Raw genomic sequence first — 676,692 nt, forward strand, 5'->3', positions numbered from 1 at the left:
GCGACGATGTTGCGAACGTGCGGTCGTTTCGCGAGAGACCGCCCGGCAAGCGTCCGGACCCCGCCTGCCGATTCCCTAGACTCCACGCCATGACCTCCACCGACTCCACGCCCGGGCCGGACCCCGCCCCGTTCATTTCGTGCGTCACCGCGCAGAACCCTTCGCCCATGACGCTCGCCGGCACGAACACCTACCTGATCGGCGCGCCCGGGTCCGAGTCCCTCACCCTGGTCGACCCCGGACCCGCAGAGACCGCCGAGGCGCATCTGGACGCCGTCCGCACGGCCGCGCAGGGGCGGCGGATCGAGCTGATCCTGCTCACGCACCGCCACGAGGACCACGCCGGGGCGGTGGAGCTCTTCCACGAGGCCACCGGGGCCCCCGTGCGTGCGCACCTGCCGGAGCTGTGCCGCGCGGCGACGCCGCTGACCGACGGCGAGCGCCTCGTGGTGGCCGACACCGTGATCCTCGCGCTGCACACCCCCGGGCACACCTCGGACTCATGCTGCTTCCAGGTCCCCTCGGCCGGCTCCGACGGTGCGATCCTCACCGGCGACACGATCCTGGGCAGCGGCACCAGCATGCTCGACCACCCCGACGGCCGGCTGGTCGACTACCTGGCTTCGCTCGCCCGGCTGCGCGCTGAGGGCGACGCGACGGTCCTGCCGGGCCACGGCCCCGCGCTCGACTCGGTCGCCCAGGCCGCGAACGAGTATCTGGAGCACCGCCGCGCCCGCGTGCGGCAGGTCCGCGAGGCCCTCGCCGATCTGGGCGACGACGCGGCACACGTCACTGCCGCACGGCTGGCCGAGCGCATCTACCCCGACGTCGACGAGCGGGTGGCCGCCGTCGCCGAGATGACCGTCGCCGCGCACCTGGACTACGTGCGCTCCTCCACGTCCTGAGCCGGGTCCACCGCACGCTGGCGCTGCGCGAACGCCTCCTCGCCGGGGCCGGCGAACTCCTGCCCGCGCCGCACCGCCGTGAACGAACCGGTGTACAGCGACGTGTCCTCGCCCGCCCGGGTCAGCGGCGCCGGCGTCTGGACCGCGGGCGCCTCGACCATCCGCGGCGGGATCGCCTCGGGGTGCTCGGCGCGCAGGAACACGACGAGGTCCTCACGCACGAGGCAGCGCAGGTCCCACAAATCGCCCGAGGTGCGCGCCGAGACGACCGCCCGGATCCGCACGAGACCGCCGATCGCGTCGGTCACCTGCATCGAGGCCTCGCGACCGTCCCACAGCGGGGTGGTCGCGACGAGCGCCTTGAGCCGTGCGCGCAGCGCGTCCATCGACACGCGCCAGTCGACGTCCATCTCCACGACACCCGAGACCTCGGATCCGACGCGCGTCCAGTTCTCGAAGGCCTTGGTCGTGAAGTCCGAGGAGGGGTAGATCATGCGGCGGCCGTCCCACAGCTTCACCACGACGTTGGACAGGGTGACGTCCTCGACGGTGCCGAACACCTCTCCCATCTGCACGACGTCGCCCACGCGCACAGCGTCCGTGAAGGCCAGCTGCACGCCGGCGAACACGTTCGTCAGGGTGGACTGCACCGCCAGCGCCGCGATCACCGAGACCAGGCCGGCCGAGGCCAGCAGGCCGGCCCCGAGCGAGCGCACCGCGGGCAGCGTGAGCAGCACGACGGCGACGGCCAGCGTGACGATCGCGGCCTGCAGGATCCGGCGCAGCAACACCGTCTGGGTGCGGATGCGCCGCGCGCGACGGTCGTCGACTCCGGCGTGCTCGTACCGGGCCAGCAGCCCCGTCTCGACGAGCCCGGCCGCGCGCACGGCGGCCCAGGCCAGACCGGCGACGAGCAGGGCGACGAGCCCGAACGAGGCCGGAGCGAACCAGTCGGCGCCGCGCGCGGTCGCCGAGAGCGCCACCCGGGACGCGACGGCGCCGGCCGCCAGCCCCAGCGGCATCGCCAGACCGCGCAGGCTCACTCCCGCGGGCAGCCGACGCCCGGCCACGGCCGCGGCAGCGCGGACCACGAGAGAGACGGCCGGCCAGACCAGCAGCAGGGCCGCGAGCACGACCAGGGGCGTCAGGGCGGGGTCGGGGGCGATCGCGGGCATGGCATCAGTGTGACACCTGTCGTGCGCTCCGCCGCGGGCGGAGCACAATGGCACACACCGAACCACCCCCTTCCCCGCGTCCGGTCCGGGACGCGGCCCGACGGCAGGAGAACCCCGTGCTCACCGTGACCGATCTGCGCGGCGCAGACGCCGACATCACCGCCGCGGTCCCCCGCGCCGAGACGGACGTCGCCTCGACGGTCCCGAGCGTGCTGCCGATCATCGAGCGGGTCCGCGCCGAGGGGGCCGCCGCCGTCCTCGACCTGGGCGAACGCTTCGACGGGGTGCGGCCGCCGAGCCTGCGCGTGCCGGACGAGACCATCCGGGCGGCGCTCGAGACCCTCGAGCCGGCCGTGCGCGCCGGGCTCGAGGAGTCGATCCGTCGGGCCCGCAAGGTCCACGCCGCCCAGGTGCCCGCCGGCTCTGTCGTCGACCTGGGCGAGGGCGCGGTCGTCGAGAACCGCTGGACGCCCGTCGATCGTGTGGGTCTGTACGTGCCCGGCGGGCGAGCGGTGTACCCGTCCTCGGTGGTCATGAACGTCGTCCCGGCACAGGCGGCGGGCGTCGGGTCGCTCGCGGTGGCCACGCCGCCCCAGGCCGAGCACGGGGGCTGGCCGCACCCGACGGTCCTCGCCGCCTGCGCTCTGCTCGGCGTGGACGAGGTCTACGCCGCCGGCGGCGCCCAGGCCGTCGCCCTGCTCGCCCTGGGCCTGCCCGCGACGGACACGGGCCCGGCGGTGCCGCCCGTCGCGATGGTGACGGGCCCGGGCAACGTGTTCGTCGCCGCCGCCAAGCGAGCCCTGCTGGGCACCGTGGGCGTCGACGCGGAGGCCGGCCCGAGCGAGATCGCGGTGATCGCCGACGAGACCGCCCGCGCGGATTGGGTCGCCGCCGATCTGATCAGCCAGGCCGAGCACGACCCGCTGGCCGCCTCCGTGCTGATCACCGACTCGCCCGCGCTCGCCGCCGACGTCGCCGCCCAGATCGAACAGCAGGTGCCCGGGGCGTTCCACGAAGAGCAGATCCGCACCGCCCTGACCGGACGTCAGTCCGGCATTCTGCTCGTGCGCGATCTCGACCACGCGATCGAGGTCGCGGACGCGTACGCCGCCGAGCACCTTCAGGTGCACACGCGCGAGGCCGAGCGCGTCGCCCGGCGCGTGCGCAACGCCGGCGCGCTCTTCGTGGGCCCGCACTCCCCGGTGCCGCTGGGCGACTACTGCGCCGGCTCGAACCACGTGCTGCCCACCTCGGGCACGGCGCGGTTCTCCTCGGGCCTGAACACCGCCACGTTCCTGCGCCTGCAGCAGCTCGTGCGTTACGAGGCGGCCGGCCTCGCGGAGGTGGCCGACGACATCGCGGCTGTCGCCGAGGACGAGGGCCTGCCGGCGCACGCCGAGGCCGTGCGACTGCGTGAGGCCCGCTGAGATGGCCGGTGCGGTGCGCCTCGACGCCTGGCTGTGGGCGGTGCGGATCTACAAGACGCGCTCGGCGGCCACCGCGGCCGTACGGGCTGGGCACGTCCGCGTCGACGGGGAGGCGGTCAAGGCAGCGACGCCCGTCGTCGTCGGCCAGAGGATCCGGGTGCGCCGCGACGGGCGCGAGCTGATTCTCGAGGTGACCGGTCTGGTCCGCAAGCGCGTCGGCGCGCCCGTCGCGCGGCGCCACTACGTGGACCATTCGCCGCCGCCGGTGCCGCGCGAACTGCTCGCAGTGCCGTACCGAGAACGGGGCGCCGGGCGGCCGACGAAACGGGACCGGCGTCGGCTGGACGCCCTGCGCGGCGTCGATTCCCGTCGACGTGACCGGTGACTCAGTAGGCAACCAGGCCGCCGGGGTGTAGTGTTCAGGGCAGAAGTTGTTTTTCTGAAAGTCCGGTAGTTCGGTGTGCAGGCGGCCCCAGGCCCCAGCGCGTTGGTCATGCGGTTCAGTACTACCGCTTCACCCCGGTCGGGAGAGGTTTCCGGCCGGTTCCAACGCGACGACGTGCCTCACTCTGTCGAGGCGACGCGTCACTGTCGAAAGGACACCATCATGGCTGTCGGCACCGTTAAGTGGTTCAACTCCGAAAAGGGCTACGGCTTCATCGCTCCCGAGGACAACTCGGCTGACGTCTTCGTCCACTTCTCCGCCATCACCGGCTCGGGCTTCAAGGAGCTCCAGGAGAACGACCGCGTCGAGTTCGAGACGCAGCAGGGCGACAAGGGCCTCCAGGCCGCCAACGTCTCCAAGATCTGAGTCCGCGTCGCCTCAGGCGACCGCGACATGATCGCCCGCTGAGCGGGCTATCCGCATCGACCGATCGGCCGTTAGCATTGTCTTCCCAGACGATTCTGACGGCCGATCGGTCTCTGTGCACCGCCTCCCGATCTTCCCGCCGAACTCCGTGGCATCGGCCGTCGCCCCTCACGACTCCGGCATCGCGAACGCAAGGACCTGACACCGTGGAGACACCCCGCCCTCTGGATCATCCGACCGCCGGCCACCAGGCCGAAACGCCGAGCGGCTCATCCCCCGCCCGTCGGCGCGGTGTGACGGCGGTGGGCCTCGCAGGTTCCGGGGCGCTGCTCTCGGCGGCCGTCCTCGCCGGCGCGGCCGTGGCGGAGACCCCGCGGCCCGAACCGTCCGAGGAAATCTCCGCGACGCTCGCCCCGACGGCCGAGAGCGTCGAACCCACGCAGGCCCCCTCCGTCACCGACGACGATCCCGAGGAGTCCGTCCCGGCCGAGCCGAGCGCCGAGGAGCCCAGTGCTGAGGAGCCGAGCCCCACGGAGCCTGTCTCTGCCGAGCCCAGTGCTGAGGAGCCGAGCCCCACGGAGCCTGTCTCTGCCGAGCCCAGCGCTGAGGAGCCGAGCGCTGAGGAGCCGAGCCCCACCGAGCCCAGCACGACTGTCTCGCCGGAGCCGACCGCGTCCTCCACCTCGACCGACGCGCCGGAGCCCTCCCCCACGGACCGGCCGACCGGGGATCCCACCGCGGAGCCGACCGAGGGCGCGACGACCACCGCGGAGCCGACCGAGAGCGCGACGACCACCACGGGGCCGACGGCGGAGCCCACCGGCAGCCGCACGCCCGGCATCATCCCGACGTCCGAGCCCACCGAGGGCACGACGCCCACCCCCGAGCCCACCGACGGCGCGACGCCCACCGACGGCGCGACGCCCTCGCCCACCCCCAGCCGAACCATGGAGCAGGTACCGACGCCGGTGCCCTCCGACCCCGAGCCCAGCCCGACCGCACCGAGCGAGTCGGAGTCTCCCGAACCCTCACCCCTCCCCACGGAGGATGCTCCGTCCGAGACGGCCGAACCGACCCCCGATGACACGGCCGAGCCGACACCGTCGCCGACCGACCAGACTCCCGAGCCGTCGCCGAGCGACGACGCCCCGGAACCGACCCCGTCCGTCGATGCACCAGAGCCGACCCCGTCCGACGACGCTCCGGTCCCGCCGCGTGAGCCCGCCTCGCTGACACCCGACGAGCCGACACCGTCGCCGACTGAAGCCCCGGACTCGAAGTCCCCCTGGGACGGCGCACCCCGGCCTGACTGGAGCCATCAGGTGCATCACCGCGCGGAGGAGCCGGCCACCGCGACCGGCCGCTCCGCGCCGGCCACCCCCGTGGAGCCGACCTCGACCCCGAGCCCGACCCCGGACGAGAGCGTCTCAGAAGCGCCCACCCCCGTTGAGCAGAGCGAGACCGCCTCAGAGGCGCCCACCACCGTCGAGCAGAGCGAGACCGCCTCAGAGGCACCCACCACCGTCGAGCAGAGCGAGACCGCCTCAGAGGCACCCACCACCGTCGAGCAGAGCGAGACCGCCCTCGACGCCGACTCCGTCCCGTCACTGGACGACCCGTCCACGGCAGGCATCGACGACGAGGCCGACGCTCCCTCCGTTGACCGGACCGAGCCTCCGTCACCCGCGTCTCCCGCCGAGACCGACGACGCCGGCACCCAGGACGCAGCCCCGCAGGATGCAGCCACAGAGGACGCATCCACACAGGACGAGGACGAGACGGCGGCGGCCGTCGCCGACGAGCAGACTCCCGACCCCAGCGGCGACCCGCAGCCGCTGGACCTCGACGTCCCGACCGTCGCTCCCTCCCGCGGCGGGCCGGCGGCCGTGGCTGGCGCCCCGGCGCCCAGGGCGAACTCCCTCGCCGACTCCTCGGACCTCGCCCTGTCCGGGCTGCAGAACTCGGGCCGCCTCCTCGAGGACGGCGCGGCCGCCGCGCTCGCTGACGTGGCCGACGACGCCCCGCAGCAGCCTGGAGCCGAGGACTCCGAGCACACGGCGCCCCGGGACACGGTGCTGCCGGCGATCCGCATGCCCGCCTCGCCCCGCGAGGTGGTCGAGGAGGGGGACACGGGCCTCGCAGCGGTGATGGCCCGCATCACCTCCGCACCGCCCCTCGCGCTCGGCGCAGCGGCCGTGGCCGGCGCCGGCCTGCTGGGGCTGGCCCTGCGCCGCAGTGGACGCTCCCACAGAGGCTGAGCCCACCACCCCACACGAGGACAGCCGCCGGTCAACCCCATGTCCGGGATCGAACGGCGGCCGTCGTCTCTGGTGCGCCGTCAGCGGCTGAGCGGACTCAGACGCGGCCCTCCGGCCGCGTGCCATCCTGCACGCGCTGCGTCGCGCCGTCGGGGCCGGTCGTGTCCGGTGCGGAGGACTCATCGATCTCCCGCTCGCCGTCCTCGTGCTGGCCCGGCCCCTCGCCGCGGCCCTGCACGGCCGGGCTCGCCCCGTCGTCCAGACCGTCCCCGGCCGGGCCGGCGAGCGACCGTCCGCGACCGTCGTCCACACCGTCGTGCTCTCGCCGTGTCTCGCGCTGCCGAGCGTCCTTCACGGCGGTGGAGCCGGAACCGGAACCGTAGCCGTAGAGCGTCTGGCCGTCGGTCAGCTGGTCCACGCGCGGCAGCGGCGATGTGCTCGGATTCGCCTCGTCCGTGGCGGTGCGGGCCGACCCGCTGACCGCCTGGCCACCCTCACTCTGCGCCGCGCGCCTGACGCCCGCCGGCTGCAGCTCCGAGTGCCAGTCCGGGTTCGCGTCGTGCAGGTACTCGATAGGGGCGTGCTCACCGAAGTGGTCGACGTCCGCTTCCTCCCAGTCGATGTCCCATCCGCCCGGAGGGCAGTTGAGCAGCTCGTTCCGGCGGATCCAGCGGTAGATCGACGCGTAGGACCGGGTGTTCAGGTGGTCCACGCGGCGGCGCAGCATGCGGGTGTTCAGCTGCGAGGGGTCCGTCACGCCCATGGAGGCCATGATCTGCACGGCCTCACGCACGGTCAGGCGGTGGTAGTTGAACACGCGGTTCGACTTGTCCTCGACGTCGAGGGCCTTCATCAGGCGCGGGTCCTGCGTGGCCACGCCCACCGGGCACTCGTTGGTGTGGCACTTCTGCGCCTGGATGCACCCGGTGGCCATCATCATCGCGCGGGCGGACATGGTGAAGTCCGCGCCCTGGATGAGGCGCTTGACGATGTCCGAGCCGGTCGCGACCTTGCCGGCCGCGCCGATCTTGATCATGTCGCGCAGGCCGCTGCCGACCAGAGCGTTGTGCACCAGCATCAGGCCCTCGGTCAGCGGGGTGCCGATGTGGTCCGAGTACTCGAGCGGTGCGGCGCCGGTGCCGCCCTCCGAGCCGTCCACGATGATGAAGTCGGGCGCGATGCGCTCCTCCCACATCGCCTTGCACATGGCCAGCACGTCCACGCGCGAGCCCACACAGAACTTGATGCCGATCGGCTTGCCGTCGGAGAGCTCGCGCAGCTGGCCGATGAAGCGGACCATCTCCCGCGGCGTGCGGAACGCCGAGTGCGAGGCCGGGGACAGGCAGTCCTGGTCGATCGGGATCTCGCGGGCCTCGGCGATCTCGGGAGTGATCTTCGAGGCCGGGAGCATGCCGCCCAGGCCCGGCTTGGCGCCCTGCGACATCTTGATGGTGATGCCCTTGACCTCGGGAAGACGGGCCTTCTCGGCGAATGTCTCCGGGTTGAACGTGCCGTCGGAGTTGCGGCAGCCGAAGTAGCCGGACCCGATCTCCCAGAACAGGTCCGCGCCGTTGCCGCGGTGGTACTTGGTCAGGCCGCCCTCGCCCGTCTCATGCACGAAGCCGCCCATGCCGGCGCCCTTGTTCATCGCGAGCACGGCGTTGGCGGAGAGCGAGCCGAAGGACATCGACGAGATGTTCATCAGGGACAGGTCATAGGGCTGACGGCAGTCCGGGCCGCCGATGCGGACCGTCGGCGGCTCCTCGGGAGCGTTCACCGGGGCGGTCGAGTGCAGCAGGAACTCGTAGCCGATCGCGCCGGTGTCGCGCTCGGTGCCGAATGCCTTGTGGCTGTCCTGGCCCTTGGAGCGGGCGTAGACGATCGAGCGGGTGTCCCGGTCGAAGGGCTTGCCGTCGAAGTTGCGCTCGATGAAGTACTGCTGAATCTCCGGGCGGATGGACTCCAGGAGATACCGCATGTGTCCGAGCACGGGGTAGTTGCGGAGGATGGCGTGGCGTCGCTGGGTCACGTCCCAGATCGCGAGGATCAACAGGGCCAGCACGATCGCGGCGAGCACCCACCAAGCTCCATTGCCGATGGCTGCGACGAGCACCACGATCGCGGCGCCTAGTGACAGGCTGGCGACGATCAGAAGTCGATTGTTCACGCGCCTATGGTGCCCCATTCGCCAGCGCGACAACAGCGAGCACGGACGTTTCGCAAAGAATGCCGGCGCCTCGAGGACAGACCGTCCGCGGGCCCGGTGCCGGACCCGCGGACGAGGCTCGTCACGACGCTGCGGACGATCAGATCACGCCGTCGGTGAGGTGGTCCGGCGTGCCGAACCGGTGCGCAGTCACGGAGATCGCCTGCTCGTGCACGAACGGCAGCAGCTCGACCTCACCAGCCGAGACGACCGGGCCCGCGTACACGGCCACGTCCGGGGACTCGCCGAGGGTGCGCTGCAGGTCCCGCTTGGCGGCCAATGCCACCTCGGGCTGGGCCACCCAGTCGGAGATCAGGCGGATGCGGGCGTCGCCGGCACCATCGGCGGACGGGTCCTGCTCGGCCAGCTCACGGGCGCGCTCGTGGAACGCGGCGGTGTCCTCGATGTGCACGTCGATGTGCGCCATCGTCCCGTCGGGCGCCTGAAACTCGCGACGCAACTGATCCACCTGGCCGCGCACGCCCTCGGGGGAGATCGGCGCGTGGCCCTCCTGCTCCGTCGAGGAGACCGGGTTGATCGAGACAGTCATCGGGGCGCTGGCCCGCAGGCCGGCCGAGACAACGCGCAGCAGGTGCTCAGCGGGACCGGACTCCCAGCGCACGAGCACGCCCGTCGGAACGTGCCGCAGGATATTGCGCTCGGCGCGCAGCGCGGAGATGTCGTGGTCGACGCCGAACGTGCTCGTCCACGCCTTCTCGTCGAGCTTCTGCGCGGTGTGCAGCCACGACGGGTCGATGCCGCCGGCCTGGCCGTCATCGGTGTCCGTCGACGAGGACTCGGGGCTGGTGAGCCAGGTCGGGGTGTCCTCCCAGTCCACGAGGCCGTGCAGGTAGTGCGGACCACCGGCCTTCGTCGTGGCGCCGACGACGGAGCGCTTCCAGCCGCCGAACGGCTGCCGGCGGACGATCGCGCCGGTGATGCCGCGGTTCACGTAGAGGTTGCCGGCGTGGACGTTCTTGACCCAGTGACCGATCTCCTCGGGGTCCAGGGAATGGATGCCGGAGGTGAGGCCGTAGTCGACGGCGTTGACGATCTCGATGGCCTCGTCGAGGTCCTTCGCCGTCATCACCGAGAGCACGGGGCCGAAGTACTCGGTCAGGTGCGCGTCGGCGCCCTTCTTCACGCCGTAGCGGATGCCAGGGCTCCACAGCCGGCCGGTGTCGTCGAGCTGCTTCGGCTCCAGGGCCCAGCGCTCGCCCTCGCCGAGCTCGGTGAGGCCGCGGCGCAGCTTCTCCCCGGGTTCCTCGATGACCGGGCCCATCTGGGCGCGCGCGTCCTCGGGGTAGGCCACGTGCAGGGAGCGGGCGGCGTCGAGCAGCTGCCGGTGGAACCGCTCGGAGGTCGCGACGGAGCCGACGAGCACGACGATCGACGAGGCCGAGCATTTCTGCCCGGCATGCCCGAACGCGGAAGCGACCACATCGGCGGTGGCGAGGTCCAGATCCGCCGACGGGGTGACGATCAGCGCGTTCTTGCCGGAGGTCTCCCCCAACAGGTTCAGCTCGGGGCGCATGCGCTTGAACAGCTGCGCGGTCTCGTAACCGCCGGTGAGGATCAGCCGCTCAACGGAGGGGTGCGTGACCAGCGCGGTGCCGACCTCCTGCTCATCGCCCTCGGCCATCGTCACCAGGCGCACGAGGTCCTCCGGGTCGACGTCGGCCAGAGGGCCGCCGGCCTGGAACGCCTCGGCGGAGCGCAGGCCCTCGATGATCGTCTCCCAGGCGACGGCGCCGGTGCGCTCGGACTGCGGGGCCGGCTTGAACACGACGGGCGAGCCGGCGCCCAACGCGGCCATGACGCCGCCGACCGGGATGGCGATCGGGAAGTTCCACGGCGGGATCACCATGGTGAGTTTCACGGGCACGGCGCGAGCGCCCTCGACCTCGTCGAGGCCGCGGGCCAGGCGGGCGTAATAGTGGGCGAAGTCGACGGCCTCGGAGACCTCGGGATCGCCCTGGTCGAGGGCCTTGCCGGTCTCGGCGCCGGCGACCTCGAGCAGCCGGGCGCGGTTCGCGTGCAGGGCGCGGCCGACGGCGTCGAGCACGTCGCCGCGCTCGGCGCCGCTGAGCTGACGCCACTGGGCGCCTGCGGCTTCGGCGGCGTCCACGGCCTGTTCGGCCTGCTGCTTCGAGGTGGCCCGGTGCGCGTCGACGGTCTCGATGCCCAGTCGGGAGCTGGGGATGGCTTCGAGGATCTGGCGGGCCCACGCACGGTTGCCGGGCAGGGCGGCGTCGGTGTCCGGGGTGTTGGCGAACCCGTCGACCGGGGCGGGGGTGTCACCGTCGACGCCGCGCAGGCGGTCCTGGCCGCGGGCCGGCTGCGGGATCTCGCGGTCCAGATGCTGCAGGGAGGAGAGGAAGCGGTTCTTCTCGCGCTCGAACAGCTCGTCGTCGGAGTCGAGGTCGAACACCGCGGACATGAAGTTCTCGTGGGAGGCGCCCTCCTCGAGCCGGCGCACGAGGTAGGAGATCGCGACGTCGAACTCCTCGGGCTTCACCACGGGGGTGTAGAGCAGCAGCGAGCCGACGTCGTCCTTGACGGCCTCGGCCTGACCGGTGGCCATGCCCAGCAGCATCTCGAACTCCACCTCGGGAGGCACGGCGCCGGCGGCCGAGGCGACGCCATCGGGCTGGGCGGTGGACAGGCCGCGCTTCTGGACGAGCTGGTAGGCCAGGGCGACGTCGAAGAGGTTGTGCCCGGCCACGCCGATGCGCACGTTCTTCACGTGCTCGGGGGTGAGGGCGTAGTTGAGCACGCGCTTGTAGTTGGTGTCGGCGTCCTGCTTCGTGTCGACGGTCGCGGTGGGCCAGCCCATCAGGGAGGCCTGCATCTGCTCCATCGGCAGGTTCGCACCCTTGACGACGCGCACCTTGACGGGCGCTCCCCCGGCGGCGACGCGTCGGGCGGCCCACTCCTGGAGGCGCACCATCGCGGCCATGGCGTCGGGCAGGTAGGCCTGCAGGACGATGCCGGCCGGGTAGTCGGCGAACTCGGGCTGGTCCAGCACGCCCATGAAGACGTTCAGGGTGAGGTCCAGGTCGTGGTACTCCTCCATGTCCAGGTTGATGAAGGTGTCCTTCTCCTGGGCCAGGCGGAACAGGGGGGTGAGGCGCTCGGTGATCTCGGCGACGGCCTCGTCGAACGCCCATTCGGCGTGCGGGGCGGTGGCGGCGGAGACCTTCACGGAGACGTAGTCGACGTCGTCACGGCGGATCAGGTCCGCGATGCCCTCGAGGCGGCGGTCGGCCTCGCCCTTGCCGAGGATCGCCTCACCGAGCAGGTTGATGTTCAGGTGGGTGCGCTCGTCGCGCAGCTCGGAGATCGCCTTGCCGAGCTGCTTGTCGCGGGCGTCGACGATCAAGTGGGAGACCATCTCACGCAGCACGCGGCGGGCGACGGGCACCGCGATGTGCGGCACCAGCGGGGAGACGCGCCCGCCGACGCCGAACACGGCGCGCAGGGCCGGCGGGAGGAAGCCGGGGGCTTCCTGAGCGAGCTCGCGGAGGGCGCGGGCGGCGATGGCCGGGTCCTCCGGGCGGATCACGTGGTCGACGAAGCGGACGATGAAGTCGAGGCCGCCGGGCTCCTTGAGGGCGCCGGCGAGCTGCTGCGCGGCGAAGTCGGCCTTGTGCCCGGCGGCGCGGCCGAGCCAGGTGCGGACCTGCGCCACGGCATCGTCGGCGAGCTCCTGCATCTGCCGAGGGTCGGGGATTCCGCCGGTCGCGTCGAGGACGCGCTGGAGGTCGTCGTGGTCCTGGGCCGAGAACGTCGCACTCATGGCCCCACTGTGTCGCGGACGACACGGGAACGCAATTCGTCGGCGGAGGGTCGGCTGCGGGCGGAACCCTGCCCTGCGGTCACCCCCGCGGGCGGAACCCTGCCTTGCGGTCATCCCCGCGGGCGTTCTCAGAGTCAATTCGGCACGTATTCCGCCCGCCTACATGACTGCACCCTACAGACCGCCCGCCCACATGACGGCACCGCACAGGCGGCACGGGGACAGCAGGGCGAGGGCTCCTCTGCGTCCCCGAGCGCTCGGGTGGCCTCACCTCCGAGCGCGGGACGGCGACGCCTCACCAGACGCCTCGCCAGGCGCCTCTCCGACCGAGCTTCGACCGGGCTCGGTCTGCTCTGCGTTCGAGCCGGTGCCGCGGCCCGCGCCCTCCGAGACGGCGCCCGCCTCGTCCTGGCCCGCGCCCTCCGAGACAGCGCCCGTCCCCTGGCTCACCGCGTCCCGGCCGCTCGCCGGCTCCTCCGTGTGACCGGCCGCCGCCACGCCCTGTGCCTCACGACGGCGCAGCGGCATCAGGTGCCGACGCTCCATGCCGCGCAGGTCGGCGGAGATGAACGCGTTCATCCACCGCGCGTGCGGGTCCGCATCGATCAGGACCGCCTTCACCAGCAGCGTCGCGGGCAGGGCCAGGATCGCCCCGAGCGGGCCGAACACCCACGCCCAGAACAGCAGCGACAGGAAGGAGACCGTCGGGATCACGCCGATCGCGTCGCCGGCCACCTTCGGCTGGATCACCGACTGCAGCACGAAGTTCAGCACGCTGTAGCTGGCCACCACGGCGATGAACGCGGGCCAGCCGCCCTCCACGAGCGCGAGCAGCGCCGGCGGGATCAGCCCGATCACGAAGCCGATGTTCGGGATGTAGTTCGTCAGGAAGCTCAGCACGCCCCACACCAGCACGAGCGGCACCCCGATGATCATCAGCGCCACGACGTCGAGGACCGCGACGATCAAGCCGAACACCGTGGTCACGAGCCAGTAGCGGCGCACTCCCCGCGCGAAGGAGATCAGCGCCCCCCCCAGCTCCGATCGGGCCGTGTTCAGCAGGGCCACGCGCCGTTCGATGCCCATCGAGTCCATCGCCAGGAAGAACATGCCCATGATCACCGTGAGCAGCAGCCCCATGACGGCCCAGGTATTCGTCGCAATCGCCGTCAGCGCGGTCACGGCGGTGCCCGTGACGGACTTCCAGTCGATCCCCTCGACCTGCTGCGTCATCGCCTCGGGGGTGATGCCCAAGGAGATCAGGTAGTTCGTCAGGCCCATCGCGATGTCCTGGAACTCGTGCGTGTACTCGGGCAGCGCGTCCACGAGCTCCAGCACGGACCACAGCATGAGCCCTACGAACGCCGTCAGCACGCCGCCGACGAGCAGCACGGTCACGGTCGCGCCGAGCACCGGGTGCAGGCCCTTGTGCGTGAGCCACGCCTGGACCGGGTAGGCGACGATGATGAAGTTCAGCCCCAGGAACACCGGGGCCACGATCTGCGAGAGTCCCTGCAGGAACTCGACGGTCAGGACCAGCCCGGCCAGCGTCAGGACGATCACGAGCATGCGCGGCCACAGCCGGTGCGGTCGGCGGACGTCCCAGTCCGTCGAGACGTCACTGGGCCTCGGCTCCTCGGCCCGTCCCGACGGGGAGCCCAGGCCCCGGTCGGCGGCGCTCTGCGCGGCGACACTCACGGGACAGCAGTGTACGGCGACGGTAGGGTGGGGCCGACCACATCGACAGGGGAGCGCCGCACGGCGCTGAGAGTGCGCCCGCGCGCAGACCCTCGCACCTGCTCCGGCTCACACCGGGGAAGGAAGTCGAGCATCTCTCATCCGGCGTCGTCCGTGGCCCGGGCAGCCCCCGGGCGCGGTACGCCCGGCCCCTCCCGCACCGCAGGAGGACATCGCCTTGACCGCATTCGAGAACCGGTCCGCATCCGCATCCCGTTCCACGTTCCGCGCTTCTGCCCGGAAGCGTCTGGCTCCCGCCGCCGCGCTCACGGCGCTCGCGCTCGGCCTGAGCGCCTGCTCCGTCGCCGATCAGGGCGGCGGCGAGAAGAACGGCGCCGGCGAGGGCGGGAAGGGTTCGAAGGGCACCGTCACGATCATGACCCATGACTCGTTCGCGCTGCCCGACGAGCTCGTGCAGAAGTTCGAGGACGAGTCCGGCTACACGCTGAAGACCACCGCGCCCGGTGACGCCGGCGCCGTCGTGAACCAGCTGCTCATGGCCAAGGACGACCCGACCGTCGACGGCGTCTACGGCGTCGAGAACCACTCGACGCACCGCCTCATCGAGGAGGACGCGGTCGCCGAGTTCACCCCCGAGGACCTGCCGGACTCCGCTGAGGACGAGATGGTCGACGGCCGGATGACCCCGATCGACCAGGGCCAGGTGTGCGTCAATGTGGACCCGGCCTGGTTCGAGGAGCACGGCATCGAGGCGCCCACGAGCATCGACCAGCTCACCGAGCCCGAGTACGCGAAGCGGCTGGTCGTCACCAGCCCGGTCAGCTCGTCCCCGGGCCTCGCGTTCCTCGCGGCCACCGTCGAGAAGGAGGGCGAGGACGGCTGGCAGGACTGGTGGCGGCAGCTGCTGGAGAACGAGGCGAAGGTCGCCGAGAGCTGGTCCGACGCCTACAACTCGGACTTCTCCGCCGGCGAGGGCGAGGGCGACTACCCGCTGGTGCTCTCCTATTCCTCCTCCCCCGCATTCCTGCCCGAGACCGAGGTGATCGAGGACTCCTGCACCCCGCAGGTCGAGTACGCCGGCGTCGTCGAGGGCGCGCAGAACCCGGAGGGCGCTGAGGCGTTCATCGAGTTCATGCTGAGCGAGGACGTGCAGACGGCCGTGCCGGAGGCCCTGTACATGTATCCGATCGACGAGTCGGTCGAGCTGCCCACGGAGTGGGAGGAGAACGCCCCGCTCGTCGAGGACCCGATCGAGCCGGATTCTCAGGAGGTCGCCGAGAACCGCGAGCAGTGGCTCAAGGACTGGAACGCGCTGCACGAGGGCGCGTGAGGCGCACGCTCGCACGCCGCCCGGACCACGACCGCCCGGGCCACGACCACCCAGGGCGCGCGGGGCAGCCGGCCCCACAGCGGCGATCGCGCCGCTCCGCCGACGGCATCGGCGCGTGGTGGCTGCTGGCCGCGGTGCTGCCGGTCGCGTTCCTGGCGGTGTTCTTCGCCTGGCCGGTCGCGGCGATGCTGCTGCGCGGCATCGCCCCCGAGGGCGTTTTCGACCTCTCCGCGTTCGCCCAGGTGCTTGGCGCCGAGCGGACGTGGCGAATCCTCGGCCAGACCCTCGGCATGGCCGCGGCCGCCACGGTGTGCTCGGTGACGGTCGGGCTGCCCGCCGCCTTCGTGCTGTACCGGCGCCGGTTCCCGGGCCGGGCGGTGCTGCGCGGGGTCGTCACGGTCCCGTTCGTGCTGCCCACGGTGGTGGTGGGCGTGGCGTTCCGCGCGCTGCTCTCCCCCGGCGGCCCGCTGGGCTTCACGGGCCTGGATCAGACCACGACGGCCGTCGTGCTGGCGATGGTGTTCTTCAACGTGTCGGTGGTGGTGCGCCAGGTCGGCGCCATGTGGGCGGGATTGGACCCCCGCCAGGCCGAGGCCGCTCGCGTGCTCGGCGCCTCCGGGTGGCGGGCCTGGCGCACCGTGACGCTGCCGCAGCTGGCGCCGGCGATCGTCTCCGCCGCCTCGTTGGTGTTCCTGTTCTGCTCGGCCGCGTTCGGGATCGTCCAGACCCTGGGGCGGCCCGGGCACGGCACGCTCGAGACGGAGGTCTGGGCCCAAACCGTCGTGTTCTTCGACCTGCGGGCCGCCGCCGTGTTCTCGGTGCTGCAGTTCGCCGTGGTGCTCGCCGCCGTCGGCGTCTCCGGCTGGGCCGCCTCCCGGGCCGGGCGCGCGTTGCGCCTGCAGGACGCGCGCGTGCCGCCCCTGAGCCGCGCTGACGCGGCGCCGGTGGCCGTCGCCGCCGCGCTCGGGCTGCTGATCGTGCTGCCGATCGCGACGCTCGTCGTGCGGTCCTTCCACTCGGCCGAGGGCTGGGGCCTGCACAACTATCGGCTGCTGACGACCGCCGGAGCAGGGTTCACCGGCGGCACGACCGTGGCCGAGGCCCTCGAGCACTCGGTGAAGATCGCCCTCGACGCGACGTGGCTGACGCTGCTGGCGGGCGTCCCGCTGGCCCTGCTGCTCACTCGACGCTTCCGCTCCCGCACGGCGGTGCGGGCCCAGCGCGCGCTCGACGGCGCGGTCATGCTGCCGCTGGGCGTCTCGGCGGTGACGGTCGGCTTCGGCTTCGTCGTGTCCCTGCGCGCGCAGTGGCCCGAGCTGGCCGCCTCCGGGGCGCTCGTGCCGGCCGCGCAGGCCGTGGTCGCGCTGCCGCTGGTGGTGCGCTCGCTCGTGCCCGTGCTGGCGGCGGTGGATCCGCGGCTGCGCGAGGCCGCCCAGACGCTCGGCGCGTCCCCGTGGCGCGTGCTGCTAACCGTGGACGGCCCGTTCGTGCTGCGCGGCGTCGGGCTCGCGGCCGGGTTCGCCTTCGCGGTGTCCCTCGGCGAGTTCGGGGCGACCACGTTCCTGGCCAGCCCCGACTACCAGACGCTGCCGGTGGTCATCGTGCGTCTGCTGGGCCGACCGGGCGCGGACAACTACGGGATGGCCCTGGCCGGGGCCGTCGTGCTCGCGGTGCTGACGGCGGCCGTGATGATCATGTGCGAGAGGCTCCGCCCGCGCGGGGCCGGAGCGGAGGGAGCCTGGTGAGCCAGCAGCAGAGGACGCAGGGCGCCGCGGCGCTCGAGCTGAGAGACCTGTGGGTCCGCTACCCCGACGGCACGCAGCCGGTGCGCGGTGTGGACCTCGCGCTGGCCCCGGGCGAGATCGTCGCGCTCGTGGGCGCCTCCGGCTCGGGCAAGTCGACGGTGCTGCGCGGGATCGCCGGGCTCGAGCAGGTGCACCGCGGGGCCGTGCTGCTCGGCGGTCACGACGTCACCGCGGTGCCCGTGCACCGCCGCGGGGTGGGCATGGTGTTCCAGGACGGGCAGCTGTTCCCGCATCGCAGCGTCGCCCGCAACATCGCCTACGGGCTCGAGGCGGCACGCCTGCCCCGGAACGAGCGACAAGCACGGGTGGCCCGCATGCTCGAGCTGGTCGATCTGGTCGAGCACGCGGACCGGCCCGTGCAACGGCTCTCCGGCGGGCAGGCGCAGCGCGTGGCCCTCGCCCGCTCTCTGGCCCCCGCTCCTCGGGTGCTGCTGCTCGATGAGCCGCTCTCCGCCCTCGACGCGGACCTGCGCGGTCGTCTGGCCCGTCAGGTGCGCAGCATTCTGCAGGACACCGGCACCACGGCCGTGCACGTCACGCACGACGCCGCCGAGGCGCAGACCCTCGCCGACCGGACGGTGCGCTTGGCCGAGGGCCGGCTCGCGGAGTCATCCCCGCGCTGACCAGCGGTCTCGTTTCGAGACTCGGCGGTTGGGTACGGTCGGGGTATGCCCGCCCCCGATCCCCACGCCGCCGCCTCCCGAAGCACCACCGCATCGGGAGCGCCCGCGCGAGGGACTCTGAGCGCCGAGGACGTGGTGGACGCCGCGGTCGCCCTGCTGCAGGACTTCGGCGTCGGGGACCTGTCGATGCGCCGCGTGGCCGCGCAGCTGGGTGTGCAGGCCTCCGCCCTGTACTGGCACGTGCCCAACAAGCAGACCCTGCTCGCCCGCGTGGCCGACCGCATCGTCGCCGACGTGGAGCACGCCGTGACCGTCCGTGACCTGCGGACCGTCGCCGAGCTCGACGCCGCGACCACCGCCGCGCTGCTGCGCCACCGGGACGGGGCGGACGTCGTGATCTCCGCCCTCGCCCTGGGCCTCGGCGGCGCACGGCTGCACCGGCTGTTCATGTCCGCCGCGGCCCATGAGAACGCCTCCCCCGAGCACGCGGAGGCGGAGCTGGCCCGCGTGCTCGGCGCCGCGACCCTGCGGCAGCAGCGAGCTCAGGCTCGGGCGCTGGGCGTCGACCTCGGCCCGAACTTCCAGGCCCGTCTGCACCGAGAGGAGGACAGCTGACCGATCGGCCCCTGTCGTGCTTCCTGTGAGGTTCCTATAGTGGAGACCCCGCGGCGGCTGACCCCAGCCGGCACGGGGGTGACAGACCGCACAGGCACGCCGACTGTCCCCGATCCCGGCTCGAACGACATGGACGCGCGCAGTACTCACCCGGCACTGGCCGCCCTGCGGCCGCTGCACTCCGACATCGACGCCGTGACGCCTGCCGCTCTGCTGGACTTCGCCTCCGCCTTCACCGGCCCCGCCGCCCGGGCCGTGGAGTCCGCCGAGGTGCGGCTGGTCCCGGCCGCCGACATCACCACGCCCGCACGCACCGTCACCGACCCGCACACCGCCCCCGTGCCCGAAGAGGACGGCGGGCGGCACCGTCCCTCGACCGTTCACCTCACCGCCGCCGTCCGCCGCGACGGCGTCCGCGTGCTCGGCTCGGGCCCGACGCTGCTGGCCGGCGTCTCTCTGGGTCCGGCTCTGCGCGTGGATCTGCGCCCGGTGCCCGGCGGCATCGTGTACGTGGCCCGCCCGCTCGTGCTGCGGCCGCTCGGCGACGACGACACGGGCACCGCCTACACGGGCATCGTGCGCGCGGACGAGCTGCCTCGTTTCTGGGAGGTCGTGCTCGACGAGCACGACCCGCGCCGGCCGGTGATCGTGCACGTCCGCAACGACGAGGACGCCGCCGTGCTCCGCCTGCTGCGGGCGTTGGGACCTCCCGGTCTGCGCGTGGTCGGGTACCGGCTGGACGCCTCCGTCGTGGGCACCCAGCGCGCGAGCTATCTGCTGCCCACGGTGCTCCCTGAGGCCGTGCTCGAGTACGGGCACCACCGGGTGCCCCTCGACGAGGCGCCGCGGACGATCACCCCGGAGGGCGCGGCGGAGGACGCCGCCTCGTGGCGCCGCATGAACCGCTACCTGCACCGCGTCGCGCAGGACCTGCACCACAACCTGTCCTCGTCGACCCCCGCGACGGTCACGGACATCTACACCGACGGCTCCACGTTGCGCGGGGCCAAGATCGGCGGGGCCGCCGCGACCGCCGCCCCGGGCCTGTGGGCCGCGCGCCCCATCTCGGGGGCGGCCCGCCCCCTCGAGGCCGAGCTCGAGGCGCTGCTGCTGGGGCACCTGCTCGCGGCCTGGGCTGGCGACCGGGAGCGGTCCGTCGTGATCCATTCGGACTCCCGAGCGGCCCTCGCCCTGCTCCGGGACGCGGTCACCGAGCCGCTCACCCTCGGCGATGCGCGCGGGGAGCGCGTCCGCCGCACCCTGCGTCACCTGCTCGACGTGCGCCAGCGCGCCGCGGAGGTCGGCCGCCGGATCAGCACCGTCTGGATTAAGGGGCATGCGGGGCACCACGGCAATGAGGTCGCCGACTCGCTCGCCCGCTCGATCGCCCGCAACTGGCTGGCCGGCACCGACGCGGAGGAGACGCACCGTCGCCTGACCCGGCTCGCCGGCGCGTGGGAGGGCCACGATTCGGCTGCCGAGGAGGAGCCGCCGCGCGTAGCATGAGTGCTTATGCACTCACTCACACCTGTGGCCGCCTCGGTCCTGGACCAGGCCGCCGACGGCGTCGCCGCCGTCAATGACAAGATCGGTTATCTCGTCGTCGCCCTGCTGATCGTCGGGGGCCTGTACTTCACCATCCGCACGGCGGGCGTTCAGGTCCGCCTGATGCCGGAGATGCTGCGCTCGTTGACCGCCAAGTCGAGCGGGGAGGACGCCGAGGACGGCGTCTCCCCGTTCCGCGCCTTCACCATCTCCGCCGCCTCCCGCGTGGGCACCGGCAACATCGCGGGCATCGCCATCGCGATCGTGCTCGGCGGCCCCGGCGCCGTGTTCTGGATGTGGGTCATGGCGATCCTCGGCGCCGCCACCGCGTACGTCGAGTCCGCCATCGCCCAGCTGTACAAGGTGCGCGGCGGCGACGGCTACGTCGGCGGGCCCGCGTACTACATCCGCGACGGCCTGGGCTGGAAGTGGCTGGCCGTGATGTTCGCGCTGCTGATCACCGTGACCTACGGCTTCGTGTTCAACGCGGTGCAGTCCAACTCGATCGCGGAGTCGGTCACCGCGAACTGGGGTGACTTCCTGAACACCGGTGTCATGTCCACGAGCGCCTGGGTCGGCCTGACCCTCGCGCTCATCACCGGTGCGGTGATCTTCGGCGGCGTCCGTCGGCTGTCCGCCGTGACCAACGTGGTCGTTCCGATTATGGCGGTCCTGTACATCGTGGTGGCGCTGCTGGTGATCGCCCTGAACATCGCCGAGGTCCCCGCGATGCTCGGCCTGATCGTCGGCCACGCGTTCGGCGTGCAGCAGGTGGCCGGCGCGGCCGTCGGCTTCGCGATGGTCATGGTCGGCATCCGTCGCGGCCTGTTCTCGAACGAGGCGGGCATGGGTTCGACCCCGAACGCGGCGGCGACGGCCTCCGTCTCGCACCCGGCGAAGCAGGGGTTCACCCAGTCGATCGGCGTCTACTTCGACACCCTGATCGTCTGCACGGCCACCGCCTTCATCATCCTGCTGGCCAACCCGACCTACGGTGACGGGGAGGCCATCGGCATGTCCGTCACGCAGGGCGCGCTGCAGGACTCGGTGGGTTCGTGGGCCGGACCGTTCCTGACCGTCGTGATCTTCTTCCTCGCGTGGTCCTCGGTGCTGGGCAACACCTACTACGGCGAGGCGAACATCCGCTTCCTCGCCGGGGACAAGGCGCCCGCGCTGATCACCCTGTTCCGTCTGCTCGTGCTGGTGTGCGTGTTCGGCGGGGCGCTGGGCTCGGTGACGCTGATCTGGAACCTGGCGGACCTGTTCGCCTCCCTGATGGCGACGATCAACCTCATCGCCCTGATCCCGCTGGGCGGGCTCGGCCTGAAGCTGCTGAAGGACTACGAGCGTCAGGTCAAGGACGGGGTGGACCCGCGGTTCCGTGCGTCCTCGCTGCCCGAGGCGCGCAATGTGACGCTGTGGCGTGACGGCGAGACCCAGGCGATGCGCCGCGTCGACCACTTCGGCGACGTGATCCGCCCGGATCTGCGCGCCGACGAGCGCGTGCTGCGCCGCGGCGGCTCCTCCGGCAAGGGCTCCTCGACGCGCAACTGAGCGCGGCGGGCGCGGGCGTCGTGTGCAGCGCGGGGCGACGCCCGCCGGTCTCCGGGGGCGCGACGTCCCGCCCACCAAAAACGCTGGTGCACCTCTGCCACGGTTTCGGTGTGAAACCCGGCAGGAGTGCACCAGCGTTTCTGTTTGCCTCGACCCGTCACCGGGTCGCGGCGGCCGTCAGCTCACACGCTCGGTGGTGGCGGCCCGACGATCCGGTGCAGGGTCGACCCCGCTGCGCCGCCCGACGCCGGACGGTCGTCGGCGGCAGGGGCGCGCTGACCCGCGTGATCGGACTGAATACGGTCGGCGCCCTCGGGCTGTTCGTTGCTCCGAGAAGACTGCGGTGCAGCGTGCGCGGACATGGGCCCCTCCAGATAGGTGCGAAGAAGCGAGCCAGCAGACACGGCTGGCCCAGCTCATAAAGTATTGCCCCCGGCACCGCCTGGACCTCGTCACCACTAGAGTGCGATGCATGCGCGGTCAGGTCAGCGGAATCCTCTCCACCTACGGCAATGTGGACCGGGAGCTCATCATCCCCGTCTACCAGCGCAACTACGACTGGAAGTCGAAACACTGCGCCCAGCTGCTCGACGACCTCGCCGCACTCATCCGTGAGGACCGCGGCGCCCATTTCTTCGGTTCAGTCGTGGGGGACCCCGAGTCCACGTTCCGTTGGGTGGTGATCGATGGGCAGCAGCGCCTCACCACCGTCAGTCTGCTTATGCTCGCGCTGGTGCGCCTCCTCGAGGAGGGAACGCTCCAGAGCACGGAAGAGGGACTGGCGGAGAAGATCCGCCGCAACTATCTGGTGCGGGACAACGAGACGTCCGCCCCGCGGTTCCGCCTTAAGCCGGTGAAACACGACGCCGATGCGTACCGCCGGCTCTTCAACCCCGCGCGCGAACCGCTGGAGTCGTCCAGGATCACCAAGAACTACCGCTACTTCCTTGAGCATCTCCCCCTCATAGGCCTGGACGGCGACCAGATCTGGAAAGCCGTGCAGGGTCTGGAAGTCATGATTCTGGATCTGGAGAAGCAGGACGACGCGCAGCGGATCTTTGAATCTCTGAACTCGACGGGGCTTGCGCTGAGCGAGGCGGACAAGGTGCGCAATCTCGTGCTGATGGGGCTGCCGAGCACGATGCAAGAGCAGGTCTACAGCGACTACTGGAACCGCATCGAGGAGAACGTCGCCTATGACACCTCCGTGTTCCTCCGGTGGTTCCTCGTCACCAAGACGGGCAAGACGCCAAAGATCTCTGATGTGTACGAGGCTTTCAAGCACTACGCGCAGTCCGTCGGCACGACAGGCGCACAGCTGCTGGAACCGGTCCGCGCGTACTCGGGGTACTACCGGCAGCTTCGTGATGCGTCGACCCACCATCCCCACGTGGACCGTCGGCTGCGGCGCCTGAACCTGATGAATCGCGAGGTGGTGCTCCCCCTGCTGATGCCGATGGTCGAGGAGCTGCACGGTGGCACGATCAGTCCCGATGACTTCGCGGACGCGCTGCGGGTGTTGGAGTCCTACCTGTTCCGCCGGCTGGCGGTGGGGCGGGCGTCGAACGCACTGAACAGCATCTTCGCGACGCTGCATCGAGAGGTCTCACGTATTCGCACAGCGGACACCCGCTTCACCGACGCGCTGGTCTACTCTCTGCGTCGCCGCAGTGGATCGGGTGAGTTCCCGCTCGATGACGACTTCATCGCGGGGTTCACGACGGCCAACCTATACCGGCTTCCTGCGACGGACCGCCGCTACCTCTTCGAGAGCCTGGAGAACGGCAACTCGCATGACACGCGCGATATCGCCGGTGGCCTGGCCGCGGGCGATCTCACCGTCGAACACGTGATGCCGCAGACGCTCACCGCTGAGTGGCGCCGAGAACTAGGAGAGAAAACCGAACGGATCCACGCCCAGTGGCTGCACCGCATCGGCAACCTCACGGTCACCGGGTACAACTCGACGTACTCCAATGCATCGTTCACGGTCAAGAAGACCATCGACGACGGATTCGATTCTTCTCCCTTTCGCCTCAACAAGGAGATGAAGGAGCACGTCCGATGGGATGAGGCCGCCCTGGAGGAACGAACGCGCCGGCTGGTGGATCTTGCCCTGACCATTTGGCCTCTGCCGTCCACGGACTTCGAGCCGCCCCGCCCACAGCTGCCCGTGGAGCCGATGGGAACGGAAGCCGATTTCACGGGCCGGTACATCGTGGCCTATGAGTTCCAGGGGCGCCGTCATGTGGTGGCCACGTGGCGGAACTTCGCGGTGCTCCTGCTGCGTGATCTGGTGGAGATCGACCGGCCGCGAGTGCTGGCCGTAGCAGAGCAGGTCGATGCCTACCGGGTGGAAGGGCAGCCGGTCCCGCCGGAGAAGGAGAAGAACTTCGTCGAGATTGAGCCTGGCCTCCGCTGGGATCTGGCCAGCAGCACCATGACCAAGGTGAATGCCCTGCGGCGCATGTTCGAGGCTGTGGGGGCAGACCCGGACGAGGTCATGATCACGCTGCGGCCCACCGAGGACGAAGCGAGCACCGAGGCCGCGGTGGCCGAGCCTGTGGCAGACGAGTTTGCGACTGTCATGAAGTTCCTGCCTCTTCTGGAGGAGGCCGCGGGTTCCAGCAGCACTGATCCGGGCGTCGCTCAGCTGGCGGAGGAGTTCGAGGCCGCCATGGAACCGTTCGTGGTCGAGGCCCCGGCCACAGCGTTGGGTATGGCACCGGCCAAGTTCGCGGCCGACACCGAACGCGTCGCCACAGCCACGCCGGAGCAGGCTGCCGCGCTGATCAGCGGTGTCATCGTGACCAAGCGTCAGCTCGACCCGGACGCGGTGCGGGATGCTGTGGCCGACGGATCCATGGCGTCATTCGTCCGACGACTCGCCTGACCCCGCGGCCAGTGCCGGACGGACGAAGCGAGGCCAGATGAGGACGGTGGTCATGCCGGTGGTCCTGTCATGAGCCGCTCCTCGCTGCTCACCCCAGCGACAGCGCCCCGGACCGGATGCGGTCCAGCAGCGCCACCTGCGCGGCGGGCGTGTACTTCACGCTCACGAAGGTCTCCCCGTCGCACTCGCCCTCGTACCCGACGATCCCGACTGCTGCTCCCTCGTCCGTTGGCTCCCAGCCCCGCTCGCCCTTGCGGATCAGCCCAGCTGCGGTGAGCGCCTTGTTGAGCTTGACCGCGGACAGTTTCAGACCGTTCGGCAGCTCACCACTGTCGTCCCAGGCCGCGATCATGGCCCGGGCTACGACGGCATCTGCCGACTTCGGGGCAGAGTCCTTCGGGATACTCGGCGCGGCCACCGGTTCCGGGGTGGAGATCGGCTCGGCCGCCACGACCTCCACCGGAGCTGCGACCTGCCCGTCGTCGTTCACCGCGGGCTGCCCTGCCGGGGCGTCCTTCACGGCCATCCGGCGGACCATGGTGAGCTGCTGCGAGGTGGCGTCCATGGCTCCCGCTTCCTTGGTGACCGGATACGACACGGTGCCGTATGACTGCGGTCACCACCCTAGTGAGTGGTCGCGACGTTCACCGAACAAGGATCACCGGTGCTGACTGCGCTCGGCGCGAGCCGACACAACGCGCTTGAACGACGCCCCTTCCCCCTCGTACTGCACGTCTCCGGGTCCTCCGGCATAGTCCACCGGCCCCGTCCCTTCGCCCCGCACCTTCCAGTACAGGTACTCCCCGATGGCAGCGACGATCATCTTGGACGGGTCTCCGCCTCTGCCCACGATGTCCGTCATCTTCGCGAAGGCATCCTCGTTCGCGTACACGGCGCCCATCGCCGACCGCTCCAGGTTCGGGCTCGCCAGAAACTGCTCCAGCGAGTTCGCTCCGGCCTGCCCCAGCAGCTTCTCGTCCTCCATGAGCGGCGCCACGAGAGCACTGACCCACGCCTCCTGCTGGGACGGGGAGGCATCCACTCCTTCGCCGGCGAAGATCTCGTTGATCTTCTCGATGACCTCCTCGAGCGGACCGCGCTGCTTCTCGCGCACCTGCCCGCCTCCCACGCCGGTGGTCCCCTTCAGCGCGGGACCACCGGTCAACTTGATATCCCCCGAGGACGTCTTCTTCTGCCGGATGCTCACCAACTGCACATCGCTCAGGTCGATCAGTTCCTCACCGCCGGGCTGATCGCCCATGAGCTGCACCAGGTGCCGCAGGAACAGCGCCCGCTTGTAATGCTCGGTGTCCCCGAACTCGTAGATCTGGGAGAGGAAGTCGTAGAGGCTAACGAAGGACCGCATGTCCTTGCGCATCAGCACGAGCTCGTTCACGCGCGTCTCGTCCTGGTTCATCCGCGCATGCGCCAGTTCCTTGCGGAACCGGTGTGCCACGGGCTCCAGCGCGGCCTGCAGGCCCTCCTGCCCGCTCCCCGGCGTCCACGCCACCCACACCTCGGCGAACGCGTCGACCTCGTCCCCGTCGTACACGCCCGCGGCGTCGAGTTTCGTCCCCAGGTCATGGATCAGGTTCGGGTCCGTCACCGTCTCCAGCTTCGCGCCGGCGTAGTACGGCTCGAAGGCGGCCTGGATGTCGTCTTCAGAGTTCACGAAGTCCAGCACGTAGGTGGTGTCCTTGCCGGGCGCCGCACGGTTCAGTCGGGAGAGCGTCTGCACGGCGAGAACGCCGGAGAGCTTCTTGTCCACGTAGAGGGCGCAGAGCTTGGGCTGGTCGAAGCCGGTCTGGTACTTGTTGGCCACGATCATCACCTGGTAGCCGTCCTCGTCGAAGGCCTTGGCCAGGTCCCCGGTCACGGACGGGTTCATGGACCGTTCGGTGACCTTCTCGAGCTCGAACTCGTCGTCGGTGACCTCGCCGGAGAAGGCCACCAGCGTGCCCACGTCCGTGTACCCCATGTCCTGGATGTACTGGTCCATCTGGCGCTTGTACCGGACGGCGGCGGCGCGGGAGTCGGTGACCACCATGGCCTTGGCCTGCCCGTCGAGCAGTCCGGCCACGTTGGCGCGGAAGTGCTCCACGATGATCTTGACCTTCTGGGCGATGTTCGTCGGGTGCAGCTTGACCCACCGCATGAGTTTCTTGCTCGCCTCGGTCTGGTCCACTTCGGTGGTCGGCTTCCCGACGACGGCCCGGTCGCCTTCCGGGCGGAACTCGCCCTGCTGTCCGGCCAAGGCCAGTTTGAAGGCGGTGTCGTAGTTGGTGAAGTTCTTCAGCACGTCGAGGATGAACTCCTCCTCGATGGCCTGCTGCATGGTGTACCGGTGGAAGGAGGAGGGGATCTCCTGGCCGTTCTCGTCGTATTCGCCGGAGGGGCGGCCGAACATCTGCAGGGTCTTGTCCTTCGGGGTGGCGGTGAAGGCGAAGAAGCTGATGTTCTGCGGGCGTCCGGTGGCGGCGACCTCGGCGGCGAGGATGGACTCGGTGTCCGCCTCTCCGCCGTCGTCGAAGTCGGCCTGCTCGTCCGGGGTGAGCACGCGCTTGAGCTTGGCTGCGGCGGAGCCGGTCTGGGAGGAGTGCGCCTCGTCCGCGATCACCGCGTAGGTGCGGCCGGCGAGTGTGGAGTCACCTTTGAGGAGTTCGAGCACGGCGGGGAAGGTCTGCAGCGTCACCACGATGATCCGGTTGCCCTGCAGCAGCGTCTGCTTCACCAGGGCGGACTTGCTGGTGGCCTCGCCGCCGAGGTTCTTGCGGTCCACGGCCACCACGGTGCCGGAGGTCCGTTCGATCTGCCGGACGGCCTCCTGGAGCTGATCGTCCAGCACGGTGCGGTCGGTGACCACGATGACCGAGTCGAACACCCGCTGCTCGTCCGCCCCGTAGGTGGAGAGCAGACGGTGGGCGGTCCAAGCGATGGTGTTGGTCTTGCCGGAGCCCGCGGAGTGTTCGATCAGGTAGGACTTGCCGGCGCCCTCCTCGCGGACGGCGGCGAGCATGTGCGTGACGGCCTCCCACTGGTGGAAGCGCGGGAAGATCAGCGTGGACTTCCGGCGCGCGCGGCCGTGCTCGTCCTCCACGGTCTCCTTCTTGAGGAAGACAAACTTCTGGAGGATCTCGAGCCAGGTGTCCCGCTGGAGAATCCGTTCCCACAGGTAGGCGGTGGAGGACCCGCCGTTCGGGTTGGGCGGGTTGCCGGCGTGGCCGTCGTCGCCCTGGTTGAAGGGCAGGAAGACGGTGTCCTTCCCGGCCAGCTTGGTGGTCATCCAGACCTCGCGGTTGGAGACGGCGAAGTGGACCACGGCGCGGGTGCCGAACCCGAACAGCGGCGTGGCCATGGGGTTGCGCTCGCGGTACTGCTTCTTCGCGTGGCCGATGGACTGGGTGGAGTCGGTCTTCAGCTCGATCGTGGCCACGGGCAGGCCGTTGACGAACAGCACCAGGTCCACGGACTCGTTAGTGGCCGGGTTGAAGTGCACCTGTCGCATCACGCGCAGCCGCATGCGCTCGTAGGAGGCGACGGCAGCCGGGTTCAGGTTCGTGGCCGGCCGCGGTTCGGCCATGCGCAGGGTGGCGGAGGTGCCGACCTTGAAGCCCTTGCGGAGCACGTTGAGGGTGCCGCCGACGCCGGTGTCCTGCGGCTTGTTCAGCACGTCGATCAGGCGGGTGGTGATCTGGTCCCGCTGCGCCTGCTGCACGGAGGCCGGGGCATCGGCTTTCACGATGCGCCCGTAGTCCTCCGGCTGGTTCTCGGACAGCCAGGCGTGGACGTCCTCGGGAACGATCGCGTTCTTGCGGTCGTAACCGTCATCGTTGGGCGAGTAGAGCCAGCCGTGCTGCTCGAGGTATTCGCAGATGTAGGTCTCGAGTTCGCTCTCGTTGTGGATGGCCATGTGCTGTCAGTCCTTAAGTGGGGATCTCGATCTGGCCGGTGACGGCGGCGGTGATGAGCGCGGCCCGGCGCTCCTGGGCAAGGTCGATGAACCGCTCCGCCTTGGCGATCAGGGTGTCGATCTTGGCGGTCTCGCGGTCGAGGTGGTCAGCGATCTCGCGCTGTTCGTCGAGTGGCGGGACAGGGAAAACGGTGCCTCGAAACTCCTTCTCGTTGAGGGACGGCACGGCTCCAGGTTGAACGAGACGCTCCAGAAGAAGTCCTTCCAACATGTACGCCGCGTAGCGGGGATGGAGAAGTGACTTCGGGCTCAGCGCGAGCATGTTGTTGTCGATACAGCTTGGTCGTGTAGCCACGCGAATCCGCCCTAGAAGAAGGGCAGCACCAATCTTTGCCATGACGAGAGTTCCCGATGGGAGAACTTTCGCCCTCAGTTTGTCTGCCGTCTCGCGACTGATCGTGTCCTCCGGCTCTCCCAGCCGCCCGTAGGAGTCCGCCCTACCGAGGTCACGGACTTTATAGAACGCAAGTTCCTCGTCGGTCACCCCCTGAAGCTCGGGCGGGAAACCGGCGCCAGAAGTCAGGTCGAACAGACGCCTCACGTGCATCCGCGGCCAATGGCTCGGGGCAGATTCGAGCCACGGCTCACTACTGGCAGCCGAAGCAGGCCTCACGCCCAAGAAACCTGTTCTCGCCAGAACTGCTGCTCTCCTTCGAGTACGAAGCGCATCGGACAACTGGCGCTGTTTCTCGATCAGGGCATCGATCGTGGCGGTCTCACGGTCGAGGTAGTCGGCGATGCGCCGTTGCGTGTCTGGTGGCGCCAGCGGCAAATCAATCTTGGCGAAATCACCATAACGGATCGACTGTCCGTCTCTAAGCTGGTCGACTGAAACCTGGAGTGCCTGGATATAACGCTCAGACTTGAGGAGCCATCGAAAGAAGCGAGGCTCTGCAAGCGGGGTCGGGGTCAGCACCGTGTAGGCAGCGCTGACTTTGCCACGGTGCTGGCTGAATTCAACGCCGCCTTGGAAAGAGCGCAGGTGGATCACGAAGTCCCCGGGCTCAACATGCTTCATGTTGTCGGAACCCACTAGATTCAGCACCACACGACTGCCCGTGATCTCCATATACTCGGACTGGGGTATGACTCCGTACTTCTGAGACGGCGTCAGATGCACATCATCGGGTCGAGACTTCTCTGACCGAAGAGAGAACAAGGACTTCGCAGGGACAGCTGCCCAGCCGCTCGGCAATGCCGGCAGCCAGTCATCGCGCTCGATGCTCATCCCTCCACCTCCTGCAACAGCTCGATGATCTCGGCGGTGAGCTGCTTGAGCTCGGCGTCGATCTCCTCGAGCGGGCGCGGCGGCACGTACTTATAGAACAGCCGGGTGAAGGGGATCTCGTAGCCGATCTTCGTCTTGGACTCGTCGATCCACGCGCCGGGCACGTGCGGGGCCACCTCGGCCTCGAAATACTCGTGGATATCTCGGCCGAAGGGCACCAGTTCGGTGTCGCGCAGCGAGGTGTCCGGCTCCGGCTCGCCCTTCTTGCTCTTCACCACCTCCGCCTCGGGGTCGTGCACGCCAATCGCCCCGGTCAAGGCCTTCACCAGAGGAGCACCGGCGGTCACGCCGTGCTCCTTCAACGCCTTCTTCAGGTCCAGCACGAAGGTGGGCTGGTGGTCCCAGACCCGGCCACGCAGGGAGGCGAGGGCGGTCTCGAGAGCCGAACGGCCGTCGTCGGGAAGCTTGCCCACCGGCTTGGTGGCGAGCGCCGACGTAATGGTGACGTCCTCCACCTCGAAGCGCAGCTGCAGCGGCCGCTCCACCGTGATCTCCCGGTAGCCGAAATCCTGCGCGGCGAGGACCTTGGAGAACTCGGCATTGCCCTCGGACTGGGCGTCGAAGTCACGGTAAATCTCCAGCACACGCTGGCGGTCCGCCGTGGACAGTTCCTTGTTCTTCGAACCCACGTTGCGGCGCAGCTTGGTGAAGAACGTGCGGGCGTCGATCAGCTGCACCCTGCCCCGCCGCTCCGCCGGCTTGTTGTTGTCCAACACCCACACGTAGGTGGCGATGCCGGTGTTGTAGAACATGTCCGTGGGCAGCGCGACGATCGCGTCCACCAGGTCCGACTCCAACAGCCAGCGGCGAATCTCCGACGGGCCCGAGCCCGCCCCGCCCGTGAACAGCGGGGAGCCGTTCAGAACGATGCCGGCCCGGCCACCACCCTCCGAGACCGGGCGGAGCTTCGAGGCGACGAGCTGGAGAAACAGCATCTGCCCGTCGCTGATGGCCGGGGCACCGCCCGGGAAGCGGTTCGTGGCGCCACCGGCGGCGATCTCCTTCTCCACCGCGGTGCGGGAGGCCTTCCAGTCGCCGCCGTAGGGCGGGTTGGAGAGGACATAGTCGAAGCGCTCCGTCAGGTGTGCGTCGTTCTTGAGGGTGTCCCCGCGGGCGATGCCATCCGCGTCCTGCCCCTTGCCCAGCAGCTCGGACTTGCAGATCGCATACGACTGATCGTTGAGCTCCTGCCCGAACAGGCGGACCTCCGCGTTCGGGTTCATGCGGCGCAGCCGCTCATCCAACAGGGACAGCATGCCGCCGGTGCCGGCCGTGGGGTCATAGACGGTGCGGACCGGGTAGCCGGTGAGGACGTCGTCGTCGTTGGCCGTGAGCAGATCCACCAGAAGCTTCACCGCGTCGCGCGGGGTGAAGTGCTCGCCGGCGGTCTCATTGGAGGCGGCCGCGAAGCGGCGGATCAGGTCCTCGAAGAGGCTGCCCATCTCCGCGTTGGACACCGCCTCCGGGGAGAGGTCAATGGAGGCGAACTGCTGCAAGACCAGGAAGATACGGTCGTGCTCGTCCAGCTTGGCGACCGTCTTGTCGAACTCGTAATAGGTGAACAGGTCCGCCACGTTCTGGGAGAACCCGTCCACATAGGCCAGCAGGTTCGTGCGGAGCAGGTCCGGCTCCTGCAGGATGCGGTCCACGGTGAACGGGCTCAGGTTGTAGAACGTAAGGCCCGTGCGGGACTCCACCAGGTTGGCGAGGACGAAGTCCGGATGGCCCTTGGCCGCCAGCTCCTGGAACAACTCCCGATGCGGGGCCATGACCGCTTCCAACCGGCGCAGGATGGTCAGCGGGAGCACAAGCGTGCCGTACTGGTTCGGCTTGAACACGCCCCGCAGCTGATCCGCGATCCCCCACACGAAGTTCGAGAGGTTCTGGGACGTGGGCGACGGAGCGGGCATGAGGGCCTTTCGGAGGGGACGGGCACTTGCGCCCGAGTCTAAAGAACGGGCTGAGCCGATACCCAGCGGAGCCGATCATCCGCCGCGCGCGTCTTCCTGTCGCCGCGCGCACCGCCCTGTCCGAAGAGATCCTCGGATTCGGCTTCGGGTGACCTCTCACCCGCCCCGCTCACCCGGATTCCGAACTTTCCTTCGGAATGCTCGCGCTGGCATCGGCAGGCACCGCCGCCCTCACCTCATTCCGAAGAACTCTTCGGAATTCACCATGTCCGTGCCACGATGGATTCATGCCCCCTATGCCCTCCCCCGCGGCCGCGCTCACGCGCATCAGCGATCACGTGCGCACCACCCGCCGCGCCATGAGCCTGACCCAGCAGGAGCTGGCAGACCTGGCCGGCGTCTCCGACGCGACCGTCCGGCAGATCGAGCGCGCCACGGGCCGGGGCACACTCTCCTCGCTGCTCGCCGTGCTCGGCGTCCTCGGGCTCGACCTCGAGGTCCGCGGGTGACGACGACCGCCCTGGACCACCTGCGGCGCGTCACCCGCGCAGACGTCTACAAAGCCGGCGTCCTCGCGGGCACCCTGACCCGCGACCGCCAGGGCACGGTGGCGTTCCGCTACGCCGAGGACTACCGCGCGGCTCCAGTCGCCTCCACACTGCATCTCGACGACGGCCCCGTCGTCGCACCCTCCGGCGGCCTGCCCGGACACCCTTGACTTCGCAGCCATCGCCGGCATCCCCGACCGACGTGCCCTCCCCGGCGTGCAGGCCAAAGCCTCCGCCGATTCGACCGCCTCACCGACGGGGACAGCGCCCCGGCGCGTCTAGCACTGGAGGACGGGGCCCAGGCCCTCGGCATCTACCCCGCGCAGAAGTACAACGTGACCACGGAGGAGGTGATCACCGCGCTCACTGCCCTGACGCCCACCGCACCCGTGGTCGCCCGCAACCTCTACCTCCAGTTCCTCTACGCCTGGCTCACGGGCGACGGCGATCTCCACGCAAAGAACGTCTCCGTGCTGCAGGGAACGGACGGTCGGTGGCAGATCGCGCCGATGTACGACGTGCCCTGCACCGCGCTCTACCGCGACATGACGATGGCGCTGACCGTCGACGGCCGCCACCGTGGCCTGCGTCGCCGGCACTGGGAGAACCTCGCCGACGCCGTGGGACTGCCCCAGCGGGCGGCACACGCAGCCATGCGCAAGGCCCTGTCCGCCGCCGACGCGGTCGATCTCCGCCGCCTGCCGTTCGAGGGCTCCCCGCTCAACGGTGCCGAACGTGAGCTGCGGCATCGCCGCGGGGAACTGCGAGACTGACCACCCCCATCCCCGCCCGGTTACCGGGCAGTCATCGGGCGGTTACCGCTCCCTCACCTCGCTCTGTCACCCTCGCTGCCCATGACGACGTACTCCGCTCCGGCCTCCGCCCACCCCGTCACCCGCCGCACCCTGCTGACCGCCGGCACGGTCGGCCTCGCCTCGGCCGCGTTCGTCTCGACCTCCGCCGGCACCGCCTACGCGGCCACCGGGACGAACCCGTTCTCGCTGGGCGTTGCCTCGGGCGACCCCTGGCCCGACGGCTTCGTCATCTGGACCCGCCTGGCCACGAGCCCGCTCAACGAGGACGGCCTCGGCGGCATGCCGGACAAGGCGTTCACCGTCGCCTACCAGGTGGCCGTGAACCCGGACTTCAGCGGCATCGTCCGCTCCGGCAGCGCCACCACGGACCGCTCCCGGGGCTACGCCGTGCACGTCACGCTCACCGGCCTGCGCCCCGGCACCCAGTACTGGTACCGCTTCCGCGTCGAGGGCCACGTCTCGCAGACCGGCCGCGCCGTCACCGCCCCGGCCGCTGGCGCGGACACCGGGCACATGTCGTTCACCGTCGCCTCCTGCGCGAACTGGGAACACGGCCACTTCACCGCCTACGGGCACATGGCCGACGAGAAGCCGGACCTGATGCTGCACCTGGGCGACTACTACTACGAGATCATGCCGTACGGGTATCCGGTCGGCTCCGGCGTCGTCCGCGCCCACAAGAACGGCGAGTCCCGCACCCTCGCCCAGTACCGCGCCCGCATGGCCCAGTACAAGTCCGACCCGCTGCTCCAGCAGGCCCACGCGGCCGCCCCCTGGATGGTCATCTGGGACGACCACGAGCTTGAGAACAACTGGGCCGACGACACCCCCGAGCTCTGGGACCCGAACTTCGCCACCCGCCGCGCCGCCGCATTCCGCGCCTACTACGAGAACATGCCGCTGCGCGCCTCCTCGGTCCCCCGGGGCACGGACATGCAGCTCTACCGGCGCCTGCACTGGGGCTCACTCGCGAACTTCCACCTGCTCGACACCCGCCAGTACCGCTCCGACCAGGCGAATCTCGACCTCGTCAAGGTCGTCGACGATGACGCCCGCGACCCGAACCGCACGATCACCGGCGCCGCCCAGGAGCAGTGGCTGCGCGAGGGGTTCGAGGCCTCAACGGCCCGCTGGGACTTCGTCACCCAGCAGGTGCCGTTCGTCCAGTACGACCGGACCTCCGGCCCGCTGCTGTGGGGAGACATGGACACCTGGGACGGCTACGTCGCCTCCCGCGGCCGCGTCATCGATGCCTGGCGTCAGGCCGGGGTGCGCAACCCCGTCGTCCTCACCGGCGACATCCACGAGGCGTTCGCCTCCGACGTGAAGGCCGACTTCGACGACCTCTCCTCCGAGTCCGTGGGCGTCGAGCTGATCACCACCTCGATCACCTCCGGCGGCGACGGCTCGGACTCCGCGACCGACGCCCTCGATTGGAACCCGCACATCAAGTTCAACAACGACCTGCGCGGCTACCTGCGTGTGGACCTCACCCCCGATCTGCTCAGCGCCCGGTTCCGGACCGTGGACTACGTCTCCGAGGTCGGAGCACCCGTGCGCACGCGGGCCCAGTTCGACGTGGTCGACGGCGAGCACCGACTGCGCCGGATCAGCGGCTGAGACCGCGCTGGCGGGTGAGCCTGCGGACTCGCTGTTGACCGGTCCGGCGGCCGAGACGAGGACCCGGCCCCGGGCACGCCCCGTCGCGACACAACGAACCCCCGCGTTTTGCGTCGCTTCACCAAGTGAGAGCGACGCAAACGCGGGGGTTCGATGCCGTCCGCGGGGCCGGTCAGCTGACGGACCCCGCCGCGGCGGTCACTTCGAGCTGTAGTAGGCGGTGTCGTACTCGAAGCCCGGGTTCAGGTCCAGATCGACGTCGCCCTTGTCCTTCACCTCATAGGCAATCTTGTAGGTGATCTCCTTGCCGGGGCGCACGTCCGTGGACGGGAGGTCGATGTCGTTCTCGATGTCGTAAATGGTCTCGGCCTCCTGCCCGCCGGACGACGCGGCGGTGCGCAGGCTGTGGGCCTGGAACGGCTCGTCCGTGCCGTTCTTGATGGTGACCTCCATGGCCACCGGCTCACCGTCGCCGGAGAGGTCAACGTACTCGGACGGCTCGTAGCCCTCGGGCTCCGAGATGGTGACCTCCATGCCGTCCTCCCACACGGCAGCATCGCCGTAGGCCAGCTCGCCATCGAACTCGCCGGGGACCTCATCACCCAAGCCGCGCGGCTCCTCCGACTCGGACTCCTCGGACTCGCTGTCCTCCGATTCCGCGTCGTCCGCCGCCGACTCCGCCTCGGTCGACTCGTTGCTGTTCTCGGTGCTCTCGCTCTTCTCGGACGACTCGGACGCCGAGTCACCGCTGGACAGCGTGTCCTGGATCTGCGAGCAGCCGGACAGGGCGACGGCGAGGACCGGCGCGGCCAGCCAGACGAGGGGCTTCTTCATGAGGGGACTCCGTTTCGCGAGAGATGGTTCGGGCGCGAGGCGGCGGAGCGGAACGGGGTGAACGCGAGCCGGCTCCAACGTGGGCGCAGACACACCTTATCGCCACCGCGCCACTGCTGCACATGCCGTGCAGAGTGGTGATACAGCGGCTGTGCCGTCGACGCCGAGCCGCCGTCACTCCAGCAGACCGAGCTCCCGCAGGAGCGGCCCATGCCGCTCCAGGCCCGGGTCGATCACCTCGGGGTTCTCCGCGAACCACCCCAGATGCGCCCGGCGCACCTCGTCGTCCGGCACCTCCTCGCCGCCGACCAGCCAGTGGTCCCGCGGCGACGCCTCGAGCCCGAGTGCCTCCACCACCTGCGCCTCGAGCGGGGCGTGCACGTGCCCCAGCAGCGTCCGTTCCGGCGCCCGCACCTGTTTGTCCACGTCGAGCTCCGTCAGGACGGCGCGCGCGAGCGCCTCGAGCAGCGGATTATCAGGATGGTTCACCGTATGGAACCCCACGCGGCGCTCCGCGGCGACCGCGTCGGCCACCGGGACGGACCCGTGCAGCCGCTCCCGCTCCCGCAGCCGCCCGAGCGACGCCTGCTCCTGCGCCCGGAGGACGTCGGGCGTCAGCGCCAGACGAGGCGCTCCCCCGTCCCCTCCCCCGGCCCGGTGTTCCAGGCGCAGCCTGGTCGGTCGACCGATCCGGCCGGCCCGCCACGCCGCCTCGGCGAGGGTCCGCACGTCGTGGTACGGCACGAGCGGCGGGTCCTCCCAGGGCCGCGTCGGGTGCCGCAGCGTGACCTGCCACGGGAAGCGCGAGGTGTCATAGAGCACCGGCACGCGGACGCTGCGCGCGCCCGCGGGGAGCATGGCCTCCAGCTGCGCCACCCCCAGCGGCAGCCCCCGGTAGTCCTCGCGCACCGGCTTCACGACGAGCACGCGGGTGTCGGCCAGCACCGCGCGCAGGTGCGGCAGGTCCGGCTCCTCCAGCTCGAACATCGGAGGCACCCGTACCGAGGCGGGTGCGCCGCCCTCGGCCTGGCCGGGCTCGCCACACAGCAGCAGCCGCGTCGCCTCCGCCTGGCATCCGCCGAGCACCGTGAGCAGTCCGCCCTCGGGCAGGGGCTCCAGGCCATAGAAGTGGCGGTAGTGGCGCCGACGACCCTCGTCCACGGGGGCGGAGGAGGAGTCCACCGGCGAGAGGCGCGTGCTCATGCGGCCATCCCACCACGGCACGGGCACGGGGGTCAGCCCCAGCCGCCCCACCACGCCTCGAGGTCCGGCCGCGCGCCGACGGGCCGCCAGCCCAGCCGCGTGGCCGGCACCCGCCAGGTGCGCGCCCGTCCGCCGCGGCGGGGCCGCCAGCGCGCCCGCGCGCAGGTCAGCTCTGCCAGGACAGCGCGTCCCCCGTGACGGACGCCGCCGGCGGCATCACGGTTGTCGTCACGCAACTCGCCGAGCACGACGACCCGTTCGACACCGGCCCGCTCCAGCCGCAGCAGCCACGCGGCGACGGCCTCCGGGTCCGGGCGTTCCCCCGGCCCAACCGGGCGCAGCGGCACGTCCACCCGTGCGGTCCAGTCCGCGCTCGCCCGCACCGCCGCGAGCCCGCCCCGCGCCGGCGGCTCCGGCGCCGTCGACGAGATCTCGACCGGCGTCGGCGCGCTCTCCTCCTCGACCCGCACACGGGGGTCCGCGAGCGCCTGCCGCGCCGCGGGGTCCAGGCTCCCGTCCACCGTGACCCGCGCGCCCGGCACGGCCCGCAGCACCGCGTCGACGCCCACGACGGTCGCCGCAGCAGCGGCCGCGGAGCCGGACGACGCCCGTACCCTCGCCTCCAGACGCGGCGAGACCCCGAGGCAGAGCCCGGTGCCCCGGGCCGTCGGCGCCGAGATCCGCGAGGCCAGCACCAGCGACTCCCGCGCCTTCAGCTCGGCCGCCTCCGCCGGTTCCGTGCGGCCGGCGAAGTCCTCCCCGGCCTGCCACGCGACCGCCCGCGGCGCATGGCGGAACGCCCCGCCGACGCGCCAAAGCCGATGCGCCAGCTCCCAGTCTTCGCCGCCGTAGCCGACGAACGCCGGGTCGAAGCCGCCGGCGTCCTCGTAGACGTCCCGAGCGACGGTGAGCACCGCCGAGATGACAAACCGGTACGACGTCGAATCCGCGGCCGCCAGGTCGCGGGACTCCGCGTAGGCCCGTCGCAGCCAGGCCGGCTCCTCGAGCACGTCCGCTGCGGCCAGCGGCGCCCCGGGGCGCCACCCGGCTTCCACGGCCTGGGCCCGCACGTGCCGGCGTCGGCCCACCACGACGGCGTCGGCCACCCCGCCCGGGGCGTCCCCCGCCCGCGCGGCCAGGGCCTGCCGCAGGTAGTTCGGCTCGGGAAGCATGTCCCCGTCGAGGAAGGCCAGCACCTCGCCGTCGGCCGCCCGCACGCCCAGGGCGCGGGCTGCGGCGGGCCGAAAGCCGCGGTCGGGCTGGCGGACCGTCACCGCATCGAACGGCAGACCCGAGGGCAGGCAGGGCGGCTCCGGGGAGCCGTCGTCGGCGACGACGAGCTGCAGCCGCGAGGCCGGATGCTCCTGCGCGACGAGGGCGGCCACGAGCCGGTCCAGGTCCGCCTGGGCACGGTAGTACGGCACGACGACGGAGACGGGCGGGGGCGTCGTCACGGGCGCTCCCGCCGGGCCGCTGCATCCCACGGGCCGGCCAGCAGACGGGCGCACTCCCGCGGGCCCGGGGCGAGCCGCACCTCCGGGCCGAGTCGGGTGCGGCCCGGGTCCGCAGCCGCCTCCGCGATCGCCTCCGCGAGCGCCTCGGGCCCGTCGCCGGCGACGAGGCGCAGGGTGCCGGGGCGCAGCCGCTCCATCTCGGCCGTGTAGCGGCCCTCGGGGACGACGACGCGGCGGCCCGCTCCGATCCACGAGTTCAGGGACCCCGAGGCCGAGACGTTCCGGTGCGCGGCCACCGGCACCCCCGCCGCGCGCAGGGCCGCGTCGAGCAGGTCGTCGGGCACCCGTCCGGTCACCCGGAACCGCAGCCCGTTCGCGGCCGCGTGCGCCCGCAGCGCTTCGACGAGGTCGTCGTGACCATCCGCGACCGGCCCCAGCGCCGTGACCCGGCGGGGCGCTGCGGGCATCCTGCCCTCGCCGGGCCCGGGAAGCCCGGCCCCGGCGTCCCGGGCCGCGAGCACGGCGAGCGCGTCGATGGCCTCCCGGTGTCCCTTGCCCGGGTAGAGGAAGCCGAACACCACGACGTCCTGTCCGAGCCCGGACAGCTCCTCCGGGAGGAGGCCGGCCGCGTCGGTCCGGTCGTCGGCGGCGGCCTGATCGCGGCGGTCATCGACGGGCAGCGGGACGACCCGCGCGGGCACGTCGACGATGTCCGTGAGCAGGCGGCGTTCGTGCTCCGAGGAGACGACGACGTCGGCCGCGTGCCGGGCGATGCGCGTATAGGCGGCGGCCCGGCGGCGGAAGCGGTCGGCGCCCTCGGCGGGCTGCGGCACATCGTGCAGGGTCACGGCGGCCCCGGGCGGGAGCGTGGCGGTCAGCAGGTCTGCGGCCGCGTCCGGGGACGCGCCGAACAGCGCGTCGGTGACGTCCACGTGCACGGTCCCGCCCGCGCGGACGACGGCGGCCAGCTCAGGCCCCAGAAGGCCGAATGCGGCGGCGTCGGGAGCGTGCCGTTCCTGGACGTCCAGCCCGAGGCCGCGCAGCGCCCGGGCCACGGCGCGGCCGTGGCGGACGACGCCGTGCCCCTCCGGGCCGACGCTCACGCAGGTCACGGAGGCCGGGCGGTCGTCCCGGCCGGTCTCGTCGGTCATGGCCGTCTCCCTTCAATGGACAGAGCGCCCGCCGGGCGGGTTCGATGGGGTCGAGGCCCCGCGGCGTCGCCGGCCGCGACGGGATCCGCGCAGGTCAGAAGGACGTCGCGAGTTCCCGTCCGTGCTGTCTGGGCGCCGTTCGCAGTGTAGGACGCGGCCCCCGCGCCCCGCACCGGGCCGGCACCCGCCCGTCGCCTGCGCCCCGACGTCGTCCCAGCCCGCCGTCCTGCCACCTCCACCGTCCCGTCCTGATCCCGGAGCCCCGCCCGTGCCCCTCACCGTCCAGCATGTCCCGGCCGACCATCCCTACCCGCGCGCCGTGCGCCCCCTGGACGCCGAGGCCGCCCCGGACGTCGAGTTCTGGCCGGACCCGCCCGTGCCCGGCGCCCCCGCACACCGCTGGTGGCCGCCGCAGGCGCTCACGCCGACCTGGATCCGTGAGCACCGCCCCGATGTGCTCCACGTGCACTTCGGCTTCGAGCACTTCACCGCGGACGAGCTTGCCGAGGCCGCCCGGGCACAGCACGATCACGGCGGCGCGCTCGTCGTGACGGTCCACGACCTGGAGAACCCGCACCTGAGCGACCAGGGGCCGCACCGCGAGCGTCTGTCCGTGCTGCTCGCCGCCGCGGACGCCGTCCTGACCCTCACCCCGGGCGCCGCCGCCGAGGCGGCCCGTGAGCACGGGGTGCGCCCGCTCGTGGTGCCCCACCCGCATGTCCTGCCGCTCGACGAGCTCGCCGGCGAGGACGACGCCGCGGACGGCACGCCCGGCCAGCCGTCCGCCGCGGACTCCGCCCGCCCCGGCGCCGACCGGCCCGCGCGGCTGCTGCTGCACGCCAAGGACCTGCGCGCGCAGGTGGACCCGGTCGGACTGCTGCCCCGCCTCGCCGAGGCGGTCGACATGCTCGCCGCCCGCGGGCTCGACGTGGCGGTGACGGTCGACGTCCAAGACTCGGTGCAGGACGAGGCCGCGCTCGACGCCCTGGCGGTGGGGTGCCGCGAGCACGGCTTCGAGGTATGGAGCCATCCCCGCTGGTCCGACGAGCGGCTGCACGCGGTGCTCGCCGGCGCGGACGTCTCAGTTCTGCCCTACCGCACGGGCACCCACTCCGGCTGGGTCGAGATGTGCCGGGACCTGGGCGTGCCAGTCGCCGTCGCGGACATCGGGCACGTGGCCGACCAGCCGCACGCATGGCGGGAGCAGGACGGGCTCGCCGCGTTCGACGCCGAGGACGCCGAGTCCCTGGCCGACGCGCTCGCCTCCCTGCTGCGCCCGCGCGCGGAGCGGACCGCAGCGACGGCCTCCGCCCGGGCCGCCCAGCGCCGCCGTGTGGCCGGCGCGCACGTGGGCGTGTACCGGGCCGCGCTCGACCGACGCCGTGGCGAGGCGGGTGCCGTCTCCGTCCTGGTAATCACCGGTCACCGCGACGCGCACCTGGCCCGTCTGGTCGCGGGGCTCGAGCGGTCGCACCGGCGCCCGGACCAGGTCGTCATCGTGTTCATGGACCAGCCCGACGGGACCGTCGCGGCGACGGACCTGCCCGTGACGGTCGGGCACGTCGGCGGCGAGGGCGGCCTCCCGCTGGCCGCGGCCCGCAACGAGGCCGCACGACTGGCCATCGGGGACGTCCTGGTGTTCCTCGACGTGGACTGCATCCCCGCCGCCGACGCCGTCGGCACGCTCGCCGCAGAGGTGCGGGCCCGGCCCGGCGCCCTCGTGACGGGCTCGCCCCGCTACCTCGGCCCCCGCTGGCTCGAGGGCCTCGACGGCGCCGAGCTCGAGGACGGCGTGCTGCGCCGGCTGTCCCGGCCCCACCCGGCCCGGGCGGTGCTGCGGCCCGGGCCATCGACGCAGTGGGCCCTCGTGTGGACGCTCGTCATGGCGATCGGGGCGGACGACCTCGCGGCGCTCGGCGGGTTCGACGAGGGCTTCCGCGGCTACGGCGCCGAGGACACCGACCTCGCGTTCCGGGCCCGCGACGCCGGGCTCACGCTCGTGGTCTCCCCGGCGGAGGCCTTCCACCAGCACCACGGGGTGATGCGGCCGCCGCTGCAGCACCTCGACGCGATCCTCGCGAACGCGCACCGCTTCCGCGATGTGCACGGGACCTGGCCGATGGACGGCTGGTTGCGGGCCTTCGCCGACCGCGGCCTGGTCGCTTGGGATCCCGAGGGCGACCGACTCGAGGCCCTGCGCGCTCCGACGGACGCCGAGCTCGAGGCCGCCCGGGACGAGGACGCCGCGTTCTGACGGAGGGGGCCGCGACGGGGCCTGCTCAGCGCCGGGCAGCGGCCGCGAGCTCGAGTGCGCGCGCCCAGCCGGCCGCGTGACGCTCCGGCGGCACCAACAGGGCCGCGGCCAGCCGGTCTGCTGCGGCCGGCTCCGTCAGGGCACAGTCCACGGCGGCGGCCCAGCGCTCGGCCGGCTCATCCCATGCGCAGGCGGGCACCCCGGTTGCGCGCTCGACGGCCCGTGCGAAGCACCGCTGCTCGTCGAAGGGGCGTTCCTCGGGGGCGAGCACCACCGGGCGGCCCGAGCGGGCGGCGTCCACGGCCGCGTTGTGCCCCGCCGAGACCACCACGACGTCCGCTCTCGCCGCCCGCTCCCCCGCGTCCGGGGCCCAGCCGTGCAGCGTCAGGTTCGGGGAGCTCGGCCGTCCTCCGCGCACGGGCCCGTACACGTCCCATCGGGCGTCGGGCACCGCGGCCGCCGCCCGGTCCAGGTCCGCGATGGCCACGCCGCCGCCCCCGGTGCCGGCGACGACCGCGACCGTCCGGCTTCCCCTCGTCTCCGTGCCCGAGCCCGTCGCCGCGTTGGTCGTCGGCGCGGCGCGACGGCCGAGCCGCCCCGCGTCGTCGGGCACGCCCAGGTGGACGGCGCGCCCGCCGTGCTCCGCCAGCCAGGCCGGGTCCTCCAGGTCTGCCCCGTAGTGGGCGACCAGCGCGTCGGACTCGGCGTACACGAGCCGGTGCGCCGGGTCCGTGCGGTCGCCGTGCATGCGCCGGTGCACCACGGGGAAGCCGGCCAGCCGCAGGAACAGGGCTGCCTCCACCGACACGTCGACGACGCACACGTCCGGGCGCACGCCCAGGGCCACCTCGTGCAGCGCCCGGAAGCGGTCCTGGATCGTCGGGCCGACGGGCGTGTGGTGCAGCGGCGAACGCGCCGGCTGGACGTGGCCGGGCACGACGTCAGAGGGCAGCGCGGCGACGGGCGCCCCCGGGGGAAGCAGGTCCGGCGCATCAGGGTGGGCGGTGGCCACCACGACGTCGGCCACCCCCGCGGCGACGAGACGCCCGGCGTGCCGGACGTGCCCCGACCCGTGCTGGTGCGCGTAGTACAGGACCCGACGCACCGCGCTCACCGCACCGGCACCGCGAGCGCCTGGCGGGCCTCGACGAGCAGCTCCTCGTATCCGGCGACCATCGTGTCCGCGTCGAAGCCGCAGGCCCAGGCCAGCACCGCGGCGCGGTCCCGCCCTCGGGCCCGGCCGGCGGCGTCCGCGAGCGCCTCTGCGGTGTGGTGCACGGCGAGCTCACCGGCCTGCTGCGGCACGATCTCGCCCATGGCTCCCGTGAGCAGGGCGGCGACGGGCACTCCCATGGCCATGGCCTCGACGGTGGCCAGGCCGAACGGTTCCGCCCACAGCGGGGTCGCCAGGTACACCTCGCCGGTCGCGAGCAGGTCCGGCAGGCGCCGGTGGTCCAGGTGCCCGTGATAGCGGGTCCCTGCACCCAGTCGGGGACGGATCTCCCGCTCGAAGTACGCGGGGTCCGAGAGCGGGCCCGCGAAATGTAGCTCCATGCCGGCCATGCGGGCGGCGTCGAGGGCCAGGTGCAGGCCCTTCTCCTGCGTGATGCGTCCCGTCCACACGGCGCGGCCGGGCACGGGAAGGGCGTCGCTGCGCCAGCGGTGCAGCTCGATGCCGTTGGGCACAACGTCCGTCTGCGGAAGCCGATGGCGCCAGGCGAGCGCGTTCGCTGCGGAGACGGACGCCCACCGGTGGTGGTTGGGCGCGGTCCAGCCGGGCTCGTCCAGCACGGCGAGGACGGGCTCGATCGTGGGCGGGGTGTGCAGGACGGTGAGCATCGGCAGGTCCCGCAGCCGCAGCAGCGGCTGGCGGGAGAGCGAATTGTTCAGCACGGCCTCGGCGTCCGAGTCGAGCACGCGGGCGCACGCGTCGGCCGCGCCGGCGTCGCGGGAGGCCTCGTCGGCGTGGCCCTCGGCGGGCAGCACGGGGACCACCTCGACGGGGACGTCGAACTCGGTGCCCCGGCGGGCGTAGACGGTGACGTCGTGGCCGGCGCGGACCAGGCGCGTAACGGTCATCGCAGTGTGCATCTCCAGGCCGCCCGAGTACGGCGAGCGGACGGGATGGACCATGTGTGTCAGCACGGCGATGCGCACGGCCGCCTCCTTCCCTGCCCGCGAGGGGCGTCCTGCCCCTACCGAGAGCGGGCTCTCCCCGTCTGACGAGGAGCGATCCCGGGCGGGGCACGGAGCGACTATACGCGCAGGGGGGCCGGGGCGGAAGCGACGGACGGCGGCCCCGGGCAGGGGAAAGGCCCGCCCTTCACCGGAGTGAGGGACGGGCCTGGACCGTGGAGCTAAGGGGAGTCGAACCCCTGACCTCGTCATTGCGAACGACGCGCTCTACCAGCTGAGCTATAGCCCCGTATCGTGCGGCTCTCGCCGAACGGCACCGTGACAGCATACTCCTGCTTCACCCACACCACCAATCCGCCAGCGCGCGGCGAGCATCACGCCCAGGCCGATGCCGATGCCGTCCGCCGCCAGATCGGCCAGACTGCCCGTACGATGCGGCACCACCAGGTGCTGCAGTACCTCGCTGACGACCCCGTGGACGCCGAAGACGCCCGCCGCCCACGCGCGAGGCCGGGCCGCGCCGCACAGGGCCAGCCACCGCGAGAGCAGCAGCACCGGCACGGCGAACAGCACCACGTGCACGGCCTTGTCCAGCCCCGGGTAGTGCGGCCCGGTCGGCTGGGGGTCGCCCGGCAGATACAGGGCCACGAGATGCACGAGCGCGGCGGCCGCGAAGGCGGCCGCCGCGCCGATCGGGTGCGTCTTCAGGGCCAGATCAGCCCTCAGAGGAGCCGGTGTCCAGCAGGATCACGTCCAGCGTGCGCGGACCGTGCACGCCCTCGACGCGTTCGAGCTCGATGTCCGAGGTCGCCGAGGGGCCGGAGATCATGGTGACCACCGACGTCGGCTCCACCCGGGCCAGGGCCTCCGGGAACAGCTCGACCACGGAGTCCAGCGGCACGATGCACACGTGGTGGTCGGGCACCAGGGAGATCGCGCGACGGCCCTCCTCCGGGCGGCCGGTCAGGAAGATCGTGCCGGTCTCGGCGCAGGAGACCGTGGAGCTGGTGACGACCGCGGCGAACGAGTCGAGCGTCCGCACGTCGAAGGGCTCGCCCTCACCCACGGCCGGCTCGACCGCACGGCGCCGCGCGTCGGTGTCGGCCGGCAGCCAGCCGGAGTCCAGACCCGACGGCACCACATAGGTGCCCTCCCCCAGCAGCTCGCCGACGCGCTCGGCGACGGTGTCGAGGTTCTCGTGGTGCACGTTCGCCTTGTAGTCGACGAGGCGATCGACGAGCATCTCGACGGTCTGCTCCCGGGAGAGCTCCGAGGTGCGGCGGTAGGTGCGCTCTACCTGCGGCGGGGTCGGCCGGTCGGACAGGGCCTCGCGGATACGGCCCAGGATCTCGTTCTTCGACTCGCTCACCGTGCGTCCTCCTCATGCGTGCCGTCCGTGGTGCGCTCTGCCGACCCGGTCTGCGCGGCGTCGCCGGACGCCGTGACCTTGTCACGGGAGGCCCACCAGTGCCGGAACGCCTGCTTCGGCGGCGCCGGGATGTCACGCTCGTCCGTCCAGCCGCCGGCGACGCCCGGCAGCCAGCTGAGCTTGGCGTTCGGCCCGGCGGCCAGCCGCCCGGCCGGCAGGCCGCGCTCGGCCAGCGACATGGCGGTGCCCGAGGACATGACGGCACGGGCGCCCTTCATCATCAGATCCATCTGCGAAGGACGCGGCAGGCGATGCTCCGCCTTCTTCTTCGCGTGCGTCGCCCGGACGTCCTGGTCGCGCAGGTGCACGAGGATGTCCGGGATGTTGATCGCGACCGGGCAGACGTCGTAGCACGCCCCGCACAGGGAGGACGCGTACGGCAGCGAACCGTTGCCCTGCTCCTCCACGCCCGTCAGCTGCGGCGAGAGGATCGCGCCGATCGGCCCGGGGTAGACCGAGCCGTACGCGTGGCCGCCGGTCTGCTCGTACACCGGGCAGACGTTCATGCACGCCGAGCAGCGGATGCAGTGCAGGGCCGAACGGCCCTTCGGGTCCGACAGCACGGCGGAGCGGCCGTTGTCGAGCAGCACGAGGTGGAACTCCTGCGGGCCGTCACCCTCGGTCACGCCCGTCCACATCGAGGTGTAGGGGTTCATCCGCTCACCCGTGGACGAGCGAGGCAGCAGCTGCAGGAAGACCTCGAGGTCCTCGAAGGTGGGCACGAGCTTCTCGATGCCCATGACCGTGATCAGGGTCTCCGGCAGCGTCAGGCACATGCGGCCGTTGCCCTCGGACTCGACAACCGACAGAGTGCCGGTCTCGGCGACGCCGAAGTTGGCGCCCGAGATCGCGACCTTGGTGGAGAGGAACTTCTCCCGCAGATGCACGCGGGCGGCCTCGGCCAGGACCGCCGGCTCCGAGGTGAGCGACTCGTCGGTCGACTCCATCTCCTCGAGGAAGATGTCCCGGATCTGATCGCGGTTCTTGTGGATCGCCGGGACCAGGATGTGGCTGGGCTTGTCGTGCCCGAGCTGCACGATCAGCTCGGCCAGGTCCGTCTCGGTGGCCGCGATGCCCTCCGCGTTGAGCGCGCTCTCGAGCTCGATCTCCTGCGTGGCCATCGACTTGACCTTGATGACCTCGTCGACGCCCTTTGCCTTCACGAGATCCGTGACGATGCGGTTCGCCTCCGCGGCGTCACGGGCCCAGTGCACGACGCCGCCGCGCGCGGCGACATTGCGCTCCAGCTCCTCCAGGAGCTCGGGCAGCCGAGCCATGGTCTGCTCCTTGAGCGCAGACCCGGCCTGACGCAGCTGCTGCCAGTCCGGCAGCTCCTCGACCACGTTCGCGCGCTTGCCACGAATGGTGTGGGTCGCGTGGCGGATGTTGGCGCGCATCTGGGAGTTGCCCAGCTGCTCATGCGCGGCCTCGGGGAACGGGCGGTCCAGCACCACGGCGCCCTCGCCGTGCACGGGACGGACCGTGGGGATACCCAGGGCGGTGCGGGTCATCGGATCGTCTCCTCGGTGGCGGTCGGAACATCGGCATCGCCGCACAGCGAGCCGCAGCCGGGCCGGTCGCCCGGGATCGAGAGCTCGACGGGGCCGTCGACCTCGAGCGGATTCTCACGGGTCGACGCGAGGATCTCCGCGAAGTGCAGGGTGCGCACAGGCTTGCCGGTCGACGTCACGATGCCGCGGCGGGACATCGCGCCGCCGATGTGCATCAGGCAGGAGGCGTCGCCGCCGGTGACCAGGTCCGCGCCGGAGGCGAGGACGTGCTCGATCTTCTCCTCGGCCATCGCGCCGGAGACCTCGGCGTTCTTCATCGAGAACGTGCCGCCGAAGCCGCAGCACTCGTCGGCGTAGGGCAGTTCGCGGTACTGCAGCCCGGAGACCGAGCGCACCAGGTCCTTCTGCCGATCGCCGAGGCGCAGCAGCCGCATACCGTGGCACGAGGGGTGGTAGGTGACCGTGTGCGGGAACCATGAATCCAGCTGCGCGGCGGCGTCGGTCACCCCGAGCACATCCGTGAGCAGCTGAGCGAGCTCGTAAGTACGGCCGGCGACCTCCTCGGCGTCGCGGGCCAGGCCCTCGTCACCGGCGGTGCGGGCGACCATCGGCTGCTGGTGGCCGATGGAGGCCACGCACGAGCCCGAGGGGGCGACGGCCACGTCGTAGTCGGCCTGCGTGAAGGTCTTCACGTGGTTGCGCACGACCGGCAGTGCGTCGTCGAGGTAGCCGGAGTTGACGTGCATCTGGGAACAGCACGCCTGCCCCGGCGGGAACACGACCTCGTGACCGAGGCGCTCCAGGATGTCGACGGTCGCCTTAGCGACGCGGGGGTACATCGCATCGACGATGCACGTGGCGAACAGGGCGATTTTCATGCCGTCCTCCGAATGAGACGAGGGTGGGGCGCGGCCGAGCCGCAAGTGGTCAGACCTTATCAGCCCGGGGTGCCGTGGAACACGTCCCCGCGGACTCCCGGGGCCCGTGACCTGCGTTGCACATGTGACTGGTGCCATATATTCTGTGTGGCCTGACCACTGTGGACTGACCCTTCTTCCCCGTCGAACAGAGCGGTCTGCCCTCTCGCCTCCCGGCTCCGTTCCCGCACAGCGGCCAGCCCGCACCGCACCTTCCCAGGAGAGTCCCCGTGACCACCTTCACCCCCCAGACCGACGCCGCCGGCGGGAGCCTCGTGCTCTCGGCGCTGCTCGCGGCGCTGCCCCTGCTCACCTTCTTCGCGATGCTGCTCTTCGCGAAGGCCGCGGCCTGGAAGTCCGGCCTCGCGTCCCTGGCCGTCGCCCTGCTCGTGGCCGTGCTCGCCTTCGACATGCCCACGCACCTGGCCCTGCTCTCGGCCACGCAGGGCGCCGCGTTCGGTCTGTTCCCGATCGTGTGGATCGTCGTGATGGCGCTGTGGTTCTACCAGGTCACCGTCCTCTCCGGCCGGTTCGACGACATGCGCGCCATCTTCGACTCCGTCGGCGGCGGCGACATCCGCATCCAGGCGGTGCTGATCGCCTTCTGCTTCGGCGGCATGCTCGAGGCCCTCGCCGGATTCGGTGCCCCCGTGGCCATCACCGCCACCATGCTGCTCGCCCTCGGTGTGCCGCCGCTGCGCGCCGCGACCGCCGTCCTGCTGGCCAACACCGCGCCCGTCGCGTTCGGCGCCGTCGGCACCCCCATCACCACCGCCGGCCAGCTGACCGGCATCCCCGCCACGCAGATCGGCGCCATCGTCGGCCACCAGGCCCCGTTCGTCGCCGTCTTCGTCCCGTTCTTCCTCGTGCTGATCATCGACGGCATGCGCGGCATCCGGCAGACCTGGCCCGCCCTGCTGACGATCGGCGCCGCCTTCGCCGTCGCCATCTGGTGGGCCTCCGCGCACTTCTCCTATGAGCTCACCGACGTCGTCGCCTCGCTCGTCGCGATGGCCGCCGCCGTCATCCTGCTGCGCTTCTGGCGGCCGCAGGGCGCGGACGAGGCCGCCGAGCGCCTGGGCATCACCCCGTCGACCGCCACGAACGACCTCACTGCGGTCCGCGTCTGGATGGCCGTGATGCCGTACGTGCTGGTCGTGCTCATCTTCGCCATCGCCAAGCTCTGGACCGTCGGCGTGGACGTGCCCGCCGCGCTCAAGGCCACCGACGTGAAGATCCCGTGGCCCGGCCTCGACGGCCGTCTCCTCGACGGCTCCGGTGAGCCGGTGGCCGGCACCGTCTACAGCCTGCCGTGGCTGTCCTCCCCGGGCACCCTGCTGCTGATCACCGGCCTGATCGTCGCAGTGATCTACTCGGTCTTCACCGCGAACGGGCGCTTCTCGCTCTCGGTGGGCGACGCGATCGCCGAGATCGGCCGCAGCTTCTGGAAGATGCGCTTCTCCGCCCTGACCATCATGACGGTGCTCTCGCTGGCGTACGTCATGAACAACTCCGGCCAGACCCTGGCCATGGGCACCGCCATCGCGACCGTCGGCGCCGCCTTCGCCTTCCTCTCCCCCGTGCTCGGCTGGCTCGGCACCGCGGTGACCGGCTCGGACACCTCCGCGAACGCCCTGTTCGCCACGCTGCAGCAGACCGCCGCCCAGAACTCCGGGCTGAACCCGGAGCTGATGGTCGCAGCGAACACCTCCGGCGGTGTGGTCGGCAAGATGATCTCGCCGCAGTCGCTCGCGATCGCCGCGACCGCGGTCTCCATGGAGGGGCAGGAGTCGAAGATCTTCCGCTCCGTGCTGCCCTGGTCGATCGGCCTGCTGCTGTTCGTGTGCACGCTCGTGTTCCTGCAGTCCACCGTCCTGCACTGGATGCTTCCGTAACCGACGCGCCCCCGCCGCGCACCGGCTCCGTGCACCGCGCGCCGCATCCCCCGTTCAGCGGGAGGGTGCGGCGCGTCTCTGCACAGCCGAGTTCATCTCTGCCGCCCTCGCCCTGAACCGGAGTCCGTCGTGACAATGCCCGCCGCCCGCACCCACACCGTGATCCTCGACTGGATCGAGAACCAGCTGCGCACCGGCGCGCTGGGAGTGGGCGACAAGCTCCCCGGTGAGCGCGCCCTCGCAGAACGCTTCGGCATGTCCCGCGCTTCGGTGCGCGAAGCGATCCGCGTGCTCGACGCGATGGGACTGGTGCGCACCTCGTCCGGATCCGGCCCACGCTCCGGGGCGGTGGTCGTCTCCGAGCCCTCGGCGGCCCTGAGCTGGGCGCTGCGCATGCACGTGGCCACACACGCCCTGCCCGTGGCGGACATCGTGGCCGCCCGCGTGCTGCTGGAGACCGACGCCGCCCGCCACGGAGCGCAGACCGCGCGGGCCGTGCCAACGGTTCCCGAATCCGTGCCCGAGCTCGGGGTCCGCGGAACCGGGCCCACGGCCACCGTGGTGGACCGCGAGCGAGTGCTGGCCGAAGCCGCCGCGACCCTCGACCGGATGGACGACCCCGAGCTGGCCTCGGATGAGTTCCACCGCCTCGACGCCGCGTTCCATCTGCTGTTGGCCACGCTCGGCGGGAACATCGTGGTGCAGACCGTCATGGCGTCGCTGCGCGAAGCGACGGTCGGCTACGTCCAGGAGGCCGTGTCCCGTCTCGATGACTGGGAGCCGGTGCGTGCCCGGCTCCAGCAGCAGCACCGGGAGATCCTGGCGGCCGTGTCCGCCCGCGACGGACAGGTGGCCGCCCGACGGCTCACCGAGCACATCGAGTGGTTCCACGGGCTTCAGGATCGCCTCTGAGCCTCGCGGGGAGGCGGCGTGGGGAGCCCCCGATTGGTCGTCTGACCGCGGACATGAGACAATCCAGCGGCCCGTGCCGCCGTTGGTACGCGTGTCTGACCCGAGCGGCGCCGGTCTTCTCGAGCCGACCCCTCGTGGAAAGGACATGAATGCCACCCGCAGACACAGACGCGCCGATCACGACTCTCGGAGTGGTCGGCATCGTCGTCCTGCTGCTCGTCTTCTATGGCGGAACGATGTGGATGTCCCTGGCGATCTCCCGGAAGAAGGAGAACGCGGACTCCTACATGACCGCCGGCAACTCCATCGGCTTCGGCGTCTCGGCGGCGTCGATGACCGCCACCTGGATCTGGGCGTCCTCCATGTACGCCTCCGCCACCGCCGGCTACACCTACGGCGTCTCCGGACCCATCCACTACGGCCTCTGGGGCGCGCTGATGATCCTGTTCATCTACCCCTTCGGCCGCCGCATCCGGAAGGTTGCCCCCCGCGCGCACACGCTCGCCGAGGTCATGTACGCCCGCCACGGCCGCGCCTCCCAGCTCATGCTCGCCGGGTCGAACGTGCTCGGCTCGGTCATCTCCCTGACCTCGAACTTCATCGCCGGCGGCGCCCTCATCGCGATCCTCTCCCCGCTCTCCTTCGGCGCCGGCATCGTGATCGTCGCCGCGGGCGTGCTCATGTACACCCTGTGGTCCGGCTTCCGCGCCTCCGTGCTGACGGACTTCACCCAGGTCATGGCCATGCTCGGCGCCGCCGCGATCATCATCCCCGCGGTCTTCTTCGCCGCCGGCGGCCCCGACATGTTCCAGGCCGGCGTCGACGCCGGCAATGTCACGCCGCAGCAGCAGGACTTCTTCTCCTCCGAGGCGTTCATGAACCAGGGCGCCCCGTACATCGCCGCCGTCCTGGCCTACGCGATCGGCAACCAGACCATCGCCCAGCGCCTGTTCGCGGTGCGTGAGGACCTGATCAAGCCGACCTTCATCACCGCGACCATCGGCTACGGCGCCACGATCATCGGCGTCGGCATGATCGGCGTGATGGCCCTGTACCTGGGCGTCGAGCCCATGAACGGCGACATCAACTCGCTGATGCCGCAGATGATCGCCACGTATCTGCCGGTCGCCGCCGTGGCCATCGCATTCCTGATGATCATCGGCTCGCTGTCGTCCACGGCCGACTCCGACCTGTCCGCGCTGTCCTCGATCGTCATGACGGACATCTACGGCCAGTCCGTGGGCCGTCGGAACGCCAATCCGAAGACGATGCTGCTCATCGGTCGCGTGACGATGATCGTGGCCACCGCCGCGGCGCTCTACTTCGCGACCGCCCAGTTCAACATCCTGGACCTGCTCGTGTTCGTCGGGGCTCTGTGGGGCTGCCTCGTGTTCCCCGTGATCGCCTCGTTCTACTGGGAGCGCATCACGAACGCGGCGTTCACCGTGTCCGTGCTCGCGGCCCTGGCCGTGTTCCTGCCGGTGCGCTTCGAGTGGGTCCCCCTCGAGGGCGCCTGGGCCCTGATCGTCGAGCTGCTCGCGATCATCGGCGTCGGCGTGGTGCTGGGCATCATGTCCTTCGGCTTCTTCGGCCTGCGTCCGGCGGTCATCGTCGGCGCCCTGGCCAGCGTGGTCATGCTGTTCATCGGCTTCGACTTCCTGCGTGACTACGCGACGCTGACCGGCTCGCTCGTGGCCTACGCGGTCTCGTTCCTGGTCTGCTGGGGCATGTCTGTGCGCTCCGGTCGCACGTTCAACTTCGACCGCATTCAGCACGTCACCGGCGACTTCGACACCCGCGACCCCGAGGCCGCCGCCGCCTCGGACGCGGCCGACGCCGCGGCCCGTGCCGGAGCAGCCCGCGTCTGAACCATCGAATCGACATCCAGACCCCGGTCCCGGGCGCCCCGCAGGGAGCGCACGGGACCGGACACCGCGGCCCGCTCGGCCGCAGAGAGGAGCGCGACCATGACCGTCGCCCTGACCGTGTACCTGCTGATGTGGCCCGTGCTGGTGCTGGGCGTGCTCATCGCGATCGCCAGCGCCTTCGCGAAGGAGTGGCGTCAGGCCCGCCGTGAGGGCCGCATGATGATCTGATCCTCCCGGCTCACTGACGACGGCCGCCCGCCACGCTCCTGTCCGAGCGTGACGGGCGGCCGTCGGTGCGTCTGCGGGGCAGAGCGCGGCGCCAAGGTGCTGCGGGGCGCGGTCAGGCCAGCGCGTGCACGATCGCGCCGACGAACACGAGCGAGGTGCCCAGGGCCGCACAGCCGAACTCGACAAGCATGCCGATTCCCATGGCCTTGAGGGCACCGACAGAGGAGACCGTCGCGGCGGACAGATCCCGGCGGCGCAGCCACTCCGCACCGAACAGTCCCAGGGCGAAGCCGACGAACAGTCCGACCACGGGGATCACGAACATTCCGACGACGCCGGCAATGATGCCGGCGAGCACGGGCCCGCGCGGCACCTGTTCACGGCGCAGGCGGCGGCCGGTGAGCACGGCGGAGGCGCTCAGACCGGCGAGGGCCAGACCCAGGGCGATCACGCCGAAGGTCCAGGAGGCGCCCGAACCGAGCACCCACGCCCAGGCGAGCGCGGTGACCGCGTTGAGCACCGAGCCCGGCAGCACCGGGAAGATCGTGCCGAGGGTCCCGACGACCATGATGATCAGGGCCAGGACGGTGACGATGAGGTGAAGTTCCACGAGATCCAGTATGCGGGCCGTGGCGCCGACCCTCGGGCCGGGTTCGGGCCGAGTTCGGTCGTCGTGCGTCGGAGTCGGCGTCGGCGCACCCCGCGTCGGCTCACAACCCGGCCAGGAACTCCCGATGAAAGGACCAGTCCCCCGTCACCTCGGGGTGGAAGCTCGTGGCCAGCAGGCTCCCCTGCCGGACGGCGACCGGCAGGTCGTCCGGAACCGTGCCATCCCTGCCTGCGGGCGCCGGGCCGCTCAGCCGGTCGCACGGCACGCTCGCGAGCACGTCGACGCCCTCGCCGACCTCGAGGACGGCGGGCGCGCGGATGAACACGGCGTGCATGGGATCGGCCGAGACCGCCGGCACGGACAGGTCCTCTTCGCAGGAGTCGACCTGCGCGCCGAACGCGTTGCGGCGCACCGTCACGTCGAGCACGCCGAGGCTCCCCTGCCCGGGCGCCGGATTCTCGATCCGCGCGGCCAGCATGATGAGCCCCGCGCACGTGCCATAGGCGGGCAGGCCCTCGCGCAGCGCCTGTGCGAGCGGCGCCTTCAGGTCCATAATCCCGGCGAGCCGGTCCATCACGGACGACTCCCCGCCGGGCAGGACGATGCCGTCGAGCCCGTCCAGATCCGCCGCCCTCCGCACAAGACGGGTGCGTGCGCCGAGGGTCTGCAGCACGTGCACGTGCTCGCGCACATCGCCCTGCAGCGCGAAGACGCCGACGGTGCGGTGTGCGGTGCCGGCGGTGTGGTTGGCGGGCCGGGGCGTGGTCGCGGCGGCAGTAGTGGCGCTGGCGGGCCGGGGCGTGGCCGCGGCGGCGTATGCGGCAGAAACGGCGTGCGTCATGGGCCCGATCGTATGCCTCGCTCCGCTCCACTCCGCCGACGAGAGTGCACATATGGTCGCTTCGGACGGGCTGAGGCGACGAAGACTGCACCCTCGTCGCCGGAGAAGTCGAGGCGCTCCTCACATCAGATCCGCACGCCACGCCGCGCCAGGGCACCGCGCAGGTCCGCGAGCAGCGCCCCGAACCCCGCCGGGGTCCACACATCGGCCGTCACGCGCAGGCAGATCCACCCAGCGGCCTCGAGGCGACGAACCCGGCGGATGTCCGCGCGGAACTGCGCGGCGTCGGTCCGGTGATGGTCCCCCTCATACTCGAGGCAGATCCTCAGCTCCCGCCAGACCAGGTCCGGCATCAGCCACGACCCGTCCGGCAACACCACCGGCGCGTTCATGACCGGCTCCGGGAAGCCCGCCGCCACCAGCCGCAGTCTCAGCCGCGATTCGGCCGGCGACCCGCTCCCCGCGCGCAGGCCATCGACCGCCGCCCGGAGCAGGCGCACCCCGCGGACGTTGCGTCGCCGCGTCACGACCTCGGCCAGCTCGGCTCGTGTACAGCGCGGATGCTCGCGGGGCTCCCGTCGCCCGGAAGCGCCGTGCGGGGTCTGCAGCAACGACTCGCCCGCCACGATCAGGTCCTCGATCGCCCGCTCCTCGACCCGCTGCGGCACCGTCTCAGGCCGCCCCCAGGGCACCAGCCGCGTGGCCAGGTCCGTCCACGTCCACGCCGGCGACGTGACCGGCAACCCGGCACAACGGACGGTATCTGCGGCCTCGGCCAGCCGGTGCCCGACGACCCCGCGTCGGCGAGGCCGGCTCGGAGCACCGGCCGGCACCGATACATGCACGGGCTCATGCCCGGCGAGACTGCAGGGCACCCACATGCCCCAGATCCATGCCGCGGTGTCATGGCTGAACACGAGCTCCCGCGGACCCACGTCCTGCAGTGCCCGCAGCAGCTCCAGCCGTCCGGGCGGCGCATCGGCCTGAGCGCGCAGACCGCGGCCAGGAGCCGTCAGGTCCGAGGCCCGCATCCGCCGCGGACTCACCCCGGCTTCGCGGAGGGCGTGCACGGTGGCGACGCCGCCGTCTCCCGGGCAGGGGGCGAGACGTTGCGGCACGTCGTCCACGGCGGGGCGCAGGAGATCGGGCGGCAGAGGTCGTGGTGGAACGGGCATGACACCAGGCTCGCGGCGTCGACGCGGGCGCGTGACCGACATGCGTCAGCCCGTGGACACGGACCGCGGGTCCGGCGCCTGTGCAGGATCCAGACCGTACCCCCGACGAACCACTAATGCGACGAGGGTGCAGTATTGGTCGCCTCAGTCACGGTGAGGCGACCACAACTGCACCCTCGTCGGCGGGAAACTCCGCTCAGCTCACCAGCCGCGCTCAGCCAGGCGGTGCGGTGCGGGCAGATCGCCCACGTTGATGCCGACCATGGCCTCGCCCAAGCCGCGAGAGGCCTCGGCGATCGCGGCCGGATCGTCGTACTGGGCCGTCGCCTTGACGATGGCCTTCGCGCGCTCGGCGGGGTTGCCGGACTTGAAGATGCCGGAGCCGACGAACACGCCGTCCGCGCCCATCTGCATCATCATCGCCGCGTCGGCCGGGGTCGCCACGCCGCCGGCGGTGAACATCACCACGGGCAGGGCACCGGTCTGCGCGACCTCGGCCACCAGCTCGTACGGGGCCTGCAGCTCCTTCGCGGCCACGTACAGCTCATCCTTGGTCAGACCCGCCAGCTGGCCGATCTCCTTGCGGATGGTGCGAATGTGCTTGACGGCCTCGGAGACGTCGCCGGTGCCGGCCTCTCCCTTGGACCGGATCATGGCCGCGCCCTCGGTGATGCGGCGCAGCGCCTCACCCAGGTTGGTCGCGCCGCACACGAACGGCACGTCGAAGTCGAACTTGTCGATGTGGTTCACATAGTCCGCCGGCGAAAGCACCTCGGACTCGTCAATGAAGTCGACCTTGAGGGACTGCAGCACCTGCGCCTCGACGAAATGGCCGATCCGGGCCTTGGCCATGACGGGGATAGACACGGCCTCGATGATGCCGTCGATCAGATCCGGGTCCGACATGCGCGCTACGCCGCCCTGCGCACGGATGTCCGCGGGGACGCGCTCGAGCGCCATGACGGCCACGGCGCCGGCGTCCTCGGCGATGCGGGCCTGCTCCGGCGTCACGACGTCCATGATGACGCCACCCTTGAGCATGTCGGCCAGACCGCGCTTGACGCGGCCGGTGCCGGTGCCGCGGGCGCCGTCATCGGCGGTTCCGGAAGTGCTGGCGGAGAAGGAACGGTTCTCGCTCATGAAGTCCTCACATCGGTGCTCTGGAGAAGGGAAGATCGTCGAGATCACATGGTGCCACGCCTGGAGCGCTCGCGCTGTGCGATCTCGCACCCCGCGCCGCCCGTGCGGCACCCCCTGGCCCCGACATGTCGGACGTCACTAAGGTGGGCGGCATGCTGATCGGAGTTCCCACGGAGGTCAAGGACGACGAGCGCCGCGTGGCGCTCACGGCGGCGGGCGTCACCGAGCTGACCCGGGCCGGCCACGAGGTGCTCGTGCAGGCCGGAGCGGGCGTCGGCTCGGGCGTCACGGACGAGGCCTACCACGCGGCCGGCGCGCAGATCGCCGACGACGCCGACACCGTCTGGGCCCGCGCCGAGACCATCGTGAAGGTCAAGGAGCCGGTCGGCGCGGAGCTGCCGCTGATCCGCGGCGACCAGGTGCTGTTCACGTATCTGCACCTCGCGGCGGCCCAGGACACGGCGTCGGCGCTGCTCGAGGCGGGCACGACGTCGATCGCCTACGAGATGGTCGAGCGCAGCGGACCGCACGGCCGCTCTCTGCCGCTGCTGGCGCCGATGAGTCAGGTGGCCGGGCGCCTCGCCGCGATCGAGGGCGGCCACCATCTGATGCAGGCACAGGGCGGTTCGGGCGTGCTGCTCTCCGGCGTCCCCGGCACCCGGCGCCCCCGGGTGACGGTGGTGGGCGGTGGCGTCGCCGGCGAGCACGCCGCGCTCGTGGCCTCCGGCATGGGGGCCGACGTGACCGTGCTGGATGTGAACCTGGACCGTCTCGCCCAGCTCGAGCTGACCCACGGCGGACGGTTCCGCACCCTCGCCTCGACGCACCACTCGATCACCGAGCAGGTGCAGGACGCGGACCTGGTGATCGGCTCGGTGCTGATCCCCGGCGCCGCGGCGCCCAAGCTCGTCACCGGCCAGATGGTGGAGGCCATGCGCCCTGGCTCGGTGCTCGTGGACATCGCGATCGACCAGGGCGGCTGCTTCGAGGTCTCCCGCCCCACCACGCACCGCGAGCCGACGTTCACGGTCGGGGACAAGGTCGTCTACGCGGTGGCGAACATGCCCGGCGCGGTGCCGCAGTCCTCGACGGCGGCCCTGACGAACGCGACCCTGCCGTACATCCTGCGCCTGGCGAACCGCGGCTGGCGGGACGCGCTGGCCGCCGACCGTGGCTTCGCGGCGGGCCTGTCGACCGTCGACGGCACAGTGCAGCACACCGGAGTGTTCGACGCCCTCGAGGCACCGCTCGGCCTGGACCGCTCGACGACGCTGCGCCCGGTCGGCGACGTGCTGGAATTCGCTGACTGACGCGGCGGGCCCGCCGCACGGACCGTCCGACTCAGACCGACCGGCTCAGCCCTGCCCGTCGTCCCCGACGACGCAGGGCCCGTCGTCGGACCAGGATGACGAGCAGCGCACCGGCCGCCGCGGCGAGCAGGGCCCAGGCCCAGGGTTCACCCACCGCGGCGCCGAGGACGGCCCACACGATGGCCATCCCGACGGTCCCGTAGACGAGCCCCCACACGAAGGTGCCCACGGCCATCGCCGGCAGGAAGCGCCGCCACCGCATGCGCGCGGCGCCGGCCGAGACGATCACGGCGGTCTGCAGTCCGATCGTCAGGTAGCACAGCGGGATCGCCCACGGGCCGAACCGGTCGGCGAACACCCGCGCCCGGGCGTAGCCGGGCCCGTCGAGCACGCGACGCACCCGGCTGCGCTCGGCGCCCGCGGCGGCGGCCCGACCGAGCCCGAAGACCAGCAGGGAGCGCAACACGGCCAGAGTCCAGAAGAAGCCGACCGAGAGCCCCAGCGGCAGAGACTCGATCCAGGCGATCACGAGTCGGCCGCCCTACCCGGGCGCGGGCGGATCGCACGCACGCCGGTCAGGCGTTCCAGAGGCCGTAGGAGTCCGCGAGGTCCGCGATCTTCTGCGCGCGACGCAGGCGCGGCAGGTAGGACCCGTCGCCGACGGCCGCGCCCTTCTCGTGTTTCTCGAGTAGCTCGTGGGCCCAGGCGAGCTCGTCGTCAGACGGCGAGAGCGCGGTGTTGATCCAGTCAACCTGACCCCGATTGAGGCACAGCCGGCCGGTCATGCCCATCTGAGCGGTCATGCGTGAGGTTTCGGCGACGGCGTCCTCACCGTCCCCGTTCTGCGGCGGCCCGTCGATCGCACCGGGCAGTCGGCCGACGCGCGAGGCGATCACCATGCGCGAGCGGGCGTAGGCCATCGCGATCGGGTCCTCCCCGACGCCGACGTCCTTGCGGAAGTCGTTCGTGCCGAACGCGAGGCGGAAGGTGCCCGGAGCCTTCGCGATCGCGGTGGCGTTGTCGATGCCGCCGGCCGACTCGAGCAGTGCGATCACCGGGGTGCCGGCGCGCAGACGCATCGCCGTGAACGTCACCTGCTCGGGCTCCTCGGTCTCGGCCAGCACGACGCCGCGCACGCCCTCCAGCCCCTGCAGCGCCTGCAGGTCCTGCGCCCAGTGCTCGGTGGACGTCGCCGAGATGCGCACCCACGCCGTCATACCGCCCGAGAGCGCATCGACGACGTTCTGCCGAGCCTCGTCCTTCTTCTCCTCGGGCACGGCGGCTTCGAGGTCGATGATCACCGAATCGGCCTCCGACGCGAGCGCCGGGGCGTAGTCGTCGGGAGAGGCGGCGTTGACCAGGAGCCAGGAGCGGCTGAGCTTGGCGGGCAGAGCGGCGGCACGGCGGTTACGCAGGGGCATGCGTGTCACCCTAACGCCCCGTCCCCCGAGGAAGCCGACCGCATCAGTACCATGGAACGACGCATCGCCCGTCTGTCGCCTCGTGCCTCGTCCGCCGCGGCGCCGCCCGCCCCCCAGAATGGAGCCCCATGGACCGCCTCCGCGCCTCCCGCATCGCGGCGTTCGCGGCCCTGCTTCCCGTGCTCGCGCTCACCGGATGCCAGTCCGGCTCGACGGAGTCGACCGAGAGCGGCGACGCCACGCAGTCGTCGTCGACGCCGATCCCGAAGCCGGATCCGGACGAGTACGAGCCGATCACGGTGCACCTGACCGCCCCGGCGTGGTCCGCTCCACCCGGCACCGAGGGCGAGCTGCTCGGCTGCGACGATCTGCTCGTGTCGGTCGAGACAGTGCCCAGCGGCGCGGAGGACCCCGCGGACATGGCGCTGGACTTCCTGCTCGAGGACGCGACCGGCGAGCACGGAGAACCGGCACTGTCCAACGCGCTCGCCGCCGCGGGCGAGGACCTGACCTACACGGGCCACCACCGCGAGGGTGAGGTCGAGGTGTTCGAGTTCTCCGGCGCGCTCGCCCCCGCGGACACGTGCGCGGCGCAACGCGTACAGGCGCAGCTGCAGCGCACCGCCGAGGCGGCCGTCGACGGGGAGGTCGAGCTGCGGGTCGACGGCGAGCCCCTCGACGCGGTGCTCGGGCTGGGACCGCTCGGTGAGCCGGGCGAGACCTACCGCGCGCCGGAGCCAGAGGAGGCGGGGTCCGACGCGCCGGGGGCGCCGAGCCAGACGCCCGCACCCGGACAGACGACGGCGCCGGGCCAGCCGCCCGCACAGACGCCCGTGCCGGGGCAGCCCGCGCAGACGCCCGTGCCGGGGCAGCCTCCCGCACAGACGCCCGCGCCCGGCACGGGCCAGACCGGTCAGGGAGCCGGCATCGGCGGCTGAGGCGGGCCAGATCACTGGCGCACGAGAGCCAGGTCACTGTTACTGTGCCACTCGTGTCTCAGCTTCGTGATCACCTCTCCCAGCGTGCCCTCGGCGTGAAACAGTCGGCCGTCCGCGACGTCTTCGACATCGCCATGGACCCGAACCTGGTGTCGCTCGCCGGCGGCAACCCGTGGCTCGACGATCTGCCGCTCACGGAGCTGTCCCAGACCGCCGCCGACCTCGTCGCGAAGCACGGCACCGAGTCGCTGCAGTACGGCACCGGTCAGGGCACCGACGAGATGCGCGCGGCCGCCTGCACCGTCATGGCCGCCGACGGCATCCCGGATGCCGACCCCGAGCACGTCGTGATCACCCCCGGCTCGCAGGCCGCGATCGACACGGCGTGCCGCGCGTTCGCGAACCCCGGCGATGTGGTCGTGGTGGAGGACCCGACGTTCGTCGGCGCCCTGACCACCTTCACCACATGGGAGCTCGACGCGGTCGCCACCGGCACCGACGACCAGGGTCTGGTCCCCGAGCAGCTCGACGAGACCCTCACCCGCCTCAAGGACGAGGGGCGACGCGTCGCATTCCTCTACACAATCCCCTCGTTTGCGAACCCCTCGGGCGCCCTGTTGCCGACCTCGCGCCGCGACGAGGTGGCCGCGATCTGCCAGAAGCACGGCGTGCTGATCGTCGAGGACAACCCGTACGGTCAGATCGCCTTCGACGGGAACCCGGTCGAGCCGATCGCCGCGAGGCACCGCGACAACGTCGTCTACCTCGGCACCATGTCGAAGATCTTCTCCCCCGGTGTGCGCATCGGCTGGGCGCTCGTGCCGGCCGCCCTCAAGCGCGAGTTCTACCTCTCCGCCGAATCCGCGTTCATCCACGCCTCGACCTACTCGCAGATGCTGTCGACGTCGTTCGTGAACGATTTCGACTGGACCGGCCACGTCGCTCATGTCACCCAGCTCTACCGGGAGCGCGCGAACACGCTGGTCGGCGCGATCCGCGAGCACTGGGACCCTGCCGTCGAGTTCATCGACCCGCGCGGCGGCTTCTTCTTGTGGGCGACGCTGCCCGAGGGCGTCGACACGCTGGAGATGATGGCCGAGGGCATCAAGGCCGGCGCGGTCTTCGTGCCGGGAGCGGCGTTCACCCCGGTCGAGGGCACCCACTCGACGCTGCGCCTGGCGTACTCGTTCGTCTCGGCGGAGAAACTGACCGAGGGCGTGCGACGCCTGGCACCGGTGGTGAACGAGGCGGTGGCTCGGACCCGCTGACGCGGCCCAGACCGACCGGCGCCACACGGCACGCAGCACCGGTCGGTTCCGAGCGTCGCCGAGCCGCCCCTTCCCCGTCATGGCGCGATCGTATACGATCCATGACATGACGCAGAGCACACCCACCCCGGACACCGCACCCACCGTCACCGAGGTCGACTTCACGGACCGGGCCCATCGCCCGGGCAAGGTGCTCGCCCTGCACCTGAACTACCCCTCGCGCATCGCCCAGCGCGGTCGCTCGCCGAAGTTCCCCGGCTACTTCATCAAGGCCGGCACCTCGATCGCTCGCACCGGCGCGGACATCGAGCGCCCCGCCGGCACCGAGCTGCTGGCCTACGAGGGCGAGATCGCGCTGGTCATCGGCACTGAGGCGCGCCGGGTCTCCCCCGAGGACGGGTGGAAGCATGTCTCCGGGATCACCGCCGCGAACGACTGGGGCCTGTACGACCTGCGCCACGCGGACAAGGGCTCGAACGTGAAGAACAAGTCCGGCGACGGCTACACGCCGCTGGGCCCGGCGGTCATCGCCGCCGAGGGCCTGGACCCGGCGGCGCTGCGCGTGCGCACGTGGGTGAACGGGGAGATCGTTCAGGACGACACGACCGAGGACCTCGTGTTCCCGTTCGGCCAGCTCGTCGCGGACCTGTCCCAGCTGATGACCCTCGAGGTCGGCGACGTGATCCTCACCGGCACCCCGGCCGGCTCCTCCGTCGCCCAGCCCGGCGACACCGTCGAGGTGGAGGTCGATGCCCCGACCGCCCCCGGCACGCCGAGCACCGGTCGCCTGATCACGCACGTCACCGCGTCCGAACACCCGATGGCCCCCTACGGCCACGGCCCACAGGTCGACGACGTCCAGCGCGAAGAGGCGTGGGGGTCACGTGAGGCCGCAGGCCTGGCACCAGCCAACACCGAGGCCGCAGGCCTGGCACCAGCCGAGGCGAAGGACGCCCCGGGCGAGCGCCCCGCGGTCGAAGAGAACGGCCACTACGTCCCCTCGGCCCCGCAGCCGGACCGCACCCTGCTGACCGACGAGATGAAGCGCAAGATCAACGCGACGGCGGTCGCGACCCTGACGGCGCAGCTGCAGAAGCGCGGCATCCAGAACGCCACGATCGACGGCCCCCGCCCGACTCACCCGGGTCAGCGCGTGCTCGGCTACGCGAAGACGCTGCGCTACGTCCCCAAGCGCGAGGACCTGTTCACGCAGTTCGGCCGGGGCTTCAACGCGCAGAAGCGCGCGATGGACTCGGTGGAGCAGGACGATGTCGTCGTGATGGAGGCCCGCGGCGAGCACGGCACGGGCACGCTCGGTGACGTGCTGGCGATGCGTGCGAAGGTCCGCGGCGCGAACGCGGTCATCACCGACGGCGGCGTGCGCGACTCGGCCGCCGTGGCCGAGGTCGGTCTGCAGGTGTACTCGAACGCTGCGCACCCGGCCGTGCTGGGCCGGCGTCACATCCCGTGGGAGGTGGGCGGCACGATCGCGTGCGGCGGCACCACCGTCCAGCCCGGCGACATCATCGTCGGCGACGACGACGGCCTCGTAGTGATCCCGCCGGGGCTGCTGCAGGAGGTCGTCGACGACGCTTATGAGCAGGAGTTGCAGGACGCCTGGGTGTACGAGCAGGTGACGGCCGGCCACCCCGTCGACGGGCTGTTCCCGCCGAACGCGGAGTGGAAGGCGAAGTTCGCCGAGCACCGCAAGAGCCTGGACGACTGAGGCCGCCCCGTGACGACGTCCAAGGCCGACCTCGCGCACGAGGCGATCATCGACGGCATCCGCGCCGGCCGCTATGAGCCGGGCGACCGGCTGGTGCTCGCCCAGATCGCTGACGAGCTCGGCATGTCCGTGGTCCCGGTGCGCGAGGCTGTCCGGCGCCTGCAGTCCGAGAACCTCGTGGCCTATGAGCGCAACGTGGGGGCGACCGTGGTCGGCATCGACCCGGTCGAGTACCGGCACACGATGGAGACGCTCGCGCTCGTCGAGGGCTTCTCCACGGCGCAGTGCGCCCCGCACGTCACGGCCGAGGACGTCGCCCAGGCCCGCGAGGTCAACGCTCGGATGCGGGAGCTGGCCCGGGCCGAGGGCGAGGGCTGGGACCCGGTCGAGTTCACCGAGCTCAATCGACGCTTCCATTCGATCCTGTTCGAGCACCGGCAGAACGAGCACGTGCACGACCTCGTCCACCGCGGCTGGAACCGCCTGGCGGCGCTGCGCTCCTCCACGTTCGCGTATGTGCCCGGCCGCGCCCGCGCCTCCGTCGAGGAGCACGAGCAGCTGCTGCGGCTGATCGAGTCCGGCGCCGGGTTCGAGCGGATCGAGTCCGCCGCCCGCGCCCACCGGCTCAACACCCTGCACGCCTACCTGGCGCACGCGGCCGGCGGGACCGCCGACGCGGCCGCACACGAGACCGCACCCTGACCGACCACCGCACCGTCCGCGCGGCTGCCCCCTCCGCAGCCGACACCACCAGCGAAGGAGAGACCATGACCGACATCGCCTCCCGCAAGCCCGAGGGCCTGCCCGACGTCATCCGCCACTACATCGACGGGGAGTTCGTCGACTCGATCGACGGGGACACGTTCGACGTCCTGGACCCGGTGACCAACCAGCCCTACATCCAGGCCGCCTCCGGCAAGCCCGCGGACATCGACCGCGCGGTGGCCGCCGCGAAGGCCGCGTTCGTCTCCGGTGAGTGGTCGCAGGCGCTGCCGCGTCAGCGCTCGCGCGTGCTGCACAAGATCGCGGACATCATGGAGACCCGCGGTGACCAGCTGGCCGCCATGGAGTGCTTCGACACGGGCCTGCCGATCAAGCAGGCCAAGGGCCAGGCCGCCCGCGCCGCGGAGAACTTCCGCTTCTTCGCGGACCTGATCGTCGCCCAGCACGACGACGCCTTCAAGGTGCCGGGCCGTCAGGCGAACTACGTGAACCGCAAGCCGATCGGCGTCGCGGGCCTGATCACCCCGTGGAACACCCCGTTCATGCTCGAGTCGTGGAAGCTGGCCCCGGCGATCGCGACCGGCAACTCCGTCGTGCTGAAGCCGGCCGAGTTCACCCCGCTCTCGGCCTCGCTGTGGGCCGGGATCTTCGAGGAGGCCGGCCTGCCCAAGGGCGTGTTCAACATGGTCCACGGCTTCGGCGAGGAGGGCTACGCGGGCGACCCGCTCGTCAAGCACCCGGACGTGCCGCTGATCTCCTTCACCGGCGAGTCCCGCACCGGCCAGATCATCTTCGCCAACGCGGCCCCGCACCTGAAGGGCCTGTCCATGGAGCTGGGCGGCAAGTCGCCGGCCGTCGTCTTCGAGGACGCGGACCTGGAGACCGCGATCGACGCAACGATCTTCGGCGTCTTCTCCCTGAACGGCGAGCGCTGCACGGCCGGCTCGCGCATCCTCGTGCAGCGTTCGGTGTACGACGAGTTCGTGGAGCGCTACGCGGCGCAGGCGAAGAACGTGAAGGTCGGCCTGCCGAACGACGAGACCACCGAGGTCGGTGCGATCGTGCACCCCGAGCACTACGAGAAGGTCATGTCCTACGTGGAGATCGGCACGTCCGAGGCGCGCCTCGTCGCAGGCGGCGGCCGCCCGGAGGAGTTCCCGGAGGGCAACTTCGTGCAGCCGACCGTGTTCGCCGACGTGAAGCCGGACGCCCGAATCTTCCAGGAGGAGATCTTCGGGCCGGTCGTGGCGATCACCCCGTTCGACACGGAGGAGGAAGCCCTCGAACTGGCCAACAACACCAAGTACGGCCTCGCCGCGTACATCTGGACCAACGACCTCAAGCGCGCCCACAACATCGCGCAGAACGTCGAGGCCGGCATGGTGTGGCTGAACTCGAACAACGTGCGTGACCTGCGCACCCCTTTCGGCGGCGTGAAGGCCTCTGGCCTGGGCCACGAGGGCGGCTACCGCTCGATCGACTTCTACACCGATCAGCAGGCCGTGCACATCAACCTCGGCGAGGTCCACAACCCGGTGTTCGGCAAGCAGGGGCAGGCCGCCGCGAAGATCGACGGCTGACCCCTCCCCACCCCCGCTTTCGTGCACGAAACGGGAGCCTCCCCAGCAGCTTTCGTGCACGAAACGGGCACTCGGTGACGACGACGGCACCCGCTCCCTCCGGCGCGAGGGGACGGGCGCCGTCGTCGTGCCCCGGCCGAACCGACGCCGGCGGGGCCGTCCCCGACGCGGGTTCCACCCGGGCCGCAGATCGTATACGATCGACGCAGTGACCGTGTCCCAGGCCACAGGGGCGGCAACATCGCCCGACTCGACGAAGGAGACGCCATGAGCAACTACGAGGGCCGCACCAAGACCTCCTCCGGCTTCTACGTGGGCCAGGAGGGCCCCGTGAAGACCGACAACCCGATCGCCACCCCCAAGGCCGAGGCCCCGGACGTGCTGCGCTGCGCCTCCATGGAGCTCGTGGTCACCGACCTGGAGAAGTCCCGCCGGTTCTACGTCGACGTCCTGGACCTGGTGGTGACCGAGGAGGACGAGAACACCGTCTACCTGCGCTCGATGGAGGAGTTCATCCACCACAACCTGATCCTGCGCAAGGGCGATGTGCCCGCCGTCGCCGCGTTCTCCTACCGCGTGCGCACCCCGGAGGACCTCGACAAGGCCGTCGCCTTCTACACCGAGCTCGGCTGCCGCGTCGAGCGCAAGAAGGACGGTTTCGTCAAGGGCGTCGGCGACTCGGTGCGCGTCGAGGACCCGCTGGGCTTCCCCTACGAGTTCTTCCACGACGTCGAGCACGTCGAGCGCCTCGCCTGGCGCTACGACCTCTACTCGCCGGGCGCCCTCGTCCGCCTGGACCACTTCAACCAGGTCACCCCCGACGTGCCGCGCGCCGCCCGCTACATGCAGGACCTCGGCTTCCGCGTCACCGAGGACATCCAGGACGAAAACGGCACCGTCTACGCCGCATGGATGCGCCGCAAGCCGTCCGTGCACGACACCGCCATGACCGGCGGCGACGGCCCCCGCATGCACCACGTCGCGTTCGCCACGCACGAGAAGCACAACATCCTGGCGATCTGCGACAAGCTCGGCTCGCTGCGCATGTCCGACGCGATCGAGCGCGGCCCCGGCCGCCACGGCGTCTCCAACGCGTTCTACCTGTACCTGCGCGACCCGGACGGCCACCGCGTCGAGATCTACACCCAGGACTACTACACCGGCGACCCGGACAACCCCGTCGTCACCTGGGACGTGCACGACAACCAGCGCCGCGACTGGTGGGGCACCCCGGTCGTGCCGTCCTGGTACACCGACGCCTCCCGCGTCCTGGACCTCGACGGCAACCCGAAGGAGGTCGTGACCCGCACCGACGACTCCGAGATGGCCGTGACCATCGGCGCCGACGGGTTCTCCTACACCCGCGCCGAGGAGGGCGAGGAGTCCATGCCCGAGTACAAGAAGGGCGAGTACAAGCTGGGCAACCAGCTCTGAGCCGATCCCGCACGACGCTGACCCGCGCCCTCTCGGCGGCGTGGGCCGGCGTCCGCCTCGGCAGGTGCTCCCGGAGGAGACGCGCTTCAGAGGTACTCGAGGTTGATCCGGCTCTCCGGGTGGAAGAACATCGCCTTGCCAGGACGCGGCAGGGCGTGCAGGACAGTGCCCGGCTCGAAGCCCTCCGCGCTCGACACCTTGATGGCGACGCGGTTCCGATGGATCCGCACACGCGAATCGCCGGTCAGCTGCGGCTCGGCGTACAGGAACGCCTCCGAGCCCAGGTTCTCGACGAACTGCACCTGGAAGGCAAGCGCCTCGACCCCCTCCGGCGCCTGCTCGCCCACCGCAACGATCTCCCAGTTCTCGGGGCGCACGCCCGCGATCACCGAGTCGCCCGGCAGCTTCGCCATCAGGTCGGAAGGCATGCCGAAGTGCACCGAGGGGCCCGGGCCGAGCCCGGCCCGCCCGTCGGAGACCACGACGTCCTCCACGAGCGTGACCGCCGGAGAGCCGATGAACGTTGCCACGAACGTGTTGCCCGGGTGTGAGTACAGGTGGGTCGGAGTGTCCACCTGCTGGAGCACACCGTCCTTGAGCACCGCCACGCGGTCACCCATGGTCATGGCTTCCGTCTGGTCGTGCGTCACGTAGACGGTGGTGACGCCCAGCTCGCGCTGCAGCGCCGCGATCTGAGCACGCGTGGACACGCGCAGCTTCGCGTCCAGGTTCGACAGCGGCTCGTCCATGCACCACACCTTCGGGTCTCGAACGATCGAGCGGCCCATGGCCACGCGCTGCCGCTGGCCACCGCTCATCTGCGACGGCTTCTTGTCCAGCAGGTCCTCGAGCTCGAGCATGGCCGCGGCCTGCGCGACCTTCTCCTTGATCTGGGCTTTAGGCGTCTTGATGTTCTCGAGGGCGAACGCGATGTTCTGCCGCGCGGTCATATTCGGGTAGAGCGCATAGCTCTGGAACACCATCGAAACGTCGCGGTCGCGCGCGCGCAGCTCGGTGACGTCCTTCCCATCGATGAGGATCTGTCCCTCGTCGACGGGCTCCAGGCCTGCCAGCATGCGCATTGCGGTGGACTTGCCCGAGCCGGACGGTCCGACGAGGACCAGGAACTCGCCGTCCTCGATCTTCAGTGACAGGCGGTTCACCGCGGGCGGGCGAGTCAAGTCGTACATGCGTGAGGCCTGGCGGTATTCAACGGTGGCCATGGGTGCTCCTGAGGTGGCGTCGTGCGGGAAGAGTCTGGACGAGGCGAGGCCACGGCCGGCGGCTCAGGCGAGCCGCCGGCCGTGCGGTCGTCACTTGAGCAGCGGCGTGATGTCGCTGTCGATCTTGCGCTGCGTCTCCTCGTTCAGTTCCTTGAACACCTTCTCGACATCCTCCCCACCGGTGGTGATGCGGTCCAGCGCACCACCGATGCGGGAGCCGCCGCCGGGGACGAACACGCGGGCCGCGTCCTGCGACTTGGTGTTCTCCTCGAGCTGGTCGATCGCTGTCTTCGCGTTCGGGTTCTCCTCGAGGTACTTCTGTTCCTCCGGCAGCTCCAGGGCGCTCTTGCGGACGGGCATGTAGCCGGTCGCCTGAGTGAACTTCACGGTGTTCTCCGCGTTGGTCATGAACTCCATGAACTTCACGGCGGTCTTCTTGCGCTCATCGCTGATGCCGGAGGGCATCGCCATGCCGGCGCCGCCGGTGGGGCAGCTCGGGCCGGGGCCCGGAAGGAAGGCGGTCATGAAGTCGAACTTCGCCGCCTCCTGCAGGCCGCCGAGCGAACCGGTGGACTGAAGCAGACCGGAGGCGTTGCCAAGGCCGAACACGTTGCTCGCGTCCTTCTCGATGCTGATGTTGCCCTCCTCGACCTGTTTCTGGAGGAACTTGCCGGCCTCGAGGGTCTCCTTCTTCGTGAAGGTAGCCTTCCAGTCCTCGGACAGCGCCCCGCCGAACGCCCACACCATGCCCTGGAAGTACCAGTCCAGGTAGTCAGTGCCACTAGGGAGGGCCAGGGCAGGCTTGCCGCCGTTGACCTTCTTCAGCTTCGGCGCCCACTCCTCGAACTCCTCCCAAGTCTCCGGGCCGCGGTCGGTCGGCAGGCCGGCCTTCTCGAGGTGCTCGGAGTTGAAGTACATGAGGCAGGTGGAGCGGCAGTACGGCATGCCGTAGTGCTTGCCCTCGAGCTCGTAATCCTTCAGCAACGAGTCGACGTAGTCGTCCGTCTTGACGCCCGCTTCCTTCCACAGGTCGTCGAGCGGCTCGGTCTGCTCGTTGAGCGCGAAGTTGAACCACGTCACGTCCGAAGCCAGGATCACGTCGGGAAGGTCGCCGCCCGAGAGCGCCGCGTTGAACTTCTGGCCGAGTTCCTCGTAGTCGGCGCCGGCGGTGATGAGCTTCGCGGGGGTGTCCGGGTTGGCCTTGTTCCAGGCCTTCACCATCTCTTCCTCGAGCTCCTTCTTGCCACCGGGGTGGTTGGACCAGAACTGGAGGGTGCCGTCACCCTCCTGGCCGCTACCCCCACCGGAGGTGCCGCCGGCGCAGGCGGTCAGGGAGGTGGCAGCAACGGACAGGCCCGCGAAGGCGAGCAGGCTGCGACGGTCGAGCGGCTTGGTGAAAGACATGGTGGGTCCTTTCTGGTGGGGAACTGCACGGGTGACGGGCCGCAGGGCCTCGCCGATGGGGGACGGATGGACGGGGTTCAGGCTCGGGCCGGGTGCCGACGGTGCTGAACGGCCCCACCGGGCGTGCAGCCTCTCACCCCTTGACCGCGCCCGCCGTGAGTCCCTTGATCATCTGCTTCTGCAGGATCAGGAACACGACGAGCATGGGCAGGGTGGTGATGACCGTGCCGGCCATAACGGGGCCCCAGTTCGTGAGGCCGTCCGAGATCTGGAGCTGGGTCAGACCGATGGGCAGCGGCATGGTCTCGTCGGTGTCCGAGATGAGGAACGGCCACAGGTACTGGTTCCACTCGGTCACGACGGTGATCAGCACGAAGGCGCTCAACGTCGGCCAGCTCATGGGCAGCACCACCTTGAACAGCGTCCGGAAGAAGCCGGCGGAGTCCATCTCGGCCGCCTCCATGACCTCCTTCGGCAGGCTCAGGAAGTGGTTGCGCATCAGGAATGCGCCGAACGCCACCGCCGCGAGGGGGACGATGATGCCCACGAAGCTGTTGCGCCAGCCCAACTCCGCCACGAGGGCGTAGTTGGAGATGATCGTGATCTGGCTGGGCACCATGAGGCTGCCGATCACGAGGAGGAACAGGACGTCGCGGCCGGGGAACCTCAGGAACGCGAAGCCGTAGGCCGTCAGCACGCCGAGGACCACCTCGATGATCGTCAGGGCGACCGTGATGATGAGCGAGTTCCGCAGGTACGTGCCGAAGTTCAGCGACTCCATGACGTGGGTGTAGTTCTGCGCATGGAACGGGTTCGGGAACCAGCTGATCGGGTCCGAGTAGATGTCCGCGTGGACCTTCAGGCTCGTGATCAGGATGAAGTACAACGGCACAAGGAACAGCGCGATAACCGCGATCATCCCGAGGTAAGCGAAGACCCTCCCGGGCGTCATCGCCTCGCGGGCACTGCCCTGACGACGGCGCTTGCGCTGCGCGGCGGTGAGGACGGGGTCGCCGTCGACCTGGGTCCCGGGCGTAGGCAAGGTGTCCGAGGCGTCCATGGTCAGCGCTCCCTTTGAAGTCGTGCCTGCACCACGGTGATCACCAGAACCACGAGGAACATGACGGTGGCCACCGCAGCACCGTAGCCGGCCTGCGAGTTCACGAAAGTCTCCTGGTACACCTGGTAGACCATGGTGGTCGTCGCGGTCCCGTAAGGTCCGCCGCGGGTCATCACCTGGATGACGTCGAACACTTGGAAGCTGTTGAGCAGCACGGTGATGCTGAGGAACAGCGTGGTGCCACGCAGCTGCGGCAGCGTCACCCGCCAGAAGCGGCGCCAGCTGCCGGTCTTGTCGATCTCGGCGGCCTCATCGAGATCCGTGCGACGGCCCTGCAGGGCGGCGAGATAAATGACGAACGTGTACCCCAGGTTCTTCCAGATGTACGTAAAGGTCACCATGAACAGCGCCCAGTGCCGGTCCTGGTAGAAATTCGGCGGCGTCATCCCGACCATGTCCAGGAGTCCCTGGACTAGGCCAAACCCAGGGTCGAACACGAACTGGAAGGCGACGCCGATCGCCGCACCGGCAATCACATAGGGCAGGAACACCAGGGACCGCACGAAGTTTCGCCCCTTGAGCTGACGGTCCAGCAGCAGGGCCAGCCCGAGGCCGATGACCATGGAGCCGATAACAGCCGCACCAGTGAAGATCAGCGTCTGCCACATGATCTGCCAGGACTCCGGGTTCTGGAAGTACCGGGTGTAGTTGTCCAGGCCGATGAAGGTCATCCGCGGGGACGAGATGTTCCAGTGGTAGAAGCTGATCCGGATGTTGTCTATCAGCGGCCGGTAGGTGAAGATCAGCAGCAGCGCGAGATTGGGGCCGATCAGGACCAGCGCCAGAAGCATCTGTTTGACGTCGAGCTTCCGACGGCGCTTCACCGGCGGAGCGGTGTCACCCGTGTGCTCGAGGCCGGGGATCGAAGAGACAGTCACCCGCCCGACACTAGGGACGGCCCGCGAACCCGCGAAGTGCGTCATGTGTCGAGAGATTGAACAGACGTCGAACCCGTGCGTCACCGACGTGGGGCGGTTCACATGTCGTGCCCTGGCTAGCAAACGCCTCACCGCGGCCACACGTCACGAGGAGGCGACTCCGACCCTCCCCGGGCAGGGTGGAGCCATGAGCACGGACCCGCACACCTCCCCCGGACCCGCCCGCCCCCGCGTCCTCGCCGACGTCGCCGAGCACACCGACGCCCTGGCCGACGCGGAGCCCGGCGCCGCCTGGCGGCTCACCGAAGACCCTCGCGACCTCGACGTCAACCTGGTCCGCCTGCCCGCCGGCGGCCGCAACGAGCCGTTCGACGGGCCGGGCTTGGACATCCTCGTCCACGTCGTCGCCGGCACCGGCACGCTGCACACCGCCGACGACGACGTGCCCGTGCGCGCCGGGCAGCTGCTGTGGCTGCCGAAGCACTCCCGCCGCGGCTTCACCGCCGGCGCGGAGGGCCTTGCCTGGCTGACGGTCCACCGTCGCAAGCCCGGGCTGTCGATCGGCACGCGCCCACCGGAGGCATGACGCACGGCCCGCGCGGGCCGCACCGTATACGATCGAACGAGATCCGCCTCACACTCCCGTCCCCCGCCCGAGGAGGCCACCATGCTGAACCACGAGACCCACGTGCGCATCGCCGACGAGCTGCACCGGGCCGGCCTCGACCGCACCCCGGTGCCGCGCCTGACCGCCCGCTACCCCGAGATGCAGATTGAAGACTCCTACGCCGTCCAGCGCATCTGGGCGCAGCGCCAGATCGAGGCCGGCCGCACGAAGATCGGCCACAAGATCGGGCTGACCTCCAAGGCCATGCAGGACGCCACGGGCATCGACGAGCCGGACTACGGCGTCATCTTCGACGACCAGGTGTTCGAATCCGGCCACGTCTACGAGTGGAAGAAGTACACCCACCCGCGCATCGAGATGGAGCTGGCCTTCGTCCTCAAGGACGAGCTGCGCGGCCCCGGGCTGAACCTCATGGACGTGCTGCGCGCAACCGAGTACGTCGTGCCGGCCCTCGAGGTGCTGGACTCGCGCATCGAGATGGAGGGCCGCACCATCACGGACACCATCTCGGACAACGCCGCCCTCGGCTCGATGGTGCTCGGCGGACGCCCCGTCGGCGTCGGCGATGTGGACCTGCGCTGGGTGTCCGGCATCCTCAGCCGCAACGAGGAGATCATCGAGACCGGCGTCGCCGCGGGCGTGCTGAACCACCCGGCCAACGGCGTGCACTGGCTGGCGAACCGCATCGCCGAGCACGGCGATGCCCTCGAGGCCGGCGAGATCATCCTGGCCGGCTCCTTCACCCGTCCCATGTGGGTCTACGAGGGCGACACCGTCTACGCCGACTACGGCCCGCTGGGCACCATCACCTGCCGCTTCGCCTGAGCACAGCACAGCACAGCACAGCACAGCACAGACCGAGAGGACCCGTCGTGCCCGTCATCGACAACCCCCAGCCGCTGTTCCGCGACCTGTTCTCCCCGGAAGCCGTCGCCGCCCGCGACGGCCGCCCGGCCGCCGGCATGTTCCTGTGCAACGGCGACCAGAACACCGCGGAGATCTGTGCCGGCGCCGGTCTGGACTACCTGCTGATCGACGCCGAGCACACCGCGCTCTCGCTCGAGGACGTGGTCGGGCAGCTGCGCGTGATCGCCGGCTATCGGGTACCGACGATGGTGCGCGTGCCCGCGAACGACCCGGTGCTGATCAAGCAGTTCCTGGACCTGGGTGCGCAGACGCTGCTGGTGCCGATGGTCGACGACGCCGAGCAGGCCGCGGCCGCGGTGGCCGCCGCCCGCTACCCGGGAGGGTGCGCTGCGGGCGCGGCCGCAGGCCAGGGGGCCTCCACGAGCTCGGGCCAGCGCCGCGCGGGGGTGCGGGGCGTCGGCTCGGCCCTGGCCCGCTCGGGCCGGTGGAACCGCACCACCGGATACCTGGCCGACGCCGACGCGCACGTGAGCGTGATCGTGCAGATCGAGTCGGAGACCGCGGTGGGCCACGCCCGCGCGATCGCCGAGACCGACGGCGTCGACGGGGTGTTCATCGGTCCCTCGGACCTGTCGGCGACGATGGGCCTGCTCGGCCAGCAGTCCCACCCCGAGGTCGTGGCCGCGGTCAAGCACGTCATCACGGAGGCCCAGGCGGCCGGGACGATCGTGGGCGTCAATGCGTTCGCGCGAGACCAGGCGCAGGACTACGTCGAGGCCGGGGCCGACTACGTCAACGTCGGCGCCGACGTTGCGCTGCTGGCCCGCGCCACCGAGGCGCTCGCGGACACGTGGTGCCCGGCGTCGGCGGCCGGGGCGGGCGGCGAGACCGGCAGGGGCCGACCGGGCGGCGCGGGGGGCGAACGCGCGAGCTACTGAGCCGAGCCCGAGCCTCGGCGAGCTACTCCTCGGATCCATACTGCGCACACGACCCTTCTGAGCCGCGATTCGGCCCCCAGAAGGGTCGTGTGCGCAGTACAGACTCGCGGCGCGCCCCGCACACCCCGTTCCGCTCGCCCCTCGCGCCGCGACGGCCGCGGGCGTACCGTCGACGTCGATGCCCACCTCCGTCCAGCCCGCACTCGCCCACCGCTTCGCCGACCGGTTCCCCGAGCTGTCCGTCGCCCACGACGCGGCACCGACCCAGCACCGCACGCTGCTGGCGCTCAACGAACCGCTCGCCGCCGAGCTCGGCCTGGACCCGGACTGGCTACGCACCGACGCCGGCGTCCGCCTCCTCACCGGCGAGGCCCCCGGGCCGCACGCCCGTCCGGTCGCGCAGGGCTACGCGGGGCACCAGTTCGGCGGGTACTCCCCCGTCCTCGGCGACGGCCGCGCGCTGCTGCTCGGTGAGCTGAACCGTCCGTCGGCCCGGGAGCCGAGCCGTGCCGACACCGGCCTCACCGACCTCGTGGACCTGCACCTGAAGGGCTCGGGCCGCACGCCGTTCTCGCGCCCCGGCTCTGACGGGCTGGCGGCGGTCGGTCCGATGCTGCGCGAACTGGTCATCGGCGAAGCCCTGCACGCGATCGGCGTCCCGACCACCCGCGCGCTCGCGGTGGCGGCGACGGGCGTCACCGTGCAGCGCGACCGCCCCCTGCCCGGCGCGGTGCTCTCCCGCACGGCCGCCTCGCATCTGCGGGTCGGCACGTTCCAGTACGCGGCGGCACTCGCGCACCAGCGGTCGCAACAGGGCGACGACGCGTCGGACCTGGTGGCGCGGCTCGTCGACGAGTCCCTGCGCCGCCACCACCCGGCCGCGGACCCCGGCCTCGACTCGCCCGTGTCCGAGCGGGCCCGGGCCCTGCTGGCCGCCGTCGTGCGCTCTCAGGCCGAGCTGGTGACCCGGTGGATGCTGATCGGGTTCGTGCACGGGGTGATGAACACGGACAACATGACGATCTCGGGCGAGTCGATCGACTTCGGCCCCTGCGCGTTCATGGAGGCGTTCGACCCGGATGCGGTGTTCTCCTCGATCGACCGCGCCGGCCGCTATGCGTTCGGCAACCAGCCGGCTGCCGCCCAGTGGAACCTCGCCCGGTTCGCCGAGACGCTGCTGCCGCTGCTCGCGGGCACCACCGAGGCAGCAGTCGAGATCGCTCAGGATGAGCTGGCCGGGTTCGCCCGGCATCAGTCACGGGCGTGGCTCGACGGGCTGCGGGCCAAGCTCGGCCTCGGGGCAGCGGCCGCCGTCGACGACGCCCAGGTCGGCGGGCTCGCCGACCGACTGTTCCCGCTGCTGGCCGAGCACGGTGTGGACTGGACCGCATTCTGGGCCAACCTCGCGGACCTCGCCCCGGGGGACGACCGGCCGCAGGTGGCCGTGGACGCCGACCCGTTCGTCCCCGTCCCCGCGGCTCTGCAGACCTGGTACGACGAGTGGGCGAGCCTCGGCCCCGACCGCGAGGCGATGCGCCGAGCCAATCCGAGGCGCATCCCGCGGAACCGTCCGCTCGACGCGGCCCTGACCAGCGCCGAGGCCGGCGACCTGGCCGACGTTGAACGCATCCTGGCCGCGGTGCGCGATCCGTTCACCCCGCGCGCGGACGCCCCGGACCTCGAGCGTCCGGCCTCTCCCGACGCCGGTCCGTTCGTCACCTACTGCGGCACCTGAGGTCGGGCCCGGCTGTGGCGTCCTTCCTCGACGCGTCAGTTGGCGAAGGCATCCAGCAGACGGCCGTCCGCGGTGAACAGAGCGACCGAGTCGCCGCCGTTGTTCAGGACGTTTTTCTCCCCGCCGTTGTAGTAGGCGTCCTCAGTGTCGGTGCCGGGACCGGTGTACACGCGCAGCACAGCCCCTGGCCGCAACACGTACCCCTCACCGACGGTGAGCGTGTTGTAGGCGGCGTCGCGCAGCACATATCCGGACACGTCGACAGTGTGGCGGCCGTCGTTGACCAGGACAACGTGCTCCCCGGTCTCAGGCTGCAAGTCCGCCCCTGGCACGTTGTTGACGGAGTCCAGGATGCGCACGTCGCGACCATGCGGAAACGGGTCGAGGCCGTGCACGTGGCGCATGAGCTCGAGCGGGAAGTCGGTGGTCACACGCTGGACGCCGAGGGCGACCATCTGCTCGTACTTCTCGACTGAGTTCACGGTGTACACGCCGATCTCCAGGCCCGCGGCCGTCACCCGCTCGACGCCGGCCGCGTCGAGGGTGCGGTAGCTGGTGCCGAAGCTGTCTGCGTAGGTGGCGATCTCCGCAAGCTCCGCGGCCATCGGGACGGTGCCGCGCAGCTCCTGCAGCGGGACGTCGGGGGCGAGCTCCGCGAAGCGTCGGTTCGAGGCGGAGTCGAAGCCGAGCACCTCGACCTTGCCGGCGGCGACGAGGCGCTGCCAGCGCGGGTCCTGCTCGAGCGCGTCGGCGACGACCTGCTCGATGCCCGGCGAGCCGGCCGGGTCCTTGATTTCGATGAACACGCCGGTGTTGCGGTTGGCGACGCGCGCGGCGTCGCCGAGGTGCGGGATGCGCTCGCCGGCGAACTCGTCCGAGTAGGCGGAGCCGATCTCGAGCCGCTGCAGCTCGGCCCACGTGAAACTTGTGATCGGGTCCTTCTCGCGGCCTGGGAACACCTCGGCGACGTTCGTCGTGCGGGCCGGCGTGGAGTCGTGGAACAGGAACGGGACGCCGTCGGCGGAGAGCTGGACGTCGATTTCGAAGTGGTCGGCCTTAGCACGGACGGCGTCGCGGAAGGCGCTGACGCTATTCTCGGGGGCGGTGCCGGCGGCGCCGCGGTGGCCAATGATCAGCGGACGGTCCGCGTCCCGATGCCTGGTCGGTGCGGCGGACGCGGCGGGGGCGGCGTGGAGGCCGCCGGCGAGCGCGGCGCCGGCGAGTGCCGTGGTGACGGTGCGGCGGGGAATGGGAGCGGCGGTCTGTGGGATGTCGGTGCGGTCCTGCATGAGCGGGTCCTCCAGGAGGGGTGGGAGTCGCGGCCGGTGCCGGCCTCGGCCGAGGGTCCCAGTCGTGGACAACCTGCGCGTGACCAGCCGGTGGCCCCGACATGAACCTCCCGGACCCGCTGTTCACCTCCGCCGATTCACTTCTGCTTCTTGTCGACCACCGTCAGGTAGAGCTGGCCGTCGCGCTCCTCGACGCGGTGCACACCGATCGGCTCGGTGGCCGGCAGGCACTGCGGCTTCCCGTCGGTGAGGCAGAAGGCGGAGCCGTGCAGCCAGCACTCGATCGTGTCCTCCTCGAGTTCGCCCTCGGCCAGGGAGACATCGCCGTGGGTGCAGGAGTCGTCGACGGCGTGGAAGCGACCGTCCTGGGTGTGGAACACGGCGATGTCGTCCCAGTGGCCGGTCGTCCCGGTGGGGACGACGAGGCCCTGCCCCTCGGGCAGATCGGTGGCGGCTCCGACGTGGATCTCGGCGTTCTCGGTGGCAGCAGTGTCAGTCATGGCCCCAACCTAACGCGCCCCGCCGCTCCTCGCTCGCGCGGGGAACGACGCCCCCGGCCCCGTCGCGGCGGACGGGACCGGGGGCGCGGAACCTCAGGAGAGGCCGAGATCAGCCTCAGTGCGGGCCGGCAGCAGGCGCCTCAGCCCTGGATGTACTCGCGGGCGAGCTCGAGGAAGCGGTCGTTCGCCTCGACCTCGCCGATGCTCACGCGCACGCCCTCACCGGCGAACGCACGCACGGACAGGGCACGGGTGCCGGCCAGGGCGGCGAACTCGCTCGCGCGCTCGGCCAGGGGCAGCCACACGAAGTTCGCGTGGGTCTCGGGGACGTCCCAGCCGGCCTCGGTCAGGGCGGCCACGACGCGTTCGCGCTCGTCGACGACCTTCTGGACGCGCTCCTCGACGTCGGAGAGGTTCTCGAGCGAGGCGATCGCGGCCTGCTCGGCCAGCGTCGAGACCGCGAACGGCACGGCGACCACGCGCAGGTGCTTGGTGATCTCCTGGTTCGCGATCGAGTAGCCCACGCGCAGGTTCGCCAGCCCGTGGGCCTTGGAGAAGGTGCGCAGCACGGCGACGTTCTCGTGCCGGCGGTACATCTCGATGCCCTGCACCGCGTCGTCGTGACGGACGAACTCGACGTAGGCCTCGTCGATGACCACGAGGATGTCCTTGGGCACCTTGGCCAGGAAGTCCTCGACCTCGTCGGTGGTGAGCACCGGGCCGGTCGGGTTGTTCGGGGTGCACAGCAGGATCACGCGGGTGTTCTCGGTGATCGCCTCCAGCATGGCCGGCAGGTCGTGGCGGTGGTCCGCGGTCAGCGGGACCTGCACATCGGCGGCGCCGGCGGTGCGCACCACAATCGGGTAGGCCTCGAAGGAGCGCCACGCGAAGATCACCTCGTCCCGGTGACCGTCGTCGTGTCCGCCGGCGTAGGCGTTGATGATCTGCGTCAGCGCGCCCAGGGAGCCGGCGCCGGTGACGATGTCCTCGGCCGGCACGTCGTGATGGGCGGCGAGGCGCTCGCGCAAGGCGGTGGACAGCGGGTCCGGGTAGCGGCACAGGACGCTGGCGTCCTGACCGCCGGAGACCATCTCGGTCAGCGTGGCGTGCACGCCGGGCACGGGCGCGTACGGGTTCTCGTTCGAGGAGAGCTTGTAGGAGGTGAGCCCCTCGACGGCGGCCGGCGGCTTGCCCGCGGCGTAGGGAGGAAGTCGATCGATGACCGGGTTCGGGCGGACGGCCTGCGGGCTCGGCTGAGGAATGTCGTTCATGTGGCCCAGACTACGTCCGCTCCTGCGTTCCGTCGTCGATGCTCTCCAGGTTGCAGCCAGATCGTCGCGGTCAGCCGGAGTGAGGGGCATTTCGTCCGGATCATTGCGGGCGCGGGTCGGAGCGGGGGACGCACCACGGTCATGGCGCCGCGTGCCCCAACGCCCCGGCGATACGCCGGGCACCGTCGGCCAGCCGCCCGCCCAGCCGCTCGACGTCCGCTTCCCGGGTGGCGTAGACGACGGCGAGCGCGGCCGGCAGCTGGCCGGGCAGCCGTAGCGGGACCGCGACGGAGGAGACGCCGGTGATGACCTCGTCGTTGCTGACGGCGAAGCCGCGGGTGAGCGTCGCGTCGGCGTCGACGAAGACGGACTCGGGCACACCGTCCGCGGCGGCGGTCTCACGCTCGGCGGCCTCCAGCACCGAGGCGATGGCCAGGCCAGGTGCCCCGCGGTCGAGAGGGTGCCGGGTGCCGGGGCGTTGCGTGACGAGGTTGCCGCGCGGCGGCTCCACTGTGACGAGCGTGGTGCATTCGCCGGCGTCCCACACCACGACGAAGGCGCTCATCCCCAGTTCGCTCGAGACCGCGGTGAGCTCGGGCAGCGCGGCGGCCTGCAGGTCCTGTTCGACTCGGCGGGCGAGCACCGCCAAGGCGGGGGCGGGGTGGACCCGGCCCGCGTCGTCGCGTCGGAGATAGCCGTGGTCCTCGAGGGTGCGCAAGATCCGGTAGGCGATCGAGCGGTGCACGTCGAGTCCGGCGGCCAGCTCGGCGATGGTCGGCGGGACGGGGGCCTGGGCGGCCAGTTCGAGCATCCGCAGGCCTCGGGCGAGGGTCTGCGATCCCGCGGGCCTCGACGCCCTCCCCTGCTGATCCGTCTGCGTCGTCGCCACGTGCGCGACCTCCTCGGCATCTCTTGTGCGGCACGTCACTCGCGCCTACAGTGTCCCACATCACTGTTCTGTTTTTGAACCAGGTGTTCTCTATGTGAACACGACGCCCGCGGTGCGCGCCGTCGAGTCGCCTGCGGCGTCGCGAACACCCCGGCTCCGCCCTCGCCGCATCCCGCCGCGCCCGGACTCCAGGACCAGGAAAGGACCCCCGATGCTCTTCCACCACCACGGCTACGTCTCCACCAACCCGCGACGGCTTCCGGCCGCGGGTGTCGGCCTCGACCGGCCGACTGAGCTGCCCGATGAGATGGACGTGCTCATCGTGGGCACCGGACCGGCCGGCATGATCGCCGCGGCACAGCTGGCCATGTTCCCGAACGTGCACACGCGCATCGTCGAGCGCCGCGCCGGCCGCCTCGAGATCGGCCAGGCCGACGGCATCCAGGCCCGTTCCGTCGAGACGTTCCAGGCGTTCGGCTTCGCGAGCGAGATCATCGACGAGGCGTTCGACCTGACCTCGATGGCCTTCTGGAACCCAGACCCGCAGAACCCCGAGAACATCGTGCGCACCTCGCTGGCCGAGGACGACCCGGAAGGCGTCTCGGAGTTCCCGCACCTGATCGTGAACCAGGCGCGCATCTTGGACTGGTTCGCCGAGTACATGCAGAACTCCCCGACCCGCATGGCGCCGGACTACGGCTGGGCGTTCGAGTCGCTCGACGACTCCGGTGCCGGCGAGCACCCCGTCACCGTGACCCTGCGCCGCACCGTGGACGAGCAGGGCGAGCCTCTGGCGGATCCGGCTTCGGGCCCGACCCGCCAGGTGCGCGCGAAGTACGTCGTCGGCGCCGACGGCGCGGGCTCACGCGTGCGCAAGGCGATCGGCCACCACCTCGCGGGCGACGCCGCGAACCACGCGTGGGGCGTCATGGACGTGCTGGCGGACACCGATTTCCCGGACATCCGCACCAAGTGCGCGATCCACTCCAGCTCTGGCTCGATCCTGCACATCCCCCGCGAGGGCGGGCACCTGTTCCGCATGTACGTGGATCTGGGAGAGGTGCCCGAGGACGACGACCACAAGGTGCGCAGCACCCCGATCGAGGAGGTCATCCGCCGCGCCCAGGCGATCGTGCACCCGTACCGTCTCGACGTGAAGGAGGTGGCGTGGAGCTCGGTGTACGAGGTGGGCCACCGCCTCACCTCGGGCTTCGACAACCGTGAGCGCTGCGAGCACCCGAACGTGTTCCTGCTCGGCGACGCCTGCCACACCCACTCGGCGAAGGCCGGCCAGGGCATGAACGTGTCCATGCAGGACGGCTGGAACCTGGGCTGGAAGCTCGGTCATGTGCTCTCTGGCATGGCGCCGGCCGAGCTCGTGCCGACCTATTCGGAAGAGCGCAAGGAGATCGCGAAGAATCTGATCGACTTCGACAAGGAGTGGTCGACGCTCATGGCGAAACCGATCTCGGAGCTGGGCGACCCGAACGAGGTGGCCGAGTTCTACACGAAGACCGCCGAGTTCCCGGCCGGCTTCATGACCGAGTACAAGCCCTCGATCCTCGTCTCCTCCGAGTCCGACCCGTCACTGGCCACCGGCTTCCCCCTGGGCAAGCGCTTCAAGTCCGAACTGGTCGAGCGCTCGTGCGACACGAACGTGAAGCACCTGGGCCATCTGCACCGGGCCGACGGCCGCTGGCGCGTGTACGTGTTCGCCGATGCCGCCTCGCCGCGATCGGAGGAGTCGAAGGTCGCCGCGTGGGCCCGGCAGATCGAGCAGGACCCGGCTTCGTTCCGCAATCGGCACACCCCGTCTCAGGCCCCACAGGACACGGTGTTCGACATCAAGGTCGTCTACCAGCAGAAGCAGAGCGAGTTCGCCTTCCCGGACGTGCCCGAACTGTTCCGTCCCACCACCGGGCCGCTGGGCTTGCACGACGTGAACAACATCTTCGCCACGTGCCAGGACAAGCACGGCCCGGACATCTTCGACACGCGCGGCGTCAGCCGGGACGGCGCGGTCGTCGTCGTGCGCCCGGACCACTACATCTCCGGCGTGTTCGGCCTCGACGAGCCGCAGAAGGTGAACGAGTTCTTCGCCGGTGTGCTGCTCGACCAGGACTGAGTCGGGCGGCTCAGCGCGGTCGCCCGCCGCGCGGCGGCACGTTCTTCAGCGGCACCAGCGAACCGGTCTGCGCGGGGCTCTGGTAGACCGGCCCGGCGGTGCGCAGCCGGACATAAGAGCGGGAGGCGACCCGCCCCCGGGTCACCCCGGCCGTCGCCGCGATGAGGCCCTGCACCTCGGCGCGGTCCTGCTCGGGGCTCTCGTCAAGCCGTCGGGCCAGCTGCCGATAGTGGTCCATGTCGTGCGCCTCGACCATCTCGGCGAACAGCTTCTCGCGATCGGCGTACATGCGGTCGATCGTCCGCGCGTCCCAGGATTCGACGGGCCCGTAGCGCTCCTCGAGCTCGGCCTCGGTCAGCGCCGGCTCAGAGGAGAACTCGACCGTGCCCCGGCGGGCCGTGGTCGGGTCCGGGCCGCCGTCGACCGCCGTGACCATGTCCGCGGTGTCCACGATGTTCAGCACGTCCGCGTCCGGCCCGGCCTGTTGCCCGCCCGCCGGCGAGCCGACCGTGAGCGCCGAGACTGCCCCGTACCGGCCGGTCACCTCCTCCGAGGCCGTGAAGTTCACCGCGTGCATCCCGCCCTGGGAGAAGCCGGTGAAGACGACGTCCGCTCCGTCGGGGACCCCCGCCGCCCGCATCGCGTCCAGCACGGCCGCCCGGGTCTGCTCGGAACCTGCGGCATAGGCGTCACGCAGCCCGTGTCGTCCGTTCCACAGCGTGTCCTGGTCGCCGTCGAACTGGGTTCCCGGCAACGAGACGACGTACACGTCCCCTCCCGCCTCCGCCTCCACGTGGGTGATGCCGATCGCGTTCTGCGGAGCGTCGTCGAACCGCTGCAGCTCCAGCAGCTCGGCCACTGACCCGTCGAGGCGTTCGGGAGGGCGAGGCGCCGGCACGGGCGCCCCGTCCACCGCGATCATCTCCGGCGGCAGCAGGCTCGCCAGCTCCTGGGAGACGCTGCTGTAGGAGAGCTGCTCCTCGAGCAGTCCCGCACGGCCGAGCTCCTCGGATCCGGCCTTCGCGCCCTTTTTCGTCAGCTGCTTCTGCGCCAGGCCCCGGGCGTCGAGCCGACCGAGCCCCGAGGCGGCACGCGCAGAGCCGCCGGAGGGGCCGCCGGCACCCGAGTCGCCGAGCAGCGCCGCGACCCGCGGGCCGAGGAGCTTGGCCAGCAGGATCGTGGTCAGGGTCACCCGCACCTGCTGGCCCACCCCCGCGATCGCATACTCCGCGTCCCGCGCGTCGATCCCGTCCCCGGCGTTCTCGAGCATCGCTCCGCCGACGCCGCCCCAGCCGGACTCCGCGACCTGGACGGCGCCGCGCGCCCCCTTCTCCGCCGTCTCATAGCGGGCGATCGCCGTATGCGCCTTCAGACGGAGCCCGTCCGACTCCGCCGCGACGCGGTCGAGCCCGGCGATCAGCTCCCCGAGGGTGGTCTCCAGCCGGGCGGCGCACGCGGAGAAACCGCGATGGACGCCCACTTCGGCCGGCCAGGACATCGTCGCCATCTTCGCGGTGAAGGCCGCCCCGCCCAGCCCCGCCATCGCAGCGGCCGCCGTCTCGATCTGATCCAGGTCCGCGTGCACTGAGCCGGGCCCGCCGCGCGTGACGAAGGTCGGCCCGCTCATGAGCACACCGCCGTCCGCAGCGCCTGACGCGCGATGTCCCGGTCGCGCCGGGCACGGTCCAGCGCCGTCTCCGCGTCGATGATGGCCCCGGCCAGCTCGATCGCGCCCTCGTCGAAACGCATGATCACGCCCTCGGCCTCGTACCTCAGGTCCTCGAGGCGCTCCTTGAAACGGCGGCCTGCGTCGGAGACCCAGTCGACCATCTCCGCCCGGCGCAGGGGCGTGAGCTGCTCCTCCCAATCCTTCTGCTCCTGCACGTACCTCGTCTGCAACCATTTCAGGTGCATGACCGACGCCTGCGCCGCGGCCACGCGCGCCTCGAGCCCGGGCGCCGCCGGATGGAGAGCTCCGGCCACGTCCACGACCCCGGTGCCGCAAACGGCCCCTCGTCCCAGATCCTGCATCCCCCGCATGATGTCCATGACGCCGACGGTAGACGCCGAGTCCACCCGGGCCCCGGCCGTCGCCGTCGGCCGTGGGCAGACCCCGCCGGAACGCGCCCTGTGCAGGAGCACGACCCCGCAGCGCCACGATCGAGTGTGTTGACCGCCACGGTCAGCTCCCCTATCCTGAACGAACGGTCAGTAATTCACTGCGCCGCCGCCGTGCCCGCACGCCACACCCGGCCGGACACGCGTCAGACCGCCGCACACCATGAGGTGACGACCATGGCTCAGACCAGCCCCAGCACTCCCCTGGACGCTGCGTCCTCCGCAGAGGATGCGGCCGGCCAGGAGAACTTCGACCGCCTGATCGCCGAGGACTCGCGCATCGAGCCCCGCGACTGGATGCCCGCCGACTACCGCAAGTCCCTGACCCGGCAGATCTCCCAGCACGCGCACTCCGAGATCATCGGCATGCAGCCGGAGGCCAACTGGATCACCCGCGCCCCCTCCCTGAAACGCAAGGCCATCCTCATGGCCAAGGTGCAGGACGAGGCCGGGCACGGGCTGTACCTGTACTCGGCGGCCGAGACCCTCGGCACCGGGCGCGATGAGCTCAACGACCAGCTGCTCACCGGACGCGCGAAGTACTCCTCGATCTTCAACTACCCGGCCCGCACCTGGGCGGACATGGGTGCGATCGGCTGGCTCGTCGACGGCGCCGCGATCTGCAACCAGGTGCCGCTGTGCCGGGCCTCCTACGGCCCCTACGGCCGCGCGATGGTCCGCATCTGCAAGGAGGAGTCCTTCCATCAGCGTCAGGGCTGGGAGATCCTCTACTCCCTCTCCCACGGCACCGCGGAGCAGAAGCAGATGGCCCAGGAGGCCGTGAACCGCTTCTACGGCCCCGCGCTGCAGATGTTCGGTCCGCCGGACGCCGACTCTCCGAACTCGCAGAAGTCGATGGCGTGGAAGGTCAAGCGCTTCTCCAACGACGAGCTGCGCCAGCGCTTCGTCGACATGATCGTGCCGCAGGCCGAGGCCCTGGGCCTGACCCTGCCGGACCCGGACCTGAAATGGAACGAGGAGCGCGGCCACTACGACTACGGCGAGCTCGACTGGGACGAGTTCATGTCCGTCCTCAAGGGCGGCGGACCGATGAACGTCCAGCGCATGGCCCGCCGCCAGCAGGCCCACGAGGAGGGCGCGTGGGTCCGCGAGGCCGCAGCCGCCTACGCCCGCCGCCAGGCCGAGGAGAACCTCCTGGCCGCCGACACCGAGCTGATCGGAGCCTGAACCCCATGACCGAGAACACCTCCGCCTCGAACACCTGGCCCCTCTGGGAGGTCTTCGTGCGCGCCACCCGTGGCCTGTCCCACGTGCACGCCGGCTCGCTGCACGCCCCGGACGCCACCATGGCGCTGCGCAACGCACGCGACCTGTACACCCGTCGGAACGAGGGCACCTCGGTGTGGGTCGTCCCGGCCGAGGCCATCGCCGCGTCGGACCCGGACTCGAAGGGCGGCTTCTTCGAGTCGGCCCAGGGCAAGTCCTACCGTCACGCCACCTATTACCAGCAGTCCGAGGGGGTGCCTCACCTATGAGCTTCGCGACGAACGACTCCGCCACGAAGCAGTCCGCCGGCATGGCCATCACCGCCGAGCAGATCGCCGAGTCCGGCGCGAGGGCCTCGGAGCAGGTGGCCCGGTACGCCCTCATGCTCGGCGACGACTCGCTCATGCTCGGCCAGCGCCTGTCCTGGTGGATCTCCCGCGCCCCCGAGCTCGAGGAGGACATCGCCCTGGGCAACATCGCCCTGGACCTGGTGGGCCACGCCCGCTTTCTGCTGACCTACGCGGGCACCGCGTGGGGCAAGAGCGAGGACGACCTGGCGTACCTGCGCGATGAGGAGGACTTCCGCTCCGCCCGCCTGACGGAGGCCGAGAACGGCGACTTCGCCCAGACCATCGCGCGGCAGCTGTACTTCTCGTTCTACGCGTACGAGCTGTACTCGCGTCTGGTGGATTCGACGGACCAGACCCTCGCCGCCATCGCCGACAAGGCCCTCAAGGAGGTGCTCTACCACCAGGACCACGCCGCCGAGTGGCTGCTGCGCCTGGGCAAGGGCACCGAGGAGTCCGCCCGCCGCATGCAGCTGGGCCTGGACCGGCTGTGGCCGTATCTGGGTGAGCTGTTCCACGACGACGAGACCACCCTCGCGCTCGTCGAGTCCGGCGTGGCGGTGCTGCCCTCGACCCTCGAGCACCCGACGCTCGAACGCGTCACGGCCGCGATCGAGGCCGCCGAGCTGACCGTGCCGCAGACCCCCTGGGCGCGCGGCGGCGACCGCTCAGGCGCCACCTCGGAGTGGCGCGGCTACATCCTGGCCGAGATGCAGGTGCTCGCCCGCCGGCACCCGGAGGCCACGTGGTGACGTCCGCGCAGCTTCGTCCCGCCGACCCCGCCGACGCGACAGTCTGGGACGCCGCCGCCACCGTGCACGATCCGGAGATCCCCGTGCTGTCCATCGCAGACCTGGGAATCCTCCGTGACGCACGGGTCGAGGACGGCCGCGCCGTCGTCGTCATCACCCCGACCTACTCCGGCTGCCCCGCCATGGACACGATCACGACCGACGTCACCCGCGCACTCGCACGCGCGGGGTTCGAGGACGCGGACGTGCGCCTGGTGCTGCAGCCGGCCTGGACCACGGACTGGATGACGGACGAGGGCAAGGAGAAGCTGTCCGAGTACGGCATCGCGCCTCCGACCGCGCGCACCACCGACGGCCCGGTCCGCCTCGGGCTGGCCGTGAAGTGCCCGCGCTGCCACAGCCTGGACACCCGCGAGATCACCCGCTTCGGCTCCACCTCCTGCAAGGCGCTCCACACCTGCAACGAGTGCCTCGAACCCTTCGACTACTTCAAGGTGCACTGATGACTGACTCCACCGCCGCGCCGGCCAAGAAGCGCCGCGCCACGTTCAACACTCTCGAGGTCACCGAGCTGCGCAAGCTCACCGCGGACTCCGTCGAGGTCACGTTCACGGTGCCCGAGGAGCTGGCCGACGACTACGACTACCTGCCGGGCCAGTACGTGGCGCTGCGCAAGGAGATCGACGGCACCGAGGTGCGACGCTCGTACTCCATCTGCGCGGCGCCGAAGCGCGGCGAGGTCCGCGTTGCCGTGAAGAAGGATCTCGGCGGTGTGTTCTCCACCTGGGCCAATGAGGTCCTCGAGGTCGGGGAGAAGATCGACGTGATGAACCCGCAGGGCGCGTTCACCTCCCGCACCCACATGACGTCGCTGAACGACGCCGAACAGGTCGCCGCGGAGACGGTCGCCGAGAACGCGCACACGCACCTGGTGGCGTTCGCCGCCGGCTCGGGCATCACGCCGATCATGGCGATCGCCCGCACCGTGCTCGAGGCGTCGGACACGTCCCGGTTCGACCTGGTGTTCGCGAACCGTTCGGCCATGGACGTCATGTTCGCCGAGGAGATCGGTGATCTGAAGGACAAGTACCCGGCGCGGTTCGTGGTGCATCACGTGCTCTCGCGAGAGCAGCGCGTGGCCCCGCTGCTCTCCGGTCGCATCGACGCCGAGAAGCTCCGGACGCTGCTCGACCGGCTCATCGACGTCGAGGGCACGGATGAGTGGTTCCTGTGCGGCCCGTTCGAGCTGGTGCAGCTGGTGCGCGACGAGCTGGCCGAGCGCGGTGTGAACGAGGACCGCGTCCGCTTCGAGCTGTTCACGACCGGGCGCCCGGAGAACCCCGCAGGCCAGTCCGGCCGCGTCGTCGAGGTCGACCAGGACGGCGACAACTACACGATCGAGTTCAACCTCGACGGCATGACCGGTACGGTCCAGTCACCGAAGTCCGCGCACGAGACCGTCCTGAACGCTGCGCTGCGCGTGCGCTCGGACGTGCCGTTCGCCTGCGCCGGCGGCGTGTGCGGCACGTGCCGGGCCAAGGTCACCGACGGCACCTACGACATGGACGAGAACTTCGCCCTCGAGAAGGACGAGGTCGAGGCCGGCTACGTGCTGACCTGCCAGACCCGCCCCACCTCGGACACCCTGTCTGTCGACTTCGACTCCTGAGGAGCCCCGCCGTGATCGAGCTGACCATCGCCGACGGCGTCGCCGAGGTGACGCTGAACGCGCCAACGAAGATGAACTCGCTGGACGAGCAGGCCCTGGCCGATCTCGGCTCCGCCTACGCCGAGATCGCGGCCAAGGCAGAGTCCGCAGAGGTCCGAGCCGTGCTCCTGCGCGGGGAGGGCCGCGGGTTCTGTGCCGGCCGCGACATCTCGAACGTCACCCCGGCCGACGATGACGCCACCGCTTATCTGCGGGACACGGTCACCCCCGTGCTGCGCGCGATGTCCGAGACCCCCGTGCCGACGTTCGCCGCGGTGCAGGGCGCCTGCCTGGGTGTGGGCCTGGGCCTGGCGATCGCCACGGACGTCGTCTACGTGGCCGAGGACGCCAAGATCGGCTCCCCGTTCGCGAACCTGGGCGCCACGCTCGACTCGGGCGGCCACTGGCTGTTCACCGAGCGCCTGGGAGCGCACCGCACCCTGGACCTGATCTACACGGCGGAGCTGATCTCCGGGGCCGAGGCGGTCCAGGCCGGGCTGTTCTCCCGGGCGGTGCCGGCCGAGGAGCTGCTCGAGTTCACGCGGGCCAAGGCCGCGCAGGCGGCCTCGGGCGCCACGCTGGCGTTCCGCGCGTCGAAACAGCTCGTGGCCCAGATCCGTGACCGCCGCATCGGCCTGTGGGAGTCGCTCGACGCCGAGAACATCGCCCAGGGCGAGCTCTGCGGCACCGACGACTACGCGGAAGGCTTCAGGGCGTTCCAGGAAAAGCGCCGACCGGAGTTCACCGGACGCGGGTGACCCCGGCACCGCGCGCCGCTCGTCCGCACCCGATGGCCCGCCCGCCTCAGCCCGAGGCGGGCGGGCCGTCGTCATATCCGAGCATCGATTGTGGCGCTGCTAACGATGCGACTACGGTGGGATGCACATCACACCCGACCGACCGGTCGGGTGGTGCCAGCCCCCTCAATCGGAGACACGCATGAGCCCGACCGCACCCTCATCGCATGCCCCGTCCGCGTCGTCCACCGGACTCCCCGCGACCGCCCCGTCCGTCGAGCGGCGGCGCGAAGAGCGCAGGGTCCTCGCCGGCACGCTCGTGGGCACCACCATCGAGTGGTACGACTTCTTCATCTACGCCCAGGCCGCCGCCCTCGTGCTCGGGACCCTGTTCTTCGCTCCGATGGGCGAGGCCGGGGCGCAGATCGCCTCCTGGGCGTCGCTGGGCATCTCGTTCCTCGTCCGCCCACTGGGCGCCATCGTCGCAGGCCACATGGGCGACAGGTTCGGCCGCAAGGCCGTGCTCGCGCTGACGCTGATCGGCATGGGCGGGGCGACCGTCCTGATCGGCCTGCTGCCCACCTACGCCCAGATCGGCGTCTGGGCGCCGGTCCTGCTGATCCTCTTCCGTCTGCTGCAGGGCTTCTCCGCCGGCGGCGAGTGGGGCGGCGCGGCCCTGATGGCCGTCGAGCACGCCCCGCGCGGCAAGCGCGGCCTGTTCGGGGCCTACCCGCAGATCGGTGTGCCGCTGGGCATGATCCTGGCGACCCTGATGCTCTTCGGGATCAACGCGTTCACCACCGACGAGCAGTTCCTCGCCTGGGGGTGGCGCGTGCCGTTCCTGGTGTCGTTCATCCTCATCATCGTCGGCCACCTGATCCGCACGTCGGTCGAGGAGTCCCCGGTCTTCCAGGAGATGCAGAAGCTCAAGGCCCGCGAGTCCGCTCCCCTGGGCGAGCTGTTCCACGGCCACTCGACGCGGGTGCTCCTGGCCGCCCTGATCTTCGCGGCGAACAACGCCGCCGGCTACCTGGTGATCGCCTACTTCTCCGGCTACGGCGTGAAGACCCTGGGCATGGAGCGCACCGACACCCTGATCGCCTCCCTGATCGGCGGCATCGGCTGGCTGGTGTTCACGCTGCTCGGCGGCTGGATCTCGGACACGATCGGCCGCGTTCGGACCTTCCAGATCGGCTACGCGATCATCATCCTGTGGGCGATCCCGATGTGGTCGCTGCTGAACACCGCGTCACTGCCGCTGTTCATCCTCGCGATCGTCGTCCTGACGATCGGCCTCGGCCCCTCCTACGGCCCGCAGTCGGCGATGTACGCCGAGATGTTCCCGGCCCGCGTGCGCTTCTCCGGCATCTCGATCGGCTACGCCCTCGGCTCGATCATCGGTGGCGCGTTCGCCCCCATGATCTCGGACCTGATCCTGAACAGCACCGGTCAGGCATGGCTGATCGGCGCCTACATCGCCGGCGCCGCCGTGGTGTCCTTCATCGCCGTGTGCTTCGTGCCCACGTCCATCCAGGACCGCGATCTGCACGACGAGGCCGTCACCGCCGCACTGCAGCGCGTCGAGCGGAACGGCGCCGGGGACGGACAGACCGGCGAGCGCCGTGCCGGCCTCGATGGCGACCGCGTGGCCACGCCGGGCGGACCCGCGGTTTCCCCGACCGAGGATGTTTGACCCGCGTCACCCCGCAGGCCGATACTGAACACAGACCCGACCGCTCGGTCGGTAATTCCTGCATGCGCCGCCGCCGGTGGCGCACACAGACGCCCGTCCGCCTTCGACCGCGCCGCCCGGCCCGGGCTCCCCAGCTCGGCCGACGCGCTGCCCGTTCCTCGTCCCCAGGAGAACAGCATGAGCACCACCCAGGAAGCCTTCCTCGTCAGTGGCCGCCGCACCCCCGTCGGCCGCTACGGCGGCGCCCTCTCCTCCGTGCGCCCCGACGACCTCGCCGCCCTGACGATCACGTCCCTGATCGAGGACGCCGGCATCGATCCGTCGGCCGTCGACGAGGTCATCCTCGGCAACGCCAACGGCGCCGGTGAAGAGAACCGCAACGTCGCGCGCATGGCCTGGCTGCTCGCCGGCTTCGACGACACCGTCCCGGGCATCACCGTGAACCGGCTGTGCGCCTCGGGCATGTCCGCGATCGGCATCGCCACCGCGATGGTCCGTTCCGGCATGGCCGACGTGGTCGTGGCCGGCGGCGTCGAGTCGATGTCCCGCGCCCCCTGGGTCCAGGAGAAGCCGACCACCGCCTTCGCCAAGCCCGGCGCCGCGTTCGACACGTCGATCGGCTGGCGCTTCGTGAACCCGGCGTTCGAGGACGCCGAGCGCTTCGGCGAGAAGTTCACGTTCTCCATGCCGGAGACCGCCGAGGAGGTCGGCGAGATCGACGGCATCACCCGTGAGGATGCCGACGCGTTCGCCGCCCGCTCACACGAGAAGGCCCTCGCCGCGATCGAGGCCGGGCGCCTGGCCGAGGAGATCGTCCCCGTGACCGTGCGGGGCCGCAAGGGCACCGAGACCGTCGTCGACACCGACGAGGGGCCCCGCCCCGGCTCGACCCCCGAGGTCCTGGCCGGCCTGCGCCCGGTCATCAAGCCCGGCGGCGTCGTGACCGCCGGCAACTCGTCCTCGCTCAACGACGGCGCCTCCGCGATCCTCGTGGTCTCCGAGCGCGCCGCGAAGCAGCACGGCCTGACCCCGCGCGCCCGCGTCGTTGAGTCCACCGCCGCCGGGCTGGCGCCGCACATCATGGGCCTGGGCCCCGTGCCGGCCACCGAGAAGGCGTTCGAGCGCTCGGGCTGGACCGCCGAGGATCTCGGCGCCGTGGAGCTCAACGAGGCCTTCGCCACCCAGTCACTGGCCTGCATCCGCCGTCTGGGACTGGACCCGCAGATCGTCAACAACGACGGCGGCGCGATCGCGCTGGGCCACCCGCTGGGCTCATCGGGCTCTCGCCTGGTCGTCACCCTGCTCGGCCGCATGGAGCGCGAGGGCGCCGACAAGGGTCTGGCCACCATGTGCGTCGGCGTCGGTCAGGGTGCGGCCCTGCTGGTCGAGAAGGCCTGAAAAGCACGATGAGCCACACCCTGGACGCCTCCGAGTTCACCGCGATCCGCGTTGAGGAGCGCGAGGACCGCCTTCACGCGATCCTCAACCGCCCCGAGGTGCGCAACGCGATCGACGCGACGATGGTCGCCGAGCTGCACGCCGTGTGCGCCCACCTCGAGCAGACCCCGAAGATCCTGATCCTCTCGGGCACCGAGGTCGAGGGCCGCGACGGCACGACCAAGGGCCTGTTCGCCTCCGGCGCGGACATCGGCCAGCTGCGCGAGCGGCGCCGCGACGACGCCCTGCGCGGCATCAACTCGGGCCTCTTCGACCGCATCCACACCCTGCCGATGCCCGTCATCGCCGCGATCGACGGCGTTGCTCTGGGCGGCGGCGCCGAGCTGGCCTGGGCCGCGGACTTCCGCATCGCCACCCCGTCGCTGAAGCTGGGCCAGCCCGAGACGGGCTTGGGCATCACCGCCGCCGCCGGCGCGCAGTGGCGCCTCAAGGAGCTCGTCGGCGAGCCCGTGGCCCTCGAGCTGCTGCTGACCGGCCGGATCCTCGACGCCCAGGAGTCGCTCGAGCTGAAGCTGGTCACCGAGCTGCACGAGCCGGCCGAGCTGATCGACGCCGCGCACGCCCTGGCCGACCGCATCGCGAAGCAGGACCCGCTGGCGGTGCGGATCTCCAAGAAGGTCTTCCACATGCCCCGCGAGGCCCACCCCCACGTCGACGACCTCGCCCAGGCGATCCTGTTCGAGTCCGAGGCGAAGTTCGACCGCATGCAGGCCTTCCTGGACCGCAAGAAGAAGTGAGGCACACACAGATGAGCGAGAACACCACCGTGAGCACCGAGCAGCACGACGCCGCCGCGTCCGTCCCCGCCGTCGTCGGCGTGCTGGGCGGCGGCCGCATGGGTGCGGGCATCGCCCACGCCTTCCTGGTCTCGGGCGCCGACGAGGTCGTCGTCGTCGAGCGCGACCCGCAGTCGGCCGAGGCCGCTAGGGGGCGCGTCGAGTCGGACCTGGCGGCGTCCCTCGAGCGAGGGAAGATCGACGGGGACCTCAACGGGTGGGCCCAGCGCCTCACCGTCTCCCTGGACCGCGCCGACTTCGCCCGCTGCGGCCTGGTCGTGGAGGCCGTGCCCGAGGACATGCAGCTGAAGATCGACGCCCTCAGCGACGTCGAGAAGCACCTGGGCGAGGACGCGTGGCTGGCCACCAACACCTCGAGCCTGTCCGTCGACGAGATCGCCTCGAAGCTCGCCCGCCCCGAGCGGTTCTGCGGCCTGCACTACTTCAATCCGGTGCCGGCCTCGAAGCTCGTCGAGGTCGTCGTGGGCGAGAAGACCAGCCAGGAGCTCACGGCCCTGGCCAGCACCTGGGTGCGCGGACTCGGCAAGACCCCGGTCATCGTGAAGGACGCCCCGGGCTTCGCCTCCTCCCGCCTCGGCGTGGCGATCGCGCTCGAGGCGATCCGCATGGTCGAGGAGGGCGTCGCCTCCCCCGAGGACATCGACAACGCGATGGTGCTGGGCTACAAGTTCCCGGTCGGTCCGCTGGCCCTGACGGACATCGTGGGCCTCGATGTGCGCCTGGGCATCGCCGAGTACCTCGAATCGCAGCTCGGCGAGCGTTTCGCCCCGCCGCAGCTGATGCGGGACATGGTCGCCCGCGGCGAGCTCGGCCGGAAGTCCGGCACGGGGTTCTACGACTACAGCTGAGCCGCCCCGCTCCCGCGCTTTCGTGCGCAAAACGGGAGCCTCCCGCAACGCCGTCGTGCGCAAAACGGGAGGCTCCCGTCGTATGCGGGCGAGGTCAGGCCGCGTGGCCGACGATGCGGGCATCGCCGAGCCCTCGCCCGGGCTGGCGGGCCGGCGGGGAGCCCGACTACGGTGGCGTGAAGCGAACCACACTGGTGAGCTACCGCATCGTCCTCGTCCTGAAAGGGTCCTCCCATGCCCGCCTCCCGACGGCTCCTCGCCTCTGTCGCCGCCCTGACGACCGCCTGCGCTCTGGCCGGCTGCGCCGCCGAGAACACCGACGAGCAGCCGAACGCCGCCGACAGTCCCGCGTCGTCCGAGCAGAGCCCGGGGTCGTCCGACCAGAGCTCCGAGGGTACGGAGAGCCCCGAAGGCGCCGAGAGCTCCGAGAGCGCGGAGGACGCAGAAGAGAGCCCCTCCGCGTCCGACGGATCCTCGTCGGAGAGCGCGTCCTCGGACAGCTCCTCGTCGGACTCCGATGCCGGCTCAGCCTCGGGCCTGCCGGGCGAGGGCCTCCAGCTCACCCACCCCGGACCCTCGGCCGAGGGCTACGAGTACGCGGGCAACGACCCGCAGTTCGGCCTCCACCAGTTCGAGAGCACGGAGAACTCCTGCTCCATCGCCGTCGAGCTGTACCAGGACCCCGGCGCCGCCGACGCCGAGGACGATAAGGCCGCCACGACGGCGTTCCGCGACGAGATCCTCACCTCGCATGAGAAGAATGCCGAGAAGAACGACGCCGAGATCGAGCTGAAGGAGTCGGAGGCGACCTTCACCGGCGAGGCGCTCGCCCCGCAGGAGTTCGACGCGCTGCGCTATGACGCCACCGTGGACTTCGCCGACGGTTCGACCGCACGCAGCGCCGCGCTGATGCGCGTGTTCCAGGAGCCCTCCCCGACGCGCTGGAGCTACATCTACACGTGCAAGAAGGCCGAGGACTTCGACGAGGAGGAGTTCTCCAAGGCCCAGCGTCAGTTCTCGGTCGTCGGCCTGCAGGAGGACCAGGAGTCCTTCTGACGGGCCCCGCGCGAGCGCCCGAGGTGTCCGCGCGATGCCCGCCCCGAGCCCTCTGCGGTGTCGACAGCGCTCAGAGCTCGGCTTGCGCCTCGTCCCATGTGCGGGACTGCGGCGGGCGGGCGACGCCGTCGAGCAGCGCCTCCGCCGGGTCCGTGCCCAGCTCCACGATCCGGTTGTCCGCGTCGACGTGCACGACCGTCGGCTGGAAGGAGCGGGCCTCGTCGTCGTCCATCTGCGCATAGGCCATGAGGATGACGACGTCGTTCGGGTGCACCAGGTGTGCGGCCGCGCCGTTGATCCCGATGACCCCCGAACCGCGTTCGCCCGCGATCGTGTAGGTCTCGAGGCGGGCTCCGTTGGTGACGTCGACGATGGAGACGAGCTCGCCGGGCAGGATGCCGGCGGCGTCGAGCAGGTCCTGGTCCACGGTCACGGACCCCACGTAGTGCAGGTCCGCCTGCGTGACGGTCGCCCGGTGGATCTTGGCGTGGAACATGGTGCGCAGCATGCGTCTGGAGTCTCTTCCGAGGTGGGGTGCAGGAGCGCCCGATCGGGCGGGCTCAGTCTACGCCGGTGGACCCGGGGCACGTCGGCGCCCGACCTCAGCGGCGCCGCACCCCGGCGGTCAGGTGCGGCGGACCGCCGGCCGCGGTCGCGCTCGCGGTCCTCCTGGTACTGCGCACGGTCCGTCCGGTGGTGCTCCCCGTCGTACTCGACGACAAGCCGCGCGCCGAGCCACGCCATGTCCACCCGCAACGGCTGGCCGGTCTCCAGCACGACGAGCGGATTCACCGCAGGTTCGGGCAGCCCCTGCGCCACCCGACGCGTGCGCACGAACGACTCCATCGGCGAGTCGACGCCCTCGCGCAGGACGTCGCCGGTGTCCGTGGCCGCGTCGCGGGGTCGGGTCGAGCCCGCAACGCATCGGGGGCAGAGGAGCCGGACGACGAGACATGGCCCGAGCATGACGGGCCGGGCGACCGCACGGGGGCGCACCGGGCGAATCTGTGAACAACGCCGGGCACCCAGCCGGGCGCCCCACTGTGACGGCCCTCCCATCCGACCGTGCCCTGCGTTATGGTGGCAGGGATTAACCGACCGATCGGTCAGGCCTGCCGCACGCCCCGACCCGGGACAACCCCGACCCGGCACAGCCCCGACCACGTCTCCGCACCCGACCCAGGAGTCCCGCATGAGCATCACTGCCCCCGACACCCCCGCGCTGCTGCCCAGCTACATCCTCGGAGACTGGTGGACGCCCCAGAACCCGTCGAAGGTCTCGCCCGTGGCCGATGCCAACACCGGCGCCCACCTGACCGACGTCTCCACCGAGGGCATCGACACTGCCGCGGTCATCAACTACGCCCGCACCGTGGGCCAGAAGTCCCTCGGCGAGCTCACCCTCCACGAGCGCGCCCTACGCCTCAAGCAGCTCGCCCAGTACCTGAACTCCCACAAGCAGGAGCTCTACGACCTCTCCTTCGCCACCGGCTCCACCCAGAAGGACCACGCGTTCGACGTCGACGGCGGCATCGGCACCACTTTCACGTTCTCCTCGAAGGGCCGCCGCGAGCTGCCCAACGCCAACGTGATCCCCGACGGCGCCGTCGAGCAGCTCTCGAAGGACGGCTCGTTCATCGGCGAGCACGTCTACCAGCGCATGCCCGGTGTCGCCGTGCAGATCAACGCGTTCAACTTCCCGGTCTGGGGCATGCTCGAGAAGTTCGCTCCGGCGTTCGTGGCCGGCATGCCGACGGTCGTGAAGCCGGCGACGCCGACCGCCTACGTGACGCAGAAGTGCGTCGAGATGATGATCGCCTCCGGAGTGCTGCCGGAGGGCTCGATCCAGCTGATCGCCGGCTCGGCCCGCGACCTGCTCGACCACCTGGACTACCGGGACCACGTCGCGTTCACCGGCTCGGCCGGCACCGCGAACACCCTGCGTCAGCACCCGAACGTGCTCACCGGTGGCATCCGCTTCACCGCGGAGACCGATTCGCTCAACGCCGCGATCCTCGGCCCGGACGCCGCACCGGACACCCCGGAGTTCGACGCGTTCGTGCGCACCGTCTTCCAGGAGATGACCGTCAAGGCCGGCCAGAAATGCACGGCCATCCGCCGCGTCATCGCCCCGGCCGAGCACGTGGAGGCCGTGGTCGAGGCCCTGACCGAACGTCTGAGCTCGCGCGTCGTGATCGGCGATCCGCGCGTCGAGGGCACGACGATGGGCGCCCTCGCCTCGAAGGAGCAGCAGTCCGAGGTCGCCAAGGCCGTACGCCGACTGGTCGAGGCCGGCGGTCACGTGCGCCTGGGCGGCGCCGACGCCCCGACCGGCGACGCGGACGCCGAGGCCGGCGCGTTCTTCGCGCCGACCGTGCTGTCCTTCGAGGACGCCCGCACCCCCGAGGTCCATTCGGTCGAGGCGTTCGGCCCGGTCACCTCGGTGATCGGCTACTCGGACATCGACGACGCGGTCGCCCTGGCCGCGCTGGGCTCGGGCTCGCTCGTGGCGACCGTCGCGACGAACGACGGTGAGACCGCCCGCGCGTTCGCCGCCGGCATCGGCGCCCACCACGGCCGCGTGCACGTCCTGAACCGCCAGACCGCGAAGACCACCACCGGCCACGGCGCTCCCGTGCCGCACCTGGTGCACGGCGGCCCGGGCCGTGCCGGCGGCGGCGAGGAGCTCGGCGGCGTGCGGGCCGTCAAGCACTACATGCAGCGCACCGCACTCCAGGGCTCCCCGGACCTGCTGACCGCGATCACCGGCCAGTGGCACCCGGGCGCCGCGGCGAACACCGTGACCCGCGAGGACGTCGAGGCCGGCGCCGCGACGCACCCGTTCTACAAGTCGCTGGCGGAGCTGAAGATCGGCGACCAGTTCGCCTCGGGCCTGCGCACCGTGACCCTCGAGGACATCACGGCGTTCGCCGAGGAGACCGGCGACAAGTTCTACGCGCACACCGATGAGCAGGCCGCGGCCGCCAACCCGTTCTTCCCTCGCCGCGTGGCCCACGGTTACCTGCTGGTCTCATGGGCGGCCGGCCTGTTCGTCGCCCCGGAGCCCGGCCCCGTGCTGGCCAACTACGGCCTGGACAACCTGCGGTTCATCACTCCGGTCACCTACGACGACTCGATCCGCGTGACCCTCACCGCCAAGCGCATCACCCCGCGCGTCACCGATGACTACGGCGAGGTCGCGTGGGACTGCCAGCTGCACAATCAGAACGACGAACTGTGCGCGCAGTACGACGTGCTGACCCTCGTGGCCAAGACCTGGCCGATGCCGGAGCAGCCCGCCGAGGACTGAGCCGCGCAGCGCTCAGCCCCGCACGCCCGCGAGCACGACGCCCGTCACCGACCGCACCATCTCCTCGACGGTGTGCGGGCCGTCGGGGCGGAACCAGTCGACGACGGAGTTGATCATGCCCAGGGCCAGGCGGGCGAGGTTGCGGGGATCCACGTCGTCACGGACGGCCCCGTCGGCCTGACCGGCCTCGAGCAGGGCACCGAACCGGCGCGTGATAGTGCGGCGGCGCTCCATGGCACGCAGCTCGACCTCGGAGTTTCCGCGCAGGCGCAGCAGCAGGGTCACCTCGGGCATGTGGTCGGCCAGCGCCTGCAGCGTGGCGCGCACGGCCGCCTCGACCCGCTCGACCGGGCCGTCGGAGAGCGCCTCGACCCGGTCGAACGCGGCCTCGAGGGCGTCGAGAGCGGCGTCGAGGGCCTCGCCCAGAATCGCCTCCTTGGACTCCACGTGGTGGTAGATCGCCGACTTCGAGATGCCCAGGTGCGTCGCGAGCATGCCCATCGACGTGGCCTCGTAGCCGTGCCGGTTGAACATGTCGACGCACTCGCGCACAAGCGTCGGACGGTCATAGCCGGGTCGCCCGCGTCGGGGCCCGGCGGATGTCTCGCTCCGGCTCATGTGTCCTCCTGGTGGTGCGTCGGCGGCGACTCGACCTCGGCGGCCTCCCGCGGCCGCGCCGTCACGGACGACGGCCGTCCTCGAGTGTACGAGCACCCCCTCGGGTCGGACGGCACCGACCCGAGGACGGGCGCCGACCCGCACCGGGAGTGACCGAGGTCAGCCCTTCGGACGCTCGTCGTAGATGCGCTTGAGCTTGCCCGAGGAGCGTGCCAGCGAGTCCGGCTCGACGACGTCGACCGTGCAGGACGAGCCGATCGTCGTCTTGATCTGGCCGCGCAGGGCCTGACCGTCGGCCTGCGCCTGCTCCATCGTCGCCTCGGGGCGGCGCTCGATGGTCACGGTCATCTCGTCCATGCGGTCCGGCCGGGTGATGGTGAGGGTGAAGTGCGGCGACAAGCCCGGCAGCTGCAGGGCCAGCTCCTCGATCTGCGAGGGGAACAGGTTCACCCCGCGCAGGATGATCATGTCGTCCGAACGGCCGGTGATGCGGCCCATGCGGCGGTGGCCGGGGTGCGTCGAGCCGGGCAGCAGCCGGGTGAGGTCGTGGGTGCGGTACCGGATGATCGGCAGCGCCTCCTTGGTCAGGGAGGTGAACACGAGCTCGCCGGGCCGGCCGGTCTCGAGGACCTCATCCGTGAACGGGTCGATGATCTCGGGGCGGAAGTGGTCCTCCCAGACGTGCGAGCCGTCCTTGGTCTCGACGGACTCGCCGGCGACGCCGGGGCCCATGACCTCGGACAGGCCGTAGATGTCGAGGGCATCGACGCCGAAGGTCTGCTCGATCTCGCGGCGCATCTCCTCGGTCCACGGCTCGGCGCCGAGCACGGCGGTCTTCAGCGACGTGTCCTTCGGGCCGATGCCCGCCTTGCGGAAGCCGTCGGCGATCGTGAGCAGGTAGGTCGGCGTCGAGAGGATCGCGCTGGGTTCGAAGTCCCGGATCAGCTGGACCTGCTTCTCGGTCTGGCCGCCGGACATCGGGATGACGGCCGCGCCCACGCGCTCGGCACCGTAGTGGGCGCCCAGCCCGCCGGTGAACAGGCCGTAGCCGTAGGCGTTGTGCACGCGGTCGCCCGGGCGGATGCCGGAGGCGCGGAAGCACCGGGCCACGAGCCTGGCCCAGGTGTCCAGGTCGGTGTCGGTGTAGCCGACGACGGTGGGCTGGCCCGTCGTGCCGGAGGAGGCGTGGATGCGGCGCAGCTCGGGGCCGGTCGCGGCGAACGCCTTGAACGGGTAGTTCTTCCGCAGGAACTCCTTGTCCGTGTACGGGAACTTCGCGAGGTCGGCGAGCTCGGTGAAGTCCGAGGGGTGCACGCCGTGCGCGTCGAAGTGCTCCGTGTACGCGGGGACGTTCTCGTAGGCGTGGTGGAGGGTCCAGCGCAACCGTTCGAACTGCAGCGACTCGATCTGGTCGCGGCTCATCGTCTCCTCGGGATCCCGGCGACCGCGGTCGACGGGGTCGGCCGGCAGCGGGGTCGGCGAGTACGGGTTGGGGACGGAGGCCTGGATCATGGCGACTGCTTCCTTCGGCTGGTCTGCGGGCGGAGAGATCGACGCGACGGGTGCGCGGACGCACCCGTGGAGCGAGCGTCGACGATTTACCGAACGAAAGGTAGGTAATCGAGACCCAAGGTACTCCTCGTGACGCACGCCACGTCAAGTTGTCGTGTGGATGACACAGACGTCGGGGTGCGACGACCGGCTCCCCAGCGCCCCGCGGTCGTCTCCGAGCCGGGCCGGCCCCGCGCTTAACGGCTCCGGCGCGCGCCCTAGGGTGGCCTCATGGTGACCTTCACCCCGGACCTCTCCTCGTTCCTGCTGAGCCCCTCCGACCTGACCGCCGTCGCGACGTGCGAGTACGGCTGGCTGCACGACGCCGTGGACCCGCGGCTCGGACGGGCTCCCCGCCCCGACCAGGAGGGCGGCTTCCTCGAGCGCGTCTCCGCCCTCGGCGACGCCCACGAAGCGCGGACGCTGGAACGGTTGAAGGCCGAGCGCGGCCCGGACGGGGTCGTCGAACTGCCCCGGGCCGCCGCGCACACCCCGGAGGGAATCGCCGATGCCGTCGCGGCCTCCCGGCAGGCCCTCACCTCGGGTGCCCCCGTCGTGTTCCAGGCGATGCTGCACGACGGCGTGTTCGGCGGCTACGCCGACTTCCTCGTGCGCGAGGCAGACGGCGCCTACGAGGTGGTGGACACCAAGCTCGCCCGCCACGCCCGCGTGACCGCGCTGCTACAGATCGCGGCCTACGCGGATCTACTCGACGGCATGGGGGTGCCACGGGCCCGGCACGGCAGCCTGTGGCTCGGCGACGGCACCGCCCACCGCGTGGACCTCGAGGAGATCATCCCCGTGTACCGACGCCAGCGCGCCCGACTCGAAGGGCGGCTGCGCGCCCATATGGACGCGGGGCGCCCCGTGGCTTGGGACGACGACGTGGCGGTGTGCGGGCAGTGCGCGGCGTGCGAGGAGGCCGTCGCCGAGCACCGCGACGTGCTGCTCACGGCCGGCGCCACGCGCGTGCAACGGACCCGGCTGCGGAAGGAGGGCGTCCGCACCCTCGAGGACCTCGCCGCAACCGAGCACGCGCCCGCTGGGCTGAGCGAGCGGACCTGGCGGGGACTGCGGGAGCAGGCCCGCCTGCAGCTGCAGGAGCCGGAGCCGGACGGCGCCCCGCCGCGGCAGGTGATCGACCCCGCGGCCCTGCGCGGCCTGCCGGCCCCGGACGCCGGCGACCTGTTCTTCGACTTCGAGGGCGACCCGCTGTGGGTGAGCCCCGCCGGGGACATGGAGGGCCTCGAGTACCTGTGGGGCTGGGTCGAGACCCCCGACGGAGACACGGCGCGCACCGCGTTCGCTGACTTCCGGTTCACGGGCCTGTGGGCGGACACCCGGGCAGAGGAGCGGGCGGCGCTGCAGGAGTTCGTGCGGATGGTCGAGGCCCGCCGCGCGGCGCACCCGCACATGCGGATCTACCACTACGCCGCCTATGAGGTCACCGCGCTCAAGCGCCTGACGGTGCGCCACGGCGTCGGCGAGGCCGAGCTGGACGACTGGCTGCGCGCGGGCCTGTTCGTGGACCTGTACGCGACCGTCAGGGCGGGGCTGCGCGCGGGCGTGCCGAGCTACTCGATCAAGAAGCTTGAGCCCCTCTACATGGGCGCGGACCACCGCGACGCCGACGGCGTCACGACCGCGGCGGACTCCGTCACCGAGTACCACGCCTACGCCGAGGCCGCCGAGGCCGCGGACGACGGCGACCCAGAGGCCGCCCGGGAAGCGCAGCGGCTGCGCGCGGCGATCGAGGACTACAACCGGTACGACTGCGTCTCCACGGCCCGGCTGCGGGACTGGCTGCTCGGACTCGTCGGGCGTCAGACGGCCCCGGCCGCGGACGCCCCGCCCGAGCCCGTGGTCGACGAGGTCGAGACGGAAGACCCGAGGTCGGAGTCGGTCGTCGCCGACGAGGCCCTCGAGCAGGACCTGCTCGCACTCGTGCCCGAGGACGCCGACGCCCCGCTGGACGACGAGCAGCGTGGCGTGGCGCTGCTCGCCGCGGGCCTGGGCTTCTTCCGCCGCGAGGCCAAGCCGCAGTGGTGGGCGTTCTTCGACCGCGCCGTCTCCCCGCCGGACGAGTGGCAGAACCCGCGCGCGAACGTGCTCGCGGACCGCGTCGACGTCCTCGAGGACTGGCACCGCCCCTCCTCGCGCGCCCGCACTCTGCAGCGGGTCGTGCAGGTCACCGGTCACCTCGAGGCCGGCACCGAGCTGACCGAGGGAGCCGAGTCCCGGACCGTGTACGACGACGTCCCCTCCTCGCGCCGCGATGAGCTCACGGCCCACGCGGTGCGGTGGATCGGCCCACGGACCGCGGTCGAACAGGTCGACCACCGCCCCGACGGCCGCTCGACCCTCACGCTGCGCGAGAAGGTCCCCCTCGACGTGGACCCGCACGCCCAGCTGCCCTCGGCCGCCTTCGCGCACACCGTGATTCCGTCGGAAACCCTGCAGGAGCGGCTCCGCGACCACGCCCGTCTGACCCGTTCCCTCGGCGTGCTGCCCCGGGCGGACCGGTCCGAGACCGCCGACGCCGAGCAGGCCCCCGAGGCCCCGCCAACGGCCGTGTTCGACATCCTGGCCCGGCGTGTGCCGGCCACAACCGGTCGGCCGCTGGCGGCCGTGACCGCGGACGCCCGCGCCGGCGTGCTCGACGGCGTCGACGCGCTCGTCGAGGCCCTGGAGTCCGCGCGCGGCTCCTATGTCGCCGTCCAGGGCCCGCCGGGCACCGGCAAGACCCACGTCGGCAGCCACGCGGTGAAGGCGCTCGTCGAGCGCGGCTGGCGGGTCGGGATTACCGGGCAGTCACACGCCGTGGTCGAGAACTTCCTGGCCAAGCTCGTGCGCATCGGCATCCCCGCCGAGCAGGTCGGCAAGGAGAAGGGCCGCAGGGACGACGACCGCGAGCGCCCGTGGACCGCGCTGCCGAACCGCGCCACGGCCTTCGCCCACCTGGCCGAACCCGGGCACGTGCTCGGCGGCACCGCGTGGACGTTCGCGCATGCCGACGCCCCGGAGGTCGACCTGCTGGTGATCGACGAGGCCGGGCAGTTCTCCCTGGCCATGACCCTGGCCGCGGCCGCCCGCGCCCGCACGGTCCTGCTGCTGGGCGACCCGCAGCAGCTGCCGCAGGTCACCCAGGGCACCCATCCGCAGCCGGTCGGCGACGCGGCGCTGGGTTGGCTCATGGAGCCCGGGGAGGAGGTGCTGCGCCCCGAGCGCGGCTTCTTCCTCGACACCACCTGGCGCATGCACTCCGCTTTGACCGCGCCGGTCTCGCGGCTGTCCTACGACGGCCAGCTGCACGCGAACACGGCGGTCACCGACCTCCGGCACCTCGACGGCGTCGAGCCCGGGCTGCATCCGGTGCCGGTCGTGCACGAGGGCAACGCGGTCTCCTCGCCCGAGGAGGCGGCCGCCGTCGTGGATGTGGTGCGCGAGGTCACCGGGCGTTCCTGGACCCCGGGGGCCGGCGCCGCGCCGCGGCCGCTGACCGACGAGGACGTGATCGTCGTGGCGCCCTACAACGGGCAGGTCGCGACCGTGCGCGAGGCGCTCGACGCCGCCGGGTTCGGGGGCACCACCGTCGGCACGGTGGACAAGTTCCAGGGCCGGGAGGCGCCCGTGGCGATCCTGACGATGGCCGCTTCGAGCCCCGACGAGGTCGCCCGTGGGCTTGACTTCCTCCTCAGCCGCAACCGGCTGAACGTGTCGATCTCCCGGGGCCAGTGGGCGTGCTTCCTGGTCCACTCCCCCGCGCTGACCGACGCGCTGCCCACGAATCCCGCGGACCTGGCGACGATCGGCGCGTTCCTGCGGCTCGTGCAGCGCTGAGTCAGCCGGCCTCGCCCTGGCGCAGCCGGTGGCGCTGCAGTTTGCCGGAGGGCGTTCTGGGCAGGCTCGGCACGACGTGCACCCGCCGCGGGTAGGCGTGCTTCGAGTACTCATCGCGCACCGTCGCCTGCAGCTCGGCGGCCAGCGCGGCCTCGTCCGGCACGGGGCCGGTGGGCACCACGAAGGCGACGACCTCCTGCCCCCGTACCCCCTCCGGGTCCGGCATGCCGACGACGGCCACGTCCTTCACCCGCGGATGGCGGATGAGCACGGACTCCACGTCGAACGGGCCGATCCGGTAGCCCGCGGCGAGGATGACGTCGTCGTCGCGGGAGGTGAAGAAGAACCAGCCGTCCGCGTCCTGCGTGCCGGTGTCCCCCGTGAGGTACCAGCGGCCGTCCGCGGTGAAGCGGGAGGCGGTCGTGTCCGGGTCGTCGAGGTAGCCGGGGAACCAGAACAGGGGTGAGGTCGCGTCGATCGCGATCTGCCCCTCACGCAGGACCGCGTCGATCCCCGGCATCGGCGCGCCCATGGAGCCGGGGCGGGCCGGTTGCGCGAGCTCGGGGTGGGCGTGGGTGCAGATCACCATGCCCAGCTCGGTCTGCCCGTAGTGGTCGCGGATCTCCGCGCCGAGCGCCTGCCGGCCCCACTCGAGCATGGACGGAGGCAGCGGCTCTCCCGCGGAGCAGACCCGGCGCAGCCGCAGCGGCGCCTCCTCCGTGACCTGGCCTGCCTTGGCGAGGGCGCGGAACATCGTGGGAGCGCCGGCCAGGTTGGTGACGCCCTGGGCGCGGACCACCTCGGCCATGGCGGCCGGGGAGAATCGGCCGCGGTACTGCAGGGAGGTCGCACCGAGCATCAGGGTGCCGACGATCCCGTAGTAGAGCCCGTAGGCCCAACCGTGGTCGGCGGCGTTCCAGAACACGTCCTCCGGGCGCAGGTCCACGGAGAAGGTGAGGTACGCGGCAAAGGCGGCAGCGGCCCGCAGCGGCACGGGCACACCCTTGGGATGGCCGGTGGTGCCGGAGGTGAACAGCAGGGCGATCGGCCCGTCACCGCCGACGGCCGTGTCCTCCGCGAGCGGCTCGGCCGCGGCGAGCTCGTCCCACTCGGGGCCGGTGCGCACGATCGCGATGCCGGCGATCCCCTCGAGCTTGGCGGCCTGGTCCGGCTCCGCGACGACGAGCCGCGCGGCGGCCCCCTCGATGCGGGTCTGCGCCGCCCCGGCGGCAAAGGCCGTGAACAGGGGCACGTGCACAGCGCCGAGCCGCCACAGCGCCAGCGCCGTGACCACCAGCTCCTCCCGTTTGGACATCATCACGGGCACCCGGTCGCCTCGCCGGACGCCACGGGCGGCCAGCCCGGAGGCCAGGCGTCGGGACCGCTCGGCGAGCTCCCCGAAGGTGAGGTCGACGGCGGTCATGTCCTCGGCCACGAAGCGGAAGGCGACGTCGTCGGCGGGCCAGCGGTCGCACAGCAGCTGGGCGGCACAGGCGTCCGGGGTGTCGACCTCGGCGACCCATCCGGCCATGAGCCGGTCGATCGTGGGGGTGGCGGCAGGATCGGTCATCTGGGTCTCCTCATCCCTCGGGTGCGCTGTTCCGGCACCGACGTCGGCCCGCTCAACGCTAGGAGCGCGGCACGGCCCCGACCGGAGTGGGACTCCGTGTTGCGCGGCAGGCGCCGGCAGGATGGCGGCATGACCGCATCCAGGACTGTGCACCACACCAGGCCTGTCACCACAGTGGGCGGCATGAGGGCCGAAACAGCGGTCATTCCGCCCAGTGTGATGACCGGGCAGCGGGATGATCCCCCCGGTGTCAGAATGGACACATGAGTTCGCAGCCCTCCGCCACGTCCGCCGCCACCGCCGACCGCCGCCCGCTGGGCGACGCCGGAATCGCCCTCGGCCCGCTCGACGGCCGCTACCGCGCCGCCGTCGAACCGCTCGTCGAGCACCTCTCGGAGGCCGCGCTGAACCGCAACCGCATCCACGTCGAGGTCGAGTGGTTCATCCACCTCTCGGAGCAGCAGACGCTGCCGGGCCTGGCCCCGCTGACCGACGAGCAGAAGGCCGGCCTGCGCCGGATCGTCGCGGATTTCGGGCCGGACGAGGTCGCCGAGCTGGCCGAGATCGAGCAGGTCACGGTGCACGATGTGAAGGCCATCGAGTACTTCATCGGCCGTCGACTCGAGGCCCTCGGCCTGGCGGAGAAGACCGCGCTGGTGCACTTCGCGTGCACCTCCGAGGACATCAACAACCTGGCCTACGCCGTCGGCGCGCGCGACGCGATCCAGCAGGCCTGGCTGCCGGCCGCCCGCGCCATGCTCGAGTCGATCTCGACGATGGCCGCCTCCGCCGCGGACACCCCGATGCTCTCGCGCACCCACGGTCAGCCGGCCACGCCGACGACGCTCGGCAAGGAGATGGCCGTGTTCGTCCACCGCCTGAGCCGTCAGCTGCGGCGCATCGAAGGCCAGGAGTTCCTCGGCAAGATCAACGGGGCCACCGGCACCTATGCGGCGCACCTGGCCGCCGCCCCGCAGACCGACTGGCAGCGGATCGCCCGCACGTTCGTCGAGGGGCTGGGCCTGACGTGGAACCCGCTGACCACGCAGATCGAGTCCCACGACTGGCAGGCCGAGCTGTACGCGGACGTCGCCCGGTTCAACCGCATCCTGCACGGCTTCTGCGTCGATGTGTGGAGCTACATCTCGATCGGCTACTTCGCGCAGGTGCCGGTCGCGGGGGCCACCGGGTCCTCGACCATGCCGCACAAGGTGAACCCGATCCGCTTCGAGAACGCCGAGGCAAACCTCGAGCTCTCCTGCGCCCTGCTGGACTCGCTCGGCGCGACGCTCGTCGAGTCCCGCTGGCAGCGAGATCTGACCGACTCCACCTCGCAGCGCAACATCGGCGTCGCGCTCGGCCACTCGATGCTCGCGCTGTCGAACGTCACGAAGGGCATGGGCCAGCTCACGGTGGCCGAGCCGGTGCTCGCCGACGACCTCGACGGCAACTGGGAGGTGCTCGGCGAAGCCGTGCAGACCGTGATGCGCGCCGAGGCCCTCAACGGGGCCGAGGGCATGGACAACCCCTACGAGCGTCTCAAGGAACTCACCCGCGGCCACCGCGTGGACGGCGAGCGCATGCGCGAGTTCGTCCAGGGCCTCGGCCTGCCGCAGGACGCGCAGGAGCGCCTGCTCGAGCTCACCCCGGGCACGTACACGGGCATCGCGGCGCAGCTGGCCGCCGAGCACGGCCCGACTCGAGGCTGAGCCCGGCGGGCGCCGCACCCAGTGGATTCCCCTCACTCCCGCGGAAGACGCCCAGGTCACACGGGGGTGTGGCGTTCAGCGGACGCATCGCCGACACGCCGACACGGGTCGGCGCGCGCTCCTAGACTTCCCGCGTGCTAACCACACTGAGCCTGCTGCCCACCCTCGTGCTCGGCACGGGTGAGAACCGTGACCCGCGCCAGCTCGAGAAGGACGTGCCCGAACAGTTCGACTCCGACGGGCAGGTCGCCGAGACCGTCTCCGCCGCGGTGACGACCCTCGACCTAATCGGCGTCGTGTTCTTCGCCATCTCCGGCGCGGTGCTGGCCGTCCGCAAGGGGTACGACATCGTCGGTTCCCTGCTGCTGGCCCTGATCGTCGCCACCGGCGGCGGCATCATCCGCGACCTCATCGTCAACGACCAGGTGCCCGCGGCCTTCCGCAACCCGTTGTATCTGGTGCTGCCGGTGGTCGCGACGCTGCTGGTGTTCTTCCGCGTGTTCGGGCAGAGCCGTGGACACCAGGCGGTCATGCTGTTCGACTCGGTCGGGCTGGCCGTGTACTGCGTGGTCGGCACCCGCATCGCTCTGCTGGGCGGCATCGACTCGATCGGGGCCATCGTGCTCGGCCTCGTCTCGGCGGTCGGCGGCGGCATGCTGCGCGACGTCGTGGCCGGGGAGCCGCCGGCCATATTCGGCGGTCGCGGCTGGTACGCGCTCTCGGCCCTGATCGGCGCGACCCTGACCGCCGTGCTGGGCGCCGTGGAGTGGCTGAACATCCTCACGTCCGTGGGTGTCATGGCCGGCGTGCTCGCCCTGCGTCTGCTGTCTCTGCGGCAGGGCTGGCCCGCCCCCGGCGCGGACATCGCCGGGCTCGAGCAGGCCCAGCGCGAAGACCCGGACGCCGAGCCTCCGGTGGAGGACGTGCGCGACCGCGAGAGCGCGGACGGCGGAGTGGCCGCCCCCGGCGAGGGGGACGCCGACGAGGGGGACCTCGACGAGGGGGCGACGAATCGCCCCGCCCGGGGCTGAGGCCGGCCGAGACCCGGTAGCGTGCACTCCGGCACTGACACCGCACCGGAGAGGAACACATGGAGCACGTGCAGTCCGTCCTGGGCGAGCTGCCCTGGCTCATGACCGCGCTCGATCTGATCGGCGTGTTCTTCTTCGCCACGTCGGGGGCGCTGCTGGCCACGCGCAAGGGTTTCGACCTGGTGGGCTCGGTGTTCCTGTCCCTGCTGGCCGGTCTCGGCGGAGGCGTCACGCGCGACGTCCTGCTGGACCGCGGCATGCCGGCTTCCCTCGAGAACCCGGTGTATCTGATCCCGCCGTTGCTGGTGGCGCTGCTGGTGTACATCAAGGTGATCCATCCCAACCGGCTGATCCTGACGATCACGGTGTTCGACGCCGGCGGGCTCGCCCTGTTCACGGTCACCGGAGCAATGGTGGCGCTCGAACACGGCGCGAACCCGGCCGCCACGGTGGTCATCGCGAGTCTGGGCGCACTGGGCGGCGGCCTGCTGCGCGACATCGTCGCCAATGAGGTCCCGTCGATCTTCGATCCTCGCGGCGTGTACGTCGTGCCCACCGTCGTCGGGGCGGTCGCGGCGACCTGGATCGGCATGCACGGGCATCTCAACGCCGTGACGGGCACACTGATCGCCACGCTGATCTTCACGATCCGCATGGCCGGCTACCGCTACAACTGGCGTTTCCCGGGCGCGGACATCTCCATGGACCAGGACTCGATTGACCGGCTGCGCGCCGCCGCCGTGCAGGCGCAGGAGGCCGCCCGCCGCCGAGCCGTGCCGATGCGCCGCACCCGCGATGTGGGCCCCAGTCTGGAACCGGCCCTCGAGCCCGCCGGTGACGCCCCGGACCCTGTCGGCACCGGACAGCAGGCCCCGCTGGGCCCCCGCGAGGAGTACCAGGACCAGGTGTACGTCGAGGACTACGACCCCATGACGCAGGCCATCACGGTCGTGGACCGGGCCTCCGGCCAGGTGGCTCACCTCGACGCCGAGACCGGCGTCATGGACGTGACCGACCCGCGCACCGGCTGGGTCCGCTCCTACGACGACCCCGAGGACGACTGGGTGAAGCGCGACGCGCAGGAGGATTGAGTCCACGCCGTCGTGGCCCTGAGCAGCACGGGCGGTGCACGCCCCGGCAGGACTATGATGAGAGTCCATGACAGGCACCGCCGACACGGCCACCGCTCCTTCCCACCGCCGCCTCGGCTTCGATCGCGAGAAGTACATCGCGATGCAGTCCGAGCACATCCAGAACCGCCGCGACCAGATCGGCGGCAAGCTCTACCTCGAGATGGGCGGCAAGCTCTTCGACGACCTGCACGCCTCCCGCGTGCTGCCCGGCTTCACGCCGGACAACAAGATCGCGATGCTCGAGCAGCTCAAGGACGAGACCGAGATCCTGGTCTGCTTCAATGCGAAGGACCTCGAGCGGAACAAGGTTCGCGCGGATCTGGGCATCACATATGAGGACGACGTGCTGCGCCTCGTGGACGTGTTCCGCGAACGCGGGTTCCTTGTCGAGCACGTGGTCGTCACGCAGCTGGAGGAGACGAACCACCGCGCCGGCGCGTTCATCGAGCGGCTCGAACGGCTCGGCCTGACGGTCGCCCAGCACCGGGTGATCCCCGGCTATCCGCATGCGACGGCCCGCATCGTCTCCGACGAGGGGTTCGGCCGGAACCAGTGGTCTCAGACCACCCGTGACCTCGTCGTGGTGACGGCCCCGGGACCGGGTTCCGGCAAGCTCGCCACCTGCCTGAGCCAGATCTACCACGACCATGCCCGCGGCATCCGCTCGGGCTACGCGAAGTTCGAGACGTTCCCGATCTGGAACCTGCCGCTCGAGCACCCCGTGAACGTCGCCTACGAGGCGGCGACGGCCGATCTGGACGACATCAATCTGATCGACCCGTTCCATCTGGCCGCCCACGGCGAGCAGGTGACCAGCTACAACCGGGACGTCGAGGTCTTCCCACTGCTCGCGGCGCTGCTGGAGAAGCTCACCGGCTCCTCACCGTATGCCTCCCCCACCGAAATGGGCGTGAACATGGCCGGCCACGCGATCGTCGACGACGAGGCGTGCCGGGAGGCCGCCACACAGGAGATCATCCGGCGGTACTACAAGGCGGTCGTCGAGGAGGCCATCACCGATGACGACGACGAGGTCTCCGAGCGCATCGCCCTGGTGATGTCCCGGCTGGGGCTGAGCTCGGAGTCTCGGCGCGTCGTCGAGGCGGCGTTGGCGGTGCAGGCGCGCACGGGCGAGCCGGGCTCGGCGGTGCAGCTGCACGACGGCACGATCGTCACGGGCAAGACGAGCCCGCTGCTGGGCTGCTCGGCGGCGATGCTGCTGAACGCGCTCAAGGAGCTGGCCAGGATCGACGACGACGCGCTGCTGCTCTCGCCGGAGTCGATCGAGCCGATCCAGACGCTCAAGACCGCGCATCTGGGCTCGAAGAACCCGCGGCTGCACACCGATGAGGTGCTCATCGCGCTGTCCGTGTCCGCGGCGAGCGACGAGAAGGCCCGGCGGGCGCTGGGCGCTCTACGTCAGCTCGAAGGGTGCGATGTGCACACCACCACGATCCTCGGGAACGTCGACGAAAGTATCTTCCGCAACCTCGGCATGCTCGTGACAAGCGAGCCGACGTTCCAGAAGAAGGCGCTGTACCGGAAGCGGTGAGGCCGCGGCCCGGCTGCTCTGCGACCTCGTGGGGCGGGGCGGTGCGGTGGCGCGGGGTGGTGGCGCGGGGTGGTGCGACCCCGCGCAGTCATGCCAGCGGGCACTCCAACCCCGAGCGGTCACGCCAGCGGGCGGTATCGCGGACAAATCAGCCTCCATACCGCCCGCACGCATGACCGAAGCCCCGCGAAACGCCCGCACGCATGACCGAATCCCCGCGAAGCGCCCGTTGGCATGACCGAATCCCCGCGAAACAACCGTTTGCATGACCGAAGCCCCGCCCCGCGCGGACCAACGCCGAGGCTCAGCGCAGCGGACCCTTCACGATCTTCCCGGCCGCGTTCTTCGGCAGCGCGTCATGGACGAACACCTCGCGCGGGGTCTTGTACCGGGCCAGCCGCTCCCGCAGGAACGCCAGCAGCTCGCTCGGCGTCACGTCCACGCTCTGCGCCAGGGCGACGTGCGCGACGACGTCCTCTCCGTACCGTTCGCTGGGCCGCCCGACGACGACGGCCTCGACGACGGCCGGGTGTTCGTAGAGGACCTCTTCCACCTCACGCGGATACACGTTGTAGCCGCCGGTGATGATGATGTCCTTCTGCCGGTCCACGATCACGTAGTACCCGGCCTCGTCGCGTCGGGCGAGATCGCCGGAGCGCAGCCATCCGTCGGCGTCGAAGGCGGCGGCAGTGGCCGTCTCGTCGCCGCGGTAGCCGGGCATCACGGCTTCGCCGCGCATGCGCAGCTCGCCGACGGTCTGGGTGTCCGACTCCGGCACGACGGTCTCGGTGACGGTGCCGTCGTCGTGTTCCTGGGAGACCACGATGCGGAACTGCATGCCGTCCATGGGCAGCCCCACCGTGCCGGGCCGGTTGGGCACGTCGACGGGGTTGATGCAGACGGCGCCGCAGCCCTCAGACAGGCCGTAGCCCTCGCTGAGCGGCACCCCGACGAGCGACTCCACGGCACGCAGCGTGTCCAGCGGCAGAGAGGCGCCGCCGGAGATCATGCGCCGCAGTCCGGAGAGGTCGGCGGGGGTGCCGGCGGCCTCGCGCGTTCGGGCGGCTGAGACGAGCGCACCCCAGATGGTGGGGACGCCGGCCGCCACGGTGACGCCGTCGCGGACGAACTGCTCGAGGGCCTGACGCGGCTCGAACCGGCTGGTCGCGGAGATCGTCGCCCCGACGACCAAGGCGCTGGTGAGCACGATGCAGAATCCGAAGACGTGGAAGAACGGCAGGGCGCCGTAGAGGACGTCGCCGTGGCGGATCTTCGTGAGCGACTCGACCGTGGAGATCGCCGACGCCCGCACGTTCATGTGCGTGAGGCGGGCCGGCTTCGGCTTGCCCGTGGTGCCGGAGGTGTAGATCAGCAGGGCGTCGTCCCCCGGGTCGCGCGGAACGGGGTCGGCGACGGGCTCGACGCCCGCGAGCAGCTCCGGCAGGTCGGCGGGGGCGTGGCTGAGGCAGTCGATGCTGCAGGTTGCGGCGGCCTGCCCGGGGGCGTCCAGACCGGGCTGGGTCCACACGAGGCGGACGTCGGAGTCGGAGAAGTGGTGGTCGAGCTCACGGGCGGTGAGCTGCGGGTTCAGCGGCACCACGACGGCACCGAGACGAACGGTCGCGAAGAAGACGACCGGGAACGTGAGCGAGTTCGGCGTGACCAGGGCGACGGCGTCGCCGGCCGTGACACCGCGCTGACGCAGCAGACCGGCGGCCCGGGCCACGAGGTCCTGCAACTGCGCGTAGGTGAGGCGCTGCTCGCCGTGAATCCAGGCGGTCGTCTCGGGCCAGCGGCGGGCTGCCTCGTCGAGCAGGTCGGCCAGGTGGCCCGGGCGGCGGGTCTGGGCGGCGGGGACGGACTGCTCGGTCATGGGGCGGGTGCTCCTGCACATCGGGGCGGCGGGGAATCGAGGCGGGGACGGACCGCCGGCGGGCGCCGCAGGGATAGGGCCTCGTACAGAGTAGGGGCCAGGCATGGAGAGGGCACCACGCGAGCGAGCATGGTGAGCTGTGCAGCTCAGGCGACGTCAGTCACCGTGGCCGACAAGAACCTCTCGTAGGCCCAAGCCAGCTGCTCTTTCCCGGGTCGATTCGCCCGCGTCTCGGGCAGCTTCATCAGCGGCTGGCCATGCAATTCCTGCAGTCCGTGGCGGAGCATCGGGCCGTCGACTTCGTCGAGCAGGTCCTGACGAATCTCGACGATCGGCCTGCCCGCTGCAGGCCGGATCCCCAAGAACTTGCTATCGAAGGCGGCGTGGTGAATCTTGCACAACGACAGACCGTTCGTCACCGTGGGCAGTCCCAGCTCGTGGTGGTCGGGCACGATGTGGGCGGCATCGAGAAGTTCCGGATGCGCGAAGTTACACACCGCACACCGATTGTCGTAGGCGACGAGCACCGTGGACCGGAAGACCGGCTGATGAAGTCGCACCTTGGTTTCTCGGTAAAGATAACGGCGCAGCGACGACTCCATGGGCGACTCTTCCATGAGTCCCTCATCGACATCTTCTGATTCAACCGGCGACAACACGAATTGTTGTTTCTCTTCTTCTTCGCCGAGCAAGACGACGGGCGCCACCGCCTGGTAACGCGCCGGACTCATGCCCACACCGACAAACCAGATCAGAGGGAGCGACTGCATCATCGCCGTCCGAAGTCCCACGTTGTCCGGATGATTTCGATCATCGCCACGCCACTTGTACCTCACCAAGCCGTCCGCGCCGACCTCCCTCACGGCTCACGAAACAACCGACGTTGTGCAACATTACCGATGTATAGCGCGTCGGTAATGTTGCAGAACGTCGGGATTTTCGGCGAGGGGGAGGGAGGGGTGAGAGTAGGTGCCGAGAGGGCAGCTCTCATTCATCAGGAAGGTCTCTCGCTGAGACCGGGCCCGCACCGGGTCCTGTGCTTGCGCTAGACAATGCGGCCCGGCCCCCGACACGTGCTCAACGAGACCGGCCACAGCCTCGGGCCAATCCTGCGCGACCACGCACTCACGCTGTTCACCCCCGCGACCTGCCTGTGGCGCCGTGCATCATGGCGCGGCGACTCAGCTGGCCTCCTGCCGCCGGTACTCGCGCCACTGGCCCGCCGCCACCAGCACGATCACCGTCACCCACGCGACGTTCCACCAGGACAGCCGCCCGTCGGTCAGGAACGTGCCGAGGCTGATCGTCAGAACCAGCGCCGCCATCCCGGTGTAGAGCCAGGCCATGCGTCGGCTGGCCGCCGCCCGGTCCCGTCGGAATCGCGCGGCATACCGGGCCGGGGCCCCGAACTCCTCGACCAACGGGCGCCCGGACTCCGCCGCGTGGGCCCGGGCCTCGCGCACGATCTCCCGCACCCGCGCCTCGGGCAGGTCCATGCGCAGCCGCAAGGTCCCGGCCAGCTCCTCGGCCCAGGCATCGTCGGCCCACGCGTCGTCGGCCAGCCCGGCGGCTGCAGCCTCGGACGTCGTACGGGCGGGAGGGGCCTGCGGCAGCATCTTCTCGGCCAGCCACGCGAGCGCCCCGTAGGCGGGGGTCAGGGCGAACAGCCACAGCGTGGAGCCGGTGAACAGGCGCGTGCCCGCATTGACCTCGACCAGCCAGAACGCGATCGCGCAGGCCATTGCCGCCAGGGCCGCGGCACACGTGAGCACCGCGACCAGGCGCGAGGCACGCACGAGCATCCGCTCCCACAGCGTCATGACGGTCACCCCGGTCACGCCCACCAGACCGGGGGCGAGCAGGGTCCCCCAGGAGACGTTCGTGGTGAGGCCGTCGCGGATCAGCCAGACCACCGCGAACAGCACCGACGTGCCCGCCGCGACCGTCAGCCCGACCGGCAGCACGTCCCGCCACGTGGCGTTCGGGGAGGAGTCGACGAGCGGCTCGCCTGCCTCGGCCGCGTCGTCCTGGACCTGCCGGGCGAACTCGTCGGGCGTGCCGAACAGGGCCTCGGGGCCCTCGCCGCTCTCGTGGACCGCGGCGGCGACGCGACGCAGCTCACGCCGGGCGGCGGCGGTGGACACCCCGTCCATGCCCAGCCGGAAGGTGACCAGGCTCGCCCACACGACGTCCTGCTCGACCGGGTCGGCGCCGACCTCAGCGCGAGCGTGGCCGACCTCATCGATGACGTCGACGAGATCGCGCGGCGGGCGGGGCGCGTCGCCGGGGCGGTCGCGCCAGTCGTGTCGGTCGGGGGTCGCGGTCATGGTCGAGTCCCTTCTGCGGTGTCGTCGGCGAGCGTGCCGAGGGCGTCGGCGAGGCGGTGCAGCTCGGCGACGGCGTCGCGGTGGGCGCGGCGGCCCGCCTCGGTGAGGGCGTAGTCCTTGCGGCCGGGGCCGGAGGCGCCCTCGACCCAGCGGGCGGTGACGTGCCCGGCCTCCTCGAGCCGGCCAAGCACGGGGTACAGCGACCCGCCGCGCAGGCGTCCGAAGCCGTGCTCGGCGAGCGCCTGGGCGATGCCGTAGCCGTGCAGCGGCCCGGCGGCGAGGCTGCCGAGGATCGCCGGTTCGAGCGCGGCGCGCACCCAGGCGGAGGGCCACGGGGCGGGGTCTGGTGTCTCGGTCACGGATCTAAGTATATTCCGTACCTAGATACTGTCGAGACCTGAGGTGGCTGCCCCCTGCCTCTCCCCTTTCCATGGCTGCGTGGTCACTTTCTGCCGCTAGAACGCGCCGATGGCGACAGAAAGTGACCACGCAACGCAAGGAGGAGAGGGGCGGCGGGCGGCCGGCTCCCGACTAGTCGATCCCCCGGGCCGCCAGCGCGTCGCCCACATCGTCGGCGTGTTTGAACGCGAGCACCAGCAGCGGCAGCACCCACGCCCACGGCGTCATCCGCACGCCCCGACTGGCCTGCGCATGTCGGATCTGCACGGCCAGGGCCCGCAGATGGCCGATCGAACTGAGCACCAGCCCCATCGCCAGGCCGACGCGCTCGGGCCGAATCCCGACCCTGTTCAGCGCCGGCCCGAGCAGGGGCACCCGCATGAGCGGTGTCAGCACCGCTTCGGCCACCGCCACCATCGCGGCGATCCGCGTGGTGCGCGTGACGATCTGCGCCGCGAGCACCAGCCCGAGCACCCGCCCGACGGAGGCGATGGCCGCGACCGGCCCGAGCACGACCCACTGGAACGCCAGCAGCACCGCGTAGAACCACCACAGCGCCCGCAGGTCGCCGAGAAGCATGCGCGCGCCCCGCCCGACACCGAAGGCCACGACGTACGCGGACACCGCCACCGCGACGGACAGCGCGGCGACCCCCGACCCGAGACCGGGCCACAGCGCGGGCCCGAGGGTCAGCCCCAGTGCCCACAGCGCGAACACGGCGAGCTTCAGCCCGGCCGGGCACCGGTGCAGGAGCGAATCCCCCGCGATGTACAGCGAGATCACCGGGCCGCCTCCCCGGAGCCTTCGCCCGCCTCACCGGGGCCGTCGGCCGCCTCCCCGAGCGCTCCGCCGAGCTCCCCGGCCACGGCCTCGTCGAGGAACCGTTCGTACTCACGCACGACGTCCCCGGCCGGCCCCGTCGCCCGCACCCGGCCCTGATGAACCCAGACGGCGTCATCGCAGGCTCGGGCCAGGTCGAGGTCATGGGTGACGAGCAGCAGCTGGAACCCGTCGGCCGCGAGCAGCCGATCGGCGATGATCCTGCGGTGTCGCCCGTCGAGCAGGGAGGTGGGCTCGTCGGCGATCACGAGGCTCGGCTCGGCCGCCGTCACCGCGCACATCGCCAGCCGCTGCGCCTGGCCGCTGGAGAGCGCCAGGCACGGCCGGTCGGCGAGCTCGGTCAGCCGGTGTTCGGCGAGCGCCGCGTCGACCCGCGCGGCCACCTCGGCCTTCGGTAGGCGTCGCCCATCGGGCCCGCGCAGCGCCTTGACGGTCAGCTCGACGTCCTCGCGCACCGTCGGCATCACCATCTGCGCGGCCGGGTTCGCGAACACGAACCCCACCACCCGGCGCAGCGACTTCACATCACGCACCGCGTCGACCCCGTGCACGTCGGCTTCCCCGGCCACGACGTCGGCCAGGCCCGCGATCGCCCGGGCCAGCGTGGACTTGCCGGAGCCGTTCTCCCCGACCACGGCGACGCGCGGCGCGTCCAGGCGCAGGTCGACGTCGCGCAACAGGGTCACGACGCCCTCGGCGCCGTCGGCCTCGACGCGGACCCCGCGCAGCTCCACGGCACGCTCGGTGGTGAACGTCATGGCAGGGTCCTCTCGATCCGGGGGCGGGCAGCCCCTCTACGGTAGGGCCATGGAACGCACCGACGACGCGCAGACCCCGACCACGACCGCCCGGCCACCCCGCGCCGCGCCCGTCCTCTCGCACCGTGAGGACGCCGACGTCTCCTACCGCACCCGCAAATGGGTGAAGCCGGAGGACCTGAACGCGAACGGCACGCTGTTCGGCGGGTCGCTGTTGCGGTGGATCGACGAGGAGGCGGCGATCTACGCGATCATCCAGCTGGGCAACCGGCGCTCGGTGACGAAGCTGATCTCGGAGATCAACTTCCTGGCCTCAGCCGAGCAGGGCGACATGATCGAGATGGGCCTGCGCGCCGTGAGCTTCGGCCGCACTTCCCTGACGATGCGCGCGAAGGTGCGGAACATCATCACCGGCGAGGTCATCCTGACGATCGACAAGATCGTGTTCGTCTCCCTCGACGACGACGGAAACCCGAAGCCGCACGGCTACACGGACATCACCTACGACCGGGACCGTCTGCCCCGCGAGCCGAGCCGCGGCGCGGGCTGAGGCCGGGCCCGGGCGACGCGTCAGCCGACCTCGAGCAGCAACGCCACACCCATGCCGCCGGCCACCGCACACGTCACGAGGGCACGCGAGCCCGGCGGCTCTCCCTGCAGCCGGCGCACCGCGTGCACGACGGCCACCGCCCCGGAGGCGCCCCACGGGTGCCCGAAGGCGAGCGCGCCCCCTCCGGCGTTCACGCGCGGGTCGACGCCCCACGCGTCGAACCGGGGGCCCGGACGGGGGCTCGGAGCGGCTCGGTCACCGGCGCCCGCGTCAGCCTCGGCGACGACGCCCTCCGGCGCACCGCCGGGCTCGCCGGCGAGGCCGAGTTCGTCGAGGGTCGCCAGCGCCTGCGCCGCGTATGCCTCGACCACCTCGATCACAGCCAGGTCCTCCAGCCCGAAGCCTGTCTGCCCGAGCACCCGTCGGACCGCGGCGACCGGGGCAAGGCCGGGCAGGGCGGGATCACCGCCGGTCAGCGCCCCCGCGACGACGCGGCAGGGACGGCCGAGCGCGGCCGCACCGACGGACGGCCTGCTGTGATCAGGTTCGGCCCGAACCGCGGCGGCCCCGTCGGCGATGCGGGCGGCGGTCGCCCCGGTCACGGCGGTCGCGGGCTCGGCCTCGGCACGCACGGCGGTGAACCGGGCCAGCGCTCGGGCATCCAGACGACGGGGGCCGTCATCGCCGTCCAGCCTCGTCTCCGACGACACGGCGAGCGCGTGCGAGCGGGCGGCGAACCGTTCCTGCCGTTCACGGCCGATGCCCCGCTGGAGGGCCAGGGCGTCGGCGGCCGCGGTCATGCCGGGATCATGCCAGCCGACCGGCACCATGGGCGCCTGTGCATAGGGCACCCCGCCGATCGAGCGAGTCGGCGCGGTCGACGGGGACTCGACCCCGCCGCCGACGCACGAGGCACCGGTCAGGGAGGCGTGCTGGGCGGCCTGCAGCACCGCGAGCAGTCCGGAACCGCACTGCGCGTCGACGGTCCAGCCGGGCACTGGCTCGCCCAGCCCGGCGCCGAGCGCGGCGATCCGCCCCAGGTTCCCGCCCGGGCCGGTGCAGTTGCCGAGCACGACGGCGGCCGGAGCCTCGGACGACCTGGGGCCGCTGCCGAGCCGCCCGACGACGGACGCTGCGAGCTCGCCCGCGCCGAGGTGTGCCTGCGCTCGGGAACGGGCCGTGATCGGTGTGCGGGCCGCGGCCGTGATCCACAGATTCTGAGGCAGGATCATGCGCCGTCCTCGCCGCCGTCCGAACGGACATTCCGATCCTCGGCGTCCGGACGGACGCGCCGGACCTTGCCGCTGCTCGTGCGCTCGAGCGTCTCGACGGTCTGCCACCGGCGGGGGCGCGCGGCCGGGGACAGCCGACGGGGTGCCGCCGCCCGCAGCGCCGCGAGGGCCTCGTCGGCGGCCACACCCGGGGCGGGCTGCACCCACGCGGCCACGCGCTGCCCCAGGCGCCGGTCCTCGATGCCCAGCACGAGCACGGCGGCGGCCACGGGGCGGCCATCGGCTCCGGTCACGGCCTGCAGTTCAGCCTCGACGTCCGCGGGGTGGACGGTCGCCCCTCCGGTGAGGATCGCGTCGTCGGCGCGGCCGAGTACGCGCAGCACACCGCTCGCGGGGTCCCACGCGGCGCGGTCTCCGGTACGCAGGAACCCGTCCTCGGACCAGCGTGCAACCCCGTCGGAGAGGCGCGAGTCGTCGAGGGCGGCCAGGTGCGCAGAACGCACCTCGAGCGGGCCGACGGCCTCGTCGGCAGCACCCTCGCCGTCGACGCCCGCAGGCGCGTCGTCGTGCCCGACCCGCACCTCCACACCGGGCAGCGGCCGCAACCCGGTGCCGTCGTGGTCGACGGCGACGAAACTCGCCTCGGCCGACCCGTAGTAGTGGCTCAGGCGCAGCCCGTGAGCGGCGGCGCGTTCGCGGGCCCCATCGGGCAGGCGGTCCCCGCCGATCAGCAGCACTCGCAGTGTGGAGTCGGCGCTGTCATCGAGCAGGTCGAGCACGTCGAGCAGCTGGGCGGGCGTGGCATGCAGGGCGGCCGCGCCGCGCAGATCCTCGGCCCGCAGTCGGGCCCGGCCAGGAACGCGCAGCCGGGTACCGGTAGCGGCACAGAACGCGGCCGCGTTGACGGCCATCGAGGAGACCGGATGCACCGGCACGAGCAGCCCCTCCCCCGCGCTCAGGCCGAGCCACCCAGCGACGGCGCCGTGCCCGACCCGCCAGGACTCGTCGGTGCGCAGCACGACGCGCGGACGGCCGGTCGAGCCGGAAGTGAACGCGGCCCACCCGATGCGGGCGGCCGTCTCGGCGTCCCGTGCGGCGAGGTCGGCGAGGGCCTGCTCGGCCTGCGCCACCTGGGCCGCGAACAGCTCCTCGGACCAGCGCTCGTCGCCGACGAGGGCGACGCTCCCGGCCGCGCGGGCGGCGAGTGCCTCGGCCAGGACCGCGGCACGGTCGCGGCCGCGTACGGCATGCACAGATGGGACGCCTCCGCCGGGAGGACTGCCCCGCACCAGCGGCCGCGTCATCAGCGGAACGCGCGCGGGTAGGCCTTCCACAGGCCGGCGGCGAGCAGCGAGGCGACGACGGCCTTCACCAGATCGCCGGGCAGGAACGCGGCGGAACCGAGGGCGGCCTTGTCCAGGGGCAGACCGGCGACGAGCGCCATGCCGGGGATCCCGCAGGCGTAGAGCACGACGATGGCGCCCACGACGGACGCGACGAACGCGGCGGTGAACACCCGGCCGGCGGAGATGCCGGGGCGCAGGCGGCCGGTCATGGCGCGGAAGACGAGGCCGACGACGAGCGTGGCGAGGATCCAGCCGAGGATGAACCCGACGGACGGGCCGGCGAACGCACCGAGGCCGCCGCGGCCGCCGGCGAGCAGGGGCAGTCCGAGGGCGACGAGCGCGTTGAACAGCAGCATGGACGCGGCGCCACGCCACGGGCCGAGCACGATGCCGGCGAGCATGACGGCGAGCGTCTGCAGGGTGATCGGGGCGGGCACGAGCGGCACGGGGATGCCGGGCATCGCGCCGAGGACGGCCATCAGGGCGGTCATGACGGCGATCTTCGCGAGCGACACCGCCGGGTCGACGGGCCGATGGCGGGGGTCGTCGTGGCGCTCGTGAGGTACGTAGGGGGCGTAGGGGGATCGCGTGGGCTCGGACGAGCTCATGGGCGGGACTCCTAACGGACGGGGCGAGGACGACGGACAGCGGTGACGCAGAGTCATGACGCACATGACGCGGGTCCGAGAGGCCCCGGACAGGACGATGTGTCACCGCACCGTGCCGCAATGAACAGTGTTCGGGAGTGTAGTTCACCCGGGCGGGGCAGGCGCGCTCACGGAATCTCCGGTTCCCCTGGGCTGGGGTTGTCGGGCCACAGCATCACGGATGATCATCAGGTCTATGGCTGGCCCCACGAAACCCAGGCGCCTCACGTCCTGCGACGCCTCGCTGCGGTAGCGGGCCACCCACGTGGCGGCCGCGGGCCGGGACACGCGTGTCGAGATGCAACGAAGATTTCAGAAACGCGCCAATTTGATTCATACGCCGATCAGGGTCTGAAGGGTTGACACCGGCTCCTCCTGCCCCTCTGTCGAGATGCAGCGAAGATTTCACAAACGCGCAAATATGTTTCATGCGACCATGAGTCACTTAGGTATTGACATTTGAACCTTGATCGACTAGGGGTCATAGTTCTCCAGTCAGCCCGTGTGCGACGCTGACACCATGAACCAGCCCTCCATGGCCACCCTGTCTTCGGGAAAAATCACCCTGCGCGACGCCCGCCGCGGGACCACACGGGATGTGGAACTGGAGCCTTTCGAGATGGCAGTGCACCCCCTCCATGACCGGAGCACCGGACGCCCGCTCACGCCTCTGACATGGTTCGAGACCATCAACCTCTGCAACGAGCTATCCAATGCCGAAGAGCTGCAGCCGGCCTACACGCGTGCTGGGGACGGACGCTCCGTTACCTGGAACACGAGCGCTGACGGGTACCGATTGCCCACCGAGGCCGAGTGGGAGTACGACTGCCGCGCCGGAACGACCTCGCCCGCCTACGGGCCGCTTGAAGACATCGCCTGGACCGGCCTCGACCACCTCGAGGGCCCCCAGCCCGTCGTCCGTTCAGAGAACCCTTGACCTTCCCCCGTAGGGGAAGGTGCAGACTGAAGATCAACCACTGGAAAACCAGCCATCAGCTTCTGCCGTCACGCAATGAACCGGTGCCCGATGGCAGTGTAGGGAGATTCGCATGAACGAGGCAGTACCGCATTTCGATCTGGCGATCATCGGTTCCGGTGGTGGCGCGTTCGCTGCCGCGATCAGGGCAACGAACCTCGACAAACGGGTCGTCATGATCGAACGCGGGACCGTGGGCGGGACCTGCGTGAACACCGGATGCATCCCCTCCAAGGCTCTGCTCGCCGCAGCCGAGGCACGCCACACCGCCCAGGACGCCGGCAGGTTCCCCGGCCTCACCGCCACCGCGGGACCCGTGGACATGGAAGCACTCATCGCGGGAAAGCGCGCCTTGGTGGAGAACGTGCGCTCCGATAAGTACGTGGACCTCGTCGCGGACTACGGGTGGGAGCTGCGCCACGGCAATGCTGTATTCACCGGCACCGCCGCGGACCCTGCGCTGGAGGTCACCGCGCAGGACGGGACCAGGGAGACGATCACGGCCGCCCACTATCTGGTCGCGACCGGCTCCACCCCGTGGGCCGCACCGATCAATGGTCTGGACACGGTCGATTACCTGACATCGACCACGGCCATGGAACTCGACGAGGTACCCGAGTCCTTGCTGGTCATCGGCGGCGGGTACGTCGCCCTGGAACAGGCCCAGCTCTTCGCCCGCCTCGGCTCGAAGGTCACCATGCTGGTGCGCTCTCGCCTGGCATCGGGTGAGGAACCCGAAGCATCCAGGGCATTGATGAGCGTCTTCGCCAACGAGGGCATCCGGGTCATCCGCTGCTCCACCGTCTCCTCCATCACCCAGGACACGGACGGCGGCATTGCCGCCCAGGCCGACATCGTCGGCGGGCGCGAAACCCTCCGGGCCTCCAAGGTCCTCATCGCCACGGGTCGGCGCCCGGTCACCGACGGGCTAAACCTGGCCGGGGTGAGCGTGAAGACCGGGGACAAGGGGGAAGTCGTCGTCGAGGACACCCTGGTGAGCTCTAACCCACGCGTTTGGGCTGCGGGGGACGTGACCGGGCACCCCGAATACGTGTACGTCGCCGCATCCCACGGCACCCTGATGGTCGACAACGCCTTCAGCGACGCCGGCCGCGCCGTGGACTACAGCCACCTGCCCCGCGTCACGTTCACCAGCCCTAACCTCGCGGTTGTCGGCATGACCGACAAGCAGGCAAGAGACGCCGGGATCAGGTGCGAATGCCGGGTTGTACCGCTGGAATACATACCCCGCGCCGTGGTGAACCGGGACACCCGCGGATTCATCAAGATGGTCGCAGACGCCGACACCGGCAGGATCGTCGGTATCACCGCCGTCGCGAAGGAAGCCGGCGACCTCGCTGCAACAGGCGTGTACATCCTGCAGGCCGGGATGACCGTCGATCAGGTCGCGAACCTCTGGAGCCCGTACCTGACCATGGCCGAGGGCATCAAGATCGTTGCCCAGTCCTTCAAGACGGATGTCTCCAAACTTTCCTGCTGCGCCGCCTGAACTGAAGCGCCCTGGGTTTCGTTCCGACCTACTTCCTCAAGGAGGATCGGAACATGCCCCAGAAGTACAGCCCCGAGTTCAAGGCCCGCGCCCTGAAGCTCATCGAAGAACGCGTCCGCACGGAACAGTGCTCGGGATGGGTCGCCTGCACCGCCGTCGGCGAGGCTCTCGGCGGGATCTCACCCCACACCCTGCGCAACTGGTGGAAGCAAGACCGCGTCAATCAGGGCGAGGCCCCAGGGCTGAGCGCGGCTGAGGCAGAAGAGATGCGCCGGCTGCGCAGGGAGAACCTCGAGCTGCGTCGAGCGAACGAGATCCTGCGCAAGGCATCGGCTTTTTTCGCAGCGGAACTCGACCGCCCCACAACGAGATGATCGCGTTCATCGACGCAAACCGCGATCAGTTCGGGGTCGAGGCCATCTGCCGCACACTGGGTGCGACGGATTGTGGGTTCATCACCTCCCGCGGCTACCGGGCCGCGAAGACACGACCGGCCTCCGCACGAGCGCTACGTGACGTGTTGCTGCTCGAGGAGATAGAGCGGATCCACGAGGAGAACTACAGCGTCTACGGCGTCAGGAAGATGCACCACGCGATGGTCCGTGCCGGCTGGGACGTGGGCCGGGATCAGGTCGCCCGGCTGATGAAGCTCGCCGGCGTGGAAGGCGTCCGCCGTGGCCGCACGCCGGTCACGACGAAGCCGGCTGGGGAGCCGGATGCCCGCCCTGACTTGGTGGAACGCAAGTTCATCGCCGAGCGACCGAACCAGCTCTGGGTCGCTGACATCACCTACGTGCGCACGGTGGCGGGGTTCTGCTACGTCGCGTTCATCACCGACGTGTTCACCCGCCGCATCGTGGGATGGGCCGTCTCGGCCACCCTCCACACCGCGGGACTGCCTCTATTGGCCCTCGAGCATGCGCTGTTGAGCACGGGAGCCAGCCGTGACCGACAGGGCCTGATCCACCACAGCGATAGGGGCTCTCAGTACGTCAGTTTGGCGTACTCGGACGCGCTCATCACCGCGGGGGTGACGGCCTCGGTGGGCACCGTGGGCGACTCGTACGACAACGCCCTCGCCGAGACGGTGAACGGGCTCTACAAGGCCGAGCTCATCCACGCCAAGCGGGTGTGGGAGTCTGTCGGGGCGGTCGAGCTGGCCACGATGGGGTGGGTGCACTGGTGGAACACCGCCCGTCTCCACGAGGCCCTCGACTACCGCACTCCTGCAGAGGTCGAGGCGGCCTACACTCACGATCAGGATTCAGCGCCCGTTGCGTCCTGACCTCGGAACGAAACCCAGGGCGCTTCATAGGTGAAGACCGTACGCGGGGCAATCAGCACGGCGTGACCAAAAGCGATCGGGTATTGACGCTCCCCGACGGTGAGAACCACCGAGCCATCGCGGACGACGAGGAACGCCACGCAGTCGAAGACGAGCAGGCCGACCTGCTTCCGAGACTGCCTCGTATCCACCGCGAACGGCTGGAAGAGCGCCGCCCCTTTCAGCACTGCCAGTGAAGCCTTGTGTTAGCCGCAGCGTTCCGCTGCCCGCTTCTCGGTGCGGATGAAGACTGGTCATACGAGCACGGGTTCACCTCGAAATGAGAGTGCCAGAGGCTCCAACGGTAGTCGCCTGCGCCTTGCTCCATAACTCAGCTCCGTGCGGGGTCGCTCAGGGCGGTGTCGATGGCCTGGAGAGTGCGCACAGTGGTCAGGACATCTTCGGCAGGCAGGTCGAGCGAGCCGAGCAGATCGCGGTACATGCCCCGCACGATCCCCACCGACCGTGCCGCTTCCTCGGTCAGATGCAGGCGTGCCGCGCGGCGGTCCGCCGGGTCGGGGCGGCGCTCGATCTGCCCTTTGGCGATGAGTCCGCGCAGCGCCGTGCTCGCGTTGCTCGATGTCAGCGACAGGCCCGAGGCCAGCCCCGAGGGGGCCACGCCGGGGTTGGCGTCGATGTGCAGCAGCACCAGGCACTCCAACGGTGACAACGGCGCGACCGCGGGGTCCTGCAACGGGTAGGCGCGCAGCTTCCGCTCCACATGCAGCACCGCGTCCGCGAGCCGCACCAACGGGTCCGCACCGGTTGGTGCCGGCCCGCTCACCGGCTTCTCGTCTTGTCGCATATGCTTATGCTAACATAGCGTTGTTTTCATAACTATAGTTTTAGAAGGAGTCGGGCGGGGATGACCGACACGGGAACAGGGCGACAGGCAGCGGGCACGCCCGTCCAGGCGACGGGCAAGGCGATCGGTGCGGGGCTGTTGTCGACGCTGGCGCTGCTGATGGGGCTCGCCTCGTTCGGGATCGACCTGTACCTGCCGGCGTTCCCGGTGATGACGACGGAGCTGTCGACCACGGCGACCGGGGTGCAGCTATCGCTGACGGCGTTCCTGATCGGCGCTGGGGCCGGGCAGCTGGTGTTCGGGCCGTGGTCGGATCGCGCCGGCCGGGTGGTGCCGCTGGTGTTCGGGGCGGTGCTGTTCGTCGCCGCGAGCGTGACCGCCACGCTCGCAGGCAGTATCGAGCTGCTCGTGGCCGCCCGGCTGGTCCAGGGCCTGGGCGGGGCGGCGGGGATGGTGATCGGCCGGGCGATCATCCTTGACCGTGCTCGCGGCACGGAGGCGGCACGGGCGTTGAGCATCATGATGCTCATCAGCGGGATCGCCCCGATCATCGCCCCGGTCGCCGGCGGTGCCCTGGTCGGCCCGGTCGGATGGCGGGGCCTGCTCGGGATCGTCACCGGCCTGGGCGTGATCGCCCTGGCATGCGTGCTCGTGTTCGTGCGGGAATCGCTGCCCCGCGAGATCCGCAGAGCCCGTGCGGGCACGGCGCGGCGCGGTGGCTGGCGGGGCCTGATCTCGCGGGCCTATCTGGGGAACACGGCCGCGTATGCGTTCGGGATGGCGATCATGATGGCCTACATCTCCGCCTCACCGTTCGTCTACCAGGACATGATCGGCCTGAGCGCGGTCGCCTATGGGATCGCGTTCGCGATCAACGCCGTCGGCCTGATGATCGCCACCACTGTCGCGGCCCGTCTTGCCGGTCGCGTCTCGCTGCGCGGGTTGACCCTCACCGGCCTGACGATCAGCCTGGCCGCGGTCGTCGCGATCGTGATCCTCACCCTCACCGACGCACCCGCCGGGTGGCTGATGGTGCCCCTGTTCGTCGCGATCGCCCCGCTCGGGCTGGTGTTCGGCAACGCGACCGCCCTGGCCATGTCCGCCGTGCCCCCGGCCGCGACCGGCGCAGGGTCGGCGCTGCTCGGGGCGGTGCAGTTCGCCCTCGCCGGCCTCGTCGCCGCCCTGGTCGGCATCGCCGGCGAGCACACCGCCATCCCCCTCGGGGTGACCATGCTCGCCGCCGCGATCATCGCGCTCCTCGGCCTGCTCCTGGCCACACCCCGACCACGGCGGGAACCCGCCGCCTGACCCCCGGCGGCCCTCTATCCATCTCGTTCGATCCATAAGGAGAAAAAACCATGACTCGCATCCATGTCCTCGGCGGCACCGGGTACGCCGGCAGCCGCATCGTCCGCGAGGCCGCCAAGCGTGGCCACCAGGTCGTCTCGTACAGCCGCTCCATCCCCGACAAGCAGACCCCGGGCGTCGAGTACCGGGCCGGTGACGTGCAAGACCCCGCGTTCCTGGCCTCAGCATTCGAGCACACGGACGTCGTGATCTCGGCACTGTCCACCCACGGCGGGCTCGCCGGCAAAGGCCGCCTCCGCGCCCTGCTGTCCACGGCGGCAGGGCTCGCCGCGGAACGAGGCGTGCGCTTCGGGGTAATGGGCGGGGCCGGCTCGCTCCTGATCGCACCAGACGGGCCCCGCCTGGTCGACACCCCCGGCTTCCCCGAGGTCGCCAAGCCCGAATCCCTCGAACTCGCCGGAGCCCTCGACGACCTCCGCGCGAACACCGACGACCGCCTCGACTGGTTCCTCATCAGCCCCGCCGAGAACTTCGGCAAGCACGCCCCCGGCACCGCCCGCGGCCACTACCGCATCGGTGGTGACATCCTCCTGCGCGACGAGAACGGCGTCTCGGAGATCTCCGGCGACGACATCGCCCTCGCCATCACCGACGAGATCGAGAAGCCCGCCCACCACCGCACACGCTTCTCCGTCGCCTACTGACCACCGAAGAGCGGACGCTCTCCACCGACCCCAGGCCGCAGGCCGCGTCGGTGAACGAGGCGAACCCTTGCTGGAACAGATCGGGCATGATCCAGGTCGGCACGTCGTGGCCGACCACGCGCGCACGCCCGCGCCCGGTCGGGTCCGGCTGATCCGCACAGACCGCCCGCCACAGGCGCGCGGCAGTCGTCCAGGTCTGCACGGGAATGCGATCCATCCATGCGGTGTCCTCGTGCATCGGGCCGGGCTCGGTGGCCGCGATGGTCGGGGCCAGGTAGGCGCGGATTTCCTCGTCATGCATGTACACGTCACGCAGGGCGGCGATCACGTCGGGGCGGAAGCGGGAATCGGTGGTGCTCATGGTGGTTCTCCAATCGGTGAGGGTGCTTTGAGTGTGACCACTGGCCCAGACGGGCTAGCGGCGGAATCGGTCGTTTATGGCGAGGGGCCCCGCCATGCGCCGTGTGCGCCACCTCCGGCCCTGTCCGCCCGCCACATGACTCGCCACAACCAACCCGCCAGAACCGCAGCCGCCCGTACGTTTCTAGCGAGCCCTGGGGCGTGCGGGGGCGCCCACCTGGACACCCAGTTTTCACGCCGACCGAATCCCGCCCGATATGCGAAGAGTTCCCCGCGCGTCAGGTGAAATCTGCGCTGCATCTCGACAACGCGGAACTCGACTGCCACGGAAGCCGGCGGGATGCCGTCGTGCAGGTGGCGGTGGACCAAGCGCAGCCGGCCGGCGCGGGTCAGGGGTGCGTGAGCGTGAGTCACGAGCGGGCTTCCTTCCGCGGAGGCGTGGATGTCGCCCTTCCCTTCCTGCGGGACGGGGACCGCTCGGCTCATCTCCGCCCGGCCCTCGTGCCAAGAACCTCATGACCCACAACAGCGAGACCGCAGTCCAGGACGCCCAGTACCGCGCGCTGGCAACCGCTGGCCGCGACCGTCCTCGGCGACGCGCGGTCCGCAAGAAATGCCGACGTTTCGCAACATTGCCGACGCGAATCGCTGCGGCCATGTTGCAAACCGTCGGCCATTTCCCACACGCGAGCAGGCCCGCCCGCCCACACGCTCAGCGCAGCGGCCTGGCACCACCCGGACCAGCACGCCCCACGGGCAGCGACGCCGGGGCTCGCCCCGGCCGGAGTAGCGTGGACCCTCGGGCGCTCGTGCTGTCGCCCACGCCCGGGCCCTCGGACGCCCGGGCCCACGGCCACGTCCGCCCCACGACCACCCGACCCCGCCCACCCCCACAACCAGGAGACTCCGACGATGACCCCGCCGCAGGGCTGGCCCGCCGCGCTGGCTGAGACGCTCGGCATCGAGCTCTGGCGCATCCCGGTCGTCGTGATCTGCGCGGCGGCGGTGTACCTGACGCTGGTGCTGCTGCTGCGTCTTTTCGGTGCGCGGCTGCTCTCGGGTCTGTCCACCTTCGACACGGTCGTGGCGATCACGATCGGCGCCGTCGCCGGCCGTGTGATCATCGGTCATCCGCCGACGCTCGCGAGCGGGCTGATCGGCATCCTGACGCTCGTGCTGCTCGAGGCGGCATTCGGCGCCCTCGTCTCCACGGTCAGGATGCGCGCGGTCGTCGCCGGATCCCCGCGCGTGCTCGTGGCGCACGGCGAGCTACAGCAGCGGCAGATGCGCCGCAGCCACATCAGCTACGCGGACCTGCGCGCCGCCCTGCGCCGGGCCGGGCTCAGCTCCGTGACCCAGGCGGCGTGCGTGATCCTCGAACCCAGCGGACACCTGTCCATCATCCGCACCGGCGCCGAAATCGATCCGCGCATGCTGCACGGCGTGATCGGCGCCGACCGGGTGCTGCGCGGGCCGGCCCGCTGACGCCGGGTCGCCACGCCATGGCCCCTGGGGCCCCACGGTGGCCTCCGGCGCGCCGGAGCTCACTCCGCCCCGAGCAGCTCCCGCACGTCGGCCGCCGTCAGCGAGTCCGCGAATGCTCCCGCGCCCGAGTCGCCCGATTCGTCCATGAGCGCGCCGAACAGCTCGGCCTTGCGGCGCTGCATCTGCAGCACCTTCTCCTCGATCGTCCCCTCGGACACCATCCGGTAGACCATGACGGTCCGCTCCTGACCGATGCGGTGCGCCCGGTCGACGGCCTGCGCCTCCGCGGCGGGGTTCCACCACGGATCCATGAGGAACACGTAGTCGGCCTCCGTCAGGGTCAGGCCGAAGCCGCCGGCCTTCAGGGAGATCAGGAACACCGGGGCGGTCCCGTCGCGGAAGCCCTCGATCACCTCGGAGCGCCGTCGCGTGGACCCGTCGAGGTACGCGTGCTCGACGCCCATCGCCGTCAGCTCCTCGCCGAGCGCCCCGAGGAACGACGTGAACTGGCTGAACACGATCACGCGGTGGTCCTCGGCGATCACCTCGGTGAGGTCATCGAGGAACCGCTCCATCTTGGAGCTGGGCACCGGCGCGTACTGGTCATCGACGATCTGCGGGGCCAGCGCGAGCATCCGCAGCAGCGTGAGGGACTTGAAGATCGTGAACCGGTTGCCGTCCATGTCCTCGAGCAGGCCGAGCACCTTGCGGCGCTCGCGCTGCAGCACCCGGTCGTAGAGTTTGCGGTGGGCCGGCTCAAGCTCCACGTGCAACACCTGTTCCTGTTTCGGCGGCAGGTCCTTGGCCACCAGCTCCTTCGAGCGGCGCAGCATGAACGGACGCAGCCGGCGGCGCAGCTGCTCCATGCGCTCGGGGTGCTCCCCGGACTCGATCGGGTTCACGTACTGCTCACGGAACAGGCGGTGTTTGGGGAACAGGCCCGGCACGGCGACGTTGAGCAGCGCCCAGAGATCGGAGAGCGAGTTCTCCATGGGCGTGCCGGTGATCGCCAGGCGGAACGGGGCGGGCACGTCGCGGGCCACCTGGTGCACCTTCGCCGCGCGGTTCTTGATGAACTGCGCCTCATCGAGGACGAGCCCGGCCCACTGCCGGCCCTGGTACTCGGCGGCGTCGATGCGCAGCAGCGTGTAGCTGGTGACGACGACGTCGGCGCCGGCGACCTCCGCCTCGACGCTCGTCCCGCGCTTGCGCGAGGTCGTGTCCACCACCCGCACGTCCAGGCCCGGGGCGAACTTCTTCGCCTCCATCGCCCACACCGTCACCACCGACGACGGGGCCACCACGAGGAACGGGTCCGCGTCGGGATCCGTCTGACGGGCATGGCACAGCAGGGCGAGGGTCTGCACCGTCTTGCCCAGGCCCATGTCGTCGGCCAGGATGCCGCCGAGCCCGAGCTCGTGCAGGAACGCGAGCCACCGGTACCCCTCCCGCTGATAGGGACGCAGCTGCGCGGCCAGCCCGGCCGGCGGCGCCGGGTCCGGCAGCGCCTCGACCGCGGCGAGCCGGCCGACCGCCTCGGTCCAGGCCGGATCCTCGTCGACCTCGTCCGCCAGCTCCTTGAGCTCCTCCCAGAAGCCGACCTGGTGCTTCGAGACCTGCTGGTGCTCCGGCGTCCACTCCTGCAGGGTCGCGGCCTCGGAGAGCAGCGCGCGCAGCCGGTCGAACGCCGGGTGGTCCAGACTCAGGTATGAGCCGTCCATCAGGATCAGCGTCGTCTTCCCGTGCACCAGCGCCGTGAACAGCTCGGAGAAGGGCAGCACGTGCCCGTCGACGGAGACCTGCACGCCGAGGTCGAACCAGTCGTTCTGCGCGGCCTTCGTGCCCACCTCGATGCGCGGCGCGGCGGTCAGCTCGCGATAGTCGGGCCGCTCGCCGTGCACGTCCACGCGCACGTGGTCCAGCTGAGACAGGCGCGGCAGCACGTGCTCGGAGAACCGGGCCGCGGCGACCCCGTCGAGCTCCTGACGGCCCGTCCGGGCCGCCCGCGGCCACACCGCCAGGGCCTCCCGCAGCACGGACTCCTCGTGGGCGAGGTCCCGCAGGGCGTCCTTCTCGTCGATCTCCACCTCGCGCGGCGGGTCGAAGTACAACCACGACCAGACCAGCTGCAGCACGTGGTCCGGGTGGAACGTGGCCTGCAGACGCAGCGTCGGCGGTTCGAACTCCGGCAGCACGACCGACTCGTCGGTGCTCGCCACATCGATCCGGGACTTCAGCCGCGGGTAGACCCGTTCGAGGAACTCCGCCCGGTCCTCAGCGGGCACGCGCACCGGCTCGGTCCCCTCACACAGGTGCTGGACGGCCGCGTCAACCGCGCGGCGCACCGGCACCAGGCGCAGCACGAACCCGCCGTCCTCGTCCTCGTCGATCCGGTAGAACCCGATCTGCCGCACCGGGTGCAGCCGCGCGACGTCCTGCCCCGCCGGCTCCCCGTCCTCGTCGAGCAGCCGCGGTGAGAGCGCCAGGGCGCCGTCCGCCGTCTCGGCCACGTCGAGACCGACCTGCACCGGGGCCTCGAGCACGACCTCGGCGAGCGCGCCCTGCGGCACGAGCTCGACGCCGGCCTCGACGGCGTCCGCGAGCAGCTGCCAGATGCGCGTGGACTCGTAGGCGTCGAGCATCACGTAGGCGTCGGTGGGGTAGGTGTCCTCGGCCATGAGCTGGCGGTAGATCCGGCGTAGCGCGGCCTCATGCTCGGGACGGTGGGCCCCGGTGGCGTACTGGAACTTCCGCCAGGTCAGCCCACCCTTGATCCAGTCGCCGCGTGATCCTCTGCGTAGCGGGCGCAGCAGGACGAACAGCCCGCGCCCGGCGCGCAGCCGGTCGGGCCCCGCGCCCGCCGGGCTCCAGCCCTGCTGCGTCGACCGCGCGGACTCGGCGACCATCTCGACGCCGATCGCGAGGGCCGGCTGGGAGTCTCGGCGGGCTCCGGCCGCGTCGATGCCCGCGAGGGGTTCCATGACCGCACGCCAGTCCGCCGCCGCCCGGCGCGGGCCGCCCGTCGGACCCGAGGCGGCGCCGACGCCCTCCCCGGCCTCCCCGGCCTCCCCGGCCACACCCTCGGGCACACCGAGCAGGCTCGCCGGGGACAGGGTCTGCGCGGCCTCGGCAGAGCCTGTGCGGGCGCGCAGCGACCGCTGGGCCGCGGCGAAGAACACGGCCGCCGCGTGCTTGCAGTCCTGCCCCACCGGGCAGGTGCACTCGCCATGGTCGAGCTCATAGGTGGGCCCTTCGGCGGGGTCTTCGCCGAAGGCCTCGTCGTAGCGGGGCTTCACGACGACCCGCACCTGGTACGGGCGCGGCGCGGAGCCGGCGACCTGGGCGCGCAGCAGGCCGAATGCGTCCTCGTCCTCGGCCGGCTCGAACCGGACCCGCCCGACGCGCTGCTGCAGGGAGTACTTCAGCCCGTTGCTCGCACTCGTCGCGCCGACGACCGTCGTGACGGCAGAGGTGTCCAGACGCGGCAGCGGGTCAGTGTTCTCGTCCGAGGCCATAGCCACCATCGTCTCACGGCAGAGGGGCCCGGCACTCAGTGCGGGGACGGACGGGCGGACCTGCACGGCCACCCGCCGAGGCGTCTACGGTGAGGCGTATGGACACCACCCTCCCGGTCGAGACACCCACCCCCGTGCATCGTCCGCTGCCCCGCCATCCCCTGCCCGAGGGCCAGGGCCGCCGCGTGCTCGTCACCGGCGCGAGTGGATACCTCGGCGGCCGCGTCATCCCCGAGCTGCTCGAGGCGGGGTTCACGGTGCGGGGCACAGCCCGCAATCCACAGCGGCTCGAGTCCCGCCCATGGGCCGGCGACGTGGAGCTCGTCGAGGCCGACCTCGCGGACGAAGGCCAGGTGCTCGCGGCGATGCACCAGGTGCACACCGTCCTGTATCTGGTGCATTCGATGGGATCGGGCCTCGGCGACGGGTTCGTCGAGAAGGAACAGGAGATCGCTGACATCGTGGCCCGCAGCGCCGAGTCCGCGGGCGTGCGGCAGATCGTGTACCTGTCCGGCCTGCATCCGCGGCACAAGCGGGTCGAGGACCTCTCCGATCACATGCGCTCCCGCGAGCTCGTGGCCCGCCGTCTCGACCAGAGCTCCGTGCCGACCTTCACCTATGAGGCCGGCGTCGTCATCGGCTCAGGCTCCACGTCCTTCGAGATGATCCGCCACCTGGCCGAACGGCTGCCCGTGATGCCCGGCCCCTCCTGGCTGAAGAACCAGGTCGAACCGGTCGCGGTGCGCGACGTCCTCTACTACCTGACGCAGGCGTGCGCGTTCGAGACGCCCGTGCAGGACCGCGCGCAGATCGGCTGCGGCCGGCCCCAGACGTTCGCCTCGATGCTCGAGCAGTACGCCGAGGTCGCGGGCCTGCCGAGACGGCGCGTCATCGCCCTGCCGATCCCCGCCATGACCCTGTCCGGCGTCTGGGTGGGGCTCGTGACGCCCGTGCCCACGAAGGTCGCTCTGCCGCTGGCGCAGTCCCTCATGGAGGACGCGGTGACCGTCGAGCACTCCGTCGTCCGCCACGTACCGGACCCGCCGGGCGGGTTGACGTCCTACCGCGAGGCCGTGCGGCACGCTCTCGCCCTCTATGCCCAGGGCCCGCTCGAGGTGACGTTCGAGAACGACATCATGGGCACCCACGACCCGGCCGACCCGCTGCCCTCCGACCCCGACTGGTCAGGTCAGCAGGTGTTCACGGACGAGCGCGAGCGGGACTCGGAGCTCTCCGCCGCCGAGGTGTGGCCGGCGATCGAATCGATCGGCGGGACGACCGGCTGGTACTCGACGCCGCTGCTGTGGCGCGTGCGCGGGTGGATGGACAAGCTCGTCGGCGGCCCCGGCCTCTCCCGCGGCCGTCGCGACCCTGAGCACCTGCGCGCCGGCGACGTCGTCGACTGGTGGCGCGTCGAGAGCATCGAGCGCGGCGAGACCCTGACGCTGCGCGCCGAGATGCGCGCGGGCGGGCGGGCCTGGCTGCGGCTGAGCGTGGCAGACCGCCCCGAGGGCGGCAGCCGCTACCGGCAGAGCGCCGTGTTCATGCCCTCGGGCGCCGTCGGCAGGGCCTACTGGTCGGCGATCAAGCCGTTCCACGCGCTCGTCTTCCCCCAGATGGCCGACAACCTGCTGGCCGAGGCCGCACAGCGGGCGGCACGGTCGTCGACCGGCTCCGCCTGAGCCGATCCGGTCAGGCGAGGCGGCGGCCGTGACACGCGCGGACGGGGCGCCTGGGACAATGGAGCGCATGACCCCTGACCCGCGTCTCAGCACCCCCTCGCCCACCCCGCCGAGCGAGGCTCCGTCAGCGGCACCACCGGTCGCCGCCGCACCCCACGCCGAGTCCGGGACCGAGCTCGTGGTGCTGCTCGACGAGGCGGGCAGCCCCGTCGGCGAGACCGCGAAGGCGAGCGTGCACGGGAACGTCGCCGACGGCGGGACGCCCCTGCATCTGGCGTTCTCGTGCCACGTCTACGACGCCGACGGACGGTTCCTGCTCACCCGCCGCGCACTGGCCAAGAAGGCGTTCCCGGGGGTGTGGACCAACGGTTTCTGCGGCCACCCCGGCCCCGGGGAGTCGCCGGCCGAGGCCGTCGAGCGCCGGGCCGTGCAGGAGCTGGGCGTGCGTGTGCGGGACGTCGAGCCGGTGCTGCCGGACTTCCGGTACCGGGCGGCGGACGCGGCCGGCGTCGAGGAGAACGAGGTGTGCCCGGTCTTCCGCGCCCGCATCGACGGCGACCCCGCTCCGGTGCCGGACGAAGTCGCCGAGTGGGACTGGGTGCGCGTCGAGGACCTGACGGCGGCGCTCGATGCGGTGCCGGCCGCGTTCAGCCCGTGGCTCGTGCAGCAGCACCGGGCCGGGGCGTTCGGGCCGCGCGGATGAGGGGGGGGATGTGCGCCTGAGGGGCCGCGCGGCCACCGCCCCGTCGAACGGACACCCGCGAAGAGAAAAACCGCAGGTTTACAACATCGCCGACGCGCACCGCTGCGGTGATGTTGCGAAACTGCGGCTTTCCTCGACCAGGGACCGGGCTCAGGCCTGCGGCTGCTCGCCGTCCTTGCCCTGCTCCTGCTGCTGGGCCTCCTCGGCCATGCGGCGCACCTCGGCGATGTCCAGCTCCTTCACCTTGCCGAGCAGGTCGTCGAGGGCCGGGCCGGGGACGGCGCCGGGCTGCGAGAACACGAGCACTCCGCCGCGGAAGGCCATGAGCGTCGGGATCGAGGTGATGCCGGCCATCCCGGCCAACTGCTGCTGCGCCTCGGTGTCCACCTTCGCGAATACGACGTCCTCGTGCTTCTCCGAGGCCTTCTCGAAGACGGGGGCGAACTGCTTGCAGGGGCCGCACCACTCGGCCCAGAAGTCCACCAGCACGGTGTCGTTCTCGGCGACGGTCTCGCCGAAGTTCTCGAGGGTCAGGTCGGTCGTGGCCACGGTGTGGTCCTTTCGTCGGGTGCCGGCACCGGGTCTGCTCCGGGCCGCGGGCGGGGCCGTCCGATCGTGTCAGGGACGCTCCGCCCGGGCCAACAGCCGACGCGGCGGCCGTATTCCGCGGCGCCCGTCGCGCACCCGCGCCCTGCGCGTCTTAGCCTTCGCCCTGTGTCCCGCACCCGCGCTCCGCGCCCCTAGACTCACGCCCATGAGCACCCCCGATTCCTCGACCGGCGGCGCCCCCTCGACCGGCACCGTCTTCGTCCTCAACGGCCCGAATCTGAACCTGCTGGGCACGCGCGAGCCCGAGGTCTACGGCTCGGCCACCCTCGAGGACGTGCGCGCTCTCGCCGAGGCCCGCGCCGCCTCACACGGGCTGACGGTGGACGTGCGGCAGTCGAACCACGAGGGCGTGCTGATCGACTGGATCCACGAGGCCCGCGAGGCCGCCGTCGGGATCGTCCTGAACCCCGGCGGGTACACCCACACGTCGGTGGCGATCCGCGACGCGCTGGCCGCGGTCGACGTGCCGGCGGTCGAGGTGCACCTGTCCAACGTGCACGCGCGCGAGCAGTTCCGGCGGCACTCGTACCTCTCCCCCGTGGTCGACGCGGTGATCGCCGGCGCCGGCGTGCACGGCTACGAGTACGCTCTCGAGCACATCGCGCGCCTGGCCGGACGCCGCGCCTGAGCCGGACCGGGCGGAACCGGGCTAGGCCTCGTCGCCCTCGCCGGCGGCGAGCTGGCCACATGCCCCGTCGATCTCCTTGCCGCGGGTGTCGCGCAGGCTCGTCGGGATGCCCGCGTCCTGCAGTCGCTGCACGAACTCGCGCATGACGGCCGGCTCGGAGGACGTCCAGATCGATCCCGGCGTCGGGTTCAGCGGGATCGGGTTGACGTGCACCCAGCCCCGGCCGCGCGCGTTGAGCTTCTTCGCGAGCAGGTCCGCACGCCACATGTGGTCGTTCATGTCCTTGATGAGCGCGTACTCGATCGACACGCGGCGGCCGGTCTGCCGGAAATAGTCGTAGGCCGCATCGATCGCCTCATCGACCTTCCACCGCGAGTTCACCGGGATCAGCTCGTCGCGCAGCTCGTCGTCGGGGGCGTGCAGGGACAGCGCGAACGTCACCGGCACCGCCTCCTGCGTGAGCTTGCGGATGGCCGGGACGAGTCCGACGGTCGAGACCGTGATGTTGCGCGCGGACATGCCCAGACCCTCGGGCGAGGGGTCCACCATGCGGTGCACGGCCTGCATGAGCCGCTTGTAGTTCGCCAGCGGTTCGCCCATGCCCATGAACACGATGTTCGTGACGCGCTCGGCGTCGTGTGCTCCGCCGCCGCGGGTGCCGCCGAGGCCGCCGGCCGCGATCACCTGGTTGGCGACGACGACCTGCTCGACGATCTCCGCGGCGGACATGTTGCGGGTCAGCCCGTTCTGGCCGGTCGCGCAGAACGGGCAGTTCATGCCGCAGCCGGCCTGGCTCGAGACGCACAGGGTGATGCGCCCCGGGTAGCGCATGAGCACCGACTCGACGAGGGCCCCGTCGAACAGGCGCCACAGGAACTTCACGGTGTCGCCCTTGTCCGTCTCGAAGCGACGGACCTCCGTGAGCAGCGGCGGGAAGAACGCCTCGGCGATCTCGGCGCGGCGGTCCTTGGGCAGGTCCGTCATCTGCTCGGGGTCGGTCGTGTAGTGCTCGAAGTAGTGCACCGAGAGCTGCTTGGCCCGGAACGCGGGCAGGCCCAGCTCCTTCATCCGCTCCTGCCGCTCGGCGAGCGTCAGGTCCGCCAGGTGCGTGGGCGGCTGCGTCACGCGCGGCTGCTTGAACTGCAGGGTCGGGCGGCCGTCGGGGCCCATGGGCTGGGTCCACCCCTCGGCCTTGGGCATCACCTGGGGCCGCTCGGCGGTCGCGGCCGCAGAACGCGCGGCCGGGCGGGGACGGCGGGCGGCGTCGTGGCGGGAAGTCTTCTCAGTCATCCCCGCCATTGTCCCACCGGGCCCGACCGGCCGCCACGACGCCGGTCACGGGCGCCCCTCCCGCACGTGGACGATCCGGTCGCGACCGGCGAGCCAGCCGAAGCCGGCGGCCGCCAGCCCGGAGGCCCCGAAGAGCACGGCGGACGGGGCGTAGGAGCCGGTCGCCGCGTACAGCTGCCCCACGGCGAGGGTGCCGAAAGAACCGAGCCCGTAGCCGAGGAACTGCATCATGGCGGAGACCCGCCCGGCCATCGCCGCGTCTGCGGAGCGCAGGCCGATCATCGTGAGTGCCACGGCCGTGAGCCCGCCCTGGCCGAGACCCAGCATGAGCGCCCACGCGGCGGACAGGCCGAGGGGGCCGACGATGACCAGCACGAAGCCGAGGCCGGTGAGCAGCGCGCACACCACGGTCAGCCCGGACTGGCTCGGCCGCCGCGCGGCCAGCACGGGCACGATGAGCGAGCCCAGCATCTGCGCGGCGATGCAGACGAAGACGAGCACCCCCGCCGCCGATGCGTCGAGGCCGCGGTCGCGCAGGATCGGGGCCATCCACGCGAACACGGCGAACGAACTGACCGCCTGGCAGGCCATGAGCGCGGTCAGGTGCCACGCAGTACGAGAGGTCCAGGGGCTGGGCGTCGGTTCCGCCGGGGCGGGGGCCTCGACGACGGCGCGCTCGGGCCCGCCGTCGGACTCGCTGACCTCGTCGCGGCGCGGCGGCCGCACGACCCAGCGAGACGGCACGCGCCCGACGCGACCGCGGACGGCCCACAGCGCCGGCCCGACCAGCAGCAGCGCGACCGCCGCGACATAGGCCCAGAAGCCCAGCGTGCGGTGCCACTCGTGTGCGGTCGCTTCGTACACGGGCACGGTCATGGCCGCGGCGAGGGCGGCCGAGAGGCAGATCACCATGGTGTACACGCCGCTCATCAGTCCCATGCGCTGCGGGAAGTCCATCTTCACCACGACCGGCAGCGTCACATTGCCGACGGCGACGCCCGCCCCGCACAGCACCGTGCCCGCCCACAGCGGGGCGAGCCCCAGGCCCGCGACGTCCAGCCCTCGCAGCCCCAGGCCGAGGCTCACGAGCACCAGCGCGGCCAGCAGCGTCGGCCACGTGCCCAGGCGCGGCAACAGCCAGGCGCCCAGCGGCGAGAGCAGTCCCACCAGGAGCACGGGGATCCATGAGAGCAGCGTGACCTGCCCGGCCGTCAGACCGAGGGCGTCGGTCAGCTCCGGCAGGATGGCGGCGGCGGAGGAGAACAGGGTCCGCAGGTTCAGGGCCGCCAGGACGACGCACACCGCAAGGTAGACGGTCACCCAGGGGGACCGTCTCGTCGGCCACACCGCGTCCGGGATCCACCCGGCGGGCTCGGCTCGGGTGCGGCGTCGGACGCGCGGCATGACAAAGACTCCTCGCAGATCGATGGATGTTGGCCTGCCGTTCACCTTGAGATGAGACGAGGTCGCGTCACACCCCGCGCAGCGAGCCGACAGGAGCCCGCTCGCCGAGGGCACCGTACGCCTGGCCGCTGCACACTGACCCTCATGATCCGCATGATTCTGCCGATCATGTGAGAGAACTCTCCGCTCGGCTTGCTCAAGAGCACCCTCCCTCGACCCCGAGACTTGCGCTTTCCACCGAATGGCCTACCATGGTTAACAAGTTGTTCACCTGGCGTTTACCTAAGGCGCCGGGGACTCACCCACCAACGTCGCGGAGGACTCCGCGACCACGACCGGGGCCCCGCCCCACGAAGGAGGTGCTCGCACATGAGCATCATGACCACCTCGGACATCACCGGCCTGGGCGGGCAGCTGCCCACCGAGCCCAGCTCGATCATGCTGCGCCGCGTCACCAAGCGCGTCGAGCAGCAGCTCGTCAACCGTTTCAGCCAGGACCTGGGCGAGCAGACCGTGCGCGCCACCGTGCGCGACGTCTACGCCGAGCTCTCCGCTGGCGCCCGCATCAAGACCTACCTTCCGACGCTCACCGAGCGCGTCGCCGAGACCCGCCTGCGCGGGATGCTCGAGCACGACGCCGTCGAGGCCGTCGCCGCCTGATCCACACCCGTCCGCGAGGCAGAGCGCCCGCGCACACCAGTTGGGGGCCCGCACCGTGCGGGCCCCCAACTCGTGTCTGCGCTCCGATCCCCTCCGGGCCCCTGCGAGGTCAGCCCAGGCCGAGCGCGCGGCGCATGGGTGAGAACTTGGCCCCGATCTCCGCGACCTCCTCCTCCGCGACCGCCCCGGCCACGATGCCGCCGCCGGCATGCAGGCGCATGACGGCCGAAAGGTCCGGGTCGGGCTCCGCCGCCCGCACCTGCTGAGCGCAACGCAGGGCCAACGCGATCTCCCCGTCCCCGTCCTGGTCCAGCCAGCCGACGGGGCCGGCGTAGCGACCCCGGTCCACCGGCTCGACCCGACCGATCACCTCGACGGCCGCATCCGTGGGGGTGCCGCCGACCGCGGCCGTGGGGTGCATGCGCGCGACGACGTCGAGCACGGTGCCCTCCCCGCCGGTCAGCCGACCGGTCACGGACGTGGCCAGGTGGTGGACATTCGGCAGCGTCAGCACAGACGGCTCCGGGTGGGCCTCATCGAGGTCCACGACGTCGGCGAGCGCGTCGCACACACTGCGCGCGGCCCAGCGATGCTCGTCCGCGAGCCGCTCATGCGTGGCCAGGCGCTCCCGCGCGGCCGCATCGGCCTCGGGCGTCGCCCCGCGCCCCATGGACCCGGCCAACACGACGGACCCGACGCGCCCGTCCCGCAGGGTGGCCAGCATCTCCGGGGTGGCCCCGAGCAGGCCGCCGACGGCGAACACCCAGGTCTGCGGGTATTCGGAACGCAGGGCGTCAACGGCGCGCCACAACGCCCGCGCCGTGGTCGCGAGCGTCTCGGTGCGGCTGATGACGACCTTGCGCAGCCCGGTCGCCGCGTCCTCGTCCAGCAGGTCCAGGATCCGTTCGACCGCCCGCGCATACTGCCCGTCGTCCCATGCGTGCTCCTGAGCGTCCGGCAGCGGCGGGGCGGCAGATCGCAGCAGCCGCGCCCGGGGATCCTCGGCGACGGCCTGCGCGAGCGCCGCCTCCGTGACCGCCTGACGCGTCGACTCGGTCTGTGGACGACCCTGCACGTCCCGGCTCACCCGCATCCACGTCGCGGGGACGCGCAGAACGGCAGGTTCCCGCGAGTCGTCGGCGAACGTGCTCGAGACCCAGGCCCGCGCCCGGTCGTCCGGGGCGAGCTCGGAGGCCTCGACCGCGCGCCGCCACAACGCGGACAGACGCGTCAGCCGCCGCGGACCGTCGAGCAACACCGTCACGCCGCCGTGGCCGAGGACGAGGTCGTCGCCGCGAGCCCACACGATCGCCGCGGCGAACTCCGGGTCAGGGTCGGGCATCAGGGCGCGCACATGCTCATCGGCCGGGGACGGAACGGACATGCCGTCCATTCTGACCCACACCGCGCCCCGGGGCGGACGCACCCGTCACGGCAGCCGCGTCGGCGGTGACCCGGGAACATCGACCCCACCCCTTGCCATATACCCCCCTGGGGTATAGATTCGGCCTCGTGAACGCCACCGAGAACACCCCGCACGCCGACGGGCACCAGCACGGCTACGGACCACAACGTGCGGCCTACCTCACGCGCCTGAAGCGCATCGAGGGGCAGGTGCGAGGCATCGCCCGCATGGTCGACGAGGACGTCTACTGCATCGACATCCTCACGCAGGTCGCGGCCGCCACGAAGTCGCTGCAGTCGGTCAGCCTGGCCCTCGTGCAGGACCATCTGCGGCACTGCGTCGCCGACGCCGCGGTCGAGGCCGAGCAGACCGGCCGCGCCGAGCTCGTGGACGCGAAGGTCGAGGAGGCCACCCGCGCGATCGGCCGCCTGCTGCGCTAGGCGGCGCCCGACTCACACCACACCCCCGGACGGCACCGCCGTCCGTTCCGACAGAACACCCGAACCACCGACACACCACCGAAGGAGCACCGACAATGACCACCGCTGACTACTCGATCACCGGCATGACCTGCGGCCACTGCGTCGCTTCCGTCACCGAGGAGATCGGCGAGGTCCCCGGCGTCACCGACGTGCAGGTCGACCTCGTCGCCGGAGGCACCTCGACGGCCCGCGTGAGCGCCGAGGGTCCGGTCGACGACGCCGCCGTGCGCGCCGCGATCGCCGAGGCCGGGTACGACGTGGTCGAGGGCTGAGCCATGGACCCCGACACAGCAGGACCCGCCTCCCCCGCCGCTGCGGCCGTCCCCGAGGCTCGCCGCATCACCCTCGATATCCAGGGCATGACGTGCGCCTCGTGCGTGCGCCGCGTCGAGCGCAAGCTCGGGAAGATCGACGGCGTCGAGGCGACCGTCAACCTGCCGCTCGAGCAGGCCACCGTCACCGCCCCCGCGGACGTGAAAGACGAACGGCTGCTCGAGACGGTCGCGGCGGCCGGGTACTCGGCCACGGTGCGCGCAGACCCCGCGACGCACCGCCCCCCTCAGGACCCCGCCTCCGCCGAGTCCCACGCCGCTGACGGTGACGGCGCACCGGCGCACACCGGACACGACGACGCGTCCTCCCCCGAGGGCCATATGGACCACGGCCCCTCCCGGTCGGTGCTCGTGCCACGGCTGATCGTGGCGGCGGTGCTCACCGTCCCGCTCGTCGTGATCTCGATGGTTCCGAGCGCTCAGTTCCCGCACTGGGGCTGGGCCGCATTCGCCCTGGCCACGCCGGTCGTACTGTGGTCGGGCTGGCCGTTCCACGCGGCCGCGGCCCGCACCGCCCGCCACGGCTCCTCCACGATGGACACGCTCGTCTCCATCGGGGTGCTCGCGGCGTGGGGCTACTCGACGGTCGAGCTGCTGCTCGACCCCGCCATGACGGCACACGTCGGCGGCGGCATGGCGGAGATGGCCCACCACAGCCTGTACTTCGAGTCCGCCGCCGTGATCACGACGTTCCTGCTGCTCGGGCGCTGGCTCGAGGCCCGTGCGAAGTCCCGAGCGGGCCAGGCGCTGCGCGCGCTGCTCGACCTCGGCGCCGCCCGGGCCACGCTGGTCGACCTGGACGCGACGGGCCGCCCCGTCGGTGAGGAACGGCTCGTGCCCGCCGAATCGCTGCGCCCCGGAGACGTCATGCTCGTGCGGCCCGGCGAGAAGGTCCCGACGGACGCCGTCGTGCTCGAGGGCCGCTCCGCCGTGGACACCTCGCTGCTGACGGGCGAATCCGTGCCCGTCGAGGTCGGAGCCGGCGCCGAGCTGACCGGGGCCACCGTCAACCTGACCGGCCGACTGCTCGCGCGGGCGACGCGGGTGGGCTCGGAGACGACACTGGCCCAGATGGGACAACTCGTCGCCGAAGCCCAGACCGGCAAGGCCCGCGTCGCCCGCGTGGCCGACCGTGTGTCCGCGGTGTTCGTGCCGATCGTCCTGGCCATCGCCGCCCTCACCTTCCTGGCCTGGATGGGCGTGAGCGACGGCGACGTGGCGAGCGCCCTGCGCGCCGCCGTCGCCGTCCTGGTGATCGCCTGCCCCTGCGCGCTCGGCCTGGCCACCCCGGTGGGCCTGCTCGCCGGCACCGGGCGGGCCTCGCAGCTGGGCATCCTGGTCCGCGGCCCCGAGGTGCTCGAGGACTCCCGCACGGTGGACACGATCGTGCTCGACAAGACCGGCACCGTCACCCGCGGTGAGATGCGCCTGGCCGAGGCCGCCCGCGCACCCGGCTCCCCCGTGGCGGCCGACGACGCGCTGCTCGCCCTGGCGGCAGCGGTCGAGGACGGTTCCGAACATCCGATCGCCCGCGCGGTCGTGGCCGCGGCCCGGGAGCGGGGGCTGGCCCTGCCCGAGGCCGTCGACTTTGCCTCCGAGGCCGGTGGCGGCGTGCACGCCCTCGTCGCGGACGGTCACGGAGGACGGCTGCGCGTGGCGGTCGGCCGCGGTTCGTTCATCGGCTCCCTGCTGGGCCCCGAGGCGATCAGCGCGGACGCGGCGGCGGCTTTCGAGGCCAGCGAAGCCGCCGGGCGCACCGCGGTGTGGGTGGCCGTCGACGGCCGGCTCGCGGGGCACCTGGCGGTCGAGGACACCGTGCGGGAGACCTCCGCCGACGCGATCGGCCGGCTGCGCCGGATGGGCCTGCGGCCGCTGCTCGTGACCGGTGACAACGCCGCCGTCGCCCGGGCCGTGGCCGCTCAGGTCGGCATCGCGGCCGAGGACGTCGTCGCGGGTGTGCGCCCCGAGGACAAGGTGGCGGTCGTCGCTCGGCTGCAGGCCGAGGGTGCGACCGTCGCGATGGTCGGCGACGGCGTGAACGACGCCCCGGCGCTGGCCCGCGCGGACGTGGGCATCGCGATGGGGACCGGCACGGACGTGGCCCGTCAGGCCGCGCAGATCACCGTGATGGGCTCCGACCTGACCCAGGTGGTGCAGGCGCTCGAGCTGAGCCAGCGGACCCTCGGGATCATCCGCATGAACCTGTTCTGGGCGTTCGCCTACAACACGCTCGGCATCCCGGTCGCCGCCCTTGGACTGCTGAACCCGATGATCGCCGGAGGCGCGATGGCCGCCTCCTCGGTGCTCGTGGTGCTCAACTCGCTGCGGCTGACCCGCTACGGGCGGTGAGGTTCAGGCCCCGCCGGCGGCCAGGTGCTCGGCCCGGCGCCCGATGTGTTCCAGTTCCTGGACCATCTGGCGCCGGGTGGCGGCGGCACCCAGTGGGGCGCTCGCGCGCTCGAGGGCCCGCCCAGCGGCCCGGCGCAGTCGCGCGCCGAGCCCGGAGCCTGCGGGCACCGCTGCCGCGTCCGGGCGTGCGGTGAAGAAGAACCGCAGCTGGGTGGCCTGCGGCGCGGGGCCGTTGCCGGCCGGGTCGAGCCGGAAGCCCGTCTCGTACCGGACCCCGCGGTTGACCGCCAGGATCTCGGTCCGGCGGTGCGGTTCGGCGACGACGACCTCCATCTCCTCGGTGGCCTGCTGCCCGAAAACGCGGCGCGTCTCGCGCCAGCGCGTGCCGGGACGATAAGCGCCGGGGCCGTCATCGGAGAGCCGTTCGAGCGCGATGATCCCCGGCAGGTGCTCGGCCATGCCCTCGAGGTCGGTGATCACGCGCCAGAGCGTCTCGGGCCGGGCGGCGACGAACCGGTCCGCCTGAACGGACCACTGGGCGGGCTGAGTCTCTGCCATGACGGGGACTCTCCTGTTCTCGAACGTGGCCGTCTGCGGTCGGCCACCGTGGTCGCCGTCCGTGCCGTCATCGTGCCACGGCGTGCACCGGCTTCCTAGACTGGAGCGCATGAGCCAGAGCGCACCGGACCCGACCCCGCGACAGACCGACGACGCCCGCCCCGAGAGCGGCGCCCCGCTGCCCGCCGCCGCAAAGCAGGCCGCGTGGCCGCAGCGCGTCGACGTGGGCGAGCGGCAGGTCGCTTACACCGTGACCGTCGACGCCCCGGCCGACGAGCTGTGGGCGCTGCTCGCGAACCCGCACCGCCACCACGAGATCGACGGCTCGGGCACCGTGAAGCAGCGGGTCACCGGGCCGCACCGCCTGACCGCGGGAGACCGGTTCCGCGTCGCGATGCGCAAATACGGCCTGCCCTACACGATGGCCTTGACCTGCACCGCCAGCGATGAGGGGCGCCTCGTGGAGTGGGCGCACCCCGGTGGGCACCGGTGGCGCTGGGAGTTCGAGCCGGTCGACGCGACCCGCACGCAGGTCACGGAGATCTTCGACTACTCCTGGGCCCGGCCGGTCGTCGGCACCGTGTTCGAGCGCCTGCGCCTGGACCGGGAGAACGCCCACGGCATTCAGGCCAGCCTCACGCGGCTGGCCGCCCGGCACCTCTGAGCGGCGGGGCCGCCGAGTCCGGGGCCGCCCGCCCACGGACCGCCGCCCCGGTGCCCCGCCTCAGGAGCGCGGGCGCGGGCTCGTCGAGTGGCCCGTGAACCACGCGACGAGCACGCCGTCGGCCTCGATGCGCACCTCGATCATGCGGTCACAGCCGAACTCAACGGACTGCCGCGCGCTCGCCGTCAACGTGGCGCCCAGCGGCGCCGGGGCGATGTACGTGATCTCCGCGCGACGGGTGACCGGCGCGGCGCCGAACGTCGCCACGCAGTACGCCAGGGCGGTGTCCGCGAGGTGGAAGAGGAAGCCGCCGTGGCAGATCTCGTGCGAGTTCACCATGTCCGCGGTGACCTCGCGGTGCAGGGTCACGGCGCCCTCGGAGACCTCACCGAGGGTGACGCCGTGGTCCTTCACGGCCGGGTCGTTGACGTAGATCTCCTCCAGCCGAGCGACGACCGACTTCAGGGACTCGGGCTCGCCGCCGGCCTCGGCCGGGGTGGTCGGGGCGACGTTCTCGGTCATGCTGCTCCTTCGAAGCGGTGAGCCTGCAGGGCGCAGGGCGGGTTGCGGTGCGGCGGAGTCCGCGGACGGTGAGCACCGCTCCCGACCAGTATGCCGGTGAGCGCGCCGACTCAAGGAGGCGAGGAGACGGGCCGAGGCGCGTGGCCGACGTGGGAAAGCCGTCCCTTCCTGTTCTCGCCGGTGGAACGAGACGCCCCGCCTCCCCTTTCGCGAGCGACAACGCCTCCTGCCTCCTGCCACCGGCCCAAACACGACAGCGGGCCCGGATCGGGGCGTTGGGACGTTGCGCTGGAAGCCTCAGTCCTCCAACGCGTAGTCGATCACCACGCGGCCGTCGATCTTGCCGTGCCGCATCTCGTCGAACACCGCGTTGACGTCGCCGAGCGGGCGCGTGTGGAACGTCGGCTTGATCTTACCGGCCGCGTAGAACTCGAGCGCCTCGACCATGTCCTGACGGGTACCGACGATCGAGCCGCGGATGGTCAGGCCCTTGAGGACGATGTCGAAGATCGGGGCCGGGAAGTCTCCCGGCGGCAGGCCGTTGAAGACGATGGTGCCGCCCCGGCGGGTCATCGCGATCGCCTGGCCGAACGCCTGCGGGTGCACCGCGGTGACGAGCACGCCGTGGGCGCCGCCGATCTTCTCCTGGATCTCCACGGACGGGTCGGCCACGTTCGCGTTGACGGTGACCTCGGCGCCGTGCTGCTCGGCGAGCTTGAGCTTGTCGTCGGCGACGTCCACCGCCACCACGCGCATGCCCATGGCCACCGCGTACTGCACGGCGATGTGCCCGAGGCCGCCGATGCCGGAGATCACGACCCACTGGCCGGGCCGCACCTCGGTCTCCTTCAGGCCCTTGTACACGGTGACGCCGGCGCAGAGGAGCGGGCCGACCTCCATCGGGTCCGAGCCCTCTGGGATGACGGGCGCGTAGCGGGTGTCCACGAGCATGTACTCGCCGAACGAGCCGTCCGTGGAGTAGCCGCCGTTGAGCTGCTCCTCACAGAGCGTCTCCCAGCCGGTGCGGCAGTACTGGCATTGCCCGCAGGCGCTCCAGAGCCAGGCGTTGCCGACCATGTCTCCGACCTTGACGTTGTCCACGTCCGGGCCGACCTCCTCGACGATGCCGACGCCCTCGTGGCCGGGGATGAACGGCGGGGTCGGCTTCACCGGCCAGTCGCCCTCCATCGCGTGCAGGTCCGTGTGGCAGACGCCGGAGGCGATGAGCTTCACGAGTGCCTGGTGCTGGCCGGGCGTCGGGCGCTCGACCTCCTTGACCTCGGTCTCGTTGCCGAACCGGGTGACGACTGCTGCCTTCATGGCGGTCATGGGGAATCACCTTTCTTGTGGAGTGTGGTGCTTCTGGGATTGAACGTGGGGGTGGGGATGGTCTGCAGGGGCCGGGTGCCTCCCGTCGCACCGGCGCCAACGCTCGGGGGTCGCCTGGCGGCCCCGGGGCACGACGACGGCCGCTCACCGTCGGCCGTCGCCGCGCCTGACCGTAGGGTCGGCTCAGAAGAAGCCGAGCTTGTTGTCGGAGTAGGAGACCAGCAGGTTCTTGGTCTGCTGATAGTGCTCGAGCATCATCTTGTGGTTCTCACGGCCGATGCCCGAGGCCTTGTAGCCGCCGAACGCCGCGTGCGCCGGGTAGTTGTGGTAGTTGTTCACCCACACGCGGCCGGCCTGGATGGCGCGGCCGGCCCGGTAGGCGGTGTTGCCGTTGCGGGACCAGACGCCGGCGCCGAGGCCGTACAGGGTGTCGTTGGCGATCGTCATGGCGTCGTCGAAGTCCTTGAACGTGGTCATGGAGACGACCGGCCCGAAGATCTCCTCCTGGAAGATCCTCATCTTGTTGTCACCCCGGAAGATGGTCGGCTTCACGTAGTAGCCGCCGGCGAGCTCGCCCTCCATCTCGGCCTGGGCACCGCCGGTGAGCACCTCGGCGCCCTCCTGCCTGCCGATGTCCAGGTAGGACAGGATCTTCTCTAGCTGGTCGTTGGAGGCCTGGGCGCCCATCATGACCTCGGTGTCCAGCGGGTTGCCGGTCTTGATCTTCTCGGTGCGGGCCACCACGGTCTCGAGGAACTTGTCCGCGATCGACTCCTGGACCAGCGCGCGGGACGGGCAGGTGCAGACCTCACCCTGGTTGAGCGCGAAGAGGGTGAAGCCCTCCTGCGCCTTGTCCCAGAAGGCGTCGTCGGAGTCCATGACGTCCTCGAAGAAGATGTTCGGGGACTTGCCGCCGAGCTCGAGGGTCACCGGGATGATGTTCTCGGAGGCGTACTGCATGATCAGGCGGCCGGTGGTGGTCTCGCCGGTGAAGGCGACCTTGCGGATCCGCGGGTGCTGGGCGAGCGGCTTGCCGGCCTCGAGGCCGAAGCCGTTGACCACGTTCACCACACCGGCCGGGAGCAGGTCCCCGATCAGCTCCATGAGCACCATGATCGAGGCCGGGGTCTGCTCGGCGGGCTTGAGGACCACGCAGTTGCCGGCGGCCAGGGCCGGGGCGAGCTTCCAGACGCCCATCAGCAGCGGGAAGTTCCAGGGGATGATTTGGCCGACCACGCCGAGCGGCTCGTGGAAGTGGTAGGCGGTGGTGTCGTCGTCGAGCTGGGACAGGCCGCCCTCCTGGGCGCGGATGGCGCCGGCGAAGTAGCGGAAGTGGTCGATCGCCAGCGGCACGTCCGCGTTGAGGGTCTCGCGGATGGCCTTGCCGTTGTCCCACGTCTCGGCGACCGCGAGCGTCTCGAGGTTCTCCTCCATCCGATCCGCGATCTTCAGGAGGATGGTGGAGCGCTCGGTGGCGGAGGTCTTGCCCCAGGTCTCGAAGGCGGCCCAGCCAGCGTCGATCGCGGCGTCGATGTCCTCGGCGGTGCCGCGGGCGACCTCGGTGAACACCTTGCCAGTCACCGGGGCGATGTTCTCGAAGTACTGGCCCTTCTTCGGGGCGACCCACTCGCCGCCGATGTAGTGCTCGTAGCGGGGCTTGAACTGGACCTTGGCTCCGTCGGTTCCGGGGAATGCGTAGACGGTCATGGTGCTGACTCCTTCGTCTGAGGTGGTGACGCCGCGCGGCGCCGTCGTCCATGACTGTGAAGCTAGTCACTCAGACGTTGCACGAAGGTTGCACCAGGTTCAGGTCCGCCGGCCGCTCAGCCGATCTCGCGTTCGAGCCTCTCCAGTGTGGACACGGCCAGCGCACGCCGGGGCGAGTCGGCCGGCAGCAGCTTCAGCGCAGCACCCCAGAGCTCGACGTCGTCGTGGGCCTCGGGCCGGGCCAGGTAGGCCCAGAGCTGCTCGGCGTCCGCGTCCTGGGCGACGGCCTCCCGCAGCCCCTCCCCCAGCTCGGCGCGGATCGCCTCGATGCCCGGCGACTCCGACCGCGGCAGGACCGGCCCCGCGGCGGCATGCAGTGCGCGGTCCAGGTCCCCGTCGCGCAGGGCGTCGCGGGCACACAGCGCGTCGACGTGCACGTGGCCGGCGAGCCGATAGGGACGGGACAGCAGCTCCACCGGGGCATCGGCATTCTGCAGGGTCCGGCGCAGCCGGTGTACCTCGGCGCGCAGGGAGATCGCCCGGGCGGCGCCGTCGGCCGTCGCGGGGCGGCTGCCCTCCGCCACGGCCCGCCGCTTCCCGACGACGGACCCCTCCTCCGGATACAGCTCCGCCTCGAGCTCGGCGCCGGTCAGGCCCGTGCCGTGCCAGGCCAGCAGCGTGAGGATCTCGGCGTGGCGGCCGGTCAGCTCGACGCCGTCGAGCATCGGCCGCAGGTGGCCGGTGACGCGCAACAGGCCGGCGGCGGCGTGGCGGTGGGGCGCGGTCGCCGCAGGCGCCGCCGGGCCGTCGGGTGCCGGCGAAGCGGAGGGCGGAGGTGAGGGAGCCGTCGTCGGGAAGGAGGTGCCGGTGGTGGCGTGCGCGGGGGCGGGCAGGTCACGCCAGGCGCCGTGCACGGCGTCCGCAGTGGACTGGAGCAGGGGCAGGGCGAGCGGGCTGACGGCGTCGTCGCCGCCGGTGAGGTCGATGACGCCCACGAGCCGGCCGGTGACCGGGTCCGTCAGCGGTGCCGCCGAACAGTTCCACGGGTGGACGCGGTGGCTGAGGTGCTCGGCGCCGCTGACCTGCATGGCGGAGCCGGTAGCGAGGACGACGCCCGGGGCGGAGGTGCCCATGGACGACTCGGACCAGTCGGCGCCGGGGACGAAGCCCATGGCCTCGGCGCGGTTCAGTGCGGTGCGGTCGCCTTCGACCCAGAGGAGGTGTCCGTGCTCGTTGCCGATCGCGACGACCAGGCCGGCCTCCGCTGCGGGCTCCACGAGCATGCGCCGGACGATTGGCAGGGCCGCGGCGATGCGCTGCTCACGGCGGGCCTCGGTGAGGTCGGCGTCGCTGAGGGTGGCGGGGTCGGTCTCACCGAGCAGGCGCGGGGCCGTGAAGCCGCTGAGCGAGCGAAGCCAGGACTCGCGGACCTCGCGGCGCAGGCCCTGCAGGTCGGCACGCAGGCTCTCGTTGTCAGCGGTGCCGGCGGGTATGACGCGGGGGCTCCGGGGGCCGGTTCTCGAGCCGGTGGCCGGGGAGCCGCCCCCGGGCGGGACCAGCGGCAGCGCAGCGGTGGAGAGCGACTCGTGTGCCCTCTCCACGACGCGCCGGTAGGCGCCCACAGCGAGGGTCGGCGCCATCAGGCCGCGTCCTGTGCGAGCAGGCGGGAGCGGATAAGGAACCGCTTGCCCTCCGGGGCCTCGACCGAGAAGCCGGAGCCGCGGCCGGCCACGGCGTCCAGGGTGAGGTGGGTGTGCTTCCAGTACTCGAACTGGGTGGCGGACATCCAGAACGCGATCTCGGCGGCGTCGGCGGGGACGGGGTCGGTGCCGTCGGCCGGGGCGTCGGCGTCCGCGGCGGCGGAGAGGTCGAAGGTGCCCAGCAGGACGTCCGAGCCGCCGGTCTTGAAGTCCCCGGCGGGGTAGCACATGGGCGAGGAGCCGTCGCAGCAGCCGCCGGACTGGTGGAACATCAGCGGGCCGTGGATCGGGATGAGGCGGCGCAGCAGGGTGAGTGCGGCCGGCGTCATGGCGACGCGGGAGTCGGCCTCGCCGGAGATCTCGGGGCGGGCGTCGAGCGCGGCGACGACGGCCTCGTCACTCCCCCCTGCGTTTTCGTTCGGGAATCCGTTGCGTTCCCGGCTGCTTTCGTTCGGGAAACCGTCGTGTCCTGCGACGTTCTCGTGCGTGAGACGGTCGTGTCCCATCGGGCACCTCCTGGCCGGATGGTCGTCTGCGGCCGCGCGTGCCGACACGCGGCGGGCTGGCCACCCAGCCTAGTAGCGCCTATGACCCGTGTCACGGGGGTGTCTTGGGCGTCCCGAGCATCGCCAGCCCTTGTCACTGGTGAGACAGGATCCCGACGCAGGAGAGGAGACGGGCTGGTTCCCGGAGCAGTCCCGCCCGTCTCGTTGCAGTCGGGGCCGACCCACGCCTCTGACTCCGTCAGCGAGGCGCGAAGGAGGGGCCGGGACTGGAACCCGACGTTCTCCCGAACGCAAGCGGCCGGGGACGCGACGGTTTCCCGAACGAAAACGCCTGGGCCGTCCCGTCAGGCCCCGGACTGCGCGGTGCCCTCGTCCTCGACGGTGCGGCGCCGCTGCCGCTCGCGCTGACCGTGCGTCAGCGACCGCAGGTCCGTCTGCTGGTCGAAGTTCGAGCCGAGGGCGCCGGCCACCACCCCCATCGCGGCGCTGAGCCAGGCGATATCGAGATACGAGGAGAACGTGGGATCACCACGGATCACGGTGGCCATGTAGTCCGGGTCGATCACGATCAGCCCGCCGAGCAGGATGAGCACCACGAGCATCACGTAGAGCCAGAGCACGCACAACGCGATCGTGAGCACGGTCGAGAGGTTGTACAGCAGGACGACGCGGGCCTTCCCGACGCCGCCGCGGCCCGGTTCATCCCACAGCCGGTTGCTCGCGACGAGCCACCACACCATCACCGTCATGGCCAGGACGCCGATGCTGATCAGGCGCACGGTCGTCAGATAGTCGGACATCGCCCAGATCGAGCTGTAGAAGATGCCGAAGGCGCCCGTGGCCGAGGCGGCGGCCAGCGCCGAGGAGAGCTGCGGTGCGGTCCGGCGCGGCTCGTTGCCGGCCACCATCCCGACGACCATGCGCAGGCCGCCCGAGCTGGCCTCCGAGTGCAGCGCGAGCTGGCCGGTGTCCGCGTCCGCCACCTGCCACTGCGCCCAGGTGATGCCCTGCTGGCTGTGCCCCGTCGCTGCGGACTCGGGCGCCATGCGCACCGCACACGCGACCAGCACGTCGACCAGACGGGCGCCCACCCGGGCGACACCGAGGCTCGGCAGGGACACGACGGCCACCTGCTGGTCGGGGTGCACGTCGGCGATGAGCGGCCGCCCCTCGGTCAGCCGGGGCATCTCCGTGAGCAGCAGGAGCACATCCGCCCGCGCGTACTCGTCGTCGAAGCGGACCGCGTCGGCGGGGTCGAGCGCGTCATCGGAACGCAGCCGCAGCATCGCGGTGCGCAGCTCAAGGGTCACTGGCACCGAGAACGCGGCGTCCAGGGCGCGCTGCAACCGTTCGCGGATCCGCCCCGCTCGCCTCTCGGGCAGGCCGGGGTCTGCGGCGACGACCACGCGCAGTCGGCTGCCAAGCACATGCGCCATACCTCAGTACGCCTTGACCCGCTGCTCGACGATCAGGTGGATCAGCGCGAAGGTCCGCTCCTGCTGAATCGCCTGCAGGGCTGCCTCGACGGCGGCCGGCACGTCGGCGTCCCGCTCCACACGCACGCCGAACCCGCCGAACGCCTGCGCCATGGCGGCGAAGTCCGGGTTCTTCAGCTGGGTTCCGGAGATCCGCTCGGGGTACTGCCGCTCCTGGTGGGTGCGGATCGTGCCGTACTCCTGGTTGTCCATCACCACCACCAGCGGAGTCGCCCCGTACTGCGCGGCCGTCGCGAACTCCTGACCGTTCATGAGGAACTCGCCGTCGCCGGCGAACGTCACCACGGCGCGGCCCGGGAAGTTCAGGGAGGCGGCGATCGCGCCCGGCACGGAGTAGCCCATGGAGCCGTTGCGGGCGGAGATCATCGCCCGGTAGCCCTCGGTCGGGAAATACCGGTGCGCCCAGTTGGTGTGCTCGCCCGCGCCCAGCGAGATCATGGCGTCCTGCGGCAGCCGCGGCACCAGGTTCGCGACGAGGGTGGCCATCCGCGCCTGACCCTCGGACGGCTCGGCCGACGGCAACGCGGCGAAGTCCTCCTGCTCGGCACGCTTGCGGGCGGTCCAGTCCGCCCATTGCTCCTTCACGGCCAGCTCCATGCGGACCAGATCGCGCACGAACACGTCAGGTTTGGCCACGATCTGGTGTGACACCGGGCCGGAGCGGCCGCGCAGCGCCGGGTCGATCGTCACGAGGAAGTTCTTCTTGTCCCAGTTCTGCCGGATGGTGAAGCCGTCGGTCACGACGTCGCCGGGCACGGTGCCGACGAAGACGATCAGGTCGGTCTCCTCGAGCAGCGCCTGAGTGGCGTCCGGGCGGCCGTAGCCGATCGGACCCACGTAGGACGGCGAGGAGAACGGCACGGTGCCCTCGGTGCGCCATTCGGCGGCGGCGGGGATCTTGTGCTCCTCGAGCCAGCGGGTCAGGGTCTGGGCGCCTTCGTCGGTCCAGTCGTTGCCGCCGGTGATGAACAGCGGCTTCTCGGACTGCTTGAGCGCGGAGTGCAGCGCCTTCCAGTCCTCGACCGTCATGCCGCCGTGGGCGACGGGGATCTGCGGGTGCACCTCGTGCGGGACCAGCTCGCGGATGATGTCCTCGGGCAGGCCGACGACCACCGGGCCGGGGCGTCCCGAGGCGGCCGCGAACATGGCCTCGGCCACGATCTCGGACGCCCGCTCGGCGTGGTCCAGCACCATGACGCGCTTGGCTCCCGTGCCGAACCACGCGTGCGGATCGAACTCCTGGAACGCCTCACGGTCACGATGCTCGAAGGGGATCAAGCCGACGAAGAGGACCATCGCGGTCGAGTCCTGCCACGCGGTGTGCAGACCGACGTGCGCGTTGGCGGCGCCGGGACCACGGGTGACCATGGCCACACCCGGCACGGTGTTCATCTTGCCGTCCGCTTCGGCCATGTACGTCGCACCGCCCTCATGCCGGCACACGACGTTCTCGATGCCGGAGTCGTGGAGCCCGTCGAGCACGTCGAGATAGGACTCTCCGGGGACCGAGTACAGACGTTCCACCCCGTGGGCCTCGAGTGTCTTGACGATCAGATGACCGGCGGAAATCCGGTCGGTCGACGAAGTGCTGGTGCTCATGTGTGCTCCTGTGCGTCGTGTGCGCGGGTCCGAGCTCCGGTGCTCGGCTCGACGGCACCGGTTGTGGCTTGGCAGACAGCGTATCCGAGCGCCGCCCGGCGTCGGCCATGTCTGCGCCGCGTCAGGGCGCGGCTCGTAGAGTGGACTCATGCTCTCCCCACAGACTCTTGACCGACTCACCTCGATCGCCGTGTTCCTGAACACCGCCCCCGGAGCCCGCGGCGGCCAGCAGCAGGCCGAGCGACTCGAGTTCGGCACCCAGCTGCCCGATGTCGTCCCGGCCGTCCACGAGGGCCGCCAGAAGGTGCGCGTCGCGGACGCCGCCCTCGAGCGGGCCCACAGCCTGCGCGACCGCCTCACCACACTCTGGACGGACGCCTTCCAGGAGAAGGACGTGACCGACCAGATCAACGCGCTGCTGCAGGCCACCGGCCCGCTCGAGCTGCTCGCCACCGACGAAGACCTGATCTTCGCCCCGGCCGACGCCCCGGCTGACGCCGTCGAGCGGCTCCAGGCTCTCGCCGCGCTCGCCCTGGCGGACACCGCCGTCGAAGGAGAGCTGAGCCGGCTGCGCGTCTGCGCGGGCGAGGACTGCGAGAACATGCTGGTCGACGCCAGCCGCAACCGCTCGAAGCGGTTCTGCGACGAGGCCAACTGCGGCAACCGCATGCACGTGCGCTCCTACCGTGCCCGTCAGGTCGGCGAGGAGGAGGCCGCCCAGACCGCGACGAAGTCCGCGCCCTCCCAGCCCGCCCGCGCCGAGGCACCCGCGGACGCTCCCCGCTCCGGCCAGGCCGACACCGCGTCGCCGGACTCGACGACGGCGTCGCTGTCCAAGAAGGAGCTCAAGCGCGAGCTCGAGCGGCTGCGCGCCGAGCACAAGGGCGTGAAGAAGGCCCGCAAGCGGGCGAAGAAGGTCGAGGACAAGGCCGAGAAGAAGCGCCTGAAGAAGCAGCTCGACGGCCTGGAGAAGACGATCGGCAAGCTCGAGAAGCGCCTGAAGTGACCGCCGCGGGCCGCGGGCGGACAGAGCTCGTCGGCAGCGGGCGCACGGCCGTAGCCTCGAGCGCATGAGCCTGCATTCCGCCTCCGCGTCCCCGTCTTCTGGCCCCGTCCTCGCCGAGCACCGCAAGGTCGGCGTGGTCGGGGCCGGCGCCGTCGGCACCGCCGTCTGCTACGCCACCCTGATCAACGGCCTGGCCGACGAGGTCGCCCTGTTCGACATCGACGAGCCGAAGGTCCGGGCCGAGGTGCTCGACCTCGCGCACGGCACGCCGTTCACGGCCACACGCACCATGACCGGCGGCGCCGACCCCGCCGTGCTCGCCGGCTCCTCGATCGTCGTCGTCACCGCCGGGGCGAAGCAGAAGCCCGGTCAGACCCGCCTCGACCTCGCGGCGTCGAACGTCGCGATCCTGCGGTCCCTGATCCCGCAGGTGCTCGAGCACGCCCCCGACGCCCTGCTCGTGCTGGTGACCAACCCGGTCGATGTGCTCACGCTCGTCACGCAGCGCATCTCGGGCCTCGCCCCGGGGCGCGTCATCGGCTCCGGCACGCTGCTGGACACCTCGCGCCTGCGCTGGCGCATCGCGTCCGAGAGCGGCGTGCACCCCCGCTCGGTGCACGCCGCGGTGCTCGGCGAGCACGGGGACACCGAGTTCCCCGCGTGGTCGACGGCCTCGATCGGACCCGTGCCGCTGCTGCGGTGGCCCAGCCCCGAGGACCCCGCGTTCACGCGGCAGCGGCGCGAGGAGATCACCGGCTCCGTCGTGAACGCCGCATACAAGGTGATCCAGGGCAAGGGGGCGACGAACTACGCGATCGGTGTGGCGACGGCGCGGCTGATCGAGGCGATCGTCAAGGACGAGCGCGCGATCCTGCCGGTCTCCACGGTCCAGGACGGACCCCACGAGCTGCATGACGTCGCCCTGTCCCTGCCCTCGGTGGTCGGCCGTGAGGGCGTGCTGCGCGTGCTGGAGACGGAGCTGGACGAGGACGAGATGCGGCTGCTGCGGGTCTCAGCCGATGCCCTGCAGGCGGCCGCCGGGTCGCTGGGGTTCTGACGTCCCCGCGGGCTCAGGCCCGGTCGCCGGCGTGGCCGCTGTCCGCGTGATCGCCGCCGTCCGTGCGGTCGTGAGTCGTGGGAGCGTCCGGGTCACGCTGCTCGGCCTCCTGCTGCGCGGCGCGCTCGCGGGCGCGCCGCTCGGCGACGGCACGGCGGTGCGTCTCCTCGGAGGAGCGGTGGGTGCCCGAGCCTTGGGAGAGGTGCTCGGGGTTCTCGCGTGCGGACAGCTGCAGCATGGCGACGACCACGAGGCTGACGATGAAGAAAACGCCGAAGGCGATCAGCCCGATGTCGACGCGCAGCGGGTTGTGCGTGCCTCCGGAGGCCGTGACGGCCGCGATCACACCGCCGATCGCGCCCAGGACCGCCGAGAAGACCAGGGGCCCCTTGACGGTCTCACGCAGGCCGCCTCGGCCACCGCGCGCTCCCGGTGCCGGCGTGCCGGTGGCACGCGCGGCGGACTGCGGGCCGGAGGCCGGCGCGGACGATGCGCGGCCCTGCTCGGGGCGGGAGGACGATGCGCTCACGGGATGGCTCCTGACGGGATCTGGACGCTGACGGGCTGGGGCTGACCGCCGAAGACTGCCCGTCAGTCTACGCGTCCGGGCGCCCGGTCTGCCTCGAGGTTGCGGGCCTTGCGGACGTCGAGCGCCATGCCGACGCCCGAGACCGCCAGCAGCGTGCCGATGATGATCGCGCCGCCGCCGACGATGCCGAGCTGGCCGTGCGGGTTCAGGTGCGATCCCAGCGCCAGCGCGACGCCCGAGCCCAGACCGGCCAGACCCGTGATGAGCTGGTCGCGCGCCGGCAGGAACGCGCGCCGGTGGCCGAACCACGCGACAAGCTCGGCGACGCCGCCGACGGCGAGCGCGGCGGCGACCGTCAGGCCGATCGCCTGCGGGGCGGAGAGGAACAGCAGCACGATCGTGCCCAGCATCCACGCGGCAGCGGCCATCGACAGCGGCGAGCGCATGGCGACGGGCACGGGCTCGCGGCGCAGGTACTCCCACATGGCGGAGCCGGAGAACACCAGGTACAGGGCGAAGGCGACCTTCATCCACAGCGTGCTCGGCTCCTGCACGAACACCGTGGTCAGGCCGAAGATCAGCGCCACGCCCGCGCGGATGAGGATCGGCTTGGCGACGGCGTCGGCGGTCTCGAGGTCGGGTTTCACAGCAGGCACCGGTCCATTCTAGGCGGGGCGGCCAGGACCTCCGGGTCCCGGCCGCCCCGGGGCGGGAACGGCGTCCACCGCCGGGCCGCCGGGCTCAGGACTCGCCCCGCATCCACGCGTCGGTGCGGGCACGCAGGCCGAGGGTGAGGGCGCGCATGCCCATGTAGACGCCCGCGAACCCGATCCACAGCAGCGCCACCTGGGCGCCGACATCGGACCCTCGCCCGACCGCGACCTGCGTGAGCAGCCACAGGGCCGGGGCGTACACAGCGAGGTTCACGACGCCGGCCAACGCGAGGTACCGCGCGTCGTCGGCCCCGATGAGCACCCCGTCGAGCACGAACACGTACCCGGCCAACGGCTGCCCGGCGGCGAGCACGAGCAGACCGGCCGCGGCGCCGGCCTGCACCGCCGGATCCGGGGTGAACAACGGCGGCAGCACCCCCGCGAGGACGGCGAGCAGGGCGCCGGTGACGAGGCCGAAGCCCAGCGACCACCGCACCATCACGCGGGTGAGCGCGCGGACGGCCGGCCGGTCGTCGCGGCCGAGCTCGTGGCCGATCAGCGCCTGCGCGGCGATCGCGAGCGCGTCCAGGGCGAAGGCGAGCGTCGAGAACAGCGTGAACACGAGCTGATGGGAGGCCAGGGTGACCTCCCCCAGCCCGGTCGCCGCCAGGACGGTGACCAGGATGGCCGCCCGCAGGCTCGCGGTGCGCAGCAGCAGCCACGAGCCGACCTGCGCGGTGGCGCGCATGCCGTGGAACGTCGGAGCCGCGGACGTGCCGGCCACACCGAAGCGCGGCCGCAGCACGAGCAGGTAGGCGGCGAGCATGGCCCACTGCACGAGCGAGGTGCCCAGCGCCGAGCCGGCCACCCCCATGCCGGCCCCGTAGACGAGCGCGACGTTCAGGCCGATGTTCACGCCGAAGCCCAGGCCCGCGACGACCAGCGGGGTCACCGTGTCCTGCAGTCCGCGCAGGATGCCGGTGGCGGCGAGCACGGCCAGCAGGGCGGGCAGGCCGGGCATGGACCAGCGCAGGTATGCGACCGCGTGCTCCTGCACGTGCGGGCCGGCGCCGAGGGTCGCCACAAGACCCGGGGCCACCAGCCAGCCGAGCACCGCCAGGAGGGTGCCGAGCAGCAGTCCGAGCCACACGCCGTCGCGGCCACGGTCCAGGGCCTCGGCGTGGCGCCCGGCCCCGGTCAGGCGGGCGACGGCCGGCGTCGTCGCGTAGGCCAGGAAGACGAGCAGGCCGGTGACGGTGTGCAGGACGGTCGTGCCCAGGCCCACGCCGGCCAGCGGCGCGGTCCCCAGATGCCCGACGATCGCGGTGTCCGCGAGCAGAAACAGCGGTTCGGCGATCAGCGCGCCGAACGCGGGGACGGCGAGCGCGAGGATGCGCCGGGCCAGACCGTCGGTCGGGGCGGGGGCCGCCGTGTCCCCGGGACCCGCCGGCGCCTCCTGGGGCGGGCCGGCGTCGGGACGGGCGCTCACAGGCCGAGCAGGGCGGCGCCCGGAGCGAGCAGCGGCGCCAGTCCCTGGACGAGGACGTCGGCGGCCTGAGCTTCGTCCTGTCCTGGCATGTCCGGCAGGTGCGGGGCCACGAGGTAGAGCATGAGCACGGCGATGCCGTTGTTCACCATGTGCAAGGCCATCGCGTAGCCGAACGAGCGGCCCACGAGGATGTACGACACCGTGATCGCGACGGCCAGCGTCAGGTACGGCACCGTCTCCACGAGCTCGAACCGGCCACCGGTGCCGAGGAAGTGCAGGAGCACGAACGCCACGATCGAGACCGCCGCACACACCCACACGTTGATGTAGCGGGAGAGCTTGCCGATCAGCAGGTGGCGGAACAGGTACTCCTCCACCAGGGGCGCCATGAACACCGTCATCACGATCATCAGGGCGGGCGGGGCCTGTGTGGTCATGTCCTCCAGCGCCGCCTGGTTGGCGGACTGGTTCGCCTCACCGATCAGGCTGAGCACGATCATGTTCACGACGATGCACGCGAACCACGTGGCCGGCAGCAGGAGCAGCTTCAGCCATGTGCGATGGCGGAACGCCCCGAGCGAGTGCAGCAGCGGACGCCACGCGACCGCCAGCACCACGACCGTCAGGAGCACGTAGCTGACGAAGTTCATGAAGAACATGTCCCGCGGCGTCATGTCCTCCGGATTCGCCGGCACCAGGCCCGCGACCATCAGCAGCAGACCGCCCAGCCCGAGCAGCATCAGGACGGCGTAGGCGGCCACCACGAGCGCGTCTCCCCAGTGGAAACGACCGGGCGCCCAGGCTGACGGCCGGGAGCGGGGATCGCGGGGGACGGCCGAGGCGGGATGATCAGACGGCCAGCCCGAGGGCGGCCAGCCGGCGGGGGTGTGCGTCATGCGCGACACGCTACCAATCGGCCTGTCCGCGCGATGCTGAACACATCGGGGCGTGGGGCTTGGCGCGGTCGACCGCGTGGGCGCTACGGTTCAGGCCATGGCCTTGTTCTCTCAGCCGGTCTTCCTGAACCTGCCGACGACCGACCCCGAGCGCATCCGCGAGTTCTGGACGCGCCTGGGTGCCGACATCCTCGAGGACCTCTCCGACGACGACGCCGTGTGCGTCGAGCTCACGGACACCACCTACGCGATGTACCTCTCCCCCGGCGCCTACACCGACTACATCGGCGAGCGGGAGATCGCGGACTGCATCACGACCAACTCGTCGCTGATGTCCCTGAACGTGGGCGAGCCCGACGCGGTCGACGCCCTCGCGGACAAGGCCCTGCAGATCGGGGCCTCCGAAGTGTGCCTGCCGCAGGACCTGCTCGAGGACCTCAACCATTCGGGGCTGCACTCGCGCGAGATCGTGGACCCCGACGGCCACCAGTGGGAGTTCGTCAGCCACTGACGCGGGTGTGTCCCGGTGCGCCCGTGGCGACGTCCGCATGTGCGTTGAACCGGCCCCGCACCGAATCCATACTGCGGAAACGACCCTTCTGAGCCGCGTTTCGGGCCTCAGAAGGGTCGTTTGCGCAGTACAGACGGGGTGAGCCCAAGACAGCGGACAAGTCAGGGCGGGCGGGCAGAAGGCGCCGGTGTTCACGAGCGCGTCACTGACGCATCCCCCGCGCGTCACCACCGACTCCTACCGTGGCCTGGCCCGCACGGCCGGCCGTTCTCGAGCGCATCTGCGTCGCCGCCCGGCCGCTCACCGCCCACGCCGCACCGAGGAGTCCCATGCGAACCCGTCGTCCCCTGACCCTGCTTGCCGCCGCCGTGCTCGCGACCTCCGCCGCCGCCCCGTCCGCAACGGGCGCCGGAGCACCGTCGGCACACTCCCCCGTCGGGCAGGAACGCGGCCCGGCATCGTCGTTCGAGTTCGGCGTGATCGGCGACGTCCCCTACGGCGAGGCACAGGTCGCGCAGTTCCCCGCCATGATGGACGAGCTCTCCGCGCAGAATGACCTGGAGTTCCTCGCGCACGTCGGCGACGTGAAGTCCGGCTCATCCGAGTGCAGCGACGAGTACTTCGCGTTCATCCACGATGAGTTCACGGACCTCGAGGTTCCGTTGGTGTTCACTCCCGGCGACAACGACTGGACCGACTGCCACCGGCAGAAAGCCGGCCAGTACGATCCCCTCGAGCGCCTGGCCGCGCTGCGTGAGATGTTCTTCGCCGACCCCGACCACACCCTCGGCGAGCCCATGCGCGTCGACTCGCAGGACGAGATCGGCCTGCCGGAGAACGCCCGCTTCCGCACCCAGCGCGTCGAGTTCGGCACGATCAACGTGCAGGGGTCACAGAACTCCACCGCCCCGTGGGAAGGTCGGGGCCAGACCGAGCCGACCGAGGAGCAGCTGGCCGAGGTCGCCCACCGGGACGAAGCCAACGCGACGCTGCTGCGCGAGATGTTCGACGACGCGCGCCGCACGAACGCGCGCGGCGTCGTGATCTTCACGCAGGCCGATATGTTCCTGCCGGACCACGTGGTGGGCGGCGTGGTCGATGCCCCGGAGGACGTCGCGGTGTTCCAGCAGACGGTGCAGACCATTGCCGAGCAGTCACGGAGATTCGACGGTGAGGTCTACCTGATCAACGGTGACTCGCACGAGTACAACGCCGACGAGCCCCTCGCCGCCGGCTCACCGTGGGTCGAGGCCTACGGCGTCGAGCCGGTCGAGAACCTGCGGCGCGTGACCGTCGAGGGTGACGCCGACTCGAACGAGTGGACCCGGTTCTCCGTCGCACCGATGAACGCGGGCAAGGGCCGCCACGCCGACCAGGACCTGCTCAGCTGGGAGCGCGTGCCGTACAAGGGCTGATGTTCCCGCGGAATCCATACTGCGCAAACGACCCTTCTGAGCCCTGATTCCGGCGTCAGAAGGGTCGTTTGCGCAGTACAGAATCCCCGAGGCGCGCGAGTGCGCACCGGTCAGGCTGAGCCTCGGGCCAGGGGCCTCAGCCCTCGTCGTCGGCGCCGCCGGCGAACTGAGAGCGGTACAGCCGGGCGTAGGCGCCCTCCGCGGCCAGCAACTCCTCGTGGCTGCCCTGCTCGACGATGTCGCCGCCCTCCATCACGAGGATCACGTCGGCGTCGCGGATCGTGCTGAGCCGGTGCGCGATCACGAAGCTCGTTCGGTCTGAGCGCAACGCCGCCATCGCCCGCTGCACGAGCACCTCGGTGCGGGTGTCCACGCTCGAGGTGGCCTCGTCGAGGATCAGCACCCGCGGCCGCGCGAGGAACGCCCGGGCGATCGTAATCAGCTGCCGCTCGCCGGCGGAGATGTTCTCCGCGTCCTGCTCGATCACGGTGTCGTACCCGTCGGGCAGGGTGTGCACGAACCGGTCCACGTAGGTTGCCGTGGCGGCCTCCAGCACCTCCTCGTCGCTCGCGTCGAGGCGGCCGTACCGGATGTTCTCGCGGATCGTCCCGCCGAAGAGCACCGCGTCCTGCAGCACCATGCCGGTCTGGGCGCGCAGCCGCTGACGCGGCACATCCTGCACGTCCACGCCATCGAGCAGGATCCGCCCGCCGTCGACCTCGTAGAACCGCATCAGCAGGTTCACCAGGGTCGTCTTGCCCGCGCCCGTCGGCCCGACGATCGCGACCGTCTGCCCCGGCTCGGCCGTGAGCGAAAGATCCCGGATCAACGGGGCGCCCTCGGTGTACCCGAAGCGCACGTGCTCGAACTCGACACGGCCGGCCACCGGCTCGGGCAGGTCCGCCCGCTCCTCGTCGGCCTCCTGCTCCGGTTCATCGAGCAGCTCGAAGATCCGCTCGGCCGAGGCGACCCCGGAGATCAGCATCTGCGACATGCCCGCGATCTGCCCGAGCGGCTGGTTGAACTCGCGCGAGTACTGGATGAACGCGGTGACCGCGCCGAGCGTCATCTGCCCGCCGGCCACCCGCAGCCCGCCGACCACGGCGATGCCGACGAACCCGAGCCAGTTCACCCACTGCATGATCGGCATGATCATGTTCGCGAGGAACTGCGCCCTGAACGACGCCTCGTACAGCCGTTCGTTGCGCTCGTCGAACGTGGCGGCCATGTCCTGCTGGCGGCCGAACACGGTCACCAGCTCGTGCCCGGTGAACGACTCCTCAATGTGCCCGTTCAGCCGACCGGTCTCCCTCCACTGCGCGGTGAACTGCGCCTGCGAGCGCTTCCCCACGATCCCCACGACGACGCCCGCCACGGGCAGCGCTACGAGCGCGATCAGCGCGAGCTCCCACGAGAGCCAGAACATCATCCCGACGATGCCGATCACCGTCAGCGCCGAGTAGACGAGCGTCGCGAACGCCTGCTGCATGGCCTGCTGCACGTTGTCGACGTCATTGGTGGTGCGCGAAAGCAGGTCGCCGCGCTGACGGGTGTCGACGTGGCTCAGCGGAAGCCGGTGGACCTTCGCCTCGATCTGCTCGCGCAGGCCCCGCACGACGCGCATCGTCAGGTCGTTGAGCACGCGGCCCTGCAGCCACATGAACGTCTGCGCCACCAGGTACATCGTGAGCACGATCAGGATCAGCCGGCCCAACTCGCCGAAGTCGATGCCGGCGCCGGGCGTGACGTCCATGCCCGAGAGCATGTCGGCCTGCTGGTCCTGGCTCGCGGCTCGCAGCCCGTCGATGATCTGCCCGCGGTCCGCTCCGGCGGGCATCTGCGCGGAGATCACCCCGCTGAAGATCACGTCCATCGCCCGGCCGAGCACGTGCGGGGCCCACACGTTGAACACGACCGCCGCCATGACCATCGCGGCCACGAACGCCAGGCCGGTCCGCTCGGCACGGAACAGGCCGAGCAGGCGTCGTGCCGTGGGCCAGAAGGCTTTGGCCTTGCGGGCCGGGCCGCCGCCGTGGCCGTCCGTTGCCCCGGACTCCTGGATTGCGAGGATCTCCTCGTCGCTCAGCTGCTCGCTCATGCCGCGTCCTCGGCTGCGCTCTGGGACTCCACGATCTCCCGGTAGGTCCGGTTCTCTGTCAGCAGGGCCTCGTGCGTGCCGACGCCGACCACCCGGCCATCGTCGAGCACGACGATCTGGTCGGCCGCGGTGATGGTCGCCACCCGCTGGGCCACGACGATGCGCGTGGTGCCGGCCGCGGCCTCCTCGAGGGCGGCGCGCAGGCGGGCGTCGGTGGTCACGTCAAGCGCGGAGAATGAGTCGTCGAACAGCAGCACCCGCGGGGCCGCGACGAGCGCCCGGGCGATCGACAGGCGCTGGCGTTGACCGCCGGAGACGTCGGTGCCGCCCTGACCGATCGGCGAGGCCAGCCCGGAGGCGTCGCCGGTGCCGCGGGAGCGCACGAAGTCCGTGGCCTGCGCGGTCTCGAGAGCGGCCCAGAGCTCGTCATCGGTGGCGTCGGGGGCGCCGAAGCGCAGGTTCGAGGCGACGGTCCCGGAGAACAGGTACGGCTTCTGCGGCACGAGCGCGACGGCCTCGGTCAGCTCGGCCCGGGCAAGGTCCGTCACCGGCACTCCGTCGACGAGCACCTGGCCGGCGTCGGCGTCGTACAGGCGGGGGACGAGGCCGAGGAGGGTGGACTTGCCGGAGCCGGTCGCGCCGATGATCGCGGTGGTCGTGCCGGGCTCGACGGTGAAGCTCACGCCGTCCAGGACGGGCGCCTCGGCGCCGGGGTAGGCGAAGGTGACGTTGCGGAACTCAACGCGGCCCACGCGTTCGGCCGGGGCCACCGGGTGTGCGGGCTCGGCGAGCGTCGGCACGGTGTCGAGGACCTGCCCGATGCGGCGGGCCGAGATCACGGCGCGCGGGAGCATCATCATCATGAAGGTGCCCATCATGACCGCCATGAGGATCTGCAGCAGGTACTGCATGAAGGCGGTGAGCGCCCCGACCTGCACGGCGCCGGCGTCCACGCGCAGCCCGCCGAACCACAGGACGGCGGCGGTGGCCAGGTGCAGGATCATCGTGATGACCGGGCCGAGCAGCACGAACAGCCGGCCGATCCGCACCGAGGTGTCCGTGAGCGCGTCGTTGGCGGCGGTGAAGCGCTGCGCCTCATGGCGTTCGCGCACGAATGCCCGGACGACGCGGATGCCCATGACCTGCTCGCGCATCACCGCGTTGATCCGATCGATGTCGTCCTGCATGCGCTGGAACAGGGGCATGAGCCGGGCGACGATGACCGTGACGATCACCAGCAGCAGCGGCACGGACACCCACATGAGCCAGGACAGCCCGGCGTCCTCGCGGACGGCCATGACGATGCCGCCGACCGCCATGATCGGCGCCGCCACCATGAATGTGAGCGCCATGAGCACGACCATCTGCACCTGGTTGACGTCGTTGGTGCCGCGCGTGATCAGCGTGGGGGCGCCGAAGCGGCCGAGTTCCTCCGCGGAGAACCGGTCGACGCGCGTGTAGACCGCCCGGCGCAGGTCCCGGCCCAGGCCCATCGCGGTGCGGGCCGCGAACCAGACGGCGGCGATCGCGGCGACCACCTGCACGAGGGCGACACCGAGCATGACCAGCCCGAGCTCCCAGATCCGTGCGGTGTCGCCGACGGCGACGCCCTCGTCGATGATCTGCGCGTTGAGGCTGGGCAGGTACAGCATGGCCAGGGTGCTGAGCAGCTGCAGCACGACGACGGCCGCCACGAAGCCCAGGTAGGGGCGGAGGTGACGGCGCAGGAGGGTCCAGAGCATCGGGGCTCCTCGCGGTTCGGTGGGGACGGACGCAACGCGACGCGGCGGCGGTCGGTCCATTGTGCCCCGGAGGCAGGGTTCGCCGGTGTGGATGTGGGCGTGGGCGTGGGCGTGGGCGTGGGCGTGGGCGTGGAGGATCCATACTGCACAAACGACCCTTCTGAGGCCGGTTTCGCCCCTCAGAAGGGTCGTTCACGCAGTACAGATGCCGAGATGCCGCTGAGGCCGGCGGGGCCTGACCCGCCCGCCGTTCAGGCGAGGGTGAGGAACAGCTTCTCGAGCTCCTCGACGGTGAGGTCGTCCTCCTCGGCCGCGCCGGGGTCGGCGACGCAGTGCTTCATCGCCGAGGAGACGACGGCGAAACCGGCCTTGTCCAGGGCGGTGGAGACGGCGGAGAGCTGCGTGACGACGTCGCGGCAGCTGCCTTCCCCCTCGACCTCGCGGATGACGGCGTCGAGCTGCCCGCGGGCGCGCTTGAGGCGGTTGAGGATCTTGCGCTGGGCATCGGGGTCTGCGGGGCGCATGTCCGGTCCTTTCTGACGGTCCGAGTGGGTCGAAGACGGAGGTGGGGGTCAGGCGGCGGCGCGGACGAGCCCGGCGACCTCGACGCCGAGCACGCCCAGTCCCATGAGCAGGACGAACCAGCCGAAGCCGGTCTTGAGAGCTTTGTCCGGCACCCGGTTCCCCACCGCTACGCCGATCAGCGCGCCGAGGAACGCCAGGCCGGTCAGCACGCCGATGAAGGGCCAGTCGAGGTCGACTCCGGCCATCTTGCCCACGAAGCCTGCGAGGGTCTGCATCGCGATGACCAGCAGGGAGGTGCCCACGGCGACGCTCATCGGCAGATGCGCCATGAGCACGAGGGCGGGGACGATCAGGAAGCCGCCGCCGGCACCGACGAGGCCCGTGACCATGCCGACGCCCACGCCGGCGGACAGGAGCCCGCCGAGACGAGGCCGCACCTCGGTCGGGTCCGCCGCCTCGGCCCGCACGGTGCTGGCACCGCCCCGGCGGCCGCGGATCATGCCGCGGGCGCTGAGCAGCATGACGATCGCGAAGCCGATCATGAGCACGGGCCCGGGCAGCGCCGAGCCGAGCAGGCCGCCCAGCAGCGCGCCGACCATGCCGGCGGCCCCGAAGAGCGCGCCGGTGCCCCAGCGGACGTGGCTGGCCCGCGCATGCAGGGCCACCGAGAGCAGGGAGGTGACGCCCACGACGAACAGCGAACTGGCAATCGCCTCCTGCGGGTCCAGCCCGGCCACGTACGTCAGCAGAGGGACCATCAGGATGGATCCGCCGCCGCCGAGCAGACCGAGCAGCAGCCCGACGAGCAGGGCCAGCCCGACGGCCAGCCCACGCATGCTCATCACGCCCATGGCGCCTCCTCGTCCCTCGCTCCGCGGTCCGCCGACGACTCTACGCTCAGGCCCGGCGAGCCCGCTCAACCGGGCAGGCGTCCGGGCCGCCGAGCAGCGCGGCCGCGTCGGCGGCGCCGCCGCTGACCCGGTTCCAGGGCATGCGGTCGAGCATCGAGCCCATCGCGCACGTGTCGGTGAGCGAGGAGAACACCAGGCCCGTGCCGATGCCGGCGGGGATCAGCCCGAAGCGCTTCGAGCCGATCTGCGAGGCGACGGCGCCGACGAGCACGATCGAGCCGGCGACGAAGCGGACCTGCCGTTCAAGCGACCAGCCGGTGCCGCGGCGCACCACGTCGCCGCCGGCCTGGGCGTAGGCGGAGATGCCGCCGGTGAGCACGGTCGCGCGCTCGACGCCGGCCTCGGCGAGGCGACGCTGGGCGTCTGCGGCGCGCACGCCGGAGGCGCACACGAGCACGGCGTCGTGCTCCTGTTCATGGACGCGGCCGGCGACGTCGGCCACGTGCTCCTTCAGCGTGTCGAGCGGGACGTTGTAGGAGCCGGCGATGTGCTCGGTCTCGAACTCGCCGGGGGTGCGGACATCGAGGACGAAGGCGGTGCCGGCGGCGATCCGCTCGCGCAGCTCGGCGCCGCTGACGGGGGTGAGGGTGGTCTGCATGGGTCTCTCCTAGAGGGTGGTGATGGGGGGCGGGTCGGCTCAGCGTGCGGCCCAGGCGGCGTAGCTGCCCTCGAGCTCGATCACGTCGAACCCGGCGCGGCGCAGGGCCTGGGCGGCCACGACGTTGCGCAGCCCGGACTGGCAGAAGGTCACGAGGGTCTTCTCGCGCGGCAGCTCGTCCTGGTGGAAGAGCACCTTGCCGGCGTTCAGCTGCTGCGCGTCGGCGATGGTGCCCTCGGCATGCTCGGTCCGGTTGCGCACGTCGACGAGCACGGTGTCCTGCTCGGCGCCGATCTGACCGGCCTCGAGGCGGCGGGCCAGCTCCTCGGCGTCGACGGTCGGCACCGGCTCAAGCGGCAGACCCTCGAGGGTGACGGTGTACGCGGCGGCCGCGTCCACGCCGACGCGGATCATGTGCTCGCGCATGGTCTCGGCGTCCTCGCGATCGTCGGCGAGCAGCACGATGTCCGCGTCGTCGCTCTCCGGGTCGTAGGCCCAGCCGACGTGGGTGGCGACCTTGCCGCGGGAGGGCAGGGCCAGGGCGCCGGGCACGGTGCCGGCGAGGATCTCGTCCACGCCGCGGGTGTCGGCGAGCACGGCACCGGCGTCGAGGCGTTCGAGGACGGCGGCCGCGTCCAGCTCCGCGAGCTCGGGCAGCTCGCCGAGGATCGCCGGGCCCTGCTTGTTCTGCCGCTTCATGCGGGCGAAGTAGGCGTGGGCGTCGGGCTGACCGTCGAGCAGCTCGTCGATGAAGCCCTGCTCGTCATCGTTCTCCAGATGGGTGGCCCACCAGGCGTGGCGACGCTCGTAGCCGACGGTCGTGGCGGGCAGCGCGCCGAGGGCCTTGCCGCACGCGGAGCCGGCGCCATGACCGGGGTAGACCTGCACGTGGTCGGGAAGCGTGAGGAACACGTCCATGAGCGAGGCGAACAGTTGCGTGGCGCCCTCGAAGCGGGTGTCGACGCCGCCGGCGGCCTCGTCGAGCAGGTCCGGGCGGCCGAGGTCGCCGGCGAACACGAAGTCGCCGGTGAGCAGGTATCCGGGCTCATCGGCGAACGCGCCGTCCTGGACGAGGAAGCTCAGGTGCTCGGGGGTGTGGCCCGGGGTGTGGCGGGCGGTGACGGTGATGTTGCCGAGGGCGATCTCGTCGCGGTCGTGCAGCAGGTGCGCGTCGAAGCCGTAGGACCAGTCCTCGCCGCCCTCGCCGGAGACGTGGATCTGCGCGCCGGTGCGGGCCGCGAGCTCGCGGGTGCCGGAGAGGAAGTCCGCGTGGATGTGAGTCTCGGTCACGTGCGTGATCGTCATGCCGTGGCGGGCGGCGAGGTCCAGGTAGACCTGCACGTCGCGGCGGGGGTCGACGACGATCGCCTCGCCCATGGCCTGGCAGCCGATGACGTAGCTGGCCTGGGCGAGGTCCTCGTCGTAGATGCGCTCGAGAAGCATGGGGGTCCTTTCGACGGACGGGGCCGCGAGGCCGGACCTCGCAATACCCCCTGGGGTATCCAATGGACAGAAGGTTACACGTATACCCCCAGGGGCATGCAAGGGCGAGGCGGGCGGAGACGGCCGAGGGGTCCGCGGGGTCGGCGCCCGACGCATCGCGCCGCGTGCTCCACGCGGCCGCGCCGACCGCCGGCTCAGCTCACAGCAGCGGGCGCAGCGGGCGCAGCAGCGTCTCGATCACACGGGCCAGGCCGTGGCGGTCCTCCCAGCGCGGATGATCCACCCGCTCACAGTGGCGGGCGTCCGCGGCGAAGATCCGCTCCATCTGCGCGGCGAACTCCGGGTCGAGCACGCCGATGTTCGTCTCGTAGTTGTAACCCAGTGAGAGGCGGTCGATGTTCGCGGTGCCGACGGTCGACCACTGCCCGTCGACGGTCGCGGTCTTGGCGTGGATCATGCAGGCCTTGTACAGCAGAATCGTGATGCCGGCCTCGAGCAGCTCGGCGTAGAAGCCGCGGGAGACCCAGTCCGCGACGATGTGGTTCGAGTCCTTCGGCACCATCACCTGCACGTCGACGCCGCGCGCAGCCGCCGCCTTCAGCGCACGCAGGACCTGCTGATCCGGGATGAAGTACGGGGTGGAGATGTAGATGTGCCGCTGCGCCCGCTCGATCGCCGTCAGATACGACTCACGGATCGGGTACACCAGCTGCACGGGCAGGTTCGAGGCCACCCGCACCTGCGTCGCCCACTCCTCGGGCGGGAACCACTCCATGCGCTCACCCTCGGGGTGGGACGCATTCCACACGGTCGCGATCGAGTGGTCGAGCCCCCACACGGACGGCCCCTCCACCTGGACGTGGGTGTCACGCCACGTCGTCGCGTAGTCGTCGCCGATGTTGAAGCCGCCGACGAACCCGATCCGCCCGTCGACGACCAGCACCTTCGAATGGTTGAAGCCCGTGTGCCGAATGATCCCGCGCCAGTACGGGCGCGTGAACGCGGGCAGCCGGTACACGTGCACCTTCTCCGACAGGCCCGTGTAGAACCGTTTCGGCACCACGAGGTTGCCGAACCCGTCATAGATCGCATGCACCGTCACGCCGCGCTCGGCAGCGCGGTTCAGGGCCTCGACGAAGCGTCGCCCCGTCGCGTCGTCCTTCCAGATGTAGGTCTCGAGCTTGACGGACTCCTGCGCGCCGTCGATCGCGGCGATCATCTCGTCGTAGAGCTCCTGCCCCGAGGTATGGATCGCCATCGTCGAGCTGCCCACCCTCGCGCGGTGGGTGCCGGGCTTGGGGGCCGGCCGCGCCTTGCGGTGGCGCCGCTTGACCATGTCCACGGCCGTCAGCCCCGCGGCCACGACGGTCGGGACGACGACGGTGGTCAGGGCGGCCACCCCCGCAGCGTTCACGGCGACGCGACGCAGCAGTCGGTCAGCGCGGAGTCCGGCAGGAAAGGGCAGGCGCGACACAGGGCTCATGACCGAAGTCTACGTTTCCCCTCCCCGGCCCAACGCTGTCGTCTCACGCTCAGACCGAACTCCAGGTCGCCCCGGCCTCGGAGCGCAGGCGCACCAGCTCGACGGCCTTCTCCTCGAGCCCTGCGGCCCACTCGCTCTCGGGCTCCCACTGCTCGACGGGCCGGGCCCGCCCGTCGTCGGGGGCCACCATGACCGCCAGCGAGTGCGCGACGACCCGCCCCTGACGCTCATGCCGGCGCGCGGCATAGACCCGCAGCGCCACGTGCATGGCACGGGCCGAGGTGTGCACCAGCAGCGCGTCCACCGAGACGACCTCGCCGACCCGGATGGTTTCGACGAAGCGCACCCCGCCGGCGAACGCCGCGACGACGTTCTCCGTGCCGGACCAGCGGGCGGCGCACACGGCCGCCGCCTCGTCGATCCACCGCATCACGGCCGCCGCACGCACGGTGGAGCCGACGGTGGCGTGGGACGCCCCGGCCAGGAAACGCAATGTGACCAGCTCGTCGCGCTCGCCGACTTGGTCTGGGAACGGCATGGCCGCCATGCCGCCCTCGATCTCGGCGCGCAGGCCGGTCGCTTCCCGGGCCTGCCGAGCGCGCTCGGCCTGCCGCTCGGTCGCCGGCTCCCAGACGGGCACGTCCTGCGGGACGCCGTCCTCCTCGGCCGTGTAGACCATGAGGCAGTCGGTGCACACGACGGGACGACCCTCCGCATCGGGGATCTCCGGCAACAGCAGGCGCGTCTGCACGTGGATCTGCGCGCCCTCGGTGTAGACGACGCGAGCCTGGACGGTGGCGCGGGTGTCCACGGGGACCGGATGGCGGAACTGCATGTTCCCGACGTATGCGGCACGGACGAACGAACCGGACCAGCTGGCGGCGACGGCATAACCGACCTTGTCGATCCAGGCGATCACGGTGCCGGCGTCCACGGTGCCCGTGGGGTGGGTATAGCTCTCTGCGGAGAAGTCGAGTGAGAGGGCCCCGCGCACGTGCATGGGCCCAAAAGTATCACTCGCGCGCGGATCTTATGCTATGCATCACATGCACGGGGGCCGAATGATCGCTGGACGTGGCGGGCGCGGGAGAATGGCCGCATGCACGACGAGAACCACCCGTTTCTGCCCGCCGGCCTCGACCCGGACCGGCCCGACACTCCCCTGACCCGCCTGCACGCCCGCACGGAGGCCGCGGCGACGACCCACGGCGAATCCCGCACCGTGCAGACCGCCGTGCGGATGCTCACCGGCCGCACGAGCGTGGAGGACGTCACCTCGGGGCTGGCGGCGATGATCGCCGGCGACGACGAGGGCCTGTCCCTGCCCGCCGCGGGCGCCCTCGCACTGACCGCCGTGTGGCACCGCTCGGCCGTGCCGGCCCTGCGCCAGGCGCTGACCGATGACGACGAGACGGTCCGCGAGGCGGCGCTGACGGTGCTGACGGCCCGCGCGGGTCGGCTGCGCGCGGACCAGCTGCTCGACGCGGACCTCGTGGCCGCCGTCCACGCCGCCTGCGGCGACCCGTCCCCGGGAGTGCGGGGCGCGGCGTGCGCGGCCCTGGGCGAACTGGCCGGGGACCGGGACCTCGAGACGGTCCTGCCGACGCTCTCGGCCGCGGTCATGGACGTCGACGCGGACCTGGCGGCCGCGGCGGAGCTGGGCCTGACGCGACTGGCCGACCGCCTCGACCGCCCCGACCTGCGCCCGTCCACGCAGTACTGACGGGCCGGCCCTGACGATGCAGTGCCCCCATTTCGACGCCGGCCGGTGCCGCTCGTGTTCCCTGATGGGAGTGCCGTACGAGCAGCAGAAGACCCGCAAGAACGCCGCGGTGCGGCACGCACTGGCCGACGCCACCGACGAACGCACCGCGTGGGAGCCGCTCGTCTCCGGACCGGAGTCCGGCTTCCGGAACAAGGCGAAGCTCGTGGTGACGGGGACCGTGGCCGCGCCCCGGCTGGGGATCCTGGACCCGGCCCAGCATCCGAAGCACCACGACGGCACGGGCGTGGACCTGCGGGACTGCGGGCTGTACGAGCCGGACATGGAGGCGGCGTTCCACGCGGTCGCTCGGGCGATCACGGCGGCTGGGCTGGAGCCCTACGACGTCGCCGCGCGCACGGGCGAGCTCAAGCACGTGCACGTGACGGCCTCCCCGGACCGGGAGCTGATGGTGCGCTTCGTGCTGCGTTCGCGGGACCGCCTCGAGGCGCTGCGCGCCGCCGTGCCGGGGCTGCGCGAGGAGCTGGCGGCCCTCGGGACCCCGGCGTCGGTGGTGAGCGCGAACCTGCTGCCGCGGCACGTGGCCCTGCCGGAGGGCGAGGAGGAGATCGTGTTGGCCGGCGGGCCGACGCTGACGATGCGGCTCAACGGCATCGGGCTGCGCCTGCGCCCGCAGGGGTTCTTCCAGACGAACACGGCGGTGACGGAGCGGCTGTATGCGACGGCGGCGCGGTGGATCACCGAGGCCGGCGCGCCGGCGTCCGCGTGGGACCTGTACTGCGGGGTGGGCGGGTTCGCGTTCCACCTGGCGCGGGCCGGGGTACGGGAGGTGTGGGGGATGGAGTCCTCCGCGGAGGCGGTGGCGGCGGCGCAGGAGACGGCGGCCAAGCTGGGACTGTCGGACCGGGTCCTCTTCTCCGCCGGCGACGCCACCTCCGCGCTGTCGTGGCCGAAACGGGAGGCTCCCGAGACGCTTTCGTGGCCGAAACGGGAGGCTCACCCGGACGTCGTCGTCGTGAATCCGCCGCGGCGGGGCATCGGACACGAGCTGGCCGAGGCGCTGGAGCGCTCGGATGTGCCCACGGTGCTCTATTCGAGCTGCAACGCGGCGACGCTCGCGCAGGACCTGGCGCGGATGCCGGGCTACCGGGCGGCGCGGGTGCAGGTGTTCGACATGTTCCCGCAGACCGGGCACGCCGAGGTGCTCACACTGCTGCGGCGCCGCTGACGGGGAAGCGGCGCTCGGGCCGCGGCCCGGCAGCGTCGTCAGCGGCAGGACTGGGCGGCGAGCTCGGCTGCTACGGCGCGCGCTGACCCCGGAACAGCGACGGCGCGCCTTCGGCACCGAGTCCGAGCAGACCGCTGCCGAGGCTCTCCACCACGAGCGGGCGGCACTCGTCGACGCGCCGCCGTCCCGCAACGTCTTGGAGACGGACGACGACGAGGCGCGCGTGACCCTGGGACGATCCTTGCGCCTGGCCGGACGGGCCTCGGACCTGTACGGGAAACTCCTGGGCGCAGCGATGCTGCTCATGCTGGGCCTGCTCTTCACCATCCCGATCGTCCACACCCTCCCTCTGAGCGTCCTGGGCGTGCGGGTGGACCCCTCGGCCGTGTCGGAGGCCGTCCTGCCCTGGTTCATGACTCTGCTGGTCCTGTTTCCCCTCATGCTCCCGATCGGACACCTCCTCAACGTGGCCGCCGAGCGCCAAGACCGTCGGATCCTGGTGGACTGGGCCTCCCGGCGCCCCGGCCAGCTCGCGCGCGGCGTGCCGCGCCTGCCCGACCCGCACCCGCATCACCAGCGCAACGCCGCCGGGTGCAGCGGCTACGGATGCCTGCTCCTCGCTCCCATCCTGCTCTTCGGCGCCGGGATCGCGTTCCCTCGCGCCTACCAGGGCGACGGGTTCACGACGCTCGCGCTGCTCTCGGCCGTCGTCGCGGTCGCTGTGTCCGCCCTGGTCTGGCGGCGCATCGCCACACGCGAGCGCAAGGACAGGGCGCTCTTCGAGGCCCTGTCCGGGCCGTACGTCTGAGCAGCCGACCGAGCCGCAGACGGCCCCGGTCCGGTGACGACCCCGGGCGGCCCCGTGAGAGCCGTCACCGCCGCCGGGGCGGGGTGCCGCCCCGCCGGGCCCGGGCCCTACGCTGGTCCGAGAACACGAGGCGGCGCCCGCACGCGCACCCCGGTCGCCCCACGTCTCCCGCCCCGAACGAAGGCCCCCGCGCTGATGCAGACCCTCACTCCCGCCCCCGTCCAGGACCGCAACGCCCGCCGCCACCGCCTGCGCCGCTACCGCGCGGTCATCTTCGACATGGACGGCGTCGTCACCGACACCGCCGGCGTGCACGCCGCCGCCTGGAAGGAACTGTTCGACGAGGCGCTGCCGCAGGTCGGGCAGCTGCCGGCCAACGAGGGCGTCGTCACGGCGAACCCGGACGTGCTCGCCGAGTTCGACCTGCACGCGGACTACCTGCAGCACGTGGACGGCCGCCCCCGTGAGGACGGCGTGCGCGCGTTCTTCGCCTCCCGCGGCCTCACCGTCCCCGAGGCTACCGAGACCGCCGACGGGGAGCCGCCCACCGTCCAGGCCCTGGCCGAGCGCAAGCAGGGCTTCTTCGAGGCGGTGCTCGCCCGTGACGGCGTCCGCGTGTTCGATGAGGCCGCTGAGCTGCTGGAGAACCTGCGCCACAAGGGCGTGCCGGTGGCCCTGGTGACCAGTTCCAAGAACTCCCGTGCTGTGCTCGGCGCCGGCGGCGTCCTCGAGCACTTCCCCGTGATCGTCGACGGCAACACCGCCGTCGAGCGCTCCCTGCCCGGCAAGCCCGACCCGGCGATGTTCTGGGAGGCCGCGCACCGTTTGGGCGTCGACCCGGCCGACGCGATCGTTCTCGAGGACGCCGTTTCGGGTGTGAAGGCCGCCGCCGACGGCCGCTTCGGCCTCGTCATCGGTGTGGACCGCGAGCCCGAGCTCGGCAAGGGCCGGCTCAAGGACGCGGGCGCGCACCTGGTCGTGCAGGACTACGGGACCCTCGAGCTGCACAAGCGCGCCGCCGCCCCGTTCGACGCCGCCTGGGTGCTGCGCTGGGACGAGTTCGACCCCGAGTCCGAGGGCACGCGCGAGGTGCTGTGCACCCTCGCCAACGGCTATTGGGGCACGCGCGGCTCGATCCCGGGCACCCGCGCCTCCGAGACGCACTACCCCGGCACCTACCTGGCCGGCGTGTTCAACCGCCTCACCTCGCACGTGCAGGGCAAGGCCGTCGAGACCGAGCACCTCGTGAACATCCAGGACTGGACGCCGCTGATCGTCACCCCGCGCGACGGACGGCCCCTGCTGCCGGGCGAGGAGGAGATGGTCGACTTCCACCAGGAAATGGACCTGCGCCGCGGCGTGCTCAGCCGCACCATGGTGTTCGAAGACGCCACGGGCCGCCGCACGAGCCTGCACACCCGCCAGTTCCAGTCGCTGGCGAACCGACACATCGCCGCCCTCGAGCTGACCGTGATCGCTGAGAACTGGTCCGGTGAGGTCACCGTCCGTTCCATGATCGACGGGCGCGTGGCCAACCTGAATGTCTCCGACGACCGCACCCTGGCCAACCGCCACCTCGAGCCGGTCCAGGCCACCGAGCTCGACGGGGAGACCGTGCTGCTGGAGACCCGCACGAACCAGTCGCGCATCCACATCGCCATGGCCACCCGCACCCGTCAGATGGCCCCGATCGGCCACACCCAGCCGATCCGCCGCGCTGTCGAGGAGGGCGGTGACCTCGTCGCGGGTCAGGACATCTTCCTGCGCCTCGACCAGGGCGTGCCCCTGGTGCTCGAGAAGACCGCGGCCGTCGCGAACACGCACGATCACGCGCAGTCCTCGGTGAGCGAGTCCGCCGTCAAGACGGTCCAGCGCGCCCAGAACTTCCGGAACCTGCTGACCCTGCACGAGCAGCGCTGGGGCATGAACTGGGACCGCTTCGCGGTGCGCATCGACCTGGCCGAACAGTACGCGCACCAGCGCCGCTCGACCGCCCGCCTCGATCCGGAGGCCGACTTCGAGCACCCGGAGTTCGAGGCCGCCCGCTCCCGCTCGGTCGGCACGGCCGCCGTCATGGGCAAGGACGGCGCCTCCCTGCGCCAGCAGCTGGCGCTGAACCTGCACACCTACCACGTGCTGCAGTCCGCCTACGGCAAGCGCCGCGACCTCGACGCCTCCGTCGGGGCGCGTGGACTGCACGGCGAGGGCTACCGCGGGCACATCTTCTGGGACGAGATCTACATCTTCCCGATGCTCACGCTGCGCCGCCCCGAGATCACCCGCGGCCTGCTCATGTACCGCTACCGCCGCCTCAACGAGGCCCGCGCCAACGCCCGCGCCGAGGGCTGGGCCGGGGCCATGTACCCGTGGCAGGGCGGCTCCGACGGTCGCGAGGAGACCCCCACCGAACTGTGGAACCCGCGCAACCAGCAGTGGATGCCGGACAACTCCCACAACCAGCGGCACGTCTCCCTGGACGTCGCCTACTCGGTGCTGCGCTACATCGAGGCGACGCAGGACCGCTCGTTCATCTCCGACTACGCCGCCGAGATGCTCGTCGAGATCTCCCGGTTCTTCACGTCGATGACCCTGCACGACGCGGAGACCGACCGCTACGAGATCCACGGCGTGATGGGCCCGGACGAGTTCCACGACGGCTACCCGCAGACCCCCGGCTCGGGGCTGCGCAACAACGCGTACACCAACGTTCTGACCTCGTGGCTGCTGTCCGAGACCGCGAGGCTGGTGCGGTGGATGGACACCCTCGACGACCCGCTCACCGAGGTCATGGAGATCTCGGAGGAGGAGATCGAGAACTGGGAGCACATCGCCGCGCGCCTCACGATCCCGTTCTTCACCGAGGGCGAGGAGGCCGGCATCCTCGCCCAGTTCGAGGGCTACCAGGACCTGCTCGAGTTCGACTGGGACGCCTACCGGGCCAAGTACGGCAACATCGGCCGCATGGACCTGATCCTGCAGGCCGAGGGCGACACGACCAACCGGTACAAGCTCTCCAAGCAGGCGGACGCGCTCATGCTGACCTACCTGTTCAGCCCGGAGGAGCTCGACGAGATCCTGCGCCGCATGGGCTACGAGCTGCCGCGCGAGAACTTCGAGCGGACGGTCGCCTACTATGCGGCCCGCTCGACGCACGGCTCGACCCTGTCCCGGCTCGTGCACGCGTGGGTGACGGCCCGCACCGACCCGGACGCGTCCTGGGACCTGTTCACCGAGGCGCTCGAGTCCGACCTCTCGGACACGCAGGGCGGCACCACCCGCGAGGGCATCCACCTCGGCTTGATGGCCGGCACGGTGGACACCGTGATCCGCTGCTACGCGGGGCTGGAGACCCGCGACGACGTGCTGCGCGTGGACCCGGTGCTGCCGGAGCAGCTGCCCGGTGCGGCGTTCACGATCCGCTTCCGTGAGCAACCGGTGAAGATCCACATGCGCCACGACGCGGTGACCGTCACCGCCCAGGAGGGCCTGGTGCGGGACGTGCCGATGGTCGTCGCGGGCCAGGATCGCACGCTCCGCCCCGGCGAGGAGTTCACCGTCCCGCTGCGCTGAGTCCCTGCGCCCGGTTCAGCGGGTCGGCAGGACGGCCCGCACGAGCCAGCGGGAGCCGAGCGCCTCGGCCCGCAGGGTGCCGCCGAACAGGGCGACGCGCTCGCGCATGCCGGCCAGGCCGAAGCCCGCGCCCGAACCGGCCCAGCGGGGTCGCGGAGCGCGCTCGGGCTCGGAGGGCTCCTCCGGGGCGGCCGCCAGCGGGCTCGAGACCTCGAGCACGAGGCGGCCGGAGTCGTCGTGGAGGCTGTGCATGTGCACCGCACCGCACCGCGGGGCGTGCTTCAGGACGTTGGTGGTGGCCTCCTGCAGGATCCGCAGGACCGTCAGCTCCATTGAGCGCGGCAGCTCAGCCAGCCCGTCGAGGCGCCGGTCCACCTGGAAGCCGGCCGCGGTCAGCCGGCCCTCGAGTTCATCGAGCCGGGCGCCGAGGTCCGCGACCGCGCCGTCCTCGTCAGAGTCGAGATTCCGGTCCGTGCCGCGCAGCGCCGTGAGCATGCGCCGCAGGTCCACCAGCGACTGGCGGGCGGCCGTCTCGATCGTCCGTTCGCTCTCGCTGCGGGCGATGGGGTCCTCGGTGGTGCGGAGCATGGCGGCCTGCATCGAGATCACCGTCAGCCCGTGCGCGACCACGTCGTGCAGCTCGGTGGCGATCCGCTGCCGCTCCGCCTCGGTCGCCTGCTCGACGCGCTCCTGCGCCTCCCGCAGCGCCGCTTCACGGACGCGGACTTGACGCCGAGCCCGCCGGATCAGCAGCGACGGGACCGCGAGGACGAGCCCCAGCACCGCGAACATAGTCATGCCTCCGGCCAACGAGCTGTCATCCGCGAGACTGCCGTCGACCAGCAGCTCCGCCGCGGTCACCAGCAGAGCCAGGGCGCCCAGCGCCGAGTACGCGAAGAGCGGCCGCGAGTAGCGAGCCACCATCGCGGAGCCCACGACGAGACCGCCGGCGAACGCGAACGTGTTCAGCTGCGTGTGGTCGTCCCCGACGAGCCCGAGGAGCCCGAAACCGCCGCCGATCAGCACCAGCAGCGCGGCGACGCTCGGCTGCCAGGCGAACCCGACGGTCAGCAGCGCGGCCATGGCCGTCAGGGCGAGGCCGACCAGCGGGGACGTCTCCGTCAGTCCCTCCTGCTGCGCCGTCTCCATCTCCTCCCGGAACGCCGGGTCGGCCATGAACCACTGCTCCAGTGTGGGACCGAGCAGCAGCCCGCCCACCTCGAGGACGATCAGCAGGACCGCGAGCCCGTAGAGCAGGTACCGCATGTGCCGGGAGACCGGCTCACAGCGCAGCAGGGCGGGCAGGCGAGGTTCGGACGGCAGGCGGGAGGCCGACAGGGCGGGCGCGGCGTATGAGGGCATCGTCGGGTTCCGCTCAGAGCTCGACGAGGCCGGCGCGGGCGGCGCGCAGCAGCACCTGCACCCGGTCGCGCACCTGCCACTTGTCCATGACACGGCCCAGATGGGACTTCACGGTGGCTTCCCCGAGGAACAGCGCGCGAGCGATCTCCGCGTTGGACCGGCCCTGCGCGAGCTCGCGGACGACGTCGAGCTCCCGACCGGTGAGCTGCTCGTGTTCGGCCAGCGGCTCGGCCGGGCCGGCGTCCCGGGCCAGCGAGTGCGGCGCCTCAGAGGTCGCGGCGTCGATCAGGTCCCGGGCGACGGCTGGGGAGAACGCGGCCTCCCCCGCGTGGACCGTGCGCACGGCCTGGACGACGTCCTCGGGCGGCGCGTCCTTCACGAGGTAGCCGGCGGCCCCGGCGCGCAGCGCGGGCACCAGGTACTGCTCGGAGGCGAACGTGGTGATCGCCAGCACGCTCGTCTCGGGCAGCGCCTCGGTGATCCGCGCGGTCGCCTCGACGCCGTCCATGCGGGGCATCTGCATGTCCATGAGCACGACGTCCGGGCGCAGCCGCTCGGCCTGTGCGAGGGCCTCCACCCCGTCGGAGGCGCCGCCGACCACCTCAAGGTCGTCGGCGAGGCTCACGAAGTGTTCCAGGGCGGTGCGCATGAGGGCCTGGTCGTCGGCCACGAGTACTCGGATCACCCTCCGAGCCTAGGCCGCGCGCTCGGGAACGGGGACCGCCACAGGTCGGAAATCGGGCGGACGGGGCTCGGAACCGGGGCGACGGACCGCGCGCTGCCCGGCGCCGCTCAGAGGCCGGGCAACACGATGACGGCCGCCGCGGCTTGCAAGCTGAGCCCGACGAGCACGGGCGGGACGAGCCAGACGAGCATGTCCGTGCGTGTGACGGGACGTTCTCCGGCGGCCGCCCCGTCGGCGCGCTGGGCGGGCAGGGCCATGCGGTAGGCGGTCTCGATGCGGGCCGGTCCGGCGATGATCGCGTAGCCGGCGGCGGAGTTGTGCAGGGCGTTCATCCACTCGGGGCGCACGCCGAGGGCCGGCCCGGTGTCCATCTGCACGGTGCCGAACATGGACATCGCCCCGGTGTTGGACGCCGTGATGTAGCCGGAGACGCCCGCCAGGAACGGCGCCGCTGCCAGGTACCCGGCGCCGAGACCCGCGAGCGAGCCCGCCAGGGCCTCGGAGTGCCCGCCGGCGGTGAGGCAGTACCCGAGCACCAGATACAGGCTCGTCGGAATCGCGATGGCCGCCCAGAGCCGGGCCGCCTCGCCGGGCACGGCGCGGGCGTCTTCGCCGCGCAGACGCAGCAGCCGCATGCCGAGCAGGGCGCCCGTGAACGACCACAGGGCCGGGCTGCCGACCAGCGCGCCGAGCGCCGACGCCGAGGCCGGGAGCACGCCTTCGAGCGCGGTCCCCAGCACGGTGCCGACCATGAGCACGACGTAGGGCAGCACCGCGACGCCCGGCCCCGGTGCGAGGTGGCCGCGCCGTAGGACCAGCAGCCACAGCACCGTCATGAGGAACGCGGCGACGGCCCCGGCGGGCGCGGTGCCCAGCGTGAGGTTGGCGCCGAGGATCAGGGCGGACTGCACGAGCCCGGAGACCGCGCCGAGCGCCATGCCCGTGGCCCGTCCGCCACGGGTGCCGGGCCGGTGCACGAGCAGCGCCGCCGTCGCCCCGGAGACGACGGGGTGCACGGTGTTGAGCACGGCGGCGAGCACCCCGACCTCCTGGAAGTCGAGGCCGCCGAGCTGCGCGCCGAGCAGGGTCCCGGGCGCCATCGATCCCCACGGGCCGATCGTCAGGCCCAGCAGCACCAGGACGGCGGCGCGCAGCGGCGTGAACCCGAGGCCCAGCAGCAACGGCAGCCCGACGATCACGGAGACGCCGAACCCGGTGACCGTCTCGAGGAAGGGAACGACGCCGTGGATCATGAGCAGCGCCGTGCCGAGGCCGGGCGCCGCGCCCGAGGACAGCCAGGCGGTGAGCCGGGCGTTGGCGCCGCCGCGCTCCATGACGCGGGCCAGGGTGACGCCACCGGCCATGATCGCCAGCACCTCGACGAACGTCGGCACCCCCTGGCCGAGAGCCCCACCGAACTCGGCGGGCCTCGCGCCGAGCACGGCCAGGCCGAGGCCGATGGCGGCGACGATGCCCGCCGCGGGCGGTACCCAGCCGGGCAGCGGGCGGGTGAGCAGCGCCAGCGTGACCAGCAGCGGGACCGTCGCGACCATCGCTTCCATGGTGCTCCACGGTACGGGGGTGTCCCAGGGTGTGGGGCACGGGCCTCGGGCGTCGCACTGCGTCGCATGACGGCCGCGGGTTCTGACGGTGTTGGCCGCGCGCTATCGTCCGGCGCATGGACGCCACGCACGTTCCCGATGTGAACGCCTCTGCGCAGATCGCCGTGCTGGACGCGGCCGTGCCCGTCGCGGTCGCGCCGATGGCAGGCGGGCCGAGTAGCCCTGAGCTGGTGGCCGCCGTCGTGAGGGCCGGCGGCGCCGGATGGCTGGCCGGGGGCATGAAGACCGTCGAGGCGGTGCGCGAGCAGGTGGAGCGGACGCGGGAGCTGCTGGCCGGGCCGGATGTGGGCCCGGGGGACGCCGACGCGGCACGGCGCTTCGGCGTGAACGTGTTCGTGCCCGACGTCGCGAACACGGCCCTGCCCTCCGAGCGCCGGACGAGTGCGCTCGACGCGGCGACGGCCGCGGCCGTGGAGGCACACCGTGAGCGAGTGGTGGAGGCGGCCGAGGCCGTGCGGGTGCGGGCCGTCGCGGCGGGGGACGCGGCAGAGACGGCCGAGATCCCGGTGGCGACGCTCGCGCAGGCCACGCCCGACGACGAGGAGCAGGCCCGCGAGTTCGCGGCGATGGTGGACGCGGCGGTCGAGCAGCGGTGGCCGGCGGTGTCCTTCACGTTCGGGTTGCCGTCACCCGAGGTGTTCGCGCGACTGGCCGCGGCCGGGGTCCCCGCGGGCGTGACGGTCACCGACGCCGGGCAGGCGAGCGAGGCCGTCGCGGCGGGCGCGGAGTTCCTGACCGTGCAGGGGCCGGCCGCCGGCGGGCACCAGGGCGGCACGCGCCACCCGGCGGTCACGGACGCGGGCGGACCGGTCGGCGTCGAGGAGACGGCGCGGCTGGTGCACGAGGTGCGGCAGACCGTCGGGGGCAGCGTGCCGGTGGTGGCCGCCGGGGCGATCATGCGCGCCGAGGACGTCGTCGCGGTCCTCGAGGCGGGCGCCGTCGCGGCGCAGTGCGGCACCGCGTTCCTGCTCGCGGACGAGGCCGCCACGTCGGCGGCGCACCGTCGCGCCCTGGCCGGTCTCACGGGCGCAGAGCATCAGGCGGCGCCGGGCGACCTCGACGACGCCCCGGGCCCCGAGACCGCGTTGACTCGCGCGTACACGGGCCGGTGGGCGCGCTCGCTCGTCACCGCGTTCCTGCGCGAGCACCCGGACGCCCCGCAGGCATATCCGCACGTCAACGCAATGACCGGGCCGCTGCGGAAGGCCGCCGCTGCCGCGGGTGACCTGCACCAGGTGCACCTGTGGGCCGGCACGGGCGCGGCGCGGGTGCGCGCGGGGTCGGCGGAGCAGGTGCTGGCGGCGCTGCTGGCCTGACACACTCACAGGCATGAACACAAGACGGGACACCCTGAGACCGGCTCTCACGGCCGTCCTCGCCTTGACCCTGGCAGCCGGCCTCACCGGCTGCGGGCCCGACGAGCCGAGCGACGCCGAGCTGCAGCACGCTGCCCAGCGGTCCACCGCCGACGGCGAGTTTCTCGAGAAGACCTTCCCCGACCTCGCCCGATCCATGGGTGCGGACTCCCTCACCCGCCTGCGTGAACGCACCTGCACCGGCGCCCTGCCCGGCGACCCCGCCGCCGTGGAGAACACCTCCTGGGTCGCCGAAGCGAAAGTCACCGTCCGCGACAAGCACGTCGCCCGCACCGTCGCCGACCACGTCCGCGACCAGGCCCGCACCCAGGGCTGGGAACTCGCCGACGACCCCGCCGACGTCGATGCCGACGGCAACTTCTCCGGCACCCGCCTGCTCGGCGGACACCACCACGAACGCGACCTCGCCCTCACCGTCCTGCTCGACGAAGACCGCCACGGCGACCTGATCGTCACCGCACTCGTCCGCGGCGCCTGCCGCGACATGCCCACCGACCACCGCATGGTGCGGTCCACGTTGGACCCCGAGTACGGCGCCGTCGGTTCCGGGTATGAAGACACCGGCGATCTGCACGACTACACCGGCCGATACAAGCCCCTGCCCGACTCCACCCAGGACCCCGCGCCCACCGGTCCCACCGGCGCCACACCCCGCGGCGGCATCGACGGCTGACGGCACGCTCCCCCGAAAGGAGGAGGCCCCACCCAGCCGGATCATCCCTGGGACGGTGCTCTGTGCCGGCGGTGCCCGGAAGACTGGTCTCACGCCCAGCAGAAAGACCCCGCACCCGTGAGCCGCCCGGAGACCGACATGACCGCCACCGCCCTGTCCGTGACCGAGCCGCGCCGCACTGAGTCCCGGCGCGCACAGTCCGACCGCCGCGACACCCCTCAGCAGCCTGTCGGCACACATCCGGGCGTGCTGTGGACGGCGCACGCCGTGGGCTTTTCGATCATGATTGTGACGATGGTGGCCCTCACCCAGTTCACGTCGCTGACCGAGTTGTGGTGCTGGGTCGTCGCCGTGCCCGCCGGAATCTGCGCCATGCTGCTCACCGGGTCCGTCATGGACCCGCTGGTCAACCGCCTCCGCAGCTGACCCGCCCGGCGGGCGTCATCCGGCGGCCAGCCCTCGCAGATAGGCGTCGAGCAGCCACGCGCGTTGGTCCGGCAGCACCTGCTCTACCTCGGGCAGCAGCGGCCGCATCACCGTCATCAGGCCCAGCAGGAAGCGCTCGCCCGTCACATCGGCCCGGACGATCCTGGCCGCGCGCACGACCGAGGCCACTGACTCCATCAGCTCGAGGATCTCCCCCTCCGCCGCTTCCATCAGCTCCCGGTGCGGCAGGTCCCGCTCCTTCATGGACTGGCGCGTCACCGCGACGGCCGTCAGGTTCACGGCGGCGACGTGCACGGCGAAGTCCCGCCACCGCGCGCTCAAGTCCTCCTCGCCGGAATGGAAGCGCTCGGCCGCCGCACGCAGATCGGCCAGCAGCCCCTGCAGCAGCTCGGTCAGCAGGTCTCGGCACGTCGGGAAGTGCCGGTAGAGGGTGGCGACGCCGACGCCGGCGCGCTGGGCGATCGCCCGCAGCGAGACGTCCAGGCCCTTCTCCCCCGTCAGATCCCTGGCCGCCTGCAGCAGGTCCTCTCGGTTGGCTCGGGCGTCGGCTCTCATGCGGACCATGGTCTCACTCCGCGGCTCCCAGGCCGCTCCACGGCAGTTCCCGGGCACGTCACAGCCCCGTGATAGCGTGTGCCGCGTCTCATCGGCCTGGCGCTGTCCCCCACCCGACTCCGCAGAGGAGACCCCTGTGAGCACAGGAATCATCGTCCTGATCGTCGTGGCGGCGCTCATCGTCGCCCTGGCCCTGTGGGCGGTCGGCGTCTACAACGGCCTCGTCCGGCGGCGCAACGCCTCGACGGAAGCGCTGCGCGGCATCGACGTGGCCCTCGAGACCCGCTACGACCAGGTGAGCCAGCAGGCCCAGGTCGTCGAGGGTGCCGTCGGCAAGGAAGTGGAGACAGTGCTGGGCGCCACCGCCCTGCGCACGGGTCGCTCGATCCGCGAGATGAGCGTGAAGGAGAAGTCTGAGCTCCACGCCGCCCTCGATGACGCCCAGCGGCGCATCGTCGAAGCCCCCGGTGCTCTGGCCTCCTTCGAGGCGTACCCGCAGATGCGTTCCCTCGCGAACGTCGAGGTCCTGCAGCGCACCGTCAACGAGACCGAGGAACGCCTGCAGGCCGCCCGCCGCGCCTACAACGCCGCCGCGACCGACTACAACACGGCCCGGCAGTCCTTCCCCACCGTGCTGATCGCTGGTGTTCTCGGCTTCGGCCACCACGACCTGTTCGAGCTGACGAACGCCGTCAAGCGCGAACAGGCAGACCTCGGCGGGTTCCTCGGCGGCGGCACCCCGGCGGACGGGACTTCGGCGGCCGGGAGCCGCGCATGAGCCGCCGGCTGGACGTCCCGTCGTTCGAGTCGATCTGGTCCGGTCTCGACCACGAGGCAATGCGCCAGGTCGAGTCGGATGCGACAGACCTGCAGCACCGCATGCCCTGGTACTTCAAGGTCATGGTCGTGCTCGGTCTGGTCCTCTTCTTCCCCAGCGTGCTGGTCATGTTCATCCCGACCGTACTGCTGGGCATCGCGCTCATGGCCGTCCCCGCCTACGTGACGATGCGCCGCGCCGGCGAGGTCTCCCGCTCCGCCACGCAGAACGTCAGCGTCCCCGTCTTCCAGTCGATCGCCGAGGGCCTGAGCACCCCCGACGCCGCGGAGGACGGCGCCCGCCTCAACGCCGTCTACGAGCCCGAGGGCCGCGTCTCCGCGCCCCGGCTGCGCTCATCCGGCTTCATCATGGACCCCTCCGTGCACCAGGAGGACGTCGTCACCGGCACCCTCGGCGAGACCGACTTCGTCCTCGCAGACCTGAAGTGGGAGGAGATGACGCCGCCCGCGCCGAGCCCGGAGGAGCCCGATGAAGAGCGGCGCAGCCGTGAACGGCGCCTGCGCAGCCTCGAACGGCAGGAAGACCACGGCACCCTGAGCCACCTGCAGGAGCGGGAGCTCTCCTCCCTGCGCGCCCGGGACTCCCGCGGCGGCGACCTCAGCTCACTGATGCCCGCGGGCATGAAGGACTCGGCCCGCGACTGGCTGCGCGACCTCGAGAAGGACGTCGCGACCACCCGCAGCTCGTTCGTGTACTTCTCCGCCGACTTCCACAAGGAGTTCACCTCCACGACGTTCCTGCTGCCCACGCAGCAGCACCAGGCGTTCCGCAGCATGTCTGACCAGGCGGCGGAAACGATGGGGCTCAGCCCGCTGCGCCTCGAGGATGTGCGCGTGAGCCAGCGCTTCGACGCGTGGACCAGCGACCAGGTCGAGGCCCGCTACCTGATCACCCCCGAGTTCATGGACACCCTGCAGCAGCTGCACGAGCGGTTCGACACCGAGCACATCGCCGTCTCCTTCACCCACGGGCAGATGCACATCGGCGCCGCGCTGGACCGGAACCGCTTCGGCCTGGACGTCGTGCGGCAGCAGGACCTGGGCATCGAGGACGTGGCCCGGCAGGTCTACGACGACTTCCTGCTCTTCCTCGGCCTCGTCGAAGACTTCCGCCTGAACACGCGGATCTGGTCGAAGCGCTGAGCCGCCGTGCGGGCGGGCCGGGAGCCCGCGCTCACGCCGTGCCGCGCGTGAAGATCGCCTCGCGCACGTCGTCGTCCTCCTCGAGCCCGGCGCCCAGGGCCGAGCCGATCGTCGCGAGCCCGCCGACGAACCAGGCGAGCTTCGCGTACTGCACGAACTGCGCCGGCTCCCCCGTGACCACGCCGAACACCTCCGCGTCCACCAGCAGCAGCGCCCCGACCAGCGCCGCCAGGAACAGGGCCAGGTGCAGCACGAGCACGCCGATCAGCACCGTGGCGAGAGTCGCGATGTTGAACACCGTCACCTGCTCGCGCTCGGCCGCGCGGCGCGGACGCTCCCACAGGTCCGCGCCGACGACGAGCGAGACGGTCACCGCGAGCACCGCGATCGCGCCGACCATCGTCATCTGCAGCGCGTTGTACTCGGCGGAGAGCATCCACAGGTCGGTCGTGATGAGGGTGAGCGCGCCCGTGGCCAGCGCCGCCGACATCGACTTCGACAGGCTCGCCGCGAGCATCCACGGCCGATTCGAGCGGATCGTGCGCAGCAGCAGCCGCGCGTTGCCTGCCGCGACGCGCCACCCGTAGCTCACCGCGTTCTCTCCGTGCCGGTTGCCCACGTCGGTGGCCAACTGCCGGGCCGAGTGGGCGGCCGAGGCGCGCTGGGCGTCCGTGGGGTCGCCCTCGTCCGGGTCCGCGCCGAGGATCTTCCCGACGACGCGGGTCACCTGCTCGCGGGCCCCCGACTCCGCGTGGGAGAGGGAGACAACGCCCGAGGCATGCACCGGCGAGACCTGCGCCGTGAGCGTGTGGCGGCCCTGCTCAAGCGGCTCAGCGACGACGCCGACCGCGAGGTCGAAGTCCTCGTCGAGCATGCGATCGCGCGTGGCCTCGAGCAGGTCGAGGGAGTCGTCGTCGGGGTCGCCGAGCCGTTCGACGAGCACGGTGACGTCCCACGTCAGGCCCGGGTAGGCGATCGTGAGGTCACGGGTGAGGTCGGGCACGAGGTCCGGCGAGTCGGGGACACCAGACGCGGCTGTGGACGAGGCCGCGTCGGGGTCGAGCAGCACCCCGAGGCGGACGCGGGTCGGGGCGTCGGCGGCGGGGCCCGCGGGGCCGGACGCGGTGCGATCGGGGTGGGAAGAGGTCACGACGCACCATCATCGCGCATCCAAGGCGGGGGCCGAGGCAGTGCCGCCCCGCCCGTTGGCGTCCACGCCCACGCCCACGCCCGCCGCGGACGTCCACGCCCCCGCCCTGCGCCGACTTGCGCCCACGCCCACGCCCACGCCCACGCCCACGATCCATACTGCGCAAACGACCCTTCTCAGCGCGTCCGAGGGGCTCAGAAGGGTCGTTTGCGCAGTACAGATCGACACAGACCGACACAGATCGACGAACGTGACAGATTCGACGCGCGCGGTGGCGCCGCGCCGTCGCGCACCCGCGCCGTTCCGCCGCGTCCGGACCGGGCCTACGCTGTCGCCCATGAGCGAGAACACGCCCCACACACCGCGCATCGGCACCGGCTCCCCCGTCTGGATCGACTACACCGCCGCCAATTTCGCCCGCCAGAAAGCCTTCTACTCCGAGCTGTTCGGCTGGAGCTTCGAGGACCAAGGCGAGGAGTTCGGCCACTACTGCATGATCCGCGCGGGCGACCACGTCATCGGCGGCGCCATGGATGCCGACCTCACCGCAGCCCACACCGGCGAGCCCGCTCAGCCCGCAGCGTGGAGCGTGTACCTGAAGACTGACGACATCGACGCGACCGCTGCCGCGACCCGTGAGCACGGTGGCCAGGTCGTCGTCGAGCCGATGGGCGTCGGCTCCCTCGGGCGTATGGCCCTCGCGATGAGCGCCGGCGGCGAGGCGGTCGGCTTCTGGCAGCCCGGCGAGTTCACCGGCCACGACCTGCCGCTGGCCGAGGGCACGTCCGTGTGGTTCGAGGTCATGAGCACCGACTACGACGCCGACGCCGAGTTCTACCGGCAGGTGGCCGGCTGGGACGTCGCGCCGATGGGCCCGACGGGAGAGACCGCGACGGGCGGTGACGAGGCAGGTGACGACGAGACCGGCCAGGGGGCAGCTGGCGCGTCGGACGACGCGGACGCCGCCGGTGACATGCCGCGCTACGCCACGAACTTCGCCGGCGAGCACGCGACCGCGGGCCTGTGCGATGCGAGCGCGTGGCTGCCCGAGGGCACCCCGAGCTACTGGCGCGTGTACTTCCAGGTGGCGGACACGCCGGCGGCGCTCGCGACGATCGAGAAGCACGGCGGCCGCGTGCTCGACGGCCCGATGGACTCGCCGTTCGGCCGTGTCACCACCGTGGCGGACCCGGCCGGCGCGACCTTCCAGCTGAACCAGCCGCTCTGACGCGGGACGGCCGCAGCAGCCTCGTGCCGGCCCCGGCCCCGCACCCCAGCGACGTCCATACTGCGCAAACGACCCTTCTCAGCCGGTTTTCGGCCCTGAGAAGGGTCGTTTGCGCAGTACAGATCCGACACTCCCCGGTGAACGGGCATCTCCCCCGCGCGACGGAGGCGGCGCACACGCCCACGCACTAGGCTCACCGGCATGCCCGCCTCCGCCCGCGCCCTGCCCCCGACCTGGCGCCGCACCGACTGGATCGTCGCCGGCATACTGGCACTGGCGAGCATCGAGCTGACCTACCTCGCGGACTTCGTCGGGACGATCGACCCGAAGCACTCCGTGCACACCTCGGCCGCCGCGGCCGCCGCGACCTCGCTCGTGCTCGCATGGCGTCGCAGTCGGCCGCTGCTCGTCGGTGTCCTCGTCTCCCTCGCGTACGTCACCGTCGCGGTGCTCCTGGGCCTCGAGCCCTACGCAAGCCAGGTGGTCCTGTTCCTCGGCGTCTACTCGATCGGCGCATGGTGTCCCGACCGCCGCCGTGCGTTCCTCACCCGCACCGGCATCGTCGTCGTCATGACGCTGTGGCTGCTCTACTCGTTCGTCGACGGCTTCCACGACCCGGACACCGGCGAGCGCGGCGTCAACGCGTACCTGGCGTTCACGGCGATCATGACGCTCACGAACATCGCCTACTTCACCGGTGCGTGGATGTTCGGTGACCGCTCGTGGGCGCAGGCGATCGAACGGCAGCATCTCGCGGCCGCGCACGCCGAGATCCGCGCGCAGCAGGGCCAGCTGCAGGAACAAGCCGTCCGCCTCGAGCGGCTGCGCATCGCCCGGGAGCTGCATGACGTCGTCGCCCATCACGTCACCGCGATGGGTGTGCAGGCTGGAGCCGCGCGCATGCTGATCGACCGCGCCCCCGGCGAGGCCGCGGAGCATCTGCGGCACGTGGAGGCGTCGTCCCGGTCGGCGGTGCAGGAGCTGCAGACGATGGTCCACACGCTGCGCGACGACGACGCCTCCGCGGAGTCCCTGCCGTGCCTCGATGACCTGCCCGCGCTCGTCGCCGAGGCGGACGCCCTGGGCGGCCAGAGGGTCCGGTTCGAGCGGGTCGACGCTCGGCCCGTGCACGTCGATGCCGTCGACGGCCCGGGCGCGCTGCCGGCTCGGGCCGCGCAGCTGGCGCTCTTCCGCGTGGCGCAGGAGGGGCTCACGAACGCGCGCAAGCACGCCGGCCCGCGCGCGGACGTCGTCGTGCGGCTGCGCCTCGAGCCGACGCGGACGGAGGTCGAAGTCTCCGACGACGGCCGCGGCTGCGCCGCCACCCCGACGGCGGGGACCCGCATGGGTCTGGTCGGCATGCGCGAGGGCATGGACTCGGTCGGCGGCGGACTCGAAGCCGGGCCCAAGCCCGACGGCGGCTGGCTCGTCCGGGCGACGGTCGCCCATGAGCCTCCGAGGGACGACGAGGGGGGCCGAGCATGAGCATCCGCGTGTTGCTGGTGGACGATCAGCCGCTGATCCGCGTCGGGTTCGCCGCGATCCTCGGCTCGGCGGAGGACATTGAGGTGGTCGGAGAGGCCGGTGACGGGACGGCCGCGCTGCCGCTGGTGCGCCAGCTGGCCCCCGACGTGGTCTGCATGGACGTGCAGATGCCCGGCATGGACGGGATCGAGGCGACGCGGTCGATCATCGCCTCCGGCTCCGAGGCCGCGGTGCTGATCCTGACGACGTTCGACCGGGACGACTTCCTGTTCGACACCCTCGACGCGGGCGCGTCCGGGTTCCTGCTCAAGTCTGCCGGGCCCGAGGAGCTCATCGACGCGGTGCGCGTGCTCGGCCGCGGGGACGCGTTGCTCGACCCCGCCGTCACCCGCCGCGTGCTCGGCCGGGTAGTGGGGGTGCCCTCCGGCGACGCGGCGAGCGGACCGCCGGACCATGATGCGGCGACAGGGTCGGCGCCGGCCGGGGGTGCGCCGACCGGGCCGCAACCGGCCGCACCTGTGGCAGGCTCCGCGTCGGCCGGCCGCACTGCGCCGGGACCGGTCCCGCCGCTCACGGCCCGCGAGACCGAGACGCTGCGCCTGGTGGCCCGCGGCCTGTCGAACGCGGAGATCGCAGGCGAGCTCTTCGTCGGTGAGGCGACCGTCAAGACGCACGTGTCCAACGTGCTGATGAAGCTCGGCGTGCGCGACCGGGTGCACGCGGTGATCTGGGCGTTCGAGCACGGCCTGGCCGGCTGAGTGACCCGCACCTCCCCCTCACGACGGAGGCCGCGAATCCCCGTCCCGCGACGGATCCGCCGCCCCGTCTGACGTTCCTACGCTGACGTCCATGATCCGCGTGAGAGACCTGCACAAATCCTTCGGGACGGGCGCCTCGACGGCCCACGTCCTGAAGGGCCTGAGCTTCGACATCCGTCCCGGCCTCATGACCGGCTTCGTCGGCGGCAACGGCGCCGGCAAGACCACCACCATGCGCATCCTGCTCGGCGTGCTCGACCACGACGCGGGCGAGATCACCGTCGACGGCACCCCGATCGACGCGCAGTACCGCTCCGGCATCGGCTACATGCCCGAGGAGCGCGGCCTGTACCCGAAGATGCCGGTGCTCGACCAGCTCGTCTTCCTTGCGCAGCTGCGGGGGCTCACCGTCGCGGACGCCCGGCGCCGAGCGACAGCGCTGCTCGAGCGTCTCGACCTCGGCGCCCGCGCGAAGGACAGGCTCGAGGAGCTCTCCCTCGGCAACCAGCAGCGGGCCCAGGTGGCCGCGGCGCTCGTGCACGACCCGGTCGCCCTCGTCCTCGATGAGCCGTTCTCCGGGCTCGACCCGCACGCCGTCGACACGACCCTGGCCGTGCTGCGCGAGACCGCGGACACCGGCGTGCCGGTGCTGTTCTCCTCCCACCAGCTCGACGTCGTCGAGCGCCTCTGCGACGAGCTCGTGATCCTCGCCGACGGTCGCGTCCGCGCCGCGGGCACCCGCGACGACCTGCTGGCCGCCCACGCCGGCCACGAGTGGGAGCTGCGCGCGGCGACTGACGCCGGGTGGGTCCGCGCTGTCGACCGAGTCGAGGCCACGTTCCTCGACGGCGGGCACGTCCGCTTCACCGCTGACGAGGCCACCGCCCAGGCCGTGCTGCGCGAGGCCGCCGCCCGTGGCGGGGTGCACGCGTTCGGCCCTGTCACCCGCACCCTGCACGAGATCTTCACGGAGGCCACCCGATGAACACCGATGCCCTCAACCGCACGCCCGCCCGCCCCCGCACGTCGTTCTGGCAGGCGGTCGGAATCGTCGCCGCCCGAGAGATCCGGGTGAAGGTGACGTCGAAGGCGTTCGTCGTGACCACGGGCCTGCTGCTGGCGGGCGTGCTCGCCGCGGTCCTGCTGCTGCCCCGCCTGGGCGACCTGTTCGGGGATGACGAAACCAGCCGCGTCGCGGTCACCGCGCAGAGCCGCGAGGCCGTCGAGGCACTCGACGGCTACACGCCGGTGGTCCTCGACTCGGTGGCCGCCGCCCGCGACGCCGTGCGCGCCGAGGACGTGGACTCAGCTGTCGTGCCCGACGAGGCGAGCCCGGCCGGCGTCGCGGTTGTCGGGCTGACGGACGCACCCACAGGCCTGGCCGAGGCGCTGTCGACCGCCCCGTCCCTCGAGGTCCTCGACCCGGACGCACCAGACCCGGCCCTGCGGTATTTCATCTCGTTCGGCTTCGGCGTCGTGTTCTTCATGGTCGCGATCACCTACGGGCAGCAGATCGCGGTGTCGGTGATCGAGGAGAAGCAGTCGCGCATCGTCGAGATCCTCATGACGGCCGTGCCCGCCCGCGCCATCATGGCCGGCAAGGTCGTCGGCAACTCGGCGATGGCCCTGGGGCAGGTCGCGATGGTCGCCGGGGCGGTGCTGCTGGGCATGCAGGTCAACGGGGACGTCTTGCCGCTCGACGGTCTCGGCCTGCCGCTCGTGTGGTTCGTCGGGCTGTTCGGAGTCGGGTTCGTGATGATCGCCGCCCTGTACGCCGCCGCGGCCTCACTCGTCTCCCGGCAGGAGGACGTGGGGCAGGCCTCGATGCCGGTCGTGCTGATGGTGATGATCCCGTACTTCGCCGTCATCGCGTTCAACGACGACCCCGACGCGCTGCGGATCATGAGCTTCGTGCCGTTCTGCGCGCCCGTGGCGGTGCCGCTGCGCGTGTTCCTCGGGCAGGGGCAGGCGTGGGAGCACGTGCTGTCCGCAGCGCTGCTGGTGGTCGCGACCGCGGCGGCCGTGTGGTTCGCGGCGCACGTGTACGAGCGGTCGATCCTGCGCACCGGCAAGGCCCTGCGCTGGCGGGAGGCGGTGCGCGGGGGCTGACGCGCGGCGGCCCTGCGTCGCACCGTGCGTCGCGCCCGCTCCCACGCTCACACCCACGGCCACGGCCACGGCCACGGCCACGGCCACGGCCACGGCCACGGCCACGATCCATACTGCGCAAACGACCCTTCTCAGCCAGGTTTCGGCCCTGAGAAGGGTCGTTTGCGCAGTACAGACCTTTCACGCAGTACAGACCGTTCACGCAGTACAGATCGTCGTCCCACCGCGTCGAGCCCCTGCGCGGCGACACCCCCGCTCACCGCGGCGACCGCTCCGCCAGCGCCCGGCGTACGAGGCCGATCGTCTCGCGGAACCCGGCCGCCCGGTCCGACGCCGCCACCCGGATGACGAGCCAGCCCTGCCGCTGGAACGCCGCGTCGCGACGGGTGTCCCGCCGCACCTGCACCGGGTCATCGTGGTGCACGCCCTCGTACTGGATCGCGATCCTCGCCGCCGGGAAACCGAGGTCCGCGGTCGCCGGCTCGTCGTACGAGTACGCGGGGTCCCACACCTCGACCTGCAGGGCTGGCTCAGGCAGCCCCGCCTCCTCAAACGCGAGCCGCAGCTCGGTCTCCGGCGGCGAATCCGCCCCGTCGCGCACCCGGGAGAGCGCGGCCCGCGCCCGCACGACGCCGGGTTCTCCCCGGTGCCGCTCGACCGCCACCCGCAGCTCGTCAACGGTGGTCCACGGCAGGATCGGCTGCCGCTTCCTGTGGGTGTGCACCAGGTGGTCGGCGACGACCACGAGCTCGGCCTGCGTCAGCCACGTCGCGAGGTGGAACCACACGTCCGCGTGGCTGGCCAGCCGCAGGCCCCGCAGCGGACCGGCCTCCAGGACGCCGTGGTCGTCGACCAGCAGCGGCAGTCCGTAGGGGCCGCCCCCGCCCATTCGCGCCGAGGCCGCCGGGACGATCGAGGTGGCCGCGCCGGTCGACAGCGCAGGTGGGGCGAGCAGACGCACGCGGGATGGATGCGTCAGGCGCGTGCACACGTCCGGCGCTGCGGGCGCGCGCGTGCCCCGTGGCCGGACAACGGTGAGCAGCGCGCTCTGCTCGAGGCGGCGCGGCAGAGGCCACCCGTGCAGTCGAGCCGCCGACGGACCTGTGACGACTGTATGGGGTATCCGCCGGACGATGCGGCGAAGCCGGTCGAGCTCGGTCGGCGACGCGGCGGTGCCCGGCCCGCGCCAGCGGTACAGCCCGCGTTCGAGCCTCTCGACGTCGGCGCTGCGCAGGCGCGAGCGACTCACCCCGTGCCGTCGGGCATCGGCCGGGGTGAACGGACTGGCGCGCAGGGGCGCCGGGAGTTCTCCGGGGACTCGCATACGGCCCATCGTGGCGCCGCCCCATGCCGAGCGGAGGCGGTGTCCACAGGTGCAGGAGTGGAGCGCGGGAACACCGTCAGGCGTGTTCCTCGTCTCCGCTCTCCGCCGCCCCGTGGCCGCCCCGCCTCGCACCCGCCTCCGATCCATACTGCGCAAACGACCCTTCTCAGCGCGTCCGAGAAGCTCAGAAGGGTCGTTTGCGCAGTACAGAACATTCACGCAGTACAGAGGCGAGCATCGGGAGCGTCACCTCCGCACCCACGCGCCTCCTCACGCCTGGCCTGCTCACATGCTCGCCATCCCCGCCACGGGGCTCAGGCGCGTGGCCCGTCGTGACGGCAGCAGCGAGGCCGTCAGCCCGGCGAGCCCGGCCACGAGCACGACGGCTCCCAGCTCGACCCACGGGACGGACACAGGCACGAGCGCCCCGGCCTGCATCTGCTCGGTGATCCCGCCGAGCACGAGCTGCGAACCGGCCCACCCGTAGAACCCGCCAAGCGCGACGCCCAGCAGAGCGGCGACCGCGGCGATCAGCACAGCCTCGATGGCGATCATCCGCCGCAGCCCGCCCCGGCTCAGGCCGAGCGCCCGCAGCAGAGAGTTCTCGCGCGTCCGCTCGATCGTCGACAGGCTCAGGGTGTTCGCGACGCCGATCAGCGCGATCAGCACGGACACCGCGAGCAGCGCCACGACGATCCACATGACCATGTCGACCATCTGCGCGTACATCGACCGCTCCGGCGCTCCGCCGCCCAGAGCGTCGGCCTGCAGTCCGTCGATCGCACCGACCCGGTCGACGAGCGTGCGCAGGTCACCTCCCTTGACGTCCGGGTCGAGGGCGAGCATCACCTGCGACGTCGCCGCACCGCCCTCGCTCGCCGTCCCGTCATGCGGGGTCGCCGCGTCGTCCCGCGACCAGCCCAGCGCCTCGGCGTCCGCCACCGTCATGTACACCGCCTCCCCGAAGGACCCGGCCGAGACCGACGCGAACTCGCGCGCCCGACCGGCGACGTCGACGCGCACCGGCTCCCCGCTCGGCTCGCCCGAGAGCACGGTGCCGGCCGCGCCGAGCCGGTCCCGGTCCTCAGCGGCGACCGCGCCCACCACATCCCGCAGCTCCTCGGGCTCGACCGCGTACACCGGCATCCCGTCATTGGTCTCGCCGACCGCCCAGGCGGCGGCGACCGTCTCCACACCCGCAACGTCCCGCGCCTGACGCACGAGCTCGGGCAGGTCCGCGTCCTCTTGCGCCTGCACGGTGAGGTCCACGGGGTACTGCTCGTCGAGGAGGGTGTCCAGCTGGTCCTGGGCGGTGCGGCCGCCTACCAAGAAGAGGGTGACGAGCGTCGTGCCGATCAGCAACGCGGACGCCGTCGCCGCCGTGCGCGATCGCTGGCGCACCGCGTTCAGCCCGGCCAGCCGGCCCGGCACCCCGGCGGGGCGGGCGAGCACCGAGGCGGCCTTCACCGCGGCGGGCACGAACAGCCCGGTCAGCAGCAGCACGCCGAGGAAGCTCAGGGCGCCCCCGCCGATGGCCGGCAGCGGCCACTGGTTCAGCGCTCCGGCCACCATGAGGGCCCCGCCGCCCAGGGCCAGCACGAAGCCGACAACCAGGCGCAGTCGGCCCACGCTCGAGTCCGCGGTGACCTGCTGCCGCGGCTGCATCGCCTGCACGGGACTGACGCGGGTCGCGGCGATCGCCGGGCGCAGGGCCGCGAGCACCGTGACGAGCACGCCGACGGCCACCGCGACGCCCAGCCCCGTCCAGGACATGCCGAAGCGAGCGGTGGAGCTCTCGGGCATCGTCCGGACGGCGGCGATCAGCCCGGCCGTCAGCCCGACCGCGAGGCCCGCGCCGAGCACCGAGCCGACGAGCCCGACGACCGCCGCCTCGGCCAGCACGCCGCGCCGCACCTGAGCCGCGGTCGCCCCGAGGGTGCGCAGCAGCGCGGACTCGCGGGTGCGCTGGGCGACGAGCACCTGGAACGTATTGGCGATGACCAGGCCGGTCACCAGCAGGGCCAGCACGGCGAACCCGCCGAGCACCCAACCCATGACATTCGCCCCGGCCATGTCGGCGACGCGCTCGCGCACGGCCTCGTCGGGCGTCGAAACGGTCGCAGAGACGGACTCGTCGGCGAGCACCTTCTCGACGTCCGCGCGGACCTGCGCGGCATCGGCGCCCTCGGCGAGCGCGATCTGCAGCTCGTTCGCGGCCGCGGAGCTAGCACCGTCACCTCCAGCCGGCGCCGCCACGACCTCGCGGACGCCGTGACCGGACCACACCTGCGGCATGGCGGAGAGCAGTGGGTTCACGGTCTGCGCGCTCAGGCCGACCACCCGCGCGGTCACCGTCTCGCCGCCGGGCCGGCCTACGCGCAGCTCGTCGCCGACCTGCACGTCGAGGCGTTCGGCGGTGGCAGCGTCGAGGGCGACCTCATCGTCGGCGTCCCACGCGGGGAACCGGCCGGCCTGGGCCTCGACGCCGGTCAGCTCAGTGTGCTGGGGCATCGGCAGCAGCATGCCGCCCTCGCCCTTCGGACCGATCTCCACATACTCCTGAGTGCCCGCATAGGCCTCGGCCACGCCGTCGACCGCCCCGATCGGCCCAGGCGCGGCCGGAGTTCCGGCCAGCTGCGGCAGCCGCATCGAGGCTGGCAGGTCTTGCTCGGAGGCACCCTCGTCGGGGATGGCCGCCTCGTCGTCAGGGAGGACCACGAGGTCCGCGTTCGCGTAGGCCGAGCCCATCGAGTGCGTCATGGTCGCCTGGCTCGACGCGCCGACCAGGAAGGAGGCGGCCAGGAACGCCGTGCCGATCAGGATCGCCAGCACGAGCGAGACGTACCGGCGCGGCTGGGTCTTCAGCTGGGACAGGGCCAGCCGCTGCATCGGGGCATTCACAGCGACTCACCCGCGCTCACGCGCGTGAGGGCCTCGGCCACGGCGTCGGCGGTCGGCTTGCGCAGCTGCCCGACGAGAGCGCCGTCGGCGAGCATGAGCACGCGGTCGGCGGAGGCGGCCGCGACGGGGTCGTGCGTGACCATGATGATCGTCTGCCCCATGTCGCGGGCGCAGCGGCGCAGCAGGGCGAGCACCTCGGTGCCCGAGGCGGTGTCGAGGTTGCCGGTGGGCTCATCTCCGAAGATCACGTCGGGGCGGGTGAGCAGGGCGCGGGCAACCGCGACGCGCTGCTGCTGGCCGCCGGAGAGCTCGTGCGGACGGTGGCGCAGGCGCTGCTCGAGGCCGAGGATGCGGACGATCTCGTCCATCCACGCCCGGTCCGGGGCGGCGCCGGCGAGCTCGAGCGGCAGCAGGATGTTCTGCTCGGCCGTGAGCGTGGGGACGAGGTTGAACGCCTGGAACACGAAGCCCACGCGCTCGCGGCGCAGGGCGGTGAGGCGGGCGTCGGGCAGGCCGACGAGCTCGGTGTCGCCGAGCAGGATCGAGCCGGAGGTGGGGGCGTCGAGGCCGGCGAGGCAGTGCATGAGCGTGGACTTGCCCGAGCCGGAGGGGCCCATGATCGCGACGAACTCGCCGCGTCGCACCTCCACGGAGACTCCGCGCAGGGCGTGGACTTCGGTGTCGCCGCGGCCGTAGGTCTTCACGACGTCGCGGGCCGTGACGGCCGGGGCCGCGGGGAGGGTCGAGAGGCGGTGCGGGAGGGGTTCGGAGGGCATGTCTGCGGGTGAGGCGGGCGCCGATGAGGACGAGGTGGGTGAGGGATACGCGGAGGAATGACTCATGGAGATCATGCTTCTCCGGCGACGGCCGCGGCGGATCGGGCGCGAGGATGGGCCGGGGTGCCGCGGCGTCATACCGGAGTATGAGCCGGTCCCCTCCGGGCGGTGAGGCAGGCGCCGTCGCTGCCCCACCACCGTTGTGTGGTCACTTTCTGCCGCTGTTGGCGCCGAGTTCCGGCAGAACGTGACCACGCAGCCATGGCAGAACGTCCCCGTACACTGGCCGACGAGCCACTGTCCTGAGCGTGAGGACCCATCTATGAACCATGCCGCCCGGCAGGCCGTCCAGGACGCCCGCAAGCCCGGGGAAGCCGCTTTCCTGCTCCGCCGGTCCGAGGCTCACCGGAGCAGACTCGCCGATCTTTTGACCGGCAGCGTCAGCGGCGGCGAACGCGCCCAGGACATGCTTCGGGGTCGCGTCTGGGTATTGCTGACCGACGGCTCCGACCGGCCCCGCATCCTCAATGTGCGAGACGGACGCGTGGCCTCAGTGCTCCCGACCCAGGGATGGGACCCGGACCGACAACGACCGCGCGGCCGGCACGTCCAGGACGGTTGGCACTATCGCGTGGTGCGGCGGATCGACTGACCTGGCGAGCGGCCTCCCGTCGCGTGAGGGCCCATGCCTCCCCACCGCCACCGTTGCGTGGTCACTTTCTGCCGCTGTCGGGGCCCAGTTCCGGCAGAAAGTGACCACGCAACAGGGAGAGCGAGGCGCGAGGGCCCTAGGGGTGCACGACCCCGGTCCGGTACGCGAGCACCACGGCCTGCACCCGGTCACGCACCCCGAGCTTCGCGAGCACCCGCCCCACATGCGTCTTCACGGTCGCCTCGGAGAGGAACAGCCCCGCGGCGATGTCCTGGTTCGACTGCCCGTCGGCCATCCGCTCGAGCACCTCGCGCTCGCGCGGCGTCAAGGACTCCACCGCCCGCCTCTGGTCGGAATGGCCGGTCTCCCGCTCGCTCTCCGCGCGCAGCCGAGGCGCCATGTGGGTCAGCAGCCGCCGGGTCGTCGACGGCGCGATCACCGCGTCGCCCCGGTGCACCGTGCGCACCGCTGCGAGCAGCTCCTCGGGCGGGGCGTCCTTGAGCAGGAAGCCCGACGCGCCGGCCTCGATGGCCTCGAGCGCGTACTCGTCGAGGTCGAAGGTGGTCAGCACGACGACACGCGGCGGCGCCGTCCGCTCCAACAGCGCCCGCGTGGCCGCGATGCCGTCCATGTGCGGCATGCGCACGTCCATGAGTACGACGTCTGCCGAGCACACCGCCGGGGAGGCTGCCGCATCGCGCCCGCTCGCCGCTTCCGCGACCACGGACAGGTCCGGCTGCGAGTCGATCAGCATGGACAGACCCGAGCGGATCAGCTGCTGGTCGTCGACGAGGGCGACACGGATCGGCGCAGAGCCGGTCTCGGTCCGGGCCGCGGCGCCGGGAGCGGTCTCGCATTCGGGAGCCGAACCGGAATCGGGGTCGGGGGCGGTCATGGTGTCCTCTCGGTGGCGGGTCTAGACATCGCGATACGGCAGAAACGCGTGGACGCGGAAGCCGCCGTCGGAGCGGGGGCCGGCTTCGGCGGTGCCGTCGAACAGGCGCACACGTTCCGCCAGTCCACGCAGCCCCTGACCGGAGCCGCGCGTCGCCGGGTCCGCCGCTGCGCCACGGCCGTCGTCGTCGACGGTGATGTCCAGCCCACGGGGCGTCCAGGCGAGGCGCACGTCGGCACGGGCAGCCGGGCCGCCATGGCGCAGAGTGTTCGTGAGCGCCTCCTGCACAGTGCGGTACGCGGCCAGCTCGCCGCCGGCGGGCAGGTCCCGACGGGCAGCTCCGTCCCACGCAAGCGTGGCCTCGAGCCCAGCCAGGCGCATCGTCTCGAGCAGCTCGTCGAGGTCGGACAGCTGCGGCTGCGGACGGTGCACGACCGAAGCAACACCGACGCCCGGCCCCGCCTCCTCCGGCTCCCGCCCGGCCGCGCCGTCATCCTGAGGAGCGCGCAGGACGCCGAGCAGCTGACGCATCTCGGCCAGGGCCGTGCGGCCGGTCTGCCCGATCGTACCGAGCGTCTGCGCCGCGAGCTCGGGCTGCGCCGCCGCCGCGTACCGACCCCCGTCGGCCTGGGAGATGATCACCTGCAGCGAGTGGGCGACGATGTCATGCATCTCGCGCGCGATGTGGCTGCGTTCGTCCGCGGCGGCGAGCGCCCGCTCTTGGGCGGCCTCCCGCTCGAGGCGGCGAGCACGCTCCGCGAGGGCCTCCATGGTCAGGCGGCGGGTGCGGGCGAGGTCCCCGAACGCCCACGCCGCGAGGACCATGAGGGAGCACAGCAGCATCATCGCGATGCCGTCGCCGTACAGCGGCGCCGAAGAGTGGGGTTCCGGGCTCGGGAAGATTACGGCGAAGAATGCGATCTTCGCACCCTGTGCGAGCGAGGCGACGAGCCCGACGGCCAGCCCCGTGAGCGACGCCCAGCGCGGGGCGCGGACGGCCAGGTTGTGCACGGTCATCGGCACGACGACCATCGCCGGCAGCATCTCCGGGCCAATGACCAAGACCCCGAGACCCGCCGCGACAACGACTGCGGCCGAGGCCACCGGGCGGACCCGGCGGACGGACCACGGGGCGATCAACAGGGTGCTCAGCACGAACACGGTGACCGGGTGGAACGCCCACGGCCGCTCCGGGTAGTACTCCGGTGTCGAGGCGAACACGACGAGCATGCCGAACCCGAACGGCACCCACAGCAGGAACGCGGTGAGCGAGTCCACCACGACGGGATGGGCGCGCGCGAACGCGTCGAGGCGGCGGACCGGGTTCATGCGCCTGAGTCTAAGGAGGCGGCGAGGCGGGCGCGTCGTCCTGCGGGATGAGATCGACGACGGTGGATCGCACGACGTCTGTACTGCGCAAACGACCCTTCTCAGCGCGTCCGAGGGGCTCAGAAGGGTCATTCGCGCAGTATGGATCGCGAAAAGTGGCCGCGGCGCGGGAGTCTCAGGCAGCCGGGCGGCTCAGCCGAGGATCCCGTACTCCCTCAGCATCTTCTTCGCCTCCTTCGTCCCGGCCTGCTGTAGCTGCAGCAGCTGGGCGTAGATGCCTCCAGACTCGGCCAGCTCATCGGGCGCGCCGATCTCCTCGACGCGTCCGCCGCGCAACGTCACGATCGTATCCACGGAGCGAATCGTGGAGAGCCGGTGCGCGACGATCAGGCTCGTCCGCCCGACCATGAGGTCCTCGAGCGCGGCCTGCACGAGCCGCTCGGACTTCGTGTCCAGCGCGGACGTCGCCTCGTCGAGCACCAGGATCGGCGCGTCCTTGAGCACGGCCCGCGCCACCGCGATGCGCTGCTTCTGGCCGCCGGAGAGCCGCAGGCCCCGCTCCCCGATCACCTGGTCGTAGCCGTCGTCGAACGCTTCGATGAACCCGTCGGCGTAGGCGGCCTTCGCGGCGGCGCGCACCTCGGCGTCCGTCGCGTCCGGCCGGGCGTAGGCGATGTTCTCGCGGACCGTCCCGGAGAACAGATGCGGCTCCTGGAAGACCGTGGCGATCAACGCGCGCAGCGCCGCCAGGTCCGTCTGCGCGACGTCCTGCCCGAACACCTCCACCGCGCCCGCTCCGGCCGGGTACAGGCCCATCAGCAGGTTCGTGACGGTCGACTTGCCGCCGCCGGACTCGCCGACGAACGCGATCTTCCGCCCCGCGTGCACGTCGAAGCTCACGCCGTCCAGGACGGGCCGCTCGGCGTCCGCGTCGTAGGCGAACGTGACGTCGCGGAAACGCACGGCCGGCTCGCCTGCGCCCGCCGGCAGCGCCCGCCCGTCGGTGCGCTCGCGCGGCTGTTCGAGCACCTCGAAATAGTCCTTCGACCCGGCGACCGCTCGCTGCGCGGAGTCCACCAGGTAGCTCATGCTCATCACGGGCTGACGGGCCATGGCCATCAGCTGGATCAGGATCACCATGTCCCCGACGGAGAACTCGCCCTGGGCGGTGCGGATGAAAATCAGCAGGTACAGGGCACCGAACACGGCGTTCAAGGCGAGCCGTCGCCACGCGTCCATCATGTGCCAGAACCGCGACTGCTCCCGGGTGAGGGCCACCGCCTCGTCGAACCGCTCCTCGAAGCCGACCAGCTCCGTGCGCTGCTGGTTGTACGCGCGGACCACCGGCATCTGCGCGACAACCTCCGCGAACCGCCCGGACGCGGTGTCCACGCGGGCGTTCTTCTGCCCCTCCCACACCTGCCAGCGGGTGGAGGTCTTCGCCGTCAGCCACATGTACACGGGGAAGACGACGGCCAGCAGCACCGCCAGCGGCCACCAGTAGAACGCCGAGATCACCAGGACCGCGGCCGTCGTGATGAGCATGGTGAACGCGTTGTTCGAGAAGAACTGCAGGAACTGCGTCAGCTCGGTGATCGAGCGGTTCAGCCGGCTGACGATCCGCCCGGTCAGCGTCGTGTCGAAGTACCGCTGCGGCAGGTGCAGCAGGTGGTCGTAGTAACGGCTCGAGAGGATCCGGCGCATGCGGGCAGCCATGACGTCACCCCAGTACCCGCCGACGCTCACAACGGCGGTCGCGGCGACCTCGGCCGCGAGAAAGGCCAGGGCCAGCCAGACCACGGACGTGACCGCGTCGGAGACCGAGGTGCGCCCGGCGACCGCATCCACGATCCGATCGGTCGCGGCCCCGATGATGAACGGGGTGGCCAGCGCCAACAGGGCGGCCAGGACGGCGGACGCCGCGATGCCGAGGTACAACGGGTTCAGCTGGGGTGCGAAGCGGAGGATGCGCAGCAGGGAGCTCACCGGGCAAGCCTAGTGGTGCGGAGAGAGCACCGGCCCGGCAGGACAAGCCCCGGGGCGAGGCGGGAGACAGCGTGCCCGGCACACCTACAGCGCCGGCAGCACCTCGTGCAGCAGCGGGGCGATCGCGTCTGCGCCGATCCGCCCGTCGGCCCCGGGGGCCTCCGGCGCGGCGGGATCAGTCCAGTGCAGCGCCGCGATCTCGGCCGCGGGCGCGGGGATCCCCACGGCGTCGACATCCCGGGTCAGGGCGAACACCTCGGCGTGCAAGCGGGCGCCAGCCTCGTTCGCGGCGCGAGTCCGCCACGCGCCGAGCGGGCGCAGCTCGTCCTCGCGCACCTGCATCCCGATCTCTTCGGCAAGCTCACGCACCGCCGCTTGCACCGCGCTCTCCCCCGGTTCGGGCTTGCCGCCGGGGAACATGAACATTCCCGTGCCCGCCTTGCGGACGGTCAGCACCTGCCCGTCCGGGCGGGAGACGACGACGGCCGAGACGCGGATCAGCGGTGCTTCACTCATGCAGCCCATCCTGCCGCACCGCGCCGACACGCTCCGGGTTGAGTTATGACGTCCAACGCCCCTTCCAGGCGCCATAAGTCAACCCGGAACGATCGAGGGCTGGGCCCGGCACGATCGGGGGTGGGTCCTCCAGTTGCAGCCGGCCCGCCTCAGAGCAGGCCGAGGCCGATCTTCACGGCGATCCCCACCATGAGCACCCCGACGATCGTGTCCACGATGCGCCACATGCGCGGGGTGTTCATCAGCGGCGCCAGTTTCGTTCCGCCCCACCCGAGCACGACGAACCACACGGCCGAGGCGACCATCGAGCCGATCATGAACGTGGCCATGCCCTCGCCGTAGGTGTAGGCGATGGTGGGCAGCATCACGACGGTGTCGAGGATCGCGTGCGGGTTCAGCAGCGACACCGACAGACACAGCGCCCAGATCTTGCCGACGGGGGTCATCGGCATGCCCATGCGGGTCACCGGCTCTCGACGCTCGGCCCGGGACGTCCGCGGCGAAGCCCGTCGCACCCGGGACTTCACGGCCACGCCACGATCGGCCCCATCCCGATCTGTGCCGCTCCGGCCCGCGCCCGGCTCCACGCCGGGGCCGCCACGTGCGCTCATCATGGGCTCGGGCGCGGCCTCGCGAGCCCGGTACTGGCGCAGCATCTCCCCGTCGATCACGGGCAGCTCGCCGGTCATCAGGCCGAGGTCGACGGCGTCAGGCGCGGCCGCGGGGTCGTGCTCGGCGGCGTCCGTGGCGGCCGAGGTCAGCGTCGTCTCCCCCTTCCAGGCGGAGCGGAACGAGGACGCGGCGAACCACAGCAGATAGGCGACGCCCGCGACCGTCAGGGCGGTGACGAGCCACGGCACCCGCTCGGTGAGCGCACCGAGGCCGAGGACGCCGCCGATGATCAACGCCATGTCCGCCACGAAGCAGATGCCGAGCGAGAGCAGCACGCGATCGCCGCGCACCACCTGGCGCAGCAGGAACAGGGTCTGCGCGCCGATGGCGACGACGAGGGCGAGGTACGTGAAGAAACCGGAGGCGAAGATTGTCACGCGTCGAGGGTAGGAACCCCTCAGTTCCTTCTCCAGAACAGAATCCTTCACCAGATGAAGGGTCCCTTCAGATGCCCCGCGCTACCCTGAGCCCATGAACTCGGACCATCTGCGCGCCCTCGCCGCGGCCGTCGACCACGGCACCTTCGACGCCGCGGCGGACTCCTTGCGCATCTCCGGTTCCGCGTTCTCCCAACGCATCCGTGCCCTCGAACGGCACATCGGCCAGCCCCTGCTGCGCCGCACGGTGCCCGTTTCGGCCACCGACGCTGGCGAACATCTGCTGCGCCTGGCCCGACAGTCGATCGCCCTGGAGGACGAGACGCTGTCCGCGCTCGGCGTGGGCCGCACCGGGCGCACGCCGATGCCGGTCGCCGTCAACGCTGATTCCCTCGAGACCTGGTTCCTGGGCGTGCTGCAGCGCGCCGCCACCTGGGACGACGTCGCGCTCACCGTGCATGCCGAGGACCAGGCCCACACCGCCACGCTGCTGCGTGAGGGCACCGTCATGGGCGCGGTGACGGCGACCCCGGAGCCGGTCTCCGGCTGCGTCGCCGTGCCGCTGGGGACGATGCGCTACCACCCGGTGGCCACGCGATTCCTCGCCGAACTGCACGCGGACTCGCTGGGCCGCCCAGACCTGACTCGCATGCCGGTGGTGAATTACGGACCGCGCGACTCGCTGCAGCACCGCGTGCTCGCCCACGCGGCGCTGGGCTCGCCGCCGCACCACGTGATCCCGTCCGTCGCCGGCTACCTGCACGCCGTGACCCGCGGCCTGGGCTGGGGCATGCTCCCGGCCTCGCAGATCTCGGACACCGTCGCCGCGGGCACCCACCCGGACCTGATGGTGCTGCCCACGCTGGATTCCGTCGATGTGCCGCTGTTCTGGCAGCGCTGGAGCTCCGGGCCCGGCTCGCTCGATCGGCTGACCGAGGCCGTGCTCTCCTGCGCCGACGCGATGCGCTGACGCCCCGCCCGGCCCCGCTGGACCGAGCCCCGCCGCGCCGGGCCTACTCGCAGGCGGGCAGCACCGCCACGAACCGCGTGTCCCCCGGAACGGAGCTGACCTGGATGCGGCCGCCGTGCGCCTGGATCACGGCCTTCACGATCGACAGTCCCAGGCCCGTGGAGCCCTCCGTCGACGTCCGGCCCGCGCTGCCGCGCACGAAGCGGTCGAACAGCCGGGGCATCACCTCTTCCGGAATGCCGTGGCCGTCGTCATGCACGACGATCCGCACCGCGGGGCACTCGCGGTCCTCGCACGGCTCGAGCGCGTCCCGGTCGACGTGCACCGTGACGTTCGTGCCGGCCGGTGTGTGCTTGGCCGCGTTGGACAGCAGGTTCGCGAGCACTCGCTCCAGCTGGGACCGGTCCGCGAGCACCTCGGCGCCGGTCTCGAGGACCTCGTCGCCCACGTCGACCTTCCAGCGGTGCTCCGGCGAAGCTGCCCGGGCGTCCTGCACGGCCTCGAGCACGAGCTCGCCCACATCGACACGCACCCGCTCACCCGTGTCCGCCGTGGTAGGCGAATCACTCATGGCGATCCGGTCGAGCCGGGCCAGCAGCAGCATGTCCTCGACCAGGGCGGACATCCGATCGGTCTGCGCACGCACGCGCGCCAACGACTCCTGACCCTTCGGCGTCAGCGGTTCGGTGAGGGCGAGCATGTCCGCATACCCGCGCATCGAGGCCAGGGGCGTGCGCAGCTCATGCGAAGCGTCCGCCACGAACCGACGCAGTCGCCGATCGGTCTCCTCACGCTCGACCAGGGCGTCGTCGACCGAGTCGATCATGGTGTTCAGCGCCTCGCCCATCACGCCGATCTCGCCCGAGCCGGTGGCGACCCCCTCGGGGATGCGGTGCTCGCGCAGATCCACCGTCCCCCGCGCCATCGGCAGGCGAGCTACCGCCTCCGCCTGCTGTGTGACGGTGGCCAGCCCGCGCAGGCTGCGCCGAACCCACCAGCGTGCCCCGCCGGCGAGCACGAGGACCATCGCGATCACCATGCCGATCAGCCACTGACGCGAGAGCTCTTCGATCGCCGCGTCGCGTCCCGCCGAGACGCCGACCACCAGCAGGGCGTCGGGCGCGGCGTACCGCGTGTCCAGGTCGAGGCCTCCCCAGCGCACCAGATAGGACTCGTCGTGCACCTCGAGGCGGGTCGGAGTCTCCGGGTCGCCGCCGGCGATCGCCGAGTACAGAGCGTGGCGCTCGTCGTCGTCGAGGTCCCGCTGGTCTCCGTGCTCGTCGACAATGAACGCCTCGACCGGCAGCTGCCACGCGTCCGCCCCCGGGGACGAGGATTTGCCTTCGAGCGGCAGCAGGCCGACCAGGGTGCCCGCGTCGTGCCCCTTCGAGCTGGGCAGCAGCAGGTCGGCGCCGCGGGCGGTCAGCGGGGCGCCCATGGAGACCGACCCGCCGGCCTGCGCGGAGATCTGCCACTGCGCACGCTGCCACGCGTCGTTCAGCGTCTGCTCGGTGCGCAGCGTGATCGAGGTGGACATCAGGTGCTGGGAGAGCAGCCCGTGGGCCGCCACGACGACCAGCGTGATCATGATCAGACCGCCGACGAGCTTCTTCTCCAGCGAGTGCGGCTGCCGGCGGCGCCTCGTGCGCCAGGCCGTCGGCTCAGGCGGGACGGATGACATACCCCGCGCCGCGGACGGTGTGGATCATGGGCGCGCGATCGGCGTCGATCTTCTTGCGCAGGTAGGAGATGTACAGCTCGACGATGTTGGCACGCCCGCCGAAGTCGAAGCCCCACACCTGGTCCAGCAGCTGGGCCTTCGAGAGCACGGTGCGCACGTTGACCATCATGTACCGCAGCAGCTTGAACTGCGTCGCGGTGAGATCGATCGGGTCGCCGCCGCGGGTGACCTCGCGGGTGCGCGTGTTCATCACCAGATCACCGACCACGAGGGTCTCGGAGTCCTCGGCGAGCAGGCCGGAGCGCTGCACGAGGCGGTGCAGGCGGATCAGCACCTCTTCCATGGCGAAGGGCTTCGTGACGTAGTCGTCGCCGCCGGCGGCCAGGCCGGCGATCCGGTCGTCCGCGGCGTCCTTGGCGGTCAGGAACATCGCCGGCAGGTCGTTCCAGTGCGCGCGGAGCCGCTCCAGCACCTCGAGCCCGTCGATGCCCGGGAGCATGATGTCCAGCACGGCCACGTCCGGCCGCTGTTCGCGGCCTTTCTCCACGGCGCTCTCCCCGTCGTGCGCGACGAGGACCTCCCAGCCGCACATGGACAGGCCCATGGAGATCAGATCGGCGATCATCGGCTCGTCGTCGACGACGAGTGCGCGCACCGGCCGCCCGTCCGGGTGGGTGATCTTGGGCAGCACCTCCTTGAGGTCCGCCAGGGACGATGGAGCGCTGATGCTCGAGGTATCGCTCACGGGTGACTCCTTCAGGGGACGGCGGCCTCCCGGGGAGACCGGGTCGCCGCGCTCCGGCACGGGGCGGAGTCAGGCGGAGACCGGCTTCATGGCCCAGTGGATCGCAAGTGTGCCGAACAAATGCGTCTCATGGCCAATGTTCAGGAAGCCGCGAGCAGACAGCAGGGACTCTACCTCAGCCGGGGTCTTGAAGGCCCTCGAGGACGCGCTGAGGTACTCGTACGCGTCCGGGTCGTCCGCGATGAGGCGCGCGATCGCGGGTACGACGTGCTTGATGTATGCCGTCGAGAACGGCCTGACGATGTTCTTCGGGGCGGGCGAGGTCTCGAGCATCGCGACCCAGCCGCCGGGGCGCAGCACGCGGAACTGCTCGGCCAGCGTCGCCGGGATGTCCGCCACGTTGCGCAACAGGTAGCCGTGAGTGATCGCGTCGAAGGACTCATCCTCGAAGGGCAGGTCCATCGCGTCGGCCTCGACCCACTCGATGCGGTCCCCGTGCTCCCGGGCGCGACCGACCTGCATCATCTCGGCGGCGATGTCCGCTCCGACGACCTGCGCGTCGGGGTGCTGACGCAGGACCTCGCGGGCGATGTCGCCGGTGCCGGTGGCCAGGTCCAGCACTCGCGCACCGTCGGGGATGTTCGCCCGGGTCACCGTGTGCCGGACGAACCTCGGCTCCTGCCCCCAGGTCATGACGGCGTTCATCAGGTCGTAGCGGCTCGCGATCGCGTCGAACATCGACGCGACGCGCGCCCCGTGCTCATCCGTGGCCCGCGACGATGCCGTCCCGCGCTCGGTCCGGTTCGCGGTGGACGAGGACAGGGGGTTCTGCTGGTGCTGATTCACACCGGACACGGTAGCGCGTCGCCGCGCGTCGGCCCGGGTCAGCCGGTCGTCATTCGCCGAGGAGCCGACCGTCGAGGGCTTTGCTCACCGGGCCGGCCGCGTACCCTGAGGCCCGACGGGCGGCGCACCCGACCGCCCCGACGACCACGGAAGGAGCACGACGATGTCCCGCATTCTGCTGATCGGCGGTCACGGCAAGGTGGCGCTGCAGGCCGCCCCACTGCTGACCGAGGCCGGCCACGAGGTCACCTCGGTGATCCGCAACCCGGAGCACACCCATGACGTGGAGGCCACGGGCGCCACCGCGCTCGTGCTGGACGTCGAGCACGCCGACGAGACACGCCTGGCCGAGGCGATGACCGGCATGGACGCCGTCGTGTTCTCCGCCGGCGCCGGCGCCGGCAGCGCGCCCGAGCGGACCCGTGCGGTGGACCACGACGCGGCGATCGCCTCGATGCGCGCCGCCGCGGACGCGGGCGTGCGCCGCTACGTGATGGTGTCCTACCTGGGCGCCTCCCTGAAGCACGGGGTCCCCGCCGACGACCCGTTCCACACCTACGCCCAGGCGAAGGCCGAGGCGGACGAGCACCTGCGGGGCACGGACCTGGACTGGACGATCCTGGGCCCGGCCCTGCTGACCGACGCCGAGCCCACCGGGCGGGTCACGGTGGACCCGACCCCCGCCGAGCAGGGCGGCCCGGCGGCCGAGACCTCGCGCGGCAACGTGGCGCGGGCGATCGTCACGGCGCTGGCCGAGCCGGCCACGGTGCGCCGCCAGATCGAATTCGTCGACGGGCAGACTCCGCTCGCGCAGGCCTTCGGCGGCTCCCGGTGACCCGTCAGGCCGCCGCCGACGGCGCCCGGCGGGGCGTCGAGGCGTCGGACCTGCCCGCGGAGATCACCCAGGAGCAGGCCCAGGCGGTCATCGACGCAGACCTGAAGACCGGCCGCACCCCGCGGATCGGCTTCTATGAGGTGCCCGTCCTGCGCGAGGGCGGGCTGACCCTCGTCCCGGCCACCGGGGAGCACGCCGAGGTGCTGCGCACCCTCATGCACGACCGTGACGTCATGCTGCTGACCGGCAGCATCCAGAACAGTGCGCGCGCCGACCGCCTCGCCAACGGCGAGGAGGAGAAGGAGATCGCGCCGGCGCAGCTCGAGGAGATCTACGAGGACTGGTCCATCGCGGAGGACCGCGCGGTGTGGGTCATCCAGGAGCGCGGGCGTGTGGTCGGCGAGATCCTGCTGCTGGATCTGGACCACAAGAACCTCGCGTGCGGGATGCGCCTGTGGATCGCGGGCGAGACGGACCGCGGGCTCGGCCCCCGCGCCATCGAGCTCGCGCTGGCCCACGCCTTCGACACGGTCGGCCTGCACCGCGTGGCCCTCGAGGTGTACGACCACAACCCCCGGGCCAAGCACGTGTACGAGAAGCTCGGATTCGTGCTCGAGGGCACGCTGCGGGACTCCCTCCGCCTCGACGAGGGCTGGGTGGACCTGCACATGATGTCGATGCTGCGGCCCGAGTGGGAGGCACGGCGCGATCGGTGACGACCCGTCAGCCGGCCAGGCGGCGGTCGAGCAGACCGAGGCTCGCGGTCATGGAGAGGAACACCGCGAGGATTCCGGAGAGGGTCAGCCCGACCGTCCGGCGGCCGAGGCGGGCGACGTCGAGGAACGGGTACGGGTACCAGTCGATGCGCGGACCGCGGGCCATCGTCATCGTCGCCCAGGCCAGCGGGATCGCGGCGCCGAGGCGGACACGGCGGCCGGTGATCTGCCCGCGCGGGTCGAACAGGGCCCACACCAGCGGCGCCAGGACGGGGTTCACGATGTGCTGCACGGTGTCGTTGAACCGATACAGCGCGGTCCCCTGCTCGGCGCCGCGCAGCACCGAGTTGTAGACGATGCCCGTGATCATGACCGAGCCCAGGCCCGCCGTGCGGGCGGCCCAGAACGAGTCCGCCGACGGCGCCTCACGCCGGGCGGCGAGCGTCAGGGACGTCGCGGCGACGAGCGCATTGGACATCCAGGTGAAGTACGCGGGCTGATTCACCGCATGCCGCCAGCCGGCCTCGAAGCCGCCGCGGTAGGAGACGCCGGGGATCGGGGTGGTCGCCTTGGACGCGCCGATCGAGAACGAGGTCAGGCAGCCCAGCAGCGGCAGGGTGCCGGCGCCGAGCCAGGCGGCGCGCGCCAGAGGCACCGCCCGGACCGGGGTGGTCTGCTGCGAGCGTCGGATGAGCGAGCGCAGCGCAGCGGGCAGGCTGACGCGGGGGGTGGTGACGTTCATGGGCGGGGTCCTGACAGATGGAGGTCTCGGGGGCGCGGACACTCGCCGGGCGGTGCCGGCCGGTCGGCCGGAGGCAGCTGCGGGCGGGTCGGACGCGCGTGCGAAGGCCCATCATTGCATGAACGTCAGGTGAACTGAAGGGGTCGAGACGAGGAACACCGGGCGGTCGTCCGCGGCGGCGCTCAGGCCTCCAGCACGGCGTCGGGATCCTGCAGGGTCACGGTGACCCCGTCGGCCTCGAGGCGGCGCACACCCTCCCAGATGAGCCGCCGCCCGACCGGCGTGATCCGGTCGACCCGCTCGAGATTGAGCACGATCTCGGCGATCTCGTCGTCGCCGTCTCCCACCTCGGCCGCGGCGGGGCGCTCGACCCCGGCCTCGACCTCGACGGCGCAGTCGTCCCCATCGGGGTAGGCGGTGGCGTCCCACTCCCAGTCCTCCGGACGGTGCTCGCCGGTGCCCAGGCCCTCCATGGCGGCGAGCACGGCCTCGGCCCCGCCGAAACGGATCACGCCCTGCAGATGCAGGTGCATGCAGGCGCCCTCGCGACGCACGAAGCGCACGACGGTCGCGCCGAGCGCGTCGGCCTCCATGATGTGCAGGCGCAGGTCCTCAGACATGCGGCGGCAGACCTCGACGCCGCGCACCGAGTTGCCGTGCTCATCCAGCCGCGGCGAGAACACACCGATGCCGACCTGTCCGGGCAGCGCGCCGAGCAGACCGCCGGCGACGCCGGACTTCGCGGGGATCCCGACATTGGCCAGCCACTCGCCGGCCGCGTCGTACATGCCCGACGACGACATCACGGACATCACCTGGCGGGTCACGAGCGAGGGCAGCACGCGCTCGCCCGAGATCGGGTGGACCCCGCCGGAAGCCAGGCACGCACCCATCACGGCGAGATCGCGCACAGTGACGAGCACCGAGCACTGCGCGATGTAGCCGGCGACGACGTCCTCGGCGCGGTCGTGGATGATCCCGTGGCTGCGCAGCATGTGGCCGAGCGCGAGGTTGCGGTCCGCGGTGTCCATCTCGGCCTCGTAGGACTCCCGGTCGATGCGCAGTGAGCGGCCGGCCAGCAGGCTCATCAGGTCGACGAACCGGTCGATCCGCTCCTGCCGCCCGGCATACGGGCCGACGAGCAGCTGATGCGTGGCCAGGGCCCCCGCATTGATCATCGCGTTGTCGGGACGGTGCGAGTCCTCTTCGAGGGAGAGCTCGTTGAACGCCTCGCCGGAGGGGTTCAGGCCGACCATCTCGTCCACCGCGTCGACGCCGCGATCGGAGAGCGCGGCCGCATAGGAGAACGGTTTGGAGATCGACTGAATGGTGAACTCGGTCTGGTCGTCTCCCGCCGAGTGCAGGCGACCGGTCACGGTGGCCAGGGCGACGCCGAAGCGGTCAGGCTCGGCGGTGGCGAGCGTGGGAATGTACTGGGCGACCTCGCCCTCGCGCACCGACTCGAGGCTCTCGAGCAGGCTGTGCAGATAGTCCGGGACGGGGTGGCGCATCCGCCTCAGCCCTCCTGCTGCCACATGGCGGTCAGGTCGTTGGTGCCCTTCGTCTCGATCATGCCGACCTCCTCGAAGCCGAGCTTCTCGTAGAAGGGCACGTTGTCCCGCGTCGAGGATTCGAGGTAGACGCCGACCCGGTCACGACGGGCGTGGCGCAGGCGGTAGTTCACCAGCGACGAGCCCACGCCGCGGCCCCGCGCGGCCGGGGTGGTGCCTAGTTCCATCAGGTACCAGTGCGGCTCAGAGGGCCGCACCTTGTCGCATGCGGCCGTGGTGCGCAGCGCGTCCCACGCCTTGAGGCCGTGCGTGCGCACATAGGACTGGACGGTGCCGAGGCGGTCCTTCCAGTTCGGCTCGGAGTGGCCGGGACGGTCCCACAGGGCGACGCCGAGCACCGAGCCGTCCTGCGGATCGAGCGCGACGTCGACCGCACCCTTGTCCCGGCCGTCGTCATCGGGGCCGAGCAGATCGCGGATCATGCCCGTGAACTTCCCCGTCAACCGGTCGACGTGCCGGCCGTCCGGCAGCAGGGCCGTCGTGAAGGGATCGGTCGAGAACGCTTCGGCGAGCACCCCGGCGACCCGCTGCACCGCCGTCTCGGAGGCCCCGGTGCGCCTCAGGGAGACGATGTGCACGCGGGGGCGACGAGGGGCGGCGGACTCGGGCGGGGCGGAAGTCATGCCCGCCAGTCTATGGAAGCGCCGGGTGAAGCGGCACGGCGTCGGGTGCGCCCCCCGCCCCCCGTGACGGGCGCCATGGACGACTCGGGTCGCGGACACACTCGCCCCGGGGCAGGTGAGCTCGCCGTGGCGGTCGGGCACCCGCACGGGCTGAGACCGGACCGGGGACCCGTCCAGCGACGGCGCAGGTTCGCTTTCTACCCTGGACACCATGAACGAGCACCCCGGCCCCGACCTCCCCGATCGCGGGGAGGCCGCTGAACACGAGCTGACACCCCCTCCTTCGGGTCAAGCATCGGTCGGCGCGGCGCTCGAGTCCTTCCGCGGCACCGCGGTCGCCGATCTGTCGAGACTGCCCTCGGACGTCGCGGAGGCTCTGGAACGGATGCGCGTGGACTTCGAGCAGTTCGACCTCGAGTACCGCTCAGCGCTCTCCGAGGTCGAGACGCGCCTGGAGGTGCTGCGCGACGAGTACCTGCACCTGCACGACCACAACCCGATCGAGCACATCGTCACGCGCGTGAAGTCCGCGCAGTCGATCCTGCGCAAAGCCGCCCGGCGCGGCCTGCCCTTCGACCTCGAGGTGCTGCGCCGCGAGATCACGGACATCGCCGGAGCCCGGGTCGTGCTCTCCTTCACCGAGGACGTCTACCGAGTGTTCGAGCTGTTCACGAGCCAGCCGGACATCCACCTGCTGCAGGTCAAGGACTACATCGACGAGCCCAAGCCGAGCGGATATCGGAGCCTGCACGTGATCGTCGCCGTGCCCGTGCACTTCTCGACCGGCACCCAGGAGGTGACCGTCGAGGTGCAGTTCCGCACGATCGCGATGGACTTCTGGGCCTCGCTCGAACACAAGATCCACTACAAGTTCGACGGCGACGTGCCCGCCGAGATCGCCGCGGAGCTCAACGAGGCGGCGACGGCCGCCGCCGCCATGGACGCCCGCATGGAACACCTGCACCGCCAGGTGCGGGCGCACTCGGCGCCGGAGTGAGGGCGACGAGAGCGAGCTGGGCGGGCGGGAGCTGACCGCCCGACGTCGTCCACAGAGTTGTCCCCAGGGTTTGTGCATTGCCCACAGGGTTATCCACAGGATGCCGCAGTGGAGGGGCCGGGCATGCCTCACGCACACCCGATCCGGGCGCCCGCGGCGGGCACGCGGCCGGCCCAGGCTGCGGCCGAGAGGCCGGCTCAGGCGGCGTCGAGCCCCAGGCCCGCGGCCAGCTGCGAGACCGTCCGTGCCAGGCGCACGTCCCGCGAGGTCAGGGCGTTCACGTCGTGGCTGTGCAGCGAGACGCCGAGCCGGCCGTAGCCGATCTCGAGGTCGGGGTGATGATCGGCGGCCTCGGCGGCCTCGCCCACCTGATTCGCCAGCCGCAGCGCGGTGACGAAGTCTCCGGTCGCGAAGGCGGCGGTGAGGCGCCCCTGGACGACGGCCCAGGCGTGGGCCTCGGCATCGGCGGCGAAGGCGGCACTCACGGCCGCCTCGTCGAGAGCCTCATCGGCAGGACGGGCGGCGAGCTCGCGCAGGGCGGTGACGGAGGCGGTCGCCTCGGCGGCGGGGACGTTCTGATGCTCATGCTGGTCAGTCATGCGGCCATTGTGCCCACCGACCCGGCGCCCGCGGCCAGCACGCCGCCCATCACACAAGTGACGACTTGTTTCACAAGTAGATACTTGTCTATGGTGGCGCCATGCCCGCATCCCTCGATGTCGCCTCGCCGCAGACCGACCTCAGCGCTCGCGATCACGCTCGCCTTCTGACGCCTCTGCTCAAATCGCTCGCCGACGAGAACCGCCTGACGCTGATGCTGACCCTTGCCGACGGGCCGCACACGAACAAGCAGCTCCAGGAGGCGACCGGCCTCAGCCAGGCCCTCGTCAGCCACCACATCGCCACGCTTCGTACAGCCGGTCTCATCTCGGTCCTCCCCGAAGGCCGCTCGAACCTCTACGCCATCTGCTGCGAGCAGCTCGCCGCGCCGGTCCAGTGGCTCGCACACCTGGCCACCCTCACCCCCGAGGGGCAGCGCGCGTGCTGCACGACCGACGAACGGGGTGCCGGGGCATGATGCATACGCTCACGACGTTCGGGCTCATCCTGCTCGAACTGCTCGCCCTGTTCGCAGCAGTGTCCGTCCTGGTCGCACTGATCAATCGCCGGTTCGGGCCGGAACGCCTCCGCGACTGGATGGCCGACGGCCGACTTCCCGGCCCCGTGAAGGGGCTCCTGCTCGGCATCATCACACCGTTCTGTTCCTGCTCCACGCTCCCGATGCTGGCGGGCATGCTGAAGGCCGGCGTCACCTTCCGAACCTGCATGACGTTCCTGCTCTCTTCACCCCTGCTGAACCCCGTCGTCATTGCCGGAATCGTCCTGCTCTTCGGATGGCGGGTGGCGCTGTCCTACAGCGTCGTCACCGCCGCGTTGACACTTCTCGCTCCGCTGCTATGGGAGCGGCTCGGCCTGGAAGCCCAAGTCAAACGGGTGAAAGTGGTCGGCGAGACGGAGCCGCCACCCTGGCGAGGAATACGCCGCGAAATCCGCCCGGCCTTGAACGAGGCATGGAAAGACCTGAGGCCGCTACTGGCACCGATGGTCGTGGGCGTCGCGATCGGGGCGGCGATCTACGGCGTCGTCCCCCAAGAACAGCTCGCCGCCGTCGCCGGCGACGACAAGCCCTGGGCCGTGCCGATCGCCGCGGTCGCAGGCATCCCGCTCTATGTTCGCGCGGAGACGATGCTCCCCATCGGCGTCGCCCTGCAGTCCGCCGGCGTGGGACTGGGCGCTGTCTTCGCTCTCATGATCGGCGGGGCGGGTGCCTCGCCCCCAGAGGTCTCCATGCTCACCGCCCTGTTCCGCCCCCGACTCGTCGTCATATTCGTCGCCACGATCCTCGTGACCGCGATCTGCGGCGGTTTCCTTATCCCCCTCGTCTCCGGATGAGGAACATCCCGGCCGGACACACCGGCCACATCCACGACACCAAGGAGAAGCACCATGGGCCTCAAGGACCTGTTCACTGGCCGCACCAAGGACGACACCTGCTGCGGCACCCAGATTGTGCCCGATGACGACACCACACAGGACACCCGAGAGGAGACGCCGCAGACTCCTGACCCCGAGCAGGACTGACGCTCAGCCGACCCGGATCACCTCGCGCAGCAGCGCGAACGCCTCGGGCACCACCGCATAGTGGGCCCAGCGTCCGCGCTGCTCACGCGTGACGAGGCCGGCCTCGACGAGCTTCTTCATGTGGTGACTGACCGTCGGCTGGCTGATCCCGAGCGTGGCGCCGAGGTCGCACGCGCACACGGTGGCGCAGTCCTGCGCGGCGACCTGCGAGAGCAGCCGCAGCCGCGTCGGGTCTGAGAGCGCCTTGAAGCCGAATGCGGCGGACTCCGCCTCGGCGGCGGTGAGCTCGCGCGCGGTCAACGAACAACAGGACGCGTCGGTCGCGGGCACCGGCGATGGTGTGGCGAGAGAACTCATGCGGCCCAGCCTAGCCAACACATTGACGCCCATCTATACGTCGCCATAGGCTCCCTGCAGCACCCCTCCCCTCGTCAGGACGACCCTCATGCCTCACCGCTCCTCCGCGTCCACGGCCTCTGCCACATCGACGCCCGCGCCCTCCCCGGACCCCGTCATGCGTCAGATGTCCTTCCTGGACCGCTGGCTGCCCGCCTGGATCGTCGCCGCCATGCTGCTGGGCCTCGGGCTCGGCCGCGTCGTCCCCGGCCTCGACGAGACCCTCGAGGCCGTGACGATCGGCGACGTCTCGCTGCCCATCGCAATCGGCCTGCTCGTGATGATGTACCCCGTCCTCGCGAAGGTCCGCTACGACGAGACCCGCCGCATCACCGCCGATCGGCGCCTCATGGCCACCTCGATCGTCCTGAACTGGCTCATCGGCCCGGCCCTGATGTTCATCCTGGCCTGGGCCTTCCTGCCCGACCTGCCCGAATACCGCACGGGCCTGATCATCGTCGGCCTCGCCCGCTGCATCGCGATGGTGCTGGTCTGGAACGACCTGGCCTGCGGCGACCGCGAAGCCGCCGCCGTGCTCGTCGCCGTCAACTCGGTGTTCCAGGTGCTCGCCTTCGGCGTGCTCGGCTGGTTCTACCTGCAGGTGCTGCCCGGCTGGCTCGGCCTGCCCACCACGGACGCGTCCTTCTCCTTCTGGGCGATCGTCGGCTCGGTGCTCGTGTTCCTCGGCATCCCCCTGCTCGCCGGCTTCCTCACCCGCGTGCTCGGCGAGCGCGCCAAGGGCCGCACCTGGTACGAGGAGACGTTCCTGCCGAAGCTCGGCCCGTGGGCGCTCTACGGCCTGCTGTTCACGATCGTGCTGCTGTTCGCCTTGCAGGGCGAGGCCATCACCACCAACCCGTTGGACGTCGCCCGCATCGCCGTGCCGCTGCTGGCCTACTTCGTACTCATGTTCTTCGGCTCGCTGCTGGCTTCCCGTGCCGCCGGCATGGGCTACGCGCAGGCCACGACGGTCGCCTTCACCGCCGCCGGCAACAACTTCGAGCTGGCCATCGCGGTGGCGATCGGCACCTACGGCGTGCAGTCCGGTCAGGCACTGGCCGGCGTCGTCGGGCCGCTGATCGAGGTTCCCGTGCTCGTGGCGCTCGTCTACGCCTCGCTGGCGCTGCGCCGCCGCCTGTTCCCCGCCGAGACCACCGAGAACACGCCGTCCGCCGCCTGAACCGCGGCCGACGCACCTGAGCCGCACTCCCTTCCGCCCGCACCAGAAAGGCACCCCATGACCGCCAGCCCGAGCCCCGCACGCCCGTCCGTGCTGTTCGTCTGCAAGAAGAACGGCGGCAAGTCCCAGATGGCCGCCGCCCTGGCACGACTGCACGCCGGCGACGCCGTCGAGGTGCACTCCGCCGGCACGCACCCCGGGGAGGCGATCAACGCGCTCTCGGCCGACACCGTGGCCGAGCTCGGCGCGGACATGTCCGCCGGCACGCCGAAGCCCGTCGACCCGGAGCTGCTGGCCCGAGTGGACCGGGTCGTGGTGCTCGGCACCGAGGCGAACGTCGACCCGGTCGACGGCATGGCCGGCACGATCGAGACATGGGTCACCGATGAGCCGAGCGAGCGCGGCATCGAAGGAGCCGAGCGCATGCGCCTGGTGCGCGACGACATCGACGCCCGCGTGCGCACCCTGCTCACCGAACTGATCGACGGCTGAGCGGCGGGAGCCTCACACCGCGCGTCCCGTGCGCGCTGGCCTCACACCGCGCGTCCGGTGCGCGCTGGCCTCACACCGCGCGTCCGGTGCGCGCGAGCAACCGCGTCTGGCGGTCGGCGTCGGCCGGCACGTCGACGGCGGGGCCGAAGATGCCCGGGGCGTACGCCTGGTCGCCGAACGCGTCCAGCGAGGCTTCGATCCGGTCCAGCTCCGCGTCGGTGAACTCCACGACCAGGCCCTGCGAGCGGGCCAGGTCCCAGCGGTGCACGAGCAGGTCGAACCCGTGGAAGCGCAGCAGCGCCTCGCCCACGGTCTCCTCCCCGAGCGCCGTGCGCATCGTCTGCTGAATGAACGACTCATCGCTCGAGAGCGCGTCCACGGCGGCCTCGTGCTTGATCCACTGCACGCGGCGGTCATCGGAGCGGGAGCCGTCGAACACCGGCACCTCGCGTCCGTTTCGGGCCACGAAGTCGCGCTGGCTCGTCACCACGTGGTCGAGCAGGGTGGCCGCGTCCCACCCCTCGCACGGAGTCGGCGCGTGCCAGTCGCCCACCTGGCCGACCGTCTGCGTGAAGGGGGCGGCGATGTCATGCCAGCGGGCCTGGATGGTGGTCTCAGCGTTCATGCCTCGATTCTCCCCGGTGCGACGACGCGACGCCACTGCACCGCCCACGGCCACGGTGCCGCAGACCGGGCGACCCGATGAACGCCCCCGGACCGAGACCACGACGCACGAGGCTCAGTGCCCGCCGAGCGTCCCGGCCAGGCGCGCGCGCAGCCGACGGCTCGCCTGGTTCATGCCGACGATGTCCACCTCGATGCCCTTCTCGGCGTACTTGGCGATCACGGCGTCCAGCGTCGCGACGGTTGAGGCGTCCCACAGGTGTGCGTCGTGGAAGGCGATCTCCACCCGATCCGGGTCCTCGGCATAGCGGAACTGCGTGTACAGGTCGTTCGAGGAGGCGAAGAACAGTTCGCCGGAGACCGTGTACACGGCCCTCTCGCCGTGCTCGTCCACGCGGATCTCCCGACGCAGCTGCGCCAGGTGCGCCACACGTCGGGCGAACGCGACCATCGCGACGAGCACGCCGACGGCCACGCCGAGCGCGAGGTTGTGGGTCGCCACCGTGACGACGACGGTCGCGAGCATCACGACGGTCTCGGGCACGGGCATGCGCATCAGGGTCGAGGGGCGGATCGAGTGCCAATCGAAGGTCGCCCAGGACACGAAGATCATGACCGCCACCAGCGCGGCCATCGGGATCATCGCGACCAGGTCCCCGAGCAGCAGAAGCAGGGCGAGCAGGAACACGCCCGCCAGGAACGTGGACAGGCGGGTGCGGGCGCCGGAGGCCTTCACGTTGATCATGGTCTGGCCGATCATCGCGCAGCCGCCCATGCCGCCGAACAGCGCGGAGAGGACGTTGCCGACGCCCTGGGCGCCGGACTCGCGCGTCTTGTCCGAGCCGGTGTCCGTGATGTCGTCGACGAGCTTGGCCGTCATGAGCGACTCAATCAGCCCGACGAACGCCATCGTCAGAGCGACCGGCGCGATCGTCTGGAACGTCTCGAGAGTGAACGGCACGTCCGGGATCAGCAGGTGCGGCAGGGCGTCGGGCAGCTCCCCCTTCGAGCCGACATCGGGCACCGAGACGCCGAGGGCGAGGACGAGGACGGTGAGCACGACGATCGCCACCAGCGGCGCCGGGACGACGGCGGTGAATCGCGGCAGGCCGAACACGATGAGCAGGCCGAGCAGCGTGAGCGGGTAGACGGCCCACGGCACGCCGAGCAGCTCGGGGATCTGGGAGGTGAAGATCAAGATCGCCAGGGCGTTGACGAAGCCGACCATCACCGAGCGCGGGATGAACCGCATGAGCCTCGCGACGCCGAGCACGGCCAACAGGATCTGGAACACGCCGGCCAGGATCACCGCCGCGAGCATGTACTGCAGGCCGTGAGAGGCCACGAGCGGGGCGAGCACGAGGGCCGTTGCGCCGGTGGCCGCGGAGATCATGGCGGGGCGGCCGCCGAGGATCGCGGTGGTCACGGCCATGACGAACGACGCATAGAGGCCGACCTGCGGGTCGACCCCCGCGATGATCGAGAACGCGATGGCCTCGGGGATCAGGGCGAGAGCGACGACGAGGCCGCCGAGCACCTCGGTCTTGAGCCAACCGGGCCGGCGAACGGTCAGGGCCAGTGACTGACGCTGCTCCGGCGTGGGGGCGTCGGCCACGGGGGCGCGAGTGGACATGGGGCTCCTTCGGGTTCGCGGGGCGGGGCGGGAGGCGATGCCGTAAACTTCACATCACGTCAAGGTCTAACCCAACCTTAACAATGCGTCAGGGTTGCCGGGAGGCGTCGCGCGAGAATGAGACCCAGGCCACCAAGGGCCCGACATGGCGGACGACCGGTGCGGACGCGCCTGAGGGCTGGCCGGCACCACACGGTCACCTGCGAGCACGAGACGAGGAGCGAGCATGCACATCGGAGAGGTGGCCGAGCGGTCCGGGCTGTCGTCGAGGACCCTGCGCCACTACGAGCAGATCGGCCTGCTGGTGCCGTCCGAGCGCACAGACGGCGGCTTCCGCGTCTACTCGGACGAGGACATGCGCCGGCTCATGACCATCCGCCGCATGAAGGCGCTGTCCTACTCAACCGCCGAGATGGGCCGACTGCTCGAGCTGCTCGACATCGCCGAGGGCGACGGCCCCGAGGCGGAGCGGCGGCAGGCGCGCGCCGAGTTGGACGCGATGCAGGCCGACGCGCAGGCCCGGCGCGCCAAGCTCGCGCGCGACCTCGAGCGCGCCGATGAGTTCCTCGGGATCCTCGCCGAGCGCCTCGCCTGAGGCGGGCGCGCCGTCGGGCGCGGGCCCGCGCCACCGGGTCGAGGCCGCCGCTCCACCACGCCGCCGCACCGCCCGGGCGTTCCTCGCGACGACACCGCTCGGATAACCTCCAGCCCATGCCTGCACTCGAACTGGACCACGGCACGCTCAGCTATGAGGTCTTCGGCGCGGCCGAGAACCCCGGCCTCTTCCTGATCCACGGCCTGCACGGCGACTCCGAGTCCGTGCGACCGATCGCCGAACGCCTCGCCAAGCGCTTCCACGTCATCGCCCCGGACATGCTCGGCCACGGCGAGTCCGAACGCCTCGAGGAGTTCACCCTCGACGACCAGGCGCAGGCCCTGACCCAGCTGATGTTCGAGTACGGCTACCGGGACACGAACATCGTCGGCTACTCGATGGGCTCGTACATCGCCGCGCGCGCCGCCGCCCTCGCGCCCGAGCAGCTCGAGCGGCTCGTGCTCGTCGCCCCGAAACCCGCCGGGACGACCTCGTCGACGGCCACCGCCGCCGAGAACGCGGGCCTGGACCCGCAGACCGCCTCCGCCGACGACGTCATGGCCGCCCTGCAGCAGGCGATCTGGTCGGAGTCGACGGACGAGGACCGCCGCCGCGAGATCATGTCGACCGTCAACGAGGCCGAGAACCTGAGCAAGGACGAGCGCGAAAGGATCGAGGAGTCCGTCCAGGGTTTCGACCTGCGCGAGTACCTGCCGTCGATCACCGCCCGCACCCTCGTGCTCTCGGGCGCCGACGACGGCCTGAACCCGCCGAAGGTCGGCCGCGAGGTCGCCGAGCTGATCCCGCACGCCGAGTTCCGCGTCTACGAGCGCTCCGGCCACATGCTCCCCTACGAGGAGACCGACCGGTTCGTCGACGACGTCACGGAGTTCATCACGGCCGGCCGCCGCTGACGGCGCCGGCTCGCAGGGAACTCCCGGGAGGGCGTCACCCGCGCTCTCCCCGCGGTTCACGGGGCCGTCAGCCGGGGCACCCACACTCGAGGGCACGCCCTGCGCCCGTGCGCGTCCGCGCGGGCGCACGCCCGCCCCAGAGAGGAACCCCATGCAGATCTCCCGCCGCACGTTCGCCGCCGGGTCAGCCGCCGCCCTGGCCGGCGCTGCCGCCCCGCACGCCTCCGCCCGCGCGGTCGGTCGCCCCGCCGATATCGCCGCCTCTCAAGCCGCCTGGCGACGCCGCCCGACGTCGCGCGTGACGCTCGGCTCCGCCCTGCCGCAGGCGCACGCCCACAACGACTACGAGCATCCGCGCCCGTTGCTCGACGCCCTCGCGCACGGCTTCACGTCCGTCGAGGCCGACGTGTGGCTCGTCGACGGCGACCTGCGCGTCGCTCACGACCCGTGGGAGCTCGACGGCGCCCCGACCCTGCGCGAGGCCTACCTCGAGCCGCTAGCACGCCTAGCCTCCCCAAACGGAAAGCAGATCCTGCCGGACCACTCCGGCCCGTTCCAGCTGCTGATCGACATCAAGTCCGACGGTGAGCAGACCTGGCCGGTGATCGAGGCGCAGCTGGCCGAGCACGACCGCATCGTCACGCGCGTGCGCGACGGCAGGGTGCGCCGGCGCGCGGTACAGGCCGTGATCAGCGGCGACCGGCCGCGCGAGGCCATGCTCGCCGCACGCACCCGTCGCTCGTTCTTCGACGGCCGCCCGGAAGACCTGGCCTCCGCTCTGCCCGCCTCGTTCATGCCGTTGGTCTCCGCGAACTGGACGGCGATGTTCACGTGGCACGGGCTGGGGCAGATGCCCGCGTTCCAGCGCCGCCGCCTCGACGACTACGTGGGCCAGGCGCACGCCGCCGGCTACCGGGTGCGCTTCTGGGCGACGAACGACCTGCCCGGCCGCATGCGCGAGAACCTCTGGACGACGCTCGCGGAGGCAGGGGTGGACCACATCAACACCGACGACCTCGCGGGGCTGCGGGCGTTCCTGACGGGCCGGGGTCGAGCTGTCACCGGGTCTTGACCGACGGGATGCACACCCACTAGCAACTGATGTCACAGACTCAATCGCACGCAGGGGGACACGCATGGCCACGGTGGACATCGCTCCGGCCGAAACCACGACCGCTCTCAACGGCGCCGTGGACGCGGGCCAGCACATGGAGGAAGCGGCGACCGAGGCACAGGTGGGCAGCACCGCCCTGGAGGACGCGCTCGCCGGCGCACCGACGGCGTCCCAGGCGTTCTCCGAGTTCTGGTCTCGATTCGGCGAACTCCCCACCCGCGCCGCGAGCACCGTCCACCACCAGGCGTCGTGCGTGGGGAGGGCTGTGGCCACGTTCGTGACCATGGACGAGGCCATGTCCTCCTCCGCTCAGGGCGCCCTGCCCTCAGCGGCCGCGTCGAACCTGCAGGACCTGAAGGACTGACCCATGACCACTGCAATCTCCGAGGTCCCCGCAATCGATGTTGCCCCCACCGCTCTCACCGATGCCGCGGACCGCATCTCCGCCGCGGGAAGGGCCCTCAACATCGCTCAGGACGACGCACTCGCCTCCTGGCGTGGCCTGCGCACGTCGTTCCACAGTTCCGAGTTCGAAAACCGGGTGTGGGAGGGGCTCGACCTCGTCACCCGGCCCGTGAGCGACTGGGAGTCATCGATGAACTCCTGTCAGTCCGCCGTGGACACGTTCGCTGCGACGGCGTCGATGCTCAAGCTGACCCAGGCGTCTCTCGAGACCGAGCGCGCGGCTCTCGTGCTCGCGTCGGCCACGGCCGCCTCCCCGGAGGCGAAGGCGGCAGTGGAGAGCCGCATCCAGGCCTTCAACTCCGCGTGCACCGACCTCGAGACCGACTGGCACGCGGCCCAGGAGGATCTGGCGAGCGCGCTGCGCGGCATCAGCGGAGGCGAGAACGGCGATCTTCCACTGGGCGCCGGCGAGACCTTCGACGGAGGTCCGCTCGACTGGAGCACGGTGTATGGGGACGTCACAGCGGATCGAGGCGAGGACGCATGGATGCTGCTGTCCGGCATGGACCGGCAGGAGCGCCAGAGGTGGCTCGAGGAACATCCCTACACCGCCCGCGTCCTCGCCGGCCGCGGTGTGAAGGACTTCCTCGACGCCCCCACCGACAGCGCCCGGGTGCGTGACGTCCAACGGTTCCTGACGTCACACGACCCCGCCGCGAACGCCTCGGACGTCGATCAGATGACGACCCTGTGGGACGGCCTCACCGACGAGGAGCAGCAGCAGCTCCTGTGGCAGTACCCCGCCGTCTTCGGCAACCTGAACGGCGTCCCGTTCAACAGCCGAGGCGAGGTCAATCAGGTCACGGTGCACGGCGCACGCCAAGAGACGCAGGCGAAGATCGATGCTCTGGAGGACCGGATCGCGTCCCTGCGACGCACAGAGAGGACCAGCACCGGAGCGATGGGCCACACCACTCAGGAAGGTCGCGAGGCGGGCCGCCGCGCCGACGAGCTCGAGAAGCAGCTGGAGGACGCACGTGTCGTCCTCGCCGGGCTCGAGGACGCCGACGCCGCCTACGGTCGCCCGCATCACCTGACCGCGGCGTCCGGCGTCGAGCCGGGGTACGACACACTCTTCCTCGACACGAGCGGCACCGGCACCATCGTCACCGCTCGAGGCTCCGTGAGCTCTCAGACCACGCACATCATGGGATTCACGCCAGGCACCACCACCACGTTGAAGAGCGCGAAGGGATACAACGGCGCGCTCGACCAGATGGACGGGAACGCCCCGGTCAGCACCTACTCCATCTACTGGGCCGGCACCGAGCTACCCCCGACCGTGCCGGACAACCTCGACGGCCGGTACAACCGGGAGGGCGGCCCGAGGCTCGCCGCCTTCGATCGTTCTCTCGAGCTGCAGACCGCGGGCCAGGACGCCAGGAAGGTGTGGGCGTCCCATTCCGCCGGATCCGCCATGACCGGAACGGCAGAACGGCACGGCATGAAGCTCGACGCGCACGTCTATGTGGCCCCCGCGGGGCCAGGTCAGGGAGTGGACCGCACAGTCGACGCGCTGGCCCACGACAGCGGTGACCCCTCCGCGCAGATGGGCAACCCCGAGGCAGAGCGCTACCTCATCCAGAACCCGAAGGACGTCATCTCGCTGGCGCAGGGGTACACGCCGGCGCAGAGCGCGGTCGGAGGCCAGACGGTCTACGACTCCCAGGGCTTCGTCGGCGGCTCCTCGAACCCCCGATGGGTCTTCGACGACGTCGTGGAGCTCGAGAGCGGCGTGGCCTTCGGTGCCGACGGGTCCCGGACCAGCGTCGTGGGCGACGGTGACCACGGCGGCCACAGCGACTACCTCCAGGGAGACACGCTGGCGCTGCGGAACATCAACGGTGTTCTCGAGGAGCACGACGTCTATCCGGAGCTGGGCATCGAGTCCGACTGGCGCCCCTTCGACGAGGACGACCCCGTCCGGGCGCGCCCCGAGGAGTTCCGGAGGCCCGACGACTTTCCCCACACCGCTCTCGACGACGCATACAGGGAGTCGACCGGCAAGGAGCGCCCCCGATGACCCGCCACCCGCTGCACGGCCGCACCGTCACGGCCAGACCCGTCGTGGTGGCCGCTGCCACCGTCGCGTTCTGCCTGACGGCCGCCGCCTGCACGACGACCACGAACGACGGCTCGGGATCCGCCGAGCCCGTATCGAGCCGAGAGAAGAACACCATGCACTCACAGCCCGCCGCCGGTTCCCCCACACTGGACGACCAGCGTCGCGTCCTCGAGGAACAGATGCCCGAGGTACGCGATCGGATGGGGGTCGAGAAGTTGCGCAAAGCACGAGTCGAGCCCTGCTCCGGCCTGACGCAGTTCGACCCCGACACCGACGAGGTCCGGTGGATCTTCGACATGGCGTCCGAGGCCGAGACCCTGGACGCGGCGAAGAGCACCGCAGAACCGCTCGAGGCGATCCTGCGTGATCGGGGGTGGCACATCGACGTCGGGCCTGGCCGACACCCGGGCGGGCCGTCGACGACGATCTTCACGGGCACCCACGAGGGCAGCGGCCTGCGCATCATCGCTGAGCACACGGACACCCCGACCGAGAAGCTCCTCGTGGTCCGAGGCGACGGGCCCTGCACCGCCACCCGCTCCGACGAGGCCCTCGTCCGTTCCCCTCTCGACGGCGGATTCGGCGAACCCGACGGCACCTATGACTGGGAGGCCGAACGCCGTTCACCTGCGTACGCGCCGCAGGGCGCCGAGCCGGGCCCCGGGAAGCCGGACACGACCCAGCCCCCGGGCCCTGCCTCGCCCTCTCGGTGAGGCGCGTGAGGGGTGGCGCGGCACCGCCCCACAGCGGCCCGTCAGAGCCTCACGGCAGGGCCAGGCGGAACACCTTTGCCCACGCCGAGCCGACCTGCTTCCACAGCGGGCCCGTGGTGTACGGCAGCCCGTAGCGGCGGCACACGTCGCGCACCTTCGGGGCGACCTGCGCGTACCGGTTCGACGGGATGTCCGGGAACAGGTGGTGCTCCACCTGGTGGGAGAGGTTGCCCGTCATGAAGTGCATGGCCGGCGAGCCGGAGATGTTCGCCGAGCCGATCATCTGGCGCACGTACCAGTCGCCGCGGGTCTCCCCCTCGACCATCTCCTCGGAGAACGTGTCCGTCCCCTCAGGGAAGTGGCCGCAGAAGATCACCGAGTGCGCCCAGACGTTGCGGATCGCGTTCGCCGCGACAGTCGCGCCGAGCGCCCGCTTCCCCCTGCCTGTGAAGGCGAGCGCGGCCAGCGGGGTCGCGGCGTAGTCCTTGGCGAACTGCTTGAGCGCCTTCACGCCGAGTGCCTTCAGGTCCGCGCGCAGCGCCTCCTTCGACTTCTCACCAGACTTCACGGCGCTCATCTCGAGGTCGTACAGGGCGATGCCCCACTCGAAGATCGGGGCGAGCCCGGCGTTGATGACCGGGTTGAGCAGGTGGCGCGGGCGCCACGGCTCGGACTCGTCCATGCGCAGCACGTTGTAGCCGACGTCGTTGTCCTTGCCGATGACGTTGGTCCAGCGATGATGCAGGTCGTTGTGGGTGTGCTGCCACGCTCGCGACGGGGTGACGAAGTCCCACTCCCACGTGGTCGAGTGGATGTCCGGGTCGCGCATCCAGTCCCACTGGCCGTGCAGGACGTTGTGGCCGATCTCCATGTTCTCGATGATCTTGGCGACCGAGAGCATCGCGGTGCCCAGGACCCAGCCGACCTTCGTGCTGCTCGCGATAATCGTGCCGCGACCGCCCAGCTCGAGCAGGCGCTGCACGCGGATCACGGTGCGGATGTACTTCGCGTCCGAGGCGCCGCGCTGGGCGACCACCTCATCACGGACGGCGTCGAGCTCACGGCCGAGCTGGGCCACCTGCTCGTCGGACAGGTGCGCGGCCGCCGGCGGGCGCACGGTCGGGCCGCCTTCGTCGGCGAAGACGCCGGAACGGCGCTTCATGACGGTCGCGGCGGGACGGGTGGAACGGTCGACGTCGACCGTCTCGAACTTCTCCTCGGCGATGGTCATGCGAGATTCCTCCTGATGACGGTGGGGAGTGGGGCGACGGCGGGAGCGGGGGTGACCGCGGGCCCGGGACGGCTACAGGCTCAGCCCGACGGGTCCGGCGGCCGCGGAGACGCAGGTCTGGACCAGATCACCGGGCTCGCCGTGAACCTCGCCCGTGCGCAGGTCGGTGACCTGGCCGGAGCGAAGCGGGGTCAGGCACGCGTGGCAGATGCCCATGCGGCAACCGCTGGGCGCGTCGACGCCGGCCTCCTCAGCGACCTCGAGCAGCGGCACGTCGCCGTCGGCCTCCACCTCGAGGTCCGAACCCTCGAACGTCACGAGCCCGCCCGCGCCGGCCACGCCGCCGGCCAGGTCCACGCTGAACCGCTCCATCCGCAGGCCGCCGTCCGCCTCGCGGTCGAACAAGGCCTCGGCGTCGTCAAGGAACGCGGCCGGGCCGCACGCGTAGGCGGCGCGACGGCGCCAGTCGGGGCACAAGGCCTCAATGTCGGCAGAGGTGGAGAGGTCGAGCCGACCCTGTTCGCCGGTGAAGCGGCGATGCGTGCGCAACCCCGGGAATTGGTCGGCGAGCTCGTCGAGCTCCTCGTGGAACAGGGAGTTCTCACGACTGCGGCACGAGTGGACCAGCACCACGTCCGCGTCGGCGCGGCGCGGCGCGGGACAAGAGTGCGGATCATCGATATGACCGGGGAGAGCCCGGAGCCCGCTGTGAGCATCAGCAGCGGCCGCGTCTCGCTCGGGAGGACGAAGTCGCCGTCGGGGGTGTCGAGGAACAGCACGTCGCCGGGCTGGGTGCGGCGCACGAGGGTGCCCGAGACGACGCCTATGTCCGTCACCGTGATCTCCGGGTCCGCGCCCTCGGGGGCCGAGAGCGAGTAGGTGCGCCACTGACGCACGCCGTCGACATCCACCCCGATGCGTGCCCACTGCCCGGCCTCGTGCGGGTGCCAGCCCTTCCCCGGCCGGAACGTGATCGTGGCGGAGTCCGGGGTGGGGCGCGACACCGACGTCACAACCCCGCGCAGCTGCCGCGGCGAGTGGACCGGGTCGAAGAGGTTGAACACGTCCTGGGGACGCAGCGGTGTGATGAGGGACTGCGCCAGCCGTCCGAGCAGGGGATCTCTGGGCATACCGCCGAGCCTATGCGCCCACCGGACGCAGTTCTTCATGCGCTGGATACGATCTGCGCATGGAATATGTCTCCCCGCGACAAACTTCCGGGCCCCGGCCGTGGTCGGCCCTGCCCCCGGAGCTGCCCGGAATCCTCGCTCCCGCCGTGCCCCCGCTCGCGGCCGAGCTCATGACGCTGCTGCCGCAGCAGGTGCCCGCCTACGCGGCGGCGACCGAGGGCCGCTACTGGGAAAAGCTCGCGCGCGGTGTGGACATCGCACTCGCCCGGCTCGTGGCGCTGCCCGGCACCGACGAGCCCGCCCTCAACGAGGAGTCGCGCCGGCTCGTCTCGGGGCTCGGGACCGGCGAGTTCCGTGAGGGCCGGTCGATGGACTCGCTGCTGGCCGCGTACCGGGCCGGGGCCCGGCTCGCCTTCCGGGTGCTCTCCGAGGAGTGCCTCGACGCGGGCATGAGCCCGGCCGTGACCATCAGCCTCGGGGAGTCGATCTGGGCGTACATCGACGAGCTGTCCTCCGTGAGCGCGCAGGCCTACGCGGCGGAGCTCTCGGCGCAGGCGGGCCTGCGAGAGCGGCGCCACGCGGAGCTGCTCGAGACGCTGCTACGCGGCGGAGCCGACGACGTCGAGATCCGACGCCTGGCCACCGCGGCGGACTGGCGGCTGCCCTCGCGCATCGCGGTCGTTGTGCTGCCCACGGTCGCGGCGGCCCGCGCCCGGCTGCAGCTGGGCGCGACAGGGCTGGTCGTCGAGCGGGACTCCGAGGCGACGGCGCTCGTCGCGGCTCCGGAGCGTCCGCACCAAGAGACGCGGTTGCTGCGGATGCTCGCCCGCACCGAGGCGGTCGTGGGCCCGCCGGTCGAATGGTCCGACGCCCCGCACTCGCACCGGGTGGCGCAATTCCTCGCCTCCCGGCGGGCGCGGCGGACCGTGCACGCCCCGGACGAGGAGCGCGCCCCGCTGCTCGCGGACGACCACCTGACGGAGGTGCTGATGGGCGTCGAGCCGCGGTTGGTGGGACGCCTGGCGGCGCGCGCTCTGGCGCCCCTGGAGGCGGTCAGCGATCGCAAGCGCGCCGTGTTCGAGCAGACGCTGCTGAGCTGGTTGCGGCACCGCGGGCAGCGCGCCCCCATGGCTGCCGAGCTCGGGGTGCACACGCAGACCGTCGGGTACCGGGTGCGGCGGCTGCGCGAGCTGTTCGGCGACGCCCTCGACGACCCCGACGAGCGGTTCCGCCTCGAGATCGCCCTGCGCGGCTGCCGGGGCCTGAGACCCGCGCACCCGGGCGCGTAGCCTGCCGCGCATGAGCCGACCCGAGGGCAGCGCCCGTCACTTGTACCGCCCGACCGAGGGCCACGGCCTGCGCCGCTCGCCGTTCAACGCGCTCGTCGCTCCGCGGCCGATCGGGTGGATCTCGACGCTGCTCTGCCGAGGACGTCCCGAACCTGGCGCCCTACAGCTTCTTCACCGCGTTCAACTACAAGCCGCGGAGCATCGGGGTCAGCTCGGTGGGCTCCCAGGACTCGCTCGCGAACGCCGAGGCGAGGAGTGAATTCTGCTGGAACCTGGTCTCCGAGGACCTCGTGGAGGCCATGAACCAGACCTCGCCGTCCGTCGGGCCGGAGGTGGACGAGTTCGATCTGTGTCGCCCCGGGGGGCTGAGGAGGCGTCGGCTCAGTGGCCGAGGTCCTCCAGGATGCGCTCGGCCAGCGGGCCGGAGGAGGCCGGGTTCTGGCCGGTGTACAGGTTCCCGTCGACCACGACGTACGGGCGCATCGGCACGAGCGCCTTCGAGTACTCGACACCGTTGCGCTTGAGCTGGGTCTCGAGGGTCCACTTGGCCTTGCGGGCGGCCGGGTTGAGCTTCTCCTCGGCGTCCGAGAAGCCCGTCATGCGGCGGCCGCGCACCGAGATGGTGCCGTCCTGGTGCTTCGCGGCGAACACGGCGGCCGGGGCGTGGCAGAGGAACGCGATAGGCCGGTCGGCCTGCATCCGGCGGGCAATGAGCGCGCCCGAGACCGGATCGTGGGCCAGGTCCTCCATGGGGCCGTGGCCGCCCGGGTAGAACACGAGGTCGTAGTCCTCCTCGTCAACGGCCGAGAGGTTCGCCGGGACGGTGAGGTCGGCCTCAAGCTGGCCGAGGTAGGCGCGGACCTGGTCGCGCTTGGCCGGGGAGCCGCCCATCATGCCGAGGCTGGCCTGGTCGACGGTCGGGGCGACGCCGCCGGGGGTGGCGATGTCGATGTGCCAGCCGGCCTCGCGGAGCATGCGGTGCGGCACCGCGAGCTCCTCGGCCCAGTAGCCGGTCGGGTGGGTCGAGCCGTCCTTGAGGGTCCAGTGATCGGCTGCGCTGACGATGAAAAGTGCCTTCTTCATGCGCCCCAGTCTCCCGGCCGGGGCCCGGACGTGGCCAGCGTGGCCGGGCGCTTGGTTCACCGGTCCGTCCGCCTTCCGCCCTCCGCCCCCTCGCTCCGGGTTGACTTATGACGCCTGCACATCGGGTTGGGTGCCGAAAGTCAACCCGGAGCGTCGTGGGGACCGGGCGACCCGAGCCGCCTCAGAGCGTCGCGGACGGTCGCGCCGCCCGCAGCCTCTCGCTCGCAGCGTCGACGGCGGGCACCCGGCCCGGCACCTGGGCACCCGTGAGCACGGGGGCGACGTCGGCGACGACCCGCGCGTGCACCTCTGCGCAGGCGTCCCCGTCCTGCCACGTGCGCACGCCCACATGCTCGCGCAGCCATGCGGACAGTCGTTCCTCGGAGTCCGACGTCAGCTCGACGCCCGGTCGGCGCACGCCCTCGCTGACGGGGGCGACGGCCAGGCCCAGCTCATCCGCCAGCAGCGCGGCGAGGCACTGGCGCACACCGACGGTGGCGGTGCGCCCGGCGTGGAAGACGCAGCGGGCAGCGCGGCTGACGTCAGCGGCGTGGCCGATGTGCAGCAGCCCGGCGACATGCTCGAACGCACGCGCCTCACCCAGGGCGCGGCCGAGAACACGCTGGGCCTCGGCATCGGCGACGAGGCCGAACAGGCCTGGGCCGCGCGGCACGTCAACAGCGGCGACGGCGGGCGTGGCGGCCGTGGTGAGCGTGTGCGCGGCACGGGTGGCGGGCGAGAACTCGGGGGCGGTCAGTGCTGTGCTCATGCCGACCATCCTGCGAGCCGGTCGCGCCGACCACGAACAGCGTCCACATAACAAGACGCACAGCCACAATGTGAGACGCGCGGCGTCCGGCGTCCGGTACGCGGACGGGCGGGGGCGCGGACGGGCCCGCACCGCACACGTCAGTCGCCCCGGTCGACGCCGTCCTCAGTCGCCCCGGTCCACGCCCTCCTCGAGCCGGTCCAGGCCGAGCCCCGGCCCGCCGGTCAGCCGCAGCTGCCCGTCGTCACAGAACCCTCCGGCCGGCAGCGGGGAGGCGAACCAGGCGGGCGGGTCGAGGTCGACCATCGTGACAGCCGGGTGCGCGAACGCGAGATGCGCCCCGGCGGCGATCCCGATGCGCGGCTCCATCATCGCCCCGACCATGCACGCCAGTCCGGCCTCAGCGGCCACGTCGGCGACGGCGAGCGCCTCCCCGAGCGAGCCGGTCTTGGCGAGCTTGATGTTCAGCATGTCCGCTGCACCCGCCTCGACGATCCGGCGGGCGTCGTCGGCGCCCCACACGGACTCATCGGCCATGATCGGCACGGGCGAGGCCGCCCGCACGCGCGCCATGCCGGCCAGGTCCTCGCGCGCGACGGGCTGCTCGACCAGGTCGATCGGCAGCCCGTCGGCGGCGAAGCTCTCGAGCACCCGCACGGCCTGCTCGGGCGTCCACCCCTGGTTGGCGTCGATGCGCAGGCGCACCCCCGGGGCGGCCTCGGCGACGGCGGCGAGCCGCTCACGGTCGGCCTCGGGGTCGCGGCCGAGCTTGATCTTGAGGATCGAGTACCCGTCGGCGACGGCCTGCCGGGCCCGCTGTGCCATCGTTGCGGGGTCTTCGAGGGAGACGGTCATGTCCGAGGCCAGCGCCGCCTCCCGGTCCAGGCGGACGCCCCGATCAGCCCCGAGCAGCTCGACCAGCGGCACCCCGAGAGAGCGGGCGAGCGCGTCGTGCACCGCCACGTCGACGGCCGAGCGGGCGCTCGAGGTGTGGCAGGTGCGGGCCGCGCCGGCACCACCGCTCCGAGCCGCTCCCGTGCCTCCCGTGCCGCCGTCGACCGCCTGCCGGGCCCGGGTGGCGAGCTCATCGGGGGTCCCCTCGGCGTCGGTCAGCGCGGCCGCGATCGGACCGTTCACGGCCGCGAGGATCGTCTCGGCGCTCTCCCCGGTCACCGCGACGGTCTCGGCCGCCGAGCCCTGGCCGCGCGCCCCGTCGTCCAGCTCGACGTCCACCACCACGTAGGCGACGGCCTCGGTGCGGCGCTGGGCCGTCACGAAGGGCCGCAGCAGCCGGGAGGCATGCGCGTGGGCGCGGATCTGGCGTAGACGGACGGTGCCCCCACGGGCGGGGGCGGTGCTCTCAGGCTCGGCGCTCATGCTCACAAGCCTGACATGATCTGCCCTCCGAGCAGGCCGATCCACGTGCCCATGAGCGAGCCGATCAGGGCGAAGAGCACGCCGACCGGCACGAGCTGCCGGTTGAACGCGCCGGCCACCACGGGGGCGGAGGCGATGCCGCCGACGTTCGCCACCGAGGCGACGGCGACGGAGAACAGCTCGGTGCGGGTGAGCTTCGCGTAGATCAGCATGATCACGGCGTGCACGACGAGCACCGTCACACCCGCCACCAGGTACACCGGGGCCTCGGTCAGCGCCGAAAAGTCGGAGCCGGAGGCGATCTGGCCGATCACGACGAACAGCAGAACCGTCGCGATCTGCTGCGAGCCGGGGATGCGGCCGAGCGGGGTCTGCGCCGCGATGAGGCCGAGCACCGAGACCAGCAGGATGGTCCAGGCGGTCGAGTTCATCACCTCACCGACCTCGGGCATGGCCTCGCCGACCGTGATGGCGCCCCAGGCGATCAGGAGCGAGCCGAGGATCAGGCCGATGACGGCGGGCACGGTGATCGGCCGGTCGTCATGCTCGGCGGCGCCCATGTGGGCGTTCAAGTAGGAGGTGTCCGCCCGGGTGAAGCGGTTGAAGCGGTCGGAGAACATGACCGAGGAGAAGACGATCATCAGCCACAGCGAGTAGACGATCGTGTCCGTGATCAGGGCGTAGCCGAAGATGTTCTCGGGGGCCTGGAGGATGTCCTGCACCGCGGCCATGTTGGCGCTGCCGCCGGTCCACGAGCCGAGCAGGGCCGCCAGGGCCTTCCACGCTTCGGGGTCGAGCGCGGCCCGGAACGCCAGGAACGCGACGACGATGCCCACGAGCAGCGAGAGCGAGGTGACGGCGTAGGTCAGCAGCAGCTTGGGGCCGAGGGAGAGGATGCGCCGCAGGTCGCAGCCGAGCAGCAGCAGGAAGATCATCGCCGGCAGGGCGAAGTCCTTGAGATTCTTGAGCGGCTCGCGCGTCGCGTCCTCGGTGCCGAACAGGCCGGCGGAGTTCAGGGCGGCGCAGAGCAGATACATGAGGACGACGGCCGGGACGTAACGGAAGAACTTCCAGCCGGCGGTCTTGTCCAGTACGAGGAGGATCGCCGCGAGTCCGCAGACCACGGCGATCATGAGCAGGCCGTTCGTGATCAACGGAGCCTCCCAGGGGTCGAAGTGGGCGGCGTCGGCAGGTGGACGCGGGGGCGTCCGGCGACGCCGGGTGCGAGAGTGACGCCGATCACTATAGCTGTGGGCAGGGTCAGTGACGTGCGCGGGGTCGGTGACGTGCACACCGGACAGGCAGACTGGCCCGCATGAACGACCACCGTATGCGCACCGTCCAGCTGAGCGCCTCCGGTCAGGAGGCGATGATCCTGCCCGCCGAGTTCGGCACCGGCGTCGAGCTGGCGATCGGCGGGACGGTGCAGTCGCACGTGGACCCCGACGATCCGAGGCTCGTGCGCTACGAGTATCTGCGGCGGATCGCCACCGTGTTCGACGTGGCCGACGCGCCGGGCGCACCGCTGCGGACGCTGCACCTCGGGGCGGGGGCGCTCACCTTGCCGCGGTACCTGCAGGCGACTCGGCCGGGGTCCGAGCAGCTCGTCGTGGACCTGGACCGAGAGCTCGTGGACTTCGTCGTGGGCGCCCTGCCGCTGCCGGCGGGGACGCGGCTGGAGTCGATCGTCGGGGACGCCCGGATGGTCGCCGTGGATCTGCTGATGGAGGGGGAGCGCTTCGACGCGGTCGTGCTGGACATCGGCACGGGCGAGGACGGGGCCGAGCACCTGCGCGGCACCGAGTTCTACGCCGAGCTGCTGGGGCTCGTCGGGGTCGGGGCGGACGCAGCCGGCGGCGGTGAAGCGGAGGCCGAGGGCGGCGTGCTCCTGGTGAACATCGGCGATGACCCGGGCCTGCGGTTCCTCGGCACGCAGATCCGGGCGCTCGACGAGGCGGCGCGGGCCGGCGGTCCAGGCGGCCGCGATGCCGGGACCGGCAGCGGTGACGCCGAGCTCGGCGTGTGGACCCTGGCCGACGCGGGAATGCTTGAGCGCCGGGAGGCCGGGAACGCGGTGCTCGCGGTCGGGCCGGGGCTCAACGAGGTGGTGGCCGAACGGCTGCGCGCCGCCGGCCCCCACCCGGCTGCCGTGCTGAACCCGGCCGAGTCGCGGGAGCTGGCAGACCGCTTGACCGGTTGAACCCACCCCGAGGCCAGGACCCAGGCCCTGTCCCTCAGCACACCCACCCCTACCGAACGGGCTACCGCCCCTGCTGCCTCCGCCTCCCCAGCCGAACGATGGTGCAGTCATGCCAACAAACGGCCCGATTCCTTGGAACTACTGCACCCGCGTTGCCCGGACCCCCGCTGTGGGCCGGTCAGCCGATGCCTGTCCTGCCCACTGAGCGCACGTCGCCCAGCCCCGCGCCCACGTCGTCGGCCACCCCTCTCAGCGCACCTGCTCCCGCAGCACGTTACGGCGGATCTTGCCGCTGGGCGTCGCCGGCAACTCGTCGAGGTAGGTGATTGCCCTCGGGTATGCGTGCCGCGCATAGGTGCTCTTCACGAACTCCTGCAGCTCGGCGGTCAGCGCGTCGTCACCCGTGCGCCCCTCGGCCAGCACGACGAAGGCGTGCGCAATCTCCCCGCGCTCGACGTCGGGGGCCGCCACGACGGCTGACGCGGCCACCGCCGGGTGCTTGGCCAGGGTGGACTCGATGTCGAACGGGCCGATCCGGTAGCCGGCCATCAGGATCACGTCGTCGTCGCGGGACATGAACCGGAAGATCCCGTCGCCGTCGCACGTGGCGAGGTCGCCGGTCAGGTACCAGCGGCCGTCGTCGGTGAACTTGTCCTTGGGGTCCTCGCGGTCGGAGCCGTAGCCGACGAAGCTCATGAACGGCGAGGCCGCCACCTCGATCGCGAGACGGCCCATCCGGCCGCGCGGAGCCTCGTCGGTCGAGTCGGTCTCGAGCACGGCCATCCGCCAGCCCGGCAGCGCGACGCCCGTCGTGCCGGGCACCGGATCCGGGGCACCGTCGACGGCCTGCGGGAAGCCGGCGCACATGCCGAGCTCGGTCTGCCCGTAGTGGTCGTGCACAGGATGGCCGCGGTCCCGGGTCCAGTCGAAGACGTCGGGGCTGAGCGGCTCTCCGGCCGAGGAGATGCGGCGCAAGGCAGGCAGCTCACGCGCCCCGTCGCTGTTCTTCAGGGCTCGCAGGGCGGTGGGGGCGGCGGCGAAGTCAGTGACCTCGAGCCGCTCGAGCAGCTCCCACGTGGCCTCAGCCTTGAAGGTGTCGGCGACCACGATGCTCGGGACGCCGACCAGGAGTGGCCCGACGATCACGGTGTAGAGGCCGTAGGCCCAGCCCGGGTCCGCGGCGGACCAGAACACGGCGTCGGGCTCGAGGCCGAGCGCATACCGCATGTAACCGGTCCAGCCGGTGAGGTGGTGGCGGGTGTGGACGACGGCCTTTGGCTTGCCGGTGGTTCCGGAGGTGAACAGGTGCACGAGAGGGACATCGGGGCCGACGCCGCCCCGGTCCGCCACCGGCTCGGCGGCATCGACGTCGGCCTGGAAATCGGGGTCGTCGACCTGGAGCACGGTCCAGGCACCGTCCGGAATCTTGCCCGCCTGAGCGGACTCGGTGACGACGACGCCCGCCCCCGAACGCTCGAGCCGATCGCGCACGGCCTCGGTCTCGAACGCCGTGAACAGGGGCAGGTAGACCGCGCCGAGCCGCCAGGCGGCGAGGATGGTGGCGGGCAGGTCGAGGCACTTGCCGACGAGGGTGGCGACGCGACTGCCCGGCCCGATGCCGTGGCCGGCGAGGACAGACGCGATGCGCGCGGACCGGGCGTCGAGGTCCGCGTAGGTGTGTCGGATGCTCTCCCCGTCGGCGCCGACGACGACGTAGGCCACGGCGTCCCGCGGGTGCTCGTGCAGGAGCAGGTTGACGACGGTGCGGTCAGGGTCGGCCAGGCGATCGACGATCTGCCGGATGTCCTGGTGGTCGACGGTGGTCACAGTGCGTCCTTTCGCCGGGGTCTCGGCGCTGCAGGCCGCTGCCGCCCGACGCCTCATTCAAGACGGCACGACAGTGTGTTCTGCAGCACATTCTCGGCGCAGGCTACTCCAAGCGGCGGCATCGAGTCGCTGTGCGACGGGCGGCGGACCGCGTGACCGAAGAAGGGGCACGACTGCTGGCACGTCTCACGTGACGCTGCGGGCCAGCGCCGGCCGCGTCACGTCGACGCCCAGACGGACGAGCAGCACACCGAGGGCCAGGCACGTGAGCATCGTCAGCATGCTGGCCGGCGCCAGGAACACCCCGGCCCCCAGGATCGGCGCAGCCGTGACGACGGCGAACACCATGCTCACCGTCAGCACGGTGTCAAGCGCGGACATCACGGCCCGCCGACGCATGGCGTGCAGGGTGCGCAACGGCATGCCTGCCCACGTCAGCCCCCGGTGCAACTCGGCCCGATCGAGCACCTGAGCCGCCTGGGCGATGGCAACGGAGCAGCCGGCCAGCAGGAACGAGATCACCATGGTGACGAGCACGCCCGTGCGCATGTCGAGCATGAGCGTCAGGTCCTCGCCCGTCGCACCCGCACCGGTCGAATCGGTCCCGGCGGCGCTGAGCAGGCCGAAGCCGGCCGCTCCCACCGTGCCCACGTAGGTGGTCAGCGCGACGCCGCCGACCTGCCGCCACGCCAGCTTCGGCGACTCGAGGACGGTCCGTGCCGCCACCAGCCGGTCGGCGGTGCGCGCTCGTCGCGCCTGCCGTCGGGCGACGACCGCGAGCACCCACGGCCCCAACAGCTGCACGCCGATCAACGGCACCAGCAGCGTTACGACCAACAGAGACGCCATCGTGACCATGTCCGCCGACGCGCCCATGAGCGTGCCGGTGGCCTGTGCCGCCACGAGCAGTCCGACGGCAAGCAGCACCCGGGTCCAGGCCGCGCGTTCCGGTCGCCGCCGGGTGCGCACGCCCAACGGCGTGACCTCGACGGCCCGCAGCCCGGCCAGAGCGGAGAGGGCGCCGAGGACGACGACGCCCGTGACGATTCCCGCCGTCGCCGGCAGGCCGAGCCACTGCGCCGCGACGCCGATGCGGCGGCCGGCGAAAGGAAGGAGGCCGATCAGCGGCATGAGCGCCAGCCAGCCGAGCAGCCCGACCACCGCTCCCGCCGCGGCCAGGACGGCGGCCTCGGCGACTGCGAGCGTCCGGATCATGCCCCGGGAGGCGCCCAGGAGCCGCAGCGAGGACAGCCGTTCGTCACGTCGTCGTGCGAGCAGGCGGGCGGCGGAGGCGGCCAGCGAGCACAGCGGGACGAGCAGCAGGCCCAGTGCGAGCGCCGCGAGCACGCGGTAGACGTCGACGAGGTACGGGTCGCCGAAGCCGCCGAGCCGGAAGAAGAATGCTCCACCGCCGACAACGCCGAGGGTCAGGGCCGTGACCACTGCGAACGCGGCCACCGGCAGCGTCCAAACGCCGCGGTCGGCGAAGAGCCGGCAGAGGAACAGGCGGACGACGGACAGGGAGGGGGTGCGCCGGCGGCTCATCGCGCATCCTCCTCGATGCGGCCGTCGCGCACCCGGATCAGCCGCGCGCAGCGGGCGGCCACGGCGTCGTCGTGGGTGACGACCACCAGGGTGCGACCGCGCGAGACCGTCGAGTCGATGAGCGCGTCCATGACGGTGGCAGAGGTGTCGCTGTCCAGGGCGCCGGTCGGCTCGTCGGCGAACACCACGTCCGGCTCCCCGGCCTGGGCCCGGGCGATCGCCACGCGCTGGCGCTGACCGCCGGAGAGCTCCCCCGGACGGCGCGCCTCCATGCCGGCCAGCCCGAGGGAGGCCAGCCAGCCGGCGCCGCGTCGTTCGGCCTCTGGACGGGGCACGCCGTTGAGCATGAGCGGCATGGCGACGTTCTCGACGGCCGTCAGCTCGGGCAGCAGCAGGCCTTCCTGGAAGACGAAGCCGAGTCGTTCGCGGCGCAGGGCGGCGCGCCGCTCCTCGTCGAGCCCGGTGACCTCGACGTCGGGGTGTCGACCGCCGCCGAGCAGGACCGTCCCGGAGTCCGGGGCGGTGATGCCGGAGAGCGTGTGCAGCAGGGTGGTCTTGCCGGAGCCCGAGGGGCCCATGATGGCGACGGACTCGCCCGTGCGCAGGTCGAGGTTGACTCCGTCGAGGGCCCGGACGGGGCCGTAGACCTTGGTCAGGCCGCGGGCGGCGAGGGCGACGCGTGGGCCGGACGCCAACGCGGTCGGGGCTCCGGCGGGCGCGAGAGGAGCGGGGGCAGGGTCAGGAGGGGAGGCGGGGCTGTGGTCCATGTCCTCCAGCTTCGTCGGCGGGACATCGGCCCGCGTCTGCCCCGAGGAGGAGTCCGAGCGGCGCTGGGTCATACCCGGGGCGGAGGGGCCGGGCCGGGCGCCTCCCTCAGGTCAGCATCGTGAGCAGCAGCAGGTTCACAGGCTCGCCCGCGTCGGCCGGGGCGGCCACGGCATGCCGCACATGGGCGGGCAGGTGGACGATGACGCCCGGGTCGAGCCGGACGGTCCGCTCTCCGACGGTGAACTCGAGCGTGCCGGCGAGGCACTGCACGGTGATGGGGTGGGCGGCCTCATGGTCCGGCCAGGACTGCCCCGGCGCGAAGGAGAACGTGATGATGTTCGCGCCGTCGCCGGAGTGGTGCCGATGCACGGCCCCGCGGTCGCGGGACGGATCCGGCGCGGGGGCGTCGGAGATCAGATCCAGGACGGTCATCTGGCCCGCGGGGTCGGTGGCAACAGTGGCGTCGGGTCCGGCGGCGGAGTCAGCGGCGTTGGCGGGGTCAGTGGCGTTCATGCCCCGACGCTACCGCCCCGGCCGACAGTCACCACACCGCACCGACCAGCGCCCCACCCGCCCCCAGATCGACCCGCTCCGTTTCGACCGCGCGGACACGATCATCACGGGCGTCGTCATGCTCCTCGCCTCGCTTGGCGGCCTCTGGGCCGGCGTCGTCTCCCCCGCGCTCGCGTGGGCCACCGGGCGGCCGTTCACCCGCACGATCGACGCCCCCGACGGCGCCGCACTGCGCTCGAACCCCGGTTCGGACGCCGTCGCCGAGTCGGCCGCCGCAACGATCCCCTCCCCCGACGCCCCGCTGTGGATCGCCCGCCTCATCGAGGGCGGTCTGCACGCCGCGCTGCTCGTCGCCATCCTGTGGCTGCTGTGGGGCGTCATCCGGTCCGTCACGCACGGCCGGGCGTTCGACCGCGCCAACGTCGCCCGCCTGCGATGGCTGGCGGGGCTGCTGATCCTCGGTGCGGCCCTGTGCGGCTCGGTCTCGGGCGTCGTCTCCGGCATGACGCAGAACGCCGTGTTCGTGCGCCCCGGGACGACGGTGATGTTCGAGGCCTCGTTCCACTGGCACCTGCTGGCGATCGGCGCAGGCCTGCTCTCCGCGTGCCTCGCGGAGGCGTTCCGGCGCGGGGCTCGCCTCGAGGACGACGTCGAGGGGCTGGTCTGATGCCGGTCGAGGAGCCGCACCGCGTCGTCTGCCACCTGGACCGGCTGCTTCAGGCCCGAGGCATGACGCTCGCGGCCCTCGCGGAGCAGGTCGGGGTGACGGTGGCGAATCTGTCCGCCCTGAAGAACCAGCGGGCGAAGGCCGTCCGCTTCACGACGCTGACGGCGCTGTGCGAGGCGCTGGACTGCCAGCCCGGGGACCTGTTCAGCGTCGGCTGACGGGGGCGGCCTCGGCCGGGCGGCGGCTCGGCATCGACGCCAGGGTCACGGCGGCGAGCGCACCGAGCGTGCCGACGACGGTCATCGCGGTGACGTGGGATCCGGCGGTGGGGGCGACCAGGTCCACGACGAGCGAGCCGACGAGGTTCCCGGAGACGAGGCCGAGGGTGGTGGCGAACACGCCGATGCGGGGGACGGCGACCGCGCTGAACCCGATGAACAGGCACCCCAGGGGTCCGCTGATGTAGAGCCGCCAGTCAGAGGGCAGGTTCGGCGGGCCGCTGCCGGCGAGCACGCTGAGCGCGACCCAGACCAGGCCGAGGGCCACGGTGCCGGCGGCGAAGTTGGTGAGCGTTGCGGGCAGGGCGCTGCCGTAGGCGGTGGCCTGACGGGCGTTGAGCACCTGCTGTTCGGCGGTTGCGAGCCCGGCCAGCAGGGGCAGCGCGGCGAACAGCAGCCACAGCGGTCCGACGTCTGCGCCGCCGAGCTGGGGCCACACGACGACGAGGACCGCGACGAGGGCGAGCCCCGCACCGATCAGCCGGCGCGGGGTGAGATGGCGGACGCCGGCGGGGCTGAGTCCGAGCCGGTCGACGAGCATGCCGCCGACGACCTGGCCGGTGACGACCGAGACCGTGAACACGGCGACGCCGATGGTGCCGATCGTCAGGGCCTGGGCCAGCACGAGGACACCGCCGATCGCGCCGGCGAGGAAGTACCAGGGGCGCACGGTGCGCGCGGCGAGCGCGGGACGGACGGCGGCCAGGCCGCGGCGCCCGGACCGGGTCAGCGCGCTGACCACGACCATCAACACCAGCCCCAGCGTGAACGAGCAGAGAGCGGCGAGCACGGGGTCGCCGGCGGCCTGGGCCAGAGCGGCGTTCACGCGCCCCTGCACGGGCAGCACACAGCCGGCGGCGACGGCGAGCACGAAGAACACGATGCTCGCCCGCGGGGAGGCCGGCGGGGCCGCGGGGGTTGGGACGTTCGGGGCACTCATGCGCACGACCCGTCGGGCCGCGTGCGCCGGCGCTCAGGCGCGGCTGCGCACAGGCAGGGCAGAGGCCGGAGGCGCCGAGCCGGGTCGCCCTCGCACCCGATCGGTCGACGAACGACGGCCTCGCCGGCACAGGACAGAGCATCACGCATGCGGGTCAGTGTAGGAGGGGCAGGGATGCTGGACCTGCACGTGATCCGCACCCCGACGCGACTGTCCGAACTCACCGTGCTCGACGAGCCTGAGCTCTGAGCCTCACCCCCACTTCGACGCCGGCGCCTCCCAGCGCTCGAGCACGGCGGCCAACTCGTCGGGCGCGTCCACCACGATCAGCGAGTCCCGGTAGACCTGCCGCAGGAATCCCTCAGCGACCATGTGGTCGATCAACGCGGTCAGCGGCGCCCAGAACTGCGCGTCGTACAGCACGACGGGTTTGGGGTGCAGGCCGAGCTGCTGCCACGTCCACACCTCGAAGAACTCCTCGAGCGTGCCCGCCCCGCCGGGCAGCGCCACGAACGCGTCGCCGAGCGCGGCCATGCGCAGCTTCCGCTCGTGCATGTCCGCGACCACTTCGAGCTCGCTCAGGCCTGGGTGCGCGATCTCCCTGTCGACGAGGTGCTGCGGCATCACCCCGACGACCCGCCCACCGGTCGCCAGGGCGGTGTCCGCGAGGACGCCCATGAGCCCGACGTGCCCGCCGCCGTAGACGACGTCGACGCCACGTCCGGCCAGGTCGGTCGCGAGCTCGCGGGTCAACTCCGCGTAGCGCGGGTCGACGCCGGCGGCGGAGCCGGTGAACACGGTGACGGCGGAAACAGGTGCGGGGGCTGCGGTGGCGTCGGTCATGCGCCCGAGGCTAGCCGGGCCCCGGGGCGGACACGGCTCGATACCCTGGACGGCGTGCTTGAGACCGCCTCCCCCACACCCGTGACCGCCGCCGACCTGGACCGCGCCGAGTCGCTGATCCGCTCGATCCCGGACTTCCCGCAGCCGGGTGTCACCTTCCGCGACATCATGCCGCTGCTCGCCGACGCCCGCGCTCTGCGGGACTGCGTGCGCGCGATGATCGCCCCGTTCGAGGGCACGTTCGACGTCGTCGCCGGCGTGGAGGCGCGAGGGTTCCTGCTGGCCGGCGCGGCCGCGATGCTCGCCGACGTCGGGCTGATCCCGCTGCGCAAAGCCGGCAAGCTGCCGAAGCCGGCCGCCGCGGAGAGCTACGACCTGGAGTACGGCACCGCGACGATCGAGGCCACCGAGGAGGTCCGGCCGGGGCTGCGCGTGCTGCTGATGGACGACGTGCTCGCCACGGGCGGGACGCTCGCCGCCGCCGACCGGCTGGTGCGGGCGCTCGGCGGCGAGGTCGTCGGCACCACCGCCCTCATGGAGCTGACGGCGCTCGGCGGACGGGCACACGTGCCCGAGGCGCACGTGCTATTCCGGGTCTGAGTTTCCGGGCCTGAGCCGACACGAGCCGCCGGTCATGCCGTGCGGGCGACCCCCACGCTCCTTCCGGATCCGTACTGCGCAAACGACCCTTCTGAGCGCGAATCGAGGCGTCAGAAGGGTCGTTTGCGCAGTATGGACTGTTCGAGCGCGATCAGCCCTCAACGCCCGGACCGCTCCGCGCGGAAGCACAGGACCGTCGCCGCAACGAAGCATCCGAGAGCGGCGACGACCACCGCCTCCGGCGCGTCCGACGCGAACCCGGTGTTCACGGACACGAAGACCAGCACGAACCCGAGCAGCCCGACCAGCCCCACCGCACGCAGGCCGCGCCGGATCAGGCAGACGATGGTTGCGGCCATGGCCGCGACCACGGCGAACTGCGAGGCGAACAGGACGCCAATCGCGCTCAGCCACACCAGTGTCGTCTCGGCGAGGTCCGGCTGCTCCGACACGATCCTGTCACCGACGACGAGCACGGTCCCGCTCGCGACGCCCAGACCGATCGCTGCCAGCCAGAGCCAGGTGACCGGACCAGGGCGCTTCCACTGCCGTGGCGGCGTCTCCGGCCTCCGTGGTGCTGGCTCGTCCCTGTCCATGCCGTCCTCCTCCGTCCTGGCCTGCGGCCCAGCCTAGCTGTTGTGGGTCATGAGGTTCTTGACACGAACGACGGGCTGAGATGAGACGAGCGGGCGCCGCAGCCGGTGCATGCCAGGGCGCCGCGATGGCCTCGCCGGCTGCTCCATGATGTGTATCCGTACTGCGCAAACGACCCTTTTGAGCGTGCATCGAGGCGTCAGAAGGGTCGTTTCCGCAGTACAGACTCCCGGAATCGGCTCAGGAGGGGCTCAGCCGCGGTGGACTCCCGTCCCCGGCCCATCACCCGACGCGTGTACAGCTGTTCCGTTCCCGACCGGGGATTCCTGGAACAGCTGTACACGCGTCGCCGGGGGCGCCCGGTCCCTGAGCCCCCGTCAGATCACGGATACAGGCCGCGGATCTGGTGTGCCTCGGCCACCCGTTCGACGGCGGTGACGGTCGCGGCGGCGCGCAGGGTCAGTCCGTGCTGCTCGCTCGTGGCGACGACGTCCTCCCACGCGGCGCGCATGCGCTGCTCAAGCCGGTCGTCGACCTCCTTGCGCGTCCACCGGTAGGCCTGGTTCGCCTGCACCCACTCGAAGTAGGAGACGATCACGCCGCCGGCGTTCGCCAGGATGTCCGGGACGACGAGCACGTGCGCGTCGTTCAGGATGCGGTCGGCCTCCTCGGTGGTGGGGCCGTTCGCGCCCTCCACGACGATCGAGGCCTTCACGTCCGCCGCGTTCTCCGCCGTGAGCACGCCCTCGACGGCCGCCGGCACGAGCAGGTCGACGTCGAGCGTGAGCATCTGGCCGGCGTCGATCGGCTCGGCACCGGCGAACCCGACGACCTTCCCGGTCTCGGCCACATGCGCGGCGAGCGCATCGTAGTCCAGGCCCTCGTCGTTGCGGACGGCGCCGTACTGGTCGGCCACGGCGACCACCGTCACGCCCGCCTCCGCGAGGAACTGCACGACGCCGGCGCCGACCTTGCCGAAGCCCTGCACGACGGCCGTCGCGTTCGCCGGGTCGATACCCTTGTACGCGAGCGCGGCCAGGGCGATGTGAGTGACGCCCCGCGAGGTCGCCTCGGCGCGGCCCAGCGAGCCGCCCAGCGAGATCGGCTTGCCCGTCACCACGCCCGGCACGGTGTGGCCCTGGGCGACGGAGAAGGTGTCCATCATCCAGGCCATCGTGTTCTCGTCGGTGCCCACGTCCGGGGCGGGGATGTCCTTGTCAGGGCCGATGATCGGCAGGATCTCGGTGGTGTAGCGGCGGGTGACGCGCTCGAGCTCGCCCTGCGAGTACTCTCGCGGGTCGATCGTGATGCCGCCCTTCGCGCCGCCGTAGGGCACATCGACGAGCGCGCACTTCCACGTCATCCACACGGCCAGGGCGCGGACCTCGTCGAGGTCCACGTTCGGGGAGAAGCGGAGGCCGCCCTTGGCGGGGCCGCGCGAGAAGTTGTGCTGCACGCGGTAGCCGTGGAGCACCTCGACCTCGCCGGAGTCGCGGCGCAGGGGGATGCTGACGGCCATCTCGCGGCGGGGGCTGGCGAGCAGGTCATGAAGGCCCTCGTCGTAGCCCAGGGTCTTCACCGCCTCGGCGAGCTGGGCCTTGGCGTTGTCCAGAGCGGACGATGCGGAGGTCATCGGGGATGCCTTCCTTCGGATGGGGATGCGGTCGGTCGACGCCGACGGACCGCCCGAGCGACCGACGCCCCGTGTCTGCCGGTGCCCCGTTCGCCGTGCCGCCCGCCGGTGGGCGGCGCGCAGGAGTCGCGGAGCGGGAAGGTGACGGGAGAGGTCATGCCCGGGGCGCGGCCCACTGCGCTGTGTGCCGAGAAGAAACCGTAGGGCGTCGTGGCCCGCCTGGCCATGCTCGACGCGTGACGAATCCGTCGAACGGGGCGGTTCGTGGTCAGACACACCCGGCCGGGCGACGCGGCCCTTGGGCGGGCGACGGGTTCGGCCCGAGGGCGGGGCCGTGCCGGGTTCTGACCACAGCACCCGAACGGCTCCCACCGACGACCCCGCCGGCCGGCCTCACCCTCGCGTGGCGGCCTCCAGCAGCTCGAGGGCGTGGCGGTACTCCTGCCCCGTGGCCGCCTTCATGCCGAGCTCGCACGTGCGGTTCGCAGAGACGTACCAGTCGGTCGGCCGCGCCTCCACCTCGGCCGCCTCAGCACGGGTCGCGGAGGCGGTCAGCTCGGGGTGCAGCATGCCGCGGTCCCCCGCGTAGGCGCAGCAGCCCCAGCTCACCGGCACGTGCACGTCCGCCGGATCCGCCACGCATGCCTGCGCGACCGCCACGAGGTCCTCGGTCGCGCCCAGGTGTGTGGAGGAGCAGGTCGGGTGCACCGTCACGGATGCCACCGGCCGGGTCACCCTCAGGCGGGGCAGCAGCACCCGCCGCGCGAACGTCAGCGCGTCCACCACCTCAAGCCCCTCACCCGCCTGGCCCGCGGCCTCGACGGCCCCGAGGACACCCTCGGTGCAGCTCATCGCATCCACCACCACCGGCAGGCGCGAGCCGTCCGCCGCTCTCGAGGCCCGGGCCAGGGCGTCCGCGAGCCGGCCGCGCATCAGCTCCTTCGCCTCCGTCATCCCCTTGGAGGAGAACGGGGTGCCGCAGCACAGGTCGCCCACGGAGTCCGGCGTCACCCCCACGACGCCGGCCCGCTCCAGCAGCCGCTCGAAGGCGGCGGCCGCACCGACGCCGGGGCGGCCGTCGTCGCCGTCGGCCGGGCCGAACATGGTGTGCACGCACGCGGGCAGGTAGACCAGCTCAGGCTCGCCCTCCCCCGCGCCGACCGCACCGACCCGGCGGGCCGCACCGCCGCGGTTCGGCAGCTCAGGCCGGTACTCCGGGATCAGCTCGGCGCTGCCGACGGCGCGGGCGGCCGTCGTCGCCAGCCGCGGGGCACCGCCCAGCACGGGGACTTTCCGCACCGCGCCGGCAGCGGTGAGCGCCGCGGAGGCGCCGCGCGTCACAGCGCCCCAGTGCTCGGCGGCGGCCTTCCAGGCGGCCTCGGCCGGTGCGGCGGTCTCCTCCGAACGGAGCCGGCGCACGAGGTCGCCCGTGTTGATGCCCACGGGGCAGGCGGTCAGGCACATGCCGTCCACCGCGCACGTCTGCACGCCCTCGTACTCGTAGGCCGCACGGATCGCCCGCGCGGTCTCCGCGTCCCCGGACTGCTCCGCGAGGGCGGCGTCCCGGCGCAGCACGATCCGCTGCCGCGGGGTCAGGGTGAGGTCCTTCGAGGGGCACACCGGCTCGCAGTAGCCGCACTCCACGCAGCGGTCGGCCTCCTGCTCGATCGGCACGGTGGGCTTGAGGTCCTTGAGGTGGGCGCGGTCGTCGTCGGTGAGCACCACGCCCGGGTTGAGGATGCCGGCGGGGTCCACGAGCCGTTTGAGCTCGCGCATCACCTCGTACAGCTCGTCCCCGTACTGGCGGCGCACGAACGGGGCCATGACTCGGCCCGTGCCGTGCTCGGCCTTGAGGTTGCCGTGCCGGCCCAGCACGAGCTCGGCCATGTCCTCCGTGAACGCCTCGAGGCGCTCACCGTCCTTGGCGAGCTCCTCGTTGAGCAGGAAGTGGATGTTGCCGTCCTTGGCGTGGCCGAAGATCACGCACTCCTCGTAGCCGTGCTGCGAGAAGAGGTCCTGCAGGCCGGCGCACGTCGCCCCGAGCTCGGGGACGGGCACCACCACGTCCTCCAGCAGCGCCGTGGACCCCTGCGGCCGGGCACCCGCGACGGCCGCGTACAGGCCCTTGCGGGTGGACCACAGGGCGGCCCGGCGCAGCGGGTCCGTGGTCATGTCGAACGCCGACGCCAACTCCAGGCCACCGGCCAGACGCCGCACCCGCGACTCCTTCTCCGCCAGCTCAGCATCCGAGTCCGCGCGCTGTTCCACGAGGAACGCCGCGTGGCCGGCGACCTGCACGGAGGCGATCTCCTGCGGCACCGAGCCCAGCCGCTGCGCGACCTGGAGGGAGCGGGCGTCGAGCAGCTCCACCGTGGCCAGGCCCGCCGCCACCAGATCCGGCAGGGCCGCCGTCGCCGCGGCGAGGGACGGGAAGGTCATCAGGCCCGTGGTGACCTTCGGCTCCACGTGCACCGTGCGGAACACGGCCTCGGAGATGAACCCGAGCGTGCCCTCCGAGCCGATCAACAGGCGGGCGAGAATCTCCGCGGGGTCGTCGAAGTCAAGGAAGGCGTTGACGCCGTAGCCCATGGTGTTCTTCATGGCGAACCGCTCCCGGATGATCCGCACGGACTCCTCGTCGCCGCGCACCCGGTCGCGCAGGCGCAGCAGGCCCGCGTGCAGCTCCGGGGCGTCGTGGCGCAGCCGAGCGTCGGCGTCGGCGGCGGAGGTGTCCAACACGACGCCGGTGGGCAGCACCGCCCGCAGCGATTCGAGCGTGCGGTACGTGTTCTGCTCCGTGCCGGCGGCCATGCCGGAGGAGTTGTTGGCGATCACGCCGCCCAGGGTGCACGCGGACTCCGACGCCGGATCCGGGCCGAGACGACGCCCGTGACGGGCCAGCATCGCGTTGACGTGGCGCACCGTGACTCCCGGGCCCACGCGCACCCGGGCGCCGTCGTCGAGCACCTCGGCGGTGCGGAAGCCGCGGCGCACGTCCGCAAGCACCCCTGAGGACTGAGACTGGCCGGACAGGCTCGTGCCGCCAGCGCGGAAGGTCACGGGGTGCCGGGTTGCGGTCGCATCCCGCAGCAGAGCCGCGACCCCTGCCTCCGAGTCCGGGACCGCGACGGCCTCCGGTAGCAGCAGGTAGTGGGAGGCATCGTGCGCCATGGCGTGACGGCGGACGACGTCCCGGTCGAGGGCGGGTGCGGGGGCGGAGGGAGCGTCAGTGAGTGTCACGTCACTACCCTAGCTTCGAGCTGGGAAGCGAGTGGCCGGGCAATGCGTGGCCGTCCGAGGCGAGCCGCATGGGCTGGCCGGGCGTGTCGTGGAGGGAGGGACGTCGTTTCAGGTTTGACATGGTTCTCGACGTCGGAACCATGTCGAACCCGAACCGACACCCGTTCCGCTGCACGACACGCCGGGGCGTTCGCCCGCGACCCTGCGTGTGGACAACCCGGACGCTTGACCGCCGAACCGTGTGCAGTGGTGCCATGCCACCCTCTTCCCACGCTCTCGCCGCCGCCAGACTCTGCCTCGACTTCGTCAGGCTCGAAGCCCGGCACGCCGGACTCAACGCCCGGCTCGACGCCGTCCGCGCGCACTCGCCCCTCGAATCGACCGCGCAGGCCCTCGACCAGGCCCTCGCCCACGTCTCCCCGCACGAGCACGTGCGAGTCCTCGCCGCTCTTGCCGGGCCCGTCCGGCCCTTGCACCAGCTCTTCGGCCCCGAGGACGAGGCCCTTCGCGCACCCGTGGTAGACCGGTTCCTGCAGGAGGCAGAGGTACGCCTGCGCGTGCACGCCGGCCCCGTCCTCGCCTTCGAGCCGGGGCCGGAAATCGGCGTCAGCGCAGGCGCCGACGCGCTGCCGTCCGGCGCGGCGGCGCTCCCCGCCCGGATCCACGCCTGGATGGGCGGCGGACTCGCCCTGCTGCTCGCCTCCGGCGACGCTGACCGGCTCCGGCGATGCGCCTCTCGGCGCTGCCGTCAGCCATTCCTCGACTCTTCCCGGGGGCGCCGACAGCGGTTCTGCCGACCGGCGTGCGCCAACACCGCGGCGTTGGCCCGCCAGCGGGCCCGCTGAACCGCCCGACCGTCGCCCCCGGACCACACCACTCGATCCCTCAGCCCAACCGCGGATCCAGGCCGTACTGGTGGGGCACGCCCAGGTTCTCGCGCAGCGTGGACCCGGCGTACTCGGTCTTGTAGAGCCCGCGTCGCTGCAGCTCGGGCACCACCTGGTCCACGAACTCGTCGATGCCGTTCTCGTACACGTCGATCGACACCCAGAAGCCGTCTGCGGCACCGGCTTCGAACCACTCCTGCATGTGGTCCGCGGTCACCTCGGCCGGACCCACCGGCGTCGGGTGGTAGTCGATCACGCCGTGGGCCAGCACCTCACGCACGGTCCAGCCGTCACGCGCCACCGCCAGGGCCCGCTCGGAGCGCGGGTCCCCCGGGTGCGGCCGGGTGACGGCGAGCTGGTCCGGCGAGAGCGGCCGGTCCAGGTGCTCGGGGCCCAGCGACAGCCCCAGCATCATGCCGAGGTACCCGACGCGCTGGGGCAGCACATCCTTGCCGAGGGCCAGCCGCCGGTCGACGGCGTCACGCACCGTGTCCCCGAGCGCCGGCATGACGCCGGCGAAGAACTTGATCTCGTCCGGGTCGCGGCCGGCGTCGGCGGCGGCCTGGCGCAGGGCGGCGCGCTGGGCGCGGGCATCCTCGATCGAGAACACCGCGCCGATCACGCCGTTCGCGTACCGGCCGGCCACCTGGAGCCCGTTGCCCCCGCCGCCGGCCTGGAAGATCACGGGCTGACCCTGCGCCGAGGGCGGGATCGGCAGCGGACCGTGCGAGCCCACATGCCGCCCCTGCATGCCGATCGGCTGGACCTTCGCCGCGTCGGCGTAGCAGCCGGCGGCCTGATCGCCGATGAACGCGTCCTCCTCCCACGAACCCCACAGACCCTGCATCACCTGGACCATCTCGTGCAGCCGCTCATACTTCTCGGTCCGCCCCAGTGCCGGGCGGCCATAGTTCGCGGCCGTGGCCTCCCCGCTCGAGGGCACCGCGTTCCACCCGGCGCGACCGCGGCTCATCACATCGAGGGTCTTGAACTGACGGGCGAGCGTGTACGCGTCGTTGTACGACGTCGAGGCGGTGGTCACCAGGCCGATGCGCTCGGTCGCGCGGGCGACGGCGGCCAGCGTGAGCAACGGCTCGAGGGTGATCGTCGGCGGCTCATGGTCGAGGTCCTGCTGCAGATGCAGGAAGTCCGGCAGGAACAGGAAGTCGAACAGCCCGCGTTCGGCGGTCTGAGCGTGACGGACCTGCGCGTCGACGTCGGTGAGAGCGTCCGGGCTGACGCCCGGGGCGCGCCACGCGTGCGGCTGGGCGCCGAAGCCGTTGCCGAACTGCATGCCCAGGAGCATGTGGCCAGGGTTCGGGGTGGTGCTCATGATGGGGGTCCTTTCAGGAGTCGAGGCCGGGCAGGCCGAGGTACCGCGGGGAGTGGAAGACGAGCGGGCCTCGCTCGGGCTCACGCGTGGCGGTCAGCACGCGGTAGACGGCGATCGTGTGATCGCCGCCGGGGTGCTCGGCGTGCGGGGCGAGCGTGAGCGTGGCGGCGGCGTCGGGCAGCGTGATGGCTCCGTCGTCCGCGACGCGCAGGTCCACCCCGTCGAAGCGTCGCTGCGCCGGACGGCTGAGCAGGGTCCGGGCCTCGTCGTGGTGGACGGCGAGCACCGTCAGGCCCAGTCGCGGGGCCTCGCGCAGCCGTGGCCACGACGTCGAGGTGTGCGCGAGCGCGGCGAGCACGAGCGGCGGGTCGAGCGAGAGCGAGGTGAACGAGTTGAGCAGCACGCCGGTCGGCCCCTCGGAGGTCTGCGCGGCGAGCAGCACGACGCCGGTGGGGAACGCGGCGACGGCGTGGCGCAGGACGGCGCCGTCGACAGGCGGGGTGACGTCGGACCCCGCACCGTCGGGCGGGGCGACGTGGACGTCGAGGGTCGTCAAGCTGATCTGATTATCCGGATGGTCTCTCCGCTTCATGCATGAGACAATACGGGGATACTCTCCGTTTTGTCACGGTGGCCTCGGTCACCGGCACGATGTCACCGACGTCAGCGGGGAGGGATCGTCGTCGCCATGAGAGAGGACCCCTATGACCACGGCCGCACCCGCCCGTCGCCCGCGCCGGGACGCCCAGCGCAACCGCGCCGCCATCCTCGACGCCGCACGTGCCGCCTTCGCCGAGGCCGGCCTCGAGGCCCCCATGGACGCGATCGCCAAGAGTGCAGGCATCGGCGCCGGCACCCTCTACCGGCACTTCCCCACCCGCGACGACCTCGTCGCCGCCGTCCTCGAGGACCATCGGGTGGACCTCGACGAACGGGCACGCGAGCTCGCCGAGCAGGGGCTGGACCCGGCGGAGTCCCTCGAGCGCTGGCTCGACTCGCTCGAGGACTGGATGACCGCCTACGACGGGCTGCCCGAGCCGCTGCGCGCCGCCCAGTCCGGAACCTGCTCACCGTTGCGCTCGACGTGCGCGACCGCGATCGACCGGACCGAGGACTTCCTTGACGCAGCGCGACGGGCGGGCACCGTCCGCGACGGAGTGAGCGCGGAGGACCTGTTCTTCGCGGCCCTCGGCCTGGCCTGGGCGGCCGAGCAGAGCGACGGCGGGCACGCGGCGACGTTGCGCTTGTTGCTGCGGGAGGGCTGGCAGAGGCGGTGAACGAGGGCGGCCTGACCGCCGGTCCCTCACTCATTCCCCATCCCGCATGTGACTCCGCATTGCGCCCGGTTCGCTCCGCTCAGCGCCGAGCGGGTGTCATGGTCCGATGATCATCACCGGGCTCCTGCTCGGCGCCGTGCTGGGATTCGTGTTCCAGCGCGGGCGCTTCTGCGTCACCGGCGCCTTCCGCGACCTGTTCACCATCCGCTCGAGCCGCTGGTTCACGGCGTTCATGGTGGTCGTCGCCGTGCAGTCGATCGGCGTGTTCGCCCTCGACGCGCTCGGCGTCATCACCCTCGAGTCCCCGACGTTCCCGTGGCTCGGCACGATCCTCGGCGGCCTGATCTTCGGCTTCTCGATCGTGCTGGCCGGCGGCTGCGCGACCGGCACGTACTACCGCGCCGGCGAGGGCCTCGTCGGCTCCTGGTTCGCCCTGATCTTCTACATCGTCGGCGCAGCGGCCTTCCGCAAGGGCCCGCTGGCCCCGACGACGGACGCCGTCCGCTCCGTCGAGACGCACACCGGCACGCTGCCCGCGCTCACGGGCCTGTCTCCGTGGATCTTCGTGGCGCTGCTGTGCCTGGGCGTCGGGCTGGCGGTGCGCCACCACCTGCGCCGTGAGCGGCAGCTGACCACATTCCGCCTGCCCGCCTCGAAGACGGGCCTGGCGCACGTGCTCACCGAGAAGGCGTGGCACCCGTTCGTCACCGCCGTGATCCTCGGCATGCTGGCCATCCTCGCGTGGCCGCTGTCGTGGGCGACGGGCCGCGAGTCCGGGCTCGGCATCACGGGGCCCTCCGCGAACATCGGCGCGTTCCTCGGCACGGGCGACTGGGAGCTCGTCGACTGGGGGGTCATGCTCGTGCTCGGCCTGCTCCTCGGCTCCTTCGTCGCGGCCACGGCCTCCGGTGAGTTCAAGATCCGGGTGCCCGACGCACAGACCACCGTCCGTTCGATCATCGGCGGCGTCGGCATGGGCTGGGGCGCCGCGTGGGCCGGCGGCTGCACGATCGGCAACGCGATGGTCGACACCGCCGCCTTCACCTTCCAGGGCTGGACGGCCCTCGTGTTCATGGTGCTCGGCACCGGCCTGGCCGCGAAGATCTTCATCCTCGGCCACCGGGGCACGGGCGCGACGCCGGCCCCGGCCTCCGGCGCGGACCGCACCTCGGGTGAGGGCACGGCGGCGGATGCCGGAGCGAGCCGCCCCGTGAAGCTCACGCCGATCAGCTGAGCACCCCGTACCCCCAAACCTCGAACCTCGAACCTCAGGAGAGAACCCCATGGCACAGCACCTTCTCGAGACCGACGGCCAGGTCTGCCCCTTCCCGCTCGTCGAGGCGAATCAGGCGATGGATCAGATCCCCAGCGGCGACGAGCTCGTGATCGACTTCGACTGCACCCAGGCCACCGATTCCCTGCCGCGCTGGGCGGCCGAGAACGGCCACGAGGTCACCTCGTTCACCAAGCGCGGCGCCGCGGAGTGGACGATCGTGGTCAAGAAGGCCTGACGAGCCGCAGCGCTGCGGCCGCTGCGCTGGTTCGGCCCGTCGCCCGATGCGTGTACAGCTGTTCCGTTCCCGACCAGGGATTCCTGGAACAGCTGTACACGCATCGCGGGGCCCATGACGCGAGGCGCCGCCCCTGCCTCAGTCGGCCTCGGGCAGGACCGTCCCGAGCACATCGGTCAGGGTCACGACCCCGATGAACCGGCCCCGCTCGGTGACCGCCACGAGCTGCTCACCGGCATCACGGATCTGCGTGAGCGCCTCGTGCAGCACCGTGTCCGACGGCAGCGAGTAGGCCGGGCGGATCAGCTCCCGGATCGGCTCGTGGTCGTCGGCCAGCAGGGTGTCGCGCACATGCACGTAGCCGGGCACGGCGTCCTGCCGTCCCGGTTCATGCACGAGGATGCGCAGGTGGCCGGAGGCGACGGCGGCCTCCTGCACGTCGGCGATCGTCGCGGTCGAGTCCACGGACACCGGGGCGGCGTCCGTGCGCAGCAGGTCGCCCATCGTGGTGCTCTGCAGGTCCAGCGCGCCCTCGATCTGCTCCTGGGCGAGCTCGTCGAGCGCGCCGGAGTCCGCCGAGTGCTCGACGAGCTGGCGGATCGAGTCCACGTCCTGTCCGCCCACGGCCGCCCGCTCGACCGGTTCGACGCCGCTGAGCTTCACCAGCCGGTTGGCCATGGCATTGGCGAACAGCAGCAGTGGCCGCACGAGCCACACGAACGCTCGCGACGGCAGCGCGACGGACTTCGCCGCGAGCTCCGGGTGCGCGATCACCCAGGACTTCGGAGCCATCTCGCCGACGACCAGGTGCAGGAACGTCACCAGCAGCAGCGAGAGCACGAACGAGGCGGTGTCGGCCACACCCCCGGGCACGCCGATCCCGGTCAGCACGGGGCCGAGCCACGCGTCGACGGCGGGCTTCGTGACGGCGCCGAGCGCGAAGGTGCACAGGGTGATGCCCAGCTGCGCGCCGGCGAGCATGACGGTCAGCTCGTCGACGCCGCGCAGGGCGGCCCGGGCGGCGCGGCTCTGCGTGGCCTCGGCCTCGAGTCGGTGCCGACGCACGGCCAACAGGGAGAACTCCATGATCACGAACAGGGCGCTGAGCACGATCAGCGCCAGGGTCGCGAGGATCACGAACACGGGGTTGCCCATCAGCGACCGCCTTCCTTGCCTCGTGCCTCGTCATCTCGTCTCGTGTCTGGTGCCTCGTCACCGGCGTCGTCCTCACGGGGCGTCTCGACGAGGCTGACTCGCACCCGGCCGGGCACGCGGCGGGTCAGCTCGAGCACCTCGACGTCGATCCGACGGTCGTGCACGGTGGCGTCCGCGCCGAAGTCACGTGTGTCCTCGGGCAGGTCCACGGCGACGGTCTGGCCCTGCTGCGGCAGGGCCCGCAGCTGCGCGATCACCAGGCCGGAGACGGTCTCGGCCTCGACCTCGGGCAGCGGGTGGCCCAGCGCGCGCTCGAGCTCGTCGAGGTGCACGTCGCCGGCCATCGTCCAGACGCCGTCGCTCTCGACCTCGAGGTCCGCCCCGGTCTCGTCGTCGTGTTCATCGGAGACGTCACCGACCAACTCCTCCGCGAGGTCCTCGAGGGTGATCACACCGGTGAACCCGCCGTGCTCGTCGATCACGCAGGCCAACTGCTCCTGCGCGCCGGAGAGCTGACGCACGGCGTCGGGCAGGGGCATCAGCGTCGGCACAATGACGGGCTCGCGCATCACCGTGGACACGGGGGCCTGCGGGTCCGCGCCGCGCAGCAGGTCCAGCAGGTGCACGACGCCGAGCGGCTCGTGGTCGCCGGAGACGACGGGGTAGCGGGTGTGGGCCTCAGACATCAGGGAGCGCACCTGGCCGACGGTCGCCTCGGGAGCGACGACGTCCACACGCGAGTGCGGGATCATGGCGTGCTGCACGTCCCGCTCGGGGAAGTCGAGCACCCGGTCGATCAGCATGGACAGATCCGCGGGCAGGGAGCCGGAGTCGCGGGAGTCCAGGACGATGCGGTCCAGGTCCTCGGCGGTGGCGGTGGAGTCCACGTCATGGACCGGCTGAATGCCGACCAGGCGCAGCAGGCCCTCGGAGGACTTGTCGAACACCCAGATCAGCCAGCCGAACAGGCTCAGGTAGATCTGTGTGGGGCGGGCGAGCCAGCGGACCATCGGCTCGGGCTTGGCCACCGCGAGGTTCTTCGGGTACAGCTCGCCGATGATCATCTGCACGACGGTGGCCGCCAGCAGCACGCCGACGGTGGAGACCGCGACGGTCACGCCCGGCGGGATGCCGGTGCCGCCGAGCAACTGCACGAGGGCCGCACCGACCATAGGCTCGGCCACGTAGCCGACGAGCAGGCCGGTGATCGTGATGCCCAGCTGGGCGCCCGAGAGCATGAACGACATGCGCCGGGTGACCTTCACGGCGCTCTGCGCGCCCGCGTCGCCGTCCTTCGCGGCCGCCTGGAGCCTCGTCCGGTCCACGGACATGTAAGAGAACTCCTGGGCGACGAAGAACCCGTTGGCGACGATGATGACCAGGATGACGGCGATGCCGACCAGCAGCATCAGCACGGGGTCCATGCGGGGCGGGGCCTCCTGAGGCAATGGGAAGAACGAACCGCGTCAGGATACCGGAGCGCGGGATCCGGCCTGATCAGACCCCGACTCAGACCCCGACTCAGACGCCGGCTCAGGCCCCTGGCCTGGCCCTCGATCCCGCCTGGCCAGCCCCGCCGGTCATGCCCGAGCGTCGAGCAGGTGCTCGCCGTGCACGAGCCGACCGCCGACGGCCGTCGCGAGCACCTCGATCGCACCGATTCGGTCGCTGGACACCTCGCGCGGGTCGTCGCTGAGCACCACGAAATCCGCGAGCTGCCCCGCGACGAGCCGGCCCTTGCGAGCCTCCCAACCGGTGGCCTGCGCCGAGCCGACCGTGTAGGCGCGCAGGGCCTGCTCCACCGTGATCCGCTCGTGCGCGCCGTACACCTGGCCGGTCTCGGTCAGCCGGAGCACGAAGTCCTGGATCACGTCGAGCGGACGGCCGCCGGCGACGGGGCGGTCGGAGCTGCCCGGCAGCACCATGCCGGCGCGCAGCAGCCGCCCGGCCGGGTAGGACAGCTTCTTGCGCTCGGGGCCGATGCGGTCCTCGACGGAGTCGCCGAACGCGGAGATGAAGTTCGGCTGCACCGCCATGACGACCTCCAGCTCGGCCATCCTGGCGATCTGGTCGTCCCGGACGACGCCGCCGTGCTCCACGCGGTGCGGCATGGCCGGTCGCCCGTACCGCTCCCGGGCCTCGGCGATCACCTCGAGGGAGAAGTCGAGGGCCGCGTCGCCGATCGCGTGCATCGCCAGGCTCCACCCGGCGGCCGCGGCCGCCAGCGAGGTGCGGCGCATCTCCCCCGGGTCCTGCTGCAGGTAGCCGGCCTCGCCGGCGCAGTGATGGTAGTCCTCGGTCATCGCGGCGGTCGCCCCGAGCATCGAACCGTCGGTGAACACCTTCGTCGGGCCGATCTGCAGCCACTCATCGCCCACGCCGGTGCGCACGCCGGCATCGAGGGTGGTCAGGACGCCGTCGTCGGCGTGGCCCTCGACGGGGTGCAGGGCGTCGAGGGTGACCATCGTCTGGAAGCGGGTCTTCAGATGCCCGGCGGCGCGGGCCCGCTGGTAGGCGGCGAACTCGAGGGGACTGTGGCCGATCCAGCCGCCGGCGATGCCCGCGTCGGTCACGGAGGTGATGCCCTCGGCGGCGTACTCGGCGGACGCGCGACGCAGGCATTCGCCGATGTGCTCCTGGGACTCGGGCTGCATGAGCCGCTGCACCAGGGACATCGCGGTCTCCTCGACCAGCCCGGTGGGCCGACCGCCGCCGTCGACGTGGATGCGCCCGCCCTCGGGCTGCTGCGCGACGCCCTCGGACATGCCGATCATCTGCAGCACCGAGCCAGAGACGGTGAACGCGTGGCCCGTGTTGTGGCGGATGACGACCGGGCGGCCGCGGGCGGCGGCGTCGAGGCCGTCGCGGTCGGGCTCGCGGGTGGTCAGGTGGCCGGGATCGTAGCCGGCGCATGTGATCCATGCGCCGGGGGTCAGCTCGTCGGCGCGCTCACGCACCAGGTCGTAGATCTGCTCGTCGGTGGTGGCGTCCTCGAGGTCCACGTCGAGGCGGCTCTGCCCGAACCACACGCTGTGCGCGTGGGCGTCGTTGAACCCGGCGTGCACGAGCGTGCCGCGGGCGTCGAGCCGGTGGCGGGTGGCGAGGCCGTCGAGCTGCTCGTCCACGCCGACCACCAGGCCCTGCCACACCCCCAGCCGGGAGGCGGCGGGGCGGGCGGGGTCGCCCGTGACGACGCGGGCGTTCTCGACGATGAGGTCGAGCTGCATGGCGGTCCTCCTGGGTGGGGTGTGTTCGGAGCCGAGGCGGCGGCGCCCGCGCGCCAGAAGGAGCCCGGGCGGCGGCCTCGCCAGCCGAGCGTAGCCCGGGCAGCCCGCCTACGCTGGGGCGCATGACCCCGACCACCTCGAACGTCCCGACCACGCCGAACCCGCTGCTCGCCCCCGCCGGCGCTCCGACCGCCGTGCAGCTCTCCGCCGATGTGCGCGCTGGCCGGCGCACCGCCGTCGAGGTCGTGGAGGCGAGCCTGGCCCGCATCGCCAAGGTGAACCCGACGCTGCGTGCGTTCACCGTGGTGACGGCCGAGTCCGCCCGGGCCGAGGCGGCCGCCGTCGACGCCCTGGCCCCGGCCGAGCGCGGACCGCTGGCGGGGGTGCCGGTGGCGATCAAGGTGGAGTCGGACGTCGCCGGGCACGTGACGACCTACGGCGGGCGCGGCTTCTCGACCCCCGCCACCGAGGACGCCGAGGTGGTGCGGCGGCTGCGGGCGGCCGGGGCGGTCGTCGTGGGGCTGACGGCGATGCCGGAGTTCGGGCAGTTCCCGTTCACGGAGTCCGCGGCGCACGGCACCGTGGTGAACCCGGCGGCCCGGTTGCGCACGCCGGGCGGCTCGAGCGGCGGGACGGCCGCGGCGGTCGCCTCGGGGTGCGTGCCGGTGGCGCTCGGCGGGGACGGCGGCGGGTCGATCCGCATCCCCGCGGCCGCGTGCGGGCTGTTCGGGCTGAAGCCGACGCGCGGGCGCACGAGCGCGGCGCCGCAGGCGGACCTGTGGGGCGCGCTCGGTGTGAAGGGCCCGTTGACGCGCACCCCGGAGGACTCGGCGCTGGTGTACGACGTGATCCGCGGGACCGTCGCCGCCGACCGCTGGTCCGCGGCGGACCCGGCCCGGCCCTATGCCGAGGCGATCGCCGAGCGGGGGCCGCGGCGAGTGGCGTGGCTGACGCAGCCGCCGCGGGGCCCGGTGCGGGTGGACGACGAGGTCGTGGCCGCGGTGGAGGCGACGGCGGACCGGCTGGCCGCGGCCGGGCACGAGGTGGTCGCGGCTCAGGGGCGGTTCCCGGACGTGCAGACCTCGTTCGTGCCGCAGTTCTTCGCCTCGCTGCGGGCGTGCGTGGCCGGCGCGGAGCATCCCGAGCGGCTCGAGGCCCGCACGCGGCAGACCGCCCGGATGGGCGCGTGGGCGACCGCCTCCGTGCAGCGGCGGGCCGAGGCCGCCGGCGAGCGCATGAGGCAGCGGTTCCGGCAGCGGTTCGCCGGGTTCGACGCGGTCCTCTCCCCCACCCTGGCGTGCCTGCCGCCCGAGCTCGGGCGGCTCGACGGTGTCTCGAACGTGCGCGGGCTGGTGCGGGCCCTGCCGATGATCGCGTTCACGACCCACGCGAACGTCACCGGGCTGCCGGCCGCGTCTCTGCCGGCGGCGCCCTCGCGGGAGGGCCTGCCGATCGGCGTGCAGCTCACGGGCCTGGACGACGACGAGGGCGTCCTGCTGGCGCTGGCCGCGGAGCTGATGGCGGGGTCGACGCCGGCGAGCTGAAGCGGGCAGCCCGGCCGCCGACGAGGGCTGAGCCGCACCGCGTCCGACCCGGTTCAGCCCTCGGCCACCGCGACCTTGAGCCGCGCGTGCGAGCGGCCCGTCGTGTCCTTGAGGATGTCGTACTCGACGTCCACGTGCGGCTCGATCGCGCTGTACTTGTCGTTCGGGGCGCCGATCACGAGCTGGAAGCCGAGCCCTCGCCACGCGCCGATCGCCCGCTGCGTGAAGTGGGCGTCGGCCTTGATCATCGCCTCGTCGAGGAACACCGGCGCGTACCGGGGGCGCGCCGCGTCGGCGTCGCCGAGCTGGTAGCGCAGGGCGGCCCCGACGATGAACGCCACGAGCTCCTGCGACTCTCCGCCGGACTTCTCCCCGATGTGGTCGTACAGGGCGACGTGCTCGCCGGTGGGGGCGTGGATCTTCTCGGCACTCACCCGCACGTGGGTGCGCACGTCCACCAGCTCCGTGGTCTCCGGGGACTCGGGGCGGATGCGCTCGATCAGCCGGGCCATGCGCGCGTAGGCGGCCTCCCGGTCCTCGTCGGTGGTGGCCGCGTCGATCAGTGCCCGCACGTCCCGCAGCTCCCGACGGAAGCGGCTGCGCGCCTGCGACCGGGTCTCCTGGGCGCTGATGCGCAGGCGGTGCGCGTCGTCGTAGAACGGCAGGTCGGCCATGATCGCGTTGATCGGCTCGATGCGCTCGCGGATCTCCCGCAGCGACCGGCTCAGCGTGGAGTCCAGGTTCGTCAGGTCGTTGCCGGAGAGGGTCAGCAGGTTGTCCCGCCACTGGGCCTCGAGCTCGTGCAGCCCCTCGGTCTCGAGCTCGTCGAGGATCCGCTCGAAGTCGCCGACCGAGGAGTCCGGGTCCGCGCGCAGGTTCGGGTTCGGCCACCACTCCAGGAAGCCCTCGAGGGTGCGGCGCAGCACGGCCCGGTTCTGCTCGAGCGCGGCCTGCGCGGCGGACTGGTCGTCGGCCACACGGCGCGCGGCCAGGCGCATGCCCTCGTCGAAGCGGGCGAGCGCCTCGCGCGGGTCCTCCGGCTCCGCCGCGTCGTCGGCCGCGGTGTCGGTGTCGGTGGCGGCTACGTCCGCAGCGGCGTCGTCGCGGTCCACGCGCTCGGCCAGGTAGGCGGCCTGCTCGCCCGAGAGGGCCCGGCCGGCCCGCTCGGCCGCGTCGAGCACGTCCTGGGCCGCGTCCACCTGGTCGCCGACCCGCTCCCACTCCTCGGCGAGCCGGCGCCCCTGCTCCTCAGCGACGACGGCCTCGCGCTGCAGCCGGTCCTCCCGGGCGCGGTGCTCGGCGATCTGCTCGCGCAGCCGCCCCAGCTCCGGCGTGCCCTCGGCGAGCTCCTCGACGGTCTGCGCCCAGCGGTCCCGGTCTCGCTCGGCGCCGGGCACGTCGAGCTGCGCCCAGTCCAGCTCGAGCACGTGCTCGAGCGCGGCCCGACGCTCGGCGTCCTCGGCGAGGGCGCGCTTGGTGCGCTCGGTCTCGGCGAGCGCCTGCTCGACGCCGGTGCGCGCCCGCTCGATCCGCTCGTCGAGCTCGGCGATCCGGTGGCGGTTGGAGAAGCCCAGCACGTTGCGTCCCGCGTCGCCGCCGACGGCACCGCGCCGCCCCTCGGCGGTCTGGCCGCGGATCGTCAGGGCCCGGGGATGGTCGGCCAGCTCGCGCGGCGAGTCGACGCACACGTGTCCGAACCGCCGGCTCAGGTGCTCCTGCAGGGCCCCGGTGAACTCGGTGTCCCGGTAGTCCAGGCGCCCGGGCAGGGTGGCTCGGTCAAGGTCCCCGGCGGCGGGCAGGCCCGTCGTGACGCCCTCGAGGTGGATGCGGTGGCGCACCCCGGCCTCGTCGGCGGCGGCGCGCAGCCGGTCGAGGTCGTCCTCGTCCAGCAGCACGGTCGTCGCGAAGCCGCCGAGCGCCAGGTTGAACGCGGGCCGCCACGGGGCGAACTCGGTCTTCACCTCCACGAGCTCGCCGACGAACGGCAGCCGGTCCGGTTCGATGCCGGCCGCCTGGGCCAGCCGCTCGCGGGCCTCGTGCAGCGCCGGCGGGATGTTGTCCTGCCGCTGACGCGCCTGCGAGCGCTCGGCCTCGAGGCCGGAGAGCTCCTCCTGCGCCTGCTTCAGAGCGATGCGGGCGGCCGTGTGCGCGTCGAAGCCGCGCTCCCGCCCGTCGGCGTCGTCAAGCTCAGCGTGCGCCCGCTCGGCGAGCGCGGTCAGAGCCTCCCGGTCGGACAGGGCCGGGTCGACGACGTCGGCGCCGAGCACGGCGAGGCGGCGGCGCGCCTGCTCGCACCGTCGGCGGGCCTCGTCGACGCGGCGGCCGGCCAGCTCGTGCTCCCGCTCGGCGTGGGAGAGACGGTCGCCGCCGGAGGTGCGCGCCACCTCTTCGAGCCCCTGACGGGTGTCCTGGGCCTGGCGCAGCTCGGCCCGGTGCTGGCGGGCGGTCGCGTCCGCGGCGTGGCTGAGCCCGCGCAGGTGCGCCTCGACGCGGCGCAGCAGGTCGAGCCGTCGCTGCGCACCCCACAGGCTCGCCAGCGAGTCCGGGGCCGAGAACGAACCGATCTGACCGATCAGGCGCAGCCGGTCGGCGGCCTGTTCGATGCGCCCGCGCAGTTCGCGCACGGGCCGGAGCATGCGCACCTGCTGCTGCGCGGTCTCCATGCGCCGGCGGGTGCCCTCGAGCTCGTCGAAGTGCTCGACGACGGCCTGGGCGGTGGCCAGGGTGGCGGGGACCTCAAGCACAAAGTCCTTGTAGAGCCGGTCAACCGTGGAGATCGGCTGCCCGGCCTGGATCTTGGCCAGCAGCTGCATCGCGTGCTCGCCGGCACCGGCAGCCCCGATGCCGAGCACCGCGTGCACGCGCGCCCAGAACTCGTGGTCGGTGGACAGGGTCGTCAGGCCCAGGGCGCGGACGGCGGAGTCCGCGAGCCGCCGCTGAGCGGCCTGCTCGAGCTCGGCGAGGTCAAACGCGCCCTCGCACACCGCACGGACCTTCACGGTCTCCTCCAGGCGCGTCGCCCCGGCGGGGAGGTACCACGCGCGCACGGCGGTGAACCGGGAGCCGTCGTGGTCCCGCCACGTCATGCCGATCGCCGTCCAGGTGTCCTGCCCGTCGCCGCGCAGCACGCTCATGCGGGTGCCGTCGGCGGTGCGGGACTCGTCGATCTTGCCGCGGCCGTAGGAGAGGATGTTGCGCTGGTCCTCGCCGCGCGGCCGTCCGGTGACGCCGCCGTTGGAGGCGCCGTTGAACGGGGTGCGGTGGGGCATCATCAGCGCGATGTACGCGTCCATGAGCGTCGACTTGCCCGAACCCGAGCCGCCGCACAGCAGCGTCGCGTCCGGGGAGAAGCGGATGCGGTGGGCGCCGTCGTAGCCGCCCCAGTTCACCAGCTGCAGGTGCTCGGCCGTCCACTGCTCGCCGCGCGAGGCCGTCGGGATGAGCCCGAACAGCGTGTCCTCCATGCTCATCGTGCGTCCTCCTCGTCGATGTCGGCGTCGGCCTCGTCATGATCGGCGTCCGCCTCGTCGCCGGCGAGCGCCTCGTCGGCCGCCTGCTCGCGCAGCCACTGCTCGAGCTCGCGCAGCCGCTCCGCGCTGAGCACGATCTCCACGAGCGGGGTGATCCGGTAGCGCTGGGGCGAGTCGAGGACGACGACGCCCTCGTGGGTCAGGCGGTTCAGGGCGGTGTGCACGGCGCGCTGGCGGCGCGCCACGTCCCCGTCGTCGCGGGAGAAGTAGCTGAGCACGGTCTGCTCGATCTCCTCCAGGTCGACGCGCGCGGCCGCCTCCCCCGCGGTGATCTCCCGCTGGTAGACGCCGCGCAGGTAGACGAGCACGAGGGTCTCAGCGCGCGTGTAGGCCTCGTCCTTGAGCAGGATCGGCACGTCGAGCTCGTCGGAGCGGACCTGCTGTTTGTAGGCGAGACCGCGGTCGTGGTCCACGACGAGCCGGACGAACAGCTCGTGCAGGCGGGACTCGATCGCCTCGCGGTGCTCGAGCAGCACGGCCCAGTCCTGGCGGTGCTGCTCGGCGTCGAGGTGCCGGCGCTGCAGCAGGCGCACGAGCACGCGGCGCACGTGCGGGGCGAGCGCGCCCCGGTCGCCAGGGAAGCACGCATCCTCAGGGTCAGCCTCGAGCGGCTCGGCGGAGACGAAGGCGTCGTCGGCGGGCGCCCCGTCGCGCTCCTGCTGCGCCTCGTCGTGCTCATGCGGGGTCTCGGTCACGGTGCCACGTCCTCGGTCGGGTCGGTGTGCGAAGTCTGAGCGGGGTCTGCGGTCGGGGCCGCGTCGTCGGCCGCCCGGTCGGCCGTCCCGTCGTCGGCTCTCCCCTCGTCACGGCGGGTGTGCACCGTGAGCGACTGGAAGGCGAAGCGGCGGCGGCTCCCGTCGGGGCGGCGGGTCTCGACGATCGAAACCTCCTGCCCATCGGCCATGCCGTTGCGGTGGGCGAGCTCGAGCAGGCCCAGCAGGTCGGCCGGGCGGCGGACCTCGTCGGCCGCGGACTCGAACGCGGCGGCCAGGTCCACCTGCTCGGCGTCGAATGCGGCGAGGTGCTCTTCGAGCTGGCGGTAGTGCGGGCCGCCCCAGGCGCGGGTGTCCGCGTCGACGAACCGTGCGTCGGCGTCGTCGGCGCGCAGGGGCGCGGGCCGGCCCGGCGGGCGGGGGTCCTTCACGCTCTGGCGCAGGTTCCCGACCGCGGCGACGGGGAAGGTGCGCAGCGGCTCGACGGGGTCCGCGGCGGCGCCGTCGGTGTCCTGCGTCCACCGCTGCAGGCCGGTCATGACGCGGCGCAGCAGGTCGTCCACCTCCCGGTCGCGCGCCGGGTCGTGGGTGCGCACCTGGGCGGTGATCACGTGGGAGGCGCGGCGCTGCGCGGCGAGCACCTGGTCCACCCCGTGCTCGACGCGGCGGGCGACGGCGGCCAGCTCGCCGCGCTGCTCGTCGCTGAGCAGGCGCACGAACGGCAGGGCCAGCACCGCGTCGATCTGCCCGGTGAGCCGGTCGATCTGCTCGGGGTCGCCGATCATCCGCAGCGCCCCGACGAACGCGCGACCCTCCGGGGTGGCCTCCATGATCTGATCGGCCTGCTCGAGGTAGGCGCGCAGCACGGCTCCGGCAGGGCTGTCGTCGGCCCGCAGCCGGGTGACGACCTCGCGCTGATTGCGGGTGATCGACTCGGCCACCCGGGCGAAGTCCGCGGGCAGCTCGCGGGCCAGGTGCAGAACGTTCTCCGCCTCCTCGCGCAGCTGCTCCTCACCGACGCCCGTCCCGTCGGCCTCGCCCCGCCGGTCGCCGGCCCGCAGCCGGGCGATCCGTGCGTCGAGAGCGTCGCGCTCGGCCTCCAGGCGCTCGATGCGCCGCGCCGGGTCCGGCTCGGCGTCCTGCGCGAGCTGGTCGATCGAGTCCAGCAGGGTGCGCACGCGCGAGCCCGAGACCTTCGCGCGCCCGACGCCGGTGCGGCCGGCCACCTCGAGCGCGTCGACAGCCTGCGCGGAGAGCCGGTAGGACTCGACCCCGTCGTCGATCTGGGTGACGAGCCAGCCGCGCTGCGTCCATCGGCGGCACACGTCGCGGCCGGTGCCGGCGGGCAGCCCGCGCTCGTCGTCGTCATGGCCGGCGGCGCGCAGCCGCTCCAGCATGGCTTCCACCTCGACGTGCGCGTCCGCGACCGCCACCGCGGTCCGCTCCGAGGTGAACATGACGCCGAGGGCGGCCACCACGAACGGGGCGTGACGGCCGTGCAGCAGACCGAGCGTGGGCCCGGAGAAGGCCGACGACGCCCGCTGATAGGCCCCCTCGATGCGCATGGTGTCCATGGCGGACCAACCTATCGGGTGGCCGGGAGACGTTCCGGCCGAGGGTGGCGTGCGCCATGCGGCGGCGCCATCGACGGCGGACGGCAATGGCGGGCGACACCGGACAGCGAGCGACAGACGGCCCCCGGCCGGTCGCCGACGCGACCGGCCCGGGGCCGTGAGGACGCGCACCCCCGGGGGGTCAGGGCGCGACGCGGAGGATCACCAGCCGTTCAGGCGGTAGGCGTGCTGGTTCCAGAAGTCGGCGCCCCACGTGGCGGTGCGCTCGGTGGCACCGACGCCGCCGGCCTGCTCGATGGTGTGGAACGTGGTCTTGGACTCGTCGGTCCAGCCGTTGAAGATCACGACGTGCCCGTTCGCGCCCGCGCTGCCGGGGCCGAGGTTGCCGACGATGTCGCCGGGCTGCAGGTCGTTCTTGTCGATCTCGTGGAACTTCTCGGGCAGGTTCACGGTCGAGTAGCTCTGGTCGCGCAGGTTGTAGGCCATCGCGATCATGCCGGAGCAGTCCGTGCGGAACTGGTACCCGTCCGCGTCCGGGCCGGGCGCGTAGGCCTCCATCGAGTAGGGCAGGCCCTGCTGCACCCAGTGCCGGCCGCGGTCGAGCACCTGCTGCCGGTCGGCGCTGATGCCCGGCTCCGGTGCCGGGGTCGGCGCCGGGGCCTCACCCTCGCCGCACGCGACGAGGCCGTTCGCGTCGAGGATGGTCAGGTAGGCGCGGGAGACGTACCCGGTCTGACCGTCGTGGGTGACCTTGCCCCACTGGTCGGTCGAGTAGGTGCCGTCGATGTGCTCACCGGCAGCCTGGCACTGGACGTCGACGGCGGCGCCGGACGGGATGGTCGCGAGCACGGCGGAGCCGGTGTTGGTCTCCGCGCGAACGCTGAGGTCCGCAGTGGCGGTGCCCTCGGCGGCCGACGCGGCCGGGGCGGCAGCCAGGCCGAGACCGGCGACGGCCAGCAGCGCGGCCGAGGCGCCGAGCGTGCGGCGGACGGGGGTCTGAGCAGGGGTCTGTGCAGTGGTCTCGACGGTCATGGCAGTCATCTCCTCACGAGCACGGGGGTGCTCACGAACGCTTCGCTGTTCACATGGTTCGGTCATGCCGTGCACTGGCGGAACCCAAGCTATGAGGGCACTGGAAGGGGAATGAAGCCTCGAGAAGCATGGGATCGGCTGGCAATCGCCTCACTGTTCCATGGGCACTCCAGCCGTCGGACCTCGAGCCGCGTCTCCGGCCGTGCTCACCTCTGGCCTGGCGGCGGGGCGTGGCTCACAGTGGTGTCGTGAGCTTCCTTAACCGTCTGTTGCGCCGTCGGGCCGACCGCACCGCGTGGACACCCTGCCCGCCCGATATGTCCGCCTATCTGCTCGCCGTGCTCGATCGCGTCGTGGACCTGAGCACCGCCCCGGACTGGGCGTATCTCGTGCGCCTCGAGCCGCGCCCCGAGGGCCCCGTCGCCCTGCTCATCCGCCCGGACGACGCGAGCGCTCGGGAACCGGGCTCCCCGGAGCAGGTCCCCGCGCTGACGATGCAGGCCCGGTTCGGCGAGGCGGCCGAGGCGCTGCGCGTCGACCGCCACAGCTGGCACCGCGTGGCGAACGCCCTGGACCGGCGCCCGGACGCCCCGGCCGCCTCGCATAAGCTCAACGACCACTGGGCAGGCTCGTCGGCCGCCCGGATCTCCTGGCTGCTGCACCAGCACCGGACGCAGCGCCACCCTCTCGACGTCGGCCGCCCCGAGGCCGCCGCGCTCGTGACCGAACCGCGGCCAGACGTGGTCCAGAGCGCCGGCGTCCCGCTGTCCCCGCCCTCGGCCACCGACGCCCTGCTGCTGGCCGCCGCACTCCACCAGGAGGACGAGGACCTCACCACGACGCTGTGGCGCGCCGGCGCCGACGGCATGCGCTCGGTACCCGGCTCCCTCGGCCTGCTGCTGCACGAGTACGCCGGAGAGTGGATCCTCGCGACGATGCTCGACGGGCCAGAGGACTACAGGACCGTGTCCGCGGCGTTCACCGCCCAGTCGTCCGTGGCCACCGTCGACGACGAGCACGGCGGTCAGCGCCTCGTGCCGATCTCCCAACTCGAGGCACGCACCGGCGTGAACCTCATCGGGTGGCTTGCCGAGCAGGCGCAGGACTTCAGCGCCGCCCACACCGAGGGGACGTCCGAGGAGGACATGGGCCAGGCCGACCCCGCGCCTCTCTCGTTGCCGGGGCTGCGCGTCAGCCTGACCCCCGGCACGAACCTGCCGCTGACGACGAGCAAGGTCGGCGGCCCGCCGTACCTGCCGCCCGGGCAGCAGCCGCCGACGGCCCCGGACGGCACGCAGATGGCGTTCCTCGCGCAGATCCGCTGCGAGGAGGCGTCGGCCACGCCGGTGCTCCCCGAGCGCGGCCTGCTGCAGTTCTGGCACGCGATCGACATCCTCTGCGGACTGGAACGCGAGGGCGGGGGCGCGGTGACCTACCACCCGGACGTCGACGAGACCGTCACGGCCGCCGACGTCGCCGACCGGTACACGGTGGACCCGACCGACCTCGAGGACAACTCGCCGCTCGAGACCAGCTGGGACCGCGAGCGGCAAGGGTACGTGCCGACGGAGGCGTCCATGAGCTTCGTCCCCGGCGACGACGGCTCGGTCCCCGACTTCCCGTACCACCGCGTGGGCGGGCGCTCCGTGTTCACCCAGTGGGATCCGCGGCTGGAATCCGAGTCGGAGGCCGATTACACGGTGCAGCTGCTGCAGCTGGACTCCGACTCACCCACGCTGATGTGGGGCGATTCCGGTGTCGGTCACTTCTACGTGACCGAAGAGCAGGCCCGGAACCGCGACTACTCCCGTCCCCTCTACCACTGGGACTGCATGTGAGCCTTCTGGACCGACTGCTCGGACGTGGCGCACCCGCACCGCGCCGGGTGCCCGGACCGCGGCGCAGCGCCGATCCCGCGCGGCTCGCGGAGATGACCGCCGTCAGTCCTGCCGCCGCATCTCCGGTGTGATCACCGGCATCTCACGGGTGTCCGGGGCATGGTCGGCGACGTGGTCCATCGCGGCGTCGGCGTCACCGGTGCGGCGGTACTCGGCGTGGATCTGCGACCACAGCGGCGCGTTCTCGATGCCGAGCACGGCCGGGTCGAACACCGGGTCCTCGCCGGCCTTGCGCTGCCGGTCGTAGTCCTTGACCAGCTTGATGGCCATGCCGGAGAGCAGCACGAGGGCGAGGATGTTCACCCACGTGTACAGGCCGACGCCGAGGTCAGCGAGCCCCCACGAGAACGCGGAGGTCTGCGTCGCACCGAACACCATGGAACAGGCCAACAGCAGGCGGGCGAGCGTGATCGCCACGCCCTGCACCGTCAGGTTCGGGATCAGGTAGGCGAGGTTCGTCTCCGCGTAGAACGCGAAGGAGAGCAGCGTGGTGAACGCGAACAGGAACACGGCGACGGCGACCATCGGCGGGCCGAAGTGCGGCAGCACCGAGTCGATCGCGATCTGCGTGAACGCCGGCCCCTCCTCCACGCCGGGCAGGTGGGTGACGATGGGCGTCTTCTCGTCGGGTCCGACGACGTTGAAGCTGTTCGTCGCGAGGATCATCAGGCCGGTGACGGTGCAGACGAACAGCGTGTCGATGTACGCGGAGAAGCCCTGGGCCAGGCCCTGCTTCACCGGGTGGGAGACGTTCGCGGCGGCCGAGGCCTGGGCGCCGGAACCGGTACCGATCTCCGTCGAGTAGATCGCGCGGCGCACGCCCCAGGAGATGGCCGCGCCGAGCATGCCGGCATAGGCGGACTCCGCGGCGAAGGCCGAGGAGAAGATCAGCCCGAACATGGCCGGCACCTGCTGCCACATGATGGCCACCACGAGCACGCCCACCAGGATGTAGGCGGCCGCCATGACCGTGACGACGTAGCCGGCGACCCGGCCGACGCGGTGCATGCCGCCGAACACGACGACGCAGAACAGCACGGCCATGCCGATGCCGACCCACAGCGGGTCCAGGCCCCATGCCTCGGTCGTCGCGGCGGTGACGGCGTTGGCCTGGATCTGCGGACCCGTCAGGGTGGTGGCGAAGACGGTGGCGGCGGCGTAGGCGACGGCGAGCCACCGCCAGTGCCGGCCGAGCCCCTCAAGGATGTAGTAGGCGGGGCCGCCGCGGTACTCGCCGCCGACCTTGTGCTTGTACAGCTGCGCCAGGGAGCTCTCCGCGATGGCCACGGGGGCGCCGAGGATCGCGGTGATCCACATCCAGAACAGGGCGCCGGGGCCGCCGAGATGGATGGCGACGGCCACGCCGGCGATGTTCGCCACGCCGATGCGGCCGCCCAGCGCCATCGAGAAGGACTGGAACGAGCTGATGCCGGCGCTGGAGGTGCCGCCGTGGAAGAGCTGGCCGACCATGTCCCGGATCAGGCGCAGCTGCGGGGCGCCCATGCGGATCGTGAAGTACACGCCGATGAGCAGCAGGATGACGACCATGGGAAGGCTCCACATGATCGAGTTGACTTTCGAGACGAAGGTCTCCATGAGGGTCTCCCGATCGCGAATTGTTGCTGTGACTATACGCATATCCGGGCCGATCACACCCGAGACGACCGTCGCATCGCTCCAGGCCAGGGGCTCGCTCGGCGCGCCGGCGCCGATCGATACAGGGCGTGGGGCATCGTGGGTCGAATGCCCTCGACGCCTGCTCCCCCGCTGCACCGCCGTCCTCGTCGAGGCCGTCCTCATCGAGGCCGGCGCGGCGCGCCCGTGTTCCTGGTCGGCCTCGCGCTGGCCGTGACGCTCACCGGCTGCGACGTGGTCGTGGGAGCGCTCGAGGACGGGGTGCGGGGCACGATCGCCGACGCCCGGCAGACCGCGCCGGGGTCGGGAGTGCAGCCGCTGCGCGAGGCCGATGCGGCGCAGGTGCTGGCGGGGCTGCCGGTACGCGGGGCGGACGACCGGCCGGCGTCGCGCTACGACCGTGAAGCGCAGTTCGGCGACGGCTGGGCGGACCTGGACGGCGACGGCTGCGACACCCGGAACGAGATCCTCGCGGCGGACCTGGACGAGGTGGAGCGAGCCACCGACGACGACTGCACGGTGGCGTTCGGGCTGCTGCACGACCCGTACACGCTGCGCGTGGTGACGCACGCGTCGGGGCCACAGCCGGCGGGCGACCCGTTCCGCGGGGTGCAGATCGACCACGTCGTCGCGCTCTCAGACGCGTGGGCGTCGGGCGCGGACCGGTTGAGCCAGCGGGAGCGGCTGGCGCTGGCGAACGACCCGGCGAACCTGCTGGCGGTGTCCGGGCCGGCGAACCAGTCGAAGTCGGACCGCAGCGCGGACGCCTGGAGCCCCGAGAACGCGGACTACGCGTGCGCGCTGACCGCCCGGCAGATCGGGGTGAAGGACGCCTACGGCCTGTCGGTGACGCGGGCGGAGAAGCGGGCGATGGCCGAGACGCTCGCCCAGTGCCCCGGCCATCGGACGCCGGGCGAGGACGACCGCGCCTGGTTCGGCGGCACCCAGCGGCCCGACGACGGGGCGTTCCGTCAGCGGGGGCAGGAGCCGAGCGCCGGCCCGGATTCTGCCGCCGGTTCCGGCGAGGACGAGGACGAGGAGGCGCTCACCTGCGCCCAGGTCTGGGACCGGCTGGACCGCCCGGCCCGCGAGGGTCAGGACGAGGAGTACCGCGCGAAGAGCGACGGGGACGGCGACGGGGAGTCCTGCGAGCGCGATCCGCGGTGAACCGGGCGGTGAGCCTACGGGGCAGGCACGTCGGCGGGCGGCGTCGGCGGGAGCAGGATCGGCGGGAGCAGTCGTGGCGGTGGTCTGTCGTCATATGAGCAGTCGCGCCGGTGCGCCGTCATCAGGCGAGCAGTCACGGGCGTGGGCGGAAACCACGCGAGCAGTCACGGCAGAGGGCGCAAACCACCCGAGCGGTCACGCCAATGGGCGGTATACGAGCCGATTCGCACCTCATTCCGCCCGCTGGCGTGACCACACCCGCTCTTTCCGCCCGCACGCGTGACCGCACCCACCCATACCGCCCGCTCGAGCGACCCGTGTGGAGCTCTTCCCTCAGCAACAGCCCCACCGGAACCTCGCGCCGTTACCCCACCGCCGCCGCGATCGCCCGCCCCGTCGCCGGAACCAGGCTGACGGCCCGGACGATCGTGTAGGCGGTGACGATCGAGACGAACGCCCACTCGCGCCACGAGCCGGTGGTGCCGAGCAGGGAGAGCCGGAACCGTCCGGTGGACGTCCAGAAGGGCAGGGGAAGCGGCGGGCGCGGGCGCGCGGGCCACAGCAGGGGCACGCCGACGCAGGTGAGGGCGTCGCCGAGGATGTGCACGGTGACGCCGATCGCGACGGAGGCGGGGATCCACCAGAGCCCGCCGCCGAGGACGGTGCCGAGCACGGCGACGGCCGCGCCGAGCAGCCAGCCGGCGACGAACCCGCGGCCGGGCAGCAGGCGCAGCGCCTTCGCGGCGACGGCGACGAGGAACGCGGCGATGATGCCCTGGCCGGGGGCGTAGACGCGCCCGCCGATCGGCACCTGCAGGTTCGCCGCGGCGACCGCGACGGCGGTGAACGCGGCGATGCCCAGCAGCGAGTGGGTGCCCTGGCGGTGGCCGCCGGCGACGGCGCGGATGCCGCGGGAGATCCATTCGGTGACGGGCGGCAGGGCGTGCGCGATGGTCGCGCGCGGGTGGTCCCAGTCGCTGATGAGGGCGGCGCCGGCGGTGGTGAGCGCGCCGAGCAGCTGCAGCTCGGGCGGCATGTGCAGGGCGGCGACGGGCGAGATCGGACCGGTCAGCGCGAGCCAGGCGGCGGCTCCGGTCGCGGCGTGGGAGGGACCCATCATGGGCGGTGGTGCTCCTTGGGACGTCAGCAGGGGAAGCGCGCCGCAGGCACTGAGGTGCCGACGACGCTGTGACCGGCCCAGTCTGACGAGGGCGCCGAGACGTTAAGGCTGGCTCAGCTTGCCGAGGGCGCGAGCCACACCCGGTTGCGGTGCAGCGCATTCGCCGGCTGCAGCATGACAAGCCCCAGCCTCCGCCATGGCCTCGGTGAGGCGTTCATGGCGTGGCGGCAGGAACTGAACGGTGTGGGGTGGGTGCGGCAGTGGACCGCGTCATCTCCCGCGAGGGTAGCGAGCGAGCGAGTTTTGACCCCGGCGGTGATGTTCTCGATCTGGGATAACGACGCCGACTCGGCACGTAGTAGGACGGCATCGAGCAGACGAGGTCACCAGTCAGGCCCGGAAGTGTCTGGCCGATCGCAGAATCGAAACGGGTGTCCATCCCATCGCGTCCCCACCGGCTGCGCCGAGATGGGACTGCAGCGCGACAACGCACCCGGCCCTTTTCGGTCATGGCGAAACCAGCATCGCCCTACCGTGTCTCAGCCCCTCCGCGAGTACAGGCCCACGGCGTCCCACGCGACCCAGCCGCCCTCGGACAGGGTGAATTCCACCAGGTTCTCCCCGACGTTCAGGGCGCCGCCGGGAAGCTCGAACTCGTGGAACGAGCGCAGCAGGGTGGATCCGGGCAGCGTCGCATCGCCGTCGCGCGACCCCCGCGTGGCCCCCTTGGGCAGGTCAACGGACTGTGCGGCCGCCCCGTTGACGGACACGTCCAGGCGGCCACCCAGGCGCGTTGTGTCCACAAGCCACACAGCCAAGTCCACGGGGAGACTCGGGGCAGCGTCGAGGCTAACCGACCAGCGCAGCCGGTACGCCTTGCGCCCTGCCCAGGCGTCGCCGGGGCCGGGCAGCAGGTACGGCCAACGGCCAGCCTGGCCCTCACCCGCGGCCACCTCGATCACACCTTCCGGGTGCGCGGCGGCGATCTTCGCGTACTGCGCGGGGGCAAAACGTAGCTCCAGGGTGCGCCCGTCGAAGTCGCCGACGCGGGCCAGCTCGCGACCGGTCGCCGTCACGGAGGCCTGCGACTCACCGAGGACCGGAGTCGAGGGCCGCGACCGCCGACCGGCGTCGGAGACGGCAACGACGACGTAGTGCAGCCGCTGACCAACCGGATCGAGCCCCTTGTGCACGAAGCGCGGGTACACCGTCTTGCCGACCAGATCAGCCTCCTTCACGGCGGCCGCCCGCTGCGGCGTCGGGGCGGCGTACACCCGGTAGTGGTCGATCAGCGGCTCCCACGGCAGCGGTGCCCAGCTGAGCTCGACGCAGGCGATCGCGCCGACGGCGGTCACATCGGTGACGGTCTGCGGCTTGTTGCTCATCGGTGTTCTCCTCAGTCCTCGATCAGGCGGCTGCTGCCGGCGGGGGTCGTGAAGCGGGCGCTGAGTTCCTTGGGAGCGGTGTCGTCCGACTCCACCCACGGCACCACCCAGAACGAGGACGTCAGCTGGTCCGAGGTGAACATCACATGCAGATACCCGCGGCGGCCGTCGTAATGGCGCACATAGTCATGCCGGGTCCAGTCCTTCGTGTACTTGTCCGTCCGGGCACCATCGCCATCGGAGGCGGCTGAGGTCGCCACCAGCTCGACGCCGGCCGGCCCGGACTCGAGGCCGGCAGCCTCCCCCCGCAGCTCGGCGGCGACGTGCTTGTGAATGTCCCCAGTGAGCATGACCGCGTTGCCGGATCGGCGCATCTCCCTGAGCAGGCGGCGCCGGGCCGCAGGGTAGCCATCCCACTGGTCGTGACGGTCCTCGGAGACGGGGGCCAGCACGACGCCCCCGGCCAGCACGTTCCACTGCGCACGCGAGGTTCGCAGCCGGTTGGTGACCCATCGCTCCTGGTTCGCTCCCAACATGCTGCGATCGTCCCGGGCGCGGTCCGCCTCGTCCGTGGGCGGGGCGTCCCGGTACTGACGGGTGTCCATGAGCGTGATCCGAGCCAGGGTGCCGACGTCGATCCCCGCGAGGATGTCGGACTCCGGGCCGGTGGGCAGCGCGTCGAGGTCCACAGGCAGGTTCTCGTAGAAGGCCCGGTACGCAACGGCGATTCGGTGCGCGAAGAGTTCCGCCGAAATGCCCGTGGCGGACTCGGCAGCCACATAGTTGTTCTGCACCTCGTGGTCGTCCCAGATAGCCACCGAGGCCGCACGGGCGTGGAGCGCCTGCAGGTGCGGATCCGACTTCGTGAGCGCGTACCGGAGCCGATACTGCTCCAGCGTCTCCGTCTCCACCGCGTGGGCGGGCGTGACCTCGGCGCCCTGACGCCAGAGGTTCGCGGAGGTGATGCCGTACTCGTAGATGTAGTCGCCCAGGAAGACGGTCAGGTCGAGGTCCTCCTCCTGTGCCAGGTGCCGGTGAGCGCTGAAGTGGCCGTGGTACCAGGCCTGACAGGAGATGAGCCCGACGCTGAATCGGTCGGCTGCGTCCCCAGCGGCTGGCAGGGTGCGGAAACGCCCCACGGGACTCGTCCGCGGCCCCACGGTGAAGCGGTAGTAGTGCTCGGTGCCCGCCTTCAGCCCCTCGACGCGCGGGTGCACGGAATGGGCCAGCTCCGGTTGGGCCAGGGCCGTGCCGCGAGCGACGATACGCCGGAAGTCCGCCGTCTCGGCAACCTCCCATTTCACCGGTACCGGACGCAGAGGCATGCCGCCGTGCCCGTCCTCCGCAAGCGGCTCCGGAGCCAGGCGCGTCCACAGCACGACGCCGTCAGGGCGCGGGTAACCGCTCGCCACTCCGAGTCCAAACAGGTTCTCGCGGTGCGGGAGCGGTGCCGCAGAGGCCGAACCCGGCGCGTTGACGCCGAGGGCCAGGACGGCGGCACCGGCGCCGCTGAGCCCGAGAAGTTGACGGCGGCTGAGGTGCGGGGCGCGGATCGACATGACAGCCTTCCTTGGAGGGTGCGGGTACGAGGCAACCGCTGGCAGAGTAGAGGCGGGCAGTGAATGGGCGGTGAGCACCCGTCTACCCCAGGCTGACGCTGAAGTGAGCTTGATATGACCTTCATCGGCCCTGCTGGTCCGACCATGCGACCCGATGAAAGATTCGCCCAGCGGCTCAGCTTGCCGAGTGCGCGGCCAGCCTCTCGTCGAGCACCGTCAGCGCCCGCTCGACGACCTCGTCGACGCTCTGGCACATGTTCTGGCGGAACGACTGGGTGTCGGCCCCGACGCCGACGGTCCAGCCGGCCGTCGACGCGTCCAGCTGCATCCAGACGACGCCGACGCGCTCCCCTCCCGGGAACTCGAACACGACGCCGCCCGGCAGCGTGGACTCAGGCATGAGGTGGTCGGCGAGCGCAGGCCGCGCCGTCACCAACCTGCGTTCGATGTCGTGCCGGCTCATCACGAGCCCGATCTGACCGAAGTCCATTCCTGCGAGCATGGGCGAGACTCCCCTCTGGTCGTCGTGCGCTGCTGACGACTCCGACGGTAGGCACCGGCGCCGAGACGATAAGCACGCCGGTCAGCGGACGCCCCCATTGGATCGCCCTTACCGTCTCCGGCCGACCTCCTACGGTGGCAGCACGTCAATGGGAGGGAAGAGAACTCATGTTCACCGTGCACGTCATGGCCAGGGCCGTCCACGAGAGCACGCCGACGGAGGCGATGCGCGTCGTCGTCGACGGCGAGGACGTGCGCATCTGGGATCCGGACGGCGTCTTCGACCCCGACGTCCCAGTCCTGGCCTACGAGGCGTTCGGCCGCACGACGAAGCGCCGCGTCACGCATGCGGAGGACCCGGTCGTCTGGGCATGGAACCTCCCGCTGCTGCTGCGCGGCCCCTACCTGTGGGCGGAAAGAAGCAAGGACGCGCAGCCGCCCGAACCGCGGCCATGACGCGGGCCGACTCACTCATTGCTCACCCAGCACGCAGAACACCCCGTGCAGAAGGAAGGGAGAATGCCCATGTTCACGATCCACGTCGACGAGATGGACGCCTGGGAAGGCGTCCCCCGCGAGGTGATGCGCATCGACGTCGACGGCGAGGACGTCCGGATCCGGGACGATATGCCGAACTTCGACTACTCGACCCCGGTTCCGGTTCCGAGCTCAGGCAGCTGCGGCCGCACGGACAAGAAGCGCATCACGTATGCAGAGGATCCGGTCCTGTGGGCGTGGAATCTGCCCCGACTGCTGCGCACCCCGTACCTGCGCGCCCGATGGGGAGAGGGGTCAGAACCGCCCGGGCCCCGGCCGTGACGACGCCCACACCCGCACATCACTGAGCCATCAGTTTGCACAGTGAGGGCGTCACTTTACTCAATGACGGACGAGGCTTGCTGTCGAGATGCAGCGAAGAGTTCACACGACGCGCGGTGAACTCTTCGCATATCAGGCGGGATCCGGTCGGCGTGAAATCTGGGTGTCCCGGTGGGCGCTCCCGCGCGCCCCAGGGCCCGCCAGAAACGTACGGGCGGCTGCCGCTCTGGCGGGTCGGTTGTGGCGAGTCATGTGGCGGGCGGACAGGTGTGGCTTCGTTCGCTTGGTGGCGGGGTTTTTGCAGCGCTCCGTGGCGGTCTTGTTGCCGCGATCACGCAGGACTGGCTGCAGGTAGGTGTCGCGGTCTGAACCGAGAGGGGTGCGCCCGGTCGGGGCCGTTTGGATCGCTGCCGCTACGTCAGAGTCCGAAGGCTCCGCCGCTGACGAGGATCACGATGCCGAGGCCGATGAGAACGATGGGGAAGAGGACGTGCTCCCAGCGTTCGAGCACTTCGGCGATCGGGGGGCGGGTGGCGACGAACTTTGCCAGGGCCACCAGGACCGCGACGAGCGCGAGGAAGACGATGCAGTAGGCGACTACTGCGAGAGGTTTCACGCTGAGGAAGACAGGGGTGTAGACGCCGATGTTGTCGCCGCCGTTGGCAAGGGTGACGCCTGCGACTGTCCACACGCCGACCTTCTTGCCGGCAACCTTGGCCTCGTCGTCATCGTCGTCATCGCCTCCGCGCCAGGCCTGCCATGCGGCCCAGAGGCCGAGGCCCAGAGGGATGAGACCGAAGTACGGGATGGCTGCCGAGGGCAGGAATGCTCCGGCGCCGATGGTCACCAGGACCGCGGCACCGAGGATGCCGGCGAATCCGAGGTACTGGCCGGCCAGAATGCGGGCGGTAGTGCCGCGCTGGCCTGCCCCTCGCGCGAAGAAGAGGGAGAGCACGATGATGTCGTCGATGTTGGTCGCTGCGAACAGGCCCATCGCCTGCAAGACCGAGGTGAGGATCATGCGCCCTCCCCAGCTGCGTCGCATCCGGGAAGCGAGCAGGCGGGATCGATGCACGGGGCGTCTTCGTCCACTGCCAGGGTGGCATCGACCAGTGCCGTCAGCGCCTGCGCCAGGTGCGAATCGGCGATCTCATATCGTGTCCGACGACCCTCGGGCTCGGAGACGACGATCCCGCAATCGCGCAGGCATGCCAGGTGGTTGGACACGTTCGGGCGTGTCAGGTCCAGATCTCGGGCCAGTTCCGCCGGGTAAGCGGGATGGTCGAGCAGGGTCAAGATGATCCGGGATCGAGTGGGGTCGGCCAGTGCACGACCCAGGCGGTTCATCACGTCGAGACGCGAAGCAATAGTCAGCATGGACTGAACTATACAGCGCGAACTGAACACTCGGTCACAGGCGTCAGCCCAGATCGCATGCCCGCAAGGGGATCCTTCACCGGGACAGCGGCCGACGGCAGGCCGGAGGAATAGGCGTCGCGATAGGGTGCACCCCGCGCAACAGAACCGTTGCGAAAGGTCTAACACCCCAACGCAACAGAGTGGGCCGCCATGCGCTGCAACGGGCCCGTGAACTTCGGTGTCACAGGTAGCGGCAGACATCCTCGGGGGAGCACGTGGCCGGGTCGCCGGCGGCGGCGTCCTCGCGCAGGTCGGCGATCGTGGTGCGTAGCTGCGCGAGCTCGGCGAGTTGCCGGTCGATCACATCAAGGCGGGTGTCGAGCAGGTCGGTGACGTGCCGGCAGGGGGCCTGCCCCCGGTCGCGGATGTCCAGCACCTGACCGATCTGGGCCAGGGTCAGCCCGGCCGCTTGCCCCCGGCGGATGAAGTCCAGCCGGTCGAGCACCTCGGCGCCGTAGTCCCGGTAGCCCGCCGGGGTGCGGTCCGCGGCGGGTAGCAGCCCGACCTCCTCGTAGTACCGCAGGGTCTTGCTCGTCGTGCCCGACGCCCGAGCCACCTCACCGATCCGCATGCCACTCATTCTCCCCCTTGACCTTCCAGTGCACTGGAAGGTCGATCCTGAGGGCGATGAAGGAGGAGTTCATGACGGCAACGGCTAACAGCAGGTCGTATGACCTGGCAATGATCGGGTCCGGTGGGGCGGCGTTCGCGGCCGCGATCCGCGCCACCAACCTCGGCAGACGGGTGGTGATGATCGAGCGTGGCACCGTCGGCGGTACCTGCGTGAACACCGGGTGCGTGCCCTCCAAGGCCTTGCTCGCGACCGCCGAGGCCCGCCACGTCACACTCGACGCCTCCCGGTTCCCCGGCCTGCCGCTCCCCGAAGTCCGGCCGGTCGACATGCCCGCCTTGATCGCCGGCAAGGATCGGCTCGTCGGGTCACTGCGTGGCGAGAAGTACCTGGACCTGGCCACCGAGTACGGATGGGATCTCCACCCCGGGGACGCCACGTTCGTCGGCACACCCAGCGAGCCGGCACTGCGCGTCACCGGCCCTGACGGCACGGTGGAGACGGTCCGGGCCGCGCACTACCTCATCGCCACCGGCTCCAGGCCCTGGACGCCGCCGGTCCCCGGCCTGCAGGAGGCCGGTTACCTGACCTCGACCACCGCGATGGAACTGGACCACGTCCCGGAGTCGCTGCTGGTCATCGGCGGCGGCTACGTCGCGATGGAGCAGGCCCAGCTCTTCGCTCGGCTCGGCGTCCGGGTCACCATGCTGGTCCGCTCACGGCTGGCGTCCCAGGAAGAACCCGAGGCGTCCACCGCCCTGGATGAGATCTTCACGGACGAAGGCATCCAGATCATCCGCGGCGCGGTGCCCAGCGCGGTCCGCCGCGACCCGGCCACCGGCGAGGTCACGGTCACTGCCACCACCACTGACGGCTCACAGGAACTCCGGGCGGCCGAGGTACTCGTCGCCACCGGGCGCCGCCCGGTCACCGCCACGCTCGGTCTCGACACCGTCGACGTGCGCACCGGCGACCACGGCGAGGTGGTCGTCGACAGCCATCTGCGCAGCACCAACCCGCGCGTCTGGGCTGCCGGTGACGTCACCGCCCACCGTCAGTTCGTGTACGTCGCCGCGGCCCACGGCGCCCTCGTCGCCGACAACGCCCTCACCGGCGCCGGCCTCGAGGTCGACTACCGCCACCTGCCCCGGGTCGTGTTCACCAGCCCCGCCCTGGCCGCCGTCGGGATGACCGAACGGCAGGCCTCCGCTGCCGGGATCCGCTACGACAGCCGTGTCCTGTCACTCGCGCACGTCCCACGCGCGATCGTCAACCGCGACACCCGCGGGTTCATCAAGATGGTCACCGACGCCGACACCGGCCGCATCATCGGCATTACCGCCCTGGCCCAGGACGCCGGCGACCTCGCCGCCGCCGGGGTCTACATGCTCGAGGCCGGCATGACCACCAGCCAGGTCGCCAACCTCTGGAGCCCCTACCTGACCATGGCCGAAGGCCTCAAGCTCACCGCGCAGGCCTTCACCACCGACATCGCCAAGCTCTCCTGCTGCGCGGCGTGAACCTGCCCCGCACACAGGGACACCGATAGGGGACCGCCTCGCCCCGGGGCGCGAGACAAGAAAATGGTCGCCGATCAGCCCTACTTACTGGCACCCCTGCGTATCGGACCTGCAACCACCGGGGAGTTCAGTCGATGCAAGAACTCCCGTCCCAGGCCTATATCTGGACGTCTTCACGACCTCTACGTGCTCGACCCGACGAGGACAGCACTGGACGACGCGATGACCACCTTGCGGTGCCGCCATGAGGCCGCGGTCCGTTTGGGCCGCGTCACCGCACCACCATGACCACGATCGTCACCACGTAAGCCGCGGCGACCAGACCGATCCCCAGGAGGGTGAGCACCACCCCGCGCCGGGCCGGCCGCTGGCCCTCGTCCGGCCCGGGGCCCTTGCCGTGCTTCGCGGTCATCGCGCGCTCCTAAGACGTTGCTCAAGCATGTGCGGCTCTCGCGAGCGGGCTTCGGTGCCGAGTGCTACCAGCTCAGGTCGTGACAGCCGTCGCTGCCGGCGCCCTCCACCTGCAAGGTGGCATGGACGATACCGTAACGGTCGCGCAGCACCCGGCGCGCGCCGGCAAGCACGGCGCCGTGGTCCGCGCCCTGGTCAGCGACCAGGTGGGCCGTGGCCACGTTCATCCCCGACGTCAGGGTCCACAGGTGCAGGTCGTGGACCTCCTCCACCCCCTCGACCGCGTCCAGGTCACCGGCGACGTCCTCCGGTTCCACCCCTTCCGGGGCGTGCTGGCCCAGCACCGCGATCACCTGCCTGCCCAGAACCACCGCCCGGATGATGACGAAGACCGCGATGAGCGCCGCGACCACGACGTCCCAGATCGGCTGGCCGGTGAGGATGATCAGCACGCCGGCGACCATGACACCCACCGACCCGGCGGCGTCGGCGATCACCTCGTAGTAGGCGCCCTTGACGTTCAGGCTGTCCTTGGCCCCGCTGCGCAGCAGCAGCATGGAGATGATGTTGATCACCAGGCCGGCGAAGCCGACCGCGAGCATGGCGCCGGAGGCCACCTCCGGCGCGTCGCCCAGCCGGCTGATGGCCTCGACCACCACGTACACCCCGATCGCGAGCATCGCCAGCACCGCCAACGCCGAGGCGAACACCTCGGCCCGGTAGGAGCCATAGGTGCGTCGCCCTGTGGAGTCCGGCCGGCTCGCGATGCGCGTCGCCAGCAGCGCCGCACCCAGCACCACCACATCGGCAGCCATGTGCCCGGCATCCGACAGCAGCGCCAACGACCCCGACACCAGCCCCGCGACCAGCTCGATCAGGAAGAAGCCCGCCGTCAGGGCGAACGCCCCCGCCAGCCGCCGACGGTAGCGGCCACCGGCATGCCCGGTCGCCGGGGCATGGCTGTGTCCCGCCCCCATCAGCCCTGCCCCTCGTGGCGGGCGTGCTCACGGGAGACGTCCAGCAGCATCCGCACATGCCCGTCAGCGAGGCGGTAGTACACCATCCGCCCCTCCCGGCGGTTCTCGACCACCCCAGCGGTACGCAGCACCCGCAGCATCTGGGACACCGACGCCTCCGCGACATCGACCGACGCCGCCAGGTCACACACGCACAGCTCGCCGGCCTCCAGCAACGCATACAGCACCCGGGCACGGCGCGGGTCCCCCAGGAGCTTGAACAGCCCGGCCAACCTGCCGGCCTCGCGCTCGTCGGGGATCCTCTCCCGGGTCAGCGCCACCTTCTCCGGATGGACGGCGGTGACCTGACACGAATCCAACGGCGTCACACTCATGCCACGACCATACACCTATGCAGATGTGCAGATATCAGCAGCGGGAGCCACACACGAGAGGTCAGCAGGTTCTGTATGGCCAGCGCATGCTGACTATTGCTTCGCGGCTGGACGTGATGAACCGGCTGGGCCGGGCGATGGCCGACCCGACCCGCTCCCGCATCCTCATGACACTCCTCGAGGGCCCGAGCTACCCGGCGGTACTCGCCCGCGACCTAGGGCGTGTTGCTAAAGGGTAGTAGTCAGCCAATGCAGTGTCGCTGCGAGGCTGAGCCCGGCGTGATAGTTCCGGGCGTACTTGTCCGAGCGCATCGCGATCCCTCGCCACTGCTTGAGCCGGATGAAGCACCGCTCCACGACATTGCGTCCCCGATAGCAGCGGCGCTGGTCTTCCCCGAAGCCGATCGGCCGGCCCGGGCGTCTGCGCCGGTGCGCGATCTGATCGGCCCGCTCGGGGATCGCGGTCGCGATGCCATGCCGGCGCAGCCAGGCCCGGTTCACCTTCGAGGGGTAGCCCTTGTCCGCAATCAGGCGGTCAGGCCGCGCCCTGGGCCGCCCACGGGCCCCGGCAACGCTGATCTGCTCCAGCGTGGTGGCCAGCATCGAGGTGTCCGCCACCTGCCCGCCGGTCACCACGAACGCCAGCACCCTGCCCTTGCCATCACAGACCAGATGAGACTTCGTCGTCAGACCGCCGCGGGAGCGTCCGATGGCAAGGTCAGCCGGCTCGTCCGCTGATTTCTTGTAGTTCATCCAGGCCCCCTGTGGGGCGGGGCAGGGTCGCCCCGTGCTGGTGGGCGCGCACGATCGTGGAATCGATCGAGGCCACCCAATCCAGCTCGCCAGCCTGCTGTGCCATGGACTGGGTCTTCTCCAGCACCCGCTCCCACACGCCCTGGGCAGCCCACCGGTTGAAGTTCTTGTAGATCGTGTTCCAGTTCCCGAACCGCTCGGGCAGATCCCGCCACGGCGCCCCCGTGCGGAAGCGCCACGCGGCGGCCTCGACCACCGCGCGCCGATCCACCGGCGGCCGACCGGTGGATTTCGGCGCGGGGAACAGCGGGCCGATCACGGCCCAGACCTCGTCCGAGATGACATCACGCGACACCCCTCAAGACTGGCGCACCCAAAGCTTGAAACCCTTTAGCAACACGCCCTAGGCCGGCTTCCAGAGAGGTGCGACGAGGCGATCGGCGTCGTCGCGGCCCAGGTCGCGGAACTCGCGCAGGTGATGGGCGAGGACGTGACGGCCCTGCGGGCCCGGTATGCGCTGCTGCTCGAACTCTCACCCGAGGACCCGGCGTGGTCGTCCCTGCGTGGGCCGGCCCGGGTCCGCGAGGTTGTTCTCACCATGGCCGAGGAGGCGCTGGGCCGGGTCGGCGTCCGGGACGATTCCGGACGGGCCTGGGAGCTGCTGGCCCTCGTGGACGGCCTGCTCTTCCGTCAGGCGGTCACTGCAGGGCCAGCGCCCATTCAGCCTGTCGTCGAGACATTCATCAGAGGACTCCCGAAGGACGGCAACGCTCGGCCCTGATTTCGGCCCAGGCTAAAGCCCCGGCCTTCTCCAAGCACGAGGCCCCCACGCCGTCCGTGAGGCTGAGTCAGTGGGCTGCACGCACCCAGTCGCGGATACCACCAGGAACGACGGTGTCGGCCTCCTGGGGCAGGAGAGCGCCTCCGGCGATGGCGCGGCCGAGATACGGCAGCTGACGCAGCACACGAGGACGGCGGCCGGCGATCGACCCGCGCTCCTGCAGGATCACGCGCGCCAGGTCAAGTGTGTCTGCCTCCTCAGCGCCTCGAACAACAACGGTCGGGCCCGAATGGGGGTTCATAGCGACATCTGCGACCGCAGCCGCTGCGGCATCGGCCGACAGTGGTGCCATGCGCATGGCCGGCAGCAGGGTCACGGGGCCGAGGGATGCACGGCGCACCACGTCTTCGATCAGCTCGAACCACTGAGTGGAGAGCACCACCGTGGCCGGCACCTGCGCGGACGCGTAGATCCGCTCTTGGGCGGCCTTGGCCGCGTAGTAACCGTAGGCCCGACCAGCGTCAGGGTCGTCGGCGCCATAGATCGACACGCAGACCAGTCTGCCCACGCCGACCTCGGCTGCAGTGGCCGTGATGTTCTTCGCGCAAGTGGTGAAGAAGTCCGTGGCGCGGCGGCGGGACATGGTCTTCATGTCCAGGGCGTCGACGACGACGTCGGCACCCGTGAGCGCTGCCGCCACGCCCTGACCCGAGTAGGCGTCCACGCCGGTGGCACGGCTGGCGGGGAGCACTTCGTGGCCGTTGCGATGCAGCCGGTCGTAGATCTTGCTGCCGAGGAGACCAGTCGCGCCGAGCACGGTGATGTTCAGGGATCGTTCCTATCGATTGGGTCTGCACCGGTATCTATACCAACCGGTCCTGGACGTTGCCACATCACGCCGCAGTGCTTCCGCGATGCAGCAGGGGCGATCGTGGTGTTCGTGTTGGTTTGCGCCGGGGACGAGGGGCCATGGCTGCACGGCTCGTAGCGCCCCGGCCCTCGCGGTCGCGCGTCAAGCGGGCGGGATGGTCAGCCCGTGATGATGATCCGCTCGCCGTCGACGCGGACCTTTGCGGCGCGCAAGGGCTTTCCTGCTGGGCCGTTCTTCGGCTCCCCGGTGGCCAGGTCGAACATGCTGCCGTGGGCGGGGCACCGGATCCCCCGGCGACTGACCTCATCGACCGGTCGACCGGCGTGCGGGCACTGCTTGCGGAAGGCGCAGAAGACACCCGGCTCGGGCTGGGTCACCACGTAGGGGGGCATTGGGCAGTACGACGCCACCGCGGGCAGGGATGTCTGCGGTGTCCACCTTGGTGCCCGGGATCAGGGCGTCCTTGAAGCGATCGAACATGGTCAGTCTCCTGCCGAGGTGAGGGCGCGGGTGAAGTAGGTCTCGAAGGGGTACTCCTGGCCGCCCATGTGCCACTGTTCGAGGCCGGTCAGGTAGGCGCCGAAGAGCAGGCTGCGCACCTCAACGCCCGCCTCAAGACGAGGCCTACCGGTGGAAGCGAGGGCCTCAATGAGCCGCCCGGCCAACATGTCCAGGCTTGCGAGTACGGCTCGTCGGACGGCGGGCTCCTCGATGACCCAGCGCAGGCCCTTCCACTCGAATCCCGAGGCGAGGCCACGCAACCCCTCGGCCAGGTGGTCCGGGTCGAGGTCGGAGAAGGGCTCGTCACCGGGCTCCCAGGGGGTGGCGGTGAACAGCCCCTCTTTGGTCTGGAAAAGCCGGTAGACGGCAGCCTCGCGGCTATGGGGGTTGCGCTTCTGGGGTGAGGCGGCTCCATTTATCACCATAGACCGGGGGGCTTCACCCTCTCGCCTGGCACCCCTGCCGCTCCCCTCCCACTGGGAGATGCTCGCTGGAAGGGCATCCAGTCGGGAGCAGTGAGAGTTGTCGTCAAGCCTTCAGGGGCGTGCGGCTGTCGAGATGCAGCGAAGACTGCACACGACACGCGAGGAAGACTGCACAGACGCCGCCCTCCAGGACCTTGTGTGCAGAGTCTGCCAGGCGACCCTTCACCGGCCTAGACCGTTCATGATGGGTCCGTGACTACTCCGTCAGGCGCACCAGACGTCTCCGCCGACACCGAGGTCCGGCTCCTCACCGCACGCCTCAACCGCGCACGAACCCACTACCTGGACTTTGCAGAGCTGTGGGCGGCATACCTGGAGGGGCACCCACACTCCATCGCCCGGGAGATCCTGACCGACGGAACCGTGACCATCCGCCTCGACCGAGTGGCTCCCATCCCCGCAGAGCTGTCCATCCTTCTCGGAGAGTTCCTCTACGAGATGCGTGCAGCGCTGGACAACTGCCTCTACACAGCAGCCGTCATCGCATCCGGGCAGAACCCGCCTCCAGGGGCCGAACGACTCGAATGGCCCATCCGCACCGACCAAACTCAGTGGAAGAGCCAGGCCAACCGCTACAAGCATCTGCCAGCCGAACTGACTGAAGCTCTCGAGGCCATCCAGCCCTACAATGCCGAGCTCCCCGCCTGGAACTGCCTGGCGATCCTCCATGGCCTGGCACGATTCGACCGGCACCGCAGCCCATGGCCCCTGGCTCTCTTCCTCGTCAAGACACAACTGCAGGTCCAGCCTGACGTCGTCGAGCCACTCGACGTCGCCTGCAACCGAGTGATACACCCAGGCGAGACACTCGCCACGTTGCGCCTCTCCCCCGGGCACGTTCTCTCACCGACCAACTTCGACTTCCACGTCGAGTTCGATGTCGACCTCGCTGACATCGAACCTTCCGAAGGTCCCGAGGGTCTGCACGTCCGCCCCTGGGGGTCCCTCGCTCACCGCCTGCAGAGCGTCCACCGCGCAGTGACGGAGTACTGCGACGACCTGCTCCTTCTGGCGGCTTCCTGCCGAAAGCACTGACGAGTCGCCCCCCTCAAGGACAGCCAACCTCACGCATGGAAGCTGCCCGTGAGTATGAGTTTGCCGCAGGCGACACGGCAGGCGGGCGCGGGAAGTTCGAGACAATGACTCCATGTCAGATCTGTCGTGGGTTGCCCCTGTAGTAGCAGCAGTGTCTGCCGCGTTCGCCGGGCTGTCGGCATGGGGCACCGCCCGCCAGGCCAAGTTCGTGCGTGACCAAACTCAGATCCAGCGTGAGCAGGTTGAGACAGCACGTCGGCAGATCGAGCTGCAGCGCGAGCAGGCAGAAGCGGCCGCCCAGCCCTACGTGTGGGCCGACATCCAGCCGGACCCTCAAGTGGGCCACATGCTTCAACTGGTCGTGAGTAACGCAGGTCCGACTGTGGCCACGAACGTGCGTGTCACAAGCACGCCCCCGCTGCCGTCGGCGCCTCCATACACGGAGCGGATAGACAGCCTGGAGCTAGTGCTGAAGAGGGGGATCAGTTCTCTAGCACCTCATCGTTCACTGCGATGGATCCTTGGTGTGAGCAGCGACCTCTTCAAGCCGAGTGCTCCTGAGCCGATCACGCTGCGAGTGGAAGCTGAGGGACCCCACGGCCCGCTGGCGCCTCTGGAGATCCGCGTGGACTTCACCGATTGGGCCAACGCACGAGATGCACCTGAGGGGTCATTGCATCAGGTGCATCGCGCCATCCAGGAGCTGACCAAGAGCGTGACGAAGGCCCAGGACCGCTAAGCGGTGCCGGCTCTAGACCGCCAGAGCCGTCGTCTCCGTCATGGCACCCGCAGGCTCAGATGGCTGAGCTCCTTCACCGACATCATCGGCACTCCGTTCTTCGCGACCTTGAGGTGCCCAAAGACCATGAACTGCGCCTCGACGACGTCGAAGAGGCTCTGCCACCGCAATCCTCGCTGGTGGTTCATCGCCTCCACGACGGCCTTCGCGATGGCCGCGGACATGTGGAAGGCGAACAACCGGTCAGTGCCTGAGCGAACGTTCAAGAACCAGTGGGGCAGCTCTGCGCTGGTGCGGTTGACGGTGGTGACTTCACCCCAGACGAAGCAGTGGGTTCCCAACGCTGTCTGTGGAAGGACCGTTGCATGGTGGATGGCGTCCCGCATCCGCGCCTCGCCCCGCTCAGGGACGTTGATCGGACGGTCCGACTGTGCATAGGACGGGTCCTTCAGAACATGTCCGTGTAGTGCGCGCAGCCCCACTGACCTGTTGCCGCCTCGGTCACTTGGTTCTGTGATGTGCCGACGGGCTGGGCTCGCTCCGGGCTCGCGGTCCTCGGCATCCCGGAGTCGAAGGCCTGCCCCGGATGCACCGATCAGCCCATCCAACCGTGGCTGCAGCACCTCGCCATGGTTCTCACGGCTGCGAACAGGGCGGGTGCCGTCGGCCGGCACGTTGTCCACCGCTCCACCGCCCTGCGCGCAACCTTCTGGGTGGTGGCCGGCGAACTTGGCCGAGGTGTTGCCGGACCGGTGGACGAACCAGGCTCCCCCGTCACAGTCGACGCATCGAAAGCCGTTGCCTTGTGACCGATGGAGCGCTTTGAAGTCGTCGCTGGCATGCTGGAAATCGACCGCGTTCCAGGTCTGCCCCGTATGGATGCTCCGAGCACGATCCATGTCTCTCTCCTCCGCGATATAGACACGGCCAAGCTAGAGCACCGCCCTGACAGGTTTAGGGCGTGTCTCCCAAATCCGCAGTCTGCGTCGGTAAGGGTGATCGCATGTCGCGGTTGCAGACGCTCTCGGACGCCGAGTGGGACTTGATCGAGGACTTCATGCCGTCTTCGGACGGGCGGCGGGGTCGTCGGTTCTCGGATCACCGGTTGGTGGTCGAGGGGATCATCTACCGCTACCGGACCGGCGTTGCGTGGCGGGACCTGCCTGCGGAGTTCGGTCCGTGGCAGACGGTGTGGAAGCGGCACCGCCGCTTCGCAGGCGACGGGACCTGGGACAAGGTCCTGACGGCCTTGTTGACCAGGGCAGACACCATGGGCGTGATCGATTGGGATGTTGCGGTCGATTCGACCATCGCGCGTGCCCACCAGCACGCGACGAACACCAGGCGCCTCGCGGGGGGGCTCCATCGAATTACATGATGCAGATGCCCGAGCCGGTCGATCATGCGATCGGGCGATCGCGTGGCGGTCTGTCGACGAAGGTCCATCAGCTGTGCGACGGCAAGGGACGTCCCATGGTCATCGCCGTCGGGCCGGGGCAAGGCAGCGACTCGAAGATGTTCCCGCACCTGCTCGCTGCGGTTCGGGTCCCGCGCGACGGGGTGGGGCGGCCTCGCACCACCCCTGACGCGGTGTTGGCAGACAAGGCGTACTCCTCGCGAGTTCACCGCACCCTGCTGCGCAGTCGAGGGATCACGGCTGTGATCGCTGAACCTCGGGACCAGCAGTCGAACCGGAAACGCCGTGGTTCGCGTGGCGGACGCCCGCCGCTGACCGATCCAGGCAGGTACGTCAAGCGGCACGTCATCGAGAACAGCTTCGAGCGGTTCAAGCAGTGGCGCGGCCTGGCGACCAGATACGACAAGCTCGCCTCGACCTACCGCGCCGCTGTCCTGCTGCGGGCGATCCTTCTATGGCTCCCCGCCCTCACCGAGCGGCCGTGACCACGGGCGTGGTTTCACGCTCATGCCGATGTGCGGACAATCGGTGAGTCGTCGGCACGGAGCGTCCGATTTGCCGCTATGCGCTCGAGCCGATCTGAATCCTGGTCAGGAGTTGATCGGGCGCCTTGCGCGCACGGCGGGCAGGGCACGCCTTAACAGACGGACCCAGAGGGACCAGCGGGCTGCCGCCACGCCGTCGGCCCGGTCGAGAAGGTCTTCGAGCACTGCGTCGTGGAGCGGGCCCACCAGGAAGATCCACTGCATGTATTGCGGAAGCGGGACCTCCAGTTCGAGTTCATGGACGAGCACAGATCCAATTGGACGGGGGTGGACGACGAAACGGTGTTCCCCGTGCCAGTGAGGGGATCCGAGGATCGTGTCGAATTCGAAGACCACGCAGCCGCGGGCGCGCGCGGTGCAGCGATACCGAACCGGGCCGTGCCCGCCTTTGGCGCCAGCGGCGACTTGCCGGTCGAGGCGCATGGGGAACCACAAATGTCGTGGCCACAGGGCGTCGGTGTTGCTCCCCAGGCCGTCCAGCAAGGTGTCCACCTCGCCGGTCGTGGCCGCCAGGTGACGCCGATGCGTGTTGCGGATCTTCATGTCTCCAGGGTCTCAGCGGCGGGCTCGCCCCGTCACCCCGACGTCCGCTTCTGTCGCGAAGCGCGCGTCGTGAGCGAGACGTCGCATGGAATTGGGAGACACGCCCTAGGCGGCGGCCGGCATGGCGGCCGCCGCCGTCGGAGATGTCGCCGAGCCCCTTCACATCCACGCGCACCCAGAACCCGGGGTGCGCGTACTCACCCCAGCGGACTGACTCGCCCGTGGCGAACCCTCCCGGTGGTGTCGATGTGCATCACGCCCCGTCCGCCACGCCAACGGTCGTCCGCGGCATTCTCAGTTGACCCAGGGTTGCGAGGAGGACTGCCATGACTAAGGGCACCAGTCCAGCGCTGATGAACAGCGTGTGGGTGTCGATGTGCCGGCTGAGCAGCCCGGTGAGGGCAATGGACAGCGGCATGAAAGCGATGGAAATGAAGAAGTCGAGGCTGGCGACCCGGCCAAGCATCTCAAGCGGGACATGCTCCTGGAGGACTGTGCCCCAGATGACCATTCCGATCCCGATCAGCGCGCCGTAGATCGCGAGCCCCACACCGATGGCCCACGGGTTGCTGGTCAGTGCAGGGATGGTCAAAGGCAGGCAACCGAGCGCCCAGGCGCCGATCATGGCGGGCAGGAAGCGTTCCGGTGTGCACCACGACCCCGCCAGCAGGGACCCCACCAGTCCACCGACGCCGAGAGCCGCGAGGACGGCCCCGTACAGGGCTGGCCCGTTCTCGTGTGAAGAGCGCATGAGGGCGGGCAGGAGCACTTCAAGCGGTCCGGTCACGACCAGCCCCATGACGGCCGCGAACAGGACACTGGTGCGGACCCAGCGTGTGCGGGCGGCGTAGCCGAACCCGTCGAGCAGGTCGCCGATCGGCGAGGCCGCCGACGCGTCAGCCTCACTCTCGGCGGGCGTAGGGGCAGGCAATTGCAGAGCGGCGAGCAATGCGACAGCGAGTGCCGCTGCGATGAGATACCCGCCAGCGGCGGGCATGCTGACGCCGATGACTGCTCCGACGGCGGCGGGCGCGAGTGCCTGGCCGACTAGGGGGCGGATGGCACCCTCGAGGCCGTTGACAGCCATCAGGTCATCGCTTTCCACCAGGACTGGCACGAGGGCGGTGTACGCGGGGAAGAAGAACGCGGTGGAAACGCCGATGAAGAACGCGGAAGCCGCGAGCATCCAGAAGGCGACCATGCCGAAGACGGCGACTGTGGAGGTTGCCGTCGCGATGGCCAGGTTCAGAGAGAGCACGCCCACGATGACGGACTTGTTGGGGATCCGGTCAGCAAGGACACCGGCCGGCAGGGACCCGGCGAGAAGGCCGATGCCGCTCCAGACCACGACTCCCGAGAGCGTGGCGGGCGTGGCACCCAAGTCGAGGGTCTGCATGGCCAAGTAGAGGGCCCAGGCGCCCTGGGCGAAGATGGTCAACACCATCGCGGCGAACAGCCAGCGGTAGGTGGGAATGGTCAAGGGGCGCAGCGGATTCACGGCATGTCCTTCGGGTCGAGATCAAGGTGGGGCCAATCGGCCAAGTCGTCGAGCATCTGCCGGTCATGCGTGGCGACGATCACCGCGCAAGGGGTCTGCAGAAGCTCTGTGGTGATGTCATCGACGAGGCTCGACGACAGATGGTTGGTGGGCTCGTCCAGGAGCAGCAGGTCCGGGTCCTGCGCGAGGCACAGGGCCAGGTGGAGACGTCGTTGCTGTCCTTGCGACAGGCGCCCCACGGGGGTGCTGGTCGCGGAGGCCTCGAGCAGTCCCAGTGAGCCGAGAGAGGGTGCCTGAGATCGGCAGCCCAGCTTCGCCAGGTACGTCTCGTAGGCCACGTGGGCAGGGCTGGTCCGGTCCCAGTCGGGGACCTCCTGGGACAACAGGGCGATGCGTGCGCTGGGGTTCACCTGCACGTACCCGGTGGTGGGGACTAACCGCTGTCCGAGAACCGCCAGCAAGGTGGACTTGCCCGCGCCGTTCGGCCCGGTGACGACCAGCCGGTCTCCCCCGTTGACTCCGATCGAGACAGATGTGTCCAACCGGCGCTCCACGGTGAGCATGGAGGCGTTAACGATGCTCATTCCGCGTCGTGCCGAGGACTTCGGCCACGCCAAACGCAAAGGGGGTTCCGGCACGTCGATCTCGTGCCGCTCCAGGTCTTCGACACGTCGCTTGAAGGCCTGTACCACCCCCGCGGCGCGGGTGGCGCGCTGGTGCTTGCCGGTGCCCTTGTCAGGTCGCCATCCGCCCTGGGACAGGCGGGAGCGCGCCTCGGCTGCAGCACGTGTCAGCTGCGCGTGGCGGGCGACCTGGGCGGCATGGTCCTGCTCCCACGAGACTCGTTCCCGTTGCCGGCCTTCGACCCATCCCTGGTACCCGCCCGCATAGGTCCGAGGTCGGCCGTCACGGGTCGGATCGAGATCCAGGAAGGTGGTCGCCACGTCGCGCAGCAGAGCGCGATCGTGACTGACCAGGGCCAGACCGCCGGCGTGGTCCCGCAAACGTTCGGTCAGGAAGGACAGCCCTGCGGCGTCCAGGTGGTTGGTGGGCTCGTCCAACAGGAGCAGGTCAGGGGTCGAACCGAGGGCGACGGCCAGCCGGACCCGGTACCGCTGGCCGACCGACAAGGTCGACAGGACGCGATCGCGGTCGCTGCAGGCGTTCAGGCCTTCCAGAGCGATGTCCACACGTCGTTCGGCATCCCACGCGTCCAGCAACGTGGCCCTCTCGAGCGCAGCCGAGTAGGCATCGGCTGCGTCGTCCCCTTCGGCGAGGGCAGCGCTCGTCGCGTCCAGTGCCTCGAGGGCAGACCTGGAGGGGCCAGTCGCCTCGGCGATGAGGTCGCCCACCGTGCAGTCGCCTTCGGTGGCCATGCCCTGTTTGACCAGGACGAGGGAACCCGCCTGGGTCACGACGCCTGAGTCAGGTTGCAGGACTCCGGCCAGCAGATGGAGCAAGGTGGTCTTGCCCCGGCCGTTGTCGCCGACGATCGCCAGACGCGACCCGACAGAGACCGTGACGTCCACCCCGTTCAGGACATGCCTGTCCCCCAGGGTGATGTGAATGGATTCAGCGCGGATGTGTGCGGCGTGCCCCTGGGGCGTCCCGTTCCACACACACGACCGCAAGGATCGTGAAGTTGGCATTGCGTACTCTCAGCTCGTCATGGAGCCGGGCACCACAAAGTGACCGCCCGGCAGATGGCCAGGACGGCAGACGAGAGATCAGAAGGGGTCCCGCCGCCGTCAGCGGGCGGAACGCAGCTTCATCGAGGCGATGCCTGAGTACATGGGGCTGAGGGTACCTAACCGGGTGAGTCTTGGGCGAACCAATTAACCTCCCCGATCATTCCAGCTAGCTGGAGCACTTCGTCGGGCATGAGCCCCTCCCGTCAGCCGAAGTCCCCAGATGGAGCCCCGTACTGGGCACCAGGGGGTGGGCCGGTCACCTCCGCTCTCCACCCCTCGATCGCTGCTAGATCCAGCGAGAGTTCGCGAGGGGTCTTGTAGATCCGTTCATGCCGAGAGGCACTGCCGTTCACGCTCGGAGGTTCCACGAGCAGACCGTCCTGGGGGTCTCCCGTGGTCCAGCTGACCGCGGTGGCCGAGGGGTCCGGTGCGAAGACGCCGGCGTGGGGACGACTCGGTTCAAAGCACCAGAGTTCCGCCCCTGTAATCTCCAGGAACTCCTGCGACAGAACCCATCCTGGCCGATGACTCAACAGGGCCGACAGACTCATCTCATCAGGGTGATGCTCCTGGTCGCGGCTCGGCATACCACCGAGCTGTCCCCCGCCCAGTGTGTGGCGTGCAGGCCTGGCTGCCTTGCGCGCGCGCCTCTTGCGGTTCGATGACTTAGACATCTCTCTCCTTGGTTTCTGCGCCTCAGCCGATGAGGTAGCTGATGGCGTCGGGGGTGGTCGTGTGGTCTTCGGCCCAGGCGCGCGTGCCTTCATTGCTGGGCGGGACGAGGTCTAACCAGGCGTCCAGGGATCCTCTGCCCGCACCCACTGAGCCGGTGAGGATCTGGTGGGCGATGAGGAAGACCGCTGCGCGTGACTGGGGGCAGTCTGGGGCGCTCACACCCCACCGCGGACCGCGCTCTTTGGTGCGCGCCTGCGCCTCGGCCCGCACCTGCTGGGCCCATGCGGGGAGTCCGGTAGCGGTGCTGATGGCCACCGTGTGGAACAGGAGCACAGCGATGGACCGGGCCCTACGCAGGTACTCGGTGCCGGTGACGGGTTCGCCATGACAGAACACGGTGCTCCCGCGGAGAGCCGCGAGCACTACTTGTTGCTGAACCAGGACCGGTTGACCGGCCAGCGTCAGGGCCGTTGTTCCCAGATCGTCTTCGCATTGGGGCACCCGTCCAGTTGCGCGTGGGTTGCCGCAAAGAGGGGTGAACCCGCCGGCCCGTAACCCTTGCAGTCGGGTCGAGCGCAGCTTGACCCTGCACCCCGGGCAACGGGTGATCAGCAGGCAGCCGTGTTTCAGGCAGGCCGTCACCCATGGCAGGCGCCAGTAGCTCGCCCAGGGCTGACCTTCTCCCACGCAGGCAGGGCATGCCTGGGTGCGGATCAGGGAGAACCATCCCTTCGCGCTGGCCGCTCGTGCGGCGTAGCGGTGGTGGTTGTGGATCTTGGGCACCACCTCGTATCGGGAGAGGGTCAATTCATGGAGAGCCGATTCAGGGGTGTCCGTCAGGCGCGCCAGGGTGGCCACGAGCTCGGGTGAGGGGGCGGCGTTAAGGAACCGAAGGGTGGATCCCGAGAGACGTTTGAGGTGGCGGGTGAAGGGGGTGATGGCCAAGGCATTGGCCGCGGCCACACGCTCAATGTAGGAGTCCATGGCTTCGTTTGGCCCGGGGGTGACACGGACCGGCAGCGGAGTGATCATCCGGCGTGTTCCCTGAGGTCTTGCTGGCGCGCCCGGCGGTTGTGGGTGGTCGTGGTGGTGAGGATGTCGGCCAGGCCGGGTCCGTCGATCTGGGCTGCAGCGGATTCGTGGAGGTGCATGCGGGTCTCCGGGTCCAGGAGGTGGTCGAAGTCATCGATCTCGTCGAGGCGAACGCTGGGGACTGGTCCGTGCTGGGGGTGCCCGCGAGCCACGTGCATCCAGATCCAGGCACGGGTCATCGTTTCGGCAGAGAACTCCTCTCCTGCTGGGATCCAGTGGGCGGGCGTGGGCAGTCTCGGCAGGTGCGGTTGAGACCGGAAGACGGTGCGGCGGAGTCGGAAGTCGATGAGCCCGTCGGTGATGAGATCCTCGGCGGTCTGCAGGAGAAGCCGCTGCTGGTCTTCGTCGAGGCCGCCTCGGGTGATCACGGCGTGCAGCAGGCGATGCTCGAGGGGTTCACCGGAGAGTCCGTGGGCTGCGCGGGTCCTGGCCGAGGAGACAGGTGTGCCGGTGGCCTCGTCCAGGAGCATGTGTAGGGCCAGGGTCGTTCCCGTCTGGGCAACCATGGAGGGGCGGCGGCCGGGGGCATGCAGGCCTGGCTGGGTGATGGTGGGTACGTGGCGCGGGGATAGGCCGGTGGACTGGGACCAGTCGGCCAGCTTGGTGACGGTCGCTCGCAGGCGGGCACGAGACATGGCAGTCACAGTGGCCCCCGAGACGGCCCGCTCGGATTGGAGTGGCCGGTCGCGCCGAGGGCCGGTCCGGCCCCTGGCAGGCCCCCGGGTGACCATCGCACGAGTGAGCGTCATCAGGTGCCCTACCGTCACAGGATCACCGCAGGGGTAAGCACCCCACCAGGTCAGCGTCGATGGCTGGGCGCCGGCAGAGGCGGGCTGCTGATCGTGGGCCATGGCTTGGGCCATGCCCTTGCAAGTCTTGCGGAGCCCCGACAGGCGCTGACGGGCCGAGAGGCTCCCGGACAATGCATCGTCCAGGATCCGGTCGTAGGACTGCACGATCTTCAAGGTGGCCTCCGGGACGGGGCGTGGGATCTGCGGGTTCTCCGGGTCGACGAGGTAGGTGTGGCAGCGCAGGCAGACTGGTTGCAGGGCCAGGCGCCATCGAAGGCTCTGGTAGCCGGTCTTCACGGTGCACTGCGGGCAGATCCACCACTGGTGGGGGTGCAGCTTCCATCCGTGGCGCCGTTGGACCCGGTAGCCGCGGATCGAGGGGACCCACCGGTCCATCGTCATGGCTTTGATCTGCTCTGGGGCCAGCCCGGTGGCCGTGTGGACGGGGACCACTACTGATGCCGGGGCCGAGGCGTTGTCAAACACTCCTGTCACATCAAGCCTGATGGGTGCCATTCCCGACTGACGGTAGCGCTGCAGATATCCGGTGAGGGACTCCCCCGGCAGCGGGGGCATGTGGACAGGACGGCTCATTCCTTCGTCTCCGGAACCGCCGCGGTGGGGCCGTCGGAGGAGGAGCCGGCGGCGTCCTGCGACGGAGTCTGTGCCGGTGGCGTGGAGCCGGCCTTCTTCTTGCGTCTGTTCTCCGTGCGGCGGGAGCGCTGGGTCGCTGCCTCCCGCAAGGACGCTTCGGCGGCGGTTGCTCGTGCCGACAGCGGAACGGCGCGCAGTCGTTCCCGGGTAATCACGTCCTCGCCGGCGTCGAAAGTTTCCAGGATCACGGTGGTGATCAACCGGTGGATGTCACCGAGGTAGCCCTGGGTGCGTTGCCAGATCTCGCCGGCCAGCTCGTTGGTCAGGGTGCCGGTGGTCGCCGTGTCGAGGTGGCACATGAACTTCTCTTCCACCCCACGCAGCATTGCCTGGAACCGGGCTCGTTCACTGACCGGGAAGATGGCATGCGGCTGCAGCTGCAGCGGTGCCAGGCGGGTGGCGATCTGCGCATCGGCGTACACGTCACTGTCCTCGAGATTCGCCCCGACCAGGATCATCGTACCCCCGAGCTCTCCGAGCTCGGTATTCAGGAACTTCAAGTAGTCCAGCACGTCGCGGGCATCGGCCTGACTGGTCTTGAGCATGTGCGCGTCGTCCAGGATGAGCAGTTGCACCCCATGGGTCCGGATGGCTTCGACCACCCGAGTGGTGGTGGCTCGGGTCTGTCCGATCGTGGGGTACCCGAGGAAAGACAGCAGGGCGGTGTTGACCTCCTGGATTCGCGACGCTGCGCGCAGGGTGATGTAGACCTGGGGGATCCAGTCCACGGTGGCGCCGGTGCCCACGGTGCGGGTGGGCAGGATCCCCGGATCAGTGGTGGGCACTGTCTCGCGGTAGAGCTGGTGGGCCAGACGTTTGATCAGAGTTGACTTGCCCACCCCGTTCGCCGCCGAGAGCCCGATGATCGTCTTGGCACCACGTGGGGCGTATTCGTTGCGCAGCACTTCGGCCTGCATCCGTGTGCTGGTCTGTCGGACACGGGGGCAGTCAATCGGCTGGGCGGCCATCCACCGGTTCAGAGCAGTCCAGTGCTCGTTCTGCTCCTGCTGGTTCAAACGCTCGAACTTGCGGACGGTGATCGGTTTGAGCCCACTCGGCTGCGATGTCACCGCCTGGTGGTGCCAGTCATGCGAATTCATCGTGCTCTTCCGGATAGTCGGGCCACGGCTCGGACAGATCAGCCAGACCGAACCCCGCTGGCGGGGTGTCCTCGGTCCGTCCACCAGGCAGGGAGAGCAGATGGTCCCGGCCGGCGCGAGAAGTCCGCGGTTTGGGGACGTGGGCCTGTTGTAGTGCTCGAGCGTGGGCAACCTCGTCGTGGTCGCGTTGGCCTTGATCCCAGCGCATGCGGGCGGCCGAGAGCTTGTGCGCCCAAGTCTCATCCCGGGGGGCAGTGGCCAGCTGTCCGATCTCGTCGATCAGCTCGAGCATCGAAACCTTCGCCGAGTGTCGGCGCCCGGCCCGGCGGCGGATCTGGGCCAGGGCCTGATCACGGACGATCTCGACCATAGGGGCGTGCAAGAGGTGGCGGCCCCGCCAGGGGATCTCGTGGATCCGGTCCGTCTCGGGATGACGGAACCACAACCGGGTGGTGTCGCGAGGGTCGTAGTGGAACGGGGCGGCAGCATCCTTATCCCGGAACGCACCGGCCCGGCAGTCACGGAACTCGTCCAGGACCTCGGCGTCGTAGGCCATGTTCTTGTACTCGACACCGGCATGACGGATCGTCAGCCACCGGATCGGCAGGAACTGATAGATCAGGTCCGGGTGCTGTGGGTAGTGCAGGCGCCCGGTGGACGCCAGCATCGCATCGAACATCTCCAACGGGGTCAGGGCCTGCTCCTCGGTCCCGGGCCAGATCAGCCCGGTGTGCGGGCGACGGTGATAGTCCACCGCCACGAAAGCCCGCAGATAGGCCTCCAGTTGCCGAGCAGTCAGCAACGGTTCATCGGCCTGAACGCCCACGATCGAGCCTCGCTCGGAGACGTTGCGGCCCTTGTAGCCGGGCAGCTGTTGGTAGGCCCGTTGGAGGGTCTCATGGAAGCGCTCGATGTGAGGGTTGTCGGTAGGCCGACCGCCCCGGGTCAGTGACAGGGTGATGCCGAACTGCTGAAGCAGGGTCCGGAACTGGTCGCTGATGTAGGTGCTGCCGTGATCGGTGTGCATCTCCACTGGGGTCACCGCGGGGATGTAGTGCACTCCCAAGGGCCCCTCGTCCTCTTTGACGTGCCGCGGGCACTGCGGGGCGCTCATCTCTAACCCGGTGGGGACTCCGCACCAGCGCCAGTCGTCGATGGCCCCGTCTGCGGCGACCATGGAAAACGGGCGCATCGCGTCGTAGAGCACCAGACCCAGCTCGAAGGACGTCACCGAACGGGGGAACACGCGCAGGGCCACGACCACGCGGGTGGGCACGCTGATGATCGTGCAGATCTCCACGCTGATGGGCTTTCCGGTGTACTCGTCCGTAACCAGGTTGTCCGCCCGGGTGACGTCGGAGGCGCAGTACCCCGGATGGTGCAGGGCGGCACTGGAGGTGGTGGCGATCTTGCGCAGGCTGCGGGAACGATGTGCTCGGGTGCCCTTGCCCAGACGCCGGTAGTAGTGACGCAGGAAATCTGACTCAAGCCGGTCAGGCACCTGCACGTCACTCTGGCCCCGCTGCCGGAGAAGGGCATAGATGCGGCGTTGGATCTCCTGCTGGTTGACTGCGGAGATCTCACCGTCGAACTGGCCGAAGACTTCATCGGCCGCCTGGCGGTACCGAACATCGATGACGCCGAAGTCTTGAACCTTGCGCAGCGCCCTGCCGTCGATCAGTCCGCGCAGGCCGTGTTCGGCGAAGCTCTCACCCCAGGACTGAAGCGTGCGCAGCCCGATCTCAGGGCGCTGAACCTCTCCGTCGTAGACGCGGCGCATCAGCACCCGGTCGGCGCGCTTCTCCAGGCTCACCAGCCGGGCCATCGCCTGATACTTGGCGCGCGGACTCACTCCCCACCCGGGTCCGAAGGGATAGAAGGGCTCGCCTTCCAGGGCCAGGGATGCGACCCCACGGCGGTATCCGGTGTTGACCTCGTTCACGCACTCGAGCTTGAACAGCGCATCCTGGCGGACGTTCTCATCGAGCTGATCCCACAGCGGATGTAGAGAGGCCATCACCCCGGTGATCTTTCCGCCCTCGAACCGGCGAGGGATCACCTCAGCATGGGAGATCAGCGTCTCCTGCCCGCCGGCGGCACGGACCAGCAGCCCTGCCGACTGGGGGGCGATCACCTCGACGGGTCCATGCTCGGTGAGGATGCTGTCCCCGGCCTGGATCCGGGTACTCATGGGGGCGCTCATCCGGCCCACCGCACCCTCGTTGAGCTGGCCAGCGACGCGTCCAGGTCTGCGGCCACCTGACCGGACCACACGTGGTGCCATAGCCCGGAGATCAGTTCTCCTGTCCCGTCGTCGGCGGCGAAGACCTCCGAGACCGAGCGGCCATGTCCCGCGAGCAACCGTTCCAGTCGCTGCCCAGCCACGGGATACCAGGGCATTGCAGCGCGGAAGCCGGCCAGCCAACGCAGGTTGGCTTCGTAGGCCGGGCCGTGGCCGGAATGGATGCGGTACTCCCACCCCAGTAGTCCGGCGCACGCTTCGGTGATGGCTGCTGCGACGAGGAAGCCCTCATCCTGGCGACGGGAGGGGCGAGCGTCCCAGAGGCACACCGTTCCTTCCCGGTCTATCGAGAGCAGGTCCGGGACATGTCGACGTCGTTTGCCATCTGGGGCAGCGAAGTGCAGACACGCAGGCTGGGCCAGCAACCACGTGACAGTCGGATCCCGGTCCAAGTGCAGGAGCAGACCGTGCTCAAGCCCTGACTCCATACGGAGAGGCGCCCCCATCGTGGAGCTGAAGGCGTCGACCGGGACGTGCCGGCTCTTCGGGGAAGACTTGACCCGACGTACCGGAGACAGAGTGGACGGATCGGGGAGATATTCGGGGGCATTGCAGAGGATCGTCTCGCCGGCGCGGGAGAACTCCCACTGATGCCAGGGCGCGTCTGGTCCCCCGCCGGGGTCGCCCATAGACTGGACCACAGCGGTACTTTCGATTGATCGTCGAGGTTGTTACCGCGTCGAGGGCGTGCTGGTGCCAGCCAGCGCGCCCTCGCTATGTAACGGGGCGCCTGCACTCGTCGCTACAGCTGAGACTAGGGCACTCCCCGGCCCACCGCAACGCAATTCCGACGTGCGCACCTCTCCGCCTCCGGGCAACCACATCGAGCACCCACCCCCGTCGCATCGAGCTACGAGATTGGTGGCCAGAGATCCGTCGTCTTGAGGTTGTGAAGGTGTCTAACCATACATGTACACGTATACACGCCCCCGGGGAGGGCGATGACACCCACCATGCCACCGGAAGCACGACTCAGCACGTCGTAAGTCCGAGCCGCTTGCCCGCAGTCAACCGCACGCCTAACCTCACATTTGTGACGTATCGACCCCTCTTCGGAGCCACCTCGTGAAGGCTCCCCTGTCAAAGCAGCTGCTATCGCCTTCGGATGCGACACCGAGCGAGCTTCTCCGGGCCCTGCGTCGCTCTCGGGAGCCGAATCCGGAGTACCGGTGTCTCAACCCAGAGTGCGCCAACATGTGCGCGTGGCCAGCCGAGGGCCGACGGGGGAGACCCCCCATGTACTGCAGTCGGAAGTGTCGTGAAACCAGTGAACGAACGCGTGAACGCCTCGACCAGGAGGCTCAGACCCTCCTGAAGGCTCTGAAGCGAAAGGACCTGGACTGGGAGCAGGAAAGGGCCTTCCAACAGGCACTGAGTCACCGGCGGTGGGCCCTGGAGCGATACCCCGCGCCACGCCCCTGACGTTCGGTGCAGTGCCGGAGAAGCGTCCTCCCCCAGGGGGTAGCACGGCCGGCGGTGACCGGAACTGTGAAGCAGTCGTAACCATGCTCCCGGTAGTTTGTCCCTGTGGAACAACCCCTTGACCGCGGCACGATAAGCGCATCCCTCGACACTTTCGGCCACGCCTGGACCGAGCGCATCGCCGGCTGGCGCCGCGACAACCAGGGCCACACAGAGAAGCGCTACGCCCAGCAGTACTGGTCCGACCTACTGCGTTGCTTCGGCATCATCCCTGAGCGGATCGACCTGTTTGAGCGCGGAGCCGCCCGGGCCTCCACCGGCGGCGCCGGCTACATCGACTTCTTCTGGTCCGGCGTGGCCATTGGAGAAGCCAAGTCTCTGGACCACGACCTCACGCGTGCGCACGAGCAGGCCCTCGACTATCTGGCCGGCGGCTCCGTCGGTCAGCACGAGTGGCCCAAGTACGTCCTCGTCACCGACTTCGCCCGCCTGCGCATCGAACGCCTCGGGGACGCCCCCTGGTCCACCGAGTTCAGCGTCGGTCAGATCGCGGACCACGTCGACGAGCTGATGTTCCTCGCCGGCCGCGAGGCCGTCACCAAGGCCGAAGAGGAGGTCGCCTCCATCCAGGCCGCCGACCTCATGGCCGGCATGTTCCAAGCCCTCGTCGGAGACGACGTCGACATCCCCGTCGGAGATGAAGCACCCCAGGACGCCGACGAAGAAGACTTCCGCGCCCAGGAGGCCTCCATACTCCTGACCCGGCTGCTGTTCCTGCTCTACGGCGACGACGCTGGCCTCTGGGAGGCCGACCTGTTCCACCGGTGGGTCGAGTACGACACCACCGCGGATAACCTCGGCCCTCAGCTCGATGCCCTGTTCCGCAACGTCCTCAACGTCGACCCCCGACGCCGCCGTGGCGTCCCTGAGTCGATGGAACGCTTCCCCTACGTCAACGGTGGCATCTTCGACGGCCGCGCCTCTGCCGGCTTCCTCACCCCCGGGTTCCGCGACGCCCTCCTCGAGGCCTGCCGCTTCCGCTGGACCGCGATCTCCCCGGCCGTGTTCGGTGCGATGTTCCAGCTCGTGAAGTCCAAGCAGGCCCGGCGCGGCGACGGTGAGCACTACACCTCCGAGGAGAACATCCTCAAGACCATCGGTCCGCTCTTCCTGGACGACTACCGCGCCCGCGCAGACAGGCTCATCCAGAACAAGACCACCAAACGCTCTGACCTTCTCGCTCTCATCGAGGAGATGGCCGCCAACATCTACCTCGACCCCGCCTGCGGCGCTGGCAACTTCCTCAACGTCGCCTACGGCGCCCTACGCGACATCGAAACCGACCTACTCCTGGACATGCACCGCCGCGCCGGGTCCACGATGAACCTCTCCCTCGACGCCACCCTCGAGCAGCGCCTCACCATCGACCGGTTCTACGGGTTCGAGATCAACTGGTGGCCGGCCAAGATTGCCGAAACCGCTATGTTCCTGGTCGACCACCAGGCCAACCGCCGTCTCGCGGCAGCCCTCGGCCAGGCTCCCGACCGCCTGCCCATCACCATCACAGCCACGATCATCCACCACGACGCTCTCAGCCTCGATTGGGCCGAGGCCCTGCCGACGACACCCGGCCAGACGTATGTGTTCGGCAACCCGCCCTTCCTCGGGGACACCAGCCGCAACAAGGGCCAACTCGCACAGATGCAGGCCGCCTGGGGCGGGGACAAGCAACTCTCCCGCCTGGACTATGTCACCGCCTGGCACGCACTTACCCTGCGATTGCTGGCAGACCGGGCCGGGGAGTGGGCCTTCGTGACCACCAACTCCATCGTTCAGGGCGACCAGGCCTCACGCCTGTTCGAGCCGATTTTCACCGCCGGCTGGCGTATCAAGTTCGCACACCGCGCCTTCCGCTGGGACTCCGACGCCCCCGGCAAGGCCGCAGTGCACTGCGTCATCATCGGCTTCACCCGTGATGCAGAAGTCCACCCACGGCTCTTCAACTACGAGCGGCCCTCGAGCCCGCCCATCGAACAGTCCAACGTGCGCCGAATCAACGCCTACCTCGTCGATGGGGTGAACGTGCTGGTCACCAAGCACAGTCGCCCGCTCTCCCCCGAGCTGAACATGCCCAGGTACGGCTCCAAACCCACCGATGGGGGGAATCTCCTCGTCAGCGTCGAGGACATTGACGCAGTGCGCGCCGACCCCATCGCAGCGAAGTACCTGCGCCCCTACGTCGGCGCCCGCGAGCTCCTCCACAACGAGGACCGGTGGTGCCTCTGGCTCGTGGACGCCACCGGCCAAGAGATCCAAACCTCCCCCGTCTTGCGCGAACGCGTGGATGCCGTTCGCCGTCTCCGCGCGCAGTCCTCGGCTGCGTCCACCCGCGAGTACCGACACCACCATCTCTTTCGCCAGGTCGACGCTATGGAAGGCGACTTCGTCTGCATCCCCATCCACGTTTCCGAAGACCGCCCGTACTTCCCCGTGAAGCTACTTCCCGGGGGTGTGATCGCCAGCAATGCCACGTTCCAGTGCGCTGACCCAGACGGGTTCCAGTTCGCCGTGCTCTCCTCGTCCATGTTTCTCACTTGGCAGAAGACCATCGGCGGGCGAATCAAGTCCGACCTGCGCTTCGGCTCGACGCTCACCTGGACGACTCTTCCCCTGCCGGCCTTGGAAGAGAAGAGCCGCGCGCGGATCGTCGCGGCCGGCCAGAAGGTCCTCGCGGCACGCGCGTTGCACCCCGAACGATCCCTAGCTCAGCACTACACCGCCCTAGGCATGGACCCCGCCCTGCTGAAGGCTCATGACGCCCTCGATACTGAGGTGGACAAGGCCTTCGGGTCGGCCCGCCGGTGCCGGACGGAGCTGGAGCGGCAGGAGCTGCTCTTCTCTCGTTACTCGGAGATGACGAGCTGACCCGGAGAGTCGCGCGTACGAGCTTCATCTTCCCCTGCACATCCGCCCCACACCCATACGGCGCAGTCCCGGGATGTGGGGAGGTACTCGTCGGCCGGATCATTACCCGACCAACGTCACTGGTCAGTCCACATGTACTGATCGGGGACGTTGGTCAATCGTGAGAATGGCGGCTGGTTCCCGCAGGCGGTGTGGGGCCGGTGCTGGTTGTAGTAGTGCAGCCAGCCATCGAGCTCGCCGCGTCGTTCGGTCTCTGAGGTGTAGCAGCGAGCGTAGGCCCACCCATCGGCCAGGGTCTGACGGATTCTCTCGATCTTCCCGTTGGTCTGCGGACGATACGGTCGCGTGCGCTTGTGCTTGATGCCGAGCTCGTGACAGGTATCCCGCCACAGGTGCGAGCGGTAGGCGCCGCCGTTGTCCGACAGCACCCGCTCGACGGTCACACCTCGCCGGTTGAACCACTCGACGGCCCGCACCAGCACGGCCGAGGCTGTCACGGCGGTTTCGTCGTCGTGGATCTCGGCGTAGGCGACGCGGGAGTGGTCGTCGATGACGGTGTGGACGTAGGCCTTGCCCATCAACGAGTCGGAGTACTTGCTCCTGAGCTTGCCTGGTGTAGCTGCCCGGTTCTTCTCGCCCTGTCGGCGTCCGACGTAGCGCCAGCCTCCGCCGTCGGGGATGTTGCCGAGCTTCTTCACGTCGACGTGGAGCATCGCGCCGGGATGGTCGTGCTCGTAACGGCGCACCGGTTCCCCCGTGGCGCGGTCCACATGCGACAGCCGGTTCAGGTGGGCGTCGGTCAGGATCCGGTGGACCGTCGACGGCGCGATCCCCAGCCGACATGCCAACTGCACGGGTCCTTCTCGGAGTCGTAGCCGCAGCTGGATACAGCGGCGAGTGACCTTCGGGCTGGTCTTGTTCGGTGAGTGGTGCGGTCGCGAAGAACGGTCCTGCATGGACTCACCCGCTCGGTAGCGGTCCGCCCAGCGCTTCACGGTGGGCCAAGAGACCTGGAAGCGGGCGGCAACCTCGCTGATCGGCCATCCGTCGTCGACGACGAGTTGGGCGACCTTCAAGCGGTGGCGAGGTGTGAGGGCGGCGTTGGCGTGGGGCATGGCTGCTCCATGCGGCAGCGGGCGGCCCAAGAGGGGCCGCCCGCTGCCGCTGTTGGTCGTTGAAGTGTCAGGTCACAAGGCGGGGATCAGTTTCTCTTGCATCCAGCCAGCAAGGCTCGTTGGAGTCGTGCTGGTTGCTGTGCGCAGTTGTTCCGGGTGGAAGTCGTCGCGCAGTCCAGTGCTCATGCCCAACACGGCGTCGGCCATTCCCGGGGGCATGCCGGCCGTGAGGTATTGCTGGCGCATCAGGTCATCGCTGATCTGCTCTGCCTGGACATGCCGCCCGGTCAGGTCGGTGAGAAGCGCGGCCACGTCGTTCCACGACAGATCCTGCGGGCCATGGACCGCCTGTACCCGATGTCCATGCCACGACGGGTTCAGCAGTGTCAGCGCGGCAACCTCGGCGATGTCGCGCGGCGAGACCCAGCTGAACCGATGGTCCAGAGGCAGGACCGTCCGCAACCGTCCCTGGCGCACATCCTCCATGCTCAGCAGCAGGTTGGTGAAGAAGTAGCCGCAACGCAGGTGCGTCACGTCCGCGGCCAGGCGGTCGAGGGCGACCTCGGTGGCGGCGAGGCCGTCGATCTCACCGACCCCATGCCGCTTCTCCGCACCGACGCTGCTCTGGAACACGACCCGAGCAATGGTATTCGCCTCGACCGCGGCGACGATGGCCTGCGTCGCCCTGACGTAGTCAGCCAGCGGATCAGCCGATGCGGTGCTCGGGTCGACCCAGTAGATGGCATCTACCCCGCGGGTGGCCTTCACGACCTGCTCGGGGTCAGTGGAGTCAGCTTCCACGACGTCGACGTGTGTGAGGAGATCGATGGGGATCTTGGATGGGGTGCGGGCCAGAAGCAGTGGCCGCACACCGGCACGGATCATCATGCCGGTCAGGTGGGTGCCGACATTTCCTGTCGGGGTGGTCACAGCGATACGCATTGGAGTCTCTTCTCAGGGCCGCTCATGCTCCGACGCTACCGAGAGACGAGGCCTGTTCCTGGCCGCATCTCGACGGATAATCGATGCATGGACAGTCCCTCGGCACGCTCGCTACGCCTGTTGGCGCTGCTGCAAACGGGACATCGGTGGACCGTGGCTGACCTGAGCCGCCGACTCGAGGTGGCACCCCGGACGGTTCGCCGTGATGTCGCCCGGCTGCGGATGCTGGGCTACGACATTCAGTCCCACCCGGGCCCCGGCGGGGCATACGTTCTTGCCCCGAGCATCAAGATCCCACCGCTTCTCCTGGACGCCGACGAGGTCTGCGCGCTTGTCACGGGGCTCCTCATCCTTGAAGCAGGCCTCGCAGACGACAGCGCAACTACCGTGAGAGCCAAGCTTGAGCGACTTCTGCCTCCCAGCCTGCGTCAACGAGCCGTCGCCGCTGCCGCGGCCACCCAGGTCCTCACCGCCACGCACGCGGTCGATTGGCCCGCCCTAGGGATGATCGCGGACACCATCGCGGTTGGACAGCATCTGGGCTTCGCATACACCGACCAACACGGTCACGCGAGCAACCGGATCGTTCAGCCGTACCGCAAGGTCCTGCGCCACGGCATCTGGTACCTCGTCGCCTACGACACGCAACGTGAGGACTGGCGTCTGTTCCGCATCGACCGCGTCCACGAACCTGAGCCCCGAACGCCAGCACCGGGATACGAGGCCCACCCCTTCCCTGACGAGTCCATCCACCGCTGGCTCATCACCGACTTCGGACGCGCCGCACAACACGTCAACTAACGTCCTCGGTTAGTACAGTTAGGTACTGCATCAGATTGCGGTACTCGACGTGACCTGACTGCACCTTGGTCTGCTGGCCGAGGAGTCGAGCGAAGTTGTCGAACTCACACGGACGGATCGACACCGACCAGTCGCGCACGATGATGATTGGCATCGTCTGACCGAGGACGTCGATCGAGTCGTTCGCAAGCTCGAGTTGCGCAGCGTAGTAGTCGCTCACATCAATGTCGGTGAAGCCGATGATCCGATCGAACTTGCTCGTCCGGTTGTGGGCGAGGCTGAAGGTGACCTCGTAGTAGATTCGGCCGCCAATGAAGAACGGCCGAGAGCTGTTGATGTAGTAGCGCTCGGTCTTGCCGGTCAGCAGGTCGTGTCGTGAAGCCTCGATCCGCCCAGAGATCTTCTCGTAGTACGCGCGGAGTGCCGGATCCTCGTGAAGCGGGAACTGCTCGAGATTCCGGAGGATGTCCAGGCCAAGGTGCTGCTTCGCAAGGTCGCGCGTGCGTAGCAGGTACTCGTAGTACTTGAGCATCAGGCGCTCAGAGGGATCCCGGTCGAGGGTGTAGTGCGAGACGCTGATCTCGAGCAGATTGTGGAAGCGCGTCAGCAGGCGATAACAGGCATCGCCGTTCACTGCGTCCCGCGCGGCATCGAACTGCGTCTGGTAGTTGTACGTCACCGACCGATCTGGGACGTGCGCATAGACGACCAAGCCCTCGACCAGGTGGCGCAGGTATTGCAGCAGGTTCTGTGACAGGAACCCGCGGTCGGTCGTGATCACTGAGATGTTCTGGTCGATCGCGTTGCTCGAGTCCAGAACCTGCTGCTCTACCGTGGCCATACTGAACAACCTTCCGATAGGAAGTGCGTTGCTGACGTGCTGAGCGATCGCTGTCGCTTCCAGCGAGTGGAGCGTGACCTCACTCGACAGCCTCCTCCAGAGCCAAGATCTGACGTGCGACAGCCGTCAAGTCGCGATTCCCCGCCACGGCCACGTCGATCTCTCCTGTGTAAACATCGTTGTGGTCGCGAGCGGTGAGCTCCCAGGTGCCGCGAATCGACGTAAGCGAACGATCGGCGACAACCAGCACGATCTCCTCATCTTCGGACTCATATGCTCTGCGCGGCCGTAGCTCGCCCACATCCAGGTTGAGGTCGACCGAGCCGCCGTTCTTGTAGCTAATCGAGGGCGGGGCGTATTGCGTCGCACTCGGTGTGTAGAGCTGGCCCAAGTTCGCGTAGTTTGGGATGTCAAGTGAGCGCTGCGTCGGCCCCCACTTGCGCGGCGGATAAGGCAGCTCGAGGTCCGAGAAGTCGTCCGCCCACTCGGGTTCGCTGTAGTCGAACGCAAAGATGTCCCCTTCGAGATGAATGTTCACCTCGACATCGTGGAAGAACGTCGTCGTTCGGTTCGTGATCCGGACGATGGCTGGGCGAAGCTGGCTTGCTGCGATCTTGGGGAGCGCCGCTTTCCATGCCGCACGGAACCTCGACTCCCAACGGTCGATCGACTCGAGGTACTCCTCCTCGGAACGTTGCTCAGGTTCCATCAGGGCATTCACTACTGGTGACAAGCCATCGAGCGCGGCCTTGTACGCAGATAGTCCAGCGAGACCCGCTCTCAGAGAAGCCGCATCCGTCGATCGCGGTTCAGGTCTCGGCATCGCATCGATGAGACGCGCACGCATTTTGCTCAGGTACTCGTCGACGGCGCTTTCCTCGTCAACAGTTACGGACGCAATCTCACCGAGTACCTCAACTGCGAAGTCAACTTCGACTTGTGCTCCTGCTGAGCCACGCTGAATCAGAAGATCGAGCTCCTCAGAGTTCGCCTCCCGCGTCTCGCCATCAGCGCGTATGTAGATGCGGCCGTCTGTGAGCGAGTCACCACTCGCGCGGCAAGGGAAGGGTGCCTGTCCAAGCTTTGGCGGATCCACGATGATCACAAGCACTTGGTTTGTCGATCCCTCTACCGGCACCCACACGATGTCCCAGCGAGGGCCGGCTGCGCCGACGTACCTCTGGATCACCTTCGAGATCTCCATCATCTCGACGGCCGGGATGCCGGTGATAGCACCCTGTGCCACACCGATGATCATGACGCCGTACCCCTCGAAAGCCGCGGCTGCCACGTCCGGCATACGATTTGCCGCGCCGAGGATGAACTTGGCAATCTTCTCCTTGTCCTTCTTCGTCGAAAGATCAAGCGTGCTCTTGAGCTCGAGGTAGTGACGCTCGGCCATATCACCTTGCTCTGCGACAGCAGCGACAAGCCCCTGTGCCGCCAGAACGCCTCGCGGCGCGCGAGTGATGTCCAGCTCAGGCATCAGTCGACCTCCCCCCTTAGCGAACAGCTCCGCCTGCTCGAGTACCAGTTCGATGGCTTTCGCCTCAGCATCAGGCGGGTAGTCGTAGCGTGCCAGCAGGCGACGCACCTTGGAGCGCATGGTGGCGCGGACGGAGTCCTTGAGACTCTAGTCGATGGTGGCGGACTCCCGCACGGCCTTGACAAGCTTCTGGGCGATCTCCTTGAGTACCTCGTCGCCAAGCTCGAGTACGGCGGCATCGTTCTGCACGATGGCGTCGTAGAACGCGACCTCATCCTCGCGAAGCCCCAGCGCGTCGTGGCGCTGCTGGTCGTCACGCATCTGCTTGGCGAGGTTCACCAGTTCCGCGACGATCTCCGCCGTCGTCAGCGACCGGTTCGTGTACCTGTTGATCGCCTCATCGGGCAGTTCGGAGAACTTCCGTGCCTGCACAAGGTTGGTGCGCTGCACGGTACGGATCTGGTCGTTGAGCAGGCGCCGCAGCAGCCCCATCTGAAGGTTCGGCTTGTCCTTCTCCGCGAGAGAGTCGAGGAACTCGTCGCTCAGGATCGACAGCTCGGGTGTATCAACACCAGCCAGCTTGTAGATGTCGACGACCTGGTCGGCGGCGACCGCCTCGTTGAGCAGCTGCCCGAGCGCAGTGTCAATCTCGACCGCACCGGATCCGCCACGCCCCGAGTCGGGGTTCTGGATCTTGAGGATGGCCGCCCGCACGTCGGTAAACAGGCGCACATCGTTACGGATCGCCGCAGCCTCGTCACGCGCCCCAGCCAGCGCGAATGCCTTCGCCAGCGCCAGCACCTGGTCGTTGAAGCGCTTCGTCCGGTCAGGGTCGGCCATGACGAAGTCGAGCACCTTGGCGTACTCCGCCAAGCGCTGGGAGGCGGTGAGTGACGGCGAAGAGTCGTAGTCGACGCCGTGCAGTAGTCCCCGGATGATGTCGTGCTTCTCCAGCATGACGGCGACCATCTCGTCGATGGGCAAGCCGGCCTGGTCACGGCCGGAGGGCGAGTACTCCTGGAGCGCCGCCTGGAGGTTCGCGAACACGCCGATGTAGTCGACGATGAGCCCGCCGGGCTTGTCTCGGAAGGTGCGGTTCACGCGGGCGATGGCCTGCATGAGCCCTGCGCCCTGCATGGTCTTGTCGACGTACATCATGTGCATGCTCGGCGCATCGAAGCCGGTCAGCCACATGTCTCGGACGATGACGAGTTCGAGCTCGTCGTCGGGGTTCTTCGCCCGGAGTTTGAGGTCATTGCGGACGTCCTTGGAGTGGATGTGTGGTTGGAACTCGGCCGGGCCGGCAGCCGAGCCGGTCATGACGACCTTGACCTTGCCCTTCGCCGGATCGTCTGAGTGCCAGTCGGGGCGGAGCGCGATGATCTTCGCGTAGAGGCGCACCGCGATGCGGCGGCTCATCGTGACGATCATGCCCTTACCGAACAGCGCCTCACGCCGCTTCTCCCAGTGCTCGACAATGTCCCGGGCAATGAGGGCTAGGCGCGAGTCAGCGCCGACGATGGCTTCCAGGCGCGACCAGCGGGACTTCGCTGCCGTGGCCGCGTCCTCCTCGACGGTCTCAGTGATCTCGTCCGCCAGCTCGTCGAGCGCGGCAAGGTCGTCGTCGGACAGATCGATCTTCGCCAGACGCGATTCGTAGAAGATCTTGACGGTCGCACCGTCCTCGACCGCGCGAGTGAGGTCGTAGACGTCGACGCAGTCACCGAACACTGAGCGCGTGGACTTGTCGTTCGATTCGATCGGTGTACCGGTGAAGCCGAGATAGGTGGCACCGGGCAGGGCGTCGCGCATGTGCTTCGCCAAGCCCAAGCGCAAGCGTCCGTGACGATCCAGCGTCTCTCCGAAGCCATACTGGCTTCGATGCGCTTCGTCGGCCACGACGACGACGTTGCGCCGGTCGGTCAGCACCGGGTTGGCATCGCCATCCTCACCGGGAGCGAACTTCTGCAGTGTCCAGGTCTTCTCCATGAGTCGGCTCAGGTTCAGAGCGACGTCCGTGGCCCAGGGCGTTTTCATAGGGGGTCATCCTGCACCCTTCGGTGGCATGGGCGTGCAACGGTGCGCCCGTCACCGGCCGGTTCAGTTCGTGAACCCGTAAGCCGTGTCCATCGGGAGCGAGCGGTCGCGAAGGCCTGCAAGGACGATCCGTTCATAGGCCGGCACAAGATCGGGCAGGTCGGTGAGCGGGAACCATCTCAGATCGGAGGTCTTCTCCGGCTCGCAGATCCGCGGCTCCCCCATCCACTCTTTGCAGGTCCAGAACCAGTCCACACGCTGCTCACGCGTCAACCCGACGCCGTCCGTGCGCTGCATGACCGTGACCAGCTCGAGGCCAGCGGAGGCAATGTTCACGCCTAGCTCCTCCCGTGCTTCCCGGATCGCGGCATGCCGGGCCGTCTCCCCCGGCTCGACGTGGCCAGCTGCACCCGCAACCCAGAACCCGTCCATGTACCCGGTCTTCTGGCGACGTTGCAGGAGCACCTCGGGCCCCCGAAGCAGGAGGACGTAGGACGCCGCCACGAGCGCGAAGGAATGGTCAGCCATATAACCCATCCTCGCGCTCTTCACCGGCAGGCTGCGCACAGCTGATGGACTCGCTCCTCTGGAAGCGCCAGCGAGCCGGGAGGGCGCCGCTCAGGTGTAGAGATGCAGCGAAGATTTCACACGACACGCGGTGAACCCTTCTCGGAGCAAAACCTTCAGCGGGGTCTGTGAAATGTACCCCTCGGCCGCCGAGAGAGTCATCAACGCCCAGGGTCAGTACATCTAGCCGACCACCCTGACCGCTGCGTCGCGGACATGTCCCAGGCGCGCGCCTGACAGTGCGCTCATGCCGGGAAGGCGATTCTGAGGCCGTGCCACCTGCCGCTCGACTTCCGCCTCAGGCACCGGGTGCAGAGGAGTCACCTCTCGTGGTCGACGGCGGGCTATCAGTCGGGGATGCTCTCGCGTGCAGCCTTGCGAATCTGTGCTGAAGCGTGCTGCGAGGCAAAGGTCAGCAGTTGAGAAACAGCTGGCGGGCGTGAAGCAGGAACTGGTGACAGCTGATCGTTAGTGCCGGGAGGCTGAGGATGAGTCGTTGGCGGCCGTGCATCCGGTGAGCAGGAAAGCACCGACCACGACGGTGATTGCAGCGGTTTTCGTTCCGCCGTACTTCGGGAATGGCCTGAAGTTTTTCATGGGATTCCTTCCCGTGTCTGCCCGTGGCGCCAATTGGCCTTACTACCCCATAGGGGTAGTGCCTACCTGCGTGACGCGGAAGCGCCCCCGCCCGGAACGAGCCCGGGAGGGGCACTGCGTTCAGTCGTGCTTGCTGATTTCCGGTTCATGTTCGGCAATGTGCTCGGTCTCGATCTGGAAGGTCGAGTGATGGATGGAGACCTCGAAGTGTCCTGCGACGCAATCTTTGATCTCGTGGAGCGTCTGCGCGGCACGACCGTCGGTGAAACACTCGTCCTCGACGACGACGTGGGCGGTCAGGATCGGCAGGCCGGTCGCCACAGTGGAGGCGTGCAGGTCATGGACATCTTTGACATGGTCAAGTTCGAGGATGTGCGAACGCACCTTGTCGAGGTCGAGGCCCTTGGGAGTGAACTCCATAAGGACGCCAGTGGTCTCGCGCATGAGCTTGAACGCGCGAGGCACGATCAATGCGGCGATAAGCAGTCCGGCGATGGCATCGGCCTGCATGAACCCGGTCGTGGCGATGACGATCGCCGCGATGATCACTCCGAGCGACCCGAGGGCATCATTGAGAACTTCGAGGAACGCGGCACGCATGTTGAAGTTCGAGCCGCGGCTGGAGGCGAGGATGGTGATGGCGATGATGTTCGCGACCAGGCCGATGATGCCGAATATCAGCAGTTCGCTTGCGGGCACCTCCGGCGGCTCGAACAGTCGCCGGATGCCTTCGATGGCGGCGTAGGTGCCCACCGCCAGCAGCAGTGCCGACTGTCCGAGGGCTGCGATCACTTCAATACGCCGGAACCCCCAGGTGCGCTTGGAGTTGGCGGGCTTGAGCATCAGCGTCGCGGCGATCAGTGCGACCAGCAGGCCGGACGCATCGGTAATGGCATGGGCGGTGTCGGTCAGCAATGCGAGGCTGCCGGTGATGACCGAGCCCATGGCCTGGGCAACGACGATCGTCGCGGTGATCGAGAATGCGATCCAGAGTTTCTTGCGGAAATCTCCGGGGTGACCGGTCTCGCTGGCGGCGGGGCCGTGATTGTGTCCTGCGCCCATGTCTACTTCTTGTCCGTATCTGACGCGTGGTGGGTATGTGGGAGTCGCAGGTGCGTGCAGAGCAGGGCCTGCGTGCCGGTGGCATCGAGGAGGCGTTCGGCAGCGGCGATGAGGGTACGCAGGAGCTCGGACTGTGCCAGCGAGTACCAGGTGGAGCGCCCTTCCGGGCGCATCGTCGCCAGGCCGCACTCGACGAGGAAGCCGACATGCTTGCTCACCGTGGACTGGGCCAGGCCCATGTGCTCGACCAGGTCCCGGACCCGGTGCTCCCCGGAGGCGAGGTGCTGCACGATCGCTAACCTCGTCGGCTCCGCAAATGCCTGGAACAGGTGGGCGTACGCTACCGTCGCCACTTCGTCGAGGGTTGCCCCCTTCTCTTGAATCATCGCCATAAGCCGATCATATCGCTCTAGAGCGATATTGTCGAGTGTGATATGTCGCTCCGACGCGGAATGAAGCTCAGGGGTCCCGTCGCACCCGAGGATGGGCTACCTGGGGGATGGTCGGTCGCATAGCTGCAGTGGGAAGCTACGCCAGCTGACCATCGGCCCCGGTGGAGAGCAGGCGGGGTGGGGAGCCGATGTCGATGAGTCGGGTGAAGTAGTCCTGTGCGCAGGTGGCGACGACCCCCACCTGCGGGTGGCTCCTCCTCTGCCCTGGCCAGGTCAGCGCCACGGTCACCGGTGGGGCATCCTCGATGGGCAGATAGACCACCTCCGGCGCGCGGTGATTGTGCGTTGTCGCCTCTGCAGTGATGCCGATGGCGTCGCCGACAGCGATGCGGGTTAACCACTCGCCCGTGTTCGCCACCGAGATCGTGCGCGGCATGTGAGCAGTCGTACTCCACAGCTCCCCGGTGGCCGTCGGAGCGGTCGCGCAGACCGCCACCGGCCCGTCAGCGAGATCGGCTAGGGTCACCGACTCCTGCCGGGCACGGGAGTCGCTGCTCGTCACCGATACAACCAGGCGTTCGGTGAACAGCGGTAACCGCTCCAAACCCGGACCAATGGCACGTTTGGGTGGAGAAGAGCGGATGAGTGCGGCATCGATCGCCCCCGTCGCGCAGCGCCCAGATCGGGTCCGTCGGGCGACTGTATTCGATGAGCTCAGCGTGCCCGCGCTTCCATTCCTGGAACAGAGGCAAGGTGTGACGGCCAAAGCCGGCCCAGGCGCAACGGCACCAGGATGCGCAGTGAGGCCGTGGTGCGATCTTCCAGGTGAAAAGGCAGGTTTGAATCCGGTTCCGAGAAGGGCACATGGGCCTGGGTCCGACGATCAGACTCTGTTGTGAGCCGCGGCCCGCCCTCGCCCTCGCAACGTTCAAGTGAGTAGATCCTGGAACGGCCGAACTTCAGACGGATGCCGTAGCCGCCGTTGGGTCCGTCAGGCAGAAACTCTGCCCCCAATTCTTCGAGGGCGGCCCGCACACGCTCCTGCTTCTTCTCCGACAAGTCGTGTCGCCCCTTCTCGAAGTCGCGCAACTCTTCCTTGGTCACGTTGGCTTCGCGGGCGATATATTGGGCGCTCACCTTCACGAGGATGCGCGCGGCGCGTGTCATGTCCCCGTTGGAGATGTGCTGGCTCTCCATCACTCGCCTCCTGCGACGTGTGTCCTATTGGGCTCAGCGGGAAGTGGAGGTGCCTACGGGATTCGAACCCGTGTAAACGGTTTTGCAGGCCGCTGCCTATCCTCTCGGCCAAGGCACCAAGTCGCCGGCGAAGTCAGTCGCCCGGCGTGAGGCCAGCAACCAGGTTGAAGGCGCCGGTGAGAATGTTCAGCGACACGACCCCGACGACATCAGAGATCTCACGGTCGCTGTACCCGTATCCCCGAAGCTCGTCAATCTGCTCGTCGGTGATCGACGTAGGCTCACGGTAGACCTGGAGGCCGAGCGCGATCATCGCCGCGACCGGGCTGGTCATCGCCGTACCCTGCTGGGCGAGTGCGATCTCGTCATCGCTGACCCCGAGCGATCGTGCCGCGCTGATGTGCGAGGCCAGGCACATTCCGCATCCCTGCTTCGACTGCACGGCGATCGAAACGAGCTCGCTGACTTTACGGTCGAGCTTGGCGCGACGCATGGCTTTGCTCAGGTCGAGATAACCGCCGAGCACCGCCGGGGAGTGCGCCATCGTCGAGACCATGTCTCCGACCTGGCCGTGCCGCTCGACGAGATCGCCGAGCAAGTCTCGTGAGGCCCCCACTGCGGTCTCAGGGGTTAATCGGGAAAAACGGGGCATGATGCCTCCTCTGTCAGTTCGGTCGCAAGTTCGAGGTGGGAGAACCTGCACGAGTGCGTTCCTGCTGCTGATGTTCGGCATGGAAGATCGCAGCCTCAGCCAGCGCCCCGGCATGCACACCGTTCAATAGGTAGAAGTCGCGGGACTCGCGTCGCTGCCGACTCACGATCCCGGCCGACTCCAGGCGGTGAAGCTCGTGGGAGGTCTGGTCGACGGGAAGGTCGACGATGTCCGCCAGATGATTGGCAGAGACCTCGATGTCGCGAATGGCGAGGATCATCTTCACACTCACCAGATTCGCCAGCAACGCGAAGACTCCGACCGCCGCATTCAGATGCGGTGTGTCATACGTGGCGTGCGCGTGCTCAACCTCTTTCATAGTCATTAATACTACCCTATACCCCTATAGGGTATCAAGGGTTATTCAATCGATGTGACGGACTTGGAGACGCGTGGCCGGGTGCGGCGGATCGGGGTGAGGCCAGAGGCGACGGGTCCGCGCAGGAGCACGTGTCCAGTCGGGAGGGTCAACCGCGTCCAACGGCCGGCGGTTGAGATCGTGGCCCCGTTTCCTCGGCTGAGGAACCCGAAGACGTAGGCGGCGAACGCAACGCCTTGTGGCAGCGATGCGAGTGCCGTGTCCGGGGTGCCCCAGACCGTGCCCCGGATCTTGCGGACGACATCGTCGCCGGGTTTGTCGGGAAGTGCTTGGGCGACGGCCTCGATGCCGGCACGGGCGCTGCGCATCAGCGTCAGGCTGGTCACATCGGCAATAAGTCTCCACCCGTGTTGCGGGGGTTCGACGCTGGTCCAGGCGGGTGCCAGCGCGGTCTCCGGCAGCGCCAGGGTCAGGGGGTCGGCGGTCGCGGTCAGGGTGTCGACGGTGACGTCGCACTGCAGCTCGGGGTCGGAGCGGAGCGTGCGAAGGACGAGGATCGTAGGAGTGCGGTCGAGCGGGCCACGGGGCGTTAGCGCGGCTGCGGCCTGCAAGCGCACGCCATGGGCACCGGCCTGCGCGGCCCGCTGAGCGAAGGTGAGCGCGTCGCGGGCGGGCGGCGCGTCGGCGAGGATCAAGCGCGCTGGCATCCTGAGGGTTTGTGCCCGCCGTGTCCTGGAACGCGGTGGTCAGGGGCCGGGTTCAGGAGCGAACGAGCCGGTTGATGGCGTCGGTGGCTTCCTGGATCTTCTCGACGGCCGCCTCGTCGCTGAGCTTGGCGGCATCAAGCACGCAGTGCTTGAGATGGTCGTCGAGCAGACCAGTCGCGACCCCCTGGAGGGCACGGGTCAGGGCGGAGACCTGGGTGAGGATGTCGATGCAGTACTTCTCCTCATCGATCATCTTCGCGATCCCACGCGCCTGTCCTTCGATGCGCTTCATGCGGCCGAGATAGCGCTCCTTGTCGCTGATGTAGCCGTGCTGGTGGGAATCGTTATCGACAGACATGGGCATGTCCTTACTTCTGGCGCTCCAGGACGGAACGCGTGCTAGCTTCGGGTGTAAGGTCGATGCGCCGCAGCAGCTGGGCGTTGAGCGCGACAACCACGGTGGAGGCTGACATCAGGATCGCGCCGATCGACATTGGCAGGACGAGTCCCACCGGTGCGAGGATACCGGCCGCCAACGGCACCGAAAGAAGGTTGTAGCCGGCGGCCCACCACAGGTTCTGCTTCATCTTGCCGTATGCGCGTCGCGACAGCTGGATGATCGAGAGCACGCTGCGTGGGTCGGAACTGGCCAGGATCACCCCGGCCGAGGCGATGGCGACATCGGTGCCAGCGCCGATCGCGATGCCGACATCGGCCTGCGCCAGAGCCGGGGCGTCGTTGACGCCGTCGCCGACCATCGCGACCCTCTTGCCCTCTTCCTGCAGCTGGGAGACCTTCGCGGACTTGTCCTCCGGGCGCACGCCGGCGAAGACGCGGTCGATGCCGAGCTCCTTGCCGACCTCGTTCGCGACCGCCTCGGCATCGCCGGTGATCATGACGACCTCGACGCCGAGGGCGTGGAGGGCGTCGACGGCGTAGCGGGATTCTGGCCGGACCTCGTCGGCGAGCCTCAGCCCGCCGACCACCTGGCCGCCGCGGAGAACGTGCAGAATGATCGCGCCCTCGGAGCGCCATGCCTCGGCCGTGCCGACCTCGTGCTGACCGGTCTCCTCGAGCAGCCGGGGCCCGCCGACGCGGACCTCCTGGCCGGAGACGGTCGCAGTGACGCCGACGGCGGGCGAGGATGAGAAGCCGCTGGCCTGCTGGAGGGCAAAACCCTTGTCCTTGGCGGCGGTGACGATGGCCTTGGCGAGCGGGTGCTCGCTGTCGGCCTCGGCCGAGGCAGCGAGGGCGAGGACCTGGTCGGCGTCGAGTTCGCCGGTCGGCTCGACGCCGGTGACGGTGGGCTCGCCCTTGGTCAGCGTGCCGGTCTTGTCGAACAGGACCGCGTCGACCTGCCGCATGGACTCCAGCGCCAGGCGGTCCTTCACTAGGACGCCGCCGCGGGCGGCTCGCTCGGTGGCGATGGAGACGACCAGCGGGATCGCCAGGCCGAGGGCGTGGGGGCAGGCGATGACGAGCACGGTGATGGTGCGCACGACGGCCTCGTCGGGCATGCCGATGAGCGTCCAGACGACCGCAGTGACCAGCGCCGCGCCAAGAGCGAACCAGAACAGCCAGGCCGCGGCCTTGTCGGCGATCCGCTGGGCGCGGGAGGATGAGTTCTGCGCCTCGGCGACGAGCCGGTTGATGCCGGCCAGGGCGGTGTCGTCACCGGTGGCGGTGATCTCCACCCGCAGGCCGGAGTCGGTGGCGACGGTGCCGGCGGTGACGGTCTGGCCCTCGCCGCGAGAGACCGGGCGGGACTCGCCGGTGATCATGGACTCGTCCATCTCGGCGCGGCCGTCGACGATGGTTCCGTCAGCCGGGACGCTGCCGCCGGGGCGCACGAGGACCACGTCGCCCACGTCGAGGTCGGCTGGGGCCACCTTGACGACGTTCTCGCCCTCGACGCGCTCGGCCTCGTCTGGCAGCAGTGCCGCCAACGAGTCGAGCGCCGAGGTGGTCTGGGCCAGGGAGCGCATCTCGATCCAATGGCCCAGCAGCATGATTACGATCAGCAGCGCCAGTTCCCACCAGAATTCGAGCTCATGATGGACGAGCCCGAGCGTGGCGGCCCAGGAAGCGAAGAAGGCCACCGTGATCGCCAGAGCGATGAGCAGCATCATCCCGGGCTTGCGGGACTTCAACTCGCTGACGGCACCGGTGAGGAAGGGCCTGCCGCCCCAGACGTACATGACGGTGCCCAGTGCCGCGGCGACCCAGCCCGCCCAGCCGGGGACCTCGTAGCCCAGCAGCATGGCGAACATCGGTGAGAGGGCGACCGCGGGGATGGCGATGACGAGGTTGATCCAAAACAGTCGGCGGAACTGGCCAACGTGGTCCCCGTGCCCGCCATGGCCGCTGTGATCTCCGTACCCACCGTGCTGGGCATGCTCATCGTGGCCGCCGTGCTCGTCGAGGCCCGTGTGGCCTGAGTGCTGCCCGTGGTCCATGGCGTGGCCCTGATGCCCGGTGTGCTGACCCTCGCGCGTGCCGTGCGCATCCGCCGAGGCGTGCGCGGACACAGACCCGTGGTGATGCTCGCCGTGGGCGGGTGTATCGGTTTCGTGACCGTGATGCTGTTGTGAGTTCGGGTCCGTCATGATTCCTCTCCTCCGTCATCGAGCCAGGCCGATTGCCGCTCACCCGGTGGCCGGGCAAGCGAACGTCGGCTCAGGACGCTGGTTGGATCTCGCTCTCGACGACCCACTTGTGGTTCGTCATCTTCATGCCGTCCGTCTCGTAGTCGACCATGTAGACCGTCTCATCGGTGGACGAAGCAATGATGGCCTTTACGCCTTCCATGCCTTCCATGTGCTCGGCGAGCAGAGTCACCTCTGTGCCGTCGGCCAGGCGCGCGTCGCCGGCATCCTCAATTTCTTCCTGCACGACCCACTTGTGATCAGTGACGGGGTCGCCGCCACCTGCGGGCGTGTAGTTCACGGAGTACGTGTACGTGTCGAATGCGCCGGAAATCGTTGCTGTAGCCCCTTCCATGCCTTCCATGTGGTCGGCCGTGAGCTGCACCTCGGTACCGACAGGGTAGGTGGGCTCACTGGCTTCGGCGATACCCTCGGGTGCCGGTCCGCCGTCCATCGGGTGCTCCATCTCTTCATCACCGCTTTCTGCGTTGTTGCCGCCGTGGCCCTGATGCTCCTCAGTAGCCGAGGGGTCGGTCTGCTGGTTGTCGTCTGCTCCGCTGGCGCAACCGGCGAGCACGAGCGCCACTCCGAGGGCTCCCGCTGCCAGTCCTGTTCGCAGTCTCCTCTGCATGTCATTTCCTTTCATCAATATGCCTACCCTATACCCCTAGGGGGTACTAGTCAAGACTTGTGTGTTGTGTCGGTATGGATCAATCGGAAACCCCTTCTCAGAGGGTCTGCTCGTGTTGGATGGGCAATGCGGCGATGAGGGGATGGTCGAAGCCCGTCGGTCCGGTCTTCGCGGCTCCTCCGGGAGAACCCAACTCGTCGAAGAACTCGACGTTGGCCTTGGAGTAGTCAGACCATTCGTCGGGCAGGTCGTCTTCGTAGTAGATGGCCTCGACGGGGCAGACCGGTTCGCAGGCTCCGCAGTCGACGCATTCGTCGGGGTGGATGTAGAGCGAGCGTTCGCCCTCGTAGATGCAGTCGACAGGACATTCGTCGATGCAGGCGCGGTCCTTGACGTCCACGCAGGGAAGCGCGATCACGTAGGTCATGGCTGCTCCTCTCGGTCGGGTGCGGATCGGCGGTGAGAGCCGGTGGGAGGCTCGGGGAAGTCGTCAGCCTCTGCCGGGCCTGCGGCCGGGTGCGGGATGCGCAGGCGCAGGACGGTGGCGACGAGGCTGAGGGCGATGATGATCGCACCGAGGATCGTCATCGTCCTCGACAGGGTGAGCACCGGCACGAGCAATCCGGCGACGATGGTGGGCACGCCGAATGCCAGGTAGGCAACTGTGTAGATCACAGCCATCACGGCGGCGCGTTCCGACGATGCCGTGTGGGGCATGAGTGTGCGCAGTACCCCGAGGAACGCTGTGCCGAACCCGGAACCGACGATCGCGACCGAGGCGACATAGGCTGGGTAGGAACCGAGTGCGAGGGCGCCGATGCTCACTGCGGTGCCGAACGCCAGGGCACTGGTCGCATACAGGCTGATGGTGCGGGCGGAACGCCGCTGTAGGACGGAGGAGGCGGTGACTCCGGAGATCGCCAGTGCGAAGAGGACGATCCCAGCTTGGGTGTGCGTGGAGCCCCCAAGCTCACTGCCGACGAGGTCGGCTCCGAGCGCAAGGAAGAGTCCGTTGGTCGCCCACCCGGCGATGATCACGGGCACTCCGACGGTGAACATGCGGCGTAGGTGCGGTGGCACGGTGAACCGCGGACGGAGGTCGCCACGTCGTATCTGGGTCTTCGGGACCAGTTCCGGTGTGCTCCACACGACCGTTGCCACGATGAGGAAGGCAAGCACGAGCGACCCGAAGACGGCAGTTGTCGGTTCGGAGGTGAGATCGAGGAGAAGTGCAGCACCGAGAGCCCCGGCCCCAAGGCCAATCATCGGGCCGATCGTGTTCCACAGGGCTGCGATGTTCCGATGTGACGGGGACTCGAAGTCGATCATCATCGCCGACAGCGCCGGGATCAGCAGACCCGCTGCGAGCCCTTGCAAGGCTCGGGCGACCAGGAGCGCCGCGAGGCTACCGGCGAACCAGAACATGGCCACGCTCAGCGCCAGCGCCAAAGAACCGGCGGCCACGACCGGACGTCGGCCGACGTGGTCGGAGAGTGGTCCGAGGTAGAGCAGCGCGGCCAGGAGGGTGAAGGTGTAGACCGCGAACACGAGTGTGGTGGCGACGGGGATGAGTCCGAGCCGTTCGGCGATCTGGGGATAGAACAAGGACGGCGCGCTGGCAGCGGCCATCATGAGAATGGTCGCTGCCAGCGAGAGCACGAAGCCCCACCGTGGGATCTGCCTAATACAGTCTCCCGCCATTGCCTATGCCCGCACGCCGTGGAGCTGCTGCCCCCACTGGTAGACGGTGCCGACTGCGTCGATGCCAGTGACGCCGACGACGATGCCGTCGATCTCGTGGCGGACGATGAACTCCTCACCCGCTTCCAGGTGGGCGTCTGCGCCGGCTGTGTACCCGACTCCGGAGATCATCTGACCGTAGACCATTGCCATGTAAGGGCTGCGTGGCAGGTAGGCGCCCGGATCGTCGCTAACGCCGAGGTCGTGCAATGCGGCCCGCGCGGCATGCGCACCCTGTGCGGCGGCGTCTTCCCAATGGTCGATGCGCCAGGCGTCCAGTGCTTCGTCGTGGTGCGTGGCCACGCCTCCGGCTGCGTAGACGTGGTCTGCCGCGGCGCGGAGGTGATCGTCGACGTCGATACCGTTCGTCCACGGTGACGGGGCTGCGGGCGTCGTGCCGAGCGCGAGGAGAAGGAAGTCAGCCACGACGGGATTTCCGTCGTTGAGGGTGATGGTGACACCGGATTCTGTTTCGTCGACATGCTGGAGAGTGCGACCGAATCGGGCCTGCACCTTGGCGGCATGGTCGGCGGCGAGGCGCTCAGCCACGGGCGCCCCAAACGCTCCGACGCCGGGAACTGAACTGCGGGAGACCAGCGTGACCATGTGTCCGTCGGCTTGCAGAGACGAGGCCGTCTCGGCTGCGATGATTCCACCGCCGTAGATCGCTACCCGCGCGGGTCGCCCCAGTCCGGTCAGCAGCTTTCGGATGCCCAGGGCATCCCCCACGGAGTGAAGAGCGGTGACCCGCCCTTGTCCGGCGTCGTCGCCGCCGAACACGTCAGCGGGCAGGGAGCGGGGCATGCTCCCGGTCGCGACGATGAGCGCGTCGTAGGAGACTTGTGCGCCGGAGGTCAACTGGGCCTGCTTCGCCGAGGTATCGACTTTAAGCACGGTGTCGGCGATGACCTCGATCTGAGGCAGCGGGAGCTTGATCATCTCCGGCGGTGTCTGACCGAACGCGATTCCCTTGATGAGCATCCGCGTATAGGGCGTCTCCCCGGTGCGGGTCACCAGCGTCACCCGGACATCGTCGCGTGAGGCGAGAGTGCGGGCGGCTGCGGCCCCGGCTGCTCCCGATCCGAGGATGAGGACGTGCTGTGGGGTCATAGAAGAACTCCTGGATGCTGGTCGTGATCGAACTGATGCGCCGGCGTCAGGAGCGCACGAGGCGGGCGATGGCCTCGGACGCCTCGCCGAGCCTCTGCTCGCTGACTGGTCCGCCGGCGAGTGCGGCGTCGAGGACGCAATGCTTGAGGTGATCGTCGAGCAGGCCGAGGGCGACGTTTTCGAGTGCCCTGGTGACTGCGGAGATCTGGGTGAGGATGTCGATGCAGTAGCGGTCCTCGTCGACCATCCGATCGATGCCGCGGATTTGGCCTTCCAGGCGGCGCAGGCGATTGCGGTACTTCGTCTTATCGCTGATGTATCCGTGGACGGACGCGTCGCCGTCGCCTCCTGCGGGGCAGGTGTCGAGATGGGTTTCGGTGGTGGGAGTCGTAGTGGTCATGTCGGCTCGCTCCGATCAGGTGGCGGGGTGCCGCAGCGGTGCCGCGGCACCCCGCACGCTGGTGGATTACGCCATGTTGGCGGCGTACTTGGCTGGGTCCGAATCGAACGCGGGCCCACAGCCAGCGCAGCAGAAGTAGTAGCGCTCATCCTCGAAGTCGCGGTAGAGGCCGGCGGCCTCGGCGGTCTTCTTGCTGACCGGGGTGCCGACCATGACCGGGCAGGTAGTCATGTCATCGGCGCCCCCGCCAAGAAGGTTCTCGCGTCCACCGTTCTCCACGGCCGGGTTGGTCTCGTTCGTGCTGCAGCAGCTGCTCATTCTCTGGTGTTCCTTCGTTATTGGATTCGTGTGGATGGGTGGGTTCTCGTACGTCACTTCGAGGCGACGCTCGTGAACCCGCGCAGGCGGAGGCTGTTGCCGACGACGAAGACGCTGGAGAACGCCATCGCCGCACCTGCGAGCATGGGGTTGAGCATGCCGAGCGCAGCGACCGGGATCGCGGCGGTGTTGTAAGCGAATGCCCAGAACAGGTTGGTCTTGATCGTCGACAGGGTCTTCCTGGACAGGCGGATCGCGTCGACGGCGGCCCGCAGGTCACCGCGCACGAGCGTGATGTCGGAGGCCTCGATCGCGACGTCCGTGCCGGTGCCCATCGCGAGGCCCAGGTCGGCCTGCGCGAGCGCGGGGGCGTCGTTGACGCCGTCGCCGACCATCGCGACGATCTTGCCCTCTTCCTGGAGGCGGGTGACGACGTCGACCTTGTCCTTGGGTAGCACTTCGGCGATGACCTCGTCGATGCCGACCTCGGACGCGATCTGGCGGGCCACGGCCTCGTTGTCACCGGTGAGCAGCACCGGGGTCAGGCCGATCTCCTTGAGCCCGCGGATCGCCTCGGCGCTCGTGGGCTTGACGGTGTCGGCGACGACCAGGATGCCACGCGCAGCACCGTCCCAGCCGATCGCGACGACCGTCTTGCCCTCGCCCTCGGCCTGGGCCTTCGCCTGTGCGACCTCCGGAGAGAGCTTCTGCGACCAGTCCGCCAGCAGAGACTCGCGGCCGACGACGACCGGGGTCTCCTCGACGATGCCCTGCACGCCCTTGCCCTCGACATTGGCGAAGTCCTCTGGAGTAGGCAGCTGGCCGACTTCCTGGGTCGCGCCCTTGGCGATCGCCTGCGCAATCGGATGCTCGGAAGAGTCTTCCAGTGCACCGGCGAAACGCAGCAGCTCCGCACGATCCACACCGGGCTCAGTGATCACGTCGGTCAGAGTCATCTTGCCGCTGGTGACGGTGCCGGTCTTATCGAGCACGACGGTGTCGACCTTGCGAGTGGACTCCAGCACCTCCGGACCCTTGATGAGGACGCCCATCTGCGCACCGCGCCCGGTGCCGACGAGCAGCGCGGTCGGGGTTGCCAGACCCAGCGCGCAGGGGCAGGCGATGACGAGCACGGCGACCGCTGCGGTGAACGCGGCGGCGACGGGGAACCCGCCTCCCAGCCAGGCGCCGAGGGTGATGAACGCGACGACGATGACGATCGGCACGAAGATGCCGGAGATGCGATCGGCCAGACGCTGCACCTCGGCCTTGCCGGTCTGCGCGTCCTCGACGAGCTTCGCCATCTGTGCGAGCTGTGTGTCCGAACCCACACGAGTCGCCCGCACGACCAGGCGGCCGCCGGCGTTGACGGTGGCACCGGTGACCGAGTCGCCCTCGCGGACCTCGACCGGCACGGACTCGCCGGTGAGCATCGAGGCGTCCACCGCGGAGGAGCCGGAGGTCACGAGACCGTCGGTGGCGATCTTCTCGCCTGGACGGACGATGAACTCGTCGCCGACCGCCAGCTCAGAGGTGGGGATCTTCACCTCTACGCCGTCGCGGAGTACGGCGACTTCCTTCGCGCCCAGCTCCAGGAGGGCGCGCAGCGCGGCCCCGGCCTGGCGCTTGGATCGCTTCTCGAAGTAGCGGCCGGCGAGGATGAACATCGTCACGCCCGCGCCGACTTCGAGGTAGATGTTCGCCGCGCCATCCGACGGAGCGATCGTGAACTCGAAGGGGTGCGTCATGCCGGGAGTGCCGGCAGTGCCGAGGAAGAGCGCGTAGAGCGACCAGAGCAGTGCGACGGAGGTGCCCATCGAGATGAGCGTGTCCATCGTCGCCGCACCGTGCTTGAGGTTTGTCCACGCCGCCTTGTGGAACGGCCAAGCTCCCCAGATGATCACCGGTGCGGCCAGGGCGAGTGAGGCCCACTGCCAATACGTGAACTGCAGCGCGGGGATCATCGCCATCGCGATTACGGGAACAGTGAGCACGATCGCGCCGATCAGCCGATGCCGCAGCGAGGTGAGCTCACTGTCTTCCTCCTCCCCGGCCTCGGTCTCCGACGTGTTCGCCGTAGTGTCCTTGGGCTTGGGCAGTGCGGCCGTGTACCCGGTCTTCTCGACCTCGGCGACCAGCAGTGACGGATCGTAGCCGGCAGGCACGGTGACCTTAGCCTTCTCAGTGGCGTAGTTGACGGTGGCCGCGACGCCATCGAGCTTGTTCAGCTTCTTCTCGATCCGGTTCGCGCAGGAGGCGCAGGTCATCCCGCCGATCTCCAACTCGATGTCCGGCCCACCCGTTGGGGGCGCTGATGTGCTCATCCTCTTCCTTCTTTCTCAGCTCTCGTGCGACGCCGGGCCCTGCGGGTCAGTGGCCGTCGGAATGCGAATCGTCTGTCTTCGTGCCGTCACCATGCTCGGCGTCGATCACGAACTCGGCGGTGTGCACCTGCCCGTCGACCTGGAAGTCCAGGTAGAGCAGGTAACGGTCGGCGGTCGGGGCCTCCGCTGCGAATCCGATGTCGGGTCCGGCCGTGTCCCCGGCCTGGGGCTGGTCGCCCTCGGCGTGGACGTGCAGGTAGGCGAGGTCACCCTCGCGCAGCGCCACTAAGTGGCCGAACGCGCCCAGGTAAGGCTCCAGCGTGGTCACCGGCTGACCGTCACGCTCGACCGAGATGGTGAGCTCGCTTGAGGTGCCCGCAGTGAGGTCGCCGTTGAGGGAGACGGTGTATCCGTCGACCTCGTCGGTGGGCTGCGCCTCGGTCTCGACAGGGGTGAAGTCGCCCGCGACCTCGATTGCGCGGGTGAGAGTGATGCCTTCGGCTTCCTCGCCCGCGGGTGTGAAGTCGGCGTACACGCGGTAGGTGCCCGCCTCGTCCCAGGTCCACGGCACCGACCAGGTGCCTGTGCTCGTGTCGAGTTCGGGGTGCACGTGCTGGAAGCCGGCGCCGTCGGTGCGCACGGCGATCAGGTGCAGGTCCTTCTCGTGCGCGGTGGTGTATTCGGTCACCGGTTCGCCGGACTCGTCGAGGATCTGGAAGCTCAGGTCTCCATCCTCGCCTGCGGCCGTGGGGGCCTGGACCGGAGAGAGCACGAAGCCGTCCGCGCTTGCGGAGACCCCGTTCAGAGCGGGCTCCGCGGTTTCCTGCGCAGCGTCGCCGTGCCCTTCACCGTGTGCGTTCACGCCGCTTCCTTCTGCCCATGCTGCTGCGAAGCTATCGGGAATGACGGCGCCGGCGAGGCCGAAGGCCCCGCCGAACGCCACCACCAACCCGGCCCCGTAGAGCGCGAGCCGTCCTCCGGCCTTCATCAGACGCGCACCGCCGAGTAGCCGGCCTCCTCGACCGCCGCGAGGACCTTGGCGTCGTCGATCTCGCCCTCGGCGGTGACGTTGAGCTTGCCGGTCTGCGCGCTGACTTGGATGTCCTGGACGCCGGGGATCTCGCTGACCTCCTCGCGGATCGACATCTCGCAGTGGCCGCAGGTCATGCCCGTCACCTGGTAATCGTTCGAAGCCATCAGGTGTCCTCCTTGTATGTCGGGTTGTACGTCGGGAGTACCCCTACCGGGTACGTGTACTAGTCAAACGTATACCCATGTCAGGTATTCCGCAAGGAGGGAGGCGATCGTGTGAGCTGCATTGCGCAAGTGCTGCAAACAATGGTTGGAGCGTCCGAGGTGTGCCTTGTGGTGCACCGATGCTGCGGGGCGATCCGCTGGGTTCTGGCGCTGCGCGTCGGAGAGTAGTGACCCCTCGGCTCATCAGAACCGTGGACTGCCTTGCCGCATCGACGAAGGCAGCGAAGACTGGTACGAAACCGACTCGCGCCCAGACCCGTCAGTGAGTGGGGTCAACGCTCGGGAAGCGCGGTGCCGGAGACCCCAGGCAGGGGTCTCTGACGGTGACCCTGGTGAAGGCGCGCGGGCGCAGCAGCACGGGGACAGTCAGTGGCCGGGCCGATCCCGTGGAGGACGTCGTCACCCTCGGGGTTGTCGAGATGCAGCAAAGACTGCACGCGACTCGCCGTGAACCGTTCGGAGAGGGGGCGGGATCCGGTGTGTGAGGGAGCCTGGCCGGACGCCCCTGCCGTGCTGGGGCGGGGAGCAGGCTGGGGTATCGAGTCGACAACTCTAGGCTGTCACCGTGACCACTGTTTTAGATCACCTCCGCGCTGATGACCGCGAGCACGTCGGGTACATCGAGATGACCGACGAAGGCCTCTTCATCCCCTACGACCTCCTGCGTCGGCGATGCGGTGAACCCATGGAGTCGACCGAGGCCGAAGAACTGCTTGACACCGTCGGTTTGCAGGCGTTGGGCGAACAGTGGCTGCTTCGCACCGAGGGTGACGCATGGGTGCCCGTGGGCATCCAGGAGTTCTCACGAGAGGCCGTCACAGTGGCGCCGCGGCTCGATGACAGGGCGGTGGCCAAGGCGCCGGATCTCACCGCGACGGTGATGTTGTCGTTGCCGACGGATCGGCTCCGTTCCGCCGAATGAGGCTGGGCGGTTCCCTTCTCAGGCGAAGATCTCCCGCAAGGGTGTCCACCCCACGGGAAGCGGCCCGCAGATGGCGGCTCGTTGCCTGTCTGCCTCATGGGACCAGCCCTGAGCTTGTCCCGGGCTGCCGACCAGACCCCGGGCCAGGCGGAGTCCCACGTCCTCCAGGACGGCGTCCGGGGCGCTGCCCCGGCGCACTGAGGCGCGCACGCTCCAGGGTTCATCCGCCCAGCCACCCCCGCGCAGACTGCGGTAGTCGCCGTAGCGGGCGGGATCGGCGTAGTCCCAGCACCATTCCCAGATGTTGCCGAGCATGTCGTGCAGACCGTGCGGGTTGGCTTTCTTCATGCCGACGGGCTGGGGGCCCTCAAGGTGGTCGAGGCTGGTCCAGGCGATGTCTTCAAGCGGCCCGTAGGTGGGCGAGGTCGTTCCGGCGCGGCAGGCGTACTCCCACTCGGCCTCGGTGGGCAATCGGTACCCGTCAGCGCTCGTGTTCCAGGTGACGGAGCGTCCGTCCCCAGCATGCGTGTAGGCCGGCTGCAGCTCTTCAGCATTGGATAGCTCGTTGCAGAGGTTGATGGTCTCGAACCATGTCAGAGGCGTGAGCGGGCGTCCGGTGCTCCGGTCACGGAGGGGGTGCACGGCCATCTCGAAGGGCTCCAGTTCCACATCCCGTGTGGTCCCGCGACGGGCGTCACGCAGGGTGATTTTTCCCGAAGACAGGGTGGCCATGGAGGGCTGGTTCATGGCGTCAGCGTCGCACACGGGCTGACTGGAGAACCACGAGCTGCACCCGGACAGGGTTCAACTGTCAATACCTAAGTGGCTCGTGGTCGTATGAAACATATTTGCGCGTTTGTGAAATCTTCGCTGCATCTCGACAGCGTGACAGGTGTCAAGCCTTCAGGCGCCGAGGCGGGTATGCAGCATATTGGCGCGTTTGTGCAATCTTCGCTGCATCTCGACAGCGGCGGTATGCAGCATATTCGCGCGTTTGTGCAATCTTCGCTGCATCTCGACACTTGCTCACTGAGCGGGCGGGCCTCAGAACCCCCCACCCCCACCATCATCAGCGAGGTTGTTGAACCTCGAGTAGTGCCCCTGGAACCCGACCGCCAGGGTCTTCGTCGGGCCGCCACGGTGCTTGGCGATGATCATGTCGGCCTCGCCCGCACGCGGGGACTCCTTGTCGTACACGTCCTCGCGGTGCAGCAGGATCACCAGGTCCGCGTCCTGCTCGATCGAGCCGGACTCGCGCAGGTCCGAGATCTGCGGCCGCTTGTCCGTGCGCTGCTCCGAGCCGCGGTTCAGCTGGGACAGCGCGATCACCGGCACCTCGAGCTCCTTCGCGAGCAGTTTGAGCGCGCGCGAGAACTCCGCGACCTCCTGCTGGCGGCTCTCCACCTTCTTGCCCGAGCTCATCAGCTGCAGGTAGTCGAGCACCACCATCTTCAGGTTGTTCTTCTGCTTGAGCCGCCGGCACTTCGCGCGGATCTCCATCATCGACATGTTCGGGGAGTCGTCGATGAAGAACGGCGCATCGTTCAGCCGTCCGACGGTCGCCGCGATCTTCGACCACTGGTCGTCGCGGATCGTTCCTTTCTTCAGGTCCGTCATCGAGATCGTCGCCTCGGCCGAGAGTAGCTTCATCGCGATCTCGTTCTTGCCCATCTCGAGCGAGAAGAACACCGTCGTCATGTTGTTGTGCAGCGCGGCCGACCGGGCGAAGTCCAGCGCGAGCGTCGACTTGCCGACCGCCGGGCGCGCCGCGATCACGATCATCTGCCCGCCATGCAGGCCCTGCGTCAGGTCGTCGAACTCGTAGAAGCCCGTCGGCACGCCCGTCAGTGTGCCGTCGCGGTTGCCGGCCGCCTCGATCTCGTCGACCGTGTGCTCCATGATGTCGGCCAGCTGCACATAGTCCTCGGCCTGCCGGTTCTCCGCGACCTTGTAGATCTCCGACTGGGCCTCGTTGACGATCTCCTCGACCTCGCCGTCACCCTTGTAGCCCAGCTGCGTGATCTTCGTGCCCGCCCCCACCAGACGACGCAGCACGGCCTTCTCCGCCACGATCTGCGCGTAGAAGCTCGCGTTGGCCGCCGTCGGGACGGACTGGATCAGCTCGTGCAGCACGCCCGGCCCGCCGACGCGGCTGAGCTCCTGGCGTTTCTGCAGCAGGTCCGAGACGGTGACGGCGTCGGCCGGCTCCCCCCGGCCGTAGAGGTCCGTGATGGCCTCGTAGATCATCTCGTGGCTGGGCCGGTAGAAGTCGTGCCCGCGCAGCAGCTCCACGACGTCCGCGATCGCGTCCTTCGAGAGCATCATCCCGCCGAGCACCGAGCGTTCCGCCTCGAGGTCCTGCGGGGGCATCACGCCGCGCTCGAAGCCGCTCGACTCGTCGTAGCCGCCGCGCCCGTAGTCGCCCTGATCCCCGTACTCGTCAGCCATCGTCCAGGGATCTCCTCGTCGCGCTCTTCTCGGATGGGGGCGGGCCGTCACCGTGAGGCACCGAGGTGCCCACGACGGTGCCGACATGGCCCTCGGGACACCCACGTGGCCGGGGCGGCCCGCCGCGCCGTCATGCAGGTCGCAGCACGGCGAGGCCCCGGTCTCTCCACGGCGGATGGGCGCCGGCCTTCATGGTGGTCACCGACCGGCCAATACCCGCTCTACCACGTGGGGATAGTGGGGACAGTACACAGCCTCGAGGGGCCTCACAAGCGAGTTATCCACAGGCAGTGTGGATGTGCTGTGGACTGCGCGGCGTGTCGCGGGGATCGACTGGGGACAACCCTGTGGGCAGGTCTGGGGTCCGCGCGGAAACATCGCTCTGACCTGCAGTGATGCAGAATCACACCTGTGGGAATCGGTGGATTCCTGTGAGTTTCGATCGCCTCAACCAGCGCTTGAAGCCGCGTTGACCGAGGGGGATTCGGCTGGTAAAAGCCCACTGTCCACACGGATGTCCACAACATCCCCAGCTGTGGACAACATCTGTGGAGAAGTCACGACGATCTGGGGACGAACGAGTTGACGCAACACCACCGGGCACTCCCGCCCGCTCAGCGCGGCGTGTCGCCGACCTGGCCCACACCGGCGTCACCGGAATGAGTCCTGTCCCGCCCCGACCACACCGATCACCGCCCGCGACGAGGACGCGGAGGCCGAGCGCGGTGCACCCGGGAGAGCAATGCAGAAGCCCCGCATACAACAGGGGCCCCGCAATCGTCATGACGACGATGCGGGGCCCCTGGGGTGGCCTCACACGCGGTGAAGGCTCAGAAGCGAGCAATCACTTCTTCTTCGAGCCCTTCGCGGCGACGACCTGCAGTTCGACGTCGGCGACGACGTCCTCGTGCAGGCGGACCTGGGCGGTGTGGTGGCCCACGGCCTTGATGTGCTGCGGCAGGGTGATCGAGCGCTTGTCGATGCTGCCGAGGCCGGCGGCCTCGACGGCCTCGGCCACGTCGGCGGGCTTCACGGCGCCGAACAGGCGGCCCTCGGAGCCGGCGGTGCGCTCGAGGCGCACGGTCTGGCCCTGCAGCGTGGCCGCGAGAGCCTGCGCCTCCTCGAGGTTCGCCACGGCCCGGGCGGCACGAGCGGCCTTGAGCTGCTCGATCTGCTTCTCGCCGCCCTGCGTCCACACGGTCGCGAAACCGCGGGGCAGCAGGTAGTTGCGTGCGTAACCGTTCTTGACCTCGACCACGTCACCGGCAGTGCCGAGACCGGTCACTTCCTGGGTCAGGATGAGCTTTGCCATCGGTGTCTTCCTTCCTCGACTCGCTCGATCAGCCGCGGCCAGCGCCGGCGTACGGCAGCAGGGCCACCTCGCGAGCGTTCTTGATGGCCTGAGCGATCTTGCGCTGCTCCTGGACAGTCACGCCGGTCACACGGCGCGCACGGATCTTGCCGCGGTCCGAGATGAACTTGCGCAGCAGCGCGGTGTCCTTGTAGTCGACGACGGTGACGCCGGCGGCCTTCAGCGGGTTGGACTTTGGTTTGGGCTTGCGGATTTCAGCCTTTGCCATCGTGGTGCTCCTTGATGCCTCTGGAGCCCGCAGAACGGTTCTGCGGGATGGGATGCGCCCGGCCCCGGCGGGGCGGACGCGGTGCGCGGCGACGGGGCCGCCGCGCGGTGCGGGCCGGCCGTGCGGCCGACTCTCCGGGATGACGCCCGGACGTGGATGTCCTGAGTGAAACGCGGTGCGCCTGATCCCTCTCGGGATCAGAACGGCGGCTCGTTGGAGGCCGGGGTGTCCCAGCCGCCGCCGCTGCCCGACCACGGATCGGCCGGGGCCGCGTTGCCGCCGCCCTGCTGCGGCTGGTTCCAGCCGCCCCCCTGCTGGGGTGCGCCGAACCCGCCACCGGGCTGACCGCCGCCGAAGCCGCCGCCCTGCGGACCGCCGGACTGGGGGCCGCCGAAGCCGCCACCGCCCTGCTGACCGCCGAAGCCGCCGCCTCCGCCGCGCTGGGTGCGCGTCACCTTGGCGGTGGCGTAGCGCATGGAGGGGCCGACCTCGTCGACGTCCATCTCCCAGCTGGTGCGCTTGTTGCCCTCGCGGTCCTCGTAGGAACGCGACTTCAACCGGCCCTGTGCGACCACGCGCATGCCCTTGGTCAGGGACTCCGCCACGTTCTCTGCGGCCTCGCGCCAGATCGAGCAGCGCAGGAACAGGGTCTCCCCGTCCTTCCACTCGTTGTTCTGGCGGTCGAACGTGCGCGGCGTCGACGCGACGGTGAAGTTCGCGACGGCCGCCCCGTTCGGGGTGAAGCGCAGTTCCGGGTCGGCGGTGAGGTTGCCGACGATGGTGATGACGGTCTCTCCGGCCATGGTCACTCCTGTGGTCGATGTGGTGCAGGTGTACGCCGGCGCGAGCCGGGGACGTGCCGAATGCTCTCAGGCCATCCGGAGACGAGTGCTCACTCGGCGGAGACCTTCTGCTCCTCCGGGCGGATGATCTTGGTGCGCATGATCGTCTCGTTGATGTTCAGGACGCGGTCCAGCTCCTGGGAGGTGGCCGGCTCTGCGGTGAAGTTGACGACGGCGTAGATCGCCTCGGACTTCTTCTGGATCTCGTAGGCGGTCTTGCGACGGCCCCACACGTCGATGTTCTCGACGGTGCCGCCGTCCTTGGTGACGACCTCGAGGAACTTCTTGAGGGTCGGCTCCACGGTGCGCTCGTCGATCTCGGGATCGATCAGCACCATCAGCTCGTAAGCACGCATGTGAACCCACCTCCTCTGGGCTTGGCGGCCGCGGTCTCTCCGCGGCAGGAGGTTCTGTGCTCGTCCCGCGCGTGTCGGTCCGCGCTCTTCAGCGGCACACGTGAGACTGGGCGATCTTATCATCGCCCTTCCGCCCGTGGATCGGTGAGGATGGGCACATGAGCACCCACGATGACGAGCCGGACGGCGCCCACACCCACGTCCTGCTGCTGCGCGGCGTGAACATCGGCGGCAGGAACAGGACGCCCAAGGCCGAGCTCGCCGCGCTGGCCGAGCGGGCCGGCGCACGCGAGGTGACCGTGTACCTGAACTCGGGGAACGTGCTGTGCCGGATGCCCGGCGAAGAGGACTCGGCGGCAGGGGTCGCCGAGCGACTGCGCCGCCTGCTCGCTGAACGTCTGGGGGTGGACACGAGCGTGCACGTGGCCGCGCGTGAGGAACTCTCCGGGCTGCTCGACGTGCTCGCCGGCTCCGAGCTGTGCGGGGCAGACGAGGGGCTGGACGAGCTCGACCCGAAGCGCGTGCACCTCGTGCTGTTCGGCCGCGCCCCCGATGCCGACGCCGCGGCTGCGCTGCAGGAGCCCTCGTTCCAGGCCGAGAGCTTCGGCCCGGACCGCTGCCTCGTCGCCGGTCGCGGCGTGTGGATCCGCTATGCGGCGGAGTCCAGGTCCTCGAGGCTGACGCTGCCGCGGCTCGAGCGGCTGCTCTCAGGGGGCGGGCACGGCGCCGACTCGGGCCCGGACCTCATCGGCACGGCCCGGAACCTGCGCACGGTGCGCGTGCTGGCCGGCCGGCCCGAGCCGAAGATCGACCTGCCGTCGCTGCCGTCACTGGCCTGAGCCGGCGCTGCCCGGACAGCTCCGACCGCCGGCCCATGCCAACCCGCCCCTCAACCGGCCCACCCATCGCGTGTACAGCTGTTCCAGCACCGGGCGCTGATGCGTGGATGATCTGTGCACGCGTTCCTCCACGACGGCTCCGCGGTCGCCGCCCGGCCTGCAGCACCTGCCCTCGATTCACCCCCCGCAGGGCCAGCAGACTGCGCAGCCGTCGCACGAACCGCGCCCACCCCTGCGGAGTGAACACGTCCTTGTCGACGCGCAGCACCTCCCAGCCGGCGGCCCGCAGTCGTTCGTCTCGGCGCATGTCCCGGCGCACCTGCTCCGGGCTCGAGAAGTGGTGCGCTCCCTCGTACTGGACCGCGATCCGCGCGCGGTCGTAGACGAGGTCCACGGGCGCACTGTCGACCACCCGGCCCCGCGCGTCGACCTCCAGCACGATCTGCGGATTCACCAGCGGCTCCGGCAGTCCCTCCCTGACGATCCACCGACGCAGCCGCGTCTCCCGTGGAGAGTCCGAGCGCGGACGCAGGTGCTCGAGCGCTTCCCGCAGCAGCGGCACCCCCGCCACGTTCGACCGCTCGTCCACCACGGCGCGCAGCTCCTCGACGGTGGCGAGCGGATTCTCGCCGAAGGCCAGCGGCGGCCGAGGTGCCCCGTCGGAGCGCTGCAGCAGCGAATCACCCGCCTCGATGAGGGCCTCGAGCCGCAGACCGCATGACGGCAGGTCCGTCCACGTCCAGGCCGGGTTCGTCACCCAGAAGCGCCCGTCGGCAGGCCCGATCTCGACCAGGCGCCGGTCGCCGATCCGCAGACGATGGCCCACGACCCCGGTGATCCGCGGTGCACCCCTGCCTGCCCAACGCGAGAGATGTGGCCGCACTCGACGCCCCTCCGGCAGCCACATGCCCCAGACCTGAGCCGCCGACTCATGGCTGACGATCAGGCTCCGGTCCCCCTGTGCGTTCGCGACGGCCAGGTCCCGAGGCGTTGGCGGCTCGTCCCTGCGTGCGCGTATCCCGCGGTTGGGCACCCTCAGATCGACACGACGGGACCGGCTCGTCTGGAGCCCGGCCCGGGCGAGCCGAGCGACGGGAATGGCCGTCTCGGGGAACAGGGTCAGGGGGTCGTCGGGACGCATGAGGACAGTCCACGCCGCGCCGACCCAGATGCGCGCCTCCGGGCCCCGCGAGGTCGGCGGGTCCAGGGACGGGGCCGTGAGGTCGGCACCTGTGCAGGAGCCCCGGGACGCACGGAGGCGGTCCTCTCAGCACCTCACCACTCACCATCCGTCACGGATCGTGTACAGCTATGCCAGGAATCCAGGCGCATTTCTGGAACAGCTGTACACGCACGACACCGAGCACCCCCGCACCGGGCCCCTCACACCCCGCTGAAGAACACCTCGGCCACGTCGCACAGGCTCGCCACGTCCTGCACCCCGCACATCTCCCGGGCCGAGTGCATCGAGAGCAGCCCGAGCCCCACGTCGACGGTCCTGATGCCCAGTCGCGTCGCCGAGATCGGCCCGATCGTCGAGCCGCAGGGCACGTCGTTGTTCGAGACGAACTCCTGGAACGGCGCCCCGGCCACCCCGCACCAGCGGGCAAAGGCGGCCGCGCCGGCGGCATCGGTCGCATAGCGCTGGTTCGCGTTGATCTTCAGCAGCGGCCCGTGATTCACGCGCGGGTGGTTCACGGGGTCATGCCGCTCGGTGTAGTTCGGGTGCACCAGATGCCCGGCGTCGGAGGACAGCAGCCACGAGCCCTGCACCGCCCGCGCCCGGGCCTGCCCGTCCACGCCCAGCGCCTCGAGCACCCGGCCCATCGTCTCCTCGAGGATCGGGCCGGCCGCCCCCGAGCGGGACGCCGAGCCCAGCTCCTCGTGGTCGAACGCGGCCAGCATGGGGATGACCGGCGCGCCCGTCGCCTCGCCCGCGACGCCGTCCGCCACGGTTCCGGCGAACCGGTCGACGCCGTGCTCATGGGCCAGCCGTTCCAGCGCCACGAGCCCGGCGTGCACCGAGCTGAGGTTGTCGAGCCGGCCCGAGGCGAAGAACTCGGCGTCGAGCCCGAACAGCCCCGGCTCCTGGGCGTCGGCAACCATCACGTCGTGCCCGCGGATCGCCCCGCGCTCGACCCCGGCCGACTGCGCGAGCGCGTCAAGCACGTCGCCGCGCACCCGCGCCGCGGTCTCCTGCGCGCTCTCGCCCTCACGGGCGGCCTCCTCGAGCTCGGTCTGCGCGCCGACGACGGGCATCGTGTGCTTCTGCCGCTGCAGGGTCAGGCCATCGTTCACCTCGCGGTCCAGGTGGATCGCCAGCTGCGGAATCCGCCCGACCGGGCCCGTGGCGGCGAGCACCTGGCGGCCGTCGTCGAGCACGAGCCGACCCGCGAAACGCAGCTCGCGGTCCAGCCACGAGTTCAGCAGCGGGCCGCCGTAGACCTCGACGCCCGCCTGCACCCAGCCGTCGGTGTTGATCGCCGCGGAGTTCGGCTTGAGCTTGAATCCCGGCGAGTCGGTGTGGGCGCCCAGCACCCGGAACACCGGCACCGCACCGGAGCTCTCCGGCGCGTCCGCGCCTGCCGTCCCGGCCGGCACGATCCACGCCAACGCCGCGCCGTCGCGGACGATCACGTAGCCGCCGGGCACCGCCGGAACGTCCTCCGCCTCGCTCAGCCGGGTGAAGCCGACGGCCTCGAGCCGCCGGGCCACCTCCTCGGCAGCGTGGTAGCTCGACGGGGACGCCATGACGAAGTCGGCCAGGTCCTGCAGATGCGCGGGCATACCGGCCCGCCCGGTCGTGGTGTGGGTCATACCTCCGACGGTACCCGCTCGGAGCTACGCTGAGGCCACCTCGAGCAGAAAGGAGCCGCCCATGATGGAGGCCGTGGTCATCGGGGTGATCCTCATGGCGCTGTGGACCCTGATCGGCGTCATGATCGTGCGCGTCGGGTTCCGGACAGACCGCTCGGCAGATCCGAGGGAATCCGGTCCGCCGCCCGCCGAGGACGACGTCCCGCACCGCGCGCATACGCCCCCGCGAGCGGGTCGTCGCCCCCCGCGCTGATCCGCACCGGGTCCAGGTGCGGCCGCACCATCTCCACGACGACCCGCCCGCACAGCCACAGCACCGCGAGCATGTGCGCGAGCACGGCCGCCACATACGTCTCGTCGCTGATCGAGTGCTGGGGCGCGGAGCCCGACGCCCCGCGCGCCAGGTACATCCACACGGCGAAGAAGTGCAGGGCCTCGACGAGCATCCACGCCCAGACGTCCTTCCAGCGGGGCACCGCGAGCGCGGCCAACGGGATCAGCCACAGCACGAACTGCGGGGAGTACACCTTGTTCGTCAGCACGAAGCCCGCGACGATCAAGAACGCCAGCTGGGCCAGGCGCGGGGTCCGCCGCACGGCCAGGCCGAGCACAAACACGCCGAGGCACCACAGGACGAACAGGGACAAAGCCAGCAGGGAGAGCGAGCCGGCCTCGATCTTCGGCAGGCCCAGCTCCTCGTGCATCAGGTTCCAGGAGTGCCACAGGCTCGACAGGCCCGGACCGCGCTCGGCCGAGAAGGTGAAGAACACGCTCCACGCCTCCGGGTTCGTCAACATCAGCGGCAGGTTGACGGCGAGCCACGCCCCGAGGGCACCGACACTCGCCCGCACGAACGGCCCGGCCCGGCGGCGCCGGACCGCCAGTACGAGCAGCGCGCCGAGCAGCAGGACGGGGTAGATCTTCATCGCCGCGCCGAGCCCGAGCAGCACACCCGCCCGGCCCGGCGCGCCGCGCGACCACACGTACATGCCCCAGGCGGTCAGGGCGACGGCCCACATGTCCCAGTTGATCGTGCCGGCCAGGATCATGCCGGGGCCGATCGCGACCATCAGCCCGTCGTGCCACCGGCGGCCAGCCATGCGCACCGTCAGCAGGGCGGTCGCGGCCCACAGGCCGAGGACGAACACGAGGTTCACGAGCCAGAACGTCAGCGGGCCCTCATGCTCGACCGCGCCGAAGCCGAGGTCGGGCAGCCACTGGGTGATCTGAGCGGCCACCGATGCGACCAGGCTCATGAGCACGGGGTACTCGAACGTGGAGTCCGCCGCGAACGGCGCCCACGGATTCGCCGCGAACCCGCGCGCTCCGTAGAGGGCGGCCCAGTCGGAGTAGCAGCCGGCGTAGTAGACGTTCGGTGCACCCCAGCCGGCGGACAGGCACGGAGCCTTCTGCAGGACGGTGATGACGGCGCCGAGGCCGACCAGCAGGGCCGTGAGCGTGACGGGGCTCGCCCACGCACCAACGCGGTGCATCTCGTTCGTCGCGAGGCCGCCGGGCACCTCGTGCGCGCCGACGCGCAGGCCGGTCTCGCGCGCCCCCGTGCGGGGGGACGACCGCCGTCGACCGGCCCGGTCGTCCTGTCTGCCCTCGGCGAAGTCTGCGCGCATGCGCCCCAGTGTAGGGAGCTGCGCCACGTCGACGGTCCGGCGGGCAGGCGACGACGGCGTAAACTTGACCTCAGCTGACAGCATTCCAGCTCAACCCCCGGGAACGGACCGCAGCGACCGTGCGCCCGCACCGTCGCTCGACTGCGCGCGCCGCCGTCGTCCGACCGCGCCGCACACGGCCCGTCGTGCGCCGCACGCGCCGCTGCCCGGCCGGAACAGTCGAGGAGAGAACGAGACTTGGCAAACAACCCCATCCGCGTCGCCATCGCCGGCGTCGGCAACTGCGCCACCTCCCTGATCCAGGGCGTCGAGTACTACAAGGACGCCAAGGACACGGACTCGGTGCCGGGCCTGATGCACGTGCGCTTCGGCGACTACCACGTGAGCGATCTGCAGTTCGCGGCGGCCTTCGACGTCGACGCGAAGAAGGTCGGCCTGGACCTGTCCGAGGCGATCACCGCGTCGGAGAACAACACGATCACGATCTCCGAGGTGCCCCACGCCGACGTCACCGTCCAGCGCGGACCGACCCTGGACGGCCTGGGCAAGTACTACATGGAGACCATCGAGGAGTCGACGGCCGAGCCGGTCGACGTCGCGCAGGTGCTGCGCGACCGCGAGATCGACGTGCTGGTCTGCTACCTGCCGGTCGGCTCGCAGAAGGCCACCGAGTTCTACGCGCAGGCCGCGATCGACGCGGGCGTCGCGTTCGTCAACGCCCTGCCCGTGTTCATCGCGGGCACGCAGGAGTGGGCGGACAAGTTCACCGAGGCCGGTGTGCCGATCGTCGGCGACGACATCAAGTCCCAGATCGGCGCGACGATCACCCATCGCGTGATGGCGAAGCTGTTCGAGGACCGCGGCGTCACCCTGGACCGCACGTACCAGCTGAACGTCGGCGGCAACATGGACTTCAAGAACATGCTCGAGCGCGAGCGCCTGGAGTCGAAGAAGATCTCGAAGACGCAGGCGGTTACCTCGAACACCTCCGCCCAGCTGGGCGCGGACGACGTGCACATCGGCCCGTCGGACTACGTCTCGTGGCTCGACGACCGCAAGTGGGCCTTTGTGCGTCTCGAGGGCCGCAACTTCGGCGACGCCCCGGTCTCGCTCGAGTACAAGCTCGAGGTGTGGGACTCGCCGAACTCGGCCGGCGTGATTATCGACGCGGTGCGGGCCGCGAAGATCGCCCTGGACCGCGGGATCGGCGGCCCGATCCTCTCGGCCTCGTCGTACTTCATGAAGTCCCCGCCGGTGCAGCACCGCGACGAGGAGGCCCACGAGCTCGTGGAAGCCTTCATCCGCGGCGAGATCGAGCGCTGATCCGGCCCCGGACCGGCACCGGCGGACCCGGCCCGCCCGTCACCACAGGCCCCGACGACCACGCGGTCGTCGGGGCCTGTGGCGTTCATCGGGGCGAGGCGGCCCGGGCAGTCACTCGACGCCGAGCCGTTCCTCGATCGTCACGCGGACCAGCTGCGCGAAGATCTTCTGACCGTTGCCGCGCGGATGCACCTTGTCCGGGGCGAACTCGTCCACGTACTGGGCCGCGTCGTCCCAGTCCGCGACCACGACCTGATCGGGATGCTCTGCGGCCACCTTCCGCATCTGCTCCTGAACCTGCGGAATCCACTCGGTCGGCCCGTGGGGCAGCACGACGACGAGCAGCCGATCCTCGCCGAGGGTCTCCAGAATCCGATCCCAGTCCTCGTCGCGCGTCGCGCCGTTCGCGCCGAGGGCGATGACGGTGACGTGACGCAGCTGGTCCTTCTTCTCGAGCTCCTCGAGCTGAGTGGCGGCGTCGCGCAGCTGGTGTCCGACCTCGGCCTCCATGTGCAGGCCCGGCAGCTGCTCGAGCAGGGCGGGAGCGGCGGACAGGGCCACCGAGTCGCCGACGAGGGTGACCTGTTCGCCCAGGGTCGAGGCCGGCAGGGTCGTCGTGAGCTCCTCCTTGCTGAAGGTGGGCGTGACGATCGACTCATCGCCGGTGCCCTGCTCGGTGGCCTGGGCGGCCGCGCCGCTCGGTTCGGCGGGGGCGGCCGCATCGGAGCCCTGCGCGCCGGAGGAGCCGGAGGACGACTCCGGGTCAGCGGCGTCGGCGCGCGGGGTGGCCTGGGTCGACTGCTCCGCCTGGGCCTGGCGCAGCGCGTCCTCGGCGGCGGCGATCTCCTGCTGCAGTTTCGTCTCGGACGGCGAGCGCAGCAGCGCCGCACCGGCGGCGACCGGCACGATGACCAGCAGCAGGGCGCCGACGGCGACGGCCGCCTTGCCCGCGCCGGTGGACCAGGCCCGGCGCACGGCCCGTCCCCAGTCCGAGAACGCCTCGCGGAAGCCGCGGTGCAGGATCGGTTCCTCGATCCACCGGGAGCTGGCCTCGGCGATCAGCGCGGTCAGCACGAGCACACCGCCGGCGGCGAGCGGCTCGACCCACTCCGCCGCGTCGTTGGGCACGAGCACCCGCATGATCACCAGCAGCGGCCAGTGCCACAGGTAAGCGGCATAGGAGCGACGGCCCCACCAGCCGAGGACCCGGCCGGACATGGCTCGGGAGAAGGCGTCCTGCCGGTCGCCCTGGACCACGTGGAACACCAGGCCCGCCACGAGCGCCGAGAGGCCCGCGAGCACGCCGAGGTACACGTAGGGGGCCGTGCCGTCGACGACGAAGAACGAGGCCACCAGGACGGCGAACGCGGCCCACACCAGCAGTGTGCGCAGGGGGCCGCTGCGCGGAGCGGTGAGCGTGCCGGTCGTGCCCGCGGCGGCGGCCGGCGGGTGGGCCGGGTGCACGACGTGGGCCAGCCAGATCGAGACGGCCGCGCCGAACAGCAGGCCGAAGGCGTGCGTGTCCGTGCCGAAGTACATGCGCGTGGTCGGGGCCCCGGAGATCTGCCCGATCGCCATGCCCACGGCCGAGGCGACCGCCAGCAGCAGCACGAGGCCGACGCGCAGCATGTCGACGCGCCGACCGGCGGTCGCGGTGCCTCCGCGCGGCCACAGCAACAGCAGCAGACCGAGGATCAGCGGGGGCCAGACGACGTAGAACTGCTCCTCGATGGCCAGGGACCAGAGGTGCTCGAACATCGGCGGGGTGGCGGCGTTGAAGTAGTCGTTGCCGTCGACGATCATCAGCCAGTTGCTGGAGTACGTGAGCGCGCCGAGCCATTCGCGCCGCAGCCCGGAGGGGAATTCGGCGAACGCGAGCCACGCGAGCGCGGTGGAGCCCACCAGGGCGACGACCAGCGCGGGCACGAGCCGCCTGATCCGGCGCATCCAGAAGCCGCCGAAGCCCACACCCTTGCCGGCGTCGATGCGACGGACCAGGCCCGTGGTGATGAGGAAGCCGGAGAGGACGAAGAACATGTCCACGCCCACGAAGCCACCCGGGAAGAGCACCGGCCACGCATGGAAGGCGAGCACGGCGAGCACGGCCACGCCGCGCAGTCCGTCGAGCGCGGGCACCCGGCCGGGTCCGGGGCTCACCCGGGTGCCACGCCGCGGGGAGCCGTTGGTGGACGGCGCCGCGGCGGGAGCGGTGCGGGTCACGGACGCCGTGCGCGCGGAGTCACGCGCCCGAGCGGGGGACGAGGGCTGAGGAGTCGACACAGTTTTCTAGAGTGACCCGTCCACGGCGCGATATCCAACCGTGACGCGAATCCGAACATTCCGATTCAGCAACAGCATGCGGATGCTGCCTCCACCATGCCGTGATTTTCCAGTCATCTCACAGGCTCAGGCCAGCAGGCCCTCGCGCGGAGCGCCGCGCCGGCCCGTCCTGAGCGGCCCTCGACTCAGAACAGACCGGTGATCGCGCCGTCCGCGTCCACGTCCATCGCGTCGGCCGCGGGCGTGGCCGGCAGGCCGGGCATCGTCATGACCGCGCCGGTGAGCGCCACGACGAACCCGGCGCCGGTGCGCACCGCCAGCTCTCGCACGGTCACCGTGAAGCCCTCGGGCGCGTTAAGCACCGTCGGGTCATCGGTGAAGGAGTACTGGGTCTTGGCCATGCACACCGGCAGCCCGTCGAGGCCACGCTCAGCGATCTGCCGCAACTGCCTACGGGCGATTGGCCCGAAATCGACGCGCGCACCCCGGTAGGTGCGGCGCACGACCGTCTCGATGCGTTCGGCGACGCTCATCCCCTCCTGCCACAGCCCGGTCACGGCCGCCGGTTCCTCGCCGCGGGCCGGCAGCGCGTCGGCCACCGCCCGGGCGAGGTCGAGGGCACCGTGGCCGCCTCCGCCCCACACATCGGCGACGGCGCAGCGCACGCCCCGCTGGGCGCAGCGGTCTGCGAGCCAGGCCAGCTCCTCGTCGGTGTCCTGCAGGAACCGGTTGACGCCGACGATCACGGGCACCCCGTAGGCGGCCATGTTCTCGACGTGCCGTTCGAGGTTGGCCACACCGACGCGCAGCGCCTCCAGGTGCTCGGCCGCGACGTCGGCCCGGTCCCGGCCGTCGCGCTCGGCGACGGCGTCCACGCCGGCCTTCACATCGGCCAGGGCCATGCCGGCCTGGAGCTTGAGCGCGCGCACGGTGGCGACGACGACCGCCGCCGCAGGCGGGAAGCCGCCGGCCACGGCGGTGATGTCCATGAACTTCTGACCGCCGAGGTCCGCGCCGAAACCGGCCTCGGTCACCACGACGTCCGCGAGGGCGCGTGCCGTTCGGGTGGCGATCACGGAGTTCGCGCCGTGGGCGATGTTCGCGAACGGGCCGCCGTGCACGAGCGCGGGGGTGCCGCCGAGGGTCTGCACGAGGTTCGGGGCGATCGCGTCCTTGAGTAGCACGGCCATGGCGCCCTGCGCGCCGTGCGGGCCGATCTGCGCGGCGGTGACGGGGTCGCCGTCGTAGGTGTGGGCCACGGTGATGCGGCCGAGGCGCTCCTTGAGGTCGGCGAGGTCCCGGGCCAGGCAGAACACGGCCATCGTCTCGGTGGCCACGGTGATCTCGAAGCCGCCCTCGCGCGGGACGCCCTGGGTGCGGCCGCCCAGGCCGGTGACGACGTGACGCAGGGTGCGGTCGTTCATGTCGAGTGCCCGCTTGAGCGTGATCGTGCGCGGGTCGATGCCGAGCTCGTTGCCGTGCTGCACGTGGTTGTCGACGAGCGCGCACAGCAGGTTGTGGGCCGAGGTGATCGCGTGGAAGTCGCCCGTGAAGTGCAGGTTGATGTTCTCCATGGGGACGACCTGGGCGTGCCCGCCGCCGGTCGCGCCGCCCTTGATGCCGAACACGGGGCCGAGGGAGGGCTCGCGCAGGGCGGCCATCGTGGTCGCGCCCGCGAAGCCCTCGGGGGCGTCATCGGAGGCCGCCAGCAGGTTCAGGCTGTCCGCCAGGCCGACGGAGACGGTCGTCTTGCCCTCGCCCGCGGGCGTCGGGCTGATGCCGGTGACGAGCACGACGTGGCCCTCACGGCGGTCACCGCCGGCGCCCGGCGCGAGCGCGTGCACATCGACCTTGGCCATATGGCGGCCGTAGGGGATCAGCAGGTCCTGGTCGATCCCGGCGCGCTCGGCGATCCGGGCGATGGGCTGCAACGGGTGGGCGGCGGCGATCTGGGCGTCGTTCATGGGCCCGATCCTGTCACCGTCACCCGCCCGGGTCAGCCCTCGTTCTCCTCCGCGCTCTCCGGCTGCTCCGCCCACCACCGCCGCAGCTCAGCCTCGGCCTCGGCCTGCTCGTGCGGGCCCTCGTCGATCCGCCACTCAAGCAGGTGCTTATAGGCCCGCCCCACCACGGGGCCGGGGCGGATCCCCAGCAACGCCATAATCTGCTGCCCGTCCAGGTCCGGGCGCAGGGCGGCCATCTGCTCGGCCTCGGAGATCTCCTCGATGCGCCGTTCGAGGTCGTCGTAGGCATGCTCGAGGCGGGCGGCCTTGCGGCGGTTGCGCGTCGTCACGTCGGAGCGGGTCAGCGCGTGCAGCCGGTTCAGCACGTCCCCGGCGTCATGCACGTACCGGCGCACCGCCGAGTCGGTCCAGCCCTGCTCCCCGTACCCGTAGAAGCGCATGTGCAGCTCGACGAGGCGGCTGACGGCCTTCGTGGAGTCGTTGTCGAACTTCAGCGCCTTCATCCGCTTGCGCACAAGCTTCGCGCCGACCACCTCGTGATGGCGGAAGCTCACCGCCCCGGACGGCTCGAACCGGCGGGTGGCCGGCTTGCCGACGTCGTGCAGCAGCGCGGCCAGGCGCAGCACGACGTCGGGGGAGGACTCCGAGTACTTCCGCTCCCAGTCCATGGCCTGCTCGAGCACCGTCAGGGAGTGCTCGTACACGTCCTTATGGCGGTGGTGCTCGTCGGTCTCCAGGCGCAGGGCCGGCAGCTCGGGCAGCACGACGTCAGCCAGACCCGTCCGCACGAGCAGGTCGAGGCCGCGGCGCGGATGCGCCCCGCCGATCAGCTTCACGAGCTCCTCGCGCACGCGCTCGGCGGAGATGATCCCGATCCGCTCGTGCATCGCGGCCATGGCCTCTTCCACCTCGTCGGCCACCTCGAAACCGAGCTGTGCGGCGAAGCGGGCGGCGCGCATCATGCGCAGCGGATCGTCGGAGAAGGAGTCCTCGGGTGTGCCGGGGGTGCGGATCACCCCGGCGGCCAGGTCGCGGACGCCGCCGTAGGGGTCCACCAGGTCCATCTGCGGCAGGCGCAGCGCCATGGCGTTGACGGTGAAGTCCCGGCGCAGCAGGTCGTCCTCGAGGCTGTCCCCGAACGCGACCGTCGGCTTGCGGCTGGACGGGTCGTACTTCTCGGCCCGGTACGTCGTCACCTCGATCTGCCAGCCGTCCTTCTGAAACCCGATGGTCCCGAAGCGGCGGCCGACGTCCCACGTCGCGTCCGCCCAGCCCGCGCCGATCCGCTCGATCGCGTCGGGGTCGGCGTCGGAGGTGAAGTCGAGGTCACCCGAGCCGCGGCCCAGGAACAGGTCGCGCACGGGGCCGCCGACCAGCGAGAGCTCATGCCCGGCCTCGGCGAACCGGCGCCCCAGTTCGACGACGACGGCGGGCAGGGCGGCGTCGGCGGGCAGGCCGGCGGGCAGCGGGACGCGTGCGGCGGAGTCAGTCATGATGACTACAAGCGTGCCAGAATCCGGGCGGCCGGCCCGTCGTGCCGTCCCCGTCACCGCCGGTCGGAGACGCCACGGACGCTAGAGTGATGGTCATGTCCAGCCCCGACCCTTCGACGTCCCGGGGGGCTCCCCTGCCCTCGGCGCTGATGGGCCGGTTCCGCCGTCGCAGCGCTGCGGTGCCGTCGCAGCCTGATCGCGTGCGGTCCGTCGCGCCCGCCGCCTCCTCCGGCCTGCCCACGGTCGAGGAGGTCTCCGCCGGCGGCATCGTGATCCGCCGCCACCAGGGTCGGCTCGAGGTCGCGATCATCGCGCGCTACAACCGAGGTGGCCGACTCGAGTGGTGCCTGCCGAAGGGCCACCCCGAGGGACGCGAGGGGCACCGCGAAGCCGCCGTGCGCGAGGTCGAAGAGGAGACCGGCATCGCCGGTGAGATCCTCGAGCCGCTCGGCTCGATCGACTACTGGTTCACCGTGCCTCGTCAGCGCGTGCACAAGACCGTTCACCACTTCCTGTTGCGCGCGATCGGCGGCGAGCTGACGATCGAGAACGACCCGGATCAGGAGGCCGTCGACGTCGAGTGGGTGTGCCTGACCCAGGTGGGCCGTCGTCTGTCCTTCGCGAACGAGCGCCGCATCGTGGACACGGCCCGCCGGATCGTGGACCAGCACTTCCCCGGCGACGCGTGAGCGCCGCCGCCATGACGAACGATGAGTGAGGCATGAGCAGCACGCACGCCCCCCGCACCAAGCACTCCGCTCCCCCCGAGTCCCCCGACGCCGAGACGACCGACTCCTCCGCCCCGGCCAAGGACGAATCCGCCGGGCACGTCCCCGCGGGCGAGAAGAACGCCGCCCGGTCGAGCGCCGTCATGGCGGCAGGCACCCTGCTCTCGCGGATCCTCGGTTTCGTCCGCGCCGCCCTGCTGACCGTGGCGATCGGCTCGACGGCCCTCGTCGCCGACGTATTCGAGTCCGCGAACACGATCCCGAACGTGATCTACATGCTCCTGGCCGGCGGCGTGTTCAACGTCGTGCTCGTGCCGCAGCTGATCAAGCACGCCAAGGACGCGGACCGCGGCGCCGACTACACCTCGAGACTCATGACGCTGGCCGTGCTCGTCATGGGCGGGTTCACGCTCGTGCTGACACTCGCCGCGGCCCCGCTGATGGCCACGCTCACGAGCGGCTGGTCCCCCGAGATGCTGACACTCGGCACGGTCTTCGCGCTGTGGACGCTGCCGCAGGTGTTCTTCTACGGGCTCTACGCCGTGGTCGGCCAGGTGCTCAACGCCAACGGCCGCTTCGGCGCCTACATGTGGGCCCCCGTGCTGAACAACGTCGTCGCCATCGCCGCGATCGTGCTCTACCTGGCCATGTTCGGCCGGTACGCCGGCGGCGACCAGATGGCCGACTGGACGACGACGCAGACCGTGATCCTGGCCGGCGGCCACACCCTGGGCATCGTCGCGCAGGCACTCATCCTGTTCCTGCCGCTGCGGGGCCTGGGCATCGGCCTGCGCCCGAAGTTCGGCTGGCGGGGCATGGGGCTGCGCGCCACCGGTCGCCTGGCCGGATTCACCCTGATCACGATGGTGATCGGCAACGTCGTGAACCTGCTGTGCTCGCGCCTGGTCACCGGCGCGACGGCGGCTCGCGCGGACGCCGGCTCCCGCGTCCCCGGCACACAGGGCTGGAGCGAGGCGATGGCCCAGGCCGCGATCCCCGGCCTGACGGCCTACAACATGGCCATGCTCATCGCGGTGCTGCCGCACTCGGTGTTCGTCGTATCGATGGCGACCGTCCTGTTCAATCGGCTGACCCGCTCGATCGACGAGGGCGACCTGGTCGAGGCCCGGCGGACGACGGGGCAGGGTCTGCGCGTGTTCAGCATCCCGCTGGTGTTCTCGACCGTCGCGATGATCGTGCTGGCCGGGCCGCTGGGCCGCGTGTTCGGCTCGTCTGCGGACACGGCGCTGGCCTCCGGGCTGGCGATCGGGCAGGTGATCCTGATCCTGGCGATCGGCCTGCCGTTCCGCTCGGCCTCGTTCTACCTGATGCGCGCCTTCTACGCCTCGGAGGACGCCAAGACGCCGATGATCATCCAGGTCACCTCCGCTCTGGGCGTGCTGGCTCTGTCCTACGGCGCGGCCGCCCTGGCACCGGCGTGGTCCTACGCGTACATCGTGGCCGCGACGGGAACGCTGTCGTTCGTCTACCAGTTCGTGTTCGCGCATGTGATGATCGTGCGCCGCTACGGCGACTACGGCTTCGCCTCGGTGGTGCGCGCGCACGCGCAGACCGGCCTGGCCGCGGCCGGCTCGGCGGTCCTCGGCTGCCTCGTGCTGTGGCTGTTGGGCGGCTACAGCGACGGTTTCGCGTGGAGCTCGATCATGACGGCGCTCATCTCCTGCGCGGTCGTGGGCCTGGTCATGGGCCTGGCCTACGTCGTGACCCTGCGGATGATGCGCATGGCCGAGCTCGACGCCTTCCTGCGTCCGCTCGCCGCGCGTGTGCCGGGCCTGGGCCGCGTCGTCGGCGCCTGATCCCGGACCGACCGGTACGCCTCGGGCCCGTCGCGGGGCTCTCGGGGCTCTGACCCCCTACGATGGTCCCCAATGCATCCCGTGGTGATGCCCGCCACCGGGGCCGCCGCCGCGTCACCGCCGTCTCGCCGTCCGCGCAGGAGAAGAACACCGTGTCACAGTCGATCGAAGTCGGGTCCGTCCTCGGGGGCCGCTACCGCGTCACCGAGCACGTCGTCACGTCGGCCGATCAGGACAGGATCTTCACCGGGCTCGACCAGGTCCTCAACCGCCGCGTGACGATCCTCGTCGCCTCGCGCGAGAACGCGACGCAGGTGGCCGCCTCCGCGCGCGAGCTGGCCATGGGAGAGCGGCATGACGAGGTTCAGGTGCTTGACCTGGGCCTCTCCGAGGGGCGCACGTACCTCATCGCGGGCGGCAATCCGGACCACGACGTGCTGCTGGGGATGGCGTACCCAGCGGACACCTACATCGAGCCGTTCCAGACCGACACCCTCGGCTCGGAGATCTTCGGCTCCTCGCGCGAGGCCGAGGCGGAGGCCCGCGACGACGACGAAGCCTACTACTCCGAGCTCGAGGAGCGGGTGCGAGCCGATCAGGACCAGAGCCGACGGCCCGGCTTCCTGAACCGCATCTCCGAGCGGCTGAGCGAACGGGTGAGCTCGGAGTCCGACGGCACCGCCGCCAAGGAGGCCTCGGCTGCCGCAGCCCTGGCCGCCGCCTCAGCCGCGGAGCAGGCACGCCGGGATGAGGAGGCCCGCGAGCTCGAGCGGCAGCGCGAGGAGGCCGAGCGAGCCGAGCGCGAGGCCCAGGAACGCGCCGAGCGCGAGGCTCGGGAGCGCGCGGAGCAGGAGCGCCGGGATCAGGAGGAACGCGAACGCCGCGAGCGCGAGGAGGCAGAGCTGCGCCGTCGCGAGGAGCAGGCCCGTCGGGAACGGGAGGAACGCGAGGCGGCAGAGCGGGAGGCCGCGCAGCGCGAGCGCGAGGAACGCGAACGCGAGGCGGCCGCACGGCGCGAACAGGAACAGCGCGAGCGGCGGGAACGGGAGGAATCCACCCGTCGCGAGGAGCCGGCCCGTGCGGAGTCCGCGGACGCACAGGACGCCCCGACGGCCCCGATCGCGACCGTTGCCGCCGGCACCGCCGGTGCGGCGGGAGCCACCGCCCTCGCCGCCGGGTCCCCAGACGATTCATCGGACACTGCTGACCCGGACGGCGCTGCCCCGGACAACGCGGCAGCGACGGGCACGGGATCCGCGGCCGCGGGCTCCAGGAGCACCGCAGCGGAGCCAGACGGGCACGAGGCCGGCTCGGCTCCGCGCGCCCGCCGCGCCCTGGGCACCGGAGGCTCGAGCACGGCGGCACCGCGACGAGGCTCATCCTCCGGCACCGGCTCATCCTGGCTCACCGGCGCGCTGCTGCTGGTCCTGTTGATCGGGATCGCCGTCGTCGGCTTCCTGCTGCTGAACCAGAATCGGCCCGCCGCCGGGGAAGCGGACTCGGGCGCCGCATCATCCGAGGGCGGCTCCACCGATCCGTCCCAGGACGACGCCGGATCCGCCGGTGGGGCGGACGCGGAGTCCGGCCCGGCCCCGTCGATCACCGGCCTCACGCGCCTGGTCCCGGACATGCCCACGCTCGAGGCCGAGAACGACCAGACCCTGCCGCAGGCCGTGGACGGCGACCCCGCCACGGCGTGGCAGAGCTACACGTACACGCGCCCGAACTTCGGCGGCTACGTCTCGGCCCTGCAGCTCGTCGCCGAGCTCGAGCAGCCCGCCGACGTCGACACCGTCACCGTGAGCTCCCAGAACAGTCAGGGCGGCGCATTCTCGGTGAGCCTCGCCTCCTCCCCGGACGGGTCCGACGCCACCGAGATCGGCACGGGCACCTTCACCGAGGGTCAGAACTCCGTGACGGTGCCCGAGGACGCCCCCGAAGGCCAGTACGTGCTGATCACGGTCACGGAGCTGCCGGAGTTGACCGGCGAGGGCGGGGAACGGCCATACGGCATGCGCCTGTCCGAGATCACCGTGGAGTGACCCGGCTCGCCCGGCCGTGGCCCACGGAATAGCCCGACGCCGGGTGCTGTTGCCCGTCGTGTAATCCGCTGGCGTTCCCGTCAGCTTCGATCCACTGGAGGACCGGATGAGCACTGCTGAGACCGCCGAGAAGGTGCACAATGTCGCGATCGTCGGCTCCGGACCGGCCGGGTACACGGCCGCCGTCTACACCGCCCGTGCCCACCTGGAGCCGGTGCTGGTCGCCGGCGCCGTGACCGCCGGCGGCGAACTGATGAACACCACCGAGGTCGAGAACTTCCCCGGCTTCCCGGAGGGCGTCATGGGTCCCGAGCTCATGGCGAACATGGAGTCCCAGGCCCGCCGCTTCGGCACCGACGTCGTGTTCGACGACGTGGTCCAGGCCGATCTGACCTCTCAGCCCAAGAGGCTGACCCTCGGCGACGGCACGGTCCTGCGTGCTCACGCCGTGATCCTCACGACCGGCTCGGCCTACCGGAAGCTCGGTGTGCCCGGTGAGGAACGCCTCTCCGGCCACGGCGTGAGCTGGTGCGCCACGTGCGATGGCTTCTTCTTCCGCGATCAGCACATCGCGGTCGTCGGTGGCGGCGACTCCGCCATGGAGGAAGCCCTGTTCCTCACGAAGTTCGCCTCGAAGGTGACCGTCCTGGTCCGCAAGGACGAGCTGCGGGCCTCGAAGATCATGGCCCAGCGTGCCCGGGAGAACGACAAGATCGAGTTCCTGTGGAACACGAAGGTCACCGAGGTGCTCGGCGAGGACGCGGTCTCCGGGCTCGCCCTCGAGGACACGGCGACCGGCGAGAGCTCGACACTGGACGTGACCGGGCTGTTCATCGCGATCGGCCACGATCCCCGCACCGACCTCGTCTCCGATCAGCTCGAACTGACCGAACACGGCACGATCCGCGTCGAGCACCCTTCCTCGCGGACCTCGCTGACCGGGGTGTTCGCCGCGGGCGACGTCACCGACCACACCTACCGGCAGGCGATCACCGCCGCCGGTTCCGGCTGTGTCGCCGCCCAGGACGTCGAGCATTTCCTGGCCGAAGCCCTCGACGTCGCCGAGGCCGCCCCCGCCGGCCCCGAGTCGGACGCGAGCCCGGCCTGAGCCGGTCCGCACCGGCGCCGCAGCGCAGCCGAGGCACCGGGTCGCCGCGGCGGCCCCGTCCACACACCTCCAGACACCGGGCGGGACCCTCGCCCGACATCACCGACAGAAGGAGATCACCCATGGCCACCATCACCGTGACCGACGCCGACTTCCAGGAGAAGGTCCTGGACTCCGAGCTGCCCGTCCTCGTGGACTTCTGGGCCGAGTGGTGCGGCCCCTGCCGCATGCTGGGCCCGGTCCTCGAGGAGCTCGCCGCCGAGCACGAGGGCAAGGTCGTCGTCGCGAAGCTCAACGTCGACGAGAACCCGGCATCCGCCGCGAAGTACGGGGTCACCTCGATCCCGTTGGTCCTGGGCTTCCAGGGCGGCGAGAAGGTCAAGGAGTCCGTGGGCGCCAAGCCGAAGCCGCAGCTGGAGCAGGAGTTCGCCGACCTGCTGGCCTGAGATCCGACACCGCTGACCGTCAGCGTCCTCAGTCCTGAACAGGACCTCTGCAGAGGGACTCGAGGGCGAACCACCAGGTCAGCGCAGGAGAAACGATCATGACGTGATCTTCACTCATGACGTGACACAGGGCCGTCGGGATTGACACTCATGTCGATCCCGACGGCCCTGTGGTCTGTCGGCCTCGATCTGTTCGGGCCTCACCTCGTGCGGAGCACGGGCAGATGGTGCGGCGCGCGCTCAGTCCTTTCCGGTCTCGCCCTGGATGAGGTCCATGATGCGGTTCAGGTCCTGGACGGAGGTGAAGTCGATCGCGATCTTGCCTTTGCGGGCGCCGAGGGTGATCTTCACGGTGGTGTCGAGCCTGCTGGTGAGGGAGTTGGCGAAGTAGTCAAGCCGCTCGTGCCGGACCGGCTGCTGACGGCGACGCGAGGCCGGCGCTGCCTGACGGATTCCCTGTGCGAGGGCCACCGCCTCCTCCGTCGCCCGGACTGAGAGGCCCTCCGCCACGATGCGCTGGGCGAGTCGCTCCATCTCGGCGGGGTCCGTGAGACCGAGCAGCGCACGGGCGTGACCGGCGCTGAGGGCTCCCTGCGCGACGCGGCTCTGCACGAGCGGGGGCAGTTTCATCAGGCGCAGCGTGTTGGAGATCTGCGGCCGCGAACGACCGATCCGGGCCGAGAGTTCCTCCTGCGTGCACTCGAAGTCCTCCATCAGCTGCTGATACGCGGCCGCCTCTTCCAGCGGATTCAACTGGGATCGGTGGAGGTTCTCCAGCAGTGCATCGCGCAGAAGGTTCTCATCCGGGGTCTGGCGCACGATCGCCGGCAGCGTCTCGAGCCCGGCGCGCTGACTCGCACGCCAGCGACGCTCACCCATGATCAGCTCGTATCGGGTGGGGCCGTCGACCTCGCGGACAACCACGGGTTGAAGGATGCCGACCTCGGCGATCGACGCGACGAGCTCCTCCATGTGCTCTTCGTCGAACACTTCACGAGGCTGCCGCGGGTTCGGGTGGATGTCCTCGGGAGAGATCTCCCGCAGCACCGCGATGTCGGTGGAGACGCTCGGCTCCGCACCGGATTCGTCATTCGCCGGCGGGGCCGTCGAGGTCGCCGGCTCAGCAGAGGCCGGGCTGGTTCCCCGCCCGTTGTCGGCTGCGTCCGCAGAACGGGTCCCTCGGGCGGCCGGAGCCTTGACCGTCGGCATGGCCGGTCGGGAGGATCTCGCGCTCGTCGAGCGTCGCGTCCCCGCGCTTGTTGCCGAGGACGTGTCGCCCCGCGCACTGCCGTCCGCATCGCCCGTGGTCGACGCGGGCTGGGAGAAGAACACATCGACCGGACGGCCGCCTGCCTTCGTCTCGGACGCCGAGTCTGTGCCGGGACCCGCATCTGTCTGCTTCGGACCGACGGGGGAGGTCGTGGTCGAGGTGGTCTTGCTCGCGGTGGTCTTCGTCGCCGTCGTGCTCGTGCCTGTGGTGGCTGCGGTCGGCGACGTCGTGGTCGTCGTGGCCGCGCTCTTCTTCGTTCCGGTCGTGCGGGACCCGCGAGACCCGCGCGCGCTGGTCGTCGCCTTCGAGGTCTTGGCCGTGCCGTTTTTCGCCGTGCCGGCGGTCTTCTTCGTTGCGCTCGGCGCAGCGTCATGACCGGAGGACGTCTTCGTCTCAGACCCGGAGGTGGCCGTGGAAGAGGCCGGTGCTTTCCCCGAACGCCGCTTCTCGGTCGCAGACTGCGCGGGCGTGGGAGTCGACGTCTCGCTGGCGTGTTCGGCTTCGGCCGCTTCTGTGACCACGGCAGAGGCCGCCGGGGCCTGGGTCGAGTCCGTGTCCGCGGTGCTCTGAATGAGAGCGCCGAGTCCGCGGCCGAGACCTCCGCGACGGTTCTTCTTCACGAGTCCTCCTGTGTGGTCTGCAGATCACCGTCAGTGTAGTTCGTTCCCGGCGGCGCGAGACCCTGACGGGACGCACTCGGCGGGGGGCGCGGCGCCGCATGGCCGCTGGAAACGACACACCTCGGGGGCGGATGAGCAGCAAGGCGCGGAGGTTCTCTCGGAGGGGCCCTGTTTCACGTGGAACGCGCGCTGTTGTGAAGGATATCGGCACATTTCTCTAGTTGTAACGATTGTTTACTGATGCAAGAACACACCGGGCCGGCCGCCTTGTCGCAATGTCTACGTACTCCTCTCCGTGATGTAGTCGCGCTCGCTCTCCTGGCTCGCAGTCCTCCTGCCGACCTCGTGTTGTTCGTAGTTCCACGTGAAACATGGCAGCAGTCCTTGTCTCGTGCAGCGTGAGCAGGGCGGGGCTTGCCTCCCGCTCTCCCAAGCTCTGAGAATCCGGCGCCATCACCGCTCCCGCCTCTGTCTCTCATCCGGATGGCAAGGCAGCGACGTCGACGCATTTCCGGACGCGTCTGTGGGCGACGACTGTGGCCAACCCCGGCGACCATCCGGGCTCTGATGCTCCGGTCTCTACCCGTGTTTCACATGAAACAGTCACCGACGAGCCCGTCGGGCTCCGGAGGCTTCTGCCGAGGGCCGCAGCTCTTCATCGCTTCATGCACGTGAGGCGCTGGTGGAACAGTGCCTGAGGACCGACCGTGGTGACAGCCTGCCCATCTCTACCGACGCGCCGGCGTACGGATTGCGCCTGTGCTTTGTGGTTGCGGCCGTCGTTTCACGTGGAACACCAGTTGCGGACGCTCGCGTGACGCGCTCGCGCGCACTGTTCCGCTGAGGGCTCGTCGTCGGTTTGCCCTGTTCTGCGGTTCCTCCCGCCCATCTGTGTTCCGGACGCGTCGCCACGGCAGTACTCCTGTTTGTTCCATGTGGAACACGGACGCGCACTCATAAGACATCTCCCCAGACAAGTTCGACTTCCGCTGCGCGGCACCAACGACCGCGGTGCTTGCGCCAATCAGTGCATAAGCACCGTGTTCTCGCTGGGTACAGTCAGAGCACCGCAGCCCTCCAGAGAACCCGGGTTTTCGGTGTCCTCGCATGTTTCCCGTGAAACATTGGACCAGTGTGGCGTACTGGTCAGTTCCGTCCCGGCGCGAGTAGTCCTGGGCGCAGTAGGGGATCACATTCAATGCAGCGATGAGGCGTCGATCCTCGTCACCTCCACGTACCGCACGAGACGTCCATGTTCTGGCGGTTCACGCTGAGCAGCACGCGTCGGTCTATCACGCCGGGGATCTGCCTACGGCCGGTGGGCACAGATGCCCCCTGCCGGTGTTTCACGTGGAACGACGTGGAGCGACTGTCCACGTCAGACTCCGTCACGGTTACACGGGTGACGCGCGCAGACGCCCCGCCTCACCTGCGTGCACGTGCCGCTTACCGGTGAAGTTCACCCATGTCTCCACCGTTCAGCAGCCGCTTCTCCACAGAGTTCTACACATATCCACACGCAGTCCGAGTCATCTCGGCGGAACTTGCATACGGGAACAAGCATTATCGATTGGTCTATAACCAGCAGCGTCTCGTCAACCTGTTGACAGCTGATCAGCACAATGCACAGGCTGTCGCAGCGGCCCGAGTTCACTCATGCACCTCCGGGCATGCTTCTCGTGCTTCTGCACTTATGGGCACGAATGGCTCATGCGCACGAATGTCCATCAAACGCACGGCCGCATGACCAGGACCCCACGGCCCCGGCGACAGCACCCCCGGCCCACGCGCCCACACGCGTCGTGCATGTCGGCATCAGCTCGCCAGCGCGCCCCGCCCTGATCACGACCCAGACGACTGTTCCACGTGAAACGACGAAGCCCTCGGGAGCCGATACACCAGCATCGGCCCCCGAGGGCTCTCAGTCCAGTGACTCACGACAAGGCCGAAGAACAGGTCCCCGCTCAGGATCTGTGCATCAGATCAGCGCAAATCAGTCACATCCGATTGATCTTCACTGCCTCCACCAGATACTCGACACTCACTGGTCACGTGGCCGTCGCCTCACTGCGCGGCAGGAACACCCTGCAGCGCGATCTCTGCCGCGGCCTCGCGGTACGCCACCGCGCCGGCCGACGTCGGGTCGTATGTCAGCACCGTCTGCTGGTAGCTCGGCGCTTCGGAGATGCGCACGTTGCGGGGGATCGCCGTCTCCAGCAGCTGATCCGGGAAGTGCTCACGCACCTCCTCCGCCACCTGCACAGCCAGATTGGTCCGCGAGTCGAACATGGTCAGCAGGATCGTGCTCAGCCGCAGTCGGGGGTTGAGGTGCTTCTGAATCATCTGCACGTTCTTGAGCAGCTGGCTGAGGCCTTCGAGCGCGTAGTACTCCGCCTGAATCGGGATGAGCACCTCCTCCGCCGCGACGAACGCATTGACGGTGAGCAGCCCCAGCGACGGCGGGCAGTCGATGAACACGTAGTCGAGGCGCTCCTGGCCGTTCTCCTCGCGCCACGTCATGTACCGGTCCAGCGCCTTCTGCAGGCGCGCCTCACGGGCGACCAGCGACACCAGCTCGATCTCGGCCCCGGCCAAGTCGATCGTCGCCGGGAGCACCTGCAGCCCGTCGATGTCCGGAGCGTCCTGGACGGCCTCGTGGATCTCGGTCTCGTCGAGCAGCACGTCGTACACCGACGCGACGTCCGAGGTGTGCGGCACGTTCAGGGCGGTGGACGCGTTGCCCTGCGGATCAATGTCGATCACGAGCACGCGCATGCCGGCCCGGGCGAGGGCGGCAGCGAGGTTCACGGTCGTCGTGGTCTTGCCGACCCCGCCCTTCTGATTGGACGTCGTGAACACACGGGTGCGCTCGGGGCGGCTCAGGCGCTGGCGCCGCAGCTTCGACGGTGCGGTCGCCTCCTCGCCCTTCTTGGCGCCGTTCTTGCCCGACCAGCGCCGGCGCAGTGCCTTCCAGGCGCCGGGGCGCTCTTCCTGCTCCTCTGCCATGCGGATGCATCCTCCCTGGGTGCCAACGACCCTGACGTCTCAGGGGATCCTCCGCAGGCGTGGAATCACTTCCGGCGTGCGGTCACCCGAACCACCGTGGTGGGCTGGGGGAGCACGTCGTCGCCGACGGTGAGGATCTCCGGTTCGGCACCACTGTACTTCCGCAGGGGCTTGGCCGCGGCGGCGATCTCGTCGGCGGCGCTGCGCCCCTTGATGGCCAGCAGCTGCCCGCGACCGCCCAGCAGGGGCATGGTCAGCGGCAGCAGCGACTTCAGCCCGGATACGGCCCGCGCGGTCACAACGTCGACGTCGAGGTTCAGACCCACCTGCTCGGCCCGCCCGCGGATGACGTCGACGTTCTCCAGGCCCAGGTCCGCGACCACCATGTCCAGCCATTCGACGCGCCGTTCGAGCGGCTCGATCAGCAGGAACTGGCAGTCCGGCCGGGCCAGGGCCAGGCAGAGCCCCGGCAGTCCGGCGCCTGAGCCCACGTCCGCCACGAGCGCGCCCTGCGGCACCAGATCCGCGACGACGGCGCAGTTGAGCACGTGGCGCTCCCACAGGCGGGGCACCTCGCGCGGACCGATCAGACCCCACTCGATGCCCGTGTCCGCCAGGTGCGCGACGTACCGCTGCGCCGCGTCGAGGGCGTCGCCGAAGATCTGGTCGGCGGCCTCGTACAGCTCCGCGGGCAGCTCGGGCGGCTCCTGGCCGACCGGCGCAGGCCGCTCGGAGGCCTGCCTCTCATCGTGGTGCAGGCCGGGGCGCTGGTCGTAGCTGCCCTCGTGGCCGCTCTGGCCAGGACGCTCAGTCATCGGCGGACACCACCACGTGCCGGGAAGGCCCCTCGCCCTCGGACTCGGACGTGAGGCCGGCCTCGGCGACGACGTCGTGGACGATCTTGCGCTCGTAGGCGCTCATCGGGTCCAGGTGCACGCGACCGCCCTCGGCCCGGGCCCGCTCGACCGCCTCACCGGCGACCGAGCGCAGCCGCCGGTCCCGCTCGGCCCGATATCCCGCGACATCCAGCAGCAGGCGGGAGCGGCGGCCGGTCGCGGCCAGCACCGCGAGCCGGACGAGCTCCTGCAGGGAGTCCAGGGTGCGGCCGTCCTCGCCGACCAGATCCTCGAGCCGATCGTCGCCCTCCTCCGCGACGACGGACACGCACACCCGCTCATCGCGGATCTCGATGTCGATGTCCCCGTCGAGGTCCGCGATGTCCAGCAACTCCTCGACGTAGTCGGCCGCGACCTCGCCCTCCTGCTCCAGGCGCGCGATGAGGTCGTCGGGGCCGTCGGTCGTCTGCTCGGCGCTCATGCTCACTTCTTCTTCCGGCGGTTCTTGCGCTGGGGCTGCTGCCGCTGACGAGACGATCGTCCCGCCGGGTCCATGGGGCGACCGTTCAACGTGGCCCCGGCCGAGGAGGCGCGATCGGTCCGCTCATCCGACGCGACGGGGCGCTCGGCGGTGGCCGTCGCGGCCGTCGAACCCCGCTCGGACTTCGCGCCCCGGCCCTGGCTGCCCTTGCGCTTGGTCGCGGGCTGCTCGTCGGCGACCTTCTGACCCACCGGGGGCAGGCCCTTCGCGGCGCGGCGCTCGTTGAGCTCACGCTCGGCCAGGGAGCCCGGGGTGGGGTTGTTGCGGATGATCCACCACTGCTGACCCACGGCCCAGAAGTTCGAGAACGTCCAGTACAACAGGACGCCGATGGGGAAGTTGATGCCGCCGATGCCGAAGATCAGGGGCATGCCGTAGAGCATGATCTGCTGGGTCTGGGCCACAGGACCCTCGAGCTGCTTGTCCGACATGTTCTTCGTCATCAGCATCTTCTGCATGAAAAACATGGAGCCGGACATCAGCAGGATCAGGACGATCGCCACGACGACGACGGCCCAGTTCGACCCGAAGGAGCCGACGAGGGTGTCGGACATCGTCGCCCCGAAGATCTCGGAGCTCTCGAAGGAACGGATCTGCTCGGCCGAGAGCGCGTCCATCCCCTCGCCGCGCTCGGCGGCACCACGGGCGCCGATCAGCACCTGGTAGAGCGCGAAGAAGAACGGCATCTGCACCAGCAGCGGCAGGCACGCGGCGAAGGGGTTCGCCTTGTGCTTCTTCATCAGCTCACGCTGCTCGAGGGCCATGGCCTGGCGCGAGAGCGAGTCCTTCTTGCCCTTGTACTTGGCGTTGAGCTTCTGCAGCTCCGGCTGAATGGCCTGCATGGCGCGCTGCGCCTTGATCTGCTTCACGAAGATCGGGATGAGCAGCACGCGGATCAGGACCACGAGCAGCAGGATCGACAGCGCCCACGTGAAGCCCGCCTCGGGAGGCAGCCCGACGAGGTCCAGCAGGTCATGGAACGCGCCCAGGATCCAGGACATGATCCAGCGGAACGGGAGAAGGATGGCTTCGAAGAAACCCATGGGGTCAGTCCTCCTGCGAGGGGTCAGGTGGGATGGGAGGGTGGTTCAGGTCGATGATCCGCGGATGCTCTCCCGGGGGCCATCGTCGCCGCCCCGGCGGCACGGGATCGAGGCCCCCGTCCGCCCAGGGGTGGCAGCGTGAGAGACGACGCACGGTCAGCAGCGTGCCGGCGACCGCGCCGTGCACATGGACCGCTTCGAGCCCATACGCCGAGCAGCTCGGGAAGTAGCGGCACACGTCTCCGTAGAGCGGCGAGACGACGGCGCGGTAGAGCGTGAGCAGGGCGGCCAGCAGCGCGGACGGGGCCGCGCGCAGCGGACCCCACTGCCGGGAAGGCTCCCGAACGACGAACGGGGAGCCGGCGACGGCGGAGGTGTCGGGTCTGGTCTCGGTCATCTCACCCCTGCGTCCTCGGTCGCCGGCCGTCGATCTTGCGCAAGCACTGCCGCAGGGCGGAGACGACGTCACGCCGCAGCTGGGCATGGTCCACGCCCGCGGCCGCGGGCAGGGCCCGCACCTGGACGAGCGCGTCGGTCCCGGCCAGCTCGGCACCGCGCAGCTGCTCGGCGACGATCGCCCGCAGCCGCCGCTTGACCCGATTGCGGGTCACCGCGTCGCCGACGGCTTTGGACACGACGAACCCGGCCCGCGGCCCCGGAGACGTGCTCGAGGGTGCGGGCCGGGTCGGGTCTGGTCCGGCTGCGACGGTGACCACGACGTGCCGACGTCCTGCGCGGACCCCGGTGCGTCGGATGTGCTGGAAGTCTGCCGTCGTCCGGACCCGGTGGGCGCGAGGCAGCACGCCGCGAGTGGCCGGCTGGGACGTCCGCGCGTCAGGCGGACAGGCCCGAGCGGCCCTTGGCGCGGCGGGCCGACAGGATGCCGCGGCCGGCACGGGTGCGCATACGGGCGCGGAAACCGTGCTTGCGGGCACGGCGGCGGTTGTTGGGCTGGAAAGTGCGCTTGGTCACTGTGATCTCTCCACGTGTTGGGGGTGCCTTCGACCGTCGACCTGAGACGTGAACCAGGGGGAAGGCCCGGACAGAAGCTTGGATTGCTATCCCCGGCGGGCACGGCAGAGCCGTCCCGGGGGACCAGTCGACTCTAGTCAGCGGGACAAGGCAGGTCAAGCGCGCCCTGCATCACATCGGCTTGTCCACGCGGAAAACCGACGGTCGCCACTCGCGTTGTCCACCGGTGCGACCGTGACCGACCGGGGTTGTCCACACTCGTCCTGGAGTTCTCCACCGTCTGTGCACAAGGTTGTGGATAAGGACTAGACTCGGCCGAAGCCGACGCTCCGGGACCCCGGGCAGGAAAGGACGCGCACCGTGCCAGATCAGAACGTCTCCGACTCCTGGCGGAAGGTCATCTCCGCTCTCGAGGACGACTCCCGCGTGAGCGCGCGCCTGATGGGGTACGTGTACCTCGCCGAGCCGCAGGGGCTGATCGGCAACACCCTGCTGCTGGCGGTGCCCAACGAGACGACCCGCGAGACCCTCCAGGGCCCGCAGGTCGCCGGGGCCCTGACCGATGTGCTGACGGCGGTGTTCGGCCATGAGGTGCTGCTGGCGATCTCGATCGACTCCTCGCTCAACGCGCCACGCGCCCCCGAGCCGGAGGCCCGTCGGGCCCCGCTGCCGGATCCGCAGGCCCTGGCCGAGTCCACCGAGCCGCCGGCCAGCCCGGTGATGGACGCCGCTCCGCCCGAGCTCGGCGCGGATGAGCCCGGCGGCCGCGGTGCACCGACGCCCGCGCCCCCGTCGACCTCGGCACAGACGAGCCGGCTCAACGAGCGCTACCACTTCGAGTCCTTCGTGATCGGCTCGTCGAACCGCTTCGCGCACGCGGCGGCCAACGCCGTGGCGGAGGCGCCGGCCAAGGCCTACAACCCGCTGTTCATCTACGGCGAGTCCGGTCTGGGCAAGACCCACCTGCTGCACGCGATCGGCCACTACGCGCGTCGTCTGTACCCCGGCATGCGCGTGCGCTACGTGAACTCGGAGGAGTTCACGAACGACTTCATCAACTCCATCCGCCACGACGAGGGCGCCTCGTTCAAGCAGGTCTACCGCAACGTGGACATCCTGCTGATCGACGACATCCAGTTCCTCGCGGACAAGGAGGCGACGGTCGAGGAGTTCTTCCACACCTTCAACACGCTCTACAACAACAACAAACAGGTCGTGATCACCTCGGACCTGCCGCCGAAGCAGCTCTCCGGCTTCGAGGAGCGGCTGCGCTCACGCTTCGAGTGGGGGCTGATCACGGACATCCAGCCGCCGGACCTCGAGACCCGTATCGCGATTCTGCGCAAGAAGGCCGAGGCGGAGGGCCTGTTCGCCCCGCCGGAGGTCCTCGAGTACATCGCCAGCCGAATCTCGACCAACATCCGCGAGCTCGAGGGCGCGCTGATCCGTGTGACGGCGTTCGCCTCGCTGAACCGTCAGGACGTGGACATGCAGCTGGCCGAGCACGTGCTCAAGGACCTGATCACCGACGACGACGTCCACGAGATCACCCCGGAGCTGATCCTGCACGCCACGGCCGAGTACTTCAGCCTCACGATGGAGGAGCTGACCAGCAAGTCCCGTACGCGCACGCTCGTGACGGCCCGGCAGATCGCGATGTACCTGCTGCGCGAGCTGACGGAAATGTCGCTGCCGAAGATCGGCCAGGAGCTGGGCGGACGCGACCACACCACCGTCATCCACGCCGACCGCAAGATCCGCGAGCTCATGGCCGAGCGGCGCACGATCTTCAACCAGGTCACCGAGCTGACCAACGAGATCAAGCGCAAGCAGCGCGGCGGCTGAGCCGGGTCCGGGGACACGCCTGCGTCGGTGTCCTCGGACACGTCGCGCCAGTCCCCGCCCTCCCCGTTGCTTGAACTTGTCATTCAAGGTTCGTCCACATTGTCCACTTCTGTGGAGAACCCTGTGGAGAACAGGCCTGTCTGTGGAGAACTCTGCCCCTGTGGATGTCCGGCATGGCGCGGTTCAGCACGCGATGCACCGGGTGGGGACCGAGTCGTCCACCGGGGTGGGGAATGACATCGCTGTCATTCGTCCTTCCACATGGACCCACAGCAATCCACAAGGCTCCGGCGCCAGAATCCGCATGATCCTGCGGATCTCAAAATCTCTGTGGACAACAATGTGGACACGGCGGGGACGAATGACATCTTTCTCTGGACGAGGCCGCGGCTAGCTGTGCATCGTGCGAATCACCCTCGCGGCGTTCATCCACCGGATCTCCACACCCGAAACGGGCGCCGAGCACAGGCCAACCCACAGCCAGATCGGCGTCAGAACACGGAAAATCAGGGATCTCCACAGAATCCACACGTGCTATTACCCCTTCCACCCCCTTTTTCATCCCTCCGCAAAGCAACATCGAGGCACACCGACCGAGCCGGCCCGACGACGCGATCGACGCCAGGCTCAGACGCCCGGTGGACGACCTGACACGACAGCCCGGATCCGCTTATGCTGGCTCCGCGTCACGTCCGTCACCCACCCCCGCGGTGTGCGGCGGACGCACCCAAGACGTCCCCGGTCCCGAGCCGGGCTGAGACATCGGCCAGGCCAGAGAGGCAGTGCAGAGCTCGTGAAGTTCACCGTCGAACGCGACATCCTCACCGAGGCCGTCTCCTGGACAGCTCGCTCCCTCTCGCCTCGTCCTCCGGTGCCCGTGCTCTCGGGTCTGCTCATCACAGCGGAGGCCGGCACCGTCTCCATCGCGAGCTTCGACTACGAGACCTCGGCCCGGCTGGACATCGAGGCCGATGTCGAGACCGAAGGCCAGGTCCTGGTCTCGGGCCGTCTGCTCAACGACATCGTCCGATCACTGCCCGCCTCAGCGGTCACCTTTGAGCTCGACGGCGGCAAGGTCATCGTCACCTGCCGCTCCGCGCGCTTCTCCCTGGCCACCATGCCCGTCGGCGACTACCCGGCACTGCCCGAGCTGCCCGAATCCGCCGGCACCGTCGACGGTGCGGCATTCGCCCACGCCGTCGCGCAGGTGACCGTCGCCGCCTCCAAGGACGACACCCTGCCGATCCTCACCGGCGTGAAGGTCGAGATCGAGGGCGACACGATGACCTTCCTCGCCACCGACCGGTACCGCCTGGCGATGAAGGAAATCACCTGGACACCCGCCGACCCCTCGGTGTCCACCTCCCTGCTGATCAAGGCGCGCACGCTCAGCGAGGTGGCCAAGTCCCTCGGCGGTGGCGGCAACCTGGAGCTGCGCTTCGCCGAGAACGCGGACCTGGTCGGCTTCTCCTCCGGCGGCCGCCGCACCACGTCCGTGCTCGTCGACGGCGAGTACCCCAAGATCCGCTCGCTGTTCCCCGAGTCCAGCCCCATCCACGCCACGGTGGACACGGCCGCCCTCGTCGAGGCCTCCCGCCGCGTCGCCCTCGTGGCCGAGCGCAACTCCTCGCTGCGCATGGTCTTCTCCGACGGCCAGGTCAGCCTCGACGCCGGCACGGGCGACGACGCCTCCGCGAACGAGGCGCTGCCCTGCACTCTCGAGGGCGAGGGCATCACCGTGGCGTTCAACCCGTCGTACCTCTCCGAGGGGCTGGCCGTCGTGGACCAGCCCCAGGTGAAGTTCTCGTTCACCACCGCCCCCAAGCCCGCCCTGCTCACGGGCGTCTCCGAGGAGTCCGGCGCCGTCTCGGACTACCGCTACCTCGTGATGCCCGTCCGGCTGACCTGACGGACGGGGCGTCAACACCGCCGTGTACCTGTCCCAGCTCAGCGTCGCGGATTTCCGCTCCTACCGATCCGCACATCTCGAGCTGCGCCCCGGAGCGACCGTCCTGGTCGGGGCCAACGGCGTGGGCAAGACGAACCTCGTCGAGGCGATCGGCTACCTGAGCACCCAGGTCTCCCATCGCGTGAGCCACGACGCCTCCCTCGTGCGCATCGGTGAGCAGCGGGCTCTCGTCGCCGGCCGCGTGCACCGCGGCTCACGATCCGTCGCGCTCGAGCTCGAGGTCGTGCCGGGACGTTCGAACCGCGTGGCCATCAACCGCGGCGCCCCTGTCCGCGCGAAGGAGGGCCTCGGGATCCTGCGCACCGTGGTGTTCGCGCCCGAGGATCTCGCCCTCGTGACTCAGGACCCCGCCGGCCGGCGCCGCTTCCTCGACCAGCTGATGGTGCAGCTGCGTCCGGCTCTCGGTGAGGCGTCCGCCGATTATGAGCGGGCCCTGCGGCAGCGCAACGCCCTGCTGAAGACCGCCCGGCAGACCCGGCGCTGGGGCGCGGAGGAGGATGCGACTCTCGCCGTCTGGGACCAGCATCTGTCGGCCGCCGGCGCACGCCTGCTCAACGGCAGGCTCCACGTGCTGCAGCTGCTCGCGCAGCCGCTGGCCCGCATGTACGAGGCCCTGACGAACGGCTCGAAGGCTGCGACCTTCACCTATGACTCGACGGTGCCGGGTGTCTCCGGCACGCACCGGGCCGTGCCGGAGGTCGCGGAACTGGCGGCCGCCATGCGTGAGGGGTTGGAACGGGTGCACGAGCAGGAACGCTCGCGCGGGCTCACCCTCGTCGGTCCCCACCGAGACGAGCTCGCCCTGTTCCTGGGCCCGGCTCCCGCCCGCGGCTACGCCTCGCACGGGGAGACGTGGTCGCTCGCGCTCGCCCTGCGCCTGGCGAGCTTCGAGGTGCTCGTGGAGGACGATCCTGACCCGGACGCCCGGCCCGTGCTGATCCTGGACGACGTCTTCGCCGAGCTCGACGCCGCCCGCAGATCTCGCCTCGCCGCGCTGGTCGGCCGGGCCGAGCAGGTGATCTTCACGGCGGCCGCGGAGAAGGACATTCCCGCCGAGCTCGGGGCCGAGCGTGTCGTGGTGCGTCAGGACGCTGAGGGCTCGTTCGTGGCCGTGGCCGAGGCGGACGCTGCTGACTCCGACGGGCGGCCGAGCGCAGCCGAGATCCGCGAGGGCGACATCCGGGCGGTGCGCGGTGACTGAGCGACGCCCGGCGGGGACGTCTCCGACGGCGCCTGAGCCGCCGGCGACGACGGGGGCGAGCCCGGAGGCGGACTCGGCTCTCACGCCGGACCTGCCGCAGATCCAGCTGCGTCGGGTCCGCGAGGCCGCTCGCGAGCGGGGTGAGGCCCCCGTCGGCAGGCTGCCGCGTTCTGCGTCGACCGCCGCACGTGCACGCACCGAACAGCGCGTCGAGCAGCTGCGCCGGCGACGGACCCCGGCTGCCGGCGCCGCCGACCGCGATCCCGCGGAGATCTCCTCCGTATTCTCACGGCTGATCCGCGATCGGGGCTGGTCGACGCCCGTGGCCGTCGGGTCGGTCCTGACGCGGTGGCCGCAGCTCGTCGGTCCGGAGATCGCGCTGCACTGCCGCCCGGAGAGCTTCGAGAACTCCGTGGTGCGAGTGAGGACCAGCTCGACGGCGTGGGCCACGCAGCTGCGCCTGATGACGCCGATGCTGCTGCAGCGCTTCGACCAGGAGCTGGGCTCCGGCGTCGTCACGCGGATCGACGTGGCCGGTCCGCAGGCGCCCAGCTGGCGAAAGGGTCCGCGCAGCGTGCGCGGCCGGGGGCCACGCGACACCTACGGCTGACCGCCGCGATCGATGTTCGCCAACGGCGCTCAGACGCGCGCGGGCCTCAGGGACGGTCCCGCCCCCATCCTGCGGTTCGTCGGCGTCTCCCATGTGCCGTCTGCGGCCTCTCACACGGCATTCTGTCCGGATCCTCCCGGCCTGGCGCGCCGGGAAGAGGCTTCGGTTCGCGTAGAATGGCGACGATTGCCGCTCTCGTGCTGACGAGGGCACCGTCCGCGTCCGCCGTGTCGGCGCGCGCCCGGGACCCGGGCGGGGTCCGCAGCCCCGCTCCCGCTCTCCGCCCGGATGCGCCCGGCACGCTGCATCGAGGCCGTACCGAGCACGAACCGAGGAGTCGAGAACACCCGTGAACGACGCACATTCCGACGCGCCCACCGAGTCCCCGCAGGAGGCCGTCGCCCCCTCGGCCTCGGACGCCCCGGCTCCCGAGACCGCCGTCGAGACGAAGGACCGGAAGGTCCCCGGCGACTACGGCGCCTCCGAGATCACGGTCCTCGAGGGCCTCGAGGCCGTCCGCAAGCGCCCGGGCATGTACATCGGCTCGACCGGCCCGCGCGGCCTGCATCACCTCGTCTACGAGGTCGTCGACAACTCCGTCGACGAGGCCCTGGCCGGCTACGCCGACTCGATCGAGGTGACCCTCACGGCTGACGGCGGCGTCCGCGTCGAGGACAACGGCCGCGGCATCCCCGTGGACGTGCACCCCGTCGAGGGCAAGCCCACCGTCGAGGTCGTCATGACGATCCTCCACGCCGGCGGCAAGTTCGGCGGCGGCGGCTACGCGGTCTCCGGCGGCCTGCACGGCGTGGGCATCTCGGTGGTGAACGCGCTCTCGGCCCGCGTGGAGACGGAGGTCCGCCGACAGGGCCACGCCTGGCGCATGTCGTTCGCGAACGGCGGTGTCCCGCAGGGCGAGCTGGTCAAGGGCAAGGCCACCGAGCAGACCGGCACGACGCAGACGTTCTGGCCGGACCCGGAGATCTTCACCGAGACGGTGGAGTTCGACTTCGAGACGCTGCGCGCCCGCTTCCAGCAGATGGCGTTCCTGAACAAGGGCCTGAAGATCACGCTGCGCGATGAGCGGCAGATCGAGGAGAACGAGGTCGTCGACGACGAGATCGTCGCCGAGGGCACCGCGGGCGACGAGGCCTCCGAGAACGGCCTCGAGGCGGAGAGCTCCGCCAAGCACCGCGAGGTGACCTACCACTACGAGAACGGCCTGCTCGACTACGTCCGCCACCTGAACGCCAGCAAGCGGGCTGAGCTCATCCACGAGGACGTCATTGCGTTCGAGGCCGAGGCGCCCACCGACGGCGGCAACTCGATCGCCGTCGAGATGGCCCTGCAGTGGACCACGGCGTACTCCGAGTCGGTGCACACCTACGCCAACACGATCAACACGCACGAGGGCGGCACCCATGAGGAGGGCTTCCGTGCCGCGATGACCTCCCTGATCAACCGGTACGCGCGCGAGAAGGAGATCCTCAAGGCGAAGGAGGACAACCTCACCGGCGACGACATCCGCGAGGGCCTGACCGCCGTCATCTCCGTGAAGCTCTCCGAGCCGCAGTTCGAGGGCCAGACGAAGACGAAGCTCGGCAACTCCGAGGCCCGCGGTTTCGTGCACGGCGTGGTCGTCGACCATCTGGGCGACTGGCTCGAGCGGAACCCGGGCCCGGCCAAGGACATCATCCGCAAGGCGATCATGGCCTCGCACGCGCGCCTGGCGGCCCGCAAGGCCCGCGACAACGCGCGCCGCAAGTCCCCGCTCGAGTCGTTCGGCATGCCCGGCAAGCTGGCGGACTGCTCCTCGAAGGACCCGTCGCGCTGCGAGGTGTACATCGTGGAGGGCGATTCGGCCGGCGGCTCCGCCAAGCGCGGCCGCAACCCGGAGACCCAGGCGATCCTCCCGCTGCGCGGCAAGATCCTGAACGTCGAGCGCGCCCGCCTGGACAAGGCCCTGGGCAATGCCGAGGTGCAGTCGATGATCACGGCGTTCGGCACCAACATCGGCGAGGAGTTCGACATCTCCAAGCTGCGGTACCACAAGATCGTGCTGATGGCCGACGCGGACGTCGACGGCCAGCACATCACGACGCTGCTGCTCACGGTGCTGTTCCGCTACATGCGTCCGCTGATCGAGGCCGGCCACGTCTTCCTGGCGCAGCCGCCGCTGTACCGCATCAAGTGGTCCAACGCGCCGCATGACTACGTCTTCACCGACGCCGAGCGCGACGAGGCCCTCGCCGCGGGCCAGGCGAAGGGCCGGCGCCTGCCGAAGGACACCGGCATCCAGCGGTACAAGGGTCTGGGAGAGATGGACTACAACGAGCTGTGGGACACGACCATGGACCCGGAGAACCGCACCCTGCTGCAGGTCACGATGGAGGACGCCGCCGCCGCGGACCAGGTGTTCTCGATGCTCATGGGCGAGGACGTCGAGTCTCGCCGCGGGTTCATCCAGCAGAACGCCAAGGACGTCCGCTTCCTGGACATCTGATCCCCACCTGAGACGACTGAGAGGACCAGCGTGAGCGACGAGACGACTCCGCAGAACCCGGATGAGAGCACCGCCGGGACCCCGTCGGGCTCGGGGATGCCGACCCCGCAGACCGACCCGACCGTGCCGGCCGAGACCAGCGCGGGCGTCGAGCTGTACGAGCTGCCCGAGGGCGCGGCGGACAAGGTTGAGCGCATCGACCTCGAGACCGAGATGAAGCGCTCCTACCTGGACTACGCCATGGCCGTGATCGTCGGCCGTGCGCTGCCGGATGTGCGTGACGGCCTCAAGCCGGTGCACCGCCGCGTGCTCTACGGCATGTACGACGGCGGCTACCGGCCGGACCGCACGTTCAACAAGTCGGCCCGCGTGGTCGGCGAGGTGATGGGCAACTATCACCCGCACGGCGACTCGGCGATCTACGACGCGCTCGTGCGCCTGATCCAGGACTGGGTCATGCGGTACCCGCTCGCGCTCGGCCAGGGCAACTTCGGCTCTCCGGGCAACGACGGTGCCGCCGCCCAGCGTTACACCGAGACCAAGATGGCCCCGCTGGCCATGGAGATGGTCCGGGACATCGACGAGGACACCGTCGATTTCCAGGACAACTACGACGGCAAGCAGCAGGAGCCCACTGTCCTGCCCGCCCGGTTCCCGAATCTGCTGGTCAACGGCAGCTCGGGCATCGCCGTCGGCATGGCGACGAACATTCCGCCGCACAACCTGCGCGAGGTCGCCGACGGCGTGCAGTGGTACCTGCAGAACCCCGAGGCGAGCCGCGAGGAGCTGCTCGAGGCCTTGCTGACGCGCGTCAAGGGTCCGGACTTCCCGATGGGCGGCCAGATCCTCGGCCGCAAGGGCATCGAGGAGGCCTACCGCACCGGCCGCGGCTCGATCACGATGCGCGCCGTCGTGAACGTCGAGGAGCTGCAGGGCCGCACGTGCCTGGTCGTCACCGAGCTGCCGTACATGGTGAACCCGGACAACCTTGCCGCGAAGGTCGCGGAGATGGTGCGCGACGGGAAGATCACCGGCATCGCGGACATGCGCGACGAGACCTCGGGCCGCACCGGCCAGCGCCTGGTGATCGTGCTCAAGCGCGACGCGGTGCCGAAGGTCGTGCTGAACAACCTGTTCAAGCACACCGAGCTGCAGTCGAACTTCTCGGCGAACATGCTCGCCCTCGTCGACGGGGTGCCGCGCACCCTCTCCCTCGACGGGTTCGTGCACCACTGGGTGAAGCACCAGGTCGAGGTCATCGTCCGGCGCACCGCGTTCCGCAAGCGCAAGGCGGAGGAGCGCGCGCACATCCTGCTGGGCCTGCTCAAGGCTCTGGACATGCTCGACGAGGTCATCGCCACGATCCGCCGCTCGGCCTCGGCCGACGTCGCGCGGACCGCCCTGATGGAGCTGCTCGACATCGACGACGTGCAGGCCCGCGCGATCCTCGAAATGCAGCTGCGCCAGCTCGCCGCTCTGGAGTCCCAGAAGATCCAGGACGAGTACGACGACCTGATGGCGAAGATCGCCGAGTACAACCGGATCCTCGAGGACCCGGCTCGCCAGCGCGAGGTCGTCTCACAGGAGCTCGCGGAGATCGTCGCCAAACACGGTGATGAGCGCAGGACCGAGATCCTCTACGGCTATGACGGCGACATGTCGATGGAGGACCTGATCCCCGAGGAGGAGATGGTCGTGACCATCACTCGCGGCGGATACGTCAAGCGCACTCGCATCGACCAGTACCGGTCTCAGGGCCGTGGCGGCAAGGGTGTGCGCGGGGCCTCGCTGCGCGGTGACGACGTCGTCGAGCACTTCCTGACGGTGTCCACGCACCACTGGCTGCTGTTCTTCACGAACTTCGGCCGTGTGTACCGGATCAAGACGTACGAGCTGCTCGAAGCCGGCCGCGACTCGAAGGGCCAGCACGTGGCGAACCTGCTGGCGTTCCAGCCGGATGAGCACATCGCGCAGATCCAGCCGCTGGCCGGCTACGACGGCGCGGACTACCTCGTGCTGGCCACGCGGAACGGCCTGGTGAAGAAGACCCGCCTGAGCGAGTACGACACGAACCGCTCGGCCGGCCTGATCGCGATCAAGCTGCGCGAGGGCGACGAGCTCGTCTCGGCCCGCGTGGTCTCCGCTGAGGACGATCTGCTGCTGATCTCGCGGATGGGCCAGTCGCTGCGCTTCACGGCCTCCGATGAGGCGCTGCGGCCGATGGGTCGAGCCACTTCGGGGGTGACCGGCATGAAGTTCCGCGACGACGACTGGCTGCTGGCCATGGACGTCGTGCACCCGGAGGGCTACGTGTTCACGGTGACCGACGGCGGTTGGGCGAAGCGGACCGAGGTGGACGAGTACCGTCTGCAGAACCGGGGCGGCCTGGGCATCAAGGTCGCCAAGCTCGTCGACGATCGGGGCGGGCTGGCCGGCGGTCTCGTGGTCCGAGAGGACCAGGAGGTGCTCGTGGTGATGGCCTCGGGCAAGGTCGTGCGCTCGGCCGTCGCCGGCGTGCCGGCCAAGGGCCGGGACACGATGGGCGTGATCTTCGCGAAGCCGGACAAGCGCGACCGGATCGTGGCCGTGACCCTCAACAACGAGGACGAGATCCAGAAGACGGACACCGGCGACGAAGCCGACGTCGAGGACACGGGGGTAGCCTTGGACGAGTCTGCCCCGGCTGAGACGTCGGGGGACGACGAGACCCACACCAACGAGCCCCAGCCTGCGGCCGATGTCGAGGATTCTGACGGCGACGCCGAGGCGGACGGAGGAGACCAGTGAGCACTGCGGCGTCATCACGTCCCGCGTCGGGCGGCGCGTCCGCGAGCGGCGGCCGGACGACCAAGTCCGCCAAGCGAGCAGCGGGGGAGCAGGAGGGCCTGGTCCGCTCGGTGCCGAAGGCGAAGGTGCGGCGCGCGCGCCTGCTCGTCACCAAGATCGACCCCTGGTCCGCGCTCAAGCTCGGCTTCCTGCTGTCCGTGGCGCTGGGCATCATCACGGTGGTCGGCGTCATCGCCCTGTGGTCGCTCATGGACATGGCGGGGATCTTCAACCAGATCAACGACGTGCTCGGCACCGTGCTCGGCGCGGAGTCCGGCAACTACACGGTGCAGTCGATTGCGCCGCTGGGCACTGTCGTCTCCCTCGCGACGATCGTCGCGGTGCTGAACGTCATCGTGCTGACGCTGCTCTCGGCGGTCATGGCGATCATCTACAACCTCTCGGCGGGCCTCGTCGGCGGCCTGGGGCTGACCCTGACCGACGACTGACCGGGCTCTGACCTCGCAGGAAATGGCGCGGCCCGCGCATGAGTTTGCGCGGGCCGCTCCGTGTGCGGTAGAGTCATTTCTCGTTGTGAAGCGAGGACTGATCCTCGTGGACCGACGGTGAGGGCGTATAGCTCAGGCGGTTAGAGCGCTTCGCTGATAACGAAGAGGTCCCAAGTTCAAGTCTTGGTACGCCCACTCTCACCATTCGGGCCCCGTCCGCGGGGCCTGAGTCGTCTGAGGCCGGGTCTCGGTCCGGCCGGACCGTTCTGGAAGGGACGCGCATGTCGGCATGGACTCGAGCGGCCACCCTCGCGGTGACCGCGGCGGCCGCCGCCGGAGTGCGGGCCTGGCAGCGGTCCCGTGAGGACAAGGCGGTCTGGGCCTCGGCCACGGACGAGTTGCCGGAGGAGAACTCGGGTATGATGGGTGAGCACAACTGAACAGCCGCGGCTGCACAGTCACGGGGGCATGGCGCAATTGGTAGCGCATCTGCTTTGCAAGCAGAGGGTTAGGGGTTCGAGTCCCCTTGCCTCCACCGAGGGTGTTTCAGGGAAATGAAGCACCAAGGGGTCCGAGACGCTGAGAATGCGCTCGGGCCCCTTTTCTATGTCCTCAGAACATCTCCCGCGGCGTGGCGGTGCGCGACAAGACGCTCATACGCGTCTGGTGGTGATCGCGGCTGTGCGGTCGCGGCGCAGGCCCTACCGGCTGTGCTGACCCCAGCGTCAGGCGCATCGTTTCGTCGCGACTGTCCGGGGCCGTACCCGCGCCAGCAGTCACCGAACCATCGCGAATCCGTCGCTTTGGGCGGTCATACCGACGGATTCGAGATGGTTCGACGACGCTCGGGTCTGAAGCGTCCTGGGTTTTCGTTCCGTAGTCAGGACGCAACGGGCGCTACGTCTTGGTCGTGAGTGTGAGTGGCGGCTTCGACCTCCGCAGGAGTGCGGTAGCAGAGCCCCTCGTGGCGACGGTGCGTTTTCCACCAGTGGACCCAGCCCATCGTGGTCAGCACGACTGCCCCACGACGAGATGATCCGGTTCATCGACGAACACCGCGATCGTTTCGCCGGTCGAGGCCATCTGCCGCACGCCGAGGCGAGACCGACCCTCTTCTGCATCGAAATTGTCCATCGCCTCACGTGGAGTCCATGGCGTCCTTGAGAGTCTTTTCGGGGATCGCGATGACCGTGGTGTCGGAGTTCTCGCAGGTCAACGCGGCGGGAGTGCCCGAGGCAGGCTCGACTGCCCCGAACGAGAAATAGGTGGTGCCCTCATACGGGAAGTTCCACTCCTGTCCGGAGCGCTTCTCGACAGCGGCGTCCGAGCCTTCCAGTGTGCACGCCTCGGCGTTCATCTTGTCCTGCTGTCCTCTGGGTGCGAGAAGCATGTAGCGGGTCTGCGCCTCGAGTGTTCCCGGGCTGTCCTTGTCAGCGGAGGTTGGCATCTCCACGACCTGATCCGTGACCGGCTTGAGTGAGGCCGCGGCCTCGTTCGTCGCGGACGAGACGGCCCCTCGTACCTCCGACTCGATCTGCCCACACCCGGTCAGGGAGACCAGTGCGATGCCCGCCGCGGCCCATGTTGCCGCTCGCTGGATACGTGAATGGCGGGACTGGGGCATCAGAGTCTTCCTTCGGATGAGGAGTGCGGATAGGTGATTCACAGTTTATGGGAGTGGGCGGCGCGGCGATGCATGTGGTTCCATATCACCCATGGATATATCACTCGCAGATACATCGCCTAGTGGTGTCGATGGCCTCTAACTCTGCCCTTGCTAACGGAGACCTCCCCGACGCTGCCCTCCACGTCCTTCTCGCGCTTGTCCAACCACGCCACGGATACGCAGTGATGAAGTACCTCGACGACGCCAGCGACGGCGCGATCACACTCGGACCGGCTTCCCTCTACACCACCTTGAAGAAACTCACCGGCGCCGGGTTCATCACCGAACTCGACGGCGAAGACACCCGACGCACCTACCGAATCACCCCTACCGGCCGCGAGGTCCTCACCCGGAACGTCGAACGACGCAGAAGACTGCTGGCCATGGCCGACCACATCCTGGAGGAATCATGAGCAAGACCCACAAGATGAGCACCGGCTTGGCGTTCACCCCGGAGAAGGACCTCAAGATGTTCTCTAGGATGGCCGCCAAGGGGAAACGGCTCGATGGGTTCAGCGGCATCGGGCATGGCTGGACCTTCACGGACGCACCCCCTGAGGACGCGATTTTCGACCTCACCTACGAGAAGGACCCGAGCCCGGACTACTTCGACATCTTCCGTGCCGCAGGCTGGTCATCGGTGGTCTCCATGGGGGATGTTCACGTGTTCAAGGCCGTGCCGGGAACCCCGCCTGTGCACACCTCGCAGGAGTCGCGACGAGAGGAAATCGAGCGTCAGCAGAAACAATTCGGCCGGTACAGCGCCATCACCGTCTCCGTGTGGGTGTTCATTTTCGCTGTCCTCTGGCTGATGGGCGTGAAATGGGGGATCACGTTCAACGTGCTCCTCTTCGCGGCTATCCCGGTTGTCTACACCGTCCTGCCTCTGCTGGGGTATACGCATCGCCTCCGAGCCGCACGTCAAGCAACCTGAACCACCCCAAGCCCTACCTGCTCTGCCCCGCCGCGTCAGAAGCGCTCATGCTTCAGCGAGCCGGCGTTCCGCGCCCGTCGAGCCATCCTGAATCTGTCGCTTCGGCGGGGGAAAGCGACGGAACCAGGACGGTTCGGTGCGTCGTGGGCTGGTCACGTGGCGCCTCGGCAAGAGGGGCCTTAATCTGAGGTGATGACTCAGACGGGGGACGACGCGAGGCGAGACGAGCCGACGGTGGGCGGACACCGTGAGCCGTTGACGGATTATCAGGCCGAGGATGGCCGGTATGTGTATGAGCCGCCGTTGCCGGAGAGCATGCCGGAGCTGCCGTTCACGGTGCGGATGCGGCGGCGTCGGTGGTTCATGTCGTTGGTGTTCGGGCTGTTCGGGTGTGTGCTGTTCCCGGTGATCGCGTTCGCGCCGGGTGGGGACGGTTCGGCGATGCTGGTGGTGTTCCGGGTGGGCGCGCTGTTGGTGTGGCCGGTGGCGATTCTGGTGGCGGTGCATGCGGGGCAGGCGATTCTGCGGCCGCGGCATCTGCATTTTGATGCGGAGCGGGTGTGGACGCGGGACTGGTCGCTGGACTGGGTGGATGTTCGGGAGCTTCAGCTGATTCCGGATACATGGCGCAATGACGACGCTCGTGGGTGTCCGAATCATAAACAGCGGTTGTTCTTCGAGATCACGAAGGAACTGCATCGCGCGAAAATTGGCACGGGCAATCGGTGGGATTCGGGGTTTCCGTTCGGTCTGGGCGGTCTGGCGCCGGTGCTGGATGTGGTGAGCACGCAGTACGACTCGGATCCGCCGATCCGGGATGCGTATCTGGTGATGAAGGTTCTGCAGCGTGATGCCCGGAAGGCGGCGGGGTTGCCGACGTATGTGACGCGTCCGTTCGCGCCGGGCAAGCTGGGCCCGCTGACGTGACGAGCGGGGCGGGGTCGTGCGGGAGAGGTTGTCGCGTCTGTCGGTGTCCTGACGCCCGACCGCCTGAGGCTCGGGCTGCGGCCGATGGTTAGATTGCCGGGTGAACACCACCACTGAATCCCAGACCCCCGACCGGCCCGCCTCTGGGCAGGGCGCCCCGGCCTACGCCGAGGTGCCCCACAGCCACTACGACCTCTTCGTGGGCGTCTTCGTCGCCCTGCTCCTGCTCTCCGGTATCACTGCCGCCAAGCTCTTCGAGGGACCCGTCGTCCCGCTCGTCTCCGACCTCTTCTACGGCGGCGGCCCGCTGATCTTCGACGGCGGCGCCTTCCTCTTCCCGTTCGTCTACATCATCGGCGACATCCTCGCCGAGGTGTACGGCTGGCGTCGCGCCCGCCGCGCCATCGTCCTGGGCTTCGCCATGCTCGGCCTCGCCGCCGTCACCTACCAGGTCGTCGCCCTGACCACTCCCGTCGAGGGCTTCGAGGTGTGGGACCAGGCCCTCGCCCCCGTCCTGCGCATCACCCTCGCCGGCCTCGCCGCGTTCCTCGTCGGCAGCCTGCTCAACGCCACCATCGTCGTGCGCATGAAACGTCGGATGCGCGAGCGGAACGTCGCCCTGCGCCTGATTCTCTCTACGATCGTCGGGCAGTTCGTCGACACCCTGATCTTCTGCACAATCGCGTTCGCCGGCACCATCGGCCTGCTCGAGTTCGTGAACTACACGGTCACCGGCTTCGTCTACAAGACGCTGCTCGAGATCCTGCTCGTGCCCGTCACCGTCGCGATCATCGCGTGGCTCAAGCGCCGCGAGCCCACCTACCGCCGGGCCGACGAGCCGACGTCGCCGGCCGCCGCCCGCGCCGCCTGAGCGAAGGCCGCGAACACCGCATCGGGGTCGTTGCCCGTCACCCGTCGGGCGTTCGGGCGACGACCCCAGATGCCGCGGTCGTCGTGCACCGTCGTGCCGCGCAGCAGCTCCGACTCCGCCTCGACGTCCACCACCGTGGCGCTCGTCGTGACGACGGCCTGCCCCGTCGCCGCCTGCGCCGCGAACAGATCGTGCAGGTGCGCGACGTACCCCTGGTCGTAGTCGTCGTGGAACTCGAAGTAGAACCTCAGCGCATCGGCCAGTACGTCCAGCACCGGATCGCCCGTGTCCGCGAGCGGCCCCTCGTGCCGCGGCTGCTCGCGTGACCAGCCCACCGGTGCGGCGCCCGCCTGCGCCAGCAGCGAGTCCAGCAGCACGGGCGTGTATTCGATCCGCTCGGTCGTCTCGAGCGCGCACACGATCGGCAACCGCTCCTCCGGCAGACCCTCGAACGCGGCGAACACCTCCTTCGCGGCGTCCGGATCGCACCACGTGTTCCACTCCGCCGTCGGCGTGGTATTCCCCGGGTAGTAGAAGGCCCCGCCCATGATCACGACGCCCGCCGCCAGCTCCGGCAGCCGCGGCTCGGCCCGCAGGGCGAGTGCGAGGTTCGTCAGGGGAGCGGTGCACAGCAGCACCGTCTCGCCCGGGTGCGCCCGCAGCTCCTCCAGCCACACGTCCACCGCAGGCCGCGGGGAGATTCGTTCGGGCCGCCACGGCACGCGCGCGTGGCCGAGCCCCTGCTCGCCGTGCGTCTCCGGGGTGGTCTCCGCGGGGCGGCGCAGCGGGGCCTGCGCGCCGACGGCCACCTCCACGTCGGGGCGGCCCAGCAGATCGAGCACGCCGGCCGTGTTCAGCGCGCACTGCCGGGCCGAGGCGTTGCCGCCGGTCACCGTGACCGCCGCCAGCTCGACGTCAGGAGCCTCCCCCGTCGCGCCGAGACGCTCGGCGCCCACCAGCTGCACCAGCGCGCACGCGTCGTCGATGCCCGTGTCCACGTCCGCCAGCACTCGCACCCTCACCCGCCTCACTCTAGTGCGGGCACGACGACGGCCCGCCCCGAGCGCGCTGCTCGAGACGGGCCGGAGGTTGCGACGGCAGGCAGGACCCGCGTCGCCGGGGAATCAGATCAGCGCTGGTCCTGCGAGTCGACCTGCACGCCGCGGCCCGAGGCCTGCGAGCCGTGCTCGGTGCCGCGCACACCGTCGCGGTCCGCGCCGTTCCGGGCCTCCTGACCGTTCCGAGCGTCCTGGGGCTCGCGGATGCCGTCGGTGGCCGTCGGGCCGTTCGGCACGGCGCCGTCCTGCGCGACCGGGCGCGCGGAGGCGGCCTGGTTGCGCACGCCGGCCTCGGCGAGGGCCTCATTCTGCTTCTGGAACGGACCGCCCTGGCCGTCCACGACCGGGATGTTCGCGGTCACCGGGCCCGGAGCCGGAGCGGCCCACGGGTCCTCGACCGGCTTGGTCAGCTTCCAGATCGCGAACGCGGCGCCCGCGGCGGCCACGGCCATGCCGGCGATGATCCAGCCCTTGCCGCCCGAACGGGAGTGCTGCTTGGCCTGCTTGGCCATGGTCTTCTGCGTCTGGCCGGCGTACTGGGCGGCCTGCTTGCGCAGCTTCTGCACGATCTTCTTGTCACCGGTGACGTTGATCAGGGTCTGCTCGACCGAGGTCGGCACCTTCACCTCGTGCACCGACTTGCCCGCTCGCCCGGCAGCGTCCGAGAGGCGCTGCGCCGCCACCGGGAGCAGCACGTCGCGGCGCTGCTGCGCGTAACGGGTCGCGTTGCCCAGCCGCTCCTGCATCTGCGGGGACAGCTTCTGCGAGCCATCCTGCAGGCGGGACTGGACGGCGGCCAGGCCGGCGAGGGCGGCGGCCTTGGCCTCGGCGCCGTTGGACGTGGTGTTCTTGCGGGCCTTGGCGGAGGTGCGGGAGATGTTCTTCACTGCCTTGTTCCCCTGACGCTTGGCGGCACGGTTCTTCTGCTTGGCGGCGCGGGCCAGTGCGCGGCCGGCCCGGCGGGACTTCTTCTTGGTCTTCTTGCCCGACTTCTCGGCCTGCTTCTGCAGGTCCTCGAGCCAGTTCTGGACCGAGTCCAGGCGACCGCCCACGGCCGGGGCGAGGGCACTGACGCCGGCGGCGACCTGCGGGGCGTACTTCTTGTACTGGCCCTGCACGGCGTCGGCGGCCTCCTGGGCGCGGCCCGTCACGGCCGGGACGTAGGTGTCCTGCGCCTGCTCGGCCATGCGACGGCCCTGGTCCGCGGCGATGGAGCCGCGGTACGCGCCGTCGGCGACGCCGTACTCGCCCCACGCGCGGGCGAGCTCCATCTTCGGGGCGGCCCAGTGGACGAGGTTCTCCTTCTGGCGGTCGAAGAACGCGCCGACGGCGCCTCCCTCTGCGGTGTACGAGTCGGTGGCCTTGGTGCGCATGCGATCTCCCTTGAGTCGACGGTGCGAATGCGGGGCGGGCCCGCAGTCGGGTTCTGCCCCCACCCTAGTCGCGGCCCGACCGGCATGGCACGGTTCGGCGGCGGGCCGGGCGTCGAGGCGGCGTGCCCGCCGGCCACGGGGGCCGGGCGCGCGGCTTCGCCGAACGCGAAGTCGGCCGCGCAGGGAGCCGACCCGTCCCGCTGCCGCGGCGCGGATGGAACAATGGCGCGCATGACCAACGCAACGCACACCGCGACCATCCACACCAACCACGGCGACATCGTCGTCGAGCTCTACGGCAACCACGCCCCGAAGACCGTGAAGAACTTCGTCGGCCTGGCCACCGGTGAGCAGGAGTGGACCCACCCGCAGACCGGCGAGATGAACGAGGGCAAGCCGCTGTACTCCGGCACCGTGTTCCACCGCATCATCAAGGACTTCATGATCCAGGGCGGCGACCCGCTGGGCATGGGCGTCGGCGGCCCCGGCTACCAGTTCGGCGACGAGATTCACCCCGAGCTGCAGTTCGACCGCCCGTACCTGCTCGCGATGGCCAACGCCGGCCCGGGCACCAACGGCTCGCAGTTCTTCATCACCTCGGTGCCGACCGGCTGGCTCAACGGCAAGCACACCATCTTCGGCGAGGTGAAGGACGAGGCCTCCCAGAAGGTCGTCGACGAGCTCAACGCCGTCGCCACGGACCCGCGCGACCGTCCGCTCGAGGACGTCGTCATCGAGTCGATCGAGATCGCCGAGGCCTGAGCCTGACGACGGGGATAGCCTTCACCCTGTGAGTTCTTCCCCGTACGACGACGATCCCCGCGGCCCGGACGCCCCGGGCGCTGCCGCCCCGCAGTGCCCCCGGCATCCGGGCCGCGTCGCGTTCGTGGCCTGCGTCGGCTGCCGCCGGCCCACGTGCCTCGAGTGTCAGGCCGGCACCACCGCCGACGGGCGCGCGGTCTGCGTCGACTGCGCTGCCGACATCGCGCAGGGTCGCGACGGCGGGCCCGGACCGACGCGCCGGCCAGGGGCGGGGGAGCTGTTGCGCACGACCCCGCCCGTGCTCGCGGTGCTGATCGGGCTGAACGTGGTGCTCTATGCCGGGCAATGGTTGCTGCCGTTCGCCGGCGTCGATCTGACGAGCCTCGGCTGGTACGCGGGCCTGCACACCTCCCACGTGCTGTTCGAGCCGTGGCGCATGCTGACCAGCGGGTTCCTGCACCTGCCCGCGAACCCGCTGCACCTGCTGCTGAACATGGCGGCCCTGTGGATGCTCGGGCGCGAACTGGTGCGAATGCTCGGCACCCCGCGGTTCCTCGCCCTTTATCTGCTGTGCGCGGTCGGCGGGTCGGTCGCCGTGCTGTGGTTCAGCGATCCGTTTGTGCCCGTGGTGGGCGCCTCGGGCGCTGTGTACGGGCTCTTCGCCGCGCTGCTGTTCACAGCGCGGCGCCGCGGGGCGGACGTGCGCTCCCTGGCGGTCGTGCTCGCGCTGAACCTGGTGGCGAGCTTCGCGATCCCGGATATCTCGTGGCAGGGGCACCTGGGCGGCCTGGCCACTGGGGCGGCGCTCGCGCCGGCGCTGCGTTCCCGCTCCCGGGGCGTCGCCGTGGCCGGAATGCTCGCGACAGCGGCGGCTCTGGCGCTGCTCACGTGGCTCGGGGCCGACCGGCTCACACCCGCGGCGATCCTGGGCTGAAGGACGTCATCGGCCAGCCGGGCCGTCCACAGACCGGTCCACAGCACACACGGTCCATCCACAGCCTCGTCCCCAGGCTGTGGGAAGTCGTCCACAGGGTTGTGCACAGATGTGGATACGAATGACAGACGTGTGATTCCACGCGAGGACGGCCTGGTTCTCCACAGCGTTGTCCACACTGTGGAGAATTACACGCGTGTGAGTCAGCCCGTCCGGGCGGACCGCATGGACTCCAGAATCGGCGTGATCTCGGGCCTCACTGGGTGGCGCTGAGAGGTCACTCGCCCCAGCGGGACATCATCAGGAAGCCGATCATGGCCAGGCCGAAGCCGATCAGGATGTTCCAGCCGCCGATCCCCGGGATCGGATACAGCTGCATGGACAGGTAGAACACACAGATCCACAGCAGCCCGACGATCAACAGGCCGAACATCACGGCCTTGTACCAGCCCGGCAGGGGCCGGCCCAGTTCGCGCACGTCGACGTCGCGCTCCTCGGTCTCGTCGTCGGCTTCCTGGTTGAAGCGGTCCAGGCTGTCGTCGAAATCGGTCTTCGCCACGGGCGTCCTCCCTGCGTGCGGACAACGGAATCGGGGGCCGGGCAGGCGGTATCCTGCGCTGAACGACCCGCCGTGCAGTCTACGGTCCGCCCGTGTGCCGGACCGCCGCCACGTCGCCCCGCCGGCGTCGACAGCCCCGACACCCAGCCCCGAGGAGCAGCTCATGCCAGACCGCGCCACCGCCGAGTCCCGCGGCCCGAGCGTGCTCGTGATCGACAACCAGGACAGCTTCGTCCACACGATCGCCGACTACCTGCAGCAGCTGGGAGCCCGCACCCGCGTCGTCCGCAACAACCAGATCGCCCCGCAGGCCGCGTGCGAGCTCGCCGACCGTCACGACGGGATCCTGATCTCGCCCGGCCCCGGCGCTCCGGCCGACGCGGGTGTCTCACCGGCGCTGATCCGCCACGCCGCGGACGTCCGCCGGCCTCTGCTGGGCGTGTGCCTCGGCCACCAGGGCATCGCGGAGGCCTATGGAGCGCGCGTCGGGCATGCGCGGGAGCTGATGCACGGCAAGACCTCGCGCGTGCGCCACAACGGTCACCCCCTCTTCGCGGGCCTGCCCGATCCGTTCACCGCGACGCGCTATCACTCGCTCGCGGTGGAGCGGGCCACCGTGGACGAACAGGCCCTCGATATCACCGCCGAGACCGACGACGGCGTCGTGATGGGCCTGGCCCACCGCGACCTGCCCTTGTGGGGCGTGCAGTTCCACCCCGAATCGATCCTCACCGAGGGCGGCCACCGCCTGTTCCGCAACTGGCTCGACACGCTGGGCTGAGGCTCAGTCCTTCGACGCTCCGGAGCCCTTCTTCTCGTCCTTCTTCGCCTCACCGGCGACGACAACCGTGAGGGTGCCGTCGCTGTCCATGGTCGAGGCGCCGGAGGGTTTCTGGGAGATGACGGTGCCGTCCGCAGCGTCCTTGGACTTCTGGCGGTCGAACTGCACGGTGGCGTGCGGCAGCTCTTCCTCGAGGCTCTTCTTGGCCTCCGCCTTCGTCAGACCCACCACGTTGGGCACCGGCGCCTGACCGCTGGCGAGCTTCAGCTCGACGGCGGAGCCGGCCGCGACGTCGCTGTCCGCCTGGGGCAGGGTGTCCACGACGCGGTCCTTGCGCACCTCGCCCGAGTCGGTGGTGCGTACGCTCGTGACCGACAGCCCGAGCTTCGACAGCTCGGACCGCGCCTCGGACTCGGACATCCCCTTCAGCGAGGACGGGATCGTCACGGAGGCCGGACCCTTGGAGACGTGCAGGAGCACCTCGGTGTCCTTGGCCACCTCCGCCTGCTCGGCGGGTGCGGAGTCGATCGTCTCGCCGGCCGGGACTGTCGGGTCGTAGACCTCGCTCACGCGGGCGCGCAGGCCCTCGGCCGCGAGCGAGTTCTCGGCCTCCTCGCGCGTCATCCCGGTCAGTTGCGGGACCGACGTCGTGGAGTTCTCCTGCGCGATCAGGGTCGCGGCGAGGGCACCTGCCGTCAGCAGCAGGGCCACCAAGGCGAGGACCAGCGGCAGCGTCACCCGCCGTCCCGAACGCCGACGGGGGTCGTGCGGCGCGGCGGCGGGGCCGGGAGCCGGTGTCTCCGGCCACCGCGGCGTGTGCCCGGCGCGGCGGGAGCCGGAGGCCGTCGCGGACGAGGGCTCGTCCACGGGCCCGGACCCGGCGGCCGGGTCGTGCGTCGATGTCGCGCCGGACTCATCGACACGGTGGTCGCCGGCGGAGGCCGGGGCGTCCGCCGACACCGCGGCGAGCCCCGTGGCGGTGGCCGTCACGGACGGTGCGGTGGGGTGGGCGTCCGTCTCCTCGTCGCGGACGACGTCCAGGCGCGCGGTCGGCTGCTCGGCGGCGCGCACCGCTGCGGCGGTGCTCGCGGCGTCGTCGATGTTCTCCGGCACGAGCGTCTCGTCCGATGCCGGCGGCGTCGCGGTGGCAGGCACCTGCGAGGGCGCCGCCACGGCCTCGGCCAGCGCCCGGGCGAACTGCGCGGCGTCGGCGAAGCGGTCCGCCGGGTCCTTGGCCAGGGCGGTGAGGACGACGGCGTCGAGGGCCTCTGAGACCTGCGGGTTCAGGGTCGACGGCACGGGTGGCTGCTCACGCACATGCTGATACGCCACGGCCACCGGCGAATCCCCGACGAACGGGGCACGTCCCGTGAACATCTCGAACGCGACGCAGCCGGCCGAGTACAGATCCGAGCGGGCGTCGACCTCCTGCCCGGTCGCCTGCTCGGGGGAGAGGTACTGCGCCGTCCCGACGACGGCCTGCGTCTGCGTCGTGCTGGCCGAGGTGTCCGTCAGGGCCCGCGCGATGCCGAAGTCCATCACCTTCACCTGGCCATCGTCGGAGACCATGATGTTGGCTGGCTTGATGTCCCGGTGCGCGATGCCGCGGGAGTGGGCGAAACCGAGCGCCGTGAGCAGTCCGTCGAGCCAGCCCAGGGCCGTGGACACCTCGACCTCCCCTTCGCCGAGCAGATCCTTCACGGTGCTGCCGGAGATGAACTCCATGACCAGGAACGGGCACGAGACCTCGTGGTCGAAGCCGTCGGGAAGCAGCTGCTCGCCCGTGTCGAACACCGTGACGATGTTCGGGTGGTGCAGGGCGGCCGCGCTGCGGGCCTCCTGGTGGAAGCGCGCCTGGAACCGCGGGTCGCGGGCCAGGTCGCGTCGCATCATCTTGACGGCGATCGTGCGGTCCAGCCGCAGGTCCGTACCGCGGTAGACGTCGGCCATGCCGCCGCGCCCGATGCGTTCACCGACGTGGTACCGACCGTTGAGGACGCGGTTCTGAGGCACTGTGGGACTCCCTGGGTCGGACGGATCCGACCGGATCAGTTCGAGGGCGCGGCGGAGGACTCGTCAGCCGAGGCCGAGGCGTCGGCGCTCGAGGGCTGCTCGGCGGCGGGAGATGACTCGGACGGGCGGCTCGCCGGTGAGGACTGCTCGGCGGAGGGCTCGGCGCTGGACTCCTCGGCGCTGGACTCCTGGGCGGGGCTCGACGCGTCGCCCTGCGTGGGCTCGGCGTCGGAGGGCTCGGCCGAGGAGGCGTTGTCGTCGGGCCGCTCGGTCGGAGTCGAGGAGGGCTCTGCGGACTGCTCCGGCGCGGGCTGCTCGGTCGAGCGCTCTTCGTCGGCGGACTCGTCCGACGGCGCCACGGTCGACGCGTCGGCATCGTCGGTCGGGGCGTCCTCGGGCTCGGTGCCCTCCTCCTGTCCGGCGTTCGGATCAGGGGCTTCGGTCGGCGTCAGCTCGGCCGGGGTCGACCGGCTCGGGGAGGGGCCCGCCCCGGCTCCGGTGGAGACGATGACGTTGACCGCCAGGTTGAACGGGTGGCGCTCGCCCGGTGCCGGGTTCACGCGCACGACGGATCCGGCGGGCACCGCCGCCGAGGACTCGCCGAGACGCTGCACCTGGAAGCCGGCGTCGCGCAGCTGCCGGATCACGGAGTCCGCGGGCTGGCCCACCAGCCCGGTGGGGATCATGCCGTGGCCGGTGGAGACGGACAGGCGCACGGTGTCGCCCGCATTCAGCCCACGGGTCGGGTCGAGGGCCGTCACCAGGCCTTCGTCAGCAGGGTCGTCGACGTCTTCGGTGCTGACGCGAAACCTGCGGTCCTCGAGTTCGGACCTCACCTCCTCGACCGGTCGACCGATGTAGTCGCCGCCATCGAGGGTGGTGCCGGACTCGCTTGCCGCGGCCGCGCCGGGTTCGGAGGAGTCGCCCGTGAGCGTGGGCCACAGCAGGGCGCCGAGCAGGGCGAACAGGATCAGCGCCAGCAACGCGATCAGCGGCCAGCGCATGCCCCGCCGCCGCGCGGGCCGGGAGGCGTCGGTGCCGGGCCCGCCCTGCGGAGTCTGTTCGCCGTGCCGCTGAGGCGTCCGACCGGCCTCGCCGCGTGCGCCGGCGTGGTGCCCGCCCCGGGCGGCGGCACCGGCCGCACCCGCAGCCCCGGCCCCGGCCAGTCCTGCAGCCGCGGCGGCGCCCGCTGAGCGGCGGTCCCGCGCCTGTGCGTCGTCGCCGACGGCCGGCAGCTCGGAGGTCGCCGGCATCGGGTCCTCGCGGCGCGACGAGCCACGCGACCGTCCGGCGCGGTCGTCCTGACCGCCCCGACGGGCCTTCCGGTCCGGCTTGTCCCGACGGGCCTGCCGGCCCTGCTGGTTCCGCCGACCCTCCCGGTCCCGCCCGTCGCTGCTGGGGCCGTGGGTGTCGGTCATGCCGGTGAAGTCCAGCGGGGCGGTCGTCGTCTCGACCGGCTGCGTCAGCGCCTCGTCCGGGAAGTCCTGACTCAGGAACGGGCGCAGGCCGGGCACGAGCGCGACGGCGCCCGCCACGTCCTGACGCCGCAGCGCGTCCGCGGCGTCCGAGAGTGCGGTCGCGTCCGAGGGGCGGTCCTTCGCGTCCTTCGAGAGCAGGCACATGATCAGCGCCCGCACCGGCTCCGGGATCGATTCCGGCAGCGGCGGCGGCGGGTCGTTCACCTGGGCCAGCGCGATCGCGATCTGGGACTCACCCGTGAACGGCCGCTTCCCGACGAGCGCCTCATAGCCGATGACGCCGAGCGAGTAGAGGTCCGAGGAGCCCGTCGCCGTCTGCCCGGTGGCCTGCTCGGGGGCCAGGTACTGGGCGGTGCCCATCACCTGGCCGGTGGCGGTGAGCGGCACCTGGTCGGCGAGGCGGGCGATGCCGAAGTCGGTCACCTTGACCCGGCCGGTCGGGGTGATGAGCAGGTTGCCGGGCTTGACGTCGCGGTGCACGAGACCCTGAGCGTGGGCGGCGGAGAGGGCGGCGGCCGTCTGGGAGATGATCTTGAGCGTGCGCTCGGGTGAGAGCGACTTCTCCCGTTCCAGGATCGTGGACAGCGGCAGGCCGGGCACGAGCTCCATGACGAGGTAGGCCGAACCCTTCTCCTCGCCGTAGTCGTACACGTTCGCGACGCCGGGGTGGTTCAGCAGCGCGGTGTGCTGGGCCTCGGCGCGGAAGCGGCGCAGGAAGTTCGGGTCGCCCGTGTACTCCTCCTTCAGGATCTTCACGGCGGTCATCCGGCCCAGGACCTTGTCCTTGGCCTTCCAGACCTCGCCCATGCCGCCGATCGCGATGCGGTCCGTCAACTGGTACCGCCCGCCCAGCGTGATTCCCGATGTCGGCCTCATTCTGCGACCACCGCTTCCATGATCCTCTTCATGTTGTCCACCGTGAGCCGGTGGCCTGTGCTCAAGTCCGTGTCCTCGATGACGATCGTCACCGCGTACTGCGGGTCCTCCGCGGGGGCGAAGCCCGTGATCCACGAGTGGACGTTATCCGTGCCGCCGATCTGCGCCGTGCCGGTCTTGGCGCCGATCTGCACGAGGGACGATTTCGCGCCGGAGACGCCGCCGTTCTCGACCGCCTCGACCATCATCTCCTGCACCTGTCGGGCGACGTCCTCGCTCGTGGCGCGGCCCTTCTCCTTCGGGGTGAACTCTTCGACGGAGGACAGATCGGCGCGGCGGATCGACTCGACGAGCTGGGGCTGCATGACGACGCCGTCGTTCGCGATGCCCGCGGCGACCATGTTCATCTGCAGCGCCGTGGCCTGCACGTCGCGCTGTCCGATCGCCGACTGCGCGAGCGCCGGGTCGTCGAGCCCCTCGGGGAACGTCGACGGGGTCACCGGCAGCGGCATCTCGAAGCCCTCGTTGAACCCGAACCGCTCGGCGGTCTCGCGGATCTCGTCCTCCCCGAGCTTCACCGCGGCCTCGGCGAACGGGGTGTTGCACGAGTTCGCGAGGATCCAGGTCAGCGTGGCCTTGTCCTTCGTCGAGCAGATGCCGCCGTCGTAGTTGCCCATGGGCGTCGAGGTGCCGGGCGGGGTGTAGGTGGCGGGGACCTCGAGCTCCTCGTCGGGGGAGTACTCGCCGGATTCGAGCATCGCGACCGTGTCGATCAGCTTGAAGGTCGAGCCGGGGGAGACCAGCTGCTGCGTCGCCCGGTTCTGGTAGGCGCTGCCGCCGGGGGTCTCGTCGAGGCGGCGCATGGCCTCCGCCGCCACGTCCGGGTCCGTCGACGACAGCGCGTTCGCGTCGAACGTCGGCTTGGACACCATGGCCTTGACCTCGCCCGTGCGCACATCGGTGACGACGATCGAGCCGCGCACCGAGTCCGGCAACGCCTCATGGGCGACGGCCTGGATCTGCGGGTCGATGGTCAGCTCCACCTGGTCGCCCTGGGCGGTCATGCCCGTGACGATCTCGAACGCGCGGTCCATGAACTGCGAGTTCGCGGTGCCCGTGAGGCGCTTGTTCATGGCGTCCTCGAGGCCCGTGGCACCGTAGGTCAGCGAGTAGATGCCCGTCAGCGGGGCGTACATCGGCGAGTTCGCGTACGTGCGTTCATACTCGAACCGCCCGTCGGACTCGACGGATTCGGCGATCGGCGTGCCGTCCACGAGGATCGGGCCGCGCGGGGCTCCGTACTCGAGGAAGATCTGGCGCTTGTTCAGGTCATCGTCCTTGAGGTTCTCGGCGAACACCACCTGGATGACCGAGCCGGCGACGGCCAGCACGAGCACCAGGGACACCGCGAGCATCCAGGTGCGGCGGATGGCTTCGTTCACGACTGCTCACCTCCTCGGGACGCCCGGGCGGGCACGGGCACGGCGGTGGCCGGATCCAGGGCGCCGGCACCGGGGCCCGACGCGTTGACCATCGAGTCCATCACAACCGGCCGCCGGGCGGCATGGGAGACGCGCAGCACCAGGCCCATGATCAGCCAGTTCGCGAGCAGCGACGAGCCGCCTGCCGCGAGGAAGGGGGTGGTCAGGCCGGTCATGGGGATCACGAGCATGACGCCGCCGGCCACGACGAACAGCTGCCATGCGAGCGTGAACGCGAGGCCGGCCGCGAGCAGCTTGCCGAAGGCATCCCGTGCGCCGAGAGCCGTGCGCATCATGCGGGTGACGAGCAGCAGGTAGAGCACCAGCACGGCGGAGAGGCCGACGAAGCCGAGCTCCTCGCCGATCGTGGTGATGATCATGTCCGAGTGGTTCAAGGGGACGCGCCACGGGGCGCCCGCACCCAGACCGGTGCCCATCAGACCGCCGGAGGCCATACCGAACACGCCCTCGACGACCTGCAGGGAGCCGCCGTACTCGCGGTTGTAGATCTCCGGGTCGAAGGCGCCGAGCCACACGTCGAACCGGGCGGTCACGTGCGGCATGAACAAGAACGCCAGGACGGCGCCGAGCGCGATGAGCCCGAGGCCGATCAGGATCCAGGAGGAACGGGACGTGGCGACGTAGAGCATCGCCATGAACAGCCCGAAGAACAACAGGGCTGAGCCGAGGTCGCGCTGGAAGATCAGCACGCCCAGGGCGATCACCCAGGCGACGACGAGCGGGCCGAGGTCCTGGACGCGCGGGAAGGTGAGGGGCCCGAGCCGCTTGCCGGCGAGCAGGATGAGGTCGCGGTTGGCCGAGAGGTAGCCGGCGAAGAAGATCGAGAGCGTGATCTTGGCGATCTCGCCCGGCTGGAACGTGCCCACACCGAGGTTCACCCAGATGCGGGCGCCGTTGACCGTCATGCCGATCCCCGGCAGCAGCGGCAGGAGCAGCAGCACGCCGGAGGCCGCGAGGAACACGTAAGGCCAGCGGCGCAGCAGGCGGTGGTCTCGCACGAAGAACAGCAGGGCGGCCGCGGCGAGCATGGCGATGACGGACCAGCCCAGCTGGGCGTTCGCGTCCGCGAACGTGTTGACCGGCTCGAGCCGATGGATCAGGGCGATGCCCAGTCCGTTGAGCCCCACCGTGATGGGCAACAGGTACGGGTCAGCGTAGGCGGCCCGCAGGCGCAGCACGACGTGCAGGACCAGGGACGCGCCGGCCAGGACCGCGATCTGGATCCAGTGCGCGTCCGTGATCGGCTGCTCCGTGCCGAGGGCGCCCAGCAGGTTCGCGCCAAGCGCGATGCCCAGGGCGAGCACGAGCAGCAGCAGCTCGGTGTTCCGGCGCGGGCTGGGCGGAGAGATCACCGAGGGCATCTCACTCGCCTCCTTCCGCGGGCGACGACGAGCCGGAGGACGAGTCGGACGATGACTCGGAGGACGGCGACGACTCTGCGCTCGAGCTCGAGGAGGACGACGACGAGGACCGGTCGGAGCGCGTCGAGGAGTCCTTCTTCCGGTCCTTCTCGTCCGTGCTCGTGCCGTCCTTGTCCTTGTCGTCCTCGGCTCGCCTGCCGTCGCGTTCGAGGTTCTCGATGATCCGGTCGGCCTGCTCGAGACTTTCGGCGGGCACGCCGGATTCCACGCGGCTGCGCGTGTAGCCGTTCAGGGAGTCCAGTTCGATGTCGGTGCGCCGGTCCACGTGGGACAGGGAGATCGGGCCCAGCTGCTGCGGGACGCCCTTGAACACCGCGACGCGGCCCTCGTGCACGCCCACGTAGTGCTGCGTCTGCGTCCACAGGTAGCCCCAGACCAGCACCGCGCCCAGCAGCAGCGCCAGCAGCGCCGTGAACAGCGGGATGAAGACTCCGCGACGGTAGGGCCGGGGACGCAGCCGCTGCTCGGTGTAGTCCTCGTCGTACCCGTCGTCGATGTGGTCCTCGGCGACGTGTGCGCCGGCCGATGAGCCGCTGGGGGAGGTCGTGTCGGTCGAGTCGGCGCCTGTGCCGGCGTCGTCAGCGTCGTCGTGCAGCGAGCGGGTCGCCTCGGCCGCCGCGGCGGCCTTCGGCAGATCTCCGGGCGTGCGGGCGGCCGGGTCGTCCGGGACAGGCCCGCCGGAGGTGAGGATCGCGGCGGTCCGCAGCGGACGGTTCTGCGGGGTCGGTTCCTCGCCGAGCAGCACGGCGGCGCGACGCTTGGTCGTGGCCTTGGTGACGATCGGCAGGCGGTCGGTGTGCACCGCGTTGTCCGCGGCGCCGACGACGACGTGCGGGCGGGAGTCGAGGTCCTCGCGCAGCAGCCGGCCGGACACGGCGCCGGGGCCCTCGGACTTCGCGGCGGCCAGAGCCTGCTCGGTCAGCGGCACCTCCGGGTTCGCCTCGAGCTCCTCGGGGGACGCCTCGACGATCTCGAACGCGAGGACCGTGACGTTGTCCGGGGCCCCGCCGTCGAGCGTCATTCGCAGCAGGTCGTCCAGGGCCTCGTCGAGGCTCTCGGCGTCGGCGAGGGTCGCGTGGATCGTCGGGACGGGGACGACGTCCGTCAGCCCGTCGGAGCAGAACAGCCAGCGCTCACCCACGCTGACGGGCACGTCGAACACGTCGAGCTCCGGGGAGGCGTCGACGTCGCCGAGCACGCGCATGAGCACGTTCTTGTTGGGGTGGCGTCCGGCCTCCTCGGGGGCGAGGCGGCCCTCGTCGACGAGGCGCTGCACGAACGTGTGGTCACGCGTGATCTGCTCGAACTCGCCGTCCTTGAGCCGGTAGGCGCGGGAGTCGCCGATATGCGCCATGTGCAGCGTCTCGCCGGCCAGCAGCGCGGCGGTGCACGTGGTGCCCATGCCCGCGAGCTTCGGGTTGGCGTGCACCAGCTCGTTGAGGATCAGGTTCGCGTTCTGGATCTCGTCGGGCAGGACGGTGGCCGGGTCCTCGTAGCCGGTCGCGTCGAGCGGGGCGAGGTCCAGCACGGTGGAGGCGCTCGCGACATCGCCGCCGACGTGCCCGCCCATGCCGTCGGCGAGCACCGCGAGGTGGCGGCCCACGTAGGCGGAGTCGTCGTTCTTCGCGCGGACACGTCCGACGTCGGAGCGGGCGGCGTAGCGGAGGACGTAGGGCATGGTCAGTCCTCGATCTCCATGACGGTCTTGCCGATCCGGATCGTGTTGTCCGGGCCGACGGGCAGCGCGCGGGTCACCTGGGTGCCGTCGACGAACGTGCCGTTGGTCGAGCCGAGGTCCTCGAGGAACCAGCGGGTGCCCTGCGGGAACAGGCGTGCGTGGCGGCCCGAGGCGTAGTCGTCCTCAAGGACGAGGTCCGCGTCCTGGGCGCGGCCCATCAGCAGCGGCTCGCCGCCCAGGCCGATGCGCGTACCGGCCTTGGGGCCGTCGGTGATGCGCAGGGTGCGGGCGAGCTTCGGCGCGGGCGTCGGGTCCGAGACGGGCGTGATCGTCTGGTGTGCCGCGTCCGTCGCGTCCGGCGGAGTCGGCTGCTCGGGTGCGGGCGCGCGGGAGCCGCCCGCGGCGGCGCCGGCGGCTGCGGAGGATCCGGAGCGGCCTGAGGTGGCACCGACGGCCTCCTGCTGTGCCTGGCGCATGCGCAGCTTGTTCTTCTTGCCGACGATCAGGTCGCGGCCCTGCGATGCGACGATCGAGACGATCAGGATCCACAGGGCCAGCAGCAGGCCGAAGCGTAGGGCGGCAATCGCGAGTTCGTTCATGCGCGGCTCCCGGTCCGGGCGTGGTCGGCGCGGTAGAGCATCGTGCTCTGCCCCAGTGTGATCTCGTCGCCGTCCTGCAGGGCGAAGGTGCCGTTCACCCGCTGGCCATTGACGCGCACGCCGTTGCGGGAGCCGAGGTCCACGAGGCGCACCAGATCCGCATCGCGTTCGAGGCGCACGTGCTCGCGGGAGACGGAGGAGTCGGCGAGGACCAGGTCGGCGCGCTCGTGGGAACGGCCGACGACCGTGTCCGCGTCGTGCAGGGCATGCATGACGCCCTCGATGAGCAGGCCGGGGACCGGCTCCTCGCGGCGGACGGCATGGGAGCCCGCAGCCGGGGCGGGGGCGGGGATGTCGGGGTCCGTGTGCGCCTCGGGGGCGAGAGGCTGGTGTGGCTGGGTGCGCGAGGGGGCGCTGCCGTCGTCGAACTCCGGTTCCACCTCGACGCGTCCCGGGTGGACCTCGTCGTCCTCATGGAAGGCCACGCGCACCGTGCCGGCCAGCGTGTAGTCCTGCGAGTCCGCGTATCGGATGACCTCGTCGCACAGCTGCTGTGCGAGGGCGGAGCCCCACGCGCGGGCGCGCGCGAAGTCGTCGGGGCTCACGTGCACGGTGAAGGAATTGCGCGCGAGCATGCGGCCCTCGGTCACGCTCACGGACTCGTCGTCCATGGCCTGACGCAGGGCCGTGGCGATCTCGACGGGCTTCACCGCCTGCGAGCCGCCCACGGAGAACGCCGAGCGAACCGCCTTTTCGAGGCCGCGTTCGAGGTTGTCCAGAAGTCCCACCGGTGGGTCCCCTTCCGCAGATGTCTCCCCCGATACTACGGCCCGCTCGTGCGCATGGCCCCTGTAAGATCCGGGAGAGCGGGCTGACCGCGGGCGTCGTGGACGGCCCGGCGGAGGTGTAGTTTGTGCATGAGCGGGGACGTGGGGTATGCTTTTCTTCGCTGCTCACGGAGGTTCGGTGTTTCCATCGGCCCGGTGAGAAGCCACTCGCGCGAGTGGCGGAATTGGTAGACGCGCTGGCTTCAGGTGCCAGTGTCCTCACGGACGTGGGGGTTCAAGTCCCCCCTCGCGCACGGTATGTGAAGCAAGGCCCCGGTCTCCTCGGATGAGGAGGCCGGGGCCTTGTCGTGTCTGCGAGGTGGGTGGCAGGCGTGGGTGTGGCCGCGACGGCCCGGGGTTTGAGTGGGTCGACGTCCGGGGCCGGGTTCCATCGAGGAAGCGGTCGAGGCGACTGCCGGTTCGTGCACTTCCGGGGCGGGGGCTGCCGGAGGTGACGTTGTCGGCCGCGGAGGGCCCCGAGGATGTATCGGAATCTTCGTCCGGGAGCAGGGACGAGTGATGTCGTTCCATAGACGGTGCGAAGGGTGCCGTGGATACGGTGGCCGGATGGTTCGGAGGTTGAGTGTGGGACGTGTGAAGACGATGACGCGGCGGCGGTTCGCGCGGCTTTCGGAGGAGGAGCTGGTGGCGGCGGTGCCGTTCCGGGTGAAGGTGGCCTGGACCGGCTGGTGGCTGGGGTTGGCGATCTTCGTTGGTGGGGCGTGGTTCTTCGCGTGGGTGTTGTTCTTCTCGGAGGCGGAGACGACGCCGATGGGGCAGATGTACAAGGCGTTGATGTGGATCGGGTTGCCGGTGTGTCTGTTCTTTCTGCCGGTGTATGTGATCGGGTGTCTGTTTCCTCGGCATCTGACGGTGACGGAGGAGGGGCTCTCGACGCGGTGGTGGTCGGTGAGCTGGTTGCAGGTCGAGCAGATCGGGTACACAGGCGAGGCTGCCCCGGGCAAGGTGCAGGTGTTGTTCCGGGTGAGTCCGCAGTTGTGGGAGTCGGGGCTGCGGGAAGCGAACCGGTGGGACTCAGGGATGCCGTTCGGTGGTGGCGGGTTGACGCGGGCCCGGCCCTGGGTCAGGACTCAGCGGAATCTGCTGCCCTTTGTTGTCGATCTAGGCGATCTCTTCCAGGTGCTGCATCATCGTGCGTGGCAGAGGGCTGGCCATGAGGGTGGGTATGGAGACGGTTACCCGGTGGTTCCGGATGGTCGTCGTGCGGTGGCCCCGAACACGCCGGCTGAGGGCGAGGAGCCCGCGTGAGCGCCGTGTTGGTGGGGCCGTTTGTGGTGCCGGTGCCCGAGGGGTGGGAGGCGGTCACGGACGGGTTGCATACCGGCGTCCTCGTCTTCGACCTGGCCGGTGACCTGTCCACTGTGGGAGAGAGGCCTGAGTCCCAGCTGCGTCCCAACGTGGTGCTGCGCTTCTTCACGGAGGAGTCCGGAGGCGGTGTCATGGCTGCGGCGCCGCGTGAGCTGTTCGCCGAGCATGCCCTGCGCCCGTGCACTCTCGTGTTGGCATACGACTACGCCGTCACCGGTGCAGGGCTGCCGGTCCGGCGTCACCACGTCGTGGTCGACATCGACGGCCAGGCAGTTCACAGCGTGCGGTGGTACGTGGGTCTCGGTGACGCGGTGCTGGAGATGACCCTGACGTTTGACGAGCCGTGGTTCGGTGCAGAGTTCTGGGCGGTCTGCGACCGCGTCGTCTCCGACATCACCTCCGCTGAGATGCGGTCGGGTGGGAAGGAGATCTCGGGGCCGATAGTGCCGGAGAGCGGGGACCGTGAGCCGGAGTCGATTCTCGCGGTGGACGCGCCGCGGCTGGAGGCCGCAGAGTCGCTCGATATCGGGCTGTCGTTGCTGGCCGGTGAACGGGAACCGTGGCTCAGTGAGACCGAGGCGCCGCAGGACTGGCTGACCGAGGTGGCCGGATCTGAGGCGTTGTTGCGCGCAGAGGGCGTGGCGCGGGGCCGCCCCACAGTATGCGAGGCGTACCAGGTGGATGGGTCGGTCACCCTCAGGACGTCCGTGACGTGGGGATCTCCCGGGGCTGAGCAGGTGGAGCGGCGGTTTCTGCAGGCGACATCCAGTACCGCCGTGCTGCACATGATGGCGGCCCTGGACGTGCGAGCCGGTTGGCAGCGTGAGGTGATCGCGCACGCATCCGCAGAGGAAAACCTGGCCGCCGACGATGTCGCCTGGGACGTCATAGCCGGTGGTGAGCGCGCTGTGAGTGTGCTGCACCAGCCGAGGGACGTCTGGACAGTGCGAGGCAGGGATGGTGAGCTGGTCGCCCACTGGTTGCAGCCTGACGGCAAGGGACTATTGGCGGTGCTGCACGACGACGAGGCCGCGCGGCTGACAGTGGGACCCGTTGACGGGTGGACGGTGTATCTACGGCTGCTCGAGGCTTGGTGGCGGGCCTACTCATGAATTGTGCACATCTAGACGTGGGCCAACTGTCTCTGTGCCTACCCGTGTACTTCGGCCTTAGTGGTAGCTGTGATTCCGAGGCTGGGTTGTCGGGCATCGAGCCGACCCGTTCCTGGTCGGCGGATCGAGGCTGGGGGGAGACCAGCAGCGGGTACGGGTCGTGGAAGGCCTCCCGGTATGCCGCGTTCGAGAAGAGCCATGACACCGTGTTGAGGGCTTCGTCTGAGCGTGCGGAGGAGTGAGCCGGTGGCTGACCGCGTGAGGACGATGACGCGGCGGCGGTTCGCGCGGCTTTCGGAGGAGGAGCTGGTGGCGGCGTTGCCCTTCCGGGTGAAGGTGGCCTGGACCGGCTGGTGGCTGGGGTTGGCGATCTTCGTTGGTGGGGCGTGGTTCTTCGCGTGGGTGTTGTTCTTCTCGGAGGCGGAGACGACGCCGATGGGGCAGATGTACAAGGCGTTGATGTGGATCGGGTTGCCGGTGTGTCTGTTCTTTCTGCCGGTGTATGTGATCGGGTGTCTGTTTCCTCGGCATCTGACGGTGACGGAGGAGGGGCTCTCGACGCGGTGGTGGTCGGTGAGCTGGTTGCAGGTCGAACGGATCTCGTACACAGGCGAGGTTGCGGAGGGCAAGGTGCAGGCGTTGTTCCGGGTGAGTCCGCAGCTGTGGGAGTCGGGTTTGCGGGAAGCGAACCGGTGGGACTCAGGGATGCCGTTCGGTGGTGGCGGGTTGACGCGGCACTGGCCGTGTGTGAGGACTCAGCGGAATCTGATGCCGTTTGTCGGGTCCCTGTGGAAACTGTTCGAGACCTTGCATCATCGTGCGTGGGAGCGGGCTGGTCATGTCGGCGGGTTCGACGGGTATGGCCCCGTCGTTCCGGATGGTCGTCGTGCGGTGGCCCCGAACACGCCGGCTGAGGACGAGGATCCTGCGGGAGGGCCGGTGGGTGCTGGCGGAGAAGCGAGTCGTCGAGCGCAGCGCGAGGAGTGGCCTGGCGGAGGTGGAGTTGATGTCTGAGATGGAGTACGTGGATCCGGAGGCGGTCGAGCTGCCGTTGCATGTGCGGGCGCGGTCGGAGGTGTGGTTGCCGGCGTTCGTGGTGGCGGTGGTGCTGTGGGTGTTGTCGGTGATGATCATGCTCAAGCTGCCGCCGGGGTTGTTCGAGGAGCCCACGGCGATGCTGATGCTGTACCGGTATTTGACGATGCTGGGGTTCGTGCCGTTGTCGTTGTATGTGGTGTACACGTGGATGGCGTGGCGTCGTCCGCGGCATCTGACGGTGGACGAGGAGGGTGTGCGCACCCATTCGTGGTCCGTGCGGTGGGACGAGGTGGATTCGGTGTGGCTGAATCCGACCGGTGGCGGTGCTCCGGACAAGAAGACGCAGGTGGGGTTCATGGTGCACAAGAAGGCGTGGACTCCTGAGCTGCGGCGGGGCAATCGGTGGGACTCGGGGGAGCCGTTCGAGCTGGGCGGTCTGCTGCCGAAGGACGGGACGATCCAGACGCAGTTCGGGATGGAGCCGCCGATCGAGTCGTTGATGCCGTTGTTCGAGCATCTGCGGGCGAAGGCGCATGGGGAGCCGAGCCGCTGGCATGGGCCGGTCGGTCCGGCATGAGCCGGGCGAGGCCCTCGGCGTTCGTCGAGCCATCCTGGTTCCGTCGCTTCGGCGGGGAAAGCGACGGGACCAGGATGGTTCGGTGCGTGGGCTGGTCGCGTGGCGCCTCTGGAAGAGGGGCCTTAGTCTGAGGCGATGACTCAGACGGGGGACGACGCGAGGCGAGACGAGCCGACGGTGGACGGACACCGTGAGCCGCTGACGGATTATCAGGCCGAGGACGGCCGGTATGTGTATGAGCCGCCGTTGCCGGAGAGCATGCCGGAGCTGCCGTTCACGGTGCGGATGCGGCGGCGTCGGTGGTTCATGTCGTTGGTGTTCGGGCTGTTCGGGTGTGTGCTGTTCCCGGTGATCGCGTTCGCGCCGGGTGGGGACGGTTCGGCGATGCTGGTGGTGTTCCGGGTGGGCGCGCTGTTGGTGTGGCCGGTAGCGATTCTGGTGGCGGTGCATGCGGGGCAGGCGATTCTGCGCCCGCGGCATCTGCATTTTGACGCGGAGCGGGTGTGGACGCGGGACTGGTCGCTGGACTGGGTGGATGTGCTGGACCTTCGTCTCCTGCCGGACAACTGGCGGGATTCCGACGTGCGGGATGTGCCGAAGCACAAGCAGCAGCTGATGATCGTGATCTCCGCGGCGACGCATGCGGCGAAGGTCGGTGCGGGCAATCGGTGGGACTCGGGGTATCCGTTCGGTCTGGGCGGTCTGGCGCCGATCAACGGAATGGTGATGACGCAGTACGACTCGGATCCGCCGATCCGGGATGCGTATCTGGTGATGAAGGTTCTGCAGCGTGATGCCCGGAAGGCGGCGGGGTTGCCGACGTATGTGACGCGTCCGTTCGCGCCGGGCAAGCTGGGCCCACTGAAGTGAGTCTCCGCTGTGCCCCTCCCGGTCCCTCCTGGCGGCTCTGAGCCGTCTCCACCTCAGGGTCACCCCCGCCTCACGGCTTCACGCAGAGCACCGGCACCGTGGACTGCAGGATGATCTGCTGCGCCGCCGAACCCATGAGCAGCTTCCCGACGGGCGAGCGGTGCCGCAGGCCCACCACCAGGCGGGAGACGTCGTGGGCCTCCGCGTAATCGAGCAGGTCACCGATCGCGTCCCGGCCGCGCTCGTTCGGATGCGCCACCGTTTCCGTCACACCAGCGTCGGCCGCCGTGCTGTCGGGCTCGGTGCCGTCCAGGGAGAAGAACACGAGATCCTCTCCGCGCAGGGCGGCCTCCCGCACGGCCGCGGCGTGGGCGGCGGCGCTCTCGGCGGACTTCGAAGCTGCAACAAGAATCGTCATGCGCCCACTCTGCGGCATGGACGCGATGTGCGCCAGCCCACGCCGGACTGCTAGCGTGACCGCACTCACGTGCCGTGACCCCTCCGAGCAGGAGCACTGAATGCCAGCAACGTCCCCACGCGAGCGGCCCCGCCGCGGCGGCTTGGGCCGCATCATCTTCAGCGTGATGGCCGTCGTCACCATCGTGGCGGCCTGCGCGTTCTCTATTGCCTCCGCCTCCGGCGGCAACGACATCCGCACCAACCTCACCCTTATCGCCCCCGCCGCGCCCGGCGGCGGCTGGGACTCGTTCCAGCGCGAGATGCAGCAGTCCATCCGCTCCCACCAGCTCGTGAACAACGTGCAGGTCGTGAACATCCCCGGCGCCGGCGGCACCATTGGCCTCGGCCAGCTCACCACGCTCGAGGAGGCCAACAACCTCATGGTCGGCGGCACCGGCCAGATCGCCGCGCAGGCCGCCTACGGCTCCGGCCCCGAGCTCGACGACGTCACCCCCGTCGCTCGGGTCGTCGAGGAGTACTCGCTCGTCGTCGTCCCGGCGGACTCCGAGTACGAGACCCTCGACGACCTCGTCGAGGCCTGGCGTGAGGACCCGAAGGGCATCGCCTGGACCGGCGGCGGCTCCTTCGACCAGCTCGTCATGGCGGACCTCGCCATGAAGGCCGACATCCCCGTCGACGACACCACCTACATCCCCTCCGACGGCGGCGGCGAGGCGATCCAGGCCCTGCTCAACGGCTCCGCCCAGGCCACAGCCGGCGGCGTCGCGGACATCTACCCGCAGGTCGAGAGCGGTCGGCTCCGCGCCCTCGGCGTCGTCTCCGAGAAGCGTCTCGAAGGCATGGACATCCCCACCGTGAAGGAGCAGGGCTACGACGTCACCCTCACGAACTGGCGCGCCCTGTTCGCCCCGCCGGGCGTCTCCGACGAGGACCGCGCCGAGCTCGAGAAGCTCGTCGGCGAGGCCGTCGCCACCCCCGAATGGAAGGACGCCGTGAAACGGAACCACTGGAGCGCCGTGCCCCTGGAAGGCGAGGAGCTCGAGCAGTACATCCGGGACGAGAAGCAGCGCATCGGCGAGCTGACGGAGCAGATCCAGTAAGCGCGGACGCCTCGACGCAGAAGGACGGGCTCGTCGCGCTCGTCATGCCCGCGCTGCTCGCCGCGTTCAGCCTCTACCTGCTGATCGGCTCGCTCACGATGGACGCCGGTGACGCTGAGTTCCCCGGCCCCGCGTTCTACCCGACGATCCTCGCCGTCGCCGGGCTCGCGGTGGCCCTCGGGCTCGCCGTCGACGTCCTGCGACATCATCGGGCGCACGCCGAGGGCCAGGCCGACGCCGACGGCGAGGTCGGGCAGTCGGCCGGGCGGCTGCGTCCCGCCCGCTCGGACTTCGGCGCGATGGCCTGGGTGTTCTTCGGGTTCCTCGCGTTCGCCCTGCTGCTGCCGTGGCTCGGCTGGATTCTCGCCGGGGCGCTGCTGTTCTGGTGCGTCACCCGCGGGTTCGGCTCCCCGCGGCCGCTGTTCGACGTGCTGGTCTCCCTGTTCGTCTCGTCGCTGACGTACCTTGCGTTCGCCGTCGTGCTCGGCCTGACCCTGCCCTCGGGCATCCTCGGAGGTGGCTTCTGATATGGAGACGCTCGGACTCCTCATGGAGGGCTTCGCCGGAGCCCTGACCCCGATCAACCTGCTGTGGGTCGTGCTCGGCTGTCTGCTGGGCACCGCGGTCGGCGTCATGCCCGGCCTCGGCTCCTCCATGGCGGTGGCGCTGCTGCTGCCCATGACGTTCGCCCTCGACCCGACCGCCGCGTTCATCCTGTTCGCTGGTGTGTACTTCGGCGGCCTGTTCGGCGACTCGACCATGGCGATCCTCATGAACACGCCGGGCCAGGCCTCCGCCATCGCCTCGACGTTCGAGGGCCACAAGATGGCGCAGAGCGGCCGGGCCGCGCAGGCCCTCGCCACTGCGGCCATCGGCGCGTTCGTCGGGGGCTTCACCGCGAGCGTGTGCGTCGTGTTCCTCGCCCCCGTGCTCGCGGAGTTCTCAACGAAGTTTGGCCCGGCCGAGTACTTCGCCCTCGCCCTGTTCGCATTCGTCGCGACGTCCTCCGTCGTGGCCGACTCGGTGCTGCGTGGCCTCGCCTCGCTGCTGCTGGGCCTGGGCATCGCGGTCGTCGGCATCGACGCCGTCACCGGCACGGCCCGGTTCACGGGCGGCTCGCCGCAGCTCTACGACGGCATCCCGCTGGTGACCGTCACCGTCGCGATTCTGGCGCTGGGTGAGGTGTTCCATGTGGCCCCGCGCGTGCGCCGCGAGAAGGACGACCTCGAGGTGCGCGAGACAGGACGTCCGTGGCTCTCGGCCGCCGAGTTCCGCGAGGCGCTGCCCGCGTGGGGCCGTGGCACGGCGATCGGACTGCCCTTCGGCATCGTGCCCGTCGGCGGCTCTGAGGTGCCCACGTTCCTGGCCTACTCGGCGGAGCGGCGCTTGGACCGCCGCCGCCGGAACCCGATGTTCGGCAAGGGCGCGATCCGCGGCCTGGCGGCCCCCGAGGCCGCCGGCAACTCCACCACGGGCATGGCCATGGGCGCTCTGCTGACCCTCGGTCTGCCCGTCTCGGCGACGGCCGCGATCATGCTCGCCGCGTTCCGCCAGTACGGCCTGCAGCCCGGGCCCCTGCTGTTCGACCGCAGCCCCGAGCTGGTGTGGGCGCTGCTCGCGAGCTTCTTCATCGCGATGGTCGTGCTGCTGGCGATCAACCTGCCGTTCGCGAGGCTGTGGGCGAAGCTGCTGCTGATCCCGAACCATTACCTGTACGCGGGCATCACCCTGTTCTGTGGCCTCGGCATCTACGCGACGACCGGCGCCGCGTTCGACCTGCTGATGCTGCTCGGGATCTCCGTGCTCGGCTATCTCATGCGCCGGTTCGGCTACCCGCTGGCTCCGCTGATGATCGGCATGGTCCTCGGCCCGTTGGCCGAGACATCCCTGCGCGACGCGCTGCTCAGTTCGGCGGGGGACCCAGCTGTGTTGGTCGCGACCCCGATCACGTGGGTGATCTACGCGGTCCTGCTCGTCGTCATCGCGCTGTCCGTGCGGGCCGCCGTGACCGCGAAGACGCGTCAGGACGTCTGAGTGGGGCCCGACGAAGCCCCTCGGGTGTGACCTGCGACGCATTCGGGCGGCGACGGAATGATTCCGCCGTCGCCCCCGTTTGCCCAGGTGGTACGAATTTGAAACATCCGGGACGGCGGCCCGCCCGCACGCCCGGACCCACCACCGCAAGGAGCATCCCCATGAGCATCACCACCGGAACCTGGACCCTCGACGCCGCCCACTCGGACGTCGACTTCGTCGTGCGCCACGCCGGCATCTCGAAGGTGCGCGGCTCCTTCCAGACCGTCGAGGGCACCCTGCAGCTCGCCGAGGACTTCACCGCCTCGTCCGTCGAGGTCACCGTCGACGTCGCCTCCGTGAACACCAAGAACGAGGGCCGCGACGAGCACCTGCGCGGCACGGACTTCTTCGACGTCGCCCAGCACCCGACCATGACCTTCCGCTCCACCCAGGTGCGCGGCTCCGCGGACGAGTTCACCGTCGTCGGCGAGCTGACCCTGCACGGCGTCACCAGGACGGTCGAGCTGGCGGCAGAGCTCGGCGGCCAGGACGTCGACGTCTTCGGCACCACCCGTGTCGGCTTCGAGGCCACCGGCGAGATCTCCCGCAAGGACTTCGGCCTCACTTGGAACGCCGCGACCGAGGCCGGCGGCCTGATGGTCTCCGACAAGGTCAAGCTCGAGATCGGCGCCGCGTTCGTCCTGCCGCAGGACGAGCAGCAGGCCTGATCCGCCGTTGGCCTGGGCCTCTCCGCGCCGACGCCTCGACGCGGGGAGGCCCTCGCGTTGGGCGCGGAGGGCGTCGGATGCGTCAGAATGCTGACCATGGCCACCACGACCCCACGCCGCCAGATCGACGCGCCCACCCTCGCCGACGCCTCGACGCTGCAGAACATCACGGACGTGCTCGAGCGTCGCGCCGAGCACCACCCCGACGCGGTCGCCTTCCAGGTCCGCCACCCCGACGCGCCGCTGGACGCGCCATGGGAGCCCGTGACGACGGCGCAGTTCCGCGACCGGGTCCGCGCCCTGGCCAAGGGCTTGATCGCCGCGGGCATCCGCCCGGGTGACCACGTGTCCATCGTCGCGCCGACCCGCTACGAGTGGACCCTGATGGACCTCGCCTCGCTCTACGCCGGCGCCGTCGTCGTGCCGATGTTCGACTCGGCCCCGGCCTCGCAGATGAGCGCGATCGCCGACGTGGTCCACGTGCGCGCCGCCTTCGCCGGCTCGGCCGAGCTCGCCGAGACCCTGCGCGGCGTGATCGACGAGCGGTCGAACGCCGCCCGTGGGCCGCACGGCTCCGCCGTCTGGACGCTCGACGACGCCACGACCGACAACGCCGAGGCCGACGGCGCGGCCGGGGTCCTCGAGGCCGGGGACCTGCGCGCGCTCGCCGCCGCGGGCGAGAGCGTCACGGACGCCGACCTCGAGGCCGCTCGCACCGCCCGCGGCCTCGACGACGTCGCCACGATCGTCTTCACCTCCGGCACCACCGGCACCCCCAAGGGCGCGCGGATCCTGCACCGGGCCTTCGCCCACCAGGTGCTCAACGTCGCCGAAGCGTACCGCTGCTTCGTGCAGGACGGCGGCTCCACCGTGCTGTTCCTGCCGCTGGCGCACGTGCTCTCCCGCGCCGTGCAGATGGTCTGCCTGCACGGCGGGATGAGCGTCGCCCACGTCGCCAGCCCCAAAGCCGCCGTCCCGTCGATGGCCCAGATCCGCCCGGCCTTCGTGATGGTCGTCCCGCGCGTGCTCGAGCGCATCGCACAGGGCGTCGAGGAGAAGGCCCGGACCAAGCGGATGGGCCCCCTCTGGCGTCGCGCCCGCGCCGTCGCGATCGCCCGGGGGCGCGTGATCCTGGGCGAGGACCCGAAGCTGTCCGCCCCGAACCGGGCCGCCGCCCTCGTCTACGAGCGCGTGTTCTACCGGACGGTGCGCCGGCTGCTGGGCGGCCGCGTCGAGCACCTGCTGTGCGGCGCCGCGAAGCTCGACCCGGACCTGATGCGCCTGTTCACCGGCATGGGCATCACCGTGTTCGAGGGCTACGGCCTCACCGAGACCACCGCCCCGGCCGTCGGCCCCCACGAGGGCGACGTCGTGCCCGGCAGCGTCGGCTACCCGCTGCCCGGCATGTCCGTGCGGCTGGGCGAAGAGGACGAGATCCAGATGCGCGGGACCGGCGTGTTCGCCGGCTACACCGACGCGGAGGAGACCGCGGCCGCGTTCGACGGCGACTGGTTCCGCACCGGCGACATCGGTGAGCTGGACGAGGCGGGCCGCCTCACGGTGACCGGCCGGCTCAAGGACGTCATCGTCACCTCGAACGGCAAGACGATCAACCCGGTCGCATGGGAGCGCGACGTGGAACAGCATCCGGCCGTCGGGCACGCCGTCGTGATCGGCGACGGGCTCGCGCACCCCTCGGCGATGATCCTGCTGGACCGGGAGCAGCTGGCGTCGTGGCTGCAGCGCACCCTGCCGGACTGGCACGTGCCCGAAGCCGTCGCCGCCCGGATACGCGATCGCGCCGAGGCCGCCGAACGATGGCGCGATGAGGCCGAGCACATGCTCGAGGTGACCGAGCAGCGCATCCGCGAGTCCGTCGGCGCGGCCATCGAGGCAGCCAACGCCAAGGTCCCCGCCCCCGAGCGGCTGCGGAACTTCCGCGTCCTGCTGCCGGACCGCGAGGAGCTCGAGTCCCTGCTGACGCCCACGCAGAAGCTCAAGCGCACCGCGCTCGCCGAGCGCATCTCCCACCTGCTCCCGCGGCGCTGAGCGACGCTGAGCGGCGCCGACACGGGGCGGCGCGGGTACTCCTGCACAGCCGACCATCTCGGAACGCCGTTCCGAGACCCATCGGCCGTCCGGCCCCGTGCCCTCGACACCGTCGGGGCCGCGCGGCCTAGTCTGGGGCGCATGATGGCTTCCAAGACCCCGCACCAGAACACGACGTTCGACCTGCCGACCAAGGACCCGTCCCAGGACGGCACGCGCACCGGCCACGGCTACCTGGCCCTGCCCGAGTCCGGCCGCGGCCCGGGCGTGATAGTCGTCCAGGAGTGGTGGGGCCTGGTCGACCACATCCGCGACGTGTGCGACCGTCTCGCGGAGCAGGGCTTCGTGGCGCTGGCCCCGGACCTGTACGGCGGCTGGATCGCCCACGACGGCGACGAGGCCGGCGAGATGATGGAGAAGCTGCCCGCCGAGGAGGGAGCCCGCCAGCTCGCCGGCGCGGTCGACCACCTGCTCTCCCTTGACGAGGTGACCTCGCAGACGGTCGGCGCGATCGGCTTCTGCATGGGCGGCGGCTTCGTGCTGGCCCTTGCGAACCAGCAGGGTGAGAAGGTCTCGGCGGCGGTCCCGTTCTACGGCGTGGGCCAGGGCGTGCCCGGCTCGTTCGAGGGCGTGAAGGCCGCCGTGCAGGGCCACTATGCCGAGAAGGACCAGATGTTCCCCGTCGAGGACGCGCGCAAGCAGGAGCAGCAGATCCGCGAGGAGTCCGGCGCGGAGGTCGAGTACTTCTACTATGACGCCGACCACGCCTTCCACAACGACTCGAACCCGGCCGGCAACTACCAGCAGGCCGACGCGACGCTCGCATGGGGCCGTGCGGTGGACTTCCTGAAGGAGAAGGTCCGCTGAGCCCGGCCAGACGAGGCCGCTCGTCCCGCTCCGGCGGCCGGTCCCGCTCCGGGCGCCCGTCCCGTTCGGAAGGGGCAGGACGGCCCGGTGCCGGGAAGGTCGCGAGCGCTGGCGCACCGGACTCACCGCCCGAGACCCTGTTCCTCGCGACGATCCCGGGCGCGACCCCGTCGAAGTGGGTCGAGCGGTTCACCTCGCGCCAGCGCCGCGTCCAGCTGGTGAACCATGACGACGCCCAGCAGACCGACCACCTGCGGCACGACGCAATGGGAGAGCCGCTGACACCGTTGCCGCAGCTGGGGTATCTGCGCTGGCCCGCCGACGCCGAACCGGCCGACGTGCTGCGTGCCGCCGGCGTCGAGCCGCAGCACGTGCACGTGGTGCGGCTCTACGAGGAGCGCCCGGTCGTGTGCGTCGGCAGGGAGCACCTGCTCGCCGCCTGGGACGTCGACGCGGACGGCCCCGTGCCGCTGCGGGAGCTGGTCGAGATCGGCGAGCACGAACGGATGGACCCGGCCCGATTCGCGCCGGCGCCTGCGAGGGAGGACGACGGGGACGTCCACGTCGACCCGATGCACGAGCCCGAGGTCCCGGGAGCGGGTGAGCGCATGGCCCTGGAGATCGTCGCCTCGGGCGCCGGGTACACGGTGCTGCCGATGTCCGTGGCCCGCATGTTCGGTCGCCGGGACGTCGTCGTGCTGCCGCTGCACTGCGCCCTCGACGACGGGGTCGACGACGGCCGCGGCCATCCCGGCTGGGCCGTCGGCCTGGCGTGGCTCAAGGCCGCCGACTCGGAGCTCGTGCAGCAGTTCGTCGGTGTGAGCCGGGGCCGGCGGGCGAGCAGCTCGCGCTGACGGCGAGCTCTCGCAGGCCTCGGCCCGTCGTGCCGGCCTCAGCCCAGGCGGCCGGCCTCCGCGGGCCGGTAGTTCTCCGGCAGGTCGGCGTCCTCGTCGATCGGCTCGGTGCCGCGGGCCCGCGCGATGGCCGTCATGAGGTGGTAGATGACCAGGGCGGCCACGGTGCCCAGCGTGATGCCGCCGAACACGAGGCCGCCGACGGTCAGCTGCGGGTCAGCGATCGCGATGATCAGGCCCGCACCCGCGGTCATCAGGGAGATCGTGTTGGAGAAGTCCACGCGGTTCTGCACCCAGATGCGCACCCCCATCACGCCGATCATGCCGTACAGGATGATCCCCGCCCCGGCGGCCACTCCCGCCGGGATCGTCGCGATCAGCGCGCCGAATTTCGGCAGGAACGCCAGCGTGAGCGCGGTCGCGCCGGCCACCCAGTACGCGGCCGTCGAGTAGACCTTGGACGAGGCCATCACGCCGATGTTCTCCGCGTAGGTCGTGGTGCCCACGCCGCCGCCCAGGCCCGAGAGGGCCGTCGAGAGGCCGTCGGCGACCAGAGCCCGCCCGGTCAGCGGGTCCAGGTTCCGCTTCGTCATGAGCCCGACGGTCCGCACGTGCCCGATGTTCTCGGCGATCAGCACGAGCACCACCGGCAGGAACAGGAACAGCACGTCCAGCCGCAGCTCGGGGGCGTGGAACGGGGGCAGACCCACCCAGGCGGCGTCGCGCACCGGCGCGAAGTCCACCTGACCCTGCGCCAGCGCCACGAGGTAGCCGACGATGATGCCCAGCAGGATGCTCAAGCGGCCGAGCAGCCCGCGGAACAGCACCGCGGACAGCACGATCGCCAGGGTGGTGGCGAACGTCGTCAACGGCACGGTCTGGATCGACTCGGTCGTGCTGCCGGCCAGATTCAGGCCGATCAGCGCGACGATCGTGCCCATGACCACGGGCGGCATGAGCGCATGGATCCAGCCGGTGCCGGCCAGATGCACCACGACGCCCACCGCGACCAGGGCCAGGCCGGTCGCGAGGATGCCGCCGAGTGCCGCGCCGGTGCCGCCCATGGCCGCGGCCGCGGTGATCGGGGCGATGAACGCGAACGAGCTGCCCAGGTAGCTCGGCAGACGGTTTCCCGTGACCACCAGGAACAGCAGCGTGCCCACGCCGGAGAACAGCAGCGCTGTCGTGGCGGGCATGCCGGTGATCGCGGGCACGAGGACCGTCGCGCCGAACATCGCCATGACGTGCTGGACGCCGACGCTGACGGTGCGTCCCCAGGTCAGGCGTTCGTCAGGGGCGACGACGGTGCCCGCGGTGATGGTGCGGCCATCGCCGTGCAGGCGCCAGCCGAGGCCGCGGTCGGGCCGGTCGTCGGCGGTGGTCTCGGACTGCGGCAAAGGTGTCTCCCGAAGGCTGTGTCGGTGCGGATCTCAGGCCGCCGAGGAGGGCCTCGGCGCTGGACCGTAGGGTACCGTGGACGCTGTGTCTGACTACATCGGTGTGATCGGCGAGGCCCTCGTGGACGTGGTGCTCTCGGATACCGCGACACCCCGGGTGCACGTCGGCGGAAGCCCCCTCAACGTGGCGGTGGGTCTGAGCCGTCTGGAGCGTGAGTGCCGCTTCGTCGGCCGGTTCGGCCACGATGAGCATGGCCGCATGATCGCCGAGCATCTGCGGGCCAACGGTGTCCGAAGCCTGCTCGCACCCGATGACGCCCCGACCTCCCGGGCGACGGCCCGCCTCGACCCGACCGGGGCCGCCAGCTACGAATTCGCCCTCGACTGGACCCTGCCGAGCGCCGACGAGCTGCTTCAGACCTACCGCGACCCCTCCGGCGGCCGGCTGCTGCATCTGCACACCGGGTCGATCGGCACCATGCTCGCTCCCGGTGACGCCGAGGTCATGGGGCTCATCGAGCGGCTGGCCGACTCCACGACCATCAGCTACGACCCGAATGTGCGCCCCACGCTCGTCCCGGACCGCGAGTTCGCCCGCGCCCGCGCTGAGGCCTGCGTGCGCCTGTCCGACGTCGTGCACGCCTCCGACGAGGACCTCGCCTGGCTCTACCCGGAACGACCCCTGCTGGACACCCTGCGGCAGTGGCAGTCGATGGGTCCGGCGTTCGTCGTGATGACCCGTGGCGCCGAGGACATCGTCGCGGTCAGCGGCAACGGCGTGCGCGAGCGCCCGATCTTCCCGGTGGACGTCGAGGACACGGTCGGCGCCGGCGATTCGTTCACCGCCGCCCTGCTGGCCGCCCTCGACGACCGCAGCCTGCTCGGCGCGCAGAACCGTGATCGGCTCCGAGAGATGGACCCGCACGACGTCGAGTCGGTGCTGATCTACGCGTCCCGCGCCTCCGCCATCACCGCCTCCCGCCCCGGCGCGGACCCGCCCACGCGCGCGGAACTCGCCGACGACTGAGCTGACTGAGCCGGACGGCGCCGGCCGCCACTGAACCGCCCCGCGCCGCCCTGCACGACCCCGTCCGGCCTACACTGAGGCGCATGTCCGCGCCGAGCCCGTCCGTCCCCCAGCCCGCCGAGCCGGAGCGTGCTCCTGCCGCGGCACTGATGGCCGCGACCCGTCGACCGCGGCTGATCGCCACGGATCTGGACGGCACCGTCATCGGCTATCAGCACACCCGGACCGGTCGTATCTCCCCGCGTACCGTCGCCGCGCTCACCCGGGCGCACGACGAGGGCGTCACCGTGGTGTTCGTGACGGGTCGGCCGCTGCGCTGGCTCGCCCCGCTGCGCGACCAGCTGGGCGAGGTGGGGCCCGTCATCTGCTCCAATGGGGCCGTGGTCGTCGACCCCGCGACCGGCGACGTGCTGGGCTCCCATGAGCTGGACCGGGCGGTGGTGGACGACGTCGTCGCCGAGCTGTCCCGCGCCGTGCCCGGCGTGAGTTTCGGGGCCGAGGCCCTCGAGGGCTTCTTCTGGGAGCAGGCGTTCAGGGAGAAGTCCCTGTTCGGCGACGAGCCGGGGGCGCACCGCACCCTGCAGGAGGCGCTGCCGGAGCACGCGCGCGTCGTGAAGCTCATGGCCCGCTCCCGCGACCTCGGCGAGCAGGAGCTGGTCGATCGCGTGCGCGACCTGGTCGGCGCGGCCGTCACGGTGACGCACTCGGCGCCGGGCATGGCCCTGGTGGAGATGGCGGCGCCGGGGGTCCACAAGGCCGCGACGCTCGAGGAGTTCGCCCGTCAACGGGGCGTCGGCGCCCAGGAGGTGGTGGCCTTCGGTGACATGCCCAACGACCTCGAGATGCTCGCATGGGCCGGGCTCGGCCTGGCCGTCGCCTCGGGCCACGAGTCGCTGCGGGCCGCCGCAGACGGCGTCGTGGGCGCGTGCGATGAGGACGGGGTCGCCGACGCAATCGAGCATCTGCTCCGCCTGCCTGCACCCTGAGCCCCGCTCGTCTCACCCGGGTCTGCGCGCATCGGCCGGGACGGGCCGCGCCGTCAGGGCTCGGCCAGCTCGGAACGCAGCGCCGCCACGAACGCGTCCACGTCCTGCTCGGTCGTGTCGAAGCTGCACACCCAGCGCACCTCGCCGCGGGCCTCGTCCCAGTCGTAGAAGCGGAACCGGCGGCGCAGCCGGTCGGCGACGCCCGTCGGCAGGGTCGCGAACACCGCGTTGACCTGCGTCGTCTGTGTCAGTTCGACCCCGGGCAGGGAGCCGTCGCGGATACCGGCGGCCACGGCGTCGGCCAAGCGCCGCGCCATGGCGTTGGCGTGCCCGGCCAGGCGCAGGTGCAGGTCGCCGTCGTACAGGGCCAGCAACTGCGCCGAGACGAAGCGCATCTTCGAGGCCAGCTGCATCTGGTGCTTGCGCAGATAGATCAGCCCGTCGGCCGCGTCCGGGTTCAGGGTCACGACGGCCTCCGCCGCCAGCGCGCCGTTCTTCGTGCCGCCCAGCGAGAGCACATCCACGCCGGCGTCCGTCGTGAACGCCCGCAGCGGCAGACCGAGAGCCGCGGCCGCGTTGGCGAGGCGAGCCCCGTCCATGAACACGCTCATGCCACGGTCGTGGGCGTGCCCGGTGATCGTCCGGATCTCCTCCGGGGTGTACAGGGTGCCCAGCTCGGTGGACTCGGTGAGGCACACGACCCGCGGCTGGGCCCGGTGTTCGAAGCCCCACCCCCAGGCCTCCTCGTCGATCAGCTCGGCCGTCAGCTTGCCGTCGGGCGTGCTGACGGGCAGCAGCTTGATCCCGGCGGACTTCTCGGGGGCGCCGCCCTCGTCGACGTGGATGTGCGCGGTGTCCGCGCAGATCACGGCGCCCCAGCGCGGGAGCATGGACTGCAGGGCCACGACGTTCGCGCCGGTGCCGTTGAACATCGGCCACACATCGGCCTGTTCCCCGAAACGGTCCCGGACGACCTCGCGCAGGCGGGCCGTGTATTCGTCCTCGCCGTAGGCGACCTGGTGTCCGCCGTTGGCCTCGGCGAGGGCGGCGAGCACCTCGGGGTGGATGCCCGAGTAGTTGTCGGAGGCGAAGTCTCGCCGCTCGGGGTCGTGGATTCGCTGCATCATCACGCCTCTGCTCGGGGGTCGGGGGTCGGGGGACGTCAGCGGCCGTGGATTGGCCGCGTCACCAGGCGCATGAGGCCCTCGACGGGGCCCCGGCGCCACGGATCGGCCTTCACGAGCGTGCGCCAGGCCAGGGCAAACACGATCGCCCCGACGCACAGCACGGCCAGGTTGAACCACGAGTCGTCGGTGCCCGACGGATGCCGCCACGGCCCTGGGCCGGCGAGGTTCACCACCCAGCCCAGGTAGGCCTGGTGCGCCATGTACAGCGTCAGGGTCATCGAGCCCGGGACGGTGAGCACGTCCGTCAGCACCGAGCGGCGCCCCGGCACTACCGCCGCGCACAGGCCGAACACCAGCACCACCAGTGCCGTCGAGGTCACAAACTCGGGCAGGTCCCCGGCATAGGCGACGGGGAACGAGCCGGTCTGCATGCGCGTGAGCAGGATCGTCCCGCCGGAGGCGACGAGTCCGATGGCCGCGATCCCCGCCGCGAGACCGCGCGGGGCGCCCGCACCGCCGGGCGCCAGCAGGCGGGCGAGGATCATGCCCAGCAGGCCCACGGCCAGCAGAGCCAGCAGCCGGTAGTCGCCCAGCACCCAGTGGTTCAGCTGCCGGGACACGGTGACCGGGTCGAGGCCGAGCTCGGCGGCGCGCGGACTCAGCCAGGACATCACCGGGGCCGCTCCGGCCGTGCTCAGCAGCACCGAGCACACGGCCAACACGAGGGCGATCACCGCCAGCAGGACGGTCGGCGCCGCAGCCAGCAGCGCCGCGACGACGGTGATGACGGCCAGGTGCTGCAGCACGTCCAGCACCTGCGCCCCGAACAGGGAGTTCACCCAGGCGGCGCCCACCAGGAAGGCGGCGCGCACCGCCGCGGCGGCCAGGGCACGTCCCCAGCCGACGCGACGGGACTCGAGCAGAGCGGAGGCTCCGACGAGGGCGGCGAACAGGGGCGCCGTCACGTACTCGGTGAGCATCAGCACGCCGAACGGTCCCATGGTGGGCGCCGCGTGCGCCACGAACATGGACAGCAGTGCGAGGCTGCGCGCGACATCGAGCCAGAGCAGACGCTGGCCGCGGGCGGCGGCGCGTCCGGTGCGCTCGGACGCCGCCGAGCGGGTGGCGGTACGGGACACGGGGGCTCCTCGGCTGGGTGCGGTGGTCATTGGCCCCGCCGCGGGCCGATGACCGTGGGAGAGCGGCCGGCGCGGGGCCGACATCAGTCTAGGCAGGCGACGACGTCCGGGCGGTGCGGTGAGCCGCCCCGTCAGCGCATCAGAACAGCCGGCGCAGCAGCGTGCGCTTGAACCACCCGTGCGGCGGGTACACCGCCTTGAGGGTGTCCACCTGGTCCGACTTCGTGAGCGAGGGCCGCAGGTGCGAGAACGTCTCGAAGCCGGCGATGCCGTGGTAGGCGCCGATTCCGGAGGCCCCCACGCCGCCGAAGGGCAGCGTCGCGATCCCCGCGTGCGCGAGCGTCACGTCGGTCGAAATCGCCCCCGCCTGCACCTGCTCCTCGAAGGCGCGATGGTAGCGGGGACGGTCGGTGAACAGGTACGCGGCGAGCGGATGCGGCCGCTCGGCGATGAAGTCCAGGGCCTGCTGGAACGTGTCGACCGTCAGAACCGGCAGGACCGGGCCGAAGATCTCCTCCCGCATCAGCGGGGAATCCGGTGTCACATCGGCCACGACGGTCGGCGCCATGTAGCGGGCCGTCGCGTCCGTCTGTCCGCCGACCACCACGCGGGCGCCCGCCTCGACGGCCTCGGTGAGCATCCGCTCGAGCCGACGGGCGTGCTCGGTCGAGACCAGGCGTCCGTAGTCCGGGGACCGACGGGGCTCGGCGCCGTAGAACTCCTCGATCGCCTGCGGGAGCTGCTCGAGCAGTTGGGCACGGGCGCGCTCGCCGACCGCGAGCACATAGTCCGGAGCGACGCACGTCTGGCCCGCGTTGGTGAACTTGCCCCACGCGATGCGGCGGGCCATGGCGCCCTCATTGCGCGACTCGGTGACGACGACCGGCGACTTGCCGCCCAGCTCGAGCGTCACGGGGGTGAGCGTCTTCGCGGCGGCCTCATAGACGATGCGACCCACGCGCTCGCCGCCGGTGTAGAGGATGTGGTCCCACGGGCGGGCGAGCAGGGCCGTGTTGCAGTCCTTTCCGCCGGCGACGACGGAGATGAGCGCGGCGTCGAGGAACTGCGGCAGCAGCTCCCGCAGGAGCGCGGCCGTCGCGGGCCCCTTCTCCGAGGGTGAGAGCACCACGGTGTTGCCTGCGGCCAGGGCCCCGACGAGCGGAGCGAGCAGCAGCTGCACGGGGTAGTTCCACGCGCCGATGATCAGCACGCATCCTCGGGGGCGGGGCTCGACCTGCGCCCGGGCCGGGCGCAGCGACAGCGGCAGCTTGGCCGGCCGCGGCTCCATCCAGTCCGTCAGGTGCAGCAGCGCATGGTCGATCTCCGCCCTGACCGAGAGGATCTCCGTCATGAGCGCTTCGGCGGCAGACTTGTTCAGGTCCTGGTGGAGGGCCGCGAGGAAGCGGTCCTCGTGCTCCTGGAGCATCCGCGCGAGGCCCTTGAGCTGCCGCACGCGCACCCGGCGCGGATGCGCGGCCCGGGTGCGGGCGGCGGAGCGCAGGCGCTCGTGCGCGGCGGCGGGGTCCTCGGGGCGCGGCCCGCTGGGCATGACGGGCAGCATCGCGGTGTCGGCGTGGGGTCGCAGGTCGTCGTCCTGCGGCTCGGCCTGCTCGGGCGACTCGGACGGGAACTCGGAGATGCTCATGAGGCCACGTTAGTGGCCGGGCCTCAGCCGATCACCGCGTCGACGAGCGCCTGCGCGTCCGCCTGCACCCGCGCCAGGTGCTCGGGCCCGCGGAACGACTCCGCGTAGATCTTGTAGACGTCTTCGGTGCCCGAGGGACGGGCGGCGAACCACGAGCTCTTCGTGACGACCTTCAGCCCGCCGACCGGCGCGTTGTTGCCGGGGGCCTGCGTCAGGGCGGCGAGGATCTGCTCGCCGCCGACCGTCTCCGCGGTGACGTCGTCCAGGGAGAGCTCCTTGAGCCGGGCCTTCTGCTCGGCCGTCGCGGGGGCGTCGATGCGGGCGTAGGCGGGGGATCCGTGCATCGCTTCGAGGTCGCGGTACAGCTCGGAGGGGGTGCGGCCGGTGACCGCGATGATCTCGGCGGCCAGCAGGCACAGGATCAGCCCGTCCTTGTCCGTCGACCAGGCCGCCCCGTCGAACGTCACGAAGGACGCGCCGGCGGACTCTTCGCCGCCGAACACGCCCGTGCCGGTGAGCAGGCCGGGCACGAACCATTTGAAGCCGACGGGCACCTCGACCAGGTCTCGGCCCAGGTCCTGTGCGACGCGGTCGATCATCGACGAGCTCACGAGCGTCTTGCCGACGCCCGCGCCCGCCGGCCAGCTCGTGCGGTGTGTGTAGAGGTAGTCGATCGCCACGGCCAGGTAGTGATTCGGGTTCATGAGCCCGCCGTCGGGGGTGACGATCCCGTGGCGGTCCGCGTCTGCATCGTTGCCCGTGGCCACGTCGAACGGCGCCTCGCCGGCCGCGTCGGGGGACATGCGTTCGATCAGCGAGGCCATCGCGTACGGCGAGGAGCAGTCCATGCGGATTTTCCCGTCCCAGTCCAGGCTCATGAACCCGAAGCGCGGATCCGTCTGCGGATTCACGACGGTCAGCTCCAGACCGTAGCGGCGTGCGATCTCCTCCCAGTACGCGACGCAGGCCCCGCCCATCGGGTCCGCGCCGATGCGCACGCCCGCCGAGCGGATCGCCTCGAGGTCCACGACGTCCGGCAGGTCCGTGACGTAGCGGTCGAGGAAGTCGTAGGAGCCGTGGCACGGGTGGTCCTCGACCTGATCGGGGCGGACGCGGCGGACGCCCTCGAGCCCGGCCTCGAGCAGCTCGTTCGCGCGGGCGGCGATCCAGCCGGTCGCGTCCGAGTCGGCGGGACCGCCGTGCGGCGGGTTGTACTTGAGGCCGCCGTCGGAGGGCGGGTTGTGCGAGGGCGTGATGACGATGCCGTCGACCAGGCCCGCGTTGTCCCCGTCGGCCGCGAATCCCTGCGGGGTGAGGTCCCGGCCGGCGTTGAGGTGCAGGATCGCGTGCGAAACCGCCGGGGTCGGCGTGAACCCGCCGCGGGAGTCGAGCCTCACCTCGACGTCGTTGGCCAGCAGCACCTCGAGGCACGTCTGCTGCGCAGGGCCGGAGAGCGCGTGCGTGTCCCGGCCGATCAGCACCGGCCCGTCGATGCCCCGGCCGGTGCGGTACTCCACGATCGCCTGCGTGATCGCGGCGATGTGCGCGTCATTGAACGAGGCCGAGAGCGAGCAGCCGCGATGGCCCGAGGTGCCGAAGACCACCCGCTGGGCCGGCACGGCCGGATCGGGGACCGTCTCCGCATAGGCGGCCAGGAGTGCGTCGAGGTCGACGAGGTCCTGCTCGAGGGCGGGGGTGCCGGCGCGCTCGGCGGCGGGGACGGTGCTGTGCGACTGGCTCATGCTGCTCACCTTGGCATGAGGGCGCGGGCGCGGGAAGGGCACCGGCGCGGGCAGGGCACCGGGGTGGACGGACCGTGCTCGGCGGTCCGTCCACCCCGGCGGGGGCGCGGGCGCTCAGCCCACGGGGCGGGTCACTTCTTCACGTCGAAGCGATCGGCGTCCATGACCGTGGCCCACGCGGCGACGAAGTCCCTGACGAACTTCTCCTTCGCGTCATCCGCGGCGTACACCTCGGCGACGGAGCGCAGCTCGGAGTTCGAACCGAACACCAGATCGTCGCGGGTGCCCTCGAGGGTCTTCCCGTCGGCGGCGGTGCCGCGGTACAGGCCCTCGGAGATCTTCTCCCACTGCGTGTCGATGTCGGTCAGGGCCACCAGGAAGTCGTTGGACAGCACGCCCACGTTCTCGGTGAACACGCCGCGCTTCGTGTCGCCGTGCACGGCGCCGAGCACGCGCAGCCCGGCCACCAGGACCGTCATCTGCGGGGCGGAGAGACCGAGCAGATTGGCGCGGTCCACGAGGGCGAACTCCGAAGGGAACTCCTTGGTGCCGCGCGGGTCGTAGTTGCGGAAGCCGTCGACCTTGGGCTCCAGGTGGCCGAACGACTCGACGTCCGTCTGCTCCTGGGTGGCGTCGCCGCGGCCCGGGGTGAACGGCACCTCGACCTGCACACCGGCATCCGCGGCCGCCTTCTCGACGGCCCAGTTGCCGGCGATCACGACGGTGTCCGCGAAGGAGACGCCGTTCGCCCGCGCGATCTCCTCGAGCGTCGCGATGACCGGGCCGATCACGGCCGGTTCGTTGACCTCCCACGAACGCTGCGGCTCGAGGCGGATGCGCCCACCGTTGGCGCCGCCGCGGAAGTCCGAGTGGCGGAACGTCGAGGCGGCGGCCCACGCGGTCTTCACGACATCGGTCACGGACAGCCCGGCCGCGGCCACGGCGTCCTTGACGGCCGTCACCTCGGCCTGGCCCGGGACCGTCTGCGGGGCCGGGACCGGGTCCATCCAGATCAGCTCCTCCTGCGGCACCTCGGGGCCGAGGTGGCGGGAGATCGGGCCCATGTCGCGGTGCGTCAGCTTGTACCAGGCGCGCGCGTAGGCGTCCTGGAAGGCCGCGAAGTCGTCCTTGAACCGCGTGGAGATCTCCCCGAACTCCGGGTCGAAGCGCAGGGCGAGGTCCGAGGTGAGCATGCGCGGCTCGCGCCGGCCGCTGAAGTCCGACTCCGGGACCATGTCCGAGCCGCCGCCGTCGACGGGGCGCCACTGCTTGGCCCCGGCCGGGGACTCCATGAGCTCCCACTCGTACGCGTACAGGATGTGGAAGAACTCGTTGTCCCAGCGGGTCGGGTGGTAGGTCCAGGTGACTTCGAGGCCCGAGCCGATGGCGTCGACGCCCTTGCCGGACTTGTGGGAGGACTTCCAGCCCAGGCCCATCTGCTCGATCGGGGCCGCCTCCGGCTCGGGGCCGACGTGCTCCGGCACGGTGCCGGCGCCGTGGGTCTTGCCGAAGGTGTGGCCGCCGCCGATCAGCGCGACGGTCTCCTCATCGGTCATGCCCATGCGGCGGAAGGTCTCCTTGATGTCCACCGCGGACTTCACCGGGTCCGGCTCGCCCTCGGGGCCCTCCGGGTTCACGTAGATCAGGCCCATCTCGACGGCCGCGAGCGGGTTGTCGAGGTCGCGCTCGCCCTGGTAGCGCTCGTCGCCGCCGTTGGTCCACTCGGTTTCGGGACCCCAGTACACGTCGTCCTCGGGTTCGTAGGCGTCCACGCGGCCGCCGGAGAACCCGAAGGTCGGCATGCCCATGATCTCGTGGGCGACGTTGCCGGCCAGGACGATCAGGTCGGCCCAGGACAGCGACTGACCGTACTTCTTCTTGACGGGCCACAGCAGACGGCGGGCCTTGTCGAGCAGGACGTTGTCCGGCCACGAGTTCAGCGGGGCGAAGCGCTGCTGCCCCGTGCCGGCGCCACCGCGGCCGTCCATGACGCGGTAGGTGCCGGCCGAGTGCCAGGCCATGCGGATCATGAACGGGCCGTAGTTGCCGAAGTCGGCCGGCCACCAGTCCTTCGACGTGGTGAGCACCTCGGCGATGGTCTTCTTCACCTCGGCCAGGTCCAGCGCCTCGAAGGCCGCGGCGTAGTCGAAACCCTCGTCGTGCGGGCTGATCACCGGCTGCTCCTTGGCGAGGATCTTCAGGTTCAGGCGGTTCGGCCACCACTGCTGGTTCGCATCGCCCGAGGTCGGGTGCGGCAGGCGGTCGTGCGCCACGGGGCAACGGCTGCCCGCGTCCTGGCTGACCTCTCCCATGGTGGTGGTCTCGTCATGCTGTCTCGTCAAGGGACTCATCCTTCTTTCGGGAGGGCGGGGTCGAGGCGGGTGCCGCGCCTCCGCCGGGCTGGGCATCGGGGGTGTTGGCGGCGGGATCCTCGGCCGCGCACGCCGGGCACAGACCCCAGTAGTAGACCTCGGCCTCGTCGACGACGAAGCCGTGGTCCTGCGCGGGGTGCAGGCACGGGGGCGTGCCCGTGCGGCAGGGGACGTCCTCCACCCGGCCGCACGTGCGGCAGACCAGGTGGTGGTGATTGTCGTGGCGTCGGATCTCGTACCGGGCGGTGGAGCCCGCCGGCTGGATCGAGCGGACCAGGCCGGCCTCCGTCAGCACGTGCAGGCAGTCGTACACGGTCTGGTGGGAGACGCCGGGCTGCTCGTCCCGGACGGCGGAGAGCACTTCGGCGGCGTCCGCGTGCGGATGCTGGGTCAGTGCGGAGAGCACGGCGAGCCGAGGGCGTGTGACGCGCAGCCCTGTCGAGCGCAGCAGGGCTGCGCCGTCCCGGGGCGGTGCGGCGGTCTCGCCCCGCGTGGCCGTGGTGCTCATGACCCCGATCCCACCCCGTTTTCTGGAATGTGTCAAGAAAACGGGCGAGCGGTGGCCTCGCGGGCGGGCCCTGCCGCGTGGCGCCCGTGGGGCCGCCGCACGGCGCTGACCAGGCAGGGGTCGGCCGGACAGGCCAGGGACGAGGCGTTCCGTGCGGCACCTGTGTGCCCGTACGCTCGGGCGCATGTCCGCTGGCACCGCATCCGACACCCCGCACCGTCCGGGCCCCCTCTGGCCCGTCGAGGACCCCGCATTCGCGCCCCTGTTCGAGGCGGCCAGCGGCGACGACGTCGTCTCCGGCGTTTCCGCCGCGCTCACCGCGCCCGAGACGGCCAGGTCCCTGCCGCTCGTCGGTGACGGCCGGACGCGCGCCCAGTGGGAGCTGCTCGCGGCGCTGGGCGCGCGCAGCCTGTCCGGGGCCCGTGTCGTGGAGCCGCATCTGGACGCCCTCGGAATCCTCGCCCAGGCGCACGAGGCCGGTCACGGTACCCCTGCGCCGCCACGGGGGTTGCTCGGCGTCTACGCCTCGGAGTCCGGGGGCGTGACGCCCGAGGCGCACGAGGGCTCGTCGGGCTGGACGCTCAGTGGGGACAAGCCCTGGTGCTCGCTCGCCGGCGAGTGCGAGGCGGCCGTCGTCACCGCCCGCATCGCCGGCACCGAGCGCCGCCGCGCGTTCCTGGTCGGCCTGCGTGACCGCGGCGTGCAGCAGAGCAGCGCGGCGTGGCCGGCGCTCGGGCTGGCACCGATCACCACCCTCTCCCTCGCCTTCGACGAGGCGCCCGCGCGGCCGGTCGGCCCCGACGGCTGGTACCTCGAGCGGCCCGGGTTCGCGTGGGGCGGCATGGGCGTGGCTGCGGTGTGGTTCGGCGGCGCCGTGCGCATCGGGCGCACTCTGCGGAACCAGCTGCGCCGTCGCTCCCAGGGGGCCAGGCGGGGCTCGAGTCAGGGCCCGGACCAGATCGGACTGGCCGCCCTCGGCCGCGTGGACCGGCTGCTGCATGCCGCGGCGACCGTCCTGAGCCAGGCGGCCGCCGCCGTCGATGCCGGGGAGCTGGACCACGCGCCCGGCATGACGGAGGCGGACCGGGTGCGCGGGACCGTCGCGGCCGTGTGCGCTGAGGTGATCGACGTCGTTAGCCGCGCCACGGGGCCCGGCCCGCTCACGGGTGACGCCGGGCACGCTCGGGCCGTCGCGGACCTGCAGGTGTACGTGCGTCAGCACCACGCCGAGCGGGACGATGCACGCCTGGGCGCCGCACTTCTGGAGGCCGGGCCGAGGGCAGCGCGCGACGGTGCCGCGTGGGATGTCGCTGGCGAGGGGGGAGCCGGAAGGGAAGGGGTCCGCTGGTGAGCTTCTCGCATCTGGACGACGGCACTCCCGAGTCTCACTGGGAGCAGGCGGGGCTCGACGACCTGCCCGCCCTCAGCCCCGACGCGCTGGTCCTCGGCGCCGTGCGCCCCGGCGCGCCCGGCGTCGACGGGCCGGGAGGGCGCCCTGTGAGCGTGGTCGTCGTGGCGCACCCCGACGACGAGACCCTCGGTGCGACGGGCCTGATCCGCGGCACCCTGGCCGCCGGCGGCCGCGTTGAGCTGCTCGTGGCCACGGCGGGTGAGGCCTCCCACCCGGACTCGCCGACGCACACCCCGCAGCGGCTCACCGAGCTGCGCGCCGTCGAGCTCGAGCACGCGGCTGACGCGTTGGCCGCCGGCTTCGACCATGCCCGGCTGCGCGTCACCCGTCTCGGCCTGCCGGACTCCGCCGTCGCCGGGCACGAGGACGCGGTGCGCGCGGCGACCGAGTCCGCCCTGGACTCTCTGGCGACCGACGAGCGTGCCGTGCTGGTCGGCCACGACCCGGCAGACGGGCATGCGGACCACGACGCCGTCGGCAGGATCGTCTCGGCGCTCGCGGCGGAACGGGACGTGCCGCTGTACGTGTTCCCGCTGTGGTTCTGGCACTGGGCGAGCGCCGCGGACCTGCCGGCTCGCCGGTACCGCCGCTGGCCGCTGAGCGAGGCGGACCGCGCCGCCCGTCGGGAGGCGCTGCGCGCGCACGCCTCCCAGGTGGAGCCGCTCTCTGATGCGCCCGGCGACGAGGCGATCCTGCACCCGGGGATGCTGGCCCACTTCGACCGCCCCTTCGACTGCTACCGGTACGCCGGCCCCGACGACTCCGACGCGAGCCGCGCGGCCGCCGTGTTCGACCGCCTCTACCGGCGGGAACAGGACCCGTGGGGATACCTGACCAGTGCGTACGAGCGCCGCAAGCGCGCGCTCACCCTCGCGATGCTCCCGCGTCCCCGGTACGACACTGTGGTCGAGGTCGGGGCGTCGATCGGTGTGCTCACGGCCGAGCTCGCGGAGCGGACCGACCGGGTCGTCGGACTCGAGGCTTCCGACGTCGCCGTCGAGCGCGCGGCGCGCCGCCTGGCGGGGGCCTCGGGCGCAAGCGTGCACCGCGCCGTGCTGCCGCAGGACTGGGACGCCGCGCTCGCCGAGGCGCGGGTGCGCGGGACGGTCGACGTGGTCGTGGTCTCCGAGGTCGGCTACTTCCTGCAACCCGAGGAGCTCGACGCGCTGATGGACAGGATCGACTGCGCTCTCGCCCCTGACGGTGAGGTGCTGCTCTGCCACTGGCGCCACCCGATCCGCGGCTGGCCCCTCGACGGTGACGACGTGCACGCCCGCGTGTTGGCCGACCCCCGGTGGCGCCTGCACGCCGAGCACGTGCACCAGGACGTCCGGCTGGGCCTGTTCGTGCGCTCGGCCGAGGCGACGCACGCGGCGGTCGTCGTGCCGGCGCGCGACGAGGAGGCGCTGCTGCCGGCGTGCCTCGACGCGCTGCGGGCCGCCCTCGACCGCTGGGAGGAGCAGCACGCGCAGGGTTCGGCGGCGGTCGTCGTCGCTGTGGACTCGTCGACGGACTCGACCCTCGACATCGCCCGGGCCGTCGCCGCACGGGACGGGCGCGTGCACGTGTTCGACCTGGACGCGGTGCAGCCTGCGGCGACGGAGCTGGAGAGCCCCGCGGAGGCGCCGGTGGCCGAGGCGGGCGGCGTCGGCCGGGCCCGTGCTGCGGGGGCGCGGTTCGCGCGCACGCTGTTCCCGGACGTGCCGGGACCGGCGCTGTGGCTGGCCTCCACGGACGCGGACTCGCGGGTGCCGGCCGGCTGGCTCGCGGGGCAGGCCGTGCTCGGCGCGGGGGAGGCTCTCGTGCTGGGTACGGTGGACCTGGCCGACGACGCCTCGCCGCGGCTGCGCGAGGCCTGGCGCGAGGGGTATGAGCACCGCGACGGCCACGGGCACGTGCACGGGGCGAACCTCGGCCTGCCGTGGTCGCTGTACGAGGCGGCCGGCGGATTCCCGGAGGCGCGGGAGCACGAGGACGTCGCCCTCGTCGAGGCCGTCCGGGCGACCGGCGCGCTGGTGCGGGCGAGCGACGCGGTGCGCGTCGTCACCTCAGGGCGGACGACCGGGCGCACTGTCACCGGTTCAGCGGAGCCCGACAGCGCGGAGCCGGGCGACGCGGGCGTCTCCGCCGGCTTCGCCGGGTTCCTGAGCCGACTGCTGCGTGAGGGCGCCGATCAGTGACGACGCGCTCCGGTGCACGGGGCGGCCCGGTGACGACGGACGTCAGGCGTCGGCGCCCGCGGCGAGCTTGAGCTGCGCCGCCAGGCGCAGCAGCCGGGTCTCGTCGCCGGGGCGGCCGATCAGCTGCACCGACCAGCTCAGTCCGTCCTCGTCACGGGTCACCGGCACCGAGACGGCGGGCAGCCCCATGACGTTCACCATCGACGTGTAGGGCGTGAACAGACATTGCCGCTCGTAGTTCGCCTCCGGCTCGAGCGAGGTGAAGTGCCCGACCTCCGGCGGCGCGAACGCCAGCACCGGGGTCATCACGACGTCCTGGACGGCGAACTGCGCCCGCAGTCCGACGGCCCAGTCGGTCATGCGGCGCTCGGCCGCGTCGATCTGCTCGGCGGAGAGGGCCCCGGCCGTGTGCAGGAAGTTCGCGGCCATCGGCCCGACGCGGTGCTCGGCGCCCTCGGGCAGGTCCGCGCGCAGCAGGCCGGAGGTCCACAGCGTGCGGAAGTCCCGGTGGTACTCGTCCCCGTACTCGGGCACGAACTCGTCGACCGCGTGGCCCAGCCCGGCCAGGCGGGCGCCGGCCGTGGTCAGCGCCGCGAACGCGGACGTCGCCAGGCCGATCGACAGTTCGGGGGCGAACGGCGACGCGGCGGTCACGCCCACCCGCAGCGGGACCGGGCGTTCACCCGCCTCGAGACGCCCGACCGCGTCCTGCACCGCCTCGAGGCTCGGGCCCGCGCCCGGTGACGCCGGCTGAGCCGTGAGGGCGTCGAAGAGCAGCGCCGCATCCGCGACGGTGTGCGCGAGAGGGCCGGTGACCGCGAGGTTGCGCACCGACTCGGCTGGCGGATCCGTCGGCACGGTCCCGCGCCCGGGCTTGAGCCCGACGAGACCGCAGGCGGCCGCGGGGATCCGGACCGAGCCGCCGCCGTCCGTGCCGGGAGCGACCGGCAGGATCCCCGCCGCGACGGCGGCCGCCGAACCGCCCGAGGAGCCGCCGGCGGTGCGCGAGGGGTCGAGCGGGGTGCGGGCGGCCCCGCCCAGCGGGTTCTCCGAGTGCGCGTCGAGGCCGAACTCCGGGACGGTGGTCTTCCCGACGGTCACCACGCCCGCCTCGGCCAGCCGTTCGACGACCGGGTCGTGGCGGTCGGGCACGGGGGAAGAGGCCGTGAGCTCAGAGCCGCGCCGGGTCGGCAGGCCCGCCACGTCCGTGAGGTCCTTGAACGCGGTCGGCATCCCGTGCAGGGCGCCGAGCCGATGGTCGGGCCCGGCCGCAGCGTCGCCGGCGCCGCGCCGACCGGCGCGCTCGTCGTCCAACCGGCGGGCGCGGTCCAGGGCCCGCTCCGCGTCGAGCGCCGCGAAGGCGCCCAGGTCGGCGTGCTCCTCGGCGGCGGCCAGGGCCGCCCTGACGGCCTCGACGGCGCCGAGGCGTCCGGCGGCGAGATCGTCACGCAGGGCGAGCGCGGTGCGGTCGAGCAGTCGTGCGGGCGGTCGCGCGGCGTTCTCCATGGCACCGAAGACTAGTCACCCCGCATGCCAGGCCCGGGCGCCTCGCGCGCGGTCGAGCCGAACCGTGGACGATCGGCTCAAGGCCCGGGCGCGGCACCGTCGAACCATCGCGGCGTCGTCGCGGTGCCGTGCGGTGTCTGGGCGCGACGGGCGGGGATACCCTGGGCGGCATGAGCATGTTCGAGACCGTCACCGTCGACCAGATCCCCGAGAACGCGACCATCCTCGACGTCCGCGAGGACGACGAGTGGGCCCTGGGCCGTGCCGCCGGGGCGCAGCACCTGCCGCTGGGACAGCTGCCCGACCGCATTGAGGAGCTGGACCCGGACACCGACTACTACGTCATCTGCCGCACCGGTGGCCGCTCGGCGCGCGCCGCCGAGTTCATGGAGTCGCGCGGCTACTCGGCGATCAACATCGCCGGCGGCTCCGGCGCCTGGCTCGAAGCCGGCAAGCCAATGGAGGCCGACGGCGACGCCGAGCCGACCGTCAAGTGACCCCGCCGCACCCCGAGGCGGGCGCCCGGGCCGACGTCGACGCTCCCGCGGGGGGCGCGGTTCGGCCGGGCGCCCGCTTCACGTTCCTGGGCCCCGAGGGCACCTTCACCGAGGCGGCGCTGCGCCAGATTCCCGGGGTCGCTGAGTCGGAGGTGACCGCTTCGGTCTCCGTGATCTCCGCTCTGGCGGCCGTGCGTTCCGGGGCGGCGGACTACGCCATGGTGCCGATCGAGAACTCCGTGGAGGGCGGCGTCTCGGCCACCGTGGACGACGTGGCCTCCGGGGACGATCTGCAGATCCTCGCCGAGGTGCTGGTGCCCATCAGCTTCGTGCTGGTTGGCAGGCAGGGGGTCCGTCTGGAGGACGTCCGTCGGGTCACCACCCACACCCATGCCTGGGCGCAGGTCCGTGGCTGGGCGGACGCGCAGCTGCCTCAGGCCGAGTTCACGCCGGCCCCGTCCACCGCGGCCGGCGCCCGTCTGTTGCTTCCGCAGACCACGGACGACGGGCCAGCGATCCCCGCCTTCGACGCGGCGGTCTGTGCCCCGCTCGTGGCCGAGCAGACCGGGCTGCCCGTGCTGGCCGAGCGCATCGAGGACACCGCGGGCGCCGTCACCCGCTTCGTGCTGGTGGGCCGCCCCGGCCCGCTGCCGGCGCCGACCGGCACGGACAAGACCACCCTGACCGTGCCGCTGCCGAACGATCACCCGGGCGCCCTGCTGGAGATCCTCGAGCAGTTCTCCACCCGCGGCATCAATCTCTCCCGCATCGAGTCCCGGCCCACCGGTACGGGGCTGGGGCAGTACTTCTTCTCCCTGGACCTGGAAGGCCACCTGGCCGAGGAGCGCGTGCAGGCCGCCCTGGCCGCGCTGCACCGGATCTTCCCCGGCGTGCGGTTCCTGGGCTCCTACCCGCGCGCCGTTGAGCGCGAGGTTCAGGTCCCGGGCCACATGAGCGATGAGGCCTACCGCCGCGGTCGGGAGTGGGTGAGGGGCCTGCTGCGGCGCTGAGCGTCTGCGGTGCAGAGCCCTCCGTTCCGGACGGCTCAGCGCGGCAGCATCACGGTGAGGGAGTCCTCGATCAGGCGCGCGTCGATGCCCACGACCTCGCCGGTGGAGTCGCCGTCCAGCTGGGAGACGATCGGCGTCTCGAAGCGGATCTGCACGCGGGTGCCCTGCAGGGTCTCCATCACGGGGATCTTCACGCGGTGGCCGATCACGGTGTTCGCCGCGATCCGGGCCCAGTCCAGCACGTGGCGAGGGGAGAGGACCATGACGTCCAGCAGGCCGTCGTCCAGCTTGGCGTCCGGCAGCAGCTCCAGGCCGCCCTGCAGGGTGCCGCAGTTGGCCACCAGCACGGAGCGGATCTTGTAGCGGCGCGCGGAGCCGCCGTCGATGGCGATGGTGGCGTCCTGACGGTCGCCCGGCAGGTGGCGCAGACCGGCCTCGCCGTAGGCGAGCCAGCCGGCCTTGGCCTTCAGATCGTCGCGGGTGTCTCCCATGACTTCGGCGTCCAGGCCGACGCCGCCGATCACCAGGGTGGTGTGACGGTGGCGTTCGCCGTCCGGATCCTCGAAACGTACGTCCAGGGTGTCGATCTTCTTGGTGGCGCCGGACAGGGCCGCGTTGATGCAGGTATCGAAGTCGTCGATCGGCAGGCTCAGATTGCGGGCCAGCAGGTTGCCCGTGCCCATCGGCACGATGCCCAGGCGGATGTCCGTGCCGACCAGCTGCTCGGCCACGGTGCGCACGGTGCCGTCACCGCCGGCGGCGATGACCACCTTCACGCCGGCGGCCCGCGCGTCCGCGGCCATCCGAGTTCCGGGGTCGTCCTGCGTGGTCTCCAGGACCAGCACCTCGCCCATGCCCATGTCACGGGTGGCCGCCGCCACCTGCTTGCGGACGTCGTCCGCGTTGTTCTTCACCGGGTTGATGACGAGGGCCACATCATGCCGCCCCTGCGCGTCCCCGGTCTGCTCGTCCACCTGAGTCTTCAACTGGTCCACCCGGGCCACCAGGGACTGGCGCTCTGCGCGCAGGCGCTCCATCTGACGGCTCAGCTGCCGGACGCGCAGGTGGTTCCACACGAGCACCGCACCGACCGCCACGACGGCGACCAGGGCGATGACCGCCAGGAGCATCTCCAGGGTGAAGTCACTGTTCATGCCTTGATTCTAGGAAGCGGTGCTGTGAGCCAGGCATGAGCGGGCGCGGCCGCTAGGCTGGAGCGCGTGATCGACGTCAAGGACCTCATCGAGAAGCCCGAGCAGTACCGCGCCTCCCAGACCGCCCGCGGGGCGGACGTGTCCGCCGTGGACCGCATCATTGAGGCGGACCGGTCCCGCCGCGAGTCCATCGCCCGCTTCGAACAGCTGCGCGCCGAGCAGAAGGCCTTCGGCAAGAAGGTCGCCCAGGCGCAGGGCGAGGACAAGCAGGCGCTGCTGGCCGAGGTGAAGGAGCTGGCCGCGCAGGTCAAGGCCGCCGAGGCCGCATCGAACGAGGCCGCCGAGGCGCTCGCCGCTGAGCAGCGTGCGTTCCCGAACCTCATCGTCGAGGGCATCCCGGCTGGCGGCGAGGACGACTTCGCCGTGCTCAAGGAGGTCGGCGCCCCGCGTGACTTCGCCGCGGACGGTTTCGAGCCGCGCGACCACCTCGAGATCGGCGAACTGATCGGCGCGATCGACATGGAGCGCGGCGCGAAGGTCTCTGGCGCGCGCTTCTCCTTCCTCCGGGGCGCTGGCGCGCGCCTCGAACTGGCCATCATGCAGATGGGCCTGGACCTGGCCCTCGAGAACGGCTTCACACCCGTCATCCCGCCGACGCTCGTGCGTCCCGAGACGATGCAGGGCACCGGCTTCGACGTCGAGCACGACGACGAGATCTACCGGCTCGAGCGGGACGACCTGTACCTGGTCGGCACCTCCGAGGTCGCCCTGGCCGGTTACCACGCCGACGAGATCATGGACCTGGCCGACGGCCCCGTCCGCTATGCCGGCTGGTCCACCTGTTACCGCCGCGAGGCTGGCTCCGCGGGCAAGGACACGCGCGGCATCATCCGCGTGCACCAGTTCAACAAGCTCGAGATGTTCGTCTACACGAGCCCCGAGCAGGCCGAGGCCGAGCACGAGCGCCTGCTCGCGTGGGAGGAGCAGATGCTCGCCGCGATCGAGGTGCCCTACCGCGTGATCGACACCGCCGCCGGCGATCTGGGCCTCTCCGCCGCCCGCAAGTTCGACTGCGAGGCCTGGGTGCCGACGCAGGGCACCTACCGAGAGCTGACGTCGACCTCGAACTGCACGACGTTCCAGGCCCGACGGCTGAACGTGCGCGAGCGCGTCCCCACGGACGACGGCGGCAAGGGCGGCACCCGCATGGTGGCCACGCTCAACGGCACGCTCGCGACGACGCGCTGGATCGTCGCGATCCTCGAGAACCACCAGAACGCCGACGGCAGCGTGACCGTGCCGGCGGCGCTGCGCCCGTACCTGGGCGGGCTGGAACGGCTCGAGCTCGTCTGAAGCCCTCCTTCACCCCGACGAGGGCGCACCTGTGGTCGCCTCACGCGCGTTGAGGCGACCACAGCTGCACCCTCGTCGGTCAGGGGAGAGGCGACGCCGGCCGTTCACCCGCGTGTCGCACTCGTGTCCGAGCCGTGTGGTTGGGTGGACGGCATGACGAAGAAGCTCGTGTGCCTGGACGTCGACGGAACGATCGTGGACCACGATGGTCGCCTCCATGAGCCCGTGCGCCAGGCCGTGCAGGCGGTCCGGGACGCCGGTCACCACGTCGTGATCGCGACGGGGCGCTCGCGCGGTGCGACTCTGCCGGTGGCCGAGTCCCTCGGCATCGACACCGGGTTCATGGTGTGCTCCAACGGCGGCGTGACCCTGCGCCTGGACCCGGCGCTCGACGCCGGATACGAGGTCACGGACCTGCGGACGTTCGACCCGCACTCGGTGCTCGCGCAGCTGCGCGACCGGCTGCCCGGCGCGAAGTACGCGCTCGAGCTGCCCGACGGGTCCTTCCGCTCCACTGAGCGCTTCCAGGACATGTCGTTCGGCGTCACGGCGGAGGGCGTCACCTTCGAGGAGCTGATGTCCACGACCGCCGTGCGCCTGGTCGTGTTCTCCACGGATTCCTCGACGGAGGAGTTCGGCCGTGCGGTCGAGGGCATCGGCCTGTCCGGGGTCACCTACTCGGTCGGCTGGACGGCCTGGCTCGACGTCGCGGCCGCGGGCGTGACGAAGGCGTCGGGGCTTGAGGGCCTGCGCACCGTGCTGAAGGTGTCCCGCCAGGACACGGTCGCGGTCGGCGATGGACGCAACGACATCGAGATGCTCCGCTGGGCCGGCCGCGGCGTGGCGATGGGCCAGGCCGTCGACGAGGTCAAGGACGCCGCGGACGAGGTGACCGGCACCGTGGACGAGCACGGGCTCGCGGACGTGCTGAACGGGCTGCTCGAGGGCGGCCCAGGGCAGGACTGACGATGCGAGGAGCGTGGAGAGGACTAGTCGGGCCGCTTGGAGCCGCCTCGTCTGCGGCGGTTCTGAGCGCCGCGGGAGTCGGGGTAGCAGCAGTCACTCGTTCCACCCGTGAAAGGCGGTCGTGGCCTGTCGCCGGCGTCGTCGGTGTGGTGGCCGCCGACCTCATCGGTGGCATGGTGGCTTTTCAGATTCCGGAGACGCGCCGCCACTACGCGGAGACGAGTTTGGGGTCGCGGCTGGTCCTGGCTATCGGCCATGTCCAGTGCTTCGCGCTCCCGCTGTTGGGGGAAGGGACCTGGGGTCGTGCGCTCAAGCGGTGGGCAGGGGTGGTTTGCGGGACCATGCTGCTGCAGTCGTTCGTCGCGGAACAGGACCGCAGGCTGGTCGGTTCCGCGTTGGCGCTCTTCCTGGGATCTGCTGACCTTGCGACCGATCTGACGCGCCAGCGGTGGTTTGGCCCTGTCTGGGCCGTCAAGCTCGTCGCCGGTCACGCGACTCTGCCGAACCAGTGCCGTCCCCCTGGGACCGTCGTCTGACGCAGTGCCGCGACTGCGATTCAACTCCGCCGTCGCCCCGGGCGCGTCCGGTCAGGTCTCCGGCAGATCGGCCTCGTCCGCCAGCGCCAGCAGCCGCGCGGCGGCGGGGCGGCATGCGTGCTCTTCGGTCCAGAACGCCCGCTGCACGGCCTGCGAGACCGCCTGGGTGGTGATGCCGAGCTCCGCGGCGACGAGCTTCTGCTGCCCGCGCACCCCTGGCACCATCAGGTCCAGCACGCGCCACTCGGCGTCGGTGCGGGTCCACACCAGCTGACCGACCAGCCGCAGCACCGCCTCGGCCTGCGCGGCCGCCTCGAGATTCCGGGTCGACACCGCCACCGGGATCCGGGCCGTGCTCAGCGCCGCCGCCTCGACCGCCTGACGGGCCGCCACCAGTCCCGGCCCCGCGACGTCGCCCAGCTCCTGCGTGTCCGGCAGGCCGGGCGTGCCGTCGGCGGCGGTGAGGGGGCCGACGCCCACGCCCACGTTCCAGCGCCGATGCCGCAGGGCCCTCAGGGCCACGTCCACCGCGGTGTCCGGGTCCGCGACGACGCCGATCAGCTCGTCGCCCCACGACCGCTGGAACGGCAGCACCGTGTCCGCGTCCCGTAGTTCGCGGACCATGTCGTCGACCAGGTCCCCGGCCTCGAGGGTGTCGCGCTGGTTGAGGAAGAGGGCGTACATGCGCCCGATTCTGCCAGGCGCGACCACCGCCGATGCTGGGAGGGTCGAGGTGTGCGGGGCGCCCCGAGTCCGTGCTTCCGAGGTGCTCCCGGGCGATCTGTACTGCGCAAACGACCCTTCTCAGGCCGTTCCGGGCCCTCAGAAGGGTCGTTCGCGCAGTATGGATCTGCGGCTCAGTCTCCGCGTTGCTCGGTCTTCGCGTGCTCGGTGGCCGCGCGTGACCGACCCTGCAGGTCAGCGCAGGCTCACTCGCCCTGCTCAGTGGCCGGCGTCGCTGCCTCGGTGTCCACGTCGCGGCCCTGCGGCTCGTCGGACTCGACCGACTTGCCGGAGGCCTGGAAGCGCTCGATCGAGGCGGCCAGCTCCTTCTCCGCGGCCTCGCGGCCCTTCCAGCCCTCGACCTTGACCCACTTGCCCGGCTCCAGGTCCTTGTAGCGGGTGAAGAAGTGCTCAATCTCCTTGAGCAGCCACTCGTCGACGTGCTCGAGCTCGGTGATGTGGTCGAAGCGCTTGTCCGCGGGCACGCACAGCACCTTCGCGTCGCCGCCGCCGTCGTCGGTCATGGTGAACACGGCCACGGGTCGGGCCTCCACGACGACGCCCGGTACCAGGTCGAAGCCCGGCAGCCAGACCATCGCGTCCAGCGGGTCGCCGTCCTCGCCGAGGGTGTGCTCGAAGAAGCCGTAGTGGGCCGGGTACTGCATGGGGGTGAACAGCACGCGGTCCAGGCGCAGGCGGCCGGTCTCGTGGTCGAACTCGTACTTGACGCGGGATCCGGCGGGGATCTCGATGGTGACGTCGTGCTCCATGACGCTCCTTGGCTCGGGTGTGCGTGACGAATCGTCGGATCCGTGCGGGATCCGTCGGGGGTCAGCCTATCCGGCACGCGGGGCGCCGCCCCGTGTGATGGACTTGCCCGGTGAGCCTTGCACCCCTGTTCTCCGCCATGGCCGAGCGTGCCGCGTCCGTCATGCTCGCCGCGGGCATGACGCTCGCCCCGGCCCCCGCCCCCGCGCCGCACGATGCGGCGCCGCTCGAGGGCACCGTCGTCACCGACCAGGTCGTGGCCGCCTCCGAGGCCGGCGCTCCGGGAGCCGACCAGCTGACCGCCACCGCCGAGGCCGCGCTCGCCGACGCGCCCGGCACCGCCCACGTGAGCATCCGGGACCTGGCCACGGGCGAGGAGCTCACGCAGATCGCCGACGACGAGCCGGTCGCCCCGGCCTCTTCCGTCAAGGTGCTCACGGCAGCGGCCGTCCTGAACGAGCTGGGCCCTGAACGGCGCCTGCGCACCTGGACCGTCCTGGCAGACGAGCACGCGGACGGGCCCGCCGAGGTGGTCCTCGTCGGCGGGGGTGACGCGCTTCTGGGCACGGGCGCCTCGGACCCGGACGCGGTCTCCGGCCGGGCCGGCCTGAGCACGCTCGCGCAGCGCACCGTCGACGGCCTCCAGCGTCGCGGCGTGACCGGGGAGGTCATCGTGACCGTGGATCCGCGTCTGTTCGGCGGCGACGGCCGCAATCCCGCCTGGGCCGACGACCTGTACGAGCAGGGGCACGTCTCGCCCGTGCGGCCCCTGGCGACGTACGGCGGCCGTGAGGAGTACGGCACGGGGCAGGACCGGGTGGAGGACACCGCCGGGTTCGCCGCCGAACGTTTCCAGTCCGCCCTCGCCGACGCCGCCGAAGCCGCCGACGCTGACGTGGACGTGCGCGTGCGCGAACAGGTGCCGCGGACCGACGCCGACCGGGCCGAGGTGCTCGACGCCCCGCCGCTCGGGCTCGTCGAGTCCGCGACGGTGGCCGAGCAGGTCGCGTTCATGCTGGGCCACTCGGACAATCAGGTCGCCGAGGTCCTCGCTCGTGACGCCGCCCACCTGGCCGGTGAGAAGCCCGCGCCCGAGGGCGTCTGCCGAGTCCTCGTCGACGCGGCCGATCGGCTGCGCGTGAACACGCGGGGGCTCGACCTGGCCGACGCCTCCGGCCTCGCCGGCGACAACCGCGTCACGGCAGACCAGCTCACCGGCGTGCTCGCGGCCGCCGCGCGCAGCCCGCGTCTGCAGCCGGTCGTGGAGGCCCTGCCCGCCCCGGGCACGGACTCCACCCTGCAGGACCGGCTCGTCGGCACCGCCGCCCAGGACCGCGTGCAGGCCAAGACCGGCACCCTGCTGGACTCGGTCTCCCTCACCGGGCGGCTGCGCACGGCCAGCGGCCGCGAGGTCGTGTTCAGCATCGTGCTCACCGGCATCGACGCGGACGTGACCGAGGCCCGGGACGCGATCGACGAGACGGTCGTCGCGCTCGCCGAGCTGTGAACCGCGCGTCGAGGGTGGCGCAGGGATCGGGCCGGGCGCTGCAGGCTCGGACCGCCCCGCCGGACCGCCTCGGTGGGCCGCAGCGCCCCTGCCTGTGATCTGATGGGCGCATGAACCGCCCGGAGAACCCGACGCCCGACGAGCCTCCGACGTCCGACGCCCGGGGCGATGCGGCCGCGGCCGAGCGCGCCCCGGCGCAGCCGATCGACTGGGCCGTCGCCGCCCGCACCGCCGCCGCCCTGGCCCCGCCGGGGCCGCGGATGTCCGCCCGCCAGGCCCGCGCCGAGACCGAGGGCCTGCGCGCCGCCGCCGAGGCGTCCGTGCCGCACGTGCACCGGCTCACGCGGCTCGCCGCGGCCGAGGACCTGCGGGACTCGCAGCTGCTCGTCGTCGACCGGGGCACGTGGGCCAAGGCCAACACGCACTCCTTCCAGGCGCTGCTGCGGCCCACCTTCGACCACCTCGCCCGCACCCGGCCGGGGGAGTACCGGACCTCCACCCACCCGCTCGCCACGCGCGCCACCGCCACGGAGCTCGGGGGCATCCTCGCGTGGCTCAGTTCCAAGGTCCTCGGGCAGTACGACCCGTTCAGCGCCCTGACACCCGGCCCCGACGGCGACCGCCGCCCCGGTTCGGGCGGGCGGCTCATGCTGGTGGCGCCCAATGTGGCGATGGTGCGGGCCGAGCTGAACGTGATCCCGGAGGACTTCCGCATGTGGGTGTGCCTGCACGAGCAGACCCACCGCGTGCAGTTCGCCGCGGCGCCCTGGCTGGCCGAGCACCTGCGGGACGAGATCACGGGGTTCACCTCCGCGATGTTCGACAAGTCCGAGTCGCTCTCCGGGCGCCTGCGCGCCGCATTGCTGGCCGCCCGGCCCGGCGGGGACGAGGCCGGCCCGGCGGACGGGGCGGCCGACGGGCACGGGGTGCCCGCGCCGCGGGGCGGGCTCATGGCGGCGCTGCACGACGAGGAGGACCGCGCCCGCATGTCCCGCCTCACCGCCGTGATGTCGCTGCTCGAGGGGCACGCGAACGTCGTCATGGACGGGGTGGACGCCTCCGTCGTCTCGAGTGTGAAGACGATCCGCCGTCGCTTCGGCGAACGCCAGCAGCGGCGCTCCCCGCTGGATCGGTGGGTGCGTCGAATGCTCGGGATGGACGCCAAGATGCGCCAGTACCAGGACGGTCAGCGGTTCGTCACGGCCGTCGTCGAGCAGCTGGGCATGGACGGGTTCAACGTCGTCTGGGACGCCCCCGAGTTGTTGCCGACCGAGGCTGAGGTCCACGCGCCCGAGCAGTGGGTGCGCCGCATCCGTGCGACCGCTTGAGAGCGGGGCGGGACTGCCCGCCCTGACCGGGCCGTGGCCGCCGACGACGCGGTGGCCGGAGCCGTTGCACCGTGCTGTGCGGGCGCTGCGGGACGCCGTGGACGCCGCGACGGGCGAACCGGAGCCGCCGACAGCGAGGACGGCGGTGACGGGGGAGCCGCCCGTGCGTGCGGGGCGGGTGTTGCTCGCGGTCTCCGGCGGCGCGGACTCGCTCGCGCTCGCCGTGACCGCCGCCGTGGTCGCCGACACCCGCGACGGGGCCCGGCGCGGCGGGCCTGACCGGTTCGCCGCGGTGTGCGTGGACCACGCTCTGCAGCCCGGCTCGGCCGATGTCGCGCGGGCGGCCGTCGCCGTCCTGCACGGCATTGGGCTCGACCGGGCGTCCGTCGTGCCGGTCCGGAGGGGCGGGGACAGGGCCGAAGCCGAGGCATCGGACGGGCTTGAGGGCCATGCCCGTCGGCTGCGCTACACCGCCCTGGCCGAGGCCGCCGCGACCGTCGGTGCCGACGTCGTGCTGACCGCCCACACGGCCGACGACCAAGCCGAACAGGTGCTGCTGGCCCTGGCGCGGGGCTCGGGCACGCGGTCCGTGGCCGGCATTCCGGCGTGCGGTCCCCTGCCGTGTGCCGAGTCGTCGACGTCGCGCGTCGTCCGGCCGCTGCTGGGACTCTCCCGCGTCGACCTCGAGCGGATCTGCGCGTGGGCGGGCGTGCGCTGGTGGGACGACCCGCAGAACACGGATCCTGACATGCGCCGGGTGCGGGTGCGGCATCGCCTGCTCCCGGCCCTCGAGGACCCGGAGACCGGCCTCGGGGCGGGCACGCGGGCCGGCCTCGTGCGCAGCGCCCGGATCGCGGCGGAGGACGCCGCCGCCCTCGATGCGTGGGCCGAGCGTGCGTTCGACGCCCTGCGCGTCGTCGACGGAGCCGCCGCCTCGACCGTCCGGCTGCGCCTCGACGGGCTGCGGGAGCTGCCGCCGGCGGTGCGGCATCGGGTCGTCCTGCGGGCGGCCCGGCTCTGCGGTGCCGAGGACCTGACCCGGGAACGCGTGCTCGCGGCGGCCGCCCTCGTCGAGGCGGTCCCGGGAGCGTCGGCGGGTCCCGTCGAGCTTCCCGGTGGCGTGCGGGTGCGACGTCGTCGGCCCGGCCTTCGACGCGCGGCCAGGACCGTGCACCCGGACGGCGCCGCCCAGGGGGATGCGCTCGCGCGTGCGTGTGCCACACTGGATTTCATCCCCGCGGCGCCGCGACCGTCACAGCGGTCGTCGGCGTGAGGCTCGTCCGCTCGGCGACGCCCGACCGGAGGGCCGTGCGGGTCCCGCATCTCACGCACCCATCCCACCGAATCAGGAGCTGCTCCCGCATGGAGGCACAGGACGTCCAGGAAGACCTCAGCCACGTTCTCTTGAGCACGGAGGAGGTCCAGGCCACCATCGCGGAGCTGGCGGCGAAGGTCGACGAGGACTACGCGGGCAAGAACCCGCTGATCGTCGCGGTGCTCAAGGGCGCGATCATGGTGGTCGCCGATCTGACGCGAGCGATGTCCTCGCACGTCGACGTCGACTTCATGGCGGTCTCCTCGTACGGCTCGGGCACGAAGTCCTCGGGCGTCGTGCGCATCGTCAAGGATCTCGACACCGACCTGACGGGCCGGCACGTGCTGATCGTCGAGGACATCATCGACTCCGGCCTGACGCTCTCGTGGCTCAAGGCGAACCTGGAGTCCCGCAACCCGGCGTCGGTCGAGATCTGCACGTTCCTGCGCAAACCGGACGCCATGAAGGTCGACATCGACGTGAAGTATGTGGGCCGGGACATCCCGAACGAGTTCGTGGTCGGCTACGGCCTCGATTACGCCGAGAAGTACCGCAATCTCGACTGCGTGGGCACGCTCGCCCCGCACGTCTACTCCTGAGCTGGGGGCGAGGCAGGCCAGTCGCGTCGACGGGCGGCGTCGGCCGATGGGTCATGCGAGCGGGCGGTATGACCTCGACTGGTCACGCCAGCGGGCGGTATAGGCCGCGATTCTGGCGTCAGAGCGCCCGTGGGCGTGACTGCGGCATCGAGTTCCGCCCGTTGGCGTGACCGATTCGATTCTGCGACTGCGGGCTGCATGTCCATGCCCCGAGCCCGGGGCCTCCGTTAGATCGGTGTCGGGCGCGCATCGCAAAGATCTTCAGGGCGCGCTCCTCACACATTCCCCGGGGTGCGCTCCTCACACATTCCCCGCGGAGTGGGCGGTGAGGTGTCGACGAACCTCGTCTATCACGCGCCGGTAGCCGTCGCGGCCGTCGGACGTGGACACCGTCAGATTGCGGTATCCCCGTCGTTCGAAGGCCGCGTTCCTCTGGACGTCGCGGTCGATCTGACGCGGTCGCCCGTGATGCTTGCTGTCGTAGTGCAACGCCAGCCTCGCGCTGCGGTACCCCAAGTCCGCGCTCGCCGGGTGCGTCGGGGAGAACGACGGGTCGTGCATCTCGATCTGCAGCTCGGGCTCCGGCAGGCCCGCCTCGACCAGTGCGAGTCGCAGAAGTGTCTCCCGCGGCGAGTGGGCACCCACGCGAACCGTGGCGGCTGCGGCGATCAGTCGGCGCCGGTGCCGGCGTCCCGTGCGGCACGACGCGGCGACCTGGATGAGTTCACCGCGCCTGCCCGTCGCCGCGTCGACACCGCCGTCGAGCTCTGCGCATCGGACGAGGTGGTCACCGAGAACCACGAGTTCGCGGTCGGTCAGCTGTGCGGCGAGATCGACCCACAGTCGCGGCAGGGTCGTGGTCCACCAGGGCTGGCCGTTGATCAAGACCTGCTCGACCTCCTCACGAGGCAGCAGCGTTCGATGCGAGACGACCCCGTCGGCGGTCAACTGGCCACGGTCCCGGGGACGGCTGACGTGCACCGCGTCGTGGTGATCGAGCCGGGCCGGCAGCCACAGGCCGCGTGCACGGGCCGCCGTCTGGTGGGAGAGCGCGGTGGTGTGCCGGTGCGGGATGAGCCGGACGAGTCGGTCGTGCTGTGCAACGGTCAGCGGGGTGCTCCACTCGTAGGGGTCATCGTGTCCGATGGTCGGATGCGGCCGTACCCGTGGCCGGGACGCCGATCCCGCGGGCGAAACTGTCGTGCTGGCCGACGGTCTCGACGTGCCCCTCCACACGTACAGTCCGCGTGCCAGGCGCACGATGTCGGAGCGGCGGAGGCGATCGCGGTGCACGCCGGCGGCGTGGGCCTGGTGAAGGGTGAACGGGCCGGCGCGCAGGGAGTCCGGCAGCGGGGCGGGGCGGCGCATGAGACCACTCTGCCGGTCATCGAGGTCGACGCGGTGGGTGCGCTGCGGTGGCCGTGGATTGGTCCGGACGACGGGGCGTCTGTGCAGGGCCGGACGGCCGAGTCCGCGTGTGGAGGGGACGACCGCGGCCGTCCTGAACCGTGAACGGTGAGACCGACGTCCGGGCGCAGGCAGGCGTAGCGGCATGTCCGGGACCGTGAGGGGCGGCGCCTCGATGGTCGCTGCCCCGTCGCTGGCCGGGGCATGTCCGGGGCCCGGGGGTCCAGCAGCAGGCTCACGACGGGGCAGGGCGGGTGCACAGGGCGGGTGCGCAGACCGGGACGGTGATCGGGGCGGGGAGTCAGTCGGTCACTCCAGCGGGCGGAAAGGCCCCTCGCGGTCACTCCAGCGGGCGGTATAGCCGCATTTTTCGCGGTCTGAGCGCCCATGCGCATGACTGGTCGCCCACATAACGCCCACTGCCATGACCGCTCGTCCTGCGCGTCCGCTCCCGAGTCGCCGCTCGGCCCCGCCCCGCACCCGCCGCGCGCCGAACCTGCCTCGCAGCCGCCGGCCTCGCCCCGCACCCGCCGCCCGCCGCACCCGCACCACGTCCCTGTCCACCGGCGGCGAACTCTCGTCCACAGCGGGCGTCGTCATGGCGGGGCCGGGTAGCCTGGTCCCTCGGGCCCTCGCCCGACGTTATCGCCACCCGGTCTCCGGCCATTCGGTCGCGGGCCGCGCAACGACAGGAGCAACGCGCGCGTGGAGGACAAGAAACCCGCATCGGGCATGAAGCGGTTCCTGCAGGGACCGTTTTTCTGGATCCTGCTCGCCCTGCTCGTGCTCGGCTTCGTGATCCCCGCCCTCGTGCAGCCGCAGCGCAGCCAGGTCGACACGAACGTCGGCATGGCCATGCTCAGGGACGGCAAGGTGGCCGAGGCGCTGATCGACGACGGCGAGCAGCGCGTGGACCTGTCCCTGCGTGAGCCCTACAAGCAGGACGGCGACGACCTCGGCAAGGAGGTCTTCTTCTACTATTCCGAGGCCCGCGCCGAGAAGGTCGCGACGGCCATGGACGAGTCACAGGTCGACGGCTACACGGACGAGCCGGAACGGTCGAACTGGCTGCTCTCCCTGCTGGGGTTCATCGTCCCGTTCCTGCTGATCTTCCTGCTCTTCTGGTTCCTCATGTCCCGCATGCAGGGCGGCAGCGGCAAGATGATGCAGTTCGGCAAGTCCCGGGCGAAGCTCATCAACAAGGAGGACCCGGACGTCCTGTTCAAGGATGTGGCCGGCGCGGACGAGGCCGTCGAGGAGCTCGAGGAGATCAAGGAGTTCCTCACCCAGCCCGAGCGTTTCCACAAGGTGGGCGCGAAGATCCCGAAGGGCGTCATGCTCTACGGCCCTCCCGGCACCGGCAAGACGTTGCTGGCCAAGGCCGTCGCGGGCGAGGCGAACGTGCCCTTCTACTCGATCTCCGGTTCGGACTTCGTCGAGATGTTCGTCGGCGTGGGCGCCTCCCGCGTGCGCGACCTGTTCGAGCAGGCCAAGAGTCACGCTCCCGCGATCATCTTCGTTGACGAGATCGACGCGGTCGGCCGTGCCCGCGGTGTCGGCATGGGCGGCGGCAACGATGAGCGCGAGCAGACCCTGAACCAGATGCTCGTCGAGATGGACGGCTTCGACGCCTCGACGAACGTCATCCTGATCGCCGCGACGAACCGGCCGGACGTGCTGGATCCGGCATTGCTGCGCCCGGGCCGCTTCGACCGGCAGATCCCCGTGGAGGCCCCGGACCTCGACGGCCGCGCCCGGATCCTCGAGGTGCACGCCACGGGCAAGCCGATTTCCCTCGACGTGGATCTGCGCCAGATCGCCAAGCGCACCCCCGGCTTCACGGGCGCGGACCTGGCCAACGTCATCAATGAGGCGGCGCTGCTGACGGCCCGTTCGCACAACAACGTGATCGACGCGGTGGCGTTCGACGAGGCGATCGACCGTGTCATGGCCGGCCCGCAGAAGCGCACGCGCCTGATGAACGAGCACGAACGCAAGGTCACCGCCTACCACGAGGGCGGCCACGCGCTCGTCGCGGCCGGTCTGCGGCACTCGGCCCCGGTCACGAAGATCACCATCCTGCCGCGCGGCCGCGCGCTGGGCTACACGATGGTCGTGCCCGAAAACGACAAGTACTCGGTGACGCGCAACGAGCTGCTCGACCAGCTGGCCTACGCGATGGGCGGCCGCGTCGCCGAGGAGGTCGTTTTCCACGACCCGTCCACGGGCGCGGCGAACGACATTCAGAAGGCCACCGAGACGGCCCGGAAGATGGTCACCGAGTACGGCATGAGCGCGAAGGTCGGCGCCGTGAAGCTCGGCGCGGCGGACACGGAGCCCTTTGGCCACGGCGCCGGCGGTGGCTCTCGCGGCTACTCGGAGGAGCTGGCCTACCTGGTCGACGCCGAGGTGCGGCAGCTGATGGACCAGGCGCACGAGGAGGCGCACTGGGTGATCACCCAGAACCGGGACATCCTCGACCGGCTCGCCTACGAGCTGCTCGAGCGAGAGACCCTCAACCAGGAGGACGTCGCCGAGATCTTCGCGGGAATCCGTCAGCGCGATCCGCGGCCCGTGTGGTTCGCCGCCGACGATCGGCCGCACCAGGATCAGCCCCCCGTGCTGTCCCCGCAGGAGCGCCGCGCCCGCCTGGGCGAGGGCGAGCAGACGCCCGTCGGTATCGAGTCCACGACCGTCCCGGGAGACGACCATGACGCCTCGCACTGACGGCGCCGGCGCGGACTGGCCGGAGGACTGGATCAACGGCGGTGCCGCCGCGCGGCAGATGCCTGCCCCTCAGGGGCAGCCCGTGACGGAGGACTCCACCCCGGAGGCGCAGCCCTCGCCGCAGGACCAGCCCGTTCCGCTGGACACCGGAGCCCTCACGGCGGTCACCGGCGTGCCGGGAACCTTCGACCCCGCCTCGACCGCCGTGGACCGACCGCGCATCGAGGCCGCCGTGCGCGAGATCCTCGAGGCGATCGGCGAGGACCCGGAGCGCGAGGGGCTGCACGAGACGCCGAAGCGCGTCGCGAAGGCCTACGCCGAGTTCTTCGCGGGGCTGCATCAGCGCCCCGAGCAGGTGCTCGGCACGACCTTCGACATCGCGCACGAGGAGCTCGTGCTCGTCAAGGACATCCCGTTCTACTCGACGTGCGAGCACCACCTCGTCCCGTTCCACGGAACCGCGCACATCGGTTACATCCCGGGTGAGGAGGGCCGTGTCACGGGGCTGTCGAAGCTCGCCCGGCTGGTCGAGCTGTACGCGCGCCGTCCGCAGGTGCAGGAGCGGCTCACTACGCAGATCGTCGAGGCGCTCGTCGAGCACCTGGCCCCGCGCGGGGCGATCGTCGTGGTGCAGGCCGAGCACATGTGCATGTCCATGCGTGGCGTGCGCAAGCCCGGTGCCAAGACCGTCACGTCGGCGGTGCGCGGCCAGCTGCGCGACCCGTCCACCCGTTCCGAGGCCATGAGCCTGATCCTGAACGGCTGACCCATGGACCTGCTCGCGCGCCTTCCCCAGGACCGGACGCTCGTGATGGGCATCCTCAACGTCACCCCGGACTCTTTCTCCGACGGCGGCCGGCACGCCACGATGTCCGCGGCGATCGAGCACGGCCTCGCACTGATGTCGCAGGGCGCGGACATCGTCGACGTGGGCGGCGAGTCCACCCGGCCCGGTGCGACCCCCGTGCCGCCCGATCAGGAGCAGGAACGCATCCTGCCCGTGATCCGCGAGCTGCTCGCCGCGGGCGCGTGCGTCTCGGTGGACACGATGCACGCCGTGACCGCCGCGGCGGCTCTCGAGCTCGGCGAGGTGATCGTCAACGACGTCTCGGGGCTGCACGTCGAGGCGGACATGCCCGCGGTCGTCGCGGACTCCGGCGCCCCCTACGTACTCATGCACAACCGCGGCACCCCCACGACCATGGACGACCTCACCGGCTACGACAACGTCGTGGCGGATGTGCTGGCCGAGCTGCGGCAAGTGCGCGAGCGGCTCTACCAGGCGGGCGTGCGGCCCGAACAGCTCATCACGGACCCGGGGCTGGGCTTCGCGAAGGCCGGCGAGCAGAACTGGGCGGTGCTGCGCGGCATCGACGGGCTCCACGCGCTCGGTCACCCCGTGCTCGTCGCGGCCTCCCGCAAACGGTTCCTCGGCACGCTGCTGGCCGCGCCGGAGGCGACCTCCGATGCGTCCTCGGCGGCCCGGCCCGGTGCGATCGACGCCCCCGCCCGGCCCCGCCCGGCCGAGGGACGTGACGCCGCCACCGCCGCGATCACCGCCCTGTCCGCCGAGCGCGGCGCGTGGGCGGTGCGTGTGCACGACGTAGCCGCCTCGGCTGACGCCGTGCGCACCGTGGCCGCCTGGCACGGCTCGCCCGCCCAGATCCGCGAGCGTCGCGGCGCGCAGCAGGCAGGCACAGCATGATCCGTGGACACGAGCACCGGGGGCGGGACCGGCGCGAACCACCGACCGAGCTGGATCGCATCACCCTGACCGGCCTCACCGCGTACGGCTACCACGGGGTGCTGCACCGGGAGAAGCGCGAGGGCCAGCGGTTCGTCACGGACGTGGTCATGCACGTCGACGCCGCCTCCCCGGCCGAGTCCGACGACCTGGCGCTCACCGTGAACTACGCCGAGGTCGCGGACACCGTGATCGAGCTCGTCACGGGCGAGTCGCTCGACCTGATTGAGACCCTGGCCGAACGGATCGCCGGCGCCGTCCTGCGCACGCAGCCGCTCGTGCACGTCGTCGAGGTGACGGTCCACAAACCGCAGGCGCCGATCCCGCACGAGTTCGTCGACGTGTCCGTGACCGTGCGGCGGGTCCGGGGCGAGGAGTAGCCCGTCATGCCCGACCTCGCGCACCCCGCCGAAGGCGCGGCCCCGACTCCCGAGCTGGCCGCCCGCCCGGCCGGCCCCGTCGATGTGGTCCTTGCGCTCGGGGCGAACCTCGGCGACCCGGACGCGACCCTCGACGCCGCCATCGCGGCCCTGCGCCGCGCTGAGGAACTCACCGACGTCCGGCCGTCCCCGCGCGCCCGCACCGCTCCGGTCGGCGGTCCTCCCGGTCAGCCGGACTACCGGAACCAGGTGGTGCTCGCCCGCACGGACCGCTCCGCGTGGGAGCTGCTGCGCCTGGCGCACCGGCTCGAGCACGAGCACGGCCGCCGTCGCGAGGTCCGCTGGGGGCCCCGCACTCTCGACGTCGATCTCATCGTTCACGGCCGCCTGCGCAGCGACCACCCGGACCTGACGCTGCCGCACCCCCGTGCCGCCGAGCGGGCGTTCGTCCTGCTGCCGTGGCTGTGGCTGGATCCCGCTGCGACGCTCGACGGTCGCCGCGTCGCAGACCTGGTCTCTCGCGCCGCCGACGCCGAGGGGGTGCGGCAGGCATGATCTCGCTGCGCACCTGGTGGCTGCCCGGCCTGGGCGTGCTCGCGGGCGTGGCCGGCTGGGCCGTCACGCACCTCGGCGAGGGCCGCGGCTGGGGCATCCCGTCGCTCGGCGTCTCCGGGATGGTCGCCCTGGCGGGGGCGATCCTCGCGTGCCTGCTGCTCGGGCTGCGCATCCGCGCCGACCGGAAGAAGCCGCTCGCCCAGCGCATGAACGGCCCCGACGCCGCCCGCGTGCTCGTCCTCGCACAGGCCGGAGGGTTCAGCGGGGCCCTGCTCGGCGGCTGGCACGCCGGCGCCGCGATCGCCGTCGCGCTGCGCCCGGTCCTGGCGACCGCCGCCCTGATCGGACCCGTGGTCCTCGCGGTGCTCGGCCTCCTGCTCGCGCTGACGGGCCTGCTGGTCGAGTCGTGGTGCCGGGTCACCGGCGGTGATGACGAGGACGACGGCGATACCATTGGGCCCGGCCATCGGGCCGAGGGCCGCGGAGTGCGTGGCCGACCACCGCAGACCGAGGGAGGCTACGCCCATGCCGGCGATGGAGCTTGACGGGGTCGTCTTCACCCCCGTCTCCCCGAAGCTGACCACCGTCCGGTACATCTCAGCCGCGATCTGGGCGCTGCTGCGCCTGGCCCTGTTCGGCGCGCCGCTCGTGCTGATGCTCACCGGGGTGTGGCCCGAGTTCTGGCCGTGGCTGGCGTGGGCACTGCTGGCCGTCGGCGTCGTGTGGACCGCGATCGCGCTGGCGCTGGTCCCACGTCGCGTGCGTGCCCTGGGCTACGCCGAGCGTGAGGACGACCTGTTGTGGCGCTCGGGCATTCTGTTCCGCTCCGTCAAGGCCGTGCCCTACGGGCGCCTGCAGTACGTGGACGTCGAGGACGGGCCGCTGCTGCGCCGCTTCGACCTGCAGAAGGTCACGCTCAAGACCGCCTCCGACTCCGCCGACCTCGAGATCCCCGGCCTGACGAAGGCTGAGGCGCAGCGGCTGCGCGAGGTGCTCATGTCCCGCGGACAGGCGAAGCTGGCCGGCCTGTGAGCGAGCAGGCGCACACCGACGCAGAGGCGGCAGACGCCGGCCCGGCCTGGACCCGCGTCCATCCGCTCTCCCCCTGGGTGCGCAGCTGGCTCGCGATCCTGATCGTCGGGTTCACGGTGCTGCGCGACCTCATCGAGCAGACCGTCGGCGCCCTGTTCGGCGCCGGCCGCAAGGCCGAGCGCGGCCCCGTGGAGGAGTTCGACCTCGTGTTCGCCGCGGCCTTCCTGGGCGTCGCGCTGTTGCTGGCCGTCGTTGGCTTCGGCCTGTCCTGGTGGTTCACCCGGTTCCGCCTCGAGGACGAGCAGATCGCCCTGCGCGAGGGCTGGATCTTCCGCAAACAGCGGCACATGAAATACGACCGTATCCAGGCCGTCGACCTGCAGCACCCGCTGCTGCCGCGCCTGCTGGGCCTGGCGAAGGTGCAGGTCGAGGCCGTCGACGGCGGCGACACCGCGCTCGAGCTGCAGTTCCTGAAACGCTCCGAGGCCGAGCGGGTGCGCCGCGAGATCCTCGACCGCGCGGCCGGGCGCGAGCGGGACGAGGCGACGACGGGTGCGGCCGCAGACGAGACTTCCTCGGAGGCCGCGGCGTCGGAGGCCCCGACCGTCGCCGACGCCCCGGAGGTCCACGGCACCGAGGCCGGTGTCGCATCCCGCCCTGGGCAGGGGAGCCTCGGCTCCCGCGTGCGCTCCCGGCTGCTGCTCGAGGACGAGGGCACCCGCATGCTCTCGGTGCCGACCGGTCGCCTGATTGGCTCGATCCTCTGCTCCGGCACGGTGCTCGGGACGGTGCTGACGCTGGCCGTCGTGGCCGGGGTGTTCCTGCTCGGGGTGTGGCTGCTGCCGGATGTCGGCTGGCTGCAGGGCGCGTGGCAGGAGGTGTTCCTGGGCCTCGGCGCGGGCGCCCTGCCGCTCGCTTTCGGTCTGGCCTCGGCCGCGTGGAAGGAGCTCAACCAGGGCTGGAACTTCACCGTCTTCCACACCGAGGATGGCCTGCGCCTGACCTATGGCCTCGCCGACTCCGTCTCCCAGACGATTCCGCCCGGCCGCGTGCAGGGCGTCACCGTGAAGCAGCCGCTGTGGTGGCGCCCGTTCGGCTGGCACCGGGTCACGGTGATCGTCGCCGGCTACGGCGGGGACGACGACGGCAAGCGCTCGGTGGCGCTGCCGGTCGGCCCGTTCGAGGACGTGCTGCGGGTGCTCGCGGTCGTGCTGCCCGAGCCGGGCGTCGAGGACGGCCGCGAGCTGATGACCCTGGCCATGCGCGGCTCCGGCACCGACGGAGGGTTCCGGCACGTGCCCCGCCGGGCGCGCGGCTACTTCCACTGGCACACGTGGCGGCGCAACGGCTTCACCGCGACGGACACGCTGCTGATCGCCCGGTCCGGGCGGATCGGCCGTCGGTTCACGGCGGTCCAGCACGAGCGGATCGAGGCGGTCGAGATCGATCAGGGGCCCGTTCAGAAGCGGCTGCGTGTCGCCTCGCTCAATGTGTACGTCGCCGGCCGCCTGCTGCCCGTCACCGCCGCCGACGATCTCGACGAGGACGAGGTGCGCGCGCTGTTCGAGCGCGAGACCGCGATCGCCGCGGTCGCCCGGCGCCTGGCCGACCGCAACCGCTGGATGCGGCCCGAGGAGCTCGAACGCTTCGAACGTCAGCTCGAGACGATGCGCCGGACGGCGGCCGAGGTGGCGGCGCAGCGCGGCCCGAGCGGCGACGCGCTGGTCGGCACGTCCACCGGCCCGGGACAGGACCCCGAAACGGCGAGGAGCACGCACACATGAACGAGGGCATCGGCACGGGCGGGCTCGACCTCTCCGTCCCCGCGGACCAGCGGCCCGGCCGCCTCGGTGTCGGCGTGATCGGCGCCGGTCGCGTCGGCGCCGTGCTCGGGGCCGCCCTGCGCGAGGCCGGGCACACGATCACCGGCGTGCACGCGGTCTCGGAGGACTCTCGTACGCGCGCTGAGGCCCTGCTGCCCGAGGTCCCGGTGCTGGAGATCCCCGAGATCCTGCGGCGCTGCGAGATGGTCCTGTTCGCCGTCCCCGACGACGTGCTCGGGCAGCTCGTCGCGGGCCTCGTCGAGGCCGGTCACGTGCAGTCCGGTCATCTGCTCGTGCACACCTCCGGCCGCTACGGGGTGTCCGTCCTGGACCCGGTACGCGCGGTCGGCGCGATCCCGCTGGCGATCCACCCAGCCATGACGTTCACGGGCCTGAGTCTGGACCTGGCCCGGCTGAAGGACTGCGTGTTCGGCGTGACGGCGGACCCCGTCGTGTTGCCGGTCGCGCAGGCGCTCGCCGTCGAGATGGGCGGCGAGCCCGTCGTGGTGAAGGAGGCGGACCGGGCGCAGTACCACCTGGCGCTCTCGCACGGGTCGAACCACCTGGTCACCGTGGCGGCTCAGGCGCGGCGGCTGCTCGAGGACATCGGCGTCGAGGACGCCCGCCGGCTGCTGCGCCCGCTCATGGCCGCCTCCCTGGACAACGCCCTCGAGAACGGCGACGGCGCGCTGACCGGGCCGGTCGCCCGCGGGGACGTCGAGACGGTGCGCGGCCACCGCGAGACCCTGCAGGCGCTCGTGGCCGAGGGGATGCCCGCCGACGTGCTCGCAACGTGGGAGGCCCTCGCCCGCGCGACGACCGACCGGGCCGAGGCCCGCGGGGCGCTGCGTCCCGACGTCGCGGCCCGGCTGCGCGGGGTGCTCGAGGAGGACTGAGGTTGGCCCGGTGACCGCCTGGCCTCCCGGGCCGCCGTAGCGCCGTGACGCCGGGCCCCGTGGCTGTGGTGTCCGCGTCTCGGGTCAGGTGCCTCGGCTGCGCAGTGTCTGCCGCACGAACGCCACCACGCCCGGCACGGCGTCCTCGATCTGCCGATACATCGCCTCGAACTGTTCGCGCGGGTGTCCCCACGGGTCCGGCACCTCGCGCACGCCAGCGGTGTCCGCGTCGGAGGCGAACTCCCCGAGCAGGCGCACTTTCGCGCGCTGGGCGTCGTCGGCGGCGAGGGCAAGCGCGTTCGCCCGGTTCGACTCATCCATCACGAGCAGCAGATCGGCCGTGGCCAGGTCCTCGGATGTGAGCTGGGCGCCGCGGGTGGTGAACTCGTAGCCGAGCTGTTCGCCGACCTCGATCGTGAGCTGATGCGGACGCTCGCCCACGTGATAGTCGGCCGTGCCGGCCGAGGCCACCTCGACGCCGCGGTCGCCGGCGCTGTTGTCGGTGACGTCGTGCGTCAGGTCCTCCCGTGCCAGGGCGCGGCGCAGCACCGCCTCCGCAGCGGGGGAGCGGCAGATGTTTCCGAGGCAGACCGTGATGATGCGCATGCCATCAGTCTGGCAAAGAGCGCGCCGACGGCACCGATGGGGCGCACGGTCCGCCCTGGCGGGCTCCGCACGTGTCCGCCCTGGCGCGTTCCTCGCCCCGGGCCGCGCATCGAGGGGACGCCAGGGCTTGGGCCGATGTGCGCGGTGTGCGTAATGTCCTGTGCACTCTTCCGGGGTGACCTGGGCGTTCTCCTCGCGGAACCGCGTAGAACGTCCCGCCCGGACCGATCGAAGGGAAGGACGCACGCGATGACGAAGAGCAACTCGTCGAAGGGCGCGAAGCACGCGGCCACGCAGAAGGCACAGGACGTCGCGGACGCCTCGCGGGAGAAGGCCGACCAGGTGGCCGGGCACGCCCAGCAGGCGGCGCACGACGTCGCCGGCACGGCGAAGCAGCAGGCGGGGGCCGTCAAGGACGAGGCCGTCCAGCAGGCCACATCGCTCGCGGACACTGTGCAGGCGCAGGCGCAGGGGCAGGTGAGCACGCAGCATCAGCGTCTGGCCGACTCCGCCCGCACGCTCACCGACGATCTGCACCGCGTGAGCCGCGGCGAGCAGCCGCAGTCCGAGTGGGTGGGCCAGGGCCTGCAGTTGGCCGCCGAGCGCGCCGACGCGGTGACCCGCCGTCTCGAGAACTCGAGCCCCGCCGAGATGCTCGACGAGGTCCGCACGTTCGCCGCCCGCCGTCCGGGCACGTTCCTGGCACTCGCTCTCGGCGCGGGCATCCTCGCCGGGCGCATGACGCGCGGCGCCAAGGACGTCCACGAGGCCGGCCCGCTGGGCCCCGGCGACAGCGACGAGCACCTCAGCCGCCGCCTCGACCGTGACAGCCGCGCCGGGGCTTCCGAGGGCCAGGCGAGCGACCCGACCGGACCGGTCGGCGACGTCGCGCCCCACCATCTCGACGGCGATCTGTCCGGGCAGTCCGGTCGCACCGCCGGACAGCCCCAGCGCCCGACCGCCGATCCGAGCACCCTGCCCCCGGGCACGGTGCCGGTCGACGGCAACGACCCGATCACCGGAGGCCGGGCATGAGCGCCACGCACGGATCCCACACGCCCGGATCGCAGACGGACGGCCTGGGCCGGCACTTCTCCGGCGCCCACGGGTATGAGACTCGCGCCGAGCAGCGGGCCGAACACGAGTCGCTCGGCACCATGTTCTCCGCGATGACCGAGAAGATCTCGTTGCTGGTGCGGCAGGAGGTCGCCCTTGCCAAGGCCGAGGCCACCGACTCAGCCAAGAAGGCGGGCACGGGCATCGGCATGGGCGTCGGAGCGGCCCTCGCCGGCTTCTTCGTCCTGCTGTTCCTGTCCTTGACGCTGATGTACGCGCTCGGTGCCCTGATGCCTTTGGGCTGGGCTGCGTTCATCGTGGCCCTGCTATGGGCCGGCGCCGCCGCGGTCCTCGGCCTGGGCGCCAAGAAGCATGTCGAGAAGATCAAGGGTCTCAAGCAGACCCGCCAGACGGTTCAGGAGATGCCGGACACCCTGAACCCCACGAAGGAGACCCCGTGAGCACGCAGTACAACGACCCCCGGATCCCGCAGACGAACGATCCGGACCGGATCCGCGCCGAGATCGAGCGCACCCGGTCCGATCTCGGCCACGACGTCGACGCCCTGGCCGAGAAAGTCAGCCCGACCAAGGCCGTCAGCCGTCAGACCCACCGCGTCCGTGACGGCCTGAGCACCGTGAAGGAGAGCATCATGGGCACCGATCCGAACACACAGCACCCTGGGCCGCGTCACGCTGAGGCCTCGGGCCCGTCGACGATGGACAAGGCGAAGGCCGCAGCGCACGAGGTGGCCGATCAGGCGCGCGCTCACACGCACGACGCCGTCGACCAGGCGCGCGGCCTCGCCCACGACGCGCAGGGCGAGGCCCAGTACGCGGCGGGCCGGACCCGCGGCCACGCCCAGCATGCTGGCGACCAGGTCCGCGACGCGGCCGGCACCGTGCAGAACCAGGTGCGCACCGCCCCGGCGCAGATCCGGCGGCAGACCAAGGGCAACCCCCTGGCCGCCGGCATGATCGCCTTCGGCGCGGGCTGGCTGGTGAGCACTCTGCTGCCGGGTACCCGCGCCGAGCAGCAGGCGGCCCAGCAGCTGCACGATCACTCAGGCCCGATCGTCGATGAGGCCAAGAACATCGCGGGCCAGTTCCGCGATGACATGCAGCCTGCCGCACAGGAGGCCGTGGCGGCCGTGAAGGACCGCGCGAGTGACGGTGTTGACGCTGTGACAGCGGACGGCGCGCAGAAGGCCGACGCACTGAAGGGCGAGGCCCAGCAGGCCGCCGGCGAGGTCCAGGGCGCTGCCCGACAGCACTGACCCGCGCCTGACGTGCGCCGACGACGTGCGGCGCGCACCGCACGGGGGTGGGTACCCGACGTTCACGTGATGGCCGGGTGCCCGTCTCCTTCGCGTCGATGGGGCGTCACCGCGCCACGGGATACAGGGACGGGGCCCGGCTGGGCCCCGTTGTCCGCCCGACTCGCACTCGAGGAGCTCTGTCATGCGCACCCCGTTCCCCCGCCGCGCCGCCGCCCTGTCCGCGGCGGTCGCCGTCGCCGCCCCTGCCCTGTTCGCTCCGACCGCCCTCGCCGGCGGCGCTCCCACGCAGCCGACGCCGGAGGCTCCGAAGGCCCCGTCCGTCGACGCCCCTGAGTCCGGCACCCCGGGCACCGGCATCGAGCGCCCCGAGGTCGTCGCGCACCGGGGCGCCTCCGGTTACCGCCCGGAGCACACCCTCGCGGCCTACGAGCTGGCCGTCGAGCAGGGCGCCGACGTGATCGAGCCGGACCTGGTCTCGACGAAGGACGGTGTCCTCGTCGACCGGCACGAGAACGACATCACTGGAACCACCGACGTCGCCGAACGCCCCGAGTTCGCCGACCGCAAGAAGACCAAGGTCGTGGACGGCGTCGAGCAGACCGGCTGGTTCACCGAGGACTTCACCCTCGACGAGCTGCTCACCCTGCGCGCCAAGGAGCGTTTGCCCGAGGTGCGGGGCGAGTCCGCCTCCTACGACGGCATGTACCAGGTGCCGACCTTCGCCGCCGTGCTGATGCTGCGCGAGCGCCTCTCCGAGGAGACCGGCCGTGAGATCGGCATCATCCCGGAGATCAAGCACTCCACCTACTTCGATGAGCAGGGCCTGTCGATGGAGGAGAAGGCCGTCGCACAGCTCGAGGTCATGGGCCTGAACACGGAGGACTCCGTCGCCACCGTCCAGTCCTTCGAGCTGGAGAACCTGCGCGAGCTGAACCACGAGCTCGGCCTGAAGGCGCCGACCGTGTTCCTGTCCTGGTACGAGGGCTTCCCGTACGACTCGACGGCCGCCGGCGATGAGGTCCGCGACTACGCCTGGTACGAGACGGAGGCCGGCATGCGGGAGATCAAGGCCGCCGGCGTCGACGTGCTCGGCCCGGAGCTGAGCCAGATCATCGAGAAGACCGAGGACGGCGCCGTGGGCGCTGAGACGTCGTTCGTGGACGACGCGCACCGCCTCGGCCTCGAGGTGGTGCCGTACACCTTCCGTGCCGAGAACCAGTTCCTGTACTCGGACTTCCAGTCCTCCGAGGACCCGAACGAGCACGGAGACATGGCCGGCCAGATTCGCCTGTTCCTGGATGCCGGCATCGACGGGCTGTTCACCGATCAGCCGGACCTCGGCGTCGAGGCGGTCGACGGCTGGGTCGAGGACCAGAACCGCGGCCGCTGAGCGCCCGGCACCGTCCCGGCCTCGGGCCGGTCGACCCCTCCCGTCGACCGCCCGGGGCCGCGGTGTGAGAGGACGCGGGGCGCTCAGGGCCGTGGCGCACGCGGGCGTAGACTCTCGGGCGTGAGCCGCTCAGAGACCTCCGCCGCGCCCGCTGGCACCGCTGCGCAGCCCGCCGACACCGACACCGCTGCGCCGTCCGCCGTCGACGAGTCCCGTTCCCCCTCCGGCCCTGTCCTGACGACGACGACGACGCGGTTCCGTGCCGCCCTGGCCGAGCGTCTGGCCGCCGTCCGAGCCGACCGGCAGGTCGAGGACGACGCCGTCGCGACCGTGGGGTTCGTCCCGACGATGGGCGCCCTGCACGAGGGGCACGCCACGCTGGTGCGGCAGGCTCGAGCCGAGAACGACGTGGTGGCCGCGAGCGTGTTCGTGAACCCGCTGCAGTTCGGTGATCCGGCGGACCTGGAGAACTATCCGCGCACGCTGGAGGAGGACCTCGAGGTCCTCGCCGAGGCCGGCTGCGACGTGGTGTTCGCCCCGTCCGTGGAGCAGATGTACCCGGGCTACCCCGACGGGCCGATCGTGACGGTGTCCGCCGGGCGCATGGGCGAAGTGCTCGAGGGCGCCTCCCGTCCGGGCCACTTCGACGGGGTGTGCACCGTCGTCACGAAGCTGTGGAACCTGGCCGCCGCGGGGACAGCGGGCGCGCCGTTGCGCAGCTACTTCGGCCAGAAGGACGCGCAGCAGGTGTCCGTGCTGCGTCGTCTGGCCGCGGACCTGGACCTGCCGGTCGAGGTGCGTGCGGTGCCGATCGTGCGCTCACCGGAGGGCCTGGCCCTCTCGAGCCGCAACAGCCGCCTGGACGAGGCGGGCCGGCAGTCCGCGCTTGTGCTGCACCGGGCGCTGCGCTCACTGGCCGAGGCCGCCGAGAACGGCGAGGTCGTGGACGTCCAGGCGGCCCGGCAGATGATCGCCGAGGAGCCGGGCGTCACGCTTGACCACCTCGTCGTCGTGGATCGCGAGACCCTCGAGGAGCTCGGCCCCGAGCTGCTCTGCCAGCCGCTGCGCCGGGAGGCGCTCGCCCTGGTCGCCGCCCATGTGCCCCCGGTGCGCCTGATCGACAACATGGTGCTGCCGGCGGCCTCGTGAGCCAGGAGGAGTTGGCCGCGGCCTTCGACGCCCACCCGACGACGCTCGCCCCGCTGCTGCTCGGGTGCCGCCTGACCGTCGCGGTGGCCGGTCATGCGGACCTCACCGGCACGGAGGCGGGCCAGGCATCGGCCCCGGAGCCCGTGACGGTGCGGCTGACCGAGGTCGAGGCCTACGGGGATGAAGGCGAGGACCCCGGAGCGCATTCCTTCCGCGGGCGCACCGAGCGCAACGCCGCGCTGTTCGGCCCGACGCGGCACACCTACGTCTACCTGAACTACGGAATCCACCGCTGCGTGAATCTCGTGGCCCACGAACCGGGCCGGGCCGGCGGCGTCCTGCTGCGCGGCGCTGAGGTGCTCGACGGACGGCCGACGGCCGTGTGCCGGCGCGGTCGCGACACCGGTCGTCGGCTGCTCTCCGGTCCGGGCAACCTCGGTCAGGGCCTCGGGATCACCCTGTCGATGGGGCATCTGCCGGTCGTCCTGGCCGAGCCGGGGGAAGACGTGCAGGACGCTCTCGTGCGGGCGCGAGGGGAGCTCTGGGCCGGAAGCGCGGCGCCGGCCGTCTTCGTCCTCGCGCCGCCCGCGGCGCCGCAGGAGCCCGAGCAGGCCCGCGTCCGCACGGGGCCGCGCGTCGGGGTCTCCGGCGAGGGCGGCTCGACTCGCTATCCGTGGCGGTTCTGGCTGGACGCGGAGCCGTCCGTCACGCGGTACCGGCCGGGCAGGAATGTGCCGGCATGATTCCGCAGCGCTGAGACGGAAATGCCGCAGGTTCGCAACATGGCCGATGCGGTTCGCTGCGGCAATGTTGCGACAGCGCGGTATTTCTCGTCAGACGCAGCCCCGCGCTCGCACGCTTGCCAGCGCGGCCCCGGGCGTGCGTACGGTGCCCCTATGGCTATGAACCAGACGCCCCAGGGCGAGACCAAGCAGACCGTGACCCGCACGATCGACGCGCCGGCGAAGGACATCTTCGACGTGCTGACGCTGCCGCAGCGTCACGAGGAGTTCGACGGCTCCGGCATGGTCCGCGCCGACGAGAAGTCCGACCGCATCCAGAAGGTCGGCGATGTGTTCACCATGAACATGCACGGCGACCACATGGGCGGCGACTATCAGACCGACAACCACGTCGTCGCCTATGACGAGAACAAGCTCGTCGGCTGGAAGACCGCGCCCGCCGGCACCCAGCCTCCGGGCTGGCAGTGGGTGTACCGCCTCGAGGACAACGGCGCGGGCTCGACCGACGTCACCTTGGAGTACGACTGGTCCGACGTGACCGACCAGGACCTGCTCGCCAAGAACCTGTTCCCCCTGGTCAGCGAAGAGCAGATGGCCGAGTCGCTCGAGAAGCTGGCGGCCGCCGTCAACTGACCGCCCGGCCCGGCAGAGCCTGGCCGGGTCGGACCGGACCGGTTCCTGACCCCGGCGGGCTCCGGCCCGGATGCCAGGGGCGCGAGGCCCGTCGGTCATCGTGACCGACGGGCCTCGCGCGTGCCGTCACGGGCTAGAGTGCGCTCCAGGACACATCGTCGACCCATCGTCGCCCGCCTCGTCCGGCCCGACGACGATCCCATCGATCGCGAAGGAGCGCGCATGACCACTCCGCAGACCCCGACTCCTCGGGAGGACCTCTACCGCCACGTCAACGGCGAATGGCTCGACTCTCACTCGATCCCGGCCGATCAGGGCGCCTACGGCGCGTTCCTCGAGCTGCGAGACGCCGCGGAGCTCGCCGTCCGCCACCTGTGCGAGGATGCGCTGCGTGAGGTCGGCAGCGGCATGGATCCGGCGCAGGCGCGCATCGACGCCAGCGCCGGCGACCCGGCCGGGCACCAGCCCGCCGCCGAGGTACCCGAGGCGGACGAGGCGCCCACCGTCTCCGGCCAGGAGCACGCCGATGACGCCCCCGCGGGGGACCGCCAGCAGATCCGGCGGCGCATCGCCTCGCTCTACGCGTCGTTCATGGAGGAGGAGGTCGTCGAGGCCCGGGGCGTCGAGCCGATCGTCGGGGATCTGGCCGCGATCCAGGCGGTCTCCACCGTCGAGGAGCTGCTCGGCCTCTCCGGCGCCCTGCAGCGTCAGGGGGTTCCGGGCCTGATCAACACGGGCGCCCTGAACGACGCCGGGGACCCCGACCGCATGCTCCTGCACCTGCTGCAGGGCGGCCTTGGCCTGCCCGACGAGTCCTACTACCGGGACGAGGCCTACGCCGAGATCCTGGCCGAGTACACGGCGCACGTCGGCCGGTCCCTCGCGCTCGCCGGGGTCGGCGCGGACGGCGACGAGGCGGCCCGCATCGCCGAGGACGTCGTGGCCCTCGAGAAGCGCATCGCCGCGCACCACTGGGACGTCGTGCGCTCGCGCGATGCGGTCGCCCGATACAACCTGATGACCCGTGCTCAGCTCGACGAGCTGTTCCCGCACGCCGGGGCCTGGCTGGCCGGCGTCGGCGCGGACGGTTCCCGCGCGGACGAGGTCGTTGTGTGGCAGCCGGACTTCCTCTCCGGCATGCACGCGCTGCTGGCCGGGGAGGGCGCCGCGGCTCTGCAGACGTGGAAGCACTGGCTCACGGTCCAGGTGATCCGTGCCTTCGCCCCGTATCTGCCGGAGGCGTTCGTGCAGGAGAACTTCTCCTTCTACGGCCGTCGGCTCGCGGGCACGGAGCAGGTCCGTCCCCGCTGGAAGCGCGCGGTCGCCTTCGTCAACGGCGCCGCGGGGGAGGACGTCGCGCAGCTGTACGTCGAGAGGCACTTCCCCGCGGGCCACCAGGCGGCGATGGGCCGGCTCGTCGAGCTGCTGATGGAGGCTTACCGCCGCTCGATCTCGACCCTGGACTGGATGGGCGAGGACACCCGTCAACGGGCGTTGGAGAAGCTCTCCATGTTCCGGCCGATGGTCGGGTTCCCCGTGAAGTGGACCGACTACTCGGACCTGGCGGTGGACCCGACGGACCTGGTCGGCAATGCCCGCGAGGCCGCGCGCTTCGCGTGGGACTTCGACCTCGGGATGATCGAGCGGGGCCCGGACCCGGAGCTGTGGCACATGACGCCGCAGACCGTGAACGCCTACTACTCACCACTGGAGAACGCGATCGTGTTCCCGGCCGCGATCCTGCAGCCCCCGTTCTTCGACCCTGAGCGCTCCATGGCGGCGAACCTCGGCGGGATCGGCTCGGTCATCGGCCATGAGATCGGCCACGGATTCGACGATCAGGGCTCGCGCTATGACGGTTCGGGTCGCCTCGAGAACTGGTGGACCGACGCCGACCGCGCCGCGTTCTCGGAGCGGACCGCGAAGCTCGTCGACCAGTACTCGGTGCTCTCCCCGGCCGAGGCGCCGGACCACCGCGTCAACGGCGAGTTCACCCTGGGGGAGAACATCGGCGACCTGGGTGGCCTGGGTATCGCCCACCGGGCGCTTGAGATCTGGCGAGAGGAGGCCGACGGGGGGTCCGCCGGCGGCGACGCGGCGGCGCAGGACCGGGAGTTCTTCGCCGCGTGGGCGGCGGTGTGGCGGCAGCTCACCCGCGCGGAGACGATGGTCACCCGCATCGCCTCGGACCCGCACTCGCCCAATGAGTTCCGCTGTAACCAGGTGGTGAAGAACCTGGACGCGTTCCACGCGGCGTTCGAGGTCACCAAGGACGACCCGATGTGGCTCGCACCCGAGGAGCGCGTGCGGATCTGGTGATGCCGGCGGGGTGGTCGGGCCCCGCGAGCCGTGCTCAGGCGTCCGACTCCTCGCCGTGATCGTCCCCGGCCCGGGCGGCGCGTTCGGCGACGAACCGTTCGAGCAGCTCGGTCAGGCGTCGGATGTCGGCGGGGTCCCATGCGGCCAGGTCGCGGCGCAGCCCGCCCCCGGTCGGTCCCTCGCGCACGGCGGCCAGGCGCGCGGCGCCCTCGTCCGTGAGGCGCAGCAGCGTCTGGCGCCGATCGTGCGGGTCCGGGTCCCGGGCGATCAGGCCCTCCGTATCCAGATCTCGCAGCAGGCGGGAGACCTGTGCCCGGTCGACCGTCAGGGCCTCGGCCACCGCGGACGGCGTGATCGGCGCGGCGTGCGCGATGGTCACGAACGCCTTCATGGCGGCGGCGGAGAAGCCGGGACTCAGCTGCCGTGCCTGCACGGCCAGCAGTCGGCGGTACTGGCGGGTCAGCGCCGAGAAGGCCGACTCGAGGCCGTGGATCGCGTCCTCGAGCTCCCCGGACCGAGTCGCGCTCATGCGTGCCGCCTCTCCGGATCGTCGCGGCGCTCCGTCCCGGTGGGAGCGGACCCCGGTGCGGATGACTCGGCGCGCAGCTCTTCGCCAGAACGCTGGCCGAGGCTGACGTTCGGCAGGAACAGGATCGCCAGGAGCGAGACGACGGCCAGCGGCACCGTGATGAGAAACGCCTGCGAGATGCTCTGCGCGTAGACGTCCTCGACGATCACGCGCAGCGGCTCGGGCATCGCCGCGACGGCCGGCAGCGTCCCGCTCTGCAGGGATTCGGCCCAGCGCGGTCCGTCGGCGCCCAGGGAGGCCAGCGCCCGCCTCAGATCGCCGGCGCGCTCGGTCATGCCGGTGCCGACGGTCGTCGCGACGGCCGCGCCCATCGCGGAGACGCCCGCGGTGCCGCCGAGGGAGCGGAAGAAGGTGACAGCCGAGCTCGCGACGCCCAGGTGCTGGGGGGCGACGGCGTTCTGCACGACGAGCACGAGGTTCTGCATGGTCGATCCCATGCCGACGCCCACGAGGGCCATGTAGAGGCACACGAGCGCGAAGGGCGTGTCGTAGTGCAGTGTGCTCAGCAGTGCGGTGCCGGCGATCAGGCTGACGGCGCCGCCGACCAGGTACGGCTTCCAGGAGCCGTGTTTCGTGATGCGTCTGCCGACGAGAGTGGAGGTGATCAGGAACCCGGCCATCAGGGGGATCGTCATCAGGCCGGCGTGCGTCGGGGTCGCCCCGCGCGCCAGCTGCATGTACTGGGCGAGGTAGACGGAGGAGCCGAACATCGCGACCCCCACGGCGATCGAGGCGATGACCGCGAGGGTGACGGTGCGGTCAGCGAACAGGTGCAGCGGCAGTAGCGGTTCGGGGTGCCGACGCTCGACCACGACGAACAGGACGGCCGCCGCGAGCGCCCCGCCGAGCATCCAGGCGGTCGTCGGGCTGAGCCAGTCGTACTCGGTGCCCGCGTTCGTGATCCACAGCAGCACCAGGGAGGTGGCGACGGCCAGCAGCAGGATGCCGAGCACGTCGATGTGGGCCCGGCGCGGCTGCATCGGCGCCAGGCGCAGGGTGCGCTGCACCATCACCAGGGCGATGAGTGCGAAGGGCACGGACACGAGGAAGTTCCACCGCCAGCCGAACGCATCGGTGATGAGGCCGCCGGCCAGCGGGCCGCCGACGGTCGCGACGGCCATGACCGCCCCGAACAACCCCATGTAGCGACCACGTTCGCGCGGGCTCATCAGGTCGGCCATGATCACCTGGCTCAGGGCGATCATGCCGCCGCCGAACAGGCCCTGGAACACGCGGCAGCAGATGAGGAACTCCGGACTGTGGGAGAAGCCGGCGCTCGCGGAGGCGAGCACGAAGCCGACGATCGCGATCTGGAACAGCAGCTTGCGGTCGAACAGGTCGGCGAGCTTGCCCCAGATCGGGGTTGCGATCGCCGTCGAGAGCAGCATGGCGGTGACCACCCAGGTGTAGGAGGCCTGCGTGCCGCCGATGTCGTGGACGATCACGGGCAGGGACGTCGAGACGACGGTGTTGGCGATCATCGAGACGAACATGCCCAGCAGCAGCCCGGTGAGCGAACGGAGGATGCGCCGGTGGCGCTGCTGAGCATCCTCGGTCGGGTGGACGACCGGTACGGACGCGGTCTGGGGGACGACGACGGGCATGTGCTTCCTTGACTCGGGTCAATGATTGATGGCGAGCAACTATAGTCTCGCCAGGGTCGCCCCACCACCCTTATGACGGCAGTCACGCCTGCGCCGGTTAGGCTGGACGACATGACTGCGCGCTTCCTTCAGATGATCGACCTGCCCGAGCCCGGCGCCTCGATGCTTGCCGAGGCCGGTCACGTCACCCGCGCCGACGAGGTCGTCGGCCGCGACCTCGCCGAGCTCACCTGCTCCGGTGACTATGACGTCGTCGTGTGCGCCCTGGACCAGCGCTTCGACGCCGAGCTGCTGGCTGAGGCGAAGCTCGCGGGCATCGCCAACTACGCGGTCGGGTACAACAACATCGACATCGCGGCGGCCGAGCGGGCCGGAATCCTCGTCGGCAACACCCCGGACGTGCTGACCGGCGCGACCGCGGACATCGCCCTGCTGCTGATCCTCGGGGTCACCCGCCGCGCCGTCGAGGGGGAGGCCATGATGCGTGAAGGCCGATTCACCGGCTGGCGTTCGGACCTGCTCGTCGGCAAGGACGTCGCCGGCGCCACCCTCGGCCTGGCCGGGTTCGGCCGCATCGGCCGCGCCGTCGCCGAGCGCGCCCTGGCCTTCGGCATGGAGGTGATCTTCGCCCCGCGCCCGCCGGCCCACCGTGAGGTCTCCGACGAGGAGCTCGGCGCGCTCGCCGGTCGGGTGCGCCAGGTCCGCTGGGAGGAGCTCGTCGAGCACTCCGATGTGCTGTCTCTGCACGTCCCGCTCACTGACGCCACCCACCACCTCGTCGACGCCGACGTGCTGGCCCGCATGAAGGACGATGCGGTGCTGATCAACACCGCGCGCGGCCCCGTCGTGGACGAGTCGGCGCTGGTGACGGCGCTGCGCGAGGGGCGGCTGTTCGGCGCCGGCTTCGACGTCTACGAGCATGAGCCGGCCATGGCGCCGGGCCTGGCGGAGCTGCCGAACGTCATGGTGCTGCCGCATCTGGGCTCCGCGACCCGCGACACCCGCGCCGCGATGGCGGAGCTGACGGCCCGCAACGCGATCGCGATGGCCACCGGGGCGCCGGTCCCCGCGCGTGTCACGGCCTGAAGCCTCCGGCGGCGCCCGGCGGTCCCGACGGCCTAGAATCGGGGACCGTGACCTCCCAGAATCCCGCTTCGCAGCCCGAGTCCACCGTCGACCATCACGATCAGCAGGCCGTGCGCGCCGCCAAGCGCGAGGCGCTGATCGCCGCCGGGGGCGAGGCCTACCCGGTGCGGGTCGAGCGCTCCCACTCGCTCGCGCAGGTGCGCGCCGAGTTCCCGGACCTCGAGCCCGGTGCCGAGACCGGCGTCACCGTGAGCGTGACCGGGCGCGTCGTCTTCCTGCGCAACACCGGCAAGCTGTGCTTCGCGACGCTTCAGGAGGGCGGCGAGGACGGCGAGGGAGTGCGCCTGCAGGTGATGGTGTCTCTGGCCAATGTCGGCGAGGATCAGCTGGCGCAGTGGAAGAGCGTCGTCGACCTCGGCGACCACCTCGCGGTGACGGGCGAGGTCATCGCCTCGCGTCGCGGTGAGCTGTCCGTCATGGCCTCGTCCTGGACGATGGCCTCGAAGGCGCTGCGCCCGCTGCCGGTGTTGCACGCGGACCTCAACGAGCAGACGCGCGTCCGCCAGCGCTACGCAGACCTGATCGTGCGTGACGAAGCCCGCGAGATGGTCTACCGCCGCGCGAAGATCACCGCCGCCGTGCGCCGCACCCTCGAGGGTCACGGCTACGTGGAGGTCGAGACGCCCATGCTGCAACTCGTGCACGGCGGTGCGCAGGCCCGGCCGTTCGAGACCCATCTGAACGCCTTCGACCAGGACATGACCCTGCGCATCGCGACCGAGCTGTACCTGAAGCGCGCCGTCGTCGGCGGCATCGACCGCGTGTACGAGCTGGGCCGGGTGTTCCGCAACGAGGGCGTCGACTCGACGCACTCGCCCGAGTTCACGACCCTCGAGTCCTATGAGGCGTGGGCGGACATGTACGTCATGGCCGAGCGCATGAAGGAGATCATCCTGAACGCGGCCGACGCGATCGGTGCGGGGCGGCGGATCGAGACCGAGGACGGCGTCATCGACCTCGACGGCGACTGGGCCTGGGTCGAGGTGTACCCGGGCCTGTCCGAGGCCGTCGGTCAGGAGATCACGCCCCAGACCGACGCGGAGACGCTGCGCGGGATCGCCGAGCGCCACGAGGTGAAGATCGACCCCGCCTGGGACGCCGAGAAGCTCGTCATCGAGCTGTTCGGCGAGATCGTCGAGCCGACGCTGATGAACCCGACCTTCGTGTACAACTACCCGCCGGCCGCGCAGCCGCTGGCGCGTGCGCACCGTGAGAAGCCGGGCGTCATCGAGGCGTGGGACCTGATCATCGGCGGAATGGAGCGCGGCACCGCGTTCTCCGAGCTGATCGATCCGGTCGTGCAGCGCGAGCGTTTGACCGCGCAGTCGCGTGCGGCGGCCGCGGGCGACGACGAGGCCATGCAGCTGGACGAGGACTTCCTGCGGGCCCTGGAGTACGGCGCGCCGCCGATGGGCGGCATCGGCCTGGGCATCGACCGGCTGGTCATGCTCTTCACCGGCGCCGGCATCCGCGAGACCATCCTGTTCCCGCTGCTTAAGCCGGAGGCCTGAGGCCATGGACGCGTTCTGGGAGTACTTCTCCGTCCTCGCGCCGTCGATCGGTCTGGCCCTGATCTTCTGGCTGGTCATGCGCTCGTTGTTCCGTGCGGACACGGGAGAGCGTGAGGCGCAGAACCGGCGCCTGACCGGCGAGGACGACCGTGCCGCCCGGGAAGAGCGTGAAGCGCGGGAATGGGCTCGCGCTCGAGGCGACAAAGCCGGCCACGGAGAGTGAACTCCGCTCCGGCCGATCGGACATGCCTTTTTACCGCATTTGCATACCTGGGTTATTCTTAGTTGTGGTTTACGCTCACATAATGGTGAACGTGGAGCCGACAGCGTGAAACGAAAAGTTCCGGGCGTGCGTGGCGCGAGAATCCGGACGGCATGAATGCGGAAAGGCAGACGAACATCGTGGCTCAGAAGGTGGAAGTGGTTCTCGTCGACGATCTGGATGGCTCGGCCGCCAAGGAGACGGTGATGTTCGCCCTGGACGGCCGGCACTACGAGGTGGACCTGTCGGAGGAGAACGCCAAGCAGTTGCGCGACTTCCTCAAGCCGTACATGAAGAAGGGCCGTGCGGTGGCCCCGCCCTCGCCGAAGGCCGAGGCCGCGGAGATCCGCAAGTGGGCCGCCGAGAATGGCTATGAGGTCTCGGCGCGTGGCCGTCTGCACCGTGACGTCGTCGAGGCCTACCGCAACTCGCGACGCAAGTGACGCCGTCCCTCGTGCTCGTCCGAGTGCGGGGAACGGGCCGGTTCGGTGCGCCGAGGCGCACGGGACAGGGCGGCTGACTCGCTTCACCCTGTGGCGAACAGCCGCCCTTCGGCGTGCCCGGGGTGCGTAGGCTCGGGGCCGAACGTCAGCCAAGGAGTGTGCCATGTTTGAGAGATTCACCGACCGTGCCCGGCGGGTGGTGGTGCTCGCGCAGGAAGAGGCGCGGATGCTCAACCACAGCTACATCGGCACCGAGCACATCCTGCTCGGGCTGATCCACGAGGGCGAGGGCGTCGCCGCGAAGGCGCTCGAGTCCATGGACATCTCCCTCGCCGCCGTGCGGGAGAAGGTCCAGGAGGACATCGGCCAGGGCCAGCAGAACCCGCCCGGCCACATCCCCTTCACCCCGCGCGCCAAGAAGGTGCTCGAGCTGTCACTGCGTGAGGCGCTGCAGCTCGGCCACAACTACATCGGCACCGAGCACATCCTGCTCGGTCTGATTCGCGAGGGTGAGGGCGTCGCCGCGCAGGTGCTGGTGAAGCTCGGCGCGGACCTGAACCGGGTGCGTCAGACCGTCATCCAGCTGCTCTCGGGCTACCAGGGGAGCGGGTCCGGCGGCAAGGAGACCGCGGGCGTCGGCGCGGGCCCCTCCGGCGGTTCCGACGGCCAGAACGCCGGTTCGGTCGTGCTCGACCAGTTCGGGCGCAACCTGACCGCCGCCGCCAATGAGGGGCAGCTCGACCCCGTGATCGGCCGCGCGGAGGAGATGGAGCGCGTCATGCAGGTGCTCTCCCGCCGGACGAAGAACAACCCCGTGCTCATCGGCGAGCCCGGTGTGGGCAAGACCGCCGTCGTCGAGGGGCTCGCTCAGGCGATCCATCACGGCGACGTGCCGGAGCCGCTCAAGGACAAGCAGCTCTACTCGCTCGACCTCGGCTCGCTCGTGGCCGGTTCGCGCTACCGCGGCGACTTCGAGGAGCGCCTGAAGAAGGTGCTCAAGGAGGTCCGCACGCGCGGCGACATCATCCTGTTCATCGACGAGATCCACACGCTCGTCGGTGCCGGCGCTGCCGAGGGCGCGATCGATGCGGCGAACATCCTCAAGCCGATGCTCGCCCGTGGTGAGCTGCAGACGATCGGCGCGACCACGCTCGACGAGTACCGCAAGAACATCGAGAAGGATGCGGCCCTCGAACGCCGCTTCCAGCCGATCCAGGTGAACGAGCCGTCCGTCGAGGACGCGACCGAGATCCTGCGCGGCCTGCGCGACCGGTACGAGGCCCACCACAAGGTGTCGATCACCGACGGTGCCCTGCACGCGGCGGCGTCGATGGCCAGCCGCTACATCTCCGACCGCTTCCTGCCGGATAAGGCGATCGACCTGATCGACGAGGCCGGCGCGCGCCTGCGGATCCGCCGCATGACCGTGCCGCCGGAGATCAAGGCGTACGAGGAGCGGATCGCGGAGGTCCGGACCAAGAAGGAGGCCGCGATCGACGGCCAGGACTTCGAGGCCGCCGCCGCCTTCCGCGACCAGGAGAAGCAGCTCGAGGACGAGCGACGCGAGAAGGAGGACGCCTGGCGCACCGGAGCCGACTCCGACGTCGCCACCGTCGACGAGGACCTGATCGCCGAGGTGCTGTCCAAGTCCACCGGCATTCCGGTGTTCAAGCTCTCCGAGGAGGAGACCGACCGGCTCAAGAACATGGAGGCGGAGCTGCACCAGCGCGTCATCGGGCAGGACGAGGCCATCACATCCCTCTCCCGCGCCATCCGGCGCACCCGTGCGGGCCTCAAGGACCCGAAGCGCCCGTCGGGGTCGTTCATCTTCGCCGGCCCCACGGGCGTTGGCAAGACGGAGCTGGCCAAGTCCCTCGCGGAGTTCCTCTTCGGCGAGGAGGACGCGCTCATCACCCTGGACATGTCCGAGTTCCAGGAGAAGCACACGGTCTCGCGCCTGTTCGGCGCCCCTCCCGGCTACGTCGGCTACGAGGAGGGCGGCCAGCTCACCGAGAAGGTGCGCCGGCGTCCGTTCTCCGTCGTGCTGTTCGACGAGGTCGAGAAGGCCCATGCGGACCTGTTCAACTCGCTGCTGCAGATCCTTGAGGACGGTCGCCTGACCGACTCGCAGGGTCGCGTCGTGGACTTCAAGAACACCGTCATCATCATGACGACGAACCTGGGCACCAAGGACATCTCCAAGGGCGTCATGACGGGCTTCGGGTCGACGACGAACGAATCGTCGAGCTACGAGCGCATGAAGGGCAAGGTCCGTGAGGAGCTGCGCCAGCACTTCCGGCCGGAGTTCCTGAACCGCGTGGACGACGTGATCGTGTTCCCGCAGCTGCAGAAGCGCGAGATCGTGGAGATCGTGGACCTGTTCATCGCGCGCCTGAGCGAGCGGCTCGCCGAGCAGGAGCTGTCGATCGAGCTCACGGACGCGGCCAAGGACCTGCTGGCCGAGCGCGGCTACGACCCGGCCATGGGCGCTCGGCCCCTGCGCCGCACCATTCAGCAGATGCTGGAGGACCAGCTCTCCGAGAAGATCCTCTTCGGGGAGATCCCGGCCGGCTCGCTGATCTCGGTCGACGTGACCGGTGAGGGGGCGGACGCCGAGCTGACGTTCTCCTTCTCGGGAGGCACCGAGCAGCTGGAGGGAACGCCGATGGCCGAGCTCGAGTCGGGCGAGTGATCCCCCGCTGACCTGGGGCGACCACGCGCTGTGCTGAGAGCGAAGCGCCAGGGGTGGTCCCTGCCGTCGGGATGCGCCTACCCTGGGGCCAGTTGCCGTGAGGCGGCTGCGGAACGGAATCGGCCACGGGCCGGCTCCGGGCCGTGGCCGCCGCCGGTGAACTGACCGTCCCCGAGACACGAAGGAGAATCCTCATGGACATGAACAAGATCGGCGATATGGCCAACCAGCACTCGGACAAGATCGACGACGCCCAGGAGCAGCACGGCGACAAGCTGGGCCAGCACTCCGACAAGATCAACAAGGGCATCGACGCCGCGCAGGATCACTTCTCCAAGGACGACGAGCAGAAGTGACCCACGGCGCGGCACCGTCCGCGCAGATGTGACGCTCACGCGCGTCACGAGAGCCCCCGCACCGAGCTGTTCACGCAGCCCGGTGCGGGGGCTCTGGCGTGCCTACACTGGTGCGCATGAGCTCCGACGTGGTCCTGCGCCCGGCCCGCACGCGTGACGTCGCGGCGATCCAGGCCCTCGTGCAACCCCTGGCCGAGCGTCGGGTGCTGCTGCAGAAGGAGAAGGTGGCCTATTACGAGGCCATCCAGGAGTTCGTCGTCGCCGAGGACCGCGCAGGCACACTGCTGGGCTTCGGGGCCCTGCATGTGATGTGGGAGGACATCGCCGAGGTGCGCACCCTGGCCGTGTCCGAGGCGGCACGCGGGCGCGGTGTGGGGCACCGGCTGCTGCAGGAGCTGCTGGAGCAGGCGCGCCGGCTGGGCGTGGCCCGCGTGTTCTGCCTGACCTTCGAGGTCGACTTCTTTCAGGCCCACGGCTTCGAGGTGATGGCCGATCAGTCCGCGGTGGACCCGAACGTCTACGCCGAGCTGCTGCGCTCGACCGACGAGGGCGTCGCGGAATTCCTCGACCTCGCCCGGGTCAAACCGAACACCCTCGGCAACACCCGCATGATCCTCACGCTCTGAGCCGGTCCCGGCGTCGCCGCCTGTGAGCCGGCCCCTCACCGAGGGAACGTCAAGCGCCCGTCCTGGTCAGTGAGCAGCCCGTCGTCCAGCAGCCCCGCGAGGGCGCGATCCCACTGGGCGGGAGCCGGGCGATGCGAGCCGAGCCGTCCGGTCTTCGCGACCGCCGCGGCCAGGCCTTCCCGATCAACCGAGCCGTCGGCGCGCACCGCGGCCATGATCGCGCCGCGCACCTGCCGGTCCGTCCCCGCCCAGGCCTGCCGCCGCGCCGGCGTCTGTGCCGCGGGGGAGCCGGCGGCCCGCCACGCGCAGCGCTCTCGCAGCGGGCAGTGGTCGCACCGCGGCGCACGCGCAGTGCACACGAGGGCGCCCAGCTCCATGACGGCCGCGTTCCACCGGTTCGCGCGGTCGGTCCGCGCGGGCATGAGCGCCTGAGCCAGGCGCATCTCCGCACGGGTCAGGGAGGCTCCGGGCAGGCCGATGCCCGTGACGGCGCGGGCGATCACGCGCCGGACGTTGGTGTCGACGACCGTCTCGGGGATGCCGAACGCGAAGCTGGCCACCGCCGCGGCCGTGTACTCTCCGATGCCCGGCAGGGCACGCAGCGCCTGCGGGTCGGCGGGGACCTGCCCGTCGTGCCGGTCCACGATGGCCTGTGCGGCCTCCTTGAGGCGCAGGGCGCGGCGGGGGTAGCCCAGCCGGTCCCACGCGGTGAGGACCTCGGCGGTGTCCGCGGCCGCGAGGTCGGCCGGGGCGGGCCAGCGCGCGAGCCAGGCGCGCCAGCGCGGCAGTACCCGGACGACCGGGGTTTGCTGGAGCATGATCTCCGAGACCAGCACGCCCCAGGCGGAGCACCGCGGAGACCGCCACGGCAGATCGCGCGCGTGGACGTCGAACCAGGCCAGCACGGGCTCGTGCAGGTCGGTGTGCCGGTCTACGGCGGTCACATCGTCGGCTGCGGGCATGGCCTCCACTGTAGAGGCGGGCCGGAACCCTACCCTGGATCCCATGCCTTCCCCGCAGCGTCCCGGTCGTCGCGCTCCCGTGTCCCCCGCCGTGTACCGGCGGCGTCGCCTCGTCGTGGGCACGGCGGCGCTGCTCGTCCTGGCACTGCTGGTGTGGGGCGGCGTGGCCGTTGCGGGGCTGATCGGCCGGGCCCTCGCGCCTGAGCCGCAAGCCGGCGGCAGCGCCCCGGCCGGCGCGTCGGCGCCCTCGAGCACGGCGGAATCCTCCGGCGAGACGTCCGAGGGTCCCGAGAGCTCCGAGGCAGCCGCCGAGCAGACCGACGCATCCGCAGACAAGGACGAGCGCGGCGAGGGCGAGGACCGGAAGACGCCCGCGGAGGACGCCTCCTCACCGAGCCCGACGCCGACGCCGTCGATCGACGCGCCGCCGTGCGAGTCCTCGGACATCCGACTGACCGCGGCCACCGACAAGCCGGTCTATGCGCGAGGCGAGAAGCCGGAGCTGGCGTTGCGCGTGATGAACCTCTCCTCGAAGCCGTGCACGGTGAACGTGGGGACGAAGGCGCAGCGCTTCGAGGTGAAGGACAAGGACGGGGAGCGGGTGCTCTCGACGCGCATCTGTCAGAAGGGCGCGGAGGACCAGGACATGGTGCTCGTGCCGCACGACGAGCAGACCGCCCTGTTCGAGTGGGACCGGCGGCACTCGGCGACCCGGGAGTGCACTAAGCGGGGCAAGGTGGCCGAGTCCGGCTCGTACCGTCTGACGGTCTCACTCGGTGAGCACACCTCCCAGCCCGTGGCCTTCCGCCTGACCTCGGATGAGAAGGCCGGCGAGGACGACTGAACCGGCGGCGGCCGCCAGGGCCGGTGCGGACGGTGGTCGGGTCTAGCGGGTCCAGGTCGGGATGGTCCCGAGGGCCTCGGAGAGGGTGCTGACCTCGGCCACCGTGAACCCGGCCGGGATCTGCCCGAGCGGTTCGGGCGAGCGGGGCACCAGGGCGCGGGTGAAGCCGAGTCGGGCGGCCTCGCGCACGCGGCGACCGATCCCGGGCACCGGACGCACCTCCCCGGCCAGGCCGAGCTCGCCGACGGCGATCATGCCCGCGGGGACGGGGGCCCCGAGCTTGGCCGAGGCCACGGCCACGGCGACGGCGAGGTCCGAAGCGGGCTCGGCCAGGCGCACGCCGCCGACGGTGGCGACGTAGCAGTCGTCCTGCGCGAGGGCGAAGCGGGCGCGGCGTTGCAGCACGGCCATGAGCATGTGGACGCGGGCGGCGTCCACGCCCGAGACGGTGCGACGCGGGCTCCCTCCGGCCGAGGGGGTCAGCAGGGACTGCACCTCGGCCACCAGGGGTCTTCGCCCCTCGAGGGTCACCGTCACGCAGGTGCCCTCGACCGGGTCCTGGGTTCCGGAGAGGAACAGGCCGGAGGGATCGTCGAGGGATTCGATGCCGTCCTCGCGCAGGTCGAAGCAGCCGACCTCGTCGGTGGGGCCGAAACGGTTCTTCACGGCGCGCACCAAGCGCAGACGTGAGTGCCGGTCTCCCTCGAACTGGCAGACGACGTCCACGAGATGCTCGAGCAGGCGGGGCCCGGCGATCGTGCCGTCCTTGGTGACGTGTCCCACGAGGATCGTCGTGATGCCCTTCTCCTTGGCCGTGCGGATCAGGCTGGCCGCGACCTCGCGCACCTGGGTGACGCCGCCGGGGACACCGTCCACCTCGGCGGACTGCAGCGTCTGCACCGAGTCGACGATGACGAGCGAGGGCTCGATCCGCTCGATCTGACCGAGCGCGCGGGCGAGGTCGGTCTCCGCGGCGAGGTGCAGGCTCGGGGCGAGCGCGTCGATCCGGTCACCGCGGGCGCGCACCTGCGCGGCCGACTCCTCACCGGTGACATACAGCACGGGGCGCGACTCGCCCTGCCCCCGTGCGGTCTGCGCGGCGACGTCGAGCAGCAGGGTGGACTTGCCGATGCCCGGTTCGCCGGCGAGGAGGATGACCGCCCCGGGCACGAGGCCGCCGCCGAGCACGCGGTCGAGTTCGCGCACTCCCGTGGTGCGGAACGAGGCCGCAGAGGCGTCCACGTCGGCGATCACCGGGGCCGGCTGGGCGACGGTCGAGGCCTTCGTGCGTCCCGTCGTGGCCCCGCCGGAGGCCTCCTCGACGGTGCCCCAGGCCTGGCACTCCCCGCAGCGACCCACCCATTTCACGGTGGTCCAGCCGCATTCGGAGCACACGTAGCCGGGGGATCTTCCGCGCGAGGACGTCGTTCGAGCCATAGGGCCCACTGTAGGGCTGCGGCGGAGACGCTAAGGCCCGCCCCTGTGCCGTGGGCGGCGTCCTGCCGTCAGAGCGCGGGCAGGCAGGCGACCGCGTCCTCGTGGCGGGCGCCGGTGGCCTCCATAAGATCGACGATCATCGGGCGCAGCAGCATGATGAGGGCCTCCCCATGCACCGAGCCGCCGCCGAGGCGGGCGGGGTCCAGGCGAGCGGCCGCCGCGCCCAGGGCGTCGCGGGCGCCGGCGAGGGCCTGGTGGCGCCCCGCCGCGCCCGGCTCGCCCAGCGAGCGGTGGAGCACCTCCACGGCGTCCGCGGCCTCGTCGAACCAGGCGGCGAGCCGCTCGGTCGCGTCGTCGTCGAGTCTTGCGTGGTCGATCAGGCTGACGACGCGCCGCGCCACGATCCGCAGCGACCGCACCGCCAGGTCAGAGCGGTCGACCGCGGTGCCCACATCGCGAATGTACTCCCGGCGGCGGCGCTCGATGGGGGAGTAGCGAGTGACCTCGCGGGACTGCTTGAGCTCACCGCGCAGGTCGTCGATGACGGCCTGGGTGCCGCGACTGGAGACGAGGGCCATCCAGGCCGTGCGGGACTCGTTCTCGCGCAGGGCGGTCGAGAGGTCGCGCAGCACCGAGACCATCGGTGAGTACAGAGAACGCAGTCCGTGCAGGGCGCCGCGTCGCGTGTCGTGCGGCGTCAGGAAGGTGACCAGCAGGGCGAAGCAGACCCCGACGACGGCGTCGGCGCTGCGGGAGAACGGCCCGTCCGCGGAAGAAGGGAGAAGCACGACCAGCACGGACTGCAGGGACATCTGCGTCGTGAAGATGGCTCCGGGGTCCAGGAACCGCGCGATCATCAGGGAGACGAAGAGCACCACGACCGCTTGCCACATACCGCGGCCCAGCGTGAGCATGAGCAGATCGCCGATCAGGATCCCCAGGGTGCATCCGACGGACACCTCGATCACGCGACGCATGCGCGGGCCGCGGGTGAATCCGAGGGCCACGAGCAGCGCGGTCGCGGCGAAGAGCGGCTCGGCGTGACCGAGCACGGCCTGGGCGAACCAGAAAGCGCCGACGGCGGCCAGCGCGGTCACCGCGGCCTGGCCGACGGACTGGCTGGCGCGGCGCAGGCCGGCGCGCCAGCGGCGACGCAGAAACGTCGTGATTCGGTCCCTGACGGGCTGTGACGCCACGTGGGGCACCGTTCCCGTGGCGGTGGAGAGGCGTTCTTCCATGAGACTCAGCGTAAGCGGAGCCCCGATTCGCGCAGGAAGTGTCCTGTGTCACCTCTGTGACACCCCCATCGACTCTGTGTTTACCGTGTGTTCACACTCTTCGGCCCGGAGGTTCATATGTCGCACGTACCGTCTTTCGAGTGCGGCGACCGCCGGGCACCGTCTCCAGTGGGCGGCCGCGCGCACCACACGCAGTCATCACCACCTCTTCGAAAGGGGCACCTTCCATGAAGGCTTTCCGCGTCGGCCGCTCTGCCGCACTCCTCTCTGTTGCCGCCCTGGCCCTGACCGCCTGCTCCTCCGCCGACAACGGCGGTGGCAACGGCGGCGAGAACGGCGGCGGCAACTCCAACGCCTCGGGCACTCTCACCGGCGGCGGCGCCTCGTCGCAGGAGGCGGCCATGACCGCCTGGAAGGACGGCGTGAAGTCGGTCGCCTCCGACCTCACCGTCCAGTACTCGCCGGACGGCTCGGGCGCCGGCCGTGAGGGCTTCCTCGACGGTCAGTTCTCCTTCGCCGGCTCCGACGCCGCCATGGACGAGGAGGAGCTGGAGAAGTCCAAGGAGGTCTGCGGCGACAAGGGCGCGTTCCACGTGCCGGCCTACATCTCCCCGATCGCCATCGCCTACAACCTCGAGGGCGTCGAGGGCATCAAGATGGACGCCGAGACCATCGCGAAGGTCTTCTCGGGCGAGATCAAGAAGTGGAACGACGAGCAGATCCAGAAGCAGAACGAGGGCCTCGAGCTGCCGGACAAGGACATTACCGTCGTCCACCGCTCGGACGACTCGGGCACCACCGAGAACTTCACCGCCTACCTCACCGAGGCCGCGGGCGACGCCTGGAAGTACGACGAGGTCGAGGTGTGGCCGGGGGAGATCACCGCCGAGTCCGCCCAGGGCACCAAGGGCGTCGTGGGCCTGGCCTCCGACACGGACGGCGCGATCACCTACACCGACGCCTCCGCTGCCGGTGATCTGAACACCGTGCACGTGGGCGTGGGCGAGGAGTACGTCGAGTACTCCTCCGAGGCCGCCGCGGCCGTGGTCGACAAGTCCGAGCAGAACGAGGACGGCTCGATCAAGCTCGACCGCGCCACCGAGGAGGAGGGCGTCTACCCGGTTGTGCTGGTCTCCTACCACATCTACTGCAACGAGTACCAGGACCAGAAGACCGCCGACCAGGTCAAGGCCTTCGCTGAGTACGTCGTCTCCGAGGACGGCCAGAAGACCGCCGAGGAGAGCGCGGGCAACGCCCCGATCTCCGAGGACACCCGCAAGGCCGCCCAGGAGCGCATCAAGAAGATCTCCGCCCAGGGCTGATCCGGGCCCATTCGGCAGTGCTGCGCTCCAGCCGTCGGTCCCGCCTCGAGCGGGATCGACGGCTGACGTGCCGAAAGGGGCCGCCGCGGTCCAAGCGTCGTCGTTGTCCGTGCACACCGCAGTCCAGTGAAGGAAACTGAGGAAAGCATCGTGTCTTCCACCCCCGCTGAGTCGGCCGCCCCGCGGTCCTCGAACCTGAAGTCCTCTCGCGGCGGCGCCGCCGGGGACAAAGTCTTCTCCGCGCTCTCCCTGGGCGCGGGCATCCTGATCCTGCTCGTCCTCGCGTTCGTGGCGCTCTTCCTCGTCAGCGAGTCCTTGCCGGCGCTCATGCCAGAGGCGTTCGGGGAGGAACTGAAGTCAGCCGACTCCTTCTTCGACTACGTGTGGCCGCTGATGGCCGGCACGCTGATGGCCGCGATCATCGCGATCCTGTTGGCCACGCCGGTGGCGGTGGGCGTGGCGCTGTTCATCTCCCACTACGCGCCGCCGAGGATCGCGCAGCCGGTCGGCTACGTGATCGATCTGCTCGCGGCGATTCCCTCCGTCGTCTACGGCGTGTGGGGCTGGCTGACGCTCGCGCCGATGATGGTGCCGATCTACTCGTGGCTGCATGAGTACCTGGGCTTCATCCCGTTCTTCGGCGGCTCGGTCACGACCACGGGTCGCACGCTGATGACCTCGGGCGTCGTTCTAGCGGTGATGATCCTGCCGATCATCACCGCCATGTGCCGAGAGATCTTCACGCAGACGCCGAAGCTGCATGAGGAGGCCGCGCTCGGTCTCGGTGCCACGCGCTGGGAGATGATCAAGATGACCGTCTTCCCGTTCGCCCGCGCCGGCATCATCTCCTCGATCATGCTCGGCCTCGGCCGTGCGCTCGGCGAGACCATGGCCGTGACCATGGTGCTCTCCCCGGGCGCCTTCAACTGGTCGCTGGTCCAGTCCGGCGCCAACGCCACTATTCCCTCGGAGATCGCGCTCAACTTCCCGGAGGCCTACGGCATCCGGCTCAATGAGCTGATCGCCGCCGGCCTCATGCTGTTCGTGATCACCCTGATCGTGAACATGGTGGCTCGCTGGATCGTCAATAAGCACAAGGAATTCTCGGGGGCCAACTGATGAGCACTGCATCGAACACGACTCCCTCGCGGGAGAACACGGCGGCCACGCCGCAGCACAACTCGCTGACCGGTGGCCGAAAGCCCGGCTGGGTGTGGATGGCCGTCCTGGCCGGGGCCCTCGTCGTCGGCGTCCTCCTGACGTTGCTGCTGGGCGGCTTCAGCATCGCCGGCACGGTCATCATCGCCGCGATCGTCTTCGTGGCGGGCATGTTCATCGTGGACATGGTCATGGAGAACCGTCGCCGTGCGACGGACAACCTGTGGAAGCACCTCGTGTGGGGCGCGTTCCTGCTGGCGCTCGTGCCGCTGGTCTCCGTGCTCTGGTCGGTCATCGCCACAGGCCTGCCGACGCTCGTGAGGCAGCCGCAGGTCATGGCCTATGACATGGCCGGCGTGACCGGCGTGGACGACGCGGACTACGCCGACGCCGGCAACCCTGCCGGGGGCCTGGCCGGCGGCTTCGTGCACGCCCTGATCGGCACCGTGCTGATCACGCTGATCGCGACGGTGATCTCCGTGCCGATCGGTCTGCTGACCTCGATCTACCTCGTCGAGTACGGCCGCGACGGCTGGTTCTCCCGCGCCATCATCTTCTTCGTGGACGTCATGACGGGCATCCCGTCCATCGTGGCCGGACTGTTCGCCTTCGCCGCGATGCAGCAGATCCTCGAACTGGTCATGGGCCCCGGCCCGGCGGCCCTGCAGTCCGTCCGCATGGGCTTCACCGCGGCCATCGCGCTGAGCGTGCTGATGATCCCGGTCGTGGTCCGCTCGACGGAGGAGATGCTCCGCGTCGTCCCGAACGAGCTGCGCGAGGGCTCCTATGCGCTGGGCGTGCGCAAGTGGCGCACCATCTCGAAGGTCGTGCTGCCCACCGCGATCTCTGGCATCGCCTCGGGCATCACCCTGGCGATCGCCCGCGTGGCCGGTGAGACCGCCCCGATCCTGGTGACCGCCGGTTTCGCCGCCGCGATCAACACGAACCCGTTCTCCGAGTGGATGACCGCACTGCCGGTGTTCATCTACCGTCAGCTGGTGTCACCGACCTCTCCCGCCACGGGCGATCCGTCGCTGCAGCGCGCGTGGGCCGCGGCGTTCGTGCTCATCGTCATCGTGATGAGCCTGAACCTGCTCTCCCGCATCATCGCCAAGTCCTTCGCACCCAAGACCGGCCGGTGACCGGGACGTGGCCGGCGCTCCCCGCGCCGGCCACGTCCAGTCCAGCTCTCCCAGACTCCCGCTTCGCCAAGCGATCCCGTAAAGGAAACTGCACTCATGTCCAAGCGCATCCAGGCCATCGACGTCGACGTGTTCTACGGCAAGTTCAAGGCCGTCGAGGGTGTCAACATCGACATCGCTCCTCGCTCCGTCACCGCGTTCATCGGCCCGTCCGGCTGCGGCAAGACCACCTTCCTGCGCAGCATCAACCGCATGCACGAGGTGCTTCCGAACGCCCACGTCGACGGTCAGCTGCTGCTCGACGGTGAGGACATCTACGCCAAGGGCGTGGACCCGGTGACCGTCCGTTCGCAGATTGGCATGGTCTTCCAGCGCCCGAACCCGTTCCCGACGATGTCGATCCGTGACAACGTCCTGGCCGGGTACAAGCTCAACGGCACCCGCCTGAACAAGTCGGACTCCGATGCGATCGTCGAGCGCTCCCTGCGCGGCGCCAACCTCTGGAACGAGGTCAAGGACCGCCTCGACAAGCCGGGCTCCGGCCTCTCGGGCGGTCAGCAGCAGCGTCTGTGCATCGCCCGCACCGTGGCGGTGTCGCCCGACATCATCCTCATGGACGAGCCGTGCTCCGCGCTCGACCCGATCTCGACGCTGGCCGTCGAGGACCTGATCAACGAGATGAAGGAGGAGTACACGGTCATCATCGTCACGCACAACATGCAGCAGGCCGCGCGTGTGGCGGACAAGACCGCGTTCTTCAACATCCAGGGCGTGGGTGAGCCGGGCAAGCTCATCGAGTACGACGCGACGACGAACATCTTCAACAACCCGTCGAACCAGCAGACCGAGGACTACGTCTCCGGCCGCTTCGGCTGATCCTGGAGGCGTCCTGGTCAGCGCGGACGCGACACCACCGGCCCCGTCCTCCGACCCCGGTCGGAGAGCGGGGCCGGCCTGTGTGCCGGGCCGCCTCCGAGGCCGACGGCTCAGGTGAACGCGAGGGCGAGCCCGGTGAGCCCGAACGCGGCGCCCAGACACACGGCCGGCGTGGCCAGCCACCACCCGGCGACGCGGAACACCTGCCCCCACCGCACGGAATGGAAACGCTGGTCCTGGCCCGCCCCGACGGTCGAGGCGACGGTGGTGTGCGTGCTGGAGATCGGCACGTGCAGCAGGATCGACCCGAAGAACAGCCACCCCGCGGCGGATGCCGAGGCGACGGCGGCTCGCAGCGGGTCGAGGGAGACCAGGCGCTCGGTCATGGTGCGGCCGATGCGCCAGGACCCGCCGAGGAACCCGAACGCGGAACACACGGCGAAGGCCAGCAGTGGCGCCCAGACGACGGTTTCGTCCAGGGGCAGATCGGACGGCACATCGTGGTGCAGCGAGTCGGCGGCAAGCACCGCGGTCCCCCAGAGCAGGCCGATCCGCTGCCCAGACTGGATGCCGTGCCCGAACGCTGTGGCCGAGCTGGCGATGGAGAGGCTGATGCGTGCCCGCCGCTGCACCCGCACAGTGGAACCGGTGCTGCCCAGCCGCACGATCGGCGGCACGAGCAGACGGGCGCTGAGCAGGGCGAGCACGGGGGTCAGGAGAAGCCCGAACACCAGCTGTTCGCGCATCTGCGGCCCCATCGACGCAGGGTCGCCGACGCCCGCGCTCACGTGCGCCGCGAAGCTCGCTCCCCACAGGCCGGCCAGCATCGCGTGGGTCGTGGAGCCGGGCACGCGCCGCCACCACAACAGCAGGCCCCAGAGCGCGGCCACGAGGACCCCGACCGTCAGGACCAGAAGGCCGACGACGCCGTGGCCGTGGGCCTGGAAGAAGAACCGGACGTTGTAGGTGAGCAGCACGGTGCCCACGATGACCCCCAGCAAGTTCATCAGGGCGGCGGTCTGCACGGCGATGCGCGGGGTGAGCGCCCGGAACCGGGCGGCCAGGGCGACGGCGTTGGGGGCGTCGGTGAACGCGGTGACCAGACTCAGTGCGCAGACGACGAGGAACGCGGCGCCGAGACCGAGCGCCGAGCCGAGGTCGGCGGGCATCACGACTCGCGCACCAGCACGGCCCCGAGGTGCACGTTCACCTCGTGCAGCGCCTGCATGGCGGCCTCGATCGCCCAAGCGATCTCGCGCTGCCGGTTGAAGTCCCGCTGGAGCAGATCGTCGCCGAGGGACGCGAGCCACTCCATGAGCACCCGGTCGGTGCGCCGGGAGGCGCGCAGCAGCTGCATCCAGGTCTCCTCGAGCGTGTCGAGGTCGCGCAGCTGCGCGGGCACGCGGCCCAGCAGATCCGCTTGCATGCTGATCGTCTCGAGCAGGTCCAGCGCCGGCTGGGGGAGCGAGTCGAATCGGCCGTGGTGCACCAGCAGTCCGCTGCCGACGACGCGCTGGACCGCCGTGTGGACGCCGGCGGCCAGCACGTAGAGGTCCTGGCGCGGCAACGGGGTCACATAGGAGCTGCGCAGGGCCGTCAGGAACGACATGAGCGAGGCCGTGGCGTCGGCGTCGAGATCGGTGAGCTCGCGTTCGGCGGCGTCGAGGGAGGCGCCGGTCGAGGCCGGCGTCTGTGCGACGACCCGGACGCACCGGCTGAGTGCGTCGGAGAGGGCGACCATATGCCGCAGGGCGGGGGTGTCGCGGGTGGTCAGCCACGGGGTGCGCTGCGTGCTCACGCGGGTCGGCCTCTCTGGGTTCGTGACGGCGGTGCCTCGTGCCGGCGGCGCGGCGTGCGCGAGGCAGGAGGGCGGCGTCGACGCGGTGAACGGGATCGAGTGTGATGCCGGGCCGGGAACGCCTCTCGGCGGAAGGCCGCTCGCAGCGGCAGAATGTTGGAGCCCGGGGTTACCAGCGGCCCGGCACCACAGGATCTAGTCTAACGAGCCGTCCCGCCAGGCTCGACCGGCCTGCTCGAGGTGCTCGGCGGTGCTGAGCAGCCGCTCCGCCTGGACGGTCAGCCGTCGAGCGCGATCGGGGGAGGCGGCCTCGAGCCCCTCGGCGTGGTGCACCTGACCCAGCGCGACGACGCGGGCGTAGGCGGCGGCTCGCGTGAGGGCGGCGTCGAGGTCCGACCGATAGGCGCCGGTGAGCACGGTGGTGGTCATGCGGGCGAGCTCGGCGGGGCCGGGCGGCTCCACCACGCCGGCGACGGCCCGGGAGACCTGCGCCTCGCGTCCGGCTCGGAACCAGGCGGCCCAGCGTTCGCCGTCACGCAGCGTGGCCTCGTGCAGGGCGTAGAGCCGCCACAGCGCGCCGGCCAGGGAGACCGGCGGGGCGTCGGACCACAGCTCGGCGAGGGTGTCGATGCCGACCTCCTGGACGAGCCCGACCAGGCGGGCGACGACCTCCGGGTCCTCGTGGTCGCGGCCGCCGGCGACGAGCGCGTGGGCCAGCCGGGACGCGGCGGCGGCGACCTCCTGGGGGTCCTGCCCGCCGGCGAAGCGGGCAAGCTCGTCGGGGGTGGAGACGCGGGGACGGTGGTGGCGGTGCAGGCCGGCCGCCGTGGAGCTGGCGCCGCGACCGGCGGCAGAGCGGTGGACGGCCATGATGCGCTCCTTCCGGACGTGCTGCTGACGGGTGCGCAGCGCACCCTATCGCGAGCGCGCGGGCCGGCGATGAGGGGCGGAGCGGGCCTCGAGAGCGCAGGCCCTGCACGCGGCCGGGGCCGGGCTCTGCCTGCGGTAGAATCACCGTGCTTCGCGACATGAGCGTGGAGCACGGGCCTTTAGCTCAGCTGGCAGAGCATCGGACTTTTAATCCGCCGGTCGCGGGTTCGATCCCCGCAGGGCCCACCCTCGCGCATCGTCGCTGCCGCGGGAAACCCGGCGAGGCGCCGCCTTCGCTGACTCAGCGCCTCGTAGACAGGCCGGGCCGTCAGGCGGTGCCGGCCTACTCTCCGAGCACCCGGCGCGTGTAGTCGTTGGCGAACACGCGCTCGGGGTCGACGCGGTCTCGCTGGGCCACGACGTCTGCGAAACGCGGATACGCCTCGGCGGCCCAGGCGGCGTCGACGCGGTTCATCTTCCCCCAGTGCGGGCGTCCGCCCAAGCTCAGGAACAGCTCCTCGCCCGCCCGGAAGTACTCCTCCGGGTCGACGCTGCGGTACTGGTGGATCGCGAAATACACGCTGTCGCGACCGTGGGCGGTCGAGAGCCACACGTCGTCCGCCGAGGCCGTGCGCACCTCGAACGGGAACCCGACGGTTCGTCCCGCCGCGGCCAGGTCGTGGTGGATCCGGCGCAGCCCCTCGAACGCCTCCTCGAAGCGCTCGAGCGGCAGCGCGTACTCGGTCTCCCAGAACGGCACGGTGCGGTTCGCCACGAACACGCGATGCGAGACGTCGGTGTACTCGCGCCGATCGGCCAGCAGGTTCGCCAATCGGCTGAGTGCGGGGACGGCCGCCGGCCAGCGTCCGCCGACGCGGCATGACAGATCGAAGGCCCGGTTCGCCAGCAGCTCGTCCATGACGTGGGTCCGCAGCCGGGGCAGGGGGTCGATGCCGGAGGCCAGCGGCAGGCGGGTGTTCGTCTTGGTCAGGGCGGCATCCGTTCCCGGGAATCAGTAGAACTCGTGGTGGTCGTTGTCCCGGGAGCGCTGGACGAACTCAGCGACGACCCGGTCGATCGGCTCGGAGCGCTCCGCGGCGTGCAGCAGAAACGACGGCACGGTCTGCAGCTCGACCTCGGTGATCACACCGAGGGCGCCCAGGCTGACGCGGGCCGCAGCGAACAGCTCCGGCTCGTGCGCAGCGTCGACCCACCGGAGGTTTCCGTCGGCGGTCAGCAGCCGCAGGGCGGTGACCATGGCGGAGTATCCGGTAAACCCCAGGCCCGTTCCGTGCGTCGAGGTGCTCAGCGCCCCGCCGAGCGTCTGCTGATCGATGTCGCCCATATTGGCCAGGGCCAGGCCATGGGCGGCCAGAGCGGGGCCCAGAGCATGTAGCGGGGTGCCCGCGCGCACCCGCACGCGTCGGGTGTCGGGGTCCACGGCCGTGAGGCCGTGCAGGGCGCCGAGGTCCACCTGCACGCCGTCGGTCGCGGCGATGTCACTGAAGGAATGCGCTGCGCCGATCGGCTTGACACTCCGGTGGTTCCGGGCCGGTCGGCCACGATGTCGCGGAGCTGTTCCTCGGTCTCGGGTCGGACCATCTGCCACGGCGTCCAGGAGGCGGTGCGTGACCAGGTGGTGACGGTCCCGGACGTGGTGGTGCGACGGTTCATTGGAATGCCTTGCCTTCTCCTCGGTACGTGGGCCAGAGGTCGACGATCGCGTCCTCGGTCGCGGAGTACACCGCGACGACGGTGGCCCGCTCGGCAGGCTCACCTCCCTTGGCATGCCGGAAGAACACGGGGTCGCCGAGGGATAGGGAGTCCGTTGCCGTGCCCAGCAGTGGGGTCTGCACCTCGCCGGCGCCTTCGCTGCACGAGTATCGCAGGCCTTCGGGCCACACGACGGCCGGGGCACGGTCCGGGCCGCACACCCCGGATGCGGCCCAGCCGCCCCCGGCGACGGTGACCACGCCGGGGCCGGGGCGCCGGGCGACCGGGCAGACGAAGAACGAGGCCGGGTTGGGGCGGAAGGTGCGGTATCCATCGAACAGTGCCGGTCCCATCAGCCCGGAGCCGGCGCCGATCTCGGTGATGCAGTCGTGGGTGGTCGTGGCGTCGATGGATCCGGTGCCGCCGCCGTTGACGAACTCCAGTCGGCTGCCGGCGGCCTCGACCACCTCGCGGACGGCCTCGACCGCCGCGGTCCGGCGGGAGCGCAGCTCGCGCAGGGAGGCGCGCTTGACCGCCTGCACGACCCCCGACTTCGCGAACCCCTGAGCGCGGGCGAGCAGGGTGCTCGGCTGGGAGGGTTTGTCGGCCACGCCCGCCACCTGCGCTTCATAGGCCATCAGTCCGACGAGTGCGCAGCCGGGTGTGCCCGTGATGGTCCGGGCCAGCGTGGCGGCGTCCGCCGGGGTGCGCGTGGGCGAGCGCAGGGCGCCCAAATGCAGGCGCGGATGGGGTCGCCAGCCGGCGTCGAGCTCGAGGCACAGGCGCAGCGGGGGAAGCCCGTCGGCCTCCAGGCCGGAGCGTCCGCCCAGGCCGGCTCGGTGGCCGATGTCGCTCAGCAAGGACAGGTGCTCGGCGCTGTCCACCATCAGGGTGATGCGTTCGCGCGCCGGGGCCGAGCGCAGCATCTGTGTCAGTGCGTGCTCGTCGACGCAGGGGTAGGCGACCAGGACGTTCCGGTGCTCCCGGGCCGATTCGGTCGCGCGGGACTCGGCGTGCGTGGAGTCGTCGGCGCCGGAGAGCCACAGGGCCTCGGCGAGGGTGAACGCCATGATGTGACGGAAGCCCGGCATCGTCAGCGCCGCGTCGATCCCGCGGCGGATGCGGACGGATTTGGTGGCCAGGCGGATCGGGGTGCCGTCAGCGCGCTGCGCCATCGACCGGGCGTTGGCGGTGAACGCGTCGAGGTCGAGCAGGCCGAGGGGGGCCTGGCGGTCGCGGGCGGGCAGCGCGGCCAGCGCGTCCGCGTACCGCTCGTACGGCGGTGCGGGCGGAGTCGTCGTCATGGTCTGAGCCCTCCGGGGGTCGTCGAGGGGGCCGAAAGGCGGTTCACATACTAATCACATCATGGACGTGCCGTCTCGTCAGGAGGCTCGGCGCGGCTCAGCCCTGCAGTCGTCCCGGCCCGCTGGTTAGTGTGGCCGCCATGGCTAAGAACTCCTTCCTCGGCCGCATGGCCGGCGACAAGGCACTGAACATGGCGCTCAAGAACGCCTTCGACGACGAGGGGAACCCCACCGACTCGTTCCAGAAGACGGTGCTGCGCGCGATGAAGCTGCAGCGGCCGCTCGTCGTGGCGAACCTGCGGCGCCTGCACGAGAACCACCCGGACGAGTCGCCCGCCCAGCTGGCCGACCGACTGAGCGATCAGTACCTGAACACCGTCACCGGGGCCGGCGCCGCCGTCGGCGGCACCGCGATCATCCCCGGCATCGGCACGATCGCGGCGCTGGGCCTGTCCGGGGTGGCCGTCATCGGTTTCCTCGAGGCCACCGCCCTGTACGCGCAGTCCATCGCCGAGCTGCACGGCATCACGACCGAGGATCCGCAGCGCGCCGAGGCCCTCGTCATGGCCGTGATGCTCGGCGAGGACGGCCGCAAGATGCTCAAGGAGTTCGCCGGCTCGCAGCGCGGCGGCGCCGCGGCGTCGCTGGGCGGTCCCGGTGCGCTGAACGCGCTGACGGCCACCGGCGGCGGCATGTCCGACATGGTCATGAACCAGCTGAAGAAGAAGTTCATGCGCAAGGTGCTCGTCCGCCAGGGGGCGGGCTTGTTCGGCCGCGCCGTGCCGTTCGGCGTGGGTGCCGTGATCGGCGGTGTCGGGAACCGCTCGATGGGCAAGTCCGTGATCGCCTCGGCGCAGAACCTGTTCGGGCCCGTGCCGCAGACGCTGCCCGGCGACGTCGTCGAGACCAAGGACGAACGTGAGCAGGCCGAGGCGGCGCGCGAGCTCGAGCAGAAGGGCCTCGGCCCGGACGCCTGAGGCCAGGTCAGAGCAGCAGGGTCGCGAGCGTGTGGATGGTCAGCCCGGCCAGCGCCCCGACCACCGAGCCGTTGATGCGGATGAACTGCAGGTCACGGCCCACGAGCAGCTCCAGGGTGCGAGCCGTCTGCTCGCCGTCCCAGCGGTGGACCGTCTCCTCGATGACCCCGGTCAGCTCGGGCCCGTATTCGGCCAGGGCGTAGGCGGCCGCCGCTCGTGCGTAGCCGTCGACGCGCTCGCGCAGCGGCGCCTCGTGTTGCAGGCGCCCGCCCAGGTCCATGATCGCCGCGACCAGCGCCTGATGCAGGTCCGAGCGCGGATCCTCGAGTGAGGCAAGCAACGAGCGGCTCAGGCTGGTCCAGGCCTGCCCGGCCCAGCCGCGCACGCGTTCGTCCTCGAACAGGCCGCGTTTGAGCCGTTCGACGGTGCCGCGGGTGACCGGGTCCGTGCGCATCCGCTGCGCGAGCTCGGCGAGCCACGCATCGATCGAGCGCCGGGCCTCGTGCGAGCGGTCCGTCCGGACGCCCGCCAGGTACTTGAGGGCCTCGGCATGCAGGCGCTCGGCCAGCAGCTTGTCCACGATCTCGGGGCTCCACTCGGGGGAGCGACGCCGGACGGTCTCGACGAACACCTCCGGGTGCTCGGCGATCCAGTCACCCGTGTGCGCCACGAGCATGTCGACGACCTTCTCGTGGTGACGGGCCCCGACGACGTCCTCGAGCGCGCGGGCGAGGGTCGGGGACCAGTCCGGCTCGACCATGTGGCGCTGCATCAGCTGGGTCAGCAGCGCCTGGATGACCTCGTCGTCGGCGGCGTCCAGGGCGCTGCGGGCCGCGACGGCGACCTGCCCCGCCGCCCGCTCGGCGTTGTCTCGACGGGCGAGCCAGCGACCGGCCGGGGCGGCGACCTGCAGGCCCGAGACCTTCTCGCGCGCGACGTCCGAGTCCAGGAAGTTCTCCTGCACGAACTCACGCAGCGCCTGGCCGAGCTGGTCCTTCTTCCTCGGGATGAGCGCGGTGTGCGGCACCGGCACCCCGGCGGGGTGGCGGAACAGGGCCGTCACGGCGAACCAGTCCGCGAGGGCGCCCACCATGCCGCCCTCCGCGGCCGCGCGCACGTAGGACAGCCACGGGTGCTGCTCCTGCAGGGCGAACGCCACGACGAACACCGCCGCGAGCGCAACGAGCAGCCCCGTGGCGACCGCCTTCATCCTCCGCAGCCCGGCGGCGCGGGCGGTCGAGGCGGGGGAGAAGGCGCTCAGGTCTGCGGGGGTGGTGCGCTGGCCGGCCATGCGCGCTCCTTCCGTCGTGGTCCCGAAATGGTCGTCTCCAGTTAACCAGCGCGTCCACGTGCGGTGGATCCGCGCACATCAGTGGCTCCTAGCCTCGAGGCCATGACGCCGCTCGTGATCGCCCATCGGGGCGCGTCCGCCGACCACGCCGAGCACACGAGAGCCGCCTATCTGCGTGCCCTGGACGACGGGGCCGACGGGCTCGAATGCGATGTCCAGCTGACCCGGGACAAACAGGTCGTCTGCTGGCACGACCCGACCGTCGACCGCACCTCCGACGGCTCAGGCGCCGTCTCCGACCACACCCTCGCGCAGCTGCGTCGGCTCAACGTGCACGGCTGGCACCCCGGCGGCGTGCCGACCGAGTACGGGGCCCCGCGCGAGCAGATGCTTACTCTGGCCGAGCTGCTGCGGATCGCCCTCGACGCCGGTCGGCCGCTGCGCCTGGCCGTCGAGCTGAAGCACCCGAGCCCGTTCGGGCACGAGCTCGAAGAGAAGACGATGCGGGAGCTCGCGTTCGCCGGCTGGGACCCCGAGACCGGGCTGATGGGGCAGGTGCAGGTCTCGCTCATGAGCTTCCATGCCGAGGCGCTGCGGTACCTGGCCCCGCTGACGGGGCCGGACCCGTTGTGCCCGCTGATCGACCTGATGCCGACCGGCACGGACTCCCGTCTGGCGCGCGGACCGGTGAGCCGGGCCGCCGTGCGCGCCGCCATGCGGATGTCCCTGGCGGAGTCGGAACGTCTCGTGTGGACGGGGCAGGCACAGCTGGCCGGCCCGTCGGTCGCGTACATGCGGGCGCATCTGGCCGACGCGAAGGCGTGGCTCGCGGCGGGGCGGAGGCTGCGGGTGTGGACCGCCGATCAGGAGCGTGATGTGGCGTTCCTGGCGGCGCACGGCGTCCAGGAGATCACGACGAACCGGCCGGCGGCGGTGCGGCGGGCGCTCGAGGCCGGGCAGCAGGGCGCACACGGCGTCGTGTCGCGCGTTACACTCTGACGCCGGCCGTCCCCGAGCCGTGACCCGTCTGCGGGTGGTCCTCAGGACGGCGCCCCGTCCCGCACCGCATCCGTGAGGTCCACTCATGTCATCGACCCCCTCGCCCGGGCGCTCGCCGGGCCCTCAGCCGATCCACAATCCGGACATCGTCGGCTTCACACAGGCCGAGATCGACGCGACGCCCGTCCGGCCGAAGTGGAATTCGCTCGGCCCCGGCATCGTCGCGGCCGCCACGGGTGTCGGCGCCGCTGACCTGGTCGCCACCCTCACCGCCGGGTCCCGCTATGGCTATGCCCTGATGTGGGCGGTCGTGCTCGGCGTGCTGTTCAAGATCGTGCTGGTGGAGGGCGTCGGTCGCTACTTCCTGGCCACCGGCAAGACGATCCTGCAGGGGTGGCGCACACTCGGCTCCTGGACCTCCTGGTACTTCGGCGCGTACATCCTGATCTGGGGCGTGGTGTACGGCGCCACCGCGATGTCCTCGACGGCGCTGCCGCTGGCCGCGCTGTTCCCGGGCGTCGACGTCACGCTGTTCGCGATCGCAGCGGGGCTGCTCGGCCTCGCGCTCGTCTGGCTCGACCGCTACCGGCTCATCGAGACGCTCATGATGGTGCTGATCGGCGTCATGTTCGTCACCGTGCTGCTCTCCGCCGTGCTGACCGCCCCGAACCTCGGCGAGATCCTGGCCGGACTCGTCCCGCGCATCCCCTCGGGCGACCCCGAGGTCATGTTCTACGTGCTGGGCCTGGCCGGCGGCGTCGGCGGCACCATCACGCTCGCCGCCTACGGCTACTGGCTGCGCGCGAAGGGCTGGAACGTGCCGAAGTACATGACGGTGATGCGCTTCGACAACACCACCAGCTACATCCTGACCGGCATCTTCGTGATCGCGACGATGATTATGGGCGTCGAGCTGCTCAATTCTGCGGGCGTCGCGATCTCGAAGGGCGACAAGGGCCTGCTTGATGTCGGCGAGGTCCTCGCGCAGCGGTACGGCCAGGCGTGGGCCACGGTGTTCCTGGTGGGCTTCTTCGCCGCGTCGTTCTCCTCCCTGCTGGGCGTGTGGCACGGCGTCTCGCTGATGTTCGCGGACTTCTGGACGAACGTCCGCCGCCCCGCCGACGAGCTCGACCAGGACGATGCGCCGTCGCTGTCGTCGCGGCCCGGGCGGTTCTTCCTGCTGTGGCTGACGATCCCGCCGATGGCGCTGCTGTTCCTGGACAAGCCGATCTTCCTGATCCTGCTCTACGGCACGCTCGGCGCCCTGTTCATGCCGTTCCTGGCCATCACGCTGCTCGTGCTGAACAACCGGCGCTCCATGCCGGAGCGGTTCCGGAACCGCCTGGTGCACAACGTGCTGCTGGGCATCACGACGCTGGTGTTCCTCGTGCTCGGCGTGAGCGAGCTGGCGAAGGCGCTCGCGCCGCTGTTCGGCGGGAGTGCCTGAGCGGCCTCAGGGCATCCTGGGCGGGACGACATCCCGGGCGGGACGGGGCACACTGGAGCCATGATCGTCGCCTTCTCCGTCGCCCCGTCCGGCGCACCCGCAGATCCGTCTCTGGTGAGCGCTGAGGACGCCGCCTCTGCCTCTGTTCATCAGGCGGTCGCCGAGGCCGTCGCGATCGTGCGCGCCTCCGGCCTGCCGCACCGCACCTCGTCGATGTTCACCGAGATCGAGGGGGAGTGGGACGAGGTCATGGCCGTCGTCAAGGACGCCACCGAGGCGGTCGGTCGCTACGGCTCCCGCGTCTCACTCGTGCTCAAGGCCGACATCCGCCCCGGCCACACGGGCGAACTCGACGGCAAGCTCGAGCGTCTCGAAGCGGCGCTCGGTCAGAGTCGTGACGGTGCGGGCGAGGCCTGAGCCGCCCATGCCCGCCGACGAGGTCATCGCTCCCGGCGTCTTCCCGATCAGCTCCGGCACCGCGGAGATCCTCCCCGACCCGTGGGAGCCGGGCACGTGGCTGCTCAAGGTCAACGGCGTCGAGTCCTCCCAGCTCAACCCGGACACCCCCGAGCGCATGGGCTTTGAGTACATGCGCTGGGCCGCGGCGGTCGTCTCCCACCGCTTCGCCCCCGACGTCGACCGGCTGCGCGTGCTGCATCTGGGCGGCGCCGGCTGCACGTTCGCCCGGTGGATCACGCACGCCTACCCGCAGGCACATCAGCTGGCCGTCGAGCTCGACGCGGGCCTGGCCGAGCTCGCCCGCACCCGCTTCGGGCTGCCGCGCGCCCCGCAGCTGAAGATCCGGGTCGGCGAGGCGGGTCAGGTGCTCGCCTCGCTCCGCCCGGACACCCGTGAGGTCGTCGTCCGTGACGTGTTCGCGCCCGCCTCGCCGGAGCCCGACGCCCCGCACGTCACGCCCGAGCACCTGACGGGTCTCGAGGCGGCGCGGGCCGCGGCCGACGTGCTCGTCGACGGCGGCGTGTACCTGCTCAACATCGGCGCCGGCCCGGGGCTGGCGTCACTGCGCGCCGAGCTGGCCGCGCTCACGGAGACCTTCGCCCACGTGGAGGTCATGGCCGATCCGCCGATGCTCAAGGGCCGCCGCCGCGGCAACGTGATCGCCGCGGCCTCGGCGGGGCCGCTCGTGCTCGAGCACCTGGGCGGGCGTGCCGGGCTCGCCCGCGCCCTGCGTTCGGACGCGCTGCCGGCCACGCTGCTCGAGGACGTGCCGCGGTTCGTGGCGGGCGCCCGCCCGTCGACCGCGCCCCTCGTCGCACGGGCCGGGAACTAGACGCAGATCACTAGACTGAGACGTGCCGAATCACCGGTCGACGACGATCGGCGGCCACACCCGCAGGAGGTTCCCATGACCGACCAGCAGCCCCGGACCACCGACCGCGACCAGGCCGCCGCAGCCGAGACTGTCGCCCCCGCCCAGGGGCCCGTCGCTCCGCTCGAGGAGTTCGGCGTCCTCGTTGGCGTCGACGGCTCCGACCAGTCGATCTCGGCGGCCCGCTGGGCCCAGCGTGAGGCCCGTGCCCGTCAGGTCCCCCTGACGCTCGTCACCGCCTACACCGTCCCCGCCTTCTGGGGGTACGCGGCCGACGTGGGCGGGACGCTCACCGATGACACGGCCCTGCGCGACGGCGTGCGCCAGATGCTCGACTCCGTGGCGGCCCAGCTCGATGACGAGGGGCCGGCCCCGACCCTGCGCATCGAGACCGGCGACGCGGCCGGTGTGCTCGTCGACCTCTCCCGCCAGGCCGAGCTGCTCGTCTCCGGGGCTCGAGGCCGTGGCGGCTTCCTCGGCCGTCTGCTTGGCTCGGTCTCCTCGGCCCTGCCGGGTCACGCGCACTGCCCGGTCGCGATCATCCCGGCCGGCGAGGACGCCTCCCGCGCCGAGGCCGGCACGCCCGTCGTCGTCGGCGTGGACGGCTCGGAGCAGGGCCGTGCCGCCGCACTCGTCGCCGCCCATGAGGCGCGGCTGCGCGGCGCCGACCTGCGTGTGCTCGCCGTGCTGCCGCCGGTGTCCCCGTCGAACGCGTGGCTCACGGTGTCCGTCGACGACCAGGCGGTGCAGGACGAGCTGCGTACGCGGCTCGACCAGGGCGTCGCCTGGCTGCGCGATGAGTTCCCGGACCTCGCCGTCACGGGCGAGCTGCGTTCCGGCTCCCCGGTCGAGCTGCTGGCCCAGCACACCGAGACCGCGCGGCTGACGGTCGTCGGCACCCGCGGCCTCGGCGGTTTCGCCGGCGCGCTGCTCGGTTCGACCAGCCAGGGCGTCGCGGTGCACGCCAAGGGCCCGCTCATGGTGGTGCCGTACCGCGAGGATGTGCGCCTGGGCAACCGCGGGAAGTACGGCCCGCTGCCGGGGCGGGGCGGCGCCGAGGGCTGAGGCCGCCGGGCGCGGCGGCGTTCAGCCCCAGCCGAGCTCGTGCAGGCGCTGCTCGTCGACGCCGAAGAAGTGTCCGACCTCGTGCATCACCGTCACGACGATCTCGTGCTCCAGCTCGGTGCGGCTCGCGCAGTGCCGGGTGAGCGGGCCGCGGAAGATCATGATCCGGTCCGGCAGCTGGAACGCCGCCTCGGCCCGCTCGGTGGGGGCGTAGCCGTCGAACAGGCCGAACAGCTCGGTGTCCGGGTCCTCCCACGGCTCGGGCTCGTACTCGTCCTCGACCAGGACGACGACGTTCGTCAGCAGCGACGCGAGCTCGTCCGGGATGCGGCGCAGGGCGGCGTCGACGGCGTCGTCGAACTCGGCCTCGCTCATCCAGGCCAGCGGCGCGCGCGAGGCGTCCTCGTCGGGGCCGGGTGCGGGCGTCGGGGCGGACATGCTCCTCCTGCGGGCCGGGTTGCGGGGCGATCGCGGCTCACTCTAGACTTCACTGGTCCACGTGTGCACGCATGAGGGCAGGCCCCCATCGTCTAGAGGCCTAGGACACCGCCCTTTCACGGCGGCGACACGGGTTCGAATCCCGTTGGGGGTACGAGTCGCACGACGCCCGTCGCGGTCGGATCGGCATGATGCAGATCACCGCAGGTCGACTTTGTGAGGCTCCGGGGACTCTGGTAGAGTTTCCACTCGTTGCGAAAGCGACAGAATAAGAGAATATGGCCCTGTAGCGCAGTTGGTTAGCGCGCCGCCCTGTCACGGCGGAGGTCGCGGGTTCAAGTCCCGTCAGGGTCGCTCGGATGTTCCGACTCCGGAATTCCGGTGCCGGATGTCCCGGTGACGCAATGTCATCAGGCTCTGTAGCTCAGTTGGTAGAGCGTTCGACTGAAAATCGAAAGGTCACCGGATCGACGCCGGTCGGAGCCACGGCATCACAAGGCCCCTCGCATCGGCGAGGGGCCTTGTCGCGTCTGAGGCCCACGCGAGCCCGGTGCGAGGCAGTCCCCCTTTTCCTATGAGTTTGCGCATAATCGGGACCTCAGAGATGCACAAGGATGGCGTCGAGCCCCTACCGTGGGGTAAATGACCGCATCACCACCTTCGACAGACTCGCACTCAACCGACACGACACCCACGTCGACCCCGTCCCCGAAGCGTCTGCTGGACCCCCAGGTGTTCTGGCCCTCGGCCGTGATCATCCTGGTGTTCGTGGGCCTGACCCTCATGAACCCCAAGGGCATGGAGGCCGGAATCGGCGCCGTGCAGACCGCGATCATCTCGAACTTCTCGTGGTGGTACGCGCTCGTCGCGCTCTTCTTCGTCTTCTTCTGCATCTACCTCGGCTTTTCCCGCAAGGGCAGCATCACCATGGGCGACCCCGACGAGAAGCCCGAGTTCGATCTGATGTCCTGGTTCGCGCTGCTCTTCGCGGCCGGCATGGGCATCGGTCTGGTCTTCTACGGCATGACCGAGCCGCTGATGCACTACAACTCCCCGCGCCCAGACCTGAGCGCGGAGAACCCCTCGCAGGGTGAGATCTCCCAGTCCGCGCTGGCCACCACGTTCATGCACTGGGGCCTGCAGCCGTGGGCCATCTACGCGGTGGTCGGCATCGCCGTCGGCCTGGCCATCCACCGTCGCGGCCGCCCGCTGGCCATGCGCTGGGCGTTCGAGCCGCTGATCGGCGAGAAGGCGACCCGCGGCGTGTGGGGCGCCATCATCGACAACATCGCGCTGATCGGCACGGTCTTCGGCGTCGCCACCTCCCTGGGCCTCGGCGTCACGCAGATGGCCGCGGGTCTGCGTTCCCTCGGCGTCGTGCCGGAGGAGTCCGCCTGGCTTGAGTACGTGATGATCGCGGCCGTGACCTGCGTCGTGCTCTACACCGTTGTCTCCGGCGTCGAGAAGGGCATGAAGTGGCTGTCGAACTTCAACCTGATCCTCGCCGCCGGCCTGCTGCTGTTCATCGCGATCGTCGGCCCGACCACCTTCATTCTGAAGGAGACGGTCCAGTCGTTCGGCGCCTACATGCAGAACTACCTCAGCTCCTCGCTCAACGTCTCCGCCTTCTACGGTGAGGAGGGCGATACCTGGCAGGGCTCGTGGAGCGCCTTCTACTGGGGCTGGTGGATGTCCTGGACTCCGTTCGTCGGCATCTTCATCGCGCGTATCTCCCGCGGCCGCACGGTCCGCCACTTCATCATGGGCGTGCTCGCCGTCCCGACGCTGATCTCCGTGCTGTGGTTCGGCGTGCTCGGCGGCACCGCCATGTACTACGAGACCGTCAAACCGGCCGGCTACAGCTCGGTCGTCGGCGAGGACGGGACCATCGACGCGAACGCCGCGCTGTTCCAGGTGATGGAGCAGATGCCCGGCGGCGTGATCCTCGTGGTCGGCGCGATCATCCTCTCGGCGGTCTTCTTCGTCACCTCCTCGGACTCCGGCTCGCTCGTGATGGGCATGCTGGCCTCCGGTGGTGACCCGGAGCCGCGCCACATCGTGCGCATCGTCTTCGCGATCGCCACCGCGCTGCTCTCGGCGGCGCTGCTGGCCGCCGGCGGCCTGTCGGCGATCCAGACGCTCGCGATCACGATCGGCCTGCCGTTCAGCATCCTGATGCTCATGATGTGCGCGGCGACGCTGCGCACTCTCGCGTACTCGGTGGCCCGTGTGGAAGCGGTGCGCCGCCAGGCGCAGCTGGCCTCGATCAAGACGCACCTGGGCCTCGAGACCGACGACAAGGTCGTCAACGCCGGTCCGGTGGCGGCGCACGAGTGGTGGGCGTCGCTGAGCCGGGACCACCAGCAGAAGATCGCCCAGATGGCCTCCCCGGGGGCCGATGATCAGATCTTCCCGCATGGTCACACCGGCGAGCAGCCCGTGACTCCCACTAACGGTTCGGCGCCCTCCGAGGGCCCGAGCCGGGGCGGCAGCTCCGCGCTCTGATCCACGGCGGGCTCGCCACGTCGCCCGTGGCGGGCCCGCCCACTGACACCAGACGGCCCGGCCGTCTCCCTCGCGGGGGAGGCGGCCGGGCCGTTGTGCGTGGGACGGCCGGCGCGAGACCGGCCGCGGTCCTCAGGGCTGCGGCAGCCGCCCGGTCCGAGCGTGGCGCAGCGAGTGACGGCGGGCGCCGACAACCCACACGAGCGTCAGCAGCGCCACCCATACCAGCCCGATGGCCAGGGCCTGTCGGCTCTCGGGAAGCCACGCGAGCACGCCCACGACGAACGCCACGAACGCCAGGGTCGCCCACGTGGCCGCCGTGCCGCCGGGCATCGCGAACGCTCCCGGCCGCTCTCCGGCGGCCGTCATGGCCCGGCGCATGCCCAGGTGTGAGAGCAGGATCATCGTCCAGGTCCACACCACGGAGAACGTGGCGATCTGAGCCACCGTGACGAACGCGTCCTCGGCCACCGTGTTCACCACCGCGCCCACGACCATGACGCCCACGACGACCAGCAGCGACGCCCAGGGGACGCCGCGTGAGCTCACGCGCGTGAACACGCGCGGCGCCTGCCCGTCCTGGGCGAGGGAGTAGAGCAGCCGCCCCATCGAGTAGGTGCAGCCGTTGACGGCGGAGACGGCGGCCGTGAGGACCACGAAGTTCAGCAGGTGGGCGGCGAAGGGCACGCCCAGCTGGCCGAAGATCTGCACGAAGGGCGAGGAGTCGAGCTCGATCCGGTCCCACGGCACCAGCGACATGGTCACGGCCAATGTGCCCACGTAGAACAGCAGGATGCGCACGGGAACCGAGTTGATCGCCTTCGGGATCGCCCCCGAGGGGTCCTTGGCCTCGCCGGCGGTGATGCCGATCGTCTCGATGCCGCCGAAGGAGAACACGACGATCGACAGGGCCGCGAGCATGCCGGCCGCCCCGGTCGGGAACAGGCCGCCGTGCGCCACAAGATTCTGCGGCCCGGTCGGAGCGCCGGGCTCGTAGCTCACGCCCATGAGCATCAGCGCGATGCCACCGCCGATCATCGCCAGCACCGCGACGACCTTGACGATCGAGAGCCAGAACTCGAGCTCGCCGTAGCGGCCGACGCGGGCGATGTTGATGCCCGCGATGAAGCAGATGACCGCCGCGATCCACACCCAAGCGGGGGTGCCGGGATACCAGAACTGCATGTAGAGAGCCGCCGCGGTGATGTCCGCGATGATGACGATCGCCAGCTCGAACACGAACGACCAGCCCGTCAGGAAGCCGGCGAACGGGCCCAGGTAGCGGAATGCGTAGGCCGAGAACGAGCCGGAGACCGGCTCGCGCACGGCCATCTCGCCCAGGGCGCGCATCACGAAGAACACGGCGGCGCCCGCGGCGAGGTAGGCCAACAGCACGCCCGGGCCGGCCGCCGTGATGGCGGCGGAGGAGCCCAGGAACAGGCCCGTGCCGATCGCTGAGCCCAGCGCGATGAAGATGATGTGCCGGGTGCTCAGCTCCCGCTGCAGGCCCGGGCCGTGGGCGTCACCGGTCGTGCGGGCCGCCTCGGAGGCGGCGGTGCGCGAGCCGCTCATGCGTCCGGGCCCAGCAGGAACCAGCCGGCCGTGTCGGCGGCCAGGGCGCCGTCGACGAGGGCCTCGGACGCCTCGACCGAGAGCACGGTGCGCTCGACGCCCTCGGGCGGTGCGACCGGGTCCGGGCCCAGATTGGCCATGACGAGCACGGTGCGCTCGGCGCCGGATCCACCCGCACCGTCGGGACGGGCACCGTCGACGGTCACGGTGAACGCGAGCACGCCGTTCTCGGGGGCGTGCTGCTCGGCCCAGGCGAACCGGCCGCCGCCCATGCCCAGCTCGCCGCGGATGCCCAGCAGCGTCCGATACAGCTCGAACGTCGATCCGGGCACATCCACCTGGCGGTCCGCCGCGTACCGGGTGTAGGACTCCGGGGCGGGCAGCCACGGGGTGCCGGGCTCGCCGTCGGCCGCCGTGTTGTTCACCGCGAAGCCCAGGCCCGGGGCCTGCGAGTCCCACGGCATCGGGATGCGGCAGCCGTCGCGGCCGGGCTCCTCCCCGTTCGTGCGGAAGAAGTACGGGTCCGTGCGGTGCTCGTCGGCCAGCGTCGTGTGCTCGGGCAGGGCCAACTCGTCACCCTGGTAGATGTACGCCGAGCCCGGCAGAGCCAGCTCGAGCATCGCGGAGGCGCGGGCGCGGCGCAGACCGATGGCCTCGTCGGGCTGCTCGTCGTGCGCCTGGATGCCGGCCGGGTAGCTCGACGGGTCCGCCAGGCCGTAGCGGGAGGCGTGGCGGACCGTGTCGTGGTTGGAGAGCACCCACGTGTTCGGGGCTCCCACGCGGCCGGCGTGCTCGTAGGAACGCTCGATCGCGCTCGCCAGCGACGGCGCGTTCCACCCGGCCATCAGGTAGGTGAAGTTGAACGTCTGGTGCATCTCGTCCGGGCGGACGTAGCGGAACATGCGGGACAGGGGCGCGACCCAGGCCTCGGCGACCATCATCGGCTCGTGGTCGTAGGAGTCGAGCAGACGGCGCCAGGCCCGGTAGATCTCGTGCACCCCGTCCTGGTCGATGAACGGCATCTCCGGCTCGAATGTGTCCGGGTCGAAGTCCGGGTCCTCGTCCTGGCCGGCGTCGGTGACCATGCCCATGCGGGTGACCTCGGCGTCCGGCAGGCCCTGCTTCTTGACCATGCCGTGGGCGACGTCGATGCGGAATCCGTCCACGCCACGGTCCAGCCAGAAGCGCAGGACGGACTCGAACTCGTCGTGGACCTCGGGGTTCTCCCAGTTCAGATCCGGCTGCGTCGAGTCGAACAGGTGCAGGTACCACTGGCCGTCGGTGCCGTCGGGCTCGACCACGCGGGTCCAGGCGCGCCCGCCGAACGTCGACTCCCAGTTGTTCGGGGGCAGTTCACCGTGCTCGCCGCGGCCGTCACGGAAGTGGTAGCGGGCGCGCTCGGGCGAGCCGGGGGCGGCCTTGAGGGCCTCCTGGAACCAGGCGTGCTCCGAGGAGGTGTGGTTGGGGACCATGTCCACGATCACGCGGATCCCGGCCTCGTGGGCGGTGGCGATCAGCTCGTCGGCGTCCTCGAGGGTGCCGAAGCGCGGGTCGATCCGCCGGTAGTCCGAGACGTCGTAGCCGGCGTCGTTCTGCGGGGACGCGTAGAAGGGGGAGAGCCAGATCGCGTCGACGCCGAGGCGCCGCAGGTAGGGGATGCGGGCGGTGACGCCGGGCAAATCGCCCATGCCGTCGCCGTCGCCGTCGGCGAAGCTGCGCGGATACACCTGGTAGATCACCGCGTCGGCCCACCAAGGGGTGCTCGGGCGGTTGCGGGCCTCCGACGGGGGAGTGCTCGGGCGGCCGGTCGGGGCGTCAGCCGAGGTGGTGGCGGCTGCGGCGGCGTCGGTGGGGCGCGAGGCGGAGCGCGGAGAAGTCATGGGGACAAGCCTACGGCGGGGCGCTGGCGGGTGAGGCGGAGCCGGGACGCGTGCTGACATGTGAGATGCGCCGGGGCGCCGCGCGCTCGCCCGGTCAGCCTCGGGAGACCTCCGGCAGACGCAGGCCCAGCACGACGCCGAGCGTGCCGAGCCCGGCGAGGAGCAGCAGCGCCCACACGACGTCGACGGCCGCGACGGCGGCGCTCGCCCCGCCGACGAGCAGCAGGACGACGCCCATCGTCGTGTTGGACACGGCCGTGTACACGGTGCGGCGGTCGCCGGAGGCCATGTCCACGAGGTAGGTCTTCCGGCCCACGCGCACACCGGTGTGGATCAGGGTCAGCAGGAAGTACGCGCTCACGAGCGCGAGTGCGCCCGGCCCGGAGGCGCCGTCGACGCCCGCCAAGCGGGTGAGGACGACGACCGCGACGATCACGGCGGACGCGGAGGCCGCCCCGAGCGCCATGAGCCGACGGGACGAACGGTCCGCGAGGCGCCCGAACATGCGGCCGCCGAGCAGCGCCGCGATGCCGGAGGCCAGCACGTAGCCGCCCAGGCCGGAGAGCCCGTCGGCGCCGGCCTGCAGGCTGAGCGTCACGATGAACGGCGGGCTGAGCGAGGAGACGAGCAGCAGGGATCGGACGGTGACGAAGTGCCGGAACCCGCGGTCGTCGCGCAGCAGCGCCCACGAGCGGGCGAGGGCCCCGGGGGAGTCGGCGTCGGCCTCACCGGCCTCGTCCGGGGTGTCGTCGGGCTCGCGGACCTGCGCGGACAACACCGCGGAGGCGGTCCAGGCGAGGGCACCGGCGGCGAGCAGCCAGGCGAGCGTCCCGGCGTCGAGGCGATCGTCGCCGAGCAGGCGGATCCCGACGCCGAGGGTGACGGCCACCAGCCCGGCCGCCATCGTGGCCAGGCCGGTGATCTGGCCGCGCTCGCCCTTGGGGATGGTGCGGCCCTGCACGTCCTTCGAGGCGATGGAGCACAGGCATCGGCCCAGCGAGAACACGGCGAGGGCGGTCAGGATCGTCACTCCGGCGGCAAGCCCGTGCCCGAGGGTCGCGACGCCGGTCATGACCGCGACGCACGCGGCCTGCACGAGCGCGCCGGCCGCGAACACGAGGCTGCGGCGGCGGGCCCGCACGACGAGCGGGGTGAGGAACGCCTGCGGGAGCATCGAGCCGGACTCGCGGATCGGCACGAGCAGTCCGACCAGGGCGGGCGGCACCCCGAGGGCCGCGAACAGCCAGGGCAGCACGGTGGAGGCGTTCACGGTCTGGTCGCCGGCGGACTGCAGGCCCTGAGCGCCGACGAGGCGCAGCCCGTTCGCGGGCAGATCGGCGCGGACCTGCGGCGACAGGCCCTGCTCGGAGGCGCGGTCCCGCTTCACGACGGCGGAGTACAGCGTGTCGGCGATGCTCACCCGACCACGGTAGTCCCGGCGCGGCGGGTCTTCGTGCACAGGGTGGGACGGTGAGGCTGGGTGCGGACCCCCAGAATGGAGGGATGAAGAACTTCGACGACCCCGTGCTCGATGCCATGGCGTCCCGCCGATCCGTGTCCAAGGTGGGGCCGCGCACGCCCTCCGACGAGGAGCTGGCGCAGTTGCTGGCTGCCGTGACCCCCGTGGCGGACCACAAGGCGCTGCGTCCCTGGCGGCTGGTGCTGCTGCGCGGCGAAGACCGGCGGGTGCTCGGCGAGGCGCTCGACGCGGCGGCCGGGGTTGAGCGAGGGCCCGGGGAGATGAACCCGAAGCCGTGCCGCGCGGAGCTGCTGATCGCCGTGGTGGCGCGGGGGATTGAGCACGAGAAGGTGCCGGTGTGGGAGCAGCACGCCACGGCGGCTGGCGCCGCGCACCTGCTGGAGCTGGCCCTGTGGCAGGCGGGCTGGGGCGTCATGTGGCGCTCGGGCATGCACGCGAACGCCCCGCAGGTGCGGGCAGCGCACGGGGTCCGGGACGACGAGCTGCTGATGGGGTGGCTGTACGTCGGCGACGTTGACCCGGCCCTGCGCGAGCGGATGGGGGCCTCGAGCAAGCCGCCACTGGATCCGGCGCCGTTCCTCGGGCGGTTCCCGCGGTCCTGACGGCATCTGGCGGGGTGGCGGGGCGCACGAGCCCGGTCGGCCCGGAAATGGCGGTTGCCCACTGACTGTGTGTCGATACACTGGGTGTATTGATACAGAGTGGTCGCGAGTCGCCTCGACGGCCGCACCGGATGTTGGAGGGACACCATGAGCGACATCGTCACCTGGGCGATCATCGGCGCGGGCATCGTGCTGGCCAGCAACGACGGCGGGTTCACGAGCTCCGGTTGTGTCGCAGCGCAGGAGAAGTTCCTGCACAAGCAGGGCCTGCCCGTCACCCCTCGTGTGCGGGGCGTGGTCCGTCAGCGGCTGGAGTCTCGAGGCAGCGCCGCGCAGAAGTTGGGCGGTGCGGGGCTCGTGGCCGGACTGGGGGCGGCGAGCGTCGCTCAGATGCTAGGGCATGGCAATCTGACAGTGTTCCTCATGCTCGCGTGCCTGACGGTCGGGCTCTCTGCCGGGACCGTCATCGGGAGCGAACGCCTGGCGGCGGACCCCGATCCTCAGGGGCCGCGGGTGGCGCGGACTCGCGAGGTCACCGTGGCGGACTACCTCACGCGAGCCGAGAGGGCCGCCGTGTGGGTCTCCGCCGGGTGCGTCGTCGTGTCGGCCGGGATCGCGGCGGTTGTGGGCTCGCTGTCACCGGCGGCTCCGGAGGTCCTCGCCTTCGTGGGGCTGTGTGTCCTCGCCGTCGTCTCTCTCGGTGCGATGACCGGGTGCGCCGTCGCAGCGTGTCGAGTGGTGCGCAGGCCGCAGCGGGCGGCGTCGGACCTCCACCTGGCCTGGGACGACGCGATACGCACCGGCGCCGTCCGTGAGCTGAACGACCTGGCCGTGATCATCGCCCTCGTCGCTGTGCTGGCTCTGCATCTCACGGCCGCCGAGTGGGTGATGGCTCCGGAGGTCCGGGTGCAGGGAATGGACCTCACGGCGATCCTCGGTGCGACGGCGGGTATCGCCGGGTTGGTGTGCTGGATTCTGACGGCCGCCGTCTGGCTTCCCGGGCGGCTGACCGACAATCCGTCCCGCGCGAACCTGTGGGCGGGGCGCGACTTCACCACAGGGGACGACGGCACCGAGCCGGCGGAGGCCGCCCGTGCTGCGCGTTGATCCCGGGTCGCCGACGCCGCCGTTCGAGCAGGTGCGCGCACAGCTGGCGGAGCAGGTCCGCAGCGGTGAGCTCGACCCGGGCACGCGTCTGCCCGCGGTGCGGCGCCTCGCCGGGGACCTCGGTATCTCGCCCGGGACGGTCGCCCGCGCTTACCGGGAGCTGGAGCAGGCCGGGCTCGTGACGACGTCGCGTCGTGGTGGGACGGTCGTCGCGGACGACGCTCGGGCCGGTGTCGCCGGTCCGGCCGCCGACCTCGCGCGCGAGTCCGTGGCCCGGCTGCGGGGCATGGGCCTCGACGACGCCTCGATCCTGCAGGCCGTGCGCCGAGCGCTCGCCGAGGGATGAGGTCGGCGCCCCAGCGCCCCTCACCCCCTGGCTGCGTGGTCACTTTCTGCCGGAATTCCGCCGAAACAGCGGCAGAAAATGACCACGCAACCGGGAAGAGGCGGGAGCGGGAGGCCGGCCTGCTCTGCGCTGGTCGTCAGCTCGCCCGGGCCCGCATCCCGACCTCGCCCCAGCGGCGGTGCAGCCGGTCCAGGGCGACGGCCGCGGTCGCGTCGTCGCCGGTGTCGAGGCTGTCGACGAGGGTCCACACGTCGAACGGGGTCTCATCCGGCCACACCCAGCGGGTCAGCCGCCCATAGTCGACCTCGAGGATCGCGTCCCGCCCGAAGCCCTGCAGCCACCCCACCAGCTCGGTGACCTCCTGCGCGAGGTCTGAGCCCGCCGCCGTCTCGGCGAGGATCTTTTCCGCCTTCCACAGCTGCGCCAGCGCCGAGGGCAGAGGCACCGTGCGCCGGGCGGACTCGCCGTCAGCGACCGGCCCCGGCTGCTCCTCCGGGTCGAACAACAGCGCCCATGAGTGCGGAAGGCTCCACGAGGACGCCCGCGTGCGCAGGCGCTCGCCCGCCGCACCATCCGCGACGACCGACGCCTCACCGACACCGCGGGCGCGCTCGTTCCGGGCGATCGCGTCGGCGGGCACGAGCGCGTCGAACACCTCCGGCTCGAGCAGCTCCTTCAGCTCGAGTGCCGCCCACGCGGCCCGGTCGGCCAGCTGGTCCGGGCAGAAGTGCGGCCCGCCGTCGTACCCGTGCAGCACGCGGATCAGGTCCGGCTGCCCGGTGGGCGGGAACGGGTCCGCCGAGCGGCGGGTCACCCGCTCGAGGGTGCGGGCGTCGGCCTGGCGGTCGAGGTCGTCTCGCTTGAGCGCCGCAGCCCAGGCCAGCCGGGTCTGCAGGCGCTCGCCGAACGCGTCTGCGGGCTCGAACACCCGCAGGTGCGCGACGGCGTCGAGGGTCATCTCAGCCGACCTCGACGACGACCGGCGCATGGTCTGAGGCGCCCTTGCCCTTGCGCTCCTCGCGGTCGATCCACGCGTCGGACACGGCATCAGCCAGGGCGGGCGAGCACAGCTGGAAGTCGATGCGCATGCCCTTCTTCTTGGGGAACGCGAGGCCCTTGTAGTCCCAGTACGTGTAGACGCCCGGGCCGGGCTGCCGGGGCCGCACGACGTCCACCAGCCCAGCCTCGGTGAACGCTCGGAACGCGGCCCGCTCCGGCTCGGAGACGTGGGTGAGGCCCTCGTCGAGGAAGAACTGCATGTCCCAGACGTCCTCGTCCTGCGGGGCCACGTTGAAGTCCCCGACGAGCGCCAGGTGTGTGTCCGGCCGCTCCGCGAGGCGCTGCGCCGTCAGCTCCCGGAGCTGCTCGAGCCAGCGCAGCTTGTAGTCCATGTGCTCGTCGTCGAGGGCGCGGCCGTTGGGCACGTACAGGCTCCACAGGCGCACCGGCTCGACGCCCTCGGCCTCCCCGCCGACGGTCGCACCGATCGCGCGGGCCTCCTCGTGGGGGTCCTTGCCGCCCTTGCCGAAGTGCGGCTGCCCCTCGAAGCCGCGCTGCACGTCCTCGAGGCCCACGCGCGAGGCGATCGCGACGCCGTTCCACTGCGAGAAGCCGTAGTGGGCGACCTCGTAGCCGGCGCGCTCGAACACCTCCCACGGGAAGTTCTCGTCCTTGCACTTGGTCTCCTGCACGGCCAGCACGTCGACGTCGTGGCGGTCGAGGAAGGCCTCGACGCGGTCGGCGCGGGCGCGCAGGGAGTTCACGTTCCAGGTGGCGATCTTCACCGGCTCAGCCTAACGAAGGTCGTGTACGGACCTCTCGGGTCCGTGCGAACGACGAGGACCAGCCGAGCGCGAACCGCAGGACGGCCCGGCGGGTCTCATGCTCCCGACGACTCACCGCCACCACGCCTCGCGCGGCCCCACCGGCGTCGTGCGCTTGTGGCGGGTGCGCAGCCAGATCGCCTCGATCTTCTCGGCCACCTCCGCGGGCACCTCGCGGCCCTCGAGGTAGTCGTCGATGTCGTCGTAGCGCAGGCCCAGCTCGTCCTCGTCGGTGCGGCCGGGCTGCCCGTCGAGCAGGTCGGCCGTCGGGACCTTCTGCCACAGGTGCTCGGGGGCGCCCAGGGAGCGCGCGACGTCCCGCACCTGCCGCTTGTTCAGCCCGGCCAGGGGCAGCACGTCCGCGCCGCCGTCGCCGAACTTCGTGAAGAACCCGGTGACGGACTCCGCCGCGTGGTCCGTGCCGATCACGAGCCGGCCGTGCTCGCCGGCCAGGGCGTACTGCGCGGTCATGCGCAGCCGGGCCTTCACATTGCCCTTGTTGACATCGCCGATCTGCCGGCCCGTGGCCTCCTCGAACGCGGCGGCCAGCCCGTCGGTGCCCTCGGCGATGTTCAGGGTCAGCTGCTCGTCGGCGCCGACGAACTGCATGGCCGCCGTCGCGTCCGCCTCGTCGGCCTGCGCCCGGTAGGGCAGGCGCACGGCCGTGAACAGGGGGTTCTCCCGGCTCGGCGACGGCGTCGTCTCCCGCGTCGGCCGCGGCATGTGCCCGGGGTCGATCGGTCCGCGGTGGCCCATCACGACGGCGTCGGTCAGGCCCGAGCGTGCGCGAACCCGCTCGACGGCCAGCTGCGCGAGGCGCCCAGCCGCGGTCGAGTCCACGCCACCGGAGATGCCCAGCACGAACCCGGCGGCGCCCGTGGCCTCGAGATAGTCGGCGAGGAACGCCACCCGTTCCTCGACCTCGGCCGGCGCGTAGACGCTCGGTTTCACGCCCAGCTCGTCGATGATCGTCCTCTGCAGATCGCGCATGGGCTCAGCCTACGCACCGCCTACGATTGACCCCATGACTGACGCCATGAGCCAGACCCCCGCCGAGCCCACCGCCGAGCAGGACCGCGCGCGCCTCAAGGAGCTCATCACCGAGCTCGCCGTCGTGCACGGCCGCGTCACCCTCTCCTCCGGCAAGGAGGCTGACTACTACGTGGACCTGCGCCGCGTCACCCTGCACCACGAGGCCGCGCCGCTGATCGGCCGCGTCATGCTGCGCCTGCTCGCGGACAACGGCGTCGACTTCGAGACGATGGGCGGCCTGACCATGGGTGCCGACCCCGTGGCCACCGCGATGATGCACCAGGCCGGGGCGCAGGGCCGCGCGCTCGACGCGTTCGTGGTCCGCAAGGCGCAGAAGTCCTACGGCATGGGCCGGCAGGTCGAGGGCCCGGGCGTCGAGGGTCGGAAGGTCGTCGTGCTCGAGGACACCTCCACCACCGGCGGCTCCGCGCTCACCGCCGTCGAGGGCGTGCGCAAGGCCGGCGGTCAGGTGCAGGCCGTGGCCGTGATCGTCGACCGGGACACCGGCGCCGCCGAGCGCGTCGCCGAGGAGGCCGGCGTGTCCTACCTGTACGCCTTCGGCAAGGAGGAGCTCGGCCTGGCCTGAGCCCGCCGGCGTCCTCAGAGCCAGTCGGCCCGCTTGAACAGCACGTACAGCACGACGGCGATGCTCACCATGAGCCCGAGGGCGAACGGGTAGCCGAAGACCCAGTGCAGCTCGGGCATCTGATCGAAGTTCATGCCGTAGATCGAGCCGATCAGCTGCGGCGCGAAGATGATCGCCGCCCACGAGGAGATCCGCTTGGTCTGCTCGTTCTGCACGATCGACTGCTCCGCCAGACGCTTGGAGGCCAGCGTCGAGTCCAGCTCGAGGGCGCTGTGCAGCATCGACCGCATCGCGGTCACGCGCTCGGTGATCTGCACGGCGTGGTCATGCACGTCACGCAGCCGGCGCAGGTTCTCCACGTGGACGGCCGCCTCGCCGTCGTCGTCGGGCACATCCTCCTCGTGGAAGTCCTCGTCGGCCGGGTCGATGTCGACGTGCTCGCGCAGCCGGGAGCGGGCGTCCCCCTGCAGCTGCTCGACCATGCTCGGCAGGGCGCCGATCGCGTGCTGGAAGTTCAGCACCTCGCGGGAGAGCTCGTAGATGCGGCGCGAGACCGAGTCGTCCCCGGCGAAGATCTGGTCCTCGATCTCGCGAATGTCCTGCTCGAGTCCGTCGGCGACGGGGAAGTAGTCGTCGACCACCCGGTCGAGGATCTCGAAGGCCACCTGCCACGGGCCCTGGGCGAGCTGGTCCGCGTTCCGCGTCTCGAGGTCGTGACGGATGGTCGCGAGGTCCGGTTCTTCGGCGTGGCGCACCGTGACCGCGTAATGCTCGCCCGTGAACACGTCGAGTTCGCCGAATTCGACCGTCTCGGTCTCGTCGATGTAGCGGGCGGGGCGCAACACCATGAACCAGCCCTCGCCGTAGCGCTCGAGCTTGGCGCGTTCGCCGCCGGCGAGGGCGTCCTCGACCGCCAGCTCGTGCAGCTGCAGCTCGTCGGCGACGGCCTGCAGCTCATGCTCGTCCGGGCGATAGAGGCCGAGCCAGGCCATGCCGCCGACGCGCTCGCACGCCTGCCACGTGTCGGTGAGGGTGGTGGGGGCGAGGACGCGGCGGCCGTCCACGTACACGGCGTTGTCGATGATCGTCACCGCACCATTCTGACGGACGGTCCGCGGTGGCGAGGGCGCGGCGTACGGTTGTCGGCATGAAGAACACCACTGGGAAGAACGCCCCGACCGCGTCCGTCACCCGTGACGGCATGACCTGGCTGCCGGCCCGCGCCGTGCACTCGGCGCCGGTGACCGCCTTCGGCCTGATCGGCGGCTACCTGACCGCCCGCGAAACCGGCGTCCGTCCGCTCGGCGGCATCGTGCTGGCCGCCGCCGGCGTCTACGCCGGACGCACGTGGGCCGCGACCGCCGGGGCCGGCACCACCGCCGCGCTGACCGCGCTGTACCTGGGCGGCTTCGGCGCCTCCCACCCGCTGGCCAAGAAGATCGGCGCCTGGCCGGCGGTGCTCTCGGTGACGGGCGTGGCCGCCGGCGCCGCGTGGGCCCTGGTGGACCGCCGCAACGACGCGTGAGCGAGTTCGACTCCACCTCATCGGACGGTCCTGACGGCGCCGCCTCGGCGGGCGGCCCGGCCGAGGCGGGAGCGGAAGGGCGTCCGGTCGGGGTAGGCCCGTGGCAGGGGCCGTGGCCCGACGACCCCCGCTACGACCCGGATCTGTTGCGCGAGGGCGACCGCCGCAACGTGCTCGATGAGTACCGCTACTGGTCGGTCGAGGCGATCGTCGCGGACCTGGACGCCCGACGGCACCCGCTGCACGTGGCGATCGAGAACTGGCAGCACGACATGAACATCGGCACGGTGGTGCGCACGGCGAACGCGTTCAACGTCGCCGGCGTGCACATCATCGGACGGCGCCGTTGGAACCGACGCGGTGCGATGGTCACCGACCGCTACCTGCACGTGCACCACCACGAGTCTGCCGAGGCGTTCCTCGCGTGGGCGGCGGCCGAGGCGCTGCCGGTGTTCGGCGTGGACCTGTTTCCGGACTCAGCGCCTCTGGAGACGTTCGAGCTGCCGCGGGCGTGCGCCCTCGTGTTCGGCCAGGAGGGGCCGGGGCTGTCCGAGCAGATCCGCGACGGCGCCGAGGCCACCCTGTCGATCGCGCAGTTCGGCTCCACCCGCTCGATCAACGCGGGCGTGGCTGCCGGCATCGCGATGCATGCGTGGGTGCGTCGGCACGCGGAGGTGTGAGCGTGGCAGCGCTCGGAGACGGCACGGAGCCCCGCAGTGACTGCGGGGCTCCGTCCGAGTGAGAGGACCGGCGGCACGGGCCAGCCCGTGGGTCAGGAGTCGTCCGACTCCGAGGCCGACCCCGACTCGTCGGACTCGGACTTCTCCGCCGACGCAGACTCCTCCGGCTCCTCGGATGCGGACGCCTCGGCGGACTCCGTCTCCGAGCCCTCCGCCTCGTCCGAGCCCTCCGCCTCGTCCGAGTCCTTCGTCTCCGTCGAGCCCTCGGACTTTTCGGAGTCCCCCGCCTCGCTGTCCTCGCCGAGCTCGCCGGAGATGGTCAGAGGCACGGTGACATCCTTGAGCGACTTGTTCTTCTCCGTGGAGATCTGGATCTGCACGTCGAGCTGCAGCTCGGCCTCCTCGGTGTCGGCCGGCACCTCGAACCACACGCGGTCCTCGAAGGCTCGCGGGTAGCCGTGCGGCTCCTCCTCCCAGCGCGCCGTGGTCCCGTCCTCGAATTCGAGGACGGCCTGCGTGCTGTCATAGAAGATGTCGTCCGGCTCGGTCGCGCTGATGTCCAGGCCAAGGAACACCTTGCCCTTGCCGGGCCAGCCGTGCTCCGGGTGCGCCGGCAGGACGACGCCGCCGTCGACCTCGCCGCTGACGGTCGTGGCGGAGTGCCGCTCGTGTTCGGCCGTGACCTCCCACGTCGACGGGTCGCCGACCTCCACCTCGGTGCCGCGCTCGTAGATCTCCTCGACGTCCGAATGCGTCCGCGACCCGTCCACGAGGGAGAGCTCCTGGCTCACGGAGTCCTGCTCGATCTCGAAGGTCACGTCCTCCGGCTCGGCATCGGCGTCAGCCGAGACCACGACTGCCTTCGTGTCGCCCACCTGGATATCGGGCAACGACATGCCCTCGATTGGATTGCCGTCCGTCCGGTAGCCCGTGGTGATCTCGGGGGCGTCGGCGTTGCCGTCGTAGTCATGGCGGGGGTCGTCTGCCGTGAGCACAGCGACGTAGAACGCTTCGCCCTCGGCGGCCTTCACCTGCTCGGCGTACTCCTGGGTGCCGCCACCGACCTGCTCGGCCAGGTCCTTCGGCAGGGCCTCGGTCTTCGCGACCTGCTCCACGGTGTACTGCGCGCCGAAGACCTCCACGAGGTTGTCTTTGGACTTCTCGACGTCCTCGAGGTCGAGCTCGTCCGGGATGCCGCTCAGCTCTGCCGCGACCTCGGGTTCCAGTTCCTCGATCAGCTCCGGCTCTTCCGACTCGGAGGCGTCCGACGCCGCGCCGGCGGACTGGGAGCCGCCCTCGGCGCCGGGCTCCGACGACGAGCCCTGCCGTTCCTGTTCCTGCTTCTGACCGTCATCGGCGGCCTTCTCCTCCTCGGCGGAGCCGCAGGCGGTCAGGGTCAGGGCGGAGGCCATCGCCATCGCGGCGAGGGACCGGGTCGTGGTGTGACGAGAGATGGGCATGGATGTCTCCGATGGTGGGTGATGACGAAGGAACCGCGTCTGCATTCGGCGTGACGCGGCACTCAGCATGCTTGCAGATAATTCGCTGAATTCTCAAATACTGCACGCAGTGTTCATGCGTTGTTCCGGGCAGCGAGCCCCCGCCGTCGCCCGGTCCTGTCGCGGCCCTGACCCGGCCCCCGCCGCGCGGCTAGGATGACGCCCGACGGTCCGCGTGCATCCCTGCGGTCCGCAGTTCGCCCAGTCGACGACGCCTAGGAGCAGAGCATGCCCATCGCAACCCCGGACACGTACGCGCAGATGATCGACGCCGCGAAGAACGGCTCGTTCGCCTTTCCGGCCATCAACGTCACCAGCTCCCAGACCCTGAACGCGGCGATCCGCGGCTTCGCCGAGGCCGGCTCCGACGGCATCATCCAGGTCTCCACCGGCGGCGCCGCCTACTTCTCCGGATCCTCGGTCAAGGACATGGTCACCGGTTCGCTCGCGATGGCCGGGTTCGCCCGCGAAGTCGCCAAGAACTACGACGTGACCATCGCTCTGCACACCGACCACTGCCCGAAGGACAAGCTCGAGGGCTTCGTCATGCCGCTGCTCGAGGCCTCGGCCGCCGAGGTGAAGGCCGGGCGCGACCCGATCTTCCACTCGCACATGTGGGACGGCTCCGCCGAGACCCTCGAAGAGAACCTGCGCATCGGCGAGGACCTGCTGGCCCGCACCAAGGCGAACAAGCAGATCCTCGAGGTCGAGATCGGCGTCGTCGGCGGCGAGGAGGACGGCGTCGCCAACGAGATCAACGACAAGCTCTACACCTCGGTCGACGACGGCCTGGCCACCGTCGAGGCCCTGGGCACCGGCGAGAACGGCCGGTACATGACGGCGCTGACCTTCGGCAACGTGCACGGGGTGTACAAGCCGGGCAACGTGAAGCTGCGCCCGGAGATCCTCGAGGAGATCCAGACCGCCGTCGGCCAGAAACTCGGCAAGGACCGTCCGTTCGACCTCGTGTTCCACGGCGGTTCCGGCTCCACCGCTCAGGAGATCGCCGACGCCGTGCGGTACGGCGTCGTGAAGATGAACGTGGACACCGACACCCAGTACGCGTTCACCCGCCCGGTCGCCGCGCACATGTTCCAGAACTACGACGGCGTCCTGAAGGTCGACGGCGAGGTCGGCAACAAGAAGCAGTACGACCCGCGCGTGTGGGGCGCCAAGGCCGAGGAGGCCATGGCCGACCGCGTCCGCCAGGCGTGCGAGGCCCTCAACTCGGCCGGCAAGTCGATCCGTTGATCGGTGTGGGCGGCGCCGAGGGCCTCGTCGGCGGGGCCTGGGGCACGCACATCGTGGCGGACGATGAGCTGGACGGGATCTCGCAGGTCGGCGACCTGGCAGAGATGGCCTGGGTCGGCGACGTGGCGATCATCGCGGTCCTCGCGTTCACGGCGATCGCGATCGTGATGATCGTCTTCGGCGCGCGGGCGCTGTCCGGGCGTCGGCGCCTCAAGCAGGTCGAGGCAGAGCGGGACGAGGCCACGCGCCGCGCCGACGCGCTGCAGGTGCGCGTCGACCAGCTCGAACGGCGCCTGGACCGGCGCGCCGACCGGCAGCTCGCGGCCGAAGAGTTCGACCGGGAACTGAACGGCTGACCGGCGCGACGCTGGCGGGCTGACGGAACACGAAGGGCGGCCCCCGATCGGGGACCGCCCTTCTGCGTGACTCAGGAGTGTGCTCGGCTCACTCGGAGCCGGACTCCTCGGCATCTTCCGACGGGCGCGGCGGCATGCCGGGCGCGACCGGGCCGGGGGCTCCCTCGGGGCGATCGAGCATCGACTGGTCGTTGAGGTCGTCCGGATCCGACTTGCCCGCGGGGACCTTCTTGGCCTCCTCGAGGGTCTTCTCGTCCATCTGGTAGTCCATGAACACCGGCGACGAGGTGCTGATGACCTCGCGCACCTTCTTCGGGTCCTTCAGCATCGTGTCGGCCAGGTGGTCGCGGGCCTCGGTGACGATCGTCGTGCTGTCCTTGACCGGCGAGTTCTTCACCGACTCCAGGCCTTCGTTGGCGTCTCCGTAGCCCTCCATCGCGCCGAGAGTGATCAGGACCATCTGGGTGCCCTCGTCGTTGCACTGCCAGGCGGTGCGCTGCGGCAGCAGCGGGGCGCCGTCCTGACCACCGATCATGCCGGGGCGCAGCAGTGCCATGAGCCCCTTGCCGGTCTTCGGGTCCCACGAGTACTCGTCGGCCTCGACCGGGGCCTCTTCCGAGCACCAGTCGAGCTTCTTGCCGTCGCGGTTGTGCTGGTAGGTCACCATCGCGCTCGGCATCCCGGGGGCACGGTCCTGAAAGGTGCTGTACGAGCACGACATGAACTCGTGGCTGACGTCGCGCGAGGCGAACAGCTGGGTGATCTCGAGCGAGTTCGCGTTCGGGATGTGGGTGGCGATCGCGTCGAGGGTGCCCTGGTCGAGGACGTCGGTGGAGCAGTCCTGCACGGAGACCGTGTCGTTGCGGCTCGAGGCGATACGCACCCAGTTCCCGTCAGCGGCGCCGTCCTTCACGCCCGGGCCCTTCGTCTCGAGGGCCTCACGCGGCTGCGGGCGCCGGGAGCCCTCGGAGGACTGGGCGGCGAACGACTCGGCGGCGACGGAGGCGGCAGACTCCTGCGGGTCCTGCGGCTCGTCCGAGGACGTCTGCGCGGAGCTCGACGACGGGGCGGCGGACGCCTGGCCCTCGCCCCCGTCCTCGCCCGATCCGGCGCACCCGGAGAGCACGAGGGCCAGCGCGGCCATGCCGACGGGCAGGGCGTGCAGCCGGCGCGCGGCGTTCGGGGTGGGGGCCATGGGCAAGCTCCTTTGAGGGGGTCGTGACCGCGCGCGCTGGGACGCGCGCAGGTTTCCACGGTACCGGAGAGACCTGAGCGGACACTGGCGCCGACGTGCAAGAGTGATCTGTTTCAACCCCGGATGGCCCCGGTGCCGGGCGATGCCGTGGTCGGGCCCGTCGCTAGACTGCCAAAGGCATGCCGGGCCCGTCGACGCGAGACCCAGGCGGCATGGCTGCGCCGTCGACCCGGCACGGCGCGGACGATCCGGAACAATAGATCCGGAACACTATGCGAAGGAGCACGACGATGGCTGAGTCCCTGATCGGCAAGAACCTGATGGAGCCCGCTCCGACCCTGCTGCCGGAGGAGCCTGAGGTGCAGGCCCGCCTCGACGCCGGCGATCTGCCGGAGGACGTCGTGCCGGTGGCCCCCGAGTCGTCGCTCGTGTGGGCGCTCATGGCCGAAGACGCGTGGAAGGAGGGCCGCACGGTCGACTCCTACGCCTACGCCCGCGTCGGCTACCACCGCGGCCTGGACGCGCTGCGCAAGGCGGGCTGGCGCGGCGCGGGGCCCGTCCCGTACGCGCACGAGCCGAACCGCGGCTTCCTGCGGGCCCTGTACGCTCTGGGCCGGGCGGCGGCGGGCATCGGCGAGTCCGATGAGGTCCAGCGCATCCGCACGTTCCTGGACGACTCCGACCCGACGGCCGCCGCGGCCATCGAGGCCTCGCAGGGCTGAGCGCCCCGCACGACGGGCGACGCGGTCGGAGCGGCGAGCATGGCGAAGCTGTACTTCCGGTACGGGGCCATGAACTCCGGCAAGTCCACGGGGTTGCTGCAGGCCGCGTTCAACTACGAGGAGCGCGGCCAGCGGGTGCTGCTGGCCAAGCCCGAGCTGGACACCAAGGGGGAGCGCCAGATCCTGTCCCGGCTGGGGGTGAGCCGCGAGGTCGACTTCCTCGTACCCGCGGGCGCGGACGTCGTCGCCCTGTTCCGGCGGCATGCGTCGGGGGACGACCCGGACGCCCTCGTCGGGCACGTCGACGCCCCATCCGTGGCGTGCCTGCTGGTGGACGAGGCGCAGTTCCTGGAGCCGGAGCAGGTGGACGGTCTGCTGAGGATCGCAGTGGAGGAGGGGGTGCCGGTGCTGGCCTACGGGATCCGGACGGACTTCCGCACGCGGTCGTTCCCCGGGTCGGCGCGGCTGCTGGAGCTGGCGCACACCCTCGAGGAGCTCAAGACGATCTGCCGGTGCGGACGCAAGGCCGTGTTCAACACGCGCAAGGTCGTGGACCCGGTGACGCGGACCGAGCGGTTCGTGTTCGACGGCGACCAGGTGGCGATCGACGGCGTCGAGGTGACCTACGAGTCGCTGTGCGCGGCGTGCTACCTCGAGGAGTCCGACGGCCGGCTGGGCTGAGTGTCGGCCGAGTCGGTGCGGGCGGTGGGCGTGGCCACAGGGGTCGCGGTGCCGTCGGCGCGAGCCTTTCTTTCGGCCTCGACGTCGTATTTCCCGGCGTCGGCATCGCTGCCGGCGTAGCCGGGGTCGAGGGGTGAGCGGGCCATCTGGTGACCTTCGGGGTTTTTCTGACACGGGGAGGTCATGGTGATGGCGACGTAGTTCTCGCCATATTCATCCGTGTGCGAGACGCGCAAGCGATACCCCCCCTCGTGTGATGTGGCTTGAAGCAACGTCCGGAAAGGTTCGCCCGTGACCCCCTGACTGGTGAGTTCTCCATGCCAATTGTTGCCTAACAACGCGCTAGCGAGGTCGCGGGCCATCTCGTCGGCTTGTTCGTCGGATTCGACGTCGAGCGAGGTGTAGGCCTCCCACTGGGTGACCTTCGCCTGAGCCTCAGGGTCGGCGTTGGTCGTGCAGCCGACTTCGGCGAGGCGTTCGATTCGGCGTGTTCCCAGGGCGTCGGCGGCGGCGGTGACCTGCTCTTCGAGGAAATTTCGCGAGTCATTGGATTCACTCATGCGTTCTTCTGTCGTTGAGTTAACTGCTTCCTTTGGTGACTCACTTGGGGGTGATTCAATTCCACATGACGCTGTCATCAAGGCGAGGGAGGCGAGTGGGGTGTAGAATAATGCCCGCATTAGATATTTCATTCTATATTCACTCTATCCAGGTGCTTAGCGGGGAGAGATCCGTGCCTGTGATACCCACAGTGTCGGCATGAAGGTCAGGCAGAACATCGACAGGTGGAATGCTCACGTCAGCTCGAGCGTTTCGGACACGCGGGCGGTGCTGGCCTCGGCACCGTGCGCGGCTGTCCTCCATCGATTCGCCAGCCGTCAGGCTGCCGGCGCGTGCTTCACGGACGTCCCATGGGACGATCTCGACCCGGACTACAGCTCATCCTCTCTCCCCGCCCTCCCGCAGGCCGCAGGGTGCTCCACTTTCCAGGTTTGGGGTCACATTACCGTTGCCCACGATCTCGGGCCGGGTCAAAGGTCCCGAGGTGCTCCAGCCGTGTTCGTGGCCGCGCAGATGTCGGTCCGCTGCGCGGGCAAGCGGCATTCACGCCCGATGTCATGCCGACGGGCGCTCTGACCTCGGCATGATGGACCCATGCCCTCTCCTGTGTCGACGTCGTCGCCCGGACCGCGCACCCTCATCGTCATGCGCCACGCCAAGTCCGACTGGTCCGTCCCCGTCGAGGACCGCCTGCGCCCGCTGAACAGGCGAGGCCGCCGCCAGGCCGCGGAGGCTGGAGGCTGGCTCGCCGCGCACGCTGGGCAGATCGGCCTCGCCGTCGTCTCCCCGGCGGTGCGCGCCGCCGACGCGTGGCGTCTGGCTGCCGCCGAACTGCCCGCGCCGCCGCCCGAGCGCGTCGATGAGCGCGCCTACACCGACGACGGCGAGGATCTGCTCGCGATCGTCCGGGGGCTGGATTGGGCGGCGACCGAGGGTGGCGTCGGGCGGGGAGGCGCCGTCGTGCTGGTCAGTCACAGTCCCGCTTGCGCGGAGCTGGTCGAACTGCTCACGGGCGAGGTGATCGAGATGAAGACCTCCGGGCTCGCCGTTCTGGAGCTCGAGCCGGACGGGCCGGCGCGTGGCCGGCTCGTGACGAGCGGGCGCCCGCCGACCGCCCCTTACTGAACACCGTTCAGGAACTCTGTTAGGGTGCTGGCCATCACACGCGCCGCACCCCACGTCGGCGCGTCCGCTCACGACAGGACGAGGCCCGCCATGACCGCCACCCAGGACGCTCCGCACACCAGCCCGCAGCCCGCCGCGCCGGCCGCACCGCTCGACGTCGAGGCGCTCGTCGACCGCATTGACGCGGGCCACCGCCTCACCGCAGACGAGGCCGTCGCCGTCCTGGGCGCCCCGGACGCGGACACCTTTCGCATCGTCGCCGCCGCCTCCCGCCTGCGGGAGAAGCACTTCGGACGCACCGTGAAGGTCAACTACCTCGTCTCCCTCAAGACCGGCCTGTGCCCCGAGAACTGCACCTACTGCTCCCAGCGCCTCGGCACCGCCGCCGAGATCCTGAAGTACACCTGGCTCAAGCCCGAGGAGGCCGTGAAGCAGGCGAGCATGGGCATCGCCGGCGGCGCCTCCCGCGTGTGCATGGTCGCCTCCGGCACCGGCCCCACGGATCGCGACGTCGACCGCGTGACCGGCATGATCGACCAGCTCAAGGAGCAGCACCCCGACGTCGAGGTCTGCGCGTGCCTGGGCGAGCTCAAGGACGGCCAGGCGGAGAAGCTCAAGGCCGCCGGCGTGGACGCCTACAACCACAACATCAACACGGCCGAGTCCCACTACGAGTCCATCTGCACCTCGCACACCTACCAGAGTCGCGTGGACACAGTGCAGCGCGCCGGTGCAGCCGGCCTGTCCTCCTGCTCCGGCCTGATCGCCGGCATGGGCGAATCCGACGAGCAGCTCGTGGAGGCCGTGTTCGCGCTGCGGGACCTGGACTCGGACTCGATCCCGGTGAACTTCCTCATGCCCTTCGACGGCACCCCGCTCGAGGGCCACTGGGAGCTCACCCCGCTGCAGTGCTTGCGGATCCTGGCCATGGTGCGCCTGGCCTGCCCGGACAAGGAGCTGCGGATCGCCGGCGGCCGCGAGATGCACCTGCGCTCCCTGCAGTCCGTGGGCCTGCAGGTGGCCAACTCGATCTTCCTGGGCGACTACCTCACCTCCGAGGGCCAGGACGCCGAGGCAGACCTGCAGATGATCGCCGACGCCGGCTACACGGTGCTCGGCGCGGAGAAGCGTGAGCAGGCCGCCGACAGCGGGGCCGAGCCGGGCGGCTGCTGCGGCGGTTCGACGGCCGCCTGCGGCGACGCCGCGGATGAGGCCGGCGTTGACGCCTCAGCCGAGGGGCGTGCTTCGGCCACGAAGCCCGAGCTGCGCCGTCGCGGCGCCGGCACCGCCGAGCCGGCCAACGCCTGAGCGCCACCGTGTCCACCGCCCCGCTCCCCGCTGCGCACTCTCGCGCCGGATCTGCCTCCGTCGGCACCCTGCTCGACCGCGACGCCGCACACCTGTGGCACCCCTACGGGGCCGCCGGCGCCCGACAGCTCTACACGGTGACCGGGGCCCGCGGCGTCCGCCTCGACCTGACCGGCCCCGACGGCGACCGCCACGTGGCGATCGACGCGATGGCCTCGTGGTGGTCCGTCGTCCACGGGCACGGCCACCCGGCGCTCGTCGACGCCCTCACCCGGCAGGCGCAGGCATTCCCGCACGTCATGTTCGGCGGGCTCACCCACGCACCCGCCGTCGAGCTGGCCGAGCGACTCCTCGCCCACACCCCCGATGCGCTCGAACACGTCTTTCTTGCGGACTCGGGGTCGGTGTCCGTCGAGGTGGCCCTCAAGCTCGCCCTGCAGTTCCAGGCGACCCTCGGGCGCACCGGCCGACGGCAGTTCCTGACGGTGCGCGGCGGCTACCACGGGGACACCGCCGCGCCGATGGGCGTGTGCGACCCGGTCGACGGCATGCACGCCGCGTTCACCTCGCTCGTCGCCCAGCATCTGTTCCTGCCGCGTCCGCCCGCCGCGCGGTGGGTTCTGGACGCCGATACGTCCGCTGGCCGGTGGGAGGCCGACGAGGCCGCGCTGACCGCGTGGGAGGAGCAGGCCCGGGCGTTCGCGGCCGAGCACGCCGACGAGGTCGCCGGAGTGATCCTCGAGCCCGTCCTGCAGGGCGCCGGCGGCATGTACGCCTACCACCCGCGCTGCCTGCGCCTGCTGCGGCAGCTGTGCGATGAGCACGGCTGGCTGCTGATCGCCGACGAGATCGCCACCGGATTCGGCCGCACCGGCCGCTGGCTGGCCTGCGACTGGGCCGAGGTCGTCCCCGACGTGCTGTGCCTCGGCAAGGCCCTGACCGGCGGCACCATGACCGGCGCCGCCATGCTGTGCACCGCCGAGGTCGCTCGGACCGTCTCCCGCACCGACCACGGCATGCCCGGCGCCCTGCTGCACGGGCCCACGTTCATGGGCAACCCGCTCATGTGCGCCGTCGCCTCCGCGTCCCTGGATCTGCTCACCGACCCCGCGACCGGCTGGCACACGCAGGTGCCGCGCATCGAGGCCGGGCTGCGCGCCGGGCTCACGGTGGCCGCCGAACTGCCGGCCGTGCGCGAGGTGCGCGTGCTCGGGGCCGTCGGCGTCGTCGAGCTGGACCGCCCCGTCGACGTCGAGCCGATCACCCGGGCCGCCGTCGCCCGCGGCGCATGGGTGCGCCCGTTCCGGAGCCTGGTCTACGTGATGCCGCCCTACGTCAGCACCGACGAGGACGTCGCGACGATCTGCGCCGCCGTGACCGGGGCGATCGCGGAGGTGTACGGATGACCGGCACCTGGGACGCCTGGCTCGACACCCGCGCCCGCGTCCGAGAGCGGCGGGGCCTGACGCGTACGGCAGGCCCCGCCCCCGGTGCGCCGCAGCCATCGGCTGCCCCGATCGACCTCGCCTCCAACGACTACCTCGGCCTCGCCCGGCACCCCCGCGTCCGGGAGGCGGCGGCGCGGGCCGCCGTCGACCACGGCGTGGGTGCCGGAGCCTCGCGCGTCGTGACCGGCACCCACCCCCTGCACGTGGAGCTCGAACGGGAGGTCGCCGCGCTGGCCGGGGCCTCCATCGCCCTGGTGTTCTCCTCCGGCTACACCGCGAACCTCGGCGTGCTCGGGGCCATCGGCGGGCCCCGCAGCGCCGTCGTGCTGGACGAGCACGCCCACGCCTCCCTGCGGGACGGTGCCGCGCTCTCCGGCGCCGAGGTCCACGAGGCGCCGCACGGCCACCTGCCCGCCCTCGGCGAGCAGCTCACCCGACTGCGCGCCGCGGACCCCGGCAGACGCCTGGCCGTCGTGGTGGAGTCCGTGTACTCCGTGCTCGGCGACGCCGCGGATCTGCGCGCGCTCGGTGACCTCTGCGCCGAGCACGACGCGCTGCTCGTGGTGGACGAGGCCCACAGCCTCGGCACCGTGCCTGAGGGCTCCTGCGCCGCGGCGGCCGGACTCTGGCGCGCCGAGCACCCCGGGGGCGGCACCACTGCGCCCGTGATCCTGACCGCCACCCTCTCCAAGGCGCTCGGCGCCCAGGGCGGAGTCGCGCTCTTCGGCGGAGATCCGACCCGTGCCGCCGCGTGGCGGAGCCATGTGCTCAACACCGCCCGTGCGTTCCTGTTCGACACCGCCCTGGCCCTGCCGACTGCTGCCGCCGCGGCGGAGGCCTGCCGGCTGGCCGCCACCGGGGAGCCGGCCGCCCGCCTGACCAGGCGTCGTGCCCTGGCCGAGCAGACCCTCCTGCGCCGCTCCGGCCTGGCCCCGCACGTGGAGATCGGGGCCGGGGCGGTGCACGCGGTGCGGATGCCCAGTCCCCAGGCCGCCGTCGCCGCCGCGGCGGCGCTCGCGGAGGACGGGGTGCACGTGGCCTGCTTTCGCCCGCCCTCGGTGCCCGATGGTGTCGCCCGGCTCCGGCTGAGCGTGCACGCGGACCACGGTGAGCAGCGTCTGCGCGGTGCCCTCGAGCAGATCGCCTCCCGCGCCGAGGCCGCCTGGGGTGCCGCCACCGGCCCCGGAGCGTGCCCGTTCGCCCATGGCGACCCGCGCCCGGCCGAGGTGCGCGGCGACCACCTCCTGGTGGACGCGCCCGAGCAGGTGCGCGCCGTGCTCGCCGACCCGGACGCGTTCTCCTCGGCCAATGCGCTCACCGTGGCCCGGCCGCTCTGCGGGCCGGCGCAGCGTGTGCTGGCCGCCGCTCGCTTCCGGCTTCCCCCGGTGCTGGCCTCCGCCGGCGGGGAGCAGCACCGGTACGTGCGGCGCGTCGTCACGCCCTTTTTCTCCCCCGCGAAGGTGCGGGCCCAGCGGGAGGCGATCCGCGATCTCGCCGGCACCGAGCTCGATCGTGCGCTCGCCGTCGCCTCGCCGGGGGAGCCGATCGACCTGGCCGCCACCGTGGCCGCCGCGGTCCCGGCGCGGATCATGTCCGCGCTGACCGGCGTGCCGAACCCGGACGAGGAACTGCTGCACCGGTGGAGCGCTGATTCGCTTGAGCTGTTCTGGGGGTGGCCCGACGACGATCGCCAGCTCAGGCTCGCCCGGTCCGCGGCCGATTTCCATCGGTGGCTGCGCACCCGCGTGGCCGAGTCCGCCGGCAGCGACGACCTGTTCGGGGCCCTGGCCGCCGCGGGGGTGGACGACGAGCGGATCGTCTCGCTCGGCTACTTCCTGGTGATCGCGGGCCAGGAGACCACCCGCATGCTGATCGCCACCGCCCTCGACGCCGCCCTGCGGGACCGTGCGACGTGGACCGCGCTCGCGGGCGATGACGAGGCAGCCGGACTCGCCGCCGGCGAGGCGCTGGTGGGCGAGACCCTGCGGGCCCGGTCCTCGGTGCCGACGTGGCGCCGCGTGGCCACCCGGGACACCGAGATGGGCGGGCACCCCGTGGCCGCGGGAGAGGAGCTCGTGCTGCGGCTCTCCGGTGCGGGGCATCCGGACCACCGGCTGGCGTTCGGCCACGGTCTGCACCGCTGCCTGGGCGCCGGGCTCGCGGAGCTGGAGACCGCCCTGGTGGTGCGGGAGGTTGCGCGGCGGCTGCCCGAAGCCGAGCTCACCGGGCCCGAGCCGCCGTGGCTGACCCTGCTGTCCTTCCAAGCGCCGCGGCACGTGCTCGTGCGGCCGAGGAGCCCGAGGGTGCGGCGGTGCGCCGAGGCGGAGACGAACACGGCGGCGAACGCGGAGAGGAGCAGTGCATGAGCGCGCGGATCCAGGTGATCACCGGCACGGACACGGACGTCGGCAAGACGTGGGCCACGGCCGCGTCCGCCGCCCAGGCGCTGGCGGCGGGGGAGCGGGTGCACGTGGACAAGCCCGCGCAGACGGGGGTGCAGCCCGGTGAGGACGGGGACGTCGACGTCGTGCGTGGACTCGTGGCGGACGCGGTGCGGGCCGGCCGGCTGGCGGGGGAGGTCTGCGAGAGGCTGACCGTCTCCGAGGGGGCGCGGCTCGGGCCGGCCATGGCCCCCGTGGACGCGGTCGCGCAGAGCGCCGAGGCGGGAGAGCGGGCCCCGGCCCTGCCGGCCCTGCGCGAGCAGCTCGACCGGTGGGTGGGCTTGGCCTCGGACACGGACCTGCTGCTGATCGAGGGGGCCGGCGGCATCACGGTGGACTGGACGTCCCAGGGCGAGGGGCCCGTGGACGCGGTGCTCGCCCTGCGGCGGGCGGGGTACGCGGCGGAGCTGGTCGTCGTCGCCCGTCCCGGGCTGGGCACCCAGAACCACACGCGCCTGACGGTCGAGCACGCGGCGGGGCGCGGCGTCGTCCCCGGGCGGATCGTGGTGAGTGGTGTGGCGGAGGAGCCGGATGCCGTTGAGCGGGCGAATCTGAGGTTCCTGGCGCGGCTGGCCGAGGCGCACGGGGCGCGGTTCGAGACGGTGCCGTGGGGTGGGACGGCGATGCGGCGCGGGTGAGCGGTCGGTCGAGTTGCCGCTGCGGTCAGGCGGGTGGGCGGTATACGGCGTTGCTGTCATACAGGCGGGCGGTATGACGTCCGATTAGGGCCCCATTCCGCCCTCTGGCATGACCGCAGTGCATTGGACCGCCCTCTGGCGGGGCCGATCACGCCGCGATCACAGCGACACCAGCAGCAGCGTCCCCGCGAACACCGCGCCGCTGACGAGCAGCACGACTGTCGTGTAGCCGAGGATCTCGCGCATCTTCAGACCGGCGATGGCCAAAAGGGGAATCGCCCAGAACGGTTGGATCATGTTCGTCCACTGATCACCGTAGGACATCGCCATGATCGTGACGGCTGGGTCGACGCCCAGCTCCGCGCCGGCCGACAGCATGATCGGTCCCTGCACCGCGAACTGGCCTCCGCCCGAGGGGACGAAGAAGATCACGATGCCGGCGGAGAGGAAGGCCAGCACGCCGAACGTGGTGGGGGTGGCGACGCTCGCCAGAGCATCGGAGAAGACCTCGATCAGGCCGGAGGTGGTCATCATGCCCAGGATGCCGGCGTACAGAGGGAACTGGAGCAGGATCTCCCCGACGTTCGAGGCAGCGTGGGAGGTGAGCTGGATGAGTTCGTGGGCGTTGCGTACGAGCACCAGGATGAGTGCGAGGAACGACCAGTTGACGATGTCGAGGGTGAGGGTGCCTCCACGAGCGAAGTGCAACGCAAGATATGCGATGAGTGTGACGCCCACGAGAAGTGTCGGTACCCGGCTCGCGTCGAGTCGGTCGGCCGGAGTTTCGCGTGGTGGGTCGGTCAGGAACGAGTCCTCGCGCGCGTCGATGGTGAGCTCGATAATGCGGTCCTGGCCCCGCGGGGCGACGAGGAACAGGGCGACCGCGATCGAGACGACGGTGACGACGGTGGCCGTCAGGTTCCACCAAGAGAAGGTCGTCGCCGTGATGGGAAGAGTCCGACCGCCGAGGGGCTCGGCCAGGAATGAGCCCGGCGTGGCCGCGGTCAATGGGCCGGAACCTGAGTACCCCATGTGCCACACGACGAAACCGGCGAACCCGCAGGCTACGAGCAGCGGAAAGTGCAGGCAGACGCCTCGGTGACGGGCCTGCGCCGCCACCTCTCGTGCTAGCAGGCCTCCGACCACGAGGCCGAGGCCCCAAGTGACGAGTGAAGCGAGTGCCGCGATGACGAAAACGAACACATAGGCCTGGCCTGCTGAGCGCGGAATTTGGCCGAGGCGCGCGAGTAGAGCTCGCATCGGTCTTGTGTTCGCCAGGATGTGCCCGAGCATCAGCACGAGCGCCATCTGCGTCATGAACTCCAACAGGCCGGACAGTCCGTTGCCCCACCCGAGCAGGACGTCGCCCGGAGCGGTCGGAGTCAACGCGAGGGTGAGCCCGGCGACGATGAACGTCAGGACGATGGAGAACAGCAGCGATGACGGGATGAACCGCTCCATCACGGTGTTCACGGGGCGCATTGCGCGAGAGAACACTGTGCCCGCAGGGTGCGGTTGCTGCTGGCGGGGCGCCGAATGCGCCTCGGCGGACTGCGTCGTGGTGGGCATGCAGGCTCCTCGCGTCGTCCAGTGTGGGCTGAGTGCGGGTGATGCGGGCACTCTAAGCCATAAAGTGTTTCAGATCACACGTACGCCCGAGTCGGGGGGCGGTCATGCCCGGGCAGACTTTGTCTGTGCCGTCATGCAGGCGGGCGCTCAGCGGCGCTGTGGTGACATCAATGGGCGGCATGACGCCAGAAACAGGCTCCATACCGCCCTCTGGCGTGACCGGTCTTGTCCCGACCCCCAGCGCTCCATCGCGCACCTCCGCTGGTAGAATCCGGGCGTATCTGCCCACGAGCCAGAGGTGAAGTGAACAATGCCAGCGATCGCGATCGTCGGGGCCCAGTGGGGCGATGAGGGCAAGGGCAAGGCCACGGACCTGCTGGGCGGGCGCGTGGACTACGTCGTCAAGCCCAACGGCGGCAACAACGCCGGGCACACCGTGGTCGTGAACGGCGAGAAGTTCGAGCTGAAGCTCCTTCCCGCCGGCATCCTCTCCCCGAACGCGACGCCCGTCATCGGCAACGGCGTGGTTGTGAACCTGGAGGCGCTGTTCGAGGAGATCGACGGGCTTGAGGCGCGCGGCCACTCGTGCGCGCACTTGAAGATCTCGGCCAACGCTCACCTCGTGGCGCCGTACCACCAGACGATGGACAAGGTGACTGAGCGGTTCCTCGGCAAGCGGGCGATCGGCACGACCGGCCGCGGCATCGGCCCCACCTACATGGACAAGGTCGCCCGCCTGGGCATCCGTGTGCAGGACATCTTCGACGAGTCGATCCTGCGCCAGAAGATCGAGGGCGCCCTGCGGCAGAAGAACGAGCTGCTGGTCAAGCTCTACAACCGTCGCGCCGTCACCGTCGACGAGATCGCCGAGTACTTCCTGGGCTACGCCGAGCGCCTGCGCCCGATGGTCGTCGACACCACGAACCTGCTGAACGACGCTCTCGACGAGGACAAGGTCGTGCTGCTCGAGGGCGGCCAGGCCACCTACCTGGACGTCGACCACGGCACCTACCCGTTCGTCACCTCATCGAACCCGACGGCCGGCGGCGCCTCGGTCGGTGCGGGCATCGGCCCCACCCGGTTCTCGCGGACAATCGGCATCGTCAAGGCCTACACCACGCGCGTGGGCGCCGGCCCGTTCCCGACCGAGCTGTTCGACGACATGGGCGAGCAGCTGCGCACCACCGGCGGCGAGTTCGGCGTGAACACGGGCCGGCCGCGCCGCACCGGCTGGTACGACGCCGTCATGGCGCACTACGCCGCGCGGATCAATGGGTTCACGGACTACTTCCTTACGAAGCTGGACGTGCTCACCGGCATCGAGAAGATCCCCGTGTGCGTGGCCTATGAGGTCGACGGGGTGTGGCACGACCGCATGCCCATGACGCAGACAGAGTTCCACCATGCCAAGCCCGTGTTCGAGCACTTTGACGGCTGGACCGAGGACATTTCGGGCGCCCGGACCCTCGAGGACCTGCCGGAGAACGCGCGCGAGTACGTGCTTGCGCTCGAGCGGCTCTCGGGCTGCCGCATCTCGGCGATCGGCGTGGGCCCGGGCCGCGACCAGGTGGTCCAGGTGCGGGACCTCATTGAGGAAGGCTGAGGCTCCGGGCGAGCGCCGGGCCACCGTCTGCCTCTCCCGTTGCGTGGTCACTTTCGGCCGCTATTCGCCCGGGTTAACGGCAGAAAGTGACCACGCAGCGGGAGGGAGGGGGCGGGGGAGAGATTGCTGAACCAGCCCGGCGGAGACCGCGGCCCCCCGCCTCACGCGCTGAGCTCGAGCTCCTCGAGCGCCTTGAACGAGCTCTGGTGGAACACCATCCCCCTGGCGCCGGGCGTCGACGACGTGTCCAGCACCTCGAGCAGCACCACGTCGTGGTCTCCGGCCGGCGTCACCGCGTGCACGCGGGTCCGCAGCCACAGGGGAGACCCGGCCAGGTGCAGAGCCCCGTCGGCGTCGGCCGACCAGTCGACCCCGTCGAATCGGCTAGCCCGGTCCTTCGATGCGAGCTGACGGCAGAGGCTGAACTGGTCGCGGCCGAGCACGCTCACCCCGAGCGTCCGCGCGCCCCGCAGCAGCGGCCACGTCTGCGAGGTGTGCTGTACCGCGAAGCTCACGAGCGGCGGCTCGAGGGACACCCCGACGGTGAACGTCGAGGCGACGAGCACCTGCGGCGCCCCGTCGACGAGCGCGCCGATCGCGACGACCGACTGCGGCACGTGAGAGTAGGCCTCGCGCAGCTGGGCGGGGGCAAGGGTCATGGGTGAATCACTCCTCCATCGCTCCTGGCGGAAGCACCGATTCCGTCCGCAGAATTCCCGCGCGGAGTGGTTGCTGCGGCGTCATCGAGCCAGGTCTCTCGGCCGCTCTGGATGGTTGTCGGCACCGACCCTACAACGACGGATCGGCCGTCGCGCCAGTCGGCGAGGGTATTCTTTCGGCATGTGACACGGGCGCGGCTGCCGGCCGTCGGCCCGGGCGTCAGCGGTCGAGCTGCTGACGGCGCGAGCTGATCACGCCCGTCACGAACCCCGCCAGGTGCAGGCCGCCGTGGAAGCGGGCGTGCTCGATCTTCACACACCGGTCCATGACGAACTGCAGCCCGAGCTCGCGGGCTCGCCGCGCGGCGGCGTCGCTGCGGATGCCCAGCTGCAGCCACACCGTCCGCGCGCCGACGCGGTGCGCGTCCTCGACGATGTCCGGCGCGTCCGAGGCCTTCCGGAACACCTCTACGAGGTCCGGGGGCGTGGGCAGGTCGTCCAGGCTCGCGTGCACGGGCCGACCGAGGATCGTCTTGCCGGCCTCGGCGAGCACCGGATTGACGAAGTGGACGTCGAACGTGGTGGAGCTCAGCAGGTAGGTGGCGACGAAGTAGGACGCGCGCTCGGGTTTGTCCGAGGCGCCGACGAGCGCGATGCTGCGGGTGTCGCGTAGGACCGCCAGGCGCTGGGCGGCCGTCGGCTCGGAACCAGCCGGCTCGGTGTGTGCGGCGGGAGCGGGGGCGGAGGCGGCGTCGGCGGGCGCGTGGGCCTGCGCAGTGCCGACGGGGCCGTCCGTCACGGGCTGGTGCGGGTCGATGCTGCAGGTGCTCATGCTCGTTCCTGTCCGGTCGCGGCGGTCAGGGCCTGGTCCAGGTCCCACAGGATGTCCTCGACGTCCTCGATCCCCACCGAGATGCGCACCAGGTCCGCGGGGACGCCGCCCGCGGCGAGCTGCTCGGCGGTGAGCTGCTGGTGCGTCGTCGAGGCGGGGTGCAGCACGAGCGTCTTCGCGTCGCCGATGTTGGCCAGATGGCTGGCCAACCGCAGATTCGCGATGAACCGAGCCGCAGCCTCGCGGCCGCCGCCGTCGTCACTCTCGCCCGGGGTGACGCCGAAGCTGAACACCGAGCCGACGCCGTTCGGCAGCAGCTCCTGCGCGCGGGCGTGGTGCGGGTGGTCGGGCAGGCCGGCGTAGCGGACCCAGGCCACGCGCGGGTCCTCGGCCAGCCACTGCGCCACGGTCTGCGCGTTGGCCAGGTGGGCGTCCATGCGCTGGGCGAGGGTCTCGACGCCGATCATCAGCTGGAACGCCGACTGCGGGGCCAGGGACGGGCCGACGTCGCGCAGCTGCTCCGAGCGCAGCTTGGTGAGGAAGCCGTACTCGCCGAAGTTCCCCCACCAGGAGACGCCCCCGTAGGAGGGGACCGGCTCAGTCATGGACGGGAACTTCCCGTTGTCCCACGGGAACCGGCCGGACTCCACGACGACGCCGCCGAGCGTGGTGCCGTGCCCGCCGAGGAACTTGGTGGCCGAGTGGATCACGATGTCCGCGCCGTGCTCGATCGGGCGGATCAGGTACGGGGGCGTGAGCGTGGCGTCGACCACGAGGGGCACCCCGTGGCGGTGGGCCGCGTCGGCCAGGCCAGGCAGGTCCACGACGTCCCCGGAGGGGTTCGCGACGATCTCGGTGTAGACGGCCTTGGTCTCGGGGCGGATCGCGGCCTCGAAGTCGGCGGCCTCGGCGGAGTCCACGAAGGTGGTCTCCACGCCGAAGCGGCGGAGGGAGACGTCCAGCTGGGTGATAGTGCCGCCGTAGAGCTTGGCGGAGGCGACGATGTGGTCGCCGGCTCCGGCGAGCGCCGCGAAGGTGATGAACTCGGCGGCCATGCCCGAGGCGGTCGCGACGGCGCCGATGCCGCCCTCCAGTGTGGCGATGCGCTCCTCGAACGCGGCCACCGTGGGGTTGCCGATGCGGCTGTAGATGTTCCCGTACTTCTGCAGGGCGAAGAGGTTCGCGGCGTCGTCGGCGGACTCGAACACGAAGGAGCTGGTCTGGTGGATCGGGACGGCGCGGGAGCCGTGCACGGCATCCGGCACGGCGCCGGCGTGCAGCGCCTTCGTGCGGAATCCGAACTCGTGGTCAGCCACGGGGGTCCTTTCGGGTGGTCGGGGCAGGGGGCAGGTGAGGGGCGTCTGGGACGAATGCGGCGGGGGTGCCGGCGTGGGCGGGTCGCGCCCAGTTTGGGATGCACGCCGGCAGTCGGTCGAAGACCGGGCGGGGTGCAGGTCACGGGGTGTCATGGGGGAGCCGCCGCCACGACCGCCGTGTTCCGGGTCGGCTTAAACACCCTTCCTCCCGCGCCCTCGTTTCCCCCTCCCTCCAGGTCGACTTAGAACAGCCATCGAAAGGTTTAGGCGTCCCATATCAACCCGGAGTTGTGTGTGCGACAGGGGTGCGTCACATATCAACCCGGAGTCGTGTGTGGAGGGGCGGGACGGGAGGCTCCTGCACCGATGTCCGTCCGCGCGCCCTGTCCCCAGACGTTCCGTGCCCGCGCCGGGGCGCGGGCTCTCCGTCTCGAGACTTCACGCACCGTGGGCTCATGCCACGACCACGTCCACTCCCAGACCATCTGCTCGGATCCGCTTTCACCACCGCCGAGCTCACGGCTACCGGGCTGCCGGCAGGCCGCGTCCGTGCGGCGGACCTGGAGCGCGTGTGCCGCGGCGTGCACGTGCCCGTCGGGTGTCACCCGCAGGAGGAGCGGAGCGTCGTCGCCGCGGTCGCGCGCCTGGTCGGCGGGGCCATCTCGCACGTGACCGCGGCCCGGCTGTGGGGCATGCCGTTGCCGTTGCGACTCGAGCAGGACCCCCGCTTGCACCTCAGCGTCGACCGGGCCCGGCGCTCTCACACGTCGGCCCTTCCCGGAGTCATGGTTCACCGGCGGCCTGTGCCGGACGCGGATGTCGTCACCGTCGGTGGGTACCTCGTCACCACGGTCGAACGCACATGGCGTGATGTCGCTGCTCTGCTCCGCCCGCATGAGCTGGAACACTTGGTGGCTGCCGCGGACTGGGCGGTCCAGCCGAGGTGGACGCCATCGGGCCGACGGCCCGCCCTCACGTCGGTCGCGCTCCTGCGCCGTGGGGTGGAACGGTCGCGGCGCTTCGTCGGCCGGGCTATGTGCCGGCAGGCGTTGGGCCTGGCGCGCGTCGGCGCGGACTCGCCGCCTGAGACGTTCGTGCGTCTTGCGCTCGTCGACGCGGGCCTGCCGGAGCCCGATCTTCAGGTGTCGCTCGACCCGGCCGACCCGTGGGCTCCGCGGGTGGACCTCGCCTACCCGCAGTGGCGTCTGGCGATCCAATACGACGGGGCGGCGCACCGAGACGCTGATCAGCAGGCGAGGGACGCCCGTCGGGATGGATACGGGCAAGAGCGCGGGTGGATGACGCTGCGGGTCACATCGGCGGACCGGGCCGACGGGTATGCGCGAGTGATCCGAGCGGTGCGTCGACGGGCGGACGAGTTCATCGTCGCGTGAGTGAGGGTCAGGGGTGCGTCGTGAACTCGCGTCCCGCGCATACTTCCGGGTTGAGTTAGAACGCCCGGGCCGGGCGTCAGGCGTCGTAAGTCAACCCGGAGCGGATGAGTGAGGGGGCGGATGAGGCCTCGGACGGTGCCGGTGCGCTCAGCGGCGCGCAGCCATCACCTCGGCGATCTGCCCGACGCACGGCTCGTTCTGCAGGCTCGTCGTGTCGCCGAGGGGCTCGTCCGTGAACAGCTGGGTCAGCAGGCGCCGCATGATCTTGCCCGAACGGGTCTTGGGCACGTCGGGGACGAAGACCACTTCGGCGGGCTTGGCGACCGGCCCGATCACCCGCCCCACATGCCGCCGCAGCTGCTCCGCGCGCTCGGCGGCGGCCGCGTCGTCGTCGGCCAGCCACCGTTCGTTCGCCACCACGAACGCGATCGCGGCATGTCCCGTCCGCGGGTCCGGCACCGGGCATACCCCCGCCTCGATCACCTCCGGGTGCGCCACGAGGGCGGACTCGATCTCGATGGTGCTTAGCCGGTGCCCGGAGACGTTGATGACGTCGTCGATCCGCCCGAGGATCCACACGTCCCCGTCCTCGTCCCGCTTGGCTCCGTCCCCGGCGAGGAACCATCCCTGGGCGGCGTAGTCCTTCCAGTACGAGTGGAAGAACCGGGTCGGGTCGCCCCACACCGTCCGCGCTGCCGCCGGCGACGTGCGGGTGACCACGATCCGCCCCTGCACGCCCGTGCCGACCGCGTCGCCCTCCTCGTCCACGACGGCGACGTCCACGCCGGGCAGCGGACGAGAAGCGCAGCCGGGCTTGAAGGCCTTATCCGTTGGCCGCGGGGACAGCACGGTCGCGCCGGTCTCCGACTGCCACCACGTGTCCACCATCGGCAGGTCCGGGGTGTCCCGGCCGATCTGGGTGCGCGCCCACGTCCACGCCTGCGGGTTCACCGCTTCGCCCACGGTCCCGATCAGACGGATCGAAGACAGGTCCGGGCCGCCGTGTTCACGGGCGGGGATCCCGTCGGGGTGCCAGCCCATCAGGGAACGGATCAGCGTCGGCGCCGTGTAGTAGCTGGTCACCCCGTACCGTTCGATCACCTCGAAGTGCCGCCCGGGGTGCGGGGCGTTGGGCACGCCCTCGTAGATCACTTGGGTGACGCCGTTGGAGAGCGGCCCGTAGATCTCGTAGGTGTGCGCGGTGACCCATGCCAGGTCCGCGGTGCACCAGTGCACGTCCTTCTCCCGCTGGGCCACGTCGGGATGCGAGAACAGGTAGTCATGCGTCCACGAGGCGGCGGCCAGGTACCCGCCCGTGGTGTGCACGAGCCCCTTCGGGCGCCCGGTCGTCCCTGAGGTGTACATGATGAACAGCGGGTGCTCGGCGTCGAACGCCTGCGCGTCGTGGGTGTCCGGCTGGCGGTCCACGAGGTCGTGCCACCACACGTCTCGGCCGTCGACCCACGGGATGTCCCGGTTCCCCGTGCGCTCGACGACTAGCACGTGCTCGATCGCGTTCTTACCCGCGACGGCCTCGTCCGCGTTCGCCTTGACCGGCACCGCCGTGCCCCGGCGGTGCTGGCCGTCGGTCGTGACCAGCAGCTTCGCGCCCGTGTCCTCCACACGGAACCGCAGCGCGTCCGCGGAGAACCCGCCGAACACGAGCGAGTGCATCGCGCCGATCCGCGCGCAGGCCAGGGTGATCACGATGGTCTCCACGAGCACCGGCAGGTACACGACGACGCGGTCGCCCGGGCCGATGCCGAGCTGCTCGAGCGCGTTGGCGGCCCGGCACACCTCGGCCTGCAGCTGGGCGTAGGTCACGGCCCGGCGGTCCCCGGGCTCGCCCTCGAAGTAGAGAGCCACCTTCTCGCCGCGGCCGGCGGTCACGTGCCGGTCCACGCAGTTCACGGCGGCATTGAGCCGACCGTCGGCGTACCAGCGCATCCGTGGACCGTGTTCGGCGGCGGGGTCGAGGGGCTGCAGGTCGTGCACCCGGGTGAATTTGCGCTCCCACGTGAGGCGGCGCCCCACGGCCTCCCAGAACGCGAGCCGGTCGGCTTCGGAGACCGGGCCACGGTCGGGATCGGCGGCGTCGACGATCCGCTGCGGCAGCGGGCCGGGCGGGTCGGACGGGTCGGGCAGGACGGCGGAGGGGGCAGAGGCGGTCATCGCGGGAGTGCCTTTCCGACGGGGGCGGTTCCGCTGCGAGGCTAAGGAGGGGGCCGCGATCGACGCGCCTGGCCTGTCACAGTTGGTCGTGCAGGCACGGCCGGGGGTGTGGGTGCCGACGGCCGACCTCGCTGCCTCGTGCCAGAGCGTGGAAAGGGTGTGCCAGAGTAGGGGAATGACTGACTACGCCGCCCTCGCCCACCGCTTCGCCGATGCCTTCGCGGCCGCGGGCCGGGGCGAACGAGCGCGTGAGGCGGGACGGCACCTGCCGTTCGCGGTCCAGAAGGAGCTGGCCGAGGCCGGATTGGGGCTGGTGAGCGTGCCGGCCTCCGTGGGCGGCGACGGTGCCGGGCATGAGACCGTGCTGCGCTTGCTCATGGACCTCGCCGCGCATGACGTGAACACCGCTCATCTGTGGCGCTCACACCTGGTGTTCGTCGCGGCCGTGGACGACCAGCCCGCCACGACTCGATCCCGTTGGCTGACACGTCTGGCCGCCGGGGACTGGGGCGGCTCCGCGCTCGCCGAACGTTCCGGGGCGGCGCCGGGCCGGGCGGCGACCACAGCCACCCGGGATGAGGCCGGCACGTGGGTCGTCGACGGTGAGAAGTACTACGCGACCGGCACGGCGTTCGCGCAGTGGACGATCGTGACGGTGGGCATCGAGGGTGCTGACCTGGTGTCACGCCGGAATTCGAAGCGTGCCGGCGGCGTCGTCCGGGAGCCGGAGAAGGCGGTCGCTGTGGTGCGCGTGCGGCAGCCGCGTGTGCGGATTAAGGACGACTGGGACGGCTTCGGCCAGCGCATGACCGCGACGGGCAGCGTGCTGCTCGACGGAGCCGCCGTCGAAGAGCTGTTCGAGCAGCCGCGCCCGCACGGGCCGGTGCCCGTGTTCGAGGAGGCCTCGCTGCTGGCCCTGCAGGTGGGTGTGGCCCGGGCGGCGCTCGCGGAGGGCATCGAGTTGCTGCGTCGGCGCCGTCGCACGTTCAACACCGGCACCGCGGACCGGCCGCAGGACGACCCGCAGCTGCTCGAGATCGTCGGGCGGATGGCCGGTCAGGTGTCGGCGGCGGAGGAGATGGTGCGTGTGGTCGGCCGGGCCATGGACGCGGCCGCGGCGCAGGAGGAGGACGGGGCCGAGGCGCCGACGGCATGGGACGAGGCGATGGTCGCCGCCTACCGGGCGCAAGCCGTCGTGCCGGACTTCGTGCTGGCCGTCTGCACCCACATCTTCGACACGCTCGGGGCGTCGGCGACGTCCACCGCCCTGCAACTGGACCGACACTGGCGCAACGCCCGCACCATCGCCACGCACGACCCGGCGAGCTTCAAGGTGCGGATCGCCGGTGACCATCTGCTCAACGGAACCGCTCCGATCGCCTACACGTCGGCGGGCGACGTGCCGGAGGCCGGCTGAGGCTCGGCGGGTGGTGCTGCTCTCACGCCCAGCGGTGCAGCGCCCCGCGCTCCAGCAGGCCCAGTGCCCAGTCGGCGAGCTTACCCAGCACGGCCAACAGGATGATCGCCAGGATCAGGCGGTCCGTGCGGCCGTTGTTCTGGGAGTCTGTGAGCAGGAAGCCCAGGCCCATCGAGGAGGCGATCAGCTCGGCGGCCACGAGGAAGAGCCAGGCCTGCGCCAGAGCCAGGCGCAGGCCGGAGAAGACGGCGGGGACGACAGCGGGCAGCTGCACCGTCCGCAGCAGGTCGAGCCCGTGGTAGCCGAAGGCGCGGCCCGCCTCGACGAGCTGCGGGTCCACATGACGCAGGGCTGCGTAGACGGTGGTGAAGACCGGGAAGAAAGCGCCGATCGCGATGAGCGTGACCTTGGAGTCCTCACCGATCTGCATCCACAGGGTCAGCAACGGCACCCAGGCCAGCGAGGGGACGGCACGCAGTGCGCCGATCAGCGGGGTCAGGAGCGCATCGGCCCAGCGGGAGAGGCCGAGAACGGACCCCACGCCCAGTCCGAGTATGGCGCCGACGGCGAAGCCCAGGACGACCCGCTGGGTCGAGATGCCGATGTGATGCCACAGATCACCGCGTTCGAGGAGGTTGCGCCCCGCGCTGAGCACCGCCCCGGGGGAGGGCAGCTGCACGGGGGTGAGCAGGCCCGCGGCCGTCACCGCCCCCCACAGCAGCAGCAGTGCGACGGGAACCAGGAGGCCGATCGCGGTGCGAGCTCCGGGCCGGCCCAGCAGGCTGCGCGCAGGACCGCCGTGCGCAGCCGGGGCGCGGCGGGGTTCGGCGCTCGCGTCGGACGTGGTCGGCGTGGCGGTGCTCATCGGGTGGCCTCCTCGGCGAAGCGTGGGTCGAACAGGGTGTCCAGGGCGGCGTCGACCTGGTGCTGGTAGTCGACGTCACCGGTGTCCACGAGGATCGGGCCGGTGCGGGCCAGCACGTCTCGCAGGTCGTCGCCGGGGACGGGACTGACGTCGGCGTTGGTGCGTTCGCGGATCACCGTGCGGGCAACCTCGATGTCGATCCCGGCGTCCTCGGCGAGGATCTGAGCCGTCTCCTCGGGGTGGTCGAGCACCCAGGCCCGTGCCCTTTCATAGGCGTCCAGCACGGTCTGTGCCGTCTCCGGCTCCTGCTCGAGGAAGTCCTCGTCAGCCTGGACGACGGAGAAGGTGTTCAGCTCGAGGTCCCGGTGGAGGAAGGCCGCGCCGTCGTGCTGGGCCCCGGCCATGATCGGGTCGAGGCCGGCCCATGCGGCGACGGACCCGTTCTCCAGGGCATTGCGTCCGTCGGCGTGCTGCAGATTCTGGATCTCGACATCGGAGGGACTCAACCCCGCCTGTTCGATGGCCTGCACCGCGAAGAAGTAGGGGTCGGTGCCCCGGGTGGCGGCGAGGGAGCGACCGCGGAGCTGGGACACCTCGGTGATCCCGGAGTCCGGCTTGGCCATCAGTGCCGCCCATTCGGGGCGGTTGGCGATGGCGACCACCTTGGTGGGGGCGCCGTTCGCGCGGTTCAGCAGAGCGGCCACGCCCGCGGTGGAGCCGACGTCGACGGCGCCGGCACGGAGCAGCTCATTGGCCTTGTTCGATCCGGCGGAGAACACCCAGCGCACGTCGACGCCGTCGTCCTTCAGCTCCTGCTCGAGCCAGCCCTGACGGCGAAGCACGAGAGACAGCGGATTGTAGGTGGCGTAGTCGATGCTCAACGTGTCGGCGTCGTTGCCGCCTCCGCCGGACCCCTCGCCCTGCAGCAGGCAGCCGCTGAGCGTGAGCGGGAGGGCCGCGGCGAGCAGCGCGGCGGTGAACCGGCGGCGGGTCGGCTGCGGGGAAGGGGTGCGCACGGGTGATCTCCTGTTCGTCACGTCCGGGGACTTCAGGCGGCGTGGGTCTCGACGCCGAGGCCGGCGAGCAGCTCTCGGCGCAGCTCGCCCAGCCTGACGTCTGACCGGTCCCGGGGACGCGCACCCGGGACGTCGATGATGCGGCCGACGGTGGCACCGGGGGTAGGGGCGGACCCGTCGGCGTGCGTCGGGGGACGAGCGAGCAGCAGGACGCGGCCCGCGAGCTGGAGCGCCTCATCCACGTCATGCGTCACCAGGAGGACCGTCGTGCCCGTGGCCGCGTGCACGTCCAGCAGCAGGTCCTGCATCTTGAGCCGGGTGAGCGCGTCCAGGGCGCCGAACGGCTCGTCGAGGAGAAGCACGCCGGGCCGCCGGGCGAGCGCGCGGGCGAGAGAGGCGCGCTGGGCCATGCCGCCTGACACCTGCCGGGGCCGGTGCCCAGCGAACGGTGCCAGGCCCACGAGCTCCAGGAGGTCGGAGACCCGCTGGCGGCCCTCGCCCGTGCCGAGTCCGTGAGGCAGGCCCATCTCGACATTGCGGCGGATCGTGCGCCACGGCAGCAGGCGCGGCTCCTGGAATCCGACGGCCGTGCGCTCGTCGTACGGGCGGACCGGCTCTCCGCCGATCAGCAGCTCGCCGCCGAATCCCATGTCCAGTCCGGCGACCGCCCGCAGCAGAGTGGACTTGCCGCAGCCGGAGGCGCCCACGATCGCGAGCACTTCCCCGGGGGTGACCGTCAACTGCACATCGCGCAGGACGGTGCGGGGGCCGTCGGCGGAGTCGAAGGCGCGGCCCACGCCGCGGAACTGCACTCCCAGGCTGTCTGGGGCGTCGGAGGGACGTGTGGTGTGAACGGACATGGGGTGGTGTGCTCCCTCCTGGGGGTCGGCGGTGGTCCGAGTGAATCAGCGCGTCGCCTCGCCTCCCAGCCGCTGCCCGGGGCCACGCAATGGGCCGTCATCCTGGGCCTGCCGGTGCGGAACGGGAGGCCCGCCGGCCCCCGGCCCCGTGGAATGTGACGGCTGCCGCGTACTCGGTTTCTGCTGGCTCGGGGGCACAGGCTCCACTGAGGGGACCCGTCCGGACCCGACCCCACGGAGGCCACCCATGGCTGAGCAGACCGCCTACCCGAACCGCACGTCCTCGACCTCGCCGTCCGCCGCCCGACCGTCCCGTTCCGGCCGCGAGATCCTCCTCAACGCGTTCGACATGAACTGCGTGGCCCACCAGTCGCCGGGCCTGTGGCGCCACCCCGAGGACCGTGCCCGGGACTACAACACCCTCGGCTACTGGACGCACCTGGCGCAGGTGCTGGAGAAGGGCCTGTTCGACGGCCTGTTCATCGCCGACGTGCTCGGTCCGTACTCGGTGTACGGCGGGGGCTCGGAGGCCGCCCTGCGCGCGGGCGCGCAGACCCCGGTGAACGACCCGCTCCTGCTGGTCTCCGCGATGGCCGCCGTTACGGAGCACCTGGGCTTCGGTGTCACCGCGGGCACCGCCTACGAGCACCCCTATCCGTTCGCCCGACGGCTGGCCACGCTGGACCACCTCACCCGGGGGCGGGTCGGATGGAACGTGGTGACCGGCTACCTGCCTTCGGCAGCCCAGAACATGGGCCACGACGACCAGATGGAGCACGACGAGCGCTACGACCACGCCGATGAGTACCTGGACGTGGTCTACAAGCTGCTCGAGGGGTCCTGGGAGGACGACGCCGTCGTGGACGACAAGGACTCCAGGGTGTTCGCGGACCCGGCCAAGGTGCATGACATCGGCCACGAGGGCCGCTGGTTCACGGTGCCCGGCCACGCCGTCACCGAGCCGTCCCCGCAGCGCACCCCCGTGATCTACCAGGCTGGCGCCTCCACCCGTGGCCGCGCCTTCGCCGGGAAGCACGCGGAGGCCGTGTTCATCAACTCGCCCACCAAGGAGCTGGCCAAGCAGACCACCGCCACGATCCGTCAGGCGGCGGTCGACGCCGGTCGCGACCGGCACGACGTCAAGGTGTTCGCGATGCAGACCGTCGTCACCGGCCCGGACGACGCCGCCGCCCGCGCGAAGTACGAGGACCTCGCCCGCTACGTGGACCCCGAAGGCGCGCTCGTGCTGATGTCCGGGTGGATGGGTGTGGACCTCTCGCGGTTCGAGTTGGACGAGCCGATCGGGGACCTGGAGTCCAACGCGATCCAGTCCACGGTGGAGACCTTCAAGAAGGCGTCCGGGTCGGACGAGGAGTGGACGGTGCGGCGCCTGGCCGAGTGGGTCGGCATCGGCGGGTTCGGCCCCGTGATCGTCGGCGGGGGCGAGTCTGCGGCCCGGCAGCTGGCCGAGTGGGCGGACGAGACGGACGTGGACGGCTTCAATCTGGCCTACCACGTCACGCCCGGCACCTTCGAGGACGTCGTGGAGCACGTGGTGCCCGAGCTGCAGCGGATGGGCCGGTACAAGACGGCCCACGTCGACGGCACGCTGCGCCACAAGCTCTTCGGTCGGGGCGATCACCTGCCCGCCGAGCACCACGGAGCGTCGTTCCGGCGCTGAGGCCCTGGTGCGCTGGGGTCGGGGATCCGAACCGCTGATACGGCCCGCCCGGCCCTCCCGGTCCGTCACACCTCGCATCGCGCCGGTGACGACCCTCACTGTCGACTAGGCTCCCCGCCATGGATGCCCTGGCGAACCCCGTGCTGATCTCCGTGCTCGTGCTGTGCCTGCTCGCGCTGGCCAACGTGCACGTGATCCTCGCGCTGCTCGTCGCCGCGCTCACCGCCGGCCTGCTGGCCGGCCTCACCCCGCTCGAGACCGTGGACCTGCTGCTCAGCGGTCTCGGTGACCAGGGGGAGACCGCGCTGGCCTACATCCTGCTGGGCATCCTCGCCGTCATGGTGTCCCGTTCGGGCGTGACCGAGAAGTTCGTCGACGTGCTGCTGCCCTGGATCTCCGGCCGGCGCGGAGCGACCGTCTTCCTGCTCGGCGGCCTGGCCTGCCTGTCTCAGAACGTGGTGCCCGTGCACATCGCGTTCATCCCGCTGCTCGTGCCGCCGCTGCTGACCGCGTTCAACCGGCTCCGGCTGGATCGCCGCGCCGTCGCCGCCGCCCTCACCTTCGGTCTCAAGGCCCCGTACCTGCTGGTGCCGTTGGGCTTCGGCCTGGTCTTCCAGGGGATCGTCGCGCAGGCGATGAAGGACAACGGGATGGAACTGGACTCTCGTCTCATGCCGGCGGCCATGGCGATCCCCGTCGCCTGCATGTTCGTCGGCCTGCTGATCGCGGTGTTCGTCACCTACCGGCGTCCCCGTGACTACGCCGAGGTCTCCACCGTCTTCACGGAGCGCTCGGCCGGTGCGGACGCGCCCTGGAACTGGCGGCACACCGTGGTCGTGGCGGCCCTCGCCGTGTCCCTCGTGCTGCAGATCCTGACGGAGTCGATGATCATCGCGGCCCTCGGCGGCGTGCTGCTGATGTTCCTGCTGCGGGTCGAGGCTTGGCGCGACGGCGAGAGGATCGTCCCCGAGGGTGTGTCCATGATGGGCACGATCGCCTTCGTGATGCTCCTGGCCGCCGGTTACGCGAAGGTCCTCACCGAAACGCACTCCGTCGACGCGCTCGTGGCGCACATGGGCAACTGGGTGGGTGGCAGCCAGTTCGCCGCCGCCGTCGTCATGATGGCCGTGGGGCTCGTGGTGACCCTGGGGATCGGCACCTCGTTCGGCACGGTGCCCGTGATCGCCGCGATCTTCGTCCCGTTGGCCGCCTCCCTCGGGTTCAGCCCGCTGGCGACCGCCGCGATGATCGGCACCGCCGGCGCCCTCGGGGACGCCGGTTCGCCGGCCTCGGACTCGACGCTCGGCCCGACATCGGGGCTCAACGCCGACGGGCAGCACCATCACATCTGGGACACCTGCGTCCCGACCTTCCTGCACTACAACATCCCGCTGTTCATCGGCGGTGTGACGGCCGGCCTGCTGCTCTGACGCATCGGCCCGAACGTGATTCCCCCGGAACGCGCAGGGGGCACTAAAATCACACACAGACCTTTCGGGCGCGTGCGCGCCCACGCAGCGTGCCCCGAGCAGGGCGGATGGGAGACACACCTCATGAACACCAGCACCGGTACGTCCGTGGCCACCCGCGAGGACGCCACCCGCGCCGAGGCCAGCCGTGCAGACCGCGGCGACGCCGGGCGCCCGGCCCGTCCCGTCGCCCAGCCCGAGGTGCCCGTGAGCGGCCCGGTCACTTCCTGGGGACTGACCAACCGCATCATCGTCGTCGCCGCAGTGCTCCTGTTCGCCGGGGAGGTCGCCACGGCCGCGATGATCCCCGCGGACGGCTCCGTCGTGATGGGCGAGGGCGGCCGCGGCTTCGTCCCGGTCATGCTGGGCATGCTGTTCGCCCTGATCGGCGGCGCCCTGGCCGGCATGTTCGGCTCGTTCGTGATGAACCTGCTCGGCGGCCCCGGCCGCTCGGCCGTCCGCTACATCGTCGGCGGCCTGGTCGGCGGGATCATCGCCGTGGTGGCCCTCATCTTCGTCTTCTCGAACACCGTGCTGGCCTCGCTGCCGCTGTTGCTCGTCGGTCTGCCGCTGGCCGGGCTGATCGGCGGAGTGTGGGCCGGCGTGAGCGCCGCTCGTCGCTGAGCAGCGCGACGCCGTGCGCCGGCGGACCTGTCGGGTCGGCCGGGACGGCGCATCGTGCATGACAAAGGGCCCCGGTCCGGCTGATCGCCGTTCCGGGGCCCTTCGCTGTCATCACTCGCACCTTCGATGAGGTGCCTTCAGCATACGAACCCCGCATGGAGGAACAAGGGGAGTGAGCTGAAAGGTTCCTGGGAGCTGAAGCGGGCCGAATGCGGCCGAGGCGGGCCCGCGTCGTCGGGCGCCGCGGCTCGTCGTGGGCGGAGACGCCGGGCACTCACTCGCCGCTGAGGGCATGACCGAGCTCCGCGGTCGCCTCGACGAGCGCTTCGCCGCAGCGGGCCTCGAGCTCCTTCGTGCACCGGTAGGTCGGCACGAGCGTGCTCAGCGCGCCCACCACGGTGCCGTTGACGCGCACCGGGGCGGAGAGCGCGGTCACGTCGGGCTCGACGGTCTTCGGCCGACGCGCGAACTCCTGCGGCGCCACCTCGCCGCGCAGGGCCATCCCCGCCGCCGTGCCCTCGAGCGGCACCGTTCGGCCGACCCAGTTGGTGTGGCGCACCGAGTGCGTGCCCTCGACGATCGCCAGGTAGACGGCGTTGTCAGAGGTGCCGGGCACCGAGAGGTACACGGACTCGCCGGTCCGGGCGACGACGCGTTCCATGGCGTCCCGTGAGAGCGTCACGAGCGACTCCCGCGAGAACGCCCGGGCGCCCAGCTGGATCAGCCGTGCGCCCGGTCGGTAGCGCCCCTCCTCGTCCCGCGTGAGCAGTCCCGCGCTCTCGAGGCTGCGCAGCAGGCGCAGCGCGGTCGAAGCGGGCAGATCGGTCGCGCGGGCCGCCTCCGTCAGGCTGATCGGGGACTGTTCCGTCACGGTGGCCAGCAGGTCCATCGCACGGTCGACGGTGCGGGTCGAGGTGGTCGCCATGAGCCCCGAGGGTACTGCGTCGGTGTGGTCTGAGCTCGTTGCCCCGGCGCGGCGACGGCCTGTGTGGTCGGCGCGCAGGCTTGCGAGTGAATCGGATCACTGTTTCAATGGCCGGAAGAAAGATGCCATGAAATGAAAACGTGGCAGACGCCCTCGCCGGGCCGAGTTCGAGCCCCGCGACGCACGAGAGGACCGCCATGACCACCGGCTTCACCCAGCACGATCCCTCCCGCACCATCCGCGCCGACCGCGGCACCGAGATTTCCGCGAAGTCCTGGCAGACCGAGGCGCCGCTGCGCATGCTCATGAACAACCTCGACCCGGAGGTCGCCGAGCGGCCCGAGGATCTCGTGGTCTACGGCGGCACCGGCCGCGCGGCCCGCTCGTGGGAGGCCTACGACGCGATCGTCGAGACCCTGAAGGACCTGGAGGAGGATGAGACCCTCCTGGTGCAGTCCGGCAAGCCGGTGGGCGTCGTGAAGACCAACAAGTGGGCTCCGCGCGTGCTCATCGCCAACTCGAACCTCGTGGGTGACTGGGCCAACTGGAAGGAGTTCCGCGCCCTCGAGGCCGAGGGCCTGATGATGTACGGCCAGATGACCGCCGGCTCGTGGATCTACATCGCCACCCAGGGCATCCTGCAGGGCACCTACGAGACGTTCGCCGCGATCGGCCGCAAGAAGTACGACGGCACCCTGAAGAACACGCTGACCCTGACCGGCGGCTGCGGCGGCATGGGCGGGGCCCAGCCGCTGGCCGTCACCCTCAACGGCGGCGTCTGCCTGATCGTCGACGTCTCCGAGGAGCGCCTCAAGCGCCGTCAGTCCAAGCGCTACCTGCACGAGGTCGAGACCGACCTCGACAAGGCCATCGAGCGCGTCATGCAGGCCAAGCGTGACGGCGAGGCCGTCTCCGTGGGCCTGGTGGGCAACGCCGCCGAGGTGTTCCCCGAGCTGCTCAAGCGTCAGAAGGCCGGCGAGGTCGACATCGACATCGTCACCGACCAGACCTCGGCGCACGACCCGCTGTCCTACCTGCCGGTCGAGTACACCGTCGAGCAGTGGCACGCCGAGGCCGAGGCCGACGCCGACGGGTTCACCAAGAAGTCGCAGGAGTCGATGGCCCGCCACGTCGAGGCCATGGTCGGCTTCCAGGACATCGGTGCCGAGGTGTTCGACTACGGCAACTCCATCCGTGACGAGGCCCGCCAGGCCGGCTACGACCGCGCGTTCGAGTTCCCCGGCTTCGTGCCCGCCTACATTCGCCCGCTGTTCTGCGAGGGCCTCGGCCCGTTCCGCTGGGTGGCGCTCTCCGGCGATCCGGAGGACATCCGCGTCACCGACGAGGCGCTCAAGGAGCTGTTCCCGGAGAACGATCACCTGCACCGGTGGCTCGACGGCGCGCAGGAGTTCGTCGAGTTCGAAGGCCTGCCGGCCCGCATCTGCTGGCTCGGCTACGGGGAGCGCCACAAGGCCGGTCTGCTCTTCAACAAGCTGGTGGCCGAGGGCAAGGTCAAGGCGCCGATCGCGATCGGCCGGGACCACCTGGACTCCGGCTCGGTGGCCTCGCCGTACCGCGAGACCGAGTCCATGCTCGACGGCTCGGACGCGATTGCCGACTGGCCGCTGCTGAACGCTCTGACCGCCACCTCCTCGGGTGCCACCTGGGTCTCGATCCACCACGGCGGCGGTGTCGGCATCGGACGCTCGATCCACGCCGGCCAGGTCGGTCTGGCCGACGGCACCGAGCTCGCCGCGGCCAAGCTCGAGGCGCTGCTGACCAACGACCCGGCCATGGGCGTGTTCCGGCACGTCGACGCCGGCTACTCCCGCGCCGCCGAGGTCGCCGAGCAGCGCGATGTGCGCGTGCCGATGGACCCCACGATCCGCGACTGAGCCCACCCCGTGCTCTGACGAGGGCCGGCGCCGCATCACGCGGTGCCGGCCCTCGATCCCACGCACCCGGACGGGAGCCCGCAGGGCACGCCGAAAGGACCTGAGCAATGAGCCGTGAACTCTACGGAGACGACTGGGACCGCCACACGGCCACGACCGTGATGGCCACCGTGAACGTCGACGAGCCGCGCCCGAAGGGCCGGTGGCGCATGATCGTGTACTCGGCGATCGGCATCGTCATGTTCTTCGTGCCGCTGACGATCGACGGCGTGAGCACCATCCCTCTGGACCACTTGGTGACGTGGCTGCGCGAGCTGCTCGGCCCGGCGGACCGCTGGGTGGGTCTGGCGATCATCGCCGCCGGGGCCGTGGCTCCCTTCGTCACCGGCCGCTGGCGTGAGTCCACGGTGAAGACGGTGTTCGCGCTGCTGGGCGTGCTGGGGCTGGTCGCGGCGACGATGGTCGTCATCGGCGCCGGGCCATGGTGGGTGCTCGACGAGCGGATCGGCCCGTTCCTGCTGGACAAGCTCGTGGTCCCCGTCGGGCTGATCGTCCCGGTGGGCGGCATCTTCCTGGCACTGGTGATCGGCTACGGCCTCATGGAGTTCGTCGGGGTCTATCTGCGCCCGGCCATGCGGCCGATCTGGAAGGTCCCCGGTCGTGCGGCCGTCGATGCGGTCGCCTCGTTCGTCGGCAGCTACGCCCTCGGCCTGCTGCTGACCAACCGCATGTACCGCTCGGGCCGCTACACCGCGAAGGAGGCCGCGATCATCGCCGCGGGGTTCTCCACCGTCTCGGCGACGTTCATGGTGATCGTCGCCCGAACCCTGGGCCTGATGGACGTGTGGCTGTGGTACTTCATCGGGACCCTCGCGGTGACCTTCGCCGTCACGGCGATCACGGTGCGCATCCCGCCGTTGCGCACGATCCCTGACGAGGTCTACCCGGGGCAGACCCACCACCCCGAGCAGCCGGTCGACCGCGACCGGTTCACGGTCGCCCGGCGCGCGGCGGAGCAGACGTTGGCCGAGGCACCCAGCCTGGGCCGCAACGTGTGGCTGAACTTCCGTGACGGCCTGATGATGGTCATGCAGATCCTGCCCTCGATCATGTCGGTCGGACTGATCGCGCTGGTGCTGGCCACGTACACGCCGGTCTTCGAATGGGTCGGTCTGCTGTTCGTCCCGCTGTTCTGGGCGCTCGGCTACGCCGATCCGACCCTGCTGGCCACCGCCGCGGCCACGTCGATCGCGGAGATGTTCATCCCCGCCACGCTCGTGTCCGGTCACGAGGATTTTGTCGCCCGCTTCGTGATCGGCGTGGTGTGCATCTCCGCCCTGGTGTTCTTCTCGGCCGTCGTTCCTGCCATCCTGGCCACGGACATCCCCGTGACGATGGGACACCTGGTGGTGGTCTGGGCCGAGCGCGTCGTCCTGACCATCCTGCTGGCCACCCCGCTCGCGCACCTGGTGGCCGCACTCACCTGACACCGACCCGTCGGACCGGCACGAGCGTGCCGGGCCGGCCCGCCCGAACCCGAGAGGATCCGCGACACCGTGACTTCCGAACTCATCACGAACATCGGCGAGCTGACCACCGTCGACGCCCAGGAGCGCGTGCTGACCGACGCGGCCCTCGTCATCGAGGACGGGCGCATCGCCTGGATCGGCGCCGCCGCTGAGGCCCCCGACGCCGACGAGCGCACGGACGCCCAGGGCCGTGCCGTGCTGCCCGGCTGGGTTGACTCGCACACCCACCTCGTCTTCGACGGGGACCGTTCCGCCGAGTTCGAGGCCCGGATGGCAGGCCAGTCCTACGCGGCCGGCGGCATCAACGTCACCACCGAGGCCACCCGCGCCGCCTCCGACGAGCAGCTCACCGCGCTCGTGCGCGGACGCGTCGACGGGGCCGTGGCCGGCGGCACCACCTATCTGGAGACCAAGACCGGCTATGGGCTGTCCGTGGACGAGGAAATCCGCCACGCGCGCCTGCTCGCCGGTCTCAAGGCCGAGGGCGTCGTCGACGAGATCACGTTCCTCGGCGCGCACCTGGTGCCCGCCGGCGTCGACGCCGACCGGTACGTCGAGGACGTCGTCGGCCCCATGCTCGACGGTGTCGCTGAGCACGCCGCCTGGGCCGACGTGTTCTGTGAGCGCGGCGCATTCGACGGCGAGCAGTCCCGGCGGGTGCTCGAGGCCTGCCGTGAGGCGGGCCTGGGCCTGCGCGTGCACGGCAATCAGATCGGCGAGGGCCCGGGCGTGAGCCTGGCGGTCGAGCTGGGCGCGGCGTCCGTCGACCACGTCAACTTCCTGACCGACGAGGACGTCGCCGCCCTGGCCGGCTCGTGGGAGGGGTGGAGCCGCGACGGCGGCACCGCGCCCGGCACCGTCGCCACCTGCCTGCCGGCCTGCGACCTCTCCACCCGTGCCCCGCTCGCCCCCGGCCGTCGCCTGCTCGACGCGGGGGTCCAGATCGCCCTGGCGTCGAACTGCAACCCCGGCACCAGCTACACCACCTCGATGAACTTCAATGTGGGAACCGCCGTGCTGCAGATGCACCTGAGCCTCGCCGAGGCCGTGCGTGCCGGCACCTATGGCGGGGCGCTCGCCCTACGCGCCCAGGACGAGGTCGGCTCGATCGAGGTCGGCAAGCGCGCGGACCTGCACATGCTCGACGCCCCCGCCGCGATCCACCTGGCCTACCGGCCCGGGATGCCGCTGACCCACGCCGTGTGGCGTGCCGGCCGCCGCGCGCGGTGACGATCAGACCCCAGACCGCCCCCTGCTGAACTCGGCACCGCCCCCAGGAGGATCGCCATGACCCACACGAAGCCCCGCCGCCAGACCGTCACCCTCGGTCCCTCCGGCGCCACCCTGACGGACGTCGTCGACGTCGCCCGCCACGGCGTGACGGTGACCCTGACCCAGGAGGCCCTCGACGCCGTCGCCGCGGTGCGCCGCCACGTCGAGGACCTGGCCGCCGGCGATGTGCCCACCTATGGCATCTCCACCGGTTTCGGTGCGCTGGCCGACAAGCACATCCCCGTGGAGTCCCGCGCGCAGCTGCAGAAGTCGTTGATCCGATCGCATGCCGCCGGCATGGGCCCGCAGGTCGAGAAGGAGGTCGTGCGCGCGCTGATGTTCCTGCGGGCGACCACCCTGGCCTCCGGACGCACCGGCGTGCGCCCCGAGGTCGTGCAGACGATGGTGGACCTGCTCAACGCGGACATCATCCCGGTCGTGCACGAGTACGGCTCGCTGGGCTGCTCGGGTGACCTCGCCCCGCTGTCACACATCGCGCTGGCGCTCATGGGCGAGGGGCCCGTCATCGGTCCCGAAGGAGACCAGCGGGAGGCCTCGGAGCTGATGGCCGAGGCCGGCATCACCCCGCTCGAGCTGCGCGAGAAGGAGGGTCTTGCCCTCATCAACGGCACCGAGGGCATGCTCGGCATGCTCGCGCTGGCCCTGCACGATCTGGACGCGCTGGCCGACGTCCTTGACCTGACCGCCGCAATGTCCGTCGAGGCGCTGCTGGGCACCGACCGCGTGTTCGTGCCTGAGCTGCATGAGCCCCTGCGCCCGCATCCGGGCCAGGCCCGTTCCGCCGACCGCATGCTGCGCATCCTCGCCGACTCACCGATCGTCGCGAGCCACCGTGAGGGCGACTCGCGCATCCAGGACGCCTACTCGCTGCGCTGCGCTCCGCAGGTCGCCGGCGGCCTGCGCGACACGCTCGCCTACGTGCGTCAGGTGGCCGAGCGCGAAGTCGCCGCGACGATCGACAACCCGGTGGTGCTCGAGGACGGCCGGGTCAGCTCCAACGGCAACTTCCACGGCGCTCCCGTGGCCTACGCGCTGGACTTCTTGGCGATTCCGGTGGCCGATGCCGCCTCGATGGCCGAGCGCCGCACCGACCGGATGCTGGACCCGGCCCGTTCGGCCGGGCTGCCCGCGTTCCTCGTCGATGACCCGGGCGTGGACTCGGGCATGATGATCGCCCAGTACACGCAGGCCGGGCTCGTCTCGGACATGAAGCGCCTGGCCGTGCCGGCCTCGGTGGACTCGATCCCGTCCTCGGCCATGCAGGAGGACCACGTCTCCATGGGCTGGCACGCCGCCCGCAAGCTGCGCACCGCCGTGGAGAACTTCCGTCGTGTGCTGGCCGTGGAGCTGGTCGCCGCCGCGCGCGCGATCGAGCTGCGCGCCCCGCTGCGGCCGGGACCGGCGACCGGCGCGGCCCTGGCCGCCCTGCGTGAGGCCGGCGTGCCCGGCCCCGGCCCGGACCAGTTCATGGCCCCACAGCTGGCCGACGCGGAGCAGGCCCTGCGGGACGGCTCGGTGCTGGCCGCGGTCGAGCAGGTCCTCGGGGGCTGACGCCTGACCCGACCACCCGACGAGGGTGCAGTCTTCGTCGCTTCAAGACTCCGGAAGCGACCAGGACTGCACCCTCGTCTGGGATAGAGCGCTCAGCCGGCGCGGTGCCGGCTCACGATCGTGTGGATCAGCCGCGCGGCGGCCTTCGCCGTCCGACCGTCCACGTCGAGGCCCGGATTCAGCTCGACCGCGTCGGCGAGCGCCAGCTTCCCGGACTCCGTGGCCTCGGACACGCACGCGTGGATCACCTCATAGGGCACCCCGAAGCCGGCCGGCGCGCTCACGCCGGGCGCGACGGAGGCCGGCAGCACGTCCAGGTCGATCGTCAGGTACAGCACATCGACGTCCTGCACGAAGTCGCGCACGAACCGGCGCACGTTCGTCACGTCGGCGGTCTGGCAGGTCTCGTCGGTCATCCACCGCACCCCGAGCTCGCGGGCGGTGTCGAAGAGCACGCGCGTGTTGTTGGCCTCGGACACACCCACCACCGCGTAGGAGAACGTGCGCCCGGCGGCGGCCTCGTCCCGGGCGATCTGCAGGAACGGGGTGCCGGAGCTGGGTAGCGGTGCCTCGCGCAGGTCGAAGTGCGCGTCCAGGTTCAGGATGCCCACACGGGTGTTCGGCCCGACGCGGCCCGATCCGGCGAGCCCGAGATAGGAGGCGTAGGCCGTCTCGTGACCGCCGCCGAGCACGACGACGAGGCGGTGCTCGTCCAGGAGCCCGGAGATGTGCCGGCCCAGCTCGGCCTGACCGTCCTCGAGGTCCCCCGGTGTCTCGTCGTCGCCGAGACGGACGGCCACGTCGCCGGCGTCGACGAGCGCTCCCGTGCCCTCGAGCAGGGCCAGGGACGACAGCGCGCCGCGCAGGGCGGCCGGCCCGGCGGAGGCGCCCACGCGGCCGTGGTTGCGGCGCACGCCCTCGTCGGAGGCGAAGCCGATCAGCGCGGTTCCTGCCCGGTCGGCGTCGTTGTGTGCGGCGTCCTCGGCCACGCGCACCACCTGGTGCCAGCGCAGATGCTCGGGGGCGTCGCCGTCGGTGCGGCCCGACCACGCGGACAGGGGATTCTCGGATGCGGGGCTCTCGGTGTTCTGCGCGTCGCTCATGCGCTCCAGTTCACGCCAGGACGGGCCGGAGCGCAAGCAGGGGGCGAGGGTCCAGCGCCGTCACCGTCGCCGCGGGTGCTCGGTGCGATCGGGCCGGCTCGAACGGCGCGCGCCGGAGTCGGCCCGCTGCCGGGCATGGCAAGGCCCCGGGGTTCCGGCCGCGTGAGGGAGTCGCGTTACCGGGCCCGGGGCCTGCTTTTCAGTTGTCCATCATCATCACTCGCACCTTCGATGAGGCGTTCCGAACGCTACGGCGTGAGCCTGGCGGTGGGCGCAACTGCCGCTGGCAGTTCTCTGGGCGGCGGGGTGGGGGGGGGAGTGCATCACGACGGCTCGCCCTGCGGGCGACGGACGAACCAGACGGCCACGAGCGTGAGCGTGAACAGGCACGCGCCCGAGAGCATCGCCAGGTGCACGCCGGACATGGTGGCGCTGCGGACGGTCTCGGCGGCCGGTGCGCCGCCCTCGCCCGTTCCGCCGACGCCCGCCCCGTCGCCCAGCGCGGTCGCGGCGCCCACCGTGAGCAGCGTGATGAACAGTGCCGTCCCGGCGGCCCCGGCCACCTGTTGCAGCGTGGACATCAGGGCGGAGCCGTGCGCGTACAGCGAGCGCGGCAGCGCCGAGAGTGCGGTCGTCATCAGCGGGGAGAACATCATGGACAGCCCGGTGGTCAGGGTGATGTGCAGGGCGATCACCAGGGCGGCGGAGGAGTCCTCGTTCAGGAACGTGTACCCCCACATGCCGGCGGCGCCCAGCACGGAGCCGGGCACGAGGAGGGGACGCGGGCCCACTCGGTCGTACACGTTGCCGACGGCGTAGCCGAGCACGGCCATGACGAGGCCGCCGGGCAGCAGGGCGAGCCCGGCCTGCTGGGTGCTCCAGCCGAGCACCTGCTGGAAGTACATCGGCAGCAGGATGATCGTGCCGAACAGGGACAACATGGCCAGCAGCATCGTGGCCAGCGCGATCGTGTAGGTCGGGCGGGCCAGCACGCGCAGGTCGAGCAGCGCCGCGTCCCGCAGCCGCAGCTGGCGCCGCGTGAACACGGCCAGGGCGAGAACGCCCACGGTCAGGGGGATCCACGGGCTGACGGGCGCGGTGTCGCCGGCGGCCTCGCCGATGCTGGAGAGGCCGTAGATGAGCCCCGCGAAGCCGATGGCGGAGAACACGCCCGAGAGCGCGTCGAGCGGGACCGGGCGCGGCTCGGTCACGTTGCGCACCCACAGGACGCCCGCGCCCAGGGCGATCAGCGCGATCGGCAGCACAACGCCGAACATCCACCGCCAGCTCAGGTGTTCGAGGATCACGCCGCCGACGGTGGGCCCGGCCGCCGGTGCCACCGCGATGACGATGCTCACCAGCCCCATCACGCGGCCACGGCGGGCGGCGGGGACGACGTTGAGCACGGTCGTCATCAGCAGCGGCATCATGATCGCGGTGCCCACGGCCTGCACGACGCGACCGGCCACGAGCACGCCGAACACGGGGGCGAGGGCGGCAATCGCGGTGCCGAGCGTGAACGTGCTCATGGCGAGGATGAACACGGTGCGCAGTCGCAGGCTGTTCAGCAGCCATCCGGTGAACGGGATGACGACGGCCATCGTGAGCATGAACCCGGTGGAGAGCCACTGGGCGGTGGCGGCGCTGACGGCGAACTGGTCCATCAGCCGGGAGATCGCCACGGACATGATCGTCTCGTTGAGGATCACGACGAACGCGGCGGACACGAGCAGGCCGATCAACCGTCCGGCGCCCGGCGGCAGGGCGTCGGAGCCGGTCTGGTCCGCGGTCGTGTCCGTCTCGTAGTTGACGTCGGGTTCGTCGGTGAACGGTGAGGCGTCGGGGGAGGTGTCGGTCATGGTGGTCTTTCGGCGAGCGTGGGCGGCACCGGCCAGGGCCGGCGGGCGCCCTGCGTCTCGGCGCCCGTGCATCTCAATGCCGGGGGTGTGCTGGGCATTCCCGTGCGGGGCCGCCTGAGGCGTGTCTCACCGCTGTCCCGGGCATCGGGCGTCCGGTTCAGCGGCTGCCGGTCGGCGGCGCCCTGGACGCCGCCCGGCGGTGGGCCCGGTTGCCGCGGGCGCCGACGCTCGGACAGGATGAGCGCAATCGACCGTCCGCCTCGCAGGAACGGCCTCACCGCCCCCGTCGAAGGAGCATCCCGTGACCGCATCCGCCCGTCCTCCGCGCCCGCAGACCGTGCTGCAGGTGCTGCGCGTGCATCGGCCCACGACGCACCTGGTGCGACTCACGCTGGCGGACCTGCCCGACGGCCCTCGCCCCGGCGCCGACGGGTTCGACGGCTTCGCCGAGCGGTGGGCGGCGAAGGACGCGACCGACCAGTACGTGAAGCTGCTGTTCGCCGAACCGTCGCTGGGCCTGGTTCCGCCCTATGACATGGACGCGCTGCGCGAGCACCTCGCCCCCGAGCAGATGCCGGTGCGCCGCACGTACACCGTCCGACGCGTCGACACCGATGCCAGGACGCTCGACATCGACGTCGTGCACCACGGGGACGACGGCCTCGCCGGGCCGTGGGCCGCGCGCGCCGAGCCCGGGGACGTCGTGGCCTTCTTCGGGCCCGGCGGGGGGTACCGGCCCGATCCGAATGCCGACGCGCATGTGTTGGCCGGAGACGAGTCCGCGCTGCCGGCCATCGCGGCCTCGCTCGAGGACCTGGCCCGCACGGCTCCGCAGGCCCGCGGCGTCGCGTTGATCGAGGTGGCCGGGCCCGAGGACGAGCTCGAGCTCCTCGCCCCCGCGGGCGTGAGGGTGTGCTGGCTGCATCGCGGCGGCGCGTTCAGCCCGCAGGCCTCACGCTGGCCGGCGGCCCTGGCGGGCCTGGACTGGCCGGCCGGCCGCGTGCACGCGTTCGTCCACGGCGAGCGGGAGCAGGTCAAGATCGCCCGGCGCCACCTGACGCAGGTGCGGGGCATGGACCGGCGTGAGATGTCCGTGAGCGCCTACTGGGCCTATGGCCGCGTCGAGGACGCGTTCCAGGCCGAGAAGCGGACCCCCGTCGGGCAGATCTTCGAGGACTGACGCCTCCGCGTCGTGTGCCCGCGGCGATCCCTGCCGTCGTCGGGCGAACGGGGAGTCTGCATCGAGCGGGCATTGCCTGAATTCCCAGATGTCGCCGTTAGGGTGCGGGCCATGACTTTCTTGAACCGAGACACCACTGTTCGTGCCCTGCGTCTCTCGGCAGCCGGCGCCGCCGTTCTGACCCTGACCGCCTGCGGAGGCGGCGGCGAGGCAGGCTCGGGCGGCGATTCCGGCGGCGGCAAGGCCGAGGGCGCTTCGGCGGGTGAGGCCTGGCAGAAGGTGCGCACGCAGATCGAGGAGGCTGACTCCTTCCGCGTCACCATGGAGGACGACTCGCAGGGTCAGAAGGCCACGGTGGATCTGGCCGGCCATGTGGACGCGCCCAACAGTGAGATGTCCGTGAAGTCCGAGGGCGAGCAGGCCATGGAGACCACCGTCCGCGAGGTCGACGGCAAGGCGTACACCAAGTCCTCCCAGTTCGGCGGCGACAAGTGGATGGAGCAGGAGGTGCCGAAGGACAAGGGCGGCTTCATGAAGCAGTTCCATCAGGAGATGCTGGACGGGCTGCCCGCCGGTGACGCGCTGAAGGACGTCGAGTCCCAGCGCGAGGAGGTCGAGGTCGACGGCGAGAAGGGCTACCGCTACACCGTCCCGGAGGACGTCGAGTCGGCCAAGCAGGACGACTCGAAGAAGAAGGGTGAGGGCAAGGACGGCGCCGGAGAGACGGCCACGAACATGAGCAACGTGTCCGCTTTCGTCGTCAGCGAGGACGACGAGCTGCTGGCCCTGGAAATCGACGAGTCCCGTGGTCAGGACTCGGGTGAGAAGAAGGACGGCGAGAAGAAGGGCGACGAGAAGAAGGATGAGTCGGTCGAGGTCCAATTCTCTGACTGGGATTCCGTGGAGAAGGCGAAGGCGCCGAAGGACGATCAGGTCATGAAGCCGGAGGATATGTCGTCACGCTGAGCGGGCGAGAGGGAACTCACTTACGATGGCGTCTGCGGCGAGTCCGTGTGAGGGCTCGCCGCAGACCGTCCATGCCGCACCCGCGGCGGACGATGCCGCAGGCGTGTCTTGTGGTGTCGCCGTGACGGAATGACTCCACACGACGAGGGGAATCGACAATGAGCACCTGGAATCGCACGTCCCTGCTGGCCCTGTTCGGCGCCGGCACGCTCGCGCTGAGCGCCTGCGGCATGACCGGCGGCGACGAGGAGAAGAAGGACGACGCCCCGAAGGAGGGCGCGAGCCAGAGCGAGGAGGCGGCGGCCTCTGAGGGCGGCTCCGAGCAGTCGGACGATCAGGACGACCAGGCCGAGTCCTCCGAGTCCGATGGTCAGGACGACAAGGACGACCAGGACGACAAGGAGTCTGACTCCTCCGAGCCCGATGATCAGGACGACAAGGACGAGAACGAGTCCGACGATGCCGAGTCTTCCGAGTCCGATGACCAGGACGACAAGGACGATCAGGACGACAAGGACTCGGAGGGCGACCCGAAGGCCGTCTTCGGCACCGAGGAGCCGAACCTGAACGAGGCGTGGGAGGTTGCCAAGAAGAACCTCGAGGACGCGGAGTCCGTCAAGATCTCGATCAAGGAGATGGACGGCGCCGAGGCCGGCCTGGGTTCGGGCACCGTCAACATGGAGATCGAGGGCAAGACCGACGACTCCGAGACCGCCGGCACCATGGAACTCGGCGAGCAGGGCACGATGACCTACAAGGTTGTCGACGGCACCTCGTATGTGAAGGGCATGGAGGAGCAGGACCCGCAGATGAAGGAGCTCATGGACGCCGAGAGCGCCGAGTGGGTCAGCTCCTCCGAGATGGACATGGCCGAGGCCGGTGTCGGCACCATGATCGACGAGATGCTCAAGGGCGTCGAGGAGGGCAACAAGGGCAAGAAGCTCGCCCCCATCGACCCGGAGACCACGACCCACGACGGTGAGGAGGTCTTCGAGTACCGGGAGCCGGCCGCGAAGAAGGGCGACAAGGACTCGATCATCCTGGTCGACAAGGAGGGGTACCTCGTGTCCATCGCCGTCGAGGAGGGCGATGCGGGCACCGTGACCTTCGAGGACTGGGACGACGTGGACCAGGTCGAGGCCCCGGACAAGGACAAGGTCCTGGACCTGGACTCGATGACCGGCGGATCCTCCTCGGCCCCGTCATCGTCGGATGAGTCCTCGTCCTCCTCGTCGGAGGAGTCCTCCAGCAGCGAGGGCTGATCGGCGGGGACACCGCCAGACGCGAGAAGGCCGGCGCCCCGAACGGGGTGCCGGCCTTCTCGTGCGCTGCGTGCGGCGCGTGTCAGGCGTTGGGGCCCTCCGCGTTCAGGGAGGTCGACGGATCCGAGACCACGTCCGGATCGGCGTTCTTGCCGGAGGCCAGCTCAGAGGTGGAGTTCTCCTGGCGCTCGGAGGACGTGTTCTTCAGGTTGTCGGTGGTGGCGCCCAGCTTGCCCTTGGTCTCGTCGACCTTGGCGCCCACCTTGGTGGTCACGTTCTGAACCTTCTCCGACTGCTTGGCCTCCTGCCACTTCTGGGAGGCGTTGCCCTGCACCTTCTGGACCCGCTCCTGGGTCTTCGGGTCGTTCCAGTACTGCTGGGCGTTGTTGCGCATCTTGTTGAGGTTCTCGCGGCCCTCACGGGAGCCGATGAGGTAACCGAGGGCGGCACCGAGGCCGAGGGTGAACAGACGCATGATGGTCTCCTTCTGGTTGTCCTTGCTGGGCCACACGGACGCCCGGGGCGCTTCGCCTCGAGGACTGCCGTCCGCATGACATTGGTCCCCACTTTTGCCCCCCGTGTGGCCGCCGGTCAACTTCTGGCCGCTCCCCGTCGACGTGACGCCCGTCCACCTCGCGTCCCGTCGGGGCCGGCCCGTCCGGCACAATCGGTGACGAATCAGGTCGGCGCGCGCAGGAGCGGACGCCGTCCGGCCACAGCGAGGAGGGGACGGGCATGACTACCCAACGCACGGCGGCCGCCGCGAGCGGCACACGGGACCTGTCGGTCGACCTGGTACGCATCGGCTGTCTCCTGGCGGTCGTCGCGATCCACGTCGGCATGGTCGGCATCGGCGGCGCGGAGGCGGTCCCGGCCGTCATGAGCCCTCTGACCGAACTGCCCTTCTTCGCCGTCGGCAGCTGGTTCGCGCAGGTGATGCCGCTGTTCTTCCTTCTGGGCGGCTACGGGGCCCACTTCTCGCTGGACCGAGCGGCACGCCAGGCTCGGCCGGACCATGAACACGTGCGCTCGCGCGTGCTGCGCCTGGCTCTGCCGGCGCTGCCCTTCTTCGTCGTGATGACGGCGATCGCCGCGGTGCTCACCCTGGCCGGCGTGCCGACGGCTACTTTCGGCCCGGCCATCGACGGGGCCGGGGACCCGCTGTGGTTCATGGCCGCGTTCCTCCTGTGCCAGGGGGTGGCCCCGTGGCAGCACCGAATGCTGGAACGGCGCGGGGCGGTCGGCCTGGCCGGGGCGTCGGTCGCCGTGCTCGTGGTGGTCGTGCTCGTCGACGGGCTCCGCCACGCGAGCGTCGCTGCCGGCGGCAGTGACCTGCCGGGGCTGCTCAACATGCTCACCGTGTGGCCCCTGCTGCAGCTGTGGGGGATGGCGCTGGCCCGCGGCCTGCTCTCCCGAGCGGGAGCCTGGGCCTGGGTCGTGCTGGCCGCGGTGGGCTTGGGGGCCACGGCGTTGCTGGCGCAGGCCCCGTGGTACGGGCCTGACATGCTCGCGAACCTGAACCCGCCGACGCTGCCGTTGCTGAGCATCGGGCTCATGCACCTGGCCCTGTTCCAGCTCCTTCGCCCGGCCCTGCGGCGGGTCGCCGCGGTGCGCGCGGTGCAGGCGGTGCTGCTGGTGGTGGGCCGGCAGGCGATGCACCTGTACCTGTGGCACATGGCCGTGATCATCGCCCTCAACGGGGCGCTCTGGCTGCTCGGCGCCGCCCCCGAACCCGGATCGGCCCTGTGGTGGGCGACGCGCCCGGTGGTGTGGGTCGTGGTCATCGGGCTGACGATCGGCCTGACCTGGGCGGGGGCGCGCCTGGAACGGGTGTCGCCGCGCCCGGTCGTGGGCGGGCTCGTCGGCCCAGCTGCGACCGGCGCGCTGCTGCTGGCGATCGCACCGAACCTGGCGATCACTCGCCTCGGCCTCGATCTGCCGTTGGCCGGTGCCGCGGCCGTCTGCACCGGGGCGGCCGTGCTGCTGGCATGGAGGCCGCCGGGCGCCCGCCGAGGGTGAGCCGCGGGCTGGCCCGCAGACGCGGACGGCCGCTCGCCCGCGCCCCGTACGAGCGGGATGCGGGCGAGCGGCCGTCGGGGTGCGCCCTCCGCGAGCGCCGTGGCGGTCCGGCTCAGCCGAAGTGCTTGGGCAGGGTCGCCTCCCACGCCTGGTGCAGCTGAGCGATCGGCAAGGTGAACTGGCCCTGGACCTCGAGCGATTCCGAGGCCGCGTCGACCACGCCGATGCGGGCCACGGGGAAGCCGCGCGCGGTCGTCATGTCCGTGAAGCGGACCTCCTCGGTGCGGGGCACGGCCACGGCGGCGCGGGCCTGCGACTCGGAGAACAGGGCGGTGAAGGTGTCCACGCCGTCGCGCTCGCACACCTCGTCCAACACGATGCGGGCGCCCACGCCGAAGCGCAGCACCATCTCGGAGAGCGTGGCCGCCAGCCCGCCGCCGGCCAGGTCGTGGGCCGCGTCGATCATGCCGTCACGCGAGGCGTTGATCAGCAGCTCGCCCAGCAGCTTCTCCCGAGCCAGGTCCAGCTTCGGCGGCAGTCCGCCCAGGTGGCCGCGCAGCCGGGCGAACTCCGAGCCGTCCAGCTCGTCGGCGGTGGTGCCGAGCAGGTAGATCGCCTGGCCGTCCGCGTCGGGGCCGAAGCCGGACGGGGTGCGGCGGGCGACATCGTCGAAGCGACCCAGCACGCCCACGGTGGGGGTCGGGTGGATCGCGACGCCGCCGGTCTGGTTGTACAGCGAGACGTTGCCGCCGGTCACCGGGATGCCCAGCTCCTGGCACGCGTCGGCCAGACCGCGCACGGCCTCAGCGAACTGCCACATCACCTCCGGGTCCTCGGGTGAGCCGAAGTTCAGGCAGTCGGTGACGGCCAGCGGCACCGCGCCCGAGGTGGTCACGTTGCGGTAGGACTCGGCGAGCGAGGCCTGCGCGCCCGTGTACGGGTCCAGGTAGGCGAACCGGTCGTTGCAGTCGGTGGAGACGGCCACGCCCATGCCGGTCGTCTCGTCGACGCGGATCACGCCGGCGTCGTCGGGGGAGGCCAGCGCGGTGTTGCCGCGCACGTAGCGGTCGTACTGCTTGGTGATCCATGAGGTGTCCGCCATGTTCGGCGCGGACATCAGCTCGAGCAGCGCCGCCTTGAGGGCCGGGCCGTCCTGCGGCAGGTCACGACCGGCCGCGGAGGCGCGGAAGGTGTCGGCCTGCACGTCGTCCAGCCACGCCGGGCGGTGGTACGGGCGCTCGTACACGGGGCCGTCGTGGGCCACGGTGCGCGGGTCGACGTCGACGATCGTCTCGCCGTCCCACGTGATGACGAGGCGACCGTCGCCGGTGACCTCGCCGAGCCACGAGTACTCGACGTCCCACTTGGCCATGACCGCCTCGAAGCGCTCGGCGTTCTCCGGGGTCACCACGGCCATCATGCGCTCCTGCGACTCGGACATCAGGATCTCGCCCGGGGTCAGCGTGGAGTCGCGCAGCAGCACGTCGGTCAGCTCGACGCGCATGCCGCCCTCGCCGTTGGAGGCGAGCTCGGAGGTCGCGCAGGAGATGCCGGCGGCGCCGAGGTCCTGGATGCCCTCGACGAGCGAGTCGCGGAACAGCTCGAGGCAGCACTCGATGAGCACCTTCTCGGCGAACGGATCGCCCACCTGCACCGAGGGGCGCTTGGCCGGCTTGCCGCCGTCGTCGAAGGACTCGGAGGCCAGCACCGAGGCGCCGCCGATGCCGTCGCCACCGGTGCGGGCGCCGAAGAGCACCACCTTGTTGCCGACGCCCGAGGCGTTGGCCAGGCGCAGGTCCTCGTGCTTGAGCACGCCCACGGCCAGGGCGTTGACCAGCGGGTTGCCCTGGTAGGACGCGTCGAAGCGGACCTCGCCGCCGATGTTCGGCAGGCCCAGCGAGTTGCCGTAGCCGCCGATGCCCGCCACGACGCCGTGCACGACGCGCGCGGTGTCCGGGTGCTCGACCGCGCCGAAGCGCAGCGGGTCCATGACGGCGACCGGGCGGGCGCCCATCGAGATGATGTCGCGCACGATGCCGCCGATGCCCGTGGCCGCGCCCTGGTGGGGCTCCACGAACGAGGGGTGGTTGTGGGACTCGACCTTGAAGGTCACGGCCCAGTCGTCACCCAGGTCCGTCACGCCGGCGTTCTCGCCGATGCCGACCATCAGGTTCTTCTTCATCTCGTCGGTGAGCTTGTCGCCGAACTGACGCAGATGCACCTTCGAGGACTTGTACGAGCAGTGCTCGGACCACATCACGGAGTACATCGCGAGCTCGGCCGCGGTCGGGCGGCGGCCCAGGATCTCGCGGATGCGCGCGTACTCGTCCTCCTTGAGGCCGAGCTCGGCCCAGGGCTGCTCGACGTCCGGGTTCGCCGCGGCGGCCTCGACGGTCTCGATGTTGAACTGCTGGCTCATGCGGCACCTCCGGCGGCGATCGCGGACAGGACGGACGTGAAGAAGCCCAGGCCGTCGACGCCCGTGCGGGGCCCGGCTTCGGTGTCCGGGCCGAAGCCCGGCTCGACGGCGTGCTCGGGGTGCGGCATCAGGCCGACCACGTTGCCCGCAGCGTTGGCGACGCCGGCGATGTCACGGCGAGAGCCGTTCGGGTTCACGTCGAGGTAGCGGAACACCACGCGGCCCTCGCCCTCGAGCTCGTCGAGGGTGGTCTCGTCGGCCACGTACTGGCCGTCCTGGTTCTTCAGCGGGACGACGATGCGCTGGCCCTGCTCGAAGTCCCGGGTCCAGGCGGTGCCGGCGTTTTCGACGGCGAGGGCCTGGTCGCGGCAGATGAAGTGCAGGTGGTCGTTCTTGATCATCGAGCCGGGCAGCAGGTGCGATTCGGTGAGGATCTGGAAGCCGTTGCAGATGCCCAGCACCGGCAGGCCGGTCGTCGAGCCCTGCCGGCCGCCGGCGGCGGAGGCGATCGCGTCCATCATCGGGGCGAAGCGGGAGATCGCGCCGGCGCGCAGGTAGTCGCCGTAGGAGAAGCCGCCCGGGATGACGACGGCGTCGACGCTGCGCAGCGCGGCGGCAGGGTCCTCGTCGGCGTGCCACAGGGACACGGCCTCGGCGCCGGAGAGACGGACGGCGCGGGCGGCGTCGACGTCGTCGAGCGTGCCCGGGAAGGTGACCACGCCGATGCGGGCGCCGGTCAGCTCGGTCGTGGGGGTCGAGTAGTCCCCGATCAGCGGCAGGTCCGTGCTCATCAGGCGTGGGCCTCGTCGTTCGTCTCGGACTCGTCGACCACGGCGACGTTCACGACGTCCTCGATGACCGGGTTGGACAGCAGCTCGGCGGCGGCGGCGCGGGCCCGGTCGAGCACGGCGTCGGTGACCTCGCCCTCGACGCTCAGCTCGAAGCGCTTGCCCTGGCGGACCTGGGCGAACTCGGTGAAGCCCAGCCGCGGCAGGGCCCCGGCAATGGCCTTGCCCTGCGGGTCAAGGATCTCGGGCTTGGGCATGACGTCGACGACGATGATGGGCATGAACACGCTCCTGGGTGCGGGACGGGTGCCGCGGAGCGGGCCCGGACTCCGGTGCCGTCTCACGCCCGGACAGGGGCGCTCCGCGCGCTTGCCTCGCCAGTCTACGCGGGCGTGGCCCGACGGTGGGCGGGATGCCGGCGGCCCGGGCGGTCCGGGCCGGTCGAGCACCGGGGCGTTCAGTGCCGCGGGTCGGTGGCGGCCTCCTCCCGCAGACCGTGCCACGTCAGCGCGAGCAGGGCGGCCATGAGCCCGGCGGCGATCAGGGCGATCAGATCGATGCCGGCCAGAAATGCCGCGTCCGCGGCCTCGAGCAGTCCGGCCCCGCCGTCCGGGAGGGCTGCGGCGATGTCGCGGGAGGCGGCCAGCGTCTGCGCGGCGGCCTCGGCGTCGGCCGCGTTCAGGCCGGGGACCGTGCCGGCCGCATCGCGCACCCCGGCCGCGTAGACGGCCATGCCCGCGGTGCCGAGCAGAGCCGTGCCCATCGCGCCGCCGAATTCGTAGCCGGTCTCGGAGATCGCGGCGGCGCTGCCGGCGCGTTCGGGCGGGGCGGCCGCCAGGACGACGTCGTTCGTGAGGGTCTCGGCCAGGCCGACGCCGACGCCGAACAGCGCGGAGAGGACCAGGAACGGACCGGGCCAGGCCAGCTCGTCCAGCAGTGATGCGCACAGCAGGCCCAGCGTGCTGCAGGCCAGTCCGGCCGCGATGACCGTCCGCACGCTCAGCCGTCCGGCCAACGGCGCGGCGGCGAGGGTGCCGACGACCGTGGCGGCGGCCAGCGGCAATGTCCAGAGGCCGGCCTCGGCGGCGCCCATGCCGCGCACGAGCATGAGGAACTGCGGCAGGAAGAACATCAGCCCCATCAGGGCCAGCATCGAGACGACGTTCACGAGGATCGCCGAGGTGAAGGCCAGGCTTTCGAAGAGGGACACGTCGATCATGGGATCGGGGCGGCGACGTTGACGCGCGACGAACCAGGCGAGGGCCCCGGCCCCCAGCACGGCGGCCGCCGCGGCGGTCAGGGCCGCGCCCGCGTCCGGCTGCGTCGCGACCGTCTTGAGGGCGTAGACCAGGCCGAGCATCCCGAGGATCGACAGAACGGCCGAGAGTGGGTCGAACGGGCCGGGGGCGGGGTCGCGCGACTCGGGCAGCAGGAACGGCGCGGCCGCGAGGAACGCGACGATGACCGGCACGTTCAGCAGGAACACCGAGCCCCACCAGAAGTGTTCGAGCAGCAGGCCCCCGACCACGGGGCCGAGGGCGGAGCCGCCCGAGAAGGCCATCGCCCACACGGCGATCGCGGTGCGCCGTTGGCGGCGGTCGGGGAAGATCGTGCGGATCAGCCCGAGCGTCGAGGGCATGAGCGTGGCGCCGCCCAGGCCGAGCAGGGCGCGGGCGGCGATGAGCATCTCGGGGGAGGTGGCGAAGGCGGCGAGCAGGGAGGCGGCGCCGAACAGAGGAGCGCCGAGCAGAAGCAGGCGGCGCCGTCCGATCCGGTCGCCGAGCGAACCCATGAAGACCAGCAGACCGGCCAGCAGGAACGAGTACAGGTCGATGATCCACAGCAGCTGCGTCGACGTCGGGTTCAGCGCCGCCGAGAGCGCGGGCACGGCGATGCCCAGCACGCTCATGTCGATGGAGATCAACAACACCGGCAGCACGAGCACGCCGAGGGCGGACCAGCGGCGCAGAGGCGAGAGGGTGGGCGTCACAGGCGGCTCCTTCCGGGGTCGTTCGAGGGCGTGCAGGGGCACGTGTTCGGGGCGACCGCGCGGGTCCCTCGGGGCCGGCGGCGGCGCGAGAGGAACTCTCGCACACTCGCGGTCCGGGCGTCGGTCATGTCCGGGGTCGCATGCCGCGCGGTGCGCGGGAGCGGGTCTAGCCTGGGCGTCATGATCCTGATGCGAACCCCTCGAAAGCTCCGCGAGAAGGCCGGCATCAACGCCACGGCCCGGTTCAGCTCCGGACCCGGCCGGCGATCGAGCGACGTGCGCTACCGGCGTGTGCGGCGCAGCGGAAGGCACCCGCGGTTCAGCCCGTTCCTGGCCGGCATGGCCGGGGCCCTGGGCTCGGTCGTCGTCCTGGCGACGGGGGCCATACGCGGCCGGGCTCGGCGTCGTGCCGAGGCGGGGCGGTCGCGAGACGGCCGTCGGTGACGGTGGAGCCCGGCGCCCAACGCCCCTGCGGCAGGTGCCCCTGCGGCACGGGGGACGCCTATGACGCCTGCTGTGGCCGGTTCCACGAGCGCTTCGCGCGGACCGGTGAGCTCAGCGCGCCGACCGCCGAGGCGCTCATGCGGTCGCGGTTCTGCGCATTCGCGCGCCTCGGCGAGGCCGGCGACGGTGCGGCCGGGGTGGGTGACGGTGCGGCGGACGAGTCCGCGGCCGTGGTGGACGAGGCCGCGGTGGACGCGATGGTGGCGTATCTGCGCGCGACGTGGACCGAGGCCGGGCGCCCGAGCGCGGCAGACCTGACTCCGAGCACGCAGGAGCCGGCCGCGCGGTTTACCAGGCTCGCGGTGCTCGACGTCGAGGGCGGCGGCCCGTTCCAGGACGAGGGCGTCGTGGAGTTCGTCGCGCTTGGGCGGCACGCCGGCGAGGGCGGCGGTCGGTTCCGGCTGCACGAGCGCAGCCGCTTCCGCCGCGCCGACGGGGCGTGGCTCTATGTTGACGGTCAGGTGCGCTGACCGGCCCCCCGTCGCGCGACACGAGGTGTTCGTCGCGCCAGGCGCGTCCGTCGGGCCGCTCGGATCCATACTGCGTGAACGACCCTTCTCAGTCCGCGTGAGGCCTTGAGAAGGGTCGTTTGCGCAGTACAGAACCGGTGCGAGGCGCTGGCCGGGCCCCGCGGCGGCCGGGGGCGCCGGCGCCTCGACGCGAGTGCGACGGCTGCGAGACCTGACCCGGGGTCGGGGTGTCAGCCGCGCCCGCCCTTGGGCGTGAACAGCTCGTCGACGCGGCGGCCGACCACCCGGGCCAGCTCGAAGGCGAGGGTGAGTGAGGGGTCGTGCCGTCCCTTCTCGATCGAAATGATCGTCTGCCGTGAGACGCCGAGCTCGTCCGCGAGACGCTGCTGCGACCAGCCGAGGCGGGCTCGTTCATCGGGCAGGGAGTTGTCCACCCTCAGCCCCGGCGCTTCTGCATCAGGTAGCGCACCGCCATGTCGCCCCACGTGAACAGGATGAGGCCGCAGCCGACCGCGGTCAGGTCGGCCTGCCAGCGGGTGAAGGCGGTGGCCGCCGTGCCGAGGCCGATGACGATGAGCAGGTCGTGGAAGGCTCCGACGGCCGCGGCGTCGTACCAGCGTGACTCGACCGAGTCCTCCGGATTGCGGACCGCGCCCTGGACAGTGCTGCGGTCTACGAACAGGGCCCAGAACAGAGCTGCCGTGACGGGCAGGTTGACCACCGCGACCGCGGTGACCGTCAGCCAGGGAAGCCAGGGGCGTGCCGGATCGGCCTCCCCGAAGGTCAAGAAGGCCACGAGGCCGAACAGCACGGAGGCGACGGCACCGCACAGCAGGGACGCCGTCACGAGGCGTGTCTGGCCGCCGCCGAGTCGGGCGGAGCGGCCCCAGCGGGTGCGTGGCGACGCGGTGGTGGTAGTGGTGTCGGTCATGAGGGCCTCCTCGTGTCGTGGTCGGTGCTGGTGAGCTCATCGTCAGTGTCAAGAGTGCTTGACGTCAAGGATCTTTGACATATCTCCGTCGAAAATCGGATGAGCGGCACCGAGACGCGCGGCGACGGGCCACGAGGAGCGCGACGGCCCCGGAGATAGGTTGAACGCATGAGTGATCCGGCCGGCGAGACCATGGCGGCATTCTGGGTACGGGCCCGGTGCCACGACCCTGCCCTCCCGTCGTGCCCGCCGCCGGCGTGGTCCTTCGGGGCGGGGCCGGACGAGGCCGATGCTCTCCTTGCGCTCGTCCTGCAGGACCGCAAGACCGCGACGGCCTCGGCGCTCGCGGACTACGAGAACGCCGGAGAGCGGCCGCCGCGGCCGGGCGAGCTGTCCGTTGTCCTGGACGGCGACGGCATGCCCCGTGCGGTGATCGAGGTGACCGCCGTCGACGTGGTGCCGTTCTCCGAGGTGAGCGCTGAGCACGCGTGGGCCGAGGGCGAGGGCGATCGTTCGCTCGGGCACTGGCGTGACGAGCATCGGGCTTTTTGGACGGAGCACGGCGCGACGGGGTTCGCTCCGGAGATGCCCGTGGTGTGCGAGCGCTTCCGACTGCGCTTCTCGGGCTGAGGACCCCGACGGATGTGTCCCCGGCGGGCGATGGCCGATCCGTACTGCGCAAACGACCCTTCTCAGGCCGTGTGAGCCGCTGAGAAGGGTCGTTTGCGCAGCACAGAACCGACGAGCGCGGGCCGCGCGTCCGTCAGCCCTCGGGTGCACCCCATCCGTCGATGCTCTCGATCAACCGGGCCCGCAGCGCCTGGCCGCGCTCGGCGAACCCGCGTTGACGGCGCACGTACTCGGCCCGGCCCTCGGGCGTCTCGATGCGGATCGGCTCGAACCCCCAGTCCGCGAGGTCGTAAGGCGAGGCCTGCATGTCCATCTCGCGCACGTCCCAGGCGAGCTCGAAGCAGTCGGCCAGCAGATCCGAACTCACCGCCGGCACCAGCTTGTACGCCCACTTGTACAGGTCCATGTTTCCGTGCAGGCAGCCCGGCTGCTCCATCGCCCGCATGGACTCCCGTGTCGGCCGCTCCTCGTTGAGCCCTCGTGCCTCGGGGGCGAAGAACCGGAACGCGTCGAAGTGCGTGCACCGGATCCGCGCGCCCTCGACCACCGCGTTCGTCCCCTCCGCGCCCAGGCGCAGCGGCACGCTCGAGTGCCGCACCCCGTGCACCTCGGAGCGGTAAGCCATCGCCCACTCGTGCAGGCCGAAGCAGCCCAGCCGCGCCTCGCGGCCGGCCGTCCGCGTCAGCAGGTCGCGGATGAACGCGACGCCCGCTGCCCGGTCCCGCAGGAAGGCCGCGACGTCGACGCTCCAGCCGCCCTCGGGCGCCCCGGCCACCTCCCCCGGTGCGAGACGACGCCAGTGCGTCCACTCCGAGCGCGGCGCCTGCCCGAACTCCTCGGCCTCGGCGGCCGCCGCGCTCCCGGCCGCGTCGTCGGCGAGGACGACGCCGGCCCCGGGCTGCCACCGTCGCAGCGCCCCGGCCGAGTGGGTGTAGTAGGTGAACAGGAAGTCGTACACCGGATGCCGTCGCCCCTGGTGGTGCAGGGCGACGATCGGCTCGGTGCGTGCGGCGATGCGCTGCCGGTGGGCTCGGGCACGGCCGAGCCACTCCTCCGGCGGCAGGACTGGCATGCGCCTCAGCGTCCGGTGCCGCCGTAGACGGTCGCCTCGACGTCGGTGTCCAGGCCGAAGGCGGTGTGCACCGCGCGCACCCCGTCGTCGAGCTGCTCCTGGTTTGTCACCACGGAGATGCGGATCTCGGAGGTCGAGATCATGTCCACGTTCACGCCGGCTGAGTGGAGGGCCTCGAAGAAGGCGGCCGAGACACCCGGGTTGGAGCGCATGCCCGCGCCGATGAGGGAGAGCTTGCCGACGGCCTCGTTGTAGACGATGTCCTCGAAGCCGATGCCGTCCTGCCCCGCACGCAGGGCCTCGAGCGCCCCCTTGCCCTCGACCATCGGCACGGTGAAGGAGATGTCCGTCTGGTTCGCTCCGACGCGGGAGACGTTCTGGACGATCATGTCGACGTTCGCATTGGCCTTCGCGAGCACGCTGAAGATCTGCGCGGCCTTGCCGGGCACGTCCGGCACGCCGACGACGGTGACCTTGGCCTCGGAGCGGTCGTGCGCGACGCCGGAGACGATCGGCTGTTCCATGGGTTCGCCTTCCTTGAGGGTGATGGTGTCGGCCGGGTCGGGGATGACCCAGGTGCCGGCGTTCGGGTCGTCTTGGTCCGGGTCGGAGAACGACGAGCGGACGCGCAGCGTGACGCCGAAGCGGCGGGCGTACTCGACGCTGCGCAGGTGGAGGATCTTCGAGCCGGACGCGGCCATGTCGAGCATCTCGTCGGAGGTGATGCGGTCGATCTTGCCGGCGGTGGGGACCACCCGCGGGTCGGCCGTGTAGACGCCGTCCACGTCGGTGTAGATCTCGCACGAGTCGGCGTTGAGGGCGGCGGCCAGCGCGACGGCGGTGGTGTCCGAGCCGCCGCGGCCCATCGTCGTGATGTCCTTCGACTCGGTGTTCATCCCCTGGAATCCCGCGACGATCGCGATCTTGCCCTCCTCGAGGGCGGCGCGCACTCGATCCGGGCTCACCTTGACGATGCGGGCCTTGCCGTAGACGTCGTCGGTGAGCATGCCGGCCTGCGAACCGGTGTAGGAGCGGGCTGGCACGCCCTCGGCGTCGATGGCCATGGCCAGCAGCGACATCGAGATGCGCTCGCCCGCGGAGAGGAGGATGTCCATCTCTCGGGCGGGAGCATCGTCGGTGAGCTCGGCGGCGAGGTCGAGCAGCTCGTCGGTGGTGTCGCCCATGGCGGAGACGACGACGCACACCTGGTGGCCGGCGCGCTGCGTGGCGGCGACCCGGCGGGCGACGCGGCGGATGCCGGCGGCGTCGGCGACGGAGGAGCCGCCGTACTTCTGGACGATCAGACTCATGCGGGGGATACCTCGGGGTGGGTCGGGCTCCGGCCGTGCCCCGGCCGGCGATTCCGCGTCAGTCTATGGCCACCTCGACGCTGCGGGCTGGTCCGTGACCGTGGCCTCGACGCGCGTGGACATCTGGGCGGGGCCGCCGGTCCCGTCACCCCCGGCAGGGTGGCCCCGGCAGCCGGGTCAGGTGCCGGAGAGCAGCCGGCGCCCCTCGAAGGCCCGGCCGAGGGTCACCTCGTCCGCGTATTCGAGGTCGCCGCCGACGGGCAGGCCGGAGGCCAGGCGCGTGACGCGGATGCCGGTGGCCCCGAGCATGCGACCGAGGTAGGTGGCGGTCGCTTCGCCCTCGAGGTTGGGGTCGGTGGCGAGGATGACCTCCTGGATCGTCTCGTCCTGAAGGCGGGTGAGCAGCTCGCGGATGTGCAGCTGCTCGGGCCCGATCCCCGCAATCGGATTGATGGAGCCGCCGAGCACGTGGTACTTGCCGGTGAAGGCGCGGGTCCGCTCGATCGCGAGCACGTCCTGGGACTCTTCGACGACGCACAGCACCGAGCCGTCGCGCCGGTCGTCCCGGCAGATGCCGCACAGCTCCTGTTCCGAGACGTTGAAGCACTGCGAGCACAGATGGACTTTGTCCTTGACGGCCCGGATGGCGTCGGCGAGACGGGTCATCTCGTCGGCGTCGGCCTCCATGATGTGGAAGGCGATGCGCTGCGCCGACTTCGGGCCGATGCCGGGCAGGCGGCCGAACTCGTCGATGAGCTCCTGGAGAGCGCCTTCGTACACGTGTCACCTTCAGTCGTCGGGGGAGCGTCGGGAGGGTCAGTCGTTCGGGATCTCCTCGAGCAGCGTGGCGCCGAGGAGGCGCTCGACGACCGCGCGGCCGACGAGGCCGGAGTCCTCGAGGGTGAGGTCCTCGTCGCTGGCGACCTCGTCCTCCCAGTCTACGGACGCGGCCGAGGCGTCTGCGGGCCGGCCCGGCCCACCGGTGGCCGTCCGCAGGGTCGCCGGCCCGCGCCCGCGGGCGGCCTCGCGGGCCGCCTGGATGGACGCGGCGCGCGGGTCGAGTGGCGGAGGCGTCGGGGCGCCCCCCGCGCGGTCGCCGGTCGCGTCGCGGGACGCGGCCAGGGTTGACGGCTCGGGGCGGCCGCCGGTGGCGGGATCCGACGGGTGGGGACCGCCCGCGTTCACGGGCGGTTCGGCGCCTCCGCCGTCGCTGATGCGGCGCATGAGCGCCGGGAACTGGCTGGCGGGGTGCCCGGAGCCCAGCGCCACGAGGGCCGCTGGATCGTTGCGTTCCTCAGGTGCGTTCCCGCCGGCGGGCGCAGGGGAGGTGTCGGAGTCTGCGCCGTCCTGGGCATCCGGTGCGGGGGCCGCGGACTCGGCGGGACGGGAGGACTCCGGCGACGCGGGCGCCGTGGCCGGGTCCTCGGCGGCGTCCGTGGACGATGAGGCGGTGCCGAAGCCCTCCGGCCGAGTGCTGCCGAAGCGGGCGGCGAACTCCGCCCGCAGCTCGGCTTCGGGGCGCGCGAACGACGGGATGGCCGGCTCGTCGGCCTCGGGGACGAGCGGGCCGGGGCGCCACTGCTCGGCCGTCGGCACCTGCCATGCGGGCTCCTGCGATGGCGTATCCGGGCCTGACGCCGCGTGATCCGCGGTGGGTGGCGCCGGGGCCGGGGCTGTCGCAGTGTCGTCGGTGGTGTCCTCGCCGGGCCCGGGCTGCCAGCCGTCGGGGCCGGGCGAGTCCTCCATGTCCGAGTCGGGGTCGTATTCGGGCAGGTGCGCCCACGGGTCGGGGTCGCCGCCGCCGTCGGGCATACCCCAGTCCGGGGCGACGTCCGCGGGGGTCCCCCAGGAGTCGGGTGAGGGGGCCGCGGACGGGGTCGGCTCCGGAGACGCAGCGGTCGGCGACGGGTCCGGCCCGGACGCGGGCTCGGAGGCGTCGGCAGGTGATGCCGGTGAGGCGGGGGCGGGAGGCTCCGGCGTCGGCGCGGGTTCGGGCTGTGGGTCCGGCTGCGCGGCCCGGGGGACTGACGGGGCGGCCGCCTCCTGGCCGGGGCGGCCCTCAGCTTTTGGGCGGGTGCCGCCGTCGGGTCCGGGCGCGGCCCCGGGGCGTGGGGCGTCTGCGCCGAGGATCAGGTCGAGCTCGGGCCGGATGCCGAGCACCTGGTGCACGGCCTCGGCCAGAAGGCGGTCGCCCTGTCGGCCGAGCAGCGACTGCCGCGGCGCGTCCTGGGTGAACCCGATCGTCAGCAGGCTGCCGTCGAATCCGACTACCGATGCGTTGTCCTTCACGAGCATCCACACCAGGCGCGAGGAGTCTTCGAGGGCGGTGAGCACGTCCGGCCACGCGCGACGCATCTTCTCGACCTGGCTTGCGCTCTGCGCCGCTGCCGGCTGCGCCGCACCGGGGATCTCGGGTGCGGGGGCCTGCGCCGCAGCGGGGGTCTGGGGTGCGGGGGCCTGCGCGGCCGGTGAAGCCGGGGACGGCTCGGGCTCCGTCGTCGGTCCGGGCGCCGACTCAACGGCCGGCTCATCCGTCGGTCCGGGCGCCGACTCAACGGCCGGCTCATCCGTCGGTCCGGACGCCGACTCAGCGGTCGGCTCGTCCGTTGGCTCGTTCGTCGGACCGTCCGGGGTGCCGGAGGTGGACTCCGCCGGCGGCTGCTCGGCGTGCTCTTGGTCTTCGGGTGCCGGACCGGCCGAGGTGCGGCGCATGGCCGCTCGGGCCAGGGCCGCGCCCGAGAGCTCCCCGTCGGTCGGGCCGTTCTGCCCGCCCGCGCGGTCATCGACCGGCGACGGGCCGTCGCGCTGCTCCGTCGCGGCACCGGGGGTGCGGCTGCGCGGGGGCGTGGCGGCAGAGCCCTCGGCGGTCGTCCCGATCAGACCCGCGTCGATCCGCCGCTCGAGTGCCTCGAGGCGGGCGGCGAGGCCGCGCTGCGTCTCGTCGGCCGCCGGCAGCAGCAGGCGCGCCATGAGCAGCTCGAGGTGCAGCTTCGGGCTCGTCGCCCCGACCATCTCCGAGAGCGCCTCATTCGTCACATCGGCCAGGCGGCTGAGCTCGGCGCGGCTGAGCTGGGCGGCCTGGGCGGTGAGCCGACGCACCTGGTCCTCGGGCACTCCGTGCAGCACGACGGAGGCCTGATCCGGCATGGCGCGGGCGATCACGAGGTCGCGGAACCGGTCGAGCAGGTCCTCGACGAACCGGCGCGGATCCTGGCCGGACTGCACCACGCGGTCCACAACGTGGAACACCGTCGGCGGATCGTCCGCGGCCACGGCGTCGATCACATCGTCCAGCAGCGCACCCGGCGTGAACCCGAGCAGGTTCACCGCCAGGTCGTAGTCCACACGCCCCTCGGCCGCGCCGGCGATCAGCTGGTCCAGCACCGAGAGGGTGTCGCGCACCGAGCCGGTGCCCGCCCGCACGACCAGCGGCAGCACCCCGGCGTCCACCTGCGTGGACTCCGAGGCGCACAGCTGCTCCATATAGGCGATCAGCGGCTCCGGCGGCACCAGCCGGAACGGGTAGTGGTGCGTGCGTGAGCGGATCGTGCCGATGACCTTGTCCGGCTCCGTCGTCGCGAAGATGAACTTCAGGTGCTCCGGCGGCTCCTCGACGATCTTCAGCAGGGCGTTGAAGCCCGCCGCCGTCACCATGTGCGCCTCGTCGATGATGAGGATCTTGTACCGGTCGCGCACCGGGGCGAACGTCGCCCGCTCGCGCAGCCCGCGCGCGTCCTCGACGCCGCCGTGGGACGCCGCGTCGATCTCCATCACGTCGAGCGAGCCCGGCCCGCCCGTCGCGAGGTCCCGGCACGAGTCGCATTGCCCGCACGGGGTCGCCGTCGGACCCTGGGCGCAGTTCAGGCAGCGCGCCAGGATGCGCGCCGAGGTCGTCTTGCCGCAGCCGCGCGGCCCGGAGAAGAGATAGGCGTGGTTCACCCGGTCCTTGGACAGGGCGGTCCGCAGCGGGACGGTCACATGGTCCTGCCCGATGACCTCCTCGAACCGGTCCGGGCGGTAGCGGCGATACAGGGCGGTGCTCACCTGACCAGCCTATCGGCCGGCACCGCGACGCTACGTCCGAACGGGGAATACCCGTGGCCGACGCCGGGGTTCTTCCGGCATGAGCTCAGCACAGAACCCGGACCTGATCGGCGCCACCCTGGACGAGGCCGCGCTCGCCGTCCTCTTCTCCGGCGCCCACACCACCAACACGTTCTCCGACGAGAAGGTGGACGTCGACGTCGTCCGACGCGCCTACGACGACCTGCGCTGGGCCCCGACCGCCATGAACTCGCAGCCGCTGCGCATCACGGTCGTGGAGTCTGACGAGGCCCGTCGGCGCCTGGCCCCGCACATCATGGAGTTCAATCGGGAGAAGACCGTCGCCGCGCCGCTGACCCTCGTCGTGGCCTACGACCTGGACTGGCACCGCGAGATGGGCCGTCTGGCCCCGTTCCGCGAGGGGTTCGCCGAGGACGCCGAGTCCAAGCCGGCCATGCGTGAGTCCATGGGGCGAACGAACGCGCTGATCCAGGTCGGTTACCTGCTGCTGGCCCTGCGCGCGCACGGGCTGCAGGTCGGTCCGATGGCCGGCGTCGACACCGACGGCATCGATGCGCAGTTCCACGACCAGAAGAACTGGAAGGCGCTGCTGGTGGTGAACGTCGGCCACGCCCCGCACCCGGCGGACGAGGACGCCCAACGCCCGCGCCAGGCCCGACTCGAGTTCGACGAGGCCGCCGAGGTGCTCTGACGCCGCCGGCCCGGCGGACGCGGATCTGGTGGGCGGGCGGCCGTCGTCGGCGACCGGCCTCCTCAGGCGAAGGCCGCGGCATCGAACACCCACGGCTCGCGCGGCAGGGCGCCCGCCTCGAGGGCGGCGGCGAAGGCCGGCACCGCCGCGGGCAGTGGTCCCGCGGGCAGTCCCGCCGAGCGCAGCAGGGCGTCGCGGATCGCCTCGAGGCGCGCCGGGTCTGCTTCGCGCACGTCCTCGACCCCGGAGAGGTCCTCCAGGGTCACGGCCCCGTCACGCTTGGCCAGGCGCCGACCCTGCCCGTTCACGACGAGCGGCACGTGCAGGTGCTCGGTCCGCGGGGCGGGCTCGTCACGGGCCGCGCACAGCACGGCCGCGAGCCACGTCTGCCGGGGTGTCGAGTCGAGCAGATCGTCACCGCGAACCACCTGGTCCACGCCCTGGGCGAGGTCGTCGGCCACGACCGCCAGGTTGTACGCGTAGGCCCCGTCGTTGCGGCGCAGGACCATGTCGTCCACGAGTCCGGTGACCTCCCCGGTGAGCAGGTCGTGGGCGCGGGCCTCGGGGTGGCCGCCCTCGGGCAGGCCGGCGACGAGGGCCGCGTTCAGGCGCAGCGCCGCGGGCCGGACGGCACGGCGCTGCTCGCGCTGGGCCTCAGTGAGCGTGCGGCACGTGCCCGGGTAGAACCCGGGCGGGCGCAGCGGCGTCGGCGCCTGGCCGGGCAGACGACCCGGCCCGTTCGGGGCAGAGGAGGCCTGGGCGATGTCCTTGCGCGAGCAGAAGCACTCGTACACCGCGTCCGGTCCGTGTGCGGTGCGCAGGGCCGCGACCGCCGCGTCGTAGAGGTCCGTGCGCTCGGACTGCCGGACGGCAGGTGCGTCCCAGTCGAGGCCGAGGGCCGTCAGTTCGGCGAGCTGGGAGTCCTCAGATCCGGCGCGCACACGGTCCAGGTCCTCGATGCGCAGCAGGAACGGGCGGCCGGAGGCGCGGGCGGCCAGCCAGGCGAGCATGGCGGTGCGCAGGTTCCCCACGTGCAGCCGCCCCGTGGGGGAGGGGGCGTAGCGGCCGGCGGGCATGGGACCTCCTGGAGACGTCAAAGACCCCTCACGCACCTGCCAGAGCCCACCTACCCTTGCTACCTTCCGGTCCTGGGGGAGTTCAGCGAGATGACACCACGTGAGGGGCCGTCCGAGAGTCTACCAGTCGGCGGCGGACCGGGCGATTCGCCCGAGGTGGCGCGGTGGTGTAGAGTCGTCCACGCCCTTGCGCGGTACGCCGCATGAGGGCGCACCAAGGAGGATTCGCCTAGCGGCCTATGGCGCACGCCTGGAACGCGTGTTGGGTTCACGCCCTCGGGGGTTCAAATCCCCCATCCTCCGCGCTACGCCCCCGTCATCCCTGTGATGGCGGGGGTTTTCGCATGTTCTAGCGGTTTTCGGCCGGTCCCCCTCTTTGCATGGGTGTGCATGAGGGGGCGCTAGTCAGCATATATCCTGACTACTGACTGACTAGGCATAGATGGGCAGGAAGTATGGCACCGCGCAAGCAATCGAAGCTCCCCCCGGGCATCAGCGTGAACCCCTCCGGCCGGTACCGGGTGAGGGTCTTCACCGAGAACTTGACCGTGAGCCTGGGGACGTTCGCCACCCAGGCCGATGCCCGCGCCGCCCAGCACGTTGCCTACGGCGAGCTGGCCCGGGGCACGTTCATCCCGCCTGCTCAGCGCCGCGAGAAGATCAAGGCCGAGCAGGCCGCCCGCCAGGCCCAGGCCGACGCCGACGCCCGCACCGTCCGCGAGCTGGCCGAGGCGTGGCTCACCTGGCAGGAATCCCGCGGGCTCAAGCTCGGCAGCCTCTACACCTACCGCCGCCACCTGGAGGCCCATTTCCTCCCCGACTACGGGGACGCGCCCGTGGGCAGCGTGACCGCCGTGGAACTGTCCGAATGGCTGGACCGGCTCGAAGCGTCCAAGGGAATGGACGCCGCAGCCCGTATCCACCGGGACGTTGTGGCCCTGTTCAAGTTCGCCACCGGGGACGTGCCCGACCTGCCCCGTAACTTCACTCCCTGGCTGCTGACCTCCCCCGTGCCACCCCTGGCTGCCCGACGACTGCGCCGCCCCAACCTGCCCACCCGCAACCGCGAGGTCCTGGTCCCCGAGGACGTGCGCCGCCTGGCCGCTCTCATGCCCCACCCGGAAGACCGCCTCATCGTCCTACTTGCCGGATGGGCCGCCCTTCGGCTGGGGGAGGTGCTGGCCGTACGCCGCCGCCACATCACAGAGGACAACAACGGGACGATGTGGCTCCGCGTCGAATCCCAGGTCCAGGCCCGCGGCTCCGGCGTCCGCGAGGAAACACCCAAGTCCGCCGCCGGGCACCGCATCATCCCCATCCCCTCGACCATCCGCGCCGACGTCCGCGCCCACCTGGCCGAGCACACCGCCGAGGACCGCGACGCGCTGCTGTTCCCCCGACGCGGGCCCGGAAACCGCCTGCACAACCCCAACACCATCGGCAAGCGGTTCAAGGCTGCCGTGGACCAGCTCAACCGCGAGCGCACGGCGGCTGGGGCGCACCCGGTGGAGGAGTTCACGTTCCACGGGCTCCGGCACACCGCGCTGACCCGGTTGGGCCAGGCAGGGGCCACCACGGCCGAGCTGAAGGCGTACGCCGGGCACTCAGATTCCAAGTCAGTCGAGATTTACCAGCACGCCGAGCGGGGCCGTCTGTCCGCGCTCGCGGACACGATGGGAGGTGCGGGACGATGACCGCCGAGGTAGCACCGCGAGAGTGGTGGGAGCGGCCCCCGTTCATCCGGGAGACGCTGGAGCTGTACTGCGACCATCCACGGCACCGCGAGCGCCACCGCGTGGCCGTGTTCGGTCTGGCGGACGTGCCCGAGGGCCGCCTAGAGCAATTCCGGTTCGCGGAGGACCGGGCCCACGACCCGGCGGTCTGCACGGGGGGTTGTGTAGCCGGTGGCGGCCCCTGCTACCGGCGGACATTCTGGGCCGTGCGGTCCCCCGTCTCGGGGGAGATGCGCAAGGCCTACCGGGCTCTTGAAGCTGCTGGAGAGATGCGCCCGGACCTGCTCGACGCACTGCACGACGCTCAGTACCGAATGACTCAGCGGGACGTGAAGATCACCCGGCACGCTGGCAACGTCCAAGCGGGCGGGGAAGCGGCACTGTCCTACATGTGGTTTCTGACGATTGCGGCCGACCTGGGCAAGCCGGTCAATGAGCGAGACCCGTACTGTCACCCCCTGTGGGGTGATGGGTACGCCGGGCGGCACACCCGCTATTGGTACCAGTACGCACCCCGGAATGGGCAGATTGCGGCCCTCCACGCCCCCGGCCCGAAGGTCCGATACATGCCCCAGGACAGACGGGAGGACCGCCCCATGATGTACCGGGAGGGACTGGGCCTGTTGTGCGAGGTGTGCCAGCGCCAGGAACGGAGCGTCAAGGGCCGCAACACCTACCGCGTGGACGTGACCGAAGCCCGGCTCTATGACCTGCTGGACACTGCCCACGCCGCGGGCTGCACCGCACTGTCCCTCCGCGCTCTCCGCCAGCTCAACAGCCGCGGATAGTGCTAGGTTCTGCGGCCCCGTGCTAACGTAAAAGGGCTTAGGGAGAACACGCTCCCACCTAGGCGGACACCTCCGCCGGGGCGCTACTCGCCACCAACCACGTGATCCCGTCAAGGGGCCGAGGGGAAGGGCTCAGAGTCGTGCCCAGGAGGTACCCCAGCATGTCCGCCCACCCCAGCATGAAGGCCGTCACCGCGGCGCAGCTGACGATCCCCGATGTAGCCCGGGCCCTGAACTGCTCGCCGGACACCGTGCGCCGCATGATCGCCCGCGGTGAGCTGCGCGCCTACCGCTACGGCCCCCGGCTGATCCGCATTGACCCGGCCGACCTCGCCGCGCTCCGTGAACCCGTGACTTCCCTCGCGGACCTTCGGGCCGGTGATGCCGCGTGACCAACTCCCAGCATGAAGAACGCCGCCCCCTGAGTCCGGGAGCGGCGTTCATGAAGTCGTTCGACGGCGACACCACCACTATACCGGCGAGCGCCCCCGAGACCGCGCTCGCCGGCACTCCCAGGACCGCGAGCGCGGCCGGTGCTGACCTGCTGACCGGGGCCCGCCGGTTGCACGCCGCGGGGCTGCGGGTGATCCCCGTCAAGGCCGACGAGTCGAAGGCCCCCGCCCTCCGGCGCTGGCCCGAGCACCGGACCACCGAGGCCGACCTCGACCGATGGTTCGGCGGTCCCTCTCCGCGCTACGTGGCACTGGGGATGGTCTGCGGCCCCGAGGCGGGCAACGTGGAGATGCTGGAGGTAGAGGGCCCCCACACCGCCCTATGCGCCCCCATCTACGCCCACGCCCAGCGCGCCGGGAATGCCTACCTGCTGCACCGGCTGGACGGGTGGAGCGAACGCTCCCCCTCCGGTGGAATCCACTGGTTCTACCGGGTAGAGGGGCAGGACGTGCCCGGCTCCGTCCAGCTCGCCCGCACCGAGACCGGGAAGGTCATGGTGGAGACCCGCGGCGCTCGCGGTATGGCCGTCATGGCCCCGTCAGCTGGAGCGGCGCACCCGTCCGGGCGCGGCTGGACTGTGGGCACCGGGGGACCGGAGACCATGCCCACGCTCACCGCTGCCGAGCGGGACGCCCTGCATGCCCTGTTCCGCGCCCAGGACCGGCACACCCCGGCCGATGCGCCGCCGACCCCGACGCGGCCGCCCCAGCCACCCATGGGGCCGCCTAGCGGGGCCGTCCGGGCAGGGGACGACTACACGGCCCGCACGACGTGGGCCGAGGTGCTGGAGCCCCACGGGTGGACTCTCCACAGCGCCGCCGGAGACCTGCTGCACTGGACCCGCCCCGGCAAGGAGACGGCCGCCGGGCCCTCCGCGACGACGGGGCGCACCCCCGAGGACCGGCTCTACGTGTTCTCCACCAACGCCGCCCCATTCCGCGAACGCACCCCCTACAACCGGTTCGCCGCCTACGCGCTGCTGAACCACAGTGGGGACTACACCGCGGCCGCCCGCGAGCTGGCCCGCCAGGGCTACGGCCGCCGTCCGCGTGGGGGGCGGTGAGGCATGGGAGGGGAGAACGTGGAGAAGGTTTTCACGCTGTGGGGCTCCCACCTGAGCCCCGTGGAGAAGTGCGCCGCGGTCTACATGGCGAATACGGCCCACGACCGCCACACACCCCCGGTGTACTGGGCAGGGTGGAAGGCGCTCTCGGTGGCCCTGGGATACGCCCACGGGGAAGCCAACCGAGACACCGCTCGCGCCAACACGATGAATGTCCTCGCCCAGCTGCGGACGAAAGGAGTCATCACGTCCGGTGGCAATGCGCGTCCGGGTGCGAACGGGGTCTACGCGCTCAACCTTGATCCCGACACCGAGCACGTTCCCGTGAACGTGTCGGGAGACGGGAGAGATGTCACCTGGCACGCGGTGTCCAGAGGCGATCCGCGAGCAGCACGGGACCGGGCGACCCCCGCCTGGATGGGTAGTGGTGACGACTACCCGGTGGGTAGTGGTGACGACTACCCGGTGGGTAGTGGTGACGACTACCCCGAATCCACCCACTCCAATGAACTTCATCAAGTAGGGAAGGGGGCGGCGGCCGCACTTCCCACCGGCCCCAGCGCCCCGCCCGGTCGTGACTCGGGGGAACTGACGCTCACCACCGAGACAGAGGACCCGGCCCCCGACATGGACAACAGGGGCCGGTGGACCGGGTGGGGCACCCCTGCCCCTGCCCCTGCCGAGGATGAGGACAACCGGATGTTGCAGGAGCGGAAGAACGAGCAGTTGGCCCGGTTGCGAGCTGCATACCCGGGCATATTCGCTGCCTGACCACGACGGGTGACACTGGTCCGCGAGCGCACCCTCGCCGCTGCGCTCGATTGGTATCCAGTCCTTACTGGGTGATGGCGTTGTCGAGGTCGGCCAAGACTTCGACGGCGCGGACCTCATGGTGGCGGCTGACGGCGCGTTGCAGGCGCTCGCCGGCCCCGAAACGCCCGACCCTCCCCGTAGGGGCAGGCATCCCGTTGGGGTTCTCCTGCGCGGGTGTGAGGGCGGGGCTCAGGCTCCGGTGGCGGGTGCGGTGGCGTTCCACCACGGCCCGGCGTGCGGGAACAGCACCGGACTCCGATACGCCGGGGAACCCACGGGGTTGTCCTCGTCCGCGAACTCCGCTGTGACCGTGTGGGTTGCGTACCAGACAGCGGCGCGCATCACGTGGGCGAAGTCCCGGGCGTGCGGGAAGTGCCACGTTGCACCCCAGTGGGTGAGGCGCGCCCGATTCTCCGGCGTGTCCCACTCCGGTCGAAGGGCGGTCAGCGTGAACCCTAGGGCTAGGGCATGTCTGACAATCGTTTGGACCACGCGAGCACAGCGTTCAGGACCACAGCAGACCCAACCTTCCCTCTGGTGTCTCCCCACCCTTAGTGTCTCCGTACGGCCCGAGACCGGGACTCCCCCTCGGGTTCGCCCCGTCTCTCGCCCCGCCGGGGGCCTCGCTGGAGACAGAAAGGTAGCAGTTTCATGACCACCAAGAACCGCGCCGTGGCATTCCACGGCATCAAGGACGTGCGCGTCGACGAGCTGGACTTCCCCAAGCTGGAGATGCCTGACGGCTCCGCCGCCCCGCACGGTGTCATCCTCAAGATCGTCGCCACCAACATCTGCGGCAGCGACCTGCACATCTACCGCGGCTCCTTCCCCGTGCCCGAGGGCATGGTGCTGGGTCACGAGATGACCGGCCAGGTGCTGGAGATCGGCAGCGACGTCCAGTTCCTGCAGGAGGGCGACCTCGTCTCCGTGCCGTTCAACGTGGCCTGCGGCCGCTGTCGCAACTGCCGCGCCGGCCGCACCGAGGTGTGTGAGACCGCCAACCCGGAGCAGGCGTGCGCCGCCTACGGCTTCAATCTGGGCAACTTCCAGGGCGGACAGGCCGAGTACCTGTTCGTGCCGTACGCCGACTTCCAGCTGCTGCGCTTCCCGGACCAGGAGCAGGCGATGGAGAAGATCCTGGATCTGGCCGTGCTCTCGGACATCCTCCCGACGGCGTTCCACGGCCTCATGGAGGCCGGTGCCAAGCCCGGCTCCACCGTCTACATCGCCGGTGCCGGGCCCGTGGGCCGGTGCGCCGCGGCCGCCGCTCGGCTGCTGGGCGCCTCGTGCATCATCGTGGGCGATCAGGACGCCTCGCGGCTGGAGCTGGTGCGCAAGCACGGCTGCGAGACCATCGACCTCTCCGTCACGGAGAACCTGCAAGACGCCGTGAACGACATCCTCGGCGAGCCGATGGTGGACTGCGCGGTGGACTACGTCGGCTCCGAGGCCCACGGCCTGGGCTCCGAGTCCGATGAGATGCAGCCGATCGCCGCCGTGAACCAGGTCCTGGACATCACCCGTCCGGGCGGTGCCACGGGCATCATCGGCATCTACGGGCCGGACCCGATCGCGGAGACGAAGGCCGAGCAGGAGGGCACCTTCCCGGTGGACTTCGGCAAGGCCTGGATCAAGTCGCCCCACATCATCGGCGGCCAGGCGCCCATCATGCGCTACAACCGTCAGCTGATGATGTCGATCCTGTGGGACCGGATGCCGTACCTGACGGAGTTGGTCAACCCGCGCGTGATCACCCTGGACGAGGCACCCCAGGCCTACGCGGAGTTCGACCAGGGCTCCGTGGAGAAGTTCGTCATCGACCCGCACGGCATGATCGCCCGCTGAGCGACGCCGCCTGTTTCGTCAGGCTCAGTCTGGGTGGTTCTCCACCGCACCGCGCACTCCGCCAAAGCGGGGTGCGCGGTGCCGTGCTGAACGCGGTCATCGCGTGGTCAAAGCTATTGTCAGACACGCCCTAGGGACTCCATCATCGACAGCATGGGCCGGGGGCCTGTCGTCGCCCTGTCGGCGAGCGCGGGGGCTGTGGTCGAGCGGTCGGTCATCGTGGTGCTCATCGTCGTGCTCCGTTCGGTGGCGGGCCCGGCCCGTGGTGGGCGGGCCTGGTGGGGGTTGTCCTGCCTACTGACTGACTAGGCGGTGACGCTGGAGAGCATCACCCCAAGTCAGATCAACAATGGGGGAGATTCCCCCATCCTCCGCGGAGAGAAGCCCCCGGAACCATCTGGTTCCGGGGGCTTCGTCGTGTCGGAGGGCCGTCGTCGGGCCGGGCCCGGGCCCGCGTCAGGTGCGAGCCATGCCGCTGGCCCGGCGTCGGCCCGCCACGGTCCCGCCCAGGCCGGCCAGCACGATGATCGGCAGGGCGGCCGGGCCGGACAGCGGTGAGGCCCAGAACCCGGCCACATCGCCCAGGAGCATCACCGTGACCACGATGAGCGCGGCCACGCAGACTCCGAACACGGGCCACACCCAGACGGGCGTCCGCCCCCGACCGGGCGGAGCGGTCCGGGCGGATGCCTTCTCGGTGTGCGTCATTGCGGTCCTCCTGCGCCGTGGCCTGTGCGGTCGCTCATCACGGTAGCGTCTGAGCGACCGCCGGGCACCCGGCTCAGAACAGCTGCCGTGCGTTCGCCTTCGCCAGGTCGATCAGCTCGGTGCCGCGGCCGCTGAGCACGGTGCGCACCGCGTACAGGGTGAAGCCCTTGGCCTGCTCGAACTCGATCGCCGGCGGGATCGTCAGCTCCTGACGCTCGGTCACGACGTCGAGCACGGCCGGACCGTCATGGGCGAGGAACTCGGCCATCACCTGCGGCAGCTCGGCCGAGGTCTCGACGCGGAAGCCCTTGATACCCATCGACTCGGCCATGAGGGAGAAGTCCGGGTTCTCGAGGTCGGTGGCGAACGTGACGAACCCGGCGGCCTTCATCTCCAGCTCGATGAAGTTCAGCGAGGAGTTGTTGAACACGACGGTCTTCACGGGCAGGTCGTTCTGCTTCAGCGTCAGCAGCTCGCCGAGCATCATGGACAGCCCGCCGTCGCCGGCCATCGCCACGATCTGCCGGTTCTTGTCCACCGACTGGGCGCCGACGGCCTGGGTGATCGCATTCGCCATCGAGCCGTGGGTCATCGAGCCGATGATCCGGCGACGGCCGTTCATCGTCAGGTAGCGAGCGGCCCACATGACCGGGGAGCCGACGTCCGGCAGGAACACGGCGTCGTCGTCGGAGAGCTCGTCGATCATGCGGGCGACGTACTGCGGGTGGATGCGCTTCTTGTCCGGAGTGGCCAGCTCGTCGAGCTCCTTGCGGGTCTTCTTGTAGTCCTTGACCATCGCGTTCAGGAATCGCGAGGACTTCGCGCGCTTCAGGCGCGGCAGCAGCGCGAGGGCGGTCTCCTTCACACCGCCGACCAGCGGCACGTCGACGTCGACGCGAGTGCCGATCTGCTCGCCGCGCACGTCCACCTGGATGACGTCCGCGTTCTCCGGGTAGAACTGCCGGTACGGCAGGGACGAACCCAGGATCAGCAGCGTGTCAGCGCCCTTGAGCGCCTTGTAGCCCGAGGAGAAGCCGAGCAGGCCGGTCATGCCGACGTCGAACTCGTTGTCGTACCCGATGAAGTCCTTGCCGCGCATCGCGTGCACGATCGGCGCCTGCAGCGTCTCGGCCAGCGCGACGACCTCGTCGTGGGCGCCCGCGGCGCCGGCGCCGACCAGCAGCGCCGTCTTCGACGACGAGTTCAGGCGGGCGGCGGCGTCGTCCAGCAGCTCATCGGCGGGCAGGACGGTCGAGGGCACGCGCCGGACGACGGATGGGCGGGCGTCGACGTCGGTCAGGGCCACATCACCGGAGATCACCAGGACGGCCACGCCGCGCTGCTCGATGGCCGCGCGCATCGCGGTGCGCAGCATGCGAGGCATCTGGTCGGCGGAGCTGACGTGCTCGACGTACACCGAGCACTCGCGGAACAGGTCCTGCGGGTGGGTCTCCTGGAAGTAGCCGGAGCCGATCTCCGCGCTGGGGATGTGCGCGGCGATCGCCAGCACGGGGGTGCGCGTGCGCTGCGCGTCGTACAGCCCGTTGATCAGGTGCAGGTTGCCCGGACCGCACGAGCCGGCGCACACGGCCAGCTCGCCGGTGAGCTGCGACTCGGCCGAGGCCGCGAACGCGGCGGTCTCCTCGTGGCGGACCGGGACCCATTCGACGCCGCCGTGCTCCCGCAGGGCGTCGGTGACGCCGTTGAGCGAGTCGCCGGCGAGGCCGTACATGCGGCGGACGCCGGAAGCGTGGAGGGTCTCGACGAGGTGATTGGCAACTGTGGCCATGCAGTACTCCTGGGATTGTCGGGGATTTCCTTCCCCTCTACCTTCCGCCTTGAGCGCTCCGAACGCATCCCGTCAGCGGTGTTCCGATGCTCACAGGGGCTCGGTGCGGCGGGGACCGGGCGCGCTGACCGGCCGGACGCGAGCCGGCAGCGCGCGGCCGGCCGGTCAGCGCGCCAGCAGCTCCGGGTGGTGCTTCTCGGTGACGGCCGGGTGCGCCCGGGCGAAGCCCTTGAGCATGTTCGCCCCGAAGGACGAGAGCATCGGGTTCTCCGGGTCGTCGGAGGCACCGCGCGCGTGTGCGGCGAGCTCGGCCGGCAGCTGCACCTTCTCGATCACCGCGTCCAGGCGGGGGGAATGGAAGTAGGGCACCGAGTAGCGGTCCATGCCCTCCGGCGGCGACTGCACGCGGTGGATCGTGGCCATCAGATAACCGTCGGTGGCGATCTCGAGCATCTCGCCGAGGTTCACGACGAGCGCGCCCGGGATCGGCTCGACGGGCAGCCACTCGTCCTGACCATAGGGGCGCACCTCGAGGCCGCCGACCTGATCCTGCAGCAGCAGGGTGATGAAGCCGTAGTCCGCGTGGAGTCCCACGCCCTGCGAGCCGGCCTCGGCGACGCCGCCGACGTAGTGCGCCAGCTTCGCCATCCAGGCCCGCTGATCGTCGAAGACGTCCGCGAAGTGGTCCTCGGGCAGACCGATTGCGACGAGCAGCGCGCCGAGCAGCTCCTCGCCGACGCGGTCCATGAGCGCGGTCCAGCCCATCGCGGCGCGTTCGAGTTCGGGCATGTCGGCCGGCCACTGGTTCGGGCCCTGCAGGTGCCAGTACTCCTCGCCCTCGCGGATCTGCTCGGCCGGGACGGGCGCGCGCTCGGGGGAGAAGTCCAGCTGCTCGCGGGAGTCCGGTCGGCCCTGGGTGCGTTCGGCGGCGATCGCCGAGTAGCCCCGGTAGTGCGGGGAGTTCTGATTGTGCAGGGCGAGCTTGTCCGCCTCGGGGCGGGCGAAGAACCGGGCCGTCACGTCGAACAGCTCATCGACCTGGCCCTCGGCGGCGCCGTAGCCGACGATCTGGAAGAAGCCGACCTTGTGCGCGGCGTGGCGCAGTCGGTCGAGGAATTCGGGGTTCCGGGAGCCGTCGGGTAGGCGGAGCTCGGACAGGTCGAGGACGGGCACCTCGGTGGGGACCGCGTCCTCCGCGAGCTCGGGGTTCTCGGAGGCGGTGGTCTGGGAAGCGTTCATGCGTCCATTGGACGCCCGCAGGCGAGGGCCGGACGAGGACGTGTCTCCGCGTTGACTCCCGTGACGCCGCGTGACTCAGGCGGTTGCGTCCAGCAGCGTTTCGGCGTACTCGAGCAGGGAGAGGCCCACGCGCTCGTGCACGTCGTCGGGCCGGCCGTGGCCGTGCGCGGCGAGGTCGGCCGCGGTGAGCACGGGGTAGGCGGTCGCGGGGACACCGTCGCTCGGGCGCACGTCGACGTGATCGACTCGGGCGCCGTCCTCGTGCAGCCGGTCGGCCATCGCATAGTCGGTCCGTGAGTCGCCCGCGGTGAACCAGCGGGCGGGCTGCTCGACGCCCGCCTCGGCCATGAGTGCGCGGCAGCGCAGCACGCCCAGGTCCTTTCCGGAACGGCGATCCTCCACATCGACGGAGATGACGGTCGGGTCCACCGTGATCCGGTCGGCAAGACCACGCTCTGCCAGCAGGGCCCGCACGCCCTCGACCACGTCGTCGCGGACCGCCAGGAACGCGCCCTGGTCGGCCCCGACGGTCTTCTCCAGGGACACCATCGCGAGCTTGGTGCGGTCGATGAACTGCAGTCCGCCGTCCTCGGGGTCGCCGGCGCGCTCGCGGTTCAGCGTCCAGATCGCCTCGCGCACCTCGGCCGTGATCGCCATGGACTCGTCCACGCGCAGCCAGCTCGGGGCGTCGGAGGCGGAGGCGATGGCGTCGACCGTGAGCGTCGGGACGCTTCCGCGGGGGACATCGGAGAACGGGAACCACACGGCTGCCTTCTCGCAGACGCCGTAGAACGGGGCCGCATCGGGCAGGCCCGCAGCGCGCAGCGGCTCGATCAGCTGGCGCAGCAGGAACTCGGCCGAGCGGCCCGTGTTGAAGCCGATCGGCACGCGCCGCTCGGCCAGGCGCAGCAGGGCCGCGAGCATGGCCTCGGGCACCGTGCGGGTCTCGGTCGAGGCGACCGGGCCGTCGACGTCGAGCAGCAGTCCGACCGGGGAGATAGCGCGCATGGGAGCCAGCCTACGTGCCAGTAGTCTGGCGGCATGAGCACCGTCCCCGAGCGCAGCCTTCATCGACTGCGGGACCGTCCCGCCCCTGCCGAGCCCGACCACGACGACGCCGGTCACCGTGCCGACCGGGCCGGCCGGTGGACCGACCCGTCCCGGCCCTCCCATCGTCGCGGCCTGTCCTCGCGGGTCGGCCAGGCCGGCACCGCGTTCGTCATCCTGGTCTCGGTCGCCGTCGCGGCCTGGGGTGCCGGGGCGTTCGGCGGGGCTGGCGTCCAGGACACAATGGGCGGCCTGCTCGGCGAGGACGGGTCCTGGTTGGCCCCGGCCGCGCCCGCGTTCGGAATCTGGTCGCTGATCTACGCGGGGCTGCTCGCCTATGCGGTGTGGCAGTTCCTCCCGCCGGCGCAGACGCGCCGGCATGACGGGCTGCGCGGGCTTGTGCTCACCGGTGTCGTGCTGAACTCCGTGTGGCTCGTCGCCGCGCACCTGGAACTGCTGTGGCTGACCGTCGTCGTCATCCTCGCCCTGCTGGCCGTGCTGGTCACGACCCTGCTGCGGCTCGAGCGACGCCGGCATGCCAGCTGGTCGGAGCGGATCCTGCTCGACGGCGTGCAGGGCGTGTACCTCGGCTGGATCTGCGCGGCCGCGGTCGCCAACGTCTTCGCGTGGCTGAGCTTCCACAGCTGGCTGCCCGGGGCGTTCCTGCCCGCCACGTGGGCCCTGGCCGGCCTGGTCATCGCGACGATCGTGGGGGCCGTGATCAGCGTGTACGACGGCGGACGCATCGGCCCCGCCGCCGCACTGGCGTGGGGGTTGGCGTGGATCGGTGTGGGCCGCTCCGACGGGACCGGAATGCAGTCGGGCTCCGTGGCGGTGACGGCCATCGGCTGCGCGGGCGTCGTCCTGCTGTGCTGGGCCCTCGCCCTGTGGCTCTCGCACCGCTCCGCGACCGGCGAAGCCCGGGACGTGATCCTCGACCGGGACTGAACCTGATACGACGGGCCGCCCGCTCCGTTGGAGCGGGCGGCCCGTCGTCGTTGGCCGCGGTCGGCCGCGCCCTCACGCGGGCGGGCGGCCGGCGGGTCAGCGCTCGGCCTCGCCTGCGGCGCGCAGCTCGTAGCCCTTCTCTTCGAGCTGCTCCTGCTTCTCGGCCTTCTTCTCGAGCGCGCTGACGTCCTTCGGCGGCAGCTGCAGCGCGTCCTCGGCGGGCATGCCCGCCGTCAGCTGCTTGGCACGCTCGACCTCGGCGTCCACCTCGAGCCCCAGCAGCAGCACGATGTTGAAGACCCACAGCGCGAACAGCAACGCCATCACACCGCCGATGGCTCCGTAGGCGCTGTACCCGGCCAGCGTCGAGAAGTACACCGAGAGCGCCACCGCTGCGACGATGAAGCCCACCAGGGCCACGGTGTTGCCCGGGCCGAACATGTGGACCTTCGGCTTCCGGACGTTCGGCGTCAGGAAGTACAGCGCCGCGATCAGCAGCAGCGCCATGGCGATCACCACGGGCCACTTCACCCAGGCCCAGATGGGCAGGAAGGTCTCCGAGAGGAACGTGACGACGCCGGTGAGGCCGAGGGGCTCGGCCACGGGGGCAAGCAGCCCGTCCACGAGCGCACCGTTCAGCGCGAGGGAGATCAGCACCACGACGATGCCGACGAGCAGGATGACCGTGGTCAGCAGGTTCACGAGGGTCAGCTTGATGAATCCGCGGCCCTCCTCGTACCCGTACACCTGGTTGGCCGCGCGGTTGAAGGCCTTGACATAGGCCGACGCCGACCACACGGCGGCGAGGATGCCGATGATCGCCGCGATGATGCCGCCGCTGCCCGATGCCTGGCTCATCAGGGTGTTCATCACCGACTCGACCACGCTCTTGTAATCGGCCGGGACCGACTCGGTCAGCTTGGTCACCAGATCGTCGACGACGGAGCGGTTCGAGGACAGCACCAGCGTGAGGATCGAGAAGATCGCGAGCAGGGACGGGGCGATCGAGAGGACCATGAAGTACGTCAGCTTCGCCGCGAGGTCGGTGCCGCCGTCGTTGCCGAACTCCTTGAAGGCCCTAGTGAAGGCGTACTTCCACCCGGCCCCGGAGAGCTTGACGCCCTCGAGGCGGCGCTGCCGGTCCGCGGGGTCGAGATTGGCGGCTTCCAGAGTCGCGTCCATCGGATGAGTGGGCACGGGGGTTCCTCTCCATGAGGTCGGTCGGGGGGTGGTGGCCAACTTAGCGGAGGCCGGGCCGGGCTGTCCTTACTCGTGCAGCGGCCGCGCAGGTCAGCACTCGATGACGTTGACGGCGAGGCCGCCGCGCGAGGTCTCCTTGTACTTGGACTTCATGTCCGCGCCAGTGTCGCGCATCGTCGTGATGGCCTGGTCGAGGGTGACGCGGTGCGAGCCGTCGCCGAGCAGGGCAAGGCGGGCGGCGTTGATGGCCTTGACGGAGGCGATCGCATTGCGCTCGATGCACGGCACCTGAACGAGGCCGCCGACCGGGTCGCAGGTCAGGCCCAGGTTGTGCTCGATGCCGATCTCCGCGGCGTTCTCCACCTGCTCGACGGTGCCGCCGAGCACGGCGCACAGCGCGCCGGCCGCCATCGAGCACGCCGAGCCGACCTCGCCCTGGCAGCCCACCTCGGCGCCGGAGATCGAGGCGTTGCGCTTGTACAGGATGCCGATCGCCGCGGCCGTCAGCAGGAACTCGACGGCCTTGTCCTCCTGCTGCTCGACCGTGGCGTCCTCGGGAAGCACGAAACGCATGTAGTAGTGCATCACCGAGGGGATGATGCCGGCCGCGCCGTTGGTCGGCGCCGTGACGATGCGGCCGCCGGAGGCATTCTCCTCATTGACCGCCAGGGCGAACAGGTTCACCCACTCCATGGCCCACATCGGGTCGGTGTCCCCGGTCTGCTGCTCCAGATGGCGCCGCAGCTCGGGGGCGCGGCGGCGCACCTTGAGGCCGCCGGGAAGGATCGGCTCGGTGCGGGTGCAGCCGTTCTCGACGCACTCCTGCATCACGTCCCAGATGGCGATCAGTTGCGTGCGCAGCTCGGTCATGTCGTGCCGGGTGGCCTCGTTGGCCTCCATCAGCTCGGCGATCGAGATGCCCTTCGAGCGGCAGTGCGCGACGAGCTCCGTGGCCGTCGCGAACGGGTAGGGTTCGCCGCCCTCGGCGTCCTCGTCCTTGCGTGCGACGTCGCGGGAGTCGTCGAGTTCGGCCTCGAGCTCTTCGGCGGTGACGACGAAGCCGCCGCCCACCGAGTAGTAGTCGCGGGTGTGGATCTGAGCGCCCGACGCGTCGAACGCGGTGAGCCGCATCCCGTTGGGATGACCCGGCAGGTTCTCCCGCATGTGCAGGGTCATGTCCTTCTGCCGGTCGAAGGTGATGTGCCGGCGCCCGTCGAGCGGCATGTCGCTGGAGCGCACGATCTGCTCGACCAGGCCTGTGCAGGCGTCCGGGTCGATGGTCTCGGGGTCCTGGCCGGCCAGGCCGAGCAGGACGGCCGTGTCCGAGCCGTGGCCGATGCCGGTGGCCGCCAGGGAGCCGTACAGATCGGCCTGCACGCGCTGGACCTGGTCGAACAGGCCGTTCTGCTCGAGGCTCGAGGTGAAACGCCGCGCGGCGCGCATGGGCCCCACGGTGTGCGAGGACGACGGGCCGATACCGATCGAGAACAGGTCCAGGACGCTCAGCGACATGCGAGGCTCCCTCCGAGTCGAGTGCTGCAGGCGGACGGCGGGGCGGATGCGGGCCGCCGTCATGATCTCCTCAACAGTACGTGCCTGGATGCGGAACTGCTACGGCAGCCGAGGCCGCTGTTCGGGATCCGACGGTCGTCAGAGCACGTTGTCCGGGGACTCCGCCACGCGCGCGGCGGACCGGAACGCGGCCAGGTCCGCCAGGTACTGCGCGGCGTGCGTGAACTCGCGTCGTCGGTCCGCTGCCTCGCCCCGGGGCGAGAGCATGACGGCCCGCACCGGCGCGTGGGCGGCCCCGTGGCGGACGATCGCCGCCCACGCCGCGCCCGCCTCGGCGTCGTCCAGCGCCTCCTGCAGATGGCGCAGCTGCCACCACGTCGGCGTCATCAGGTTCGCCTCGCCGGCGCGGAATCGTGCGAGCAGCTCCTCGGGTCGGTGCCAGCCGTGGTCGGCGGCCTCGGAGGAGAGTCGAGCGGGTTCCTGCCCGGCGGGGAGGCGGACGATGAAGAACACCGTGTCGTAGCGGCGGGGGCCGCCCGGGGGCGTGATCCAGCGCGACCACGGCACGAGGGCCTCGACGTCGGGGCGCAACCCATGGGAGGCGAGCAGCTCGCCGAAGCCGAGGTCGTGGGCCTCGAGCCGGGACCGGGTGTCCTCGGGCAGCGCGTGGACGACCTCGGGGCGGACGGGCCGACCGCTCGTGGCGTCCCGGGCGAGCAGCACCCCAGTCTCCTCATAGGTCTCGCGGACGACCGCGGCGAGAAGCCGACCGGCGGCCTCAGCGGGGGTGAGCGCCTCCAGCTCGCTCAGGGCGCCCTCGGGGGCAGCGGCGTCGAGGCCCAGGCGGCGGGCCCAGTCGGCGAGGTCGACGTCCGACCACAGCGCCGCGTCCAGCGCGTCGCTCGGATCCACCCGCCCGCCGGGGAAGGCGGTCGCATGGGCGGAGAAGGCCATCGAGCCGGCCCGGCGCAGCGTGAACACCTCGGAGGCTGCGCGCCCGTCCTCGCAGGTCAGCAGCAGGGAGGCCGCGGGGCGGGCCGGGACGGTCGTCTCGTCGGGCGGCTGCGGCGTCATGGGTCTCTCCGGTTCTGCTGGGGGAGTCAGGGTATTCAGTGAATCACGATGAACTGGAATAGTGTGTGACGGACGTAACGTGTCACGCTCGTTCGATACGGTGACACGCAAGTGATGGACCCGCCCGCCGGCCCTGGACACCGGCGGACGCCGACGACCGCGGTGCGAGGCCGCGGCGAGGCGAATGTCGAGGAGGAGACCGACTGTGAAGATCATGGTGCTGGCCAAGCAGGTCCCGGACACCTGGCAGGAGCGCACGCTCGACATGGAGACCGGGATGCTGGTGCGTGACGGCGCTGCCGAGCCCGTCCCGGACGAGATCAGCGAGCGCGTCATGGAGATCGCCCTGCAGCACCGCGACGCCGGCGCCGACGCGGAGATCGTCGCCATGACGATGGGCCCCGAGGACTCCTCGAAGACCCTGCGCAAGATGCTCGCGATGGGGGCGGACTCGGCCGTGCAGATCACCGACGACGCGCTCGCCGGCTCGGACGCGGTGCAGACCGCGCGCGTGCTGGCCGCGGCGATCGAGCGGGAGGGCGCCGACCTGGTGCTGGCCGGCAATCTCGCCACGGACGGCAACTCGGGCGTCGTGCCGGCCATGGTGGCCGAGCTGCTGGACCGCCCCTATCTGCCGCAGGCCGAGGACGTGCAGATCACCGAGTCCGAGATCGTCGGCACGATCGTGACCGAGGACGCCGATGTGCGTGCCGCCGCGCCGGTGCCGGCCGTCGCCTCGCTGACCGAGAAGACCCCGGAGCCGCGCTTCCCGAACTTCAAGAACATCATGGCCGCCAAGAAGAAGACGATCACCGTGCATTCGCTGGCGGATCTGGGCATCGTGGCCGGCCCCATCGAGGCCGAATACCGGTCCGTGATGGTCTCGGCGAACGCCCGTCCGGAGAAGGAAGCCGGCCCCAAGGTCGTCGACGACGGGACGGCGGCCGAGCAGCTGGCCGACTTCCTGGCCGAGAACCGCCTGATCTGAGCCGGAGTGAACGGAATCCCGAGGAGCTATGACCATGACTGAGAACCTTGCCGACACCGGCACCCAGGACCTGTCCGCGAACACCGTCCTCGTCCTCGCCGAGCTCGACGCCGACGGTGCCGTCCGTTCGAACGCGGCCGGGCTGCTCGGGGCGGCCTCCACCGTCGGCACGCCCGTGGCCGTCGTCGCCGCGAAGCCCGGCGCCGCGCAGCAGGCCGTCGCCCGAGTGGGTGAGCTGGGCGCCGCTCGCGTGTTCGTCTATGAGGCCCCCGACGCCGGGGACGTCCTCGGCTCCGCGGCGGTGGCCGCGCTCGCCGAGGCCGTCCGGCAGACCGCCCCCGTCGCGGTGCTGCTGCCCAACGCCCCTGAGTCACGCGCTGTGGCCGGGCGCCTGTCCGTGCGTGTGAAGGGCCCTGTCTGCGCCGACGCGGTGGGCCTGCGCTGGGCCGATGACGAGGTCATCGCCCAGCACTCCGTGTTCGGCGGTGACGTGCAGTCCGAGTCCACGGGCGAGGGCGGACCCCGCATCATCACGATGCGCGGCGGGTCCATCGACGCCCGGGCCCAGGCGGTGCCCTCGCCCGAGACGATCACGCTCGAGGCCGGCGCGCTGCCGCAGGTGAGCGCCGGCGCGCAGATCCGCGAGGTCAGCGCCCACCAGAGCACGTCGAGCCGCCCCGAGCTGCGCAGCGCCAAGACCGTCGTCTCCGGCGGTCGCGGCGTCGGCTCCGAGGAGGGCTTCCAGGTCGTCGAGCAGCTCGCCGACGAGCTGGGCGCCGCCGTGGGCGCCTCGCGCGCCGCGGTCGACGCCGGCTACACCCCGGCGGAGCGGCAGGTCGGGCAGACCGGCGTCATCGTCTCCCCGGACCTGTACATCGCCCTGGGCATCTCGGGCGCGATCCAGCATCGCGCCGGCATGCAGACCGCGAAGACGATCGTCGCGATCGACAAGAACGAGGACGCCGAGATCTTCGAGATCGCGGACTTCAGTGTGGTCGGGGACCTGTTCAAGGTCGTCCCGCAGCTGATCGAGCAGATCCGCGCTCGCCGCTGACGGCGGCACGCCGCGGAGAGAGGAACGCATGGGCAAGCAGCGCATGGCCGGGTACACGCCGCTGAAGGGTGCGCCTGAGCCGATCGGCATGGCCGCCGGCGGAGTCGCGCACGACGAGACAGCTCCCGCTCCGGTGCGCGGTGCGGCGGCCCCGTCGGTCGCGGACGCGACGCACGACCGCGCCACGGCGCCGGGGGCGGCAGCCGGTCCGGAGGGCGTGACCGACGGCGGATCCGAGGCAGGCCCCGCCGAGGGGCCCAGCATGACCGGTGTGCCGTACGAACAGCGGCAGCGCATGGCCGGGTACACCCCGTTGCGCGGCGCCAGCCCTGGCGCCGCCCCGGCCGCTGCTGTGGGCACGGGGTCGCCGGGCGGTGCGCAGCACGAGCACGCGTCGAGCGCCGCAGAGCCCGGCGAGGTCGCCGCCGGCACCGTGCCGGAGCCCGCACCGTCAACGGACCGAGGCGCGGCCCTGGCCGCGCCTGAGTCGCAGGCTGAGAGCGCGGCGCGGCCTGACGCCCAGTCCGCGGCCCCGACCGGTCAGCGCATGAAGGGGTACACCCCGCTCAAGCGCCCGGCCGTTCCGCAGGCCCCGGCATCGACCCCCGATGCGGGGCCCACGGCCGCCGCGTCTGCCACGACTGCGTCGTCGCCTGCCGAGGCTCGGCCAGCTTCCGCCGCGCCGAAGCAGCGCATGGGCGGCCAGCAGGCCGCACCGCACGCTGCTGCTGCCGGCGCCACGACGCCGCCGTCCGCGACGAAGCCCTCCACGACGACGTCGCCCGCGACGGGCGAGGCCTCGGCCGGCACAACCGCGGAGACCTCCTCGTCACGCCGGCGCCTGCTCGTCACCGTCGCCTCCGTCGTCCTGCTGGCCCTGGTTGCGGTGCTCGCGGCGCGTGGTCTGCGCACGCTCGAGCCGGTCCAGCAGTTCATCGCCCAGTACGACGGGCACCCGAGGCACCCGGAGTCCGCCCCCATCGGGCTGCCGGCGTGGCTGGGCTGGCAGCACTTCCTGAACATGTTCCTGATGGTGCTGATCATTCGCACGGGTCTGCAGATCCGGCGCGAGCAGCGCCCTCCGGCGCACTTCACCCCGAAGGAGAACTCGCTGTTCTCCGCGAAGGGCGCCCCGCCCAAGAAATACTCGCTCACCATCTGGACGCACCAGGCGCTCGACCTGCTCTGGCTGCTCAACGGCGTGGTGTTCGTTGTCCTGCTGTTCCTGACGGGGCAGTGGATGCGCATCATCCCCACGGACCCGTTCGTGTTCCACCACGCGCTGTCCGCCGGGCTGCAGTACCTCTCGCTCGACTGGCCTGCGGAGAACGGCTGGGTGCACTACAACGCGCTGCAGATGATCTCCTACACGCTCGTCGTGTTCGTCGCCGCGCCGCTGGCCGCGCTCACCGGCTGGCGCATGTCCAGCTGGTTCCCCGCGAACTCGTCCGGCCTGGCCAAGGCGTTCCCCATGGAGGCGGCCCGCCGAGTGCACTTCCCGGTGCTGCTGTTCTTCATCGGCTTCCTCGTGGTGCACGTGTTCCTCGTGCTCTTCACGGGCCTGACCCGGAACCTGAACTACATGTACACCGGGCGCGACTCGGCCGACGTGTGGGGGCTGATCGTCTTCCTCGTCTCCGTGGCCGTCATCGCGGTCGGGTGGTTCTTCCTCAAACCCCAGTTCCTCGCCCCCGTCGCCTCGAAGTTCGGCACCGTCGGCCGCTGACCGGGCGGCCCCACACCGACAGGAGAGACCAGCATGACCGAGCCCAGCACCCATGACGCCACCGGCACCGACGAGCTGCTCGTCGAGACCCGAGGCCGCCTCGGCGTCATCACGCTCAACCGCCCCAAGGCCATCAACGCCCTCACCCACGCCATGGTGCGCGACGTCGCCGCCCAGCTGCGATGCTGGCGCGATGACGACGCCGTCCAGGCCGTCCTGATCCGCGGCGCCGGGGAGCGCGGCCTGTGCGCCGGCGGCGACATCGTCTCCGTGCACGACGCCGCGAAGGCCGGCCGGTTCGAGGAGTCCGAGGCGTTCTTCGCCGACGAGTACCGCATGAACCACATGATCAGCCAGTTCCCCAAGCCGATCGTCGCGCTCCAGGACGGCATCGTGCTCGGCGGCGGGGTCGGCATCTCGGGGCACGCCTCCCACCGCGTGTCCACCGAGCGCACGCGCTGGGGCATGCCCGAGACGGGCATCGGATTCGTCCCGGACGTCGGCGGCACCTGGCTGATCTCCCGGCTGCCCTCGCAGTTCGGGCTGCACCTGGGGATGACCGGCTCACACATCACGGGCGCCGACGTCATGGCCCTGGGGCTGAGCACGCACCACGTCGCCTCGTCCGACCTCGACGCGCTCACCGAGGCCCTCGAGACCCAGGAACCCGACGCCGCACTGGCCCGCTTCGCCGCGGAGCCCGGCGAGTCCCCGCTGTGGGCGCAGCGACCGTGGGTGGACCACTGCTACGCGGCCGACACGCCTGCCGCGATCATCGCGCGGCTGCGCGAACGCGAGGAGCCGGAGGCGCAGAAGGCAGCCGACCGGCTCGAGTCGCTCAGCCCCACCGCGATCTCCGTGACCCTCGCCGCCGTGCGCCGCGCTCGTCAGGCCCGCAGCCTCGGCACCGTGCTCAAGACCGAGTACCGGACGACCTGCGCACACGTGCGCGGCCACGACTTCCCCGAGGGGATCCGGGCGCTGCTGGTGGACAAGGACAAGTCCCCGCACTGGCGCCCCGGCACGCTGGATGAGGTCACCGCCGACGACGTCGACGCATACTTCCTCGAGCCGGCCTCCGGCGACCTCGAACTCTGAGCCCGGGCGGCCAGCCGGGGGGATGTCAGCCCTGGGCCGCCCGGAAGGTGACTTGCACCTGCACCATCGGCTTCTCCGCGACCGGCTCGCCCGCCTCGTCGAGGCGCACCAGGTCCACGTCCACCAGGCGCAGCGACCGGCCGGCGTGCCGCACCCGCGTCATCGCGACCATCTCGCCGTGCCCGGGCCGGGTGAAGATCGTGCGGATCGCCTGCACGTCGTACTTCTCCCGGTCGGGCATCGCGGCCTGGGCGGCCAGCACCGCGCGCAGCGTCATCGCGCCGCCGTGCATCGATCCCTGCGGGTTCGCCAGCGCGGAGCCGTCGGCGAACCGCAGGCCCGGGCGCGGAGCCGGGTCGACCTGCGGTCGCGCGGCCGGGTCGGCCTCCGGGACGGTCGACTCGTCCACGCCGAGCAGCGAGGCCATCGGCACGCGGGTGGAAGCGTCGACGGGCAGCCGGCTGTGGGCGACGAACGCGTCCAAGGCCGCGGGCGTGGCCGCCGGGACGGCCTGAAACCACCCGGTCGCCTCGACGTGTCGCACGCCGGCCTCATCCACGAGCCAGGCGCGGGCCGCGCCGCCGAGCGCGTCACCGTGCAGCGGCGCGTACCAGCACTCCAGCTGCGGCGCGTCGGCGGGATCGGCGTCGGCGGAAGGGTCGAATCCAGGCAGCGGGCGCAGCACGTTGACCTGCAGCTCCGTGGTGACGACCGCCTCGAGTTCCCCCGCAGCCGCGTGATGCACGGCAACGGCCGTCGCGTTGTCCATCATGATCGTCGCGGCGGCACCCGTCGGGCGTCCGTCCAGACCGATCGTCCACGGCCCCACCTCGAATCGCGCCGGGTTCCAGGAGACCGCGTCCTGCCCCGCCGTGGCGTCGCCTGCTGGGCCGCGGCGCACGCTCTCGTGCCGGCGCAGGCCGAAGAGACGCTCGGTGCGGCCCGAGGGCTGGGTGCGCGGACCGGTCAGCTCGGCCGTCTCGGCGCCCAGTGCATGCGGGGACGGCGGCGCCGGGACCGGTGTCCGCTCCGGTGTCGATGCGGAGATGTCGGCGGCGGGAATCGAGGCGTCAGGCTGAGGAGTCGTCACGACATCAGACGCTAACCGACACCATGGCGACGCCACGGGCCGATGTGAGGGGCGTCATCGGCGTTCGGCCGACGACTCCGGCGGCCCCTTCGGGCCTTAGTAGCTGGAGTACCCGTCCGAGGTCAGCTCGTGCTTCTCGTCACCGGTGATCGGCGGGTTGAACACCGAGACCAGGTGCATGTCCTCGGTGCCGCCGCGCAGCTCGTGCTTCTCATGCTTCGGCAACACGTAGACAGTGCCGGGGACGATCTCGTGAACGGTGCCGTCGGGCTCCACGACCGCACCGTTCCCGGCGACGCAGTAGCAGGCCTCCTGGTGGTTGCGGTACTGCAGCTTCGAGGAGCTGCCGGCCTCCACGATCGTGTGGCACAGGGCGAATCCCATGCCGTCCGCCGAGGTCAGCAGGCGCTCTGAGGTGCCTGCGCCCCACTGGACCTTCTCGACGTCCTCACGGCTGCGGGTGTACATGGCGGATCCTTTCCGTCGCGGATGCGGCGGGAACTCTCCCCGCCGCCTGTGCCCCGACGGTAGACACAGGCCGTGCGCGAGGCTCAAGAGGTGCGCGGCGCCCTCTCGCCCCGCGTTCCCGTGTGGAATACTGAGGTGTACGTCGCATTGCCCTGCGCGGGAGAGCGTCGACGCGGCCCCTCGGCGGGCCGTTTGGTCGGCCGCCGAAGGAGCAAGACCTCCCCGGGAATCTCTCAGGCATCCGTACCGCGTGGGGGACCGGCGCTCTGAAAAGCGCGTCGGGACGCGCGCCGCGCCCCGCTCGGCCCGTTCCGCCGCCACCGACGGTGCAAGCCCCCGCGCCCGTGCGCGAGGCGGAAACTCTCAGGTCCATGACAGAGCGGGGAGCCGACCTATTCCCGTGCCGGCCCTCGGCAGGAACCCCGGAGGTACCCGTGAGTCACACCCGCCAGACCGCAGACGGCGTCGCCCCCGCGTCGCACGCGCCTCGCGACACCGCATCAGCCCCGTTCGTCGCCCGCCACATCGGCCCGCGCGGCGAGGACGTCGCCCACATGCTCGACACGCTCGGCTACGACTCGCTCGAGGCCCTCGTCGACGCCGCCGTCCCGCAGGACATCCGTCAGCCGCGCCCGCTCGAGCTGCCGGCGCCGATGACCGAGGCCACCGTCCTCGAGGAACTGCGCCGCATCGCCGACCGCAACATCGTGAAGACCCAGATGCTCGGCCAGGGCTTCTACGACACGGTCACCCCCGGCGTGATCCTGCGCAAGGTGCTGGAGAACCCTGCCTGGTACACCGCCTACACCCCCTATCAGCCCGAGATCTCCCAGGGTCGGCTCGAGGCGCTGCTGAACTACCAGACGATGGTGCAGGACCTCACCGCCCTGCCGATCGCCAACGCCTCGCTGCTGGACGAGGCCTCCGCCGCGGCCGAGGCCGTCCTGCTCATGCACCGCGCGAACAAGAAGAAGGCCTCGGGCGTCACCCTGCTCGACGCGGACCTGTTCCCGCAGACCCTCTCGGTCGTGCAGCTGCGCGCGGCCGCCGTCGGCATCGACGTGCTGGTCGCCGACCTCTCCGCGGGCATCCCGGCCCAGGCGCGCGAGCGCATTGAGTCCCAGGGGCTGTGCGGCGTCGTGCTGCAGCAGCCGGGCGACTCCGGCCGCCTGCACGATCACAGCGCCGTGATCGCCGAGGCCAAGCAGGCCGGTGCGCTGGTCACCGTCGCCGCGGACATCCTGTCCCTCGCGCTCATCACGCCCCCGGGTGAGCAGGGCGCGGACATCGCGGTCGGCTCGACCCAGCGCTTCGGAGTCCCGCTGTTCTTCGGCGGCCCGCATGCCGCCTACATGGCCGTGCGCGAGGGCATGCAGCGCTCGATGCCCGGTCGCCTCGTCGGCGTCTCGCACGACGACGCCGGCAAGCCGGCCTACCGGCTGGCCCTGCAGACCCGCGAGCAGCACATCCGCCGCGAGAAGGCGACCTCGAACATCTGCACCGCGCAGGCGCTGCTCGCGGTCGTCGCCTCGATGTACGCGGTCTACCACGGACCCGAGGGCATCACGCGGATCGCCCGCCACGCCCACCGTCAGGCGCACCGCCTCGCGACGGCCCTCGCCGCGGCGGGCGTGAGCGTCGCGCACGAGGCCTACTTCGACACCCTGACCCTCTCCGTGCCCGGCGGCGCGGAGAAGGTCCGCGCGGCGGCCGAGGAGAACGGTGTGAACGTGCGCGTCGTCGACGCCGACACGGTACGCGTGGCCTGCGACGAGACCACCGTCGACGAGGACCTGGCCGCCGTGCTGGAGGCGTTCGGCGCCTCGGCCGACGCTCTGCCGGCCGAGTCCCACGAGGGCGCCGTCGCGCTGCCGGGCATCCCGGCCGAGGCGCAGCGCTCGTCGGAGTTCATGACCCACCCGGTGTTCAACACCCACCATTCTGAGACGCAGATGCTGCGCTATCTGCGCCGCCTCTCCGGCTATGACCTCGCGCTGGACCGCACGATGATCCCGCTGGGCTCGTGCACCATGAAGCTCAACGCGACCGCCGAGATGGAGTCCATCTCCTGGCCCGAGTTCTGCTCGATCCACCCGTACGCCCCGGAGAATCAGACCGAGGGCTGGCGCCACCTGATCGCGGACCTCGAGTCCCGTTTGGCCGAGATCACCGGCTACGCCGCGGTCTCCGTCACCCCGAACGCCGGCTCGCAGGGCGAGTTCGCTGGTCTCTGGGCGATCCGCCAGTACCACAAGGACCGCGGCCAGCAGCAGCGCGACGTCTGCCTGATCCCCGCCTCCGCCCACGGCACGAACGCCGCCTCCGCCGTGCTCGCCGATCTCAAGGTCGTCGTCGTGGCGACGGCCGAGGACGGCACGATCTCCGCCGAGGACCTCGACCGCAAGATCGAGGAGAACGCCGACCGGCTCGCGGCGATCATGATCACCTACCCGTCGACGCACGGCGTGTACGACGCTGACGTGCGCGAGGTGTGTGACAAGGTCCACGCCGCCGGCGGGCAGGTGTACATCGACGGCGCGAACCTGAACGCTCTCGTCGGCCTGGCCCAGCCGGGCGCGTTCGGCGGCGACGTCTCGCACCTGAACCTGCACAAGACCTTCTGCATTCCGCACGGTGGCGGCGGTCCGGGCGTCGGCCCGGTCGCGGTCGGCGAGCACCTGAAGCCGTACCTGCCGAACGAGCAGACCCTCATGACGTCCGCCCCGCACGGCTCGGCCGGCGTGCTGCCGATCTCCTGGGCCTACGTCGCGATGATGGGCGGCGCCGGCCTGCGTGCGGCGACCGAGCATGCGCTGCTGGGGGCGAACTACATCTCCCGGCGTCTGGCCGATTACTACCCCACGCTCTACACGGGCAACGCGGGCCTGGTCGCGCACGAGTGCATCCTCGACCTGCGCGAGCTCACCGCGAAGCACGGCGTCACCGCCGAGGACGTGTGCAAGCGCCTTATCGACTACGGTTTCCACGCCCCGACCCTGGCGTTCCCGGTGGCTGGCACCTTGATGGTCGAGCCGACCGAGTCCGAGGACCTCGGTGAGCTGGAGCGGTTCATCGAGGCGATGATCGCGATCCACGGCGAGATCACCGCGACCACACCGGAGACCGTCGAGGCCTCGGTGTTGCGCAACGCCCCGCACACGGCGCTCGCCCTCACCGCCGACGAGTGGGGCCGGGACTACAGCCGCAGCCAGGCCGCCTACCCGGTGGAGTCACTGCGCATGAACAAGTACTTCCCCCCGGTGGGGCGCATCGACGGCGCTTACGGCGACCGCAACCTCGTGTGCTCGTGCCCGCCGCCCGAGGCGTTCGAGGAGTCCGGCGACTCCGCCGCCGACGCCTGAGCAGACAGCACCGACAAGGAGAACGACGATGACCGATTCGATTCGTACCTCACCGCTGCATCCCGTCCACGAAGCGGCCGGGGCGTCCTTCACGGACTTCGGCGGCTGGAGCATGCCGCTGAAGTACGGCTCCGAGCTGGCCGAGCACAAGGCCGTGCGCTCGGCGGCCGGCCTCTTCGACCTCTCCCACATGGGCGAGGTCCGCGTGCGTGGCGCCGAGGCCCCGCAGATGCTCGACCACGCCCTGAGCAGCACGATGTCGATCCTCAAGCCCGGCCGCGCCAAGTACGGCCTGTGCCTGACCGACGCCGGCACGATCCTCGACGACCTGATCGTCTACCGCATGGACGACGGCGAGGCGGGCACGACGCCCGAGTTCCTCGTCGTGCCGAACGCGGGCAACGCCGGCGCGGTCTATACGGCCCTGGCCCAGCGCGCCTCCGGCTTCGACGCGGAGGTCGTCGACGAGTCCGCCGACACCGCCCTCGTCGCCGTCCAGGGCCCCAAGGCCGAGACGATCCTGGCGACCGCCATGCCGCAGTCCGCTCAGGCGCTGGCCGAGCTGAAGTACTACGCGCACCTGGCCGTCGTGATCCCGACCGAGGCCGGTGACGTGCCGGCCACGGTGGCGCGCACCGGCTACACGGGTGAGGACGGCTTCGAGCTGTTTCTCGGCGCGGAGTCGACCGAGCAGGCCGGCGACCGCGGTTCGGCGGTGTGGCAGGCGATGCTCCAGGCGGCGGAGGCCGCGGGCATCGAGCTCACGCTGTGCGGCCTCGCCGCGCGCGACTCGCTGCGCCTGGAGGCCGGCATGCCGCTGTACGGCAATGAGCTGGACACCGCGCACCAGCCGCACGCCTCCGGCGTGTCCTTCGCCGTGCCCGCCAAGAAGCAGGCGGACTTCGTGGGTCGGTCCGCGCTCACCTCGAAGGACGAGGCCTCGCAGGTGATCGTGGGGCTGCGGGGGCAGGGCCGTCGTGCCGCGCGCCACGGTTATGCGGTGTCCACGGCCGAGGGCGCCGTGATCGGCGAGGTGACCTCGGGCGCCCCGTCGCCGACGCTGGGTCACCCGATCGCGCTGGCCCGCGTCGACCGGGAGTACGCAGCCGAGGGCACCGAGCTGACCGTCGACCTGCGCGGCAAAGCCGAGCCGTTCACGGTCGTCCCGCTGCCCTTCTACCGTCGGGAGCGCTGAGCGGCGGGGCGTGTGGCCGCGTCGGCGTCGCCCCGGCCCCTCCGTCGGGCGCAAGGGCTCGTTCGCTAGGATGGGCCACCGGTGCGCGGCCCTGGTCGTCACGCTCCGCGATCGGACGCCCCCTCGCTACGGCGTCTGACACAATTTGTCCGCCCACGTCAGGATCTCCGAATGACCCACGTCGCCGCCCGCGCCCGCGTCCCGAAGAAGGCGCTCATCGTGTTCGCCGTCGTGGCCGCGATCATGCTGGGTCTGGCGGCCGTGTCCGTCGTGCGGGGGATCGTGCATGAGAGCCGGCGGATGCAGGTCGTGGAGGTCCTCGACGGCAACACCGTCGTCGTGGACGCGAACGGCGAGCACAAGACCGTGAAGATGGCCGGGGTCCAGTCCTCGATCCGCAACCCCGACGGGCTGCGGGGAGGGCCGAACATGTGCCTGGGGGAGAAGTCCCACGGCTGGCTGCGCGACCGCCTCGTGCAGGGCGCCACCGCCGAGGTGGACCTGGAGGAGGGCGAGGACGGGCAGCAGTACGCCACCTTCCACCTCGCGGGCAAGGACGTGAACACGTCGATGGCCGAGGCGGGCATGGCGGCGCCCACCGACACGGGCGTGGACGACGCGACGGCCAGTCAGATCGACGAGGCCAACGAGCTGGCCCGAAGCACCGGTGCGGGGCTCTATGACGTCGAGGAGAGCTGCACCTACAACAGCATGCTCTTCGAAGCGGAGTACAAGCTCGACTCGATCCCGGAGAAGACGGACAACACCGTCAAGGCGCTCGACAAACGCTCCCGCGAGGTGGCCGAGGCGGTCGACGAGATCCGTCTGATCCAGGAGGACGTCGAAGCGCTCGAGAAGGACGGCGGCGACTTTGAGGACCTCGCCTGGCATCCGGCCAAGGAGGACTTGAAGCAGAAGGCCGACGAGGCGGCCGAGAAGGGTCTGCAGCGTCTGCGCGAGCTCAACGACCGGCGAAACCAGATCACCGCCGGCTGACGGACGCGGTCCGCCGTGGTCCGGTCGGCGTGTCGACGCGGTCGAGCCGGTTCTCGGCGGCTCGCTCGCTGTTCAGTCGAGCGAGAGGGTCACCAGACGCAGCTGCGCTGCACGGATGATCGCCTGGACGCGGTCGCGCACCTCGAGCTTCTCCATCGCCCGCGTCAGGGCCGCCTTCACGGTGGACTCCGACAGGTGCAGGCTCTGGGCGATCTCGGTGTTCGACTGCCCCCGGGCCAGCAGGGCGAGCACCTCGAGCTCGCGTTCGGTCAGGTCGGAACCGTCCGGGGCGCCCGCGTCCGTCGGCGGGCCAGCGGGCTCGTCTTCCGCGATCGCGGTGAGCAGCTGCTGCGTCACGGCGGGGGAGAGCACCGATTCGCCGCGCCGGACCGCGCGGATTCCGTGGATGATCGTCGCGGGGGCCGCGTCCTTGAGCAGATACCCGGCGGCTCCGGCGCGCAGGGCCGGGACGACGTAGTTCTCCGAGGTGAACGTGGTGATCGCCAGAACGCGCGTCGACGGCGATTCAGCGGTGATGCGCCCCGTGGCCTGCACGCCGTCCATGACGGGCATCTGCATGTCCATCAGCACGACGTCGGGCTGGGTGGCGAGGCAGCTCTCGACGCCCTCGGCGCCGTTGGCGGCCACGCCGATACAGGTCATGCCCGGCGCCGAGTCGATCAGCGTGCGCAGTGCTCCGCTCATGAGCGGCTGGTCGTCCACGATCAGTACGCGAAGATCTTCAGTCACCGCGGCAGTCTATAAGGCGGCTCACGTCCACGCGGAGGATCGAAGGCCCGCGTGATGGTTCGTGACGTGCCGAGGGTGGGCCCGCCACAGGCCTGACGCGGGAGCGATATCACCTATTGGCGCACAGTGAGGCCTGCCGCATAATGGTGATCATGACTGATCACACTCGCACCCGTACCGTGGCCGCCGTCGGTGCGCTGCTGCTGTCCCTCTGCACCGTCTCCGCACCCGCCGCCTCGGCCGTGCCGGCCACCGCTCCGGCCACCTCCGCCTCCGTGTCCTCGGCGGAGCAGGTCGCCACTCCCGCCGGCTGGGGCGCCGGTGTCCGCGACCAGATCTGCAAGCACCTGGGCCTCTACTGCGACTTCGGGAGGTGACCCCGAGGCCTCCGCGGCCCCTGCCCCGATCGGGGTGGGGGCCGTCGTCGTCCGCACAGGGTTTCGACGGCGTCGAGCCCGGCCCGACGGCGTGGCAGCGCCGATGGCGTGCCGTGTGGCAGTCCCGGGACTTCAGCCCCTGGTACCTGGGCATCGTCACGGTGCTGGCCTTCGTTTCCGTCGGCTCCGACCTCTGGGTGTTCGAGCAGGAAAGCGGACTCCAGCTCGGGGCGGACGGCCTGCTCATGTACGCGTTCGTGCTCGTCGCGTACTCGCTGCAGTGGTTCTCGAGCACGCTCGCCTTCGCGAGCCTGGTGCCGATGTTCGCCCTCACATTCGCCGGCGTCGAGGCCCTCGTGCTGGTCGTCTACGGTCCGGTGATCCTGGGCGGCGTCGTCGCGACGGCCAACCGGCGGTTCGCGGCCACCGCCGCCGGACTGACGCTGGCCTGGAGCATCTCCTACCCCTTCGCGGCGAGCGCGCACCTCAGCGATGCGGAGGCCTACAACGCGGCCTGGTTCTCCGTGGTGCTGGTCGTCCTGGGCGGCGGGGCAGGCCTGTTCGTGCGCCTGAACCTGGCACGGCGGGACGCCGACCAGGCGCGACTGGCCGAAGCCCGGCGGCAGGCCCGGGAATCCGCCGCGCGGGAGCGCCGTGTGTTGGCCCGGGACCTGCACGACATCCTGGCCCACAACCTCACGATCATCACGATGCAGGCCTCGACCGCCCAGTTCGTCGGCACGGGCGAGGCGGCCCAGAAGGCGCTGGCCGTCGTGGACGAATCGGCGCAGGACGCGCTCGTGGACCTGCGCCGAATGCTCGCGCTGATGCGGGAGGAGGGCGTCGTGGAGGTCGGCGACGAGGCGGTGCAGGAACGGGGCATGGCGCCGGCCCCGTCCGTGGACCTCGAACTGGGCGTGGCCCGATTCGTGCACGGGCTGGAGGACCTCGGGTTCCCGGTGGAGCGCCGCTGGGGCCTGGCCGACAGCAAGGTGCCGCTCAGTGTGGAGGGCACAGTCTACCGGGTGCTGCAGGAGGCGGTCACGAACGTCGTCAAACACGGAGACCCGGCACACCCGTGCCTGATCGACGTGCATCTGGACGAGGGCGACCTGGTGCTCGTCGTCGAGAACGGGGTGCTGGCGCGGGAGCCGGAGAAGGACCGGCGGCACCGGCGCCTGGGGCGTGACCGGCAGAGGTGGAACTCCTCCAGCGTGGGGCTGACGAGCATGCGGGAGCGGGTCTCGGCGTTCGACGGCACGGTCACGGCGGGGCCGGTGGGGGACGACCGGTGGCGGGTGTACGCCCGCGTTCCGGTGCGCTTCTCGGCCGATGAGACGTGATGCGCGATACTTTCGGACGGCCTGATCGGCCGAAGGTCCAGTGTCGGCGGAGGGGACGGTCGCTCTACAGTTGACGAGTGCTCCATGAGACGGTGCGCAGTGCATGATGATCCGGCGGCAGGCCCCCGTGGGGATGCGGGAGGGCCGCCGTGGATCGACGAGAGGCGACGGGCCGCACGGCCCGTCGCCTCTCGTATGTCATCGCTCCTGCTGCGTCGTGACGTAGACGCGTCGCCGCGCTCAGTCGGCCGGGTCGGGCTCTGTCCCGGCTGGCTCGACGACGCGGGTGAACGGTTGCGCCGCGGTGCGGCCCAGGGCCATGAGGATGCCCGCGGGGAAGCCGATCACCGGGATGAGCATCGGCAGCACGCCGCCGACACCCTGGGTCAGGACGACCAGACCGAACAGCATGCCCACCAGCGCGTAGCCGAGGACGTGCACCCACTGGTTCAGGACGTGGCGGAACGCCCAGTTCACCAGCAGACACAGAGGTAGGCCCACGACGAGCGCCGCGATGCCCACCACGACCAGCAGCGGAGTCAGTGTGCCGTAGACCTGCAGCTCGGGGATCATCGCGAGCACCATGACGATCGCCGCCATGATCAGGTTCGGCAGCAGCCAGGCCAGCAGGAATCCGTAGAGGCTCATGCGCAGGCGAGGGCGTCGGGCGGCGGCCTCGCGGCGACGGGCCTGACGGCGTGCGCGGGTGGTGCTCTTGACCGGTGCGGGGGTCGTCATGCGCTCAGCTCCGTCCCGTGCTGTCGACGTGGAAGGCCAGCCCGTCGACGGCGGGCCAGGCCAGCAGCGACTGCAGGGCGTCCCAGGCATCCGGGTCCTGGGCGTCGACCGGTTCGATCGCCAGGGCACCCAGCTCGCCGTCGATCACGCGCAGCGTCACCTCGAACTCGGCGCCATCGGAGGTGAATCGGCCGCGGACCGGCCACGTCGCGTCGTTGGGGACGGCATGATCCACCGGCTGGTCTGTGTCGACGACGATCGGCAGCCAGTCCGCGACCTCATCGTCCTCGGGGTCGCCCAGCGCGGCGGCGGAGGTCTTCGCGTGCGGCAGCTGGGCGCGCAGAGCGGCGGCGCCGGGCAGGACCGTGCCGTCGAACAGCGCGGGATCCAACAGCGTGTCCAGCAGGATGCGGGCCTCGACGGGCAGCTCGACCAGATCCTGCTCCAGATCCTCGAGGTCCTGGGGCTGGGCGTCGGCCAGCAGCGCGGTCAGATTCGCCTCGGTCCGCGCGCGTCGCGCGTCGCGGTTTGCCACGAGCAGGGCGACGGCGCTGACGCCGGCCAGCAGCAGCCGCGGGGCGGGGACGCCCCAGCGGGTGAGGGCCTGCGTGATCGTCGCGTCCACGCGGTCGTTCAGGCCGGCGCCCTTCAGGGTGAGCGCGCCGGCGCCGACACCCGCGCCGAGACCGAGCAGGGTACGGCCGACCACACCGACCAGGCCGCGGCCACGGCCGGAGGCCAGCGACGCGGTCCGGGCCGCGGAGGCGGTCTCGGCGGCGGCGTAGACGCCCGTGAAACCGGCGAGAACGCGGTGCAGGCCGGTGCGCTCGAGGTCGTTCAGCTCGCGCGGGTCCACGAGGGTCAGGCCGGCGGCGGCCGCCGCAGCGAGGACGCCGTAGAGCCGGCCGCCGGGGGCGAGCGCAGCCGGGCGGAGGCCGGACAGGTCGGCCTCGTCGGTCAGGGGTGCCTCGGGGAACACGCCGAACTCGTGGTGACGGGCGGATGCGCCCGGGAGCGAGGGGAAAGTCATGGCCCCATTGTGGGGCATGAAGCTGGCCGTCGGCTCGGTCTGCACCATGGGACCCTCAGCGGCCGACATAGGCCAGCAGCCCGGCGAGGGCGGCGCGGTGCCCGGTGTCCAGGGCCGGCGCGAGTTCGGGGGCGAACCCCGGGTGGTGATTGCCCGGGACCGACTCGGGGTCGTCGCCGGTGAAGGCGCCGAAGAACCAGTAGACCATCGGCACCTCGATCGCGTCGGCGAGCGCGCCGACGTCCTCCGAGCCGGTGAACGGGGCGGGGGCGGTCACGTTCTGCTCGCCCAGCTCCGCGCGGAGCGCCCCAGCCACGGCCTCGGCGTGCTCGGGGTCGTTGTGGCAGCGTGGGAAGCTCGAGAGGCGTCGGAAGGTCGGCGCGGGCGCTCCCGAGGCCTCGGCCTCGGCGCGGGCGATGCGCTCGATGGCGCCCAGCACCCGCTCGCGCACCTCGCTGGAGTAGGTGCGCACATTCAGGGCGATCTCCGCGCTGGCGGGGATGATGTTCTCCTTGACGCCGGCGTGGAACGTGCCGACGGTCACGACGGCCATGTCCCGGGGGTCGACCTCGCGCGAGACGATCCCCTGCAGCCGGGTGACCACGTGGGAGGCCAGGAGGATCGGGTCGATCGAGGCCTGGGGCTGCGAGCCGTGCGCCTGCACGCCGTGGAACGTGATGGCCTGGGAATCGGCGCGGGCCATGGCGGTGCCCGGGGTGACGAAGACCGAGCCCGCGGCCAGCGGCATCACGTGCTGGCCGAGGAGCACCTGCGGCCGGGGTGCCCGGTCCCAGAGGCCGTCGTCGAGCATGGCGCGGGCCCCGGCGGCGGTCTCCTCGCCGGGCTGGAACACGAACACCACCGTGCCCTGCCACACCTGCGGCGCGGCGTGCAGACGGCGCAGGGCCGTGAGGGCGCTGACGATGTGCGTGTCGTGGCCGCAGCCGTGCATCACCGGCACCTGCGTGCCGTCCGGGAGGGCGGAGCGCGCCGCGGAAGCGTACTCGAGGCCGGTCTGCTCGGCGATCGGGAGGCCGTCGGTATCGGCGCGGAAGGCGACGACGGGCCCGTCGGGCGTCTCGGGGTTGGTCAGGACGGCGACGACGCCGGTGCCGCCGCAGCGGAAGTGCGGGACGTCGAGCTCGGCGAGCTGCCGTTCGATCCAGGCGGCCGTCTCGTGTTCCTGCATCGACAGCTCGGGGTGGGCATGCAGGTGCCGGTAGTCCTCGTGCATGCGTGCGCGGGCGGCGTCGTTGAGGCGCAGGGGTGCGGGCAGGGTGGTCATGGACATGCTCCCTTCGTCGTGGGCCAGAATAGGACGCATGATTCTGATCAACCTGAAGTTCACCGTGAAGCCCGAGCTCGCCGACCAGTGGATGGACGCGGTCGCCCAGTACACCGCCAACGTCCGCTCGGAGGAGGGCAACATGTTCTTCGAGTGGTACCAGCCCGTCGAAGGCGAGAAGAACGAGTACTTCCTGCTCGAGGGATTCACTGATGAGGGCGCGAAGGCCCACGTCGAGTCGCCGCACTTCCAGGAGGGCATCGACGCGATGCGCCCGCTGCTGGCGAAGACCCCGCAGATCATCTCTGAGCAGATCGACGCCGAGGGCTTTGGCCCGATGGGCGAGATCCAGATCGACTGACCGCGTCGGCTCCTCGCGTCGGTCCCGCGCATCGGCTCCTCGCGTCGCTTCCAGGACCGACACCACGGCGCCCGTCCGGCTGTGAGCCGGGCGGGCGCTGGTCGTGTCGGGACGGGGCGGTCCCGCGCGGCCACTCGGTGAAGGTCATGATCGTGATCCAAGGAGCGTGTGCAGGGTGCTGTGCCGGAGCCATCGGTGGGTCACCGGGCTCGGATAGTGTCGGACTCGAACGGTGCTACGGGGGTGCGGAACATGGCAGTAACGGGGATGTCCACGAACGACGGCGCGGTCGGAGTCGCCCAGCTCAGCCACGCGTTCGGCGGCAAGGACGTGCTGAGTGACGTGTCGTTCCGAGCCGAACCGGGGCACGTCACGGCCTTGCTGGGGGCCAACGGCGCCGGCAAGACCACCCTGTTCAAGTGCATCGCGGGACTCGTCCGGCCAGATGCGGGCAGAGTGTTCTCTCCCGCCATGAGCCTGCGATCAGGACAGCCGCCCGCCCAGCACATCGGCTTCGCGCTCGACGCCACCGCGTTGCACCCCGGACGCAGCGTTCGCGAGACCCTCCGCCTGGCGACGATCCTCGCCGGTGTGGGACGAGACCGGGTCGGCCCCATGCTGGACCGCGTCGGCTTGAGACGCGAAGGACGCAAGCGCGTCGGGGCCCTGTCCCTGGGCATGCGACAACGCCTGGCCCTCTGGGTGGCCCTGATCGGCGACCCCCGCGCCCTCGTCCTGGATGAGCCCGCCAACGGCCTCGACGCCTACGGCACGGCATGGGTCCACGACACCATCCGCTCCGCAGCCGAGTCCGGTGCGGCCGTACTCATCTCCAGCCACCTGCTGCGCGACGTCGAGGTCGTGGCCGACCACCTGGTCGTGATCGACCGGGGCCGAGTCGTCTCGGACGGGGCCGCCGACGACCTGCTCCGGCTGCGAGGAACCCACGTGGCCGCCGCCGACCCGGACGCCCTCACTCGTGCACTCACCGCGCGAGGAATGCAACACACCTGGTCCGCAGAGACGGCGACGGTGCAGGCCTCGCCCGAAGCCGTCGGTCAGGCCGCGCTCGAGGCGGGCGTGCCCTTGCTCCATCTGAGCCAGGCCCGCACCGACCTGCAGGAGCTGTTCATGTCCATGACGACCGACCGGAAGGACGGATGATGCGTGCTCTCCTGCACCACGAAGTGCGCCATATCCTCGACACCCGCGGCAGTCTCGTGGCCCTGGTGCTCGCCGCGCTGGCGACGCTCGGCCTCGTCGCCGGCGTCGTCTTCCTCCTGCACGGTGAGTCGAGCTCTGTCCCCGTGGCAGAAGCGCTCGGCATGGTCGTGCTCGTCGCACCCTTGACCATCGCCCTCGTCGTCGTGCTCGCGGCATCCGGAGAGTGGACTCACGGTACGGCCGGGACCACCGTCCCCATGGTCTCCTCGCGCTCAGCTCTGTTCGTCGCGAAACTCCTGGCCGTGCTGATCGTCGCGGTCGGGCTCTACCTGTTCGCCTCGGCCGCCGTCACACTCGGTGCCGTCGGCATAAGCCTTGCACGAGGCGGAGAAGTGCAATGGGGCGGCGGCTGGTCGCAGCTTTACGCGGGCCTGGTCGCAACGCTACTGGCGTCCTTCTTCGGATACGGCATGGTGTCCCTGATCCGCGGGTTCCTGCTCTCGAGCCTCGCCGTCGTGGCCGTGACGCTGGGCTGGAACCTCTTCGCCTCCAGCGTTCTGCACGACCACGACGGCTACCTGCAGAGCCTCACCCCGCTGTCCCTGGCGGTCGCGGACCAGGGCGTCGAGATGCCGCCCGCACTCGCCGTTTTCTCGTCACTGTCCCTCTGGTACGTGCTGCCCCTCGTGATCGGCTGGCGGCGCTACGTCACCGCGAACCTCTGACGGTATCGGGACGGAGACATCACGCACAGCGGCTCCTCACCCCCCGCGCCCGACTCAGCCCTTCGGCGCGTAGTACCGCCCCAGGGTCTCGGCCTTCAGCTCGGCGTAGCTCCCGTCGGCCATGGCCGCGCGGATGCGGTCCACGAGGGAGACGGTGAACCGCTCGTTGTGGATCGAGATCAGCGTGTGCGCCACCATCTCCTTCGCCTTGAACAGGTGCCGCAGGTACGCCCGCGAGTAATGGGCGCACGTGTAGCAGTCGCACTCGGGGTCCAGCGGGCCGAAGTCCCGCCGATACTTCGCTCCCGGCAGGTTGTAGCGGCCGTCGCGGGTGTAGAACGCGCCCGTGCGGGCCACGCGGGTGGGGGAGACGCAGTCGAAGGTGTCCGCGCCGTTCTCCACCGCGGTGAACAGGTCGTCCGGCTCGGAGATGCCGAGCAGATGCCGGGGCCGGTCCTCGGGCAGCTCCTGGGCGCACCAGCCGACGATCGTGCCGAGATTCGCCTTCTCCAGCGCCCCGCCGATGCCGTAGCCGTCGAACCCGTTCTCGGCCGCCCCGTGTTCGCCCGCGGCCGCGAACGGGGCGCGCATCCCGGACAGGTCCCGGCACGCCCTCCGGCGCAGGTCCTCGTACTGGGCGCCCTGAATGACGCCGAACAGCGCCTGGTACGGCCGGTCGGCGCGCTCGCGGGTGAGCCGGGCGTGCTCGTCGAGGCAGCGCTGGGCCCAGCGACGGGTCCGCTCGAGCGCCTCCTCCTGGTAGCCGCGCGAGTTGTGCAGCGTCGTCAGCTCGTCGAAGGCGAACATGACGTCCGCACAGAGGTTGTGCTGGATCTGCACGGAGCGCTCCGGGGTGAACCGGTGCCGGTCCCCGGTCAGGTGGGACTTGAACCAGACGCCGTCGTCGTCGACGTTCGCCAGGCGCTCCTTGCCGGGGGCGACCGCGTCGTCCGCGCCCGCGCCGGAGGGGGCGTCGGGGCCGGTCATGTCGATGACCTTCTTGAACCCTGAGCCCAGGGACATCACCTGGAATCCACCGGAGTCCGTGAACGTGGGGCCCGGCCAGTTCATGAACGCGCCGAGCCCGCCGGCCTCGTCGAGCAGGTCGTCGCCCGGCTGCAGGTACAGGTGGTACGCGTTGGCGAGCAGGGCCTGGGCCCCGAGCTGCGCCATCGACTCCGGGAGCACGGCCTTGACGGTCGCCTGCGTGGCCACGGGGATGAACGCCGGGGTCTGGATGCTCCCGTGCGGGGTGGTGATGACGCCGGTCCGGCCCAGGCCCGCGCCCTGCCCGGTCGTCGGGGCGCCGCCGACGGGCTCCATGCGATGGGTCACCTCGAAGCCGAACTCGGCCGGGTGGGCGGGGGCGAAGCCCTCGGGTGACGGGGCGGCGGACTGAGGACACGGAGGCGGTGCGGCTGCCGCACGCATTTCGGCATGGGTCTGCGCAGTGTTGGACATGGCGTCCAGAGTAGTGGGGAGCCCCGGACGGCCCGACGCCATCTGTTGACGTCCTGCGTCGCCTCGGCGCGCGGCATGTGGGACAACACCGGAGATGTCGTGTATGGTTACACACATGGGACGCGCTTCGGCGTCTTCCATCCAACCGGGCCCCCGCCTTCGAGCGGGGGTTTCGTGTGTCGAGGCTCAGGGGCGCCAGACGTAGTCATGAGCGAGGACGGAATCCAGCGATTTCCCAATGTTGTTCATGCGCCGTACCGCCTCTGGGTGCTTCTCCTGAACATGTCGTCGGCGTTGCTCGAAGTAGGTGAGGACGTCCACCGCCTGCAGCAGCCGACTCCGGTTCGACGGACCGAAGTAGATCGTGTCCAAGAGCTGGCCCAGCTTGCCGTCCGTGAGCCCCTTGACCGACTCCGACCGCATGCGCTGGTAGCGCAACCGGCTGTCCTCCCGCAGGTGATGTTCGTCGGCGATGACCATCAGTCCACCTGACACCAACCGGGACCGCCGGTGGATCCGGTTGAACAGCTGGCCCGAGACCACCAGATACGGTTCCTGGTCTTCCCAGCCCGGGCGGTGACGAAGGCCCTCGGTGTCGACTCCCTGGAAGCCGAACCACGGCTCATGGCTGCAGATCAGCTCGACGGCCTTCTGGCTGGCCCAGGCTCGGGTGCCCGGGTCCACGCCTGACCAGCCCTCCTCGCCTTGGAACATCGCGTGACCGTGGAACTCGAGTTCAGTGGGAACTGCTGAGGGGTGGTCTGCCCGTAACTGTTCGTGGAGCTTGTCCAGACTTCGGTCGATGGAGCGGACTTGTTCTGCATCGACCACAAGGGCTCCGACGTAGTAGCGGTCGGCTCTGTGCTGCTCGGATTCGTCCAGGTAGCAGAGGCGCAGGGACTTCTCCCTGGGGTCTGTCGTCACCACATCTCCCCCTGGGCGGAACGCCGGTCCTGCCGGATGGTCTTCGGCACCGTGCGCTCGGCGGTGCTCGGCTCGGGGAGCTCGTCGGTCCGGATCAGCTCGGCGGCTAGGACGGCGTCGAGAAGCGTCGCTTGCTCCTCGCCCAGGGCCACGGTCTCTGTGAGCACCCGCAGCAGGTCTAGGAGCTCGTCGTTCCACTCATCCGCCCACACGGTGGGGCGAACGCGGTCCAGCGGGGTGGCGGCCTTCCCCGCCGCGCGGCCGATGCCCGTGGCCGTGCGGGCACCCAGCCACTTGTCCAGGACGTTCATCCCGGAGACGCTGAACGCTCGCACCTCCGGAGAGACGCCCGAGACGACGCCGTCCCCCACCCTCAGCTTCTCCGCCGCCGGATCGTAGGTGACCCCGCGCGGCGAGGCGGGCAGAGCTGTGACCGCCTGCTCCCAGCCGAGGCCGGGGATCCGCGGCACCCGGCCGGCGGGGCGGCCCTCACCGGTGAAGTGCTCACCGTAGGTCTGCAGCCACAGCAGCCGCTCGCCCAGCTGTACTGCCCGGGCGAACAGCGCCGGGTCCGCGGTCAGCGGGACCCGGACCGGGCTGCCCTCCAGGGCCTCATCGAAACGTTGCACGTACCCGTCGTGGGCCACCATCGCCATCACGTACGCGGCCAGGTCCTCCGGTGTGACGTCTCGGCCCAGTCGCCCGCCCCACACCTCGAGCAGTCCCGCCGTCACGTTCGGCTGGGTTGCTTCCGCGTCCCGATACAGCGGGATGACGTCCTTGCCGCCGTAGGAGCCGACGAAGTAGTGCAGGTCCGGCACGGCCGTCGCCGCTGTGACGGCGGGGCCGCCGCTGATGCGGGCCGTCTTGGGGGAGATGAGGAACAGCTGCCGGTCCGAGAGCGACTGCCACAATGCTGGGCTGTCGGTCTTGGCCAATCGGGGGTCGTCGAACGTCCACTGGCGATCAAAGGACCGCCACGCCACCCTGGTGATCGGCTGGTGCGGGGCTTCGGCGGGCAGCGTTGCCAGTGGGGTCAGGCCGGCCACTGCTGTGTGGATGGTGCGCCCGGAGTTTCCCGTCACGTACTTCTTAGCCCGAGCGTCCGCAGACGGATCGACGAGCAGCTCCCGCCATCGCCTCCGAAGCGTCTCCTGATCCGGGGCGACTGGCCACGCCCGGTTGTATTTGATTCCCGGCTGCTGCCAGGGGAACAGGTCCGCCAGGGCCGGCATGGCCGCCCACGCCTCGTCGCCGCTGGCCGGGGCCAGGGGGTCGCCCGCGGTGCCGGGCAGGCGCTGCCACGTGCCGTCGTCGGGATCCAGGCGGGACACGGAGTCGAGGGTCGCGAACTTCTCCCCGCGGGTGCCCCGGAAGCGCCGGTAGTACACGGACGCCTCCCGTGCCGCCTTGCCGGTGCGCACCAGGGTCACGATGGCCACCGGGGTCTGGATGTCGAAGACGTTCTCCTCCTGGCGCGCGCCGCGGCCCTCACCGCCGAGGTCCATCACCCAGATCTCACTGGCCGTCTGACGGGCCAGGTCACGCAGGCCCACGAAGGCCGGGCCGGTCAGCCACGACGACGCGGTGATGAAGGAGATGACCGCCCGGTCCCCGGGGTCCTGCTGGAACGCCTTCCAGATGGCCCATCGCCAGAAGTACACGTAGAGGTTGTAGAGGGACGCCTGCGCGGAGAAGATCACACCCTGCTCCTTGGCGGGCCCGATCACGTCGTCGAAGAGGGCGGATCCACCCGCGTCCCCCTGCTCCACCCAGCCTCCCGTCCCGGAGGTCGCCCGGTCATAGGGCGGGTTGCCGATGGCCACGGTGATGCGCCGGTCCCGTTTGATCCGACGGGCAGCCTCCGCAGCCTTGGCCAGGACCCGTGCGTCGCCGAACAGTCCCGGCGCCATGCCAGCGGAGGGGTCCTCCAGGGTGTCGGTCAGGTACACCCCGATCTCCTCCGCCTGGAAAGCGTGCCCCTGTGTCTCCGCGAGCCGCTGGCCGATCCGCAGATGTGCCACGGAGTACGGGCCCGGGAGCAGCTCGAAGGCCAACAGGTTCTTCGTGAGGTTCTTGGCCACCTGCTTGGCCCCGGCGGGTCCACGTTCCTCTCGCGCGACTGCCTCGGCCCGGTCGATGATCGCCAGCGGATACGTGCCGGAGCCTGTCGCCGGGTCCAGTGTGACCACGGACGGGGCACCGAAGCCGAGGGACTGGCCGAAGCGCTCGCGGAGGAGCTGGTCGATGACTCGCACCTGGCACTGCACCACACTGATCGGGGTGAAGTAGACACCTGCCTGGTTGCGGGCTGCGGGGTCGTAGCGCTGCAGGAAGTCCTCGTAGAACCAGAGCCAAGGCTCGCCGCGGGAGTCGGTGGAGCGCTCGATGGCAGGCACGTCCATGCTCGAGACGAGCCGCATAATGGCGCCCACCTCAGGCTGAATGAACTCCATGAGCGCCGGAATGCCCAGGATCGGCCCGAGGGAGGCCGCCAGCACGTTGCGATGCGCCGTCTCCAGCGCCCGCTTCGCTTCCTCCAGCGTGACCACACCGTCCGCGTTCCGGTCCGCCTGGCCGGAGAGGCCCGCGATCGCCATGGAGTACGCCACCACCTGGGCGACGTCACCGGCGAACTGGGCGTCCGTCGTCGTCTGGTGAACCGTCCGATCCCAGGCCTCCTTGGCCTCGAGGACGGACGCGTACCGGTGCTCCAGACCTTCGGCGAGCCGCTCCCGGAGGAAGCGGGCCAACGGGGCCAGACGGTCGGCGAGCTGGCTCACCCGGGTGATCGGCCGGGGCTGGGCAAGCGTGAACTGTTCCAGCACCGTCCGCAACCGTGTCGGCGTCCACCCCTCGTGCCCATCGATGGGCAGAGTGGCAGTCTCGATCCGCGTGCCGGACACGTACAAGGCGATCTCCTCGCCGTTCGTGACGAGCAGGGCGTCCAGCTGGGCGAGGAGCTCCCACTGGCGCTTCTCCCGTCCTCGCCACTTCTCGCCTGCCACGGTGTGGCCGGGCGCCTTGAGCTCGATCCAGCCGCACGGCCGCCCGTCGATACTTGCCGCAAAATCAGGTCGTATGCCGTCTAGCTGAGCTTCACGCAGGAGAACGAGTTCACCGAGCCCCGACACTTCTGCCACCTGACTCAGAAAGTTGGCAATCGGAACCGTGAGCTGAGCCTCAGGTTCTGCCGCGACGCCCATGGACGTTGCCTGACGCACGTCGCGCGCATACGTAGCTGCTAGCTGTGTCAGTCGCTCGTCGTTCATGTATGCCGCCCCCGTGTCAAATCCGTCGATGATGTCACTCACTGTAGCCGGCACATCGACAAGACAGCTTCGGCCCGGTGACCCCCGCCACGAGGCCCTGACCGGCAGACCGGGAAAGTGATATTCCAAGAGACATGGACTCCTCCGCGCAGCGTCACCGGCTCTCCGACATCAATCCGCTGCCTGCGCTGTTCACCATGGGCCCGCCCGCCCGCGACCACGAGGCGGGGCTGCGCTGCGCCGTCACCCTGTTCGTTCCCCTGATGACGCTGCTGCTGCTCGGACGCCTGGACCTCGCGGTCTTCGTCTCCTTCGGCGCGTTCACCGGCATCTACGGACGCAACATCTCCCACGGGGAGCGCGTGCGCATGCAGGCGCGGGCCGGATCGCTGCTGATCGTCGTCATGCTGCTGGCCTCCGTGGCCGGGCACGCCGGGATCGCCGAGCCGGGCAACACCCCGTGGCTGGTGCTCGCCACGGCGATCGTCGCCTCGGGCTCGGCGTGGCTCGCCGGACTGTGGCGCATGCGCCCGACCGGGTCGCTGTTCCAGATCTTCGCGTTCGGCGCGATCAGTTCCCTGCCGGAGCACCCGCCGGTGCTCGAAGGCATGGTGACGGCCGTGTCCACCGTGCTGTTCGCGCTCACCGTGGGGATCAGTTCCCGGTGGCTGCGCCCACACCGGGTGGAGCGCTTCCGCTGGCCCGCCCCCGACCGCGTCGTCGGGCTTGAGCGGACGATGGTCCACTGGGAGGCGTTCTGGCACTTTGTTGCCGTCGTGCTCGCCGGTGCGCTCTCCGCGGCCCTGGGGCCGGTGCTCGACATGGAGCACGGCTACTGGGCGATGGTCGCCGCGATCGTCCCGCTGGCGGGGCATTCGACGCGGTACCGCATCAACCGCGGCCTGCAGCGCGTGATCGGCACGTTCGTCGGGCTGGCGCTCACCGCGGGACTCATGTTCCTGAACCCTCCGCTGCCGCTGCTGGTGCTGATCGTCGCGCTGCTGCAGTTCGCCGCCGAGCTGACCGTCGTGCGGCAGTACATGCTCGGGCAGGTCTTCGTCACGCCGCTGGCGTTGCTCTCGACGCTGCTGTCCGCCGCGGCCCTGGCCCCGGGATCGGTCGATAGGTCCGGCCTGATCTGGGATCGGGCGGCCGAGACCGTGACGGGCTCGGTGGTGGGCGTGGCGTGCGTGCTGTTCCCGTGGTTCTGGCGCAAGTGGGTGCAGCAGTCCGACGCTCCGACCATGCAGATCCCGATGATCCGGCGCTGAGGCGGGCGGGTCAGGCGGGGCGGCTCGGGTGCGGTGTCTCGGGTCGTGGGTTCCGGCGCGGGCGGGTAAGGCAGGTCAGTCAGCGCGGGACTCGTAGACGCGGCGGAAGTTCTCCAGCACGCGCGGCGGCTGATCCGCGTCGATCGCCTCGATGCGCGCGAACGTGGCGGCGGCGTCGCCCGGGGCCATGTAGCCGTGGTCGCGGTAGATGCGCAGCCGCTCGAGCACGCCGGCCTGGTCCAGTTCGGGGTGGAACTGCGTGGCGTACTGGTGGCGGCCGAGGCGGAACATCTGCACGGGGCACGCCTGACCGCGCACGAGCGTCACGGCCCCGGGCGGGGGCGTCGTGAGCGCCTCCTTGTGCCCGACGTAGGCATGAAACCGCGGGGGCAGCCCGGCCAGCACCGGGTCGGCGGCGCCGTCATCGGTGAGGGCGACCTCGACCGGACCCGCGGACTCGCCGTACGTGGTGTCCACCGTGCCGCCGGCGAACCGGCCGAGGGTACCCACGCCGTAGCAGCACCCCAGGAACGGGGAGTCGGCCGCGGTGACGGCCTCGAGCAGAAGCCGCAGCTCCGCTTCGACTCGGTGCTGCACAGCGGACTTCGTCTCCGGGGCATCCGAGGTCGTGTAGGGGCTGCCGGAGAGGACGACGCCCGCGTGCTCGGCCACGAGCGCCGGCCAGTCGTGCGTGGGGGCAGGCCTGTCGAGCAGCTCGGCGCCCAGACGCAGGGGGACCAGCTGATCCGCGACGAATCCGCCCAGCCGCTGCACGGCCTCGAACTCGGAGGCCGCGGCGTCGTCCTCGGGGCGCGTTTGGATCAGCAGAAACGTGCCGGGGGTGCGGCGGGTGGCGTCAGCGGGGTCGCGGCGGGCCGGGGTGGTCGCGCATGTGGCGTTGGCGGGAGCGTTGCGGGCCGGGGCGGTGCGGTGGGCGTCGTCGGTCTCGGGCGTGCTCGGCATGCCGGTCAGAGTACTGGAGCGGCAGAACGCGGCGGGCGACCGGCGTCACAGGAGGGGTGCACTCCGGGGGCGCACCCCGTTCCCGAACAAGTCGACTTCTTACGGTTATGGAGAGCGAGGGGCGGGGCATAACCGTAGGAAGTCGACACAAAGATTCCGGCGTGGGGGCGGCATGGGGCCAGCGTGGGGGCTACCCGTTGTGGGCCGGTCCCGCGTGGGGGCTACCCATTGTGGGCCGGTCCCGCGCGGGAGGCTACCCATTGTGGGGGCCGCGTGATAGCGGGGGCGTCGGAGTGAGGGCGCAGGCGTCGGCGTAGCGAGCCGACATCACGACGTCCGCCCTGCCAGACTCGCACGAGCCGACATCACACGCGCCCTGCCTCGAACAGCGCGATGCGGCGCCGCACCAACGGCGCCACCTCGACCAACCCGTTGCGCAGGTCCGCGGCCGTCACCTTCACGACGCACCAGCCGTGCTCCTCGCACCAGCGGTCCCGGACGACGTCCCGTTCCTGCTGTTCCCGCGTCCGATGCCGCGCCCCCTCGTACTGGATGACGATGCGCCACTGAGGCCACGCCAGGTCTACGACGGGCCCAGAGAATCCCCGTTCGTCCAGGAGCCGGTACGCCACCTCGGGCACGGGGAACCCGGCCTCGACGAGCATGAGCCGGGTGCGTGTCTCCTGTGGTGAGGCGACGGCCTCGCGCATGTCCGACGCCACCGCGCGGGCGCGTCGTGACCCGTGGAACCGACCCAAACGTGAGCGGACCCGTTCGAGGTCGTCCCGCGTCGTCCGGATCTCGCCGAGCCCGAAGCCGGGGACCCACTCCTGCCGCATCAGTGAGTCCGCCGCGATCACCAGATCCGTGTGGTCCAGCCCCGACGACGGTTCGCACAGGTCCCACAGCGTGCGGATCGGCGATGTCGTGCGCAGTCCCCCGTGCGACTGCACGTCCGCGTCCTCGAGCGGTCGCCGGTGCGTCACCACGTCGGTTCGGTGGCTCGAGTGTGAGGCCGGGGAGGTTACGTGCAGTGTGCGCTGGGAGTTCACCCAGTCTGGCAAGGGGAAGCCGTGCACGCGGGCGGCGGTGTGGTGCGACAGGACCAGGTGCGGGTGAAGACGTTGCAGGGCGGCCGCGTCATCGGGCGTCCACGGTGCGGCTGGGGTCGTGGACGCCGTCGTGGAGGACCGTGCCGGTCGACGCGACCCGCCGTGCATCTGACGCGCGGGCCTATTCTTCGACGCCGTCTCATGCCTCGCCCGGCCAGGCTCGGAGGTGCCGCCGGGAAGGGGCTCCTCCGCGACGGATTGTCTGATGGGCGGCTGTCGGAGTCGGTACAAGCCCCGGGTGACGCGCACAACGTCACTGGCCTCGACCCGTCGGGGGCTCAGGCCAGCGTCAACCAGGTCGGTGCGGGTCAACGTCGTGGCAGCGAGGTGTGGTGGCAGAGGCGCAGGGTGACGGGGCATGCACTCATGGTGCTGCGGGCTGTGCCGTCGACGGTCCGCACCCTGGGAGCGCAGTGGATCAGAGGGCCGACCCGTGTGGTTGTGCAGGACGTGCGCGTTCGGACGTGGCGGTCTGTGGGCTCGGGGACCGTAGCCGCCGGCTGCGCACAGGGTGTCAGCGGCTCGTGGCGCGTGGCGAGTGGCGCGCTCCTCGCCACTGCGGATCTCTGGCGGGATCGCCTCTCACGCTGCCGCCGACGGTGTGATGGTGGCCGCATCAAGTCGACTTTCTACAGTTATCGTGCTTCTGAGAGCGCTCATAACCGTAAGAAGTCGACTTGTTCGCTCTTGGGGTGGGGCAGGGCGGCGGTTGACCGGCGGCCGCGACGGGTCCGACGCCGCGACCGCCCTGCCACCGCGCCCGGCCCGCTCCGCGACCGCCCTGCCACCGCGCCCGGCTCGCCCCGCGGCACCGCGCCTACCGGTTCCGCTCGACCTCCCGCTCCAGCCTGCGGATCGTCTCCACCTCGCGCGCGATCCGCGACTCGAGGTCCGTGTCCGTGAACGTCTCCGAGCCGCCGCGGGCACGCAGATACAGCAGCGTCGTCCAGCGGGCGCGCCGCCAGCGCAGTTCTGCGGCGGTGTCATCGGCCTGCAACGCCTTGGAGATCTCCCGGTCGTAGAGCTGCGGCTCATTGAGCTGGCGCTGGCGCACCTCGAGCACGCGCGCGGCCCGACCCGGCTCGCTGGGCAGCTCGTCCGCCTCGTGCAGCCGACGGCCGAGGTTCGCCGCGGTGATGTGGTCGTCGTCCTCGCGCAGGATCTGCGCGGCCAGCCCGAGCGCCGCCTGCACGGACTTCCACCGCCCGACGGCCCCGTCCCACGGCAGGTTCGTCAGCAGGCCGAGCGCCTCGAGCGCGCCGTCGGTGTCCTCGTGCAGCAGGTACATGCGCTCGGCCATCCCGAGCACATCCTCCAGGTGAGCGCCCGAACGCAGGTTCAGCCCGTGCGAGAGCCGCGCCGCCGTGGCGGTGAGCTCGACGTCGTCCAGATGCCGCTGTCCCACGGCCACGACGCGCGACTCCGGCGAGCCCGCGTCGGTCGGCGAGAACGTCGTCTCCGGCGTGGGAGCGGCCTCCGCCCGGTCGGTCCGCACCCGGATCACGGAGCCGTGCGCGATCTTCACCTCGCGACCGCCCTCGAGGGTGGCGATGACCAGCGCGGGCGTGCCGAAGTCGTCGCGGACCGTGCGCACCGCGGCCACGGCCGGCGCAGTCTGGCCGCGGCGGGTCAGGAAGCGGTCGCCCGGGTGGACGTCCTGCGCCTTCACATGACGCAGATAGGTGCCGTGCGTGCTCACCATCTCAGCGCCCCCATCCCACGTGGGCCAGCGCCTGGCGCACCAGGTTGCCGCGGCCGCCGAGGAACTCCGCCTGCACGTCCTCGCTCAGGGCCTCCTGAGGCGTGAGCCAGGTCAGTTCGAGCGCGTCCTGCCGGGGGCTGCACTCGCCCGTGACCGGCACGACGTACACGAGCGAGACCGCGTGCTGGCGCTCGTCCGTCAGGCCCGTCTCCGAGGGGGACGGGAAGTACTCGGCCACCGTGAACGGCTGGATCGACGGCGGCAGCTGCGGGAAGGCCATGGGCCCGAGGTCCTTCTCGAGGTGGCGCATGAGTGCGGCCCGCACCGTCTCGCGGTACATGACGCGCCCGGAGACGAAGGTCCGCTCGAAGTGGCCGGACTTGTCCGCGACGTACAGCAGGCCGATCTCGGAGACATAGCCGAGGGCGTCCACGCGCACCGGCAGCGCCTCCACGTAGACCATGGGCAGGCGGCGTCGCGCCTCGGATAGGTCCTCCTCGGACAACCAGCCGGGGTTCGGGTCTGGGGTGCGCACGCTCATGCCTCAATTTCTACCCGAGTTCCTCGACGCTGGCACGTCCGGTCACCGCCGTTCCGCTCAGCGCGTGACGCGCTCGGCCGCAGTGCGGGCCTGCCTCACGCGGTGGTGCGAGGCGGTCGTGCGAGGCGGTGGTGCGTAGCCTGGATCCATGCCTTCCTTCCGCGCCCGCCTGCAGATCGGCGACCTCCGCCCCGGCCATCGTCCGGAGGAGGTCATGGACGTGGCCACGGCAGCTCTGCAGGCCACGCACGAGGTCGCCGCCAGGGACATCGAGGTAGTCGCCCGGGTGCCGAGGATCGTCCTGCGCTTCACCGTCGACGCGTCCAACGGCCATGCCGAGGACGACGAGGCCCGTGCCGCGGCGGCTCGTATGGCAGAGGCGGTCGCCGGCGTGGCCACGACGGGCCGGCTCGATGTGCTGCGCCGCGACGGCGGACGCTGGCGAGCGGTCTGAGCCGCTCAGGCGCGGCCCGACCCGGCCTCGACGGTCTCGTCCCGCTCTGACTCGACCGCCTCGTCGTCGACGTCGCCCCGGGCGGCCGCCTGCGCGACGGCCTCGGGGTGGCGGGCGGCGAATCGCTCCGACTCGAGGATGCGGTAGCGGCGCGTGCAGGTCACCACGAACACCACGAACGCCCCGAACACGGCGGTCAGGCCGACGATGTCTGTCTGCATCGCCCCGAGCGGAGACGGCAGCAGACGGGGCAGACCGATCCACAGCAGCATCAGGCCCAGCGGCACCGCGATGGACACGCGACCGCGCTCGCTCCACGCGAGACGTCCGCCGATCAGGAGCACGGGCACGAGCCCGAGCAGGCCCCACAGGGCGGGGGCGACCCACGGGACCCGCACGCCCAGGCCGATCAGGCTCGCGGCGGTCGTCGTCAGGGCGAAGGCCAGGGCGAAACCGGTGAGGGCTCCAATCGGCCCGTCGGTCAACAGGCCTTCGGTGCGGCTGCGGGCGGTGCTCAGGTTCAGCCGGTGCACCGCGACGCCCAGGCACGCGGTCGCAGCGAGCCACGGGATCGCCTCGACGGCCACGGGAGAGTGCACCGCCAGCAGCGCCCAGGCGGACATCAGCAGAAGCGCTGCGCCGACGAGCCAGCCCGTGCGGCGCTGACGCAGCGCATACCCCTGCCGTCGCGTCCATTGGTGTGCGGCGTACGCGAGCACGAGCAACCACAGCACCGGCCACGTCAGCGCGTGCAGGAACAGCGGGGACACGACGGACGCGGCCGCCCGATAACGGCCCGAGGGCTGACTCAGGTAGGAGCCGGAGTCGAACGCGGCCATGCCGGGCACGCGGTCCAGCAGACCGGAGGTCCAGAACGTCGCCGCGACGAAGACGAGGGCCGACAGCGTGACGAACATCTGCCGCAGCCGGTCGCGGCCGGTCGGCCGGGACACGGGCTCGTACACCGGAGGTGCATAGGGGGCGACGTAGGGCAGCGCGATCTCTCCGGTCGCGGGGTCCACCTGGGGGCCGGACGCCGCCGCTTCGATCGCTCGGGCCTTCTGCGCGAGTCGGTCGCGGCGCTGCCATTCGGGCAGGAACTCGACGGCGCGGCGCTGAAGCTCGGCGTCGGAGACGTCCTCGTTCACCTCGGCCAGCAGAGGGCGGTCCTCCGCCGCGGGGATGGACAGCGAGCCGCCGAGGCGCTCTGCGGCGGCCCGCAGCGCACGGGTCTCTCGCTCTTGGTGCTCGCGCAAGTGGGCGGCGATGTACTCCGCCTCGGCGGCCTCCGCAGCGATGAGGCGGTCCTCCCAGCGGCGGGCATGGCCCAAAGCGGAGGCCGCGGAGGCCCGAGCGAAGGCGCGGGCCCGCTCCAGTTGCGCGAGCCGGGCTGCCTCGGCTGCCGCGGCGGCCTCCGCTTCCCGTCGGCGGCGCTCGGCCTCGGCCTCGGCGCGGAGACGATCTCGCTCGGCCTGCTCGGCCTCCTCACGGGCGCGGCGCTCGGCCTGCACACGGGCGCGCTCGGCGGCCACGGCGGCCTCCCGCTCGCGCCGGTCGCGCTCGGCCTGCTTCGCCTGCTCGGCCTCGGCGGCCTCCCGGCGCTTCCGCTCGGCGTTCTTCCGTTTCTGCACCTGGGCCTCGAGCCGACGACGGCGCTTGAGCTCCTCGCGGCGCTGGGCCGCGATCTGCTCGGCCTTGCGCAGCCGCTCCTGCTCCTCGAGCCACAGGGCGTGGTCCTGCAGCGCCTGCTCGTGGGCTGCGGCGACCGCGGCGGCGCTCGCCGCCTCGGCCTCCCGTTGACGACGCTCCGCCTCGACGCGGGCCTGCTCGCGCTGGGTGCGGTGACGTGCCTCGGCTGCGGCCTCGGCGTCGCGACGCTCACGCTCGGCAGCGCGGGCCTCGTCCAGGCGCTCCTGCTCGCGACGCCGGCGCTGCTGCTGCGCCTCGTGCTGGGCCGCCAGGACGGCCTCCTCACGCTCGCGGGCCTCAGCCTCGAGGCGCTCATGCTCTTCGGCCCGACGGCGCGCGGTCTCTTCGGCACGGCGACGGCGGTTCTCTGCCTGCTCGCGGCGGCGGCGCTCTGCTTCGGCTCGGCGGCGCCGCGCCTCGGCCGCCTTCTTCGGGTCGTCCTCGGTGCCGGAGGGCAGGACCTTCTCGAGCGGGCCGGCCAGGGGCGCGGTCAGCCGGTCCAGGGTGACGTTGGGGCCGGCCAGTGAGTCCAGCATCTCGGAGAGGCTGCGGCGCTCGCGTTCGGGCTCGTCCTGCGGCTCCTGCGCCGGCTTGTCCGCAGCGTCGTCCTGCCGCTGCTGCCTCGTCGTGTCCTCGGGAGAGTCGTGCCGGGCCTGCTCTGGTTCGTCGTCCCGCGCGGGCGCGGCGGTCGACCCGGTACGCGACACACGGGCGTCGGGTGAGGTGGGGGTGTCGTCGGCGTCCGTCTCGCCGGCCAGCCGTCGGCGGTGCTCGCGCAGCTCGCGGCGGGTCAGCGGGCGGTCGGCGGCCAGAGCGCGGCGCGGGCGCGCCTCCCGCGGGCCGTTCGACGGTTCGGACGACGGTGTCTCCACGATCACCTCTCTCCGGGGCCGCGGCCGGCCTCGGCACGACGCCGCCAGGCCACGATCCCTGCAATGACTAACCCGGCAAGGGTACCCAAGACCATCCCCATGACAGCAGACACCCACCACGGCAGGCCGGTCGCCTCGCCCGTGAGCCAGCCCAGGCCCACCATGTAGCAGCTCCACGTGAACGCGCCCAGCCCGGAGAACCAGAGGAACACCCGCCAGCGGATCCCGGCGATGCCTGCGGCCGCCATTGACGCGGTGCGCCCGCCGGAGACGAAGCGCAGCACGAACAGGCCCGCCAGCGACGGTGCGGGGCCGGCCTTCGCCAGCAGCGAGCGGATCCCCCGATGCACGCGGCGGCCCCAGCCCCAGCGGTCCAGGACGTGGGTGAGCCGGTGCCGGAACAGGGCGTACAGCCCGATGTCCCCGGCCCAGCAGCCCAGCCACGCGGCCAGGATCGCGGGGACGACGCCGACGTCGCCGGTGGAGGCCAGCGCGCCCGAGCCGATGACGAACAGTTCGGAGGGCGTCGGGGGCACGGGGGCGTCGAGCGCGACGAGCCCCGCGGTGATCAGGTAGAACCAGCCGCCGAGGTGTTCGAACAGCTCGGCGGGGCTCATGCCCGCCCTCCGTCCTCGGGGCGGGGCGCCTCCTGCAGCGTCGCGTCCGAGGCGAAGCGACGCGGCTGCCCTGTCACCGGGTCCGTGAACGAGATCTGCCGGGCCAGCAGCTGCAGCGGCCGGACCAGGTCGTCGTCCGCAGGGTCGAGCAGCTCCGGGTAGAAGGGGTCGAAGGCGATGCCCAGCCCCAGCGCCGCCAGGTGGAGGCGCAGCTGGTGCGTGCGGCCGGTGCGCGGATGCAGGCGCAGGTGCGCGACGGGCCGGCCGGCGAGCGTCCCGGGCGAGGGGCCGGTGCGGATCAGCTCGATGCGGGACTCCGCGTTCGCCCCGGCATGGGACAGATTGGAGCGACGCGTGCGCACGGGGGCGCCCGCGGCCCTGCCCGAGGCCTCGACGGGGATCGGCTCGACGACCGAGCGCAGGATGCCCTTGTCCTTGCGGATGCGCGAGCGCACGGTGAGCGGGAAGCGGTCCAGCACGGGGGAGGCCGGTCCGGTCTCGGTCGTCGGCAGTGCGGAGACCGCCTCGTACACCTTCGTGACGGATCGCCGCTCGAACAGCAGGTGATACGCCCCGCGCGTGGCCGGGTTCGCGGAGAACATGACGACGCCCGCCGTCGCGCGGTCCAGCCGGTGCAAGGGGACGAGATCGTCGACGCCGAGCTCGCGGCGCAGGCGCACCAGGGCAGAGTTCTGCACGAACCGGCCGCCGGGCGTCGTCGGGAGGAAGTGGGGCTTGTCGATCACCACGAGGTGCTCGTCGCGGTGCAGCAGCCGGTGCTGCACGGGCATCTCGGGCTCGTCGGGCAGGTCCCGGTAGTACCAGAGGTCCTCGTGCACCCCGAGCGGCGTCGTGGGGGTCAGGGCGGTGCCGTCGGCGGCCACGACCTCCCCCTCGGCGAAGCGCCGGCGGATTCCGTCGGGGTCCACGTGCCCGAACCGGTGCAGCATGTAGTCCTGCGCCGTGGCCCAGCCGGAGGCGGGCAGGCGCAGGCGGGTCGCATTGACGCCGTCGCGCACGGGAAGGGGAGAGGAGGCTGCCACGCGGCCATTGTGTCAAGGACGTAGGGCGCGTCGGCATCCAGGTCTCGGGGATCGCCGTGAATGATGACGAGCGGGGCTATGACGAACGCGGCACTCAGTCGTTCAACGTCACACGGAGGCTCTATCAGGGAGAGCAGGAGGAGGTGCTCGAGTGGGTGCGATGAGTTACGGGTCGAAGGCAGTGCTGTGGGTGAGCGTGGTGCTGGCGTCGATCGCCATCACCGGATGCGGAGGAGACGAGATGCTTCCTGACGAGGTCAAGGCTGTGGAAGAGTCTGCGGGCAGTGAGGCTGAGCAGTATCTGGGAGAGGGGCGTTTGATTCTCGATCATGCGCGACAGGTGTACGGGCCCGGGGTCGCTTCGGGTGAGCGGGAACGGTTCTCGGCCGGGCTGGACGGGCTCCAGTACGGGGACATCGTCGAGTGCGGGTCGGGCAGGTGGCGTTTGGCGTTGGGGTTTGATGTGCCGGAGGCGGATCCGCAGAAGCGGTTGCGGCAGGGTCATGAGCTTGTGGGGCTGACGGGGTACGAATTGTCGGGGAACATCACGGACCCGTCCTCGGCGGAGCAGAGAAAGTCGTTCTTCGTCGGTGGCAGAGCGGCGGATGGTCGACAGTTGTCGGTGGATAATTCGTCTGGGCACTCTCGTGTGATGTGGCACAGCCCGTGTTCGGATGATCCGTCGATGGTGGAGCTGGGGAAGCTGAAGAGAAACGGGCCGAATTTCTCCATCCCGGGCCGTGATGAGTGACTTGTCTGCTCTCCGCACGCCCTGCTTCGGATGGGGGGTGGCGGCTCAGTCCAGCGGGACTTCGCCGGCGCCGGTGGTCTCGTCACCGGGTGCGTCGCGGTCGGCGGGCACGAGCACGGTGATGTTGCCCGGCCCGGGCTTCGACTCGCCCGTGCGCTCCGCCGGGATCTCAGCGCCCACGTCCGCCACGACGGCGTCCAGATGCGCCCCCGCGGGGACGGTGGCCGAGCCGAGCAGCACGCTGCGGCGCACACTGGCCCCGGGCTCGACGACGACGCGCGGGCCGATCACCGACTCCTCGACCCGTCCGGCCACGCGCGCTCCAGGGCAGACCAGGCTGCCGCGGACCTCGGCGCGTGCGTCGATCATCGCCGGCGGCACCGCGCGGAAGTTCGACAGCAGCGGCCAGCGCTCGTCGGTCAGGTCGAGCCCCTCACCGCGCAGCAGCTGCATGTGCGCCTGGTAGTAGGCGTCGATCGTCCCGACGTCCTTCCAATACCCGCGGTGCCGGTACTCGTGGGCGCGGCCGCGCCGCACCAGGGCGGGGATGATCGTCTCGCCGTAGTCGCCGAGCTCGGCGCCCACCGGGTCGTCGTCGTCCACCGTCTCTCCGGGACGGTCGGCGGGCGCGGTGAGCAGGGACTGGGTCACCTCGGTCAGCGCCTCGATGTCGGCGACGAAGATCTCCGTCGCCACCACGTCAGTGGCGGGCGCGTCAGGTTTGTAGTCGTAGTCGGTGACGCGGCCGTCGGCGTCGGTCTGCACGACCCCGAAGCGCGAGGCGTCCTCGTCCACCTGTGTGGTCACCACCGTCAGCTCGGAGCCGCGCTCGCGGTGCTGGGCCAGGACGGGACGCAGATCTATCCGGTAGAGGTGGTCGGCGCTCATGATGATCACGGTGCCCGCGCCGAACTGGCGCAGCGGGGCGAGCTGCTGGTGCAGGGCGTGGCCGTTGCCGCGGGCGAAGCCCTCCTCGTCGCGGCCCTGGGCCGGGGGCAGCAGCCGCAGACCGTGGCGGGTGCCGTCGAGGTCCCACGGGCGGCCGCCAGCCAGATGCTGATTCAGCGTGAACGGGCGGTACTGCTCGACGACCCACACGTCGTGTACGCCCGAGTGCGCGAGCGTGGTCAGCGCGACGTCGATCAGCCGGTACTGCCCCGCGAACGGGACGGCGGGCTTGGACCGCGCGTCGGTGAGCGGGGCCAGCCGGCTGCCGCGGCCACCGGCGAGGACGAGGGCGACGGTCTGGCTGCGCGGGTCGTCGGGGAACGGGTCGGCCACGGGGTGTCCTCCTCGGCTCAGGTGACGGGCACGCGGCTCAGATAAGGGGTCTGACGCGCTCGACGGCCCTCAGCTCTGGCAGCGGCGACACCACCATAGGCGACGGGCCGGGCCGTCGCCTGCGCCCAGTTCCCCTCGCGTCACGGGTCCGCCGCAACGCAGGCAGGGCTGCCGGTCGTGCCCGTACACCCAGTACGACGGCGCCGGACGGCGGGCGCGGCCACGTGACTCCGGGGCTGCTGTGCCGTGCGCAGCGGGTGGAGCGGGCCAGGCGGCGGCGTGGGGCACGAGCACGCGCACGCCGAACGGGGCGTCGGGGTCCGGGCGCACGCCGGTGGTGCGGCGGGCGGCCCCTTCGGCCGGGGCGGCGGGCGGCACGTTGGCGCGCATCAGGTCGCGGGCGAGCGTCACGAGGCCGGGCAGGTCCTCGACCTCCGCGACCGGGCGGTGCGGGTCGATCCCCGCCAGCAGCAGCGCCTCGCATCGGTAGATGTTGCCCAGCCCCGCCACGAGCCGCTGGTCGAGCAGCGCGGCGCCGATCGGCAGCGCGGGGCGGGATCGCAGGGCCGCGACGGCCGCCCGCAGCGACGCGGGAGTCCACGCGGGGTCGAGCAGGTCGGGGCCCAGGAAGCCGAGCCGCGTGTCCTCCTCGGCGGTCGGCAGCAGCTCGAGCAGGCCCAGCTCGATGCCGAGCACCTGGACGTCGTCGGTCTCCAACACGGCCCGGATCCGGTGGGCGGGTGCGGGCCAGCGCTCGCCTGGCGCACAGACGCGCCAGCGGCCCTCCATCTTCAGATGGGAGAGCAGGGTGAGCCCGCGCGGGTCGTCGGCGTCCCCGGAGCCGGGCGGTGTGAGCCGCATCAGCACGTACTTCGCCCGCGGGATCACCGCCGTGATGGTCCAGCCTGTCAGGTCCGCGGTCGCGTGGCGGGGCACGCGCAGCTGCGCGGCCGTCAGGGCGCGGCCAGCGAGCACCGGGCGCAGCCGGTGGGCGGCGCGGACGAGCGAGTCGCCCTCAGGCATGAGCGTCCTCTTTCTGACTCATTTCTGCGACCGCGATTCTGCCGTCGGAGCGGGTTGACGGTGCGGTGCCGTGTTGCGGGCTGCCTGCCCGGGGATAAGACTGTTCGAGTCCCACTCGTGACTCGATGAAAGCAGGATCTGATGAAGCGCGCGTTCCCCCTGGCCGTCGTGGCCGGCTCCCTCATGCTCTCGGTGACCGGCTGCGGTCTCGGGACCCCGTCGCTCTCCGCGGACGACGTCGAGAAGGAGATCGAGTCCATCGACAGCTTCAAGGACGCGGACTGTGAGGACGGCATCAGCTTCGACCCGGACGCCGAGGAACAGGACCACGAGGAGTCGGTCACCATGTGCACGGCGGAGGCGGATTTCGGTCAGGAGATCGACATCAAGGTGACCGCCGTCGGGTACGACGAAGAGACCGAGGAGATCTCCTTCAAGGTGCTGCCGCAGTGACCCGCCGGGCCATCGTGCGGTGCTGAGGGCGTTGCCGCGGACGGGCAGGTCGGCCGGTCAGGCCGCGTTGAGCTGCCAGGTGACGCCGAAGCGGTCCCCGACCCACGCGAAGCGGCGGGAGAATCCGTAGTCGCCCGGGGGCATGAAGTCCCGACCACCGCCGGCGAGCAGCGCGTCGTGGACCGCGTCCACCGCTTCCGGCGAGGTCAGCTCGACGAAGAGGCTGATCGCGGGGGTGAACGTGAACTCGTGCGGGGCGAACGAGTCGAAGAACCTCAGGCGCTGTCCGGCGATCTCGAGTTCGCCGTGCAGCACCTTGCCCTCCCACTCGGCCCCGCGCGGGGTAGAGGCGTCGAAGAGGTCGCGGCGCACCTCCCGGACGGGGACGACGCCCTCGAATGCGGTGGTGTAGGCGTCCATCGCGGCGCCGGCCTCGCCCTCGAACATGAGGAACGGGGTGAGAGACGGCGCGTCGGCTGCGGTGCGGTCCGGAGTGGTGGTCTCGTCCATGGGCGTGAACCTACCCCGGCCTGACCCGCTCAGGCACGGAACCGCAGCCCGCTGGGCGAGGAGTAGAACCCGGCGCGCAGCAGGGCTTCGGCCAGCGGGGTGCCGAGGATGCCCGCGCCGTTGGCCTTCTCGAGCGCGAGGCGGTCCGTCCGGGCCCGCCGCAGAGCCCACACGAGCGCCGCCGCCGCGGCCTCCAGACGGTCGGGGGCGTCGTCGAAGCACAGCAGGGTGCGGCCGCCGCGCTCGAGGTAGAGGACCAGGTGTCCCTCGCACAGCACGACGATCGCCCCGGCCTTGCGCCCCGGCCGGTGTCCCGTGGGCGTGACCCCGTCGGCTCCGGCCGGCACATCGGGCCAGTCGAGGGCCGCCCCGTAGGGGTTGGCGGGGTCCGTGGCGGCCAGAGCCAGCGCGGCAGGGACGCTTCCGGAGGCGGAGGCGGAGGCGGAGGCGCCGCCGGCACGGGGCACGGGGCCGGACGTCGACGGGCTGTCCGTCGCGTCGACGTCGTGCTGGAAGCTGCGCAGCCGGTCGACGACGGCCCCCGTCGAGAACTGGGCCCCGCCGAGCCGGTCGACGAAGTGCCCGCGGCGCACCTGCCCGGCCTCCTCCATCCGGGTGAGCAGCCGGTACTGCGCGGCGAAGCCGCCGGGCACGTCCTCGGCGACGACCGCCCCGCGCGTGATGACGCCGCAGCGGTCCAGCAGCACCTCCGCGGTTGCGTGGGCGCGGACGGTCGGGTCCTGTTCGGCCTCGGGCAGCAGCGACCAGCGTCCGGCCGCACGGGCCCGTTCGGCGGGGGTGAGCGACGCCGTGCCCGGCGGCGCGTCGGCCGCCCCGGAACGCAGCCCGGCCGCGCCGGAGCGCCCCGCTGCGCGCAGGGACGACCGGCCCCGGGCGGGAGCTGCACCGTGAGCGCCGCGGGCGGCGGCGAGTCCGCCTCGAGCCCCGCCGAGCCGGGCGGTGCGCACGCGCGGGGTGCGCGCGGCCGTCTTGTGCGCCGTCCGGCCACCCGAGAGCAGCCCGCGCACGGGGGCGAAGGTGTCGTTTCCGACCCTGCCGGCCCAGACCAGCTCCCACAGCGCCGCGAGCACCTCGGCCGGGGTCGGCGCGGTGCCGCCCTCGGCCTGTGCCTGCGCCGCGACGCGGTCGCACAGCGGGCCGAAGAACCAGGCTCCGGTGCCGTCGAGCGCCTGCAGGACCAGCGCCCTCAGCCCGGACGCGTCGGTCTCGGCCTCGGCCTGCGGCGGGCGCAGCGTCAGGTCGATCGTGTCCGCCGGATGCAGCGCGATCCAGCCGTCGTCGCCGGTTCCTGCCGCCGTGGCGGACCACACGTACTCGCCGGTTGAGAGCAGCTCGTCGAGCATGCCGGACGCGTAGTCGCGCACACGGGCGGGCAGCACGAGCGACTCCCACGCGCTCGCTGGCAGCGGCGTGCCCGCGAGCTGGTCGAGCACGACGGCGACCCCGTCGACGCCTTCGAGGGTGGCCGGTGAGCGGTGTTCCCCCTCGCGGTCCGCCGGGCGCGGGCGCAGATGCTGCCAGTCGGCGAGGAAGCGGGCGTAGGCGGCCTGGTCCACCGGTTCGACCTCCGCCCGCAGGGCCGCGAGGCTGCGGCGGCGGATGCGCTGCAGCACGCTCGTCTCGCACCACTCGGCGTCCGGACCCGCCGCGGGGGCGTCCCCTCCGGGGCGGAACGCGCCCGTGCTGACGCGGCGCTCCGCGGCCAGCCGCTGCAGCACGGGCAGCACGACGGCGGCGCCCAGCCCGAGCGCCGCGGCGGCCTCGCCGGCGGTGAACGGGCCGTGGGTGCGGGCGTACCGGGACACGAGGTCTGCGAGTGGGTCGTCGACCGGCTCCAGGAACGCGGCGGGCACGCCGTGGGGGATCGGGGCGCCCAGCGCGTCCCGCAGCCGGGCGGCGTCCTCGACCGCGGCGTACCGTTCGACGCCGCCCCAGCGCACGCGGAACGCCCGGGCCGTGCGCTCGAGCTCGGCCAGCCGGTCGGCCGTCTGGGCCGCCTCCTGCTCGACGGTGCGCCGGGCGGCCTCGTCGACGCTGAGCGGGCCGACGATTCGCAACAGGTCCGCCAGGCCCTCGAGACCGCTGACCCGTCGGTCGGGCGCTAGACGCTGGGCCTGCGCCTCGACCGCCGCGATCACGTCGGCGTCGAGCAGCTCGCGCAGCCGGTCGGCCCCGAGCAGGTCCGAGAGCAGACCCGGGTCGAGGGACAGGGCGGCGGCACGGCGCTCGGCCAGCGGCGAGTCGCCCTCGTAGATGAACTGTGCGACGTAGCCGAACAGCAGCGACTGCGCGAACGGGCTGGGCGCGGCAGTCGTCACCTCCGCGATGCGGATCCGCCGTCCGGCGATGCGCCCGGCCACGTCGGTGAGCGCGGGCAGGTCGTACACGTCCTGCAGCACCTCGCGGACCGTCTCCAGGATCACCGGGAACGACGGGTGCTTCCGGGCGACGTCGAGCAGCTGTGCCGAGCGCTGCCGCTGCTGCCACAGGGGTGTGCGCTTGCCGGGGCTGCGGCGGGGCAGCAGGAGCGACCGGGCCGCGTTCTCCCGGAACCGGGCCGCGAACAGGGCCGAGCCGCCGACCTCTTCGGTGACGAGCTGCTCCAGCTCCTCGGCCGTGAACTCGAACAGCTCGGCCCCGGGCGGCTCGGTGTCCATGTACGGCAGGCGCAGCACGATGCCGTCGTCGGCGGCCATGGCCGCGCCCGAGGACGTCTCGATGCCGTAGCGCTGCTGCAGGCGCGCCCCGACCGCGAGCGCCCAGGGAGCATGCACGCCCATGCCGAACGGGGAGTGCAGCACCACGCGCCAGTCGCCCAGCTCATCCGTGAACCGCTCGACGACGAGCCCCTGCTCGCTCGGCAGCAGGCCCACGGCCTCTCGCTGCTCGCGCAGATAGGCCAGCAGGTTGTCCGCGGACCAGGCGTCGAGCCCCGCCGCCTCCAGGCGCTCACGGGCGGCGGCGGGGTCCGCGTCCGTCTCGCGCCGGAAGCGGCCCACGGCCTCGCCCAGCTGCGCCGGCCGCCCGGCCGCGTCGCCCCGCCAGAAGGGCAGCTTGCCGGGCTGGCCGTAGGCGGGCAGCACGAGCACGCGGTCCGCCGTGATCTCGACGATCTGCCAGCTCGTCGCACCGAGCAGGATCACGTCGCCCACGCGGGACTCGTAGACCATCTCCTCGTCCAGCTCCCCGACGCGGCGCCCGCCCGAACGGGCCGAACCGGCGGTGTCCGCGCCCCGGTTCCCGCTCCGGGCCCCGTTCCGGCCCGCGCTCTCGTCGTCGGCGGCGTCGGACGGGCCGGCCCCGTCGGTGGCGAGGAAGACGCCGAACAGGCCGCGGTCCGGGATGGTGCCGCCGGAGGTCACCGCGAGGCGCTGGGCGCCGGGCCGGGCCGCCAGCACGCCGTTCTCGCGGTCCCAGAGGATGCGCGGGCGCAGCTCGGCGAACTCGTCGGAGGGGTACCGGCCGGCGAGCAGGTCCAGCACGGACTCGTACGCCGAGGCCGGCAGGGAGCTGAACGGCGCCGAGCGACGCACCGTGTCCAGCCAGGCCTGGTCGTCGAGGTCCTCGACGGCGACCGCCGCCACGGTCTGCTGCGCGAGCACGTCGAGCGGGTGGGCGGGCACGCGCAGCGGCTCGATCAGTCCGGCCCGCATGCGCTCGGCCACGACGGCGGTGTCCACAAGGTCCGCGCGGTGCTGCGGGAAGAACACGCCCGTCGAGCTCTCCCCGACCTGGTGGCCGGCGCGCCCCACGCGCTGCAGGCCCGAGGCGACCGACGGCGGGGAGGACACCTGCACCACGAGGTCGACGGCGCCCATGTCGATGCCCAGCTCGAGTGAGCTCGTGGCCACCACGCAGCGGATGCGCCCGGTCTTCAGGGCCTCCTCGACGAGCGCCCGCTGGTCCTTCGACACGGATCCGTGATGGGCGCGGGCGACGTCGGAGACCGGCCCGGCCGCGTCGTCGGCGTCGTGCCGGCCCGCCCAGATCTCGTTGAGTCGGTCCGTGAGCCGTTCGGCCTGGCGGCGGGAATTGGCGAAGACGATCGTGGAGCGGTGCGCGGCGACGAGGTCCACGATCCGGTGCTCGACGTGCGGCCAGATCGACCCGCCGGGCGCGTCCGTGAGCGCGCCGTCGGGCCCGGGGTCCGTCCCCTCGGAGGGGGCGGGCGTGCCCGCCAGGTCGGTCATGTCCGGCACGGGCACGGTCACCGTCAGATCCCAGCGCTTCGTCGAGGCGGGCCGGACCACCGTCACCGGCTGCACGCCACCGAGGAACCGGGCGACCTCCTCCGCCGGCTCGACGGTCGCGGACAGGCCGATGCGCTGCGCAGGCCGATCGAGCAGCTCGTCGAGGCGCTCGAGGCTCACCGCCAGGTGCGCCCCGCGCTTCGTCCCGGCGACCGCGTGGACCTCGTCGACGATCACCGTGTCGACGCCGGCCAGCGTGGACCGGGCCTTGGAGGTGAGCATCAGGTAGAGGGATTCGGGCGTCGTGATGAGCACCTCTGGCGGGTCCTGCGCGAGCCGGCGCCGTTCGGCGGCCGGGGTGTCTCCTGAGCGGACGCCCACCCGCACATCGGGGGCGGGGACGCCGAGACGCGCGGCCGTCTGGGTGATGCCGATCAGCGGGGAGCGCAGGTTCCGCTCCACGTCGACGCCGAGGGCCTTGAGCGGGGAGACGTACAGCACACGGGTGGCCGGTCGCGGCGCGGCGTCCGCAGGGTCCTGCCCGGCGCCGTCCGCGCCGACGGCCTCGGCACCGTCCTCACGAACGAACCCGTCGAGCGCCCACAGGAACGCCGAGAGGGTCTTGCCCGAGCCGGTCGGGGCGACGACGAGCGCGTTCTGGCCGGAGGACACCGCGTCCCACGCGCCCAGCTGGGCCGCGGTCGGGGCCTCGAACGCGCCCGTGAACCACGCGCGGGTCGGTGCGGAGAAGCGGGCGAGGACGGCCTCGGCGTCCGGAACGACGGCCTGCTCAGGCATGGTGGTACGGCCGCCCGGCCGAGATCTCCTGCGCGCGGTAGACCTGCTCGGCGAGGATCAGCCGCACGAGCTGATGGGGGAACACGAGCCCCGAGAGCGACCACACGCGGTCCGCACGCTCGTGCACGCTCGCGTCGACCCCGTAGGCGCCGCCGATGATGAGCACGACGGGCGTGCCGACGTCGAACGCCGACTGCAGGTGCCGGGCCAGGCCGGGGGAGTCGAAGCCCGTCCCGCGCTCGTCGAGCAGGATCACGTGGTCGCTCGGGGCGATCTTCGCGAGGATCCGCTGCGACTCCTCGGCGCGGGCGGCCTCCTGCTGCCGGGAAGAGTGCGGCAAAAGGCGCCACGACAGGTCGTAGGGCTTCGTGAGGCGCTTCTCGTAGCGAGTGATCCCCTCGGACACCCACGATTCGTGCTTCTTGCCGATGGCCAACACCGTGACGGACATGCACACCATCATTGCACCGGCCTCCGAGACGATGACGTCGGGACCGGGAACAGCGCAGGTCAGCCCGTGCCCTGGACGGGCGTGGCCGGCGTTCGAGCCGGCGAGGAGGGAGGCGGCGCAGGCATGCAGCGCAGGACCGTGCTCAGCGTCGTCGGGACGACAGCGCCGTTGGGAGCGCTCGGCGTGGGCGTCGCCTCCGGTCACGTCGGCGGGGCCCGGCCGGACGCCCCGGTCGAGCGGAGCGCAGGCGTGGTCGCGCGTCGCGGGCTGCGCTACGCCCGGCTGCCCGACCGCGCCGGGGTGCTCGACCTGTACCGGCCGCCGGGCGTCGGCCCCTTCCCCGTGCTGATGTGGACCTCCGGCTCGGGGTGGACCTCGGACGCGGGCAACCGCGATGGTGAGGACCTGGCCCGTGCCCTGGTTCCCCACGGATGGGCCGTGGCCGCATACTCGACGCGCAGCTCCGCGCAGGCGACGTTCCCCGCGCATGTCCACGACGCGAACGCCGCCGTCCGGTGGCTGCGGGCCGAGGCCGACACGTTCGACCTGGACTCGGACCGGATCGCGATCGGGGGCAGCTCTTCGGGCGGCTGGACCGCTCTGATGGTCGGCTACACGACCGGACGGCCCGGTTACGACGGCACCGTGGGCGGGCACTGGGGGACCTCCAGCGCGGTGCGGGCCGTCGTGGACTTCTACGCGCCCGTGCACCTGCGCAGCCTGGACGAGCACATGCGCCCCGGCGCGTGCCGCCGGCTCAATGAGCACCTCGGGACGAGGCACTGCCACGCCGACGACCGCGGGTATGAGTCCCGGATGCTCGGCCGCCCCGTGACGCAGACGCTCGCGCTCGCCGACGAGGCGAGCCCGCTGCACCATGTGCATGGGCAGGCCCCGCCCACGCTGATCGTCCATGGCACCGGGGATGACGTCGTGCCCGAGGAACAGAGCGCCGTGCTGTATGAGGCCCTCGTCAGGCACGGGGTGCCGAGTGCGCACTATGAAGTGCGCGGGGGCGAGCACGTGGTGGGCCTCGGCCAGAACGGCACGGCGGCCGCTCGGGTGCGCTCGCAGGGGCTGCCGGAGCACGTGCGGCGGCCGGCTTTCTCTGCCGAGGCGGTGGTGGGCTTCCTCGACGCCGTCGTGTAAGCGAGGCCGTGGTGCGTGGGGAGGCGCGGGGCGTTCGGCCCGGCTGCGCGTACGCGGGTCAACACCGCTGAGCCGGGCAAACACCCACGAAGGCCCCGACGCGAGAGCGTCGAGGCCTTCGGAAACTGGCGGTGACGGTGGGATTTGAACCCACGGTACGGGGTTACCGTACACAGCATTTCGAGTGCTGCACCTTCGGCCGCTCGGACACGTCACCAGACCGGGACAGCCTACCCGAGGCGGCCTCGACTCCCCAAACCGGCCCCGTGGCCGGGGCCGGGCGCTCGCGCGTCCTGCCCGCCCGGCGCCGCCTCGACCCGCCGCGTGGCGGGCTCGGGTCAGCCGCGGCGACGCGCGAAGAACTCGCGCAGCAGCGCCGCGCACTCGGCCTCGCGGACGCCTCCGCGCACCTCGACCGTGTGGTTGAAACGAGGCTCCCGCACCACGTCGAGCACGGAGCCGCACGCCCCGGCCTTGGCGTCCCACGCGCCGAACACGACCCGGGGCACGCGGGCCAGCAGCATGGCGCCGGCGCACATGGGGCACGGCTCGAGCGTGACGACGAGCGTGCAGTCGGCCAGGCGCCAGCCGTCGGCGTGCTCGTGGTCGCGCCGTGCGCGTACGGCCGCCCGCAGGGCGAGGACCTCGGCGTGGGCGGTCGGGTCGTCGGTGGCCTCGCGCTCGTTGCAGGCGCTCGCGATCACCTCACCCTGCCCGTCGACGACCACCGCGCCGATCGGCACGTCCTGGGACGCCTCGGCGCGACGGGCCGCGTCCAGGGCCAGGCCCATCCACGTGTGCTCGTCCGGTGAGGGCGTGCCCCGCTGCGCCCGGCTAGCCGACGGCGACGGCGGCTCGGGCGCACCGGTCGGCTCGGGGGCGGCGGCGCGGGGCGTCTGCATGCCTCCAGGGTAGGCATCCGTGCGTCCGCGATGAGCGCGTGTGCATGCCCGCGCCGCCCGTGTCCGTCGGCGGTGCGGGCGATAGGTTGGACCCATGCGTGTACACGTCGTCGACCATCCCCTCATCGCCCACAAGCTCACGATCCTGCGGGAGAAGACCACTCCGTCCATGATCTTCCGTCAGCTCACCGAGGAGCTGGTGATGCTGCTCGGCTATGAGGCCACGCGGGACGTCGCCGTCGAGCAGGTGCAGATTCAGACGCCGGTCGCCACGACCACCGGCACGCGGCTGCGTCGGCCCCGGCCGCTGATCGTGCCGATCCTGCGCGCCGGCCTCGGGATGCTCGAGGGCATGGTCAAGATGGCCCCGTCGGCCGAGGTCGGCTTCCTCGGCATGGCCCGCAACGAGGAGACGCTCGACATCGTCACCTACGCGGAGCGCCTGCCCCAGGACCTCACCGGCCGTCACGTCATCGTGCTGGACCCGATGCTCGCGACCGGCGGCACCCTCGTCGAAGCGATCCGCTTCCTCTACGAGCGCGGCGCCGAGAAGGTGACGTGCGTGTGCCTGCTGGCCGCGCCCGAGGGTCTGGCCACACTCGAGGAGCGCGCGGGCGAGATGGACGTTGACCTGTACCTCGCGGCGGTCGACGAGAGGCTCGACGAGAGGTCGTACATCGTGCCGGGACTCGGTGACGCCGGCGACCGTCTCTACGGGCTGGCGGAGTGAGGCGATAATGCCTTCCGTGCTGCAGCGTGGAATGTTTCGTCCATCTGGCGGCAGACTCACGGTTGCAGTCCGGCGCGGATGAGGTGCAGAGCACAGTATCGGATGCCGCGGTGAATAACTTTCCACGTGCGCGTCACGCTCGTGAGAGCGCATCACGCTGAAAATCCCGAGAGTCTGGGGGTTGCGGGGGAGTCGCGCTCCTGGGTGATTATGCGATGTTGCGCATTATGAGTTTGGGCACAAAAGGCCTCATTCTGCTCACGATGTGAGATTCGTGCCGTTGTGTTACTTGCCGTGGCATGGCGCTCGGGACCATCCTTGACCGAACGGTGGGCGTGAGGCGACCGCTCGGTCCGCCCGTGCCGACAGGCCCGCGGTTCATAAGGAGTGGATCCATGAGCGAGAACGCCGGATACGTGCACATCTCGGTGCGTGAGGCGCAGCGCCGCGCCGCGTTGGCCGAGCGCGGTCGCCGTGCGTCCCTGCGTGTGGCCACGGATGCCGACGCCCCCCAGAACGACGACCCGGCCACCGTCCTGGGCGGCCGCGGCGCGGGCCTGACTCCCGTCGCTCAGGAGAACGAGGCGCGCGGCTTCGTGCTCTATGTCGGGATGGACGAGCTCGCCGCCTCGGCCGCCGGCACCTCGCTGACGCGCTTGGCGAACGAGCTGCGGCACTACGTCGAGTCCCTCGTTCCCGGAGCGCAGTCCCATGCCGCCGTCGCGATCGCCCCGGCGGGCGCCGAGGGTGCCGACCTCGACGTCGTGCGCCAGGTGCTTGGCGACCCCACCCTGCAGTCGGCGGAGCGGTCTGACCTCGCCCGGGCCCCGCACCCGCTGCCCACGCGCCAGCCCGGTGTGCTCATCGACCTCTCGCGGCGCGAGGTCCAACTCGACGGGGAAGTCCTGAACCTGACCTACAAGGAGTTCGAGCTGCTGAACTACCTCGTCGACAACGATGAGCGCACCGTCGGCCGTGACGAGCTGCTCGAGGCCCTGTGGGGAGACGCCGAGGACGCGCCGAACGAGCGCACGATCGACGTGCACATCCGCCGCCTGCGTTCCAAGCTCGGCCGGCTGTCCAACACCGTGCGCACTGTGCGCGGCCAGGGGTACCGCTTCTACCGCCATCCCGAGGTCGTCGTGTGGGCGGCCCCCGAATACAGCATCTGAGCGGAACGAACCCGGCTCCTCGGAGGCGTCTGTCCGCGTGGTCGACGACCGTATGGTGGGGCCATGCACTCCTCCGCACACTCCAAGACCCTGCTCGTCATGCGTCATGCCCAGGCCGGGTGGTCGGCCAGCGGCGACGATCACGACCGCGAGCTGACCGCTGCCGGGCATGAGCAGGCGCAGCGCATGGGGCAGTGGATTCTCGAGCAGGGGCTGCGCCCGGACCAGATCGTCTGCTCTGACGCCCAACGCACGCGGCAGACCTGCGTATGGGTGTGTGAGCGGCTCGGGGAGGAGGCGCCGACGGCCTCGCTCGACTCACGTCTCTACGGGGCCGACGCGGCACGCGCGCTCAGCGTGATCAATGAGACCGAGGAGCGGGTGGGCGCGATGCTGGTGATCGGGCACATGCCGTGGGTGCAGGAGCTCGGCTTGCGTCTGCTCAGTGTGGAGTCGGAGCAGTCCGCGTCACTCGAGATGGCCGAACAGATGCCCCCGGCCGGGCTGCAGGTGTTCCGCGTGCCGGGCGTCTGGGCCGAGCTCGACGGGCGGGACGCCGACCTGCTCCGCTTTGTGACGCCCGAGACCGTCTGAGAGGAGGAGGGCCCGCGCCTGCGCGCCAGGGATGAGGAGGCTCCGGCGCGTCGAAGACTCCGGCACGTCGAAGGCCCCGGCGGTCACCGCCGGGGCCTTCATGGATGGTGCGCCCAAAGGGATTCGAACCCCTGACCTTCTGTTCCGTAGACAGACGCTCTATCCAGCTGAGCTATGGGCGCATCTTCTGTTGTCGGTTCGGGGCGTCTCCGCCTCGAACTCGTAAAACTCTACACGGGGTTCGCGCTCGATGCAAAACCGGCTGGTCGTTCGTGCTCGGGCGGGCGCGCTGCCGGTCCGACGTCGGGCGGGGCGCCCGGTGGCGTCAGGTACCATTGCCCGTACCGCGAGACCACAATGATGTGGTGCTGCGCCCGTGGTGGCGCGCGCCTGCGTGTGTGTGGAGCGGAACGGCCCAGGATCGTCAATGGGAGGAATCCCCACCATGGCTGACAACGCCACCACCGCGTTCGCGGAGCGTGCCACCGCCAACGCGCCCACCGACTACGCCCAGCTGCTCGACTGGGTCGCTCGGGTCGCCGAGCTCACCCAGCCCGACGCTGTGCACTGGGTGGACGGCTCGCAGGAAGAGAACGACCGCCTCGCCGCTGAACTCGTCGAGGCCGGCACTCTGACCAAGCTCGCCGAGGACAAGTTCCCGAACTCCTATGCGGCGTTCTCCGACCCGGCCGATGTCGCTCGCGTCGAGGACCGCACCTTCATCTGCTCCGAGAAGGAGCAGGACGCCGGATTCACGAACAACTGGATGGAGCCCGCGAAGATGCGGGGCATCCTGGACGAGGCGTTCGCCGGTTCCATGCGCGGCCGCACCATGTACGTCATCCCGTTCGTCATGGGCCACCTTGACGCCGAGGACCCCAAGTACGGCGTGGAGCTCACGGACTCCGCCTACGTGGTGATGTCCATGCGCATCATGGCCCGCATCGGCACCGAGGTGCTCGAGAAGATGTCGGCTGAGCAGGCGTTCTACGTGCCGGCCGTGCACTCGGTGGGCGCTCCGCTCGAGCCCGGCCAGGAGGATGTGCCGTGGCCGTGCAACGAAACCAAGTGGATCGTGCACTTCCCCGAGGAGCGCTCGATCTGGTCCTACGGTTCCGGCTACGGCGGCAACGCGCTGCTGGGCAAGAAGTGCTACGCGCTGCGCATCGCCTCGGTCATGGCCCGTGACGAGGGCTGGCTCGCCGAGCACATGCTGATCCTCAAGCTGACCAGCCCGGAGGGCAAGGCGTACCACATCGCCGGTGCCTTCCCGTCGGCCTGCGGCAAGACCAACCTCGCCCTCATCGACCCGACCGTGGAGGGCTGGAAGGCCGAGACCCTGGGCGACGACATCACCTGGATCCGCCCGGGCAAGGACGGCGAGTTCCGCGTCATCAACCCGGAGGCCGGCTACTTCGGCGTCGCCCCGGGCACCGGCTGGTCCACGAATCCGAACGCGATGCGCGCCATCGCCAAGGGCAACTCGATCTTCACCAACGTCGCCCTCACCGACGACGGCGGCGTCTGGTGGGAGGGCATGACCGAGGAGAAGCCCGCGCACCTGACCGACTGGCGTGGCAACGACTGGACCCCGGAGTCCGGGACCCCGGCGGCCCACCCGAACTCGCGGTTCTGCACCCCGATCAACCAGACCGACATGCTGGCGGACGAGTACACCGACCCGGCGGGCGTGCGCCTCGACGCGATCCTCTTCGGCGGCCGCCGCAAGACCACCGTGCCGCTGGTGACCGAGTCCTTCGACTGGGAGGACGGCGTGCTCAAGGGTGCGACCCTCTCCTCGGAAACCACCGCGGCCGCCGCCGGCGCCGTGGGCGTGGTTCGCCGCGACCCGATGGCGATGCTGCCGTTCCTCGGCTACGACGCCGGCGACTACCTGGCGCACTGGGCCAAGGTCTCGGGTGAGTGCGACCCGGAGAAGCTGCCCCGCATCTACCTGGTGAACTGGTTCCGTCGCAACCGGGACGGCGGCTTCGCCTGGCCCGGCTTCGGCGAGAACTCGCGCGTGCTCAAGTGGGTCGTGGAACGTCTCGAAGGCAAGGCCGACGCGACCGAAACCCCGATCGGCCACGTGCCGACCCCGGAGTCGCTCGACCTGACCGGCATCGAGGTCAAGGACGCCGACCTCGAGGATGCACTGAAGGTCGACCCGGTCGAGTGGGAGACGGAGAACGAGCTCATCGCCGAGTGGCTCGAGAAGTTCGGCGGCACCCTGCCGGAGTCGGTGCGCGCGAAGTTCGACGCGCAGCGGGAGCGCTTCGAGGCGCAGAAGGCCCGCGCCCAGGCCTGACCTGCACGGCGGGCCACCCGGCCCTCGACGACCGCGACCCCCTCACTTCCGCGGAGGTGAGGGGGTCGCGGCATGTGCTCGGTCTGTCAGGGGCGTTTGACGGCGTCGTCGAGGAAGCCCTTTGTGGAGGTCGGCGAGGGGGTGGGGGCCGACGGGTCGAAGGGCTCTCTGGCTGTCACGCCTTCCGGGCCCGTGGGGACGGGGGTTTGGGTGGATTCGGGCAGGGGGACGGGCCCGGGTTGGGCGTCGGGGATGGCGTGGGTATCGCCCTGCCCGTCCTTGAAGATGTCTGCGCTGTCGTCGAGGCGGGAGACGGTCATCTTGTGTCCCTCGGGCATTTTCAAGCAGGGGGCGCTGGCGTAGAGGGTGAGGCGTGGGCGGTTCCCGCTGTCCTCGTAGGCCAACGTGAGAGTGAGTTCCAGGTCGGGTCGGGAGCCTTGGTACATGGTGACGTTGCCGGAGCCCCACTGTTCGTCGGGGCGGGTGGTCCAGCCCTGCTTCTCGGCTTGGGCACGCAGGGAGGCGCCGACCTTTCGGGCGACGTCCTCGTCACGGACGTCCACGGTGACGACTCCCCTGACCTCGGTGAGCAGGGGGCGCTTTTCGTAGGGGGTGGTGGGTTGGCAGGTCTCTTCGCCGAGGGTGTCGAGGGTCTTGGCTCCCATGGACCGGGCGAGGTCGGGCATCTCCCGTTCGAGGGTCTCGAGTTGGCGGGTGGAGAACTCCGCGTTCTCCTGTTTCGACCGGTCGGCCTTGGGCGGGGGCCACTGAGTCGACTGGGCGTCGTCGGCGGTGGGGGCGAGCGCGCAGCTTGTCAGTAGCCCAGTTAACAGAAGCAGGCAGGCTGCTGTCGCTGTCGTGGCCTGGTGTCTGTTCCGTGGCATGGGCCCAGTCTGTCAGGGGCGTTGGACGGCGTCGTCGAGGAAGCCCTTTGTGGAGGTCGGCGAGGGGGTGGAGGCCGACGGGTCGGATGGTTCTCTGCCTGTCACGCCCTCTGGGCCCGTGGGGGCAGGGGTCTGAGTGGATTCCGGCAGGGGGGCGCGCCCGGGTTGGGCGTCGGGGACAGCATGCCTGATGCCTCCTTCCTCGACGAAGGCGTGAGCCATGGGGTCGAGTCGGGAGACGGTCATCTTGTGTCCCTCGGGCATTTTCAAGCAGGGTCCGTCGGCGTAGAGGGTGAGGCGGGGATTGTTCCCGCTGTCCTTGTAGATGAGCATGAGGGTCAGTTCCTGTTCAGGGTGGGAACCTTGGTAGAACCTCGTGTTGCTGGAGCCCCACTCTTCCTCGGGGCGGGTGGTCCAGCCCTGCTTCTCGGCTTGGGCGCGCAGGGAGGTGCCGACCTTTCGGGCGACGTCCTCGTCACGGACGTCTACGGTGACGACGCCCTTGACCCGGGTGAGCAGGGGGCGCTTTTCGTAGGGGGTGGTGGGTTGGCAGGTCTCTTCGCCGAGGGTGTCGAGGGTCTTGGCGCCCATGGAGCGGGCGAGGTCGGGCATCTCCCGTTCGAGGGTCTCGAGTTGGCGGGTGGAGAACTCCGCGTTCTCCTGTTTAGACCGGTCCGCCTTGGGCGGGGGCCACTCAGTCGACTGGGCGTCGTTGGCAGTGGGGGCGAGCGCACAGCCGGTGATTCCGGTCAGCATCCCGGCTAACAGCAGTAGGCAACCTGCTGTCGCTGTCGTGGCCTGGTGTCTGTTCCGTGGCATGGGCGGCCCAGTCTGTCAGGGGCGTTTGACGGCGTCGTCGAGGAAGCCCTTTGTGGAGGTCGATGAGGGGGTGGGGGCCGACGGGTCGGATGGTTCTCTGGCTGTCACGCCTTCCGGGCCCGTGGGGGCAGGGGTCTGAGTGGATTCCGGCAGGGGGGCGCGCCCGGGTTGGGCGTCGGGGACAGCATGGGTGATGCCTCCTTCCTCGACGAAGGCGTGAGCCATGGGGTCGAGCCGGGAGACGGTCATCTTGTGTCCCTCGGGCATTCTCAGGCAGGGGGCGCTGGCGTAGAGGGTGAGGCGGGGATTGTTCCCGCTGTCCTCGTAGGCCAACGTGAGGGTGAGTTCCAGGTCGGGTCGGGAGCCTTGGTACATGGTGACGTTGCCGGAGCCCCACTGTTCCTCCGGGCGGGTGGTCCAGCCCTGCTTCTCGGCTTGGGCACGCAGGGAGGCACCAACCTTTCGGGCGACGTCCTCGTCACGGACTTCGACGTAGACGACTCCCTGGACCTCCGTGAGCAGGGGGCGCTTTTCGTAGGGGGTGGTGGCTTGGCAGGTCTTTTCCCGCAGGGTGTCGAGGGTCTTGGCTCCCATGGAGCGGGCGAGGTCGGGCATCTCCCGTTCGAGGGTCTCGAGTTGGCGGGTGGAGAACTCCGCGTTCTCCTGTTTCGAGCGCTTGGCCTGGGGCGGGGGCCACTCAGTCGACTGGGAGCTTGGCTCAGCCTTTCCAGTGTCGTCGTTCGGGGCGCATCCCATAATGAGACCTCCTGCCAGGGATAGCGTGCCAATCAGGGCGATGGACTTACGTGTGGAACGCTTCAGCATAAGCGACTTTCTTTGACTCGAAATCATCCTGGGTATCGATACCCTGTCGGCCCAGCGCGTCCGAGAAGAGGTCGTTGTCCCCCAGGTAAGGAATGACCGGCTCGCCGTAGATGAAAGCGGTCGCGTTCTGTTGGGAGGTGGATCCGCGCTCCAGCATGGCCATGTGTCCCCCGTTGTCCTGATCCTGGACCTTGGAATCGTCCTCCATTAGGCCGGCCTCCAGGCGTATGGCACCCATGAGCTGGTCTGGGTGGCCCCCGGAGAAGTAGCTTCCGGAGTTGGCGGCGCCGCCATGGTCCTGCGCGACGTCGATCTTGTCCGTCCTAGACTGGATCAGAGCCCGGTCGGCCTCCGGGCTGGCAACGTCTGCAAGCGAGCCGACTTCGTGGCCGGTGCCGGCCGGCGCCATGTACAGCACCTTGTCGGCGGTGAGGCCCTCCCGCTCGGCGGTGCCCTGCTTGGATGCTCCCGCAGAGTGAGCCACCCAGGTCTGGGTGGCGTTCACGGCCTCGCGGTCGAGAGCTCTGTCGAAGGCTGCCTGATTCGTGGCGTCGCGCTCGGCGAAGTCGGGGGTGGCGTTGTCGGCGATGAGAGACGTGAAGGTGTCTTCCTCTGTCAGAGGGTCTGTCTTGCCGGGGAACTGCCCGTCGGCCCAGTAGATCTCCACGGTTCCTTCACGCCCTTCCCCCATGGCATTAATTTTGTTGTTGTAGTCGCCGACAGATTCCATGTCGGTATGAGTGCCGGGGGTAAAAGCAACGATGTTCTTCGTCTCTGGCGAGATATGCCCACGCATCGTAGCGATCTGTCCCTCGCCTTCGCGGGAAACACTGATGACTCGGTACTCCTCTCCAGAGGTTTTTGGGGAATTCGCGGGACGTTCGCGGTCATTCTGATACGCCTCCCACGCCATGTCTAGGCCATTCCTCTGCCTCTCAAGTCGTATCCGCTCCGCGTGCCACTTCTTCTTTTCGATCTGGGCTTTTACCTGACCTCCGGGGCCCGGGTAGAGCTGACCCCAGTTCGGCTCGTCCTCATACTTCTTCAAGGACTTTCCCACCTTGTGTCGGAGCCCTGCCACCGTGATCTCATTGACCGTGGCTCGTTCCTCCAGGGAGACGCCGTTCAGGTTGCCAAACACATTGGGGTAGGTGAGCAGCAGACGCTGGCGGTCCTCGGTCGTGAGGGACTCCCATGCGCCGGCTACTTCGTCAACACCTCGACGGGAATGGCGCGGATCATGGGCGTCGATGGCGGTCTTCATGACGGCCTCGGCAGATCCCGGTGCCGGATGCTCAGGCAGCTTGTTGTCCACCAGCTTCTCCGCGAGCTCGGGATGGCTGTCCAGCCACTTGCGCAGATCATCGGCGTCCTTCCCCTTCAGCTCCTCCGCAATCGACTCGGGATCGGCCACCTGCCTCTCGGTCGCCAGGGACGCCGTCAGCCCCGTCAAGACACCACGTCCGGGCTCTGCAATCTCGCGCGTCTCCGGCAGGTCGTCCTTCTCGCCGCCGGTCACAGCCCGTAGAGCGGCCGCGAAGTCGGCCTGGACCTCGACCCACGTCCTTTCCAGGTCGGCGACTTCGCCGTTGAAGTACTCCACGCTCCTGCTGGCAGATGCGATCCGGGCCGGATCCTCGGAGGCGAGAGCGACGGCGCGCTCATCTGCCACAGTCGGCCGGAGGATCTCCAGAGAACGGTGCTGGAAGAGAACACCATCGCACTGCCCGGCGAAGTCGTTGAGGAGGTCGGCGGCGCGGTCGAGCGCGTGCCGCCAGGCATCCACCGGGTCGTCCAGGAGGGCCAGGCCCGTCCACACGCGCTCCTGTGTGGCGTTGTGCTGGTACGCGCTGCGCAGTCCCCGCCAGGAGGAGTGGGCGTCGTCGAGGTGCTCGCGGACCTGGGTGGATTTTTCGCGAAGGGTGCGAGCGCCGTCGCGCAGACCCGGGGTGTCCACGTGGATGTCCGGCAGAGTGGTGAGGGGCGGGACGCTCATGCCGACTCCATGGCGTCGTTCACCCGCGCGGCGCTGTCTTCGGACGCGGTCTGCGCGGCCTTCGCCGTCATGTCCTGGTCCATAGCCGTGAACTCACCCGCCGCATCCGCGACCCGGCTCGCATTATGGGTGAGAATCGCAGCGGCGCGCAGACCCAGACTGTCCCGGGCGTCCCAGAAAGCGCGGAATGCCTCATCCGCCATCGCGGCGTTCCCGAAGCTGCCCAGGACGTCCTCACCGCCGTCCCGGGCTGCCCGGGCGTCGGCCTCCATGGACTCTCCGGACGTAAGTGCGCCCGTCAATGCCGTGTGGACGTCCCACGGGACGATCTCCACTCCGATCACGGTGATCCCCTCCGATCCAGGGGAGAGCGTCGCGGTGTCCCGCTCGCGACCTCTCCGGTGACTGTAGCTGATCCTCAAGACATCCGGGCATTCGGCCTCGAGTCAAGGCCGACTGTGGGTTCGTCTACATCCGGTGGCTCCGCCCCCGGCGGCCTCTTTCACGGGCGGACTGGTGAAAGCCTGCACCGTTTGGCGTTGGCGATCACCGGCGCCGGGTTGACTTATCACGATGAGCATGGCCGGGAGGCGGATGAGGCCCGCAGTCAGAAGCCTGGGCCTTCTCAGGTCACAGGGGGCCTGGCATCGGAGGGGCCGGGGGCGTCGTCACTGCCGTCGGCGAACGCCGACTCCGCTCAGGCGGCCAGCCAGAGGTCCGGGCCGAAGATCTCGTAGCGGATCGCGGTGGCGGGCACGCCGGCCTCGATCAGATCCGAGCGGACCGACTTCATGAACGGCAGCGGGCCGCAGAGGATGACCTCGGCGCCCTCGGGTAGCTGCACGGCCGAGACGTCCATGCGCCCCTCGTGCAGCTCGACGCCCTCCGGGGCCGACTCGGGCGCCTGGCCCAGCCACACGTGGGCCTGGGCGTTCTCGAGGGCGGCGACGGACTCCATGACCTGGTCGCGCAGGGCGACCGAGTCCCACGACGCGTCCGCGTGCAGGAACGTCACCTGCCGGGACGAGTGGTGCTCGGCGAGCGAGTTCAGGATCGAGGCGGCCGGGGTGATGCCGATGCCCGCGGTGGCCAGCACGATCGGCGCCTCGGTCCGGGTCGGGACGATCTCGCCGTACGGGTTCGACAGCTCGACGACGTCGCCCTCCTGGACGCTCTGGATGAGCATGGGCGAGACCTCGCCTGCCTCGTCCAGCTTGACGGTGATGACGCGCTCCGTCGTGGACTCGGCGTGCTGGGACAGCGAGTACTGGCGGGCCTGGCGCAGGCCGTCCTCGACCTTGATGCGGACCGAGACGTAGCCGCCGGGCTCGCCCGGGGTCACGGGGGTGTTGTCGGCGGGGACGAAGCGGAAGGTCATGGCGGCGTTGCCGGTCGGCTCCTTCGAAGCGACCTTCCAGTCGGTCCACATCTTGTCGTTGGCCTGCTTCGCGTACAGGTCCTTCTCGAGCTTGATGAGGGCGTCGGCCATGAGCCAGTAGACCTCGGTCCACGCCTCGGCGACCTCCGGGGTGACGGCCTCGCCGAGCACGTCGCCGATGGCCCAGAACAGGTTCTCGTAGACGATCTGGTACTGGTCCGGCGTGATGCCCAGGGCGGTGTGCTTGTGGGCGATGCGCGCGAGCACGGCCTCCGGGAGGGTGTCCGGGTGCTCGAGCAGGTGCACCGCGAACTTCACGATCGAGCCGGCCAGGGCCTGCGCCTGCTCGCCGTTGCGCTGGTTGGCGCGGGAGAACACGCCGTCGAGCAGCTCCGGGTGGGCCTCGAACATGTGGCCGTAGAACTTCGGCGTGATCTGGGGCATGTTCTCGGCGACGACGCCTGCGGTGGCCTCGATGACGGGACGGGACTTCTCGGACAGCACGGCATCCTCCTGAAGATCGATGTTGCCGGGGGCTATATTGCCTTGCAGAAGCAAGATTACATGTCGATCCCCTCGGAGGGCACCTCGGCGCCCTCCGTCGGCATCGCCGGCAACCCTAGGGCGACCTCGGCGCCCGGCACGAGGTCTCGGATCCGGACCCCGTGGAGCTCGGCGAGGAAGGCCTCGCGCGCCCGGGCCAGCGCCCCACGCAGTGAGCACGCGGCGGCCAGAGGGCACGGGTGCCCCGACTCGAGCCCGTCGCAGTCGATGACCTCGGGCCGGGTCGAGAGATCGCGAACGAGCGCGCCGACCCGCAGGTCCAGGCCCGCCTCGGTGATCACCGCGCCGCCCAGCCGCCCACGCGTGACGTGGATGAGCTCGCGGCGGCGCAGCTCCGAGACGGCCTTGATCACGTGGTTGTAGGGCACGCCGATCGAGTCGGCCACCTGCTGGCTGGTCATGCGCCGTCCTCCACCGCCGCGGGCGAGGGACATCAGCACGCGCAGGCAGACGTCGGTGTAGGCGTTGAGCTTCATGGCCCCATTATCGCCTCCGCACGCGTTGGCATACTGGCCGGCATGAGCGAGACCGCCGCCACACCCTGCGCCGCCCAGCCCGCCGACGATGCCCTGCACACCGAAGCGCGAGAGGTGCTGCGCGCCCTGACCTCCCGGCCCGACGCCGAGTTCAAGGACGGCCAGTTCGAGGCCGTCGACGCCCTCGTGCGGGGCCGACGCCGCGCGCTCGTGGTGCAGCGCACCGGCTGGGGCAAATCCGCCGTCTACTTCGTCGCGTCCCTGCTGCTGCGCGCCCGCGGTGCCGGCCCCACGGTGATCGTCTCGCCGCTGCTGGCGCTGATGCGCGACCAGGTGGCGGCGGCCGCCCGCGCCGGAGTGCGCGCGGTGACCATGAGTTCGGCGAACGCTACCGAATGGGACGAGGTGCGCGCCGCGCTCGCCCAGGACGAGGTGGACGTGCTGCTGATCTCCCCGGAACGGCTGAACAACCCCCGCTTCCGCGACGAGCAGCTGCCGGACCTGCTGGCCCGCATGGGGCTGCTCGTGGTGGACGAGGCGCACTGCATCTCCGACTGGGGCCACGACTTCCGCCCGGACTACCGGCGGATCCGCGACCTGATCGGACGTCTGCCCGCCGTGCGCGCCGAGCCGGTGCCCGTGCTGGCCACCACCGCAACGGCGAACGAGCGCGTCGTGGCCGACGTCGTCGAGCAGCTCGGCGTGGACAGCGCCGACGAGGTGTTCGTGCTGCGCGGCCCGCTCGCCCGCGCCTCCCTGCAACTGGGCGTGCTGCGCATGGCGGACCCGTCGGCGCGCCTGGCCTGGCTGCTCACCCACCTGCACGAGCTGCCCGGCTCAGGCATCGTGTACGCGCTGACGGTCTCCGCGGCGGAGGACACCGCCCGCGCCCTCGCCGACGCCGGGCACGCCGTCATCTCCTACACCGGGCGCACGGACCCCGAGCAGCGGGCGCAGATCGAGCAGGACCTCAAAGACAACCGCGTGAAGGCCGTCGTGGCGACCTCGGCGCTGGGCATGGGCTTCGACAAGCCGGACCTCGGCTTCGTCGTGCACCTGGGCGCCCCGTCCTCGCCCGTGGCCTACTACCAGCAGGTCGGCCGCGCCGGCCGCGGCACCGACCACGCGGAAGTCCTGCTGCTGCCCGGCCCCGAGGATCGGCGGATCTGGGAGTATTTCGCGACCGCATCGATGCCCGACGAGCAGCAGGCCCACGCGGTGCTGCAGGCGCTGCGCGAGGCGGGCCGACCGCTCAGCGTGCCCGTCCTCGAGACCTCCGTCTCGGCGAAGCGCAGCCAGCTCGAGCTGCTGCTCAAGGTGCTCGCCGTCGACGGGGCGGTCGAGAAGGTCGGCGGCGGCTGGCGGGCGACCGGCCGGGACTGGGCCTACGACGCGCAGCGCTACGCCCGTGTGGCCGAGGCCCGGCGCGCCGAAGAGCGGCTCATGCTCGACTACGAGACCACGCAGACCTGCCGCATGGAGTTCCTGGCCCGCACGCTCGACGACCCGACCGCCGCCCCCTGCGGTCGCTGCGACACCTGCGCCGGCCCCTGGTACCCGACCGGCCTCGACGAGGAAGCCCGCGCCAAGGCGCGGCGCACGGCCCAGAAGGTGGGCGTGCCGATCGAGCCGCGCCGGTCCTACCCGAGCGGCATGGACCGCCTCGGCGTCCCGGTCAAAGGCACGATCCCGCCCGCGCGCCAGGCGGAGGAGGGGCGCGCCCTCGCGCGCCTGTCCGACCTCGGCTGGGGCGTCCGACTGCGCGAGCTGCTCGACGCCGACGACGCCCCCGTGCCCGAGGCGGTGCTGGAGGCCGCCGTCACGGTCCTGCGCGAATGGGGGTGGGAGGAACGGCCCATCGCCGTGGTCGCGATGGCCTCCCGCGGCCGGCCGCGGCTGGTGGGCTCGTTCGCCGAGGGCGTCGCGCGGATCGGCCAGCTGCCGTTCCTCGGTGCGCTCGAGCTCCGGCACGGCGGCCCGACGGCCGGGCCCGGCGGCAACAGTGCGTACCGGCTGGCCTCCGTGTGGGAGCGGATCGCCGTGCCCGATCCGATGGTGCAGGCGCTCGCCTCGGCGCCCGCCGCGGGGCGGCACGGGCCGGTGCTGCTCGTCGACGATCTCGTCGACTCCCGGTGGTCCCTCGCCGAGGCGTCCCGTGTGCTCCGGGACGCCGGGGCCCAGGGCGTGCTGCCGCTGGTGCTGGCCCAGCAGGGGTGAGGCCGACGAGCGGCGTCAGCCGCGGACGACGGCGAGCACCTCGTCGCGCACCCGCTGCATCGTCGCGGCGTCCTTCGCCTCGCCGTTGTAGCGCAGGAACGGCTCGGTGTTCGACGGGCGCAGGTTGAACCACCAGTCGCCGGAGTCCGCGGCCACGGTCAGCCCGTCCATGCGGCTGGTCGTGGTGCCCTCGACGCCGAACTGCTGCTCGACCCGGTCCATCATCGCGGCCTTGTCCTCGACCTCGGAGTTGATCTCGCCCGAAGCGACGTACGGCTCGTACTCCTCGGCCAGGTCCGAGAGCGGACGGTCCTGCTCGCCCAGGGCCGCCAGCACGTGCATCGCGGCCAACATGCCGGTGTCCGCGTTGAAGAAGTCCCGGAAGTAGTAGTGCGCGGAGTGCTCGCCGCCGAACACGGCGGACTCCTCAGCCATGACGGCCTTGATGAACGAGTGCCCCACGCGCGTGACGACGGCGCGGCCGCCGTCGTGCGCGACGAGCTCCGGGACGGCCTTCGAGGTGATCAGGTTGTGGATGATCACGGGGGTGTCCTCGCCGTCGGCCTTCGCTCGGGCGATCTCACGGCGCGCGACGAGCGCGGTCACGGCAGAGGGCGAGACGGGCTCGCCCTTCTCGTCGATCACGAAGCAACGGTCCGCGTCGCCGTCGAAAGCCAGGCCGATGTCCGCGCCGTGCTTGACGACCGCGGCCTGCAGGTCGCGCAGGTTCTCCGGCTCGAGCGGATTGGCCGGGTGGTTCGGGAACGTGCCGTCGAGCTCGAAGTACAGCGGCTCGATCGTCAGCGGCAGGGCCTCCAGCTCGGCGTCGCCGAGGACCGCCGGGGTGGTGGCACCGGCCATGCCGTTGCCGGCGTCGACGACCACCTTGAGCGGGCGGATGCCGGAGAGGTCCACGAGCGAACGCAGGTAGGCGGCGTAGTCGGCCAGCAGGGTCGACTCCTCGAGCGTGCCGGTGCGCTCGACGGCGGGGATCTGCCCGGCGTCCAGATAGGCCTGCGCGGCGTCGCGAATCTCGTAGAGCCCCGTGTCCGAGGAGACCGGCACGGCACCGGCCTTGGCCATTTTCATGCCGTTGTACTCGGCGGGGTTGTGCGAGGCGGTGAAGACGACACCGGCCGCCTGCTGCACGCCGGCGGCGTAGTAGAGCATGTCCGTGGAGATCAGGCCGAGCTTCAGCACGTCACCGCCGCGGGCCCGAGCGCCCTCGGCGAAGGCCTCCATGAACTCGGGGGAGGAGGGGCGCATATCGCCGCCCACCAGGACCTTCTGGCCGGCCAGGCCCAAGACGTCGACGAAGGCGGCGCCCACGGCGCGCACCGACTCGGCGGTGATGGTCTCGCCCACGATCCCGCGGACGTCGTAGGCCTTGAAGGATGCGGTCAGGTCGATCTCATGCGTCTCAGTCACGCCCGCCATCGTACTGGGACGAGCTGGGACCGGCCGACGGGAGAAGGCAATCGCGGTGCGCGGCGGCTCAGTAGCCCAGCTCGGCGACGTCGTCGCCCAGGCCGGACGGCTCTTGTTCCTGCCATGAGGAGAGAACCTCGGGGTCTTGCAGCTCCAGCCACGCGATCAGGTCCTTGTAGGTGACGCAGTGGGTGTCCGGCTCGCCGCAGGTCTCGCGCATGAACTCCTCGGTTGCGGAGTTGAACGCGTTGCCGGACCAGTCGTTGAAGTGGTTGCCGATCACCAGCGGAGCCCGATTTCCCGCGAACGCCGAGTCGTACATGTACCGGTAGGTTTCGAGGGTGGCCTGCTTCAGGCGCGGGGCATCGGCCGGTTCGTCCTTCAGGTTGTTGGTCTTCGCCCAGAACGAGTAGTCCATGGCCGTGACGGCGGGCGAATCGTCGCCCGGGCGGGCGAGGCTGTCCGGGCCGCTGAAGGCGGGAGAATTCACGGTCTGCATCTCGAACTCCCAGATGCCGTCCTTCACGTACGGCCACTGCAGTCCGACGCCGCGCTGCGAGGTCTGGGAGGTGTCGTACGTGATGCCGGCCTCCTTCCACATGGGCGTCATCTGGTCCCATCGGCCCTGCAGGCACGGCGTGCGGGTGCCCACGATGTCCTCCGGCTCCAGCTCGAGCTCGGGGAGGGTGCCCTCCGGGTAGCCGTTGAACGTCTCTGGGTCGTCGACGATCCGGTGGAAGATCTCCATCTCCTCGACCCAGTCCTGGGTCGTCCACTGGTCGATGCCATAGGCGTCGACGGAGCAGAAGTGGCCGTTGTAGTGGGTCCCGATCTCGTGCCCGCCCCGGTGCGCGCGGTTCAGATCGTCGATCATCGTGGAGACGAATTCGACGTCGGGGGCGAAGTCGTTGTCCGACTCACCGGGCGCGTGGGCCGGGCCCTGGTAGGCCTCCCGGTTCTCCAGTTCCACCAGGAACAGGCCGGCCAGGTACACCGTGAACCGGGAATCCGTCTCCTCAGCCGCGGCCAGGAACGAGTCCCAGCGTTCGTGCATGCCGCCACCGTCGAAGGAGAACAGGATGAACTGCGGCGGCGTCTCGCCCGGCTTGAGCTTGCGCATCGGGAAGTTCGGCTCGGTGGTGTCCGTCGCGTCCCTGGAAGAGGAGGGTGCGGGGGGATCGGCTGAGCCGGACTCGTGCGTGCCCGGCGCGGAGGAGCCGTGTTCGGAGGCCTCAGCGTTCTGGGGCTCCGGGGCGGCTCCCGTGGCTGACGATGAGGACTGCTGCTCCTCGGGGGGAGCCGAGCAACCGGCGCCGGTCGCGGCGAGGGTCAGGGCCAGGGCGGTCCCGGAGAGCAGGCGGGCAGCGGACGACGGGCGCGAGGACAGGGTGCGCATACGGCTCCTGTGAGAACGGCGAGGGCGAGAGGACGACGAAGGGCGGACACGGCGACCGTAGCGCCGCGACCGTACCACGGTGGTCGGGTGCAGCTCCCGAGTCCGTCGACGCGACCGTGACCGCAGGCCGGTATGACCCCGTTCCGGGACGGCCCGCCACAGGGCATACAGACCGTGCTCGAGCCGACAGATGAGAGCACTCTCATCTGTGCTTCATGCCGGTGTCATCCGCCGGGTGTCTGCTGGAGGCATCGCGGGGCGAGCAGCCCCGGCGCGGCACCGGCCCCACCGGACCGCGTCCAGCGCACCGACATCGGCCGCCTGCACACCGAGGCGGCGGAGAGGACCACGACATGACCGTCGCACCCATCGCCGAGCACACCATCAGCGGCACCGTGGGCGGAGCCTCCGCCCTCGACCGCACCGGATCGCCGTCGCATCAGCATGCCGGGCAGGGGCCGCTGCGCCGCGCTCCGCTGCCGGCGCGGTATCAGGCCTCCTACACGACGCGCTTCGTCCAGCAGGCCCTGGAGGCGGATCCGGGCCGGTTCCACCTGCTCTCCGGAGCGGATGTCGTGCCGCAGGTCGGCACGGTCGTGATCGCACGCGTCAGCGAGGTCCTGAACCACAAGCGCGTCGAGACCCCGTCGTCCCGCAAGGCGATCCTGTTCGAGGGCGCGCTCGTGATGCTCGCCTACGGGTACCGCTACGCAGCCGACCAGTTCCTTTCCGAGGTGCCGGGCTCGCTCGCCCCGTGTGATCTGGTCGCGGCGGGCGGTCTGGCCGGCACCGTCACGGCGCAGCACGACCGGATCGACGAGCCCACCCGGCTGGAGCCGATCGGCGTGCTCGCCGACGACTCCGGCCCGGTGAACCTCGGCGACTTCGCCCCGTGCACGCTCACCGAGGTGCCCGCCATCGGCGCGCCGGCTGAGCAGATCGCCGCCGTGCTGCCGGATCGGCCGCGTGTGGTGGCCGTGCTCGGCACCTCGATGAACTCGGGCAAGTCGACCGCCATGGCCTGCCTGGTCAACGGGCTGACCGCTGCGGGTCTGCACGTCAACGCGGGCAAGGCCACCGGCACGGGGGCCGGTAACGACCCCATGCTCTACATCGACGGCGGCGCCGTGTCCGTCCGGGACTTCACCGACTTCGGGCACCCGACCACGTTCCGGCTCGACATGGCTCATGTGCGTGCGCTGACCGTCTCGCTCGTGGACGTGCTCAGCCAGGACGACCCCGACGTGATCGTCGTCGAGATCGCCGACGGCGTCTACCAGGGTGAGACGGCGGCACTGCTCGCCGACCCGCTGTTCCAGTCCGTCGTCGACGGTGTGCTCTTCGCGGCCTCCGACGCGCTCGGCGCGGCCGCGGGCGTGGACGTGCTCACCGGCGGCGGCAACCGCGTCCTCGGGGTCTCCGGTGTGCTCACCTCATCCCCGCTCGCGACGCAGGAGGCACGGGAGGCGCTCGACACGCGCGTCGAGGCGACCTTCGACCTGACCCGGCCCGAGATCGCCGCGGGCCTGCTTGCCGACGCATGAGCGTCACCGGGGGACATCCGGGCCAGGACGCCCGGGCGGAGAAGCCCCTCGCGGAGGCGGGTCTGGGCGACGAGGAGGAGCACGGGCCCGCCGTCCCGCGGCCGGGCCGGATGCCGCCGGTGTTCCGCGGTCGGCGGCGGGCGCTGCTGACCCTGCTGTTCCTGTTGGGCGTGTTCCAAGCGGCGATGGCCCTGACGATGGCCATGACCGTCTCCGCTCTGCTCGGCGGGGACGCGGCGGACGTGGGTGCCTCGGGTGCGGCGTCCGCCCAGATCTGGCCGATCACCGTCCTGCTGCTGTCGGTGGTGAGTCTGGCCGGCGCTCGCTGGGCCGAGCGCGTCGTCGGCGAGGACCTGGGGCAGGACTACGTCTATGAGATGCGCCGCAAGCTCATCGGCTCGGCGCTCACCGGCGGCGGCAGCTCCTCGTTGGGCGTGACCGTCACCCGTGCCTCCAACGACCTGACGGCCGTGCGCATGTGGATCTCCCAGGGCATCGTGCCCCTGCTGACCGCGGTGCCGTTGATCGCGGTCATCCTCGTCGCGCTCACCGTCGCCTCTCCCGTGGCGGGCGCCGCCGTCGGGACGCCGGTCGTGGTGCTCGTCCTGTGCCTGGTGCCGCTGTCGCGGCTGACGTACCGGCGGGCCCGGGAACTGCGACGTCGGCGCGGCCGCATGTCCGGGCGCATCTCGGACACCGTCCTGGCCGGGGAGTCCGTCCGCGCCGCCGGCGCGGTCCGTCGCGAGCTGGCGGCCCTGGACCGCGACTCCGCGAAGGTCGTGGGCGCCGCTGTCGCGCGAGCCCGGGCGACCGGAGCCGTGCGCGCGGCCGCCCTCGCCGCGGCCTCGGCCGCGACCGCGGGCATCGTGCTGTGCGGAGCGTTCGGGGTCCTCGGGGACGCCGAGGTGGCCTCATGCCTGACGCTGGTCGGCATCATCACGACGCCGCTGTCCGAACTCGGGCGCGTCGTCGAGTATCGGCAGAACTACAAGGCCGCTCGGCGGATCCAGGCGCCCCTGATGCGCCATGCGGACTCCGTCGAGGCGACCGAGCGCCGACGGGAACGGGACTGGGAGTCCGTGCCGGTGCACCGGGACCGTACCGGTCGCGGTGGGCTGCTTGTTGAGGGACTCGTGGTAGACGGGGTGCCGACTCCGCGGCTGCAGGCCCGTGCCGGTCAGGTGGTGGCGGTCCGCTGCGCTGACCCGGGACGGGCTCACCGCGCCGTCGCCGAGTTGGTGGCGGCGAGGTCGGTCGCCGCCGACGGCCCCGATGCCCTCGGAACCGAGGGTGGGGCGGGCCCCGAGGACCAGGGCGGTCTGGGTCTGGGGTACACGGTGCCGACCGTCCTGATCGACGGTCACGACCTGACCCGAGCCCCGGACCGGGTGCGCCGGCGGCTGCTCGGTGTGGCCAGCGCCCGGGTGCGACTCGAGCGGGGAAGCATCCGCCGCCTGCTGAGCCTGCGACAACCGGGCGTCGCCGACGAGCAGATCGATGCGGTCGCCATGCGGGTCGGTCTCACGGGCGTGTTCGCGCAGCTGCGTGACGGCGTGCGTACCCGTGTGCGTCACGGGGGAGAACCGCTGACCGTCTCACAGCGCTCGCGGGTCAAGCTCGGCCGGGCGCTGCTGGGCGACCCGCCGCTGCTCGTGGTCGACGGCCTCGACGCGGACCTCGATGATGACGGACGGCGTGTGCTGGAGGGCGTGTTGCGTGACTATCCCGGTGTCGCCGTGGTGGTGTGCTCGTCCTCGTTCCGGGACCGGCTCGACGCCGTGGACTGGGACCTGGAAGACCCCCGCCGTGCCGCCCAGTCGGGTGCCTAGACTGGGCCCATGGAATACGTGTTCCCCCTGCTCGCTGTCGTGCTGATCGGCGCCCTCGTCTGGGGTGTGACGCGATGGCTCGGGCGGTCGTCCGGGGCCGTGTCGGAACGTGGAGGGGCGGGGTCCGGCGTCGGCCCGGACCGCGCGCAGCAGGCCGCCGGTCTGCTCGACGAGGACGCGCATCGCACCGTGTACGGCTTCATCGCGACCAACCGGACCGTGGACGCGGTCGCCGCGTACCGACGCCACACGGGCCGGTCCCTGACCGAGGCTGTCCTCGATGTGCAGTCTCTGGCCTCGCATCCCCAGGTCCACACGGTCTCAGCGCCGTGGCAGGACGATGCGGACGAGGCGTCTGCGCCGCAGCAGCGCGTGAGCGACGCTCAGTCCTCTGCCGGCGCCCGGCACGACGGTGTGCGGTCCGCGCCGGAGACGGGCACGACTGCGGCCGAGGAGCCGCAGACCGCGGTCGACGCCGACCGGGCTGAGGCCGAGGGGGAGGGCCGTCGTGAGAACGGCGCCGACGCGTCATCGGATGTGGGCGATGACGCCGGAGCCGCGGTGCTGCCCGATGAGCTGACCGTCCCGGCGGAGTGGACTGCGGCCGAACCGGTTGCGGCCGAACAGCACTTCCAGGTCGAGTTCATTCGGCCTGAGGGCAGCGTCCGCCTCTCGAGCGAGGATCTGTCCCCGTGGTTGCGTGATCAGCTGGCCGCGATGCTGCGTGACGGAGACCTGGAGTCGGCGGCCGTGCAGCTGTCATCGCACACCGAGCTGTCGGTGCCGGAGTCGTTCGAGCTGCTGCAGCGGCTCCGCGACGAACAGCGCTGAGCACCCACGGGCGCCTCGCCCCGCGAACGTGTCAGCGATCGGGGCGAACCGCCGCCGGCCCAGGTGCGGGCCGCGGAGACCGGTGCCGACGTGACAAAGCCGTGAGCCGGGCCATCGTGCGAACGATGACCCGGCTCACGGCGTCGGGCGGAGACGGGGGGATTTGAACCCCCGGTCCGGCTTTCGCCGGACCCTTCATTAGCAGTGAAGTCCATTCGGCCGCTCTGGCACGTCTCCCCATCCGCGGTGAACGGAGCGAACCCCGTCTGCGGACTCCGACAGCTTAGCGCGTCCCGGACCGCGGGTTCAATGAGACGGTTCGGCCTCGAACAGCGACGTCAGCAACGCGAGGGCCCCGCACCGAGACGGTGCGGGGCCCTGCTGCGGCGACGTGGGCCTAGTCACCTGCGCGGTGACCGGCCGACGTCCGTGGGTCAGCGGCGGGTGCCGTCGATGTCGTCGCGGCGGGCGCCGTCGCGATCCATCTCGACGTCCTCGTGGCGGACCTCCTCGGACACACGCTCGGTGTCCTGGGTGGTGCGCTTGCCCAGCGAGACCTTCTCGGCGTCGACGCTCTTGTCGGCGACGGCGACATCCTCGTGGAGGGTCACCGAGGCCTCATCGTCGCGGCCGTCGGCACGGGCCTCGGGCGAGTTCGGGTCGATGGACTCGCGCTCGACGACGAGCTCCTCACGCTCCACGGGGACCTCGACGGTCTCAGTGGTGGTGTAGGAGTGCTTGCGCAGACGAGCGCGGCCGGTGGCGCGGCGCTCGGTGCCGACGTTCAGCTTCTCGTCGCGGACGACGACCGAATCATCGTCGTCACGCAGTCCGTCGCGGTCGCCGTCACGCAGGCCGTCACGGTCGCCATCGCGCAGGCCGTCACGGTCACCGTCACGCAGGCCGTCGCGGTCCCCATCGCGGTCGCGCAGGCCGCCAGCGGCACCCGCCGCGCCCGCTGCAGCCCCGACACCGGCATCGTGGCGACGGTCGCCGTCACGCAGGCCGTCACGGTCACCATCGCGGAGGCCGTCACGGTCGCCGGCGTGGCCGTAGTCCATCGAGTAGTACTCGTAGATGCGCTGCTCCTCCTCCGGGGAGAGGTTGCCGTCGGCGTCGACGTTCGGCGCGTCCTTCACGAAGTTCTTGTCGAACGGCACGGTCACACCGTCGGCGGTGGTGCGCGCCTCGTTCAGCGGAACGAAGTTCTCCTTGGTGCCCAGCAGGCCGGTCTTCACGGTGACGAAGGTCGGCTGGTTGGTCTGGTCGTCGAGGTAGACCTGGCCGACGGAGCCGATCTTGTCGCCGTCGTTGGAGAACACCGTGGCGTTCTGCAGCTGGTCCAGCGAGTCACGGTCCAGGCCGCCGGTCTGGTTGGTACGGCCCTGGGTGTTGTCGATGTTGCGGTCCATCGCTGTCTCCTTCGTGTCGATCCGGGGCCCTCTGCCCCGGTGCGTGTTCCCGACGTTTCCTCAGCGCGGGCGGCGGGGTCAACCGCCGGTCTGCGCTGTCTGGAACGCCGTGTCCGTTGTGCAACGGTGCCCGGTGACCCGAGCGATGAAGCCGACGTTGTCGCAGGCGTCGTGGCGGCGTCAACGGCCGCTGACCGCTCCACCTCGATTGCCAGGAAGCGCCCAGGGAACACTGAGAGCCTGCAGGTGAGTAGGCTGGTGGGGCGTCTCGCGCGCGCGAACATACTGCAGCGTGGACGCGTCGAGACGGCTTCGACCAGACGCCCGACGGGTCAGCTCCGCGCCGTCCGAGGAGGCAGAGATCACGCCCGGGGGTGACCCCGCGACATCACCAGAGGGGACCGCATGAGCCACGAATCCAAGACCGTCCGACTCGTCGTCGTGGGCGCAGGCCCCCGTGCAGTCATGGTCCTGGAGCGGCTGCTGGCCCAGCTCGAGGCGGGGGAACCCACGGCACCCGGACGCCGTCTGGAGGTGCACGTGGTCGACCCCTACCCGGCCGGACCGGGGCGCGTGTGGCGGACCGACCAGTCCGAGTTGTACTTGATGAACACCCCCTCGTTCTTCCCGACCGCCTCGGCCGCGGACAACCCCGGGCTGCACCCGTCGACCGCGGCGCTGTCCTTCGACCAGTGGCGGCGCGTCAACCCTGAGCGCAGCCTCAAAGTCGGCCGGAATCAGTACCCCTCCCGCATGGTCTACGGCCGGTATCTGACGGACCTGTTCGAGCAGGTGCGTCACGCGCTCGAGGCCCGCCCCGAAGTCGGCGCGGTCATGACGCACCGCGCCGAGGCCACGGCTCTCGAACCGCTGCCGGGCGGAGGCGTGCGGGTCCGGCTGCGGCCGGCAGACGGGCGGGAGGAGGCCGGGCGCACCGCCGTGTCGGTCCCCGACCTCCTCGAGGCCGACGCGGCGGTGCTCGCCCTCGGCCACCAGAAGGCCGCGCTCAGCAGCGCCCAGGGACGGTTCGCCTCCGCCGCGTCCGCCTCACCGGCGCTGCACTACCAGGGCCCGCAGATCCCCTCGGACGTCGACTGGCGCGTTGTGCCCGCCGGCGCCGAGGTGCTCGTGCGGGGCATGGGATTGAACGCGTTCGATCTGATGGCCCAGCTGACCCAGGGCCGAGGCGGGGCGTTCCACCGGGTCGCGGGAGCCACGCCGGGGCGCGCCTTGCGCTATGAGCCCTCGGGCAGGGAACCGGTGCTGCATCTGATGTCCCGTCGCGGCGTGCCCTACCTGCCCAAGGCCGAGCTCATGTCGTTCGTGCCGCACGGAACGTCCCTGAGCTATCTGTCGGACCGGGCGGTGGACGGGCTGATCGCCGAGCACGGGCTGCTCGACTTCGACGCCCATCTGTGGCCCCTGCTGCACCGCGACGTGGTCCGCCACTACTACGCCACGATGGCCCGGACGCAGCCGGAGTTCCTCGGCGGACCCGTGCGGGCGCGGACCTTCCTCAGCGAGCTCGTCGGCCTGCTGGAGGAGGCCGGGCGCGGCGCCCCGGTCACCTCACGACACGCCGAGGAGCTGCTGCAGGAGTTCGCTCCGGGACGGCGGTTCCTCGACATCGTCGCCTACGCGGACCCCTACCGCGACGACGTGTTCGACTCCGCCGAGCAGTACCACGAAACCGTGGCCACCCTGCTCGAACAGGCCTGCGCCGAGGCGGTGCTCGGCGAAGACTCACCGTTCATGATGGCCGTCGGCGCCCTGCACGCGGGGCGGCTGCTGGTGAAGCAGCTCGTGGCGCAGGGACACATCAGTCAGGCCTCGCGCCTCCGCGACGTCCAGGGCTGGTTCGAGCCGCTCGTCGAAGGGCTCTCCTCAGGGCCGCCGCGCTGGCGGGTGGAGCAGATGCTGGCGCTGCATCGGGCCGGACTCGCCGACTGGGTGGGCCGTGCGCCGGCCGTGCAGGTTGTCGACGACCGCTTCGTGGCCGTCAGCCCGCAGGTCGCTGACGCTCACGGGCAGGACCCCGCAGCGGTGACGGGCACGTGGTTGGTCGAGGCGATGATGCCGCCCAACCGGGTCAATGCTGGCACGGCCCCCCTCATGCGTCAGCTGCTTGCCGACGGGGTGGCCGCGGTCGGCACCTGGGAAGACGAAGACGGTGAGCTGCGCCCGTCCTCGGGCTTCGACGTCACCCCGCGGCCGCACCGGCTGCGCGGTGCCGACGGTGCCGTCCGCGAGGACGTGTACGTGATCGGCCTGCAGCTCTCCGGCGTGCAGTGGGGCACAGCGATCGCCGCGGAAGCGGGCGAGTCCGCCTCGGGGCGGGCGGCGTCCCTCGGGGACGCTGACGCGATCGCGCGCGACGTGGTGGCGCGGCTGCGCGGCTGACCTCGGCGCCCCGACTTCCGACGCCCCGGCCGGGACCCCACGGGGACCGCGACCGGGGCGTCGGCTCAGGAGCGGGTCAGGCCTGCTCGTCGAGCATCAGCTCGTAGCGGTGCAGCAGCACGGCGGTCACGCCGCGGCTGATCTGCTGCTCCGGCTTGAACGTGCCGTCGCGGTAACCGGTGCTCAGACCCTCGGCCGCGAGCCACGCGATCGCCTCGTAGTGCGGGTTCGACGCGGCCACGTCCGGGAAGTCCGGCGTGGTCGGCGCGGTGAACTCCGGGTCGACGGCGCGGTGCAGCATCGAGGCGAACTCGGCGCGGGTGATGTCCTGGCCCGGCTTGAAGGTGCCATCGGCGTAGCCGCGCGTGATCATCTCCTGCACGGCCCACTGCACGGACTCGAAGTGGGTGTGCGTGGCCGGGACGTCGGGGAAGCGTGCCTCGCCCGGGGCCACGTCCTCGTCCGTGAGGTAGCGGTACAGGAACGCGACGGACTCGGCGCGGGTCACGTCCTGGCCCTTGAGGAACGTGCCGTCGGCGTAGCCGGTGGTGATTCCGGCGCACTGCATCCAGCGCACCGCGGAGTAGTAGCGCGAGCCCACCGGGTTGTCCGCGAAGTCCGCGGTGTCCCGGCAGTCCTCCGGAGCGACGGGACCCTCGACCGGCTGGACGTCCATGCCCACGACGATCGGGTTGTGGTCGGAGGAGCGCCACTGGTCCGCGGCGTACAGGTCCTCCGCCGTGTAGTTGTGGCGGGAGTACTCGAACGCCACGGACTCGTTGGCGTTGATCATCCAGATGTCCTGGCCGGTGACGGTCGCGTCGGCGGCCGGGGAGGCGAACACGCCGTCCAGGTCGCCGACGGCCCCGCCGAACACGTACGAGTACTCCTCGGACTTGGCGCCCTGCGAGACGTAGCCGGCCTGCTCGAGGACCGCGATCGGATCCTCCTGCTCGTAGGAGTTGAAGTCGCCGAGCAGCAGGACACGCTCGGTGCCGAGCTCGGTCTTCAGCTCCTCGGCGAAGGTCACGAGGGCCTGCGCCTGGCGCACGCGGTCGCCGTTGTAGTTGCCCTGGCCGTCGCCCGAGTCCTTGTTGTCGCCGGTCGCTCCCGAGCCGCCCTTGGACTTGAAGTGGTTCGTGATGGCCACGAACTCGGTGCCGGCCACGCCCTCGGCGGATCCGTCGGCCCGGCGGAATTGCTGTGCCAGCGGCTCGCGAGCGTTGTCGAAGTTCACCTGGTCGTCCAGGATCCGGGACTCGCCGACGGGGGTGACCTCCGCCGGCTGGTAGATGAACGCGTTGCGGATCACGTCCTCGGACTCGACAGCAGGGCGTTGCTCGGGCGAGGCCACGTACGCCCACTTCTGCTCACCGGCGGCAGCGTTGAGGCCGTCGACGAGGTTCTTGAGGGCCTCGTCGCGGTCCTTGCCGAACTTCGCCGAGTTCTCGACCTCCTCGAGCGCCACCACGGAGGTGTCCATGCCATTGATCGCCTCGACGATCTTCGTCTTCTGGCGCTTGAACGACTCCGGGGTGTAGGCGCCGCGCGGCTGGCAGTAGTTGGTCGTGATCGGCGTGCCCTCGCGGTCGGTGTATGCGTCACAGTCCGGGAACTGCTCGCCGAGCGTCGTGAAGTAGTTCAGGACGTTGAAGCTGCCGACCGTGACGTTGCCGCCCACGTCATCGCGGGAGGCCTCGGCCGGGCGCGTGTTCTCGATCGCGACCGGCTGCACCTCGGCGGCGTTCTCGTCAGTGAGGTGGCCCTGCGGCTGGAAACTCCAGGCACCGTAGCGGTAGTCCAGCACGACGCCCGAGGTGAACTCCACGCCCGAGCCGACGCGGGCCGGGGAGTCGGCGTCGACGTAGGGCAGACGGCCCTGATTGCCGGGGGAGCGCATGAAGTTGGTCGAGGCGCCGTCGTCCAGGACGATCTTCGCGGCCTCGTTCTGTGCCATCACGGCCTGGGCCTCGGCGCCGGGGGCGGCCACCGAGGTCGGGTTGTCCAGCGGGGCGGTGCCCGGGGCGATGCTCAGCGAGCCGTACTGGTTCACCGAGTAGTTGTCCGTGACGGTCCACTCGCCCTGCGGAGCGAGCAGCATGCCTTCATGGGCCTCGCGGGCCGCCTCGTCCATCGGGAAGGCCACCGGCGTCGGCTCGACGGTCGCGGTGCCGTCGGACTTCTCGAGGCCGCCGGCTGTGACGGAGACCTGGGTCATGCCGTAGTGCTCGCCGGCTTCGCCGGTCACGGTGACGTTGTCGCCCAGGGCGACGTCACCGGCCGTGTCCGGGGAGTACACGAACAGGCCGTCGGAGGCGCCGGCGGTCTTCTCGGCGCCCGGGGTCTGGATGTAGTAGCCGTTGTAGCCCCCGGTCGAGTAGACGCCCGTGACGACGCCACTGGTGGTCACCTGCCGGCCCGCGAACGGGGTCTCGGCGCCCTCGCCCTGGATCTCGGCGATGGTCTTCTGGCCCGCAGGCGGGGCCGGCTCGGGCTCCGGCGTCGGTTCCGGCGCGTCACCGGCGGAGTTGGTCGGGGTCACCTCGTCGCGCAGCGTGAAGTCCGCGGCGTTGCTGTCGGTGTCCGCTCCGCCGTGGCGGTGGAGCGACTTCGCATCGGAGTTGCTGCTGGGCGCGGTCGCCGCCCCGGCCTCGAACGTGTTCGAGGAGCCATAGCCGAGCAGGTCCACGACCGTGTCGTCCTCGGAGACGACCGAGCCGGTCGGCAGCTCGGCGAGCCGCTCCGCCTGGTTCGAGAGGACGATCGTGCCCTTCGTGCCGGAGAAGTTCAGCCCGCCGGCCTCGAGATCCGGGGCCGGCAGGGCGGCGCCGGTGTCGCCGTTGGAGCCGCCCCGGATCAAGAAATGACCCTTGGCGGGGACGGTGCCGTTCAGGGCGACGGAGGAGCTCGCGCCGCCGGTGCCGGTGGCCGAGCGGTATTGCAGGGACCAGCCGTCCAGGGAGATCGGCTTGTCGGTCGGGTTGTACAGCTCGACGAACTTGTGGGTGAACTTCGCGTTCGCGGAGCCGCCGTTCGTATACGCCTCGTTGATGACCAGACCGTCCCCGGCGGGGGCGGCGGTGGCCTGGACGGTGATGGCGGGGGCGAGCAAGCCCAGCGCGGCGAGCGTGCCGGCGGTGCGTGCGATGGTGCGCGAGCGGGTGGAGTGAGGGTGCGGCATGAGTCGGTCCTTCCCGGGGCGAATCGGTGGTGCGGTGCGGATCAGCGCGCGTCGCCGGCGTTGACGGCGTCGAAGCGATGCAGCATCACGGCGATCTCACCGCGCGTGATGTCCTGGCCCGGAGCGAACGTGCCGTCGTGGTAGCCGGTCACCAGCCCCTCGGAGGCGGCCCACTGGATCGCCTCGTAGTGCGGGTTCGCGGCGGAGACGTCCGGGAAGTCCGGCGTGGCCGGGGCGGTGTACTCCGGGTGGGCGGCGCGGTAGAGCATGGAGGCGAACTCGCCGCGGCTCACCGAGTGCTTCGGGCGGAACGTGCCGTCGACGTAACCACGGACGATCTGCTCGGCCGCGGTCCACTCCACCGGCTCGAAGTGCGTGTTCGAGGTCGGCACGTCAGGGAAGGTCTGGCCGGCGGGGGTGAAGCCCTCGTCCGTGAGGTACCGGTACAGGAAAGAGGCGCCCTGGGCGCGGGTCGTGTCGTCGGACTTGCCGAAGGACCCGTCGGCGTAGCCGGTGGTCAGGCCCGAACACTGCATCCAGCGGACGGCCGAGAAATAGGCCGACCCCTCGGCGTTGTCGGAGAAGTTCGCGTCGGTGCAGTCGGCGGCGGCGCCGACCTCGAGCGCGTGGCGGACGGTGGTGACGGTGCCGTCGGTGTGGGTGACGGTCATGACCAGCTCGCCGGGGCCCGTGGCCCGAGGGGCGGACAGCGAGGACAGGTCGACGCTCTCCTGGCCGGCGGGCACGTCCACCGAGCCCAGCTCAACCGGGGCAGAGCCGTCGGCCGGTTCGAAAGCGACGCTCACCTGCTGCGCGGCCGGGACGCCGTCGGAGTCGATCACGAGATCATCCAGGCTCACGGCCAGCGGGTCCCCGGCACCGAGGGAGGCCGGGCCGGCCACGGGCACCCCCTGCTTCGAGAAGGACGGGTTGACGGCGCCGTCCTCGGCGGCCTGGGCCTCGGCGTAAGAGCTCAGCGCCTGCTGATCGAGCAGGCCCAGGTCCACGAAGTTCTGACGTCCCTCGGCGAACGCGGTGAACCCGTCGGGCGCCTTCGACGGGTCGCCCAGGTCCTTCCAGGTGCTGTCGCCGAGGAAGGAGACGGTCGCGACCGTGTACATGCGGTCCTCCTCGAGCGGCTCGCCGTCGACCCACACGCCGGTGACCTTCTCGCCCTGCGGCTTGGAGTCGTCGTAGGTCCAGTTCAGGTTCTCGGACCAGCCGAGGTTGTGCTGGCGGACGCCGTCGCGCCAGTTCTGCTCGAGAGCCTGCTTGATCGACGATCCCGGGATGTCGAACTGCACGACGGTGTTGCCGAAGGGAGCCATGTCCAGCAGCTCGCCGAGGGTGAGCTTGCCGGCCAGTGCGTCCGGCTTCGGCGTGAACGCGCCGCCGTCGGTGAACTGGGACTCGAGCAGCTCCGAACGCAGCCCGCCAGGGTTGATCACGCCCAGGTCCACGCCCGGGTTCGTGCTCTCGGCGGAGTGCTTCAGGGCGTCGGCGACCCAGTTGCCCAGCGTCGTTTCCGCCTTGCGGGTGCCGCCGGCACGCCATGACTGCCCGTCGGCGAGCAGCTTCGCATAGTCGGTCGTGATCGACCCGTCGAGATCGGCGAGCACGGTGGACTGCTTGTCGCGGAAGACGTCCACGGCCTTCTGCTCGATCGCGTAGACCTCGGCGGTGACGGCCGACTCCGCGGCGGCCTCGGCCGGGTCCTGGGTCGAGCGCTCGAGCATCTTCCCGGTCGCCGAGGTGACCTCGCCGGCACCGTCGACGGTGAGCTCGACGGCGGCCAGGTGCTGGCCCGACTGGCCGGCCTGCATCACGTGCCGGCGGGCGCCGGAGTTGTCCGTCTCGTACTGGTAGAGCTGATGGGTGTGGCCGTTGAAGATCACGTCCACAGCCGGGTGGGTGTCCTCCACGGCGGCACGGAAGATGTCCCGCTTGGCCTTCTCGTCGGCGAGCTCGCCGCTGCCGGCGGCCCCATCGTGGTAGGAGGCGACGATGACGTCGGCCTCGTCGTTCGCCTCGAGGTCTGCGGCCACGCGGTTCACCGCCTCGACCATGTCCTGCACCTCATTGCCCTGCAGGCCGGCGCCGGTGGTGGTCGAGTACAGGTCGTTCGGTGACGCGCCGATGACGGCCACGCGCACGCCGTCGACGTCGAAGACCTTGTGCGAGGTGAGCACCGGCTCCTTCGTCGTCGGGTCGACGAAGTTCGCGGAGAGCACCGGGAAGTCAGCGCGCGGGATCACACGGCCGGTCAGGTCGTCCAGGCCCTTGTCGTACTCGTGGTTGCCGGCGGCGAGGGAGTCGAGGCCGAGCGCGTTCATCGCGTCGATCGTCGGGTTGTCCTGCTGCACGTTCGACACGGAGGCGGAACCGCCGATCAGGTCGCCCGCGCTGGTCAGCAGCGTGGTGTCGGCGCCGTGGGTCTTCTCGAAGCCGCGGCGGTAGTCCTCGACGGTGTCGGCGAACTGCGTGCCGGAGTACTTCTCGGACAGTGCCCCGTGGAAGTCGTTGAACGACATGATCGAGATGGTCTTCTCCTCGGCGGCCGCCTCGACGGCGAGGGCGGGGGCCGCGCTGGCCGGAGCCAGGACGAGGGTGGTGCAGGCGATGGTCGCGGTGCAGCGACGCAGGAAGACGTGCGACATGGAATCCCTCTGGGCAGATATGGACGAGTGCGATGACGGGGTGCGTCGGGCTCTCGCCAGCCACGGCATCGCGTTGTGCCGCGGTCGAAGGCCGGGCCGACCCGAACGCTCCGGCGATCCGACCATGTCCACGTGTCGTTCAGATGAACCCCAGAGGTGGTCCGCGTGACCATCGAGTGAGGCCGCCGGAGGCGCCGTGGCGGGGCACCCACGCGAACGGGCGGCCCGGCGGATCTGCCGGGCCGCCCGTTGACGGCGGATTCATGCGGATGGTGTGGGATTCGAACCCACGGTACGGGATCGCCGCACACCGGTTTTCAAGACCGGCTCCTTCGGCCGCTCGGACAACCATCCCCACCGGAGGCGTGCCTCCGGCGAGTCCACTCTACCGGCCTCGCGCCGGTCGCTCGCCGTCGCTGGGGAGCGAAGACAGTCCGTCGGCGGACCCGGTGGGTGCATCATGGAGGAATGAGCACAACCCCGGCTCCTGAGCGTGAGACCCCGACGACCATGACCGCGGTTCGCACCACGGGTGAGGGCGGCCCGGCCTCCCTGTGCGTGGGACCCGAACCCGTGCCCGTGCCCGGGGCGGGCGAGGTGCTCGTGCGGGTCGCCGCGGCCGGGCTCAACCGAGCCGATCTCATGCAGGCGGCAGGGACGTACCCTCCGCCACCGGGGGAATCGGAGGTCCTCGGCCTCGAGGTGTCCGGGATCGTGGTCGCACACGGCCCAGGTACCGACCCCGAGGCCGCCGGGGCCGACCCGCGGGCCGTGTTCGCCCTCGGGGACCGCGTGTGCGCCCTGCTGGCCGGCGGCGGCTATGCCGAGTACGCGGCCGTGCCGCTCGGGCAGCTGATGCGTGTGCCCGACGAGGTCGACCTGGTCGAGGCGGCGGCGTTCCCCGAGGTCGCGTGCACCGTGTGGTCGAATCTGGGTGATCGTGCCTGTGTGTGCCCCGGTGACCGCGTCCTCGTGCACGGCGGGACCGGCGGCATCGGTTCCTTCGCGGTGCAGTACCTGGCTGCGGTCGGTGCCCGCGTCATCGCGACGGTCGGCTCGACGGAGAAAGCCGAGCGCGCCCGGATCCTCGGCGCGGAGGCGACGATCGATCACACCCGGGCGGTCACGGCGGACGGCGAGCCGGACTTCGCCTCCGTGGTGCGCCAGCTGACCGACGGCGCGGGCGTGGACGCGGTGCTCGACGTCGTGGGCGGGCCCTACCTCGCCCAGAACGTGGCGGCCCTGGCCCCGGAGGGCCGCATCGTCACGATCGCGGTGCAGGGAGGAGCGAAGGCCGACTCCTTCAACATGATGCGGCTCGTGGCCAAGCGCGGCTGGCTCACCGGCTCGACGCTGCGGTCCCGGCCGCGCGAGGAGAAGGCACGGATCGTCGCCCAGACGGCCAAAGCCGTGCTGCCGCTGGTCGCCGACGGGCGGATCGACCTGGCGGTGAGCGCGCGGTTCGCGCTCGCCGACGCCGCGGCAGCTCACGAACGTTTCGACTCGGCAGAGCGCACCGGCAAAGTGCTGCTCGTGACCGACCCGGCCCGGGCTGACTCGGGGCCGCGTGCGGGCGGTGCCCGGTGATGGCGGGACCGTTCGCGCGCTTCCGTCAGTCCCGCGCCGACGACCGGGAGCTCGGGCTCGGCCTGTGGCGCCGCGGCCACGACCGTTACGCGCGGGCGCTCGACCGCTACTGGCAGGTCGTCGAGGCCACACGGGAGGCGGGGAACGTGGGGGAGGACGAGCTCAATGGGCTCGTACACGCCGGCAACGCGCTCGCCGACGCCCGAGACCGCGTCCGCACGCTGTGCACGGCGCTGCATCGTCGGCATCCCAGCGGCGAGGGCGGGCACATCCCGCCCTCGACGGCGGATGCACATCGGGAGCTCTCCCGCGCCGCCCACGAGCTGGCCGCCACGGCGCAGGCGGCGGCGATGTTCCGCCTCGGCCAGGGGAGTCTGGACTCGGTCGGCCGCCATGCCGAGCGCACGCTCGAACACGTCGCGCAGGCGGAGCGCTCCGCGCCCCGGCCCGCATGAGCGCAGCGGGAGAGGCGAACGGTCTCAGACACGAGAACGGCCCCGCACCTGGGTGCGGGGCCGTTCTCTCTGCCGAGCCTCCTGCCGGATTCGAACCGGCGACCTGCTCTTTACGAGGGAGCTGCTCTGGCCAGCTGAGCTAAGGAGGCACGCGGCCGCCTGCGGCCACGGCTGGCAACTCTAGCGGCTTGTGGTCGTCGGAGGCAAAACGCCCAGGTCGGGCGCCGGTCGGTCAATCCTCGTGTCGCGTTCATCTGGGGGATGCACGGGCGCAAAGTGGCTCGGGTTGGCTGTGAGGGTCACCAGCAGGAGAGGAGTCGGCCATGCCGCAGCACGCACCCGCCCCCACCGCCCCGACGGACGCGCCGCGCCCGGAGCCCGCAGCCCGACCGAGCCGGGGCCCGACGCGCCCGAGCCTGGCGGTCGTGGACATGTCCGGCACGTCGATCGTGGAGTCGGGTCTGCAGGATCGGGCGTTCGCCCGCGCCCTGGCGGAGCACGGCGTGGCCGAGGACGATCCGCGCATGCCCGAGTTCCAGGCCGCGTTCCGGCTGCACCGACGGACCTCGCGCACCGCAGCGTTCCGCGCGATCATCCCGGATCGGGTCGAGGCGGCCGAGGCGACCAAGGCGTTCGAACGGCACCTCGACGCTCTCGTCGCCGAGCACGGGGCGACGCCGCAACCGGGAGCATCGGAGGCGCTTCAGGCGCTGCGTGATCAGGGGTTGGCTCTGTGCCTGACGACGGGGTATGCCCGCCACACGCAGAACACGCTGCTGGACTCGCTGGGCTGGATGGGCCTGGCGGACCTCAGTCTCTGCCCCGACGACGCGGGCCGCGGCGTGCCCTACCCGGACATGATCCTCACCGCCCTGCTGGCGCTCGACCTGGACGATGTGCGCTCGGTGGTCACCGTGGGGGACACGACGGCCGATGTCCAGGCCGGTCTGCGGGCCGGGGCCGGCCTCGTGGTGGGAGTGCTCTCCGGCGAGGACGACGAGGCGACCCTGCGGGGTGCGGGCGCGGACGCGGTCGTGCCCGGGCTCGCGGACGTGCCGCCTCTGGTCGCGGGGCTCAGCGCCTGAGGCCGGCGTGTGTGTCGCGCGGACGGCGGGTCCGAGCGGGCAGCAGGGCCAGCATCATCGCTTCGACGGCCAGCTGCTCGGGGACGTTGGCCGCGAGACGCTCGCGGGCCGTGCTGATCGCGTCGAGTCGGGCGAGCACATCGTTTGAGTCGCCGGCGGAGGAGGCCGCGTACCGCTCGATCTCGGCCCGGCGGTGTTCGTTGATCAGCGGCACGCCCGCCCGTGTCTGCACGGTGAGGACGTCGCGGAACAGGCCGATCAGGTCGATCATGGCCCGGTCGAGGCTGTCGTGCACGCTGCGGCGCCGACGTCGGGTCTGTTCCTCCTCGAGGCGCTTGACGTGGTGGCGCTGTTTCGGCGGGACTGGTTCACCGTCGACGATGCCCAGCTGACGGCGCAACGCCGCCAGCTCGTCCGCGTCGCGGGCCTGCGCGGAGGATTCGGCCTCGGCTTTGGCCACGTCGACGAGCCGGGTCGCGGTCTCCATCGCATCCGACACGGCCGCCGTGCCCATCGGCAGGGAGAGGATCTCCTCGCGACGGGCGAGCGCCTCCGGATCGCGGGCCAGTCGTCGGGCCATGCCGATGTGCGACTGCGAGACCCGCGCCGTCGTCAGGGCCGTCGCCTCGTCGAGACCGTCGCGGCGATGCAGCAGGGCCGCCACGTCCTCGACGGCGGGGATGCGCAGGGTCACGGCGCGACAGCGTGAGCGGATCGTCGGCAGCACGTCTGCGGGGGAGGGAGTGCAGAGCATCCAGATCGTCTTCTCGGGAGGCTCTTCGATCGCCTTGAGCAGCACGTTCGTGGCGCGCTCGGTCATGCGGTCCGCGTCCTCGATCAGGAACACCCGCCACCGTCCGGCGGCCGGGCGCGACTGAGCGGCCTCGACGAGCGCGCGCACGTCCTCGATCTTGTAGCTGACCGCCTCGGTCGCCAGCACCGTGACGTCCGGGTGCGTGCCGCTGAGCGTCGTGGAGCAGGCGTGGCAGCGGCCGCAGCCGCGCTCCTGCGGTGAGGGGTGTTCGCACTGCAGCGCCGCGGCGAAGGCCCGGGCCGCCGTCGACCGTCCTGAGCCGGGCGGGCCCGTGAACAGCCAGGCATGGGTGGGGCGCTCCTGGGCCGCCGCTCGGCCGAGCTGCTCGACGACCGCGTCCTGGCCGACGAGCTCGTCGAAGACCGGGGCGCTCATGCGTGCCACACCCGCTCGAGCACCGCATCGGTCAGCTCCTGCGTCGGCCGGCTCGCGTCGAGCACGAGGTAGCGCTCGGGATCGGCCGCGGCGCGCTCGAGGAAGGCCGAGCGCAGCAGCTCATGCTGGTTCGCCGTCTCCTGTTCCATGCGATCGGCCGTGTGCCCAGCCCCCTGTTCCCTGGTGCGACGCCGGGCCTCGGCCGTGCGCGCGGCGACGTCGAGCACAACGGTCAGATCGGGCAGCAGGGAGCCGGTGGCCCAGTCGTTGAGCGTGGCGATCGGCTCGAGGCCGAGCCCGCGCCCGCGGCCCTGGTAGACGATCGAGGAGTCGACGTACCGGTCGCTGACCACCCACGATCCGGCGGCCAGTGCGGGGCGGATCGCGCGCTCGGCGTGCGCGGCGCGGGCCGCGGCGAACAGCAGTGCCTCGGTGCGAGCGTCGATGGGCGCGTGCGCCGGATCGAGCACGAGGGAACGGATCCGCTCGCCCAGATCCGTGCCGCCGGGCTCGCGCGTGAGCACGACTGAGGCGCCGCGTGCACGCAGAGCGTCGGCGAGCGCGGCGGCCTGGGTCGACTTGCCGGACCCGTCGGGGCCTTCGACGGCGAGGAACAGCGGTGCGGCGGGGGTCGAGGCGGCGTCCTGGATCACGGGCCCAGCCTATCGGCCGCGCCGAGACGCCGACGGGCGTCGAACCGTGCGGGCGCTTCGTACACTGGTGGGCATGCGCTCCCTCGCTCTGTTTCCGGCCCTGGCCGTCGAGTACTGGCTCTTCATCGCCCTCGCTGTCGTGGGTGCGGGCCTCGCGCTGTGGGCCACGATCGACTGCGTCCGCCGCCCGGCGGAGCTGTTCGTGCGCGCCGGGCTGCGCGACAAGAACTTCTGGACCCTGCTGAACGTGGCCGCGCTGGCCGTCGCCGCCTTCAGCGTGGCCTTTCGCTCCGGCATGGGGATGCTCGGCATCATCGCTCTGTGCATCAGCGCGGTGTACCTGGCCGGTCCTCGTGAGCAGCTCAATCTGTACAGCGGCTACCGCCGCTGATCGGCAGAGCTCCCCGCGCCTGGGGCGACCGCGGACCAGGCCACCGAGAGCTCCCCGCGTCGCCACTGGTGGACGCGCCCGAGCACGGGCCAGCCGGCGTCCTTGAGTGACTGCGCCATCGCGATCCACCGCTGGCGCTTGCCGTAGGCGGCGAGCGGCCCGTGCAGGGCCCACGCCGAGTCCGCGGCCGAGAGGAACTCGTGCACGCGCTCGCCGGGCACATTGCGGTGGATGAGGGCCTTGGGCAGTCGTGCCGCGACGTCCGAGGGGTGGTCGACGTCGCCGAAGTGGACCGCGATCGTCAGGCTCACGGGGCCGCCGGCGTCCAGCTGCACCCAGGCGGCTCGGCGGCCGTTCTCCGAGCAGGTGCCCTCGACGACGACCCCGCCGGGTGCGAGACGGGAGCTCAGCATGGCCCAGACGGTGGCGACGTCCTCCTCCCGGTACTGTCGCAGCACGTTGAACGCACGGATCACCGTGGGGGACCGTGGCGCGGGGACCTCGAACCCTCCCACGGCCCAGTCCAGGCCCGCTGCTGCGGGGGCGCTCTGACGGGCGTGGGCGACTCGCTCGGGATCGATCTCCAGGCCCAGGGTCTGGGCGCCGGGGGCGACCGAGCGGACCCGCGTGTGCAGTTCCACCGCCGTCGTCGGCCGCGCCCCGAAGCCCAGGTCGATCACCAGCGGGCAGGCCGCCGTTCCGTCGGGTCCCTCAGCCGCGCGCAGCCGTGGGCCGTGCACGTCGAGCAACCACCGGTCGACGCGCCGCATGCGGTGGGCCGCCGTGGTGCCCCGTGTGACGTGCCCCTGCGGGCCGCGGCGCCGCGCTGCGCGCGTGACGTCGAGGCGGCGGGCCTTCTGAACCATGAGCGTCAGGATAGGCGTGGCCGCGCCGGCGTTCGGGCGCCGGGCACGCCGTAGGATGGAGACCATGGCGAACACCACATACACCCTGGTCCTGCTCCGTCACGGTCAGAGCGAATGGAACGAGAAAAACCTGTTCACCGGCTGGGTGGACGTCCCGCTCACCGACAAGGGACGGGCGGAGGCCGCGCGCGGCGGCGAGCTCCTCAAGGACGAGGGCCTCGCGCCGGATGTGCTGCACACCTCTCTGCTCAAGCGCGCGATCACCACCGCGAACCTGGCCCTCGAGGCGGCTGACCGGCAGTGGATCCCGGTCAAGCGCAGCTGGCGTCTGAACGAGCGCCACTACGGTGCGCTGCAGGGCAAGGACAAGGCCGAGGTGAAGGCGGAGTTCGGCGAGGAACAGTTCATGGTCTGGCGGCGCTCCTTCGACACCCCGCCGCCGGCGCTCGAGGACTCCTCCGAGTTCTCCCAGGCCGGCGAGGAGCGCTACGCGGACCTGGGCGAGCAGGCGCCGCGCACCGAGGCGCTCAAGAACGTCATCGACCGTCTGCTGCCGTACTGGGAGGAGTCGATCGTCCCGGACCTGAAGGCCGGCAAGACGGTCATGGTCGCCGCGCACGGCAACTCGCTGCGCGCCCTGGTCAAGCATCTCGACGGCATCTCCGACGAGCAGATCGCCGGTCTGAACATCCCGACGGGCATCCCGCTGGTCTACGAGCTCGACGAGGACTTCACCCCGGTCACCCCGGGCGGCCGGTATCTGGACCCGGAGGCCGCCGCGGCCGGCGCTGCCGCCGTCGCGGCCCAGGGCAACGCGCGCTGACGTTCACATCCGTGACGACGGGCCGTCCTCGTGCGCGAGGACGGCCCGTCGTTGTGGATGACCGACGCCGTTGTGCCGCGAGGGGCGCGGCGTGCGGCGGATCCGTCCGAGGCGCGGCTCAGGGTTCCTTCGAGTGCGAGGCCCATTCGCCGGTGACGAGGTACCGCACCTTGCTGCTCACGGACAGCGCGTGGTCCGTGAAGCGCTCCAGGTACCGGGAGGCGAGCGTGATGTCGGTCGTGGTGGGGCCGGCCTCGCCCCACCCCTGGTCGGCGATGGCGCGGAACACCGAGAGGTGGTGCTCGTTGACGAGCCGGTTCACCTCGTCGATGCGGTCGGCATGGGACAGATTATGGCTCTCAAGCAGCAGCACCACGTGCGCGGCCGCCTCGACGGCGTCGGCGCTCATCGCGGCGAAGATCGGCTGCACCGAGGCCGGCACGACCTGTTCGGGGTACCGCAGCCGGGTCAGCTGAGCGATGTGCCGGGCGAGGTCCCCCATCCGCTCAAGCGAGGAGCTCATCCGCAAGGTCGCGACGACGGTGCGCAGATCCGAGGCCATCGGGGACTGCAGGGCCAGCAGCTGGATGGCCTGCTCGTCGAGTTGCTCCTGGAGCTGGTCGATGCGGGCGTCCTCCGAGATGACCTGTTCGGCTCGGTGCACGTCGGCCGTGCGCAGCGCCTGACGAGCATCGTCCATGGCCCGATGCACGAGCTCGGCGAGATCGACCAGGTCGCGACCTAGGCGACTCAGGTCGGCTTGGAACTGCTCGCGCATGCGATAAGACCTCCGGTCCTCGTTGACCTGGGATTTCCCGGGCAAGCTATCACTATCGCCGGTGCAGGTGAACGCCGTCTGAACGTCGGAGCACGAGGGGGAGAAACGTTCGAGCGGACGGGACGGGGTGCGGTCAGCGATTACTGTAGGGGCCGTGGATCCCGTGTTGTTCGGCCTGCTGTGTGCGGCCTTCGGCCTCGTCGTGGGCGTCGGCTCGATGCTGGCCTTCCGCGCGTCCGAGCGCAGCCGCACGGTGGACATGACGATCGACGAGCCCACTCTGCCCTCCGGCGCCTCCGAGGTGCTGTCCGTGATCGGCCGTGCCTACGCGGTCGTCGACGCGGTCGACGGCGTCGTGAAGGCGAACCCCTCGGCCTATGCGATGGGCCTGGTCCGCGGCTACACGCTCGTGCATGCCGAGGTGCGTGAGCTGACCGCCCGCGTGCGCGCCGAGGGCGTCACCATGGAGCGGCGCCACGAGCTGCAGCGCGGCCCGCTCGGGCAGGGAGCGATCGTCGTGGGTCTGCGTGTGGCGCCGCTGGACGACGAGTACATCCTGATCCTGGCCGACGACCGCACCGAGATCACCCGGACCGAGGCGATGCGTCACGACTTCGTCGTCAATGTGTCCCATGAGCTGAAGACTCCGGTCGGCGCGATCTCGCTGCTCTCGGAGACGATCGACGACGCGGCCGAGGACGAGGACGCCGTGCGACGCTTCGCCGGACGCCTGAAGGTCGAATCGGTGCGCCTGTCAGCGCTGGTCCAGGACATCATCGAGCTCTCCCGGCTCCAGTCCAAGGACGTCGTTCACGAGGGCGCCCCCGTCGATATGAACCGTGTGGCCGCTGAGGCCGTGGATCGGGTGCGGCTGACGGCCGAGGCCCGGGGGATCACCGTGAAGCTGGGTGGTCACGTGGACCGGCCCGTGCACGGTGATGCCGATCAGCTGATGACGGCGGTGCGCAATCTCGTGGACAACGCGGTGCGCTATTCGCCGGACAAGACGACGGTCGGCGTCGGGGTCAGCTCGGTCGACGGCCTGGCCCAGGTGACCGTGACGGACCAGGGCATCGGGATTGGCGCGGACGAGCAGGACCGTGTGTTCGAGCGGTTCTACCGCGTCGACTCGGCCCGCTCTCGTCAGACCGGTGGCACCGGTCTGGGGCTGAGCATCGTCAAGCACGTGGTGGCGAACCACGGCGGCGAGGTGACCGTGTGGTCCCAGCCGGGCCGCGGATCCACGTTCACCATCCGCCTCCCGCTGTGGGAGGACGAGACGGACCATCGGACCTCCGCCGACTCTCCCGGCGGCGACACCCCCACCCGACGTCCCGGCGCCGTGACGGCGGACCGTGGCACATCGGCCCAGCGGAAGGAGCACAGCACGTGACACGCATTCTGATCGTGGAGGACGAGGAGTCGTTCAGCGACCCGCTGTCCTACCTGCTCACGAAGGAGGGGTACGAGGTCTCCGTCGTCGAGGACGGTGGTGAGGCGCTCGAGCGGTTCGAGCGGGAAGGCGCCGATCTGGTGCTGCTCGATCTGATGCTGCCGGGCATGTCCGGCACCGAGGTGTGCCGACACATCCGGCAGAAGTCGAACGTGCCGGTCATCATGCTCACGGCGAAGGACTCGGAGATCGACAAGGTCGTGGGCCTGGAGATCGGCGCGGACGACTACGTGACGAAGCCGTACTCCTCTCGGGAGCTCGTGGCCCGTGTGCGCGCCGTGCTGCGGCGCCAGGGCGAGCCGGAGGAGCTGGTGAGCACGACCGTCGCCGCCGGGCCGGTGCGCATGGACGTCGAGCGTCACGTGGTGTCGGTTGACGGCGAGCAGGTCTCGTTGCCGCTCAAGGAGTTCGAGCTGCTGGAGATGCTGCTGCGCAACTCCGGGCGCGTGCTCACGCGCGGGCAGCTGATCGACCGGGTCTGGGGCTCCGATTACGTGGGCGACACCAAGACGCTCGACGTGCACGTCAAGCGGCTGCGCTCGAAGATCGAGCCGGACCCCTCGTCGCCGCGCTACCTGGTGACGGTGCGCGGTCTGGGGTACAAGTTCGAGCCGTGATCGAGATCCCGTCGGCGCGGGGCAGGTCCGACGGGAGCGGAGACCGCGACGGCCGGTCGCCTTCGGGAGGAAGGCGGCCGGCCGTCGCGGTGTGCGGGTCGCGGGCGGGGTCGCGCTCGCGACCCGACCGGGGTCAGTGACCCTCGGTGCCGTAGTGGTGGGTCTCCTCCTTGAGGTGACCCGTCCATTCCTTCTCATCGACCGTGCCCGGGGCGAGGTCCCGGTACTCCTCCTGGGTCGGGGAGAGTACGGGGACCTTGAGGTCGGTCTCGGTGGAGCCGGTCTTCAGGGTGCCGTCGATCATCGCGCCGGGGACCGCGCCGGTCGAGTCGAGGATGTGCTCCTCCTCCTCGAGGGAGACGGTCTCGCCGGCGGGGACCGTCACCTCGGCGGAGCCGCCGCTGAAGTCGAGGGTCACATCGGCCTCCTGCTGGGTGGCGTTGGAGACCGAGCCGATGACGCGGCCCTTCTCGTCCTCGCCGGTCGAGACCACGCCGACATTGCGCAGGCCGATGCCGTCGACGTCCTTCACGATGCCGTCGCTCGGGGAGTACTCGATGCCGGTGGCGATCGGGCTGACGGCGCTGCAGCCGGTCGCCGCGAGCAGGGCGACGGCGGCGACGGAGCCGGCGCCCAGACGGCGCAGGCGTGCGGACCGGGTGGAGGCGGTGTTCACGATGAGCTCCTCGAGAGAACGGTGCGACGGGCGCGCACGCGAGCGCGTGCGCATTTTCTCGTCACCAAGCCTATCCCACCGGCGGGGAGCGGGCCGTCCGTCGGGTCGGCCACGCACTATCACAGCGGCGCGCAGGCCGTGGCAACCGACACTCCGGATGACGCCCCCGTGGTAGAGTGGAGTGTCACGAAAGGGGCCAATCACATGGTTTTTGAGGTCGGAGAGACCGTCGTTTACCCCCACCACGGAGCCGCGCGCATCGAGGAGATCAAGATGCGCACGGTCAAGGGCGAAGAGAAGATGTATCTCAAGCTCAAGGTGGCGCAGGGGGACCTGACCATCGAGGTCCCCGCGGAGAACGTGGACCTGGTCGGCGTGCGGGACGTCGTCGACTCCGAGGGGCTCGAGCACGTGGTCGAGGTGCTGCAGGCAGAGCACGTCGAGGAGCCCACCAACTGGTCGCGCCGGTACAAGGCGAATCTGGAGAAGCTGGCCAGCGGCGACGTGAACAAGGTGGCCGAGGTCGTGCGTGACCTGTGGCGCCGCGACCACGATCGCGGCCTGTCCGCCGGTGAGAAGCGCATGCTCGCGAAGGCCCGCCAGGTGCTGGTCTCGGAGCTCGCGCTCGCGAAGAAGGTCTCCGAGGAGGAGGCCGAGGGCATTCTGGACAAGACCCTCGAGGGCTGACTCTCTCGCCCGTGCGCTTCGTTCGGCCCGCCCCGGTACGCTCCGCGGCGGGCCGAGGCGCGTCCGGGCCCGTGCTTCACCGCCCCTGGCGGCTGCACTGTTCTGACCGCCGGGGCGCTCGGCCGCGGCCTCATCATGTTCGAAGGAGCGAGCTCGCGCATGCAGCACACCCCCTCGTCGATCGGCCCGGAGGCAGGGCCAGGTCGCGTTGTCGACGTCGTGCCGAGTTCGGCGGACCGCCCCGTGCGCACCGCGGTGCTGGTCGCAGCGGCCGGATCCGGCACCCGTCTCGGTGCGGGGAGGGCCAAGGCGCTGGTGCCGCTGGCCGATGGCCGCACCGTGCTGGAGCACTGCCTCGACTCTCTCGCGCAGGTCTCAGGCGTGGACGCCGTCGTGGTGCTTGTGCCGCCGGCGCCCGAGCCGCGCTCAGAGGCGGAGGCCGTCGTGGACAGGTGGGCGGCCCGGCACGGGCGGAATGCCGTGTGCGTGCCTGGCGGTGCCGAACGCGCGGACTCGATCCGCGCGGGGCTGACGGTCGCGTCGCAGCGCGTGGACGACGCCGGGGCCCAGGGGCGGACGCTGGTGCTCGTCCATGACGCCGCGCGGCCCTTCGCCCCGGCCGAGGTGTTCGCGCGGGTGCGCGATGCCCTGGCCGCCGGCGCAGCGGCCGTCGTTCCGGCTGTGGGCGTCACGGACACCGTCAAGCGCGTCGAGGACCGTGACGGCGCCGAGGTCGTCGCGGGGACGCCGGATCGAACGAGCCTGCGCGCCGTGCAGACACCGCAAGGCTTCGACCTGGCCGCGTTGCTGGCCGCCCACGAGCATGTGCGTCGGGACCCGGCTCTCGACGCAGCGTCCCTCACCGACGACGCGATGGTCATGGAGGCAGCCGGGCACGACGTCGTTCTCGTGGCCGGCGCTCAGGCCGCCTTCAAGATCACCACGCCGCTGGATCTGTCCCTGGCGGCCACCCACCTGCAGGAGGACTGCGTGACCGACTCCCACCAGAGACCGTTCGACTCCGACTCGGCCCGGGCCCTGCCGTTGCCGCGCACCGGCGTGGGCGTCGACGTGCACGCGGTCGCAGATCCGGCGGCGGCCGGTACCGCGGAGCTGACGGACGAGCACCGCGCCGCCGTCGAGCGCGGCTGCTGGGTCGCGGGGCTACATTGGCCCGGCGAGCCGGCTCTGGCGGGGCACTCCGACGCCGACGTGGCCGCGCATGCCTGCTGCGACGCTCTGTTCAGCGCGGCCGGCATCGGCGACCTCGGTCAGCACTTCGGCACGAGCCGTCCCGAGTTCGCGGGCGCCTCGGGGGCGACGCTGCTGGCCGAGGCGGCGCGGCTCGTGCGCGAGGCCGGGTTCGAGATCGGCAACATCGCGGTGCAGGTCGTCGGTAACCGGCCCAAGATCGGCACCCGCCGGGCCGAGGCGCAGCGCGTCCTGGGCGAGGCCGCGGACGCCCCGGTCTCGGTGTCTGGCACGACCACCGACGGTCTCGGCCTGACCGGCCGCGGCGAGGGCGCCGCCGCGATCGCGACGGCCCTGGTGTGGCCGCGGCGTTGAGTCGCCCGGGCACATCACGGGCGCTCGGGCCGCATGACGTCCCGCGTCGTCGTCCGGCGGCGCACCGATAGGATCGGAGACCGTGGCACAGCGTTTCTATGACACCCAGACCGCCCAGATCCGTGACTTCGTCCCTCTGCGGGAGGGGGAAGCCTCGGTGTACTACTGCGGCGCCACGGTGCAAGGCATGCCGCACGTCGGACATGTGCGCAGCGCGATCGTCTTCGACATCCTGATCCGCTGGCTCGAGGCGACCGGACTGAAGGTCACCTCGGTGCGCAACGTCACGGACATCGACGACAAGATCCTCGACCGCTCTGTCGCGTCGCAGGCCGAGGACTTCGCGGCCTCCGCGCTCTACCCTGCCGATGAACAGTGGTGGGCCCTGGCCTATCGCTTCGAGAAGGCATTCGACTCCGCCTACCTCTCCCTGGGTGTGCGCCGCCCCACCTACGAGCCGCGCGCGACCGGCCACATCACGGAGATGTTCGCGCTGATCGAGCGCCTGATCGAGCGGGGCCACGCGTACCCGGCCACCGATGGCTCGGGGGACGTGTACTTCGACGTCCGCTCGTGGGAGCGCTACGGGGAGCTGACCCGCCAGCGGGTCGAGGACATGCAGGACGCCCCCGACGCGGACCCGCGCGGCAAGCGCGACCCCCGCGACTTCGCCCTGTGGAAGGGCGCCAAGCAGGGGGAACCGACGACGGCGTCGTGGGACTCCCCATGGGGCCGTGGCCGACCGGGCTGGCATCTGGAGTGCTCGGCCATGTCCACGAAGTACCTCGGCGCCGAGTTCGACATCCACGGCGGCGGCCTCGACCTGCGCTTCCCGCACCACGAGAACGAGCTCGCGCAGTCCACGGCGGCCGGCGACCCGTTCGCCCGCTTCTGGCTCCACAACGGCCTGGTCACCTACGAGGGCGAGAAGATGTCCAAGTCGGTCGGCAACACCATCTCTCCCGAGCAGATGCTCGGCATGGCCCGACCGAAGGCCGTGCGCTACTTCCTGGGTCAGGCTCATTACCGCTCGCAGCTGGATTATCGTCCCGGGGCGCTCGACGAGGCCGCCGCCGCGGTCGAGCGTGTCGAGAGCTTCGTGGCTCGGGCGAGAGCGGCCCACGCAGAGCCCGAGACGCCGACCGAGACGCCGACCGGGCCGCTGGCCGACGCCGCGCCGGCGGCGTTCCGCGCGGCGATGGAGGACGACCTCGCCGTCCCCCAGGCGCTCGCCGTGCTCCACGAGACGGTCCGCGCGGGCAACTCGGCCCTGGCCGCCGGCGATGCCGAGACCGTGCGGGCACGCCTGAGCGAGGTGACGGCGATGACGCGGATCCTCGGCTTGGACGATGTGCCCGAGCCGAACACCGCGGGCACCGGCCCCGAGACCACCGCCCTCGACGCGCTCGTCCGTTCCCAGCTCGAGGCCCGCGCTCAGGCCCGCGCCGAGAAGGACTGGGCGAGCGCCGACCGCATTCGAGACGCTCTCGCCGCCGCCGGCATCGAGGTGTCCGACGGGTCCGACGGCGCGACGTGGAGCCTGCGCGGCTGAACGGTGCCGTCGTGGGGCGGACCGGCGCGCCCTAGACTGGAGGGCGTTCCGCACCCGCCGGTGCGGTCGTCTCCGCAGTCTGATTGAGGTACCCGCCATGTCCATCGCACCCCGCTCCGGCGGCAGCCGCAAGCCGAAGGGCAAGAAGGGCCCGCAGAAGGGCTCGGGCGGCCAGGGCCGCAAGGCCCTCCATGGCCGCGGCCCCACGCCCAAGGCCGAGGACCGCGTCTACCACAAGGCGCACCGCGCCAAGCAGCTGGCTGAGCGCTCCGCCGCGAAGCGCCCTGGCGGGGCGGCCCGTCCCGCGAGCCGCGCCGACCGTCGGGCGAAATCGATCGAGGAGACCGTCTCCGGCCGCAATCCGGTCGTCGAGGCGCTGCGCGCCGGCATTCCGGCGAAGTCCCTGCACGTCTCCGTCCGCGTCGAGATGGACGACCGCGTCCGTGAGGCGCTGCGCCTGTGCGCCGAGCAGGGGGTCCCGGTGCTGGAGAACACCAAACCCGAGCTGGACCGCCTCTCGGGGGAGGCCGTCCACCAGGGGCTGGTCCTGCAGATCCCGCCCTACGAGTACGCCGACGCGGTGGAGACGGCGCGCGAGGCCCTCGAGAAGTGGGACAAGGCCTACATGCGCACCGCCCCGCTGCTGATCGCCCTCGACGGCATCACGGATCCGCGCAACCTCGGCGCCATCATTCGCTCCGGCTCGGCCTTCGACGCCGATGGGGTCATCGTGCCCGCCCGCCGCTCGGTCGGCATGACGGCCACCGCGTGGCGCACGTCCGCGGGTGCGGCGGCCCGGGTCCCGGTGGCGCAGGCGGGCAACCTGAACACGACGCTCGCCGAGCTGCACCGCATGGGGTACTTCGTGCTGGGCCTCGACGGCGGAGGCGATGTCTCCCTGCCCGGTCTCCCGCTGGCGACGGAGCCGCTCGTGCTGGTCGTCGGCGCCGAGGGCAAAGGTCTGTCTCGACTGGTGCGCGAGCACTGCCAGCAGATCGTGTCCATCCCGATCAGCTCCTCGATGGAGTCGCTCAACGCATCGATGGCCGTGGGAATCTCCCTGTATGAGATCGCGGTGCAGCGCGGGACGGGACGCGGCGCCGCCGAGTGAGTGCGGCCCCGACTCCGGCGCGCCCGCTGTTCCCCCGTCACGGCCCGGGCGGTAGCGTCGGCCCCGTGGAATCGCCGCAGAACCTCGCCGTCTCTGAGAACCGCCCCGTGAGCGCCGCCCCGCGGCCGGACACGATCACCGGCCGCATCCCGGTCACGGACGTGCAGCCGGTCGTCCAGGAGGGCCGGTTCCCGGCCAAAGCCGTCGTCGGCGAGGACGTCCCGGTGCGGGCGACTGTCTTCCGGGAAGGGCATGACGGCCTCGGTGCCACCGTGCGCCTGTTCGGTCCCGACGGCGCCGAAGTGCAGCGGGTGCACATGCGGCCGGGCCGTCCCGGCCTCGACGAGTTCCTTGCGACGCTGCGCCCGGCCGAGCTCGGGTTGCACACGTTCGTGGTCGAGGGCTGGTCGGACCCGGTCGGCACGTGGCGGCACGCCGCGCAGGTGAAGGTGGCGGCGGGCATGGACGTGCAGCTCATGCTCGACGAGGGCGTCGCCCTGTTCTCGCGCGCCGCCGCCGACGACAATCGTTCTGCCGAGGACCGGGAGCTGTTCGCCCGTCTGTCTCGTGCGCTGGCGGACGAGACCGTCGAACCGGTCCGTCGCCTCGAGGCGCTCGAGGCCGATGACGTCGACCGGATGCTCGCCGCGCGTCCGGTCCGCGAGCTGGTCTCCAGCTCCGAGGAGTATCCCCTCGACGTGCAGCGGCGCCTGGCTGGCCGGGGCGCCTGGTATGAGTTCTTCCCGCGTTCGGAGGGAGCCCGCTACGACGAGGCCCTCGGACGCTGGGTCTCCGGCACGTTCTGCACTGCCGCGCAGCGCCTGGACGCGGTGGCGGCCATGGGGTTCGAGGTGGTGTACCTGCCGCCGATCCACCCGATCGGCCGGACCCACCGCAAGGGTCCGAACAACACGCTGCAGGCCGGCCTGCAGGACCCCGGCTCCCCGTGGGCCATCGGCGCGGCCGAGGGCGGGCACGACACGGTTCACCCGGACCTCGGCACCCTTGAGGACTTCGCGAGGTTCGTCGCCCGGGCCCATGAGCTGGACCTCGAGGTGGCCCTGGACCTCGCCCTGCAGTGCGCTCCGGACCACCCGTGGGTGGCGGAGCACCCGGAGTGGTTCACGACCCGCGTCGACGGGTCGATCGCCTATGCCGAGAACCCGCCGAAGAAGTACCAGGACATCTACCCGCTGAACTTTGACAACGACCCGAACGGCCTGAGCGAGGCCGTGCTCGAGGTCGTGCTCGGCTGGGTCGAGCGCGGGGTGCACGTGTTCCGCGTCGACAATCCGCACACCAAGCCCCTCTGGTTCTGGGAGTGGCTGATCGCCCGGGTGCGCGAGGAGGAGCCGCGCGTCGTGTTCCTGGCCGAGGCGTTCACCCGCCCGGCGATGATGCACGCGCTGGGCCGGGTCGGCTTCCAACAGTCCTACGGCTACTTCACGTGGCGGAACACCCGCGAGGAGCTCGAGGAATACCTCGAGGAGGTCACCTCACGCACCGCGGGCTTCTACCGCCCCAACTTCTTCGTGAACACCCCGGACATCCTCACGCCGTACCTGCAGACCGGCGGGCCGGGCGCGTTCAAGATCCGCGCGGTGATCGCCGCGACGTCGAACCCGCTGTGGGGCGTCTACGCCGGCTTCGAGCTGTTCGAGCATGTCCCGCGCCCGGGCGCCGAGGAGTACATCGACAACGAGAAGTACGAGTACCGGCCACGCGACTGGGCGGCGGCGGAGTCCGCCGGCGCGTCGCTGGCGCCGTACCTGCGTCGGCTCAACGAGATCCGTGCGCAGCACCCGGCCCTGCAGGACCTGCAGAACCTGACCCTGCACGCCTCGACCCACCCGGACCTTCTGGTCTACTCCAAGTCCCGCCGCGCTCGACCGGAAGGCACGCATGCGCGGGCCGAGCGCGTGACCGACGCGAGCTCTGAGGGACTGGAGGCGACCGAGGCTGTCGACACGATCCTCGTCGTCGTCACCTGCGACCCGCACCGTGTCGCCGAGGCGACGCTTCGTCTCGATCCGGCGGCCCTGTGCCTGCGACCGCAGGACCTCGACCACCACGGCCGGTTCGAGGTCGAAGACCTCATCACCGGGCAGCGGTGGCGCTGGGACGCGCAGCCCTACGTGCGCCTGGATCCCACCGACGAGCCTGCCCACGTCCTGCGCGTCGTGCGCGGTTGAGCCGCCCGCGCGTTCCCGTCCCCTCCCGAATCGAAGGTCCGCTCATGAACACCCCGCACTCCGCCCCGACTCCGGCTCGGCCCGCGCCGCTCGCAGTGGACCGGCAGACGCTTGCGGCGGTGGCCCAGGGAGCCCATCACGCCCCGCACGACGTGCTCGGGGCGCATCCGCATCCGAGGGGCGAGGCGGTCACCTACCGCGTGCTGCGGCCGCTGGCCCGAACCGTCACGGTGGTGCCTGAGGACGGCGCGGAGCCGGTCCAGCTGCAACACGAGTTCGGCGGTGTGTTCGTCGGAGCCGGTCCGGCCGAGACGGGCGGGAATCCGGTGTACCGGGTGCGCGCGACGTACGTGGCGCCGCCGCAGCACGATGACGGCCACGCCGGTGAGAGCGTCTCCCGGCAGGCCCAGACCGAGCGCGTCGTCGAACATGTGGCCGACGACCCGTATCGGCATCTGCCCACCGTGGGCGAGCTGGACCTGCACCTGATCGGCGAGGGCCGGCACGAGCGCCTGTGGGAGACGCTGGGTGCGCGCGTCGTGCACGACGAGGACGGCCCGACCGGCACCTCGTTCGCGGTGTGGGCACCGAACGCCCGGGCGGTCCGCGTCGTCGGAGACCACAACGGCTGGGACGGTCGCCTCCACGCGATGCGGGTGCTCGGCTCGTCCGGAGTGTGGGAGTTGTTCATCCCCTCGGTGGGCCATGGCGCACGGTACAAGTACGAGATCCTCGGCGCGGACGGCCACTGGCGCCAGAAGGCCGATCCGCTCGCCCGGTGGACGGAGGTGCCTCCCGCGACGGCGTCACGGGTGTGGGACTCCGCCTACGAGTTCGCGGACCAGGCGTGGATGGCCGAGCGTGCCGTGACGGACCCGCACGAGCGACCGCTGAGTGTCTACGAGGTGCACTTGGGTTCGTGGCGTCCCGGGCTCGGGTACCGCGAGCTGGCCGAGCAGCTGGTGGAGTACGTCAGCTGGCTGGGCTTCACGCACGTGGAGTTCCTCCCGGTGGCTGAGCACCCGTTCGGAGGGTCGTGGGGCTATCAGGTGACGGGCTTCTACGCCCCCACCTCGCGCTTCGGCAACCCCGACGAGTTCAAGCACCTGGTCGACGCGCTGCACCGGGCCGGCATCGGCGTCCTCGTGGACTGGGTGCCGGCGCACTTCCCGAAGGACGAGTTCGCGCTGGGCCGCTTCGACGGGACCGCGCTGTACGAGCATCCGGACCCGCGCCGAGGCGAGCACCCGGACTGGGGTACGTACGTCTTCGACTACGGGCGCCACGAGGTGCGCAACTTCTTGGTGGCGAACGCCCTCTACTGGCTCGAGGAGTTCCACATCGACGGACTGCGCGTGGACGCGGTCGCGTCCATGCTGTACCTGGACTACTCGCGCGAGGACGGACAGTGGGAGCCGAACGTGCACGGCGGCAACCACAACCTCGAGGCGATCGCGTTCCTTCAGGAGGTGAACTCGACGGCGTACCGGCTTCACCCGGGAATCCACATGATCGCGGAGGAGTCCACGGCCTTCGATGGCGTGAGCGCCCCCGTCGATGTCGGCGGCCTGGGCTTCGGCAAGAAGTGGAACATGGGGTGGATGCACGACACGCTGGCCTATCTCAGCGAGGACCCGGTGAACCGGTCATGGCATCACGGCCGGTGGACCTTCTCCATGGTCTACGCGTACTCGGAGAACTATGTGCTGCCGTTGTCCCATGACGAGGTGGTGCACGGGAAGGGGTCCCTGCTCTCGAAGATCCCCGGTGATCGCGCCCAGCAGCTGGCGACGTTGAGGGCCTACCTGGCCTATATGTGGGCGCACCCGGGCAAACAGCTGCTCTTCATGGGAGGCGAGTTCGGGCAGCCCACGGAATGGTCGGAAGGCGCGGGGCTCGATTGGTCAGCGTCGTGGAGCGACGATCACCGAGGGGTGCAGCTCACCGTGCGTCGGCTCAACGACCTGTACCGCAAGACCGCGGCCCTGTGGAGCCAGGACCACACGTCGGAGGGGTTCACGTGGCTGGAGGCGGATGCCGCCGCGGACAATCTGCTGGCGTTCGTGCGTCATGCCGATCCGAAAACCGCGGCTGAGGGGCACACGGACACGGCGGATCTGATCTGCCTGGCGCACCTGTCGGGTGTGTCGAGAGAGGGTCTGCGGATCGGGGTCCCCGCGCCGGGGCCATGGAACATCGTCGTGGACACGGATGATCCCGCCTACGCGGGGGCGGGTCAGCGTGGGACCGAGGCGGACACCGTGTGGGCCGAGGCGGTGCCGCGACACGGACAGGATCACTCGGTGGTTCTGAATCTGCCCGCCCTGACGACGCTCTGGCTCCAGCCGGCGAACCGGGACTGACCCCCGCATCGAGGTCGGGGGAGGACAAGGGCGGCGCGTGCTGCACATCACGTCAGAGTGCCCTGGCGGATGAGGCGGTGAACGGGGGCTACGGAACGGTGACATCCGCATGAATCCGCAGTCGAGAGGCTGACCGGGGTGGACATGGACGCCCGTTTTGCG

589 protein-coding genes, 15 tRNA genes, 1 other RNA gene, 8 pseudogenes, 3 riboswitches and 1 other annotated feature are annotated in these 676,692 nt (G+C 71.0%); of the genes and pseudogenes, 294 read left to right on the plus strand and 319 right to left on the minus strand.

Features of this window, described 5'->3' with window-relative positions:
* The first annotated feature begins 89 nt into the window (after positions 1–89).
* Positions 90–905: an MBL fold metallo-hydrolase gene (locus HDA30_RS07320; protein ID WP_158496412.1), complete on the plus strand. Its 816-nt coding sequence runs from the start codon at positions 90–92 to the stop codon at positions 903–905.
* Here the strand turns inward: HDA30_RS07320 and HDA30_RS07325 are convergent.
* Positions 881–2,080: a mechanosensitive ion channel family protein gene (locus HDA30_RS07325; protein WP_158496411.1), complete on the minus strand. Its 1,200-nt coding sequence runs from the start codon at positions 2,078–2,080 to the stop codon at positions 881–883. The genes HDA30_RS07320 and HDA30_RS07325 overlap by 25 nt on opposite strands.
* 116 nt (positions 2,081–2,196) lie before the next feature.
* On the opposite strand from HDA30_RS07325, the gene hisD reads away from it, so the two are divergent.
* The 4 genes from hisD to HDA30_RS07345 all read left to right on the plus strand — a co-directional run bounded on the left by hisD (position 2,197) and on the right by HDA30_RS07345 (position 6,576).
* Positions 2,197–3,507 (plus strand): histidinol dehydrogenase, encoded by a 1,311-nt coding sequence (gene hisD / locus HDA30_RS07330; protein WP_184241511.1) that lies wholly within the window; start codon positions 2,197–2,199, stop codon positions 3,505–3,507.
* Position 3,508: 1 nt separating this feature from the next.
* Entirely contained in the window at positions 3,509–3,892 is a 384-nt protein-coding gene (locus tag HDA30_RS07335; protein WP_158496812.1) for an RNA-binding S4 domain-containing protein, read from the plus strand.
* 222 nt (positions 3,893–4,114) lie between these two features.
* Positions 4,115–4,318 carry a cold-shock protein gene (locus HDA30_RS07340; protein ID WP_158496409.1) on the plus strand — a complete coding sequence of 68 codons (204 nt, stop codon included), beginning with the start codon at positions 4,115–4,117 and terminating at the stop codon, positions 4,316–4,318.
* A gap of 206 nt (positions 4,319–4,524) precedes the next feature.
* Positions 4,525–6,576: a hypothetical protein gene (locus HDA30_RS07345; RefSeq protein ID WP_184241512.1), complete on the plus strand. Its 2,052-nt coding sequence runs from the start codon at positions 4,525–4,527 to the stop codon at positions 6,574–6,576.
* Positions 6,577–6,673: 97 nt separating this feature from the next.
* Here the strand turns inward: HDA30_RS07345 and HDA30_RS07350 are convergent, their stop codons facing one another.
* The 3 genes from HDA30_RS07350 to HDA30_RS07360 all read right to left on the minus strand — a co-directional run bounded on the left by HDA30_RS07350 (position 6,674) and on the right by HDA30_RS07360 (position 14,279).
* The gene (locus HDA30_RS07350) at positions 6,674–8,761 is read right to left on the minus strand and encodes an FMN-binding glutamate synthase family protein (protein ID WP_221419061.1); all 2,088 of its coding nucleotides are present in this window, start codon (positions 8,759–8,761) and stop codon (positions 6,674–6,676) included.
* Positions 8,762–8,882: 121 nt separating this feature from the next.
* Positions 8,883–12,581, minus strand: a complete 3,699-nt coding sequence (locus HDA30_RS07355; protein ID WP_184241514.1) for a bifunctional proline dehydrogenase/L-glutamate gamma-semialdehyde dehydrogenase — start codon at positions 12,579–12,581, stop codon at positions 8,883–8,885.
* 267 nt (positions 12,582–12,848) lie between these two features.
* Positions 12,849–14,279, minus strand: coding sequence for an AI-2E family transporter (locus HDA30_RS07360; RefSeq protein WP_343059326.1), 1,431 nt, complete (start codon positions 14,277–14,279; stop codon positions 12,849–12,851).
* 37 nt (positions 14,280–14,316) lie between these two features.
* Positions 14,317–14,421, plus strand: a riboswitch (TPP riboswitch).
* 144 nt (positions 14,422–14,565) lie between these two features.
* Here HDA30_RS07360 and HDA30_RS07365 point away from each other — a divergent pair.
* The 7 genes from HDA30_RS07365 to HDA30_RS07395 all read left to right on the plus strand — a co-directional run bounded on the left by HDA30_RS07365 (position 14,566) and on the right by HDA30_RS07395 (position 24,644).
* A complete protein-coding gene (locus tag HDA30_RS07365; RefSeq protein WP_158496810.1) occupies positions 14,566–15,609 on the plus strand; it encodes a thiamine ABC transporter substrate-binding protein in 1,044 nt (347 codons plus the stop codon).
* Positions 15,610–15,716: 107 nt separating this feature from the next.
* Positions 15,717–17,354, plus strand: a complete 1,638-nt coding sequence (locus HDA30_RS07370; RefSeq protein WP_343059365.1) for an ABC transporter permease — start codon at positions 15,717–15,719, stop codon at positions 17,352–17,354.
* Positions 17,351–18,037: an ABC transporter ATP-binding protein gene (locus HDA30_RS07375; RefSeq protein ID WP_158496404.1), complete on the plus strand. Its 687-nt coding sequence runs from the start codon at positions 17,351–17,353 to the stop codon at positions 18,035–18,037. The genes HDA30_RS07370 and HDA30_RS07375 overlap by 4 nt, the downstream gene beginning before the upstream one ends.
* A 45-nt stretch (positions 18,038–18,082) precedes the next feature.
* The gene (locus tag HDA30_RS07380) at positions 18,083–18,652 is read left to right on the plus strand and encodes a TetR family transcriptional regulator (RefSeq protein WP_184241516.1); all 570 of its coding nucleotides are present in this window, start codon (positions 18,083–18,085) and stop codon (positions 18,650–18,652) included.
* Positions 18,653–18,781: 129 nt separating this feature from the next.
* Positions 18,782–20,158, plus strand: a complete 1,377-nt coding sequence (locus HDA30_RS07385; RefSeq protein WP_184241517.1) for a ribonuclease HI — start codon at positions 18,782–18,784, stop codon at positions 20,156–20,158.
* A gap of 6 nt (positions 20,159–20,164) precedes the next feature.
* On the plus strand, positions 20,165–21,751 hold the full coding sequence (locus HDA30_RS07390; protein ID WP_184241518.1) for an alanine/glycine:cation symporter family protein: 1,587 nt from the start codon (positions 20,165–20,167) through the stop codon (positions 21,749–21,751).
* 472 nt (positions 21,752–22,223) lie between these two features.
* Positions 22,224–24,644: a DUF262 domain-containing protein gene (locus tag HDA30_RS07395; RefSeq protein ID WP_184241519.1), complete on the plus strand. Its 2,421-nt coding sequence runs from the start codon at positions 22,224–22,226 to the stop codon at positions 24,642–24,644.
* Positions 24,645–24,732: 88 nt separating this feature from the next.
* Here HDA30_RS07395 and HDA30_RS07400 read toward each other — a convergent pair whose 3' ends face one another.
* From HDA30_RS07400 to HDA30_RS07415, 4 genes are all read right to left on the minus strand, one after another.
* Positions 24,733–25,209 (minus strand): hypothetical protein, encoded by a 477-nt coding sequence (locus HDA30_RS07400; protein ID WP_184241520.1) that lies wholly within the window; start codon positions 25,207–25,209, stop codon positions 24,733–24,735.
* 93 nt (positions 25,210–25,302) lie between these two features.
* Complete coding sequence (locus HDA30_RS07405) at positions 25,303–28,554, minus strand: type I restriction endonuclease subunit R (RefSeq protein WP_246418718.1); 3,252 nt, start codon at positions 28,552–28,554, stop codon at positions 25,303–25,305.
* A 13-nt stretch (positions 28,555–28,567) separates the two neighbouring features.
* On the minus strand, positions 28,568–29,842 hold the full coding sequence (locus HDA30_RS07410; protein ID WP_184241521.1) for a restriction endonuclease subunit S: 1,275 nt from the start codon (positions 29,840–29,842) through the stop codon (positions 28,568–28,570).
* Positions 29,839–31,812: a type I restriction-modification system subunit M gene (locus HDA30_RS07415; RefSeq protein ID WP_184241522.1), complete on the minus strand. Its 1,974-nt coding sequence runs from the start codon at positions 31,810–31,812 to the stop codon at positions 29,839–29,841. The genes HDA30_RS07410 and HDA30_RS07415 overlap by 4 nt, the downstream gene beginning before the upstream one ends.
* Positions 31,813–32,099: 287 nt before the next feature.
* On the opposite strand from HDA30_RS07415, the gene HDA30_RS07420 reads away from it, so the two are divergent.
* From HDA30_RS07420 to HDA30_RS07430, 4 genes and pseudogenes are all read left to right on the plus strand, one after another.
* Positions 32,100–32,321: a helix-turn-helix domain-containing protein gene (locus tag HDA30_RS07420; protein ID WP_246418719.1), complete on the plus strand. Its 222-nt coding sequence runs from the start codon at positions 32,100–32,102 to the stop codon at positions 32,319–32,321.
* Positions 32,318–32,530 (plus strand): HipA N-terminal domain-containing protein, encoded by a 213-nt coding sequence (locus tag HDA30_RS10540; protein ID WP_246418720.1) that lies wholly within the window; start codon positions 32,318–32,320, stop codon positions 32,528–32,530. Before HDA30_RS07420 ends, HDA30_RS10540 begins: the two co-directional genes overlap by 4 nt.
* Positions 32,531–32,602: 72 nt before the next feature.
* A pseudogene (locus HDA30_RS10545) lies at positions 32,603–33,133 on the plus strand (HipA domain-containing protein); the annotation flags it as partial.
* Between the two features lie 81 nt (positions 33,134–33,214).
* Positions 33,215–34,795, plus strand: a complete 1,581-nt coding sequence (locus HDA30_RS07430) for an alkaline phosphatase D family protein (protein WP_184241523.1) — start codon at positions 33,215–33,217, stop codon at positions 34,793–34,795.
* Positions 34,796–34,993: 198 nt separating this feature from the next.
* Here HDA30_RS07430 and HDA30_RS07435 read toward each other — a convergent pair whose 3' ends face one another.
* The 4 genes from HDA30_RS07435 to HDA30_RS07450 form a co-directional block, all read right to left on the minus strand.
* A complete protein-coding gene (locus HDA30_RS07435) occupies positions 34,994–35,629 on the minus strand; it encodes a DUF4352 domain-containing protein (protein WP_184241524.1) in 636 nt (211 codons plus the stop codon).
* Positions 35,630–35,803: 174 nt separating this feature from the next.
* Positions 35,804–36,832 (minus strand): WcbI family polysaccharide biosynthesis putative acetyltransferase, encoded by a 1,029-nt coding sequence (locus HDA30_RS07440; protein WP_184241525.1) that lies wholly within the window; start codon positions 36,830–36,832, stop codon positions 35,804–35,806.
* Between the two features lie 32 nt (positions 36,833–36,864).
* Entirely contained in the window at positions 36,865–38,286 is a 1,422-nt protein-coding gene (locus HDA30_RS07445) for a glycosyltransferase (protein ID WP_158496394.1), read from the minus strand.
* Positions 38,283–39,437 (minus strand): glycosyltransferase, encoded by a 1,155-nt coding sequence (locus HDA30_RS07450; RefSeq protein ID WP_184241526.1) that lies wholly within the window; start codon positions 39,435–39,437, stop codon positions 38,283–38,285. The genes HDA30_RS07445 and HDA30_RS07450 overlap by 4 nt, the downstream gene beginning before the upstream one ends.
* A 268-nt stretch (positions 39,438–39,705) precedes the next feature.
* Between HDA30_RS07450 and HDA30_RS07455 the strand changes: the two genes are divergently transcribed.
* Complete coding sequence (locus tag HDA30_RS07455; RefSeq protein WP_184241527.1) at positions 39,706–41,691, plus strand: glycosyltransferase; 1,986 nt, start codon at positions 39,706–39,708, stop codon at positions 41,689–41,691.
* Positions 41,692–41,716: 25 nt separating this feature from the next.
* On the opposite strand, the gene HDA30_RS07460 is transcribed toward HDA30_RS07455, so the two are convergent.
* The 7 genes from HDA30_RS07460 to HDA30_RS07490 all read right to left on the minus strand — a co-directional run bounded on the left by HDA30_RS07460 (position 41,717) and on the right by HDA30_RS07490 (position 47,645).
* Entirely contained in the window at positions 41,717–42,805 is a 1,089-nt protein-coding gene (locus HDA30_RS07460) for a glycosyl transferase (RefSeq protein WP_184241528.1), read from the minus strand.
* Positions 42,802–43,848: a glycosyltransferase gene (locus HDA30_RS07465; protein ID WP_158496390.1), complete on the minus strand. Its 1,047-nt coding sequence runs from the start codon at positions 43,846–43,848 to the stop codon at positions 42,802–42,804. The genes HDA30_RS07460 and HDA30_RS07465 overlap by 4 nt, the downstream gene beginning before the upstream one ends.
* 195 nt (positions 43,849–44,043) lie before the next feature.
* Positions 44,044–44,116 (minus strand) — tRNA-Ala (locus HDA30_RS07470).
* Complete coding sequence (locus tag HDA30_RS07475; RefSeq protein WP_184241530.1) at positions 44,107–44,475, minus strand: VanZ family protein; 369 nt, start codon at positions 44,473–44,475, stop codon at positions 44,107–44,109. The genes HDA30_RS07470 and HDA30_RS07475 overlap by 10 nt, the downstream gene beginning before the upstream one ends.
* A gap of 67 nt (positions 44,476–44,542) precedes the next feature.
* Positions 44,543–45,196, minus strand: a complete 654-nt coding sequence (locus HDA30_RS07480; RefSeq protein WP_184241532.1) for an LUD domain-containing protein — start codon at positions 45,194–45,196, stop codon at positions 44,543–44,545.
* Positions 45,193–46,767: a LutB/LldF family L-lactate oxidation iron-sulfur protein gene (locus tag HDA30_RS07485; protein WP_184241534.1), complete on the minus strand. Its 1,575-nt coding sequence runs from the start codon at positions 46,765–46,767 to the stop codon at positions 45,193–45,195. The genes HDA30_RS07480 and HDA30_RS07485 overlap by 4 nt, the downstream gene beginning before the upstream one ends.
* Positions 46,764–47,645 carry a (Fe-S)-binding protein gene (locus tag HDA30_RS07490; protein WP_158496386.1) on the minus strand — a complete coding sequence of 294 codons (882 nt, stop codon included), beginning with the start codon at positions 47,643–47,645 and terminating at the stop codon, positions 46,764–46,766. The genes HDA30_RS07485 and HDA30_RS07490 overlap by 4 nt, the downstream gene beginning before the upstream one ends.
* 269 nt (positions 47,646–47,914) lie before the next feature.
* Between HDA30_RS07490 and HDA30_RS07495 the strand changes: the two genes are divergently transcribed.
* From HDA30_RS07495 to HDA30_RS10375, 4 genes are all read left to right on the plus strand, one after another.
* On the plus strand, positions 47,915–49,579 hold the full coding sequence (locus tag HDA30_RS07495; RefSeq protein WP_184241536.1) for a lactate permease LctP family transporter: 1,665 nt from the start codon (positions 47,915–47,917) through the stop codon (positions 49,577–49,579).
* A 135-nt stretch (positions 49,580–49,714) separates the two neighbouring features.
* On the plus strand, positions 49,715–50,491 hold the full coding sequence (locus HDA30_RS07500; RefSeq protein ID WP_184242430.1) for a FadR/GntR family transcriptional regulator: 777 nt from the start codon (positions 49,715–49,717) through the stop codon (positions 50,489–50,491).
* A gap of 149 nt (positions 50,492–50,640) precedes the next feature.
* On the plus strand, positions 50,641–52,359 hold the full coding sequence (locus HDA30_RS07505; protein WP_184241538.1) for a sodium:solute symporter family protein: 1,719 nt from the start codon (positions 50,641–50,643) through the stop codon (positions 52,357–52,359).
* Between the two features lie 99 nt (positions 52,360–52,458).
* Complete coding sequence (locus HDA30_RS10375; protein ID WP_221419063.1) at positions 52,459–52,587, plus strand: putative transporter small subunit; 129 nt, start codon at positions 52,459–52,461, stop codon at positions 52,585–52,587.
* Positions 52,588–52,699: 112 nt separating this feature from the next.
* Here the strand turns inward: HDA30_RS10375 and HDA30_RS07510 are convergent, their stop codons facing one another.
* The 4 genes from HDA30_RS07510 to pdxS form a co-directional block, all read right to left on the minus strand.
* On the minus strand, positions 52,700–53,197 hold the full coding sequence (locus tag HDA30_RS07510; RefSeq protein WP_184241540.1) for a DUF456 family protein: 498 nt from the start codon (positions 53,195–53,197) through the stop codon (positions 52,700–52,702).
* A gap of 100 nt (positions 53,198–53,297) precedes the next feature.
* Positions 53,298–54,038: a pyridoxal 5'-phosphate synthase glutaminase subunit PdxT gene (gene pdxT, locus HDA30_RS07515; RefSeq protein ID WP_184241542.1), complete on the minus strand. Its 741-nt coding sequence runs from the start codon at positions 54,036–54,038 to the stop codon at positions 53,298–53,300.
* A 125-nt stretch (positions 54,039–54,163) separates the two neighbouring features.
* Positions 54,164–55,213 (minus strand): hypothetical protein, encoded by a 1,050-nt coding sequence (locus tag HDA30_RS07520; protein WP_184241544.1) that lies wholly within the window; start codon positions 55,211–55,213, stop codon positions 54,164–54,166.
* A 201-nt stretch (positions 55,214–55,414) separates the two neighbouring features.
* Positions 55,415–56,353 carry a pyridoxal 5'-phosphate synthase lyase subunit PdxS gene (gene pdxS, locus HDA30_RS07525; protein WP_158496380.1) on the minus strand — a complete coding sequence of 313 codons (939 nt, stop codon included), beginning with the start codon at positions 56,351–56,353 and terminating at the stop codon, positions 55,415–55,417.
* A gap of 152 nt (positions 56,354–56,505) precedes the next feature.
* Between pdxS and ald the strand changes: the two genes are divergently transcribed.
* Positions 56,506–57,663, plus strand: coding sequence for an alanine dehydrogenase (ald, locus tag HDA30_RS07530; RefSeq protein ID WP_184241546.1), 1,158 nt, complete (start codon positions 56,506–56,508; stop codon positions 57,661–57,663).
* 31 nt (positions 57,664–57,694) lie between these two features.
* Here the strand turns inward: ald and HDA30_RS07535 are convergent, their stop codons facing one another.
* Together HDA30_RS07535 and HDA30_RS07540 are read right to left on the minus strand one after the other, a co-directional pair.
* Positions 57,695–58,192 (minus strand): VTT domain-containing protein, encoded by a 498-nt coding sequence (locus tag HDA30_RS07535; RefSeq protein ID WP_158496378.1) that lies wholly within the window; start codon positions 58,190–58,192, stop codon positions 57,695–57,697.
* A gap of 46 nt (positions 58,193–58,238) precedes the next feature.
* Entirely contained in the window at positions 58,239–59,084 is an 846-nt protein-coding gene (locus HDA30_RS07540; protein WP_158496377.1) for an HpcH/HpaI aldolase/citrate lyase family protein, read from the minus strand.
* 128 nt (positions 59,085–59,212) lie between these two features.
* On the opposite strand from HDA30_RS07540, the gene HDA30_RS07545 reads away from it, so the two are divergent.
* The 6 genes from HDA30_RS07545 to hpaD all read left to right on the plus strand — a co-directional run bounded on the left by HDA30_RS07545 (position 59,213) and on the right by hpaD (position 66,753).
* Positions 59,213–60,022, plus strand: coding sequence for a hypothetical protein (locus tag HDA30_RS07545; RefSeq protein ID WP_184241548.1), 810 nt, complete (start codon positions 59,213–59,215; stop codon positions 60,020–60,022).
* A gap of 53 nt (positions 60,023–60,075) precedes the next feature.
* On the plus strand, positions 60,076–61,290 hold the full coding sequence (locus HDA30_RS07550; protein ID WP_184241550.1) for an aminotransferase class I/II-fold pyridoxal phosphate-dependent enzyme: 1,215 nt from the start codon (positions 60,076–60,078) through the stop codon (positions 61,288–61,290).
* 106 nt (positions 61,291–61,396) lie between these two features.
* On the plus strand, positions 61,397–63,016 hold the full coding sequence (locus HDA30_RS07555; protein WP_184241552.1) for a fumarylacetoacetate hydrolase family protein: 1,620 nt from the start codon (positions 61,397–61,399) through the stop codon (positions 63,014–63,016).
* A 9-nt stretch (positions 63,017–63,025) separates the two neighbouring features.
* Entirely contained in the window at positions 63,026–63,718 is a 693-nt protein-coding gene (locus tag HDA30_RS07560; protein WP_184241554.1) for an FCD domain-containing protein, read from the plus strand.
* A gap of 65 nt (positions 63,719–63,783) precedes the next feature.
* On the plus strand, positions 63,784–65,319 hold the full coding sequence (gene hpaE / locus HDA30_RS07565) for a 5-carboxymethyl-2-hydroxymuconate semialdehyde dehydrogenase (RefSeq protein WP_184241556.1): 1,536 nt from the start codon (positions 63,784–63,786) through the stop codon (positions 65,317–65,319).
* A 267-nt stretch (positions 65,320–65,586) separates the two neighbouring features.
* The gene (gene hpaD, locus HDA30_RS07570) at positions 65,587–66,753 is read left to right on the plus strand and encodes a 3,4-dihydroxyphenylacetate 2,3-dioxygenase (RefSeq protein WP_184241558.1); all 1,167 of its coding nucleotides are present in this window, start codon (positions 65,587–65,589) and stop codon (positions 66,751–66,753) included.
* 86 nt (positions 66,754–66,839) lie between these two features.
* On the opposite strand, the gene HDA30_RS07575 is transcribed toward hpaD, so the two are convergent.
* The 4 genes from HDA30_RS07575 to HDA30_RS07590 form a co-directional block, all read right to left on the minus strand.
* On the minus strand, positions 66,840–67,976 hold the full coding sequence (locus HDA30_RS07575; RefSeq protein WP_184241560.1) for an ABC transporter ATP-binding protein: 1,137 nt from the start codon (positions 67,974–67,976) through the stop codon (positions 66,840–66,842).
* 90 nt (positions 67,977–68,066) lie between these two features.
* Positions 68,067–69,380 carry an ABC transporter substrate-binding protein gene (locus HDA30_RS07580; protein WP_158496369.1) on the minus strand — a complete coding sequence of 438 codons (1,314 nt, stop codon included), beginning with the start codon at positions 69,378–69,380 and terminating at the stop codon, positions 68,067–68,069.
* A gap of 133 nt (positions 69,381–69,513) precedes the next feature.
* Positions 69,514–70,440, minus strand: a complete 927-nt coding sequence (locus tag HDA30_RS07585) for a carbohydrate ABC transporter permease (RefSeq protein ID WP_246418721.1) — start codon at positions 70,438–70,440, stop codon at positions 69,514–69,516.
* Between the two features lie 2 nt (positions 70,441–70,442).
* Complete coding sequence (locus HDA30_RS07590) at positions 70,443–71,378, minus strand: carbohydrate ABC transporter permease (RefSeq protein WP_343059328.1); 936 nt, start codon at positions 71,376–71,378, stop codon at positions 70,443–70,445.
* 187 nt (positions 71,379–71,565) lie between these two features.
* On the opposite strand from HDA30_RS07590, the gene HDA30_RS07595 reads away from it, so the two are divergent.
* The 4 genes from HDA30_RS07595 (at position 71,566) to HDA30_RS07610 (ending at position 75,546) form a co-directional block, all read left to right on the plus strand.
* Positions 71,566–71,964, plus strand: coding sequence for a cupin domain-containing protein (locus HDA30_RS07595; RefSeq protein WP_184241564.1), 399 nt, complete (start codon positions 71,566–71,568; stop codon positions 71,962–71,964).
* Between the two features lie 81 nt (positions 71,965–72,045).
* Positions 72,046–72,831, plus strand: coding sequence for a 2-keto-4-pentenoate hydratase (locus HDA30_RS07600; protein ID WP_184241567.1), 786 nt, complete (start codon positions 72,046–72,048; stop codon positions 72,829–72,831).
* 47 nt (positions 72,832–72,878) lie between these two features.
* Positions 72,879–73,811 (plus strand): HpcH/HpaI aldolase family protein, encoded by a 933-nt coding sequence (locus HDA30_RS07605; protein ID WP_343059329.1) that lies wholly within the window; start codon positions 72,879–72,881, stop codon positions 73,809–73,811.
* 178 nt (positions 73,812–73,989) lie between these two features.
* Positions 73,990–75,546 carry a protein adenylyltransferase SelO gene (locus HDA30_RS07610; RefSeq protein ID WP_184241569.1) on the plus strand — a complete coding sequence of 519 codons (1,557 nt, stop codon included), beginning with the start codon at positions 73,990–73,992 and terminating at the stop codon, positions 75,544–75,546.
* Positions 75,547–75,581: 35 nt separating this feature from the next.
* Here the strand turns inward: HDA30_RS07610 and HDA30_RS07615 are convergent, their stop codons facing one another.
* The 4 genes from HDA30_RS07615 to HDA30_RS07630 all read right to left on the minus strand — a co-directional run bounded on the left by HDA30_RS07615 (position 75,582) and on the right by HDA30_RS07630 (position 79,417).
* Positions 75,582–76,835, minus strand: a complete 1,254-nt coding sequence (locus HDA30_RS07615; protein WP_184241571.1) for a glycerophosphodiester phosphodiesterase family protein — start codon at positions 76,833–76,835, stop codon at positions 75,582–75,584.
* A 137-nt stretch (positions 76,836–76,972) separates the two neighbouring features.
* Positions 76,973–77,335 carry a non-heme iron oxygenase ferredoxin subunit gene (locus HDA30_RS07620; RefSeq protein ID WP_184241573.1) on the minus strand — a complete coding sequence of 121 codons (363 nt, stop codon included), beginning with the start codon at positions 77,333–77,335 and terminating at the stop codon, positions 76,973–76,975.
* A gap of 140 nt (positions 77,336–77,475) precedes the next feature.
* Positions 77,476–78,606, minus strand: coding sequence for a histidinol-phosphate transaminase (locus HDA30_RS07625; protein ID WP_158496361.1), 1,131 nt, complete (start codon positions 78,604–78,606; stop codon positions 77,476–77,478).
* A 139-nt stretch (positions 78,607–78,745) separates the two neighbouring features.
* Positions 78,746–79,417 (minus strand): IclR family transcriptional regulator, encoded by a 672-nt coding sequence (locus HDA30_RS07630; RefSeq protein WP_158496806.1) that lies wholly within the window; start codon positions 79,415–79,417, stop codon positions 78,746–78,748.
* A gap of 289 nt (positions 79,418–79,706) precedes the next feature.
* Between HDA30_RS07630 and HDA30_RS07635 the strand changes: the two genes are divergently transcribed.
* Positions 79,707–81,620 carry an FAD-binding monooxygenase gene (locus tag HDA30_RS07635; protein ID WP_184241575.1) on the plus strand — a complete coding sequence of 638 codons (1,914 nt, stop codon included), beginning with the start codon at positions 79,707–79,709 and terminating at the stop codon, positions 81,618–81,620.
* Between the two features lie 10 nt (positions 81,621–81,630).
* Here the strand turns inward: HDA30_RS07635 and HDA30_RS07640 are convergent, their stop codons facing one another.
* Complete coding sequence (locus HDA30_RS07640; RefSeq protein WP_184241577.1) at positions 81,631–83,247, minus strand: hypothetical protein; 1,617 nt, start codon at positions 83,245–83,247, stop codon at positions 81,631–81,633.
* Positions 83,244–83,669: a hypothetical protein gene (locus HDA30_RS07645; protein ID WP_184241579.1), complete on the minus strand. Its 426-nt coding sequence runs from the start codon at positions 83,667–83,669 to the stop codon at positions 83,244–83,246. Before HDA30_RS07645 ends, HDA30_RS07640 begins: the two co-directional genes overlap by 4 nt.
* 246 nt (positions 83,670–83,915) lie before the next feature.
* Between HDA30_RS07645 and paaA the strand changes: the two genes are divergently transcribed.
* From paaA to HDA30_RS07700, 11 genes are all read left to right on the plus strand, one after another.
* A complete protein-coding gene (gene paaA / locus HDA30_RS07650) occupies positions 83,916–84,926 on the plus strand; it encodes a 1,2-phenylacetyl-CoA epoxidase subunit PaaA (protein WP_184241581.1) in 1,011 nt (336 codons plus the stop codon).
* 5 nt (positions 84,927–84,931) lie between these two features.
* A complete protein-coding gene (gene paaB / locus HDA30_RS07655; protein WP_158496356.1) occupies positions 84,932–85,234 on the plus strand; it encodes a 1,2-phenylacetyl-CoA epoxidase subunit PaaB in 303 nt (100 codons plus the stop codon).
* Positions 85,231–86,064, plus strand: coding sequence for a 1,2-phenylacetyl-CoA epoxidase subunit PaaC (gene paaC / locus HDA30_RS07660; RefSeq protein WP_184241583.1), 834 nt, complete (start codon positions 85,231–85,233; stop codon positions 86,062–86,064). Before paaB ends, paaC begins: the two co-directional genes overlap by 4 nt.
* On the plus strand, positions 86,058–86,567 hold the full coding sequence (gene paaD / locus HDA30_RS07665) for a 1,2-phenylacetyl-CoA epoxidase subunit PaaD (RefSeq protein ID WP_184241585.1): 510 nt from the start codon (positions 86,058–86,060) through the stop codon (positions 86,565–86,567). The genes paaC and paaD overlap by 7 nt, the downstream gene beginning before the upstream one ends.
* Entirely contained in the window at positions 86,567–87,733 is a 1,167-nt protein-coding gene (paaE, locus tag HDA30_RS07670) for a 1,2-phenylacetyl-CoA epoxidase subunit PaaE (protein WP_184241587.1), read from the plus strand. Before paaD ends, paaE begins: the two co-directional genes overlap by 1 nt.
* Before the next feature lie 11 nt (positions 87,734–87,744).
* Complete coding sequence (locus tag HDA30_RS07675) at positions 87,745–88,530, plus strand: enoyl-CoA hydratase-related protein (RefSeq protein WP_184241589.1); 786 nt, start codon at positions 87,745–87,747, stop codon at positions 88,528–88,530.
* A 181-nt stretch (positions 88,531–88,711) separates the two neighbouring features.
* Complete coding sequence (locus tag HDA30_RS07680; RefSeq protein WP_184241591.1) at positions 88,712–90,202, plus strand: MFS transporter; 1,491 nt, start codon at positions 88,712–88,714, stop codon at positions 90,200–90,202.
* A 177-nt stretch (positions 90,203–90,379) separates the two neighbouring features.
* The gene (locus HDA30_RS07685) at positions 90,380–91,600 is read left to right on the plus strand and encodes a thiolase family protein (RefSeq protein ID WP_184241593.1); all 1,221 of its coding nucleotides are present in this window, start codon (positions 90,380–90,382) and stop codon (positions 91,598–91,600) included.
* Positions 91,601–91,608: 8 nt separating this feature from the next.
* On the plus strand, positions 91,609–92,397 hold the full coding sequence (locus tag HDA30_RS07690) for an enoyl-CoA hydratase/isomerase family protein (protein WP_184241595.1): 789 nt from the start codon (positions 91,609–91,611) through the stop codon (positions 92,395–92,397).
* 11 nt (positions 92,398–92,408) lie between these two features.
* Positions 92,409–93,305 (plus strand): 3-hydroxyacyl-CoA dehydrogenase family protein, encoded by an 897-nt coding sequence (locus tag HDA30_RS07695; protein ID WP_184241597.1) that lies wholly within the window; start codon positions 92,409–92,411, stop codon positions 93,303–93,305.
* 234 nt (positions 93,306–93,539) lie between these two features.
* Positions 93,540–94,361 carry a hypothetical protein gene (locus HDA30_RS07700; protein ID WP_184241599.1) on the plus strand — a complete coding sequence of 274 codons (822 nt, stop codon included), beginning with the start codon at positions 93,540–93,542 and terminating at the stop codon, positions 94,359–94,361.
* Positions 94,362–94,431: 70 nt separating this feature from the next.
* Here the strand turns inward: HDA30_RS07700 and panD are convergent, their stop codons facing one another.
* On the minus strand, positions 94,432–94,869 hold the full coding sequence (panD, locus tag HDA30_RS07705; protein WP_184241601.1) for an aspartate 1-decarboxylase: 438 nt from the start codon (positions 94,867–94,869) through the stop codon (positions 94,432–94,434).
* 684 nt (positions 94,870–95,553) lie between these two features.
* Here panD and paaZ point away from each other — a divergent pair.
* The gene (paaZ, locus tag HDA30_RS07710) at positions 95,554–97,671 is read left to right on the plus strand and encodes a phenylacetic acid degradation bifunctional protein PaaZ (protein ID WP_158496345.1); all 2,118 of its coding nucleotides are present in this window, start codon (positions 95,554–95,556) and stop codon (positions 97,669–97,671) included.
* A gap of 12 nt (positions 97,672–97,683) precedes the next feature.
* Here paaZ and HDA30_RS07715 read toward each other — a convergent pair whose 3' ends face one another.
* Both HDA30_RS07715 and HDA30_RS07720 read right to left on the minus strand, forming a co-directional pair.
* On the minus strand, positions 97,684–98,289 hold the full coding sequence (locus HDA30_RS07715; RefSeq protein ID WP_158496344.1) for a TetR/AcrR family transcriptional regulator: 606 nt from the start codon (positions 98,287–98,289) through the stop codon (positions 97,684–97,686).
* A 159-nt stretch (positions 98,290–98,448) separates the two neighbouring features.
* Positions 98,449–99,801, minus strand: a complete 1,353-nt coding sequence (locus HDA30_RS07720; protein WP_184241603.1) for a phenylacetate--CoA ligase family protein — start codon at positions 99,799–99,801, stop codon at positions 98,449–98,451.
* Between the two features lie 270 nt (positions 99,802–100,071).
* Here HDA30_RS07720 and HDA30_RS07725 point away from each other — a divergent pair, with 270 nt between their 5' ends.
* Entirely contained in the window at positions 100,072–103,680 is a 3,609-nt protein-coding gene (locus HDA30_RS07725) for a TM0106 family RecB-like putative nuclease (protein WP_184241605.1), read from the plus strand.
* 1 nt (position 103,681) lies between these two features.
* On the opposite strand, the gene HDA30_RS07730 is transcribed toward HDA30_RS07725, so the two are convergent.
* The gene (locus tag HDA30_RS07730) at positions 103,682–105,250 is read right to left on the minus strand and encodes an AMP-binding protein (RefSeq protein WP_158496342.1); all 1,569 of its coding nucleotides are present in this window, start codon (positions 105,248–105,250) and stop codon (positions 103,682–103,684) included.
* A gap of 263 nt (positions 105,251–105,513) precedes the next feature.
* Between HDA30_RS07730 and purB the strand changes: the two genes are divergently transcribed.
* The 4 genes from purB (at position 105,514) to HDA30_RS07750 (ending at position 110,675) form a co-directional block, all read left to right on the plus strand.
* Positions 105,514–106,959: an adenylosuccinate lyase gene (gene purB, locus HDA30_RS07735; RefSeq protein WP_158496341.1), complete on the plus strand. Its 1,446-nt coding sequence runs from the start codon at positions 105,514–105,516 to the stop codon at positions 106,957–106,959.
* A gap of 134 nt (positions 106,960–107,093) precedes the next feature.
* Positions 107,094–107,990, plus strand: coding sequence for a trimeric intracellular cation channel family protein (locus HDA30_RS07740; RefSeq protein ID WP_343059331.1), 897 nt, complete (start codon positions 107,094–107,096; stop codon positions 107,988–107,990).
* 59 nt (positions 107,991–108,049) lie between these two features.
* Positions 108,050–109,081 carry a trimeric intracellular cation channel family protein gene (locus HDA30_RS07745; RefSeq protein WP_184241607.1) on the plus strand — a complete coding sequence of 344 codons (1,032 nt, stop codon included), beginning with the start codon at positions 108,050–108,052 and terminating at the stop codon, positions 109,079–109,081.
* 67 nt (positions 109,082–109,148) lie between these two features.
* Positions 109,149–110,675, plus strand: coding sequence for a DUF1846 domain-containing protein (locus tag HDA30_RS07750; RefSeq protein ID WP_184241609.1), 1,527 nt, complete (start codon positions 109,149–109,151; stop codon positions 110,673–110,675).
* 304 nt (positions 110,676–110,979) lie between these two features.
* Here the strand turns inward: HDA30_RS07750 and HDA30_RS07755 are convergent, their stop codons facing one another.
* The 6 genes from HDA30_RS07755 to HDA30_RS07780 form a co-directional block, all read right to left on the minus strand.
* Entirely contained in the window at positions 110,980–112,548 is a 1,569-nt protein-coding gene (locus HDA30_RS07755; protein ID WP_184241610.1) for an AMP-binding protein, read from the minus strand.
* A 146-nt stretch (positions 112,549–112,694) separates the two neighbouring features.
* Positions 112,695–113,321, minus strand: a complete 627-nt coding sequence (locus HDA30_RS07760; protein ID WP_184241612.1) for an HNH endonuclease — start codon at positions 113,319–113,321, stop codon at positions 112,695–112,697.
* 408 nt (positions 113,322–113,729) lie between these two features.
* A complete protein-coding gene (locus tag HDA30_RS07765; protein WP_184241614.1) occupies positions 113,730–114,875 on the minus strand; it encodes a hypothetical protein in 1,146 nt (381 codons plus the stop codon).
* Positions 114,872–115,234, minus strand: a complete 363-nt coding sequence (locus HDA30_RS07770) for a helix-turn-helix transcriptional regulator (protein ID WP_184241616.1) — start codon at positions 115,232–115,234, stop codon at positions 114,872–114,874. Before HDA30_RS07770 ends, HDA30_RS07765 begins: the two co-directional genes overlap by 4 nt.
* 172 nt (positions 115,235–115,406) lie before the next feature.
* Entirely contained in the window at positions 115,407–116,057 is a 651-nt protein-coding gene (locus HDA30_RS07775; RefSeq protein ID WP_184241618.1) for a CbiQ family ECF transporter T component, read from the minus strand.
* Positions 116,054–116,872 (minus strand): energy-coupling factor ABC transporter ATP-binding protein, encoded by an 819-nt coding sequence (locus HDA30_RS07780; protein WP_184241620.1) that lies wholly within the window; start codon positions 116,870–116,872, stop codon positions 116,054–116,056. Before HDA30_RS07780 ends, HDA30_RS07775 begins: the two co-directional genes overlap by 4 nt.
* Positions 116,873–116,921: 49 nt before the next feature.
* Between HDA30_RS07780 and HDA30_RS07785 the strand changes: the two genes are divergently transcribed.
* Positions 116,922–117,422, plus strand: coding sequence for an acyl-CoA thioesterase (locus tag HDA30_RS07785; protein WP_184241622.1), 501 nt, complete (start codon positions 116,922–116,924; stop codon positions 117,420–117,422).
* 20 nt (positions 117,423–117,442) lie between these two features.
* Here HDA30_RS07785 and HDA30_RS07790 read toward each other — a convergent pair whose 3' ends face one another.
* The 3 genes from HDA30_RS07790 to HDA30_RS07800 are packed head-to-tail and all read right to left on the minus strand — an operon-like array spanning position 117,443 to position 120,608.
* Positions 117,443–118,654 carry a thiolase family protein gene (locus HDA30_RS07790; RefSeq protein WP_184241624.1) on the minus strand — a complete coding sequence of 404 codons (1,212 nt, stop codon included), beginning with the start codon at positions 118,652–118,654 and terminating at the stop codon, positions 117,443–117,445.
* Complete coding sequence (locus HDA30_RS07795) at positions 118,651–119,907, minus strand: AMP-binding protein (protein WP_184241626.1); 1,257 nt, start codon at positions 119,905–119,907, stop codon at positions 118,651–118,653. The genes HDA30_RS07790 and HDA30_RS07795 overlap by 4 nt, the downstream gene beginning before the upstream one ends.
* 50 nt (positions 119,908–119,957) lie before the next feature.
* A complete protein-coding gene (locus HDA30_RS07800) occupies positions 119,958–120,608 on the minus strand; it encodes a biotin transporter BioY (protein WP_184241628.1) in 651 nt (216 codons plus the stop codon).
* 559 nt (positions 120,609–121,167) lie between these two features.
* Between HDA30_RS07800 and HDA30_RS07805 the strand changes: the two genes are divergently transcribed.
* From HDA30_RS07805 to HDA30_RS07815, 3 genes are all read left to right on the plus strand, one after another.
* On the plus strand, positions 121,168–121,584 hold the full coding sequence (locus tag HDA30_RS07805) for an SUMF1/EgtB/PvdO family nonheme iron enzyme (RefSeq protein WP_246418723.1): 417 nt from the start codon (positions 121,168–121,170) through the stop codon (positions 121,582–121,584).
* Between the two features lie 112 nt (positions 121,585–121,696).
* Positions 121,697–123,133 carry a mercury(II) reductase gene (gene merA, locus HDA30_RS07810; RefSeq protein WP_184241630.1) on the plus strand — a complete coding sequence of 479 codons (1,437 nt, stop codon included), beginning with the start codon at positions 121,697–121,699 and terminating at the stop codon, positions 123,131–123,133.
* 53 nt (positions 123,134–123,186) lie between these two features.
* Positions 123,187–124,418, plus strand: a protein-coding gene (locus HDA30_RS07815) for an IS3 family transposase (protein ID WP_184241632.1) whose coding sequence is annotated in 2 segments (ribosomal slippage) — positions 123,187–123,466 and positions 123,466–124,418 — 1,233 coding nt in all. Because the reading frame shifts where the segments join, the coding sequence is not laid out codon by codon here.
* Positions 123,465–123,598, plus strand: a sequence feature (AL1L pseudoknot). It overlaps the preceding gene by 134 nt.
* Here the strand turns inward: HDA30_RS07815 and HDA30_RS07820 are convergent.
* Both HDA30_RS07820 and HDA30_RS07825 read right to left on the minus strand, forming a co-directional pair.
* On the minus strand, positions 124,391–124,645 hold the full coding sequence (locus tag HDA30_RS07820; protein WP_184241634.1) for a cupin domain-containing protein: 255 nt from the start codon (positions 124,643–124,645) through the stop codon (positions 124,391–124,393). The two genes, HDA30_RS07815 and HDA30_RS07820, sit on opposite strands and share 28 nt — an antisense overlap.
* A 143-nt stretch (positions 124,646–124,788) precedes the next feature.
* Entirely contained in the window at positions 124,789–125,262 is a 474-nt protein-coding gene (locus HDA30_RS07825; protein ID WP_184241636.1) for a MarR family winged helix-turn-helix transcriptional regulator, read from the minus strand.
* Positions 125,263–125,322: 60 nt separating this feature from the next.
* On the opposite strand from HDA30_RS07825, the gene HDA30_RS07830 reads away from it, so the two are divergent.
* Both HDA30_RS07830 and HDA30_RS07835 read left to right on the plus strand, forming a co-directional pair.
* Entirely contained in the window at positions 125,323–126,570 is a 1,248-nt protein-coding gene (locus HDA30_RS07830; protein WP_184241644.1) for a multidrug effflux MFS transporter, read from the plus strand.
* A gap of 50 nt (positions 126,571–126,620) precedes the next feature.
* Positions 126,621–127,274, plus strand: a complete 654-nt coding sequence (locus HDA30_RS07835; RefSeq protein WP_184241647.1) for an NAD(P)-dependent oxidoreductase — start codon at positions 126,621–126,623, stop codon at positions 127,272–127,274.
* Here HDA30_RS07835 and HDA30_RS07840 read toward each other — a convergent pair.
* Both HDA30_RS07840 and HDA30_RS10770 read right to left on the minus strand, forming a co-directional pair.
* A complete protein-coding gene (locus tag HDA30_RS07840) occupies positions 127,216–127,635 on the minus strand; it encodes a hypothetical protein (RefSeq protein WP_184241649.1) in 420 nt (139 codons plus the stop codon). The genes HDA30_RS07835 and HDA30_RS07840 overlap by 59 nt on opposite strands.
* 305 nt (positions 127,636–127,940) lie before the next feature.
* Positions 127,941–128,048 (minus strand): annotated as a pseudogene (locus tag HDA30_RS10770) (IS481 family transposase); the annotation flags it as partial.
* A 498-nt stretch (positions 128,049–128,546) separates the two neighbouring features.
* Here HDA30_RS10770 and HDA30_RS07845 point away from each other — a divergent pair.
* On the plus strand, positions 128,547–129,119 hold the full coding sequence (locus tag HDA30_RS07845; protein WP_184241651.1) for a DUF421 domain-containing protein: 573 nt from the start codon (positions 128,547–128,549) through the stop codon (positions 129,117–129,119).
* A 59-nt stretch (positions 129,120–129,178) separates the two neighbouring features.
* On the opposite strand, the gene HDA30_RS07850 is transcribed toward HDA30_RS07845, so the two are convergent.
* Positions 129,179–132,634, minus strand: coding sequence for a DEAD/DEAH box helicase (locus HDA30_RS07850; RefSeq protein ID WP_184241653.1), 3,456 nt, complete (start codon positions 132,632–132,634; stop codon positions 129,179–129,181).
* Between the two features lie 98 nt (positions 132,635–132,732).
* On the opposite strand from HDA30_RS07850, the gene HDA30_RS07855 reads away from it, so the two are divergent.
* Complete coding sequence (locus HDA30_RS07855) at positions 132,733–134,316, plus strand: SDR family oxidoreductase (RefSeq protein WP_184241655.1); 1,584 nt, start codon at positions 132,733–132,735, stop codon at positions 134,314–134,316.
* A gap of 67 nt (positions 134,317–134,383) precedes the next feature.
* Positions 134,384–135,019 (plus strand): isopentenyl-diphosphate Delta-isomerase, encoded by a 636-nt coding sequence (gene idi / locus HDA30_RS07860; protein ID WP_184241657.1) that lies wholly within the window; start codon positions 134,384–134,386, stop codon positions 135,017–135,019.
* A gap of 150 nt (positions 135,020–135,169) precedes the next feature.
* Here the strand turns inward: idi and trxA (HDA30_RS07865) are convergent, their stop codons facing one another.
* Entirely contained in the window at positions 135,170–135,568 is a 399-nt protein-coding gene (gene trxA / locus HDA30_RS07865) for a thioredoxin (protein ID WP_184241660.1), read from the minus strand.
* A 205-nt stretch (positions 135,569–135,773) separates the two neighbouring features.
* On the opposite strand from trxA (HDA30_RS07865), the gene aroQ reads away from it, so the two are divergent.
* A complete protein-coding gene (gene aroQ / locus HDA30_RS07870; protein WP_184241662.1) occupies positions 135,774–136,256 on the plus strand; it encodes a type II 3-dehydroquinate dehydratase in 483 nt (160 codons plus the stop codon).
* A gap of 21 nt (positions 136,257–136,277) precedes the next feature.
* On the opposite strand, the gene rlmN is transcribed toward aroQ, so the two are convergent.
* Both rlmN and HDA30_RS07880 read right to left on the minus strand, forming a co-directional pair.
* Positions 136,278–137,546, minus strand: coding sequence for a dual-specificity RNA methyltransferase RlmN (gene rlmN, locus HDA30_RS07875; protein WP_184241664.1), 1,269 nt, complete (start codon positions 137,544–137,546; stop codon positions 136,278–136,280).
* A 45-nt stretch (positions 137,547–137,591) separates the two neighbouring features.
* A complete protein-coding gene (locus tag HDA30_RS07880; protein ID WP_184241666.1) occupies positions 137,592–138,950 on the minus strand; it encodes an MFS transporter in 1,359 nt (452 codons plus the stop codon).
* A gap of 369 nt (positions 138,951–139,319) precedes the next feature.
* Between HDA30_RS07880 and HDA30_RS07885 the strand changes: the two genes are divergently transcribed.
* Positions 139,320–139,610, plus strand: a complete 291-nt coding sequence (locus HDA30_RS07885) for a three-helix bundle dimerization domain-containing protein (protein ID WP_246418724.1) — start codon at positions 139,320–139,322, stop codon at positions 139,608–139,610.
* A 109-nt stretch (positions 139,611–139,719) separates the two neighbouring features.
* On the opposite strand, the gene HDA30_RS07890 is transcribed toward HDA30_RS07885, so the two are convergent.
* The gene (locus tag HDA30_RS07890; protein ID WP_184241668.1) at positions 139,720–140,994 is read right to left on the minus strand and encodes an isochorismate synthase; all 1,275 of its coding nucleotides are present in this window, start codon (positions 140,992–140,994) and stop codon (positions 139,720–139,722) included.
* A 128-nt stretch (positions 140,995–141,122) separates the two neighbouring features.
* Here HDA30_RS07890 and HDA30_RS07895 point away from each other — a divergent pair, with 128 nt between their 5' ends.
* From HDA30_RS07895 to HDA30_RS07905, 3 genes are all read left to right on the plus strand, one after another.
* On the plus strand, positions 141,123–141,455 hold the full coding sequence (locus HDA30_RS07895; protein WP_343059333.1) for a metal-sensitive transcriptional regulator: 333 nt from the start codon (positions 141,123–141,125) through the stop codon (positions 141,453–141,455).
* Between the two features lie 95 nt (positions 141,456–141,550).
* A complete protein-coding gene (locus tag HDA30_RS07900; RefSeq protein WP_158496317.1) occupies positions 141,551–141,769 on the plus strand; it encodes a heavy-metal-associated domain-containing protein in 219 nt (72 codons plus the stop codon).
* Between the two features lie 3 nt (positions 141,770–141,772).
* The gene (locus tag HDA30_RS07905; RefSeq protein WP_184241670.1) at positions 141,773–144,178 is read left to right on the plus strand and encodes a heavy metal translocating P-type ATPase; all 2,406 of its coding nucleotides are present in this window, start codon (positions 141,773–141,775) and stop codon (positions 144,176–144,178) included.
* A gap of 3 nt (positions 144,179–144,181) precedes the next feature.
* On the opposite strand, the gene HDA30_RS07910 is transcribed toward HDA30_RS07905, so the two are convergent.
* Entirely contained in the window at positions 144,182–144,736 is a 555-nt protein-coding gene (locus HDA30_RS07910; RefSeq protein WP_184241672.1) for an SRPBCC family protein, read from the minus strand.
* A gap of 109 nt (positions 144,737–144,845) precedes the next feature.
* On the opposite strand from HDA30_RS07910, the gene HDA30_RS07915 reads away from it, so the two are divergent.
* Positions 144,846–145,400, plus strand: coding sequence for an SRPBCC family protein (locus HDA30_RS07915; RefSeq protein ID WP_184241674.1), 555 nt, complete (start codon positions 144,846–144,848; stop codon positions 145,398–145,400).
* Positions 145,401–145,460: 60 nt separating this feature from the next.
* Here the strand turns inward: HDA30_RS07915 and HDA30_RS07920 are convergent, their stop codons facing one another.
* From HDA30_RS07920 to HDA30_RS07950, 7 genes are all read right to left on the minus strand, one after another.
* Positions 145,461–145,922, minus strand: a complete 462-nt coding sequence (locus HDA30_RS07920) for a hotdog fold thioesterase (protein ID WP_184241676.1) — start codon at positions 145,920–145,922, stop codon at positions 145,461–145,463.
* A gap of 297 nt (positions 145,923–146,219) precedes the next feature.
* Positions 146,220–147,251, minus strand: coding sequence for an alcohol dehydrogenase AdhP (gene adhP, locus HDA30_RS07925; protein ID WP_184241678.1), 1,032 nt, complete (start codon positions 147,249–147,251; stop codon positions 146,220–146,222).
* Positions 147,252–147,434: 183 nt separating this feature from the next.
* Entirely contained in the window at positions 147,435–148,958 is a 1,524-nt protein-coding gene (gene exaC / locus HDA30_RS07930) for an acetaldehyde dehydrogenase ExaC (protein ID WP_184241680.1), read from the minus strand.
* 116 nt (positions 148,959–149,074) lie between these two features.
* Positions 149,075–150,598, minus strand: coding sequence for a GAF domain-containing protein (locus HDA30_RS07935; protein ID WP_184241682.1), 1,524 nt, complete (start codon positions 150,596–150,598; stop codon positions 149,075–149,077).
* Entirely contained in the window at positions 150,598–150,987 is a 390-nt protein-coding gene (locus HDA30_RS07940) for a DUF779 domain-containing protein (RefSeq protein ID WP_246418888.1), read from the minus strand. Before HDA30_RS07940 ends, HDA30_RS07935 begins: the two co-directional genes overlap by 1 nt.
* Before the next feature lie 521 nt (positions 150,988–151,508).
* Positions 151,509–152,600: a hypothetical protein gene (locus tag HDA30_RS07945; RefSeq protein WP_184241686.1), complete on the minus strand. Its 1,092-nt coding sequence runs from the start codon at positions 152,598–152,600 to the stop codon at positions 151,509–151,511.
* A 3-nt stretch (positions 152,601–152,603) separates the two neighbouring features.
* Positions 152,604–154,259: a thiamine pyrophosphate-dependent enzyme gene (locus HDA30_RS07950; RefSeq protein WP_184241688.1), complete on the minus strand. Its 1,656-nt coding sequence runs from the start codon at positions 154,257–154,259 to the stop codon at positions 152,604–152,606.
* Positions 154,260–154,407: 148 nt separating this feature from the next.
* Between HDA30_RS07950 and HDA30_RS07955 the strand changes: the two genes are divergently transcribed.
* Positions 154,408–155,265: a CGNR zinc finger domain-containing protein gene (locus HDA30_RS07955; protein ID WP_184241690.1), complete on the plus strand. Its 858-nt coding sequence runs from the start codon at positions 154,408–154,410 to the stop codon at positions 155,263–155,265.
* Between the two features lie 64 nt (positions 155,266–155,329).
* Entirely contained in the window at positions 155,330–156,322 is a 993-nt protein-coding gene (locus HDA30_RS07960; protein ID WP_184241692.1) for an L-lactate dehydrogenase, read from the plus strand.
* Between the two features lie 13 nt (positions 156,323–156,335).
* Here the strand turns inward: HDA30_RS07960 and HDA30_RS10550 are convergent, their stop codons facing one another.
* The 4 genes from HDA30_RS10550 to HDA30_RS07980 all read right to left on the minus strand — a co-directional run bounded on the left by HDA30_RS10550 (position 156,336) and on the right by HDA30_RS07980 (position 159,889).
* A complete protein-coding gene (locus tag HDA30_RS10550; RefSeq protein WP_246418725.1) occupies positions 156,336–156,851 on the minus strand; it encodes a hypothetical protein in 516 nt (171 codons plus the stop codon).
* Positions 156,852–156,913: 62 nt separating this feature from the next.
* The gene (locus HDA30_RS07970) at positions 156,914–157,507 is read right to left on the minus strand and encodes a hypothetical protein (protein ID WP_158496308.1); all 594 of its coding nucleotides are present in this window, start codon (positions 157,505–157,507) and stop codon (positions 156,914–156,916) included.
* A gap of 85 nt (positions 157,508–157,592) precedes the next feature.
* Positions 157,593–158,993: an MATE family efflux transporter gene (locus HDA30_RS07975; protein ID WP_184241694.1), complete on the minus strand. Its 1,401-nt coding sequence runs from the start codon at positions 158,991–158,993 to the stop codon at positions 157,593–157,595.
* On the minus strand, positions 158,990–159,889 hold the full coding sequence (locus tag HDA30_RS07980; RefSeq protein WP_158496306.1) for a CPBP family intramembrane glutamic endopeptidase: 900 nt from the start codon (positions 159,887–159,889) through the stop codon (positions 158,990–158,992). The genes HDA30_RS07975 and HDA30_RS07980 overlap by 4 nt, the downstream gene beginning before the upstream one ends.
* A gap of 97 nt (positions 159,890–159,986) precedes the next feature.
* Here HDA30_RS07980 and HDA30_RS07985 point away from each other — a divergent pair, with 97 nt between their 5' ends.
* Positions 159,987–160,400, plus strand: coding sequence for a VOC family protein (locus HDA30_RS07985; RefSeq protein ID WP_158496305.1), 414 nt, complete (start codon positions 159,987–159,989; stop codon positions 160,398–160,400).
* Positions 160,401–160,729: 329 nt separating this feature from the next.
* A complete protein-coding gene (locus HDA30_RS07990) occupies positions 160,730–161,815 on the plus strand; it encodes a hypothetical protein (RefSeq protein WP_246418726.1) in 1,086 nt (361 codons plus the stop codon).
* Positions 161,816–161,951: 136 nt separating this feature from the next.
* On the opposite strand, the gene HDA30_RS07995 is transcribed toward HDA30_RS07990, so the two are convergent.
* From HDA30_RS07995 to HDA30_RS08030, 8 genes are all read right to left on the minus strand, one after another.
* A complete protein-coding gene (locus tag HDA30_RS07995; RefSeq protein WP_158496304.1) occupies positions 161,952–163,913 on the minus strand; it encodes an ABC transporter ATP-binding protein in 1,962 nt (653 codons plus the stop codon).
* Entirely contained in the window at positions 163,910–165,655 is a 1,746-nt protein-coding gene (locus HDA30_RS08000) for an ABC transporter ATP-binding protein (RefSeq protein ID WP_158496303.1), read from the minus strand. The genes HDA30_RS07995 and HDA30_RS08000 overlap by 4 nt, the downstream gene beginning before the upstream one ends.
* 251 nt (positions 165,656–165,906) lie before the next feature.
* Complete coding sequence (locus HDA30_RS08005) at positions 165,907–166,179, minus strand: metal-sensitive transcriptional regulator (RefSeq protein WP_184241696.1); 273 nt, start codon at positions 166,177–166,179, stop codon at positions 165,907–165,909.
* Between the two features lie 48 nt (positions 166,180–166,227).
* On the minus strand, positions 166,228–167,022 hold the full coding sequence (locus HDA30_RS08010) for a sulfite exporter TauE/SafE family protein (RefSeq protein WP_246418727.1): 795 nt from the start codon (positions 167,020–167,022) through the stop codon (positions 166,228–166,230).
* Between the two features lie 55 nt (positions 167,023–167,077).
* Complete coding sequence (locus HDA30_RS08015; protein ID WP_158496301.1) at positions 167,078–167,689, minus strand: rhodanese-like domain-containing protein; 612 nt, start codon at positions 167,687–167,689, stop codon at positions 167,078–167,080.
* A 39-nt stretch (positions 167,690–167,728) separates the two neighbouring features.
* Positions 167,729–169,132 (minus strand): MBL fold metallo-hydrolase, encoded by a 1,404-nt coding sequence (locus HDA30_RS08020; RefSeq protein WP_158496300.1) that lies wholly within the window; start codon positions 169,130–169,132, stop codon positions 167,729–167,731.
* A gap of 199 nt (positions 169,133–169,331) precedes the next feature.
* Positions 169,332–170,615: a phospholipase D-like domain-containing protein gene (locus HDA30_RS08025; RefSeq protein ID WP_158496299.1), complete on the minus strand. Its 1,284-nt coding sequence runs from the start codon at positions 170,613–170,615 to the stop codon at positions 169,332–169,334.
* A gap of 49 nt (positions 170,616–170,664) precedes the next feature.
* Positions 170,665–171,615: an acyl-CoA thioesterase gene (locus HDA30_RS08030; protein WP_158496298.1), complete on the minus strand. Its 951-nt coding sequence runs from the start codon at positions 171,613–171,615 to the stop codon at positions 170,665–170,667.
* Positions 171,616–171,714: 99 nt separating this feature from the next.
* Here HDA30_RS08030 and HDA30_RS08035 point away from each other — a divergent pair, with 99 nt between their 5' ends.
* From HDA30_RS08035 to HDA30_RS08050, 4 genes are all read left to right on the plus strand, one after another.
* The gene (locus HDA30_RS08035; protein ID WP_158496297.1) at positions 171,715–172,338 is read left to right on the plus strand and encodes a HEAT repeat domain-containing protein; all 624 of its coding nucleotides are present in this window, start codon (positions 171,715–171,717) and stop codon (positions 172,336–172,338) included.
* A 16-nt stretch (positions 172,339–172,354) separates the two neighbouring features.
* The gene (gene rlmC / locus HDA30_RS08040; RefSeq protein WP_184241698.1) at positions 172,355–173,566 is read left to right on the plus strand and encodes a 23S rRNA (uracil(747)-C(5))-methyltransferase RlmC; all 1,212 of its coding nucleotides are present in this window, start codon (positions 172,355–172,357) and stop codon (positions 173,564–173,566) included.
* Positions 173,567–173,789: 223 nt separating this feature from the next.
* On the plus strand, positions 173,790–174,374 hold the full coding sequence (locus HDA30_RS08045) for a hypothetical protein (protein ID WP_184241700.1): 585 nt from the start codon (positions 173,790–173,792) through the stop codon (positions 174,372–174,374).
* 195 nt (positions 174,375–174,569) lie between these two features.
* Positions 174,570–177,944 (plus strand): beta-phosphoglucomutase family hydrolase, encoded by a 3,375-nt coding sequence (locus HDA30_RS08050; protein WP_246418728.1) that lies wholly within the window; start codon positions 174,570–174,572, stop codon positions 177,942–177,944.
* Positions 177,945–177,959: 15 nt separating this feature from the next.
* On the opposite strand, the gene HDA30_RS08055 is transcribed toward HDA30_RS08050, so the two are convergent.
* The 3 genes from HDA30_RS08055 to HDA30_RS08065 all read right to left on the minus strand — a co-directional run bounded on the left by HDA30_RS08055 (position 177,960) and on the right by HDA30_RS08065 (position 181,553).
* Positions 177,960–179,306, minus strand: coding sequence for a sensor histidine kinase (locus HDA30_RS08055; RefSeq protein ID WP_158496294.1), 1,347 nt, complete (start codon positions 179,304–179,306; stop codon positions 177,960–177,962).
* Between the two features lie 13 nt (positions 179,307–179,319).
* Positions 179,320–179,991, minus strand: coding sequence for a response regulator (locus HDA30_RS08060; RefSeq protein ID WP_158496293.1), 672 nt, complete (start codon positions 179,989–179,991; stop codon positions 179,320–179,322).
* A gap of 107 nt (positions 179,992–180,098) precedes the next feature.
* Complete coding sequence (locus HDA30_RS08065; protein WP_184241702.1) at positions 180,099–181,553, minus strand: L-lactate permease; 1,455 nt, start codon at positions 181,551–181,553, stop codon at positions 180,099–180,101.
* A 116-nt stretch (positions 181,554–181,669) separates the two neighbouring features.
* Here HDA30_RS08065 and HDA30_RS08070 point away from each other — a divergent pair, with 116 nt between their 5' ends.
* The 3 genes from HDA30_RS08070 to HDA30_RS08080 all read left to right on the plus strand — a co-directional run bounded on the left by HDA30_RS08070 (position 181,670) and on the right by HDA30_RS08080 (position 184,088).
* Entirely contained in the window at positions 181,670–182,929 is a 1,260-nt protein-coding gene (locus tag HDA30_RS08070) for a nitronate monooxygenase (protein WP_184241704.1), read from the plus strand.
* A 13-nt stretch (positions 182,930–182,942) separates the two neighbouring features.
* Entirely contained in the window at positions 182,943–183,662 is a 720-nt protein-coding gene (locus HDA30_RS08075; RefSeq protein ID WP_184241707.1) for a hypothetical protein, read from the plus strand.
* A 138-nt stretch (positions 183,663–183,800) separates the two neighbouring features.
* Entirely contained in the window at positions 183,801–184,088 is a 288-nt protein-coding gene (locus HDA30_RS08080) for a hypothetical protein (protein ID WP_184241709.1), read from the plus strand.
* A 15-nt stretch (positions 184,089–184,103) separates the two neighbouring features.
* On the opposite strand, the gene HDA30_RS08085 is transcribed toward HDA30_RS08080, so the two are convergent.
* Positions 184,104–184,664: a TetR/AcrR family transcriptional regulator gene (locus tag HDA30_RS08085; RefSeq protein WP_184241711.1), complete on the minus strand. Its 561-nt coding sequence runs from the start codon at positions 184,662–184,664 to the stop codon at positions 184,104–184,106.
* A 136-nt stretch (positions 184,665–184,800) separates the two neighbouring features.
* Here HDA30_RS08085 and HDA30_RS08090 point away from each other — a divergent pair, with 136 nt between their 5' ends.
* Positions 184,801–185,442 (plus strand): LemA family protein, encoded by a 642-nt coding sequence (locus HDA30_RS08090; protein WP_184241713.1) that lies wholly within the window; start codon positions 184,801–184,803, stop codon positions 185,440–185,442.
* Positions 185,439–186,644 carry a DUF3137 domain-containing protein gene (locus HDA30_RS08095; protein WP_184241715.1) on the plus strand — a complete coding sequence of 402 codons (1,206 nt, stop codon included), beginning with the start codon at positions 185,439–185,441 and terminating at the stop codon, positions 186,642–186,644. Before HDA30_RS08090 ends, HDA30_RS08095 begins: the two co-directional genes overlap by 4 nt.
* 31 nt (positions 186,645–186,675) lie before the next feature.
* On the opposite strand, the gene HDA30_RS08100 is transcribed toward HDA30_RS08095, so the two are convergent.
* Positions 186,676–187,794: a hypothetical protein gene (locus tag HDA30_RS08100; RefSeq protein WP_184241717.1), complete on the minus strand. Its 1,119-nt coding sequence runs from the start codon at positions 187,792–187,794 to the stop codon at positions 186,676–186,678.
* Positions 187,795–188,131: 337 nt separating this feature from the next.
* On the opposite strand from HDA30_RS08100, the gene HDA30_RS08105 reads away from it, so the two are divergent.
* From HDA30_RS08105 to HDA30_RS08125, 5 genes are all read left to right on the plus strand, one after another.
* Positions 188,132–189,022: a VOC family protein gene (locus HDA30_RS08105; protein WP_184241719.1), complete on the plus strand. Its 891-nt coding sequence runs from the start codon at positions 188,132–188,134 to the stop codon at positions 189,020–189,022.
* A 201-nt stretch (positions 189,023–189,223) separates the two neighbouring features.
* Positions 189,224–190,507, plus strand: coding sequence for a sensor histidine kinase (locus HDA30_RS08110; RefSeq protein ID WP_184241721.1), 1,284 nt, complete (start codon positions 189,224–189,226; stop codon positions 190,505–190,507).
* Positions 190,504–191,265 (plus strand): response regulator, encoded by a 762-nt coding sequence (locus HDA30_RS08115; RefSeq protein ID WP_184241723.1) that lies wholly within the window; start codon positions 190,504–190,506, stop codon positions 191,263–191,265. The genes HDA30_RS08110 and HDA30_RS08115 overlap by 4 nt, the downstream gene beginning before the upstream one ends.
* A 91-nt stretch (positions 191,266–191,356) precedes the next feature.
* Complete coding sequence (locus HDA30_RS08120; protein ID WP_184241725.1) at positions 191,357–192,250, plus strand: ABC transporter ATP-binding protein; 894 nt, start codon at positions 191,357–191,359, stop codon at positions 192,248–192,250.
* Entirely contained in the window at positions 192,247–193,374 is a 1,128-nt protein-coding gene (locus HDA30_RS08125; RefSeq protein WP_184241727.1) for an ABC transporter permease, read from the plus strand. The genes HDA30_RS08120 and HDA30_RS08125 overlap by 4 nt, the downstream gene beginning before the upstream one ends.
* Positions 193,375–193,630: 256 nt before the next feature.
* On the opposite strand, the gene HDA30_RS08130 is transcribed toward HDA30_RS08125, so the two are convergent.
* The 3 genes from HDA30_RS08130 to HDA30_RS08140 all read right to left on the minus strand — a co-directional run bounded on the left by HDA30_RS08130 (position 193,631) and on the right by HDA30_RS08140 (position 198,375).
* Positions 193,631–194,698, minus strand: a complete 1,068-nt coding sequence (locus HDA30_RS08130) for a type IV toxin-antitoxin system AbiEi family antitoxin domain-containing protein (protein ID WP_184241728.1) — start codon at positions 194,696–194,698, stop codon at positions 193,631–193,633.
* A 285-nt stretch (positions 194,699–194,983) separates the two neighbouring features.
* Complete coding sequence (locus HDA30_RS08135) at positions 194,984–197,587, minus strand: ABC transporter permease (RefSeq protein ID WP_184241730.1); 2,604 nt, start codon at positions 197,585–197,587, stop codon at positions 194,984–194,986.
* An 8-nt stretch (positions 197,588–197,595) separates the two neighbouring features.
* The gene (locus tag HDA30_RS08140) at positions 197,596–198,375 is read right to left on the minus strand and encodes an ABC transporter ATP-binding protein (protein ID WP_184242446.1); all 780 of its coding nucleotides are present in this window, start codon (positions 198,373–198,375) and stop codon (positions 197,596–197,598) included.
* 322 nt (positions 198,376–198,697) lie between these two features.
* Between HDA30_RS08140 and HDA30_RS08145 the strand changes: the two genes are divergently transcribed.
* Positions 198,698–199,027: a hypothetical protein gene (locus tag HDA30_RS08145; protein WP_184241732.1), complete on the plus strand. Its 330-nt coding sequence runs from the start codon at positions 198,698–198,700 to the stop codon at positions 199,025–199,027.
* A 136-nt stretch (positions 199,028–199,163) separates the two neighbouring features.
* On the opposite strand, the gene HDA30_RS08150 is transcribed toward HDA30_RS08145, so the two are convergent.
* The 5 genes from HDA30_RS08150 to HDA30_RS08170 form a co-directional block, all read right to left on the minus strand.
* A complete protein-coding gene (locus HDA30_RS08150) occupies positions 199,164–199,922 on the minus strand; it encodes a response regulator (RefSeq protein WP_158496279.1) in 759 nt (252 codons plus the stop codon).
* A 21-nt stretch (positions 199,923–199,943) separates the two neighbouring features.
* A complete protein-coding gene (locus HDA30_RS08155; protein WP_184241733.1) occupies positions 199,944–201,251 on the minus strand; it encodes a sensor histidine kinase in 1,308 nt (435 codons plus the stop codon).
* Positions 201,252–201,443: 192 nt separating this feature from the next.
* Positions 201,444–203,237: an ABC transporter transmembrane domain-containing protein gene (locus HDA30_RS08160; protein ID WP_184241735.1), complete on the minus strand. Its 1,794-nt coding sequence runs from the start codon at positions 203,235–203,237 to the stop codon at positions 201,444–201,446.
* Positions 203,238–203,321: 84 nt separating this feature from the next.
* Entirely contained in the window at positions 203,322–203,753 is a 432-nt protein-coding gene (locus tag HDA30_RS08165) for an NUDIX hydrolase (protein WP_184241737.1), read from the minus strand.
* 149 nt (positions 203,754–203,902) lie between these two features.
* The gene (locus HDA30_RS08170; RefSeq protein ID WP_184241739.1) at positions 203,903–204,802 is read right to left on the minus strand and encodes a LysE family transporter; all 900 of its coding nucleotides are present in this window, start codon (positions 204,800–204,802) and stop codon (positions 203,903–203,905) included.
* 94 nt (positions 204,803–204,896) lie between these two features.
* On the opposite strand from HDA30_RS08170, the gene HDA30_RS08175 reads away from it, so the two are divergent.
* Positions 204,897–205,772 (plus strand): LysR family transcriptional regulator ArgP, encoded by an 876-nt coding sequence (locus tag HDA30_RS08175; protein ID WP_158496274.1) that lies wholly within the window; start codon positions 204,897–204,899, stop codon positions 205,770–205,772.
* Positions 205,773–205,815: 43 nt separating this feature from the next.
* Here HDA30_RS08175 and HDA30_RS08180 read toward each other — a convergent pair whose 3' ends face one another.
* The 3 genes from HDA30_RS08180 to HDA30_RS08190 all read right to left on the minus strand — a co-directional run bounded on the left by HDA30_RS08180 (position 205,816) and on the right by HDA30_RS08190 (position 209,044).
* A complete protein-coding gene (locus HDA30_RS08180; RefSeq protein WP_184241741.1) occupies positions 205,816–207,453 on the minus strand; it encodes a sensor histidine kinase in 1,638 nt (545 codons plus the stop codon).
* Entirely contained in the window at positions 207,434–208,198 is a 765-nt protein-coding gene (locus HDA30_RS08185) for a response regulator transcription factor (protein WP_343059336.1), read from the minus strand. The genes HDA30_RS08180 and HDA30_RS08185 overlap by 20 nt, the downstream gene beginning before the upstream one ends.
* 69 nt (positions 208,199–208,267) lie before the next feature.
* Entirely contained in the window at positions 208,268–209,044 is a 777-nt protein-coding gene (locus HDA30_RS08190; RefSeq protein WP_262337747.1) for a ubiquinone/menaquinone biosynthesis methyltransferase, read from the minus strand.
* Positions 209,045–209,207: 163 nt separating this feature from the next.
* On the opposite strand from HDA30_RS08190, the gene HDA30_RS08195 reads away from it, so the two are divergent.
* Together HDA30_RS08195 and HDA30_RS08200 are read left to right on the plus strand one after the other, a co-directional pair.
* Positions 209,208–209,879, plus strand: a complete 672-nt coding sequence (locus HDA30_RS08195; RefSeq protein ID WP_158496267.1) for an SDR family oxidoreductase — start codon at positions 209,208–209,210, stop codon at positions 209,877–209,879.
* Entirely contained in the window at positions 209,876–210,595 is a 720-nt protein-coding gene (locus HDA30_RS08200; protein ID WP_184241743.1) for a GNAT family N-acetyltransferase, read from the plus strand. Before HDA30_RS08195 ends, HDA30_RS08200 begins: the two co-directional genes overlap by 4 nt.
* Before the next feature lie 7 nt (positions 210,596–210,602).
* Here HDA30_RS08200 and HDA30_RS08205 read toward each other — a convergent pair whose 3' ends face one another.
* The 3 genes from HDA30_RS08205 to HDA30_RS08215 form a co-directional block, all read right to left on the minus strand.
* Positions 210,603–211,337 (minus strand): Pr6Pr family membrane protein, encoded by a 735-nt coding sequence (locus tag HDA30_RS08205; protein ID WP_184241745.1) that lies wholly within the window; start codon positions 211,335–211,337, stop codon positions 210,603–210,605.
* A gap of 182 nt (positions 211,338–211,519) precedes the next feature.
* Complete coding sequence (glsA, locus tag HDA30_RS08210; protein ID WP_184241747.1) at positions 211,520–212,848, minus strand: glutaminase A; 1,329 nt, start codon at positions 212,846–212,848, stop codon at positions 211,520–211,522.
* Positions 212,849–212,853: 5 nt separating this feature from the next.
* Positions 212,854–213,531, minus strand: a complete 678-nt coding sequence (locus HDA30_RS08215) for a GNAT family N-acetyltransferase (protein ID WP_184241749.1) — start codon at positions 213,529–213,531, stop codon at positions 212,854–212,856.
* 211 nt (positions 213,532–213,742) lie between these two features.
* Here HDA30_RS08215 and HDA30_RS08220 point away from each other — a divergent pair, with 211 nt between their 5' ends.
* Positions 213,743–214,528 (plus strand): GTP pyrophosphokinase, encoded by a 786-nt coding sequence (locus tag HDA30_RS08220; RefSeq protein WP_158496262.1) that lies wholly within the window; start codon positions 213,743–213,745, stop codon positions 214,526–214,528.
* A gap of 197 nt (positions 214,529–214,725) precedes the next feature.
* Here HDA30_RS08220 and HDA30_RS08225 read toward each other — a convergent pair whose 3' ends face one another.
* Positions 214,726–215,127 carry a 4a-hydroxytetrahydrobiopterin dehydratase gene (locus HDA30_RS08225; protein ID WP_184241751.1) on the minus strand — a complete coding sequence of 134 codons (402 nt, stop codon included), beginning with the start codon at positions 215,125–215,127 and terminating at the stop codon, positions 214,726–214,728.
* Positions 215,128–215,228: 101 nt separating this feature from the next.
* Here HDA30_RS08225 and HDA30_RS08230 point away from each other — a divergent pair, with 101 nt between their 5' ends.
* From HDA30_RS08230 to HDA30_RS10695, 3 genes are read left to right on the plus strand one after another with little or no spacing between them, the layout of a single operon-like run.
* The gene (locus tag HDA30_RS08230; protein ID WP_158496260.1) at positions 215,229–215,606 is read left to right on the plus strand and encodes an ArsR/SmtB family transcription factor; all 378 of its coding nucleotides are present in this window, start codon (positions 215,229–215,231) and stop codon (positions 215,604–215,606) included.
* Positions 215,603–216,481, plus strand: a complete 879-nt coding sequence (locus tag HDA30_RS08235; RefSeq protein ID WP_184241754.1) for a permease — start codon at positions 215,603–215,605, stop codon at positions 216,479–216,481. Before HDA30_RS08230 ends, HDA30_RS08235 begins: the two co-directional genes overlap by 4 nt.
* 54 nt (positions 216,482–216,535) lie before the next feature.
* A complete protein-coding gene (locus HDA30_RS10695; RefSeq protein WP_262337745.1) occupies positions 216,536–216,670 on the plus strand; it encodes a hypothetical protein in 135 nt (44 codons plus the stop codon).
* A 3-nt stretch (positions 216,671–216,673) separates the two neighbouring features.
* Here the strand turns inward: HDA30_RS10695 and HDA30_RS08240 are convergent, their stop codons facing one another.
* The gene (locus HDA30_RS08240; protein ID WP_158496258.1) at positions 216,674–217,027 is read right to left on the minus strand and encodes an ArsR/SmtB family transcription factor; all 354 of its coding nucleotides are present in this window, start codon (positions 217,025–217,027) and stop codon (positions 216,674–216,676) included.
* A 157-nt stretch (positions 217,028–217,184) separates the two neighbouring features.
* Here HDA30_RS08240 and arsB point away from each other — a divergent pair, with 157 nt between their 5' ends.
* Positions 217,185–218,246: an ACR3 family arsenite efflux transporter gene (gene arsB, locus HDA30_RS08245; RefSeq protein WP_184241756.1), complete on the plus strand. Its 1,062-nt coding sequence runs from the start codon at positions 217,185–217,187 to the stop codon at positions 218,244–218,246.
* Between the two features lie 57 nt (positions 218,247–218,303).
* Entirely contained in the window at positions 218,304–218,738 is a 435-nt protein-coding gene (locus HDA30_RS08250) for an arsenate-mycothiol transferase ArsC (RefSeq protein ID WP_184241758.1), read from the plus strand.
* Positions 218,739–218,808: 70 nt separating this feature from the next.
* Here the strand turns inward: HDA30_RS08250 and HDA30_RS08255 are convergent, their stop codons facing one another.
* Together HDA30_RS08255 and HDA30_RS08260 are read right to left on the minus strand one after the other, a co-directional pair.
* Entirely contained in the window at positions 218,809–219,363 is a 555-nt protein-coding gene (locus tag HDA30_RS08255; protein WP_158496255.1) for a TIGR03086 family metal-binding protein, read from the minus strand.
* Positions 219,364–219,477: 114 nt separating this feature from the next.
* A complete protein-coding gene (locus HDA30_RS08260; RefSeq protein WP_184241760.1) occupies positions 219,478–220,995 on the minus strand; it encodes a SulP family inorganic anion transporter in 1,518 nt (505 codons plus the stop codon).
* A 226-nt stretch (positions 220,996–221,221) separates the two neighbouring features.
* On the opposite strand from HDA30_RS08260, the gene HDA30_RS08265 reads away from it, so the two are divergent.
* The 6 genes from HDA30_RS08265 (at position 221,222) to HDA30_RS08290 (ending at position 226,861) form a co-directional block, all read left to right on the plus strand.
* Positions 221,222–221,590 carry a MerR family transcriptional regulator gene (locus HDA30_RS08265; RefSeq protein WP_184241762.1) on the plus strand — a complete coding sequence of 123 codons (369 nt, stop codon included), beginning with the start codon at positions 221,222–221,224 and terminating at the stop codon, positions 221,588–221,590.
* Between the two features lie 116 nt (positions 221,591–221,706).
* Entirely contained in the window at positions 221,707–222,504 is a 798-nt protein-coding gene (locus HDA30_RS08270) for an alpha/beta fold hydrolase (RefSeq protein ID WP_184241764.1), read from the plus strand.
* Positions 222,505–222,655: 151 nt separating this feature from the next.
* Positions 222,656–223,576, plus strand: a complete 921-nt coding sequence (locus HDA30_RS08275; RefSeq protein ID WP_184241767.1) for a phosphatidylinositol-specific phospholipase C/glycerophosphodiester phosphodiesterase family protein — start codon at positions 222,656–222,658, stop codon at positions 223,574–223,576.
* Positions 223,577–223,640: 64 nt separating this feature from the next.
* Positions 223,641–223,982 (plus strand): hypothetical protein, encoded by a 342-nt coding sequence (locus tag HDA30_RS08280; RefSeq protein ID WP_184241769.1) that lies wholly within the window; start codon positions 223,641–223,643, stop codon positions 223,980–223,982.
* Between the two features lie 3 nt (positions 223,983–223,985).
* The gene (locus HDA30_RS08285; RefSeq protein WP_184241771.1) at positions 223,986–226,106 is read left to right on the plus strand and encodes a hypothetical protein; all 2,121 of its coding nucleotides are present in this window, start codon (positions 223,986–223,988) and stop codon (positions 226,104–226,106) included.
* Positions 226,103–226,861 (plus strand): hypothetical protein, encoded by a 759-nt coding sequence (locus tag HDA30_RS08290; RefSeq protein WP_184241773.1) that lies wholly within the window; start codon positions 226,103–226,105, stop codon positions 226,859–226,861. Before HDA30_RS08285 ends, HDA30_RS08290 begins: the two co-directional genes overlap by 4 nt.
* A 49-nt stretch (positions 226,862–226,910) precedes the next feature.
* Here HDA30_RS08290 and HDA30_RS08295 read toward each other — a convergent pair whose 3' ends face one another.
* Together HDA30_RS08295 and HDA30_RS08300 are read right to left on the minus strand one after the other, a co-directional pair.
* Positions 226,911–228,092, minus strand: a complete 1,182-nt coding sequence (locus tag HDA30_RS08295) for a fatty acid desaturase family protein (protein ID WP_184241775.1) — start codon at positions 228,090–228,092, stop codon at positions 226,911–226,913.
* A gap of 72 nt (positions 228,093–228,164) precedes the next feature.
* Positions 228,165–229,222, minus strand: a pseudogene (locus HDA30_RS08300) (ferredoxin reductase).
* A gap of 59 nt (positions 229,223–229,281) precedes the next feature.
* On the opposite strand from HDA30_RS08300, the gene HDA30_RS08305 reads away from it, so the two are divergent.
* Positions 229,282–230,511, plus strand: a complete 1,230-nt coding sequence (locus HDA30_RS08305) for a PucR family transcriptional regulator (RefSeq protein ID WP_184241777.1) — start codon at positions 229,282–229,284, stop codon at positions 230,509–230,511.
* 152 nt (positions 230,512–230,663) lie between these two features.
* Positions 230,664–230,798: pseudogene (locus tag HDA30_RS10815) on the plus strand (hypothetical protein); the annotation flags it as partial.
* A gap of 94 nt (positions 230,799–230,892) precedes the next feature.
* On the opposite strand, the gene HDA30_RS08315 reads toward HDA30_RS10815, so the two are convergent.
* From HDA30_RS08315 to HDA30_RS08330, 4 genes are all read right to left on the minus strand, one after another.
* Positions 230,893–231,594 (minus strand): type 1 glutamine amidotransferase domain-containing protein, encoded by a 702-nt coding sequence (locus tag HDA30_RS08315; RefSeq protein ID WP_184241779.1) that lies wholly within the window; start codon positions 231,592–231,594, stop codon positions 230,893–230,895.
* Between the two features lie 181 nt (positions 231,595–231,775).
* The gene (locus HDA30_RS08320) at positions 231,776–232,363 is read right to left on the minus strand and encodes a hypothetical protein (protein WP_184241781.1); all 588 of its coding nucleotides are present in this window, start codon (positions 232,361–232,363) and stop codon (positions 231,776–231,778) included.
* 165 nt (positions 232,364–232,528) lie between these two features.
* Positions 232,529–233,740, minus strand: coding sequence for a dipeptide epimerase (locus HDA30_RS08325; protein ID WP_184241783.1), 1,212 nt, complete (start codon positions 233,738–233,740; stop codon positions 232,529–232,531).
* Positions 233,741–233,742: 2 nt separating this feature from the next.
* On the minus strand, positions 233,743–234,894 hold the full coding sequence (locus tag HDA30_RS08330; protein ID WP_184241785.1) for a DUF819 family protein: 1,152 nt from the start codon (positions 234,892–234,894) through the stop codon (positions 233,743–233,745).
* 161 nt (positions 234,895–235,055) lie between these two features.
* On the opposite strand from HDA30_RS08330, the gene HDA30_RS08335 reads away from it, so the two are divergent.
* Positions 235,056–235,940, plus strand: a complete 885-nt coding sequence (locus HDA30_RS08335) for a spermidine synthase (protein WP_184241787.1) — start codon at positions 235,056–235,058, stop codon at positions 235,938–235,940.
* Between the two features lie 249 nt (positions 235,941–236,189).
* Here the strand turns inward: HDA30_RS08335 and HDA30_RS08340 are convergent, their stop codons facing one another.
* The 4 genes from HDA30_RS08340 to HDA30_RS08355 form a co-directional block, all read right to left on the minus strand.
* Positions 236,190–237,767, minus strand: coding sequence for an AMP-binding protein (locus HDA30_RS08340; protein ID WP_221419065.1), 1,578 nt, complete (start codon positions 237,765–237,767; stop codon positions 236,190–236,192).
* A 186-nt stretch (positions 237,768–237,953) separates the two neighbouring features.
* Complete coding sequence (locus HDA30_RS08345; protein ID WP_184241791.1) at positions 237,954–239,312, minus strand: FtsX-like permease family protein; 1,359 nt, start codon at positions 239,310–239,312, stop codon at positions 237,954–237,956.
* The gene (locus HDA30_RS08350) at positions 239,309–240,151 is read right to left on the minus strand and encodes an ABC transporter ATP-binding protein (protein WP_246418731.1); all 843 of its coding nucleotides are present in this window, start codon (positions 240,149–240,151) and stop codon (positions 239,309–239,311) included. The genes HDA30_RS08345 and HDA30_RS08350 overlap by 4 nt, the downstream gene beginning before the upstream one ends.
* 34 nt (positions 240,152–240,185) lie before the next feature.
* Positions 240,186–240,593 carry a cupin domain-containing protein gene (locus tag HDA30_RS08355; protein WP_221419066.1) on the minus strand — a complete coding sequence of 136 codons (408 nt, stop codon included), beginning with the start codon at positions 240,591–240,593 and terminating at the stop codon, positions 240,186–240,188.
* On the opposite strand from HDA30_RS08355, the gene HDA30_RS08360 reads away from it, so the two are divergent.
* Both HDA30_RS08360 and HDA30_RS08365 read left to right on the plus strand, forming a co-directional pair.
* Positions 240,592–241,260 (plus strand): DUF2975 domain-containing protein, encoded by a 669-nt coding sequence (locus HDA30_RS08360; protein WP_184241793.1) that lies wholly within the window; start codon positions 240,592–240,594, stop codon positions 241,258–241,260. The two genes, HDA30_RS08355 and HDA30_RS08360, sit on opposite strands and share 2 nt — an antisense overlap.
* The gene (locus tag HDA30_RS08365; RefSeq protein WP_158496240.1) at positions 241,260–241,478 is read left to right on the plus strand and encodes a helix-turn-helix domain-containing protein; all 219 of its coding nucleotides are present in this window, start codon (positions 241,260–241,262) and stop codon (positions 241,476–241,478) included. The genes HDA30_RS08360 and HDA30_RS08365 overlap by 1 nt, the downstream gene beginning before the upstream one ends.
* On the opposite strand, the gene HDA30_RS08370 is transcribed toward HDA30_RS08365, so the two are convergent.
* Positions 241,465–242,478 carry a DMT family transporter gene (locus HDA30_RS08370; RefSeq protein WP_184241795.1) on the minus strand — a complete coding sequence of 338 codons (1,014 nt, stop codon included), beginning with the start codon at positions 242,476–242,478 and terminating at the stop codon, positions 241,465–241,467. The genes HDA30_RS08365 and HDA30_RS08370 overlap by 14 nt on opposite strands.
* Before the next feature lie 252 nt (positions 242,479–242,730).
* On the minus strand, positions 242,731–243,321 hold the full coding sequence (locus tag HDA30_RS08375) for an LOG family protein (protein ID WP_184241797.1): 591 nt from the start codon (positions 243,319–243,321) through the stop codon (positions 242,731–242,733).
* 54 nt (positions 243,322–243,375) lie between these two features.
* Between HDA30_RS08375 and HDA30_RS08380 the strand changes: the two genes are divergently transcribed.
* Positions 243,376–243,921, plus strand: coding sequence for an adenine phosphoribosyltransferase (locus tag HDA30_RS08380; RefSeq protein ID WP_425488391.1), 546 nt, complete (start codon positions 243,376–243,378; stop codon positions 243,919–243,921).
* 158 nt (positions 243,922–244,079) lie between these two features.
* On the opposite strand, the gene HDA30_RS08385 is transcribed toward HDA30_RS08380, so the two are convergent.
* The 3 genes from HDA30_RS08385 to HDA30_RS08395 all read right to left on the minus strand — a co-directional run bounded on the left by HDA30_RS08385 (position 244,080) and on the right by HDA30_RS08395 (position 249,319).
* A complete protein-coding gene (locus HDA30_RS08385; protein ID WP_184241799.1) occupies positions 244,080–244,517 on the minus strand; it encodes a hypothetical protein in 438 nt (145 codons plus the stop codon).
* Positions 244,518–244,897: 380 nt separating this feature from the next.
* On the minus strand, positions 244,898–246,148 hold the full coding sequence (locus HDA30_RS08390; RefSeq protein ID WP_184241801.1) for a Glu/Leu/Phe/Val family dehydrogenase: 1,251 nt from the start codon (positions 246,146–246,148) through the stop codon (positions 244,898–244,900).
* Positions 246,149–246,541: 393 nt separating this feature from the next.
* Complete coding sequence (locus HDA30_RS08395; protein WP_184242458.1) at positions 246,542–249,319, minus strand: FAD-binding and (Fe-S)-binding domain-containing protein; 2,778 nt, start codon at positions 249,317–249,319, stop codon at positions 246,542–246,544.
* Positions 249,320–249,642: 323 nt separating this feature from the next.
* On the opposite strand from HDA30_RS08395, the gene HDA30_RS08400 reads away from it, so the two are divergent.
* A complete protein-coding gene (locus tag HDA30_RS08400; protein WP_184241803.1) occupies positions 249,643–250,233 on the plus strand; it encodes a CGNR zinc finger domain-containing protein in 591 nt (196 codons plus the stop codon).
* Between the two features lie 40 nt (positions 250,234–250,273).
* Here the strand turns inward: HDA30_RS08400 and HDA30_RS08405 are convergent, their stop codons facing one another.
* Both HDA30_RS08405 and HDA30_RS08410 read right to left on the minus strand, forming a co-directional pair.
* A complete protein-coding gene (locus HDA30_RS08405; protein WP_184241805.1) occupies positions 250,274–251,608 on the minus strand; it encodes an NtaA/DmoA family FMN-dependent monooxygenase in 1,335 nt (444 codons plus the stop codon).
* A gap of 13 nt (positions 251,609–251,621) precedes the next feature.
* Positions 251,622–252,200 carry a flavin reductase family protein gene (locus tag HDA30_RS08410; RefSeq protein WP_184241807.1) on the minus strand — a complete coding sequence of 193 codons (579 nt, stop codon included), beginning with the start codon at positions 252,198–252,200 and terminating at the stop codon, positions 251,622–251,624.
* Positions 252,201–252,312: 112 nt separating this feature from the next.
* On the opposite strand from HDA30_RS08410, the gene HDA30_RS08415 reads away from it, so the two are divergent.
* The 3 genes from HDA30_RS08415 to HDA30_RS08425 all read left to right on the plus strand — a co-directional run bounded on the left by HDA30_RS08415 (position 252,313) and on the right by HDA30_RS08425 (position 254,396).
* Positions 252,313–252,885: a TetR/AcrR family transcriptional regulator gene (locus HDA30_RS08415; protein ID WP_184241809.1), complete on the plus strand. Its 573-nt coding sequence runs from the start codon at positions 252,313–252,315 to the stop codon at positions 252,883–252,885.
* 106 nt (positions 252,886–252,991) lie between these two features.
* The gene (locus tag HDA30_RS08420) at positions 252,992–254,119 is read left to right on the plus strand and encodes a YeeE/YedE family protein (RefSeq protein ID WP_184241811.1); all 1,128 of its coding nucleotides are present in this window, start codon (positions 252,992–252,994) and stop codon (positions 254,117–254,119) included.
* A gap of 49 nt (positions 254,120–254,168) precedes the next feature.
* Entirely contained in the window at positions 254,169–254,396 is a 228-nt protein-coding gene (locus HDA30_RS08425) for a sulfurtransferase TusA family protein (protein WP_184241813.1), read from the plus strand.
* 138 nt (positions 254,397–254,534) lie between these two features.
* Here the strand turns inward: HDA30_RS08425 and HDA30_RS08430 are convergent, their stop codons facing one another.
* From HDA30_RS08430 to HDA30_RS08440, 3 genes are all read right to left on the minus strand, one after another.
* The gene (locus HDA30_RS08430) at positions 254,535–255,551 is read right to left on the minus strand and encodes a hemolysin family protein (RefSeq protein ID WP_184241815.1); all 1,017 of its coding nucleotides are present in this window, start codon (positions 255,549–255,551) and stop codon (positions 254,535–254,537) included.
* Positions 255,551–256,975, minus strand: coding sequence for a hemolysin family protein (locus HDA30_RS08435; RefSeq protein ID WP_184241817.1), 1,425 nt, complete (start codon positions 256,973–256,975; stop codon positions 255,551–255,553). Before HDA30_RS08435 ends, HDA30_RS08430 begins: the two co-directional genes overlap by 1 nt.
* A 156-nt stretch (positions 256,976–257,131) precedes the next feature.
* Entirely contained in the window at positions 257,132–258,778 is a 1,647-nt protein-coding gene (locus HDA30_RS08440; protein ID WP_184241819.1) for an amidohydrolase, read from the minus strand.
* A 122-nt stretch (positions 258,779–258,900) separates the two neighbouring features.
* Here HDA30_RS08440 and HDA30_RS08445 point away from each other — a divergent pair, with 122 nt between their 5' ends.
* Positions 258,901–260,322 (plus strand): amidase, encoded by a 1,422-nt coding sequence (locus HDA30_RS08445; RefSeq protein ID WP_184241821.1) that lies wholly within the window; start codon positions 258,901–258,903, stop codon positions 260,320–260,322.
* Positions 260,323–260,375: 53 nt separating this feature from the next.
* On the opposite strand, the gene HDA30_RS08450 is transcribed toward HDA30_RS08445, so the two are convergent.
* The 4 genes from HDA30_RS08450 to HDA30_RS08465 all read right to left on the minus strand — a co-directional run bounded on the left by HDA30_RS08450 (position 260,376) and on the right by HDA30_RS08465 (position 267,171).
* Complete coding sequence (locus HDA30_RS08450) at positions 260,376–263,792, minus strand: ATP-binding protein (RefSeq protein ID WP_184241823.1); 3,417 nt, start codon at positions 263,790–263,792, stop codon at positions 260,376–260,378.
* Positions 263,789–264,547, minus strand: coding sequence for a DUF4194 domain-containing protein (locus HDA30_RS08455; RefSeq protein WP_184241825.1), 759 nt, complete (start codon positions 264,545–264,547; stop codon positions 263,789–263,791). The genes HDA30_RS08450 and HDA30_RS08455 overlap by 4 nt, the downstream gene beginning before the upstream one ends.
* Positions 264,544–266,139: a DUF3375 domain-containing protein gene (locus HDA30_RS08460; protein ID WP_184241827.1), complete on the minus strand. Its 1,596-nt coding sequence runs from the start codon at positions 266,137–266,139 to the stop codon at positions 264,544–264,546. The genes HDA30_RS08455 and HDA30_RS08460 overlap by 4 nt, the downstream gene beginning before the upstream one ends.
* A 201-nt stretch (positions 266,140–266,340) precedes the next feature.
* Positions 266,341–267,171: an SH3 domain-containing protein gene (locus HDA30_RS08465; protein ID WP_184241829.1), complete on the minus strand. Its 831-nt coding sequence runs from the start codon at positions 267,169–267,171 to the stop codon at positions 266,341–266,343.
* 248 nt (positions 267,172–267,419) lie between these two features.
* On the opposite strand from HDA30_RS08465, the gene HDA30_RS10775 reads away from it, so the two are divergent.
* Positions 267,420–269,009, plus strand: a complete 1,590-nt coding sequence (locus HDA30_RS10775) for a YwqG family protein (protein WP_184241831.1) — start codon at positions 267,420–267,422, stop codon at positions 269,007–269,009.
* Between the two features lie 102 nt (positions 269,010–269,111).
* On the opposite strand, the gene HDA30_RS08475 is transcribed toward HDA30_RS10775, so the two are convergent.
* Positions 269,112–270,665, minus strand: coding sequence for an alanine/glycine:cation symporter family protein (locus HDA30_RS08475; protein ID WP_158496216.1), 1,554 nt, complete (start codon positions 270,663–270,665; stop codon positions 269,112–269,114).
* Between the two features lie 147 nt (positions 270,666–270,812).
* Between HDA30_RS08475 and HDA30_RS08480 the strand changes: the two genes are divergently transcribed.
* Entirely contained in the window at positions 270,813–271,871 is a 1,059-nt protein-coding gene (locus tag HDA30_RS08480) for a GmrSD restriction endonuclease domain-containing protein (RefSeq protein WP_184241833.1), read from the plus strand.
* Positions 271,872–272,235: 364 nt separating this feature from the next.
* Here HDA30_RS08480 and HDA30_RS08485 read toward each other — a convergent pair whose 3' ends face one another.
* The 4 genes from HDA30_RS08485 to HDA30_RS08500 all read right to left on the minus strand — a co-directional run bounded on the left by HDA30_RS08485 (position 272,236) and on the right by HDA30_RS08500 (position 276,437).
* Positions 272,236–272,991 carry a metal-dependent hydrolase gene (locus HDA30_RS08485; protein WP_184241835.1) on the minus strand — a complete coding sequence of 252 codons (756 nt, stop codon included), beginning with the start codon at positions 272,989–272,991 and terminating at the stop codon, positions 272,236–272,238.
* A gap of 539 nt (positions 272,992–273,530) precedes the next feature.
* The gene (locus HDA30_RS08490) at positions 273,531–274,376 is read right to left on the minus strand and encodes a polysaccharide lyase family protein (protein WP_184241837.1); all 846 of its coding nucleotides are present in this window, start codon (positions 274,374–274,376) and stop codon (positions 273,531–273,533) included.
* An 11-nt stretch (positions 274,377–274,387) separates the two neighbouring features.
* On the minus strand, positions 274,388–275,935 hold the full coding sequence (locus HDA30_RS08495; protein WP_184241839.1) for an alkaline phosphatase D family protein: 1,548 nt from the start codon (positions 275,933–275,935) through the stop codon (positions 274,388–274,390).
* A gap of 175 nt (positions 275,936–276,110) precedes the next feature.
* Positions 276,111–276,437 carry a hypothetical protein gene (locus HDA30_RS08500; RefSeq protein WP_158496211.1) on the minus strand — a complete coding sequence of 109 codons (327 nt, stop codon included), beginning with the start codon at positions 276,435–276,437 and terminating at the stop codon, positions 276,111–276,113.
* Between the two features lie 167 nt (positions 276,438–276,604).
* Between HDA30_RS08500 and HDA30_RS08505 the strand changes: the two genes are divergently transcribed.
* On the plus strand, positions 276,605–276,892 hold the full coding sequence (locus HDA30_RS08505) for a hypothetical protein (protein ID WP_158496210.1): 288 nt from the start codon (positions 276,605–276,607) through the stop codon (positions 276,890–276,892).
* 63 nt (positions 276,893–276,955) lie between these two features.
* Positions 276,956–277,255 carry a hypothetical protein gene (locus HDA30_RS08510; RefSeq protein ID WP_158496209.1) on the plus strand — a complete coding sequence of 100 codons (300 nt, stop codon included), beginning with the start codon at positions 276,956–276,958 and terminating at the stop codon, positions 277,253–277,255.
* A 418-nt stretch (positions 277,256–277,673) separates the two neighbouring features.
* Here HDA30_RS08510 and HDA30_RS08515 read toward each other — a convergent pair whose 3' ends face one another.
* The 3 genes from HDA30_RS08515 to HDA30_RS08525 all read right to left on the minus strand — a co-directional run bounded on the left by HDA30_RS08515 (position 277,674) and on the right by HDA30_RS08525 (position 279,245).
* On the minus strand, positions 277,674–278,276 hold the full coding sequence (locus tag HDA30_RS08515) for a cadmium resistance transporter (RefSeq protein ID WP_184241841.1): 603 nt from the start codon (positions 278,274–278,276) through the stop codon (positions 277,674–277,676).
* Positions 278,273–278,632: a Cd(II)/Pb(II)-sensing metalloregulatory transcriptional regulator CmtR gene (gene cmtR, locus HDA30_RS08520; protein WP_006590980.1), complete on the minus strand. Its 360-nt coding sequence runs from the start codon at positions 278,630–278,632 to the stop codon at positions 278,273–278,275. The genes HDA30_RS08515 and cmtR overlap by 4 nt, the downstream gene beginning before the upstream one ends.
* Before the next feature lie 223 nt (positions 278,633–278,855).
* On the minus strand, positions 278,856–279,245 hold the full coding sequence (locus HDA30_RS08525; protein ID WP_036382791.1) for a heavy metal-responsive transcriptional regulator: 390 nt from the start codon (positions 279,243–279,245) through the stop codon (positions 278,856–278,858).
* A gap of 71 nt (positions 279,246–279,316) precedes the next feature.
* Here HDA30_RS08525 and merA (HDA30_RS08530) point away from each other — a divergent pair, with 71 nt between their 5' ends.
* Entirely contained in the window at positions 279,317–280,765 is a 1,449-nt protein-coding gene (merA, locus tag HDA30_RS08530) for a mercury(II) reductase (RefSeq protein WP_425488392.1), read from the plus strand.
* A 271-nt stretch (positions 280,766–281,036) separates the two neighbouring features.
* Here the strand turns inward: merA (HDA30_RS08530) and HDA30_RS08535 are convergent, their stop codons facing one another.
* The 3 genes from HDA30_RS08535 to HDA30_RS08545 form a co-directional block, all read right to left on the minus strand.
* Positions 281,037–281,177, minus strand: a complete 141-nt coding sequence (locus tag HDA30_RS08535) for a hypothetical protein (RefSeq protein ID WP_002854087.1) — start codon at positions 281,175–281,177, stop codon at positions 281,037–281,039.
* A 64-nt stretch (positions 281,178–281,241) separates the two neighbouring features.
* Complete coding sequence (locus HDA30_RS08540; RefSeq protein WP_158496205.1) at positions 281,242–282,153, minus strand: cation diffusion facilitator family transporter; 912 nt, start codon at positions 282,151–282,153, stop codon at positions 281,242–281,244.
* Positions 282,153–282,527 carry an ArsR/SmtB family transcription factor gene (locus tag HDA30_RS08545; protein ID WP_158496204.1) on the minus strand — a complete coding sequence of 125 codons (375 nt, stop codon included), beginning with the start codon at positions 282,525–282,527 and terminating at the stop codon, positions 282,153–282,155. Before HDA30_RS08545 ends, HDA30_RS08540 begins: the two co-directional genes overlap by 1 nt.
* A gap of 86 nt (positions 282,528–282,613) precedes the next feature.
* Between HDA30_RS08545 and HDA30_RS10565 the strand changes: the two are divergent.
* Positions 282,614–282,745: pseudogene (locus HDA30_RS10565) on the plus strand (ArsR family transcriptional regulator); the annotation flags it as partial.
* Between the two features lie 10 nt (positions 282,746–282,755).
* Here the strand turns inward: HDA30_RS10565 and HDA30_RS10820 are convergent.
* Entirely contained in the window at positions 282,756–283,280 is a 525-nt protein-coding gene (locus tag HDA30_RS10820) for an IS5 family transposase (protein ID WP_425488393.1), read from the minus strand.
* Positions 283,246–283,635 carry an IS5 family transposase gene (locus tag HDA30_RS10825; protein ID WP_425488394.1) on the minus strand — a complete coding sequence of 130 codons (390 nt, stop codon included), beginning with the start codon at positions 283,633–283,635 and terminating at the stop codon, positions 283,246–283,248. The genes HDA30_RS10820 and HDA30_RS10825 overlap by 35 nt, the downstream gene beginning before the upstream one ends.
* An 81-nt stretch (positions 283,636–283,716) precedes the next feature.
* On the opposite strand from HDA30_RS10825, the gene HDA30_RS08560 reads away from it, so the two are divergent.
* On the plus strand, positions 283,717–284,061 hold the full coding sequence (locus tag HDA30_RS08560; RefSeq protein WP_343059366.1) for a hypothetical protein: 345 nt from the start codon (positions 283,717–283,719) through the stop codon (positions 284,059–284,061).
* A gap of 67 nt (positions 284,062–284,128) precedes the next feature.
* Here HDA30_RS08560 and HDA30_RS08565 read toward each other — a convergent pair whose 3' ends face one another.
* The 3 genes from HDA30_RS08565 to HDA30_RS08575 all read right to left on the minus strand — a co-directional run bounded on the left by HDA30_RS08565 (position 284,129) and on the right by HDA30_RS08575 (position 285,858).
* The gene (locus HDA30_RS08565; RefSeq protein WP_184241843.1) at positions 284,129–284,878 is read right to left on the minus strand and encodes an SDR family oxidoreductase; all 750 of its coding nucleotides are present in this window, start codon (positions 284,876–284,878) and stop codon (positions 284,129–284,131) included.
* Between the two features lie 212 nt (positions 284,879–285,090).
* Complete coding sequence (locus HDA30_RS08570; protein WP_184241845.1) at positions 285,091–285,312, minus strand: Rieske 2Fe-2S domain-containing protein; 222 nt, start codon at positions 285,310–285,312, stop codon at positions 285,091–285,093.
* A 102-nt stretch (positions 285,313–285,414) separates the two neighbouring features.
* Positions 285,415–285,858, minus strand: coding sequence for a hypothetical protein (locus HDA30_RS08575; protein ID WP_158496199.1), 444 nt, complete (start codon positions 285,856–285,858; stop codon positions 285,415–285,417).
* A gap of 252 nt (positions 285,859–286,110) precedes the next feature.
* Between HDA30_RS08575 and HDA30_RS08580 the strand changes: the two genes are divergently transcribed.
* A complete protein-coding gene (locus HDA30_RS08580) occupies positions 286,111–286,953 on the plus strand; it encodes a hypothetical protein (RefSeq protein WP_102708710.1) in 843 nt (280 codons plus the stop codon).
* Between the two features lie 112 nt (positions 286,954–287,065).
* Complete coding sequence (locus HDA30_RS08585; protein ID WP_158497162.1) at positions 287,066–287,692, plus strand: hypothetical protein; 627 nt, start codon at positions 287,066–287,068, stop codon at positions 287,690–287,692.
* A gap of 38 nt (positions 287,693–287,730) precedes the next feature.
* On the opposite strand, the gene HDA30_RS08590 is transcribed toward HDA30_RS08585, so the two are convergent.
* Positions 287,731–288,591, minus strand: a complete 861-nt coding sequence (locus tag HDA30_RS08590; protein WP_146017679.1) for a hypothetical protein — start codon at positions 288,589–288,591, stop codon at positions 287,731–287,733.
* A 104-nt stretch (positions 288,592–288,695) separates the two neighbouring features.
* Here HDA30_RS08590 and HDA30_RS08595 point away from each other — a divergent pair.
* A protein-coding gene (locus HDA30_RS08595) for an IS5 family transposase (protein WP_102708706.1) occupies positions 288,696–289,594 on the plus strand; the annotation gives its coding sequence in 2 pieces (ribosomal slippage) (positions 288,696–289,046 and positions 289,049–289,594; 897 coding nt in all).
* A 105-nt stretch (positions 289,595–289,699) separates the two neighbouring features.
* Here the strand turns inward: HDA30_RS08595 and HDA30_RS08600 are convergent.
* From HDA30_RS08600 to HDA30_RS08635, 8 genes are all read right to left on the minus strand, one after another.
* Complete coding sequence (locus tag HDA30_RS08600; protein WP_102708705.1) at positions 289,700–290,197, minus strand: hypothetical protein; 498 nt, start codon at positions 290,195–290,197, stop codon at positions 289,700–289,702.
* A gap of 253 nt (positions 290,198–290,450) precedes the next feature.
* A complete protein-coding gene (locus tag HDA30_RS08605) occupies positions 290,451–291,695 on the minus strand; it encodes an MFS transporter (protein WP_102708702.1) in 1,245 nt (414 codons plus the stop codon).
* Complete coding sequence (locus HDA30_RS08610) at positions 291,692–293,344, minus strand: ABC-F family ATP-binding cassette domain-containing protein (protein ID WP_102708701.1); 1,653 nt, start codon at positions 293,342–293,344, stop codon at positions 291,692–291,694. Before HDA30_RS08610 ends, HDA30_RS08605 begins: the two co-directional genes overlap by 4 nt.
* A gap of 738 nt (positions 293,345–294,082) precedes the next feature.
* Positions 294,083–295,093, minus strand: coding sequence for a TniQ family protein (locus HDA30_RS08615; RefSeq protein ID WP_102708700.1), 1,011 nt, complete (start codon positions 295,091–295,093; stop codon positions 294,083–294,085).
* Positions 295,090–296,538 carry a TniQ family protein gene (locus HDA30_RS08620; RefSeq protein WP_102708699.1) on the minus strand — a complete coding sequence of 483 codons (1,449 nt, stop codon included), beginning with the start codon at positions 296,536–296,538 and terminating at the stop codon, positions 295,090–295,092. Before HDA30_RS08620 ends, HDA30_RS08615 begins: the two co-directional genes overlap by 4 nt.
* Entirely contained in the window at positions 296,535–297,698 is a 1,164-nt protein-coding gene (locus HDA30_RS08625) for a TniB family NTP-binding protein (protein ID WP_180971877.1), read from the minus strand. The genes HDA30_RS08620 and HDA30_RS08625 overlap by 4 nt, the downstream gene beginning before the upstream one ends.
* Positions 297,685–299,889, minus strand: coding sequence for a DDE-type integrase/transposase/recombinase (locus HDA30_RS08630; RefSeq protein WP_184241849.1), 2,205 nt, complete (start codon positions 299,887–299,889; stop codon positions 297,685–297,687). The genes HDA30_RS08625 and HDA30_RS08630 overlap by 14 nt, the downstream gene beginning before the upstream one ends.
* Positions 299,890–299,897: 8 nt before the next feature.
* On the minus strand, positions 299,898–300,629 hold the full coding sequence (locus tag HDA30_RS08635) for a TnsA-like heteromeric transposase endonuclease subunit (RefSeq protein ID WP_144860448.1): 732 nt from the start codon (positions 300,627–300,629) through the stop codon (positions 299,898–299,900).
* 898 nt (positions 300,630–301,527) lie between these two features.
* On the opposite strand from HDA30_RS08635, the gene HDA30_RS08640 reads away from it, so the two are divergent.
* Entirely contained in the window at positions 301,528–304,347 is a 2,820-nt protein-coding gene (locus tag HDA30_RS08640) for a DNA methyltransferase (protein WP_102708834.1), read from the plus strand.
* Positions 304,348–304,463: 116 nt separating this feature from the next.
* Here the strand turns inward: HDA30_RS08640 and HDA30_RS08645 are convergent, their stop codons facing one another.
* Both HDA30_RS08645 and HDA30_RS08650 read right to left on the minus strand, forming a co-directional pair.
* Entirely contained in the window at positions 304,464–305,462 is a 999-nt protein-coding gene (locus HDA30_RS08645; protein WP_102708835.1) for an IS481 family transposase, read from the minus strand.
* Between the two features lie 72 nt (positions 305,463–305,534).
* Positions 305,535–306,392 carry an NAD(P)H-binding protein gene (locus tag HDA30_RS08650; protein ID WP_257997801.1) on the minus strand — a complete coding sequence of 286 codons (858 nt, stop codon included), beginning with the start codon at positions 306,390–306,392 and terminating at the stop codon, positions 305,535–305,537.
* Between the two features lie 99 nt (positions 306,393–306,491).
* Between HDA30_RS08650 and HDA30_RS08655 the strand changes: the two genes are divergently transcribed.
* Positions 306,492–307,205 (plus strand): helix-turn-helix transcriptional regulator, encoded by a 714-nt coding sequence (locus HDA30_RS08655; protein WP_102708821.1) that lies wholly within the window; start codon positions 306,492–306,494, stop codon positions 307,203–307,205.
* Here HDA30_RS08655 and HDA30_RS08660 read toward each other — a convergent pair.
* The 23 genes and pseudogenes from HDA30_RS08660 to HDA30_RS08770 all read right to left on the minus strand — a co-directional run bounded on the left by HDA30_RS08660 (position 307,198) and on the right by HDA30_RS08770 (position 327,487).
* Positions 307,198–308,046, minus strand: coding sequence for a hypothetical protein (locus HDA30_RS08660; RefSeq protein WP_184241851.1), 849 nt, complete (start codon positions 308,044–308,046; stop codon positions 307,198–307,200). The two genes, HDA30_RS08655 and HDA30_RS08660, sit on opposite strands and share 8 nt — an antisense overlap.
* A 79-nt stretch (positions 308,047–308,125) precedes the next feature.
* Positions 308,126–309,532 (minus strand): RNA-binding domain-containing protein, encoded by a 1,407-nt coding sequence (locus HDA30_RS08665; RefSeq protein WP_102708825.1) that lies wholly within the window; start codon positions 309,530–309,532, stop codon positions 308,126–308,128.
* 9 nt (positions 309,533–309,541) lie between these two features.
* Positions 309,542–311,509: pseudogene (locus HDA30_RS08670) on the minus strand (type I restriction endonuclease subunit R); the annotation flags it as partial.
* A 123-nt stretch (positions 311,510–311,632) separates the two neighbouring features.
* Entirely contained in the window at positions 311,633–312,097 is a 465-nt protein-coding gene (locus HDA30_RS08675; RefSeq protein ID WP_102708823.1) for an NUDIX hydrolase, read from the minus strand.
* 756 nt (positions 312,098–312,853) lie between these two features.
* Complete coding sequence (locus HDA30_RS08680; RefSeq protein WP_088477524.1) at positions 312,854–313,795, minus strand: cation diffusion facilitator family transporter; 942 nt, start codon at positions 313,793–313,795, stop codon at positions 312,854–312,856.
* A gap of 2 nt (positions 313,796–313,797) precedes the next feature.
* Positions 313,798–314,181 carry an ArsR/SmtB family transcription factor gene (locus tag HDA30_RS08685; RefSeq protein ID WP_246418733.1) on the minus strand — a complete coding sequence of 128 codons (384 nt, stop codon included), beginning with the start codon at positions 314,179–314,181 and terminating at the stop codon, positions 313,798–313,800.
* 142 nt (positions 314,182–314,323) lie between these two features.
* Positions 314,324–314,953, minus strand: a complete 630-nt coding sequence (locus tag HDA30_RS08690) for a LysR substrate-binding domain-containing protein (RefSeq protein WP_088477526.1) — start codon at positions 314,951–314,953, stop codon at positions 314,324–314,326.
* Positions 314,902–315,384 carry a hypothetical protein gene (locus HDA30_RS08695; RefSeq protein ID WP_180971856.1) on the minus strand — a complete coding sequence of 161 codons (483 nt, stop codon included), beginning with the start codon at positions 315,382–315,384 and terminating at the stop codon, positions 314,902–314,904. Before HDA30_RS08695 ends, HDA30_RS08690 begins: the two co-directional genes overlap by 52 nt.
* A 44-nt stretch (positions 315,385–315,428) precedes the next feature.
* A tRNA-Cys gene (locus HDA30_RS08700) sits at positions 315,429–315,502 on the minus strand.
* A gap of 15 nt (positions 315,503–315,517) precedes the next feature.
* The gene (locus tag HDA30_RS08705; RefSeq protein ID WP_088477527.1) at positions 315,518–316,036 is read right to left on the minus strand and encodes a carboxymuconolactone decarboxylase family protein; all 519 of its coding nucleotides are present in this window, start codon (positions 316,034–316,036) and stop codon (positions 315,518–315,520) included.
* Between the two features lie 13 nt (positions 316,037–316,049).
* A complete protein-coding gene (locus tag HDA30_RS08710; RefSeq protein WP_102708274.1) occupies positions 316,050–316,421 on the minus strand; it encodes an ArsR/SmtB family transcription factor in 372 nt (123 codons plus the stop codon).
* 35 nt (positions 316,422–316,456) lie between these two features.
* Positions 316,457–317,122 carry a DUF8185 domain-containing protein gene (locus HDA30_RS08715; protein ID WP_088477529.1) on the minus strand — a complete coding sequence of 222 codons (666 nt, stop codon included), beginning with the start codon at positions 317,120–317,122 and terminating at the stop codon, positions 316,457–316,459.
* Between the two features lie 52 nt (positions 317,123–317,174).
* A complete protein-coding gene (locus HDA30_RS08720; protein WP_088477530.1) occupies positions 317,175–317,480 on the minus strand; it encodes a metal-sensitive transcriptional regulator in 306 nt (101 codons plus the stop codon).
* A 10-nt stretch (positions 317,481–317,490) separates the two neighbouring features.
* Entirely contained in the window at positions 317,491–319,728 is a 2,238-nt protein-coding gene (locus HDA30_RS08725) for a heavy metal translocating P-type ATPase (protein WP_180971855.1), read from the minus strand.
* Between the two features lie 70 nt (positions 319,729–319,798).
* Positions 319,799–320,398 carry a YdhK family protein gene (locus HDA30_RS08730; RefSeq protein ID WP_088477531.1) on the minus strand — a complete coding sequence of 200 codons (600 nt, stop codon included), beginning with the start codon at positions 320,396–320,398 and terminating at the stop codon, positions 319,799–319,801.
* Between the two features lie 97 nt (positions 320,399–320,495).
* Positions 320,496–320,825: a ferredoxin gene (gene fdxA, locus HDA30_RS08735; RefSeq protein WP_088477532.1), complete on the minus strand. Its 330-nt coding sequence runs from the start codon at positions 320,823–320,825 to the stop codon at positions 320,496–320,498.
* Positions 320,822–322,099: an MFS transporter gene (locus HDA30_RS08740; RefSeq protein WP_221419067.1), complete on the minus strand. Its 1,278-nt coding sequence runs from the start codon at positions 322,097–322,099 to the stop codon at positions 320,822–320,824. Before HDA30_RS08740 ends, fdxA begins: the two co-directional genes overlap by 4 nt.
* 3 nt (positions 322,100–322,102) lie before the next feature.
* On the minus strand, positions 322,103–323,248 hold the full coding sequence (locus HDA30_RS08745; protein WP_088477534.1) for an FAD-dependent oxidoreductase: 1,146 nt from the start codon (positions 323,246–323,248) through the stop codon (positions 322,103–322,105).
* A 46-nt stretch (positions 323,249–323,294) separates the two neighbouring features.
* Positions 323,295–323,648 (minus strand): metal-sensitive transcriptional regulator, encoded by a 354-nt coding sequence (locus HDA30_RS08750; protein WP_006214162.1) that lies wholly within the window; start codon positions 323,646–323,648, stop codon positions 323,295–323,297.
* Between the two features lie 66 nt (positions 323,649–323,714).
* On the minus strand, positions 323,715–323,966 hold the full coding sequence (locus HDA30_RS08755) for a YHS domain-containing protein (protein WP_006213356.1): 252 nt from the start codon (positions 323,964–323,966) through the stop codon (positions 323,715–323,717).
* A 53-nt stretch (positions 323,967–324,019) separates the two neighbouring features.
* Positions 324,020–326,290 carry a heavy metal translocating P-type ATPase gene (locus tag HDA30_RS08760; RefSeq protein ID WP_184241853.1) on the minus strand — a complete coding sequence of 757 codons (2,271 nt, stop codon included), beginning with the start codon at positions 326,288–326,290 and terminating at the stop codon, positions 324,020–324,022.
* Positions 326,291–326,336: 46 nt separating this feature from the next.
* The gene (locus tag HDA30_RS08765; protein ID WP_081304908.1) at positions 326,337–327,152 is read right to left on the minus strand and encodes a hypothetical protein; all 816 of its coding nucleotides are present in this window, start codon (positions 327,150–327,152) and stop codon (positions 326,337–326,339) included.
* Between the two features lie 125 nt (positions 327,153–327,277).
* Positions 327,278–327,487: a heavy-metal-associated domain-containing protein gene (locus tag HDA30_RS08770; protein ID WP_006213359.1), complete on the minus strand. Its 210-nt coding sequence runs from the start codon at positions 327,485–327,487 to the stop codon at positions 327,278–327,280.
* Between the two features lie 685 nt (positions 327,488–328,172).
* Here HDA30_RS08770 and HDA30_RS08775 point away from each other — a divergent pair.
* Positions 328,173–328,469 carry a serine/threonine protein phosphatase gene (locus tag HDA30_RS08775; RefSeq protein WP_158492407.1) on the plus strand — a complete coding sequence of 99 codons (297 nt, stop codon included), beginning with the start codon at positions 328,173–328,175 and terminating at the stop codon, positions 328,467–328,469.
* A gap of 18 nt (positions 328,470–328,487) precedes the next feature.
* On the opposite strand, the gene HDA30_RS08780 is transcribed toward HDA30_RS08775, so the two are convergent.
* The 6 genes from HDA30_RS08780 to rpsF all read right to left on the minus strand — a co-directional run bounded on the left by HDA30_RS08780 (position 328,488) and on the right by rpsF (position 333,695).
* Complete coding sequence (locus tag HDA30_RS08780; RefSeq protein ID WP_223246359.1) at positions 328,488–329,216, minus strand: formylglycine-generating enzyme family protein; 729 nt, start codon at positions 329,214–329,216, stop codon at positions 328,488–328,490.
* A gap of 297 nt (positions 329,217–329,513) precedes the next feature.
* Positions 329,514–330,917, minus strand: a complete 1,404-nt coding sequence (gene dnaB, locus HDA30_RS08785) for a replicative DNA helicase (RefSeq protein ID WP_158496869.1) — start codon at positions 330,915–330,917, stop codon at positions 329,514–329,516.
* Positions 330,918–331,761: 844 nt separating this feature from the next.
* Positions 331,762–332,229 (minus strand): 50S ribosomal protein L9, encoded by a 468-nt coding sequence (rplI, locus tag HDA30_RS08790; protein ID WP_158496870.1) that lies wholly within the window; start codon positions 332,227–332,229, stop codon positions 331,762–331,764.
* Positions 332,230–332,257: 28 nt separating this feature from the next.
* A complete protein-coding gene (rpsR, locus tag HDA30_RS08795) occupies positions 332,258–332,497 on the minus strand; it encodes a 30S ribosomal protein S18 (protein WP_158496871.1) in 240 nt (79 codons plus the stop codon).
* 197 nt (positions 332,498–332,694) lie between these two features.
* Positions 332,695–333,300 (minus strand): single-stranded DNA-binding protein, encoded by a 606-nt coding sequence (locus tag HDA30_RS08800; RefSeq protein WP_158496872.1) that lies wholly within the window; start codon positions 333,298–333,300, stop codon positions 332,695–332,697.
* Positions 333,301–333,389: 89 nt separating this feature from the next.
* Entirely contained in the window at positions 333,390–333,695 is a 306-nt protein-coding gene (rpsF, locus tag HDA30_RS08805; protein WP_158496873.1) for a 30S ribosomal protein S6, read from the minus strand.
* 158 nt (positions 333,696–333,853) lie between these two features.
* On the opposite strand from rpsF, the gene HDA30_RS08810 reads away from it, so the two are divergent.
* Positions 333,854–334,534: a DUF1697 domain-containing protein gene (locus tag HDA30_RS08810; protein WP_184241855.1), complete on the plus strand. Its 681-nt coding sequence runs from the start codon at positions 333,854–333,856 to the stop codon at positions 334,532–334,534.
* Here HDA30_RS08810 and HDA30_RS08815 read toward each other — a convergent pair.
* From HDA30_RS08815 to HDA30_RS08825, 3 genes are all read right to left on the minus strand, one after another.
* Positions 334,440–335,675: an endonuclease domain-containing protein gene (locus tag HDA30_RS08815; protein WP_184241857.1), complete on the minus strand. Its 1,236-nt coding sequence runs from the start codon at positions 335,673–335,675 to the stop codon at positions 334,440–334,442. The two genes, HDA30_RS08810 and HDA30_RS08815, sit on opposite strands and share 95 nt — an antisense overlap.
* A gap of 242 nt (positions 335,676–335,917) precedes the next feature.
* Positions 335,918–337,351: a M18 family aminopeptidase gene (locus HDA30_RS08820; protein WP_184241859.1), complete on the minus strand. Its 1,434-nt coding sequence runs from the start codon at positions 337,349–337,351 to the stop codon at positions 335,918–335,920.
* Positions 337,352–337,470: 119 nt separating this feature from the next.
* Complete coding sequence (locus HDA30_RS08825) at positions 337,471–338,979, minus strand: glycosyltransferase family 87 protein (RefSeq protein ID WP_184241861.1); 1,509 nt, start codon at positions 338,977–338,979, stop codon at positions 337,471–337,473.
* 237 nt (positions 338,980–339,216) lie between these two features.
* On the opposite strand from HDA30_RS08825, the gene HDA30_RS08830 reads away from it, so the two are divergent.
* Positions 339,217–340,302: an inositol-3-phosphate synthase gene (locus HDA30_RS08830; RefSeq protein ID WP_158496878.1), complete on the plus strand. Its 1,086-nt coding sequence runs from the start codon at positions 339,217–339,219 to the stop codon at positions 340,300–340,302.
* 111 nt (positions 340,303–340,413) lie between these two features.
* Here the strand turns inward: HDA30_RS08830 and HDA30_RS08835 are convergent, their stop codons facing one another.
* From HDA30_RS08835 to HDA30_RS08845, 3 genes are all read right to left on the minus strand, one after another.
* Positions 340,414–342,522: an acyltransferase family protein gene (locus HDA30_RS08835; RefSeq protein WP_184241863.1), complete on the minus strand. Its 2,109-nt coding sequence runs from the start codon at positions 342,520–342,522 to the stop codon at positions 340,414–340,416.
* A 245-nt stretch (positions 342,523–342,767) separates the two neighbouring features.
* Entirely contained in the window at positions 342,768–344,546 is a 1,779-nt protein-coding gene (locus HDA30_RS08840; RefSeq protein ID WP_158496879.1) for a formate--tetrahydrofolate ligase, read from the minus strand.
* A gap of 32 nt (positions 344,547–344,578) precedes the next feature.
* Positions 344,579–346,039: a CCA tRNA nucleotidyltransferase gene (locus HDA30_RS08845; protein WP_158496880.1), complete on the minus strand. Its 1,461-nt coding sequence runs from the start codon at positions 346,037–346,039 to the stop codon at positions 344,579–344,581.
* A gap of 95 nt (positions 346,040–346,134) precedes the next feature.
* On the opposite strand from HDA30_RS08845, the gene HDA30_RS08850 reads away from it, so the two are divergent.
* The 5 genes from HDA30_RS08850 (at position 346,135) to trxA (HDA30_RS08870) (ending at position 352,180) form a co-directional block, all read left to right on the plus strand.
* A complete protein-coding gene (locus HDA30_RS08850; protein WP_184241865.1) occupies positions 346,135–346,728 on the plus strand; it encodes an NUDIX hydrolase in 594 nt (197 codons plus the stop codon).
* Positions 346,729–346,760: 32 nt separating this feature from the next.
* Complete coding sequence (gene murJ, locus HDA30_RS08855; protein ID WP_158496882.1) at positions 346,761–348,584, plus strand: murein biosynthesis integral membrane protein MurJ; 1,824 nt, start codon at positions 346,761–346,763, stop codon at positions 348,582–348,584.
* A 152-nt stretch (positions 348,585–348,736) separates the two neighbouring features.
* Positions 348,737–350,626, plus strand: a complete 1,890-nt coding sequence (locus HDA30_RS08860; RefSeq protein WP_158496883.1) for a discoidin/SUN/FTP domain-containing protein — start codon at positions 348,737–348,739, stop codon at positions 350,624–350,626.
* Positions 350,627–350,732: 106 nt separating this feature from the next.
* Positions 350,733–351,734 (plus strand): thioredoxin-disulfide reductase, encoded by a 1,002-nt coding sequence (gene trxB / locus HDA30_RS08865; RefSeq protein WP_184241867.1) that lies wholly within the window; start codon positions 350,733–350,735, stop codon positions 351,732–351,734.
* Between the two features lie 122 nt (positions 351,735–351,856).
* On the plus strand, positions 351,857–352,180 hold the full coding sequence (trxA, locus tag HDA30_RS08870; protein ID WP_158496885.1) for a thioredoxin: 324 nt from the start codon (positions 351,857–351,859) through the stop codon (positions 352,178–352,180).
* 240 nt (positions 352,181–352,420) lie between these two features.
* On the opposite strand, the gene HDA30_RS08875 is transcribed toward trxA (HDA30_RS08870), so the two are convergent.
* Complete coding sequence (locus tag HDA30_RS08875) at positions 352,421–353,389, minus strand: ParB/RepB/Spo0J family partition protein (RefSeq protein ID WP_246418735.1); 969 nt, start codon at positions 353,387–353,389, stop codon at positions 352,421–352,423.
* On the opposite strand from HDA30_RS08875, the gene HDA30_RS10830 reads away from it, so the two are divergent.
* On the plus strand, positions 353,376–353,825 hold the full coding sequence (locus HDA30_RS10830; protein ID WP_158496886.1) for a hypothetical protein: 450 nt from the start codon (positions 353,376–353,378) through the stop codon (positions 353,823–353,825). The genes HDA30_RS08875 and HDA30_RS10830 overlap by 14 nt on opposite strands.
* A 2,309-nt stretch (positions 353,826–356,134) precedes the next feature.
* Here HDA30_RS10830 and HDA30_RS08885 read toward each other — a convergent pair.
* From HDA30_RS08885 to rpmH, 7 genes are all read right to left on the minus strand, one after another.
* On the minus strand, positions 356,135–357,076 hold the full coding sequence (locus HDA30_RS08885; RefSeq protein ID WP_158496887.1) for a ParA family protein: 942 nt from the start codon (positions 357,074–357,076) through the stop codon (positions 356,135–356,137).
* A gap of 65 nt (positions 357,077–357,141) precedes the next feature.
* Positions 357,142–357,891 carry a 16S rRNA (guanine(527)-N(7))-methyltransferase RsmG gene (rsmG, locus tag HDA30_RS08890; RefSeq protein WP_184241869.1) on the minus strand — a complete coding sequence of 250 codons (750 nt, stop codon included), beginning with the start codon at positions 357,889–357,891 and terminating at the stop codon, positions 357,142–357,144.
* Entirely contained in the window at positions 357,884–358,393 is a 510-nt protein-coding gene (locus tag HDA30_RS08895; protein ID WP_184241871.1) for a Jag family protein, read from the minus strand. Before HDA30_RS08895 ends, rsmG begins: the two co-directional genes overlap by 8 nt.
* A gap of 2 nt (positions 358,394–358,395) precedes the next feature.
* Complete coding sequence (yidC, locus tag HDA30_RS08900) at positions 358,396–359,496, minus strand: membrane protein insertase YidC (RefSeq protein WP_184241873.1); 1,101 nt, start codon at positions 359,494–359,496, stop codon at positions 358,396–358,398.
* A 4-nt stretch (positions 359,497–359,500) separates the two neighbouring features.
* On the minus strand, positions 359,501–359,893 hold the full coding sequence (yidD, locus tag HDA30_RS08905) for a membrane protein insertion efficiency factor YidD (RefSeq protein ID WP_158496891.1): 393 nt from the start codon (positions 359,891–359,893) through the stop codon (positions 359,501–359,503).
* A gap of 1 nt (position 359,894) precedes the next feature.
* The gene (rnpA, locus tag HDA30_RS08910; protein ID WP_184241875.1) at positions 359,895–360,299 is read right to left on the minus strand and encodes a ribonuclease P protein component; all 405 of its coding nucleotides are present in this window, start codon (positions 360,297–360,299) and stop codon (positions 359,895–359,897) included.
* 31 nt (positions 360,300–360,330) lie between these two features.
* Positions 360,331–360,468 (minus strand): 50S ribosomal protein L34, encoded by a 138-nt coding sequence (rpmH, locus tag HDA30_RS08915; RefSeq protein ID WP_158496893.1) that lies wholly within the window; start codon positions 360,466–360,468, stop codon positions 360,331–360,333.
* A gap of 360 nt (positions 360,469–360,828) precedes the next feature.
* Here rpmH and dnaA point away from each other — a divergent pair, with 360 nt between their 5' ends.
* The 10 genes from dnaA (at position 360,829) to HDA30_RS08965 (ending at position 372,406) form a co-directional block, all read left to right on the plus strand.
* Positions 360,829–362,313 carry a chromosomal replication initiator protein DnaA gene (gene dnaA / locus HDA30_RS08920; protein WP_184241877.1) on the plus strand — a complete coding sequence of 495 codons (1,485 nt, stop codon included), beginning with the start codon at positions 360,829–360,831 and terminating at the stop codon, positions 362,311–362,313.
* Positions 362,314–363,106: 793 nt separating this feature from the next.
* Entirely contained in the window at positions 363,107–364,222 is a 1,116-nt protein-coding gene (gene dnaN, locus HDA30_RS08925; RefSeq protein ID WP_184241879.1) for a DNA polymerase III subunit beta, read from the plus strand.
* Positions 364,223–364,244: 22 nt separating this feature from the next.
* Positions 364,245–365,483 carry a DNA replication/repair protein RecF gene (gene recF / locus HDA30_RS08930; RefSeq protein WP_184241881.1) on the plus strand — a complete coding sequence of 413 codons (1,239 nt, stop codon included), beginning with the start codon at positions 364,245–364,247 and terminating at the stop codon, positions 365,481–365,483.
* A gap of 91 nt (positions 365,484–365,574) precedes the next feature.
* The gene (locus HDA30_RS08935; RefSeq protein WP_184242460.1) at positions 365,575–366,093 is read left to right on the plus strand and encodes a DciA family protein; all 519 of its coding nucleotides are present in this window, start codon (positions 365,575–365,577) and stop codon (positions 366,091–366,093) included.
* Positions 366,094–366,442: 349 nt separating this feature from the next.
* Entirely contained in the window at positions 366,443–368,596 is a 2,154-nt protein-coding gene (gene gyrB / locus HDA30_RS08940; protein ID WP_184241883.1) for a DNA topoisomerase (ATP-hydrolyzing) subunit B, read from the plus strand.
* Between the two features lie 30 nt (positions 368,597–368,626).
* Positions 368,627–371,383: a DNA gyrase subunit A gene (gyrA, locus tag HDA30_RS08945; RefSeq protein ID WP_184241885.1), complete on the plus strand. Its 2,757-nt coding sequence runs from the start codon at positions 368,627–368,629 to the stop codon at positions 371,381–371,383.
* Positions 371,380–371,871 carry a DUF3566 domain-containing protein gene (locus HDA30_RS08950; RefSeq protein ID WP_158496900.1) on the plus strand — a complete coding sequence of 164 codons (492 nt, stop codon included), beginning with the start codon at positions 371,380–371,382 and terminating at the stop codon, positions 371,869–371,871. Before gyrA ends, HDA30_RS08950 begins: the two co-directional genes overlap by 4 nt.
* Positions 371,872–371,992: 121 nt before the next feature.
* Positions 371,993–372,066: transfer RNA gene (locus tag HDA30_RS08955), tRNA-Ile, on the plus strand.
* Positions 372,067–372,152: 86 nt separating this feature from the next.
* Entirely contained in the window at positions 372,153–372,311 is a 159-nt protein-coding gene (locus tag HDA30_RS08960; RefSeq protein WP_184241887.1) for a hypothetical protein, read from the plus strand.
* A gap of 22 nt (positions 372,312–372,333) precedes the next feature.
* Positions 372,334–372,406, plus strand: a tRNA-Ala gene (locus HDA30_RS08965).
* A gap of 603 nt (positions 372,407–373,009) precedes the next feature.
* Here the strand turns inward: HDA30_RS08965 and HDA30_RS08970 are convergent.
* Positions 373,010–373,495: a hypothetical protein gene (locus HDA30_RS08970; protein ID WP_158497176.1), complete on the minus strand. Its 486-nt coding sequence runs from the start codon at positions 373,493–373,495 to the stop codon at positions 373,010–373,012.
* 131 nt (positions 373,496–373,626) lie between these two features.
* Here HDA30_RS08970 and HDA30_RS08975 point away from each other — a divergent pair, with 131 nt between their 5' ends.
* The 4 genes from HDA30_RS08975 (at position 373,627) to HDA30_RS08990 (ending at position 376,269) form a co-directional block, all read left to right on the plus strand.
* Positions 373,627–373,950, plus strand: coding sequence for a PadR family transcriptional regulator (locus HDA30_RS08975; RefSeq protein ID WP_158496902.1), 324 nt, complete (start codon positions 373,627–373,629; stop codon positions 373,948–373,950).
* Positions 373,947–374,471: a DUF2812 domain-containing protein gene (locus HDA30_RS08980; protein ID WP_158496903.1), complete on the plus strand. Its 525-nt coding sequence runs from the start codon at positions 373,947–373,949 to the stop codon at positions 374,469–374,471. Before HDA30_RS08975 ends, HDA30_RS08980 begins: the two co-directional genes overlap by 4 nt.
* Positions 374,472–374,663: 192 nt before the next feature.
* A complete protein-coding gene (locus tag HDA30_RS08985; RefSeq protein WP_158496904.1) occupies positions 374,664–375,398 on the plus strand; it encodes a hypothetical protein in 735 nt (244 codons plus the stop codon).
* 100 nt (positions 375,399–375,498) lie between these two features.
* Complete coding sequence (locus HDA30_RS08990; RefSeq protein ID WP_158496905.1) at positions 375,499–376,269, plus strand: queuosine precursor transporter; 771 nt, start codon at positions 375,499–375,501, stop codon at positions 376,267–376,269.
* Here HDA30_RS08990 and HDA30_RS08995 read toward each other — a convergent pair.
* Together HDA30_RS08995 and HDA30_RS09000 are read right to left on the minus strand one after the other, a co-directional pair.
* A complete protein-coding gene (locus HDA30_RS08995; RefSeq protein WP_158496906.1) occupies positions 376,218–377,291 on the minus strand; it encodes a nucleoside hydrolase in 1,074 nt (357 codons plus the stop codon). The two genes, HDA30_RS08990 and HDA30_RS08995, sit on opposite strands and share 52 nt — an antisense overlap.
* Positions 377,292–377,398: 107 nt before the next feature.
* Positions 377,399–378,700: a hypothetical protein gene (locus HDA30_RS09000; protein WP_158496907.1), complete on the minus strand. Its 1,302-nt coding sequence runs from the start codon at positions 378,698–378,700 to the stop codon at positions 377,399–377,401.
* Between the two features lie 231 nt (positions 378,701–378,931).
* Here HDA30_RS09000 and HDA30_RS09005 point away from each other — a divergent pair, with 231 nt between their 5' ends.
* Entirely contained in the window at positions 378,932–379,462 is a 531-nt protein-coding gene (locus HDA30_RS09005; protein WP_158496908.1) for a peptidylprolyl isomerase, read from the plus strand.
* 28 nt (positions 379,463–379,490) lie between these two features.
* A complete protein-coding gene (locus HDA30_RS10785; protein WP_184241891.1) occupies positions 379,491–380,396 on the plus strand; it encodes a rhomboid family intramembrane serine protease in 906 nt (301 codons plus the stop codon).
* Positions 380,397–380,673: 277 nt separating this feature from the next.
* Here the strand turns inward: HDA30_RS10785 and HDA30_RS10575 are convergent, their stop codons facing one another.
* Positions 380,674–380,874, minus strand: coding sequence for a cell division protein CrgA (locus HDA30_RS10575; RefSeq protein WP_262337834.1), 201 nt, complete (start codon positions 380,872–380,874; stop codon positions 380,674–380,676).
* A 244-nt stretch (positions 380,875–381,118) separates the two neighbouring features.
* Here HDA30_RS10575 and HDA30_RS09020 point away from each other — a divergent pair, with 244 nt between their 5' ends.
* A complete protein-coding gene (locus HDA30_RS09020; RefSeq protein WP_184241893.1) occupies positions 381,119–381,736 on the plus strand; it encodes an anthranilate synthase component II in 618 nt (205 codons plus the stop codon).
* Positions 381,737–381,739: 3 nt separating this feature from the next.
* Here the strand turns inward: HDA30_RS09020 and HDA30_RS09025 are convergent, their stop codons facing one another.
* The 8 genes and pseudogenes from HDA30_RS09025 to HDA30_RS09055 form a co-directional block, all read right to left on the minus strand.
* Positions 381,740–383,749 carry a protein kinase domain-containing protein gene (locus HDA30_RS09025; protein ID WP_184241895.1) on the minus strand — a complete coding sequence of 670 codons (2,010 nt, stop codon included), beginning with the start codon at positions 383,747–383,749 and terminating at the stop codon, positions 381,740–381,742.
* Positions 383,750–383,784: 35 nt separating this feature from the next.
* Positions 383,785–384,435 (minus strand): PASTA domain-containing protein, encoded by a 651-nt coding sequence (locus HDA30_RS10835; protein WP_425488402.1) that lies wholly within the window; start codon positions 384,433–384,435, stop codon positions 383,785–383,787.
* Between the two features lie 21 nt (positions 384,436–384,456).
* Positions 384,457–386,103, minus strand: a pseudogene (locus HDA30_RS09030) (Stk1 family PASTA domain-containing Ser/Thr kinase); the annotation flags it as partial.
* Complete coding sequence (locus HDA30_RS09035) at positions 386,100–387,545, minus strand: penicillin-binding transpeptidase domain-containing protein (RefSeq protein WP_158496914.1); 1,446 nt, start codon at positions 387,543–387,545, stop codon at positions 386,100–386,102. The pseudogene HDA30_RS09030 and the gene HDA30_RS09035, both read right to left, overlap by 4 nt.
* A complete protein-coding gene (locus HDA30_RS09040) occupies positions 387,542–388,966 on the minus strand; it encodes an FtsW/RodA/SpoVE family cell cycle protein (RefSeq protein ID WP_184241897.1) in 1,425 nt (474 codons plus the stop codon). Before HDA30_RS09040 ends, HDA30_RS09035 begins: the two co-directional genes overlap by 4 nt.
* Position 388,967: 1 nt before the next feature.
* Entirely contained in the window at positions 388,968–390,704 is a 1,737-nt protein-coding gene (locus HDA30_RS09045; protein ID WP_184241899.1) for a PP2C family protein-serine/threonine phosphatase, read from the minus strand.
* A gap of 2 nt (positions 390,705–390,706) precedes the next feature.
* Complete coding sequence (locus tag HDA30_RS09050) at positions 390,707–391,303, minus strand: FHA domain-containing protein FhaB/FipA (protein ID WP_184241901.1); 597 nt, start codon at positions 391,301–391,303, stop codon at positions 390,707–390,709.
* The gene (locus HDA30_RS09055) at positions 391,300–392,091 is read right to left on the minus strand and encodes an FhaA domain-containing protein (RefSeq protein WP_184241903.1); all 792 of its coding nucleotides are present in this window, start codon (positions 392,089–392,091) and stop codon (positions 391,300–391,302) included. Before HDA30_RS09055 ends, HDA30_RS09050 begins: the two co-directional genes overlap by 4 nt.
* 209 nt (positions 392,092–392,300) lie before the next feature.
* Between HDA30_RS09055 and HDA30_RS09060 the strand changes: the two genes are divergently transcribed.
* From HDA30_RS09060 to HDA30_RS09085, 6 genes are all read left to right on the plus strand, one after another.
* Positions 392,301–392,384 (plus strand) — tRNA-Leu (locus HDA30_RS09060).
* 340 nt (positions 392,385–392,724) lie between these two features.
* On the plus strand, positions 392,725–393,399 hold the full coding sequence (locus HDA30_RS09065) for a hypothetical protein (RefSeq protein WP_184241905.1): 675 nt from the start codon (positions 392,725–392,727) through the stop codon (positions 393,397–393,399).
* Positions 393,396–394,571 (plus strand): hypothetical protein, encoded by a 1,176-nt coding sequence (locus HDA30_RS09070; protein ID WP_158496920.1) that lies wholly within the window; start codon positions 393,396–393,398, stop codon positions 394,569–394,571. The genes HDA30_RS09065 and HDA30_RS09070 overlap by 4 nt, the downstream gene beginning before the upstream one ends.
* A 246-nt stretch (positions 394,572–394,817) precedes the next feature.
* Complete coding sequence (locus HDA30_RS09075) at positions 394,818–395,585, plus strand: hypothetical protein (protein WP_158496921.1); 768 nt, start codon at positions 394,818–394,820, stop codon at positions 395,583–395,585.
* A complete protein-coding gene (locus HDA30_RS09080; RefSeq protein ID WP_158496922.1) occupies positions 395,578–396,186 on the plus strand; it encodes a hypothetical protein in 609 nt (202 codons plus the stop codon). Before HDA30_RS09075 ends, HDA30_RS09080 begins: the two co-directional genes overlap by 8 nt.
* A gap of 135 nt (positions 396,187–396,321) precedes the next feature.
* Positions 396,322–397,056, plus strand: coding sequence for a hypothetical protein (locus tag HDA30_RS09085; protein ID WP_158496923.1), 735 nt, complete (start codon positions 396,322–396,324; stop codon positions 397,054–397,056).
* A 70-nt stretch (positions 397,057–397,126) separates the two neighbouring features.
* On the opposite strand, the gene HDA30_RS09090 is transcribed toward HDA30_RS09085, so the two are convergent.
* Positions 397,127–397,474, minus strand: a complete 348-nt coding sequence (locus HDA30_RS09090) for a universal stress protein (protein ID WP_158496924.1) — start codon at positions 397,472–397,474, stop codon at positions 397,127–397,129.
* A gap of 100 nt (positions 397,475–397,574) precedes the next feature.
* Between HDA30_RS09090 and HDA30_RS09095 the strand changes: the two genes are divergently transcribed.
* The 7 genes from HDA30_RS09095 (at position 397,575) to HDA30_RS09125 (ending at position 405,090) form a co-directional block, all read left to right on the plus strand.
* On the plus strand, positions 397,575–398,576 hold the full coding sequence (locus tag HDA30_RS09095; RefSeq protein ID WP_158496925.1) for a Bug family tripartite tricarboxylate transporter substrate binding protein: 1,002 nt from the start codon (positions 397,575–397,577) through the stop codon (positions 398,574–398,576).
* A gap of 44 nt (positions 398,577–398,620) precedes the next feature.
* On the plus strand, positions 398,621–399,103 hold the full coding sequence (locus tag HDA30_RS09100; RefSeq protein ID WP_184242522.1) for a tripartite tricarboxylate transporter TctB family protein: 483 nt from the start codon (positions 398,621–398,623) through the stop codon (positions 399,101–399,103).
* Between the two features lies 1 nt (position 399,104).
* Complete coding sequence (tctA, locus tag HDA30_RS09105; RefSeq protein WP_184241907.1) at positions 399,105–400,610, plus strand: tripartite tricarboxylate transporter permease TctA; 1,506 nt, start codon at positions 399,105–399,107, stop codon at positions 400,608–400,610.
* A 161-nt stretch (positions 400,611–400,771) separates the two neighbouring features.
* Positions 400,772–401,320, plus strand: a complete 549-nt coding sequence (locus tag HDA30_RS09110) for a YceI family protein (protein ID WP_184241910.1) — start codon at positions 400,772–400,774, stop codon at positions 401,318–401,320.
* 96 nt (positions 401,321–401,416) lie between these two features.
* Positions 401,417–403,369, plus strand: coding sequence for an AMP-dependent synthetase/ligase (locus HDA30_RS09115; RefSeq protein WP_184241911.1), 1,953 nt, complete (start codon positions 401,417–401,419; stop codon positions 403,367–403,369).
* A 141-nt stretch (positions 403,370–403,510) separates the two neighbouring features.
* A complete protein-coding gene (locus tag HDA30_RS09120; protein ID WP_184241913.1) occupies positions 403,511–404,236 on the plus strand; it encodes a dienelactone hydrolase family protein in 726 nt (241 codons plus the stop codon).
* 218 nt (positions 404,237–404,454) lie between these two features.
* On the plus strand, positions 404,455–405,090 hold the full coding sequence (locus HDA30_RS09125) for a type 2 periplasmic-binding domain-containing protein (RefSeq protein WP_246418736.1): 636 nt from the start codon (positions 404,455–404,457) through the stop codon (positions 405,088–405,090).
* Between the two features lie 38 nt (positions 405,091–405,128).
* Here the strand turns inward: HDA30_RS09125 and HDA30_RS09130 are convergent, their stop codons facing one another.
* The gene (locus HDA30_RS09130) at positions 405,129–406,487 is read right to left on the minus strand and encodes a uracil-xanthine permease family protein (RefSeq protein WP_158496931.1); all 1,359 of its coding nucleotides are present in this window, start codon (positions 406,485–406,487) and stop codon (positions 405,129–405,131) included.
* 85 nt (positions 406,488–406,572) lie between these two features.
* Here HDA30_RS09130 and HDA30_RS09135 point away from each other — a divergent pair, with 85 nt between their 5' ends.
* Both HDA30_RS09135 and HDA30_RS09140 read left to right on the plus strand, forming a co-directional pair.
* Positions 406,573–407,514 carry a carbohydrate kinase family protein gene (locus HDA30_RS09135; protein WP_262337819.1) on the plus strand — a complete coding sequence of 314 codons (942 nt, stop codon included), beginning with the start codon at positions 406,573–406,575 and terminating at the stop codon, positions 407,512–407,514.
* Between the two features lie 83 nt (positions 407,515–407,597).
* The gene (locus HDA30_RS09140) at positions 407,598–408,500 is read left to right on the plus strand and encodes a Cof-type HAD-IIB family hydrolase (protein WP_184241914.1); all 903 of its coding nucleotides are present in this window, start codon (positions 407,598–407,600) and stop codon (positions 408,498–408,500) included.
* Positions 408,501–408,553: 53 nt separating this feature from the next.
* Here the strand turns inward: HDA30_RS09140 and HDA30_RS09145 are convergent, their stop codons facing one another.
* The 6 genes from HDA30_RS09145 to HDA30_RS09170 all read right to left on the minus strand — a co-directional run bounded on the left by HDA30_RS09145 (position 408,554) and on the right by HDA30_RS09170 (position 417,033).
* The gene (locus HDA30_RS09145) at positions 408,554–409,624 is read right to left on the minus strand and encodes a threonine aldolase family protein (protein ID WP_184242464.1); all 1,071 of its coding nucleotides are present in this window, start codon (positions 409,622–409,624) and stop codon (positions 408,554–408,556) included.
* A 38-nt stretch (positions 409,625–409,662) separates the two neighbouring features.
* On the minus strand, positions 409,663–410,766 hold the full coding sequence (locus HDA30_RS09150) for a heparan-alpha-glucosaminide N-acetyltransferase domain-containing protein (protein ID WP_158496933.1): 1,104 nt from the start codon (positions 410,764–410,766) through the stop codon (positions 409,663–409,665).
* A 139-nt stretch (positions 410,767–410,905) separates the two neighbouring features.
* Positions 410,906–412,411, minus strand: coding sequence for an aldehyde dehydrogenase family protein (locus HDA30_RS09155; RefSeq protein WP_184241915.1), 1,506 nt, complete (start codon positions 412,409–412,411; stop codon positions 410,906–410,908).
* A 23-nt stretch (positions 412,412–412,434) separates the two neighbouring features.
* Positions 412,435–414,153 carry a phosphoglucomutase (alpha-D-glucose-1,6-bisphosphate-dependent) gene (gene pgm / locus HDA30_RS09160; protein ID WP_184241916.1) on the minus strand — a complete coding sequence of 573 codons (1,719 nt, stop codon included), beginning with the start codon at positions 414,151–414,153 and terminating at the stop codon, positions 412,435–412,437.
* A 131-nt stretch (positions 414,154–414,284) separates the two neighbouring features.
* Positions 414,285–416,504: a catalase/peroxidase HPI gene (katG, locus tag HDA30_RS09165; protein ID WP_184241917.1), complete on the minus strand. Its 2,220-nt coding sequence runs from the start codon at positions 416,502–416,504 to the stop codon at positions 414,285–414,287.
* Positions 416,479–417,033 (minus strand): Fur family transcriptional regulator, encoded by a 555-nt coding sequence (locus HDA30_RS09170; RefSeq protein ID WP_158496937.1) that lies wholly within the window; start codon positions 417,031–417,033, stop codon positions 416,479–416,481. The genes katG and HDA30_RS09170 overlap by 26 nt, the downstream gene beginning before the upstream one ends.
* Before the next feature lie 184 nt (positions 417,034–417,217).
* Between HDA30_RS09170 and HDA30_RS09175 the strand changes: the two genes are divergently transcribed.
* The gene (locus tag HDA30_RS09175; protein WP_184241918.1) at positions 417,218–418,384 is read left to right on the plus strand and encodes an acyl-CoA hydrolase; all 1,167 of its coding nucleotides are present in this window, start codon (positions 417,218–417,220) and stop codon (positions 418,382–418,384) included.
* Complete coding sequence (locus HDA30_RS09180) at positions 418,381–420,624, plus strand: PIG-L family deacetylase (protein WP_184241919.1); 2,244 nt, start codon at positions 418,381–418,383, stop codon at positions 420,622–420,624. Before HDA30_RS09175 ends, HDA30_RS09180 begins: the two co-directional genes overlap by 4 nt.
* Before the next feature lie 42 nt (positions 420,625–420,666).
* Here the strand turns inward: HDA30_RS09180 and HDA30_RS09185 are convergent, their stop codons facing one another.
* Positions 420,667–422,130 carry an amidase gene (locus HDA30_RS09185; protein WP_184241920.1) on the minus strand — a complete coding sequence of 488 codons (1,464 nt, stop codon included), beginning with the start codon at positions 422,128–422,130 and terminating at the stop codon, positions 420,667–420,669.
* Positions 422,131–422,300: 170 nt separating this feature from the next.
* Here HDA30_RS09185 and HDA30_RS09190 point away from each other — a divergent pair, with 170 nt between their 5' ends.
* Positions 422,301–422,627, plus strand: coding sequence for a rhodanese-like domain-containing protein (locus tag HDA30_RS09190; RefSeq protein ID WP_158496941.1), 327 nt, complete (start codon positions 422,301–422,303; stop codon positions 422,625–422,627).
* A gap of 86 nt (positions 422,628–422,713) precedes the next feature.
* Positions 422,714–423,637 carry a prephenate dehydratase gene (gene pheA / locus HDA30_RS09195; RefSeq protein ID WP_246418909.1) on the plus strand — a complete coding sequence of 308 codons (924 nt, stop codon included), beginning with the start codon at positions 422,714–422,716 and terminating at the stop codon, positions 423,635–423,637.
* 35 nt (positions 423,638–423,672) lie between these two features.
* Here pheA and HDA30_RS09200 read toward each other — a convergent pair whose 3' ends face one another.
* Entirely contained in the window at positions 423,673–424,791 is a 1,119-nt protein-coding gene (locus tag HDA30_RS09200) for a diacylglycerol/lipid kinase family protein (RefSeq protein ID WP_184241922.1), read from the minus strand.
* Between the two features lie 66 nt (positions 424,792–424,857).
* Between HDA30_RS09200 and serS the strand changes: the two genes are divergently transcribed.
* The 3 genes from serS to HDA30_RS09215 all read left to right on the plus strand — a co-directional run bounded on the left by serS (position 424,858) and on the right by HDA30_RS09215 (position 427,646).
* A complete protein-coding gene (gene serS / locus HDA30_RS09205) occupies positions 424,858–426,144 on the plus strand; it encodes a serine--tRNA ligase (protein WP_158496944.1) in 1,287 nt (428 codons plus the stop codon).
* Between the two features lie 153 nt (positions 426,145–426,297).
* Positions 426,298–427,110, plus strand: a complete 813-nt coding sequence (locus HDA30_RS09210) for an HAD family hydrolase (protein ID WP_184241923.1) — start codon at positions 426,298–426,300, stop codon at positions 427,108–427,110.
* A gap of 149 nt (positions 427,111–427,259) precedes the next feature.
* Positions 427,260–427,646: a hypothetical protein gene (locus HDA30_RS09215; protein ID WP_158496946.1), complete on the plus strand. Its 387-nt coding sequence runs from the start codon at positions 427,260–427,262 to the stop codon at positions 427,644–427,646.
* Positions 427,647–427,697: 51 nt separating this feature from the next.
* Here HDA30_RS09215 and HDA30_RS09220 read toward each other — a convergent pair whose 3' ends face one another.
* Together HDA30_RS09220 and HDA30_RS09225 are read right to left on the minus strand one after the other, a co-directional pair.
* Complete coding sequence (locus HDA30_RS09220; protein ID WP_184241925.1) at positions 427,698–428,330, minus strand: hypothetical protein; 633 nt, start codon at positions 428,328–428,330, stop codon at positions 427,698–427,700.
* A 245-nt stretch (positions 428,331–428,575) separates the two neighbouring features.
* A complete protein-coding gene (locus HDA30_RS09225; RefSeq protein ID WP_158496948.1) occupies positions 428,576–429,139 on the minus strand; it encodes an inorganic diphosphatase in 564 nt (187 codons plus the stop codon).
* A gap of 110 nt (positions 429,140–429,249) precedes the next feature.
* On the opposite strand from HDA30_RS09225, the gene HDA30_RS09230 reads away from it, so the two are divergent.
* The 4 genes from HDA30_RS09230 to hpt all read left to right on the plus strand — a co-directional run bounded on the left by HDA30_RS09230 (position 429,250) and on the right by hpt (position 433,886).
* Positions 429,250–430,644: a D-alanyl-D-alanine carboxypeptidase gene (locus tag HDA30_RS09230; RefSeq protein ID WP_184241927.1), complete on the plus strand. Its 1,395-nt coding sequence runs from the start codon at positions 429,250–429,252 to the stop codon at positions 430,642–430,644.
* A gap of 110 nt (positions 430,645–430,754) precedes the next feature.
* The gene (locus HDA30_RS09235) at positions 430,755–431,972 is read left to right on the plus strand and encodes a zinc-dependent metalloprotease (protein ID WP_184241929.1); all 1,218 of its coding nucleotides are present in this window, start codon (positions 430,755–430,757) and stop codon (positions 431,970–431,972) included.
* Entirely contained in the window at positions 431,959–433,245 is a 1,287-nt protein-coding gene (gene tilS / locus HDA30_RS09240; protein WP_184241931.1) for a tRNA lysidine(34) synthetase TilS, read from the plus strand. Before HDA30_RS09235 ends, tilS begins: the two co-directional genes overlap by 14 nt.
* An 89-nt stretch (positions 433,246–433,334) precedes the next feature.
* Positions 433,335–433,886 (plus strand): hypoxanthine phosphoribosyltransferase, encoded by a 552-nt coding sequence (gene hpt / locus HDA30_RS09245; protein ID WP_184241933.1) that lies wholly within the window; start codon positions 433,335–433,337, stop codon positions 433,884–433,886.
* A 300-nt stretch (positions 433,887–434,186) separates the two neighbouring features.
* Here the strand turns inward: hpt and HDA30_RS09250 are convergent, their stop codons facing one another.
* Positions 434,187–435,254 carry a hypothetical protein gene (locus HDA30_RS09250; RefSeq protein WP_184241935.1) on the minus strand — a complete coding sequence of 356 codons (1,068 nt, stop codon included), beginning with the start codon at positions 435,252–435,254 and terminating at the stop codon, positions 434,187–434,189.
* 771 nt (positions 435,255–436,025) lie between these two features.
* On the opposite strand from HDA30_RS09250, the gene ftsH reads away from it, so the two are divergent.
* From ftsH to HDA30_RS09295, 9 genes are read left to right on the plus strand one after another with little or no spacing between them, the layout of a single operon-like run.
* Entirely contained in the window at positions 436,026–438,020 is a 1,995-nt protein-coding gene (gene ftsH, locus HDA30_RS09255) for an ATP-dependent zinc metalloprotease FtsH (protein WP_158497094.1), read from the plus strand.
* A 58-nt stretch (positions 438,021–438,078) separates the two neighbouring features.
* Complete coding sequence (gene folE / locus HDA30_RS09260; protein WP_246418912.1) at positions 438,079–438,786, plus strand: GTP cyclohydrolase I FolE; 708 nt, start codon at positions 438,079–438,081, stop codon at positions 438,784–438,786.
* 3 nt (positions 438,787–438,789) lie between these two features.
* On the plus strand, positions 438,790–439,725 hold the full coding sequence (folP, locus tag HDA30_RS09265) for a dihydropteroate synthase (protein WP_184241937.1): 936 nt from the start codon (positions 438,790–438,792) through the stop codon (positions 439,723–439,725).
* Positions 439,722–440,144: a dihydroneopterin aldolase gene (gene folB, locus HDA30_RS09270; protein ID WP_184241939.1), complete on the plus strand. Its 423-nt coding sequence runs from the start codon at positions 439,722–439,724 to the stop codon at positions 440,142–440,144. The genes folP and folB overlap by 4 nt, the downstream gene beginning before the upstream one ends.
* A 6-nt stretch (positions 440,145–440,150) precedes the next feature.
* Positions 440,151–440,699, plus strand: coding sequence for a 2-amino-4-hydroxy-6-hydroxymethyldihydropteridine diphosphokinase (gene folK, locus HDA30_RS09275; protein ID WP_158496957.1), 549 nt, complete (start codon positions 440,151–440,153; stop codon positions 440,697–440,699).
* On the plus strand, positions 440,696–441,244 hold the full coding sequence (locus HDA30_RS09280) for a DUF3180 domain-containing protein (protein ID WP_184241940.1): 549 nt from the start codon (positions 440,696–440,698) through the stop codon (positions 441,242–441,244). The genes folK and HDA30_RS09280 overlap by 4 nt, the downstream gene beginning before the upstream one ends.
* Positions 441,225–441,731: a PH domain-containing protein gene (locus HDA30_RS09285; RefSeq protein WP_158496959.1), complete on the plus strand. Its 507-nt coding sequence runs from the start codon at positions 441,225–441,227 to the stop codon at positions 441,729–441,731. Before HDA30_RS09280 ends, HDA30_RS09285 begins: the two co-directional genes overlap by 20 nt.
* The gene (locus HDA30_RS09290) at positions 441,728–443,515 is read left to right on the plus strand and encodes a PH domain-containing protein (RefSeq protein ID WP_184241941.1); all 1,788 of its coding nucleotides are present in this window, start codon (positions 441,728–441,730) and stop codon (positions 443,513–443,515) included. Before HDA30_RS09285 ends, HDA30_RS09290 begins: the two co-directional genes overlap by 4 nt.
* Positions 443,512–444,450, plus strand: a complete 939-nt coding sequence (locus tag HDA30_RS09295) for a Rossmann-like and DUF2520 domain-containing protein (protein WP_184241942.1) — start codon at positions 443,512–443,514, stop codon at positions 444,448–444,450. Before HDA30_RS09290 ends, HDA30_RS09295 begins: the two co-directional genes overlap by 4 nt.
* Before the next feature lie 84 nt (positions 444,451–444,534).
* Here HDA30_RS09295 and HDA30_RS09300 read toward each other — a convergent pair whose 3' ends face one another.
* Entirely contained in the window at positions 444,535–445,056 is a 522-nt protein-coding gene (locus tag HDA30_RS09300; RefSeq protein WP_184241943.1) for a low molecular weight protein-tyrosine-phosphatase, read from the minus strand.
* Between the two features lie 249 nt (positions 445,057–445,305).
* On the opposite strand from HDA30_RS09300, the gene HDA30_RS09305 reads away from it, so the two are divergent.
* The 8 genes from HDA30_RS09305 (at position 445,306) to HDA30_RS09340 (ending at position 453,625) form a co-directional block, all read left to right on the plus strand.
* The gene (locus HDA30_RS09305; RefSeq protein WP_184241944.1) at positions 445,306–446,091 is read left to right on the plus strand and encodes a F0F1 ATP synthase subunit B family protein; all 786 of its coding nucleotides are present in this window, start codon (positions 445,306–445,308) and stop codon (positions 446,089–446,091) included.
* Positions 446,088–446,573: a phage holin family protein gene (locus HDA30_RS09310; RefSeq protein WP_184241945.1), complete on the plus strand. Its 486-nt coding sequence runs from the start codon at positions 446,088–446,090 to the stop codon at positions 446,571–446,573. Before HDA30_RS09305 ends, HDA30_RS09310 begins: the two co-directional genes overlap by 4 nt.
* A complete protein-coding gene (locus tag HDA30_RS09315) occupies positions 446,570–447,388 on the plus strand; it encodes a DUF3618 domain-containing protein (protein ID WP_343059343.1) in 819 nt (272 codons plus the stop codon). The genes HDA30_RS09310 and HDA30_RS09315 overlap by 4 nt, the downstream gene beginning before the upstream one ends.
* A gap of 184 nt (positions 447,389–447,572) precedes the next feature.
* Entirely contained in the window at positions 447,573–448,781 is a 1,209-nt protein-coding gene (locus HDA30_RS09320) for a glycerophosphodiester phosphodiesterase family protein (RefSeq protein ID WP_184241946.1), read from the plus strand.
* Positions 448,782–448,901: 120 nt separating this feature from the next.
* Positions 448,902–449,930 (plus strand): pantoate--beta-alanine ligase, encoded by a 1,029-nt coding sequence (gene panC / locus HDA30_RS09325; RefSeq protein WP_343059344.1) that lies wholly within the window; start codon positions 448,902–448,904, stop codon positions 449,928–449,930.
* On the plus strand, positions 449,927–450,673 hold the full coding sequence (locus HDA30_RS09330) for a DNA-3-methyladenine glycosylase (RefSeq protein ID WP_184241948.1): 747 nt from the start codon (positions 449,927–449,929) through the stop codon (positions 450,671–450,673). The genes panC and HDA30_RS09330 overlap by 4 nt, the downstream gene beginning before the upstream one ends.
* 159 nt (positions 450,674–450,832) lie before the next feature.
* Entirely contained in the window at positions 450,833–451,306 is a 474-nt protein-coding gene (locus tag HDA30_RS09335; protein ID WP_158497098.1) for an SRPBCC family protein, read from the plus strand.
* A gap of 222 nt (positions 451,307–451,528) precedes the next feature.
* A complete protein-coding gene (locus HDA30_RS09340) occupies positions 451,529–453,625 on the plus strand; it encodes a M13 family metallopeptidase (protein ID WP_184241950.1) in 2,097 nt (698 codons plus the stop codon).
* A gap of 34 nt (positions 453,626–453,659) precedes the next feature.
* Here HDA30_RS09340 and HDA30_RS09345 read toward each other — a convergent pair whose 3' ends face one another.
* Together HDA30_RS09345 and HDA30_RS09350 are read right to left on the minus strand one after the other, a co-directional pair.
* Complete coding sequence (locus HDA30_RS09345; protein ID WP_184241952.1) at positions 453,660–454,154, minus strand: MarR family winged helix-turn-helix transcriptional regulator; 495 nt, start codon at positions 454,152–454,154, stop codon at positions 453,660–453,662.
* Positions 454,151–455,818: an MDR family MFS transporter gene (locus HDA30_RS09350; protein WP_184241954.1), complete on the minus strand. Its 1,668-nt coding sequence runs from the start codon at positions 455,816–455,818 to the stop codon at positions 454,151–454,153. Before HDA30_RS09350 ends, HDA30_RS09345 begins: the two co-directional genes overlap by 4 nt.
* Positions 455,819–455,929: 111 nt before the next feature.
* Here HDA30_RS09350 and HDA30_RS09355 point away from each other — a divergent pair, with 111 nt between their 5' ends.
* From HDA30_RS09355 to HDA30_RS09385, 7 genes are all read left to right on the plus strand, one after another.
* A complete protein-coding gene (locus HDA30_RS09355) occupies positions 455,930–456,904 on the plus strand; it encodes a 2-hydroxyacid dehydrogenase (protein WP_184241956.1) in 975 nt (324 codons plus the stop codon).
* A gap of 47 nt (positions 456,905–456,951) precedes the next feature.
* Entirely contained in the window at positions 456,952–458,475 is a 1,524-nt protein-coding gene (lysS, locus tag HDA30_RS09360; protein WP_158496972.1) for a lysine--tRNA ligase, read from the plus strand.
* A 4-nt stretch (positions 458,476–458,479) separates the two neighbouring features.
* A complete protein-coding gene (locus tag HDA30_RS09365) occupies positions 458,480–458,698 on the plus strand; it encodes a hypothetical protein (protein WP_158496973.1) in 219 nt (72 codons plus the stop codon).
* A gap of 179 nt (positions 458,699–458,877) precedes the next feature.
* Positions 458,878–459,180 carry a histone-like nucleoid-structuring protein Lsr2 gene (locus HDA30_RS09370; protein WP_158496974.1) on the plus strand — a complete coding sequence of 101 codons (303 nt, stop codon included), beginning with the start codon at positions 458,878–458,880 and terminating at the stop codon, positions 459,178–459,180.
* A 163-nt stretch (positions 459,181–459,343) separates the two neighbouring features.
* Entirely contained in the window at positions 459,344–461,872 is a 2,529-nt protein-coding gene (locus tag HDA30_RS09375; RefSeq protein ID WP_184241959.1) for an ATP-dependent Clp protease ATP-binding subunit, read from the plus strand.
* Between the two features lie 194 nt (positions 461,873–462,066).
* Complete coding sequence (locus HDA30_RS09380) at positions 462,067–462,228, plus strand: Rv0909 family putative TA system antitoxin (protein WP_184241961.1); 162 nt, start codon at positions 462,067–462,069, stop codon at positions 462,226–462,228.
* A 116-nt stretch (positions 462,229–462,344) separates the two neighbouring features.
* Complete coding sequence (locus tag HDA30_RS09385) at positions 462,345–462,854, plus strand: amino-acid N-acetyltransferase (RefSeq protein WP_158496976.1); 510 nt, start codon at positions 462,345–462,347, stop codon at positions 462,852–462,854.
* A 35-nt stretch (positions 462,855–462,889) separates the two neighbouring features.
* Here the strand turns inward: HDA30_RS09385 and HDA30_RS09390 are convergent, their stop codons facing one another.
* Positions 462,890–463,816, minus strand: a complete 927-nt coding sequence (locus HDA30_RS09390; RefSeq protein ID WP_158496977.1) for an HhH-GPD family protein — start codon at positions 463,814–463,816, stop codon at positions 462,890–462,892.
* A 43-nt stretch (positions 463,817–463,859) separates the two neighbouring features.
* Here HDA30_RS09390 and HDA30_RS09395 point away from each other — a divergent pair, with 43 nt between their 5' ends.
* Entirely contained in the window at positions 463,860–464,660 is an 801-nt protein-coding gene (locus HDA30_RS09395) for a hypothetical protein (protein ID WP_184241963.1), read from the plus strand.
* A gap of 42 nt (positions 464,661–464,702) precedes the next feature.
* On the opposite strand, the gene radA is transcribed toward HDA30_RS09395, so the two are convergent.
* Both radA and HDA30_RS09405 read right to left on the minus strand, forming a co-directional pair.
* The gene (gene radA / locus HDA30_RS09400; RefSeq protein ID WP_184241965.1) at positions 464,703–466,097 is read right to left on the minus strand and encodes a DNA repair protein RadA; all 1,395 of its coding nucleotides are present in this window, start codon (positions 466,095–466,097) and stop codon (positions 464,703–464,705) included.
* Between the two features lie 68 nt (positions 466,098–466,165).
* Entirely contained in the window at positions 466,166–467,335 is a 1,170-nt protein-coding gene (locus tag HDA30_RS09405; protein ID WP_184241967.1) for an FUSC family protein, read from the minus strand.
* 227 nt (positions 467,336–467,562) lie between these two features.
* Between HDA30_RS09405 and HDA30_RS09410 the strand changes: the two genes are divergently transcribed.
* The 4 genes from HDA30_RS09410 (at position 467,563) to pstB (ending at position 471,833) form a co-directional block, all read left to right on the plus strand.
* The gene (locus tag HDA30_RS09410) at positions 467,563–468,657 is read left to right on the plus strand and encodes a phosphate ABC transporter substrate-binding protein PstS (RefSeq protein WP_158496981.1); all 1,095 of its coding nucleotides are present in this window, start codon (positions 467,563–467,565) and stop codon (positions 468,655–468,657) included.
* 150 nt (positions 468,658–468,807) lie between these two features.
* A complete protein-coding gene (gene pstC / locus HDA30_RS09415) occupies positions 468,808–469,776 on the plus strand; it encodes a phosphate ABC transporter permease subunit PstC (RefSeq protein WP_158496982.1) in 969 nt (322 codons plus the stop codon).
* Complete coding sequence (pstA, locus tag HDA30_RS09420) at positions 469,776–470,957, plus strand: phosphate ABC transporter permease PstA (RefSeq protein ID WP_158496983.1); 1,182 nt, start codon at positions 469,776–469,778, stop codon at positions 470,955–470,957. Before pstC ends, pstA begins: the two co-directional genes overlap by 1 nt.
* A 96-nt stretch (positions 470,958–471,053) precedes the next feature.
* Positions 471,054–471,833 (plus strand): phosphate ABC transporter ATP-binding protein PstB, encoded by a 780-nt coding sequence (gene pstB, locus HDA30_RS09425; RefSeq protein WP_158496984.1) that lies wholly within the window; start codon positions 471,054–471,056, stop codon positions 471,831–471,833.
* Between the two features lie 110 nt (positions 471,834–471,943).
* Here the strand turns inward: pstB and HDA30_RS09430 are convergent, their stop codons facing one another.
* The 3 genes from HDA30_RS09430 to HDA30_RS09440 all read right to left on the minus strand — a co-directional run bounded on the left by HDA30_RS09430 (position 471,944) and on the right by HDA30_RS09440 (position 474,501).
* Positions 471,944–473,002, minus strand: a complete 1,059-nt coding sequence (locus HDA30_RS09430; RefSeq protein WP_184241969.1) for an inorganic phosphate transporter — start codon at positions 473,000–473,002, stop codon at positions 471,944–471,946.
* Positions 473,002–473,631, minus strand: coding sequence for a hypothetical protein (locus HDA30_RS09435; protein WP_343059345.1), 630 nt, complete (start codon positions 473,629–473,631; stop codon positions 473,002–473,004). The genes HDA30_RS09430 and HDA30_RS09435 overlap by 1 nt, the downstream gene beginning before the upstream one ends.
* Before the next feature lie 195 nt (positions 473,632–473,826).
* Positions 473,827–474,501: a hypothetical protein gene (locus tag HDA30_RS09440; RefSeq protein ID WP_158496986.1), complete on the minus strand. Its 675-nt coding sequence runs from the start codon at positions 474,499–474,501 to the stop codon at positions 473,827–473,829.
* A 173-nt stretch (positions 474,502–474,674) separates the two neighbouring features.
* Here HDA30_RS09440 and HDA30_RS09445 point away from each other — a divergent pair.
* A tRNA-Lys gene (locus tag HDA30_RS09445) sits at positions 474,675–474,747 on the plus strand.
* Positions 474,748–474,844: 97 nt separating this feature from the next.
* On the opposite strand, the pseudogene HDA30_RS09450 reads toward HDA30_RS09445, so the two are convergent.
* From HDA30_RS09450 to HDA30_RS09460, 3 genes and pseudogenes are all read right to left on the minus strand, one after another.
* Positions 474,845–475,501, minus strand: a pseudogene (locus tag HDA30_RS09450) (D-arabinono-1,4-lactone oxidase); the annotation flags it as partial.
* 12 nt (positions 475,502–475,513) lie between these two features.
* Complete coding sequence (locus HDA30_RS09455) at positions 475,514–476,290, minus strand: FAD-binding protein (protein WP_246418737.1); 777 nt, start codon at positions 476,288–476,290, stop codon at positions 475,514–475,516.
* Positions 476,172–477,518 (minus strand): alanine racemase, encoded by a 1,347-nt coding sequence (locus HDA30_RS09460; protein WP_184241972.1) that lies wholly within the window; start codon positions 477,516–477,518, stop codon positions 476,172–476,174. Before HDA30_RS09460 ends, HDA30_RS09455 begins: the two co-directional genes overlap by 119 nt.
* Positions 477,519–477,658: 140 nt before the next feature.
* Here HDA30_RS09460 and HDA30_RS09465 point away from each other — a divergent pair, with 140 nt between their 5' ends.
* A complete protein-coding gene (locus tag HDA30_RS09465) occupies positions 477,659–478,495 on the plus strand; it encodes a hypothetical protein (protein ID WP_184241974.1) in 837 nt (278 codons plus the stop codon).
* Positions 478,496–478,502: 7 nt separating this feature from the next.
* Here the strand turns inward: HDA30_RS09465 and HDA30_RS09470 are convergent, their stop codons facing one another.
* Positions 478,503–479,786, minus strand: a complete 1,284-nt coding sequence (locus tag HDA30_RS09470) for a DUF445 domain-containing protein (RefSeq protein ID WP_184241976.1) — start codon at positions 479,784–479,786, stop codon at positions 478,503–478,505.
* A gap of 102 nt (positions 479,787–479,888) precedes the next feature.
* Between HDA30_RS09470 and HDA30_RS09475 the strand changes: the two genes are divergently transcribed.
* The 5 genes from HDA30_RS09475 (at position 479,889) to HDA30_RS09495 (ending at position 484,627) form a co-directional block, all read left to right on the plus strand.
* A complete protein-coding gene (locus HDA30_RS09475; RefSeq protein WP_158496990.1) occupies positions 479,889–480,785 on the plus strand; it encodes a glycerophosphodiester phosphodiesterase family protein in 897 nt (298 codons plus the stop codon).
* 85 nt (positions 480,786–480,870) lie between these two features.
* Positions 480,871–482,232, plus strand: a complete 1,362-nt coding sequence (locus tag HDA30_RS09480; RefSeq protein ID WP_184241978.1) for an Nramp family divalent metal transporter — start codon at positions 480,871–480,873, stop codon at positions 482,230–482,232.
* 60 nt (positions 482,233–482,292) lie between these two features.
* Complete coding sequence (locus HDA30_RS09485) at positions 482,293–482,649, plus strand: thiamine-binding protein (RefSeq protein ID WP_158496992.1); 357 nt, start codon at positions 482,293–482,295, stop codon at positions 482,647–482,649.
* Positions 482,650–482,656: 7 nt separating this feature from the next.
* Entirely contained in the window at positions 482,657–483,523 is an 867-nt protein-coding gene (locus tag HDA30_RS09490) for a spermidine synthase (protein WP_184241980.1), read from the plus strand.
* Positions 483,524–483,598: 75 nt separating this feature from the next.
* Positions 483,599–484,627 carry a universal stress protein gene (locus HDA30_RS09495; RefSeq protein ID WP_184241982.1) on the plus strand — a complete coding sequence of 343 codons (1,029 nt, stop codon included), beginning with the start codon at positions 483,599–483,601 and terminating at the stop codon, positions 484,625–484,627.
* Between the two features lie 21 nt (positions 484,628–484,648).
* On the opposite strand, the gene HDA30_RS09500 is transcribed toward HDA30_RS09495, so the two are convergent.
* Positions 484,649–485,065: a metallopeptidase family protein gene (locus HDA30_RS09500; RefSeq protein WP_246418738.1), complete on the minus strand. Its 417-nt coding sequence runs from the start codon at positions 485,063–485,065 to the stop codon at positions 484,649–484,651.
* 81 nt (positions 485,066–485,146) lie between these two features.
* On the opposite strand from HDA30_RS09500, the gene HDA30_RS09505 reads away from it, so the two are divergent.
* From HDA30_RS09505 to HDA30_RS09520, 4 genes are all read left to right on the plus strand, one after another.
* Positions 485,147–485,219, plus strand: a tRNA-Glu gene (locus HDA30_RS09505).
* A gap of 126 nt (positions 485,220–485,345) precedes the next feature.
* A tRNA-Asp gene (locus tag HDA30_RS09510) sits at positions 485,346–485,419 on the plus strand.
* A gap of 59 nt (positions 485,420–485,478) precedes the next feature.
* Positions 485,479–485,551: transfer RNA gene (locus tag HDA30_RS09515), tRNA-Phe, on the plus strand.
* A 156-nt stretch (positions 485,552–485,707) separates the two neighbouring features.
* Entirely contained in the window at positions 485,708–487,570 is a 1,863-nt protein-coding gene (locus HDA30_RS09520) for a BCCT family transporter (RefSeq protein WP_184241984.1), read from the plus strand.
* Between the two features lie 132 nt (positions 487,571–487,702).
* On the opposite strand, the gene HDA30_RS09525 is transcribed toward HDA30_RS09520, so the two are convergent.
* The 3 genes from HDA30_RS09525 to HDA30_RS09535 form a co-directional block, all read right to left on the minus strand.
* Positions 487,703–489,142, minus strand: coding sequence for an amino acid permease (locus HDA30_RS09525; protein ID WP_184241986.1), 1,440 nt, complete (start codon positions 489,140–489,142; stop codon positions 487,703–487,705).
* Positions 489,139–491,022, minus strand: coding sequence for a glycoside hydrolase family 13 protein (locus HDA30_RS09530; protein WP_184241988.1), 1,884 nt, complete (start codon positions 491,020–491,022; stop codon positions 489,139–489,141). The genes HDA30_RS09525 and HDA30_RS09530 overlap by 4 nt, the downstream gene beginning before the upstream one ends.
* A gap of 94 nt (positions 491,023–491,116) precedes the next feature.
* On the minus strand, positions 491,117–492,442 hold the full coding sequence (locus HDA30_RS09535; protein ID WP_184241990.1) for an MFS transporter: 1,326 nt from the start codon (positions 492,440–492,442) through the stop codon (positions 491,117–491,119).
* A gap of 83 nt (positions 492,443–492,525) precedes the next feature.
* Here HDA30_RS09535 and HDA30_RS09540 point away from each other — a divergent pair, with 83 nt between their 5' ends.
* The 3 genes from HDA30_RS09540 to HDA30_RS09550 all read left to right on the plus strand — a co-directional run bounded on the left by HDA30_RS09540 (position 492,526) and on the right by HDA30_RS09550 (position 494,557).
* Positions 492,526–493,104 carry a nitroreductase family protein gene (locus tag HDA30_RS09540; protein ID WP_184241993.1) on the plus strand — a complete coding sequence of 193 codons (579 nt, stop codon included), beginning with the start codon at positions 492,526–492,528 and terminating at the stop codon, positions 493,102–493,104.
* 147 nt (positions 493,105–493,251) lie between these two features.
* Positions 493,252–494,211, plus strand: coding sequence for a hypothetical protein (locus HDA30_RS09545; protein WP_184241995.1), 960 nt, complete (start codon positions 493,252–493,254; stop codon positions 494,209–494,211).
* Positions 494,198–494,557 carry a GntR family transcriptional regulator gene (locus HDA30_RS09550; protein ID WP_184241997.1) on the plus strand — a complete coding sequence of 120 codons (360 nt, stop codon included), beginning with the start codon at positions 494,198–494,200 and terminating at the stop codon, positions 494,555–494,557. The genes HDA30_RS09545 and HDA30_RS09550 overlap by 14 nt, the downstream gene beginning before the upstream one ends.
* A 136-nt stretch (positions 494,558–494,693) precedes the next feature.
* On the opposite strand, the gene HDA30_RS09555 is transcribed toward HDA30_RS09550, so the two are convergent.
* From HDA30_RS09555 to nadE, 3 genes are all read right to left on the minus strand, one after another.
* Positions 494,694–495,515, minus strand: a complete 822-nt coding sequence (locus HDA30_RS09555) for a DUF8083 family protein (protein WP_184241999.1) — start codon at positions 495,513–495,515, stop codon at positions 494,694–494,696.
* 1 nt (position 495,516) lies between these two features.
* Positions 495,517–496,341, minus strand: a complete 825-nt coding sequence (locus tag HDA30_RS09560) for an exodeoxyribonuclease III (protein ID WP_158497001.1) — start codon at positions 496,339–496,341, stop codon at positions 495,517–495,519.
* A 111-nt stretch (positions 496,342–496,452) separates the two neighbouring features.
* Positions 496,453–497,370: an ammonia-dependent NAD(+) synthetase gene (nadE, locus tag HDA30_RS09565; protein ID WP_184242000.1), complete on the minus strand. Its 918-nt coding sequence runs from the start codon at positions 497,368–497,370 to the stop codon at positions 496,453–496,455.
* Positions 497,371–497,404: 34 nt separating this feature from the next.
* On the opposite strand from nadE, the gene pyrE reads away from it, so the two are divergent.
* Positions 497,405–497,998: an orotate phosphoribosyltransferase gene (pyrE, locus tag HDA30_RS09570; RefSeq protein ID WP_184242002.1), complete on the plus strand. Its 594-nt coding sequence runs from the start codon at positions 497,405–497,407 to the stop codon at positions 497,996–497,998.
* 14 nt (positions 497,999–498,012) lie between these two features.
* Here pyrE and HDA30_RS09575 read toward each other — a convergent pair whose 3' ends face one another.
* Positions 498,013–499,089 carry a CorA family divalent cation transporter gene (locus tag HDA30_RS09575; protein WP_184242004.1) on the minus strand — a complete coding sequence of 359 codons (1,077 nt, stop codon included), beginning with the start codon at positions 499,087–499,089 and terminating at the stop codon, positions 498,013–498,015.
* A 110-nt stretch (positions 499,090–499,199) separates the two neighbouring features.
* Between HDA30_RS09575 and HDA30_RS09580 the strand changes: the two genes are divergently transcribed.
* The gene (locus tag HDA30_RS09580; protein WP_184242481.1) at positions 499,200–499,523 is read left to right on the plus strand and encodes a hypothetical protein; all 324 of its coding nucleotides are present in this window, start codon (positions 499,200–499,202) and stop codon (positions 499,521–499,523) included.
* Positions 499,520–500,203 carry a TrmH family RNA methyltransferase gene (locus HDA30_RS09585; protein WP_184242006.1) on the plus strand — a complete coding sequence of 228 codons (684 nt, stop codon included), beginning with the start codon at positions 499,520–499,522 and terminating at the stop codon, positions 500,201–500,203. Before HDA30_RS09580 ends, HDA30_RS09585 begins: the two co-directional genes overlap by 4 nt.
* A gap of 92 nt (positions 500,204–500,295) precedes the next feature.
* On the opposite strand, the gene HDA30_RS09590 is transcribed toward HDA30_RS09585, so the two are convergent.
* Positions 500,296–501,663 (minus strand): hypothetical protein, encoded by a 1,368-nt coding sequence (locus HDA30_RS09590; protein WP_184242008.1) that lies wholly within the window; start codon positions 501,661–501,663, stop codon positions 500,296–500,298.
* 267 nt (positions 501,664–501,930) lie between these two features.
* Between HDA30_RS09590 and fbaA the strand changes: the two genes are divergently transcribed.
* Together fbaA and HDA30_RS09600 are read left to right on the plus strand one after the other, a co-directional pair.
* Positions 501,931–502,953, plus strand: a complete 1,023-nt coding sequence (gene fbaA / locus HDA30_RS09595; RefSeq protein WP_158497006.1) for a class II fructose-bisphosphate aldolase — start codon at positions 501,931–501,933, stop codon at positions 502,951–502,953.
* Positions 502,954–502,958: 5 nt separating this feature from the next.
* Positions 502,959–503,309 (plus strand): hypothetical protein, encoded by a 351-nt coding sequence (locus HDA30_RS09600; protein WP_184242010.1) that lies wholly within the window; start codon positions 502,959–502,961, stop codon positions 503,307–503,309.
* A gap of 88 nt (positions 503,310–503,397) precedes the next feature.
* On the opposite strand, the gene HDA30_RS09605 is transcribed toward HDA30_RS09600, so the two are convergent.
* A complete protein-coding gene (locus HDA30_RS09605; protein ID WP_158497008.1) occupies positions 503,398–504,504 on the minus strand; it encodes a hypothetical protein in 1,107 nt (368 codons plus the stop codon).
* Between the two features lie 290 nt (positions 504,505–504,794).
* On the opposite strand from HDA30_RS09605, the gene HDA30_RS09610 reads away from it, so the two are divergent.
* Complete coding sequence (locus HDA30_RS09610; RefSeq protein WP_184242012.1) at positions 504,795–505,226, plus strand: DUF3151 domain-containing protein; 432 nt, start codon at positions 504,795–504,797, stop codon at positions 505,224–505,226.
* Positions 505,227–505,265: 39 nt separating this feature from the next.
* The gene (locus tag HDA30_RS09615; RefSeq protein ID WP_184242014.1) at positions 505,266–505,907 is read left to right on the plus strand and encodes a thymidine kinase; all 642 of its coding nucleotides are present in this window, start codon (positions 505,266–505,268) and stop codon (positions 505,905–505,907) included.
* On the opposite strand, the gene HDA30_RS09620 is transcribed toward HDA30_RS09615, so the two are convergent.
* A complete protein-coding gene (locus HDA30_RS09620; protein ID WP_184242016.1) occupies positions 505,874–506,467 on the minus strand; it encodes a hypothetical protein in 594 nt (197 codons plus the stop codon). The two genes, HDA30_RS09615 and HDA30_RS09620, sit on opposite strands and share 34 nt — an antisense overlap.
* Positions 506,468–507,062: 595 nt before the next feature.
* Between HDA30_RS09620 and HDA30_RS09625 the strand changes: the two genes are divergently transcribed.
* From HDA30_RS09625 to bioD, 5 genes are all read left to right on the plus strand, one after another.
* A complete protein-coding gene (locus HDA30_RS09625) occupies positions 507,063–507,593 on the plus strand; it encodes a SixA phosphatase family protein (protein ID WP_184242018.1) in 531 nt (176 codons plus the stop codon).
* Between the two features lie 90 nt (positions 507,594–507,683).
* On the plus strand, positions 507,684–508,901 hold the full coding sequence (gene bioB / locus HDA30_RS09630) for a biotin synthase BioB (RefSeq protein WP_184242020.1): 1,218 nt from the start codon (positions 507,684–507,686) through the stop codon (positions 508,899–508,901).
* 8 nt (positions 508,902–508,909) lie between these two features.
* On the plus strand, positions 508,910–510,307 hold the full coding sequence (gene bioA / locus HDA30_RS09635; RefSeq protein ID WP_343059346.1) for an adenosylmethionine--8-amino-7-oxononanoate transaminase: 1,398 nt from the start codon (positions 508,910–508,912) through the stop codon (positions 510,305–510,307).
* Positions 510,304–512,715: an aminotransferase class I/II-fold pyridoxal phosphate-dependent enzyme gene (locus HDA30_RS10580; RefSeq protein WP_246418740.1), complete on the plus strand. Its 2,412-nt coding sequence runs from the start codon at positions 510,304–510,306 to the stop codon at positions 512,713–512,715. The genes bioA and HDA30_RS10580 overlap by 4 nt, the downstream gene beginning before the upstream one ends.
* Positions 512,712–513,428, plus strand: a complete 717-nt coding sequence (gene bioD / locus HDA30_RS09645) for an ATP-dependent dethiobiotin synthetase BioD (RefSeq protein WP_184242022.1) — start codon at positions 512,712–512,714, stop codon at positions 513,426–513,428. Before HDA30_RS10580 ends, bioD begins: the two co-directional genes overlap by 4 nt.
* Before the next feature lie 159 nt (positions 513,429–513,587).
* Here the strand turns inward: bioD and HDA30_RS09650 are convergent, their stop codons facing one another.
* A complete protein-coding gene (locus tag HDA30_RS09650) occupies positions 513,588–514,997 on the minus strand; it encodes a short-chain fatty acid transporter (protein ID WP_425488395.1) in 1,410 nt (469 codons plus the stop codon).
* A gap of 310 nt (positions 514,998–515,307) precedes the next feature.
* Here HDA30_RS09650 and HDA30_RS09655 point away from each other — a divergent pair, with 310 nt between their 5' ends.
* Entirely contained in the window at positions 515,308–516,600 is a 1,293-nt protein-coding gene (locus HDA30_RS09655) for an adenylosuccinate synthase (RefSeq protein WP_184242024.1), read from the plus strand.
* A 161-nt stretch (positions 516,601–516,761) separates the two neighbouring features.
* Here the strand turns inward: HDA30_RS09655 and HDA30_RS09660 are convergent, their stop codons facing one another.
* From HDA30_RS09660 to HDA30_RS09670, 3 genes are all read right to left on the minus strand, one after another.
* Positions 516,762–517,259, minus strand: coding sequence for a flavin reductase family protein (locus tag HDA30_RS09660; RefSeq protein WP_184242026.1), 498 nt, complete (start codon positions 517,257–517,259; stop codon positions 516,762–516,764).
* Positions 517,260–517,271: 12 nt separating this feature from the next.
* Positions 517,272–517,377: riboswitch (SAM riboswitch) on the minus strand.
* Between the two features lie 102 nt (positions 517,378–517,479).
* A complete protein-coding gene (locus HDA30_RS09665; RefSeq protein ID WP_184242028.1) occupies positions 517,480–518,091 on the minus strand; it encodes a CoA-binding protein in 612 nt (203 codons plus the stop codon).
* Entirely contained in the window at positions 518,088–519,407 is a 1,320-nt protein-coding gene (locus HDA30_RS09670) for an aminotransferase class V-fold PLP-dependent enzyme (protein ID WP_184242030.1), read from the minus strand. The genes HDA30_RS09665 and HDA30_RS09670 overlap by 4 nt, the downstream gene beginning before the upstream one ends.
* Positions 519,408–519,862: 455 nt before the next feature.
* On the opposite strand from HDA30_RS09670, the gene HDA30_RS09675 reads away from it, so the two are divergent.
* Entirely contained in the window at positions 519,863–520,801 is a 939-nt protein-coding gene (locus HDA30_RS09675) for a hypothetical protein (RefSeq protein ID WP_184242032.1), read from the plus strand.
* 147 nt (positions 520,802–520,948) lie between these two features.
* On the opposite strand, the gene acs is transcribed toward HDA30_RS09675, so the two are convergent.
* On the minus strand, positions 520,949–522,973 hold the full coding sequence (gene acs, locus HDA30_RS09680) for an acetate--CoA ligase (RefSeq protein ID WP_184242034.1): 2,025 nt from the start codon (positions 522,971–522,973) through the stop codon (positions 520,949–520,951).
* A gap of 175 nt (positions 522,974–523,148) precedes the next feature.
* On the opposite strand from acs, the gene HDA30_RS09685 reads away from it, so the two are divergent.
* The gene (locus tag HDA30_RS09685; RefSeq protein WP_158497020.1) at positions 523,149–524,390 is read left to right on the plus strand and encodes an acyl-CoA dehydrogenase family protein; all 1,242 of its coding nucleotides are present in this window, start codon (positions 523,149–523,151) and stop codon (positions 524,388–524,390) included.
* 22 nt (positions 524,391–524,412) lie between these two features.
* Here the strand turns inward: HDA30_RS09685 and HDA30_RS09690 are convergent, their stop codons facing one another.
* Genes HDA30_RS09690 through HDA30_RS09700 form a run of 3 tightly spaced genes read right to left on the minus strand, consistent with a single transcriptional unit; the run spans position 524,413 to position 527,131 of the window.
* Positions 524,413–525,255: an ABC transporter permease gene (locus HDA30_RS09690; protein WP_158497021.1), complete on the minus strand. Its 843-nt coding sequence runs from the start codon at positions 525,253–525,255 to the stop codon at positions 524,413–524,415.
* The gene (locus tag HDA30_RS09695; protein ID WP_158497022.1) at positions 525,252–526,271 is read right to left on the minus strand and encodes an aliphatic sulfonate ABC transporter substrate-binding protein; all 1,020 of its coding nucleotides are present in this window, start codon (positions 526,269–526,271) and stop codon (positions 525,252–525,254) included. The genes HDA30_RS09690 and HDA30_RS09695 overlap by 4 nt, the downstream gene beginning before the upstream one ends.
* Positions 526,272–526,303: 32 nt before the next feature.
* Complete coding sequence (locus HDA30_RS09700; RefSeq protein ID WP_184242036.1) at positions 526,304–527,131, minus strand: ABC transporter ATP-binding protein; 828 nt, start codon at positions 527,129–527,131, stop codon at positions 526,304–526,306.
* 247 nt (positions 527,132–527,378) lie between these two features.
* Between HDA30_RS09700 and HDA30_RS09705 the strand changes: the two genes are divergently transcribed.
* From HDA30_RS09705 to HDA30_RS09715, 3 genes are all read left to right on the plus strand, one after another.
* Positions 527,379–528,812: an LLM class flavin-dependent oxidoreductase gene (locus HDA30_RS09705; RefSeq protein ID WP_184242038.1), complete on the plus strand. Its 1,434-nt coding sequence runs from the start codon at positions 527,379–527,381 to the stop codon at positions 528,810–528,812.
* 119 nt (positions 528,813–528,931) lie between these two features.
* The gene (locus HDA30_RS09710) at positions 528,932–530,242 is read left to right on the plus strand and encodes a Na+/H+ antiporter family protein (protein ID WP_158497025.1); all 1,311 of its coding nucleotides are present in this window, start codon (positions 528,932–528,934) and stop codon (positions 530,240–530,242) included.
* Positions 530,243–530,365: 123 nt separating this feature from the next.
* Positions 530,366–530,905 carry a hypothetical protein gene (locus tag HDA30_RS09715; protein ID WP_184242040.1) on the plus strand — a complete coding sequence of 180 codons (540 nt, stop codon included), beginning with the start codon at positions 530,366–530,368 and terminating at the stop codon, positions 530,903–530,905.
* Positions 530,906–531,179: 274 nt separating this feature from the next.
* Here HDA30_RS09715 and HDA30_RS09720 read toward each other — a convergent pair whose 3' ends face one another.
* Positions 531,180–531,830 (minus strand): IclR family transcriptional regulator, encoded by a 651-nt coding sequence (locus HDA30_RS09720; protein ID WP_184242042.1) that lies wholly within the window; start codon positions 531,828–531,830, stop codon positions 531,180–531,182.
* Between the two features lie 197 nt (positions 531,831–532,027).
* Here HDA30_RS09720 and HDA30_RS09725 point away from each other — a divergent pair, with 197 nt between their 5' ends.
* The 4 genes from HDA30_RS09725 (at position 532,028) to hutH (ending at position 538,098) form a co-directional block, all read left to right on the plus strand.
* Entirely contained in the window at positions 532,028–533,725 is a 1,698-nt protein-coding gene (locus tag HDA30_RS09725; RefSeq protein ID WP_184242044.1) for a urocanate hydratase, read from the plus strand.
* Positions 533,726–533,832: 107 nt separating this feature from the next.
* On the plus strand, positions 533,833–535,212 hold the full coding sequence (locus HDA30_RS09730; protein WP_184242045.1) for a YjiH family protein: 1,380 nt from the start codon (positions 533,833–533,835) through the stop codon (positions 535,210–535,212).
* A 69-nt stretch (positions 535,213–535,281) separates the two neighbouring features.
* Positions 535,282–536,484, plus strand: a complete 1,203-nt coding sequence (hutI, locus tag HDA30_RS09735) for an imidazolonepropionase (RefSeq protein WP_184242048.1) — start codon at positions 535,282–535,284, stop codon at positions 536,482–536,484.
* 57 nt (positions 536,485–536,541) lie between these two features.
* A complete protein-coding gene (gene hutH / locus HDA30_RS09740; protein ID WP_184242049.1) occupies positions 536,542–538,098 on the plus strand; it encodes a histidine ammonia-lyase in 1,557 nt (518 codons plus the stop codon).
* A gap of 92 nt (positions 538,099–538,190) precedes the next feature.
* Here hutH and hutG read toward each other — a convergent pair whose 3' ends face one another.
* On the minus strand, positions 538,191–539,201 hold the full coding sequence (gene hutG, locus HDA30_RS09745) for a formimidoylglutamase (protein WP_184242051.1): 1,011 nt from the start codon (positions 539,199–539,201) through the stop codon (positions 538,191–538,193).
* Positions 539,202–539,524: 323 nt separating this feature from the next.
* Positions 539,525–541,060, minus strand: coding sequence for an MDR family MFS transporter (locus HDA30_RS09750; protein WP_184242053.1), 1,536 nt, complete (start codon positions 541,058–541,060; stop codon positions 539,525–539,527).
* 301 nt (positions 541,061–541,361) lie between these two features.
* Here HDA30_RS09750 and HDA30_RS09755 point away from each other — a divergent pair, with 301 nt between their 5' ends.
* From HDA30_RS09755 to HDA30_RS09765, 3 genes are all read left to right on the plus strand, one after another.
* Complete coding sequence (locus HDA30_RS09755) at positions 541,362–542,240, plus strand: SIP domain-containing protein (protein WP_158497034.1); 879 nt, start codon at positions 541,362–541,364, stop codon at positions 542,238–542,240.
* Positions 542,241–542,351: 111 nt separating this feature from the next.
* On the plus strand, positions 542,352–543,206 hold the full coding sequence (locus tag HDA30_RS09760) for a hypothetical protein (protein ID WP_184242055.1): 855 nt from the start codon (positions 542,352–542,354) through the stop codon (positions 543,204–543,206).
* A gap of 158 nt (positions 543,207–543,364) precedes the next feature.
* A complete protein-coding gene (locus HDA30_RS09765; RefSeq protein WP_184242057.1) occupies positions 543,365–544,468 on the plus strand; it encodes a hypothetical protein in 1,104 nt (367 codons plus the stop codon).
* A gap of 82 nt (positions 544,469–544,550) precedes the next feature.
* Here HDA30_RS09765 and HDA30_RS09770 read toward each other — a convergent pair whose 3' ends face one another.
* Complete coding sequence (locus HDA30_RS09770; RefSeq protein WP_158497036.1) at positions 544,551–544,943, minus strand: YtxH domain-containing protein; 393 nt, start codon at positions 544,941–544,943, stop codon at positions 544,551–544,553.
* A gap of 260 nt (positions 544,944–545,203) precedes the next feature.
* On the opposite strand from HDA30_RS09770, the gene HDA30_RS09775 reads away from it, so the two are divergent.
* The gene (locus HDA30_RS09775) at positions 545,204–546,487 is read left to right on the plus strand and encodes an acyltransferase family protein (protein ID WP_184242059.1); all 1,284 of its coding nucleotides are present in this window, start codon (positions 545,204–545,206) and stop codon (positions 546,485–546,487) included.
* A gap of 112 nt (positions 546,488–546,599) precedes the next feature.
* On the opposite strand, the gene purL is transcribed toward HDA30_RS09775, so the two are convergent.
* From purL to HDA30_RS09795, 4 genes are all read right to left on the minus strand, one after another.
* Positions 546,600–548,906 carry a phosphoribosylformylglycinamidine synthase subunit PurL gene (gene purL / locus HDA30_RS09780; protein ID WP_184242061.1) on the minus strand — a complete coding sequence of 769 codons (2,307 nt, stop codon included), beginning with the start codon at positions 548,904–548,906 and terminating at the stop codon, positions 546,600–546,602.
* Positions 548,903–549,697: a phosphoribosylformylglycinamidine synthase subunit PurQ gene (purQ, locus tag HDA30_RS09785; protein ID WP_184242063.1), complete on the minus strand. Its 795-nt coding sequence runs from the start codon at positions 549,695–549,697 to the stop codon at positions 548,903–548,905. Before purQ ends, purL begins: the two co-directional genes overlap by 4 nt.
* Positions 549,697–549,975 (minus strand): phosphoribosylformylglycinamidine synthase subunit PurS, encoded by a 279-nt coding sequence (gene purS / locus HDA30_RS09790; RefSeq protein WP_184242065.1) that lies wholly within the window; start codon positions 549,973–549,975, stop codon positions 549,697–549,699. The genes purQ and purS overlap by 1 nt, the downstream gene beginning before the upstream one ends.
* Before the next feature lie 176 nt (positions 549,976–550,151).
* The gene (locus HDA30_RS09795) at positions 550,152–551,684 is read right to left on the minus strand and encodes an MFS transporter (protein ID WP_343059347.1); all 1,533 of its coding nucleotides are present in this window, start codon (positions 551,682–551,684) and stop codon (positions 550,152–550,154) included.
* 180 nt (positions 551,685–551,864) lie between these two features.
* Here HDA30_RS09795 and HDA30_RS09800 point away from each other — a divergent pair, with 180 nt between their 5' ends.
* Positions 551,865–552,128, plus strand: a complete 264-nt coding sequence (locus HDA30_RS09800) for a hypothetical protein (RefSeq protein WP_158497041.1) — start codon at positions 551,865–551,867, stop codon at positions 552,126–552,128.
* Entirely contained in the window at positions 552,125–552,658 is a 534-nt protein-coding gene (locus HDA30_RS09805) for a YchJ family protein (protein ID WP_343059348.1), read from the plus strand. Before HDA30_RS09800 ends, HDA30_RS09805 begins: the two co-directional genes overlap by 4 nt.
* Before the next feature lie 230 nt (positions 552,659–552,888).
* Here HDA30_RS09805 and HDA30_RS10585 read toward each other — a convergent pair whose 3' ends face one another.
* Both HDA30_RS10585 and HDA30_RS10590 read right to left on the minus strand, forming a co-directional pair.
* Positions 552,889–553,092 (minus strand): helix-turn-helix transcriptional regulator, encoded by a 204-nt coding sequence (locus HDA30_RS10585; protein WP_158497042.1) that lies wholly within the window; start codon positions 553,090–553,092, stop codon positions 552,889–552,891.
* A gap of 2 nt (positions 553,093–553,094) precedes the next feature.
* Positions 553,095–553,589, minus strand: coding sequence for a hypothetical protein (locus HDA30_RS10590; protein ID WP_184242067.1), 495 nt, complete (start codon positions 553,587–553,589; stop codon positions 553,095–553,097).
* A gap of 168 nt (positions 553,590–553,757) precedes the next feature.
* On the opposite strand from HDA30_RS10590, the gene HDA30_RS09820 reads away from it, so the two are divergent.
* Positions 553,758–554,219, plus strand: a complete 462-nt coding sequence (locus tag HDA30_RS09820; protein ID WP_184242069.1) for an ASCH domain-containing protein — start codon at positions 553,758–553,760, stop codon at positions 554,217–554,219.
* Positions 554,220–554,352: 133 nt separating this feature from the next.
* Here HDA30_RS09820 and HDA30_RS09825 read toward each other — a convergent pair whose 3' ends face one another.
* The 4 genes from HDA30_RS09825 to HDA30_RS10700 all read right to left on the minus strand — a co-directional run bounded on the left by HDA30_RS09825 (position 554,353) and on the right by HDA30_RS10700 (position 560,645).
* A complete protein-coding gene (locus HDA30_RS09825) occupies positions 554,353–555,291 on the minus strand; it encodes a 3-methyladenine DNA glycosylase (RefSeq protein WP_184242070.1) in 939 nt (312 codons plus the stop codon).
* Between the two features lie 5 nt (positions 555,292–555,296).
* Positions 555,297–556,601 (minus strand): aspartate kinase, encoded by a 1,305-nt coding sequence (locus HDA30_RS09830; RefSeq protein WP_184242072.1) that lies wholly within the window; start codon positions 556,599–556,601, stop codon positions 555,297–555,299.
* A 177-nt stretch (positions 556,602–556,778) separates the two neighbouring features.
* Positions 556,779–557,381: a recombination mediator RecR gene (gene recR / locus HDA30_RS09835; RefSeq protein WP_184242074.1), complete on the minus strand. Its 603-nt coding sequence runs from the start codon at positions 557,379–557,381 to the stop codon at positions 556,779–556,781.
* Positions 557,382–557,417: 36 nt separating this feature from the next.
* A complete protein-coding gene (locus HDA30_RS10700) occupies positions 557,418–560,645 on the minus strand; it encodes a DNA polymerase III subunit gamma and tau (protein ID WP_184242076.1) in 3,228 nt (1,075 codons plus the stop codon).
* Between the two features lie 79 nt (positions 560,646–560,724).
* Here HDA30_RS10700 and HDA30_RS09845 point away from each other — a divergent pair, with 79 nt between their 5' ends.
* Positions 560,725–561,357 (plus strand): malonic semialdehyde reductase, encoded by a 633-nt coding sequence (locus HDA30_RS09845; protein ID WP_184242078.1) that lies wholly within the window; start codon positions 560,725–560,727, stop codon positions 561,355–561,357.
* Positions 561,358–561,419: 62 nt separating this feature from the next.
* Here HDA30_RS09845 and gluQRS read toward each other — a convergent pair whose 3' ends face one another.
* Positions 561,420–562,433, minus strand: coding sequence for a tRNA glutamyl-Q(34) synthetase GluQRS (gene gluQRS / locus HDA30_RS09850; protein WP_184242080.1), 1,014 nt, complete (start codon positions 562,431–562,433; stop codon positions 561,420–561,422).
* 16 nt (positions 562,434–562,449) lie between these two features.
* An RNA gene (gene ffs / locus HDA30_RS09855) (signal recognition particle sRNA small type) lies at positions 562,450–562,546 on the minus strand.
* 105 nt (positions 562,547–562,651) lie between these two features.
* Between ffs and HDA30_RS09860 the strand changes: the two genes are divergently transcribed.
* From HDA30_RS09860 to HDA30_RS09885, 6 genes are all read left to right on the plus strand, one after another.
* A tRNA-Ser gene (locus HDA30_RS09860) sits at positions 562,652–562,736 on the plus strand.
* 245 nt (positions 562,737–562,981) lie between these two features.
* Entirely contained in the window at positions 562,982–564,127 is a 1,146-nt protein-coding gene (locus tag HDA30_RS09865; RefSeq protein ID WP_184242082.1) for a tyrosine-type recombinase/integrase, read from the plus strand.
* The gene (locus tag HDA30_RS09870) at positions 564,124–564,954 is read left to right on the plus strand and encodes a hypothetical protein (RefSeq protein ID WP_184242084.1); all 831 of its coding nucleotides are present in this window, start codon (positions 564,124–564,126) and stop codon (positions 564,952–564,954) included. The genes HDA30_RS09865 and HDA30_RS09870 overlap by 4 nt, the downstream gene beginning before the upstream one ends.
* 161 nt (positions 564,955–565,115) lie before the next feature.
* On the plus strand, positions 565,116–565,346 hold the full coding sequence (locus tag HDA30_RS09875) for a helix-turn-helix domain-containing protein (RefSeq protein WP_221419069.1): 231 nt from the start codon (positions 565,116–565,118) through the stop codon (positions 565,344–565,346).
* On the plus strand, positions 565,343–566,470 hold the full coding sequence (locus HDA30_RS09880; protein WP_184242086.1) for a bifunctional DNA primase/polymerase: 1,128 nt from the start codon (positions 565,343–565,345) through the stop codon (positions 566,468–566,470). The genes HDA30_RS09875 and HDA30_RS09880 overlap by 4 nt, the downstream gene beginning before the upstream one ends.
* A gap of 3 nt (positions 566,471–566,473) precedes the next feature.
* Positions 566,474–567,241: a hypothetical protein gene (locus HDA30_RS09885; RefSeq protein WP_184242088.1), complete on the plus strand. Its 768-nt coding sequence runs from the start codon at positions 566,474–566,476 to the stop codon at positions 567,239–567,241.
* A 231-nt stretch (positions 567,242–567,472) separates the two neighbouring features.
* Here HDA30_RS09885 and HDA30_RS09890 read toward each other — a convergent pair whose 3' ends face one another.
* Positions 567,473–567,775 carry a hypothetical protein gene (locus HDA30_RS09890; RefSeq protein ID WP_184242090.1) on the minus strand — a complete coding sequence of 101 codons (303 nt, stop codon included), beginning with the start codon at positions 567,773–567,775 and terminating at the stop codon, positions 567,473–567,475.
* A gap of 159 nt (positions 567,776–567,934) precedes the next feature.
* Between HDA30_RS09890 and HDA30_RS09895 the strand changes: the two genes are divergently transcribed.
* Positions 567,935–569,128, plus strand: a complete 1,194-nt coding sequence (locus tag HDA30_RS09895) for an alcohol dehydrogenase catalytic domain-containing protein (RefSeq protein WP_184242092.1) — start codon at positions 567,935–567,937, stop codon at positions 569,126–569,128.
* A 456-nt stretch (positions 569,129–569,584) separates the two neighbouring features.
* Here the strand turns inward: HDA30_RS09895 and HDA30_RS09900 are convergent, their stop codons facing one another.
* From HDA30_RS09900 to HDA30_RS09915, 4 genes are all read right to left on the minus strand, one after another.
* A complete protein-coding gene (locus HDA30_RS09900) occupies positions 569,585–569,836 on the minus strand; it encodes a hypothetical protein (RefSeq protein WP_184242094.1) in 252 nt (83 codons plus the stop codon).
* A gap of 73 nt (positions 569,837–569,909) precedes the next feature.
* On the minus strand, positions 569,910–571,625 hold the full coding sequence (poxB, locus tag HDA30_RS09905; RefSeq protein ID WP_184242096.1) for a ubiquinone-dependent pyruvate dehydrogenase: 1,716 nt from the start codon (positions 571,623–571,625) through the stop codon (positions 569,910–569,912).
* A gap of 165 nt (positions 571,626–571,790) precedes the next feature.
* Positions 571,791–572,864 (minus strand): isopenicillin N synthase family dioxygenase, encoded by a 1,074-nt coding sequence (locus tag HDA30_RS09910; protein ID WP_184242098.1) that lies wholly within the window; start codon positions 572,862–572,864, stop codon positions 571,791–571,793.
* A gap of 75 nt (positions 572,865–572,939) precedes the next feature.
* Complete coding sequence (locus tag HDA30_RS09915; protein ID WP_184242100.1) at positions 572,940–573,872, minus strand: haloacid dehalogenase; 933 nt, start codon at positions 573,870–573,872, stop codon at positions 572,940–572,942.
* A 33-nt stretch (positions 573,873–573,905) separates the two neighbouring features.
* On the opposite strand from HDA30_RS09915, the gene HDA30_RS09920 reads away from it, so the two are divergent.
* Positions 573,906–574,859 (plus strand): tryptophan-rich sensory protein, encoded by a 954-nt coding sequence (locus tag HDA30_RS09920; protein WP_184242102.1) that lies wholly within the window; start codon positions 573,906–573,908, stop codon positions 574,857–574,859.
* Positions 574,860–574,955: 96 nt separating this feature from the next.
* Here the strand turns inward: HDA30_RS09920 and HDA30_RS09925 are convergent, their stop codons facing one another.
* The 3 genes from HDA30_RS09925 to HDA30_RS09935 form a co-directional block, all read right to left on the minus strand.
* The gene (locus HDA30_RS09925; RefSeq protein WP_343059350.1) at positions 574,956–576,056 is read right to left on the minus strand and encodes a YihY/virulence factor BrkB family protein; all 1,101 of its coding nucleotides are present in this window, start codon (positions 576,054–576,056) and stop codon (positions 574,956–574,958) included.
* Positions 576,057–576,149: 93 nt separating this feature from the next.
* Positions 576,150–577,571: an L-serine ammonia-lyase gene (locus HDA30_RS09930; protein WP_184242103.1), complete on the minus strand. Its 1,422-nt coding sequence runs from the start codon at positions 577,569–577,571 to the stop codon at positions 576,150–576,152.
* A gap of 138 nt (positions 577,572–577,709) precedes the next feature.
* Positions 577,710–578,645 (minus strand): NUDIX hydrolase, encoded by a 936-nt coding sequence (locus HDA30_RS09935; protein WP_184242105.1) that lies wholly within the window; start codon positions 578,643–578,645, stop codon positions 577,710–577,712.
* Between the two features lie 205 nt (positions 578,646–578,850).
* Here HDA30_RS09935 and HDA30_RS09940 point away from each other — a divergent pair, with 205 nt between their 5' ends.
* The 4 genes from HDA30_RS09940 to HDA30_RS09955 are packed head-to-tail and all read left to right on the plus strand — an operon-like array spanning position 578,851 to position 583,511.
* Entirely contained in the window at positions 578,851–579,633 is a 783-nt protein-coding gene (locus HDA30_RS09940; protein WP_184242107.1) for an electron transfer flavoprotein subunit beta/FixA family protein, read from the plus strand.
* A gap of 34 nt (positions 579,634–579,667) precedes the next feature.
* Complete coding sequence (locus HDA30_RS09945) at positions 579,668–580,687, plus strand: electron transfer flavoprotein subunit alpha/FixB family protein (protein ID WP_158497057.1); 1,020 nt, start codon at positions 579,668–579,670, stop codon at positions 580,685–580,687.
* Positions 580,688–580,715: 28 nt separating this feature from the next.
* Positions 580,716–582,413: a cytochrome b/b6 domain-containing protein gene (locus tag HDA30_RS09950; protein WP_246418741.1), complete on the plus strand. Its 1,698-nt coding sequence runs from the start codon at positions 580,716–580,718 to the stop codon at positions 582,411–582,413.
* A gap of 33 nt (positions 582,414–582,446) precedes the next feature.
* Positions 582,447–583,511, plus strand: coding sequence for an enoyl-CoA hydratase/isomerase family protein (locus HDA30_RS09955; protein WP_184242109.1), 1,065 nt, complete (start codon positions 582,447–582,449; stop codon positions 583,509–583,511).
* 25 nt (positions 583,512–583,536) lie between these two features.
* On the opposite strand, the gene HDA30_RS09960 is transcribed toward HDA30_RS09955, so the two are convergent.
* Positions 583,537–584,601 carry a PaaI family thioesterase gene (locus HDA30_RS09960; protein ID WP_262337829.1) on the minus strand — a complete coding sequence of 355 codons (1,065 nt, stop codon included), beginning with the start codon at positions 584,599–584,601 and terminating at the stop codon, positions 583,537–583,539.
* 96 nt (positions 584,602–584,697) lie between these two features.
* Entirely contained in the window at positions 584,698–585,069 is a 372-nt protein-coding gene (locus HDA30_RS09965) for an ectoine synthase (protein WP_184242111.1), read from the minus strand.
* 147 nt (positions 585,070–585,216) lie between these two features.
* A riboswitch (glycine riboswitch) is annotated at positions 585,217–585,328 on the plus strand.
* A 112-nt stretch (positions 585,329–585,440) separates the two neighbouring features.
* On the opposite strand from HDA30_RS09965, the gene gcvP reads away from it, so the two are divergent.
* From gcvP to HDA30_RS09980, 3 genes are all read left to right on the plus strand, one after another.
* Positions 585,441–588,431: an aminomethyl-transferring glycine dehydrogenase gene (gene gcvP, locus HDA30_RS09970; RefSeq protein WP_184242113.1), complete on the plus strand. Its 2,991-nt coding sequence runs from the start codon at positions 585,441–585,443 to the stop codon at positions 588,429–588,431.
* Positions 588,432–588,459: 28 nt separating this feature from the next.
* The gene (gene gcvT / locus HDA30_RS09975; RefSeq protein WP_184242115.1) at positions 588,460–589,626 is read left to right on the plus strand and encodes a glycine cleavage system aminomethyltransferase GcvT; all 1,167 of its coding nucleotides are present in this window, start codon (positions 588,460–588,462) and stop codon (positions 589,624–589,626) included.
* Between the two features lie 171 nt (positions 589,627–589,797).
* Positions 589,798–590,622 carry a thermonuclease family protein gene (locus tag HDA30_RS09980; protein WP_184242117.1) on the plus strand — a complete coding sequence of 275 codons (825 nt, stop codon included), beginning with the start codon at positions 589,798–589,800 and terminating at the stop codon, positions 590,620–590,622.
* A 72-nt stretch (positions 590,623–590,694) separates the two neighbouring features.
* On the opposite strand, the gene HDA30_RS09985 is transcribed toward HDA30_RS09980, so the two are convergent.
* Positions 590,695–591,372, minus strand: coding sequence for a response regulator (locus HDA30_RS09985; RefSeq protein ID WP_158497063.1), 678 nt, complete (start codon positions 591,370–591,372; stop codon positions 590,695–590,697).
* Positions 591,373–591,524: 152 nt separating this feature from the next.
* Between HDA30_RS09985 and HDA30_RS09990 the strand changes: the two genes are divergently transcribed.
* Positions 591,525–591,749: a hypothetical protein gene (locus HDA30_RS09990; protein WP_184242119.1), complete on the plus strand. Its 225-nt coding sequence runs from the start codon at positions 591,525–591,527 to the stop codon at positions 591,747–591,749.
* Positions 591,750–591,862: 113 nt separating this feature from the next.
* Positions 591,863–593,092 (plus strand): histidine kinase, encoded by a 1,230-nt coding sequence (locus HDA30_RS09995; RefSeq protein WP_184242121.1) that lies wholly within the window; start codon positions 591,863–591,865, stop codon positions 593,090–593,092.
* A 240-nt stretch (positions 593,093–593,332) separates the two neighbouring features.
* Here HDA30_RS09995 and HDA30_RS10000 read toward each other — a convergent pair whose 3' ends face one another.
* The 3 genes from HDA30_RS10000 to HDA30_RS10010 are packed head-to-tail and all read right to left on the minus strand — an operon-like array spanning position 593,333 to position 596,145.
* A complete protein-coding gene (locus HDA30_RS10000; RefSeq protein WP_184242124.1) occupies positions 593,333–593,830 on the minus strand; it encodes a hypothetical protein in 498 nt (165 codons plus the stop codon).
* A 4-nt stretch (positions 593,831–593,834) separates the two neighbouring features.
* Entirely contained in the window at positions 593,835–594,860 is a 1,026-nt protein-coding gene (locus tag HDA30_RS10005; RefSeq protein WP_184242126.1) for a hypothetical protein, read from the minus strand.
* Between the two features lie 55 nt (positions 594,861–594,915).
* Positions 594,916–596,145 carry an amidohydrolase gene (locus HDA30_RS10010; protein ID WP_184242127.1) on the minus strand — a complete coding sequence of 410 codons (1,230 nt, stop codon included), beginning with the start codon at positions 596,143–596,145 and terminating at the stop codon, positions 594,916–594,918.
* A 37-nt stretch (positions 596,146–596,182) separates the two neighbouring features.
* Here HDA30_RS10010 and HDA30_RS10015 point away from each other — a divergent pair, with 37 nt between their 5' ends.
* The 3 genes from HDA30_RS10015 to HDA30_RS10025 all read left to right on the plus strand — a co-directional run bounded on the left by HDA30_RS10015 (position 596,183) and on the right by HDA30_RS10025 (position 598,395).
* Positions 596,183–596,506 carry a putative quinol monooxygenase gene (locus HDA30_RS10015; protein WP_145493088.1) on the plus strand — a complete coding sequence of 108 codons (324 nt, stop codon included), beginning with the start codon at positions 596,183–596,185 and terminating at the stop codon, positions 596,504–596,506.
* Positions 596,507–596,758: 252 nt separating this feature from the next.
* Positions 596,759–597,670, plus strand: coding sequence for an ABC transporter ATP-binding protein (locus HDA30_RS10020; RefSeq protein WP_221419071.1), 912 nt, complete (start codon positions 596,759–596,761; stop codon positions 597,668–597,670).
* Positions 597,667–598,395 (plus strand): hypothetical protein, encoded by a 729-nt coding sequence (locus HDA30_RS10025; protein ID WP_184242130.1) that lies wholly within the window; start codon positions 597,667–597,669, stop codon positions 598,393–598,395. Before HDA30_RS10020 ends, HDA30_RS10025 begins: the two co-directional genes overlap by 4 nt.
* A gap of 54 nt (positions 598,396–598,449) precedes the next feature.
* Here HDA30_RS10025 and tgt read toward each other — a convergent pair whose 3' ends face one another.
* The 3 genes from tgt to HDA30_RS10790 form a co-directional block, all read right to left on the minus strand.
* Positions 598,450–599,826: a tRNA guanosine(34) transglycosylase Tgt gene (tgt, locus tag HDA30_RS10030; protein ID WP_221419303.1), complete on the minus strand. Its 1,377-nt coding sequence runs from the start codon at positions 599,824–599,826 to the stop codon at positions 598,450–598,452.
* A 216-nt stretch (positions 599,827–600,042) separates the two neighbouring features.
* Positions 600,043–600,780, minus strand: coding sequence for a DUF3800 domain-containing protein (locus HDA30_RS10035; protein WP_184242132.1), 738 nt, complete (start codon positions 600,778–600,780; stop codon positions 600,043–600,045).
* A complete protein-coding gene (locus HDA30_RS10790; protein WP_221419072.1) occupies positions 600,777–603,788 on the minus strand; it encodes a type ISP restriction/modification enzyme in 3,012 nt (1,003 codons plus the stop codon). Before HDA30_RS10790 ends, HDA30_RS10035 begins: the two co-directional genes overlap by 4 nt.
* A gap of 398 nt (positions 603,789–604,186) precedes the next feature.
* Here HDA30_RS10790 and HDA30_RS10045 point away from each other — a divergent pair, with 398 nt between their 5' ends.
* On the plus strand, positions 604,187–605,323 hold the full coding sequence (locus HDA30_RS10045) for an FUSC family protein (protein WP_246418742.1): 1,137 nt from the start codon (positions 604,187–604,189) through the stop codon (positions 605,321–605,323).
* Positions 605,324–605,398: 75 nt separating this feature from the next.
* Here the strand turns inward: HDA30_RS10045 and HDA30_RS10050 are convergent, their stop codons facing one another.
* The 4 genes from HDA30_RS10050 to HDA30_RS10065 all read right to left on the minus strand — a co-directional run bounded on the left by HDA30_RS10050 (position 605,399) and on the right by HDA30_RS10065 (position 609,641).
* A complete protein-coding gene (locus tag HDA30_RS10050; protein ID WP_184242134.1) occupies positions 605,399–606,286 on the minus strand; it encodes a glutamine amidotransferase in 888 nt (295 codons plus the stop codon).
* 365 nt (positions 606,287–606,651) lie between these two features.
* Positions 606,652–607,239: a DUF559 domain-containing protein gene (locus HDA30_RS10795; protein WP_184242136.1), complete on the minus strand. Its 588-nt coding sequence runs from the start codon at positions 607,237–607,239 to the stop codon at positions 606,652–606,654.
* A 976-nt stretch (positions 607,240–608,215) separates the two neighbouring features.
* On the minus strand, positions 608,216–609,100 hold the full coding sequence (locus HDA30_RS10060) for a DUF6707 family protein (protein ID WP_158497072.1): 885 nt from the start codon (positions 609,098–609,100) through the stop codon (positions 608,216–608,218).
* Position 609,101: 1 nt separating this feature from the next.
* Entirely contained in the window at positions 609,102–609,641 is a 540-nt protein-coding gene (locus HDA30_RS10065; protein ID WP_158497073.1) for an NUDIX hydrolase family protein, read from the minus strand.
* Positions 609,642–609,789: 148 nt separating this feature from the next.
* Here HDA30_RS10065 and HDA30_RS10070 point away from each other — a divergent pair, with 148 nt between their 5' ends.
* Positions 609,790–610,095, plus strand: a complete 306-nt coding sequence (locus tag HDA30_RS10070) for a hypothetical protein (RefSeq protein ID WP_158497074.1) — start codon at positions 609,790–609,792, stop codon at positions 610,093–610,095.
* Positions 610,096–610,100: 5 nt separating this feature from the next.
* Here the strand turns inward: HDA30_RS10070 and HDA30_RS10075 are convergent, their stop codons facing one another.
* The 3 genes from HDA30_RS10075 to HDA30_RS10085 are packed head-to-tail and all read right to left on the minus strand — an operon-like array spanning position 610,101 to position 614,316.
* Entirely contained in the window at positions 610,101–612,656 is a 2,556-nt protein-coding gene (locus HDA30_RS10075; RefSeq protein ID WP_184242138.1) for a hypothetical protein, read from the minus strand.
* Between the two features lie 2 nt (positions 612,657–612,658).
* Positions 612,659–613,273 (minus strand): DedA family protein, encoded by a 615-nt coding sequence (locus HDA30_RS10080; RefSeq protein WP_158497076.1) that lies wholly within the window; start codon positions 613,271–613,273, stop codon positions 612,659–612,661.
* Positions 613,270–614,316 (minus strand): pseudouridine synthase, encoded by a 1,047-nt coding sequence (locus HDA30_RS10085; protein WP_158497077.1) that lies wholly within the window; start codon positions 614,314–614,316, stop codon positions 613,270–613,272. Before HDA30_RS10085 ends, HDA30_RS10080 begins: the two co-directional genes overlap by 4 nt.
* 190 nt (positions 614,317–614,506) lie before the next feature.
* Between HDA30_RS10085 and HDA30_RS10090 the strand changes: the two genes are divergently transcribed.
* Complete coding sequence (locus HDA30_RS10090; protein ID WP_158497180.1) at positions 614,507–615,067, plus strand: hypothetical protein; 561 nt, start codon at positions 614,507–614,509, stop codon at positions 615,065–615,067.
* Between the two features lie 45 nt (positions 615,068–615,112).
* Here HDA30_RS10090 and HDA30_RS10095 read toward each other — a convergent pair whose 3' ends face one another.
* Both HDA30_RS10095 and HDA30_RS10100 read right to left on the minus strand, forming a co-directional pair.
* Positions 615,113–616,348 (minus strand): sugar phosphate nucleotidyltransferase, encoded by a 1,236-nt coding sequence (locus tag HDA30_RS10095; RefSeq protein WP_184242140.1) that lies wholly within the window; start codon positions 616,346–616,348, stop codon positions 615,113–615,115.
* Positions 616,349–616,417: 69 nt separating this feature from the next.
* On the minus strand, positions 616,418–617,371 hold the full coding sequence (locus HDA30_RS10100) for a DNA-formamidopyrimidine glycosylase family protein (RefSeq protein ID WP_184242142.1): 954 nt from the start codon (positions 617,369–617,371) through the stop codon (positions 616,418–616,420).
* Positions 617,372–617,512: 141 nt separating this feature from the next.
* Between HDA30_RS10100 and HDA30_RS10105 the strand changes: the two genes are divergently transcribed.
* The gene (locus HDA30_RS10105; protein WP_184242144.1) at positions 617,513–617,824 is read left to right on the plus strand and encodes a hypothetical protein; all 312 of its coding nucleotides are present in this window, start codon (positions 617,513–617,515) and stop codon (positions 617,822–617,824) included.
* Between the two features lie 57 nt (positions 617,825–617,881).
* Here HDA30_RS10105 and HDA30_RS10110 read toward each other — a convergent pair whose 3' ends face one another.
* From HDA30_RS10110 to HDA30_RS10120, 3 genes are read right to left on the minus strand one after another with little or no spacing between them, the layout of a single operon-like run.
* Positions 617,882–618,334, minus strand: a complete 453-nt coding sequence (locus HDA30_RS10110) for a VOC family protein (RefSeq protein WP_158497082.1) — start codon at positions 618,332–618,334, stop codon at positions 617,882–617,884.
* 29 nt (positions 618,335–618,363) lie between these two features.
* On the minus strand, positions 618,364–623,343 hold the full coding sequence (locus tag HDA30_RS10115) for an Lhr family helicase (RefSeq protein WP_184242146.1): 4,980 nt from the start codon (positions 623,341–623,343) through the stop codon (positions 618,364–618,366).
* A complete protein-coding gene (locus tag HDA30_RS10120) occupies positions 623,336–623,794 on the minus strand; it encodes a 23S rRNA (pseudouridine(1915)-N(3))-methyltransferase RlmH (RefSeq protein WP_184242148.1) in 459 nt (152 codons plus the stop codon). The genes HDA30_RS10115 and HDA30_RS10120 overlap by 8 nt, the downstream gene beginning before the upstream one ends.
* Positions 623,795–623,917: 123 nt before the next feature.
* Between HDA30_RS10120 and HDA30_RS10125 the strand changes: the two genes are divergently transcribed.
* Entirely contained in the window at positions 623,918–624,943 is a 1,026-nt protein-coding gene (locus HDA30_RS10125) for an alpha/beta hydrolase (protein WP_184242151.1), read from the plus strand.
* A gap of 126 nt (positions 624,944–625,069) precedes the next feature.
* Here HDA30_RS10125 and HDA30_RS10130 read toward each other — a convergent pair.
* Positions 625,070–625,160: transfer RNA gene (locus tag HDA30_RS10130), tRNA-Ser, on the minus strand.
* Positions 625,161–625,281: 121 nt separating this feature from the next.
* Positions 625,282–625,734 (minus strand): tRNA adenosine(34) deaminase TadA, encoded by a 453-nt coding sequence (gene tadA, locus HDA30_RS10135; RefSeq protein WP_246418931.1) that lies wholly within the window; start codon positions 625,732–625,734, stop codon positions 625,282–625,284.
* Positions 625,735–625,939: 205 nt separating this feature from the next.
* On the opposite strand from tadA, the gene upp reads away from it, so the two are divergent.
* From upp to HDA30_RS10150, 3 genes are all read left to right on the plus strand, one after another.
* Positions 625,940–626,575, plus strand: a complete 636-nt coding sequence (upp, locus tag HDA30_RS10140) for a uracil phosphoribosyltransferase (protein WP_184242155.1) — start codon at positions 625,940–625,942, stop codon at positions 626,573–626,575.
* Positions 626,576–626,970: 395 nt separating this feature from the next.
* Positions 626,971–627,747 (plus strand): winged helix-turn-helix domain-containing protein, encoded by a 777-nt coding sequence (locus tag HDA30_RS10145; protein WP_184242157.1) that lies wholly within the window; start codon positions 626,971–626,973, stop codon positions 627,745–627,747.
* 63 nt (positions 627,748–627,810) lie between these two features.
* A complete protein-coding gene (locus HDA30_RS10150) occupies positions 627,811–628,341 on the plus strand; it encodes a SixA phosphatase family protein (protein WP_184242160.1) in 531 nt (176 codons plus the stop codon).
* A gap of 105 nt (positions 628,342–628,446) precedes the next feature.
* Here the strand turns inward: HDA30_RS10150 and HDA30_RS10155 are convergent.
* Positions 628,447–628,523, minus strand: a tRNA-Arg gene (locus HDA30_RS10155).
* Positions 628,524–628,786: 263 nt separating this feature from the next.
* Here HDA30_RS10155 and HDA30_RS10160 point away from each other — a divergent pair.
* Positions 628,787–630,649, plus strand: coding sequence for a phosphoenolpyruvate carboxykinase (GTP) (locus tag HDA30_RS10160; RefSeq protein ID WP_184242162.1), 1,863 nt, complete (start codon positions 628,787–628,789; stop codon positions 630,647–630,649).
* 86 nt (positions 630,650–630,735) lie between these two features.
* Here the strand turns inward: HDA30_RS10160 and HDA30_RS10165 are convergent, their stop codons facing one another.
* The 7 genes from HDA30_RS10165 to HDA30_RS10195 all read right to left on the minus strand — a co-directional run bounded on the left by HDA30_RS10165 (position 630,736) and on the right by HDA30_RS10195 (position 637,591).
* On the minus strand, positions 630,736–631,533 hold the full coding sequence (locus tag HDA30_RS10165; protein WP_158497181.1) for a hypothetical protein: 798 nt from the start codon (positions 631,531–631,533) through the stop codon (positions 630,736–630,738).
* 12 nt (positions 631,534–631,545) lie between these two features.
* The gene (locus HDA30_RS10170) at positions 631,546–632,289 is read right to left on the minus strand and encodes a hypothetical protein (RefSeq protein ID WP_184242164.1); all 744 of its coding nucleotides are present in this window, start codon (positions 632,287–632,289) and stop codon (positions 631,546–631,548) included.
* A 78-nt stretch (positions 632,290–632,367) separates the two neighbouring features.
* Complete coding sequence (locus HDA30_RS10175; RefSeq protein WP_184242166.1) at positions 632,368–633,108, minus strand: hypothetical protein; 741 nt, start codon at positions 633,106–633,108, stop codon at positions 632,368–632,370.
* Positions 633,109–633,154: 46 nt separating this feature from the next.
* Positions 633,155–635,173 (minus strand): hypothetical protein, encoded by a 2,019-nt coding sequence (locus HDA30_RS10180; RefSeq protein ID WP_184242168.1) that lies wholly within the window; start codon positions 635,171–635,173, stop codon positions 633,155–633,157.
* The gene (locus HDA30_RS10185; protein WP_158497139.1) at positions 635,170–635,517 is read right to left on the minus strand and encodes a hypothetical protein; all 348 of its coding nucleotides are present in this window, start codon (positions 635,515–635,517) and stop codon (positions 635,170–635,172) included. The genes HDA30_RS10180 and HDA30_RS10185 overlap by 4 nt, the downstream gene beginning before the upstream one ends.
* Before the next feature lie 353 nt (positions 635,518–635,870).
* Positions 635,871–637,055 (minus strand): globin domain-containing protein, encoded by a 1,185-nt coding sequence (locus HDA30_RS10190; RefSeq protein WP_158497138.1) that lies wholly within the window; start codon positions 637,053–637,055, stop codon positions 635,871–635,873.
* 56 nt (positions 637,056–637,111) lie between these two features.
* On the minus strand, positions 637,112–637,591 hold the full coding sequence (locus HDA30_RS10195; protein ID WP_158497137.1) for an RrF2 family transcriptional regulator: 480 nt from the start codon (positions 637,589–637,591) through the stop codon (positions 637,112–637,114).
* Positions 637,592–637,633: 42 nt separating this feature from the next.
* Here HDA30_RS10195 and HDA30_RS10200 point away from each other — a divergent pair, with 42 nt between their 5' ends.
* Entirely contained in the window at positions 637,634–639,808 is a 2,175-nt protein-coding gene (locus tag HDA30_RS10200; protein ID WP_184242170.1) for a RecQ family ATP-dependent DNA helicase, read from the plus strand.
* Between the two features lie 15 nt (positions 639,809–639,823).
* On the opposite strand, the gene HDA30_RS10205 is transcribed toward HDA30_RS10200, so the two are convergent.
* Positions 639,824–641,236: a phosphomannomutase/phosphoglucomutase gene (locus HDA30_RS10205; RefSeq protein WP_343059354.1), complete on the minus strand. Its 1,413-nt coding sequence runs from the start codon at positions 641,234–641,236 to the stop codon at positions 639,824–639,826.
* Positions 641,237–641,303: 67 nt separating this feature from the next.
* Complete coding sequence (locus HDA30_RS10210) at positions 641,304–642,632, minus strand: polysaccharide deacetylase family protein (RefSeq protein WP_184242174.1); 1,329 nt, start codon at positions 642,630–642,632, stop codon at positions 641,304–641,306.
* A gap of 353 nt (positions 642,633–642,985) precedes the next feature.
* Here HDA30_RS10210 and HDA30_RS10215 point away from each other — a divergent pair, with 353 nt between their 5' ends.
* The 3 genes from HDA30_RS10215 to HDA30_RS10225 are packed head-to-tail and all read left to right on the plus strand — an operon-like array spanning position 642,986 to position 646,836.
* Positions 642,986–644,176: a DUF1611 domain-containing protein gene (locus HDA30_RS10215; protein ID WP_221419073.1), complete on the plus strand. Its 1,191-nt coding sequence runs from the start codon at positions 642,986–642,988 to the stop codon at positions 644,174–644,176.
* On the plus strand, positions 644,173–646,005 hold the full coding sequence (locus HDA30_RS10220) for an ABC transporter transmembrane domain-containing protein (RefSeq protein ID WP_184242176.1): 1,833 nt from the start codon (positions 644,173–644,175) through the stop codon (positions 646,003–646,005). The genes HDA30_RS10215 and HDA30_RS10220 overlap by 4 nt, the downstream gene beginning before the upstream one ends.
* Before the next feature lie 9 nt (positions 646,006–646,014).
* Complete coding sequence (locus HDA30_RS10225) at positions 646,015–646,836, plus strand: hypothetical protein (protein ID WP_184242178.1); 822 nt, start codon at positions 646,015–646,017, stop codon at positions 646,834–646,836.
* 148 nt (positions 646,837–646,984) lie between these two features.
* Here HDA30_RS10225 and HDA30_RS10230 read toward each other — a convergent pair.
* Together HDA30_RS10230 and HDA30_RS10235 are read right to left on the minus strand one after the other, a co-directional pair.
* A tRNA-Ser gene (locus HDA30_RS10230) sits at positions 646,985–647,073 on the minus strand.
* A 197-nt stretch (positions 647,074–647,270) separates the two neighbouring features.
* A complete protein-coding gene (locus HDA30_RS10235) occupies positions 647,271–648,248 on the minus strand; it encodes a PRC and DUF2382 domain-containing protein (protein ID WP_343059355.1) in 978 nt (325 codons plus the stop codon).
* A 405-nt stretch (positions 648,249–648,653) separates the two neighbouring features.
* Between HDA30_RS10235 and HDA30_RS10240 the strand changes: the two genes are divergently transcribed.
* Positions 648,654–650,648, plus strand: a complete 1,995-nt coding sequence (locus HDA30_RS10240; RefSeq protein WP_184242180.1) for an FAD/NAD(P)-binding protein — start codon at positions 648,654–648,656, stop codon at positions 650,646–650,648.
* 76 nt (positions 650,649–650,724) lie between these two features.
* Here HDA30_RS10240 and HDA30_RS10245 read toward each other — a convergent pair whose 3' ends face one another.
* From HDA30_RS10245 to HDA30_RS10255, 3 genes are all read right to left on the minus strand, one after another.
* Positions 650,725–653,829: an ExeM/NucH family extracellular endonuclease gene (locus HDA30_RS10245; RefSeq protein WP_184242182.1), complete on the minus strand. Its 3,105-nt coding sequence runs from the start codon at positions 653,827–653,829 to the stop codon at positions 650,725–650,727.
* Between the two features lie 41 nt (positions 653,830–653,870).
* Positions 653,871–656,486: a 5'-nucleotidase C-terminal domain-containing protein gene (locus HDA30_RS10250; RefSeq protein ID WP_184242184.1), complete on the minus strand. Its 2,616-nt coding sequence runs from the start codon at positions 656,484–656,486 to the stop codon at positions 653,871–653,873.
* Positions 656,487–656,752: 266 nt separating this feature from the next.
* Positions 656,753–656,840: transfer RNA gene (locus HDA30_RS10255), tRNA-Ser, on the minus strand.
* A 156-nt stretch (positions 656,841–656,996) separates the two neighbouring features.
* Here HDA30_RS10255 and HDA30_RS10260 point away from each other — a divergent pair.
* Together HDA30_RS10260 and HDA30_RS10265 are read left to right on the plus strand one after the other, a co-directional pair.
* Entirely contained in the window at positions 656,997–658,073 is a 1,077-nt protein-coding gene (locus tag HDA30_RS10260) for an NAD(P)H-quinone oxidoreductase (protein WP_184242512.1), read from the plus strand.
* Positions 658,073–658,528, plus strand: a complete 456-nt coding sequence (locus HDA30_RS10265) for a hypothetical protein (protein WP_158497128.1) — start codon at positions 658,073–658,075, stop codon at positions 658,526–658,528. The genes HDA30_RS10260 and HDA30_RS10265 overlap by 1 nt, the downstream gene beginning before the upstream one ends.
* 75 nt (positions 658,529–658,603) lie before the next feature.
* Here the strand turns inward: HDA30_RS10265 and HDA30_RS10270 are convergent.
* A tRNA-Thr gene (locus HDA30_RS10270) sits at positions 658,604–658,677 on the minus strand.
* Positions 658,678–658,851: 174 nt separating this feature from the next.
* On the opposite strand from HDA30_RS10270, the gene HDA30_RS10275 reads away from it, so the two are divergent.
* Positions 658,852–659,613 carry an HAD-IA family hydrolase gene (locus tag HDA30_RS10275; RefSeq protein ID WP_158497127.1) on the plus strand — a complete coding sequence of 254 codons (762 nt, stop codon included), beginning with the start codon at positions 658,852–658,854 and terminating at the stop codon, positions 659,611–659,613.
* On the opposite strand, the gene HDA30_RS10280 is transcribed toward HDA30_RS10275, so the two are convergent.
* Together HDA30_RS10280 and tmk are read right to left on the minus strand one after the other, a co-directional pair.
* Positions 659,603–660,802 carry a DNA polymerase III subunit delta' gene (locus HDA30_RS10280; RefSeq protein WP_184242186.1) on the minus strand — a complete coding sequence of 400 codons (1,200 nt, stop codon included), beginning with the start codon at positions 660,800–660,802 and terminating at the stop codon, positions 659,603–659,605. The two genes, HDA30_RS10275 and HDA30_RS10280, sit on opposite strands and share 11 nt — an antisense overlap.
* Positions 660,799–661,455 carry a dTMP kinase gene (tmk, locus tag HDA30_RS10285; RefSeq protein WP_343059357.1) on the minus strand — a complete coding sequence of 219 codons (657 nt, stop codon included), beginning with the start codon at positions 661,453–661,455 and terminating at the stop codon, positions 660,799–660,801. The genes HDA30_RS10280 and tmk overlap by 4 nt, the downstream gene beginning before the upstream one ends.
* Positions 661,456–661,528: 73 nt before the next feature.
* Here tmk and HDA30_RS10290 point away from each other — a divergent pair, with 73 nt between their 5' ends.
* A complete protein-coding gene (locus HDA30_RS10290; protein WP_158497125.1) occupies positions 661,529–661,846 on the plus strand; it encodes a DUF2516 family protein in 318 nt (105 codons plus the stop codon).
* Here HDA30_RS10290 and HDA30_RS10295 read toward each other — a convergent pair.
* On the minus strand, positions 661,834–662,712 hold the full coding sequence (locus HDA30_RS10295; RefSeq protein ID WP_184242188.1) for a class I SAM-dependent methyltransferase: 879 nt from the start codon (positions 662,710–662,712) through the stop codon (positions 661,834–661,836). The two genes, HDA30_RS10290 and HDA30_RS10295, sit on opposite strands and share 13 nt — an antisense overlap.
* 64 nt (positions 662,713–662,776) lie before the next feature.
* Between HDA30_RS10295 and HDA30_RS10300 the strand changes: the two genes are divergently transcribed.
* Positions 662,777–663,535 carry a phosphoglyceromutase gene (locus tag HDA30_RS10300; protein WP_158497123.1) on the plus strand — a complete coding sequence of 253 codons (759 nt, stop codon included), beginning with the start codon at positions 662,777–662,779 and terminating at the stop codon, positions 663,533–663,535.
* Positions 663,536–663,653: 118 nt separating this feature from the next.
* Here the strand turns inward: HDA30_RS10300 and phoU are convergent, their stop codons facing one another.
* The gene (gene phoU, locus HDA30_RS10305; RefSeq protein WP_184242190.1) at positions 663,654–664,313 is read right to left on the minus strand and encodes a phosphate signaling complex protein PhoU; all 660 of its coding nucleotides are present in this window, start codon (positions 664,311–664,313) and stop codon (positions 663,654–663,656) included.
* A gap of 154 nt (positions 664,314–664,467) precedes the next feature.
* On the opposite strand from phoU, the gene HDA30_RS10310 reads away from it, so the two are divergent.
* The gene (locus HDA30_RS10310; RefSeq protein WP_184242192.1) at positions 664,468–665,706 is read left to right on the plus strand and encodes an ATP-binding protein; all 1,239 of its coding nucleotides are present in this window, start codon (positions 664,468–664,470) and stop codon (positions 665,704–665,706) included.
* Entirely contained in the window at positions 665,703–666,383 is a 681-nt protein-coding gene (locus tag HDA30_RS10315) for a response regulator (RefSeq protein ID WP_184242194.1), read from the plus strand. The genes HDA30_RS10310 and HDA30_RS10315 overlap by 4 nt, the downstream gene beginning before the upstream one ends.
* Positions 666,384–666,516: 133 nt before the next feature.
* Here HDA30_RS10315 and HDA30_RS10320 read toward each other — a convergent pair whose 3' ends face one another.
* Positions 666,517–667,059: a hypothetical protein gene (locus tag HDA30_RS10320; RefSeq protein WP_184242196.1), complete on the minus strand. Its 543-nt coding sequence runs from the start codon at positions 667,057–667,059 to the stop codon at positions 666,517–666,519.
* A 204-nt stretch (positions 667,060–667,263) separates the two neighbouring features.
* On the opposite strand from HDA30_RS10320, the gene HDA30_RS10325 reads away from it, so the two are divergent.
* The 6 genes from HDA30_RS10325 (at position 667,264) to glgB (ending at position 676,530) form a co-directional block, all read left to right on the plus strand.
* On the plus strand, positions 667,264–667,746 hold the full coding sequence (locus HDA30_RS10325) for a CarD family transcriptional regulator (protein ID WP_158497118.1): 483 nt from the start codon (positions 667,264–667,266) through the stop codon (positions 667,744–667,746).
* Between the two features lie 159 nt (positions 667,747–667,905).
* The gene (ispD, locus tag HDA30_RS10330) at positions 667,906–669,312 is read left to right on the plus strand and encodes a 2-C-methyl-D-erythritol 4-phosphate cytidylyltransferase (protein ID WP_184242198.1); all 1,407 of its coding nucleotides are present in this window, start codon (positions 667,906–667,908) and stop codon (positions 669,310–669,312) included.
* An 82-nt stretch (positions 669,313–669,394) separates the two neighbouring features.
* Positions 669,395–670,864 carry a cysteine--tRNA ligase gene (cysS, locus tag HDA30_RS10335; RefSeq protein ID WP_184242200.1) on the plus strand — a complete coding sequence of 490 codons (1,470 nt, stop codon included), beginning with the start codon at positions 669,395–669,397 and terminating at the stop codon, positions 670,862–670,864.
* Positions 670,865–670,961: 97 nt separating this feature from the next.
* A complete protein-coding gene (gene rlmB, locus HDA30_RS10340; RefSeq protein ID WP_184242202.1) occupies positions 670,962–671,975 on the plus strand; it encodes a 23S rRNA (guanosine(2251)-2'-O)-methyltransferase RlmB in 1,014 nt (337 codons plus the stop codon).
* 107 nt (positions 671,976–672,082) lie between these two features.
* Complete coding sequence (locus HDA30_RS10345) at positions 672,083–674,167, plus strand: maltotransferase domain-containing protein (RefSeq protein WP_184242516.1); 2,085 nt, start codon at positions 672,083–672,085, stop codon at positions 674,165–674,167.
* Positions 674,164–676,530 carry a 1,4-alpha-glucan branching protein GlgB gene (gene glgB / locus HDA30_RS10350; protein ID WP_425488396.1) on the plus strand — a complete coding sequence of 789 codons (2,367 nt, stop codon included), beginning with the start codon at positions 674,164–674,166 and terminating at the stop codon, positions 676,528–676,530. The genes HDA30_RS10345 and glgB overlap by 4 nt, the downstream gene beginning before the upstream one ends.
* Positions 676,531–676,692: the final 162 nt, after the last annotated feature.

It is taken from the genome of Micrococcus cohnii (genome assembly GCF_014205175.1).
GTDB lineage: Bacteria > Actinomycetota > Actinomycetes > Actinomycetales > Micrococcaceae > Micrococcus > Micrococcus cohnii.

What these genes read in the sequence shown, in the direction of transcription:
- HDA30_RS08020 (WP_158496300.1), bottom strand. Translation starts at nt 169,132, where the DNA reads ATGCTTCTCGAGCGCATCTACGACGAGGACCTCGCCCAGGCCAGCTAC.
- HDA30_RS07610 (WP_184241569.1), top strand. Translation starts at nt 73,990, where the DNA reads ATGCCCACCTCCGTCCAGCCCGCACTCGCCCACCGCTTCGCCGACCGG.
- HDA30_RS08440 (WP_184241819.1), bottom strand. Translation starts at nt 258,778, where the DNA reads ATGCAGCTCGACCTCATCGTCGAGAACGCCCGCGTCGTCACGGGCGAC.
- HDA30_RS09000 (WP_158496907.1), bottom strand. Translation starts at nt 378,700, where the DNA reads ATGCGCACCAAGGCCACCGACTCGTACACCGCAGAGGGAGGCGCCGTC.
- HDA30_RS09685 (WP_158497020.1), top strand. Translation starts at nt 523,149, where the DNA reads ATGACTGACTACGCCGCCCTCGCCCACCGCTTCGCCGATGCCTTCGCG.
- folE (WP_246418912.1), top strand. Translation starts at nt 438,079, where the DNA reads ATGCCTGCCCCTCAGGGGCAGCCCGTGACGGAGGACTCCACCCCGGAG.
- HDA30_RS09095 (WP_158496925.1), top strand. Translation starts at nt 397,575, where the DNA reads ATGCCAGCAACGTCCCCACGCGAGCGGCCCCGCCGCGGCGGCTTGGGC.
- HDA30_RS08875 (WP_246418735.1), bottom strand. Translation starts at nt 353,389, where the DNA reads ATGCCGACGGTCAAGGCTCCGGCCGCCCGAGGGACCCGTTCTGCGGAC.
- HDA30_RS08480 (WP_184241833.1), top strand. Translation starts at nt 270,813, where the DNA reads ATGCCCTCGACGCCTGCTCCCCCGCTGCACCGCCGTCCTCGTCGAGGC.
- HDA30_RS07880 (WP_184241666.1), bottom strand. Translation starts at nt 138,950, where the DNA reads ATGCCGCGCGTCCGACGCCGCACCCGAGCCGAGCCCGCCGGGTGGATC.
- HDA30_RS08415 (WP_184241809.1), top strand. Translation starts at nt 252,313, where the DNA reads ATGACCACGGCCGCACCCGCCCGTCGCCCGCGCCGGGACGCCCAGCGC.
- HDA30_RS10590 (WP_184242067.1), bottom strand. Translation starts at nt 553,589, where the DNA reads ATGACCGACACCACTACCACCACCGCGTCGCCACGCACCCGCTGGGGC.
- HDA30_RS08325 (WP_184241783.1), bottom strand. Translation starts at nt 233,740, where the DNA reads ATGAGCGCCGAGCCTGAGAGCACCGCCCCCGCCCGTGGGGGCACCGTC.
- HDA30_RS07995 (WP_158496304.1), bottom strand. Translation starts at nt 163,913, where the DNA reads ATGAGCGAGCAGCTGAGCGACGAGGAGATCCTCGCAATCCAGGAGTCC.
- HDA30_RS07905 (WP_184241670.1), top strand. Translation starts at nt 141,773, where the DNA reads ATGGACCCCGACACAGCAGGACCCGCCTCCCCCGCCGCTGCGGCCGTC.
- HDA30_RS08775 (WP_158492407.1), top strand. Translation starts at nt 328,173, where the DNA reads ATGACCGACGAAGGCCTCTTCATCCCCTACGACCTCCTGCGTCGGCGA.
- HDA30_RS09040 (WP_184241897.1), bottom strand. Translation starts at nt 388,966, where the DNA reads ATGCCCTCGGTGATCTCTCCGCCCAGCCCGCGCCGGAACACCGAGCTG.
- HDA30_RS10080 (WP_158497076.1), bottom strand. Translation starts at nt 613,273, where the DNA reads ATGAGCCCCGCCGAGCTGTTCGAACACCTCGGCGGCTGGTTCTACCTG.
- HDA30_RS07715 (WP_158496344.1), bottom strand. Translation starts at nt 98,289, where the DNA reads ATGAGCCGGAGCGAGACATCCGCCGGGCCCCGACGCGGGCGACCCGGC.
- HDA30_RS09200 (WP_184241922.1), bottom strand. Translation starts at nt 424,791, where the DNA reads ATGAACAGTGACTTCACCCTGGAGATGCTCCTGGCGGTCATCGCCCTG.
- HDA30_RS08745 (WP_088477534.1), bottom strand. Translation starts at nt 323,248, where the DNA reads ATGACCCCACAGCACGTCCTCATCCTCGGATCGGGAGCAGCCGGGGCC.
- tadA (WP_246418931.1), bottom strand. Translation starts at nt 625,734, where the DNA reads ATGGGCCTGGCCCTGGACGCGGCCCGTCGCGCCGAGGCGTCCCAGGAC.
- HDA30_RS09495 (WP_184241982.1), top strand. Translation starts at nt 483,599, where the DNA reads ATGACCGACCAGCAGCCCCGGACCACCGACCGCGACCAGGCCGCCGCA.
- HDA30_RS09355 (WP_184241956.1), top strand. Translation starts at nt 455,930, where the DNA reads ATGACTGCGCGCTTCCTTCAGATGATCGACCTGCCCGAGCCCGGCGCC.
- HDA30_RS08230 (WP_158496260.1), top strand. Translation starts at nt 215,229, where the DNA reads ATGCCCGCATCCCTCGATGTCGCCTCGCCGCAGACCGACCTCAGCGCT.
- HDA30_RS08080 (WP_184241709.1), top strand. Translation starts at nt 183,801, where the DNA reads ATGACCGCCACCGCCCTGTCCGTGACCGAGCCGCGCCGCACTGAGTCC.
- HDA30_RS09090 (WP_158496924.1), bottom strand. Translation starts at nt 397,474, where the DNA reads ATGACGATTCTTGTTGCAGCTTCGAAGTCCGCCGAGAGCGCCGCCGCC.
- purQ (WP_184242063.1), bottom strand. Translation starts at nt 549,697, where the DNA reads ATGAGCACGGACCTGCCGCTGATCGGGGACTACTCGACCCCCACGACC.
- HDA30_RS07630 (WP_158496806.1), bottom strand. Translation starts at nt 79,417, where the DNA reads ATGCTCGAACTGGCCGCCCAGGCCCCCGTCCCGCCGACCATCGCCGAG.
- HDA30_RS07635 (WP_184241575.1), top strand. Translation starts at nt 79,707, where the DNA reads ATGCTCTTCCACCACCACGGCTACGTCTCCACCAACCCGCGACGGCTT.
- HDA30_RS10005 (WP_184242126.1), bottom strand. Translation starts at nt 594,860, where the DNA reads ATGACTTTCCCCTCGCTCCCGGGCGCATCCGCCCGTCACCACGAGTTC.
- rpsF (WP_158496873.1), bottom strand. Translation starts at nt 333,695, where the DNA reads ATGCGTGCTTACGAGCTGATGGTGCTGATCGATCCCGAGATCGACGAG.
- HDA30_RS09310 (WP_184241945.1), top strand. Translation starts at nt 446,088, where the DNA reads ATGAGCGCCACGCACGGATCCCACACGCCCGGATCGCAGACGGACGGC.
- adhP (WP_184241678.1), bottom strand. Translation starts at nt 147,251, where the DNA reads ATGACCGCCATGAAGGCAGCAGTCGTCACCCGGTTCGGCAACGAGACC.
- pdxT (WP_184241542.1), bottom strand. Translation starts at nt 54,038, where the DNA reads ATGACGCACGCCGTTTCTGCCGCATACGCCGCCGCGGCCACGCCCCGG.
- HDA30_RS09825 (WP_184242070.1), bottom strand. Translation starts at nt 555,291, where the DNA reads ATGCCAGTCCTGCCGCCGGAGGAGTGGCTCGGCCGTGCCCGAGCCCAC.
- HDA30_RS07380 (WP_184241516.1), top strand. Translation starts at nt 18,083, where the DNA reads ATGCCCGCCCCCGATCCCCACGCCGCCGCCTCCCGAAGCACCACCGCA.
- HDA30_RS07440 (WP_184241525.1), bottom strand. Translation starts at nt 36,832, where the DNA reads ATGAGCACGCGCCTCTCGCCGGTGGACTCCTCCTCCGCCCCCGTGGAC.
- murJ (WP_158496882.1), top strand. Translation starts at nt 346,761, where the DNA reads ATGAGCAGCACGCACGCCCCCCGCACCAAGCACTCCGCTCCCCCCGAG.
- HDA30_RS07410 (WP_184241521.1), bottom strand. Translation starts at nt 29,842, where the DNA reads ATGAGCATCGAGCGCGATGACTGGCTGCCGGCATTGCCGAGCGGCTGG.
- HDA30_RS09140 (WP_184241914.1), top strand. Translation starts at nt 407,598, where the DNA reads ATGTCCGCGCCGAGCCCGTCCGTCCCCCAGCCCGCCGAGCCGGAGCGT.
- HDA30_RS07575 (WP_184241560.1), bottom strand. Translation starts at nt 67,976, where the DNA reads ATGGCCACCGTTGAATACCGCCAGGCCTCACGCATGTACGACTTGACT.
- HDA30_RS09350 (WP_184241954.1), bottom strand. Translation starts at nt 455,818, where the DNA reads ATGCCCGTCGTCGTCCCCCAGACCGCGTCCGTACCGGTCGTCCACCCG.
- HDA30_RS08730 (WP_088477531.1), bottom strand. Translation starts at nt 320,398, where the DNA reads ATGCAGAGGAGACTGCGAACAGGACTGGCAGCGGGAGCCCTCGGAGTG.
- HDA30_RS08120 (WP_184241725.1), top strand. Translation starts at nt 191,357, where the DNA reads ATGATCCGCGTGAGAGACCTGCACAAATCCTTCGGGACGGGCGCCTCG.
- HDA30_RS08175 (WP_158496274.1), top strand. Translation starts at nt 204,897, where the DNA reads ATGAACTCGGACCATCTGCGCGCCCTCGCCGCGGCCGTCGACCACGGC.
- HDA30_RS08365 (WP_158496240.1), top strand. Translation starts at nt 241,260, where the DNA reads ATGCCGGTCGAGGAGCCGCACCGCGTCGTCTGCCACCTGGACCGGCTG.
- HDA30_RS08125 (WP_184241727.1), top strand. Translation starts at nt 192,247, where the DNA reads ATGAACACCGATGCCCTCAACCGCACGCCCGCCCGCCCCCGCACGTCG.
- HDA30_RS10100 (WP_184242142.1), bottom strand. Translation starts at nt 617,371, where the DNA reads ATGCCTGAGGGCGACTCGCTCGTCCGCGCCGCCCACCGGCTGCGCCCG.
- HDA30_RS09980 (WP_184242117.1), top strand. Translation starts at nt 589,798, where the DNA reads ATGACCCACGTCGCCGCCCGCGCCCGCGTCCCGAAGAAGGCGCTCATC.
- hutG (WP_184242051.1), bottom strand. Translation starts at nt 539,201, where the DNA reads ATGAGCGACGCGCAGAACACCGAGAGCCCCGCATCCGAGAATCCCCTG.
- HDA30_RS08215 (WP_184241749.1), bottom strand. Translation starts at nt 213,531, where the DNA reads ATGACTTCCGCCCCGCCCGAGTCCGCCGCCCCTCGTCGCCCCCGCGTG.
- HDA30_RS08615 (WP_102708700.1), bottom strand. Translation starts at nt 295,093, where the DNA reads ATGATCACTCCGCTGCCGGTCCGTGTCACCCCCGGGCCAAACGAAGCC.
- HDA30_RS08680 (WP_088477524.1), bottom strand. Translation starts at nt 313,795, where the DNA reads ATGGGCGCAGGACACAATCACGGCCCCGCCGCCAGCGAGACCGGTCAC.
- pdxS (WP_158496380.1), bottom strand. Translation starts at nt 56,353, where the DNA reads ATGAGCGAGAACCGTTCCTTCTCCGCCAGCACTTCCGGAACCGCCGAT.
- pyrE (WP_184242002.1), top strand. Translation starts at nt 497,405, where the DNA reads ATGACTGACGCCATGAGCCAGACCCCCGCCGAGCCCACCGCCGAGCAG.
- HDA30_RS09920 (WP_184242102.1), top strand. Translation starts at nt 573,906, where the DNA reads ATGAGCACCGTCCCCGAGCGCAGCCTTCATCGACTGCGGGACCGTCCC.
- HDA30_RS09545 (WP_184241995.1), top strand. Translation starts at nt 493,252, where the DNA reads ATGAGCGACATCGTCACCTGGGCGATCATCGGCGCGGGCATCGTGCTG.
- paaE (WP_184241587.1), top strand. Translation starts at nt 86,567, where the DNA reads ATGACTGACTCCACCGCCGCGCCGGCCAAGAAGCGCCGCGCCACGTTC.
- HDA30_RS08355 (WP_221419066.1), bottom strand. Translation starts at nt 240,593, where the DNA reads ATGAACGCCACTGACCCCGCCAACGCCGCTGACTCCGCCGCCGGACCC.
- merA (WP_184241630.1), top strand. Translation starts at nt 121,697, where the DNA reads ATGAACGAGGCAGTACCGCATTTCGATCTGGCGATCATCGGTTCCGGT.
- HDA30_RS07940 (WP_246418888.1), bottom strand. Translation starts at nt 150,987, where the DNA reads ATGACGCCGGCCGCACTCACCCTGCTGCGCCGCCTCATCCCGATCCAC.
- HDA30_RS09945 (WP_158497057.1), top strand. Translation starts at nt 579,668, where the DNA reads ATGACTGAGAACCTTGCCGACACCGGCACCCAGGACCTGTCCGCGAAC.
- HDA30_RS08155 (WP_184241733.1), bottom strand. Translation starts at nt 201,251, where the DNA reads ATGAACCCGGTCCGCCGCCTCGACGCGTTCGCGCGCGCCCATCCCGTC.
- hpaD (WP_184241558.1), top strand. Translation starts at nt 65,587, where the DNA reads ATGAGCAACTACGAGGGCCGCACCAAGACCTCCTCCGGCTTCTACGTG.
- HDA30_RS09965 (WP_184242111.1), bottom strand. Translation starts at nt 585,069, where the DNA reads ATGTACACCCGCAGCCGTGAGGACGTCGAGAAGGTCCAGTGGGGCGCA.
- HDA30_RS10220 (WP_184242176.1), top strand. Translation starts at nt 644,173, where the DNA reads ATGAGCGTCACCGGGGGACATCCGGGCCAGGACGCCCGGGCGGAGAAG.
- HDA30_RS08270 (WP_184241764.1), top strand. Translation starts at nt 221,707, where the DNA reads ATGCCTGCACTCGAACTGGACCACGGCACGCTCAGCTATGAGGTCTTC.
- HDA30_RS07685 (WP_184241593.1), top strand. Translation starts at nt 90,380, where the DNA reads ATGAGCACCACCCAGGAAGCCTTCCTCGTCAGTGGCCGCCGCACCCCC.
- ald (WP_184241546.1), top strand. Translation starts at nt 56,506, where the DNA reads ATGCTGATCGGAGTTCCCACGGAGGTCAAGGACGACGAGCGCCGCGTG.
- HDA30_RS09885 (WP_184242088.1), top strand. Translation starts at nt 566,474, where the DNA reads ATGGGAGGGGAGAACGTGGAGAAGGTTTTCACGCTGTGGGGCTCCCAC.
- HDA30_RS07745 (WP_184241607.1), top strand. Translation starts at nt 108,050, where the DNA reads ATGGAGCACGTGCAGTCCGTCCTGGGCGAGCTGCCCTGGCTCATGACC.
- HDA30_RS07805 (WP_246418723.1), top strand. Translation starts at nt 121,168, where the DNA reads ATGAACCAGCCCTCCATGGCCACCCTGTCTTCGGGAAAAATCACCCTG.
- HDA30_RS08425 (WP_184241813.1), top strand. Translation starts at nt 254,169, where the DNA reads ATGGCACAGCACCTTCTCGAGACCGACGGCCAGGTCTGCCCCTTCCCG.
- HDA30_RS07830 (WP_184241644.1), top strand. Translation starts at nt 125,323, where the DNA reads ATGACCGACACGGGAACAGGGCGACAGGCAGCGGGCACGCCCGTCCAG.
- HDA30_RS08840 (WP_158496879.1), bottom strand. Translation starts at nt 344,546, where the DNA reads ATGAACGACGCCCAGATCGCCGCCGCCCACCCGTTGCAGCCCATCGCC.
- nadE (WP_184242000.1), bottom strand. Translation starts at nt 497,370, where the DNA reads ATGCGCGATCTGCAGAGGACGATCATCGACGAGCTGGGCGTGAAACCG.
- HDA30_RS09175 (WP_184241918.1), top strand. Translation starts at nt 417,218, where the DNA reads ATGTCCGCTGGCACCGCATCCGACACCCCGCACCGTCCGGGCCCCCTC.
- HDA30_RS09085 (WP_158496923.1), top strand. Translation starts at nt 396,322, where the DNA reads ATGACTCAGACGGGGGACGACGCGAGGCGAGACGAGCCGACGGTGGAC.
- trxA (WP_158496885.1), top strand. Translation starts at nt 351,857, where the DNA reads ATGGCCACCATCACCGTGACCGACGCCGACTTCCAGGAGAAGGTCCTG.
- HDA30_RS08540 (WP_158496205.1), bottom strand. Translation starts at nt 282,153, where the DNA reads ATGGGGGCGGGACACAGCCATGCCCCGGCGACCGGGCATGCCGGTGGC.
- radA (WP_184241965.1), bottom strand. Translation starts at nt 466,097, where the DNA reads ATGGCTCGAACGACGTCCTCGCGCGGAAGATCCCCCGGCTACGTGTGC.
- HDA30_RS08460 (WP_184241827.1), bottom strand. Translation starts at nt 266,139, where the DNA reads ATGGACACCATGCGCATCGAGGGGGCCTATCAGCGGGCGTCGTCGGCC.
- HDA30_RS10325 (WP_158497118.1), top strand. Translation starts at nt 667,264, where the DNA reads ATGGTTTTTGAGGTCGGAGAGACCGTCGTTTACCCCCACCACGGAGCC.
- HDA30_RS09440 (WP_158496986.1), bottom strand. Translation starts at nt 474,501, where the DNA reads ATGGCCGTCCACCGCTCTGCCGCCGGTCGCGGCGCCAGCTCCACGGCG.
- glsA (WP_184241747.1), bottom strand. Translation starts at nt 212,848, where the DNA reads ATGCGCCACCCCGTCCCGGACTATCTGCACAGCCTGCTCGAGAGCCTC.
- HDA30_RS09145 (WP_184242464.1), bottom strand. Translation starts at nt 409,624, where the DNA reads ATGCAGCGAATCCACGACCCCGAGCGGCGAGACTTCGCCTCCGACAAC.
- HDA30_RS08505 (WP_158496210.1), top strand. Translation starts at nt 276,605, where the DNA reads ATGTTCACCGTGCACGTCATGGCCAGGGCCGTCCACGAGAGCACGCCG.
- HDA30_RS10235 (WP_343059355.1), bottom strand. Translation starts at nt 648,248, where the DNA reads ATGGACCGCAACATCGACAACACCCAGGGCCGTACCAACCAGACCGGC.
- HDA30_RS09300 (WP_184241943.1), bottom strand. Translation starts at nt 445,056, where the DNA reads ATGCGCATCATCACGGTCTGCCTCGGAAACATCTGCCGCTCCCCCGCT.
- HDA30_RS07690 (WP_184241595.1), top strand. Translation starts at nt 91,609, where the DNA reads ATGAGCCACACCCTGGACGCCTCCGAGTTCACCGCGATCCGCGTTGAG.
- HDA30_RS07920 (WP_184241676.1), bottom strand. Translation starts at nt 145,922, where the DNA reads ATGACCGAGAACGTCGCCCCGACCACCCCGGCCGAGGCCGGCGGCGAG.
- hutH (WP_184242049.1), top strand. Translation starts at nt 536,542, where the DNA reads ATGACCCACACGAAGCCCCGCCGCCAGACCGTCACCCTCGGTCCCTCC.
- HDA30_RS07505 (WP_184241538.1), top strand. Translation starts at nt 50,641, where the DNA reads ATGCCACCCGCAGACACAGACGCGCCGATCACGACTCTCGGAGTGGTC.
- HDA30_RS07725 (WP_184241605.1), top strand. Translation starts at nt 100,072, where the DNA reads ATGGTGACCTTCACCCCGGACCTCTCCTCGTTCCTGCTGAGCCCCTCC.
- HDA30_RS09375 (WP_184241959.1), top strand. Translation starts at nt 459,344, where the DNA reads ATGTTTGAGAGATTCACCGACCGTGCCCGGCGGGTGGTGGTGCTCGCG.
- HDA30_RS08255 (WP_158496255.1), bottom strand. Translation starts at nt 219,363, where the DNA reads ATGAACGCTGAGACCACCATCCAGGCCCGCTGGCATGACATCGCCGCC.
- HDA30_RS09990 (WP_184242119.1), top strand. Translation starts at nt 591,525, where the DNA reads ATGACTGATCACACTCGCACCCGTACCGTGGCCGCCGTCGGTGCGCTG.
- paaB (WP_158496356.1), top strand. Translation starts at nt 84,932, where the DNA reads ATGACCGAGAACACCTCCGCCTCGAACACCTGGCCCCTCTGGGAGGTC.
- HDA30_RS08145 (WP_184241732.1), top strand. Translation starts at nt 198,698, where the DNA reads ATGAACCATGCCGCCCGGCAGGCCGTCCAGGACGCCCGCAAGCCCGGG.
- folB (WP_184241939.1), top strand. Translation starts at nt 439,722, where the DNA reads ATGATCCGTGGACACGAGCACCGGGGGCGGGACCGGCGCGAACCACCG.
- HDA30_RS09955 (WP_184242109.1), top strand. Translation starts at nt 582,447, where the DNA reads ATGACCGAGCCCAGCACCCATGACGCCACCGGCACCGACGAGCTGCTC.
- HDA30_RS10120 (WP_184242148.1), bottom strand. Translation starts at nt 623,794, where the DNA reads ATGTCCGTCACGGTGTTGGCCATCGGCAAGAAGCACGAATCGTGGGTG.
- HDA30_RS08370 (WP_184241795.1), bottom strand. Translation starts at nt 242,478, where the DNA reads ATGAGTGCCCCGAACGTCCCAACCCCCGCGGCCCCGCCGGCCTCCCCG.
- HDA30_RS08610 (WP_102708701.1), bottom strand. Translation starts at nt 293,344, where the DNA reads ATGCCAACTTCACGATCCTTGCGGTCGTGTGTGTGGAACGGGACGCCC.
- HDA30_RS10375 (WP_221419063.1), top strand. Translation starts at nt 52,459, where the DNA reads ATGACCGTCGCCCTGACCGTGTACCTGCTGATGTGGCCCGTGCTGGTG.
- HDA30_RS09430 (WP_184241969.1), bottom strand. Translation starts at nt 473,002, where the DNA reads ATGCCCGCCGACCTCGGCTCGGCGCTCGGTCTCGGCGCCGCGTTCCTC.
- HDA30_RS10050 (WP_184242134.1), bottom strand. Translation starts at nt 606,286, where the DNA reads ATGCCGAGCACGCCCGAGACCGACGACGCCCACCGCACCGCCCCGGCC.
- HDA30_RS09210 (WP_184241923.1), top strand. Translation starts at nt 426,298, where the DNA reads ATGACGAAGAAGCTCGTGTGCCTGGACGTCGACGGAACGATCGTGGAC.
- HDA30_RS08130 (WP_184241728.1), bottom strand. Translation starts at nt 194,698, where the DNA reads ATGCGAGTCCCCGGAGAACTCCCGGCGCCCCTGCGCGCCAGTCCGTTC.
- HDA30_RS08485 (WP_184241835.1), bottom strand. Translation starts at nt 272,991, where the DNA reads ATGATGGGTCCCTCCCACGCCGCGACCGGAGCCGCCGCCTGGCTCGCG.
- HDA30_RS07645 (WP_184241579.1), bottom strand. Translation starts at nt 83,669, where the DNA reads ATGGACATCATGCGGGGGATGCAGGATCTGGGACGAGGGGCCGTTTGC.
- HDA30_RS08685 (WP_246418733.1), bottom strand. Translation starts at nt 314,181, where the DNA reads ATGATTCAAGAGAAGGGGGCAACCCTCGACGAAGTGGCGACGGTAGCG.
- HDA30_RS07780 (WP_184241620.1), bottom strand. Translation starts at nt 116,872, where the DNA reads ATGACGTTCACCACCGAGCGTGCCGTGGAGCTGCGCGGGGTCCGCGTC.
- HDA30_RS09750 (WP_184242053.1), bottom strand. Translation starts at nt 541,060, where the DNA reads ATGACCGACACCTCCCCCGACGCCTCACCGTTCACCGACGAACCCGAC.
- HDA30_RS09580 (WP_184242481.1), top strand. Translation starts at nt 499,200, where the DNA reads ATGACCTGGCTGCCGGCCCGCGCCGTGCACTCGGCGCCGGTGACCGCC.
- HDA30_RS07800 (WP_184241628.1), bottom strand. Translation starts at nt 120,608, where the DNA reads ATGAGCTCGTCCGAGCCCACGCGATCCCCCTACGCCCCCTACGTACCT.
- HDA30_RS07385 (WP_184241517.1), top strand. Translation starts at nt 18,782, where the DNA reads ATGGACGCGCGCAGTACTCACCCGGCACTGGCCGCCCTGCGGCCGCTG.
- HDA30_RS08665 (WP_102708825.1), bottom strand. Translation starts at nt 309,532, where the DNA reads ATGCCTGAGCTGGACATCACTCGCGCGCCGCGAGGCGTTCTGGCGGCA.
- HDA30_RS10245 (WP_184242182.1), bottom strand. Translation starts at nt 653,829, where the DNA reads ATGCCGCACCCTCACTCCACCCGCTCGCGCACCATCGCACGCACCGCC.
- HDA30_RS08320 (WP_184241781.1), bottom strand. Translation starts at nt 232,363, where the DNA reads ATGAGCACAGCACTGACCGCCCCCGAGTTCTCGCCCGCCACCCGTGCC.
- HDA30_RS08705 (WP_088477527.1), bottom strand. Translation starts at nt 316,036, where the DNA reads ATGCCCCGTTTTTCCCGATTAACCCCTGAGACCGCAGTGGGGGCCTCA.
- HDA30_RS07430 (WP_184241523.1), top strand. Translation starts at nt 33,215, where the DNA reads ATGACGACGTACTCCGCTCCGGCCTCCGCCCACCCCGTCACCCGCCGC.
- HDA30_RS08140 (WP_184242446.1), bottom strand. Translation starts at nt 198,375, where the DNA reads ATGCCCTCCGAACCCCTCCCGCACCGCCTCTCGACCCTCCCCGCGGCC.
- HDA30_RS10165 (WP_158497181.1), bottom strand. Translation starts at nt 631,533, where the DNA reads ATGCCACGGAACAGACACCAGGCCACGACAGCGACAGCAGCCTGCCTG.
- HDA30_RS09185 (WP_184241920.1), bottom strand. Translation starts at nt 422,130, where the DNA reads ATGGAGAACGCCGCGCGACCGCCCGCACGACTGCTCGACCGCACCGCG.
- HDA30_RS07420 (WP_246418719.1), top strand. Translation starts at nt 32,100, where the DNA reads ATGCCCCCTATGCCCTCCCCCGCGGCCGCGCTCACGCGCATCAGCGAT.
- HDA30_RS08770 (WP_006213359.1), bottom strand. Translation starts at nt 327,487, where the DNA reads ATGGCTTCGAACGATTACCAGGTGACGGGCATGACCTGCGGCCACTGC.
- HDA30_RS07750 (WP_184241609.1), top strand. Translation starts at nt 109,149, where the DNA reads ATGACAGGCACCGCCGACACGGCCACCGCTCCTTCCCACCGCCGCCTC.
- HDA30_RS10280 (WP_184242186.1), bottom strand. Translation starts at nt 660,802, where the DNA reads ATGAGCGCCCCGGTCTTCGACGAGCTCGTCGGCCAGGACGCGGTCGTC.
- HDA30_RS09155 (WP_184241915.1), bottom strand. Translation starts at nt 412,411, where the DNA reads ATGAGCATCTCCGAGTTCCCGTCCGAGTCGCCCGAGCAGGCCGAGCCG.
- HDA30_RS08975 (WP_158496902.1), top strand. Translation starts at nt 373,627, where the DNA reads ATGGCCTCTAACTCTGCCCTTGCTAACGGAGACCTCCCCGACGCTGCC.
- HDA30_RS10115 (WP_184242146.1), bottom strand. Translation starts at nt 623,343, where the DNA reads ATGCCTGAGCAGGCCGTCGTTCCGGACGCCGAGGCCGTCCTCGCCCGC.
- HDA30_RS07950 (WP_184241688.1), bottom strand. Translation starts at nt 154,259, where the DNA reads ATGAGCACCAGCACTTCGTCGACCGACCGGATTTCCGCCGGTCATCTG.
- HDA30_RS09500 (WP_246418738.1), bottom strand. Translation starts at nt 485,065, where the DNA reads ATGTCCGCCCCGACGCCCGCACCCGGCCCCGACGAGGACGCCTCGCGC.
- HDA30_RS09280 (WP_184241940.1), top strand. Translation starts at nt 440,696, where the DNA reads ATGATCTCGCTGCGCACCTGGTGGCTGCCCGGCCTGGGCGTGCTCGCG.
- HDA30_RS09235 (WP_184241929.1), top strand. Translation starts at nt 430,755, where the DNA reads ATGAACCGCCCGGAGAACCCGACGCCCGACGAGCCTCCGACGTCCGAC.
- HDA30_RS09935 (WP_184242105.1), bottom strand. Translation starts at nt 578,645, where the DNA reads ATGACGCCGCAGCCGCCCGACGAGACGACCGTCCCGGCCCGCCCCGCG.
- upp (WP_184242155.1), top strand. Translation starts at nt 625,940, where the DNA reads ATGCGTGTACACGTCGTCGACCATCCCCTCATCGCCCACAAGCTCACG.
- HDA30_RS09910 (WP_184242098.1), bottom strand. Translation starts at nt 572,864, where the DNA reads ATGAACGCTTCCCAGACCACCGCCTCCGAGAACCCCGAGCTCGCGGAG.
- HDA30_RS08510 (WP_158496209.1), top strand. Translation starts at nt 276,956, where the DNA reads ATGCCCATGTTCACGATCCACGTCGACGAGATGGACGCCTGGGAAGGC.
- HDA30_RS09220 (WP_184241925.1), bottom strand. Translation starts at nt 428,330, where the DNA reads ATGTACGCCCTCTTCCTCAACCAGCGCGACACCCTCGAGGCCGGGGAC.
- HDA30_RS07400 (WP_184241520.1), bottom strand. Translation starts at nt 25,209, where the DNA reads ATGGACGCCACCTCGCAGCAGCTCACCATGGTCCGCCGGATGGCCGTG.
- tctA (WP_184241907.1), top strand. Translation starts at nt 399,105, where the DNA reads ATGGAGACGCTCGGACTCCTCATGGAGGGCTTCGCCGGAGCCCTGACC.
- HDA30_RS08465 (WP_184241829.1), bottom strand. Translation starts at nt 267,171, where the DNA reads ATGACCGTCGAGACCACTGCACAGACCCCTGCTCAGACCCCCGTCCGC.
- HDA30_RS08015 (WP_158496301.1), bottom strand. Translation starts at nt 167,689, where the DNA reads ATGCAGACCACCCTCACCCCCGTCAGCGGCGCCGAGCTGCGCGAGCGG.
- HDA30_RS09470 (WP_184241976.1), bottom strand. Translation starts at nt 479,786, where the DNA reads ATGGCCGGCCAGCGCACCACCCCCGCAGACCTGAGCGCCTTCTCCCCC.
- HDA30_RS09465 (WP_184241974.1), top strand. Translation starts at nt 477,659, where the DNA reads ATGGCTAAGAACTCCTTCCTCGGCCGCATGGCCGGCGACAAGGCACTG.
- HDA30_RS07825 (WP_184241636.1), bottom strand. Translation starts at nt 125,262, where the DNA reads ATGCGACAAGACGAGAAGCCGGTGAGCGGGCCGGCACCAACCGGTGCG.
- HDA30_RS08515 (WP_184241841.1), bottom strand. Translation starts at nt 278,276, where the DNA reads ATGATCCTCACCTCGGTCTTGCAGGCGATGGGCCTGTTCGCAGCGACC.
- ftsH (WP_158497094.1), top strand. Translation starts at nt 436,026, where the DNA reads ATGAAGCGGTTCCTGCAGGGACCGTTTTTCTGGATCCTGCTCGCCCTG.
- HDA30_RS08375 (WP_184241797.1), bottom strand. Translation starts at nt 243,321, where the DNA reads ATGACCGACGCCACCGCAGCCCCCGCACCTGTTTCCGCCGTCACCGTG.
- HDA30_RS08070 (WP_184241704.1), top strand. Translation starts at nt 181,670, where the DNA reads ATGGACGCCACGCACGTTCCCGATGTGAACGCCTCTGCGCAGATCGCC.
- HDA30_RS10160 (WP_184242162.1), top strand. Translation starts at nt 628,787, where the DNA reads ATGGCTGACAACGCCACCACCGCGTTCGCGGAGCGTGCCACCGCCAAC.
- HDA30_RS07990 (WP_246418726.1), top strand. Translation starts at nt 160,730, where the DNA reads ATGCGAACCCGTCGTCCCCTGACCCTGCTTGCCGCCGCCGTGCTCGCG.
- HDA30_RS07835 (WP_184241647.1), top strand. Translation starts at nt 126,621, where the DNA reads ATGACTCGCATCCATGTCCTCGGCGGCACCGGGTACGCCGGCAGCCGC.
- HDA30_RS10070 (WP_158497074.1), top strand. Translation starts at nt 609,790, where the DNA reads ATGCCTTCCTTCCGCGCCCGCCTGCAGATCGGCGACCTCCGCCCCGGC.
- HDA30_RS10265 (WP_158497128.1), top strand. Translation starts at nt 658,073, where the DNA reads ATGGCGGGACCGTTCGCGCGCTTCCGTCAGTCCCGCGCCGACGACCGG.
- HDA30_RS07960 (WP_184241692.1), top strand. Translation starts at nt 155,330, where the DNA reads ATGAGCCTGCATTCCGCCTCCGCGTCCCCGTCTTCTGGCCCCGTCCTC.
- HDA30_RS08390 (WP_184241801.1), bottom strand. Translation starts at nt 246,148, where the DNA reads ATGACCTCCGCATCGTCCGCTCTGGACAACGCCAAGGCCCAGCTCGCC.
- HDA30_RS10025 (WP_184242130.1), top strand. Translation starts at nt 597,667, where the DNA reads ATGATGCGTGCTCTCCTGCACCACGAAGTGCGCCATATCCTCGACACC.
- HDA30_RS08720 (WP_088477530.1), bottom strand. Translation starts at nt 317,480, where the DNA reads ATGTCTGTCGATAACGATTCCCACCAGCACGGCTACATCAGCGACAAG.
- HDA30_RS08085 (WP_184241711.1), bottom strand. Translation starts at nt 184,664, where the DNA reads ATGAGAGCCGACGCCCGAGCCAACCGAGAGGACCTGCTGCAGGCGGCC.
- trxB (WP_184241867.1), top strand. Translation starts at nt 350,733, where the DNA reads ATGAGCACTGCTGAGACCGCCGAGAAGGTGCACAATGTCGCGATCGTC.
- bioD (WP_184242022.1), top strand. Translation starts at nt 512,712, where the DNA reads ATGAGCGCGCGGATCCAGGTGATCACCGGCACGGACACGGACGTCGGC.
- HDA30_RS08985 (WP_158496904.1), top strand. Translation starts at nt 374,664, where the DNA reads ATGACTCAGACGGGGGACGACGCGAGGCGAGACGAGCCGACGGTGGGC.
- HDA30_RS07355 (WP_184241514.1), bottom strand. Translation starts at nt 12,581, where the DNA reads ATGAGTGCGACGTTCTCGGCCCAGGACCACGACGACCTCCAGCGCGTC.
- HDA30_RS09590 (WP_184242008.1), bottom strand. Translation starts at nt 501,663, where the DNA reads ATGCCCATCTCTCGTCACACCACGACCCGGTCCCTCGCCGCGATGGCG.
- HDA30_RS10125 (WP_184242151.1), top strand. Translation starts at nt 623,918, where the DNA reads ATGCAGCGCAGGACCGTGCTCAGCGTCGTCGGGACGACAGCGCCGTTG.
- purB (WP_158496341.1), top strand. Translation starts at nt 105,514, where the DNA reads ATGAGTTCGCAGCCCTCCGCCACGTCCGCCGCCACCGCCGACCGCCGC.
- HDA30_RS10275 (WP_158497127.1), top strand. Translation starts at nt 658,852, where the DNA reads ATGCCGCAGCACGCACCCGCCCCCACCGCCCCGACGGACGCGCCGCGC.
- HDA30_RS07335 (WP_158496812.1), top strand. Translation starts at nt 3,509, where the DNA reads ATGGCCGGTGCGGTGCGCCTCGACGCCTGGCTGTGGGCGGTGCGGATC.
- HDA30_RS08305 (WP_184241777.1), top strand. Translation starts at nt 229,282, where the DNA reads ATGGAATATGTCTCCCCGCGACAAACTTCCGGGCCCCGGCCGTGGTCG.
- HDA30_RS08635 (WP_144860448.1), bottom strand. Translation starts at nt 300,629, where the DNA reads ATGGGCGACCCCGGCGGGGGACCAGACGCGCCCTGGCATCAGTGGGAG.
- HDA30_RS09650 (WP_425488395.1), bottom strand. Translation starts at nt 514,997, where the DNA reads ATGCCCACCACGACGCAGTCCGCCGAGGCGCATTCGGCGCCCCGCCAG.
- HDA30_RS07600 (WP_184241567.1), top strand. Translation starts at nt 72,046, where the DNA reads ATGCTGAACCACGAGACCCACGTGCGCATCGCCGACGAGCTGCACCGG.
- HDA30_RS09620 (WP_184242016.1), bottom strand. Translation starts at nt 506,467, where the DNA reads ATGAGTGAATCCAATGACTCGCGAAATTTCCTCGAAGAGCAGGTCACC.
- HDA30_RS08410 (WP_184241807.1), bottom strand. Translation starts at nt 252,200, where the DNA reads ATGAAGCGGAGAGACCATCCGGATAATCAGATCAGCTTGACGACCCTC.
- HDA30_RS10180 (WP_184242168.1), bottom strand. Translation starts at nt 635,173, where the DNA reads ATGAGCGTCCCGCCCCTCACCACTCTGCCGGACATCCACGTGGACACC.
- HDA30_RS08445 (WP_184241821.1), top strand. Translation starts at nt 258,901, where the DNA reads ATGACCCCGACCACCTCGAACGTCCCGACCACGCCGAACCCGCTGCTC.
- HDA30_RS07915 (WP_184241674.1), top strand. Translation starts at nt 144,846, where the DNA reads ATGAGCCAGAGCGCACCGGACCCGACCCCGCGACAGACCGACGACGCC.
- folK (WP_158496957.1), top strand. Translation starts at nt 440,151, where the DNA reads ATGCCCGACCTCGCGCACCCCGCCGAAGGCGCGGCCCCGACTCCCGAG.
- HDA30_RS08005 (WP_184241696.1), bottom strand. Translation starts at nt 166,179, where the DNA reads ATGCGCCCCGCAGACCCCGATGCCCAGCGCAAGATCCTCAACCGCCTC.
- HDA30_RS09690 (WP_158497021.1), bottom strand. Translation starts at nt 525,255, where the DNA reads ATGAGCACCGCCACGCCGACCACGTCCGACGCGAGCGCCGAACCCCGC.
- HDA30_RS09005 (WP_158496908.1), top strand. Translation starts at nt 378,932, where the DNA reads ATGACCAACGCAACGCACACCGCGACCATCCACACCAACCACGGCGAC.
- HDA30_RS08360 (WP_184241793.1), top strand. Translation starts at nt 240,592, where the DNA reads ATGCCCCGACGCTACCGCCCCGGCCGACAGTCACCACACCGCACCGAC.
- HDA30_RS08105 (WP_184241719.1), top strand. Translation starts at nt 188,132, where the DNA reads ATGAGCGAGAACACGCCCCACACACCGCGCATCGGCACCGGCTCCCCC.
- HDA30_RS08500 (WP_158496211.1), bottom strand. Translation starts at nt 276,437, where the DNA reads ATGCTCGCAGGAATGGACTTCGGTCAGATCGGGCTCGTGATGAGCCGG.
- HDA30_RS08435 (WP_184241817.1), bottom strand. Translation starts at nt 256,975, where the DNA reads ATGGACCCCGTGCTGATGCTGCTGGTCGGCATCGCCGTCATCCTGGTC.
- HDA30_RS07765 (WP_184241614.1), bottom strand. Translation starts at nt 114,875, where the DNA reads ATGACCGCGACCCCCGACCGACACGACTGGCGCGACCGCCCCGGCGAC.
- HDA30_RS08885 (WP_158496887.1), bottom strand. Translation starts at nt 357,076, where the DNA reads ATGGCAGAGGAGCAGGAAGAGCGCCCCGGCGCCTGGAAGGCACTGCGC.
- fbaA (WP_158497006.1), top strand. Translation starts at nt 501,931, where the DNA reads ATGCCCATCGCAACCCCGGACACGTACGCGCAGATGATCGACGCCGCG.
- HDA30_RS10250 (WP_184242184.1), bottom strand. Translation starts at nt 656,486, where the DNA reads ATGTCGCACGTCTTCCTGCGTCGCTGCACCGCGACCATCGCCTGCACC.
- HDA30_RS07615 (WP_184241571.1), bottom strand. Translation starts at nt 76,835, where the DNA reads ATGCAGGACCGCACCGACATCCCACAGACCGCCGCTCCCATTCCCCGC.
- HDA30_RS08000 (WP_158496303.1), bottom strand. Translation starts at nt 165,655, where the DNA reads ATGCTCTGGACCCTCCTGCGCCGTCACCTCCGCCCCTACCTGGGCTTC.
- paaA (WP_184241581.1), top strand. Translation starts at nt 83,916, where the DNA reads ATGGCTCAGACCAGCCCCAGCACTCCCCTGGACGCTGCGTCCTCCGCA.
- HDA30_RS09875 (WP_221419069.1), top strand. Translation starts at nt 565,116, where the DNA reads ATGTCCGCCCACCCCAGCATGAAGGCCGTCACCGCGGCGCAGCTGACG.
- HDA30_RS08800 (WP_158496872.1), bottom strand. Translation starts at nt 333,300, where the DNA reads ATGGCCGGAGAGACCGTCATCACCATCGTCGGCAACCTCACCGCCGAC.
- HDA30_RS08280 (WP_184241769.1), top strand. Translation starts at nt 223,641, where the DNA reads ATGGCCACGGTGGACATCGCTCCGGCCGAAACCACGACCGCTCTCAAC.
- HDA30_RS08345 (WP_184241791.1), bottom strand. Translation starts at nt 239,312, where the DNA reads ATGAGCCGCCGGCGCACCCCCTCCCTGTCCGTCGTCCGCCTGTTCCTC.
- HDA30_RS10045 (WP_246418742.1), top strand. Translation starts at nt 604,187, where the DNA reads ATGGACTCCTCCGCGCAGCGTCACCGGCTCTCCGACATCAATCCGCTG.
- HDA30_RS08315 (WP_184241779.1), bottom strand. Translation starts at nt 231,594, where the DNA reads ATGAAGAAGGCACTTTTCATCGTCAGCGCAGCCGATCACTGGACCCTC.
- HDA30_RS08660 (WP_184241851.1), bottom strand. Translation starts at nt 308,046, where the DNA reads ATGGCCACGGTAGAGCAGCAGGTTCTGGACTCGAGCAACGCGATCGAC.
- HDA30_RS08225 (WP_184241751.1), bottom strand. Translation starts at nt 215,127, where the DNA reads ATGACTGACCAGCATGAGCATCAGAACGTCCCCGCCGCCGAGGCGACC.
- HDA30_RS08645 (WP_102708835.1), bottom strand. Translation starts at nt 305,462, where the DNA reads ATGCCCCACGCCAACGCCGCCCTCACACCTCGCCACCGCTTGAAGGTC.
- HDA30_RS07545 (WP_184241548.1), top strand. Translation starts at nt 59,213, where the DNA reads ATGGACCGCCTCCGCGCCTCCCGCATCGCGGCGTTCGCGGCCCTGCTT.
- HDA30_RS08165 (WP_184241737.1), bottom strand. Translation starts at nt 203,753, where the DNA reads ATGAGTGAAGCACCGCTGATCCGCGTCTCGGCCGTCGTCGTCTCCCGC.
- arsB (WP_184241756.1), top strand. Translation starts at nt 217,185, where the DNA reads ATGCGTCAGATGTCCTTCCTGGACCGCTGGCTGCCCGCCTGGATCGTC.
- HDA30_RS09390 (WP_158496977.1), bottom strand. Translation starts at nt 463,816, where the DNA reads ATGCCCGCAGCCGACGATGTGACCGCCGTAGACCGGCACACCGACCTG.
- HDA30_RS08655 (WP_102708821.1), top strand. Translation starts at nt 306,492, where the DNA reads ATGGACAGTCCCTCGGCACGCTCGCTACGCCTGTTGGCGCTGCTGCAA.
- pstA (WP_158496983.1), top strand. Translation starts at nt 469,776, where the DNA reads ATGAGCACTGCATCGAACACGACTCCCTCGCGGGAGAACACGGCGGCC.
- ispD (WP_184242198.1), top strand. Translation starts at nt 667,906, where the DNA reads ATGCAGCACACCCCCTCGTCGATCGGCCCGGAGGCAGGGCCAGGTCGC.
- HDA30_RS08075 (WP_184241707.1), top strand. Translation starts at nt 182,943, where the DNA reads ATGAACACAAGACGGGACACCCTGAGACCGGCTCTCACGGCCGTCCTC.
- HDA30_RS08675 (WP_102708823.1), bottom strand. Translation starts at nt 312,097, where the DNA reads ATGGCTGACCATTCCTTCGCGCTCGTGGCGGCGTCCTACGTCCTCCTG.
- HDA30_RS09705 (WP_184242038.1), top strand. Translation starts at nt 527,379, where the DNA reads ATGGCTGAGCAGACCGCCTACCCGAACCGCACGTCCTCGACCTCGCCG.
- HDA30_RS08260 (WP_184241760.1), bottom strand. Translation starts at nt 220,995, where the DNA reads ATGTCCACTCGCGCCCCCGTGGCCGACGCCCCCACGCCGGAGCAGCGT.
- HDA30_RS09335 (WP_158497098.1), top strand. Translation starts at nt 450,833, where the DNA reads ATGAACCAGACGCCCCAGGGCGAGACCAAGCAGACCGTGACCCGCACG.
- bioB (WP_184242020.1), top strand. Translation starts at nt 507,684, where the DNA reads ATGACCGCCACCCAGGACGCTCCGCACACCAGCCCGCAGCCCGCCGCG.
- HDA30_RS09655 (WP_184242024.1), top strand. Translation starts at nt 515,308, where the DNA reads ATGCCAGCGATCGCGATCGTCGGGGCCCAGTGGGGCGATGAGGGCAAG.
- paaZ (WP_158496345.1), top strand. Translation starts at nt 95,554, where the DNA reads ATGAGCATCACTGCCCCCGACACCCCCGCGCTGCTGCCCAGCTACATC.
- HDA30_RS07435 (WP_184241524.1), bottom strand. Translation starts at nt 35,629, where the DNA reads ATGAAGAAGCCCCTCGTCTGGCTGGCCGCGCCGGTCCTCGCCGTCGCC.
- HDA30_RS08240 (WP_158496258.1), bottom strand. Translation starts at nt 217,027, where the DNA reads ATGAGTTCTCTCGCCACACCATCGCCGGTGCCCGCGACCGACGCGTCC.
- HDA30_RS07900 (WP_158496317.1), top strand. Translation starts at nt 141,551, where the DNA reads ATGACCACCGCTGACTACTCGATCACCGGCATGACCTGCGGCCACTGC.
- HDA30_RS07695 (WP_184241597.1), top strand. Translation starts at nt 92,409, where the DNA reads ATGAGCGAGAACACCACCGTGAGCACCGAGCAGCACGACGCCGCCGCG.
- HDA30_RS08525 (WP_036382791.1), bottom strand. Translation starts at nt 279,245, where the DNA reads ATGCGGATCGGTGAGGTGGCTCGGGCGTCGGGCACGACGAGCAAGACC.
- HDA30_RS08450 (WP_184241823.1), bottom strand. Translation starts at nt 263,792, where the DNA reads ATGAGCATGGAGGACACGCTGTTCGGGCTCATCCCGACGGCCTCGCGC.
- HDA30_RS07490 (WP_158496386.1), bottom strand. Translation starts at nt 47,645, where the DNA reads ATGAAAATCGCCCTGTTCGCCACGTGCATCGTCGATGCGATGTACCCC.
- HDA30_RS09900 (WP_184242094.1), bottom strand. Translation starts at nt 569,836, where the DNA reads ATGACGCACACCGAGAAGGCATCCGCCCGGACCGCTCCGCCCGGTCGG.
- HDA30_RS08275 (WP_184241767.1), top strand. Translation starts at nt 222,656, where the DNA reads ATGCAGATCTCCCGCCGCACGTTCGCCGCCGGGTCAGCCGCCGCCCTG.
- HDA30_RS09820 (WP_184242069.1), top strand. Translation starts at nt 553,758, where the DNA reads ATGAGTGATCCGGCCGGCGAGACCATGGCGGCATTCTGGGTACGGGCC.
- tgt (WP_221419303.1), bottom strand. Translation starts at nt 599,826, where the DNA reads ATGCGTGCGGCAGCCGCACCGCCTCCGTGTCCTCAGTCCGCCGCCCCG.
- HDA30_RS09605 (WP_158497008.1), bottom strand. Translation starts at nt 504,504, where the DNA reads ATGGCCCCCACCCCGAACGCCGCGCGCCGGCTGCACGCCCTGCCCGTC.
- rlmN (WP_184241664.1), bottom strand. Translation starts at nt 137,546, where the DNA reads ATGACTGAGAAGACTTCCCGCCACGACGCCGCCCGCCGTCCCCGCCCG.
- HDA30_RS10150 (WP_184242160.1), top strand. Translation starts at nt 627,811, where the DNA reads ATGCACTCCTCCGCACACTCCAAGACCCTGCTCGTCATGCGTCATGCC.
- HDA30_RS08110 (WP_184241721.1), top strand. Translation starts at nt 189,224, where the DNA reads ATGCCCGCCTCCGCCCGCGCCCTGCCCCCGACCTGGCGCCGCACCGAC.
- HDA30_RS07955 (WP_184241690.1), top strand. Translation starts at nt 154,408, where the DNA reads ATGCTCTCCCCACAGACTCTTGACCGACTCACCTCGATCGCCGTGTTC.
- HDA30_RS09520 (WP_184241984.1), top strand. Translation starts at nt 485,708, where the DNA reads ATGACCGCATCACCACCTTCGACAGACTCGCACTCAACCGACACGACA.
- HDA30_RS08970 (WP_158497176.1), bottom strand. Translation starts at nt 373,495, where the DNA reads ATGCCCCAGTCCCGCCATTCACGTATCCAGCGAGCGGCAACATGGGCC.
- yidD (WP_158496891.1), bottom strand. Translation starts at nt 359,893, where the DNA reads ATGACCGAGACCAGACCCGACACCTCCGCCGTCGCCGGCTCCCCGTTC.
- HDA30_RS08545 (WP_158496204.1), bottom strand. Translation starts at nt 282,527, where the DNA reads ATGAGTGTGACGCCGTTGGATTCGTGTCAGGTCACCGCCGTCCATCCG.
- HDA30_RS08845 (WP_158496880.1), bottom strand. Translation starts at nt 346,039, where the DNA reads ATGACTGACTCCGCCGCACGCGTCCCGCTGCCCGCCGGCCTGCCCGCC.
- HDA30_RS08780 (WP_223246359.1), bottom strand. Translation starts at nt 329,216, where the DNA reads ATGAACCAGCCCTCCATGGCCACCCTGTCTTCGGGAAAAATCACCCTG.
- HDA30_RS08750 (WP_006214162.1), bottom strand. Translation starts at nt 323,648, where the DNA reads ATGACCACTACGACTCCCACCACCGAAACCCATCTCGACACCTGCCCC.
- HDA30_RS09385 (WP_158496976.1), top strand. Translation starts at nt 462,345, where the DNA reads ATGAGCTCCGACGTGGTCCTGCGCCCGGCCCGCACGCGTGACGTCGCG.
- HDA30_RS08335 (WP_184241787.1), top strand. Translation starts at nt 235,056, where the DNA reads ATGAACGACCACCGTATGCGCACCGTCCAGCTGAGCGCCTCCGGTCAG.
- HDA30_RS09700 (WP_184242036.1), bottom strand. Translation starts at nt 527,131, where the DNA reads ATGTCCGTTCACACCACACGTCCCTCCGACGCCCCAGACAGCCTGGGA.
- HDA30_RS08725 (WP_180971855.1), bottom strand. Translation starts at nt 319,728, where the DNA reads ATGACGGACCCGAACTCACAACAGCATCACGGTCACGAAACCGATACA.
- HDA30_RS10240 (WP_184242180.1), top strand. Translation starts at nt 648,654, where the DNA reads ATGAGCCACGAATCCAAGACCGTCCGACTCGTCGTCGTGGGCGCAGGC.
- paaC (WP_184241583.1), top strand. Translation starts at nt 85,231, where the DNA reads ATGAGCTTCGCGACGAACGACTCCGCCACGAAGCAGTCCGCCGGCATG.
- HDA30_RS08055 (WP_158496294.1), bottom strand. Translation starts at nt 179,306, where the DNA reads ATGCCCTCATACGCCGCGCCCGCCCTGTCGGCCTCCCGCCTGCCGTCC.
- HDA30_RS09320 (WP_184241946.1), top strand. Translation starts at nt 447,573, where the DNA reads ATGCGCACCCCGTTCCCCCGCCGCGCCGCCGCCCTGTCCGCGGCGGTC.
- HDA30_RS07340 (WP_158496409.1), top strand. Translation starts at nt 4,115, where the DNA reads ATGGCTGTCGGCACCGTTAAGTGGTTCAACTCCGAAAAGGGCTACGGC.
- HDA30_RS08810 (WP_184241855.1), top strand. Translation starts at nt 333,854, where the DNA reads ATGAGCACCCACGATGACGAGCCGGACGGCGCCCACACCCACGTCCTG.
- HDA30_RS09115 (WP_184241911.1), top strand. Translation starts at nt 401,417, where the DNA reads ATGGCCACCACGACCCCACGCCGCCAGATCGACGCGCCCACCCTCGCC.
- pstB (WP_158496984.1), top strand. Translation starts at nt 471,054, where the DNA reads ATGTCCAAGCGCATCCAGGCCATCGACGTCGACGTGTTCTACGGCAAG.
- rsmG (WP_184241869.1), bottom strand. Translation starts at nt 357,891, where the DNA reads ATGACTGAGCGTCCTGGCCAGAGCGGCCACGAGGGCAGCTACGACCAG.
- HDA30_RS10835 (WP_425488402.1), bottom strand. Translation starts at nt 384,435, where the DNA reads ATGATCCCCACCGGGCTGGTGGGCCAGCCCGCGGACTCCGTGATCCGG.
- HDA30_RS09345 (WP_184241952.1), bottom strand. Translation starts at nt 454,154, where the DNA reads ATGAGCGCGACTCGGTCCGGGGAGCTCGAGGACGCGATCCACGGCCTC.
- HDA30_RS10060 (WP_158497072.1), bottom strand. Translation starts at nt 609,100, where the DNA reads ATGGTGAGCACGCACGGCACCTATCTGCGTCATGTGAAGGCGCAGGAC.
- HDA30_RS08760 (WP_184241853.1), bottom strand. Translation starts at nt 326,290, where the DNA reads ATGAGCACATCAGCGCCCCCAACGGGTGGGCCGGACATCGAGTTGGAG.
- HDA30_RS08395 (WP_184242458.1), bottom strand. Translation starts at nt 249,319, where the DNA reads ATGGCGCACGATGCCTCCCACTACCTGCTGCTACCGGAGGCCGTCGCG.
- pgm (WP_184241916.1), bottom strand. Translation starts at nt 414,153, where the DNA reads ATGAGCCAGTCGCACAGCACCGTCCCCGCCGCCGAGCGCGCCGGCACC.
- HDA30_RS08405 (WP_184241805.1), bottom strand. Translation starts at nt 251,608, where the DNA reads ATGAGCACCACCCCGAACCCTGGCCACATGCTCCTGGGCATGCAGTTC.
- HDA30_RS09490 (WP_184241980.1), top strand. Translation starts at nt 482,657, where the DNA reads ATGCCCGCCGACGAGGTCATCGCTCCCGGCGTCTTCCCGATCAGCTCC.
- HDA30_RS09915 (WP_184242100.1), bottom strand. Translation starts at nt 573,872, where the DNA reads ATGCGCGCTATCTCCCCGGTCGGACTGCTGCTCGACGTCGACGGCCCG.
- HDA30_RS07325 (WP_158496411.1), bottom strand. Translation starts at nt 2,080, where the DNA reads ATGCCCGCGATCGCCCCCGACCCCGCCCTGACGCCCCTGGTCGTGCTC.
- HDA30_RS09770 (WP_158497036.1), bottom strand. Translation starts at nt 544,943, where the DNA reads ATGCGTCTGTTCACCCTCGGCCTCGGTGCCGCCCTCGGTTACCTCATC.
- HDA30_RS07755 (WP_184241610.1), bottom strand. Translation starts at nt 112,548, where the DNA reads ATGACCGAGCAGTCCGTCCCCGCCGCCCAGACCCGCCGCCCGGGCCAC.
- HDA30_RS08850 (WP_184241865.1), top strand. Translation starts at nt 346,135, where the DNA reads ATGTCCAGCCCCGACCCTTCGACGTCCCGGGGGGCTCCCCTGCCCTCG.
- HDA30_RS09525 (WP_184241986.1), bottom strand. Translation starts at nt 489,142, where the DNA reads ATGAGCGGCTCGCGCACCGCCGCCTCCGAGGCGGCCCGCACGACCGGT.
- HDA30_RS09020 (WP_184241893.1), top strand. Translation starts at nt 381,119, where the DNA reads ATGCCAGACCGCGCCACCGCCGAGTCCCGCGGCCCGAGCGTGCTCGTG.
- poxB (WP_184242096.1), bottom strand. Translation starts at nt 571,625, where the DNA reads ATGGCCACAGTTGCCAATCACCTCGTCGAGACCCTCCACGCTTCCGGC.
- HDA30_RS10020 (WP_221419071.1), top strand. Translation starts at nt 596,759, where the DNA reads ATGGCAGTAACGGGGATGTCCACGAACGACGGCGCGGTCGGAGTCGCC.
- HDA30_RS09250 (WP_184241935.1), bottom strand. Translation starts at nt 435,254, where the DNA reads ATGCGCCGCCCCGCCCCGCTGCCGGACTCCCTGCGCGCCGGCCCGTTC.
- HDA30_RS07390 (WP_184241518.1), top strand. Translation starts at nt 20,165, where the DNA reads ATGCACTCACTCACACCTGTGGCCGCCTCGGTCCTGGACCAGGCCGCC.
- HDA30_RS08620 (WP_102708699.1), bottom strand. Translation starts at nt 296,538, where the DNA reads ATGAGCCGTCCTGTCCACATGCCCCCGCTGCCGGGGGAGTCCCTCACC.
- HDA30_RS08825 (WP_184241861.1), bottom strand. Translation starts at nt 338,979, where the DNA reads ATGCGCGCAGACTTCGCCGAGGGCAGACAGGACGACCGGGCCGGTCGA.
- HDA30_RS08135 (WP_184241730.1), bottom strand. Translation starts at nt 197,587, where the DNA reads ATGCAGCGGCTGGCCCTGTCCCAGCTGAAGACCCAGCCGCGCCGGTAC.
- HDA30_RS07620 (WP_184241573.1), bottom strand. Translation starts at nt 77,335, where the DNA reads ATGACTGACACTGCTGCCACCGAGAACGCCGAGATCCACGTCGGAGCC.
- HDA30_RS07855 (WP_184241655.1), top strand. Translation starts at nt 132,733, where the DNA reads ATGGACACCACCCTCCCGGTCGAGACACCCACCCCCGTGCATCGTCCG.
- HDA30_RS07540 (WP_158496377.1), bottom strand. Translation starts at nt 59,084, where the DNA reads ATGCCCCTGCGTAACCGCCGTGCCGCCGCTCTGCCCGCCAAGCTCAGC.
- HDA30_RS09080 (WP_158496922.1), top strand. Translation starts at nt 395,578, where the DNA reads ATGTCTGAGATGGAGTACGTGGATCCGGAGGCGGTCGAGCTGCCGTTG.
- HDA30_RS07625 (WP_158496361.1), bottom strand. Translation starts at nt 78,606, where the DNA reads ATGAACGACATTCCTCAGCCGAGCCCGCAGGCCGTCCGCCCGAACCCG.
- cmtR (WP_006590980.1), bottom strand. Translation starts at nt 278,632, where the DNA reads ATGCTGACTATTGCTTCGCGTCTCGACGTGATGAACCGCCTGGGTCGT.
- HDA30_RS08235 (WP_184241754.1), top strand. Translation starts at nt 215,603, where the DNA reads ATGATGCATACGCTCACGACGTTCGGGCTCATCCTGCTCGAACTGCTC.
- HDA30_RS07985 (WP_158496305.1), top strand. Translation starts at nt 159,987, where the DNA reads ATGGCCTTGTTCTCTCAGCCGGTCTTCCTGAACCTGCCGACGACCGAC.
- HDA30_RS08710 (WP_102708274.1), bottom strand. Translation starts at nt 316,421, where the DNA reads ATGACTATGAAAGAGGTTGAGCACGCGCACGCCACGTATGACACACCG.
- HDA30_RS08820 (WP_184241859.1), bottom strand. Translation starts at nt 337,351, where the DNA reads ATGACCCACACCACGACCGGGCGGGCCGGTATGCCCGCGCATCTGCAG.
- HDA30_RS08585 (WP_158497162.1), top strand. Translation starts at nt 287,066, where the DNA reads ATGTCAGATCTGTCGTGGGTTGCCCCTGTAGTAGCAGCAGTGTCTGCC.
- HDA30_RS10215 (WP_221419073.1), top strand. Translation starts at nt 642,986, where the DNA reads ATGACCGTCGCACCCATCGCCGAGCACACCATCAGCGGCACCGTGGGC.
- HDA30_RS07520 (WP_184241544.1), bottom strand. Translation starts at nt 55,213, where the DNA reads ATGCCCGTTCCACCACGACCTCTGCCGCCCGATCTCCTGCGCCCCGCC.
- HDA30_RS07405 (WP_246418718.1), bottom strand. Translation starts at nt 28,554, where the DNA reads ATGGCCATCCACAACGAGAGCGAACTCGAGACCTACATCTGCGAATAC.
- HDA30_RS08625 (WP_180971877.1), bottom strand. Translation starts at nt 297,698, where the DNA reads ATGAATTCGCATGACTGGCACCACCAGGCGGTGACATCGCAGCCGAGT.
- HDA30_RS08030 (WP_158496298.1), bottom strand. Translation starts at nt 171,615, where the DNA reads ATGCACGTGCGCGGGGCCCTCTCACTCGACTTCTCCGCAGAGAGCTAT.
- HDA30_RS09800 (WP_158497041.1), top strand. Translation starts at nt 551,865, where the DNA reads ATGATCCTGATGCGAACCCCTCGAAAGCTCCGCGAGAAGGCCGGCATC.
- HDA30_RS09050 (WP_184241901.1), bottom strand. Translation starts at nt 391,303, where the DNA reads ATGAACGAACTCGCGATTGCCGCCCTACGCTTCGGCCTGCTGCTGGCC.
- HDA30_RS07450 (WP_184241526.1), bottom strand. Translation starts at nt 39,437, where the DNA reads ATGACCGACGAGACCGGCCGGGACGACCGCCCGGCCTCCGTGACCTGC.
- HDA30_RS08290 (WP_184241773.1), top strand. Translation starts at nt 226,103, where the DNA reads ATGACCCGCCACCCGCTGCACGGCCGCACCGTCACGGCCAGACCCGTC.
- HDA30_RS10010 (WP_184242127.1), bottom strand. Translation starts at nt 596,145, where the DNA reads ATGACCACCCTGCCCGCACCCCTGCGCCTCAACGACGCCGCCCGCGCA.
- HDA30_RS10145 (WP_184242157.1), top strand. Translation starts at nt 626,971, where the DNA reads ATGAGCGAGAACGCCGGATACGTGCACATCTCGGTGCGTGAGGCGCAG.
- HDA30_RS07840 (WP_184241649.1), bottom strand. Translation starts at nt 127,635, where the DNA reads ATGAGCACCACCGATTCCCGCTTCCGCCCCGACGTGATCGCCGCCCTG.
- HDA30_RS09460 (WP_184241972.1), bottom strand. Translation starts at nt 477,518, where the DNA reads ATGACGACGACTCCGCCCGCACCGCCGTACGAGCGGTACGCGGACGCG.
- HDA30_RS08400 (WP_184241803.1), top strand. Translation starts at nt 249,643, where the DNA reads ATGCCACCCTCTTCCCACGCTCTCGCCGCCGCCAGACTCTGCCTCGAC.
- HDA30_RS08695 (WP_180971856.1), bottom strand. Translation starts at nt 315,384, where the DNA reads ATGGAGAGCCAGCACATCTCCAACGGGGACATGACACGCGCCGCGCGC.
- HDA30_RS08150 (WP_158496279.1), bottom strand. Translation starts at nt 199,922, where the DNA reads ATGACCGCCCCCGACCCCGATTCCGGTTCGGCTCCCGAATGCGAGACC.
- HDA30_RS09395 (WP_184241963.1), top strand. Translation starts at nt 463,860, where the DNA reads ATGCCTTCCCCGCAGCGTCCCGGTCGTCGCGCTCCCGTGTCCCCCGCC.
- HDA30_RS10210 (WP_184242174.1), bottom strand. Translation starts at nt 642,632, where the DNA reads ATGCGCACCCTGTCCTCGCGCCCGTCGTCCGCTGCCCGCCTGCTCTCC.
- HDA30_RS09365 (WP_158496973.1), top strand. Translation starts at nt 458,480, where the DNA reads ATGGACGCGTTCTGGGAGTACTTCTCCGTCCTCGCGCCGTCGATCGGT.
- rpsR (WP_158496871.1), bottom strand. Translation starts at nt 332,497, where the DNA reads ATGGCAAAGGCTGAAATCCGCAAGCCCAAACCAAAGTCCAACCCGCTG.
- katG (WP_184241917.1), bottom strand. Translation starts at nt 416,504, where the DNA reads ATGAGTCCCTTGACGAGACAGCATGACGAGACCACCACCATGGGAGAG.
- HDA30_RS07395 (WP_184241519.1), top strand. Translation starts at nt 22,224, where the DNA reads ATGCGCGGTCAGGTCAGCGGAATCCTCTCCACCTACGGCAATGTGGAC.
- HDA30_RS09045 (WP_184241899.1), bottom strand. Translation starts at nt 390,704, where the DNA reads ATGCCCTACGTCCTCCGCTACGCCGCCCGCTCCGACGTCGGACGTGTC.
- HDA30_RS09610 (WP_184242012.1), top strand. Translation starts at nt 504,795, where the DNA reads ATGGCTGAGTCCCTGATCGGCAAGAACCTGATGGAGCCCGCTCCGACC.
- HDA30_RS08350 (WP_246418731.1), bottom strand. Translation starts at nt 240,151, where the DNA reads ATGACCCAGCGCCGCTCGGACTCCTCCTCGGGGCAGACGCGGGCCGAT.
- HDA30_RS08285 (WP_184241771.1), top strand. Translation starts at nt 223,986, where the DNA reads ATGACCACTGCAATCTCCGAGGTCCCCGCAATCGATGTTGCCCCCACC.
- HDA30_RS09120 (WP_184241913.1), top strand. Translation starts at nt 403,511, where the DNA reads ATGATGGCTTCCAAGACCCCGCACCAGAACACGACGTTCGACCTGCCG.
- HDA30_RS09340 (WP_184241950.1), top strand. Translation starts at nt 451,529, where the DNA reads ATGACCACTCCGCAGACCCCGACTCCTCGGGAGGACCTCTACCGCCAC.
- HDA30_RS08250 (WP_184241758.1), top strand. Translation starts at nt 218,304, where the DNA reads ATGACCGCCAGCCCGAGCCCCGCACGCCCGTCCGTGCTGTTCGTCTGC.
- HDA30_RS09775 (WP_184242059.1), top strand. Translation starts at nt 545,204, where the DNA reads ATGACTACCCAACGCACGGCGGCCGCCGCGAGCGGCACACGGGACCTG.
- HDA30_RS09530 (WP_184241988.1), bottom strand. Translation starts at nt 491,022, where the DNA reads ATGACTTCTCCGCGCTCCGCCTCGCGCCCCACCGACGCCGCCGCAGCC.
- HDA30_RS10065 (WP_158497073.1), bottom strand. Translation starts at nt 609,641, where the DNA reads ATGAGCGTGCGCACCCCAGACCCGAACCCCGGCTGGTTGTCCGAGGAG.
- HDA30_RS09625 (WP_184242018.1), top strand. Translation starts at nt 507,063, where the DNA reads ATGCCCTCTCCTGTGTCGACGTCGTCGCCCGGACCGCGCACCCTCATC.
- aroQ (WP_184241662.1), top strand. Translation starts at nt 135,774, where the DNA reads ATGAGCACCCCCGATTCCTCGACCGGCGGCGCCCCCTCGACCGGCACC.
- phoU (WP_184242190.1), bottom strand. Translation starts at nt 664,313, where the DNA reads ATGCGCGAGCAGTTCCAAGCCGACCTGAGTCGCCTAGGTCGCGACCTG.
- dnaB (WP_158496869.1), bottom strand. Translation starts at nt 330,917, where the DNA reads ATGGCTGACGAGTACGGGGATCAGGGCGACTACGGGCGCGGCGGCTAC.
- HDA30_RS07700 (WP_184241599.1), top strand. Translation starts at nt 93,540, where the DNA reads ATGCCCGCCTCCCGACGGCTCCTCGCCTCTGTCGCCGCCCTGACGACC.
- HDA30_RS09950 (WP_246418741.1), top strand. Translation starts at nt 580,716, where the DNA reads ATGGGCAAGCAGCGCATGGCCGGGTACACGCCGCTGAAGGGTGCGCCT.
- HDA30_RS08050 (WP_246418728.1), top strand. Translation starts at nt 174,570, where the DNA reads ATGCAGACCCTCACTCCCGCCCCCGTCCAGGACCGCAACGCCCGCCGC.
- HDA30_RS09405 (WP_184241967.1), bottom strand. Translation starts at nt 467,335, where the DNA reads ATGGAAGAACGCCTCTCCACCGCCACGGGAACGGTGCCCCACGTGGCG.
- HDA30_RS07910 (WP_184241672.1), bottom strand. Translation starts at nt 144,736, where the DNA reads ATGGCAGAGACTCAGCCCGCCCAGTGGTCCGTTCAGGCGGACCGGTTC.
- HDA30_RS09615 (WP_184242014.1), top strand. Translation starts at nt 505,266, where the DNA reads ATGGCGAAGCTGTACTTCCGGTACGGGGCCATGAACTCCGGCAAGTCC.
- HDA30_RS10295 (WP_184242188.1), bottom strand. Translation starts at nt 662,712, where the DNA reads ATGGTTCAGAAGGCCCGCCGCCTCGACGTCACGCGCGCAGCGCGGCGC.
- HDA30_RS08265 (WP_184241762.1), top strand. Translation starts at nt 221,222, where the DNA reads ATGCACATCGGAGAGGTGGCCGAGCGGTCCGGGCTGTCGTCGAGGACC.
- HDA30_RS10820 (WP_425488393.1), bottom strand. Translation starts at nt 283,280, where the DNA reads ATGAACTACAAGAAATCAGCGGACGAGCCGGCTGACCTTGCCATCGGA.
- hpaE (WP_184241556.1), top strand. Translation starts at nt 63,784, where the DNA reads ATGACCGACATCGCCTCCCGCAAGCCCGAGGGCCTGCCCGACGTCATC.
- HDA30_RS09540 (WP_184241993.1), top strand. Translation starts at nt 492,526, where the DNA reads ATGAAGAACTTCGACGACCCCGTGCTCGATGCCATGGCGTCCCGCCGA.
- HDA30_RS08490 (WP_184241837.1), bottom strand. Translation starts at nt 274,376, where the DNA reads ATGAGCAACAAGCCGCAGACCGTCACCGATGTGACCGCCGTCGGCGCG.
- HDA30_RS08495 (WP_184241839.1), bottom strand. Translation starts at nt 275,935, where the DNA reads ATGTCGATCCGCGCCCCGCACCTCAGCCGCCGTCAACTTCTCGGGCTC.
- HDA30_RS08980 (WP_158496903.1), top strand. Translation starts at nt 373,947, where the DNA reads ATGAGCAAGACCCACAAGATGAGCACCGGCTTGGCGTTCACCCCGGAG.
- HDA30_RS07980 (WP_158496306.1), bottom strand. Translation starts at nt 159,889, where the DNA reads ATGACGCACACCCCCGCCGGCTGGCCGCCCTCGGGCTGGCCGTCTGAT.
- yidC (WP_184241873.1), bottom strand. Translation starts at nt 359,496, where the DNA reads ATGGGTTTCTTCGAAGCCATCCTTCTCCCGTTCCGCTGGATCATGTCC.
- HDA30_RS09190 (WP_158496941.1), top strand. Translation starts at nt 422,301, where the DNA reads ATGAGCATGTTCGAGACCGTCACCGTCGACCAGATCCCCGAGAACGCG.
- HDA30_RS07885 (WP_246418724.1), top strand. Translation starts at nt 139,320, where the DNA reads ATGAGCATCATGACCACCTCGGACATCACCGGCCTGGGCGGGCAGCTG.
- HDA30_RS09845 (WP_184242078.1), top strand. Translation starts at nt 560,725, where the DNA reads ATGAGCTCAGCACAGAACCCGGACCTGATCGGCGCCACCCTGGACGAG.
- HDA30_RS08715 (WP_088477529.1), bottom strand. Translation starts at nt 317,122, where the DNA reads ATGCCAGCGCGCTTGATCCTCGCCGACGCGCCGCCCGCCCGCGACGCG.
- HDA30_RS08815 (WP_184241857.1), bottom strand. Translation starts at nt 335,675, where the DNA reads ATGCGTCCCGACGACCCCCTGACCCTGTTCCCCGAGACGGCCATTCCC.
- HDA30_RS09830 (WP_184242072.1), bottom strand. Translation starts at nt 556,601, where the DNA reads ATGAGTCTGATCGTCCAGAAGTACGGCGGCTCCTCCGTCGCCGACGCC.
- exaC (WP_184241680.1), bottom strand. Translation starts at nt 148,958, where the DNA reads ATGACCGTCTACGCATTCCCCGGAACCGACGGAGCCAAGGTCCAGTTC.
- HDA30_RS09665 (WP_184242028.1), bottom strand. Translation starts at nt 518,091, where the DNA reads ATGAGCACCTGCAGCATCGACCCGCACCAGCCCGTGACGGACGGCCCC.
- HDA30_RS07760 (WP_184241612.1), bottom strand. Translation starts at nt 113,321, where the DNA reads ATGATGCAGTCGCTCCCTCTGATCTGGTTTGTCGGTGTGGGCATGAGT.
- HDA30_RS08195 (WP_158496267.1), top strand. Translation starts at nt 209,208, where the DNA reads ATGTCCCGCATTCTGCTGATCGGCGGTCACGGCAAGGTGGCGCTGCAG.
- hpt (WP_184241933.1), top strand. Translation starts at nt 433,335, where the DNA reads ATGGAGGCACAGGACGTCCAGGAAGACCTCAGCCACGTTCTCTTGAGC.
- HDA30_RS08385 (WP_184241799.1), bottom strand. Translation starts at nt 244,517, where the DNA reads ATGGACAGGGACGAGCCAGCACCACGGAGGCCGGAGACGCCGCCACGG.
- HDA30_RS09480 (WP_184241978.1), top strand. Translation starts at nt 480,871, where the DNA reads ATGTCATCGACCCCCTCGCCCGGGCGCTCGCCGGGCCCTCAGCCGATC.
- HDA30_RS10300 (WP_158497123.1), top strand. Translation starts at nt 662,777, where the DNA reads ATGGCGAACACCACATACACCCTGGTCCTGCTCCGTCACGGTCAGAGC.
- HDA30_RS09660 (WP_184242026.1), bottom strand. Translation starts at nt 517,259, where the DNA reads ATGACCCTTGCCCCCGCCCAGCTGCGCGAGGCCTACTCTCACGTGCCG.
- idi (WP_184241657.1), top strand. Translation starts at nt 134,384, where the DNA reads ATGACCCCTGACCCGCGTCTCAGCACCCCCTCGCCCACCCCGCCGAGC.
- HDA30_RS08895 (WP_184241871.1), bottom strand. Translation starts at nt 358,393, where the DNA reads ATGAGCGCCGAGCAGACGACCGACGGCCCCGACGACCTCATCGCGCGC.
- HDA30_RS09710 (WP_158497025.1), top strand. Translation starts at nt 528,932, where the DNA reads ATGGATGCCCTGGCGAACCCCGTGCTGATCTCCGTGCTCGTGCTGTGC.
- HDA30_RS08295 (WP_184241775.1), bottom strand. Translation starts at nt 228,092, where the DNA reads ATGACCATCGCCGAGGAGAAGTTCGAGACGGTCGACGTCGACCGTTCC.
- HDA30_RS07785 (WP_184241622.1), top strand. Translation starts at nt 116,922, where the DNA reads ATGGAACGCACCGACGACGCGCAGACCCCGACCACGACCGCCCGGCCA.
- HDA30_RS07580 (WP_158496369.1), bottom strand. Translation starts at nt 69,380, where the DNA reads ATGTCTTTCACCAAGCCGCTCGACCGTCGCAGCCTGCTCGCCTTCGCG.
- HDA30_RS07680 (WP_184241591.1), top strand. Translation starts at nt 88,712, where the DNA reads ATGAGCCCGACCGCACCCTCATCGCATGCCCCGTCCGCGTCGTCCACC.
- HDA30_RS10580 (WP_246418740.1), top strand. Translation starts at nt 510,304, where the DNA reads ATGACCGGCACCTGGGACGCCTGGCTCGACACCCGCGCCCGCGTCCGA.
- acs (WP_184242034.1), bottom strand. Translation starts at nt 522,973, where the DNA reads ATGACCGCCTCTGCCCCCTCCGCCGTCCTGCCCGACCCGTCCGACCCG.
- HDA30_RS08590 (WP_146017679.1), bottom strand. Translation starts at nt 288,591, where the DNA reads ATGGATCGTGCTCGGAGCATCCATACGGGGCAGACCTGGAACGCGGTC.
- HDA30_RS08220 (WP_158496262.1), top strand. Translation starts at nt 213,743, where the DNA reads ATGAACGAGCACCCCGGCCCCGACCTCCCCGATCGCGGGGAGGCCGCT.
- rlmC (WP_184241698.1), top strand. Translation starts at nt 172,355, where the DNA reads ATGCAGTGCCCCCATTTCGACGCCGGCCGGTGCCGCTCGTGTTCCCTG.
- HDA30_RS09305 (WP_184241944.1), top strand. Translation starts at nt 445,306, where the DNA reads ATGACGAAGAGCAACTCGTCGAAGGGCGCGAAGCACGCGGCCACGCAG.
- panD (WP_184241601.1), bottom strand. Translation starts at nt 94,869, where the DNA reads ATGCTGCGCACCATGTTCCACGCCAAGATCCACCGGGCGACCGTCACG.
- HDA30_RS09295 (WP_184241942.1), top strand. Translation starts at nt 443,512, where the DNA reads ATGAACGAGGGCATCGGCACGGGCGGGCTCGACCTCTCCGTCCCCGCG.
- HDA30_RS08035 (WP_158496297.1), top strand. Translation starts at nt 171,715, where the DNA reads ATGCACGACGAGAACCACCCGTTTCTGCCCGCCGGCCTCGACCCGGAC.
- HDA30_RS10000 (WP_184242124.1), bottom strand. Translation starts at nt 593,830, where the DNA reads ATGACGACCCCCGCACCGGTCAAGAGCACCACCCGCGCACGCCGTCAG.
- HDA30_RS09100 (WP_184242522.1), top strand. Translation starts at nt 398,621, where the DNA reads ATGCCCGCGCTGCTCGCCGCGTTCAGCCTCTACCTGCTGATCGGCTCG.
- HDA30_RS07500 (WP_184242430.1), top strand. Translation starts at nt 49,715, where the DNA reads ATGCCCGCCGCCCGCACCCACACCGTGATCCTCGACTGGATCGAGAAC.
- HDA30_RS08420 (WP_184241811.1), top strand. Translation starts at nt 252,992, where the DNA reads ATGATCATCACCGGGCTCCTGCTCGGCGCCGTGCTGGGATTCGTGTTC.
- purL (WP_184242061.1), bottom strand. Translation starts at nt 548,906, where the DNA reads ATGAGCCAGCAGTTCAACATCGAGACCGTCGAGGCCGCCGCGGCGAAC.
- HDA30_RS08115 (WP_184241723.1), top strand. Translation starts at nt 190,504, where the DNA reads ATGAGCATCCGCGTGTTGCTGGTGGACGATCAGCCGCTGATCCGCGTC.
- HDA30_RS09720 (WP_184242042.1), bottom strand. Translation starts at nt 531,830, where the DNA reads ATGGCGACCACCTCGACCCGCACCGTCGACCGTGCGATGGACCTGCTG.
- HDA30_RS09895 (WP_184242092.1), top strand. Translation starts at nt 567,935, where the DNA reads ATGACCACCAAGAACCGCGCCGTGGCATTCCACGGCATCAAGGACGTG.
- HDA30_RS09225 (WP_158496948.1), bottom strand. Translation starts at nt 429,139, where the DNA reads ATGGAGCACGACGTCACCATCGAGATCCCCGCCGGATCCCGCGTCAAG.
- HDA30_RS10015 (WP_145493088.1), top strand. Translation starts at nt 596,183, where the DNA reads ATGATTCTGATCAACCTGAAGTTCACCGTGAAGCCCGAGCTCGCCGAC.
- HDA30_RS07350 (WP_221419061.1), bottom strand. Translation starts at nt 8,761, where the DNA reads ATGGGGCACCATAGGCGCGTGAACAATCGACTTCTGATCGTCGCCAGC.
- fdxA (WP_088477532.1), bottom strand. Translation starts at nt 320,825, where the DNA reads ATGACCTACGTGATCGCGCTTCCCTGCGTGGACGTCAAGGACCGCGCC.
- HDA30_RS09170 (WP_158496937.1), bottom strand. Translation starts at nt 417,033, where the DNA reads ATGAGCACCACGGCCACGCGGGGCGAGACCGCCGCACCGCCCCGGGAC.
- gcvP (WP_184242113.1), top strand. Translation starts at nt 585,441, where the DNA reads ATGACAGAGCGGGGAGCCGACCTATTCCCGTGCCGGCCCTCGGCAGGA.
- HDA30_RS08630 (WP_184241849.1), bottom strand. Translation starts at nt 299,889, where the DNA reads ATGAGTACCCGGATCCAGGCCGGGGACAGCATCCTCACCGAGCATGGA.
- HDA30_RS09485 (WP_158496992.1), top strand. Translation starts at nt 482,293, where the DNA reads ATGATCGTCGCCTTCTCCGTCGCCCCGTCCGGCGCACCCGCAGATCCG.
- HDA30_RS08065 (WP_184241702.1), bottom strand. Translation starts at nt 181,553, where the DNA reads ATGGAAGCGATGGTCGCGACGGTCCCGCTGCTGGTCACGCTGGCGCTG.
- HDA30_RS07730 (WP_158496342.1), bottom strand. Translation starts at nt 105,250, where the DNA reads ATGACCGATCCTGCCGCCACCCCCACGATCGACCGGCTCATGGCCGGA.
- HDA30_RS08430 (WP_184241815.1), bottom strand. Translation starts at nt 255,551, where the DNA reads ATGGGCAACCCCGTGTTCGTGATCCTCGCGACCCTGGCGCTGATCGTG.
- HDA30_RS10290 (WP_158497125.1), top strand. Translation starts at nt 661,529, where the DNA reads ATGCGCTCCCTCGCTCTGTTTCCGGCCCTGGCCGTCGAGTACTGGCTC.
- HDA30_RS09765 (WP_184242057.1), top strand. Translation starts at nt 543,365, where the DNA reads ATGAGCACCTGGAATCGCACGTCCCTGCTGGCCCTGTTCGGCGCCGGC.
- HDA30_RS09555 (WP_184241999.1), bottom strand. Translation starts at nt 495,515, where the DNA reads ATGACCCTCGACGCCGTCGCGCACCTGCGGGTGTTCGAGCCCGCAGAC.
- HDA30_RS10225 (WP_184242178.1), top strand. Translation starts at nt 646,015, where the DNA reads ATGGAATACGTGTTCCCCCTGCTCGCTGTCGTGCTGATCGGCGCCCTC.
- HDA30_RS09110 (WP_184241910.1), top strand. Translation starts at nt 400,772, where the DNA reads ATGAGCATCACCACCGGAACCTGGACCCTCGACGCCGCCCACTCGGAC.
- HDA30_RS10175 (WP_184242166.1), bottom strand. Translation starts at nt 633,108, where the DNA reads ATGGGATGCGCCCCGAACGACGACACTGGAAAGGCTGAGCCAAGCTCC.
- HDA30_RS09715 (WP_184242040.1), top strand. Translation starts at nt 530,366, where the DNA reads ATGAACACCAGCACCGGTACGTCCGTGGCCACCCGCGAGGACGCCACC.
- HDA30_RS07935 (WP_184241682.1), bottom strand. Translation starts at nt 150,598, where the DNA reads ATGGCGCCGACCCTCGCTGTGGGCGCCTACCGGCGCGTCGTGGAGAGG.
- HDA30_RS09760 (WP_184242055.1), top strand. Translation starts at nt 542,352, where the DNA reads ATGACTTTCTTGAACCGAGACACCACTGTTCGTGCCCTGCGTCTCTCG.
- gluQRS (WP_184242080.1), bottom strand. Translation starts at nt 562,433, where the DNA reads ATGCCCGCCGGCCGCTACGCCCCCTCCCCCACGGGGCGGCTGCACGTG.
- HDA30_RS10695 (WP_262337745.1), top strand. Translation starts at nt 216,536, where the DNA reads ATGGGCCTCAAGGACCTGTTCACTGGCCGCACCAAGGACGACACCTGC.
- HDA30_RS07585 (WP_246418721.1), bottom strand. Translation starts at nt 70,440, where the DNA reads ATGGACGCCTCGGACACCTTGCCTACGCCCGGGACCCAGGTCGACGGC.
- HDA30_RS07595 (WP_184241564.1), top strand. Translation starts at nt 71,566, where the DNA reads ATGAGCACGGACCCGCACACCTCCCCCGGACCCGCCCGCCCCCGCGTC.
- HDA30_RS08180 (WP_184241741.1), bottom strand. Translation starts at nt 207,453, where the DNA reads ATGTCATCCGTCCCGCCTGAGCCGACGGCCTGGCGCACGAGGCGCCGC.
- HDA30_RS07415 (WP_184241522.1), bottom strand. Translation starts at nt 31,812, where the DNA reads ATGCCCGCTCCGTCGCCCACGTCCCAGAACCTCTCGAACTTCGTGTGG.
- gcvT (WP_184242115.1), top strand. Translation starts at nt 588,460, where the DNA reads ATGACCGATTCGATTCGTACCTCACCGCTGCATCCCGTCCACGAAGCG.
- HDA30_RS09675 (WP_184242032.1), top strand. Translation starts at nt 519,863, where the DNA reads ATGCCACGACCACGTCCACTCCCAGACCATCTGCTCGGATCCGCTTTC.
- HDA30_RS09730 (WP_184242045.1), top strand. Translation starts at nt 533,833, where the DNA reads ATGAGCCGTGAACTCTACGGAGACGACTGGGACCGCCACACGGCCACG.
- HDA30_RS07485 (WP_184241534.1), bottom strand. Translation starts at nt 46,767, where the DNA reads ATGACCCGCACCGCCCTGGGTATCCCCACGGTCCGTCCCGTGCACGGC.
- HDA30_RS08025 (WP_158496299.1), bottom strand. Translation starts at nt 170,615, where the DNA reads ATGAGCCCTGTGTCGCGCCTGCCCTTTCCTGCCGGACTCCGCGCTGAC.
- HDA30_RS10110 (WP_158497082.1), bottom strand. Translation starts at nt 618,334, where the DNA reads ATGGACGAGACCACCACTCCGGACCGCACCGCAGCCGACGCGCCGTCT.
- HDA30_RS07640 (WP_184241577.1), bottom strand. Translation starts at nt 83,247, where the DNA reads ATGAGCGGGCCGACCTTCGTCACGCGCGGCGGGCCCGGCTCAGTGCAC.
- HDA30_RS09410 (WP_158496981.1), top strand. Translation starts at nt 467,563, where the DNA reads ATGAAGGCTTTCCGCGTCGGCCGCTCTGCCGCACTCCTCTCTGTTGCC.
- HDA30_RS08095 (WP_184241715.1), top strand. Translation starts at nt 185,439, where the DNA reads ATGAGCCGCCGGCTGGACGTCCCGTCGTTCGAGTCGATCTGGTCCGGT.
- purS (WP_184242065.1), bottom strand. Translation starts at nt 549,975, where the DNA reads ATGCCCATCATCGTCGTCGACGTCATGCCCAAGCCCGAGATCCTTGAC.
- HDA30_RS08575 (WP_158496199.1), bottom strand. Translation starts at nt 285,858, where the DNA reads ATGGTGATAAATGGAGCCGCCTCACCCCAGAAGCGCAACCCCCATAGC.
- HDA30_RS08010 (WP_246418727.1), bottom strand. Translation starts at nt 167,022, where the DNA reads ATGAGCATGCGTGGGCTGGCCGTCGGGCTGGCCCTGCTCGTCGGGCTG.
- HDA30_RS08740 (WP_221419067.1), bottom strand. Translation starts at nt 322,099, where the DNA reads ATGGCGGGAGACTGTATTAGGCAGATCCCACGGTGGGGCTTCGTGCTC.
- HDA30_RS08600 (WP_102708705.1), bottom strand. Translation starts at nt 290,197, where the DNA reads ATGAAGATCCGCAACACGCATCGGCGTCACCTGGCGGCCACGACCGGC.
- HDA30_RS08205 (WP_184241745.1), bottom strand. Translation starts at nt 211,337, where the DNA reads ATGAACGTCACCACCCCCCGCGTCAGCCTGCCCGCTGCGCTGCGCTCG.
- HDA30_RS10105 (WP_184242144.1), top strand. Translation starts at nt 617,513, where the DNA reads ATGAAGCGCGCGTTCCCCCTGGCCGTCGTGGCCGGCTCCCTCATGCTC.
- HDA30_RS07845 (WP_184241651.1), top strand. Translation starts at nt 128,547, where the DNA reads ATGACCCCGCCGCAGGGCTGGCCCGCCGCGCTGGCTGAGACGCTCGGC.
- HDA30_RS08475 (WP_158496216.1), bottom strand. Translation starts at nt 270,665, where the DNA reads ATGGAGACCTTCGTCTCGAAAGTCAACTCGATCATGTGGAGCCTTCCC.
- HDA30_RS09475 (WP_158496990.1), top strand. Translation starts at nt 479,889, where the DNA reads ATGACGCCGCTCGTGATCGCCCATCGGGGCGCGTCCGCCGACCACGCC.
- HDA30_RS09285 (WP_158496959.1), top strand. Translation starts at nt 441,225, where the DNA reads ATGCCGGCGATGGAGCTTGACGGGGTCGTCTTCACCCCCGTCTCCCCG.
- merA (WP_425488392.1), top strand. Translation starts at nt 279,317, where the DNA reads ATGACGGCAACGGCTAACAGCAGGTCGTATGACCTGGCAATGATCGGG.
- HDA30_RS09930 (WP_184242103.1), bottom strand. Translation starts at nt 577,571, where the DNA reads ATGTCGCTGAGCGTCCTGGACCTGTTCTCGATCGGTATCGGCCCGTCG.
- HDA30_RS09380 (WP_184241961.1), top strand. Translation starts at nt 462,067, where the DNA reads ATGGACATGAACAAGATCGGCGATATGGCCAACCAGCACTCGGACAAG.
- HDA30_RS09725 (WP_184242044.1), top strand. Translation starts at nt 532,028, where the DNA reads ATGACCACCGGCTTCACCCAGCACGATCCCTCCCGCACCATCCGCGCC.
- HDA30_RS10195 (WP_158497137.1), bottom strand. Translation starts at nt 637,591, where the DNA reads ATGAAGCTCAACGCCTACACCGACGTCTGCCTGCGCGTGCTGATGTCC.
- HDA30_RS07320 (WP_158496412.1), top strand. Translation starts at nt 90, where the DNA reads ATGACCTCCACCGACTCCACGCCCGGGCCGGACCCCGCCCCGTTCATT.
- HDA30_RS07790 (WP_184241624.1), bottom strand. Translation starts at nt 118,654, where the DNA reads ATGATCCTGCCTCAGAATCTGTGGATCACGGCCGCGGCCCGCACACCG.
- HDA30_RS10200 (WP_184242170.1), top strand. Translation starts at nt 637,634, where the DNA reads ATGAGCGAGACCGCCGCCACACCCTGCGCCGCCCAGCCCGCCGACGAT.
- HDA30_RS10260 (WP_184242512.1), top strand. Translation starts at nt 656,997, where the DNA reads ATGACCGCGGTTCGCACCACGGGTGAGGGCGGCCCGGCCTCCCTGTGC.
- folP (WP_184241937.1), top strand. Translation starts at nt 438,790, where the DNA reads ATGGACCTGCTCGCGCGCCTTCCCCAGGACCGGACGCTCGTGATGGGC.
- rlmB (WP_184242202.1), top strand. Translation starts at nt 670,962, where the DNA reads ATGTCCATCGCACCCCGCTCCGGCGGCAGCCGCAAGCCGAAGGGCAAG.
- HDA30_RS08535 (WP_002854087.1), bottom strand. Translation starts at nt 281,177, where the DNA reads ATGACCGCGAAGCACGGCAAGGGCCCCGGGCCGGACGAGGGCCAGCGG.
- HDA30_RS08960 (WP_184241887.1), top strand. Translation starts at nt 372,153, where the DNA reads ATGTCGGCATGGACTCGAGCGGCCACCCTCGCGGTGACCGCGGCGGCC.
- HDA30_RS07850 (WP_184241653.1), bottom strand. Translation starts at nt 132,634, where the DNA reads ATGGCCTCGGACGAGAACACTGACCCGCTGCCGCGTCTGGACACCTCT.
- HDA30_RS09455 (WP_246418737.1), bottom strand. Translation starts at nt 476,290, where the DNA reads ATGCCAAGGGAGGTGAGCCTGCCGAGCGGGCCACCGTCGTCGCGGTGT.
- HDA30_RS07890 (WP_184241668.1), bottom strand. Translation starts at nt 140,994, where the DNA reads ATGTCCGTTCCGTCCCCGGCCGATGAGCATGTGCGCGCCCTGATGCCC.
- HDA30_RS07720 (WP_184241603.1), bottom strand. Translation starts at nt 99,801, where the DNA reads ATGATCCAGGCCTCCGTCCCCAACCCGTACTCGCCGACCCCGCTGCCG.
- rplI (WP_158496870.1), bottom strand. Translation starts at nt 332,229, where the DNA reads ATGGCAAAGCTCATCCTGACCCAGGAAGTGACCGGTCTCGGCACTGCC.
- HDA30_RS07945 (WP_184241686.1), bottom strand. Translation starts at nt 152,600, where the DNA reads ATGGCGCATGTGCTTGGCAGCCGACTGCGCGTGGTCGTCGCCGCAGAC.
- HDA30_RS08755 (WP_006213356.1), bottom strand. Translation starts at nt 323,966, where the DNA reads ATGAGCAGCTGCTGCAGCACGAACGAGACCAACCCGGCCGTGGAGAAC.
- HDA30_RS09870 (WP_184242084.1), top strand. Translation starts at nt 564,124, where the DNA reads ATGACCGCCGAGGTAGCACCGCGAGAGTGGTGGGAGCGGCCCCCGTTC.
- HDA30_RS10170 (WP_184242164.1), bottom strand. Translation starts at nt 632,289, where the DNA reads ATGCTGACCGGAATCACCGGCTGTGCGCTCGCCCCCACTGCCAACGAC.
- HDA30_RS07555 (WP_184241552.1), top strand. Translation starts at nt 61,397, where the DNA reads ATGACGCAGAGCACACCCACCCCGGACACCGCACCCACCGTCACCGAG.